The organism is Moraxella nasibovis, from assembly GCF_029581575.1.
Taxonomy (GTDB): Bacteria; Pseudomonadota; Gammaproteobacteria; order Pseudomonadales; family Moraxellaceae; genus Moraxella; species Moraxella nasibovis.
Map to the genome: position 1 here is coordinate 1 of NZ_CP089975.1, position 922,746 is coordinate 922,746.

835 protein-coding genes, 32 tRNA genes, 6 rRNA genes, 2 other RNA genes and 2 riboswitches are annotated in these 922,746 nt (G+C 46.6%); of the genes, 524 read left to right on the top strand and 351 right to left on the bottom strand.

Translation table 11 applies throughout. The features are described 5' to 3' along the window. The 4 genes from dnaA to gyrB all read left to right on the top strand — a co-directional run bounded on the left by dnaA (window position 1) and on the right by gyrB (window position 6,443). The gene (gene dnaA, locus LU290_RS00005) at window positions 1-1,377 is read left to right on the top strand and encodes a chromosomal replication initiator protein DnaA (protein WP_277808547.1); all 1,377 of its coding nucleotides are present in this window, start codon (window positions 1-3) and stop codon (window positions 1,375-1,377) included. A 110-nt stretch (window positions 1,378-1,487) separates the two neighbouring features. Further along, entirely contained in the window at window positions 1,488-2,642 is a 1,155-nt protein-coding gene (gene dnaN / locus LU290_RS00010; protein WP_277808548.1) for a DNA polymerase III subunit beta, read from the top strand. 20 nt (window positions 2,643-2,662) lie between these two features. Next, window positions 2,663-3,817 (top strand): DNA replication/repair protein RecF, encoded by a 1,155-nt coding sequence (gene recF, locus LU290_RS00015; RefSeq protein WP_277808549.1) that lies wholly within the window; start codon window positions 2,663-2,665, stop codon window positions 3,815-3,817. Between the two features lie 169 nt (window positions 3,818-3,986). Further along, window positions 3,987-6,443: a DNA topoisomerase (ATP-hydrolyzing) subunit B gene (gene gyrB, locus LU290_RS00020; protein ID WP_277808550.1), complete on the top strand. Its 2,457-nt coding sequence runs from the start codon at window positions 3,987-3,989 to the stop codon at window positions 6,441-6,443. Window positions 6,444-6,500: 57 nt separating this feature from the next. On the opposite strand, the gene LU290_RS00025 is transcribed toward gyrB, so the two are convergent. Continuing rightward, window positions 6,501-9,089, bottom strand: coding sequence for a DUF2357 domain-containing protein (locus LU290_RS00025; RefSeq protein ID WP_277808551.1), 2,589 nt, complete (start codon window positions 9,087-9,089; stop codon window positions 6,501-6,503). After that, the gene (locus tag LU290_RS00030; protein WP_277808552.1) at window positions 9,089-11,215 is read right to left on the bottom strand and encodes an McrB family protein; all 2,127 of its coding nucleotides are present in this window, start codon (window positions 11,213-11,215) and stop codon (window positions 9,089-9,091) included. Before LU290_RS00030 ends, LU290_RS00025 begins: the two co-directional genes overlap by 1 nt. Before the next feature lie 184 nt (window positions 11,216-11,399). Between LU290_RS00030 and guaA the strand changes: the two genes are divergently transcribed. Then, window positions 11,400-12,962 carry a glutamine-hydrolyzing GMP synthase gene (guaA, locus tag LU290_RS00035; RefSeq protein WP_277808553.1) on the top strand — a complete coding sequence of 521 codons (1,563 nt, stop codon included), beginning with the start codon at window positions 11,400-11,402 and terminating at the stop codon, window positions 12,960-12,962. A 50-nt stretch (window positions 12,963-13,012) separates the two neighbouring features. On the opposite strand, the gene LU290_RS00040 is transcribed toward guaA, so the two are convergent. Next, on the bottom strand, window positions 13,013-13,567 hold the full coding sequence (locus LU290_RS00040; RefSeq protein WP_277808554.1) for a DUF2059 domain-containing protein: 555 nt from the start codon (window positions 13,565-13,567) through the stop codon (window positions 13,013-13,015). A 383-nt stretch (window positions 13,568-13,950) separates the two neighbouring features. Here LU290_RS00040 and LU290_RS00045 point away from each other — a divergent pair, with 383 nt between their 5' ends. Together LU290_RS00045 and LU290_RS00050 are read left to right on the top strand one after the other, a co-directional pair. Then, complete coding sequence (locus LU290_RS00045) at window positions 13,951-14,538, top strand: phosphatase domain-containing putative toxin (protein WP_277808555.1); 588 nt, start codon at window positions 13,951-13,953, stop codon at window positions 14,536-14,538. An 11-nt stretch (window positions 14,539-14,549) separates the two neighbouring features. After that, a complete protein-coding gene (locus LU290_RS00050; RefSeq protein WP_277808556.1) occupies window positions 14,550-15,839 on the top strand; it encodes a valine--pyruvate transaminase in 1,290 nt (429 codons plus the stop codon). A gap of 69 nt (window positions 15,840-15,908) precedes the next feature. Here LU290_RS00050 and LU290_RS00055 read toward each other — a convergent pair whose 3' ends face one another. Next, the gene (locus tag LU290_RS00055; RefSeq protein ID WP_370688533.1) at window positions 15,909-16,259 is read right to left on the bottom strand and encodes a RidA family protein; all 351 of its coding nucleotides are present in this window, start codon (window positions 16,257-16,259) and stop codon (window positions 15,909-15,911) included. Window positions 16,260-16,333: 74 nt separating this feature from the next. After that, window positions 16,334-17,209 carry a LysR family transcriptional regulator gene (locus LU290_RS00060; RefSeq protein ID WP_277808558.1) on the bottom strand — a complete coding sequence of 292 codons (876 nt, stop codon included), beginning with the start codon at window positions 17,207-17,209 and terminating at the stop codon, window positions 16,334-16,336. Window positions 17,210-17,312: 103 nt separating this feature from the next. On the opposite strand from LU290_RS00060, the gene LU290_RS00065 reads away from it, so the two are divergent. Together LU290_RS00065 and ygiD are read left to right on the top strand one after the other, a co-directional pair. Next, window positions 17,313-17,729: a DoxX family protein gene (locus LU290_RS00065; protein ID WP_277808559.1), complete on the top strand. Its 417-nt coding sequence runs from the start codon at window positions 17,313-17,315 to the stop codon at window positions 17,727-17,729. A 268-nt stretch (window positions 17,730-17,997) separates the two neighbouring features. Further along, entirely contained in the window at window positions 17,998-18,786 is a 789-nt protein-coding gene (gene ygiD / locus LU290_RS00070) for a 4,5-DOPA-extradiol-dioxygenase (protein ID WP_277808560.1), read from the top strand. 221 nt (window positions 18,787-19,007) lie between these two features. Here the strand turns inward: ygiD and LU290_RS00075 are convergent, their stop codons facing one another. Beyond that, window positions 19,008-19,457, bottom strand: coding sequence for a hypothetical protein (locus LU290_RS00075; protein ID WP_277808561.1), 450 nt, complete (start codon window positions 19,455-19,457; stop codon window positions 19,008-19,010). 9 nt (window positions 19,458-19,466) lie between these two features. Further along, the gene (locus LU290_RS00080; RefSeq protein WP_277808562.1) at window positions 19,467-20,717 is read right to left on the bottom strand and encodes a D-amino acid dehydrogenase; all 1,251 of its coding nucleotides are present in this window, start codon (window positions 20,715-20,717) and stop codon (window positions 19,467-19,469) included. 402 nt (window positions 20,718-21,119) lie between these two features. Between LU290_RS00080 and LU290_RS00085 the strand changes: the two genes are divergently transcribed. The 3 genes from LU290_RS00085 to LU290_RS00095 all read left to right on the top strand — a co-directional run bounded on the left by LU290_RS00085 (window position 21,120) and on the right by LU290_RS00095 (window position 25,785). Further along, window positions 21,120-21,578 carry a hypothetical protein gene (locus LU290_RS00085; RefSeq protein ID WP_277808563.1) on the top strand — a complete coding sequence of 153 codons (459 nt, stop codon included), beginning with the start codon at window positions 21,120-21,122 and terminating at the stop codon, window positions 21,576-21,578. A gap of 17 nt (window positions 21,579-21,595) precedes the next feature. After that, window positions 21,596-21,712: riboswitch (TPP riboswitch) on the top strand. 166 nt (window positions 21,713-21,878) lie between these two features. Next, window positions 21,879-23,732 carry a phosphomethylpyrimidine synthase ThiC gene (thiC, locus tag LU290_RS00090; RefSeq protein WP_277809513.1) on the top strand — a complete coding sequence of 618 codons (1,854 nt, stop codon included), beginning with the start codon at window positions 21,879-21,881 and terminating at the stop codon, window positions 23,730-23,732. A 208-nt stretch (window positions 23,733-23,940) separates the two neighbouring features. Beyond that, window positions 23,941-25,785: an ABC transporter ATP-binding protein gene (locus LU290_RS00095; RefSeq protein ID WP_277808564.1), complete on the top strand. Its 1,845-nt coding sequence runs from the start codon at window positions 23,941-23,943 to the stop codon at window positions 25,783-25,785. 90 nt (window positions 25,786-25,875) lie between these two features. Here LU290_RS00095 and def read toward each other — a convergent pair whose 3' ends face one another. After that, the gene (gene def / locus LU290_RS00100) at window positions 25,876-26,388 is read right to left on the bottom strand and encodes a peptide deformylase (RefSeq protein WP_277808565.1); all 513 of its coding nucleotides are present in this window, start codon (window positions 26,386-26,388) and stop codon (window positions 25,876-25,878) included. A gap of 302 nt (window positions 26,389-26,690) precedes the next feature. Here def and hisB point away from each other — a divergent pair, with 302 nt between their 5' ends. Beyond that, window positions 26,691-27,287 carry an imidazoleglycerol-phosphate dehydratase HisB gene (gene hisB, locus LU290_RS00105; protein WP_277808566.1) on the top strand — a complete coding sequence of 199 codons (597 nt, stop codon included), beginning with the start codon at window positions 26,691-26,693 and terminating at the stop codon, window positions 27,285-27,287. 10 nt (window positions 27,288-27,297) lie between these two features. Continuing rightward, window positions 27,298-27,939 carry an imidazole glycerol phosphate synthase subunit HisH gene (gene hisH / locus LU290_RS00110; protein WP_277808567.1) on the top strand — a complete coding sequence of 214 codons (642 nt, stop codon included), beginning with the start codon at window positions 27,298-27,300 and terminating at the stop codon, window positions 27,937-27,939. 123 nt (window positions 27,940-28,062) lie between these two features. On the opposite strand, the gene fabF is transcribed toward hisH, so the two are convergent. Continuing rightward, a complete protein-coding gene (gene fabF / locus LU290_RS00115) occupies window positions 28,063-29,364 on the bottom strand; it encodes a beta-ketoacyl-ACP synthase II (protein ID WP_277808568.1) in 1,302 nt (433 codons plus the stop codon). Window positions 29,365-29,653: 289 nt separating this feature from the next. Here fabF and LU290_RS00120 point away from each other — a divergent pair, with 289 nt between their 5' ends. Next, entirely contained in the window at window positions 29,654-30,010 is a 357-nt protein-coding gene (locus tag LU290_RS00120) for an MliC family protein (RefSeq protein ID WP_277808569.1), read from the top strand. Window positions 30,011-30,094: 84 nt separating this feature from the next. Here LU290_RS00120 and LU290_RS00125 read toward each other — a convergent pair whose 3' ends face one another. Next, the gene (locus tag LU290_RS00125; protein ID WP_277808570.1) at window positions 30,095-31,297 is read right to left on the bottom strand and encodes an anhydro-N-acetylmuramic acid kinase; all 1,203 of its coding nucleotides are present in this window, start codon (window positions 31,295-31,297) and stop codon (window positions 30,095-30,097) included. 255 nt (window positions 31,298-31,552) lie between these two features. Here LU290_RS00125 and LU290_RS00130 point away from each other — a divergent pair, with 255 nt between their 5' ends. From LU290_RS00130 to LU290_RS00160, 7 genes are all read left to right on the top strand, one after another. Next, a complete protein-coding gene (locus LU290_RS00130; protein ID WP_277808571.1) occupies window positions 31,553-31,972 on the top strand; it encodes an ACP-like domain-containing protein in 420 nt (139 codons plus the stop codon). Between the two features lie 516 nt (window positions 31,973-32,488). Next, window positions 32,489-34,019: ribosomal RNA gene (locus tag LU290_RS00135) — 16S ribosomal RNA — on the top strand. A gap of 60 nt (window positions 34,020-34,079) precedes the next feature. Beyond that, window positions 34,080-34,156 (top strand) — tRNA-Ile (locus tag LU290_RS00140). Window positions 34,157-34,160: 4 nt separating this feature from the next. Further along, window positions 34,161-34,236: transfer RNA gene (locus LU290_RS00145), tRNA-Ala, on the top strand. Between the two features lie 268 nt (window positions 34,237-34,504). Beyond that, window positions 34,505-37,362, top strand: a 23S ribosomal RNA gene (locus tag LU290_RS00150). Window positions 37,363-37,489: 127 nt separating this feature from the next. Next, window positions 37,490-37,603, top strand: a 5S ribosomal RNA gene (gene rrf, locus LU290_RS00155). The 16S, 23S and 5S rRNA genes sit together here with 2 tRNA genes alongside, the layout of an rRNA operon. Before the next feature lie 181 nt (window positions 37,604-37,784). After that, window positions 37,785-38,837 carry a hypothetical protein gene (locus LU290_RS00160; protein WP_277808572.1) on the top strand — a complete coding sequence of 351 codons (1,053 nt, stop codon included), beginning with the start codon at window positions 37,785-37,787 and terminating at the stop codon, window positions 38,835-38,837. A 66-nt stretch (window positions 38,838-38,903) separates the two neighbouring features. On the opposite strand, the gene erpA is transcribed toward LU290_RS00160, so the two are convergent. Continuing rightward, window positions 38,904-39,236 carry an iron-sulfur cluster insertion protein ErpA gene (erpA, locus tag LU290_RS00165; RefSeq protein WP_277808573.1) on the bottom strand — a complete coding sequence of 111 codons (333 nt, stop codon included), beginning with the start codon at window positions 39,234-39,236 and terminating at the stop codon, window positions 38,904-38,906. Window positions 39,237-39,354: 118 nt separating this feature from the next. On the opposite strand from erpA, the gene LU290_RS00170 reads away from it, so the two are divergent. Genes LU290_RS00170 through LU290_RS00185 form a run of 4 tightly spaced genes read left to right on the top strand, consistent with a single transcriptional unit; the run spans window position 39,355 to window position 44,006 of the window. Beyond that, complete coding sequence (locus tag LU290_RS00170; RefSeq protein WP_277808574.1) at window positions 39,355-41,289, top strand: ABC-F family ATP-binding cassette domain-containing protein; 1,935 nt, start codon at window positions 39,355-39,357, stop codon at window positions 41,287-41,289. Next, entirely contained in the window at window positions 41,286-41,888 is a 603-nt protein-coding gene (locus LU290_RS00175; protein WP_277808575.1) for a DnaJ domain-containing protein, read from the top strand. The genes LU290_RS00170 and LU290_RS00175 overlap by 4 nt, the downstream gene beginning before the upstream one ends. Before the next feature lie 31 nt (window positions 41,889-41,919). Further along, window positions 41,920-42,891, top strand: a complete 972-nt coding sequence (locus tag LU290_RS00180) for a YheT family hydrolase (protein ID WP_277808576.1) — start codon at window positions 41,920-41,922, stop codon at window positions 42,889-42,891. Then, window positions 42,891-44,006, top strand: a complete 1,116-nt coding sequence (locus tag LU290_RS00185; RefSeq protein WP_277808577.1) for a metallophosphoesterase — start codon at window positions 42,891-42,893, stop codon at window positions 44,004-44,006. The genes LU290_RS00180 and LU290_RS00185 overlap by 1 nt, the downstream gene beginning before the upstream one ends. Window positions 44,007-44,146: 140 nt before the next feature. Here LU290_RS00185 and dapB read toward each other — a convergent pair whose 3' ends face one another. Both dapB and dnaJ read right to left on the bottom strand, forming a co-directional pair. Further along, window positions 44,147-44,965 carry a 4-hydroxy-tetrahydrodipicolinate reductase gene (gene dapB / locus LU290_RS00190; RefSeq protein WP_277808578.1) on the bottom strand — a complete coding sequence of 273 codons (819 nt, stop codon included), beginning with the start codon at window positions 44,963-44,965 and terminating at the stop codon, window positions 44,147-44,149. 145 nt (window positions 44,966-45,110) lie between these two features. Then, entirely contained in the window at window positions 45,111-46,277 is a 1,167-nt protein-coding gene (gene dnaJ / locus LU290_RS00195) for a molecular chaperone DnaJ (RefSeq protein WP_277808579.1), read from the bottom strand. Window positions 46,278-46,450: 173 nt separating this feature from the next. Here dnaJ and LU290_RS00200 point away from each other — a divergent pair, with 173 nt between their 5' ends. Then, on the top strand, window positions 46,451-47,023 hold the full coding sequence (locus LU290_RS00200; protein ID WP_277808580.1) for a DUF2939 domain-containing protein: 573 nt from the start codon (window positions 46,451-46,453) through the stop codon (window positions 47,021-47,023). A gap of 47 nt (window positions 47,024-47,070) precedes the next feature. Here the strand turns inward: LU290_RS00200 and LU290_RS00205 are convergent, their stop codons facing one another. Beyond that, entirely contained in the window at window positions 47,071-48,045 is a 975-nt protein-coding gene (locus LU290_RS00205; protein ID WP_277808581.1) for a disulfide isomerase DsbC N-terminal domain-containing protein, read from the bottom strand. Window positions 48,046-48,063: 18 nt separating this feature from the next. Further along, window positions 48,064-48,765: a pseudouridine synthase gene (locus tag LU290_RS00210; RefSeq protein ID WP_277808582.1), complete on the bottom strand. Its 702-nt coding sequence runs from the start codon at window positions 48,763-48,765 to the stop codon at window positions 48,064-48,066. A 71-nt stretch (window positions 48,766-48,836) separates the two neighbouring features. Between LU290_RS00210 and LU290_RS00215 the strand changes: the two genes are divergently transcribed. Beyond that, entirely contained in the window at window positions 48,837-49,430 is a 594-nt protein-coding gene (locus LU290_RS00215) for an IMPACT family protein (protein WP_277808583.1), read from the top strand. Between the two features lie 116 nt (window positions 49,431-49,546). Here LU290_RS00215 and LU290_RS00220 read toward each other — a convergent pair whose 3' ends face one another. Together LU290_RS00220 and LU290_RS00225 are read right to left on the bottom strand one after the other, a co-directional pair. Further along, window positions 49,547-49,699: a hypothetical protein gene (locus tag LU290_RS00220; protein WP_277808584.1), complete on the bottom strand. Its 153-nt coding sequence runs from the start codon at window positions 49,697-49,699 to the stop codon at window positions 49,547-49,549. Continuing rightward, entirely contained in the window at window positions 49,696-49,914 is a 219-nt protein-coding gene (locus LU290_RS00225; protein WP_277808585.1) for a hypothetical protein, read from the bottom strand. Before LU290_RS00225 ends, LU290_RS00220 begins: the two co-directional genes overlap by 4 nt. Before the next feature lie 244 nt (window positions 49,915-50,158). On the opposite strand from LU290_RS00225, the gene LU290_RS00230 reads away from it, so the two are divergent. Next, entirely contained in the window at window positions 50,159-51,796 is a 1,638-nt protein-coding gene (locus LU290_RS00230) for a peptide ABC transporter substrate-binding protein (RefSeq protein ID WP_277808586.1), read from the top strand. Window positions 51,797-52,228: 432 nt separating this feature from the next. Here the strand turns inward: LU290_RS00230 and LU290_RS00235 are convergent, their stop codons facing one another. Continuing rightward, entirely contained in the window at window positions 52,229-53,218 is a 990-nt protein-coding gene (locus tag LU290_RS00235; protein ID WP_277808587.1) for an LLM class flavin-dependent oxidoreductase, read from the bottom strand. A gap of 206 nt (window positions 53,219-53,424) precedes the next feature. Here LU290_RS00235 and LU290_RS00240 point away from each other — a divergent pair, with 206 nt between their 5' ends. The 5 genes from LU290_RS00240 (at window position 53,425) to LU290_RS00260 (ending at window position 58,824) form a co-directional block, all read left to right on the top strand. Further along, window positions 53,425-54,336: a pseudouridine synthase gene (locus LU290_RS00240; RefSeq protein ID WP_277808588.1), complete on the top strand. Its 912-nt coding sequence runs from the start codon at window positions 53,425-53,427 to the stop codon at window positions 54,334-54,336. 80 nt (window positions 54,337-54,416) lie between these two features. Next, on the top strand, window positions 54,417-54,920 hold the full coding sequence (gene rraA, locus LU290_RS00245) for a ribonuclease E activity regulator RraA (protein WP_277808589.1): 504 nt from the start codon (window positions 54,417-54,419) through the stop codon (window positions 54,918-54,920). A 303-nt stretch (window positions 54,921-55,223) separates the two neighbouring features. Further along, on the top strand, window positions 55,224-56,435 hold the full coding sequence (gene sstT, locus LU290_RS00250; protein WP_277808590.1) for a serine/threonine transporter SstT: 1,212 nt from the start codon (window positions 55,224-55,226) through the stop codon (window positions 56,433-56,435). Window positions 56,436-56,580: 145 nt separating this feature from the next. After that, the gene (locus tag LU290_RS00255) at window positions 56,581-57,507 is read left to right on the top strand and encodes a LysR family transcriptional regulator (RefSeq protein ID WP_277808591.1); all 927 of its coding nucleotides are present in this window, start codon (window positions 56,581-56,583) and stop codon (window positions 57,505-57,507) included. Window positions 57,508-57,627: 120 nt separating this feature from the next. Then, window positions 57,628-58,824, top strand: coding sequence for an amino acid aminotransferase (locus tag LU290_RS00260; RefSeq protein ID WP_277808592.1), 1,197 nt, complete (start codon window positions 57,628-57,630; stop codon window positions 58,822-58,824). A gap of 136 nt (window positions 58,825-58,960) precedes the next feature. On the opposite strand, the gene LU290_RS00265 is transcribed toward LU290_RS00260, so the two are convergent. After that, window positions 58,961-60,457 (bottom strand): leucyl aminopeptidase, encoded by a 1,497-nt coding sequence (locus tag LU290_RS00265; protein ID WP_277808593.1) that lies wholly within the window; start codon window positions 60,455-60,457, stop codon window positions 58,961-58,963. Between the two features lie 324 nt (window positions 60,458-60,781). On the opposite strand from LU290_RS00265, the gene LU290_RS00270 reads away from it, so the two are divergent. After that, entirely contained in the window at window positions 60,782-62,011 is a 1,230-nt protein-coding gene (locus LU290_RS00270; RefSeq protein ID WP_277808594.1) for an LPS export ABC transporter permease LptF, read from the top strand. Then, on the top strand, window positions 62,008-63,099 hold the full coding sequence (gene lptG, locus LU290_RS00275; RefSeq protein ID WP_277808595.1) for an LPS export ABC transporter permease LptG: 1,092 nt from the start codon (window positions 62,008-62,010) through the stop codon (window positions 63,097-63,099). Before LU290_RS00270 ends, lptG begins: the two co-directional genes overlap by 4 nt. Before the next feature lie 303 nt (window positions 63,100-63,402). On the opposite strand, the gene ompR is transcribed toward lptG, so the two are convergent. Continuing rightward, complete coding sequence (ompR, locus tag LU290_RS00280; RefSeq protein ID WP_277808596.1) at window positions 63,403-64,137, bottom strand: osmolarity response regulator transcription factor OmpR; 735 nt, start codon at window positions 64,135-64,137, stop codon at window positions 63,403-63,405. Between the two features lie 327 nt (window positions 64,138-64,464). Between ompR and LU290_RS00285 the strand changes: the two genes are divergently transcribed. Next, the gene (locus LU290_RS00285) at window positions 64,465-66,819 is read left to right on the top strand and encodes a Tex family protein (protein WP_277808597.1); all 2,355 of its coding nucleotides are present in this window, start codon (window positions 64,465-64,467) and stop codon (window positions 66,817-66,819) included. Window positions 66,820-67,121: 302 nt separating this feature from the next. Here LU290_RS00285 and gltA read toward each other — a convergent pair whose 3' ends face one another. Next, complete coding sequence (gene gltA, locus LU290_RS00290) at window positions 67,122-68,399, bottom strand: citrate synthase (protein ID WP_277808598.1); 1,278 nt, start codon at window positions 68,397-68,399, stop codon at window positions 67,122-67,124. 976 nt (window positions 68,400-69,375) lie between these two features. On the opposite strand from gltA, the gene sdhC reads away from it, so the two are divergent. From sdhC to galE, 24 genes are all read left to right on the top strand, one after another. Continuing rightward, a complete protein-coding gene (gene sdhC / locus LU290_RS00295) occupies window positions 69,376-69,765 on the top strand; it encodes a succinate dehydrogenase, cytochrome b556 subunit (RefSeq protein WP_277808599.1) in 390 nt (129 codons plus the stop codon). Window positions 69,766-69,785: 20 nt separating this feature from the next. Continuing rightward, window positions 69,786-70,121 carry a succinate dehydrogenase, hydrophobic membrane anchor protein gene (sdhD, locus tag LU290_RS00300; protein WP_277809514.1) on the top strand — a complete coding sequence of 112 codons (336 nt, stop codon included), beginning with the start codon at window positions 69,786-69,788 and terminating at the stop codon, window positions 70,119-70,121. A 46-nt stretch (window positions 70,122-70,167) separates the two neighbouring features. Next, complete coding sequence (gene sdhA / locus LU290_RS00305; protein ID WP_277808600.1) at window positions 70,168-72,018, top strand: succinate dehydrogenase flavoprotein subunit; 1,851 nt, start codon at window positions 70,168-70,170, stop codon at window positions 72,016-72,018. A 71-nt stretch (window positions 72,019-72,089) separates the two neighbouring features. Then, window positions 72,090-72,800 (top strand): succinate dehydrogenase iron-sulfur subunit, encoded by a 711-nt coding sequence (locus LU290_RS00310; RefSeq protein WP_277808601.1) that lies wholly within the window; start codon window positions 72,090-72,092, stop codon window positions 72,798-72,800. Between the two features lie 334 nt (window positions 72,801-73,134). After that, a complete protein-coding gene (locus LU290_RS00315; RefSeq protein ID WP_277808602.1) occupies window positions 73,135-75,981 on the top strand; it encodes a 2-oxoglutarate dehydrogenase E1 component in 2,847 nt (948 codons plus the stop codon). 85 nt (window positions 75,982-76,066) lie between these two features. Then, window positions 76,067-77,308, top strand: a complete 1,242-nt coding sequence (gene odhB, locus LU290_RS00320) for a 2-oxoglutarate dehydrogenase complex dihydrolipoyllysine-residue succinyltransferase (RefSeq protein WP_277808603.1) — start codon at window positions 76,067-76,069, stop codon at window positions 77,306-77,308. A gap of 79 nt (window positions 77,309-77,387) precedes the next feature. Further along, complete coding sequence (gene lpdA, locus LU290_RS00325) at window positions 77,388-78,833, top strand: dihydrolipoyl dehydrogenase (protein WP_277808604.1); 1,446 nt, start codon at window positions 77,388-77,390, stop codon at window positions 78,831-78,833. 298 nt (window positions 78,834-79,131) lie between these two features. Beyond that, window positions 79,132-80,355 carry a polysaccharide biosynthesis/export family protein gene (locus LU290_RS00330; RefSeq protein ID WP_277808605.1) on the top strand — a complete coding sequence of 408 codons (1,224 nt, stop codon included), beginning with the start codon at window positions 79,132-79,134 and terminating at the stop codon, window positions 80,353-80,355. Window positions 80,356-80,378: 23 nt separating this feature from the next. After that, the gene (locus tag LU290_RS00335; protein WP_277808606.1) at window positions 80,379-81,485 is read left to right on the top strand and encodes a KpsE/RkpR family capsule polysaccharide export protein; all 1,107 of its coding nucleotides are present in this window, start codon (window positions 80,379-80,381) and stop codon (window positions 81,483-81,485) included. 34 nt (window positions 81,486-81,519) lie between these two features. Continuing rightward, window positions 81,520-82,305, top strand: a complete 786-nt coding sequence (locus LU290_RS00340; RefSeq protein ID WP_277808607.1) for an ABC transporter permease — start codon at window positions 81,520-81,522, stop codon at window positions 82,303-82,305. Beyond that, window positions 82,302-82,949: an ABC transporter ATP-binding protein gene (locus LU290_RS00345; RefSeq protein WP_277808608.1), complete on the top strand. Its 648-nt coding sequence runs from the start codon at window positions 82,302-82,304 to the stop codon at window positions 82,947-82,949. Before LU290_RS00340 ends, LU290_RS00345 begins: the two co-directional genes overlap by 4 nt. A gap of 33 nt (window positions 82,950-82,982) precedes the next feature. Continuing rightward, window positions 82,983-83,930, top strand: a complete 948-nt coding sequence (locus LU290_RS00350) for a hypothetical protein (RefSeq protein ID WP_277808609.1) — start codon at window positions 82,983-82,985, stop codon at window positions 83,928-83,930. 5 nt (window positions 83,931-83,935) lie between these two features. Further along, window positions 83,936-85,501, top strand: a complete 1,566-nt coding sequence (locus tag LU290_RS00355; RefSeq protein ID WP_277808610.1) for a hypothetical protein — start codon at window positions 83,936-83,938, stop codon at window positions 85,499-85,501. Between the two features lie 26 nt (window positions 85,502-85,527). Then, window positions 85,528-85,911 (top strand): HAD-IIIC family phosphatase, encoded by a 384-nt coding sequence (locus tag LU290_RS00360; protein ID WP_277808611.1) that lies wholly within the window; start codon window positions 85,528-85,530, stop codon window positions 85,909-85,911. Continuing rightward, window positions 85,898-87,460, top strand: a complete 1,563-nt coding sequence (locus LU290_RS00365; protein ID WP_277808612.1) for a glycosyltransferase family protein — start codon at window positions 85,898-85,900, stop codon at window positions 87,458-87,460. Before LU290_RS00360 ends, LU290_RS00365 begins: the two co-directional genes overlap by 14 nt. A 33-nt stretch (window positions 87,461-87,493) precedes the next feature. Further along, window positions 87,494-88,213, top strand: coding sequence for a glycosyltransferase family 2 protein (locus tag LU290_RS00370; RefSeq protein WP_277808613.1), 720 nt, complete (start codon window positions 87,494-87,496; stop codon window positions 88,211-88,213). Window positions 88,214-88,228: 15 nt separating this feature from the next. Continuing rightward, window positions 88,229-89,314 carry a WavE lipopolysaccharide synthesis family protein gene (locus LU290_RS00375; RefSeq protein WP_277808614.1) on the top strand — a complete coding sequence of 362 codons (1,086 nt, stop codon included), beginning with the start codon at window positions 88,229-88,231 and terminating at the stop codon, window positions 89,312-89,314. Window positions 89,315-89,331: 17 nt separating this feature from the next. Next, window positions 89,332-90,111, top strand: coding sequence for a CatB-related O-acetyltransferase (locus LU290_RS00380; RefSeq protein WP_277808615.1), 780 nt, complete (start codon window positions 89,332-89,334; stop codon window positions 90,109-90,111). Next, complete coding sequence (gene glf, locus LU290_RS00385; RefSeq protein WP_277808616.1) at window positions 90,104-91,270, top strand: UDP-galactopyranose mutase; 1,167 nt, start codon at window positions 90,104-90,106, stop codon at window positions 91,268-91,270. Before LU290_RS00380 ends, glf begins: the two co-directional genes overlap by 8 nt. A gap of 3 nt (window positions 91,271-91,273) precedes the next feature. Continuing rightward, window positions 91,274-92,182 (top strand): glycosyltransferase, encoded by a 909-nt coding sequence (locus LU290_RS00390; RefSeq protein WP_277808617.1) that lies wholly within the window; start codon window positions 91,274-91,276, stop codon window positions 92,180-92,182. Between the two features lie 13 nt (window positions 92,183-92,195). Further along, window positions 92,196-93,059 carry a UTP--glucose-1-phosphate uridylyltransferase gene (locus LU290_RS00395; RefSeq protein ID WP_277808618.1) on the top strand — a complete coding sequence of 288 codons (864 nt, stop codon included), beginning with the start codon at window positions 92,196-92,198 and terminating at the stop codon, window positions 93,057-93,059. A 130-nt stretch (window positions 93,060-93,189) separates the two neighbouring features. Further along, complete coding sequence (gene pgi / locus LU290_RS00400) at window positions 93,190-94,821, top strand: glucose-6-phosphate isomerase (protein WP_277808619.1); 1,632 nt, start codon at window positions 93,190-93,192, stop codon at window positions 94,819-94,821. Further along, window positions 94,814-96,043: a UDP-glucose 6-dehydrogenase gene (locus LU290_RS00405; protein ID WP_277808620.1), complete on the top strand. Its 1,230-nt coding sequence runs from the start codon at window positions 94,814-94,816 to the stop codon at window positions 96,041-96,043. The genes pgi and LU290_RS00405 overlap by 8 nt, the downstream gene beginning before the upstream one ends. Before the next feature lie 75 nt (window positions 96,044-96,118). Continuing rightward, window positions 96,119-97,144 carry a UDP-glucose 4-epimerase GalE gene (gene galE, locus LU290_RS00410; RefSeq protein WP_277808621.1) on the top strand — a complete coding sequence of 342 codons (1,026 nt, stop codon included), beginning with the start codon at window positions 96,119-96,121 and terminating at the stop codon, window positions 97,142-97,144. A gap of 166 nt (window positions 97,145-97,310) precedes the next feature. Here galE and LU290_RS00415 read toward each other — a convergent pair whose 3' ends face one another. Then, window positions 97,311-98,324: a M48 family metallopeptidase gene (locus tag LU290_RS00415; protein ID WP_277808622.1), complete on the bottom strand. Its 1,014-nt coding sequence runs from the start codon at window positions 98,322-98,324 to the stop codon at window positions 97,311-97,313. A 26-nt stretch (window positions 98,325-98,350) separates the two neighbouring features. After that, the gene (locus LU290_RS00420; RefSeq protein ID WP_277808623.1) at window positions 98,351-99,478 is read right to left on the bottom strand and encodes a YjgN family protein; all 1,128 of its coding nucleotides are present in this window, start codon (window positions 99,476-99,478) and stop codon (window positions 98,351-98,353) included. 157 nt (window positions 99,479-99,635) lie between these two features. On the opposite strand from LU290_RS00420, the gene rdgB reads away from it, so the two are divergent. The 13 genes from rdgB to LU290_RS00485 all read left to right on the top strand — a co-directional run bounded on the left by rdgB (window position 99,636) and on the right by LU290_RS00485 (window position 113,856). After that, window positions 99,636-100,244 carry an RdgB/HAM1 family non-canonical purine NTP pyrophosphatase gene (rdgB, locus tag LU290_RS00425; RefSeq protein ID WP_277808624.1) on the top strand — a complete coding sequence of 203 codons (609 nt, stop codon included), beginning with the start codon at window positions 99,636-99,638 and terminating at the stop codon, window positions 100,242-100,244. 206 nt (window positions 100,245-100,450) lie between these two features. After that, window positions 100,451-101,785, top strand: coding sequence for a trigger factor (gene tig, locus LU290_RS00430; RefSeq protein WP_370688534.1), 1,335 nt, complete (start codon window positions 100,451-100,453; stop codon window positions 101,783-101,785). Between the two features lie 142 nt (window positions 101,786-101,927). Then, window positions 101,928-102,545: an ATP-dependent Clp endopeptidase proteolytic subunit ClpP gene (gene clpP, locus LU290_RS00435; RefSeq protein ID WP_277809516.1), complete on the top strand. Its 618-nt coding sequence runs from the start codon at window positions 101,928-101,930 to the stop codon at window positions 102,543-102,545. A 9-nt stretch (window positions 102,546-102,554) separates the two neighbouring features. Beyond that, window positions 102,555-103,802: an ATP-dependent protease ATP-binding subunit ClpX gene (gene clpX / locus LU290_RS00440; RefSeq protein ID WP_277808625.1), complete on the top strand. Its 1,248-nt coding sequence runs from the start codon at window positions 102,555-102,557 to the stop codon at window positions 103,800-103,802. A gap of 272 nt (window positions 103,803-104,074) precedes the next feature. Beyond that, window positions 104,075-106,228, top strand: a complete 2,154-nt coding sequence (gene fadB / locus LU290_RS00445) for a fatty acid oxidation complex subunit alpha FadB (RefSeq protein WP_277808626.1) — start codon at window positions 104,075-104,077, stop codon at window positions 106,226-106,228. Window positions 106,229-106,263: 35 nt separating this feature from the next. Continuing rightward, window positions 106,264-107,436, top strand: coding sequence for an acetyl-CoA C-acyltransferase FadA (gene fadA / locus LU290_RS00450; protein ID WP_277808627.1), 1,173 nt, complete (start codon window positions 106,264-106,266; stop codon window positions 107,434-107,436). Between the two features lie 526 nt (window positions 107,437-107,962). Beyond that, complete coding sequence (locus tag LU290_RS00455; RefSeq protein ID WP_277808628.1) at window positions 107,963-108,469, top strand: hypothetical protein; 507 nt, start codon at window positions 107,963-107,965, stop codon at window positions 108,467-108,469. A gap of 238 nt (window positions 108,470-108,707) precedes the next feature. Beyond that, a complete protein-coding gene (locus LU290_RS00460) occupies window positions 108,708-109,715 on the top strand; it encodes a siderophore ABC transporter substrate-binding protein (protein WP_277808629.1) in 1,008 nt (335 codons plus the stop codon). Between the two features lie 327 nt (window positions 109,716-110,042). Further along, on the top strand, window positions 110,043-110,243 hold the full coding sequence (locus LU290_RS00465) for a hypothetical protein (RefSeq protein ID WP_277808630.1): 201 nt from the start codon (window positions 110,043-110,045) through the stop codon (window positions 110,241-110,243). A 142-nt stretch (window positions 110,244-110,385) separates the two neighbouring features. After that, complete coding sequence (locus LU290_RS00470; protein ID WP_277808631.1) at window positions 110,386-111,372, top strand: ABC transporter permease; 987 nt, start codon at window positions 110,386-110,388, stop codon at window positions 111,370-111,372. 9 nt (window positions 111,373-111,381) lie between these two features. Continuing rightward, window positions 111,382-112,347: an iron chelate uptake ABC transporter family permease subunit gene (locus LU290_RS00475; RefSeq protein WP_277808632.1), complete on the top strand. Its 966-nt coding sequence runs from the start codon at window positions 111,382-111,384 to the stop codon at window positions 112,345-112,347. Between the two features lie 42 nt (window positions 112,348-112,389). Beyond that, window positions 112,390-113,088: a CPBP family intramembrane glutamic endopeptidase gene (locus LU290_RS00480; protein ID WP_277808633.1), complete on the top strand. Its 699-nt coding sequence runs from the start codon at window positions 112,390-112,392 to the stop codon at window positions 113,086-113,088. A 12-nt stretch (window positions 113,089-113,100) separates the two neighbouring features. Continuing rightward, window positions 113,101-113,856 (top strand): iron ABC transporter ATP-binding protein, encoded by a 756-nt coding sequence (locus LU290_RS00485; RefSeq protein WP_277808634.1) that lies wholly within the window; start codon window positions 113,101-113,103, stop codon window positions 113,854-113,856. A 48-nt stretch (window positions 113,857-113,904) separates the two neighbouring features. Here LU290_RS00485 and panF read toward each other — a convergent pair whose 3' ends face one another. Together panF and LU290_RS00495 are read right to left on the bottom strand one after the other, a co-directional pair. Then, window positions 113,905-115,341 (bottom strand): sodium/pantothenate symporter, encoded by a 1,437-nt coding sequence (gene panF, locus LU290_RS00490; protein WP_277808635.1) that lies wholly within the window; start codon window positions 115,339-115,341, stop codon window positions 113,905-113,907. Then, window positions 115,331-115,606: a YhdT family protein gene (locus tag LU290_RS00495; protein ID WP_277808636.1), complete on the bottom strand. Its 276-nt coding sequence runs from the start codon at window positions 115,604-115,606 to the stop codon at window positions 115,331-115,333. The genes panF and LU290_RS00495 overlap by 11 nt, the downstream gene beginning before the upstream one ends. Window positions 115,607-115,735: 129 nt before the next feature. Between LU290_RS00495 and LU290_RS00500 the strand changes: the two genes are divergently transcribed. After that, the gene (locus LU290_RS00500; RefSeq protein ID WP_277808637.1) at window positions 115,736-116,515 is read left to right on the top strand and encodes a nitroreductase family protein; all 780 of its coding nucleotides are present in this window, start codon (window positions 115,736-115,738) and stop codon (window positions 116,513-116,515) included. A 181-nt stretch (window positions 116,516-116,696) separates the two neighbouring features. Then, window positions 116,697-117,173, top strand: a complete 477-nt coding sequence (locus LU290_RS00505; RefSeq protein ID WP_277808638.1) for a hemerythrin domain-containing protein — start codon at window positions 116,697-116,699, stop codon at window positions 117,171-117,173. 48 nt (window positions 117,174-117,221) lie between these two features. Here LU290_RS00505 and ykgO read toward each other — a convergent pair whose 3' ends face one another. The 9 genes from ykgO to LU290_RS00550 form a co-directional block, all read right to left on the bottom strand. After that, window positions 117,222-117,362: a type B 50S ribosomal protein L36 gene (ykgO, locus tag LU290_RS00510; RefSeq protein ID WP_277808639.1), complete on the bottom strand. Its 141-nt coding sequence runs from the start codon at window positions 117,360-117,362 to the stop codon at window positions 117,222-117,224. A gap of 121 nt (window positions 117,363-117,483) precedes the next feature. Next, the gene (locus tag LU290_RS00515; protein WP_277808640.1) at window positions 117,484-118,464 is read right to left on the bottom strand and encodes a tRNA dihydrouridine synthase; all 981 of its coding nucleotides are present in this window, start codon (window positions 118,462-118,464) and stop codon (window positions 117,484-117,486) included. Between the two features lie 4 nt (window positions 118,465-118,468). Continuing rightward, window positions 118,469-119,953, bottom strand: a complete 1,485-nt coding sequence (locus LU290_RS00520) for a UvrD-helicase domain-containing protein (protein ID WP_277808641.1) — start codon at window positions 119,951-119,953, stop codon at window positions 118,469-118,471. A gap of 148 nt (window positions 119,954-120,101) precedes the next feature. Further along, the gene (tatC, locus tag LU290_RS00525) at window positions 120,102-120,845 is read right to left on the bottom strand and encodes a twin-arginine translocase subunit TatC (RefSeq protein ID WP_277808642.1); all 744 of its coding nucleotides are present in this window, start codon (window positions 120,843-120,845) and stop codon (window positions 120,102-120,104) included. Then, window positions 120,842-121,405: a Sec-independent protein translocase protein TatB gene (tatB, locus tag LU290_RS00530; RefSeq protein WP_277808643.1), complete on the bottom strand. Its 564-nt coding sequence runs from the start codon at window positions 121,403-121,405 to the stop codon at window positions 120,842-120,844. Before tatB ends, tatC begins: the two co-directional genes overlap by 4 nt. A gap of 59 nt (window positions 121,406-121,464) precedes the next feature. Next, window positions 121,465-121,695 carry a Sec-independent protein translocase subunit TatA gene (gene tatA, locus LU290_RS00535; protein WP_277808644.1) on the bottom strand — a complete coding sequence of 77 codons (231 nt, stop codon included), beginning with the start codon at window positions 121,693-121,695 and terminating at the stop codon, window positions 121,465-121,467. 74 nt (window positions 121,696-121,769) lie between these two features. Beyond that, window positions 121,770-122,570, bottom strand: a complete 801-nt coding sequence (hisIE, locus tag LU290_RS00540) for a bifunctional phosphoribosyl-AMP cyclohydrolase/phosphoribosyl-ATP diphosphatase HisIE (protein ID WP_370688548.1) — start codon at window positions 122,568-122,570, stop codon at window positions 121,770-121,772. Between the two features lie 108 nt (window positions 122,571-122,678). Next, window positions 122,679-123,827: a DUF1615 domain-containing protein gene (locus LU290_RS00545; RefSeq protein WP_277808646.1), complete on the bottom strand. Its 1,149-nt coding sequence runs from the start codon at window positions 123,825-123,827 to the stop codon at window positions 122,679-122,681. Window positions 123,828-123,849: 22 nt separating this feature from the next. Continuing rightward, window positions 123,850-124,770 carry an acyl-CoA thioesterase gene (locus LU290_RS00550; RefSeq protein ID WP_277808647.1) on the bottom strand — a complete coding sequence of 307 codons (921 nt, stop codon included), beginning with the start codon at window positions 124,768-124,770 and terminating at the stop codon, window positions 123,850-123,852. Window positions 124,771-124,970: 200 nt separating this feature from the next. Between LU290_RS00550 and plsB the strand changes: the two genes are divergently transcribed. Then, complete coding sequence (gene plsB, locus LU290_RS00555; protein WP_277808648.1) at window positions 124,971-127,640, top strand: glycerol-3-phosphate 1-O-acyltransferase PlsB; 2,670 nt, start codon at window positions 124,971-124,973, stop codon at window positions 127,638-127,640. A gap of 250 nt (window positions 127,641-127,890) precedes the next feature. Here plsB and pdxH read toward each other — a convergent pair whose 3' ends face one another. The 3 genes from pdxH to LU290_RS00570 are packed head-to-tail and all read right to left on the bottom strand — an operon-like array spanning window position 127,891 to window position 130,868. Beyond that, the gene (gene pdxH, locus LU290_RS00560) at window positions 127,891-128,523 is read right to left on the bottom strand and encodes a pyridoxamine 5'-phosphate oxidase (protein WP_277808649.1); all 633 of its coding nucleotides are present in this window, start codon (window positions 128,521-128,523) and stop codon (window positions 127,891-127,893) included. Between the two features lie 12 nt (window positions 128,524-128,535). Continuing rightward, window positions 128,536-128,772, bottom strand: a complete 237-nt coding sequence (locus LU290_RS00565; protein ID WP_277808650.1) for a YheV family putative metal-binding protein — start codon at window positions 128,770-128,772, stop codon at window positions 128,536-128,538. After that, a complete protein-coding gene (locus LU290_RS00570; RefSeq protein WP_277808651.1) occupies window positions 128,772-130,868 on the bottom strand; it encodes a M3 family metallopeptidase in 2,097 nt (698 codons plus the stop codon). The genes LU290_RS00565 and LU290_RS00570 overlap by 1 nt, the downstream gene beginning before the upstream one ends. 151 nt (window positions 130,869-131,019) lie before the next feature. On the opposite strand from LU290_RS00570, the gene LU290_RS00575 reads away from it, so the two are divergent. Beyond that, a complete protein-coding gene (locus tag LU290_RS00575) occupies window positions 131,020-131,769 on the top strand; it encodes an endonuclease/exonuclease/phosphatase family protein (RefSeq protein WP_277808652.1) in 750 nt (249 codons plus the stop codon). Between the two features lie 153 nt (window positions 131,770-131,922). After that, window positions 131,923-132,471: a hypothetical protein gene (locus tag LU290_RS00580; protein WP_277808653.1), complete on the top strand. Its 549-nt coding sequence runs from the start codon at window positions 131,923-131,925 to the stop codon at window positions 132,469-132,471. 220 nt (window positions 132,472-132,691) lie between these two features. On the opposite strand, the gene glmS is transcribed toward LU290_RS00580, so the two are convergent. Further along, complete coding sequence (glmS, locus tag LU290_RS00585; RefSeq protein ID WP_277808654.1) at window positions 132,692-134,536, bottom strand: glutamine--fructose-6-phosphate transaminase (isomerizing); 1,845 nt, start codon at window positions 134,534-134,536, stop codon at window positions 132,692-132,694. A 297-nt stretch (window positions 134,537-134,833) separates the two neighbouring features. Next, window positions 134,834-136,177 (bottom strand): FAD-dependent oxidoreductase, encoded by a 1,344-nt coding sequence (locus LU290_RS00590; RefSeq protein WP_277808655.1) that lies wholly within the window; start codon window positions 136,175-136,177, stop codon window positions 134,834-134,836. Window positions 136,178-136,370: 193 nt separating this feature from the next. Here LU290_RS00590 and hslO point away from each other — a divergent pair, with 193 nt between their 5' ends. Further along, a complete protein-coding gene (hslO, locus tag LU290_RS00595; RefSeq protein ID WP_277808656.1) occupies window positions 136,371-137,267 on the top strand; it encodes an Hsp33 family molecular chaperone HslO in 897 nt (298 codons plus the stop codon). A 104-nt stretch (window positions 137,268-137,371) separates the two neighbouring features. Here hslO and LU290_RS00600 read toward each other — a convergent pair whose 3' ends face one another. From LU290_RS00600 to LU290_RS00625, 6 genes are all read right to left on the bottom strand, one after another. Next, complete coding sequence (locus tag LU290_RS00600) at window positions 137,372-138,079, bottom strand: ABC transporter permease (RefSeq protein ID WP_277808657.1); 708 nt, start codon at window positions 138,077-138,079, stop codon at window positions 137,372-137,374. Further along, window positions 138,076-138,798 carry an ABC transporter permease gene (locus LU290_RS00605; protein WP_277808658.1) on the bottom strand — a complete coding sequence of 241 codons (723 nt, stop codon included), beginning with the start codon at window positions 138,796-138,798 and terminating at the stop codon, window positions 138,076-138,078. The genes LU290_RS00600 and LU290_RS00605 overlap by 4 nt, the downstream gene beginning before the upstream one ends. A 304-nt stretch (window positions 138,799-139,102) precedes the next feature. Next, window positions 139,103-139,891: a transporter substrate-binding domain-containing protein gene (locus tag LU290_RS00610; RefSeq protein WP_277808659.1), complete on the bottom strand. Its 789-nt coding sequence runs from the start codon at window positions 139,889-139,891 to the stop codon at window positions 139,103-139,105. Window positions 139,892-139,962: 71 nt separating this feature from the next. Then, window positions 139,963-140,745 carry a transporter substrate-binding domain-containing protein gene (locus LU290_RS00615; protein WP_277808660.1) on the bottom strand — a complete coding sequence of 261 codons (783 nt, stop codon included), beginning with the start codon at window positions 140,743-140,745 and terminating at the stop codon, window positions 139,963-139,965. A gap of 45 nt (window positions 140,746-140,790) precedes the next feature. Continuing rightward, the gene (locus LU290_RS00620; protein WP_277808661.1) at window positions 140,791-141,573 is read right to left on the bottom strand and encodes a transporter substrate-binding domain-containing protein; all 783 of its coding nucleotides are present in this window, start codon (window positions 141,571-141,573) and stop codon (window positions 140,791-140,793) included. A gap of 44 nt (window positions 141,574-141,617) precedes the next feature. Then, window positions 141,618-142,394: an ABC transporter ATP-binding protein gene (locus LU290_RS00625; RefSeq protein ID WP_277808662.1), complete on the bottom strand. Its 777-nt coding sequence runs from the start codon at window positions 142,392-142,394 to the stop codon at window positions 141,618-141,620. Window positions 142,395-142,799: 405 nt separating this feature from the next. Between LU290_RS00625 and LU290_RS00630 the strand changes: the two genes are divergently transcribed. Continuing rightward, the gene (locus LU290_RS00630) at window positions 142,800-144,074 is read left to right on the top strand and encodes a glutamate-5-semialdehyde dehydrogenase (RefSeq protein ID WP_277808663.1); all 1,275 of its coding nucleotides are present in this window, start codon (window positions 142,800-142,802) and stop codon (window positions 144,072-144,074) included. Between the two features lie 63 nt (window positions 144,075-144,137). Here LU290_RS00630 and LU290_RS00635 read toward each other — a convergent pair whose 3' ends face one another. From LU290_RS00635 to aroE, 4 genes are all read right to left on the bottom strand, one after another. After that, a complete protein-coding gene (locus tag LU290_RS00635) occupies window positions 144,138-144,884 on the bottom strand; it encodes a tetratricopeptide repeat protein (RefSeq protein WP_277808664.1) in 747 nt (248 codons plus the stop codon). Window positions 144,885-144,967: 83 nt separating this feature from the next. Continuing rightward, window positions 144,968-145,606: a tetratricopeptide repeat protein gene (locus tag LU290_RS00640; protein WP_277808665.1), complete on the bottom strand. Its 639-nt coding sequence runs from the start codon at window positions 145,604-145,606 to the stop codon at window positions 144,968-144,970. A 105-nt stretch (window positions 145,607-145,711) separates the two neighbouring features. Next, a complete protein-coding gene (locus tag LU290_RS00645) occupies window positions 145,712-147,532 on the bottom strand; it encodes an acyl-CoA dehydrogenase C-terminal domain-containing protein (RefSeq protein WP_277808666.1) in 1,821 nt (606 codons plus the stop codon). 160 nt (window positions 147,533-147,692) lie between these two features. Beyond that, a complete protein-coding gene (aroE, locus tag LU290_RS00650; protein WP_277808667.1) occupies window positions 147,693-148,502 on the bottom strand; it encodes a shikimate dehydrogenase in 810 nt (269 codons plus the stop codon). Between the two features lie 147 nt (window positions 148,503-148,649). On the opposite strand from aroE, the gene LU290_RS00655 reads away from it, so the two are divergent. From LU290_RS00655 to LU290_RS00700, 10 genes are all read left to right on the top strand, one after another. After that, a complete protein-coding gene (locus LU290_RS00655; protein WP_277808668.1) occupies window positions 148,650-149,237 on the top strand; it encodes a hypothetical protein in 588 nt (195 codons plus the stop codon). Between the two features lie 12 nt (window positions 149,238-149,249). Then, window positions 149,250-150,089, top strand: a complete 840-nt coding sequence (locus LU290_RS00660; RefSeq protein ID WP_277808669.1) for an aminotransferase class IV — start codon at window positions 149,250-149,252, stop codon at window positions 150,087-150,089. Window positions 150,090-150,198: 109 nt separating this feature from the next. Then, window positions 150,199-151,305 (top strand): endolytic transglycosylase MltG, encoded by a 1,107-nt coding sequence (gene mltG, locus LU290_RS00665; protein WP_277808670.1) that lies wholly within the window; start codon window positions 150,199-150,201, stop codon window positions 151,303-151,305. A 24-nt stretch (window positions 151,306-151,329) separates the two neighbouring features. After that, window positions 151,330-151,950 carry a dTMP kinase gene (gene tmk, locus LU290_RS00670; protein WP_277808671.1) on the top strand — a complete coding sequence of 207 codons (621 nt, stop codon included), beginning with the start codon at window positions 151,330-151,332 and terminating at the stop codon, window positions 151,948-151,950. Between the two features lie 253 nt (window positions 151,951-152,203). After that, window positions 152,204-153,592 (top strand): trypsin-like peptidase domain-containing protein, encoded by a 1,389-nt coding sequence (locus LU290_RS00675; protein WP_277808672.1) that lies wholly within the window; start codon window positions 152,204-152,206, stop codon window positions 153,590-153,592. Between the two features lie 118 nt (window positions 153,593-153,710). Next, window positions 153,711-154,616, top strand: coding sequence for a 4-hydroxy-tetrahydrodipicolinate synthase (gene dapA, locus LU290_RS00680; RefSeq protein ID WP_277808673.1), 906 nt, complete (start codon window positions 153,711-153,713; stop codon window positions 154,614-154,616). 30 nt (window positions 154,617-154,646) lie between these two features. Further along, window positions 154,647-154,922, top strand: a complete 276-nt coding sequence (locus LU290_RS00685; protein ID WP_277808674.1) for a hypothetical protein — start codon at window positions 154,647-154,649, stop codon at window positions 154,920-154,922. Between the two features lie 59 nt (window positions 154,923-154,981). Then, window positions 154,982-155,698, top strand: a complete 717-nt coding sequence (purC, locus tag LU290_RS00690; RefSeq protein WP_277808675.1) for a phosphoribosylaminoimidazolesuccinocarboxamide synthase — start codon at window positions 154,982-154,984, stop codon at window positions 155,696-155,698. 100 nt (window positions 155,699-155,798) lie between these two features. Further along, window positions 155,799-156,110, top strand: coding sequence for a YqfO family protein (locus LU290_RS00695; protein WP_277809517.1), 312 nt, complete (start codon window positions 155,799-155,801; stop codon window positions 156,108-156,110). 167 nt (window positions 156,111-156,277) lie between these two features. Further along, the gene (locus LU290_RS00700) at window positions 156,278-156,658 is read left to right on the top strand and encodes a hypothetical protein (protein ID WP_277808676.1); all 381 of its coding nucleotides are present in this window, start codon (window positions 156,278-156,280) and stop codon (window positions 156,656-156,658) included. 190 nt (window positions 156,659-156,848) lie between these two features. Here the strand turns inward: LU290_RS00700 and LU290_RS00705 are convergent, their stop codons facing one another. Next, window positions 156,849-157,358 (bottom strand): YsnF/AvaK domain-containing protein, encoded by a 510-nt coding sequence (locus tag LU290_RS00705; RefSeq protein WP_277808677.1) that lies wholly within the window; start codon window positions 157,356-157,358, stop codon window positions 156,849-156,851. A gap of 185 nt (window positions 157,359-157,543) precedes the next feature. After that, on the bottom strand, window positions 157,544-158,395 hold the full coding sequence (locus LU290_RS00710; protein ID WP_277809518.1) for a DUF2382 domain-containing protein: 852 nt from the start codon (window positions 158,393-158,395) through the stop codon (window positions 157,544-157,546). A 725-nt stretch (window positions 158,396-159,120) separates the two neighbouring features. On the opposite strand from LU290_RS00710, the gene LU290_RS00715 reads away from it, so the two are divergent. From LU290_RS00715 to pnp, 5 genes are all read left to right on the top strand, one after another. After that, on the top strand, window positions 159,121-159,516 hold the full coding sequence (locus LU290_RS00715) for a ribosome-binding factor A (RefSeq protein WP_277808678.1): 396 nt from the start codon (window positions 159,121-159,123) through the stop codon (window positions 159,514-159,516). Further along, on the top strand, window positions 159,513-160,439 hold the full coding sequence (gene truB, locus LU290_RS00720; protein WP_277808679.1) for a tRNA pseudouridine(55) synthase TruB: 927 nt from the start codon (window positions 159,513-159,515) through the stop codon (window positions 160,437-160,439). The genes LU290_RS00715 and truB overlap by 4 nt, the downstream gene beginning before the upstream one ends. 243 nt (window positions 160,440-160,682) lie before the next feature. Beyond that, the gene (locus LU290_RS00725; RefSeq protein ID WP_277808680.1) at window positions 160,683-161,306 is read left to right on the top strand and encodes an opacity family porin; all 624 of its coding nucleotides are present in this window, start codon (window positions 160,683-160,685) and stop codon (window positions 161,304-161,306) included. 205 nt (window positions 161,307-161,511) lie between these two features. After that, the gene (gene rpsO / locus LU290_RS00730; protein ID WP_277808681.1) at window positions 161,512-161,778 is read left to right on the top strand and encodes a 30S ribosomal protein S15; all 267 of its coding nucleotides are present in this window, start codon (window positions 161,512-161,514) and stop codon (window positions 161,776-161,778) included. A gap of 268 nt (window positions 161,779-162,046) precedes the next feature. After that, on the top strand, window positions 162,047-164,137 hold the full coding sequence (gene pnp / locus LU290_RS00735) for a polyribonucleotide nucleotidyltransferase (RefSeq protein ID WP_277808682.1): 2,091 nt from the start codon (window positions 162,047-162,049) through the stop codon (window positions 164,135-164,137). A 6-nt stretch (window positions 164,138-164,143) separates the two neighbouring features. Here the strand turns inward: pnp and LU290_RS00740 are convergent, their stop codons facing one another. The 3 genes from LU290_RS00740 to LU290_RS00750 form a co-directional block, all read right to left on the bottom strand. Beyond that, a complete protein-coding gene (locus LU290_RS00740) occupies window positions 164,144-164,284 on the bottom strand; it encodes a hypothetical protein (RefSeq protein ID WP_277808683.1) in 141 nt (46 codons plus the stop codon). A 93-nt stretch (window positions 164,285-164,377) separates the two neighbouring features. Next, window positions 164,378-165,379, bottom strand: a complete 1,002-nt coding sequence (locus LU290_RS00745; RefSeq protein ID WP_277808684.1) for an adenosine kinase — start codon at window positions 165,377-165,379, stop codon at window positions 164,378-164,380. 127 nt (window positions 165,380-165,506) lie between these two features. After that, window positions 165,507-165,956 carry a universal stress protein gene (locus tag LU290_RS00750; protein ID WP_277808685.1) on the bottom strand — a complete coding sequence of 150 codons (450 nt, stop codon included), beginning with the start codon at window positions 165,954-165,956 and terminating at the stop codon, window positions 165,507-165,509. Window positions 165,957-166,169: 213 nt separating this feature from the next. Here LU290_RS00750 and tauD point away from each other — a divergent pair, with 213 nt between their 5' ends. The 4 genes from tauD (at window position 166,170) to LU290_RS00770 (ending at window position 172,520) form a co-directional block, all read left to right on the top strand. Further along, the gene (tauD, locus tag LU290_RS00755; RefSeq protein WP_277808686.1) at window positions 166,170-167,018 is read left to right on the top strand and encodes a taurine dioxygenase; all 849 of its coding nucleotides are present in this window, start codon (window positions 166,170-166,172) and stop codon (window positions 167,016-167,018) included. 247 nt (window positions 167,019-167,265) lie between these two features. After that, window positions 167,266-168,717: an APC family permease gene (locus LU290_RS00760; protein WP_277808687.1), complete on the top strand. Its 1,452-nt coding sequence runs from the start codon at window positions 167,266-167,268 to the stop codon at window positions 168,715-168,717. A 133-nt stretch (window positions 168,718-168,850) separates the two neighbouring features. Continuing rightward, on the top strand, window positions 168,851-169,153 hold the full coding sequence (locus LU290_RS00765) for a PepSY domain-containing protein (RefSeq protein WP_277808688.1): 303 nt from the start codon (window positions 168,851-168,853) through the stop codon (window positions 169,151-169,153). Window positions 169,154-169,565: 412 nt separating this feature from the next. Further along, window positions 169,566-172,520 (top strand): insulinase family protein, encoded by a 2,955-nt coding sequence (locus LU290_RS00770; protein ID WP_277809519.1) that lies wholly within the window; start codon window positions 169,566-169,568, stop codon window positions 172,518-172,520. Window positions 172,521-172,593: 73 nt separating this feature from the next. Here LU290_RS00770 and LU290_RS00775 read toward each other — a convergent pair whose 3' ends face one another. Then, the gene (locus tag LU290_RS00775) at window positions 172,594-173,169 is read right to left on the bottom strand and encodes a biliverdin-producing heme oxygenase (RefSeq protein ID WP_277808689.1); all 576 of its coding nucleotides are present in this window, start codon (window positions 173,167-173,169) and stop codon (window positions 172,594-172,596) included. A gap of 214 nt (window positions 173,170-173,383) precedes the next feature. Here LU290_RS00775 and LU290_RS00780 point away from each other — a divergent pair, with 214 nt between their 5' ends. Further along, window positions 173,384-173,812, top strand: coding sequence for a YbaN family protein (locus LU290_RS00780; protein WP_277808690.1), 429 nt, complete (start codon window positions 173,384-173,386; stop codon window positions 173,810-173,812). A gap of 218 nt (window positions 173,813-174,030) precedes the next feature. Here the strand turns inward: LU290_RS00780 and upp are convergent, their stop codons facing one another. The 3 genes from upp to LU290_RS00795 form a co-directional block, all read right to left on the bottom strand. Then, window positions 174,031-174,672, bottom strand: a complete 642-nt coding sequence (gene upp / locus LU290_RS00785; RefSeq protein WP_277808691.1) for a uracil phosphoribosyltransferase — start codon at window positions 174,670-174,672, stop codon at window positions 174,031-174,033. Between the two features lie 159 nt (window positions 174,673-174,831). Next, the gene (locus LU290_RS00790) at window positions 174,832-175,887 is read right to left on the bottom strand and encodes a PTS sugar transporter subunit IIC (protein WP_277808692.1); all 1,056 of its coding nucleotides are present in this window, start codon (window positions 175,885-175,887) and stop codon (window positions 174,832-174,834) included. An 8-nt stretch (window positions 175,888-175,895) separates the two neighbouring features. Then, window positions 175,896-177,038 (bottom strand): MBL fold metallo-hydrolase, encoded by a 1,143-nt coding sequence (locus tag LU290_RS00795; RefSeq protein WP_277808693.1) that lies wholly within the window; start codon window positions 177,036-177,038, stop codon window positions 175,896-175,898. A gap of 322 nt (window positions 177,039-177,360) precedes the next feature. On the opposite strand from LU290_RS00795, the gene LU290_RS00800 reads away from it, so the two are divergent. Further along, window positions 177,361-178,293 (top strand): site-specific integrase, encoded by a 933-nt coding sequence (locus LU290_RS00800; RefSeq protein ID WP_277808694.1) that lies wholly within the window; start codon window positions 177,361-177,363, stop codon window positions 178,291-178,293. 75 nt (window positions 178,294-178,368) lie between these two features. Here LU290_RS00800 and LU290_RS00805 read toward each other — a convergent pair whose 3' ends face one another. The 10 genes from LU290_RS00805 to LU290_RS00850 form a co-directional block, all read right to left on the bottom strand. Then, a complete protein-coding gene (locus LU290_RS00805; protein WP_277808695.1) occupies window positions 178,369-181,353 on the bottom strand; it encodes a type I restriction endonuclease subunit R in 2,985 nt (994 codons plus the stop codon). Between the two features lie 65 nt (window positions 181,354-181,418). Then, window positions 181,419-181,982, bottom strand: a complete 564-nt coding sequence (locus LU290_RS00810; RefSeq protein ID WP_306417090.1) for a restriction endonuclease subunit S — start codon at window positions 181,980-181,982, stop codon at window positions 181,419-181,421. Between the two features lie 144 nt (window positions 181,983-182,126). Beyond that, entirely contained in the window at window positions 182,127-183,377 is a 1,251-nt protein-coding gene (locus LU290_RS00815) for a restriction endonuclease subunit S (protein ID WP_277808696.1), read from the bottom strand. Beyond that, window positions 183,377-185,905, bottom strand: a complete 2,529-nt coding sequence (locus tag LU290_RS00820) for a type I restriction-modification system subunit M (RefSeq protein ID WP_277808697.1) — start codon at window positions 185,903-185,905, stop codon at window positions 183,377-183,379. The genes LU290_RS00815 and LU290_RS00820 overlap by 1 nt, the downstream gene beginning before the upstream one ends. A 164-nt stretch (window positions 185,906-186,069) precedes the next feature. Next, entirely contained in the window at window positions 186,070-186,912 is an 843-nt protein-coding gene (gene fghA, locus LU290_RS00825; RefSeq protein WP_277808698.1) for an S-formylglutathione hydrolase, read from the bottom strand. 89 nt (window positions 186,913-187,001) lie between these two features. Next, window positions 187,002-188,111: an S-(hydroxymethyl)glutathione dehydrogenase/class III alcohol dehydrogenase gene (locus LU290_RS00830; RefSeq protein WP_277809521.1), complete on the bottom strand. Its 1,110-nt coding sequence runs from the start codon at window positions 188,109-188,111 to the stop codon at window positions 187,002-187,004. Between the two features lie 366 nt (window positions 188,112-188,477). Next, on the bottom strand, window positions 188,478-189,137 hold the full coding sequence (locus LU290_RS00835; RefSeq protein ID WP_277808699.1) for an NAD(P)H-dependent oxidoreductase: 660 nt from the start codon (window positions 189,135-189,137) through the stop codon (window positions 188,478-188,480). A gap of 188 nt (window positions 189,138-189,325) precedes the next feature. Then, window positions 189,326-189,778: a DMT family transporter gene (locus LU290_RS00840; RefSeq protein ID WP_277808700.1), complete on the bottom strand. Its 453-nt coding sequence runs from the start codon at window positions 189,776-189,778 to the stop codon at window positions 189,326-189,328. Window positions 189,779-189,787: 9 nt separating this feature from the next. Then, the gene (locus LU290_RS00845; protein WP_277808701.1) at window positions 189,788-190,231 is read right to left on the bottom strand and encodes a DMT family transporter; all 444 of its coding nucleotides are present in this window, start codon (window positions 190,229-190,231) and stop codon (window positions 189,788-189,790) included. A gap of 82 nt (window positions 190,232-190,313) precedes the next feature. Further along, window positions 190,314-191,375: an NADH:flavin oxidoreductase/NADH oxidase gene (locus LU290_RS00850; protein ID WP_277808702.1), complete on the bottom strand. Its 1,062-nt coding sequence runs from the start codon at window positions 191,373-191,375 to the stop codon at window positions 190,314-190,316. 131 nt (window positions 191,376-191,506) lie between these two features. Between LU290_RS00850 and LU290_RS00855 the strand changes: the two genes are divergently transcribed. Further along, a complete protein-coding gene (locus LU290_RS00855) occupies window positions 191,507-192,403 on the top strand; it encodes a LysR family transcriptional regulator (RefSeq protein ID WP_277808703.1) in 897 nt (298 codons plus the stop codon). A gap of 55 nt (window positions 192,404-192,458) precedes the next feature. Continuing rightward, the gene (locus LU290_RS00860) at window positions 192,459-194,396 is read left to right on the top strand and encodes a DUF2075 domain-containing protein (protein ID WP_277808704.1); all 1,938 of its coding nucleotides are present in this window, start codon (window positions 192,459-192,461) and stop codon (window positions 194,394-194,396) included. A gap of 43 nt (window positions 194,397-194,439) precedes the next feature. Here the strand turns inward: LU290_RS00860 and LU290_RS00865 are convergent, their stop codons facing one another. The 4 genes from LU290_RS00865 to glmU all read right to left on the bottom strand — a co-directional run bounded on the left by LU290_RS00865 (window position 194,440) and on the right by glmU (window position 198,610). Next, window positions 194,440-195,594, bottom strand: a complete 1,155-nt coding sequence (locus LU290_RS00865; protein WP_277808705.1) for an NADH-dependent flavin oxidoreductase — start codon at window positions 195,592-195,594, stop codon at window positions 194,440-194,442. A 13-nt stretch (window positions 195,595-195,607) separates the two neighbouring features. After that, on the bottom strand, window positions 195,608-196,621 hold the full coding sequence (locus LU290_RS00870) for an LLM class flavin-dependent oxidoreductase (RefSeq protein ID WP_277808706.1): 1,014 nt from the start codon (window positions 196,619-196,621) through the stop codon (window positions 195,608-195,610). Window positions 196,622-196,732: 111 nt separating this feature from the next. Next, window positions 196,733-197,050, bottom strand: a complete 318-nt coding sequence (locus tag LU290_RS00875; protein WP_277808707.1) for an ArsR/SmtB family transcription factor — start codon at window positions 197,048-197,050, stop codon at window positions 196,733-196,735. Window positions 197,051-197,251: 201 nt separating this feature from the next. Continuing rightward, window positions 197,252-198,610, bottom strand: coding sequence for a bifunctional UDP-N-acetylglucosamine diphosphorylase/glucosamine-1-phosphate N-acetyltransferase GlmU (gene glmU / locus LU290_RS00880; RefSeq protein ID WP_277808708.1), 1,359 nt, complete (start codon window positions 198,608-198,610; stop codon window positions 197,252-197,254). A 203-nt stretch (window positions 198,611-198,813) separates the two neighbouring features. Between glmU and LU290_RS00885 the strand changes: the two genes are divergently transcribed. Further along, the gene (locus LU290_RS00885) at window positions 198,814-200,466 is read left to right on the top strand and encodes a purine-cytosine permease family protein (protein ID WP_277808709.1); all 1,653 of its coding nucleotides are present in this window, start codon (window positions 198,814-198,816) and stop codon (window positions 200,464-200,466) included. Here LU290_RS00885 and LU290_RS00890 read toward each other — a convergent pair. The 7 genes from LU290_RS00890 to hisF all read right to left on the bottom strand — a co-directional run bounded on the left by LU290_RS00890 (window position 200,423) and on the right by hisF (window position 205,793). Continuing rightward, window positions 200,423-200,992 carry a phosphatidylglycerophosphatase A family protein gene (locus LU290_RS00890; RefSeq protein ID WP_370688536.1) on the bottom strand — a complete coding sequence of 190 codons (570 nt, stop codon included), beginning with the start codon at window positions 200,990-200,992 and terminating at the stop codon, window positions 200,423-200,425. The genes LU290_RS00885 and LU290_RS00890 overlap by 44 nt on opposite strands. Window positions 200,993-201,010: 18 nt before the next feature. After that, window positions 201,011-201,634 carry a hypothetical protein gene (locus LU290_RS00895; RefSeq protein ID WP_277808710.1) on the bottom strand — a complete coding sequence of 208 codons (624 nt, stop codon included), beginning with the start codon at window positions 201,632-201,634 and terminating at the stop codon, window positions 201,011-201,013. 56 nt (window positions 201,635-201,690) lie between these two features. Beyond that, window positions 201,691-202,620, bottom strand: a complete 930-nt coding sequence (gene thiL / locus LU290_RS00900) for a thiamine-phosphate kinase (protein WP_277808711.1) — start codon at window positions 202,618-202,620, stop codon at window positions 201,691-201,693. Beyond that, the gene (locus tag LU290_RS00905) at window positions 202,617-203,501 is read right to left on the bottom strand and encodes a WG repeat-containing protein (protein ID WP_277808712.1); all 885 of its coding nucleotides are present in this window, start codon (window positions 203,499-203,501) and stop codon (window positions 202,617-202,619) included. Before LU290_RS00905 ends, thiL begins: the two co-directional genes overlap by 4 nt. Before the next feature lie 58 nt (window positions 203,502-203,559). Continuing rightward, the gene (gene nusB, locus LU290_RS00910; protein WP_277808713.1) at window positions 203,560-204,117 is read right to left on the bottom strand and encodes a transcription antitermination factor NusB; all 558 of its coding nucleotides are present in this window, start codon (window positions 204,115-204,117) and stop codon (window positions 203,560-203,562) included. Between the two features lie 116 nt (window positions 204,118-204,233). Continuing rightward, window positions 204,234-204,728 carry a 6,7-dimethyl-8-ribityllumazine synthase gene (ribH, locus tag LU290_RS00915; RefSeq protein WP_277809523.1) on the bottom strand — a complete coding sequence of 165 codons (495 nt, stop codon included), beginning with the start codon at window positions 204,726-204,728 and terminating at the stop codon, window positions 204,234-204,236. Window positions 204,729-205,007: 279 nt separating this feature from the next. Next, on the bottom strand, window positions 205,008-205,793 hold the full coding sequence (hisF, locus tag LU290_RS00920) for an imidazole glycerol phosphate synthase subunit HisF (RefSeq protein ID WP_277808714.1): 786 nt from the start codon (window positions 205,791-205,793) through the stop codon (window positions 205,008-205,010). A gap of 563 nt (window positions 205,794-206,356) precedes the next feature. On the opposite strand from hisF, the gene LU290_RS00925 reads away from it, so the two are divergent. From LU290_RS00925 to LU290_RS00940, 4 genes are all read left to right on the top strand, one after another. After that, complete coding sequence (locus tag LU290_RS00925) at window positions 206,357-208,615, top strand: FepA family TonB-dependent siderophore receptor (RefSeq protein WP_277808715.1); 2,259 nt, start codon at window positions 206,357-206,359, stop codon at window positions 208,613-208,615. 49 nt (window positions 208,616-208,664) lie between these two features. Next, entirely contained in the window at window positions 208,665-209,567 is a 903-nt protein-coding gene (locus tag LU290_RS00930; protein ID WP_277808716.1) for an alpha/beta hydrolase, read from the top strand. A gap of 103 nt (window positions 209,568-209,670) precedes the next feature. After that, window positions 209,671-211,599: a molecular chaperone HtpG gene (gene htpG, locus LU290_RS00935; RefSeq protein WP_277808717.1), complete on the top strand. Its 1,929-nt coding sequence runs from the start codon at window positions 209,671-209,673 to the stop codon at window positions 211,597-211,599. Between the two features lie 149 nt (window positions 211,600-211,748). Continuing rightward, window positions 211,749-212,597: a DUF3025 domain-containing protein gene (locus LU290_RS00940; protein WP_277808718.1), complete on the top strand. Its 849-nt coding sequence runs from the start codon at window positions 211,749-211,751 to the stop codon at window positions 212,595-212,597. 121 nt (window positions 212,598-212,718) lie between these two features. On the opposite strand, the gene LU290_RS00945 is transcribed toward LU290_RS00940, so the two are convergent. The 5 genes from LU290_RS00945 to LU290_RS00965 form a co-directional block, all read right to left on the bottom strand. Next, window positions 212,719-213,582 carry an OmpA family protein gene (locus LU290_RS00945; protein ID WP_277808719.1) on the bottom strand — a complete coding sequence of 288 codons (864 nt, stop codon included), beginning with the start codon at window positions 213,580-213,582 and terminating at the stop codon, window positions 212,719-212,721. Between the two features lie 76 nt (window positions 213,583-213,658). Further along, entirely contained in the window at window positions 213,659-217,903 is a 4,245-nt protein-coding gene (locus LU290_RS00950) for an ESPR-type extended signal peptide-containing protein (protein ID WP_277808720.1), read from the bottom strand. Between the two features lie 349 nt (window positions 217,904-218,252). Then, window positions 218,253-218,927 (bottom strand): metal-dependent hydrolase, encoded by a 675-nt coding sequence (locus tag LU290_RS00955; RefSeq protein WP_277808721.1) that lies wholly within the window; start codon window positions 218,925-218,927, stop codon window positions 218,253-218,255. A 59-nt stretch (window positions 218,928-218,986) separates the two neighbouring features. Next, a tRNA-Gly gene (locus LU290_RS00960) sits at window positions 218,987-219,062 on the bottom strand. Window positions 219,063-219,080: 18 nt separating this feature from the next. After that, window positions 219,081-219,156 (bottom strand) — tRNA-Gly (locus LU290_RS00965). Between the two features lie 324 nt (window positions 219,157-219,480). Here LU290_RS00965 and pgsA point away from each other — a divergent pair. After that, window positions 219,481-220,128 carry a CDP-diacylglycerol--glycerol-3-phosphate 3-phosphatidyltransferase gene (gene pgsA, locus LU290_RS00970; protein ID WP_277808722.1) on the top strand — a complete coding sequence of 216 codons (648 nt, stop codon included), beginning with the start codon at window positions 219,481-219,483 and terminating at the stop codon, window positions 220,126-220,128. Between the two features lie 177 nt (window positions 220,129-220,305). Here pgsA and LU290_RS00975 read toward each other — a convergent pair whose 3' ends face one another. The 3 genes from LU290_RS00975 to nadR form a co-directional block, all read right to left on the bottom strand. Then, window positions 220,306-220,731, bottom strand: coding sequence for an Mpo1 family 2-hydroxy fatty acid dioxygenase (locus LU290_RS00975; protein WP_277808723.1), 426 nt, complete (start codon window positions 220,729-220,731; stop codon window positions 220,306-220,308). Window positions 220,732-220,817: 86 nt separating this feature from the next. After that, window positions 220,818-221,567: a nicotinamide riboside transporter PnuC gene (gene pnuC / locus LU290_RS00980; protein WP_277809524.1), complete on the bottom strand. Its 750-nt coding sequence runs from the start codon at window positions 221,565-221,567 to the stop codon at window positions 220,818-220,820. A gap of 51 nt (window positions 221,568-221,618) precedes the next feature. Then, window positions 221,619-222,644: a multifunctional transcriptional regulator/nicotinamide-nucleotide adenylyltransferase/ribosylnicotinamide kinase NadR gene (nadR, locus tag LU290_RS00985; RefSeq protein ID WP_277808724.1), complete on the bottom strand. Its 1,026-nt coding sequence runs from the start codon at window positions 222,642-222,644 to the stop codon at window positions 221,619-221,621. Between the two features lie 392 nt (window positions 222,645-223,036). Here nadR and LU290_RS00990 point away from each other — a divergent pair, with 392 nt between their 5' ends. The 7 genes from LU290_RS00990 (at window position 223,037) to LU290_RS01020 (ending at window position 243,594) form a co-directional block, all read left to right on the top strand. Next, on the top strand, window positions 223,037-223,273 hold the full coding sequence (locus LU290_RS00990) for a PspC domain-containing protein (protein WP_277808725.1): 237 nt from the start codon (window positions 223,037-223,039) through the stop codon (window positions 223,271-223,273). Between the two features lie 128 nt (window positions 223,274-223,401). Further along, a complete protein-coding gene (glyQ, locus tag LU290_RS00995) occupies window positions 223,402-224,349 on the top strand; it encodes a glycine--tRNA ligase subunit alpha (RefSeq protein WP_277808726.1) in 948 nt (315 codons plus the stop codon). A gap of 9 nt (window positions 224,350-224,358) precedes the next feature. Next, window positions 224,359-224,664, top strand: a complete 306-nt coding sequence (locus tag LU290_RS01000; protein WP_277808727.1) for a hypothetical protein — start codon at window positions 224,359-224,361, stop codon at window positions 224,662-224,664. Between the two features lie 225 nt (window positions 224,665-224,889). After that, window positions 224,890-225,882, top strand: a complete 993-nt coding sequence (locus LU290_RS01005; RefSeq protein ID WP_277808728.1) for a virulence RhuM family protein/type II toxin-antitoxin system death-on-curing family toxin — start codon at window positions 224,890-224,892, stop codon at window positions 225,880-225,882. 77 nt (window positions 225,883-225,959) lie between these two features. Continuing rightward, on the top strand, window positions 225,960-228,041 hold the full coding sequence (gene glyS, locus LU290_RS01010) for a glycine--tRNA ligase subunit beta (RefSeq protein WP_277808729.1): 2,082 nt from the start codon (window positions 225,960-225,962) through the stop codon (window positions 228,039-228,041). Between the two features lie 750 nt (window positions 228,042-228,791). Further along, window positions 228,792-229,730 carry an OmpA family protein gene (locus LU290_RS01015; protein WP_277808730.1) on the top strand — a complete coding sequence of 313 codons (939 nt, stop codon included), beginning with the start codon at window positions 228,792-228,794 and terminating at the stop codon, window positions 229,728-229,730. A 55-nt stretch (window positions 229,731-229,785) separates the two neighbouring features. Continuing rightward, window positions 229,786-243,594 carry a hypothetical protein gene (locus LU290_RS01020; RefSeq protein ID WP_277808731.1) on the top strand — a complete coding sequence of 4,603 codons (13,809 nt, stop codon included), beginning with the start codon at window positions 229,786-229,788 and terminating at the stop codon, window positions 243,592-243,594. A 341-nt stretch (window positions 243,595-243,935) separates the two neighbouring features. Here LU290_RS01020 and LU290_RS01025 read toward each other — a convergent pair whose 3' ends face one another. Then, window positions 243,936-245,081, bottom strand: coding sequence for a Fic family protein (locus tag LU290_RS01025; protein WP_277808732.1), 1,146 nt, complete (start codon window positions 245,079-245,081; stop codon window positions 243,936-243,938). Between the two features lie 626 nt (window positions 245,082-245,707). Beyond that, window positions 245,708-247,726 carry a choline BCCT transporter BetT gene (gene betT, locus LU290_RS01030; protein WP_277808733.1) on the bottom strand — a complete coding sequence of 673 codons (2,019 nt, stop codon included), beginning with the start codon at window positions 247,724-247,726 and terminating at the stop codon, window positions 245,708-245,710. A gap of 125 nt (window positions 247,727-247,851) precedes the next feature. Here betT and betB point away from each other — a divergent pair, with 125 nt between their 5' ends. From betB to LU290_RS01075, 9 genes are all read left to right on the top strand, one after another. Beyond that, window positions 247,852-249,333: a betaine-aldehyde dehydrogenase gene (gene betB / locus LU290_RS01035; protein WP_277808734.1), complete on the top strand. Its 1,482-nt coding sequence runs from the start codon at window positions 247,852-247,854 to the stop codon at window positions 249,331-249,333. Between the two features lie 165 nt (window positions 249,334-249,498). Next, complete coding sequence (gene betA / locus LU290_RS01040; RefSeq protein ID WP_277808735.1) at window positions 249,499-251,214, top strand: choline dehydrogenase; 1,716 nt, start codon at window positions 249,499-249,501, stop codon at window positions 251,212-251,214. A 567-nt stretch (window positions 251,215-251,781) separates the two neighbouring features. Further along, entirely contained in the window at window positions 251,782-252,738 is a 957-nt protein-coding gene (locus LU290_RS01045; RefSeq protein ID WP_277808736.1) for a glutamate/aspartate ABC transporter substrate-binding protein, read from the top strand. Between the two features lie 81 nt (window positions 252,739-252,819). After that, window positions 252,820-253,563, top strand: coding sequence for an amino acid ABC transporter permease (locus LU290_RS01050; RefSeq protein WP_277808737.1), 744 nt, complete (start codon window positions 252,820-252,822; stop codon window positions 253,561-253,563). Next, window positions 253,560-254,222 (top strand): ABC transporter permease subunit, encoded by a 663-nt coding sequence (locus tag LU290_RS01055; RefSeq protein WP_277808738.1) that lies wholly within the window; start codon window positions 253,560-253,562, stop codon window positions 254,220-254,222. The genes LU290_RS01050 and LU290_RS01055 overlap by 4 nt, the downstream gene beginning before the upstream one ends. Before the next feature lie 100 nt (window positions 254,223-254,322). Continuing rightward, window positions 254,323-255,051, top strand: coding sequence for an amino acid ABC transporter ATP-binding protein (locus tag LU290_RS01060; RefSeq protein ID WP_277809525.1), 729 nt, complete (start codon window positions 254,323-254,325; stop codon window positions 255,049-255,051). A gap of 170 nt (window positions 255,052-255,221) precedes the next feature. After that, entirely contained in the window at window positions 255,222-256,220 is a 999-nt protein-coding gene (locus tag LU290_RS01065) for a homoserine kinase (protein ID WP_277808739.1), read from the top strand. 8 nt (window positions 256,221-256,228) lie between these two features. Then, entirely contained in the window at window positions 256,229-257,179 is a 951-nt protein-coding gene (locus LU290_RS01070; RefSeq protein ID WP_277808740.1) for an Abi family protein, read from the top strand. 110 nt (window positions 257,180-257,289) lie between these two features. Then, a complete protein-coding gene (locus LU290_RS01075; protein WP_277808741.1) occupies window positions 257,290-258,177 on the top strand; it encodes a class II glutamine amidotransferase in 888 nt (295 codons plus the stop codon). A gap of 114 nt (window positions 258,178-258,291) precedes the next feature. Here the strand turns inward: LU290_RS01075 and LU290_RS01080 are convergent, their stop codons facing one another. The 4 genes from LU290_RS01080 to LU290_RS01095 all read right to left on the bottom strand — a co-directional run bounded on the left by LU290_RS01080 (window position 258,292) and on the right by LU290_RS01095 (window position 261,116). Then, window positions 258,292-258,777 carry a hypothetical protein gene (locus LU290_RS01080; RefSeq protein WP_277808742.1) on the bottom strand — a complete coding sequence of 162 codons (486 nt, stop codon included), beginning with the start codon at window positions 258,775-258,777 and terminating at the stop codon, window positions 258,292-258,294. A 110-nt stretch (window positions 258,778-258,887) separates the two neighbouring features. Beyond that, a complete protein-coding gene (locus LU290_RS01085; protein WP_277808743.1) occupies window positions 258,888-259,094 on the bottom strand; it encodes a hypothetical protein in 207 nt (68 codons plus the stop codon). After that, complete coding sequence (locus LU290_RS01090) at window positions 259,063-259,512, bottom strand: putative toxin-antitoxin system toxin component, PIN family (RefSeq protein ID WP_277808744.1); 450 nt, start codon at window positions 259,510-259,512, stop codon at window positions 259,063-259,065. Before LU290_RS01090 ends, LU290_RS01085 begins: the two co-directional genes overlap by 32 nt. 23 nt (window positions 259,513-259,535) lie before the next feature. After that, the gene (locus tag LU290_RS01095; RefSeq protein WP_277808745.1) at window positions 259,536-261,116 is read right to left on the bottom strand and encodes a peptide chain release factor 3; all 1,581 of its coding nucleotides are present in this window, start codon (window positions 261,114-261,116) and stop codon (window positions 259,536-259,538) included. A gap of 108 nt (window positions 261,117-261,224) precedes the next feature. On the opposite strand from LU290_RS01095, the gene LU290_RS01100 reads away from it, so the two are divergent. The 3 genes from LU290_RS01100 (at window position 261,225) to trpE (ending at window position 266,167) form a co-directional block, all read left to right on the top strand. After that, a complete protein-coding gene (locus LU290_RS01100) occupies window positions 261,225-261,587 on the top strand; it encodes a diacylglycerol kinase (RefSeq protein WP_277808746.1) in 363 nt (120 codons plus the stop codon). A 77-nt stretch (window positions 261,588-261,664) separates the two neighbouring features. After that, window positions 261,665-264,577 (top strand): DNA polymerase I, encoded by a 2,913-nt coding sequence (gene polA, locus LU290_RS01105; protein WP_277808747.1) that lies wholly within the window; start codon window positions 261,665-261,667, stop codon window positions 264,575-264,577. Window positions 264,578-264,661: 84 nt separating this feature from the next. Then, window positions 264,662-266,167, top strand: coding sequence for an anthranilate synthase component I (trpE, locus tag LU290_RS01110; RefSeq protein WP_277808748.1), 1,506 nt, complete (start codon window positions 264,662-264,664; stop codon window positions 266,165-266,167). A 60-nt stretch (window positions 266,168-266,227) separates the two neighbouring features. Here the strand turns inward: trpE and LU290_RS01115 are convergent, their stop codons facing one another. Genes LU290_RS01115 through LU290_RS01135 form a run of 5 tightly spaced genes read right to left on the bottom strand, consistent with a single transcriptional unit; the run spans window position 266,228 to window position 269,340 of the window. Next, complete coding sequence (locus LU290_RS01115; RefSeq protein ID WP_277808749.1) at window positions 266,228-266,686, bottom strand: hypothetical protein; 459 nt, start codon at window positions 266,684-266,686, stop codon at window positions 266,228-266,230. A 2-nt stretch (window positions 266,687-266,688) separates the two neighbouring features. After that, the gene (locus LU290_RS01120) at window positions 266,689-267,093 is read right to left on the bottom strand and encodes a hypothetical protein (protein WP_277808750.1); all 405 of its coding nucleotides are present in this window, start codon (window positions 267,091-267,093) and stop codon (window positions 266,689-266,691) included. Window position 267,094: 1 nt separating this feature from the next. Then, complete coding sequence (locus LU290_RS01125; RefSeq protein ID WP_277808751.1) at window positions 267,095-267,457, bottom strand: hypothetical protein; 363 nt, start codon at window positions 267,455-267,457, stop codon at window positions 267,095-267,097. Next, window positions 267,454-268,413: an ATP-binding protein gene (locus tag LU290_RS01130; RefSeq protein ID WP_277808752.1), complete on the bottom strand. Its 960-nt coding sequence runs from the start codon at window positions 268,411-268,413 to the stop codon at window positions 267,454-267,456. The genes LU290_RS01125 and LU290_RS01130 overlap by 4 nt, the downstream gene beginning before the upstream one ends. 24 nt (window positions 268,414-268,437) lie before the next feature. Continuing rightward, window positions 268,438-269,340 (bottom strand): helix-turn-helix transcriptional regulator, encoded by a 903-nt coding sequence (locus LU290_RS01135; protein ID WP_277808753.1) that lies wholly within the window; start codon window positions 269,338-269,340, stop codon window positions 268,438-268,440. An 80-nt stretch (window positions 269,341-269,420) separates the two neighbouring features. Here LU290_RS01135 and LU290_RS01140 point away from each other — a divergent pair, with 80 nt between their 5' ends. From LU290_RS01140 to serA, 16 genes are all read left to right on the top strand, one after another. After that, window positions 269,421-269,672, top strand: coding sequence for a helix-turn-helix domain-containing protein (locus tag LU290_RS01140; RefSeq protein ID WP_277808754.1), 252 nt, complete (start codon window positions 269,421-269,423; stop codon window positions 269,670-269,672). Between the two features lie 204 nt (window positions 269,673-269,876). After that, window positions 269,877-269,952, top strand: a tRNA-Thr gene (locus LU290_RS01145). 83 nt (window positions 269,953-270,035) lie between these two features. Then, window positions 270,036-270,119, top strand: a tRNA-Tyr gene (locus LU290_RS01150). Window positions 270,120-270,146: 27 nt separating this feature from the next. Then, a tRNA-Gly gene (locus tag LU290_RS01155) sits at window positions 270,147-270,220 on the top strand. Between the two features lie 20 nt (window positions 270,221-270,240). Continuing rightward, a tRNA-Thr gene (locus LU290_RS01160) sits at window positions 270,241-270,315 on the top strand. 241 nt (window positions 270,316-270,556) lie between these two features. Continuing rightward, window positions 270,557-271,747 carry an elongation factor Tu gene (gene tuf / locus LU290_RS01165; RefSeq protein ID WP_277808322.1) on the top strand — a complete coding sequence of 397 codons (1,191 nt, stop codon included), beginning with the start codon at window positions 270,557-270,559 and terminating at the stop codon, window positions 271,745-271,747. A gap of 145 nt (window positions 271,748-271,892) precedes the next feature. Continuing rightward, window positions 271,893-271,968, top strand: a tRNA-Trp gene (locus tag LU290_RS01170). Window positions 271,969-272,034: 66 nt separating this feature from the next. Beyond that, complete coding sequence (gene secE, locus LU290_RS01175; protein ID WP_277808755.1) at window positions 272,035-272,514, top strand: preprotein translocase subunit SecE; 480 nt, start codon at window positions 272,035-272,037, stop codon at window positions 272,512-272,514. 15 nt (window positions 272,515-272,529) lie between these two features. Continuing rightward, entirely contained in the window at window positions 272,530-273,060 is a 531-nt protein-coding gene (gene nusG / locus LU290_RS01180) for a transcription termination/antitermination protein NusG (RefSeq protein ID WP_277808756.1), read from the top strand. Between the two features lie 128 nt (window positions 273,061-273,188). Then, window positions 273,189-273,620: a 50S ribosomal protein L11 gene (gene rplK, locus LU290_RS01185; RefSeq protein ID WP_277808757.1), complete on the top strand. Its 432-nt coding sequence runs from the start codon at window positions 273,189-273,191 to the stop codon at window positions 273,618-273,620. Further along, a complete protein-coding gene (gene rplA / locus LU290_RS01190) occupies window positions 273,620-274,321 on the top strand; it encodes a 50S ribosomal protein L1 (protein WP_277808758.1) in 702 nt (233 codons plus the stop codon). Before rplK ends, rplA begins: the two co-directional genes overlap by 1 nt. A gap of 327 nt (window positions 274,322-274,648) precedes the next feature. Then, window positions 274,649-275,152 carry a 50S ribosomal protein L10 gene (gene rplJ / locus LU290_RS01195; protein WP_277808759.1) on the top strand — a complete coding sequence of 168 codons (504 nt, stop codon included), beginning with the start codon at window positions 274,649-274,651 and terminating at the stop codon, window positions 275,150-275,152. Between the two features lie 69 nt (window positions 275,153-275,221). Continuing rightward, the gene (rplL, locus tag LU290_RS01200) at window positions 275,222-275,593 is read left to right on the top strand and encodes a 50S ribosomal protein L7/L12 (protein ID WP_277808760.1); all 372 of its coding nucleotides are present in this window, start codon (window positions 275,222-275,224) and stop codon (window positions 275,591-275,593) included. A gap of 616 nt (window positions 275,594-276,209) precedes the next feature. Then, complete coding sequence (gene rpoB / locus LU290_RS01205; RefSeq protein ID WP_277808761.1) at window positions 276,210-280,319, top strand: DNA-directed RNA polymerase subunit beta; 4,110 nt, start codon at window positions 276,210-276,212, stop codon at window positions 280,317-280,319. Between the two features lie 82 nt (window positions 280,320-280,401). Continuing rightward, window positions 280,402-284,628 (top strand): DNA-directed RNA polymerase subunit beta', encoded by a 4,227-nt coding sequence (gene rpoC, locus LU290_RS01210; protein ID WP_277808762.1) that lies wholly within the window; start codon window positions 280,402-280,404, stop codon window positions 284,626-284,628. Between the two features lie 163 nt (window positions 284,629-284,791). Next, the gene (gene serA / locus LU290_RS01215; RefSeq protein ID WP_277808763.1) at window positions 284,792-286,018 is read left to right on the top strand and encodes a phosphoglycerate dehydrogenase; all 1,227 of its coding nucleotides are present in this window, start codon (window positions 284,792-284,794) and stop codon (window positions 286,016-286,018) included. A 163-nt stretch (window positions 286,019-286,181) separates the two neighbouring features. Here the strand turns inward: serA and LU290_RS01220 are convergent, their stop codons facing one another. Beyond that, window positions 286,182-287,183 (bottom strand): IS110 family RNA-guided transposase, encoded by a 1,002-nt coding sequence (locus LU290_RS01220; protein ID WP_277807698.1) that lies wholly within the window; start codon window positions 287,181-287,183, stop codon window positions 286,182-286,184. A gap of 101 nt (window positions 287,184-287,284) precedes the next feature. Beyond that, window positions 287,285-287,509, bottom strand: a complete 225-nt coding sequence (locus tag LU290_RS01225) for a hypothetical protein (protein ID WP_277808764.1) — start codon at window positions 287,507-287,509, stop codon at window positions 287,285-287,287. A 46-nt stretch (window positions 287,510-287,555) separates the two neighbouring features. Between LU290_RS01225 and gorA the strand changes: the two genes are divergently transcribed. Continuing rightward, entirely contained in the window at window positions 287,556-288,920 is a 1,365-nt protein-coding gene (gorA, locus tag LU290_RS01230; RefSeq protein WP_277808765.1) for a glutathione-disulfide reductase, read from the top strand. 57 nt (window positions 288,921-288,977) lie between these two features. Then, complete coding sequence (locus LU290_RS01235) at window positions 288,978-289,601, top strand: tetratricopeptide repeat protein (RefSeq protein WP_277808766.1); 624 nt, start codon at window positions 288,978-288,980, stop codon at window positions 289,599-289,601. Between the two features lie 125 nt (window positions 289,602-289,726). Here the strand turns inward: LU290_RS01235 and LU290_RS01240 are convergent, their stop codons facing one another. Continuing rightward, entirely contained in the window at window positions 289,727-290,518 is a 792-nt protein-coding gene (locus tag LU290_RS01240; RefSeq protein WP_277808767.1) for a Cof-type HAD-IIB family hydrolase, read from the bottom strand. A gap of 141 nt (window positions 290,519-290,659) precedes the next feature. Between LU290_RS01240 and LU290_RS01245 the strand changes: the two genes are divergently transcribed. The 3 genes from LU290_RS01245 to LU290_RS01255 all read left to right on the top strand — a co-directional run bounded on the left by LU290_RS01245 (window position 290,660) and on the right by LU290_RS01255 (window position 293,636). After that, complete coding sequence (locus LU290_RS01245; RefSeq protein WP_277808768.1) at window positions 290,660-292,168, top strand: aminoacyl-histidine dipeptidase; 1,509 nt, start codon at window positions 290,660-290,662, stop codon at window positions 292,166-292,168. Between the two features lie 5 nt (window positions 292,169-292,173). Continuing rightward, complete coding sequence (locus tag LU290_RS01250) at window positions 292,174-292,647, top strand: YcgN family cysteine cluster protein (RefSeq protein ID WP_277808769.1); 474 nt, start codon at window positions 292,174-292,176, stop codon at window positions 292,645-292,647. A gap of 113 nt (window positions 292,648-292,760) precedes the next feature. Continuing rightward, entirely contained in the window at window positions 292,761-293,636 is an 876-nt protein-coding gene (locus LU290_RS01255) for a CBS domain-containing protein (RefSeq protein ID WP_277808770.1), read from the top strand. Between the two features lie 95 nt (window positions 293,637-293,731). On the opposite strand, the gene LU290_RS01260 is transcribed toward LU290_RS01255, so the two are convergent. After that, window positions 293,732-294,520 (bottom strand): hydroxymethylpyrimidine/phosphomethylpyrimidine kinase, encoded by a 789-nt coding sequence (locus tag LU290_RS01260; protein ID WP_277809526.1) that lies wholly within the window; start codon window positions 294,518-294,520, stop codon window positions 293,732-293,734. A 215-nt stretch (window positions 294,521-294,735) separates the two neighbouring features. Between LU290_RS01260 and LU290_RS01265 the strand changes: the two genes are divergently transcribed. The 3 genes from LU290_RS01265 (at window position 294,736) to LU290_RS01275 (ending at window position 295,876) form a co-directional block, all read left to right on the top strand. Next, window positions 294,736-294,825 (top strand) — tRNA-Ser (locus LU290_RS01265). Between the two features lie 120 nt (window positions 294,826-294,945). Continuing rightward, window positions 294,946-295,022 (top strand) — tRNA-Arg (locus LU290_RS01270). Between the two features lie 206 nt (window positions 295,023-295,228). Beyond that, window positions 295,229-295,876: an RDD family protein gene (locus tag LU290_RS01275; RefSeq protein WP_277808771.1), complete on the top strand. Its 648-nt coding sequence runs from the start codon at window positions 295,229-295,231 to the stop codon at window positions 295,874-295,876. A 175-nt stretch (window positions 295,877-296,051) separates the two neighbouring features. Here the strand turns inward: LU290_RS01275 and hemN are convergent, their stop codons facing one another. Beyond that, entirely contained in the window at window positions 296,052-297,452 is a 1,401-nt protein-coding gene (gene hemN, locus LU290_RS01280) for an oxygen-independent coproporphyrinogen III oxidase (protein WP_277808772.1), read from the bottom strand. A 263-nt stretch (window positions 297,453-297,715) separates the two neighbouring features. Between hemN and LU290_RS01285 the strand changes: the two genes are divergently transcribed. Both LU290_RS01285 and LU290_RS01290 read left to right on the top strand, forming a co-directional pair. Then, the gene (locus LU290_RS01285) at window positions 297,716-298,456 is read left to right on the top strand and encodes a single-stranded DNA-binding protein (RefSeq protein ID WP_277808773.1); all 741 of its coding nucleotides are present in this window, start codon (window positions 297,716-297,718) and stop codon (window positions 298,454-298,456) included. 228 nt (window positions 298,457-298,684) lie between these two features. Next, window positions 298,685-299,254 (top strand): DUF4126 domain-containing protein, encoded by a 570-nt coding sequence (locus tag LU290_RS01290; RefSeq protein ID WP_277808774.1) that lies wholly within the window; start codon window positions 298,685-298,687, stop codon window positions 299,252-299,254. Between the two features lie 16 nt (window positions 299,255-299,270). Here the strand turns inward: LU290_RS01290 and LU290_RS01295 are convergent, their stop codons facing one another. Then, the gene (locus tag LU290_RS01295) at window positions 299,271-300,416 is read right to left on the bottom strand and encodes a glutathionylspermidine synthase family protein (protein ID WP_277808775.1); all 1,146 of its coding nucleotides are present in this window, start codon (window positions 300,414-300,416) and stop codon (window positions 299,271-299,273) included. Then, window positions 300,413-301,030, bottom strand: coding sequence for a hypothetical protein (locus LU290_RS01300; RefSeq protein ID WP_277808776.1), 618 nt, complete (start codon window positions 301,028-301,030; stop codon window positions 300,413-300,415). Before LU290_RS01300 ends, LU290_RS01295 begins: the two co-directional genes overlap by 4 nt. A 205-nt stretch (window positions 301,031-301,235) precedes the next feature. Here LU290_RS01300 and LU290_RS01305 point away from each other — a divergent pair, with 205 nt between their 5' ends. The 4 genes from LU290_RS01305 (at window position 301,236) to LU290_RS01320 (ending at window position 304,299) form a co-directional block, all read left to right on the top strand. Beyond that, window positions 301,236-302,060: a heme ABC transporter permease gene (locus LU290_RS01305; RefSeq protein WP_370688537.1), complete on the top strand. Its 825-nt coding sequence runs from the start codon at window positions 301,236-301,238 to the stop codon at window positions 302,058-302,060. Further along, window positions 302,057-302,299, top strand: coding sequence for a heme exporter protein CcmD (gene ccmD, locus LU290_RS01310; protein WP_277808777.1), 243 nt, complete (start codon window positions 302,057-302,059; stop codon window positions 302,297-302,299). The genes LU290_RS01305 and ccmD overlap by 4 nt, the downstream gene beginning before the upstream one ends. A gap of 65 nt (window positions 302,300-302,364) precedes the next feature. Further along, complete coding sequence (gene ccmE / locus LU290_RS01315; protein WP_277808778.1) at window positions 302,365-302,880, top strand: cytochrome c maturation protein CcmE; 516 nt, start codon at window positions 302,365-302,367, stop codon at window positions 302,878-302,880. 291 nt (window positions 302,881-303,171) lie between these two features. Continuing rightward, on the top strand, window positions 303,172-304,299 hold the full coding sequence (locus LU290_RS01320) for an aminotransferase class V-fold PLP-dependent enzyme (protein WP_277808779.1): 1,128 nt from the start codon (window positions 303,172-303,174) through the stop codon (window positions 304,297-304,299). Between the two features lie 80 nt (window positions 304,300-304,379). Here LU290_RS01320 and LU290_RS01325 read toward each other — a convergent pair. The 7 genes from LU290_RS01325 to LU290_RS01355 form a co-directional block, all read right to left on the bottom strand. After that, a tRNA-Ser gene (locus LU290_RS01325) sits at window positions 304,380-304,470 on the bottom strand. Window positions 304,471-304,514: 44 nt separating this feature from the next. Beyond that, complete coding sequence (locus LU290_RS01330) at window positions 304,515-305,147, bottom strand: DedA family protein (protein ID WP_277808780.1); 633 nt, start codon at window positions 305,145-305,147, stop codon at window positions 304,515-304,517. Window positions 305,148-305,209: 62 nt separating this feature from the next. Next, window positions 305,210-305,567: a transfer-messenger RNA gene (ssrA, locus tag LU290_RS01335) on the bottom strand. A 66-nt stretch (window positions 305,568-305,633) separates the two neighbouring features. Next, complete coding sequence (locus LU290_RS01340; protein ID WP_277808781.1) at window positions 305,634-306,419, bottom strand: WG repeat-containing protein; 786 nt, start codon at window positions 306,417-306,419, stop codon at window positions 305,634-305,636. Between the two features lie 117 nt (window positions 306,420-306,536). Beyond that, window positions 306,537-309,287, bottom strand: coding sequence for a [protein-PII] uridylyltransferase (gene glnD, locus LU290_RS01345; RefSeq protein ID WP_277808782.1), 2,751 nt, complete (start codon window positions 309,285-309,287; stop codon window positions 306,537-306,539). Between the two features lie 244 nt (window positions 309,288-309,531). Next, window positions 309,532-310,323: a type I methionyl aminopeptidase gene (gene map, locus LU290_RS01350; protein ID WP_277808783.1), complete on the bottom strand. Its 792-nt coding sequence runs from the start codon at window positions 310,321-310,323 to the stop codon at window positions 309,532-309,534. A 93-nt stretch (window positions 310,324-310,416) separates the two neighbouring features. Then, entirely contained in the window at window positions 310,417-310,767 is a 351-nt protein-coding gene (locus LU290_RS01355; protein ID WP_277808784.1) for a protein tyrosine phosphatase family protein, read from the bottom strand. Window positions 310,768-310,951: 184 nt separating this feature from the next. On the opposite strand from LU290_RS01355, the gene LU290_RS01360 reads away from it, so the two are divergent. The 4 genes from LU290_RS01360 (at window position 310,952) to LU290_RS01375 (ending at window position 318,917) form a co-directional block, all read left to right on the top strand. Further along, entirely contained in the window at window positions 310,952-313,120 is a 2,169-nt protein-coding gene (locus tag LU290_RS01360; RefSeq protein ID WP_277808785.1) for an FAD-dependent oxidoreductase, read from the top strand. Window positions 313,121-313,428: 308 nt separating this feature from the next. Further along, window positions 313,429-315,183, top strand: coding sequence for a TolC family protein (locus LU290_RS01365; protein ID WP_277808786.1), 1,755 nt, complete (start codon window positions 313,429-313,431; stop codon window positions 315,181-315,183). Window positions 315,184-315,429: 246 nt separating this feature from the next. Beyond that, complete coding sequence (locus LU290_RS01370; protein ID WP_277808787.1) at window positions 315,430-317,748, top strand: type I secretion system permease/ATPase; 2,319 nt, start codon at window positions 315,430-315,432, stop codon at window positions 317,746-317,748. Continuing rightward, window positions 317,745-318,917 carry an HlyD family type I secretion periplasmic adaptor subunit gene (locus tag LU290_RS01375; protein ID WP_277808788.1) on the top strand — a complete coding sequence of 391 codons (1,173 nt, stop codon included), beginning with the start codon at window positions 317,745-317,747 and terminating at the stop codon, window positions 318,915-318,917. The genes LU290_RS01370 and LU290_RS01375 overlap by 4 nt, the downstream gene beginning before the upstream one ends. A gap of 297 nt (window positions 318,918-319,214) precedes the next feature. Here the strand turns inward: LU290_RS01375 and LU290_RS01380 are convergent, their stop codons facing one another. The 3 genes from LU290_RS01380 to LU290_RS01390 all read right to left on the bottom strand — a co-directional run bounded on the left by LU290_RS01380 (window position 319,215) and on the right by LU290_RS01390 (window position 321,790). Beyond that, the gene (locus LU290_RS01380; RefSeq protein ID WP_277808789.1) at window positions 319,215-320,228 is read right to left on the bottom strand and encodes a calcium/sodium antiporter; all 1,014 of its coding nucleotides are present in this window, start codon (window positions 320,226-320,228) and stop codon (window positions 319,215-319,217) included. A 160-nt stretch (window positions 320,229-320,388) separates the two neighbouring features. Further along, window positions 320,389-320,967 (bottom strand): aminoacyl-tRNA hydrolase, encoded by a 579-nt coding sequence (gene pth, locus LU290_RS01385; RefSeq protein WP_277808790.1) that lies wholly within the window; start codon window positions 320,965-320,967, stop codon window positions 320,389-320,391. Window positions 320,968-321,139: 172 nt separating this feature from the next. Then, window positions 321,140-321,790, bottom strand: a complete 651-nt coding sequence (locus LU290_RS01390; protein ID WP_370688538.1) for a 50S ribosomal protein L25/general stress protein Ctc — start codon at window positions 321,788-321,790, stop codon at window positions 321,140-321,142. A gap of 402 nt (window positions 321,791-322,192) precedes the next feature. Here LU290_RS01390 and putP point away from each other — a divergent pair, with 402 nt between their 5' ends. Continuing rightward, window positions 322,193-323,686 (top strand): sodium/proline symporter PutP, encoded by a 1,494-nt coding sequence (putP, locus tag LU290_RS01395; protein WP_277808791.1) that lies wholly within the window; start codon window positions 322,193-322,195, stop codon window positions 323,684-323,686. 266 nt (window positions 323,687-323,952) lie between these two features. Here the strand turns inward: putP and LU290_RS01400 are convergent, their stop codons facing one another. The 6 genes from LU290_RS01400 to LU290_RS01425 all read right to left on the bottom strand — a co-directional run bounded on the left by LU290_RS01400 (window position 323,953) and on the right by LU290_RS01425 (window position 328,891). Continuing rightward, a complete protein-coding gene (locus LU290_RS01400; protein ID WP_277808792.1) occupies window positions 323,953-324,906 on the bottom strand; it encodes a ribose-phosphate pyrophosphokinase in 954 nt (317 codons plus the stop codon). Between the two features lie 255 nt (window positions 324,907-325,161). Then, window positions 325,162-325,237 (bottom strand) — tRNA-Gln (locus LU290_RS01405). A 28-nt stretch (window positions 325,238-325,265) separates the two neighbouring features. After that, window positions 325,266-325,341 (bottom strand) — tRNA-Gln (locus LU290_RS01410). A 116-nt stretch (window positions 325,342-325,457) separates the two neighbouring features. Beyond that, window positions 325,458-326,372, bottom strand: a complete 915-nt coding sequence (ispE, locus tag LU290_RS01415) for a 4-(cytidine 5'-diphospho)-2-C-methyl-D-erythritol kinase (protein ID WP_277808793.1) — start codon at window positions 326,370-326,372, stop codon at window positions 325,458-325,460. Window positions 326,373-326,379: 7 nt separating this feature from the next. After that, a complete protein-coding gene (locus tag LU290_RS01420; RefSeq protein WP_277808794.1) occupies window positions 326,380-326,958 on the bottom strand; it encodes an outer membrane lipoprotein LolB in 579 nt (192 codons plus the stop codon). A gap of 34 nt (window positions 326,959-326,992) precedes the next feature. Continuing rightward, complete coding sequence (locus LU290_RS01425; protein WP_277808795.1) at window positions 326,993-328,891, bottom strand: tetratricopeptide repeat protein; 1,899 nt, start codon at window positions 328,889-328,891, stop codon at window positions 326,993-326,995. A gap of 390 nt (window positions 328,892-329,281) precedes the next feature. On the opposite strand from LU290_RS01425, the gene hemA reads away from it, so the two are divergent. After that, window positions 329,282-330,604, top strand: coding sequence for a glutamyl-tRNA reductase (gene hemA, locus LU290_RS01430; protein WP_277808796.1), 1,323 nt, complete (start codon window positions 329,282-329,284; stop codon window positions 330,602-330,604). Between the two features lie 163 nt (window positions 330,605-330,767). Here hemA and LU290_RS01435 read toward each other — a convergent pair whose 3' ends face one another. From LU290_RS01435 to LU290_RS01450, 4 genes are all read right to left on the bottom strand, one after another. After that, window positions 330,768-331,607, bottom strand: coding sequence for a MetQ/NlpA family lipoprotein (locus LU290_RS01435; RefSeq protein ID WP_277808797.1), 840 nt, complete (start codon window positions 331,605-331,607; stop codon window positions 330,768-330,770). Window positions 331,608-331,791: 184 nt separating this feature from the next. Next, window positions 331,792-332,481 (bottom strand): methionine ABC transporter permease, encoded by a 690-nt coding sequence (locus LU290_RS01440; RefSeq protein WP_277808798.1) that lies wholly within the window; start codon window positions 332,479-332,481, stop codon window positions 331,792-331,794. Then, on the bottom strand, window positions 332,471-333,520 hold the full coding sequence (metN, locus tag LU290_RS01445) for a methionine ABC transporter ATP-binding protein MetN (RefSeq protein ID WP_277808799.1): 1,050 nt from the start codon (window positions 333,518-333,520) through the stop codon (window positions 332,471-332,473). Before metN ends, LU290_RS01440 begins: the two co-directional genes overlap by 11 nt. A gap of 94 nt (window positions 333,521-333,614) precedes the next feature. Further along, window positions 333,615-334,565 carry a D-2-hydroxyacid dehydrogenase gene (locus tag LU290_RS01450; protein WP_277808800.1) on the bottom strand — a complete coding sequence of 317 codons (951 nt, stop codon included), beginning with the start codon at window positions 334,563-334,565 and terminating at the stop codon, window positions 333,615-333,617. Between the two features lie 214 nt (window positions 334,566-334,779). Between LU290_RS01450 and rapA the strand changes: the two genes are divergently transcribed. The 4 genes from rapA to LU290_RS01470 all read left to right on the top strand — a co-directional run bounded on the left by rapA (window position 334,780) and on the right by LU290_RS01470 (window position 340,169). Next, window positions 334,780-337,641, top strand: coding sequence for an RNA polymerase-associated protein RapA (gene rapA / locus LU290_RS01455; protein WP_277808801.1), 2,862 nt, complete (start codon window positions 334,780-334,782; stop codon window positions 337,639-337,641). A 51-nt stretch (window positions 337,642-337,692) separates the two neighbouring features. Continuing rightward, window positions 337,693-338,082, top strand: a complete 390-nt coding sequence (locus LU290_RS01460) for a 5-carboxymethyl-2-hydroxymuconate Delta-isomerase (protein ID WP_277808802.1) — start codon at window positions 337,693-337,695, stop codon at window positions 338,080-338,082. Between the two features lie 9 nt (window positions 338,083-338,091). Then, a complete protein-coding gene (locus LU290_RS01465; protein WP_277808803.1) occupies window positions 338,092-339,600 on the top strand; it encodes a YifB family Mg chelatase-like AAA ATPase in 1,509 nt (502 codons plus the stop codon). Window positions 339,601-339,662: 62 nt separating this feature from the next. Then, window positions 339,663-340,169, top strand: a complete 507-nt coding sequence (locus LU290_RS01470) for a hypothetical protein (protein WP_277808804.1) — start codon at window positions 339,663-339,665, stop codon at window positions 340,167-340,169. 152 nt (window positions 340,170-340,321) lie between these two features. On the opposite strand, the gene LU290_RS01475 is transcribed toward LU290_RS01470, so the two are convergent. Then, entirely contained in the window at window positions 340,322-341,017 is a 696-nt protein-coding gene (locus LU290_RS01475) for a phosphoglycolate phosphatase (protein ID WP_277808805.1), read from the bottom strand. 513 nt (window positions 341,018-341,530) lie between these two features. Here LU290_RS01475 and LU290_RS01480 point away from each other — a divergent pair. Continuing rightward, entirely contained in the window at window positions 341,531-342,073 is a 543-nt protein-coding gene (locus LU290_RS01480) for a porin family protein (RefSeq protein WP_277808806.1), read from the top strand. Window positions 342,074-342,198: 125 nt separating this feature from the next. Here LU290_RS01480 and minE read toward each other — a convergent pair whose 3' ends face one another. The 5 genes from minE to yihG all read right to left on the bottom strand — a co-directional run bounded on the left by minE (window position 342,199) and on the right by yihG (window position 346,727). Then, window positions 342,199-342,474, bottom strand: coding sequence for a cell division topological specificity factor MinE (gene minE / locus LU290_RS01485; protein ID WP_277808807.1), 276 nt, complete (start codon window positions 342,472-342,474; stop codon window positions 342,199-342,201). 1 nt (window position 342,475) lies between these two features. Next, the gene (gene minD / locus LU290_RS01490) at window positions 342,476-343,291 is read right to left on the bottom strand and encodes a septum site-determining protein MinD (protein ID WP_277808808.1); all 816 of its coding nucleotides are present in this window, start codon (window positions 343,289-343,291) and stop codon (window positions 342,476-342,478) included. A gap of 220 nt (window positions 343,292-343,511) precedes the next feature. Further along, window positions 343,512-344,234, bottom strand: a complete 723-nt coding sequence (gene minC / locus LU290_RS01495; RefSeq protein WP_277808809.1) for a septum site-determining protein MinC — start codon at window positions 344,232-344,234, stop codon at window positions 343,512-343,514. A 362-nt stretch (window positions 344,235-344,596) separates the two neighbouring features. After that, on the bottom strand, window positions 344,597-345,700 hold the full coding sequence (locus tag LU290_RS01500; protein WP_277808810.1) for a hypothetical protein: 1,104 nt from the start codon (window positions 345,698-345,700) through the stop codon (window positions 344,597-344,599). Between the two features lie 43 nt (window positions 345,701-345,743). Beyond that, entirely contained in the window at window positions 345,744-346,727 is a 984-nt protein-coding gene (gene yihG / locus LU290_RS01505; protein ID WP_277808811.1) for a 1-acylglycerol-3-phosphate O-acyltransferase, YihG family, read from the bottom strand. Window positions 346,728-347,336: 609 nt separating this feature from the next. Here yihG and LU290_RS01510 point away from each other — a divergent pair. After that, window positions 347,337-347,987, top strand: a complete 651-nt coding sequence (locus LU290_RS01510) for a YiaD family glycine zipper/OmpA-like lipoprotein (protein WP_277808812.1) — start codon at window positions 347,337-347,339, stop codon at window positions 347,985-347,987. Window positions 347,988-348,134: 147 nt separating this feature from the next. Here LU290_RS01510 and mutY read toward each other — a convergent pair whose 3' ends face one another. Beyond that, window positions 348,135-349,310 carry an A/G-specific adenine glycosylase gene (gene mutY, locus LU290_RS01515; RefSeq protein WP_277808813.1) on the bottom strand — a complete coding sequence of 392 codons (1,176 nt, stop codon included), beginning with the start codon at window positions 349,308-349,310 and terminating at the stop codon, window positions 348,135-348,137. A gap of 182 nt (window positions 349,311-349,492) precedes the next feature. On the opposite strand from mutY, the gene LU290_RS01520 reads away from it, so the two are divergent. The 3 genes from LU290_RS01520 (at window position 349,493) to LU290_RS01530 (ending at window position 351,275) form a co-directional block, all read left to right on the top strand. Next, on the top strand, window positions 349,493-350,449 hold the full coding sequence (locus LU290_RS01520; protein ID WP_277808814.1) for a DNA/RNA non-specific endonuclease: 957 nt from the start codon (window positions 349,493-349,495) through the stop codon (window positions 350,447-350,449). A gap of 16 nt (window positions 350,450-350,465) precedes the next feature. Beyond that, entirely contained in the window at window positions 350,466-350,702 is a 237-nt protein-coding gene (locus tag LU290_RS01525) for a hypothetical protein (RefSeq protein WP_277808815.1), read from the top strand. 204 nt (window positions 350,703-350,906) lie between these two features. Beyond that, on the top strand, window positions 350,907-351,275 hold the full coding sequence (locus LU290_RS01530; protein WP_277808816.1) for a DUF2147 domain-containing protein: 369 nt from the start codon (window positions 350,907-350,909) through the stop codon (window positions 351,273-351,275). 115 nt (window positions 351,276-351,390) lie between these two features. Here the strand turns inward: LU290_RS01530 and LU290_RS01535 are convergent, their stop codons facing one another. Then, entirely contained in the window at window positions 351,391-351,729 is a 339-nt protein-coding gene (locus LU290_RS01535; RefSeq protein WP_277808817.1) for a P-II family nitrogen regulator, read from the bottom strand. A 128-nt stretch (window positions 351,730-351,857) separates the two neighbouring features. On the opposite strand from LU290_RS01535, the gene murD reads away from it, so the two are divergent. From murD to LU290_RS01555, 4 genes are all read left to right on the top strand, one after another. Further along, window positions 351,858-353,273 carry a UDP-N-acetylmuramoyl-L-alanine--D-glutamate ligase gene (gene murD, locus LU290_RS01540; protein ID WP_277809529.1) on the top strand — a complete coding sequence of 472 codons (1,416 nt, stop codon included), beginning with the start codon at window positions 351,858-351,860 and terminating at the stop codon, window positions 353,271-353,273. Window positions 353,274-353,426: 153 nt separating this feature from the next. Next, window positions 353,427-354,098 (top strand): response regulator, encoded by a 672-nt coding sequence (locus tag LU290_RS01545; RefSeq protein WP_277808818.1) that lies wholly within the window; start codon window positions 353,427-353,429, stop codon window positions 354,096-354,098. A 53-nt stretch (window positions 354,099-354,151) separates the two neighbouring features. Then, complete coding sequence (locus tag LU290_RS01550) at window positions 354,152-355,504, top strand: sensor histidine kinase (protein ID WP_277808819.1); 1,353 nt, start codon at window positions 354,152-354,154, stop codon at window positions 355,502-355,504. Window positions 355,505-355,634: 130 nt separating this feature from the next. Then, window positions 355,635-356,798 carry an FtsW/RodA/SpoVE family cell cycle protein gene (locus LU290_RS01555; protein WP_277808820.1) on the top strand — a complete coding sequence of 388 codons (1,164 nt, stop codon included), beginning with the start codon at window positions 355,635-355,637 and terminating at the stop codon, window positions 356,796-356,798. Between the two features lie 98 nt (window positions 356,799-356,896). Here the strand turns inward: LU290_RS01555 and gluQRS are convergent, their stop codons facing one another. The 7 genes from gluQRS to LU290_RS01590 form a co-directional block, all read right to left on the bottom strand. After that, window positions 356,897-357,877 (bottom strand): tRNA glutamyl-Q(34) synthetase GluQRS, encoded by a 981-nt coding sequence (gluQRS, locus tag LU290_RS01560; RefSeq protein ID WP_277808821.1) that lies wholly within the window; start codon window positions 357,875-357,877, stop codon window positions 356,897-356,899. Between the two features lie 61 nt (window positions 357,878-357,938). Next, window positions 357,939-358,352 (bottom strand): RNA polymerase-binding protein DksA, encoded by a 414-nt coding sequence (gene dksA, locus LU290_RS01565; protein ID WP_277808822.1) that lies wholly within the window; start codon window positions 358,350-358,352, stop codon window positions 357,939-357,941. 13 nt (window positions 358,353-358,365) lie between these two features. After that, window positions 358,366-358,548, bottom strand: a complete 183-nt coding sequence (locus tag LU290_RS01570; RefSeq protein ID WP_277808823.1) for a hypothetical protein — start codon at window positions 358,546-358,548, stop codon at window positions 358,366-358,368. A 50-nt stretch (window positions 358,549-358,598) separates the two neighbouring features. Then, complete coding sequence (locus tag LU290_RS01575; protein ID WP_277808824.1) at window positions 358,599-359,408, bottom strand: metallophosphoesterase; 810 nt, start codon at window positions 359,406-359,408, stop codon at window positions 358,599-358,601. An 18-nt stretch (window positions 359,409-359,426) separates the two neighbouring features. Further along, the gene (locus tag LU290_RS01580) at window positions 359,427-360,233 is read right to left on the bottom strand and encodes a metal ABC transporter permease (RefSeq protein ID WP_277808825.1); all 807 of its coding nucleotides are present in this window, start codon (window positions 360,231-360,233) and stop codon (window positions 359,427-359,429) included. Beyond that, window positions 360,230-360,994, bottom strand: coding sequence for a metal ABC transporter ATP-binding protein (locus LU290_RS01585; protein WP_277808826.1), 765 nt, complete (start codon window positions 360,992-360,994; stop codon window positions 360,230-360,232). The genes LU290_RS01580 and LU290_RS01585 overlap by 4 nt, the downstream gene beginning before the upstream one ends. Next, window positions 360,978-361,487 (bottom strand): Fur family transcriptional regulator, encoded by a 510-nt coding sequence (locus LU290_RS01590; protein WP_277808827.1) that lies wholly within the window; start codon window positions 361,485-361,487, stop codon window positions 360,978-360,980. The genes LU290_RS01585 and LU290_RS01590 overlap by 17 nt, the downstream gene beginning before the upstream one ends. A gap of 478 nt (window positions 361,488-361,965) precedes the next feature. On the opposite strand from LU290_RS01590, the gene LU290_RS01595 reads away from it, so the two are divergent. The 12 genes from LU290_RS01595 (at window position 361,966) to LU290_RS01650 (ending at window position 373,306) form a co-directional block, all read left to right on the top strand. Beyond that, window positions 361,966-362,853, top strand: coding sequence for a metal ABC transporter substrate-binding protein (locus LU290_RS01595; protein ID WP_277808828.1), 888 nt, complete (start codon window positions 361,966-361,968; stop codon window positions 362,851-362,853). Window positions 362,854-363,155: 302 nt separating this feature from the next. Continuing rightward, window positions 363,156-363,560, top strand: coding sequence for an ATP synthase subunit I (locus tag LU290_RS01600; RefSeq protein ID WP_277808829.1), 405 nt, complete (start codon window positions 363,156-363,158; stop codon window positions 363,558-363,560). Between the two features lie 435 nt (window positions 363,561-363,995). Next, window positions 363,996-364,865: a F0F1 ATP synthase subunit A gene (atpB, locus tag LU290_RS01605; RefSeq protein ID WP_277808830.1), complete on the top strand. Its 870-nt coding sequence runs from the start codon at window positions 363,996-363,998 to the stop codon at window positions 364,863-364,865. Between the two features lie 50 nt (window positions 364,866-364,915). Beyond that, window positions 364,916-365,161 (top strand): F0F1 ATP synthase subunit C, encoded by a 246-nt coding sequence (gene atpE, locus LU290_RS01610; protein ID WP_277808831.1) that lies wholly within the window; start codon window positions 364,916-364,918, stop codon window positions 365,159-365,161. Between the two features lie 106 nt (window positions 365,162-365,267). Then, window positions 365,268-365,738, top strand: coding sequence for a F0F1 ATP synthase subunit B (locus tag LU290_RS01615; RefSeq protein ID WP_277808832.1), 471 nt, complete (start codon window positions 365,268-365,270; stop codon window positions 365,736-365,738). A 12-nt stretch (window positions 365,739-365,750) separates the two neighbouring features. After that, entirely contained in the window at window positions 365,751-366,299 is a 549-nt protein-coding gene (locus LU290_RS01620) for a F0F1 ATP synthase subunit delta (protein ID WP_277808833.1), read from the top strand. 33 nt (window positions 366,300-366,332) lie between these two features. Next, entirely contained in the window at window positions 366,333-367,877 is a 1,545-nt protein-coding gene (gene atpA / locus LU290_RS01625) for a F0F1 ATP synthase subunit alpha (protein ID WP_277808834.1), read from the top strand. Between the two features lie 68 nt (window positions 367,878-367,945). Then, the gene (gene atpG / locus LU290_RS01630) at window positions 367,946-368,818 is read left to right on the top strand and encodes a F0F1 ATP synthase subunit gamma (RefSeq protein ID WP_277808835.1); all 873 of its coding nucleotides are present in this window, start codon (window positions 367,946-367,948) and stop codon (window positions 368,816-368,818) included. 27 nt (window positions 368,819-368,845) lie between these two features. Then, window positions 368,846-370,270: a F0F1 ATP synthase subunit beta gene (gene atpD, locus LU290_RS01635; protein WP_277808836.1), complete on the top strand. Its 1,425-nt coding sequence runs from the start codon at window positions 368,846-368,848 to the stop codon at window positions 370,268-370,270. A 93-nt stretch (window positions 370,271-370,363) separates the two neighbouring features. Then, window positions 370,364-370,780: a F0F1 ATP synthase subunit epsilon gene (locus LU290_RS01640; RefSeq protein ID WP_277808837.1), complete on the top strand. Its 417-nt coding sequence runs from the start codon at window positions 370,364-370,366 to the stop codon at window positions 370,778-370,780. A gap of 46 nt (window positions 370,781-370,826) precedes the next feature. Further along, entirely contained in the window at window positions 370,827-371,555 is a 729-nt protein-coding gene (locus tag LU290_RS01645; protein ID WP_277808838.1) for a response regulator, read from the top strand. 59 nt (window positions 371,556-371,614) lie between these two features. Further along, the gene (locus tag LU290_RS01650; protein WP_277808839.1) at window positions 371,615-373,306 is read left to right on the top strand and encodes an ATP-binding protein; all 1,692 of its coding nucleotides are present in this window, start codon (window positions 371,615-371,617) and stop codon (window positions 373,304-373,306) included. Window positions 373,307-373,530: 224 nt separating this feature from the next. Here LU290_RS01650 and LU290_RS01655 read toward each other — a convergent pair whose 3' ends face one another. After that, window positions 373,531-374,937, bottom strand: coding sequence for an ATP-binding protein (locus LU290_RS01655; RefSeq protein WP_277808840.1), 1,407 nt, complete (start codon window positions 374,935-374,937; stop codon window positions 373,531-373,533). A 292-nt stretch (window positions 374,938-375,229) separates the two neighbouring features. On the opposite strand from LU290_RS01655, the gene rpsP reads away from it, so the two are divergent. The 7 genes from rpsP to LU290_RS01690 all read left to right on the top strand — a co-directional run bounded on the left by rpsP (window position 375,230) and on the right by LU290_RS01690 (window position 382,924). Next, window positions 375,230-375,475 carry a 30S ribosomal protein S16 gene (gene rpsP, locus LU290_RS01660; protein WP_078276643.1) on the top strand — a complete coding sequence of 82 codons (246 nt, stop codon included), beginning with the start codon at window positions 375,230-375,232 and terminating at the stop codon, window positions 375,473-375,475. Between the two features lie 199 nt (window positions 375,476-375,674). Further along, on the top strand, window positions 375,675-376,235 hold the full coding sequence (gene rimM, locus LU290_RS01665) for a ribosome maturation factor RimM (protein WP_277809530.1): 561 nt from the start codon (window positions 375,675-375,677) through the stop codon (window positions 376,233-376,235). 65 nt (window positions 376,236-376,300) lie between these two features. Further along, a complete protein-coding gene (gene trmD, locus LU290_RS01670; RefSeq protein WP_277808841.1) occupies window positions 376,301-377,062 on the top strand; it encodes a tRNA (guanosine(37)-N1)-methyltransferase TrmD in 762 nt (253 codons plus the stop codon). Window positions 377,063-377,228: 166 nt separating this feature from the next. After that, window positions 377,229-377,597 (top strand): 50S ribosomal protein L19, encoded by a 369-nt coding sequence (gene rplS, locus LU290_RS01675; protein WP_277808842.1) that lies wholly within the window; start codon window positions 377,229-377,231, stop codon window positions 377,595-377,597. Window positions 377,598-377,725: 128 nt separating this feature from the next. Next, window positions 377,726-379,576 carry an excinuclease ABC subunit UvrC gene (uvrC, locus tag LU290_RS01680; protein ID WP_277808843.1) on the top strand — a complete coding sequence of 617 codons (1,851 nt, stop codon included), beginning with the start codon at window positions 377,726-377,728 and terminating at the stop codon, window positions 379,574-379,576. A 194-nt stretch (window positions 379,577-379,770) separates the two neighbouring features. Then, window positions 379,771-382,344 (top strand): ATP-dependent chaperone ClpB, encoded by a 2,574-nt coding sequence (gene clpB / locus LU290_RS01685; RefSeq protein WP_277808844.1) that lies wholly within the window; start codon window positions 379,771-379,773, stop codon window positions 382,342-382,344. A gap of 277 nt (window positions 382,345-382,621) precedes the next feature. Continuing rightward, window positions 382,622-382,924, top strand: coding sequence for a hypothetical protein (locus tag LU290_RS01690; protein WP_277808845.1), 303 nt, complete (start codon window positions 382,622-382,624; stop codon window positions 382,922-382,924). A 271-nt stretch (window positions 382,925-383,195) separates the two neighbouring features. Here the strand turns inward: LU290_RS01690 and LU290_RS01695 are convergent, their stop codons facing one another. The 5 genes from LU290_RS01695 to LU290_RS01715 form a co-directional block, all read right to left on the bottom strand. After that, window positions 383,196-385,172 carry a TRAP transporter permease gene (locus LU290_RS01695; RefSeq protein ID WP_277808846.1) on the bottom strand — a complete coding sequence of 659 codons (1,977 nt, stop codon included), beginning with the start codon at window positions 385,170-385,172 and terminating at the stop codon, window positions 383,196-383,198. Window positions 385,173-385,203: 31 nt separating this feature from the next. After that, on the bottom strand, window positions 385,204-385,782 hold the full coding sequence (locus LU290_RS01700; RefSeq protein WP_277808847.1) for a DUF1850 domain-containing protein: 579 nt from the start codon (window positions 385,780-385,782) through the stop codon (window positions 385,204-385,206). Further along, the gene (locus LU290_RS01705) at window positions 385,760-386,776 is read right to left on the bottom strand and encodes a TAXI family TRAP transporter solute-binding subunit (RefSeq protein WP_277808848.1); all 1,017 of its coding nucleotides are present in this window, start codon (window positions 386,774-386,776) and stop codon (window positions 385,760-385,762) included. Before LU290_RS01705 ends, LU290_RS01700 begins: the two co-directional genes overlap by 23 nt. Window positions 386,777-386,977: 201 nt before the next feature. Next, the gene (locus LU290_RS01710) at window positions 386,978-387,313 is read right to left on the bottom strand and encodes a cell division protein ZapA (RefSeq protein WP_277808849.1); all 336 of its coding nucleotides are present in this window, start codon (window positions 387,311-387,313) and stop codon (window positions 386,978-386,980) included. A 49-nt stretch (window positions 387,314-387,362) separates the two neighbouring features. Beyond that, the gene (locus LU290_RS01715; protein ID WP_277808850.1) at window positions 387,363-387,722 is read right to left on the bottom strand and encodes a hypothetical protein; all 360 of its coding nucleotides are present in this window, start codon (window positions 387,720-387,722) and stop codon (window positions 387,363-387,365) included. A gap of 269 nt (window positions 387,723-387,991) precedes the next feature. Between LU290_RS01715 and LU290_RS01720 the strand changes: the two genes are divergently transcribed. Together LU290_RS01720 and ribF are read left to right on the top strand one after the other, a co-directional pair. After that, window positions 387,992-388,636 (top strand): UPF0149 family protein, encoded by a 645-nt coding sequence (locus LU290_RS01720; RefSeq protein WP_277808851.1) that lies wholly within the window; start codon window positions 387,992-387,994, stop codon window positions 388,634-388,636. Window positions 388,637-388,705: 69 nt separating this feature from the next. After that, a complete protein-coding gene (gene ribF, locus LU290_RS01725) occupies window positions 388,706-389,692 on the top strand; it encodes a bifunctional riboflavin kinase/FAD synthetase (RefSeq protein WP_277808852.1) in 987 nt (328 codons plus the stop codon). Between the two features lie 211 nt (window positions 389,693-389,903). On the opposite strand, the gene LU290_RS01730 is transcribed toward ribF, so the two are convergent. Continuing rightward, window positions 389,904-390,263: a hypothetical protein gene (locus LU290_RS01730; protein WP_277808853.1), complete on the bottom strand. Its 360-nt coding sequence runs from the start codon at window positions 390,261-390,263 to the stop codon at window positions 389,904-389,906. 238 nt (window positions 390,264-390,501) lie between these two features. On the opposite strand from LU290_RS01730, the gene LU290_RS01735 reads away from it, so the two are divergent. Genes LU290_RS01735 through LU290_RS01745 form a run of 3 tightly spaced genes read left to right on the top strand, consistent with a single transcriptional unit; the run spans window position 390,502 to window position 392,137 of the window. Further along, window positions 390,502-390,945, top strand: coding sequence for a MarR family winged helix-turn-helix transcriptional regulator (locus LU290_RS01735; protein WP_277808854.1), 444 nt, complete (start codon window positions 390,502-390,504; stop codon window positions 390,943-390,945). 1 nt (window position 390,946) lies between these two features. Further along, the gene (locus LU290_RS01740) at window positions 390,947-391,279 is read left to right on the top strand and encodes a DMT family transporter (protein ID WP_277808855.1); all 333 of its coding nucleotides are present in this window, start codon (window positions 390,947-390,949) and stop codon (window positions 391,277-391,279) included. Further along, entirely contained in the window at window positions 391,280-392,137 is an 858-nt protein-coding gene (locus LU290_RS01745) for an ABC transporter six-transmembrane domain-containing protein (protein ID WP_277808856.1), read from the top strand. It abuts the gene before it with no gap. Between the two features lie 44 nt (window positions 392,138-392,181). Here the strand turns inward: LU290_RS01745 and LU290_RS01750 are convergent, their stop codons facing one another. Next, on the bottom strand, window positions 392,182-393,870 hold the full coding sequence (locus LU290_RS01750; RefSeq protein WP_277808857.1) for an NAD+ synthase: 1,689 nt from the start codon (window positions 393,868-393,870) through the stop codon (window positions 392,182-392,184). A gap of 227 nt (window positions 393,871-394,097) precedes the next feature. Between LU290_RS01750 and LU290_RS01755 the strand changes: the two genes are divergently transcribed. The 11 genes from LU290_RS01755 (at window position 394,098) to gloA (ending at window position 403,782) form a co-directional block, all read left to right on the top strand. After that, window positions 394,098-394,361 (top strand): hypothetical protein, encoded by a 264-nt coding sequence (locus tag LU290_RS01755; RefSeq protein ID WP_277808858.1) that lies wholly within the window; start codon window positions 394,098-394,100, stop codon window positions 394,359-394,361. Window positions 394,362-394,384: 23 nt separating this feature from the next. Then, a complete protein-coding gene (pilM, locus tag LU290_RS01760; protein ID WP_277808859.1) occupies window positions 394,385-395,899 on the top strand; it encodes a pilus assembly protein PilM in 1,515 nt (504 codons plus the stop codon). Then, a complete protein-coding gene (locus tag LU290_RS01765) occupies window positions 395,896-396,555 on the top strand; it encodes a PilN domain-containing protein (RefSeq protein WP_277808860.1) in 660 nt (219 codons plus the stop codon). Before pilM ends, LU290_RS01765 begins: the two co-directional genes overlap by 4 nt. Continuing rightward, window positions 396,552-397,217 (top strand): type IV pilus inner membrane component PilO, encoded by a 666-nt coding sequence (locus tag LU290_RS01770; RefSeq protein WP_277808861.1) that lies wholly within the window; start codon window positions 396,552-396,554, stop codon window positions 397,215-397,217. Before LU290_RS01765 ends, LU290_RS01770 begins: the two co-directional genes overlap by 4 nt. Then, entirely contained in the window at window positions 397,204-397,833 is a 630-nt protein-coding gene (locus tag LU290_RS01775) for a pilus assembly protein PilP (protein WP_277808862.1), read from the top strand. Before LU290_RS01770 ends, LU290_RS01775 begins: the two co-directional genes overlap by 14 nt. Window positions 397,834-398,045: 212 nt before the next feature. Continuing rightward, window positions 398,046-399,389, top strand: coding sequence for a type IV pilus secretin PilQ (locus LU290_RS01780; RefSeq protein WP_277808863.1), 1,344 nt, complete (start codon window positions 398,046-398,048; stop codon window positions 399,387-399,389). A gap of 139 nt (window positions 399,390-399,528) precedes the next feature. Next, complete coding sequence (aroK, locus tag LU290_RS01785) at window positions 399,529-400,137, top strand: shikimate kinase AroK (RefSeq protein ID WP_277808864.1); 609 nt, start codon at window positions 399,529-399,531, stop codon at window positions 400,135-400,137. Between the two features lie 158 nt (window positions 400,138-400,295). After that, window positions 400,296-401,414 carry a 3-dehydroquinate synthase gene (gene aroB / locus LU290_RS01790; RefSeq protein WP_277808865.1) on the top strand — a complete coding sequence of 373 codons (1,119 nt, stop codon included), beginning with the start codon at window positions 400,296-400,298 and terminating at the stop codon, window positions 401,412-401,414. An 84-nt stretch (window positions 401,415-401,498) separates the two neighbouring features. Beyond that, window positions 401,499-402,416: a hypothetical protein gene (locus tag LU290_RS01795; protein ID WP_277808866.1), complete on the top strand. Its 918-nt coding sequence runs from the start codon at window positions 401,499-401,501 to the stop codon at window positions 402,414-402,416. A gap of 19 nt (window positions 402,417-402,435) precedes the next feature. Continuing rightward, window positions 402,436-403,059 (top strand): carbonic anhydrase, encoded by a 624-nt coding sequence (locus LU290_RS01800; RefSeq protein ID WP_277808867.1) that lies wholly within the window; start codon window positions 402,436-402,438, stop codon window positions 403,057-403,059. Between the two features lie 189 nt (window positions 403,060-403,248). Next, window positions 403,249-403,782 carry a lactoylglutathione lyase gene (gene gloA / locus LU290_RS01805; protein ID WP_277808868.1) on the top strand — a complete coding sequence of 178 codons (534 nt, stop codon included), beginning with the start codon at window positions 403,249-403,251 and terminating at the stop codon, window positions 403,780-403,782. Between the two features lie 204 nt (window positions 403,783-403,986). On the opposite strand, the gene LU290_RS01810 is transcribed toward gloA, so the two are convergent. Further along, entirely contained in the window at window positions 403,987-404,463 is a 477-nt protein-coding gene (locus LU290_RS01810) for a Dps family protein (RefSeq protein ID WP_277808869.1), read from the bottom strand. Window positions 404,464-404,782: 319 nt separating this feature from the next. Continuing rightward, a complete protein-coding gene (locus tag LU290_RS01815; protein WP_277808870.1) occupies window positions 404,783-405,439 on the bottom strand; it encodes a YcxB family protein in 657 nt (218 codons plus the stop codon). A 204-nt stretch (window positions 405,440-405,643) separates the two neighbouring features. On the opposite strand from LU290_RS01815, the gene serS reads away from it, so the two are divergent. Both serS and alr read left to right on the top strand, forming a co-directional pair. Further along, the gene (gene serS / locus LU290_RS01820; RefSeq protein WP_277808871.1) at window positions 405,644-406,909 is read left to right on the top strand and encodes a serine--tRNA ligase; all 1,266 of its coding nucleotides are present in this window, start codon (window positions 405,644-405,646) and stop codon (window positions 406,907-406,909) included. Between the two features lie 194 nt (window positions 406,910-407,103). After that, on the top strand, window positions 407,104-408,351 hold the full coding sequence (gene alr / locus LU290_RS01825; protein ID WP_277808872.1) for an alanine racemase: 1,248 nt from the start codon (window positions 407,104-407,106) through the stop codon (window positions 408,349-408,351). A 120-nt stretch (window positions 408,352-408,471) separates the two neighbouring features. Here alr and thrS read toward each other — a convergent pair whose 3' ends face one another. Next, a complete protein-coding gene (thrS, locus tag LU290_RS01830) occupies window positions 408,472-410,403 on the bottom strand; it encodes a threonine--tRNA ligase (protein WP_277808873.1) in 1,932 nt (643 codons plus the stop codon). A 344-nt stretch (window positions 410,404-410,747) separates the two neighbouring features. On the opposite strand from thrS, the gene LU290_RS01835 reads away from it, so the two are divergent. From LU290_RS01835 to rrf (LU290_RS01885), 11 genes are all read left to right on the top strand, one after another. Further along, window positions 410,748-411,668: a metal ABC transporter substrate-binding protein gene (locus tag LU290_RS01835; RefSeq protein WP_277808874.1), complete on the top strand. Its 921-nt coding sequence runs from the start codon at window positions 410,748-410,750 to the stop codon at window positions 411,666-411,668. 140 nt (window positions 411,669-411,808) lie between these two features. After that, window positions 411,809-412,792, top strand: coding sequence for a metal ABC transporter ATP-binding protein (locus tag LU290_RS01840; RefSeq protein WP_277808875.1), 984 nt, complete (start codon window positions 411,809-411,811; stop codon window positions 412,790-412,792). Beyond that, window positions 412,789-413,667: a metal ABC transporter permease gene (locus LU290_RS01845; protein ID WP_277808876.1), complete on the top strand. Its 879-nt coding sequence runs from the start codon at window positions 412,789-412,791 to the stop codon at window positions 413,665-413,667. The genes LU290_RS01840 and LU290_RS01845 overlap by 4 nt, the downstream gene beginning before the upstream one ends. A gap of 20 nt (window positions 413,668-413,687) precedes the next feature. Further along, the gene (locus LU290_RS01850; protein WP_277808877.1) at window positions 413,688-414,551 is read left to right on the top strand and encodes a metal ABC transporter permease; all 864 of its coding nucleotides are present in this window, start codon (window positions 413,688-413,690) and stop codon (window positions 414,549-414,551) included. Window positions 414,552-414,678: 127 nt separating this feature from the next. Further along, complete coding sequence (locus LU290_RS01855) at window positions 414,679-415,665, top strand: hypothetical protein (RefSeq protein ID WP_277808878.1); 987 nt, start codon at window positions 414,679-414,681, stop codon at window positions 415,663-415,665. 209 nt (window positions 415,666-415,874) lie between these two features. After that, window positions 415,875-416,894, top strand: coding sequence for a threonine aldolase family protein (locus tag LU290_RS01860; protein ID WP_277808879.1), 1,020 nt, complete (start codon window positions 415,875-415,877; stop codon window positions 416,892-416,894). Window positions 416,895-417,504: 610 nt separating this feature from the next. Further along, window positions 417,505-419,035: ribosomal RNA gene (locus LU290_RS01865) — 16S ribosomal RNA — on the top strand. Between the two features lie 60 nt (window positions 419,036-419,095). Beyond that, window positions 419,096-419,172: transfer RNA gene (locus tag LU290_RS01870), tRNA-Ile, on the top strand. A 4-nt stretch (window positions 419,173-419,176) separates the two neighbouring features. Then, window positions 419,177-419,252: transfer RNA gene (locus tag LU290_RS01875), tRNA-Ala, on the top strand. 268 nt (window positions 419,253-419,520) lie between these two features. Next, a 23S ribosomal RNA gene (locus LU290_RS01880) occupies window positions 419,521-422,378 on the top strand. 127 nt (window positions 422,379-422,505) lie between these two features. Next, window positions 422,506-422,619: ribosomal RNA gene (gene rrf, locus LU290_RS01885) — 5S ribosomal RNA — on the top strand. 160 nt (window positions 422,620-422,779) lie between these two features. On the opposite strand, the gene hutC is transcribed toward rrf (LU290_RS01885), so the two are convergent. Further along, window positions 422,780-423,493 carry a histidine utilization transcriptional repressor HutC gene (gene hutC, locus LU290_RS01890; RefSeq protein WP_277808880.1) on the bottom strand — a complete coding sequence of 238 codons (714 nt, stop codon included), beginning with the start codon at window positions 423,491-423,493 and terminating at the stop codon, window positions 422,780-422,782. Window positions 423,494-423,614: 121 nt separating this feature from the next. Between hutC and LU290_RS01895 the strand changes: the two genes are divergently transcribed. Next, a complete protein-coding gene (locus LU290_RS01895) occupies window positions 423,615-424,241 on the top strand; it encodes a hypothetical protein (protein WP_277808881.1) in 627 nt (208 codons plus the stop codon). Between the two features lie 91 nt (window positions 424,242-424,332). Here the strand turns inward: LU290_RS01895 and LU290_RS01900 are convergent, their stop codons facing one another. Continuing rightward, window positions 424,333-424,821, bottom strand: coding sequence for a pyridoxamine 5'-phosphate oxidase family protein (locus LU290_RS01900; protein WP_277808882.1), 489 nt, complete (start codon window positions 424,819-424,821; stop codon window positions 424,333-424,335). Between the two features lie 230 nt (window positions 424,822-425,051). On the opposite strand from LU290_RS01900, the gene hutU reads away from it, so the two are divergent. From hutU to ftsZ, 24 genes are all read left to right on the top strand, one after another. Next, on the top strand, window positions 425,052-426,758 hold the full coding sequence (hutU, locus tag LU290_RS01905) for a urocanate hydratase (protein ID WP_277808883.1): 1,707 nt from the start codon (window positions 425,052-425,054) through the stop codon (window positions 426,756-426,758). A gap of 622 nt (window positions 426,759-427,380) precedes the next feature. After that, a complete protein-coding gene (locus LU290_RS01910; protein ID WP_277808884.1) occupies window positions 427,381-428,358 on the top strand; it encodes a YjiH family protein in 978 nt (325 codons plus the stop codon). A gap of 231 nt (window positions 428,359-428,589) precedes the next feature. Next, window positions 428,590-430,152, top strand: coding sequence for a histidine ammonia-lyase (gene hutH / locus LU290_RS01915; protein ID WP_277808885.1), 1,563 nt, complete (start codon window positions 428,590-428,592; stop codon window positions 430,150-430,152). Between the two features lie 63 nt (window positions 430,153-430,215). Further along, the gene (gene hutG, locus LU290_RS01920; RefSeq protein ID WP_277808886.1) at window positions 430,216-431,199 is read left to right on the top strand and encodes a formimidoylglutamase; all 984 of its coding nucleotides are present in this window, start codon (window positions 430,216-430,218) and stop codon (window positions 431,197-431,199) included. Window positions 431,200-431,203: 4 nt separating this feature from the next. Continuing rightward, window positions 431,204-432,142, top strand: a complete 939-nt coding sequence (locus LU290_RS01925) for an AbaSI family restriction endonuclease (protein WP_277808887.1) — start codon at window positions 431,204-431,206, stop codon at window positions 432,140-432,142. Beyond that, the gene (gene hutI / locus LU290_RS01930; RefSeq protein ID WP_277808888.1) at window positions 432,132-433,364 is read left to right on the top strand and encodes an imidazolonepropionase; all 1,233 of its coding nucleotides are present in this window, start codon (window positions 432,132-432,134) and stop codon (window positions 433,362-433,364) included. Before LU290_RS01925 ends, hutI begins: the two co-directional genes overlap by 11 nt. Before the next feature lie 86 nt (window positions 433,365-433,450). After that, window positions 433,451-433,918, top strand: coding sequence for a pilin (locus LU290_RS01935; RefSeq protein WP_277808889.1), 468 nt, complete (start codon window positions 433,451-433,453; stop codon window positions 433,916-433,918). A 215-nt stretch (window positions 433,919-434,133) separates the two neighbouring features. Beyond that, window positions 434,134-434,949: a 30S ribosomal protein S2 gene (gene rpsB, locus LU290_RS01940; RefSeq protein WP_277808890.1), complete on the top strand. Its 816-nt coding sequence runs from the start codon at window positions 434,134-434,136 to the stop codon at window positions 434,947-434,949. An 84-nt stretch (window positions 434,950-435,033) separates the two neighbouring features. Further along, window positions 435,034-435,912, top strand: a complete 879-nt coding sequence (tsf, locus tag LU290_RS01945; protein ID WP_277808891.1) for a translation elongation factor Ts — start codon at window positions 435,034-435,036, stop codon at window positions 435,910-435,912. 347 nt (window positions 435,913-436,259) lie between these two features. Beyond that, complete coding sequence (pyrE, locus tag LU290_RS01950) at window positions 436,260-436,907, top strand: orotate phosphoribosyltransferase (RefSeq protein WP_277808892.1); 648 nt, start codon at window positions 436,260-436,262, stop codon at window positions 436,905-436,907. A 6-nt stretch (window positions 436,908-436,913) separates the two neighbouring features. Next, window positions 436,914-437,867: a glutathione synthase gene (gene gshB, locus LU290_RS01955; RefSeq protein ID WP_277808893.1), complete on the top strand. Its 954-nt coding sequence runs from the start codon at window positions 436,914-436,916 to the stop codon at window positions 437,865-437,867. 418 nt (window positions 437,868-438,285) lie between these two features. Beyond that, a complete protein-coding gene (locus LU290_RS01960; protein WP_277808894.1) occupies window positions 438,286-440,373 on the top strand; it encodes a PhoX family protein in 2,088 nt (695 codons plus the stop codon). Window positions 440,374-440,643: 270 nt separating this feature from the next. Continuing rightward, the gene (locus LU290_RS01965; RefSeq protein WP_277808895.1) at window positions 440,644-441,438 is read left to right on the top strand and encodes a glycosyltransferase family 2 protein; all 795 of its coding nucleotides are present in this window, start codon (window positions 440,644-440,646) and stop codon (window positions 441,436-441,438) included. A 121-nt stretch (window positions 441,439-441,559) separates the two neighbouring features. After that, window positions 441,560-442,645 carry an undecaprenyldiphospho-muramoylpentapeptide beta-N-acetylglucosaminyltransferase gene (gene murG, locus LU290_RS01970; protein WP_277808896.1) on the top strand — a complete coding sequence of 362 codons (1,086 nt, stop codon included), beginning with the start codon at window positions 441,560-441,562 and terminating at the stop codon, window positions 442,643-442,645. A gap of 21 nt (window positions 442,646-442,666) precedes the next feature. Beyond that, window positions 442,667-442,972: a BrnT family toxin gene (locus tag LU290_RS01975; protein ID WP_277808897.1), complete on the top strand. Its 306-nt coding sequence runs from the start codon at window positions 442,667-442,669 to the stop codon at window positions 442,970-442,972. Next, a complete protein-coding gene (locus LU290_RS01980; protein ID WP_277808898.1) occupies window positions 442,959-443,186 on the top strand; it encodes a hypothetical protein in 228 nt (75 codons plus the stop codon). Before LU290_RS01975 ends, LU290_RS01980 begins: the two co-directional genes overlap by 14 nt. A gap of 52 nt (window positions 443,187-443,238) precedes the next feature. After that, a complete protein-coding gene (locus tag LU290_RS01985) occupies window positions 443,239-443,640 on the top strand; it encodes a DUF3427 domain-containing protein (RefSeq protein WP_277808899.1) in 402 nt (133 codons plus the stop codon). Window positions 443,641-443,700: 60 nt separating this feature from the next. Continuing rightward, complete coding sequence (gene murC, locus LU290_RS01990; RefSeq protein WP_277808900.1) at window positions 443,701-445,134, top strand: UDP-N-acetylmuramate--L-alanine ligase; 1,434 nt, start codon at window positions 443,701-443,703, stop codon at window positions 445,132-445,134. A gap of 1 nt (window position 445,135) precedes the next feature. Beyond that, a complete protein-coding gene (gene vapB / locus LU290_RS01995) occupies window positions 445,136-445,360 on the top strand; it encodes a type II toxin-antitoxin system VapB family antitoxin (protein WP_277808901.1) in 225 nt (74 codons plus the stop codon). Further along, on the top strand, window positions 445,361-445,738 hold the full coding sequence (locus LU290_RS02000; protein ID WP_277808902.1) for a type II toxin-antitoxin system VapC family toxin: 378 nt from the start codon (window positions 445,361-445,363) through the stop codon (window positions 445,736-445,738). 23 nt (window positions 445,739-445,761) lie between these two features. Then, complete coding sequence (locus LU290_RS02005; RefSeq protein ID WP_277808903.1) at window positions 445,762-446,670, top strand: D-alanine--D-alanine ligase; 909 nt, start codon at window positions 445,762-445,764, stop codon at window positions 446,668-446,670. 417 nt (window positions 446,671-447,087) lie between these two features. After that, window positions 447,088-447,795 (top strand): cell division protein FtsQ/DivIB, encoded by a 708-nt coding sequence (locus LU290_RS02010; protein WP_277808904.1) that lies wholly within the window; start codon window positions 447,088-447,090, stop codon window positions 447,793-447,795. 201 nt (window positions 447,796-447,996) lie between these two features. Continuing rightward, the gene (gene ftsA, locus LU290_RS02015; RefSeq protein WP_277808905.1) at window positions 447,997-449,295 is read left to right on the top strand and encodes a cell division protein FtsA; all 1,299 of its coding nucleotides are present in this window, start codon (window positions 447,997-447,999) and stop codon (window positions 449,293-449,295) included. Window positions 449,296-449,348: 53 nt separating this feature from the next. After that, window positions 449,349-450,491 (top strand): cell division protein FtsZ, encoded by a 1,143-nt coding sequence (gene ftsZ / locus LU290_RS02020; RefSeq protein ID WP_277809531.1) that lies wholly within the window; start codon window positions 449,349-449,351, stop codon window positions 450,489-450,491. A 146-nt stretch (window positions 450,492-450,637) separates the two neighbouring features. Here the strand turns inward: ftsZ and LU290_RS02025 are convergent, their stop codons facing one another. From LU290_RS02025 to LU290_RS02040, 4 genes are all read right to left on the bottom strand, one after another. Then, window positions 450,638-451,753: a 5-(carboxyamino)imidazole ribonucleotide synthase gene (locus LU290_RS02025; RefSeq protein ID WP_277808906.1), complete on the bottom strand. Its 1,116-nt coding sequence runs from the start codon at window positions 451,751-451,753 to the stop codon at window positions 450,638-450,640. A 75-nt stretch (window positions 451,754-451,828) separates the two neighbouring features. Further along, window positions 451,829-452,362, bottom strand: coding sequence for a 5-(carboxyamino)imidazole ribonucleotide mutase (purE, locus tag LU290_RS02030; protein ID WP_277808907.1), 534 nt, complete (start codon window positions 452,360-452,362; stop codon window positions 451,829-451,831). 80 nt (window positions 452,363-452,442) lie between these two features. Beyond that, complete coding sequence (locus LU290_RS02035) at window positions 452,443-453,369, bottom strand: metallophosphoesterase (protein ID WP_277808908.1); 927 nt, start codon at window positions 453,367-453,369, stop codon at window positions 452,443-452,445. 125 nt (window positions 453,370-453,494) lie between these two features. Continuing rightward, entirely contained in the window at window positions 453,495-454,112 is a 618-nt protein-coding gene (locus LU290_RS02040) for a rhomboid family intramembrane serine protease (RefSeq protein ID WP_277808909.1), read from the bottom strand. 554 nt (window positions 454,113-454,666) lie between these two features. Here LU290_RS02040 and LU290_RS02045 point away from each other — a divergent pair. Continuing rightward, window positions 454,667-456,292 (top strand): OmpA family protein, encoded by a 1,626-nt coding sequence (locus LU290_RS02045; RefSeq protein ID WP_277808910.1) that lies wholly within the window; start codon window positions 454,667-454,669, stop codon window positions 456,290-456,292. A gap of 266 nt (window positions 456,293-456,558) precedes the next feature. After that, entirely contained in the window at window positions 456,559-457,332 is a 774-nt protein-coding gene (locus LU290_RS02050; RefSeq protein ID WP_277808911.1) for a pseudouridine synthase, read from the top strand. Here LU290_RS02050 and LU290_RS02055 read toward each other — a convergent pair whose 3' ends face one another. After that, entirely contained in the window at window positions 457,333-459,090 is a 1,758-nt protein-coding gene (locus tag LU290_RS02055) for a M61 family metallopeptidase (protein WP_277808912.1), read from the bottom strand. Between the two features lie 209 nt (window positions 459,091-459,299). Here LU290_RS02055 and LU290_RS02060 point away from each other — a divergent pair, with 209 nt between their 5' ends. Then, window positions 459,300-459,785: an FKBP-type peptidyl-prolyl cis-trans isomerase gene (locus tag LU290_RS02060; RefSeq protein ID WP_277808913.1), complete on the top strand. Its 486-nt coding sequence runs from the start codon at window positions 459,300-459,302 to the stop codon at window positions 459,783-459,785. Between the two features lie 95 nt (window positions 459,786-459,880). Here the strand turns inward: LU290_RS02060 and LU290_RS02065 are convergent, their stop codons facing one another. Continuing rightward, window positions 459,881-460,543: a carbonic anhydrase gene (locus LU290_RS02065; RefSeq protein WP_277808914.1), complete on the bottom strand. Its 663-nt coding sequence runs from the start codon at window positions 460,541-460,543 to the stop codon at window positions 459,881-459,883. A gap of 492 nt (window positions 460,544-461,035) precedes the next feature. Here LU290_RS02065 and LU290_RS02070 point away from each other — a divergent pair, with 492 nt between their 5' ends. Together LU290_RS02070 and LU290_RS02075 are read left to right on the top strand one after the other, a co-directional pair. Further along, the gene (locus tag LU290_RS02070; protein ID WP_277808915.1) at window positions 461,036-461,449 is read left to right on the top strand and encodes a hypothetical protein; all 414 of its coding nucleotides are present in this window, start codon (window positions 461,036-461,038) and stop codon (window positions 461,447-461,449) included. A gap of 225 nt (window positions 461,450-461,674) precedes the next feature. Then, window positions 461,675-462,022, top strand: a complete 348-nt coding sequence (locus LU290_RS02075) for a hypothetical protein (RefSeq protein WP_277808916.1) — start codon at window positions 461,675-461,677, stop codon at window positions 462,020-462,022. A gap of 85 nt (window positions 462,023-462,107) precedes the next feature. On the opposite strand, the gene LU290_RS02080 is transcribed toward LU290_RS02075, so the two are convergent. From LU290_RS02080 to LU290_RS02110, 7 genes are read right to left on the bottom strand one after another with little or no spacing between them, the layout of a single operon-like run. After that, the gene (locus LU290_RS02080; RefSeq protein WP_277808917.1) at window positions 462,108-462,410 is read right to left on the bottom strand and encodes a hypothetical protein; all 303 of its coding nucleotides are present in this window, start codon (window positions 462,408-462,410) and stop codon (window positions 462,108-462,110) included. Continuing rightward, complete coding sequence (nqrF, locus tag LU290_RS02085; protein WP_277808918.1) at window positions 462,376-463,611, bottom strand: NADH:ubiquinone reductase (Na(+)-transporting) subunit F; 1,236 nt, start codon at window positions 463,609-463,611, stop codon at window positions 462,376-462,378. Before nqrF ends, LU290_RS02080 begins: the two co-directional genes overlap by 35 nt. 17 nt (window positions 463,612-463,628) lie before the next feature. Beyond that, window positions 463,629-464,237 (bottom strand): NADH:ubiquinone reductase (Na(+)-transporting) subunit E, encoded by a 609-nt coding sequence (gene nqrE / locus LU290_RS02090; RefSeq protein WP_277808919.1) that lies wholly within the window; start codon window positions 464,235-464,237, stop codon window positions 463,629-463,631. Next, entirely contained in the window at window positions 464,237-464,896 is a 660-nt protein-coding gene (locus LU290_RS02095) for an NADH:ubiquinone reductase (Na(+)-transporting) subunit D (protein ID WP_277808920.1), read from the bottom strand. Before LU290_RS02095 ends, nqrE begins: the two co-directional genes overlap by 1 nt. A 2-nt stretch (window positions 464,897-464,898) precedes the next feature. Beyond that, entirely contained in the window at window positions 464,899-465,708 is an 810-nt protein-coding gene (locus LU290_RS02100; RefSeq protein WP_277808921.1) for a Na(+)-translocating NADH-quinone reductase subunit C, read from the bottom strand. Continuing rightward, on the bottom strand, window positions 465,692-466,921 hold the full coding sequence (locus LU290_RS02105) for an NADH:ubiquinone reductase (Na(+)-transporting) subunit B (RefSeq protein ID WP_277808922.1): 1,230 nt from the start codon (window positions 466,919-466,921) through the stop codon (window positions 465,692-465,694). Before LU290_RS02105 ends, LU290_RS02100 begins: the two co-directional genes overlap by 17 nt. 3 nt (window positions 466,922-466,924) lie before the next feature. After that, window positions 466,925-468,274, bottom strand: a complete 1,350-nt coding sequence (locus LU290_RS02110; RefSeq protein ID WP_277808923.1) for a Na(+)-translocating NADH-quinone reductase subunit A — start codon at window positions 468,272-468,274, stop codon at window positions 466,925-466,927. Window positions 468,275-468,826: 552 nt separating this feature from the next. Between LU290_RS02110 and hisA the strand changes: the two genes are divergently transcribed. After that, complete coding sequence (hisA, locus tag LU290_RS02115) at window positions 468,827-469,552, top strand: 1-(5-phosphoribosyl)-5-[(5-phosphoribosylamino)methylideneamino]imidazole-4-carboxamide isomerase (protein WP_277809532.1); 726 nt, start codon at window positions 468,827-468,829, stop codon at window positions 469,550-469,552. A gap of 160 nt (window positions 469,553-469,712) precedes the next feature. On the opposite strand, the gene LU290_RS02120 is transcribed toward hisA, so the two are convergent. Both LU290_RS02120 and rnr read right to left on the bottom strand, forming a co-directional pair. Further along, window positions 469,713-470,966 carry a hypothetical protein gene (locus tag LU290_RS02120; RefSeq protein WP_277808924.1) on the bottom strand — a complete coding sequence of 418 codons (1,254 nt, stop codon included), beginning with the start codon at window positions 470,964-470,966 and terminating at the stop codon, window positions 469,713-469,715. Window positions 470,967-471,337: 371 nt separating this feature from the next. After that, window positions 471,338-473,581, bottom strand: a complete 2,244-nt coding sequence (gene rnr / locus LU290_RS02125; protein WP_277808925.1) for a ribonuclease R — start codon at window positions 473,579-473,581, stop codon at window positions 471,338-471,340. 107 nt (window positions 473,582-473,688) lie between these two features. Between rnr and rimI the strand changes: the two genes are divergently transcribed. After that, window positions 473,689-474,156 (top strand): ribosomal protein S18-alanine N-acetyltransferase, encoded by a 468-nt coding sequence (gene rimI, locus LU290_RS02130; RefSeq protein WP_277808926.1) that lies wholly within the window; start codon window positions 473,689-473,691, stop codon window positions 474,154-474,156. Between the two features lie 208 nt (window positions 474,157-474,364). Here the strand turns inward: rimI and infC are convergent, their stop codons facing one another. Further along, window positions 474,365-474,862, bottom strand: coding sequence for a translation initiation factor IF-3 (infC, locus tag LU290_RS02135; RefSeq protein ID WP_277809533.1), 498 nt, complete (start codon window positions 474,860-474,862; stop codon window positions 474,365-474,367). Window positions 474,863-475,063: 201 nt separating this feature from the next. Here infC and tkt point away from each other — a divergent pair, with 201 nt between their 5' ends. The 3 genes from tkt to LU290_RS02150 all read left to right on the top strand — a co-directional run bounded on the left by tkt (window position 475,064) and on the right by LU290_RS02150 (window position 479,015). Next, window positions 475,064-477,064: a transketolase gene (gene tkt / locus LU290_RS02140; RefSeq protein WP_277808927.1), complete on the top strand. Its 2,001-nt coding sequence runs from the start codon at window positions 475,064-475,066 to the stop codon at window positions 477,062-477,064. Window positions 477,065-477,502: 438 nt separating this feature from the next. Continuing rightward, window positions 477,503-478,504 (top strand): IS110 family RNA-guided transposase, encoded by a 1,002-nt coding sequence (locus LU290_RS02145; protein ID WP_277807698.1) that lies wholly within the window; start codon window positions 477,503-477,505, stop codon window positions 478,502-478,504. A 100-nt stretch (window positions 478,505-478,604) separates the two neighbouring features. Next, a complete protein-coding gene (locus LU290_RS02150) occupies window positions 478,605-479,015 on the top strand; it encodes a hypothetical protein (protein ID WP_277808928.1) in 411 nt (136 codons plus the stop codon). A 304-nt stretch (window positions 479,016-479,319) separates the two neighbouring features. On the opposite strand, the gene exaC is transcribed toward LU290_RS02150, so the two are convergent. Next, complete coding sequence (exaC, locus tag LU290_RS02155) at window positions 479,320-480,837, bottom strand: acetaldehyde dehydrogenase ExaC (RefSeq protein WP_277808929.1); 1,518 nt, start codon at window positions 480,835-480,837, stop codon at window positions 479,320-479,322. A gap of 378 nt (window positions 480,838-481,215) precedes the next feature. On the opposite strand from exaC, the gene LU290_RS02160 reads away from it, so the two are divergent. Both LU290_RS02160 and LU290_RS02165 read left to right on the top strand, forming a co-directional pair. Continuing rightward, window positions 481,216-483,051, top strand: coding sequence for a DEAD/DEAH box helicase (locus LU290_RS02160; RefSeq protein WP_277808930.1), 1,836 nt, complete (start codon window positions 481,216-481,218; stop codon window positions 483,049-483,051). Further along, window positions 483,044-484,108, top strand: a complete 1,065-nt coding sequence (locus LU290_RS02165; RefSeq protein WP_277808931.1) for a type I glyceraldehyde-3-phosphate dehydrogenase — start codon at window positions 483,044-483,046, stop codon at window positions 484,106-484,108. The genes LU290_RS02160 and LU290_RS02165 overlap by 8 nt, the downstream gene beginning before the upstream one ends. Before the next feature lie 77 nt (window positions 484,109-484,185). On the opposite strand, the gene LU290_RS02170 is transcribed toward LU290_RS02165, so the two are convergent. Then, window positions 484,186-485,913 (bottom strand): proline--tRNA ligase, encoded by a 1,728-nt coding sequence (locus tag LU290_RS02170; protein WP_277808932.1) that lies wholly within the window; start codon window positions 485,911-485,913, stop codon window positions 484,186-484,188. A gap of 205 nt (window positions 485,914-486,118) precedes the next feature. Here LU290_RS02170 and LU290_RS02175 point away from each other — a divergent pair, with 205 nt between their 5' ends. The 8 genes from LU290_RS02175 to trpB are packed head-to-tail and all read left to right on the top strand — an operon-like array spanning window position 486,119 to window position 490,745. Then, complete coding sequence (locus LU290_RS02175) at window positions 486,119-486,790, top strand: DUF4230 domain-containing protein (RefSeq protein ID WP_277808933.1); 672 nt, start codon at window positions 486,119-486,121, stop codon at window positions 486,788-486,790. A 40-nt stretch (window positions 486,791-486,830) separates the two neighbouring features. Continuing rightward, complete coding sequence (locus LU290_RS02180; RefSeq protein ID WP_277808934.1) at window positions 486,831-487,484, top strand: phosphoribosylanthranilate isomerase; 654 nt, start codon at window positions 486,831-486,833, stop codon at window positions 487,482-487,484. Next, complete coding sequence (locus LU290_RS02185) at window positions 487,484-487,723, top strand: hypothetical protein (protein WP_277808935.1); 240 nt, start codon at window positions 487,484-487,486, stop codon at window positions 487,721-487,723. The genes LU290_RS02180 and LU290_RS02185 overlap by 1 nt, the downstream gene beginning before the upstream one ends. Next, on the top strand, window positions 487,723-488,139 hold the full coding sequence (locus tag LU290_RS02190; RefSeq protein ID WP_277809534.1) for a type II toxin-antitoxin system VapC family toxin: 417 nt from the start codon (window positions 487,723-487,725) through the stop codon (window positions 488,137-488,139). The genes LU290_RS02185 and LU290_RS02190 overlap by 1 nt, the downstream gene beginning before the upstream one ends. Window positions 488,140-488,149: 10 nt before the next feature. Then, on the top strand, window positions 488,150-488,902 hold the full coding sequence (locus LU290_RS02195; protein WP_277808936.1) for an SDR family NAD(P)-dependent oxidoreductase: 753 nt from the start codon (window positions 488,150-488,152) through the stop codon (window positions 488,900-488,902). Between the two features lie 10 nt (window positions 488,903-488,912). Next, window positions 488,913-489,122: a hypothetical protein gene (locus LU290_RS02200; RefSeq protein ID WP_277808937.1), complete on the top strand. Its 210-nt coding sequence runs from the start codon at window positions 488,913-488,915 to the stop codon at window positions 489,120-489,122. Next, window positions 489,116-489,520, top strand: a complete 405-nt coding sequence (locus LU290_RS02205; RefSeq protein WP_277808938.1) for a type II toxin-antitoxin system VapC family toxin — start codon at window positions 489,116-489,118, stop codon at window positions 489,518-489,520. Before LU290_RS02200 ends, LU290_RS02205 begins: the two co-directional genes overlap by 7 nt. A gap of 19 nt (window positions 489,521-489,539) precedes the next feature. Further along, complete coding sequence (trpB, locus tag LU290_RS02210; protein WP_277808939.1) at window positions 489,540-490,745, top strand: tryptophan synthase subunit beta; 1,206 nt, start codon at window positions 489,540-489,542, stop codon at window positions 490,743-490,745. 146 nt (window positions 490,746-490,891) lie between these two features. On the opposite strand, the gene lysA is transcribed toward trpB, so the two are convergent. After that, window positions 490,892-492,220 (bottom strand): diaminopimelate decarboxylase, encoded by a 1,329-nt coding sequence (gene lysA / locus LU290_RS02215; RefSeq protein WP_277809535.1) that lies wholly within the window; start codon window positions 492,218-492,220, stop codon window positions 490,892-490,894. A 155-nt stretch (window positions 492,221-492,375) separates the two neighbouring features. Continuing rightward, window positions 492,376-492,522: an LPS translocon maturation chaperone LptM gene (lptM, locus tag LU290_RS02220; RefSeq protein ID WP_277808940.1), complete on the bottom strand. Its 147-nt coding sequence runs from the start codon at window positions 492,520-492,522 to the stop codon at window positions 492,376-492,378. A 259-nt stretch (window positions 492,523-492,781) separates the two neighbouring features. On the opposite strand from lptM, the gene LU290_RS02225 reads away from it, so the two are divergent. From LU290_RS02225 to LU290_RS02255, 7 genes are all read left to right on the top strand, one after another. Next, window positions 492,782-493,969, top strand: a complete 1,188-nt coding sequence (locus LU290_RS02225; RefSeq protein WP_277808941.1) for an acetate/propionate family kinase — start codon at window positions 492,782-492,784, stop codon at window positions 493,967-493,969. A gap of 103 nt (window positions 493,970-494,072) precedes the next feature. Beyond that, the gene (pta, locus tag LU290_RS02230) at window positions 494,073-495,458 is read left to right on the top strand and encodes a phosphate acetyltransferase (protein WP_370688539.1); all 1,386 of its coding nucleotides are present in this window, start codon (window positions 494,073-494,075) and stop codon (window positions 495,456-495,458) included. A 180-nt stretch (window positions 495,459-495,638) separates the two neighbouring features. After that, the gene (trpA, locus tag LU290_RS02235) at window positions 495,639-496,466 is read left to right on the top strand and encodes a tryptophan synthase subunit alpha (protein WP_277808942.1); all 828 of its coding nucleotides are present in this window, start codon (window positions 495,639-495,641) and stop codon (window positions 496,464-496,466) included. Between the two features lie 161 nt (window positions 496,467-496,627). Then, window positions 496,628-497,521, top strand: a complete 894-nt coding sequence (accD, locus tag LU290_RS02240) for an acetyl-CoA carboxylase, carboxyltransferase subunit beta (RefSeq protein WP_277808943.1) — start codon at window positions 496,628-496,630, stop codon at window positions 497,519-497,521. A 131-nt stretch (window positions 497,522-497,652) separates the two neighbouring features. Continuing rightward, window positions 497,653-498,975 (top strand): bifunctional folylpolyglutamate synthase/dihydrofolate synthase, encoded by a 1,323-nt coding sequence (locus tag LU290_RS02245; protein ID WP_277808944.1) that lies wholly within the window; start codon window positions 497,653-497,655, stop codon window positions 498,973-498,975. A 145-nt stretch (window positions 498,976-499,120) separates the two neighbouring features. Continuing rightward, window positions 499,121-500,209, top strand: a complete 1,089-nt coding sequence (locus LU290_RS02250) for a LysM peptidoglycan-binding domain-containing protein (RefSeq protein ID WP_277808945.1) — start codon at window positions 499,121-499,123, stop codon at window positions 500,207-500,209. A gap of 121 nt (window positions 500,210-500,330) precedes the next feature. After that, complete coding sequence (locus tag LU290_RS02255) at window positions 500,331-500,834, top strand: DUF2726 domain-containing protein (RefSeq protein WP_277808946.1); 504 nt, start codon at window positions 500,331-500,333, stop codon at window positions 500,832-500,834. A gap of 112 nt (window positions 500,835-500,946) precedes the next feature. Here the strand turns inward: LU290_RS02255 and LU290_RS02260 are convergent, their stop codons facing one another. The 3 genes from LU290_RS02260 to ribA all read right to left on the bottom strand — a co-directional run bounded on the left by LU290_RS02260 (window position 500,947) and on the right by ribA (window position 503,225). Then, entirely contained in the window at window positions 500,947-501,396 is a 450-nt protein-coding gene (locus LU290_RS02260; RefSeq protein WP_277808947.1) for a c-type cytochrome, read from the bottom strand. 226 nt (window positions 501,397-501,622) lie between these two features. Next, window positions 501,623-502,603 (bottom strand): oxygen-dependent coproporphyrinogen oxidase, encoded by a 981-nt coding sequence (gene hemF / locus LU290_RS02265; RefSeq protein ID WP_277808948.1) that lies wholly within the window; start codon window positions 502,601-502,603, stop codon window positions 501,623-501,625. Window positions 502,604-502,619: 16 nt separating this feature from the next. Next, window positions 502,620-503,225 (bottom strand): GTP cyclohydrolase II, encoded by a 606-nt coding sequence (ribA, locus tag LU290_RS02270; protein WP_277808949.1) that lies wholly within the window; start codon window positions 503,223-503,225, stop codon window positions 502,620-502,622. A 194-nt stretch (window positions 503,226-503,419) separates the two neighbouring features. Between ribA and LU290_RS02275 the strand changes: the two genes are divergently transcribed. The 4 genes from LU290_RS02275 to LU290_RS02290 all read left to right on the top strand — a co-directional run bounded on the left by LU290_RS02275 (window position 503,420) and on the right by LU290_RS02290 (window position 507,993). Then, a complete protein-coding gene (locus LU290_RS02275; protein ID WP_277809536.1) occupies window positions 503,420-505,576 on the top strand; it encodes a 1-deoxy-D-xylulose-5-phosphate synthase in 2,157 nt (718 codons plus the stop codon). A gap of 15 nt (window positions 505,577-505,591) precedes the next feature. Beyond that, entirely contained in the window at window positions 505,592-506,047 is a 456-nt protein-coding gene (locus tag LU290_RS02280; RefSeq protein WP_277808950.1) for a hypothetical protein, read from the top strand. A 129-nt stretch (window positions 506,048-506,176) separates the two neighbouring features. Then, window positions 506,177-507,010: an inositol monophosphatase family protein gene (locus LU290_RS02285; RefSeq protein ID WP_277808951.1), complete on the top strand. Its 834-nt coding sequence runs from the start codon at window positions 506,177-506,179 to the stop codon at window positions 507,008-507,010. A gap of 110 nt (window positions 507,011-507,120) precedes the next feature. Next, a complete protein-coding gene (locus LU290_RS02290; RefSeq protein ID WP_277808952.1) occupies window positions 507,121-507,993 on the top strand; it encodes a bile acid:sodium symporter family protein in 873 nt (290 codons plus the stop codon). Window positions 507,994-508,171: 178 nt separating this feature from the next. Here LU290_RS02290 and LU290_RS02295 read toward each other — a convergent pair whose 3' ends face one another. The 6 genes from LU290_RS02295 to LU290_RS02320 all read right to left on the bottom strand — a co-directional run bounded on the left by LU290_RS02295 (window position 508,172) and on the right by LU290_RS02320 (window position 511,311). Further along, window positions 508,172-509,530 carry a WS/DGAT/MGAT family O-acyltransferase gene (locus LU290_RS02295; protein ID WP_277808953.1) on the bottom strand — a complete coding sequence of 453 codons (1,359 nt, stop codon included), beginning with the start codon at window positions 509,528-509,530 and terminating at the stop codon, window positions 508,172-508,174. A 29-nt stretch (window positions 509,531-509,559) separates the two neighbouring features. Next, the gene (locus tag LU290_RS02300) at window positions 509,560-510,369 is read right to left on the bottom strand and encodes a thiazole synthase (RefSeq protein ID WP_277808954.1); all 810 of its coding nucleotides are present in this window, start codon (window positions 510,367-510,369) and stop codon (window positions 509,560-509,562) included. Between the two features lie 136 nt (window positions 510,370-510,505). Next, window positions 510,506-510,581, bottom strand: a tRNA-His gene (locus LU290_RS02305). Between the two features lie 26 nt (window positions 510,582-510,607). Further along, window positions 510,608-510,684: transfer RNA gene (locus tag LU290_RS02310), tRNA-Arg, on the bottom strand. A gap of 68 nt (window positions 510,685-510,752) precedes the next feature. Then, a tRNA-Pro gene (locus LU290_RS02315) sits at window positions 510,753-510,829 on the bottom strand. Window positions 510,830-511,002: 173 nt separating this feature from the next. Then, on the bottom strand, window positions 511,003-511,311 hold the full coding sequence (locus LU290_RS02320; RefSeq protein WP_277808955.1) for a rhodanese-like domain-containing protein: 309 nt from the start codon (window positions 511,309-511,311) through the stop codon (window positions 511,003-511,005). Between the two features lie 142 nt (window positions 511,312-511,453). On the opposite strand from LU290_RS02320, the gene LU290_RS02325 reads away from it, so the two are divergent. The 9 genes from LU290_RS02325 (at window position 511,454) to sppA (ending at window position 522,332) form a co-directional block, all read left to right on the top strand. After that, window positions 511,454-512,053, top strand: coding sequence for a DNA-3-methyladenine glycosylase I (locus LU290_RS02325; protein WP_277808956.1), 600 nt, complete (start codon window positions 511,454-511,456; stop codon window positions 512,051-512,053). A gap of 2 nt (window positions 512,054-512,055) precedes the next feature. Then, on the top strand, window positions 512,056-513,102 hold the full coding sequence (locus tag LU290_RS02330; RefSeq protein ID WP_277808957.1) for an Lnb N-terminal periplasmic domain-containing protein: 1,047 nt from the start codon (window positions 512,056-512,058) through the stop codon (window positions 513,100-513,102). A gap of 276 nt (window positions 513,103-513,378) precedes the next feature. Next, window positions 513,379-515,007 carry a CTP synthase gene (gene pyrG / locus LU290_RS02335; protein WP_277808958.1) on the top strand — a complete coding sequence of 543 codons (1,629 nt, stop codon included), beginning with the start codon at window positions 513,379-513,381 and terminating at the stop codon, window positions 515,005-515,007. Between the two features lie 128 nt (window positions 515,008-515,135). Further along, complete coding sequence (gene kdsA, locus LU290_RS02340; protein WP_277808959.1) at window positions 515,136-515,999, top strand: 3-deoxy-8-phosphooctulonate synthase; 864 nt, start codon at window positions 515,136-515,138, stop codon at window positions 515,997-515,999. A 113-nt stretch (window positions 516,000-516,112) separates the two neighbouring features. Then, entirely contained in the window at window positions 516,113-517,426 is a 1,314-nt protein-coding gene (eno, locus tag LU290_RS02345; RefSeq protein ID WP_277808960.1) for a phosphopyruvate hydratase, read from the top strand. 4 nt (window positions 517,427-517,430) lie between these two features. Continuing rightward, complete coding sequence (locus LU290_RS02350; protein ID WP_277808961.1) at window positions 517,431-517,871, top strand: FtsB family cell division protein; 441 nt, start codon at window positions 517,431-517,433, stop codon at window positions 517,869-517,871. 55 nt (window positions 517,872-517,926) lie between these two features. Further along, a complete protein-coding gene (gene ispD, locus LU290_RS02355; protein ID WP_277808962.1) occupies window positions 517,927-518,631 on the top strand; it encodes a 2-C-methyl-D-erythritol 4-phosphate cytidylyltransferase in 705 nt (234 codons plus the stop codon). A 36-nt stretch (window positions 518,632-518,667) separates the two neighbouring features. Continuing rightward, window positions 518,668-521,118, top strand: coding sequence for a ComEC/Rec2 family competence protein (locus LU290_RS02360; RefSeq protein ID WP_277808963.1), 2,451 nt, complete (start codon window positions 518,668-518,670; stop codon window positions 521,116-521,118). 167 nt (window positions 521,119-521,285) lie between these two features. Further along, window positions 521,286-522,332: a signal peptide peptidase SppA gene (gene sppA / locus LU290_RS02365; protein WP_277808964.1), complete on the top strand. Its 1,047-nt coding sequence runs from the start codon at window positions 521,286-521,288 to the stop codon at window positions 522,330-522,332. 78 nt (window positions 522,333-522,410) lie between these two features. Here the strand turns inward: sppA and LU290_RS02370 are convergent, their stop codons facing one another. Then, a complete protein-coding gene (locus LU290_RS02370) occupies window positions 522,411-522,713 on the bottom strand; it encodes a CopG family transcriptional regulator (RefSeq protein ID WP_277808965.1) in 303 nt (100 codons plus the stop codon). Window positions 522,714-522,999: 286 nt separating this feature from the next. Here LU290_RS02370 and prmA point away from each other — a divergent pair, with 286 nt between their 5' ends. Both prmA and purH read left to right on the top strand, forming a co-directional pair. Then, on the top strand, window positions 523,000-523,929 hold the full coding sequence (gene prmA, locus LU290_RS02375; protein WP_277808966.1) for a 50S ribosomal protein L11 methyltransferase: 930 nt from the start codon (window positions 523,000-523,002) through the stop codon (window positions 523,927-523,929). A gap of 414 nt (window positions 523,930-524,343) precedes the next feature. After that, window positions 524,344-525,942, top strand: coding sequence for a bifunctional phosphoribosylaminoimidazolecarboxamide formyltransferase/IMP cyclohydrolase (purH, locus tag LU290_RS02380; protein WP_277808967.1), 1,599 nt, complete (start codon window positions 524,344-524,346; stop codon window positions 525,940-525,942). Between the two features lie 62 nt (window positions 525,943-526,004). Here purH and mrcB read toward each other — a convergent pair whose 3' ends face one another. After that, the gene (gene mrcB / locus LU290_RS02385) at window positions 526,005-528,389 is read right to left on the bottom strand and encodes a penicillin-binding protein 1B (RefSeq protein WP_277808968.1); all 2,385 of its coding nucleotides are present in this window, start codon (window positions 528,387-528,389) and stop codon (window positions 526,005-526,007) included. Window positions 528,390-528,646: 257 nt separating this feature from the next. Here mrcB and LU290_RS02390 point away from each other — a divergent pair, with 257 nt between their 5' ends. Beyond that, entirely contained in the window at window positions 528,647-531,223 is a 2,577-nt protein-coding gene (locus LU290_RS02390; RefSeq protein WP_277808969.1) for a heavy metal translocating P-type ATPase, read from the top strand. 125 nt (window positions 531,224-531,348) lie between these two features. Here LU290_RS02390 and LU290_RS02395 read toward each other — a convergent pair whose 3' ends face one another. Further along, window positions 531,349-532,071 carry a Bax inhibitor-1/YccA family protein gene (locus LU290_RS02395; protein ID WP_277808970.1) on the bottom strand — a complete coding sequence of 241 codons (723 nt, stop codon included), beginning with the start codon at window positions 532,069-532,071 and terminating at the stop codon, window positions 531,349-531,351. A 223-nt stretch (window positions 532,072-532,294) separates the two neighbouring features. On the opposite strand from LU290_RS02395, the gene LU290_RS02400 reads away from it, so the two are divergent. Both LU290_RS02400 and LU290_RS02405 read left to right on the top strand, forming a co-directional pair. Continuing rightward, on the top strand, window positions 532,295-533,269 hold the full coding sequence (locus LU290_RS02400; RefSeq protein ID WP_277808971.1) for an NAD(+) kinase: 975 nt from the start codon (window positions 532,295-532,297) through the stop codon (window positions 533,267-533,269). A 10-nt stretch (window positions 533,270-533,279) separates the two neighbouring features. Continuing rightward, window positions 533,280-533,570, top strand: coding sequence for a YeaC family protein (locus tag LU290_RS02405; protein WP_277808972.1), 291 nt, complete (start codon window positions 533,280-533,282; stop codon window positions 533,568-533,570). Between the two features lie 143 nt (window positions 533,571-533,713). On the opposite strand, the gene LU290_RS02410 is transcribed toward LU290_RS02405, so the two are convergent. From LU290_RS02410 to LU290_RS02420, 3 genes are read right to left on the bottom strand one after another with little or no spacing between them, the layout of a single operon-like run. Next, a complete protein-coding gene (locus LU290_RS02410; RefSeq protein WP_277808973.1) occupies window positions 533,714-534,205 on the bottom strand; it encodes an aspartate/glutamate racemase family protein in 492 nt (163 codons plus the stop codon). 40 nt (window positions 534,206-534,245) lie between these two features. Continuing rightward, window positions 534,246-534,638 carry a type II toxin-antitoxin system VapC family toxin gene (locus LU290_RS02415; protein ID WP_277808974.1) on the bottom strand — a complete coding sequence of 131 codons (393 nt, stop codon included), beginning with the start codon at window positions 534,636-534,638 and terminating at the stop codon, window positions 534,246-534,248. Beyond that, window positions 534,635-534,886 (bottom strand): antitoxin, encoded by a 252-nt coding sequence (locus LU290_RS02420; RefSeq protein ID WP_277808975.1) that lies wholly within the window; start codon window positions 534,884-534,886, stop codon window positions 534,635-534,637. Before LU290_RS02420 ends, LU290_RS02415 begins: the two co-directional genes overlap by 4 nt. Window positions 534,887-535,017: 131 nt before the next feature. Here LU290_RS02420 and LU290_RS02425 point away from each other — a divergent pair, with 131 nt between their 5' ends. The 4 genes from LU290_RS02425 (at window position 535,018) to LU290_RS02440 (ending at window position 538,777) form a co-directional block, all read left to right on the top strand. Then, the gene (locus LU290_RS02425) at window positions 535,018-535,767 is read left to right on the top strand and encodes a TSUP family transporter (protein WP_277808976.1); all 750 of its coding nucleotides are present in this window, start codon (window positions 535,018-535,020) and stop codon (window positions 535,765-535,767) included. 97 nt (window positions 535,768-535,864) lie between these two features. Beyond that, window positions 535,865-536,743: a DMT family transporter gene (locus LU290_RS02430; protein ID WP_277808977.1), complete on the top strand. Its 879-nt coding sequence runs from the start codon at window positions 535,865-535,867 to the stop codon at window positions 536,741-536,743. A 77-nt stretch (window positions 536,744-536,820) separates the two neighbouring features. Then, entirely contained in the window at window positions 536,821-538,047 is a 1,227-nt protein-coding gene (gene coaBC, locus LU290_RS02435) for a bifunctional phosphopantothenoylcysteine decarboxylase/phosphopantothenate--cysteine ligase CoaBC (RefSeq protein ID WP_277808978.1), read from the top strand. Continuing rightward, window positions 538,037-538,777 (top strand): SGNH/GDSL hydrolase family protein, encoded by a 741-nt coding sequence (locus tag LU290_RS02440; RefSeq protein ID WP_277808979.1) that lies wholly within the window; start codon window positions 538,037-538,039, stop codon window positions 538,775-538,777. Before coaBC ends, LU290_RS02440 begins: the two co-directional genes overlap by 11 nt. A gap of 169 nt (window positions 538,778-538,946) precedes the next feature. Here the strand turns inward: LU290_RS02440 and LU290_RS02445 are convergent, their stop codons facing one another. Further along, complete coding sequence (locus tag LU290_RS02445; RefSeq protein WP_277808980.1) at window positions 538,947-539,348, bottom strand: rhodanese-like domain-containing protein; 402 nt, start codon at window positions 539,346-539,348, stop codon at window positions 538,947-538,949. Between the two features lie 9 nt (window positions 539,349-539,357). Further along, window positions 539,358-539,696, bottom strand: coding sequence for a carboxymuconolactone decarboxylase family protein (locus LU290_RS02450; protein ID WP_277808981.1), 339 nt, complete (start codon window positions 539,694-539,696; stop codon window positions 539,358-539,360). Window positions 539,697-539,817: 121 nt separating this feature from the next. Here LU290_RS02450 and LU290_RS02455 point away from each other — a divergent pair, with 121 nt between their 5' ends. From LU290_RS02455 to LU290_RS02475, 5 genes are all read left to right on the top strand, one after another. Further along, a complete protein-coding gene (locus tag LU290_RS02455; protein ID WP_277808982.1) occupies window positions 539,818-540,699 on the top strand; it encodes an AraC family transcriptional regulator in 882 nt (293 codons plus the stop codon). Window positions 540,700-540,743: 44 nt separating this feature from the next. Further along, on the top strand, window positions 540,744-541,520 hold the full coding sequence (locus LU290_RS02460) for a sulfite exporter TauE/SafE family protein (protein ID WP_277808983.1): 777 nt from the start codon (window positions 540,744-540,746) through the stop codon (window positions 541,518-541,520). A gap of 190 nt (window positions 541,521-541,710) precedes the next feature. Continuing rightward, window positions 541,711-543,420 (top strand): AMP-binding protein, encoded by a 1,710-nt coding sequence (locus tag LU290_RS02465; RefSeq protein ID WP_277808984.1) that lies wholly within the window; start codon window positions 541,711-541,713, stop codon window positions 543,418-543,420. A 136-nt stretch (window positions 543,421-543,556) separates the two neighbouring features. Further along, window positions 543,557-544,273: a ribonuclease PH gene (rph, locus tag LU290_RS02470; RefSeq protein ID WP_277808985.1), complete on the top strand. Its 717-nt coding sequence runs from the start codon at window positions 543,557-543,559 to the stop codon at window positions 544,271-544,273. Continuing rightward, window positions 544,270-544,725, top strand: coding sequence for a hypothetical protein (locus tag LU290_RS02475; RefSeq protein WP_277808986.1), 456 nt, complete (start codon window positions 544,270-544,272; stop codon window positions 544,723-544,725). Before rph ends, LU290_RS02475 begins: the two co-directional genes overlap by 4 nt. Before the next feature lie 42 nt (window positions 544,726-544,767). On the opposite strand, the gene hemJ is transcribed toward LU290_RS02475, so the two are convergent. From hemJ to serB, 5 genes are all read right to left on the bottom strand, one after another. Beyond that, entirely contained in the window at window positions 544,768-545,199 is a 432-nt protein-coding gene (hemJ, locus tag LU290_RS02480; RefSeq protein ID WP_277808987.1) for a protoporphyrinogen oxidase HemJ, read from the bottom strand. Window positions 545,200-545,285: 86 nt separating this feature from the next. Continuing rightward, window positions 545,286-547,169, bottom strand: a complete 1,884-nt coding sequence (locus tag LU290_RS02485) for an autotransporter domain-containing protein (protein ID WP_277808988.1) — start codon at window positions 547,167-547,169, stop codon at window positions 545,286-545,288. Between the two features lie 211 nt (window positions 547,170-547,380). Then, complete coding sequence (gene bioB / locus LU290_RS02490) at window positions 547,381-548,445, bottom strand: biotin synthase BioB (protein WP_277808989.1); 1,065 nt, start codon at window positions 548,443-548,445, stop codon at window positions 547,381-547,383. A gap of 430 nt (window positions 548,446-548,875) precedes the next feature. After that, a complete protein-coding gene (locus tag LU290_RS02495) occupies window positions 548,876-549,376 on the bottom strand; it encodes a hypothetical protein (RefSeq protein WP_277808990.1) in 501 nt (166 codons plus the stop codon). 104 nt (window positions 549,377-549,480) lie between these two features. Next, window positions 549,481-550,587 carry a phosphoserine phosphatase SerB gene (gene serB / locus LU290_RS02500; RefSeq protein WP_277808991.1) on the bottom strand — a complete coding sequence of 369 codons (1,107 nt, stop codon included), beginning with the start codon at window positions 550,585-550,587 and terminating at the stop codon, window positions 549,481-549,483. Window positions 550,588-550,981: 394 nt separating this feature from the next. On the opposite strand from serB, the gene LU290_RS02505 reads away from it, so the two are divergent. The 5 genes from LU290_RS02505 to LU290_RS02525 all read left to right on the top strand — a co-directional run bounded on the left by LU290_RS02505 (window position 550,982) and on the right by LU290_RS02525 (window position 554,315). Beyond that, complete coding sequence (locus LU290_RS02505) at window positions 550,982-552,253, top strand: hypothetical protein (protein ID WP_277808992.1); 1,272 nt, start codon at window positions 550,982-550,984, stop codon at window positions 552,251-552,253. Window positions 552,254-552,425: 172 nt separating this feature from the next. Next, window positions 552,426-552,635 (top strand): PA3496 family putative envelope integrity protein, encoded by a 210-nt coding sequence (locus LU290_RS02510; protein ID WP_277808993.1) that lies wholly within the window; start codon window positions 552,426-552,428, stop codon window positions 552,633-552,635. Window positions 552,636-552,885: 250 nt separating this feature from the next. Continuing rightward, window positions 552,886-553,407 (top strand): UPF0149 family protein, encoded by a 522-nt coding sequence (locus LU290_RS02515; protein ID WP_277808994.1) that lies wholly within the window; start codon window positions 552,886-552,888, stop codon window positions 553,405-553,407. A gap of 97 nt (window positions 553,408-553,504) precedes the next feature. Continuing rightward, window positions 553,505-553,861, top strand: a complete 357-nt coding sequence (locus LU290_RS02520; protein WP_277808995.1) for a YbjQ family protein — start codon at window positions 553,505-553,507, stop codon at window positions 553,859-553,861. 10 nt (window positions 553,862-553,871) lie between these two features. Next, window positions 553,872-554,315 (top strand): YbjQ family protein, encoded by a 444-nt coding sequence (locus tag LU290_RS02525; protein WP_277808996.1) that lies wholly within the window; start codon window positions 553,872-553,874, stop codon window positions 554,313-554,315. Window positions 554,316-554,400: 85 nt separating this feature from the next. Here LU290_RS02525 and LU290_RS02530 read toward each other — a convergent pair whose 3' ends face one another. Further along, the gene (locus tag LU290_RS02530; protein ID WP_277808997.1) at window positions 554,401-555,279 is read right to left on the bottom strand and encodes a pirin family protein; all 879 of its coding nucleotides are present in this window, start codon (window positions 555,277-555,279) and stop codon (window positions 554,401-554,403) included. A gap of 54 nt (window positions 555,280-555,333) precedes the next feature. Further along, window positions 555,334-555,858 carry a hypothetical protein gene (locus LU290_RS02535; protein ID WP_277808998.1) on the bottom strand — a complete coding sequence of 175 codons (525 nt, stop codon included), beginning with the start codon at window positions 555,856-555,858 and terminating at the stop codon, window positions 555,334-555,336. Window positions 555,859-555,980: 122 nt separating this feature from the next. Between LU290_RS02535 and LU290_RS02540 the strand changes: the two genes are divergently transcribed. Beyond that, window positions 555,981-558,830, top strand: coding sequence for a valine--tRNA ligase (locus tag LU290_RS02540; RefSeq protein ID WP_277808999.1), 2,850 nt, complete (start codon window positions 555,981-555,983; stop codon window positions 558,828-558,830). Between the two features lie 191 nt (window positions 558,831-559,021). On the opposite strand, the gene LU290_RS02545 is transcribed toward LU290_RS02540, so the two are convergent. The 3 genes from LU290_RS02545 to LU290_RS02555 all read right to left on the bottom strand — a co-directional run bounded on the left by LU290_RS02545 (window position 559,022) and on the right by LU290_RS02555 (window position 561,781). Further along, window positions 559,022-559,996 carry a bile acid:sodium symporter family protein gene (locus LU290_RS02545; protein WP_277809000.1) on the bottom strand — a complete coding sequence of 325 codons (975 nt, stop codon included), beginning with the start codon at window positions 559,994-559,996 and terminating at the stop codon, window positions 559,022-559,024. A gap of 209 nt (window positions 559,997-560,205) precedes the next feature. After that, the gene (locus LU290_RS02550; RefSeq protein ID WP_277809001.1) at window positions 560,206-561,126 is read right to left on the bottom strand and encodes a histone deacetylase family protein; all 921 of its coding nucleotides are present in this window, start codon (window positions 561,124-561,126) and stop codon (window positions 560,206-560,208) included. 19 nt (window positions 561,127-561,145) lie between these two features. After that, complete coding sequence (locus LU290_RS02555; RefSeq protein WP_277809002.1) at window positions 561,146-561,781, bottom strand: hypothetical protein; 636 nt, start codon at window positions 561,779-561,781, stop codon at window positions 561,146-561,148. Between the two features lie 160 nt (window positions 561,782-561,941). Here LU290_RS02555 and ccmA point away from each other — a divergent pair, with 160 nt between their 5' ends. Further along, window positions 561,942-562,577, top strand: coding sequence for a heme ABC exporter ATP-binding protein CcmA (ccmA, locus tag LU290_RS02560; RefSeq protein WP_277809003.1), 636 nt, complete (start codon window positions 561,942-561,944; stop codon window positions 562,575-562,577). Next, window positions 562,574-563,248 (top strand): heme exporter protein CcmB, encoded by a 675-nt coding sequence (locus LU290_RS02565; protein WP_277809004.1) that lies wholly within the window; start codon window positions 562,574-562,576, stop codon window positions 563,246-563,248. The genes ccmA and LU290_RS02565 overlap by 4 nt, the downstream gene beginning before the upstream one ends. Before the next feature lie 103 nt (window positions 563,249-563,351). Here LU290_RS02565 and LU290_RS02570 read toward each other — a convergent pair whose 3' ends face one another. From LU290_RS02570 to LU290_RS02595, 6 genes are all read right to left on the bottom strand, one after another. Continuing rightward, entirely contained in the window at window positions 563,352-563,795 is a 444-nt protein-coding gene (locus LU290_RS02570) for a DUF2799 domain-containing protein (protein ID WP_277809005.1), read from the bottom strand. A 185-nt stretch (window positions 563,796-563,980) separates the two neighbouring features. Continuing rightward, window positions 563,981-565,366 (bottom strand): APC family permease, encoded by a 1,386-nt coding sequence (locus LU290_RS02575; protein WP_277809006.1) that lies wholly within the window; start codon window positions 565,364-565,366, stop codon window positions 563,981-563,983. A gap of 377 nt (window positions 565,367-565,743) precedes the next feature. After that, window positions 565,744-566,514, bottom strand: coding sequence for a pteridine reductase (locus LU290_RS02580; RefSeq protein ID WP_277809007.1), 771 nt, complete (start codon window positions 566,512-566,514; stop codon window positions 565,744-565,746). Next, window positions 566,507-567,679 (bottom strand): tRNA nucleotidyltransferase/poly(A) polymerase-related protein, encoded by a 1,173-nt coding sequence (locus tag LU290_RS02585; protein WP_277809008.1) that lies wholly within the window; start codon window positions 567,677-567,679, stop codon window positions 566,507-566,509. The genes LU290_RS02580 and LU290_RS02585 overlap by 8 nt, the downstream gene beginning before the upstream one ends. A gap of 191 nt (window positions 567,680-567,870) precedes the next feature. Further along, a complete protein-coding gene (locus LU290_RS02590) occupies window positions 567,871-569,175 on the bottom strand; it encodes a homoserine dehydrogenase (protein ID WP_277809009.1) in 1,305 nt (434 codons plus the stop codon). A gap of 201 nt (window positions 569,176-569,376) precedes the next feature. Further along, window positions 569,377-570,267: a DsbC family protein gene (locus LU290_RS02595; RefSeq protein WP_277809010.1), complete on the bottom strand. Its 891-nt coding sequence runs from the start codon at window positions 570,265-570,267 to the stop codon at window positions 569,377-569,379. Window positions 570,268-570,485: 218 nt separating this feature from the next. Between LU290_RS02595 and guaB the strand changes: the two genes are divergently transcribed. Continuing rightward, window positions 570,486-571,958 (top strand): IMP dehydrogenase, encoded by a 1,473-nt coding sequence (gene guaB / locus LU290_RS02600; RefSeq protein ID WP_277809011.1) that lies wholly within the window; start codon window positions 570,486-570,488, stop codon window positions 571,956-571,958. 66 nt (window positions 571,959-572,024) lie between these two features. Here the strand turns inward: guaB and LU290_RS02605 are convergent. After that, window positions 572,025-572,101, bottom strand: a tRNA-Arg gene (locus LU290_RS02605). A 258-nt stretch (window positions 572,102-572,359) separates the two neighbouring features. Here LU290_RS02605 and LU290_RS02610 point away from each other — a divergent pair. From LU290_RS02610 to queF, 4 genes are all read left to right on the top strand, one after another. Next, window positions 572,360-572,965: a c-type cytochrome gene (locus tag LU290_RS02610; RefSeq protein WP_277809012.1), complete on the top strand. Its 606-nt coding sequence runs from the start codon at window positions 572,360-572,362 to the stop codon at window positions 572,963-572,965. 82 nt (window positions 572,966-573,047) lie between these two features. Beyond that, the gene (locus LU290_RS02615) at window positions 573,048-574,028 is read left to right on the top strand and encodes an ABC transporter ATP-binding protein (protein WP_277809013.1); all 981 of its coding nucleotides are present in this window, start codon (window positions 573,048-573,050) and stop codon (window positions 574,026-574,028) included. Between the two features lie 2 nt (window positions 574,029-574,030). Next, entirely contained in the window at window positions 574,031-574,813 is a 783-nt protein-coding gene (locus LU290_RS02620; RefSeq protein WP_277809014.1) for an ABC transporter permease, read from the top strand. A gap of 23 nt (window positions 574,814-574,836) precedes the next feature. Beyond that, window positions 574,837-575,679 (top strand): NADPH-dependent 7-cyano-7-deazaguanine reductase QueF, encoded by an 843-nt coding sequence (gene queF, locus LU290_RS02625; protein ID WP_277809015.1) that lies wholly within the window; start codon window positions 574,837-574,839, stop codon window positions 575,677-575,679. Window positions 575,680-575,784: 105 nt separating this feature from the next. Here the strand turns inward: queF and LU290_RS02630 are convergent. The 7 genes from LU290_RS02630 to argG all read right to left on the bottom strand — a co-directional run bounded on the left by LU290_RS02630 (window position 575,785) and on the right by argG (window position 580,949). Next, window positions 575,785-575,860, bottom strand: a tRNA-Glu gene (locus LU290_RS02630). Window positions 575,861-576,035: 175 nt separating this feature from the next. Further along, window positions 576,036-576,524, bottom strand: a complete 489-nt coding sequence (locus tag LU290_RS02635) for a YajQ family cyclic di-GMP-binding protein (protein WP_277809016.1) — start codon at window positions 576,522-576,524, stop codon at window positions 576,036-576,038. 34 nt (window positions 576,525-576,558) lie between these two features. After that, the gene (locus tag LU290_RS02640; RefSeq protein ID WP_277809017.1) at window positions 576,559-576,879 is read right to left on the bottom strand and encodes a low molecular weight protein tyrosine phosphatase family protein; all 321 of its coding nucleotides are present in this window, start codon (window positions 576,877-576,879) and stop codon (window positions 576,559-576,561) included. Further along, window positions 576,876-577,574 carry a ribonuclease T gene (gene rnt, locus LU290_RS02645; RefSeq protein WP_277809018.1) on the bottom strand — a complete coding sequence of 233 codons (699 nt, stop codon included), beginning with the start codon at window positions 577,572-577,574 and terminating at the stop codon, window positions 576,876-576,878. The genes LU290_RS02640 and rnt overlap by 4 nt, the downstream gene beginning before the upstream one ends. Continuing rightward, on the bottom strand, window positions 577,571-578,632 hold the full coding sequence (gene pyrC / locus LU290_RS02650) for a dihydroorotase (protein WP_277809019.1): 1,062 nt from the start codon (window positions 578,630-578,632) through the stop codon (window positions 577,571-577,573). Before pyrC ends, rnt begins: the two co-directional genes overlap by 4 nt. A gap of 295 nt (window positions 578,633-578,927) precedes the next feature. Then, the gene (locus LU290_RS02655; protein WP_277809020.1) at window positions 578,928-579,554 is read right to left on the bottom strand and encodes a LysE/ArgO family amino acid transporter; all 627 of its coding nucleotides are present in this window, start codon (window positions 579,552-579,554) and stop codon (window positions 578,928-578,930) included. Between the two features lie 57 nt (window positions 579,555-579,611). Beyond that, entirely contained in the window at window positions 579,612-580,949 is a 1,338-nt protein-coding gene (gene argG, locus LU290_RS02660; RefSeq protein ID WP_277809021.1) for an argininosuccinate synthase, read from the bottom strand. A gap of 493 nt (window positions 580,950-581,442) precedes the next feature. Between argG and LU290_RS02665 the strand changes: the two genes are divergently transcribed. Then, the gene (locus tag LU290_RS02665; protein ID WP_277809022.1) at window positions 581,443-581,946 is read left to right on the top strand and encodes a L,D-transpeptidase; all 504 of its coding nucleotides are present in this window, start codon (window positions 581,443-581,445) and stop codon (window positions 581,944-581,946) included. A 154-nt stretch (window positions 581,947-582,100) separates the two neighbouring features. Continuing rightward, window positions 582,101-583,072 carry a LysR family transcriptional regulator gene (locus LU290_RS02670; protein ID WP_277809023.1) on the top strand — a complete coding sequence of 324 codons (972 nt, stop codon included), beginning with the start codon at window positions 582,101-582,103 and terminating at the stop codon, window positions 583,070-583,072. A gap of 136 nt (window positions 583,073-583,208) precedes the next feature. Here LU290_RS02670 and LU290_RS02675 read toward each other — a convergent pair whose 3' ends face one another. Beyond that, window positions 583,209-583,838 carry a FixH family protein gene (locus LU290_RS02675; RefSeq protein WP_370688549.1) on the bottom strand — a complete coding sequence of 210 codons (630 nt, stop codon included), beginning with the start codon at window positions 583,836-583,838 and terminating at the stop codon, window positions 583,209-583,211. Window positions 583,839-584,063: 225 nt separating this feature from the next. After that, entirely contained in the window at window positions 584,064-585,425 is a 1,362-nt protein-coding gene (gene ccoG / locus LU290_RS02680) for a cytochrome c oxidase accessory protein CcoG (RefSeq protein ID WP_277809537.1), read from the bottom strand. 1,276 nt (window positions 585,426-586,701) lie between these two features. Here ccoG and LU290_RS02685 point away from each other — a divergent pair. The 3 genes from LU290_RS02685 to LU290_RS02695 all read left to right on the top strand — a co-directional run bounded on the left by LU290_RS02685 (window position 586,702) and on the right by LU290_RS02695 (window position 596,573). Then, the gene (locus LU290_RS02685) at window positions 586,702-588,915 is read left to right on the top strand and encodes an ESPR-type extended signal peptide-containing protein (protein ID WP_277809025.1); all 2,214 of its coding nucleotides are present in this window, start codon (window positions 586,702-586,704) and stop codon (window positions 588,913-588,915) included. An 85-nt stretch (window positions 588,916-589,000) separates the two neighbouring features. Continuing rightward, complete coding sequence (locus LU290_RS02690) at window positions 589,001-595,519, top strand: YadA-like family protein (protein ID WP_277809026.1); 6,519 nt, start codon at window positions 589,001-589,003, stop codon at window positions 595,517-595,519. Between the two features lie 118 nt (window positions 595,520-595,637). Beyond that, the gene (locus LU290_RS02695) at window positions 595,638-596,573 is read left to right on the top strand and encodes an OmpA family protein (RefSeq protein ID WP_277809027.1); all 936 of its coding nucleotides are present in this window, start codon (window positions 595,638-595,640) and stop codon (window positions 596,571-596,573) included. An 89-nt stretch (window positions 596,574-596,662) separates the two neighbouring features. Here the strand turns inward: LU290_RS02695 and LU290_RS02700 are convergent, their stop codons facing one another. Next, window positions 596,663-597,049 carry an SCP2 sterol-binding domain-containing protein gene (locus LU290_RS02700; protein WP_277809028.1) on the bottom strand — a complete coding sequence of 129 codons (387 nt, stop codon included), beginning with the start codon at window positions 597,047-597,049 and terminating at the stop codon, window positions 596,663-596,665. A gap of 701 nt (window positions 597,050-597,750) precedes the next feature. Here LU290_RS02700 and ccoN point away from each other — a divergent pair. The 7 genes from ccoN (at window position 597,751) to LU290_RS02735 (ending at window position 603,578) form a co-directional block, all read left to right on the top strand. Further along, entirely contained in the window at window positions 597,751-599,241 is a 1,491-nt protein-coding gene (gene ccoN / locus LU290_RS02705) for a cytochrome-c oxidase, cbb3-type subunit I (protein ID WP_277809029.1), read from the top strand. A gap of 11 nt (window positions 599,242-599,252) precedes the next feature. Next, window positions 599,253-599,891, top strand: coding sequence for a cytochrome-c oxidase, cbb3-type subunit II (gene ccoO / locus LU290_RS02710; protein ID WP_277809030.1), 639 nt, complete (start codon window positions 599,253-599,255; stop codon window positions 599,889-599,891). After that, window positions 599,891-600,067, top strand: a complete 177-nt coding sequence (locus tag LU290_RS02715) for a cbb3-type cytochrome oxidase subunit 3 (RefSeq protein ID WP_277809031.1) — start codon at window positions 599,891-599,893, stop codon at window positions 600,065-600,067. Before ccoO ends, LU290_RS02715 begins: the two co-directional genes overlap by 1 nt. Continuing rightward, window positions 600,064-601,134: a cytochrome-c oxidase, cbb3-type subunit III gene (ccoP, locus tag LU290_RS02720; RefSeq protein WP_277809032.1), complete on the top strand. Its 1,071-nt coding sequence runs from the start codon at window positions 600,064-600,066 to the stop codon at window positions 601,132-601,134. Before LU290_RS02715 ends, ccoP begins: the two co-directional genes overlap by 4 nt. Before the next feature lie 533 nt (window positions 601,135-601,667). Beyond that, complete coding sequence (locus tag LU290_RS02725; protein WP_277809033.1) at window positions 601,668-602,882, top strand: RtcB family protein; 1,215 nt, start codon at window positions 601,668-601,670, stop codon at window positions 602,880-602,882. A gap of 2 nt (window positions 602,883-602,884) precedes the next feature. After that, window positions 602,885-603,406 (top strand): DUF6756 family protein, encoded by a 522-nt coding sequence (locus LU290_RS02730; RefSeq protein ID WP_277809034.1) that lies wholly within the window; start codon window positions 602,885-602,887, stop codon window positions 603,404-603,406. Between the two features lie 10 nt (window positions 603,407-603,416). Continuing rightward, the gene (locus tag LU290_RS02735; RefSeq protein WP_277809035.1) at window positions 603,417-603,578 is read left to right on the top strand and encodes a hypothetical protein; all 162 of its coding nucleotides are present in this window, start codon (window positions 603,417-603,419) and stop codon (window positions 603,576-603,578) included. 137 nt (window positions 603,579-603,715) lie between these two features. On the opposite strand, the gene LU290_RS02740 is transcribed toward LU290_RS02735, so the two are convergent. Further along, window positions 603,716-604,672 (bottom strand): hypothetical protein, encoded by a 957-nt coding sequence (locus tag LU290_RS02740; RefSeq protein WP_277809036.1) that lies wholly within the window; start codon window positions 604,670-604,672, stop codon window positions 603,716-603,718. Between the two features lie 178 nt (window positions 604,673-604,850). Here LU290_RS02740 and LU290_RS02745 point away from each other — a divergent pair, with 178 nt between their 5' ends. Both LU290_RS02745 and lolD read left to right on the top strand, forming a co-directional pair. After that, a complete protein-coding gene (locus LU290_RS02745) occupies window positions 604,851-606,092 on the top strand; it encodes a lipoprotein-releasing ABC transporter permease subunit (protein ID WP_277809037.1) in 1,242 nt (413 codons plus the stop codon). 9 nt (window positions 606,093-606,101) lie between these two features. Beyond that, window positions 606,102-606,776, top strand: coding sequence for a lipoprotein-releasing ABC transporter ATP-binding protein LolD (gene lolD / locus LU290_RS02750; protein ID WP_277809038.1), 675 nt, complete (start codon window positions 606,102-606,104; stop codon window positions 606,774-606,776). Window positions 606,777-606,972: 196 nt separating this feature from the next. On the opposite strand, the gene LU290_RS02755 is transcribed toward lolD, so the two are convergent. Next, on the bottom strand, window positions 606,973-607,611 hold the full coding sequence (locus LU290_RS02755; protein ID WP_277809039.1) for a DUF2062 domain-containing protein: 639 nt from the start codon (window positions 607,609-607,611) through the stop codon (window positions 606,973-606,975). Between the two features lie 335 nt (window positions 607,612-607,946). Between LU290_RS02755 and orn the strand changes: the two genes are divergently transcribed. Next, complete coding sequence (orn, locus tag LU290_RS02760) at window positions 607,947-608,537, top strand: oligoribonuclease (protein ID WP_277809040.1); 591 nt, start codon at window positions 607,947-607,949, stop codon at window positions 608,535-608,537. 62 nt (window positions 608,538-608,599) lie between these two features. Here the strand turns inward: orn and LU290_RS02765 are convergent, their stop codons facing one another. The 3 genes from LU290_RS02765 to LU290_RS02775 form a co-directional block, all read right to left on the bottom strand. Continuing rightward, complete coding sequence (locus LU290_RS02765; RefSeq protein ID WP_277809041.1) at window positions 608,600-608,932, bottom strand: DUF3144 domain-containing protein; 333 nt, start codon at window positions 608,930-608,932, stop codon at window positions 608,600-608,602. Between the two features lie 188 nt (window positions 608,933-609,120). Then, window positions 609,121-610,287, bottom strand: a complete 1,167-nt coding sequence (gene metK / locus LU290_RS02770) for a methionine adenosyltransferase (protein ID WP_277809042.1) — start codon at window positions 610,285-610,287, stop codon at window positions 609,121-609,123. 261 nt (window positions 610,288-610,548) lie between these two features. Next, complete coding sequence (locus LU290_RS02775) at window positions 610,549-611,715, bottom strand: MFS transporter (RefSeq protein ID WP_277809043.1); 1,167 nt, start codon at window positions 611,713-611,715, stop codon at window positions 610,549-610,551. Window positions 611,716-612,029: 314 nt separating this feature from the next. On the opposite strand from LU290_RS02775, the gene LU290_RS02780 reads away from it, so the two are divergent. The 7 genes from LU290_RS02780 to secB all read left to right on the top strand — a co-directional run bounded on the left by LU290_RS02780 (window position 612,030) and on the right by secB (window position 616,340). Next, window positions 612,030-613,295 carry an FAD-dependent monooxygenase gene (locus tag LU290_RS02780; protein WP_277809044.1) on the top strand — a complete coding sequence of 422 codons (1,266 nt, stop codon included), beginning with the start codon at window positions 612,030-612,032 and terminating at the stop codon, window positions 613,293-613,295. Between the two features lie 125 nt (window positions 613,296-613,420). Continuing rightward, window positions 613,421-613,511: transfer RNA gene (locus tag LU290_RS02785), tRNA-Ser, on the top strand. 36 nt (window positions 613,512-613,547) lie between these two features. Then, window positions 613,548-613,638, top strand: a tRNA-Ser gene (locus LU290_RS02790). 121 nt (window positions 613,639-613,759) lie between these two features. Next, complete coding sequence (gene rsgA, locus LU290_RS02795) at window positions 613,760-614,848, top strand: ribosome small subunit-dependent GTPase A (protein ID WP_277809045.1); 1,089 nt, start codon at window positions 613,760-613,762, stop codon at window positions 614,846-614,848. Window positions 614,849-614,982: 134 nt separating this feature from the next. After that, on the top strand, window positions 614,983-615,402 hold the full coding sequence (locus LU290_RS02800; protein WP_277809046.1) for a rhodanese-like domain-containing protein: 420 nt from the start codon (window positions 614,983-614,985) through the stop codon (window positions 615,400-615,402). A 180-nt stretch (window positions 615,403-615,582) separates the two neighbouring features. Continuing rightward, window positions 615,583-615,846, top strand: a complete 264-nt coding sequence (locus LU290_RS02805; RefSeq protein ID WP_277809047.1) for a glutaredoxin domain-containing protein — start codon at window positions 615,583-615,585, stop codon at window positions 615,844-615,846. Between the two features lie 56 nt (window positions 615,847-615,902). Next, the gene (gene secB / locus LU290_RS02810; protein WP_277809048.1) at window positions 615,903-616,340 is read left to right on the top strand and encodes a protein-export chaperone SecB; all 438 of its coding nucleotides are present in this window, start codon (window positions 615,903-615,905) and stop codon (window positions 616,338-616,340) included. A gap of 59 nt (window positions 616,341-616,399) precedes the next feature. Here secB and LU290_RS02815 read toward each other — a convergent pair whose 3' ends face one another. From LU290_RS02815 to argS, 6 genes are all read right to left on the bottom strand, one after another. Continuing rightward, a complete protein-coding gene (locus LU290_RS02815; RefSeq protein ID WP_277809049.1) occupies window positions 616,400-617,134 on the bottom strand; it encodes a YdcF family protein in 735 nt (244 codons plus the stop codon). Continuing rightward, a complete protein-coding gene (gene murB, locus LU290_RS02820; protein ID WP_277809050.1) occupies window positions 617,131-618,222 on the bottom strand; it encodes a UDP-N-acetylmuramate dehydrogenase in 1,092 nt (363 codons plus the stop codon). Before murB ends, LU290_RS02815 begins: the two co-directional genes overlap by 4 nt. Further along, window positions 618,215-618,673, bottom strand: coding sequence for a low molecular weight protein-tyrosine-phosphatase (locus LU290_RS02825; protein ID WP_277809051.1), 459 nt, complete (start codon window positions 618,671-618,673; stop codon window positions 618,215-618,217). The genes murB and LU290_RS02825 overlap by 8 nt, the downstream gene beginning before the upstream one ends. 80 nt (window positions 618,674-618,753) lie before the next feature. Continuing rightward, entirely contained in the window at window positions 618,754-619,158 is a 405-nt protein-coding gene (locus LU290_RS02830; protein ID WP_277809052.1) for an RNA-binding S4 domain-containing protein, read from the bottom strand. Next, window positions 619,151-619,633, bottom strand: coding sequence for a hypothetical protein (locus tag LU290_RS02835; RefSeq protein WP_277809053.1), 483 nt, complete (start codon window positions 619,631-619,633; stop codon window positions 619,151-619,153). Before LU290_RS02835 ends, LU290_RS02830 begins: the two co-directional genes overlap by 8 nt. A gap of 62 nt (window positions 619,634-619,695) precedes the next feature. Then, window positions 619,696-621,444, bottom strand: a complete 1,749-nt coding sequence (gene argS / locus LU290_RS02840) for an arginine--tRNA ligase (RefSeq protein WP_277809054.1) — start codon at window positions 621,442-621,444, stop codon at window positions 619,696-619,698. A 404-nt stretch (window positions 621,445-621,848) separates the two neighbouring features. Between argS and pstS the strand changes: the two genes are divergently transcribed. From pstS to LU290_RS02870, 6 genes are all read left to right on the top strand, one after another. Continuing rightward, window positions 621,849-622,964 carry a phosphate ABC transporter substrate-binding protein PstS gene (gene pstS, locus LU290_RS02845; RefSeq protein WP_277809055.1) on the top strand — a complete coding sequence of 372 codons (1,116 nt, stop codon included), beginning with the start codon at window positions 621,849-621,851 and terminating at the stop codon, window positions 622,962-622,964. A 47-nt stretch (window positions 622,965-623,011) separates the two neighbouring features. Beyond that, window positions 623,012-623,965, top strand: coding sequence for a phosphate ABC transporter permease subunit PstC (gene pstC / locus LU290_RS02850; RefSeq protein ID WP_277809056.1), 954 nt, complete (start codon window positions 623,012-623,014; stop codon window positions 623,963-623,965). A 114-nt stretch (window positions 623,966-624,079) separates the two neighbouring features. Further along, window positions 624,080-624,934, top strand: a complete 855-nt coding sequence (gene pstA / locus LU290_RS02855) for a phosphate ABC transporter permease PstA (protein ID WP_277809538.1) — start codon at window positions 624,080-624,082, stop codon at window positions 624,932-624,934. Between the two features lie 112 nt (window positions 624,935-625,046). After that, on the top strand, window positions 625,047-625,832 hold the full coding sequence (gene pstB, locus LU290_RS02860; protein ID WP_277809539.1) for a phosphate ABC transporter ATP-binding protein PstB: 786 nt from the start codon (window positions 625,047-625,049) through the stop codon (window positions 625,830-625,832). A 163-nt stretch (window positions 625,833-625,995) separates the two neighbouring features. Continuing rightward, window positions 625,996-626,697, top strand: a complete 702-nt coding sequence (gene phoB / locus LU290_RS02865; protein ID WP_277809057.1) for a phosphate regulon transcriptional regulator PhoB — start codon at window positions 625,996-625,998, stop codon at window positions 626,695-626,697. Beyond that, window positions 626,697-627,977 (top strand): PAS domain-containing sensor histidine kinase family protein, encoded by a 1,281-nt coding sequence (locus LU290_RS02870; protein ID WP_277809058.1) that lies wholly within the window; start codon window positions 626,697-626,699, stop codon window positions 627,975-627,977. The genes phoB and LU290_RS02870 overlap by 1 nt, the downstream gene beginning before the upstream one ends. 23 nt (window positions 627,978-628,000) lie before the next feature. Here the strand turns inward: LU290_RS02870 and LU290_RS02875 are convergent, their stop codons facing one another. The 5 genes from LU290_RS02875 to LU290_RS02895 all read right to left on the bottom strand — a co-directional run bounded on the left by LU290_RS02875 (window position 628,001) and on the right by LU290_RS02895 (window position 631,759). Then, window positions 628,001-628,396 carry an ASCH domain-containing protein gene (locus tag LU290_RS02875; RefSeq protein ID WP_277809059.1) on the bottom strand — a complete coding sequence of 132 codons (396 nt, stop codon included), beginning with the start codon at window positions 628,394-628,396 and terminating at the stop codon, window positions 628,001-628,003. Window positions 628,397-628,484: 88 nt separating this feature from the next. Further along, window positions 628,485-629,009: a GNAT family N-acetyltransferase gene (locus LU290_RS02880; RefSeq protein ID WP_277809060.1), complete on the bottom strand. Its 525-nt coding sequence runs from the start codon at window positions 629,007-629,009 to the stop codon at window positions 628,485-628,487. A 51-nt stretch (window positions 629,010-629,060) separates the two neighbouring features. Further along, window positions 629,061-629,360 carry a hypothetical protein gene (locus LU290_RS02885; protein ID WP_277809061.1) on the bottom strand — a complete coding sequence of 100 codons (300 nt, stop codon included), beginning with the start codon at window positions 629,358-629,360 and terminating at the stop codon, window positions 629,061-629,063. Continuing rightward, entirely contained in the window at window positions 629,357-630,901 is a 1,545-nt protein-coding gene (ilvA, locus tag LU290_RS02890) for a threonine ammonia-lyase, biosynthetic (RefSeq protein ID WP_277809062.1), read from the bottom strand. Before ilvA ends, LU290_RS02885 begins: the two co-directional genes overlap by 4 nt. A gap of 108 nt (window positions 630,902-631,009) precedes the next feature. Next, a complete protein-coding gene (locus LU290_RS02895) occupies window positions 631,010-631,759 on the bottom strand; it encodes a YebC/PmpR family DNA-binding transcriptional regulator (RefSeq protein WP_277809063.1) in 750 nt (249 codons plus the stop codon). A gap of 415 nt (window positions 631,760-632,174) precedes the next feature. On the opposite strand from LU290_RS02895, the gene LU290_RS02900 reads away from it, so the two are divergent. After that, a complete protein-coding gene (locus tag LU290_RS02900) occupies window positions 632,175-633,005 on the top strand; it encodes an ion transporter (RefSeq protein ID WP_277809064.1) in 831 nt (276 codons plus the stop codon). 64 nt (window positions 633,006-633,069) lie between these two features. Here the strand turns inward: LU290_RS02900 and LU290_RS02905 are convergent, their stop codons facing one another. Beyond that, window positions 633,070-635,613, bottom strand: coding sequence for a TonB-dependent hemoglobin/transferrin/lactoferrin family receptor (locus LU290_RS02905; protein ID WP_277809065.1), 2,544 nt, complete (start codon window positions 635,611-635,613; stop codon window positions 633,070-633,072). 263 nt (window positions 635,614-635,876) lie between these two features. Between LU290_RS02905 and LU290_RS02910 the strand changes: the two genes are divergently transcribed. Then, the gene (locus tag LU290_RS02910) at window positions 635,877-636,599 is read left to right on the top strand and encodes a rhomboid family intramembrane serine protease (RefSeq protein WP_277809066.1); all 723 of its coding nucleotides are present in this window, start codon (window positions 635,877-635,879) and stop codon (window positions 636,597-636,599) included. On the opposite strand, the gene LU290_RS02915 is transcribed toward LU290_RS02910, so the two are convergent. The 3 genes from LU290_RS02915 to LU290_RS02925 all read right to left on the bottom strand — a co-directional run bounded on the left by LU290_RS02915 (window position 636,583) and on the right by LU290_RS02925 (window position 638,146). Then, window positions 636,583-637,377: a UDP-2,3-diacylglucosamine diphosphatase gene (locus LU290_RS02915; RefSeq protein WP_277809067.1), complete on the bottom strand. Its 795-nt coding sequence runs from the start codon at window positions 637,375-637,377 to the stop codon at window positions 636,583-636,585. The genes LU290_RS02910 and LU290_RS02915 overlap by 17 nt on opposite strands. 118 nt (window positions 637,378-637,495) lie before the next feature. Beyond that, window positions 637,496-638,005, bottom strand: a complete 510-nt coding sequence (locus LU290_RS02920) for a peptidylprolyl isomerase (protein WP_277809068.1) — start codon at window positions 638,003-638,005, stop codon at window positions 637,496-637,498. 57 nt (window positions 638,006-638,062) lie between these two features. Next, window positions 638,063-638,146: a type II toxin-antitoxin system RelE/ParE family toxin gene (locus LU290_RS02925; RefSeq protein ID WP_277809540.1), complete on the bottom strand. Its 84-nt coding sequence runs from the start codon at window positions 638,144-638,146 to the stop codon at window positions 638,063-638,065. A 363-nt stretch (window positions 638,147-638,509) separates the two neighbouring features. On the opposite strand from LU290_RS02925, the gene LU290_RS02930 reads away from it, so the two are divergent. The 3 genes from LU290_RS02930 (at window position 638,510) to recJ (ending at window position 643,349) form a co-directional block, all read left to right on the top strand. Further along, complete coding sequence (locus LU290_RS02930; protein WP_277809069.1) at window positions 638,510-640,264, top strand: glutamine--tRNA ligase/YqeY domain fusion protein; 1,755 nt, start codon at window positions 638,510-638,512, stop codon at window positions 640,262-640,264. Between the two features lie 320 nt (window positions 640,265-640,584). After that, window positions 640,585-641,526 carry a 4-hydroxy-3-methylbut-2-enyl diphosphate reductase gene (ispH, locus tag LU290_RS02935; RefSeq protein ID WP_277809070.1) on the top strand — a complete coding sequence of 314 codons (942 nt, stop codon included), beginning with the start codon at window positions 640,585-640,587 and terminating at the stop codon, window positions 641,524-641,526. A 59-nt stretch (window positions 641,527-641,585) separates the two neighbouring features. After that, window positions 641,586-643,349 carry a single-stranded-DNA-specific exonuclease RecJ gene (gene recJ, locus LU290_RS02940; RefSeq protein WP_277809071.1) on the top strand — a complete coding sequence of 588 codons (1,764 nt, stop codon included), beginning with the start codon at window positions 641,586-641,588 and terminating at the stop codon, window positions 643,347-643,349. Between the two features lie 321 nt (window positions 643,350-643,670). Here the strand turns inward: recJ and LU290_RS02945 are convergent. From LU290_RS02945 to leuS, 8 genes are all read right to left on the bottom strand, one after another. After that, window positions 643,671-643,746 (bottom strand) — tRNA-Asn (locus tag LU290_RS02945). Window positions 643,747-643,782: 36 nt separating this feature from the next. Further along, a tRNA-Lys gene (locus LU290_RS02950) sits at window positions 643,783-643,858 on the bottom strand. A gap of 89 nt (window positions 643,859-643,947) precedes the next feature. Further along, window positions 643,948-644,023 (bottom strand) — tRNA-Lys (locus LU290_RS02955). Between the two features lie 124 nt (window positions 644,024-644,147). Continuing rightward, window positions 644,148-646,190: a MacB family efflux pump subunit gene (locus LU290_RS02960; protein WP_277809072.1), complete on the bottom strand. Its 2,043-nt coding sequence runs from the start codon at window positions 646,188-646,190 to the stop codon at window positions 644,148-644,150. A 13-nt stretch (window positions 646,191-646,203) separates the two neighbouring features. Next, the gene (locus tag LU290_RS02965) at window positions 646,204-647,514 is read right to left on the bottom strand and encodes an efflux RND transporter periplasmic adaptor subunit (protein WP_277809073.1); all 1,311 of its coding nucleotides are present in this window, start codon (window positions 647,512-647,514) and stop codon (window positions 646,204-646,206) included. A 226-nt stretch (window positions 647,515-647,740) separates the two neighbouring features. Then, on the bottom strand, window positions 647,741-648,754 hold the full coding sequence (holA, locus tag LU290_RS02970; RefSeq protein WP_277809074.1) for a DNA polymerase III subunit delta: 1,014 nt from the start codon (window positions 648,752-648,754) through the stop codon (window positions 647,741-647,743). A gap of 20 nt (window positions 648,755-648,774) precedes the next feature. Then, window positions 648,775-649,266, bottom strand: a complete 492-nt coding sequence (locus LU290_RS02975; RefSeq protein ID WP_277809075.1) for an LPS-assembly lipoprotein LptE — start codon at window positions 649,264-649,266, stop codon at window positions 648,775-648,777. A gap of 18 nt (window positions 649,267-649,284) precedes the next feature. Beyond that, the gene (gene leuS / locus LU290_RS02980) at window positions 649,285-651,882 is read right to left on the bottom strand and encodes a leucine--tRNA ligase (RefSeq protein ID WP_277809076.1); all 2,598 of its coding nucleotides are present in this window, start codon (window positions 651,880-651,882) and stop codon (window positions 649,285-649,287) included. A gap of 105 nt (window positions 651,883-651,987) precedes the next feature. Here leuS and LU290_RS02985 point away from each other — a divergent pair, with 105 nt between their 5' ends. Beyond that, complete coding sequence (locus tag LU290_RS02985; RefSeq protein WP_277809077.1) at window positions 651,988-652,335, top strand: arsenate reductase family protein; 348 nt, start codon at window positions 651,988-651,990, stop codon at window positions 652,333-652,335. Between the two features lie 201 nt (window positions 652,336-652,536). Here the strand turns inward: LU290_RS02985 and argB are convergent, their stop codons facing one another. Both argB and dut read right to left on the bottom strand, forming a co-directional pair. Further along, the gene (gene argB, locus LU290_RS02990) at window positions 652,537-653,430 is read right to left on the bottom strand and encodes an acetylglutamate kinase (protein WP_277809078.1); all 894 of its coding nucleotides are present in this window, start codon (window positions 653,428-653,430) and stop codon (window positions 652,537-652,539) included. A 134-nt stretch (window positions 653,431-653,564) separates the two neighbouring features. Next, complete coding sequence (dut, locus tag LU290_RS02995) at window positions 653,565-654,029, bottom strand: dUTP diphosphatase (RefSeq protein ID WP_277809079.1); 465 nt, start codon at window positions 654,027-654,029, stop codon at window positions 653,565-653,567. 194 nt (window positions 654,030-654,223) lie between these two features. Between dut and LU290_RS03000 the strand changes: the two genes are divergently transcribed. From LU290_RS03000 to LU290_RS03010, 3 genes are read left to right on the top strand one after another with little or no spacing between them, the layout of a single operon-like run. Continuing rightward, window positions 654,224-654,589, top strand: coding sequence for a CidA/LrgA family protein (locus LU290_RS03000; RefSeq protein ID WP_277809080.1), 366 nt, complete (start codon window positions 654,224-654,226; stop codon window positions 654,587-654,589). Window positions 654,590-654,600: 11 nt separating this feature from the next. Beyond that, window positions 654,601-655,293 (top strand): LrgB family protein, encoded by a 693-nt coding sequence (locus LU290_RS03005; RefSeq protein WP_277809081.1) that lies wholly within the window; start codon window positions 654,601-654,603, stop codon window positions 655,291-655,293. A gap of 12 nt (window positions 655,294-655,305) precedes the next feature. Then, window positions 655,306-656,562: a PIN domain-containing protein gene (locus tag LU290_RS03010; RefSeq protein ID WP_277809082.1), complete on the top strand. Its 1,257-nt coding sequence runs from the start codon at window positions 655,306-655,308 to the stop codon at window positions 656,560-656,562. Window positions 656,563-656,785: 223 nt separating this feature from the next. Here the strand turns inward: LU290_RS03010 and htpX are convergent, their stop codons facing one another. The 3 genes from htpX to LU290_RS03025 form a co-directional block, all read right to left on the bottom strand. Then, the gene (htpX, locus tag LU290_RS03015) at window positions 656,786-657,691 is read right to left on the bottom strand and encodes a protease HtpX (protein ID WP_277809083.1); all 906 of its coding nucleotides are present in this window, start codon (window positions 657,689-657,691) and stop codon (window positions 656,786-656,788) included. A gap of 292 nt (window positions 657,692-657,983) precedes the next feature. Further along, the gene (locus tag LU290_RS03020; RefSeq protein ID WP_277809084.1) at window positions 657,984-658,760 is read right to left on the bottom strand and encodes a lytic transglycosylase domain-containing protein; all 777 of its coding nucleotides are present in this window, start codon (window positions 658,758-658,760) and stop codon (window positions 657,984-657,986) included. Between the two features lie 570 nt (window positions 658,761-659,330). Continuing rightward, window positions 659,331-659,936: a nitroreductase family protein gene (locus tag LU290_RS03025; RefSeq protein ID WP_277809085.1), complete on the bottom strand. Its 606-nt coding sequence runs from the start codon at window positions 659,934-659,936 to the stop codon at window positions 659,331-659,333. A 228-nt stretch (window positions 659,937-660,164) separates the two neighbouring features. On the opposite strand from LU290_RS03025, the gene LU290_RS03030 reads away from it, so the two are divergent. Beyond that, complete coding sequence (locus tag LU290_RS03030) at window positions 660,165-661,097, top strand: LysR family transcriptional regulator (RefSeq protein WP_277809086.1); 933 nt, start codon at window positions 660,165-660,167, stop codon at window positions 661,095-661,097. A gap of 176 nt (window positions 661,098-661,273) precedes the next feature. On the opposite strand, the gene rnhB is transcribed toward LU290_RS03030, so the two are convergent. Together rnhB and lpxB are read right to left on the bottom strand one after the other, a co-directional pair. Then, window positions 661,274-662,008: a ribonuclease HII gene (gene rnhB, locus LU290_RS03035; RefSeq protein WP_277809087.1), complete on the bottom strand. Its 735-nt coding sequence runs from the start codon at window positions 662,006-662,008 to the stop codon at window positions 661,274-661,276. Beyond that, window positions 662,005-663,192: a lipid-A-disaccharide synthase gene (gene lpxB, locus LU290_RS03040; RefSeq protein WP_277809088.1), complete on the bottom strand. Its 1,188-nt coding sequence runs from the start codon at window positions 663,190-663,192 to the stop codon at window positions 662,005-662,007. Before lpxB ends, rnhB begins: the two co-directional genes overlap by 4 nt. A 252-nt stretch (window positions 663,193-663,444) precedes the next feature. Between lpxB and LU290_RS03045 the strand changes: the two genes are divergently transcribed. Continuing rightward, the gene (locus LU290_RS03045) at window positions 663,445-663,783 is read left to right on the top strand and encodes a P-II family nitrogen regulator (protein ID WP_277809089.1); all 339 of its coding nucleotides are present in this window, start codon (window positions 663,445-663,447) and stop codon (window positions 663,781-663,783) included. Window positions 663,784-663,884: 101 nt separating this feature from the next. Then, window positions 663,885-665,147: an ammonium transporter gene (locus LU290_RS03050; RefSeq protein ID WP_370688551.1), complete on the top strand. Its 1,263-nt coding sequence runs from the start codon at window positions 663,885-663,887 to the stop codon at window positions 665,145-665,147. Between the two features lie 79 nt (window positions 665,148-665,226). On the opposite strand, the gene LU290_RS03055 is transcribed toward LU290_RS03050, so the two are convergent. From LU290_RS03055 to LU290_RS03065, 3 genes are read right to left on the bottom strand one after another with little or no spacing between them, the layout of a single operon-like run. Next, window positions 665,227-665,934 (bottom strand): Smr/MutS family protein, encoded by a 708-nt coding sequence (locus LU290_RS03055; protein ID WP_277809090.1) that lies wholly within the window; start codon window positions 665,932-665,934, stop codon window positions 665,227-665,229. A gap of 33 nt (window positions 665,935-665,967) precedes the next feature. Continuing rightward, window positions 665,968-666,843, bottom strand: coding sequence for a DMT family transporter (locus tag LU290_RS03060; RefSeq protein ID WP_277809091.1), 876 nt, complete (start codon window positions 666,841-666,843; stop codon window positions 665,968-665,970). A 45-nt stretch (window positions 666,844-666,888) separates the two neighbouring features. Continuing rightward, window positions 666,889-667,761: a DMT family transporter gene (locus LU290_RS03065; protein ID WP_277809092.1), complete on the bottom strand. Its 873-nt coding sequence runs from the start codon at window positions 667,759-667,761 to the stop codon at window positions 666,889-666,891. Between LU290_RS03065 and LU290_RS03070 the strand changes: the two genes are divergently transcribed. After that, window positions 667,751-667,909, top strand: coding sequence for a hypothetical protein (locus LU290_RS03070; protein ID WP_277809093.1), 159 nt, complete (start codon window positions 667,751-667,753; stop codon window positions 667,907-667,909). The genes LU290_RS03065 and LU290_RS03070 overlap by 11 nt on opposite strands. 11 nt (window positions 667,910-667,920) lie before the next feature. On the opposite strand, the gene LU290_RS03075 is transcribed toward LU290_RS03070, so the two are convergent. Then, window positions 667,921-669,000 carry a 3-deoxy-7-phosphoheptulonate synthase gene (locus LU290_RS03075; protein WP_277809094.1) on the bottom strand — a complete coding sequence of 360 codons (1,080 nt, stop codon included), beginning with the start codon at window positions 668,998-669,000 and terminating at the stop codon, window positions 667,921-667,923. 395 nt (window positions 669,001-669,395) lie between these two features. Here LU290_RS03075 and LU290_RS03080 point away from each other — a divergent pair, with 395 nt between their 5' ends. Then, complete coding sequence (locus tag LU290_RS03080) at window positions 669,396-670,382, top strand: polyprenyl synthetase family protein (RefSeq protein WP_277809095.1); 987 nt, start codon at window positions 669,396-669,398, stop codon at window positions 670,380-670,382. A 63-nt stretch (window positions 670,383-670,445) separates the two neighbouring features. Here LU290_RS03080 and LU290_RS03085 read toward each other — a convergent pair whose 3' ends face one another. Then, on the bottom strand, window positions 670,446-671,036 hold the full coding sequence (locus LU290_RS03085; protein WP_277809096.1) for an META domain-containing protein: 591 nt from the start codon (window positions 671,034-671,036) through the stop codon (window positions 670,446-670,448). A 233-nt stretch (window positions 671,037-671,269) separates the two neighbouring features. Here LU290_RS03085 and LU290_RS03090 point away from each other — a divergent pair, with 233 nt between their 5' ends. After that, window positions 671,270-672,124, top strand: coding sequence for an EamA/RhaT family transporter (locus LU290_RS03090; protein WP_277809097.1), 855 nt, complete (start codon window positions 671,270-671,272; stop codon window positions 672,122-672,124). Window positions 672,125-672,442: 318 nt separating this feature from the next. Here the strand turns inward: LU290_RS03090 and LU290_RS03095 are convergent, their stop codons facing one another. Next, the gene (locus LU290_RS03095; protein ID WP_277809098.1) at window positions 672,443-673,537 is read right to left on the bottom strand and encodes a WG repeat-containing protein; all 1,095 of its coding nucleotides are present in this window, start codon (window positions 673,535-673,537) and stop codon (window positions 672,443-672,445) included. A 102-nt stretch (window positions 673,538-673,639) separates the two neighbouring features. Between LU290_RS03095 and LU290_RS03100 the strand changes: the two genes are divergently transcribed. The 3 genes from LU290_RS03100 to LU290_RS03110 all read left to right on the top strand — a co-directional run bounded on the left by LU290_RS03100 (window position 673,640) and on the right by LU290_RS03110 (window position 678,332). Further along, complete coding sequence (locus LU290_RS03100; RefSeq protein WP_277809099.1) at window positions 673,640-675,673, top strand: UvrD-helicase domain-containing protein; 2,034 nt, start codon at window positions 673,640-673,642, stop codon at window positions 675,671-675,673. A 139-nt stretch (window positions 675,674-675,812) separates the two neighbouring features. Continuing rightward, the gene (locus LU290_RS03105; RefSeq protein ID WP_277809100.1) at window positions 675,813-678,116 is read left to right on the top strand and encodes a site-specific recombinase; all 2,304 of its coding nucleotides are present in this window, start codon (window positions 675,813-675,815) and stop codon (window positions 678,114-678,116) included. A gap of 139 nt (window positions 678,117-678,255) precedes the next feature. Next, window positions 678,256-678,332, top strand: a tRNA-Pro gene (locus tag LU290_RS03110). 116 nt (window positions 678,333-678,448) lie between these two features. On the opposite strand, the gene LU290_RS03115 is transcribed toward LU290_RS03110, so the two are convergent. Continuing rightward, on the bottom strand, window positions 678,449-679,003 hold the full coding sequence (locus tag LU290_RS03115; RefSeq protein WP_277809101.1) for a hypothetical protein: 555 nt from the start codon (window positions 679,001-679,003) through the stop codon (window positions 678,449-678,451). After that, window positions 678,990-681,335, bottom strand: coding sequence for a Lon protease family protein (locus LU290_RS03120; RefSeq protein WP_277809102.1), 2,346 nt, complete (start codon window positions 681,333-681,335; stop codon window positions 678,990-678,992). Before LU290_RS03120 ends, LU290_RS03115 begins: the two co-directional genes overlap by 14 nt. 113 nt (window positions 681,336-681,448) lie before the next feature. Here LU290_RS03120 and LU290_RS03125 point away from each other — a divergent pair, with 113 nt between their 5' ends. From LU290_RS03125 to LU290_RS03195, 15 genes are all read left to right on the top strand, one after another. Further along, entirely contained in the window at window positions 681,449-682,198 is a 750-nt protein-coding gene (locus tag LU290_RS03125) for an enoyl-CoA hydratase-related protein (protein WP_277809103.1), read from the top strand. Between the two features lie 49 nt (window positions 682,199-682,247). Beyond that, window positions 682,248-682,913 carry a 16S rRNA (guanine(527)-N(7))-methyltransferase RsmG gene (gene rsmG / locus LU290_RS03130; protein WP_277809104.1) on the top strand — a complete coding sequence of 222 codons (666 nt, stop codon included), beginning with the start codon at window positions 682,248-682,250 and terminating at the stop codon, window positions 682,911-682,913. A 55-nt stretch (window positions 682,914-682,968) separates the two neighbouring features. Beyond that, window positions 682,969-683,787 carry a ParA family protein gene (locus LU290_RS03135; protein WP_277809105.1) on the top strand — a complete coding sequence of 273 codons (819 nt, stop codon included), beginning with the start codon at window positions 682,969-682,971 and terminating at the stop codon, window positions 683,785-683,787. A 153-nt stretch (window positions 683,788-683,940) separates the two neighbouring features. Next, window positions 683,941-685,014 carry a ParB/RepB/Spo0J family partition protein gene (locus tag LU290_RS03140; protein ID WP_277809106.1) on the top strand — a complete coding sequence of 358 codons (1,074 nt, stop codon included), beginning with the start codon at window positions 683,941-683,943 and terminating at the stop codon, window positions 685,012-685,014. Between the two features lie 276 nt (window positions 685,015-685,290). Continuing rightward, entirely contained in the window at window positions 685,291-687,069 is a 1,779-nt protein-coding gene (gene msbA, locus LU290_RS03145) for a lipid A export permease/ATP-binding protein MsbA (RefSeq protein ID WP_370688541.1), read from the top strand. Between the two features lie 11 nt (window positions 687,070-687,080). Beyond that, on the top strand, window positions 687,081-688,088 hold the full coding sequence (gene lpxK, locus LU290_RS03150) for a tetraacyldisaccharide 4'-kinase (RefSeq protein ID WP_277809107.1): 1,008 nt from the start codon (window positions 687,081-687,083) through the stop codon (window positions 688,086-688,088). 14 nt (window positions 688,089-688,102) lie between these two features. After that, complete coding sequence (locus LU290_RS03155; protein WP_277809108.1) at window positions 688,103-688,570, top strand: hypothetical protein; 468 nt, start codon at window positions 688,103-688,105, stop codon at window positions 688,568-688,570. Window positions 688,571-688,686: 116 nt separating this feature from the next. Continuing rightward, window positions 688,687-689,463, top strand: a complete 777-nt coding sequence (gene kdsB, locus LU290_RS03160; RefSeq protein WP_277809109.1) for a 3-deoxy-manno-octulosonate cytidylyltransferase — start codon at window positions 688,687-688,689, stop codon at window positions 689,461-689,463. A gap of 1 nt (window position 689,464) precedes the next feature. Further along, complete coding sequence (locus tag LU290_RS03165) at window positions 689,465-690,487, top strand: DNA polymerase III subunit (protein ID WP_277809110.1); 1,023 nt, start codon at window positions 689,465-689,467, stop codon at window positions 690,485-690,487. Window positions 690,488-690,498: 11 nt separating this feature from the next. Beyond that, window positions 690,499-691,236 carry a tRNA pseudouridine(65) synthase TruC gene (gene truC, locus LU290_RS03170; protein WP_277809111.1) on the top strand — a complete coding sequence of 246 codons (738 nt, stop codon included), beginning with the start codon at window positions 690,499-690,501 and terminating at the stop codon, window positions 691,234-691,236. 330 nt (window positions 691,237-691,566) lie between these two features. Beyond that, window positions 691,567-694,425 (top strand): phosphoenolpyruvate--protein phosphotransferase, encoded by a 2,859-nt coding sequence (gene ptsP, locus LU290_RS03175; RefSeq protein WP_277809112.1) that lies wholly within the window; start codon window positions 691,567-691,569, stop codon window positions 694,423-694,425. After that, window positions 694,425-695,381, top strand: a complete 957-nt coding sequence (locus LU290_RS03180; RefSeq protein WP_277809113.1) for a 1-phosphofructokinase family hexose kinase — start codon at window positions 694,425-694,427, stop codon at window positions 695,379-695,381. The genes ptsP and LU290_RS03180 overlap by 1 nt, the downstream gene beginning before the upstream one ends. Window positions 695,382-695,523: 142 nt before the next feature. After that, window positions 695,524-697,218, top strand: coding sequence for a fructose-specific PTS transporter subunit EIIC (locus LU290_RS03185; RefSeq protein ID WP_277809114.1), 1,695 nt, complete (start codon window positions 695,524-695,526; stop codon window positions 697,216-697,218). 245 nt (window positions 697,219-697,463) lie between these two features. Further along, on the top strand, window positions 697,464-698,336 hold the full coding sequence (locus tag LU290_RS03190) for a M23 family metallopeptidase (RefSeq protein WP_277809115.1): 873 nt from the start codon (window positions 697,464-697,466) through the stop codon (window positions 698,334-698,336). 6 nt (window positions 698,337-698,342) lie between these two features. Next, on the top strand, window positions 698,343-699,257 hold the full coding sequence (locus LU290_RS03195) for a bestrophin family protein (protein WP_277809116.1): 915 nt from the start codon (window positions 698,343-698,345) through the stop codon (window positions 699,255-699,257). Between the two features lie 137 nt (window positions 699,258-699,394). Here the strand turns inward: LU290_RS03195 and LU290_RS03200 are convergent. Beyond that, window positions 699,395-699,471: transfer RNA gene (locus tag LU290_RS03200), tRNA-Ile, on the bottom strand. A 156-nt stretch (window positions 699,472-699,627) separates the two neighbouring features. On the opposite strand from LU290_RS03200, the gene LU290_RS03205 reads away from it, so the two are divergent. Then, window positions 699,628-700,890, top strand: a complete 1,263-nt coding sequence (locus tag LU290_RS03205) for a tyrosine-type recombinase/integrase (RefSeq protein WP_277809117.1) — start codon at window positions 699,628-699,630, stop codon at window positions 700,888-700,890. On the opposite strand, the gene LU290_RS03210 is transcribed toward LU290_RS03205, so the two are convergent. The 18 genes from LU290_RS03210 to LU290_RS03295 form a co-directional block, all read right to left on the bottom strand. After that, window positions 700,885-701,178 carry a DNA-binding protein gene (locus LU290_RS03210; protein ID WP_277809118.1) on the bottom strand — a complete coding sequence of 98 codons (294 nt, stop codon included), beginning with the start codon at window positions 701,176-701,178 and terminating at the stop codon, window positions 700,885-700,887. The genes LU290_RS03205 and LU290_RS03210 overlap by 6 nt on opposite strands. Next, on the bottom strand, window positions 701,105-702,157 hold the full coding sequence (locus LU290_RS03215; protein ID WP_277809119.1) for an FAD-dependent thymidylate synthase: 1,053 nt from the start codon (window positions 702,155-702,157) through the stop codon (window positions 701,105-701,107). The genes LU290_RS03210 and LU290_RS03215 overlap by 74 nt, the downstream gene beginning before the upstream one ends. Continuing rightward, a complete protein-coding gene (locus tag LU290_RS03220) occupies window positions 702,154-702,567 on the bottom strand; it encodes a hypothetical protein (protein ID WP_277809120.1) in 414 nt (137 codons plus the stop codon). The genes LU290_RS03215 and LU290_RS03220 overlap by 4 nt, the downstream gene beginning before the upstream one ends. Further along, the gene (locus tag LU290_RS03225) at window positions 702,551-702,856 is read right to left on the bottom strand and encodes a hypothetical protein (RefSeq protein WP_277809121.1); all 306 of its coding nucleotides are present in this window, start codon (window positions 702,854-702,856) and stop codon (window positions 702,551-702,553) included. The genes LU290_RS03220 and LU290_RS03225 overlap by 17 nt, the downstream gene beginning before the upstream one ends. After that, on the bottom strand, window positions 702,853-703,236 hold the full coding sequence (locus LU290_RS03230) for a hypothetical protein (protein WP_277809122.1): 384 nt from the start codon (window positions 703,234-703,236) through the stop codon (window positions 702,853-702,855). The genes LU290_RS03225 and LU290_RS03230 overlap by 4 nt, the downstream gene beginning before the upstream one ends. A 38-nt stretch (window positions 703,237-703,274) precedes the next feature. Next, window positions 703,275-703,772, bottom strand: coding sequence for a hypothetical protein (locus LU290_RS03235; protein ID WP_277809123.1), 498 nt, complete (start codon window positions 703,770-703,772; stop codon window positions 703,275-703,277). Further along, entirely contained in the window at window positions 703,765-704,172 is a 408-nt protein-coding gene (locus tag LU290_RS03240; RefSeq protein ID WP_277809124.1) for a hypothetical protein, read from the bottom strand. The genes LU290_RS03235 and LU290_RS03240 overlap by 8 nt, the downstream gene beginning before the upstream one ends. Continuing rightward, window positions 704,169-704,552, bottom strand: a complete 384-nt coding sequence (locus LU290_RS03245; RefSeq protein WP_277809125.1) for a hypothetical protein — start codon at window positions 704,550-704,552, stop codon at window positions 704,169-704,171. The genes LU290_RS03240 and LU290_RS03245 overlap by 4 nt, the downstream gene beginning before the upstream one ends. Before the next feature lie 9 nt (window positions 704,553-704,561). Continuing rightward, window positions 704,562-705,263, bottom strand: a complete 702-nt coding sequence (locus LU290_RS03250; RefSeq protein ID WP_277809126.1) for a hypothetical protein — start codon at window positions 705,261-705,263, stop codon at window positions 704,562-704,564. Window position 705,264: 1 nt separating this feature from the next. Continuing rightward, window positions 705,265-705,738 (bottom strand): ATP-binding protein, encoded by a 474-nt coding sequence (locus LU290_RS03255; protein WP_277809127.1) that lies wholly within the window; start codon window positions 705,736-705,738, stop codon window positions 705,265-705,267. Window positions 705,739-705,896: 158 nt separating this feature from the next. Continuing rightward, window positions 705,897-706,403, bottom strand: a complete 507-nt coding sequence (locus tag LU290_RS03260) for a siphovirus Gp157 family protein (protein WP_277809128.1) — start codon at window positions 706,401-706,403, stop codon at window positions 705,897-705,899. 1 nt (window position 706,404) lies between these two features. Beyond that, window positions 706,405-706,542, bottom strand: coding sequence for a hypothetical protein (locus LU290_RS03265; protein WP_277809129.1), 138 nt, complete (start codon window positions 706,540-706,542; stop codon window positions 706,405-706,407). Next, window positions 706,539-706,790 (bottom strand): hypothetical protein, encoded by a 252-nt coding sequence (locus LU290_RS03270; protein ID WP_277809130.1) that lies wholly within the window; start codon window positions 706,788-706,790, stop codon window positions 706,539-706,541. Before LU290_RS03270 ends, LU290_RS03265 begins: the two co-directional genes overlap by 4 nt. Next, window positions 706,783-706,917, bottom strand: coding sequence for a hypothetical protein (locus LU290_RS03275; protein WP_277809131.1), 135 nt, complete (start codon window positions 706,915-706,917; stop codon window positions 706,783-706,785). Before LU290_RS03275 ends, LU290_RS03270 begins: the two co-directional genes overlap by 8 nt. Then, entirely contained in the window at window positions 706,898-707,461 is a 564-nt protein-coding gene (locus LU290_RS03280; RefSeq protein WP_277809132.1) for an HNH endonuclease, read from the bottom strand. The genes LU290_RS03275 and LU290_RS03280 overlap by 20 nt, the downstream gene beginning before the upstream one ends. Continuing rightward, window positions 707,458-707,601: a hypothetical protein gene (locus LU290_RS03285; protein ID WP_277809133.1), complete on the bottom strand. Its 144-nt coding sequence runs from the start codon at window positions 707,599-707,601 to the stop codon at window positions 707,458-707,460. Before LU290_RS03285 ends, LU290_RS03280 begins: the two co-directional genes overlap by 4 nt. Further along, window positions 707,589-707,912 carry a hypothetical protein gene (locus tag LU290_RS03290; protein ID WP_277809134.1) on the bottom strand — a complete coding sequence of 108 codons (324 nt, stop codon included), beginning with the start codon at window positions 707,910-707,912 and terminating at the stop codon, window positions 707,589-707,591. The genes LU290_RS03285 and LU290_RS03290 overlap by 13 nt, the downstream gene beginning before the upstream one ends. A 113-nt stretch (window positions 707,913-708,025) precedes the next feature. Next, window positions 708,026-708,274, bottom strand: a complete 249-nt coding sequence (locus tag LU290_RS03295) for a hypothetical protein (protein ID WP_277809135.1) — start codon at window positions 708,272-708,274, stop codon at window positions 708,026-708,028. Between the two features lie 285 nt (window positions 708,275-708,559). On the opposite strand from LU290_RS03295, the gene LU290_RS03300 reads away from it, so the two are divergent. Both LU290_RS03300 and LU290_RS03305 read left to right on the top strand, forming a co-directional pair. Beyond that, complete coding sequence (locus LU290_RS03300) at window positions 708,560-708,880, top strand: type II toxin-antitoxin system RelE/ParE family toxin (protein WP_277809136.1); 321 nt, start codon at window positions 708,560-708,562, stop codon at window positions 708,878-708,880. After that, window positions 708,858-709,139: an addiction module antidote protein gene (locus LU290_RS03305; protein WP_277809137.1), complete on the top strand. Its 282-nt coding sequence runs from the start codon at window positions 708,858-708,860 to the stop codon at window positions 709,137-709,139. Before LU290_RS03300 ends, LU290_RS03305 begins: the two co-directional genes overlap by 23 nt. Before the next feature lie 25 nt (window positions 709,140-709,164). Here LU290_RS03305 and LU290_RS03310 read toward each other — a convergent pair whose 3' ends face one another. Both LU290_RS03310 and LU290_RS03315 read right to left on the bottom strand, forming a co-directional pair. Next, window positions 709,165-710,226, bottom strand: a complete 1,062-nt coding sequence (locus LU290_RS03310) for a hypothetical protein (RefSeq protein ID WP_277809138.1) — start codon at window positions 710,224-710,226, stop codon at window positions 709,165-709,167. Between the two features lie 139 nt (window positions 710,227-710,365). Continuing rightward, window positions 710,366-711,040 (bottom strand): LexA family protein, encoded by a 675-nt coding sequence (locus tag LU290_RS03315; RefSeq protein ID WP_277809139.1) that lies wholly within the window; start codon window positions 711,038-711,040, stop codon window positions 710,366-710,368. A gap of 174 nt (window positions 711,041-711,214) precedes the next feature. On the opposite strand from LU290_RS03315, the gene LU290_RS03320 reads away from it, so the two are divergent. The 40 genes from LU290_RS03320 (at window position 711,215) to LU290_RS03515 (ending at window position 738,671) form a co-directional block, all read left to right on the top strand. Then, window positions 711,215-711,400 carry a transcriptional regulator gene (locus tag LU290_RS03320; RefSeq protein WP_277809140.1) on the top strand — a complete coding sequence of 62 codons (186 nt, stop codon included), beginning with the start codon at window positions 711,215-711,217 and terminating at the stop codon, window positions 711,398-711,400. Window positions 711,401-711,455: 55 nt separating this feature from the next. Then, window positions 711,456-711,695, top strand: a complete 240-nt coding sequence (locus LU290_RS03325; RefSeq protein ID WP_277809141.1) for a helix-turn-helix domain-containing protein — start codon at window positions 711,456-711,458, stop codon at window positions 711,693-711,695. Then, complete coding sequence (locus LU290_RS03330; protein ID WP_277809142.1) at window positions 711,692-712,045, top strand: hypothetical protein; 354 nt, start codon at window positions 711,692-711,694, stop codon at window positions 712,043-712,045. Before LU290_RS03325 ends, LU290_RS03330 begins: the two co-directional genes overlap by 4 nt. Beyond that, window positions 712,042-712,521 (top strand): HNH endonuclease, encoded by a 480-nt coding sequence (locus LU290_RS03335; protein WP_277809143.1) that lies wholly within the window; start codon window positions 712,042-712,044, stop codon window positions 712,519-712,521. The genes LU290_RS03330 and LU290_RS03335 overlap by 4 nt, the downstream gene beginning before the upstream one ends. Then, window positions 712,518-713,486 carry a replication protein gene (locus LU290_RS03340; protein WP_277809144.1) on the top strand — a complete coding sequence of 323 codons (969 nt, stop codon included), beginning with the start codon at window positions 712,518-712,520 and terminating at the stop codon, window positions 713,484-713,486. The genes LU290_RS03335 and LU290_RS03340 overlap by 4 nt, the downstream gene beginning before the upstream one ends. After that, the gene (locus tag LU290_RS03345; protein ID WP_277809145.1) at window positions 713,479-714,123 is read left to right on the top strand and encodes a hypothetical protein; all 645 of its coding nucleotides are present in this window, start codon (window positions 713,479-713,481) and stop codon (window positions 714,121-714,123) included. The genes LU290_RS03340 and LU290_RS03345 overlap by 8 nt, the downstream gene beginning before the upstream one ends. Beyond that, window positions 714,120-714,536 (top strand): hypothetical protein, encoded by a 417-nt coding sequence (locus LU290_RS03350; protein ID WP_277809146.1) that lies wholly within the window; start codon window positions 714,120-714,122, stop codon window positions 714,534-714,536. The genes LU290_RS03345 and LU290_RS03350 overlap by 4 nt, the downstream gene beginning before the upstream one ends. Further along, window positions 714,533-714,769, top strand: a complete 237-nt coding sequence (locus LU290_RS03355; RefSeq protein ID WP_277809147.1) for a hypothetical protein — start codon at window positions 714,533-714,535, stop codon at window positions 714,767-714,769. Before LU290_RS03350 ends, LU290_RS03355 begins: the two co-directional genes overlap by 4 nt. After that, a complete protein-coding gene (locus LU290_RS03360; protein ID WP_277809148.1) occupies window positions 714,766-714,924 on the top strand; it encodes a hypothetical protein in 159 nt (52 codons plus the stop codon). Before LU290_RS03355 ends, LU290_RS03360 begins: the two co-directional genes overlap by 4 nt. Beyond that, complete coding sequence (locus LU290_RS03365; RefSeq protein ID WP_277809149.1) at window positions 714,921-715,379, top strand: hypothetical protein; 459 nt, start codon at window positions 714,921-714,923, stop codon at window positions 715,377-715,379. The genes LU290_RS03360 and LU290_RS03365 overlap by 4 nt, the downstream gene beginning before the upstream one ends. After that, a complete protein-coding gene (locus tag LU290_RS03370; RefSeq protein WP_277809150.1) occupies window positions 715,376-715,645 on the top strand; it encodes a hypothetical protein in 270 nt (89 codons plus the stop codon). The genes LU290_RS03365 and LU290_RS03370 overlap by 4 nt, the downstream gene beginning before the upstream one ends. Then, window positions 715,629-716,096: a hypothetical protein gene (locus LU290_RS03375; RefSeq protein ID WP_277809151.1), complete on the top strand. Its 468-nt coding sequence runs from the start codon at window positions 715,629-715,631 to the stop codon at window positions 716,094-716,096. Before LU290_RS03370 ends, LU290_RS03375 begins: the two co-directional genes overlap by 17 nt. An 85-nt stretch (window positions 716,097-716,181) precedes the next feature. Next, window positions 716,182-716,520, top strand: coding sequence for a dATP/dGTP diphosphohydrolase domain-containing protein (locus LU290_RS03380; RefSeq protein ID WP_277809152.1), 339 nt, complete (start codon window positions 716,182-716,184; stop codon window positions 716,518-716,520). Between the two features lie 38 nt (window positions 716,521-716,558). Next, the gene (locus LU290_RS03385) at window positions 716,559-717,914 is read left to right on the top strand and encodes an N-6 DNA methylase (RefSeq protein ID WP_277809153.1); all 1,356 of its coding nucleotides are present in this window, start codon (window positions 716,559-716,561) and stop codon (window positions 717,912-717,914) included. Window positions 717,915-717,919: 5 nt separating this feature from the next. Continuing rightward, window positions 717,920-718,264: a restriction endonuclease subunit S gene (locus LU290_RS03390; protein ID WP_277809154.1), complete on the top strand. Its 345-nt coding sequence runs from the start codon at window positions 717,920-717,922 to the stop codon at window positions 718,262-718,264. Continuing rightward, on the top strand, window positions 718,264-718,635 hold the full coding sequence (locus tag LU290_RS03395; protein ID WP_277809155.1) for an antiterminator Q family protein: 372 nt from the start codon (window positions 718,264-718,266) through the stop codon (window positions 718,633-718,635). Before LU290_RS03390 ends, LU290_RS03395 begins: the two co-directional genes overlap by 1 nt. 241 nt (window positions 718,636-718,876) lie before the next feature. Further along, complete coding sequence (locus tag LU290_RS03400) at window positions 718,877-719,296, top strand: terminase small subunit-like protein (RefSeq protein ID WP_277809156.1); 420 nt, start codon at window positions 718,877-718,879, stop codon at window positions 719,294-719,296. Continuing rightward, window positions 719,296-720,762, top strand: coding sequence for a terminase large subunit (locus tag LU290_RS03405; RefSeq protein WP_277809157.1), 1,467 nt, complete (start codon window positions 719,296-719,298; stop codon window positions 720,760-720,762). Before LU290_RS03400 ends, LU290_RS03405 begins: the two co-directional genes overlap by 1 nt. Further along, window positions 720,762-722,180, top strand: coding sequence for a DUF4055 domain-containing protein (locus tag LU290_RS03410; RefSeq protein WP_277809158.1), 1,419 nt, complete (start codon window positions 720,762-720,764; stop codon window positions 722,178-722,180). The genes LU290_RS03405 and LU290_RS03410 overlap by 1 nt, the downstream gene beginning before the upstream one ends. Further along, entirely contained in the window at window positions 722,158-723,918 is a 1,761-nt protein-coding gene (locus LU290_RS03415) for a minor capsid protein (RefSeq protein ID WP_277809159.1), read from the top strand. The genes LU290_RS03410 and LU290_RS03415 overlap by 23 nt, the downstream gene beginning before the upstream one ends. A 121-nt stretch (window positions 723,919-724,039) precedes the next feature. Continuing rightward, the gene (locus LU290_RS03420; RefSeq protein ID WP_277809160.1) at window positions 724,040-724,666 is read left to right on the top strand and encodes a hypothetical protein; all 627 of its coding nucleotides are present in this window, start codon (window positions 724,040-724,042) and stop codon (window positions 724,664-724,666) included. A 9-nt stretch (window positions 724,667-724,675) separates the two neighbouring features. After that, window positions 724,676-725,692: a hypothetical protein gene (locus LU290_RS03425; RefSeq protein ID WP_277809161.1), complete on the top strand. Its 1,017-nt coding sequence runs from the start codon at window positions 724,676-724,678 to the stop codon at window positions 725,690-725,692. A gap of 10 nt (window positions 725,693-725,702) precedes the next feature. Continuing rightward, complete coding sequence (locus LU290_RS03430) at window positions 725,703-725,867, top strand: hypothetical protein (RefSeq protein WP_277809162.1); 165 nt, start codon at window positions 725,703-725,705, stop codon at window positions 725,865-725,867. 83 nt (window positions 725,868-725,950) lie between these two features. Then, entirely contained in the window at window positions 725,951-726,103 is a 153-nt protein-coding gene (locus LU290_RS03435) for a hypothetical protein (protein ID WP_277809163.1), read from the top strand. Between the two features lie 2 nt (window positions 726,104-726,105). Then, entirely contained in the window at window positions 726,106-726,468 is a 363-nt protein-coding gene (locus LU290_RS03440) for a hypothetical protein (RefSeq protein ID WP_277809164.1), read from the top strand. After that, window positions 726,468-726,815: a glutamate 5-kinase gene (locus LU290_RS03445; protein ID WP_277809165.1), complete on the top strand. Its 348-nt coding sequence runs from the start codon at window positions 726,468-726,470 to the stop codon at window positions 726,813-726,815. Before LU290_RS03440 ends, LU290_RS03445 begins: the two co-directional genes overlap by 1 nt. Continuing rightward, window positions 726,815-727,234 (top strand): HK97 gp10 family phage protein, encoded by a 420-nt coding sequence (locus tag LU290_RS03450; protein WP_277809166.1) that lies wholly within the window; start codon window positions 726,815-726,817, stop codon window positions 727,232-727,234. Before LU290_RS03445 ends, LU290_RS03450 begins: the two co-directional genes overlap by 1 nt. A 7-nt stretch (window positions 727,235-727,241) precedes the next feature. Further along, entirely contained in the window at window positions 727,242-727,631 is a 390-nt protein-coding gene (locus tag LU290_RS03455) for a phage tail terminator-like protein (RefSeq protein WP_277809167.1), read from the top strand. Between the two features lie 100 nt (window positions 727,632-727,731). Then, a complete protein-coding gene (locus tag LU290_RS03460; protein ID WP_277809168.1) occupies window positions 727,732-728,634 on the top strand; it encodes a phage tail tube protein in 903 nt (300 codons plus the stop codon). 11 nt (window positions 728,635-728,645) lie between these two features. Further along, a complete protein-coding gene (locus LU290_RS03465; RefSeq protein ID WP_277809169.1) occupies window positions 728,646-729,068 on the top strand; it encodes a phage-derived protein YdaY family protein in 423 nt (140 codons plus the stop codon). Between the two features lie 26 nt (window positions 729,069-729,094). Continuing rightward, window positions 729,095-729,349, top strand: coding sequence for a hypothetical protein (locus LU290_RS03470; RefSeq protein WP_277809170.1), 255 nt, complete (start codon window positions 729,095-729,097; stop codon window positions 729,347-729,349). A 348-nt stretch (window positions 729,350-729,697) separates the two neighbouring features. Beyond that, complete coding sequence (locus LU290_RS03475) at window positions 729,698-730,222, top strand: DUF4468 domain-containing protein (protein WP_277809171.1); 525 nt, start codon at window positions 729,698-729,700, stop codon at window positions 730,220-730,222. A 310-nt stretch (window positions 730,223-730,532) separates the two neighbouring features. Continuing rightward, window positions 730,533-731,282, top strand: a complete 750-nt coding sequence (locus tag LU290_RS03480) for a phage antirepressor N-terminal domain-containing protein (protein WP_277809172.1) — start codon at window positions 730,533-730,535, stop codon at window positions 731,280-731,282. A gap of 327 nt (window positions 731,283-731,609) precedes the next feature. Beyond that, entirely contained in the window at window positions 731,610-735,656 is a 4,047-nt protein-coding gene (locus LU290_RS03485) for a tape measure protein (protein ID WP_277809173.1), read from the top strand. Between the two features lie 73 nt (window positions 735,657-735,729). Further along, window positions 735,730-735,891, top strand: a complete 162-nt coding sequence (locus LU290_RS03490; protein ID WP_277809174.1) for a hypothetical protein — start codon at window positions 735,730-735,732, stop codon at window positions 735,889-735,891. Continuing rightward, window positions 735,888-736,220, top strand: a complete 333-nt coding sequence (locus LU290_RS03495; RefSeq protein WP_277809175.1) for a phage tail protein — start codon at window positions 735,888-735,890, stop codon at window positions 736,218-736,220. Before LU290_RS03490 ends, LU290_RS03495 begins: the two co-directional genes overlap by 4 nt. Window positions 736,221-736,256: 36 nt before the next feature. Further along, window positions 736,257-736,664, top strand: a complete 408-nt coding sequence (locus tag LU290_RS03500; RefSeq protein WP_277809176.1) for a hypothetical protein — start codon at window positions 736,257-736,259, stop codon at window positions 736,662-736,664. Window positions 736,665-736,666: 2 nt separating this feature from the next. Next, complete coding sequence (locus tag LU290_RS03505; protein WP_277809177.1) at window positions 736,667-737,332, top strand: phage minor tail protein L; 666 nt, start codon at window positions 736,667-736,669, stop codon at window positions 737,330-737,332. A gap of 3 nt (window positions 737,333-737,335) precedes the next feature. After that, complete coding sequence (locus LU290_RS03510) at window positions 737,336-738,118, top strand: C40 family peptidase (protein ID WP_277809178.1); 783 nt, start codon at window positions 737,336-737,338, stop codon at window positions 738,116-738,118. Continuing rightward, a complete protein-coding gene (locus LU290_RS03515; protein WP_277809179.1) occupies window positions 738,105-738,671 on the top strand; it encodes a tail assembly protein in 567 nt (188 codons plus the stop codon). The genes LU290_RS03510 and LU290_RS03515 overlap by 14 nt, the downstream gene beginning before the upstream one ends. Here the strand turns inward: LU290_RS03515 and LU290_RS03520 are convergent. Together LU290_RS03520 and LU290_RS03525 are read right to left on the bottom strand one after the other, a co-directional pair. Then, a complete protein-coding gene (locus LU290_RS03520) occupies window positions 738,668-738,931 on the bottom strand; it encodes a BrnA antitoxin family protein (protein ID WP_277809180.1) in 264 nt (87 codons plus the stop codon). The two genes, LU290_RS03515 and LU290_RS03520, sit on opposite strands and share 4 nt — an antisense overlap. After that, the gene (locus LU290_RS03525) at window positions 738,912-739,184 is read right to left on the bottom strand and encodes a BrnT family toxin (protein WP_277809181.1); all 273 of its coding nucleotides are present in this window, start codon (window positions 739,182-739,184) and stop codon (window positions 738,912-738,914) included. Before LU290_RS03525 ends, LU290_RS03520 begins: the two co-directional genes overlap by 20 nt. Before the next feature lie 70 nt (window positions 739,185-739,254). Here LU290_RS03525 and gpJ point away from each other — a divergent pair, with 70 nt between their 5' ends. From gpJ to LU290_RS03550, 5 genes are read left to right on the top strand one after another with little or no spacing between them, the layout of a single operon-like run. Further along, window positions 739,255-743,649, top strand: a complete 4,395-nt coding sequence (gpJ, locus tag LU290_RS03530; RefSeq protein ID WP_277809182.1) for a TipJ family phage tail tip protein — start codon at window positions 739,255-739,257, stop codon at window positions 743,647-743,649. Between the two features lie 8 nt (window positions 743,650-743,657). Next, window positions 743,658-743,828, top strand: a complete 171-nt coding sequence (locus tag LU290_RS03535; protein ID WP_277809183.1) for a hypothetical protein — start codon at window positions 743,658-743,660, stop codon at window positions 743,826-743,828. A 47-nt stretch (window positions 743,829-743,875) separates the two neighbouring features. Continuing rightward, window positions 743,876-744,247, top strand: coding sequence for a hypothetical protein (locus LU290_RS03540; protein WP_277809184.1), 372 nt, complete (start codon window positions 743,876-743,878; stop codon window positions 744,245-744,247). Between the two features lies 1 nt (window position 744,248). After that, complete coding sequence (locus LU290_RS03545) at window positions 744,249-744,551, top strand: hypothetical protein (protein ID WP_277809185.1); 303 nt, start codon at window positions 744,249-744,251, stop codon at window positions 744,549-744,551. Between the two features lie 22 nt (window positions 744,552-744,573). Then, window positions 744,574-745,230: a M15 family metallopeptidase gene (locus LU290_RS03550; protein ID WP_277809186.1), complete on the top strand. Its 657-nt coding sequence runs from the start codon at window positions 744,574-744,576 to the stop codon at window positions 745,228-745,230. Between the two features lie 425 nt (window positions 745,231-745,655). On the opposite strand, the gene LU290_RS03555 is transcribed toward LU290_RS03550, so the two are convergent. Further along, window positions 745,656-745,740: transfer RNA gene (locus tag LU290_RS03555), tRNA-Leu, on the bottom strand. Between the two features lie 161 nt (window positions 745,741-745,901). Then, a complete protein-coding gene (gene folP, locus LU290_RS03560) occupies window positions 745,902-746,777 on the bottom strand; it encodes a dihydropteroate synthase (RefSeq protein ID WP_277809187.1) in 876 nt (291 codons plus the stop codon). Between the two features lie 76 nt (window positions 746,778-746,853). Between folP and hflX the strand changes: the two genes are divergently transcribed. From hflX to LU290_RS03575, 3 genes are all read left to right on the top strand, one after another. Next, window positions 746,854-748,242: a ribosome rescue GTPase HflX gene (hflX, locus tag LU290_RS03565; RefSeq protein ID WP_277809188.1), complete on the top strand. Its 1,389-nt coding sequence runs from the start codon at window positions 746,854-746,856 to the stop codon at window positions 748,240-748,242. A 169-nt stretch (window positions 748,243-748,411) separates the two neighbouring features. Next, a complete protein-coding gene (locus tag LU290_RS03570; RefSeq protein WP_277809189.1) occupies window positions 748,412-748,846 on the top strand; it encodes a CidA/LrgA family protein in 435 nt (144 codons plus the stop codon). Then, window positions 748,839-749,531 (top strand): LrgB family protein, encoded by a 693-nt coding sequence (locus tag LU290_RS03575; RefSeq protein ID WP_277809543.1) that lies wholly within the window; start codon window positions 748,839-748,841, stop codon window positions 749,529-749,531. The genes LU290_RS03570 and LU290_RS03575 overlap by 8 nt, the downstream gene beginning before the upstream one ends. Before the next feature lie 32 nt (window positions 749,532-749,563). Here LU290_RS03575 and LU290_RS03580 read toward each other — a convergent pair whose 3' ends face one another. Continuing rightward, complete coding sequence (locus LU290_RS03580; protein WP_277809190.1) at window positions 749,564-750,457, bottom strand: WG repeat-containing protein; 894 nt, start codon at window positions 750,455-750,457, stop codon at window positions 749,564-749,566. A 168-nt stretch (window positions 750,458-750,625) separates the two neighbouring features. On the opposite strand from LU290_RS03580, the gene LU290_RS03585 reads away from it, so the two are divergent. After that, window positions 750,626-751,315: a pirin family protein gene (locus LU290_RS03585; RefSeq protein ID WP_277809191.1), complete on the top strand. Its 690-nt coding sequence runs from the start codon at window positions 750,626-750,628 to the stop codon at window positions 751,313-751,315. A gap of 121 nt (window positions 751,316-751,436) precedes the next feature. On the opposite strand, the gene LU290_RS03590 is transcribed toward LU290_RS03585, so the two are convergent. Beyond that, window positions 751,437-752,126 carry a MiaE family protein gene (locus LU290_RS03590; protein WP_277809192.1) on the bottom strand — a complete coding sequence of 230 codons (690 nt, stop codon included), beginning with the start codon at window positions 752,124-752,126 and terminating at the stop codon, window positions 751,437-751,439. Window positions 752,127-752,649: 523 nt separating this feature from the next. Between LU290_RS03590 and LU290_RS03595 the strand changes: the two genes are divergently transcribed. The 5 genes from LU290_RS03595 to LU290_RS03615 all read left to right on the top strand — a co-directional run bounded on the left by LU290_RS03595 (window position 752,650) and on the right by LU290_RS03615 (window position 759,028). Then, window positions 752,650-753,645 carry a porin gene (locus LU290_RS03595; protein WP_277809193.1) on the top strand — a complete coding sequence of 332 codons (996 nt, stop codon included), beginning with the start codon at window positions 752,650-752,652 and terminating at the stop codon, window positions 753,643-753,645. Between the two features lie 191 nt (window positions 753,646-753,836). After that, complete coding sequence (locus tag LU290_RS03600) at window positions 753,837-755,447, top strand: cytochrome ubiquinol oxidase subunit I (RefSeq protein ID WP_277809194.1); 1,611 nt, start codon at window positions 753,837-753,839, stop codon at window positions 755,445-755,447. Continuing rightward, window positions 755,447-756,583 (top strand): cytochrome d ubiquinol oxidase subunit II, encoded by a 1,137-nt coding sequence (gene cydB, locus LU290_RS03605; protein WP_277809544.1) that lies wholly within the window; start codon window positions 755,447-755,449, stop codon window positions 756,581-756,583. The genes LU290_RS03600 and cydB overlap by 1 nt, the downstream gene beginning before the upstream one ends. Window positions 756,584-756,666: 83 nt before the next feature. Then, window positions 756,667-756,792 carry a cytochrome bd-I oxidase subunit CydX gene (cydX, locus tag LU290_RS03610; protein WP_277809195.1) on the top strand — a complete coding sequence of 42 codons (126 nt, stop codon included), beginning with the start codon at window positions 756,667-756,669 and terminating at the stop codon, window positions 756,790-756,792. A gap of 157 nt (window positions 756,793-756,949) precedes the next feature. Beyond that, the gene (locus tag LU290_RS03615) at window positions 756,950-759,028 is read left to right on the top strand and encodes a cytochrome c biogenesis protein CcdA (protein ID WP_277809196.1); all 2,079 of its coding nucleotides are present in this window, start codon (window positions 756,950-756,952) and stop codon (window positions 759,026-759,028) included. Window positions 759,029-759,549: 521 nt separating this feature from the next. Here the strand turns inward: LU290_RS03615 and LU290_RS03620 are convergent. Then, entirely contained in the window at window positions 759,550-760,659 is a 1,110-nt protein-coding gene (locus LU290_RS03620; RefSeq protein WP_277809197.1) for an AOC03_06830 family ribosome hibernation factor, read from the bottom strand. 498 nt (window positions 760,660-761,157) lie between these two features. Here LU290_RS03620 and greA point away from each other — a divergent pair, with 498 nt between their 5' ends. The 4 genes from greA (at window position 761,158) to LU290_RS03640 (ending at window position 764,923) form a co-directional block, all read left to right on the top strand. Beyond that, entirely contained in the window at window positions 761,158-761,634 is a 477-nt protein-coding gene (gene greA, locus LU290_RS03625; protein WP_277809198.1) for a transcription elongation factor GreA, read from the top strand. A 9-nt stretch (window positions 761,635-761,643) separates the two neighbouring features. After that, window positions 761,644-762,009: a SirB2 family protein gene (locus tag LU290_RS03630; protein ID WP_277809199.1), complete on the top strand. Its 366-nt coding sequence runs from the start codon at window positions 761,644-761,646 to the stop codon at window positions 762,007-762,009. A 677-nt stretch (window positions 762,010-762,686) separates the two neighbouring features. After that, window positions 762,687-763,943 (top strand): putative DNA modification/repair radical SAM protein, encoded by a 1,257-nt coding sequence (locus LU290_RS03635; RefSeq protein WP_277809200.1) that lies wholly within the window; start codon window positions 762,687-762,689, stop codon window positions 763,941-763,943. A 149-nt stretch (window positions 763,944-764,092) separates the two neighbouring features. Further along, window positions 764,093-764,923, top strand: a complete 831-nt coding sequence (locus tag LU290_RS03640; RefSeq protein ID WP_277809201.1) for a TIGR03915 family putative DNA repair protein — start codon at window positions 764,093-764,095, stop codon at window positions 764,921-764,923. Between the two features lie 124 nt (window positions 764,924-765,047). Here the strand turns inward: LU290_RS03640 and LU290_RS03645 are convergent, their stop codons facing one another. Next, window positions 765,048-766,283, bottom strand: coding sequence for a magnesium and cobalt transport protein CorA (locus tag LU290_RS03645; protein WP_370688552.1), 1,236 nt, complete (start codon window positions 766,281-766,283; stop codon window positions 765,048-765,050). A gap of 395 nt (window positions 766,284-766,678) precedes the next feature. On the opposite strand from LU290_RS03645, the gene LU290_RS03650 reads away from it, so the two are divergent. The 6 genes from LU290_RS03650 to LU290_RS03675 all read left to right on the top strand — a co-directional run bounded on the left by LU290_RS03650 (window position 766,679) and on the right by LU290_RS03675 (window position 775,061). Beyond that, entirely contained in the window at window positions 766,679-767,905 is a 1,227-nt protein-coding gene (locus LU290_RS03650; RefSeq protein ID WP_277809202.1) for an ATP phosphoribosyltransferase regulatory subunit, read from the top strand. A gap of 86 nt (window positions 767,906-767,991) precedes the next feature. Then, a complete protein-coding gene (locus tag LU290_RS03655) occupies window positions 767,992-769,281 on the top strand; it encodes an adenylosuccinate synthase (protein ID WP_277809203.1) in 1,290 nt (429 codons plus the stop codon). 337 nt (window positions 769,282-769,618) lie between these two features. Beyond that, window positions 769,619-771,292 (top strand): ABC transporter substrate-binding protein, encoded by a 1,674-nt coding sequence (locus LU290_RS03660; RefSeq protein WP_277809204.1) that lies wholly within the window; start codon window positions 769,619-769,621, stop codon window positions 771,290-771,292. Window positions 771,293-771,623: 331 nt separating this feature from the next. Further along, window positions 771,624-772,547 (top strand): oligopeptide ABC transporter permease OppB, encoded by a 924-nt coding sequence (gene oppB, locus LU290_RS03665; protein WP_277809205.1) that lies wholly within the window; start codon window positions 771,624-771,626, stop codon window positions 772,545-772,547. 12 nt (window positions 772,548-772,559) lie between these two features. Further along, window positions 772,560-773,453 carry an oligopeptide ABC transporter permease OppC gene (gene oppC, locus LU290_RS03670; RefSeq protein ID WP_277809206.1) on the top strand — a complete coding sequence of 298 codons (894 nt, stop codon included), beginning with the start codon at window positions 772,560-772,562 and terminating at the stop codon, window positions 773,451-773,453. A 6-nt stretch (window positions 773,454-773,459) separates the two neighbouring features. Next, window positions 773,460-775,061 (top strand): ABC transporter ATP-binding protein, encoded by a 1,602-nt coding sequence (locus LU290_RS03675; RefSeq protein WP_277809207.1) that lies wholly within the window; start codon window positions 773,460-773,462, stop codon window positions 775,059-775,061. Window positions 775,062-775,154: 93 nt separating this feature from the next. On the opposite strand, the gene LU290_RS03680 is transcribed toward LU290_RS03675, so the two are convergent. Beyond that, entirely contained in the window at window positions 775,155-776,045 is an 891-nt protein-coding gene (locus tag LU290_RS03680; protein ID WP_277809208.1) for an ATP-binding protein, read from the bottom strand. Between the two features lie 140 nt (window positions 776,046-776,185). After that, window positions 776,186-777,085: a KPN_02809 family neutral zinc metallopeptidase gene (gene ypfJ / locus LU290_RS03685; protein ID WP_277809209.1), complete on the bottom strand. Its 900-nt coding sequence runs from the start codon at window positions 777,083-777,085 to the stop codon at window positions 776,186-776,188. A gap of 263 nt (window positions 777,086-777,348) precedes the next feature. On the opposite strand from ypfJ, the gene LU290_RS03690 reads away from it, so the two are divergent. Next, the gene (locus LU290_RS03690; RefSeq protein WP_277809210.1) at window positions 777,349-778,023 is read left to right on the top strand and encodes an alpha/beta hydrolase; all 675 of its coding nucleotides are present in this window, start codon (window positions 777,349-777,351) and stop codon (window positions 778,021-778,023) included. Between the two features lie 76 nt (window positions 778,024-778,099). Here the strand turns inward: LU290_RS03690 and LU290_RS03695 are convergent, their stop codons facing one another. From LU290_RS03695 to LU290_RS03745, 11 genes are all read right to left on the bottom strand, one after another. Further along, entirely contained in the window at window positions 778,100-778,768 is a 669-nt protein-coding gene (locus LU290_RS03695) for an esterase/lipase family protein (RefSeq protein ID WP_277809211.1), read from the bottom strand. Window positions 778,769-778,813: 45 nt separating this feature from the next. Beyond that, complete coding sequence (gene infA, locus LU290_RS03700; RefSeq protein ID WP_029102801.1) at window positions 778,814-779,035, bottom strand: translation initiation factor IF-1; 222 nt, start codon at window positions 779,033-779,035, stop codon at window positions 778,814-778,816. A gap of 570 nt (window positions 779,036-779,605) precedes the next feature. After that, a complete protein-coding gene (locus LU290_RS03705) occupies window positions 779,606-780,463 on the bottom strand; it encodes an MORN repeat-containing protein (protein WP_277809212.1) in 858 nt (285 codons plus the stop codon). A 333-nt stretch (window positions 780,464-780,796) separates the two neighbouring features. After that, window positions 780,797-781,306, bottom strand: coding sequence for a hypothetical protein (locus LU290_RS03710; RefSeq protein WP_277809213.1), 510 nt, complete (start codon window positions 781,304-781,306; stop codon window positions 780,797-780,799). Window positions 781,307-781,466: 160 nt separating this feature from the next. Beyond that, complete coding sequence (locus tag LU290_RS03715; protein WP_277809214.1) at window positions 781,467-782,006, bottom strand: hypothetical protein; 540 nt, start codon at window positions 782,004-782,006, stop codon at window positions 781,467-781,469. Between the two features lie 69 nt (window positions 782,007-782,075). Next, entirely contained in the window at window positions 782,076-782,501 is a 426-nt protein-coding gene (locus LU290_RS03720) for a hypothetical protein (protein WP_277809215.1), read from the bottom strand. 56 nt (window positions 782,502-782,557) lie between these two features. Beyond that, on the bottom strand, window positions 782,558-783,382 hold the full coding sequence (gene truA, locus LU290_RS03725) for a tRNA pseudouridine(38-40) synthase TruA (protein WP_277809546.1): 825 nt from the start codon (window positions 783,380-783,382) through the stop codon (window positions 782,558-782,560). 20 nt (window positions 783,383-783,402) lie between these two features. Then, window positions 783,403-784,389 (bottom strand): asparaginase domain-containing protein, encoded by a 987-nt coding sequence (locus tag LU290_RS03730; RefSeq protein ID WP_277809216.1) that lies wholly within the window; start codon window positions 784,387-784,389, stop codon window positions 783,403-783,405. A 90-nt stretch (window positions 784,390-784,479) separates the two neighbouring features. Next, window positions 784,480-785,598 carry an aspartate-semialdehyde dehydrogenase gene (asd, locus tag LU290_RS03735; protein ID WP_277809547.1) on the bottom strand — a complete coding sequence of 373 codons (1,119 nt, stop codon included), beginning with the start codon at window positions 785,596-785,598 and terminating at the stop codon, window positions 784,480-784,482. A gap of 556 nt (window positions 785,599-786,154) precedes the next feature. After that, entirely contained in the window at window positions 786,155-787,381 is a 1,227-nt protein-coding gene (locus LU290_RS03740) for a glycosyltransferase family 4 protein (RefSeq protein ID WP_277809217.1), read from the bottom strand. A 4-nt stretch (window positions 787,382-787,385) separates the two neighbouring features. Continuing rightward, window positions 787,386-787,862 carry a peroxiredoxin gene (locus LU290_RS03745; protein WP_277809218.1) on the bottom strand — a complete coding sequence of 159 codons (477 nt, stop codon included), beginning with the start codon at window positions 787,860-787,862 and terminating at the stop codon, window positions 787,386-787,388. 186 nt (window positions 787,863-788,048) lie between these two features. Between LU290_RS03745 and LU290_RS03750 the strand changes: the two genes are divergently transcribed. After that, window positions 788,049-789,362, top strand: a complete 1,314-nt coding sequence (locus tag LU290_RS03750) for an NCS2 family permease (protein WP_277809219.1) — start codon at window positions 788,049-788,051, stop codon at window positions 789,360-789,362. A gap of 91 nt (window positions 789,363-789,453) precedes the next feature. Here LU290_RS03750 and LU290_RS03755 read toward each other — a convergent pair whose 3' ends face one another. Beyond that, on the bottom strand, window positions 789,454-790,050 hold the full coding sequence (locus tag LU290_RS03755) for a TetR/AcrR family transcriptional regulator (RefSeq protein ID WP_277809220.1): 597 nt from the start codon (window positions 790,048-790,050) through the stop codon (window positions 789,454-789,456). A gap of 183 nt (window positions 790,051-790,233) precedes the next feature. Here LU290_RS03755 and LU290_RS03760 point away from each other — a divergent pair, with 183 nt between their 5' ends. After that, window positions 790,234-791,100, top strand: a complete 867-nt coding sequence (locus tag LU290_RS03760) for an alpha-ketoglutarate-dependent dioxygenase AlkB family protein (protein ID WP_277809221.1) — start codon at window positions 790,234-790,236, stop codon at window positions 791,098-791,100. A gap of 93 nt (window positions 791,101-791,193) precedes the next feature. Here LU290_RS03760 and gcvP read toward each other — a convergent pair whose 3' ends face one another. The 6 genes from gcvP to gcvT all read right to left on the bottom strand — a co-directional run bounded on the left by gcvP (window position 791,194) and on the right by gcvT (window position 797,300). Then, window positions 791,194-794,037 carry an aminomethyl-transferring glycine dehydrogenase gene (gene gcvP / locus LU290_RS03765; protein WP_277809222.1) on the bottom strand — a complete coding sequence of 948 codons (2,844 nt, stop codon included), beginning with the start codon at window positions 794,035-794,037 and terminating at the stop codon, window positions 791,194-791,196. An 11-nt stretch (window positions 794,038-794,048) separates the two neighbouring features. After that, window positions 794,049-794,531: a DUF6714 family protein gene (locus LU290_RS03770; protein ID WP_277809223.1), complete on the bottom strand. Its 483-nt coding sequence runs from the start codon at window positions 794,529-794,531 to the stop codon at window positions 794,049-794,051. Window positions 794,532-794,697: 166 nt separating this feature from the next. Further along, the gene (locus LU290_RS03775) at window positions 794,698-795,063 is read right to left on the bottom strand and encodes a hypothetical protein (protein ID WP_277809224.1); all 366 of its coding nucleotides are present in this window, start codon (window positions 795,061-795,063) and stop codon (window positions 794,698-794,700) included. A 146-nt stretch (window positions 795,064-795,209) separates the two neighbouring features. Continuing rightward, window positions 795,210-795,590, bottom strand: a complete 381-nt coding sequence (gene gcvH, locus LU290_RS03780; protein ID WP_277809225.1) for a glycine cleavage system protein GcvH — start codon at window positions 795,588-795,590, stop codon at window positions 795,210-795,212. A gap of 107 nt (window positions 795,591-795,697) precedes the next feature. Further along, window positions 795,698-796,138, bottom strand: coding sequence for a hypothetical protein (locus tag LU290_RS03785; RefSeq protein ID WP_277809226.1), 441 nt, complete (start codon window positions 796,136-796,138; stop codon window positions 795,698-795,700). 64 nt (window positions 796,139-796,202) lie between these two features. Further along, the gene (gene gcvT / locus LU290_RS03790; protein ID WP_277809227.1) at window positions 796,203-797,300 is read right to left on the bottom strand and encodes a glycine cleavage system aminomethyltransferase GcvT; all 1,098 of its coding nucleotides are present in this window, start codon (window positions 797,298-797,300) and stop codon (window positions 796,203-796,205) included. Window positions 797,301-797,595: 295 nt separating this feature from the next. Continuing rightward, a riboswitch (glycine riboswitch) is annotated at window positions 797,596-797,711 on the bottom strand. 118 nt (window positions 797,712-797,829) lie between these two features. Between gcvT and LU290_RS03795 the strand changes: the two genes are divergently transcribed. The 5 genes from LU290_RS03795 (at window position 797,830) to rplI (ending at window position 800,269) form a co-directional block, all read left to right on the top strand. Beyond that, the gene (locus LU290_RS03795) at window positions 797,830-798,150 is read left to right on the top strand and encodes a YcgL domain-containing protein (protein ID WP_277809228.1); all 321 of its coding nucleotides are present in this window, start codon (window positions 797,830-797,832) and stop codon (window positions 798,148-798,150) included. A 210-nt stretch (window positions 798,151-798,360) separates the two neighbouring features. Further along, complete coding sequence (locus tag LU290_RS03800; protein WP_277809229.1) at window positions 798,361-798,858, top strand: hypothetical protein; 498 nt, start codon at window positions 798,361-798,363, stop codon at window positions 798,856-798,858. A 271-nt stretch (window positions 798,859-799,129) separates the two neighbouring features. Further along, complete coding sequence (gene rpsF, locus LU290_RS03805; RefSeq protein WP_277809230.1) at window positions 799,130-799,531, top strand: 30S ribosomal protein S6; 402 nt, start codon at window positions 799,130-799,132, stop codon at window positions 799,529-799,531. 17 nt (window positions 799,532-799,548) lie between these two features. Then, the gene (rpsR, locus tag LU290_RS03810; RefSeq protein ID WP_049235696.1) at window positions 799,549-799,776 is read left to right on the top strand and encodes a 30S ribosomal protein S18; all 228 of its coding nucleotides are present in this window, start codon (window positions 799,549-799,551) and stop codon (window positions 799,774-799,776) included. A gap of 16 nt (window positions 799,777-799,792) precedes the next feature. Further along, on the top strand, window positions 799,793-800,269 hold the full coding sequence (rplI, locus tag LU290_RS03815) for a 50S ribosomal protein L9 (protein WP_277809231.1): 477 nt from the start codon (window positions 799,793-799,795) through the stop codon (window positions 800,267-800,269). 103 nt (window positions 800,270-800,372) lie between these two features. Here the strand turns inward: rplI and LU290_RS03820 are convergent, their stop codons facing one another. From LU290_RS03820 to LU290_RS03830, 3 genes are all read right to left on the bottom strand, one after another. Further along, window positions 800,373-802,736: an esterase/lipase family protein gene (locus LU290_RS03820; RefSeq protein WP_277809232.1), complete on the bottom strand. Its 2,364-nt coding sequence runs from the start codon at window positions 802,734-802,736 to the stop codon at window positions 800,373-800,375. Between the two features lie 219 nt (window positions 802,737-802,955). Next, complete coding sequence (locus LU290_RS03825; RefSeq protein WP_277809233.1) at window positions 802,956-803,822, bottom strand: tetratricopeptide repeat protein; 867 nt, start codon at window positions 803,820-803,822, stop codon at window positions 802,956-802,958. Window positions 803,823-804,185: 363 nt separating this feature from the next. Continuing rightward, the gene (locus LU290_RS03830) at window positions 804,186-805,511 is read right to left on the bottom strand and encodes an MFS transporter (RefSeq protein WP_277809234.1); all 1,326 of its coding nucleotides are present in this window, start codon (window positions 805,509-805,511) and stop codon (window positions 804,186-804,188) included. Between the two features lie 196 nt (window positions 805,512-805,707). Here LU290_RS03830 and LU290_RS03835 point away from each other — a divergent pair, with 196 nt between their 5' ends. Together LU290_RS03835 and LU290_RS03840 are read left to right on the top strand one after the other, a co-directional pair. Then, window positions 805,708-808,512, top strand: coding sequence for an autotransporter assembly complex protein TamA (locus LU290_RS03835; protein ID WP_277809235.1), 2,805 nt, complete (start codon window positions 805,708-805,710; stop codon window positions 808,510-808,512). A gap of 172 nt (window positions 808,513-808,684) precedes the next feature. Then, entirely contained in the window at window positions 808,685-813,775 is a 5,091-nt protein-coding gene (locus LU290_RS03840; protein ID WP_277809236.1) for a translocation/assembly module TamB domain-containing protein, read from the top strand. A gap of 271 nt (window positions 813,776-814,046) precedes the next feature. On the opposite strand, the gene hemP is transcribed toward LU290_RS03840, so the two are convergent. After that, window positions 814,047-814,214 carry a hemin uptake protein HemP gene (gene hemP / locus LU290_RS03845; protein WP_089540655.1) on the bottom strand — a complete coding sequence of 56 codons (168 nt, stop codon included), beginning with the start codon at window positions 814,212-814,214 and terminating at the stop codon, window positions 814,047-814,049. Between the two features lie 272 nt (window positions 814,215-814,486). Between hemP and LU290_RS03850 the strand changes: the two genes are divergently transcribed. Continuing rightward, a complete protein-coding gene (locus tag LU290_RS03850) occupies window positions 814,487-815,536 on the top strand; it encodes a thiamine phosphate synthase (RefSeq protein ID WP_277809237.1) in 1,050 nt (349 codons plus the stop codon). Between the two features lie 123 nt (window positions 815,537-815,659). Next, window positions 815,660-816,997, top strand: coding sequence for a glyceraldehyde-3-phosphate dehydrogenase (locus LU290_RS03855; protein WP_277809238.1), 1,338 nt, complete (start codon window positions 815,660-815,662; stop codon window positions 816,995-816,997). A 601-nt stretch (window positions 816,998-817,598) separates the two neighbouring features. Here the strand turns inward: LU290_RS03855 and LU290_RS03860 are convergent. After that, a complete protein-coding gene (locus tag LU290_RS03860; RefSeq protein ID WP_277809239.1) occupies window positions 817,599-818,018 on the bottom strand; it encodes a hypothetical protein in 420 nt (139 codons plus the stop codon). Between the two features lie 200 nt (window positions 818,019-818,218). Here LU290_RS03860 and cgtA point away from each other — a divergent pair, with 200 nt between their 5' ends. The 7 genes from cgtA to LU290_RS03895 all read left to right on the top strand — a co-directional run bounded on the left by cgtA (window position 818,219) and on the right by LU290_RS03895 (window position 825,221). Then, the gene (cgtA, locus tag LU290_RS03865) at window positions 818,219-819,430 is read left to right on the top strand and encodes an Obg family GTPase CgtA (protein ID WP_277809240.1); all 1,212 of its coding nucleotides are present in this window, start codon (window positions 818,219-818,221) and stop codon (window positions 819,428-819,430) included. A 26-nt stretch (window positions 819,431-819,456) separates the two neighbouring features. After that, on the top strand, window positions 819,457-820,593 hold the full coding sequence (proB, locus tag LU290_RS03870) for a glutamate 5-kinase (protein ID WP_277809241.1): 1,137 nt from the start codon (window positions 819,457-819,459) through the stop codon (window positions 820,591-820,593). A 36-nt stretch (window positions 820,594-820,629) separates the two neighbouring features. Further along, window positions 820,630-821,349: an ABC transporter ATP-binding protein gene (locus tag LU290_RS03875; RefSeq protein ID WP_277809242.1), complete on the top strand. Its 720-nt coding sequence runs from the start codon at window positions 820,630-820,632 to the stop codon at window positions 821,347-821,349. Beyond that, a complete protein-coding gene (locus LU290_RS03880; protein WP_277809243.1) occupies window positions 821,346-822,131 on the top strand; it encodes an ABC transporter permease in 786 nt (261 codons plus the stop codon). Before LU290_RS03875 ends, LU290_RS03880 begins: the two co-directional genes overlap by 4 nt. Window positions 822,132-822,342: 211 nt before the next feature. Next, window positions 822,343-823,407 (top strand): uroporphyrinogen decarboxylase, encoded by a 1,065-nt coding sequence (hemE, locus tag LU290_RS03885; RefSeq protein WP_277809244.1) that lies wholly within the window; start codon window positions 822,343-822,345, stop codon window positions 823,405-823,407. Between the two features lie 127 nt (window positions 823,408-823,534). Beyond that, window positions 823,535-824,356: an enoyl-ACP reductase FabI gene (locus LU290_RS03890; protein WP_277809548.1), complete on the top strand. Its 822-nt coding sequence runs from the start codon at window positions 823,535-823,537 to the stop codon at window positions 824,354-824,356. A 136-nt stretch (window positions 824,357-824,492) separates the two neighbouring features. Further along, window positions 824,493-825,221: a YoaK family protein gene (locus LU290_RS03895; protein ID WP_277809245.1), complete on the top strand. Its 729-nt coding sequence runs from the start codon at window positions 824,493-824,495 to the stop codon at window positions 825,219-825,221. Between the two features lie 43 nt (window positions 825,222-825,264). On the opposite strand, the gene tgt is transcribed toward LU290_RS03895, so the two are convergent. Continuing rightward, on the bottom strand, window positions 825,265-826,398 hold the full coding sequence (gene tgt / locus LU290_RS03900; RefSeq protein WP_277809246.1) for a tRNA guanosine(34) transglycosylase Tgt: 1,134 nt from the start codon (window positions 826,396-826,398) through the stop codon (window positions 825,265-825,267). Window positions 826,399-826,621: 223 nt separating this feature from the next. On the opposite strand from tgt, the gene LU290_RS03905 reads away from it, so the two are divergent. Beyond that, complete coding sequence (locus LU290_RS03905) at window positions 826,622-828,472, top strand: calcium-binding protein (protein WP_277809247.1); 1,851 nt, start codon at window positions 826,622-826,624, stop codon at window positions 828,470-828,472. 150 nt (window positions 828,473-828,622) lie between these two features. On the opposite strand, the gene trpC is transcribed toward LU290_RS03905, so the two are convergent. The 8 genes from trpC to msrB all read right to left on the bottom strand — a co-directional run bounded on the left by trpC (window position 828,623) and on the right by msrB (window position 834,512). After that, the gene (trpC, locus tag LU290_RS03910) at window positions 828,623-829,468 is read right to left on the bottom strand and encodes an indole-3-glycerol phosphate synthase TrpC (protein ID WP_277809248.1); all 846 of its coding nucleotides are present in this window, start codon (window positions 829,466-829,468) and stop codon (window positions 828,623-828,625) included. Window positions 829,469-829,528: 60 nt separating this feature from the next. Then, complete coding sequence (gene trpD / locus LU290_RS03915; protein WP_277809249.1) at window positions 829,529-830,623, bottom strand: anthranilate phosphoribosyltransferase; 1,095 nt, start codon at window positions 830,621-830,623, stop codon at window positions 829,529-829,531. Between the two features lie 44 nt (window positions 830,624-830,667). Then, on the bottom strand, window positions 830,668-831,291 hold the full coding sequence (locus tag LU290_RS03920) for an anthranilate synthase component II (RefSeq protein ID WP_277809250.1): 624 nt from the start codon (window positions 831,289-831,291) through the stop codon (window positions 830,668-830,670). Window positions 831,292-831,500: 209 nt separating this feature from the next. Further along, the gene (rimO, locus tag LU290_RS03925) at window positions 831,501-832,991 is read right to left on the bottom strand and encodes a 30S ribosomal protein S12 methylthiotransferase RimO (protein ID WP_277809251.1); all 1,491 of its coding nucleotides are present in this window, start codon (window positions 832,989-832,991) and stop codon (window positions 831,501-831,503) included. Window positions 832,992-833,108: 117 nt separating this feature from the next. Next, window positions 833,109-833,185: transfer RNA gene (locus LU290_RS03930), tRNA-Asp, on the bottom strand. A gap of 5 nt (window positions 833,186-833,190) precedes the next feature. Then, window positions 833,191-833,266: transfer RNA gene (locus LU290_RS03935), tRNA-Val, on the bottom strand. Window positions 833,267-833,572: 306 nt separating this feature from the next. Further along, entirely contained in the window at window positions 833,573-834,055 is a 483-nt protein-coding gene (locus LU290_RS03940; protein ID WP_277809252.1) for a glutathione peroxidase, read from the bottom strand. 31 nt (window positions 834,056-834,086) lie between these two features. Beyond that, entirely contained in the window at window positions 834,087-834,512 is a 426-nt protein-coding gene (msrB, locus tag LU290_RS03945) for a peptide-methionine (R)-S-oxide reductase MsrB (RefSeq protein WP_277809253.1), read from the bottom strand. 263 nt (window positions 834,513-834,775) lie between these two features. On the opposite strand from msrB, the gene LU290_RS03950 reads away from it, so the two are divergent. From LU290_RS03950 to LU290_RS03970, 5 genes are all read left to right on the top strand, one after another. Then, window positions 834,776-836,359, top strand: coding sequence for an aminotransferase class I/II-fold pyridoxal phosphate-dependent enzyme (locus LU290_RS03950; RefSeq protein ID WP_277809254.1), 1,584 nt, complete (start codon window positions 834,776-834,778; stop codon window positions 836,357-836,359). A gap of 271 nt (window positions 836,360-836,630) precedes the next feature. Next, the gene (locus tag LU290_RS03955; protein WP_277809255.1) at window positions 836,631-838,307 is read left to right on the top strand and encodes a nitrite/sulfite reductase; all 1,677 of its coding nucleotides are present in this window, start codon (window positions 836,631-836,633) and stop codon (window positions 838,305-838,307) included. Window positions 838,308-838,346: 39 nt separating this feature from the next. After that, complete coding sequence (locus LU290_RS03960; RefSeq protein WP_277809256.1) at window positions 838,347-838,859, top strand: DUF934 domain-containing protein; 513 nt, start codon at window positions 838,347-838,349, stop codon at window positions 838,857-838,859. A 31-nt stretch (window positions 838,860-838,890) separates the two neighbouring features. Further along, a complete protein-coding gene (gene cysG / locus LU290_RS03965) occupies window positions 838,891-840,264 on the top strand; it encodes a siroheme synthase CysG (protein ID WP_277809257.1) in 1,374 nt (457 codons plus the stop codon). A gap of 146 nt (window positions 840,265-840,410) precedes the next feature. Then, on the top strand, window positions 840,411-841,460 hold the full coding sequence (locus tag LU290_RS03970) for a mechanosensitive ion channel family protein (protein WP_277809258.1): 1,050 nt from the start codon (window positions 840,411-840,413) through the stop codon (window positions 841,458-841,460). Window positions 841,461-841,691: 231 nt separating this feature from the next. Here the strand turns inward: LU290_RS03970 and sthA are convergent, their stop codons facing one another. Next, window positions 841,692-843,272: a Si-specific NAD(P)(+) transhydrogenase gene (gene sthA / locus LU290_RS03975; RefSeq protein WP_277809259.1), complete on the bottom strand. Its 1,581-nt coding sequence runs from the start codon at window positions 843,270-843,272 to the stop codon at window positions 841,692-841,694. An 86-nt stretch (window positions 843,273-843,358) separates the two neighbouring features. Further along, window positions 843,359-844,237, bottom strand: coding sequence for a posphoenolpyruvate synthetase regulatory kinase/phosphorylase PpsR (gene ppsR, locus LU290_RS03980; RefSeq protein ID WP_277809260.1), 879 nt, complete (start codon window positions 844,235-844,237; stop codon window positions 843,359-843,361). A gap of 318 nt (window positions 844,238-844,555) precedes the next feature. On the opposite strand from ppsR, the gene ppsA reads away from it, so the two are divergent. The 15 genes from ppsA (at window position 844,556) to LU290_RS04055 (ending at window position 858,321) form a co-directional block, all read left to right on the top strand. Then, window positions 844,556-846,916: a phosphoenolpyruvate synthase gene (gene ppsA, locus LU290_RS03985; protein ID WP_277809261.1), complete on the top strand. Its 2,361-nt coding sequence runs from the start codon at window positions 844,556-844,558 to the stop codon at window positions 846,914-846,916. 169 nt (window positions 846,917-847,085) lie between these two features. Then, entirely contained in the window at window positions 847,086-847,994 is a 909-nt protein-coding gene (locus LU290_RS03990; RefSeq protein ID WP_277809262.1) for an RDD family protein, read from the top strand. A 20-nt stretch (window positions 847,995-848,014) separates the two neighbouring features. After that, entirely contained in the window at window positions 848,015-848,731 is a 717-nt protein-coding gene (ung, locus tag LU290_RS03995; protein ID WP_277809263.1) for a uracil-DNA glycosylase, read from the top strand. A gap of 12 nt (window positions 848,732-848,743) precedes the next feature. Then, the gene (gene tadA / locus LU290_RS04000) at window positions 848,744-849,421 is read left to right on the top strand and encodes a tRNA adenosine(34) deaminase TadA (protein ID WP_441942374.1); all 678 of its coding nucleotides are present in this window, start codon (window positions 848,744-848,746) and stop codon (window positions 849,419-849,421) included. Window positions 849,422-849,734: 313 nt separating this feature from the next. After that, complete coding sequence (locus LU290_RS04005; protein WP_277809264.1) at window positions 849,735-850,115, top strand: hypothetical protein; 381 nt, start codon at window positions 849,735-849,737, stop codon at window positions 850,113-850,115. A 56-nt stretch (window positions 850,116-850,171) separates the two neighbouring features. After that, a complete protein-coding gene (gene cmk / locus LU290_RS04010) occupies window positions 850,172-850,858 on the top strand; it encodes a (d)CMP kinase (RefSeq protein ID WP_277809265.1) in 687 nt (228 codons plus the stop codon). After that, window positions 850,855-851,343 carry a GNAT family N-acetyltransferase gene (locus LU290_RS04015; RefSeq protein ID WP_277809266.1) on the top strand — a complete coding sequence of 163 codons (489 nt, stop codon included), beginning with the start codon at window positions 850,855-850,857 and terminating at the stop codon, window positions 851,341-851,343. Before cmk ends, LU290_RS04015 begins: the two co-directional genes overlap by 4 nt. Window positions 851,344-851,479: 136 nt before the next feature. Beyond that, a complete protein-coding gene (rpsA, locus tag LU290_RS04020) occupies window positions 851,480-853,153 on the top strand; it encodes a 30S ribosomal protein S1 (protein WP_277809267.1) in 1,674 nt (557 codons plus the stop codon). Window positions 853,154-853,465: 312 nt separating this feature from the next. Then, the gene (locus LU290_RS04025) at window positions 853,466-853,765 is read left to right on the top strand and encodes an HU family DNA-binding protein (protein WP_277809550.1); all 300 of its coding nucleotides are present in this window, start codon (window positions 853,466-853,468) and stop codon (window positions 853,763-853,765) included. Window positions 853,766-853,859: 94 nt separating this feature from the next. Beyond that, window positions 853,860-854,240, top strand: a complete 381-nt coding sequence (locus tag LU290_RS04030; protein WP_277809268.1) for a lipopolysaccharide assembly protein LapA domain-containing protein — start codon at window positions 853,860-853,862, stop codon at window positions 854,238-854,240. A 24-nt stretch (window positions 854,241-854,264) separates the two neighbouring features. Then, the gene (pyrF, locus tag LU290_RS04035; protein ID WP_277809269.1) at window positions 854,265-854,963 is read left to right on the top strand and encodes an orotidine-5'-phosphate decarboxylase; all 699 of its coding nucleotides are present in this window, start codon (window positions 854,265-854,267) and stop codon (window positions 854,961-854,963) included. Window positions 854,964-855,071: 108 nt separating this feature from the next. Continuing rightward, window positions 855,072-855,431 carry a DMP12 family DNA mimic protein gene (locus tag LU290_RS04040; RefSeq protein ID WP_277809270.1) on the top strand — a complete coding sequence of 120 codons (360 nt, stop codon included), beginning with the start codon at window positions 855,072-855,074 and terminating at the stop codon, window positions 855,429-855,431. Window positions 855,432-855,773: 342 nt separating this feature from the next. After that, window positions 855,774-856,775: an IS110 family RNA-guided transposase gene (locus LU290_RS04045; protein ID WP_277807698.1), complete on the top strand. Its 1,002-nt coding sequence runs from the start codon at window positions 855,774-855,776 to the stop codon at window positions 856,773-856,775. Window positions 856,776-856,907: 132 nt separating this feature from the next. Then, window positions 856,908-857,225 (top strand): CDI system immunity component, encoded by a 318-nt coding sequence (locus LU290_RS04050; protein ID WP_277809271.1) that lies wholly within the window; start codon window positions 856,908-856,910, stop codon window positions 857,223-857,225. A gap of 121 nt (window positions 857,226-857,346) precedes the next feature. Beyond that, entirely contained in the window at window positions 857,347-858,321 is a 975-nt protein-coding gene (locus LU290_RS04055; protein WP_277809272.1) for a hypothetical protein, read from the top strand. A 160-nt stretch (window positions 858,322-858,481) separates the two neighbouring features. Here the strand turns inward: LU290_RS04055 and ybeY are convergent, their stop codons facing one another. The 5 genes from ybeY to folE form a co-directional block, all read right to left on the bottom strand. Beyond that, window positions 858,482-859,027, bottom strand: a complete 546-nt coding sequence (gene ybeY / locus LU290_RS04060; protein ID WP_277809551.1) for an rRNA maturation RNase YbeY — start codon at window positions 859,025-859,027, stop codon at window positions 858,482-858,484. 13 nt (window positions 859,028-859,040) lie between these two features. Continuing rightward, complete coding sequence (locus LU290_RS04065; RefSeq protein WP_277809273.1) at window positions 859,041-860,111, bottom strand: PhoH family protein; 1,071 nt, start codon at window positions 860,109-860,111, stop codon at window positions 859,041-859,043. A gap of 367 nt (window positions 860,112-860,478) precedes the next feature. After that, window positions 860,479-860,554: transfer RNA gene (locus LU290_RS04070), tRNA-Asn, on the bottom strand. A 97-nt stretch (window positions 860,555-860,651) separates the two neighbouring features. Then, window positions 860,652-860,845, bottom strand: a non-coding RNA gene (ssrS, locus tag LU290_RS04075) — 6S RNA. A 137-nt stretch (window positions 860,846-860,982) separates the two neighbouring features. Continuing rightward, window positions 860,983-861,588 carry a GTP cyclohydrolase I FolE gene (gene folE, locus LU290_RS04080; RefSeq protein ID WP_277809274.1) on the bottom strand — a complete coding sequence of 202 codons (606 nt, stop codon included), beginning with the start codon at window positions 861,586-861,588 and terminating at the stop codon, window positions 860,983-860,985. A gap of 488 nt (window positions 861,589-862,076) precedes the next feature. Here folE and argC point away from each other — a divergent pair, with 488 nt between their 5' ends. The 8 genes from argC to LU290_RS04120 all read left to right on the top strand — a co-directional run bounded on the left by argC (window position 862,077) and on the right by LU290_RS04120 (window position 871,567). Then, window positions 862,077-863,135, top strand: a complete 1,059-nt coding sequence (argC, locus tag LU290_RS04085) for an N-acetyl-gamma-glutamyl-phosphate reductase (RefSeq protein ID WP_277809275.1) — start codon at window positions 862,077-862,079, stop codon at window positions 863,133-863,135. A gap of 219 nt (window positions 863,136-863,354) precedes the next feature. After that, a complete protein-coding gene (locus LU290_RS04090; protein WP_277809276.1) occupies window positions 863,355-863,567 on the top strand; it encodes a heavy-metal-associated domain-containing protein in 213 nt (70 codons plus the stop codon). Window positions 863,568-863,776: 209 nt separating this feature from the next. Then, window positions 863,777-865,990, top strand: coding sequence for a heavy metal translocating P-type ATPase (locus tag LU290_RS04095; protein WP_277809277.1), 2,214 nt, complete (start codon window positions 863,777-863,779; stop codon window positions 865,988-865,990). 135 nt (window positions 865,991-866,125) lie between these two features. Further along, window positions 866,126-866,896: a DUF3450 domain-containing protein gene (locus LU290_RS04100; RefSeq protein WP_277809278.1), complete on the top strand. Its 771-nt coding sequence runs from the start codon at window positions 866,126-866,128 to the stop codon at window positions 866,894-866,896. A 227-nt stretch (window positions 866,897-867,123) separates the two neighbouring features. Then, window positions 867,124-867,468, top strand: coding sequence for an ATP-dependent Clp protease adaptor ClpS (locus LU290_RS04105; protein WP_277809279.1), 345 nt, complete (start codon window positions 867,124-867,126; stop codon window positions 867,466-867,468). Window positions 867,469-867,546: 78 nt separating this feature from the next. Continuing rightward, window positions 867,547-869,901, top strand: coding sequence for an ATP-dependent Clp protease ATP-binding subunit ClpA (gene clpA / locus LU290_RS04110; protein ID WP_277809280.1), 2,355 nt, complete (start codon window positions 867,547-867,549; stop codon window positions 869,899-869,901). Between the two features lie 101 nt (window positions 869,902-870,002). Beyond that, window positions 870,003-870,857: a bifunctional methylenetetrahydrofolate dehydrogenase/methenyltetrahydrofolate cyclohydrolase FolD gene (folD, locus tag LU290_RS04115; RefSeq protein ID WP_277809281.1), complete on the top strand. Its 855-nt coding sequence runs from the start codon at window positions 870,003-870,005 to the stop codon at window positions 870,855-870,857. 161 nt (window positions 870,858-871,018) lie between these two features. After that, the gene (locus tag LU290_RS04120) at window positions 871,019-871,567 is read left to right on the top strand and encodes a PepSY domain-containing protein (protein WP_277809282.1); all 549 of its coding nucleotides are present in this window, start codon (window positions 871,019-871,021) and stop codon (window positions 871,565-871,567) included. A 134-nt stretch (window positions 871,568-871,701) separates the two neighbouring features. Here LU290_RS04120 and LU290_RS04125 read toward each other — a convergent pair whose 3' ends face one another. After that, window positions 871,702-872,490, bottom strand: coding sequence for a cytochrome C assembly family protein (locus LU290_RS04125; protein ID WP_370688542.1), 789 nt, complete (start codon window positions 872,488-872,490; stop codon window positions 871,702-871,704). 318 nt (window positions 872,491-872,808) lie between these two features. Here LU290_RS04125 and ffh point away from each other — a divergent pair, with 318 nt between their 5' ends. The 12 genes from ffh (at window position 872,809) to radA (ending at window position 883,438) form a co-directional block, all read left to right on the top strand. Further along, complete coding sequence (ffh, locus tag LU290_RS04130; protein ID WP_277809283.1) at window positions 872,809-874,353, top strand: signal recognition particle protein; 1,545 nt, start codon at window positions 872,809-872,811, stop codon at window positions 874,351-874,353. Window positions 874,354-874,435: 82 nt separating this feature from the next. Continuing rightward, a complete protein-coding gene (gene tsaB, locus LU290_RS04135) occupies window positions 874,436-875,113 on the top strand; it encodes a tRNA (adenosine(37)-N6)-threonylcarbamoyltransferase complex dimerization subunit type 1 TsaB (RefSeq protein ID WP_277809284.1) in 678 nt (225 codons plus the stop codon). An 89-nt stretch (window positions 875,114-875,202) separates the two neighbouring features. Beyond that, window positions 875,203-876,045 (top strand): undecaprenyl-diphosphate phosphatase, encoded by an 843-nt coding sequence (locus LU290_RS04140; protein WP_277809285.1) that lies wholly within the window; start codon window positions 875,203-875,205, stop codon window positions 876,043-876,045. Window positions 876,046-876,048: 3 nt separating this feature from the next. After that, a complete protein-coding gene (locus LU290_RS04145; protein ID WP_277809286.1) occupies window positions 876,049-876,858 on the top strand; it encodes a class I SAM-dependent methyltransferase in 810 nt (269 codons plus the stop codon). Between the two features lie 54 nt (window positions 876,859-876,912). Beyond that, the gene (locus tag LU290_RS04150; RefSeq protein ID WP_277809287.1) at window positions 876,913-877,200 is read left to right on the top strand and encodes a hypothetical protein; all 288 of its coding nucleotides are present in this window, start codon (window positions 876,913-876,915) and stop codon (window positions 877,198-877,200) included. Then, window positions 877,197-878,111, top strand: coding sequence for a 4-hydroxybenzoate octaprenyltransferase (gene ubiA / locus LU290_RS04155; protein ID WP_277809288.1), 915 nt, complete (start codon window positions 877,197-877,199; stop codon window positions 878,109-878,111). Before LU290_RS04150 ends, ubiA begins: the two co-directional genes overlap by 4 nt. A gap of 148 nt (window positions 878,112-878,259) precedes the next feature. Further along, window positions 878,260-879,240, top strand: a complete 981-nt coding sequence (locus tag LU290_RS04160) for a KpsF/GutQ family sugar-phosphate isomerase (protein ID WP_277809289.1) — start codon at window positions 878,260-878,262, stop codon at window positions 879,238-879,240. 9 nt (window positions 879,241-879,249) lie between these two features. Continuing rightward, window positions 879,250-879,771, top strand: coding sequence for a KdsC family phosphatase (locus LU290_RS04165; RefSeq protein WP_277809290.1), 522 nt, complete (start codon window positions 879,250-879,252; stop codon window positions 879,769-879,771). Window positions 879,772-879,823: 52 nt separating this feature from the next. Then, window positions 879,824-880,399 (top strand): LPS export ABC transporter periplasmic protein LptC, encoded by a 576-nt coding sequence (gene lptC / locus LU290_RS04170; RefSeq protein WP_277809291.1) that lies wholly within the window; start codon window positions 879,824-879,826, stop codon window positions 880,397-880,399. A 166-nt stretch (window positions 880,400-880,565) separates the two neighbouring features. Further along, complete coding sequence (gene lptA / locus LU290_RS04175; protein WP_277809553.1) at window positions 880,566-881,033, top strand: lipopolysaccharide transport periplasmic protein LptA; 468 nt, start codon at window positions 880,566-880,568, stop codon at window positions 881,031-881,033. 43 nt (window positions 881,034-881,076) lie between these two features. Further along, window positions 881,077-881,808: an LPS export ABC transporter ATP-binding protein gene (gene lptB / locus LU290_RS04180; protein ID WP_277809292.1), complete on the top strand. Its 732-nt coding sequence runs from the start codon at window positions 881,077-881,079 to the stop codon at window positions 881,806-881,808. Window positions 881,809-882,025: 217 nt separating this feature from the next. Continuing rightward, complete coding sequence (gene radA, locus LU290_RS04185) at window positions 882,026-883,438, top strand: DNA repair protein RadA (RefSeq protein WP_277809293.1); 1,413 nt, start codon at window positions 882,026-882,028, stop codon at window positions 883,436-883,438. 105 nt (window positions 883,439-883,543) lie between these two features. On the opposite strand, the gene LU290_RS04190 is transcribed toward radA, so the two are convergent. Then, complete coding sequence (locus LU290_RS04190) at window positions 883,544-884,122, bottom strand: septal ring lytic transglycosylase RlpA family protein (RefSeq protein WP_277809294.1); 579 nt, start codon at window positions 884,120-884,122, stop codon at window positions 883,544-883,546. A gap of 587 nt (window positions 884,123-884,709) precedes the next feature. Further along, window positions 884,710-885,855 (bottom strand): rod shape-determining protein RodA, encoded by a 1,146-nt coding sequence (gene rodA, locus LU290_RS04195; protein WP_277809295.1) that lies wholly within the window; start codon window positions 885,853-885,855, stop codon window positions 884,710-884,712. A gap of 77 nt (window positions 885,856-885,932) precedes the next feature. On the opposite strand from rodA, the gene LU290_RS04200 reads away from it, so the two are divergent. From LU290_RS04200 to LU290_RS04210, 3 genes are all read left to right on the top strand, one after another. Then, complete coding sequence (locus LU290_RS04200) at window positions 885,933-886,061, top strand: hypothetical protein (protein ID WP_277809296.1); 129 nt, start codon at window positions 885,933-885,935, stop codon at window positions 886,059-886,061. A 204-nt stretch (window positions 886,062-886,265) separates the two neighbouring features. Further along, entirely contained in the window at window positions 886,266-887,051 is a 786-nt protein-coding gene (locus LU290_RS04205) for a D-Ala-D-Ala carboxypeptidase family metallohydrolase (RefSeq protein ID WP_277809297.1), read from the top strand. Continuing rightward, window positions 887,051-887,833 (top strand): hypothetical protein, encoded by a 783-nt coding sequence (locus LU290_RS04210; protein ID WP_277809298.1) that lies wholly within the window; start codon window positions 887,051-887,053, stop codon window positions 887,831-887,833. Before LU290_RS04205 ends, LU290_RS04210 begins: the two co-directional genes overlap by 1 nt. 118 nt (window positions 887,834-887,951) lie before the next feature. Here LU290_RS04210 and LU290_RS04215 read toward each other — a convergent pair whose 3' ends face one another. The 4 genes from LU290_RS04215 to rpoD form a co-directional block, all read right to left on the bottom strand. Continuing rightward, entirely contained in the window at window positions 887,952-891,704 is a 3,753-nt protein-coding gene (locus tag LU290_RS04215; RefSeq protein WP_277809299.1) for an SbcC/MukB-like Walker B domain-containing protein, read from the bottom strand. A gap of 31 nt (window positions 891,705-891,735) precedes the next feature. Further along, the gene (locus LU290_RS04220; RefSeq protein WP_277809300.1) at window positions 891,736-893,019 is read right to left on the bottom strand and encodes an exonuclease SbcCD subunit D C-terminal domain-containing protein; all 1,284 of its coding nucleotides are present in this window, start codon (window positions 893,017-893,019) and stop codon (window positions 891,736-891,738) included. Between the two features lie 70 nt (window positions 893,020-893,089). Continuing rightward, window positions 893,090-893,416, bottom strand: a complete 327-nt coding sequence (locus tag LU290_RS04225; protein WP_277809301.1) for a YbeD family protein — start codon at window positions 893,414-893,416, stop codon at window positions 893,090-893,092. Window positions 893,417-893,574: 158 nt separating this feature from the next. After that, window positions 893,575-895,428 carry an RNA polymerase sigma factor RpoD gene (rpoD, locus tag LU290_RS04230; protein ID WP_370688543.1) on the bottom strand — a complete coding sequence of 618 codons (1,854 nt, stop codon included), beginning with the start codon at window positions 895,426-895,428 and terminating at the stop codon, window positions 893,575-893,577. A 455-nt stretch (window positions 895,429-895,883) separates the two neighbouring features. Here rpoD and LU290_RS04235 point away from each other — a divergent pair, with 455 nt between their 5' ends. From LU290_RS04235 to LU290_RS04270, 8 genes are all read left to right on the top strand, one after another. Continuing rightward, window positions 895,884-896,279 carry an immunity protein YezG family protein gene (locus LU290_RS04235; RefSeq protein ID WP_277809302.1) on the top strand — a complete coding sequence of 132 codons (396 nt, stop codon included), beginning with the start codon at window positions 895,884-895,886 and terminating at the stop codon, window positions 896,277-896,279. Between the two features lie 508 nt (window positions 896,280-896,787). Next, window positions 896,788-897,789, top strand: a complete 1,002-nt coding sequence (locus LU290_RS04240; protein ID WP_277807698.1) for an IS110 family RNA-guided transposase — start codon at window positions 896,788-896,790, stop codon at window positions 897,787-897,789. A 100-nt stretch (window positions 897,790-897,889) separates the two neighbouring features. Continuing rightward, window positions 897,890-898,105 (top strand): DUF7336 domain-containing protein, encoded by a 216-nt coding sequence (locus LU290_RS04245; protein WP_277809303.1) that lies wholly within the window; start codon window positions 897,890-897,892, stop codon window positions 898,103-898,105. A gap of 373 nt (window positions 898,106-898,478) precedes the next feature. Then, on the top strand, window positions 898,479-899,420 hold the full coding sequence (locus tag LU290_RS04250; RefSeq protein WP_277809304.1) for an MORN repeat-containing protein: 942 nt from the start codon (window positions 898,479-898,481) through the stop codon (window positions 899,418-899,420). 201 nt (window positions 899,421-899,621) lie between these two features. Further along, on the top strand, window positions 899,622-900,167 hold the full coding sequence (locus LU290_RS04255; RefSeq protein ID WP_277809305.1) for a hypothetical protein: 546 nt from the start codon (window positions 899,622-899,624) through the stop codon (window positions 900,165-900,167). A gap of 167 nt (window positions 900,168-900,334) precedes the next feature. Beyond that, the gene (locus tag LU290_RS04260) at window positions 900,335-900,640 is read left to right on the top strand and encodes a hypothetical protein (RefSeq protein WP_277809306.1); all 306 of its coding nucleotides are present in this window, start codon (window positions 900,335-900,337) and stop codon (window positions 900,638-900,640) included. A 187-nt stretch (window positions 900,641-900,827) separates the two neighbouring features. Beyond that, complete coding sequence (glnA, locus tag LU290_RS04265) at window positions 900,828-902,237, top strand: type I glutamate--ammonia ligase (RefSeq protein ID WP_277809307.1); 1,410 nt, start codon at window positions 900,828-900,830, stop codon at window positions 902,235-902,237. 169 nt (window positions 902,238-902,406) lie between these two features. Continuing rightward, entirely contained in the window at window positions 902,407-903,654 is a 1,248-nt protein-coding gene (locus tag LU290_RS04270) for an FAD-dependent monooxygenase (protein ID WP_277809308.1), read from the top strand. Between the two features lie 32 nt (window positions 903,655-903,686). Here LU290_RS04270 and LU290_RS04275 read toward each other — a convergent pair whose 3' ends face one another. From LU290_RS04275 to rpsT, 7 genes are all read right to left on the bottom strand, one after another. Continuing rightward, entirely contained in the window at window positions 903,687-905,039 is a 1,353-nt protein-coding gene (locus LU290_RS04275; protein WP_277809309.1) for an ABC1 kinase family protein, read from the bottom strand. Between the two features lie 324 nt (window positions 905,040-905,363). Continuing rightward, the gene (purD, locus tag LU290_RS04280) at window positions 905,364-906,635 is read right to left on the bottom strand and encodes a phosphoribosylamine--glycine ligase (RefSeq protein WP_277809310.1); all 1,272 of its coding nucleotides are present in this window, start codon (window positions 906,633-906,635) and stop codon (window positions 905,364-905,366) included. A gap of 96 nt (window positions 906,636-906,731) precedes the next feature. Further along, entirely contained in the window at window positions 906,732-907,334 is a 603-nt protein-coding gene (locus LU290_RS04285; protein ID WP_277809311.1) for a fumarylacetoacetate hydrolase family protein, read from the bottom strand. A 31-nt stretch (window positions 907,335-907,365) separates the two neighbouring features. Next, complete coding sequence (locus LU290_RS04290) at window positions 907,366-907,488, bottom strand: hypothetical protein (RefSeq protein ID WP_277809312.1); 123 nt, start codon at window positions 907,486-907,488, stop codon at window positions 907,366-907,368. Continuing rightward, window positions 907,485-908,489: an alpha/beta fold hydrolase gene (locus LU290_RS04295; RefSeq protein WP_277809313.1), complete on the bottom strand. Its 1,005-nt coding sequence runs from the start codon at window positions 908,487-908,489 to the stop codon at window positions 907,485-907,487. Before LU290_RS04295 ends, LU290_RS04290 begins: the two co-directional genes overlap by 4 nt. Next, window positions 908,489-908,653, bottom strand: coding sequence for a rubredoxin (locus LU290_RS04300; protein WP_277809314.1), 165 nt, complete (start codon window positions 908,651-908,653; stop codon window positions 908,489-908,491). The genes LU290_RS04295 and LU290_RS04300 overlap by 1 nt, the downstream gene beginning before the upstream one ends. A gap of 228 nt (window positions 908,654-908,881) precedes the next feature. Further along, window positions 908,882-909,151: a 30S ribosomal protein S20 gene (rpsT, locus tag LU290_RS04305; protein ID WP_277809315.1), complete on the bottom strand. Its 270-nt coding sequence runs from the start codon at window positions 909,149-909,151 to the stop codon at window positions 908,882-908,884. A gap of 334 nt (window positions 909,152-909,485) precedes the next feature. Between rpsT and LU290_RS04310 the strand changes: the two genes are divergently transcribed. The 6 genes from LU290_RS04310 to LU290_RS04335 all read left to right on the top strand — a co-directional run bounded on the left by LU290_RS04310 (window position 909,486) and on the right by LU290_RS04335 (window position 915,698). After that, window positions 909,486-910,193 carry an NAD(P)H-binding protein gene (locus LU290_RS04310; RefSeq protein ID WP_277809316.1) on the top strand — a complete coding sequence of 236 codons (708 nt, stop codon included), beginning with the start codon at window positions 909,486-909,488 and terminating at the stop codon, window positions 910,191-910,193. A gap of 102 nt (window positions 910,194-910,295) precedes the next feature. Then, window positions 910,296-913,001 (top strand): DNA gyrase subunit A, encoded by a 2,706-nt coding sequence (gyrA, locus tag LU290_RS04315; RefSeq protein ID WP_277809317.1) that lies wholly within the window; start codon window positions 910,296-910,298, stop codon window positions 912,999-913,001. A 397-nt stretch (window positions 913,002-913,398) separates the two neighbouring features. Then, a complete protein-coding gene (locus tag LU290_RS04320; protein WP_277807698.1) occupies window positions 913,399-914,400 on the top strand; it encodes an IS110 family RNA-guided transposase in 1,002 nt (333 codons plus the stop codon). Between the two features lie 71 nt (window positions 914,401-914,471). Then, window positions 914,472-914,819 carry a GH-E family nuclease gene (locus LU290_RS04325; protein WP_277809318.1) on the top strand — a complete coding sequence of 116 codons (348 nt, stop codon included), beginning with the start codon at window positions 914,472-914,474 and terminating at the stop codon, window positions 914,817-914,819. Beyond that, window positions 914,804-915,367: an ankyrin repeat domain-containing protein gene (locus LU290_RS04330; protein ID WP_277809319.1), complete on the top strand. Its 564-nt coding sequence runs from the start codon at window positions 914,804-914,806 to the stop codon at window positions 915,365-915,367. The genes LU290_RS04325 and LU290_RS04330 overlap by 16 nt, the downstream gene beginning before the upstream one ends. A gap of 46 nt (window positions 915,368-915,413) precedes the next feature. After that, the gene (locus LU290_RS04335) at window positions 915,414-915,698 is read left to right on the top strand and encodes a hypothetical protein (RefSeq protein WP_277809320.1); all 285 of its coding nucleotides are present in this window, start codon (window positions 915,414-915,416) and stop codon (window positions 915,696-915,698) included. A 240-nt stretch (window positions 915,699-915,938) separates the two neighbouring features. Here the strand turns inward: LU290_RS04335 and LU290_RS04340 are convergent, their stop codons facing one another. After that, the gene (locus tag LU290_RS04340) at window positions 915,939-916,940 is read right to left on the bottom strand and encodes an IS110 family RNA-guided transposase (protein ID WP_277807698.1); all 1,002 of its coding nucleotides are present in this window, start codon (window positions 916,938-916,940) and stop codon (window positions 915,939-915,941) included. 310 nt (window positions 916,941-917,250) lie between these two features. On the opposite strand from LU290_RS04340, the gene LU290_RS04345 reads away from it, so the two are divergent. Then, window positions 917,251-917,742, top strand: a complete 492-nt coding sequence (locus LU290_RS04345) for an REP-associated tyrosine transposase (protein WP_277807862.1) — start codon at window positions 917,251-917,253, stop codon at window positions 917,740-917,742. A 367-nt stretch (window positions 917,743-918,109) separates the two neighbouring features. On the opposite strand, the gene LU290_RS04350 is transcribed toward LU290_RS04345, so the two are convergent. The 6 genes from LU290_RS04350 to LU290_RS04375 all read right to left on the bottom strand — a co-directional run bounded on the left by LU290_RS04350 (window position 918,110) and on the right by LU290_RS04375 (window position 922,695). Beyond that, complete coding sequence (locus LU290_RS04350) at window positions 918,110-918,607, bottom strand: cytochrome c (protein ID WP_277809321.1); 498 nt, start codon at window positions 918,605-918,607, stop codon at window positions 918,110-918,112. Between the two features lies 1 nt (window position 918,608). Next, window positions 918,609-920,546 (bottom strand): tRNA (5-methylaminomethyl-2-thiouridine)(34)-methyltransferase MnmC2, encoded by a 1,938-nt coding sequence (gene mnmC2 / locus LU290_RS04355; protein ID WP_277809322.1) that lies wholly within the window; start codon window positions 920,544-920,546, stop codon window positions 918,609-918,611. Window positions 920,547-920,551: 5 nt separating this feature from the next. Continuing rightward, window positions 920,552-920,974 (bottom strand): SH3 domain-containing protein, encoded by a 423-nt coding sequence (locus tag LU290_RS04360; protein ID WP_277809323.1) that lies wholly within the window; start codon window positions 920,972-920,974, stop codon window positions 920,552-920,554. Further along, the gene (locus LU290_RS04365; protein ID WP_277809324.1) at window positions 920,971-921,273 is read right to left on the bottom strand and encodes a YciI family protein; all 303 of its coding nucleotides are present in this window, start codon (window positions 921,271-921,273) and stop codon (window positions 920,971-920,973) included. The genes LU290_RS04360 and LU290_RS04365 overlap by 4 nt, the downstream gene beginning before the upstream one ends. Before the next feature lie 138 nt (window positions 921,274-921,411). Then, window positions 921,412-922,029, bottom strand: a complete 618-nt coding sequence (locus LU290_RS04370) for an inner membrane-spanning protein YciB (RefSeq protein WP_277809325.1) — start codon at window positions 922,027-922,029, stop codon at window positions 921,412-921,414. Window positions 922,030-922,164: 135 nt separating this feature from the next. Continuing rightward, window positions 922,165-922,695, bottom strand: a complete 531-nt coding sequence (locus tag LU290_RS04375; protein WP_277809326.1) for an inorganic diphosphatase — start codon at window positions 922,693-922,695, stop codon at window positions 922,165-922,167. Window positions 922,696-922,746: the final 51 nt, after the last annotated feature.

Genomic DNA, 922,746 nt, shown 5'->3' on the forward strand with positions numbered 1-922,746 from the left:
ATGTCATTATTTGATGAGGCGGCGATGACTGATACCGCCCCTTCGCTTGATTTTTGGCAGCAATGCCTAAAAGAGCTGTCCTTTGAGGTTTCGGAGGCGGATTTTTTGCGTTGGTTGTCGCCATTAAAGCCAAGCATTGAGGGTGGTGTGTTGGTGCTGTCAGCCATCAACCAATATTTCATCAATCGCATCAACGAAGAGTACATCGAGCTGATTGAGCGACTGGTGCAAAAACACGCCCCTGCCAGCGTACAGGGTGTGCGTTTGGCGGTGGCACAAGTACCTGAGACGCCAATCAAAAGTGATAAACCTACCAAAAAAAGCAAGGTTGGTACGCAGATTGAGGAAAGCGAGCAGATTGAAGAGCATTATACTTTTGATGCTTTTGTCAAGGGTAAGTCGAATGCTTTTGCTTATAATGCTTGTTATGATTTGGGTAAAAAGGCGGGTGACAGCCTTTACCCTTTGGTGTTTTTGTATGGCTCATCAGGGCTTGGTAAGACGCACCTGATGCACGCTGTGGCGCACCGCTACCAAAAGGCGGGCTTGAAGTTTTGCTGCCTAACCAAAGACCATTTTTTTCGCATTACCAAAGATGCGTTTCGTGATCAAAAAGTCGATCAGTTGGTCAAAAAAATCTGCAAAGCAGACCTGCTCATCATCGATGACATTCATCTGATCAATGCCAAAAACGCCCCAAAAGTCGCCGATGTGCTTTTGACGATTTTTAGTGAATTTAGCAAAAATAAAAAACATCGCATCATCTTGGCGTCTGACAGACAGCCCACGCAGCTGAATAATTTTGATGAGCGCTTTAAGTCTCGGTTTTCAGGTGGGCTTAATTTGCTGATTGAGCCGCCAGACATCGACATGCGAGTGCAGATTTTGGAGAAAAAGGCGAGCGTCTTGAATATGGAGCTGCCCAAGGAATGTGCGCTGTTCATCGCCCAAAATGTCGCCCCAGATGTGCGCCGACTGGAAGGGGCGCTCAATCAGGTGCACGCCAATCACGCCATGTCTGGCGAGCCTGTGACGCTGTCTTTGGTGCGCCATGCCATCAAAGATCATGTGGAGGCGCGTGCTCGCGCGGTCAATGCAGACAACATCCGAGACCTTGTGGCGCAGTATTATGGTGTGTCTGCCAAAGATCTGATGGGTAAAAAGCGTGCCAGAAACATCGCCAGACCCCGCCAGATGGCGATGGCGCTCATCCGTGAGCTGACCCAAGACAGCTTTCCTGAGATCGGACAGTTTTTTGGTGGGCGAGATCACACCACCGTCATGCATGCCTGCAAGGCGATCGAGGAGCTAAGAGCTGAGGACATTAAGGTGGAAAAAGCCTATCAGGCGTTAAAAGCAACCTTAGAATTTGAGTGACGGTGTGATGGCTGAGTTTGCCAAAAATCGCCTTAAATGACTTGAAAGATGACTTGTGTTTGCGCCCAAAAATAAGTACCATAAGCAAAATTTTTTAGGAAAAAATGACAATGAAATTAACCATCAATCGTGACATTTTAATCAATGCCATTAGCCTAGTTGCTAAAGCTGCCGACAAGCACCACCGCATCGGTCCTATTTTGGCGAATATCAAATTTGTCTTGACGCAAGATGTCTTGACGCTGGTGGCATCTGATTTGGAGGTGGAGCTTACTGCCACGGTCAATTTGCCAGCAGGGGCGTGCGTTGAGGCGGGCGAGACGACTTTGCCTGCCGAAAAGCTGTTTGTTATTTGTAAGACCTTGTCTGATGAGATGGTGTCGCTGGATGCCAATGAAAGCCGCTGTTTGGTCGTGGGAGGTAAGGCAAAGTACACTCTAAAAACCCTGCCAGCCCAAGATTTCCCAAGTATTGGTGCGCCAAACATCAACACTTGGTTGCAGATTTTGCGTACGACGCTGTTTGATCTGATCAGCCACACTCGCTTTGCGATGGCGACCCAAGATGTGCGTCATTATCTGACTGGAATGCTTTTTGAAATCAATGGCGATAAATTGACCGCCGTGGCGACAGATGGGCACCGTCTGGCGGTGGCGCACCGAGCTTTGGAGTCAAGCTACGATGAGCGCCGTGTGATCATGCCGGGTAAGGCAGTGGGCGAGCTTGAGCGTCTGCTTGGTGAGATTGCCAAAAATAGCCAAGATGAGCCTGTGTCGCTTGGCTTTGATGAGGAATTTATGCAAGTATCGCTGGCGTTCAGTGACGACAGTGAGTATCGTGGTATGCAGGTGGGTATGGTGGCGCGCCTGATCGAGGGTAGGTTCCCTGATTATCGTCGTGTGCTGCCGTCAGGTCATGATAAAGTGGCGGTTTTTAACAAAGAAGAGATGGGTGAGGTGCTGCGCCGCCTGTCCATTTTGGTGAGTAAAGATGCACCGGGTGTGCTGTTTCATTTTGCCCAAGCGGACACCGTCAAGGTGAGTGTCAATAACCGTGAGCAAGATGCCGCCGAAGAGAATCTGGCGGTCAGCTACCAAGGCGAGCCATTGGAAGTGTCATTCAATGAGGCGTATTTGCGTGCGGTACTGCGTGTGCTTGATGGCGACATTCGCATTGAGATGACCGAGGCCGTCAAGCCTGCTTTGATTTATCAAGTGGGCGATGAGATGAATCATCAGTATGTCGTCATGCCAATGCGTGTCTAAGCACCCAACCGTGTGCCGTCATGATTCATGAGTTACGCATTCATGCTTTGAGAAATTTAAGCCAAGCGTCGCTGTCTGTCACCCAGTGTAATGTGATTGTCGGCAAAAATGGCAGTGGCAAAACATCGCTGTTGGAGGCGGTGTTTTTGCTTTCTCGTGGCAAAAGTTTTCGCCATCACGAGCCAAAACGCTACATTCAGCACCACGCCAAAAGCTGTGCGGTGTGGGCGTGCATTGATCATCAAAAAACCATCGCCATTCAAAAACAGCTAGACTCGGCAGGTCTTGCCAGCACCTTATTAAAAGTCAATCAAACCACCGTCCATAGCCAAAGTGCGTTGTCTTTTTTATTGCCAACTTTGCTCATTGATCCGACGGGTATGTCTGTATTGGAGGAGGGTAGTGCCAGTCGCAGACAGCTGCTTGACTGGCTGGCGTTTCATGTGGAAACACGATTTTATCCAACTTGGCTGTCTTATCAAAGGCTTTTAAAACAGCGTAATGCTTTATTAAAATCCGCCCATCTGCCGACAGCGGAGCTTGTGGCGTGGGATCGTGAGCTGTCGGTGTCTGCTCAGGCTTTGCATGAGTGTCGCCAAGCGGTGTTTGGGCGTTGGCAGGGCTTTTTTGGGGCGATGGTTGCTCGGCTACTGCCTGATTATGAAGGGCAATTACAGCTGTCTTATCAGGCAGGTTTTGATGTGCAGGCAGGCTTATTTGAGACGCTAAAAAGTCGCCTACACCAAGACAGAGAGCTTGGCTATACACGCATAGGAGCTCATCGTGCTGATGTCGTCATTACCCTAAAAAACACCAGCGAGCAGGGCGACAGGCTCAAAGAGCAGGCGGTCAATGTGCTGTCTCGTGGCGAGAAAAAGCTGCTCATCACCGCACTCAAACTGTCGCAGTTGCAGCTGATTTGTGAGCATTTGCACGACATCAAGCCTGTGGTGCTGATTGATGATGTGGATGCTGAGCTTGATCAAAGGGCGGTGGGCGTACTGCTAGATACGGTGCTGGATTTGCCTTGTCAGCTTTTTATCACAAGCCTGCAAGAGGCGACCGCCAAGCAAGTACAAGACAAGATGGCACAGCTTGGGAAAGATGAAGAGCAGTTTTCATTGTTTCATGTGGAACATGGTGTGATAAAAAAGCAAGAAAACTCTGGCGAATGAGCGTTGTCGTCTGCATGAGCGTGCTGGCGGATTGTCATGACAAATGCACGACTTTTTCATGACTTTTTTTGGAAAAAATGCTATAATGGGCGTAATATTTTGACAATTGATTACGCCTTGTGTGATGGCTTTTGCCCATGATGATTGGCGTGAGATTTAAGGAATTTTTATGACCGAGCAGACGCAGAATGACGAGCTTTTAAATACTCAAAACAGCGAATACAGCTCAAAAAACATCCGAGTTTTGCGAGGCTTGGAGGCGGTGCGTGTTCGCCCAGGCATGTACATTGGCGATACGGACGATGGCACAGGCTTGCACCACATGGTCTTTGAGGTGGTGGATAATGCCATTGATGAGGCGCTGGCAGGTCATTGTGATGAGATTAACATCGTCATTCATGAAGATGAGTCGGTGTCGGTCATGGATAATGGTCGTGGCATTCCTGTGGATATCCACCCAGAGGAGGGTGTGTCTGCCGCTCAGGTCATCATGACGGTACTGCACGCAGGCGGTAAGTTTGATGATAATTCTTATAAGGTTTCTGGCGGTCTGCATGGCGTGGGCGTGTCGGTGGTCAATGCTTTGTCCAAAAAACTCACCCTAAACATCTGGCGTGATGGCCATCTACACACCCAAGACTACACCGATGGCGTGCCTGATTTTGATTTAAAACAAGTCGAACCGACCACCAAGACTGGCACGCAGGTGCGATTCTACCCAAGTGGCGAGATTTTTAGTGGTACGATTTTTGATTATGACATTCTTGCTAAGCGTCTGCGTGAATTGTCCTTTTTGAACTCTGGCGTGCGTATCGTGCTGACTGATGAACGAGACGATAAGACACAGGTTTTTGAGCATAAAGGCGGTCTGTCCGAGTTTGTCAATTTCATCAACGAAGGCAAGCAAACCTTAAACGACATTTTTCATTTTACCGCACAAGGGGCGGACGGCATTGGCGTGGAAGTCGCCTTGCAATGGTCGGACAGCTACAACGAAAAAGTGCTGTGCTTTACCAATAACATTCCGCAAAAGGACGGCGGTACGCACTTGTCGGGCTTTCGCTCAGCATTGACTCGCTGTCTAAATCACTACATGGAAAGCGAAAATATCGGCAAAAAAGAAAAAGTGCAGGTAACAGGCGATGACGCACGAGAGGGCTTGGTGGCGATTGTTTCGGTAAAAGTGCCAGACCCTAAATTTAGCTCGCAGACCAAAGACAAGCTCGTCTCCAGCGAGGTAAAATCTGCCGTTGAGACGACCATGCACGAACGCCTAAGCGAATATCTACTGGAAAATCCAGCCGCTGCTAAGGCGATTGCAGGCAAAATCATTGACGCAGCTCGTGCCCGTGAGGCGGCTCGTAAGGCACGAGAAATGACTCGTCGCAAGACTTCGCTAGATATTGCAGGTTTGCCTGGTAAACTTGCCGATTGCCAAGAAAAAGACCCGGCGTTGTCTGAGCTGTACATCGTGGAGGGTGACTCGGCAGGTGGTAGTGCCAAGCAGGGTCGTAACCGCAAAATGCAGGCGATTTTGCCATTGAAGGGTAAGATTTTGAATGTGGAGCGTGCCAGATTTGACAAAATGCTCTCATCTGCCGAAGTGGGTACGCTGATTACCGCATTGGGTACGGGTATCGGTGCTGATGAATATAATGCTGATAAACTTCGCTATCATAAAATCATCATCATGACGGACGCTGATGTCGATGGCTCGCACATTCGCACGCTACTGCTTACTTTCTTTTTCCGTCAAATGCCAGAGCTGATTGAGCGAGGTCATATTTACATTGCCCAGCCGCCACTTTATAAAGTCAAAAAAGGCAAGCATGAACTGTATTTAAAAGATGACGAGGCGTTGAAGTCTTATCTGTTGTCATCAACGATTGATGAAAATCAGCTGTTTTTGAGCAAAGATACGCCTGCGGTAACGGGCGTGGCACTTGAAAAATTGCTCAATGATTATAACCAATCGCAAGTCATCAAAGCTCGCCTACAAAACAAATATCCAGCCGAGCTGCTTGATGCATTGACCTTTATGCCAAAATTTGCTGTCAATTTCAATGACAAAGCAGGCATGACGGCGTGGGCTGATGAACTACAGACCAAGCTAAATCAAATCGCCGACAAGCTGTCGCCACAGGTGGAGCTGATTGAGACGACGGGCTCTGATGACACTGCCAAACAGCAATGGCTGCCACGAGTGACGGTATTTGTACATCGTTTGCCACAGTATTATACGCTGGATGCGGTGTTTTTAAATTCGTCTGAGTACGCACGCTTGCACCGTCTGTCTGGCGAGTGGAATGTGGTGCTTAGCGATGATGCGTTCTTGCGTCGTGGCGAGAAAGATTTGGCGATTAAAGATTTTCATCATCTGTGGCATTATATGATGACGGACGCTCGCCGAGGCATGACCATTCAGCGTTATAAGGGCTTGGGTGAGATGAATGCCGATCAGCTTTGGGAGACCACGATGGATCCAGAGAATCGCCGTATGCTTAAAATCACCATTGAAGATGCTATCGCTGCTGATCACTTGTTTAATTGCCTAATGGGCGATGAAGTAGAACCCCGCCGTATCTTTATTGAAGAAAACGCCTTGAATGCGGATATTGATGCTTAGGATGGTACGCAAACAAACCGAACGGTATTAATCATTCGGTTTGTTGATTGTGATTTACTATAAAAAACTCTCGCATTCATAACAAACCACATTGGATACTTGTTCTGCTCGTGTGCGGTGGTATGTCCATTTCAGACCATTTTTGAATAACTTTTCGCCACATTGATAGCAGACAGTTTGTATGGTTAATTGCTTGCAATGAGGACAAGCTATTGAAAGCCTTGCTTTTCCACCTCTGGTGAAAGTTTTTTGAATAATCAATGCACCGCCACAAGAAGTACAACCAATATTTACCCAATTATAATTCGTTGAATTACAAGACAGATAAACCATATTTTTTTGAAAAAAATACCCAAATAATCTTTGTAAGTTATCTATAGTATGTGGATATTTTAATGAGGGGCTGAGAAAAATATGCCCTTTTTTATGTTTGGTTTTATTGCTTTGTCCATAATCGCAGAAATTTCCCCAGCCCAAAGGTGAAGTTCTATGATTGATAATATTTGAATTGGGTTGCAAAATAAATACAGGGTTTTTATTACTCTCGCTGTAATTTTTATTCACATACAGTTCATCGACCAACTGATTTATTTTATTTTCATTAATTTGACTTTTAAATTTGGCATCAAGCACTAATCTTTCCTGAAATACTTCATCACCAACAAGCCAACCTCCATTATTATCTTGCTGGTAGGTTTTGGTATATAAGTCAATCACAAAATCAGGTCGCCTCCCATTTGGCAATTCTTTTTCATAAGTTAAGACAATTTTTCTTTGTATGTTATCATTTTCTAAAACAAATTTAATGTTGTGTTTTTTATTTAACACCGATTGAATCAAACATTCTTGCCAATTGTCACTTAATTTATAATGATAATTTTTGGTTAAAACTTTAATGATTTGTAGTAAGCACCATTTTTCATACAGGTTAGCAATATTGACCAAGCCAATCTGCTCTATTTCTAGCAAATTTTCAAGAATATTGCCCGAAACACCTTGGTAATCATTAATCTTTTTAAATAATTGATTGTGTTTGCTATAAATTGGATTTTGAATAAATACCATTGAGTTGGGACAATGGGACTGAGTTTTGATTCTATGACTATCAAAAAATTTTAATAATTTTTTAACTTTTTGTTTTAATATGGGTAATTTATCATCGATTTTACGGCTAATCTCTGCTTGCTCAGATAAAAAATGAATTTTTCTCTCAGCAATTTCTTTTTCCTTGTTTAGCTCTGATAATTCAGTTTGGTTTAAGGGTTCTATCCAATCATTTTGCTCATACTGGGTATATTTTTGCTCTTGGTTGATAATGGTATTTCTTAAGTTGGTAATGGTATTATTTTCATTATTAAAAATTGCCGTATCTATAAGACTGATAAAAATTTGATAATAGGTTTTTCCATTATTATTTTTATAGCAAGAGACGAAAAACTCCCCTGTCAGTGATAGGGATAAATAATTTAAATTAAGATTGTTGTTTTTTATGTAATCTAAAATATCTTGATGAAATGATATAACCACATAGTCAATATTATATTGCTGTTTTAGTTGCTCTTTGCTATATCCATCCAATCTTGTTACAAAATAACCATCATAATATTCAGCATACTCTCCAAACTCGATGGTTATCTGATTTATTGGATTTATTTGTAAGTGGGTAAAATTTTGCCAATGGTTGCAAATGTATCCACAAAAATCATGATAAGATTGTAATTGAGATTTCATCGTCTCAATTTCTTGAAAATAAACCTCTTTGTTAATCTTCTTGGTTTTGGTCTTATTGCAATAATCAATGATTTTTTGATTTTGTGCAATTTGCGATTGGCAAAGATTATTTTGCTTTTCAGAAATATTGTCAAAAACATTAAGCAATAATTTTATTCTTTTTAAACAAAAATGAATATAGCGATTTTCTGGCGTGTCATAACTTTCATAAAAACTACGACTGGTTAATAATTTGGCATTCGGATTAGTAATAATTTCTCTAAATGTTTTGGTAACGGGTTTGACTTGCTTTTTGGCTTTTTTGATTTGATGTTCTGACAAAAACATATTGGGATTTTGAGTAATTTGTTGGACATTATCCAAAAGCTCACGATACAGACCAATTAACTCATTATCCATAAAGGAAACTTTGGATTTTTGAATATTCGATTTTGAGATACTGTCATTATCTAAAATCAAAAACCATAAATCGCTTTTAAAGTCAGATAAATAGTGCTCTAATTCACTTACAGAAAATTCGTGTGTATCATTAGACAATAGTAGTTTTTGCTGATTAAAAACAAGCTCAACCACACCAGCCGTGCGTTGTAAGTCACTTAAATATCGGTGATTTTTATTATCCCATTGATGAGATTGTATCCACCATACTTCATCGGAAGCAGGTTTTTTAATTGGAATAAGATTTTGGTGGCTAAAATCATTAATGACAATGTAGGGTGTATGATTTATCTCTTCCAAAAATTTGAAACCAACATAAATATTAATGCCTGCAAAAGTGCTGGTGTGAGCTGTAAAATTACCATTTTCAAATTCAATTTCTTGGCAGTTGTCAGCAATCTCCATGCTGGCAACTTCTTTGTTGGAGTGCCAGTATATTTTTAGATAGCGAATTTCAACAGGAAAGCTATTATTCATTATCTCGCCCAATAATTCACCACCGAGTCATTTTTGGTTGCATAGTCAATCATTTGATCCAACTCAAAAATACATTCTGCATCGTATTCTATTTGATTGGTTAAATAATCACGCATATTTTTTAAGATATCTAATTTGCTCAAATCTTTCACTTGCTTTTCGCCATCAAATATCAGTTTTGGTAAAACTTTATGAATTACAATATTATTTAGAATAAAGTCCTTATCGTAATCAAATTGTTGCAAAATTTGAGCGTAATTTTGAGCTTGACGAATGGTTCTTAATCCAAATTCAATCCCCATTGGATTTAAATAATTTTTTGCCAAATAAACCAATATTTCTACCAGTTCGTCATTTTTATCAAAATTAGGATAATTTTGACGAGCTCCCAATTCATCAATATTAAAAACAATAGGTAAATTTATATCCAAATCAAAGGATTGAATTTCGTTTTCTATTTCGTCCCAATCTAACAATAAAGGACTAGAAAAACGCATAATATGAGCTCTATCTAATATTTTTGGTGAAAGATAGTGAGTGGTTTCATCAACATTAATCGCCCCAATAATTCGCACATTGGCAGGTAATTTAACAGATGACGGGGTATTTAAATAGCTATTTAATAATCGTCTTAAATAAGCGTGATATTTTAGTAAGGAATCACCTTCTTTAAATCCACAAGTATCGTGTAATTGTTGGTTGATTTTTTCATCTTTTAATAAATCCACAAACTCTTGAATGTTTTTATCTTTATCGTCAATTGCATCACTGATAATGGATAAAAACATTTTAATTTCATTGACCACTTGATTGGATTCGGCATCTGAATATAAATGAATTAAAGGCTCTGATGAGCGTTCTTCCATTAAACTTAAAAAATCTGCAAAATAATATTCTACCCTAGCCAAATTCATTTCGTCCAAACAAATAAAATAAGGAACATTAGGATTTTTGATTGCATCAAAAATTGCTTGCAAAAATGGCGTAACCAAATATTTTTGTTCTAATGGATTATAATAACCTAATAAATCTTCGGCACTCGTCCAATTAGGTTTTACTGGAATAATTACCGATTTTCCGCCAACCGCTTTAGCAAAAGACTTTACCAAATTTGTTTTACCAGAACCTGAATCACCAGCTAAAATAATTAAATCATGCGTATTGATAAGTGCAAAAAAATCTTCTAAGGTTTTTCTAGAGTAAATAATGCCTTTTTGATATAAATGAGCTTGAATAAAGGCAATGGCTTCATTTAAATTGTTAAAATTAGATGAAAAAGAGTATGTATCCGCATTTAAATCTGGAGTTGCGAGGGCGCCTCCGATAAATTGCTGATATGTATCTTCATCAATTAAATCAAGTGTTTTTAGAAAGCGAGCTTGTTGTTCTACAAATTGGCTAAGTTGCTTCATTTTGCCGAAGACCTCCTGTTTATATGCTTCCAAATCATTGCTTAAAGTGAGTCTTTGTTGCTTTAAATTGTCTATAGTGTGTTGATACTCGGAAATTTGCTTATCGCTCTCCAGTATGGTATTTTGAGTTTGAGTTAATTGATTTAACATGTCGGCAAGTTCTTCTCTTTTTTGAGAGATTTGAGTTTTTTTATCTTCTAATACATCCTCAATTCTTTTTTTGCTCTTTTTGTACAATAGATTGTACCACTGTGCTTCGATTAATCGAGTGGCATTCTTCCCAAAGACTTCTATTTCAATGGGTTTAGGGAGTTCTTTGAGTGGAGAAATATCCGTGGCAGCTAATTCAAAAGGGTTGTTGTGACGCTCCCTTTCGGAATAAGGAGCTAAGTCCACTGCAGCTTTAACCCATTCTTTATTTAACAGATGAACTCTTTGCCCATTTATATGAGTACCGACAAAAATGGTTTGTTTTGTGTTTTTATTAGCGCGAATGGGATATAGTAGTCTTTCCATGGTATCTATATGGTAGAAACTTTCAATAACCCAAAAAGAAGAATGCTCTGTGGAAATTTTTGTAACTTGACCGCATACGATTAATTCATTGGTTTTATCATATCCCCAGATTTCTTTTAAAAAATCCAATATCTGTTCGTCGCTCCATTCTTGATCTGCAATATCAGAAAAACTATAAATCTCTGCAGATTCAGTCATTTTTTATTTCCTTTGAATTATTTGTTTTGCATTGTAAATCCAAATGATTATTTTATCATAGCTAACCAAATTAAACCACGTCATCATTGTCATATTTTTATTCATTTCAATGCAAATTCTTAACCTAACATAATCAAAAAATGCTAAAATACCCCCATAATGTTTTGATAAAAAAGGACAAAAGATGACTGCTAACATCACCCAAGACCGTATCCTTATCCTAGACTTTGGCTCGCAATACAGCCAGCTCATCGCTCGCCGTGTGCGTGAGGCAGGCGTGTACAGCGAGATGTACGCCTATGACGCAAGCGATGATGAAATTCGTGCATTCGCCCCAAAAGGCATTATCCTGTCTGGCGGTCCAGAGAGCGTGTATGCGGATAACAGCCCAAAAATCCCGCAAGCGGTGTTTGAGCTTGGCGTGCCAGTTTTGGGCATTTGCTATGGTTTTCAGGCGATGACTGCTCAATTAGGCGGTGAAGTGATTGCAGGCGATGTCAAAGAGTTTGGCTATGCAAAAATCGACATCGTAGCACAAGATAAGCTACTTGCCGATATGCAAGACGAACAAAACCAATCGCAAGTTTGGATGAGTCATGGCGACAAAGTGTCTAAGTTGGCAGAGGGTTTTGTTGTTACTTCTAGCACACCAAGCTGTCCGTTTGCGTCCGCATCAGACGAAAATCGTAAATTCTATGGCGTGCAGTTTCACCCAGAAGTTACCCACTCAGAAAAAGGCGAAACCTTGATTTCTAACTTCGTCCACGGCATTTGTGGCTGTGGCAATGCGTGGAATTCGGATAACATTATTGAACTTCGCATTAAACAATTACAAGAACAAATTGGCGACAATCAAGTCCTGCTCGGCTTATCTGGTGGCGTGGATTCATCGGTTGTGGCGGCATTATTACACCGTGCGATTGGCGATAAATTAACCTGCGTATTTGTGGATAATGGTTTACTGCGTCTCAACGAAGGCGACCAAGTGATGAAAATGTTTGCCGAGAATATGGGCATTCGTGTGATTCGTGCGGACGCTGAAAATCGTTTCTTATCAGCACTTGCAGGCGCAACCGACCCAGAAGCCAAACGCAAAATCATCGGACGAGAATTTATTGAAGTATTCAGTGAGGAAGCCCGTAAGCTAGACGGCATTAAATTTTTGGCACAAGGTACGATTTACCCTGATGTCATCGAGTCTGCTAAGTCTAAACATGGCAAGGCTCATGTGATCAAATCACACCACAATGTGGGCGGTTTGCCTGAAGATTTGGCGTTTGAACTCGTTGAGCCACTCCGTGATTTATTCAAAGACGAAGTGCGTAAACTTGGCGTGGCACTGGGCATTCCTGCTCATATGATTTATCGCCACCCGTTCCCAGGGCCGGGTCTTGGCGTGCGTATTTTGGGCGAAGTGAAAAAAGAATATGCTGATATTCTGCGACTGGCGGACGATATTTTTATGCAAGAACTTCGTTCGTCTGGTTGGTATGATAAGACCGCCCAAGCCTTTGCTGTATTCCAACCTGTCAAGTCGGTGGGCGTGGTCGGAGACGGTCGCCGTTATGCGTGGGTGATTGCCTTGCGTGCTGTTGAAACAGTGGACTTTATGACGGCTCGTTTTGCCCATTTGCCATACGAACTGGTGGATAAAATCTCAACTCGCATTATGAACGAAATCGCCGATGTCTCTCGCGTGGTGTATGATGTCAGCTCTAAACCACCTGCGACGATTGAGTGGGAATGATATTTACCTGCTTAAAAAATCCCATTCGTTTTGAATGGGATTTTTTATGACTATCTTAAAAGATCTTGCAACTGTGATTCAAACATTGGCGAATGCTTTTTCGTTGCCTGTTCAACTTCTTGATTAAACTGATGATTGTTGGAAAAGTCCGCCAGAGTTTTATCAAGCAATTCGTTCATCACAACAGATTGCTTGGCGACAATGCTTTTGCCGACAGGTGTTTGGTAGAATTTAACCATCGCATCTACCTCTTGTTGGCTGTAGTGTTTTTTGGTAATCAACATGAAATTTTCGGTGGTCTGTTGGGTTAAAAGATCGGTATCCAACTCGTCCCAAACCTGCTCGCCAAAGGTCTGTGCCAGCACTTCTGCTTGTGCCCGCTTGTCCATCGGCAAACTTCTAAACACAGGCGAATTTAGTACGCCTTGTGCAAATGCACTGATGAAGCTGTGTTTCATGCTGTCTTGAAAGCTTTGTTGTAAATCGGTTACTTGTGCCAACTTGATGAGTGAGCTGTCGTTTGGTGTGTTTGCCAATGCTGGGTTTGAGCCTATGAGTAGTCCAATACTTAGTGTTGCTGCGATGATGCCTTGTTTGAATTTCATACGATGTCCTTGTTAATAAAAATGATTATTATATGATAACAGATGTTAAATATCTTTGTCAATCTACCGTCATGGGATAAGAAATGGTGAGTGTGTGGTTAGGACCACCTTGGTTTTTTGAGCTTGAGGTGTTTCATGTGAAACACTGCTGTGATAAGTCATCATCTGTGGCGATGTTGGTGTGTGAATATGGTGAAAAGACTTGGTAAATCTGGCAAAAAAGCGAGTAAAAAATCAGTTCTTTTGTCCTAAAATCAGCAAATCAAACCCAATGCGTCATTTTTTCTTGGGTCGATGGTGATAAAAGTTAAAAATTACCCAACCGTCATTCTTGATATTTGCTATAATTTCGGTTTGTGTTTTAAGTTTTGTGTAAGATGACAATGAAATATCAATGGATATGCTCTGGGCTGATGGTGGCGACATTGTGTGGTTGTGCCATTCATCAATCACCATCAAATCATCAGCCGCATTGGGCGGTGTTGGTAGATAAGTCAGCCAATTTTTATCAGGTTGATGATAAATTATACCGCAGTGAACAGCTGATTGATGATGACAAGCAGACGGTTCATGACAATAACATACGCACCATCATCAATCTGCGTTATTTTGATCGCAACGATGATAAGGTGGTCTTTGATGATGCGTCCGTGAATTTGGTGAATACGCCGTTATTGACATGGAGAGTGCGTCCGCAAGAAATCGCTTGGGTGCTTTATGCGGTTGAGCAAGCTCAGCAAGATGGTGCGGTGCTGGTTCATTGTTATCACGGTGCTGATCGCACAGGCATCATCATTGCCATGTATCGCATCATTTATCAAAACTGGTCTATTGATGAAGCGAAGCGTGAAATGAAGCAGGGTGATTTTGGTTATCATGCGATTTGGAAAAATTTGGAGAATATGCTGACACCCATCACGGTGGCACAGGTAAAATCGGCATTAACCACCATCAAAAATCAACAAAATTGACGGAATGGAGTATGAAATTTTCAAAATTTGGCGAAAAATTCACCAAAAATAGCGGTATTTTACAACTGATGGACGATTTGGGCAATGCACTCAATTCGCCCAATCCCATCAATATGCTGGGTGGTGGTAATCCTGCGGTCATTGATGAAGTCAATCGGGCGTATCAGCAGACGCTGGCGAATATTGTTCATGAGCAATCCGCCCTAGAAAGTGTGGCGAATTATTCCACGCCACAAGGCGATGCTAAGTTCATTGACACGCTGGTTGAGTTTTTTAATCGCCATTATGATTGGGGTTTGACTGCTCAAAATATTGTTTTAACCAATGGCTCACAAAACGGCTTTTTTTATTTGTTCAACTTATTTTCTGGGCAATTTGCCGACGGCGAAAAGTCCATTTTGTTGCCGATGGCGTCAGAATATGTTGGCTATGCGGACGCTCATATTGATGGCGTGCATTTTGTCTCCGTGCCGCCGATTATTGAAGAAGTGGAGCATGAAGGGCGGGGTGGGTTTTTTAAGTATTGCGTGGACTTTGATAAATTGGAAAGTTTGCCAGAGCTTGCAGCGGGTAAGATTGGGGCGATTTGTTGCTCACGCCCAACCAACCCAACGGGCAATGTACTGACCGATGATGAGATGGCTCGTTTAAAAGTGCTTGCCAAAAAATACGACATTCCGTTGATTGTTGATAATGCGTATGGCGAGCCATTTCCGAACATCATTCACGCTCATACGAGTCTGACTTGGGATAATCAGACGATTTTGTGCTTTAGCTTGTCCAAAATCGGTCTGCCAGGGGCGAGAACGGGTATCATCGTGGCAAATACCGATGTCGTAAAAGCGGTGAGTGCGATGAATGCCATCATTAACTTATCGCCTGTGCGGTTTGGGGCGGCGATTGCCACGCCGTTATTTGCTGATGATACCATCATCAATCTTGCCAAAGACCACATTCGCCCATTTTATGCCAAGCAGACGGCATTTGCCATTAGGTTGCTAAAAGAGCAATTTGCTGATCTGCCAGTAAAAATTCACAAGCCAGAAGGGGCGATTTTCTTATGGGTGTGGTTTGCTGACTTGCCAGTGTCCACCACCAAACTCTATGAGCTACTCAAAGAAAAAGGCACGCTGATTATCCCAAGCGAGCATTTTTTTATTGGGATTGACAAAAAGAATTATCCACACGCAAGGCAATGCATTCGCCTATCCATCGCTCAAAGTGATGAGACCTTGACTAAGGGTATTGCTACGATTGGCGAGGTGGTGCGAACGCTTTATGAGCAAGAAAAGTCCGCTTAATCATGACCGATAAACCCCCTTAAATTATTGAAATTTAAGGGGGTTTTTCTTGATTTTGGCGTGTTTGGATTAAATCGCTGCCGTTACCACGATTTCCACAAGCCATTTTGGATTGACCAAATTTGCCTGTACGGTGGCACGAGTGGGCGGTACAAAACCCTGTATCCATGTTTTGTATTCGGCATTAAATTTATCAAAATCATTTAAATCTTTGATAAATACTTGGGCGGTGAGTAGTTTAGATTTGTCCGTGCCTGCTTTTGCCAAAGCCTTATCAATATTGGCAAGCACTTCACGAGTTTGCCCAACGATGTCCAAGCTATCATCATCAGGCACTTGCCCTGCCAGATATGCCACACCATTATAAACGGCGATTTCGGTGATGGTTTCATTGCTGTCTAGTTTGGTGATTTGGTTCATCATTGTTCCTTAGTTACATGAAATGAATGCCTAGTGGACAAATCATTATAGCGTTGCTTGTGCTTAGTGTAAACTTAAATTTGGTGATTTTCAAAATGGTGGGCGTGTGCCTGTAAAAACTCAATCATACACCGCACCTTGATGGGGAGCAGGCGAGTGGCTGTCAGCATGACGATGGGTATCATGGATTCTTGCCAATCTACCAGTACGGGGACAAGCCCCGTTTTTTGCTTGGCAATCGTGGGCAGTAGCACGATACCCAGCCCTTGACGAGCCAGCTCTGCCAGCAGTCCAAAATCATTAGATTGGCAGATGGGGGTGGTGTGAATGACGGCGGTTTGGTCGCCATGAATCAGCGTCCAAGTTGGCAACCCCAAATAACTTAGACAGCGATGGGCGTGCAGTTCGTCAGGCGTGGCAGGTGTGCCATGAGCATCAAGGTAGCTTTGACTGGCGTACATCGCCATTGCTGTCTGGGTCAAAGGGTGGATGATATAATGCCCTTCGGTGGGTTCTCCTGCCCTCACCACCATATCCACACCGCCCGTCAAAAGGTCGGTTTTGTGGGCGGAAACATCAATGTGCAGGCGAATTTTGGGGTATTTTTGGTAAAAAGTGGGCAAAATTTCGGTCAGCCAATCGCCAATTTCATTGTTTACCGACAGTTTTAACACGCCTTCTGGCTCTAATTTTAGACCGCTCATCGCTTGGTGGGTGCGTTCGGTTTCGTCCACAATCGCCACCGCCCGTTCAAAATAAAATTGCCCCGCTTCGGTCAGTTCAAGTTTTCGGGTGGTGCGGTGAATGAGTTTTAGTCCAAGATGATTTTCTAACTCGCTGATTTTACGAGATAAACTGGACTGAGCAATGTCAAATTGCAAGGCGGTTTTGGAAAAACTTTTGTTTCTAACCACTGCCACAAATAAGGTCATATGTTCCACAAACAGCATTTTATTATTCCTTATATGGATAAATGTTATCTATTATAACGATTTATTGAAAAATTGAAAACAATTATAATACGCTCCATTCAACACTATTGAGACAAACTTTATGAATACTTCAAAATTTGACATCCTTGCCCCAATCGTTTTATCAATCCTGCGTATTGTAACAGGCTATGCCTTTTTCTTGCACGGCACGGCAAAGGCATTTGGTTTCCCTGTGGATAATACCGCTTATTTGGGCGGAAATTGGTTTTCCTTAATGGGAATGGCGACCATTTTAGAATTGGTTGGTGGTATTTTGATTATGGTTGGTTTTTTAACGCGTCCGACTGCGTTTATTTTGTCAGGACAAATGGCGGCAGCCTATTTTATGATGCACGCATCAATTTTCCCGCTTGCCAATGGCGGCGAACCTGCGATGCTATTTAGCTTTATTTTCTTGTATTTGGCGGTAGCAGGGGGCGGAAGTTTGTCTTTGGATAATTTGTTTAATAAAAAAGTGATGGGTGAGTTGAAGAAGTGAGTTAAAAGTTGCCATTTAAAAAATAGGTATAAAATATTTTATGCCTATTTCTTTATTTTTTATTTTTAAAATATAGTTAATTCTATTCAAAATGCAACAAAGGTTTTTTCGTTCGTGGTGAGCTTGTCGAACCATAACGGAAAAACCGTTCCACCCGCAGGCATAGCTTAAGGGCGAACGGTTTGGTGTGAATTGAGTATAATATGAATTTTACCATTAAAGTGTAGGAGCGAATTGCAATTCGCCCACATTTAACAAGGAAAGCCCAATGAAAACCCCAGCCCTTTTTGTCGGACACGGTAGCCCAATGAATGCCCTTGACGCCAACGCCCCAATCAATCAAGGCTTTGCCGACATTGTCCAAAAATTTGCCAAACCGACCGCCATTTTGTGTATTTCCGCCCATTGGTATGAGCCGTCATTACAGGTTCAAAGTGGCGAAAATCCGCCTTTGATTTATGATTTTTATGGCTTTCCTGATGAGTTGTACCAAGTGGCGTACCCCGCCAAAGGCTCGCCAAGCCTTGCCAAACGGGTGGGCGAGCTGTTGTCCGATGGCGATAAGCCCTTGATTTTTAATGACAATCGTGGCTATGACCACGGAGCGTGGGCGGTGTTAAAGCACCTTTATCCTGATGCCGACATTCCTGTGGTGCAGTTGTCCCTTGACAGCACCAAGTCCGCCGAGTGGCATTGGGCGTTGGCTCAAAAATTACGCCCCTTACGAGACGAAGGCGTGCTGATTTTGGGTAGTGGCGACATTGTGCATAATTTACGCTTGGCAAGTTTTGCCCACATTGACACACAAGGGGTGGGCTATGAGTGGGCATTTGATTTTGCTGATAGGATTAACCAAGCCATTGAAAATCAAGATAAAAATACTTTGGTGCATTTTGAAAAATTGGGCGAACCTGCTCGTCTGTCCGTGCCAACGCCCGAGCATTATTTACCCCTGTTGTATGTGCTGGCTCAGCGAGATGAAGACGATCCTGTGCTACTATTTAACGATTGGTTGGTGGCAGGTTCGCTGAGTATGACGAGTGTGCTTGTGGGATAAAATCCCTTTTTGTGATAAAAAGGGCTTGTGGTTTGATTTGTTGAGGGCAATTATTCATATTGAGTCATTTGCTTAATTATGGCTGGCTCGTATAAAATCATCAGGCACTTGCCCTGCCATATACCACACCGTTGAAAATCGTGATTTTGGTAATGGTTTCGTTGCTGTCTAGTTTGGTGATTTGGTTCATAAAAGTTGCCTTATTTGATTTACCTAAAATTTTAATTATCAATATGAATACTTTTTAGCCAATAAGGATAACCATTAACAAAGTTCTCAACTTCAATATATTCAAAACAGACTTTATCGCCTTTTTTAAAACCATTAAAAGAAAATTTATTGGCATAATAATCATCAATATAGCGAAAACGGTATTTTTTGTCTATGCTGCTGCTTTGAATGGTGATGCGATTGGTAACAGATTTTCTTTGCTGGCGTGCGGTTAATGGCTTATCAGGATAAATAATAATACCACAATCTTTTTGTGCTTTGCCATTATGGTACAAATAATCGCCCATTATATAATAATAGCCAATCACAAAAGTGCCAATCAGCCAAAAGCCAATTAATAAGCCGACAATGATTTTGTTATTTAGGGCATTGCCTTGATGCAAACCATAGGCAATAAAACCCACCAATAACCAAAAGCCCGTGCCAACAAAAACACCCATAGCTAAAAATTACCGATAACGGTCAATATTTAAGCCATCAATACTAATCTTGGTCTGTTTGCTCATAATAATATCGCTTAATAATTTACCAGAGCCACACGCCATCGTCCAGCCGAGCGTGCCGTGTCCTGTGTTGATAAATAGATTATCAAACTTGGTCGCTCCGATAATCGGCGTACCGTCTGGAGTCATTGGGCGAAGTCCTGTCCAAAATTTGGCATTCGCCAAGTCGCCACCATCAAACAAATCTTTGGTTACCATTTCTAGCGTGGCACGGCGAGCAGGGTTTAGGGATTTGTCAAAGCCTGACAATTCCGCCATACCACCCACACGAATGCGATTATCAAAGCGAGTAATGGCGATTTTGTAAGTCTCATCGAGCACGGTAGAAATGGGTGCTTTTGTTTCGTCCACGATTGGCACGGTCAAAGAATAACCCTTGACAGGATAAACAGGCAAATGAAGCCCTAAATCCTTTGCCATCGCCCGAGAATAACTGCCTAATGCCAAGACAAAACCGTCTGCCGTCAAAGTTTCGCCATTGGCAATGACGCCTGTTACTTTTTGATTATTGGTGATGATTTTTTCGATGGTGGTGTTAAATTTAAATTCTACGCCCAAAGTTTTAGAGTGTTCGGCAAGGCGTTTGGTGAATAAATTACAGTCGCCCGTTTCATCATTGGGTAAGCGTAGTCCGCCCAACAGATTGGCTGTGGCGTGGGCAAGGGCAGGCTCGGCATTGATAAGTCCGTCCTTGTCCAAGACTTCATAAGGTACGCCGCATTCGTCCAGAACTTTGGTGTCAAGTTTCATCGCTTCTAGCTGAGCAGGCTTTCTAAACACCTGCAAAGTGCCACCTGTGCGGTGTTCGTAATTAATGCCAATCTCATCACGGAGCGAGCGGATGCAATCACGACTGTACTCTGCCACTCGCATCATGCGTTCTTTGTTAATCTTGTATCGGCTGGCGTTGCAGTTGGACAGCATTTGACGCATCCACGCCAGCTGAAAGCTCGTGCCATCTGGGCGAATGGCAAGTGGCGCGTGTTTTTGCATGAGCCATTTTGCCGCCTTTTGTGGGATTTTTGGCGCCGCCCAAGGCGTTGAGTAGCCAGGGGAGATTTGCCCTGCATTGCCAAAGCTTGTCTCCTCGCTGACATCAGCTTGGCGCTCGATGACGGTGACTTTTGCCCCAGATTTTGCCAAATAATAAGCGGTGGTTGTGCCAATCACGCCGCCGCCCAAGACTAAAATGTGCATTTTTGATTTCCTATTTATAATAAAATCTTAACAAAAATTGTCATAATAATGCTTATGATAGCATGATTTTTTGGGTGTTTTATGATTTTTTCAATTGTTTGTTTTCATTATTTTGAGTAAAAATTTTAACAATTTCATGAGAAATTGGCTAAAATACCCCTTTAATTTGGCAAAATGCTGTAATCAAGGCGGTTTGAGATTTTTATCTATAAATTAAGATTAACTTAAAAAATTGAATTAAAAAGATAAAATCGCTAGGCAAATAAGCAGGTTTTAAATTATACACCTATTTGTCAATCGCAATTTTTTGTTATATTCTAAACTAAATTAAATGCGATTTACAAATCCAAGACCTCAACCTATCTGGCGAAAAATTTTAACAGTTTCCATAAGGGTTTCCGCATGACATCACGAGCATCATATCAACTCATTGCTACTTCAATCTTGTTTTTATTATTTATGGCAAATGTCCCTCCAGCGATTGCCAAAAGCAATAAAAACACCCTGCCTAATGAGATTTTTCAAGGATATTGGGCTGCGATAGAGCCCATGCAAGAGATGTTTTTTGTAATCAACTTCAAAAAAGATAAAAAAGGTAATCTCACTTCCGAACGCTATGTATTTAATTGTGGCAAATCGGAGAATTTTCAAACGGCACAACCTTTTGTTGATACAATCACACCAACCAAACAAGGATTGTTACTCAAAGCCGAAGGTAAATACGATCAAGCGATTATATCTGTCGAATCATTACAGCCAAAACACTCATTGGTGCTTGAACATCAATTGCCAAATCTACCACTTCAAATATCTATTCAATATCGCTATACAGTAACACCAACGCCGATTTGTCAATTGTAATTTTTGTTATGCTATGACTTAACTTGACGGAGTGCGGTTGTGCTTTTAAAAAGCAAAAATCGCTGAGAGCCATTGGCAATCCGTTGAACCTGATACAGTTCATACTGTCGTAGGAAATCAAGTTATTTAAAATCTTTGGGTTAGAATAAAAAATGTTCGTTCGCTCTGAGCCAAGTCGAAGGGTAACGAACAACCGTTATGGTTCGACTTAGCTCACCACGAACGGTTGTTTTACCCCATATTCATCGTAAGATTTTTGATGGCTTGATTTGTTTTTTAGCCATTTTTAAGGATTTTATGATGAGCCAAACCGCAAATCAAACCCCAACCGACATCATCAACCAGCATGAACAAGATGCCAAAGATTTAACTCGCATTTTGCCCGCATCTCGTAAAGTCTATGTACAAGGTTCACGCCCTGACATTCGTGTGCCATTTCGTGAAATTTCCCTAACCGATACACCAACAGGTCTCGCCAAAGACGGCTATGAAAAAAACGAGCCGATTTTGGTTTATGATACATCAGGCGTTTATACCGACCCCGATATAAACATTGATTTAAATCAAGGCTTGCCTAAATTGCGTGAAAACTGGATTGATGAACGAAATGACACCGAAATTTTGCCAAATTTATCATCAGAATTTGGGCGACAGCGTCTAAATGACATTCGCACCGAAAATATTCGTTTTGCCCACATCTCTAAGCCACGCCGAGCCAAAACAGGCAAAAATGTCACCCAACTGCACTACGCACGAGCGGGCATTATCACCCCTGAAATGGAATACATTGCCATTCGTGAAAACCAAAAACAGCGTGCAGGTGTCGATACTCGCCAGCATCAAGGCGAGAATTTTGGGGCGAATAATTTGCGTGAAATTACCCCTGAATTTGTGCGTTCTGAGGTGGCGATGGGGCGTGCGATTATTCCGTGTAATATCAACCATCCAGAATGCGAGCCGATGATTATTGGGCGAAATTTTTTGGTCAAAATCAACGCCAATATTGGTAACTCCGCTCTTGGCTCGTCCATTGATGAAGAAGTTGCCAAAATGACTTGGGCGACTCGTTGGGGAGCCGATACCATTATGGATTTATCAACAGGGAAAAATATTCACGAAACACGAGAATGGATTATTCGTAATTCGCCTGTACCGATTGGCACCGTGCCGATTTATCAGGCGCTTGAAAAAGTGAATGGCGTGGCGGAAGATTTAACTTGGGAGATTTTTAAAGATACGCTCATTGAGCAAGCCGAGCAAGGCGTGGATTATTTTACCATTCACGCAGGCGTTCTGCTCCGCTATGTGCCACTTACCGCCAATCGTTTGACGGGCATTGTCTCTCGTGGCGGTTCGATTATGGCTCAATGGTGCTTGGCTCATCATCAGGAGAATTTTCTTTATACCCATTTTGATGAGATTTGCGAGATTATGAAAGCCTATGATGTGTCATTTAGTTTGGGCGATGGCTTGCGACCAGGCTGTATCCAAGATGCCAATGACGAGGCTCAATTTAGCGAATTAAAAACCTTAGGCGAGCTGACAAAACGAGCGTGGGAGCATGATGTACAAGTGATGATTGAAGGACCAGGACACGTTCCCATGCACATGATTAAGGAGAATATGGAGTTGCAGCTTGAACATTGTGGCGAAGCTCCGTTTTATACGCTAGGACCGCTTGTTACCGACATCGCCCCTGCCTATGACCATATCACCAGTGCAATTGGGGCGGCGATGATTGGTTGGTATGGCACGGCAATGCTGTGTTATGTCACGCCAAAAGAGCATTTGGGCTTACCGAATAAAAAAGATGTCAAAGACGGCATCATCACTTATAAAATCGCTGCTCACGCCGCCGACCTTGCCAAAGGGCATCCGTCTGCCCAAGTGCGTGATAATGCTCTGTCGAAAGCTCGTTTTGAGTTTCGTTGGGAAGACCAATTTAATTTGGCATTAGACCCAGATTCGGCTCGTAGTATGCACGATGAAACCATGCCAAAAGAGGCTCATAAATCGGCTCATTTTTGCTCGATGTGTGGTCCAAAGTTTTGCTCGATGAAAATTACCCAAAATGTGCGTGAGTATGCCAAAGGTATGGAAGAAATGAAAGAGAAATTTGCCGAAAGTGGCGGAGAGTTGTACAAGGCAGTGTGATGACTGGTCGTAGGTTGAGTTATGCTTGAATAAATCCAAAAAATTCAATGGTTTATAATAAAATGTTGGGTTTCTCTATCGCTCAACCCAACCTACGACAGTTGCATTGCTTTATCAATTCAATGGGCATAAAAATTTCACAACAAACAGTTACGCCTAATTCTGCTATAATGGTCAGATTTTTAGAATTTTAGAAGTTTGATTTTATATGTCCTTATTTTCTTATTTTGAACGCAAGATTGACCCTTATCCAGACAGTCCCATGCCGACCATGACTCGTGGCAAATTGCTGGCTTTTTTGTGGGCGTGCAGTGAAGGGGCGAGAGTGTGGATTTTTATTCGCATGGTGCTTTCGGTGCTTTTGGGGGTGTTTGGCTCGCTTTTGTTTGCTTGGGCAGGTGATGTGGTGGATTGGCTGACGGTCTATACGCCAAGCACGCTGTGGCAGGAAAAGGGGCAGGTCATCATGATGATGTTGGGGCTGTGCGTGCTGTCAATTATCGGCGAGTTTGTGGGTAATTTGGTGCGATTTCAGGTGCTACAAGGCGTGCTACCCATGCGACTGCGTTGGTGGTTTCATAAGCACATGCTCGGTCAGTCCATGCAGTTTTATCATGATGAATTTTCTGGGCGAGTGTCAGCCAAGGTCATGCAAACGGCGTTGTCGGTGCGTGATACCATCATGACGATGGCAGAGATGGTGGCGTTCGTGTCGGCGTATCTGATCACCAGTGGTGTGATTTTGCTGGGTTTGGATATTTGGCTGTTTGTGCCGTTTGTGCTGTGGCTGATGGTGGTGGCTGCGATGATGAGATTCTTCTTGCCACGTCTAAGGCAGTCGGCAAGCAGTCAGGCGGACGCTCGTGCCTTAATGACAGGGCGAGTAACGGACGCTTATGCCAACATCGGTGCGGTGAAATTGTTCAGTCACTCTCAGCGTGAGCTTCGCTATGCCAAGTCCGCCATGCAAGAATTTATGCTGACTGTGCATACACAAATGCGGTGGGTGTCGGTGCTGGGGACGACCACAGAGACGGTGTCGCTTTTGATGATTGTCGGTAGCACGGCGATTGGTGTGTATCTGTGGATGGTGGGCGAGGTAACGGTGGGTGCGATCGCTGTGGCGACTGGCATTGCACTGCGTCTAAAAGCCATGATTCAGTGGATCATGTGGGAGATGGCAAGCCTGTTTGAACACATCGGTACGGTGCAAGACGGCATGAGTACGCTGACCACGCCACACGCCATTACTGACAAGGCAGATGCCAAAGTGTTGAACGCTCAGCGTGGCGAGATTGTCTTTGATGGTGTGGCGTTTAATTATGGCAAAACGGACGATAAAGCTGGTCTGTTGAATGATTTTCATCTGTCCATTCGTGCAGGCGAGAAAGTGGGGCTGGTGGGTAAATCTGGTGCTGGCAAATCCACTTTGGTCAATCTTTTGCTTAGATTTTATGAGGTGCAAAGCGGTCAAATCTGCATTGATGGGCAGGACATCAGTGGCGTTACCCAAGAATCTTTACGCCAAAACATCGGCATGGTAACCCAAGACACATCGCTCCTTCATCGCACCGTGCGAGAGAACATCGCCTACGGTCGCCCTAATGCGACTGACGATGAGATTATCGCGGCGGCAAAGGCGGCACACGCTTGGGATTTTATCCAGACGCTACAAGACAAGCACGGCAACACAGGGCTTGATACGCAAGTGGGCGAGCGTGGTGTCAAACTCTCTGGCGGACAACGCCAACGCATCGCCATCGCACGAGTAATGCTCAAAAACGCTCCGATTTTGCTCCTTGACGAGGCGACGAGTGCCCTTGACAGCGAAGTGGAACACGCCATCACCCAAAGCCTAGACGACATGATGGCGGACAAGACGGTGATTGCCATCGCCCATCGTTTATCCACCATCGCAAGCATGGATAGGCTGGTGGTCATGGATCAAGGACGAATCGTTGAGATGGGTAGTCATGAGGAACTGATCGCCAAAAATGGCATTTATGCAGGGCTGTGGGCAAGGCAAAGTGGCGGATTTTTGGGGGAGGTTTGATGATTTAAAGCGACTTGGCTTTGACTAAGCTTTTTGCAACAAAAATAAAAACCCAAGTGATGAGCTTGGGTTTTTTCTTGGAGGTGATTTCTAGCCTCTTTTGGCAATGACTTTGCGCACTTTATCACGCGCGCGGTCTTGTTTTAGGCGAGAAAGATAATCCACAAACACAATGCCCTTTAAATGATCCAGCTCGTGCTGAATGCACACCGCCAGCAGCCCGTCAGCATCCACGCTGAACGCCTGCCCATTTTCGTCCAAAGCATCAATCCGCACACGAGCAGGGCGTTCCACCGTGTCATACACTTCTGGAATGGACAGACAGCCCTCTTGATAAGGAACAAGCTCTTCGGTCAGTGGCGTTACTTTAGGGTTGATATAGACCTTGGGCTGTGGCTCTTCGCCATCTTTTGCCAAATCCATCGTAACCACTTGCACATGCCTATCTACCTGCGTTGCCGCAAGCCCAATGCCTCGTGCGTCATACATGGTCTCAAACATATCTTTGATGAGTGTCTTGATGGTGTCGTCAATGACGGTGACTTCTTCGGCGACCGTCCGCAGGCGTGGGTCTGGGTAGTGTAAAATTGGTAAAATTGCCATAAACATTCTCAAAATCTGGTGGAAATTATGACTATTATAATCCAAAGCCCAAATGTTGGCAAAGTTTATCCGAAGTTGTGGCGATTTGGCGGCTTTGGGCTTGGGTTTTGATTGTAAAATTTTGATGAAAAATTTGCTTAAAAAATTTGCTAAGTTTTTTAAATTTTGGATCAATTTTCCCAAAGTTTTGCAAATTTTCCCCAAAGCTTGTCCGCATTTCCCCAAAAAATTTTCCCAAAAATGTGTATTTTTTGTGTAGAATAAAGCGGTTATTTTTATTGTCATTAAACCAAGGATTTGTCATGACTACACCACGCACCGCCCAGATTACTCGTAATACCGCCGAAACTCAAATCAGCGTTTTTCTCAATATTGACGGCACAGGCGTGGGCAATATTGACACTGGCGTGCCGTTTTTGGATCACATGCTTGAGCAGATTACCAGACACGGGCTGTTTGATTTGGATGTCAAATGCGTGGGTGATACGCACATTGACGACCATCACAGCGTTGAAGATACAGGCATTGCCATCGGTCAGGCGTTAAAAATCGCATTGGGCGACAAAAAGGGTATTCGCCGTTATGGGCATTTTTATGCACCACTTGATGAGAGCCTAAGCCGTGTGGTGGTGGATATTTCAGGTCGTCCAAGCCTGCATATGGATGTGCCATTTACTCGTGCTTATGTGGGCAAATTGGATGTGGATTTGTTCAGTGAGTTTTTCTACGGTTTGGTCAATAATGCTGGCATTACTCTGCATATTGACAATCTAAAAGGCAAAAACAGCCACCATCAGATTGAAAGCGTGTTCAAGGCGTTGGCTCGAGCCTTGCGTATGGCGTGCGAAATTGATGAGCGCGCTGGTGGCAGATTGCCATCTACCAAAGAGATGCTATAAGGGGGCGGTCATGACGAAAGTTGCGTTGCTAGATTATGGCGTGGGCAATTTGTTTTCGGTGGCGAATGCTTTGACAGTGGCAGGGGCGAGTGTCACCATTACCAACGACCCAAAAGACATCGAAACGGCAGACAAAGTCATGCTACCGGGCGTGGGGGCGATGCGTGATTCTATGCAGCACATGCAAGCGTGCGGTGTGGATGTGGCGGTCAAGCAAGCCCTATTAACCAAGCCTGTGATGGCGATTTGTGTGGGTATGCAGGCGTTGTTTGATTATTCTACCGAAGGCGGTCGTGTGCCGTGCTTGGGCGTGGTGGCAGGCAGTGTGGAGCGGTTTGATGATGCGTGGGTGCAAAACTCCCAAGCCATCAAAATCCCCCATGTCGGCTGGAATGCCGTACATACCGACAGTGACCATGTGCTGTGGCAGGGCTGTAATGATGAGTATTTTTATTTTACGCACAGTTATTATTGTAAGCCTGATCAGACGGACGCTCGCAATGATGGTTTGGTGGTGGCGACAGCGGATTATGGTCGGGTGTTTTGTGCCAGTATTATTAAGGATAATGTGTTTGCCACGCAGTTTCACCCAGAAAAAAGCCACCGAGCAGGTTTAAAATTGCTAAGCAATTTCATCAATTGGCAAATCTGATGTTTCATGTGAAACATTGTGTTGATGAAATAAAAAGGCTGTGAAAATAAATCACAGCCTTTTTTATTAAGAAAATATTTGTTTAAATCATTGATTTTAAATGATTTTTTATTTTTGCAATCATTAGTCATGCCAGCGTGCAAAAGCCAGACTGCCGTTCGTACCACCAAAGCCAAAGCTGTTGCTGATGGCGTAATTGAGATTTTCCACTTGGCGTGCGGTGTGGGCGATGTAGTCTAGCGTGCAGTTTTCATCTGGATTGTCCAGATTGATGGTTGGTGGCAGGGTTTGATGTTGTAAGGCTAGGACAGTAAAAATGGCTTCAACCGCCCCAGCTGCCCCTAATAGGTGTCCTGTCATGGATTTGGTGGAGCTGACCAAAATATCATCGCCAAACAAATCAGCGATGGCACGGCTTTCGGCGACATCGCCCGCAGGCGTGCTGGTGCCGTGAGCATTGACATAGCCCACTTGGTCGGCATGAATGCCTGCATCTAGCAGGGCGTTTTGCATGGCTCGTCTTGCCCCATTGCCGTCTTCAGGCGGTGCGGTGATGTGGCTTGCGTCATCGCTCATGCCAAAACCCACCAATTCTGCCAAGATGGTCGCACCACGAGCTTTGGCATGAGCAAGACTTTCAAGCACCAACGCTCCTGCTCCATCGCCCAGCACAAAGCCATCTCTGTCTTTGTCAAAAGGACGGCTGGCTTTGGTCGGTTCGTCATTGCGAGTAGAAAGGGCGTGCATTGCCCCAAAGCCTGCCATGCCAAGCGGTGTCGATGCTTTTTCACTGCCGCCGACCAGTACCGCATCAAGATCGCCATAGGCAATCAATCTTGCCCCAAGTCCAATGGCGTGCGTCGAAGTGGTGCAAGCGGTCGCCGTGGCAAGATTTGCCCCTTTTAGACCATGTCTGATCGCAATCAAACCTGCTGGCATATTGACAATCGCCCCTGGAATGATGAAGGGCGACACTTTTTTGGCACCGTGTGCTTTTAAGGTATCTCGGCTGTCTTCAATCGTGCCGATACCGCCAATGCCCGAACCCATGACCACACCAAAGCGTTCACCATCCACATTGATGGGCAAATCATCGCCCTTGATGTCATCAATAAGCCCTGCGTGATGCAGTGCCTGTGCCGCCGCTACCTGAGCATAATGCATGAACTCGTCATAACGGCGAACTTCTTTGGGGTTTAAAAAGTCTTTGGCGTTAAAATCTTTGACCAAACCTGCGATTTGCGAGCGAAATTCGTCAATCGCCACGCCATCAAATCCATCAATTTTTGTGATGCCGCTGATGCCATTGGTGAGATTGTGCCAAATGGTGGCAAGGTCATTACCCACAGGGGTGATCGCCCCCATGCCTGTGACGACGACACGCTGATGGTCTGGGCGGCTAGAATGGGTGGTTTTTTGTGTCATGGCGATGTTCCATCAAAAATATTTTGAGAATGAATTTGTTCATTCATGTTTTGTTACAAATTGGGCTATCTTAACATAATTTTGGTGCGATGAAAAGTTTACAAGTGTATTTTGTGATGAACTATGTGTTGGGCTAAATTACACAGCTGAATAATAAGAGTAATTCTCAATAACATAAAGCATACAAAGCCGTTGTAATTTTATGATACGATATATCTTAATCTTATTACAACTGACAATTCATTTTCCATTTTATTTTTTTCCATTTTATTTTTTTAAGGAGATTGACATGAAAGCAAAATTAGCACTTGGTACGGCTTTCGCCCTTATTTTGGCTGGTTGTGCTTCGACTACCCCTGCCACCACCACAAAAGCTGCGGCAGCTCAGGCTTCATCGAAAACTTTCCTTTGCCAAAATGGCATCGCACCAACCCTAAGCTACATCAATGACAGCCAAGCACAAATCACCATTGATAATCAGACCAGCACGCTAACCCTAGCACCAGCTGCATCAGGTAGCCGCTATGTGTCAGAGACAGGCATCTTTAATCATGGTGGCGAATGGCATCAAAAAGGTGACTTGGCGGTGTTTAGCTACAAAAACTATCACGGCATCCCTGCTCAGACCAACTGCCAAGCACAATAATAAACGCAGTTAAGTCTTTGAGCATTTAACCCTGTCAATAAAAAACCGCATTCGTGCGGTTTTTTATTTGTGCAAAAAAATCAATCAAGGAAAGCAGACTTGACCCAGCACCACGCCCTGACTTGCCCCTGTAACGCTTGGCAGATTGCCTGTGCGTGAAAGCATGGTTTGGCGTGCCAGCCAAGCAAAGGCAAGGCTTTCAACCAAAGTTGGTGGTACGCCCAGCACTTCGCTGGACTGCACTTGCCAGCTTGGCAGATGATGGGCAAGTCGGCTCATCAGATAACCATTTAAAGCCCCACCACCACAGACGAACAGCTTGCCAGATGGTGTGATTTTGGTCAGGGCATCGGCTACGCTTATGACAGTCAGATCCACGAGCGTGGCTTGTACATCAGCAGGTGTATAGCTAAGTTCATGATTTTTATAAAATTTTTCTAATTCTGCATCCAGCCATGTCAAGTGAAACTCTTCTCGCCCTGTGCTTTTTGGGTAGGGTTTGCCAAAAAACGGATGGGTGAGCAGTTGCTCAAGTAGCGGTGCGATGACTTTGCCAGATTTTGCCCAGTCGCCATTTTTGTCAAAATTCGCCCCTGTGTGGCGTTTTACCCAGCCATCAAGAAGTAGATTGGCACAGCCTGTGTCAAAGCCAATCACTTCACGAGTGCCGTTTGACAATAAAGTAATGTTGGCAATGCCACCAAGATTCAGCACGACTTGATCGCCTGTTTCATCAAGATTAAAAATCGCTTCGTGAAACGCAGGGGCTAGGGGGGCGCCCTGTCCGCCCACCGCCATATCACGGCGGCGAAAATCCGACACCACCGCAATGCCAGTGCGTTCAGTCAATACATTTGGGTCAATGAGCTGTAAGCTAAAATGCCACTGTGGGCGATGACGCACGGTTTGTCCATGACAGCCGATGGCACAGACGCTCTCGCCATCAATGCCTGCCTTTGCCAATAATTCAATGACCACCTGAGCTGCCAATTCCCCATAAAACACGCTCGCCCAACCAAAAACATCCAGCTCACTTTCAAAGCCAAGCTGATTTTCTTTGATAAAATCATGCACGCCATTAGGCATGGTCAGAGCAAGTAGGGCAGCCTTTAAATCATCAGGAAAATTCACGCTGTGACTTTCGATGACCGCAGGGTGTTCGTCATCAAATCGGCACAGCACCGCATCAAGTGCGTCCAAGCTTGTGCCACTCATCATGCCGATAAAATACGGCTGAGCGTCCAAATGAGCCCAATCCAAAGATTCATTGTGTAAAAAATCATTCATACAGACAACCATCAGTCATTTTAAGCTTCTATAATAAAGCAAAGCATAGCAAATTTTTGCGAATTTTCCAAAAAATTGTAAGCATACTCGCCAAATGCAACAAATTATTGCAAAAACACTTGATTTTAGTCGAAATGTTATACCTTAGCAATAAATCTTAATTTTTTTACGATATACTTCCCCATTTTCTATGAATATAATTTAATCATGGCATAAAACCCATAATTTCCATCTCCTATATAAAGAAAATACATTATGAAAACTCTAAAAATCCTCGCTCCTGTTTTTGCCCTTGGCATGGCGCTGTCTGGCGCAGCACACGCAGACGATTTGATGGATGCGCGCACCGCTGCTGACACCGCCACAAAGATTCGCCAAGTGACCTATCAATGCACCACGGGTGGTAAGGTTGCTGTAAAATTTGGCTTTAATAAGCAAAATCTACCAACATTCGCCGAAGCGCACTTAGGTGGCAAGACTCGCTTTTTGCCCATCAATCTTGCGCATTCAGACATCGCCAGCACATCTTTTGGTGATGAAAATAGCTGGACCATCGGTTCGAGCGCCATGACACTGGCAAACTATCACAAATCAGACATTTTAGTGATGAATCCAAACGCAGTCATCGAACACAAATACTGCAAAGTGACCAATGTTAAAAAACTCAAAGGCTGATTATTGACTTTTAAATAATTTTCCTAGCATAAAAGGATGGTATTGATCACCATCCTTTTTTCATCTTAAAAAACCATCAACAAAATCAACCACTTACAAACTTTCCCCAATTTTTTTCAAAATTTCCCAAAAAACCATTTGACACCCCAAAAAATATCTGTATAATACGCACTCATTCCAACGCAGCCTAGTTACAAAAAATAACAAAGCAAGTTGGTTTAAAAAAAATTCAAAAAAAGCTTGACAACACAAAATACTGTGATAAAATGGTCAGCCTTGATTGATGATACAGACGATGTATCAGACACTATTTAAAATCAAAACTAAAGAACAACTTGTGTGGATTTTTGCTAATACAAGATAATATAAAAATTATCATTTATCAAGCAAAAATACTCAAAGTTAATTCATTTACACGATGAGCAAATTTTGCTAGTAATAAATGAGCCAAAATTAAAAGTCCTAACTTTTTATTTTACTTTCTAAGTAAATAATCAATTAGGCAACACAAAGATTAAACTGAAGAGTTTGATCATGGCTCAGATTGAACGCTGGCGGCAGGCTTAACACATGCAAGTCGAACGATGATTATCTAGCTTGCTAGATATGATTAGTGGCGAACGGGTGAGTAATGCTTAGGAATCTGCCTATTAGTGGGGGATAACTATCCGAAAGGATAGCTAATACCGCATACGTCTTACGAGAGAAAGGGGGCTTTTAGCTCTCGCTAATAGATGAGCCTAAGTCGGATTAGCTAGTTGGTGGGGTAAAGGCCTACCAAGGCGACGATCTGTAGCTGGTCTGAGAGGATGATCAGCCACACTGGGACTGAGACACGGCCCAGACTCCTACGGGAGGCAGCAGTGGGGAATATTGGACAATGGGCGAAAGCCTGATCCAGCCATGCCGCGTGTGTGAAGAAGGCCTTTTGGTTGTAAAGCACTTTAAGTGGGGAGGAAAAGCTAATGGTTAATACCCATTAGCCCTGACGTTACCCACAGAATAAGCACCGGCTAACTCTGTGCCAGCAGCCGCGGTAATACAGAGGGTGCAAGCGTTAATCGGAATTACTGGGCGTAAAGCGCGCGTAGGTGGCTTATTAAGTCAGATGTGAAAGCCCCGGGCTTAACCTGGGAACTGCATCTGATACTGGTAAGCTAGAGTAGGTGAGAGGGGAGTAGAATTCCAGGTGTAGCGGTGAAATGCGTAGAGATCTGGAGGAATACCGATGGCGAAGGCAGCTCCCTGGCATCATACTGACACTGAGGTGCGAAAGCGTGGGTAGCAAACAGGATTAGATACCCTGGTAGTCCACGCCGTAAACGATGTCTACCAGTCGTTGGGTCTCTTGAAGACTTAGTGACGCAGTTAACGCAATAAGTAGACCGCCTGGGGAGTACGGCCGCAAGGTTAAAACTCAAATGAATTGACGGGGGCCCGCACAAGCGGTGGAGCATGTGGTTTAATTCGATGCAACGCGAAGAACCTTACCTGGTCTTGACATACTAAGAATCTTGCAGAGATGCGAGAGTGCCTTCGGGAACTTAGATACAGGTGCTGCATGGCTGTCGTCAGCTCGTGTCGTGAGATGTTGGGTTAAGTCCCGCAACGAGCGCAACCCTTTTCCTTAGTTACCAGCGACTCGGTCGGGAACTCTAAGGATACTGCCAGTGACAAACTGGAGGAAGGCGGGGACGACGTCAAGTCATCATGGCCCTTACGACCAGGGCTACACACGTGCTACAATGGTTGGTACAAAGGGTTGCTACACAGCGATGTGATGCTAATCTCAAAAAGCCAATCGTAGTCCGGATTGGAGTCTGCAACTCGACTCCATGAAGTCGGAATCGCTAGTAATCGCAGATCAGAATGCTGCGGTGAATACGTTCCCGGGCCTTGTACACACCGCCCGTCACACCATGGGAGTTGATCTCACCAGAAGTGGTTAGCCTAACGCAAGAGGGCGATCACCACGGTGGGGTCGATGACTGGGGTGAAGTCGTAACAAGGTAGCCGTAGGGGAACCTGCGGCTGGATCACCTCCTTAATGAATTATCTGATTAGCAAGAATTCACAACAAGTTGTTCTTTAGGAAGATGTTTAAAACGGGTCTATAGCTCAGTTGGTTAGAGCACCGTGTTGATAACGCGGGGGTCATAAGTTCAAGTCTTATTAGACCCACCATTTTGGGGCCATAGCTCAGTTGGTAGAGCGCCTGCCTTGCACGCAGGAGGTCAGGAGTTCGACTCTCCTTGGCTCCACCAATCATTAATTAGAACTAAGCAATCAAAACCAAGTTTAGATTTCTTATTTCTACTTAATGTAGAACATCTTATAAACTGACGAAGTTTATATCATTATTTAACAACATGATTATGAGTCTGGGTAATTTATTTATTCCAACAAATAAATTACCATGGTAAGTACACCCCAAAATGTACTTACCTAAAGTAAAGAGAACTGAATCAAGCGTAAACATAGGTGAATCGTTACACATTACCCTTATGACACCAAGACTACTTGGGGTTGTATGGTCAAGTAATGAAGTGCACATGGTGGATGCCTTGGCAGTCAGAGGCGATGAAAGACGTGATAGCCTGCGATAAGCGTCGGTGAGGTGGCAATATCCTGTGACCCGGCGATTTCTGAATGGGGAAACCCACTTATCATAAGATAGGTATTCTATCCTTTGGATAGAAGGCAAACCGGGAGAAGTGAAACATCTCAGTACCCCGAGGAAAAGACATCAATAGAGATTCCCCAAGTAGCGGCGAGCGAACGGGGAGGAGCCGATCAAACTTGTAGTAGCAAAATGGCGTGGGAAAGCCAACCATAGTAGGTGATAGTCCTGTATGCGAAACTGCAAATGCGACATATTAAGTAGGGCGAGACACGTGAAATCTTGTCTGAAGATGGGGGGACCATCCTCCAAGGCTAAATACTCCTGACTGACCGATAGTGAACCAGTACCGTGAGGGAAAGGCGAAAAGAACCCCTGTTAGGGGAGTGAAATAGAACCTGAAACCGTGTGCATACAAGCAGTCGGAGCGGATTTATTCCGTGACGGCGTACCTTTTGTATAATGGGTCAGCGACTTATATTCTGTAGCAAGGTTAACCGTTTAGGGGAGCCGTAGGGAAACCGAGTCTTAATAGGGCGATTTAGTTGCAGGGTATAGACCCGAAACCGAGTGATCTATCCATGAGCAGGTTGAAAGTGCCGTAACAGGCACCGGAGGACCGAACCCACTGTCGTTGAAAAGCCAGGGGATGACTTGTGGATAGGGGTGAAAGGCTAATCAAACTCGGTGATAGCTGGTTCTCCCCGAAAGCTATTTAGGTAGCGCCTCGGACGAATACCATTGGGGGTAGAGCACTGTTTCGGCTAGGGGGTCATCCCGACTTACCAAACCGATGCAAACTCCGAATACCGATGAGTACTATCCGGGAGACAGACGGCGGGTGCTAACGTCCGTCGTCAAGAGGGAAACAACCCAGACCGCCAGCTAAGGCCCCAAATTCCTAGTTAAGTGGGAAACGATGTGGGAAGGCACAGACAGCTAGGAGGTTGGCTTAGAAGCAGCCACCCTTTAAAGAAAGCGTAATAGCTCACTAGTCGAGTCGGCCTGCGCGGAAGATGTAACGGGGCTCAAACTAGGAGCCGAAGCTGCGGATTTAATTGTTTCAATTAAGTGGTAGGGGAGCGTTGTGTAAGCCTGTGAAGGTGTGCTGTAAGGCATGCTGGAGGTATCACAAGAGCGAATGCTGACGTGAGTAACGACAAAACGGGTGAAAAGCCCGTTCGCCGGAAGACCAAGGGTTCCAGTCCAACGTTAATCGGGGCTGGGTGAGTCGACCCCTAAGGCGAGGCCGAAAGGCGTAGTCGATGGGAAATCGGTTAATATTCCGATACTTGTTTATGATGCGATGGAGGGACGGAGAAGGTTATGTCAGCCTGGCGTTGGTTGTCCAGGTGGAAGGATGTAGGTAGGTTTAGTAGGCAAATCCGCTAGACTATTACTGAGATCTGATAGCAAGCCAGTTTACTGGCGAAGTGGCAAATACCATGCTTCCAGGAAAAGCTTCTAAGCGATAGTCATAAAGAAATCGTACCCGAAACCGACACAGGTGGTCAGGTAGAGAATACCAAGGCGCTTGAGAGAACTCTGCTGAAGGAACTAGGCAAAATGGTACCGTAACTTCGGGAGAAGGTACGCTGCCGATGGTGATAAGACTTGCTCTTTGAGCTGTTGGCAGTCGCAGATACCAGGCTGCTGCAACTGTTTATTAAAAACACAGCACTCTGCAAACACGAAAGTGGACGTATAGGGTGTGATGCCTGCCCGGTGCTGGAAGGTTAATTGATGGGGTTAGCGTAAGCGAAGCTCTTGATCGAAGCCCCAGTAAACGGCGGCCGTAACTATAACGGTCCTAAGGTAGCGAAATTCCTTGTCGGGTAAGTTCCGACCTGCACGAATGGCATAATGATGGCAGCGCTGTCTCCAGCAGAGACTCAGTGAAATCGAAATCGCAGTGAAGATGCTGTGTACCCGCGGCTAGACGGAAAGACCCCGTGAACCTTTACTACAGCTTTACATTGAACTTTGACCTAACTTGTGTAGGATAGGTGGGAGGCTTTGAAGTAGGGACGCCAGTTCCTATGGAGCCATCCTTGAAATACCACCCTGGTTATGTTGGGGTTCTAACTTGAGATTAACAGATCTAAGGACAATGTATGGTGGGTAGTTTGACTGGGGCGGTCTCCTCCTAAAGAGTAACGGAGGAGTACGAAGGTGCGCTCAGGACGGTCGGAAATCGTCCATAGAGTATAAAGGCAAAAGCGCGCTTAACTGCGAGACCCACAAGTCGAGCAGGTACGAAAGTAGGTCTTAGTGATCCGGTGGTTCTGTATGGAAGGGCCATCGCTCAACGGATAAAAGGTACTCTGGGGATAACAGGCTGATACCGCCCAAGAGTTCATATCGACGGCGGTGTTTGGCACCTCGATGTCGGCTCATCTCATCCTGGGGCTGAAGCAGGTCCCAAGGGTATGGCTGTTCGCCATTTAAAGAGGTACGCGAGCTGGGTTTAGAACGTCGTGAGACAGTTCGGTCCCTATCTACCGTGGGCGTTGGAAATTTGAGAGGATCTGCTCCTAGTACGAGAGGACCAGAGTGGACGAACCTCTGGTGTTCCGGTTGTTACGCCAGTAGCATCGCCGGGTAGCTATGTTCGGATCGGATAACCGCTGAAAGCATCTAAGCGGGAAGCCGACCTCAAGATAAGATTTCCCTAAAGAGCCGTTGTAGACTACGACGTTGATAGGTTGGGTGTGGAAGCATAGTGATATGTGTAGCTAACCAATACTAATTGCTCGTTTGGCTTGACCATACAACACCCAAGTGGTTTACCACTGACAGTGTTAATGGAAAGTGTAAAGATTTTACCTAACAAGCTTGAATCAATCTTGAATAAAAATAAAATAACAGACTCATAACAGCGTTGTTAATCCTTTTACGCTGACGACAATAGCAAGATGGAACCACCTGATCCCTTCCCGAACTCAGAAGTGAAACGTCTTAGCGCCGATGGTAGTGTGGTTCGCCCATGTGAGAGTAGGTCATCGTCAGCACCTTATTTAGCCCCCTCTGTCGGATGATGGAGGGGGTTTTTGGTTTTTAAATTTCTTAGCTTTACAGTTTATTACCTTAAACTTACCAAAAGCCTACCGAACTTTGCTTAAAGATGAATTATAATGTTATTTAAATACTCAGGTATTGTTTTTATTCATTTTATTTATAGGTTGGAAAATTATGAGAATTCATACAACAGCTGCCAGGCGCCCATCATGGCGTGGTATTCTTGCAGGACTTTTGATGGGTCTTGTGGTATCTATGATCATGTTGGCATTGGCATTGGTACTAAGCTCATTTTTGTCGCTTGATTTGCGTGGCGCTGGCATCGCAGCGGGTGTTTATGCGGCGGTGACAGCACTTTTGAGCGCTTTTGTGGCAGGTTTTTTTGCGGTAAAAGCATCGGCGCCAGAAGCTTTATTTGGTGATGGCACAGACATCTTGCCAAAAGATGCCACATTGACGGGTATTTTGACAGCGGCTGCCATCGTGGTCATCACTTCTGTATTTGCCATGAACAGCGTGTCAGGTATCGTAAGAACAGCCGGTAACGCAGTTGGTACGACAGCAAGCGCCATCGGCGGTGCTGCCAGCACCATCACTTCAACCGCCGCCACTGTGACAGGTGCAGGTGTGGCTGCTGCCAACGCTGATGGCAACATTGCCAATCGCGCCGAAGAGCTGTATCAAAAAGCCACTGGTAACATCAGCCGTCAAGACATCGAGGCATGGGTGGCTAAAAATAACGACACCTTTAACCAAGCGCAAATCGGTGCAACAGTAAATGTGCTAGAAGGCATGCTTAACAAAACCAAAGCCGATTTGGCAGAGATGGATTTTACTAATCTAGACACTTGGAAAAACATCGATCAGTATGCCAAACAGCGTGCCGATGAAGTTGAGACTGTTTTGACAGGTCCAGAGCTTGTGACTCGTCTGCAATCTGAAGGTCTTAGCCAAGCTCAGGCGGTCGAAGTTCAACAGGAAACTTTGGCATCTTATCATGAATATCGTGCAAATACTGAGCAAGCAATTGCCGACGCTCGAGTAAAAATGGAACAAGCACTACAAACTGCCGAAGAAACTGCCCGTAAAGCGGCTTTGTATTCAGGTCTGTTCTGGCTAATCAGCACACTACTGACTTTCTTGGCGAGCATCGCTGGCGCACGCACTGCCGCTGCCAACTATCGCTTGGCTGCCGCACCAGTCGTACTGCGTGATGAGCACAAGTAATTAATTTTAAAATTGATCAAAAAACCTGCCAGTTGGCAGGTTTTTTTGAATTTAAATACGATTAAATTAAATTGAAAAAGATGAGCCGCAGCCGCAAGTGGTGGTGGCGTTGGGGTTATTGACCACAAAGCGAGAGCCTTCTAGCCCTTCGACATAGTCGATGGTTGAGCCGTGCAGATATTGATAGCTTAAGCTGTCCACCACCAAAGTGGCATCGCCATTTTCAAAGGTGGCGTCGTCGTCTTCCAGCTCATCAGCAAAGTCAAACCCATAAGAAAAGCCTGAGCAGCCCCCGCCTGTCACATAGATGCGGAGCATGAGGGCGTCATTTTCTTCGGCGGCTTTGAGTTTTGCCAGTTTTTTGGCGGCGTTGTCTGTGAGGGTCATTGCGTGATTCATGCGATTCTCTGTCTAAATTTTTATGATTTGTTGTCATTATACCATAATGGGTGCGATTTTTAATGATACAAGTGATAGGTCTGCTATAATAAGCACATCTTATTTTGGAATGTGACTGATGATTGAGTTTAAAGAAGTGGCGATCCGCCGAGATGGTCGGCTGTTGTTCAGTGATGTCAATTTACAATTGCACAAGTCCCAAAAAATTGGTCTGACAGGCAATAATGGCACGGGCAAATCTACGCTTTTTGCCACCATGTTGGGCGAGCATCAGACCGATGTGGGACGAATTGATCTGCCACAACACTGGCAAATTGCCCACATGGCTCAAGAAATCCACGCCACTGACATGAGTGCTATGGATTATGTGCTGTCTGGTGATGGCGAATGGTATGCGTTGAACCAAAAGCTTTCCAATCAGCAGCAGCTGTCCGAGACCGACATCGCCCCTTTGTATCAACGCTTTGAGGAGATTGATGGCTTTCGTACGCCGACCAAGGCAGCGCAGATTCTGGCAGGTTTGGGGTTTGGTGAGGGTGATCATGAGAAAGCGGTGGCGACCTTTTCGGGCGGCTGGCGGATGCGATTGAATCTGGCTCGCACGCTCATGCACCGAGCGGATGTGCTTTTACTTGACGAGCCGACCAACCACTTGGATTTGGATGCGATTTTGTGGCTTGAAGAATGGCTGGCTAAGTTTGATGGGCTGATTTTGCTCATCAGTCATGACCAAGATTTCCTTGATGCTGTTTGTGAGCACATTTTACACATCGAGCAAGGGTCTATCACGCTGTATGCGGGTAATTACAGTCAATTTGTGCGCACACGCAGCGAAAGACTGGCTCAGCAGCAACAAGCCTTTGAAAAACAGCAGGCGACGCGTGCGCATTTGGAGGATTATATCCGCCGTTTTCGCGCCAAAGCCACCAAAGCTAAGCAAGCTCAAAGCCGTATCAAACAGCTGTCTCGCATGGCGGAGCTGTCGCCAGTGATGGCGGATTCTGCGTTTAGTTTTCAATTTTATCCGCCAAGTCACATGGCAAGTCCGCTCATCACGCTTGAAAATGCCAGCATTGGCTATGATAAGCCTTTGATTAATAAGGTAAATTTGCAAATCACCCCAGAGGTGCGTCTGGGCATCTTGGGGGCAAATGGGGCAGGCAAATCCACACTCATTAAGTCGCTCGTAGGCGAGCTGCCGCTGATTGCGGGTGCGCATAAAGTCTCTGAGACGCTAAAACTGGGCTATTTTAATCAGCATCAGATGGACGCACTGGATGAGGCTGCGACACCGATGATTCTACTTCGGCGGTTGGCAGGCACGACATCAGACGCTGATTTGCGGGCGTTCTTGGGGAGTTTTGATTTTCGTGGCGATAGGATTGATACGGAGGTTCGCCTGTTTTCTGGCGGTGAAAAAGCTCGCCTTACTCTTGCGCTCATCGTCTGGCAGCGCCCTAATGTGCTGGTGCTAGACGAGCCGACCAACCATCTGGATTTGCAAATGCGAAATGCTCTGATGCTCGCTTTACAAAACTTTGAAGGGGCGGTGATTTTGGTGTCGCACGACCGTGGACTCATCACTTCGGTGTGCGACCGTTTGATACTCGTGGCGGATGGGCGTGCGGATGAATTTATGGGCGACATGGCAGACTATGCCGAGCATTTGCGTCAGGCGCGCCTTGCCAAACTTGCGCAAAATAAATTGGACAATAAAGCAGAAAATGCCATAAAACAGGCTAATCAAAACGCCGACAAGCCCACCTTGTCCAAAGAAGAAATCCGCAAAAAAAATGCCGAAAACCGCCAAAAAACCGCCCCGTTGCGTAAAGAAATTGATAAACTTGAAAAACAGCTTGATCAACTTACAAGCGAGCTTGGCGACATTGAAAATGCCTTATCCGACCAAAGTCTGTACGATGACGCCAATAAAGATAAATTGTTAAATCTGCTTGCCAAGCAAAGTGACGCCCAAAAACAAGTGGCGGACATTGAAGAGGATTTGCTTGTCAAGATGGATGAGCTTGAAGCGTTGGAGCGTGAGCTGTCATGAAACACATCGAGCATGATTATTATGCCATCTTAGGCGTGCCAAAGTCGGCAAGCACGGACGACATTAAGCACGCCTACCGTCAGCTTGCCAGACGCCACCACCCAGACCGCGCGGGTGCAAGCGGGCAAATCACGCTCATCAACGAAGCCTACGCCACCTTAAAAGACCCAAGGCGGCGTGCTGAATATGATGCGTGGCACACGCTGCATTTTGGCGTGGTGGGCATCTTGACTAAAAAAGTCAGCAGTCGTTTGCAAGATATTGATTTTATTGATAAAAATATAAAATCTTTCGATCGTCACCGCAGACTTTTTGTGCAGTTTGCCAAAAATCACCTTGATAAAAACAGCACCACTTGGCTAAAAAATGCTCAGTTCATGCTCCAAAAAATGCAAAAGCTCAACAAATCGCAACGCACGAATATGACGACTTTGACCATCAGTCAAGAAGTGGCAGCGGCAGGCGGTACGATTCATTTTTGGCATGAAGGGCGGCGAGTGCGCACGGTGCTGCCCCAAAATCTAAAAGACGGCGCCGCCATCAAGCTGAATGTCGATGGCAAGCCTTTGTGGCTCATGATTCAGATTCAAAAAGCATAAAAAATTTTAAAAGATTGTAAAGGAGTGTGTTATGAAACATTCAGCATTTAACCCGCCATTTTGGCTAAGAAATCCGCACATTCAGACGATTTTGCCCAGATATTTGGTCAAATTTCAGCCAGCGTATGAGCGAGTGCTGATCAAAGATTCTTTGAATGAAAGCGATGTGGCGTTTGATTTTTTGCCTGCCGATGATGAGCGTGGTGAGGATGGTCGCTTTACCACGCCTTTGGTGGTGCTATTTCATGGCATGGAGGGTTCAAGCCAGAGTCATTATGCACGCACGCTTGCCAAAAATGTGCAGGCTGCCAAGATGCACTTTGTGGTGGCGCATTTTCGCTCGTGCGGTGGTGTGGCAACATCAGGCAAGGTGTTTTATAATGCTGGCGACACGGCTGAGCTGCATCATTATTTAGAATATTTAAATAAAAAATACCAAACCATCTATGCGCTTGGCGTGTCTTTGGGTGGTAATGCTCTGGCAAAATACATGGGTGAATATGGCGACGATGCCATCTGCAAAAAGGCGGTGGTGGTGTCTGCACCCGTGGATCTGGCAAGCTCGTCCATCTCAATGGAAAAACTGGCAGGCAGATTTATCTATACTCCATATCTACTTAATCCAATTGTCAAAAAAGCACTGGAAAATCGCCTGAGCGATGATGAAGTCAGTGCCTTGAAATCTGCCAAACGCATGGGTGATTTTGACAACATCATCACCGCACCAAGGCATGGATTTTGCTCAAAAAATGATTATTATCACCAAGCATCTGCCTTGCCATATCTAAGAAATATTACTAAGCCTACCTTAATTATCACTGCCAAGGACGATCCATTCTTGGGCGTGACAGCAGAGCTTGGCGATGTGTCGGCTTGTGTGCGCTTGTTGGACACTAAGCATGGTGGTCATGTTGGCTTTGTCGGTTATGATCAGAAGGCACGCCGCTTTGATTTGGATTTTGTGCCGCAGCAAGCTTTGGCGTTTTTTGGGGATGTCGCTTGATGCGCATGGTATTTTTGACGGTCATTGTGGTCTTGTTTCAGCTTTGCGCTTATGCTGTTGGGCGAGGGTTGTTTTGGCTTATCGAGCCTTATTTACCAAGCGTGCGTGCGCTTGTCTTGGCAGTGACTTTTGTGGTAAGCAATGCTTTTTTGGCGACGCTATTTTTTGGGCAGTTTCGCTGGGGCATGGGGTATTTGGCGGTGCTGTGGTTTGGCGTGCTGACCATGCTCATCATCTGTGCCATCAGCGCTGTGCTGCACAAATTTGGCTTGATGGCAAGCATGACAGGGCTTGGTTTGGGGATTCGCCTGCTTGCTGTTGCGACATTTTCAGGGCTTTTAGGGCTGTCGATTTACCATGCTTATACGCCCACCGTTCGCCACCTTAGTATTCAGCTTGATAAGCCGATGGCGCACCCAGTGCGACTGGCGATGGTGAGTGATTTGCATTTGGGCAGCTTGTTTGGCTCAAAGCAGCTGGATCGGCTCGCTCATATATTGAATGAACAAAAGGTCGATTTGCTACTCATGCCGGGCGACATCATGGATGACGACACAGAGGTGTACGAGGCGGAGGGCATGCAGGCGTCTTTTGCTGGTGTGGTGAATGCTACCACAAGTGGTGTGGTGGCAAGTCTTGGTAATCATGATTTGTATGATGTGGACTCTCGCCTTGCCATCGCTCAGGCGGTGCGTGCCACTGGTGCGCTGCTGCTTGATGATCAGGTGTCGGTGGTGGTGGCAAATGGCGTGCCGCTTAGCATCATCGGGCGCTACGATGATCATGTCAAAGACAGAAAAACCACCGCTCAGCTGTTCGATCAGCTGCCGATGGCAGCAAGGCAAAACCCTGTCATTCTGCTGGATCATCGCCCAAGCCAGATTGACGAAAACATTCAGCTGCCCATCGATGTGCAGGTCTCAGGACATACGCACAACGGTCAGGTGTTTCCTGCCAATTTCATCGTTAAAATGATCAATCGTGTCGCTTATGGGCACGCACACATCGATGGTACGCACATCATCGTCTCGTCAGGCTACGGCTTTTGGGGCATTCCTTTTCGTCTGGGTTCGCAGTCTGAGGTGTGGGTGATCGAGATGCGTGGTAAAGATTGACAACATACGGATAATGCCGTGTCAAAGATGAGATTTCTTGGCACGGCTTTGGCATGATGTGGCTATCATGAGACAGTAGGGGGCGAGTATTTTCACCCCTGCGGCATGTTCTAAAACTTACTGGATAGATTGTTTTGATATTAGGTCGGCTCTTTTAGACCAAGCACATCTTGCATGTCGTACAGACCTGCTGGCTGCTGGCTTACCCAGTTGGCGGCTCGCACCGCACCTGTGGCAAAAGTCATGCGACTCATCGCCTTGTGCGTGATTTCGATGATCTCGCCGTTCATGATAAATTCTACCGTATGCTCGCCCACGATCTCACCACCACGAATGGCATGCATGCCAATCTCGCCTTCACTGCGCTTTGAGGCGCCTTGACGACCATGTACAAGGGCGGTTTTTAGGCTTTGACCACGAGCATCGGCGACAGATTTTGCCATCATGAGTGCTGTGCCAGACGGTGCATCCAGCTTGTGCTTGTGGTGGTGCTCGATGATCTCAACATCAGCATCTAGCCCCAGCACTTTGGCGGTGGTGGCAAGCAGATTTAAAGACAGATTGACACCTGTTGAGTAGTTTCCAGCATAGACGATGGCAATGCTTTCGGCGGCTTGTTTGAGCATGTTTTCTTGGTCGTCAGACAAACCTGTCACGCCCATCACCACAGGCACACCTGCCGCCACGCAAGCAGCCACCGTCGCATCGACGGCATCAGGCAGGCTAAAATCAATCAATACATCAAGCCCTGCTAGGCTTTCGGCGCCGGTGAAAATTGATAGTGCCACATCTGCCTTGCCTGCACCGATGAATTCGCCTGCATCAACACCAACCAGACTTGAAAAACTTGGCACAAAACCCGCCTTTAAAGAAGCATTTGGGTGATCGAGTGTCGCTTGTAGCAGCATTCTACCCATACGACCTGACGCACCCATGATGCCGATGTTGATGTTGCTCATGATAATTCCTTACAAAATGATGAGTGATTGATGGATTATACCCAAAAATTTCACAAATGAAAATGCAAATTTTAGCAAAATAAATACACCCCAAAGACTGTCTTTCTTTGGGGTGCGATTTGAATGACGACGGAATGTCGCTGATTTAATCAAACAAATCTTTCACATCGTCTTTAATGCGGTCAAAAAAGCCTTTTTTCTTGGCGGCGGCACCATTTTCCTTGCCAAGCGTGGCTTGGAACTGACGCAGCAGCTCCTTTTGTTCGTGCGAAAGATTGGTTGGCGTTTCTACGATGATGCGGCAGATCAAATCACCTTGCATGCCGCCACGCACGGTGGTCACGCCTTTGCCACGCACTCGCAAAAGCTTGCCCGACTGCGTGCCCTCGGCGACTTTGATTTTTAGGCGACCATCCAAAGTTGGCACCTCGACATCATCGCCCAAAGTGGCGGTGGCGATGTCCACAGGCACATCCATGTGCAGGTCGGCGCCATGTCGAGTGAAAATCTCGTGCGGCTTGACATGAATCTCGACATAAAGGTCGCCGTTTGGCATGCCCGCATCGCCCGCCTCGCCTTTGCCCGCCAGACGCACACGGTCGCCATCATCGACACCTGCTGGAATGGAGACTTCAAGGGTCTGTGATTTTTGTTGCTTGCCTTCGCCGTGGCAGTCTGGACATGGGTTTTTGATGGTTTTACCTGTGCCGTGGCAGTCTGGGCAGGTTTGCTGCATGACAAAGAAGCCTTGCTGCATGCGTACCTGACCATGCCCACCGCAGCTTTGGCAAGTCGTGATGTCGGCGTCTGATTTTGCGCCTTTGCCGTGACAGGTGCCGCAGCTGACCGATGAGCTGAATTGAATTTCTTTTTTTGAGCCCTTGACCGCCTCTTCAAGGGTCAAGCTTAGGCGATACAGTAGGTCATTGCCTTTGCTGGCACGCGCACGAGAGCGAGAACCCCCAAAGAAATCGCCAAAGCCGCCGCCAGCACCACCACCGAACGCCTGCCCAAAAATGTCACCAAAAATGTCACTAAAATCGCCATGAAAACCACCAGCGCCACCAAAGCCGCCATTATTCATGCCTTGTTCAAAGGCGGCGTGTCCCATGCGGTCATAGCTGGCACGCTTTTGGGCGTCCGACAGCACTTCGTAAGCCATCGTCGCCTCTTTGAATTTCTCTTCGGCGGCGGGGTCGTCTGGGTTTTTGTCGGGGTGGTATTTCATCGCCAGACGGCGGTAGGCTTTTTTGATTTCTTTTTCGTCAGCCGACTTGTCCACGCCCAAAACGGTATAAAAATCTCTGCTCATGTTAAATCCACAGTGTCAAAATAGTTTTGCTTTTTATGGTGGTTTTGGTGCATATATCAAGGCAAATCATACCAAAAATGCGCAAATTTTCACAAATTTTTCATAAAAAATCTCATCAATTTTGCATGGAGTGTGGCAAAATGATGCGACCCACCATTTTTTTGGGAAATTTTATGAAAAACTTGATGAAACTTAGCCTGTTTTTGTTGGTCGTTCTTGTGATTGTGGCAGGCGTGTCGCCTTATTATCAGCTCTATCGCCTTAAAACCGCCCATGAGCGTGGCGACCATGCGACCATCGTGCAGGCGGTGGACTTTGAGCGTTTAAGACCCAATCTAAAAACTCAGTTGTACACCAAGGTCAAGCCCATCACAAGCCAGCTGCCAAAAGAATTGCAATCTTTGGGATTTAATGAAGAAAATCTAAATAATTTTGCTCATAAAATGATTGATGGCGCCATCGATCATTTGGTCACGCACGAGCAAGCGATGCGTCTGGTAGAAGGCGATGTGTCTGGACTGGATGAAGGGGTGGCGGTGTTTGCGCTGGTGGGTATGACAGATGATAATACAGCAAACTTTGCGCCAGACAGTACAGAAGCAAAGGGAGATACTCAGTATCAACTTGGCTATTGTGGCATCAACTGCTTTTTTGTCAAAACTCAGCTACAAAGCAAAGACATCGATGTGCGACTGACTCGCCACGGTCTTTGGGAGTGGAAAATTGACAATGTGATACTGCCTTGATGCGTCTTTTTGATTGGTAAAAGACACATCAAGGAAGGTTATTTTGGCTATTTTATGTTTAGAAATTCTAATAATTCATCATCGCTTTGACGAAAATCACCCTGAAACAGCACCCCATCCTCATTAAAGATGGCAGGCGTGGCAAAGATTGCAAGAGAATGTGCTGTGATTTGATTGCGTGTGAGTGGATTTTCTGTGTTTTGGCAGCTGTCAGTGCTGTTGATGCCTTTCATGGCGGCGGACAATAACAGCGCACGCTTGGCATTGTCCGCATGACACCAAATCTGCTGCATTGGCACAACAGACTCATCATAAACAGGGTAGCCGATGGCTTTGATGGTGATGCCTTTTTGATTTAAATGATTGATTTTGTTATGAAAAATTCTGCAATATGGGCAGTTGATGTCGGTGGCGATGTATAGCGTCGCCTTGTGCTGTGTCTTGGCGGGGTAAGTGATGAGTGTCCGCTCGTCAAGCTGTGATAGGGCGTGGCGGTTTTTGGTGCGCTCAAAGACTTGGTCAAGCCCTGTGAACTGCCCATTTTCAATCGTAGAAATCTCACCATTGATGAAGTAGCGACCGTCAGCGCTGACCAAAAATTGCGAACCGCCCGATGAGACGCCCCACAGCACGCCCTTGACATGGGTGTGATAAAAGGCGGCGTGTTGGTCGATGTTGCCAAGAGTGGTCATGTTTGCCAGTAGTGCCGCTTTGTGGTCTTGGCTGATGGGTGTGCCAGAGCGTCCCGTGCTGATGCGTCCGTCCATGGCGACGGCTGGGCTTGGGTTGGTCTCGATGTTGCCTTGGATGATGTATTTTAAGTCTTCGCTGATGAGCAGGGGGTCTTGTCCTGTCAGGCGAACTTGACTTAAAGCGGCGATGGGGCTTGGCGTGATACTTTGAATGGGCAGCGTCAGCCCTGCGCTCATCAAGATCTGGCGGATGTCGTCATGGCTTGCGCCGTGGGCGGTGCTGATGCCAAGCGTCAGGCTCAGCAATAGGGCGGTGATGGATTTTTTCATGGTATTTGTACTGCTAAATTAAAACTGCTCAATTTCGTCATCATTTAAAAATCGGCATTCGCCCATTTCTAGCCCATCAAGCGTGATCGTGCCGATGCTGGCTCGGTGCAGCTCGATGACTTTATTACCAAAATACGCCATCATGCGCTTGACCTGATGGTATTTGCCTTCGGTTAGGATTAAGGTGGCGTGCGTCTCGTCAATGAAGGATAGCTCGGCGGGGCGAGTTTTTTCGGTGTCGCCATCTAATAAAATGCCGTTCGCCACTTGTTTGATGGCGTGTGCTTGGGCGGTTTCGTCCATCGGATCGGCTAAGGTCAGCTCGTAGCGTTTGGGCTGGTGGCGTTTTGGGCTGGTCACTCGGTGTAGCCACGAGCCATCATCGGACAGCAGCAGCGCCCCTGTGGTATCCACATCAAGCCGTCCTGCGATACGCAGGCTTGCCACTTCTGGCACGGCGATGAGATCCGTCACGATGGGGTATTCTTTGGCTTTTAGGGTGCATTCAAAGCCATCGGGCTTATACAATAAAATGTAGCGATTGCCGTCCGCCACGCTCAAAGGCTCACCCGCCCACAGCACTTCATCGTCTGCATGAATGTGACGACTGCCGTCTTTGATGACTTCGTCATTGACGGTAATCTCGCCACGATGTAGCACTTTTTTGCACTCACTGCGAGACAGTTCGGTGGCTTTGCTTAAAAATTTATCCAATCTCATGGTTTATCGCTTAAAATAAGGTAAAATATCGCTCATAGTTTATCACATCTGACTGACGAAAAAATAAAAAAATGACTTATCATACGGTGTCCGCCCCTTGCCAAGCGGTTTATGAAATCAAAAAAAGCGAGTTTTTGGCATTTGCTTATCCAATCGCCCAAAAAGATGAAGTATTGTTTCATGTGGAACAATTACGCCAAACTTATCCAGACGCTCGCCATCATTGCTATGGCTACATCATCGGCGACCCCAGCAACACGACAGCGGCAGGTTTTGATGATGATGGTGAGCCGAACGGCACGGCAGGGCGACCGATTTTAAATGTCTTACAGCATAAGGGTATTGGTAATGTGCTGGTTGTGGTGGTGCGATATTTTGGCGGTATCAAGCTCGGTGCAGGCGGGCTGACTCGGGCTTATGCCACCGCCACGCAGATGGTGGTAGATGAGATGAGGCTTGTGCCTTTTGTGCCAAAATCTGAATTAAAAGTACTGACGACTTTTGCTCATGAAGCCCAACTGCGCTATCTGGTGGGGCAGGTAGGTGGCGACATCGTCTCGGCGGATTATACGCAGGCGGTGGTCATGAGTGTGCAGATGGACAGCGAAAAAGTCGCAGAATTTGTGGCAAGTTTGGGCATTTATGGAGAAGTGTTGGATTATTAAAATCTTGAGTGAAAATATGGTGTGAATCAAAGACTTGTTTAATCTTATTTGTCATAAAAAATAAAAAACCATGTAAATCAATGAGTTACATGGTTTTTTTAACTGTCAATTATCAATCAAATTTTGCAAGCACCGCCTTCGCAATCATCAACCGCCGTTTCACTGTCAAAGCCGCCTTCGACAGTGACATCTGCCAAATCGCCCAGCATGGCATCAAAATCTAAATCATCAAAATCAACGCTCAATTCGTCGTGGGTGTTGGTGGTCATGGTCGCTCCTTAAAATGTGGCGGGTTTTGAAAAAGTGTCATCATGATGGCGGTGGCTGATGGATTTTTCAAGGGCAGAATGCTCACTGGCGCAAAATGCCGTAAAATAATGAAGCCCCAACCGAAGTTGGGGCTCATCATATGGGGGCTTGCTACTTGCACTATCCTTAATTGATTTCCATAAACCACAGCGTTCATCCATGCTGGCTTATCCATTTGCCATCTCCTTGCTGCTTGGGTGTATTATGCCAATATTGATGAGTAAAGAAAAGACGCCGATGTCGTCAATGCGTGTAAGAAATGGCTGACAAAGATGGTGGGGTGGTTTGTGGTTTTTTTTATAATGTAAATTTTACATATGTATATTCTTATTTTGCATAATTAAATTCAGCAAGTGTGCATTATCATCTGCAAATGACTTTGTCATTTTTGACGCATCAACAATCAACAAAGGACGCTCATGACTACTTTAAAATATACCTTATCCGCCTTGGCTGTCGGCATGGCGATGGTCTTGGCAGGCTGTGGCGATAAAGCGCCCACCGCCCAAGGCGACGGCAGCGATGCAAAAGCTGCTGCCACCAAAGCTGACAAAACCACGCTCACCATCAACAATGGCGCAGAGATCAGCTCGCTGGACCCACATAAGACAGGCGGTGTGCCTGAGTCATCAGTGGCTCGTCAGCAGTTTGTGGGGCTGACCACCACCGATGCAGATGGCAAGCTGACCGCAGGCATGGCGGAGAGCTGGGAGAGCAGTGATAATGTCACTTGGACATTTAAGCTGCGTGACGCCAAGTGGTCGAATGGCGAGCCTGTGACGGCGCATGACTTTGTGTTCAGCTTTCAGCGCATGGTCGATCCTAAGACTGCTGCCAATTTTGCCAACTTCATCGCCGATGCGAAGGTGCTAAACGCCAGCGCCATCATCGAAGGCGCGCTGCCACCAGAGCAAATCGGTGTCAAGGCGCTTGATGACAAGACTTTGCAGATCACACTGTCTGAGCCTGTGCCGTATTTTCCTCAGATGGCTGCTTACACCGCCATGCGCCCTGTACCACAAAAGGTGGTGGAGACGCTTGGTGATGCGTGGGCAAAGCCTGAAAACATCGTGGTCAATGGTGCGTACATCCTAAAAGACTGGAAGGTGGGCGAAAAGATGGTTTTTGCCAAAAATCCGCACCACTATGATGCTGATAAAGTCGCCATTGAGACTTTGGTGCTGTTGCCGATTGACAGTGGTCCGACTGACTTCTCACGCTATCAGGCAGGCGAGATTGACATCACCTTTACTGATGTGCCAAGCGATGTGCTGGCAGCGGCAAACCCAGATGAAGTAAAGACTTCGCCGTCGTTTTGCTCGTATTATTATGAAATGAATGTCAATAAGCCACCATTTAATGATGTGCGTGTGCGTCGTGCGATGACCTTGGCACTCGACCGTGAGACCATCGCCGAGAAAGTCGCTGCCCGTGGCGAGATGCCGTCGTACCAGATGACACCGACGGTCGTGTCAAATAACCCAAACTACACCCCAGAATGGCAAAAGCTGGATAAAGCCGCTCGTATCGCTGAGGCAAAACGACTGCTGAATGAGGCGGGCTATAATGAGTCCAATCCGCTTGAATTTGAGCTGTTGTACAACACCAGTGAAAATCACAAAAAAGTCGCCGTCGCTGCGCAGTCGCTGTGGCATGAGGCGCTCGGCTTTGCGAAAGTGACTTTGGTCAATCAAGAGTGGAAAGCCTATCTGGCAAGCCGTCGTAATCACGAGCATCAGATGGCGCGCGCCGCTTGGTGTGGTGACTATGATGACCCTGCGACTTTCTTGAATGTCATGCGCACCGAAGGCTCGGGCAACTATGGCGACTACTCAAATAAAGACTACGATGCGCTGCTACAAACTTCGCTGACCAAATCCAATGACGCTGAGCGAGCTGGGGTGTATCGTCAGTTGGAAGCCATCTTGGATCAAGATGTGCCAAATGTCTGGGTGTACTATCAGGTGAATGCTCGTGCCGTTAAGCCTTATGTACAAGGCTACTCAACCAATGACGCCTTGGGTAACTGGCAGGCGAAATATTGGTCAATCCAATGATTTTTAATGATTTCATCAAAAAGACTCAGTCACTGCTGGGTCTTTTTTGTTGGGTGGTGAGTTGTGTTTTTGTCCATAGAGTTTTAAAATCGGATACACAGTTTGCCATAAGTTTGTAGCGGCGAAAGATTGTTCGCCTTACAAGACCGCATCATAGTTTCGTTGATGAGGCTTAAAAATCTTTTTATGGTCGATAAGCCCTTTTAAATTTTTTAAATCCACAAAAACAATGAGACCACAACCGATGGCTGTGGTCTCATTGCGTCAGAGATTTACACGAACTCCTTACCTATCCTTAGATGACTTCCATTTACCGCAGCGTTCATCCATGCTGGCTTATCCATTGCCATATCCTTGCTGCTTGGGTGTATTATGCCAATATTGATGAGTAAAGAACAGACGCCAATGTCGTAATCTTTTGTAAGTTTTTGCTTACAAAGATGTCACCACTTCGCTGAGCAGCTCATAAGATTTGAGCTGTTTTTGTTCGTCATAAATGTAGCTGACCGCCATCAGCTCATCTGCTTGCACCTTAGATTGCAAATCATCAAGCTGAGTGCGTACGGTGTCTGGCGAGCCAATCAAGCTGCACGCCATCATGCTTTTTGCCATGCCGATGATGTGTGCTGGCACATGGCGCTCAATGTCGTGCACTGGCGGTCTCATGCCAGAGCGCTCACCCGTCACAACATTTAAGAAAAACTGCAAGCTTGTCGTGGATAAAAGTGCCGCTTCATCATCGCTGTCTGCGACGATGGCATTGACACCGACGATGACCTTGGGCGCATCAAGCACGGCAGACGGCTTAAAATAAGTGCGGTAAATCTCCACCGCTTGATGTAAAAAGCGGGGTGCAAAATGTGAGGCAAACGCATAAGGCAGCCCCATTTCCGCCGCCAAATAAGCACTCTGGGTGCTAGAACCTAAGATGTACAGCGGTACATTCAGTCCTTTGGCGGGGTAGGCACGCACTTTTTTGTCGCTGTCATCATCGCTAAAATAAAACTGCAACTCTTTGATATCACTTGGAAAACTCATCGCAAAGTCATCATGATTGCGACGAATGGCACGAGCCGTCTGCGGGTCGGTGCCGGGTGCACGTCCAAGCCCCAGATCGACACGGTCTGGATAAAGACTTGCCAGCGTGCCGTATTGCTCAGCGACGATGAAAGGCGAATGGTTTGGCAGCATCACGCCGCCTGAGCCGACCCGAATGCTTTGGGTTTTGTCCAACACTCGCTGAATGAGCAGGCTGGTGGCGGAACTTGCCAGATAAGGCGTATTGTGATGCTCGGCGATCCAGTAGCGAGTATAGCCCAGACGCTCAGCGTGCTGTGCCAGCGTCACCAGATTGTCCACCGCATCGGTGAAAGATTCGCCTTCACGAAAAGGCGCAAGGTTTAGTATGGATAAATCAGTCATAAAAATGCTCTTTTTGGTGTTTTTGATGTGCAATTACAATGGCTGTTTTTTGGTGAATTTCAAGGCAGGCAGACCAAGACTTGTTGGCATTGTTGTAAGCGATTGTGTCGGAATTTTGAGCGCATCCCTTAAATGCTGCAAAACTTCATCAAAACACACAAAAAGTCTGACGATGGATTATAATAACGCCAAATAAGGAGCATGCGATGAATAAAGCGAGCAAATTACCCATGATTGATGGCGTGTCTGCCAGTGTTATTTATTTAGAAAAATTTAATAATAAAGAACAGCCGCCAGCGAGTATGTTTGATTTTTTGTGCCAAAAATTTCCCCACATCGGTGCTGACGAGTGGCGGCGGCGATTTGATGATGGGCTAATTTTTTGGGAAAATGGCGTGCCGTGCCTGTTTGATGAGCCTTATCAATATGGGCGCAGTATTTATTATTATCGGTTTTTGGAGCATGAAATCATCGTGCCGTTTGCGCATGAGATTGTCTTTGAAAATCAAGAATTTATGGTCGTGGATAAACCGCATTTTTTGACGGTAACACCCAGCGGTAATTATGTCAAGCAAACGCTACTTACTCGCCTAAAACAACAATCTAACAACCCAGACTTATCGCCCATTCATCGGCTAGATAGAGAGACGGCAGGGCTGATTTTGATCAGCAAAAACCCTGCCACGCGTGGGCTGTATCAAACTCTTTTTAAAAGCCAAGCCATCAAAAAAATCTACCACGCCATCGCACCTATTCAGCAAAACTTAACACTTCCGCTGGATTTGCACCTGCATTTGACACGAGGCGAGCCGTTTTATACCATGACGGTGGCGGACGATACGCCCAATTCGCACACGCACATCAGGCTCATTGCGACACAAGGTGACTGGGCAAAATACGAGCTACACCCCACGACTGGCAAGCTACACCAACTGCGTGTGCATTTAAATCACTTAGGTCTTGCCATCAAAAACGACCCTTATTATCCGTGTGTGCGGCATAAGGCGGACGGGGATTTTAGTCAGCCGTTACAGCTTTTGGCAAAGTCGCTTTGCTTTATTGACCCAGTAACAGGCGAGCAGATGTCGTTTGAATCCAAGCGACAGTTGGCGTTTTGATGATGGCAGATGGTTTGACAAAGCAGTGCCAAAATGCTATGTTTGCCAAACGCAATTCATTTTCAAAAAGGAGTAAAAAAATGAACGCATTTGTTACCTGCGATTTGCTTGACGATAACGAAGGCAAAGGCATTCAAGTGGTGTCGCCAAGCCTTGATGGGAAATTTTTTCGCAGTTTTGGTGGACGCAAGGCATTCGGCGGTCAGGCGGTGACGGTCAAGTGCTTTGAGGATAATTCTCGTGTCAAAGAACTGCTCGCCACTGATGGCGCAGGCAAAGTGCTGGTGGTAGATGGCGGTGCGTCCATGCGCTGTGCTTTGCTTGGCGACATGATTGCCGAAAGTGCGGTAAAGCAAGGCTGGGCAGGCGTGATTGTCTATGGCTGTGTGCGTGATGTGGATGCCTTGGGCGAGCTGGATTTGGGCGTGCAGGCATTGGGCTGTATTCCCCAAAAATCCACCAGAAAAGGTGCAGGCGAGACAGGCGTTACCCTGCATTTTGGTGGCGTGAGCATTGACAATGGGGCGTATGTGTATGCCGATAATAATGGCATTTTGGTGTCAAGCACTGACTTGATTGGCTAAAAATTGCATTAATGCACAAGGCGATGACGCTCCGAGAGGGGCGTTTTTTTGTGGGTGATGGCAAAGATGCGTCTGCTTAGCATAAGGTGATTTTAAGAATTTTAAGATTTGCTGAATGGGATGCTGCATTTGCACCAAAAATGGGCAGATTTGTTAGGCATTGGCGAAATATTGCCCAGATGTAACCATCTTATTACCAAATCTTGCAAAAAAAGCTAGATTTGTGCGTAAAAGCAAGGTATAGTAGCGCCAGTTATTTGCATTGATTTTTAACCATTATTTAAAAATTTGTTAGGAGTTTGTATGCGCTCTTTGGTGAATGCATATTTAAAAGCAGGGCTGGTGCCGATGATCATCATCGGTCTGGTCTTGGGTGCGATCATTGGCGGACTGATGCCGTCTGTTGGTTTGTCGGTGGGGATTTTGGGCGCCATCTTTGTCGGTGCGCTAAAAGCCGTTGCACCGATTTTGGTGTTTGTGCTGGTCATCGCAGCGGTCACAGGCTACCGTGGTGGCGGTGATTTACGCATCAAGCCTGTATTTATCCTATATTTGGTGGGTACATTTACCGCAGCATTGACGGCGGTGGTGGCAAGTTTTACCTTCCCAACCCAGCTGGCATTGGTGGCGGCAGAAGGCATCAGCCAAACGCCACCGCAAGATCTAAGAGAAGTCTTGACCACACTATTGATGAATTTGGTGGCAAACCCTGTCAAATCTTTGGCAGAAGCCAACTACATGGGCATCTTGACTTGGGCGGTACTCATCGGCTTGGCGCTGCGCCATGTGAGCGAAACCACTCGCCAAGTGGCGGCTGACCTGAGCACTGCCATCACCAGCGTGGTGAAGTGGGTCATCGCTTTTGCACCGATTGGTATTTTTGGTCTGGTGGCAGCGACGGTGGCTGAGACAGGGCTTGAAGCGCTGCTGGGCTATGCGCACCTGCTTGCGGTGTTGGTGGGCTGTATGCTATTTATTGCATTGGTGGTCAATCCCATCATCGTCTTTGCCATGACTCGCAAAAACCCTTATCCGCTGGTCATCGCTTGCTTGCGTGAATCTGGCGTGACGGCGTTTTTCACTCGTTCATCGGCAGCGAACATTCCTGTCAATATGAACCTTGCTCGCAAATTGGGCTTGAACGAAGAGACTTATTCGGTCACCATTCCTTTGGGTGCAACCATCAACATGGCGGGCGCAGCAATCACCATCAATGTGCTGACTTTGGCAGCGGCGCACACGCTAGGCATCGATGTGTCGTTCGGCTCGGCGCTGTTGCTTGCTATCATTGGCAGTCTTGCAGCGTGTGGCGCATCTGGCGTGGCTGGCGGCTCATTGCTACTCATTCCGATGGCGTGTAATCTGTTCAGCATTCCAAACGACATCGCCATGCAAGTGGTGGCGATTGGCTTTATCATCGGCGTGGTGCAAGATTCTGCTGAAACGGCACTCAACTCATCAACCGATGTGCTATTCACCGCAGCGGCCGACCCAAAATACGCCTACAAAGGCTAATCGATCGCTTCACAAAAACCAGCTTGATCAGGCTGGTTTTTTATTATGAAAGAATAAGTTAAAATTTATTTTCACAAGCCACTTGTATCTTTAAAATTATAATTTATAATAATAACTTATACATATATCACTAGGAATTATAATCGTGAGTACCACGCTACGCCAGCTGCGTGCTTTTGTGTTGGTCGCTGAGCAAAACAGCTTTACCAAAGCGGCTGAAACTTTGTGCCTGACGCAGTCTGCCCTAAGCGGACTGATCAAAGAGCTTGAACAAAACTTGGATGTCAAGCTGTTTGACCGCACCACCAGAAAACTGCACCTCTCTGATGCGGGCATGCGTCTTTTGCCACAGGCACGCCGTGTGTTGAACGAAATGTCGGTGCTCAATGAGAAGGTCGCCAACCTAAAATCCTTGCACCAAGGTCATGTGCGTCTGGCGGTGTCACAGCAGCTGTCCGCCTCGACCATGCCAAAATTCATCGCCAAATTTTGCGAGCTGCATCCGCACATTCAGGTGACGCTCACCGACTGTTCGGTGGATGATGTGGTGGATTCTATTGAGAATTTGGAGGCGGATTTGGGCATTGCCCCTGAGCGTACTTATTCAGATGACTTGCAGACAGACACGCTGTTTCGCTCGCCTTTTTATCTGGTGTTACCCAAGTCGCACCCCTTTGCCAGCAAAGATGTGGTGCGCTGGACGGATTTGTTAAATGAGCGCCTAATCACGCTGAACGGTCCATTCATCAAGTCGCTACAAAACGAGCTGCCAGCACAGATTTCTAGCCGTATTTTTAATCCTGACTTTGAGATCAATTTTCTGTCAACAGCACTGGGCATGACCAGAATGGGCTTGGGCGTGACCATCTGTCTTTTGTACGCTGCCGAATGGGTGGAGCTGTACGGACTGGTGATGCGACCGATTGCCGAGCCTGTGGTGGAGCGAAATTTCTTGCTTTATACGCACAAAAACCGCTCGCTGTCGCCCGCTGCGCTTGCCTTTAAAGCGTTTTTGATTGAAAATGCGCACGAGTTTTTGGTGAGCAGTCCCAAAGATTTGAATAAAGATTGATATTTAGTTACATTTCATGCGACATATTGGCAAATTTCTTTTGCACTTGGCGTGAAATTTCCGTTATACTGTGAAAGATTGCCGCTAGGCTGTTTTGTTTGTTTATAAAAGGAAAATGATATGTTTAATCATGTTGAGCATTATGCAGGCGACCCGATTTTGGGTTTGATGGACAAATTTGCAAACGACCCACGCACCGACATTAAGGTGAATTTGGGTGTGGGCGTGTATTATACTGAAGATGGCAAATTGCCAGTATTGGAGTGCGTCAAGACTGCCGAGGCTCAGATTGCCAATCCGCCACGCCCTCGTGGTTATCTGCCGATGGACGGTCTAAAAGGCTACAAAGAAGCCTGCCAACATCTATTGTTCGGCAAAGATAGCCAAGCAGTTGCAGAAGGTCGTGTGGCGACCATCGCAACTTTGGGCGGTTCTGGTGCGCTGAAAGTCGGTGCAGACTTTATCCATGAATGGTTCCCAGCTGCCAAGTGTTATGTGTCAAACCCAACTTGGGGCAACCACATCAGCATTTTTGAAGGTGCGGGCATGGAAGTGGGCAAATATCCTTACTATGACGCTGCCACCATCGGTGTGAAATTTGACGAAATGTGCGAATTTTTCAAAGGCTTGAACGAAAATGATGTGGTGCTGCTACACCCATGCTGTCACAACCCAACTGGCGTTGATTTGACCAATGAGCAATGGGACATCGTGCTTGACATCGTCAAAGACAAAAAACTCATCGCCTTTATGGACATCGCTTATCAAGGTTTTGGCGATGACATGGACGGTGATGCGTACGCCATTCGCCGTGCAGTAGAGATGGGCTTGCCAATCTTTGTGTCTAACTCTTTCTCAAAAAATCTGTCGCTTTATGGCGAGCGTGTCGGCGGTCTGTCTGTGGTCGCACCATCAAAAGAAGAAGCTGACCGTGTTCTAGGACAGCTAAAATTCACCGTACGCCGTATCTATTCAAGCCCACCATCTCACGGTAATGCGGTGGTAGATACCGTGATGAATGACGATGCGCTGTTTGAGCAGTGGGTGGGCGAAGTGTATGAAATGCGTGATCGCATTCGCCTGATGCGTCAAAAACTCCAAGATGTATTGACTGCCAAATTGCCAGAGCGTGATTTTAGCTACTTTACCAAACAGCGTGGCATGTTCAGCTTTACTGGCTTAACCGCTGAGCAAGTGGTGCGCCTGCGTGATGAATTTGCGGTATATATGGTTGAAAATGGTCGTATGTGTATCGCAGGCTTGAACAACAAAAATGTAGAATATGTCGCCAACGCCATGGCAGAAGTTCTAAAATAAGCATTTATCAATCATGCGTTAAGCCATCCAGACCGCTCTTTTTAAAAGGGCGGTTTTTTGATGGGAAAATTGACAAAAAATTGGCAAAGAAAAAAGACCCTGTTTGACAAGGTCTTTTTGCTTTATGCGGTGCAGGTCATACCGCTTGCGATTTTAAAAATTGCACCAACATCGGCACAGGGCGACCTGTTGCGCCCTTATCAGCACCGCTCAAAGATGCTGTGCCTGCGATGTCTAGGTGCGCCCATGCCTGACCTTCTTTGATGAAATGCTTTAAAAAACACGCTGCGGTGATAGAGCCACCTTCACGACCACCGATGTTTTGTAGATCGGCGAAGTTTGATTTAAGCTGGGCGGCATAGTCATCATCAAGCGGCATCTGCCAAAGCAAGTCGTTGGTGTATTCGCCAGCAGCTTCTAGGGCAAACAGCGTGTCCTCATCGTTACTGTACACTGCCGAGCGCACCGAGCCGAGTGCGATGACGCACGCGCCTGTCAGGGTTGCCGCATCGATGATGGTGCGTGGCTGATAATTATCCTGCACATAGCACAGCGCATCACACAGCACCAAGCGTCCCTCGGCGTCTGTGTTTAAGATTTCAACGCTCGTGCCATTCATGGCGGTGACGATGTCGCCGGGGCGTGTGGCTTTGCCAGAAGGCATGTTTTCAGCGGCGGCGATGACGGTCACCAAGTCAATCTCGATGCCCGCCTCACAGATGGCCTTGGTCGCACCGAGCATGGCGGCAGCCCCGCCCATGTCAAATTTCATCTCGTCCATGCCAGCGCCTGGTTTTAATGAGATGCCGCCTGTGTCAAAGGTGATGCCTTTGCCCACCAGTGCGATGGGGCTTGCAAGCTTGGCTTTTTTGGTCTTTTTGGTTTTGCCAAAGTATTCGATGACAATGAGCTTACCTTCTTGGTCTGAGCCTTGGGAGACCGACATGAAACAGCCCATGCCAAGCTTGGTCATTTCTTTTTCGCCAAGCACGCTCACTTCAAGCTTGTCGCCATAAGCTTTGGCAAGTTTTTTGGCTTCTTTGGCAAGTGTGCTGGGGTTTAGGACATTGGGTGCTTCGTTTGCCAAATCACGAGCAAAACTTTGACCTTTAAAGGTCGCTTCAGTCAAAGCCAGTGCCGCTTCATAGTCTGCAAGGCTGTCTTTGGTGTTGATGAGCTGTACTGTCTGCAAGGCGTCTGCGTCAGATTTTTTGGAAAAATGGCGGTCAAAACGATAATTTGCGTTGAGTAGCGCAAGCACAAACTGCGAGAAGTGCTTTTGGCAGATGACATCGCCCCAGCAAATGGCAGCTGAGCGCTGGTTTTTTAGGGTTTTGTAAGTGGCTTTGCCAAGCTTTTGAATGTTGCCTGCCAATTTGTCCAATTTGCCTGCGCCCATCACCGTGATGCTGACGCCGTCGGTGTCTAGCGCATGATCGCTGACGGCAGCACCAAGCTCGCCCTTAAAGCCAGATTTGGCGATGAGCTGCTCGGCACGCTTGGCGTGGTCGTCTGCGACATTGCCCAAAAGTGTGCCTTCGCTGTCAGCAAAAAAGACCAAATGCGGCAAAGGGTTGGCTTTGGTGGGTTTTTTTAGGCTAAGCTTTGGATGAACAGAAAGAGTAAGAGTCATGATTGTTCCTTAATTTTTTAAACCATATTTTAAAGATTTGGCTGGCTGTTGGTGCTTGGTGCGCCAAGACGATGAAAATGTTAAGCTCATCGCCCAGTGGCACAAGCAAAACCAACCGTACGGCTTAGTTTAACACATTTGCTAGGCTTTGTGCCATTGATGTGTCATCAGTTTTGTCATCAGTTTGTCAAAAGGCACGGCGGATGATGGTGCATCTGACTGTCATATTCGGTTGCAAAAACGGTGCGTCATTTGCCAAAATTGCAAGATTTTTCAAGCAAAATTTTGGTATAATGGCGGCTTGTCTGCCATTTGGATAACTTTGTGATTCTACGCCGCTATCTCATCAAAGAAGTCGCTACGACCACCGCCCTTGTTTTGGGGTTTTTGGTGGTGATGCTGCTTGGTGGGCGTTTGATTCGTTATTTTGGTATGGCGGCAGAAGGCGGGCTGGATGTGGGCGTGCTGTTTACGCTCATCGGCTATAATCTGCCTTACTTTTTGGAGCTGATTTTTCCGTTGTCGTTTTTTATCGGTCTGATGCTGGTGTTTGGCAGGCTGTATGCCGATCATGAGATGGCGGTGATGAATGCCAGTGGCATCAGTCGTGGCAAGGTGGCAAGGCTTATTTTGCCACTGGTCATTGTGGCATTTGTGGTGCAGTGTTTCATCACGATGGCGGGCAAGCCGTGGGGTGTGGCAAAGGCGACAAACATCTGGCAAGAGCAGTCGGTGCTTGAAGTGTTTGATTTCATCACGCCCAAAAAATTCGTCAGTAGTGGCGATTATCACCTGTATGTGGGCGAGATTGGCGAAAATCGAGAATACCTAAAAGATGTCATCGTCATTCAAATGCCAAAAGGTCAGACGCCTGAGTCGATGAACGACATCGCCAACCAAAACGAGGATGCCGCCAAGAAGGCAGAGGCGCTCGCCCAGAGTCTGCCAAGTGAATTTGTCCGAGTAAAAGACACTTTAATCTATGCCAAATCCGCCACTCAGGTGGAGAGCGATGATGGCGTGGTGCGTCTGGATTTGCATCAAGGACGCCGCTATGAGGTGGATGCCGCCAGCAAACAATACAGCCAAATCGGCTTTGAAAGATACCGCATCAGTCTGGCAGCGGGCAAAACAAATGACTTAAAGCCCATGAAAATCGAGGGCTGGACGAGCAGCGAGTTGCTTGCCAATCTCAACAAAACTACCCCAAATCCAAGCAGCAGCGAGATTCATGCTGAGCTGGGCTATCGATTCAGCTTGCCTTGGCTGATTGTGATTGCAGCGATGCTTGCACCCCCATTGGCGCAGGTGCGTCCACGCCAAGGCAGATGGTTAAAGCTCATTCCTGCGATTTTTATCTTTGTGGCAAATGTGCTGATCTTGATTTCATTAAAAGAATCCATCGCCAAAGGCAAGGTGGGTGATTGGGCGTATCCTGTGGCGGTGCTGCTGCTGGTGCTGTTTGCGTTTTATATGAATCATCATGATAGGGTCGTGGCACGGCTTAGACTGTCTCGCCAAAATGCTCGCCGAGATGAGGGGGTGGGCGCATGAAATCGCACATTTTGGCGCACTATGTCATTCGAGCGGCGTTTTTGGCGATGCTTGGGGCGGTGGCAGGTCTGTGGCTGCTGCAAATGGTCTTTGCGTATCTGGGTGAGCTTGAAAACATCAGCGACACCTACACGCTGACGGATGCGCTTTGGTTCATTGTGTATCGTTCGCCTTATTTTTTGGTGCAGTTTATTCCCACAGGTGCGCTCTTGGGGGCGGTGGTGGGTCTTGGGCTTTTGGCAGGCAGCAGTGAGCTGGTGAGCATGCAGGCATCGGGCGTGAGCAAATACCGCATCATCAGCTGGGCGATGATTCCTGCCAGTTTGTTTGTGATGATTTCATTGCTTGTCAATCAGTTCATCTTGCCCATCTCCAACCAAAAAGCTGATGCCATCAGCAGCGATCAGCCCATCAGCCAGCTCATTCATGTCAATGGCTACTGGTCGGTGAGCGAGCATGAAGGTGGTCAGGACATCGTCTATATCAGCTATGCCGACAGCGAAGGCAAGCTTGGCGAGACCAAACGCTATGCGCTCAACGAACACAGCAACCTAACCGCCGCCATGCGTGCAGGCTCTGGCAGCTACGCCAGTAGTGATGCCGATGCACGCTACACTTGGCAGCTCAGCGATGTCGATGCCATCGATATCGGCAGCCAAGGCATCACACAAAACCATGAGAATGCTCGCACGCTGACTTTGCCGATCGCCCCAAGCGATGTGCATCTTTTGACGCGTGAGCCTGATGACATGTCTTTGACCGATCTGTATGCACACCGACAGCTGATGCGCCATCAAGGCACGAGCAGTCTACGCCATGAGCTCAGCTTTTGGCAAAAGCTGTGGTCGCCGTTTGCGGTGCTGTCTTTGGTGCTGGTGGCGTCGTCTTTTGTGTTTGGGTCGCTGCGCTCACAGGGTCTGGGGTTGCGTATTGTGATGGCGTTATTGACAGGCTTATTGTTCAGTTATTTGACGGATTTGACAGGATTTATTGCCTTGGCAGCCAATTGGTCGCCTTTTGTCATGGCGCTCTTGCCCATCATCATCAGTGCGGCGGCAGGCGTGTATTTGCTGCAAAGACGGCAGTAGGGTGTTTGGCTGTGGCTGGCTGACTAATTTTACCAACAACAAACGACCAAAAGCGGTCGTTTTTGTTTTTGTGGGCATTTGCCATTCGGTCAGTATGTGCCAAGCGAATGATAAATCTACCACAAAATTATGTGATGTCGTAGGTTGGGTTGAGCCTGCAAAACCCAACAAACTCAATGAGTTATGCCATAAATTTGGGTTACGCACAGCTTCCCAAACTACAAATCTTATTTTTCTCTTATTTTTTTCAATAAAAAAAAGCAGGCGAAACACCTGCTTTTGGGTGATAAAGCCATCAAGTCATCAGCTCTCCGCCCCATCTGGCACGAACACATAGCCCACGCCCCACACGGTCTGAATGTAGCGAGCTTGTGATGGGTTGTCTTCAATCAGACGGCGCAGGCGGGACACTTGCACATCGATTGAGCGCTCCATCGCACCCCATTCACGCCCACGAGCCAGATTCATGAGCTTATCACGAGTCAGTGGCTCTCGTGGGTGCTGCACTAGGGCTTTTAGGACGCTAAATTCGCCTGTGGTCAAGGTCACGACATTGCCATCACGCTTTAAGGTGCGGGTGGACAAATCAAGCGTCCAAGGACCAAATTCTACCACTTCCATCTGCTGACTTGGGGCGCCGGGCAGTTCTCGGTTTTGGCGGCGCAGTACAGCTTTGATGCGAGCGAGCAGCTCTTTTGGGTTGAAAGGCTTTGGCAGATAGTCGTCCGCCCCTGCTTCTAAGCCTGCGATGCGGTCGGCATCTGAGCCTTTGGCGGTGAGCATGATGATGGGAATGTCTGAATTTTCGGCACGCAAGCGCTTACAGATGCTGATGCCATCTTCATCAGGCAGCATCAAATCCAGCACGATGAGCGAGAAAATTTCACGAGAGATGAATTTATCCATCTGCTTGCCGTCGTGCGCCACACGCACCACAAAGCCGTCATCTTCCAAAAAACGCTGCAATAGCGTACGCAAACGCACATCATCATCGACGACCAAAATGCGATGGGCAATGTTTTCATTAAGTTCTGTCATGGTTTGTCCTTAGGATTTGCCGTTGAGCCATTTTGTTAGTGTACAACATTGCACAAAAAAATGTAACAATTTTTTGACGCCTTTGCTCATTTTTATGCAAATTTTTTGCAAAATTTCACCAGATTTTGGCAAAAATCACGACGCATGATGAGCAATCTGCCCCATCATACCACGCCCATGCCGTGAATAAAGTAAAATTTACCAACGATAACAATTTTTCATTCAAATCTTTTTAGCAAATCGTGCTTTTGCATGAATTTGCGGTTTTTAAGATGATTTGACTGTGATAAAATGGCAAGCATTTTCAAATTCACTAAAAGAGCAGTTATGAGCGAACAAATCTTATCAGCCATCAACCACGACGCCATTTATGACAAACTTGCCAAAGAGCATGGCGTCCGCCCAAGCCAAGTGTCGGCATTCGCCCGATTGTTTGACGAAGGCAGCAGCGTGCCGTTCATCGCTCGCTATCGCAAAGAGCAGACGGGCGGCTTGGACGATGCTTTATTGCGTGCTTTGGAAAAGGGCTTGGGGTCGGAGCGTGATTTGGCGGCAAGACGCCTAAAAATCATTGAGCTGATGAATGCCCAAAATGTCTTGACGGACGAGCTGGTGGCACGCATTGAGCAGGCTGGGACGAAACTTGAATTAGAAGAGATTTATCAGCCGTACCGCCCACGCCGTCGCTCTGTGTCTGCTCGTGCGAAGCTGGCAGGGCTTGAGCCTGTTGCCAAAGCGATTTTGGCAGGGGCAAATCCAGCCGATGCACTGGCAGGGTTTGGCTGTCCTGAGACTTTGACAGATGAGACGGGCGAGACTTTTGAGGCGGATTTTGGTTCGTTTGACAAGCAGTTAGCAGGCGTGCAGGCGATCATCTTGGACGATTGGGCTCAGGATTTGGATTTGCTTGATGCGGTGCGTACAGGCTTTAATAAGACCGCCAGCATTCGCTCAGAGCTTGTCGGCGAAGAAAAACGAGAGGCAGGCGAGAAATTTAAAGATTATTTTGAGCATAGCGAACCATTTGCCAAATTGTCCAATCATCGCCTGCTTGCCATGCTTCGTGGTCGTCAGCAAAATGTACTGGTGCTACATGTTGATGGCGAAGATGAGCCGTTTGTTGAGCAAATCAAGTCGCATTTTGGTGTGGATGCATCGGCGCAAAATGGGGCATTTTTAGCAGATACGGCGGACAAGCTGTGGCACGCCAAGTGGCGATCTCAGATTGAGCATCGTCTTTTGACCGAACGCCGTGTGGCGGCTGAGACCGATGCGATTGGCGTGTTTGCCGAGAATTTAAAGCACCTACTGATGACCGCTCCAGCAGGTCGCAAGGTCATCTTGGGTGTGGATCCGGGCATTCGTCATGGCGTAAAAATGGCGGTGATCGATGCCACAGGCGATGTGCAGGCGACCCAGACCGTTTATCCGTTTGAGCCTTATAATAAGGTGGATGAGGCACGAGCGGTGATTGCCAATTTAATCAAAACGCATGGCGTGGAGCTGGTTGCCATCGGCAACGGTACAGCCAGCCGAGAGACTGAGACTTTGGTCAAAGCCATCATTGATGACGAAAAGCTGTCCGCCAAAGCCTTAGTCATCTCTGAGGCAGGTGCGTCTGTGTATTCAGCGAGTGAGATTGCAAGCAGTGAGCTGCCTGATCTTGATGTGTCGGTGCGTGGGGCGGTGTCCATTGCCAGACGATTACAAGACCCACTGTCCGAGCTGGTTAAAGTTGAGCCAAAAGCCATCGGTGTGGGGCAATATCAGCACGATGTCAATCAGGCGGAGCTTGAATCTAGCCTAGATAAAGTCACCGAAGACTGCGTGAATGCGGTGGGCGTGGATGTCAATACGGCAAGCCCTGCCATTCTTGCTCATATCGCAGGTCTTAATAAAAATGTCGCCCAGCAAATCGTGGATTATCGCCGTGCCAATGGCGCATTCAAAAACCGTGAAGAGCTAAAAGCCGTGCCACGCTTGGGCGTGAAAACTTTTGAGCAAGCGGCGGGCTTTTTGCGTATCAAAGACGGCACCGAACCGCTAGATGCCACAGGCGTGCATCCTGAGAGTTATGGCTTGGTGTATGAGATTTTGCGTAAGGCGGACAAGTCTTTGGGCGAGGTGCTGGGCAATGAGACGCTTGCCAAATCATTAAACGACAGTGCGGATAATTTTAGCCAAACCGCCACCGTGCTTGCCGAGCTTGCCAAACCTGCCCACGACCCACGAGGCGAATTTAAAACTGCCAAATTCCGTGATGATGTCAATGCCATCAAAGATTTGGCGGTTGGCATGGTGCTAGAAGGTGTGGTAACGAATGTAACCGCCTTTGGCTGTTTTGTGGATGTCGGCGTGCATCAAGATGGACTGGTGCATATTTCAGAGCTGTCTGATGACTTTGTGGAGAATCCTGCCAGCGTGGTCAAGCCACAAGACATCGTGCAGGTTCGAGTGATTTCGGTGGATGAGGCTCGTGGCCGCATTGGTTTTAGTATGAAGTCAGAAAAATCAAGCGATAAAGCCAGCACCGCCAAAGCCGACCGCAAGGCGGACAAGCCAAAATCATCTGGACAAAGAGCAAATAAAGCCAAAAAAGACACCCGCCCACAAAAGATTGACCAAAAAACAAGCGATAAAATGGGCAGTCTTGGTGCGTTATTAAAACAAGCAGGTTTGTGATTTTATGGTTGTTTAATTTAAAAATTGTAGGGCGAGCTACCCCACCGTTTGGGATTCACACCCAAAATGGTGGGCTAAGCCCACCCTACACGACCGATAAAAGAATACAACATCATACGATTTGGTAGGTTGAGCAAAGCTGAAAACCCAGTAAATTCAAATATTTGCACTCTACACGACCGTACGATTTTATGGTAATTTTGTCATTCGTTTGGTATAAAATAAGCCGTCCTTGATGGCTTATTTTTTAACCCATAAAAAATCCCCCAAATTTTTGGAGGATTTTTTGGTTAAATGGCAGATTATTTACGATCTTCCAATTTAACGAATGGGCGGTGCGTCTCGCCAGTGTAGCGTTGGCGTGGACGACCAATCTTGAACGGTTCAGAGTGTATTTCAGTCCAGTGGCTGATCCAGCCCACAGTACGAGCCAGAGCAAAGATTACGGTAAACATTGAAGTTGGGATACCGATGGCTTTTAGGATGATGCCAGAGTAGAAATCCACATTCGGATATAGCTTACGCTCGATGAAGTATGGGTCAGACAGAGCAATTTTTTCTAGTTCCATCGCCAGTTGTAGCTTAGGATCGTTGACGCCCAATGCACCCAAGACTTCATCACAAGTCTCTTTCATCACTTTGGCACGAGGGTCAAAGTTCTTATAAACACGGTGACCAAAGCCCATCAGCTTGGCTTCTTTGGTTTTTACTTTTTCCATGAACGGAGCGACATTTTCAATCGTGCCGATCTCGTCTAGCATTTCAAGTACCGCTTCGTTGGCACCGCCGTGTGATGGTCCCCACAGTGCTACGATACCTGCTGCGATACACGCATAAGGGTTGGCGCCAGTTGAGCCTGCCAAACGCACGGTAGAGGTCGATGCGTTTTGTTCGTGGTCGGCGTGTAGGGTAAAGATCTTGTCCATCGCTTTAACAAGCACAGGATTTGGCTTGTAATTGACATCGCCTGGGGTGGCAAACATCATGTACAGGAAGTTTTCAGCATAGCTGAAGTCTTTGCGTGGATATAAGAATGGCTCGCCGATTGAGTATTTGTAGCTCATCGCCGCAAGTGTCGGTACTTTTGCGATCAAATCAACCGCCGTCTCATCACGGTGAGCAGCGTCAGAGATGTCCAGATGGTTGTGGTAGAATGCAGACAACGCACCAACAACGCCAACCATGATCGCCATCGGATGCGCATCACGGCGGAAACCTTCAAAGAATTTACGCAGTTGGTCATGTACTGCCATCTTGCTAGAGATACGCTCATAGAACGCTTCTTTTTGCTCGGCAGTTGGCAAGTTGCCGTAAAGTAGGGCGTAGCAAACTTCCAGGTATTCAGCATTGTCAGCCAGCTCGTCAATGGCATAACCACGGTGTAGCAGTTCGCCTTTGTCGCCGTCAATGTAAGTCAGTTTTGATTCTACTGGGGCAGTTGCCATGAAGCCTGGGTCATAAGTCCAAAAACCTGCTTTATTGACTGCTGAAATGTCCAAAACAGGGCGACCCAATGTTGATTCTAGTACTGGCATCTCATATTCTGTGCCGTCCACGACTAATTTAACTTCTTTTGACATAATAAACCTCTTTGGTTGTTGGTGTCCTTGTCTGCATGATGCCACTTTCACTCATGGCGAAGGTGCATGATGAGAGCTGACGAGTTGAATCGCATCCATTGTTAAACCTTTTAAGCACAAGATGCGACATCCTTGTTTGGCGTTTTTAGCGTGCAAATAACACGCACTCCACTTGGTGTGCTGATAATACAAAAACTTTGCACAACTTACAAGCTTTAACACGAAAAAATCTCAAAAACACCCTGTTTTGTCAGAAGATTTTGCTGAAAATGTGATAAAACCTGAGAACAACTGTACTTAAAGTACCCAGTGATTGTAGGGATAATTTTTTGTTTTGACAAGGATTTTTGTTCACAATGACATCATTTGTAACAATTTATTTGGTTTGTCGTTTCATTATGGGGACAAATTTGGCTAAAAACTTGCGCCGACAATTCAAATCAATTCATCAGTAAAAATTCTAAAATGAATGTTTGGTGTGCTGAACTTCCCATCAAAATTGCCATCAAAATAGGTCGGATGGTGCGTCTTGACCACCCAAGGCACGAGTCATGCGAAATTCTGCCGTGATTTTTGCACGATTTTGCGATTGTTTTTTATTGGTTACAAAAAATTGCCACATTTTTAACAAAAATAGCCAAATTCATTTGTAAAATTTCGTTAAGCGTTTTATAATCTCAATATTTACCAACCTGCTTTTATAAATGATAATCACTTGCAGTATCGGGCTTTGGCGATGCGATACTCGTGATTTCCCAAGCTGCGATGGATTGTTTTTTGTGAAAGTGATTTTTTTTGATGGTGTTCGCTGTGTAGAGTGTAAACTCTTGGGCATAATTTGCTTTGTGTTATGTTATTAGATGCAGTATAAGCCATGAGTGCTTTTTGGTGTTAAATAACCCAAATTAAATGCGTGCCTAGGGATTGTCCCATCAGCCAGCTCTCCTTGCCCTGTGCGGCTTAAAATTAGATAAGGATGCCCGCTGTGAAAAGCAACCGACCGATTAACCTACCTTTGAGTCAGGTGATTGCGGTGAACTCAAAATCACCCATCGCCATGGCTTCTATCTTGCACCGTGTTTCTGGCATTGTGCTGTTCTTACTCGTTCCTGTAATGCTGTGTGCCTTACAAACTTCATTGTCATCGCCAGAAGGCTTTGCTTCGGTATTTGACAATATTGCCGTGCGTTTTGTGGCATGGGTATTTGTGGCAGCGACCGCATATCACTTTGTGATGGGTGTCAAGCATTTGCTTGCTGACTTAGGCTGTAACGAAGAATTCAAATCTGGTAAGACCGCTGCGATCGTGAGTTTCATCATCGCTGCCATCTTAATCGTGGCTTCGTTTGTATGGGTGATGTTCTAATGACTAGAAATAATTCAGGTATTAAAAGTGCGACAGGTCTGACAGGCTCAGGCTCTCGTGATTGGATCTTGCAGCGTATCAGCGCCGTCGTGCTTGCGGTGTATGCACTGGTGGTTGTGGGATTTTTCTTATTTAATGATGTCAATTATGACACTTGGCGCAGCTTTATGATGAGCTTGCCAATGAAATTGTTCAGCCTTGTGGTCATCTTATCACTCGTGTTTCACGCATGGGTGGGTATGTGGACGGTATTTACCGACTATGTCAAATCATCAGGTCTGCGTTTGGTACTACAAGCAGCGGTTATCATTGCTGTTTTGGTGTATCTGTTCTGGGGCGTGATGATTTTTTGGTAATTTGCCAATCATCATCTGATACATTGATAAAATTTTAGGAATTAACATGGCATCAGCACAAGATAATACAATTAATAATATCCCAACGCTCAACTTTGACGCTGTCATCGTGGGCGGTGGCGGCTCTGGTATGCGTGCGTCATTGCAGCTGGTTGAAGGCGGCATGAAAGTAGCAGTTCTTACCAAAGTTTTCCCAACTCGTAGCCACACAGTTGCTGCTCAAGGCGGTATCGGTGCGTCTTTGGGCAACATGAGCAATGACAACTGGCATTTCCACTTTTATGACACCGTCAAAGGCTCTGACTGGCTAGGCGACCAAGACGCGATTGAATATATGTGCCGTGAAGCACCAAAAGTCGTGTATGAGCTTGAACATATGGGCATGCCTTTTGACCGTAACGCAGACGGCACGATTTATCAGCGTCCGTTTGGTGGTCACTCAGCCAACTATGGCGAAAAAGCCGTACCTCGTGCCTGTGCCGCTGCTGACCGTACTGGACACGCATTGTTGCACACGCTTTATCAAAAGAACCTTGAAAAAGGCACGCAATTTTTCGTTGAGTGGATTGCGCTTGATTTGATCAAAGACGCAGAAGGCAACATCAACGGTGTGATTGCTCTTGACCAAGAAACGGGCAACATCTCTGTATTCCAAGCACAAACCACGGTATTAGCAACTGGCGGTGCAGGTCGTATTTTCCGTGCATCAACCAACGCCTACATCAACACAGGCGATGGTCTTGGTATGGCGGTGCGTGCTGGTATTCCTTTGCAGGACATGGAATTCTGGCAATTCCACCCAACAGGTGTGGCAGGTGCAGGCGTGCTATTGACCGAAGGCTGTCGTGGTGAAGGTGCGATCCTTCGTAACAAGCATGGCGAAGCGTTCATGGAGCGTTATGCCCCAACGCTAAAAGACCTTGCCCCTCGTGATTTCGTCTCTCGTTCTATGGACCAAGAGATTAAAGAAGGTCGTGGCTGTGGTCCAAATGGCGACTACATTTTGATGGACATGACGCATTTGGGTCTGGACACCTTGATGAAGCGTTTGCCATCGGTATTTGAAATCAGCCACAACTTTGCCAATGTGGACATCGCCAAAGAAGCCGTGCCTGTTGTACCAACCATTCACTACATGATGGGCGGTATCCCAACCAACATTCACGGTCAAGTCACCGTGCCTGTGCTAGACGGCAATGTGGACGAGCAAGGTCTATACACCGAAGGTCGTGTCATCAAAGGTCTATATGCCATCGGCGAATGTGCGTGCGTATCAGTACACGGTGCAAACCGCCTAGGCACCAACTCTTTGCTTGACCTTGTGGTATTTGGTCGTGCGGCAGGTCAGCACATCTTGGATGAATTTGCCAAGTCTGACCGCAGCTACAAGCCACTTGATCCACGCGTGCTTGACTTTACCCAAGCTCGTCTTGACAAGCTACAAAATTCAACCGAAGGCTACAACGCTCAAGAAGTGGCTGATGAGATTCGTAACATCATGCAGTCTCACGCTGGCGTATTCCGTACCCAAGCCTTGATGGATGAGGGTGTTGAGAAAATCTTGGCATTGGCACCAAAGATTGAGCGAATCCACCTAAAAGACAAATCAGCCGTGTTTAACACCGCTCGTATTGAAGCGCTGGAAGTTGCCAACCTGTATGAAGTTGCCAAAGCGACCATGTTGTCAGCAGCTCTTCGCCACGAATGCCGTGGTGCGCACAGCGTACTAGACTACGAGCGTCCTGCCGATGACGAATACGCACCGCTGGGTCGTAACGATCACGAGTGGATGAAGCACACGCTATGGTACTCAGAAGGCAACCGTGTCGTTTACAAGCCAGTGCGCAAAAAGCCATTGACTGTGGATTATTGTGAGCCACGCGTGCGTACTTTCTAATTTGATTATATAACTAAATTGAGCAAAGCCAGCATTGCGGTGCTGGCAGGTCAAAAGATTGGAGAAAACCAATGAGTCGAGGCACCCGTATCGTAGAAATCTACCGCTACGACCCAGACAAAGACAATGCCCCATACATGCAAACTTACGAGATTGAGCTGTTAGACTCTGATCGTATGTTGCTTGATGTGCTACTTCGTCTAAAAAAAATGGACGAAACCCTAACTTTCCGCCGCTCTTGCCGTGAAGGTATCTGTGGCTCAGATGGCGTGAACATCAACGGTAAAAACGGTTTGGCATGTTTGATCAACATGAACACTTTGCCAAATAAAATCGTCGTGCGTCCATTGCCGGGCTTACCTGTGATTAAAGATTTGGTCGTGGATATGAACCAATTCTACGCACAATACGAAAAAGTGCATCCATACCTAATCAATAATCAGCCAGCGCCACCAAAAGAGCGCCTACAATCACCAGAAGATCGTGAAAAGCTAAACGGTCTGTATGAATGTATCCTATGTGCGTGCTGTTCAACTTCATGCCCATCATTCTGGTGGAACCCTGATAAGTTCCTAGGTCCATCAGCACTACTGAACGGTTATCGTTTCATCATTGACAGCCGTGATGGCGATACCCAAGCTCGTCTGGCTCGCCTTGACGACCCATTCAGCTTGTTCCGTTGCCGTGGTATCATGAACTGCGTGTCGGTATGTCCAAAGGGTCTAAACCCAACCAAAGCCATCGGTCATATCCGTAATATGCTACTTGATGCGGCGGGTTAATACATCACCTGATATGATTAAAGGTCTTATCCTATGATAAGACCTTTTGCTTTGGGTGGGTTTTTTTGTTGGCTATTTGTGACGGATTTTGTCCGTGCATTTGGCAAATTTTTGTCAGAACGATGAGTAAATGTGAATTTTTTACAAAATTTTGTCACTATGCACACTTTTAAAGGCAATGCAACTTGTTATCTGCTGTGAAATGGCGTACACTATGCAGTTGATATGCGTCTAAAATACTCAGGCGTGTAGGTAGATATTGGTCGGTGTCGAACATGAGGTTCGGCACGGATGAGCATTTAACCTAAAATTCACCAAAGAAATGGCGAAAATTATGACAAACAGTAAAAATACGGTGGCATATCAAAACACCGAATTGGCAGCAGACGGCGCAGCGTACATCGAGGCGCTTTATGAGCAGTATTTGGCAGACAGTAGCAGCGTGAGTGATGAGTGGCAGCAGTATTTTGCTGACTATCGTGCCGACACGGACGCACCGCACAACGCAATCAAAGAACAATATTTGCTACTGGCTCGCAACCAAACCAAAGGTCGCTCTGCATCACAAGGCGGTAGTAGTGACTGCGACCCAAAACAAATGGGTGTGCAACAGCTGATCTCTGCCTATCGCCGCCGTGGTCACCGTGTGGCAAATCTGGATCCATTGGGACTACAAAAGCGCCCTGAGATTGAAGATTTGACTTTGGCGTATCATGGTTTGTCTGAGGCGGATTTGGACACCGTGTTCCCAACCACTTTGATGAGCATTGGCAAGTCTGAGGCGACATTGCGTGAGATCATCGAGATCTGTGAACGCATCTACTGCGGCAGCATTGGCTATGAATACATGCATGTCTTTACCGCCAAAGAGAAAAAATGGTTTGAAAATTATATCGAATCAAACCAAGGCTACATCCGCTTTGATAAAGACAAAAAGCTAGAAATCTTTGACCGTCTGACCGCCGCCGAAGGGCTTGAAAAATATCTTGCTCGTAAATACACAGGTGTCAAGCGCTTTGGTCTAGAAGGTGGTGAAAGCTTTATTCCTGCCGTGCATGAGATGATTCAGCGCGTGGGTAATTATGGCGCTAAAGAAGTTGTCATCGGCATGGCGCACCGTGGTCGTTTGAACTTGCTTGTCAATATCATGGGTAAGAACCCAAGCGTCCTATTTGACGAATTTGACGGCAAAATCCAGCCAACCATCGGCTCGGGCGATGTCAAATACCACAACGGTTTTAGCTCAAATGTCATCACCAAAGGCGGTGAATTGCACCTAGCGCTTGCTTACAACCCATCGCACCTAGAAATCGTCTCGCCTGTGATGTTAGGCTCGGTGCGTGCTCGTCAAGCTCGCCGCTCTGAAAAATACGGCTACGAAATCGACAGCAAAACCGTACTGCCAATCGTGGTGCATGGTGACGCTGCCTTTGCAGGTCAGGGCGTAAACCAAGAAACTTTCCAAATGTCGCAAACTCGTGCTTATAAGACGGGTGGTACTTTGCACATCGTCATCAACAACCAAGTAGGTTTTACCACTTCTCGTCCAGAAGACGCTCGCTCGACCGAGTACTGTACGGATGTGGCGAAGATGGTGCATGCGCCTGTGTTGCATGTCAATGGCGATGATCCAGAGGCGGTGGTGTTTGCGTCTCAGCTTTTGGTGGATTATCGTAATGAATTTGGTCGTGACATCGTGCTTGACATCGTCTGCTACCGCCGTAACGGTCATAACGAATCGGACGAGCCATCAGCCACTCAGCCATTGATGTACCAAATCATCAAAAAACTGCCAACCACTCGCACGCAGTATGCCGATCAACTGATCTCTGAGGGCGTGATTAGCAAAGAAGAAAGCGGACAGATTGAGGATAGCTATCGTGTGGCGCTTGACAACGGTGACGATGTCGCCCAGGGTCTAGCCAAAGAGCCAGACACCAGCTTGTTCGTGGATTGGTCGCCTTATGTCGGTCATCAGCTAGAAGATGACTGGGAAACTGGCGTGGACATTGAAAAGCTCAAATCCTACGGTCAAGCGATGGCAAAAGTGCCAGAAGGCTTTGAATTGCAGCGCCAAGTCGCCAAGGTGTTAGAACAACGCCTTGCCATGCAAACTGGCGAAGAGCCGCTGAACTGGGGTGCGGCAGAGACTTTGGCGTATGCGTCATTGGTTGATGAAGGTCTGTTGGTGCGTATCACAGGCGAAGATGTGGGTCGTGGTACTTTCTCGCACCGTCATTCAGAGCTGTACAACCAAAAAGACGGCAGCATGTACATTCCTTTGCAGCACATTCGTGAAGGTCAAGCACGCTTTGCCACTTACAATTCGCTATTGTCAGAAGAGGCGGTGCTTGCCTTTGAATATGGCTATGCGACCACCATGCCAAACGCTTTGGTTGTTTGGGAAGCTCAGTTTGGCGACTTTGCCAACGGTGCTCAAGTCGTGATTGACCAGTTCATCTGCTCTGGCGAAACCAAATGGCAACGCTTGGCAGGCTTGACCATGCTATTGCCACACGGCTTTGAAGGTCAAGGTCCTGAGCATTCATCGGCTCGCCTAGAACGCTATTTACAGCTTTGTGCCGAAGACAATATGCAGGTCATCACACCGACCACGCCAGCCCAGATTTTCCACGCACTTCGCCGTCAAGTGGTTCGTCCAGCTCGCAAGCCTTTGATTGTGATGTCGCCAAAATCCCTACTTCGCCACCCGCTTGCCACTTCTACCCTAGAAGAGCTTGCGTCTGGCAAGTTTGAAACCGTTCTGCCAGAGATTGACGCATTGGACAACAGTAAGGTGACTCGCTTGGTGCTGTGTGGCGGGAAGGTGTATTATGAGCTGCTGGATCAGCGCCGTAAGCTGGGTCTGGATCATGTGGCGATTGTGCGTATTGAGCAGCTTTACCCACTGCCAGAGGCTCGCATTTTGGCGGAATTTGCCAAATATCCGAATTTGTCAGAAGTGGTATGGGCGCAAGAAGAGCCGCTCAACCAAGGTGCGTGGTACTACCTATTGCCAGAGATGTATCGTATCATGGCAACTCAGTCGGCGACTTTGGCAACTCCTGCGGCTCGTCCTGCGGCGGCTGCCCCTGCGACAGGCTCACCAAAAATCCACAACGCCCAGCAAAAAGCACTCATCGCTGATGCACTTGGTGTAGCTGTGGACGCATTGCAGTAATATTTTTTGCCAAGCTGATGGGTATCGGCTTGGCTTTTGGTTTTTTAATGAATTTGTATTAAGTTTATAAACTTAGGAGTTTATCATGGCTGAAATTAAAGCCCCAGTATTCCCAGAGTCAGTGCAAGACGGTACCATCGTAGAGTGGCATGTTGCCGAGGGCGAGCAAGTTTCTCGTGACCAACTGCTTGCTGAAATTGAGACCGATAAAGTCGTTCTAGAAGTGGTTGCCCCTGATGATGGCGTGGTGACCAGCATTGTTAAAGGCGTGGATGACACCGTATTGTCGGCAGAAGTGATTGCGCAATTTGAAGCAGGCGCAACCGCCGATGCCAGCAAAGATGCCGATGCGCCATCAGCTGAGGCACTGTCTGAGTCAGAAGCCGCCAAAGGCACGACCATCGACCCTGCGTCTGTGGCAGCCCCTGTGCAGCCTAAAAATGGCGCTGAGAGCGAGCAAGATTTTAAAGACCAAAGCCCAGCGGTGCGTAAAGCTGCCAAAGAAACTGGCGTCAATCCTGCCGATGTTCAAGGCTCGGGTCGTGGCGGTCGTGTGACCAAGTCTGACATGGTAAACCCAACCCTAAAAACCACTTCTGGCAGCGTGATTGCCACTGCGGTGGGCGAGCGTGCCGAGACTCGTGTGCCGATGACTCGTCTGCGTAAGCGTATCGCAGAGCGTCTGCTTTCTGCTACTCAAGAAACCGCCATGCTGACCACTTTCAACGAAGTGAATATGAAGCCTTTGATGGACTTGCGTGCTAAATACAAAGACCAATTTGAAAAACGCCACGGCGTAAAACTTGGCTTTATGTCGCTGTTTGTTAAGGCAGCTACCGAAGCCTTGAAGCGTTTCCCTGCGGTGAATGCGTCTATTGATGGCGATGACATCGTGTATCACGGCTACTATGATGTGGGCGTGGCGGTATCAAGCGATCGTGGCTTGGTTGTGCCCGTACTTCGTGATACAGACGGCATGGGTCTTGCTGACATTGAAGGCGGTATCCGTGATTATGCCATCAAAGCTCGTGAAGGCAAATTGGGCATTGAAGACATGACTGGCGGTACATTCACCATCACCAACGGCGGTGTGTTTGGTTCGCTACTTTCTACCCCAATCATCAACCCACCACAAACCGCCATCCTAGGCATGCACGCCATCAATGAGCGCCCAATGGCAGTTAATGGCGAAGTGGTGATTCTACCAATGATGTATCTGGCGCTGTCTTATGACCACCGTTTGATTGACGGTAAAGATGCGGTACAATTCTTGGTAACCATCAAAGAGCTGATTGAAGATCCAGCTCGTTTGTTGCTAGACATTTGATTGATTGGCAATGCCCATCTTGGGTGGGCATTGTTTTATTTTTTTAGTCAATAATTCCAATAATAAATAAGAGAAAACTATGAAAAATTCATACGATTTGGTTGTGATCGGTGGCGGTCCTGGTGGCTATGAAGCGGCGATTCGTGGTGCCCAGCTTGGCTTTAGCGTGGCGTGTATTGAAAAACGCATTCACAAAGGCGAGCCTGCACTTGGCGGTACTTGCCTAAATGTCGGCTGCATCCCATCAAAAGCACTGCTTGACAGCTCGCACCGTTACGAAGCGACCAAGCACGAACTTAACGATCACGGCATCACCACAGGCGATGTAAATATTGACATCGCAAAAATGCTAGAACGCAAAGACAGCATTGTCAAAGGCTTGACCGCAGGCGTGGCAGGTCTATTAAAGGGCAATGGCGTGGACTGGCTACAAGGCTGGGGTACGCTGGTTGATGGTAAATCGGCAGAAAAACAAATCAAATTCACCGACCATGACAACGCTGAACACGCCATCACTGCCAAATATGTGATTCTAGCGGCAGGTTCTGTGCCAATTGAAATCCCAGTTGCAAAAACTGATGGCGAGTACATCGTGGATAGTACAGGCGCATTGGAATTTAGTGAAGTGCCAAAACGCCTAGGCGTGATCGGTGCAGGCGTCATCGGTCTTGAGCTGGGTTCGGTATGGCGTCGTCTGGGCGCGGAAGTTGTCGTTTATGAAGCGATGCCAGAATTTTTGGCGGTAGCGGACAAAGACATCTCTAAAGAAGCTGCTAAGCTACTTAAAAAACAAGGTCTAGACATTCGTGTGGATACCAAAGTGACGGGCGCTGAAGTTGTGAATGGCGAAGTGGTTGTCACCACCGATGTCAAAGGCGAGACCAAAACCGACACCTTTGACAAGCTCATCGTGTGCGTAGGTCGCCGTGCTTATAGCGAAAAACTGCTTGCTGAAGGCTGCGGCATTGAGCTGACCGAGCGTGGTTTGGTGGCGGTTGATGACCAATGCAAAACCAACCTAGACGGCGTGTATGCGATCGGTGACTTGGTGCGTGGTCCAATGCTTGCTCATAAAGCGATGGAAGAAGGCATGATGGCGGTAGAACGCATTCATGGCGAAAAAGCCCAAGTGAACTACGACACCATCATCAGTGTCATCTATACGCACCCTGAGATTGCATGGGTAGGCTTGACCGAAGAAGCAGCAAAAGCAAAAGGTCACGAAGTCAAAACTGGCTCATTTAGCCTTGCGGCAAACGGTCGTGCCTTGGCACAAGGCGAAGGCGTGGGCGTGATCAAAGTCGTGGCTGACGCTAAGACCGATCGCCTACTTGGTTTGCACATGGTAGGCGTGGGTGCTGGCGACATCGTTCATCAAGGTATGATTGCGATGGAGTTTGTTTCTAGCGTAGAAGACCTACAGCTGATGACATTCGCTCACCCAACCGTGAGCGAGGCGGTTCACGAAGCGGCATTGTCAGCGGACGGTCGTGCGATTCATGCTATTCAGCGCAAAAAACGCTAATCATTAGCCCAATTGCAAAAACGCTCATCAAACTGGTGGGCGTTTTTGTTTTTTATGCTGTCGCTTAACTTTAAAAAAAAATTGCTTGCCAAGCTTGCCTATGGCGGAGCGGTTTTCATTAGGTTTTTGGATTTAAAGCTGAATTTGGTCATTTGTCAATTTTTCTGATGAATGTAAGAAGCGATTGTAAGTGATTGTATCGATTTTATTATTTATTTGCATGGTTCGTTGTATTATGTTGGCGATTTTGATAAGATAACAAGATAAAATCCCCCTTTGTGACTTTTTGAAGTTATTCATGAATACTTTTCCCTCAAAAAAGCATCTTGTTGCTGCCTGTGCCGCCGCTCTTTCTTTGGTCGTGACGGGCTGCCAGAGTGTCAATGCTTGGCAAGCAGGCGCTGGACCTTCCAAAAAAATCATTGAAAACCAAGGCAGAACCATCACCACAGTCAATGAAGATGGCTCAGTCGAAGAGCAGGTGTCGGGCTTGACAGTGGTTGAGATCGACAGTCGCATTGCGGCATTGTCGTCAAGATTGTCGCCAGTCAGCCGCTTTTCTGATCATTATCAATCTGTGCAGAATTTCAACAATCGCATCAGCGCAGGCGATGTGGTCGATGTGTCTATCTGGGAGGCGCCACCTGCTTTATTATTTGGAACGGCAAATGACATCTCAGGTCTGACAGGCTCTAAGGAAGTCAAATTGCCCGAGCAGATGGTCGATGCCCGTGGTCAGATCAGCATTCCTTTTGTCGGCAAGCTGGTCGTGATGGGTAAGACGCCCCAAGAAGTGCAGGACATGATCGTGCGTGGGCTACACAGAAAAGCAAACAGCCCAAGTGCGGTGGTGCGCATCGCCAAAAACAACTCAGCCGATGTTACCGTGCTGGGCGAGGTCAATAACAGCACTCGAATGCCGCTGACGGGCAAGGCGGAGCGTGTACTTGATGCGGTGGCGGCAGCAGGCGGCGCAAAGCATCCATCAAGCCGTGTGACCATTCAGCTCAACCGACAAGGTCAAAGCGTGGAAATGCCGTTTGACATGGTGGTCAATGACCCAAGGCAAAACATCATCTTGCAGACAGGCGATGTGGTGTCGGTGAATTATCAGTCTAAGAGCTTTACGGTGATGGGTGCGACCGCCAGAAATGACGAGATTAACTTTGAGGCAAGTGGCATTTCACTCATGCAGGCACTGGCTCGGGCAGGCGGTCTTAATGACAACCGTGCCGATGCTCGTGGCGTGTTCATTTTCCGATATGATAACATCAACATGCTAAGTCCTGAGCAATATCAGGCACTGCCAGATGAACTCAAATCTAGCCGCATTGTCCCCATCGTGTATCGCATGAATCTGCGTGACCCTGTCAGCTATATGACGGCGCAGAATTTTCCCATCAAAGACAAAGATGTGATTTATGTATCAAATGCGCCGGGCGCGGATTTTGCCAAGTTTATGGCTTTGATCGGGCAAGGCGTAGGTCTTGTGAATGCGGTTAATGATTTGTCAAATAATTAACTAGAATCATAAAGGTATTGGTTGTGCGAAAATTAAGAGGCAGTTCGGTTTATTTAGACCCCTTGTTTTGGTTGTGTGTGGTCATTCCGACCCTATGCTTGGTGATTTATTATGGCTTTATCGCCTCAGATGTGTATACTTCTGAGTCGAGATTTGTCATCAGAAGCCCTAACCAGCAGTCGGTATCGGGCATTGGTCTTGCCCTTAGAAATATCGGGTTTAATGCCTCATCAGATGACAGCTATCTGGTGCGGGACTATCTCACCTCTCGTGATGCAGTTCAAAACTTAAAAGATGATCTGAACGTCCAAGAGAAATACTCAGCCGACACCGTGGATGTGGTGAGTCGTTTTGGGGTGGTTGGCAGTCCGACTTTTGAGAATTTTTATGAGTATTTTAATAAGAAAATCAAAGTCGTCTATGATCCAGCCTCGTCAATTTCTTCGTTGCAAGTTGAGGCTTATACCGCCGAAGATGCTCAGAAAATTAACGAAGAGCTGTTAAAAATGAGCGAAGTTGTTATTAATAGAATTAATAACAATGCCAAAAGTGATATTTTAGTCGCCGCTGAAAACGAAGTTAAAGAGGCGCAAGAGGCATCAAGACAGGCTGCAAACAGCTTGGCAGAGTATCGAGTCAGCAATGAGGTGTTTAATCCAGAAGGGCAGTCTACCTTGCTTTTGCAAGAGATTTCTAAGCTACAAGATGCCTTGATTCAGACAGAGACTCAGCTAACACAAGCGCGACTATTGACTCCTGATAACCCACAAATCAAAGCGATGGAATCTCGCATTCAGACGCTTAACAAAAGCATTAAAGAAAAGTCTGCACAAGTGACGGGTCCAAGAGATGGCTCGCTTTCCAACCGTTCTGTCGAATTTCAGCGTTTGCAACTTGAAAAAGAGTTGGCGGACAAGCAGTTGGTTTCGGCGATGGCGAACTATGAGCAGTCAAAGAATGAGTTTAATAAGAAACAGCTTTATTTAGAGCGTCTGGCTCAGCCGTCCTTGCCTGATGAAGCCACCAAGCCAACACGCTTTAAGAATATCCTATCAGGCTTTGCCTTTGGGCTTTTGGCTTGGGGTGTGCTACGGTTGTTTGTGGCTGGGGTGAGAGAGCATCGTGACTAGCGATATGAATGAAAAAACATCCCATACTAAAGAAATGGCTGAATTTTATAAATCATTAAAAATTCAGCTCAGAGTGATTTATGCTCTTTTAATGCGTGAAATCATTACCCGTTATGGCAGGCATAACATTGGCTTTGCATGGCTATTTGTTGAGCCGATGATTTTTACGCTGGGCGTGGCTGCTTTATGGAATGCGACCAAATCAGCGCATGGTGGTGACATCGCTATCATTCCTTTTGCGGTAATTGGCTATTCAACGGTACTCTGTTGGCGTAATGGAGCCAGTAGAGCGGCTAAGGCGGTTGATGCTAATATGGGTCTTTTATATCATCGGAATGTCAAAGTCATGGATGTCTTTTTGGCGAGGGCTATTTTGGAAATTGTTGGTGCGACGGCTTCTTTTTTGCTATTGTCCATCATTTTTCATTTGGCGGGAGCGATGGAGGCGCCCAATAATTTTTTATACATGGCGTATGGATGGTTTTTATTGATTTGGTTTACGATCGCACTGGCTTTTATTGTGGGCGCTTTGTTTGAGATGTCTGAGGTTGTAGATAGACTTTGGCACGCCTTAACCTATCTATTATTCCCATTGTCAGGTGCTGCTTTCTTTGTATATTGGATTCCTGAAGGACTGCGCCATTATTTGCTTTATTTACCCATGGTGCACGCAACTGAAATGATTCGTCATGGCTATTATGGTGATATTATCCCGACTTTTGAGAGTGTGGGTTATATCATTTGGTGTAATATGGTGCTGTCATTTTTGGGATTGGTGTTGGTGCGTTATATCACCAGAAAGCTGGAGTCATCAAGTTGATTGAGTTGATTGATGTAGTTAAGTCCTATCCTTTTGGTAAGGGTAGGAGGAATGTCCTAGAAGGGGTGAATTTAACCGTTCGACCCGGTGAGAAAATTGGCATCATGGGCAGAAATGGTGCGGGTAAATCTACACTCATCCGTATTTTGGGTGGAGTTGAGCAGCCTACCTCTGGAATCATTCGCAGAGACATGAATATTTCTTGGCCGCTTGCCTTTACGGGTGCATTTCAAGGAAGTCTGACTGGGGCTGACAATGTTCGCTTTGTTTGTCGTGTGTATGATGTGGATTATAAACAGGCGATGGAAGTGGTGGACTCTTTTGCTGAGCTCGGCAAATATCTGTATGAGCCTGTTAAGGTGTACTCTTCTGGTATGCGAGCGAGATTAGCTTTTGCGATTTCCCTTGCGGTGGATTTTGATTGCTATTTAATTGATGAAGTGATTTCGGTGGGCGATGCCAGCTTTCATCGAAAGTGTGAGATTGAGCTGTTTGAAAAAAGAGCGCACAAATCCATGATTATCGTTTCACATGAACTTCATAACATCAAAGATTACTGTAATAAGACAGCAATCCTAAATGACGGTAGATTGACGGTTTATGAGAATATCGATGAATCCATTCATATTTATCAGAATTTGTAGATTTTGATGCCCTAATTAATATTGTGGTGTTTTATGATTTATGTTTCTTTACCAGTTCATGAAAAATTTGATGTCATTGCCAATCAGCTGCAAAATTTCAAAAAATACCTGCCAGAGGCGATGATTGTCCTGCACTTGTCTGCTGGTGCACATTTTTCTACAAAGGAGCTGGATGGTTTTTTAAAACTAAATAGGGTTGATAATTACATCATTAACCCAGTGCAGCTAAATGCTGCGTGGGGCAGTATTATTGAGGCGCATTTAAGCAATGTCGAATTTGTTTTGCAGCAGGGGGATGCGCAGAAAGTTATTTTTCATTCGTCTAATGACATGCTAATCAGAGAGGGCTTATCTTCTTATCTCAAAGACAAGACTTTTTTGTTTCATCACCGCGAGGTATTTCCTAAATCTCATTGGTGGCCAGCTAATGTGGCGATTGATGACATTGCGTTTACGGACTGGTTGAGTGTTTATGGTGGTGCTATCGTTGCCTCTCAGATAGAAGGTTCAATGTATGGTGTTGATTTTCTAAGAGAGTTTAATGATCAGTATCAGTGGCGCTATAAAAAGTCTTTTTCATCGCTGAGTTACCCAAGGGAGGAGTTTTTTTTCTCATCATTAGCTCGTGCCTTTGGGATTGTTGCTGATGGCTTGCCTTATGTCTTTTCTGAGGTGCATCGCTTTGATAAGAAATTATGGGCATATTATGAAAATATGCCACTATTATTAAATAATAACCCGCTATCAAAAAAAATAAAAAAGCAGTTGATTGATAAACTGTTTGATTATGGTGATTATAAAATTTCTATCAAAGATATTGAAGCGATTAGAAATCAAGATGATAGGCATTTTGCATCCATCGAATATTTGAGTGATGGAAATAATAGATGGCGTATACATACGATTGATAATCTTTTTGCTGTTAAGCGAGTTCCAAGAATGATGACTGATAAAATCAGACAATACATTAGTAGCGAGTAATGAGAATGAATCTGTTACAGCACATTATTTTGCCGAAAAATTCTATTTATGCCAAAGATGTGAGGTCTTATCTGAAGGCATCTGAAAAAGTTCGTCTTACTCACGATGTCTTGAATATGCCTGCTTATCAAACAGTAGACTTTGATACTTATTTTAACTATTTTGATAGTAAAAAATGGTTGGATTTTGGACAGATAGACAGTCTTTTTGTTAAAGGTGGTATTTGTGGCGTGGCACTGCTTGAAATCGTTGGAGTCAAGCGATTTGGCAATCGCCATCATCAGTCGTTGGTGTATAGTACAGAAGTTGGCTGTTCTGGTAAGTGGATTGATTTTGTTGAGGATATTCGAGATTTTCAAGATTACGAGGCTCTATTTGTGCGCATCTGCACCCTTGAAGAGCATTGCCAAGTACAATCACTTGCTTTTGGTACTTACACACCTGCAAAGCGGCAAGTAAAACTGGGCATTTGTTTTATTGATGGATGGTCTCAAAAAGTTTATGATGAAATTGCTCAATTGAGTAATTCAAATGCCTTAGAAGTGCAAATCTTTGGTCGGACGGAACAGCTTCAGCCTCTTTCACAAATCCATTCTTTGATTGAGCAAATCAAATCAATCAAAGAAAGCGATAGAACCCACATTCTTTCGATATCCACTCAGGACTTCGTTTCGGCAGAATGCGTATTTAGAGCATTTAGATTCTTTGAGATGGTTTTTGCTGAGAGGCAGGATGTGGTGGTTTCTGGTGAGGGTATTTCAGCATTTGACGAGAGCGATTGGGCATTGCTGAACCAATTGTCATCCGTGCTTAAGGGTGGTTCAAAAAATTATAGCTTTGATTGGCGATTTTGTGCTTTTAATAAATTAGTTTTCCAGGCTTATGGATTGCCGCTGCCATTGTCCTTGCCTCAGGCTGCCAGCGAGTATCAAAGCAGAATCTATAAAGAAATCGTGCCAATTAATGGTGTTGCATTCTATCGGGACATGCAGACGAAGCCTTCCTTGATTCAAATGGAGTATTACCATATTCGAGATGAGCTTATTGAAGAATTATTAAAGTCAAATCCGAGTTTGGAGACTTTAAAAAGCTTGGTGTGGGATAGATTCTGGCACAATATTCACACCTATCACTATGTGGCAGCGCGCCTTAATTTGTATGCGCTTGATCATATTACTAAGGGTGTTTATAAGGCGGATGCGCAAGATATTGAGCGATATGTTAACAATCTTTATGCTAAAGAAAATAAATTTACCAGACATCGACAAGTGACCCAATCTGACTTGACGAAAACTGTGATGGATAAGACATTGTTAAATGTTATCAGACCTTATGTTGGTCTGGGTAGACCAGCGGTGCTATCTGATAGAGCAGATTCAAAGCAGTTTGTAGGCAGAAATCATGTATTGATTGCTGATGGTCATGGAGGTGCGGAGGTTGCTAGAATTCGTCGAAAAAAATTAGGATTGCTTGTTCGGCATGCTACGAAATCTTATGCTAATTTTATCAAAAATTATCACAAGATTCGCAATGATCTTCTTGAATATCGCAATGACAATAAGCAATATTAATTCATCTTCAAAAGAGGAAATTCATCATGAAACGCTTAATCTTTGATTTGGATGACACATTGTCAAAAACCACCGGTGGTGATTATGCTAATGCTGAACCCATCATGCCAGTCGTTGAAAAGCTAAAAGAGTATCACGCACAAGGATTTGTCATTGTAATTAGCACTAGCCGAAACATGCGTACTTATGAAGGCAATGTCGGTGCCATCAATAAAAATACTCTGCCCATCATTATTGACTGGCTAAACAAGCATGACATTCCTTTTGATGAGATTTATACAGGCAAGCCGTGGTGTGGATTTGAGGGTTTTTATATTGACGATAAGGCGGTGCGCCCAGATGAGTTTGCAAATCTGTCTTATGAAGAGCTAAGAGAATTGGTCAAGGTAGGTAAAAATGTTACTAATTAATTCTGCTGCTTATGTCGGCCCAGAATTTCAGGCAGAAGTTGGGGTCATTCCACCTTGCATGCTACCGATTGGCAATAAAAAAATCATTGAGTTGCAAGTCGCTAAGCTGCGAGAAGTTTTTGGCGATGAAAAGATCGTACTTTCTTTGCCAAAAAGCTATAAGCTTGCCATCAATGAAGCCAATGTATTGGCGGAACTGAACATCAAGACGCGCTATGTGCCAGATGAGTTTACGCTCGCTGAGGCGATATTGTATGTTTTGAACACAGAGACTGACAGCTTTGATGAGCAAATCCGTCTGCTGCATGGCGATACTTTAATTAGCGACATTCCTAAGGTTTGCGATGTGCTGACCATTTCAAAATTTCCTCGTGCCTATAATTGGCAAAAAGAAAAACTGCCAACAGGTGAAGAGGTGATTTGGAATGGCTATTTTTGCTTTTCCGATAGGCTGAATTTTATCAAATCATTGGCAATTGCTCGAGGTGATTTCGTTAAGGCGGTTAACCATTATCGTGAGACGCATGCAGTAGAGTTATATGAAACCAAAGATTGGCATGATTGTGGTCATATCAACCCTTATTTCAATGCCAGAGCCACAATTACCACACAACGCTCGTTCAATTCGCTACTGATAGATGATGGTGCGGTTACAAAAAGCAGTACTAATCATAAAAAAATGCAGGCGGAAATCAACTGGTTTAAATCATTGCCTGCCAGCCTTAGAAAATTTACCCCTCAATTTATTGAGGAAGGGATTGGCAATGATGGCGTAACACCTTATTATTGTTTGGAGTTTATGCCAATTCTGCCACTAAATGAGCTGTATGTACATGGCAGGAATCCTGCGATTTTTTGGAGAAAGATTTTTAGTCTGGTAAAAGACTACTTTGAAAAAGCCAGAAATGCTGATGCTGCGCTGGATAAAAACATGGAAGCCATCATTAGCTCGTCCGATCGGCTTTATAAGGATAAAACTTTATCTAGAATTGCTAAATACGCCGAAGAGGTCGGACTAAATCTAAATAAGCAAATTGTTTATCAAAACAAGGCTCTGGGTTCGATTAATGACATTGTTAATGATAGCATCCAAAAGACTTTGAATCTGCCATGTGTAGCGACCATCATGCACGGCGACTTATGTTTTAGTAATATGTTGTTTGATGCACGAGGACAGCGCATTAAACTGATTGATCCACGAGGCATTGATGAAGATGACAATCTGACCATCTTGGGCAATCAAACCTATGATTTGGCGAAATTAACGCACTCTGTCATTGGTATGTATGACTTTATCATCGCAGGGCGCTATCGTCTAGTGGAGAATGTTGAAAATAGCGAAATAGAGTTTGATGTTGATGAGAGGCTGTCGCTGATTCAGCAGGAATATCTAGATACGATATTTTTTGAAGACATCACAGTCAAACAAGTCATGCCTGCGGTAGTGCTATTGTTCTTGTCCATGCTTCCTTTGCATGATGACAGACCTGATCGCCAAAAAGCCATGCTAACTAACGCATTTAGACTGTATCATGACTTTGTACTTTAATCGGCTTTGAATAATTTGAATAAGGATAAGAATATGTTCGTAATTCCAATGGCGGGGTTGTCTAGTCGATTTTTTAAGGCTGGCTACGAAGTACCAAAATATCAGTTAGACATGGGTGGCAAAACCGTTTTTGCTCGTTCGCTAGAATCTTTCAAGACTTATTTTGAGACAGACTTGTTTGTCATTATTTTGCGTGATGTGTATGACACAAAAGCTTTTGTTGAGCGTGAAATGCAAAATCTTGGCATCAAAAACTATCAGCTTTGCGTTCTAGATGGTGAGACCGAAGGACAGGCAGAAACGGTGTATTTGGGTACCCAAGATGCCTCAAATGATGAAGAGCTGTATATTTTTAACATTGATACATTTAGACATGGCTTTAAAAAGCCTGAGTTTGCCACAGAATGTGACGGATATCTGGAGGTCTTTAAGGGTGAGGGTGACCATTGGTCTTTTGTGGGTATTGATGAAAACGATAGGGTTGTTCGCACTACTGAAAAAGAGCGCATTTCAGATTTATGCAGCAATGGGCTTTATTATTTTAGAAAAGCAGGCGAGTTTAAGGCGCTTTTTGAAAGAACCAAGTCAGAGAAGTTGTATGTGAAAGGCGAGCTTTATATCGCACCCATGTACAATTTGATGTTAGAGCAGGGTGCGGATATTCGTTATGATTTGATTGAACTATCACAGATTGATTTTTGTGGTACGCCAGATGAATATGTGGCTCTAAAAGAAAAATATCAAACAGCATAATTCAACAGAGGCATCATGATTAACGATAAAGACATCACCGTCATCTATCAAGGGGCGGTCAATGTGTCAAATTTGGGTACAGGCAACAGCGACAGCAGTGATTTTTTGTATAATGTCCAAAAAACACGCACTGCTTTGCCGAATGCAACCATCATTTTATCCACTTGGTCAAATACGGTGCTTCCTAGCGATTATGATACTCCTGAGAAATTGGGTGTGGATAAAATCGTGTATAGCGATGATCCTGGCGCTCTGCCCAATATTAAGTTTGATAATCTTCCTGCTAACAATGCTAATCGTCAACTACTGTCAACCCTGACAGGCTTAAAGGCTACCACCACACGCTTTGCCATGAAGTTAAGGACGGACAGTTTTTTGACGGGGACAGGCTTTAAGAAAGCATACTCGCAGTTTGAGCAACAAGTATCTGCCACAAAAAAAGGTAGGGATTTTCAGTATAGTCCCATTGTGCTGTGCTGCTACTTTACCATTGACCCGAATGTCTATGAGCATATGGCGTTTCATATGAGCGACTGGGTACATTTTGGAGAAACAAAGACTCTTTTAAAGTATTGGGATGTGCCATTTTTCAATTTTGAAGATGCAACCTTTTATGAGCGACATCCCCATGACAAATCATCGAATTTTTTTGACAGGCAGTTTCGTACTCGCATCGCTGTCGAGCAATATTTGACTACGGAATTTGCCAAAAAGTTCGGCTATGCTGTCCCAGTTTTTCATAATCAAATTGATAAGAAAATTTTATTTGATTTTGATAAATTTTTGGCGGAAAGAATGATTGTTTTGGATCTTGATCAGTTTGGGGTGGATTTGCCAAAATACAAGTGGGTGAGAAATTCTGATTTTATTTCCATGGACATTCTGATGCACGCTGATTGGTATGGGCGCTTTGTGGCGCATTGGCAACCAAAGGCTGTGGATAAGCAGGTCTATGCCCTATTCAAAAAGCGCCAACATCAAAAAGTTGCCAGCAAATGGGTGGCAAAAGTTACAGGGTCGTTTGCAGGCTACTGGTGGCATTCGCCAGAAAATAAAAAGCGCAAGCGTTTTGTGGAAAAGGCGATTAAATTTATTCCGTAATTGATAGGGGTTTAGGCATGGCGGGTCATCATAGTATTAGATTTGAAGATTTTAAACAAATTGCTCAGAATAATTATTTTTCTGGATTGGGCGATGACGAAAAGTTTTTCGCACCAGACGATCGTTTGTTTTTTGATGAAAGTTTGGTGCTTGAACCATATTGTTCGTTCATGAATGGCTTTGGGCATCGTAATGATTTATTATGCTCAATGGGATCATTTAGCTATAGCTGGTCAAAGCTGCCCACTTGGTTAAAGGTAGGAAGATACTGCTCTATTGCACACGGGCTTAAATTTATGGGTGCTAGGCACCCTTATGAGCGTCTCAGCTCATCCTCCTTTACTTATGATAAAAATTTCGTGATTTGTCATAGATTTTGCCAAGATGAAGGAAGGGATTTTGAGATTCAGTCTTATGCCGTTGCTACTGATAATGCGGTTATTGGAAATGATGTATGGATTGGCGAAGGCGTAACTTTGGCAAATGGTATTACCATCGGTGATGGGGCGATTATCGCTGCCAATGCCCATGTGGTCAAAGATGTGCCAGCCTATGCCATTGTCGGCGGTAACCCCGCCAAAGTTATTAAAATGCGGTTTGATGATAAGACGGTGGAGCGTTTGATTGCCAGTCTTTGGTGGGAATATGATTTTACTGTATTTGAGAACAAGTCCTTTTTGGACCCAAATCGCGCGCTGGATATGCTAGAAGAGAAGATTGCGTTGGCACAGGTGGAGAAGTTTGTGCCAAAAGTGATTACAGCGAAGGATTTGTTAGCATCTACAATCAATGATTAACCGATATAATGCTCACATCCTAATCGTCGGTGCAGGCTTCTCTGGTGCAGTCATTGCTCGTGAGCTTGCTGAAAATGGTTATCAAGTCAAAGTGCTTGATAAAAGAAATCATATCGCAGGTAATTGCCATACCGAGCGAGACGGCGAAACAGGCGTCATGGTGCACCAATACGGTCCGCATATTTTCCACACTGATGATAAAGAGGTGTGGGAATATGTTAATCAGCACGGCACATTTATGCCTTATACCAACCGTGTCAAATCTACCGTTGGCGGTCAGGTTTATTCGTTGCCTGTTAATTTGCATACCATTAATCAATTTTTTGGCAAAGCATTTAGCCCAAAAGAAGCCTACGATTTTATTACCCAAAACCAAGCCAATAAAACCATTGGTGAGCCACAATCATTTGAAGAACAAGCATTAAAATTTGTGGGCAAAGACTTATACGAAGCCTTTTTTAAAGGCTACACCCAAAAACAATGGGGCTTGTCGCCAACCAAATTGCCAGCCAGCATTTTAAAGCGTTTGCCTGTGCGTTTTAATTACAATGACAATTACTTTTTTCACGAATATCAAGGAATGCCAAAAGACGGCTATACGGTGATTGTGGAAAGTATTTTAAACCACCCTAATATTGAAGTTTGTCTAAATACTGAATTTAACCCTGATGAAATGGCACAATTTGACCATACTTTTTATACAGGGGCGTTAGATGGTTTTTATGATTATAAATTGGGGCGGTTAGGCTATCGCACGCTGGATTTTGAACGCCATACCGATGACGGAGATTTTCAGGGTTGTGCGGTGATGAATTATGGTGAAGAGAGTGTGCCATATACCCGTATTGCTGAGCATAAGCATTTTACCCCTTGGGAAAATCACGATAAAACTGTCTATTTTAAAGAATATAGCCGTTTATGTGGCGAAAATGACATTCCTTATTATCCCATTCGTTTGGTGGACGAAAAAGCAATGCTTGAACAATATGTAGAGTTGGCAAACCAAGAAACCAAAGTTACTTTTGTTGGGCGACTTGCCACCTATCGTTATTTGGATATGGATGTTACCATTCGTGAAGCCTTAGATGTGGCAAGAGCGTTTTTAACCGCTAAGCAAAACGGTGAGCCCGTTAAGCCGTTTTATGTCAATGTATTATAATCTATGAAAAAAATTGCTGTTGTTATTACTACTTTTAATTCGTCAAAATATATTGGGCGATTGATTGAGAAATTACTTTGCCAATCTTATCCGATAGATAAAATTATCATTGCTGATAATAACAGTTCGGATAATACTTGCGATATTATTCAAGAATTTCAAAATAATAAAATCCACTTGCACCAATTAAATGCCAATTTAGGCGGTGCAGGTGGATTTGCCAAATGTTTTGAGATTGCCAAAAATAGCGATTGCGATTATATTGTCAGTTTTGATGACGATGCTTATCCACCAAGCGATGACTTTATTCGTGATATGGTGGCGATTAAAGAGCAATATAATTATGATGTGATTTCGGCATTGGTGGTGGATAGTGATAACCACGCATTGTCCGCTTATGAATATAAAGTGGGTGGCAATAAAAGCACTAAGATTGACGATATTCAACAAGTGCTGTTAATTGATAATGACATTAAATTATTTAATGGCGTGCTATTTGATAAAAAAGTCGTTGAAAAAATAGGTATTCCAAGGGCGGAGTTTTTTATTCGTGGCGATGAACAAGAGTATAAAACTCGAATATTAAATGCTGGCTTTAAAACAGCGGTATTTACAAAGGCGATAGTTTATCATCCCACTTCGGTGAATGAGTATATTTATATTAAAGGTAAACGCTATCATCATTTGGATTCACCTTTTAAGTTATTCTATTCCACTCGAAATCAAGCCTATATGCTAAGACTGCGGACGGATATTAGCACAGTTAAAAAATCAAAAATTGCCGTGAAGCATTTTTGGCGATACAGTTGGTTTTATTTGGTTTATAAAAAAGACATTAAAAATTATTATTTGTGGCTTAAAGCCTTTATCTTCGGGCTGATGGGCCATATGAATAATGATTTTAGAGGCTAATTAAGGTTAAATTATGCAAAAAATCACCCACGCCATCATTCCAACAGCAGGTTTTGGCACTCGTATGTTGCCACTTTCAAAAGCTGTGCCAAAAGAGCTATTACCACTGGGCAATCGTCCGTCTATTGCCTATGTGGTGGATGAGGCCATCAAAGCAGGGATTAAAACCATTATCCTTGTCAATCATGCCCAAAAAAGTGCGATTGAAAACTATTTTGACATCAACAGCGAACTAGATACCCAACTTCGCTCTAAGGGCAAGGATAACTTGGCGAATAGTTTGAACTTTTTGCCCGATGATGTCAAGGTGATTAGTGTGCGTCAAGGCAAACCGTTGGGGCTGGGGCACGCTGTGCTACAAGGGCGTGCGGTGGTGGGCGACAATCCTTTTGCCGTCCTACTCCCTGATGTGGTGCTAAACCCTTATGAGACCGATTACGCCACACACAATTTGGCGTATATGTTAAACCAATTTGCCGAAACTGGACGCAGTCAGATTCTGGTCGAGCCTGTAGCGGTATCAGACATTGATAAATATGGCATTGCTAAATTAGAAAATATTCAAACCCTTGAAAAATCAAATGAAAACAAGAGTTTTGCCGTCACAGGTTTTGTGGAAAAGCCCAAACCTGAAAACGCTCCGTCAAACCTAGCGGTGGTGGGTCGTTATGTTTTTGACAATGCGATTTTTGATTATCTTGCCAAAACCGCTCCGAGCGTCGGCGGAGAGATTCAGCTCACCGATGCCATTGATGCGCTCATCGGCACAAAAGGCGTGGATGTAACGACAATGGTGGGCGACAGCTTTGATGCGGGCGATATGGTAAGCTATATGCGTGCATTTATGTATTTTGCCGAGCGACAGTTGAGTGAGTAAGAAAAAAAGTAAAAGCCAACGTCGTTTCCAATGTTGGCTTTTGGTCTTTGTCTAAGGCGGGCTGTATCAAATAAATTTGATGCACAGGATAACCGACCCCTAGCTCACAATGATATTATAGGATGAAATAATGTTGAACGCAACAGGCTCACAAACTTGGCAAACCCTACAATCCCACGCCACCACGCCCCCAGATTTAAACACCCTGTTCAAATCCAACCCCACTCGTGGGCAAACTTTCACAGCTGCCGCTTGCGACATTTATATGGATTTTAGCAAGCAGGCGATGAACGATGAGATTTTAAGAGATTTATTAAAATTAGCCAATGAATTTGATTTATCCAATAAAATCAATGACTTATTAACAGGTCAAAAGGTAAACGACACCGAAAACCGCCCAGCCCTACACACCGCCCTGCGTCTACCCAAAGGCGAAACGCTGATGGTGGACGGCGTGGATGTCAATGCCCAAGTCCACGACAGCCTTGCCAAGTGTGAGATGATTGTAAACCGACTGCGTTCAAAAATCTGGCGTGGCTACTCAGGCAAGGCGATTACCGATGTCGTGAACATTGGCGTGGGTGGTTCGGATTTAGGGCCTTTGATGGCGACCACCGCCCTTGATGAGTGGGCGGACAGCGAAATTAGTGTACACTTCGTCTCTAATATGGACGGCACTCAGCTCCACAGTCTGCTGGGTGTCTTAAACCCCCAAACCACTGTTTTTATCATTTCTTCAAAATCCTTTGGCACGACCGACACCCTTGCCAATGCCGAGACTGCGCTGGCGTGGCTGTTGTCCGCCCACGACCATAAGCCGACCATTTTGCACCGCCATTTTATTGGCGTGTCCACGCGTCCCGATAAAATGACCGTTTGGGGCATTCACCCTGACAATCAGCTCCTGCTTTGGGAGTGGGTTGGCGGGCGATTTAGTATGTGGTCGGCGATTGGGCTTGCGATTGCGGTCAAGATTGGAATGGGTCATTTTTATGACCTGCTCGCTGGGGCGAACGCAATGGATAGGCATTTTGCCAGTGCCGATTTTGGCGAGAATTTGCCTGTTTTGCTTGGCTTGATTGGTGTGTGGAATGCGACTTTTTTGGGCATTAACGCCCATTCGGTGTTGCCCTATGACGGACGGCTCAAATTTTTCCCCAATTATCTGACCCAGCTTGAAATGGAGTCCAACGGCAAATCAGTGGCGAGAAACGGTGCAACTGTAAACTATAAAACCTGTCCGATTTTGTGGGGCGACATCGGCTCAAACGCCCAGCACGCCTTTTATCAGCTCCTGCATCAAGGCACGCAGGCGGTGTCGTGCGATTTTATCACGCCAATCAACCGCTATGACGGCACGCAAATTCACGATAAGTCATTGGAAAATCAGCATAAATTGTCCCTTGCCAACTGTTTGGCTCAGTCGCAGGTGCTGGCGTTTGGCAATAATGCCTTGCCCGACAATCTTAAAAATTCTAATGATAAGTTTAGCCAATTTAAACAATATCGGGGTAATCAGCCGTCCACCACGCTCCTTTTGACCGCTTTAACGCCCAAAACTTTGGGGTCGCTCATCGCTCTTTATGAACACAAAGTCTTTGTCATGTCGGTGATTTGGCAAATCAATCCCTTTGACCAATGGGGTGTGGAAGTCGGCAAAGTAATGGCAAACAGCGTGTTTGAAGTGCTAAATGGTGGCGTGGGCGAATTTGATGGTTCAACGAATGAGCTTTTAAAGGTAATTGGTGGTAAAAATGTCTAAACAAATCAACATCTTAGGCGTAAATTTTGAAAGTATCAACACCGCCTTATTTCTAGCGAACAGCGATTGGCAAGTACATCTGATCAGCGATACAGATACCGTGAATGCGGTGCTAAAAAAGTATCAATTTGACCGCCAATTATCGCTACTTTGGCAGTTTTATACCAACGATCAAAAAATCATCATCAAAGATTGCATTGAAAATAACGAGCATTTTTGGTTGTTTTTTGATGAAAACAGCGACATTGATGTTGGGTCTTTTGAGCTAAAACCTAACAGCCAAGTATTGTTAAGCGGTGCTAAAGAAATTGGCTTTTTTGATGCGTTGGCTCAAAATCTGCAGACCAACTGGGTGTATTATGTGCCGTTTAACTTTTTAAAAGATGGCAATAATTTTAATGCCTTTTTTAACATTGAACTGTTGATGCTTGGCGAAAAGATGGCAGGCAGTGCCAATCGCCACGAGATTTTGGGAACGCTTATCAAAAACAGCAAAAACCACGCCATCAACACCATCAAAACAGTGGAATTTACTCGTGCCAGTATCATTGCGATGCTCGCCACTCGCCTGTCGTTCATCAACGAGATGGCACGCCTTGCCGACAGCGAGACGGTCAATATTGACGAAGTGCAGGGCATTATGGGCAAGGACAGCCGTATCAGTGGGCATTATCTAAAAGCAGGCTGGGGCTTTGGCGGTAAGTCTTTGCCGAGCGAGCTTGATTTTTTGATGAAAAAATTTGAACAAAATCAAGTAGATATGCACCTTTTGCAAGCGGTCAAAGACATCAATGACGACCAAAAAGAGCTGATTTTCCGCAAATTTTGGCAACATTTTAATGGCGACATTGAAAACAAAACGGTGGTCATCTGGGGGGCGGGCTATCGCACGGGGACTTCTCGCACCACAGGCAGCGCCATTCATTCGCTGTTAAAGCTGTTTTGGAATTACGGCATCAAGACTTTTGTTTATACCGTGCATACTTCTTATGAGCTGAATGAACAATACGGCGACGAGCCGTTGTTTGAGCTGATTGATAATCCTTATAATAAACTTGCCATCGCCAATGCCTTGTTCGTCATCAACTGGGCGAATCACGAAAAAATTGAGATGGGGCGACTGAACGAAGTGGCGTTGCCGATTTTTGATGCGAAAAATCTACTTGGCGATCCAGAGATTTTGGCGTATCAAGGGTTTTATTGTGGGATTGGCAAGTCTTGATTTTAAGCGTAAGATGTGTACCACGCACCATGCGATCATTGATAAATTCAAAAAATATCAGAAAGTGAGAAATCTATGAAAAAAATCCTAGTTACGGGCGGAGCTGGCTACATCGGCTCGCATACTTTGATTGAGCTTATCAAGGCAGGTTTTGAGCCTGTGGTTTATGATAATTTGTCCAATTCTAGCCCGATTGCCATTGAGCGAGTGGAAAAGATTGTCGGTCAACAAATCAGCTTTATCAAAGGCGATATTTTGGATGTTGAACTACTTAAACAAACCTTTAAAGAGCATAACTTTTTTGCCGTGATTCATTTTGCAGGCTTAAAAGCGGTGGGCGAAAGCGTTTCTAAGCCTTTAAAATATTATGAAAATAATGTAACAGGCACGATTAATTTATTAAATGTGATGCAAGAATTTGCTTGCCAAAACATCATTTTCTCCTCATCGGCGACCGTCTATGGCAACCCAGAAACTTTGCCAATTACCGAAACAGCAAAAAGAAGCTGTACCAATCCTTATGGGCAAACCAAGCTGACGGTAGAATATATTTTGGAAGATTTGTGCAAATCTAGCCAATTTAATGCCATTAGCCTACGCTATTTTAATCCGATTGGGGCGTATGAAACTGGCACGATTGGCGAAGATCCGAACGACATTCCTAATAATTTAATGCCTTATATTAGTCAAGTGGCGGTGGGCAAATTGGAAAAATTGTCTGTTTTTGGCGATGATTATGACACCGTTGATGGCACAGGCGTACGAGATTATATTCATGTGGTGGATTTGTCCAAAGGTCATGTCAAGGCGTTAGAATATTTGGTGACAAAAGACGGCGAGAAAGTCGGCTTTGATCCTGTTAATCTGGGCACAGGCAATGGCACGAGCGTGCTGGAGCTGGTCAATGCCTTTATCGGTGCGACAGGGCAGGCTGTGCCTTATGTGATGACAGGCAGACGAGCAGGCGATGTTGCCAGCTGTTATGCGTCGTGCGATAAGGCGAAAACAGTGCTGAACTGGACGGCGGAGTTTGACATCAAGCGTGCGTGCGTGGACACTTGGCGGTGGCAATCTCATAATCCGAATGGCTATAAGAGCTAAGTTGTCTTGAGCTATGGGTTGGATTGATTAAAGAAAAACCCAACAAATTCAAAGATTTACACCCAAAATGGTGGGAAAAACGCACCTACACGACTTTATCAATGTGGTGGGCGTAAAAAAAATCAAAAAAGCCATTCATTGACGAGTGGCTTTTTTCATGGGGTTATTATTGTTGTTCGACTTGCTTGATACGCTCATCCGTCTTGGGGTGGGTGGATAGCATTGACCAATGTCCTTGACCTTCGCCATGTTCTTTTTTCATTTTTTCAAAAAAACTTGCCAAATGTGCAGGCGAGATGCCAAGGCGTTTTAGCTCATCGATGGCAAACTGGTCTGCTTCAAGTTCGGCATCTTGGGAGTATTGAGCGGTGGCAAGTAGTGTCGGCAGAGCAAGCAGTAAATCTGAAGTATCGCCTGTGATGACGACAATCAGCACGCCCACGCCGATACTACTGATCGCCTGTTCTAGGCTATGGCGATGCACCAGATGTCCTTGTTCGTGAGCCAGCACGGCAAGGATTTCGTTGTCATCATCGCTAAGTTTGATAAGCTCGTCCGTGATGATGATGGTGTTGTTGGGTATGGCAAGGGCGTTGGCACCGATGTCGCCACCGCCACGCACGATGACGGTGGCTTTTGGGTCGCCGTCCAGTTTCTCGTATAGGGCGATGATTTCGTCTTGGCGAGCTTGGGGTAATTGACTAGGCTGTGTCAGCTCCATCACATAGCTTTCTGCCTGATCGCCAAGTTTGACAAGTGTGTCGGCAGGCAGCTGCTGGGCGATGTGATGAGATGCCATCGGTATGCCAAGTTTTAGCACGCCAAAGACGAACACGCACATGATGATGACACTTGCACCGATCCACGCCCAGCGTCGCTCCATGATGGCGATCCGACCAAAGAGTCGCTGATTGGCAAGCGTCAGCCAAGCTGGTACTTCGCCGATAAATTCCACCCTTGCCCCATCGCCAAGCATGATGGCGTGCGGCGCATTTGCCACGGCAGGCAGATAGTCGCAGTCTTTGACAAAGTAGCGTTTTTCATGCTCGGTGCCTGCTTTGTCTTGCCAAGTGACGATAAAGCCATCAGGCAGTCCTTGACCGTCAATCGGGCGAATGCTTGCCTTGTGTGCGGTGCTGATTTTGCCATCAAAATAGCGAATGTCGGTGCGTGCGTTCATGGCGTTCCTATCAATGTTGGTGGGGATTACCAAGACACATCAATGTCAAATACATCGCTGATCTCTTCGGCGACTGGCGAGATGTTGTCCGTGCTTGGCGTGGTCAGTGTCTCAAAGTCATCAACCGCCACCAGTGATAGCGTTTCGGTCTTGTAGCGATGTAGTCGCACCGCCGCCCACGGATACAGTAGTCCCAGACTTAAAATGATGGCGATGTAGTTGGTCAGATTGATGAGTGCAAATTTTAACACGCTAAAATTCACAAGTTTAAAGCGGTTGTTACCTAGGCTCATTTTGCTCCAAATGGCTTTGTGCAGCAAGCCTTTTGCCAGTGGTATGATGAGCAGCATACCCAAATAAAACACACCGATCATCACCAAAAATACTGTGTCTATCGCAGGATTGTCCATGTCGGCAGTGGTGTCCATATAGCCACTAAATCCGATGCCAAAAAGCGCAGCCACCATAAAGATGAATAGCATCATCGGCAGCAGTGTCGCCTTATAAAAATCGCCAACACTTGCCCCAAAGTTGAATTTTAATTGTCCAAAATAAGTATTGTCAAACTGATAACGCTTAAACGCTCGCCAAAACAGTGGCATGAGCAAGCCAAAACTGAGCGTACCTAAAATTGCCATGGCGATGAACAGCAGATATAAAGTGCCAAGTTTGCCGTTAAAGCCAAAGCGGACATTGTTGTATTGGCTGTTTCTTGCCATAAAACGCATGGACGAGCGAATCAGCCAAGGCACCGCCAAAAATAACAATGCCGAGCCAATCAGGGCAATCTCTACCGATAAATTGCTGGTAACGCTGATGATAAGATACAAAGTGATGGCGATGAGCCGTCCGATCAAAATGCGTTTTGGATTGGCGGTGAAATCAAAACTTCGCTGGTTGATTTGGGTGTTGCCATAAAAATAACGCAAACGGCGTACCTTTGCCCACGGCGAATAAAAACCGATGGTAATGATGGTCAAAACCAAATTAACAATCCAAATTTTAAAATAATCCATGCCATTACCCAAAAAAGCAAAGCGGTGCGTGCTGGGTGGTAAAGGCGGTGGGGTGGGTGGGGTGTGGCTGGATTCGTTAGCAAATGGGCTTGTGGTCGGTGGGTGGGGTGGGTGTTGATCAAAAACAGTATCCGTCATGATAATTCCTAATTGCAAATGATTATTAAATGATATTTTACCAATAAATTTTTAAAAAAGAAACCTTGAATTTGGCTTGCATCTGGATTTATATTTTGTGCTACAATGGGATTTTTTGATGAAGTTTTGATAAATATTTTGATAAAAAAGGTGTGCGATGAGCTGGCAAAAGATTGTTTTGGCAAGTAATAACAAAGGCAAATTGGCAGAATTTCAAGCATTATTTGATGGGGCGAATCTGGGCATTGACATCATTCCCCAAGGCGAGCTTGGCATAGATGATGCGGTGGAAGATGGCTTGTCATTCATTGAAAATGCCATCATCAAAGCCCGTCACGCCAGCAAAATGAGCGGACTGCCTGCCATCAGTGATGACAGCGGTCTGTGCGTGCCTGTGCTTGGCAATCTGCCAGGGATTTATTCGGCACGCTTTGCAGGCGAGCATGGCAATGATGCCGCCAACAACGCCAAATTGCTGTCCAAGCTTGAATCATACCGCACGGATGAGCCTGTGGTGGGCAAATTTATCTGCGTATTGGCGATGGTTCGCCACGCTGATGACCCATTGCCCATCGTGGTGCAAGGTGAATGGCTGGGCGAGATTTTGAACAGTCCTGTGGGCGAGCAGGGCTTTGGTTATGATCCGCTGTTTTGGTTGCCAGAGCTTGGCAAATCGTCTGCCGAGCTTGACAAGAGCGAAAAAAACGCCATCAGCCATCGTGGGCAAGCATTGGCACGGCTCATTGACGCACTAAAAACGGCATAAATCCGCAGGTCTTACGCTGTTTTTTGATGAGATTTTAATCAAAAATGCGTCAATTTGGTGGTTTTTGTTGTAATTTTCATCGCTTGGCGTTATACTGTGGTGTTTTTAGGTGTTTATTTGCCTAAATCGTGTTATGATACACCCAAATTTTATGCTTGATGGACATCGGGCTGGTTTATAATTGATATTTTTAAAAGGTAATCATCATGAGCAATCTAGACATCGCAGTCAATGTACTGTCTGACAAAGAAACCCAACTGACCGTAAAAGTGCCAGTAGGTACAATCCAAAGCAAAGTGGAAGGTCGCATTCGTAGCCTAGCTAAGACCGCTAAAATTGACGGTTTTCGCAAAGGCAAAGTGCCAGTAAGCCACATTCGTGCTCAGTACGGTGCAGGCATTCAACAAGAAGTCATCAACGATGTGATTCGTGATACCGTCTTTGAAGCGATGAATGAGAAAAAAGTGCGTGCCGTGGGCGTGCCAAACATTGACGATGTCAAGCTTGAAAACGACTTTTTGGTATATCAAGCGACTGTTGAAACTTTCCCAGAAGTGGAAGTCAAAGGCTTGTCTGACATTGAAGTTGAGCGTCAAACCGCCACTGTGTCTGACGAAGATGTCGATGTGATGATTGAAAATCTACAAAAACAACGCCAAACTTTTGAAACCAAAGACGGCGAGCTTGCTGATGGCGACGAAGCGACTTTTGACTTTGAAGGCTCAATCGACGGCGAGAAGTTTGAAGGCGGCACAGCTGAAAACTATCGTCTGATCATCGGTTCAGGTCGCATGATTCCAGGCTTTGAAGACGGCATGAAAGGCATGAAAGCTGGCGAAGAAAAAACCATCAAGGTAACTTTCCCAGCAGATTATCAAGCAGAAAACCTACAAGGCAAAGAAGCTGACTTTAAAATCAATGTCAAAGAAGTTAAAGAGGCCAAATTGCCAGAATTGAACGAAGAATTCTTTGAATTGTTTGGCGTAAAAGAAGGCGGTCTTGACAAGCTAAAAGCCGATGTTCGTAAGAACATGGAGCGTGAAATCAAAAACGCTGGTCGCAATCAAGTAAAACAAGCGGCGTTTGATGCTCTGCTTGAAAAGAACGAATTTGATGTGCCAAAAGCCATGCTAGAGCAAGAAATCAACCGTCAGCGTGAGCAAATGCTACAACGCTTTGCACAGCAGTTTGGTGCAAATCCAAACACCTTTGGTGCAGACATGCTGCCAAATGAGCTGTTTGAAGACCAAGCACTTCGTGCGGTGCGTTTGGGCGTATTGGTTAGCCAAATCATCGAAAAACAAAACATTGAAGTGGATCAAGAGCGTGTGACAGCGTTCATTAGCGATGCCGCTGAAAACTACGAAGATCCAGCTGAGGTCATCGAGTACTACACCAACGACAAGCAGCAGCGTGCTGGCATTGAGGCGGTTGTGCTGGAAGATCAAGTGGTGGATTATCTGCTATCACAAGGTAAAGTTACTGACAAAGAAGTAAAATACCAAGACCTATTGGCAGCAGCACAACAAGCACAGCTGTAATTTGGCTTGCTTACAATAAAGCCATAAAAATACCCCGAACAGTGTTTGGGGTATTGTTTATTTGATGGTAGAATAGGCAGAGTTTTTAACATTTTTGGAAAATTCCATGAACATGAAATACAATCCTTTTTATGATCAACTGATGGACAGTTATCATGCGCCCCAAAACGCCCTTGTGCCGATGGTTATTGAGCAGTCGGGTCGTGGCGAGCGTTCGTTTGATATTTTTTCTCGCCTTTTGCGTGAGCGAGTGATTTTCTTGACAGGTCAGGTTGAGGACAACATGGCGAATCTGATCGTCGCTCAGCTGTTATTCTTAGAAGCGGACAATCCTGAAAAAGACATTCATCTGTACATCAACTCGCCCGGTGGCGTGGTAACGGCTGGCATGGCGATTTATGATACGATGAACTTCATCAAGCCTGATGTGTCTACCATCTGCATGGGTCAGGCGGCGAGCATGGGTTCGTTTTTATTGTCAGCAGGCGAGAAGGGCAAACGCTACGCCCTTGCCAATAGCCGTGTCATGATCCATCAGCCATTGGGCGGGTTTCGTGGTCAGGCATCGGACATTGAAATCCATGCCAAAGAAATCTTGCAACTAAAAGCCAAGCTCAATCAGCTGCTGGCTGATCACACAGGACAGCCTGTCGAGCGTTTGGAGAAAGACACTGATCGTGATAATTTCATGAGCGCCGAGCAAGCCAAAGAATACGGTCTGGTCGATGTGGTGCTGGACAAACGCCCATCGAATCTGTAAGGAGTGCGCATGACTGACCTAAATACCTGCTCGTTTTGTGGCAAGAAAAAAGCCGAAGTAAAAAAACTCATCGCAGGCGACGAAGCCAGTATTTGCAATGAGTGTATCGTTGCTTGTGGTGACATGCTGTCTGGCGCAGGCATTGATGATGCCAAGGCAGAAGCGGCGGACGCCAAAACTGAGGCATGGAAAGATGCCAAATTACCAACGCCAAAAGAGCTCAGAGCCCATCTGGATGAATATGTCATCGGTCAAGATGCCGCCAAAAAAGCCTTGTCGGTGGCGGTCTATAACCACTACAAACGCCTAAAATCTGAGCCAAAAGATGCGCAAGCGAGCGATCAAGTCGAGCTTGCCAAGAGTAACATCATGCTGATCGGTCCGACTGGCTCTGGTAAGACTTTGCTGGCGCAGACTTTGGCACGCCTACTGGATGTGCCGTTTGCGATGGCGGATGCGACCACTTTGACCGAGGCAGGCTATGTGGGTGAAGATGTGGAAAATATCGTCCAAAAGCTCTTGCAAGCCGCCGACTATGACATTGAACGCACCCAAAAAGGCATCATTTTTATCGATGAGATTGACAAAATCACCCGCAAATCTGAAAATCCGTCCATCACCCGTGATGTCTCTGGCGAGGGCGTACAGCAGGCACTACTCAAAATCATCGAAGGCACGGTGGCGAATATTCCACCACAAGGCGGACGCAAGCACCCACGCCAAGAGATGATTCAGGTGGACACCAGTAATATCCTAATCATCGTCGGTGGTGCGTTTGCAGGGCTGGATCGCATCATTCAGCAGCGTACCGAGACCACAGGCATGGGCTTTAACGCCACGGTCAAGGCGCAATCAGAGGCAAAAATCAGCGAGCTGTTCCGTGAAGTTGAGCCTGAGGATTTGGTAAAATTTGGTATCATTCCAGAGTTCATCGGTCGTCTGCCAGTCATCGCTACGCTTGATGAGCTGGACGAGGCAGCGTTGGTGCAGATCTTGACTGAGCCGAAAAATGCCCTGACTAAGCAGTATCAATACCTGTTTGAGATGGAAGGGGCGAAACTGACTTTTGAACAAGATGCCTTGACTGCCATCGCCAAGCAAGCCATGAAGCGCAAGACGGGCGCAAGGGGGCTTCGCTCAATCATCGAAAACGCTCTGCTTGACACCATGTACGAGCTGCCAAGTAGGGAGGATGTCAAAGAGGTGACGGTGACTCGTGAAGTGATCGAAGAGGGCGAATCACCCAAGATGGCTTAATGCGCTGCGTTTTGCTACCATGATATCTTGTGATAAGCATCGACATTGCCGCCAGTATGTAGGGAGAAATTAGCCTCACCCCTTCGACAGCGACATTGACTTGATGGCTGTGACTACCTACCCCAAAGTCCATAGTGGCTTTGGGGGTTTTTTGTATGACCCATCAGTCAATTTTCAAAAAATCTTAACCCAAGCCATGAAAATTTTGTTATATTAAATTGGCTAAGTGATGACTGTTAGCATTAAATTTTTTATCACAAAAGGAAATGGCAATGACTGAGCTTTATAATGGCAATAGCCTATCTGTTAGTTTGGCGGACGGTATCGCCAATTTGCGTTTTGACAATCAATCTGAGAGCGTGAATAAATTTGACACGGCGACCAATGCCGAATTTGCCGAAGTAGTGTCTGTGCTAGAAGGGCGAGACGACATTGAGGGTCTGATTGTTACTTCTGGCAAAAAAGTATTCATCGCAGGGGCGGACATCACCGAGTTTGTCGGTCATTTTGAGCGCTCAGAAGATGAGCTAAGATCATGGCTGCTTGCCATTAATGACACCTTCAACCGCTTTGAAGATTTGCCATTTCCAAAAGTCGCCGCCATCAATGGTGCGGCTTTGGGCGGCGGTTTTGAGATGAGCTTGGTTTGTGAATATCGTGTGATCGGCACATCAGGACAAGTGGGTTTTCCTGAGACCAAGCTTGGCATTTTCCCAGGCTTTGGTGGCTCGGTGCGTGCCCCCCGTGTGGTGGGTGTGGACAATGCCCTAGAAATCATCGCTACGGGCAATAACATTCGCCCTGACGCTGCCTTGAAAATGGGCTTGGTGGATGCGGTGGTCGCTGATGAGGCGGTGGAGCAGTCGGCGATCGATTTGGTCAAAAAGTGCATCGCAGGCGAGCTGGATTGGCAAGCTAAGCGTCAAGAAAAGCTTGTACCTGTGCGCCTAAGCCAGCTTGAGCAAGCGATGGCGTTTAACTCTGCCAAGGGCGTCATCTTTGCCAAGGCAAATCCAAAGCAGTATCCTGCGATCGCTCTGGCGGTGCAAAGCATTGAAAAACACGCCAATCTAAACCGTGATGATGCCATCAAGGTTGAGGCAGAGGGCTTTGTCAAGGCGGCAAAAACGCCACAAGCTCAAGCCTTGGTCGGTGTATTCTTGAACGACCAAGCGGTCAAAAAAGCCGCCAAAGACCACAGTAAAAACGCCCACGACATCAATGAAATGGCGGTATTGGGCGCAGGCATCATGGGTGGCGGCATCGCTTATCAGGCAGCGAAAAAGGGCCTGCCGATCATCATGAAAGACATCAAGTCAGAGCAGCTTGATCTTGGCATGAGCGAGGCGAGCAAACTTTTGTCCAAAGAAGTAGAGCGTGGCAAATCAACGCCTGCTAAGATGGGCGAGACGCTTTCCAAGATTCGCCCAACGCTAAACTATGGCGACTTTGGCACGCCTGACATCGTCATCGAGGCGGTCGTTGAAAACGAAAAAATCAAAAAATCGGTGCTGGCCGAGACCGAAAGCCTAATCAAAGAGACGGCGATTTTGGCGTCAAACACATCAACCATCAGCATCACAGAGCTTGCCACTGCCCTAAAACGCCCAGAGAACTTCGTGGGTATGCACTTTTTCAACCCTGTGCATCGTATGCCATTGGTTGAGGTCATTCGTGGCGAAAAAACTTCCGATGAGGCAGTGGCGACCACCGTTGCGTTGGCTCAAAAAATGGGCAAAACGCCAATCGTGGTCAATGACTGCCCGGGCTTCTTGGTGAATCGTGTGCTGTTCCCGTATTTTGGGGCGTTTGATTTGTTGGTCAAGCACGGTGCTGATTTCGTCCAAATTGACAAGGTGATGGAGAGATTTGGCTGGCCGATGGGTCCTGCGTATCTGCTGGATGTGGTCGGCATTGATACAGGCGTTCATGCCAGCGCTGTGATGGCGGCAGGTTTCCCTGATCGCATGAAGCCTGATTATAAGACCGCCACCGATGTGATGTTTGAGAACAATCGCTTGGGTCAAAAAAATGGCGTGGGCTTTTATAAGTACGAAATTGACAAAAAAGGCAAGCCAAAAAAATCGCAAGATGCAACCACTTATGAGCTATTAAAAGGTGTGCAAGACACGCAAAAAGAGTTTGATGATCAAGAAATCATTGACCGTTTGATGGTGGCGTTTTGTAATGAAACGGTGCGCTGCCTTGAAGATGGCATCGTGGCGTCGCCTGCCGAGGCAGACATGGCAATGCTGATGGGGCTAGGTTTCCCACCGTTCCGTGGCGGTCCTTGCCGTTATATTGACCAAGTGGGCGTGGCGAACTTTGTGGCACTGTGCGACAAATACGCACATCTGGGCAAAGCGTACGAAGCTCCACAGCTGCTGCGTGACATGGCAGAGCGTGGCGAGAAGTTTTATGCCTAACTGAATAAAAAAGATGCAATATTTAAGGAAAAATTATGACAGTATTATCTCCAAAAGATGTCGTCATCGTTGATGGCGTGCGTACCGCAATGGGCAAATCAAAAAACGGCATGTTTCGTCATGTGCGTGCCGAGACGCTATCGGCTGAACTGATGCGTGCGCTGATTGCTCGTAATGACTTGGACGCCAATTTGATTGAAGATGTGGTCTGGGGCTGTGTCAATCAGACCTTGGAGCAAGGCTGGAACATTGGTCGTCATGCCAGTTTGTTGGCTGGCATTCCAAAGCATGTGGCAGCTCAAACGGTAAACCGCCTGTGTGGCTCATCCATGCAAGCCTTGCATACCGCCGCCGCCCAAATCATGACCAATCAAGGTGAGGTATTCATCATCGGTGGTGTGGAGCACATGGGGCACGTGGCGATGATGCACGGCGTAGACCTAAACCCAAGTGCATCAAAATCCATCGCCAAAGCATCCAACATGATGGGTCTGACTGCCGAAATGCTTGGCAGATTAAACGGCATCACCCGTGACGAGCAGGATCAATTTGCCCTAAATTCACACCTAAAAGCCGCCAAAGCCACCGCTGAAGGTCGCTTTGCCAATGAGATTGTCGGCGTGGAAGGTCATGATGAGGCAGGCAATTTACAGCTTTGCACCACAGACGAAGTGATTCGTTTTGATGCCAATTTAGAAAGCCTACAAAAGCTCAAACCTGTCTTTGACCCTGCCAATGGTACGGTAACGGCAGGTACTTCATCGGCATTGTCTGACGGTGCATCGGCGATGCTGATCATGTCGGCGGCGAAGGCAAAAGAGCTGGGTCTAAAACCCCGTGCGCGCATTCGTGGCATGGCAGTGGCAGGCTGTGATGCAGCGATTATGGGCTATGGACCTGTGCCAGCCACCCAAAAGGCATTAAAGCGTGCAGGCGTGAATCTGTCTGACATTCAGACGGTGGAGCTTAACGAGGCCTTTGCCGCTCAAGGTCTTTCGGTCTTAAAGGGCTTGGATCTGTACGACAAGCAAGACATCGTCAATCACAATGGCGGTGCGATCGCTTTGGGTCATCCGCTGGGCTGCTCGGGCGCTCGTATCACGACCACGCTACTTAATGTCATGGAGCAACAAGATACCCAGCTTGGACTTGCGACCATGTGTATCGGTCTGGGTCAGGGCATCGCCACCATCATTGAGCGTGTGTGATGAATGATGAGTGATTGATCGCTAAATCGCTAAAAAGCCATTCTTGATGAGTGGCTTTTTATTTTTATGGCGATTTGTTTGAGTGCTTTAAGTCATTTGACCTCTGTCATTTGCGGTCATTTTAATGCTTAATCATCGGTCAATAAATGCTCGATTTGCACTTGGTGGAACGCCTTAATACAAGTGATGGATGATAAAATCATACACAGGCGTGTCATTTATGACACAATTTGTGGTAATTTTTTGGTACTTTTGATGGTTTTTCATGGTATGATAAAGCAAAGTCAAACTCAAACAATGCAGGCAAAATGTACAAGCGGATGTGCGGGCAAGTGGTGATTTTCTGAATGATTGTCACTGAAATTTGTGATTAACATGGATGGGCTGTTGTTGGGGTTTGGTAAGTTTTGCAGTTTTATTTGTCTTTTATTTGTCGTCTCACTGAGTCAAACCTGTCTTTTGGCAAACTCTGTCTTTTGACAAAATTGTTTGATTGGTGAAAATTTTTGAAATTTAAGGAACGATTATGAAATTTCGTCAGCTTTTTTTGACCGCCGCTTTGGCAACAAGTGCCATCTCTGCTTATGCCATGCTACCAACAGCAGAGGCTGAGCAGGCGCAAGCGACCACCCAAGCCGCCCCCAAAGTCGATGAAAAAATCAACGCTTTTTTGGTGGTGCGTGATGCATCGGGCAATGAAACCTTGCGTCCACTGACCATCACCGATGGCGTCAGCCGTGGCGATGTGGTTGAGTATCAAGGGCTTTATACCAATTATGACACCAACCGTGTGCGCAAAATGACCGTCACGCTTGGCATTCCTGAGGGTACGGAGTTGGTCGGCTCGGTTGAGCCTACGATCGTTAGGGCCAGCATCGATGGCAGCCGCTTTGTGAATATGCCGATTCGCACCAGTGTCAATGGACAAGCGCAAGAGCTGCCACTAAGCTACTACAAGGCGCTGCGTTGGACGGTGGAAGATGTGGGCATCGGCGCTACCGCTGTCGTCAAATATCGTGTGCGCATCAACTAACGATCGCCAAGACAAAAAAGCCAAGCCTTTTGGGTTTGGCTTTTTTGTTGTTTTAATGGGCGTGTTTGCTAAGTATCGCCAGTAAAAGACGGCAAGAAAATAAGTGCTTGTAACAAAAAACATTCTCATTATCATTGATATTTTTTGATAAATTATATATCATAAGCAAAGTATTTAATGCCATGTCGTGACGATGGTTTGGCATGATTTTAAAGATTTTAAAGATTTGGAGTGAATGATGAATGTTTCTACCTTGATTCGCCCTGCGACTTTGGGCGTGATGATGGCGTGTGGTCTGACACTCGTTGCTTGTGGTAATGACAAGCCTGCCGCCAACCCAGCCACCACCGACACCACAGCGCAAGCTGACAGCAATGCCGCCACTGGCGAGGTCAGCATCAAGACTGCTACTGGCGAGCAGACCATCAGCACCAATCCAAATCCTGTGGCGGTGTACGACATGACCGCTTTACAGAATTTGACGGCGCTTGGCGTGCCAGTGCAGGGTTTTCCTGACATCAAAGATGACCGTGCTTTGATGCTGAATTTAAAGCCTGAAAACGCCCCAGCGACCACGCAGATTGGCACACTGTTTGAGCCAAATTTGGAGGCTTTGCATGGTCTAAAACCACAAGCGGTCTTTGTTGGTTCTCGCATGGCAAAGCATGCCGAAGAGCTTGGCAAAATCGCTCCGACTTATAATCTTACCATCGACACCAGTGATGTCTATGCCGCCACCAAGCAGCAGCTGACCGACTTTGGCAATGTCTTTAATAAACAAGACGATGCTCAAAAGCTCATCGCCGACATCGATAAAGCGATCGCTGACACTAAGGCTTCTGTGCAAGGCAAGGGCAATGGCTTGGCAATCTTGATCAATGGCAATAAAATGAGCGCCTATGGTAAAAACTCTCGCTACGGCTATCTGCACACGGCTTTTGGTGTGCCATTGGCAGATGAGCACATTGAGGTGGCGGATCATGGTCAGCCGATCAGCTTTGAATACATCCAAAAAGTCGATCCTGACTGGCTGTTTGTGCTAGACCGTACAGCGGCGATCGGCGAAGAAGGTGTGGCCGCTCAGCAAATCCTTGACAATCCTTTGATGCACAACACCAAAGCTTGGAAAAATCAGCAGATTGTCTATGTTAGCCCAGACTCTTATCTTGCCTTTGGTGGCTATTATCAATGGCTAAAAGACGCTAAGATCGTCAAAGACGCATTTGACGCCAAAGCAGCGCAATAAGTTTGACAAAGCGGATGGGGCGCATCAGGCTGTCCAAAGTGCGCTCTTTTGAGCATTTAAATCAAAAAGCAGGGCGAACATGATTCGCCCATGCGACTTTTTGGCGCTTTTTAAATCTTGACGAACTGAGTTTTTGGTGAATTGAGTTTGTGGAATTGTCAATAAATGATAAGTAATTATAATTAGCTGAATGCAAAAAATTTAAATATCCTGCCTTGTCTCTTTGGTCTTTGGCGCTGCCAGTTGGCGTGGTTGTTTTATTTTGTAGATATTAAAAGCAGTGCGTGGTTATAGCTGCTTGCTGGCGGTTTTTTTGATTGGCAGTGTTTGTCGGCGGTACACCAATATGCTGTATGGCGTGGTGCTTTTGGTGAACTTGGCGGCGTATATCTTTGCGATCATCGTGCCTTAGATCGTGCCTTAGATCGTGCCTTAGATCGTGCCTTAGATCGTGCCTTAGATTGTGGCTTAGCCAGCCCAAGCCAAGATGAGCTTGCTTGGCGGCTAAATTTTAAGACATTGGCATAAAAAAGTATCATTTTTTATGCCTACCAAATTTAAAAACTGGTAGAAAGCTTGCACCGCCTGATGGGTAAGTCTGGCAGCGTGTGCAAATTTGTGCCATGTTTTAAAGTTTTTTGACAGTTATTTTACCCAATCATTCAAAATTATGAGCACTTCTACCGCACAGACTGTTTTTTGGCGTTTGCCCATGGTGGTCAATATTGGCGCCATGCTGATTTTGCTTGTGCTGATTGCTGTCAGCATTTCGGTGGGCGTGGCGAATTTTTCGTGGGCGAGACTGCTTGATGATGCAGATGGCAGTTTGCAGCTGCTTTTGACCAGCCGCTTGCCCCGCACGCTGGCGCTGATGCTCACAGGGGCGAGTATGGCAATCGCTGGCATGATGATGCAGGTGGTGCTAAAAAACCGTTTTGTCGAGCCATCGATGGTGGGGGCGACACAGTCGGCGGTTTTGGGGATTTTGCTCACCAGCTTGTACCTACCGACGCTACCTTTGCTTGGCAAAATGGGCGTGGCGACTGTCATGGCATTTTTGGGCATGGCAGTTTTTATGCAGCTCATCAAGCGTCTGCCTGCCACCGATTTTCTCATCATTCCTTTGGTGGGGATTGTCTTTGGGGGTATCATCGACTCGGCGACTTTGTTCATCGCTTATCAGACAGAGATGGTGCAGATGCTGTCGGTGTGGCGGTTTGGCGATTTTTCAAGTGTCTTGGCAGGTCGTTATGAGACGCTGTGGCTGGTCGGTGGGCTGTCGGCGCTTGCGTACATCATGGCGGACCGTTTGACCATCATCGGTCTTGGAGACGGCATTGCCAAAAACTTGGGCGTAAACAAAGAAGCGGTGATGTGGCTTGCCATCGGCATGGTGGCGATGATAAGCTCGGTGGTGGTGGTGACGGTGGGGGCGATCAGCTTTGTGGGCTTGGTCGTGCCAAATATCGTGAGCCGTCTGGTGGGCGACCGCCTAAGAGTGTCGCTCCCTGCGGTGGCAATCTTAGGCTCGTCGTGCGTGCTGTTTTGTGACATCATCGGGCGAGTGATTCGCTATCCTTTTGAGATTCCTGTCTATGTGGTGTTCGGGGTGCTGGGGTCGGCACTGTTTTTGTGGTTATTATCAAGGGCGAAGTAGGGGAGTGTCATGGCTTTTTTAAAAAACAACCCAATACTCATCGCCTTTATCATCCTTGTCATCGGCTGTGGGCTGTATCTGACTTTGAATGTGGTGAGCTGGGATTTTGCCCTGCCGCTACGCACCCGTAAGCTCGTTGCTTTTTTGGTGGTGGGCTATGCGGTGGGGGTGTCCACGCTACTGTTCCAAACGCTCACGCATAACCCCATTTTAACGCCAAGTCTCTTGGGTTTTGATGCCTTATATGTCTTGATACAGAGCCTTATGCTGTTCTTTTTGGGAATGGTGAGCTACACCACGATGCCTGCGGTGGGCAAATTTGCTTTTGAAGTGATGGTGATGATGGCGATGAGTGTTGCCATGTTTCGCTTTTTGCTTACAAAGCATAATCAGGATTTGACACGGCTCATCTTGGTGGGTGTGATTTTTGGGATATTGTTTAGAAGCCTGTCCTACATGGTCGCACGCATGATAAGCCCTGATGATTTTGTGACGGTGCAGGCGCACAGCTATGCCAGCTTTACCGCCGTCAATGTCAATCTACTCATCACAAGCATGGTGCTGTCGGCTTTAAGTTTTGTATACATTTGGCGGCACAGATTTGCCCTAGATGTGCTGATGCTTGGCAGAAACTGCGCCATCAGCTTGGGCGTGCCATATCGCACATTGTCGCTAGGCATTTTGATGACCATTGCTCTTTTGGTGTCGATGGCGACGGCGCTTGTGGGTCCGATTACGTTTTTTGGGCTGCTTGTGTGCGCTTTGACCAACCGCTTTTGTACCAAAATGGCGCATGGCGAGAGGCTGATTTTGGTCAGCTTGGTGGCAAGCAGTACGCTCATCGTGGGGCAGGCGGTGTTTGAGCATGTCTTTAAGGTGGCAGGCGTGCTCGAAGTCATCATTGAGCTGTTTGGCGGCGTGGCGTTTTTGCTACTGATTTTTACACAATATGGCAAACAACGCACAATGCAATAATTCTTAATACATAAAATTTAATCTATAAATTTAGGTTGTTGAATGCAAAATAAACTAAAATCATTGCATTTGTTTGATGTGGTTATTTTGGCGATTATCTTTTTTGGCTTTGCCATTTATAGTTCCAACATGCAGTTTTTTGAATTGATAAGTCGTGAGCAGGTTGCCCCCAAGACTTTGGAATTCAACAGTTCAAGTAATTGGTCGGGGATTTTGAGTGAAATTGCGGCATTATTGGCGGCGTTTGGTTATTTGACCTATCGTAAATTTGATTTTAAACAATTAAATTTTAGTGTCAATCGCTGGACATTGCCAAAAGTGGTGCTGTACATTCTCATTGCAGGAACGGTGGCATCGCTTTATGAGTATTTGCAGTACTGGGCTTTTCCCGAGCTTTATCCAACCACAGAGGCACATTATGGGGCAAGCGAGCATTTTAGTATGTGGTCTGTTTCCTTTATTTTATTTGCTCTGCTAAATGGCTTTTATGAGGAAGTATTTTTTATTGGATTGGTGGCATTGACCACAAAAAAACATTTGCCCCTTGCCATTGTGTTTACTTTGTTTGTGCGATTTGCCTTTCATACCTATCAAGGGTTGGCAGGGGCATTAACCATTACCACTTTGGGGATTGTGTTTTTGTTATTACGCTATAAAAGTGATGAATTGTTGCCATTTACTTTGGCACATTCATTTTTTGATTTATTTGGTTTGGGATTGCCTTTATATTTATTAGAATGACTGGAATTGATGATGATAAAAGTTCAAAATGTCAGCCACAACATCGGCAATTTGGCGATTTTAAAAAATGTCGGTTTTGAGCTACCCGCAGGGCAAATCGTCGCTTTGATTGGGGCAAATGGGGCGGGCAAATCCACGCTGTTTAGTCTGATGGCTCGCATGAATCCTTTGCAGGGTGGGCAAATCAGCTTTGATGGCAACGACATCAACACCACGAGCGACACCGACATGGCAAAGGTGGTCGCCATGCTTGCCCAAGAAAACCACATTCAGGGGCGACTGCGTGTGCGTGAACTGCTCATGTTTGGGCGGTACCCTTATCATCAAGGGCGACCCACGCAGACGGATAAGGATAAGGTCGAAGAGATGATAGCGACTTTTGAGCTTGAGCCACTTGCCGAGCGGTTTTTGTCCGACTTGTCGGGCGGTCAGCGTCAAAGGGTGCTGATTGCCATGGTGGTGTGCCAAGACACCCCGTATATCTTGCTTGATGAACCGCTCAACAACCTAGATATGTACCACGCAGGGCGACTCATGCGTCAGATGAAAGTACTGGCAAATGGCGGCAAAACGGTGGTCATCGTGCTACATGACATCAACCAAGCGTCGCAGTTTGCCGATACGGTGGTGATGATGAAAGGGGGCGAAGTGGTGTCGGTGGGTCGTCCTGTCGATGTGCTGACTGCCGAGAACATGAAAACGCTGTATGGGGTTGATGTTACGGTGCTGATGCATAAGGGCAAGCCGATCATTGTTGATGTGGTGTGATGAATAAAAAAGGACGAAATCTCGTCCTTTTATTTTTAAGTTTTTGAGTTAAATTGTCCGACGCTCGCCGATTTTATTCCCCACCAAAAACGCCACCAAGCCAATCACCAACGCAGGCACCACAGCGTGCAAATCCCAAAGAGTGATTTTAAAATAAGCGATGATGACATAGCTCGTCAGACCTGCCACCATAGACCATATCGCCCCTGTGGCATTGGCTTTTTTGTAATATAAACCAAACAACAGCACCCATAAAAATGTCGCTTCTAGTCCGCCAAAGGACAGTAAGTTTAGCCAAATCAGCATATCAGGCGGATTGAGCATGGCAACGATTGCCAAAATCATGGTAAAAATGAGCGTAAAGCCAGTGGAGTAGCGTTTGATTTTGGTCTCATTTTTGATGGCATCTGGCTTGGCGGATAAATACAAATCTTTAATCAGCGTGCTTGATGACTGTATCAGCATCGAGTCAATGGACGACATAATCGCCGCCATCGGTGCTGCCAAAAATATCCCTGCCACAAAAGGCGGTAGCACCGTCATCATGAGCGTGGGAATGACTTTGTCAGGCACATCAAGCTCAGGCACGACCGCACGAGCCAGTACCCCTGCCAAGTGCATACCCAGCACCAGTACCGTCATCACGGCTGTCCCCACCAAAATCCCACGATGCAGCGAGCGACTGTCCTTATATGCCATTGCACGGATTGCCGTATGGGGCAAGCCAATCAAACCAAAGCATACCAAAACCCAAAACGAAAGCATAAAGGTTGCCGACAATTTGTCATCAACGCCTGTGGGTGTAAGCAGGCGTGGGTCAATGGCTTGCAGGGTTGTCATGGCGTTGTCAATGCCGCCTGTCGCCACCACCGTACCACCCAAAAGTAGCACCGTACCGATGAGCATGACCAGCCCTTGCACCGTGTCGGTCAAAACCACCGCACGAAAGCCGCCAATAAAAGTATAAAGCCCAATCACCACCGCAAATAGGGCAATCGACCATTCGTAGGGCAAGCCAAGCGTGGTTTCAAGCAGGCGACCTGCCCCAATAAACTGCACCACCATCATGCCAAAAAACGCAAGAAGTAGGGAGATGCACGCCAAATACACCACGATTTTGTTTTGATAACGAGCAAAAAGTAGGTCGTTGATGGTGATGCTGCCTGTTTGGCGAGCGTAGATGGCAAACTTTTTGCCAAGCGTGCCAAGCGTGAGCCAAATGGCTGGCACTTGAATCATGGACAACAGCACCCAGCCCAAGCCATACTTATAAGCTGCCCCCGGTCCACCGATGAACGAGCTTGCCGACACATAAGTCGCCACTGTGGTCATCGCCAGCACAAAACCGCCCATAGAGCGACCACCGACATAGTATTCATTTAAAAATCCGCCCTGACTTCGCTGTTGGTAGGCATGCCACGCCACGCCAAACACGAACGCCAAATACAGCACCAATGGGATTAAAATTTGCACATTAAGCGTCATGATTGTCTCCAGTGGCGTCCAAATCAAGGTCTTGATACACAGCCTTTAATACCGCCAAGGTGATGACGATAAATAAAATCGGCAAAAACACACAGCTTAATTCAAACCACAGCGGAAAGCCAAATACGCCTGTACCATTTGGCATAAAATAGGCAAAAATAACCCAGCCTGCCAGATAGAAAAAGGTCAGATACAAAGACCATTTGGCTTCACGGCTGAGCTGGGTGTTAAGGGAAGTGGGTCTGTTGGGTGGGGTGTTTGACATGGCAAGTCCTTAGCAAATGACAAATCGCACGGCAAGTGCGAGCATAGTTTATCATAAAATATGATTGTAAGACTTGGCAAATTGAGATAAAATGAAAAATTTATCCCGCTCAGCGCAGATGCCTCCGCCATGGTTTTTAAATGGCGATGGGACTTGGTGGGCGAGCATCATCTGGATTTGGAGAAAGCCATGAGTCTTTATGACATTTTAAGCCATCGCCGTTCGGTGCGAGATTATCTGCCGACACCGATTGATGAGACGCTGGTCAAGCACAGCTTGGAGCTTGCCACTTTGGCACCGACCAGCTCAAACATGCAGCTTTACGAATTTTATCATGTGACCGACAAAAAGGTGCTTGCCAAGCTTGCCAAAGCCTGTCTGTCGCAAGGTGCGGCGACGACAGCAGCGCAGATGGTGGTGTTTGTGATTCGTCCTGATTTGCACCGAGCGCGCGCCAAGGCGGTGTTTGACTTTGAAAAGCACAACATCAAAACTTACAGCCCTGCCCACAAAGTCGCCAGTCGTACCAAGCGATTTGACAGCTATTACAACCGCTTAATGCCACTTTTGTACAGCCAGACTGCCTTAGTGCCGATGGCTCGCTCGGCGCTGGCACGGACGATTGGGCAATTTCGTCCCATTCAGCGTGATGTGTCGTTTGATGATGTGCGTGTGGTCATGCACAAAAGCTGTGGACTGGTGGCGCAGACTTTCATGCTGGCGATGAGTGAAAAAGGGCTGGATACCTGTCCGATGGAGGGCTTTGATGCCAAGATGGTCAAAGAGGCGTTGGATTTGCCTGAGACTGCCGAGATTAACATGGTGGTCTCGTGCGGCATTCGCAGCGACAAGGGCGTGTGGGGCGAGCGTTTTCGTGTGCCATTTTCTGATGTCTATCGTAAACTATAAGCGTTCGCATTGGCTACATAATGCCACATAATTGTGCATTCATGCTTTGCTGACTTTGTTATAATGACTGGACCGACATCGGTGCGGCTTTGATTTGGCTGCTTTGAGCCTTCATGCGTGATGCGCTGATGGGTTCGGTCATTGGATTTATTTACCACGACTGCAAAAGAGTAAGGACATCATGACGAATATTAACACCAACGAAGACATTTTCACCGCGCTTACTGCCAAGCACGACATTCAGCGCAAGATGTGCAAGGATTTTCAAAAGTACATCGATGCCAAGGATCGCACCAAGGCTCGTGCGGCTTTTGATGAGCTAGAAGCTGAGCTTAAAGCTCATGCCGCCGCCGAAGAGCGTCATCTGTATGTGCCTGTGATGGCATTTGATGAGGGCTTGGAGCTGTCTCGTCATGCCATCGCTGAGCATCATGAGATGGACGAGATGATGGCGACGCTTGGCGATGGACGCACAGGCGATGAGCGATTTTTTGAGACGGCGCAGGCACTCATTGATGAGACGCTGCACCATCTAGAAGAAGAGGAAAATGAATTTTTCAAAGAGGCAAGAAAGCTGCTCGATGTCGACACGCAAAAACGACTAGGTACGCTGTACCAAGCCGAGCATGAGGCTTATGAAGAGCGCCACGAAGACTGACAAGACCGCTACGAAAATCCCGCCTGAGTGCGGGATTTTTTGTGGGCGTTATTTTTTCTTTTTGCCACCTTGTACGGCTTTAAAGCGTGGATTGGATTTGCAAATCACAAAAGTGCGACCACGACGACGGACGATTTGACAATCTTCGTGGCGGTTTTTGGCAGATTTTAGAGAAGATAAGACTTGCATGAGCGTCTCCTTGTGGGAAATTGTTGGGGAAGTTTAATGTTATAATATTACTTTTGCTAATTATACGCCCAATTTTCCCATCATGCAAGTGAAAATTATTCTTGATAAAAATTTTGTCTCATCAATGCCTAAGAGATGGGCAAGACTGCATTAGCGCATGAATGATGTCGCCTTTGGTTTTGAGTCTTTTAATGTCCTGCCAAAGCTCGTCCGCTTCTATATAGCCTTTGGTCAGCATGCCAAGCCATTGTTTGTACCGCCCAACGAGTCCGCCTTGATTGTCCGTGTCGTCATTTAAAAAGTCTAATTGATACGGCACAAGTCCTTGCCAATCAAGCGTTGCTCCATGATGAATATTGGCAATCAAATCAGGACGAGTTACCGCCCCACGCCCAAGCATCAAATGCGGTGTGGCGGATTGCTCTGTACAGCGTTTGGCGTGGTCGGCATTCCAAATCTCGCCATTGGCAATGATGGGCAAGCCAAGATGGGTAAATGGCTCTATTTTTTCCCAATAGGCGGGCGGTTTGTAGCCATCTATTTTGGTGCGGGCGTGAATGGTCAGCCAGCTTGCGTTTGCCTGTTTGACCGCTTGCCCGATTTCGCTCATTTTGGAGGTGTCGGTATAGCCTAGGCGGATTTTTGCCGACACAGGAATGTGGGCAGGGACAGCCTTTCGCACCGCACTTATGATGGCGTACAAAATCTCTGGCTCGTCAAGTAGCACCGAACCGCCTTTATGATTATTGACCGTTTTGGCAGGGCAACCAAAGTTTAAATCAATCGCTTTTGCCCCAAGCTCTACCGCCACGAGTGCAGATTCTGCCATCGTCTGTGGGTTATTGCCAAGTAGCTGAATGTGAACAGGCGTACCACTTGTGGTCTTACCGTCCGTTAATAGCTCTGGCACGGACTTTAAAAAGGCGTGGGCAGGCAAGGGATAATGGGTAACTCGGATAAACTCGCTCACCGCCCAGTCGTAGGGTCGCCCCAAATCAAAGGCGATTTGCGTTAAAATCTTTCGCATTAACGGGTCGGTCAAACCTTCCATTGGGGCGAGCAGGCGGACGGGGTGGGGGAAAAAGTGGCTAAAATCTGTCATAAATCTATTTATAAATCAATTTTTTATCACCAAGTTTTAAGGCGCTGAGTAAATCAACAATATGATGCACATCAAGAATTGTTTTGGCTCGTGTGCAGGCGACATAGAGCAGTCGCAACTCTTCGGGGCTGATTTTGACGCTTTGGCGGTTAATGTCGTACAAAAAATCATCGCTGATTTGCACTCGTCCCCATTCTAGCCCTTTGGCTTTGTGGGCGGTGGAGACAACATAGTCGGCGTGACTTTGGGTGCTTAGGCTTTTGATGGCGTGCGAGATGGTCTGCGTGCCGTGTTCTTCAATGAGTTTGACCCATGTTTTTAGGTCGGAGCCTTCGCCAGTTTCGCTAAATTCCTGCACTTCGCCCCAGTGTTTAAAAAACGCAAGCTCTGGCACGCCATAGGCTGATTTGCCTGTTTTTAGGCTCTCGGCGGCGTGACAAAATCGTAAAATACGGTCGCTGTCGGCTTGTAAGGCGACTTTATGCCCTCTTTTTAAGCCAGATAATAAATGGCTCATGGCGGTGGCGTTGGTGCGACACAAGATGGCGTCCTTGTCGCCATTGGCAAGCAGTTTGGCAAGGCGACTTGGCGTGGCAGGATTGCCTTTTAGGGGGATTTGTTCTTGTAGGGCGGTCAAAAAAACATTGGCGACTTTGGCAATCTCTTCGCCAAAACGAAACGATTGCGTCAGCAGAGTCTGCGGATAAGGCAGGCGTTTCATGGCGTTCAATGCCCCACGCCATTCATAAATCTGCTGATGAGCATCGCCCACATAGATGGTCTGTTTGTCTTGGCGGATCAACGCTCCCATCATCAAAGGGTCTGCGTCCTGAGCTTCATCAAACAAGATAAAATCGGCAGGAATGACGGGATTGGACAGTGTCCAAAGTTTTAAATAAATGTCATGCCCAATGCCCGACTGATGGCGTGGGTCAATGGACTGTAGCCAGCGTTGTTCTAAGGCAGGGTAGAGCATTTCTTGTAAGCGTTCGCCATCTGACTCGCCAAGCCAAGACGGTGGCGTGATGTGGCGTGGGGCGGGGTAGGCGCTGGAAGTTTTACAAAAATTGCTCAAGCCTTCAGAGATGATGTTGGCAAGTTTTGCAGGGGTTAGGACGACTGATTTTTTGATGCCGTCAATCTTGCGTTCTACTTCAATGGCAGACAGCCCCAGCTCGTTTGCCAATTTGGTGGGTGTCAGGCGTGGCAGACTGACTTTGGCGGTCACATCACGATTGACATGACGAAAGGCGAGTGAATGAAAAGTTTGGCAGCGTACATTGGGTGGAAATTTACCCTGCGCCTCTAAGGCGATGGCTTTATTGAATGCCAAATACAGCCCACGCCCACGCATATTTTCACTGATGAGTTTTAGGGTGCTGGTCTTGCCCGCCCCAGCATAGGCGACAATTTTAAATGACTGACCTGTGGTCGCCATTTGTAGGGCGGCAAGCTGTTCATCGGTGGGCGTGTGCTTGGTCTGATTCATGGATAATGTGGGCGATAAAAACGGCTAATTATAGCAGTCAAATGGAATTTTTACTATGGATGATGGGGCGAAAAATGTTTCGCCCCTACGCATCATGGCATTTGTAATGTACTTAAATTTCGTCGGCGGCTGCAAGACTTACAAGCCGTCAGCTTTCGGCGGCGGTGTCTTTGACGAGTAATTTTGCCATCATTAAGCCAAACTCAAACAAAAGACACATGGGTATGGCAAGCATCAGCATACTTGCCCCATCAGGCGGTGTTACGATGGCAGCGATGAAAAAACAGCCTACGATGATGTAGCGGCGTTTGTCCGCCAAAGATTGTGGGGTAACGATTCGCATCAGCACCAAAAGCAAGGTTGCCACAGGAATCTCAAACATCACGCCAAACACAGCAAACAGCTCAATCACAAAATCCAGATAGCTTTGAATGTCGGTCATCGGCAGGACATTGTCAGGAGCAAACATGACGAAAAATTTCAAAGCAGGCACCAAAACCACAAAATAAGCAAACGCCACCCCCACATAAAACAGCACGATGGCGGACAGTAGAAGTGGTAGGGCGGCTCGTTTTTCGTGTTTGTATAGTGCAGGCGAGACAAAGCCCCAAATCTGAGCGATGATAAAAGGTACGGTCAAAAACAGCGACACAAAAAAGGTCAGCTTAATCGGCGCTAAAAATCCAGATGCAACATCTGTGGCGATGAGACTGGCTTCTTTGGGCAGTAGAGCAACCAAAGGATTGGAAATAAAATCGTACAATTCACGACTAAAGCCCACCAGTGCCAAAAACACCACCAGCACAGCCACCAGCACACGAATCAGCCGAGTGCGTAGCTCAGCAAAATGTGCCATCAAAGGCATGTCGGCATCATAATCGGCAGATTTCATGAGTGGTCTTGTGGGTTTGTGTGATGAATGTATAGCAAAGGGTCGGCTTGATGATTTGGCAAAAATGGTGCGCTTGGCAGGCGGCGTTTTTTATCATAATCGCCAAGCAAAAACCAGCGATTGACCATGGGCATATGATGCGCAGTCAAGTTATGTGCAGTCAAGGCGACATCGCTTGGGTTGTTGCTTTGAGTGGGCTTGGCTGAGCCGTCCGTGTCAGGCGTGGTCGTGTCAGCTGTATTGACCCAGTCTGCGATGCGTCGGCGATTGGCATGGGCGGTGCGCTCTGTTTTATCTAGCGCACGCTGTAACTCGCTCATTTGCGCTTTCATTTTGGCTTCTGATTCACGCATTTTGGCAAGCTCGCTTTTAAGCTCGTCTGTCACTTCTGCCAGCTGTAACTCGCTGACGAACTCGCTTTGTAGGCGTGCAGACATACGGCGAATGTTGCCGTACCACTTGCCTAGGGTGCGAGCAGCGACGGGTAATTTGTCAGGACCTAGCACGATGAGTGCGATGATCCCAAACAATGTCAATTCAAAAAAACCAAGATTAAGCATGGCGTTGTGTTATGACTTTGCCAGACATGGCGACATTAAGATGATTCAATATCGTCAAATCAAGCGTCGGCTTTGTCGTTTTTGATTTCTTTGACTTCGGCGACGACGGTTTTGCCTTCTGCGTTTTCGCCGATGACTTTGACAGGCTTGTCGTCTTCTTTGACGGCATCTTTAAAGCCTTTGACCGCAGAGCCTAAGTCTTTGCCTGCATTTTTGAGCTTAGAAGTGCCAAAAATGACGACCACCACCACCAATAAAATCAACCAATGCGTGATTGAAAAACTGCCCATATTTCACCCCTAATACTTAACTGCTTGATACATTCGTCTATTTTAACACAACTTTGCTCGTCTTGCCCCAGCTTTTAGTGTGGGCGAGCGTTTTTCTCATCAATGCCCGACAAGCCAAACCGTCGTGCCAGCTCGCCAAGCACCTCTTCGCTAGATAGCCCCAAATGCGACAACGCCACAAGGCTGTGAAACCACACATCTGCCACTTCATACACAAGGTCGGCTTTGGCGTCGCTGTCGTCTTGGTTAAGACTTCGCACCAGCTGTAATTCTTTGGCGGCGATGATGGCTTCGGTCGTCTCTTCGCCTACTTTTTCTAGGATTTTGTTCAGACCTTTGTGATAAAGACTTGCCACATAAGAGTTGTCTTTGTCGGCATTTTTGCGTTCGTTTAAGATGGCATCAAGCTCAGTCAGCACTTGGTTTGGCGTGGCTTTTGCTGTGCTTGATGGCGAGTGTGCGGCGTGGCTTTTGTCTTTATGGTTTTGACTACCGTAAATGTCTTCGGGATTTTTGATGACATCTTCGGACGGCTCCCAAGTCAGATTTGCCATATTAAGCTTTTGATAAAAACAGCTTTTGCGTCCTGTGTGGCAAGCGATACCGCCGATTTGAGTGATGATGAGCGTGATGACATCGGCATCGCAGTCGGTGTAGATGTCATGGACGATTTGGGTGTGTCCGCTGGTTTCGCCTTTGTGCCATAATTTGCCACGAGAGCGACTAAAATATACGCCTGTGCCAGTTTTTACGGTCAGTTCAAGAGCTTCTTTATTTTGCCATGCCATCATCAAAATTTGCCCTGTGTCTCGGTCTTGGGCGATGGCAGGAATCAGTCCGTCGTCGTTGAATTTTAGGGTGTCAAGAAATCGCATCATCATCTCCTTTTTCCTTTTTGGGTCATTTTATCACACAATTCATCAAAAGTATTAAGACGCTGGGCAGAACGTTTTATGGACACAAGTGATGCGTAGTCTCATGCCCTATTTAATCTTGCGTTTTTTGGCGGTTGCCATGCAGGTTTGGTAGCGTTTATCGACACGAGTGGCAAACCAGTTGGTGTCATAATCACGGCTCAGCTTAGGTCCTGAGATGACCACTTGTGGCATGATGGCATAAGCGGGGTCTTTTTTGTATTTTTTCTTAAACAGCTCGCTGACGGCACGATAAGTCTGCGTGGCTTCAAAGTCTCGGCTTTTTTCTTTTTTTAGGTCGGCTCGAATTTGTCGCTCGCTCACAGGCGTAGGGGCGGTGGCAAGCAGCTTAATCAAGGCAGATTCGCTTCGGCTTTTTTTGGTCAATGGGCTGCCGTCATTGTACAAAAGTAGGTCGCCGTCGATGGCAAGTTTTTCGCCAGTCAGGCTGCTCACTCGCTGCTGGAAGGCGGCATTTCGGCTTGAATACATGCCCGAATTATAATCAGCAAAGCGATACAAAGGCTTGTCGTAGTCTGCCTTGTACATCATGAGCCTGTGAATGCCATAATAAAGCCCGCCGTACTGGCTGTACAGATCGGCACGCAGCGCACGATCGCTCATGTTGGTTCGGCGGTGCGCCCGTGCGTAGTCGATGTGTACCTGCATCGAGCCTAGGGTGGTGATGGGATTGACCCGCTCATCAATGCCTGCGCCTGTCAGCTTGGTGATGTGTGCAAGCCCTGAAACCTTGTAGGTGCTGGTAAAATAATCAAATATCTCTTGGTACAGCTCGTCAAGCTCTCGCTCGGTCTTGACTTTTTTGATTTGCTTGATAAAGCTGTTGTCCTTGGTGGGCTTGGTTTCAAGCATGTTTCGGAAAGTCTTGGCGAGTGTTTTGCCAAATTTTTCTTCAAGCTTTTCATCGATGGCTTTTAAAGATGCTGTCCCCAGATTTGGCACGGCAGGGTCGGCATGAAAATTGGACTCTTGGTCGATGACGGCGACAGCGGTGCAGATGTTTTGGGTGGTTTTTGGCAGTTTAAGCTGATCAAAGATTTGCGCCATGTCGGCTGCCCACGAGTCTTTATTGGCGACATGGCTTGGCAATAGCTTGGCGATTTGCTTATTGCTTAGAGCGGCGTCTTGCTCATCTTTGGTGATGTCGCAGGCGGCAAGCAGGGCAGTCAGCAGGATGAAAACGGTGCGCTTTAACATAATAATCAGCCAATGGTGAGCATTAGGCTTTGGCGGACAGGCGCATCAAGCCTTCTTGTTGGGTGGTGGCGACAAGCTTGCCATCTTGCCAAAACTGTCCATGATTTAAGCCTTTGGCGTGGCTGGTGGTGTCGCTCCACATGTCATACAGCAGCCACTCGCCGATGTCAAAGGGGCGATGAAAGTGCATGGAATGGTCGATGCTGGCGACTTGTAGCCCACGACTTAGGTAGCTTAGCCCGTGACTCATGAGTCCTGTACCCACCAAATAAAAATCAGACGCAAACGCCAAGAGCGCTTGATGAATGGCGACAGGCTGCTCGCCAAGCGTCTCGATGCGCAGCCAGTTGGCTTGGCGTGGCGACATGGGCTTGGGCGTGATGGGGTCTCGTGGTGCGATGGGCTTGATTTCTACATGACGCTTGCGCATGAAACGGGCTTTAAGTGCGTCTGGCACTTGCATGACTTGCTCGGTTTTGAGTTCTTGCTCATTTTTGAGCGTCTCTGGCGCTGGATAATCAGGCATCGTCTCTTGATAATCAAGACCGCCTTCCATCGGCGAAAATGACGCAATCATCGAAAAAATCACCTGCTCGCTCGTCTTGCCTGTCTCATCTGGCACATACTGCACCGCAGTCACTTCTCGTGCCGACAGGCTGCGACCATCACGCAGGCGGCGCACTTGATAGTACACAGGGTAGCGAATGTCGCCGCCACGCAAAAAATAGCCATGCAAAGAATGACACGGTTTGTCATGCTCCAAAGTCTTTGCCCCTGCCATCAGCGCCTGCGCCAACACTTGCCCGCCAAAGATGCGGGGTCCGACATAATCAAAGCTGGGACCACAAAACACATCAGGGGCGGTCTGCTCTAAGGTTAGTGTGTGCAGTAGGTCGGCGGTTAGGTCTCTTGGGTCGTCGCTTTTGGCAAAAATATGAGTCATGATTGTGCTGATTGGTTGGTGTGAATGCTGGTTATTATCTAACCGTATTTTTAGATTGTCAATATTTGATGGGCGAATTGGGGATAAAGTGTACGATTTGCTTTGCCTTGGTGGCAAAATTAGCCCAAAAAGACATTAAATGGCACAAATCATTCAGCTTAACTGTATTTTTGGTGGCTAAAACCTAAAAAGATGATAAAATGAGACAATTTTTGGACTATTTAAAGCGCGCCATGATCAAACTTCCCACTTCAAAACTGACCGGCTTTCTGGGCTTAAATAAAAAACCCGCTCGCTCGGAGGCTGTATTATCAAGCAATGACACCCAAAGCCCTGCTGACAAGGCGGCAGATAAAGTGGGGAATTTGCAGCAGACGGCGGAGCTTAGCACATATCGCCGCATGTCTGCTAAGGGCTTGTCACTGGCGGTCAAGCCGACCATCATTGGCGATGCGCCATCGATCGACAACGAACATCCGACTTTCTATGTGATTCGTGATTATTCTCGCTCAAACAGCTTGCTTGTGGGTATGATGACCGATGAGCTGGACTTGCCGTCCGCCCTAGCCAAGATTGAGACGCATGGGCTTGATGAGTCATCGGCGATGATTTTTTTAAAAGGACGCAACAAAGAGCGAGAGGTGAGCGTCTCTCCACGCCTAGAACGCCTCGTACAGGCGTGCTTGGACAATCCAGACATGGATGTCAATCTCATCCCTGTAACGATTCTTTGGGGGCGTGCCCCTGACAAAGAAGAATCGATGCTGCGTCTTTTGATGGCGGACGAGTGGCGCTCGCCAAGCATTCCCAAGCAGCTGTTTAATATCGGTGTGATGGGGCGAGATACCTTTTTGAGATTTTCTGAGGTGAAGTCTTTGCAGGCGCTCATCAAAGATGCCAAAGTCGGTGTTGATGAGCGTCTGTCACGCACCATTCATCTGCGTCTCAAAGGCTTCTTGGATAAGCAGCGCACCAGCATCGTCGGTCCTGATTTGTCCGATCGCCGCAATGAGGCAGGCAAGATTTTATCATCGCCTGTGGTACAAGCCGCCATCGAAAAAGAGTCCAGAGAGACTGGCAAGCCAATCAATGTTGTCAAAAAAGAGGCGGCAGGCTATGTGGGTGAGATTGTGAGTGATTATTCGCATTCGGTGTTAAGATTTTTTGATCATTTCTTGACTTGGCTGTGGACTCGTCTGTATGACGGTGTTGAGGTGCGCAACTTTGAGCGAGTGCGTGCGCTTGCCCCTGATTATCAGATTGTCTATGTGCCGTGCCATCGCAGCCACATGGATTATCTGCTGCTGTCTTATGTGATTTATAAGCGAGGCTTGCGCATTCCGCACATCGCCGCTGGCGATAATCTGAACATTCCTGTGCTTGGCGAGCTTTTGAGAAATGGCGGGGCATTTTTCATGCGCCGCAGCTTTAAGGGCAATGCGCTGTACGCCACAGTATTTAAAGAATATGTGCACAATCTCATGCAAAGGGCGGCTCCGATGGAGTACTTCATCGAAGGCGGTCGCTCTCGTTCGGGGAGATTATTGCCACCCAAGCTAGGAATGCTGGCGATGACGGTCAATAGCCATCTGCGTGAGCCTGCCAAGCCTGTGGTCTTTATCCCGACCTACATCAGCTACGAGCGTATCATGGAGGGGGCGACTTATGTGGGTGAGCTAAAAGGTAAGCCAAAAGAGTCGGAAAACTGGCTCGGTATTTTAAAGACCGCTCGCAAGATTGAAAGGATTTTTGGTACGGTGCATTTGTCGTTTGGTGAGCCTTTGTATTTGGACGATTTTATGGCAAAATTTGCCGTCAATCCCAAAGACAACAGCGCCACCAACATCAACAACACGCACGCCATGGTGCAAAACTTGGGCGTCAAAGTCCTACAAAACATCAACAAGACCGCTGTGGTCAATCCTGTGTCGCTCTTGGCACTGGTGCTACTCTCCACGCCAAAGGCAGCCTTGGATGAGGCGCAGTGCTTAGAGCAGATTGCTTTGTATCAGCGCATCGCACGAGCGCTGCCTTATGATGCCGACACGCACATCACCGACCTGCCACCAAAGGACATCTTGGCGTACGGCGAGCAGCTAAAACTCATCGAGCGCACACCGCACATCTTGGGTGACATGATTCGTGTGGCGGACAAGCAAGCACCGATGCTCAGCTATTTTAAAAATAACATTTTGCATGTGTTTATCATGGCAAGCTTTTTGTCGTCTTTGGTGCAGCGAAATGGACGCATTAACCGTGCCACGCTCGATGCCATCACGATGCTCATGTATCCGTTTTTGCAAGCGGAGCTGTTTTTGAACATTGCGCTTAGAAATGTCGATAAGCTCATCGATAAGACGCTGGGCGTGCTCATCGATGAGGGCGTGGTCGTCGATCTGGGCGATGGCGTGCTGGGTGCACCTGAGACCAATTCGGACAGCTATCAGCAGCTGCTGGTGCTTGCCAGTGCCGCTCAGCAGAGCTTGGAGCGATATTTTATGGCGTTGGCACTCTTGTCCGAGCAGGGCAGTCGCCGTCTGACCGCCGAGCAGGTGGTGAATCTTTGCCATGTGCTGGGTCAGAGGGTCTCTGTGCTGTATGCCGATGATTTGCCAGACATGTTTGACAAGGCGTTATTCACAAGTTTTATTGAGACGCTAAAACGCCTAGATTATGTGCAGGTCGAAGAAGAGACGGGTGCGCTGATTTTTGATGAACGCATTGATAACATCGCCCAAAACGCCAAATTTGTACTCACGCCTGACATGATGCAGCTTTTGCGTCATACGGCAAGTCTGGATGAGGGTGACATCGAGACGGCGATCGAGCAGATGAGCGCCAAGCGTAAATTTGGTAAGTCTAAACGATGACTGGGCTAAATAAAAAGGGCGGAAGTGATTTCGCTCTTTTTATTTTTTGAGTGGATTGACAATACAGTCAGTTCAATCAAGCATGTATTTGTAGAATTTACAAAATCGGCACAGACCGTAGGGGCGAAATATTTTTCGCCCCTACTGTATTAAATATTTGGGCTTGGTTGGCAAAATATCAGCAACCAAGTTGATGATATTTTCAAAACACAAAAACTAGAAAAACTGGTTTATCTGGTTTTTATTGACATCAAGGAGCCAAGCGCTCTACCACCCACTCATCGCCATCTAAGCGATAGCGAATGCGGTCGTGTAGACGAGATGGGCGACCTTGCCAAAACTCCACCTTATCCGCTCGCACCAGATAGCCACCCCAGTGCGGTGGGCGTGGTACATGCAAAGGGTGCTTGATGCCGAACATGGCGGCTCGCTTGACGATGACCGATTTGTCGGCGATGACTTGGCTTTGTTCGCTTGCCCATGCGCCGATACGGCTGGTGTAAGGGCGGCTGTCAAAGTATTCGTCCGATGAGCGTTCGTCTAATTTTTCTACCACGCCTTCAATCCGCACTTGCCGTTCTAATTCCGCCCAAAAAAATGTGATGCTGATGTAGGGATTGACCGCCAGTGCCTGCCCTTTGCGGCTGTCATAATTGCTAAAAAACACAAAGCCATCGTCATTGACTTCTTTTAATAGCACCATACGGCTACTGGGGCGACCATTGGCATCAACGGTGGCGATGTTCATGGCGGTTGGTTCATTGACTTTGGCGGTCATTGCGTCGTTTAGCCAAATCTTAAACTGTTCAAGGGGATTGTCATGGCAGTGCAAGCTGTCTAATTCTTGCTTGCTATAATCTTCTCTTATGTCGTGTAAGTTCATGATTTTACTCGCTTATTTAAATTTTACCACGCCCACGCCACCATCGCCGTAGCCGTCCGTTTGACGCATGATGGCGGTCTCATCCATGGTGGGGCGGCGTTCGCTGTGGTCGCAGGCGGTGCATTCAATCCACTCATCAAAGGCAGGCTCAAACACCTGAATCTGCACGACGGCGTCCATTTTTTTGCATTTTGGGCAAGCAACCCCTGCCAGAAATTGGCGTTTTGGGCGATTGGATTGATAACGCATCAAGCATCTCCAAAACCGCTGTGGCGGAGCAGAGCGTCAATTTTTGCTTCACGCCCAGCAAAGGCGATGAAGTTTTCTTTGGCGGTACGAGAGCCACCCATCGCTAGGATATTGTCATAAAATCTTTGTCCGATGGCAGGGTTTAGCACACCCACGCCATCGGCATGCTCTTCAAATACGCCAAATGCGTCCGCCGACAACAGCTCTGCCCATTTATAAGAATAATAACCTGACGCATAACCGCCAGCAAAAATGTGCGAAAAGCTGTTGGCAAAGCGGTTGTTGGCAGGCGGTGTGATGACGGCGACCGCTTGGCGGACTTGGTTTTGGGTGTCCAAAATCTCTTCGTAACGCTCAAAATTGCCCGCATGAATGCGTAAATCAAACACGCCAAATTCAATCTGGCGTAGGGCTTGTAATCCCGATTGGAAATTTTTTGCACTCAGCATGGCGGTCAATTTATCATCAGGTAGGGCATCGCCTGTCTCGACATGACGGCTGATTTTGGCAATGCCTGCCTTGTCCCAAGCAAAATTTTCCATGAACTGACTGGGCAGCTCCACTGCGTCCCACTCCACGCCATTGATGCCAGAGACATCGCTGATGGTAACTTTGGTCAAAAGATGGTGCAGGGCATGACCAAACTCATGGAATAAAGTCAGCACTTCATCATGCGTCAGCAGGCTTGGCTTGCCATCAACCGCAGGCGAGAAATTGCCCACCACAAAGCACACAGGCAGAGTCTCTTGTCCGTTTAGGCTGGTATGTTTGCCTTGAAAATCCGACAGCCACGCACCGCCAGATTTGCCAGAGCGGGCATACAGGTCAATATATGCCCCGCCAATCAAGCCGTCTTTACCATGCACTTCATAAAATTGGGCGTCTTTGTGCCAAACGGGAGCGTCTTTTGCGACAAAACGCACGCCAAACAGCGTATCAATGATGTCAAATAGGCCATCTAACACCACAGGCACAGGAAAATAAGCGCGAATCGCTTCGCTGTCTAGGCTGTATTTTTCGTTTTGTAGTTTTTCGCTGATGAAAGGAATGTCCCACGGCTTGACTTCATCGATACCGAGCGTTTTGGCAAATTGTTCAACTTCTGCCAAGTCTGCTTTGGCAAATGGGCGAGCTTTGTCCGCAAGATTTAATAAAAATTTCTCAATCTCGTCATGGCTATCCGCCATTTTGGTGGCGAGCGACACTTGGGTGTAGTCGTCAAAGCCTAAGAGTTTCGCCTTGTCGGTGCGTAGTTTTAAAATGCGTGCCATGGTGTCGCTGTTGTCAAAACGGCTGGGCTGTCCGTCTTTTTCGCCAGTGAAGGTCATCTCGCCAGACGCACGAGTGTTGTAGGCGTGGTAGAGTGTCTCACGCAAGGTGCGGTCGGTGGCGTATTGCATGACCGCCAGATACATCGGAATGTCTAGGGTCGCCACATAGTCGGTGGGGAGCGTGGCGTTTGGGTGTTTGGCTTTGTAATTGTCGCCTGCTGCTTTTAATAGGGCAAGACCGCTTGGGGTAATGCCGTCCAGCTGTGCTTCGGTCAGTGGCAGGGCAAATGCTCCCGTTGCATCCAGTACATTATCTGAGAATTTGGCGGACAGTAGGGACAGCTCGCTTTGAATGTCGGCAAAGGCTTTTTTCTTATCGTCAGGCAAACCCACCCCTGACAAATCAAAACTTTGTAGTGCCAATTTGACCGCACGAATGCGAGCGATGTCTGTGCTGTCTAGCGTGTGTTCGAGTGATTTGTACAGCTCGTATAGGGCTTTGGATTGACCGACACGCACGCCAAACTCGCTTAATTTTGGCAAAATTTCGTGATGGGCGTGGCGAATCTCATCGCTATTCATCACGCTGTTTAGGTGCGACAACACCCCAAAAGGACGATGAATGGCGTGGCTTAGGCGGTCAAATTCATCAATGATGTGTAGGGCGGTGCCGTCTGCTTTGCCATTTTCAATGTCATCTAAAAAAGCATGGGCGGTGTCTAGGGCGGCTTGGGTTTGTTGGGTGAGTGTCTGTGGCGTGGTTTTGCCAAAATCCACCAAGCGTAAACGCTCGTCAAAGTCTGGGCTATAAAAATCAATGCTCATGTTGTTATCCTGTCTAAAATGCAAAATGAATGAAGCTGCTAAAAATTATAAGGGCGAGCGTGGGATTTTGCAATGAGATGGCAGGATTTTTGCCATGCCAAGTGCCAAAAATCATGCTACAATGACGCAATTTGCAACACGACAAAATTTCATGAATCCCATCACCATCACCACCTACAACATCCATAAAGGCATGTCGCCCCTAAACCGTGCGGTCAAATTGGGCGGCATGGCAGAGGCGCTCAAAGCCATCAACCCTGATGTGCTGTGCCTACAAGAAGTGCAAGGGCAAAATCTCAAACGAGCTGTCGCTTTCAATGAATATCCCGAGCAGTCGCAGCATGAGTGGTTTGGCGAGTATTTGGCTTATGCCGACACCTATGGCAAAAACGCCCAGTATGAGTACGGGCATCATGGCAATGCGGTGCTGTCTCGCCACCCGCTTGACCCTAAGCATAATGTTAATATCACGGTCAATCGTCTAGAACAGCGAGGCGTGCTGCACTGCGAGATTTATCCTGAAGGGTGGGGCTGTCCTGTGGTGGTCTTGTGCGCCCATCTTAATTTGCTACACATGGACAGAGTCAAGCAATATCAAGCCATCATCGACTACATCGACGGCACGATCGATCAAGATGCGCCTTTGATTTTGGCGGGCGATTTTAATGACTGGACCAAAAAATCCACCAAGATTTTGGAGGCGCTTGGCATGACAGAGGTGTTTCATCACCTGCACGGCGTGTATCCTGCCACCTATCCTGCCAAACTGCCTGTTTTGAGCCTTGATCGCATTTATGTGCGCAATCTAAAAGTTCATCACGCCACTGTCCATACAGGCACGCCGTGGGCAAATCTGTCCGACCATCTGCCGATCAGTGCGGTGGTGAGCATGGCTGATTAAATCCTATGATTTTGTGGTTTTGTCATTTGGCTGGTATGAATCATAAAACAGTCGTGTAGGGTGGGCAAAGCCTGCCATCTTTAGTATAATGCATTGAAATTGTTGGGTTTCGCAACCAGAGCCCAAGCCATACACTAAAAAGGAAATTAAGAAATGGACGGGACGAATAAAAAGTCAGCCAGCCTGTTTTTTGGTCATCTGCGTGAGGGGTTGGTTATTATATGTGTACTAATTTTTGCTGTGTTGCAATACTACAACTACCCTCAACAAAAAGCACTGGAAGATAAATATCCTAAAATTTATAATGAACAACTCGCTCGTCAAAGCACGCCACAGGCTGAAGAGATGGCACTTTTACTTAAACCTATTACACAGACAACCATCCAACCCATCGATCAACAAGACCTGTTTCGTAAATACGGATCTAGTGCAAGTGCAACACATAAATATAAAAATCCATCAGAAAGAACATTACAGGATATTTTAAAAGAAGTTGAAAATCAGGGATTTTGGACGCCCAATCATCAGTCCGAGCCTGCGGATGGCAATAACATCTTATATAAAAAAGAGTTTTGCTACCAAGAGTATACTTTAGCCATAACTAATGAAAAAACAGCGGAGGGTTCTATGCTTTTTGTGAGTGCATATTGGCAGTATGATAGTGATTGCCGAAAACTGGCTTTAGGATATAACCTTGGCTAATATTGTGCATGACATCCTTCAACACCCAATCCGTTAACACACCCAACCCAAAAAGCACGGCAGGTGGGGATGAGCAAATGTGAAACCCCACATTTATATCATAACTCATTGAATTTGTTGGGTTTCGTTTCACTCAACCCAACCTACGGACTTGCCGATCATAACAGGCGTAATAAAAAAGGACGAACGCATCGCTCGTCCTTTTTTTGGTTGGGGGAAATTATTCCACCGTGACAGATTTTGCCAAGTTTCTAGGCTTATCCACATCCGTGCCACGCACCAAGGCGACATGGTAGGACAAAATTTGCACGGCGATGGTATGCACGATGGGAGACAACACCCCGACATGGCGCGGCGTACGAATCACATGCACACCTTCGGTCTCGGCATAGTCGCTGTCAAGGTCGGTCAGCACGAACAGCTCGCCGCCACGCGCGCCGACTTCTTGCATGTTGGCTTTGACCTTATCAAGCAGCTTGTCGTTAGGTGCAATGACGACTACGGGCATATTTTCATCGACCAGCGCCAAAGGACCGTGTTTAAGCTCGCCCGCAGGATAAGCTTCGGCGTGAATGTAGGTCAGCTCTTTTAATTTTAAGGCACCTTCTAGGGCGATCGGGTAGTGGATGCCACGACCCAAGAACAGCGCTGACGGCTTGGTGGCAAATTTCTGCGCCCATGTGGCGATTTGCGGCTCTAAGTTTAGGGCGTGCTGGATGCTACCCGGCAGCTGACGCAAATCTTCGCCATAATTTTCAAGCGCCGCTTCATCAACAAAACCACGAGATGCACCCAAAGTGACCGCCAAGCCAAACAAAATCACAAGCTGCGTGGTGAAAGCCTTGGTGCTTGCCACGCCAATCTCTGCCCCAGCACGGGTGTAGATGGCAAGCGTGCTGTTTCTGGGTAGGGCAGACTCCATCACATTACAGATGGACAGGCTGTACTTGTGTCCTTGCTCTTGGGAAAATTTTAATGCCTCCATCGTGTCCAGCGTTTCGCCTGATTGGCTGATGGTGATGATCAGCTCGTTTTCGTCGGCGATGACATCACGGTAGCGGTATTCGCTGGCAATTTCCACATCACAGCGGATTTTAGCGATGGATTCTAGCCAATATTTGCCTGTCAAAGCGGCATAATAAGAAGTGCCGCAAGCTAGGATTTTGATGCTGTTGATTTTTTTGAAAATCTCAGGGGCGTCTTCGCCAAAGTTTTCTGGCACAAAGCCACCGTCCAAGAAAATCTCTGCCGTATCAGCGACCGCACGAGGCTGCTCGTTGATTTCTTTTTGCATGAAATGGCTGTACGGACCAAGTTCAAGGCTGGCAAGCGACAGCTGAGAGGTCTTGACTTGACGCTGTGGGGTGTTGCCGTCTTTGTCGATCAAGGTGTCGATGCCCTCTGCGGTCAACACAGCGATGTCGCCATCTTCTAGATAGGTAACTTGACGGGTGAATGACACCACCGCCGACACATCAGAGGCGATGAATACTTCGTCTTCGCCAAAGCCGATGAGTAGCGGGCAGCCCATGCGAGCCACCACCATCTGCGTAGGGTCCTCAGGGGTGATGACGGCGATGGCATAAGCACCATGAAAGCGAGAGCAGGCGGTCTGCACAGCACGGTATAGATGGTTACCGTTTTGGCTGTATTCATGGTGGATGCTGTGGGCGATGACCTCGGTGTCGGTTTGTGATTCAAATTCAAAACCCAAGCCCTGCAAGCGAGTGCGCTCTGCTTCAAAGTTTTCGATGATGCCGTTATGCACCACGGCAATCGTACCGCCTGAAATGTGCGGATGAGCGTTCGGCTCGGTGACGCCGCCATGTGTCGCCCAGCGAGTGTGACCGATGCCGATGTGTCCCGTCAGACCTTTGGCTTTGGCGGCCTCTTCCATGTTGGCGACACGACCAACACGGCGCACTCGCTTGATTTTGTTTTCTTCTTCGCTATATACAGCGATGCCAGATGAGTCATAGCCACGATATTCTAAGCGTTTTAGACCGTCTGTCAAAAAATCTACAATATTGGCATGCTTACGAATGCCACCGACGATACCGCACATGATGAGTTCCTTAGTATCAAAAAATTTAACAAGTTAAAGACATGCCAAGTGAATGATAAAATTACCTATGTGATTTTGGTAGGTTGGGTTGAGCAAAGAAAAACCCAACAAATTCAATGGCTTATGCTAAAAATGGCAGGCTTTACCCACCCTACATAACCACCCAGTTTGTAGCAACTTTACCATTCGTTTGGTATAAATCCGCCCCAAATCGTTAGGCGAATGGTTTATTATAGTCAAATTTTGCGCCAAGATGAATTGCCAAGCCCAAAAAATTACAAAAATCCCACCAAGCGATCAAGTTGCCTGCTTGGACGGTGTTTTTAGTAAGGCTTTGGCGATGACTTGCCCATCTTGGTACATGGATAAAGACAGCTCTTCTGGGTCGTCTTTGTCGATGCGCCAGTCACCTTCGGCGTGTGGCAGACCATTGGCGGTTACAGTGATGCATTTATTTTTTAGGCGAATCATGGGTGCTTTGTGTTCATAATCGCCCACGCCTTGCAAAATGTGACCTGCGATGGCGGCAGCTTGGGCTCGATGCGGGGCGACATAGCGACAAGGCACGCCCTCGATGCTGATACAGTCGCCGATGGCGTAGATGTGTGGTGCGCTGGTTTGGAGAGTGGTTGGATGGACAGCGATGCCTGTGCGTCTGTCAAAGTCTATGCCAGCACTGGCAGGCAGATGCTCATCGACCATAAGACCAGTTGCCATGACGATGTCATCGACCATGAGCGTGTGCATTTGCTTGCTTGTGCCGTCTTGCATTTGTATGCTGTATCCATCAGCGGTACGCTCAACCGACTGCACCAGCGCATTGCCAATAAAATCCACACCCAAAGCCGTGATGGCAGCCAAAATGCGATCGCTTGCCACCTTTGGCAAAAGCGCACTTAAAGGGCGTGTGTTGGCATCAATCAGGCTCACCTTGTGTCCTGCACGGATCAAGTCCTCAGCAAACTCTGTGCCGACCATGCCAGCACCGATGATGGCAAGGTGTTTTTTGCTGTCGTTTAGGCGGGCTTGTAGCTTAGCAAAGGGCTGTAAGTGGTTGATGTGCCATGCCATCGCACGGTCAATGCTGGGCGGATAGATGGGATTGGCACCGATGGCAAGCACCAAATCATCATAAGGGATGTCGCCATGCGTGGTATGCACCTGCTTTGCCACCGCATCGATATCCCGAACCCAAGTATCGGCAAGTAGGCGGATATTGGCGGCGTGCGCAGCGTCCCTGCCTGTGCTGCGTATCAGATCATCAGGCGTCTTTTGTCCGCTGATGGCGACCGACAGCATGGGCTTGTGGTAGCGGTCGGCATCATCGGCGGTGATGAGCGTGATGGCGATGTCTTTATCAATGGCGCGCAGCGCATCCACCACACTCCAACCTGCCAAGCCTGCGCCAATGACGACAATGCCTGCTTTATTGGTATGGTCGCCCTTGGCATGGGTCGTCTGCTCGCACAGCTCAAAGCCGTCTTTACTGGCGCCACACACAGGGCAGCCCCAGCCTTCATCGATGTCATCAAGGCGAGTGCCAACAGGCAAAGTGCCATCGCCCATCGCCTCATCATAGATGTGTCCGCAAGCTTGGCAGATGAATTTTTGCCATGCTGTATGCCCGTCTGTCGCTGTCATGAGTGATCCTTTTGGTTTGTCATTGTCAATGGTTTATTATAGCACAAATGTACACTCATGGGGTGGTTTGGTCGTGCATTGTTTGGCGGTTTGATGGTGGGCAGCGCTACCCTGAAAATTTGCTTTTACAGTTTGCAATTTGCCAAACCGCCCCCATTTAGCCAACAACTTATCCAACAAAAGAAGTATCATCATGACCGACATGACCAATTTTCAGCACCCAGAACAATATCGCCAGCGTTTTTTTATTGAAAATTCGCCTGTGCGTGGCGATGTGGTACGCCTGACGGATGCTTATCAGACCGTCATCGCCAAAAAAGAGTATCCGACCGCCATCAAAGCCCTGCTTGGCGAAATGTTGGTGGCGGCAAGTCTGCTCATCGGCACTTTAAAAATCAATGGCAGATTGTCGGTGCAATTACAATCATCGGACGAAGATTCCCCTTTGTCGTGGGCGATGGCAGAGTGTGACCATACAGGGCAAGTGCGTGCGTTGGCAGGCTTTAAACATACCGATGACTGGCAAACTGCGACCACCAGCCGTCAGGCGTTCGCCAAACTTGGTCAGGGCGTGCTGTTCATCAGTATCCACCCAGAGCGAGGCGAGGCGTATCAGGGCATCGTGGAGCGTGTGAGCGATGATTTGGCGGAGTGTTTGGCGCATTATCAAAAGCAATCTGCACAGATTCCAACGCTACTCAAACTTGCCACCAGCGATGAAGTGGCTGGCGGTATTTTGGTGCAATTATTACCACAGACGGACGAGGATCGTGAAAACGACCCAGACCTGTGGGAGCGTATGAGTGCTTTGACTGGCACGATCAAGGCAGATGAGCTGACCGAACTTCATGCCGACGAGATTTTATACCGACTGTATCACGAAGAAGAAGTGGCGATCCCAGAGGCGAGCGAGCTTGCGTTTGGTTGTACTTGCTCGGCAGAAAAAAGCGAAGGGGCGATTTTACAATTAGGACACGAAGAGGCACTCAACGCTCTAGATGCACACGGTGGCGTGCTTGCTCTTGATTGTGGGTTTTGCGGAGAGTCTTATCAATTTGATGAACGCAAGATCAATGAGTTGTTTGTGTGATCTTAAAATGGGGGCGAAAGATTTTTTGCCCCTACGCTTTGGATTGTAAGTTAAATTGGTAAAAATAAAAAGAGCGTTTTGAGTGCTCTTTTTTATGCTTGGATTTAGGTGGTTGGCGGTACATAGCGTTTGTGCTTATTGATGTGGTTTTCAAAAAGTCTAAAACCAATCATAATAATCCACGCCAAAATCAGATAAATCACGCCAGCTGCGACATACATCTCAATGTGCAGGTAGTTTTTGGCGCCCAGATTCTTGGCGGTATAGGTCAGCTCTGCTAGAGTCATGGACGCTGCCAAAGCACTGCCTTTTAGGATAAAGATGACTTCGTTGCTATAAGCAGGAATCATGATGCCAAAGGCTCTGGGGAGCATGATACGGCGGATTTTTTGGGATTTTGACATACCGATGGCGTCTGCCGCTTCCAGCTCACCCTTTGGAATGGCGGCGATTGCCCCACGCACGATCTCGGCGATGTAGGCGGCGGTATTTAGGGTAAAGGCGATGATGGCACACCAGTAGGCTTGCTTGAAAACTGGCTCCCATAGAACGCTTTGTTTGATGAATTCAAACTGCCCTAAACCCTGATAAATCAAGAAAATCTGAATCAGTAGTGGCGTACCACGAAAGAAAAAAATGTACGCAAAGGGCAGCGCCTTAATCCACCAGTGACGAGACGAACGCAAAAGCCCTAAAATCACGCCCAAAATCAGCCCCAACACGCACGATGCCACCACCAGCTCAATGGTGATGACGGACGCTTTTAGCATGGTGGGGAGCTGATCAATGACCGCTTGCCAATTAAGATTCATGCCTGACCCCCTTTGCTTTTCGCCAGTGCTTTGGCGTAGCGAGCTGCTGGATTGGCACGCCATTCAAAATGCGTCATCAGTAGCGTAACGACAGTCGTCAATGCCAGATAGACAAGTGCTGCCACGATGTAGAAAGTAAAAGGCTTTTGGGTGCTTTGGGCAGCACGACCAGCGTAGTACATCAGATCTTGTAAGCCGATGAGCGACACAAGGGCGGTGTCTTTTAACAGCACCAAGGTCAAATTGCCAAGACCGGGTAGGGCGACCAGCCACATCTGTGGTAAAATGATGCGTCTGATGGTCTGAATCGGACGCATGCCCAGACTTTGTGCCGCTTCCCATTGACCTTTTGGAATGTCTTCAACCGCCATGCGAAACACTTCGGTGGCATACGCCCCAAACATGATGGATAATGCCGCCACACCCGCCCAAAATCTGCTCATGTCGGTGCGACCAGCATAGCCGATTTGACTGGCGATGAATTGCAAAAGTGCATCGCCACCAAAATAGATAAAAAACACCATGAGCAATTCAGGCACGCCACGCACGACTGTGGTGTAGATGTCAGCGATTCTTTGTAAAATCCAAACGCCAGACAGCTTGGCGGCAGCACCTAATAAGCCAAGCACCAGCCCGACAAGCAGGCTGACAATGCCTAGCTGAATGGTCAGCCAAGTGCCTTTGAGTAAAATTGGGCCGTAGCCTTGTAGGTCAAACACAAAAATGCCTTAATAAAAAAGACGAACGAAAGTCAAAAAAGATAAAAAGAAAAATGTACCACAAAACAAAAACGGTCTGGGCAAATGATAAAAGCATCACGCCCAAACCGTCTATTTTAACAAAATTTTAATCATCATGAAATGCTTATTTTCAACAGCTCATGTTTTATGCCAAATCAATGGAGCAAACAGACCCATTCTCTTTAAAAGTGCAGGACGGGTTTTCCCTACCATTTTAGACATAAGTGATTGAATTTATAAGATTTTTAAATCTTAACTTGCATGACTTGAATTTTGTCATCCATTATTTGTTTAGCATTTCTTCGCCAAAATGCTGAACGACAATCTTATCATAAGTACCGTCTGCTTTGATTTCGGCTAGGGCTTTATTGAATTTATCGCTAAGCTCGCTGTTGCCTTTATTGACGGCGATGGCGAATTTGTCATTGATGTCGATGTCGCCGCCTTTGATTTCAAAGTTTTTGCCCAAATCGCTTTTTAGCCAAGTTAAGGCAGGCAGTTTGTCAGCAATCATCACATCGGCACGACCATTACCCAGATCCAAAAACGCACTGTCCAGCGTGCCGTGTAGCTGTGGCGTTACGCTTGGGTGCGTGGCGGCAAGCCATTGGCTAGAGATGGTTGAGCCTTGGGCGGTGATTTTGGCGTTTTCAATATCGCTGGCATTGGTTGGGTCAAAAGCTTTGTCTTTGTTTGCCAAAAAAACCAGCGTATTGGCAAAGTATGACTCGGTAAAATCCACCTGCTCTAAGCGTTCTGGCGTAACCGACATGGACGAGACAATGGCGTCAAATTTGCCTGCTTTTAGGGCAGGAATGATGCCGTCCCAGTCTTGAGCACCGATGGTGCATTCTGTCGCCATTTTTGCACATAGGGCGTTGGCAATGTCCACATCAAAACCACCAAGTGTGCCGTCATTGTTGGTGTAGTTAAACGGGGCGTACGCACCTTCGGTGGCGATGCGAATGGTGTTTGGTGCGGCGGTGTCAGTTTTTGCGTTGTCATTGCCACAACCTGTCAAGGCAAGACCAAGACCGACAACGGTGGCAAGTAGGGTGGTTTTTAGTTTCATGACTGCTCCATTTTAAAAAGCGGACTGATTGGCTTAAAAAAGGCGTACCTACATTGGTACGCCCCTTAGGATTATTTGACGATGTTTTGGTCAAAATATTTGCCAACCAGTTCGTCATATTTGCCATTTTCTTTTAGTTTGGCAAGGGCGGCGTTAAATTCGCCTTTAAGGGCGTCATCTTTACGCAGGGCGATGGCAACAGTGTCGTTGATGTCGATCGGCTCGCCTTTGACTTCAAAGTCTGCGCCTGTTTCGGTTTTTAGCCAGTCTAGGGCAGGGACGATGTCTGACATCATGCCATCAACACGACCAGCAGATAGGTCAAGATAGGCGTTGTCTTGCTTGTCGTAGGCTTTGACCACAGCTGTTGGGTGATTTGCCGCTAGGTGGTCGGCAGAGACGGTGGCTTGCTGAACGGCGATGTTTTTGCCGTCTAGGGCAGCAGCAGACAATTCTACGCCTTTTTTGCCAAGCAATACTAGGGTGTTGTTGAAGTATGAATCACTAAAATCAACCACTTTGGCACGCTCTTCGGTCGCTGACATACCTGCCATGATGGCATCGTATTTGCCAGCGTTTAAGCCAGGAATCAGACCTTCCCAATCTTGGCTTTGGATGTCACATTTGGCTTTCATCTCTTCGCACAGGGCATTGGCTAGGTCAATTTCAAAACCAACCAAATTACCGCTGGCATCTAGGTAGCTAAATGGCTTAAAGCTAGATTCAGTAGCAATGCGGATTTGTTTTTCGCCAGCAGGCTCGGTGGTGGCGGCAGTCGTTTCGGCTGGTTTGTCCTGACCGCAGGCACTGACTAGGGCGGTCAATGCCAAAGCGCTGAGTAGTTTTAGTTTCATAAAAAATTCCTTATGGTGGGGGCTTGCCAGTTGGGCTGTGTGGGATTATTTAAAGTTTGCCGCTTCAATTTCAGCCAATTTGCCAGTCTCTTTAAGCTTGGCAAGGGCTTTGTTAAATTCGTCTTTTAAAGCGTCGCCCTTACGAACAGCAATGCCTAGATTGTCGTTGTTGTCAATCTCTTCGCCAACCAAGCCAAAGCCTGCGGTGTCGCCACTTTTTAGCCATTCAGCGGCTGAGGCTTTCTCTGCCATCACAGCGGCGTTACGACCTGCTTTTAGGTCTAGGTAGGCGTTTAGGTAGGTGTCGTATAGCTGTACGGTGTTGCCGTCTTTGCCGTCATATTTTTCGGTGATGTAGGCAGCACCTGTGGTGGAGCGCTGACCGCCCAAGATGGTGTTTTTGATGTTATTTGGATCAAAGCTACCATCTGTTTTTGACAGCCAAACGATGGTATTAGAAAAATAAGAATCGGTAAAATCCACCTGCTCTAAGCGTTCTGGCGTGATAGACATACCTGCGATGATGGCATCGTATTTGTTGGCATTTAGACCTGGGATCAGACCGTCCCAATCTTGGGCAACGATGTCGCACTTGGCGTTAATCTCGGCACACACCGCATTGATGACATCGACATCAAAGCCTACGATTTTACCATCTGCGGCAGTGTCGTTAAATGGAGGGTAGGCGGCTTCGGTGGCGATTTTTAGTTCACGCGCTTCGCCTGTAGTCGCAGCTGCGTCTGCTTTGGTTTCGGCTGGCTTGTCCTGACCACAGGCACTAAGTGCCAAGGCGATGGCAGCGATGCTACCGATTTTGCTGATTTTCATAAAAAATCCTTAATAAAATGAAAGAAAAATTAAAAAGATAACGCTTATGAGCGGTGCGATGCCATAAATTCACGCACACGAGGCGATTTTGGATTGTCAAATACTTCATCAGGCGTGCCAATCTCTTCAATGCGACCTTGATGTAAAAAGACGATTTTGTCCGACACTTCACGAGCAAAACGCATCTCGTGGGTAACAATCAGCATGGTGCGACCCTCAGAAGCCAGCTCACGCATGACCGCAAGCACCTCATTGACCAGCTCAGGGTCTAGGGCAGAAGTCGGCTCATCAAACAGCAAAACCTTAGGTTTCATCGCCAAAGCACGAGCAATCGCCACACGCTGACGCTGACCGCCTGACAGATTGTCTGGATAGGCGTTCTTTTTGTCCAAAAGACCGACTTTGTCCAGTAGGCGTTCGGCTTCGGCGATGGCGTCTGCTTTGGGCTGTTTTAGCACTTGGGTTGGACCTTCGATGATATTATCCAAGATGGTTTTGTGTGGCCAAAGGTTGAAATTTTGGAACACAAAGCCGATGGTTGAGCGCAAGTTTTCAAGTTGTTTGGCGTTTTTGGCGACCAATTCGCCCTTTTTGTCGGTCAAAATCAGCTCTTCATCACCGATGAAAATCTTGCCTTTGCTGGGATTTTCTAGCAAGTTAATGCAGCGAAGTAGGGTGGATTTACCAGAGCCTGACGAGCCTAGAATGCTGATGACATCGCCATCGTGGGCGGTCAAAGAAACGCCTTTTAGGACTTCTAGCGAGCCGTAATTTTTGTGAATGTCTTGTAAATCTAAGGCGATGGAGCGAGTGTCGGTCATAAGAATGTTGCTTTAAAATATCAAAAGAATAATGGGTTATTTTCGCCAAAACTGCACAAAAAGGCAAATGTTTTTTGTTGGTTTTCAAGAATTTTTCACAATCTGTGGGTAAGATTGGCGTTTTGTTGAAATTTTTTGCGAATTTTCATGGAAAAAATGTTGGCTGATTGCTATGATAGGGCAATTTTTAGCAAAAATCTTAGCCAAAGGTATTGACCATACCTACCGAATGGCAAAATTACCACGGAATGATGTGATGTCGTAGGTTGGGCTCTGCTTGCGAAACCCAACAAAATCAATAGCTTATGCCTAAAACGGCAGGCTTGACCTACCCTACACGACCGCCTAATTTTGTGGTAACTTTACCGTTTTATGGGTATATAAATAGCAAAATGGAGAAATGGCATGAATATTGATGCGTACATGAATCAGGTCGGCAGTCAGACAAGGGTAGCAAGCCGAGCATTGGCGGCGGCGGACACGCAGACTAAGAATACCGCTTTATCGGCAATCAAAACAGCGATGCTCGCCCAAAAAGACACCATCTTGGCAGAAAACGCCAAAGATGTGCAAAACGGCAAAGAAAACGGGCTGGACGAGGCGTTGCTGGATCGTTTGGTGATCAATGAGGATCGTTTTGAGGGTATGATGGCGTCTTTAGATGATGTGATTGGTCTGTCTGACCCGATTGGCGAGATGAGTGATTTTACTTATCGTCCCAGTGGCATTCAGCTGGGTAAGATGCGTGTGCCTTTGGGCGTGATTGGCATGATTTATGAAAGCCGCCCAAATGTGACGGTGGAGGCGGCAAGCCTTGCCATCAAATCAGGCAATGCCATCATTCTGCGTGGCGGTTCGGAGGCTTTTTATTCTAATCAAGCCATCGCCGCTTGTGTCAAAGAAGGTCTGGTGGCGGCAGGACTGCCCAGTGAGGCGGTGCAAGTGCTTGAAACCACCGACCGTGCGGCGGTGGATAGCTTGATTACGATGACGCAGTTTGTTGATGTGGTGATTCCCCGTGGTGGCAAGGGCTTGATTGAGCGTATCGCCAAGGGAGCCAGAGTGCCTGTAATTAAGCACCTAGATGGCAACTGCCACACCTATGTCGATGCTGAGTGCGATGTGGATCTGGCGGTGAAAGTCTGCGTCAATGCCAAGACTTCTCGTTATTCGCCGTGCAATGCGATGGAGAGCCTGCTGGTGCATGAGGCGGTGGCAGGCGAGGTGCTGCCAAAGATTTTAAACGCCATGCACAAGGTGGATTCGGCGATGGAGTTTTTTGTTTGTCAAAAGTCGGCAGAAATTTTGGCAGGTCAGTCGCTCAATGTATCCTTGGCAAGCGAGGACGACTGGTATGCTGAGTATCTAGCACCAAAATTGGCGGTAAAAATCGTCCCAAGTATAGATGACGCCATCAGCCACATCAATCACTATGGCAGTCATCATACCGATGTCATCATCACGACCAACTATAACCACAGCCAACAATTCATCCGAGAAGTGGATTCGTCCAGCGTGATGGTCAATGCGTCCAGTCGCTTTGCCGATGGCTTTGAATATGGCTTGGGGGCAGAGATTGGCATCTCAACGGACAAAATCCACGCCCGAGGTCCTGTGGGGCTGCATGGACTGACCTCTCAAAAATGGGTGGTATTTGGGCATGGGGAGATTCGCCCTTAATCGGTCAGTAGCTCAAAACAAAAAAGCGTGTATGACACGCTTTTTTTTGGGTATGACGGATGGTCAATAGCCTCGTTGGTTTAAGCGTCTGTACTCATCACAGCCTTCTTGCTCTCCCAAATCACAGGCTCTGCCATACCATTCTTTGGCAGTATTTAAGCTTTGGCGTACGCCCTCGCCATTATGATAGCGTACGCCAATATTATAGGCGGCTGATGCATGACCTTGGGCATAGGCTTTTTGATACCATGCTAAGGCTTCGGCATAACTTTGGCGTACACCTCGTCCATCGCTATACATATTGCCCAAATTATTTTGAGCCCTTGCAACCCCCTGTTCAGCCGCCTTTCTATACCAAGATACTGCCTGAGCATAATCTTGCTTAACACCGTGTCCACCGCTATACATATTGCCCAAATTATATTGAGCCCCTGCATGCCCCTGCTCAGCCGCCTTTCTATACCAAGCTGCTGCCTGTGCATAATCTTGCTTAACGCCGTATCCATTCTCATACATCACGCCCAAATTGTATTGAGACTTTGCATACCCCTGCTCAGCCGCCCTGCGATACCAAGCCACCGCCTGTACATAGCCCTGCTTCACGCCGTATCCATTATCATACATCCAGCCCAAATTGTGTTGAGCGACTACATCTCCTCGTTCGGCTAGGCGTTTAAAGATGGGGAAGGCTTGACTGTAATTTTGTGAATCATAGTAAGACACAGCAATGTCAAAATCATCCGCCATCGCAGGCGTTGCCACGCTTAGGCTCAGTGCCAGTAGCAGGGCGGATAGGGCAGGTGTTTTCATGAGATTCTCCAAGAAAGTCTGTGCAGACATGATAGGGGATTTGGCTGTCTTTGGCAATACTGGCAAACAGACGGTTTGGTGCGTCAGTAGCCTCGTTGGTTTAATTCTTTGTAGGCATCACAGCCTTTTTGCTCTCCCAAATCACAGGCTCTGCCATACCATTCTTTGGCGGTGCTCAGGCTTTGGCGTACGCCCTCGCCATTACCATATCTTACCCCGATGTTGTAGGCGGCTTGTGCCTGACCTTGGGCATAGGCTTTTTGATACCGTGCGATGGCTTCGGCATAGCTTTGGCGTACGCCGTATCCATGATAATACATACCGCCCAAATTATTTTGAGCCCCTGCATCCCCCTGTTCAGCCGCCTTTCTATACCAAGCTACCGCCTGAGCATCGTCCTGTTTCACGCCGTGTCCATTCTCATACATCACGCCCAAATTATATTGAGCCTCTGCATTCCCCTGCTCGGCCGCCTTTCTATACCAAGCTACCGCCTGTGCGTAGTCTTGCTTCACGCCGTATCCATTGTCATACATCCAGCCCAAACCAGATTGAGCCATCACATCTCCTTGTTCGGCTAAGCGTTTAAAGATGGGGAAGGCTTGGCTGTAATTTTTAGTACTTACATAAGACATGGCGGTGTCAAAGTCATTCGCCATCGCAGGCGTTGCCACACCTAGGCTCAGTGCCAGCAGTAGGGCGGATAGGGCAGGTGTTTTCATGAGATTCTCCAAGAAAGTTTGTATAGAAATGATATCGGATTTGGCTGTCTTTGGCAACAAAAAAGGACGGTAAACCTCCGTCCTTTTTTGGTGCTGTGAAGTCAATCAATCCAAAAACGAAAAATGCTCAATGTCCATCTTGGTCATGACATCGCTTGGCGTGGTCATGGCGCTGGCGTGGGCATCGCTTCTTGGTAGGATTTTTTCAAAATAAAACTCAGCGGTTTGCGTCTTGGCAAGATAAAATTCATAAGGCTGTTCGCCGCCGTTTTTCATCTTGTCAAAGGCGACCGCCGCCATTCTTGCCCAGTGATATGCCATCATCACATAGCCTGAGTACATCAGATAGTCATCAGACGCTGCCGAGACGATGTCACGGTCTTTACGAGCGGCAAGCAGCAGGCGTGCGGTCAGCATGTTCCACTCGGCGCACAGCTTGGTCAATGCCCAGACATATTGACGCATGTCTTTGTCTAAGGCGTATTCGCCACACCATTTCATGATGCCTGCGGTGTAGTCGCGCACCACTTTGCCACCACCGTGCAGCAGCACTTTACGACCCAAAAGATCTAGCGCCTGCACGCCAGTGGTGCCTTCGTACAGCGTAGAAATGCGAGCATCACGGGCGATGAGCTCCATGCCTGTTTCTTTGATGTAGCCATGTCCGCCGTAGATTTGTTGTCCGTGCTTGGCACATTCAATACCAAGCTCGGTCAAAAAGCCTTTAAGCACTGGCGTATAAAAGCCCAATTTGTCGTCCCATTTTTTGATCTCATCTTCGTCGCCTGCAACCACCGCATTTGACAGGTGGTCAGCATAGCGTGCCGAATGATAAATCATTGAGCGAGCCCCTTCGCTGAATGCTTTTTGGATCAGTAGCATACGGCGGACATCGGCATGGTGAATGATGGCGTCGCCTGCTTGCTCTGGCTCTTTGGTGCCTGATAAGGCTCGCATGGAGCGGCGTTCTTTGGCATAAGGTAGGGCGTTTTGGAAAGCCAGCTCCATGTGTGCCAAGCCCTGAATGCCTGTGCCGATACGAGCGGTGTTCATGTAGGTAAACATCGCTTTTAAGCCCTTGTTCGGCTCGCCAATCAGATAACCTGTCGCCCCATCAAAATTTAGCACGCAGGTGGCTGATGATGAAATGCCCATCTTGTGTTCAATAGAGCCACACACCACCGCATTTCGCTCGCCAATTTCACCATTGTCATTCACCAAAAATTTCGGCACGATGAACAAAGATATGCCCTTTGTGCCTTCTGGTGCATCAGGCAAGCGAGCCAGCACAATATGCACGATGTTCTCGGTCAGGTCATGCTCACCGGCACTGATGAAAATCTTGGTGCCTGTGATGGCATACGAGCCGTCATCGTTTGGCACGGCACGGGTTTTCATTTGGTTTAGGTCGGTGCCAGCTTGAGCTTCGGTCAGGCACATCGTCCCAGACCATTCGCCTGAGATGAGCTTGGGCAGGTAGGTGTCTTTTTGAGCGTCATTGCCGTATTGTAAGATGGTATTGACCGCCCCTGTGGATAAGCCTGGGTACATCGCCCAAGGCCAGTTTGCCGTACCCATCATCTCTCCTTTGATGAGGTTTAAAGACATGGGCAAGTTCATGCCGCCGAATTTTTCTGGATAAGAAATGCCTTGCCAGCCGCCTTCCACGAACTGCTGATAGGCTTCTTTAAAGCCTTTTGGCGTGGTAACTTCGCCATCTCTAAAATGACAACCTTCCTCGTCAGCGTCTTGATAGATGGGTGCAAGCACATCTTGGGCGAAGTCGGCAAAACCCTGCAAAATCATCTCAACCGTCTCAGCATCGGCACCTGCCCCATTTGGCAGGGCTTGATAATGAGATTGGTAATCGAACACTTCATTCATCAAAAACTTAATGTCTCTTAAAGGGGCTTTATAAGTCAGCATAGTTCTATCCTTGCTTGTCAGTTGGTGTAAAAATACGAAAAAGGCGTGGTTCATCGCCACACCTTCACTATACATGAAAATTTGCCAAAGTTATGTGAATTTTTGCAATTTATAACTTATTTTCATATTAAAATTATGTCTTGATAAATTAAAATTATCATTACTTAGGCAACTGAACACGATTTAGCTCAATATTCACCCCTGTCCATAGCTCAAAGGCGAGCTTGGCTTGGTTGATGAGCATGCCGTAGCCGTCTAAGGTTTTGCTCTGTTGGGCGGCAAAATGTGCCAAAAATGGCGATGGCTTGCCGTACATCATGTCGTAGGCGACCGTGGCGTGTAGCGTCGGCGATAGTGTGAGCGTCTGGTCTGTGGTGGTGGCACTGGTGGCATTGATGATGACATCAAAGGTAAAATCGCCAGTCGCCAAATCATCCAAGCCATAAACAGCCATCTCGCCAAATACAGCAAAGTCGTCTTTTAAAGCCTGCGCCTTAGACAGTGTGCGATTAAAAATACTCAAAGTCGCTCCCTGCTCCATGAGTGGCAAAATCACACCACGAGTTGCACCGCCTGCGCCAATGAGGGCGATTTTTTTACCTTGCAAATCCACGCCGTTGCTCAGTAAATCTGCCACCAAGCCCCGACCGTCCGTATTATCGCCATAGAGCTTGCCATCACGCAGGCACAGTGTATTGACGGCTTTGGCAGTCTTGGCGTAGTCGCTGAGCGTGTCGCACAGCTCAAAGGCGATTTCTTTAAAAGGCAAAGTGACATTCGCCCCCACACCGCCACCATGAAAAAAGGCTTCCACCACCGCACGAAAGCTGTCTGCATCATCTGGACAAAATTGACGATGATAACGAATGTCTAGCCCAACACTTTGTGCAAATGCCTGATGAATGGCAGGGCTTTTGGAGTGGCTGATGGGATTGCCGATGACGATAAAATGTTGAATGAAATGTTGCATGATGAGCATCGCTCCGTGTTGAGTTTTGCTATTTTTTACTGCATTTTTGAAAAAATGGCAAGTTTTTTAAATTTTAGGTACAATACGGCTTGTTGTTGATTTTCAATGATTGTGATATTTTCTTATTTATTTTCGTGACCGACCGCCATGACCGACACCGCCCACACACCCCGTGCCAAAAAATCCAGACCGCCTTTTTGGATTGTTGCTTTTTTGATTGCTTTGGGGGTACTTGCATTTTTGATGTTCAGACCTGTCACGCCTGCTGAGGAAGTCGTGCAAGATGATGGCGAGGCGAAGGTCTATGATCCTGTCACATACGACACGCAAAACTGGGGCAGTACGCCCAAGCAGACCGTTGATTTTGAGGTGCTAAAAGCCATGCTCGGCACGACCGCCACCACCGAGACGGCGCTTGATTTTTATGGCAATCATGCCGACAGATACCGTTTTTCAAATAAAACAGAGCCGCCATTTTATCTCATCGAGTCTGACGAGGTGTTCGAAGTGGCGTGGTATTATGCCGCACCCAAAGATGATGAGCGCCAAAAAGATGCCAGCATCGCCTACGCCAAAAAAGCACATGCGATGATGGGTGCTTACTTGGGCGAGGATGGTGAACGCTTGGTGGAAAATATGCTACACACGCCAAGCCAAAGCTTTGCCAAGCCTAGCCTTGGTGTCATTGCGGCAGACTGCATGGATTATCACTGCCGCATCGTCCTACAAAAATAAAGCGGCGGTAAAATGGCGTATTTTATCCTTGAAAATGGCAAGCTTGCCAAGCATCACGACATCATGGAGCAGCGTGGTCTGTCTTATGGCGATGGTTTTTTTAGTACCATGGGCGTGTATGATGGGCAAATTTTATGGGCAGATGGTCATAAAAATCGTCTCACTCGTTCGGCACAGCGGCTGGTGCTGGACATCGATGTGGATGGCGTGATGAGCGAGCTGATACGGCTGGCAGAGCAGACCGAGCAAGGCATAATAAAAGTCATCATCACACGAGCTGCCCAAAGCGTGCGTGGCTATGGCTATGATGATGGCAGGGCGTGTGTATTGATCAAAACCATGCCGTCCGACATTTATCAAGGCGTGCGTTTTTATGATGGCATCCCTTGCCAGTCATCAGGTGTGGCGGTGCTGCTAGACGAAAGACTGTCCTTGCGTACGCCCAGATTTGCAGGGTTAAAGCTCATCAGCAGTCATGAGCAGGTGTTTGTCCATCGTGAGCTACTTTGCTATCAACACACCAATCCTGCCATCGTTGAGGGCTTGGTGATGACAGCCCAAGACGAGGTGGTCAGCGGTGCGATGAGCAATGTTTTTTATCATTTAAATGGGGCGTGGCACACACCGCCTGTGCAGACTTGTGGCGTTGATGGCGTGATGCGTCAGGCACTCATGGCAAAATTTGCCATCAAAGAGCGCACGCTACAACGCAGAGAATTATCCAGCATTGACGGCTTGATGTTTTGTAATGCGGTGCGTGGCGTGATGCCTGTGCATACGCTTATCATGGCAGATAAGGCGTGTGCTTTGAGGCGGGATTTTGGCGAGTTGTTGAGAGCGCATGAGGCATAAGAGTGCAATTTGCCATGATTTTTAGCATGATTTGCCATGATTTGTCATGAAAAATGCCCCCCAATCATGATACAATAGCCATCATTTTCATTCATATCAAGCACAAGTCATGGCAAAAACCACCAAAAAACCCATCAAAAAAACCCCGCTAAAAAAGCACAAAAAATCCACCACCCCAAAAGTCATCGGTCTTGTGCTGTTGGCACTTTTGGTGCTGTGGGGCGTGATTTTGTATAACACCATTTTTGCCAAGACTGACCGGGGGGCGCAGACTTTGAGCGTCAAAAAAGGCGATACTTATCATGGTCTGCTGGTCAAAGATCGTTGGCAAACATCGGCGCTGTCATCAAGCACAGCGACCCGCCTGTACCTAAAACTGCGCGCTCGCACGCCGCTACAAGAGGGGACTTATCAGATTCCTGCCAATGCCAGCTTGCGACAGGTCGTGGACATCTTATCCCAAGGTGCCGAAGTGCAGCTTGTCAAGGTGCAAATCATCGAGGGCAAGACCATCAAGGATCTGTATCAGACCATCAAAAATACCGACGGCGTGGTGCTTGAAGTCTTGACACCGCGTGCTGATGGCTACTCGTGGGCAGATGCAATGCGAGACAATGAGCAGGTGGCGGCGGCGCTTGGCGTGCCTTTGGTGCATGGCAATTTAGAAGGTCAATTTGCCCCAAACACTTACTTTTTTGAGCATGGCACCAGCGACAAAAAAATCCTACAAAAGCTCTACGACACCCAAAAGCAAGTCCTAGACGAGGCGTGGGCAAGCCGTGACCAAGGATTGCCTTACAAAGACAAATACGAGGCGCTCATCATGGCAAGCATCATCGAAAAAGAAACTGGCATCGCTGATGAAAGATGGCAGGTGTCGTCAGTATTTGTCAATCGTCTGCGCCAGAATATGCGCCTGCAAACCGATCCGACCATCATCTACGGGCTGTTTGATCGCTATGACGGTAAAATTTACCGCTCAAACATCAACGAAAAGACTGATTATAACACCTATCAGATCGATGGTCTGCCGCCAACGCCGATCGCTCTGCCTTCTAAGGCATCCATCGAGGCTGCCATGCACCCAGCCGACAGCGATTGGCTGTATTTTGTGGCGACGGGTAATGGCGGACATAAGTTTAGCCGTACTTTGGCAGAGCACAATCAAGCGGTCGCTGAGTACCGAGCCGTCATGGCACAAAAAAACCAACAATAAAACCAACAATAAACAGCAAAAATCATGACCAAAGCACGATTCATCACTTTTGAAGGCACCGAAGGCGTGGGCAAGACCACCGCCATCGATGGCTTTTGTCGCCATTTGGAGGATTTGGGCATTGCTTATGTGCGCACTCGTGAGCCGGGCGGCGCAGATGTGGCAGAGGTGATTCGCCAAATGCTACTTAGTAAAGACAGTGTACTGCATGACGACACCGAGCTTTTGCTCATGTTCGCTGCCCGTGCCGACCATCTGCACAAGACGATTTTGCCAGCGCTCGATGCAGGCAAATGGGTGGTGTGTGACCGATTCATTGACAGCACGGTGGCGTATCAGGGCTTTGGGCGGTTTGGCGGCGACAAGCAAGCACTGGCTCGTATTGAGCTGTTGATTGAGCAGTTTGTGCCGTGCCTGCCCGATGTGACGCTGTGGTTGGATTTGGATGTGGCGACAGGCATGATGCGTGCCAAAAGTCGCAGTCAGGCGGACCGTTTTGAGTCGTTGGACACACGGTTTTTTGATCAGGTATATCAAGGTTTGGCGCATCAATTTGCCAAGCACCCCAACCGCATTCGCCGTGTTGATGCGTCTGGCAGCGTAGAGGAAGTGGCGGTGCGCATTCGTCAGGCGGTGGGCGTGTAGCCTGCCCATGTTTCTCGCCTTTTATTGCTCATTGACTCAAAAACACCGCATACCCACCAAAAGTTTTAAGAAGGGCTTGTTGGATTTTGAAGTTAAATCACGATACAGCCATCAGCTTGCGTAACTTTCTTCAGCATCTGGTAAGTTTTTGATAAAAATTCTCACTTGATTTGTTGGTAAATTTTTAGGATACTGGCGAGCGTTTGTTTTTATCAAATTTTATCAGATGATTTGGAAATTTTAAGGAAAAAGCATGCGTCATTTTATGAAACCGACCATGCTGGCAGTGGCATTGAGCCTGTCGGCAGTATTAGTAAACACGCCTGTCTTATCGCCCGCTCAGGCGGCGGTGCAGGTTGATTTTGCCGATTTGGTGGCGCAGGCGTCTTCTGGTGTGGTGCGCATTTCCACCACCAAGCCCATCAAAGACTCTGAGATGACCCGTGCGCAGGCGCAGATGCTTAGGCAGTATCTAGGTGAGCAGGCAAATGTACCGACCATCGAGCATGGCTTTGGCACAGGATTTTTTATCACCAAAGATGGCTACATTTTGACCAATCATCATGTCGTCGAAGGGGCGCAGACGATCACGGTGACGCTACACGACCGTACGGAGATGGATGCGGTGTTGGTGGGTTCGGATGAGGCGTCGGACATTGCGGTGCTCAAAGTCAAAGGCGAGCAATTCCCTGCGCTGACGACGTCTCGCCGACAGCTGCGTGTGGGCGAGCCTGTGCTTGCCATCGGTTCGCCGTTTGGCTTTGATTACTCGGCATCGGCAGGCATTGTCTCTGCCAAGTCTCGCAACATGACGCCTGACGCCGCCGTGCCATTCATCCAGACCGATGTCGCCTTAAATCCTGGTAATTCAGGCGGTCCGCTGTTTAATCAGCAAGGCGAGGTCGTCGGGGTCAATTCACACATTTTTAGCGAAACGGGCGGCTACATGGGGCTGTCATTTTCCATTCCCATAGACGCCGCTTTGCACATTTATGAGCAAATCAAGGCGAATGGCAAGGTGCGGCGTTCGGCGCTGGGCATCATCGTGCAGGATGTTGATCGCAATCTGGCGGAAGCGTACGGACTGCCCAGACCACAAGGGGCGCTTTTGACCCGAGTGGGGGCGGGGTCGCCTGCGGATCTGGCAGGGCTAAAAGTGGGCGATTTGGTGCTCAATTTCAATGGCGCGCCCATCACGCAGGCGGCTGAGCTGTTGAATCTGCTCAATCGCACGCAGCCGAACGAGACCTTCCACCTGACTTATCAGCGAGGTCGCCAAAAATATGTGACCCAAGGTCGATTTGCTGAGGTGCCCAGCGATGTGTCGGCAGGCGGTGAGCGTCAGAGCGTCGGCGGTGTGAGACTGGGTCTGCGTCTAAAAGAACTCTCGCCAGCTGAGGCAGGTTTGCTTGCAAATTTGGGTGTGCAAGGCGGTGTGATGATCACTTCGGTGAATCCTGTGGGGCTGGCAGCACGCTCAGGAATACAGGCAGGCGATGTGATTGTCGGCATGAACCATCGCCCCACACGCAGCGTTCAGGAGATGGCGACTGCGGTACAGAGTTTGCCATCAAAAGGCGTTGTGCCAGTACAGCTGATTCGTCAAGGCACACCTGCCATCGTCGGTATGCGTGTTGAGTAGCGAAAATTTGTAAAATAAATCCAAAAAAATCCATCAAAAGCCAAGTCAATTATGATAAACTAGGGGTAGTTTTAACGGCTTTTTTATTTCTTTTACAGTTTTTAAAAATGGCATTCTCATGACAGACGCATATCAAGACATTAAGTCAAAATTACAAGGTTCGATCACCGCCTTGGTCACACCCATGAAGGCAGACGGTGCGGTGGATTATGATGCACTTGCCAAACTGATTGATTGGCAAATTGCCGAAGGTACGCACGCACTGGTGGCGGTAGGTACGACGGGCGAGTCAGCGACGCTTTCTATGGAGGAGCATGTCGAGGTGATTCGCTTTTTTGTCAAGCATGTGGGTGGGCGTGTGCCAGTCATCGCAGGTACGGGTGCAAACAACACGCTAGAAGCGATTGAGCTGACCGCCGCCGCCAAGGACGCAGGCGCTGACTGTGCGTTGTTGGTTGCGCCTTATTATAATAAGCCGACTCAAGAAGGCATTTATCAGCATTATAAAGCCATCAGCGAAGCGGTGGATATGCCGCAGATGCTGTACAATGTGCCGGGGCGTACCGTTGTGGACATCAGTCAAGAGACAGTGGAGCGTCTGATGGTATTGCCAAACATCATCGCCATCAAGGATGCGACAGGTAGTGTCGAGCGTGGTGTAGCGCTCATCAAGGCGGTGGGTGAGCATCTGGTGGTGCTCTCTGGCGACGACCCTACGGCACTAGAACTCATCAAGCATGGCGCCAAAGGCAATATTTCCGTCACTTCTAACATCGCCCCCAAAGCGATGAGCCAAGTCTTTGAGCTGGCATTGGCTGGCGACTTTGAGCAAGCAGCACAGATTCATGACACCGTCAAACATCTGCACAAAGACTTGTTCTGCGAATCTAGCCCACAGCCTGCCAAATATGCGCTTTATAAGATGGGTATGATTGACAAGGGCATTCGCCTGCCGCTTGTTTGGCTGTCATTAGACAGTCAGCCGATCATCGATGCGGCACTTGCCAAAGCCAACCTGCTATAAAGCACAGGCAACACCCAATTAAGGATCATTATGAATACGACACTAAAAATCAGCACCTTAGCGCTGGCTGCCATCGTAGCGCTGACTGGGTGCAGCACCACCAAAAGCTGGTTGGCTAAGCGTGACAATGGCAGCCTTGATTATCAATCAAGCAAAAAGCTACCGCCAATTCAGCTGCCTGCCAACCAACCTGCTGCTGAATTTGTTCCGCTGTATCCTACGCCAAATGTCGCTCGTGTGGATACCAATCTCACCAATGAATCAGGCAAGCAGTATGCACTGCCAAAGCCGCCAAGCGTGCGATAAGATTCAGCGAGTTTTAACTGCATTTTTAAATTAAGAGATTTAAACCCAAGAGAATTAACATGGAAAAACAAGCCCTACTTTATACTGGCAAAGCCAAATCTGTCTATGAGACCGAGCATGAAGACTATCTGGTGCTGCATTTTCGCAATGACGCATCGGCATTCAATGGCGAGAAAATCGCTCAGCTTGACCGCAAAGGCAAAGTCAATAACCGCTTTAATGCCTTCATCATGCAAAAACTTGCCGAAGCTGGCATTGAGACGCATTTTGAACGCCAACTGTCTGATGACGAAGTGCTGGTAAAACGCCTAAAAATGATCCCTGTCGAGTGCGTGGTGCGTAACTATGCCGCTGGTGGTCTGATGAAGCGTCTGGGCTTGGCAGAAGGTTTGCCGCTGCTGCCACCGACCTTTGAATTATTCTACAAAGATGACGCTCTGGGCGACCCAATGCTCTCAGAATCCACCGCCATCGCCCTAGGCTACGCCACCGCCGATGAGCTTGAACAGATGAAAGCTTTGACCTATAAAGTCAATGAAGTGCTGAGTAAAATCTTTGATGATGCTGGTCTGATGCTGGTTGATTTTAAGCTAGAATTTGGTCTGTTCCACGGTCGTATCGTGCTTGGCGATGAGTTCTCACCAGATGGTTGCCGTCTATGGGACAAAGAAACCAAGAAAAAACTGGACAAAGACCGTTTCCGTCAAGGCTTGGGCGATGTCGTTGAAGGCTATGAAGAAGTTGCCTTGCGTATCGGCGTGCCATTAGAAGGCTAAGACTCAAAAACCCAAGCGATGTCTTGGGTTTTTTTATTGGTATTAAATTGACATTAAAAGCAACAAGGAAAGCGATGGGGGAATCATGCCAAGCGACAAACTGTATAAATTCATCGGCTACATTCCAGAATCTGCCGTAGAAACCGTCAAAACTGCCCTATTTGATGCAGGTGCAGGGCAGATTGGCGATTATAGTCATTGTAGCTGGCAGGTGCTTGGGCTTGGGCAATTCAAACCACTCAAAGGGGCAAATCCTGCCATCGGCGAGATTGATAAGGTTGAGTATGTGTCTGAGTGGCGAGTAGAAACGGTCGTGCCTGATGCAAGATTGGCTGCGGTGATTGAGGCGTATAAGCAGGCACATCCGTATGAAATGCCTGCTTATGAAGTGTTTGAGATGGTGGGTGTGTGATGTTGGGCTAATTATTGGTGGGATTTATAGCCAGCCCTAAAATGAGTACTAAATTTTATCTGCAAACTTGCTGTTCTAAACAGCCGTACACATCTATGTGTCGACATATAGAAAGTTTGTAGTTTTAGTAAATTTGGCATGTTAATGGCAACTGATATGACAATCGTATGAAAAAATGGAGTGCTGCTTTGACGCCGTTACTTGATTATGCGCTAGAATACCAGCAGGGCAAAATGTCAGCCATGGATTTTTCTTGGGGATATATTGCTTTGCGCTCAAAATTATCAAAAGAGAATAATATAAACCTAAGATCTGTAAATGAGCAAACAGATATTGCTCAATGGGTGTTGTACTCGGCTTGTGATAGATTTGAACTTGATCCGGACCGCGAAATTGAAGAAATTGATGAACAGGAATTTAATGTTCTGGTGAATCAGGCTATCAAAATCGGATTCAGCAGCGAACAACAATTTAATGACCTGCAATTTAAAAAAGAAGTTGAACAAGCGCTGAGATCTGTTGGATTAACAGAGTTGATAGAAAGATAGTCTCGATGATAAAAACTTCTTTGCCAAAACTGAATTTATGCCAAATTGGTAGGCTTGCTTTGAGTGGAGAAAATTCGATATGGCGCATTTTGAGCTTGGTAAACCATAAGGTCCATATCGTCACATCTGGGGTAAAATTCTTTTACCCCAGATTTCAAAGACTAAAACCTCACCATCTTGCCAAAAAAAGTCACTTACCATCAATCAGCACATCATTGGCGATGAGCGTTTTGTCGCCTTTGACATCCAGCACTTCTTTTTTCAGCTCGGTGGTAAAGATGTGTTCTTTGCTGATGGTCTTGGTGTCAAGGCTGACATCTTCGATGGCGTGTGTGCTTTTGGTGACGGTGGCAGTCTCACGAGACAGCAAAATCTCAACAGAGCCATCGAGTGCCAAACTTTGCATTTTGCCATTGATGCTGATTTGGGCGTGCGTGTTGGCGGTGTTGTCGATGATGTCGATCAAAGCATCATCGCTCACAGGTTCATGATGATTGAGCGGTGAGTTGTCTTCTTTATAAGTGATGACAAGGTATTCTTCGGTCAAAGTGATGGGTAGATTCACCGTGCGAGAGCGGGTCTGCTTTGACAGCACCACTTTGCCTGTGCTGACTCTGTCTTTGTGAATGTGGGCACGCTCTTCTAAGAGTTCGAGCACTTGTGGGTCGGTGAGCGTGTTGTCGTTGATGTCTTTTGTCATGTGATTTTTCCTTAAATTTAAAATTGATCTGCTGTTGGTAAATTGTGATGTTGGTCGCTGGTAAATAATTAACCAAATAATAAACGATGATCAAACGATGATTTTCATCTAAAAAAGCCAGAGCGATAACTCTGGCTTTTTGATTACTTTCGTGTCTTTGGCATGATGCCAAACTCATCAGTCAATCACAGACCACGAGCGTGGCGTACTTCGTCAGCAGTGATGCCTTCGTAGTTCACGACATTGCCGTGTCTGTCCACCACATTACCTAGGTCATCGACATTCAGCTCTTCACGCTGGATGGTTTCTAGGATGGTCTCAGTGCGAGTGTCAGTGGTCTTGCCTAGGGTGATCTCTTCGGTCACATAAGTTTGCTTGCTGACATTAGCACGCTCAGCTTCTAGCTCAACGCTGATGGTGTCTGCGCCTAGATCATCACCGATGCGACGGTCTGTTGGGCGATCTACCGGTACACGCTCGATGTGTGCATGCTCTTCTTCTAGGTTAACTTCCACACGACGCTCTTCGGTCACGACATGCTTGCCTACGCTTACGATGCCAGCGACGATGCGGTCTTTATTGACAGTCAGACGCTCTTCAAGCAGCTCTAGCGTGTTTGGCGCTGTGTAGTGTGTCTCGTTCAAGTCAAGGCGGCTTTCAGCTGGTAGTGTGTCGGCAGCATAGAATGCACGGTCTTTGTTGTATTGCTCTTCGTAGCTGTACACATAGTCACGGTCATAAGCTTCCATCGCTTCGACTTGGTCTTTGGTTAGGCTGTCGAAATATACTTCATCGCCTACGATGCGAGACAGACCTGCTGGTACCAACACTTCTTTTGAGAAGAACCAACCGCCAGCGTCCACAACCAAATAGCGAACTTTACCAGTATCAACTTCTACCAATACATCTTCTACTTTACCGATTTTTTCTTGTCCGATGCCATATGCGGTCTTGCCGATAGGATTGTAATAGCCTTCACCCAAAACTTCACGGTTGGTGGTTTCAATGTCATGTAAACGAACTAGCTTGCTCATAATGTGTTCCTTATTCAAATTCAAAATTTAATTTTCAAATTGCTGTTGCAATTCATCAATGATTTGCGTTTTGGGCATCGGTCTTAATCGTTGATTTGATGCCTTTTTATATGATTCCAAGTAATCAACAAAGTTAAGAAATCATATTTCTCCATTAGGTCACTGTAGGACAACTTCTATTGTCGTACCCTGCGTTTCCATGTGTCCTAGTATAGGCGATTTAAAATTTAATAATAGGCGTTTTTTGTCAAAAAATAGGGCAGTTTTTTTGGCATTTTACGACCCAAGGTAAATCAATGTAAACTTGCGTAAATTCTGTATGGGTTTGGGTAGTTGTGTAATCAAGCTGTTATTTGTGGGTGCTTTTTTAACGGATTTTTATCGGTCAGCGAAGCAGTTTGGGAATTTTTTAGCCAGATTTTAGCTTAACTTTGCTAATTTCATGACAAATTTAAAAACCAATTTAGCGATTGATGGATTTTAAATGTGCGGAAGGCTTGGTCTTTGGTGTGCGTTGTTGGCATAAATTTGGTTTCATGGCATAAATGAGCTATACTATGTCGCAACTGGCGTGATTTAAGATTAAATTAACAGTTAATGGTAAATTCAATAAACTGCGCCACGGTTGTCTAATTAAGAACTGTAATTGAGATTTAAACCATTTATATTATAATGATTTAATCATTTCACCAATTTCCAACTGATTTTAACCGATTAAAAGAGGCAATATGAACCAACGACTACAACGACTCTCCGATCAAATCCAGCGTACGCTTTCTGTGCTGATTCGTGATGAGATTAATGACCCACGCTTGACAGGTTTTGTGACGATTTCATCTGTCAAAGTCAGCCCTGATTTGGGTTATGCCGACATTTATGTGACGATTTTGGAGCCGTCCAATGACGGTGGCATGAGTGCGGACGCTCACCGTGAGAGCTTGCAAGTATTGAAAAATGCGGCAGGCTTTTTACGCACCGAGTTGTCGCACACCATGAAAACTCGCACCACGCCACGCCTTCGTTTTCATTATGACGAAGTGACCGCTCATGGCAACTATATGACAAACCTTGTCAATGAAGCCATGAAAAAGACGGGTGAGAGCCAAGAATTGGACGGCGAATGATGGCAAAACAAATCGTCTCTGGCGTTTTGCTATTAAACAAGCCAAGTGGCATCAGCTCGCACACCGCCTTAGCCCGTGCCAAACGCCTGCTCATGTCGGCAGAATTTGACAGTAAAAAAGCAGGGCATACAGGCACGCTAGACCCGATGGCGACAGGGCTTTTGCCAATTTGTTTGGGGGATGCGACCAAATTTAGCTCATTTGGGCTGGACGCTGACAAGGGTTATGCCGCCGTCATCAAGCTGGGCAATCAGACCGACACAGGCGACAAAGAGGGGCAGGTTGTCCGTACTTTGCCAGTACCTGCCTTTGGTCAAAATGAGCTTGACGACGTCGCCTGTGCTTTGACAGGCGAGCAACTGCAAACGCCCCCCATGTATTCGGCACTCAAAAAAGACGGCAAAAAACTCTACGAATACGCCCGAGAGGGGGTGGAAGTGGAAAGACAAGCTCGCCCCATTGTCATCCATCATCTGACCTTAAAGAAAATCAGCCCTGATGAAATCGCCTTGTCGGTGGTCTGCTCCAAAGGCACTTATGTGCGAGTACTGGGCGAGACGGTCGCCGAGCGTCTTGGCACGGTGGGGCATTTGACCGCCTTGCACCGCACCAGTACGGGCGGATTTGATGTGGTGGACGCGGTGGGGATTGATGAGCTTGGCGATTTGTCTTTTGATGAGCGATTTACCAGATTATTACCCATTGACGCACTTTTGACCCATTTGCCGAAGGTGTGTTTGAGCGATGATGAAACCGCTCGCATTAAAATGGGGCAACGGCTGAACATCAAAGACCGCGTGCAGAGGCTTAATTTTGCCGATGAGATTTGCCAAGTTCGTCTGTATCGTGATGATGAGTTTGTGGGGCTTGGACAGGTTTGGAACAATGGACGCTTACAGCCTGTGCGAGTGGTGCAGCGCTAATGCCTTGATGGGATTTTTATACCATTCCTAGCAGATGGGTTTTTGAATTTTGATCAAATCAAGCTGGTGTAGGGGCGAAAGATTTTTTGCCCCTACTTTTTCTATTCGGCAATTCCCCAAATCTTTTGTAACTTTACACTTTTTTACTTGTCAAAGTGTTGCGGAGAGGGGTAGAATATCTTTGCTTTGTTAAAAGCGTGTTTCTACAAACTCACAAGACAGTTTTAAGTTTAAGGATGTATTATGAAAAAGCTACTTTTAGCTACCCTATTGGCAAGCACTTCAACATTGGCAATGGCTCAAATCGGTACTGACGGTCTGTATGTACAGGGTAATGTTGGTGTATCAAAACTAGAAGCCAAAGTAGATGGCGAAAAACTCAAAGACAACAACACAGGCTATACCATCGCTGTGGGCAAAGATACAGGTGCGGTGCGTTATCAAGCCGATTACACCAACTTTGGCAAAATCGAAGAAAGTGGATCGGATGGTGTTCCTGGCGTTGCTGGCTATGACGAGTGGGAGTCGGCTCTAAAAGCTCAATCATTGGGCGTGTCTGCTATCTATGATTTCCAAACTGTGTCAGGCTTTACCCCTTATGCAGGCGTGCGTGTTGGCGTGAATCAGCTGAAATTTGAAGAGAATGTGAGATATTCAACAATTTTGAATGGCGCTTATACGGTATTTTCTGCAAATTACTCAGATAAAAAGACAAAAGTTGGCGCAGGTGTGCTTGCAGGTGTACAATATGCCGTTAGCCCACAACTTGCTGTAGATGCTGGTGTTGAGTATAACTATCTTGGTAAACTCGAAGATGTTAAAGTAAATCAATACGGTGCAAAATTAGGTCTGCGCTACAACTTCTAATCCGTCTGTGACCGATTGGCAAAATCCCTTTGTACTCCACGCAAGGGGATTTTGATTTTGTGGCAAATTTTCCAATTTGCCATGACTTTTTTAAAATCGTGTGCTATAATTGGCGGATATTTCGTGCCCTTTGGGGCTTAGGCAGGCTTTGGCAATGCAACGCTTGCCTGTATTTATTTGCATTGCATCATGTTAAGGATTAGTTATGCTAACTAACAAAGACCGTGAAGAGATCATCGCCAAATTCAAGCGTGGCGAAAACGACACTGGTAGCCCAGAAGTACAAGTTGCACTTCTAACTGCTCGTATCAACGACCTACAAGACCACTTCAAAGCACACAAAGCTGACCATCACAGCCGTCGTGGTTTGATCCGTATGGTTAACCAACGCCGTAAGCTACTAGACTACCTAAAAGGTAAAGATCTGGACCGCTACACCGCACTGATCGGTGAGCTTGGCCTACGCCGTTAATTTAAAATTAGGCTGTCTAATTTTGTCAAAAACGGTGTGCGTTTGCGTGCCGTTTTTGTTGTTTTAATTTCTTGGATAATGGGATTAGAACTCTAAGAAATGTTTTTTTGGTAAAATGCTACCGTCAGAAATTTAATACCGCTTTGTAGCGGCGAATTGCAATTCGCCCCTACGGTTCAATGTTGAACTTTATGTCATTATTAAATTTATTGCCACAAAAACATCTCTTAGGGCTTTAACCCTTATCCCAAAATATATAGGAAAAACTATGTTTAATATCGTTCGTCAAGAATTTCAATATGGCAACCAACAAGTTGTTCTAGAAACTGGTCGTGTCGCTCGTCAAGCCAATTCGGTGCTTGTGCATATGGGCGATGTGTCTGTACTGGTGGCGGTCGTTGTCCGTCCAGAAGCGGTAGCGGGTCAAGACTTTTTCCCATTGACCGTAAACTACCAAGAAAAAATGTACGCATCGGGTAAAATTCCAGGGGGCTATGGCAAGCGTGAAGGTCGTGCGTCAGAATTTGAGACTTTGACTTCTCGTCTGATTGACCGTCCAATCCGCCCACTGTTCCCAGAAGGCTATTATAACGAAATCCAAATCACAGCGACAGTAATTTCATCTGGTAAGACCCAAGATGCTGACATTGCAGCGATGATTGGTGCGTCTGCGGCATTGGCGATTTCTCCAGCCCCATTTAATGGTCCAATCGGTGCGGCTCGTGTGGGCTTTATTGGCAATGAATATGTGCTAAATCCAAACCTTGCCCAGATGAAAGACAGTCAGCTTGATTTGGTCGTGGCAGGTACAAAATCTGCCGTATTGATGGTGGAATCCGAAGCAGACGAGCTGTCAGAAGACCAAATGCTGGGTGCGGTGCTATACGGACACGCACAGCAGCAGGTCGTGATTGACAACATCAATGCCTTTGCCGAGGCGGTGGGTAATGCCAAAGCTGAATTTGTCGCCCCTGCCATCAACGAAGCGTTGAACAATCAGCTTAAAGAACAATTCACCGCCAAAGTGAGTGAGGCTTATACCATCACGGTTAAACAAGACCGCTACGCTCGCCTAGATGAGCTTGCCAAAGAAGCGTTGGCATTGGCAGGCGATGAAACAGCTGATGATTATGCCGAAAAAGCCAAAGAAATCAAAGAATTGTTCGAGACCTTAAAATACCGCACCGTCCGTGATAATATCCTATCAGGCAAACCTCGTATCGATGGTCGAGACCTAGAAACGGTGCGTGCGCTTGACATTCAAGTGGGCGTGTTGCCACATACGCATGGTTCGGCACTATTTACTCGTGGCGAGACGCAGGCTCTTGTCACCACCACACTAGGCACGAGCCGTGATGTGAACCTTGTGGATACGCTGGCAGGCACCAAGCAAGACCACTTCATGCTCCATTACAATTTCCCACATTATTCAGTGGGCGAGACAGGTCGTGAAGGCGGTCCAAAACGCCGTGAAATCGGTCATGGTCGCTTGGCTCGCCGTGGCGTACAAGCCATGCTACCAGCTGCCGACCGTTTCCCATACACCATTCGTGTGGTGTCGGACATCACCGAATCTAACGGCTCAAGCTCAATGGCATCGGTGTGCGGTGCGTCATTGTCTTTGATGGACGCAGGCGTACCCCTAAAAGCACCTGTGGCAGGTATCGCCATGGGTCTGGTCAAAGAAGGCGAGCGTTTTGCCGTGCTTTCGGACATTTTGGGCGACGAAGACCACTTGGGCGACATGGACTTTAAAGTGGCAGGTTCGGTCAATGGCATCACTGCCCTACAAATGGACATCAAGATTGAAGGCATCACCGCCGACATCATGGAGCAAGCCCTAAAACAAGCCCATGCAGGTCGTATCCACATTCTAAATGCGATGAATGAAGTGATTGCAACTTCTCGCACCGAGATTAACGCCTACGCACCAAACTACGCCACCATCAACATCAACCCTGAGAAAATCCGTGATGTGATTGGTAAAGGCGGTGCGACCATTCGTCAGCTGACCGAAGAGACTGGTGCGACCATCGACATCGATGACAATGGTACGATCCGTATCTTTGGTGCGGACAAAGCATCTACTCGTGCTGCCATCGCCCAAATCGAGGCCATCACTGCCGAAGTGGAAGTGGGTACTGTTTATGAAGGTACCGTGGCTCGTATCGTGGAGTTTGGTGCGTTTGTGACCATTCTACCAGGTACAGACGGTCTGGTGCATATCAGCCAAATCGCCGATGAGCGTGTGGAAAATGTCAGCGACTACCTAAAAGAAGGTCAAAGCGTCAAAGTGCAAGTTCAAGACATTGACAACCGTGGTCGTATCAAACTGACCATGAAAGGCATTGAGCAGTAATTAATCTTACTTGAAATCCAAACCACCTTTGTCGATTGGCAAAGGTGGTTTTTTTTTGATTGTGGCTCGTGACAAGCCTTTGACAATCTTGCCATCATTAGCCAAGACATTAAAAATCGCCCAAATGATTGAGCGATGGATGATCATGCCTTGCGCCTTTTTTATCTTTACATCCTTTGCATGATGGCAAAGATGAAGGCCTTTGTATTTTTGAAGGTTTTTGGGTTGATTATTTTAAGGTCAGCCCAAAACTTCGCTCTTGATTGCTTGATAATCGGCGTGGCTTAGACGAGGACCAAACTGTGAGACAATGCGAGCTGAGACATGGGCGGCAAGACGCCCGCACTGCGCCAAAGGATGACCTTGCGTGAGCGCATAAAGAAACGCCCCAGCGTAGTTGTCACCTGCGCCATTGGTGTCTAGCACTTGACGGACAGCAAGCGATGGCACACTGATGATGTCGCCATGATGAGCGATGAGCGTGGGCTTGTCGCCATTTGTTACGACCACCAGCGTGGCATATTGCCCCAATGCCTGCACCGCACGCTCGTGGCTGTCTGCGCCTGTGTAGAGCATGGCTTCATCAAGATTGCAAAAAATCGCATCCACACCGCCTGCCAGCATGTCATCAAGCCCTGCTCTGGCAAACTTGACCACCGCAGGGTCGGCAAAGCTGACAGCGACTTTTACGCCTTGATCTTTTGCATTTTGGCGTAGTTTGGCAAGCCCTGTCGTGATGGACGGCGACATCGCCAGATAGCCTTCTAGGTAGAGCCATTTTGCCCCTGATAGGGCGTCAAAGTTGATGTTGTTTTCGTTGATTTGACTGCTTGTGCCAAGATGCGTCTGCATGGTGCGTTCGCCATCTGCCGTCACCAGCACCACACATGAGCCTGTCGTGCCATCAGGGTCGATGGCGACGCTTGCATCTGTGGTTACGCCTGATTTTTCTAGGTCGGCAAGGTAAAAGTCGCCCATGTCATCGCCGCCCACTCGGCAATTATAAAACGCACGACCGCCCAATGCTGAAAACGCCACCACGCTGTTAGCCGCCGAGCCACCACCTGCTTGTTTGGCAGGGCTGTTGCCTGCTTGGGCAAGCGTGGCAAATAGGGCGTTTTGGGTATCAAGCTCGGCAAGTGTCATGTTGCCACGAGTCAGCCCTGTGGCAGAAAGCGTGTCGTCGGTGATTTTAAATTCGGTATCTACAAGGGCGTTGCCGATGGCGATGATGTCGTACATGGTTTTCCTAGTGATAAAGGTTGTTAAAACAATTTGAAATTAAAAAGCAGTGTTTAAAAATCATGGCTAAAAAAAGGGCGTAAAGGTACGCCCAAAAAGCCAGTTATTTGATGGCTTAGCTGTCCGCTCACTCCGCCGCCAGCTGCACCACGAGCAAGTCGCTGTCAATGTCAGGCAAAATGCTGTCCGCTGTTGCGCCAGTCAGCCATGCGTTTAGACCTGTGCGCTTGTGGCGACCGATGACCACCAGATCGATGGTGTGCTTGTCACAATAATCCACGATGCCTTTTCGTCCAGAGATGGCGGTTTTGATATTGACACTATGGGCGTGCAGGTCATTTCTGGCAAGCACTTGCGCCAGACGAGAGCGGGCTTCTTGACAGCGTTCGTCATCGATGCTCTCGTGCAAGGCAGCGGCAGGGATCAGCTCATAGCCAAAGCCAAGCATGGTCTCTTCAACGATGTGCAGCACCGACAGCTCGGCACTTGGCGATGCGTCCAAAATCCACTTGGCTTTGGCGGCGACCAGGTCGGTGTCGTCTCGTAAATCCGTAACTAATAACACATGTTGATACATCACATTCTCCTTTTGCTGATTGCTGACCGAGCGCTTTGCTCATTTTGGTTCTAGTATAACAAAAATTACCGTATCCGTCAGCCTGTTTTTCGTGTTTTGGGATTATGCAAAATATGTATTAGTTAATTCTTTTTTGTTGTTTTAAATTTGCGTGCATTGTCATTACTATATGACTATTTTCAAGATTTATGATTCAACAAAAAGGGCTTTATCATGACAACACAACTGACCATCACACCCATCAAAGACACCATCGGCGCCATCGTCAGCGGTGTTGATTTGAATCACTTAAATGACGAAACGCTGTCTCAGATTAAAGATGCTTTGCTGAAACATCAGGTGATTTTTTTTAGAAATCAGGATTTGCAGACCGCATCGCAGGTCAATCTTGCTAAGTCATTTGGCAGTCTGCACATTCACCCAGTTTTCCCAACCGTACCAAATGTGCCAGAAGTCATCGTGCTGGACAGCCACGAGACCGACCTAAGAGACAATGAGCTTTGGCATACCGATGTGACTTTTAGCAAAACGCCACCTTTGGGCTGTGTTCTGCGTGCGGTCAAAATTCCGCCATCAGGTGGCGATACGCTGTGGGCGAGCGGTACGGCAGCGTTTGAGGCGTTGCCAAGCGACATTCAAAATCAAATCAAAGGCTTAACAGCACTGCATGACATTCGTCTGTCTTTCCCACAAGAGCGTTTTGGTGGGGTAAGCGAAGAAGAGCAGGCTCGTCTAGAAGAGATTTATCGCAAAAATCCGCCCGTCACGCACCCTGTGGTACGCACGCACCCTGACACAGGCAAGCCGATTTTGTTTGTCAGCGAAGGCTTTACTGCTAAGATTAACGAATTGCCAGAAGATGAAGGTAAAGAGCTGCTTGATTTTCTAACTCAGCACGCTGTGAAAGAAGAATTTCATCTGCGCTGGGCGTGGCAAGAAGGCGATGTGGCGATTTGGGACAACCGTGCCACGCAGCACAAGGCGTTGTTTGATTATGGTGATGCGCACCGCATCATGCACCGAGCCACCGTTAATGGCGATGAGCCTTATTACGCCGCGTAGGGTGGGCTAGGCCCAATTGATACTGGTCGGTATGGTAACTCAACTTATTGTTATAACTCATTGAATTTGTTGGGTTTCGTACCTCAACCCAACCTACGGCATCACATAATTTTGTGGTAATTTTGCTATTCGGTGGGTTTAAAAAAACAATCATGATTGTCATGCAATTTGTAATTAAGGGCGAGTTTGTTCGCCCTTATGCTTAAATGAATGATGGCAAACCTAAAATCTAACAAGGAAAACAAGAATGAATCAGGCAAATCAGACCACGCCAGCAAAACAGGGTTTTAAAGCAAGCTGGGTCTATGCGATGGCGGTGGGCTCGGCGGTGGGCTGGGGTGCGTTTGTACTGCCCTTTGACTGGCTGTCGTCATCGGGACTTTTGGCGGTCATCACAGGCTTTGTCATCGGCACGCTACTCATCGGTGTCATCGCCATCAACTATGGCTATGCGACCAGATCTTTGCCTGTGACTGGCGGTGGCATTGCCTTTGCGCTGGCGGCTTTTGGGCGTACGCATGGGTTCATCGCAGGCTGGGCGCTCATGCTTGGCTATGCCAGTATCATCTCGCTCAATGCGTCGGCGGTGACGCTGGTGCTAAGGCTTATCATTCCTGAGGTGATGATGCAAGGGGCGCTGTATGAGATTTCTGGTTGGACGATTTATGCGCCAGAGGTGGCGGTGTCGTCGCTGTTTTTGGTAGGGTTTGCGTATTTGAATGCCAATAATACTGCCGTCTCGGGACGAGTGCAGTTTTTGGCGGTGGTTCTGATGCTCGTTGGCGTGGCGACTGTACTGCTTGGGACGGGTGCGCATTTCGTCACGCACAGCACGCCTTTGCCACTGATGCCACCTGATGGCGTGGGCTTTTGGGCGGCGGTGGCGGCGATTGTGGCGTTTGCACCGTGGGCGTATGTCGGCTTTGATGGCGTGCCGCAGCTGGCAGGCGAGTTTCAATTTTCACCCAAAAAAATCATGAAGCTGCTCATCGCCAGTGTGCTGAGCGCCAGTTTTTTATACATTGCAGTGATTTTGGCGGCGGCGTTTGCCTTTGGGCAAAACATGGCAGCCTTTGCAGACAGCTCATGGGCGACAGGGGCGGCGATTTCATCGGTGATGGGTAAATTTGGCTTGGTGCTGATGGTGGTGGCAGTCAGCATGGGTGTATTGACAGGGTTAAATGGCTTTTATGTGGCGGCAAGCCGAGTGATTTTGACGCTTAGCCGCAGCCAGATGCTGCCGTCTGTTTTTGGTAGATTGCACCCTGTGCATGGCACGCCTACGGTGGCATTTTATGCGGTGATGGCGGTGTGCCTGATTAGCCCTTGGTTTGGGCGGGCGGCGCTTTTGTGGATTGTGGACATGGCGAGTGTCGGCATCGCTGTAACCTTCTTTTATACTTGCGCTTGCACTTATAAGATGGGGCGTGATGGGGCAGTGTTTGGCATGACTGTCCAAGACAAAAACAGCCGTCAGCGTGTGCTGGGTATTTTGGGCATGGTGATCTCGGTGGGGTTCTTGCTGTTGTTGCTGCTGCCAAATTCGGTTGGCGCATTGAGCCTGCCATCTCGCTATGCGCTTGTGGCGTGGACGGTGCTTGGCGTTCTTTTTTATGTTGTCAGACGCGCACAGCTTAGCCATCAGAGCGACACCGATCTTAAACGGATATTGTTCACAAGGTTTGAGTCGGTGCGATGACAGTATGCTTGATGTACTTACAAGATGCGTCTTTAATTTTACAAAAAATTGCAAACACCTAATATTAGCCTAAATCTGCCTTGTTACCATAAGCACATCAAAACAACAACCCAAACCCAAACGGAGACATTCCATGAAAAAACTTCTTACCGCACTGACCCTAGCTGCCACTGCTATTACTGCTGCGCCTGCCATGGCAGACGACGACGCACGCATCTATGAGCGCAACAAAGCGCAGTACATCACTCATGACAAAGCAGGCGAAATCGCCAAGTCTCATGTCAATGGCAGCGTCGTCAAGAAAGTCGAATTTGACCACAGCCGCCGCCTTGGTGCGCATTTTGATGTTGATGTCATCACCGCACAAGGCGTGGAGTATGATGTGTCTGTCGATGCCAAGACTGGCAAAGTGCTAAAAAGCAAAATCGACGACTGATGCCAGCCTACTGAGCATTCAAAAGTTCACAAAACCGTAAGTCTGACTTACGGTTTTTTGTTGTTTTAAGTGGGCTGTTTTGAGCGCTGTTTTAAATACTGGGGCTGATTTTGCTGCGTTTTGATAAATCAATGAGTTTTATCAAATTTAAAAGCTTGCAAGATTTTCGCTTTTTTGATGGTAAATTATGCTACACTAGCAGGTTTATTGCCTATAATTATCATTTATAGCTACCGAATGGTAAAATTACCACAGAATGATATGATGTCGTAGGTTGGGTTGAGTGAAACGAAACCCAACGAGTTCAATGAGTTACAATAATATGTTGGGTTATGCTGTCGCTAACCCAACCTACAAAAGTTGTATTACTTTATCAGTTTGGTAGGTATAAAATAACCAACAGTTGGGAAAAATTATGACAACTCACGCATCTTTTGAGCAAATTAGCACCACCAAGATTGACGCATTAAACATTGATGTAACGCATTATCGCCATAAAGACACAGGGCTGATTCATTATCACTTGGCGTGTGATAATGATGAGAATGCCTTGATGATTGGCTTTGCGACACAGCCGATGACTTCACGAGGCGAGGCACACATTTTGGAGCATGTGGTGCTGTGCGGTAGCGAAAAATACCCTGTGCGAGACCCTTTTTTTAGCATGATTAAGCGTTCTTTGCAGACCTTTATGAATGCAATGACGGCGGCAGACTGGACGATGTATCCTTTTGCTACCCAAAACAGAAACGACTTTTTTAATCTATTGTCCGTGTATGCCGATGCGTGTTTTTTTCCGAACATTCACGAGCTGGATTTTGCCCAAGAGGGCATTCGCATTGAGCTTGATGAGCATGGCAAGCCTGAATATCACGGCATTGTTTTTAATGAAATGAAAGGGGCGATGAGTGGCGAGATTGAGCAGCTGTATTATGCACTGACACCGCACTTATTCCCAACGACCACTTACCACTATAATTCTGGTGGCGATCCAAAGCACATCGTCAATCTGACTCATGAGGATTTGGTCAAGTTTCATCAGACGCACTATCATCCGTCCAATGCCATCGTCATGAGTTTTGGTAATATTGAGGCGACAGACATTCAGGCACATCTACAAGAGCAGGTGCTAAGCCGTTTTGATGACATTGAGCGTCCAAAAGTGGGTAAAAAATTTGCATCTGTTACCGAACAAAGGCTAAGCCAGCCAGTGCAGGTGTTTGATACTTATACCGCCGATGATGATGGCAAGCAAATGACCCATCATGTGCTGTCTTGGCTACTACCGACCATCAGCAACCCAAAAGAGCGTCTGTCACTTCGCTTGATGGAAGGGGTGCTTGCCGAGCATTCAGGTTCGCCGCTGCGTGCGTATTTGGAGAGCTATGCTCATGCGACCGCACCCAGTCCGCTACTTGGGCTAGATGACAGCCATTATGAAATGGTGTTTTATGCAGGCGTGCGTGGCAGCGATGTTGAGTACGCCGATGAGGTGGAGCAGGGGATTTTGGGCTTGTTGGCACAAGTGGTACAGCAAGGCGTGGATGCCCAGACGATTGAGACGGTGCTACATCAGATAGAGCTTGACCAAAGACACATCGGTGGCGACAGTATGCCTTATGGTTTGACGCTGATGCTTGAGGCGTTTAGCACGGTGTTGCATGGGGGCGATCCTTTGGATGTGTGGCAGATTGACGAGCATTTGGCGTGGCTAAGACAGCAGGCGAGTGATCCGAATTTTGTGCCATCACTCATTAAAAAGCACTTATTGGACAATCCGCACCGTGTGCGTTTGACCGTCTCGCCAGACAAAGGCAAAGCCGAGCGGCTCATCGCAGACGAGCAAGCGACACTAGATACACTGGATCAGGCAATGAGCGATGATGATCGTGCCGTCATTCGCCAAAAAATGAGCGATTTGCAAGCTCGTCAAGCGATGGTAGATGATGTGAATCTGTTGCCAAAAGTGGGGCTTGCTGACATTCCAAGTGAGGTCAGCTTTACGCACGCCAATCAAAAAACCATCATGCTGGGCGATGAGACACGCACTTTGTATGAATATCACGCAGGGACGAATGGTCTGTATTATTATCAAGTGGTGATTGAGCTTGGCAAGCAGGCGGACGAGATTTTGAACAATCCTTTGTTGCCGATTTATCTGACTTTGTTGTCAGAAGTGGGTACGACACAGCACGAGGCACGCACTTTTCAGGCGGTGCAGGCGGCGTGTTCGTCAGGTGTGACGGCTCGCATCAGTCAGCGTACTGACACGGCAGATAAGGATAAGATGAGCAGTTATTTTGTGGTGGCAACTCGTGCCTTGAACCGCAAATTAGAGGCGGTGGAATTGGTCAGCGAAGTGCTGGATGAGACCATCTTTAGCGAAACTGACCGCATTCGTGAGCTTTTGCAGCAAAAACAAAGCGGTTGGCAATCTCGTCTGACTGGTGCAGGACACGCCTACGCCATGCAGACCGCCAGCCAAAACATGAGCCGTCTTGCCAAGATTGAATATGCGTTCTCAGGCTTGCCTGCGTTGGTGGCGTTGAAGGCGTTTTTGGCACAAGAGGGCGATGACAAATGGCGTGTGCTGTCCGAGCGTCTGTCGGCACTGCACGCAAGTATCGTAAGCCTACCAAAAGATGTCATCGTGGTGTGTGAGCGTGAGATGGCACCAGCCTTGACCGACAAAATCACCCAAACGCTGCATACTAAGTCTCGCTCTGTGGCGGTGCAAGCAGAGCCTTTGCCGTTTGATGATTTGTTAGAAATTTTAAATAATAACAGCGAGCAAGACACCGCTTGGCTCATCTCAACCAATGTGTATCATAACGCCGCCGCCTACGCTGCGACCACATCTGATGATGCGGATACGCCTGCATTGATGGTGCTTGCACCGTTCTTGCGTAATGGCTATCTGCATTCTGCCATTCGTGAAAAGGGTGGTGCTTATGGCGGTGGGGCGAGCTTTGATAGCAATGCGGCGGCGTTTAAGTTTTATAGCTACCGAGATCCACATTGTCAAGAGACTTTTAATCATTTCTTAGCAAGTATTGATTGGCTCATTGACAGTGAGCATGACGAGGCTCAACTAGAAGAAGCAATCATCGGTATCATCGCTGGCATGGATAAGCCTGGTTCGCCAGCAGGCGAGGCGGTCAAGTCGTGTTTTTCGACGCTACATGGGCGAGATAAAGCGTATCAGCAGGCACTTCGGGCGAAGATTTTGGCGGTAACGATGGATGATTTAAAACGAGTTGCCAAAAAATATCTTAAAGACAAGCCCTACGCCAAAGCCACGCTTGCACCGCTTGAACAAGAAGAATCCGTCAAGCAGCTTGGCTTTGTGGTGAAAAAGTTGTCATAATCAAGCTGGGGCGAAATATTTTTCGCCCCTATGCTTTTGTCATTTGGTGGGTGTGATGATGCAAATCTGGCGGTTATTCTGCCACGCCATACACTTTACGCACCACTCGTTTAAAATAAGCAAACGCATCGTCCGCCCCTTTCATGGCAGCTTGTCTTTGCTCATCGTTGATGGGCAGGGCATCAATTTTGGCCTTGACCGAACGCCAGTGTGGCATACGACCGTCTGGGTGAGCCGCCAGATGCGCCGCCCCAAAGTCGTCATTTAGGTCAATTTTGCCTGCTTCTTTGTACAAAATCGCCGCACCAACATTCGAGCCTTCTACGCAGTATAGCCAGCCGATCGCTTCGTCATCGGTGTAGCTTGGCACTTCCACATCTTTGCCATAGGCGGTCACTTGCAAATCTTTCATGTCGGATTTGACTCGTTCTAGTCGACTTAATTCTGCCAAGCCTTCAAATTGGGCAGCAAGTTTTTCGTTGTGGTAGATGGGATTGACGGTGCTGTGAAATTCAAATTGTGTTTGTAGAAATTTGCGATAATTGTCATGATTGGCAAAGGGTTGCATACTCATGACCAGATGATCCACCGCATCGTGCGTGGTGCGTGAGTGTTCTTTTAGGGCTTCTGATAGAGTAAGCTTGTTCATAAATCACCTATGAATTTAAAAAAGCAATTCATCTCATTGAAAAAAATAACAATAATCATTTTTGATAAATCGCTGGCTTGTGTTATGATATGGATTGCTTGAAATGTCCGGATTTCAAGGCAAAGCAGGCATTATTGATAATGCTATTGCTTATCATTATATTCTAATCGCTATGATTTGCAAGTAAAATTATCGACATTTTGGTTTATTTTTTATGTCCCAATCGCCCAAAAAACCGAGCGGACCGCTTGATGACAAAGAGCGACTCCATGCCAATCGCATGGTGCGCTGGGCGTTTTTTTTGCTGGGGTTTGTGTTTTTGGGATTGGGGATTTTGGGAGTGGTTTTGCCCGGATTGCCGACGACGGTGTTTATTTTGCTTGCGGGCTATTGTTGGGCGAAAAGTTCTCGGCGATTTTATGGCTATCTGCTTGGGCATAAAATTTTTGGCAAAATGCTACGAGACTGGGAAGAGCGCCGTGCCATGCCACGCTTTGCCAAATATCTGGCGTGGGGCATGATGACGGTGTCGTGCGCCATTATGTTTTATCAGCTGCCTGACGACATGCTGTGGCTTGCGGTGATGGTCAGTGTGCTGTGCGTGGCGGTGGCGGTTTGGATGGCAAAATTGCCCGATGCTTAAGCCATACGCCAAGCTTAAAAGGTGGAGTAGGGGCGTAGGCTGAGCAAAGCGAAAACCTAAAAAATTCAAATGGTCGCAATAAAAATGGTGGGTAAAACCCGCCCTACATGATTTATGTTTAAACCATTGAATGCATTGGGTTTTGCATGATAATGCCTGATCTGATCAGCATAAAAATATCCGCAATGTGGCGGATATTTTTATGGATACAATAAGACTTACAGCTCTTTGGTGCCAAAAATCTTGTCGCCAGCATCGCCCAGACCTGGAATGATGTAGCCGTTTTCGTTTAGGTGACTGTCTAGGGCGGCGGTGTAGATTTTCACATCTGGGTGGGCTTCATTGACCAGACGCACGCCTTCTGGAGCGGCAACCAGCACTAGGGCTTTGATGTTGGTGCAGCCGTGTTTTTTTAGCATGTCAATGGTGGCGACCATACTACCACCTGTGGCAAGCATTGGGTCTAAGATGAGAGCAGGGCGCTTGTCAATGTCTTTGACAAATTTTTCAAAAAATGGCACAGGCTCAAGCGTCTCTTCGTCTCGTTGCAAGCCGACCACCGAGATCTTTGCGGTAGGCAGTAGGTCTAGCACGCCATCAAGCATGCCGATGCCAGCACGCAAAATCGGCACTAAGGTTACGGTTTTGCCTTTGATTTGCTCGCCAGTGATTTCGCCGCACCAGCCTTGCATTGTAAATTGTTCAATCTCATAATCACGGCTCGCTTCGTACGCCATCAAGCGACCCAGCTCTTTGGTCAGCGTGCGAAATTTGTAGGTGCTGCTGTCTTTTTCACGCATCAAGGACAGCTTGTGGCGAACCAAAGGGTGATCTACGATGTGGATATTTAGGTCGGTCATTTTATGCTCGTTTTGATTTTAAAAATAGTCAAAAAAGATGGATTTGTTTTGTCCGTAATTGCGAACGCACAATCTTGCTTATGATACCAAATCTTGCCCAAATTTGATAGGTTTTGCGTGTGCTGTGATAAGTTTTTGGGTGTGGCGCCAGATGCTGTACTATTGGTTATTGATTTTAAGGTCTGGTAGGGTTAGGTCGCCGTCTTTGATCCAGCCTTTTTTGTGCATGATTTTGGCAAAGATGAGCGTCAAAATTGCAGGCAAAATCAGATGAAATAAGACAATCAAAACCACCGTGCGGACGCTAAATCCCATCGCATCCAGCGTGCCGATTTGCCCAACCAAGCCTGATGTGCCCATGCCTGCACCGATGGCGATGTTCGTCATACCAAAAACAGCGGTCGCAAACGGTGCCAAAATCGCCCCAGTGAGCGTGGGCGGTAGCCAGATTTTGGGATTTTTGATGATGTTGGGCATTTGTAGCATGCTCGTACCTAAGCCTTGTGCGATGATGCCGTGCAGACCGCCATTGGGTAGGTGCGCTTGGTTGTCACGGTAGCTCATCAGTGCAAAGCCAACCATTTGAGCGGCACAGCCGACCGTCGCTGCCCCTGCTGCCACGCCTGACAAATCAAGGCTGATGGCGATGGCGGCACTGGAAATGGGCAGGGTTAAAAGCAGCCCCATCGTGATGGCGATGATGATGCTGGTCAAAATCGGCGACAATGCCATCGCCCACACGATGAACGAACCAAGCGCCATCATCAAGGCGGCAATGCTGGGTGCGATGGCATAAGCCGTGCCAATGCCAGCTAGCAGAGCGACGGCAGGCGTGATGATGATGTCGATGGGCGTGGTTTTGTGGATGAGTTTTCCGCATTCTGTGCCGATGATGCTTGCGATCAATGCACCGACAACACCGCCAAGCTCTGCCCCTGCAAGCCCTGTCGCCACCGCCGAGAACAGCACCAAGGGCGGCGCTTTTAAGCCAAAAGCCACGCCCACACCAATCGCACCGCCCACCGCCATTTGTGCGTGCGTGCCTGCCGTGATAAGTGCCGAGATGTTCGCCCAAGTGCCGATGTTTTTTAAAATCAAGCCGACAATCAGCGAACCAAACAGCCCCATCGCCATGCCGTTCAAAGCATCAATGCCATAGCGCCGCCATGACAGAGTGATGTTTTGGCGGCGCAGGTGTGTCGTTATTTTTGTCATGTATGTTCCTATGGCTCTTTTTGCTGTGTTGTCTTTATTATCCTACGCAATTCTGGTTGTGTCCACCAATTTTCCCCCACAAAACCGTCCGCATATTTCTCGCCCATTTTCGGCACATCAATCGGCAAACCCTGTTCTTTGGCACTTTTTACCGCATTATCAATGGATTCATACCACGGATTTCTACCAAGACTAAACACGCCCCAGTGCATTGGCACGATTTTTTTGGCGTTTAAATCTAGGCTTGCTTGCACCGATTGGTGGGCAAACATATGCGTTTTGGGCCAGCCTGCATTCGCCGCGTCAATTTCCATAAAGGCGATGTCAAATCCGCCATATTTTTTGCCGATGTCGCTAAAATGCTGGGCGTAACCCGTGTCGCCACTCCAATACAGCCGTTTGCTCCCTTCCAGTACAAAAGATGCCCACAAAGTTTTGTTGCGGTCGTTTGTCCAGCGAGAAGTGTAATGTTGGGACGGCTCGGCGGTGAGTTTGACCGTGCCAACCATCGTGGAGTCGCCCCAACCGAGTTCGGTGATTTTATCAGGCGAAACGCCCCACGACTCTAATCTTGCCCCCACGCCAAGCGGTGCGATAAAGCGTTTTGCTTTGTCCGCCAAATGGCGAATGGTGGTCGCTTCCAAATGGTCGTAATGGTCGTGGCTAATCAGCACCACATCAATGTCGGGCAGGTTTTGACGGCTAATAGGGGCTTCCTGAAAGCGTGGGGCAATCAGGGGCAAATTCAAGGGGTTGGCGTTGTCAAACACGGGGTCGATCAAAAAGCGTTGTCCGTCCAATTCCAAAATGGCGGTGGCGTGTCCAAGCCAATAATAGGCGAAGTTTTCAGGCTGCCCAAAATGGGTTTTATCCAATAAAATCATGGGTAAACGACCATTCGGTGTATAACCGTCATGGCGAATAAAGCCGCCTTTGCCAGTCGCTTTGTCGGGATAATAAGGCAAATCATCGGTATAAAGGTTCACAAATTGCCCGTTTTTATAATAGGGCAAATGGGCAAAACGGCTCTCGTCAGGCAAATCGCCCAAATTGCGGTACAACATCACGCCCAAAATCGCCACAATCAGGGCGAGTATGCCCAAAGTGGCTAGGGTGAATTTAAGGAGTTTTTTAAAAATGGGTTTCATCATACATCAAATAAATCAAACCATTAGGATCTGGCTGTCCTATGGTTTTGGTTGGGGTTGCAAGTGCATTATTATAGCAGATCGGGGGTTGTTTTGGGAAAATGAGGGGTATTGTGGGCTGGGAGGTGGGGCGATAAGTTATGCTCAAAATGGTTAAAAGTAGAGCTATTATTAGGAATTTTTAGATTAAAAAATAATTGGTAATTTTGATGGTTGGCTATTATTTGAAACGAAAAATGGTTTTTGGGCTGGCTGAAAGCATTACCCATAAAATTCCAAAAATCCTAAAATAAACACTCCTTTATTTACCAAGAGTATTTATTTTATGAAACAAACTTTATTTTCCGACTATTTTGCCGAATGGGTCAAAACCTACAAAGAAGGCGCGGTGCGTCCTGTTACGATGAAAAAATACCAGTCCAGCCTGTATTGGCTCAAAAAACTTGCTCCAGAATTGCAGGTTGGCGAATTGTCGCGTTCTCGTTATCAAAAATTGCTCAACGATTATGCTGAATTCCACGAACGCCAAACCACAATGGACTTTCATCATCAGATCAAAGGGGCGATTTTGGATGCGGTTGATGAAGGCTTGATTGATAATGACCCCACTCGCAAAGCCATCATCAAAGGCAAAACCCCCGCCAATAAAAAAATCAAATTTTTACATCAAAACGAATTGCAATTGGTATTAAAGCAACTCAATTTAAGCCAGCAATTAAATTGGGATTGGTTTATTTTATTGATTGCCAAAACAGGAATGCGGTTTTCCGAAGCCCTTGCCATTACCGCAGGCGATTTTGACTTTGCTCACCAAACTTTAAGCGTCAGCAAAACTTGGGATTATAAAAACAATGGCGGATTTTTACCCACCAAAAACCGCTCATCAATTCGCAAAATTCAATTAGATTGGCAAACGGTAATGCAGTTTTCAGGCTTAATCAAAAACTTAAACAGCGAATCTGAAACACCCATTTTTATCAGCCTAATGAAAACAGGCGATAAGGTTTATAATTCCACCGTCAATTACCGCATTGCCCGCCATTGTAAAAAAGCAGGCGTATCGGTGATTACCGTACACGGTTTACGCCATACGCACGCGTCATTACTTTTGTTTGCAGGTGTTTCCATTGCCAGCGTGGCAAGACGGCTTGGGCATTCTAGTATGACCACCACTCAGCAAACTTATTTGCATATCATTCAAGAACTTGAAAACAAAGATACCGATATTGTGATGCGACATTTGGCGTCATTGTGTTAATGGTGTAGTTTAATTTTTTCAGGCTGTCTGAAAAAAATCAGCCAATTTTCCAACATAGAGAATTGGCTGATTGCTTTATCGTTCACTTAATATTTTTTCAATATGGAATTTGATTTTGTCTTCCACATATTTTTTTAAAGTCATTTTATTGCCAGATTTGCCGTTTTCTTTTTCATATAAACTGGCGACTTTTTCCATATCGGCGGTTTTTGCCAAATCTTTTAATAAATTAAACTCGTGCCAATCTTCTTTGCCAAAAACGTGATGATGTAATAATTTTTCAAATAAAGATTTATCCAAATCAAACAAATTCACCAATTCAAAAATCGTGCTTTTTTCACGGCTTTCACGGTATTTGTCGAGCAATAAATTTAAAGAAATGTCATCGGGTAATTTACCTTCTATCGCGTCCGCCAAAATTTGTTTTAATAATTCTTGGTCGGTTTTGCGGTATTGCGTGGACAATTCATTAAAGCGTGCAATATCGGCATTGTTTTGCGATTGATTGATGTTTTTTAATAATTGACTGATATAGTCGTTGTCAATTTTAATGCGTTCGCCACTAATCAGCGTGTTATCAATCAATAAAATGCCAGAATCATCGCCACCTGTTTCACCCGAATGTTCATTTTGCACATCAAGATAACGGGCTTGCAATCGCCCATAATCTTCAATGTCAAACGGCAATTTTGCCATATCTTCGCCATTTGCCATATCAAATCCTTGTTGGCGGATTTTAATCATATTTTTTTCCAATTCATTTGCCCAGCGTACAAATTGTTTTTGTGTCGGCAAATCATCAGGCAAAGCCGAAAAATCAGGTTGCCCATTATCATTTTTGGGAAAAAGCGTGGCAATGTCTTGATAAATATCACGAATAACCGCCAAAGTTTCTTCTAATTTTGGGGCATTCATCAAACTGCCACCCGCTTTTTTATTGGCGTATAATTCAAAAGCCTTGTCAATTTGCAGTTTCATTTGCAAAGGACGGCGATAATATTCAATAATACCATAAGGTTTTCGGCTGTCGGTAATGCGATTGGTGCGTGAAAAGGCTTGAATTAAATTGGCATAATCCAATAATTTATCCACATAAAGCGTATTTAAATAGGGGGCGTCAAACCCTGTCAAAAGCTGCTGCACCACAATCACCAAATCAAGGCGAGTGTGGTCATCAACTTCTTGGTATTGATAACGGCGAGCCAATCTGTCCATTAAATCGGTTTTATACGCTGGCACATTATCAATACCAAAATCAGTATTAAATCTTTGATTGTAATGAATAATGGCTTGTTCTAATTTTAGACTGTTTTCCAAATCATTTTCTTGATTTCGGTCGCTGTCATCATAAATGACCGCCACGCTGATATTTTTATCATTGTTTTTTAATTTCTCAAAATACAAATTGGCGGTTTTAATGTCTTTCACCGTGAGCATTGCCGAAAATAAACGATTGGACGAATTATTGTCCCATTTTCTTAAAATGTCTTTAATCACCATATCAATATGATTTTCGCCATAATTGTCTTCGGGCAATTCTTTTTCTATGGCTAAATCATCTTTTTCAGACAGCCATTTTTGATAAACATCGCCTTTTGACGGGTCTTTATGTTCAGCAATTTTTTGGCGTAATTCATAAGCGTCATAAGTAAAATTTTGGCGAACATCAAAGGCAAGTACATTATTATCGGCAATACCGTCCGCCACCGAATAAATATGCAAAGGATTACCAAAAAGTTCGGCAGTGGTAACCGATTTTTGATTGTCGTCCAATAAGGGCGTACCCGTAAAACCAAACCAAATAGAGCGACCGAACATTTGCCGAATTTGAATGAGCATTTCGCCTGCGGTAGAGCGATGAGCTTCATCAACAATAAATACAATGTTTTTATCTTTGATTTTATCTTGGTCTAAGCCTGCGACTTTATTGGCTTTTTGAATGCTGGTAACAATAAGTTTGTCTTTGGTTTTATGATTGATGGCTTTTAATAAAGCATAAGAATTACGAGTGGTGGTAATGCTGTCTTCTTCGCCAAAAGATTGATATTCGTCAATGGTTTGTTTAACCAGTTCATTTCTGTCCGCCAAAAACACGACTTTATCCACATTGGGCAAAGTGCTGACCAATTCGGCTGTTTTAAACGAAGTCATTGTTTTGCCTGAACCTGTGGTATGCCAAACATAACCACCCAATTTAGATTCGTGATTTATGCCAAACTCCGCTCCATTTAATCGTTCTAATATTGCTTCCACCGCATAAATTTGATATGACCGCAATACCTTTAAGGCGTTTCGTTCATTATCAAAAATGGTATAAAGCGACACCAATTTATGCCCCATTGGTACGGATAAAACTTTTTCAATAAATTGACTGGTGCCAAATACATTTTGATTGTCAAAATCTTTCCAATTAAAGGCAAATTTAAAATTAAATTTATCATAATGCCCAAAATTGGCAAAATAACGGCATTCATCAGGATTTAATATCACAAAAATTTGAATCAGCGAATAAAATCCTGAAAAACTTAATTCTTCGCTGTATCGTTTGATTTGATAAAAGGCTTCATCGGTTTTAATGCCGTCTTTTTTAAGTTCCAAATGAATCACAGGAATGCCAGAAATCAATAAGGTAATGTCAAAACGGCGGTCTTTTCGGTGTTCTTTGCTGGCAGGGCGGGTAATTTGGCGGACGATTTCATAGCTGTTGCGACCTCCACCGACATCGTGTCGCCAAAAAAACTCCAAAAATAACGGTGTATTTTCCAAACCTTTGGCGTCTCGTACGATTTGTAATTGCCCGTTGGCAAGCATTTTGCCTGCTTCTATTGGGCTTTTGACGGCAAAAATTTGTGCGGTCAATTGTCTAAATTCGTTGTCGGTCAATTCCACGCCTTGCAAGCGGTCTTTGTTTTGAGCGTTTAAAATGGCTCGCCAGTTGGCTAATAATTCGCTTTCGGTTTTGTAATACAAATCGGGACGGGGTGTCCAGCCGTATTTGGATAGGCGGTCAATGATTTCTAATTCAAGTTCGGTTTCGGTTTGGGTGGTTTTTTGGGTCATTTTTTTGCTCCGTTTGGGCAATAACGCGTAAAATCATAACATATTTTGGTAAAATTTACATATTTTTACACAAAAAGTTGGTCAAGCAAAACTTGCTTTAATTGCTGGTATTTTTCTAACTCACGCTGATGAAAAGCGATGGTGTCGTCTAGTTGTTTAAAAAACTCGCCAATGGCTTGTTGTTCGGCTAGGGTTGGGATGAAAACTTCAATGTTTTTTATCAAGGGGTATTTTAAATTCCAAGTATCCGATGTTAAACCTTGTGAATTTACTCTAAACAAATCAAGCATTTTCTCTAACTTAAATTGATAGGAAAAGAACAATGGCGAAACACCTTCGTTTGGTATCAAAACCGTGTACGCAGGGCTTAAAATGCCTGAATAAGCGGATACGCCACTTGCACCTTGCCACATTCTCATAGAGTTATAAGCAATGTCGTTAATTTCAACTTTTTTGTAATTGCTTTTGTCTTTGCTTGAATTGTCCTTTCTGTCCAAATCGCTAGATTTAATGACACCAGAGTTAATTGTTACTGAAATCAGTTCGCCTTTATCAGGCCTTTCCGCTCTTTCAGAAAAACAATCCCCCAACTTTCGCTGTTTCCAAGCGTAAATATGGAAATTTGCAATTTATACTAAAAATAAAAATATCTTTATAATCAATCATTTAATTTTAATGTAGAAATACAACAACTCATTGACAAAAAGTAATTCTTGCCAATGAGTTAATTATTGTTAATTTGCGTAATAAAATATACCATTTCTTAACAATTTTTATACAAACATCTGTTTTAGATAGCCATTTTTAAGGTTTTTATACTTTTCTAACTCACGCTGATGAAAAGCGATGGTGTCGTCTAGCTGTTTAAAAAACTCGCCAATGGCTTGTTGTTCGGGCAGGGTTGGGAAATAAATAGGCATTTCAATAAAGACATTGTCCTTAATGGATAAACGGTCAGCCCTTGCCCCTGTATCGCCATTTTCTTTCATAAAACTGTGCCATTTTGTGCTAGAAAAGTAAGTTTCCAAGAAAGCAAAATCAATCTCATCACAAACTCTAAATACATAGTACAAAGGCGACATAGCCCCAGAACGCCCAAGTTTATTGCGTTTTATCGGTCCGACAGGGGCAAAATTTGAAATTCTAGGGTTGTAAACAAAATCGTTATTTCTAACTATGTAGTAACCTGATAAATTATTTACATTGGCAATATCTTTATCAAAAAAATCTCTTTGGCTGATAATTCCTAATTCGGCAGAATTGGTAAAAGTTTCCAAAAATTCCATATTGAGATTTTTCTCTAAAACTTTTTGAGATATATCTTTTAGCTTTCGCTGTTTCCAAGCGTCAGTAAAATTAGGAAAGCGTAATTGCGGTTTATTCTCATTTTCTTGGGGAAACATCTTTTCCAAGTACGAAATTTTTAAATTTTTGTACTTTTCCCACTCACGCTGATGAAAAGCGATGGTGTCGTCTAGTTGTTTAAAAAACTCGCCAATGGCTTGTTGTTCGGTTTCACTTGGTAAATTAAATTCAAAATTTAATAAGTTTTTTGCGGTAATTCCAAAAACTTTTGTACCTGTGGCGATAACTTTTCCGTATTTTGAAAAAATATCCGTATGCAAAAGATAATATAAAAACAGCGAATTAACTTCTGTTGGTCTTAAAGCAATTGTATGCAAACCCGCTACAATATTTCTTGATAAAAAACAATCAATTAGACAAGCATTTCCGATACCTTCATAGTCTTCTGACGCATCGGCAATAACTAAATCTCCCTTTTGTAAAAATTCATAATTACCTTTTTGAATGCTAGGTAAATTATTTTCAGATGATATTAATTTTGCAATATTCCTATGAATATCGCCATAATGGACGTATTTAAATCCTGTATCTTTATTTGTCTCAACATTTCTTGATAATGAATAAGACTTAATTTGAAAAACAACTTCCCCCAACTTTCGCTGTTTCCAATCATCCGTAAATCCAGCAAATCGCAATTTAGGCACTTTACGCTCGCTCATCACACACCCCCAACCAGCTGATTTGCCATTGCCCAAAACGCATTTTCCGCCTGCTGCCTTTGACGGCGAATGTCTTCTAGCGTGTCGGCATAGCGTTCGTCCAGCACTTTAAGCTGATTGGCGACCGTTTTGGCGTAGCTTTGCCCCACATCGCTTAAATTGCCCGACAAATCGCCAAACCATTTTTGAATCAGTAAGCGTTTAATCGCTCCCAAATCAAGCTGTTGATATTGCTGTTCAATTTTGCTGTTTAAGGCGGGTTCTTTGGTTTTAAGTTCGGCTTTTAGGGTTTTAGCAGCCAAAAAATCCGCCAAACTTTCGGACAACGGCTCAAAATTTTCATCGTCCATACTCATTGTTTTTAAATCTTTTTCTATGGCTTTATAAGATTTTTCGTCCAATTTTTCCTTGTCATTGACATACTCCGCCAATGCGGTATCGGCAATATTGGCAAGGCGTTCGGCTTGGCGTTCTTCAATTTCATCAAGGCTTTGTTTTAGGCGGTCAATCTCGCCAATTTCATCGGCAAAAAATTCATAACCAATCATTTGTTTGGACAAAAGTTCGCCTTTGACACCGTCTTGCACTTCGTTTTTGCCTTTCATCACCATATTGGGAACAAGTCGTCTGGCTTTATAAAAGCCATTTTCACGGACACATTCGTTATCGTCCGCCCCAATTTCGTCCGATAAAATCAACAAATCAGGCAAAATCGTGCTTTGCCAGACATCAATCAGCGACTGATAAGCGTGATAAGGGTCGCTAAATTCAGACAGTCTAAAAAGTTCAAACAGGCGGTTTTCGGCATTTTCAAAAGTGGTGGTAAATTCGTCTTCGCCAAGCGGTTTGTCCGCTGTCAAAGCGTGGGCAAAATCGTGTTGCCAAGCGGTAATTTTATTTTGCAAGTCATTGATGTAATTTGCATAATCACTGTCTTGGTTGATGATGTCAAAAATCTGGTCTGTTTTGACGCTTAATTTGACAAAATTTGGGCGAATTTCTTGCCATAATTTGGGCGAAATGTTGGGGAATTTTTGCCAAAATGGGGCAAAGCGAGCCATATCTTCAAGCGGAATACCGCCTTTTAAATGGGCTTCAATGGACTGGCTGTCATCGTTGCCAACAGGCGTAACATAGCGTGGAATATTGAGATTAAAGCCGTTGGCGATGATTTCATCAAGCTCGGCAACTTTGGCAAAACCGTCCACATTTTGCCGTGCGATGTAGGTGTCTAGGATTTTTTTGATGTCTTGTTCACGCAAAACATTGGTGTTTTTCTCTTTGCGATAGCCGTTTGACGCATCAATAAACAGCACATTGTTGTGTTTGCTTTGTTTACGCAAAATCACAATAATGGTCGGAATGCCCGTGTTGGTAAAAATCCCCGCAGGCAGTCCGATGACCGCATCAATTTGCCCACGCTGTAACAATTTGGTGCGGATTTTTTCTTCTTCATTGCCCCGAAATAACACGCCGTGTGGCAAAACAATCGCCATTACCCCGTCAGGTTTTAAGTGGTACAAGGAATGGAGCAAAAAGGCATAATCGGCTTTGGTGGCAGGGGCAACGCCATAATCACGGTAGCGTGGGTCTTTGAGCTGATTTTCGGACGCTTCCCATTTGGCAGAATAAGGCGGATTGGCAACGACTGCGTCCACAAATAAGGGGTCGTCTTTGCCACTGATAATGCCATTTGGCCAGTCTTCTTTGAGCGTGTCGGCATTACGCAAAACCATATTGGCAGGGCTTACGCCACGCATCAAAAGGTTCATTCGGGCAATGTTGTAGGTGGTGGAGTTGTTTTCTTGACCGTAATATTTGATTTGGTTGCGTTGTTTGGGCGAGATTGCCGAACCCAAAGTCAAAAGCAAAGAGCCTGAACCTGCGGTCGGGTCGTAAACAGTGGGTTTGTCTTTGCCACGAATTTCATTGGCGACAATGCTTGCCATAATTTGCGAAACTTGGTGTGGGGTGTAGAACTCGCCTGCTTTTTTGCCCGAACTCATCGCAAATTGGGCAATCAGGTATTCATAAATAAAGCCAAAAGTATCGTAATCGGTGTTGCTAGAAATGTTAATATCATCAAGCAAAACCAAGAGTTTACGCACGGCGGATTCTTTTTCGCTGGCGTTTGAGCCAAGTTTTTCGGAAGTTAAATTGACATCGTCAAAAATCCCTTCAAAATCTTCTTTTTGGTGTGGGTCTAGGTTTTGACGAAAATGGGAAAGGGCGTCTGTTACATTGCTGATTCGCCAATTCCCACCCTTGATATTGGCAATCCAAGTGCTGTACAAATCGTCTTTGGCGATGTAGTAGCCTAAGTCGGATTTTAGGGTGTCAATGTTTTCATCGTCCAAGTCGTCAAGGGTCATTTCGTATTCTTTGGCAAGGTAGCCAACTTCGTATTCTGACAAAAATTTGTAAAACAAAAAGCCCAAAATGTAGTTTTTGTATTCGCTGGCGTCCATTTTGCCACGCAAGTCGTTGGCTGATGCCCAAAGTTTGGTGGCGAGTTGTTGTTTGTTCATTGGGGGTTTCCTTAAAAATGCTTACGCTTGGGTACAGCGATGGTCAAATAGAGCATATTTTAGCGGAAAATACAAGTAAATCATACAACTAAGTTTGATTAAGACAAAAAAATGGGGGTTGCTTTCGCCCCTCCATTGTGTGTTTTGGTTTTATTTTAAACAGCTTATTTTAAATATTTAGCGTGAAAAGCAATATGCTCGCCAATAAAACTAGAAATAAAATAATAACTGTGGTCATACCCTGCCCGCAAATTAAATTGATACGCCACACCTAATTTATCTGCTTGTTGGCAAAATAATTCAGGTTTTAATTGCTCAGTTAAAAATTTATCTTTATCGCCTTGTTCAATCAAAATAGGCAAATTAGGACGGTATTTTTCCAATAACGCCACGCTGTCATAATCCGCCCACACCTGTTTATCATCGCCCAAATAGGCGGAAAATGCCTTTTGTCCCCACGGCACTTGGCTGGGTGCAGTTATGGGCGAAAATGCCGAAACACTTTGATAAACATCAGGATTTTTAAAGGCAATCGTCAATGCCCCATGTCCGCCCATAGAATGCCCAAAAATGGATTGTTTGCCACTCGTGGGGAAATGCTCGTTAATCAACGCAGACAATTCTTTGACAATATAATCATACATTTGATAATGTTTTGCCCAAGGCTGCTCGGCGGCATTGACATAAAAGGAAGCCCCTTGCCCCAAATCATAAGCGTCATCGTCCGCCACATTTTCACCGCGTGGCGAAGTGTCGGGGGCAACGACAATCACATTATGCTCATCGGCATAACGCTGAAAACCTGATTTGGTAATAAAATTTTGCTCGGTGCAAGTCAAGCCAGACAGCCAATACAACACGGGCAAACGCTCGGTTTTGGCGGTGCTACTTTCGGCACAATTCGGTAAATAAATGGCAAAAGTCATTTCGCAATTTAAGCAGTCTGAAAAATGTTGCCAGATTTGTTGTTCGCCGTTAAAAATGCGGTAGGTTTCTAGGTGTTGCATGGTTTTCCTTACAAGCGGTAAAAAAGGTGCTGAAATTTACAAAGGCAACAAGGCGGAACATTGCCGCCTTGCTGAATATAAAGGTTCGATTAGTAATGAATCACACTACGAATAGACTTGCCTTCGTGCATTAACTCAAATGCGTGATTAATGTCATCAAGGGGCATTGTGTGCGTGACAAAAGGCGACAGGCGAATTTTGCCCGCCATTGCATCTTCCACCATTTGTGGTAATTGGCTACGCCCTTTGACACCGCCAAATGCCGTGCCTTTCCAAGTTCTGCCCGTCACCAATTGGAACGGACGAGTGCTAATTTCTTGACCTGCCCCCGCCACGCCAATAATCACCGACTGCCCCCAGCCACGATGTGCCGACTCGAGAGCCTGTCGCATCACTTCCACATTGCCAATACATTCAAAGGTGTGGTCGACGCCCCATTTGGTCATTTCAATCAGTACTTGCTGGATTGGTTTGTCAAAATCATTGGGATTTAAGCAATCAGTCGCCCCAAATTCTTTGGCAAGGGCAAATTTATCAGGGTTGGTGTCAATGGCAAAAATTCGCCCTGCGTTCGCTTGTTTTGCCCCTTGAATCACCGCCAAACCAATGCCACCCAAGCCAAACACCGCCACCGAGTCGCCTGCCTGCACTTTGGCGGTATTATGCACCGCCCCAATGCCTGTGGTTACGCCACAGCCAAGCAAGCAGACTTCCTCTGGGTTGGCTTCGGGGTTGATTTTGGCGAGCGACACTTCTGCCACCACCGTGTATTCGCTGAATGTGGAACAGCCCATATAGTGATAGATCGGCTTACCTTCATACGAAAAACGGCTCGTGCCGTCTGGCATTACGCCTTGCCCTTGTGTGGCTCGCACCGATACGCACAGATTGCTTTTGTTAGATTGGCAAAATTCGCACTCGCCACATTCTGCGGTGTAAAGTGGAATCACGCTGTCGCCCACCGCAACAGAAGTTACGCCTTCGCCTACTTCTACGACCACGCCCGCTCCTTCGTGTCCAAGCACCACAGGGAATAGCCCTTCGGGGTCAGCCCCTGATAGGGTAAAGGCGTCTGTATGGCACACGCCTGTGTGGGTGATTTTGACCAAGACTTCGCCTTTTTTGGGGCGTTCCACATCAATTTCTACGATTTTTAAAGGTTCGTTAGGGGCGAATGCCACCGCCGCACGGGATTTAATGGTGTACATTTTTGAGATACCTAATTGTTTGAAATGGCAAATATTATAAGGCATTATAGATATTTTTGCTAATTGATAATTTTGATAGGTAGATATTAGTTAAAATGATAAATAAGGTTTTAGGTTGGCTGAAAGTTATACCTAACGAACTTAAAAATTACTACAAGTCGTAGGTGCGTACAACGCACTGTTGTTGTCTAAGGCCTTTGTTGGTCGTGTTACGCACCTTACTTCCAAAACCAATTTTGTGGTAATTTTTTAATTCTTTGACTATATTTTAAAATAAAAATACCGCTTTTATTAAAAAAACGGTGTTTATTCATCATTTCAAACTGCGATAAAAGCAAATAAATGGTTGTTTAAAACTTATTCTACAAATTTCACCACTTCATCAAAAGTTTTACGGGCTTTTTGGCGGATTTCTTTATCCCTAAACCCAAAAGTTACCATTACCGACACGCCCCATTCGGCAGGGTCAAATAAACCTTCTTCTGCCAAAATGCGATTGACTTCTTGATAATCAAAGCCTTCAATCGGGCAACTGTCAATGCCAAGCATTGCCGCCCCCGTCATCATATTGGCAAGGGCGATGTAGGTTTGTTTGCTCGCCCAGTCAAATAAACTGCGGTCGGACTCCAAAATGGCGATGTCTTCGGTTTGGAATTTTTGATAAATAGCCAATGCCTTTTCACGAGCTTCGCCCTGCAAGCCCCGTCTGTCCATAATTTCACCAAAATAAGGCGTGTCATAACGGGCGTTTTTCTTGGCAAGAATGGCGACAATGTGGCTGGCGGTTTCCATTGTCGGAATGCCCCAGCAAAAAGGTTTTAATTTTTGGCGTAAGTCGGCATTTTGCAATACCAAAAATTGCCAAGGCTCAGACCCCACAGAGCTTGGGGACAAACGTCCCATTTCCAAAATGGCATTAAAATCATCGGCAGGGATTTTCTTATTGCCGTCATACGAACGCGTGGACGCACGGCGATGAAAGGCACTAATCAGGTCGTCTTTACTAAAAATGGTCATAAATTGCTCCAAAAATGGAAATTTGAAAATTAGGGTGTATTATAAAAGATTTTATTTATTATGGATAATTGATGGTTTTGATAGGTAGGTATTATTTGAAGTGATAAATGATTTTTCAGGCAGCCTGAAAGTTTATTTTTAGTAAAAAGCACCGTCTAATTTTAAAATTAAACGGTGTCTATCATTTTCTATGCCTGTTTCGGTTTGCTACTTTGATAAATAAAATACAAAGCCACGCCCAAACACGCTACTGCTCCCAAGCGATAATAGGAAAATGAGATTTGAGCATTGCCAAAACAGCCAAAACTGTCAATCAGCATTCCCATCAAAAGTTGCCCAAAAATCACCGCAATGGTTGCCGTTGCCGTGCCGATTTTTTGCACCGCCAGCACCATAATGATGATGTATGGCACGCCCATCAACGCCCCCAAAAGTTGCCATTTTGGGACATCTAACAGCGTAGTGTCGTGGCGTGGCTCAAAAAAGAAAATCAGCAAAGCGGTCAATAACGCCCCAATTGAAAAAGTCAAAAAGGCACTTTTGAACACGCCAACGCTTGCTCCCAGTTTGCCGTTAATCGCCGACTGAATGGCGAGCAATGCCCCACCGATAAAAGATAGCAGTACCATTAACGCAATCATTTTTCCCCCTTATGCCACTTTGTCCATCGCCACCAACACAAGGGCGATGACGATAAAAATCAAGGCGATGACACGGTTTTTGTCCATTTTTTTAGCAGGCATACCAAGCCAACCAAAATGGTCAATAAGTAAACTTTTGCTGATTTGCCCTGCAAGAATGGCAATCATCGCAGGGGTAATGCCAATCACAGGCACCGCCATCGTCAAAAACACCACATAGCCCACGCCCAAAATCCCGCCCATCAGTTGCCAAGACGGCTGGGCAAAAAAAGACGGGGCGTTTCTTGGGGCAAAAAACAACATCAGCAAAAATGTCAGTCCTGCACCCACGCCAAAAATGGAAAATGTCGCCCACAAATGCCCGACTTGCTGCCCAAGCGGTCCAAGCAAGCCTGCTTCCACCGACAAGCCCATTCCTGCGATGACAGTGAGCAAAATTAAAATAAGTTGCATTGATTTACCTTGTTTAAATAATAAAAACCGTTGTCCAAAGTCAATTTGACAACGGTTTTATGATTAAAAGCGGTTCATAGATTTAAGCAAACCCACGCACATATTGTCTTGGCACAAACTGCATTTCGCTACTGTCCGAGCCATTTTGCTGATATTGGGCGTTTAATACCCAATACGGGTCTCGCAAAAGCCCACGACCGACCGCCACCAAATCGGCATCGCCCACGCCCAAAATATGGTCAGCCACCGCCACATTGTCCAGCATACCGACCGCAATCACAGGCTTGCCTGTGGCGTGTTTGACTTTGCGAGCCAAATCCACTTGATAGCCTGCATAAAATTCAGGGTGATTGCCCCTGACAAGTACACCGTCGCCACCACCGCTGACATCAAACACATCCGCCCCTGCGTCTGAAAATCGTTTGGCAATTTGTACGCCATACTCGCTGTCAAAGCCGTCTTTGCCGTATTCTTGGGCGGAAATGCGTACGATTAAAGGCATATCGGCAGGCATCACTTTTTTGGCAGCCTGAATGATTTCCACGCCAAACAAGGCTTTATCTTGACCGTATTCATCGGTACGCCCATTGGATTTGGGCGAATAAAATTGATGAATCAAATAACCGTGTGCCCCGTGCAATTCAATCGCATCAAAGCCTGCCTCCACCGCTCTTTTTACGCTATCGGCAAAGGCTTGCACCAAGTCTTTGACTTCCTGCGTGGTCAATTCTCGTGGCGTAATCAAATTTTGCCCCGCATAATCCAGCTCGCCATAATGAATGGCAGACGGGGCGACGGCATTGGGCTCATCTTGGGCTTTACGACCTGCGTGGGCGATTTGTACGGCAATTTTCGCCCCGTGTGCGTGTACGCTGTCCACGATTTTTTTGAATGCGTCTTTTTGTTCGTCATTCCAAAGTCCCAAGCAATTTGGGCTAATGCGACCGTTGGGGGCGACATTGGTCATCTCCACGATAATGAGGCCCACGCCGCCAATGGCTCGGCTGGTGTAATGTACCAAATGCCAGTCGTTTGGCACGCCATCAACGGCGGAATATTGGCACATTGGCGGCATCACTACGCGGTTTTTAAGTTCAAGGTTTTTAATGGAAAAGGGGGTAAGAAGCTTACGGATTTTTGCCATTGGGATAGTCCTAAGTGATGAAATTTTGGCTATTATAACTTGTTTGGGATATTGGGGGAAATTGATTATTTTGATGAGTAGGTATCATTTGGCATGATATAATAATAAAGCATCTAAAATGGAAAAACGCAATGACCAACCTTCGCAAACTTGACCTAAATTTATTAAAAGCCTTTGTCGTATTATTGGACGAATGCAATGTCAGTCGTGCCGCCCACCGCTTATCCATCACTCAGCCTGCGATGAGTGGCATTTTAAATCGCTTGCGAGAAAGTTTTAACGACCCCTTATTTGTCCGAGTGCAACACGGAATGCAACCGACCGATAGGGCGATTGAGCTTGGCAAAATTGCACGGCAGATTTTGACCGACATCAATTCAATGCTCCAACCGCCCATTTTAGAACCTGAAAATTTGGCGATGACGCTACGCATTGGAGCGACCGATTATGTGCAAGCCATCATCGCTGTGCAGCTGATTTTAAAATTAAGACGGCTTGCGCCCAATGTACAAGTGGCATTATTGCCTGTACAAGGGCAAAACATCAAAACACTGTTTGAACAAAACAAAATTGATTTGGCGCTAGTGAGCCAAAACAATCTAACGCCCGATATGCACCAACAAAAACTGTTTGACGAACGCTATATTTGTGCGATGAGCAAGGCGCACCCGATGGCAAATAAAAAATTAACCACAGAGACTTTTTGTGAATTGCCCTTTGCGATGTTTTCTTATAATGGCGGAGAATTTAGTGGGGCAACCGACATCGCCTTACAAAAATTGGGCTTAAAAAGAAAAGTAATGGTGTCTTTAAATAACATTTTATTATTGCCATCATTATTGCAAGAATCGGATTTGGTGGCGGTATTGCCAGAGCGCCTTGCCAAAACTTTATCCAATGTTCATCTACAAACACCGCCCATTGAAATAGACGGCTTTACCATGCTAATGAGCTGGCACGAACGCACGCACCACGACATCGCCCACGCTTGGGTGAGAGAATTAGTTAAGGGGCTTATTTGTGAGTAAGGATCTAAAAGTTAATATATTTATAACGTCATATGCTAATTGGGAGTAATTTAAAATGGCTCGTGCATACTATCATCAAACCATCTCACAATTTTTAAACACTGACAACAGCCAAATTCTTGGTGAATTGCTCGCCAAACACACGCATCAAAAATTAGATGATTTACAGCGCAATGCTTGGCAAAAACAAATCGCCATTCTCAAAAATCAATTACAAGGCATTGACGGACATCTTTATTTTGAATTTAGCATTCCACGTATGGGCAAGCGCGTTGATAATATCATTATTATTGGCAGCACAATTTTCCTATTAGAATTTAAAATTGGCGAAACACAATATCGTTCTCATGATTTAGACCAAGTGATTGATTATGCTTTGGATATGCGCAATTTTCACGAAGGCAGTCATCAAGCAAGATTGATGCCTGTGTTAATTGCCGAAAATGCACCAGACATTCAAACGCAAAATCACATTCAACAAGCGATGAATTTTCAGGCTGCCATACGTTTAAATGCAACTAATTTGGGCAGTTTTTTACGTCAATTTTCCTCACAAAATTCATTTGATATTGCCCATTGGGAGCAATCCGCTTACAAACCTACGCCAACCATTGTGGAAGCAGCACAAGCCTCGTATCAAAAACACGATGTGCGTGAAATTACTCGTTCAGATGCGGGTGCCCAAAATCTGTCATTAACGGCAAATTGTATCAGTCAAATTATTGACAATGCTAAGAAAAATCATCAAAAAACCATTTGCTTTATTACTGGTGTGCCGGGTGCGGGCAAGACGCTCGCAGGCTTAAACATTGCCAATCAACGCTTACAAACTGCTGATGATGAACACGCTGTGTTTTTGTCGGGCAATGGTCCGCTTGTGGCGGTTTTACAAGAAGCATTGGCACGCAATAGCAAGGCTGTCAGCAAAAAAGAAGCAACCAGCCACGCCAAAACCTTTATTCAAAACATTCACCATTTTCGTGATGAATATTTGCAAAACACTGCGCCGCCTACCGAAAAAGTGGTGATTTTTGATGAAGCTCAGCGTGCGTGGAACGAGGCTCAAACCAGCTCATTTATGAAACGAAAACGCGGGCGTGAGGATTTTTGTCAGTCGGAACCTGATTTTTTGATTGAGGTGATGAATCGTCATCAAAATTGGTGCGTGATTATTGCACTAATTGGCGGCGGGCAAGAAATCAATACGGGCGAAGCTGGACTGTCTGAATGGGTGCACGCGCTTAAAACGCATTATGCGGATTGGCGTGTGCATTATTCGCCTTTGATTGTCAATGAAGCGCATTATTTGGACGCGCCAGAACTTTGTAAGTTTATAAAAAATCAAGGTGTTGCTGAGCCACATTTGCATTTGGCGACGTCGGTGCGTTCATTTCGCTCGGCAAAGGTATCGGCATTTATTCATGCAGTTTTGGATAATAATTTATCACTTGCCAAAACTTTATATCAAGAAATCAAAGACAATTATCCCATTGTTTTAACCAGAGATTTAAACACAGCAAAACAATGGTTACACGAACAAGCGCGTGGTAGCGAGCGTTTTGGTTTGATTGCCTCATCGGGCGCACGGCGTTTAAAGGCGCTTGGTGTTAATGTCAAAAATGAAATTGAAGTGGAAAAATGGTTTTTAAATGATAAAAATGACGTGCGTTCATCGTATTTTTTGGAAGATGTGGCCAGTGAATTTGATGTGCAGGGATTGGAATTGGATTTTGCGTGTGTGGCGTGGGACGGTAATTTTTATTATGACAAGGGCTGGCATTATCAAAATTTTAAGGGCACTAAATGGCAAAATGTCCGACAAGCAGAAGAGCAGCAATTTATTCAAAATGCGCATCGGGTTTTATTGACCCGTGCACGGCAAGGTATGGTGATTTGGGTGCCAGAAGGCAATGAAAATGACCATACTCGTCCTAGCCGATTTTATGATGGAACTTATGAGTTTTGGCGGGAGATTGGAATTTTAGTATTATAAAAACACCGCCTAAACTTTCATTCAGACGGTGTTCAAAATCAAATTAAATATTGACAGCCTGCCAATTCTCATCGCCCTTAACTGGCGGTAAAAATGCAGGTTTGCTTTGTTGGATGTGCCACAGCACAGGCGGATAGCCATATTTTTCAGGCTGGCTTAAATCTAGGCGGGTTTGGATTTGTTCATCTTGTCCATTTTTAAGCAAAGTCGCCAAATTCGGATTCATCAGCACCGCCTTACCCACCGCAATAAATTCGGCAAACCCTGTATCAAACGCCCCACGAATTTGACTGCCTGACAGCAAATTACCCACGCCAACGAGCGGCAACTTTCCGCCAATATGGGCGTGAATTTGCTCAATGCGAGATTTACTTGTATCCGCCCCACGGCGAGCCTTGTTATAAAAATCCCACAAAGAGATGTGCAGATATTGCAGGGGTTGTTCCACCAATTTATCCAGCAAAACAAAAGTATCCGCCATCGTCAGCCCATTTTCTTCGGGTTCTTCGGGCGAAAAACGGTAGCCGACAATAAAATCAGGGCGATTATGTTTGGCTTTCACTTCATTCACCGCTTGAATGACCGCCAATGGAAACGCCGTACGAGCGTGAATGTCGCCACCCCATTTGTCGGTGCGGGTGTTGCTTGCGCCAGAAACAAACTGCTGAATCAAATAGCCATTCGCCCCGTGAATTTCCACGCCGTCAAAGCCCGCCAAGAGAGCCAATTCTGCCGAACGAGCAAACGCTGCTATCATCTCGTCCACTTCTGCCTCCGTCATCGCACGGGCTGAGTGGTTGTCCGATTGCTCGGTTTCGTGCTTGATGTAATCGCTTGGGGCAATGGCGTCAAAGCCTTGATTGATGTCGGCATTCCACTTTTTACCACCGTGATGCAGTTGCAAAATGGCTTTTGCCCCTTGATTTTTGATAAGCTGGGCGGTATCACGCAGGCTATCAAGCAGTGCTTGGCTTGTCACTTCTGGCTCGCCTGCAAAGGATTTACCCCCTTGTTTGACAAGGCTTGCGGCGGTGATAAATAAGCCAAAATCGGTGGCGCGGTTGCCGATAAAAGTGCGTTCTGCGTCTGAAATCGTGCCGTCAGCGTTGGAGCCAAAATGGGTCATCGGGGCGACCACAAGGCGGTTTTTGATTTCCACGCCGTTGTTCAGCGTAAAGGGGGTGAATAAATCGGTCATAAATTTACCTTTTTTAAATGGTTTCAATAATTTGTTTGAGCAATGAATAAGAATGGTGCTGTTTTTGTTCATCAAAAACATAATTAATCGCAATCAATTCATCGGCTTGATATTTTTGTTGAAAATCAAGTAGTTGCTGTTTCACGCTGTCTTTATCGCCAATGATAGAAGTACTCATCATCGACTGCGCCGCCATTTTCTCTTGGGGCGACCACAGGGCGTCCATATCAGGCACAGGCGGACACATGCCACGAGACACGCCTCGCACGAGATCCCAAAATAGCTGCTGTTGCGTGGTCGCCAAAAACTTGGCTTCCGTCTCGCTGTCCGCCACCAAAATATTGTTGCAAATCATCATATAAGGCGCATGCAGCGCATCAGACGGCTTAAATTCATTGCGATAAATGTCCACCGCCATGTCGAGCATTCGTGGGGCGAAATGAGCGGCAAAGGCATAAGGCAAGCCCAAACGACCAGCCAGATAGGCACTCTCTGTGCTAGAACCTAAAATATACAGCGGCACACTTAACCCAAGCGCAGGATAGGCTTTGACGCGTCCTTGTACGCTCTCATCACCAAAATATCTTTGCAAATCAGCAATATCGCTTGGGAATTGATCAGAAATGTCGGCACGCCCACGCCGCAGAGCCATTGCTGTGATTGGGTCAGTGCCAGGGGCTCGACCAAGCCCCAAATCCACCCGATTGGGATAAAGTGTTTCTAATGTGCCATACTGCTCGGCAACCTGCAACGGGCTATGATTAGGCAGCATCACGCCGCCGCTACCGACACGGATTTTTTGTGTTTGCGACAGCGTATGGGCAATCAAAATTTGCGTGGCAGAGCTTGCCAAATGCGGCATATTGTGATGCTCAGCAATCCAAAACCTTGTAAAGTCAAGGCTTTCTAAATGCTGAGCCAAGCGCACCATTGCGTCTATGGCATCTTTGGCATTTTGCCCTTGGCGCATTGGCGCAAGGTTTAGGGCGGAGAGTTTGGGGGTTTTGGTCATAGCTGTCTTAGTCATAATTGCTTTGGTTATAATTACGATTATCTTAATATCTAAAAAAATAGAAATGTTTTGACTTTAAAAAACGCTGGAAAATGTCAGCGTTTCTGTGTTGTTGCATTGGCAAATTTACGCAAAAAGCTCGCTGATTTGTTCGTTCAAGCGTGCGCGAGCTTGGGGCGAAATGCGGTAATAAGTCCATTTGCCCATGCGCTGCGACTCGACCAAATCCACCGATTTGAGCGTGTTCAGATAGCCCGACACCACCGACTGAGCCAGCCCTGCTTTTTCGGCAATTTTGCCCACGCAAATCCAGCCGCCTGTTTGCATTTCAGCATATTCGGCGACAAAATCGGGAAAATGCTCGGCAGGGCGGTTGAGCCAAACGAGCATTTGTAGGCGGTGTTCGTTGGCGAGTGCCTTGAAAGTGTCAATTAAATTCGTCATGGTGGCGTATTATATCTATTTTTTTGGAAATATCAATGTATTTTTACCAAAGGCTACACACCCATCGGTCTGAGCTTGCCAAGCATGGGCTGATGAAAAATTTTTAAGCAAATTTTAAGGCTGTCGACCACACAAAAAGCAGGGCGTCACTTTTTGTGTAGCCACTCGATGTCAGCCTGCACCGATGAATGAGTCGCAAGCTTAGCTTTTGTCTTTTTCAGGTCTTATCCAGCCGTCAATGGTAACTTGCTTGCCACGAGCGACCACGAGCTTATTTTCTGCACAATCTTTGGTAATCACTGACCCTGCGCCGATGGTGGCTTTATTGCCAATCGTTACAGGTGCGACCAGCACCGCATTTGAGCCGATACGCACATCCGCCCCAATGGTGGTTTTAAATTTATTTACGCCATCATAATTGGCGGTAATCGTGCCAGCCCCCACATTGGTTCGGCTGCCCACCGTACTATCGCCCAAATACGCTAAATGATTGGCTTTTGCACCGCTTGCCATTTGCGTGTTTTTTAGCTCGACAAAGTTACCAATATGTACTTCATCAGCCGTTACCGCATTTGGACGAAGTCTTGCAAAAGGTCCGATTTGATTATTTTCACCGACAATGGCATTTTCAAAAATGCTATACGGTGCAATCACCGTGCCACTGGCAATCTTGGTATTTTTAATCACACAACCTGCGCCAATTTTGACATTATTGCCAATTTCACACTCGCCTTCAAAGATTACATTAATGTCAATTTGCACATCCTTGCCAACGGTTAATTCGCCACGCAAATCAAAACGGGCGGGATCCATGATATGCACGCCTTGTTTCATTAAGTTTTCGGCTTGATGAGCCTGCCAAGTGCGTTCCAAATTGGCAAGCTGAATGCGGTCATTCACGCCTTCAATTTCAAATTGATATTGTGGCGAAACAGTATCAATCGTAATGCCATCATCAACCGCCATTTTCACAATATCAGTCAAATAATATTCGCCTTGTGCGTTGTTATTATTGAGATTTTTCAAATACTTATGCAAAATTTCATTGGCAACGCAATAGACACCGCTATTGATTTCTGTAATTTGTTTTTGAGCATCGGTGGCGTCTTTTTCTTCGACAATGGCAATCACTTTGCCGTCTTTGCGAATAATCCGCCCCAAGCCAAAGGGCGTTGGCGTGTTCATCGTCAGCATGGCAAATGGGCTGTCGCTACTTGCCAGTTTCGCCAAAGTCTCCGCCCCAATAAGCGGCACATCACCCGATAAAATCAGACTTTTACCGTCCGTTGGTAGCACTGGCAAAGTCATCATCACCGCGTGCCCCGTGCCGAGTTGTTCGGCTTGTTCTACCCAGTCAATTTTCTCGTGGGCGAATGCGTCTTTGACCTGTTGCCCTTCAAAGCCATAAATGATGATGTTTTTTTGACTGCCTAATTTTTTGGCGGTGGTTAAAACATGGGCTAATAATGACTTACCTGCCAAAGGTTGTAGTACTTTTGGCTTGGCGGATTTCATGCGAGTGCCTTTGCCCGCTGCCATGATGATGACATTTAAAGACATGATTTTTCCTTGATGATGAATATGGGATATGTCCTTATTTTAGCACATTTTTTGGTCAAATTTGCTCATCGGCTGTGTTGGCTTTGTGTTGCATTGTGCTTTTTGGCAAATTTTACTTGCCAAATCTTGGGGTTTTGTTCATCAGCTAATCGCTTTTATGCGTGGGGCTGTGATACAATGGCTGTCTTTGACCGGCAAAAATCATGACCATCAAGCACACACATACAGACGAATATCAGACCACTCGTGTCCCAAGCGATCAGCTTTTGGGTGGGCGGCACTTTGCCTCAGGATATGCTGCCGAGCATGTGGCGGGCGGCGAGTTTGTGGTGGGTGCGGCGTTTGCGGCTTGGGGTGCATCGCCTCTGGCGGTGTTTTTGGGTCTTTTGATTGGCAATCTTTTGGCGGTGCTGAGCTGGGCGTGGCTGTGCAGCCCTGTGGCGGTGAGTGCGCGCCTGACGCTGTACGAATACTTGTCACGCATGGCGGGCAGGCGCATCGTTTGGGTCTTTAATCTCATCAATGGCATCATTTTTGCGGTCATCGCAGGTGGTATGATGACCATCTCAGCGCAGGCGATACACGGTGCGATGGGCTTGCCGCCTCAGATAAAATGGCATTCTGACAGTCCGACATTTGTGCTGCTTGTCATGCTGCTTGGGGCGGTGGTGGTCTTGGTGAGCATGCTGGGCTTTCATCGGCTGACTAAGGCTTCTCGCTATTTTTCGCCTTATTTGATGACGACATTTGTGCTGTGCGGGCTTGTGAGCGTGCCGCTACTTTGGCAGGCGGGGCGGGCAGAAGGGCTTGATTTTTGGCAGATATTCGCCGCTTATGTCTGGACGGGCAACACACCCGATGGCAGCGAGCCATTTAGCATCTGGCACATTGCCGCTTTTGCATGGGGGCTAAATTTGCCTTTGCATTTGGGCATGGGCGACATGAGCACGCTAAGATTTGCCAAAAAATGGCAGTACGGCTACCACTCGGTATGGGCGACTTATGGCGGGCATTTTGTGGCTTGGGTGGGCGCAGGTATGCTTGGCGCCAGTAGTGCGATGCTCCTAGGTCTCCCCATCGGTGCGTTGGATGTGGGTGGTGTGGTGATGCCGACGCTTGGGGTGGCAGGCGTCTTGGCGGCGGTGCTGGCATCCATCACCACGGCAGTGCCAAGCTTGTACCGTGCCGCCTTGGCATTTGATGCGCTGTGGCAGGTGGGATTTGTCAAGATGACAGCGGTGCTTGGTGTGATGACGACCATCATCGCTTGTTTTCCGCTGATTTTTCTTAAATGGCTTGATTTGATGGCGTATTTTAATATCGTCGTTGCGCCGATGGGAGCGATGATTGCCGCTGAGCATTTTGTTTTGCCTAGATGGGGCGTGCGCCCTTTTTGGCGACAGGATAGGCAGGGCGGCAGCGATAACACGAGCGCCATCATCACTTGGGCAGTGGGCTTGTCTTTGGCAGCTGTCTTATTGTTTTTGGGTGTGCATTTGTTTTTTGTGTTCGTTCCTGTGTGGGTGGCGTGCGTTTTTGTGTATGCGCTTTGTGCGTATCGTGAGGCGGCTGTGCTACGACAGGCGCCAAGAGAGGCGCTGTACGAGCTGTCCTATGGGTGTGATACGAAAGCCGTGCAGACAAGAATGAGCCGCCCTTTGATGCATAAAAAATGGCTCATTTTGATTTTGGTGTCCATGCTGATGAGCAGTGCGCTTTTGTACGGTGATGATCCCAAAGCGATGCTTACGGTCTTCCAAGGACTCTTACTTGTCCTAACGCTGCTGTATTTTGCGGTGGTGGGGATTATTTTTACCAAGAATAAAACAACAAACAGCCCACCGCCGCCGCCATAATGCCTGCCAGCACATCATCAATCAAAATACCAAATCCGCCCGAGACATTATTATCTACCCATTTAATTGGAAATGGCTTAATGATGTCAAAAAAGCGAAATAGCACAAACGGCACGACAATCAGCAGCAGCAAACTTGGGTGCAAATATGCCAATCCTGCTTTGTCGCTGTTTGGCGTATGGGTCAATAGCCAAACGCTTGGCAATAACGCAATCCACATTCCCACCCATTCATCAAAGACAATGTGCGGGTCATCGTGGACATTCATTAAATCCGAAGTCTTGCCACAAATATAACTGCCCACCAAACAGCCAATAATGGCAATAATCAAAAACCCCCAAAATCCCAAACATAGCATCGGCAAAGCAACAATCAATCCACCCATCGTTCCCCAAGTTCCAGGGGCTTTTTTGGGTAAACCAGAACCCAAGCCAATGCCGAGCCAATAAATACATTTTTCAAAGGCGGTGGCGGACTTTGGGCAAGGCGGGCAAGGGTTGGATTTACGAATGTCGGGTTTGTGCATTTTGATACCTGTATTTGATTATTCTATACTATCTTCTGCTGGGTCTACATAAAAGTAATGTTCAGTATTTCTTTTACACTCAAGGGCTGGGCTAAACTTTATAGGCACTATCTTTATCGCTCTATTATTGTAAATTTCACGATACTCAATAGGCTTGTTATAGTAGACCATTTGTCCACCACATATCGGGCAAGGATTTGGGGTGATTTTTTCTAGCATTAATTGGTTGTTATATCCGTTTAGGGCATAATTTTGGAAAAAAAGTAGTGAAATCGGAATGCGAATCTGTTTTTTTGTAATACCACGCAACCAAAGTAAAAACATAGAAATACAAAGCATTATCACAGAAAAAGAAAGTTGCATATAGGATATTGATGCAGTATGTTCAATGGAAAATATATTCCGAAATAGCTGTATAATCATAGTAATGAGAGAGGCTATGGCAAGAATTGATGACGGAACGCTTAGCCAAGTCAGAATCGCCATAGTTATGGGATTTCTCCACATGGGTCTGATATTGTAGGTTGCAGCTTCAGAAGATGAAACTTTGTTTTCATAAAAATTATTTGTAGTGCTTAAATCTATATTATTAATTTGGCTGTTGGTGAATTGAGAATTTTTGAAATTGTTTTTTTGAGACATTCGCCTTCTCCATTATTTTTTCTTATTATTACAGCATAGAAATTAATTAAAAACAACTAAAAATGACTCCAGCCCTTGATCCCAAAATCCACTTTTTGATTGTTAAACAACAACTGCAAACCTTGTGTTTCTACAATATCACCGATTTTAAAAATCGTATTTGGATAAAGGGCGTTAAATTCATCAAATTTATTTTTTGGTAGGGTAAAGCATAATTGATAATCATCGCCACCGTTTAAAATGTGCTGATATTTTTGTACAAAAGGCAAACGATTTAATTCATCAACGCAAGGAATATTTTCCAAATACAGCCTTGCCCCAACGCCACTTGCGGTCAAAATATGCCCCAAATCTTGCCCCAAGCCGTCCGAAATGTCAATCATACTGTTGGCATAACCTACCAGTTTTTGCCCCAAATCCACTTGTGGCATGGGCAAATCTAAGGCGTTTTGTAAATCAGTATTTTGTCCATTTAAAATATGTGATAATGCCAAACTTGCCAAACCAATATGACCGCTCACGCAAATCACATCGCCAATTTTTGCACCATTTCGCTTAATGGCTTTACCTTGCTCAATAAAGCCCAAAGCCGTGACCGAAATGGTCAAAATCTCGGATTTGGTCGTGTCGCCACCGATGAGTTCTACATTGTGCTGACTGCAAATATCGCTCACGCCTTTTGTAAATTCAGCAAGCCAGTTTTCATCATGATTTGGCAAAGACAATCCAAGCAAAATCGCATACGGCATCGCCCCCATACTGGCAATGTCGGATAAATTGACCGCCACCGACTTCCAGCCAATCGCATACGGACTGGTATCGTGGGGAAAATGTCGCCCAGCAACCAGCGTATCCACACAGCTCACCAGCTCACAATTTGGTGGAATACTACTCACTGCACAATCATCGCCAATGCCCAAAGTGGTATTTTGGTGCTTGGCGGTGGCGTTTTTAAAATGGCGGTAGATTAGAGAGAATTCGCTCATTGATCATCTTCAAGTAAAAAATCTTCAGTCCAATACACAGCTTTTTTTGCTTTGCCTACTTGCTTTCCTTGACGGTTGATTTTAAATTCTTTGCCATCTTTTTCTGCATTTGCTAAGTCGGTTTTTTCATCAAAATAGCTGGCATATTCAAACTGCGGTTCAATAATAATATTGCCCGTTTTATCTATAAAGCCAATTTTTTCATCAATGATGATTTGAGCAACACCACGCAAAAAATATTTGGCTTCATAGTCCATCCAGTCGATAATCACTTTGCCAGTCTTATCAATAAAGGCAGTTTTGTCATCTTTAACCACTCGTGCCAAGTCTTCACTAAATGTACCAGCATCGTCATAAATAAAATCAATGACTGTTTGATTTTGGGTATTGATATAGCCGTATTTGCCATCTTTTAGAGCGTAACTCAACCCTTGTGAAAAATAACCCACATCGTCATATTGGCAATCAATGACAATTTTTCCGTTTTTATCAAGATAGCCATTCTTGTTGCCTTGACGAATGCGTGCAAAGCCTTCTAGAAAATCATAGATATAATCAAATACAAAATCCGTCAATAGGCCATCATCAATATGAAGCAGGGCAAATTTATCAAACAATTTAACTTTGGTACAATTTTCTTCAATGTAGCCAATATAATGATAGGCAGGGCTGATTACTTTGCCCTGTTGGTTTAATATATACCATTCATCATTCAAAACAGCACGAAATAAGCCATTTTCAGACGGTAAAATATCATCGTATATGACCGATGTTATTGGATTGTTATTCTTATCAACCAATCCAAACTTGCCATTTCTTTTGATTAAAAAGATATTGTCATCATATTGCTGATGATAATTAACATGATGTTTTTGTGCCATTTAATTTCCCTTTTTTGTATAAAAAAATACGCCATTTTTCAATGACGCATTTTGTAGGTCAGCCGAGATTTGGCAGATTGTCGCTTGGCTGTGGCTTTTTGCCATTTTTTTCATCAGTACGCACTTCTTTGGCATAGCGGTCAAGCACGGCATTGATGAGTTTGTGTGCGTCTGTCGCCCCAAAATAGGTGTTGAGTTGCATGGCTTCATCCAGCACCACTTTATAAGGAATGTGCAGGCTGTATTTGAGTTCGTACGCACCGATAAGCAGTACCGCACGCTCAATCACATCAAGGCGATCGAAACTGCGATCAAGATAACGAGAGATTTCCATAATCAGCTCGCCTGCTTGCTCAGGAATCTGACGCATCAGCTCGTGATAATAGCCCAAATGCACGGTGTGCATGGCGTTGTCGGCTCTGGTGCGAGCGGCGATGGCGTGCGGTTCGTTACCGCCCAACAAATCTCGTTGCTCACTGGCAAAACGATAGTCGGTCAAAAGCCATTCGTACAGACCTTGCAGGGCAAAACGGCGAGCCTTACGCACGGCGGTGTGCGTGGTTTTGTAGCCTGATTCGCTGATGTCAAATTGGTCGTTTTGGGAAGTGGTGTTCATAAAATGCCTTAAAAATAGTGCTACACTGGGGTCGTCACCCAATGGGAAATAAAAATTGCGATGCGTGGCATTGGGCGAATATCATTCACCCTAAAGCCCCACATCAACGATTTGACTTAAATCGCTTTTAATACGCTTGCCATTTCGATGGCGGTCATCGCTGCTTCAAAGCCTTTGTTGCCTGCTTTGGTGCCAGCGCGCTCAATGGTCTGTTCGATGTTTTCGGTGGTAAGGATGCCGTTAATCACAGGAATGTCGTGATCTAGAGCGACTTTTGACAGACCTTTGGCACTCTCGCTTGCCACGATGTCAAAGTGCGGTGTCGCCCCACGAATGATCGCACCCAACACCACGATGGCATCAAATTTGCCAGAAGTCGCCAGTTTTTTGGCGGTCAAAGGCAGCTCAAACGCCCCCGGTACTCGCACGACGGTGATGTTCTCGCCTTGTACGCCGTGGCGAAGTAGGGCATCTAACGCACCTTCTACCAAACTTTCTACCAAAAAGCCGTTAAAACGACCGACCGCAATGGCGATTTTCAGGTTTTGGCTTTGGTCTAAGGCACCGTCAATGTGGCTGACGGCAGATTTTTGGGCTGTGTAATTCATGATGAACTCGTTGTGAAATTGTTTAAAAAATTACTGCTTATGATAGCATATTTTGACAAAAATAGGGCGTTTTTTGGTGGATAAAACGCCATTTTGCCCAGATGATTGGCTCATTGGGCTGTCGTTGGTATTTTGGTTGATGGGCGATGGTTTATACCAGCCGAATGATAAAATTGCCACAGAATGATGTGATGTCGTAGGTTGGGTTGAGGCACGAAACCCAACAAATTCAAATAGTTACGCCAAAAATGGCAGCCCACCCTACATTTTGGTTGGCGTTATTTACAAATTTTGCCCAATCAGTCTGACTGGAATGCCCTGACTTGCCATGAACGCTTTGGCCTCGCCGATGGTGTGATCGCCAAAGTGAAAAATGCTCGCCGCCAGCACCGCATCGGCACCGCCTTTGAGTACGCCATCGGCTAGGTGCTGTAAGTTGCCCACACCGCCAGATGCGATGACAGGAATATTGACAAGGTCGCTGATGGTGCGTGTCAGTAGCAAATCATAGCCTGCTCGTGTGCCGTCGCCGTCCATGCTGGTAACCAGTAGCTCGCCTGCCCCTCGCTTAGTCATCTCAACCGCCCATTGTATCGCATCAATGCCTGTTGCACGGCGACCGCCATGCGTGAATATTTCAAAGCCAATCGTGCCGTCCGCTTTGATGACTCGCTTGGCATCAATGGAGACGACCACGCACTGAGAGCCAAAGCGAGCGGCAGCATCATTCACCAAATCAGGATTGGTGATGGCAGCAGAGTTGATGCCGACTTTGTCCGCTCCAGCGTTTAGTAGATTTCTGATGTCGTCAATCTTACGCACGCCACCGCCAACAGTGAGTGGAATGAAAATGTTTTTGGCGATTTGTTCAACCATCTGATAAGTGGTGTCTCGCCCATCACTGGTGGCGGTGATGTCAAGAAAGGTGATCTCATCGGCACCATCATCGTTGTAGCGAGTGGCGACTTGCACAGGGTCGCCTGCGTCTTTAATATCAACAAAATTTACCCCTTTGACGACACGACCATTTTCAACATCAAGGCAGGGGATAAGGCGTTTTGCTAACATGATTTTTCCCTAAAACTGTTGCGGTAAAAAGTTTGGGCTTATTATGACAATAAAGGGGGTTTTATACAAGTCTTTGAGATATAAAACGATTGCAAGAGAGGCTATGGTAGCAAAAATAGTAGTAGATTGTTGCTGAAATGGCTGTTTAGAGAACGCAGCCCTGTCTGCTGTGATGTGGTGATGAGATCGTCTTTATGGCAATAAGCCAATCTATTTATATTGACCGCATTGTTAGGATTGTGTTGATCTGCTTTTTTTAATTGTAAGCAATTAAACTTAAAATAAAACTAGGATTTCCTCTCACCCTGAGCTTGTCAAACTTGAACAAAAATAGCCATCCTTTGATAGGCTTGGGGGGTGAATGGTTGTGATGGTTTTTGAGTTTAAACCATCATGCCATCTAGAACTAGAATAAATTATTTTTTCAAAATGTGATAGATGTATAAAAAGAATGTTTATTCAAAATTTTTTAATGTATTAATAATAAGAATATTTATTATTTACATTATCATAAAGTATCAGTATAATTGTTTCACTCTGTATTAACCAAATGAGGATAAACCATGCCACATTTTCGCCCAAAAGCATTATCCGTCTGCCTGCTATCATTCATGAGTATGGCAGCAATGGCACAGACCCAAGCCGTCAGCGATGACGATCTTCCAAGTGTTGAGCTAGAACCCATGGTCATTACCGCCCAAAGACAGGTGAAGCAGTCGCTTGGCGTGTCAAACATCAGCGAGGGCGACCTTGAACGCACGCCTGTTGCCAGCGACATCTCAGAAATCGTACGAAAAATGCCAGGTGTCAATCTAACAGGTAACTCGGCAACAGGTCAGCGTGGCAACCAGCGGCAGATTGATATTCGAGGCATGGGTCCTGAAAATACGCTCATCTTGGTCGATGGCAAGCCGATTACATCACGCAATAGCGTGCGTTATGGCTGGCGTGGCGAGCGTGATACTCGTGGCGACTCGCAGTGGGTGCCAGCGGCGGCAATCCAAAGCATCGAGGTCATCAGAGGTCCTGCCGCTGCTCGCTATGGCAGTGGGGCGATGGGCGGGGTGGTGAACATCATCACCAAAAAAACCACCGAGGGTTTGCATGGCTCTGTTGAGCTGTACACCAATCAGCCAGATGACAGTCAAGAGGGCGACAGTCGGCGTATCAGTGCCAATCTTGGTGGCTCATTGACCGATAAACTGGGCGTGCGTCTTTATGGTAATTTTAACAAAACAAAGATGGATGACCCTAATATCAATCCTTTGGTGCGTTATTATAATGCCAATGGCACTTATTATATGGCACGAGCGGCAGGGCGTGAGGGCGTAGAAAATAAAGATGCAGGCATACGCCTAAGCTATGAGATAAGCCCTAAGCACACGCTTAATTTTGATGCCACTTATGGTCGTCAGGGCAATGAATATGCAGGAGACACACAGCACTCCAACCGTGATGCGACTTTGACAGACCCAACTTCTGCCCAAAATACCAGTAACGCACTGCTAAACTCTCTTTTGGGCAGTCAGACCAACATCATGCGTCGTGATGGCTACGCACTAAGCTATGATGGCGAATTTGATTGGGGTGATGTCAGCTTGACTGCTCAATATGATAAAACCAAAAACACTCGTCTAAACGAAGGTTTGGCAGGCGGTCCTGAGGGGGTGATTACCAGTTTGGCATTTGAAAACACCAAACTTGACACCAAAAGACTGCACGGTGAGCTGACTTTGCCTTTGATGGTGCGCGTGCCACAGAAGCTCACATTGGGGGCAGAATATGTGCATGATAAGCTCATAGACACCGCCAACACCGATGAGGGTACAGCCACAGGCACGGACAGACGAGCGATATTTGCCGACTATTACACCTCTGGCGACAGAAGCAAGATGACCTCACGCATTGCCTCTGTCTATGCAGAGGATAATTTGCAACTTTCAGATGACACCAATTTGGTGCTATCGGCTCGTTACGACCACCACAATAAATCAGGCAGTAATTTTAGCCCAGCATTAAACCTCACCCACAAGTTCAATGACGCTTGGACGGTAAAAGCAGGCGTGGCTCGTGCGTATAAAGCGCCCAATTTGTATCAAAATTCAAGCGGCTATCTGCTCTACACTCGTGGTCAGGGGTGTCCTGTCTATCTGGGCAATAGATTTCGCTGTATCTTGCAGGGCAATGATGACCTAAAACCAGAAACCTCACTCAACACCGAGCTTGGCGTACAATACAAACAAGACAATATTAATGCTAGCTTAACTTATTTTCATAATGATTATAAAGATAAAATTGTGGCAGGCAGTGCGGTGCATGACACAACAGTCATTGGGGCGGACACTTATCGTCTGCTAAAATGGGAAAACGCCCCACAGGCGACCATATCAGGCTTGGAGGGCAGCATCACATGGACAAAGGATCAAGCACGCTGGACCAATAACATCACTTATATGATGAAGTCGGTGGACAAACAGACAGGCGACCCGTTATCATTGGTGCCAAATTATACATGGAACTCTGTCTTTGGCTATGATTTTAATGATGATTGGGACATGAATGTGGTGTTTACGCAGTATGGGCGACAAAAGGTACGCCGCAATGCTCAAAATGTCATCGAAGTCGGTCAGCTAAACGGACCTGATGTACGCAGTTATAATACCGTCTCTGTCAATGCAGGCTATCGCTTTAATGGCAATCTACAAGGTCGTATTGGGGTGAATAACTTATTTGACAAGCAGCTGCTGCGTGATAACAGCATTAACCAAACCTATAATGAGACAGGGCGTGCGTATTTTGCCAGTTTAAAATATGAGTTTTAAGGGTCTTTTTTACAATAACAAGCGATCGCTAAGCGGTGTGCTTTTTGCCATGATGACTGTCATGACGGCAGGTCACGCAGCAGCCACCGATAAGGGATACCCCATGCAGACAGACGATACAGACTGGCAAGCCGTCATCATACCCCAAGCCAGTCAAAGGCTCATGCGCTCTGCCATCACCAATAAAGATTATCTCATACAGGTCGCCACCATCGGTGAGCGTCCTGCCAATGGCTACCCTGTGGTTTATGTGCTTGATGGCAATGCGTTTTTTGCCCCCAGTGTGTCCATCGCCCAGATGCTGCATGGCAGACCTGCCCAAACACAGCCAAAATCACTCATGATAGTCGGTATCGGCTACCCTACAGACAAACAGTTTGATATTGCCAATCGTGCGCACGATTATACACCCCCTGCTGACAGCTATCCTAAGCCCAAAGGCGAGCAGACCGCCTTTGGTGGGGCGGAGCGGTTTTATGAGTTTATTGAGCAAGAACTGACCCCCATGCTTGATGATAAATTTGGCATCAACCCAAACCATCGCAGCTTGGTGGGGCATTCTTTTGGCGGACTGTTTGGGCTGTATGTGCTGATGAAACATGGGCAAAGTTTTAATCATTATGTCATTGCCAGCCCTTCGATTTGGTGGAACGACAAAAGTATTTTGGCTTACAAAGATGCCCTCATTGCCACACCCAATATCCGCCATATACTCATTACCTTAGGCGAGCATGAGCTTAGTGCTACACACAAAGACCCAAGCCTAAATGCCTTTGGCGTAACAGACAGTCTGGCTCATCAGATGGCTCAGTTTTTGGCACACTGTTTGACAGGCGCGCAGGTGGATTTTAGTTTTCATCCAAATTTCAATCACGGCATGAACGCCTATCCATCGCTTGTGCATGGGCTTGCGATGATTTATCAAAGCTGTCAGGCGGATGAGAGGTGTTAGTGCCACAGTTGTTTTGATTGCCCATGTTCTGACTTGAAAAACGCCAAACCATCCTTATTTTTATGGCATTGATTAAACATTGCATTAAAAATAGGAGTATCTTATGTCAAATCCGACCTCCCATCATTTTGAAACCGAAGTTACTCAGCTGTTGCATTTGGTAACGCATTCTTTGTATTCTAATGCGGACATTTTCATCCGTGAGCTGGTGTCAAATGCGTCCGATGCTTGCGATAAACTGCGTTTTTTGGCGACTTCGGACGGCAGCCTGTATGAAAATGATGGCGAATTAAAAGTAACCATTGACATCGATCCTGCCGCCAAAACCTTGACCATCAGCGATAATGGCATCGGCATGAATGAGGCGGATGCCATTGAAAACCTAGGCACGATTGCCAAATCAGGCACAAAGGCATTTTTGGATAAGCTGTCAGAAGCGGATAAAAAAGACGGTGCGCTGATCGGACAGTTTGGCGTGGGCTTTTATTCTGGCTTTATTGTGGCGGATAAAATTGTCGTTGAGAGCCGTAAGGCAGGCGAGTCGTCAGATCAGGGTGTGCGCTGGGAGTCTAATGGCACAGGACAATTTACCACCCAAAGCATTGACAAGCCAAATCGTGGCACGACCATCACCTTGCACTTAAAAGATGAGTACACCACAGGCGAGCAAAATTATCTTGATCGCTACAAAATCACTTCACTCATCAATAAATATTCTGATCATATTAGCCTGCCTATTTGTATGCGTAAACAAGAGTGGCAAGAAGAGCTGGATGATGAGGGCAACCCCATCGCTGGCAAAGGGCAATATGTTACTACTGATGAGTACGAAACCATCAACAAGGCATCTGCCCTATGGACTCGTTCGGCAAATGACATTACGACCGATGAGTACAATGAGTTTTATAAGACGCTCAGCTATGACTTTGCTGACCCATTGACTTGGACGCACAACCGAGTAGAAGGGCGTGTGCAATATACTCAGTTGTTGTACATTCCATCAAAAGCACCGATGGATTTGTACGCACGAGAGCAGCAGCGAGGGCTTAAACTGTATGTCAAACGCGTCTTTATCATGGATGACGCTGAACAACTGCTGCCGATGTATTTGCGCTTTGTCAAAGGTGTGATTGACAGTCAGGATTTGCCGCTTAATGTCAGCCGTGAGATTTTGCAAGAAAGCAAAGATGTCAAGGCGATCCGTGATGGTAATGCCCGCCGTGTGCTGACTTTGCTTGCCAGTCTTGCCAATTCAGAAGAGAGCGAAAAGCAAGATAAATTTAAGGCGTTCTATGCTGAGTTTGGTGATGTGCTAAAAGAAGGCTTGGGCGAAGATATGCCAAATCAAGAACGCATTGCTAAGTTGCTTCGTTATGCCACGAGCCAAAATAGCCAGCTTGCGACAGGCTTTGCTGATTATAAGGCACGCATGAAAGAGGGGCAAAAGGCGATTTATTATCTGACCGCTGATAATTTGACCGCTGCCAAAAACAGCCCACAGCTAGAATTATTCAACAAAAAAGGCATTGAGGTCATTTTGATGACCGCTCGTGTCGATGAATGGGCGATGAACTTTCTGACAGAATTTGATGGCACGCCACTGCAAAACATTGCCAAAGGGGCGGTGGATTTGGGCGATTTGACCGATGAAGCTGAAAAAGAGGAAGTCAAGCAAGCCGAAGAGAGCCTAAAACCTGTGGTGGAGCGTCTAAAAGGCGTGCTTGGCGAGCGCACCAAAGATGTGCGAGTGTCAAGCCGTCTGGTGGATTCTCCTGCCTGTCTTGTGGTGGGCGAGGGCGAGCTGACTCCGCAGATGGTGCAGATGTTAAAGGCGATGGGTCAGAGCGTACCTGATGTTAAGCCAACCCTTGAAATCAACCCAACGCACCCATTGATTACTCGCCTTGAAAATAGTACAGACTTTGATGATCTTGCCCAAGTCATCTTTGATCAAGCAGTGCTGTCAGACGGCGGACAGCTTGATGATCCAGCAGGCTATCTAAAACGCATTAATAAATTGCTATTAAAATAAGCCATTTTTGTAGCTTTTGTAGGGGCGAAAAATTTTTCGTCCCTATTTTAATGCCAAAAATCTAAGCCATGCGTTGCCATCATAAAAAATCCTGCCAAAGGCGTGAAAAAATTATACAATAAATCGCTTTTTTGATTTGATGATTCAAGATGATGAATGATTTTTTGACACAATTTGACACCATTGACCGCACCGCCATTTGGCTCAAGCCCTATGCGGATATTCATCGCACATTTGCCAAAGACAGATGGGCAGGCGAGCTTGCCGATTGGCTCAATGTGTATTTTGAGCAGCAAAAAATCATGCCGATGTTACACGGAACACAGATGCCATTGACCTTCGTCAATCAGGACGATCTGCCCCATGGCACAGCGTACGAACAGCACATTTTTCATACCGCCAACATTCCCACCAGAAACAATCTACACGATTGGTTTGGGGCGTGTGTGTGGTCGGTATTTCCAAAATCAAAAGCACTGCTCAATCAAGCCCACATTCGTGAAATGGCAAAAGGCACCAACGCTCATGGGCGAAATCGTGTGCGTGATGCCATCACGATATTTGATGAAAATGGGGCGATTTTGGTGGTGAGTGATGAGCAAGTCGGTCAGGCATTAAAGCACTTTGATTGGCAAAATGCACTCATCGCCCCACGACAAAGCTGGTGCAATCCTACCACGCCAAAAGACAGCGATAAGGCTCAGGTCTTTATTTTTGGTCATGCTCTGCTTGAACAGTTGATTACGCCTAGAAAGCCACTGTGTAGCCACACTTGGATTGTCAAAGTGTCCGATGAGTTTTTTGGCAAAAGTCAGGCGGACAAGCTGACTGATTTGGATGACATACTCACCAAGATGCTAGACGAATGGCTCATTGATGGGGCGACGCCAAGAGATTTATCGCCTTTGCCGATTTTGGGCGTGCCGTATTTTTGGGACAATGGCGATGTGTCCTTTTATCAAGATGATGCGGTATTTAGAAAGGGCAGGCGAGGGTAGATGCTTGGGCAAAAAATAGGTCAGAAGCTTGCCCGATGATGTGAATATAAGATGTGGGTTATTAGAGGTTAAAAAAATAGGTTTAATGAGTCCATTAAACCTATTTTTGTGCGCAAAAGGATCAGTTTTGCTGTGGGGCGACAGCGTACACGGCCACATGCACCTCGACACGGCGGTTCGGCTGCAAGCAGTCGATCAGCTGACGGCGAGGTAGGTTGTCAGCACACTGTACAACAGGGCTTGACTCGCCTGCACCTGCCGTAATCAAAGTGGCAGGGTTGACGCCACGCTCAACCAAGTAGGCACGCACGGTATTAGCACGCAGCTGTGATAGATTAAGATTGTAGGTGTCATCGCCTAAGCGGTCGGTATGACCGGTGATGGTAACACGACTGTCGCCACGCTGCTCCCAAGCGATCAGTTTGGCCGCCAGTTCATCAAGTGAAGCGCGTCCTGCTGGTAGCATGTCGCTACGGCTGAACTTGTCAAAGGCAAAGAGTGCATCAGCGCCCAAATTGATCTTTTCATTGATGATTGGAGTGGCAGGTGTGATGATAGGCGCAGGAATGACAACAGGCGCAGGCGTAGCAGCAACAGGCGCACTTTCTTGTAGCTCAAAGCAGCCATTCTCGCCACGCCAATACAACGCCTGAGCGACTTTTTTGTCATAATCGACACGCAGCTGACAGCGCACATAGTCTTGGGTGTTTGGCACACGGATGTCTAGGACATAGTTCCATTGATTATTGACAAATACGCCTTCATTGAATTGCGGATTGCCAAGAATTTGACGAATGTGATCTTTGGTTAAGCCCACATCAAGGCGTGCCACATCCGCCACTTCGTAGCGTGGCACTTGTTTTAGATAGCTTGCTTTCTCAAAGTCAGGAAAGCGAATGTCATCAGGCGCAGGCGTGATGTAGGCTGCGTTTGCCGCAGCTGCTGCAAATACTGACGCAGCGATGAAAGATTTGATAAATGTCATAACAGTCTCTTTGAAAAATTAAGTCAGTGTGCTTGACGATCTCATGACCGCCAAGCACAAGGTGTTTTGTCAATGATCAGTCGATCACGCCGCTTACGCCGATGCGTACGCCAGTGCCGCCTTCGGTGGCTCTTGACATGCCGCCTGTAAACGCCCAGCGACCATTATCGGCGGTCTTTTTGAGCGTTACAGCGACGGCTTGCTCACCGCTATAATGAGCGGCGCCTGCTGCGTAGGTCCACTTGCCCGGCACAAACGGTGCTTCCTCAAATGCCATCGCTGAGGCGATGCCTGCTTTGGCAGCGCGGTCTACATCACCGATGCGGTTGTGCAGATGGTCAATGTCGGTATAGATATTTTGTGCCATACCTTTTAGCTGACCTAGGTTCACAGCGTGGTGGTCCAGTGTGGCATCAGCGACATTGCTGATGTTTTGGTTGTTTGCATTGATGCCGTTGTTGCTGATGTAGGTTTTGTTACCGACATTAACACCACGATTATCTAGCACTACTTGATTACTACCCGTACCCACAGTTAGCTGCTCGGTTGCGGTGACATTCTTGACAGTGATGCTGTCATTCAGCGATACAGTGATGGCGTCGCCAGCTGCTTTCGTGGTGATGTTGTTATCACCTGTAATACTCACTGTGCTACCTAGTTTTTGCACATTGGTGCTACCGCTGTCGCCAGCAAAGGTTAGACCTTGGTTTGTTACTGTATCGTATGCGTCCACACCTTTTTTGATGTCATTTTTGGTGCCAGTTGACAGATCTACAACATAACCTGTAACATCAGTTGTACCGACTTTTGTCGTTGCACCTGGCTTGACTGTCACAGCAGTTGAGCCTTCCGATACCGATGCTGAAGTATCTTTAGCTGAAATGGTATATGTTGTCTCGCCATTGGCAGTAGCTTCATTAACTGTGACATTATTACCACCTTTGACTTGGACAGTTGCACCTGAGCCATTGGCACCATCTTTTACGGTGGTGGTCGTTGTCTGACCATTGCCATCGGTGATGGAGATGGTGTGCGTGCCGTCATTATTATTAGTCACAGAGGCGACAGCGTTCGCACCATCACGACCGTCTACACCATCACGACCGTCTACACCATCACGACCGTCTACACCATCACGACCAGCAGCGCCAGTCTCGCCTTTAGGACCTTGTGGACCTTGTGGACCTACTTCACCCTGAGGACCTTGAGCGCCAGTGTCGCCTTTATCGCCTTGTGGACCAGTCTCGCCTTGTGGACCTTGCGGACCAGTTGCACCAGTTTCGCCTTGCGGACCAGTTGCACCAGTCTCACCTTGTGGACCTACTTCACCCTGCGGACCTTGAGCGCCAGTGTCGCCTTTATCGCCTTGTGGACCAGTCTCGCCTTGCGGACCTTGCGGACCAGTAGCGCCAGTTTCGCCTTGCGGACCTTGCGGACCAGTTGCACCAGTTTCACCTTGTGGACCTTGTGAACCTTGTGGACCTACTTCACCCTGAGGACCTTGAGCGCCAGTCTCGCCTTTATCCCCTTTAGGACCTTGAGTTAGTGTGCCAACTTCGGTTTTGTTGCCATCGGCATCGACTTTCTCAACCTTGATGCTACCATCATCCTGTGCGGTGGCAATGACAGAAGTGCCGTCTTTACCGTCCTGACCATCTTTGCCGTTTAGCACGGTCATCTCTTGTTTGTCGCCATTAGGCTGTGTGATGATGATCTTATAGCCATTATCGACTTCTTTGGTCTCAAATAGCGTACCTTTGACGGTAATCTCACGCACATTGTCTTTGGTTTCGCCATTTACAATGATGCCATTTGCACCGATGAATTTCACTTCGTTGGCATTTTTGACAGTGTCTGTATAGCTGTTGCCAGAAGCTGAGACGATCCAGCCCATGTTACGCAGATCGCCCACAGTGGCTGCGGTGCTGTTTTTGACACCAGGGTTGTTTAGATTGAGCAAACCTTGTGGAGCGTCATTTTTTAGGTTGCTGGTTAAATTTTGCAGCACTCGTGGAGTGTTTGCTACATTATCACCATCATTCATGCTGGCGACGACATTGGTTACAGGTTGAACTTCGTTACCATCTTGGTCAGCGTAGATAGGAACGAAATCTTGCAGATCCTCATCCCATTTAAAGCTTGGAGATATATTGATGTCTGCTGGATAGAAGTTGCCATCTGGGTATCTAACAAGCTTATTGCCGTCTGTGTCGGTATAGATGATAGGCATCTGATCTAGCGTGCCTTTGGTCACCAAGTACAGCTGGCTGCCATTGATGGCATCGGTGCTGTCTGCTGTGATACGACCTGCGGCGACATTGGTGATGGTGCGTTTGTCAAATGCAGAACCCACCGAGACAGTGGCGATTGGGTTTGCACCCGCAAAACCTGAGTAGGTGATATCATTCACGGTTGCTTGTGATGTGCGAACAGCTCTTGCCGTTTGAGAGTCTGCACCCAATGCCACCGACCTTGAATGAGCGGCGTTTGAACCAGGGCCCAATGCTGTGGCATCGGTAGCAGTAACTTTGGAGTAAGTGCCGATAGCTATGGCACCGGTAGCAGTAGCTTCGGAGTAAGTGCCGATAGCTGTGGCATTTTGGCCAAGTGCTTTAGCATTGCCGCCAAAAGCAGCAGCATTTTCCTGAGTGGCTCGTGCATAATTACCGACAACAGATGAGTTATAGCCCGATGCAGTCGCACCACCGCCCACAGCTGTGGCATGCTCATTAGTTGCCTGCGACATCCAGCCAATGGCTACAGTCTGTGTACCTTTTGCACTTGATCTGGCTCCAATAGCAATTGGGCTATATGCAGCTCTTCCGTTTTCTTTGGCTGTCGCATTAGCTTCAAAGCCTATGCTGATCGCACCAACCGCAGTTGATTGGGCTGTGGCATTTTGACCAATGGCGACATCATGTGAATTCACTGCCTTAGCGTTCACACCCGCTGCAATTGCACCAGTTGCCGTCGCCCCACCTTTGGCATCGACAGGGCCTTCGTTGGTGGTGGCATTGCCAGCAGGCTGATCGGCAGCGCCAGTGTTCACATGGAAATAATTGGTGCGGTTTGCTGCGGCATCAACGGTAGCCAATTTATCCGCCACGGCATACAGCTGGCTGCCATTGATGGCGTCGGTGCTGTCTGCTGTGATACGACCTGCGGCGACATTCTGAAGCTGACGCTCGCTGCCAGCAGCGCCGATTGATACTGCGCTGGTCGGCGCACTACCTGCAAAGTTGCTGTAAGTGATGCCATTGACCGCTGCATTGGCAGTTGGTGTTACTTGGGTAGTCTCTGAGTCTGCACCCAGTGCCACATCACCCTCAGCGACTGCTGCCTTGGCATTTTTACCGATGGCGATGGCGGTGTCTTTTTGGGCGGTGGTGTCTTGACCGATGGCGATGACGTCATTGACATATGGGACTTTTACATCGGGGTTTAATTTGGTTGGGGTTTTGTTATCTTCTGAGAAATTAATGCTATGATTGGAGTTAATGCCAATGGCAATATTATTGTAACCGTTTATGCCTTGCCCAGAAGCAGCGCCTAATGCAACATTGTAACTGCCAATGACACCCACTCTTGAGCCAGTATGGTCAAGATAGCCTCCAGCTGCCGCACCCGCCAGATGACCCATCGCAATATTGGCATCGCCATGTCTAAGTTCGCCTGCATTCCAACCTAAATAGTCGTTAGAAAATCCCGTTGCATTAAGCCCGGCAAAACGACCTATCACAGTTGAATTACTAAGTACTTCGTTGGTCGTATAGCCAAGATCTTGCCAATGAACTTGATCATCTGGTTCTGGTGGATTGAACACATCTAGTTGTGGTGGGCGATAAGAGCCGGCATGCTCACCAATAGCAATGACATTAGCACCTGTTCGGTTGGTGCCAACACCAATACCTAGCAAGACACCCTGTTCTAATGATGAGAGATTTCCAGCATGATTACCGATCATGATTGTATTTCGAGTAAGGGTGCCTTCTGAGTCCTTACCTGCATTTAAACCGATGGCAATGGCAGCAGATCCTTTCGCCTGAGCATCGATACCTGCTGCGACTGCATATTGACCAACAGCACCACCCTTAGCATCGACCGTGCCTTCATTGGTGTCAGGATTGCCAGCAGGCTGATCGGCAGCGCCAGTGTTTACATGGAAATAAGTATCCGCCGACGCTGTGCCTGCCATCATGACGCTGGCTGCGACTAGGGCGAATTTGACTGATTTGGTCTTTTTGCGACCACGACCAAGCTCGCTCACCGCTTGATAAGCACCTGTTGCTTGGTTATAAATGACCTTATAAATACTGTTCATATAATCACTCAATAATTAAGAAAAAAACAAAACAAAAACCTCCCCCCCCCCCCTTTTTTTTTGTATCTGATATCTAAACCAATATACAATATAAGGGGAGGGGAAGGTGATCGGTGATTTTAGTGATGGATGGATATAATCCACCCACTGTGAGGATATATTAACATTTTTTCAGGCAAATAATAAAAAAAATTTTATTAGATATGTACAAAAAATGTAAAAATAAATGATAACATGGCTGTATTATGTGCTTGCATGACACATGGATCAAGCTTGATTTGATGACGATCAGGTCAAAATAGCACTCTGTCTTTTTGAGTGTTTGGATTGTCATCTGTTGTTTTTAAGATCAATGCGTCAGTCTGCTGAGTATCCGCCAGACCTCCTGATAGGGCGGCGCCTTAAAAAATAACACAGCGACGATGACGTACAGTACAAGATACTGCAAGGGCTTGTCAAATTCGATGAATTTAAACGCTGTGCCGAAGGATTTTTTTAGGCGCAGACCAAAGGCATTGACGCTATAAATCTCATCAAGCATCAGATGCACAAGACTGCCAAACAACAAAAACAGCCCAAGCATCCAGCTGGTGAATGCGGTGAGCTTCATGCCAAAATACAGCCCATGCACCAATAATAGCGCAAACACCGCCATGTATGGCACCGAATGCACCACGCCACGATGCACAGTCAGGCGGCTAAAAGTATCAAGCAGTACATAGCGAATGATGACGAAGCTCCCCGCCCACAGCATGAGGGCGTCCAAGATGAGTCTGCTGCCATAGTAGGCGTTGGCGTAGAGGACGACGATGAGCGTGGAGGCGATGAGACTGCCCAAGAAAAATCCACGCTTGGTGGGCGCTGAGTGATCAAGATCGATGTCAGGCAGTAGCCCGCCAATCGTACCGACGATGGCGCAAAGTATGGCGGTGGTTAGTCCAAAGACTTTGGCATAGACGCCAGCTGCGGCAAGGGCAGTGCTTGCGGTGGCAGCGACACCAAGGTGGGTGTGAAAATTTGCCATAAGAATACAATCATCCAAGCAACAAAAAACCCAACTCTTTCGAATTGGGCTTAAAAATTTGGAGCGGGAAACGAGATTCGAACTCGCGACCCCAACCTTGGCAAGGTTGTGCTCTACCAACTGAGCTATTCCCGCAATGTGTGATGTAAGATTTGGAGCGGGAAACGAGATTCGAACTCGCGACCCCAACCTTGGCAAGGTTGTGCTCTACCAACTGAGCTATTCCCGCAATTTTCATCATTTAAGATGACATACATCATTGCATGGGTGCGTATTATATAGATTTTTTGTGCGCTGTCAATAACTTTTTTTAAAAAAATCAAAAATTTTATGATTTTTGTCGGTTTTTTCATCAAATCCTTCAAAATGCTTAAAAACACACCAAGCTTTTTTGCAAAATTAGCCAAAATCCATCGCTAAAATTCTAAAAATAAGGTATCATAAAGCGCCGTGAATCGCCAAGTTTTGGTGCATCGACCGATGGCATCATCAAATTCATGCAAATGTGCAAAGTTTTACCAGACATCCATTAAACATTAAAAAATAAGTTGTCATGACCCAGTCAAGCCACGCCAAACATACGATTTTTAATCTGCCCAATAACCTCACCATCGCTCGCATCGTGATGATTCCTTTATTCATCGCCATTGCCTACTGGCCACCTGCGCTGGGGATTGGTGTGCCTGCCATCACCAATAATGCCATCGCAAGGCTGGGTATGCTAGAATACAGCGACAGCATGCTTAGGCATTTTTTATTGACTTTTTTATTCATCTTGGCAGCAATCACCGACTGGCTAGATGGCTATCTGGCACGCAGGCTAAACATCACCTCAGCTTTTGGGCGTTTTTTGGATCCTGTGGCGGACAAGCTCATGGTGGCGGCGGCTTTGGTGATTTTGGTGCAGTGGCACGCCAACATCATCATGGCGGTGTGTGCCATCGTCATCATCTCACGAGAGATTGCGGTATCGGCGCTGCGTGAGTGGATGGCGGAGCTGGGCGCACGCACGAGCGTGGCGGTGTCTTATGTGGGTAAGTTAAAGACGGCGTTTCAGATGATCGCCATCTCGGTGCTGCTATTGAATTGGCAAAGCCTTGAAACGATTGGCTATGTGCTGATGGTGATTGCGGTGATTTTGACGCTGTGGTCGATGATGATTTATCTAAAAGCGGCTTGGCCGTACTTAAAGCAGCCTTAAATGTACAATGCAAATGCTGCTAAATTAAATACAAAACACCAAGAGTGGGGCGAGCTTTGTGCTGTAAGCCACATGTAAAAAATGACAATTAAGGGTGGTTAGGGTGGTTAAGGTAAAGCCATCATTTACAAGCTCAAACACCACCCTTACATTTGTCAAAAATACAACCAACACCGATTATTTTTTAATAAAATTCATCGCCACCCAAGCAGGACCGATGAGCAAAAACTGCAAATCCTCAAAAAAAGACGGCTTAGCCCCTTCGATTTTGTGACCGACAAACTGCCCAATCCAAGCCAGCACAAAGATGCCGACCCACACCCCCCAATGCCAGTTTGTTGCATACACAAAGCCTGCGCACAAAGCGATGAATGCCGCCATCGCAAGGAACAACGGCACGGACAGTCGTAAATAAAAAAACAGCACGCCAGCGGCAATCACTGCCATCAAGATCGGACTGATTGCCATGATAAGAGCGACGATGGTTAGGAAAATCACAGGCACACAGATGTTATGAATGCTTTTGTTGGTGTGATTTTGATGGCTGACAGCATACTCTGTAAGCCAAGTATTTAGCGATTTTTTGCTGACAAATAATGACATAAAATACTCCTTTTCTTGCCAAATATGAAGTTTAATTCACATTCACCAAAAGCCTTTCTTGGCTTTGGTGAATGCTTTGCGTGCGATTATGCTTGCCGCTGTTCGCTGCGCTGCCAACCGTACAGACCTACGATGGCGTTGATCTGATAGATCATCGTTTGAATGGCAAAGATGATGTTGCCTGACATGAGATTGACAACGAGCCACACCACATTTACCAAAATCCACAGCCACCAGTTGAACGAATAGCGCAGAATCATCGTCACTTGGGCGGTGATGGAAAGCACAAAGGCGATGACATTGATCCAAAAAAAACTAATGATGCCAAGAAATTTGCTGCCGTCGTCCTCAATCACGCCATAGCCTTGGGCGATGAGCCAGTCGTTGAGATGGGGAAACAGCGCCAAACCAATGGCGATGAAAATCAGCGTCACGCCCCAGAGGTATTTGCTTGCCGATTTTGGAATCATGTTGCCGTCTGCGTCGGTATGCTCACGCCATTGGACCATCCCATACAGATGGGCAAAGAAGTTAAAGATTGGCGCCAACATCAGACCGACCGCACCCGAAGTGCCTTGTACGACCACTTCGCCTGCGGTGGCAAGCAGACCTAGACCGTTGCCAAGCAGATTTTTGCGAAACGACAGCCCAACCACGCACAAAAGACCGACGATCGACACGCCAAGATAAAACCAGTCCAGCGGCGCATGTTCGGTGGTTTGCCAAAAGCCGATGAACAGTGCGCTTGCACCCAAGACAAACCAAGTCAAGATCCAGTGTAATGACCAGTCTTGCTCTCCATTGCCTGTGATGTTATCCAAAAATGCCACTTTCATGCGCATCGTGCCTTGTCTTTTTATAGATTGTGATGTCATTAAACTACAAAATCACGCTTTATGCAAGACATGTGTATCAATAAAACGCACCGCCTGCTCGTAGCGTGTGTGATAATCGGCATCATCGATGATGTGGGGCGTGATGTCGTGGCGAGCTAATATCTGCAAGATGCGACTGGCAAAGCGTGTACGCTGTGACTGACTGCCAAGCCGTCTGATGCCATCTGCCACCCATTCGACATTATTGTCAAGATAGATGGTAAAATCCATGCGCAGTTCGTCAGCGAGGGCGGCGACCACAGGATTGCTGCGTCCCTCATACTCCTCGCAAAACGCCTGCGTCGTGGCAAAGTCGGTGTCCACCATCACAATCGGTGCGGTGGCGTTTTTTTTGGCATCATAAATGGCGCGCGCATGGTTGATGGCGATGGGCGTGTAGTCGCTGTACTGCAAAGCGGTCTCAGTACCACCTAGGTCGCTATGGGCATACAGTCGACCCATTTCAAGGGCGACGCTTGCGCCATAATGAGCCGCCAGCTTATGCACCAAAGTGGTCTTGCCAGAGCTTTCACCACCGACGATACACACCGTCTGCACATAGCTGGGTCTGGCAGAAGGGGCGATGTCATAAAAATGAGCGATGGGATTGTCATAAATTTCTTCATCGTCATAGCTGTGGCTTGGTAGTTTGACGGTTTGGTTGCTGGTTTGAGTGCTCGCTTGGCTATGTGCCATGCTGCCATCTTTAACAAAAACCTTCACAGACTCGTGCTGACCGATGCCCAATTTGGCAAATGCACTCTCACTCAGTTCGACGCATTTGCCATAGTCACCCGTCAAGGTGACATCGAGGCTTTCGGTAGTATGTACTTTGATGAAGTCAAAATCTTGGCACGCCACCTGCACCCAGCGTGCCTTGTCTTGTAGGGTAGGAGTAAAGCGTGCGTTTGCTTTGGTGCTGGGTGTGATGATGATGTGCAGCGTGCCACACAGCCCAGCTGCGGTGTTGATGTCTCTTAGGTGTCCTAGGTGCAAGGGTTCAAAATGCCCGATGAGTAGTCCGATGCTCGCTGTCATGTGCCGTCCGATGAATCTGAAAAAGTGGCTATAAAAGTGGCTAGAAGTGTTTGTGTGGCAGTCATTATAACAAAATGACGCCAACAAAACCCTAAAAATTAAAATTTCCTGCATCTTAGGTGCTATGAGTCATTACATGAGTCTGATTGATAAACAGCCAAATGCACCTTTATAACATATAAAACACCAAATCTTTACAAAACTTGACATAATCCCATCACCCCAAAGCAACTGTCGTACTTTGGTAACCAAAGACAAATTTTCATTGAAATTTATCAAATTTAGCCATAAATTAATCACATAAGCCATCGTCATTATAGTTATGAATATAGCAGTAATGACAGACAGCGGATTGTATTTATCAAGATTTAAGATATAAGGGAGAGAGCATCATGAAAAAAATGATAAAACTACATCGTTCGGTACAGCATCGTGTTTTTGGTGGCGTGCTTGGCGGCATCGCTGAATATTTGGGCTGGTCGCCCACCACAGTGCGTGTGCTGTTTTTTGCCATCATCATTTTAAGTGCAGGCATCACACTGCCGATGGCGGCGTTGGCATACTTTGTCATGTGGCTGGTCATGCCAGAGGCGACGGCGGCGTCTTATGCCATTGATCACCCTGTGTGATGGCTGTGTGATATTGGCGTAATTTAGCGCACCACGACAAAAAACCACCTAAAACAGGTGGTTTTTGTTTTTTATCGTGCAATTTATGCTAAAATACCAAAATTTACCCAAATATTGAGTGATGAATCATGAGCAAGACTTTAACTTTCCAAGAAATTATCCTAACCCTACAAAACTACTGGGCAGAGCGTGGCTGCGTGATTTTACAGCCTTATGATATGGAAATGGGGGCGGGGACTTTTCATACGGCGACTTTTTTAAGAGCCTTAACCCCCGAAAAATGGAACGCCGCCTATGTGCAGCCGTCTCGCCGTCCGACCGATGGACGATATGGCGAAAACCCTAACCGTTTGCAACATTACTATCAATTCCAAGTCGTGCTAAAACCAAACCCTGCCAATATCCAAGAGCTGTATTTGGGTTCACTGCAAGCACTTGGCATTGACACGCTCACCCACGATGTGCGTTTTGTGGAGGATAACTGGGAGTCGCCAACTTTGGGGGCGTGGGGGCTTGGCTGGGAAGTCTGGCTAAATGGTATGGAAGTGACGCAGTTTACCTATTTTCAGCAAGTGGGCGGCATTGAGTGTTTCCCTGTAACGGGCGAGATTACTTATGGTTTGGAGCGTCTGGCGATGTACATTCAAGGCGTGGATAGCGTTTATGACCTTGTGTGGACAGATGGCGAATTTGGCAAAGTAACCTATGGCGATGTGTTCCATCAAAACGAAGTGGAGCAATCGACCTATAACTTTGAATATGCCGATGTCGAAAAACTGTTTGATTTGTTTGATTTTTATGAAAAAGAAGCCGACCGCCTTGTGGGGGTGAATTTACCGTTGCCTGCTTATGAAATGGTGTTAAAAGCAAGCCACAGTTTTAACCTGCTTGACGCTCGTGGGGCAATCTCTGTTACCGAACGCCAAAGATTTATTTTGCGTGTGCGGACATTGGCACGAAAAGTGGCGGAGAATTATACCATTGCTCGTGCCAAATTGGGTTTTCCGCTTGCTGATGAAGCCCATAAAAAAGAAGCGCTTGAGAAGTGGTTGCCAAAAGAAAACGAACAAAACTAGGAATAAGCAATGAGCATTCAATTAGCAAAATCTTTGTCGGTGGCGGTTTTGTTGGTTCTTTTAACCGCTTGTGGTATGGTTGGCAATAACGACAATAACGAGCGTGAAAACGAACGCACCGAACAGTCCGACCGCCAAGAGCGTGATAACGACAATGACAATCGTGGTAATGATAGCCGTCAAGACGGTGATGATGACAACGATGAGCGTGAGAACGACAATCGTGGCGATGACAATGATAATGACCGCCGTGATAATGACGATGACCGTGAGAATGATGGTCGTGGCGATGACAATGACAAAGATGATGATTGATTAATAAGGGTTGAAAATGAGCACCGCATCGTTTGATAAACAATTTATTGTGCGTGATGAAAAGGCGATTGAGTAATTTTTATATGATTTGGAAAATGCCAAACCTATAAAAATCAAATCGCCCAAAAAAAGAACAGCTAAGTGTTGATGAGTTTTTGGAAATTTTACAAAAGCGTTTGAGTGATAAATAATGCGGTTTTCAAAAAAAATCGGAGCAATAAATAAATGACCAACCCCATAGAAATCTACCAATCGCCCACAGGCGAAACAGAAGTGGAAGTCCGCTTTGATAATGAAACCGTTTGGCTATCTTTGCAACAAATGGCGGATATTTTTGGGCGTGATAAATCGGTAATTTCACGCCATATCAAAAAAGTCTTTGATGAAGAAGAGCTGGATAAAAATTCAACTGTTGCAAAAAATGCAACAGTTCAAATTGAAGGTCAGCGTGAAGTGGTGCGTGAGATTGAATATTTTAATCTTGATGTCATTATTTCTGTCGGCTATCGTGTGAATTCCAAAGCGGGTACGGCATTTCGCCGTTGGGCAACCGCTCGTTTAAAAGACTATTTATTAAAAGGCTATGCCATTAATCAAAAACGCTTGGCAGAAAATGCGTTTGAATTGGAGCAAGCCTTAGCCTTAATTCAAAAAACCGCCCAATCAACCGCTTTGACCTTAGAAAGTGGTCGGGGGCTGATTGATATTGTCAGTCGCTATACCCAAACTTTTTTGTGGTTACAGCAATACGATGAAGGCTTATTATCAGAGCCAAAAGGCGAAATTGGCGGTGTTTTGCCAACGCTTGATGATGCCAGAAATTCGCTTGCCACTTTAAAAGTCGATTTAATTGCCAAAGGCGAAGCGACCGAGTTATTCGCCAAAGAGCGGGGCGATGGCTTATCGGCAATTTTGGGTAATTTAGAACAAACAGTTTTTGGCGAACCTGCTTATCCAAGCATTGAAGAAAAAGCGGCTCATTTATTGTATTTTGTCATTAAAAATCACCCATTTGCCGATGGCAATAAACGAAGTGGGGCATTTTTATTTGTAGATTTTTTATATAAAAATGGGCGACTGCTTAGCAAACAAGGCGAGCCGATTATTAACGACACAGGGCTTACAGCTTTGGCATTGTTGATTGCCGAATCCAATCCTGACAATAAAGAAACTTTGATTAAACTTGTGGTACATATGTTACAGTTAAACGAAAGGTGAATGGTAAAGATTTTGTCTTTGATGAATAACTCACAAAAAATTGAATTTATTTAGACATCATTAAAAAGGGTCAAACAATGAACACAATCTTATTTGAACTTGGCACCGAAGAGTTGCCACCAAAGTCATTAAAGACTTTAAAAAACGCCCTAGAAGACAGCGTCAAAAAGTCGCTGGCAGAGCAAAACATCGCCTTTGACGGCATCAAATCTTATGCCGCACCACGCCGTTTGGCGGTGCAGATCTTGGGCGCTGCTACGCTGACCCCTGACCGCAGCGAGACCAAAAAAGGTCCAAATGTGAAGGCAAGTTTTGACGCTGATGGCAATCTGACCCGTGCAGGTCAGGGCTTTTTGCAAGGCTTGAATGCGGGTGGTCTAAGTCTAACCAAAGACGATTTAATCACCGTGTCCGACAAAAAAGGCGAGTACATCGGCTATGAGCTTACTATTAAGGGCGAAAAAGTCGATGATTTGTTGCCAGCGATTTTCCAAAAAGCTCTGGACAGTCTGCCCATCGCCAAGCGAATGAGAAGCGGTGCAGAGCGTACCGAGTTTGTGCGTCCTGTGCAGTGGGTGGTCTTGATGCGTGATGAGGCGGTGATTTCGGCGAGTATTCAAGGTCATCAAACGGGCAATCAAACTCGTGGTCATCGTTTCCACGCCCCTGAGTTTTTTGCCATCAATCACGCTGATAATTATGAAGAATTGCTAAATAATGCCAGCGTGGTAGCAGACTTTGACAAACGCCAAGCGTCCATCAAAGAGCAAGTCGCCAAGCTATCAAGCGAAGTCGGTGCGGTCGCCATCGTGCCAGATGATTTGCTTGATGAAGTGACCGCTCTTGTGGATTTGCCTGTGGCGCTCAGAGCAAGCTTTGAAGAGCGATTCTTGGCGGTGCCGCAAGAGGCGCTCATCAGCACCATGCAAGCCGACCAAAAATATTTTTGCTTGACGGACGCATCTGGCAAACTTTTGCCGTACTTTATTTTTATCAGCAATATTGACAGCAAAGACAAGCAAGCTGTGATTTTGGGTAACGAAAAAGTCGTGCGCCCACGCCTGTCAGACGCTGAGTTTTTCTTTGAACAAGACCAAAAGCAGCCGCTATTTGCCCTGTCCGAAAACCTAAAAAACCGAGTATTCCAAGAAAAACTTGGCACGATTTGGGAAAAATCTGAACGCATTGCTGCATTGGCAAGTTTTATCGCCAAGCAAATCGGTGTAGACGACACGCACGCCACTCGTGCAGGCTTGTTGTCAAAATGCGACCTTGCCAGTACGCTCGTGGGCGAGTTCCCAGAATTGCAAGGCGTGGCAGGGACTTATTATGCTCGCTTAAACAACGAACCAAGTGATGTGGCAGAAGCGATTGCTGAGCAATATTTGCCAAAATTTGCAGGCGATAATCTGCCAGCGACCGACATCGGCGTGTGCTTGGCGCTTGCCGACCGTTTGGACACTTTGGTGGGGATTTTTGCGATCAATGAAATCCCGACTGGCTCAAAAGACCCGTTTAGCCTTCGCCGTGCTAGCATTGGCGTTTTGCGTATTTTGATTGAGAAAAAATTGCCGCTTGACTTGCCAAGCTTGATTCAGCAAGCCATCAGCAATTATGGCGAAAAAATCGCCAATGCAGACAAGACTTTCACCGATGTGATGGAATTTATCAATGCTCGCTATCGTGCGATGTACGAGGATCAAGGCGTGAATGTGGATACGATTTTGGCGGTGCAGAGCGTCGGCACTCAAAAACCGCTGGATTTTGACAATCGTATCCGTGCTGTGGAGAAATTCCGTAGCGAGCCTGTCGCCAAAACTTTGGCTCAAAATAACAAGCGAGTGGCGAACATTCTTGCCAAAGCCGAAAGCGACATCAATGCTAACATCGATGAAAGCTTGCTCACCGAGTCGGCTGAAAAGTCACTATTCGCTGCCCTTGTGGCTGCCCAAAACGCCACCAAGCCTTTGCTTGATGCTGCTGATTATCAAGGTATTCTAACAAATCTTACCAGCTTAGATGCGCCTTTGACAGCGTTCTTTGATGGCGTGATGGTAAATAGCGACGATGCGGCACTTAAAAACAACCGTCTGGCACTTTTAAAGCAAGTGCGTGAGCTGTTTTTGAGCGTGGCGGATGTTGGCGAGCTGGCTTTATGAGGCGGCGGCGCTCTTGATGGATGGGGGTGAATGTTATTCACCCCTATGGGTAAAATCCTAGATGTGATACGACAAATGCAACACGATTTGTAGGGGCGAAATATTTTTCGCCCTTGCTTTAAAGTTGAAATATTTTTCGCCTTGTGGACGGTTGGTAATGTTAAAAAATCACCGAACGATTGTAGGGGTGGTGTATTTTTAGGGCGAATGTTAAGGGCGAATGTTATTCGCCCCTACGAGTATAAATCCTAAATGTAAGTAGGGGCGGATTGCAATTCGCCCCTACGAGTATAAACCCAATTTAACCCCAAAAATTGAATGAAATTGCAGGATTGAAAATTTCCCACCCGAATGAATAAAATCCATTAGAAACAATACAGAAATAAATATACTTACCTTTTATTTAGCAAAAATCAATAACCCCCTCCATTGATGGGGAAAAATCATAAAAATCAATCATTAAGACTGTCAGTACAAGACAGAAATCTTGTGCTATTGCTTTAAAAAAAGTTTACAAAATTTACAAAAATGTCATTACACGGTACAGAGAACATTTGTTATAATATCGTCAGAGTTGCGCAACATTCCAAGTGGTCTAGGAAAGTTGTGCGCATGAGGTTGTAGGAGGTGGTGTGTTTAGGCGCATCGCCTTTGAGCCATCTGCATGACTCTATTAAAAAAAGCAATACCACCCAAGCTCGACATTCACTCAATGAGTGCTGAGTTTTATGGTTATTAAGGAAAAGACAAATGTTGAACAAAACTACGCTACTGGCTACCACCATAGCCTCAACCATGCTGCTGACTGCTTGCCAAACTACCGCACAGCTGCCAGCCGCTGCCCCAACTTGGTCTAAATCTGCCTCACCAGATGCCAACCTATTAAACCCACAGCTGTCAGACCGCACAGCCAACCTTATCTTCGTGCGCCCAGCAGCAAATAATCAAAATAACCCAGACACCAGCACCAACATCGCTCTAGATGACCGTTTCTTGGTGAGTGTTCAAGACAACCATTACAGCCAAGCCATCGTATGTGCTGGCAATGTGGCGCTATCAGCCGTACCAACTTCTGCTAAGATCAATGACCTATCTTACGGCGCTGCCACCATCAAACTTGATGCAGGTCAAACCCAAGTATTTGCCGTCACCACAGACGCCAACAACACCCCAACCCTAACTCCACTGTATGGCAATGACATCAACAATGCCCTAAACGGCACTTATCGTCAAGGTCATCAAATCAGCCGTGTACAAGCCAAAGACTGCCCAGCACCAGTTGTTGTAGCACCAGCACCAGTTGCTCCTGTACCACAACCTGCTTCTGAGTACTATGTTGAGACTCGCCCAAATGTGCGTCTAAACATCCTATTTGACACCGACAAGTCAAACATCAAGCCACAATACCAAAGTGAAGTGACTAAGGCTGCCAACTTCCTAAAACAATACCCAGAAGCCAATGCCATCATCGAAGGTCACACCGACTCTCGTGGTTCAGACGCTTATAACCAAGCACTGTCAGAGCGCCGTGCTGCCTCTGTGGTACAAGCACTGATCAACCAACATGGCGTAAACCCAAGCCGCCTAAGCGCACAAGGCTTTGGTGAGTCTCGCCCTGTTGCCTCTAATGACAACGCCGAAGGTCGTGCTCAAAACCGCCGTGTGATGGTTGTGATTCCGAACGAATAATCATTAAAAGCTAAGTATAAGCTAAGTACAAGTAACACTTAACAAAGGTAAAACCATGTCAAACATCGTATTAAAAGCCCACTCAGCCACCCAAACTTTGGGTGAAGTGGCTGTTACACAAGGTGCTGTAACCAAAGTTAAAGCACAAAGACAAGTTAACTACGAGCTACTAAACACCGAAACAGGTCGTGCACCTGACCACATCATCACCAAGCGTGTGGGTCAAGACCTACACATCAACCTAGACAAAGAAGGCAGGAATGATGACATCATCATCGAAGGCTACTATGACAACGCCGACGCTGCTCTAATCGGTCTGGCTGAAGACGGTCAATACTACTACTACATCCCAGACACTGGTGAAGTGGCTGACTATGTTACTCAGCTTGCCAATGGCGACATCGAAGGTCAGGCGCTGGGCGGTCAATCTTACATCGCTCCTTGGTGGATGGGCGCAACAGAAGCCAAAGCAGGCATCTTGCCTTGGCTAGTAGGTCTTGCTGCTGTTGGTGGCTTGGCTGCGTTGGCAAGCGGTAGTGATGATGACAAGTCAGCACCAGCTGACACTACCGCTCCAAGCGCACCTGTACTAACAGCTAACCCAGATGGTACCGTATCAGTTAAAGTACCTGCTGATGCCAATCCAAATGACACCGTTGTTGTAACTGTCCCACAAGACGATGGTACAACCGCTACTGTTACTTTAACCAAACAACCAGATGGTTCTTGGACTTCAGACAATCCTGATGTTGTACCAAACATCCCAGTAGGTCAAGACACAGCTGTTATCCCAGCTGACAAAGTTAAAGATGGCGAGCAAGTCACTGCAGTTGCCAAAGATCCAGCAGGCAATCAAAATGAAGCAGAAGCAGTAACTGCACAAACTCCAGCTGACACTACCGCTCCAAGCGCACCTGTACTAACAGCTAACCCAGATGGTACCGTATCAGTTAAAGTACCTGCTGATGCCAATCCAAATGACACCGTTGTTGTAACTGTCCCACAAGACGATGGTACAACCGCTACTGTTACTTTAACCAAACAACCAGATGGTTCTTGGACTTCAGACAATCCTGATGTTGTACCAAACATCCCAGTAGGTCAAGACACAGCTGTTATCCCAGCTGACAAAGTTAAAGATGGCGAGCAAGTCACTGCAGTTGCCAAAGATCCAGCAGGCAATCAAAATGAAGCAGAAGCAGTAACTGCACAAACTCCAGCTGACACTACCGCTCCAAGCGCACCTGTACTAACAGCTAACCCAGATGGTACCGTATCAGTTAAAGTACCTGCTGATGCCAATCCAAATGACACCGTTGTTGTAACTGTCCCACAAGACGATGGTACAACCGCTACTGTTACTTTAACCAAACAACCAGATGGTTCTTGGACTTCAGACAATCCTGATGTTGTACCAAACATCCCAGTAGGTCAAGACACAGCTGTTATCCCAGCTGACAAAGTTAAAGATGGCGAGCAAGTCACTGCAGTTGCCAAAGATCCAGCAGGCAATCAAAATGAAGCAGAAGCAGTAACTGCACAAACTCCAGCTGACACTACCGCTCCAAGCGCACCTGTACTAACAGCTAACCCAGATGGTACCGTATCAGTTAAAGTACCTGCTGATGCCAATCCAAATGACACCGTTGTTGTAACTGTCCCACAAGACGATGGTACAACCGCTACTGTTACTTTAACCAAACAACCAGATGGTTCTTGGACTTCAGACAATCCTGATGTTGTACCAAACATCCCAGTAGGTCAAGACACAGCTGTTATCCCAGCTGACAAAGTTAAAGATGGCGAGCAAGTCACTGCAGTTGCCAAAGATCCAGCAGGCAATCAAAATGAAGCAGAAGCAGTAACTGCACAAACTCCAGCTGACACTACCGCTCCAAGCGCACCTGTACTAACAGCTAACCCAGATGGTACCGTATCAGTTAAAGTACCTGCTGATGCCAATCCAAATGACACCGTTGTTGTAACTGTCCCACAAGACGATGGTACAACCGCTACTGTTACTTTAACCAAACAACCAGATGGTTCTTGGACTTCAGACAATCCTGATGTTGTACCAAACATCCCAGTAGGTCAAGACACAGCTGTTATCCCAGCTGACAAAGTTAAAGATGGCGAGCAAGTCACTGCAGTTGCCAAAGATCCAGCAGGCAATCAAAATGAAGCAGAAGCAGTAACTGCACAAACTCCAGCTGACACTACCGCTCCAAGCGCACCTGTACTAACAGCTAACCCAGATGGTACCGTATCAGTTAAAGTACCTGCTGATGCCAATCCAAATGACACCGTTGTTGTAACTGTCCCACAAGACGATGGTACAACCGCTACTGTTACTTTAACCAAACAACCAGATGGTTCTTGGACTTCAGACAATCCTGATGTTGTACCAAACATCCCAGTAGGTCAAGACACAGCTGTTATCCCAGCTGACAAAGTTAAAGATGGCGAGCAAGTCACTGCAGTTGCCAAAGATCCAGCAGGCAATCAAAATGAAGCAGAAGCAGTAACTGCACAAACTCCAGCTGACACTACCGCTCCAAGCGCACCTGTACTAACAGCTAACCCAGATGGTACCGTATCAGTTAAAGTACCTGCTGATGCCAATCCAAATGACACCGTTGTTGTAACTGTCCCACAAGACGATGGTACAACCGCTACTGTTACTTTAACCAAACAACCAGATGGTTCTTGGACTTCAGACAATCCTGATGTTGTACCAAACATCCCAGTAGGTCAAGACACAGCTGTTATCCCAGCTGACAAAGTTAAAGATGGCGAGCAAGTCACTGCAGTTGCCAAAGATCCAGCAGGCAATCAAAATGAAGCAGAAGCAGTAACTGCACAAACTCCAGCTGACACTACCGCTCCAAGCGCACCTGTACTAACAGCTAACCCAGATGGTACCGTATCAGTTAAAGTACCTGCTGATGCCAATCCAAATGACACCGTTGTTGTAACTGTCCCACAAGACGATGGTACAACCGCTACTGTTACTTTAACCAAACAACCAGATGGTTCTTGGACTTCAGACAATCCTGATGTTGTACCAAACATCCCAGTAGGTCAAGACACAGCTGTTATCCCAGCTGACAAAGTTAAAGATGGCGAGCAAGTCACTGCAGTTGCCAAAGATCCAGCAGGCAATCAAAATGAAGCAGAAGCAGTAACTGCACAAACTCCAGCTGACACTACCGCTCCAAGCGCACCTGTACTAACAGCTAACCCAGATGGTACCGTATCAGTTAAAGTACCTGCTGATGCCAATCCAAATGACACCGTTGTTGTAACTGTCCCACAAGACGATGGTACAACCGCTACTGTTACTTTAACCAAACAACCAGATGGTTCTTGGACTTCAGACAATCCTGATGTTGTACCAAACATCCCAGTAGGTCAAGACACAGCTGTTATCCCAGCTGACAAAGTTAAAGATGGCGAGCAAGTCACTGCAGTTGCCAAAGATCCAGCAGGCAATCAAAATGAAGCAGAAGCAGTAACTGCACAAACTCCAGCTGACACTACCGCTCCAAGCGCACCTGTACTAACAGCTAACCCAGATGGTACCGTATCAGTTAAAGTACCTGCTGATGCCAATCCAAATGACACCGTTGTTGTAACTGTCCCACAAGACGATGGTACAACCGCTACTGTTACTTTAACCAAACAACCAGATGGTTCTTGGACTTCAGACAATCCTGATGTTGTACCAAACATCCCAGTAGGTCAAGACACAGCTGTTATCCCAGCTGACAAAGTTAAAGATGGCGAGCAAGTCACTGCAGTTGCCAAAGATCCAGCAGGCAATCAAAATGAAGCAGAAGCAGTAACTGCACAAACTCCAGCTGACACTACCGCTCCAAGCGCACCTGTACTAACAGCTAACCCAGATGGTACCGTATCAGTTAAAGTACCTGCTGATGCCAATCCAAATGACACCGTTGTTGTAACTGTCCCACAAGACGATGGTACAACCGCTACTGTTACTTTAACCAAACAACCAGATGGTTCTTGGACTTCAGACAATCCTGATGTTGTACCAAACATCCCAGTAGGTCAAGACACAGCTGTTATCCCAGCTGACAAAGTTAAAGATGGCGAGCAAGTCACTGCAGTTGCCAAAGATCCAGCAGGCAATCAAAATGAAGCAGAAGCAGTAACTGCACAAACTCCAGCTGACACTACCGCTCCAAGCGCACCTGTACTAACAGCTAACCCAGATGGTACCGTATCAGTTAAAGTACCTGCTGATGCCAATCCAAATGACACCGTTGTTGTAACTGTCCCACAAGACGATGGTACAACCGCTACTGTTACTTTAACCAAACAACCAGATGGTTCTTGGACTTCAGACAATCCTGATGTTGTACCAAACATCCCAGTAGGTCAAGACACAGCTGTTATCCCAGCTGACAAAGTTAAAGATGGCGAGCAAGTCACTGCAGTTGCCAAAGATCCAGCAGGCAATCAAAATGAAGCAGAAGCAGTAACTGCACAAACTCCAGCTGACACTACCGCTCCAAGCGCACCTGTACTAACAGCTAACCCAGATGGTACCGTATCAGTTAAAGTACCTGCTGATGCCAATCCAAATGACACCGTTGTTGTAACTGTCCCACAAGACGATGGTACAACCGCTACTGTTACTTTAACCAAACAACCAGATGGTTCTTGGACTTCAGACAATCCTGATGTTGTACCAAACATCCCAGTAGGTCAAGACACAGCTGTTATCCCAGCTGACAAAGTTAAAGATGGCGAGCAAGTCACTGCAGTTGCCAAAGATCCAGCAGGCAATCAAAATGAAGCAGAAGCAGTAACTGCACAAACTCCAGCTGACACTACCGCTCCAAGCGCACCTGTACTAACAGCTAACCCAGATGGTACCGTATCAGTTAAAGTACCTGCTGATGCCAATCCAAATGACACCGTTGTTGTAACTGTCCCACAAGACGATGGTACAACCGCTACTGTTACTTTAACCAAACAACCAGATGGTTCTTGGACTTCAGACAATCCTGATGTTGTACCAAACATCCCAGTAGGTCAAGACACAGCTGTTATCCCAGCTGACAAAGTTAAAGATGGCGAGCAAGTCACTGCAGTTGCCAAAGATCCAGCAGGCAATCAAAATGAAGCAGAAGCAGTAACTGCACAAACTCCAGCTGACACTACCGCTCCAAGCGCACCTGTACTAACAGCTAACCCAGATGGTACCGTATCAGTTAAAGTACCTGCTGATGCCAATCCAAATGACACCGTTGTTGTAACTGTCCCACAAGACGATGGTACAACCGCTACTGTTACTTTAACCAAACAACCAGATGGTTCTTGGACTTCAGACAATCCTGATGTTGTACCAAACATCCCAGTAGGTCAAGACACAGCTGTTATCCCAGCTGACAAAGTTAAAGATGGCGAGCAAGTCACTGCAGTTGCCAAAGATCCAGCAGGCAATCAAAATGAAGCAGAAGCAGTAACTGCACAAACTCCAGCTGACACTACCGCTCCAAGCGCACCTGTACTAACAGCTAACCCAGATGGTACCGTATCAGTTAAAGTACCTGCTGATGCCAATCCAAATGACACCGTTGTTGTAACTGTCCCACAAGACGATGGTACAACCGCTACTGTTACTTTAACCAAACAACCAGATGGTTCTTGGACTTCAGACAATCCTGATGTTGTACCAAACATCCCAGTAGGTCAAGACACAGCTGTTATCCCAGCTGACAAAGTTAAAGATGGCGAGCAAGTCACTGCAGTTGCCAAAGATCCAGCAGGCAATCAAAATGAAGCAGAAGCAGTAACTGCACAAACTCCAGCTGACACTACCGCTCCAAGCGCACCTGTACTAACAGCTAACCCAGATGGTACCGTATCAGTTAAAGTACCTGCTGATGCCAATCCAAATGACACCGTTGTTGTAACTGTCCCACAAGACGATGGTACAACCGCTACTGTTACTTTAACCAAACAACCAGATGGTTCTTGGACTTCAGACAATCCTGATGTTGTACCAAACATCCCAGTAGGTCAAGACACAGCTGTTATCCCAGCTGACAAAGTTAAAGATGGCGAGCAAGTCACTGCAGTTGCCAAAGATCCAGCAGGCAATCAAAATGAAGCAGAAGCAGTAACTGCACAAACTCCAGCTGACACTACCGCTCCAAGCGCACCTGTACTAACAGCTAACCCAGATGGTACCGTATCAGTTAAAGTACCTGCTGATGCCAATCCAAATGACACCGTTGTTGTAACTGTCCCACAAGACGATGGTACAACCGCTACTGTTACTTTAACCAAACAACCAGATGGTTCTTGGACTTCAGACAATCCTGATGTTGTACCAAACATCCCAGTAGGTCAAGACACAGCTGTTATCCCAGCTGACAAAGTTAAAGATGGCGAGCAAGTCACTGCAGTTGCCAAAGATCCAGCAGGCAATCAAAATGAAGCAGAAGCAGTAACTGCACAAACTCCAGCTGACACTACCGCTCCAAGCGCACCTGTACTAACAGCTAACCCAGATGGTACCGTATCAGTTAAAGTACCTGCTGATGCCAATCCAAATGACACCGTTGTTGTAACTGTCCCACAAGACGATGGTACAACCGCTACTGTTACTTTAACCAAACAACCAGATGGTTCTTGGACTTCAGACAATCCTGATGTTGTACCAAACATCCCAGTAGGTCAAGACACAGCTGTTATCCCAGCTGACAAAGTTAAAGATGGCGAGCAAGTCACTGCAGTTGCCAAAGATCCAGCAGGCAATCAAAATGAAGCAGAAGCAGTAACTGCACAAACTCCAGCTGACACTACCGCTCCAAGCGCACCTGTACTAACAGCTAACCCAGATGGTACCGTATCAGTTAAAGTACCTGCTGATGCCAATCCAAATGACACCGTTGTTGTAACTGTCCCACAAGACGATGGTACAACCGCTACTGTTACTTTAACCAAACAACCAGATGGTTCTTGGACTTCAGACAATCCTGATGTTGTACCAAACATCCCAGTAGGTCAAGACACAGCTGTTATCCCAGCTGACAAAGTTAAAGATGGCGAGCAAGTCACTGCAGTTGCCAAAGATCCAGCAGGCAATCAAAATGAAGCAGAAGCAGTAACTGCACAAACTCCAGCTGACACTACCGCTCCAAGCGCACCTGTACTAACAGCTAACCCAGATGGTACCGTATCAGTTAAAGTACCTGCTGATGCCAATCCAAATGACACCGTTGTTGTAACTGTCCCACAAGACGATGGTACAACCGCTACTGTTACTTTAACCAAACAACCAGATGGTTCTTGGACTTCAGACAATCCTGATGTTGTACCAAACATCCCAGTAGGTCAAGACACAGCTGTTATCCCAGCTGACAAAGTTAAAGATGGCGAGCAAGTCACTGCAGTTGCCAAAGATCCAGCAGGCAATCAAAATGAAGCAGAAGCAGTAACTGCACAAACTCCAGCTGACACTACCGCTCCAAGCGCACCTGTACTAACAGCTAACCCAGATGGTACCGTATCAGTTAAAGTACCTGCTGATGCCAATCCAAATGACACCGTTGTTGTAACTGTCCCACAAGACGATGGTACAACCGCTACTGTTACTTTAACCAAACAACCAGATGGTTCTTGGACTTCAGACAATCCTGATGTTGTACCAAACATCCCAGTAGGTCAAGACACAGCTGTTATCCCAGCTGACAAAGTTAAAGATGGCGAGCAAGTCACTGCAGTTGCCAAAGATCCAGCAGGCAATCAAAATGAAGCAGAAGCAGTAACTGCACAAACTCCAGCTGACACTACCGCTCCAAGCGCACCTGTACTAACAGCTAACCCAGATGGTACCGTATCAGTTAAAGTACCTGCTGATGCCAATCCAAATGACACCGTTGTTGTAACTGTCCCACAAGACGATGGTACAACCGCTACTGTTACTTTAACCAAACAACCAGATGGTTCTTGGACTTCAGACAATCCTGATGTTGTACCAAACATCCCAGTAGGTCAAGACACAGCTGTTATCCCAGCTGACAAAGTTAAAGATGGCGAGCAAGTCACTGCAGTTGCCAAAGATCCAGCAGGCAATCAAAATGAAGCAGAAGCAGTAACTGCACAAACTCCAGCTGACACTACCGCTCCAAGCGCACCTGTACTAACAGCTAACCCAGATGGTACCGTATCAGTTAAAGTACCTGCTGATGCCAATCCAAATGACACCGTTGTTGTAACTGTCCCACAAGACGATGGTACAACCGCTACTGTTACTTTAACCAAACAACCAGATGGTTCTTGGACTTCAGACAATCCTGATGTTGTACCAAACATCCCAGTAGGTCAAGACACAGCTGTTATCCCAGCTGACAAAGTTAAAGATGGCGAGCAAGTCACTGCAGTTGCCAAAGATCCAGCAGGCAATCAAAATGAAGCAGAAGCAGTAACTGCACAAACTCCAGCTGACACTACCGCTCCAAGCGCACCTGTACTAACAGCTAACCCAGATGGTACCGTATCAGTTAAAGTACCTGCTGATGCCAATCCAAATGACACCGTTGTTGTAACTGTCCCACAAGACGATGGTACAACCGCTACTGTTACTTTAACCAAACAACCAGATGGTTCTTGGACTTCAGACAATCCTGATGTTGTACCAAACATCCCAGTAGGTCAAGACACAGCTGTTATCCCAGCTGACAAAGTTAAAGATGGCGAGCAAGTCACTGCAGTTGCCAAAGATCCAGCAGGCAATCAAAATGAAGCAGAAGCAGTAACTGCACAAACTCCAGCTGACACTACCGCTCCAAGCGCACCTGTACTAACAGCTAACCCAGATGGTACCGTATCAGTTAAAGTACCTGCTGATGCCAATCCAAATGACACCGTTGTTGTAACTGTCCCACAAGACGATGGTACAACCGCTACTGTTACTTTAACCAAACAACCAGATGGTTCTTGGACTTCAGACAATCCTGATGTTGTACCAAACATCCCAGTAGGTCAAGACACAGCTGTTATCCCAGCTGACAAAGTTAAAGATGGCGAGCAAGTCACTGCAGTTGCCAAAGATCCAGCAGGCAATCAAAATGAAGCAGAAGCAGTAACTGCACAAACTCCAGCTGACACTACCGCTCCAAGCGCACCTGTACTAACAGCTAACCCAGATGGTACCGTATCAGTTAAAGTACCTGCTGATGCCAATCCAAATGACACCGTTGTTGTAACTGTCCCACAAGACGATGGTACAACCGCTACTGTTACTTTAACCAAACAACCAGATGGTTCTTGGACTTCAGACAATCCTGATGTTGTACCAAACATCCCAGTAGGTCAAGACACAGCTGTTATCCCAGCTGACAAAGTTAAAGATGGCGAGCAAGTCACTGCAGTTGCCAAAGATCCAGCAGGCAATCAAAATGAAGCAGAAGCAGTAACTGCACAAACTCCAGCTGACACTACCGCTCCAAGCGCACCTGTACTAACAGCTAACCCAGATGGTACCGTATCAGTTAAAGTACCTGCTGATGCCAATCCAAATGACACCGTTGTTGTAACTGTCCCACAAGACGATGGTACAACCGCTACTGTTACTTTAACCAAACAACCAGATGGTTCTTGGACTTCAGACAATCCTGATGTTGTACCAAACATCCCAGTAGGTCAAGACACAGCTGTTATCCCAGCTGACAAAGTTAAAGATGGCGAGCAAGTCACTGCAGTTGCCAAAGATCCAGCAGGCAATCAAAATGAAGCAGAAGCAGTAACTGCACAAACTCCAGCTGACACTACCGCTCCAAGCGCACCTGTACTAACAGCTAACCCAGATGGTACCGTATCAGTTAAAGTACCTGCTGATGCCAATCCAAATGACACCGTTGTTGTAACTGTCCCACAAGACGATGGTACAACCGCTACTGTTACTTTAACCAAACAACCAGATGGTTCTTGGACTTCAGACAATCCTGATGTTGTACCAAACATCCCAGTAGGTCAAGACACAGCTGTTATCCCAGCTGACAAAGTTAAAGATGGCGAGCAAGTCACTGCAGTTGCCAAAGATCCAGCAGGCAATCAAAATGAAGCAGAAGCAGTAACTGCACAAACTCCAGCTGACACTACCGCTCCAAGCGCACCTGTACTAACAGCTAACCCAGATGGTACCGTATCAGTTAAAGTACCTGCTGATGCCAATCCAAATGACACCGTTGTTGTAACTGTCCCACAAGACGATGGTACAACCGCTACTGTTACTTTAACCAAACAACCAGATGGTTCTTGGACTTCAGACAATCCTGATGTTGTACCAAACATCCCAGTAGGTCAAGACACAGCTGTTATCCCAGCTGACAAAGTTAAAGATGGCGAGCAAGTCACTGCAGTTGCCAAAGATCCAGCAGGCAATCAAAATGAAGCAGAAGCAGTAACTGCACAAACTCCAGCTGACACTACCGCTCCAAGCGCACCTGTACTAACAGCTAACCCAGATGGTACCGTATCAGTTAAAGTACCTGCTGATGCCAATCCAAATGACACCGTTGTTGTAACTGTCCCACAAGACGATGGTACAACCGCTACTGTTACTTTAACCAAACAACCAGATGGTTCTTGGACTTCAGACAATCCTGATGTTGTACCAAACATCCCAGTAGGTCAAGACACAGCTGTTATCCCAGCTGACAAAGTTAAAGATGGCGAGCAAGTCACTGCAGTTGCCAAAGATCCAGCAGGCAATCAAAATGAAGCAGAAGCAGTAACTGCACAAACTCCAGCTGACACTACCGCTCCAAGCGCACCTGTACTAACAGCTAACCCAGATGGTACCGTATCAGTTAAAGTACCTGCTGATGCCAATCCAAATGACACCGTTGTTGTAACTGTCCCACAAGACGATGGTACAACCGCTACTGTTACTTTAACCAAACAACCAGATGGTTCTTGGACTTCAGACAATCCTGATGTTGTACCAAACATCCCAGTAGGTCAAGACACAGCTGTTATCCCAGCTGACAAAGTTAAAGATGGCGAGCAAGTCACTGCAGTTGCCAAAGATCCAGCAGGCAATCAAAATGAAGCAGAAGCAGTAACTGCACAAACTCCAGCTGACACTACGCCACCATCAGCACCAACAGTAGAAATCGTAGGTGCAAAAGAAGATCGCAAGATCAACCCTGTCGATTTGGATGCAGACGGTAAAGTAACTGTTAAAGTTACACCGCCTGCAGACGCAGAAGTGGGCGATACTGTCACTGTAACAGGTCCTAACGGTCAAACTGTAACCGTACCTCTAGAAGACAAGGACGGCGACGGTACACCAGATCCTGTGGAAGTGAAAATCACCCCAGCGCCTGAAGGTGAAGAAACTAAAGTTACTGCAATCGTAACCGATAAAGCCAATAATCCATCTCAACCTGCTGAAGCTACAGCGGATACCGACACCAAAGTCCCTGGCGACTCAGACGGCGACGGCGTTGCTGACGATGCTGGTAAGCCACAAGTTGTGATTGCTGACGGCGATGATGGCAACATCAACCCTGCTGATGTTGATGAAGATGGTAAAGTTAATGCAACAGTTACTTTCCCAGCTGACTCAGGCTACTCAGTAGGCGATACCGTTAAGATCACAGACCAAGACGGTAACACTGTTCTTGAGCGTCCATTAACTCAAGAAGACCTTGACAACGGCATCACTGTTGCAGTAACCCCAGCAGCAGAAGGTGAAGACACTGTTGTTACTGCGGTAGTCACTGATGCAGAAGGCAACAGCTCAACTGAAGGTCAAGACACTTCGGTTACGGATTTAGTAGTTGAACCAGCTACCCAAATCCTACCGAATTCAGTGAAAATGGCTGATAACTTGACCGACGAGACACCAGATGCTGTGTCTTTCTATCCAAACGAAGATGAGACACCTTATGTAGGTGAAATTGCCAGCGTAGCAGGTGATGACTACAATACTGCACTTAGCTTGGATACAGGTCTGACGAACGATACGACACCTGAGCTGTCTTTCTCATTAGACAATCCTTTGGCTGATGGTCAAAGCGTGGAAGTGGTTCGCTATGTCGTTGTTAATGGCACACGAGCCATTGCTGAATCAATTACAGCGACCTCTACAGATAACAAAAACTTTACCTTTACCGACAATCTAGAGCAAACTTATGGCACAGACTATGAGTATGTCATTCAGCTTAAAGAAGGTGATGACATTCTAAATGAGCAGTCGCATAAAGTTCGTCTAGATACGATGGTTGAGCCGATGCAGGTTACTAATGCAACCTTTAATGATAATACAGGCGCAGCCACCGTTGTCTTCACTGCTCGTGAAAACTCGGAAGTAGGCGGTACTGTTACTGCTAAGTACACCGCTGGTGGTCGTGAGCAAGAGGTAATTGCTACTGATGATGGCACGGGTAACTACACGCTTGATCTACAAGGCTTTAACCGTAAAGATCCAGCTGGTATTGAGCTGACCATCGTCGATGCAGCGGGTAACATTACCACGCAAAAAGTGAACTTTATCCGCAACTTGTTCAGTGATTACAATCTAGAGCAAGGTCCAGATACGACAGCGAACACCTTTGATGATGCGAACCGCTTGTTACCAAGACAGCAAACCTCAGCCGCAGATGAGACAGCAATCAAAGCCACTGACGGCAACGACACTCTGATTGTTGGTCTTGAGCAGTTCGGTGGATTCGGTGCGTTAAATGGCTCTTTGGCTGATGAAGGCGGTATGGTAAATCCACGCACATTGCTGGTAGATACTGGTGCTGGCGATGACTTTATCCATCTGCGTGGTGCTTTCCAAGGCTTGGAGCGTAAAACATCTCAAGTCCTAATGGGCGAGGGTAACGACAAGCTACAAGTCGATGATAACTTGGTTGCTTATATTGCAAATCCGCAGTTTAGAGTTGATATGGGTAATGGTGACAACATCATTCACCTTAAAGGCTTTGTTGCATTGACGATGAACAGTAATGTGACATTTGGTGATGGTGATGACTTATTCATCATTGGTTCAAACTTCAATGGTCGTAAGACTGTGGACTTTGGTGAGGGTAATAATACCTTACAGATCGGTGGTTATCTAGCTAATGGTGGCAACTTGCAATCAAGTAGCATTACTTTCGGTGCTGGCAATGATGTGATGACTGTCAGCTCTAATGTGGATAATGTCCAAACCACCATCAACCTAGGCGATGGTAATAACTACTATGAAGTAGGGGGCGATCAGCGTACTGCTACCGTGATCAGCGGTGCTGGTGATGATATTGTATTGATCAAAGGTGGCTTAGCATACGGCGGTAACCTAGGTGCAACTACCAACACCAACAGTATCTCAACTGGTGCGGGCAATGATGATGTAACCATCGTTGGTCAGTCATATCGTGGCTTGATCGACTTGGGTGAAGGTGATGATACCCTGACCATTGGTAAAGTGTATCTAGACTCTAACCCAAATCAGCTACAATTCAATGGCGGCGAGGGTAATGACACCATCAACCTAATCGCAGGTGCTGAAGAGTACTCAATGCGTACCATCAAGAACTTTGAGACAGTGGATATGACTGGCAACGGGCAACAAACCCTACGCGTTGAGATCAATCATCTGCTTGAAATGGATGGTAATACTGAGCTATTCATCAAAGGTGATGCCGAGGATATCGTTAAGCTGGGTACTGCTAACAACAACCTAAACGACAGCTTGACTGGCACTGGGCGTGTAGTTTGGGCACCTGTTGCGGCGGAAAATAAAGTGGTTGATGGCATTACTTATGAAGCCTACACCATCACCCAAACGAACGAATGGGTATATATCCAACAAGGCGTTCAAGTCATCTAATTTTAGCTGACTTTACAAATCAAGCAACACAAAACCACCCCCGAGTTCGGGGGTGGTTTTTTTTGATGGGTTTGTTTTGTGTGTATGTCAAATCATTGTGGCGGTGCTGAATTGATGGGGGTGATTGCGTATGGGGCGAATGTGTTGTATAGGGGCGAATATTATTCGCCCCTACGATCAAACCTTAAATGCAAGTTCGTTTGTAGGGGCTAATTGCAATTAGCCCCTACAATTAAAATCCCAAATGTCATGCGATAGGTAGGGACGAAACATTTTTCGCCCCTACGACCATCAACCTGCTTTAAGAGTAAAACATTTTTTCGCCCCTGTGTGCAGTCTTGCTATTCCAAACCACCGATAAAGCCATGATTTCTCAATGATTCAATGATGCCCCGTATCAGGTAAGATTGACCAAAATTGGGAATGTACACCCTTGCATTTGGCTCGATGGGCTGTAAAAACTTATTATTTAACAGTTGTCTGATCTTATAAGTTCGTTGATTGGCGTTTAAATTGGGGAAGAGTCTCTGAATGTCGCCTGACTTTAAGCCATCGCTTTCAGTCGCTAGGCGAAGGATTTTGGCTTCGTCTGCTGTGATGTGCGCTCGGCGAACAGAGTATTCAATGGCGGGAAGTAGGATATTTTTGTTCAAAAATTCTTTGGCGGTCAGCTTATCAACTTTTTTTAGCTCTGATGAAATGCCAGACAATACATAAGTGCACCAAGTCTCAAGGCTGCCATCATCTCCCTTATCTGCACAGGACAGCATTTCATAATATTTATTTCTATCTGTGCAAAAGACCGTTGTGGGGTTTAGCACTCGACCGCCAGTTTGCACATTAAACCCATATTTTACAAGCAATGCATAAGTCAGCAGCCGCACGGTTCTCCCATTGCCGTTTGAAAATGGATGTATCCAGCCAAATCGATGATGCACCAAGGCAATTTTCATCAGATCGTATTTGGGTTTGTCTTTATTATTAATAAAATCTACCAATTCTTGCATATACATAGGCACATCTATCGGATTGGGTGGTAGGTGATCTGATTGTGCGATTCTGACATGACCGGTGCGGTATTGCCCTGGGGTTCGATCACCTTCTCTAACTAAGCCATCAACGGTCAATTGATGCAGTTTGCGGATAAACGCCTCTGAAATATCATCGCCATCTTGCAAGCTGTCGTCAATAAAGTGCATGGCTTGTTCGATGTTTTTGATTTCATCAATGTGCTCAGAATTTTGATCCTCATCGGTCAGATGGCTTTCGACATAATCCGCCAAAGTCGTATGATTGCCTTCAATCCTAGCCGAACCTAGACTCTCTAGCATATGAAAAATATTTTTAAGTTGCAAAAATATCGAAGGGTTGACATCTGTTTGTAATTGCAGATTGCGTAATTTTTCCAGCTCTGTCAAAACATCTATCAAATCACTGTCAAAGCATGGGTTTAAAAGTTTGAGTGTAAAATGTTGAAACGCTGCCATCTTTATCTGCCATAAAAATAATTTTTGAGCTTGGTTGTTGGTTGTAGGTAGATGCCGCCAGCACAACATATGGCGGTTTGATTGGAAATTTGCATACTTACCAAAAAATCAATTATAAAGCAAATGCATGAAATAAGACAGTGAATTATCTCATGTGGTGATGATTGTTATCTTGAACGGTGCAAATCATTATCTTGAAAAACAAAAATTTATAAGTGAAAAAAATATAAAAAATATATTAAATATCAAATAGATGGAAATAAGATGAATAAAATATTATATTGAATGGTGTTGGGCGTTATCTTGAATAACGCACATTAAAAATTTGAAAAATATTCACAGATTGGCGGCGGTCTGATTGCAGATAGTGGCAAAAATTTTTCGCCCTGTGGACGGTTGGTAATGTTTTTAAAAACAGTTGAACGATTGTGGGGGTGTGTTTTTAAGGGCAAATATTAAGGGCGAATATTATTCGCCCCTACGGGTAAAACCTTAAATGCAAGTTCGTTTGTAGGGGCTAATTGCAATTAGGGCGAATATTATTCGCCCCTACGATTAAAATCCCAAATATCATGTGATATGTAGGGGTGAAAGATTTTCCGCCCCTACGGCGATGAGCTTACAGATTATTCATCAAAAATCGGACGGTTGCCTGGTGTTTCACGGTTGATGTGCAAGAAGGCACGGTGACGCTCGTATTTGTCCAAGATGTCATTGATGACCTGTTCTTTGGTGTAGCCTGACAGATCATTGCCCTGCAAGCCATCAAACAGCATGGTTTCTAGCCGATAGTATTCGTCCTGTGCCTCTGGCACGATGGGGCGCATCGGCACAGGGTAGGCGATGGGGTGAATGCCGTAGATGAAGTTGTGCTCTTTTTCATAAGCGATTTCAAGCTGGATCTGATACAGTCCTGATATGGCGTCTGGTGTCTGGGTGAGCTGCATGGACAGACCCTTATTCGCCAGCTCATCCGCCACCGCTTGTAAGGCAGGCAGGCAGACGCTGTCTAGTGTCTGAGCTGTCGTCTGGCGGTCAGGGTAGGCGGTGATGCGGTCAAGGCGCGCTTGCCAATTGTGGATGTCCACATTGCCTGCCACAGGAGCGGCGTGTATCTGAGTTGATGCCTCACGAAAGTCTTCTAGGCGCAAGGATTTGAACAAACCTGCCATCACAAAAAACATCACAAAGCTGAACGGCAAACCCATGATGATGGTGGCTTTTTGCAGTGCCGTGATGCCGTCTGTCATCAGCATGGCGATGGTCAGGCAGCCGAGCGCAACTGCCCAAAACACTCGGTTCCAAGTCGGTGGTAGGGCGCTGTTGTCTTGGCTTTTGTAGCTAAAACTACTGAGCACCAGCGCCCCTGAGTCTGCCGAAGTCACATAAAACAAAAATCCTGAGATGAACGCCACCACTGCCGTCACCCCAAACCAAGGGTAAAACGACAGCAGCTCCATAAAACCAATCTCAGGACGCTCGGTGACCTTCTGTGCAAAGTCCAGATTGCCCGCAAACACCAGATCCAGTGCACTGTTGCCCATGATTGACAGCCACACCAGCGTAAACATGAACGGAATGGACAAAGCACCCACCACAAACTGACGAATGGTGCGACCCTTAGAAATCTGCGCCAAAAACAGCCCAACAAATGGCGACCATGCGATCCACCATGCCCAGAAAAACAGCGTCCAGTCTTGCACCCATTGCTGCTGCTCAGGTGACTGATGATAAGCAAAGGTGTCTAAGGTCAAAGAAGGAAAACGGCTTAGGTAGTCGCCGACATTGAGCACGATGGCGTTTAACAAAAATTCCATATTGCCCAAAAACAGCACAAACAGCATCAGTCCGATGGCAAAATAAATGTTCAATTCTGACAGGATTTTGATGCCTTTTGAGATGCCTGTGGTGGCAGAGATGATGGTCAATATCACCGCCAAGACGATGAGCAGCGTCTGCCACACCAAACCTTCTGGCACACCCAAGATGATGTGTAGTCCGTAGTTGAGCTGCACCACGCCGATACCGCAGGTGGTGGCGATGCCAAAGACCGCACCCAAGATCGCCGCCACATCCACCGCATTGCCAGCGGCGCCGTTGATCTTTTTGCCGATCATCGGATAAAGTGCCGAGCGGATTGATAAGGGCAGATTATAGCGATAGGCGAAGTAGCCTAGCGCAATGCCGATGAGTGCGTACATCGACCAGCCAGTGATGCCATAGTGAAAGATTGTCCACATCAGCGCCTCTCGTGCCGCTTGCACGCTTTGACCCTCGATGAGTGGTGGATTCATGTACTGCATGATGGGCTCTGCCACCGAAAAGAACATGAGATCGATGCCGATTCCTGCGGCAAACAGCATCGCCGACCAGCTCAAAAGGCTGTATTCTGGCTGCGAGTGCTTGGGTCCAAGCTTGATGTCGCCATAGCGAGAAAACGCCAAAAACAGCACAAAAATGATGCACACACTGGCGGTGAAAAAATAATACCAGCCAAAGGTATGGCTGACCCAGTTTAGAGTGATGTCCAAGATGGTCGATGCTGAGTCGTTAAACAGCATCGTGTACAAACTAAAAAATAAAATGATTGCCGATGAGGTGAAAAACACCATTTTATTCAATCGGATGATTGGATTGGTTTCCATGTGTACTCTCGGTGGTTTTGGGTAATGTGATTAAATTTATATTAAAAATCAAGGATTTGTGAAATTATTAAAAGTTTGTTATCATAGCCTAGTTTTGTATTGTAAGCAACATCGGAGTGACAGTTTTGAAAAATTTGGAAAAATTATACATTCACGGTGGCTATGTCGATGCCACCAGCAATGAGACCTTTGACACCATCAACCCTGCCACAGGCGAGGTGTTATCAAGCGTACAAAGTGCTAGCCTTGCTGACATCGACAAGGCGGTGGCGAGCGCCAAAGAAGGACAAAAAGTCTGGGCGGCGATGACTGCGGTGGAGCGTAGCCGCATTCTGTTGAAAGCGGTGGCGATTTTGCGTGAGCGCAATGACGAGCTTGCCAAGCTTGAAACCGCTGACACAGGCAAGGCGTACTCTGAGACTCAGGCGGTGGACATCGTCACAGGTGCTGATGTGTTGGAATACTATGCAGGGCTTGCTACCAGCATCGAAGGCATTCAAGTGCCACTTCGTGAGACCAGTTTTGTTTATACACGCCGTGAACCGCTTGGCGTGGTGGTGGGCATCGGTGCGTGGAATTATCCCATTCAGATCGCCCTTTGGAAGTCTGCCCCTGCTTTGGCAGCGGGCAATGCGATGATCTTTAAGCCAAGCGAAATCACGCCTTTGACCGCTTCGAAACTTGCCGAGATCTACACCGAGGCTGGTGTGCCTGATGGCGTGTTCAATGTCGTGCAAGGCGGCGGCGAGGTCGGTGCTTATCTGAGCGAGCATCCAGAGATTGCCAAGATTTCTTTTACTGGCAGCGTGCCGACTGGCAAAAAAGTGATGGCAACGGCAGCCAGTTCATCGCTTAAAGAAGTGACGATGGAGCTTGGCGGCAAATCTCCGCTCATCATCTGTGACGATGCCGACATCGACTTGGCGGCGGACATTGCGATGATGGCAAATTTTTATAGCACAGGTCAAGTCTGCACCAACGGCACACGGGTCTTTGTACCAAAGACATTAAAAGACAAGTTTGAACAGGCGATCGTCCACCGCTTACAGTTTGTGAGACTGGGCGACCCCACCGACCCTGCCACCAACATGGGACCTTTGGCAAGCTTTGCCCACATGGATAAAGTCCTAGATTACATCGAGCAAGGCAAAAAGGCAGGAGCGAGAGTCTTGGCAGGCGGCGAGCGCTTTACTCAGACGGTGGGCGGCTTTGACTGCGGTAAAGGGGCGTTTGTCGCACCGACTGTGTTCACCGACTGCACTGATGAGATGAGCATCGTCACCGATGAGATCTTTGGACCTGTGATGAGCATCTTGGCTTATGATGAGCTTGATGAGGTGATAGAGCGTGCCAATGCCACCACCTTTGGACTGGCAGGCGGCGTGGTGACAAAAGATCTAAGCACCGCTCATCGTGTGGTGCATCGCTTGGAGGCGGGCATCTGCTGGATCAACACATGGGGCGAGTCGGACGCCAAAATGCCTGTGGGCGGCTATAAGCAGTCAGGCATTGGTCGTGAAAACGGCATCAGCACGCTAGAACACTACACCCAGATCAAGTCGGTGCAGGTGGAGATGGGACAGTTTGCTTCGGTGTTTAGCGAGTAATAGCAGTAAATATAGTAAATTCTATTCAAAACCAAACAAAGGTTTTTTCGTTCGTGGTGAGCTTGTCGAACCATGACGGAAAACCGTTCCGCCCGAAGACACAGCTCAGGCGAACGGTTTTTGTATAATTTTGACATGAATTGAGTATAAAAATAAGGACACAACATGACACAAGCTTATGATTATATTATTATCGGTGCAGGCTCAGCGGGGAATGTGCTTGCCACTCGCCTGACCGAAGACCCTGATGTCTCGGTGCTGCTTTTGGAGGCGGGCGGACCTGATTATCGTCTGGATTTTCGCACGCAAATGCCAGCGGCGCTCGCCTATCCTTTGCAAGGCCGCCGTTATAACTGGGCATATCTGACCGACCCTGAGCCGCACATGAATAACCGCCGTATGGAGTGCGGTCGTGGCAAGGGCTTGGGTGGTTCATCGCTCATCAACGGTATGTGCTATATCCGTGGCAATGCGATGGACTTGGACGGCTGGGCGAAACTTCCTGGCTTGGAAAATTGGAGCTATGCCGACTGCTTGCCGTATTATAAAAAGTCCGAAACCCGTGATGTCGGCGAAAACGACTATCACGGCGGCTCAGGTCCTGTGAGCGTCACCACATCGCAGCGTGGGCAGGACATTGGCAACAATGTGCTGTTTAATGCGATGGTCGAGGCAGGCGTGCAGGCAGGCTATCCACGCACCGATGATTTGAATGGCTATCAGCAAGAGGGCTTTGGTCCGATGGATCGTACCGTCACGCCAAATGGTCGCCGCTCATCCACCGCGCGTGGCTATCTGGACATGGCAAAATCTCGCCCAAATCTCACCATCAAGACCCATGCCGTCACCGACAAAGTGCTGTTTTCGGGCAAAAAAGCCATTGGTGTGCAATATTTGCAAGGCTCTGACACAAATCCTACGGTAGTTCATGCAAACCGTGAAGTCATCGTCTCAGCAGGGGCGATCGCATCGCCGCAGATTTTGCAGCGCTCGGGCGTGGGGTCGAAGGCTTTGCTTGATGAATTTAACATCCCCGTGGTGCACGACCTACCGGGTGTGGGTGAAAACTTGCAAGATCATTTGGAGATGTATTTGCAATATGAATGCAAAAAGCCTGTCTCGCTCTATCCTGCCCTAAAATGGTACAATCAGCCTGCGATCGGTGCCCAGTGGCTGTTTTTGGGGAAGGGCATCGGCGCGAGCAACCAGTTTGAGGCTGGTGGCTTTATCCGTACTCGCCCTGAGTTTGAATGGCCAAATATCCAGTATCACTTCCTGCCTGTGGCGATCAATTATAACGGCACCAACGCCGTGGAGGAGCATGGCTTTCAGGCGCATGTCGGCTCGATGCGTTCGCCGTCTCGTGGTCGCATTCGCCTAAAATCCCTAAATCCGCACGACCACCCAAGCATTTTGTTCAATTATATGTCGCACGAACAAGACTGGCAGGAGTTTCGTGATGGCATTCGCATCACTCGTGAGATCATGCACCAGCCAGCGCTCGACCCGTATCGTGGGCGAGAGATCAGCCCAGGCAAGATCGCCCAAACCGATGCTGAGCTGGATGAATTTGTGCGCAATCACGCCGAGACCGCCTACCACCCATCGTGCAGCTGTAAGATGGGCTATGACGACATGGCGGTGGTCGATAGCGAGGGGCGTGTGCATGGCGTTCAAGGACTGCGTGTCGTGGATGCGTCGATTATGCCGCTCATCATCACAGGCAACCTAAACGCCACCACGATCATGATCGGCGAGAAAATCGCTGACGCCATTAAAGGACAAAAACTGCCAAAATCAAACGCTCCGTACTACAAAGCCGACCCAAGCGTGCTGCGAAATCCGCCAGTGCGTGCGTTTGATGAAGGGATGTTATTGTAGTCGTGTGCGTGGGTGGGCAATTCATATCAAGCAAGCCCAAAAGCGGCACGGTTTGTGGGCGCTAATTGCAATTAGCCCCTACGATTAAAATCCAAATGTCATGTGATTTGTAGGGGCGAAACATTTTTCGCCCTGTGGACGGTTGGTAATGTTTTTAAAAACTGCCGAGCGATTGTGGGGGTGTGTTTTTAAGGGCGAATGTTAAGGGCGAATGTTATTCGCCCCTACGGTCAAACCCTACATGCAAGTCCGTTTGTAGGGGCTAATTGCAATTAGCCCCTACGGGTAAAACCCTAAATTTCATGCGATAGGTAGGGGTGAAACATTTTTCGCCCTTTCTTTTTGCCTGCCAATTTGTAAATATATTTATTAAAAATTCTAATAATTTTAATAATTGTACTGATAAAAATGCTGACGAATGAATGATTGATACAAAATTATCATAAATGTTAAATAATTGTTGCACTCGGGTTGAAATTCTTTTATGATTGAATCATGCGATTCTTTCAGATTGCACACAGCCATAGTAGATTTGGCTGTTTTCATTTGCATAAAAAGAGGACTTTTATGAAACATCTACCAAAATTTGCCGTCATGGCACTATCAGCATCACTATTGGCAGCTTGTGGCGGCGACAAGCCAGCAGCCACGCAAGGTACGGACGCTGGCGCACAACAGCCTGCCGCAGCCACGACCCAAGGCACCCTTGATAAAATCAAACAGTCAGGCACGATTGTACTGGCTCATCGTGATTCATCCATTCCGTTTTCTTACATCGCTGACAATCCAAACCAGCCAGTCGGCTACGCACACGACTTGCAGCTAAAAGTCGTCGAGGCGCTCAAACAGCAGCTGAACATGCCTGAGCTGAAAGTGCGTTATAATCTGGTCACTTCCCAAACTCGCATTCCGCTCATCCAAAACGGTACAGTGGACCTTGAATGTGGCTCCACCACCAACAACACCGAGCGTCAGCAGCAGGTTGATTTCTCGGTCGGTTTCTTTGAGATCGGCACTCGTCTATTGACCGCCACGGACTCAGGCATCAATGACTTTGCCGACCTAAACGGCAAGACGCTTGTCACCACCGCAGGCACGACATCAGAGCGCTACATCAAGCAGTACAATGACGAGAAAAAAGCAGGCATTAACATCGTCTCTGCCAAAGACCATGGCGAGAGTTTCTTGATGTTAGAAAGCGGTCGTGCTGACGCTTTCATGATGGATGATGTCTTGTTGGCAGGTGAGCGTGCCAAGTCAAAAGACCCAGCCAAGTGGCACATCGTCGGCACACCGCAGTCTTTTGAAATCTATGGCTGTATGGTGCGTAAGGGCGATGCCGACTTTAAGAAAGTCGTCGATGACACCCTAAAAGCGACCTACGCCTCAGGCGAGATCAACGGCATCTATGACAAGTGGTTCACGCAGCCAATCCCGCCAAAAAATGTCAATATGGACTTCGCCATGTCTGACAACTTGAAAAAGCTATTGGCAAGTCCGCATGACCAAGCCGACCCACAATAACTTTGATAAGTAATCAAAGGCATTTTTGCAAAACCACTCAAAATGTTTTGGGTGGTTTTTTAGAGTAAATAGGAATTTTCCATGAATTATAATTGGAATTGGGGCGTGTTGTTTCAGTCCACAGGGATTGGCAATGAGCTGTATTGGCATTGGCTGTTGAAAGGGTTTGGCTGGCTTTTGGTCATTGGCTCGACAGCATGGATCATCGCCTTGGTCATTGGCAGTGTGCTTGGTGTGATGAAAACCCTGCCCAACAAAGCCGCACGCACCATCGCCACCATGTATGTGGGCTTTTTTAGAAATGTGCCACTCTTGGTGCAGCTGTTTTTTTGGTTTTATGTGGCGCCGACCTTATTGACCGAGTCGCTGCGCAACTGGTGGTTCACTTCGTTGTCATTCAACACTTCGGCGGTCATCTCAGCCAGCATCGGTTTGGGGCTGTTTACCGCCGCACGCATCATCGAGCAGGTGCGCACAGGCATCGAATCTTTGCCAAAAGGGCAGGCGAACGCAGGCTATGCGCTTGGGTTTAGCACCGCTCAGGTATACCGTCATGTGCTATTGCCACAGGCGTTTCGAGTGATCTTGCCGCCCATGTCATCTGAGCTGACCAACTGCTTTAAAAATGCGTCTGTCGCTTCACTGGTGGGTGTGGCGGAGCTGATCAGCCAGACCAAGACCATCAGCGAATACACGCAAAACAACTTTGAGGTCTATACCTTCGCCACCATCATTTATCTCATCTTTAATATGACGCTCATCTTTGGCATGACTTGGCTTGAAAAGAAAGTGCGCATTAAAGGGCAGATTGGAGGTGCGGTATGAATGAATTACAGCTTGCCATGCCTGCCTTGATGGCGGGGTTTTGGGTGACCTTAAAGGTGCTGGTGCTTGCCATCATCGGTGGTCTTGCCATCGGTACGGTGCTGGCGCTGATGAGGCTGTCAGGTAAAAAGTGGCTGTCTGTGCCAGCGGCATTGTATGTCAATTATTTTCGCTCGGTGCCGCTGCTTTTGGTGCTTTTGTGGTTTTATTTTGCTGTGCCGATGATGTACAACTGGATCACGGGCAAATTTTTCACGCTCGACACCGCCTTCACTTCTTGTGTGGTGGCGTTCATGGTGTTTGAGGCAGCCTATTTTTCAGAAATCGTGCGAGCGGGCATTCAGTCGATTGGGCGTGGACAGGTCTCGGCAGCCTATGCGCTGGGCATGACTTATAAGCAGACCATGCAGCTCATCATCTTGCCGCAAGCCTTTCGCAAGATGCTGCCACTTGTATTGCAACAATGTATCATCTTATTCCAAGACACGACGCTTGTCTTTGCCATTGGTCTGGTGGACTTTTTTCGTGCCAGCTATGTGCGAGGCGATCTGATGGGCTATCTTACGCCTTATATTTTGGGCGCAGGTGCGGTGTATTTTGTGATCAGTTTGACAGCGTCCACTGGCGTGAACATGCTTAAAAAGCGACTAAGATTTTAAAGGAAAATTTATGGCAATCGTACAACAAATCAACGACACGACATGGATTAATGAGTTTGGCGGTCTGGTGTCAAACGAAGGTCACGCCAGCGACGAGATCATGATTAAGATTCGTGATGTGTCAAAATGGTATGGCAATTTTCAAGTATTGACCGACTGCACTGCCCACATTCACAAGGGTGATGTGGTGGTGGTCTGCGGACCGTCAGGCTCAGGCAAATCGACCTTGATTAAGACGGTCAATGGGCTTGAACCATTCCAAAAAGGCACGATCACCGTAGGCGACACTTCGGTGGGCGACAAGTCCACTAACCTTGCCAAGCTCAGAAGTCGCGTGGGCATGGTGTTTCAGCATTTTGAGCTGTTTCCGCATTTGTCCATCAAGGACAATCTTACCATCGCTCAGGTGAAGGTATTGGGGCGCTCAGAAAGTGAGGCGACCGCCAAAGGCTTGGCGTATCTTGACCGTGTGGGGCTGTCTGCTCACGCCAATAAATACCCCGCCGAGCTGTCGGGTGGGCAACAACAACGAGTGGCGATCGCTCGTGCTTTATCGATGGATCCTGTCGCCATGTTGTTTGATGAGCCGACATCAGCGCTCGACCCTGAGATGATTCAAGAGGTCTTGGATGTCATGGTGAGCCTTGCTCGTGATGGCATGACCATGATGTGCGTGACGCATGAGATGGGCTTTGCACGCCAAGTGGCAAATCGCATCATCTTTATGGATGAGGGCAACATCGTAGAAAATTGTAGCCGTGATGAGTTTTTTGGTGGTGCAAGAAGTGATAGAGCGCAATCTTTTTTATCAAAAATTCTCAATCACTGATGTTTTTAATAGCATCAAACCGCCTAAATTTGGGCGGTTTTTTGTGGTAAAATCATCCAAAAAGTTTTACAATAGAGCGTGTTGAGCATGTCTAAGTTATGAATAAGACTACCAATGTTCAACACGCTCAGTCATCTTAGCTCATCTTTTATTATTTTATTGGAAAAATCATGTCCGTCTATACTCACTTATCTGATGATGAATTTTTTGCGTTTTGTGGTCTTTATGGCGTACCCTTCAAAAAAGCCACGCCCATCACGCAAGGCATCAAAAATTCCAACTGGTTTATCAGCACAGACAGTGATGCGGACGATGATTTTAGCTATGTATTTACGCTGTATGAGGAGCGTGTGCCTGCCGACATTATCAAGATGGCAACCGTCATGCACGCCCTAAAAGACAAGCTCCCCATCGCCTCGCCACTCATCAAAAAAACCGCCAAAGGGCAAAATATCGGCGAAGATTGTGTCATGCGTTATGAAAACAAAGCAATCCTAGTCGTACCAAAGCTGGCAGGCTCGCACCCAAGTGCCACCGATGAGCCGATGTGTTTTGAGATGGGGTGTGCATTGGCGATTTTGCACCAAACTTTGCAAACCTTACAGCCTGCCGAAGAATACGGCGTGCCACTGTATGACTGGGCAAGGGTCAAAGAGCGTGAGACGGGCTTTATGCCTGCTGACGAAGCAAAGCTTATGAACGACATTTGGGACGCTTATGCCAAATTGCCGACCGATTTGCCAAAGGGGCTGTGTCATTTGGACATGTTTACCGACAACACGCTTTGGGATTTTTCAGGCGATATGCCACGCCTGACGGGGCTACTTGACTTTACCGAAGTGTCGGTGGAGCATTATGTGATGGACATTGCCATTACCATCAATGACTTTTGTACTACTTGGGGTAACGCCAGCGATGGCGAGAGCGTGAATTTTAATACTGATAAAATGAATGCCTTTATCAAAGGTTATGAAAGTATCCGCCCCTTAACGCTTGATGAAAAAAACGCTTTGCCAGTCATGTTGGCGTATAGTGCGACCATTTTTTGGCTACTGCGTCTTAATGTTATTCATTATAACCGTGAGCAAGGTCGCACAGGCGATGACATTATGGTGAAAAACCCTGATTTGATGAAACGACTGGCGAGTTTGCATTGGGGGAGGGTGTGACTTTTCAGGTGTCAAAGACTTGGCTTGATTTTCAAGATCAGCTGGATTTATTAAAACAGCGTGGATTGGTGGTCGGTGATGAACTAACTGCCATTCATCATTTGCAACGCATTGGCTATTATCGTTTGGCGGGTTATGCTTATTCGTTTCGCCAAATCATCCCTAATAACACACCACCAAAACGCAGAGATACTTTTATTCAAGGCAGTCATTTTGATGATATTATTCAGCTTTATCAATTTGACAAGCGATTGAGATTGCTTGCTTTTGAAGCTATAGAGCAAATTGAAATGGCAATTCGTACTGATATTGCTTATACGCTTGGCAAACGACATGTCAATGCTCATGAGAAAAGCGAATGTTTGGATGCTGGCTTTTGCAATCGTTTTGGTAAGAGGCAGGGCAAGAAAGATTTGTATAGCCAGAAATCTGACCATCATGCTTGGCTGGATAAGTATGACAGCTTGGTTAATCGTGCCAAAAAACAGGCGTTTGTTAAGCATAATCTTGACACTTATGGTTGCTTACCAATTTGGGTGGCGTGTGAGATTTTGGATTTTGGGGCATTATCACGACTGTATGGCGGATTGAAATATCAAGATCGCCAAAGTATTGCCAAAAAATACAAAACAACACCCGACCTGTTATCACAATGGCTAAGAAGCCTGAATTTTATTAGGAATATCGTTGCTCATCATGGTAGGCTCTGGAATGTCAATATGATTGACCGTAGCAATATATCCGCCAGCTTTCCTAATACTTCGGTGCGACAATTGGACAACCAAAAACCTTTTGCTTACTTTTATTTGATGGCTCATTTGGTTGAAATTATCAGTCCGCAGTCAGATTGGAAAGTTCGGTTAATTCAACATTTGAACCATTTTCCAGTACCCAGAAACAGTGCGGTCAGTCTGCAAGATTTTGGTTATTTGTCAGCCTTTAAGAAATATGGTTGGTAAAAAAGAAAGCCCCAGATTACCGTTGTCCAAAAGAACAAGGCAGGGTCTGGGGGCGTATTAGTTTTAGTATAGCAAGCGTGATTTGTCTTGTCAATAAAAAGAGTAAAAAAATGTGCCAGCTATTAGGAATGAACTGCAACACACCCACCGACATTGGGTTTAGTTTTACGGGCTTTCGTCAGCGGGGTGGGGCGACTGACCACCACGAGGACGGCTTTGGCATTGCTTTTTTTGAAAAAAGCGACTCGGGGCGAATGGGGCTGCGTCAGTTTCATGACAACCAGCCCAGTCACCTATCCCCTGTGGCAGATTTGATTAACCAATACCCCATCAAAGCCATGAATGTCATCGCTCACATCAGACGAGCCACCACTGGCGAGAAAAACAACCTTGCCAATATCCACCCCTTTGTGCGTGAGGTCTGGGGCGAGCAGTGGGCATTTGCGCACAATGGGCAGATGACCGACAGCTTTATGCGCCGTACCCAGAGGCTTTCTGCCAATGGCAATGCCGAGCACTATGCCCCCGTGGGGACGACTGACAGCGAGCTTGCGTTTTGCTATCTGTTAAACCGCTTAAAAGCCACTTTCAAGACTCGCCCGTCTGATGAGGCTTTGTTTGCGTTTTTGACAGCGCAGTGCCGCTATCTGTCCGCCAATGGATTGTTCAACTGCTTGATTTCTAACGGCGATTGGCAGCTGGCTTATGCAGGCAGTTTGCTGTTTTATCTGACTCGCCAAGCGCCATTTGGTGAGGCAAAGCTGTCGGATGGCGAGATGAGCGTGAACTTTAATGATGTCACCACCGCCAAGGACAAAGTGACGGTGATCGTCACCATACCGCTCACCACCAATGAAAAATGGCAACAAATCGCCGTGGACGAATGCTTGGTGTTCAAAGACGGTGCGGTGGTGTTCCAAGACACGCCAAGCAAAAAAACCTACATGAGCATCGAGGACGGCATCGCCTTGGCACGCAGTGTGGGGGCGAGTATTTAGGATTTGCTCTGTGGATTTGGGTTGCTGTGGCGGATGGGGCAGGTGGGTGTGGTTGAATTGATCAAAGTCAAAAAGTGTGATTAAAAATTTGCACCATAAGTGCAAAATGTCCATTTAACGGCTATTTTCATAAACCCAACGCCGACAATCGCCATATTTATAAAATTTGACATACAAATGCACTTGATATAAATTATCAAAATTATAATCACCCACCGATATTTCGTTTTCTCCCACACAAAACTGCCTTTTAAAAGAATGGCTACTGGTATCGTAGGCGGGTAATTCTGTGTCGGCAATTTTTTGAATATTTTCTAACAAAATCTTGGTGTCGATATAAGACAAATTGTGATATTTGTAAGTAATACTAATGGATTGAGCGTCGGTGCGTTTATGGTCATCTCGTTCATCAAATGGGGGCAAGCCGATTGTAATGGTATTCAAGATTTGTTGCAATTCGGCTTGCTTTTTATCATAATCCAATGTGATTGGGGCGTGATATTTGGGGTTTTTGAATACATCCACCCAAAAATAAATCATCATGGGTAGCATAAAAGCCAAGATAGCTGCGGTAAAAATACCACGAATCATACTTTTCATACTACCCACCTTAAAAATTAGTGTTCACGAGTCGCCCTAAACTCCACCTCAGGATAACGCTCTTGCATTAATTGCAAATTAACACGGCTTGGGGAAAATTGACAAATAAATCATAACGCCTTATCAAGCAAAGCCATTGCCTTTTTAATATCGCCTTGTTTAGCTCTGTTTTCAAAGCGTTTTTTTGCTTCATATTCGGCAAGCATATTGGACATTGTTTCATCTATTAAACGAGCAACACTCAATCCTTGCTCATTGGCTATAGCACTTAGGCGTTCGTGTTTGTCATTGCTGACTTGAAGTGTTAATGTCGTCATTATGACTCCTTAATTGCAATAATTGTTCTGGTGTCAAAATTTGAATGCCAAAATTTAATTCATTTTGGCGAAAATCTTTTTGATTATGACTGACAATAATATTGGCATTACCTGCAACCGCCAATTCTATCAAATGATTGTCGCCTTCATCTTTTAAATTGGGTCGCCACAAATAAAAAATACGCACCCATTCGCACACAGATAACAGCGCATTTAAAATTTCATTGCGTTCAGCCAATGATAATTTGCTTTTGACAAAAATATCATCACGAGCCAAAACATCTTCATATTCTGCCAATAATGCCACACCAATAATCGGTATAAATTCGCCTTTTAAGCAGGCTTTAATTAGGCGGTTGGCGTGATAAGACCCCAAACACGCCCCCACCAAAATATTGGTATCCAAGACAACTTTCATTATAATTTCACATTAATCTAAAATCAATGCTCACGAGTGCTACGGAACTCCACCTCAGGATAACGCTCCTGCATTAATTGCAAATTAACACGGCTTGGGGCAAGGTAGGTCAGATAACCACCGCCGTCCACCGACAGCTGGTCGTGGGCTTTTTTCTTAAATTTTTCAAACGCCACTTTGTCATCCGAGTGCACCCACCGCACGGTAGCGATAGAAATCGGCTCAAAGCTACATTGCACTTTATATTCTTCAAGCAAACGATGTGCCACCACTTCAAATTGTAGCACGCCCACCGCTCCCAAAATCAAATCATTATTGATTTGGGGCATAAAGACTTGCGTTGCTCCTTCCTCACTAAGCTGTTGCAAGCCTTTTTGCAGTTGCTTGGATTTTAAAGGGTCTTTTAGCACCACACGGCGGAATAATTCTGGGGCAAAGTGCGGAATGCCTGTAAAATTCAAGGTTTCGCCACTGGTGAAACTGTCGCCAATCTGAATCGTGCCGTGATTGTGCAAGCCGATGATGTCGCCTGCGTACGCCTCTTCTAGCGTCTCACGGTCGCCTGCTAGGAACATCAGTGCGTCCGACACTCGCACTTCTTTGCCGATACGCACATGATTCATTTTCATGCCTCGCTCGTACTTGCCAGAGCAAATTCGCATAAAGGCGACACGGTCTCGGTGTTTGGGGTCCATATTGGCTTGGATTTTAAAGACAAAACCTGTGAAATTTGGCTCATCTGCACGGACCACTCGCTCCACCGCCGTGTGGTCTTTTGGTGCTGGGGCGTGGCGAGTTAAAATGTCCAAAATCATATTCACGCCAAAGTTGCCCAAAGCCGTACCAAACAGCACAGGCGTTTGGCGACCTGCCAAAAATTCTGCTTCGTCCCAATCCTCAAAACTCATCTGAGCAAGTTCAAGACCTTCAATAAAATCATTCCACATCAGCTCGCCTAGGCGTTCTTTGATGTCGGCATGATCGTAGCCATCACGAGTTTCAATGTCGGCAATCTCCGAGCCAAAGCCTTTTTTATAAAAATAAGTCTTATCCTCAAGCAGATGATACACCCCCACAAAATCCTGCCCCATACCAATGGGGTAAGCAAACGGAATGCATTTGATTTTTAGGACACTTTCAATCTCGTCCAGTAGCTCGAGCGGATTTTTGATTTCACGGTCAAGTTTATTGACAAAACTGATGATTGGCGTATCACGCATACGGCACACTTCCATCAGCTTAATCGTCCGCTCTTCCACGCCTTTTGCCCCGTCAATCACCATAAGTGCAGAGTCCACAGCGGTCAAAGTGCGGTAAGTATCTTCCGAGAAGTCAGCGTGTCCAGGGGTGTCAAGCAAATTCACCATACAATCAGCATAAGGAAACTGCATCACCGAAGTCGTAATAGAAATGCCCCGTTCCTGTTCCATACTCATCCAGTCTGATGTGGCGTGTTTGTCGGTTTTGCGAGATTTGACCTCGCCTGCTTTTTGGATCACCTGCCCCCAAAGTAGCAGTTTTTCGGTCATCGTGGTCTTACCTGCGTCAGGGTGGCTGATGATGGCGAAGGTACGGCGGCGGTTGATTTGGGAAATTAGGTTCATAATACAGTCATCAATGTTTAAAAAAGTGGTTTATTTTAGCAGATTTACCAGTAATTGAAAAATAAAGAATGGGTGCTATAATGAATTAATCACCCTACAGGAAAAACCATGTCCGCATTCAACCAAGCCAAAGGCTTAAAACGCATCATCAAAACCCTATCGTACTCTAAAGATGGCTTTAAAGTTGCCATCAAAGAGCCTGCCATTTTTCAGTTGATTTGTCTGCATTTGCCGTTGATGGCGGCAGCGTTGTGGCTAGATTTTGCGGTGGCGGTTAAGATGATATTGATTGTTGGCTCATTTTTGTCGCTCATTGTGGAATTTTTTAATACCGCCTTAGAAGCCGCCGTGGATCACACTTCCATGGAGATTCATCCGCTCGCCAAAATCGCCAAAGATGTCGGCTCATCGGCTCAGTGGCTTGCGCTTATCTTGGTGGCAATTTTGTGGACTATGGCGTTATTTGCATAAAGTTTTTGAACTTGGGCGAATGATTTTCCCATGATGAGTATTTTTTGGTTATAATAGGTAAAATTTTACCTTTTGTGATGACCATGACCGACCTAACCGATTATACCCACATTCCAAGCCTTGCCACCTTTGACACCACAAGCATTGGCAAAAACCGCCCACCTGTGATTTTGGTGGACGGCTCATATTATCTGTTTCGCTGTTTTCATGGCTTGCCGCCGCTTTCCAACAAAGACGGCTTGCCGACCAATGCCACCCGTGGCGTACTAAATGCCCTAAACAAACTCATCAAAAAATACAACCCCACCCATATGGCGGTTGCCTTTGACACCAAAGCCCCGACCTTTCGCCACGAGCTGTCGGACGCTTACAAAGCCCACCGCCCACCGATGGACGATGATTTGCGGGTGCAGATTCCCTACATTCATAAGATGATTGAGAGCCTTGGCATACCACTTATCACCATTGACGGCTTTGAAGCGGACGACATCATCGGCACGCTTGCCCACACCGCGTGCCAAAATGGCTACCCTGTCGTCATTTCCACAGGCGACAAGGATATGGCACAGCTTGTCAATGATTGTGTGATATTAGAAGACAGTTTTAAGGACAAAATCACCGATGCAGATGGTGTATTTGAAAAATTTGGCGTACACAACACCCAAATCGCCGATTATCTCACTCTCATGGGTGATGCCTCTGACGGCATCGCTGGCATTCCCAAAGTGGGGGCAAAAACCGCCAGTAAATTACTCACCGACTATGGCGACATTGACGGCATTTTGGCAAATCTTGCCAACATCAAAGGCGTGGTGGGTAAAAACATTGCCGAACATCAAGGCGAAATCCCCCTAAATCGCACCCTTGCCACCATTGTTACCAATTTGGCTTTGCCCATTTCTTTTGATGAATTAAAATTGGACAACAGCCAAACTGCAACCATTGGGCGAGCCAAAGCGTTATATCAATTATTTAATGAATTAGAATTTAAAAAAGAAATGGCGGAACAATCGGCACTCTTAAAATTAGCCGATATGCCAATTACCGATGATTTATTTGCCAATGATGAATTAACACATAATCCATTAAATAATGATTTATCAAATAACGACTTATCAAATGGCGAATTAAGCGTTAAACCTTTACCGATTAAGCCGACCCATTATCACAACATTGATAATGAAACCGACTTTTTAAATTTAATCACTCAGTTAAAAAACAGCCCCCATTTTGCCATTGATACCGAGACCACCGACATCAATTGGCAAAAAGCAGAATTGGTCGGTATTAGCATTTCTCTTGATAATTATAATGGCTACTACATTCCTGTGGGGCATACGGGCGATTTTAATTTATTGATAGACAATCAATTAGAGCTTGATTTTGTGTTAAATGAATTAAAGCCCATTTTGGAAAATCAGAGCATTGGCAAAATCGGTCAGCACATCAAATACGACAGTCATATTTTTAAAAAATATGGCATTGAACTGGTTAATTGGCAAATGGACACCATGCTGGCAAGCTATGTGATAAATAGCGTGGCGACACGGCATAATATGGACGATTTGGCAAGCCATTATTTGGGCGTAACGACCACCTCGTTTGAAGAAGTGGCGGGCAAAGGGGCAAAGCAAATTTCCTTTGACAAAGTAGAACTTGAAAAAGCGAGCCAATATGCTTGTGAAGATGCGGACATCACCTTTAGGCTGTTTAGTGTGTTTGATGAGTATTTAAATCAAGACCCAAATGCCAAAAACTTACTGACCAAATTAGAAATCCCCACCGCCCAAATTTTGGCTCAAATGGAATATGATGGGATTTTGATTAAGCCTGAATTTTTGGGTAAATTGTCGGCAGTCTTTGACAATCAAATTTATGAGTTGGAACAAAAAGCCTTTGAATTGGCGGGCGAGAATTTTAATGTGGCAAGCCCCAAACAGCTTGGCGAGATTTTGTTTGGCAAATTGGGCATTTCTGGCGGTAAAAAAACCAAAACAGGGCAATATTCCACATCGGAGGCGACCCTTGCCAAGATTGACCACCCGCTTGTGGAAGTGGTGCTAGAACACCGCAGTCTCTCCAAGCTCAAAAGCACCTACACGGACGCACTCATCAAGGCTGCCGACAAGGGCGGGCGGGTGCACACCAGCTATCATCAGGCTTTGACGAGTACGGGGCGATTGTCGTCATCTGACCCCAACCTGCAAAACATTCCGATTCGCACCGACACAGGACGGCTGATTCGTCAGGCGTTTGTCGCTCCCAAAGGGCGAGTGATATTGGCGGCGGACTATTCGCAAATTGAGCTACGGCTGATGGCTCATTTTAGTGGCGATGAGAGTTTGATTCATGCCTTTAACAACAACCTAGACATTCACACCGCCACCGCCAGCGAGATTATGGGCAAATCGCTTGATGAAGTAACACCAAACGAGAGACGCTCGGCTAAGGCGGTGAATTTTGGACTGCTCTATGGTATGGGCGTGTTTGGGCTTGCCAAACAGCTTGGCGTGGGCAACGATGTCGCCAAAGACTACATCAAACGCTACTTTGCCCGCTATCCTTTAATCAATGATTATATGGAAAACACCAAAACGCACGCCAAAGAGCTGGGCTATGTTACCACCATTTTGGGGCGAAAGCTCTATGCCCCTGACATCAATTCATCAAATGTGATGATAAGACAAGGAGCGGAGCGAGCCAGTATTAACGCTCCGCTACAAGGCTCGGCGGCGGAGATTATCAAACTTGCGATGATTGCCGTGGATAAGGTTTTGCCCAAAGACCACGCCAAACTTTTGCTCCAAGTCCACGATGAGCTTGTGTTTGAAGTGGATGCCGACAAGGTGGACGAGATTGGCGAGCTTATCAAAACGGCAATGCAAAATGTGCTAACCGACACCGCCCGTGAGCTTGGTTGGACGGTGGATTTTGCCGTGCCACTCTTGGTGGAGATTGGCGTGGGCGAAAATTGGGACGAGGCTCATTGATTTTGAGTTTTCTTGGATTTTTCATACCGATTGACTTATGATAGAATGCTTGTTATTTGATATTGTTTTAATGGATTTGGAAAAATGATCACACAACACGAATTTACCACGCTTGCCGAACAAGGCTACACCCACATTCCCCTCATCAAAAAACGCCTAATGGACGATGCCACGCCTGTATCGGTCTTTGCCAATTTGCGTCAGTTTTTTGCGTCTGCGTATTTGTTTGAATCGGTGGTGGGGGGCGAACGCTGGGCGAGATACTCCATGATTGGGTTGGGTTCGGACATTGTCATTGAATACCATGATGGCGAAGTGGTTTTAAAGGACAAACGCACCGACACCATCACCACGCACCACCAAAATCCTTTTGAATTTATCCGTCAATTTATGGCAAATTATAAAACGCCCACGCAGGACACATTGCCTGATTTGCCAGCGTTTAGCGGTGGTTTGGTGGGGTATTTTGGCTATGACATGATACGAGTCATTGAGCCGTCTGTTGGCACATCAAATTCCCCCAATCCCTTAAATTTGCCTGATATGTGGCTGACGCTGTCCAATCAAGTGGTGGTGTTTGACAATTTGGAACACACGCTCTCCATCGTGGTTTATGCCGATGCTCATGCCAAAGACGGCTACAAAAAAGCCCTAAAAAGTTTGACCATCATTGAAAATCTGCTCTCGCACAAGCCTGATTTGAGCGTCAAAAAACAGCCCCTGCCACATTTTGTGTCGCACACAGGGCAAAACAAATACTGCACCGATGTCAATCGCATTAAGGACTATATTAAGGCAGGCGATGTCATGCAAGTTGTGCCTGCTCAGCGCTTGACGGGCGAATTTGATGGCGATCCATTGGCGGTGTATCGTGCTTTAAGATATTTAAATCCATCGCCGTATTTGTTTTTGATTCAAGGCGAGCTGGCTGATGATGAGCCGTTTCACATTGTTGGGGCGTCGCCTGAGATTTTGTCTCGTATTGAAACGGTGGGCGATGAACGCAAAGTCACGGTGCGACCACTGGCAGGCACTCGCAGAAGGGGCGTGGATTTGGCGGAAGATTTGGCACTGGAAGAAGAGCTTTTGTCCGACCAAAAAGAAATCGCCGAACATCTGATGCTGATTGATTTGGGGCGTAATGACATTGGCAAAGTGTGCGACATTGGCACGGTCAAGGTTACGGACAAAATGTTTATTGAACGCTACTCGCAAGTCATGCACATCGCCAGTAATGTTGAAGGCGTGGTGCGAGATGACAAGGACGCTCTTGATGTCTTTTGTGCAACTTTCCCAGCAGGCACGCTCTCAGGGGCTCCCAAAATCCGAGCCATGCAAATCATTGATGAAGTTGAGCCTGTTCGCCGTAGTGTGTTCGGTGGGGCGGTGGGCTATCTGGGCTGGGCGGGCAACATGGACACTGCCATTGCCATTCGTACTGCCGTACTCAAAGACGGGCAAGTCCATATCCAAGCAGGGGCAGGCGTGGTGGCAGACTCCGACCCTGTGGCAGAATGGGATGAAACCAACAAAAAAGCCCTTGCCATCGTCAAGGCGGTGGAGATGGCGTGTGGTGGGCTTATGGTTTAGGGGTTGGTAACGGGTGTTTTTTGGGGAGTGGGTCTGTTTGGCTCTCCAAAAAAAGTTATTTTATATTTCAATATGAACTGTTTCAACTGGAAATGCAAACCCCTCTTTTTTTGTTGAAGACCATAATTTATTAGGTAGCTCCTCTTTGATTTCATTGGTTGTTAATAATTTTACCATGATTTCATTGAGAAGTTTATCATCACATTCAATGGACTTTTTATCAAGAAAGGTGCGAATATCATTTAGTTCGCCCATTTGATGGGTGTCAAAATACTCAATGACAGCTTTATGTACTTTTTTCTCCTTATTGAGACCAATAAAGCCCAGTGTAAAGAATATAAAAATACCTATTGCCCATAATGGCATATCAAGACCAAGTAAGCTTAGTCCGTATTGTATCACCCAGGAGATCCCCCAGATGACAGCAATAACCAGGATAAAAGACCAAGTGTTTTTCAGGATTGCCCATGCAATAGCAAGGACAAATAATCCCAGAATAAGAAAAATAATAACTTCCATAGCTAGCTCATAGGTTTGTCGATATCAAATTTAAGTGTTTTATGTTCTAGCAGAGTTGATTGTGCTTGAGCGTTTAAATACTCATCAATATTAAAAATCTCTGATTGACTCTTTTTGTTAATCCAAGCGCCTTGCGAATTTTGAAAATAAAAATCAAAAGAAATTTGCATTGCGTTACCTTGAATATAAGTCAATATCGCATGACCTGCAACAAAATTTATATGTTCATCACTTTCGGCTTGTAGAATAAATTTGTCAGTACCTTTAGAGAATGACGAAATAAAATCTGCAATGGAGCTTTGATTCTTTTTGATAAAACTGGGTAAAATATGATTTGAAATTAGTTTTTTGGCGAACTGTTCTAATTCGTTAGGGTCTTGATTTGTGTTATTTGGTTCGTTAATCATCCTACACCTCCAAATGCAATTCTGTTTGAACTTCATCAGTAATATCAATGACTGATGAGTTAGATCTATCCGCTTTTCTGCGAATATCCTCTGGAATTTCGCTTGCGGGAATTTCTCTTGTTACGATGGTTTCCTGCCAATTACCGCGTTCGTTCTTTGAGAAGAATTTTTGCAAAGCTTTGGCAGTTGCGTAAGTTGCATTTCCTGTATCAAGATAAGTTTTAAAACCGACAATCATACTCGGTATTAAATGCGTTTTGATGCGTTCAATGCTAGCTTGGATAAAAGATTTAATTTCTTTCCAAAATGCTGATACAACGACAGCACCTGCAATCAGTGCACCAGCTATCAAAAAAGGAATCATAAAGTTTCTCCTTGGTTTAATTGAGATTGAACATATTCTTCTGAGACGATTTTGGTGCTAACCGTTGTTTTTACACCTGTATTTTTACGCTTGCTATTTTGAATGGATTGTATTTTTTCTTTTAGGTTGTCGTGAGTTACTAGGTCTGCACCATCTGTCTTTGCAGCAAATGCTGATAGCAAGATGGCATTGGCAATGTCCGAGCCACTTAACCCCTCGGAGATTTTGACGATTTCTGATAGATTGATATTGTGAGGCAGTGCTTTGGGAATGTATTTATAAAACAGATGTTCTCTGGTCTGCTCATCAGGTAGTGTATACTCAATGTGTATTAAGATGCGACGCATAAAAGCAGGGTCGTAATTACTGATGAAGTTGGTTGCAAAAATAACTGTATCATTATAATCATTGAGCAGAGTTAGCATGACCGAACGAGTTTGATTGACGCTTGTATCGGTAGCACTTGTCATGTTGGTAACACGACGGCTTAAAATTGCATCTGCTTCATCAAAGAATAAGATGGCATTATTGGCTTTGGCAAATTCAAAAGCCGCCTGAATATTTTTTGGGGTTTCCCCAACATATTTGGATTCAATATCGCCATAATTGACCAAGATTAGTTTTCTACCAAGTGCGTGAGCAATGGCATGGGCAGACATGGTTTTACCTGTGCCAGGCTCGCCATAAAGATTGATAATCATTTTATTATCAAATTTGTGTGTCTGAGAAAAGCCCCAGTCATCAAAAACTTCTTTTTGATGCTGACGTAAGCCAATCGCTTTCTGTAAGTCAGATTTGGTCTTAGCCGGCAAAATTAAATCGTGCATTTGGTATAAAGCATTACTAAGTTCAAATTCAATTTTTGTTGCTTTATTTGTCTTATCTGTTTTATCTGCATGGATTGCATTTTCATTTTTATTTAATTTTTCTAGAAAGCTGTTTGGATTGATTGGCATAGTGCCCTCTTTTGTTTGCTGACTTTATATTGTAGGAGGGTTGTTCAAATATGTCTTAAGTTGGTTATTTAGCTCATCCTGCCAATCTTTTGGCTCTATGATGGTTAGGTGTGGAATCCATGAGCGTATCATGGGAAAAATTTGTGCTTGTTGATAAACGCTACTTTGAATCAGCAGTCCGCCATCATCGAGCGATTGGACAATTTTTTGATGAGGTAAAATCTGCTTTTGGATAAAATATCCGCTAGCATAATTATCTGCCTGAATGATTACTGGGGTAAGATGCTCGCCAAACCAAATGCCATCACTGGCATCAATTTGCTGTTTAATGTCATCATCAATGTCAAACCGCTGTCCGCCCAGCGTTAAATGGGTGATTTTGCTGAGTCGGTAGGTTTTAATTTCCTTGCCTTTATTGCTTTGTAGTCCAATCACATACCAACAGCCACGATGATTGATCAGCTTATAAGACATGACAGTGCGAATACTGTTTTTGTATTCAAAAATCACGATTTGTTGATGTTTGATGGCGTGTTTGAGCAGTTTGATGGCATCATGCAAAGTGGTGCTATTTTCGTATTCATAGCCTTTGATGTGCAAAAGACCGTCAGATTTTTGCTTTAATAGTTCTCTTGAAAGACTAATGTCAAAATTTGGCATGAGATGATGAATGCCGATAAGCTGAATGAATTCGCCAAATTCCTTGTCTGTCAAATCAAACTTGCGATGATTGTCCAAATAAATAACGCCACGCTCACGCAAAAGTGGCAGATAACATTCCATGCGAGCCAAATCACGGCGAATTGTCTTGGTGCAAACGCCGTATTCTTCAGATAATCCCTTGATACTTAGGCGTTCATTGCTATTTAAGCGGATAAAAATGTCCGCAAACCTGTCCGCCAGTCTTTCATGTTTATTATTTGCCATCTTTGCTCATCGGTAATTTTAAGAGCCAAATCATTGTACTCATTTTGAGTAATTTAGTCAATCTATTGTAGAAATAGTGCATGACAAAAAGTATTTACTCAAAAGAGATGGTTGAGCTACGCCACTGGCTTAGACATCAACGCAAACAAAAGAATCTCACCATGCGTTCGCTTGCCGAGCGATTGTCTCGTCCGCATTCTTATGTACAAAGAGTGGAGGAGGGCGATCGCAGACTTGATGTGGTTGAGTTTGTGTGGTATTGCCAAGCACTTGAAATTGACCCAAAGTTGGGATTTGAGCTTATCTTATCGCATTCGCACAAAGCCAGTTAAATAAATTGTAAATGATAAAATGGACAGGTTGTGTCCATTTTGCTTACCCAAGAGAAATTTTTTTCTGCGATGGGCTGATCTTGATTAAGGTAATAATAAAAATATATAAAAATCAATAACTTGCAAAATAATTGAATTTTTTTGATAAAAAACGCTTGCATAATGTCAGAACTGTGCTATTATACGCACCACTTAGGAAACACCGCCGGCTTAGCTCAGTTGGTAGAGCAACTGACTTGTAATCAGTAGGTCGCCAGTTCGATTCCGGCAGCCGGCACCACTCCTAAGAAACCTTTCAGGTCAAGCCCAAGTAGATGGGCTTAATCTTTTAAAAAACCATTAAAAGACATGCCTGTACCACTTGGTGGGGTTGGGGAGCGGTCAAACCCAACAGACTGTAACTCTGTCGCGAAAGCTTCGAAGGTTCGAATCCTTCCCCCACCACCATTATTCCTGCCTTATATTTACTACCCTGCGGGTGTAGTTTAGTGGTAGAACCTCAGCCTTCCAAGCTGATGGTGCGGGTTCGATTCCCGCCACCCGCTCCATTATTTTAGAGAACTTATTCGCTCTTGTAGCTCAGGGGTAGAGCACTTCCTTGGTAAGGAAGAGGTCGCGGGTTCAATTCCCGCCAAGAGCTCCATATTTTAGCCCTTACAACTTGTGTTGTGAGGGTTTTTAACGCATAAAATGTTTTAAAAAACCATAAAAAATAGCCTATTTTTCATAAGATTGAGAAAAAACTATTTAATGGGGCTATTTAAATGGTTAAATTTTGTGTTATAATTAGCAAGATATGGAAAATTAGTCGTTTTCCATGAGTCATTTTGACAATAACTAGCCTACCCATTAGGGTTTGGGCTTCACAACAAGAGGACATACCCATGGCCAAAGCCAAGTTCGAACGTAATAAACCACACGTAAACGTGGGTACCATCGGTCACGTTGACCACGGTAAAACCACTCTAACTGCTGCGATCGCTACCGTTGCTGCTAAGCACCACGGCGGTGAAGCAAAAGACTACGCTGCTATTGACTCAGCTCCTGAAGAAAAAGCGCGTGGTATTACCATTAACACTTCTCACATCGAGTATGACACTGCTAACCGTCACTATGCACACGTTGACTGCCCAGGTCACGCTGACTATGTTAAAAACATGATCACTGGTGCTGCACAGATGGACGGCGCTATCCTAGTTGTTGCTGCAACTGACGGCCCAATGCCACAAACTCGTGAGCACATCCTTCTATCTCGCCAAGTAGGCGTACCTTACATCATGGTATTCATGAACAAGTGCGACCTTGTTGACGACGAAGAGCTACTAGAGCTTGTTGAAATGGAAGTTCGTGAACTTCTATCTGACTACGACTTCCCAGGCGACGACACCCCAATCATCAAAGGTTCAGCCCTTCTAGGTCTAAACGGTGACGCAGGTCAATACGGTGAGCCTGCCATCCTAGAACTACTAGACACTCTAGACAGCTACATCCCAGAGCCAGAGCGCGACATCGATCGTCCATTCCTAATGCCAATCGAAGATGTATTCTCAATCTCTGGTCGTGGTACTGTTGTAACTGGTCGTGTTGAATCAGGTATCATCAAAGTTGGTGACGAAGTTGAAATCGTTGGTATCAAAGACACCGCAAAAACCACCTGTACTGGTGTTGAAATGTTCCGTAAGCTACTAGACGAAGGTCGTGCTGGCGAGAACTGTGGTGTTCTACTTCGTGGTACTAAGCGTGAAGAAGTTCAGCGTGGTCAAGTACTTGCTAAGCCAGGTTCAATCACCCCACACACTCAATTTGACGCAGAAGTATATGTACTGTCAAAAGAAGAAGGTGGTCGTCACACGCCATTCCTAAACGGCTATCGTCCACAGTTCTACTTCCGTACCACTGACGTAACTGGTGCCATCACTCTACAAGAAGGTACTGAAATGGTTATGCCAGGCGACAACGTTGAGATGAGTGTTGAGCTGATCCACCCAATCGCTATGGACAAAGGTCTACGCTTCGCTATCCGTGAAGGTGGCCGTACCGTAGGTGCTGGTGTTGTTGCTAATGTTAAAGGCTAATCCCTAGCCCAAAACAAGGCAAACTGCCAAACAAAACCCTGCAAGTGAAAGCTTGTGGGGTTTTTGTTTGGTTGAGTTGAAAAAATAAGGGGTTGGGGGTTGTGTTTTGAAAAAAACCTGTTATAATAGCAGTCCTTAACACCTTAGGCGATTGGCTCAATTGGTAGAGCATCGGTCTCCAAAACCGAGGGTTGGGGGTTCGAGTCCCTCATCGCCTGCCATCTTATATTTTCCACACCATTCTTTTAATTTTATAAAAAATTGGTCACTCCAAGGCAAATTTCTGCATGAGCGCTAATAAAGATAATTTTGATTCACAAGCTGAAACTGTGGCGTCAAATGGCTCAGCTCGGCAAAAAAAATCGGTTACTGTTTCTAAAGAAAATGTGGTCGAAGTTGCCAAGACTCGCTCTGCTAAAGATTATCTGCTCTGGCTGCTTGCCATCGCTGCACTGATTGCCGCCACCTTGGTGCCTCAGTACTTGCCAAGATACTGGGCGACAGCAAATGATGTGTGGGTGCAGCTTGCCACCACCATAGGCTTGGTGATTTTTGCCATCATATGTTTGGCATTGACCAACCAAGGTCGTGCTTTTAAGACCTTGCTAAAAGATGCTGGCATTGAGCTGCGCCGAGTGACTTGGCCCAGCAAAGATGAGACCATCCGCTATACATGGCAAACCATTTTGATGATGATCATCTTTGGTGTGGTGATTTGGCTATTGGATAATATTTTTAATAAAATTATTGGCTTTGTTCTTAATTAATTTGAAGGTGATGCGATGCGCTGGTATATTATCCAAGCATTTTCTGGTTATGAAAAACAAGTTCAGCGCTCTTTGATTGAGCGTATCAAGCGTAGCGAATTTGCCGATTCTTTCGGTGATGTCCTTGTGCCTACCGAAGAAGTGATTGAGATGCGTGAAGGCAAAAAGCGCACGGTTGAGCATAAGTTGTTTCCTGGCTATGTGTTGATCAACATGGAGATGACTGAGGATACTTGGCACATCGTTCGCAGCTGCCCAAACATCACAGGTTTTATTGGTGGTACGCCAGAAAATCCTGCGCCGATTACCAAGGCTGAGGCAGATCGTATTTTGAACCGTATTCAAAAAGGTGGCGACACACCTCGTCCGAAGACCATGTTTGAGCCAGGTGAAGAAGTATTGGTCATCGATGGACCATTCACTGACTTCAAAGGCTTGGTGAAAAAAGTGGATTATGACAAGTCTAAGCTGCATTTGACAGTCAGTGTCTTTAACCGCCCAACCGAAGTTGAGCTTGAATTTACAAAAGTTGAAAAGCTCAGCTGATTTTGATATAATAGATTTTTTAGCTCTAAGCCTTGCTTGGGGCTTTTCGTTGAATTAAATATTTGATTTAATTCTTAACCTTGGGGAGCTAATTTTTAGCGTTATTACCCACCATTGGAGACATTCTCATGGCAAAGAAGATTGATGGCTACATCAAGCTACAAGTGCCTGCTGGTAAGGCAAACCCATCACCACCGATTGGTCCTGCATTGGGTCAAAAAGGTGTGAACATCATGGCGTTCTGTAAAGAGTTCAACGCTGCATCTGCAAACTTTGAACCAGGTCTGCCGATTCCAGTTGTCATCACCGTATTTAATGACAAATCTTTCACTTTCATCATGAAGTCGCCACCTGCGGCAGTCCTACTGCGTAAAGCAGCTGGCATCGCCAAAGGTTCTAGCGTACCTAACAAAGATAAAGTAGGTACTGTGACTCGTGCGCAACTTGAAGAAATCGTAAAAACCAAAGAAGCAGACCTAACCGCTGCTGAACTTGAAGCGGGCATCCGTACCATCGCAGGTACCGCTCGTTCAATGGGTCTAAATGTGGAGGGTGTGTAATGGCTAAGCTAACTAAGCGTCAAAAGCTTATTAAAGATCGTGTAGATGGCGACAAGCTATACACCATCGAAGAAGCGGTTGCGATTTTGAATGACTTGCCAGCGGCAAAATTCAAAGAGTCTATCGACATCGCCATCAACCTAGGCGTTGATCCGCGTAAATCTGACCAAGTGGTTCGTGGTGCTACCAACCTACCTGCGGGTACTGGCAAAACTAAGCGTGTTGCGGTATTTGCTCAAGGTGCGGCTGCTGACGCTGCCAAAGAAGCTGGTGCAGATGTTGTAGGTTTTGAAGACCTAGCAGAGAGCATCAAAGCTGGCAACATGGATTTTGATGTGGTGATCGCATCACCAGACGCCATGCGTATCGTAGGTCAGCTAGGTACTATCCTAGGTCCACGCGGTCTTATGCCAAACCCAAAAGTTGGCACAGTAACTGCTGATGTTGCGACTGCTGTTAAAAACACCAAAGCTGGTCAGGCTCAATACCGTGTTGATAAAGCAGGTATCATCCACGCATCAATCGGTCAAGTTGGTTTTACTGGCGAGCAAATCGAGCAAAACGCAACTGCGCTATTGAACGATTTGAAGCGTGCTAAGCCTGCGACTTCTAAAGGCATCTACATCAAGAAAATTACACTGTCTAGCACCATGGGTCCTGGCATCACTATCGATCCAGTTCCGCACCGTGCGAACAAATAATTTTCACTATTAGCCAATGGCGAAAAACCTAAAAACAAGATAATGCTTGATTTTTATGGTTTTTCGCTTATAATAGTTCGATTATTGTGCCAGTCTCCCGTGATTGACTGGTGTGATATAAAAATTTTTAGTTCAGCACAGCGGGTTGTGCTGTCTAAGACCGTAGGTGTGATTGATTGTTCTCAAGCAATCACCTAAATTATGAATAAAATCATAAGCCTACGCAGACGGAAAGACGATAAGTCGCCGTATTTTGGTGCAAATCCAGTCGGATTTGTGAAACTTGCTTATTATTTGCCTTGCAAATAATAAATATGGAGACAACCCATGGCACTAAACCTTCAAGACAAACAAGCAATTGTTGCTGAAGTAAATGAAGCTGCCAAAGGTGCGCTCTCTGCTGTTGTTGCCGACTCTCGTGGCGTAACAGTAGCACAGATGACCGAACTTCGTAAAGCGGCTCGTGCAGCAGGTGTTGATATGCGTATCGTGCGTAATACTCTATTACGCCGTGCCCTAGAAGACACAAATTTTGCTTGCATGAACGATGTATTCGTTGGTCCTACTTTGATTGCATTTTCAAATGAACACCCAGGTGCAGCAGCACGCTTGTTCAAAGAATTTGCCAAGGGCAACGACAAGTTCGAGATCAAAGGCGCAGCTTTTGAAGGCGAATTTATTGACGCTAAATCAATCGATAAACTTGCAACACTACCTACTTACGAAGAAGCGATCGCTCGCTTGATGGGTACGATGAAAGAAGCAGCAGCGGGCAAACTTGCGCGTACTTTGGCTGCACTTCGCGACAAATTGCAAGCAGAAGCGGCTTAATTTTTTCACATTTTATAAAAATTATCCGTTTTATTCAATTTACCATTTTATTTCATAGGAATAATTGCTATGTCACTAACTAATGAACAAATCCTAGACGCAATCGCAGAAAAATCAGTCATGGAAATCGTTGAGCTTATCTCTGCGATGGAAGAAAAATTCGGCGTATCTGCTGCAGCACTAGCAGCAGCTCCAGCAGCTGGCGGCGAAGCAGCAGCAGCTGAAGAAAAAGACGACTTCAATGTTGTACTAACTAACGGCGGCGACAAGAAAGTAGCTGTTATTAAAGTAGTTCGTGAAGTAACTGGTCTAGGTCTAAAAGAAGCTAAAGACCTGGTTGAAGGCGCTCCACAAACTGTTAAAGAAGGCGCATCTAAAGCTGAAGCTGAAGAGCTTAAGAAGAAGCTTGAAGAAGCTGGCGCTACCGTTGAACTTAAATAATTTAACACATCAGATGGCACTAGCTGCCTGATGATTTGCTAAAATTATGTTCAAAAGCCAATGTTGCCTTTGCAATGTTGGCTTTTTATTGCCTATTTTATTATACTTAATTCGCATCAAGACTGTACACAAAACCGTTCGCCCTGAGCTATGCCTGCGGGTAACGATTTTCCGTCATGGTTCGACAAGCTCACTTTGAGCGGAAAAAATTTGTTTGGCTTTGAATCGAATTTACCATAAAATCACACTAAAAAGACAATTTTCTCTTGCATTATTGGCTTTTTTTTATTATAATTCAGTATTTGACCTTTTGTGATTATCCAACCTTGTCAATTGGTTGATCACTACCGAAAAAGGACAAACACACCCTATGCAAAACGACATTATTGATCATTAACCAAAGATGTAGCTAAATGCCGACTTGGTATTTGGCGTTTTGTCGTGTTTGTGTGTTTGATATGCAATAGGGGCGTATCTTTGTGGTGTGTTGTTTTTGAGTAGGTTTTTGGGCGTTTGACAGCCGCCCAGACCCAAGACTAAATTTGGCAGTTTTTATTTTTGAAGGTTGGCTCTTGTTTATGCAATGGGCTTTTCCAAATTAACGTAAGGAATCTTAATGGCTTATTCTTATACCGAAAAGAAACGCATTCGTAAAAGTTTTTCTAGACTTCCAGACGTCATGGATGTGCCGTATTTGCTGGCGATCCAAGTGGATTCTTACGAGCAGTTTTTGCAAGAGCATAAAAAACCAAAAGAGCGTGCGAACATTGGTTTGCAAGCGGCTTTTTCATCAATTTTCCCAATCATCAGTCATTCTGGCAACGCTGAGTTGCAGTTTGTTGAATATTATTTGGGCGAGCCTGAGTTTGATGAGCGTGAGTGCATCATGCGTGGCTCCACCTTTGCAGCGCCACTTCGTGTAAAAATCCGTCTGGTGCTAAAAGACAAAGATAGCAAAGATAAGGACAGCAAGGCTGCCATCAAAGACATCCGTGAACAAAGCGTGTTCATGGGCGAAATTCCACTGATGACCGAAAACGGTACTTTCATCATCAACGGTACAGAGCGTGTGATCGTATCGCAGTTGCACCGTTCGCCGGGTGTGTTCTTTGACCATGACAAGGGCAAATCGCATTCAAGCGGTAAGGTGCTTTATAATGCTCGCATCATTCCTTACCGTGGTTCGTGGCTGGACTTTGAATTTGATGTCAAAGACCTAGTGTATGCCCGTATTGACCGCCGCCGTAAATTGCTTGCGACCATCATTTTGCGTGCCATCGGCATGGATACTGCCGACATTTTGAATACTTTCTTTGAAACCATTGAAGTGTATAAAGGCGATGAGTCGTTTGAAGTGGCGTTGGTGGCTGAGCGTCTGCAAGGCGAGATGGCACAGTTTGACATCGTATCGCCAGAAGGCAAGGTCATCGTTGAGCAGGGCAAGCGTATCAATGCGCGCCGTATCAAAGAAATCGTGGCGTCTGGCATGACCAAACTTGCAGTGCCTGATGAATATCTGTATGAGCGTATTTTGGCCGAAGACATCGTTTATCATGATGAAGTGATCGCTCGTGCCAACACGCTGATTGACCATGATCTTTTGGTAAAAATTGCCGATAAAAACATCAAAGGCTTTAAGATTCTATTCACCAACGACATTGATCACGGTGCGTACATTGCCGATACTTTGCGTGCAGACACTGTGATGACTCGTGAAGAAGCGTTGATTGAAATTTATAAAGTCATGCGTCCAGGTGAGCCACCAACCTTAGAGACTGCTGAAAAACTCTTTGAGCAAATGTTCTTTAGCCAAGAGCGTTATGATTTGTCCAATGTTGGTCGTATGAAGTTCAACCGCCGTTTGGGTCGTGAATTCATTGAGACGGACGACATTGATGTACAGCGTGAGCAGGGCGTATTGTCAAATCAAGACATCGTGGATGTGCTAAAAGAGCTGATTGAGATTCGTAACGGTCGTGGCGAAGTGGATGACATTGACCACTTGGGTAACCGCCGTATTCGTTCGGTGGGCGAGATGACCGAAAACCAATTCCGTATTGGTCTGGCTCGTGTGGAGCGTGCGGTCAAAGAGCGTCTGACTGTGGCTGAATCTGACAGCCTATCGCCACAAGATTTGATTAACTCAAAACCTGTAGCGGCAGCGATTAAAGAATTTTTCGGTTCATCACAGCTTTCGCAGTTCATGGACCAAAACAACCCATTGTCAGAAATCACGCACAAACGCCGTGTTTCGGCACTTGGTCCAGGTGGTCTGACTCGTGAGCGTGCAGGCTTTGAAGTGCGAGATGTACATAATACGCACTACGGCCGTGTGTGTCCGATTGAAACGCCTGAAGGTCCAAACATTGGTTTGATCAACTATTTGGCGGTATTTGCCAAGACCAACAACTTTGGTTTCTTGGAGACGCCTTATCGCCGTGTCATTGATGGTAAAGTAACTGACGACATTGAGTACATGAGTGCCATTGAGGAAGTGGGTTCGGTGATTGCACAGGCGGATTCGCCAATGAATGAAAATGGCGAGCTGACCGAAGAGATGGTCATGGTGCGTTATCAAGGCGAATCGGTGCGTATGGGTGTGGATAAAGTTACCCATATGGATGTATCGCCACGCCAAGTTGTCTCAGTGGCGGCATCGCTCATCCCATTCCTAGAACACGACGACGCCAACCGTGCCTTGATGGGTGCGAACATGCAACGCCAAGCAGTACCTACCTTGCGTTCTGATAAACCGCTTGTGGGTACAGGTATGGAGCGCCATGTGGCTCGTGACAGTGGCGTGTGTGTGGTTGCCAAGCGTGGCGGCGTCATTGAAGAAGTGGATGCCAGCCGTGTGATCGTGCGTGTCAATGAAGATGAAATGACCGCAGGCGAAGCAGGTATTGATATTTATAACTTGATCAAATACACCCGCTCAAACCAAAACACTTGTATCAACCAGCGTATCATTGTCAATGAAGGCGATGTGATCGCTCGTGGCGACATTTTGGCGGACGGTCCATCCACTGACCTTGGCGAGCTTGCTCTGGGTCAAAATATGCGTGTGGCTTTCATGCCGTGGAATGGCTATAACTTCGAAGACTCGATTTTGCTGTCTGAACGAGTGGTACAAGAAGACCGCTTTACCACCATTCACATTCAAGAGCTGACTTGTGTGGCTCGTGATACTAAGCTTGGTCCTGAGGAAATCACAGGCGATATTCCAAATGTCGGTGAAGCAGCCCTTGCAAACCTTGACGAAGCAGGTATCGTATATATCGGTGCCGAAGTAGATGCAGGCGATATTTTGGTGGGTAAAGTTACGCCAAAAGGCGAAAGTCAGCTGACCCCAGAAGAAAAACTTCTGCGTGCGATTTTTGGTGAAAAAGCTGCCGATGTGAAAGATACTTCACTTCGTGTGCCATCATCTACTAAGGGTACGGTCATTGATGTACAAGTCTTTACCCGTGATGGTCTAGAAAAAGACAGCCGTGCCAAGGCGATTGAAAAAGCGATGCTAGACAGCTATCGCAAAGACTTAAAAGAAGAGCTAAACATCTTTGAAGCAGCTGCTCGTAGCCGTATTGTGCATTTGCTGGATGGCAAGACCATCAGCGGTGGTGCTGGCTTTAAGGCAGGTACAGTGCTAAGCACTGCTGATATGGAGAGCTTGCCACTAGAGAGCTTGCTTGACATTCAGCCTGCCCAAGAAGAAGTGTCTGAGCGTCTAAGTCAAATCGCTGAATATCTAAGCGATAAGCAAAAAGAAATTGACAATAAATTTGCCGAGAAAAAACGCAAACTGACCCAAGGGGATGACTTGGCGCACGGCGTACAAAAAATCGTTAAGGTGTATCTTGCGGTCAAACGCCGTATCCAGCCAGGTGATAAGATGGCAGGTCGTCACGGTAACAAGGGTGTCGTCTCTCGCATCATGCCTGTAGAAGACATGCCTTATGACGAAAACGGCAACCCTGTTGATATCGTACTAAACCCGCTGGGCGTACCATCTCGTATGAATATCGGTCAGGTACTAGAGACGCACCTTGGTATGGCGGCTCGTGGTCTGGGCGACAAGATTAACGAAATGATGCGTGCTCAAGCGGCAGTCAGCGAGTTGCGTGAATTCTTGGATAAGATTTATAACAAGGTTGGCGGTGAGCAAGTGGATCTGGACAGCTTGTCAGATGACGACATCTTGGCAATGTCAGAAAACTTGCGTAAGGGCGTGCCAATGGGTACGGCGGTCTTTGATGGTGCCAAAGAAACACAAATCAAAGAGCTTTTAGAGCTTGCTGGTCTTGACAAGTCAGGTCAGCAAACGCTGTATGATGGACGCACGGGCAAGAAGTTTGACCGTCCTGTAACCGTGGGCTATATGTATATGCTTAAGTTGAACCACTTGGTTGATGACAAGATGCACGCCCGTTCGACTGGTTCGTACAGTCTTGTTACTCAGCAACCACTTGGCGGTAAAGCTCAGTTCGGTGGTCAGCGTTTCGGTGAGATGGAAGTCTGGGCATTGGAAGCGTATGGTGCAACTTACACCCTACAAGAAATGCTCACCGTCAAGTCGGACGATGTGGAAGGTCGTACCCGCATGTATAAGAACATCGTTGATGGCGAACAATACATGAACCCAGGTATGCCTGAATCGTTCAATGTATTGACCAAAGAGATTCGCTCGTTGGGTATTAACATTGACTTAAAAGAAAAGAAAAAATAAGTCAAAACCCAACCACCAAATACCAATCTGGGCGATACGCTCGCCCAGATGACCGAATTGACGAAGATAACGGAGAATCCTTTTGAAAGATTTATTAGACATCATGAAAGGCCCTGCCGATAACGGCATCAAAGAATTTGACAGCATTCAGATTTCTTTGGCAAGCCCTGACACCATCAAATCATGGTCGCACGGCGAAGTTAAAAAACCAGAAACCATCAACTACCGCACCTTTAAGCCTGAGCGTGATGGTCTGTTTTGTGCCAAAATCTTTGGCCCTGTCAAAGACTTTGAGTGTCTGTGTGGTAAATACAAACGCCGCAAGTTCCAAGGCATCATCTGTGAAAAATGTGGCGTAGAAGTAACTGCTGCCAAAGTTCGCCGTGATCGTATGGGTCATATTGAGCTTGCCAGCCCTGTGGCTCACATTTGGTTCTTAAAATCACTGCCAAGCCGCATCGGTCTTTTGCTTGACATCACTTTGCGTGACATCGAACGCGTGCTGTATTTTGAAAGCTACATCGTAACCGACCCTGGCATGACTGGTCTTGAAAAATACCAATTGCTTGATGATGAAGAGTACTTTACTGCTCTTGAACAGTATGGCGATGAATTTGTTGCCAAAATGGGTGCAGAAGCGGTTCAAGACCTATTAAAAGACATCGATGTTGATGGTGAGATTGATGAATTGCGTGCGTCAATTCCACAAACCAGCTCAGAAACCAAGCTAAAAAAGATGGCAAAACGCTTGCAGCTGCTTGAGTCGTTCCGTGATTCTGGCAACAAGCCTGAATGGATGGTGATGACGGTATTGCCAGTATTGCCACCAGATTTGCGTCCGCTGGTACCGCTAGAAGGTGGTCGTTTTGCGACTTCTGACCTAAACGATTTGTACCGCCGTGTCATCAACCGTAACAACCGTCTAAAGCGTTTGCTGGAATTGAACGCTCCTGACATCATCGTGCGTAACGAAAAGCGTATGCTGCAAGAAGCGGTAGATGCTCTGTTAGACAACGGTCGCCGTGGTCGTGCAATCACAGGCTCGAACAAGCGTCCGCTAAAATCTTTGGCTGACATGATTAAAGGTAAGCAAGGTCGTTTCCGTCAAAACCTTTTGGGTAAGCGTGTCGATTACTCTGGTCGTTCGGTGATCGTGGTAGGTCCGACTTTGCGTCTGCATCAGTGCGGTCTGCCTAAGAAAATGGCACTTGAGCTGTTCAAGCCATTTACTTATGCCAAGCTACTACAAAACAACATCGCTCAGACGATTAAAGCCGCCAAGAAAATGGTAGAGCGTGAAGAGCCAGCCGTTTGGGATATGTTGGCAAGCGTCATTCGTGAACACCCTGTGCTACTAAACCGTGCGCCAACTTTGCACCGTTTGGGTCTGCAAGCATTTGAACCTGTATTGATTGAAGGTAAAGCGATTCAGCTACACCCGCTGGTCTGTGCGGCATTTAACGCTGACTTTGACGGTGACCAAATGGCGGTGCATGTGCCATTGACCTTGGAAGCTCAGCTAGAAGCTCGTGCTTTGATGATGTCTACCAACAACATCTTGTCGCCAGCGAACGGCGAGCCGATCATCGTACCATCGCAAGACGTTGTTTTGGGCTTGTACTACATCAGCCGTAGCCATGTCAATGCCAAAGGCGAGAACATGGTATTTAGTACCGTCAACGAAGCCTTGCGTGCGATTGGCTCGGACGATTTGAGCGTCAATGCCAAAATCAAAGTGCGTGTTACCGAAACCATCATTGATGAAAAAACTGGCGAAAAAACCACCAAAACCGAAATCAAAGAAACTGTCGCAGGTCGTCTATTGATTTGGAATATCATGCCTGAAGGTATGGCGTTTAGCGAGTGTAACAAAGAGATGACCAAAAAGAACATCTCTGGTCTGTTAAACTCATGCTATCGCAAACTTGGCGTGAAAGAATCGGTATTGTTCGCTGACCACTTGATGTATCTAGGTTTTGCCCAAGCGACTTTGTCGGGCATTTCAATTGGTATGGAAGACATGGTGATTCCACCAACCAAAAAAGAAATCATGGACGCAGCCGATTCAGAAGTGCGTGAGATTGAGCAACAATTTGAGCAAGGCTTTGTAACCGCCGGTGAGCGTTATAACAAAGTTGTTGATATTTGGTCTCGTACTTCCGACAAAATCGCCAATGCAATGATGGAAAACTTGTCTACTGACGAAGTGGTCAATGCTGATGGCGAAGTTGAGCGTGAAAAATCATTCAACTCCATCTATATGATGGCAGACTCTGGTGCTCGTGGTAGCGCTACTCAGATTCGTCAGCTTGCAGGTATGCGTGGTCTGATGGCAAAACCAGACGGCTCGATCATTGAAACACCAATTAAGGCGAACTTCCGTGAAGGTCTGACCGTTTTGCAGTACTTTATTTCAACGCACGGTGCTCGTAAGGGTCTTGCCGATACCGCCTTGAAAACCGCGAACTCTGGTTACTTGACTCGTCGTCTGGTCGATGTGGCACAAGATTTGGTCATCACGATGGACGATTGTGGCACCGAAGCAGGTCAGCGTATGACGCCTGTGATTGATGGTGGCGAAATTGTAGAACGCCTAGGCGACCGTGTGCTTGGTCGTGTTACCGCCAAAGATGTGGTAACGGCTGATGGTGAGATGATTGCACCTGCTGGCACGCTGATTGATGAGCGTTTGGTGGAAAAACTAGATGCTAATGCGATTGACGAAGTGTATGTGCGTTCGGTCATTACTTGTGAATCAGGTCATGGCGTGTGTGCTAAGTGCTATGGTCGTGATTTGGCTCGTGGTCATCTGGTTAATATCGGCGAATCTGTGGGCGTTATGGCGGCACAGTCAATCGGTGAGCCAGGTACTCAGCTGACGATGCGTACTTTCCACGTGGGTGGTGCGGCAAGTGCAGCAGCGGTAGATAATAGCGTGTCTGTGGGTAGCAACGGTACGGTTCGTTTCCACAACATGAAAACCGTAGAACACGCCGATGGTCATCTGGTGGTGGTATCTCGTTCGGCAGAGATTGGCGTGGCGGATAGCCAAGGTCGTGAGCGTGAGCGTTATAAAGTGCCTTATGGTTCGAATGTCCTGTTGCGTGATGGTGCAGAAGTGAATGCTGGCGATGTCATTGCCAAGTGGGATCCGCACACCCACCCAATCATCACTGAATTTGCGGGTACCGCTCGTTTTAGCGACATCACCGATGGTATGACAGCGACCATGAAAATGGACGAGACCACAGGTGTTAGCTCGTTTGAAATCTTGGCAAGTAAAGACCGTCCAAGCATCGCCAAAGACTTGCGTCCTGCGATCATCTTGGATACCACAGATGGCAAAGAAGTGGTGTACTTCCTACCTGCTGAGACAGTGATCCGTGTATCAGAAGGCGAGCAGGTAACTGCAGGTTCGGTGCTGGGTCGTGTGCCACAAGCCACTTCTGGTACCAAAGATATTACCGGTGGTCTGCCACGAGTTGCTGACCTGTTCGAAGCTCGCCGTCCAAAAGATCATGCCATCATGGCGGAGATGAGCGGTGTGGTGAGCTTTGGTAAAGAAACCAAAGGCAAAAACCGCTTTATCATCACTGATGAAGATGGCAATGTCCACGAAGAGCTGATTCCAAAATGGCGTCAAATCAACGTGTTTGAAGGCGAAACGGTTGAGCGTGGCGAGGTGGTGTCTGACGGCCCACAAAACCCACACGACATCTTGCGTCTCAAAGGCGAAACCGCACTTGCCAACTACATCGTAAACGAAGTACAAGAGGTTTATCGCTTGCAAGGCGTTAAGATTAACGATAAGCACATTGAGGTCATCGTGCGTCAAATGCTACGCAAAGTAGAAATCATTGATGGTGGTGATTCTAACTACTTTAAAGGCGACCAAGCGGAGTACACCAAGATTCGTGCGTTGAACGAAGAGCTGGTGGCGAACAATAAGTTCCCAGTGCAGTTTGAGCGTCAGCTATTAGGTATCACCAAGGCATCTTTGGCGACCGAAAGTTTCATCTCGGCAGCATCGTTCCAAGAGACCACTCGTGTCTTGACAGCAGCAGCAACGATGGGCAAAGTGGATGACTTGACTGGTCTAAAAGAGAATGTCGTGGTTGGTCGCTTGATTCCAGCAGGTACTGGCTTGGCATATCATCAAAATCGCAAGCGTAAAGCACAAATGGCTGAAGAAGCCAGCGTGAGCGATGAGATCAATTTGGTGGATGATTTGCTTGCACCAAGCGACAATTTGCCAACCGAAGACAGCTTTGCCAAGGCGTTTGCTGACGAATTGGGTCAAGACAGCTGATCAAACAAAAAAGCTCATCATGATTGGTGGGCTTTTTTTCTGCTAGGTTTTGCTGCAAATAGAGAAGTTTTGGCTAAATTTTTGTGTCCGATGTGTTGCAAAATCTGTGCAATCGGTGTATAACTATATTTTTGCTTTGCCCTTTATTATGTGAGAATTTTTTATGACTTTATCGCTCAAAAAAGACAAGATTCGCTTTCTGCTTTTAGAAGGTGTGCATGATAACGCCCTAAAAGTATTGAACGAAGCGGGCTATACCAACATTGAGTACATCAAGACTGCACTTGATGAAGATGAGCTCATCGAGAAGATTAAAGACGCTCATTTTATCGGCATTCGCTCACGCACACAGCTGACTCGCAAAGTGCTTGAATCTGCCGAAAAGTTGATTGCTATCGGTTGTTTTTGCATCGGTACTAACCAAGTGGATCTGGACGCTGCACTTGAACTGGGTATTCCTGTATTTAATGCACCATATTCAAACACTCGCTCGGTGGCAGAATTGGTGTTGGCTGAGACCATCATGCTGATGCGTGGTGTGCCTGAGAAAAATGCAGTCGTGCATCGTGGCGGCTGGAACAAATCTGCCAAAGACAGCTATGAAGTGCGTGGCAAGACGCTGGGTATCGTAGGCTATGGCTCTATCGGCTCACAGCTGTCGGTGCTGGCCGAGAGCTTGGGCATGAAGGTCATTTATCATGATGCCATCACCAAGCTGCCGCTGGGTAATGCGGTGCAAGTGGGCAGCCTTGATGAGCTGCTTGCCAAAGCTGATGTCGTAACGCTGCATGTGCCTGATTTGCCAAGCACTCGCAATATGATGACTAAGAACGAATTTGACAAAATGAAAGATGGTGCGTTCTTTATCAATGCCGCTCGTGGTGGCTGTGTGGATATTGACGCATTGGCAGCGGCGCTTGAAAGCGGTAAATTGCTGGGTGCGGCGATTGATGTGTTCCCAAAAGAGCCAAAATCAGCCGACGAAGAATTCATCTCGCCGCTTCGTGCCTTTGACAATGTCATCTTGACCCCGCATGTGGGTGGCTCAACACAAGAAGCACAGGCAAATATCGGCTTAGAAGTTGCCGAAAAATTCGTGCGTTATTCTGACCAAGGCGACACGACAAGTGCGGTCAATTTCCCGAATGTCTCAATCCCATTCACCGAAGGCACACACCGCCTGCTACACATTCACAAAAATGTCCCGGGCGTGCTGTCGCAAATCAACGCATCTTTTGCCGACGCTGGCATTAACATTGCCGCACAGTCGCTCATGACCAAAGGCGATGTCGGCTATCTGGTGATGGATGTCGATGACAATGATTCTGACAAGGCGATGGCTCGTCTGCGTGCCGTGCCTGAGACCATCCGTGTGCGTGTACTGTTTTGATAAAAACAGGATTTAACAAAACAAAACCGCTTTGTTTGCAAGGCGGTTTTGTTTTTATGGTACAATGATAGCCATATCACAAAATATCCCAAATGAGCGGTTAAGTTATCGTAAAATCGTGCGATTGTGTGGATTTGTAGATACCATCTCTCCCCACCCCTTGTCAAGCCATATTATCTATCCTAACTTGTGGGGTGTAGGGAGTTTGGTGTTTGATCACACCAAAGCAGATTTGCACCAATTTACGCATACAAGCACATAAAGCTTGCATTTTGCATTTGCCATTTTGTTGTAAGCGTTCGTATTGGTCTTTAATGTCTGGATTGTACTTGGTGGCAACGACTGCTGCCATATACAGCTTAGCTCTTAATTGAGCATTGCCTGTTTTGGCAAGTCTTGATCTGCCTTTAAACAATCCTGATTCTTGTTGTTTGGGAATCAACCCTAAAAAAGCAGAGACTTGTTTGGCATTGTTAAATTGTTTGGTATTAAACAAACTAAGCATTTGTCTTGACACCACCTGTCCCACTCCTTTGATGCTTTGTAAGAGTGTTTGCTCTTCTTTAAGTTTGGGGTGGTTGTTGATATGAGTGTCAATGTCATCGTTTAATTTGCTGATTGCCAATTTTAATGCCACAATCATCTCGTCAATGGATTGTTTAACAATGGGGGTTGTGTCTGCCACTTCTGCTTTTTCTTTGCGGTTTTCTTCTCGCTGTAAGTCTTCATTTAGAGCATCAAGACGAGAAAGCAAAGACTTTAAATGACGAGCTTCAATACTTGGGGCAATCCAAGCATCAGGGTGGGTGGCTCTGCCATATCTGGCAAGGACAATACTGTCTTTTTTATCTGTCTTTTGTCTTACGCCTAAACTGTCCGCATAGTGTTTGACAAAGGCAGGATTGATGATAGAGACTTTAAAGCCTAAATCGTGTAAATAATACGCCAAAGGTTCGTGATATACCCCTGTGGCTTCCATAATAAGATGAATGTCGTTAAAGCTGACACTTGCACCAAGATTGGTTTTAAGCCAATGAATGATGTGTTCAAAGTCATCAAAGTGATTATTAAAGACTTTGGTTTTGACTTTCATTGTACTTAACTCTTTAAGCCAAGCCACATCCAGCTTGTGCTTGCTAACATCAATACCAACATAATAAGTCATTGTCATCTAGCCTTGTTCATTCAGCGTCATGATTGAAAATCAATCAAGCGCTTGGATACCATTCAGATTGTACGATGATAAGAAAGCTACTTGGGTTTAATCTACGAGACAGCATCAAAGTACTCAGGTTGGGTAGAAACTACCAAGTAACTTAGGGTGATGGTATAATCTACCATGCCATCACCAAGATAGCTAGTCTTGGTGGTGAGATACAAGGTTGGGTTGCGCAAGGTGAAACCCAAAAAATTCAATGTCTTGCACATAAAATGGCAGGTTTTGCCCACCCCACATGACCACGACATCACATCATTGGTGATAACTTTCATTCGGTTGGTTTTGTTTTGCAATTAAGTTAAAACTAAGGAATTTACCATGGCCAAACACTTTGATTACATCACCATCGGCGGTGGTTCAGGCGGTATCGCATCGGCAAACCGTGCCGCCATGTACGGCAAAAAAGTCGCCGTCATTGAAGCCAAGCAAGTGGGCGGCACTTGTGTCAATGTCGGCTGTGTGCCAAAAAAAGTGCTGTGGTATGGGGCGAACATGGCGACCGCCATTCATCATTATGCCCCTGATTATGGCTATGAGCTTGATGTGAAGGCGTTTGATTTTGCCAAACTGGTGGAAAATCGCCAAGCCTACATCGGACGCATTCATCAATCTTATAAAAACACCTTTGAAAAAAATGGCGTCACGCTCATCAACGGCTTTGCCAAATTTTTGGATAAAAATTCGGTGGAAGTGAGCTATGAAAATGGTGATAAAGAAACCATTACCGCCGACCACATTCTCATCGCCACAGGCGGTCGCCCACAGCGTCCGAGCATTGAAGGGGCGGAGCTTGGCATTGATTCGGACGGATTTTTTGAGCTGACCAAATTACCAAAATCGGTCGTCATCATCGGCGGGGGGTATATTGGTGTTGAGATTGCAGGCGTGATGAACGCCTTTGGGGTCGAGACGCATTTGTGCGCACGAAGCGGTATTTTAAAGAGTTTTGATAAAGACATTGTCGAGACGCTCGCTGATGTCATGGTTAATGATGGCGTGCATTTTCATAAAGGCGTAAATCCCACCAAGATTGAAAAAGTGGGCAATGGCTTGACGGTGCATTTGGATAATGGCGAGACTTTGAGTGTGGAGTGCTTGATTTGGGCGACAGGGCGAGTGCCAGCGACTGATGTCATTAACCTAGACAAGGCAGGCGTGGCGACCAACAGCAAAGGGCAAATCATCGTTGATAAATTCCAAAACACCAATGTGGCAGGCATTTATGCGGTGGGCGACATCATTGAAAACGGTATTGAGCTGACCCCTGTGGCGGTGGCGGCAGGTCGCAGGCTCTCTGAGCGCCTGTTTAATGGCAAGACGGACGAGCATTTGGATTATAGTAATGTCGCTACGGTGGTGTTCAGTCATCCGCCGATTGGCACGGTGGGACTGACCGAGCAAGAGGCGACTGACGAATATGGAGCGGAGGCGGTTAAAGTTTATAAATCCAACTTTACGCCGATGTATTCGGCAATCACCGCTCATCGTGAGCCATGTCGCATGAAACTTGTCTGCGTGGGCGATGACGAAAAAGTCGTGGGTCTGCATGGTGTGGGCTTTGGGGTTGATGAGATGATTCAGGGCTTTGCGGTGGCGATAAAAATGGGGGCGACAAAGCGTGATTTTGATAATACCGTTGCCATTCACCCAACAGGCTCTGAAGAGTTTGTTACGATGAGATAATTTTTATAATAGGAATAATTTTAAAAGATTATTCCTATTTTAATAAGGAAAAATACAATGTTTAATCAAATTAAAAGTCGTTTATTGGCAAAAATAACGGTATTTATGTTTGCAAGTTTATATGGCTGTATTTCATTTGCTAATCCAGCTTATAAAGTAATGGGCTATGGCGATGGGAGCGACCACGAAATACAAATTAAAGCCGAACAAGGCGATAAAGATGCCCAAGCCTTTTTATGCGACATAACTCATCAAATGCAAAAACATCACGATATGAGTGAAGCCAGAATTTATTGGTGTGAAAAATCTGCTGAACAAGGCATTGCTAAATCTCAATATTTAATGGGTGAATTTTATCATCAAGGCAATGGCGTGGAGCGAGATTTTGAAAAGTCTCGTTATTGGCTTGAACAATCCGCCAATCAAGGTTATGATTATGCTCAACTTAATTTGGGTGTTATTTATTATCAAGGTGATGGTGTACCTGTGGATTATGAAAAAGCAGTATATTGGTATCAAAAATCTGCCGAACAAAATAACCCAACCGCTCAATTATATTTAGGTAATCGTTATTTAAAGGGGCAAGGTGTTACTCAAAGTGACAAACAGGGAAAATACTGGTATCAAAAAGCGTGTGAAAACAAATCAGAAACTGCTTGCAATTATTTAAAACATTTTTAATTATTTATCAAAAAATAATTGTTTAGTGCTAATGATATTGTATTGAAAATTTTAATAGCAAAGGGTGCGTAAAAGGGTGTGTAATACGCACCTTGTGGTGAACATGGTCGTGAGTGAGGGCAATTTTAAATCACTCCAAGCATCTGCAAGCCCCTGAATATCCCATCATCTTTATGGCTAGGACAAACATAATCCGCCACCGCTTTTAGGTCATCGTGAGCATTGCCCATCGCCACGCCAAAGCCCACCGATGAGAGCATTTCAATGTCATTTAGCCCATCGCCAAACGCCCATGCGTCCGCCATCGTCAAGCCCAATTTGTCCAGCACCGCACGAATGCCACGAGCTTTTGAGCCGTCTTTGTCCAAAATATCCACGCCAGAGATGTGCCAGCGAACGGTTTTTAGGTTTTCGCCAAGCTCCAAATTGGCGGTTTTGTTGTTTTCATAAAACGCCAAAATCTGGTACACAGGCGTATTCATGTCAAATTCATCAGCAATGCGATAAGGAATGTGCAGGCTGTTTAGGGCGTGCGTCATCGGTGGTGTTTCATGAAAGCCGATGATTTCGTCTCGGGTCATGTAGCCATAAGCGATGTTTTCTTTGGTGAGATAATCAGTGGTGTGGCGAATTTGGGCAGGCGTGAGCGGAAAATCCACCAAAGGCGAGCCACGGTATTCGTTGTATTGTCCGTTGATGGTAACAAAAACATCAATACCAACTTCTGCCACAAGCTCACGCACGCACGGCGGAAACACACAAATGCCACGACCTGTGGCGATGGCAACGATGATGCCTTTGGCTTTGAGTTGGTGTAGGGCGAGCTTGGTGCTGTCTGGGATGCGATTTTCAAATTTGATGTACAGCGTGTCGTCAATGTCAAAAAAGATGATTTTAGGTAGGGTGGGCGTGGTCATGACAAGTCTCATAAAAGCGATGTGTGATTGTATCACAAAAATTTTGGCATTTGGGCGGCTTTGCGGACTTGGACAATGAGATTTGTGCTTAAATGTGATAAAATGGCTCATCACAGCCTGAGAACGAAATGGAGAATTAAGATGAATAATGAAAGCGCTTATCAGAATAATCTGACCGTTGTACAGCATTGTAGGCCAAGCCTGTTGTGGCGATGGTTTGCCAAGATTGCCAGTACGCCACACCCCAGCCATCATGAAGAGACTTTGGCGACTGACATTGTGGCGTGGGCGGTGGGGCAAGGCCTGTCCGCTCGCCGTGATGCGGTGGGTAATGTCATCATCAAAAAGCCTGCCACCAAAGGCATGGAGAGTCGTGAGCCGATTGCTTTGCAGGCGCATTTGGACATGGTACCGCAGGCAAATGCCGAGACGGTGCATGATTTTGCGACAGATCCGCTTGTTTTGCGTTTAAATCCTAACGATAGCGACTGGCTGATGGCGACTGGCACGACTTTGGGGGCGGATAATGGCATTGGCATGGCAAGCTGTCTTGCGGTGTTAGAATCTGAGGATTTGGCGCACCCAGAGCTTGAAGTGCTACTGACCATGACCGAAGAGACGGGCATGGTGGGGGTGTTTGGCTTGCAGGCAGGCGAGCTGACTTCTCGGCTGATGATCAACACCGACACCGAAGAGATTGGCGAGGTGTATGTCGGCTGTGCAGGCGGTATTGATGCCAATGTGTACTTGCCTTGTCAGATGTCCAAGACAGCCTTTGATGGCGGCTTGACTTTGACCGTCAAGGGTTTAAAAGGCGGTCATTCTGGCTTGGACATTCATAAAAATCGTGGCAATGCCATCAAAATCCTTGCACGCATTTTGACGCATATTTTACCCAAATTTCAAGGCAAATTTGCCATCGTCGATTTGACGGCAGGCACTTTACGAAATGCCATTCCCAGAGAGGCGGTCGTGGCTTTGGCGTGCGATGTGGCGGTGCAAGATGAGCTTGCGACTGCACTGCAATCTGCCTTTGACATCGTGCAGCAGGAAATCAATAAAGCCGAGCCAAAACTGCACTGCATCATCACGCCCGCCACCAAAGCCGAACACGCATTGAGCGATGGCGATACTGTGCGCATCATTCATCTGTTAAATGCCTTGCCAAGTGGTGTGGTGCGTTACAGCGATGTGGCGGCAGATACGGTTGAGACTTCGCTGTCTTTTGGTGTGGTGACTTTAAAAGAGGATGGCTTGCATGCCAATCTATTGATTCGCTCGCTGGTGGAGTCTGGCAAAGAGGCGGTGTGTGAGCAGATTGACAGCCTAGCGGCATTGTCAGGGGCGAGAGCAGAATTTACAGGCAGCTATGTGGGCTGGAATCCTGATGAAAATTCTATAATCACGCCTTTGACTCGTCAATTATACGCCCAAGTTTTGGGGCATGAGCCTGCCATCAAAGTCATTCATGCAGGTCTAGAATGCGGTCTGATCAAGCAAAGCCACCCAGACATGGACATCGTCTCCATCGGCCCTACCATCAAAAATGCCCACTCACCTGATGAGATGGTGCATATTGGCAGTGTGGAGACTTACTGGCAAGTATTGACACAGATTTTGGCAAATGCGCCAGTAAAGACACCAAGCTGATGGTAATGCAGGACGACCGCTTGGATGCGCTGCGTGAGCGTTTTTGGGAAAAATATCCGCTAAATCAGCTTAATGACACAGAATGGGAAGCGCTTTGTGATGGCTGTGGCGTGTGCTGTTTGGTGAAATTCTTGGACGATGACGATCCAAAATTTACCGAATACACCGATGTGGCGTGCAAACTTTTGGACTGTGCCACAGGACATTGTTCAAACTATACCAATCGCAAGCAATATGTGCCAGACTGCATTCGTCTGACGGCGGATATGGTGGCGGACATGATGTGGTTGCCACGCCACTGTGCCTATAAACGCCTACATTTGGGGCAAGGTTTGCCACATTGGCATTATTTGCTTGCAGGGCAAAATCGGCACGATGCACAGATGGCAAAAGTAGGCGTGCGTGGTCGCTGTGTGTCTGAGAGCGGTTTTGATGACGATGACATTGAAGAGCGAATCATTCGTTGGGTGAAGATTTGATGCTTTGGGGAATTTTGGCAAAATAACGCTTGAATAATCTGCACAAATCCGCTAAATTAAACCAATATTTTCAAAATTTTTATCAACACAAGTCAATACTGAGGATTTTTGTGATGTCTGATGACAGTTCGTCGGGGAGTTGGAGGCGAGGTCTAAAACGCTGGCTTTCTACCGCCCCTGAAACACGAGATGATTTGTTAAAATTGGTGCAAGAATCTCGCCAATTTTTAGAGCCTGACACGGTGGATATGCTCGAAGGCGTGCTGGATTTGCCTGCCACGCAGGTGCGTGAGATCATGACACCACGCCCACAGCTTGCCGCCATCAGCAGTGATGATGGTATTGCGGACATTTTGTCCGTACTGCTAGAAACGGAGCATTCTCGTTATCCTGTGTTTGACAGTCATGATGACAATGCCATCATCGGTATTTTGCTTGCCAAAGATTTGATTCCGATTTTTGCTAAGCATGCAGAGGGTGTGGATGCGCCATTTGTCCTAAAAGACATCGTCCGAAAACCGCTGTACATCAATGAATCTGCACGCTCGGACACGCTGCTAAGGCTGCTACAAAAAGCCCAAGTGCATATGGCGGTGGTATTGGACGAATTTGGTTCGGTGTCTGGCATTGTGACGATGGAAGATTTGCTTGAAGAGATCGTCGGTGACATCGTCGATGAGCATGACGACATCGATGAAGATAGCACCATCAATCACATCATCGCTCACCCCAATAAAGACGGTGTGTGGCTCATTCAAGCGGCGACGCTCATCAGTGACTGCAACGAGACCATCGGCTCTGAGTTTGATGACGCAGATGTCGATACGATGGGCGGGCTGGTCATGCAGGCGTTGGGTGCGGTCAGTCACTTGGAGGGTGAGACGGTGCAGATTGGCGACTGGCACATCACGGTGGTGGATGTGGAAGGGCGGTTCATTCGCTTGCTGGAAGTGGCGTATCGTCCAGAAGTTCACAGCAGTGACGCCTGATGCTTATGAATGACAAAGGCGTTTTGCTATTGTCAATTCTCAAGTCTAAATTTTGATGAGATGAAGGGCTGATGTCGATCAGCCCTTTTTTATATTTATAAAAAGCGCTTAGGGATCAGCTGTGCTGTGGGCTTGTCCGGGTGTGGTACATCGGCATTTTTTAGGGTGCGCATGATCCACTCGTCTGCGTGCTTGATGGCGCTCACCAAGTCATCGCCCAGTGCCAGTCGCCCAGCGATATGACTGGCAAGCGAGCAGCCAGAGCCGTGAAACTCGCCATCTAGCCGCTCAATGATACTGGTATGCACGATTTGCCCATCGACATACAAAAACTGCTCAATGTCGCCTGTGGTAAAGTCATGCGAGGTCTTGACCAATACCGCCTTGACGCCTTTGTCATTCAAGGCTTTGGCGCAGTCGTGCAAGTCATCAAGCCCTGCCAATGCTCGAAGTTCGTGCGTGTTTGGCGTGATGAGTGTGGCGTGAGGCAAAAGCCGTGCAAAGGCTTTTACCAGCGTGTCTTTGTCGCCAAGACTGCCGCCAGAGTTTGCCACCAAGACAGGGTCCAGCACAAAGGGCGTGCCGTGTGCGATGCTGCCATCGTCAAACAGCTCGCTCATCATGGCGATGTTTTCAACCGTGCCAAGCATACCAGATTTGATGGCTTTGACAGGCAAATCATTCAGCACGGCTAAGCCCTGTGCTCTTAAAAGCTCACTTGATACTGGCTCAAAGCCAAACACCTGCTGAGAGTCTTGCACCGTGATGGCAGTACACGCCACCGCAGCGTGCGCACCTGCCGCCCCGATGGACTCGATGTCTGCCTGCAAGCCTGCCCCGCCTGAGGGGTCAAGCCCTGAAAAGCAAAGCACGGTCGGGCGCATGGTGGGGTTTGTCATTGTCAAAATCCTTATGATGCTTGATGAAAATCGATGATAAAAAGGGTGAAAATTTTTGATTATCATAACAAATCTTGCCAAGCTTTGCATAAATTTCCCAAAAATTTTCGCTTTTTTAAAAAAATGACTTGCAAAAGATAAAAACTTTGCTATAATTGTCGCCCACAACATGATGTGATTTATCACAGCGTTTGTAAAACGGTGACGTGGGTGAGTGGCTGAAACCACATCCCTGCTAAGGATGCATACGGGAAACTGTATCGAGGGTTCGAATCCCTCCGTCACCGCCATTTATTTTTAAAGAAAATTTTAAAAATAAATAAAAAAAGTGCTTGACATACTGAAATTTTCTAGTATAATAGCCCACCATCAAGACAGCAGCAAGCATCGCTAAAAACTTGATAAAATCCGCACCCGTAGCTCAGTTGGATAGAGCACTTGGCTACGAACTAAGGGGTCGGGAGTTCGAATCTCTCCGGGTGCGCCATATTTCAAAAAGTCATCAAAATCCAAGCGGTTTTGATGATTTTTTTTATTTAAAATTTACCGTTCACTCTAAGTTTGATTTTCAACACCATTGCCAAAACGATTTTTGAGATGATGGCGAATTTTCAGCGATTTCATGCCAAATTTGCCATTTCATGCTAAAATAGGTCAAATTTTTAGCCAATACCAACCACAATCAAATCAACCATGACCAAATCAATCATGACCAAATCTGCCAAACACCGCCCAGCACCACGCCCGTCTAAGGCTACCGTCAGTGATGATACCATCGTCATCGCCAGTCCCATCACTCGCTTGATGACCATGCTGTATGATGGCATGCTGATTTTGGCGATGTTGTTTTTGATGGGAGCGGTATTGTCGGTCGTGGGGACGCTGATGTTTATCGATGTGGGGACGGATGTGGCGGACGCCAAAGAGCTGCCTGCATGGTATCAAAATGGCGTGATGACCCCTGCCTTTGTGCTGACTTTGGTGGGTTTTTATGGCGTGTTTTGGCGAAAGTCTGGGCAGACTTTGGGTATGCAGACTTGGCGGCTTAAGACGGTGACGAGCACGGGGCATCTTTTGACATGGGGCGATAGCTTTAAGCGCATCATCAGTGCGTGTCTGTTGCCACTTTTGTGTGCATTGGTGGGGGCGTTTGTGAATGGCTCACGCTTGGCGGTGCTGATGAGTGCGTTTTTTGGGTTGGTGTTTAATTATGTGTTTTGTTGGTTCAATCGTCGGGGCTTGGCGGCACATGACATTTTGTCCAATACCATGACCTTAAAAGTGCCAAAATTTGAGCATGAAGGGATTTTTGCGTCATTAAAAAGAAGGGCGAAAAAATAACCTGATGGCAAGATGATAAAAAGCTCATGATGTGATTCATGAGCTTTTTTTTGGTATTGGGTGTATGTCCATTATTTAAAAATTTACAAAATTTGCCATAATGGTAGGGGCGAAAAATGTTTCGCCCGTACAAGACCTAAATTGTCTTAACTTACCTTAACTTAAATCGCCTAACTTAAATCACTTTGGAAAATCTGCCTGCGTGTTTTTGGGTGAGATACTCGTCAAATACCATCGCCACACTACGACCCAAGATTCTCCCCTTTGGTAAAATCTCTACGCCTGTGTCGCTGATTGACACCAGTCCGTCTGCTGCCATCTCATGAAGGCGTGCCAACTCGTTTTGAAAATAACTGTTTGCGTCAATGCCAAAGCGTTGACTGACTTCATGAAAATCAAGGCGGTCATGGCATAAAAGATTCATAATCACATGACGGCGAATCTCATCTTTGGGGTGGGCGGTGATGTGCTTGACGGCGGGCAGTTGTTCGCTTTGAATGTGCTGTTTGTATGCGTTTAGGTCTGTGTGATTTTGTAGAATGTGGCGATTGATTTGGCTGATGGAGGATACGCCAAAACCAAGCAGATCGCACTCGCCAAGCGTTGCGTAGCCTTGAAAGTTGCGGTGTAGTTTGCCTTGTCTTTGGGCGATCGCCATGGCATCATCAGGGCGAGCAAAATGGTCAATGCCAATGTATTGATAGCCTGCGTCCGCTAGGGCGTTGATGGTATTACCAAACATGGTGAGTTTGTCAGCGGGGCTTGGCAAGTCTTCATCACGAATGCGTCTTTGGGCAGCGAATCGCTCTGGCAGATGTGCATAATTAAAAATAGACAGGCGATCAGGACTTATGTCAATGATGCGTGCCACCGTGTCCGCCATGCTCGCCACCGTCTGATGGGGCAGTCCATAAATAAGGTCAATATTGATGGACTCAAAACCAAGTTGCCGAGCCTTCATCATCACTTGGCGGATCAGCTGTTCTGGCTGAATGCGATTGACGGCGATTTGCACTTTTTCTGCCAAATCCTGCACGCCAAAACTTAGGCGGTTAAACCCCAGCTGTCTAAGCACATCCAGCGTATTTTCCCTAAGTTCTCTGGGGTCAATTTCTATGGAATAATCGCCATCTTTGGCAAATTCAAACTCGCTTTGTAAAAATTGCCACAGCCTTGTCAGCTCATCATCGCTAAAAAAAGTGGGTGTGCCACCGCCCAGATGTAGCTGTTTGACCAAGCGGTCGCCTTTGATGAGTGATTTTTTGTGGCGAACTTCTTGGATAAGGTATTCAAGATAGTCGCCTGCATCGCTGTTTTTCTTGGTAATGATTTTATTGCAGCCACAGTAGTAGCACAGATGACGGCAAAATGGCACATGAAAATACAGTGAAAGGGGTGTGTTTGGGTCTTGTTCGTTTAAGATTTGTCGCTCAGCACCGTCTTTGATGGGCATAAATTCAAGGGCGGTGGGGTAGGAAGTGTAGCGTGGGGCTTGCTGGTTGTATTTTTTGATGAGTGTTTCGTCAAAGCGGACGCCACTAAAATGCAGTGGCTGATGATTGGCATAGGGATTCATGACAAACCTTTTGATGGCTTAGTTTGGGTTATTATACTTAGGTATACTAGGGTTATTATACCTTGTTAGTGGCGATTTTATCAATGATGGGGGTGGGGGTGGGCGGCAGTTGTTTTGAGAAATCTGCCTTTTTGGTGTGAAATTTGCAAAAAAGTCTGGCATTTTTTATGATTTTTCGTTAAAGTAAGCATACAGGCTTAGTGTGATAACAAGAGTGGTCTGTGTTAGAGTGAAAATAATTTTGGAAAAATGACGAGTATCTTATGAGTAGTGTGAATAAAGTGATCATCGTGGGTCGTCTGGGTAATGACCCTGAAGTGCGTTCTTTTCAAAATGGTGGCGGCGTGACCAACATTTCTGTGGCGACCTCAGAACGCTGGACGGACAAAAACACAGGCGAGCGCAAGGAGCAAACCGAATGGCACCGCATCAGCCTGTTTAATCGTTTGGGCGAGATCGCCGCTCAATATCTGCGCAAGGGCAGCATGGTGTACATCGAAGGCAGTCTGCAAACTCGTAAATACACCGACCAGCAGGGCGTGGAGCGTTATAGCACTGAGATTCGTGCGTCAGAAATGCGTATGCTGAGCTCTAATAATGAGCAAGGCGGCTTTGGTGGTAATCAAGGCTATAATAATGGCGGTGGTTTTGGTGGCAATGGTGGTTATCAAAACCAAAATAACCAGCAATGGGGCAATAATCAAAACCGTAATTTTAACCAAAATTATAACAATGATTATAATCAAGGTGGTTTCAATCAAGGTCAAGCCAATCAGAATTTTGGCAACCAAGGCGGTTTTAATCAAGGCAATCCAAACGCCCAATTCCAAAACGGCTTTGCAGGGCAAAATCAAGCATCATCTGCACCATCAAGCCCAGCTCAAAACAACATGCCACAGAATAACACCAACGCCTTTGGTGCACCGCCTGCCGCCAAGTCAGATGCACCGCCCGCCGCTAAGCCAGCGTCATCGGCAGTGGCGGATGATGACATTCCTTTTTAATTTAAGCCTTTCTAAGCTTTTATTGAATGCTCTACCTTTAAGGCAATCACTAAAAACAGCTCAATGTTTGGGCTGTTTTTTTATTTGACATATCAAGAAAAGATTTGGAAATGAGTTTATAATACACCCATCAATGCAAAAACTGACAAACAGCCATCCAAGAACAAGAAACGATGGCGACTGTGTTTTTAGATAAATATGGCTTTGGCTTTAACAAAAGAGGTTTGAATGAATTTTGAGATTTTATTGGGCATCTGCTTGGGCGTGGGCTTGGCGGCAAGTACGGGCTTTCGTGTGTTTGTTCCGCTGTTTGCCATGTCTTTGGCGGCGCATTTTGGTGTGTTGCCGCTTGGTGAGAATTGGCAGTGGCTGGGCAGCACGACGGCGCTTGTGATTTTGGGTGTGGCAAGCTTGGTGGAGTCGGTCAGCTATTTGGTACCGATCGTGGATAACTTTTTGGACGCCATTGCTGTACCTTTGGCGGGGCTTGCAGGCACGATTGTCATGGCATCAAGCCTTACAGAGCTAAGTCCCGCGATGACTTGGGCGCTTGCCATCGTGGCAGGTGGTGGTGCGGCAACTGCTGTCAAGACCACTTCTGCTGCCACTCGTGCTGTCTCGACCGCCACCACCGCAGGTACGGCAAACCCCGCCATCGGATTGGCGGAGACTGGCACAGCGATTGGGCTGTCAGTGCTGTCAATCTTTGCGCCTGTGGCGGCGGCAGTCGTGGTGGTGATTGGGCTGCTTGTGCTGATTTGGCTTGCCATGAAGCTCAAAAAACAGCTCGCCAAATGACGATGGGTTTTTGGTTTTAATAAAAAACATGCGGCACAAAAACGCCATCATCACCTGTGATGGCGCCATGACTTTCACGAATGCCAATACCAGCCGTGCCATGCCCGATGATCCAGCTGCTGAGGACGGCATACACACGCTCGCCTTGTGCGTCTGTAAAGCTTGGGGCGAGCTTGGCTTGTTGATACACAAAGCCTTCATGTCCATAGCCACCAGCGGTCTGCGTCTCGCCTTGTGGCGTGTGCAAGGTGATGTTTAAGCCTTGGCGGGAGAAAAAAGGCTTTTTGACAAAGTGGTCGCCCAGCGTGTCAGGTGAAAAATGGGCGGGCAAAAGATTGGGGTGGTTGGGAAACAGCTCCCACAGCATGCACAGCATGGCTTTATTGCCAAACAAAAGCTTATAGGCAGGCTCAATGAAAGTCGTGCGACTACTGGCAAGATACTGCCCAAAGTCGTCTTGGACGAGCCACTCCCAAGGGTAGAGTTTGAACAGCTGCTCGATCGGCTCGTCATACAAATCCACAAACACCCCTTGTGCGTCATGATGACCGATGTCACTAATGTCAATGAAGTGGGTGCTAAGACCTGCTTGCTTGGCGATGTCTTGCAGATGGCGTGTGGCGATGACATCCTCGCTTTCATCGCTCATGGCGGTAAAGTACAAGGGGTGGGGTGATTTTAGGGCTTTAAATTCAAGCAAAAGCCGCTCATGAATGCTATTAAATTGTTTGGCGTTCAGGTTTTGTGTGCGTAGCCATTGCCGCTGTGCCGCACCGCTTTCTAAGATGAGCGTGGGTGTGTCGGCGTTGTATTCATACAGCTTGGGCGCATCTTTGCCATCATACCAAAGATCAAAACGACCGTAGAGTGTGGGCGTGTCAGGGTGAAAACTGCTCTCAATCAGATGTGCGGACGCATCATCAATGCCAAGGCGAGTATAATCGCCTGTTTTGATGACATGGCGTGCGGCGGCAAAATACATCTGGTGCAGCTCTTTGGTCGCCTCCGCCAGCGTGTCAATCTGACGCTCATCAAAGGCGTAGTAGGCGTCATTTTGCCAATGCGTCTGCCAAAACTTAGGATCAATGCCCTGATAATCAAAGCCTAGGCGTGCAAGATCACTTTGCCAGTCATGGCTTGAAATGAAATGTTCTCGTCTCACGAACGACCGCCACCTGAGCGCTTGCCAGTGCTGCCAAAGCCTCTGCGTGGCGTGGCTTGCTGAGCGTTTTGGGCTTGGCTGCTTTGGTAGTTTTGGGTGCTTTGGGCGGCGCTTTGACGCTGTCCTGCTGCCTGTCCGCTTTGTACTGATTGGGCGGCATTATTGTTCGCTGCTGGCTGCTGCGTGGTGGCAGGGGCTTGTGCGGTCTTGGATGCATCTGCCACTCGGGCATTGCCTGCTTTATTGGCAAGGTAGCCTGCTGCCGCACCCGCTGCCGCACCTGCCAAGAGTGCGCCACCGACACCCATGCCGTCATCCGCTTGTGCGCCATCAGCTGGCAGGGCTTCTTGACCCTCAGGGATTACTTCTGTCGCCTGAGCTTCAAGCTGTGCGGCGGTGTCATTGATGGTAGCAGCCTCAGCTTTGGCTTGGGCGGCAGCCAAGCGAGCCTGAGCCTCAGCAAGCTCACGCTCAGCATCCGCCAAGCTTTGTTCGGCGGTCTGTGGGGCTGTCTGGGGCTGTGTTGGTGCAGGCGAGCAGGCGGACAGTCCAAGTGTGCCAAGCCCAAGTAGTGCCAAAGACAGTGGTTTTTTGGTGTTTTTAAAGATGGTCATGATTTTTGCCTTTAAAACGAAGATGAATAATAAAAAGGGTTTTTAGATTATTATGCGGTTAAATGAGTGATTTTACAAGGTTTTTTTGTGATAAGTGTGCTTTGTTTTGCGTCTATGTGTTTCCCAAATCATGAAGTCATGCTATAATTTAGCCGATGTATGAGCCAGTATTTTTGTATTTTGCCAATAATTTTTTGATGCGATCATGACCATGCCTGATAAAATTTCCCCTTCAACCAAGCAAGCAGGTTTTTTTGACCGTCTTTGGCAGGGTTTCTTGACGACGGTTGGTACGGAGCGATTTTTCCATATTTTCTCCCCGTGGGTGAAGTGGCTTGCTGCCATCTCGGCGGTATTATTGACGCTTGGCACGGTGTGGGGCCTGGGTTTTGCGCCGCCTGATTATTTGCAAGGCAACAGCTATCGCATCATCTTTATCCATGTGCCAGCTGCCAGCCTTGCCATGAGCATTTATTTTGCCTTGGCGGTGCTTGGGGTGATTTTCTTGGTATGGAAAATCAAAACCGCCAACATCGTCGCCCAAGCCATCGCACCGATTGGTTTTATTTTTTGTGTGCTGAGTTTGATCACAGGGTCGATTTGGGCAAGACCGACTTGGGGCACTTATTGGGTGTGGGATGCTCGCCTGACGAGTATGCTGATTTTGGCGTTTTTGTATGTGGGGGTGATGGCGCTGTTTGCCGCCTTTGAACACAGCCAAAACCGCGGCAAGGCAGCAGCGATTTTATCCATCGTCGGCGTGGTCAATTTACCCATCATCAAATATTCGGTGGAGTGGTGGAATACGCTGCACCAAGGGGCGACTTTTACGGTCACCAATGCACCAAAAATGTCCGCCAGTATGTGGCTGCCACTACTTGTGATGCTGCTTGGTATGTATTTTTTGGTGGCGGCACTTGCCATCTATCGCACCAATTCTTTGATTTTGGCTCGTGATCATAATAAATCTTGGGTACAAAAATTACTCAATCAGCCAGCCAACCCAAACCATAAGGGCAGCAAGCGATGACGCCATATTTTTCAAGTTTTCAAGATTTCGTGCAGATGCAGGGGCATGGGGCGTTCGTGTGGGCGTGCTATGGCATCAGTTTTTTTGCTTTATTGGCGCTCATCGTTTATGCAAAAAAAGAGCGTAAAGCCACGATCGATCGGCTGCGTCGTCAGGCGGGCGCTCAGCCCACTCGCTTGACCAATAAGCAAAGACAAGCACTGGGTGCCGATAACGGCTTAACTGGCAAAGATGGTTGAAATTTTAATCATCACCCACATCTTACAATCTACCTAATAATACCAAACTGATAGCAGAATTAACCATGAATAATGTCAGACAAAAAAAGCTCATGTGGGTCATCGCCATGCTGGTGGGGGCAGTGATTGCGGTCGGGCTGATTTTATACGCCATTCGTCAGCAGACGGATTATTATTTTGATCCGACCGCCATCTCTCAGGGGCAGGCACCAGAATCCAAGCGCATTCGTGCAGGCGGTATGGTGGTGGCAGGCTCGGTCAAGCGAGACCCAAGCGATCAGCTGAATGTGCAGTTCCAAATCACTGATTATAAAGCGGTGGTGCCTGTGACTTATCGTGGCGTATTGCCTGACTTGTTCGCTGAAAACTCTGGCATCGTGGCGACAGGCGAGCTGCAAGATGGTGTGTTTGTGGCGTCTGAGGTGCTGGCAAAGCATGATGAAAACTATATGCCGCCAGAGGTTGCCAAATCTTTAAAGCAAGAACACGCCGCTCGTGGTACCGATGTCAGTGGTGAGCAATTTACACCTGCCGTGCCGATGAGTGAAATCGATGAGCGTGAGGCAAAGCAGGCGCAGTGATGTAGATTTTGCTCTTATATGCTTAATTTTGGTTTTTTTTAGTATGCCATAAAGGCGAGCGTTGGCTCGTCTTTTTGTTTTGAATGCGAGCGGTTTTGATGGCTTAAATGACTGGATGGCTTTTTAAATGACTTAAGTGGAGTTTTTAATGATTGTAGTCATACAGATTTTTTTTTGCAAAATTGATAAAAAATAAGGCAAATTGAGCATTTGCTTGATTTGATGGTTGATTTTTGTTGGTAAGATTGGTAAATTGCAAGGCAGGCAAATGGATAATTTAAGGAGAAAATTGTGCCTGCATTAAGAAATGACATTGATCCTGATGGATTGCTTGAATATTCGGTGGTTTATACAGACCGTGCGTTGAATCATATGTCGCAAGTTTTTCAGCAGGTCATGCGTGATTTGTCTGGCGAATTAAAATCTTTGTACCAAGCGGATGCGGTCGCCATCGTGCCAGGTTCAGGTACGGCAGGCATGGAGGCGGTGGCTCGTGCTTTTGCTTATGACAAAGACTGTGTCATCATCAGAAATGGTTGGTTTAGCTACCGTTGGACGCAGATTTTGGAAGTTACAGGCGTGGCAAAATCCAGTGAGGTTTTTTGTGCCAGCCATACAGGCGATGACAAGGCGGTGTTCGCCCCAGCAAAGATTGATGAAGTGGTGGCGTTCATTCGTGATAAAAAACCTCAGGTGGTGTTCGCTCCCCATGTGGAGACGGCGTCTGGCATGATGCTTACCGATGCGTACATCAAGGCATTGGGCGAGGCGGTACATGAGGTGGGCGGACTGCTTGTGATTGATTGCATTGCGTCTGGCTGCATATGGCTGGACATGAAAGCGCTTGGCGTTGATGTGCTGATTTCTGCACCGCAAAAGGGACTGTCAAGCACGCCGTGTGCAGGTCTTGTGATGATGAATGAAAAGGCTCGTGAAGTGGTGCTGTCAAGCGTACCAAGTAGTTTTTCACTGGACTTAAAATCATGGCTAAACATCATGACGGCTTATGAAAATGGCGGTCATGCGTATTATGCGACCATGCCAACGGACGGACTAAGACAGCTAAGAGATGCACTGTTTGAGGCAAAACAAATTGGCTATGATGCCCTAAAAACCGCCCAAATCAAACTTGGCGAGGGTATTTTGGCAGTGCTAAACGACAAAGGCATTCAAAGCGTGGCACACCCAGACTATCAGGCAAGAGGCGTGGTGGTTTGCCATGCACCCAGTGAGGCGGTGCATAAGGGCGTGGCATTTGCTGAGCAAGGACTGCAAATCGCTGCTGGTACGCCGCTGCAAGTTGGCGAGCCTGCTGGCTATCAGAGCTTTCGCATTGGGCTGTTTGGTCTGGACAAGCTGACCGATGTTGAGGCGACGATTGCACGCTTTAAGGCGGCGGCTGATAAGGTGTTTGGCTAAGTAATTGCACTTGCTTTATCATGAAAAATCCCCTTTTGATGAGTGTATCAAAAGGGGATTCTACCGTAAAAAATGTAGTTTGGCGGAGACGGAGGGATTCGAACCCTCGATACGCTATTAACGTATACACACTTTCCAGGCGTGCGCTTTCGACCACTCAGCCACGTCTCCAATCTGTCTATTATAGCAAAATTTTTTGGCTTTGTCTTGCGATTTTAATGATTATTTGCTTTGTCAAAAAATACGCTTTTGATGCGGGTGATGGCGATGATGGCAGCGACGACAAGCACGACGACAACCACGATTTTGCTGATGGGCGAGATGAAACTCTCCACCATCTCGTAGTTTGCTCCAAGTACATAACCTGCATACGCCAGTAGGGTTGTCCAGATTGCCGAACCGATGGCAGTCAAGGTCAAAAACGGCAACATTGGCATACGAGCCATGCCAGCAGGAATGGAGATGAGCGAGCGAATGGCAGGAATCATGCGTCCAAAAAACACGACCGATTTGCCGTATTTGTGAAACCATGCTTGGGCATTGGTGATGTCTGATGGCTTGACTAGGACATATTTGCCGTATTTTTCAGCCAGACTGTATAGGCGTTTTTCGTCAAGCACGGTGCCAAAATAATACAAAGGCAACGCCCCAAGCACCGAGCCTAGCGTGCCTGCAATGATGACGGCGATGATGTTCATCTGACCCATGGCGGCGGCAAAACCTGCGGCAGGCATGATGAGTTCGCTAGGGATGGGTGGAAACACATTTTCCAAAAACATCATCAAGCCAACGCCAAGCAGACCCAATTTGTCCATGATGGCAAGCACCCACTGGCTGATCGTATCCATATTTTAGACTTAAATAAAAAATCAACCACGCTAAGTGATTGATTTTATGTAAAAAATAAACTTGGTGGAGATGGCGGGAGTTGAACCCGCGTCCGCCAGCACTACGCCCATAGCTCTACATGCTTAGAATCTGTCTTTGGCTTTAATCCGCACCGATCCGACAGTCAGGATGGATTGGACGATTTGCTAAGAGTTCGCACCTGTCATCGCAACGCTAACAGATGCTATCCTTTGTGCGTTCGCATCGGGGTGAGCAACCAGACCAAAGGCAATCTGTGCCGACCCAAGCAGCCCTTAGGCTGCTAGTGCGTAAGTTTCGTCGTTTGCGACTATTTTAAGTGGTACTGTATTTACAAGAGATTACCACTCTTGACATGCACTATTGAGTTTCATTACCAGCGTCGAAGCCAGAACATCCCCAATATGTGAGCATTGTAACAAATAAAAGGCTTGGTGGCAATGCCGGCCATGTTTTATTTTGTATGCTTAATGTTTAAGAGTGGTTTCTTTGCCTGTCTTGTCGATGTAGTATGCTCGGCTGTCTTTGATGACAAAGGCAAGACCGTCGATGAAGTTGGCGGGTGCGTCATAGATGGCTGGGATAATCAGCTCGCCTTTGGGATTGATGTGACCGTATTTGTAGCCGTCACTTCCTTTGATGCCAATGGACGCTAAGCCCTCAGAAAAATCCTCTGCGGTGTCAAAGGTGGGTGCAACGATGGTTTTTCCGTCTTTGTTAAGATAGCCCCATTTGCCATCAATTTGCACACGCACCAAGCCATTTTCAAACCAGTCTCCTGTGTTTGGGTAGCGGGCGGCGATGACGACTTTGCCTTTTTTGTCGATGAAACCGTATTTGCCGTCTTGTTTGATCTTGGCACGACCCTCCCAAAAGCCCCACGCATCGTCAAATTTGGGCTTGATGACAAGCGTGCCTTTGGGGTTGATGAAGCCGTATTTGCCGTCTTGTTTGATGAGTGCCAGACCATCATCAAAGCTGTCAGCAAAGTCAAACTGCGGCTCAATGACGACCTTACCCTCGGCATTGGCATAGCCGTACAGACTGCCTTTTTTGATGACGGCAAGGTTTTCGTTGTATTGACAATCCTCTGTCTGGTGCACGAAATGATGCCCAGCAGGCAGGGTAATCTGGCTTTCACACGCCAGCGCATGATCTGGTGAGTCAGGCGATGATGGCTCGGCGTGCGCCAAGGCTGGAACAAGCACCAGTACAGGGAGTAGTTTGGATAAAGTGGTGTGTTTTTGGTTCATGATTGTGTTTTTATTTGATTTGATGGCATTTATTATACCACGATTGCGCCATGACCATACCACGATTGCGCCATGACCATACCAAGATTATGCCATGATTGCGCCATGTCAGACACATCAGATTAAAGCATCGATGATGGCGACTTTCAAGGCGGACAGCTGCTCTTTGTTTAAAGTTTTGCCATCGGCATCGCTCAGATAAAATACATCTTCGGCACGCTCGCCTAAGGTGGTGATGCGTGCGCCATGCACCTTGATGTCAAGCAGGCTAAACACCCGACCGAGCTTTGCCAAAAGGGCGGGGCGGTCTTTGGTGGTCAAGGACATCATGTGCTGACCCAGATGCGCGTGCGCCGTCGCCTCGCCAAACTGAACTTGGGTGGGCACGGTGAAGTGTTTGAGTCTGCCGTCTAGCCCAAAATGACGGGGCGTAAAGTCATTTTTGCCATCTTTGCCATCTTTGAGCGCTTTGATGAGACTGTCGATGAGAGTTTCTTTGCGAATGTCGTTGGTTAGGATGTCGTCTCTGTCGTCGCCCTTGCCGATAGCGTAGCGGTCGATGAGTACATAGCAGTCTAAGGCGGCAGGCGTGCCATCGATGACGGCGGTCAAAATCGTCGCATCCAGCACGGACAGACCCATCTGGTCGAGTACGCCCACCGTCGCAGCAAATAGGTCGTCTTGGTCGTGGGTGCAGATGAACAGTTGCACAGCGTTTAATGCCAAGTCCGAATGCGCTCGCAGCACGATGATGGGCTTACCGTTTGCCAGCCTGTCTTGATGTGTGAGTATTTCGTCAGTTTGCCAAGCGATGTCTGGGTGTTTTTGTTTTAAGAAAAATTCCTCGCCAAAATCCGCCCACAGCGCATCAATGGCAGTCGCTGGATGTGTCGTGAGCGCACGGGCTTTGTTTTGCCGATTGGCGATGACGGCGTCTTTGTCGGTGACTTCTTCGCCAAGGCTTAGCACTCGGTGCGTGCTGATGTACAGCTGTTTGAGCAGTGATGCTCGCCATGAGTTCCAAAGCTGTGAGTTGGTGGCGTTCATGTCGGCAACGGTCAGCACATACAGGTGGTTTAGGTGCGCAACCGTACCTGTGAATCTGGCAAAATTTTTGATGACATCGGGGTCGGAGATGTCTTGTTTTTGGGCGGTCAAAGACATGGTCAAATGCTCGCGCACCAGCCACGCCACAAAGTCTGCATCCTCGTCATTCATGCCATGTGCCTGTGCAAATTCATAGACATCTACCGCCCCAAGCTCGCTGTGATCGCCACCACGACCCTTGGCGATGTCGTGAAAAATGGCGGCGATGACCAGCAGGTCTTTGCGGTTGATTTTTTGATAAACCTGACTGACAAGGTCGAATTTCTGCTGATATTCTTCATTATTCGTGTCGCCAAAACGGTGTAAAATCCGCACAAGTAGCAGTGTGTGCGCATCGACCGTGTATCGATGAAACAAATCGTACTGCATGAGACCCATGATTTTGCCAAATGCAGGCAAATAGCGCCCCAAAATGCCGTAGCGCTTCATGATTCTAAGACGATGAAACAGCAGGTTATTTTCTTGCAAATTTGCCAAAAACAGCGCACGGTGCGTGGGGTTTTGGCGATAAGCGTCATCGATGTGCGTGCTTGCCAAGCGTAGGGCTTTGAGCGTGCTGGCGGCGACTTTTTTGATGCTTCGCTGCCCCATGATGAGAAATATTTTTAAGATGTTTTCTGGTTTTTTGATAAAAATATCGTCGTCTTTGGCGAGGATCTGGACGACAGATTCGCCACGCTGTTTGCCATGATCGCTCAGCTGATAAAAATCATGATCAATGCTCAAACGCTCATGCTTGGGCGACAGGTAGCGCTCTTGGTAGTAGGCGCAGAGCATCTCTGAAAGAGCAGCGACTTGCATGGCGTGCTGATAATACTGACGCATCATGTTTTCAAGGGCGTGCGTGAGTGTCTTGCCGTCAGCGTCTTGTGGCGCAAGATTTAGGCGTTTGGCGAGATTTTTTTGTTGTTCAAACAGCAGCCGATCATCACAGCGACCAGACAGCATGTGCAGGTGATGGCGAATGAGCCATAAGAATGTTTGTGCATTTTGTAGGTCATCAAGTTCATCTTGGCTGATAAAGCCAGCTTCGCTCAGGTCTGATAAGGTGCGTGCCGTTTCAAAATAAAACCTGCCCAGCCACACCAAAATGTGCAAATCTCTAAGTCCACCAGGGGCGGTTTTGATGTTGGGTTCTAGGTTGTATTCGGTGGCGTTGTGAGATAGATAGCGTGTTTTTGATGCTTCAATCTTGGCTACAAAAAAGGTCTGCGCGCTCCATGCGTTTTTTGCGGCGAGCAGGGGCAGATTTTGCAAAGCGGTGTTGCCAGTGATGTGTCTGGCTTCCAGTAGGGCGGTGGCGACGGTGTGGTCGGTGGCGGCAAAGGTCATGTCATTGGGTGTGCGCACGCTAATGGCGGGCGTGATGCCAATGTCCCACAGCATCGCCACAAAGCGCTCAATCGCCAGACTGTGCGTCTGCACCGTCTCGCCTAGGATTAAAATGTCAATGTCAGACTGCGGAAAAAGCTCGCACCGACCATAGCCACCGATGGCAAATAACGCCAGTTCATCAGGCAAATACTGACAAAAAAGCTCGCTCAATAACTTATCCATCGCCTGCGTGCGAAGGCGTAACGATGATTTAATGTGTTTTTCAGGATTGTTTAGCGTCAATAAATGCTTATCAATCTGATGATTTAGCTCATTAAGCCATGCCTTGATGGGTGTGCCGTCAAAGGGCTTGGTGTCCGTGCCTTTAACCATTTTTGGCAGGGGTGGTAGAGATGTTAGCGGTGGCAGGGCTGATGGTGCATTCATGGCGATGAGCTTTGTAAGATGGGTGGGTTTGTGTTGAGCGAACTTTAAAATGACCACAAATTAAACCTTGCTCGTAGAGATAAATCGCAATTCGTCCTACTTGATTGCGGTAAAATTTAGGTTCGGTTGGTGCATTATAATGATGTATTATAATGAAAAATACCACAGATTGCACGGTGGAGTGTTAAAAAACGCCTACCGTACGATAGGCGTTTTTTGCTATGCTTTAAGCTGGTTTTGAGAATTATTGAGTTAAAAAACTCAAATCTTCATCAGGGCGAGCGGTCGTTACGATACAGCCATTATCGGTAACGATCAGCGTATGCTCCCATTGGGCGGACAGCTTGCGGTCTTTGGTGATTGCTGTCCAGCCGTCTTTCATGATTTTGGTTTGCCATACGCCTTGATTGATCATCGGCTCAATGGTGATTGCCATGCCTGTTTTTAATTGTACGCCGGTGCCTTTTTTGCCGTAGTGTAGCACTTGTGGTTCGGCATGGAAAGTTTTGCCAATGCCATGTCCGCAAAACTCACGCACGATGGAGAAGCGTTCTGGTTCAACGACTTCTTGAATTGCTGCCCCAATGTCGCCCAAAAACGCACCGTCTTTGACCACTTTCATGCCAGCATAAAGGGCACGCTGAGCGGTATCGCAGATGCGTTTTGCCATCACCGAGCCTTCGCCGATGATCCACATTGCCGAAGTGTCGCCATAGTAGCCATCTTTGATGACGGTAACATCAATATTGATGATGTCGCCGTCTTTTAAGATGCGCTCATGGTCCGGCATACCGTGGCAGACGACATGGTTGATCGAAGTGCAAAGCGTGAATGGATAGCCTTGATAATTTAGGCAGGCAGGAATGGCGTTTTGTACTTCGGTGATGTGTTTGTATGCCAAATCGTCCAAAAATCCTGTGCTGACACCTGCTTTGACATGGGGGTCTAGCATTTGTAGTACTTCTGCCGCCAAGCGACCAGCGACTTTCATTTTTTCAATTTCGTCGTTATTCAAGATGGGAATGTTTTTGCTCATGAGAAACCTAATGTATGGTGTAGAAATTAGTCAATAAAAATGGGCGAATATGACGCCCATTTTACTATTTTTTGCTCAAATTTTCTATGAAAATTACTCTTCATCCAGCAAATCACGCTCACGAGCTGCCTGCAAAATGATGCTTGAGCGGTTGCCAGAACGACAAAAAATGTGCAATGGGCGTTCGGTGGCGTTGAAAAAATCAGCGAATTCTTGCACATGATTCATGTCCAGCATACCGCCAGCAAAGGCGATTTGCTTGTAGATGATGCCGTGTTCGGTGCAGGCGTTTTTGATTTCATCAGAAGTTGGCTGTCCGATTTCTTCGCCATCTGGACGGTTATTGACGATGGTTTTTACGCCTTGCTTGGCAAGTTCGGCGACATCGGCAGGCGTGATTTGACCTGAGATGGTGATGCGAAATTCTGGGGCTAGGTCAGTCATAAAAATTCCTTAATGAAATATGGATAAAAACTGTTCCTAGCTTACCTTGTTTTGCTGATTTTGGCAAATGCTTCTTGCGATGGGAAAGTATGACTGTTAGGTCAGAAAATAAAAAATCTGTCATTTTGATTGATGGTTTGTGATAAAATTACCCAGCCAGCCTATGCCAGCCAAAAGGATTGTCATGAAAACTTTTTTTAAATCAACGCTTAATACCGCCAAAGTCTTTGGCGAACAGCTTTCTGCCAAAATCATTCCAACGACCACGCCGGTCAATCAGCCAAGCGAGCCGAGCCAGTATCCGCATATTTTTGAGCCATTGGATTTGGGTTTTACCACCCTAAAAAATCGCATTGTGATGGGGTCAATGCACACAGGGCTTGAGGACAGATTTTATCATTATGGCAAATTGGCGGCATATTTTGAGGCACGAGCCAAAGGCGGTGTGGGGCTGATTGTTACAGGGGGTATTTCGCCAAATCGTGAAGGTTGGCTGACTCCGCTTGGTGGTACGCTGAACCGCAGTGCTGATGTCTTGCACCATCGTCGTGTGACTCGTGCAGTACAAAAGCACGGTGCGAAAATTTTATTGCAGATTTTGCATTCTGGGCGTTATGGCTATCATCCGTTTGTGGTCGCACCCAGTGCAATCAAGTCGCCGATTTCGCCGTTTAAGCCACGCCAGATGAGCGTGCGTAACATTCATGCGACGATTGCTGACTTTGTCCATACGGCTGAGCTTGCCAAAAAAGCAGGCTATGATGGCGTGGAGATTATGGGGTCGGAAGGGTATTTGATTAACCAGTTTTTGTCCGCTCGCACCAACAAACGCACGGACGACTATGGTGGCAGTCTAGAAAATCGTGCCAAATTTGCCCTACAAATCGTCCAAAATATCCGTGAAAAAGTGGGCGAGCAGTTCATCATCAGTTTTCGCTTGTCTATGCTTGAGCTGGTGGAAGATGGGGCGGTGATGAGTGAGGTGATCGCTTTGGCAAAACTGCTTGAAAATGCTGGCGTCACTTTATTAAATACAGGTATTGGCTGGCATGAGGCTCGTGTGCCGACCATCGTCACTGGCGTGCCACGAGCCAGCTTTGTGCGATATACCGAGGCGGTCAAAAGTGCCGTCGCCATTCCTGTCATCGCCGCCAACCGCATCAATATGCCTGATACAGCCGAGTGGATTTTGGCAAGTGGTCAGGCGGATTTGGTGCAGATGGCTCGTCCGTTTTTAGCGGACAGCGATTGGGTCAATAAAGCCAAGAGCAATCAAGCCAACCTGATCAACACCTGCATCGGCTGTAATCAGGCGTGCCTTGATCATATTTTTGAAAATCAGCGTGCCAGCTGTTTGGTTAACCCTTTGGCGTGCCATGAGAGCGAATATGCCATCAAGCCTACCAAAAAACCCAAAAAAATCGCCGTCATCGGAGCAGGCGTGGCGGGGCTTTCGGCAGCGATCACCGCAGCAGCGCGTGGGCATCAGGTGAGCATTTATGAGGCAAGACCTTTCATCGGTGGTCAGTTTAATTTTGCCAAAGTCATCCCTGGCAAGGAAGAGTTTTTTGAGACGATTCGCTATTTTCGTGAGCAGCTGTCTTTGTATCAAGTGACGGTGCATACAGGCGTGCAGGTGACTAAGCAAATGCTTGATTCGATGGCGTTTGATGACATCATCGTGGCGACAGGTGTCGTGCCAAGAGCGCTTGCCATCGAGGGTGTGGGACTGCCTAGCGTGATGAGCTACGCTGAGCTTTTGTCGGGTGAGCGTGTGGCAGGCGAGCGTGTGGCGGTGCTTGGCGCTGGCGGCATTGGCTTTGATGTGGCGGAGTTTTTGGCGCACGGAGGGGCTGTGTCTGATAAGGTCAATTCGCCTGATTTTCGCCCGACTGCCCAGACGAGCGAGGCGTTTTTTGAGCAATGGGGCATTGACACTGATGCCTTGTATACCACCAAAGGCGCTCTCGCTAAACCAAAGCCTGCCAAGGCGCATCGCCAGATTTATCTGATTCAGCGTTCAGAAGGCAGACTGGGAAAAACGCTGAATAAAACCACAGGTTGGGTGCATAAGGCGACTTTAAAGCAGATGGGCGTCAAACAAATCTCTGGGGCAAGCTACGACAAAATCACCGATGAAGGACTTTGGGTTACGGTGAATGGACAGCCGCAGCTTTTGCGTGTGGATACAGTCGTGCTGTGCATCGGTCAAGAGTCGGTCAATCATCTCATGCCAAATGTCGGCGACGCACCGAGTGCTCAGTATCACATCATCGGCGGCGCCAAGAAATCAGAGCGTCTGGACGCCAAGCGTGCGATTAAAGAAGGCTTTGAAGTGGGGCTGTTGGTGTGATGGCTTGGCTGAGTTTTTAATATCAAAATAACCAGTCTTATTTTTATTTATTGTATTTCATGTGCTGCGTCTGTGGCGGCTTGGCATGCTGTTACATTTATCTTATTTGGCTTATTGATTTATGTGGTATAATGGAACGATATGGCTGAACAAAAACCGTCTCATCTGACACGCCAATCCAGCCGCCAAGCGTGCCACTATTTTTATGGGCTTGAGTAGATTGGTCGTCTTTTTGGGCGATTTTTTTGTTCAGTGTTTAATCATGGTTAATCATACAAATCACATAAAAACAACATAAGATAATCAAGATGATAAAAGCATCTTTAAAGCGACTGCCTGTGGCGCTGTGCCTGTGTCTTTCGGCAGGTGTCTGGGCAAACATCAATCCCTTGCAGGTCAATGAGCTCATCACTCATGCGGTGCAAACACATCCTTTGGTGTCATCGGCGGTGGCGGATAAAGAAGCTGCCGCAGAGGGCGTGACGGCTGCTAAGCTTGGTTTTTTGCCAACGCCTACCGTCCAATCGACACACGACAGTGATGACGGGCAGGTGACGAGCATTGTCATTCGTCAGCCTTTATGGACGGGTGGTCGTCTGACAGCCAGCGTCAATCAAGCCATCAATGACGACAAAGCGGCGGCGGCTTATGTGCTTGAACGCCAAAACGAGGTCGCCAAAAACACCATCGACATCTGGCGAGATTATATTTATGCGCTGTCTTTGCAGGATTTGTATCAAGGCAACATCAGGCAGCTTGGCGAATTTGAGGAAATGATGAATCGCCGAGTGGCGCAAGGCATCTCAGCAAGAATCGAGCTGGATTTGGTGACCAACCGCATCTTACAAGACCAAAATGCCCTACAAGGCGCAATCGAGCAACAAAAAATCGCCGAAGCACGCTTAGAGCAGCTCATCGGTCAGCCCATCGCTGCTCGTGTGGAGACTTTGCAGCTTGGCGATTTGGTACGACTTGCCAAAGAAGGTTCGGCGGATTTTGCGACTTTGGCTTTTGGTAGCGTCAGCCAGACACATCCAAGCGTGATTCGTCAGCATTATACGGTCGAGTCTGCCAAGCATGAGGTTAAGGCGCAGCGAGCGAGTCGTTATCCGACGGTGTTTGTACAATTTGAAAATGACTATTATCACAAAAGTCGCCGCCATGCCGATGATGTGATGTTTGGGCTAAGCTATGACCCAGGTGCAGGTTTTTCAAATTTGGCATTGGCACGAGCGTCTGAGGCACGAGTACAAAGCCTTACGCACAGCCAAGAGGCATCTCGGCGTACGGTGATGGAAAATATCCAGACCCAATATCAGCAGTTCGTCTCGGCTCGTGATCAAGAGCTGTCTTTGGCGGCGGCGGTGTCAGGGGCGCAGATTGTACTAGATTCTTATCGCCGTCAGTTCATCGCTGGGCGAAAAAGCTGGCTTGAAGTGCTAAACGCCGTGCGTGATCAGTCGCAATACGAGCAGCAGCTGAGACAGACGCAAGCGCAGATGGTCGCCAGTTATTATAAATTGCAGGTGGATTTTGGGGTGATGCCGTGGCAGCAGATGCCATCGCAAGCCCTGCTTGAACCAAGCGTTGATTTTAGCCCAGTACGCACGGCTCGTGAGTGGGTTGGCGAGCAGCAGACCTATTGGCAAAATCGCCTAAACCAGCCGCAAGAATCCATAAGCACCATCGCCAGTGAAGGGGCGATGATCAGCGATGTCGGCACGGGTGTGGCAGTGTGGCAGTATGATGGTGATGAGCCAGTGATCGCCATGCCTGACGACACTGATTCAGACTTTGCCAATGATGGCGTATCAGACGAAGTGCCACCATCAGACCAAGCACTGCCACTGCCAAGCTTAGATCCGTACGACCAATTTCCAGAGATCTTACCTGAGCCGACAGCACAAGCGATGCCAGAGGTTTTTGAAACTGTCGCCACACAAGAGACGCAGCACGACCAAGGTGAGCAAAATATCAGCCAAGACGACATTTGGCATGATGACAGCGCTCACCAAGAAACACGACCAAAAAGCCATCTGCCAGTCGGCAGCTCTCAAAGATAGTACTTTGGGTTTGTTGGTGTTAATTTAAAAGCGTTTTAGCACTTAACATTGATTATTTTATATGGTTGATAAAGTGAAGGGCGCTGATTCTTTTTAGTTTTATACCCAAAGTATGGATGTATAGCAGTGATGTATTTTTGTGTAAATTTGCATCGGTTGTCATTTGCATCACAAGCGGCTGGGTGAGTATTCATACCAAATCGCCAATGGGTCACGGGTACGCCCGACCAGAAGGAAAAATGATTCATGTCAGAGCAATCAGAACACAACTTAACACAAGCGGATAAGTCGCATGAGCTTGGCTTTGCGCTTGCCGCACTGCTCAAAGAGCAAGGTTATCCTGTCGATAAAAACCGCCTAGAAAGTAGCCAAAGTCAGTCATCTAAGATTGAAGATGGCTTTTCTCGACTGTCGGTCATGCTGCAAATCTTAGGCATCAATGATCCACCCAAAAAGCTTGACGCCCCTGATGCCGCCTACATGCCGCTCATCGCCGAGCATAAGCGTCTGGGCTTTGGGCGTATCGTGCAGCAGCCACAACAAAATCAGTGGTTGTTCATGCAGTCGTCTGGCAGTCATCGCATTGAGGCGGCGGATCTGACGATGGTGGCTAAGATGGCGCTGGACACTTCTGGCAAAACCAAGCATACCGCATTTGCCCAACTGCTCAAAGAGAGCGTCTTAAAGCACAAGTCGGTCGTTTTTGAGGCGGTGATTGCGTCATTTTTGATCAGTTTGTTGGCGCTTGCGGTGTCTTTGTTTTCAATGCAGGTTTATGACAGAGTGATCCCGACCCGTAGTGAGCATACGCTGATCATTTTGGCAAGTGGCGTGGGTTTGGTGATTTTGTTTGAGGCGTTCATGAAATTTGCCCGCTCCAAGGTGATGGATAGAATGGTGGTTGGCATGGACCAAGACCTGTCCCGCTCCGTGTTTGAGCGCCTGCTCAAAGTGCGTGTCGATCAGATGCCTGGTTCGGTGGGGTCGTTGGCAGCTCAGCTGCGTGGCTATGAGCAGGTGCGTAGCTTTTTTACCGCCAGTACGCTGTTTACGCTGGTGGACATTCCGATGAGTATTTTGTTCATCATTGTGATTGGGGTGATTGGCTCGTTTTGGATTTCTTTGGTACCGATTGTCGCAGCGATCATTGGCATCATTTTGGGTTGGACAAACCGCAAAAAAATCGACGCCATCGCCAAAGAAGGTGCGGCGGCAGGCTACCAAAAAACAGGCATCTTGGTCGAGGCGGTCGAGGGCATGGAGACCATCAAGGCAGGCTCGGGCAACTGGAAATTCTTATCTCGCTGGCTGAATGTGCTGAACACGACCACCACCAACGACTTAAATATGCGTCATGCCAATGACAATCTAAACTACAGCGTGCAAATGCTGCAACAAGTCAGCTATGTTGGCATCGTCATCGTCGGTGCGTTCATCGTGATGAATGGTGACATGACCATGGGTGGTCTGATTGCCAGTACCATCTTGGGTGGTCGTATTTTGGCGCCAATCATGAATGTGCCAAACATGCTGGTGCAGTACTCGCACGCCAAAGCTGCTGTTGGCAACATTGAAAATCTTTATAAACTTAAATCAGACAATGATGGCGTGCAGTATCCGCTGTCACCAAGTCTCATTCATGGTAATTATCAGTTGAGCAATGTCAGCTTTAACTATCTTGATAACGAAAGACCTGCCCTGCAAGTACCAAATCTGAACATCAGAGCAGGCGAGCGTGTGGCGATTTTGGGTTCGATTGGCTCGGGCAAATCGACACTGCTAAAACTTCTATCTGGGCTGTATGCGCCGACCCAAGGTCATATCTTGGTCGATGGGCTGGACATCACGCATGTCAGCCGTGAAAGTCTGTCGGATCAGCTGGGCTATTTACAGCAGGATCATCGCCTGTTTCAAGGCACTTTGCGTGACAATCTGCTCATCGGTATGCCGACACCAAATGATGATGTGCTGGCGAGCGCCTTGCATCGCACGGGTCTGATGCGTCTGGTGTCAAATCACAGCTCAGGGCTTGATTTGATGATTTCAGAGGGTGGCAAGGGCTTGTCTGGTGGTCAAAAGCAGCTGGTGGCATTCACCCGCCTGGTGCTGACTCGCCCATCTGTATGGCTGCTTGATGAGCCAACAGCGTCGATGGATAATAGCCAAGAGCAGCAGTGTCTACAAGTACTGGCACAAGAGCTACAAGACCCTAGAAAAACTTTGATTGTCTCGACGCATAAGCTTGGTCTGCTGGCTTTGGTCAATCGCATCATCATCATGGAAAATGGTCGCATCGTCATGGACGGACCAAAACAAGCAGTACTAAACACCTTGCGTGAGCGTGAAGAGGCGGCACAAAAAGCACGAGCTGAGCAGATCGCCAAGCAGTCTAAGGCAAAAGCTGCGCCGACAGACCAAGCCACGCATGATCAAGATAAGCAGGATAAGACCAGCGATACATCAGAGTCGACCCAAATACAGCAGGCGGGCGGTGATGATAAGTCTGACGAGCTGACTTATCACATCGTAAAGCGATCAGAATCTAATTCTCAGGAAACAAAATGACCAATAATTATCAATACCAACCGCACAAGCCCAACACCAGTCGGGCGAGAATCAGTATTTGGGTGGCTTTGCTGACCATCATCGTGCTTTTGACTTGGGCGTATTTTGCTAAGATTGACCAAGTCACTCGTGCCACCGCCACCGTCATTGCCAGTAGCCGAACGCAAGAGATTCAGGCGTCAGAGGGCGGTGTGGTCTCTCAGCTGCTCGTGCGTGAAGGTGATGATGTCAAAAAAGGTCAGCTGCTCATCATTTTAGAAGAGGAGCGTGCGCAGGCAGCGGTGGATAATTCGGCCGCCAAGGTCGCTGCTTTACAAGCCAAGGTGAGTCGTTTGGAAGCTGAAATTTTCAATAAACCACTCAGTTTTCCTGAGTCGGTGCAGCGCTACCCAGAGTACATTCACAACCAAACCGAGCTTTATAATCGTCGCCGTCAAGCGATTCAGCAAGATGTCTCATCGCTTGAAAAAATGCTTACTTTGGCAAGTGAGGAGCTTGCCATGAATGAGCCTTTGCTAGAATATGGCGATGTCAGTCAGGCGGATGTGATCAAGCTGCGTCGTCAAGTGGCGGACATTCAGGCGCAAATCACCAATAAGCGCAATAAGTATTTTGAAGAGGCGCAAAGTGAGCTGACTCGAGCCCAAGAGGAGCTACAATCAGAAAGCGAGCAGCTGCGTGATCGCAGTCAGGTACTGACCGAAAAACGCCTAGAAGCGCCAACCGATGGCAAGGTAAACAATATCCGAGTGACGACCATCGGCGGCGTGGTGCGCTCAGGCGATGTGATCATGGAGCTTTTGCCGACCGATGGCGACTTGGTGGTGGAGGCGAAGGTACGCCCAGCCGACATCGCTTATGTGCATGAAGGTCAAGAGGCGAGCGTCAAGCTAGATGCTTATGATTTTTCTATCTTTGGTGCGATGAGAGGCGAGGTAACTTACATCAGTCCAGACACCCTGATGGAAGAGACGCAGCGTGGCAAAGAGCCTTATTACCGTGTACAAATCCGCATCTCTGGGGCGGAGTTTGCAGGCAGAGCAGATGACATCGTCATTCGCCCAGGCATGACCGCAAGCGTGGACATCAAGGCGATGGAGCGAAGTGTGTTGTCATATCTGACCAAACCCATCACCAAAACCCTATCTCAAGGACTTGGTGAGCGATGATGCTGCTTTAAATATCCAAATAATGTACAACACAATCATCTAAAAGAGAGGGCGACCTCTCTTTTTTGTTTGGATTGTTCACACTCATCATAAACCTGCCTTGTATTCGAGTATTAGGCTGGCAACTGTACGGTTGTTGTTGGTGATGAGTATTCATCTGTTTTTAAAGCCACGAAATAAAATTAACCTATGGCATTATTCTAAGAGCAAAACATTTGCCCTATGGTATTGAATTGATATGAGCCAAAACAAAACCCCATTACAAGAACTGCAATGGGGCTGAGTGAAGACCAGGGCTTAGGCGATCGCACTCATGGCAAGCCATGCGCTGTACGCCACAAACCAAGCGATGAAAGTGATGCCCACGCCACGCCCAAGCTTGCCGCCCATCTTTAAGGCACCAGCCGACAGCACAAATAAAGCAATGGTCACAGCACACATCACCAGCACATCACGGCTTAGGATCTCTGGAGCGACTGCCATCGGCTGTATCAGTCCTGCGATGCCGACCACAGCGAGCGTATTAAAGACATTCGAGCCAAGTACATTGCCCAGTGCCAGATCGAATTCACCACGACGAGCGGCGATGATGGATGAGACCAGCTCAGGCAAGCTGGTGCCGATCGCGACGATGGTAAGACCGATAATAAGGTCGGACAGCCCCCAGATCTGCGCCAGCTCCACCGCACCCCAGACGATGAGTCGTGAGCTCATGATCATCACAAACAAGCCTACGATCAGACGAAATAGCGATTTACCGACATTCACTTCATCAGGGTTTGGCAGTTCGTGGTCTTCTTCCGCCTCTTCTTCTGCTTCCTCATAAGCGGCGATGACGGCGCTCTCTTTGGCGGCTTTGGCATGCGTCTTGGCGATGTAGATTTGACCTATGATGTTGGCTATCAAAACCAGAATCAAAATGCCAGCATCGATGCGGCTGACCTCGCCATCAATGAGCAGCACGACAGTCAAGGCGGTGGCGCCTAGTAGCCAAGGAAAGTCAAGTTTTAAGGCGTCTTTTTGGATGGCGATGGGGGCGATGACGGCTGTCACACCCAGCACCAGCAAGATATTGACGATGTTTGAGCCATAGGCGTTGCCCAGTGCGATGCCGGGGCTGCCTGCAAGCGCAGATAATGCCGAGACCAGCATCTCTGGGGCTGAGGTGCCGATACCGATGATCAGTGCGCCGATGAGCATTTTTGGCATGTGGTATTTGGTGGCAATGGCGACTGCGCCATCGATGAATTGATCGGCGCTAAATACCAACAGCGCAAGTCCGACCGCCACCGCCAACAGTGAGATTAACATATAAATTCCTAAATTTGAAATAGTGAGTCAAGCCATCAAGCTCATCGTCAAGGCATATAATACTGTGCCAATGCCTTGTAAGCGTTCGATGACTTGGGTCTTAAAATCTTAACTGGTCCATTGTCAGCCAGTTGTCAACCGCTTTATCAATCAGCATCCATCAGCTCAATTTAAAGCCATTGATGCCGTTTCTGGCTCTATCAAGGTTGCCTGCCATGATGAGTTTGAGATGCTCGCCAACACAGTCGATGGCTTTGTCGATACTGGCAGCATCATCGGCAGAAGGCTTTGAGAGTACCCAGCCGCTGACTTTACTGGCGTGTCCAGGGTGCCCGATGCCGATGCGCAAGCGATGAAAATCGGCGCCGATGTGTGGCACGATGTCTCTTAGCCCATTATGTCCGCCGTGTCCGCCGCCTGTTTTTAGGCGGATGGCGCCGGCAGGGATGTCCAGCTCGTCATGGGCGATCAAGATTTCGCTTGGCTGGATGTTATAAAACTTTGCCAATGGCACCACCGCAAGCCCAGAGCGGTTCATGAAAGTGTCGGGTTTTAATAGGCGTACTTCTTGCCCAAAAATCGTGCCACGACCGACATCGCCATGAAATTTTTTGTCATGGCTTAAAGTGATGCCAAACTGCTCGGCGATTTTGTCAATGAACCAAAAGCCGGCATTGTGGCGAGTGTGTTTGTATTCGTTGCCGGGGTTGCCCAGTCCGACGATGAGTTTGATGGTCATAGTTGTGATGTTGATGGTTATGTCAATATTTGTCAATAAACAGCGCTTATTATACGCATTAAACTCAAAAATCGCCACAAAATTTACATGGCTTATCGTTTTTGGTCGGTCCTGAAAACAAAAAAGCCAGTAAATCATACTGGCTTTTTGAATGATGATCAATGATGATGGATCATTCTTCTTCGCTGTCGGTAGCAGGTGCTTCGACTTCAGCAGCGTCAGTAGCAGTCTCTTCTTCGACTTTTTCTACGGTCGGTGCTTGCATGCTGACGATGGCGTTGTCAAGCTCGCTGTCGTCTTGAAGTACCAAAGTCAAGCCTTCTGGTAGTTTTACATCGCCTAGGCGGATGTTGTCACCCACAGCAAGTTTGGTCACATCGACTTCGATGAATTCAGGTAGGTTGCGTGGTAGGCAGGTTACTTGGATGTCATTGACAAGCTGAGTCAATACACCACCAGCTTTTTTACCAGCTGATGCATCTTCATTTGCAACACGCACGGGCACATTGAAGTTCATTTCTTGACCACGAACGATGCGCTGGAAGTCCACATGCAGCGGGAAGCCTTTTGATGGGTGGCGTTGTAGTGCCTTGATGACGACTTCGTGCTTAGCACCGTCTAGCTCAATGCTGATGATGCTAGAGAAAAATGCGTCTTCTGAGATGGCTTTTACCAATTCGTTGGTCTTAACGCAGATAGAAACTGGTTCGCCTTCGCCGCCATAGATGATGGCTGGGATTAGGTTTTCTTTACGCAGGCGGCGGCTCGCACCTTTGCCCTGCTGCTCGGTAGCGCGCGCTACGGCATTTAGAGTATAGCTCATGATGATTCCTTAAATGGGAAATGAATGGATTCAGACTTGCGACCAGTCTGACAAACTCCCCAGTATCACAGCCAAGCCAAAGCCTGCTGGTTTTTCTGGAAAATTAGCCGACTATTATACAAAAAAGTTCCTGTATTGGCAAAGGTTTTGTGAGCGTTTGTCAAAAATAATGCAAATACGCCGCCAAGACGGTGAGAATCGCCAATTTTAGACGAAATTTGGGCAGTGATTGAGAAAAAGTCTCATCTGTGCGGTGTAATTTTTGCCAATTTGTTATATAATGGACAGGTTTGTTACAAAAACATCACGCCGTGAATGAAGTTTGTAAGCTGAATAGAAAATTTTTTGGTGTTGAATGTTTGATTTGTAAGTCTTTTTAAAAATACCATGAAGGAGAATGCTATGAATGTGGCATCTGGCGTATGGATCTCGCTGGCGGTTTATTTTCTGTTGATGATCGCCATCGGTGTGTATGCGTATTTTAAACAAAAAAACGATGTCGAAGGCTATATGCTTGGCGGTCGCAATCTCGGTCCTGCGGTGACGGCACTGTCAGCGGGGGCATCTGACATGTCCGGTTGGCTGCTTTTGGGCTTGCCGGGCTATATGTATGCGTCAGGCGTGGTGAGTATTTGGATTGCGCTTGGTTTGACCATTGGTGCATTTGCCAATTATCTGATCGTTGCGCCACGCCTTCGTGTCTTTACCGAGGTGGCGGACAATGCGATTACCTTGCCCGACTATTTTGCCAACCGTTTTCATGACACCTCACACCTTTTGCGCATCATGTCGGCAGTGGTGATCATCCTGTTTTTCACGGTTTATACTGCGGCAAGTTTGGTTGCAGGCGGTAAATTGTTTGAAAGCTCACTAGGGCTGTCGTACTCGATGGGTCTGTGGGTGACGGCAGGCGTGGTTGTGGCGTATACACTGTTTGGTGGCTTTTTGGCGGTGTCATTGACCGACTTTGTTCAAGGTGTCATTATGCTCATCGCCATGCTACTCGTGCCAATCGTTGCCTTTACTGAGATCGGCGGTGTGAGCGAAGGCTTGGCGGCGGCAGAGCTTGTCAATCCAGAAGTATTCAACTGGACCAATGGCGTAACTTTGGCAGGCATCATCTCGTTGATGGCGTGGGGCTTTGGTTATTTTGGTCAGCCGCACATCATCGTGCGCTTTATGGCGATCCGCTCGGTCAAAGATGTGCCAGTGGCAACCGCCATCGGCATGGGCTGGATGATTCTAAGTCTCATCGGTGCGCTCATGGTGGGCTTGGCGGGCATCGCTTATATTGCACGCACTGGCACGACTTTGGACGATCCTGAGACCATTTTCTTGGTATTCTCACAAGTATTATTCCATCCATTGATTTCTGGTTTTTTGTTGGCGGCGATTTTGGCGGCGATCATGAGTACCATTTCAAGTCAGCTCTTGGTGGTATCAAGCTCGCTGACCCGTGATGTGTACAAGCTGTTCCTTGACCGTGAGGCATCAGAGTCTCGCCAAGTACTTGTGGGTCGTATCTCGGTCATCATTGTGGCGGTGGTTGCCATCATCCTAGCTGGCGACAGCAACAGCTCGGTGCTAAAACTGGTCTCACACGCTTGGGCAGGCTTTGGTGCGGCATTTGGTCCGCTGGTCATCCTAAGTCTCATGTGGAAACGCATGAACCGCAACGGTGCTTTGGCTGGCATGATCGTCGGCGCTCTGACCGTCATCGTGTGGGTGTATGGCGGCATTACCATTGGCGGTCAGCCTGCCAATGATGCGATTTATTCTATCTTGCCAGGTTTTGCGGCAAGCTTTATCACCACCATCGTGGTGAGCCTGATGACAGCGCCACCAAAAGACTTCATCGTCGAGCGTTTTGAACAAATGGAAAAAATGCTAAAATAATCTGCCAATAAGTCTGATTAACACTCCAAGCCGTATGGTTTGGGGTGTTTTTTTTTGAATGTTTGATAGCCCAATGGCAATATTGTTACAAAATTGGGCGGTCATGTAGGGTGGGCTATACTCACCATTTTTGGTATAAGTCTTTAAATTTGTTGAGGTTTTTCTCACTTGGCTCAACCTGCGACTACTTGGTATGGCTGATGGGCTTGATGGCGCAAAAAAAAGCCCCGCCAAATGATTTGACAGGGCTTTTTTTGTGATGCAATTTAGATGCTGTATTCAAACAAAGCGCTGATGGATTCTTCGTTATTGATACGGCGTAGACTTTCTGCCAGTAGTGAGGCGATGCTCACTTGGCGAATCTTGGCGCAAGATTTGGCGGCGTCTGACAGCGGAATGGTGTCAGTGACGACGATCTCATCTAGGGCAGATCCGCTGATGTTGTCGATTGCCTTGCCTGACAGCACAGGGTGGGTGATGTAGCCGACCACACGGCGAGCGCCATTGTCTTTTAGGGCTTGGGCGGCTTTACACAGCGTACCTGCGGTATCCACGATGTCGTCAATGATGACGCAATCACGACCATCGACATCGCCGATGATGTGCATGACTTGTGATTCATTGGCTTTTTGGCGGCGCTTATCGATGATGGCAAGGTCGGCATCGCCCAGAAGTTTTGCCATCGCACGCGCACGCACCACACCACCCACATCGGGAGAGACGACCATGAGGTTATCGTAGTTTTGTTGTTTTAGGTCACTTAGTAAGACTGGCGTGCCATACAGATTGTCCACTGGCACATCAAAGAAACCTTGGATTTGGTCGGCATGCAGATCCACGACCATCACACGGTCAATGCCTGAGATTGACAGCATGTCCGCCACGACTTTGGCAGAGATTGGCACACGCGCCGAGCGTGGTCTGCGGTCTTGGCGTGCATAGCCAAAATATGGAATCACTGCCGTGATACGACCGGCACTCGAACGGCGCAGAGCGTCTGCCAAAAGGACGACTTCCATCAAGTTGTCATTGGTTGGCACGCAGGTCGGTTGTAGGATGAATACATCTTTACCACGCACATTTTCTTTGATTTCGATGGCAATTTCACCATCAGAAAAGCGAGTGATGTCAGCTTTGCTTAAAGGAATGTGAAGATGGTCAGCGACGGTCTGGGCAAGCTCAGGATTGGCGCTGCCCGAGAAGATGGCCATGTATGACATATGAGGATCCTATAAAAAGGCTAAAAGAAAAATCAGCGTTTATTTTACCATTTTTATACAAAATTTTATACATAATTTGCACTCTTTGGCAAATTTTCTTGTAACAGTAAGTACAATCTTTAAAATCTGGCTTGTCGGCAGTGTGTCTGTCATTGCGCACCGTGAGTTTACAGGTTTGTCACGCATCATCTGATGGGAAAAACAAAAAAGCCAATTCCGAAGAACTGGCTTAATTGCTCAAGTCATGCTTGAATATGGCAGAGGTAGCTGGACTCGAACCAACGAATGTCAGGATCAAAACCTGATGCCTTACCAACTTGGCGATACCCCTAGAAAAGTTTTTAAAAAACTTTCAAAAATGGCAGAGGCGGCTGGACTCGAACCAACGAATGTCAGGATCAAAACCTGATGCCTTACCAACTTGGCGACGCCCCTATATAGGCGCCTAATTATACCGAAATTTTTTGATTATGCAAGCATTTTTTATAAAATTTTTAAAAAAAATTGCTAAATTTAAGCTAAATTAAAAAAACATTTTATTTATCAATAACTTACAAGCCATTCAAGCTGTGACAAATCACCGCACGACAAGGCGCAGCGTCTCGCCAAGCTGCCGCCTGATCTATCATCTCAGCTTCTAACGGCAGAAAAACACAGCTGCCCGTGCCCGTCATGCGTGGCGTGGCGTGGCAGGGAAGTGCGTGCAGATAAGCCAGTGCATCTTTGACGGCAGGACTGTCTTGGCTTGCGATGGTCTCAAAGCAGTTGTGAAATGGTGGGGTGAGCGTCAAGTCAAACCAAGTAGCATATGATGATAAATCATTGATAAATAATGACTTTTTGTTAAGATCTGGGTGCTTGAAAAAGTGAGCGGTCGCAAGGTGCGCATCTGGCATGAGTAGCAGATAGGCTCGCTTAGGTAGGTGAATGGGCGTTAAGATCTCGCCAATGCCTGTGGCGACGGCATCGCACTGGTGGGCGTGGGCAAAGATAAAAAACGGCACATCTGCCCCAAGCGTGGCAGCGATGTCAATGAGCGCCTGAGTGTCAAGATTTAAACCCCAAAGCTGATTTAGGGCGATGAGCGTGGTGGCGCAGTTGGATGAGCCACCACCAAGTCCTGCCCCTGTGGGAATGTGCTTGTCCAGATGGATATGCACGCCTTGTACTTGCTTGGGGGAGTGCTTGGCAAGGGCGTGCGCGGCTTTGATGATCAGATTGTCATCCAGGTTTTTGGTGAGATGACTTGCCCCTGTCAGGCTGATCGGCGGTATGCCATTTTCCGTGTCGCCACCGCCTAAGCCAGCACTGTCCATGTCATCATACAGACGAAACGCCAACCAATCACCAAAATCAAGCGCTCGAAACACGCTTTGTAAGTCGTGATAGCCATCAAGGCGCTGGGCGGTGATGTGCAAAAACAGATTGATCTTGGCAGGGGAAAACAGGCGAAGTGTATGCATCATGCCCTCATCATTTGCCATGCACGATGGTCATGACGACACGATGACCGTCGGTATGGGTGATGCGCAGGCGATTTGGCAGTGTGGATTTGTATTCAAAGCTGGCTGTCCAGTCGCCATTGACAGCGTGGATGAGCTTGCCTTGTTGGTCGTAGCCTTGCTGTGTGTCGCTTGGCGCACTGCGTCCGACGATCCAGTGTGGCAGCTGACTGATGGGTGCTTGCCAGCCTGTCGCTTGTAGTAAGAGCGCCTCTGGCGTGGTGGCGCTGATCGTGCCTGTGCGTTCGCTGCTTAGCATGGCGGTCTGTCCGTCAAAGCTGATGGCGGTGGCGCCGATGCCAAGTGCGCCTGTCAGATCGATGGCGAATCTGTCACCTTCTTGCGCCCATGTATAAAATGCCGTACCAGACTGGCTGCCGTCTGTCGACACGCTCGTTATGCCAATTTTGCCGCTGATGTTGAATTCGATAGGCGCATTAACAGTGTGGCTGACTGGGGTTGGTGTGGCGTGAGGTAGGGTTTGGCAGCCTGTCAAAAACAGCGCACCGACGCACAAAGACAGACAAGAATGGCGGAGGGTAAATTTCATGATATTTTCCTATGGGGTTTTGTGGTGTGGGGCGTCAGTAAAGCTGTGTGACATTGCTGTCTGGCGTGGTCGGTTGGTCAAAGCCGTATTTGGCTTGCAGCTGTGCTAAGATCTGCTGCACCATGTCGTCATCACCCAGACCTTGATATGCCCGAAGTAGCAAAATCCCTGCATTCAAATCAAGCGAGACCTCATAAGGTGCTTGCAAATATGCGATGACAGCCTCATAGTCAGACCGCTCTAAGGCATTGCCGCCCAGCAAAATGAGCGCATCTAAGTGCAGCTGCGTATCGTACAAAGGGTCGTCAGAGGGAATCTGGCTGATGGCTTTGGCGACCTCTTGTGCGTCTTGGTTGTTTGGATTTTGCTGTAAATCAAGTTTGGCTTGTGCCAGCTGATAGCTTGGGTTGTGTGCATCTATGCCAATCAGCCTGCCGATGATGTCTTGTTTTTCGCTGTCGCCAAGCTCATTTTCAAGCAGCTGATAGCTGGCAAATAGCAGGCGATCGTCATCGGGATATTGGCGATTGGCGGTGCTTAGAATGTCTTTGGCAGCCTCAATGTTGCCCTGACGCAGGCGAATCTCCGCCTGCAAGATATAGCTGTCGGCGGCGTAGATTTCGTATTCATCTCTGAGTCTCACCAGCGTGCTCATGGCGGCCTCAACATTATTATCCAGCAGATAAAATCCCACCACCTTAGTGCGCGCGTCTAGCACATTTTCGCCGTCTTTCACCTTTTCGTAGTGCGTTCTGGCGTGCAGCGCATCGCCCAAGCGCTCATAGCCAATGCCCAGATAATAATGCGCCTGACTGGCAAATTCTGGGTTTTTCACCAGTGGTGTGAGCAGCTCTATCGACTGTCTGTACTCACCGATGTCAAGCCCAACAAGCCCCGCTAAGAGTAGTACATCGGCGTTGTGAGTGTTTTGATTGGCGCGCAAAAGCAGCTGCCATGCGTTTTGAAGATCGCCTTGATTGATAAAATGGCGAATCTCATACAAGTACAGCGAAGTCTCGTGTGGCAGGGCGGCACGCTTGGTGTGCAAAAAATGCCACAGTTCATCTTCATGCTGAGCTTGGCTTAAAATATCAAGTTTTAGATTGATGAAGGCGAGGTTGGCAGGCTCGGCTTGTAGGGCGCTATTGATGTGCACCAGCGATGACTCATAATCACCAAGACGCATGAGCAGACCCGCTCGCAGCGCCGCCACTGAGGTGTTTTTGCTGTCAATCTCACGCAGCGCCTCCAAGAGTGTTTCTTGATCTTTTGGGTCGGTGGGAAAAATGCTGTCAAAAATCTGCGAAAGATCAGCGTTGGGATCATAAGCCAAAATCATCGCCAGCATCTGCGAGGCTTGATTATAATCATGCGCTCGAAGTGCCAAATGCGTCACATAAAACCAAGCAGGAATGTGGTCTGGATATTTGGCTTGCCAAGCGGTGGCAAAAGACAGTGACTCTTTGGGGGTTTCATACTCGATGGACAGCGCCAACGCACGCTCAAAGATGGCGGTGGCATTGTCCTTAAAAGACTCAGCCTTATAGATGGTCAGCGCCTCATCGATGTTACCACGATCAGCAGAAAACTCCGCCAAAAGCAGCGCATACAAATCAGGCGCATCAAGCATCGGCGTGCTGTCCTCTGCCAGCAAAGTGTCATCTAATAAGTCGTTTGGCAGTTCAAGTCTGATGGGCTCATGCTCTGATTCATCATCAAGCTGAGCAGGGACTTGTGGCTCGTCGCTGTCTTTTTTATAAAACGGCAATAAAATTTTGAGCAAAGGGTCAAACACGCCAGCATGCGCATGAGTCTGAGGCAGCAGCATCGCCAAGCACAGCATCGCCAAGGCGGATTTTTTGGCAAATGAGCCAGACGAGAAAAGCGCGTCTTTTGTGGTGGGGCGTGAGCGCTGCCAAATGGTTAATTTCATGAAATTTCAGTCATTAGTAAAAATATGCCGTCTCATCGGCAAGCGGCAAAAAAGGTGCGCAGCTTGACTCAAATGCGACCAGTCCTCAACATGATCAAAAACATGGTCAAAATCGCCCGACCGTTCTGGCTGCTCCGATGAGCGCTTGCTTGGTGCATCAGATTTGGGCAAGTGAGCCTAATCATTTGATTTAACTCCCTATTATAAAAGGATTTTTGATAAGTGCAAGGATTTGTGCGTCATATCGGTGGATTTTTGCCAAGTTGATGTTTTTGGCGCCAGTTTTGTCACAAATGTCCCAAAAACTGTTATAATAGCCAATTTATTGTCATTTTTTGATGTCTTTTTGCTGCCGTTTAAGTTGTCAGTGTTGTAAGTTAAGTTGATAAGATGAAATTAGCCGTCGTTGGAGTCAATCACAAAACCGCCCCCGTCGAGCTTCGTGAGAAGCTGTCGTTTGGGGCGGATTTGCCTCGTGCCATCGATGAGCTAAAAGCGCTGACCGATGGTTCGGTGATCGTCTCCACCTGTAACCGTAGCGAGATTTATGTCAAGCTGCCCGATGAAGAGGCGGTACCCAAAGAGGATGTTGAGGAGGTGAGCGAGCCTGTGCAGAAGATTCAGGCTTGGTTTGCGTCTTTTAAAGGCTTTGGGCTGGATGAAATTGCGCCGTTTTTGTACATTTACGAAGACGATCATGCGCTCAACCATTGGCTGCGTGTGGCGGCAGGGCTTGACTCGATGATCTTAGGCGAGCCGCAGATCTTGGGGCAGATTCGTCAGGCGGTGGCGCTGTCTCGTGAGCATGGCGGCATGGGGCGAGGCTTTGACTGGCTGACACAGCAAGTGTTTGCCGCTGCCAGAACGGTGCGACGAGACACCAAGGTGGGCGCTCAGGCGGTGACTTTGGGCTTTGCTGCTGCCAAGCTTGTGACGCAGATCTTTGCTGAGCCGAGCCGTCTGACCTTCATGCTGGTGGCGGCAGGCGAGATGAATCGCTTGGTGGCGCATAATGTGGCGGCGCTTGGCATGGAGCGCATCATCATCGCCAATCGTAGCCGTGAGCGTGCCGAGGCTTTGGCATCTGAGCTGCATGAGATGGCAAACAATGCCAATCGCATGGTGCAGATCGATCTTGTGCCTCTACATATGCTGGCAGAATATCTGCCGCAAGCGGATGTGGTGAGTAGTTGTAGCGGCAGCATGAATGCGCTCATCACACACGACATGGTCAAATCTGCCCTAAAAACACGCCGTCACCGCCCAATCTTGATGGTGGATCTGGCAGTGCCAAGAGACATCGAGCCTTCGGTGGGTGAGTTTGATGATGTGTATCTGTACTCGGTGGATGATTTGCAACATGTCATCGCAGGCAATCTAGAAGAGCGTAAGCAAGCTGCGGTGGAGGCGGAGCTGTTGGTCAGCCAGCTTGTGCTAGACATTGAGCATCAGATGCAGGTGCAGACGGCTCGTACGCAGATCGCTCAGTATCGCCACACCGCCCATGCGCACAGAGATCGTCTGCTGAATGACGCTTTGCATCGTCTGGCTGAGGGTGATGAGGCGAGCAAAGTCGTCACAGAGCTTGCCCGAGCATTGACGCAGACGCTGACGCACGCACCTTCCAAACTCATCCGCCACACCGCCCAGACTGCTGAGCCTGAGGTGCTAGACATGGTGACGCACGCCCTAAATCATGCTTATCGCAAATAGTCGTTTTAAGATGTCATTTGGGGCAGCATCGCTGCACAATGCGCCTGTCCAAAATCATTGATTTAAAATGATCAACCAAAATACCAACCCAAAACTTACGCCCAAAACTTATAGCCAAAATAAAAATCCCTTTGTTGCCAAAGGGATTTTTTGTGAGAGCGGATTACCAGCCTTTCACAACGCCGTCTTTGAATTGTTTTTTCGCTTCGGCTTCTACTTCGTCAGTCTGATAGGCTTTGACGAAGTTTTGGATGGCTTCTGAGTCTTTATTGTCGCTGCGAGCCACGATGATGTTTACATAAGGTGACTCTTTGGATTCAACAAACACGCCATCTTGTGCAGTCAGACCTGCTTGACCTGCGTAGTTGTTGTTTACCACTGCCAGATCCACATCATCCAGCGCACGAGCCGCCACAGAAGTATCCACTTCTTTGATGACTAGATTTTTTGGGTTTTCCACGATGTCTAGTGAAGTTGAAAGTAGATTTTTGTTGTCTTTTAGCTTGATCAGACCTTGATTTTCAAGCAAAATCAATGCACGAGCCAAGTTTGATGGATCGTTTGGCACGGCGATGGTTGCGCCGTCTTTTAGCTCGTCAAGTGACTTGATTTTCTTTGAGTAGCCAGCCAATGGATAGACGAAAGTGTTGCCCACGACGACCAGATTGTCCAGACCTTTTTTGGCGCTGTCTTCATCTAGGTAAGGCTTGTGCTGCATGGCATTAGCGTCTAGGTCGCCCTTAGAGACCGCTTCGTTTGGCAAGGCGTAGTCGTTGAATTCGACATACTCTACCGTCAAGCCATATTTTTCTTTGGCAACTTGGGCTGCCACTTCTGCCACAGCGTGCTCAGGACCGCTCATCACGCCTACTTTGATGGTTTGGGCGATCTTGTCGGTGTCAGCAGGGGCGGCGGTTTGCTCGGTTTTTTTGTCTGCGCCACAGCCAGCCAAAGCGATGCTAGATGCTAGGACGCACAGACCAAAAAATTTATTCAGTTTCATAACAAATGCTCTTTTAATCAAACCAAAATGGCGGGTTAATTGACAAAAAATTAACCAGTAAATACAAAATGTTGCAAGATAGTAACATTTTTGTATATTAAACCATAAAGCCTTGTTGAATTCAATATCTTAAAGGCGTGATTTTGTGAAATTATATATGCCAAATAGGAATATTAAATCATGCTTAGCGATGATCGGCTCGTGCAGCAAGGATGTCGCCAACCTTTTGGCAAATCATCACAATCGCCACGATGATGATGGTGGCGATCCATTTTACATAGACCATGCCACGATGTTCGCCATAGCTGATGGCAAGATTGCCCAGACCGCCGCCACCGACCACGCCTGCCATCGCCGAATAACCAATGAGCGTGACCAGCGTCAAAGTGATGGCGTTGATGATCATCGGCAAGCTTTCTGGGAAATAGTATTTGCTGACGACTTGCCAGTTGGTCGCCCCCATGGACTGAGCCGCTTCGGTGAGTCCTGCTGGGATTTCCATCAAGGCGTTGGCGGTCAGGCGCGCCACAAAAGGAATGGCGGCAGCGCTTAGGGGTACGATGGCGGCTGTCGTGCCAAGTGTCGTCCCCACCAAAATGCGAGTAACGGGCATTAAGACGATGAGCAAGATGATAAAAGGCACGGAGCGACCGATGTTGATGATGGCATCAAGGATTTTAAATAAGGTAGTGTTTTCTAAGATTCGCCCCTTGCCTGTCAAAAACGCCACAAAGCCAAACGGCACGCCCACCAATACGGCAATGGCAGTGGCTGCCAGCCCCATATAGATGGTCTCGTAGGTGGATTGAGCGACCATTTGCCACATTTTTGGGTGTAGCTCGGTCATAAAGTCGGTATAAATTTTATCCCACATGGCCCAAAACCTCCAAAGTTACGCCGTGATTTGCCAAAAATTCGTTCGCCTGCATGATGGCGGTGCGATCGCCCATCACTTCGGCGATGGTAAAGCCAAATTTGACACCGCCCACATAGTCCATTTGTGAAGTTAGAATGCTAAACTCCACGCCAAACTGTTTGCTTGCTTGTGAAAACAGCGGCAAATCCACCGAATTGCCCGTAAATTCGTATTTGACCACGGGATAGGCGTGTGCGTGCGTGGCACTTGGGGTTAATTTTGCCAAAAATTCATCAGGCAGACCGATGTCAAAGGTGGAATTGATGAAGGCTTTTGCCATGTTGGTCTGCGGATTGGCAAAAATGTCGCTCACGATGCCTTGCTCAATCAGTACCCCCTTGTCAATGACTGCCACCTTATCGCAGATGCGTTTGACCACATCCATCTCGTGCGTGATGAGCAAAATGGTGATGCCAAGTGTTTTGTTGATTTGTTTTAATAATGCCAAAATCGCCTGCGTCGTGGCAGGGTCTAGGGCGGAAGTGGCTTCATCGCACAGCAAGACTTTGGGGTCTGATGCCAAAGCTCGGGCGATGGCGACTCGCTGTTTTTGACCGCCAGACAAATTGGCAGGATAGACATCGTGCTTGTCGTCTAGCCCCACAAGATGGGTCAGCTCGCTCACTTTTTGTTTGATGACGGCTTTTGGCGTGCCTGACAATTCAAGCGGTAGGGCGATGTTATCAAACACTGTGCGAGAATGTAGCAAATTAAAATGCTGAAAAATCATGCCAATGGCTCGGCGAGCTTTAATCAGCTCGTTTTGAGATAGGCTGGTCAATTCTAGCCCATCAACCGTCACCGTGCCTGTGGTGGGTCGCTCTAATAAATTCACGCAGCGAATGAGCGTGGATTTGCCTGCGCCTGATGAGCCAATGATACCAAAAATCTCGCCTTGATTGACGGTAAGGTCAGTTGGTTCAACAGCAGTAAAAGCGACAGTTTTGCCGTCTTTTTGAGTGTGAAATACTTTGCTGACTTGGTGCAGCTGTATCATGGGTGTTGTCATGGTTATAAAAATAAAAAAACTGTGCAAACCGCATAGTATAGCACAGTTTTTGGGTGGATAATTTTTAAATCTCAAACGCCAATCAATCCGCTTGATAATTCTGAACAAACGCACTTACCTGCGAGCATAAGATTTGCCATAGGCGTGCTTGGGCGTGCAGACTGCCCCAAGCGTTGTGCGGGGTAAAAAACACGCGTGGATGGTCTTTTAATGTCAATAATGGGTCGTCATCGGCAAACGGCTCAGCTTCAAACACATCTGAACCATAGCCCAAAAGTCGCCCATCTAAAATACCACGCACCACCGCAGAGCCATCAACCACACCGCCACGAGCGACATTGATGATGGTAGGTTTTTTTTGCATTTGACTGATGGTTTCATCGTTGATTAGGTGAGCGGTGTCATCAGTCAAAGGACAATGTAGGCTGATGACATCAGAGCGTGCCAGCACTTCATCAAAGGCGGTGTAGCTGTCATCTCGTGGGGCTTTGCCACGATGCTCAGCATACAGCACGGTCGTGCCAAAGGCTTGTGCAATGCGACCGACACTGCGACCAATATTGCCTGTGCCGATGATGCCTAGGGTCTTGCCTGACAAATCAAAAATTGGCTCACCAACCAAACAAAAACGCCCATCATCTTGCCAAGTGCCATCGGTCGCCTGACGATGATAAAAAAGACCTGCTCGCATGACATTGAGCATGAGCATAAAAGTATGTTCTGGGACGCTGACGGTAGAATAGCCTGCGACATTTTGCCATGCCACGCCGTGCGTTTGGCAGGCATTGGTGTCGATGTTGTTGATGCCCGTGGCAGTTACATGAATCAGTTTTAATTTAGGTAAATGTGCGATGACATCGGCGGTCAGCTCGACTTTGTTGGTGATGATGATGTCAGCATCCTGACAACGCTCGATGATGATGTCGGTGTCGTTTGGCGTGCTGTCGTATTTGGTGTAATCAGTGATGATGTCAGGCAAGGATAAGTCGGTTTGGGCAGAAAAAGTACTGGTGTCTAAAAATACGGCTTTCATAAGGCAATCCTGAAATAAATTTGGCAAATTAAATAACAAATGATTTGGCAATATACCACATTTATGAATAAATGTTTGTATTTTTGTCATTGAGTGTATTAGGGCGGTGTAAAAATGCGAAAACTGATGATAAATTTTGCTTTTTTTAGTAAAATAAGGGGTTTTGAATAATAAATCATGACAACATCTGTTGTAGATAAATGAAGAGTATTTTATGAGTCAATTTGCCATTGGTCAGCGTTATCTGTCAGATTCTGAAAGCAATCTTGGGCTTGGGGTGGTCATCGATGTTGATGAGCGCTGTGTGTCGGTGCTGTTTCCGCAGTCTGAGGAGACTCGTGTGTATGCCAAAGCGTCTGCACTGCTGTCTCGTGTGGTGTTCTTTGAGGGCGATACGGTGACAGACCAAGAGGGCAATCAGCACATCGTGGCTCGCTGTGAAGATGTTGCTGGCGTCATGCGTTATCATTTGACTTGTGGTAAATCGCTCATGGAGACTCGTTTGGCAGCGAACATCACGCTTGCCAAGCCACTTGAACGCCTATTGGCAGGTCGCATTGAGAATAATGAATGGTACGACTTACGCCAAGATGCCCTAAAACTACAAGCCATGCTGTCTCGCCATCCTTTGCGAGGCTTGATGGGGGCGAGGGTGGATGTCATTCGCCATCAGCTGTACATCGCTCATGAGGTCGGTAAGCGTCTGTCTCCCCGTGTGCTGTTGGCGGACGAAGTGGGGCTGGGTAAGACCATCGAGGCAGGACTCATCATTCATCAGCAAATCATCACGGGTAAGGCAAATCGGGTACTGATTTTGGTGCCAGATAGCCTTCAATATCAATGGATGATTGAGCTAAAACGCCGTTTTAATTTGGATTTTTCTATTTTTGATTTGGTGCGAACGGCGTCCATCAAAGAACACAACCCTGACCAAAATGTCTTTGCCACCGAGCAGTACATCATTGCAGGCATTGATTTATTATTAGACCATCATGATTTGTATGAGCAGGCATTCGCTGCTGGGTTTGATTTATTGGTTGTTGATGAAGCACATCATTTGCAATGGGATACTGAGCAAGGCGGTAATGACAAATACGACCTTGTGGCGGACTTTGCGGCGCATACCGCAGGCGTGCTACTTTTGACCGCCACGCCAGAACAGCTTGGCGTGGAGAGTCATTTTGCCAGATTAAGATTGCTTGATCCGCATCGTTTTGATGATTTGGACGATTTTATTGCCAGTCAAGAGGCGTTCGGCGATGTGGCGATGGTGGCGACATTGCTGATTGAGGGTAAGGCGTTATCTGATAAGCAAATCACGGCAGTGGCAGGGCTACTTGGCTTTGGTGTGGAGCAGGTGGCAGACATTAACGACAACGACAAACTGCGTACGCACATCATCAACGAGCTGCTTGACCGTCATGGTACAGGGCGTGTGCTGTTTCGTAATACTCGTGATAGCGTGCAGGGTTTTTATGGGCGTACCAGCATTCCATATCCACTGCCGTTACCGACCGCCTGGCAAGGCACGCACTATACCAATGGTAAATTGCGTGAACAGCTGTGGGGTGAGGAAAATTATCCAGATGGTTCGTGGCTAGAATCTGATCCGCGTGTGAATTGGCTGATTAACCTTTTAAAAGAGCCACTGCGTCATAAAAAAGTTTTGCTCATTGCCAGAAGTGGGGCGACTGCCGAGAGTCTTGAAGCAGTGCTAAGACTGCACGCGGGCATTCGCACGGCAATCTTTACCGAGCAGATGAGTCTGCTTGAGCGAGATCAGGCGGCGGCGTATTTTGCTGATGTGAATGGAGCGCGGATTTTGCTGTGCAGTGAGATTGGCTCAGAGGGGCGTAATTTTCAGTTTGCACAGGATTTGGTGTTGTTTGATTTGCCTGCCAACCCAGACACCCTAGAACAGCGTATTGGTCGTCTTGATCGTATTGGACAGATTGCTAAGATCAATTTGCATGTGCCGTTTGTGGTGGGGACAGCCCAAGAACGCCTGTATAACTGGTATGATGGGGCGCTTAATATTTTTAACCAAATCAGTCCAACCGCCCAATCTGTCCAAGAGCATTTCATTGCTGAGCTAAAACCTTTGCTTGAAGGTGAAGATAGCGAAGACAATCGTGAGGCATTGGCTCATCTGATTGCCCAAGGATCAATGCTAAGAGCGGAGCTAGAAGCAGAGCTGCAAGCGGGGCGAGACAGATTGCTTGAGTATAATTCTTGTCGTCCAAATGTGGCAGGTCGCATTGCTCAGGCGATGATGGAGCTGGACAATGACAAGCTGCTGCCGATGTTCTTGGATCGCTATTTTGAGGCGGTGAATATTGATTATAGCATTCAGCGTGATAATTCGTGGATCGTTCATCCGATTGATGCCCAAGAGGTAGATATTGAGGGGATTGAGTCCCTGCCGTTTGGTGAAGATGGCATGACTTTGACTTTTGATCGTAAGCAGGCATTGGCTCGTGAAGACATGGATTATATGACTTATGAGCATCCGCTGATTACCAGCATTCTTGAGATGGTAACATCAGGGGCGTTTGGTAATACGCAGGTCGCCATGCTCAAATCTGCCGCCATGCCACAAGGTATGCTACTGGTTGAAAATCATTTTCGCATTGAGGCGATTGCCCCAAAACATTTCAACCTGACCGCTTATTTGCCACAGCAGGTGCTACGAGTATTTTTGACCGAGCGAGGCGATGATTTGAGCAAAGTTGCCACCAGCGAAAAAATCCTACCGCTCATTGAACGCCTTGACAAATCACGAGCCAGACAAGTCATCAAAGCTCGTGCGTCTGTGATTGAGACGCAGGCGAGCCGTGCCAAAGAGCTGGCTTATGATCAGCTGGCTCAAATCAGCCGTGATGCCACCGCCCAGTACAGTGAGTATTTAAATAAGGAAATCAGCCGTCTAAAACGCCTACAGGCCATCAACCCAAATGTGCGAGATGGCGAAATCATTGAGCTTGAAAAAATGCTCGCTCAGGGCGTGGAGGCGTTGGCGAATTTATCGCTGGTACCTGACAGCATTCGTGTGCTGGTGTGTGTTAAGCCGTCTTGATGGTGGGTTGATTTTGCCGTTTTATTTTAACATGATCAAAAGGAAGTTGCCGTGCCACATTTGATTTTAGAAGTCAGCCAAGGTGTACAAATTGACGAAAACGAGCTGTTGTCTGCCGCTAATCATGCTTTGTTTGCCACAGGGCAATTTAAAGAGGCTAAAGACATCAAAAGTCGCATTCATCGCACCCATGCCAGCTTGATTGGGCTTGGGGCGGACGATGGCGAGTTGTTCGTGTCGGCACGATTGCTCATCATGGCGGGGCGAGATGATGCGACCAAGCATGCTTTGGTTGAGACGGTGTTAAGTAGCTTGCAAGCCGTCATCGGTCAAGCTCACACTAATGTGCAGTATGCGGTGGATTTGCAAGAATTGTCGCCTTATTATCATTTAAACGAAAATGCCTGCCGATTGGCGTTAAAATTTACAAGGAACTGTTAAGGAATTGTCATGTCGTTTGCTCAGGTTTTGACTCGCTCGGTGGTGGGGCTACACGCTCCAGCCGTAACGGTGGAGGTGCATTTGTCGCAAGGCATGCCTGCTTTGACCATCGTGGGGCTGGCAGAGGCGGCGGTGCGAGAGAGTAAAGACCGTGTGCGTTCAGCACTCATTAACAGCGATTTTGACTTCCCAAGTCGTAGGCTTACCATCAATCTTGCCCCAGCGGATTTGCCCAAAGATGGCTCCCGCCTTGATTTGCCGATTGCAATGGGTATTTTGGCGGCGAGTGGTCAAGTAGATGAGCGTGTGCTTGATGGCTTTGAGTTTGTGGGCGAGCTTGCCCTAAATGGTGAACTTCGTCCCATCTCTGGGGCGTTGTCCGTGGCGTTGGCGATGAAAAATGCCCCACAAAAGCGAACGCTGATTGTACCAAAAGCCAATGCGGACGAGGCGGCAAGGGTTGTAGGCGTTACCGTGCTTGGGGCAGATGATTTGCAGGCAGTATGTCGCCATTTAGATGTGGTGAGTGGCATCAGCCAAAATCAAGCCGATTTGCTCACGCCTACCGTGAGTGCCACCGCCCAAGCAGAAGTGGCGTATCCTTTGGATTTGTCTGACATTAAAGGGCAACACCACGCTCGCCGTGCCTTAGAGATTGCGGCGGCAGGCGGGCATTCGCTGCTGTTTAAAGGTCCACCGGGTTCTGGTAAGACACTCATGTCGTCTCGTTTGCCGAGTATTTTGCCGTCTTTGAGCGATGAAGAGGCATTAGAAGTGGCAAGCGTCTATTCGGTGGCAGGTGTGGCGTGTGATTATGGCGTGAGACCATTTCGTCAGGTGCATCATACGGTGTCTGGCGTGGCGTTGGTGGGTGGCGGTTCTCGCCCAAAACCGGGGGAGATTTCGCTAGCACATAAAGGCGTGCTGTTTTTGGACGAATTGCCAGAATTTGACAAAAAAGTCCTTGAAGTGCTCAGACAGCCCATTGAATCCAAAGAAATCGTCATCAGCCGTGCGAGCAGCCAAGTGGCATTTCCTGCTGATTTTCAGCTCATCGCCGCCATGAATCCGTGTCCGTGTGGCTACCATGGCGATGGTACGAATCGTTGCCATTGTAAGAGCGATCAGGTTCGCCGTTATCAAGACCGCATTTCAGGGCCGCTGATGGATCGCATTGACTTGCACATTCATGTGCCTGCACTGCCCTTGGATGATCTACAAAATGCCCCACAAGGCGAGTCGTCTGCTCTCGTGCGTATTCGTGTGGCAAACGCTCGTCAGCTTGCCCTAGCTCGTCAAGGCAAAGCCAATAATGAGCTGACGCCCAGCGAAATTGACCAATTCATCAAACTTGGCGATAACGAAAAAAATCTCATCAAGACCGCCCAAGCTCGCCTAAATCTATCAGCTCGTAGTTATCATCGCATTTTAAAAGTCGCTCGTACGATTGCAGATTTGGCAGGTGCGGACGAAGTTGGTACGGCTCATGTGGCAGAGGCGTTAAGTTATCGTGGCTGACGATGGGCGTTTTTATGATGTGGTTGAATTTATCATGACTTATGGGTCGTGTAGGAGATTTTATGAAAAGTGTTAAATTGCTTACCTTTATCGGTGTATCCATTTTGTCTGTCGGCATTGCCCATGCCGCTGCCCAAGAATACATCAATGTCAAAAAGCACTGCGTCATCATCAAAAATGGCAAGGTCGTCAAACAGCAAGCTTGCACGGCGGATGGCTATGAACACGCTGCGGCTGGCTATGGCGGTGGTTTTGGTTGGGATTTTAAGCCCATCAAAGGCTATGGAGCGATTAGTGTGGAAGGTGGTGTTTCATTAAAAGAGGATAGCAGGGGCAATATTGTCACCGATCATGAGGGTAATAGCGTCATTGATAAAGAGTGGCTTGATTTAAATAACAAGCCTGCCATCAGTCGTTATCGCTTCCCTAAGACTTTTAAGGTATTTACCACAGCAGATGAACAAAAGTGGTACAACGGCACATTAAAAGACGCTAAGGGCAAAGAAATTGACCCTTATCAGTGCTATTATCACAAGAAAAACCCGCAATACGAATTTTGTCATCAATAGTTCATGATAAAAAAACTCGCCTGAGTCTTAGGTTAGGTTGAGCTTGCGAAAACCCAACAGATTCAATAAGTTACATTACAAATGTTGGGTTTGGCTTTGCTCAACCCAACCTACAAAAGGTGTATTACCTTATCAGTTTGATGGATGTCATCTTAGGCGAAATGACCTAAAATAAAATCCACCAACGCCCCAAATTCATCAAACACCGCATCAGGACGGCTGTCGCTGATGGGTTTGTCGTAGTTGTAGCCGTAGCTGAGTGCCAGCGTGGTCATGCCAGCATTTTTGCCTGCCAAGATGTCATTTTCTGAGTCGCCCACCATGACGGCGTGCGTATTTTCCACGCCAAGTGTCTGGCAAATGTGGTGCAGTGGGGCAGGGTCTGGCTTTTTGACGCTTAGGCTGTCGCCACCGATGACGCAGGCGAATGTGTCCGTCCAGCCCATATTTTTTAGAATCTCTGGCAAAAATTGCACAGGTTTATTGGTGCAGATGGCAAGCCTAAATCCTTGCTTGGCAAGTCGCTCCAATCCTTCGCTGACGCCAGCGTATTCTACCGTTTTGTCATGACAATGTGCGTATTTTTGCAAAAAAATCTTATGAGCGGTTTCAAGTTCGGTCAAAGGCAGTCCTGCCCACACCAACGCACGCTCCACCAGCTTTAACGACCCATTACCCACCCAAGTGCGTACATGATCAACGCCTGCTGTCGGTGCATTTAGCGCTGTCAAAGTCGCATCTACCGCCGCCGCCAAATCAGGCACGCTGTCAATGAGTGTGCCGTCCAAATCAAAAATGATGAGCGATTTTTTTGATGAATGGGTTGATGAATTGGTTGTTTTGGTCATATTTTCCCCCAAATTTGTCCCAAGTTTGTCCAAAATTTATCTAAATTTGCCAAAAAATGATAAAGATAGCCGTTTTTGGCATTGTAACATAAAATCTTTTTTCGCCAATGATTTTCAAAAATTGTAACAAATCATGACTTTTGGGTGGATTTTTGGCGAATGATGGCGGTATTTTTGGCAAAATGTGATGTTGGTGCGTAATTTTTATAAATTTTCATGAGATGATTGAACAAATTTTTGGCAAATTTGCCCCAAAAATGTTGCAAAATTGGTCTTTTGAGATAAAAAAAGCGGATTTTGTTGAAAATGATAACGAAAAATTGCAAAAAATGGGCGAATGTTGTCAAGTCGGTGCAAATGTTTGCAAAACTTTACATTTCACCCTACAAACACGCACAGTCATTAAGAAATATTTTGTTACTATGATTCCAACGCAAAGAGCAGTACAAAATACTCTTTGGTTAAAACAACAAACAAAGCAAGCGGTGCTTAACCGCATTTTAGGAGAAACACATGAAAACTCTAAACAAAGCAATCCTAGCACTAGGCGCATCATCAATCCTAGCCATGAGCGCAAACGCAGCCATCACTTATGGCTCAGCAGCGGCAGGTCAGCCTTATGTGGGCGTAAAAGTCGGTCAAATCGATGTGGATGGCTTGCCAAGCAAAGCAACTGCATACGGTGTGTATGGTGGCTACAACTTCGACCAAAACTTCGGTGCAGAAGTGGAGTATGTTGGTTCTGAAACTAAGGGTTATAGCGAAGGTTTGGCAAATTACGAATACGATGCTAAGACCTATGGCGCATACGGTACTTACCGCTACCACTTCAACAACACACCAGTCTATGCCAAAGGCAAACTGGGTATCGCAAAAACCGAAGTGGAAGATAAAGGTGTGAATGTGAACTACACTTCATCATCTGACAAAACCAGCCTAGCAGGCGGTGTGGCAGTAGGCTTTAACGCTACGCCAAACTTCGGCATCGAAGCAGGCTATAACTACCTAAATGCAGACGCTTCTATGTGGGGCGTGGGCGCTCACCTAAAATTCTAATCTGTTAACGATTAGAAATCTAAAAAACAGCCGTCAATCTGATGGCTGTTTTTTTGGGATTCATAAAACAATAAAAACGCCCAAAAAATTTGAGCGTTCTTACTGGTATCAATGCGTTAAAAGCATCATTTGCGATCAGGCAGGCTGATGCTCATCTCTAACATATCAATGTTGTCTTCGTGATGGTGATTGATGTTCACATCGCTGATTTGTACGCCATTGACATATTTATTGACCACTTGCAAAATCTCTCGTTTCATCTGCTCGATGCGATCGGCAGTCAGGCGTGTGTTTAGACGATCGGAGCTTGCCACGATGACTTTTAAGCGATCCTTGGCGATGTCGGCGCTGCTTGGCGTGTCATTACCACCAAATAATGATGCCCAAAATCCTTTCTTCATATCAGCCTCCAAAAAGTTTTGCAAAGAAGCCTTTCTTCTTCACTTCTAGGTGGCGAAGTGGTCGTTCTTCACCCAAGAAGCGTGCGACGATGTCCTCATAGCATTGACCTGCGGCAGATTCTGGGTAATGAATGACAGGCTGACCATGGTTTGAGGCTTCAAGCACGGCGTTGCTTTCTGGAATCACGCCAATCAAAGGCACACGCAAGATCTCATTGGCGATGGTATCGATGTCCATCATCTCGCCTTGGGCGGCACGCTCTGGGTTGTAACGAGTGATGATGAGATGCTCTTTGACGCTGCCACCTTCCTCGACACGCTTGGTGCGAGACTGCAAGATGCCGATGATGCGGTCTGAGTCTCGTACTGATGAGACTTCTGGGTTGGTCACGATCAGCGCCTCGTCAGCATGATACATGGCAAGCTGAGCGCCACGCTCAATACCTGCTGGGCTGTCACAGACAATGTAATCAAAGCCCAAGTCCTCTGACAGCTCTTTCATGACGGCAGCCACACCTTCGTCAGTCAGAGCGTCTTTATCACGAGTTTGTGACGCAGGTAAGATGTACAGGTTTTCCAATTGTTTGTCTTTGACCAGTGCTTGTGTCAGCTTGGCGTTGCCACTGATGACATCGACAAAGTCATAGACGATGCGGTTTTCACAGCCCATGATGAGGTCTAGGTTGCGCAGGCCCACATCAAAGTCGATGATGACAGTTTTAAAGCCACGCTTGGCAAGACCTGCGCCAAATGATGCACTGGTGGTGGTTTTGCCAACGCCACCTTTACCTGAGGTTACTACGATGATTTTCGCCACAATGGCACTCCTTAACATCTAAAAAATAATCGATCAGCCAAATCGGCTGAATTTGAAAAAAAATCGTTAAAATTTATTGATTTATGCACATTGTATCATTGATTGTCATCAATGATGATGCAAAAATCTGTAATAGTTTGTTAGAATTTCTCACAAAAACATCACAGGGCTGGACTTTTGGGGCTTGGTGGCATCAATAAGCCGTCAGCCGCTCGCACCATCAAGTCTTAATCAAAGAAAAAATAAGCCCTTTGTTTTCATCAAAGCTGACTTGCACGGCTTGATCGATCATCTGACTGGGAATGTCTTCGCTTAGGCAGTAAGTGCCTGCCACCGATACTAAGGTTGGGTTGAATTTTTGACAAAAAATGCGAGCATTCTTATCGCCCGTTGCGCCTGCCACCAAGCGACCCAAGCCGTGTCCATAGATGTGTAGGCTGTGATCTGTGATGACTTCTGCGCCCTGATTGACACCGCCGATGATGGTCAGATCGCCACCGAAATGATGAATGCTCTGCCCTGAGCGCACCATCTGCGTGTGCGTGCCAGAAGTGCCAGTGGGCGTGGTCACATCCTTTGATGACTGTGTCTCGGGCGGGGTTTGCTTGGGTTCTGCTTGGGTTTCTGGCGCTGTTTTGACTTCCAAGCGACCGATTCTCTTGCCGTCGGCAGGCAAGATTGCCAAACGCAAATCTTGTGCCTGCGCATCAAGCACACCCTCTGCCACACCGATTGGCTGTACGCCCATCGACCACAAAAGCTCAACCAATGCTGACAAATCAAGCATCACTTCACTGTCGATGATCGCAGGAATGCCAGTTGTCTCTGGATTGCTACCGATCAGCTGGGTCAATTCTGTCTGAATGTCGCCAAGATTGTCTGTACTAATTTTAATTCGGCTAAATGCCAGCATTTTGCCAAATAACTGAACGGCTTTACTCATAATCATCAACCATCACAAAAAATAAAAAATAAAAATGTAGGGCGTATCGAACTTTCTATGCGTCGCTGCCATGCTAAATCAGCATCCGTTATGCCAAATGCCAACCACCCAAGATTTGTAGTGGCAGGCGAAGGTTAAAATCGTCCTGTGCCGATGCAAAGTTTTAACGCAAGGTTTCAATGCAAAGTGTCGATGCAAAATTTTACATCCGTCAGGCATTCTTGCTCCAACCACAATTTTTACTCGCCTTTGCTTGTCCAACATCCTTAAAAGTAAAAGTTAAGATTGTAGCATTTTTTTATTCATGAAAAAACAGCAAAACCAGTAATCATCGAAATTTTTGCCTTTTGCCTTTTGCTTTTTTAATGATGCTCTGACACTACCGCCTTGATCTGCTCGGTGTGTCGCCACTGTTGAGCCTTGATTTGCGCTTCAAAGGCGCTAAGCGCATCTTCGGTGATGTCTGCCACCAGCTTTTGTAGGGCGGGGCGATTGATGTCAATGTGTGCAATGCCATGAGCGATCTGTGCCATGAGTGCATCCAGCGTCTTTTCATCAAATAAGTGAGCATTGACGGAGGTGGTAACATTCTTGCCAATGCGCTTGCCGATGGTGGTGATTTGATTTTCGATCAGCGAGCCTGCCACAGGAATGAGTTTTAGGTATTTGCTAAATTCTGGCGTGTCAATGAGCGCCCGCTCCACCGCAAGCCCGATGTCGCTCGACAGTTGCTCGCCGACTTCATGTTCAAATGCGCCTTGTAGCCGTGGGGTTAGCTCAGTTTTTAGTAGCTCTAAGACTGCCTGCTCGATGGCGGGGCGATTTTTATTGAGCGTGTCTTGGATGAGTTTGTCGTGCGTCTTTGAGCGTCGGATTTGCGCACGCAGATTGTCCGTCGCTGTCAAGATGACTCGGTCGGACAGCTCTTCTAATAGCACGCCATAATAAAATTTGCCCGAAGTAATCCAGCGCTCTGGAATGATTTTGATGCCCACTTTATGCAGGCGCTTGATGATGATGCCAGCACGCAACAGTCTAAGCGCACGCAAGGCAGGAAAACACGCCAAAGTCTCGTACCAATGCACAAATGAAAAGAAAAACCAGCGATGATAGGTGTGATTGACGATGGCAAGCACCCAGCGCACACCAAGCTCCACCACCCAAAACAGCGTAAATGCACCGCTAACAGTCGCCACCGAAGTGTGATGCTGCGTGTGATAGACCGCCAAGGCATCGCCAAGCCCCAGCCATCTGGCGGCGTATTCAGCAAGCACGCTCATCAAAATACCATCGATCAGCATCAGCAGCAAATCCACCACCAACAAGCCAAGCATTAAGATGTCGTAGGCGATTTTTAGGCGGCTGGGTCTGTCGTCGTGCTCACCACCATACAGCGGCACGACATCGGCAGGGATTTCGTGCGTTTGGGGAATGCTTAGGTCGTCAAGATCGGGGGTTTGTCGCATGGGTGTCGGTCTTTTTTGTCTTTAAAAAAGTGAGTGTTTAAAATTAAGATTGGGGTGTCTTAGCTGTGGTCACATTGCCAAAGCCTGACAGCATCGCATCAATGCGCTCATCTTTGGCTTGCCAGACTTCATCGAGCCAAGCGAACAGCTCGGCTTTTACTTGCTCGTTATGATCGTACTCGCCATTTTTTAGGGCGTCAAATAGCTTAGGCTCAAGCTCGATGTGGCGAATGTCCACGCCAAGCCTTGTCAGTTTGCCTTGCCACAGATCGCCATACTCAGGGGCGCCGTCAGGATAGACCAAAGTCATGTCCAAAATGCCATCGATCTGCTCGCCAAGACTGCTGATGGCAAGCGCAAGCCCCCCTGCTTTGGGCTTTAATAGATGTCGATAGGGCGAGTTTTGCTTGGCGTGTTTGGCAGGCGTAAAGCGTGTGCCTTCTAGGTAGTTTAGCAGTACAAAGGGCTTGTCGGCGAGTAGCTGGCAGGCACGGCGAGCTTCATTGATGTCTCGGTTGGCAAGCGCAGGATTTTTGGCAATCTGCTCTTTGCTGTGGCGTTTCATCATCGGAAAGTCTAGAAAATAAAAGGTTTGACCGACAACAGGAATGTACAAAAGCTCATGTTTGGCAAAAAAGCGTGTGATTGGCAAGATGCCTTCGCTGACATATTGAATGATGCTGGTGTCCACCCATGACTGATGGTTGCAGATGAGCAGGTATTTGCCATTTGGGTTTAAGCCGTCAGGCAGGCTGATGCGCCAGTCTTTGGCGGGCAAGACCTTGTCAATCATGAAATTATTCGAGCGAATCCAATAGTCAGTCATGCTGATGATGGCGTCGTCAGCGACTTTGGATTTGCCAAAAATCTTGGCAAGACCTGCTGCATAAATCGGCATGGACAAGCCCAGACTGTTGGCGGCGATGCTACCTGTGCTGACGGCAAAAGAGAGCTTTTGGGCAAGTTTGGGCGATTTTTCGTGCAGCTTTTGAAAAAAGGGCAAGGTGCTGCGCTTGGGCTTGGTCATGATGTTGTCCTAAATCCTAAATGTGTGCATGAATCTGCGTCATTGAGATTGATTGGCACTGATTTTGATTTGCTTTTGCTTTGGTGTATCGCATGAATGTTACTGATAATGTAACAAGATATTAAAAATCAGTGCACAAATAAAAACTGTGGTCTATTTTAGCAAATTTTTCCCAAAAATCGGTAAATTTTCATCACTTGTTCCATAAAAAGCGATTTTTTGAAAAATTTTGATACAATATTTTTGTCAAATGCTCAATAATCATCAAGCATCCATCAAAAGCCGTGGCGAATAAAAGCGGGTGATGAGTGATTTTGCAAAACACCGTTTTATGCGTGATTTATCAAGAAAAATGATGCCATTTGTGAGTGTTTTTGGGCATCGCTTGGCGAGTATTGCATAAATAATCATAATGAAAACTCAACGGATGAGATACAGACTTACAACAGACAAGAAAGTTTTTTGGTTCATAATGTACTCAACCAAGCATTGTTTGTGTTCAAAATGATTTTTGGCACGGCAGGCTTTTAGGGAGATTTTTAAAAATACATTTTTGTTTTGATTTGCCAAAAAAATCAAAACACACACGACTTAAAAAAGGAGTCTATCATGAGCAAAATGAAACTACTTGCCGCATCAGCATTGGCATCAAGCATGGTCATCACAGGTTGCGCAAGCACTGGTGGCGTACAGGTAAATGACACCACTAAGAAAGCAGGTCTGGGCGCATTGGCAGGCGCTTTGGGTGGTGCTGCCATCTCTAAGGCGACTGGCGGTGAGCAGACTGGTCGTGATGCTGCCATCGGTGCGGTATTGGGCGCAGGTGTTGGTGCATACATGAGCAAGCAAGAAGCTAAGCTAAAACAGCAAACTGCTGGTACTGGCATCGAGGTGACTCGTGACCCTGTGACAAACAACATCAACCTTGCCATTCCAGAGGCGATCACTTTTGACAAAGGTCAATACGCCATCAAATCAAGCTCATACAATGCCTTGAACCAAGTGGCAAGAACCTTGAACGAATACAACCAAACTCAGGTTGTTGTTAATGGCTATGCGTCAGTTGAAGGCAGCGCTGCATTCAACCAAACATTGTCACAAAACCGTGCTAACGCTGTTGCTCGCTACCTAGTGAACCAAAGCGTTGCTGGCTCTCGTATCAGTGCCATCGGTCACGGCGCTACTTCTAAATTTGGCGCAGCTTATGAGCCAAACCGCCGTGTAGAAATCACCATCATCGCACCACAAAGCGTGAACTGATGCACGATGACTTGGCTAAAAAGAGCCAAAGCTTAAATGCAAACACCCCAGAGCTTTGGGGTGTTTTTTTTTGATGGTTTGGTCTTTTGACAATTTGGTCTTTTGTCGATTTGACTGTTGATATGATAATCTTGATAATCTAAAAGTCTAAATGCCTAATTTTATCATCGCCTTCGGTATGCCCAAATCTTGAGCGTCTTTTTGCCAATAAAATTCGGCATGGACAGCGGTGAGGGCGTGGCTGATTTGCCGATATAAATCATCGTCAATATCAAGCTCAACAAGCGACAAATGCCAATGAAAATGCGTGAGCGTGTGTTTGATGGTTTTGCTTGCTTTTAAAGGCAGATTTGGCAAAATATCAAGCACTTGGCGTTCGGCAAGGCTGGGACTTTGGGGTTTTTTGGTGCGTTCGTGGGCGGTTTTGGCGTGCGTCAAATCATGGGGCAGGCGTGCCATATCGCCTGATTCATCGGCAATCATCAGCATGGGTAAGGCGTACAAACCGTCCCAAATACCCCCATCGCTTTGTCTTTTTATCCACAGCAATCGCTCGCCATGTCGCACGGCAAACACCAGTGAATGACGGTGGGGTTTGGCGGTCTTTTTGGCTTTGACAGGGTAGGCGGTGGGGTTGCCTTGTCGGTGAGCAGTGCAGTCGGCAGACAGTGGGCAGGCTTGGCAGTCTGGGCGGGTGCGAGTGCAAAGTGTCGCCCCCAAATCCATCATCGCTTGGGCAAATTTTCCGCTCTCATCGGTGGGTGTGAGCGTGTCGGCAAGCGCCCACAGGACTTTGTCGGTGGCGGACTTTGTGATGTCGCCATCAATGCCCGCCCAGCGTGTCAGCACTCGCTTGACATTGCCATCACAAATCACGCCATAAGAACGCACGCCCATCGCCACAATCGCCCCTGCGGTGGAACGCCCCACGCCTTTGATGGCTTGCCAATCATCAACACTCTGCGGAAATTCGCCATTTTTTTCAATAAAATCAGCCACTTGCTTTGCCCCTGCGTGCAGATTTCTGGCTCGTGCATAGTAGCCAAGCCCTGCCCAAAGGCTCGCCACTTCGTCCCAGTTGGCATTTGCCAAATCTTGCACGGTGGGGAATTTTTTGATGAATTTTTCAAAGTAGCCCAGCACGGTGGCGACCTGTGTCTGTTGTAGCATGATTTCAGACAGCCACACGGCATAAATGTCAGATGTGTCGGCATGATGATATTGCCAAGGCAAATCGTGGCGACCGTGCGTGGCAAACCAAGTCAAAAGGCGTGGGGCGAAAGTGGCGTGATTATTTGCGTGGTTTGGGGTAGTGTGGTTCATGGATGAGTTTTGATTAATGGCTTTTAAGGGTGATTTGATAAATAAGCTTTATGGGGGCGTGGGCAGAATTTTCATCATCGATGAGTAATTTTATAAAAAATTATCAAAAAATTTATCAAAAAATCTTGCATATTCAAAAAGATGGACCTGCCTTTTGTGGTGGATTTTGCTATAATGGCGGCATGAAATCATTTGCTTTATTGACGGTTTTGATTGGCTGGGTGCTGTGTCAGCCCCAGGCTTATGCTGCCAGTGCGACGGCTAGGGCGGATGGCTTTGTGCAGGGCTTTAATGACAGCTTTGCTGAGTGTCGCCAGCATTTTTATGAGGGCAATGCGCCAATGCTTGTCGGCACAAAGGGCAAAAAACTGAACCAAAAAGTCGATGCGCTGTGCTTTGATGGCTTTGCGGTGCTGCACTCTGGCGTGTCTCGCACGCCACTTTGGTCGGCAGAGCATTTGACTCGTTCACGCATTGAGCAGGCGAGGCGTTTGGTGCGTCAAGACAGCTTTCGTGTGGAGACCAGACTGCCGCATGACCACCGAGCACAGCTGTCTGATTACAGCCGCTCAGGCTTCGACCGTGGGCATCTTGCGCCTAATGGCGACATGGCCGATGCCAACACTCAGTACGAAAGTTTTAGCCTTGCTAACATCGCCCCACAAAATGGTACGCATAATCGCAATGTTTGGCGATACATTGAATCTGCCACGCGCAAATTGACCGAAAAGTATGGTGAGGTTTATGTTGTAACGGGCGTGGTGTTTGATGGCAAGAGCGTCTCTCGCATCGGCGGACGGGTGCTGGTGCCGAGCCATTTTTTTAAGGCGGTGTATGTGCCAAGCCTGAATCAAGCAGGTGTGTACTATTCGCCAAATATCGAAAATCCCAGCTATGAGATCATCAGCCTGAGCGAGTTTAAGCAGCGCACGGGCATCGCCGTCATGCCAACTTTGCCCACCCCTGTGCAAAATACCGCCTATAAGCTGCCAAGACCTGCCGCAGACGGCACACTCATGACCGATGAGCTTGGTGTCGATCTGGATAAAATCGACTTAAATAACATGGGCAGTATGCAGGGCTTGCTGCTTGTTTTGCTTGAAATTTTTAAATACTTCATCAATGTCATCAACAGGTGAGCGATAAGGAGTGCTCATGCAAATTTTTCAAAACGATCACGAAGTGCTAAATATTGGCAATTTAAGCTTTGAAAATCAGCAAGACAAAGTCATCATCCACGGCGAGGTGGAGATTGGCATGGATGAAACAGGTCGTGCGCAGGCGCAGGCTTTGCTTGATTTTGCCAAGTCGTTGGTTGCGGCGCAGACGCAGGCGAGCGTGGAGACTGAGTTGGACACTGTAAACGACAGCATTGACAATCCTTTTGCTTAATTTGCTTAATTTGCTTAATTTGCTTAATTTGCTTAATTGTGGATAACAAAAAGCATACACATCTTGCATAGAGCCTTACAAAAAGGGCGATGGCTGACAAATTTAATGTTTGCATTTGATTTTTGGCTTGGTTATAATGATTTGACAGTTCACAGTTGTAGGCTGTGAATTGCACATCTGGTTAAAAAAACATAGGGAGTAGTTATGAAAAAATTAGCACAATTTGCCGCCATCGGTCTGGGCGTGGCGATCTCAACAGCCGCTTTGGCAAATAATGACGCCATCGTCGGCACTTGGAAAATGAGCGAAAAAGGCGAGGCAAAAGCCATCATCAAAATCAGCAAGTCAGGCGATGGCTACCAAGCAGTCATGACCAAAGGCTTGACTGAAAAAGCCAAAAAGCGTGAAGGCGCAACTGTCATCAGAGACATCAAAGCGCAAGGTGGCGGCAAGTACGCTGGCAAGGGCAAGCACCCAACATTGCCAATCTCTGGCACCGCCAACATCAGCCTAAATGGCAACAACCTTACCATCAGCAGCCGTGCAGGCACGCAGACTGGCGTAAGACAGTGATTTGATGGGTGGATATTTCAAGATGCTTTTCATCTTGACTTAATGATTTAAAATCAAAATAAAAAACACCTTAGTATTTGTCTAAGGTGTTTTTTGTCATATCAAGCGTCGATCATCACAGCGCCTGCTGATCCATCTCGCCAGTGCGAATGCGAATGACGCTTTCAAGTGGCGTGACAAAAATCTTACCATCGCCAATTTTTCCTGTATTGGCGGCTTTGATGATGGCTTCAATGATCGAATCGACCATCTCGTCCGTGCAGGCGATTTCGATTTTGATTTTTGGCAAAAAATCGACCACATATTCTGCGCCACGATACATCTCGGTGTGACCTTTTTGGCGACCAAAGCCTTTGACTTCGGTGATGGTAATGCCGGTGATGCCGATCTCTGAGAGCGTCTCACGCACATCGTCTAGTTTGAATGGCTTAATGACTGCTGAAACTAATTTCATGAAAGTGTCCTTGGCTTGGCTCGATGTCTCTGTGCATTATACCGTCAATTCGCCTAAAAATTCAATGTTCATTCTGCGAAATTCTGCTACAATAAGCCATGATTTTAACAACAAAAGCGAGTGATGTGATGACGCAGGCGAACTTTTTGGATGTCGGTCATGTGGTGATTGGGCTTGGCGGCTCTGGGCTGTCGGCGGTGAATTTTCTGCTGTCTTGCGGGCATCGTGTGACGGTGGTCGATGAGCAGCCCGCCCCAAGCCTTGCCCCCAAGCTGCCACAGGGTGTGCAGACTTCATTTGGCGGTATCGATGAGCAGGTGCTGCTGTCAGCACAAAAAATCATCATCAGCCCTGGTGTGGATCCACGCCATGCTGCCATCGTAGCGGCAAAGGCAGCAGGCATATCGGTGGTCAGTGATGTGCAGCTTTTTGTGGATGCGCTGCGTGAGCGTGATGCCGCCACAGGCAAAACGACATCCATCGTCGCCATCACAGGCTCAAACGCCAAATCCACCGTCACCACGCTGGTGGGCGAGATGGCAAAAAAGGCAGGCAAGATTGTCGGTGTGGGTGGTAATATCGGCACGCCAGCGCTTGAACTACTTGCCATTGAAGGCATGGATTTGGCGGTGCTTGAATTGTCCAGTTTTCAGCTAGAACACATCAGCCATCTGGGTGCGGCGGTCGCCACCATATTGAACATCTCGCCAGATCATTTGGATCGCCATGGCGACATGAAGGGGTATTTGGCGCAAAAACTGCGGATTTTTGACGATGCTTGGGCGGCGGTCGTTTGCACGGACGATGCTGACTTACAAAGTGTTTGCCAAAGTGTGCTGAGCGATCAAGGTATGCCGGATGCCAAAGTCATCACGACTTGCGGCACGATTGATACCGACTGCCGTGCTGATTTTTGTCTGGTGACAAGCCTTGATAAGATTTGGCTGTGTCATCAAGGCGAGCATCTGCTGTCTGCTGACGAATTATTCATCAAAGGCAAGCACAATCTGCTCAATGCACTGTCAGCATTGGCGCTTGGGCAGGCGGTGGGGCTTGATATGCCTAGTATGCTTGATGCACTTAAAGCCTTTAAGGGTTTGCCGCACCGCTGTGAATATGTCAAAGATGTGGCAAATCGAGCGTATTTTAATGACTCAAAAGGCACGAACATCGGCTCGACTTTGGCGGCAATCGATGGTCTGGGTGCGGTCTATGGCAAGCGATCTTTGGCACTCATCTTGGGTGGTTTGGGTAAAGGGCAGGATTTTAGTGAGCTTGCCGAGGCTGTTGATACCTATGCTGATGGCGTGTATCTCATCGGTGCTGATGCCGCTGCCATTGAGCAGGGACTTGCCACCAAGCCTTCTTTGGTCTTGCGCCTGCACCATGTTGGCACCATGCAGGCTGCCATTGATGCTGCCAGCCAAAGTACGGCAAAAGCGGTACTACTGTCGCCTGCGTGCGCAAGCTTTGATCAGTTTGCCAGCTATGGCGATCGAGGCGATAAATTTGTGGCGATGGTCAATCAGTTGGCAGAAATTTAAACCCATTAAAAGCCACTTTCAGGGTGGCTTTATTTTTTGGAGTGAGGATTGATTTGGTGAATCAGGCTGGCTAACTGTCGGCTGGTTGTGGGCTAATTAACGGCTAAGTTTGAGCGGTTATCATGAGTCGCTTAATAATGAATGGTGAGGCGTATGCGAATTTTATTGGTAGAAGATGATGCGATGATTCGGCGGGCGATGGTGGCTGCGCTTAAAGATCATGGCTTGACGGTCGATGCGCTTGGCGATGGCGCTCAGGTTTTGTCTGCGGTGCTGGCACAGCCTTATGATTTGCTGATTTTGGATTTGGGTTTGCCAAAAATGGACGGTCTGGATGTGCTGGCGCAGATTCGTGCGGCTAAGGTGGATTTGCCAATCTTGATCGTGACGGCACGAGACGACATCAAAAGCCGCATCGGTGGGCTTGATGGCGGTGCTGATGATTATGTGGTCAAGCCTTTTGACATGCAAGAGCTTTTGGCGAGGATTCGTGCGCTCGTTCGGCGGCATGGTGGCACGGCACAGCCCATGCTGAGCAATGGCAAATTGACACTAAATCCTGCCACTTTTGAGGTCAAAATCGTAGCGACGGGCGAATCGGTGCTGCTGAGCAATAAAGAATTTGCCATTTTACAAGCCCTGATGATGCGTCCAGGGTCGATTTTATCACGCAGCCAGCTAGAAGATAAGCTGTATGGCTGGGAGGATGAGATCGAGAGTAATGCGCTTGACTATATGATTCATGCCTTGCGTAAGAAAGTTGGCAAAGAGTATGTTAAAAATGTGCGTGGCGTCGGCTGGCTTGTAGACAAAGAGGCTGTGTGATGTGTGGCTAAGCGGTCGTGCTTTGTCTTGCAACTTTTTGATGGATGATAAATATGAAAGCATTTTCTCCCATCGGTGTTCTGCGCCATCTGTTTCATTCGCTGCAAGTGCGTCTGGGCGTGGCATTTGTCTTGGCTTTTTTGTTCAGTGCGCTTGTGGTGGCGCTCGTGGTGTTTTATGATAATTATCAACAAAGCCATCGCCTACAAGACCAGACGCTCTCGCAGATCGCTGTACACATCGACCCGACCAAGCCTGCCGTCTTGATGGATGATGACAATAATGATGCGCACATCTATGTGCAGACCAAAGTAGGCAAGCCTTCGCACGAGGTGCTTAAAGACATTGAGCGGCTGCCTTCTGGGTTTTCTACGCTGGGCAGCGTCGATGATGGTTACCGAATTTTTGTGCTTGATAAGCATGATGGCAGGGTGGCGGTCATGCAAGAAAGTGAATATCGCATTGAGCTTGCCATGCGAGCGGTCGCAAGTAGCCTTGTGCCGCTATTGCTTTGGCTGTTTCCGCTGTTGTCTTTGCTGACTTTTGTCATCATCCGCAAAAATCTAAGCCCTATCAAAAAGCTGTCTGGGAGCCTTGAAAATCGTGCCCCAAAAGACCTATCCGCCCTAGACACCAAAGGCGTGCCGAGCGAGTTTGTTGGCTTTGTGGTGGCGATGAATGGGCTGCTTGTGCGTGTGGATGATGCCATGCGTCAGCAGCAGCGATTCATCGCCGATGCCGCACATGAGCTGCGTAGCCCGATGACGGCGCTGTCTTTGCAGATGGAGCGGCTCGCCAGTCGGCTAAAAAGCACTGATGATCGTGCGGAGGCTGATGAGGTCTTGGCGGTCATTCGTCGCAATCGCCACCTGTTGGAGCAGCTGTTGAGTCTGGCGAGGGCGCAGGCAGAAGGCGGGGTGAGGCACACGACTTTTACGGTGCAGCAGCTCTTGTCATCGGTGATCGAGTCGGTATATCCTTTGGCGCAGGATAAGTCCATTGATCTGGGATTGGTTGGTGAATGCTCGACAAAGATCAAGGCAGATGAGATGTCTTTGTTTACTTTGGTGAAGGTTTTTGTGGATAATGCCATCAACCACACACCGTCAGGCGGTCAGATTGATGTGAGTGCCAAGGTGGCAGATGGCGTTTTGACCTTTTTTGTTGAGGATAGCGGGATTGGTATTGATGATGCACAAAAGGTGCGGGTGTTTGATCCTTTTTATCGAGTCTTGGGCAGCGAGGTGCATGGCACAGGGCTTGGGCTATCGATTGCCAAGTCGATAGCTGACAGATATGGCGGCAAAATCGTGCTGTCAGATGCCCAAAAATTTGCACAAGGCTTAAAAGTAAGTGTCCGTTTTGAATTGTCAAAGCTTGCAGATCAGACGACAGACTTTTTATAAATGAAGTGGCTGGCACGCTCGTTGGCACAGCGAGTGAAATTTTCATAAGAAAATGTCTGCGATTTGCCAAAAAGTCGTTTATAATAGAGTGTTTAAATACATTTTTATTCATCATTTCAAAGTATCACTCATGCCCGCATTTTTTCAAAAGCTATCCACTTTAAATCTGCCATCGGCACGCACGACGCTCATCGTCTGCTTAGGACTTTTGCTGTCATTGAGTTTGCTCATGATTGCATCAGCGTCCATTCCTTTTGCCTTAAATAAGGGGCTGTATCCCATGCGATTTTTTTGGTCGCAGCTGTTTTATATTGGTATCGGGCTTGTGGCGGCATTTGTGGTGTATCAGCTGCCGTTGAAGATTTATTGCAAATTAAGCAATATCTTGGTGCTGTGGCTTGGGGTGATGGTCTTATTGGCGCTGACGGCGATATTTGCTGTGCCCATCAATGGTTCAAGGCGCTGGCTGAGTGTCGCTGGATTTAGTTTGCAGGCGGCGGAGTTTGCCAAGATGGTGATGGTGATGGTGGCGGCAGAATATGTCGTGCGGCGTTCTGCGGACATGCGTGGCAGTATCTTTACAGGGTGGCGACTGTTTGCGTGGTATTTGCCGATATTGATGTTTTTGATTTTTCAGCCTGACTATGGGTCGAGCGCCGTGATTGTGGCGACTTTGCTGGTCATTGCTTGGGTTGGTGGCTCACCACTAAAAGATTACGCAGTGATTTTTACCATCGCTTTGACCATTGGGGTGCTTGGCATTTGGTTTGCAGGCTATCGCCGTGAGCGACTGCTGTCTTTTTGGGATCCGTTTGATGACATTCAAGACACCGACTTTCAGCTGTCTCGCAGTCTGATTGCTTTTGGGCGAGGGCAGCTGACGGGGGTGGGCTATGGCGACAGCGTCCAAAAACTGTCGCACTTGCCTGAGGCGCACACCGACTTTATCTTGGCGATTACAGGTGAGGAGCTGGGTTTTTTTGGCGTGGCGTTTGTGCTGCTGCTTGAAGCGCTGGTGGTGCTGTCTGTGCTTGTCATCAGCTATGCGGCGCTCAAACGCCGTCAGCTGCGTCTTAGCTACATGGTGATGGGCTTTGCGGCGGTGCTGTTTGGGCAGGTTTTCATCAATGCAGGCATGAACATGGGTATGCTACCCACCAAGGGTCTGACGCTGCCGTTTTATAGCTATGGTGGCTCGGCGCTGTTGGTGAGTATGATGATGATTGGGCTGATTTTGAAAGTTGATAAAGAAAGCGCCCACATCGAGCGCATGGGGCAAAGCCGCAATTACTAAGAATGAGCTACTAGAATAAGCTACTAAAAACGAGCGAAAATGCCAAATCATCTAAACCAAATTGCCTAAACCAAGCCAGCCCTTTCCCAAGCTGCCGACTACACCACACCAAGACTGCCTTGATGAATGAGTGGCGCTGTATCCCAGTGCTTGATGGCAAATTGCAATATCTCACCGACCGTGCCATCTGCCATGTCATCTGCGATGGGCTGTTTTAGCAAAGTCAAAGCATGGACGAGCAGCTCACTTGGTCGAGCGTGCTTGATCGGCTGAGCAAGATTTTGTTTGGAGAGTTTTTGTCCGTCTGCATTGTGCAGTAGCGGCAGATGATAAAAATGATCCGCTGTGGGCAGGTGTGCGGCATGATTGATGGCAAGCTGGGCGACAGTCATGGGCATGATGTCGAGCCCCCGCATGATGTGGCTGATGTTTTGTAAGCCATCGTCAATGGCACAAGCAAGGATGTAGTTAATCATGCCGTTTTGGCGTTTGATGACCACATCGCCAAGACTCTTGGCAGGATTGTCCCAAACGACCCCTTGAATGCCATCAAAAAATGCCGTCAGCGTGTCTGGCAGGCATAGGCGGATTTTGCTGTCTGGGTGCCCAATATCGTGATGACTGTGTAAGCACAATCTAGGATAGATGGGTGGTGTGTTTAAGCCTTCGGTGGCGTTCATCTGCCGCAGCACTTCACTAAAAATCACAGGCGAGATGGCATCTTTGGGGTGCTGACGAAAATGCTCGCTCAGCTGTTTTCTTGAGCATTGGCACGCATAAGTTTGGGCGTGCAGTGCGTGAATGTATTCTTCATAAATCGCCATGCGGTTTGACTGATAAACCGTCTCGCCGTCCCAGTGCAAGCCCAGATTTTGCAAATCTTCTAAGATGGATGCGCTGTATTCTGCCTTGCACCGCTCAAAATCCACATCTTCTATGCGAAGTAGCCACCGACCACCAAGTGATTTGATATGACAAAAGCTCGCCACAGCAGTCGTGAGCGAGCCTAAGTGCAGATGTCCTGTCGGCGATGGGGCAAAACGCCCAATGACAGGACGAGCATTTGGTAAATTTACCATGAATCTGGTCTAACAAATTTGTCAATGAACGACGAAGTTAATTTATCAATTTAATGCGCAATCAGCCCAGATTTTGCTTTTCTTTCATCTCAGAGAGCGTCTTGCAGTCGATGCACTGCGTGGCGGTTGGGCGGGCTTCTAGGCGTTTTAGACCGATTTCTGTGCCACAAGTTTCGCAGTAGCCATAGTCGCCAGTTTGGATTTCGGCAAGTGATTTGTCGATTTTACGAATCAGTTTGCGCTCACGGTCTCGGGTGCGTAGTGCTAGGGCAAATTCTTCTTCTTGGGTGGCACGGTCGTTGATGTCTGCCATGGCGCCTGTTTCTTCGTTGATGTAGTCCTTGGTGCGCTCGGCTTCTGACATGAGTTCTTCTTTCCATGCAAGTAGCATCGCTTGGAAATGTGCCAGTTGTGCATCTGACATATATTCTTCGTCTTTGGCTGGCTCGTACGGCGAGAAAGTCTTGGTGGTCATCGCTGTCTGTCCTTCAAAATGCACCTTTTTGGTGGCTTGGTGAATGGCGATACAAAAGCGCAGCAGCATCGCCGAAAATAAAAATCAACCCTACATGCTGATGAGTCCCAAATGCCCATAAGGCTAAACTTAACTCAGTGTAGGCTAAGTGTGTTTGCAAGTTTTTTAAGGCTTTGATGAGTTTGGATTTTGCCAATCAGTGTCTCTTTGGGCGAGTAAGTAAAAATGAAGCAAAAAATAAACCGCCTAATTTTGGACTCTTTTGACACAAGTTACCAGCGTTTTTTTGTTGCAAATTTGTATCAAACGAAAGCCTGCGGCAATATCATCGATGGCAAATTCATCTCGGTGCGGTGCAAACTGCCGAGAAGTGGCAGGGCAGGTGTCAAGCGCTACGCCCTGCACCATCAGGCTGTGCGTTTGGTGTACATGTCCGCACAGTATGGCTTTGGCATTGTCAAAAGTGGCAAGCGTCCGCCAGAATTCATCGGCATTTTTTAGTCGATATTCATCAATCCACGCCGAGCCGACAGGGTGGGGGTGGTGGTGCATGGCGATGATGGTAGGCAGATGGTTCGACAGATTTGTTTTTAAAAAATCCAAACTCTCATCGTCAAGCCGTCCATAAATCTGCCCATTGATGGCAGAATTGACCACCAAAATTTGCCAAGTGGCGTGGGGAAGTTTTATGGTAAGGCGATGAGTGTCAATCAATCGCTCGTCTTTGGCGATGGGGCGAAAGGTTCGCTCATCAAAAGGCAAATCATGCCCAATTTCCTGCGTAACATCGTGATTGCCCGCCAAGCACAAAAAGGGAATGCCTGTATTTTTTAAAATGGCAAATAACCAATCATAAACTTCACTCACGCCATCATTGACCAAATCGCCAGTCAAAAGTAGCAAATCAGGCTGGTGCGTCAAAGCCAAATCCAGCACCGCCAAAAATTGCTCAAAACTTTTGGGGTTGTGTTCTGACAAATGCAAATCGCTGATCTGAGCGATGGCAAAGCTGTCTTTGTCGCTGTGCAATGTGTCGCTGTATGAAATGTGCTGCATGATTGATGGTTATTTTGGTTATTTGGCGGATTTTTTGGCAAGTTTTTGTGTGCCAAAGACAATGAAAAACCCTATCGCCAAAGTCAGAACAATGGCAAGCCCTGTCTGCACATCAAGCCAAACACTGCCCCAGACGCCAGCAGTTACGCCAACTTGTGCCAAAATCATGGCGATGATGACCATTTGGCGTGGCGAGACGGCAAGCAGGCGTGCGGTCAGGGCAGGTAAAATGAGTAGCCCGCTGATGAGCAGGCTACCGACTGCTTGTAGGGCGATGGCACAAAAACCTGCCAACAAGCCCATGAAAAAAACCTGCTGCTGTAATGGGCTGATGCCTGCAATGCGAGCGAGTGCTTCAGAAGTGGCAAGTTTCACCTGAGCGTCCCAAATCCACAGCAAAAATCCCCCACCTAAGACAATCAAGAAACCCAAGCGAGGCAAATCCGCCCAATCCACATCAAGCAGGCTACCAAACAAAAAACCAAGCACATTAGCTTGTTGCTGGGTCAGCTGGGTTAGTGTCAGTAGTCCTAGACACAGTAAAGTCGCTGCCATCACCGACAAAGTAGCATCGCTTGGTAGACGGCGTTCATTTAAAAATACCAAAGTCGCCACCACCAGCAGACTGACCAAGCCAATGCCAAAGTCAGCAGGGAGGTGTAGCCAAGCGGCAAACGCCACGCCCAATAACGCGCCGTGTGCCAAAGTATCAGCAAAAAACGCCATGCGTCGCCACAGCACCAAACAGCCAAGCGGTGCGGACAATAGGGCAAGTAGTGAGCCTGCAATCCACGCAGGGGCGATGATGGGGAGCCATTCGGTCATGATGTACCTGCGCTGTGTGTATGTGAATGATGATGGTGGCAATCGTCCGTGTGCTGGCAGTGGTCGTGATGATGAATGTATGGCTGATAATGCCCAAACAAGCGAGTAAATTCAGGGGCTAGGGCAATCTGACTGGGCACGCCTTGACAGCAGATGTGCTTATTTAGGCAAATCACTCGGCGTGAGCCTTTCATTACCCAGTGTAAATCATGCGACACGACCAGCATCGCACACGCCAAAAATTCTGGCAACTCATCAATAAAATGATACAGCCAGTTTTCTGTATCAGGATCTAGCCCCTGCATGGGTTCGTCCAAGATGAGTAGCTCGGGCTTATCTAGTAACGCACGAGCCAATAGCACTCGCTGAGTTTCGCCGCCTGACAGATGGTGCATTTGCTTATTGATGAGTGGGGCGATGGCAAGTTTGTCCAAGATGAAAGCTTTTTGGTCGCCAGTCAAGCGTTTTTTATGGGCTTGAGCAAGCAAATCTTTGACCTGTAAAGGCAAAATCTCAGGCACGCCAAATCGCTGCGGTACATAGCTTAGGTGGGTGCTGCTGCGATGAATGTGTCCAGAGGTTGGTTTTAATAAGCCTAAGATCAGCTTTACTAAGGTGGATTTGCCCGCCCCATTTGGACCAATGAGACTGACCATCTCGCCTTTGTACAAATCGAGCGAGACTGCGTTTAGTAAGGTTGCATCCGCCACTTGGTAGCTGATGTTTTTTAGGCTTAATAGCACTTCACCCTTGGCAGTCACGGCACACGCCTTTTAGCTCAATGACGGTATGGTCGACGGCAAATCTTGCGTCATCTTTGGCAAAGCTGATGATGCCATCAACAGGCAGATTGCTGCATTCTTCCACTTTTTGACAAGACTGGCAGATCAAAAATGCCGCTGCGTGCTTGGAGCGTGGATGACAGCATGGCACATAGGCGTTGAGCGAGCTGAGCTGATGGATCAAGCCTTCATTCAACAAAAAATCCAGCGAGCGGTAGATGGTCGGCGGGGCGATATTTTTACTGGTAGCGCCACTTTCTTGGCGTGACAGCTGCAAGGCGCTGATGAGATCATAAGCACCCACAGGCTTATCCGATGCCAAAATCAAGGCATACACCTCTTCACGCAGTGGTGTAAAACGCACGCCTTGAGCCTCGCAATGCGCCTTGGCTTCAAGCAGGCGTTCATTGACATCGTGATGATGGACATTGTGATGGTGGTCGCAAGCGCAGGCGTGATGTGATGTTGTCATGGTGTTTGTATTCTTTATTGACTAAAATTTACGATATGTGATGAGCTTGATGAGCTGCTGTCGAAGTTTGCACTAAAAATGATGAATCTTGAAAAATCATCAAAAGCTACATTATACCTTACGGATTGTGTTTTTCCCATGATTAAAACTTATTTTTATGTTTAAAAATTGTCAATAATGAAAGTAAAAATTAGTTATCATCTATGAATATCATCAATAATTGAGTTATAATGTAGCATGTTTTTTTTTAGAATTTTTGCGATAAAATTGCCATTTACCAAAAAACAATTTTTGTAAAGTGCGTCTTTAAATGGTCTTTAAATATTGAATTGAAAGCTCGACTTTGCGTCATTTTTAGGTCATTTTAGTTCCAAGTCGCTTTGATGATTTTTAAAATAAAGCGTTTTTTAAAGCCTGTCAAAAGGTTAAAAGCCATTTAAAGCAAATAAAAGCAAATAAATAAAAGTGAGTATTAAACATGAAATCACAGTCAAACATTCATACCAACCCTAAGTCATCACGCCTTTTAAAGCTTGTCAAGGTCGCCGTCTCGTGCGCACTGACAGCAGCCATGACCGCTCAGGCAGGCATGGTGAGCGTGAGTAATTATCCGCTGCTGCTGCTGTCTAATGCCGTCACAGGCGAGAGCAATCCTGCGCAGCCACTGTTGGGGGCAGGCGATGTGGGGCATCATGGCGAGCTGAGCCCAAGTGCCAAGAAGCTGGTGAGCGACAGTGATTATGTGGTGTGGTTTGGCGGTGCGCTTGAACAAAATCTAATCAATACACTCAAAGATGCGCCCAATGCGATTTCTTTGTTTGATTTTAATGCGTTTCATCGCCTGCCTTTGCGTCACATCGATGGCACGGCTCAACCAGACAGTTTTGATGCGCACATTTGGCTTGATCCAGAAAATGCCAAAGCCATCGTGCGTGCGCTGGCGGTCATTCATAGCCATGCCAACCCAGACCAAGCCGCCCTCTATGCCCAAAATGCCAAAGATTTCGAGACACGCATGGACGATGCGGTGTCGTCCATTTCGCTTAATGGCAAAACCGTGCCGTACTGGGCTTATCATGACGCTTTTCAATACCTTGAAGGCTCGGTGGGGCTTAGCTTTGCTGGTGCATTGACGCCCGACCATCATCTGTCGCCCAAGGCAAGCCAAATTTTACACCTGTCAAAGACCAGACCAAAGGCACACATGTGTATCGCTTCACAGGGCAAGGTCTCAGATGGCATCATCAATAAGCTGGGCAATGTCTCAACTGTGGTGCGTCAAGAAGACATGAGTGATGATGATGACTTTGTCGAAAGCTGGCTTGGGCTTGCCACCGAGATTCAGCGCTGTGCTGGGGCGTCGTGACTGGGCGAGCTGCCAGTTCATCGTATTGACATGAGTTCATCATGAGCCTACCAAGCCCGCATCTTAGCCTTTGACTATGCCCATTTGACTGGCATTTATTTAGAAAATAATGATAATTTTTTGCAAAATAAAGCGTTTTTGCTATTGCCATTATCACTAAAAATTTTTATAATACAGTCGCTTACGCACACATAAGTTTACAGTTTGGCTGTTGGTGTGCGTTTTGTTTATATGTTTTTTGTGTATTTTTGGCTTGTGGCTTGGCATTGCCGCCTTGGCTTAAATCAAACAAGAGTAAGCGGATGACAGCGCCAGCAAGACGCAGCCAAAAACAGCAGGTCTATCAAGCTCAAAAGCACGCCGTGTGGTGGCTGCTTGGCATGACAGCTTTGGCGGCTGCCATAGAGATGCTGATGAGTGGCGGGGCGGGCAGCTGGGTCATCACCAAAAGCGTGGCACTTGGTGCAGTGCTGAATTTTGTTGCCCACGGCACATTTACTTGGGTGGCTTATCGGACGACAGGCGCAAAAGCACGCCAGCAGGTCATGCTGAATATGTATCTGGGTCAGATGCTAAAATGGCTCATTACTTTGGCAGGTTTTGCGCTGATTTTCATTTATGCTAAGCCCATCCATGCCGCTCTTGTCGCCGCCGCTTATTTTGTCATGCAGCTGTGCTGTTTGGTCGGCTTGATGAAGGTTCGCTGATTTAAAGAGCTGATAATTTTTAAGCAAGCCAATAAGATTCGTCGCTTGATTTATTATTTTTGGTGATAATTCTTAATGGTTACGCAAAAATGCGATGGCTTGTGAATGATGTCGTTTTTATAATTTAAGCTGATTTTTACCAAAAATTACCTTAAATTGTAAAATTTCAGTAAGAAAATTCATATTTACCCTTTACATATAGCTTTGAGTAAAGTAAGATAGTCAGTTAGATATGAATGTAATTTTTTGATACGATTTATTGCGATTTCATCATTCATCAGCTTGAATGATGAAAAATGAGTAAATGGTGTCTTAAATTCAGATAAGTGTTAAGTCGGCGACATTCAGTTGTCTTTGATGTTTATCATGGATTTTCGTTCTGATTAGGTGTTTAGCACCGAATCTTTTTGTTTGACTTAAAATAAGAAGCTTATTATGGCAGCCGAACAGACATCTTCAGATTATATCGCTCACCACTTAACCAACTGGACTTTTGGTCATCACCCAGAGCATGGTTGGAAAGTGGCTCATGATGCCGCTGAAGCCGCAGAAATGGGCTTTAAGGCCATTCATTTGGACTCAATGCTATGGGCTATTGGCTTGGGTATCTTTTTTTGTGCGCTGTTTTGGGCAGTAGGACGCAAGGCAACTTCTGGTGTGCCAAGCAAGCTACAAGCTTTCGTTGAAATGATTGTAGACTTTGTGGACAATAGCGTGCGTGAATCTTATAACGGTCCTTCAAAACTCATCGCACCACTATCCTTGACGATTTTTGTCTGGATTTTCTTGATGAACTTGATGGACTTGGTTCCAGTGGACTGGATTCCAGTGCTTGCGCAAAAAATCGGCGCAGCAATGGGTCATGATCCACATCATGTCTATTTTAAAATCGTCCCAACAACAGATCCGAACATCACTTTGGGTATGGCGCTAGGCGTACTGATCCTAATCATCGGATTTGGTCTTAAATATAAAGGCGTTGGTGGTTTTATTGCAGAGTTTACGCTACATCCATTTAGCGCAAAAAACCCAATCCTACAAGCATTGCTTATCCCAGTGAACTTAGTGCTAGAAATTGTCACTTTGCTTGCAAAGCCAATCTCGCTCGGTCTTCGTTTATTCGGTAACATGTATGCAGGCGAGCTCATCTTTATCCTGATTGCTTTGATGCCGTTTTGGATTCAGTGGGCGCTATCAGTGCCGTGGGCAATCTTCCATATTTTGGTTATTACTTTACAGGCGTTCGTGTTTATGATGTTGACGATTGTTTATCTATCGCTCATCTCACAAACATCAGAACATTAATTCAAAAACCCTTTTTAAATTAACCCTTTGTATAGGTCTAAGGAGACATCATGGATCCAGTAATCGCTCAGTACACTCTACTTGCAGTGGCTATTCTAATCGGTCTTGGCGCACTAGCTACCGGTATCGGTTTTGCTCTACTAGGTGGTAAATTCCTAGAAAGTACCGCTCGCCAACCAGAACTAGGTTCTCAACTTCAAACCAAAATGTTCATCGTGGCAGGTCTTCTGGATGCTGTACCAATGATCGGTGTTGGTATCGCCATGCTACTTCTATTCGCCAACCCATTCGCATAAGCTGAAACCGTCAGTTTAACGCCCATTTCTGGTCGCAGATTTGATCTTCAATGAAGCGACCTAGAATTGGCTATCACCTGACTTTCACTAACAACGAGGTGATTGGATGAATATTAATGCTACACTTCTCGGTCAGTTGATTAGCTTTGCGATTTTCGTGTTGTTTTGCATGAAATTCGTATGGCCGCCACTGATCGGCGCCATCAATGAGCGCCAAAGAAAAATCGAGGAAGGCTTAAACGCCGCCGAGAAAGCCAAAGCAGACTTAGCTTCTGCCGAGCAGCAAGTAGAGCAAGAGTTTGCTGCTGCCAAGTTTGAAGCTGCTTCTATCATTGAGCGTGCGAATAAAACTGCCAATCAAATGATCGAAGATGCGAAGGCGCAAGCTCGCTTAGAAGGCGAGCGCATCATTGCACAGGCTCATGCAACCGTTGAGCAAGAAGCTGCTCAAACTCGTGAACAACTTCGTTCTCAGGTTGCTCACTTAGCAGTCCTTGGTGCAGAAAAGATTTTGCAAAGCAAAGTCAATGAACAAGAACATGCTGACATGCTAAACCAGCTTGCGGCTAAGCTGTAATTAGAGGAAATCATGGCTGAACTATCTACCTTAGCAAGACCTTATGCCAAAGCGGCGTTCGACTATGCTAAAGAGCATAATGTGATCAATGAATGGGAAAATTTCCTATTGGTTACAAGCAGTATTGTGCGTGATGAGTCTTTTTCTTCATTACTAAGCAATCCAGCCATTTCTGCAGAGCAAAAGACTGCCGTTTTGAATGATGTCTATGGCTCACAAACGGCAGCTCAATCTTCTGACGCATTGGTGAATTTTACCAAGCAGTTATCAGAGCATGATAGACTGGCTTTATTGCCTGAAATCCATACTCATTACAGCAAACTAAAATCACAAGAGCTAAAACAGGTTGACGCTTACGTTACTTCAGCCTATCCCCTAACTGAAGCCCAGCGTGAAACCTTGCAAGAGCGCCTTGCCATCTCAACAGGCTCGATCGTCATTCTGCATGAAGCAGTGGATCCAGCATTATTGGGCGGCGCAACTATTAAAGTGGGCGACAAGTTTACCGATGGCTCGGTGCGTGGTAAGTTACAACAATTAAAGACTCAACTGACCGCATGAGCGGCAGCTTGACATTTTAAAGGAAACAAGGCAATGCAACAATTGAATCCAGCTGAAATCAGCAATCTGATTAAGCAGCGTATTCAAGACCTTGACGTCAGCGCAACTGCAAAAACTGAAGGCGTAATCGTCAGTGTCTCGGATGGTATTGTGCAGATTCATGGCTTAGAAGAAGCCATGTATGGCGAGATGATTGAGTTTGAAGGCAATGTCTATGGTATGGCATTGAACCTTGAACAAGATTCAGTGGGTGCGGTTGTCCTAGGCGACTACCTAAGCCTACAAGAAGGTCAAAAAGCATATTGCACAGGTCGTATTTTGGAAGTTCCAGTAGGTCCTGAGCTACTGGGTCGTGTCGTTGATGCATTGGGCAACCCAATTGACGGCAAAGGTCCAATCAACGCCAAACTGACTGACAAAGTCGAGAAGATCGCCCCAGGCGTTATCGCTCGTCAATCAGTTGATGAACCTGTAATGACTGGTTATAAAGCGGTTGATACCATGATTCCTATTGGTCGTGGTCAGCGTGAGCTTATCATTGGCGACCGTCAAACTGGTAAAACAGCACTCGCCATCGACGCCATCATCGCTCAAAAAGATTCTGGCATCAAATGTGTGTATGTTGCCATCGGTCAAAAACGCTCTACCATCGCTAATGTGGTGCGTAAGCTAGAAGAGACTGGCGCATTGGCTTATACTACTGTTGTTGTGGCGTCTGCTTCTGAGCCTGCGGCACTTCAATACATCGCACCTTACTCAGGCTGTACGATGGGTGAATACTTCCGTGATCGTGGTGAAGATGCATTGATCGTTTATGATGATCTGTCTAAGCAAGCGGTTGCTTATCGTCAAATCTCGCTACTACTACGCCGTCCACCAGGGCGTGAAGCGTATCCGGGCGATGTTTTCTATCTACATTCTCGCCTATTGGAGCGTGCCTCTCGTGTGAATGCTGACTATGTAGAAGCATTTACTAACGGCGAAGTAAAAGGTAAAACTGGTTCTTTGACTGCCTTGCCAATCATCGAAACGCAAGCAGGTGACGTATCAGCATTCGTACCTACCAATGTGATCTCTATTACTGACGGTCAGATTTTCCTTGAATCCAACCTATTCAACTCAGGTATCCGTCCTGCGGTGAACGCTGGTATCTCGGTATCTCGTGTTGGTGGTGCAGCTCAAACCAAGATCATCAAAAAGCTGTCAGGCGGTATCCGTACGGCTCTAGCTCAGTATCGTGAATTGGCAGCATTTGCTCAGTTTGCTTCTGACCTTGATGATGCAACCAAGCAGCAGCTTGAACACGGTGAGCGTGTGACTGAGCTGATGAAACAAAAGCAGTATGCACCTATGTCTATCGCTGACCAAGCGGCTGTGATTTATGCATCAAACGAAGGCTACTTGGCTGATGTACCTGTTGAGAAAGTAGGTGCTTTTGAAGAAGCGCTACTACGCCACTTGCGTGCAGAGCAAGGTGCATTGATGGATGAGATTGACCGCACTGCAAACTACAACGATGACATCGAAGGTCGTCTAAAAGCAGCGATTGAGTCATTTAAAGCCTCAGCCAGCTACTAAGAAATAACGGTGTGCTAAGATTTAGCACACCAAACCTTATTTAGAATAAGTCCAGTATTGGAACAACTATGGCAAGCTTAAAAGAAATACGTGCAAAAGTAACCAGCATTAAAAGCACTCAAAAGATTACCCGTGCAATGCAAATGGTGGCTGCCAGTAAAATGCGCCGAGCTCAAGAGCGCATGGAAATGGGTCGTCCTTATGCCGAAAGTATGTCCCGAGTGATTACGCATTTGGTACAAGCACAATCGGATTATAAGCATCCGTATATGGTAAGCCGTCCAGTCAATCGTGTGGGCTTTATTGTGGTGACATCAGACCGTGGCTTGGCGGGTGGCTTGAACATCAACTTGTTCAAAAATCTGCTAAAATCGGTCAAGCAATATCAAGACCAGTCTGTCGAAGTTGAATTTGCAGCCATCGGTTCTAAGGGCGTGAGCTTCTTTAAGAACTTTGGCGGTAAAGTAAGTTCGGTATTGACAGATTATGGCGACAGCCCAAGCTATGAGAAGCTTAGCACCCCAGTGCAAGTCATGTTGGATGATTATAGCGAAGGTCGCCTAGATCGCATTTACTTGGTGTATAACCAGTTCATCAATGCCATGACGCAAAAACCGTCAGTAACTCAGCTGGTGCCACTGCCAGAAGGCACATTTGATGACGACATGAATGCGTCGCATAGCTGGGATTATATTTATGAGCCAGACACCAAGACCTTGATTGACAGCTTGATGGTTCGCTATATTGAGTCTATTGTTTATCAAGCGGTACTCGAAAACATCGCTTCTGAGCAATCAGCCCGTATGGTGGCAATGAAGGCTGCGACGGATAACGCTGGCAATTTAATTAAAGATTTACAGTTGGTTTATAACAAGCTGCGTCAAGCGGCGATTACCCGAGAGATTTCGGAAATCGTTGGCGGTGCTGCCGCTGTTTCTTAGCCGAACAATGAATTATAGGAGAACGCAATGAGCGGTCGTATTGTGCAGATTATTGGCGCGGTAATTGACGTTGAGTTTAGCCGTGGTCAAGTGCCACAGATTTTTGATGCATTACAAGTTGATGGCACTGAAACAACTCTAGAAGTACAACAGCAGTTGGGTGATGGCGTGGTGCGTACCATTGCCATGGGTTCAACCGAAGGTTTAAAGCGTGGTTTGTCGGTTTCTAATACTGGCTCACCAATCTCTGTGCCAGTTGGTCAAGCGACTTTGGGTCGTATCATGGATGTGCTTGGTCGCCCAATCGATGAAGCTGGTCCTGTGAATGCCGCTGAAAAATGGTCAATTCACCGTGATGCGCCAAGCTATGACGAACAATCTAACTCAACTGAACTGCTAGAAACTGGCATTAAAGTGATTGACTTGCTATGCCCATTTGCTAAGGGTGGTAAAGTTGGTCTGTTCGGTGGTGCTGGTGTTGGTAAGACCGTTAACATGATGGAACTCATCAATAACATCGCCTTGAAACACTCTGGTCTTTCTGTATTCGCTGGTGTGGGTGAGCGTACTCGTGAAGGTAACGACTTCTACCACGAAATGCAAGAAGCTGGCGTTGTTAATACCGAAGACTTTACCAAGTCGAAAGTAGCGATGGTATATGGTCAGATGAACGAGCCACCAGGAAACCGTTTGCGTGTTGCTTTGACTGGTCTGACCATGGCTGAATATTTCCGTGACGAAAAAGACGAAGCCACTGGCAAAGGTCGTGATGTTCTACTGTTCGTGGACAACATCTATCGTTATACCCTAGCGGGTACTGAGGTATCAGCACTTCTAGGTCGTATGCCGTCTGCGGTAGGCTATCAGCCAACCCTAGCTGAAGAAATGGGTATCTTGCAAGAGCGTATTACCTCTACTCAGTCTGGCTCTATTACTTCGGTACAAGCAGTTTATGTACCTGCGGACGACTTGACCGACCCATCACCAGCAACGACCTTTGCTCACTTGGACGCAACAGTCGTATTGAGCCGTGACATCGCATCTCAAGGTATCTATCCTGCGGTTGATCCACTAGACTCAACCTCTCGTCAGCTTGACCCACAAGTCATCGGCGAAGAGCATTATAATGTCGCTCGTGGTGTACAAGAAGTACTACAACGCTACAAAGAGCTAAAAGACATCATCGCCATCTTGGGTATGGACGAACTGTCGGAAGAAGATAAGATGGTTGTTTATCGTGCTCGTAAGATTCAGCGTTTCTTGTCACAGCCATTCCATGTGGCAGAAGTATTTACAGGCGCACCTGGTAAATATGTGGCATTGCGTGACACCATCGCAGGCTTTAAGTCAATCATCGAAGGTGAATACGATCACCTGCCAGAACAAGCATTCTATATGGTTGGCGGCATTGACGAAGCGATTGCCAAAGCTGAGAAGCTACAAGCAGCATAAGCTTAATGATGCTCAGCACTATTGTTTGAGTCAATCCATGACAATCGCCCAGTGCGGCGGTTGTCATCGTTAAGCTTAATTTAGGAGAGTATAATGGCAACTTTTAAATGCCGAGTGGTAAGTGCTCGTGAAGAGTTGTACGCTGGCGACATCAACATGCTGGTGGCGGCTGGTCATGATGGCGAGCTAGGTATTCTTGCAGGGCACACGCCATTGATTACCTTATTAAAGCCGGGCACGCTGCACCTAAAAAATTCTGAGGGTGTGGATGAAGTGATTTATGTCTCTGGTGGTGTCTTAGAGGTGCAGCCACATTTGGTGACTGTATTGGCAGATTCTGCGGAGCGTGCTCACGACCTGGATGAGGCAAAAATCGCCGAAGCTCGTCGCAACGCAGAGCAGCTGCTTGCCAACCAAAGCAACACCGTTCAGACGAATGCAGCCTTGGCGGCGTTGGCTGAATCTGTGGCGCAGCTACAAACCATTCAAAAATACAAAAATCGTGCTTAATCAGTGCCTATTTCCCAAGCCATCTTTTGATGCCTAAGGATGATTCATGACAACAACGACACCAAATTTAGAAAAAGAAGACATTCCAAAAATCCTTATTGTCGAGGATGATGAGCGATTGGCTGTGCTGACGCAAGACTATCTGCGCCGTAATGGCTTGGATGTCGCCATCGAGATGGATGGCACTCGTGCGATTCGTCGCATCATCAGTGAGCAGCCAGATTTGGTGGTGCTTGATGTGATGTTGCCGGGTTCAGACGGCTTGACGGTTTGTCGTGAGGTGCGCCCACATTATCAAAACCCAATTTTGATGCTAACGGCTCGCACCGAAGACATGGATCAGGTTTTGGGACTTGAAATGGGCGCTGATGACTATGTGCCTAAGCCTGCACAGCCACGAGTGCTTTTGGCGCGTATTCGTGCGCTACTTCGCCGTTCAGAAACTGCACCGTCTGTGGACTCGCCTCAGCGTCTTGAATTTGGCGATTTGGTGATTGATAACGGCGGTCGTTCGGTGACTTTGAATGATGAGCTGGTGGACTTTACCAGTGCTGAGTATGATTTGCTTTGGCTGCTTGCCTCAAATTCAGGTCGTATTCTGTCTCGTGAAGACATCTTTGAGCGTCTGCGTGGTATTGAATATGACGGACAAGATCGCTCGATTGATGTGCGCATTTCTCGCATTCGTCCAAAGATTGGCGACGATCCTGAGAATCCAAAGCGCATCAAGACAGTGCGTAGTAAAGGCTACTTGTTCGTCAAAGAAGGCAACTGAGTTGATTGAAAATAAAAGCTGGCGATCGCTGGCTTTTGTTTTATGGGGTAGAGTTTGTTATGGCATTGACTTCTGTGGCTGAGCGTAGTATTTTTTTTCGCATTTATGCGGGTCTTTTGCTCGTTTGTTTGGCAGTCGCTTTTTTTACTTATTTGCTGGTTGGTGCGATCAACCAAGAGCGCTTACAATCCTATCGTGAGAAAATCTCCACAGGAGTATTTTATCTGATGAGTCAGGGTGTGGCGCATCAGCAGGACGAAGATCGCCGCCAGTACTGGCTGTCTGATGCCAGTCGCTTGTTTGGCGAGACTTTCAGCGTCACTCCCATGCATTTGGTGGACTTTCGTGGTCAGGAAATTCGCCGCATCAATGAAGACAAGACGGTCATTCGCTACGACCCTGCCACCAAAGAATCAACCATCTATCACCGCATTCCCAATGAAAACAATCTCATTACCGTAAAAATCTCTCAGGTAAATGAGCGTCAGGTGCGCGCTTTGATGATTTTTTTGCTTGATGATTTGTCTTATTACCCCACCAGACAAGCCAAAGAAAAACGCTTGGAGTTTTTGAGTCAAAAATTCACCTATCCCATTCAAATTCAGCCTGTGGCGTCGCTTGGGCTTGATTCTAGCCAAATTGCACGACTGCGCCGAGACGAGCCAGTGATCTTATACGAAGATGGCGATGGCGTGCAAAATTCGCTCATCACGCTGGTGGTGGCAACCGAGGTGGAAGGCGAGGCGATCGTGGTGGGACCTGTGGATCTGTTTAATTGGTTTCCGCTCAATCTCATCATTAGCATGGTTTTGATTTGTATTTTGCTCGTCAGTCTGGGCGTGTACGGGCTGATTTTCCCGCTTGAGCGGCGCTTACAGCTTTTACAGGCTGGGGTCAATCGAGTGACGCAAGGTGATTTTAACACCAAAGTGCAGGTCGTCGGTCATGATGACATTTCTCGCCTGTCATCGACATTCAATGCCATGACTCAGCACATCAAGCGGCTGATCGATGCGCAGCGAGAGCTGACTCGTGCGGTGTCGCATGAATTACGCACACCAGTGGCACGCATCCGTTTTGCCGTGGATATGCTTGCCGATGATGATGATTATGAATCCAGACAGTTTCAAAAACAGTACATTGATGAGGACATCGAGGCGCTTAACGAGCTGATTGACGAGATTTTGACTTATGCCAAGCTTGAAGAGGGCGCACCGAAGATGGATTGGGAGATGGTCAATTTGCAAGAACTCGTTGAGCAGATTGAGCGAGAGACCAATGCCTTGGGCAAAGACATTCGGGTGCAGATTCAGCTGTCATCCCCCAAAGCACAGGCGATGGCAGATAGGCGCTATCTACACCGTGTGGTACAAAATCTGGCAGGCAATGCCATGCGCTATGCTGAAAGTACGATTTTAATCAGCGCAGGGGTGGTGAAAGGGCGAGCCTTTGTCAGCGTGGAAGATGATGGACACGGCATCAAAGAAGAAGACCGTGAAAAGGTGTTCGTACCTTTTGCTCGTCTTGATGACAGTCGCACCCGTGCCTCTGGCGGCTATGGCTTGGGCTTATCCATCGTCTCTCGCATTGCTTTTTGGTTTAATGCCAATTTAAAAGTGGACGAAAGCCCCACTCTAAAAGGCGCACGATTTGTCATGGATTGGCCAGCCAAACAAGCGGGCGTCACCATCGCAGCTGATGAGATGACCCAAGCCAAAGCAGATAAAGTTGTGATTGGCGAAGATAAGTAGATAACTTGAGCAAAATCTGCGCAAAAATCTGAACATAAAATGGGCATTTTTGCCCGTTTTTTAATTTGCCACCGCCAACTTCCCAAAAAACTTCAAATTTAACGGAAAATCGACATAAAATTTGCCGCCGCATTCTTAGGCTTGATGGCGATTTATCCGACCTTTACAAGCCTTGCATTGCTGTAAGCTTGATGTGGTGAGCGGCGTGATTGTGACAGTTTGTCTCATTCCTCATCTTCGTGATCATTGACGATCTGGGTGATGAGTGGGATTTTAACGCAGACATACAGTCCGCCATCAGGATGATTCATCGCCTCAACCGTCCCTTGATGAAGGCGTGCGATGCGACTGACGATGGCAAGCCCCAGACCGCTGCCTTGAGTGGTGCGAGCCGTCTCGCCTCGCTCAAATGGCTGCATGATGCGTTCTAGTTGATCCTCTGCCACGCCATCGCCTTCGTCCTTGACATAAATGATGAGCATGGGGTATTTGGCGTGTGGCTGATCAAGGCTGAACTCGTCATCGACATCGCTGACGGGGGCGGCGATGCTTGCGCCAAGATGGATTGGCTCTCGACCATAGCGTATGGCGTTATTGACCAGATTGATAATGAGGCGTTTGATGGATAAAGGGCGCACAGACACATCTTGGTCAATTTGACTTTCAAGAATGAAACGAGTGCCTGAAAACTGCACCATCACTTCTTTAAAAATGGTGTTCAAATTGGTGGGACGCACCGCCTCGTCCGAGCCGTCTTTCATGAATGAAATGAACTGCTCCAAAATGGCGTCCATGTCCTCAATGTCATACACCAAGCCCTCACGGAAAAACTCATCGGGCAGCATTTCTGCCGTCAGTCGCATTCTGGTCAAGGGCGTGCGCAGGTCGTGGCTGATGCCAGCGAGCATGATGGTGCGTTCTTTTTGGGCTTGGCTTAGGGTGGTGAACAGCTGATTAAAGGCGGTATTGACTCTGCGGATTTCTCGTGGACCTTTGTTGGTGGCAAGCGTGGTGGCATGTCCATCTTGAATGTAATGGATGGCAGCTTTTTCAAGGCGTTTTAGTGGTCGATTTAGCCCTCGCACCAGCACAAAAATCGTCAAGAGTGTCAAAACTGGCAAACCCAGCAAAAATACCACCAAAAGCCCTGTGCTGTACTGCGAATAATATGCCACAGGCTCTCGTAGCCAAACATCAGGGTGTTTACTGTCTTGCACCCAAAGCTTGGGCGTGGGCTTGAATTTAAAATACACTTTCACCTCACGCCCCAGCTCATTTTGTACTTCTTGGGCGAGAATGTCGGTGATGTGACCTGCAAAAAATTTATCCGTCACATCGGGAAATTGACTTGGGTCGTCGATGAGCTGAATGTGGCTGTGATTTTCAAGCCAAGCTAGCGTTTCAGGATTGTCCGCCCACTTGCTGCGTGCCTCATCAAACAGCTTTAATTCGCTCGCCAAATAGCTGGCATGGCTCTTTAATTCTGGCAAATAAAGACTGCGCCAAAATAGCCACAACGACAGCATGACACTGACAAATACAATAAAAAATACCACCAAAATCGTCTGCCAAGTGTTTGAATGCAGGCGGTGGCTCAATTTGGCAAGCGGGCTTTTGGGGTGATGATTCATGACTGACTCAAAGTGAATGCGGTGCAAATTTGCCTAAAATTCTACCACAGCTGACGGCATTTGCGGTGGCATTTGTCAAATTATCCTAAAATTATCCACCAAATGCCATAATTTTTTGCAAAAATCAGCAGATTTTTTTGGATTTTGCTTTGAAAGGCACAAAATTTTTTGCTATAATTACTGACTTTGTAATGGCTTGATTTGTCATCGGCTCATCCTCAAAGCGACAAACAGGCGATTACCCCAATTCTTGCAACAAATTTTTTACTTATTTTCAAAAAGAGAGTTTCTCATGGTAGTGATTCGTTTAGCCCGTGGCGGTGCAAAAAAGCGTCCTTTTTATCAAGTAGTTGTTGCTGACAAGCGTGCTGCACGCGACGGTCGCCACATCGAAAAAATCGGTTTCTTCAACCCACTAGCTCGTGGTCAAGAAGAGACTTTTCGTATTGACCTAGATGCTTACAATGCGTGGATCGCAAAAGGTGCACAGCCTTCTGATCGTGTTGCTCAGCTGGTAAAAGCTAAGCAAGCTGCTTAATATTTGGCATTTGCCAAAAGTTTGCATTTAAAAAATCGGTTTGCAAGGTTCGTAGAACTTAAAATGCAAACCGATTTTTGTATTTTTAAAAACCGTATTTTTACAACCAAATTGAAAATCGTAATCAAGCCGTGCCAAATTTTGCACGCTTTTTATTGTTCTTTAATGGTTAATGCAACCAACGATGGTAATCACTATGATGAATAAGCCAAATCTACGCCGTGATGGGGTGGGCGTGCCACCTGCTGATGAACTGATTAAAATTGCCACCCTAAAAAAACCTTATGGCATTAAGGGCTGGCTGTGGGTGTTTAGTGAGACGGACAACCGTGCCGATGTGTTTGATATGTCGCCTTGGTGGATGAAGACGGCGACAGGTTTTAAGCCTTTGACCGTCAAAGATTGGCGTGAGCAAGGTTCAGGCTTGGTGGCAAGTTTTGTAGAAATCGCTGATCGTAATGTCGCCGAAACCATGAATGGCACGAGCGTTTGGGTGCATAAGGATAATTTGCCAGCACTTGAAGAAGATGAATATTATTGGTCGGATTTGGTGGGGCTGAGCGTCATCAATGAACAAGGCGAGCTTTTGGGCGTGATCAAAGAGATGTTTGAGACTGGTGCTCACGAGATCATTTCTGTGAAAGCCACCAAAGACAGCATTGATGGCGAAGACAGATTGATTCCGTGGCACAAAGACATTGTGTTGAAGGTGGATTTGGCGAATCAGACCATGCTGGTGGCGTGGGGCAGCGATTATTGATGGCTTGACGATAGCTTGATGACGGCTTGATTTGCCAAAGCAGATGATGTGATAAGGGGCGGACGATGTTTTTTGCGGTAATTAGTATCATGCCACAGATGTTTGCGGCGGTGCGTGAGTTTGGCATCACAGGGCGTGCGGTGTCTCGTGGTCAGGTGGCGATTCATACCATCAACCCAAGAGATTTTACGACAGACAATTACAAACGCATTGACGAACGCACCTTTGGTGGTGGGCCAGGCATGGTGATGATGGCAGAACCGCTGGAAAAGGCGATTTTGCACGCAAAGACACTGGCACAGGTGCATTTTGATGAAAAAAACATCTCTGCGCCCGCCTGTCCTGTACTGTATCTGTCGCCACAGGGCAAGACGCTTGATGAGCCGAGTGTGGTTGAATTGGCTGGGCTTGACGGCATGATTTTGCTTTGTGGGCGTTATGAAGGCATTGATGAGCGTCTGCTTGAGCGCTATGTTGATGGCGAGATTTCGGTGGGCGACTATGTGCTGACAGGGGGTGAGTTACCTGCGATGATTGTCATGGATAGCGTCATTCGCCGTCTGCCGTCTGTGATGGGCGATGATCATTCTGCCCTTCAAGACAGCTTTGTTGATGGGCTTTTGGACTGTCCGCATTATACCAAGCCTTTGGAATTTCACGGTCAAAAAGTCCCCGAAGTGCTACTGTCAGGACATCATGCCAACATTGCCAAATGGCGATTTTTGCAGCAGGTCAAACGCACCCAAGCACGCCGTCCTGATTTGTGGGAAAAATTTACCCCCACCAAAGAACAAGCCAAATGGCTAAAATCGCTGGATGATGTGTAAAAATTACTTGAAAAACATCGCAAATCCTAGTAAAATAACAAAGATTTTGCCCATGTGGTTTGGGCAGGCAGTGAATAAAGCGCTGCATGATAATGACACGATATGCGACCTTTTAACCACTTTTAAAAAAGGGAAATTAGCCTATGTCGTCTGATTGGAGATTGCCATGAGCAATAAACATCCCCTAGTTCAACACATCGAAAATGCACAGCTAAAAGACCACCCATCATTCGCACCAGGCGACACTGTTGTGGTACAAGTAAAAGTTCGTGAAGGCGACCGTGAGCGTCTGCAAGCATTTGAAGGCGTGGTGATCGCTAAGCGTAACCGTGGTCTGAACTCATCATTCACCGTGCGTAAAATTTCAAGCGGTATCGGTGTAGAGCGTGCGTTCCAACTACACTCACCACTTATCGACAGCATCAGCGTGAAGCGTCGTGGTGATGTGCGCCGTGCGAAACTTTACTACTTGCGTGACCGTTCTGGTAAATCTGCGCGTATTAAAGAAAAATTGGGCGCAAAAAAAGACGCTTAATTTGAGCGGATTTTTCCTGATTTTAAAAACCCTGTCATTTGGCAGGGTTTTTTGTTGCATGATTGGCTTGTAAAAGGTGGATTTTGCCTCATATTAGTGCAAACGATTAAAATGAAATAGAAGTAGCCATGACCGAACAATTTGCCAGTCAGCATGAAGAATTTGACAAAAAATCACACCTAAACGCCCTCTTAAAATCCTTGCCAAATCTGCCGGGGGTGTACAAAATGCTTGGCAAATCTGGCGAGATTTTGTATGTGGGAAAGGCAAAATCTTTAAAAAACCGTGTCACCAGCTACTTTGCCAAGACGCTTGAACACCCCAAAACTCGGGCGCTCGTGCAGCGCATCTACGACATCGAGATCATCATCGTGCGTGGTGAAACGGAGGCTTTGCTGCTCGAACAAAATCTCATCAAAGCGCACAAACCGCCTTATAACATCATCTTGCGTGATGACAAATCTTATCTTTATGTGTTCATGTCCACCGACAAATTTCCCCGCTTGGGCTTTGGTCGTGGCAAGGGCAACCATGTCGAAGGGCGATTTTTTGGACCGTACCCATCGGCGACAGGTGCCAAAGAGGCGCTGCTACTTATGCAGAAGCTTTTCATGATTCGCAACTGCACCAACAGCTATTTTAATAGCAGAAAGCGCCCCTGCCTAGAATATCAAATTAAGCGCTGCAAAGCCCCGTGTGTCGGCATGGTCAGCCATGATGAGTACATGGACGATGTCAAAAGCGCCTTGATGTTTTTGGGTGGGGAAAATGGTGAGGTACAGCGGATGCTTGTCGCTAAGATGGAGCAGGCGGCGGAGGATTTGAACTTTGAGCAGGCGGCATTTTACCGTGATCGCATCACGATGGTCAGCGAGATGCAGGCAAGGCAGGCGGTCTTTCGACTCTCTGGTGAGGCGGATGTCTTTGCCATCAGTCATAAAGCAGGCGTGACTTGCATTCATGTCTTGACGGTGCGTGGTGGCAAGGTCTTGGGTGGTAAGAATTATTTTCCTGACGAGATTGCTGTGGGTGGTGAAAGTGATGCGGAGCGTCTGGCGGCGTTCATCTTGTCGTTTTATTTTCAGGTCAGTGATGACTTGCCAGAGGAGGTCATCGTCAGCGAGCCTTTGGCGGACAGTGAGAGCATGAGCGAGCTTTTGGGTGAGCAATTTGCTAAAAAAACACAAATCAAACACCGGGTACAAAAGCACCGTGCCGAGTGGCTAAGCCTTGCCAAGCTTAATGCCAACAACGCCCTTAGCGCTAAGATGAGCGATTATTATGAGCTTAAAGCCAGATTCATCGCCTTAAAATCGGTGCTTGAATCCGTCTCGGAGCGTGCCATCGACCGTGTGGAATGCTTTGACATCAGTCATACCATGGGCGAGGCGGCGGTGGGCTCGTGCGTGGTGTTCGACTCAGGCGGCGCACGCAAGAGAGACTACCGCCAATACGCCATCCACGACATCACAGCAGGCGATGACTATGCGGCGATGCGTCAGGTGCTACACCGCCGTTATAGCAAGCATGAGCTGCCAGATCTGCTGCTCATCGATGGTGGCAAGGGTCAGCTCAATGTCGCCAAAGAAGTGCTAAGCGAGCTTGGCAAACTGGACGACACTTTGCTCGTGAGCGTCGCTAAGGGCGAGGGGCGAAAGGCAGGGCTTGAGGTGTTGCATTTCGTTGAGCACGAACCGATTGATTTGCCGATGGACAGCAAGGCGCTGCACCTAATCATGCACATCCGTGACGAGGCACACCGCTTTGCCATCACCAATCACCGCAAAAAGCGTGATAAGGCAAGGGGTTCGTCCGTGCTTGAAGTCATTCCAGGGCTTGGCGAAAAAAGACGACGAGACCTGCTCAATCACTTTGGCGGCATACAGCAGCTTTTGGGGGCGTCTGAGCTTGAAATCGCCAGCGTTAAGGGCATCGGCAAGGTGCTGGCGAGCACCATTTACAAGGCACTACATGCTTAAATCACGGCTTTTGAGTACAAAATGACAAATTTCAAGGGTCTGGTTAAAATTTATAATTTTCATTAAAAATCAATAAGTTATAAGAAAATTTATATAAATTTCAAAAACAGTTATTGAAAAATTTGTATTTGTCAAGCATATATTTGGCAAATGGAAAAAAAATTTTCCAAAGTCAATAAATAGCGAGAAAAAATATGAATTTTGATAAACTGACCCAAAAGGTACAAAAGACCCTGCAAGCTGCGCAAAGCCTTGCGGTGGCTCGTGATAATACCGCCATCTTTGCTGTGCATCTGCTGTCTGTGATGATAGAAGATGAGAGCAATTCATCAATGCTTGCCCAAGCGGGCGCAAACTTAGGCGTGCTGCAAAGCGAGCTTGGCAAAAAGCTTGATGCGCTTGCCACGCTGTCTGCGCCGACAGGGCAGGCAAATCTTGCGCCCGACTTGGTGCAGGTGATGAATCTTGCGCAGAAATTTGCCGACCAAGCGGGCGATGAATTTGTGGCAAGTGAGTGGCTGCTTTTTGCGATGGCGCAGACCACCAACACCAAGAGCGTGCTAGAAAAATCAGGCGTACAAGCCCAAAAATTACAAGCCATCATCAATCATATTCGTGGGGGAGATACTGTGAACAATCAACATGCCGAAGACACCAGACAAGCCTTAGAAAAATACACCATCAACCTAACCGAGCGTGCCAGAGAGGGCAAGCTTGACCCTGTGATTGGACGAGATGATGAGATTCGCCGCACCGTGCAAGTCTTGTCAAGACGCACTAAAAACAACCCCGTACTCATCGGTGAGCCGGGCGTGGGTAAGACTGCCATCGTCGAAGGTCTGGCGCAGCGCATCGTCAAAGCTGAAGTACCCGACAGCCTAAAAAACAAAGAAGTGCTGTCGCTTGACATGGGGGCGCTCATCGCAGGTGCGAAGTATCATGGTGAGTTCGAAGAGCGTCTAAAAGGCGTGCTTAATGACCTTGCCAAACAAGACGGCAACATCATCTTATTCATCGATGAACTGCACACGATGGTCGGCGCAGGCAAGACGAGCGGTGCGATGGATGCAGGCAACATGCTAAAACCTGCTTTGGCTCGTGGTGAGCTGCGCTGTGTGGGAGCGACGACGCTTGATGAATATCGCCAGTACATCGAAAAAGACCCAGCGCTTGAACGTCGATTCCAAAAGGTTTTGGTTGATGAGCCAAGCGTGGAAGACACCATCGCCATTTTGCGTGGTTTGAAAGAGCGTTATGAGCTGCATCATGGCGTGCGCATCCTTGATGATGCCATCATTGCCGCTGCCAAGATGAGTCACCGCTACATCACTGACCGTCAGCTGCCTGACAAGGCGATCGATTTGATTGACGAGGCGGCATCACGCATTAAGATGGAGCTTGACAGCAAGCCTGAGGTCATGGATAAGCTTGATCGTAGAATCATTCAGCTAAAAATGCAGCTTGAAACTGTCAAAAATGATGACAGCCCAAGCGCCAAATCTGAAACAGCGCATTTAGAAGGGCAAATCGCTCAGCTGTCCAAAGAGTACAACGACTTAGAAGAAGTGTGGAAGAGCGAAAAAGCATTGGTCGCAGGCACCAAAGATGCGCAGATCAAGCTTGATCAGGCTCGCATTGCCCTTGAAAAAGCTCAGCGAGAAGGCGACTACACCGAGGCAGGTCGCTTGCAGTATGGTGTGATTCCTGAGCTACAAAAGCAGCTTGAACACGACGAGACGCCAGAGGGTGCTGAGCCTAAGCTACTTAGAGATAAGGTCACAGACAAAGAGATCGCCGAGGTCGTCGCTGCTGCTACGGGCATTCCTGTGGCGAAGATGATGCAGGGCGAGCGTGAGAAGATGCTGGCGATGGAAGAAAAGCTGCACGAACGAGTGGTCGGTCAAGACGAGGCGGTGACTTCGGTGGCGAATGCTGTGCGCCGTAGCCGAGCGGGTCTGTCTGATCCGAATAAGCCAAGTGGCTCGTTCTTGTTCTTAGGTCCGACAGGCGTGGGTAAGACGGAGCTGACGAAGTCTTTGGCGAACTTCTTGTTTGATGATGAGACGGCGATGGTGCGCATTGACATGAGTGAATTTATGGAGAAGCACAGCGTCAGCCGTCTGGTGGGCGCGCCCCCAGGCTATGTGGGCTATGAAGAAGGTGGCGTCTTGACCGAGGCGGTGCGTCGTAAGCCGTACAGTGTGGTTTTGTTTGACGAAGTAGAAAAGGCACATCCTGATGTGTTTAATATCTTACTACAAGTGCTGGATGATGGTCGCCTGACCGACTCCCAAGGTCGTGTGGTGGATTTTAAAAACACCGTCATCATCATGACATCAAACCTAGGCAGTCACAAAATCTTTGAAATGGCAGATGAGGGCTATGATGAGATTAAGTCTGCGGTGATGGCATCGGTCAATGCGCATTTTCGCCCAGAGTTTATCAACCGCATCGATGAGATCGTCGTGTTCCATCCGCTTGGACAGGCGCAGATGGCAGGCATTGCAAACATTCAGCTTGACCGTCTAAGAAGCCGTCTAAAAGAGCGTGATTTGGGGCTTGTTCTGACAGATGAGGCGATGAACGAGCTGGTGTCCGTGGGGTATGATCCTGTGTTTGGCGCGCGTCCTTTGAAGCGTGCGATCCAGCAAGAGATCGAAAATCCATTGGCGCAAAAGCTCTTGTCGGGCGAGTTTGTCGCAGGCGATACCATCTCGGTGGGCGTGGAAGGCGGACAGCTGGTCTTTGACAAGCTAAGATTTAGCTGATCGTACCATGTAAATCATGCCATTTAAAAAAGCGAGCCATTTGGTTCGCTTTTTTTGATGGAGGATTTGTGGTGCGCTGATAAAAAATCGTTTATAATGAAATTGATAAGGTGCACGGCAAATGATCCAAATTTGCAAGCCCATCTGACAATCAACGAGCTTATGATTTTTCATGCAGCGATTGCAAGATAAGTGTTTGGTAATTTTGGCAAGCTTTGTCGTGGCTTTGGTTTGTGAATGCGACAAAAGGGTGAGTTAAAAGTTAAAAGGTGCTAAGATGATTTATCTGATTTCTCTGATTGTTTATGTGGCGGTGTTTGCTGCTGGCTTTTATGTGGTCAAAAAGCACCCACAGCGTGTCGAGCGGCTGCTTGGTAGGCTGTGCTTTTTGGGGCTGATGATACAGCTTTTGGTGAATTATCTGTTTTGGGGCAGTGCTGCGACCTTCAATCCTTTGGCGACGCTTGTCAGCGTTGATCGCAGCTCGGTGAATTTGATGTATTTGGCGCTCATTAGTATCTTTTGTTATGCGTCGCTTTTGGTGGTGCTGTTTAAGGCGAACGACTTTTATAATGAATGAGTGATGTCTTTGGTTTGTTAAGTTTTGGTTGGGGGGTTAATGATGAAAAAACTGCTTGCGCCACTTGCGATGTTGTTTTTTGGTACAGTTTATGCCTAAGCCGACCGAACAAAAATATGATAGGATTTTGTGATATGCTTTTAGACATACAGCAGCTGATTACTTTGTCAGGCGAAAAGCTGCTAGACATTAAAGATGAATGTAGCATGTAGTGCTGATTAAACCGATGAAAAAGCCAAGCGATGTGCTTGGCTTTTGTTTTTGGGTTAAGTCAGGCGTGGGCGCTTTGACGCTTGGCAGACTGAATGTTTAGAAGGATCATGACTGCGACGATGACGATGCCGACGATGTCGGTCATGGTCTCAGGTACGATCAAACAAAATGCCCCTGCCGCCAGTATCAGCCGCTGCCATAAAGGCATCACGGTCTTGAAATAGCCTTCTACCGCCGCAGACAGTGCTAATACACCAATGACGGAGGTGACGGTGACGCTGGCGATGATGTGCCAAGCGGGCATGGCAAACTCTTTGGCGGTGACGGCGATGTCTGTGGCATCAATCATCATCATGTTGGGATTGTACACAAACATGAACGGCACGATGAAACCTGCCAGAGCAAGCTTTAATGACTGCCAGCCAGTTTTCATCGGATCGCCACCAGAGATGCCTGCTCCAGCGAAGGCCGCCAATGCCACAGGCGGTGTGATGTTGGCAAAAATACCAAAATAAAACACAAACATGTGAGCCACAATCACAGGCACATCAAAGTTTGCCAAGGCGGGTGCTGCCATCGTCGCTGTGATGATATAGGCAGGAATGGACGGTAAGCCCATGCCCAGCACCATCGAAGCAAGCATGGTCAAAAGTAGCGTCAAGAACAGCGAGCCTGCACCCAAAGAGACGATTGACGAAGTCATCACCGTACCAAAGCTTGTCAGGTTCACCACGCCGATCACAATGCCTACCACCGCACAAGCGACCATGACAGACAAGGACTGCTTAGCGCCATCAATGAGTGCTGCGATGATGTCAGCAAACCCCATGCGAGTCTCAGGGCGTAGCCAGCTGACCACGACCGTCACGCCGATGGTGTATGCCGCCGCATAACCAACTGGCATGCCCTTACCCAAAAGATACACCAAAAAGGCGATGGGTAGCAGCATGTGTCCACGAGCTTTTAAGACTTCTTTGACGCGTGGCAGGTCGGCTTTGGGAATGCCTTTTAGGTTGTTTTTACCAGCTCGAAAATGCACTTGGGCGACCACACCCAGATAATACAGCAGGGCGGGCAATACGGCAGCCAAGGCGATGGTGCTGTACTTGACCCCTGTGGTCTCTGCCATGATGAATGCCGCTGCGCCCATGATGGGTGGGAGAATCTGACCGCCGACAGACGCACTTGCTTCGACCGCCCCTGCGAAGTTTTTGTCATAGCCGACCCGTTTCATCAAAGGAATGGTAAATGCACCAGTGCCGACAACATTGGCGACGGCAGCACCGTTGATTGAGCCCATAAAGCCACTTGAAATCACCGCCACTTTGGCAGGTCCACCTTGCTTGTGTCCTGCTAGGGCAAGCGCTAAGTCATTAAACAGCTGACCCATGCCAGAGCGTGCCAAAAATGCCCCAAATAAAATGAATAAGAAAATAAAAGTCACAGACGCACCGATGGCGGTGGAGAAAATGCCTTCGGTTTTTAGGTACAGCTGCCCAAAAATATCGCCCAGATCATAAGGTCTGGTCAAGAGTCTGTCTGGCATGAAATCCATGTGACTGATGAACGGATACACCAAAAAAACCAGCGCAAATGCAGGCAAAATCCAGCCTGTGATGCGCCTTGCCGTTTCAAGCACCACCAACACGGTGATGACTGAAAAGACGATGTCCAAGTCGTTTGGCATACCGCCACGCACGCTGACGATGTCTTGATATTGCCACAATAAGTAGCCTGCGCTTGACAGTGCCAGGGCTGCCCACAGCCAGTCAAAGACTGAGATTTTGTTGCGGGCGGATTTTTTGGTGGCAGGGTAGATCAAGAAAATCAACGCCACGCCCACAGCGACATGGATCGATCGCTGCAAAAGTTCGGGCATGGGATTGAAGGTGATGTATAAATGAAACAAAGAATAAAAAATGGCGATCGCCGCAATGATGTAATTGACAGCTTTGCCAAGCCCATTTCTTGTGACCGATTCTCGATCGTATTTTTCCAAGATTTCTTGGGCGTTATTTGCAGGTGTGTTGCTCATAATGCTGATCCGATGATACTCATGATAAAAATCATCCTTGATGGGTGGGGTTCGTCAATGATTGGCAGCTGGGAAAGTGCCAGTTTTGCCAAAGCGTCAGCTGCATGGGTTTGATGATGACTTCGCTGTGATCGCTCACCAGTTGATAAATTGGTAAGGTGTCATGTGCGCTTGTCAGCGTATCACCCATGAGAATTTCGCCTTGCATGTTGTTTGAGACCAGCCAGTTTAGCTCATTCATTGGCAGATTAACCATCTCGCCAAGATAGCCTTGGGGTGCAGGCGTGGGTGTGCCTGTACTTGGGGTGCCAGCGCCAAATGTTTGTAGATAGGTTTTTGTCAAAATGAGCTGTGAAAACTTGACCTGATACACTTCTTGCCAATACTGCTTTTCGACGGAATGTCGCCATTTAAGGCTGAATGTACTGGGCAGCTGGCAGGTACTGGTGTCGCTAAACACGACCGCAGCAGTTTTGATGGGTAGAAAAAACACGATAAGCCAAAACGCTGCTGCTGTCATGAGTGCCACAATAACACCAAGAGCCGCCATGATGGGTATGGCAGCTCTTTTTGATGAAGCCTCCAAATTATTTGGCGGCAACTTCGTCATAGTAGCGTTTTGCACCAGGGTGTAGCGGCGCAACCAAGCCGTTTTGGGCGTTTTCTACGCTGATGTCAGCGGCGGCTTGGTGAGCGTTTTTCAGCGAATCAAGATTTTCAAAGAATGCCTTGGTCAGCTTATACACATCGTCATCGCTCATGTCAGAACGCACAACCAGTGCATTTAAGATGGCAGCGGTCGGTACGGCGGCATCGTTATTATAAGTGCCAGCTGGAATGTCCATCGGGATAAAGAAGGTTTTGGTTTTGGCGATTTCGCTAAGCTTGTCGGATGGGACGCTGACGATTTGCAGGTCGAAGCCTTGTTCTAGCTCCATCAAAGATGAGTTTGGCAGACCGCTGGTCAAGAAGGCTGCGTCTAGTTTGCCTGATTTTAAGCTGTCGGCAGCCTCGGCATAGCCCAGATAATCGACTTTGATGTCATTATAAGTGATACCAAAGCCTTCAAGCAGCGCACGGGTCGCCACCTCAACGCCAGAGCCTTGTGCGCCCACAGCGACACGCTTGCCTCTGAGATCCTCGATGGATTTGATGCCTGAGGCACCTGAGGCGACGATTTGCACATAGTTAGGATATAGACTTGCAACTTGTGAGACGCTGTCAACTTTGGCGTTAAAGCTGTTTTGACCATTGACGGCATCGCTCAGTGCATCGCTCATGACGAATGCCATTTCAAGCTTTTTTTGTGCCAGAAGGTTTAAGTTTTCGACCGATGCGCCAGTGGTTTGGGTTTTGGCATTGACGCCAAAGAGCTTGGCATAGTGGTCGGTCAAGGCTGTGCCGATGATGTTGTATGGGCCTGAGGCACCACCTGTACCGACAGTGACAAATTTGGTGGTAAGCTTATCGGCGCTCTCGGCGGTTTGAGTGGTGGTGTCTGCACTGCTGGCGTTGGTATTTTTATCGCCGCCGCAAGCGCTCAAAGCAAGCGCAGATGCGCCCAGAGTGATGGATAAAGCTAGGGTTTTAAGATTCATGGTCATAAGAGGTATCCTTATCAAGACTTGGGTAAATGAAACTAAAAACAAGTCGCTCTGCATAGCAAAGCGTCTTGCTCAATTTAACCAATCTGTAATAATTTGTCAATACATCTTACAAATATCAGCAATAAAGCTGTAGTAAATCTTAAAAATACTGCTGTTTTAATGACATGAAATGATGGCAATCCAAGCGCTGATCTTAATTTATCTCAACACTGACAATGCGTCTTTATTGATTTTTTCAATCAAGGCGGCAGCTTGGTTTTGTGCTTGCTCATGCGCGCTGATGGTGGTATTTAAGCCCTGCACCTGATCGTACAGGTCTAGGCACGCCAACACAAGCAGCTCTTCATTATTCAAAACCTTGCCTTTGGTGGCTTGGCGAATTTCACGGATTTTTTCGTTCAGCTTTTCAGCACTGCTTTCTAGCGATTTGACACGGTCGGCGGGACAGATGATGCGGTGTGGCGTGCCAGCGATGCTGATGTGTACGGGTCTAAGTTCGTTGTTTTCTTTGATATTTAGGTCGTTGTGATTCATAATGTGTCCTTATTTTATTGAAAATTATTAAGAATTATTAAATAAAAAATCAGTGTGGATTGTCAATTTTGGTCAGCCAGTCTTGGATGGTTTCGGCACGAGAGATGGCAAGAGCGTTTTTGTCTTTAAGCTCTTGATTGTGCGCACTTAGCGCTTGGTTTTGTTCGATCAGCGTCTCGATTTGCGCTTGTAGTGCGTTGCGAGACTGTTCTAGTGCGTCGGCACGCTCGCTTTGCTCTTGGAGTTTTTGCGCTGTTTGATTAAGGCTGCCTTGTAGATTTTGAATGAGCGTAGGGCTGTCGTCATTGGCAAGCTTGTGTTTTAGGTTGGCAAGCTCGGTGGCGGTCACATTGTACTGTTTTTTCATCTCTAAGATGGTGTGTTCTAGGGCTTGAAGTTGGCTTAGCATGACGATTCCTTTAAAAATCATAAAAATGTCTTTCTATTATCGTCATCAGGGCGTGCGCTGTCAAACGGTATTTTGTACAAAATTTTGCACAAGCCTAGCTCATAAAAATGCTATAATGCACGGATTTGACAATTTGGGTGTTTTTAGGTGAATTTGGCGGCGTAGGTCTTGTGATTTGACAGAATGTCGGCATTTAGATTGTCCTAGTCCACAGTTAAAGCGCAAAATTTTATCAGTTTTTATCAGAAAAATAATACAGGAGATGAGTCATGAGTGATTTTTTGTCGGGTTTTAATGACTGGATGGAGGCTTTTGCTGACTGGACAGATGTGTCGATCAGTGAGCTGCACGGCATCATGACAGGCGTGATGACGGCGTGCAATGCGCCAGACGAGGCGGGCTGGGCGAGGCTTTTGGAGGAGCTGAGCTTTGAAGTGCCTAATGAAAAAGCGCTGGCGCTACTGACTGAATACGGCGAGGATGTCAGCTTTGCCCTAAAAGACAAAGACGATGCCTACGCCTACGAGCCGCTTGTGCCTGACGATGAGCATGACCTATACGAGCGTGTTTTGGCGCTCAAAGACTGGGCGGGCGGCTACATCACAGGGCTTGGCGTGGCAGGCGTGACTTTGACGGCTGATGAGCGAGAGGTCATTAAGGATTTGTCGCAGATTGCCGCCATCCGCTTGGACGATGAGGAGGAATTTGAAGGCGGTGAGGAGATGTGGCTGCATTTGTTTGAGTTTGCTCGTATGGTGCCAGTGAGTCTGGCGGTGCGAAAGCGCACGGATGTCATGAGTCTGCCCATCATCAAGGGCTTGGATGTCACTGCCAAGACTGCCCAAGAAGTCGCCGCCGAAAAAGACACCGTGAAAGAAGCGCTGTTCATTGATGCGATGGCGCAAAAACAATAGCCCAATTTTGATGGCAAATGTGCTAAAATAGCCGTTTTGCCATCTTTTGCCAGACATTTTGCCAGTAACATGAAACGCATCCACCTTTCTTTGACTCAGCCTATCAGCCTGCCGCCGATCGCCTTGACGATCGGTAATTATGATGGCGTGCATCTTGGACATCAGGCGATGCTTGATGTCTTGATTCAAGATGCCAAAGACAAGCATCTTTTGACGGCGGTGATGGTATTTGAACCGCAGCCAAGGGAGTTTTTTTGTCCTGATGATCCGCCGCCCAGACTCAGTAGCTTGGACGAAAAAGCGGACATCTTGGCAAAAATGGGGGTCGATTATCTGATTGTCGCCAATTTTGATGATCAATTTCGCTCGCTGTCGGCAGACGCATTTGCAGAGCTGCTTGGTAAGCTGAATGTCCAGCATTTGGTGCTTGGCGATGATTTTCGTTTTGGTCATGACCGTCTGGGCGATGCCCAATTTTTGGTGGATTTGGGTCTGAGTGTGGCAAATCTTGCCACCGTGGTCAAAGATGACGCACGCATCAGCTCCACCTTGATCAGACAGGCACTTGCCAAGCAGGATTTGGCGCTTGCTGCTCGTCTTTTGGGGCGAGATTATGCCATCACAGGGGTGGTGGAGCATGGCGATAAGATTGGGCGGACGCTGGATTTTGCCACTGCCAATGTGGCGCTCAATCGCCCAAAGCCTGCCGTCAAGGGGGTGTATGGGGCAGATGTGTTTGCCTTTAAAGATGGCAAAGCGATCGATCTTGCCATACTAAGCCAAAGCGGTGGTGTGGCAGGCGTGGCGTCAGGCAGTCTGTTTGGTGCGGTGAATGTCGGCACCAGACCCAGTGTGAACGGCAGCCAGCACCGCTTGGAAGTGCATTTGCCAAACTATGCAGCCGATCTGTACGGACTGACTTTAAAAGTGGTGTTTCGTACATTTTTGCATGGCGAGAAAAAGTACGAAAGTCTTGATGCGCTAAAACAGGGCATCGCCCAAGATGTCACCGATTTGCTTGCTTGGCGGGCGGCACAAGACAAAGATGCTGTATAGCTGTCATGCCATCTTTCAAAACATCGCTACAAGCGGTGTTTTTTATGCCAAAATTTTAAACCGTTGTAGCGGTGCGTGGTACGCCCCTTGTGGATATTAAACGATTGGGCAATGGCAAAAGTTGATGAAGTGATTTATTGGCATGATTAAAAATCACAAGGTATGAAATGTACCTTGCGATTTTTTTTAGGGTGCATTCTGGCGTAAAAAATTATTTCACATCATTTTTGCCAATAGTAAATTCACCAATCAACTTTCGTTCTGGCATTAAATAATAACGATAAACCTGCACCACACCATTATTAATCATCGCCAGTGCCGTTGGCGTTCTCTTGATTTCATTGATACGAAACTGTTTGCCCGATTGAAGGTGAGCCTTGATTTGACTGTCGCTACTATTTCTTACTTTGCCGCCGCATTGGTCATCGAATAGCAAATTATCAAAAATAACTTGATTATTTGATTTATTAATTTGCATTTTGGTGCACTGGTCAATCATTTTATTGTGATATTTGGCAGTGGCTTGGGCATACAGCAAATCCGCCAATTCATTAGGCGTTTTTCCTTCCATGATTCGGCTAAAATCTGAATTGATTTGTGTGTTTAGCTGTGGTGTTGATTGGCAAGCAGTCAATGCCAATAATAACGGCAAAATTAAAATGTTTCTTTTCATCATATGCTCCATCAGAAAAATTAGCTGTTTTGAGCAATTTTACCAAATCTCAAAAAAAAACAAATGAAAATCCCTTGTAATTAGTCCTAAAATTTACTAAAATACGCCCAATTTAGTAATTTTTAGGACTATTTTTATGACTTCACAAAATCCCATTCTAAACCTTTGGGCGACCACCACTTTATTTGGCAATGTGTATGATGATTATATTAAGCGGTTTGATTTTAATTATAATGAACTTGCCTGTTTTTATAGTTTGTATGTGTTTGGACAATGCACACAAAAACAAATTTGCAATGAATGGCTATTACCCAAACAAACCATTAACACTTTATGCAAATCTTTTATCGCACAAGGCTTAATTGAAATTGTGCCACACACAGGCGATAAACGAGAAAAGGTATTGACTTTAACCGAAAAAGGTAAAGAAATCGCCAAACCAATGATTGAGCCGTTGCTTGACATAGAAAAGCAAGCGGTTAAAGACTTTGGCGATGAAAGAATGCAAAAATTAGTGAACGAATTTCAAGAATTTCAATTAACTTTTAATGCCACCTTTTTAAAATCTATCGGAGAATAAAATGCACTGGTCTTTATTATTAGCCATCGCCATTGTCAGTGAAGTGTTTGGCTCAACAATGCTAAAACTCTCCAATGGATTTACCAAACCTTTGCCGAGTATTGGCTTTGTGCTTGGCTTTGGTATTGCCTTTTATTGTTTGTCATTGGTGTTAAAGCACATTTCTTTGGGTATGGCGTATGCGATTTGGAGTGGGGTTGGCATTATTTTAACCGCCATTATTGGCGTGATGATTTTTAATGAAAAAGTGGACAGTTGGGGCATTATTGGCATTGTGTTTATTTTAATTGGCGTGGTCATTTTAAATACATTATCAAAAATGGGTGGGTATTAAATGAGCCATATTATTCAACCAACCGCCATCAATACCTTAAAATCCATCAGCCAAACGCATTTTAAAAAACTCATGGCGACATTTGCTTTGGTGGCGCTGGAAAATATGTTATTTTTAACTTATCCTTTAATTGGCAGTTTTGTGATTAACGCCATTTTAAATCATCAAGTTTGGCACGCTTTGATTTATGCGTTGTTGGTGCTTGTTATTTGGAGTGTCGGCTCGGCAAGACGGGCGGTGGATACTCGGGTGTTTGTGCGGATTTATGCCCAGATTGCGGTCAAGGCAATTATTTCTGAAAAACAAAAAGGCACCACTTCATCAGCAACCGCCCACGCCAATTTGGCCAAACAATTTATTGAATTTTTTGAAGGGCAACTGCCTATGTTAATCACGGCAGGTTTTACTGTCTTTGGCTCGGTGGTAATGCTGTTAATCATTGAATTTTGGTCTGGGGTGATTGCCTTGTCCATTTTATTATTTTTTATGGCAATTTTACCCAAATTTTCTCGCCAAAATGACAAACTTTATTTTAAACTTAATAACCGCCTTGAAAAAGAAGTGAATATGATTGAATTAAACAAACAAGAGCATTTAATCAAACATTATAATTTATTAGCCAAATTACGCATCGCCATTTCAAACAGAGAAGCGACGGCTTATTTGATGATTGGCATCACAATGGCGATATTATTTGGTGGGACTTTGGCAATTTTGGCAAATAAAAATATCCAAGCGGGGCATATTTATGCGGTGATGACTTATTTATGGGGCTTTGCAATGAGTCTTGATGACATGCCAAGATTGATTGAGAAATTATCGGAGTTAAAAGACATCGGCAAAAGAGTGGGGGTATAAAAAAGCACCAGTGATGGTGCTTTTTTGATGTCAAATGGGGTGTATTAAAATGCACCTGTGATTGACCAGCCATTGACGAGCGGATAACGACGCTCACGACCGAAAGATTTTTTGCTGATTTTGGTGCCGATCGCCCCTTGACGGCGTTTGTGTTCGGCATTATCCACCATGCGTAGAACTTTTTCTACCAATTCTGGCTCAAATCCTGCCGCACAGATTGCCTTATAGCCCAAATCTTCGTCAATGTACATGCGTAAGATGGCGTCCAGCACTTCATAGTCTGGCAAGCTGTCTTGGTCGGTTTGGTCTGGGCGTAGCTCGGCAGATGGCGCACGAGTGATGACACGCTCTGGAATGACGGGGTTGTCTTCTAAGCGGTTGCGGTAATTGGCAAGGCGATAGACATCGGTCTTATAGACATCTTTGAGCATGTCAAAGCCGCCCACCATGTCGCCATATAAAGTGGCGTAGCCGACCGCATTTTCTGATTTGTTGCCAGTTGAGATGACCATGTGACCAAATTTATTGGACAGCGCCATTAAAATATTGCCACGAGCACGAGCTTGTAGGTTCTCTTCGGTGTTGTCAGGTGTGCTGTTGGCAAGCAGTGGAGCGAGCGTGGCACGCATGCCTTCGACCGCATCGTGAATCGGGCAGACGGTATAAGAGACATTGAGGCGAGCGGCTTGGGCGGCAGCATCTTCTAGGCTCATGCTGGAAGTAAATTCATAAGGCATCATCACGGCATAGACTTTATCCGCACCCAGTGCATCTACTGCAAGGCAAAGCGTTAAGGCGCTGTCAATACCACCAGACAGTCCGACAATCACGCCTTTAAAGCCTGAACGATTGACATAGTCACGCAGACCTACGACCAACGCCTGATAAATCTCAGATTCTTCGGACAGTACTAATGGTGCTTTGGCTTGTTCATCAAAGGTCTTTTGGGCTGGGTCAAAGTTTGCCATGATGAGTTGATTTAAAAATCTTGCCCCTTCGTGAGCAACCGTGCCATCCGCCTGCACGATGAGTGAGCCGCCATCAAAGACGATGTCATCTTGAGCACCGACTGTGTTGGCATAGATGATGGGCAATCCGTAGGTTTTGCTTTGGTGTGCCAGTAGCTCTTTGCGTTTTTGTTGTTTGCCGACTTCAAATGGCGAGGCGTTGATGACCACCACCAAGTCCGCCCCTTCTTGTTTGAGCGTGCGAATCGGTGCGTCATGCCAAATGTCTTCGCAAATCAACAGACCAATGGTGGCGCCTTTGTAGTCAAACAAAACTTGATTGCGACCTTCTTTAAAATAACGGCGTTCGTCAAAAATGCCGTAGTTTGGCAGGCATTGTTTGTGATAAAAACCTTTTTGGCTACCACCTTGCAAGATGGCAGCAGAGTTGAATGTGCCGTGCTGATCGATGTGTGGATAGCCCAAAATGATGACAATGCCTTCAACTTTGGCAAGCTCGTCCATGGCGAATTTGACACGCTCAGACAAAGTGGGGCGCAGCAGCAGATCTTCTGGCGGATAGCCGATGAGTGATAATTCTGGGAAAATGACGATGTCCGCACCTTTGTTTTTGGCATCTAGGGCGAGTGCGGTCATCTTTTTGACATTGCCTGCGATGTCGCCCACCCAAAAGTTGGTCTGCATGATGGCAAAAGTGATTTTGCCAAGCGGAGAATCGGTGCTTTGTAGCGACATTTCGCTGTTATTGGTTTTGATTTTTGACATTTTTATAATCCTATTCACTTAGCATGTGTTCATAAAAATCGTGCCGTAAATGGCGTGTTTGGACAAACTTCATGTTTGTCTTTGCCAGCCTGTGTCAAATGATGTTGTATGTTGTCGTAACTTTTGAAAGCAAAAGGCAAGCGGCTACTAGTATAACATAATTATTGTGTTTTTGGCATTTTTGCGTAGGTTTTGTGGTATAGTAGGGTTTTATTTTGGGGTGATTTATGTTTGCTTTTATTGTTAATGTCATCATCATTTTGATTGTGATGAAAATCTTTTTTAAATTCATGTACCCAAAGCCGCCTAAGGCGTTTTTTCCTAAAGAAGGCGATGATGTGAGCGTGCGAACCTGTGACCATTGTGGACATTCTTTGGCGACCTATCGGGGGATTTTGCAGACCGAGGATGGCGTGGAGCGGTTTTTTTGTAATGATGAGCATCGGACGGCATTTTTTGAGCGTCAGTCGCCATCGATTAAGGCAGAATAAGCCAAATCGCAAGGATGATGGTGATGTCGTTGATGGATCGTATTTTTGCACGCATTTCACCGAGACGAGCACGGCAGACGCTCATCGGCATTGAGCTTGGGGTGGCGTCGGTGCGCATGGTGGTGCTGACGCAACATCGTGGCAGGTTTCATGTCAAGGCGTGCGAGGCTTGCGCTTTTGAGGAGGGTGGCGCTGAGGCGGCGCTGTCTGATTTGCTGTCAAAGCACGACATTCGTCATGGCGTAGTGGCGGTGGTGTCGTCTGCACCTGTGATGACTCGTAGCATCACGCTGCCATCGGGGCTTAGCGATGATGAGATTGACATTCATATCCGCTTGGAGGCACACAAATACATTCCGCACGCCTTGGATGAGGTGAGTTTTGATTTTGTGGTGCAGGCGGATGATGGCGAGCAGATGCAGGTGCTGCTTGTGATGATGCGCACCGACTCGGTGGATGAGTGCGTGTCGGTGTTGGCGTCGTGTGGGCTTGATGTCAATGTGGTCGATGTGCCTGAGTTTGCGCTGTCTTATGCGCTCTCGCCGCTGCTTGATGGGCTTGTCGGTCGTGTCTTGGTGGTGTATAAAGATGATGTCAAGACACACATCTATGCCGCCAGTATTGAGCGGGCGGGGGTGTTTGCAGGCTTTGATCATCGCCAAGAGTATCTTGGTATCAGAGCGAGTCATTTTTCAAGTGCTGATGAGGTGGAGCAGGCAAGCGTGTCCACGGACGATGATAAAAAGATGGACAATGCTTTGACTGCCAATCTTGACGGACTTGATGCTGATTTGACAAAGGATTTGCTGGGCGAGCTGACAAATGTGGCGCCAAATTCTAACAACCAAGCCGACAATCATGAAAGAAGTGATGGAGTGGTGGGTATGGGCTTTGATGAGTTTTTGGCAATGTATCAGCAGCCAGCAGAGCAAAGCTTGGCGCAAAACTTGCAGACAGATTTAAATCAAGCCAATAAGTCTTTCAGGACAGATCAAGAGCAAGTGCTGACGGCGGAGGGTCGTGATGATGCAGCGCTCAATCATGAGCCAGCTGTCAAGCATATTCAGGCAAATGTAGCACCGCCGCAGGCAGAAAATGCAGAATATGTGATTTGCTTTGATGAGTTTGACGACTTTGACGAGCTTGGTGGGTCAAGTCAAGAGAATGACGAACGGCTCGATACGCATGATGACTATGATAAGCATGACTATGATAAACATGGCTATGACAAACACGGCGCACTTGACGGCATGGATAAGGCATCAAAGCGAACGGTAGGTCAGACCGATGTGGTGTCGGACATTCAAAAAATGTTGGCGGCTTATGAATATGATACCAAGTCGTCTGTGGATGTGGTGGTGTTGGCAGGCTCGGTGGATGAGACAATGGTAGACATGCTGGCAGAGGCTACCGCCAAAAAAGTACTGCTTGCCGATCCGTTTGCGGACATGGTGGGCGAGGTGGATTTGTGCCAGTCGATGCCGCTCGTGGTGGCGTGCGGTGCTGCCATGCGAGCTGATATGAAGGGGGTGTTATGAGTGCGCCCATCATCAACCTTCTGCCGTGGCGACACCTAAGTCAGGCTCGGCAACAAGCACGCTTTCACCGTGCGCTAAAAATGACACTGGTGCTGTCTGTGCTACTCTCAGTGATGATCTATGCGTATCATCGGCATAAGCTTGGGCATCAGCAGGCGATCAATGATGAAATCAGACAGCGGATGACGACACTTGATGCCGACATCGTGCGCATCACGGTGCTACAAAAGCAGCAGCAAGCTTTACTGGATAAGGCAGGTAGTATCAATGACTTGACGGCAAATCGTGTGGCGATGGTGCGTGTATTTCAGCGTTTAGCGACGCTTAGCGATGGCTTGGTGTATTTTAATCGCATCAATCATGCAGGCGAGATGCTCACCATCGCAGGGGTGTCTCGGGATTCTGCTGCCATCAGCCGCTTTGCAGGGCAGCTGGGCGATGAGACGCTGACTGACGGCATGGTGCAAGATGTGCTGGTGACAAGCTTGCAGCAATCGACAGAAGGCGCTTGGATGGACTTTGTGCTGACGGCACGGCTGGATTTGGGACGCTCGACCTTGCAAACAGAGGAGGGTCCGACTGATGTGGTGGCTGACGAGTCGTCAGTGGAGACATCAGCGCCTGCGCCACTGCCTGCTTTGGAGGGTGAGCGATGAGGCGTAATACTGGGCGCTTGGATACGGCGCGTGTGCAGCAGGCGTGGGGGCGTCTAAGTCAGCTGTCGGCAGATGACATTGCTCTTGCGCCTTGGTGGCTAAGAGGGCTTGTGCTTTTGGGCTTGATGATGTTTGTTTTGGCATTTGCATGGATGATATTCATCAGACCTGTCACGCTAGATCGCCAGATGATGAGCGCTCAGACACACGATCTTGTGGCGCAATATGCCCAAAAATACGCCAAAGCAGGGCAACTGACGGCGATCGAGTCGCAGACCGAAAGCTTGGAGATGGCGCTGTCTGGCATCACCGAGCAGCTGCCCAATGCCTTTGACATGAATTCTTTGATTGAGCAGATACATGCCTTAGCGCTACGCACGGGCGTGCAGGTGGCAGACATTAAGACTGGCGCTCAGAGTGAATCGACGCTATTTTTTGAGCGTGGAATGACGCTGGTGTTTGTGGGTGATTATCACAAGCTTGGGCGGCTTTTAGCTGAGCTGTCAGCGCTGCCTGTGCCGCTAACCTTTCATGATTTTGAGATGACAAAAGTCACAGGGCAACAAGCAGAGAGTCGCATTCGTCTGACGCTCCAAGCCAAAACCTATCGAGCCAAAAGTAAAAAGGAGCAAGAGCAAGGAGGTGTGCATGACAGTCGCTGACACCCATCGCTGGCTCTTTGCCCTGATGATGGCAAGCATGCTGACAGGCTGTCAAAAATCTGTCAGTCAAGAAGTGGACGAACAGCTTGCCAACATTCACGCCGCTGCCGTACCTGTACCCATCGCCAAGCACCCAGATGAGGCGGTCATGCCAGTGCACTACGAAGCAAAAAACGACCCCTTTGTCTCGCCATTTCACCGCCAAAAAGACCCTGCTCATGATGCGGCGCATGATGCAAAGCCAGATGGTGCTAAGCGGACGGACTCTCGCCTCGATGATCAAAAAGAGGCAAACCTACCATCGCATATGCCTGCACCAGTATTTTTTGGCAAAAAAACCACCATCAATCCGCATCGTCATAAAGAGCCGCTAGAACAGCATCCTTTGGCATCGCTTCGCTATCAAGGGCGAGTGGAGCGAGATGGGGAGATTGTGGCGCTGGTGATGAGTCCTGATGGGGTGGCGCACCCTGTGCAAATTGGGCGTTACCTTGGTGAGAATCATGGTAAAATCACGCATATCAGTCGTGATGAGATACGCATCACAGAGGCGCTCTTGCAGGCAGATGGTCAGCATTATGAACGCAAAACACAGCTTGTGTTTTCGGGCAAATAAACCGCTTGATGATGAGTGGTGCGCATGATGGATGGGTGAATATGGATAAGAATGCAACCAATAATTCAACCAACAAGGCTGCTAAGATGAGTTTGGTTCATTTTAAAATAGTATCGATCAATGAGTAGTTAGTCTATTGTTTTAATTTGGCATAAATTTTAACTTGGCAAAGATTGAACAAACCAAATGATGATTTGGATGATGACGGGCTTATGAAAAATATCAATACATGGAAAGTTGTGCTGTTGTTTTTGGCGTTATTTATGACAAGGCAGGGTGTTGCTGAGTCTGACGCCAAAGGCTATCAAGGCGAGCGCATTTCGGTGGCGTTTCAAGACATGCCTGTGCGCACGGTTTTAGATGTGTTGGCGCACGCAGGCGGTGCCAACATCGTGGCAACGGATGGCGTGACGGGCAATATCACGCTTAGGCTAAATCATGTTCCATGGGATCAGGCGCTGGACATTGTCGTGGACACCAAGCGCCTGATCAAGCATGAGCATCAAGGCGTCATCACCATCTCAGCTGCTGACGAACTGGCACAATTAAGCCTGCGCCAAGATCAGGCACGCCGTCAGTCTGAACAATATCTGCCTTTGCAGACCAAATACCTTCGCATCAATTATGCTGAGGCAAAAGACATCTTGACGCTCATCACGCACAAAGGCGATGGCGAGCGTGCCGCCAGCATTCTTTCTGAGCGTGGTACAGCCAGCCTTGATTCTCGCACCAACACGCTCATCATCAAGGACATTCAGCCAGTCATTGATGAGATCATGGCGCTCACCACTCGTCTGGATGTGCCTGTGCAGCAGGTGATGATCGAGGCTCGCATCGTCAGTGCCAATGATGGATTTAGCCGTGATCTTGGCGTAAGCTTCGGCGTGCTGTCAAACAGCGAACACTTGCAGATCGGTGGTTCGCACACGACGCTTTGGGACATGCGCCGCTCTGGCAATCTTGCCAATACCATCACACGCCCCAACAATTTATCAGTCAATCTGGGGGCGGCAAATCCAGCAGGGCGCATCGCCTTTGGTCTTATCAATCTGCCTGATGTGCTGCTTGATTTGGAGCTGTCTGCCATGCAAGCCGACCGCCGAGGCGAGGTGATTTCCACCCCAAAAGTGCTGACCGCCGACAAGCAAACCGCCCGCATCTCATCAGGCATGCAGATCGCCTATCAAGAAGAGACATCCAGCGGTGCGACTAATGTGGTGTTCAAGGAGGCGGCGCTCGTGCTTGAAGCGACACCAACCATCACCCCAGATGGCAAAATCACCCTAAAACTGTCGGTCAAAAATGGCACGCCAGTGACCAATCTGGGCGTGATTGCCATTCAAGAAGACTCGCTTGAAACTAATGTCATCGTCGATGATGGGCAGACGGTGGTGTTGGGTGGTATCTATCGACAGACCAACAATAAAGGCGTGACCAAAGTACCGTTTTTTGGGGATTTGCCAGTCGTTGGGCGCTTGTTTCGCCAAGAAAATCGCACCGATAATAAAGAAGAGCTGCTGATTTTTGTGACGCCAAAGCTTGTGCCGATGCCTTGATGGGGATGGTTGGATTTGCCAAAAAGAGATGGATAAATCCGCCCAAAGCTTAAAAATTGTGGCAAATTTGACGAAAAACAGTAGCAAGATTTGCCCAAACCTTGTATGATAAGCTGTTTACAAATAATAAAGAGCAGTCATGTTTGAAGAAGAGCATTCAATCGTCGAGGATGTGGTGATTGAAAAAACAGGCGAAGGACTTGCCAAGATGCTGCCGTCCATTTTTTTGGTCGGTCCGATGGGTGCGGGTAAGACGACGATTGGTAAGCTGCTTGCCAAACAGCTTGGGCGGGAGTTTATTGATTGTGATCATTACATCGTAGCACAGACGGGTGCGGACATTCCTTGGATTTTTGATAAAGAAGGCGAGGAGGGTTTTCGTGAGCGTGAAACCCGTGCCTTGATGGAGCTGACTGAGCAGCCAAACATCGTCATGGCGACAGGTGGCGGTGCGGTGGGGCGTGATGAAAATCGAGCGCTGCTTAAAAAGGGTCTGGTGATCTATTTGGAGGCAAGTGTCGAGACGCAGCTACATCGCACCAAAAAAGACAAAAACCGCCCCTTACTACAAAGCGACAATCCCAAAGAAGTGTTGGAGAGACTGTATCACATCCGCCACCCTTTGTATCAGGAAGTGGCAAGCATCGTCGTCCCTACTGGGCGTGCTTTTCCCAAGCAGATGATCAGCGACATCATGCAGGTATTATCCAGATACGCCAAATCACAGGAGCTGTCAGGGGGTTTATGATCCTTTTGGTGAGTTTTGATGAATTTGGTGTTTTGGACGATGAGCGGCTGATGATTGATGCTGATGATTGATAAAAGCGTATAAGAAAAATGACTTCATCGTGCCTTTTGTGTCGGTTTTAGGCGATGCATGAGCGCACTCAACCTTGCGAGCGTACCATGAAAAATCACGAATTGATTGTGCATACTCAAAGTCACGATTACCCAATTTACATTGTCGCCAGTGAAAAAAATGCAGACGGTCAGCTGGATTTGGCAAGCCCAATTTTGCCTTTTATTAAGGGTCATCAGGTGCTTATCGTGACCAATGAGGTGGTGGCGCCATTTTATTTACAAGCGCTAAAAGACGCTTTGATAAAGGCAGATTTTGCCGTAGAGGCGTGTGTGCTGCCTGATGGCGAGCATCACAAAAATCAAGACAGCATCAACCGCATTTATGATGCCTTGCTTGAACATCATTTTGCCAGAGATTGTACGCTGATTGCTTTGGGCGGCGGCGTGATTGGTGATATGGTGGGCTTTGCAGCGGCAAGTTTCATGCGTGGCGTGAACTTCATCCAAGTGCCGACGACATTGTTGGCGCAGGTGGATTCATCAGTGGGCGGTAAGACAGGCATCAATCACCCCCGTGGTAAGAACATGATCGGGGCGTTTTGGCAGCCTGTGGCGGTGCTGGCGGACATGACGACTTTTGATACGCTGCCTGCCAGAGAGTTTGCCGCAGGGCTGGCTGAGGTGGTGAAATATGCCTTGATTTTGGATGAGGCGTTTTTGGGCTGGCTTGAGGCAAATAGTGATGCCATCATCGCCAGAGATGGCGCTGTCTTGACCGAGATGGTGCGTCGCTCTTGTCAGTTTAAGGCGGATGTCGTGGCATCGGACGAGCGTGAGTCTGGCATCAGAGCACTGCTCAATTTTGGGCATACTTTCGGTCATGTCATCGAGACGCATCAGGGCTATGGTGTGTGGCTGCATGGCGAGGCAGTGTCGGCAGGCATGATGCAAGCCTTGGTGATGTCGCACAAGCTTGGACTGGTGGGGCGTGATGAGGTGATGCGTGTGGCAAAGCTTTTGGTGAAATTTGGACTACCCATCAAGCCGCCTGCCATCGAGGTGGATGTGGCGCTTGATTTGATGGGGCATGATAAGAAGGTGCAGTCGGGTAAACTTCGCTTGATTTTGCTTGATGGCATCGGCAAGGGCTTTGTGACGGCAGATTTTGCGCATGAGGCGCTGATTGAGACACTGCTGTCGATCGATGAGTATCTACAAGTTTAGTCTGCCATCAAGCATTTAACAAGTATTTAATAATCGACCAAAAATTGATACAATACCCAAAAATTTAACAAAAAAGGCATTTTTATGGCGACCAGCGCTGCAATGAAAGAAAAGTATTATCGTCGTCAGGCTTTGTATTGGCTTGTGTTAGCGGCAGCGATTCTTGCTGCTTGGGCGATTTTGTGGTTGGCGAGCAGCACGCCTGCCATCACCAAAAAAGACGAGGCAAATAAAGAGGTGGCTCAAGCCGCTGAGCTGCCAACCCACATCGAGTCGCTCAACGAGCTGCATGGTGTCGTGCCCCCCATTGATTTTTCGACGTTGATTCTTGATTTACGCACTTATCCTGCCGAATTTAAAGACAAAAATTATTTCAATGCCAAAAAATTCACCGTTCAAGTCATGGATGTCGCTCAAAATGATGTCATCGTCAATTATCTTAATACCCGAGACGACCGTGACAAATTTGCCTATTTTCGCTATCTTGATGCCAATCAAAACCCACGCTACATTCTGACTTATGGTAAATTTGACAGCTTGGAGCAGGCAAATGTCGCCATGCAAAGTACAAGCTTTGACCTACCGGCAAGTGTGAGTACAAGTGCGGTGTCAATGGGAGATTATTTGAACATCATTGACGACTACGAGCGAGGCGATGCGGTGCGAGATCTGTCCAGTCGCCAGCCAAGACAGGTCAGACTGCAAGCCACTCGTACCGAGATTCCTGTGCGGGCAGCGACTGAGGCAGATGAGGCGCTGGCAAATAGAAGTCGTGAGCAGGCTCGTGAGCGAGAGGCGCAGATGCAAAGTGGCGATGCGGCGATTGATGTAGCCGCTGGCAATGAGTCTGAGCCAAGACCTGCCAATGACACGCCAAAAGAAACTAAGCCCAAAGAGGCGGAGACACCACCACAGCAGGCGAACGACGCTGCTCCTGCGGTCAGTGCGCCTGCCACCCCAAATGTCAATACCAGCCAAGTGCCGGGCAGCGACAATCAGTAAGCAAACCAAAGGATGCGCCATGAAAAACCTAGATGCCAAGACTGTGCTGGAGATGCTCAAAAAGGGCAATGAGCGCTATGTGGCAAATCTTACCAGCACTGAGCCTTTGCGCATTCCGCCGCCGACTTTGGTCAAAGAACAGCGCCCCAACGCGATCATTTTGGGCTGCTCGGATGCTCGTGTGCCTGTGGAGCTGATTTTTGATCAGGGGCTTGGCGAGCTGTTTGTCATTCGTGTGGCGGGCAATGTCGTTGCACCCAGCCAGATCGGCTCGATCGAATTTGCCGCTGAGAAATTTGGCACCGAGCTTGTGGTAGTGCTTGGGCACAGTCATTGTGGGGCGGTGACGGCATGTGTTGAGGCATTGACCAATCCTGAGCAGTACTATTCGCCAAATCTACAGTCCATCGTCGATCGCATTCGCCCAAGCGTCTATAACTTGCACGAAATCGCCACGGCAGGCGATGGCGAAATTGACATGGATGAATTCATCGATCGTGCGGTGCGTGCCAATGTGCGTATGTCAGTCAGTCAGCTCAAACACGGCTCACGCATCTTAGAGGATATGGTGAGTGCAGGTCGCTTGACCATCATAGGCGCTGAGTATGATGTGGCGACGGGCAAGGTGACTTTTTTTGAGTAAGGCAGCTTTGAATAAGCAGCGGGCAGTCCGATTTTCAAAAAATATCAGCATCACCCCTTGCCAAAAATTTGATGGATTTATGGGGTGTTTGTTGCTATAATGAGTTTATTGGTGTTTTATATTGTTATATCTAAAATTCTAGTAATATAGAACATCTACTTTTCCACATTGTTTTAAAAAGAGTGTATCATGACCACAATTTCTCAACCAGCCCAAGCGCTGCATGCCACTGGCGTCAAAGACATTCCAAGCCAATCTGAGGGCTATGTTTTTAATCACACCATGCTGCGTATCAAAGATCCTGTCAAGTCGTTGGCATTTTATACAGGCGTGCTTGGCATGACTTTGCTGCGTCATAGCCAGTTTCCAGATGCTGAGTTTGACTTGTATTTTTTGGCGAAACTGACCGAAGATGAGCGCAACAACCTACCAAAAACCGAAGATTTGACCGCTTATGTGTCACGCCAACGCTCTATTTTGGAGCTGACGCACAACTACGGCACTGAAAACGACGCCGATTTTAGCTATCATAACGGCAACAGCGAGCCCCGTGGTTTTGGTCACATCTGTTTTAGTGTACCGAATCTGAGCGAGGCGGTGCAGTGGTTTGATGAAAATGGCGTGGAATTTCAAAAACGCCCAGAAGATGGCAGCATGAAAGACATCGCTTTCATCAAAGATCCAGATGGCTACTGGATTGAGATCATCGAGTTGAAATACTGATTCTGACATTGCACTGATGATTATGCTTTGTCATCATCAGTGCGCCAAAATCACCAGAATTGAGACACCAAAGTTGAGCCGCCAGACTTGACACAGATTTACAAGGGTGGCAGTTTTTAGCTGTCAATTTGTATCATTTTGTCATCAGTTTTGGTGCTAATAAAAAACACTCCAAGATTGGAGTGTTTTTTGGTTTAGTCGGTGTTAGCCAAGAAAGGCGCCATACATCCAGATTTCTTTTTCTTGGGCTTGCACATAGCCAGTCACGATGTCGGAAGTGCCTTGGTCTGAGGCATCTTCTGCCAAAGCGGCAACTTTACGCTGCTCTTCGATGAGGATTTGCAGACCCTTGACCACGCCTTCCACACAGCTTCTGCCATCAAATACGCCTTTGTCTTCTTTGACGCTAGAACGCTCGCTAAAATCGCTATAAGCGTGCAACGGCGTACCACCTAAGGTCAAGATACGCTCAGCGATCTCGTCAATTTGTAGTTGAAGCTCGGTATACAGCTCTTCAAATTTTGGGTGCAAAGTGAAAAAATGCTCGCCTTTGACATTCCAGTGGTAGCCACGCACATTGATATAAAACAAATGATAGCTTGACAAAAGGGCGTTTAATGCCTTGATGACAGGCGTTAATTCTGCTTTTTCAAGACCGATTTGATTGGTGGTGTTTGTCATGATGATTACCTTTTATTGTTCATGGTTGTGAGAGTTGGGCGCAAAAGCAAAGGCTGTAATAAGAATTGCTCATTAAAAGCTGTCCTATTGTGCTTTATTGCGCTTTAAAAATCATTTGAGAATATTATAACGCATCTTTTTGCTGGGTCAATTTAATTATCACAACCAAAGCGTTTAATTTTGTTAATCAAAACATCAGGCAGAATCTCATTATGCCTTGAAACTCTTTTGGCTTTTGATGAGCAGCGCCAATTAAAATAAAAAACAGCAAGAAAAAATCGCTTGTTGTTTTTTGTGAAATTTAAAGATTAAACAGTCTTTATCTTGGCGCGGCGGTCAGTGATTCGAGCCCTTTTGCTTTGGTGTCGCTTAGGTGCTTGACGATGGTCTTGATGGGCAGTCCATTGTTTTCTAGGCGCTTTGGAATGATTTGGCTGCCTTTTTGGCCCTTCATGTCAAACATGACAAAGACATAATCGTCCGTCTCGTCCCAACTGCTCACCGCATTCCACGGAATGACCGCCGACTGCATGGGCGCTGAGCGCATTTGCATGCCACGCATCTGCGGGCTATTGATGATGCCTGTTGGGGTAGGCATGCTCATCACGATGCCGTGCGACTGTACGCCAAGCTGTACTTTTGCCATTTCATCAGGCATTTTGGTGTCGCCGACTTGCTTGTCGTATTCACGGCGCATGTACCATTTTAGCCCAAGCGTCCGAGCCACTAAATACAGCGCCACCAGCACCAACATGAGCCAAAAAATGATGGTCGAATAGCCCGTCACAAACATCAAGCCTGCAATCGCTGCCGCCACGACCAGTCCGATGACGATCCATTCTTTGGTGCGGACAGATTTTAGCGTAAAGTTGCTTGCGCCTTTTTCAAATAAGGCAAGCTGTGCGCCTCGAAACTCATCTTCGGTCATGTTGAGTGCGACGGGTTTTAGAGTGTAGGGATAAAGAGCCTTGCTCACGATGGATTCCTGTGGTGAAAAATTGCTAAAAGAATGCCTATATTACTGGTTTTATGCAAAAAAATAAACCAAAAAACCATAAAAAATCGTCAAAGTGGGCTTTTTTGTTAAATTTCCGCCAAAAATCATCAAACTTGCTGAAATTTGGCAGCTTTTTTGCTATGATAAGGCATTTTTATATTCATATTTAAATGAAGGTAAGACATGCTAGATCCAAAATTACTGCGTGGCGACTTGGCTGAGCTAAAAGAAAAGTTGGCAACTCGTGGCTACGACCTTGACATCGCTTTTTGGCAAAACCTTGAAAATCAGCGCAAGGCATTACAAGTAGAAACTGAGACTCTGCAAGCCCAGAAGAACGCTGGTGCCAAGGAAATCGGCGAATTAAAGCGTGCTGGTGAAAACGCTGATGAGCTGCTTGCTAAAATGGAGCAGGTGAGTGAGCGCATGAAGGCAGCTGAGGTCAAGCTGCGTGAGCTTTTGGGTGTCATTGAGACCGAAAGTCTAAAAATCCCAAATCTGCCGCACGACAGTGTGCCTGTGGGCGAGGATGAGGCGGACAATGTCGAGGTGCGCCGCTGGGGTGTGCCTCGTGAGTTTGATTTTGAAGTTAAAGATCATACCGATCTTGGCGAGGGCTTGGGATTGCTTGACTTTGAGATGGCTGCCAAGCTCACTGGCTCACGATTTAGCGTGCTAAAAGGGCAGCTTGCAAGGCTTAATCGTGCGTTGGTGCAGTTCATGCTTGACACGCACATCGCCCGTGGCTACACCGAGATGTATGTGCCTTATATGGTGAATGGCAACAGCCTTAAAGGCACCGGTCAGCTACCAAAATTTGAAGAAGATTTGTTCAAGCTGCGTGGCGATAAAGAATATTATTTGATTCCGACCTCAGAAGTGCCGCTGACCAACACCGTACAAGACAGCATCGTCAGCCCTGCTGATCTACCCATCAAGCTCACCGCGCACACTCCGTGTTTTAGGAGTGAGGCGGGCAGCGCAGGGCGAGACACTCGTGGTCTGATTCGTCAGCACCAATTTGAAAAAGTAGAAATGGTGCAAATCGTCAAGGCAGACACCAGTATGGACGCTTTGGAGGAGATGACGGCGCAGGCGGAGAGTATTTTGCAGGCGCTCGAGCTGCCTTATCGTGTGCTGACACTTTGCACGAAGGACATGGGGTTTAGCGCCTTGAAGACTTATGACATCGAGGTGTGGCTGCCTTCTCAGCAGACTTATCGTGAGATTTCTAGCTGTTCAAATTGCGGTGATTTTCAGGCGCGTCGTATGTCCGCTCGTGTCAAAGACGGCAAGAAAACCGAGCTTGTTCATACGCTAAATGGCTCCGGACTTGCTGTTGGACGCACCTTGCTGGCGGTGCTTGAAAACCATCAAAACGCAGACGGCACAATCACCATCCCAAAAGCCTTGCAGCCTTATATGGGCGGGCTTGAAGTGATTGGGTGAATTTTATTGTGATGTACAAAACCAACCTTGATTTTTTGAGGTTGGTTTTTTTTGATTAAAATGCCAATCGATCAGATGCTGTGGTTGATTAAATATCATAAGATTATCGATAAATTTATTTACAAATGGTTATTTTTCTAGCATAATTGATAACTTTCTTTTTGGTTCATTTTTGTCATTTACAGGAGAAGTTGATGGCTTATTCATTATCAGTAAAATCATCGGTATTGGCGGCGGCATTGATGGCGGCGTTGGCGGTCAGCCCTGCATCTGCCGCACCTGCATTGTCGTTTGGCTTGCAAGATGTCAGCACGGTGGGGCAGCACAACGCAAATGCTTGGCTTGAGATTGATGTTAAGGCATATGGCGATAATCTTGAAGCGATGAAAAAGCATTTGAATGGTAAGGCAAAAATCTGTGCCATCTTAAAGGCGGACGCTTATGGCAACAGCATTGATTTGCTCATGCCTGCGATCATCAAGCATGAGATTCCATGTGTGGGTATCGCCAGCAACGAAGAGGCTCGCATTGCCAGAGCTCACGGCTATCAAGGCGTGGTGGCTCGTGTGCGTACGGCGACCGCTGGCGAGATTCAAGATGGCTTGCAATATGGCATTGAAGAGCTGTTTGGCAATCTTGAACAAGCCAAACAAGCCAACGAAATCGCCAAGCAAGCAGGCAAAACGCTAAAATTCCACCTTGCACTAAACTCAGCAGGCATGAACCGAAATGGTCTGGATGTAACAACGGCAGAGGGTAAAAAGCAAGCAGTCGCCCTGACCAAGCTGAGTAATTTGCAAATCGTGGGCATCATGACGCATTTTCCTGTGGAGGATGAGGCTGATGTGAAAAAGGGCATTGCCGCCTTTAAAAAGGACAGCGATTGGTTAATTAAGACGGCAAAACTGGACCGCAGTAAATTAACTTTGCACACCGCCAATTCATTTGTTGCTTTAAATGTGCCAGAGGGTTGGTTTGATATGGTGCGTCCAGGCGGGATTTTGTTTGGTGAGCCTGTGTATGAGCGACCAGAATACACTTATATCATGTCATTTAAGACGAAAGTTGCCAGCGTGAATTTTTATCCAAAAGGATCAAGCGTGGGTTATGATCGCACCGTTGTGTTGGAGCGAGACAGCTATTTGGCGAATTTGCCGATGGGCTATTCGGATGGTTATCGCCGTGCCTTTACCAATAAGAGTAAGGTCATCATCAATGGACATAAAGTACCAACTGTGGGCAAAATTTCTATGAATACCACGATGGTGGATGTTACCGATTATCCTGACATTAAGGCGGGCGATGAAGTGGTGATTTTTGGTAAGCAAGGCGATGAAGAAATCACCCAATCAGAGATTGAAGAGATGGTGGATGTGCTGTTTGCTGATGTCTATACCAACTGGGGTAACGCCAATCCAAAATTTGTCAAACCTGCCAAGTGATGGGTGTTGATGAATAAAAAAATAAGCTCCTTGTTTGGGGCTTATTTTTTTTGATATGAGCCGATCATTTTGGTTTTGTTTAAAAAACAAGCCCCAAAATTTGGAGCTTGTTTTTTGGTATTATTCAGCCGCTTTTGCCACATAGTTGCCTTTTTCGGCGATGGCGTCATTAAGTAGTGTAATGAACGCATCAACAGGCATACTGCCAAGGTTCGCCCCTTCACGAGTACGCACATTGACCGTGCCAGTTTCTACTTCTTTGTCGCCCAAGACAAGCATGAACGGAATGCGTTCTAGGGTGCGTTCACGGATTTTAAAGCCGATTTTTTCGTTTCGCAAATCACTCACGGCACGCAGACCAGCGTTTTTGATCTTGGCAACGACTTCATCACAGGCGTCCGCTTGTTTGTCGGTGATGTTCATCACGACCGCTTGGATTGGTGCTAGCCAAGGTGGCATCAAGCCTGCATATTGCTCAATCAAAATGCCGATAAAGCGTTCAAACGAACCCAAAATCGCACGGTGGAGCATAACAGGGCGTTCTTTTTCGCCAGCTTCGTTGATGAAATCAGCGTCTAGGCGTTCTGGTAAGTTAAAATCAAGCTGTAGCGTGCCACATTGCCACATGCGACCTAAGCAGTCTTTTAGGCTAAACTCAATTTTCGGGCCATAGAACGCCCCTTCGCCTTCTTGTAGCTCCCACGCCAGTCCTGCGGTGTCTAGTGCGTCTGCCAGAGCTTTTTCGGCATCGTCCCAAAGATGGTCAGCACCGACTCGTTTTTCTGGGCGAGTAGAAAGCTTCATCACGATGTCAGTAAAGCCAAAATCTTTATAAACATCTAAGGTCAGCTTAATAAAGGCTTGGGCTTCATCACGGATTTGTGATTGGGTACAGAAAATATGTGCGTCATCTTGTACGAAGCCACGCACACGCATGATGCCGTGCAATGCCCCTGATGGTTCGTTGCGGTGGCATGAGCCAAATTCCGCCAGACGAAGTGGCAAATCACGGTATGATTTTAGACCTTGGTTGAACACTTGCACATGGCAAGGGCAGTTCATCGGCTTGATGGCATAATCACGGTTTTCCGAACTGGTGGTAAACATATTTTCGGCATAGTTTTCCCAGTGTCCTGATTTTTCCCACAGGCTTCTATCCACGATTTGTGGGGTTTTGATTTCTAGGTAGCCGTTATCCTGCTGAACTTTACGCATATATTGTTCAAGCACTTGATAAATCGTCCAGCCGTTCGGGTGCCAAAACACCATGCCAGGGGCTTGTTCTTGTAGGTGGAATAAGCCTAGCGCCTTACCGATTTTGCGGTGGTCGCGTTTTTCAGCTTCTTCAATGCGTTGAATGTAGGCTTTCAGCTCTTTTTTGTCCGCCCACGCCGTGCCATAAATGCGTTGGAGCTGTTCGTTTTTGGCGTCTCCTCGCCAGTACGCACCGCTCATTTTCGTCAGCTGAAACGCTTTTAAAAAGCGAGTGTTCGGCACATGCGGACCACGGCACATATCGATGTATTCTTGATGATAATACAGGCCCATGTGCGTCTCGTCTGGCATATCATCAATCAAGCGAAGTTTGTACTCTTCGCCACGAGATTTGAATACTTCAATGACTTCATCTCGTGGGGTCATTTTTTTGATGACATCATAATCTTGGTCGATGAGCTTTTTCATACGCTCTTCAATCGCCTTCATGTCTTCAGGCGTGAAAGGGCGAGGGCTATAAATGTCATAATAAAAGCCATCTTCAATCACAGGACCGATGACCATTTTGACTTCTGGATAAAGCTGTTTGACAGCGTGTCCAAGCAAGTGGGCACAGCTGTGGCGAATGATTTCTACGCCCTCGTGATCTTTTGCGGTGATGATAGAAACGCTGGCGTCGGTGGTGATTGGGTCGCACGCATCTACCAATTTGCCATTGACACGACCAGCGATGGTGGCTTTGGCAAGACCCGGACCGATGTCTTGAGCGATTTGCATAACGGTGGTAGAGCCGTCAAATTGACGCACGCTACCATCAGGTAAAGTGATTGCGACCATAAGGTTCTCCTAAAAAGTGGTGTTGGCAGTGATATTTGCTACGAGTAAATATATAACCGCGACCAATGGATTTTGACAATTAAAAAGGCTAATTATAGCAAATTTTTATTGAATAAACAGCACATTTCATGCCTGCTTTGTATCATCATTGAAAAAATTCAATGTGATTTTTGAATAGTTTAATCTGATGAAACATTTACAAAGTAACCGCTTTTTTGTATGATGATGGCTTGATAACCATGATACTCATGGGGCTTTGGCTGGGCTTTGATTACAATGGCTTGACATAATTTATAATAATGAGTATTATTATCATTTAAGAATTTGACATTGATAGGATAATCATGAAATCATTTAAGCGTTGGCTGGTGGGTGCGGTGGTCAGTTTGGCATTGTTCGGCTGTGGCGAGACCACCAAAGACACCAAAGAGCCGTCTGATAAATTGATGGTTTTGACCACTTTTACCATCATTGCGGATATCGCCCAAAATGTTGCTGGCGATGTGGCAGAAGTGCAGTCCATCACCAAAGCTGGGGCGGAGATTCATGACTATGAGCCGACCCCCAAAGACATCGCCAAGGTCAAAGATGCGGATTTGATTTTGCATAATGGCATGAATTTGGAGCGGTGGTTTGAGCGGTTTTATCAAGGGGTAGATGTGCCTGCTGTGGTGGTAACAGACGGCATTACGCCTTTGCCGATTAAGGCGGGGGCTTATCAGGGTTTGCCAAATCCGCACGCTTGGATGTCGCCGAGCAATGCCTTGATTTATGTGGAAAATATCAAAAACGCTTTGATTGAGCATGATCCAAAAAACAAGGACATTTATATCAAAAATGCCGAAAATTATGCCCAAAAAATCAAAGCCTTAGACGAGCCGCTGCGTGCTAAATTGGCAAATATTCCAGAAAATGAACGCTGGTTGGTGACAAGCGAAGGGGCGTTTAGCTATCTGGCACAGGACTACGACCTAAAAGAAGCCTATCTTTGGGACATTAATGCCGAGCAACAAGGCACGCCTAAGCAGGTAAAGGCACTCATTGACACGGTGCGAGCCAATCAAATCCCTGTGGTTTTTAGCGAAAGTACGATTTCTGATAAGCCCATCAAGCAAGTTGCCGCCGAGACGGGGGTGCATTATGGTGGGGTGCTGTATGTGGATAGCTTGTCTGATGGCAATGGCAAAGTGCCGACCTATTTGGATTTGCTGGAAGTAACGACCACGACTCTGGTTCAGGGTTTACAAAAAGCAAAATCGCCCTAAAAAGTGTGATGAATTTTAAAAATTGGCTAAAATGAATTTGGCAAGGCGGTATGTCATCATCACCTTGTCAAATTTTTGATTTAAAAAACATAAAAATGGATGGGTTTTTATGTTTTTTGGATTTATTGTTTGAATGATTTATGAAAAAAACATCTGATTACACCGCTGGCATTGTCGTTACCAACCTAAGCGTCCGCTACGCCAATGGTCATCATGCTTTGTATGATGTCAATTTTAGGCTGTCAGGCGGTACGACTTGTGCTTTGGTGGGGGTTAATGGCTCTGGCAAATCCACCTTGTTCAAGTCCATCATGGGGCTGGTCAAGCCACAAACAGGGCAAATTTTGCTGTGCGATATGCCAATTCATCAGGCATTAAAGCAAAATCTGGTCGCCTATGTGCCACAAAGCGAAGAAGTGGATTGGCAATTTCCTGTGTCCGTCCTAGATGTGGTGATGATGGGTCGCTACGGACACATGAATTTTTTGAGAATGCCAAAGGCAGACGACAAGCAAAAAGTACTGGATGCGATGATGCGTGTGGATATTGCTCATCTTAAAGACCGCCAAATCAGCGAGCTGTCTGGCGGACAAAAAAAGCGAGTATTTTTAGCACGAGCTTTGGCACAAGAAAGTAAAATCATCTTGCTAGACGAGCCATTTACTGGCGTGGATGTCAAAACCGAAAAGGCGATTATGGCATTGCTTGATGATTTGCGAGCAGAAGGTCATTTGATTTTAATCTCTACGCACAATCTGGGGACGATTCCAGAATTTTGCGATCAAGTGGTGATGATTAACCGCACCGTGTTGGCAAGTGGTGCGACCAAAGAGACTTTTACCCAAGAAAATCTGCAAAAAGTCTTTGGTGGCGTACTGCGACAAATTCGCCTGTCTGGCAAGGATTTGCACGATGATGATGACAGTCGTTCGCTGACGATTTTGGCGGACGATGAAGTGCCGGCGGTGTTCTATGGGGTGCAACACGGCACGCCAGAAAGTACGCATTGCCACGAAGAAGAGCAGGCGAGTCGTACAGGTCAGGTCAATATGAACACCCCAAAAAAATTCGGCGGTGTGCAGACTTATGACCCAAAAAATGACACCATCAGGAGAGTGCTGTGAGCGACTGGCTAAGTTTATTGGCAGAGCCGTTCGCCTATGAGTACATGATAAAGGCGATGGCGTTGTCGTCCGTGGTGGGCGGTGTTTGTGCGTTTTTGTCGGCGTATTTGATGTTAAAAGGCTGGTCGCTCATTGGGGATGCTTTGTCGCACGCTGTCGTACCAGGGGTGGCGATTGCTTATGCGTTGGGTTTGCCTTATGCGGCAGGGGCGTTTTTTGCTGGTCTATTGGCAGCGATGTCTATTTTGTGGGTGAAGTCCTTGACCAGACTCAAAGAAGATGCGGTCATCGGCTTTATTTTTACTGCCTTTTTTGCTTTGGGTCTGTTTATCATTTCTATCAATCCAACTTCTGTGAATGTCCAAGAGATTATTTTTGGCAATATCTTGAGTATTTCTGATGGCGATGCTTTGCAAGTGGCCATCATCATGGCGTTGGCATTGCTATTATTATTGATATTTTGGAAAGATTTGCTGTTGGTATTTTTTGATGAAATCCATGCCAAATCGGTGGGACTGTCGCCCAAAGTGTATAAAATCTTGTTTTTTAGTTTATTGTCGGCGTGCGTGGTGTCAGCCTTGCAGACGGTGGGGGCGATTTTGGTCATTGCCATGGTCATTATCCCAGGGGCGACTGCGTATCAGCTGACCGATAAATTTCGTCCGCTCATTGTCATTGCAGGCGTGATTGGTGTGGTTACGAGTGGGCTTGGCGTGTATTTGAGTTATTTTTTTGATGGGGCGACTGGCGGTGTGATTGTTTGTTTGCAGACGATTTTGTTCATTTTGGCTTTTTTATTTTCACCAAAGTTTGGTGTTTTGACCCAAAAATTTCGCCAAAAATACCACGCAAAACCACCACAACCCACACTTTAATCATTTAAGAACGAATATTCATGCAATTTATCCATTATTTTAGCGAACCTTTATCCCATGTTTTTATGCAACACGCCCTAATCTGTGCGGTGGCAGTGGGAGCGGTGTGTGCGGTGCTGTCTTGTTTTGTGATATTAAAAGGCTGGTCTTTGATGGGCGATGCCATCTCGCACGCTGTTTTTCCAGGGGTGGTGCTGGCGTTTTGGACGGGCTTGCCGATGTTGCTTGGGGCGTTTTTGGCAGGGCTGTTTTGTGCGGTGTCGGTGGGGTTTTTAAAATCCAATACTCGTATTAAAGAAGATACGCTGATGGGCGTGGTGTTTTCTGGTATGTTTGCCGCAGGGCTGTTGACATTTAGTAAAATGGGTGGCGATCAGCATTTAAAGCACATTTTGTTTGGCAATATTTTAGGCATTGATCAGGCGATGCTGTGGCAGACGGTGCTGATTTGTGCCTTGGTGCTAGCTGTCGTGCTTTTGAAGGTGAAGGATTTTTTGTTGTATTGTTTTGATGTCAGTCATGCACGAGTGGCAGGTCTGTCGCCCAAGCTACTGCATTATGGCTTGCTTGTGCTGTTGTCTGCGTCCATTGTGGTTGCCATGCAGGCGGTGGGTGTGATTTTGGTGGTGGCGATGTTGATTAGCCCAGGGATTACCGCCTTTGTGCTGTGTCGGCGTTTTGCCAGTATGCTCTTGGTGGCGGTGGCAAGTTCTTGTTTGACCAGTTTTTTTGGTGTGATTGTCAGCTATCATTTGGATTCGGCGACAGGGGCGACCATCGTGCTATTACAGGCTTTGGTATTTGTGCTGGCGATGAGCTTTGTGCAAGTCAAGCAGCGATTGGCAAATAAAAATTTTGCCATGATTCATAAAAAATCAGCATGATAAAGCATGATGATAAAAATATCGCCGAGCAAGCCACAGTCCAGCATTTATCATAAGTCGTCAAACTTGATGGACGTCTAAAAAAGCGATATTGAGTCAATCATTATGAATCCCCAAGGAATAATTTATGAAAATGAGCACTCTTAATGCTGAGCGTATTCAATGGTTTTTAAATGTGTTAATTGATGATGGGTTGTGTTGTGCATTTTTATTGACTGTCGGAAACCCTAGTCCTTGGCAGTTTAGCGTGGAAGCAATTTATAGATTGGTTATGTGCGATATAATCATTTTTGATCCAGATGTACTTATAAAAGACCCCAGATGTCATGAGACAACCTATGAAAATATTGATGATTTTTGCATGCAGTTATCCAACTCCATTCCATATGAGGATAATATTTGGTATGTGTCTGAAGCCAGCTTAACCCCCAAAGGTCGCTCGCTGATTGAGTTATATTTTAAGGATTTTGATACCGAGCAAATCAATGTTCCGTTTATCGAGCATTTGGAGCGTATTTTTGCAGAACATCAAGTGCCTTGGGATGAGGAAAATCCGAGGTTTCCGGTTGATGTATCAAAACTTCAGCAATCCAGCAAAAAGAACACATCAGCAATGAGTATTTACAGTGCAAAGTCAATACAACGGTTTTTATTGGTATTAACTGGCGAGGAGATGGGGGCGGTCTATTTAACTGGTGGCTACCATCCTCATTCTTGGCAATTTGCAGTAGAGGCTGCTTATCGTCTTAAATTTTGTGATTTGGTTGATTTTAATTTTGATGTTTTAACCAAGAATGAATCACTGCCTGACAACACCTTTGATGGTTTAGATGATTTTTGCTATCACTTGTCTATTACTGACCCAAATGATTGGAGTTATGCCGTGTGGATAGATGCACAAATGGGCTTAGCCCCTAAAGGTCGCTCGCTGATTGAGTGTTATTTTAAGGACTTTAAAAACGATGAAATAAATGTTCCGTTTATCGAGCATTTGGAGCGTATTTTTGCAGGATATCAAGTGCCTTGGGATGAGGAAAATCCAAGATTTCCGGTTGATGTATCAAAAATTCAGCAATCCAGCAAAAAGAACACATCATCAGCCGACCAAGACTGATTGCAAGTATTGCCACTTTCTTATGGTTGGTCTGGGAATGCCAAACCTAATATTTTGAGATAAACTACTGAATTTGTTAAGTTTTGCAGGAAAAATCTGCCATCTTTAGCCATGACCCATAAAAGAATGTCATCATAAAATACCATCAATGCTTTTCAAATCGATTTTTTGCATTATAATAACCGCCCTTTAATTTAACGATAAGGTCTATGATGAATCATAAAAATTTCGCCTCCGACAATTATTCTGGCGTACATCCTGCCATCATGCAGGCACTCGCCACCGCCAATGTCGGTCATGTACCTGCTTATGGCTATGATGAATTTACCGATGAGCTACAGACTGTGATTCGTCAGCATTTTGGTGACAAGGCTCATGCCCTGCCAGTTTTTAATGGCACAGGGGCGAATGTCGTGGGCTTGCAAGCCATCAACCCGCGCTGGGGTGCGGTCATCTGCACCGAATCCGCCCACATTCATCAAGACGAAAGCACCGCCCCGCAAGTGGTCGGTGGCCTCAAACTTTTGGCAATCGCCACCGATGACGGTAAGCTCACCCCAGAACTCATCAAAACCCAACTGTACAACATTGGCAGCGAACATCGTGCTCAGCCAAGCGTGGTGTATATCAGCCAGACCACAGAATACGGCACTTGCTACACCACCGATGAACTAAAAGCCATCTGTCAAACCGCCCACGAATACGGCATGAAAGTCTTTGTTGATGGGGCGAGATTGTCAAACGCTGCGGCATATTTGGGCATCAGCTTTAAAGAGATGATTTGCGAAACAGGCGTAGATATGGTGTCGTTTGGCGGTACCAAGAACGGCATGATGATGGGCGAATGCTTGGTGGTTTTTGATGAAACGCTTGCCAAATCTTTGGTGTTTTTAAGAAAAGTGGGTCTGCAAACCGCCTCAAAAATGCGTTTTATTTCCGCCCAATTCATTGAGCTGCTTCGCAACGACTTATATTTGCACAATGCCAAACAAGCCAACGACATGGCGACTTTATTGGCAGGCGAGCTTGATAAATTAGGCATTCAGCCGATCTATCAAGTGCAGTCTAATGGCGTATTTGTCAAATTGTCCAAACAGGCCGCCGACGCCGCCCGTCAAAAATATGCGTTTTATGATTGGGACACCCAAGGTACGGTGCGACTGATGTGTAGTTTTGATACCACGAGCGATGATGTGCTGGATTTGGCAAGCTTAATTAAACAAGCATAACGGCTATTTTGATAAAAAAGACTTTTTGAATATGTTCAAAAAGTCTTTTTTATTGGGTGAATTACAATTTTAATAAACAATCCGAGCGATAAAAATGCCTTAAAACCATCAAATCATAGGCAAAAATAACCACATTCCAAAAGTTATAATAAAATTTGCCACAATAAATCAATTAAAAATCAACCACTTACAAACTTTCCCCAATTTTTTTCAAAATTTCCCAAAAAACCATTTGACACCCCAAAAAATATCTGTATAATACGCACTCATTCCAACGCAGCCTAGTTACAAAAAATAACAAAGCAAGTTGGTTTAAAAAAAATTCAAAAAAAGCTTGACAACACAAAATACTGTGATAAAATGGTCAGCCTTGATTGATGATACAGACGATGTATCAGACACTATTTAAAATCAAAACTAAAGAACAACTTGTGTGGATTTTTGCTAATACAAGATAATATAAAAATTATCATTTATCAAGCAAAAATACTCAAAGTTAATTCATTTACACGATGAGCAAATTTTGCTAGTAATAAATGAGCCAAAATTAAAAGTCCTAACTTTTTATTTTACTTTCTAAGTAAATAATCAATTAGGCAACACAAAGATTAAACTGAAGAGTTTGATCATGGCTCAGATTGAACGCTGGCGGCAGGCTTAACACATGCAAGTCGAACGATGATTATCTAGCTTGCTAGATATGATTAGTGGCGAACGGGTGAGTAATGCTTAGGAATCTGCCTATTAGTGGGGGATAACTATCCGAAAGGATAGCTAATACCGCATACGTCTTACGAGAGAAAGGGGGCTTTTAGCTCTCGCTAATAGATGAGCCTAAGTCGGATTAGCTAGTTGGTGGGGTAAAGGCCTACCAAGGCGACGATCTGTAGCTGGTCTGAGAGGATGATCAGCCACACTGGGACTGAGACACGGCCCAGACTCCTACGGGAGGCAGCAGTGGGGAATATTGGACAATGGGCGAAAGCCTGATCCAGCCATGCCGCGTGTGTGAAGAAGGCCTTTTGGTTGTAAAGCACTTTAAGTGGGGAGGAAAAGCTAATGGTTAATACCCATTAGCCCTGACGTTACCCACAGAATAAGCACCGGCTAACTCTGTGCCAGCAGCCGCGGTAATACAGAGGGTGCAAGCGTTAATCGGAATTACTGGGCGTAAAGCGCGCGTAGGTGGCTTATTAAGTCAGATGTGAAAGCCCCGGGCTTAACCTGGGAACTGCATCTGATACTGGTAAGCTAGAGTAGGTGAGAGGGGAGTAGAATTCCAGGTGTAGCGGTGAAATGCGTAGAGATCTGGAGGAATACCGATGGCGAAGGCAGCTCCCTGGCATCATACTGACACTGAGGTGCGAAAGCGTGGGTAGCAAACAGGATTAGATACCCTGGTAGTCCACGCCGTAAACGATGTCTACCAGTCGTTGGGTCTCTTGAAGACTTAGTGACGCAGTTAACGCAATAAGTAGACCGCCTGGGGAGTACGGCCGCAAGGTTAAAACTCAAATGAATTGACGGGGGCCCGCACAAGCGGTGGAGCATGTGGTTTAATTCGATGCAACGCGAAGAACCTTACCTGGTCTTGACATACTAAGAATCTTGCAGAGATGCGAGAGTGCCTTCGGGAACTTAGATACAGGTGCTGCATGGCTGTCGTCAGCTCGTGTCGTGAGATGTTGGGTTAAGTCCCGCAACGAGCGCAACCCTTTTCCTTAGTTACCAGCGACTCGGTCGGGAACTCTAAGGATACTGCCAGTGACAAACTGGAGGAAGGCGGGGACGACGTCAAGTCATCATGGCCCTTACGACCAGGGCTACACACGTGCTACAATGGTTGGTACAAAGGGTTGCTACACAGCGATGTGATGCTAATCTCAAAAAGCCAATCGTAGTCCGGATTGGAGTCTGCAACTCGACTCCATGAAGTCGGAATCGCTAGTAATCGCAGATCAGAATGCTGCGGTGAATACGTTCCCGGGCCTTGTACACACCGCCCGTCACACCATGGGAGTTGATCTCACCAGAAGTGGTTAGCCTAACGCAAGAGGGCGATCACCACGGTGGGGTCGATGACTGGGGTGAAGTCGTAACAAGGTAGCCGTAGGGGAACCTGCGGCTGGATCACCTCCTTAATGAATTATCTGATTAGCAAGAATTCACAACAAGTTGTTCTTTAGGAAGATGTTTAAAACGGGTCTATAGCTCAGTTGGTTAGAGCACCGTGTTGATAACGCGGGGGTCATAAGTTCAAGTCTTATTAGACCCACCATTTTGGGGCCATAGCTCAGTTGGTAGAGCGCCTGCCTTGCACGCAGGAGGTCAGGAGTTCGACTCTCCTTGGCTCCACCAATCATTAATTAGAACTAAGCAATCAAAACCAAGTTTAGATTTCTTATTTCTACTTAATGTAGAACATCTTATAAACTGACGAAGTTTATATCATTATTTAACAACATGATTATGAGTCTGGGTAATTTATTTATTCCAACAAATAAATTACCATGGTAAGTACACCCCAAAATGTACTTACCTAAAGTAAAGAGAACTGAATCAAGCGTAAACATAGGTGAATCGTTACACATTACCCTTATGACACCAAGACTACTTGGGGTTGTATGGTCAAGTAATGAAGTGCACATGGTGGATGCCTTGGCAGTCAGAGGCGATGAAAGACGTGATAGCCTGCGATAAGCGTCGGTGAGGTGGCAATATCCTGTGACCCGGCGATTTCTGAATGGGGAAACCCACTTATCATAAGATAGGTATTCTATCCTTTGGATAGAAGGCAAACCGGGAGAAGTGAAACATCTCAGTACCCCGAGGAAAAGACATCAATAGAGATTCCCCAAGTAGCGGCGAGCGAACGGGGAGGAGCCGATCAAACTTGTAGTAGCAAAATGGCGTGGGAAAGCCAACCATAGTAGGTGATAGTCCTGTATGCGAAACTGCAAATGCGACATATTAAGTAGGGCGAGACACGTGAAATCTTGTCTGAAGATGGGGGGACCATCCTCCAAGGCTAAATACTCCTGACTGACCGATAGTGAACCAGTACCGTGAGGGAAAGGCGAAAAGAACCCCTGTTAGGGGAGTGAAATAGAACCTGAAACCGTGTGCATACAAGCAGTCGGAGCGGATTTATTCCGTGACGGCGTACCTTTTGTATAATGGGTCAGCGACTTATATTCTGTAGCAAGGTTAACCGTTTAGGGGAGCCGTAGGGAAACCGAGTCTTAATAGGGCGATTTAGTTGCAGGGTATAGACCCGAAACCGAGTGATCTATCCATGAGCAGGTTGAAAGTGCCGTAACAGGCACCGGAGGACCGAACCCACTGTCGTTGAAAAGCCAGGGGATGACTTGTGGATAGGGGTGAAAGGCTAATCAAACTCGGTGATAGCTGGTTCTCCCCGAAAGCTATTTAGGTAGCGCCTCGGACGAATACCATTGGGGGTAGAGCACTGTTTCGGCTAGGGGGTCATCCCGACTTACCAAACCGATGCAAACTCCGAATACCGATGAGTACTATCCGGGAGACAGACGGCGGGTGCTAACGTCCGTCGTCAAGAGGGAAACAACCCAGACCGCCAGCTAAGGCCCCAAATTCCTAGTTAAGTGGGAAACGATGTGGGAAGGCACAGACAGCTAGGAGGTTGGCTTAGAAGCAGCCACCCTTTAAAGAAAGCGTAATAGCTCACTAGTCGAGTCGGCCTGCGCGGAAGATGTAACGGGGCTCAAACTAGGAGCCGAAGCTGCGGATTTAATTGTTTCAATTAAGTGGTAGGGGAGCGTTGTGTAAGCCTGTGAAGGTGTGCTGTAAGGCATGCTGGAGGTATCACAAGAGCGAATGCTGACGTGAGTAACGACAAAACGGGTGAAAAGCCCGTTCGCCGGAAGACCAAGGGTTCCAGTCCAACGTTAATCGGGGCTGGGTGAGTCGACCCCTAAGGCGAGGCCGAAAGGCGTAGTCGATGGGAAATCGGTTAATATTCCGATACTTGTTTATGATGCGATGGAGGGACGGAGAAGGTTATGTCAGCCTGGCGTTGGTTGTCCAGGTGGAAGGATGTAGGTAGGTTTAGTAGGCAAATCCGCTAGACTATTACTGAGATCTGATAGCAAGCCAGTTTACTGGCGAAGTGGCAAATACCATGCTTCCAGGAAAAGCTTCTAAGCGATAGTCATAAAGAAATCGTACCCGAAACCGACACAGGTGGTCAGGTAGAGAATACCAAGGCGCTTGAGAGAACTCTGCTGAAGGAACTAGGCAAAATGGTACCGTAACTTCGGGAGAAGGTACGCTGCCGATGGTGATAAGACTTGCTCTTTGAGCTGTTGGCAGTCGCAGATACCAGGCTGCTGCAACTGTTTATTAAAAACACAGCACTCTGCAAACACGAAAGTGGACGTATAGGGTGTGATGCCTGCCCGGTGCTGGAAGGTTAATTGATGGGGTTAGCGTAAGCGAAGCTCTTGATCGAAGCCCCAGTAAACGGCGGCCGTAACTATAACGGTCCTAAGGTAGCGAAATTCCTTGTCGGGTAAGTTCCGACCTGCACGAATGGCATAATGATGGCAGCGCTGTCTCCAGCAGAGACTCAGTGAAATCGAAATCGCAGTGAAGATGCTGTGTACCCGCGGCTAGACGGAAAGACCCCGTGAACCTTTACTACAGCTTTACATTGAACTTTGACCTAACTTGTGTAGGATAGGTGGGAGGCTTTGAAGTAGGGACGCCAGTTCCTATGGAGCCATCCTTGAAATACCACCCTGGTTATGTTGGGGTTCTAACTTGAGATTAACAGATCTAAGGACAATGTATGGTGGGTAGTTTGACTGGGGCGGTCTCCTCCTAAAGAGTAACGGAGGAGTACGAAGGTGCGCTCAGGACGGTCGGAAATCGTCCATAGAGTATAAAGGCAAAAGCGCGCTTAACTGCGAGACCCACAAGTCGAGCAGGTACGAAAGTAGGTCTTAGTGATCCGGTGGTTCTGTATGGAAGGGCCATCGCTCAACGGATAAAAGGTACTCTGGGGATAACAGGCTGATACCGCCCAAGAGTTCATATCGACGGCGGTGTTTGGCACCTCGATGTCGGCTCATCTCATCCTGGGGCTGAAGCAGGTCCCAAGGGTATGGCTGTTCGCCATTTAAAGAGGTACGCGAGCTGGGTTTAGAACGTCGTGAGACAGTTCGGTCCCTATCTACCGTGGGCGTTGGAAATTTGAGAGGATCTGCTCCTAGTACGAGAGGACCAGAGTGGACGAACCTCTGGTGTTCCGGTTGTTACGCCAGTAGCATCGCCGGGTAGCTATGTTCGGATCGGATAACCGCTGAAAGCATCTAAGCGGGAAGCCGACCTCAAGATAAGATTTCCCTAAAGAGCCGTTGTAGACTACGACGTTGATAGGTTGGGTGTGGAAGCATAGTGATATGTGTAGCTAACCAATACTAATTGCTCGTTTGGCTTGACCATACAACACCCAAGTGGTTTACCACTGACAGTGTTAATGGAAAGTGTAAAGATTTTACCTAACAAGCTTGAATCAATCTTGAATAAAAATAAAATAACAGACTCATAACAGCGTTGTTAATCCTTTTACGCTGACGACAATAGCAAGATGGAACCACCTGATCCCTTCCCGAACTCAGAAGTGAAACGTCTTAGCGCCGATGGTAGTGTGGTTCGCCCATGTGAGAGTAGGTCATCGTCAGCACCTTATTTAGCCCCCTCTGTCGGATGATGGAGGGGGTTTTTTGTTAGCGTATCGGTTCTATGTCCTTAACAACAAAAAATTTGGAGCTGTAGTATATTACATTGTGGAATCTAATTTACTACAGCTCTAGAATTTATAGTGCTAAAAAATCATACATATACTAGAGTACCCCCTCAAACATAAAGCTATCACCTGCCTGCCACATTTCAACCAAAGTAACTACCAAGCCAGATGAATAAGTATGTCGCCGCAACAACAAGACGGGCGTGTCTTTGCCTACACCTAGTAATTGTGCGATATCGTCTGGGCAGTTGGCGGCGATAATCTTATATTTTCCATGCACAAGAGGTACTTTTTTAATCAGAAAATCACTGGTGTTAATTAAGTTAAAATTTTGTCTGGAAAAGTCGGGTACCAATCCAATATCGACAATCCGGCGCTCGACTTGTAGTGGCTCACCATCTCCGTAATGCACGATGTGCACTTCATATAAAATTTGTGAGTGTAAGAACAAAGATTTTGCCAGGTCTGGTAGTTTATCATAAGCAATCTGTTTGGCAAAAATGCAGTTGGCATGATAGTGCTTGCCAATTTGTTCAATATCTTGACGAACATTATGTACGGTAATAAATGTTTGATTGAATTTATTTTGGGCAACAAAAGTGCCTGACCCTTGGCGGCGCTCCAATATTTGCTCGTCCGTCAGCTCTTTTAGGGCGCGATTGACGGTCATGCGAGACACGCCAAAGGTTTCGGTGAGCGCCATTTCGGTGGGAATTGCCGTGCCTGCTGTCCAAATGCCTGAATGAATATTGGCTAAAATGCTGTCTTTGATGCGTTGGTAGGCGGGGGTGGGGGCTGATTTATTGGACATAGATTGGGAATTTTTTAAAATTTGGTAAGATTTTATCATAAAGACGAACGATTTTTTATAAAAATCGCTTTTTTCTTTTTTTATGTTATGCCAAGGTGTTAAATTTACTTGGGAATGTGTAATGAAATTATTAAATATAACCGCCCTGTCTTTGGCGATGTTATTGACTTTAACCGCTTGTGGTGGCGATAAACCTAGCGAGACAACACAAGAAGTCAAAATCGAAACTGCCACAGAAACTAAAACCGAGACCGCTTCCGAGACCAAAACCGACACAGAGGCAATGCCTGCTGAAATTGACAAACTTATTATCCAAAGTCCTTATATGGATTTTCAAGTCAATGCCAACCGTGCGTTGGTGGTGACGGACATTAAATCTGAATTTCAATTAACTCCAGAACAAAATGCCTGCCTATTAAGTTTGGGGGGCAATCCTACTTATCTTGCGACACTCGAACCTTATTTTAAAGGGATTTTAAGCGATGATGAAATCAAAGAGGCGGACGAATTTTTTGCCAGTGATGCAGGGCGTAAATTTAGCGAAATGATGTTAAATCAAATGGGTGTGGAGAATTTACCGCCTTTTGTTGAGCCAACCGACAGCGAAAAAGCCGAAATCACCAAAGCTCTATTAAAGCCATTTTTTGTAAAAATGAAAGCCAAAACGGATGCGATGAGCGAGCAAGAAGCACTGGATTTTATGATGTCAATAGTGGATAAAGAAAAGGCTCATTGTCAGATTTCTTGATGAATTTTTTATATCAAAAAAGAGCGTGCTTAACGCTCTCATTCTTAATGCTCTTTTTAATGAATGCCATCGTGTTTGGATTGGCTAAAAATTAAAACTTAACTGAATGATTCTCGCCTAAGCTGTCAGCAATTTTTTCGCCTGTAACAGCAGCAGCGGTCATTTTAAACATATTGACCACGCTGTTACCGCTCAGCCAATATTCTGCTCCATTGGGTATGATTTTGATAAGTTGTACATTATCATCATCAATACCATTTTCAAAAAATGCGTTGTACATAGGCGACCAAAGTGCTTCTAGCTTTTGACGGTCTTTAACAAGCTCTGCCTTGCCGTTGATAGACAAATAATCCTTACTGCTGTTGGCGGTGTAGGCAAGATTAATCTGTGGGTTGTTTTTAATATCAGATACCGTCTCGGTTGTGGCATCTCCAATAAACCAAATCTCTTTTTTGTCAAGATCAAACTCGCTTGTGGTCATTGGACAGGCGTGCAAATGTCCGTCTTTAGTAATGGTGGTCAGCATGGCAAATTTGACATCTTTGATAAGCTCGTTAATTTGTTTGATTTGTTCGGTCATTGTTTAGTCCTTATTAAAAAATCAGGTTAAAAGAGCACGATTACAATCTAACAAATCTCACTAAAAAAGTCGGTAAATTTATGTAAATTTGTGTGGTATAAGTGTTTTTGAAGTGGTTTTTTTTAATAAAAAACGCTTGCATTATCCGCCAAATTTTGCTAAATTAATTTGTATAGACAAATTTTGACCGCAAATTTACGCATTCAATTCACCTAAAAAAAGGAATCATTATGGCAACTCGCACCGACCCAACCCGTACAATCCTTGCCCCCACAGGCACTAAGCTTACTTGCAAAAGCTGGCTGACCGAAGCCCCTTACCGTATGATTCAAAACAACCTGCACCCCGATGTTGCCGAAAATCCGCAAAGCCTTGTGGTCTATGGCGGTATTGGACGGGCGGCAAGAAACTGGGAATGCTATGACCAAATTTTGGAAAGTCTAAAAACCCTTGAAACCAACCAAACGCTTTTAATCCAGTCAGGCAAACCTGTGGGCGTGTTTAACACCCACGAAAATGCTCCAAGAGTTTTGATTGCCAACTCCAACCTTGTGCCAAAATGGGCGACTTGGGAGCATTTTAACGAGCTTGACAAAAAAGACCTATTTATGTACGGACAAATGACCGCAGGGAGCTGGATTTATATTGGCACACAGGGTATTGTACAAGGCACTTATGAGACTTTTGCCGAAGCAGGGGCTCAGCACTATGGCAACGGCACGGACAAATCTACCGACAACTGGAAGGGGCGTTGGATTTTGACCGCAGGACTTGGCGGAATGGGCGGGGCTCAGCCTTTGGCGGCGACTTTTGCAGGAGCGGTGAGCCTAAACATTGAATGTCAGCAGTCTAGCATTGATTTTCGTCTTCGCACAGGCTATGTGGATAAGCAAGCAAACGACCTTGACCACGCTTATAAACTGATTAAAGAACATACTTCCAAAGGCGAAGCGGTGTCCATTGCCCTTTTGGGTAACGCAGCTGAGATTTTGCCCGAAATGGTTAAGCGTGCTAAGAACGGAGAAATCAAACCCGACCTAGTAACCGACCAAACTTCCGCCCACGACCTAATCAACGGCTATTTGCCAATGGGCTGGACGGTGGATGAGTGGAAAAAAGCCGCCGCCGACCACGACCGTCATCCTGAATTAAAAGCCGCCGCCGCCAAATCGTGTGCCGTCCATGTACAAGCAATCCTAGACTTTGTGGCAATGGGCATTCCTGCGACCGATTATGGCAACAACATTCGCCAAGTGGCGTTTGACGAAGGGGTCAAAAACGCCTTTGATTTCCCCGGCTTTGTGCCTGCTTACATTCGTCCGCTATTTTGTCAAGGCAAAGGGCCTTTCCGCTGGGTGGCGTTGTCGGGCGACCCAGAAGACATTGCCAAGACGGACGCCAAAATCAAAGAGCTGTTCCCTGATAATAAGCACGTGCATAACTGGCTGGATATGGCAAAAGAACGCATTCATTTTCAAGGGTTGCCTGCTCGTATCTGCTGGCTTGGCTTGGGCGAACGCCATTTGGCGGGGCTTGCCTTTAATGAAATGGTCAAAAATGGCGAGCTAAAAGCCCCGATTGTCATCGGACGAGACCATTTGGACACAGGCTCTGTTGCCAGCCCCAACCGTGAAACCGAGTCTATGAAAGATGGCACGGACGCAGTATCCGACTGGGCACTTTTAAACGGTATGCTCAATGTCGCAGGCGGGGCAACTTGGGTGAGCTTACATCACGGCGGTGGTGTGGGAATGGGCTACAGTCAGCATTCTGGAATGGTCATCGTAGCAGACGGTACGGACGAAGCCGCCAAACGCCTTGCCAATGTGCTGGTTAATGACTGCGGAAGTGGCGTAATGCGGCACGCTGATGCAGGTTATGAATTGGCGATTAAAACCGCTAAGGAATTTGGCTTAAATTTGCCGATGATAAAATAAGTTTTAATGCTGGGGCGTGCTGAACCTTTATAATATTATTTACAAATTGGAAATAATTTAGCGATATTTTTGCATTAAAAATGGCTAAATCTTCATTTTCTGAGTTAAAAGCCTTGCCAGTATTATGATATTGCCTGCAGCTTTTTCCTTGAAAATACTGCGATTTTTCTCATTTTTAATTGCAAATATAAAAGGTAGGCACGCCCCCAATTAAAATTAAAAATAAGTCATTGGCATTTGCTGATGGCTTATTTTGTTTTTAAAATTGAATGCTCGTTATTAAGGACAATGTATGAACAATCAATCAAATACACTGGCACTTATCAAGTTAATTGGATTTAGTTTACTTGGTATCTTTTTGTTTTTTGTGCCAATAGAGATTGCAGGCAAAAGCACCATTGCCTTTGACCATATGGCAAGTTATTTGGTCAAAGAACAAAAAAACTTGGCGATTGTGTTATTATTTGGCTTAATGATTTATGGGGTGATTAAACCTTTTATCAATAAATCATTTAACGCCAATTTAACCAATAGGATTTTAACGGTTTTGAAAATATTAGGGCTTATTTTAGCCATATTATTTATCACCAAAACCGCCCCCGATTTTTTAATGCAAAAAGATATGCTTCCTTTTTTGTTTGAAAAATTAGCCCTACCTGTGGGAATGATTGTGCCGATTGGGGCGGTAATGCTGGCGTTTTTATTGGGTTTTGGCTTATTAGAAGCAGTAGGCGTACTAATGCAACCTGTGATGAAACCGATATTCAAAACTTCTGGCAAATCCGCCATTGATGCGGTAGCGTCTTTTGTGGGCAGTTATTCGGTGGGGCTTTTGATTACTGACCGTGTTTATCAACAAGGGGCGTATTCCGCCAAAGAAGCAGTCATCATTGCCACGGGCTTTTCTACCGTTTCTACCGCCTTTATGGTGATTATTGCCAAGACATTGGAGTTAATGTCTATTTGGGGTTTTTATTTTTGGTCGTGTTTAATCATTACTTTTGTGGTTACGGCAATTACCGCAAGATTACCGCCCATTAAAAATTTTAGTGATGAAAAAACAATTCCTGACAATGATAAACTAAATGCACCCAGAATAAAAGTCGCTATAAATACAGGCATTAACACCGCCAAAAATGCCCCGCCTTTATATAAACTGTTGTGGGATAATTTTATTGATGGGGTCAATATGGCAAGTGCGATTGTGCCGTCTATCATTGCCATTGGCTTAATTGGACTGTTATTAGAAAAACATACACCTGTTTTTGATGTTCTGGGCATTGTCTTATACCCATTTACTTTGATTGGCGGATTGTCTGAGCCAATGATGGTTGCCAAAGGCTTGTCGTCAGGACTTGCCGAGATGTTTTTGCCCGCTTTATTGCTCGCCAAAGCCGATTTATTAACCCGTTATGTGACGGCGGTGGTGTCGGTGTCGGGCATTATTTTCTTTTCGGCGATGATACCGTGCGTGCTGGCAACCAAAATCCCATTAAGTGTGGGCAAAATGGTGCTGATTTGGTTTATCCGTGTGGCATTGTCCATTGTTTTGGCAAGTTGGTTTGGGCATTTGGCGATGATGATGGGGTGGCTTGCTTGAGATTAAGCTTGAAATTTGTGCTAGAATTTGCTAAATTATTCCAAAATTTGTCTATACAAATTCTTTGTAAATTGCAAAACCAAAACCGCCAGTCCGTAAGGTACGTAAAATGCACCGTTTTGGGCATAATGGTGCGAGATATGCACCTTGCTACCATTCCGTTGATGGGTTTTAAAAATGGATTTTGCAATTTGTGAATCATAAAATTAATAGTTAAATCAAGGATTTATAATGAAACCCACCCTAACCCTGACCCCACGTAAATTGACCTTTGCACAATTACGCCAAATCTACAACGAGCCTGTTAATATCAAGCTTGCCGACAGTGCTTATGAAGCGATTGACCGCTCGCACCAAGCCGTGCAAGACATCATCGCCCGTGATAAGCCCGCCTATGGCATTAACACAGGTTTTGGTTTGCTTGCCAAAGAACGCATTTCGGACGATGAATTGGAACTTTTGCAAAAAAATCTGATTCTAAGCCATTCGGTTGGCACAGGCGAGCTTTTACCTGCCAATGTTGTCCGCCTTATTATTGTAATGAAAATTTCTAGCCTATCGCAAGGCGTGTCGGGTGTTCGCCGTGAAGTGGTAGATGCACTTATCTCATTGATAAATAACGACATTATCCCTGCCATTCCTGCCAAAGGCTCGGTGGGGGCAAGTGGCGATTTAGCCCCCTTATCACATATGACTTTGGCGATTTTGGGCGAAGGCGATGTGCTGGTAAAAGGCGAAAAAATTTCGGCAAAAAAAGCCCTTGAGCGTGCTGGATTGTCCCCAATCACGCTTGCCGCCAAAGAAGGCTTGGCACTCATCAACGGCACGCAGGCAAGCACTGCCCTTGCCATTCGTGGCTTGTTTTTGGCACAAGATTTGCTTGAAAGCTCAGTGGCGGTGGGGGCTTTGAGCGTGGACGCGGCTCGTGGCAATTTGTCGCCCTTTGACGCTCGCATTCACGAAGTGCGTGGACATCACGGCCAAATGGCGCTTGGCAAGGCGTATTTTGAGCTGTTAAAGGACAGCGGATTTAGAAGTGAAATTCACGGCAACACGCCTTTGCGTGTGCAAGACCCGTATTGTCTGCGTTGCCAACCGCAGGTGATGGGGGCGATTTTGGATTTGATTAACCAAGCAGGCAAAACACTCCTAATTGAAGCCAATGCCGTAACCGACAATCCGTTGATTTTCAAAAATGGCGATGAGCCTTTTGCCGTCTCTGGCGGTAATTTCCACGCCGAACCTGTGGCGTTCGCTGCCGATACACTTGCCCTAGCCATTAGCGAGATTGGCTCAATGAGTGAACGCCGTGTGGCATTACTTATTGACGCAAGTCTATCAGGCTTGCCAGCGTTTTTGGTCAGAAATGCAGGGGTTAATTCGGGCTTTATGATTGCCCATGTCACGGCTGCCGCTCTTGCCAGCGAAAACAAATCGCACGCCCACCCAGCCAGCGTGGATTCCATTCCAACTTCGGCAAACCAAGAAGACCATGTGTCAATGGCGACTTATGCAGGGCGACGACTTTATGAAATGGCAGAAAATACCGCCGTTGTCGTGGGCATTGAGTATCTGGCGGCGGCACAGGGCGTGGACATTGTGGCAGAGGATTTTGGGTATCAATTGCCAAGCACGCTATCGCAAATCCACGCCAAACTGCGTGAAAAAGTCGCCCACTATGACAAAGACCGCTATTTTGCCCCTGATATTGAAAATGCTAAAAATTTGGTATTGTCAGGCGAATTAGCAAAAGGCTGGGAGAGCGTTCGTCAAGAATGGTATTTGAATAAGTAATGACAAAACCCAAATCAATAAAAATGGTTTGGGTTTTTGTGTTTTTTTTTTGGATTTATTATAATGAAAATTCCGTTTAATTCAAATTTATATCAAGGGCGTGCCGAACCTTATGAAAACGACTTGGCACATTATTATTATCAGCACATTAAACATTATGCCAATCAGCCCATTTGTTTGATTGGTTTTGCCTGTGATCAAGGGGTCAATCGCAATCAAGGACGCATTGGGGCAAAAAATGCTCCCGATATGATTAAAAACGCCTTTGGTAAATTACCGATTTCTTGGCAATTACAAAAATCGTTTCAAGATTTGGATAAGCTGATTGGCGATAAGGGTAATGTAACTTGTGATGATAATAATGCCATTATTGAAGGTATTTTAGAAACCACCCAAGACAATTATGCCAAAGAAATTACCGCCATTATTCAAAATAATTCTTTACCCATAGCAATTGGTGGTGGACACGAAATTGCTTTTGGTTCGTTTATGGGGCTCTATAATGCTTTATCTGATAAAAAAAACATTGGCATTATTAACCTTGACGCTCATTTTGATTTAAGAAATGATAAATATGCGACAAGTGGTACGCCTTTTTGTCAAATTGCTGAATTTTTAAAAGAAAAAAATGAAACCTTTCATTATTTAACCATTGGTATCAGTGACTTTGGCAATACCGCTTCTCTTTTTAAAAAAGCCGAAAACTTGGGCGTAACCATTATTTCTGAAAGTGATTGTTGTCATTTGTCTTTTGATAAAATCCAAAATCAAATTGATGACTTTATGAATAAGGTGGACTGCATTTATTTAACGCTGGATTTGGATTGTTTGCAAGCAGGATTTATGCCTGCGGTCAGTGCGGTAAATGCCAAAGGTTTAACGCTAGATTTTGTAGAAAATACCCTTGCCCATATTATTAAAAGCGGTAAAGTAAAAGTGATAGACATTGCTGAATTTAACCCAAATTATGACATTGATGGACGAGGAGCAAAAGTTACCGCTAGACTATTGGCGGGAATGGTGCAGAATGTTTTATTAAAGGAATGAGAAAATGAAAAACGATAATTTTCAATTAGACCTTAGGTTGGATTATATTGCTACACTCTTGTCTAAAATTAGCCATAAACGTTTGGAGCATTATGCTGTTTCAAGAATATGGCACTCGCTAAATGATATTGAGATAGAGATGGTAGCACAGCAATATGTGCAATCAGTTCTTGATGAAAAAAAATCTTGTCATTTTTTGACTGACATATATTTTCCACAAATTGATATTCATATTGAAGTCAATGAGCCTTTTCATTATCAATATGATGAAAAAATCAATGCTGATACCGTCCGTAATCAACATATTAAAAACCATAGCAAAAATATTTTTGTTGTGGATTGTACAAAAGATATTGAAAATATTCATCAGCAAATTGATGATATTGTATCAAAAATTAAAGAAATGATTGACACACAGAAGCGTAACGGAACTTTTGTTGCTTGGCAACTTGATAAATTTAGTCAACCAAGTTATTGGCAAGAAAAACAAGAGATTAGTAGCACCAATAAAGTTTGGTTTCGTACTGTGGAAGAGATTTGTGAATTGTTTGATGCAGATTTTCAAAAAACAAAAAGAGGGTTTTTAAGAAAAGGCTCTATTCATCACCCTGTAAATACTGATTTGGTGATATGGTGGCCTACTGACGGCGGTAAAAAAGATGCTTGGCAAAATCGTAGAGAAAAGGATATTATCATAGAGTATCACAGTAAAGATGAGAAAAATAAAGTTCATATTGATTTATTTTCTCAAAAAATAGAAACAAGAGCGGTATTTTATCGTGAGAGAGATATTTTAGGCTTTGATTTTTATCGCTTTATAGGTGTTTTTCGTAACAATCAAAAATACGAAAAAATAAATAATGCGGTTGTTTGGCAAAAAATTTCTAACACCTTAAATGTTGTTACTGGACAATATAATTTGGAGAAAAACAATGAACTTTGACACCCTAATCATCAACGCCAACATCGCCACAATGAACCCCGAATTTGGCTATGGCAATAACAATCCCTATGGCACGATTATCAATAGTGCGGTTGGCATAAAAGACGGCAAAATTACTTTTGTTGGGCAAATAGAGAATTTGGGAGAATGCTCTGCCAATAAAGTCATTGAACTAAAAAACCACTGGCTGACTCCTGCCTTATTGGATTGCCATACCCATTTGGTGTATGGTGGCAATCGTAGTAATGAATTTGAAATGCGTCTTAATGGCGTGGATTATACCGAAATTGCCAAAAATGGCGGTGGGATTTTATCTACTGTGCGTGCCACTCGTGAATTAAGTTTTGATGAGCTTTATGAATTGAGTGCTATTCGTTTAAAGGATTTTATCAATCAAGGCGTGGGTACGATTGAAATAAAATCAGGCTATGGACTTGATTTGACAACCGAAAAGAAAATGCTGATGGTGGCTAAAAAATTGGGCGAAGAGTTTAATGTTAATGTGCAAAAAACTTATTTGGCTTTACACGCTCTACCGCCTGAATATAAAGATAAGGCGGACGACTATGTGGAATTAGCCTGTGAATGGTTAAGGCAATTACACGCTGAGAATTTAATTGATGCGGTGGACGCCTTTTGTGAAAACATTGCCTTTAATCGTGAACAGGTTTCTAAATTATTTAGTGTCGCCAAAGAATTAAACTTGCCTGTCAAACTGCACGCAGAGCAACTCTCCGATATGAATGGGGCGGGACTTGTGGCCGAGTTTAATGGTTTATCGGCTGACCATATTGAATATTTGTCCGAAGAAAATATTAAAAAAATGAGTGAAAAAGGCGTGGTGGGTGTCTTATTGCCAACGGCATTTTATACTTTAAAAGAAACCAAAGTGCCGCCCATTGACTTAATGCGAAAATATAAGGTCAAAATGGCGGTTTCTACCGATTGTAACCCAGGGACCTCGCCGTCCACTTCGCTACTTTTGGCGATGAATATGGCGTGTACGCTGTTTAAACTCACGCCAGAAGAATCTTTGGCAGGCGTTACGGTTAATTCCGCTAAGGCATTGGGGCTTGAACACTCTAAAGGGCAAATTAAAGTTGGAATGGATGCGGATTTGGTGCTTTGGGACATTGACCGACCTGCCGATTTGTCTTATCTGATTGGGCAAAATCGTTTGTCGGGACTTTGGTTGCAAGGAAGAGAGATGAAAATAAACTGATTCTTTTAAGATTGCTCCCTTGACAAGGTTTCACTAAGATGTCATAATTTTTACCAAATTTTTCTGTCAAGATACCCGAGGATTTTATGGTTGGTCAAAAAGGATTTACCTTGATTGAGTTGCTCATTGTCATTGTAATCATTGGCGTGCTTGCGATGTTTGCCATCCCTCAGTTTCAAAATCGCACCGCAGTTGCTCAGGTCAGCCGTGTGACGATGGAGACGAGCCAGATCCGTAGTGCGGTTGACATCTGTTTGTTGCAGGGCAATGGCGGTGCAGAGTGCCAGCTTGGTTGGACCAAGAGCAATCTGATAGAAGATAATGGTACGACACCTGCCGCTACTGAAAACAATCCTGCCACTGGACAGTCGGGATTGGAGGTTACTTTGGGTAATACTTCAACCATTGAAGCCACACTGGGTGGTGATTCGGCCCGCTCTTTACATGGTAATAGAATTCTTTGGACCCGTGATGAGAATGGTACTTGGACTTGTACCACGAATGTTGATGAGGATTTGCGCACCCAAGGGTGTGGCGCCATGACAACTCAATAAAATCATTGCTATAGCCATAATAATTTGATATAATAATGCGTCTATTTTTTATAGGCGTATTTTTTTATTAACACTACACACACAAAAGTCGCGTCAGCAAAAAATAACGGGGTGTTTGAAGGCTTGATTAATTCATCATTATGATGGATGCGTGTCTTTGGATTCGGTATTTTGCTTTTGTGGAGGCGTAACCCAAACTTAATTTAGGAACTTTTATGTCAGACAAAAACCCAACTCAAATCTCAATGCGTGATCTGCTAGAAGCAGGTGCTCACTTTGGTCACCAAACTCGTTTTTGGAACCCAAAAATGAACCAATATATCTTTGGTGCCCGCAACCGCATTCACATCATCAACCTAGAGCACACTGTTAAGCAATTCAACGAAGCATTGACTTTTGCTAACCAGCAAGCTGCAAACCGCAACAAAATCTTATTTGTTGGTACTAAGCGTGCTGCAAGTGGTGTGATTCGTGAGCAAGCGCAGCGTGCTGGCATGCCATACATCGACCACCGTTGGTTGGGCGGTACTTTGACCAACTGGAAAACCATTCGTCAGTCTATCACTCGTCTAAAAGAGCTAGAAAAGCAAGCTGAAGACGGTACTTTTGCTAAGCTAACCAAGCGTGAAGCCCTAGAGCGTACCCGTGACATGGAAAAGCTAGAGCGTGCATTGGGTGGTATCAAGGAGATGGGCGGTCTGCCAGATGCGCTTTTTGTTATTGATGTGGATCACGAAGCGATCGCCATCAAAGAAGCGAAAAACCTAGGCATTCCTGTCATTGGTATCGTTGATACAAACTCTAACCCTGACAATGTTGACTATATCATCGCAGCAAACGACGATGCGATCCGCGCGGTAAGCCTATACGCAACTGCAATGGCAGACGCCATCATCGCTGGTAAAGAGTATGCCAAGACTCAAGGTGGCAAATCTGAGCTAGAAGAAAGCAAAGCTGCCAACCGTGAAAACGCTACGGCAGAAGTAGAAGATAAAATCGACCAAGCAGGTCAAGTGGTTAATAACTACTAATCAAAAATCTCACAGACTCGTTGGCTGTCATTTGTTGGGCAGCTGATGAGTCGCTTTACAAAGATAAAATAAAAGGCTGTAATTATGTCTCAAGTATCTGCAAAAACCGTTAAAGAGCTTCGTGACCGTACTGGTCTTGGCATGATGGAGTGCAAAAAAGCACTAGAAGAAGCTGGTGGCGACATCGAGCTTGCCATTGACAACCTGCGTAAATCAGGTCAAGCAAAAGCTGCTAAAAAAGCAGGCAACATCGCTGCTGACGGTGCGATCATCATCGCTCAAACTGCTGGCAAAGCATTGCTACTAGAAGTAAACTGCCAAACTGACTTCGTTGCTAAAGACGAAAACTTCACCGCATTTGCAAACAAAGCGGCTGAGCTTGCTTTGGCAAACAACACCACTGATGTAGAAGCCATCTCTGCATTGCCTTATGGCGACGGTCAAACCGTAGAAGAAGCTCGTATCGCTTTGGTTCAAAAAATCGGTGAAAACATTCAAATCCGCCGCGCCGAAGTCATCGAAGGTGCTAACTTGGCTGCATACCGTCACGGCATCCGTATCGGTGTTGTGGTATCAATGGAAGGTGGTTCTGATGAGCTTGGCAAAGCGGTTGCCATGCAAGTTGCAGCGTTCAACCCATTGGCAGTAAATGAAGATTCAGTACCTGCTGACATCCTAGCTCGTGAAAAAGACATCATTGAAGCTAAAGCCAAAGAATCTGGCAAGCCAGAAGCAGTGATTGAAAAAATGATCACTGGTGGTGTTCAAAAATACCTAAACGAAGTAACTTTGGTGAATCAGCCTTATGTGATTGACAACGAGAAGAAAGTTGGTGATGTACTAAAAGCTGAAAACGCAACTGTACTAAGTTTCAAACGCCTAGAAGTTGGCGAAGGCATTGAGAAAAAGCAAGAAGACTTCGCTGCTGAAGTTGCCGCTGCTCAAGCTGCTGCTAAGGCATAATCATTGTTTAGATGATCAAAAACGCACCGAATTTTGGTGCGTTTTTTGTTGCTGGCTTATTGGTGTAAAATGCTGCAAACACCATGCAAAATTTTTTTTAAAAAATGTTAGGTAATGAGTTAAAAAACGAAGTACAATATCAGAGTATTTTGATGTTTTTATATAGCTACCGAATGGTAAAATTATCACAGCATTATGTGATGTCGTAGGTTGAGTAAAGCCAAACCCAACAAATCCAAAGATTTTCAATAAAATTTTGGGTTATGCTCAGCTCCCCAATCTACAAAAGCTGTATTATTTTATTGGTTCGGTGGGTGCAATCGTATGAATCTGCTTGGGAGTGAATCATGAAATTTGATAAAAACGAATTTATTCAGTTGTTGCTTGACTATCAGGTATTGAAGTTTGGCGAATTTACCCTAAAATCAGGTCGTATCAGTCCTTATTTTTTTAACGCAGGATTGTTGTCTAGTGGTCGGGCGTTGGATATGCTGTCGCACGGCTATGCGGAAGTTTTGGCAGGGGTGCTCGCAAATACGCCAAATCCGACCATTTTTGGGGCGGCGTACAAAGGCATTCCTTTTGTGGCGACGACGGCACAGACTTTGTGGCAGGCTCATGGCATTGATGCCTCTTGGGGTTATAACCGCAAAGAAGCCAAAACGCACGGCGAAGGCGGTAATTTGGTCGGTGCGGACTTGGCAGGCAAATCGGTTTGGGTCATTGATGATGTGATGACCGCAGGCACAGCGGTGCGTGAGGTGGTTGGGATTTTGCAAAATGCAGGGGCGAGTCTTGCAGGCATCGTCATCGCTCTTGATCGCAAAGAAAAAGGACAGGACGAGCGTTCGGCAGTGCAGCAGATTCAAGATGATTTTGGTGTGCCTGTGCATGGCTTGGTCAGCATTGATGATATTATTGAGTTTTTGAAAGCAAAAGGCGAGACGGAGCATTTGGCAAAAATGCAGGCGTATCGTGAGCAATATGGGGTATAAATTTTAATGAAATCTCTTAACTTTCTAATCGTCATGGACGACATCGCTGGCATCAATTATAAAAAAGACACCAGCCTTGCGATGGCGTGGGCGATTAAAGATAGAAATCATTCATTAAGCTATTGTCAAATTAATGATTTGTGGCTTAATAATGGCGAGCTGATGATTGATTGTCAAAATTTAGCAGTGTTTAAAAACCCTGACAAATTTTATGAATTGGGCGAAAAAAATACCGTCAAAGCGACTGATTTTGATGTCATTTTAATGCGAAAAGACCCACCTTTTGACATGAAGTTTTTATATGCTCTATATCTTTTAGATTATGCCAAACGAGCAGGCGTCATGGTGGTGAATGACCCAATGAGCGTCAAAGAGTGCAATGAAAAATTATTCGCCACGCAATTTGCCCATTTAATGACCCCAACCGTTGTCAGTCAAAAACAATCACATATCCGTGAATTTATCAAAACGCATGACGATGTGATTGTCAAGCCGCTTGACGGCATGGGCGGAATGGGGATTTTTCGTTTAACGGCGGACAGTCCAAACATTGGGGCAACGCTTGAGGTTTTGACCCAAAATGAGACCTTGCCAATCATGGCTCAAAAATTTATCCCCCAAATTAAAGACGGCGATAAACGCATTTTGATTGTCGGTGGCAAGCCTGTGGATTACTGTTTGGCTCGCATTCCAGCAACGGGCGAAACTCGTGGCAATTTGGCGGCTGGCGGCACAGGTGTGGCAATGCCTTTGAGCGAACGAGAAAGACAGCTTGCCAATGAAGTCGCTCCGATTTTATTAAAAAAGGGTTTATATTTTGTGGGGCTTGATGTGATTGGTGGCTACATTACCGAAATCAATGTAACAAGCCCAACTTGCGTGCGTGAAATTGATGAGCAATACGGCACGCAAATTGCGGTGGATTTTATTGAGTTTATTGAAAGCTTGCTTGACCAATAATTTGCTTGACTGGCAATTGACTCGTCTGATTGTCTTGTAAATTTTGATTGTTATGGACTGCTCATGAAGAATTTTGTGAGCAGTTTTTTTAAGCGATTTATTATGATAAGCTTTGTTTTTGTGGACTTATTAAGTCATGATCGGGATGATCACTGGAACAATCGTGATGTTAAACCCAGCATTGCATGGGGTGTGTGGGTCAAGTTTTGAGTTATCCTGAGCGCCTCATAGGTTGGTTTTTAAATTTGTGAGTGTGCCTTTTGGGTGGTCTGAGATTTGATTTGCCATGAGTGATTGGCGTGGGTATTTTTGTGTTTTTGTGAATCTTTCATGTTGCATTCATCAAATTGTCATAAAAAATTCTTATGCTATGCGTACCGAGTTTATTTGTGTATTTTGCCAGATTTTGGAGGACGCCATGCAATCACACGGTCATCATGAAGAAGTTATTGAAGATTCAAACCCAACCGATAATTCAGAGTTTAATGCGCTGCTTGTTAAGAGACGCTCTTTTTTGAAGGGTGGCGCAGGCTTGACGGCGGCGGCTTTTTTTGGTAGTTTTCCGCTGTCATCGTTTGCTCGTACTGAAGAGGTTGGGGTAAATTTAGCGCGTCCAACTTCGCTCAAATTCTCCGCCGTACCACACTACACGGGCGATGACATGCTGGTGGCAGAGGGTTATCGAGCTGAGCTGATTTTACCGATGGGTACGCCGATTGTCGATGGCGTCGAGGATTGGAGGGATGATCGCATGGTGCTTGGCGAATCTTTTAAATACCGCATGGGCGACAATCATGATGGCATGTGGTTTTTTGGTCTAAATAATCACGGTTATGACCCTAAGCACTCTGAGCGCGGTCTGCTTGCCATGAATCATGAATACACCAACCCCAACCTAAATCCCATTGAAAATTACACCAAAGACGACCCATTAGCAGAAAAAATCTACCAAAAAAGACGACTGGCATCTGATGTTCGCCGTGAGATTCATGCGCATGGAGTGTCGGTGGTGGAGGTTAAGCGCACGCCAACAGGCTATGAGATGGTCAAAAATTCACCATTTAACAAGCGTTATACCAGCGGTACGCCAACCAAACTGTCAGGCGTGGCAAAAGGCAGTGAGTTCGTTAAAACCAAAATCGACCCTCAGGGTCTAACAAGTATCGGCATCAATAATCAGTGCGGCGCAGGTCTGTCGCCTTGGGGTACTTATCTGACCACCGAAGAGAACTTTTTGAATGTCTTTGCGCGCGGTGCGGACAAGACGGTCATTGGCGATAAAAACGACAAACGAGCCTCTCGCTATGGACTTAAAGAAAATACCATCGGTGATGACGCCTATGCTTGGCACACACCAACGGATGGCGAGGCTCATGAGTTTGAGGTGTGGGATGCCACTGCCAAAGCTGAATCTGTGCTTGCTACCGATGATCATCGCAACAATTTTAATACCTTTGGCTACATTACCGAGATTGATCCTTTTGCACCTAAGTCACAGGCGGTCAAGCGAACGAGTTTGGGTCGCTTCGCTCATGAAAACTGCGCCTTTGTGCCGCCTAAGCAAGGCGAGCAGTTGGTATTTTATATGGGTGATGATGCGCGCGGCGAATACATTTATAAATTCGTCTCTGACGCCAAGTGGTCCAATATCGACATCGGCGGTGGCCTAAAAGCAGGCGATAAATATCTGGACAAAGGCGCGCTTTATGTGGCAGTATTCCATGAGGATGGCACAGGGGAGTGGCGAGAGCTTTCCAAGGAAAATCCTGCATTGGCAGATTTTACAAGCGATGCTGAGATTGCGGTGTTTGCCCGACTGGCTGCCGATAAAGTGGGTGCAACTAAGATGGATCGACCTGAATGGGTGTCAGTCAGTCCCATCACCCGTGAGGTGTATGTTACTTTGACCAATAATTCTAGACGCAAAGAAGAAGAGGTGAATGCGGCAAATCCTAGAAGTTATGATGGTAAGGGTAATCAGCATGGACACATCATCCGCTTTGCTGAGACGGATGGGCAGACGGGCGGTCGCTTCCGCTGGGACATTTATTTGTTCGCCTCGCCATTTGACAAAGCTGAGCAAAACTTATCTAAACTCACCGCAGACAACGACCTATCCTCACCAGACGGCTTATTCTTTGATCCTCGTGGCGTATTGTGGATTCAGACAGACGATGGCGCATACACCAGCCGAACCAACTGTATGCTTCTTGCCGCCTTGCCTAACAAAATCGGCGATGGGCGCAGCTTAACCACCAGCGTGGGCAAGGAGACGCACATGGGGGCGGTCGCCACGCCTGATACGCTAAGACGCTTTTTTGTTGGTCCGCAAGGTTGCGAAGTTACAGGCATTACCATGACACCTGACTGCAAAGCGCTTTTCATCAACATCCAGCACCCTGAGGGTAGGTTTGGTGCGGTAGCGGGCGGGCAAACACCCCGTTCTGGCACGGTGGTCATCACGAAAAAAGACGGCGGCGTGATTTTGGGCGAATCGTTGATGTGATGACATGGCAACACACCAAATGACATCCAAAGCGGCAGCATTTGTCGGTTAATTTGCCTGCCTAGGCTTTTGCTTGTTGGGCATCTGGGCGCTATGGGCGTTGGATTCTGTGATTGTGCAGGCTAAGGGCGGAAGATATTCCGCTCTTTTTTATGATAAAATGATAAGAAGAAGCGCGCTTGCCTTAAAAGTCATTTTCGGCGCTTTGCTACCACAAATCACCTAAAACCCAACGCCAACATTTTTTTAAATTTTATCATACCATTTGCTATGAATATTGATGTCGTCATTCCTTGTTATAACAGCCAAAACACGCTGACTCGTGCGGTGGATAGTGTGCTGTGTCAGGATAATCTTGGCAAAATTTATCTGATTGATGATGGCTCTGTCGATGAGACTTGGCAAGTGATGAGTGCTTTGCAACATCAGTATCCTGATACCATCCATGCCGAAAGACTGCCTGCCAATAAAGGCGTGGCGACGGCTCGTAATTGGGGTGCGATGCTTGCCAAGTCAGACTTTGTGGCGTTTTTGGATGCAGACGATGCGTATCAGCCCCAAGTGCTGTCTGCGTGTGCGATGGTATTTGAGCATTTTGAAGTGGGTGTGATTCGCTTGCCGATGATGCCGATTGGTCTGCCTGATAAATACGCTCATCATGCCGATTTTGCTAAGGCGTGGCGTACCTTTGAGATGACGGCTGGCAGTAATATGGTGTTTTATCGTCCGTACTTTTTGGCGTTGGGTGGTTTTGATGACGATGAGATTTTTAAAAAATTTGGTGGCGAAGACGGCTCGCTTGGGCTTGCGACCATTGATACGGCGACCGTTGCCACGCTGTTTGATAATGATGGTTTTGATGTTGGCGTGAATTATTATTGTCATGACAATATGCACGCACGCCATTTGTTTGATGCCATGCTCTTTGGCGAAAGTAGCCGTGATATTGCTGACGATGACTTGTTAAAGGCAAATCAATCCACCCAAAACGCCATCAACCGTGTGCAAAAATTGCAACGAATTTTAAATGCTGGGCGTGGAAAAAAGCCGATGGTTTTATCCTAATATTGTCTTTTTGGTGAAATTTTGTAAGGCGTGCAAATTTCCCTTGTAATTATGCCAATTTTGTTTCAAAATATCGTGTTAAACAAATTTTATGAAAATGAACGAATTTTAAGGATTTTTTATGAATGTCTTGATGATGGCAGCTGGTACGGGCGGTCATGTGTTCCCTGCGTTGGCGGTGGCAGATGAATTGACCAAGCGTGGGGCGAGAGTGCATTGGCTGGGCACGCCTAATGGCATGGAAAATGAGCTGGTCGCCAAGCATGGGTATGCCATGCACCACATTGAGATGCAGGGATTGCGTGGTAAGGGCTTGGCTCGCATGGTGAAATTGCCGTTCATGTTGCTAAAAGCGGTGATGAGCGCCAAAAAAATCATCGCCGATGAGCGCATTGATGTGGTGGTGGGCTTTGGTGGCTATGTGACCGCACCAGGAGGACTTGCGGCAAAACTTGCCAAAAAGCCACTCATTATTCACGAACAAAACGCCATTGTTGGCATGAGTAATAAGAATCTGGCTCGTCATGCTGATAAGATTTTGCAAGCCTTTGATGGGGCGTTTGGCGATGGCTATGGCTCTCGCCTGATGACGGTGGGCAACCCTGTTCGTGCAAGCATCGCTCAGATTCCATCGCCACTGACACGCTACGATGATGATGACACATCGCCATTAAAGGTGCTGGTCGTGGGTGGCAGTCTGGGTGCCGCTGCAATCAATAAAGCTGTCGTAGATATGTTTGGCTATCTAAATCGCCCGATCAGCCTGCGCCATCAATGCGGCAAGGACAATTATGAGGACATGCTCGTGGCGTACTCTCGTGCCAATATTGATACCACTCGTCATGTCTTTGAAGTCATGCCTTTCATCGACGACATGGCGGCGGCGTATGCGTGGGCGGATGTGATCGTCTGCCGAGCGGGTGCTTTGACGGTGACAGAGATTGCCAGTGCGGGCGTGGCTTCGATTTTTATTCCACTGCCACATGCTGTTGATGACCATCAGACCGCCAATGCCAAGAGCTTGACGGAAAAGGGCGCTGGCATTTTGCTGCCGCAAAGCGAGCTTTCGGGTGCGACTTTAGCGACCAAACTTGATGAACTGACTCGCAGTGAGTGCAAACAAATGGCAGTCAAAGCCAAAACCTACGCCAAAGAAAATGTCGCCCAAAATGTGGCGGATGTTGTGCTTGCAAGTGTGAAAAATTAAAATTTATCTTGTAGGGGCTTGATGCTTATGCCAATTCTTAAATTATTCGGAATGACTTTTGAATGGCATGATGATAAATTTGCATTGGTTCATACTCAGCGTGGCATTACATTAGAAGAAGCGGCAAGCGTATTCTTTGATGATTATTATATTGAAAAAGAAGACTTTGGCGAATATGATGAACAAAGAATGCTAACAATCGGTATGAGTGAAAAGGGTAGATTGTTGGTCGTGGTTTGGACGCAAAGAGATGATATGATTCGTGTGATTACAGCATTTTTCCCAACAAAACACCAAGAAAAGGAGTATGTAAATGCAAGATATTGATTTGGAATACGAACGCTATAAAGATTTTGATTTTAGCGGGGCGACTCACACCAAAAACCCAAAAATTTTAGAAATGCAAGCCAGAAAAAAGGCTTACGACAAATTTATGACATTTTTTGATACGGAAGTGCGAGAAATTATTTTAAATCACGACACGCCGCAAGACAGAATGCGATTAAATGCGGTGATTAAGGCGTTATATGTCAATGTTTAAAGTAAGGCGTGTATCGCACGCCGCATTTTTTTAAACTTGATATGGAGTAAAAATGGCTAACAATTTTGTACCAAAAAATAAATACAAACGAAATGATGTTTTGGATCTGCTAGGCATTGAAAAAGACAGCAATGGTAAACGGGGCGGCGTGTATGCTACGGGCTATTTTAAGTTTGAGAATGCTTACTATGTTTTTGTTAATATTGGTATAGAAGGCAGAACGGGTCATGATTATGACAATAAATTTTTGTCCGAAACCGAATTATACTGGTTTGCCAAAAGTAACGCCAAAATAAACCAAGCTCAAATACAAGAATTATTAAATCACAAAACTCAAATACACTTATTTTATCGGGAAGATAATAGGGTGGAATTTATTTATTTTGGTAGGGTAAAGGCGGCTTCTTATCAAGATACCAAGCCAGTCCAAATTACTTGGAAACTTGTTGATTGATAATGCTGTATTTATTGCACCGCAATCAAAGATTGATTTTAAAACTTAGGAAACTTTAAAATGAACCATAAGCTCCCCAAACAACTCATAGAAATCCCTGAAATGAGACGAATTAACACCATTCATTTTGTCGGCATTGGCGGTGCTGGTATGTGTGGTATTGCCGAAGTGCTTGCCAATCAAGGCTACCGTGTGACTGGCTCAGACATCAAAGAAAGTGCCGTTACCAAGCGTTTGGAGAGCTTGGGTATTACTGTATTCATCGGTCATGATTCAGGTAATGTCAAGGACGCTGATGTGCTGGTGGTCTCTAGTGCGATTGATAAGACCAATCCTGAGATTCAAACCGCCCTGCAAGCTCGTCTGCCTGTGGTGCGTCGTGCTGATATGCTCGGCGAGCTGATGCGTTATCGCCATAGTATTGCGGTGGCAGGGGCTCATGGCAAGACCACGACCACAAGCCTTTTGACCATGATACTGACCGAAGCTGGACTTGATCCGACTTATGTGATTGGTGGGAAATTGAATGCCAGTGGCAAAAATGCGTCTTTGGGTAGCTCTCGTTATCTGGTGGCAGAAGCGGACGAGTCTGATGCGTCGTTTTTGTCATTGCGTCCGATGGCGGCAATCGTCACCAACATTGACGAAGACCACATGGATACTTATGAAGGCAGTTTTGAAAAACTCAAACAAGCCTACATTCAATTTTTGCAAAATATGCCGTTTTATGGATTGGCGGTCATCTGTGGCGATGATAAAGAGCTGTATGGCATGATTGATGACATTGCTCGTCCTGTGCTGACCTTTGGTTTTGCACCGCATAATGATGTGCAGGCGGTGGATTTGTTGGCAGAAGGTACAAAGACGCATTTCACGGTGCTAAGAAAAGACCGTGAGCCACTTCGTTTGACACTCAATATTCCAGGCGAGCATAATGTGCTAAATGCACTGGCTGCCATCACTTTGGCGACCGATGAAGGCGTAGATGATGATGCCATCGTGCGTGCGGTGGGTAAGTTTGCAGGCGTGGGCAGACGCTTTGAACAGCAGGCAGATGTGGCGCTTGATGGCGGTAATGTGCTGCTGATTGACGATTATGGTCATCATCCGACCGAAGTGGCAGCGACCATCAAAGCCGCTCGCCAAAGCTATCCTGAGCGTCGTCTGGTGATGATGTTTCAGCCGCATCGCTATAGCCGTACTCGTGATTGCTATGATGACTTTGTGTCGGTGTTGTCTGAGGTGGACGAGCTGCTATTGATTGAAGTGTACAGTGCTGGCGAAAGCCCGATTGAAGGGGCGGACAGTAAAGCTCTGGCTCGTAGCATTCGTCATCGTGGGCGTGTGGAGCCGATTTATATTAAGCTTGACGAAGTGCCGCAAGTCGTCCGTAAAGTCCTGCGACCAAACGACCTGCTCATCACGCAAGGGGCGGGCAATGTGGGGCAAATTTGCCTAGATTTAAGAGATCATGATTTGTATTTAGAGGGATGATATGCAAACCAAACCCATTCAAGATACTCATCAAGCCATTCATTATTTGCAATCTTTACCAGTCAATTTGCAACAAGAATTGGTGGATTGGATCAATGTGTTTCAACAAAAACACAGTGATGATGCAAAGCCAGCCAAAAAACGCACCGCAGGCACATTAAAAGGTAAAGTGGTTTTTGCGGATGATTTTGATGAACCGCTCGATGATTTTAAGGGTTATATGTGAATGTATTTGTTGGATACGCACGCTTTATTATGGTTTTTGCAAAATGACAAACAACTTGGCAAAACTGCTCTTGAAATTATTGAGCATAATGATGTTTGTGTCAGTATGGCAAGTTTGTGGGAAATTGCTATCAAAAATAGTTTGGGTAAACTAGAATTGCCCTTGCCTTTTGATGAGATTTTTCCCAAGCAATTATTAATAAATGATATTGCGATTTTGCCCATTGAATTGATGCATTTAAAAATGATCAATAAACTGGATTTTTATCATAGAGATCCGTTTGACCGCTTAATCATTGCCCAGGCGTTGAATAATGATTTAACTTTAATTAGTAAAGATGGTAAATTTGCCGATTATGACGTAAATTTATTGTGGTAATTTAAATAAAAAAGAGAAAATTTATGACTGATGTAACTAAATTTGGCAAAGTCGCTGTCGTCTGTGGCGGTACAAGTAGCGAGCGAGAAGTGTCGCTAAACAGCGGTAAGGCGGTGCTAGACGCTCTTTTATCAAAAGGCGTTGATGCTCATCACTTTGACCCAAAAGAGACCGACATTTCAAAATTGCGTGAATACGACCGTGTGTTTAATGTATTGCACGGCACTTTTGGCGAAGATGGCAGTTTGCAAGGCGTGTTGGACGGCTTTAATATCCCTTATACAGGCTGTGGCGTGCTGGCAAGTGCGATTGCGATGGATAAATTCCGTTGCCGTTTGGTTTGGCAGTCGTTAGGCTTACCCAATGTGCCGTATGTCGTGCTAAATGACGACAGCGATTTTGAGGCGGTGGAGAAAGAATTTGGCTTGCCACTGTTTGCTAAGCCTGCTGCCGAAGGCTCAAGCGTGGGCGTGATGATGATTGAAGAGGAGGGCGGTTTGGCAAAAGCCTATCCACAGCTCAAACAGTATCATGGGGAGATTTTGGCAGAAAAAGCCATCACAGGTGGCGAGTACGCTTTGGCATTGCTGGGTGATCAGGCGCTGCCTTCGATTCGTATCATTCCTAATGGCAAGTTTTATGATTATGAGGCGAAATATCTTAGAGATGACACGACTTATCAATGTCCGTCAGACTTAAGCGATGAGCAAGAGCGTGAGATGGGCGAGCTTGCCAAGCGTGCGCTGGATGCGATGGGTGGTCGTGGCTGGGCTCGTGTGGATTTTCTAAAATCGGACGATGGCAAATTGTACTTGCTAGAAATCAACACCGTTCCTGGCATGACCGATCACAGCCTTGTGCCGATGGCGGCAAAAGAGGCGGGCATGGGCTTTGCTGACTTGTGCGTAGAAATCTTATCGCAGACGCTTTGATTTGCCTTTTGCCTTTAATACAAAAAAATACAAAAAGCCGAAAAACTAATTTTCGGCTTTTTTGTTTTAATCGAGAGTACCGTCTGTCAATTTGGATAAGTCAAACCATGATGCAGTCTTGAAAGGGTAAATTTGCAATTTATTGTTATGGATTCATGGTAAATTTTTTATCAAATTTAACTCCTATGGGTGAGGAAAAATACCCACACACCATCTGATGGCGCAGCTTATACCATTTAAGTATGACAGCTTGATGAATGAACTGTAACCTGATGTAAAAATTGACCTTTTCTGTAAGATTTTGCTTGGTGTTGCTTGCAAAATGCGTTACTATATGCAAATTTATCATTGCTATCACAAAAACTCATGAATGTCCATCCCAAAACCATAAAAAAACCAACCATCAAGACATGGCAAATGTCTTTGCTTGCGCTGCTTGTGCTTGTGGCGGCGGTTTTTTTTGGGATGCGTGCCGTCAGTCAGGCGCCAGCTAAACCGCTCGTCATCGACCCACAAAATCTTACTCAGACACAGCTGACTTCCTTGCAATCAGCGGTAGCGCCGATTGGCGAGGTGCGGTTTTTTTCGGCAGACTTGACCGCCATTCAGCACCTTGTCAGCCAGCTTTCGTGGGTGGAGAGTGCGAGCGTCAAGCGTGACTGGCAGGAGGGCGTGGTGGTGTCTGTCGTGCCAAGGCAAGCGGTGGCAAATTTTGGTAGTCAGCATCTCTTGGACGCCAGCGGTCAAGTCTTTGTGCCTGCTGACGAGCATGAGCTCATGGATCGCTCGCTTGTGCATTTGTACAGCAGTCATTCCAAAGATGCAGGCGAGATGATGAAACAAATGCGTCAAATCAATGAATGGTTTGCACCGCTTGGCATGACTGCCCAAGATGTGACTTTGACTTCTCGTCAGACTTGGCTGATTCGTTTTGATAATGGGCTGCGTGTGATTGTCGATCATGAGAATACTGAGCAAAAATTGTTCGGTTTATCGACACTATTACAAAGCAGTTTGGCGGCTGATTTGCCAAATATTCAGTCGGTGGATTTGCGCTATAAAAATGGATTTGCCATCGCTTGGAAGGGTGGGGCGATACAGGCGACATCAAAATCGGGCGCTTGATGTGCCAAATTTAACAACTGATGTGCAAATCTGATAAAAGTTGCTACAAAAGTTTCACAAAAAAATTGAATAAATCCATGATTTTTATGGGTTTTGCCCTTTTGTAAAGTGAACAATAGTGCTAAAATATGAAGATGCTCAAAGTGGGTGCGTTTCTTGTGTGATTTGATGTCCGTATTGACGGTCATGGGTTGAGAGTTTATGATGGATTTACAGGTAGCCTTGCATTTAAGTTCGACAGCGGTGTACACGGTGATCGGCTACAAGACTGGCACGCCTGAGCAACCAAAAATCAAAATCGCTGCTGTTGGCTTGGCACGCACCGATGCTTTTGCTGGTGGTAAGATTGAGCGCCGAGAGCATCTTTTGAGTGCGGTGCATAAGTCGCTACAAGAAGCGGGTGACATGGCAGGGGTGGAGATCCATCAAGTTTGTTTATCCCTTGCCTCGCCGCTCATGAAAAGCATGAATGACAGCCAAGAAGTGCAGCTCTACACTACCGATACGCACACCACAGTGCAGCGCAGTGATCTGTATCGAGCCAAAGAGATGATCGCTGACAAACTTTTGGCAGAAGGGTATTCGCTGTTGCAGTCTTGTCAGCAGGTGACTTATCTGGATGATAATCCGCAAGAAGTCAAAGACCCGCTGAACATGCACGCCAACAAAATCACGGCGCTAAACCATGTGATGATGCTGCCAAGTAATTATTATACACAAGTAGTCGATGCGGTGAATGCCACGGGCACATCGGTCGGAGCGACGCTGTTTGACGGTGTGGCAGGCGCTGAATACGCACTGAGCAAAGAAGAAAAAAAGCGTGGCGTGTGCTTTATTGACATCGGACATAACACCACCAAAGTCTGTGTGTACATGGATGATTTGTTGGTATTTTCTGACTGTCTTGATGTGGGCGGTCAGACCGTGACCTTTGACATATCCTCCGAACTGGATTTGTCGCTTTCTGAATCGGAAAGCTTAAAACACCAGCAAGGCACGCTACAGCTTGACCCTGCCAAACGAGCGACATTCGTCACTTTGAAGCGTCGCATGGGCGGCGAATCTACGGTGAGCCTAAGACAGCTGAGCAGCATCATTTTGGCACGCTATGAAGATATTTTTGCTAGGGTTGCCAAACGCTTGGATGAGCAAGGTTTGTCTGGATATTTAAATATGGGCGTGGTGCTGGCAGGTGGTGGCTGTCAGATTGATGGCTTAACGAAGTTTCTTAGTCATAAGTGGGCAATGCCTGTGCGCATGATGACCACCAACAGTCAGGTGAGCATTTGCCCGAAAAATCTTAACGATGATAACATCGCTTTGTTGAATGGCTATTTAAAAGACAATAAGCTACATACGGTCATCGGTTCGCTGCTGTACCAAAATAGCGATCAGTTTTTAAAAGATGGTTATGGTGAAGCGCCAGTGCAAAATGGGCTGGCGGATAAAGTTTCTGGTGCTTGGCAGTCATTTGCTAAGCGAATTAAAGAATGGTTTTGATGTCTTTGGGCAACGATTTATATTGGGAGTAAACTATGTCAACTTATTACAGCATGTCAGACGACACGCAGTTTGATACAGATGGTCAGGCACGATTCATCGTTTTTGGTGTTGGCGGCGGCGGTGGTAATGCCGTCGAGCATATGGTCAATCAGCAGGTAACGGGTATTAACTTTGTTGCGGCAAATACTGACCGTCAAGCATTGAACAAACTGACTACGCCAAACAAGCTACAATTGGGTGCTGAGCTGACTCGTGGTCTGGGTGCGGGTGCAAATCCTGAGGTGGGTCGTGAGGCAGCTGAGAGCGATGAAGAGGAGATTCGCGCTCTGTTGTCTGATTATGACATGGTATTCATCACCGCAGGTATGGGTGGTGGCACAGGTACGGGCGCTGCACCTGTGATTGCTCGCATCGCCAAAGAAGAGGGCATCTTGACGGTGGCGGTCGTGACCACGCCATTTAATTACGAAGGGAAGCGTGCTAAGATTGCTCAGCAAGGCATTGAGCAGCTGGCGCAGTATGTGGACTCTATCATCACTGTGCCAAATGAAAAGCTATTGCAAGTTTATCGTGGGCTATCGATGAAAGATGCCTTTGCTAAGGCGAATGATGTACTGCTACAAGCTGTTGATGGCATCACTCGCACCATTCGTGAGCCGGGTCTGATCAATATCGACTTTAACGATGTGCGTACCGCCATGACTGCCAAGGGTCATGCAATGATGGGTATTGGTCGTGCTAGCGGCGAAGGTCGTGCGGCAGAGGCGGCAGAAAAAGCAATTCGCTCGCCACTGCTTGATGATTTGCTACTGAAAAACGCCCAAGGTGTCATCGTAAATATCGTTGGCTCAAACATCGGTATGAGCGAGCCTGCGGAAGTGGCTGATGTGGTTAAGCGCATTGCCGACATCGATGAGGGTAACATTTTCTACGGTGCGGTTGATGATGAGTCCATGGGTGATGACATCTATGTGACTGTGATTGCCACAGGTCTGACGGTGGACGAGAACGCAAAAGCACAGCCACAGGCTAACCAAGCGCCAGCAGGTCATACCAGTGCCATCAGCCAGCAAGCACCACAGGCTCAGCCAGTCGTAGCGCCAGCGCACACATCAGCACCGGCTCGTCCAGCGGTTAAGCCAGTCAGTGTTGGCGACTTCCTAAAAAGACAGCAGCAAGACAGCCAAGGCTAATCAGTTGCCCGACCAATTTAAGCCCTGCGCAGATGCGTGGGGTTTTTTATTTATTGTGCAAACGGTTTATAACTTTTAAATCCAAGCCACAAAAAACCGCAATCACCATCAGGCTTTTGCGGTTTTTACTTTTTAAAGCTTTAAACTTAAAGACCCAGCTTGTTCGGTAGGCAAGCGATTGCTTGACTGACCGCCTCATCAAGTGTGTCATCGCCCGTCATGACGGTGATGTGACCGATCTTTCTACCTTCTCTTTCGTCTTTATGGTAATGATGAAAGTGTACCCCACGAATGCCAAGAAGGTCTTTAGGGTTTGGAAATTGTCCGATGACATTGAGCATCACAGAAGGCTGAACGATGTCTGTACTGCCCAGTGGCAAGCCCGCCACCGCACGGATGTGGTTTTCAAATTGACTGCATACCGCACCCTCAATGCTCCAATGTCCAGAATTATGCACACGGGGTGCAATCTCATTGGCGATAAGCCCTTCATTGGTGACGAACAGTTCAAGAGTCATCACGCCGACATAGTTTAGATGCTCTAACAATTTTTTGATGTTGTCTTGAGCCTGCTCGGTCAGGTGTTCGCTGTTTGGCGCAGGTGCGACCGTCTTAGCAAGAATGCCATGATGATGAGTATTTTCAACCAATGGATAATAACGAATCTCACCTGACTGCGAGCGTACAGCGATGATTGATACTTCTCGGCTAAATTGAATGAATCCTTCTGCGATGAGCGGTGCAATGTTGGTTGCATCACCAAGCTCTTGCCAGGCAGTTTCAATGTCTTGGGTGGTTTTGATGACAAATTGTCCTTTGCCATCGTAGCCGCCGCGAGTGGTTTTAAGGACAAGTGGCAGCCCCAGCTGGTGACTTGCATTGTTTAATTCATCTAAACTATTCACCGCCAAAAAAGGCACGGTGGTGATGTTTAATTCTTGAAAGAGATTTTTTTCATTCAGGCGATCTTGGGCGATGAATAGCGCTTTTGATGGCGGAAAAAGCTGATGTTTTTGCTCAATGCGATCGGCAGAGACGAGCGGCGTGTTTTCAAATTCTAGGGTGAAAGTGTCGCATGATGACTCAAAGCGCTCAAATTCTGCATTGGTAAACACCTGACCTGTCAAGGCAGCGGGGCAGTTGGCAGCATCTTCCAAAAAAACGGTGTTAATGCCAAGCGGACGGGCGGCATCGCCGAGCATTAAGCCTAATTGTCCACCGCCAAAAATGCCGATGGTGCGAACAGGAGCAAGTTTAGTCATGATACGGCTCTTTTTAAATGTTAAACAATTTGGTTTTTAGGTGATTTAAATCTGTACGCCAAAAGCAAAGTCCGATCAAGCCATGATGCCAGGCGTTGGGTTGGCAAGAATGCTTTGGGTTTGTGATTCACGAAATTTGGCGACTTTTTGCCCAAGCGCATCGTCATGGATGGCGAGCATTTGCACTGATAGTAGTCCTGCGTTGTACGCCCCTGCGCTGCCGATGGCAAGTGTGCCGACTGCCACGCCTTTGGGCATTTGCACGATGGACAGCAGGCTGTCCCAGCCGCTTAGCATGGATGATTTGACTGGTACGCCAAGGACAGGTAGGTCGGTCTGGCTTGCGCACATGCCTGGTAAATGTGCTGCACCACCTGCGCCTGCGATGATAATGGCAAGACCTCTGGATTTGGCAGATTTGGCATAGTCAAACAGGCGGTCAGGTGTGCGATGTGCTGACACGACCTCACACTCAAACGGCACGCCAAAATCAGCCAAAACTTGGGCGGCGTGCTGCATGGTTTCCCAGTCAGACTGGCTGCCCATGATGATGCCGACTTTGGTTGCACCTTGGGGAGATGGAATCGGGGGTGGCAGAGTGTTTGACATGATGTTATTCCTTAAAAACCTAATATTATAGCAAAGATTTTTGAAGAATTTTAGTGTTTTTGCTGATTTGTTGGTAAAATTCATCCACCCAGATATTGCACGAAATTCTCATTACTAAGCGTTGGGTTGTCAGTGTCAAACTGATAAGCGGTGAGATGACCGTCTTTGCCCACCGAATAATCAACGCAGACCACCTGCTTTGAGAGCATGGCAGGCGTGCCGTCTAGCCAATAATGCCCGATGAATATGGGCTTGTCGGTGTCGATGTCAAATGCCGCAAGCTCGTCATTAAGCGGTGCTGGCAAGATGGCGGGCAGATCATCGGCAAGCAGCGTCTGGTCTATGGACAGGGTTTGCCAGCCATTTACCCACCATTTCACTCGTGCTCGCTGACGCACGATGCCTGTCTTGTCAGTCATGCTAAACCCCTCTGGCAGTGGCGACTCAATGCCTTTGAGTAGGTATTCGATGGCGCTTCTTTCCTTGCTGTGCTTTTGGCAAATGTGTGCCAAAGCTTCTTGTGTCAGTCTGCGCTCATCAAGTAGGGGTGTCAGCAGATCCATGCTGCGTCTGTCGTAGCAGGCGTGAACACAGATGAAGTCATCAAATTCAAGCCAAAGTGGCAGCTCATAAAAGCGACTCACCCAATGCCGATGCAGCACCGTGCCATAGCCCACTTCGTCAATGAATGCTTGATGACCCAAGACATTGCTTGGTGTGTGCGGTCGCAGATATTCACCATCATCGCATGGCAGTATGTAGCCGATGGCATTGTATTCGTGGTTGCCCATCACCGCTTTGGCTTGATGATTGTCAATCATGTCAAAGACGATGTTGAGTGTGGCAAGCTGCTGGGCGCCCCTGTCGATGAAATCACCAATAAAAATCGCCTGATGATTGGGCGGTGCGATGAAACTTTTGCCATCATGATGATAGCCAAGCTGTCTTAGTAGCCCGACGAGCTGATCCGCCTGTCCGTGAATGTCACCAATAATGTCGTAAATCATGAGCTGTGTTGTTCAAGTAAATGTTAGCAAAATTTTCCCAAAATCGTCCAAATAATCTTTTTTGACCAGTCTTTTGTAGCAGTAAGCCAGTCTTATTTTGACCGACGAGGATCAAAATCTTGGGTTTAAAATCTTGGATTTAATAGTGCGTTGATAAAATGCAAAGCCAATGACGGCTCAATCAAGATGGTCGCCACCACGCCAAAGGCAGCACCGACCAGATGCGCTGAGTGGTTGGTATTGCCCGTCCCACGACGCTCAGCATAGACGCTGTATGCAGTATAAAGTACGGCAAAGACGATCGCAGGAATTGGCAAAATACCAAAGAAATACAGCGTCTCCCACGGTGCAAACAAGATGAACGCAAACAGCACCGCCGACACCGCACCAGATGCGCCAAGGCTTAGGTAGCGTGAGTTATTTTTGTGTTTTAGATAAGTGGGAATGATGGCGACGATGATGGCAAGCACATAAAACGCCACAAAGCCAAGCGAACCAAACTTATTGATATAAAACCGCTCAATCACTCGCCCAAAAAAATACAGCGTAAACATATTAAATAATAAATGCATCCCATCGGCATGAATGAAGCCATGCGTGATGAAGCGGTCGTATTGCTTGAAACGAGTGACAGAAATGGGGTCAAAAATCAGCCGCCCCATGAGCGTGCGGTTTTGCCATGCCAACAAGCTGATGATGACGGTGATGATGATAATGACGGTGGTGTGATTAAGATTAAGCATACAGTTATGATTTTAAAATAAAGTATTAGCTAAATTAAAAAAATAGCAAATGAAATGAACAGCTAAAATAAACCAAAATAAAGGGCTGGTTTTGAATTCTGCTTGTAAGTATAGCAGGTAAAACGCATTTGGCAAATGTCAATGTGTAAATGATGTGAATAATCTTGAATAATCTTGAATAATCTTGAATAATCTTGAATAATCTTGAATAATCTTGAATAATCTTGAATAATCTTGACGGTGTTGCCAATTTTTTAGCATGAATTTGAAAACTGCCGATTGGCAAATCTGTCAAGCGCTGATTTTGACAGCCTGATGGCCGCTAAAAATTGCCAAAAAGGGCGGATTGTGCGACTTTTTTGTAAAAAAGGGCGAGTTCATAGAGAGATTGGTAATGGTTTTGTAAAGTATTGTAGCAAGCGCTTTTATATTTTAGAAAAATCAGTCAAAATAGCGATAAGTTTTGAACATAAACGCTCACTAAAAAGCGCACATTGTGCAGAATTTATTTCAAATTTTTCAATGTTTTATGAATGACAGCAAAGGAGTTCTTTATGAATCTAATCAACACTTTATCTGAATTGGTAACCCCTCATGTGCTTGCCGCCACCGCTACTCACGACGGCGACAACACCGTAAAATCAAAGCTGCTTTCAGCTTTCTATGCCATCTTTGCCTCTCGTCTGACTGATACCAATGCTTTTGGTCGTGTGTCTGCGCTAAACACCCTGGACCTTGACAACGGTCGCAGCATTCTTGATGCCGTGTTTAACGACGCCAACACCATCAACCAAACTGCTCAGCTAAACGATCAGCTTGCCAAAGAATTCAATCTTTCTGGCACGACTACTAGCGCCCTGACCGCAGCGGCAGCACCATTGGCATTGACCAAGCTAAGAGAGCTTTCTGGTACGACTTCTTTGCCAGTATTCCTAAAAGACAACCTATCTGCGTTCAGCTCAGTTGTGCCATCATGGGCATACGCACTGCTACCAGCAGGTCTGTTCGGTGCAGCAGCAGCGACCCCTAAGCCTGCGGTAGATCCAGTACCAGCGGCGACGCATGTTAAGGCTGAGCCTGTTGCTACGACTGGCGTACTTCACAAAGAAGAGAAGAAAGAAGGTGGCTTCTTAAAAAGCCTACTACCAATCATCGGTCTGATCATTCTTGCAGGTCTTGCATGGCTACTACTTCGCAGCTGCCAAGACAAGCCAGCGCCAGTAGCTGCGCCTGTTGAGCCAGCAGCACAAGCACCAGCGACCACCGCTACTGCTGAAGCTACCCCTGCGACCCTAAACATCGCTGTTGATGAGACTGGTCAAGCTGTATATTCATGCCGTGCACAAGCAGGCTCAGAAGGTGTACTTGGTTCTATCCGCACAGCCATCGCAGGCGTGTTTGGCACTGACAAATGCACACTACAAACCACCACAGGCTATGCTGACACCATGCCAGCTGCCGAGCATCTGCCAGCCATCTTGGGTCTGATGAAAGGCGTACCAAGCTCTAGCGTGAGCATCGCTGACAAAGTGGTTCGTTTCAATGCAGCTAACGAAGCTGACATCCAAAAATTGGTTGATGGTGCAAAAGCGGTACTACCTACCGACTTCACCGTAGAAGCAGAGCCTGCGCTAGACATCGCATCTGCTGTGGCAGGTAGTATCTCTTCTGCAAAAGCTGCCATCACAGGTCTGGGTGATGCACCTACCGCTGACGACTTGGTGCGCGCGCTAAATCTACAAATCATCAACTTTGCGACTGACTCAGCCGAGATCCCTGCTGAAAACCAAGAAATCCTTGATCTAGCAGCACAAAAAATGGCAGCGCTACCAGATGCTACACTAAAAATCATCGGTCACACCGACAACCAAGCGTCTCACGAGTACAACAAAGATTTGTCTGAAAAGCGTGCCGCAGCTGTTCGTGACTACCTAGTGTCTAAGGGCGTACCTGCTGAGCGTCTGAGCATTGAAGGTGCAAGCTATGACCACCCAGTAGCTTCTAACGCTACCGAGCAAGGTCGTTTCCAAAACCGTCGCATTGAGTTCACTTTATCTCAAGCAGGTGAGCAAGTAGCTGCTGTTGGCAACGCACCAACCAGCGAAGCGACCCAAGTAGAGGCGGCACAAGCTGAGGCAGCCACCACTACGACAACTACCACCACTACCGAAAGCAAATAATGCAGACTAAGTGGTAAATCAAGTGAAAGTAGGTGTTGGGCGATTTGATTAAGTCCGTTGATTAAATTGATCAAAAAGCTCAGCAACCAAAACCAGATGATGTTAAACTATCATCTGGTTTTTTTTGTTGGATTTATAATCAGCCAAAAAATCATGCGTTTTTTGCTAAGATTATTTTTTCTGCCCATACGGGTGGATTTTGCATGAATTTGCATGAATTTGTCGGTTTTTGGCGTTTTGGAAAAATTGTGGTTTGATGATTTTTTATGACGAAAGTAATTTTGTTTAATAAGCCCTATGGCGTGCACAGTCAGTTTCGTAAGGAACATGATGAGATGCAGACTTTGGCGGATTTTTTCACCGACAAATCGCTGCGAGTGGCGGGCAGACTGGACAAGGACAGTGAGGGCTTGCTCATCTTGACGGACAGCGGTCAGCTCAATCATGCCATCACCACACCACCCAGTAAGCGTGATGGCAAAAAACTTGGCAAAACTTATTTGGTGCAAGTGGAGAATGTCCCGACCACTGCACAAATCACACAGCTAAAACAGGGCGTGACACTAAAAGATGGCAAAACACTGCCGTGTGAAGTGTCGATTTTAAATGACTTGCCGATCAAGCTTTGGGAGCGTCATCCGCCCATTCGTGAGCGCAAAAGCATAGCGACAGCTTGGCTTGCCATGACGATTTTTGAGGGAAAAAACCGTCAGGTGCGGCGCATGGTGGCGCATGTTGGCTTGCCGTGTTTGAGATTGATTCGTTATCAGGTGGGGCGGTGGCGGCTCAATGAGGCAGGCGAGCAGCTTGCCGTGGGTGAGCATCGAGTACTGCATTTGGATGAGGTGCAGTTGGCACAGCTTGGATTGACAAAGTCAAGCAAAGCTCATGGCGCTCAAGCTCAAGAGTCAGCCAAATCAACGCAAGCTTTTGCAAAACATCATGCCAATGGTCATAAGGGCAGCCATAAAAGCGCCAGCAAAACTGCCAACACTCACCACAAAGCCGCTTACGCCCACAAAAGACGCACTGTAAAGTAATCAGCCAAGCCAATCATCAGCACCGCCGCTTAGGCGAATCTGGCGATGTTCGGTGATGCCGTGCGCCACTTCAAAGACCATGAGCTCGTCACGACGAAATGCGTGGACGACGACGGCATGGCTGTCATGCTGCTGTCCTTTGCTGGCAGTTTCGAGTACTTTTTGGCTGGCTTTTAGACCATCGATGGCGATGATGATGTCATTGACAGACAGTCCAGCAAGGCTTGCGCTGCCGTCTCGTGCTAAGTGCTTGATTTTAAGACCTTCGCTCATCAATTCTGTACTCATGCCCCAGATTTTTTGCTGATGCGTGCTTTGAATGCTCACCAAAAAATCGCCAAGCATCTCTTCGATGGGCAGAGTGCTGCGACCGATGACATAATTTTCAAAGAAATCTTGCCAGATGGCTGCGGGAATAAAACCGCTCACCACCTCGCCTAAATTGTCATGCGTCATGCCAAAACGCCCATCTTTGCTGTCTTTTGCTTTTTGGTAAAATGAGCGCACGACATCGAGCAGGCGGTGGCGGTTGTTTGAGTGTTTTAGCAGCGTCAAATCAAGCAGTAGCGCCACCAAAGCGCCTTTGTTGTAGTAGCTGACGCCTTGGTTGGTGTAGTTTTCATCAGCACGATACAGCTTGATCCAAGCATCAAAACTAGACTCAGCGACGCTTTGTAAGTCGCGTCCTGCCGTCTGATAGTAGCGGTTAATCTGTGCGCCAAGCAGCTTTAAATAAGCAGCTCGATCAATCACTCCTGCCTTTAATAGCATGAAATCATCAATATAGCTGGTAAATCCTTCAAAAACCCAAAGCAGCGGCGTCGGTGCCTCTTGTTGTAGCATCGAAGTCATCATCACATCAGGGCGCACCGCCTTGACCCACCAAGCATGAAAATACTCATGGCTACAAAGCCCAAGATAGCGCTGGTAATCATCGGTCGGCAGCTCAGGCTCAAAAGCGGTCGGCAAGTCGCTGCGTGGCGTGACAAGAGCGGTGGAATTTTGGTGCTCAAGACCGCCATATTCATTGCCAGTCGCCATTGTCATGAAAGTATAATCATAAAAAGGTGCTGTGCTAAGCTCGTCCAAATAGGCTTGGCAGATTTTTTGTACATCGGTTTTTAGGCGAGTTAGATTGGCTTGGTGCTTGCCTGCGATGAAAAAACGATGTGGCAGCGCCTTGCCGTGGCGGTCGGTCACTGTAAATTCAAACATCGCCTGCGTGGCAATTTCAAAAGGATAATCATAGCTGTCAAACGCAGTCACCGCCTCAAAATGATACAGCGTGGCATCGGGCGTCTGGGTGGTGGTGTGTTTGAGCCCAGAAGCGAGCACGGCATCTGGATTGATGGCAAAAAAACTCTTTGGCACACTAAGAGTGATGTGGGCATCTGATTGCTCCTGACCTTCTATCATAAGTAGCAGTGAGCTAAAATTCCCAAAAAGTCGTGTGTGATCGACAAAGGTGGTGCGCACTGACAAGTCGTGGCAGTACACCTCATAATGCACGCTGACCGCCTCGCCAGCCTTGATGTGGGTGAGTTCATAGCTGTTTTTGCTCAGCTTTTGTGCGTCGGAAAGTTTGCCGTCATGCAGATACTGCACCAGCGTGATGTTTTTGCTAAATTCACGAATCAAATAACTGCCTGCAATCCAAGTCGGCAGCCATAATATCGGTGCATCTTGGTGAGCAGTAAATTCGATCGTGACATCCACCAAATGCGCCGAAAATCGCCGAAAATCAACCAAATACTTCATACTTAATACCCCAAAAAAACTTAGCATAGCATTTATTGGGCTTGGTGGAAAGTGATTTGGCAAGAAGTTTGACTAAAATTTGGTTACATTGCATGATTTTTGTAATTTTCACGCAAGATGCCCCAAAGTCTGCTATAATGCACATAAGCCCACCGACTGATGGTTTTTCGTTGGTTGGTGGCTGTATTTCACTTTTATAGGAAAAATTTATGACAACCATCGCAAAAGATACCGTGGTTCAATTCAATTATACACTTACCAACGACCAAGGCGAGACACTGGATCAGTCTCGTGGCGAGCCGTTGGCATATCTGCACGGCCATCAGAACATCATTCCGGGTCTAGAAGCGCAAATGGAAGGCAAGTCTGCTGGTGACAAATTTGTTGCGACCGTTTTGCCTGCTGATGCTTATGGCGAATATCTGGCCGAAGCTGTACAATCTGTGCCTCGTGCCAATTTCCAAGGTGTGGACAACATCGAGGTAGGCATGCAGTTTCAATCTCAGACCGACGATGGTCATGTGATGTTGGTGACTGTTAAAGAAGTGACCGACGAGGAAGTGGTGGTTGATGGCAACCATCCTTTGGCAGGTCAAACGCTGACCTTTGATGTTGAGATTGTGGATGTGCGTGAGGCGACTGCCGATGAAATCTCGCACGGTCACGCACATGGTGTGGGCGGTCATCACCACTGATTTACTCGCCAAATGCTTGTATAATAAAACACCTCAAAGCGATTTGAGGTGTTTTTTTTGCGGTGTTTGGTGCTTTGAGAGCGGTTTTAATAGCACTAGATAAAATCCACCCGACCTGTGCTAAGATCATAAACAGCACCGACGACCATGATCTCGCCTTTTTGGCAGCCGCTTGCCAGAAGTGGCTCGCTGTCTTTGAGCTTTTGTACATTGTTTTTGACATTGTCGTAGATGGCATTGTTTAGTAGTGCATCGGGTGTTTTTTGACCAGTGTTTACAGATTCAAGCAGGTTTTGTTTGATGGCGGGCTTGATCTGTGAGATGAGCGTAGGCAATGCGCCAGGGAGCTTGGCATCATGCTTGATGGTCTTGATGGCGGCATCGATGGCGCCGCAGCCTGTATGCCCCATGACGACAATGAGACTGGTATTCAAAAACTCGACGGCGTATTCTAGGCTTGCCAGACCATCATCATTGACAAAATTGCCTGCCAGTCTCACCACAAACAGATCGCCTGCCGCTTGATTAAACAAAAGCTCTGGGGCAACTCGTGAGTCGGCACAGCTTAAAATCGCCGCAAACGGATACTGCGCCACGACTCTGTCGGCACGACCATCGTGATGATTGATGATGTTGCTTTCGCCTGCCACATAGCGGTCATTGCCTGATTTTAGGCGATCTAGGGCGGACTTTGGGTCGAGTCTTTTGGGCTGGTTTTGGTCTTTGATGTCGTCTATCTTGATGTTGTCATTACTCATGGCTGATCTTTGGTTATGAATATTGGCTGTCATCTTAGCATGAGGGCAGGTGCTTGAGCAAGGCGTTTGTTGGGCTTTTGGTTGTTGTTTTGTGTACTTAATGCCTATGATGAGACAAGAAGCGGTTGTAAGTTGGTTTTAGCTTAGTAGCGCCCAGCATATTTAATGACTTGCCCAAAAATGCTAGGCTTTAAAAGTCTGTTTGTCTTTCTTGATTGGTGGAAAGGGAGGGGGATTTGAATTGATTTTTTTTAGCATACCACCATTTAGATAGCCAGTCTTGGTGGCAAGATGCAAGGCTGGGTTGAGGTATAAAACCCAACATTTATGGCGTAACTCATTGAATTTGTTGGGTTTCGCAAGCAGAGCCTAGCCTATGAGCTTGACAGAGAGATGGTATCTACGGGCTAACAAGGAACATCCTGTGCGTTTTACCATTGAAATTCAACGCCCTGTTGGCTCATCATCTAAAACATTGGAGTTAAAATTCGAATGAAACAGATTGAACTAATTATCCATACCTTTTTAAATCGTCATTTTGCTTCAGAGCTTTACTTTCTTTGGGATGTTGTTTGCGTAGTTGGCGAGGGTCGTATACAGCCATGTGAAGAAATTATTTATGATAATGAAACAGCTTTTTTTCTCGCTTTGGAATTCTTGCTTGCCCAAAACTACTGTCGCCTAATAACTAATGATGGCGGAAAAGAGATTGATGATGAAATAGCCAAGATGGATGCCAAGCAAGCTTGTCAGCTACTTAAAGATGTTTGGATTGGTGAGGAGGCTATGAATAAGCTTGATGAAGAAAATGAATATCTTGGTTGGTGGTTTGTAGTACTATGCCCCTATAACATCGTTCATCGATATGTAGATGAAGATGGTGAAGAGAGATGGGTTCTTAATTGATTTTAATCTCCTGTAACAAAAGCCCGTAGACTCAGGTTAGCGACAGCGTAACCTAAGCATTTATGGTGTACCTCATTGAATTTGTTGGGTTTCGCAAGCTCAACCCAACCTACGGGCTGATGTTGATAATGGAAATTTCGAGACCCGTACTGGATTAATCAAATTAGGACAACGCTGGGGTATTCCTAACATCCCCCTACCAAAATAACCTATGGGAGTAAAATAATGCGTCGCATTTATCTTGGCTACTTTACAGAAACTGATGATGATAAGCTGCACGAGGCTTTTGATATTGATGGTGAATTTATGGAGGTTCTTGCCAAAGGGTATCTAGACCCAGGGGCATTTGAGATGTACACCAAGAATGATAGCTCTTGGTTTTTTGATAGCTATGTTGCCTTGCAAAACAACTTTCCATTTTATGTTGAGATGGAGAGATTGGAAAAACTTAACATCGATCATATTTTTGGTGTTTTTTGGGTAAATTATGAAAATGACCTTGCATGCAAGCAAGGCAAAATACTAACCGTTGTTGATGATTTTTATATCGAAAAATTTCCATGGGAGGATTAGAGTTTGTAAGCTGGGTTAGCGACAGCATAGCCCAGCCCGTAGGTTGGGTTGAGCTTGCGAAACCCAAAAAATTCAATGGGTTAAGTCATGTCATCGATTTGTCCAAGTAAAGACAGGCTGTTTGTATTAAATCATTATACCGCAATTTACCAATCTTTAATATGCAAGAAAAGATTATAAACCAAATAACAACTGCTTTTCTGCCATCAATCTTGCCGACAGATTGAGGGGCTGTTAAGGGCGGGGTGTACGGATAAAATACCAAGACTTTGTTTGGAGTTTTACTCACAAAATCACTGGCAAATAAAAAAAGACCCACCTTTATGAGGCGGATCTTTTTGGTTAATACAGGATTAACCACCGAAGTCATCAAGTAAGATGTTTTCATCTTCTACGCCCAAGCCTTTGAGCATTTTGATGACAGCGGCGTTCATGACCGGAGGTCCACACATGTAGAATTCGCAGTCTTCTGGGGCAGGGTGGTCTTTTAGGTAGTTTTCATACAAGACATTGTGGATAAAGCCAGTGTAGCCTTCCCAATTGTCCTCTGGCTGTGGGTCAGATAGTGCCACATTCCACGAAAAATTCGGGAATTCAGCCGCCAAGCCGTCATAATCTTCAACATAGAACATTTCACGCTTAGAGCGCGCGCCATACCAAAAGCTGATCTTACGGTCAGATTTTAGGCGTTTGAGTTGGTCAAAGATGTGCGAACGCATCGGCGCCATACCTGCACCACCACCGATGAATACCATCTCAGCCTTGGTGTCTTTGGCGAAAAACTCACCATAAGGACCTGAGACGGTGATCTTATCGCCCGGTTTTAGGCTGAACACATAAGACGACATCTTACCTGGTGGGATGTTGTCAGGACCTCGTGGCGGTGGGCTTGCGATACGAATGTTAAACTTGATGATGCCCTTTTCTTCGGGATAGTTTGCCATCGAATAGGCACGAATCACAGGCTCAGTCACGGTCGAAGTGTAGCGCCATAGGTTAAAGTTGTCCCAGTCTTCGTGATATTCTTTGTCAATGTCAAAGTCTTTGTAGTGCACGGTGTGCGGCGGCGCTTCAAGCTGTACATAGCCACCAGCACGGAACGGCACGACTTCGCCTTCTGGGATTTTTAGGGTAAGCTCTTTAATGAATGTCGCCACATTGTCATTAGAGATAACCTCGCATTCCCATTTTTTGACATCAAAAAACTCTGGGTCAATCTCAATTTTCATGTCTTGCTTAACAGCAACCTGACACGCCAAACGCATACCATCTCGGATCTCACCTTGGGTGAAATGACCTTCTTCGGTCGGTAAAATCGAGCCGCCGCCGTCAAGTACTTTACAGCGACACTGACCACAAGTACCACCGCCACCACAAGCAGACGATAGGAAAATGCCTTCGTTTGCTAGGGTTTGCAGCAGTTTGCCACCTGCGGCAGTGACGACATTGTTGTCCGGATTTTCGTTGATGTTGATAGTCACTTTGCCTGAGCTGACTAGGCGAGAGCGAGCTATCAGAATCACCACCACCAAGCTCATGATGATGGCGGTGAACATTGCTACGCCGCTAAATGCGGTACCAAATTCCATTCTCGTTCTCCTAATGGTTAGATTGACATACCGCCGAATGACATGAAGCCAAGCGACATCAGACCAACGGTAATAAAGGTAATGCCAAGACCACGCAAGGGTGCAGGCACATCCGAGTATTTAAGTTTTTCACGGATGCCTGCCAGCGCAGCGATTGCCAGCGCCCAACCAAGACCTGAGCCGATGCCATACACAATGGATTCGCCAAAGTTATAATCACGCTCCACCATGAACAGTACACCACCCATGATGGCGCAGTTTACGGTAATGAGTGGTAGGAATACACCAAGGGCATTGTACAAAGAGGGTACAAACTTATCCAAGAACATTTCTAGAATCTGTACTGTCGCAGCAATCAGGGCGATATAAGACAGCAAGCCCAAAAAGCTCAAATCAACATTTGGATAGCCTGCCCATGCCAATGCACCGTCTTTAAGTAGGTATTGATAGAGTAGGTTGTTTAGAGGGACGGTGATTGCCATAACAGCAATAACTGCCACACCCAGACCAATGGCGGTAGAGACTTTCTTAGATACCGCAAGGAAAGTACACATCCCTAAGAAAAAGGCAAGCGCCATGTTCTCAATGAATACGGATGTGATGAATAGACTGATATAGTGTCCCATTAGTGTGCTCCCCCTTTAGAATTTGGCTTGATGACAAATTCGGCAGGTTCTTGTTGGTCTTTCTTCCAAAGACGGACAATGGCGATGAATAAGGCAATCACAAAAAATGATGATGGCGGTAATAGCAACAGACCGTTTGGAATGTACCAGCCGCCATCGGTGGCTTTTTCAAGTAATTGAATGCCAAACCAGCTGCCGTTACCGATGATTTCACGCACGGTCGCCACAAAAATTAGCACCGCTGAGTAGCCAAGACCGTTACCAATGCCATCTAGGAAGCTTGGCACAGGTGGGTTGCTCATGGCGAACGCTTCGGCACGGCCCATGACGATACAGTTGGTGATAATCAGACCAACGAATACCGACAACGAACGGCTGATTTCATAAGCAAAGGCTTGGAGAATCTGATCAACGATAATCACAAGGCTTGCAATGATCACCATCTGTACGATGATACGAATCGATGATGGGATTTTGTTACGAATGATTGAGATAAAGAAGCTTGAAAACGCCGTCACCAATGTCAAGGCGATTGACATGACCAAGGCGTTGGCAACGCTTGTCGTTACCGCCAATGCCGAACAAATACCCAAAATCTGCAAGGCGATTGGGTTATTGTTGAAAATTGGCGTGGTTAAGATTTTTTTGGTATCAGACATGATTACGCTCCTTCGCCATTGCCAGCAGTGCCAGCTTTTAGGTTGTCAAGGAATGGCTTGTAGCCATTGTCGCCCATCCAAAATTGTAGCAAGTCATTCACACCACGAATGGTCAAAGTTGCACCACTGATGCCATCGACTTGACCTTCACGAGCTGTGCCTGCCTTGGTGACTGCCATCTTCATGGAGCCGTCTTCATTATAGACTTCTTTGCCAGTCCACAGCGCTTGCCACTGTGGCTCCTCGATGCGAGAGCCTAGACCCGGGGTTTCTTTGTGCTGATAAAAATTCACGCCTTTGATGGTGTTCAAATCTTTATCTAGGGTTAAAAGACCGAAAATCGGACCCCAAAGACCTGCGCCATGAATCGGCAGGACGATTTGATCTAGGTCGCCATTGGCGTCTTTGGCAAGATAGACTTTGGCAAAGTGTGGACGACCGCCAATCTTGGCAATGTCGTGATCCAGACGGGTTGCCATGTTTGGTGTGCGAGCGGCTTTGGCGACATCGTAGCTGTCAAGGTCATTGATGCCTGCCGCATCGATTTCAGCTTGGGTGGCAAATTTGCCAGTTCTAAGATCCACAAGACGCACTTCAAAGTCGGCAAATCGCTCTGCGACGACGCTGTTGGTGTCGGTCTCTGGGTTGAATCTGTCTGCCGCCACCAAGATGTTTTTGTTCAAGTCAAGCTTTTTGTTGGCTTGCTGCTGGGATTTTAGACCCACTGCGACCGCCGACACCATCACTGAGCAAACCAAGCACAGGATGAGGGCGGTAGCTAGGGTTGTTACATTACTATTTTTGGCTGACATGAGCTAATCTCCGTGCATTTTGGCGTTTGATGTTAGCCTGTTTGACAAAATAGTCAAATAATGGGGCGAACAAGTTAGCAAATAGGATGGCTAGCATGATGCCTTCTGGGAAAGCAGGGTTCACCACACGAATGACGACGGTCATAAAGCCGATAAGCAGACCATAGCACCAGCGACCTGTGTTGGTGTGTGCCGCAGAAACTGGGTCTGTCGCCATGAATACCGCACCAAACAAGAAGCCGCCGATGACCAAGTGCCAGTGTGGGGCAAGGCTCATCATTGGGTTGTCGCCGCCGATGAGATTAAAGATGAACGCTGTGACAACCAAACCGATCACCGCACCTGCAATCACACGCCAGCTGGCGATCTTGGTGTAAATCAATACCGCACCACCGATCATGATGGCAAGGGCAGAGACTTCACCGATAGAGCCTTGCATGTTGCCCAAAAATGCGTCAGACCAAGTGATGGCTTGACCATAGGCATTGACAAACTGCTCAGGAGCCACGCCTGCGGCAGCCTGACCCAGTGGGGTGGCGCCAGAGAAACCATCAATGGCTGTCCAGACCGCATCGCCTGACATAGAAGCAGGGTAGGCAAAATACAAGAAAGCACGACCAGCCAAGGCAGGGTTTAGGAAGTTTTTGCCAGTACCGCCAAAGACCTCTTTGGCAACCACAACACCAAAGCTGATGCCAAGCGCCACTTGCCAAAGCGGCGTGTCTGGTGGTAGAGATAGGGCAAATAGCACCGAAGTGACAAAAAAGCCTTCATTGACTTCGTGTCCACGCACGACCGCAAAGATGATTTCCCACAGGATACCAACGGCGAAAGTCACGGCATAAATCGGTAAAAATTGCATCGCACCATAGACAAGACAAGCCCAAATGCTGTTTGGATCATAGCCTGCTGAATTGGTGATGACGGTGCGCCAGCCTTCTGGCGTGATGCCTGATTGTGCAATGAAAGTCAGCGCTTGAAAGCCGACATTGTACATACCCCAAAACATCGCAGGGAAGGTACATAGCCAGACGGTGATCATGATGCGTTTTAGGTCGATGCCGTCACGCACATGAGAGGCGCTGTAAGTCTGAGATGATGGCTGACGGAAAAAGGTGTCAAACATCTCAAAGATGGCGTAGTATTTTTCGTATTTTCCGCCTTTGGTAAAGGACGGCTCCATACGGTCAAAGATATTATGAATGAATTTCATCGTTTAGCCTTCCTGCTCAATACGGGTCAAGTTGTCACGCAAAATGTCACCAAATTCATATTTACCCGGTGAGATAAAGGTGCAAAGCGCCAAGTCTTCTTCGTCCAGCTCAAGCGCACCCAGCTCAACGGCTTCTACGATGTCGCCGACAATCAGTGAACGCAACAGCTGTGTGGGTAGGTAGTCTTGCGGCATGATGTTTTCAAATGAGCCAATCGGCACCATCGCACGAGGCGAGCCGTTGGTCGAGGTGGTGAAATCGAATTTTTTGCCAAAAAATTGTGAAATGTAAATCGGCAAGAATGAGAAACGATTTGCACCTGGTGAGAAAAAGTGCATGGCAGGGCGCTCACGACCTTCGGCAAGTACTGAGACTTGATTGTGGAAACGACCCAAAAACGCCACTGTACCACTGGCTTTACGACCTGACAGCACCGAACCTGAGATGATGCGGTTGTCATTGCCTTTAAGCTCGCCATTGGTCAGCTCGTTCAAATCTGCGCCACGAGTGGTGCGCACCAAGCGAGGGTTTGTCACGGCGGGACCTGCCAGACTGATGATGCGATCTGTATAGATGCGCCCTGTGGTGAACAGCTTACCGATGGCGATCACATCTTGATAGCCGATGGTCCAGACGGTCGTGCCACGAGCCAAAGGATGTAAGAAGTGAATGTGCGTACCTGCATTGCCTGCTGGGTGCTTGCCTGTAAAACCGTGATATTCGGTGCTGTTGCCCGCCGCCAGATTTGCTGCTTTGGCAGGTGCGACGGCGCCGTGGCAGACATAGGTCTTTGGCGACAAAGTTGATAAGATTGCCAAGCCATCATTGAACGCGTCGATGTGTTCATTGATGATGTCGGCTGCGTCAGCGCTGAGCGGATTGGTGTCGGTCGCCGTTACGAAAATGGCAGACGGTACGCTGTCAATCTCTGGAGTGCGGCTAAATGGGCGAGTGCGAAACGCTGTCCATTCGCCAGATGCCACCAGCTGCTGCTTTACAGTCTCACGATCAATCGCTGCTAGGTCTTGTGACAAGTAAGCATCAAAGGTCACTTCATTGTCAGACTGATGATCGGCAGCGATGATGATGCTTTCAAACACACGGCGCTCGCCACGGTTGATGGCGACGATTTGACCGCTGACAGGGGCGGTATATTTAACACCCGCACGCTTTTTGTCTTCAAACAACACTTGCCCTTTGGCGACGATGTCACCTTCCTTGACACTCATGGTCGGACGCATACCGATATAGTCATAACCGATGATGGCGACCTGAGTTGGCGTGTGTTCGCTAATCTGTTTGGCAGGTTCGCCTGTGATGGGCAAATCCAAACCTTTTTTGATGGTAATCATAAGCGGATACTTAAATTAAGACCAAAACACACCAGCACGGGCAAGCCCAAACGAGTCGTGGCTACCGCAAGCGGCTGGCTACCAAGTTTCCCAAAAACATCCAAAACCTGCTGGCAAGGCGATGCCTGCTGGCAAGTTATTTTTGTCCAAAGGAAGGTGTTCGGCGAAAAAATTGGGGCTATTTTTGTTACAAAAACATTACCAAAACGCCGTAACACATACAATTAACCTTTCAATTATACGCCATTTTGTCAAAAATTTACAGAGTTTTTGGTAAAAATGTTCACAAAAAGTAGTTTAAGCTTATGATAATAAATGATTTTTTTGATTCATGAACTTATTTTTTGTAAAATTTAAAAATTGTTGCCAAATTTTATGATTATTTTGCTACAATCGTTCATCATCTGGCGTTTAAAAATGGTTTGTGAATGGTTTTGTTTACCAATCAGCCATCTGCCAAATGGCTTGGTTTTGGTGTTTTTTATGAGTTTTAAAATCATTCACCAAAAATTTTGGGTATTATTTAGAATTGATAAAGGGTAAGTTATGTCAATGTTGATTATCCCTGCCATCGACTTAAAAGACGGCAAATGCGTGCGTCTAAAACAAGGGCGCATGGAGGACGATACGGTGTTTAGTGATGACCCTGTGAGCATGGCGACGCAGTGGGTCAATCAAGGGGCAAGACGCCTGCATTTGGTGGATTTGAATGGGGCGTTTGATGGCGTGCCTGTACATAAAGAAGTGGTGACTGCCATCGCCAAGGTGCATCCTGATTTGCCCATTCAGCTTGGCGGCGGCGTGCGCAGCCTTGATACCATTCGTCATTATTTGGAGGCTGGTCTAAATTATATCATCATCGGCACCAAAGCGCTTGAAAATCCTGAGTTTGTTGATGAGGCGTGCCGTGAGTTTGCTGGTCACATCATCGTTGGGATTGATGCCAAAGATGGCTTTGTGGCGACGCACGGCTGGGCAAATGTGACAGACACTCGTGCCACCGACCTTGCCAAGCGTTTTGCTGACGCTGGCGTGTCGTCCATCGTCTATACCGACATCGCCAAAGACGGCATGATGCAGGGTGTGAACATTGATGAAACGGTGCGACTTGCTAAGGCGTGCGGTTTGCCAGTCATTGCCTCAGGCGGGGTAACGAACATGGTAGACATCGAGCAGTTAAAGCCGTACAGCGAGCATTTGCTTGGGGCGATCACAGGGCGAGCCATCTATGAAGGGACACTCGATTTGGCGACCGCACAGGCGTTTTTGGATCGTTGATTGGTTTTGTTTGATAAAATTTGATAAAAAAAGAGCGAGATGATTCGCTCTTTTTTATTGACTGCGTTTAGCGGTTGGGTGGCTAATTTCCAAATCATGTAATCAAGTGAGGGTGTGTGATGATGTGCCACGACCTTTCAATCAATATTATGCCACATCTTTATTTGAGTAAACTCCCTTCCCACACACGACCGTCCGCAAGTAACAGATAATCAAAAGTATCATTGGACACCGTGCGCACTATGGGAGTAGGTAGGGTGTCATTTAGGGCAATCAAGCCATCAGGGGTCATCATGCTCATTTGGCGATAACCTGTATGGGGAATCAGGGCAAATAGCCCATCACGACCTGCCACTAGATTGGTGTCAAACGCACCGATGGCATGATTAGAATAACCCTCGCCCAATACCTTTTCATTGAGCTTATCGCCAACTTGGGTGTACTCGACCAACCGCCCGACCAAATGAGGCATTTGCACCGCATACAGTTTACCATCAAACACAAAAGGCGACTGCCAGCGATGGCTTGGCAGGGGCGTGCTTTGGGCGATGAGTTGTAATTGGTCGTTCACATTGTCAATGATGACCGTACTTGCCCCATGCCCACCGCCTGCAAGCGTCGTTACTAGGCGGTTGCCTTTGCCGTGGGGTAGGATTTCAAAGGTATTTGCCTCAAATACTGAGCCTTTGACCGCTAGGGGCTTGGCAAGTGGGGTTAGGCTGTGTCGCTCCAAAAACTGCACTTGCCCTGCCTCGATGTCATCGCCCAGCACGCCATGCCGATAGGTGGTGCTGTCGGGGTGGGATAGCACGGCGATATGACCCTCGCTGTTATCGCCTGTGAAGTTAATCTGTACGGGGCGAGCGTCTGGCAAGACAGGGCTAAAACGAGCAACCACCTGCACGCTGTCTCCCACCACTTCAAGGCGGACAAGGCTTGCCGTGCCGTCATCATGAGCCTGTACCGCTATGGTGGCAAATGGGAGCATGAGCATGGCAGAGTGGGGCGATAGCCGGATGGAGGAGCGGTAAGTTTGTCCATTTTGGATTAGGGTAAAATGACCATCTTTGTCAGCAAAAGCTATTTTATCAAACTTTACCACAGGAGTCACGATAGGAGTCACGATTGGCGATACGCCCTCAGCAAGTTTGGCAGGTCTTTTGGGGTGTGGCACTTGCCAAAGCTCGCCTTTGTCATTGATGACCATAAGATAGCCCACATCATCAAGGGCGATTTGTTTGGCACGTCCGACTTTGGATAAATCAAGCTCATTTAGCTCATAAAATCCCTCACGCACCGTTTGGCGTTGGGTGGCTTGTTCGCTACTAGGCTCACTAATGGGCTTGGCGCAAGCGGATAAGTTTGCCACAAGTAGGGCGAGGCTTAGAGTAAGGGTGAGTTTGTGAATGGTCATGGGATTGCCTTTATTTTTGGGTGCTTGACAAGTTTTAAAGTGCATTATATGATACGAGAAGTTTTTTAGAATTCCACAACAATAGCGAGCGTAATTGCGGGGTTTTTGGGTGATTTTTCAAAGTTTGAAGCATTGAAACCAATGGGAGAGCTTTTTGGCGAACTTATCCTGTCTAAAATTTTGGACTTATTCATTGAAAAAGCATACGAATTGATAAAAGCTCATTGTAAGGAGAAAAACATGAATGAAATCTTTTCACGCATCATCACATCCAAAACAGTCTTATGGGGTTGATATCGCTAGGAGTATAAGGCACAACCGTTTCCCCACCAGTTTTTATAAATTGGGACAATAAAAATTGTCCCAATTTTTTACGCTTTCTTTTTGTTGATCTTTTTCTTAGCGGGCTTTTTCGCCTCTTCCCCCACTTTCTCCACCAACGCAAAATCCACTTGCAATAAATCCATGTTCACGCCAGCGACCTTAATCAGCACCTGCTCGCCAAGCTTGAATACTGAGCCACGCTCGCCAACCAAGGCTTGCTCTCGTTCATCATAGTCAAAATATTCCTGTCCAAGCCCTGAGATGTGTATCAGCCCATCAATGAACAAATCATTGAGCGTCACGAACAGCCCAAAGCTTGTGACGGTGGTGATCGTTCCGACAAATTCATCGCCCAGATGTCTTTGCATGTAGTGGCATTTTAGCCATGTTTCCACATGACGGCTGGCTTCTTCGGCTCGGCGCTCGGTGGTGGAGGTTTGCTCGCCTGCCTCGTCTAGGGTTTTGTAAATGGCAGGCTTGGATTTTTTGTTGGTCACTTTATCCTTGATGGCTCGGTGGAGCATGAGGTCAGGATAACGGCGAATCGGACTGGTAAAATGGCTGTATTCATCATATGCTAAGCCAAAATGACCGATGTTGTCAGGGCTATAATTTGCCTGCATCATCGAGCGAAGTAGCATGCTATGGATACTCTGGGTGTCGGCACGACCTTCCACCGCCTTGATGATGCGCTGATAATCGGCGTGCGTGGGCGACTCAGTCGGAAATGACAGTCCAAACGATTTGGCGTACTCAGACAGCTTGGCTGATTTTTCATCCGATGGCTTGTCGTGGTTGCGATACAAGACGGGCAGCTCATGCTTGATGGAGAAATTTGCCGCACAGGTATTTGCAAGCAGCATCATCTCCTCGATGAGCTTATGAGCGTCGCCTCGTGTGCGTTTTTTGATGTCTTTGATGTCGCCATCTTCGCCAAAGACGATGTAGCTTTCGGCGGTTTCAAAAGCCATCGCACCTCGTTCCTCTCGTCTTTGGTCAAGGACTTGGTACAGCTGGTACATGGTGTCCACCGATTTTAATACCTCAGGGTTTTTTACCAAGTCGTCAGGGAGTGTTTCATTGGTGGGGTCGTCAAAATAGGCATTAACTTGGTTATAAGTCAGGCGAGCCTGAGAGTGCATGACCGCAGGATAAAACTCATAGCCCGTCACTTTGCCTGCTTTGGAGAGCTTGATGTCCGCCACCATGCATAATCTATCTACTTTGGGGTTTAGCGAACATAAGCCATTGGACAGCACTTCTGGCAGCATCGGAATCACTCGGTGCGGAAAATACACACTTGTGCCACGCTCATAGGCTTCGGCATCAAGCGGACTGCTTGGCGTCACATAGTGGCTGACATCAGCGATGGCGACCACCACACGGTAGTTACCGCCTGCTCGCTTGCAGGCATAGACGGCATCGTCAAAGTCTCGTGAATCCTCACCATCGATGGTAATTAAAGGTAAGTCTCGTAAATCTACTCGCCCCGCAAAATCCTGCTGTGTCGGCTCATCGTAGCTTTCGGCTTGCTCCAAGGCAGCTTGGCTAAACTCCGAAGGAATGCCTTGATTTAAAAGTGTGGTTTCGATGATAAGCTCACGGTCATTAAGATTTGTCAAAAGCTCGGTAATCTTGCCTGTGGCATATTCTTGGTAAGTGGGCATGTCGATGATGGCGACTTTGACACTGTCGCCAAGCTGAGCATTCATGTTCGCCACATTGTCGTCGGTCAGTGTGATGGGCTGATGTGCGTTCGCCCCTGACAGGCGGACAAAGTAGCCTTCATCGTCGCTGTCCAAGACGCCCACAAACTCCGTGCCAGCTCGTGCCAACACACTTTGAATGCGAGCCTCTGCCTTGCCTTTAAATTCGGTCGCCACTGCCTCTACTGTATCGCCATCAAAAACCACACGCATTTGCTTTTCATGAACAAATAAATCTGGCATGTCATCGAGTGCAACAAAGCCAAAGCCTTTGGGGTTGGCGATGATTTTGCCGATAACGACAGTAGGGGGTGCTGCGATGCTAAAATGAATGCCGTCGCTGCGTTCTAGCTGGCCGTCTCTAAGCATGGCTTTTAGGCGATTATTCAAGGCAAAAAATCTGTCCTCATCGCCTAAGATGTCAAAATGTAGCCCTAAGCTTTCGGCGGTGGCTGCCTTGCCGTCGTTGTTCATCTGAGCGACGGTCTGCAAAATCAGCAGGCGTGACGGAATGGGGTTTTGGTATTTGTTCGCCTCGTCTGTGGCGTTGGGGTCGTTCCATGTTGGTGTGTTTTGTTTTTTCATGAGTACTCTCTACTTCTTTGTTTTTAAATTGTCAAATGAAAGGAATTTGGGTTATCATATCATATTTTGATGTGGTTTTTTGTGTAAATTATTTTGTGTAAATTGTTATGGCGACTGTATTTGAAATCAAAGATGCGCATGATGCCGAGCGGGGTGGGTTTATCAGCCAAATTGCCCGCATCGAGACTGAGCTGTTTTATGATGCTTGGGACGGCATGGCGGTGTATTCGCTGCTCACTCAGTATGGCGTGGGGCTGATCGTCGCTGAGATGGATGATGAGCTGGTGGGCTATTGTATTTATCAGGTCGTCTTTGAGCTTGCTGAGATTTTGCGTATTGCCACTGACTCAGACTTTCAAAAAAAGGGTGTGGGCAAGAGCCTGCTTGATGAATTTGCAAAATTGTGCCAGCAAAAAGGGGCCAAGCGAGTTTTGCTTGAAGTGCGAGCTGACAATTTTTCTGCCATACGCCTGTACCAAAAGCAAGGCTTTTATCAAATCGATGTACGAAAAGCGTACTATAAAGACGAGACTGGGGCGGTGGATGCGCTGATTTTACAAAAGGATTTGAGCTGATTTGATGGGTGTGTAAAACATACCAATCGAACTGAAAAAAGTAACGCAAATTCCACGGCTTATGCTTGAAATGGGCTAAGCGAACCCTACACAACTAGGGCTGACTTGATGGCTGTATGAACTGTCAAATCTGACAAAGCCAGTCAAACTGATAAACAAGATAAAAAGCAAGGCGCATTACCTTGCTTTTATTGCGGTGTAGAGTTGCTCACTTTTTCTTGGCAGGACCTAGCAGCATACCCATCTGGCGACCTTCGACTTTTGGCGCCTGCTCAACGCTTGCGATTTCTTCGGTGTCCTTGATGATGCGTTCAAGCTGAGCTTTGCCAATCTCTTGGTGCGCCATTTCACGACCACGGAAACGAATCGATACTTTGACTTTATCCTTATCTTCCAAGAATTCTACGATTTTACGCAGCTTGACTTGGTAGTCTGCTTCTTCTGTGCCAGGGCGCAGTTTGATTTCTTTGACTTGGGTTTGTTTTTGGTTTTTCTTGGCTTCTTTGGCTTTTTGTTTTTGGTCGTACAAATAGCGCTTATAATCCATGATTTTGCAAACAGGTGGCTTGGCATCAGCAACAAGCTCAACCAAATCAAGACCAGCGTCAGCGGCGGCTTGTAGGGCGTTGTTTAGGCTGACGACACCAAGCTGCTCGCCATCTTCTTTGACCAGACGAACTTCCTTGGCACGAATCTCTTCGTTGATGTTTAAACGGTTTGACGGTTTAATGGTAATTACTCCAAAAAATAGAAAAATCGCCCCATTGTACTGTATCGCCCACATCATTTCAAGTGTTTTTGTTTCAGAATAACAAAATAAACCCTGCGGACGAATGCTAAGATTGATGGCAAAAATTTGCCAAATTATGCTATAATACGGCAAATTTTCATTTTTGAGACAGCTGATATGCCAACTCCCCTAAATCAACGCCATAACGCCAACGCCATCCGCATCCTAGCCATGGATGCCGTCCAAAAAGCCAACTCAGGTCACCCTGGTGCGCCAATGGGTATGGCGGACATCGCTGAGGTGCTGTGGCGTGAGTTTTTGAATCACAACCCTGCCAACGCCAAATGGGCGAACCGTGACCGCTTTGTCTTATCCAACGGTCATGGCTCCATGCTTTTGTATGCACTGCTGCACCTATCAGGCTATGACTTGTCGATTGACGACATCAAAAACTTCCGCCAGCTGCACGCCAAGACCGCAGGACACCCAGAGCATGGCTATGCCGATGGCATCGAGACCACCACGGGTCCTTTGGGACAGGGCATCGCCAATGCGGTGGGTTTTGCTTTGGCAGAAAAGACCTTGGCGGCACAATTTAACAAGCCAAACCATGACATCATCGACCATCATACCTACTGCTTTTTGGGCGATGGCTGTTTGATGGAGGGGGTCAGCCACGAGGCGTGCTCGCTGGCAGGCACACTGGGGCTTGGTAAGCTCATCGCTTATTATGATGATAATGGCATCTCGATCGATGGCGAGGTGGAGGGTTGGTTCTCGGACGACACCGCCAAGCGCTTTGAAAGCTACAACTGGCAAGTCATCCGTGTCGACGGTCATGATGCCGACGCCATTCGCCAAGCGACCATCGAGGCACGCGCCGAGACCACTCGCCCAAGTCTCATCATCTGTAAGACCATCATCGGTCTGGGCAGCCCAAATAAACAAGGCAAAGAAGACAGTCACGGTGCGCCGCTGGGTGTCGATGAGATCACCTTGACTCGTGGCGAGCTAGGCTGGGCGAATGGCAATGCCTTTGAAATCAGTGATGAAATTTATGCAGCATGGGACGCTAAGGCAAAGGGAAGTGAGCTAGAATCAGCTTGGAATGCCAAATTTGATGACTACAAAAAAGCTTATCCTGCTGAGGCGGCAGAGCTGTCTCGCAGACTGTCGGGCGAGCTGCCAGAAGACTTCGCCGCCAAGGCAGATGACTTCATCAAAGCCTGCCAAGACAAGGGCGAGACCATCGCCACTCGTAAGGCAAGCCAAAACGCCATCGCAGCATTTGCACCGCTACTGCCAGAGATTTTGGGTGGCTCGGCAGACTTGGCAGGCTCAAACTTGACGCTATGGAAAGACGCCAAGAGCGTTCAAGCGCACGCCAATGGCAACTACATCCACTATGGCGTGCGTGAGTTTGGCATGACTGCCATCGCCAATGGTGTCGCTTTGCACGGCGGCTTTATCCCTTATACCGCCACATTCTTGATGTTTATGGAATATGCGCGCAATGCGGTGCGTATGTCGGCACTCATGAAGCAGCGTGTGATCAATGTCTATACCCACGACTCCATCGGTCTGGGCGAGGATGGTCCGACGCACCAGCCTGTCGAGCAGATCGCAAGCTTGCGTCAGACGCCAAATCACTACACATGGCGTCCGTGCGACACGGTGGAGACAGCGGTGGCTTGGAAAGTCGCTTTGCAAACTGCCAATGCGCCGACTTCGCTGATCCTATCTCGCCAAAACCTAGCGCACCAATCTCGCAGCGATGAACAGCTTGCCCTGATCGAAAAAGGCGCTTATGTGCTTGCCAAAGAGCAGGGCGACCTACAAGCCATCATCATCGCCACAGGCTCTGAGGTGGAGCTTGCGATGAGCGCTCATCAGACGCTCAGCGAGGCAGGCGTGGGCGTGCGTGTGGTGTCGATGCCGTGTGCTGAGGTCTTTGTAAAACAAGACAAAGACTACATCGAGAGCGTCCTGCCAAGTGTGGTGCGTAGTCGTGTGGCAGTGGAAGCTGGCATTGTTGACTATTGGTATAAGTTTGTCGGTTTGGATGGTAAGGTCATCGGCATGACGACTTTTGGCGAGTCAGCGCCTGCCAAAGATTTGTTCAACCACTTTGGCATCACCGCCGAAAAAGTGGTCGAGGCGGTGAAGTCATTGATTTAATCATGACTTGACTGAACCAAAATCGGACGGTGCGCTGTCCGATTTTTTTGTTTTTTTAAGAATTGGAAAAGAATTTTACCAAAAGAATGGAGTGGTCGATTTTATATTTAAGTGGTTTTGGTGTAGAATGTCAATGGCTTAATTTGATGGGAAATGGGATGATGAAGCCAAAATTATGGCATAACTCATTGATTTTGTTGGGTTTCGCAAGCAGAGCCCAACCTTGTATCTCACCACCAAGACTAGCTATCTTGGTGATGGCATGGTAGATTATACCATCACCCTAAGTTACTTGGTAGTTTCTACCCAACCTGAGTACTTTGATGCTGTCTCGTAGATTAAACCCAAGTAGCTTTCTTATCATCGTACAATCTGAATGGTATCCAAGCGCTTGATTGATTTTCAATCATGACGCTGAATGAACAAGGCTAGATGACAATGACTTATTATGTTGGTATTGATGTTAGCAAGCACAAGCTGGATGTGGCTTGGCTTAAAGAGTTAAGTACAATGAAAGTCAAAACCAAAGTCTTTAATAATCACTTTGATGACTTTGAACACATCATTCATTGGCTTAAAACCAATCTTGGTGCAAGTGTCAGCTTTAACGACATTCATCTTATTATGGAAGCCACAGGGGTATATCACGAACCTTTGGCGTATTATTTACACGATTTAGGCTTTAAAGTCTCTATCATCAATCCTGCCTTTGTCAAACACTATGCGGACAGTTTAGGCGTAAGACAAAAGACAGATAAAAAAGACAGTATTGTCCTTGCCAGATATGGCAGAGCCACCCACCCTGATGCTTGGATTGCCCCAAGTATTGAAGCTCGTCATTTAAAGTCTTTGCTTTCTCGTCTTGATGCTCTAAATGAAGACTTACAGCGAGAAGAAAACCGCAAAGAAAAAGCAGAAGTGGCAGACACAACCCCCATTGTTAAACAATCCATTGACGAGATGATTGTGGCATTAAAATTGGCAATCAGCAAATTAAACGATGACATTGACACTCATATCAACAACCACCCCAAACTTAAAGAAGAGCAAACACTCTTACAAAGCATCAAAGGAGTGGGACAGGTGGTGTCAAGACAAATGCTTAGTTTGTTTAATACCAAACAATTTAACAATGCCAAACAAGTCTCTGCTTTTTTAGGGTTGATTCCCAAACAACAAGAATCAGGATTGTTTAAAGGCAGATCAAGACTTGCCAAAACAGGCAATGCTCAATTAAGAGCTAAGCTGTATATGGCAGCAGTCGTTGCCACCAAGTACAATCCAGACATTAAAGACCAATACGAACGCTTACAACAAAATGGCAAATGCAAAATGCAAGCTTTATGTGCTTGTATGCGTAAATTGGTGCAAATCTGCTTTGGTGTGATCAAACACCAAACTCCCTACACCCCACAAGTTAGGATAGATAATATGGCTTGACAAGGGGTGGGGAGAGATGGTATCTACGGGCTGTAAGACCCAACAAATTTAAAGTTATAGCAACAATCAATGGCAAACCAAAAGAATAGAGATCTGAACAATGACTGATAAATCTACTTTAGATTTTACGCAACAATATGAGTTTTTTGCCCAAGAGTTATTATGTTTTTTAGGAAATCAACAGTGGCAACAAGCCTATATCAAATATGAAGTATTTAACCAAATGATTTCAATAGAAAGATGGTTTGTTGTTGAAAATCAAGAATTTTGGCTAGGTAATGAAATTCCAGATGAAATCTGGGATAATTCTTCTAAATCCGTTTATTATATCAGAGATAAAATGCTTGAAAATATGGGTCATCGCATTTGGGGTTTGTTATTTACCCTATATCCTGACGGCAAGTTTGAAATAGAATATGATTATGATAAGCCAGATGATTATGAAGAAAGTGATGATATTATCTTAGGTGATGAAATCAATCAATCGCTGGATAAACTGGGAATAAGATAACTTGTGATTTAATTTTCATGCAAAACTCAACTTTTTGTCTAAACTAAAATGGGTTGGTTGATGTTATCAGCAGCCTATTTTCCAAGCATGGTAAGCACAGTAGGTTGGGTTGAACGAATGTAAAACCCAACATTTTTGGCGTAACTCATTGAACTTGTTGGGCTTCTAGCTCTCGCAACGAAACCCAGCATTTAAAATACACCCCTATTGAATCGGTTATATTCTCACAAACCCATTTGAAAGAAAAATAACAAAAAAGCACCCAAAAAGAGTGCTTTTTTTGATGTGATGGCGGGCAAGGTTATCAGAAAAAACCCATCGCTTTGGTGCTATATGACACCAGCATGCATTTGGTTTGTTGGTAGTGTTCTAGCATCATTTTGTGGTTTTCACGCCCGATGCCAGATTGCTTGTAGCCACCAAATGCTGCGTGGGCAGGGTAGATGTGATAGCAGTTTGTCCACACACGACCCGCCTGAATGCCACGACCAAAGCGATAGGCTTTATTGACATCCCGAGTCCAGATGCCCGCACCTAAGCCAAACAGCGTGTCATTGGCGATGTGTAGCGCCTCTTCATCACTGCTGAACTTGGTGACGGCAAGCACAGGTCCAAAGATTTCTTCTTGGAAGATACGCATGTCATTATTGCCCTCAAAGATGGTCGGCTGAATGTAGTAGCCGTCCTCGTCTCGCTTGTCTTCTTCGCCGCCAACCAAGACTTTGGCGCCTTCTTGCTTGCCGATGTCAAGATAAGACAGAATCTTTTTAAGCTGCTCTTCGCTGGCTTGTGCGCCGACCATCGTTTCGGTGTCTAGCGGACTGCCAAGCTTGAAGTTCTTCACACGCTCGATGCATTTTTCCATGAATTTGTCGTAGATTTTTTCATGGACGAGCGCACGAGATGGGCAGGTGCAGACCTCGCCTTGGTTTAGGGCGAACATCACAAGACCCTCTGCTGCCTTGTCCAAGAATTCATCATCAGCATCTAAGATGTCTTCAAAGAAAATATTTGGCGATTTGCCGCCCAACTCAAGCGTGACTGGAATGAGATTTTCACTGGCATAGCCCATGATCAGGCGACCTGTGCCCGTTTCACCAGTAAAGGCGATCTTGGCAATGCGCTTGCTGGATGCCAGTGGCTTACCTGCCTCCAAGCCAAAGCCATTGACGACATTAAGCACGCCTTTTGGCAAGATGTCATTGATGCCGATGGTGTCAAGCAAATATAGGAATGATGCTGGGGTCTGCTCGGCAAGCTTTAAGACGATGCAGTTGCCAGCTGCCAGTGCCGGGGCGATTTTCCAGATCGCTATCAGGATTGGAAAGTTCCATGGAATGATCTGACCGACCACACCCAAAGGCTCATGAAAATGATACGCCACGGTGTCTTCATCGATTTGGCTGATGCCACCTTCTTGGGCACGGATACAGCCGGCAAAATAACGCAAGTGATCCACCGCCAAAGGAATGTCAGCCGCCAGCGTCTCACGCACAGGCTTGCCGTTGTCGTAAGTCTCGGCGATGGCGATTTTTTCTAGATTTTCTTCGATTTTATCCGCCATTTTCAAAAGAATGTTGGCACGATCGGTCGGGCTGGTCTTGCCCCAAGCGTCTTTGGCGGCGTGAGCGGCATCCAGTGCCTTTTCGATGTCTGCTTCTTGTGAGCGGGCGACCTGACAGATGAGCGCGCCGTCCACAGGGCTTGAATTGTCAAAATATTGACCATCCACAGGGGCGACCCATTCGCCACCGATGAAGTTGTCGTATTTTTTGCGAAATTGGACGGGGGAATTTTGGGTGTTGGGGGTGTCGTATTTCATAAGCTTATCCTTAACTGTGAAATCTGTGGGTCAAATCCATGTGCGCCGAGCCAGTCATTTTCATGATTTGTCAAATTTAATGATTTGCCAAAAAGCTTGCAACGCTAAACCGACAAAGCTTGGACGCTGCGGCGTACGACTTTACAATAGCAAATCATCAGCGGTGCTGCACTTAGCTTTTTGTAAAGTTTTGTAAAATTCTGGGGGAGATTTAACGAGACGATGGCGTGTGTGAGCACTTTTTGTACATCGTAAAAAATCTTTGTCAAAACTCACCCCAAGCCTTAAAAACTGTGCTATGCTAATGGGTTATTGATGACGCAATGATGACAATTTTTGACGCAGCTTTGACATAATTTTGACACGATTTAGACGCACATGAAACAATCGACCGCATTAGACATCTTAAAAACAGGGCAAAATGTCTTTTTGACAGGGCAGGCAGGCGCTGGCAAAACCTATCTTTTAAATCAATACATTGACTACCTAAGAGCAAGAGGTATTCCTGTCGCCATCACAGCAAGTACGGGCATCGCTGCCACGCACATGAATGGCATGACGATACATTCTTGGTCGGGCATGGGCATCAAAGACAGCTTTGAGCCGTCGGATTTTAAACGCCTAAAATCCCGCCAAGTGGTGTATGATCGCATAAAAGACGCCAAGGTCTTGATCGTCGATGAGATCTCTATGCTGCACGCCAAGCAGGTGGATCTGTTGAATGAAATTTTAAAAGTCATTCGTGATGATGGCTCGGCGTTTGGCGGCATTCAGGTGATTTTTTCAGGCGACTTTTTTCAGCTGCCACCTGTGGGTAATAAGGGTGAGACCAACAAAGAAAAGTTTGCGTTCATGGCGAAATCTTGGCTTGAGGCGAATTTTCAAGTGTGCTATCTCACCGAACAGCACCGTCAGTCTGCCGACGGTGAGCATGGGCGGTTTGGCGTGTCTTTAAATGACATTTTAAATCAAATCCGTGACCAAGAAGTCAGCGATTCTGCCATCCGTGCGCTCAAAGCCACTGAGCAAAACGACATCTGTATCAACCGCACTCGTCTTTATACGCACAATGCCAATGTCGATGAAATCAACGAAAGCGAAATCCGCAAAATCGATGGTAAGTCGCACAAATTTACCGCAAGCACACTGGGCGATAAGGCGCTAGTCGAGTCGCTCAAAAAAAGCGTGCGTGCGCCTGAGGAGCTGCTGCTCAAAGTGGGCGCTAAGGTCATGTTTGTCAAAAACAACCCAAACCTTGCCGTGTCAAATGGCACGCTGGGCGAGGTGGTGGAATTTGTGTCATTAAGTGATGATGATCACCCCTTCGGCTCGGCTGCTGCGCCCGTCTATCCCAAGGTGCGCCTTAACAGTGGGCGCACGGTCATCGCTGAGCCTGAGGACTGGGTGGTGGAGAATAATGAAGGCGAGGTGCTGGCAAGCTATACCCAAGTGCCGCTGTGCCTTGCGTGGGCGATAACCATTCACAAATCACAAGGCATGACGCTGGATGCTGCGGAGATTGATTTGTCCCGCACTTTTGAGATGGGGCAGGGTTATGTGGCGCTGTCTCGATTGCGTTCGCTTGATGGATTAAAGCTTTTGGGGTTTAATCAAAAAAGCTTGCTTTTGGATGAGTGGGTGTTTCGTGTGGATAAGCGCTTGCAAGAGCTGGCTTCTGAATTGGCGCTGAAATTTGACACACTGGATGTTGATGCACTTCGTAAGATTCATGATACTTTCATTCGTGTGTCTGATGGCATTACTCGAAAAGACATCATTCTTGCCAATGAAAAGCGCATCGCCGCTGAAAAACAAGCCATCGCCCAGCGTGCGCACATCAAAGAAAACGACATCCATGCGATGAAAAATAAGCCATCTCAGCTTGGGCAGACGCTACAAGAGACCAAAATCCTTTTGGAGCAAGGGCTTGACATCAGCGAGATCGCCGCCAAGCGCTCTTTGGCAGATGCGACCATCATCGGACACATTGACCAGCTTTATCAGCAAGATCGGTCTTTAAAGATAGGCCATGTACGGCCTGATGATGCCAGCATTGACGCTGTGCAGGCGGCGTACGACACGCTTGAATCACAAGGTGAATTTGCCGAAGGAGTGAGACTTCGCCCCATCGTTGAAATGCTAGATGGCTATGGCTATAACGCCGTGCGTTTGGCGCTGATTTTTATTAACAAAAAAGACGATCAAAATGCTTAACGATACCCAACCCCAAAAGCTGCGTCTGGCGATCAATGGCTTTGGTCGCATAGGGCGAAATGTTTTGCGTGCCTTTGTCAAAGCGCCAGAAAAATTTGCAAGCATTGAGATCGTCGCCATCAATGATGTGGCGGATTTTGAGTCGCTTTTGCATTTGTTAAGATTTGACTCCACGCACGGCAGGCTGTCGGATTTGGGGGTGCAGGCTGACATCATGCACAAAGAGGGTCGAGCCATGCTTTGTCTGAGCAAAGATGAATATCAATGGCAAATCCTACTCATCAATGAGCCAAACCCAAGTCTTATGCCGTGGGCGGCTTTGGCTGTGGATGTGGTGCTAGAATGCACGGGTAAATTTCGCTCTTATGCTGATGCTTCGCACCATCGCACGGCGGGAGCGGCACAGGTCATCGTGGGGGCGGCGCCATTTGACGAAGTGGATGCCAGTGTCGTGATGGGCGTGAATGATGAGCTGCTCAATAGGCGACTGCCCATCATTTCAAGTGTATCTTGCACCACGCAGGCGCTCGTTCCGCTACTGTCGGTGCTTGATGAGCGCTTTGGTGTTGACAGCGTGATGATGACGGAAATCCATGCGCTGACAGCCGATCAGAATGTGCTTGATCAAGCGCATCGTGATTTGCGCCGTGCCAGAGCAGGCAGTCACAACATCATTCCTACCACTTCAAGCAGCATCAACGCCACCGAGCGTGTGTTGCCATTTTTAAAGGATAGGATTAACGGTCATTCCATTCGTGTGCCTACCATCAATGTGGCGGCGATTGATGTGAATGTGCTGTTTAAGACTCGGACGAGTGCAGATGAAGTGGCAGATTTTTTACGCCAAATCAGCCGTGAGCGTCTATCAGGCATCATGGGCTTTACTGATGAGCCGTTGGTGTCGAGTGATTTTATTGGCGATGCGCACTCTTTGGTGATTGATGGCGGTCAAATCATGCAGTCAGGCGAGCAGGTGAAAATCTTTGCCTGGTATGACAACGAATGGGGCTACGCCAATCGTCTGCTGGACATGTGCGCCATTTTGGCACGCCGTTAGCTTAACCACCTACGCCAATCAAAACAAAAAAGACCAATCACGCACGATTGGTCTTTTTTCTTCATCATACAAGAGTATCAAAACTTCGCCAATACTTCATCCAGATCCAGCATGACTTTCTCGCCATTGGCTCGATTGACATACTCGTATTTATTTTCGGCAAGGTTGCGTTCTGAGACGACAATGCGGTGCGGAATGCCGGTCAATTCAAGGTCGGCAAATTTCACACCAGGGCGTTCATCTCGGTCGTCTAGTAGGACATTGACGCCTTTGGCTTTAAGCTGTGCGTATAGCTCGTCTGCTTTGGCTTCTGCCAAGCCGTCTTTTGAACGCATTGGCACGATGGCGACATAAAATGGTGCGATGTTGTCGTCTGGGTTTGGCGTATCTGCCCAGATGATGCCGTTTTCGTCGTGGTTTTGTTCGATGGCGGCGGCGATGATACGACTCACACCAATGCCATAGCAGCCCATCATCAGCGTTACTGGCTTGCCTTCTTTGCCTAAAACCTTGCAGCCCAAAGCGTCAGAGTATTTGTCGCCCAGCTGGAAAATATGACCCACTTCAATGCCACGCTTGATAGACAGCACGCCTTTGCCGTCAGGGCTTGGGTCGCCATCAACAACATTGCGAATATCCACCACGCCTGCGATGACAGCATCTCGCTCCCAGTTCATGCCTGTGGTGTGCTTGTGTTCGATGTTCGCACCAGACACAAAATCCGACAGAGCGGCAGCACTGCGATCCACAAACACAGGAATGCCAAATTCTGCCAAATCCACGCTGATGTAGCCCTTAATCAAGCCTGCTGCTTTGATTTCTTCTTCGCTTGCCATCGTAAATGGCGTGCCAACTTCGGCGATTTTTTCGGCTTTGATTTCGTTTAATTCGTGATCGCCACGCACGATCAATGCCACCAGTTTTGGCATGTCAGGATTTTCTTCTGAATGTGAGCCTTTGACGATGAGTGTTTTGACAGTTTGTTTTAAATCAATGCCCAAATGCTCGGCGACTTCTTCGCAAGTTGGCATATTTGGCGTATCGACATCTTGGCGAGCCTGAGTTGGGGCTTTGCGTTCATCAAAGCAGACAGCTTCGGCAAGCTCAATGTTCGCCGCAAAATCCGATTCGCTAGAAAAAGCGATGTCATCTTCGCCACTTTGAGCTAGTACATGAAATTCGTGCGAGGCAAAACCACCGATTGAGCCTGTGTCGGCTTGCACGGCACGGAAATTTAGCCCCAAGCGAGTAAAGATGCGGCTGTAAGCATCGTACATGTCTTGATAAGTTTCTGCCAAACTTTCCTTATCAATGTGGAAAGAGTAGGCGTCTTTCATTGTAAATTCTCTGGCGCGCATTACGCCAAAACGAGGGCGGATTTCGTCACGGAATTTGGTTTGGATTTGATAATAGGTGGTCGGTAGCTGTTTGTAGCTTTTTAGTTCGTTTCTGGCGATGTCAGTGATGACTTCTTCGTGCGTCGGACCAAGCACAAAATCACGCTGATGGCGGTCTTTAAAACGCAAAAGCTCTGCCCCATAATCTTCCCAGCGACCAGACTCTTGCCACAGCTCGGCAGGCTGAGTGACTGGCATCAGTAGCTCTTGGGCGTTAATGCCGTCCATCTCTTCACGGACGATTTTCTCGACACGCTTTAACACTCTAAGACCTGCGGGCATCCACACATACAGACCAGAGGCAAGTTTTCGGATTAAGCCTGCTCGCACCATCAGCTGGCTTGAGACGATGTCGGCATCGCTCGGTGTTTCTTTTAAAGTGGCAAAGGTAAATTGACTGGCTTTCATAACAACCCTTAAAAATACAAAAATTAGAAATGCAAAATACAATGGTAAATGTGCTATATTAAGGCAATTTTAACCACTTGTGCAACTTAAATTTTTCAAATTTTTCAAATTTTTAAAATTTTTTAAAAAATTGCCCACAATCTTGATATTTGTGGTACATTGAAATTTAAAAATTAAAATAACTTAAAATAAGCTTGGAGGTCTGATGGCAGAGCGTAGCCGATTTTCTGCATTTCATGTGGCGCTGATGTTGGTGCTTGTTATTTTGCTTGGGCTGTTTGCCAAGGCGATGATTGACAAGGCAAGTGAGCCTAAGGTGCAAGCGATCACTCGTGATGGTGTCATCACTGACATCCAGAAGCTCTCTCGCTTGCAGTCGGTGGCTTTTTCGGTGGATACCATCATCACGGCAAATAAATCCGGCACTTGGCAAAGGCTGTGGCAAGATGAGCAAAAGGGGTTGTTTGTGGCGCATGGGCGAGTGCTGGCGGGCGTGGACTTGTCCAAGATCAGCCCTGAGATGGTGCAGGTTGCTCATCATGATGACACTGCGCACATCACCATCAGCGTGCCGCCGTCTGAGGTATTTGAGGTGTATTTGGATGATTTGGAAGTGTACGACTGGCAGACGGGGCTGTTTGGTACGGTGGGCAATGACCCCAAGCTTTTGAGCCAAGCGCAGACTTCCGCCAAACAAGAGGTGATGAACAAAGCCTGTCAGGGTGGCGTGATGACGCTGGCTGCGGAGAATGCCGCCGAGCAGATCAAGGGCTTGTTTGCGCTGACGGGTGCGACGGTGGCGGTGGTCAGTCAAGGCGCAGGTGCGTGTCAGCTGAGCGCATCATCGGCTGTGAATGATAAACCAAATGACAAATAAAAACGGCAAATCATTGATAAATAGACAAAAAAGGACAGCCATGCAAGTCAAATTTTGCGGATTGAGCCAAGTTCAAGACATTAAGAGCGCCTGTGACTTGGGTGTGTCTGCTGTTGGACTGGTGTTTTATCCGCCAAGCCCACGAGCGGTCAGCATCGCCCAAGCCCAAATGCTCGCATCCGCCGTACCAGCTTTTACCACTGTTGTGGCGTTGGTCGTGAATATGGGACAAGATGAGCTTGTCAAATTGGCAAAAGATGTCGCCTTTGACATCATTCAATTTCATGGCGATGAAACCCCTGCCGATTGCCAAACGCTTGCCAAAATGGTAAATAAACGCTGGATAAAAGCAATCCGTGTCAAAGCAGATGACAGCACGAATGATATTTTAAATAAAATCAATGCCTTAAAAGAGCATGGGGCAAGTGGCGTGATTTTGGATGCTTTTTCGGACAGTGCCTATGGCGGCACGGGGCTTGTCTTTGACTGGGATAAAATCCCTGATGATTCGCCTTTGCCGATTTATCTGGCGGGGGGATTGACGCCTGATAATATTGGCGAGATTGTGAGCGATAAAGATTTGACGGCAAAGATTCACGGCGTCGATGTCAGTGGTGGCATTGAAAGGGAGAAGGGCGTGAAGTGTGGGGAGAAAATGCAATTATTTATTCAAAATCTAAGGGGTGGAAGATAATGATGACCGTAGAAATTAACATATTGCCAAGTATTATCCAAAAAGCCATCATGAAAGGTGAGCGAATCAACTTTGCCAATCGAGGTCAGATTGTTGCACATGTGGTAAATGAACCAAAAAACGACAATCCAACCTTATACGAGTGGGCAATGGCTTATGATGGGGTGGATGTGGCGGATATTGAGATTGATGAAGTTAAGTCAATGCCTAGCCCTAATCGTTTTGCGGAGCTTGATTGATGTATCTGCTGGATAATAATGTCATTTCAGAATTACGCAAAATCAAATCAGGTAAAGCGAATATTGGCGTCATAAATTGGGTAAAAGACAAGCCAAAAAATCAAATTTTTACTTGTGATGTCGTGATGATGGAATTGTATCGTGGTGTTTTGCTAAAAGCAAGAAAAGACCCAATGCAAGGCAAGTATTTAAAAGAATGGTTTGATAATTTTGTGATGTCTTATTTTAATGGCAGAATTTTATCGATAAATTTTGACATCAGTTTGATTTGCGCTGAATTCCACACGCCAAATCCACGAGCGGAAAATGATACTTGGATTGCCAGCATTGCCAAATATCACGATTTGATTTTGATTACTCGTAACGAAAGAGATTTTGAAAACTTACCCGTAAAAGTCATCAACCCATTTATTTAAGGAAAAACCTATGAATATTTTAATCACAGGCGTTACCGCAGGTTTTGGTAGACAGATTGCCATCGATTGTGTCAAGGCAGGACATATCGTCATCGGCACGGGCAGGCGAGCGGATAAACTTGGCGAGATTAAAGCGGAACTTGGTGATAATTTCATTCCGCTGTGCTTTGATGTGTCTGATTTGACCGCCATTAAGTCCGCCCTAGGAAGTTTGGATCAGACGCTTTTGACCAACATCGATGTACTGATCAATAACGCAGGGCTTGCGCTTGGCTTGGAATCTGCTGACAAAGCCAGCATCGATGACTGGCAGACGATGATTCAGACCAACACGCTGGGACTGGTGCAGATGACGCATCAGATTTTGCCATATATGGTCGCCAAAAATGACGGCTTGATCATCAATATCTCATCGACGGCGGGTAATTATCCGTATTTTGGGGCGAATGTCTATGGGGCAACCAAGGCGTTTGTGACGCAGTTTAGCCTGAATTTGCGAGCCGATTTGCTTGGCAAAAATGTGCGAGTGACCAACATTGAGCCAGGGCTTTGTGGTGGCACGGAGTTTAGCAATGTGCGTTTTCATGGCGATGACGAGAGAGCCAGCAAAGTCTATGAAAATGTTGAATTTATCCGCCCACAAGACATCAGTAATATGGTATTATGGCTCATCGATCAGCCCAAGCACATCAACATCAACCGCCTAGAAGTCATGCCTGTGGCGCAGACCTTTGCTGGTTTGACGGTGGCTCGCGATTTGTAAGGAGCGAATCATGGAATCTGTAACTTTCACATCAGACAAACGCACCATCCAATTTTTAATAGATTTGGTAAGTCATTTTAATAATCAAAACATTCAAATTGATACCAGTATCAAATCAAAAATCAGCAATCGCCAAAAACAAATGGGCACATTGTCTGATTATCCAGCCGATCCTGCTTTTTATGAGCCTTTGGATAAAGATGAATTGGATAAATGGTAATTAAAATGAGCGCAGGATATTTATTGGATACGCACACTTTGCTTTGGTATTATACCGAGCCTGCCAGATTATCCAAAAAAGCTGCCCAGATATTAACCGATGACGACAATGAAATATTTGTCAGTTCGGCAAGTGTTTGGGAAATGGCAACCAAGCACAGAAAAGGAAAATTGGGTAAAGCTGAAAAAGTGTTGGCAAATTTTGAAACATTGATCAAAGATTGTGATTTTAAACATTTGCCTGTGACTTGGCGGCATGCAAAACTATCAGGTGAATATGCCTTAAAACACGCTGATCCATTTGACAGAATGCTGGCTGCCCAAGCGCAACTTGAAAATTTAGTATTAGTCAGTTGTGATGATGAATTAACAGCATTTCCGATTGATATTATTTGGTAAAAATTAAAGGAAAATTGATATGACAGATTACACCAAATTTCCCAACACCGATGGGCATTTTGGCATTCATGGCGGTCGTTTTGTGTCTGAGACGCTGATGAAGGCGCTAGAAGAGCTTGAAGAGATTTATTTTAAGGCTAAGAATAATCCTGAATTTTGGGCGGAGTTTATGGCGGATTTGACCGATTATGTCGGTCGTCCAACGCCGCTGTACCACGCTCGCCGTTTGAGCGACGAGATTGGCGGTGCGCAGATTTATTTTAAGCGTGAAGACCTAAACCACACTGGCGCTCACAAGGTCAATAACACCATCGGGCAGGCATTGCTTGCAAAAATGGTGGGCAAAAAACGCATCATCGCCGAGACGGGCGCAGGACAGCATGGTGTGGCGACAGCGACGATTGCGGCACGCTTAGGGCTAGAATGCGTGGTCTATATGGGGGCGGACGATGTCGAACGCCAAAAAATGAATGTCTATCGCATGCGACTTTTGGGAGCAAAAGTGGTGGCGGTGACATCGGGTTCTCGCACCCTAAAAGACGCCATGAATGAGGCGATGCGTGACTGGGTGGCGAATGTGGACAGCACTTATTACATCATCGGTACGGTGGCAGGTCCGCACCCTTATCCGCTACTTGTTCGTGATTTTCAGGCGATCATCGGTCGTGAGGCTAAGCTACAACATCTTGAAAAAACTGGCAAAAACCCTGACGCACTGGTGGCGTGTGTGGGCGGCGGCTCGAATGCCATCGGCTTGTTTTATGAGTTTTTGAATGATGATGGTGTGGCAATCTATGGCGTGGAGGCGAACGGCGAGGGGCTTGATACGCCAAATCATGCCGCACCTTTGCAAGCGGGGCGAGTGGGCGTATTGCACGGCAATCGCACCTATCTGATGGCGGATGATGAAGGGCAGGTGCTGGGTACGCACTCCATCTCAGCAGGGCTTGATTATCCGGGAGTGGGTCCTGAGCACAGTTTCTTAAAAGACATGGGGCGTGTGCAATATGTGGGCGCAACGGACGAAGAGGCCTTGCACGCATTTCGTGAAGTGACGAGCAAAGAGGGCATCATCCCTGCGCTTGAAAGCTCGCATGCGGTGGCGTATGGCATGAAACTTGCCGCCACCATGCGACCAGATCAGTCCATCATCATCAATATGTCAGGGCGTGGCGACAAAGATTTGCACACGGTGATGAGTATTGATGGCATTGAGATGGATTAAGCGGCCGTGATTGAGCAGTTTAAATCATCTGAAAAAAGCGTGGATTTTCACGCTTTTTTCACGCTTTTTTTGATGCTAAAACTGGCAGGCATAAAAAAGGCGGTGCTTATCGCCACGCCTTTTTTGCTTTTATTAAATTGGCTTAATTAAATTGACTCGCCACGCCACAAATCTTCTAGCGTTTCACGCACACGCACCACTCTATGTAAGCCACCATCTGCCATCACCTCGCATGGGCGTGGGCGAGTGTTGTAGTTGCTTGCCATCGTAAAGCCGTACGCACCTGCCCCAGTAATCGCCAGCACATCGCCGACTTGCAGAGCTAAGGCTCGATCTTTGCCCAAAAAGTCGCTTGATTCGCACACCGTGCCGACAATGTCCCAAGTCGCCACATCGGCGGTGTGGTTTGGCTTGGTCGGAATGATTGCCATGACCGATTCGTATAAAGCAGGGCGAATCAGCTCGCTCATGGACGCATCCATGATGGCGAAATTTTTGTGTTCGGTGGGTTTTAGTACATCTACTTTGGTCAGTAGCACGCCAGCGTTGGCAGCGATGTTGCGACCAGGTTCTAGGTGCAGACCCAAGCCGTATTTGGCTTGTAGGGCGAGCAGTTTTGGTAGCAGTGCTTCGGCAAATTCATGCACGCTGGCAGGATTTTCATCAATATAACGCACACCCAGACCGCCACCCAGATCAATGTGCTTTAAGCGAATGCCACGAGCATCAAGCTCATCAATCAGTTCAATGACTTTGTCCAAAGCATCGACAAAGGGCTTAACTTCGGTCAGCTGTGAGCCGATATGACAATCAATGCCAACAATCTCAATATTTGCCAAGCCTTTGGCGTACTCGTAGGCAGACACCGCCACATCGTGAGCAATGCCAAATTTATTGTCTTTCATGCCTGTTGAGATGTAAGGGTGGGTTTTGGCATCGACATCAGGATTGATACGCAGGGCGATGGGGGCGGTTTTGCCCAGCGTTTGTGCCACGGCATTGATGGTGTCAAGCTCGCTTAGCGCTTCTACATTAAAACAGCCAATGCCTGCTTCTAGGGCGACTTTGATGTCGCTGGCGGTTTTGCCCACGCCAGAATAGACCACACGCCCAGCATCGCCCCCTGCCTTTAATACACGAGACAGCTCGCCCACCGAGACGATGTCAAAACCTGCCCCTGCTTTGGCAAGGGTAGCAAGCACCGCAAGATTTGAGTTGGCTTTGACGGCGTAGCAGATTTGCACATCATTCAAGGCGCTAAAACTCTCCACATAGGCGGTATAATTGGCAAGTAGGGCGTTTTTTGAATACACATAGAGTGGCGTGCCATAAGTCTGGACAAGCGTGTCGCTACTGACACCATCAATGTGCAAAATGTCGTCTTGATAGTCAATAAAATCAAGAGCATCGGTCAATGTGCGTGCGTCAATGTGCAGCGCACCGTCAATGGTCTGGCTTGCGGTATGAAAAGTCATCATCTTGTCTCGGTCTGTCTTAAAATCTGTCTTAAAATATAAAGTCGTGGCTATAAGACGGTTAGGTTTTTATCTATTTGATTTAAAGGATTTTAGATGATTGTGAAGAATTGACATCTTAACAATCTTGCTTAACAATCCCAATAGCCATCAGCTCAATAGTCGTCAGGGCTGCCAGCAGACTCAGTGTGCGTGTCATGTGTCACGGCTGTGCTGGTGGTGCTTGGCAAGTACAGTGCGCCTTTTTGACCGCAGGCGGACAGCAGGGCGCACACAAAGGTGGCGATTAACAGGTGTTTCATAGGGTTTGGTCTTTGGTTTGGTTATGGGTGTTTTGCTTTTTAAAATAATATTAAAAATATCAAAAGCATTTTACCTAAATTTTGTAAAAATACCAATGAATTTTCATGAATTGATGATAAACCAATGATTATCAAAGAAAAAACACGGCAAAAAAACTGGCAATTTCCTAAAGACTTTTGGCGCATTTATTGCTATAATGCCAGTCAAATCGTTGTTTTAAACAACGATCACTTTCAAATAAAAAATAAGGAGACACTCATGGCGCTCATCAACCCAACTTTGGTACTAAACTGCGGCTCATCTTCATTAAAATACGCTCTCATCTCAGAAGATGGCGAGACTCGCATCGAGGGTCTGGCAGAGGCATTGGGCAACAGCGACGCACGCATCAAGCACAAAAATCTTGATGGCTCAAAAGTTGAGATCAACATCCCAAATTCAGGTGCGCACACCGAGGCCCTAAAAATCATCCTAGGCGAGCTGATCGCTGAGTATAAGCCTGTGGCGGTGGGTCATCGTGTGGTACACGGCGGCGACAAATTCACCAAAGCCACCGTCATCAACGATGAAGTATTGGCGCACATCGAAGAACTTGCCAGCCTTGCACCGCTGCACAACCCAGCGAACGCAGCGGGCATCCACGCCATCAACGAGCTGTTCCCAGAGTTGCCACAAGTGGCGATTTTTGATACGGCATTTCATCAGACCATGCCAGCGCACGCTTATCGCTATGCCATTCCAAAAGAGCTTTTTGAAGAGCATCATATCCGCCGCTACGGCTTTCATGGCACTTCGCACGCCTATGTGTCAAACCGTGCAAGCGAGCTGACTGAAAAAGACGGCAAGCACGGCTGGATCGTGGCGCACCTTGGTAATGGCTGCTCAGCCACTGCCATCTATGACGGCAAAAGCCTAGATACTTCGATGGGTGTGACCCCGCTAGAAGGCTTGATCATGGGTACTCGCTCAGGCGATGTGGACCCAAGTCTGCACGCCATGCTACATCGCAAGCTTGGTCTGTCGATTGACGAAATTGACACGCTTTTGAACAAAAAATCAGGTCTGCTTGGCATCTCTGGCGTCTCAAACGACATGCGTAACCTTGAAGAGGCGGACAAAAATGGCAATGCCGACGCAGCGCTTGCCCTAGACATGTTCGCCTATCGTGTCGCCAAATACATCCTAAGCTACACCGCAGCCTTGCCAGAATTGACAGGCGTGGTGTTCACAGGCGGTATCGGTGAAAATGGCGCCGACATGCGTGCTAAGATTGTCAGCCACCTAAAACACTTGGGTGCAAAATTTGACGCACAAAAGAACCAAGACTTGTTCCGTGGTGCAGAAGGCTCATTCCATGCGCCAGATTCTGCGGTGGAATTTTGGGTAGTGCCGACCGATGAAGAATTCCAAATCATGAGCGAGACTCGTGCGGTATTGGGTCTGTGATAAAAAAGTTGGGCGAATTTGCCCAACTTTTGCTTTGATTTTTCATCGTTTAAAATCTAAAATAAAGCAATCAAATTCATTAAAAATTTCCTAGGAAAATCTTATGACAACGATTTTATTAGTACCAGTGCAACAGAGTAATCTTGAAGCATTGGCAAATAAAACAGGCAAAACTGCTTTTAATCCATTGACGGCATTTGGTCAAGAGACCTTCGAGACTCATCTTGCTGACAATAATTTGGATGATTTGTTGGAGCTGATTTATGCCAAAGTCAATGAAAGCTCTGATGAGATTAAATTGGTGCAAGGCTTAAGCTTACAGCATTCTTATGCCGCCCAAGTGAATCTTGATTTGGCAAAGGCATTGGACGCTGATGTGATTTTGGTGGGTGATGACGCTGCTTTGCTTGCCATTGCTAAGGCACAATTTGGCGAGCGTGTCGTTGGCACGGTTTCATCTGATGGCGACATCGCAAGCCTAGTCAAGCCAAGCACTCGCAAGCCAAACCTATCGCCATCGGCATTTCGTCATGCCTTGGTCAAAAAAGCTCAAGCTGCCAACAAGCGCATCGTTTTGCCAGAGGGCGACGAGCCACGCACCATTGAGGCAGCGGCGATTTGCCAATCTCGTGGCATTGCTCAGTGTGTGCTACTTGGCGATCCTGCCAAGATTCAAGCGGTGGCTGCCGAGCGTGGCGTCACTTTGCCAGAGGGCATTGAGATCATCGAGCCATCCACTGTGATTGAAAAATATGTCGCTCCGATGGTAGAGCGCCGCAAGGGCAAGCTTGACGAGGCAGGTGCAAGAGCCGCTCTACAAGACACCGTTTATCTAGGTACGATGATGCTACAAGTGGGCGATGTTGATGGTTTGGTGTCTGGTGCGGTGCATACGACTGCCGACACGATTCGTCCAGCATTCCAGTTGATCAAAACCGCGCCAGAATACAGCTTGGTATCTAGCGTGTTCTTTATGCTGCTGCCTGATTCGGTGGCGGTGTATGGCGACTGTGCGGTCAATCCAAACCCAACCGCAGAACAGCTTGCCGAAATCGCCATTCAATCAGCAGAATCAGCGACAGCGTTCGGCATTGATCCAAAAGTGGCGCTCATCAGCTACTCGACCATCAACTCAGGCTCAGGCCCTGATGTGGATACGGTCAAAGAAGCCCTAGAAATCGTTCGCACCAAAGCCCCGACATTGAAAGTCGATGGTCCGCTACAATTTGACGCAGCCAGCGTACCATCTGTGGGTAAGTCTAAAGCCCCAAATTCAGCGGTGGCAGGCGAGGCGAATGTGTTCATTTTCCCTGATTTGAACACAGGCAACACTACCTATAAGGCAGTGCAACGCACCGCAGGCGTGGTCAGCGTCGGTCCAATGCTACAAGGTCTAAACAAGCCAGTCAATGACCTATCTCGTGGCTGTTTGGTAGATGACATCGTCTTTACCATCGCTTTGACGGCGATTCAAGCCATCGAGGGCTGATTGACGGCTCAACTTTTAATCCCTGTCCATGGACGGGGATTTTTTTAAATGTGAATATCATGATGGCGGCGAGCGTCATTTGTGTGCTATGATATGCCAACGCAAGAAATTGGATGCGGCGTGTTGTCACAACACTTGCAAACGACCGTCAATCAGCGAGAATGTCAGTGAGAATCAAAGATGACCAGAATTGAAACTACTTTTAAAGCCCTAAAATCTCAAAATAAAAAAGCACTCATCCCATACATCATGGCAGGCGACCCAAACCCTGCCGTTACCGTGTCGCTGCTGCATGATTTGGTGGCGCATGGGGCGGACATCATTGAGCTTGGCTTGCCGTTTTCTGACCCGATGGCAGATGGGCAAATTATCGCTCATGCTGGTGAGCGAGCTTTGGCTCGTGGCACCAGTACGCTGTCTGCCATTGAGATGGTGCGTGAGTTTCGTAAGACCAACACCCATACGCCGATTCTGGTGATGGGCTATCTAAATCCGATTGAAATCATCGGCTATGAAAAATTTGCCGATTTGTGTGCTTCGGCTGGCGTGGATGCGATTTTGATGGTGGATTTGCCACCGTATGAGGCTGGCGATTTTCCAAAAAATCTACACACTCGCACGGACAATCCAATCAATCAGATTTTCCTACTCTCACCCACCACCGAGCCTGAGCGCCGTGCCAAGGTCATCAAAGAATGCAGCGGCTTTATCTATTATGTTTCGGTCAAGGGCGTGACAGGCTCAAAAGCATTGAATGTGGATGAGGTGAGCCGTCAGATTCAAATCATCAAATCTGAGACCGACATTCCTGTGTGCGTGGGCTTTGGCATTCGTGACGGTGTGTCGGCTCGTGCCTTGGGAGCGGTGGCTGATGGCGTGATTGTCGGTAGCGAGCTTGTCAAAAACTTTGCAGGCGTGGCGGCAGATGATGAGGCGGCGATTGCATCTGCTCGTGCCAATTTGCTTGCCAAGATGGATGAATTGCGAGCTGCGATTGACAGTATTTGATGGCGATCGTGCGATTTGACCGCTCATTTAGCATAAAGATGGCATAAATTAGCATAAAAGATGGCATAAATTTGCCTGATGACACAAAATTTATTTGCCAAATAAATAATACAAGTGTAAACTATGTCAAATTGTAAATGATACAAAAGCAAGGATAATTTATGTCAAATCCAGCTGAAATGGCAACGAGCGAGCCGACCATTTGGCTAAAACGCAGCGTGCCGGGCATCAAGCAAGATCGTGTGGTCGTACCATCGGCGGTGGAGACCGAGCCATCGACCGAATGCCCAAATTGCCATTCTTTAACCACCAATACCAGCTTGATTTTTAATCAATATGTTTGCCCTGATTGTGATCATCATTTGACCATGTCGGCACGCAAACGCTTAACTTGGTTTTTTGACAGTGTCAGTGCGGAGCTGGGTCAGGAATTTGTTGCAGGCAATCCGCTGAATTTCGTGGATTCTAAGCCTTATCCCAAGCGCATGGAAGAGGCGCAGGCGGCGACTGGCGAGAGCGAGGCTTTGCTGGTTATGGAAGGTCGCATTAAAAATTTAGAACTCATCGCTTGTGCGTTTGATTTTAAATTCATGGGCGGTTCCATGGGTTCGGTGGTGGGCGACCGCTTTGTGATGGCTGCCGAAAAAGCCCTAGCCGAACGCAAGCCTTTGGTGTGCTTTGCGGCATCTGGCGGTGCAAGAATGCAAGAGGGCTTGCTTTCATTGATGCAGATGGCACGCACATCGGCAGCGATTGAGCGGCTGCGACTGGCGGGCGTGCCTTATGTGGTGGTGCTGACCAACCCTGTCTATGGCGGAGTTACCGCAAGTCTTGCCATGCTTGGCGATGTGCATATCGCTGAACCTAAGGCGATGATTGGCTTTGCAGGCAAACGAGTGATTGAGCAGACGGTGCGTGAAGTGCTTGACGAGCCATTCCAGCGAGCAGAGTTTTTGCTAGAAAAAGGCACGGTGGATATGGTGGTGCATCGTCATCAGTTGGTGGAGACGGTGCATCGCATTTTAACCAAACTTGCTAAATTGCCAAATGCTTGATTTTTCCTTAAATTTTTTGATTTTTATCCGAAAAATAGCAAGGTTTTTCTATCTTTTGCCAAGAATGTGCTATAATAACAAAAACGCTTGCAATGCAGGCGTTTTTGTTATGGGTTAAAAATGAGAAAATCATGCACAATACCACGCTCACCGAACACGACAGCCTATCATCATGGCTAGAATATATCGCATCCATTCATGTCTCCGCCATTGATATGGGACTTGATCGTGTGCTGCCTGTGGCTCAAAAACTGGGCATCTTAAAACAAGATTTGACCCACCTCCCTTATGTCTTTACGGTGGCAGGCACGAACGGCAAAGGTTCAACCACAGCGACCATCGCCCAGATTTGCCAAAGCGCAGGGTATAAGACAGCACTGTATCAATCGCCACATTTGGTGAGCTTTACCGAACGCATCAAGATAGGCGGCATAGGCATTGATGAGCCGACACTTGTGCGTGCGTTGGCGAGCGTTGAGCAGGTGCGTTTAGAATGCGGTCTGTCTTTGTCGTTTTTTGAGATGACGACTTTGGCGGCTTTTTTGATTTTTAAAGAAGCTGCCTGTGATGTGTGGGTGCTAGAAATTGGCTTGGGCGGACGACTTGATGTGGTCAATATCATTGATCCTGATGTGGCGGTGATTACCAATGTTGGCATTGACCATGTGGATTGGCTGGGCGATGATATTGAGAAAATTGGCTTTGAAAAGGCAGGGATTATCCGCCCTAATATTCCTGCGATTTTGGGGGCAAGACAGCTACCAAACAGCGTCTTTGAAGTGGTGCAGAACAATCAGGCGTATGCTTATCAGCTGGGTCGTGCCTATGAATTTAGCGAGCAGGCAGACGGCTGGCAATATTCATCGCCTGCCATTACGCTTCATTTGCCCAAGCCTAAATTATCGCTGATGAATGCGGTCAATGCAGTCAGTGCGGTATTGGCATCGTCTTTGGAGATTGCTCCGCACGCCATTGCTTATGGGCTAAACCAAGTGTCGCTTGCTGGGCGGTTTGATCATCGCTTGCTTGCAGGTCGTCAGTGGTTGTTTGATGTGGCGCATAACGCTCATGGCATGGGTTTTTTGTTGGAGCAGTTCATTCCTTATTGGCAGCATCATCAAGCCAAGCACAATGCCGCCAAGCTCCATGTCGTCTTTTCTATGCTGGGTGATAAGGACATCGGCTCGGTGCTGGATTTGTTGCAGGCGAGCATGAACGATGGGGCGTTTAAGATTGCCACTTGGCACATTGCCGCCATTGACCATGTGCGAGCCATGCCGTTGTCCGAGATTTTGTCGTTGGTCAATGAGCGTCTTGATGGGGCGAATATCATCACTTATGAGAATCTGGCGGCGGCAAGTGCTGGGGCGGTGGCGACAAGTGGCGAGCAGGATTTGTTGTTGGTGTTTGGTTCGTTTCACACGGTGGGCGAAGTGCTGACGGCATTGAATTAAACCGCCAAGATTGTTGTGATATTGTAAACAAACGCTTGGCGCGCTTATTGTTGGATTGACAAGGCGTTATAAAAATTGTATTTTTATCGGTTTGTATTTTATGATTTTGATTTGTTCAGCATGACAGACAAATTGATGGTGCTTTATGATTGCAAAACAAATAATTTTAGGGTCGGCATTGCTTTTGGGTGGGGTGGTAACGATTTTTGCCATGACGCAAAACAACAAATCTGCCAAGCCAGACGACAGCGTGCAGCAGCCTGTCAAGGAGACGCAGACGGTCGCACGACCTGTGGCGGTGCCTTTGACCGCAGATGTGGCGACCGAAGAAAAGGTGCTGGCACAAAAGCAACGAGAGCGAGAGATTTATAATCGGCAGCTCGCCAAAGAGGCTGATGCGCTCTTAAATGAGCAAGAGCAAGCTCGTATGCTGGCGCTGGACAAAGCCAAGCAAGAGGCGAATCCGACATCAAGCACGCAGATCAGCGCCGACAGTGCCTCTAAAAGCGAGCTGATCGCTGTGCCTGCGGTGCAGACTCGCCCAGAGGCGGTGGAGGCGGCAAGAGCGGCTGAGCAGAAGAAAGCTGCCGAACAAAAGGCGGCTCAAGAAAAACAGCTTGCCGAACAAAAAGCCAAAGAGGCACAAAGCACTAAGACTGCTGACAATAAAGCAGCCGAATCCAAAAAAGAGCAAGACACCAAAAAAGCAAAGACTGACCAAAGCAAGTCTCAAAATAAAGCACAAAACACCGCCAAGGGCAAGCACACGGTGGTGCAGGGCGATACTTTGATTAGACTGTCTAGCACCTATGGCGTCCCTGTTTCGGCATTGGCAGCAGCCAATAACATGAGCCGTAATGACGCTTTGCCATTGGGTCGCACCATCAACATTCCTAGTGCGTCTGAGGTAGCCAAAATCGAGCGCAGCCAAAAGCAAACCAATGCTCAAAAGCCTGCCAAGACCGATGAGAAAAAGCCTGCAAGCAGCACAAATTCTGCCTATAATTACAGCGTGCAAGTCGCCATCTCGCCTGACAAAGCCAAAGTCGATGAGATGGTCAAAAAGTACCGTGCGGCAGGCTATCAGGTCAGCACCAGTCAGACTTCTCGTGGTACTCGTGTGCTGATCGGCTCGGCAAATTCTTATGATGAGGCAAACGCACTCAAACAAAAGCTTGCCAAAGACGGTCGAGTCGATGCCAGTGGTGCGTGGGTGAAAAAGCTGGAAAAATAATGCTTTTTTATCCAGACTTGGCAAATGATAAAAAACACGGTATCATGCCGTGTTTTTTATGTCTTTGAATTATTTTGATTTTTTTATTTGATTTTTTATTTGATTTGGGGGTTTGGGTGCTATGATTGAGCTGGTGATTGGTCTTGGTGTGGTGCTGCTTGCGCTGATTATTTGGTTTAAAAGACCCAAACAAAAGGCGGTCAAGGGTGATGAGCTTGCCATTTGGCCGTTTGAGCCGATGCCAATCATGACTGATAGCGAGGTGCTGTTTTTTAAAAAATTACAGCTTGCCTTGCCTGAGTATTTGATTTTCAGTCAGGTGCAATTATCCAGAATCATTGAGCCAAGCGATGAAGCGGGACGAGACCGTCAATTTTGGTTCAATAGAGTGTGTCGTCAGAGCGTGGATTTTGTGCTGATTGATAAAGACTGCCAGACGGTACTGGCTGCCATTGAGCTGGACGACTGGACACACGAGTCGCAAGCACGCCAAAAACAAGACGCCAAAAAAGACAAAGCTTTGGCAAGTGCAGGCATACCCATCATGCGTTTTCATGCCGAAAAGATGCCAAGCATTGAGATGGTGCGCATGGATGTGATTGAAGTGCTTAGACAATTTGGCTGATGTCTGATGGCGTTTAATTTCATAGACAAATCCACGCACTGCCCAAAATCATAAATTAGCAAGCATAAAAAAACCACGCAAATAGGGCGTGGTTTTTATTGTTAAAGCAAGTTTAAGGCTGCTTATAAGCCTTGTGGCATGAACCACAGCTTTCGCCAAGCTTGCCTAGTGGGGCGCTGACATCGTTGGCAGATTGAGCGTTGGCAGCAGCGTCAGACAGGGCAGTGGCAGCGGCATTGAATTCGTCTGCTTTTGCCTTAAAGCCAGCAGCGTCTGACCATACGGCATCTTGGGCTTTGCCTTTATTGGCAGCGTCAGCAAAATGCGACCAAACATGGTCGGTGCTCGCCTTGATGCTGTCGGCTTGTTCTTTGAAAGCAGCGGCATCAAAGGTCTCAGGCTTTTCGGTCATGCCTTTCATGATGTCGCTAGAAATGCGCCAGTCTTGCATGATGTCTTGACGAGCTTTGATGTCGTCGGCGGTTTGGGTTTTTGAGCTACACGCTGTCAGCGCCAAGGCTGATATAGCAAATGCAGCGACTACTTTGCTAAATGATTTCATGGCTTCCTCATTAGGGTGGCTAAATGCGCCATCGGACAAATTAAATCCCAAATGGCGCAAGATACAGCAAATATAGCACACTCGTTGTCAATACTCAATCATCACGCACGGATTGTTACAATCTAAAAAGACTGCTCAAACTTCTGGTAACTTTTCTCACGCATTGACACATCATCGCTGGCTGATGTGTATGCTCATCGATTGAGCTTTGTGGTGTGGTGTGATGTCAAGCCAAAGCCAGCCAGTCTTTTGGTTTTAGATAAAAGTCGGTCAATTCAAATTCACGAGTGCCTGCCTGTGGTTCGTAGCGATACGCCCAGCTTGCCAGCGGCGGCATACTGACTAAGATGGATTCGGTGCGTCCGTTGGATTGCAAACCAAAAATCGTCCCACGGTCATAGACGAGATTGTACTCCACATAGCGTCCCCGTCTATAAAGCTGAAACGCTCGTTCATCGGCGGTGTAGGCTTTGTGTTTGTTATTGTCAAAGATGGGCAAAATGCCGTCCAGATAGCCCAGACCGACCGCTTGCATGAGCGAAAAACACTTCTCAAAATCCCAGCCTGTGGTGGCGGTGTTGATGTCATCATAAAACAGACCGCCCACGCCACGACATTCATTGCGGTGTTTTAGATAAAAATAGTCATCGCACCATGTTTTAAATTTTGGGTAAATCTCTTCGCCAAAAGGTTGGCATAACTCATGAGCGACCTTATGCCAATGGACGACATCGGATAAGTTGGGATAAAAGGGTGTCAAATCAAACCCACCGCCAAACCACCAAATCGGCGCGCCGCCATCATTTGGCTGTGCCACAAACAGTCGCACATTGGCATGGCTTGTGGGAATGTGCGGATTTTTTGGGTGAATGACCAAGGATACGCCCATTGCTTGAGCTTTTGCCCCTGCCAGTGTCGGATAACGTTCGGATGCTGATGGCGGTAGTTTGTTGATGTGAATGTGGCTGAACATCACGCCGCCTTTTTCAATGACTTGTCCGTCTGATAGGACGCACGAGCGACCGCCACCACCTTCGGCTCGCTCCCAGTCGTCGATGACGAATTTGGCATCGCTACCGCCATCAACACCGCCTGCGGATTCTTGGGCTTCTAAGGCTTGGCAAATTTGTGCTTGCAAGTTCAATAAAAATTGGCGAACTTTGGCAAGTTTGTCTTCAAATGCGTAAAAATCGTTCGTGTTGTTCATATGTTTTGTCCATAAATTAGTGGCTGTCGGTTTGTTTTTGGATAAAATGCCCCATTTTCTCGCCTTTTATCCCCAGATAGTCTTCATTGTGTGGATTTACGCCGACTATCAATGGCACTCGCTCCACGATGTCAATGCCAAGCTCGGTTAAGCCACTCACTTTATTGGGGTTGTTGGTGAGAAGTTTGGCTTTTGTAATGCCGACTGATTTTAACATCACTTCACACATCTCATAAGTGCGAGCGTCCGCTGGTAGTCCCAGCATGAGATTGGCTTCTAGGGTGTCGTGTCCTTGGTCTTGTAGGGCGTAGGCACGGATTTTATTGACCAGCCCAATCCCACGCCCTTCTTGGCGTAAGTAGAGTATCGCCCCACAGCCGTGAGCGATGATTTGTTTCATGGCAAAGTTTAATTGTGGGCCACAGTCGCATTTGAGCGAGCCAAACGCATCGCCAGTCAAACACTCCGAATGAATGCGAATGAGCGGAATGATATCTGTGTCATCGCAAGGCAGGCCGTGCGAGAGCAAAATGTGTTCTTGACCGTGTTCGTTTTCAAAGGCATGAATGACAAAATCCCCATGCACGGTAGGGAGATTGGCCTTGCTGACAAATTGGTACAAAATGTTCCCCAAATCTGGTAAATTGTGAATAATTTGTGAATTAAATGGTGCTACTATGGCAAATTAAAAGGCTATCTTGTAAAATAAGCCATTCGCCAAAAGTCGAATGCTTATTATAACCCAAAAATTGTCATAAACTTAACACGACTTTTTAAAGATAACCGTTAAAGAATTAAAACTTGGAACATAGCCTAATGCCAACTTCTGCCACCATGCCAAGCCACCAACCCAAAACTTTTACCACCATACCAACCGCTCGCCCGCACACGCCCACGCTTGACCGTGTGGATTTGCCTTGTGATTTAAAGTCGCTAAATGCTGATGAGCTGTGCGTTTTGGCGGATGAACTGCGTGAATATTTGCTGTGGTCGGTCGGTCAAAGTGGCGGACATTTTGGGGCGAATTTGGGTGTGGTGGAGCTGACCGTTGCTCTGCACGCCATGTATGACACGCCTTATGATAAACTTGTCTGGGATGTGGGTCATCAGGCGTATGCACACAAAGTGCTTACAGGGCGTAAAAACGAACTGCCCAGCATTCGTAGCAAGCAGGGCTTGACCGCCTTTCCTGAGCGGGGTGAGAGCGAGTACGACACCTTTGGCGTGGGGCATAGCTCAACTTCCATCTCAGCAGGACTGGGTATGAGCCTTGCCAGCCGTATTTTGGGCGAAAACCGTAAAGTCGTCTCCATCATTGGCGATGGGGCGATGACGGGGGGTATGGCATTTGAGGCGATGAACGATGCGGTGCAACAAAATGCCGATTTGACAGTGGTGCTAAATGATAATGACATGTCCATCTCGCAGGCGATTGGTGGATTTAGCCGTCATTTGGCAAGGCTTTGGCAACGAGGTCTGGCGTTTGACATGGATAAGCACGGCAACATTTTGATGACCAAGCGAGAGATTAGCACCGATGACCGCCGAGTGCGTCATTATCTGCACATGGCAACGGACGCCAAAGAGACTTTGGAGAAAATCCCTGCCAAACTGGGGACAAACCTTGTGCAAAATATCGGTAATTTGCTTGGCAAAAACGCTCCGCCCATGCCCCTATCGGACAAAATTGCCGAAAAATTGAACGACCACATTTTCCCTGATAATTTGTTTAAGGCGATTGGCTTTACTTATCTAGGACCTTTTGATGGGCATGATTTGCCAAAGCTGTTGCAAGTCTTTGAACGAGCCAAACAGCTCAAAGGGGCGGTGCTGATTCATGTGCATACAGTGAAGGGCAAGGGCTTTGCACCTGCCGAAGCCGACCCCATCAAATACCACGCCATTGGCAAGCTGCCAAAAACCGACACGCCTAAGACCGATAAACCTACCGCCAAAAAATACTCGGACATTTTTGGGGAGTGGCTCATGGATAAAGGCGATGACCCCAAGCTCGTTGCCATTACGCCTGCGATGTGCGAAGGCTCTGGCATGGTGGAATTTGCCAAGCGTTATCCTGCCAAGTTTTTTGATGTGGCGATTGCCGAACAGCACGCCGTAACCTTAGCTGGCGGTATGGCGACAGGCGGACTCAAACCTGTGGTGGCGATTTATTCCACCTTTTTGCAGCGAGGCTACGATCAGTTTGTTCATGATGTCGCCTTGCAAAAGTTAGATGTTACCTTTGCCATTGACCGAGCGGGGCTTGTGGGCGAGGACGGAGCGACTCATGCAGGCGTGTTTGATTTGGCGTATTTAAGATGCGTGCCAAATGTCATCATCGCCACGCCAAGTGATGAACACGAATGCTATCAGCTATTAAACGCTTGCTATGATTATCAAGGAACGAGTGCCATTCGCTATCCACGAGGGGCAGGCGTGGGGCGTGAGATTGTCAAAACTGATGAAAAGTTTGAAATCGGCAAAGGGCGAATTGTTTGGCAAAGCGGTCAAGAAAAACCGTTCGTGGTGAGCCAGTCAAACCATGACGGTTTTTCTGATGTCCTTCGACAAGCTCAGGACGAACGAAAAACCATACAAACAAACAGCAACAAACATTTGGTACTGTTTAACTTCGGCACTCGCTTGGCGGACGGCTTAAAAGCGGTAGAAAAACTTGAAAATGTCTCGGTTACCGTCTGTGATATGCGGTGGGTTAAGCCTCTTGATACTGCCTTGATTGACAAACTTGCCAAAACCGCCACCCACATCGCAACCCTTGAAGAACATCAAATCATGGGTGGAGCGGGTTCTGCGGTGGGCGAATATTTGGCAAGCGCAGGCATAACTTTACCGATAAAACAGCTTGGCATTGCCGACAAATTCATCGCCCACGGCTCGCACGCTGAACAGTTGGCAGAATGTGGGATTGATGAGAAAGGGATTTTGGAGAGTTTAACCAAATTTATCAATTAAAATCAGGAATGAATAATGATGAAAGTCTCTGTTTTATTAGGTTTGGCGATTTGTCTTGTGGCTTGTCAGCAAATAAACGGCTCGCCTAAAATGTCTAATCCTGATTATTGCCATCTTGTACAAACAGTGGATTATAATTTGTATGAGGTTTTGGAGCTTGGTACGAGTAGTGACTTTCAAGATATGATTGTATCTAGTATGCCGTTGCTACGACGAAATGCCTTTGAAAGTGTTGAGCTGATTGATGATGATTTGATTGATGGCAATATTAATCTTTTCATTCAAATTAAAGACGATAGTATTAGGAAGTCACAACCCACCACCCCTTCAGTTGTTTTGGAAGTTGATGGTAAAAAAGTGCAGTTTTTCAATGTGTATAATCAGCTTGACCATGAAATAGAATTGGCTTTTGCTGATAATGATTTGGCATTATCTACTTTTGAAAAGCTAAAATTTGTGAATTGCAAGTAGTGAAATCTGTCAAGAGCTCATTAAAAGTCGTGGTAATTTTGGCTATTTTGGTGTATCATAATCGTTTGTTTGCATGACGAGTGCAAAACCGATTATTTAACTGTTTAACATGAATCTGGTAGGTGAATTATGGAACCGATGGTGGTGATTGCATCACAAGTAGCACAAAAAGTAGGTCATGAGATTTTGCGAGCTCATGAAAATCGTCATCGTGTTGATTTGGCGGTAGAATCTAAGGGTATTGATGGCCTAGTCACCAAAATTGACCGTTATGCCGAAGAGCTGACCATTTCTTTATTAAAAGAAAGCTATCCAAATCACTCATTTTTGGGCGAAGAGTTTGGCTTGCAAGAAGGCAAGGGCATGGATGCAGAATGGTGCTGGATCATTGATCCTTTGGATGGCACGCAGAACTTTGTGCATGGCGTACCGCATTTTTGCGTGTCCATCGCCGTCCAAAAAAATGGCGTCACCGAGCATGGCGTGGTCTATGACCCTGTGCGTGATGAGCTATTTACTGCCAGCCGTGGTCGTGGTGCCAGATTGAACCAACGCCGTTTGACGGTTTCCGACCGCAAAACCATCGCAGGCGGTCTGTTTACCACAGGGCACCCTTATGAGCGTATGGTTGGCGAGACTCGCACCAGCTTTGCTCGTCAGCATTTTGCCAGTTTGCAGGCTGTATGTGAAAATGGCGGTCAGGTTCGCCGTACAGGTTCGGCAGCGCTTGATCTTTGCTATGTGGCGGCAGGTCGTTTTGATGGCTATTTTGAGATGAGCATCAAGCCTTGGGACATCGCAGCAGGCGAGCTGATCGTCACCGAATCTCGTGGCGTGGTCGTGGATCATCATGGTGCAAGTCAAGCGATGACGACAGGCTCGATATTTGCATGTAATGTCAAATTGCTAAAACCGCTCATGCAGTTGGTCATTCCGACTTGGGAAAACGCCTTAATCAATTGATGGGGTGTTGATCTAATCCTGTCATGAATCACACAAAAACCCAAATGCGACTTGCATTTGGGTTTTTGTTTTGTATATAATCTAAAAACTGTTGAAACAAGGAAGTTTTCATGGATTCTATCATTTCTTTATTATTGCCTTTATGCTTGATGGTTGTCATGGCAGGGCTTGGGCTTGAACTGACGATTCGTGATTTTTTGCGCGTCAAGGATAATCCCAAGGTCATCATCGTTGCTTTGTTTTGCCAATTGGTGATTTTGGTGGCGGCGGCATTTGCCCTGTGTGTCATGCTTAAATTGCCACCGATTTTGGCGGTGGGTATGATGATGCTTGCGGCCTCACCGGGCGGTGCTACGGCGAATTTATTCAGCTATCTATTCAAGGGTGATGTTGCGCTGAACATCACTCTAACGGCGGTCAATGCCATCATCTCGGCGGTTACTTTTCCGCTCATCGTGAATTTTGCGATTGATTACTTCATCAATGATGGGCAAGCGCTTGGGTTGCAGTTTGGTAAAGTGCTACAAGTTTTTGCGATCATTTTGCTGCCCGTCATCGCTGGTATGCTCATTCGTCATTATCATCAGGCGCTCGCCAGCAGGCTCGAGCGATTCGTGCGAGTATTTGCCATTGTCTTTTTGCTGCTCATCATTGTCGGTGCGGTGGTGGCTGAGCGTGCTAACATCATCAGCTATATTGAGCAGGTTGGGCTTGCGACGGCGTTGTTTTGTATGATGAGTTTGTCGGTGGGGTATTTTGTGCCAAGATGGTTTGGTGTCGCCAATAGGCAGGCAAAGGCGTGTGCGTTTGAGATTGGTATTCACAATAGCACGCTTGCCATGACCATTGCGCTCACCATCATGAATAGTGCAATGATGGCGATTCCTGCGGTGATTTATTCGGCATTCATGTATATTTTTGGTGTGGTGTTTGGGCTTTTGTTGAATAAATTTGCCCCCAGCGACCATACTCATGCAGCTTAAAGACTGATATTAAATTCATGATTGCCCGATGGGGTGAATTAGCCATTCACTCTATAAACCGCATTAAATGTTTGGGGTGAGCGTCTGCTGGCATAAATTATTTTTAGCACGCGCCCACACATGAATATAAAGCCAAGTCTTTTGGCATCAATGGAGATTGATGCGTGATGCGCTGATTTTAGGCTTGATGAATTAGGTGTTTTTCATAGCGTGCTAACTGCGACCCCATGAGCGTGGGCAGCTGATCGATGTCAGGCAGGGCGGTTGGACAGGCGGTGATGCCAAAGTCAAGTTTGTCTTGATGATTGGCGAGTGTAATGTTGAGCGCCTGCCCGTCAAGCAGCACCGATGCTGGAAAGATGTGCGTTAATTTTGCGCCATTTAAGTAGCGTGGCGCGCCATCGCTTGGGATATTGGAAATGATGAGATTGAACGCCTGCTTGGTGGGGGCAAGTCGTGTCGCCAGATTGATGCCAGCCCAGCCGTAGCTGAGTAGGCTATAATTGATGATTTGCGCTTGCGTCAGGCAAGAAAAGCGATTTTTGCCTTCAGTAATGCTGACTTGGATGTCATTTAGGCGTGCGATGTCATCGCTTTGATGCGTGGCAAGATTTGCCAACAAAAAAGACAGCTGATTGCCCGTGTGGCTGTCATCTTGGCGTAGGCTGATGGGCACAAAGGCGGTCAAAGGCTTGTCTGGCAAGGCGTTTTTGGCAGATAGATAGTCACGCAGCGCACCAGCACACACTGCCAAAATCACATCATTGGTGCTGACATGAAAGTGCTTGGCGATGGCGACAAAACGCGCTTTGTCAAAGGACTGCGTGGTCAAAAAACGCGCTTTTGAGATGCGCTGATTAAAAAGGGATGGCGGTGTGCTAAGCGTGCTGACAGCGCACTTCGGTCGGCTACCAAAATCATCAATCAGCGTTTTGATGACAGGCTTTATCGTGCTGATTTGCTCTTTGATCAGCGAGCGTATTTTGGGCTTGGTGGTGTGGCTGCTTTTGGGCTTTGCACGCTTTTGTGCCGACCAGAACTGCCAAGCAAACTCTTCATCTGGCGAAGTGGACAGCGACCGCTCAAACAGACGCATGGCGGCGACCCCATCTGCCATGGCGTGATGCATTTTTAAAAAAATGGCAAAACGATGTGGCAGCCCTTCTTGGGTGGGGTTTAGCCCATCGATGACATGGCATTCCCACAAAGGGCGGCTGCGATCAAGTGTGCGAGCGTGTTCATCAGATGCGTACGCCAGCAGTGCCTGCTCGCTGCCATCGTCTAATTTGTGATATTTGATGTGGCGGCGAATGTCAACATGCTCATCATTCACCCAAAAAGCTCGATTTTTGAGCAGCTGATTAAAAGGGGGTGTTGCTTTGATCTCGCTTGTGGTAATCTGCCGCACCAAGGTCTTGACAAAGTCATCTTTGGCGTTGTCAGGCAGCTCAAAGAGACACAGCCCCGTCACATGCATGGGCTGTTTGTCAGACTCTAACAAAAAAAACAAATGATCGGTAATGCTCAACGCTTGCACGACGACCGCCTTAATCAATCAGGAAATATTTATTGAAAGAAATAGCCAGTCTGCGGGCTACTAGCTACCGCCATTTTGCGAGCAGGCATACGACCTGCCAAAAAGGCTTGGCGACCTGCGTTGATGGCGTTTTTCATGGCGTGTGCCATCATGACAGGGTTTTGAGCGTGGGCGATGGCTGAGTTCATCAGTACGCCATCACAGCCCAGCTCCATGGCGATGGCAGCGTCAGATGCCGTGCCGACACCTGCATCCACCAAAATCGGCACATTGGCATTTTCAATGATAAGACTTAGCGTGTGGCGGTTTAATAGCCCCAAGCCTGAGCCAATCAAGCTGCCCAGCGGCATGACCGCCACACAGCCCATATTTTCAAGCTCTTTGGCAACGATGGGGTCGTCAGAAGTATAAACCATCACATCAAAACCATCGTCAATCAGCACGCGTGCCGCCTTTAAAGTCTCGGTAACATTCGGATATAGGGTTTTTTCATCGCCTAGCACTTCCAGCTTGACCAGATTATGCCCATCAAGCAGCTCACGAGCCAGCATACAAGTGCGAATGGCGCTGTCTGCATCGAAACAGCCTGCAGTATTGGGCAAGATGGTGTAGTCTTTTGGCGAGATGACATCGAGTAGATTTGGTTCACCTTTATTTTGCCCAATGTTGGTGCGGCGAATGGCGACCGTCACAATCTGGCTGCCACTGGCTTTGATGGCGTCCCCTGTTTCAGTCAGGTCTTTATATTTGCCTGTGCCGACCAGTAGGCGTGATGAGAAGGTGCGTGAGCCAATGCTAAAAGTATCGTTGGCTAATGGGTTGGTTAATAAATCAGTCATATGTTGCTCTGTCGTTTTTATTGGGATTAAAATTGCCTTAGTATAGCAAATTTCTTGATGGATTGTGAAACTATTCTTGGGAGAAAATAAATCTTGAAAAAATAAAAAAGCCCACCGAAGTGAGCTTTTTAGAATATGGGGTGAGTAATGGGACTTGAACCCACGACAACCGGAATCACAATCCGGGGCTCTACCAACTGAGCTATACCCACCATAATTTAAATACAAGTCAGGCAAATGGCGCGCCTGGCAGGATTCGAACCTGCGACCACCTGCTTAGAAGGCAGATGCTCTATCCAACTGAGCTACAGGCGCTCATGTGGCTTAATGTTAGCATTAAAATTTTTAATTACTAACAAAAAAAGCCGTTAAGGCTTTAAAAATGGTCGGAGTGGAGGGATTCGAACCCCCGACCCTCTGGTCCCAAACCAGATGCGCTACCAAGCTGCGCTACACTCCGATTTTTTTGACTGACTGAGTTTGTTCTCATGCCGTCGTTGTGGTGCGTATGATACAGCCAAGATGCCAATGTGTCAATTAAATTTTTTAAAAAAATCATAAAAAATTTCTAACTCTATGATTTTTATGATGTTTTTTAATAATAAAATCACTTGGATGTTGGTAGGTTTTTATTTATTCATCACTGACGATGGTCATGCCAACGGCTTTTGCACCCCGAGTGCCGCCTGTCAAGTGAATGATTTGACGGGTGGAGTCTAGTTCATCAAGCAAAGCGCACGCTCGCACCGCCTTTGTACCACCACCGCACAGCACATAGATGTCGCCTGTGGTACTATCTAGTAAGTCTTTATCTAAGGTGTCTAATGGCTGATTGATGGCGTGCAAGATGTGTCCGCTTTGGTAGCTTTCGGCATCTCGCACATCCCAGATGGTCTTGTCGGCACTTGGGGTGAAGTCTTTGATGTCTAGTTGGCTGATCATGTTTTGCTCTCTTTGGTCTGCTGGGTTTTGTTAAAATGGCGCAGGAAAATGCGATAAAAATGCGTGGATTGGCGTATAATGTGAAATGGTTTTAATAAAATGGTTTGGTAAATTAGTTTCAATGTAACATAAGTGAAAAAAGATGACAAGTATTTCAACTGGTGACAGCGCCTTACCCAAAAAACGCTGTGCGTGGTGCGGACAGGACCCACTTTATCAAGCCTATCACGACGATGAGTGGGGCGTGCCATGCCACGATGATAGGCAGCTGTTTGCCATGCTGTGTTTGGAGGGCATGCAGGCAGGGCTGAGCTGGATTACGATTTTAAAGCGTCGAGAGGGTTATTATCGAGCGTTTGACGACTTTGATGCCAATAAAATCGCCCAATATGACGAAAGTAAAGTGGATGAACTGATGCAAAATGCCGACATCATCCGCCACCGCCTAAAAATCGAGGCGATCATCGCCAATGCCAAGGCTTATTTAAAAATTGTGCAAAATCAATATTTTAGCGACTATATCTGGGGTATCGTCGCCAAGTATCAAGCCAAAACACCGCTCATCAACCACCCCAAAGACATGGGCGACATCCCTACTCAGACCACTGCCAGCATCGCCTTGTCCAGGCAGCTTAAAAAAGATGGTTTTAAATTTGTCGGTCCAACAATTTGCTATGCTTATATGCAAGCGTGTGGCATGGTTGATGATCATGTGATGGACTGTGCTTACAAAAGGATGTAACGATGAGAGTGTGGACGATGATTTGGGTGTTGTTGGTGGTGCTGATTGTCTGCTTGGCGTGCGTGGCGCTGTGGGTGCACATGCCGCTAGGGGTGTGGACATACGCATTCATCGGGCTTTTGGTTTGTTTGGCGTTTGCGCTTATTTTCGCCAAGTTTACTTCATTGCCCGTGCCAAGTTGGATCGCTGTCGTCTCGGTATTTTTGCCATTATCTGTATTTGCGTGGATTGGCATGATGCAGCCAAGCAATGATCGACACTGGAACCCTGAGGTGGCGCACATTGTTGATTATGCCCAAGACACCGCCAACCCCGATCTCATCACCGTCAAAAATGTGCGCAATTTTCACTGGCGCAGCGAGACGGACTATGACATCGACTGGCAAACACGCACCTACGACCTAAGCAAGCTTGATTCGATGGATTTGGTGGTATCGATTTGGGGTAATGAAAACATTGCGCATACTTTTTTGACCTTTGGGTTTTTAGAGGGTGAGCGTTTGGCGTTTTCGGTGGAGATTCGCAAAGAGGCGCATGAGGAATTTTCAAGCATCGGCGGGTTTTTTCGGCAGTTTGAGCTCTCCATCATCGCCGCCACTGAGGCTGACATCATCTTTACTCGCTCAAACATCCGCAATGAGTCGGTGTATCTTTATCCCCTGACTTATGATCAAGAAAAAATGCGATCGCTTCTGTTGACTTATTTGGAGCAAGGACGCAAGCTTAATCAAAGCCCTGCTTGGTATAATACCCTCACCAGCAACTGCACGACTTTCATCTATAAGATGGTGCGTCTCGTTGATGAGGACAGTCGGCAGCTGCCGATGGATTATCGAGTGTTGGTGTCGGGTCGTCTGCCCAGCTATTTGATCGAGCTTGGAGTGATTCGCCCACATGATACGGCGGCGGCATGGAAAGATAAGGCGCACCTAAATCCAAAAGTCGCCAAATACGGCACCATTCAGCCGTCTGAGCAAGATTTTTCGCAGGCAATCCGTGAGCATTTGCCAAGAAAAGAGGGTCTATCAAAAGAGTTGCCGAGCTTTTAGTGCAGTTTAATGCAGTTTTTTTCATCTTAATGTCATCTCGCTTTAATGTCGTCTCGCTGCTTGATGGCGACTGTGCGGTGGGCAAGGTGGTGTTTGCAAGGGCGTGGGTGCTGTTAAAAACATGAACGCCTGATGGTTTTTATGATTTTTAGCCAAAACACGCCCAAGAAATGCTTGGGACGACAGTGCAAAACACAAAAAAAATTTCGCTCGCCCCCTATATTTTTTTGGCAAATTTTAGTAAAATTCGGTTTTACCAGTAAGCGACGAATTGTTATGACTAAATTTATTTTTGTAACGGGCGGTGTGGTGTCCTCTTTGGGTAAAGGCATCACCGCCGCCTCTTTGGCAGCCGTCTTAGAGGCTCGTGGTCTGAAAGTGACCATGACCAAAATGGATCCTTACATCAATGTTGATCCTGGCACGATGAGTCCTTTTCAGCATGGTGAGGTGTTCGTCACCGAAGATGGCGCCGAGACCGACCTTGATTTGGGCTACTACGAGCGTTTCTTGCGCCACTCTAAGATGAGCAAGGTAAACAACTTCACCTCAGGGCGTGTCTATCAGACGGTGCTTGCCAAAGAGCGTCGTGGTGACTATCTGGGTGGCACGGTGCAGGTCATTCCGCACATCACCGATGAAATCAAAGCTCGTGTGAGAGCATCTGGCGAGGGTTTTGACATCGCCATCATCGAGATCGGTGGCACAGTGGGTGACATCGAAAGCTTGCCATTCATGGAAGCGGTGCGACAGCTGCAAGTCGAGCTTGGGCATAATAACGCCATGCTCATGCACTTGACACTGCTGCCTTATATCAAGTCTGCCAGTGAGCTTAAAACCAAACCAACCCAGCATTCGGTAAAAGAATTGTTGTCAATCGGCATTCAGCCTGACATCTTGGTGTGCCGTACCGAGCACGATGTCGATGCCGACACCAAACGCAAGATTGCTTTGTTTACCAATGTACCAGAGCGTGCGGTGGTGGTGTGTAAAGACGCACGCAGCATTTATGAGATTCCACGCACTTTTTATGAGCAAAACCTAGACGATCTGGTCTGTGAGCGCTTTGGCTTTGATGTGCCAGAGGCAGATCTGTCAGACTGGGATAAAGTGATTGAAGGCTTGTTCACCGCTGAGGGCGAGATCGTCGTGGCGATGGTGGGTAAATATGTCGAGCTGCCAGATGCTTATAAATCTGTCAATGAGGCGCTGCTACACGCAGGCATCCACAACAAAACCAAAGTCAAAATTCACTACATCGATGCCGAAAAACTTGAAACCCAAGCACACCTGATGGATGAGCTGAAAGCTTGCGATGCCGTGCTGGTACCGGGCGGCTTTGGTGAGCGTGGCACTTTGGGCAAAATGATGGCGATCCAGTATGCTCGTGAGAATCATAAGCCATATTTGGGCATTTGCCTTGGTATGCAGCTTGCGGTGATTGAATTTGCTCGTAATGTCTTGGGCTTGAAGGCGAATTCTACCGAGTTTGACCGTAAGGCTGCCGATCCAATCATCGGTCTTATCACCGAATGGTTTGACGAAAAAGGCGAGCTACAAATCCGCTCTGATGATTCTGATCTGGGTGGCACGATGCGTCTGGGCGCACAAGAGGCACAGCTGGTGTCGGGCAGTAAGCTTGCCAAGATTTATGGTGCGAACAACATCACCGAACGCCATCGCCATCGCTATGAGATGAATAATCGCTACATCGAGCCATTAGAGGCGGCAGGCATGAAAATCTCAGGCTACTCTGCCAAGCAGCATCTGGTCGAGGCGGTGGAGATTGAGAGCCACCCTTGGTTTGTGGCGGTGCAGTATCACCCTGAGTTTACCAGCTCGCCACGAGGCGGACATCCGCTGTTTAATAGCTTTATCAAAGCAGCCATCGACCTAAAACAGTGATTTCATCAAAAAGCATGCCGTCGTTCGGTGTGCTTTTTGTTCAGTCTGGGTGTTTGTGAGCGACCAGTGTTATAAGCCTGTATGACAAATTGGATTTAACAGTAATTTTAACCAAAAAGGAAAAGCCGATGACGCAGTCATTAAATAAGCCTCAGTCGCACATCAATGTGGCAGGGATTGAGATTGGCAATGATAAGCCGTTTGTACTGTTTGGCGGTATGAATGTCTTGGAAAGCCGCGAGCTTGCTTTTGAGATCGCTGAGCAGTACATTGACATCTGCTCACGCCTAAACATCGGCTATGTGTTCAAGGCAAGCTTTGATAAGGCGAACCGTTCAAGTCTGTATTCTTTTCGAGGCCCCAGCCTTGAAACGGGCTTGACTTGGTTAAATGACATCAAAGAAAAGTACGATGTGCCCATCATCACCGATGTGCATGAGCCTTATCAGGCAGCGCCTGTGGCGAAAGTGGCAGACATCATTCAGTTGCCTGCATTTTTGTCTCGTCAAACCGACCTTGTGAGTGCAATGGCAAAGACTGGTGCGGTGATTAACATCAAAAAAGCACAATTTCTTGCGCCACATGAGATGCGCCACATCATCAATAAATGCCTAGAGGCGGGCAATGACAAGGTCATCTTGTGTGAGCGTGGCACGGCGTTTGGTTACAACAATCTGGTCGTGGACATGCTTGGCTTTGACACCATGAAAGCGATGAATGTGCCGGTGTTTTTTGATGTGACGCATGCTTTGCAGGAGCCAGGCGCTCGTGCTGACAGTGCAGGCGGTCGCCGTCATCAGATCACCACTTTGGCTCGTGCGGGCATGGCGACAGGCTTGGCAGGGCTGTTTTTGGAGGCGCATCCAAATCCTGATGAGGCAAAGTGTGACGGTCCTTGCGCACTTCGACTCTCGCAGTTGGAGCCTTTCTTGGCTCAGTTAAAGCAGCTGGACAGTCTGGTCAAGGGCTTTGAAGTGCTGGACACACACTAAGTTTGATCGGTATTTATTTTATAAAGGCTAATAGGCGCTTGATAAGACGCTGGTTTATCAAGTTGATTGATTGTTAATTTACATGACAATTTACATGACAAAAGGAACACATTATGTACGCTGAAACTACTGACAATGCCATCGAAATCAAAGACATCGTGGCTCGTGAGATCTTGGATTCTCGTGGCAACCCAACCATCGAAGCTGATGTGATCTTGGCAAATGGCGTGTGCGGTCGTGCTGCTGCACCTTCTGGGGCATCGACTGGCTCTCGTGAGGCTTTGGAGCTTCGTGATGGCGACAAGTCTCGCTATCTGGGCAAGGGTGTCAAAAAAGCCGTCGCTAATGTCAATAGCCAAATCCGCTCAGCGCTTTTGGACAAGGATGTGAGCGCTCAGGCAGAGATTGACAAGATTTTGATTGAGCTTGATGGCACAGAAAACAAAGAAAAGCTTGGTGCAAATGCCACGCTTGCGGTATCTTTGGCAGCCGCTCGTGCCGCCGCCATCGCCAAAAATCTACCACTACATCAGCACATCGCCAACCTGCGTGGTCAGACTTCTTTGACCATGCCTGTGCCGATGATGAATATCCTAAATGGTGGCGCTCATGCGGACAACACTGTGGACATTCAAGAATTCATGATCGAGCCTGTGGGATTCACCAGTTTTTCAGAAAGTCTGCGAGCAGGTACAGAGATTTTCCATGCGCTAAAATCTGTCCTAAAAGCCCAAGGTCTGAACACGGCGGTGGGCGATGAAGGTGGCTTTGCACCAAACCTACGCTCAAACGAAGAGGCGATCACAGTCATCATGAAAGCCATTGAGCAAGCAGGCTATAAAGCAGGTCAGGACATCTATCTGGCGCTTGACTGTGCGTCTAGTGAGTTTTATAAAAATGGTCAATATGTGCTAGAAGGCGAGGGCAAATCGTACACCAGTGAAGGCTTTGCTGACTATCTGGCAGGGCTGTGCCGCCAGTATCCGATCATCTCTATCGAAGATGGCTTGGATGAAAGCGACTGGGATGGTTGGGCGTATCTGACAAAACAGCTTGGCGACAAAGTGCAGCTGGTGGGTGATGATTTGTTCGTGACCAATCCTAAGATTTTGCGTGAGGGCATTGACAAAAACATCGCCAATGCGATTTTGATTAAGTTTAACCAAATCGGCACGCTGTCTGAGACTTTGGACGCCATTTATCTGGCAAAAGACAACGGCTATGCCACCGTCATCAGCCATCGCTCTGGTGAGACTGAGGATTCGACCATCGCTGATTTGGCGGTGGGTACGGCGGCAGGTCAGATCAAGACTGGCTCACTGTGCCGCTCTGACCGTGTCGCTAAGTACAACCAGCTACTGCGCATCGAGCAGCAAGTCACCGCCGCTTTCCGTGGTCGTGAAGAGTTCATCGGTCTGCGTGGCTGATTGAGTGTCTTTCGTGGTCAGTGCAGCAACCAAAAAACCATCGCCCACCTTGCCGCCTAAGCGCTTGGGGGCGATCGGCTATCTGTGTTTGATTGGCTTGGGATTGGTGGTGCTGGCTTTGTTGCAGCATCAGTATTGGCATGGCGAAAATGGTCACGCCAATTTGGTGGCGCTCAATGAGCAAATCGCCAAGCAAAACACCATCAACACTGAGCAAGCCTATGTCAATAATCTTTTGCGTGCCGATGTGCGTGATCTAAAAACACAAACTTCCGCCATCGAAGAGCACGCTAGGATCGACCTAGGGCTCATCAAGTCTGGCGAGACTTTTTATCAGCTGTCAAATGCGCCCATCACTTACAGCAGGCAGATGATCGAAAGTGAGGAGGCGGACGCCACCGAGCCTGTCGATGGCTTGGAGCTGACCGACGGCACGACACAATGATGATGAGATAAGATTGGCAGTGCCAGTCTTATTTTTTTAGGATTTAGGAGTGAATATGAAGGACGCACATCAGGTGCATGGACTCATCGTGGCGGCAGGCAAAGGCTTGCGTCTTGGGGCGGATAGACCTAAGCAATATCTACAAATCACCGATAAGACAGTGCTTGAAGAGAGCGTGGCAAGACTGAATGTCGATGCGCTGTCTGATTTGACTTTGGTGGTCGCCAAGGATGATGCGTATGCGGCAAAGCTGTCGTTTGATTTTGCTGGGGAGGTTCATCGGACCTTTGGCGGCGATGAGCGATGGCAATCGGTGAAAAATGGCGTTAAGAGCATTCGAGACAGAGGTGCAAAAGACACAGACTGGGTGCTCATTCATGATGCTGCAAGACCTTGTCTACCTAGGGCGGATCTGATGGCGGTATTGACAGCTTTAAAGCAGACGACGCATGATGGCGTGATACTTGCAGCACCTGTGGTGGATACCCTAAAACAAGTCGATGGTAGCAGTGTCGTTAAGACGGTGAGTAGAGAAGGGCTGTGGCAGGCGCAAACGCCGCAGATTTTTCGGCTCGGTGCGTTAGAGAAGGTGCTGGCTGAGGTGGCGGCGCAAGGTCTTGTCATCACTGATGAGGCGAGTGGCTTTGAGATGTTGGGGCTTTCGGTGGAGGTGGTTGCAGGGTCACGGCTGAACATGAAGCTGACCTATGCCGAAGACTTGCCGCTTTTGCGGTTTATTTTGTCGGACTTGATTGAGTAGTCGCTCATTGGGCACATCTGTGTTTTAGGAGGGGTCATGCTAAGCGTCATCAGTATCGTCATCATCGCCATCATGCTTGGGGTGCTGGCACTCATGCCAAAAGTGGTGCTAAGCGATACGATGTCACAAGAGATTCTTGCCCCTTGGTCGTTTGAGGTGCTGTCGATTTTTTTGATTTTGGCGTGCGTGCTGCTGACCATCAGGATGTCAAAGTCTTTTTTTCGGCGTGTGTTTGGCGCCTTTGTCATTTTAGTCATCATCACATTGTTTGGGCTGCGAGCGATGATGGCGCATCATCAATTTGAGCAGTTTGTCGTGGACAAGCCCTATACGGTGACGGCAAATGTGCACATCAGCCAAATCAGTGACAGCGTGTATGACGAGCTTTTGGGGGCGGCTTATCGTCAGCAGGCGTTCATCGATGACTTGGTGCCAGTGGCGCATCTGCACGCTGACGCTACCCGCCTGAAAAATCCTTTTGCCACAAATGACACGGCGCCCATGTCAGTGCCAGATATGCCTGATGACAGTCAGCTGGACGGTCGGCTGCCAGACGGCATGACGGTGCTTTTGATGGCAAATGCACGCCAAGCCAAGGATTTAGAGCGCCTTGATGAGCTGCTGCCAAACACGCACGCTCGCATGACTTTGCAAATTGAGCCGATCGCCACTTCAAAAAGCGCCAGTGGTTTTGATAGTAATGTTTGGCTGCGCACCAGAGGCATTCACGCAACCGCACGCATTTTATCCATCGATGCTGTCACGCCAGTGAGTCATGATGGCATTGAGGGTTATTTACAAGGGCTGCGTCAGACACTAAGAGCGCATTTTTATACCGACTGGCATCAGATGGATACGCCAAGCCAAAGAGCCAAAGCGGTGACTTTGAGTCTTTTGACGGGTGACCGTGCGCTGATAGACCGTGCAACAAAAGACCTGTATCAGCTGGCAGGGATTTCACATTTATTGGCGATTTCTGGTACGCATGTGGTGTTTTTGGCGGTGATGTTGGCAGGTCTTGGCACTTGGCTGATTGACAAAGTTTATCCCAGTCTTTATATGACCGTGGCAAGATGGCAGGTGCGGCTTGCCGTGATGGTGACGGCGAGCGTGATTTATGCGCTGTTTACTGGCTTTGATGTGCCTGCCGTGCGTACGGTGTATATGCTTGGCGTGTTGGCATTGGCAAGGTATTTGGTGCTGCCTTTGTCCAATTTGTCCATATTGTTTTTGGTGGGGCTGGTCATGGCGTGGCTTGACCCTTATGTGCTGTGGCAGGCGGGGTTTTGGCTGTCTTTTGTGGCGGTGCTGCTGCTCATGCGCTATGAGACGGCGCTCATGCAAGGTGCGACTGGCGCTTTGGGTCTTTGGCAAGATGTCAGGCAGCTTGTGGGACTGCAAGTTTGGCTGTTTGTTGCCATGCTGCCCTTGTCGTTACTGTTTTTTGGTAAGGTGTCGCTGTGGGGCGTGCTGGTCAATTTGTTTGCCGTCGGGCTGTTTGGGGCGGTGATTGTGCCAGTCAATCTGCTTGCTGGCGTGGTATTTGCCATCTCGCCTGCCATCGCTGATGCGCTATGGGCGGTGTCGTCTGCCATCTTGGCGTGGCTTCATGAGGCATTTGAGCTGTTTTTATTGGGTGATTCTTGGCTCTATGCGCCATTTGGGGCGGTAGGGTTTGTGCTGTTTGTGATGGCTTTATTGCCCATGATTTATAAGGGTCTGCCAAAGATGGCGATGATTTTGCCGCTGGCGGTGCTAGGTCTTATGCTTATAAAAAATGAGCTGTTTGTGCAGCACAGCGAGGCGACGACGGTCTGGGTGGTGCCAACCGATCAAAGAGCGATGCAGGCGGTGCTTATCAAAAGCGATGGGGCGGCTTGGCTTTTGTTATCCGACTTTGGCATGAAGTCGCCAAGTCTGACTCATGGTGACATGCTGATCGATGCGCTGCGTCGTCAGGGTGTGCGCACGCTGACAGGGGTGGTGGTGCAGACGCCAAGTGCGCATTTGCCCAAGATGGTGGCGGACATTCATGCCAAAGTGCCTGTTTTGCATTATTGGCAGGCGGGGCGTGAGACAGTGGCTTTAAGTGGACTGGTGACGCAGGACTGTCAGGCAGGGTGGGTACACCAAGATGGCGAGCTGTCGCTGCGAGCGCTGACAGGCTGGCGTGAGATCGCTGATGAGACGGTGTGGGGGTGTAGCATTGAGCTTAGCAGCCAAAAACCCATACAGCGCATTGATGATGTGCAAAATACCACGCAAGATGCCACGTTCGATGCGCCCGTCCCCTTGGATGGCGTGCGCCGTGTGATCATCAATGCTGCGATGCATGAAAACACTTGGACGCTTTGGCAGTGGATTTGTCAAGATGAAAATACCCCCATCGCTGCTCGGGCGACCGTTTATGATGGGCTGTGGCTGTCGCATTCTTTGGCGCATGACGACGATGAATTGCAGCAGGTGTTTAAAGCGACGCCTTGGTAGTGGGGTGGCTTTTTTAATCAGCTGCGATTAATCAGGCTTGATCTTTAAACTACCTGATAAAAACCCATATTTTACTTCATTTGCCATTGAATTTTTGTATAAACGACCCATGTATGCTTGATTATCCATTTTTCATTGCATTTTAAAAAGCCCATAAGGATCAGCGTATGGCATGGCCACCAAACCCCAACCCTCATTCAAATCCCAACCCAAACCCCAATCCAAATCAGACGCAGCCCACGCATCTTACACCACAGACGCCTGAGTGGCAGATCATCGAAAAGACCATGCTGGCAAGCGTCGAAGAGCAGCGCCGAGCTCGCCGATGGAGCATATTTTTTAAGCTTTTGACTTTCGCTTATGTGGTGTTTTTTGTGCTGATGCTGACTCGTGGTTGTACGCCTGCTGGCATGTCAAGCGGCGCACCCATGGGCATCGGTGAGCCGCATCTGGCGGTGATCGATGTGCGTGGGGCAATTTCGGCAAACAGCGAGACCAGTGCGCACCATATCAACAGCGCTCTTAATGAAGCTTTTGAAAATGAGCAAGCCAAAGCGGTGGCGCTTGCCATCAATTCTCCGGGTGGCTCGCCTGTGCAGTCTGACGAAGTCTGGCAGATGGCAATGCAGCTCAAAAAAGAACACCCCGACAAAAAACTCTATGCCGTCATCGGCGATACGGGTGCATCGGGTGCGTATTACATCGCTTCGGCGGCTGATGAGATTTGGGTCAATTCATCAAGTTTGGTCGGCTCCATCGGTGTCATCATGTCAGGCTACAACATTGAGCGTTTGCTTGACAAGGCGGGTATCGCTGACCGCACCATGACCGCAGGCGAGTATAAAGATATCTTGTCGATGACCCGCCCGATGAGTGAGACCGAGCGTGCGCATGTACAAAAGTTGCTCGATACCACACATCAAAACTTCATCGATGCAGTCAAAGAAGGTCGTGGCGACAAGCTTAAAAATGCTGATGAAAGCCAGATTTTCTCAGGGCTGTTTTGGACAGGTAAAGAGTCGGTCGAACTGGGTCTTGCTGATAAAATCGGTGGCATGAGCCAACTTGAAAAAGAGCTGGATTTGACGCAGGTGAATTACAGCTACATTGATCCGGTCAAGCAGTTTTTTGACCGCTTTGGTGTGCAGGTCGGCAAGGGCTTGGGTCAGGGCGTAAAAATTGGTTTGCTTGATGATGAGCAGACGATGAAATGATGACCACAAAAAACGCACTTTTATCGGTGCGTTTTTTTATTGATTGGGTGTTTTTTTTATGAGATTGGCGAATGGCAATCAGCCCAAATCGCAATTTTTATTGACATCAGCAAGCGCCTCGTCAATGATTTTTTGACTGACGCCTTTTTTACGAAGTTTTTCGATAAACAGCACATCATCAGCCAAGCTATAATTACAATTATCGCGGTCAAGACCTTGGCGAATGTACAGGCGAATCAAGCCCTGAATGCGGTTGAAGCCGTGTGCGCCAGCCGTCTCTTCAAGATGACCGATGATCTCTTCGGACAGACGAAGATGGATGGGGCGCATGATGATTTCTGGGTGATTGGAAAATTTGTTTTTAATTTTTGGGGAAATCATGGGAATACTGGTTTTTTTAAAGGTTTGATTGGCCTTTATTTTATCACATTTTTTGAGAAAAATTAACCGCTCATTTGCAATAATTTGTGATTTTCAGGCATATTTTCTGGCATATTTTATGGGTGGCGACGGTGAATTAAACCGCCATTCATCGGTAAAATTTGCTATAATGACCGCAAAATGCAAATCATTAAAAACCTTAATGACGCTGTTTTGATTTGTGATGGTGTCATTGTGTTTATTTATGGGCTGTATTAACTTCATTTAATCATTTTAAAGGTGTCTTATGTCGTGGCAACAACTGCATTTACAATGCCCAAAAGATAAAGTGGACTTTGCCGAAGCGTTATTTTACGAAGAAGGAGCGGTGTCTATCATCTTAGAAGACGCAGGCGATGAGCCATTATTTGAACCCATGCCAGGGGAAGAGCCGCTGTGGCAAGATGTCGTGATGACGGCAATTTTTGATACCAATTCTGATGACCGCTTTGACGGCACGGACTTTGAAGGCATGGCAAGCACCATCGCCGCCCAAGTGGGAGCGACTCGTTTTTGGACGACACGCCTTGACGACAAAGACTGGTCTCGTGAGTGGATGAAGCATTATCAGCCTGTCAAATGTGCAGGCAACTTATGGATCATCCCAGAATGGCTGGACGCACCAGACCCAGACGCCATCAATCTGATCCTAGACCCCGGTCTTGCCTTTGGTACAGGCTATCACGCCACCACTCGCCTATGTCTTGATTGGCTGTCAGCACAAGATTTGACCGATAAAGTGGTCATTGACTACGGCTGCGGTTCTGGTGTGCTTGGTGTGGCGGCTCTGCTACTGGGTGCAAAATCCGTCTTGGCGGTGGATATTGACCCGCAAGCTGTTCTTGCCACCAAACAAAATGCCGCTCTAAATGGCGTGACTGACCGCTTGCAGGTGTTTTTACCAGAAGAGTTTGTAGAATACCGCAAACAGCATGGCGAGCCTGTGGATACCATCACCGCCAACATTCTTGCCAAGCCTTTGATCAGCTTTGCTCCGTATTTTAGCACCCTGCTTAAAGACGGTGGTTCTATCGTGCTGGCGGGACTCATCACCAACCAAACCCAAGAGGTGATTGACGCTTATACGCCGTTTTTCACCTTGGATGCGGCATTTAATTATGACAAGCCAGAAGACAGCCATTGGCACAGACTCTCAGGTACCAAAAAAGTAGCCTAATTTCAAAAGCCATAAAAATCCGCTTTTATCAGGTATAAAAGCGGATTTTTTATGGTAATGTCAAGGCTGGCAAGCGGTTTATGGTTAATATCAAGCCAGTCGGCATATTCATCAAAAATAAAAACCGATTTTGACTTTATAAAATCCGCCAAAAATGCTATCATTTGCCTTTGGGCTTGGTTACAATTTTTGACAAATTGTAACAAACAGCCGTCTATTACACTTACCGAATTTATAAAGTAATGCAGCTTTTGTAGGCTGGGGAATTGAGCACAACCCAACATTTTTGGTGCCAGTCTTTGAATTTGTTGGGTTTCGTTTCACTCAACCCAGCCTACCCAATCACATGATTCTGTGACAACTTTAACATTCGGTTGGTATAACTTACACTTTATTCATTATTTAGGTGATGTTATGAGTTTTCAGCGTTTTGCACTTTTGTCCGTCTCAGACAAAGCAGGCATTGTTGAGTTTGCCAAAGGCTTGGCACAAGCAGGCTTTGGCATTTTATCCACAGGCGGTACTTTCAAACTTCTGACCGAATCTGGCATTGACGCCATTGAAGTTTCTGCCCACACAGGCTTTCCTGAGATGATGGACGGTCGTGTCAAAACCTTGCACCCAAAAATTCACGGTGGCATTTTGGGTCGCCGTGGCACGGACGATGGCGTAATGAGCGAGCATGGCATTGATCGCATCGACATCGTGGCGGTGAATTTGTATCCATTCGCCCAAACGGTTGCTAACCCTGCCGTCAAAATGTCTGACGCCATTGAAAACATTGACATCGGTGGCCCTGCGATGGTGCGTTCTGCCGCCAAAAACCACGCCTTTGTTGGTATCATCACAAGTCCTGCTGACTACGAACAAGTGCTGGCAGAAATCCAAGCAGACGGTCAATTATCAGACGCCACTCGCTTTGATTTGGCGGTCAAAGCCTTTGAACACACCGCCGCTTATGATGGTATGATTGCCAATTTCTTGGGAGCAAGACTGCTTGACAAAGGCGAAAACCTGTCTGATGACGCCACTGCGAAAACCCAATACGCGCGCACCTTTAACACGCAATTTATCAAAGCCCAAGACTTGCGTTATGGCGAAAACCCGCACCAAACAGCAGGCTTTTATGTAGAAAAAAATGCAAAAGAAGCGTCAATTTCTACCGCCAAACAACTTCAAGGCAAAGAGCTGTCTTATAACAACATCGCTGACACGGACGCTGCTTTGGAATGCGTGAAATCATTCGCTAAGCCTGCTTGCGTGATTGTCAAACACGCCAACCCATGCGGTGTGGCAGTGTCTTTGGACGGTATTTTGGATGCTTATAATTTGGCGTACGCCACCGACCCAGAGTCTGCTTTTGGTGGTATCATCGCCTTTAACCGTGAGCTTGACTGTAAGACCGCTCAAACCATCATTGACCGTCAATTTGTGGAAGTCATCATCGCCCCTAGCGTGGCGGACGGTGTGTCAGAAATCGTGGCGAGTAAGAAAAATGTGCGTCTTTTGATTTGTGGCGAGTTGCCAAACATCAACGAACGCACCGCCCAATTTGACTACAAACGAGTCAATGGCGGACTTTTGGTACAAGAGCAAGACTTGGGCATGATTGACAAGGCGGACTTAAAAGTCGTTACCGAAAAAGCTCCGACCGATGCTGAGCTTGACGATCTGATCTTTGCGTGGAAAGTCGCCAAATATGTCAAATCCAACGCCATCGTTTATGCCAAAAACCGCCAAACAGTCGGTATCGGTGCAGGGCAAATGAGCCGTGTCAATTCGGCACGCATTGCAGGCATCAAGGCAGAACACGCAGGGCTGGAAGTGGTCGGTGCGGTCATGGCATCAGATGCCTTTTTCCCATTCCGTGATGGCATTGATAACGCCGCCCGTGCTGGCATTAAGTGCATTATCCAACCTGGTGGCTCTATGCGTGATGAAGAAGTCATCGCCGCTGCCAACGAGCACGGCATTGCGATGGTGTTTACAGGCATGCGTCATTTTAGACATTGATTGCTTACTTGACAGCCATAAAAATACCGCTCAACATTTTTTGGGCGGTATTTTTTTTTGGGTTATTGAGTAAAAAAGTCTTCTTGGGAGTCATCGGGCAAAGGCGTGCCATCAGACCACTGTGGTGCAGCTTCAAAAGATGGTTCGGTGTATTCATTGTCCAAAATCACCAGCTGATCACCCAAAGATTCTATGCGTGCGTTCAGCGCCTCTTCATAAAGTAGATTGCTGGCGCAGTAGCCGAAGTCGTGGGGTGCGTATTGGCGGGTGACGGGCAGCCATAGGGCGTTTTGACAGCCCTCAGTAGATAGTAGTCCTGTGCCATTATCCAGCCACATCCATTCAATGCCATCAGGCTGCGACAGATTGACAGGGGTGTGTTTGAGTGGCTGCATGAAAGCTCGCCAGATGGGTAGGGCGTGCTTGCTGCCAGTCAGCCCGACGGGTTTGTTGTCATCTCGACCCACCCAGACCACCGAGACATAGTTGCCGCTATACCCTGCAAACCACGCATCTCGTCCGTCATTGGTCGTGCCTGTTTTGCCTGCCAGATTGAGACTTGGGTCGAAGTTGCCTGCTTTGGCGGTGCCGTGTTTGAACACCTGCTGCATGGCGTGGTTGGTGAGATAGCTTGCCTCTGGCGATAGGCGAGTTTGAGTGCGTTTGTCGCTGTTTTGTAGCACTCTGCCTTTATCGTCGATGACTTTATTGATGGTGTGCAGGGGAGCTGCACCGCCACCATTGGCGAATATCTGATACATGCCAAGCATTTGCATGGGCGACAAATCCACCGCCCCAAGCAGCACCGATGGATAATTGGAGCTCGGTGCGTCCACGCCAAGCGCATTGAGCTGCCGATAAAAAATGTCTAGCCCAAATTCCATGCCGACATTGACCGCCGCTTGGTTGTACGACTGCGCCAGTGCCGTCATCAAAGGTGTGCTGCCGTGTGAGATGCCGCTGTAGTTTTTTGGTGTCCAAGTATCAGCGCCTACCGTGTAGCTCATCGGGCTGTCATCGACGCTGCTTGCCAGATTGTAGCGTCCTGATTGTAGAGCGGTGAGATACACCACGGGTTTTAGCAGCGAGCCGACTTGTCTTTTGGCGTCGATGGCTCGGTTGAACCCTGTAAAATCACTGCGACTGCCGACGATGGCGACCACCTCGCCTGTGGCAGGGTGAGCGCTGATGAGTGCGCCTTGTAGGCTTGATGACAGACCATGAGTGATGGCGCTTGTGGCGTGATTTTGGGCGATGGGGTCTAGCGTTGAGATGATGCGTAGCCCTCGGTTTTGTAAGTCTTCTTCTTTATAATACGCTTTTAGCTCACGAGAGATGGCATCAAAAAAATCAGGAAAACGACTCTTAGCGATGGTCGGTGTTTTGACCACGCCAAGCGGTTTTTTGCTGGCAGCGTCATACTGGCTTTGGCTGATTTTGCCAGTGATGAGCATATTATGCAAGACAGTGTTGCGCCGAGACAAAGCTCTCTTTGGGTGCTTTCTGGGGTTGTAGTAGCTTGAACCTTTGGCAATGCCAACCAGCAGCGCATATTGATCCAAACTCAGCTCCGACAAAGGTTTGTTGAAATAAAACTGTGCGGCGATGCCAAAGCCATTCACCGAGCGGTTGCCGTTTTGTCCCAGATTGATTTCATTTAAATAAGCCAATAAAATCTCATCTTTGCCGTAGTGCAGCTCCAATAAAAGTGCCATGATGGCTTCGTTGGCTTTGCGTTTGAGTGTGCGTTCAGAATTTAGGTAGAAATTTTTGATGAGCTGCTGGGTGATGGTCGAGCCACCTTGACGCTCGCCCCCTGAGATGTTGGACAAAATCGCACGAGCCGTACCACGCACCGACACGCCATGATGCTGATAAAAATTGCGGTCTTCGGTGGCGATGAGCGCATCAATCAAAGGCTGTGGCACACTGCCTTTTTCTAATAAAATGCGGTCTTCGTTGTTTTGTGGGTAGATGCCGCCGACATTGACAGGCTCCAAGCGCAGCACGCTTTTGTTGGTGGGCTGGCTGGTCATTAGGCGGGCAATTTTGCCATCGGCAAAGCTTATCTGTATGGTTTGTTTATTTTCCACATCGCCGCCGCCATAGTCAAAGCCACGCGTGTGAATGGTGTAGGTGCTGCCTGACTTTTGGTAGCCGCCTTGCGATGATGAGCGCTGGCTGTAATTGAGCAGTTTTAGCCATGTTTCAAGATCGCCTTGGCTTAGCGGTGCATTGGGATACAGTTCAAGCGGGCGAGAATAGACGGTGGCAGGAATGTCCCAGCGGCGGTTTTCAAACTTGTTGATGATGGTGGTGTTTAAATAAAAAGCATACAGCCCAAAGGCAAGCATCGCAGCGATCATCATGATGAGCAAAATAAAGCCGATCACTAAGCCTTTTTGTGATGATTTGGGCGTGTTTTTTGGAAAATTTTGCGCAGGCATAGCATGTTATTTGATTTCAAAAGATGCTCCATACTAGCGATTTGTCAGGCTTTTGGCAAGCATTAAAATACGCTTTTGGCAGCTTTTTATGAAATGCTAACTGTCAGTAAGTTTGGCTTAATAGTTGGTTTGATGGTAGCAATATTGTACACGCCAAGCAAACGGCAATCAGCATAAAGCGCACAAGCGCCAACTGTGCTATAATATGGGGTATTGATAACGCCTGCCAAGCAAAACAATTTATCGGAACGATGACGATGACCGCAAGCCATGATGCCACCATTGATACTGATGAAATTATCCATTCCTTAGTGCTTCCACCAGAAGGGGCATGCTTTCACTGTGGCGAGATTTTGCCCAAAGAGCCGTTTTATACGACCATTTTTCAAAAACCACGCCCCATGTGCTGTCTGGGCTGTCAGCTTGCGTCTCAAAGTATCGTAGAATCTGGGCTTGAGCAGTATTACCTAGACCGCCGTGAAATCAGCCCGACCGCCAGCCTGCCTGATGCGATGAATTTTGATGCTTATAATCATGACGACATCAAGGCTCAATTTGTCTATGCCGAAGATGGCGGCAGTACGGCAGAATTGTCGGTGGCGAATTTGCGTTGTTCGGCGTGTACTTGGCTGATTGAGACTCGCCTTAGAGCCTTAGAAGGGGTGCGTGCTTGTCAGGTCAATCTTACCCAGCAAAGAATGCGAGTGAATTGGGATGAAAGTCGCTGCGACATTGGGCAGATTTTGCAAGTGGTGCATTCGGTGGGCTATGATGCTAAGCCTTATCGCCAAGACACGCACGAAGCCATGCTCAAACGCCAAAATAAGCAAATGCTCATTCGCCTTGCCATTTCGGCTTTGGGGGCGATGCAGGCGATGATGTTCTCCATTGGTATGTATTTTGGGGAGTATTCTGGGATTTTGCTCGAGCATCGTGATTTTTTAAGATATGTGGCGTTGTTTGTTACCATTCCTGTGATGTTCTATGCAGGCGTGCCGTTTTTTGCGTCAGCGATGAATGCCATCAAGGCTCGGCAGGTCAATATGGATGTGCCTGTGTCCATTGCTTTGATTACCACTTTTAGTGCCAGCGTGTATGCGACTTTGACAGGTGGTGGCGAAGCGTATTTTGATTCGGTGTCCATGTTTATTTTCTTTTTGCTGGCAGGGCGTTATATTGAGCAAAATGCCCGCCTAAAAGCGTCAAGCATGGCATCGGATTTGGTGGTGATTGAGCCGATTTTGGTAGAAAAACTTACTCATGATGCCAATTTGGTACAACAGCTTGCCAGCACCGCCCAAGATAAGCCGTCCGTCATCAAGGCGTGGTGGCAGGCTCATCAGGCAAATTTCCCCAATCAAAACAGCCAAAACCAAGACAAACTGCTGGCTCAGTCGGTGCAAGTGGGCGATGTCATTGCCATTCATGCAGGCTCGCAAATTGTCGCTGATGGCGTGCTACTGTCTGATACGGCGACCGTGTCGCAGAGTCTTTTGACAGGCGAGAGTGATTTGATTGTCAAACGCTGTGGCGATGTCGTGGTGGGTGGCTCACAAAACGACAGTCAGCCTTTTGTGATGCTCGTAACGGCAGAAGTGGATGACAGTCAGATTGCCCTGATTGACCGCCTGATGAACCGTGCGATGAGCGAAAAGCCACAAATCGCCCAAGATGCCGACCGTATGGCTCGTTGGTTTGTGGCTCGTGTGCTGGTGCTGTCTTGTTTGGTGTTTGCGGTTTGGTGGTTTATTGATAAAAGTGAAGCGCTGTGGGCGACGGTGGCGGTGCTGGTGGCGACTTGTCCGTGTGCGTTGTCGCTGGCAACGCCGATTGCCCTGACGGTGGCGACCAACCGCTTGGCACGGCATGGGTTTTTGGCGACTCGTGGACATACGATTCAGACGCTCTCAGAAGTGTCTTATGCGTGCTTTGACAAGACAGGAACGCTGACACTGGGGCAGGCGAATCTTTTGAATACGGTGAGTGTGCTGGATAAGACGACGAGCTTAAAAATCGCTGCCGCTCTTGAAGTTGGCTCAAAACACCCTGTGGCACGAGCGATTTTGACGGCAGCTCATGGGCTACATTTGCCTGCGGTCAAAGAAGTCATGCACCATACGGCAGGCGGTGTGGAAGGGCAAATTGACGGCGTGCTGTATCGTATCGGTCATCAGCAGTTTGTACAGCCGGCTGGCGAGTTGCCATCTGATTTGGTGGAAAATTTGGGCGAATATCAGGCGAATGTGTCGGTGCTGTTGTCGCATTTTGTGCAAGGTCAATGGCAGGTGTTGGCAAGATTTTATTTTAATGATGCCATTCGTACAGACGCAAAGCAGATGATTGATGAATTAAAATGCCAAAATATTACGCCCATCATGCTCACGGGCGACCCCAACCCAAATGCCCTAGAAGTGGCGAAAACTTTGGGTATTAAGCAGGCTTATTTTGGGCTAAGTCCTGAAGATAAAGTCCGTCATATCAAGGACTTACAATCATCAGGGGCGAGCGTTTTGATGGTGGGCGATGGCATCAATGACGCACCTGTATTGGCAGCGGCAAATGTTTCTACGGCGATGGCAGGGGCGGCAGATTTGGCGCAGGTGTCGGCAGACAGCGTGCTATTGGGTGGACGATTGACGGCAATCTCTCAAGCGGTGGCATTGGCAAGCAAAACTCGCAAAATCATTCGTCAAAACTTACGCTGGGCATTGACTTATAATAGCCTTGTGCTGATTCCTGCGGCATTGGGCTATGTACCGCCTTGGCTTGCGGCGATTGGTATGTCTTTATCCAGCTTGCTTGTGGTGGCAAATGCCATGCGATTAAAGCGATGAGCTGTGATTTTCTTAGTAAGTTCAGGTTTAAAGCTTGCTTATTTACCAAGATGACTATCCCCAAAGCAAAAATCGCACCCATGAGAGTGCGATTTTTTTTTGTATTTGAATGTTAATGTCAAACATCAGTCGTCTTGTAGATAGCCAATCAAACGCAAAAATTCGATGTACATCCACACCAGCGTCGATAAAATGCCGATGCTGTAAGTCCATTCGTACTCTTGCGATACGCCGTAATGCACGCCTTTTTCGACATTATCAAAGTCAAGAAGTAGGCTAAATGAGGCGATGATGGTCACAAACACACTAAAACCAATCGCCACCAAGCCACCATCAAACAACAGCGGCAGGCTTGAGCCGAACAATCTAAACCCTAGCTGCACTAGGTATAAAATACCAATGGCGATGATCGCTGAGGTTAGGATTGAGCGGAATTTTTCAGTCACCTTGACGATGCCTGTGGTGTATAGCGTCAGCATGACCGCAGCCGTGATGAAAGTTGCCGATAGGGCAGACAGTGGCACGCTTGGGTAGCGCAGATACATGATGGTGCTAAACGCCCCAAGTAGCACGCCTTCAAAAAGCGCATACGGTACAGCAAGAGTCTTGGCAAGGTGTGGCTTAAAAGCACTGACCAGACCTAAACCCATGCCAGCAAACAGACCCACCAATGCCAGTGGATAAAGCATGCTGGTAGAAATGCCGCCCATGAGCGCATAAAAAAACACGCCAAAACCAGAGACGGCAGCCAATGCCAATAAAAATGCACTTTTTCTAACCACGCCACCGACCGTCATGGCGACGCCACCGACAGCCAGCTCGGTGCGGCTAATGATAGGATTTGCCATAAAATTTTCCTTAAAATACAAATATCTGGATGATTTTTATGATTATAAGGCAGATTTTTGAAAAATCAAGTGCTTTGCATGTTTGGCGATAGGGCTGATGGGGTTTGCTGTGTAATTGATATGCAAAGTAATTGGTGTGCAAATTGATGCCCATCATCAAAACTTGGCTTGTACTCAGATTGGGTTTTTTGGTATCATATGCTTTATTTTTTCGCTGATTTTTATGTCAAATTTCATCAATAATCACCCCAAGCGCCCACCGTTTCGCCGCATTGGTGTGATGGGTCGTGCTGGCAAAAGTAGCGTGGTTGAGAGTTTAAATGAACTCATTGCGCTTTTGGATGCCCGCAAACTGTCCATCATCATTGACACCGAGACCGCCGCCATCGAGGGCTTGCACATCGACTTTGATCAGGTGGATGGGCATCAGTTTAAGATCGTGCCACGCCAAAAGATGGGCGAGCATTGCGACTTTGTGATCGTGGTGGGTGGTGATGGCTCCATGCTGCAAGCGGCAGGCGTGCTGGCAGGGACAGATGTGCCTGTACTGGGCGTGAACCGTGGTCGGTTGGGCTTTTTGGCGGATGTCAATCCTGATGAGCTGACCGAGCGTGTCTCTCAAGTGCTAGATGGCGATTATTGGCTGGTGGATCGTTTTTTATTGACCTTTAAAATCGTACAAAATGACGAACATGGCAGACCGACCGATGTCGTCATTCATGAGGATGTGGCGCTCAATGATGTGGTGCTACACGCAGGCAAATCGGTGCATACCATCGACTTTGAGCTGCACATCAACGGCTCACCCGTCTATCGCCAGCACGCTGATGGTCTCATCGTCGCCACCCCCACAGGCTCGACCGCCTACTCGCTCTCAGCGGGCGGTCCGATCATTCATCCGACCATCGACGCCATTTGTCTTGTGCCCATGCATCCGCACACGCTGTCGAGCCGTCCTTTGGTGGTGGCAGGCAGCAGTCAGATCGCCATCAACATTCATAAGGATAACCGCACACAGCCAATGGTCGGCGCTGACGGCAAGGCATCGGCACCACTGGATAATGATCAGACTTTGCTGATTTCTAAGCATGATAAGACCTTGCTGCTCTTGCATCCGCCAAGTTATAATTTTTATGAGGCGTGCCGCACCAAGTTAAATTGGAATTTATACAGCGAAGAATTTGCCCTAAAAACTTAACGAGACAGCCATGAACAAACAAGACATTCTAAATAGCCTAACCCCTGAAATCGTCGCCAAATTTCGCACCGCCATTGAGATTGGCAAATGGGAAAATGGTATACGCCTGACCGACGAACAGCGCCAAACTTGCATGCAGGCGGTGATGGTCTGGGAGCATGAATACTTACCAAGCGAAGAACGCACAGGCTACATCGAAAAGCCAAAAGACAAAAAGGGCAATACCGTGGGTGAGGAATGCGATGTCGAGCATGAGCATCATTATCCCAATGCCGAGCGCCCTGTGGTGTTTAAAGATTAAGCATGACAAAAAGGACGAAGTGACTCGTCCTTTTTTGGTTTATAAGCGACACAGTTCGTAGGCTTAGGCTCTTAGGCTGAGTTGAGCGAATGCAAAATCCAACATTTTTGGTGTAACTCATTGATTTTGTTGAGTTTCGTTCCTCAACCCAACCTACGCGGGCTGTCCATTACCGCTTGATTGTCATTTGGGGCAAGGTAGGTCAGTCCTGCTTGTTCTATTTTGTTTTTGTACAAATTGGTCGCCAAAGTCGCATTGGTCGCCAAAATGCCGATGTGCGCCTGTCCGCTGTTTTGTGCCGTTTGTACCGCTGTGACAATCATGGATAAAAAGGTAGTTTTTGGGAAATCGGCTTGCAATTTGTCAAACCAATAATGAGCGGTGTTACAAGCAATGACGATACAAGTCGCCCCTGCTTTGACTAAATTATGGGTATAATCAAAGAGATAAGGGTAGGGGTCAGCTCCATTGTCTAACAAAAATGCCGAGCGGTCAGGCACATCGGGAATGGACGAAATGATGAGCGGAATGTGCGTTTGGTCGCTTGTCGCCCCTGCCGAGTGGATAAATTTTAAAAACATATCAGCGGTTGCCATAGGTCCCATACCGCCCAAAATACCGATGAGTTTTTTCATAAAATGCCTTTTTAATTATTTGTGTAGTAAATTTAAAGAATTATCGTAGCCAATTTTCAAATTTTAAGCCATCTACTCGCTCAAATTCTTTAATATTGTCAGTAATTAAAATCAAATCATTGGCAAGGGTTTGTCCTGCAATCAATGTGTCATAAGCTCCGATGGGCGTGCCTTTGGCTTTTAAATCGGAGCGAATTTGCCCTGCATAAAAGCCATCATTTTGATTAAAATCCAAAATTTCAAAGGGTAATTCTTTGATTTTTTTGAAATTTTTTTCCATTTGCTGGCTGTTGCATGCCCCAAACACCAATTCAAAATGCACAATGCTTGAAATGGCAAAACTGTCAATGGGATAGCGGTACATTTTGTTTAATAAATTGGCGTTTTGCTTTTGAAAAGCAATCACAATGTTGGTGTCAAGCAAATATCTCATTCAAACGCACTCCAATCTCTTTCGGTGATTGGGTCGTTACGCAATTCGGCAATGGCTCGCTCCATACTCTCATCAAAGGGCTCTAAATCTTTGACAAAATCCCAATTATTAACAACAGGCTCAATAATTACCTGCCGTCCTTGCTTTTTGATTTTGACTTCTGTGCCTTCAAAACGAAAGGCTTTGGGTAGGCGGACGGCTTGGCTGTTGCCTGTCCAAAACAGTTTTGCGGTGGCGGTTTGGCTCATTGAACACTCCAAAAAATAGCTATACTTTATAGCTATTATACGTCAATTTTTACCAAAATCAACCTAAGCCAATTTTACAAACACCCCCAAAATTTTATAAAATACCGCCCTAAAATCAACAAGGAAATCTCATGGAAATTACTTTTCAATTACTCGGCATTTTATTTTTTGTGGCGGTGCTGGCAGGATTTGTGGACGCAGCGGCAGGTGGTGGTGGACTTTTGACCGTGCCTGCCCTACTTTTGACAGGCATGAATCCTGTGGCAGCTCTTGCCACCAATAAATTACAAGGCTCAGCAGGCTCACTTTCGGCAAGTTTGACAATGATCAAAAAAGGCATCGCTCACCCCAAAACCATCAAAACCGCCCTCATTCTCGCCTTTATCGGCTCGGCAGTGGGGACGATTTTGGTGCAACTCTCCCCACCTGAATTTTTAAAAATCGCCATTCCTTTTGTCGTGGGGGCGATGGGGCTTTATACGCTGTTTTCGCCCAATTTGGGGCAATACCAAAAACCGCCCAAAATCTCCGACAAAGCATGGCAAAATGGCGTCGTGCCAGCCATTGGCTTTTATGATGGTTATTTTGGACCTGGCGCAGGGACATTTTTTTCGCTGTCAGGCGTGGTGGGGCGTGGGCAGGATTTGGTCAAGGCGACAGGCAACGCCAAACTGCTGAATTTTGCCACCAACATCGCAAGCCTCATCTTTTTTATCATCGGCGGACAAGTGGTCTGGGCGATTGGGGCGGTGATGATTGTTGGGCAGGTGATTGGGGCGTATCTGGGTTCAAATATGGTCATCAAAGGCGGTGCTAAGTTTATCCGCCCTGTGATTGTGCTCATGTGCTTTGCGATGGTGGTAAGGTATGTGTTTTGGTAAGTTTGTTTTGGTGGGCTTATTTTGTTAAGCTGTGTTTGCCTAACAAATTTGCCTAAAATGGCGATGAATTTTGGCGGTATTTTGGAAATTGATTGACATGACAAAAAATAACAACATACTTATCGGCTCGCTACAAGTCATCTTGGCAGGGGTTTGCTGGGGTAGTTTGGGGATTTTTTCCAGTAAATTATTGGCATTTGGTTTTGAGAGTTTTCAAGTCACCATCCTTCGCATTGTCACAGCAGGGCTGGTGGTATTGTTATTATTACCCGCTGTTTTGCCAATTTTAAAAAAATTAAGCACGCCTGAATGGATAAATCTCATCTTGCAGTCGCTCATCGGCGTGCTTGGCATGACTTTGTGCTATTTTTATGCGGTGGGTCAAGTGGGCGTGAGCATGGCGGTGGCTCTGCTTTATACCGCCCCTGTGTTCAGCCTAGTGCTGGCAAGGCTGATTTTAAACGAACCCATCACCAAAAAGTCCGCCATTTTAGGCGTGGTGGCGGTCGTGGGCGTGGGCTTTTTGATGGCAGGCAAAGTGGTTTTTAATATGGGTGTGATTGTCGGTTTGCTGTCTGGACTTTGTTATTCTTTGTATGGCATTTTGGGTAAAAAAGCGATGGCATATCACCACCCGTCCAATTTGGTCTTTTTTAGCTCGGTGTTTATCAGTGCAATCACGCTACTTTTATTACCCCAGACTTATGGCACTTATGGGCAGTTATTGAATTTGCCAAGTTATGCCATGTTGTTTGTTTTGGGCTTGAGCGTGGTGGGGACGATTGCCCCGTTTTTCTTGTATATGAGTGCGCTACATAAATTGCCTGCCACGACTGCGTCTGTGTTTACCATCATTGAGCCTTTGACGGCGATTATTTTGGCGGTGATTTTATTAAAACAGCCTTTATCATTATGGCAAATGATAGGCGTGGGGCTGATTGTGGGGGCGACTTTGGTCAATGCTTTAGAACGATAAATCAGACCATCATTAGCAATTTTATGGGTTTTATCTTATAATAAGTGTCTTTTATCTTTATTTTTAAGTCCCATCTAATGACTCACTCCAAAAATATCCTACTTGCCATTACCGGCGGGATTTCCGCCTACAAATCCGCCATTTTGGCACGCCTACTGATTAAAAGCGGACACCAAGTGCGTGTGATGATGACCGCTTCGGCGTGTGAGTTTATCACGCCTTTGACCCTCCAAGCCTTGACGGGCAACGAAGTCCACACCGATTTACTCAATGAACAAGCCGAAAAAGGCATGGGGCATATTGAGCTTGCCAAATGGGCGGATTTGGTCGTGATTGCCCCTGCAAGTGCCAACACCATTGGCAAGCTGGCGAACGGCTTGGCGGACAACCTTGTCACCAATGTCATTCTTGTCACCACCGCCCCTATAATGCTTGTTCCTGCGATGAATCAGGCGATGTGGGGCAACGCCATTGTGCAGGACAATTTGGCAAAACTTGCCCGTTTTGGCTTTATCATCGTTCCGCCTGATAGCGGAGAGCAGGCGTGTGGTGATGTCGGGTCGGGGCGGTTGCCTGAGCCTGAAACCTTGTGCGAGCAAATTAGCCAATTTTTGAACATTCAAAACACCGCCCAAACTTTGGCGGGCAAAACGGTCGTCATCACCGCAGGGGCAACGCTTGAACCCATTGACCCCGTCCGCTATTTCTCCAACCATTCCACAGGCAAAATGGGCTATGCTCTGGCAAAAGCGTGCGTGAACGCAGGGGCAACAGTCATCATCGTGGCAGGGGCGAAGGTCAATCTGCCTACGCCTTTGGAGGTAAAGAAAATCACGATAGGCACGGCGGACGAGATGCTCACGGCGTGTTTACAAGTGTGTGAAAAGGCGGATATTTTTATCGCTACGGCTGCCGTGGCAGATTTTAAGGTCAAAAATATCGCCACGCAAAAACTCAAAAAAACCGCTGACAATGATGGCTTGACCTTACACCTTGTTAAAAACCCTGATGTCTTGGCGACAATTTCCACCACTTATCCGCACCTTTTGACCGTTGGTTTTGCTGCCGAAACCCAAGATATTGAAAATTATGCCAAAGGCAAACTTGTTGCCAAAAATTTGGATATGATTGCAGTCAATGATGTCTCGGATAAGACGATTGGCTTTGGCTCTGATGACAATGCGATGACGGTGTTTTTTGCTGAACAATATGGGCTTGATGAAGTCAAACTTGCCAAAATGAGTAAGGATAACATTGCTAAAAATTTGGTGGATTGTGTGGCAAGGTTATTAAATGGCGGTTAAGTTATTAAGTCGCAAGCGTGATTTTGTGCTTGCTCCGATTTATTATGCCCAAGCCAAAAGGGTCGCCAAAACCACCCTAAGATTGCCCGAGCCTGATGGCGTGCGAACAAGGCAGTTTGGCGGGGAAAATGCGGTGTCGCTTGCGATTTTTGGCGACAGTGCAGGGGCGGGCGTGGGCGTGGATAGCCAAGACGATGCTCCGCTTGGGCGGATTGGCAAAGGACTTGCCGAGCAAGGTTTGGGCGTCAATGCCGAGCTACACGCCACCAGCGGACATACCAGTTTTGATTTACTCTACCGTTTGTATGCGATGGGTGCGTGTCGCTTTGATGTGGCGATTATCAGCATTGGGGTCAATGATGTCGTCAAAGCCAGCTCCGATAAGGCGTGGATGGACAATCTGCACGCCATCATCACGCTTTTAAAACGCAAATTTGGCGTGTCGCACATTCTGTTTTTGAGTTTGCCCCCAATGCACTTAGCCCCAAGTTTGCCCATGCCCTTAAATGGCTTAATCGGACGGCGAGCGGCGGCACTTAGTGCGATGTTGGCAGACATTTGCCAAGCCCATCAAGGCGTGCATTATGTCAAAGATGAATTTGATAAAGTCAAACTTGACCACCAAGCGATGTTCGCCAAAGATGGCTTTCACCCAAGCAAGCTGACCTATCAAGTGTGGGCGGATACTTTGGTGGGGTTCGTGGCAAAACTGTATTCTAATGAGTGCTAAAATATTAAGGCATAAAGAATGAATGATAATGCCAACATAAATTTTACATTCATTAAACTTAAAAATGAGACAAAATCCACCATTAATCCGTAGGGGCGAATGGCAATTCGCCTGTACAAATCCGTATCAAGTTTATCATTTGGTAATGATAAGCCCTATTTCAAAAGCCCTATTTCAATCCCTGCTTTACCAAATCCTCATAACCACCGTGATTGGTTACATTGGTATAGCCCATTTCTTTTAAAGTTTGTAGAGCAACATTGGCACGGCTACCCGAACGGCAATACAGATGAATCGGCGCATCTTTGTTTGGGGCAACGCTTGCGATTTGATTGGCGATGTCGGTATGCACAATGTTCACCGCTCCCGTCAAATGCCCTGCCTTGTATTCATCGCTACTTCTAACATCAATCCATACGCCTTTGGCTTTGGTATCGCTTGTTTGTGGGGCTTGGGTTTGTGTGCTTTGGGCTTGGCTGGTTTGGTTTTGTGCCTTGTCATTGGTAGAATTGCCTGCTTGGCACGCCACCACCGAACATAGCACAAGGGGCAAGAATAATAGTTTTTTCATAAAAATTCCTTATTGTTGCTGTTCCACCGCTTCCAACGCTCGCAAGGCATAGGCATAAGCCGCCCCTGCATTTAATGAAATGGCGGTTGCCAATGCCCCTGCAATCTCGCTTTCGGTTGCCCCTGCTTTTAGGGCTTTTTCAGCGTGGACGCTGATACAGCTTTCACAGCGAGTGGTGATGGCAACTGCAATGGCAATCAGCTCACGGGTCTTTTCGTCCAAGGCTTCGGCAGCGGCTGCCTTGTCAAGCGTGGTGTAGGCTTCAAGCATTTTTGGGTGGGTTTTGCCAAGTTTGCCAAAGGATGCTTTGGTGTGGGCATTTAGGGCTTTCCAATCGGTAAAGGACATTTTTTTATCTCCAAAGTTAAGGATATGGCGTTATTTTAGAGATTTTTTGGGGGTAAAACCTATCAAAAAATTCCAAAATGCCTTATAATCATCGCGTTATTGTTGCCAAATTAACACCACAATGGACATTTTAGACAGCCTTCTGACCTTTGCTCAGCTAAATGCAGGCGTGCATATCAACTGTCAATTAAGTGGCGAGTGGGCGTTGCCAAATCCGCACAAACAAGGGCAAGCCGTTGCTCATATTGTCTTAAAGGGCAAAGCATATTTGACGCTGGATGATAAAAATATCCTGTTAAAACAAGGGGATATTGCTTTTTTTGCTCAAATGCACCCCCATCTTTTGAGTAATTTGCCAAATCAATCGTCCGTTGTATCCGCCACGCCAAATCTAAGCGAGCAGGGCGGATTTGTGGTCAATAAAATCGGACAAGGGGAGAGCGAGTGCGAGCTTTTGTGTCTGCATTTTCATTATGATTCGCACAGCGAGCTTTTGGCAAGCCTACCGCCTGTGATAAGTGTTGCCCTTGATACGCCAAGCCTTGCCCCGCTTATCACGCTGTTAAAACATGAGACAACGGCTCCTGCCTTGGCAAGCAAAACGGCGGTCAATGCCTTGTCGTTAATGCTGTTTGTGCTGATTTTACGCCAATATTTTGCCCGCACCAGCGATAGTTTTCTTGCCAATTATCAACACCCCCGCTTAATGCCCCTGATTCAAGCAATCATGACCGCCCCTGAAAAATCGTGGTATATCAATGAGATGGCAGAATTTGCCAATGTTTCTCGCTCACAACTCATTCGCCTGTTTAATCAGCATTTGGGCATCTCGCCCCACGCTTTTTTGCACAAAATCCGCCTACAAAAATCGGCAATGCTTTTAAAACAAAGCAACCATTCTGTGCTTTATGTGGCGTTGTCGTTGGGTTTTGGTTCGGAGACGCATTTTAGCCGTGCGTTTAAAAAACAGTATGGCGTCACGCCAAGTGGGTATCGGGGTTAACGCCATTTGGTGATTTTGACAATCATGCAACAAAAAGGACTTTTATGAAATTTGAACTTTGGCTCATTCCCCTATTTCTGATCGCAAGCCTACTACACGGCATTACAGGTATGGGCTTTCCGCTCATCACCATTGGGGCGTTGTCGGGGGTCTATGGGCTGACTTCTGCCATTGTGCTGGTGCTTGTACCAACGGCGGTGCTTAATCTGATTGCGTGGGTGGGTGGCTCAGGCGGTGTGTGGCACAATGCCACTTTTTATCTTAAAAAGTATTGGTCGCTCGTTGTGGTGTCCATTCTTGGTAGTGCGCTCGGGGCGTATTTGCTTCTGGTGGTTAATTCTGCTTATCTCATGCTTGCCCTAGCGGTGGTGGTGCTGTGGTATGCGACCACGAGTCTGATGGGTAAAAAAATCGTCCTACCCAATACCACCACATCGCTTGTGGTGATTGGCTTTGTGGCAGGCGTGGTCGGCGGGGCAACCAATGCGATGTCGTCCGTGCTTTTGATGTACCTACTTTCAATGACTGATGATAAGGATACAATTATCAAGGTTGGTAATTTGTGCTATTTTGTCAATAAATTGGTACAAGCCATTGTTTTAAAAGAAGTTTTATTGGAAGTACCCGCCCAGACATGGATGATGATATTGGGGCTGACGGTGCTGTCGGTGGTGGGGATTGTGATTGGTGGAAGGCTGGGAAATTTTTTACCCAAAGACAAATTTCGCCTGCTGATTTTGCTGATTTTATTGCTCCTTGGCGTGAAAGTGGGCTATCAAGGTGTGGACATGCTTTGGTTGTCGGCTGGCGAACAGGTGTAGATTGAAATTTTAATAAATTAAACAAAAAACCATAAAAATTCATTGGCAAATTCATAAAAATGGTGTATTTTATAGAAAAACCTTATATTTGGGTTGATTGAGGTTAAAGACGATCTTGATTTGACCTTAACATCGTCATTCATTACTAGGGCAAAAGGGCTAAAAAGTAAAGATTAAAAAGGAGATTACTATGAGCGCCACCGAATTTACCATCACCAGCGACCTTCCTTGGTATCAGACCTATCAAAAATATGGCATCAGCACCGATTATGTCATTCCTGAGCATGTCCATTCACTGGCGGATGTTTTTGAGGATAATATCGCCAATCATCGCCATGCCACCGCCACCACTTTCATGGATAAGTCGATGACTTATGGCGAGCTTGATGAGGCAAGTCTAAAAATTGCCGCCTATTTACAGTCTTTGGGGCTTGAAAAGGGCGATAAAGTCGCAGTCATGATGCCAAATACACCGCAGTATCTCATCACCATGTTTGGTGTCATCCGAGCGGGCTATACACTGGTGAATGTCAATCCGCTGTACACTTCGCACGAGCTTGAACATCAGCTTATTGATAGTGAGACGAAGGTGCTGTTCATCATTGAAAACTTCGCCAAAACCTTTGAGCAAGTGCGAGACAAGGGGAAGGTGCGGCATGTGGTTATCGCAAGCGTGGGCGACATGCTTGGCTTAAAAGGTCATATCGTCAATCTGGTGGTGCGCCATGTCAAAAAAATGGTGCCAAGCTACCACATCGATGGGGCGGTGAGCTTTAAAGAGGCGCTAAACCGTGTGCCTGCCAATCAATTTAAACGCCCAATGGTCACGCTTGATGATGTGGCGGTTTTGCAGTACACGGGCGGTACCACAGGTGTGGCAAAGGGCGCCATGCTGACGCACCGCAACATCATTGCCAATGTCGAGCAGGCGAGTAACTTTGTCAAAACGGCATTCCCTGAGGGGGTGATGCACGGCAAATACATGACGGTGGCGCTGCCTTTGTATCATATTTTTTGTTTTATGGTAAGTCAGCTTGCGATGAAGTATGGCTTTGCTTTACTACTCATTCCAAATGCTCGTGATTTTGACGACTTGACCAAACAGCACGCCAAATACCGCCCAGTATTTTTTATGGGTGTGAATACGCTGTTTAATGCCTTAACCAACCATGAAGGCTTTAAAAATATCGATCACAGCAACCTAAAATTCAGCCTAGCAGGCGGTATGAGCGTCTTACCAAGCACAGCTAAGGCGTGGCAAGAGCTGACAGGCTCACACATCACCGAAGGCTACGGCTTGTCTGAGACTTCACCTGTTTTGACCGTCACACCGCCACCAGCTGGCTACTCAGGCAAAATCGGCATTCCGCTGCCTGCCACGGACATTGTGATTTTGGATGATGCAGGCAATCAAATGCCAATCGGCGAGCCGGGCGAGATTTGTGCCAAAGGTCCGCAGGTGATGAAAGGCTACTGGAAACGCCCTGATGAGACGGAGAAAGTCACCACCAAAGATGGCTACTTCCGCACAGGCGACATCGGCATCATGGAGGCGGACGGCTACATCAAAATCGTCGATCGCAAAAAAGACATGGTGCTGGTCTCAGGCTTTAATGTCTATCCAAATGAAGTGGAGGAAGTCATCGCAGCTCATCCGAAAGTATTAGAATGCGGTGTGATCGGCGTGCCAGATGAGCATAGTGGCGAGGTGGTGAAAGTCTTTATCGTCAAAAAAGACGAGACACTTACCGAAAAAGAAGTACAAACATGGGCAAAAGAGCATCTGACAGGCTACAAGCGTCCGAAGGTTATCGAATTCATCGATGAGCTACCAAAATCAAATGTCGGTAAGATTTTGCGTAAAGAACTGCGTGAACTTGAAAAATCAAAATCAGCTTAATTCAGCCTAAGCTGATCAATAATCCTTAAAAAAAACAAGTCTGCAATCACAGGCTTGTTTTTTATTTTGTGTTATGGCGGAGAAATTGATACAATGGCGGTTAATTTTTCCAAGATTTTTAATATAGGATTTTACCATGCGTATAGACGGTCGCTCAGCCAACCAACTTCGTGAAATTTCATTCACTCGCAACTATACTAAACATGCCGAAGGCTCGGTGCTGGTGTGTTTTGGCGACACCAAAGTGCTATGCACTGCCAGTATCGAGGCGGGCGTGCCCCGTTGGCTTAAAGGTCAAAACCAAGGCTGGCTTACTGCCGAATATGGCATGTTGCCCCGTGCGACAGGCACTCGCACCGACCGTGAGGCTGTGCGTGGCAAACAATCTGGGCGCACCCAAGAGATTCAGCGTCTGATTGGTCGTTCATTGCGCGCGATGATTGATTTAAAAAAACTTGGCGAAAACACCATTTATGTCGATTGTGATGTCATTCAGGCGGACGGCGGCACTCGCACGGCAAGCATCACAGGTGCGGCGGTGGCGGTGATGGACGCACTGGAACAATGGCAACGCAGCGGCAAGCTTAAGGCCGATCCGCTCATCGGTCTGGTGGCGGCGGTGTCGGTCGGCATCAAAGACGGCAAGGCGTATTTGGATTTGGATTATAGTGAGGATTCCACTTGCGATACAGATTTGAATGTGGTGATGACGCAAAGTGGCGGATTCATTGAGATTCAAGGCACTGCTGAGGAGGCGCCATTTTCTCGTGCTGAGGCGAATGCCATGCTGGATTTGGCAGAGGCAGGCATCGCCACACTGATTGCTGAGCAACAAAAGGCATTGGGCTGGTGATGAGAGTCTTAGATGATGGGGTGGAAATCACCTTGGCGGGGAAAAGTAGCGACAGCCTGTTCGTCTGGTCAATAGCCATGCTTGGCTGCGCACTTGTGGTGGCGGTGATTTGCTTTACCTTGCCTGTGCCTTATGCCATCGGTGCGGTGGCGGTGTGGGCGGTGCTGATGTATTTTTTTAATCAAAAAAAGCACGCCGCCAAAACCCACAAGCACCACGCCCAAGGCACGCTCATCATCAAGAATCGTCTTTTGATCATCAATGGCGTGCAAATATCTCTTAGCCAAGACGCAAAGATTTCTAGCGATGGTGAGCGTTTAAGCGTCTTTGACAAAGGGCTTTGCCATCATTTTGCGGGCTTTACGGATGTGCGTGAGATTGAGATCGCCAAAGCGGTGCTTGAAGGTCAAAAAATCGCCAAGCGAGCCAAAGAGATCAAGATGGGTGGGTGATTAAGCGGCTAAGCTGTCACAAAATGACAAAACACCAAACCATCAAAACGGCTTGACCACCACCAAAATCACGACTGCAATCAGGATAAACACTGGCACTTCATTAAACCATCGCCAGTAGGTGTGCGTCTTGTAGGTGGGGTTGTTGATGAGCTGTTTGCGAAAATGTCCGCAGGCGAAATGATACATCGTCAAAGCCACCACAAGCAAAAGTTTGGCGTGTAGCCAGCCTTGTGTTTTATAAATGGTAAAATTATTCACCACCATCGCAAGACCAAACGCCCAAGTCGCCACCATCGCAGGGGTCATGATGCCACGATAGAGCTTGCGCTCCATGACGACAAATCGCTCTTGGCTGACAGCGTCACCGCTCATCGCATGATAGACGAACAGGCGTGGCAAATAAAAAATCGCCGCAAACCAACAGACCATCGCAATGATGTGAAAAGCTTTGAAATATAAAAACACGCACATTCCCCATAAAAAAGATGGTGTATTATACCATCTTTTTTATTTGGCTGATTTGACAAATTTTCAATCAATTTTCAATCAATTTTCAATCAAAATTTCATCTGCAAACCCACATAACCACCAAGCTCGGTATCGCCATTTGCATGGGTTGCCATCAGTCCTGCGCTGGCATCAGTGCGTCCAAGATTTGCCTTAGCGCCAAAATGTGCGTAAGTGCTGTTTGCATCAGTGCGGGCAACAGGCAGCGTGTAGCTTCGATGATACTCGCTGATAGAAGTCAGCTTGGCATCGACATTCAGCGCTTCGTCATTAAATTCGTGCCAATGACCAAGCCTTGCTTGCACATCAAGCTTGGTGCTGATAGGGTATGTCACATCCATGCCGATACTGCCTTGGCGAGACTTTTGGGTGGGTAGAGTGTACTGCAAGGCGGTGGATAGATTGGCATTGTCTTCGGCGAAAAGCTTGACTTGCACCGTTTGTAGGTGCATGCCGATGTGCGGGCGGACGGTCGCCTTGCCAAGTGGCACACGGTAGCTTAGCTGTAAGCCTGCATGGTGGCGACGACCATGTGCCTTGCCGTCATGAATGCGAGGTGCGCCCTCCCAAGAGACTTCACGATGCGTGTCCAGCCAAATCTTATCGACACCGATGTCTGCATGAACCCGAATACGCCCAAAGTCCTGCTGATGATACAGCCCCACGCCTGTATGCTGGCTGTCGGCGGTGATGGTGTGGCTGAGGTCGTGGTTTTGTTTTTGATGGCTAAGGTATGCCCCTGTGCGGCTGTCTTGGCTGATGACATTTGCAGCATCAAAGCCAAGCGTGACATTGGGCTTGTCAAGCTTACCGCCATGCGTGCTTGCATTACTGATGGCGCCATCTAGCCACAGTGAATGCGAGGAGCTGTCATTGGTCATAAGGCGGCGATAGAGATTTTGTTTGCTGGCTATGCCGCTTTGGGCTAGGGCGTGTGTCACGCTTGCCATCTGGGTTGGGCTGTCGATGAGTGAGCGATAATACTGAGCCAAGATGCGGTGCGTACGCCCTGAGGGGTGAATGTCATCAGCAAAAGCATAGGTTTCATTTGCGTCAGTCTCCACCAGATTGGCAGGTGTGCAGGCAAGCGAGGTAGATGCCACATCATCGGCGCCACTGGTGCGAGCGGGCATTTGACACGCCACGCCTTTTGTGTTTTTAAAGCCAAAAGATTCTTTGTCAGCCACCGCCTCTTGTAGTAGAGCAAAGGTGTTGGCAGGAACGACATTGGCGGTGCTTTGATTCAATGCGGTAAATAAAGCATTGTTATAAAGACCAGATGCCAATCTTGCTTGCGCTGCCACACCTGGCTGCAAGCGTTCGCCATAGATGGCTCGTGGCGTCAGGCTCAAATCAGGCACATTAGGTACTAAAATGGTACTTGCGCCCAGCCGATTGAGCGTCTCGATATCTGCCACTGTGCGAGCCACTGCACCGCTGATGGACTGCTGAGCGGCACTTAAATCTGATGTTTGGGCGGCGGCGATGAGGTCGTTTGAGCCGATCCAAATGGCGTACAGGGCATTAGGATCGATTTGCCCACCATTTTGGGCAAGATGGGTGGCAATCTGTGTTTTGGTGGAAGGTACGGTGATAAAGCCATTCCAATCAACTTCTGACCCTGAGCGAGCGCCACCTACGGCATAGTTTGTGCCTGTAAGGTCGGTGGTGGTGTTGGGATTGGCGGAGAGTTTGTAGGAATTTGCCAAAATCTGCGCCCACACAGGGTCAGGATTGGTACTAAAAGAAGGCTGTAAGTGTGCACCGAGGTCAGCGCTGATGTCATTGACCATGCCCTTTAATCGCCCTGTATCACTAAGGCTGTCGCCAAAGACTACCATTTGGCTAAATTGGGCGTGAGCGGCGGTGCTGGCTAGGGCGGCGCTTAAAGCAAGCGTGACGGTGGATAATCGAAATAATGACGGCTTTTTCATGGCTAGTCCTTTAACTTAAAAATAAATAAAAAATGGAAAATGTCGCAAGGCTTTAAATATCTTGCTTTTTTCATCATCCATGCTAAGTGGCTTGGCAAGCTTAAAGCTTTGGTTTGGCAGATTTTGGTAAAATTTGCCTTAATCTACATCAGCTTGAATGCTGATAAATTCGGCGCTATCTAAATCAACATCTAAATCAACAACATAAGATCTAAGCCGACAGTGGACAGTGCGCAGGCAAATCGTCAAACTCGCCTTTGCCAGTCATGGCGTTGATGATTTTTGGTTTGGCAGCTTTGGCGGTCAGCCCCAGCTGTCGCATCAAGTGATCATCGCTGCTTGTCGAGGCGTTGGTGGTGGTCAAAAGCTTGTCGCCATAGAAAAACGAATTTGCCCCCGCCATGAACGCCAGTGCCTGCTCGCCATCGGTCAGACTTTCACGCCCTGCCGACAGCCGTACGACGCTGGTCGGACAGCAAATGCGAGTCACGGCGATCGTTCTGATCCACTCGATGGTGGGTAGCTTGCCTTCACTCAAAACCTTATCGCCAAGCGGTGTGCCTTTGATTGGTACGAGCAGATTGACAGGAATGGACTGTGGTGGGATTGGCATCTGCGTCAGCTCAAAAATCCAATCCACACGATCTTCACGACTCTCACCCATGCCAACGATGGCGCCTGAGCAGACATTGATGCCTGCTTGACGAACATGATCCAGCGTCTGCAAGCGATCATCGTAGCTGCGTGTGCTTGTCACTTGATCATAATAATTGCGAGAGGTGTCGAGGTTGTGGTTATAATAATCCAGCCCTGCTTCCGCCAGAGTCTGCGCCTGATGGGGCGAGAGCATACCTAGTGTCATGCAAGTCTCCATGCCAAGCGCTTTGACCTCGCTAATCAATGCCGTCAAATATGGCAAATCTTTATCGTGAGGGTGTTTCCATGCCGCCCCCATACAAAATCTTGATGAGCCGTTGGCTTTGGCTCGGCGAGCCTCACTCACCACTTTTTCGATGGCGATGAGTTTTTCGGGAGTCAGACCCACTTTGTCTTTGTGATGACCCGACTGGCTGCAATAGCCGCAGTCCTCTGGGCAGTTGCCTGTTTTGATGGATAGCAGTGTGGAGATTTGCACTTCGTTGGCGGGGAAGTGCTGGCGATGAACGCTTTGCGCCTGCATGAGCAAATCCATGAGCGGTAAATCAAAAAGTCGGGCGATGTCTTCTTTGCTGTATTTGCTATCAGCGCCATCAGAAGGCGGTGTTGAGTGATTCATGATAATTCCCTGACAAGCAGAGTGTGCGTTTGTATCATGCGACACTCTGCCATTATAATAAATTATAGTAAACAGTCGTTCTTATTTTAGCAAATATTGATGAAAGAATACAACCCATCTTTTTGGTGATTGGGTTTTGCGATGCTAAATGAAAATGCGATGCTAAATGAAAAAAGGAGGCGGTAAAGAAATTTGAATGATTGATTTGATGGGTTATGCGCTTATCATGACTTGGTATTTTGTTTAAGCTTATTGTTTTTATTTTTGGAATATAATTGCATAATAAAGCCACCGAACTTAAAATCCTCACAAGACGCCAAAATTGCCTGTATGCGCCAAAATTGTGCGGCTTTTTAAGTTCGGTTAAGTTTGGGAATGGCTATTTGCCAAGTTTTGATCTAACAAACTGCTGATTTGCTGAGTTTGCTACTTATTTGCCCAGTTTGGATTTGATGGCGGTCAAAGCTTGCTCGGCATAAGGCTTGACCTGCGCAATGTACGGCTTGGCGGTGTCGATGTAGCCTTGGTATTCCTCTGGAATCTTGGTGGCGTGCTTGGCAACGCCTGCAAACCAAAGCACAAGCTTATAGTCACCTGTGATAGTAACCTCACCGTCTTGGATGGCAGTCATCAAAGCAGCAATGTCGCCTTTGGTCAAAAGCTTAGCACCTGCCAAAGAGTCTTTAAATTCGATGGTCAAGTCCGCATCCGCCAAGCTACCAAGCGTATGACTAAAAGTGCCGTCACGAAATTCATAATAACGCTCAGCGGTCGGGCTTTTAAAGCCGATGGCGACATTTTTTCCGTCAATCAGACCGTTTAGTGCATCATTGTTGCGGCTTTTGCTCAGTGATTGTAAGCGAAAGCCAAGTGCGGCAAGCAAGGCATCAAGCGCATCGGCTTTGACATCTAAGATGGGTAATGTGAACATGAGTATTCCGTTTTGTGGGTGAATTTGTCAACATTCTACCAAAAACACCGTCAAGAAGTGCGGTATTTTTGTATCTGGTCATTACAGAGTCTGTGTGCAAGTGCTTAGTTTTGTGGGTCCAAGCGATGACCTAAAGCATACAGCACGCCTTCAAGTCCTGTGATGTTCACGGCGGCATCGGCTTTGGCTTTGACGATGGGTTTGGCGTGGTAGGCAACACCCACATCCGCCACTGCCATCATCGGTAGGTCATTGGCACCGTCGCCCACACAAACCACACGGTGCATGCCAAGTGACATCTTAGTGGCGACCTTGCCAGTGATGGCGGCTTTTTTGTCGCCATCGATGATGTCGTTATCCACCTGTCCTGTCAGCTGACCATCAAGCACAGATAGGGCGTTGGCGTGATACTCGTCCATGCCTAAGCTTTCTGCGACATGACGAGCAAATGGCGTAAAACCACCAGAAATAAGCACCGTGCGATAGCCGATGGCTTTAAGGGCGGCGATCGTGGCGTGTGCGCCTGCGCTGAATGTCAGGTGCTTGGCGATGATTTCATCGATGACCGACGCCTCCACATCTTCTAGCAGTGCCACACGGCGAGCAAAGCTTGTGGCGAAGTCGATCTCGCCACGCATCGCCTGCTCAGTGATCTCGGCGACTTTATCCTCAATGCCGCAGTATTTGGCAAGCTCGACGATGACCTCTTGCTCGATCAAAGTAGAGTCCATGTCAAAGCACGCGAGTCGATGTCTGTGTAGCATTTGCCCGATGGATAAGATGTGCACATCGGCATCATTGCCCAGCTTGTCATGAAAATAACGAGTGATCTGCTTATCGATGATGTGTGCAGCCGCCTCTCGCTTGGCATCACTCATCTGGGTGGGTCTGGTCGGAGCGAGCAGATAGCGGTGAATTGACACATCAGCCAGTGGGGTGGGCGAATGAATGAGATGGGCGTTTTGTTTGGCGGTCTCATCATCCAGCACTTCGATGGCTTGCCAGTTGGCTTGGGTGTCTGCCCACGCTTGCATGAGCGCATCGACATCATGGTGCGGTCTTTTGGCGACGACAACGATGGCAAATACCGGCAAAGTATCGACTGGCGTATCATCACTGAACATTGTGGGTGGCAGAATGTCGGCGGTGGCGGCTAGGGCGTTTTGCCAAGCTTGGGAATTTTTTGGAAGGGCGTATGTGTATGTGGTCATGGTGCTGTATTTTCCGTTTTGCTCGCTTAAATGGGTGCTATTGTTGTAAAATTAAGTTATTTGGATTGATGGTTTGCCAGATTTGATGTTGGCAACCATCAAACCGAGTCTTTCTGGGTCTTATCATGCCCAAAACTTCATCAAAATACAAGCACATTTCCAAAAAAAAATCTCAAATTTGCCCCGTCATCTGCAAATCGGGGCGGTCAATCGAGCCTAAGAATGATGAAAACTGGGGCAAAAAGCGTCAAAAATTTGCAAATTTAGAAAAAATTGGGAAATTTCAACAATTTTGCATAAAAAATCCGTTAAATTTGCCGTCAAAGCATGGTAAAATAAGCGTTTTAACATTCGTTTATCTGATTTTTCATTTCTATTACTTTTGGTTCGTCTTATGACTTTTTTAGCGCCACGACAGGGGCTGTTTGCCGTCATTATTTTGGTCAGTTTGTGCTTGCATACGCTGTTTTTTGTGCTGTCCGAAGAGCGTGAGAGCAAAGAGCGTCAGCGTGCGATGGCGACTTTGGCGGTGACGGAGCTGGCTCAGGCGTTAAAAGTGCCGCTGGCTACTGGTGATCGCATCAGCATGAGCGTAATTGCGGATAAATACGCCAAAGAAGAAGAGCTTGCTTTTGTGGGGGTGTACGACGCCAAAGATGCACTGCTTGTGCCTGTGGGTACGCAGAATGCCAGTGGGCTTTCGCTCAAAGAGTCGGTGGTCTCAGGCAGTAATGCGCTGGGCAGTGTGGTGGTGAAAACGGGTGCGGTGAGTCGTGCTCAGATCATCTCTCAGCATTGGCTGTTTTTGCTAGGGTCGGCGGGTCTGCATGCGATTTTGTGGCTGCTGTATGGCTATTTGGCACGCCCCACGCGCCAAATGCACGAAGCCATCAGTCAAAAAGTGCGCATGGAGCTTTTGGATAAGGGTCTGGTGCAGCAGGTCGTAACACCAACGGAGTCTGATGATGCTGTGGCAAATAAAGCTTCGGCGGAAGAAGAGTTTATCACCCAAGTGCATGCACCATCGGTGGCATCGATCTTAAATGTACAAGCAAAACCGACCACCCACACTGCTGATAAGCCCGTCTCTGATGAGTCTGGCTATGTGGTGCAAATGCTGTTTGAAGACCCAAATCACCTGCTAGCCACCGTCAGTCATGACAATAAAGCAGCTTACTTTGCGCTGTGCGATCAGCTGCTTGATAAGGCGCTGCTGCACCTGCTGGCGCTACCGTTATTAACAGGTGTGACGGCAGAAGTGGTGAAATATTATGACGAGAAAGGGGCAAAAGTCGCCTTGCATGGCGATGCACCTGCCAAAGTCGCCACCGCTGCTGTGTTCTTGTCTAAGCTCATGCTTATGCTCAATCAAGTCGTGTACGATAAACACCGTGAGATCAAGCGTGTGGCGTGGCAGATTCGCACCACCGCAAGCCATGCCGATGACGCCGCTACCGTGCTGGATTTGACCAAGCGCCGCCGTGAAGCACCGCTCATTTTGCTTGATGAAAGCGCCCAAGATGAAGTCAAAATCTATGCTGAGCTAGCTCGCCTTGATGATCCGACTTCCATCCAAGAGCGTGAGACTTGCAGCCTAGCGGGCGTCACCCGAGCCACTGCCGAAAGACTGCGTAGCGTGCGAGATAAGGTCTTGTTGGAAAGCTGATGATGGCGTTTTGGAGCTTTTTGCGGTGATTTTATTGTGAAAATCGGTAAAAATACTTGACATTTGCCAAAAATACGGATATAAGGCATGCAGGGTTGGCAAAAAGCAAGCCACCCTTGATCATTTGCAACTTAACATCTTAGAACTTGGAATCTTATAATAAGGAGTCATGATGAGCGAAATTGACGATTTTGATGATGACAGCTTTGAAGAAGATGCGGATGCGCAACTGGCGGACGAGTCGAAAGCCAAACCTTTGGAGAAGCGCCTAAAAATCGATGCTTTGCTAGAGCAGCAGCGTCTAAAAAAACTCGAACAAGCCCTTGAACAAGAGGATGACTTTGCTGAGTTTGATTTGGACGATGATGATTTTGACGACTGATGCTAACAGACATTCGGTCTTTTTGACCTAAAATTAAGGCTTGTGTCGGCGGTTCGGTGCGAGCCTTTTTTTGATGGCTTTGGCGTTAAGACCGAATTTTATGGCTTTTAAATTGAATTTAAAACATAAGATGTAAGACTTGTATGGTTTGACTTATGTTGATGTTGAGCCATATCAGCACCTAATGATCACACAAAGCTATTAAAAAAGTATTTAAATTTCTACCAAAATGTACCAAAGAGAGAAGATTATGAACAAGCAAGCATTATTTGAGTATTTGTCGTCTGATGCCAATCAGCTGGGGCTTGACCCAATCGCTGCGCATGGGTTTTTGACAGCGACGGTGGTGGGCAAACCTTTACCAAACTGGCTGTCGGCATTTTTTGAGGGTGCGGATAAGCAAGTGCCAGATGAGGTTAAAGAAGCGCTGATCGCATGGCGAGAAGAGCTGTACGACACGCTCAAAGCCGAAGAGCCGATTGAACTGCCTTTTGATGCCAGCGAAGAGGCGGAGGATTTTAGTGAAGAGGGTGACTTGGCGGCATGGGCGATCGGCTTTGTCGATGCGATGTACTCGGATGAGAATGTCGATTGGTTTGATGATGAGAACACCGAAGAAGATGTGGCGATGCTGACTTTGCCGATGGTGATGCTCTCAGGCATTGACCCTGAGATGGACGAGATGCGAGATGAAGAGACCTTGGCGCAGATGGCAAATGCTTTGGAAGATAACATCACAGAGCTGTTTTTGTTGTTCCACACAGACGACTGATGCTTGTTTTTAAGCGCCTAAATGGGTCTTGTGACCCATTTTTTATCTCAATGACTGTCAAAAATGCTTTTTTAATATTAAAAACATAAGGAAAATCATGCAGTTATCAAATTTAGAACACTTGCCCAATCACACCATCACTGAGCGTCTGGATGTCGTCTATGGCAGCACGGTGCGCACCAAGCATGTGGGTAAGGATTTTTTAGCAGGGCTAAAAAATATCGTCGGCGGTGAGCTGGTGGCCTATACAGAGCTTTTAGAAGAGGCTCGCCAAGAAGCGCTGGGTCGCATGGTCGCCAAGGCTCAGGCACTGGGCGCAGATGCGGTGGTGGGTATTCGCTTTTCTACATCTAATGTGACCACGGGCGCATCGGAGATTTTTGTCTATGGCACGGCGGTCAAAGCGGTCAAGAGTCATGCTTCGTTTGGACAGAGCTTAACACCTTTTGAATGAGGTCTTTATCATGGACATCGTTGATCTGATTTTAAGAAACTTGCAGATCGTCATTGCGGTGCTGTTGTTCGTCGTGGGCTGGTATTTTGGCACAATGAATGAGCGCCGACACTTAGCAAGGCTGGCTGATGAAGAAAGGCTTTTTGCGCACATCAGCATCTCAAACGAACGCTTTTATGTGCCTGCCATACAGTCTGATGGGGCGCTGGTTTTGGGGAGTGTGTCGATTGCTCAAGACGGGTTTAAGCTGATTTTTGCTGGATTTTTGAGTCTTTTTGGAAAAAATCTGACCGTCTATGAAAGCCTGCTTGAACGGGCAAGGCGGGAGGCGGTTTTGCGCATGAAACGCCAAGCCAATGAGCTGGGCTGCATCCATATCTATGGCGTGCGCATTGAGACATCGACCGTGGACGGTGGCGGTGTTGAGGTGCTGGTATATGGCACAGCTGTCTAGCTTTGGCTTTTATTATTAAAAAAAACTTAAATATTTAAAACTCCCAAAAACCGTTTGATTTTTGGGAGTTTTTTGGATCATAAAGCTATTGCACGATTTGCCCAAATTTGCCTGCACGCACATCGCTGATTGCTTGATTGATCTCATCCATCGTGTTCATCACAAAAGGTCCGTAGCCCACGACAGGTTCGTTCAAAGGCTCGCCTGACAAAATCAAAATCTTAGCATCATCATTGGCGGTGAGTTTGACCGTATCGCCACCTTTTTCAAAGCTAATAAGCTCATTTGGGCGGGCGGTTTTGTTATCATTGACCACGGCCACACCGTCCAAAATCAATATCAAAAGATTGTGCGTTTCTGGTATGGTAAAGCTGTATTCGCCGCCAGGATTTAGGCGAATGTCCCACAGGTTAATGGGGCTAAAAGTGCTTGCCGTGCCGTGCGTGCCGTCAAAGTCGCCTGCGATGATGCGTGCGATGCCGTTGCCATTTAAATCCACGACAGGAATGTCGTTGCTATCAATGGCTTGGTACTTGGGGGCGGTCATTTTGTCCTTGGCAGGCAGATTGACCCAAAGCTGTACCATTTCAAACATTCCACCTGTTTTTGAAAAGTTTTCTGAATGATATTCTTGGTGCATCAGCCCACTACCTGCGGTCATCCATTGCACGCCGCCTGTGCCAATCACACCGCCACCGCCATAGGAGTCTTTATGCTCAATCTCGCCTTGATAAGCGATGGTAACGGTCTCAAAGCCACGGTGCGGATGCTCGCCGACGCCACGCAGGTTGCGGTCAAAATTGGGGGCAAATTCTTGCGGACTGGCGTAATCCATCAACAAAAATGGGTCGAGATTGCGCCCTGTTTGGCTATAATTAAACATACTGCTGACATAAAAACCATCACCCACCCAATGTTTTGGCGGAGCGGGGTGAATGTGAGCGACTTGTTTTTGATTGCTCATGAGATTTCTCTGATTGGTTAAATTTATTATAAAATGGAGATTGATTGGAAATTTTCAAGGTTGGATAAACGGTGTGTCAATCTTACTATTTGTTTTCAAATAGCATTTATTTAATAAAAAATATTCCATTTCCTTATCAATTGATTTAATAATTTTAATATCCCCACCTTTTAATTCATCATTAGCATAATCGGCATTTGCATCATCAATCAAATACCAATGATTGTCAATATAAGCAAAATCATAAAAGGGATTATTGCTGATTGGGCTGTTAATAATTTCATTATCATAATAACAACAAATGACATCACAAGGTATAATAAGTGCGATTTGTTTGGAAATTTGAAAATAAAACAATTTTTCATTTTCTATATGTTTATCAATAAATATATCTAAATGACACAGCCATTTTTTATCCAGTATTTTTGAAAAATTTACAATAATCTCACTACTATCATTTTCTAAACTTTCCCAATCATTTTCTTGTAAAAATACACAAGTTTTAAAGCCAAAATTCTTAAAAATCTGGCTTAGTTGATTTTGACTGGGAATTTTGGATAAAATTAGGTCAATGTTCATTATTTTGCTCTTATTTTGATTTTTCCGCCATTTTAACACAAAAAATCCCCCACAACACCCCCATTTTACGGTAAAATACAAGGCATTTTCTTAAAAATTTCAAAAAAATTCGGAGCAATTAAATGAGCATTTTAGACCGCCTTTCTCCAAGCTATGACCCTGCCCAGATTGAGTCAGGTACTTATGAGCATTGGGAAAATTCAGGCTTTTTTAAGCCAAGCCTTGACAAGGACAAATCCTTCTCTATCGCCTTGCCACCGCCGAATGTTACAGGCTCCCTGCACATGGGGCATGGATTTAACAACGCCATTATGGACGCTTTGACCCGCTATCATCGTATGCGTGGCTACAATACGCTGTGGCAACCCGGCACCGACCACGCAGGCATCGCCACGCAAATGGTGGTAGAACGACAGCTTGGGCTACAAAACATCACTCGCCACGACCTAGGGCGTGAAAAATTCTTGGAAAAAGTGTGGGAGTGGAAAGCTCAATCAGGCGGTACGATCACAAGCCAAATTCGCCGTTTGGGGTCAAGCGTGGACTGGTCTCGTGAGCGATTTACGATGGATGATGATTTGTCCGATGTGGTCAAAGAAGTCTTTGTTCGCTTGCACGAAGAGGGGCTGATTTATCGCAAAAAACGCCTTGTGAATTGGGATACTAAATTGCTGACCGCCATTAGCGATTTGGAAGTAGAAAATCGTGATGAAAAAGGCTTTATGTATCATGTGCGCTATCCTTTTGTCAAAGGTCAAACAGATGCAAATGGTGTGAGCCTTGACGGTCAATTTATGCACATTGCGACCACTCGCCCAGAGACGATTTTGGCGGACGGCTGTTTGGCGGTACACCCTGATGACGCTCGCTACACGCACATTGTAGGTAAAATGGTTCACGTTCCTTTGACCGACCGTACCATTCCTGTGCTTGCCGACCCTTATCCCGACCCAGAATTTGGTACAGGTTGCGTAAAAATTACCCCTGCTCATGATTTTAATGACTATGAAGTCGGTGAGCGCCACGACATTGAAATCATCAATTTGATGAACCTTGACGGCACAATGAACGAAAATTGTCCGCCTGCTTATCAAGGGCTTGACCGCTTTGACGCTCGTAAAAACATCATTGCTGACCTAGAAACGCACGGCTTTTTAGAAAAAGTAGAACCACACGAATTAAAACGTCCTTATGGCGATCGCTCTGGCACAGTGATTGAACCTTTATTAACCGACCAATGGTATGTCAAAATCGCCCCACTTGCCGAGCCTGCCATCCAAGCGGTACAAGACGGACGCATTAAATTTGTTCCAGAGCAATACACCAATATGTACATGGCGTGGATGCGTGATATTCAAGATTGGTGTATCAGCCGTCAGCTGTGGTGGGGTCATCGCATTCCTGCGTGGTATGACGAGGCGGGAAATGTCTATGTCGGTCGCAGTGAAGACGAAGTGCGTCAAAAGCATAATCTGGGCGACACCGCCTTACGCCAAGATGACGATGTGCTGGATACTTGGTTCTCATCAGCCCTTTGGACTTTCTCAACGCTGGGCTGGACGGGCAAAGATGAGCTGGATTTTCAAAATGAAATCTTGCAAAAATTCCACCCAACGAGCGTGCTGGTAACAGGCTTTGACATCATTTTCTTCTGGGTTGCCCGTATGATTATGATGACCATGCACTTTGTCAAAGACGAAAACGGCAAGCCACAAGTGCCATTTAAAACTGTCTATGTACACGGTCTGGTGCGTGATGGCGAAGGTCAAAAAATGTCCAAATCTAAGGGTAATGTGCTAGACCCATTGGATTTGATTGACGGCATTGACTTGGAAAGTTTGGTCGCCAAGCGTACTTCTGGCTTGATGAATCCAAAAGACGCAGCGAAAATTGAAAAAGCCACTCGTAAAGAATTTGCCGACGGCATCAATGCTTATGGTACGGACGCTTTAAGATTTACTTTCTGTGCCTTGGCAAGTACGGGTCGTGATATTAAATTTGACCTAAAACGCGTGGAAGGTTATCGTAATTTTTGTAATAAAATCTGGAACGCCACAAGATTTGTTTTGATGAATGTTGATGGTAAAGCAATTCACGCCGAGGCACGCCCTGAGCTTTGGGAATTGCCAGAGCAATGGATTATTAGCCGTTTGCAAAAAGCTGAACAAGCGGTGAATCTTGCGTTTGAAACTTATCGTTTGGACTTGGCAAGTGCTGCAATTTATGATTTTATTTGGAATGAATATTGCGATTGGTATGTGGAACTCACCAAACCTGTATTAAATGACCCCAATGTCAGTGATGAAAGAAAGGCGCAGGTGCGTTATGTGCTGTTGTCGGTGATGGAAGTGGCGTTAAGACTTACACACCCAATCATGCCGTTCATCACCGAAGAGATTTGGCAGACGCTCGCTCCAATGATTGGTCGTGGTGGCGAAAGCATTATGCTGGCAAATTATCCAATCGCCAACGAGAGTCGTATTAACGAACAAGCTGAAAATGACATGGCGTGGTTACAAGGCTTGATTGGGGCCGTGCGAAATATTCGTGGCGAAATGAATTTGGGTAATGCCAAATTATTGCCTGTGCTTTTGCAAAACATCACAGACGATGAAAAGAGACAAATTGAGCGTATCGAGCCGTTGTTTAAAGCCCTTGCTAAAGTAGAAAGTTTGGCGTTTTTGGGCAATGATGAAAAAGCTCCATTGTCATCATCAAGCGTGGTGGGCAGTGCGGTGGTGCTTGTACCGATGAAAGGCTTAATTGACCCTGCGGTGGAATTGGCTCGTCTAAATAAAGAACTGGACAAACTCACCAAACAATACGACCAAATCGCAAACAAACTTGCCAATGAAGGCTTTGTCGCCAAAGCACCACCTGCGGTTGTTGAAGCTGAAAAAGCGAAATTGGTGAAATTGGAAGGGCAGATTGGGAAAATTAAAGAGAATGTTGCGGAGTTAAAGGCTCTTTAATTTGTGATGTTTGCCTAGGTATGTGAAAACTGATAAAAATTGACATCAAGCTTATAGTGGTTGCAATTTATCTTATCCATAAACTTGATCAATTTTTAAGTTTGATCGATATAAAAAAACGGATGCGCATACAAGCATCCGTTTTTTTAAACTACTAAGAAATACAAGATAAATCAAGGTGGCGATTGATTTTAGTGTGTTTTTATTGGCTGTTTTTGTGCTTGTCGCTTATCCCACCAGCCAAAGGCGTTACCAAGTACGGTGCCTGAAACCGAGTGCCACACGCAGGCAACGGCAGTGGCAATGGCGGATTCGGCATTGGCAGGGAAAAATTTGGCACTAAGACCTGTGGCAAGTCCTGCATTTTGCACGCCAACCTCGATCGCCAGTGTGCGTTTTTTGGCGGTGCTCATGCCTAAAGCCTTGCCAGAAAAATAGCCCAAAATATAGCCGCCAAAATTATGCAGTGCAATAGCCGCCACCATAACCAACGCCGACTCTAAGAAACGACCGCCATGCACAGCAGCAACACCACCTACGATGGCAGCAAAAGCCAAGACAGCAACGCCAGGCATGATTTTTTGGACATCGGCGAACCAAGATTTTTTGTGTAATAAAATGTTGGCTGCTGAGCCGATTAAGACAGGAAATAAAGTTACCAGCAGCATGAATTTGAACATGCCCCATCCATCCATCGCAACTGTCTCACCGACCAAATACATCATCCACAAAGGCGCAGCTATCGGTGCAAGTAGCGTAGAGACGGTCGTCATGCCCACCGAAAAAGCGACATCGCCACGAGCCAGATAGCTCATGATGTTCGATGACACGCCACCAGGACAGGAGCCAACCAATACCAAGCCCAAGGTTAAGCCATCAGACAGACCCAGACCACGACCGATGGCGATGGCAAGCAGTGGCATGATGGTGTATTGTGCGATCGTACCAACGAGAATGTCCAGCGGTCGCTGTGCCAAAATGCGATAGTCCTCTTTACCCAGGGTCATGCCCATGCCAAGCATGATGGTGCCAAGCACGAGAATTTGAATGTCGCCTTTTACCCAAGAAAAGCTGGCAGGCTCAATCATGGCGATGATGGCGGCGATGATGATGACAATGGCGGTAAAGCGCGTCAAAAACTGACTGACTGTAACCAAAGATTGCATTATGATCCTTATTGTTGCTGTATTATGTCAGCTGATTGTGCTTAAATTGGCTTTGAATGTCAAATGAAAATATGTTTGCCTAGACCAATCTAAAAATATGGAATGGGGGTTGGTGAAAGTGTTTTGATTGGGTGATTGACTGTCCCAAATGCTTAAAAAGTCTAATATTTGCATTGACGAAAAATGAGGTAGGTGTTAAAACATCGCTCTTAACACTCAGCCGTTGATCTTATAAAAACCTCCCCCGCCACCCCAAACACCACACTATGCCCCTGTACAATCACATCAATATCAGGGGCATAGCCGCCGCCCATTGTTACCGCCATTGGAATTTGCCGATGATACATCGTCTCTACCACATACCGCTCTCGCTCGTATAGTCCGTTCATCGTTAGATTGATTCGCCCAAGCCTGTCATCAGCAAGGACATCCACCCCTGCTTGATAAAAGACAAAATCGGGTTTAAGGTCATCAAGCACTTTGGGCAGATGATATTTTAACAAACTTAAATATTCATCATCGCCCACACCGTCCGCCAAACCAATGTCCAAATCCGACTTAGGCTTATGATAGGGATAATTTTTCTCGCCATGCATACTCATTACAAAGACGGACGCATTCTCCTCCATAATGGACGCATTGCCATTACCTTGATGCACATCCAGATCAAGGATTAAAATGCGTTTGGCAAGCCCTTCTTTTAACAGCACATTGCTCGCCACACAGACATCGTTTAGAATACAAAAGCCTTCGCCACTGTCAGCAAAGGCGTGGTGCGTCCCGCCTGAGGTGGAAAGGGCGATGCCGTCCGTCAAGGCGTATTTGGCGCATTGTATGGTTGCTCCCACGACCAGCCGTTCTCGGTCTATCAGCTCTTTGCTCATTGGCAAGCCAATTTTACGACAGTCTTTGGCGGACAAAGTCAGGCTGTCGAGTGCATGCCAATACTCTGCCGTGTGCGTGGTCAAAACTTCATCAACCGTTGCCATTCTTGGGGTAAAAAATTGGGAAGGCTTAGCGATACCGTCCGCAATCAGTTTTTTGGGCAAAAGTTCATATTTTGCCATCGGAAAACGGTGTCCGTCTGGCAAGGGTAAAGTAAACTCTGGGTAATGGGCGACCTTGAACATACAAATTTCCAAACCATGGCTACTGCCGTGCCTGCGTCGGCATAAAAAAGCCGCCATCAGTATGAGTACCATCACCTGTCATTTCTTGTGATTCTAGCAAGTAGTCTTGCCAAAAAGGGCTCGGTTCAAGCTCGCTCATCGCATCGTCATAAAGCCGCTGCGCAAGCTCGGTGAGACTTGCCACACCTTGCAAATAGCAGCCGAGCGCCTTATCGCTGAGCGCGCTAAATTCGCCATCTACCGAGATTTTGGTGCGCACTTCGCCATCGGAAGGGTCAAGCTCAATGCTGCCAAATGATAGGCTGGTGTTGGTGTAGGCGATTTTCATCAGCATTGGCGCAAAATGACTGGGCGGCACGGTGTCTGGCAGCACACCAAAGATGGCGATGAGCTGATTGCTCTCGTTGATGCGAAAGACGCAAGTCCAGTCGCTGCGATTGTCCGTAAAGCTCAAAATCAGATGGTGCGTGTGTTCATGATGCTCGGGCTTTCGGTGTTCGTAGTGCCAGTTTTGGGTGTCAAGCCACGCCATGATGCGTGCGGTCACAGGGTGGCTGTGATCGGTGGGGCTGTCAATGGGGGTTTGTCTGCCTGCATTGGGCGAGGTGCTTTGTTTGTTTTTGAGAAGTTGTTTTAGTTTGTCTAGTAGTTTCATGAAAATATCGACCGTCTTTTTTGGTAAATTGTAGCCCAAAGAGGTTGATTATGCAAAGTAAATCGCACAAAAACGCATAAACAGGTTTTGCTTGTGGGTGTTTTTTGGTATGATGGGCGATATTTTAAACCATATTCTAAAACCTAAAAACAGTGTTGTCATGAATTCATCAAATCAGTCGTCCGCCATGCCAAGCATCATCACCTTAGACGGCATCGATGTGCAGCGAGGTGATTTTGTGCTGTGTCAGGCGGTGAGCTTGACGCTGAGTGCTGGGGAAGTGTGTCATTTGGTCGGTGAAAATGGACTGGGTAAGACGACGCTTTTGTCGCAGGTGGCGGGACTGTTGCCCATCATGACAGGTAGGGTGGTCTATCATCAGCCAGACATCAGACCTGTCTATGTGTCGCATCAGCTTGGTATCAGTGGCAGTTTGACTGTCGAGCAGAATTTGCACTTTTTGTTGTCGCTGTACGGCATAGATGCAGACCGTGAGATCATTGACTTTGCACTTGATCAGGTGGGACTGTATGGGCTTCATGATGTGTCGAGCGTGCAGCTGTCAGCAGGGCAAATGCGCCGTGTGGGGCTGTCTAGACTGTTTGTGATGACGCCTGATGAGTCACCTTTTTGGCTGCTCGATGAGCCACTGACGGCGCTTGATGTGAGCATGGTGGCACGCATTGAGACTCGCATCAGTGAGTTTGCCAGTATGGGCGGTGCGGTGCTCATGACCAGTCATCAGCAGATCGGCGCTAAGACGAGCGTGCTGGATTTGGCGGAGTTTGCATTATGATGAAACATCCTTTTAAGACCATGCTGGTGCGTGAGTGGCAGATCAAGCGCCAAGGGGCGGTGCAGTGGCTGTTTCCTTTGATGATTTTTTTGATCATCATTACGCTATTTCCGCTGGCGGTGGGCAGTGAACCTGAGCTTTTGCTGCGCCTTGCACCTTCGGCGGTGTGGATCGCTGCGCTGCTGTCGTTGGTGATGGGGGTGGATGAGCTGTTTAAGGCGGATCTTGAAAATGGCACGCTGGCGCAGATTGTGGTGTCCGATGCGCCTTTGTCTGTGTGGGTGCTTGCAAGGCTGTTGATTCATTGGCTGTTTAGTGCAGGCTTTGTGGCGGTGCTTGCGCTTTTGGCGGCGCCGTTATTTAAGATGCCACTAAATGAGACGCTCATGCTCATGCTGTCTATCGTGGTGGGCTCACCGCTCATGCTCATGCTTTCTGCCATCGCCAGCAGCCTGACTTTGAGCCTTAAAAATGGCGCTGTATTGGTGCCGCTGATCGCCTTACCGATGCAGTTGCCAGTGCTGATTTTTGCGACAGGGGCGGTGGATTTGTATGCCACAGGCTTAAATGGACTGCCGACGCTTGCTTTGCTTGGGGCGATGAGCATTGTCTCGGTCATCGTCACGCCTTGGGTGGTGGCGCAGACCTTAAAGATGGCGTGGTCGCATTAAATCACATCAAATCCGTCATTGATCATAATAAAGGGTGGGATTGTCCGCCCTTTATTGTTTATGGCTGTCTTTGGAATCATTGCCCTGATGCCAATGTCAATGCTTACCAATACCAAGGCGCAAAAAATGGCGAATGACCAAAAGGATGACCATAATAAGGGCGGTGTATGCGTCTGTGGAGATGATACTGCTCAAGCCCCATCATATTGGCGTGGTGCAATTCGTCCAAATTGTCTTCGCAGACGCCAGTGAGTGTGTAGCCGTGCCTGCCTAGATCATAGGCATTGGCTTTGGTGCAGTAGTTTTTTAGCCCGATTTGCCGACCTTCTTCCCATAGGGCGATGTTTGGCGTAACGCCTGATTTTTGGCAAGTTTTTTGATGGCTTAGGATTCTTTGGGCGTTACGACCGTGTGTGCCATCGGTGATGCCGATTTGTTTCCAGTCGGCGGTTTGGCAGTCGCTTGTTTGAAATGATGATTGTGTGGTGGCACAGCCTGTGATGGTAGCACCGATGATAAAAGCGGTGAATAACAGTGATTTTTTCATGATTTTTGCTTTGGTGGTTGCTTGTTTTGGGGTTGGTGAAGCTTAAAATTTGATGATGCTTGATTGTATTTTATTATAAATACTTGCGTAGGGCGGTGCTGTATGAGTTTGGTAAAGCTGTTTAACACTTGACTTCCCAACAAAAAACCCTGCCGAACGACAGGGTTTTTGTCAAAGAAGGTGGATTATACATCTTCTTCTTTAAATTGTGGGACTGGTTTTTTGAAACCGCCAGTTTTGATGCCAAGCCATACAAAACCGATCGCCGCCCAGAACAGACCGACCTTAAAGGTGGTGCTGTCCACTTCAAGCCACATCAAGAATACGCTGATGAAACCCGCCACAGGAATGACGATGTAGTTGAACACATCTTTACCGCTTTGGATCAGCTTATTGCGGAACGCATAGTGGAAAATCACTGATAGGTTCACAAAGCTGAACGCCGTCAATGCGCCAAAGCTGATTAGGTTTACCACGGCTTCTAGGGTAATAAAACCTGCGGTCAATGCCACTGCACCTGCGATTAGGATGTTGTTCACAGGGGTTAGGAATTTTGGATGGATTTTACCAAAGATGTTTTTGCTGATGACGCCATCACGACCCATCACATACATCAAGCGAGACACACCAGCGTGAGCAGAGATGCCAGACGCCATCACAGTGACAATGGCAAAGCCAAGAACGGCTGCTTTGAAGGCTGCACCGCCGACCGCTTCTAGGATCTCAGGCTGAGTCTCATCTACCAGCTCAAAATAAGTCTCTGGGCTGTTTGGGAAGTAGATTTGCATGAAATAAGTACTGATGATGAACACGATACCTGCGATCAGCGTCGTTAGAATCATCGCTTTGGGTAGCACTCGTTTGGCATCTTTGGTCTCTTCGGCAAGCGTCGATAGCGCATCAAAGCCTGTGAATGAGAAACATAGAATGGTCGCACCAGTGATCAGCGCACCCACAGAAGTCATGCTGTCCCAGAACGGTGCCATGCTCCACAGATGGTAAGCGTTGTCTGGGCTGATGATGCCGTCTGCGTTTTGACCTGCTGATAGGGCGTTGTAGGTTAGGAATACAAACACCGCAATCACCGCCAGCTGTACAAATACGATCCAGCTGTTGAAATACGCCACGATTTTTGAGCCAAACAAGTTGACGCCAGTCATCAGCGCTGTCAAGCCAATCACCCATACCCAGCTGTTTACGGCGGGGAATAGTGCGTTTAGATAAATCACGGCAAGGATGATATTGACCAGTGGCGACAGCAGATAGTCAAGCCAGCTTGACCAGCCGACCATAAAGCCCATTGATGGGTTGATTGAGCGCTGAGTATAAGTATAAGCAGAGCCTGATGAAGGATAGGCACGGATCATATGACCGTAGCTAATCGAAGTCAGCAAAATGGCAATCAGGGCAAAAATATAAGACATCGGTACATGACCGCCGCTGTCACGAGATACCATACCAAAAGTATCTAATAGCGTCATGGGCTGGATATAGGCAAGACCAATGATGATCACATGCCAAAGACCGAGATTTCGTTGCAACTTTGCAACATTATTAACAGGTGTACTCAACGGTAGAGTCCTCCAAAAAGCGTGCGTAAACGCAAAAAAGAGAAAAGGCGTTGGGGTGCTAATACTGTTATCAAACTTACTTTTGGCAGATTGCAATTTAGCATAGCTAATAATCTGTTAGCGGGCGTGTTTGAGATTTGATTAAGCTATCAACTCCGAGTTAAATTTTTGTCGCCCACAATGAGCGGCATTCCTACGATTTTTACAAGTGTAAAAAATGACTAATTTTACCCTAAAATTACTGATATGCCAATCATATTTTGATAAAATTTATGACATTGAGCAATATTTTTGTAATTTTTGAGAAATGTTGGCTTAAAAAATCCCTTGTTTTTATAGTGGTTTTGCGATGCAAGATGTGATTTTGGGTGTATGATTTACCCACCTTTTAAGGTCAAGCTGCGCCCACCGTCCACCGCAATCACTTGCCCTGTGATGTAAGGGGCGTTGATGAGAAACAGCACGGTTTGGGCGATGTCTTGGGGCGTGCCGATTTTACCAAGCGGAATGGAGCAGGTCAAGGCGTCTTTGGTTGATGAGTTGAGTGCTGAATTTTGGTCGTCATCGGGGAAAATATTTACCCCAGGGGAGACGCCATTGACACGAATGCGGGGAGCTAATTCTAATGCCAGCGACTGCACCAGCCCCAGATGAGCCGACTTTGCCATGTTATAAATCGGATAGCCGACAAAGGGCTTGTCTCGTGCGTGAATGTCAAGCAGGCTGATGATGGCGCCATGATTGTTGGCAAGCTCGCCCCCAAAAGCATGACTTAAAAATAAGGGGGCTTTGGCATTGGTTAAAAACAAATCTTGCCAATGCTGTTGTAGCGTTTGCCAGTCATCATGAAAATCACTTGGATAAAAACTGGACGCATTATGCACCAATACATCCACCCGCCCAAACAAAGCGATGGCGGTGTTTTTAAACCGTTCAAGTGCCAGCTTGTCATCAACGATATTCAAATCCGCCTTGATGATACGAGCAGAATTGGGGCGAATGGCGTTTAGCGTGCCTGCAAGCTCGTCCGCCAGCCGCTCACTTTTGGCATAGTGAATGATGACATTAAAGCCAGCATGGTGCAACACTTCGCCAATCTTCGCCCCAATGCGTTTTGCTCCGCCTGTAATCAATGCGACCTTATTCATAAACATACTCGCTTAATAATTGTGTGATTTTTTGTTCTCTAAGCCGATTTAACGCCAAGCCAATCTCTTTGCCTGTCAAATTTTTATCAATATCATCAATACTCACCGATTTATACATGGCGATGGCGTGGCTTAAAAGCTCATCAATTTTCACGATGTCCAAATCCGCCTGCACCATGCCAATCGCAGTGAGCGTGTCTTTTAGGGTTTGCGTGTTGCCTTGATGGGCTTTGGTTTTTTCTATGAGTCTAAGAATATTATTGGTGTTTGGTTTTTGGGCGAAAATTCCCCAAAATTCTGTCAATAAATTGGCGATTTGTACAGGATATTTTGGCGTGTTTAACTGCTTTGCGGTCTGATTGATGAGTGTTTTGGATAAATTTTCATTGTCTAGGCCATCTAAATAACCACTGCATAGCATCGCAAACTGCACGGCAACTGGGCTGTTTTTTGCCAAGGCTAGACGCTTAAGCACCGTTTGCAAAATCTGATGATCATCAAAACATTCGTCCAATTCTGCCAAAAAATACGGCAAAATGTTCAGCTCTTTTAAAAATTGCCAATAATAATGCCCTGTCCCACTCTCCATCGCCTTGACGCTTTCTGCCCAAAACCGCTCACGGCTTAGGTGTGACAGCTCGCCAGCCTTTGCCATCGTTTGCATTAAGACAATGGTTTCGTCAGCGATTGTAAAACCCCGCTCAAAATAACGAGCCAAAAACCGCACCGTGCGTAAAATCCGCAAAGGATCTTCACAAAAAGCAGGCGAGATGTGGCGTAAGATTTTGTTGTTCAAATCATCAACACCGCCATAAAAATCAACGACTTGCCCAGTTTTTGGCGTATCGTCAAAGAGTCCACCCACTTCTATGGCAAGAGCGTTGATGGTCAAATCTCGGCGGATTAGGTCGTCCGCCAGCGTTACGCCTTTGGTTTGGGTGGCAAAGCCTTGATAGCCTGTGCCGTTTTTGCGTTCAATGCGGGCAAGGGCGTATTCAAAGTGCGTGTCAGGGTGCAAAAATACAGGAAAATCCGCCCCCACTTGCACAAAGCCGAGCGATTTCATCGTGTCGAAATCCGCCCCGACCACGACAAAATCCTTGTCCTGTACGGCAATGCCCAAAAGTGCGTCTCTGACCGCGCCGCCAACGAGATAAACTTGCATGATGATTTGTACCAAATAATTGCCAAATGATAGCCAAATATTGCCCAATGATTGAAAATTGCCAAAACTTACGGTTCGTGGTTTGGTTGTGTTTTGGTTTTTGGATTGTACTTGTTTTTTGCCATAAAAAAAAGACCCCACAAGAGAGTCTTTTTTGTGCCAAGTGATGGATTGGCTCATCATCGGCTTGGTTATTCATCAAGGCTTTCTAGGCGAATGCGTACCACAGGTTCGGTAACGGCATTAAGCTGTTCGATTTGCTTGATGGCGGTGTTCATTTGTTTTTCTAGCACAGGCAGGGTGAGAATGATGATTGGCACCAGTCCTGACTTGTGTGCGTCTCTTTGCAAGATGGCGTCAATGTTAATGCCGTTGTCGCTTAAAATGCGTGTGGTGTCCGCCAATACACCAAGCTCATCTTTGACAGTCAGACGCAGGTAGTAGCCACAGGTCATCTCATCGCTGGGCAGAATGCGAGTGTCTGACAGCTCTTCTGGAACGAATGCCAAATGCGGCACATCGCTTGGGGTGGCAGCAGTGATGACATAAATCAAATCCATCACATCTGCCATGACAGCAGAAGCTGTTGCCCCAGCACCAGCACCATCGCCATAGTACAGCGACTGCCCCAGTGGGTGAGCATCCACCATCACGGCATTTTTTACGCCATGCACATTGGCAAGCAAGGTGGTGTCTGGAATGAGCGTTGGATGCACACGCAGTTCAAAGCCGTTTTCACGGCGAATGGCAAAGCCTAGGTGCTTGATGTTATAGCCCAGCTCTTTGGCATAGATGACATCTTGTAGGCTGACCTTAGTGATGCCTTCGCAGTACACTTTGTCAAACTGAATGGGAATACCAAAGGCGATAGACGCCAGTAGCGACAGCTTGTGTGCCGCGTCAATGCCTTCCACATCAAAGGTAGGATCGGCTTCGGCGTAGCCTAGGGCTTGAGCTTCGGCAAGCACTTCACCGAATTTGCGGTTTTTGGTTTGCATTTCGGTCATGATGAAGTTGCCAGTACCGTTGATGATACCAGCCAGCCAGTCAATTTTGTTGGCGGCTAAGGCTTCACGAATGATTTTGATGATAGGAATGCCACCTGCAACCGCCGCTTCATAACGAACTTGTACGCCGTATTCATCTGCTAGGGCAAAAATCTCGTTGCCGTATTTGGCAAGCAGGGCTTTGTTGGCGGTAACGACATGTTTTTTGTGGCGGATGGCGTGCATGATGACATCTTTGGCGACATCAGTACCACCAATGACTTCAATGACAATATCCACATCGTCAGCGGCAGCGATGGCAAGCAAATCATCGCTTTGTTTGATGGTGGCATCAATGTCATCACGATGACGGCGTGTGCCAACATGAGTGATGTTGATGACATGACCACTACGGCGAGCCAGTTCGCCTGCGTTGTCTTTTAATAGATTGACCACGCCAGTACCGACAGTGCCAAGACCTAATACGGCAAGATTGATGGATTTATTCACGGTAATTCTCAAAATGCTGGTTGTTAAAAATGCGTCAAAAGAGTTGTTGAAAATTTGTGGTTGCTTAACTTATCACAACTTCAAAAAACTTGCTAGATGTTTTCATCATTCTTTTGCATATTTTTAAAATATTTCATAAATATTTAGATGAATGTCTGGATAATTTGTTTAAGTTTGTTTGGGCGATGTGTTTTGGTGCGCTCAGTTTTTGTGGGCGATGGCTTGTTTGGCAAGCTCGTCTGCTGGCAGATAACCGCCAATTTGTACGCCAGACTCGGTAAAGATGGCAGGCGTGCCACTGACACCAATTTGATGACCAAGCGTCATGTGCTTTGCCACTGGATTGTCGCATGCTGGGGCGGTGATGTCGTCGCCTTGTTTGGCAAGGCTCAGCGCTTCTTGACGGTCGCTTGCGCACCAGACACGCTCGGCAAGCTGGATGAATTGCTCATTTCTAGGCCAGGCCAAATAGCGCACTTCGACGCCTTTTGCGTTGATTTCTTTGATTTCTTTATGCAGTTTTTGGCAATAATGGCAAGTGGGGTCGGTAAAGACATAGACTGTCGCCAAGCGCTCTTTGGCGGGGTAGATGATCATTTCGCTGGCATCGACTTGACTGAGCTGTTCTTTGGCAAGGCTTGCTTGGATTTCATCAACGATGTCAAAAGGCTGTTCTACGCCCACTCTTGCGATCTGTCCTTGAATGAGATATTCGCCCTTGGCATCTGTAAACATGGGCGGCGAGTTGTCAAATGTCGCCCAATAAATGCCATCAATAGGCGTGGCGACGGCAGAAATGACATTCAGCGCAATGTCTGATTTTTCAAGGTTTTGTTGTAGCGCTTGAACCACCGTGCTGTCATTTTGACTGGGAGGGGTGGACAACTTGGGCTGAGCGCTGTTTTGGGTGTAAGCAGGCGCAGATTCATCGGCGGTCTTTTCATTGGCGGTCTTGGTGTCACAAGCACTTAGAAAGCCGCTCAAAAGTGCGGCAATGATGATCGTGGATTTGCCATATCTGGGTAAAAATCTGGGCAAAAAAGACTTGCTAAAATCTGAACGAAAGCTGGCTTGAGAAACTAAAAAACGCATAATGTGGGGTGTTGAATGAATATGGATAAAGAATTATGCCAAAAATCAACCCAAAATACCAACGAAAATTTGCCAAACATACAGAAAATTGTGTCAAAATTTGCTTGATTTTTATGGTTGAATTTTGATACAATACGGCGTTATTTCAGAACCTGCTTTCAAGTGATGGGTGGATTTTCCGGCTGTCATGAGCAGGGCAATTTCTAAGGAAATAACCTATGCTACGCATTGCTTATGACGCTTTAACTTTTGATGATGTGCTGCTTTTGCCCGCCTATTCAGAAGTCCTTCCAAAAGAAACAAATCTCACCACTCGCCTAACCACCGACATCAATCTAAACCTACCAATCATCTCTGCTGCGATGGATACGGTTACCGAATCTAAGATGGCAATCGCCATGGCACAGCTGGGCGGTCTGGGTATCATCCATAAAAACATGAGTATTGAGCATCAAGCCAGCCGTGTCCGCCATGTCAAGAAATTTGAGGCGGGTACGGTAGCTGACCCTGTTACGGTCAATCCAGAGGCGACCGTAGGCGAGCTGCTACGCATTACTCGTGAGCATAAGATCAGCGGTGTCCCTGTCGTTGAGCGTGGCACGGATAAAGTGGTGGGTATCGTTACGCACCGTGATTTGCGTTTTGAGACCAATTTGGATCAGCCTGTGGCGAATGTCATGACGCCAAAAGATAAGCTGGTTACGGTCAAAGAAGGCACACCACAAGAGCAAATCAAGGCACTGCTACACGAACACCGCATTGAAAAAGTGGTGGTGATTGACGATGATTTTCGTCTAAAAGGCTTGATTACGGTCAATGACTTTACCAAAGCTGAAAACAACCCAAACGCCTGCAAAGACGACAAAGGTCGCCTGCGTGTGGGTGCGGCTGTCGGTACGGGCGCAGATACCGAAGCTCGTGTAGAAGCATTGGTTGCGGCAAATGCTGATGTCATCATTGTGGATACCGCTCATGGTCATTCAAAGGGTGTCATTGATCGTGTGGCGTGGATTAAGAAAAACTACCCAAATGTACAAGTCATCGGTGGCAACATTGCCACAGGCGATGCGGCGCTTGCCTTGATGGACGCTGGTGCAAATGCTGTTAAGGTGGGTATCGGTCCAGGCTCTATCTGTACTACTCGTATCATCGCAGGTATTGGCGTGCCACAAATCAGCGCGATTGACAATGTCGCCACGGCACTACAAGACCGCATTCCATTGATCGCTGATGGCGGCATCCGTTTCTCTGGCGATATGGCAAAAGCCATCGCAGCAGGTGCGTCTTGCATCATGGTGGGCAGTCTTTTGGCAGGTACAGAAGAAGCACCGGGTGAAGTGGAGCTGTTCCAAGGTCGTTATTATAAGGCGTATCGTGGCATGGGTTCTTTGGGTGCGATGAGCGGTCAAAACGGCTCATCTGACCGCTATTTCCAAGATGCCAAAGAAGGCGTGGAAAAACTGGTGCCAGAAGGTATTGAAGGTCGTGTGCCTTATAAAGGTCCTGTGGCAGGCATCATCGGTCAGCTTGCTGGCGGTCTAAAATCATCCATGGGCTACACAGGCTGCAAGACGATTGAAGAGATGCGTAAAAATACCACTTTTGTGAAAGTAACATCGGCAGGCATGAAAGAATCTCATGTGCATGATGTACAAATCACCAAAGAAGCACCGAACTATCGTCAAAACTAAATCGTTCAATAAAAAAATCACTCAATGTTTTGTGCATTGAGTGATTTTTTTTAGATGGAATGAAAATGGCGCACCTAGCGGGAATCGAACCCACGACCTTCAGCTTCGGAGGCTGACACTCTATCCAACTGAGCTATAGGTGCTGATGACTTATCTTAAAAAGACCTGCGAATTTTACCAAGTTTTGTATAAAAATGCCAGTCATCCGCCCAAAAAGTTAGGAAATTTTAAAAATATTGCCAAATTTTTACCGATTTATTGAGATATTACATAAAAAACATGGCATTTTGCCCCCTTTTTCCCTTATAATAGCAGGGAGAAATTTTATTCGTTTGGGTGTTGGTGGGTGTCTGCCGATTTGCCCAATTTACCCAGAGTTTGTTACTCAAGGCTAAGACGAGATGATGACAATGAAAAAATTTGTAATGTTATCTGCCGCTGCTACGCTGGCGATTTTCACCATGGCAAGTCAGGCTCAAGAGGCTGCCAAGCCTGCTGAGGCTGCTCCGCAAGCTGGCGAGGCGACCACTGAGACTGCTGCGACTGAGGCGACCACAGAGGCGGCTGCCCAAACGACAGCCGAGACTGCTGAGGCAGCTAAGCCCGCTGATCCAGTAGAGGCAATCCCTGAGGACAGCGACCAAGTCAAAAAGCTGATCGCTCTACACCCAAAGCTCATCTCACGCATCGCCCCTTATGGCAAGGTTTGCTTTGATGGCGAAGAGTGCGACATCAACATCACCGTACTTGCGCCTGCCGTAGAAGGCGAGGCACGCCCAGGCGATATGCTATATAAAGCCATCTGTGCTACCTGTCATGACGCAGGTCTGGTGGGCGCACCAAAGACTGGTACGGCTGACTGGGCGCCACGCATTGCCAAAGGTACAGCGACCTTGTACGACCACGCCATCAATGGCTTTAACGCCATGCCTGCTCGTGGTGGTGCAGACATCTCTGATGACGAAGTGAAAAACGCGGTTGATTACATCATCGCCCAATCGCAATAATTCATTCAGCGATACCAAATGGCTTAGGTGGTTTGCCGCTTAGGCTGTTTGGTGTTTTTGTGATTTTATAAAAATAAAAATTATGTCAAACTTACCAGCCTTAAAAATATCCAACCTTCAAAAAACCTATCCCAATGGCACTGCCGCTTTAAAAGGGGTGGACTTGACCGTGCCAGAGGGCGAATTTTTCGCTTTGCTTGGCGCAAATGGGGCAGGCAAATCTACGATGATTGGCATCATCAGCTCATTATTTCCACCGACAGAAGGGTCGGTGGAGATTTTTGGGGTGGATTTGCGTGCTAATCCAAGCCTTGCCAAATCCTATCTGGGCGTGGTTCCTCAAGAGTTTAATTTTAACCAATTTGAAAAGTGCATTGACATTCTCATCACGCAGGCAGGCTATTATGGCATTAAGCGTGTGGATGCTTTACCCAGAGCGGAGTTTTTACTAAAAGAGCTGGGGCTTTGGGAGAAAAAAGACACCAAATCTCGCTCGTTGTCTGGCGGTATGAAACGCCGTCTGATGATTGCTCGTGCCTTGATGCACCGCCCACGCTTGTTGATTTTGGACGAGCCGACCGCAGGCGTGGATATTGAACTTCGCCGTTCGATGTGGGAGTTTATGCAAAAAATCAACCAAGAAGAAAAAACCACCATCATCTTGACCACGCATTATCTTGAAGAGGCGGAGCAATTATGCAAATACATCGCCATTTTAAATCATGGCGAGATTTTGATAAATACCGAGATGAAGTCGCTATTGACACAGTTGTCGCTTGAAACTTTTGTATTTGATTTAAAAGATGAATTAACTGCTGTGCCGACTTTTGAGCATATTGTTCATGCAAAACTGGCTGATGCCAAAACTTTGGAAATCACGCTCAATCAAGAGCAAGACCTAAATGCCGTCTTTGCCCAATTAAACACCGCAAACATCAAAGTGCTGAGCATGAGAAATAAAGCCAACCGCTTAGAAGAGCTGTTTATGGGCGTGGTGGACAGTCATTTTCACGGTGGCAAGATGAGCGATGTCAATCAAGACCTAAGCAACGGCGGAGAATAACCATGAATCCTTCCATGAGAAATCAACTGGTCGCCTTTAATACCTTATTATCCAAAGAAATCAAGCGCATTTTACGCATTTGGCCGCAGACGCTATTGCCGCCTGTGATTACCATGACGCTGTATTTTGTGATTTTTGGGCAGATGATCGGCGCTCGTGTCGGTGAGATGGGCGGTGTGAGCTATATGCAGTTCATCGTGCCGGGGCTGATTATGATGGCGGTGATTACCAATAGCTATTCTAATGTGGTGTCAAGTTTTTTTAGCACCAAATTTCATGGCAGCATCGATGAGCTGCTCGTCTCGCCTGTCTCCAAGCACACCATTTTGCTCGGCTATGTCGCAGGGGGTGTGTTTCGTGGGCTTGCCATCGCACTCATTGTGAGTGTCGTGGCACTGTTTTTTACCAAACTTGCCATCGTTCATCTGGGCGTGATGCTTTTGACGATCCTGGGGACTTCGGTGCTGTTTTCGCTTGGCGGTTTTATCAATGCGGTATTTGCTCGTTCGTTTGATGACATTTCTATCGTGCCAAGTTTTATTTTAACGCCACTGACTTATCTGGGCGGGGTGTTTTATTCTTTGGAAAATTTATCGCCATTTTGGCAAAATCTGTCGCTACTAAACCCCATTGTCTATATGGTCAATGCCTTTCGCTATGGCATTTTGGGGCATTCTGATGTCAATGTCGGCTATTCTTTGGTGGCGATTTTGGCATTTTGTGCGGTGTTTTATGGCGTGGCGTATCGTTTGTTAAAAGATGGTCAAAGAATTCGCATTGCCTAAGCAAAACAATATAGGAAAAGAAAATGAGCATTCATGGCGTATTGGGTGAAAGCACCAGTTATTCAAAAACTTACGACCCTACCATTTTATTTGCCATCTCACGGCAAATCGGACGAGATGAGATTGTCAAAGAAACGGGATTTGTTTTTGATGATGGTACAAAAGGCGTTGATGTGTGGCAGGCTTTTGAGATTTCATGGCTCAATCCTGTGGGCGTCTCAGAGGTGGCGATGGCACGGCTGACCATACCGGCGACTTCGCCTAATATCGTGGAGTCTAAGTCTTTAAAGCTGTATTTAAACAGCCTAAATTTTACCAAATTTACCAGTGTTCAAGAAGTCAAGCAGACCATCGAGCAGGATTTGTCAAACTGTGTGGGCGTGGCGGTGCAGGTTGAAATCATTGATTTGGACAGCGATGCGCTTGGTATCGTAAAGCCTGTTGGTATTTGTATTGATGAAGTGTTAAATAAGGGCGGAAATATTGAGCTGACTGATGATATTGATCATTCGTTTTTGATGAATACCAAACAAGCCGAATTAAAACGCCATCAATTTTATAGCAATCTTTTGCGTTCAAATTGCCCTGTAACCAATCAGCCAGACTGGGGAACGGTGCAAATTGACATCAGCACCGATTATGAATTGGATTTTGGGGATTTATTAAAATACATTTTGTCATTCAGACAGCACAATGGCTTTCATGAGCAGTGCGTGGAGCGGATTTTTGCTGATTTGATGGTGAATTTTAAACCGCAGTCTTTGAAAGTGTCCGCCAATTATACCAGACGGGGTGGTATTGACATCAATCCTGTGCGAGTGTTCAATCAGGAAATTGGCGAAATCAGGCGTTTGGTGCGTCAGTGATTTAACAATAAAAACCGCACATGAGTATGAAATGTGCGGTTTTTGATTTATCCATAAATGACAAATAAAAAAACAGCCCTTAAAATTAAGGGCTGTTTTGAATATTGGCACTCCATAGGGGATTCGAACCCCTGTTACCGCCGTGAAAGGGCGGTGTCCTAGGCCTCTAGACGAATGGAGCGCAGGACTTGTAAAACTGATTTAATTAAAATCGTTTTACCAACTTTTGAACGCTTTCACCGTATCTCTCAAAAGTGGTGCTATTATAGCAAATTTTTTCTTTCCGTCAAGCAATTATTTTAAAAAATGTAAAATAATTTCTAAGATATTGATTTTAAAAGAAAAATTATTGAAAATTAATCCTTAAAGTTGTTGAATTGTAGTGGCACGCCAAAAGATTTTTCCTTTAAAAATGCCATGCACGCTTGCAGATTGTCTTTTTTCTTGTCAGAAACACGGATTTTGTCGCCTTGAATGCTTGCCGAGACTTTCAGATCACTCTCTTTGATGGCTTTGCTGATTTTTTTGGCGGTGTCGGAGTCTAGCCCGTCTTTTAGATTGATGGTTTGTTTGGTGTGTTTGCCTGATTGGGCTTTGTCCTGTGGGTCTAGGCTTTGCAAATCCACGCCACGCTTGATGAGCTGTTTTTCAAAGATGGCATAGACATTGTCTGCTTGCAGTTCGTTGTCGGTGGTGATGGTGACGGTTTTGGCTTTGTCGTTTAGCTCGACCGTGATGTCGCTACCCTTGAAGTCAAAGCGAGTGGCGATTTCTTTGTCGGTGTTGCCGATGGCGTTACGCACTTCTTGGACATTGAGTTCTGAAACGATGTCAAATGATGGCATGGTTTTTCCTTTTAAGTGATTAAAAATTAAAAAATTAGGGCAAATAAGGCGTCAGACTTAGCGTGATTAATTCTACCAATTCATCGTCCATATAGCCATAGTCATCTAAAATATCAAGTACAATCAATGCTTTATCATCAAGTAAATCTGCAAAAGATTGTTTTAGCTGTTTTTGGTGCTTATACTCCATGACAAAAATCTTATCCGCCCAAGCAATGTCGTCGCTCGTTACTGTGTGGCGAGCGTTTTGGCTGGTGCCAGCGGAGCGGGTGGATATGCCATAGCCGTGCTTAAAAATTCGCTCGGCAGTAGGGCTGCGCCACTGATTTTTTGAGCAGACAAACAAAAAATTCATGGTTCAATCCCATCATGGGCTTCGTCTGTCTCGTCCGCTGTCTGCACGGCAGCCAGCATGGGAAGTTCATTAAAAATCTTGCAAAACAGTTCGGCGGTTTTTTGGGTGTCGTAGAGTGCTGAGTGGGCGTGGCTGTTGTCAAAGTCAATGCCTGCCATCTTGCAAGTGCGAGCCAGCACCGTGTGACCGTACGCCAATGCCGACAAGCTTGCGGTGTCCAGCACGCTAAAGGCGTGAAAGGGCGAGTGGTTCTTTGAATTGGTGCGAGCGATGGCGGCATTTAAAAAACCCAAATCAAAATGAGCATTATGCCCCACCAAAATGCACTGACGGCAATCGTACTGCTTACGAATGTCTTTGAGTGCCTTAAAAATGCGTCTTAATGCCACTTTTTCATCTTCGCTGATGGCTTTGCGAAAGGGGCTGTCTAGGTTAATGCCAGTAAATTTCAAGGCGGACGGCTCAAGGTTTGCCCCGACAAATGGCTCAATGTGAGCATTTAGGGGTTCGCCTTGATACAGTTTGCCCTCATCGTCCATCAAAATCGGCACGCAAGCGATTTCAAGCAGTGCGTCCGTCTGTGCATTAAATCCTGCCGTCTCCACATCCACGACCACAGGCATAAAGCCACGAAACCGCTCTTTTAGGGTGGCAGGCTTGTCGGCAAAAGTTTGGCTTGTCTGAATGTCGCTCATGAAATCTGCGTCCATGCCAAAGTCTGCCCTGCCAGTAGTGGCGTGAGTGTTTTGCCGTCTAGGTAGTCATAGGCATCTGCTATGACTTGATCTTGTTTGGCAAGCGTGATGGTCGTCTGATTGATGGGTAGACCGTAGAAATTTGCCCCAAAACGACTGGCGAAGTTTTCCATTTTATCAAGCGCCCCCACGCTTTCAAAGGCGGTCGCATACAAAGGCAGAGCATGAACGGCAGAATAACAGCCTGCACAGCCACAGGCAGACTCTTTGGTGTGCGTGGCGTGTGGGGCAGAATCCGTGCCTAAGAAAAACTTAGGATTGCCAGAAGTTGCCACTTCAAGCAGGCGTTTTTGATGATCAGCTCGTTTTAGAATTGGCAAGCAATAATAATGGGGCTTGACACCGCCAACGAGCATGTGATTGCGGTTAAATAATAAATGCTGGGGCGTGATGGTCGCTGCCACATTGTCTTTTTGGGCAAGGCAAAAATCGGCAGCGTCAGCGGTGGTGATGTGCTCCATCACGATTTTAAGCTCTGGGAAATTGGCAATAATTACGCTTAAAATCTCGTCCAAAAAGCGTTTTTCACGGTCAAAAATATCCACATCAGCGTGCGTGACTTCGCCATGTACCAAAAGCGGTAAGCCGATTTGTTGCATGGCTTCAAAGACGCAAGCTCGCCCCAAAATGTCAGTAACACCATCGGCAGAGTTAGTAGTCGCCCCAGCAGGGTAGAGCTTGACGGCTTGCACCACGCCTGACGCTTTGGCAAGGCGGATTTCTTCGGCGGTGGTGTGGTCGGTCAGATACAAGACCATGCGTGGGTCAAAGGCGGATTTGCGGTCATCGCTAATGACAGAGTTTGCCAATGCCGTCAAAATCCGCTCACGATAGGCGACTGCTTGTTCGGTGGTTTTGACTGGTGGTACAAGATTTGGCATGCAAATCACACGGTTAAAGCTGTTTGCGGCGTGGGGTACGGTGGTCGCTAGGGCATCGCCATCACGCAGATGAATGTGCCAATCGTCTGGCTGGATAAGGGTCAAAGTTTGGGTCATGGTCGGCTCTTTTGAATTGCAAATTTTTCTTATTTTAGCATGAAATGAGCATTTACCAAAATGGATTTGTGCAAAATTTTCGGTGGGCTGGTGGTGGGTTTATGGCAGATTTTTGGCGTGATTTTTGATGGTATGTGGTTTTAAAAATTATCAAAAATCGTGGCGTGGTTGATTTTTATGTTTGGGTTACTGTGGGTTGGATGGGGTAGGTTTTACCCACCGTTTTATTTGTAACTTATTGAATTGTTAAATTTTAAACCAATCCACGCCAACAAAAATGACGGCAGTTTATGGCTTAGTAGCCTATATTCAAAGCGTATTTAATCAGGCTAAAAGCAATTGCCCACATGACCACGCCGATAAAGCCATCTAACACACGCCAAGTATTTGGCTTGGCAAATAGCGGAATGAGTAGTCTTGCCCCATAGCCCAGCCCAAAAAACCACAAAGCGGACGCACACACCGCACCGATGAGAAATTGATACTTTTCGCTGGTGGCGAGCGGACTGGCAATGCTGCCGACCAGCACCAGCGTGTCCAGATAGACATGGGGGTTTAGTAGGGTCAAGGCGAGTGTGGTGGCGATGGTCTGTTTTAGCGTGGCTTGGCTGCGTGTGCCATCAACGGACAGATTGGCTCCACCTTGATAAGCCGAGCGAAACGAACGAAAGCCATACCACAGCAAAAACACCGCCCCAAAGATGGCAAGCGATAAAGTGGCGATTTTGCTTTGTCCGATTAAGCTGCCAAGCCCAAGTACGCCAAGGCTTAGCAAGGTAAAATCGCACAAAAAGCACACCAAGCATACCCAAAAGATGTGCTGTTTTAATAAGCCTTGTTTTAGGACATAGGCATTTTGAGCACCGATGGCGACAATTAAGCCAAACGATACAAAAAAGCCTTGAATGATGGTAGATGACATGATAAAAGCTCAAAAAAAGCACACCCCATCATAGAGTGTGCTTGTGATGGACAAAGGTTATTTTTGTTCAAGCTGTGGTACGGCGTTGCCACCACCTACGCCCAGCAGCCCTGTTTGGGTATAGATACCCAGCTTATGGCGAGTGTCGGCGATGTCAAGATTACGCATGGTCAGCTGACCGATACGATCAAGCGGTGTGAATGCGGCATCTTCAACTTTCTCCATAGATAGGCGTTCTGGCTCGTAGGTCAGATTGGGCGATTCGGTATTTAGAATGCTGTAATCATTGCCACGACGAAGTTCAAGCGTTACCGTACCTGTGATGGCACGAGCCACCCAACGCTGAGCGGTTTCACGCAGCATCAGAGCCTGAGAGTCAAACCAGCGACCTTGATACAGCAGGCGACCCAGACGCAAGCCGTTAATGCGATACTGCTCAATGGTGTCTTCGTTGTGAATGCCTGTTACCAGACGCTCATAAGCGATGTGTAGTAGTGCCATGCCAGGGGCTTCGTAGATACCACGAGATTTGGCTTCAATGATACGGTTTTCAATTTGGTCAGTCATACCCAAGCCATGGCGACCGCCGATTTCGTTGGCTTTTAGGATAAGATCCACAGGGCTGTCAATGCGCTCGCCATTGATGGCGACTGGCACGCCTTCTTCAAAAGTTACGCTCACTTCTTCGGCATCAATCTTGACGCTCTCGTCCCAGTAGCGTACGCCCATGATCGGCTCAACGATTTTGTGGCTTGCGTTCAAAAATTCCAAGTCTTTGGCTTCGTGAGTTGCACCCAGCATGTTCGAGTCGGTAGAGTAGGCTTTTTCTTTGCTCATTTTGTAATCAAAGCCATTGTCAATCAAAAATTGACTCATCTCGCTACGACCGCCCAGCTCGTCAATGAAAGTCTGATCCAGCCAAGGCTTATAAATTTTCAGCTCTGGATTGGCAAGCAGACCATAGCGATAAAAACGCTCAATGTCGTTGCCCTTATAAGTTGAGCCATCGCCCCAGATATTGACATCGTCTTCACGCATGGCAGTAACAAGCATGGTGCCTGTTACCGCACGACCCAGTGGCGTGGTGTTAAAGTACGGCATACCGCCTGTGGTGACATGGAATGCACCGCATTGAATGGCGGCGATGCCTTCTAGGGCAAGCTGTGTACGGCAGTCAATCAAGCGAGCCTTGACTGCACCGTATTGCTCGGCTTTGGCAGGAATGGCGTTGTAGTCGTCTTCGTCAGGCTGACCTAGGTTTGCGGTGTAAGCGTACGGCTCGGCGCCTTTTTGTTTCATCCAAAGTAGGGCAGCAGAAGTGTCCAGACCGCCAGAGAAAGCGATACCAACTTTTTTGCCAGTGGGCAGGTGTTGTAAAATGGTGGCGTTTGACATGAAAAACTCCAAATTTAAGAAAATTGCCAAAATTATAGCACTTTTATCTAAGTTTTTGGCATTGATTTTGTGAAATTTATAAAAAATGGTTCGTTCGTGGCGATGATGGCGATTTTTGTTGGTAAGTTTTTATAAAATTGCCCGTATTGATGGGTGAATTGATGATTTTTGATGAAAAAATGGGCGAAAAATTTACAAAAATTTGTTAGACTATGGCATTAACATTTTATAAAATATCCATCATTTTTAAATGTGATGGTTTAATTTTTTACCCAACAATTTAAAAATATACCTACCGAATGATAAAATTGCCACAAAATTATTGTGGTGTCGTAGGTTGGATTGGGCAAAGCGAAAACCCAACAAATTTAAAGACTTGCGATAAAAATGTTGGGTTGGGCTGTCGCTAACCCAACCCAAAAAAAGCTGTATTATTTTATCGGTTCGGTTGGTATGGCATTCACACATTGATTTTGACAAATTGGCGGTGTTTATGACAACTAAAACTGGCATTCATCTGGTGGTTGATACCAGCATACAGCAGATGAGCGTGTATGATGGCGATGTGCTTTTGTGCCATTTTCCTGTTTCTACCGCCAAAAATGGCACAGGTCAGCTGATCAACACAGGCTGTACGCCACTAGGTCGGCACAAAATCGCCCAAAAAATCGGCGGCGAATACCCAAAAAATGCCGTCTTTGTCGGCAGACAATTCACAGGCGAGATTTATGATGACACGCTTGGGAAAGCCAATCCTGACAGAGACTGGATATTAAGCCGTATTTTGTGGCTAGAAGGCTGTGAAATGGGTGTAAATCAAGGCGAAAATGCCAATGGCGTGTGTGATAGTTTTGCTCGTTACATCTACATTCACGGCACGCCAGATACCGAGCCTATGGGCGTGCCACGCTCGCATGGCTGTGTGCGTATGCGTAATGATGATGTCATTGCATTGTATGACATGGTGGGCGTGGATACGAAGGTATTGATTGCTTGATGGTTGATTGATGGCAGCTTAGCTCGCCAAATCCAAAAGGCAGTACAAAATCATGTGGTTTGGTAGGTTGGATTGAGTAAGGCGAAAACCAACGGTTTGGTATGGCTGATTGAATTTATTGGCTAAAAAATCGCAAAAAATTAAAGGAAAGCTCATGAATTTACAAAAAGTTGATTTAAATTTGCTCGTCTATTTAGATGTGCTGTTGCGTGAAAAAAATGTCACTCGTGCCGCCGAACAGCTTGGCATCACACAGCCTGCGATGAGTAATATTTTACGCAGACTTCGCTCGCTGTTCAATGATCCGCTCTTAGTGCGATCCAGCGAGGGCATGACGCCGACCGAACGAGCAGGCGAGCTACAGCCACGCATTCGTGAGATACTCTCGGACATCAGCACGCTACTTGAGCCACGCACCGAGTTCCGTCCGTACAGCACTTCTCGTGTTTTTCGCATCATGACATCAGACTATGCTGAGGCGACCCTTGTGCCACGCCTTGTCAAGGCACTTCGCTCTGAGGCGCCGAATGTGATTTTGGACTTTTTGACGCCGTCTGATGTGTCGTATCGAGACATGGAGCAGGGGCGAGTGGATTTGGCGATCAACCGCTTTAACGAGATTCCCCAGAGCTTTCATCAGGTCTTGGTGTGGCGTGATACTTTTAGCTGTCTGTTGTCGGCGGACAGCCCTTATGTGGGGCGATTTAATCTAAAAAACTACCTAAAAGCTCAGCATGTCTGGGTGTCAAAGACAGGCATGGGCGTAGGCTTTGGGGTAAATCCTGAAAAATCAGGCGGTCTGGGTTCGATTGACCAAGCCCTGCAACGCCTTGGGCAAAAACGCCAAATCAGTGTCTTTACTCGTCATTACCAAATGCCCGCCATGCTCGCTGCCAACAAGGACTTAATCGCCACTTTGCCGACTCGTGTCGCCAAGCTCCAAGCACACAATAACCCTGAGATTGTCGTCAAAGAACCGCCATTTTTCATTCCAGAATTTGAGCTGACGATGGCATGGTCGCCGCTACTTCAGCACCACCCAGCCCACCGCTGGCTAAGACAGCTCATCTTGCATGTGGCACGCCAAGTCATCGCCGAAGAAGAGCAGGCAATGAAAGGCTTATGATCTGATTTGGCGAATCGGCTTTGGCTAATCTGATTGGTTGAAATAAAAAAGACTGTGCCGATGCGCAGTCTTTTTTTGTATAAAATCAGCTTTGCTTAGCCATCAAAAGCCATAACAAGGAAAAAGGCTCATCGGCTTATCTCGGATGATCGCTCAAATCGGCACGCTTATCACGCTGATCGGGAAGGGTGCTGGCACCCTCATCAAAGCTTGACAGTGGCGAGAGGACGACATTTTGCGCAGGCAGCTTTTGGGCGTGTCTTAGGCGCCAGTTATGAATGCCATCATTACTGACTTGTAGATAATACTTGGCATCAGTGGCATCCAGACTGACCTTACCAGCATAGACATTCTCGCCGATGTGCTTGATGGTGAAGTCTCTGTCTTTGCTGCTGTCGGTGGCGTGCGAGATGGAGACGGCAAGCGACTTAGGGTAGGTCAAAGGCGTGCCATCTCGGAGTGTGCCAGTATCCAGCGTGTTTTTGGGATAGTTGAGTTCAAAGCGCACCGCCTCGCCATCAAAGCGCATCACGCCAAACACGCCCAAATCGTGCGCAAGCTTATCACGAGTGGCGTCTTGGTAGAGCGTCTTACCGTCCATGTACCAGTCATCACGCACGGTGCTGTCTTGGATGCGGATCGACCAGACGATAAAAAATATACACACCGCCACGACCAGCACAGGTAAGCCGACCACAAAGACGGTCATGAAGGGGTTTTTGTACCAAGGTTCTTGTTGGAGGTGTTTGGACATGACGCACTTAATGATAAAAATTTAGCGCATTGTAGCACAGTTTACCACATTTCCCAAATCACTCTATATAAATCACTCCATATAAATCATTTTATGTTTTGTGCTGACTTAATCACCCTATGGACATAAGACTGGCAGGGGTGAAAATATTTGTTTTTGTAGGAAATTTTTTCTTGTGGGATATTTTTAGGAAATAAGAAAAGCCACCCATAGAAGGGCGGCTTTACAAATGTGGGCTTATTTTTTGGGCTGATAGACAAAGTTGTCCGTAGCACTGGCGCTGTATTTGCCATCTTCGGTATATACCGTGATGGTGACAGGCGTGCTACCCACCTTCACGACATTGGCATCGCCGATGATACTCACTGGCAGATCGTACGGCTCGTTGGCTTGTAGTGGCAGCTTGTCAAAGCGAGAACGCAGCGTCATGCCAGCGGTGTTGTCGCCGTCCAAGCGCACTCGATAGACTTGGCGTTCGTCAGTTTTATTGACGATTTTTAGCACATAGCTGTTTTCTACTTGACCGTGTCGCTCATGGCTCAGCTGCTTGCGGTCATGGCGGATTTCAAGCTCCAATGGCGCTCGCCCTGTGGCGACGAGTGTTGCAGCCACGATGGACGCACCCAGTACGAAAATGTAGGCAAAGATGCGAGGGCTGATGATTTTGGTTTTTTGTTTTTCGAGCATCTGACGCTCAGTGGTGTAGCGAATCAAGCCACGAGGGTAGCCGACTTTATCCATGATGTCATTACACGCATCGACGCAGGCGGCGCACTGGATACACTCCACTTGCAAGCCATCACGGATGTCAATGCCAGTTGGGCAGACCTGCACGCACATATTGCAGTCCACGCAGTCGCCGTAGCCCTCTGGGTGGTCGCCTTTTTTGCGAGCACCACGAGGTTCGCCACGCTCGTAGTCGTATGAGACCAAAAGCGTGTCTTTGTCAAACATCACCGACTGGAAACGACCATAAGGACACAGATGCACACACATATGCTCACGCATATAGCCACCATTGGTCTGGGTGACGAAAGTGATGAGCAGGAAAAATATCCATGTCATCTTGCTCCAACCCATAAAAAATGGCGTATGCCCATTAAAAAACAGATAATCCGTACCGACAATAAAGGCAATAAAGGTCAATGCCGTAATTGCTGAGATGACAAGCCAAATGGCGTGTACCGCCAGAGTCTTCATGATTTTCTCGGCATTCCAAGGCTGCTTGTCAAATTTGATGCGTTTATTACGCTCGCCGATGATCCATTTTTCAACATGCTGATACAGATGTACATAGATAGTCTGCGGACAGGCATAGCCACACCACACACGCCCAGCATAGACCGTCACCATAAACAGCAGCATGGCGGCAATGATGAACACAAAGGCAAAGAAATAAAAATCCTGCGGCATAAAAGTCGCCCCAAAGATATAAAACTTCGGCTCAATCACATCCAGCAAGATCGCCTGTCGCCCGTTCCAGCGAATCCAAGGGGCGACCAAAAATGCCACCAATATGGCATACATCGTAAACAGGCGAATGTTCTGATATTTACCCTTGACAAAGCGAGGATGTACACGCTGCTTGGTGGCGTCCATGTCCTTTGAGGTGGGGATGATTTTCTCTGGTGGCGGACGCTGTTTTTTGGGCTTGGCGGTGGTGGGTGCGGCGTGTTTGTCGTCGCTTTTGGGTGGGATGGGTTTTGAATCTGGCTTGTCTGACATGATGAGTACCTTTGTTTTGCTGGCTAACTGGCAGCTGGCTTGGATTCATGGATTTTGTCTATTGTAGCATTTTTTGGGGCGTTTGTGGGTGTTGTTGGCAAGTGTTTTTGTCATGATGATTGCCAATTTATAATTTTTACAAATGGATGGTAGGGGCGAAAAATCTTTCGCCCATTGGCATAAATACGGTCTGTGCGGTGGTACGGGCGAATATTATTCGCCCCTACGATAAAATCACGCACAACGCAAATTGTGCGGTTAAATTGCAATTCGCCCCTACGGAAAACCTGTGTAAATGCCGTTCGGTAGGGGTGAAAAATATTCCACCCCTACGATAAAATCCTGCATAACGCAAAAAACCACGCACCCCACCAACCAAAATCATACCAAATCCATTATTTAAAATTTCTAAACAATATTTTTGCTCACCGCCACCCACCACAGACGACAAAGCACAGGCACAGCCTATGCACTACAAGATTTCGCCAATTTGTCTGTAATTTGGCTGTATTGTTGCAGCTGTCATGCCGTACGCCACACACCGCCCTAATTCATCAATAAAATCCACAAAAAATGCGGATTTTCCCACTCAAATCTCCCTCAGATACAGTTACAATAGGCAAGCCCGCCACCTGCCAAATCAATGCACCAAAAATACGGTAAACACTTGTATTCTAAGAACTCTAACCAACTCAATCATACATCAAGTATTTACAATTCATTAACAAAACAGCACACAAATCACTATAAATCAAGCAAAAAAACAGTTATAATATGCACATAACCCCCCCCCATGCGCTCGCCATTTTGGCACGGTCATTGGTGATTCTTGACTGGTGTTGGTTTGTTAATGTGGTTTTGACATTATATTGATGTTTTTTATTGGATATTTTTTTTAAATTGAATTTTTGATTTAATTAAATTAACTTTCAAAAATACGACTGATATTATGATGCACAGCACCCCTGATATTCAGACACCCAAGTCCTTCCGCTCTGTGTCGGTGAGCTGCATGAGGTTCTTTTATCTTTTCAAGGTTTTTCAAGTTTTTTCACTCGTCGTCCAAGTCTCTCCCCATCCTAGCGATGGTGGTGCAGCCGTGGGCAGCGCATCGCCGAGCCTGATTCGGCATCTTTATAGGTAATCATCTATGAACAACATCTATCGTGTGATTTATAACAAATCCACCCAAACTTTCCAAGCGGTCTGCGAATTCGCTCGTGCACAAGGCAAGGGCAGCACCACTACCGTCGGCAGCGGTGAGGCGCCGTCGGCAGTCGGCAGGCTCATCCGCTTTACGCTCATCATGTCGGGCATGATTTTATCGGCACAGGCAGTTGCAGCTACTGGCACAGAGTACCAAGCAGGCACTGATAATGTCTGTTATTTTGACACCGCAACTAACAGTGTTGTCTGTGGTAATGCGACCACCCAAGTAACCGATCAAGGCAAAAATGCTGTATCCGTCGGTATCGGCGCCGAAGCTCGTAATAATAATGACATTGCTATCGGTCAAGAGGCAGGCAACGGGCTAAAAGATCGTGGTACGAATTTTGATCCTGCAACAACTATATTCAAAAAAGATGGCGTAGACGCGCCAAATGCAGAAAGTATCGTAACCCATTCAAACATCAGTATCGGTAAACAATCTGGCAAAGACAGCACAGGTATCGATATGATTAACCTTGGCAGCTTTGCTGGTCAAAATCTCAATAGTGCTGGCAGCAGTATGATCTCTATTGGTAAAAATGCCAATAAATTTAAAACATTAACCAAGGTTGAAAAATCTGTTGCCATCGGTCATGGTGCAACAACAGAAGGCTCAAGCTCGGTCGCCATCGGTGATGGTGCAATTAACCAAGGCTATAAATCGGTTGTGATGGGGCCAGGTGCCAAAATAGAAAGAAATGCCTCTGGGATAACACCAGTAGACAGTGTTGTGTTTGGTGCGAGTGCTTATAGCAATCAAAGCAATGATGTGGTTATCGGTAGGGGTGCAGGTACACGAACTACTGGTGCAGGCGGTAATGTCATATTGGGTTCGGGTTCAGGGACTAGCTCTGACATTCAGCAAAATGTGATTATTGGTACTGATGCAGGTCATAATGTTAATTTTACTACTCCTGATAATAGGGGGGTTGTTTCTGATTTAAATATCTTTATCGGTCAAGCAACTGGTCAAAATGTCAATGGGCGTGCCAATATCGCTATTGGTGAAAAAAACGCACAGTATGTGGGCAAGGTAAATCGAGCCAGCATAATGAAAGAGGCGATAGAGACACCACAAGCTAACAATAGCACGCAATTTACAATCCAAGAAGGCCAAGTATTTGATACAGACCGAAGAAGTGATTACAACTTCGCCATCGGTGCTCGTTCAGGCTCTAATGTGCTTGGTGGTGGCAATTATACTATTGGTGGCGGTAGTTATGTCGTTGGTACTGGCAACTTATCGTTTGGTGACGGTTCTGGTTCATACATCAGCGGTAGTAATAATATCTCCATCGGAGCGGGTGCTGGTGTTGAAAACTTGTACGAGCAAAATGGTAAACTTCGTACACATTATGAAGCACTTAGCAAGCGTCAGGGTTCTATCTCTATTGGCCTGTATAGCAAAGGCGTGGCAAACCGTGCCATCGCTATTGGTACGGGGATAGATCATAACACACCTGCAGCACGTGCGACCGCAACAGATTCGCTTGCGATCGGTACAGACAGTGTCGCCACAGGGGTCAATGCCACTTCTATTGGTAAAGCCGCCATTGCCACAGGCAAAAATGCCGTTGCGATTGGTAGCTCTACCCCAAACACTTATGAGTATTTTGATCGTGCAACAGGCAGATTACAAGATTTGGCAGATAACAGTCACGAACATGCAGGTCGAGCCACTCGTGCCAATGCAGAAAACGCCGTTGCTATCGGTAATACCAGCCAAGCAAATGCTATCAATTCTCTTGCGATTGGTACAGGGGCAAAAGCCACAGGCACACAATCCATCTCTATCGGTACAGGTAACGTGGTATCAGGTAATAACTCAGGTGCATTGGGTGACCCATCGATCGTCTCAGGTGCAGGCTCTTATACCGTTGGTAACGATAACGCTGTGGGTAGCACATCGACCAATGTCGGTGCCTTTGGTAACAACAACCAAATCGGTGCCACAGCCACTTATGATGCAGCTGGTAAATTACAGCTTGCCGATGGTCTGACTGACACCGCAGCGGTATCAGGCTCTCGTGTGGTAGGTAACAACAACACCATCACCACCAACGAAACTTTCGTACTGGGCAACCGTGTAACCACTACCGCTGACAACTCAGTATTCTTAGGCACCGAGTCTGGCCTACACTGCCAAAGGCGATAGCACAGATGGCATCGGTGCAGTAACCGAGCCTGTCAATGTCAATGGCGTAAGCTATGGCGACTTTGCAGGTAAAACATCGGTCGGCGTGGTATCAGTGGGCGATGTTGGCAAAGAACGCCGTATCCAAAATGTCGCCGCAGGTCTAATCTCAGCGACTTCAACCGATGCGATTAACGGCTCACAGTTGTATGCCGTGGCGGATAAATTGGCTGCTGTTGATGCCGCAGCAAACCGCACCAATTATTTCCATGTAAACACTGACGCTCTCGATCAGCCTGCTGGCAATCCTGACACCAATGAAGGCACGGTCGATGCTAAGGGTGGTGCTGTTGGTCAATATGCAGTCGCAGCAGGTATCGATGCTCAGGCGAAAGGATCTGCTGCCATTGCCATCGGTTTAAATGCAGGTAAGGACTCAGAAGGCACCCTTACTCGAAATACAATCATGATCGGTAATCATGCTGGAAATCTCTCATCATTAGAACAGGGTGTCTTGCTAGGTATTGGTGTTGGCACCAACCGAACAGGTGCTAATGTCATTGCTATTGGTGAGCATGCCGGCTCTTATCGCCCACCACAACTAGATGTGTTCAATCCACCAGAACCAGATGATCAAGTTCATTGGCAAGATCTTGGCTATACGACCAACGAAGTACTTAGTAATTCAACTGTGATAGGTCGTTTTGCCGGGCTTAATGCAACGGGATTTTCTAACGACTATTTAGGTTGGAATGCAGGCGAACTTAGACATGGCGATGCCAATATTGCGATGGGTCATCTGGCGGGTGCGGCAGCTGGAGGCTATCTTGACCATACTGGCTCAAGAGTGGGTGTCATTGGCAGTTACAATGTTGCATTAGGCGCTGCTTCTGGGCAAGGCATAAACGGTTACAATAATATTGCCATTGGCATTAACTCCAATCATAGCATTAATTTCTCAGAAGATAACAAAACCCCAACCAAATTAAACCCCGATGTAAAAGTCCCATATGTCAATGACGCCATCGCCATCGGTCAAGACACCACCGCCCAAAAAGACACCGCCATCGCCATCGGTAAAAATGCCAAGGCAGCAGTCGCTGAGGGTGATGTGGCACTGGGTGCAGACTCAGAGACTACCCAAGTAACACCAACTGCCAATGCAGCGGTCAATGGCATCACTTATGGCAACTTTGCAGGTGCAGCGCCGACCAGCGCAGTATCAATCGGCGCTGCTGGCAGTGAGCGTCAGCTTCAGAATGTCGCCGCAGGTCGTATCTCAGCGACTTCAACCGATGCGATTAACGGCTCGCAGTTGTACATCGTAGCAGATGAGCTGAGTAAAAGAATCGGCACTGAACCTGAAACCTATTTCCATGTAAATACAGGTGCAAACAGAGGTACAGGCAATGCTGTCACCAACTTGGGTAAGATCAGTGAGGCGGCTGGTGCTACTGCACCTGGCGCCATCACAGGCGGTATCAATGCCCAAGCAACCGAAGGTGGTGCCATCGCCATCGGTCAAGACAGCCGTGCTGTAGCCAATCATGCCATCGCCATTGGCGTGGAGGCAGGTAAAGAGTCAACCGAGCCCACAGGAACCATCATGATCGGCGAACAGGCTGGTTACCGCACATCAGCACAGAGCAGTGTTCTTTTGGGCCGTATGTCTGGTCATAGCCGCACAGCTTCTGGCATCGTTGCGATTGGTACTGATGCTGCCAGTTATGATCTTACAGAGGAACAAAACCAAATGGGCATGTCCTATCTGGCTTATACCACGGCGATCGGTATGTCCGCTGCCACCAACGCAACAGGTCATTATAATGACTATGTTGGTGGTCAGGCAGGCTACACTAGGCATGGCGATTATAATGTCGCCATGGGCTATTTAGCGGGCGCAGGCAAAGCAAGTAGCAATGAAGTGGATCTAACGGGTATGAGAGCAGGCTCTATGGGCGACAATAATGTCTCATTAGGCACCTACTCCGCCTTGGCTTTAAATGGCAATGATAATATCACCATCGGTCAGAAGGCTAACCAAGGCTGGGCATTTACTGAAGACAACATGACCGCAACCGAAGAGAAGCCTGACATCAAAGTCGCCTATGTTAATGACACCATCGCCATCGGTCAAGACACCAAGGCTCAAAAAGACACCGCCATCGCCATCGGTAAAAATGCCAAGGCAGCGGCCGCTGTCGGTGATGTGGCACTAGGTGCTGGCTCAGAAACCCTCGCCGTAACCCCAACCTCTAATGCGACTGTCAATGGCATCACTTACGGCAACTTTGCAGGTAGTGCGCCTAAGAGCGCTGTGTCTGTTGGTGCAAAAGATAGCGAGCGCCAGATCCAGCATGTCGCCGCAGGTCGTATCACAGCAGACAGCACCGATGCGATTAACGGCAGCCAGCTGTATATGGTCACCCAAGGCACGCTAGACCAAATGCCAGTGGTTTATACCAAAGCTGATGGCACTAAAGTATTCAAACAGCCAGATGGTAAGTTCTTAGATGCTGACGGTAATGAGGTTGATGCAGGCGATGTAATTGCCTCGATGAACAATCCACAAAACAGCACCACAGCTCCGATGACCTTGACTAACATCAAGTCAAACTTGGCACCGGTGACTACGGCAACTACAGAACAGCCAAATGCAAACCACCCAGTATTGCTAGAAGAAAACGCTAACAATGCTGCAACGCTAGGCGATGTACTAAACGCTGGTTGGAACCTACAAGAAAATGGTGATGCAAGAGATGTTGTAGTACACGCTGACACCGTAAACTTCGTTAATGGTGCAGGTACAACAGCAGTTGTAGAAACAGATGGAAAAACTTCAACCATCAAATATGATGTGAATGTAGATGGTGAGACCATCACAACGAAGACAGATCCAAACGATCCGACTAAGACTGTGATTACTGTCAACACCACACCATTGGCTGATGCGGATAATGACGGTAAAGTGGACGAACCTGCTGCACCAAATGCACTTGTTACGGCACAAACTGTGGCGAATGCAATCAACAACTCAGGTTGGAAATTGGATGTATCACAATCAGAAGGTCAAGCAGTTGGTACGGGTGAAGAGCTGATTAACCCATCAGACAAAGTGACTATTGATGCAGGTAAAAACATCAGCATTACTCAAGCAGGTAGTACAATCAGCATTGCAACCGCTGATGATGTTGAGTTTGCAAGCGTGAAAACCAATAGCCTAGAAGTACCAACTGACAACGGCAGCTCGGTGAAGATTGACAACAACGGCGTTGATGTTGGTGGCAATGTAATCAGCAATGTAGCGGATGGTGTTGAAGATGGTGATGCTGTCAATGTAAGTCAGTTGAATGCAGCCAAAGCAAATGTTGTAGGCGAAGAAGGTATTGAAGTAACTTCTGAATCAACTCCAGAAGGTACCACTTACACCGTTTCTGCTAAGACTGATGGTGTAACCACCTATGTAGACAACAATGGTAACATTGCTGCCATCACAGGTGATCTAAACACATCAACCGATGGTTCAGTAAGCTCTGAGATGCCAAATTCATTGGTAACAGGCGATCAAGTAGCCAACGCCATCAACAACTCAGGCTTTAATGTAACCTCAGGTGCTACTGGTTCAGGTGAAGTTGATGGTAAAACCACAGAACTGATCAACCCATCAGAAACTGTGACTTTCCAAGCTGGTGATAACTTGGTTCTAAACCAAGCTGAAAATGTATTCACATACAGCTTGAATGATGACATCAACATCAACAGCGTACAGTTCAACGACGGTCCTAAGATCACGAGCGATGGCGACAACATCAAAGTTGAAGGTCCTAACGGCGAAGCTACTAAGATCACTAATGTTGCAGACGGTACTGGTGACAACGACGCAGTCAATGTAAGTCAGCTTAAAGATGCTCAAGCAGCAGCAACTACCAAAGTTGAAGAAGCTGACGGCATCAATGTAGAAGCCACTGAAAATGAAGACGGCTCTACCACTTACACCGTTTCTGCTAAGACTGATGGTGTAACCACCTATGTAGACAACAATGGTAACATTGCTGCCATCACAGGTGATCTAAACACATCAACCGATGGTTCAGTAAGCTCTGAGATGCCAAATTCATTGGTAACAGGCGATCAAGTAGCCAACGCCATCAACAACTCAGGCTTTAATGTAACCTCAGGTGCTACTGGTTCAGGTGAAGTTAATGGTACAACCACAGAACTGATCAACCCATCAGAAACTGTGACTTTCCAAGCTGGCGATAACTTGGTTCTAAACCAAGCTGAAAATGTATTCACATACAGCTTGAATGATGACATCAACATCAACAGCGTACAGTTCAACGACGGTCCTAAGATCACGAGCGATGGCGACAACATCAAAGTTGAAGGTCCTAACGGCGAAGCTACTAAGATCACTAATGTTGCAGACGGTACTGATGACAACGACGCAGTCAATGTAAGTCAGCTTAAAGATGCTCAAGCAGCAGCAACCACCAAAGTTGAAGAAGCTGACGGCATCAATGTAGAAGCCACTGAAAATGCAGACGGCTCTACCACTTACACTGTTTCTGCTAAGACTGATGGCACTACCACGAAGATTGATGACAACGGCAACATCGCAGCTGTTACCACCACCTTCACACCATCTACTGATGGTAAAGTAGGCGCACCTGCTGACAATGGCGATTCACTAGTAACTGCTAACACCGTTGCTGATGCCATCAACAACTCTGGTTGGAACCTAGCAGCTGATGGTACTGAGGGTACTGAGCTGATCAACCCATCAGACACTGTTACCTTCAAAACTGGTAGCGACAACCTAACTGTTAAGCGTGAAGGTGCTGACATCATTTATGACCTAGCAGATGACATCAATGTAAGCAGCGTACAGTTCAACGATGGTCCTAAGATCACGAGCGATGGCGACAACATCAAAGTTGAAGGTCCTAACGGCGAAGCTACTAAGATCACCAATGTGGCTGATGGTACTGGTGACAACGACGCAGTCAATGTAAGTCAGCTTAAAGATGCTCAAGCAGCAGCAACCACCAAAGTTGAAGAAGCTGACGGCATCAATGTAGAAGCCACTGAAAATGCAGACGGCTCTACCACTTACACTGTTTCTGCTAAGACTGATGGCGTAACCACCTATGTAGACAACAATGGTAACATTGCTGCCATCACAGGTGATCTAAACACATCAACCGATGGTTCAGTAAGCTCTGAAATGCCAAATTCATTGGTAACAGGCGATCAAGTAGCCAACGCTATTAACAACTCTGGTTGGAACTTGCTAAACAATGGCGCACAGCGTGATGTGGTTCGCCCAGCCGATGCTGTAAACTTCATCAACGGTAAAGGCACGACAGCTGTGGTAGAAACTGCTGCTGATGGTAAGTCTAGCACCGTGAAGTTTGATATCAATGTAGATGGTGAGACCATCACAGTTGATGAAGACGGCAACTTGACAGTGAATAAAGATGCGGTTGATACAAATACTGTAACCACCGTAACTGCTGGCAAGAATATGGTTGTAACGAACACTGGCACAGACGATGCACCAAACTACGAAGTTAAAACTGCTGATGATGTGAACTTCAACAGCGTAACCGTAGGTCCTGTAGTGATTAACCAAAACGGCATCAATGCTGGTGATAAGAAGATCACCAATGTGGCAGCTGGCGACATCTCAGCCACCAGCAAAGATGCGGTAAATGGTAGCCAGTTGTATGCGTTGGCAGATCAGTTCAATACTAAGATTGAAACTGCCAAGACTGTGGTAGATTCGGCTGATAAGTCAGTGACTGTTACACCAAGCACTACCGATACTGGTGCAACTAAATACGATCTGTCAGTGAAAACTGATGGTGATACCATTAAGAAAAATCCTGATGGTTCATTGGCTGTGAATACCACACCATTGACTAACAATGCTAATGGTGCGGTCAATACTCCAGCGGCACCAAATGCGATTGCAACCGCAGGTGATGTGGCAAATGCCATCAATAACTCAGGCTTTACTTTGACAGCCCAAGGCGCTAATGGCTCTGTGGTAAATCCAGGTGAAACTGTTGACATGAACAACACTGATGGCAATATTGTCATCACCAAACCAGCTGATAGTAACAATGTTACCTATAATCTGGCTAAAGATGTGAAAGTTGACAGCGTAACTGCTGGCGGCACAGAGGTAAATAACGATGGCATCACCATCGCAGCACCGACTGAGAACAACCCTGACAATGTGGTCAGCCTAACTCAGACTGGTCTGAACAACGGTGGCAACCGCATCACCAATGTCGCACCAGGTGTGGATGCAACTGATGCTGTCAATGTCAGCCAGCTACAAGGCACAGCGAACTACCTGAACAACCGCATTGACGGTGTGGCAGACGATGCCAACGCAGGTGTTTCATCAGCGATGGCGATGGCAGCACTACCACAAGCTTACATCCCAGGTAAGTCAATGCTAACTGGTGGTATCGCCAGCTACAATGGCGAAGGTGCTGTGGCAGTGGGCTTCTCGAAGCTGTCTGACAACGGCCGCTGGGTGCTTAAAGTGTCTGGCTCTGCCGACACCCAAGGCAATGCTGGTGGTGCAGTGGGTGCAGGTTTCCACTTCTAAGCTGCATTTAGGTAGATCAATCCATGCTTCGTGAAATTCGGAGCATGGCGTTGATTAAAATTTTCAATTCCTTTACAATATTGACAAAATATTAGTTTTTGTTACTTAGGATAACATCATGAAAAAAATTACCGCATTAAGTGCTGCTGTGGCAATGCTTGCACTAACAGGCTGTATGGGTACAAAGCAAGTCAGCCAAAACATCTCAGATAAAGGCACTATTGCTGCTGAGGACATCTACTTTCCTAAGTTGGATGACGCATGGCAAAAAGACGGTCAATTCCCAAACCGTGAAAACCTGTCTAAGATCCGCCCAGGTATCGCCAAAGATGAGCTGTATCAGCTGATCGGTCGTCCGCATTTTAACGAATCAAACCGTGCTCGTGAGTGGGACTACATCATGAAGTTTTATAAGGCTGACGACAGCGTCAAAGTCTGCCAATATAAAGTCATTTTTGATGAGAAGTTCCGTGGTCAAGAGTTCTACTGGCTGCCAGCGGACTGTGCTGCTTATGCCAAGCCGCCAGCAGCTGGTCAGACCATCATTGTTAATCAGCCAGCACCAGTTGCACCAGCAGAGCCGATTGTCAAAGAGCGCATCAACCTAGAAGCTGATGCTCTGTTCAAGTTTGACAAGTGGAAGCTTGAAGACATGCTACCAGCAGGTCGTGCAAGATTGGATGAGTTGGCAGCTCAGCTACTTGCTTGGGAAGCTCGTGGTGAGTCTCGTGTACATCTGACAGGTCACACCGACCGCTACGGCGATGACATGTACAACATGAACCTGTCAATGCTGCGTGCTAACACTGTTCGTCAATACCTGATCTCAAAAGGCGTGACCGCAAGCACGCTGACCGCATCAGGCGCAGGCGAATCACAGCCGCTACCGCATGTGGTCTGCGACATCAATGCACCAAAATCTGTACAGATCGTGTGCTTGCAGCCAAACCGCCGTGTAGAAGTGGATGTGACGGTTTATGCTCGTGTTGCCGAAGGTGGCGTACAGCAAATCCAAATGAACCAAGATTACCAAAACTTCAATCAAGCTCAGTAATCGGTCAAATTGGATCTATTCACCAAAACAAACCGCTCATTTGATGAGCGGTTTGTTTTTTTGGAGGAGATTTGAAAAGAGTAGTGTTCTTAGGTGAACTCGGTATTTTTTAAGATGTCTTTAAAAAGTGCCTTTTGTTCAGGGCTTGGTTTGGCGGATTGTAAAGACATGACGGCACTCATGTCGCCATCGATACGGATTTTGCCCGTCATGAAGGCTTCGATGGCGATGTTGGTGTCGCCAGTTTTGATGATGTCGCCCAAGGTTTCTTGGTCGATTTTGATGGTGCTGACGGCATCATCGGCATGACCTTGGTGGATTTTACCGCCTTTTAGGTGGAGTAGGGTAGGGCTGTCTTGCTCGATGGTGGCGTTTACCACGAGATTGGCAAGTGCTGGCGGTAGGTTCAGTTCGCCTGCTGATTCGTTCAATTTGGCGACGGTGTCAAACCATGCTGGTGAGAGAAATAGGCTCATAAAATGTCCTTTGGTTGGTTAAAGATGGTTGGTTAAAAAAATCGAAAAAAACGGCGACGGCTAGATGATGACTTATGTCTTGTAAATGCCGAATTTGCTTGTATGGCGTCTTGTGTCCAAGTCATTATCTAGGTCAATATCTAAGTTGATATCTAATTCATTATAAAGCAATTTTGGCAAAAAGTCTGAATTTTCATGAGTGGTGTGATTCATCGGGCATGATGCGCCAAAAACAGGGCAAATTTCGCTCAAAACCTGCCGATATTTGCTCAAAAATTACATCAATGCCAAAAATCTTGCCAAAAATCTCAAAAATTTTTACAAAAGATAGCCTAAACTTACATTTGTGTTGTATAATAAAGGGTGAAAATTTTCAATAATCCCATACTGTGAGTATGGAATTGATTTAATTTGGGTGAATCAGACAGGTTCATCAAGACGCAAGCCAAGCCAATCATCGCTGAGCAAGCACGGACATTGTACACATTAAGTGGATTTTAATCGTCTTTGTTGTATTTTCCTTAAAAAAATTAAGGATTTTTTGCAGTTATTTGTTCAATATGGATGATATTTACGGCACTTTGCGTTAAAATATACAAATATAACTTAAAAAGCGTTGCATTATTGTTACTGCCATCTGTTACAGACACGCCGAGCGATGATGCCGCTACACAAAATCGGGCTGCACAGGAAAATATCCAATGAGTCTATCTAAAACAGCAGTAGTGCCGAATGTCGACCATGAGTATGAAATCACGATTGTGCGTTTCTTTACCATCATGGCGGTATTTTGGGGCATCGTTGGCATGACAGTGGGTGTGTTCATCGCATCTCAGCTAGCTTGGCCAGCGCTTAATTTTGATACTTCTTGGCTGTCTTTCGGACGACTAAGACCGCTTCACACGAATGCGGTGATTTTTGCGTTTGGGGGTTCAGCACTTTTTGCAACTTCTTATTACATCGTACAGCGTACTTGTAAGACTCGCCTATTTGCGCCGTATTTGGCGTGGTTCACCTTCTGGGGTTGGCAGGCGGTCATCGTCGCTGCGGTCATCACCTTGCCGCTAGGCTTTACTTCTGGCAAAGAATATGCCGAGCTAGAATGGCCGATCGACATCATGATTGCGCTGGTGTGGGTGTCTTATGCCATCGTATTCTTTGGTACGCTGATCAAGCGCCAGACCTCGCACATCTATGTGGCGAACTGGTTCTTTGCTGCGTTCATCATCACGATCGCACTACTTCACATCGTCAATAACCTAGCAATCCCTGTGGGTGCGTTTAAATCGTATTCACTGTTTGGTGGTGCGACTGATGCGATGGTGCAATGGTGGTACGGTCATAATGCCGTAGGTTTCTATCTGACCGCAGCATTCTTGGGTATGATGTATTATTTTATTCCTGTGCAAGTAGGTCGTCCGGTTTATTCATATCGTCTATCTATCGTTCACTTTTGGGCATTGATTGCGTCTTATATGTGGGCAGGTGGTCACCATCTACACTATTCAGCACTGCCTGACTGGACACAGTCTTTAGGCATGGTGTTCTCATTGATTCTATTTGCGCCATCTTGGGGTGGTATGATTAACGGTGTCTTGACGCTGTCTGGCAGCTGGGATAAGCTGCGTACTGACCCGATCATTCGTTTCTTGATTGTGGCATTGTCATTCTATGCGATGAGTACCTTTGAAGGTCCGATGCTGTCTATCAAGGCGGTGAACGCCATCAGCCACAACACCGACTGGACAGTAGGTCATGTTCACTCTGGTGCATTAGGCTGGGTGGGTATGATCACCATCGGTTCGATCTATGTGCTGCTGCCACGCATCTGGAACAAAGCTAAGATGTACTCCACCAATCTGATCACCGTGCATTTCTGGCTTGCGACCACAGGTACTGTCCTATACATCGTGGCACTTTGGATCTCTGGTATCACTCAGGGCATGATGTGGCGTGCCACCAACCCAGATGGTACTTTGGCATACGACTTCATTCAGACTGTCGTGGTCTCACACTGGCCGTTTGTGGTGCGTGCGCTCGGTGGTGCATTGTATGTGGCGGGTATGTTTGTGATGGCATACAACTGCTACAAGACCATCAAAATGCCAAGCGTGCCTGAGCACATCGCAGAGCCAGAAGAAGTGAATACTGGTCGTGATGAAGTGTTTGATAATGACACCGTCAAGGCTTAAGGGGGAGAGTCATGTCAAATATTACTCATGAAATCGTAGAAAAAAACACAGGTCTGTTGGTCATCTTTATCGTCATTGCGATCAGCTTTGCCACTTTGGTTGAGATTGTACCTTTGATTTTTGATGCCAATGACCCTGAAAATGGCGGCGTAAATAAGCCGCTGCCAAACATGCGTCCTTGGACAGCGTTAGAGCTTGAAGGTCGTGATATTTATATCCGTGAAGGCTGCCATGTGTGCCATACACAGATGGTACGCCCATTGCGTGCAGAAGTTGAGCGTTATGGACCATACAGCCGTGCTGCTGAGTCGGCTTGGGATCACCCATTCCTATGGGGTTCTAAGCGTACAGGTCCAGATCTTGCTCGTGTGGGTGGTCGTTATTCTGACCAGTGGCATGTAGATCACTTGATCGACCCACGCTCTGTTGTGCCTGATTCGGTGATGCCTGCTTATCCTTGGCTTGCCAAGAATGAAGTGAATGGTGTAAAAGTGCAACAAAAAATGCGCATCTTTAAAGAGCGTTTTGGCTTGCCTTATACCGAAGAAGACATTGCAGCAGCACCTGACCAAGTACAAGGTGCGACTGAGCTTGATGCGGTGGTTGCCTACCTGCAGCAGCTTGGTATTGCGATGCAAGGTCAGCGCTAATGAACTGGGGCGTTTTACATAGTATTGCGACGGTGGCGGCGTTCATCGCCTTCATCGGCATCGCATGGTGGGCATACTCACCAAAGAATAAAAAACGCTTTGAAGAAGATGCACAACTTGCGCTCGATGACAAGGATCTCTTGTCATTCAAAGAGCGCACTAAGGATACACAATGAGCTTTTTTTGGGGTTCTTGGATTACTGTCCTATCACTCGGCTGCTGGTTATTTATCTTCGGCGTGTTGGTGTGGACACTAAAATCAAAGCCTGTCTTGGAAGAAGATGAGACGACAGGTCACTCATACGACGGCATTCGAGAGTATGATAAGCCATTACCGAAGTGGTGGTTGGTGATTTTCTTTGGTACACTTATTTGGGGTTTGGGTTACTTCATTTTGTTCCCTGCCATTCAGCCGAATGCGTGGAAAGGCATCACTACGGTTGAGGTCGATGGTCAAAAAGTGCCTTGGACATCAGAGAATGAACTAAACAGCCAGCTACAAGCCAACAACAAAGTCTTCACTGAAAACTTTGAACAAGGCATTTTGGCAAACGCAGGTGCGAGCGAAGCGACTGCCGTGTTGGCAAAATTAAACGAACTGCAAGCGCAAAAGAAAGATCAGGCAGAGCCATCTAAGGAACTACAAGATCAGATTGATGCGCAAGTAGCGCTACTTGCCCCTTATGTTGATAAGTTATCGACTGATCCAGAAGCATTAAAAGTGGGTAACCGTCTGTTCCTACAAAACTGTGCGCTGTGCCACGGCTCAAATGCCAAGGGTGGCTTGGGTTATCCTGATTTGACGGATAATGATTGGCTGTTTGGCGGTGAGGCTGAAAATGTCCTACTGTCAATCCATAATGGTCGTGTTGGTGCGATGGCAGCATGGCAAAAGCAGCTGGGTGAATCTGGCGTGCGTGCAGCCGCAGAGTATGTGCTTGACATCTCGGGCAACCAAAACGGCTACGACTTAGACCAAGCGCAGGTCGCTCAGGGTAAAGCCATCTTTGAGCAAAACTGCGTGCTGTGCCACGGTCCTGATGCCAAAGGCTTGACCACCATGGGTGCGCCAAACTTGACCGATGACATTTGGCTGTTTGGTGGCGATCGTGAAGCCATTCGTACTACCATTCGTCATGGTCGTTCTGGTGTGATGCCAGAATGGCAAACCAAGCTGGGTAATGAGCGCATCATGCTACTAGCAGCTTATGTGCGTTCACTGTCACAAAACCCAACCGAATAACTCAGTCAAGTCTGATTATTTCAAAAAAGAGCCGAACTGTTCGGCTCTTTTTATTGACCTTCAACGACCGTATTTGACAATCCAGACGCCATCCTAAGTCCGCTATGCATAAACATCGTTACTTATGATGGTTGTGGTGTGGTTTAAAGTTATTGACGCATCAATTCATGGATGATGTATGCTGACTTGACAATGGATTTAAAGTGTTTTACAATCTGTCCAAATTCCATTCACCTGCGTTATAAATATCCAATTTAACGCCCTAATTCGATGTGGGAGGCATCATGCAACAATTTAATTTACATTTCGCCTTTACAGGTTTAAGCGTTTTTGCATGATGTTTCGCTGGTTCGGACAAAATGCAAAAATCAACATAGATTTAATTTTGTCCGAATGTCATAGATTAAAAAAGTATTTTTTTAGCCTAGCATTCGCTAGGTTTTTTATTGTCTGTATTTTGCCGATATGATGTCGATATTGTGGCAAAATGGATAATATTTTGCCATTCGGACAAATTCAAGAGATTGATTTTTATGGCAATACAACTGATTTTAAATGCCAAAGCTGAAGAGGCAAGCTATGGCGTTCCTGTGAAAATTTATACGCAAGATGTCGATGAAGAAAGCCTAGACCAACTGCGTAAAATGGCACAACTGAATTTTATTCACTCACATATTGCGGTGATGCCTGATGTACATTTGGGCAAAGGAGCAACGGTGGGCAGTGTGATTCCGACGAAAAATGCGATTATCCCGTCAGCGGTGGGCGTAGATATTGGGTGCGGAATGAATGCTGTTCGCCTAAGTTTAAAGGCGTATCAGCTGCCTGATAATTTATCTGCCTTGCGCAATGCGATAGAGCGTAAAGTGCCTGTCGGTTTTGAACAGCATAAGCAGGTCAAGGCAAAGGCATCGACTTTATCACCACTCGATAAACGCCTAAAACAAATTACCGATAAACATCCTGCTTTACGCCGAATGCTGCGTCAATTTGATGCCACTTGGCAAAAGCAGCTTGGCACATTGGGCGGTGGTAATCATTTTATTGAACTCTGTATCGATGAAAATGATGATGTTTGGGTGATGCTCCATTCAGGCAGTCGTGGTTTGGGCAATGTGATTGGCACTTATTTTATCGAGCGAGCGAAGAAAGAGGCGCAAAGTCGTTTTGGTCATGTGCCTGATAAAGATTTGTCCTATTTTGCCGAAGGTTCAGCCAATTTTGATGATTATGTCGAGGCGGTGGCGTGGGCTCAAGATTATGCCTATGAAAATCGCCGTGAAATGATGCGGTTGATTTTGGAGGCAATCCGCCCATTATTACCCAGTTTTCAGATGACCAAAGAGGCGATTAACTGTCATCATAATTATGTTGAAAAAGAACATCATTTTGGTGAAGATGTGTATGTGACTCGTAAAGGGGCAATCCGTGCAGGGCTTGATGAATATGGCATTATCCCCGGCTCGATGGGAGCAAAATCCTATATCGTGAAAGGTAAGGGCAATCCTGATAGTTTTTGTTCGTGTTCGCACGGGGCTGGACGAAAAATGAGCCGTTCTAAAGCCAAATTATTGTTTAATCAGCAAGATTTAATCGCTCAAACGCAAGGTATCGAATGTCGTAAAGACAAAGGCGTGGTCGATGAAATTCCATCTGCCTATAAAGATATTGATGAAGTGATGGCAAATCAAAGTGATTTAATTGAGGTGGTACATACGCTTAAACAAGTGATGTGTATTAAGGGGTGATTATGACCTATCCTTATTTTAATGAAAACGGCAAACGCCGAGCCAATCATAAAGAATGGGACGAGATAAGAGCGGAATTATCGCAATTAAAGGTTAAATTGCAATTAAATGATGATGAATTTCGCTTGTTGTCGCCTTATGATAATTGGCGTGAAATTCAAACTAAGATTTATCAAACCTTTTGTAAAAATAGCCTGTTACACAATTTACCAACAATTTGGCAAAATCTTGATGAGTGTTATTCTGTTGACTGTTTAACTGATAGACCAGAAATTTATTTAAATCGGTTGATTGATAATAATGAGAAAATTTGGTTTATTGCAACAAGTTTTGGTAATGGCAAACAATGGTTTTGTGAAGGTAAAATTTTAACCATTCAAAAAATTATTAATGAAATGTACTTTTTTGATGAAGTGTATTTTGTTTCTAAAAAATATCAATGGTTAATCGCCATAAATCATCATGATGTTTTAATTGGTACAGGTGATATTATTAACCCATTGAAATATTTAAACCTAAAATAGGAAAATGTATATGAAACTCAAACCCTTACCTAAAATTAAAGTGCGTAATCATGTCGCATTATCGCCTTTATTGCAAAAAGGCGGTGTATTTGAAACGCAAAAACCCAAAGCCGTGCATCGCCGTGAGCGCAGACAAAGTAAGCAGCAGCTTAATAAAACTGCATGGTTGTAGGAGTATTTTAAAATGTACTTCATTGAAATGACAGGAGAAAAGGGCGAGCGTGAATCGCTCTTTTTTGTTTTAGATGGGATCGCAAGCTGGCAATGGTGTCTGCAAGGCGGATGTTATCCTTGCAGACTTAGGTGTGCTTATCTTTGGTTTTGGGCGTAAATGGCGGCTTGTAGCCAAATGTTCGCCTGAATGTAATCATGTACTTTGATGGCTTGGGTTTGTGGTGTGCTGACGGCAGCGATGCGCACCACCAATGGGCTGGCATCAGGCTCACGCAAGATGACCACATCAAACAGCGTGATGTCTGTCTCAAAAAACTTCGTCTGGCTGATGCCCAGCACTTGACCTTGACACCACGCCTCATCTTCTTGACCAAAAGTTTCACCAAACAGATAAATGCAGCTGTGTCCAAAGTTGATCTCCACAGGAGCGAGTGCCTCGCCTTCTGGCAGATCGGTCGGCTGCCATGCTTGGATTTGTGCCTCGATGTCATCTGGTACTTGACCGCCATTGGCACTGACGATGTCATTAAACGCTCGGTGGTAGCGAATGGCAGCAGGATCATCCACTAAGATGGTCTCATTTTGATCGCTTGGCGTGATGTTGTACGCCCATGCGCTCAGATTGGCGTAGTAGGTTTTTGGGGTTTTGTATTCATGTCGATTGACCGCATAAAGCTGATCAAAAGCATAGATGATCGCTCCGTCTTTGCTTTTTAGGCGCAAGATGGCGTCCGAAGTCGCTTCACAGCGAATGATACGCTCGATGTGACACTCGACACCATAAGGGCTATCCACCGCAGGAAAGGCGTTAATGAATGCCTTGGGTGCGCCATTTTCAAGGCTTAAAATTTGCTTGATGTGGCAGGGCGAGTTGTGAGCGAGCAGAAGTTTGTTATCTGATGGGTGACTTTGTGTTAATCCGCTTGGCAAAGTGGCATCATCGAGCATGGCATGCAGCCATTCTGGCACATCATTGCTGATGTCTTGGGTTAAGATTGCCCAGTGGTCGCCATGACCTGCGTTTTTATCGCAGGGTAGGTCCACTTTGGCGGGTGGTACTTCGTGCTTGTAGGTGTAGCGCATTTCGTTCATGATACATTCTCAAAAAAATCTGCTACTTTAATAAGGGATTTTGTTCAAAAAATCAAGGCAGGGGTGCAAATTGGTCATAAATTTTCAATATTTTTGGTAAATTTCACAGTCAATTCATGCCAAAGTTGCCCAAATGGTGTAAACTATGGGGTTTGTGATTATGATTGAGTAAAACTTTATGTTTCGTCCCTTAGCCTTATTTATTGGGCTTAGATATACCAAAGCCGAGCGTAAAAACGGCTTTATTTCGTTCATTTCGCTCATCTCGATGATTGGGCTGACGCTTGGTGTGGCGGCGTTGATTACGGTGTTGTCCGTGATGAATGGCTTTGATCGTGAGATGAAAACTCGCATTCTGGGCATGATTCCGCAAGCGTCTGTCATGTCTTATGACATCATGCCAGACTGGCAAGGGCTGTCTGATAGCATTGCTGAGCAGGACAAGAATGTCTTGGCGACCGCCCCTTTTATCCAGCTACAAGGCATGCTGGCGGCAAATGGTCAGGTCTCTGGCGTGATGATCACAGGCATCGAGCCTGAATATGAAAAAAATGTCTCCATCGTTGATGAGTTTATCACCCAAGGCAGCTTAGATCAGCTAAAAGCGGGTGAATTTGGCATCGTGCTGGGCGAGAGCATGGCAATGAATATGGGCGTGGGCATGGGCGATAAGGTGACGCTTGTGCTGCCAGAGGCGTCGCCGTCGGTGGTGGGGGTGATCCCTAGATTTAAGCAGTTTACCTTGGTCGGCACTTTTAATATCAGTAAAGATGTCGATGGCATGATGGGCTTTGTCGCCATGCGTGATGCTGGCGTGATGCTAAGGCTGCCTGAGGGAGCGCAGGGCGTGCGAATGCTGACCAAAGACATATTCCAAGCGCCTGCCGCTGCCCAAAAGGCTGCAAGTCTTGATGATAATCTGTATCCGACCGACTGGACGATGACGCATGGCAATCTGTTCAATGCCGTCAAGATGGAAAAGTCGATCATCGGTCTATTATTGTTTCTCATCGTCGTCGTCGCTGCCTTTAATATCGTTTCTAGCCTCATCATGCTGGTGACCGACAAGAAATCTGACATCGCCATTTTAAAGACTTTTGGGGCATCGTCCAAGCTCATCATGCAGGTTTTCATCGTGCAAGGCATGATTATTGGTGTGATTGGGACGGTGGCAGGCACGATCTTGGGGCTGGCGCTCACCTTTACGGTGAATGACATCGTCACTTATATCGGGCAGCTGTTTGGCGTGTCGCTTTTGACATCGGGGGCGTATCCGGTGGACTTTTTGCCGACGCAGGTGAAGGCTGTGGATATTGCCATCATTGTGATTGCGTCATTTTTATTGAGTTTCTTTATGACGATTTATCCTGCGCTCAGAGCTTCTCGCATTCAGCCCGCCCAAGCGCTACGCTATGAATAAGGAGTGATGATGAGTATTATTTTGCAGGCAAAAAACATCACCAAAGTCTATGATGAAGGTAAAATTCGCACGCCAGTATTGGCAGGTCTGGACCTGACGATTCATGCTGGTGAGAGAGTCGCCATCGTTGGTAGCAGTGGCTCGGGTAAAAGTACGCTATTGCATCTTTTGGGTGGTCTGGACACGCCGACCACAGGCGAGGTGTGGCTGGGCGATCATTGCTTGACACAGCTTAATGAGACCGAGCGTGGCAAACTTCGTAATCAGCATTTAGGCTTTATTTATCAGTTTCATCATCTGTTGCCTGAATTTAGCGCCACCGAAAATGTCGCCATGCCACTGCTCATGCGTGCCGAAGTTTCTATCAGTGAGGCGACCCGCCGTGCCAATGAGCTGCTTGATCGGGTGGGGCTGTCGCACCGCATCCACCACAGACCCAGCGAGCTGTCTGGCGGTGAGCGTCAGCGTGTGGCGATTGCCAGAGCGTTGGTGACTCATCCTGCACTCATTTTGGCGGACGAGCCAACGGGTAATTTGGATGATGATAACGCTCGTGCGGTGTTTGAGCTGCTCTCAGAGCTGCAAGCCACTTCGGGCACGGCACTGCTGATGGTGACGCATGATAAGAACTTGGCGGCTCGTGCGGACAGAAAGCTTGAAATGCGTAGCGGACAGTGGGTCTGATTGATGCATAAAAAAACGCTGTGCTTGGCGTTTTTTTATGATTGCTGTCACGAGAAAAAATGGGTTGTCATGCCAAAAGCGACTTAAAAAGTAAAGTCTGGTTACCTTTCATCTTGAATGACTTGGGCTAATGCATGGGGCATCTTTGCCAGCGTGGATTTTTGTGTAGTGAGCTTCTTATGTTCCAAAAACTAGATTAAATGGAGAAATCTTCATCATGATTGTCTTGGCTTTGCTTATTTTCTCGCTGTTTATGACCTTTTTGCGTGTGAAAGCGTGGGGCGTTGGCATTGTAGCCAGCTCGTTTTTGCCAGCTATTGATGATGTGATACTGAAACACCAAGCGAAAAATCAGCCCTAAAAGCAGGCTTGTGACGATGCCAGAGACGCTAAGACCGATGACAAATGCCTTGATGGAAAAAAGATGGTGCGCAAAAGGATTGGTGCCGTGACCTGTGATCCATAGCGTAAAGTCGGATAAAATCACACCGATGGTACGAATGCCAATCAGTGGTTCACCAGTGATGAACGCGCCAACGCAATAAGCAAACCAAAACACAGGAATCGTCGTCAGTGGGTTGGTGATCCAAGTCAGGGCGACCGCCATCGGAATGTTTGCACGCAAAAGCAGTGCGCCGATGATGGCAAGCGGCATCTGTCCAGGCAATGGAAAAAAAGCACAAAGCACGCCGATATACACCGCACGAGTCAAAGAATCTCGGTGCATGTGCCATAGGCGTGGGTCAGCGATGAAAGGGGCGAACCATTTCATCACTCGACTTTCGTGTAGCTTTTCAGGCGTGGGTAGCCATTTTTTGAGTTTTTGCTTGGGCATGATGTCATTATGATGTTGTCACCGTGCAATTATACCAAAAAACTTCGCTTTTGGCTTTGATAATTTTGTTTGGCTTGTGTTTCATGTAAACCCATCAGGCGGTAAAGTCACCACAAGATCAGGCGGCTGTGTAGGGTGGGTTGTGGCATCATTTTTAGTATAAGTTCTTACATTTGCTAGGGTTTTGTTTTATTGTGCTTAACTTACGGCTGATGGTTCTGGCTGTGCATACTGGACGAATTTTTGCAAAAAATCCTGACAATGTTCTGCCAACTTGTAAAAGGTGTGATAAAATGAACGGCTTAACATAATAAAGCCGTGATGAGTGATGACAGATGAGCGATAAAATTCAAATCAACCACCCAAAACCTTCCAAAAAACCTACAAAAAAAGCCCTAATCTGGATTGACCTTGAGATGACAGGGCTTGACACCCAAAACGATGAAATCATTGAGATTGCCACCATCGTGACCGATGATCATCTGAACATCTTGGCGGAAGGCCCTGTGATTGCCATCAAAGTGCCTGATATTGTACTTAATGCGATGGACGACTGGAATAAAAAGCAGCACGGACAGTCAGGTCTGATTGACCGAGTTCGCCGTAGCACGATGACCCTTGCCGATGCGGAAAATGCCACGATTGAATTTCTCTCTAAATGGTGTGATGAGGGTATTTCGCCCATGTGTGGTAATTCCATTTGCCAAGACCGCAGATTTTTGGCACGGCAAATGCCACGACTAGAACGCTATTTTCATTACCGCAATCTTGATGTCTCTAGTGTCAAGGAGCTGTGCTATCGCTGGCGTCCTGATGTGGCAGCAGGCTATCACAAGGGTGGGGCTCATCTGGCGTTAGATGACATTCGTGATTCCATTCGTGAGCTTCGCCACTATCGTGAGCATTTTTTTAAATTGCTTGATTGAGTGAAAATTGAGCATAAAAAAACCGCCAAGATGTTGTCTTTTGGCGGTTTTTGTTTGGGTGGTTATTTGCTAAGTCCTGTGTATTTATCAAAGTTTTTGATGTAATCGTCTAGATTGTCTGACAGCATTTGCTCGTATTGGGCGGTGTAGAATTTGATGATGTCTTCTTTTTCTTTTTCAAAATCAGACGCTTTGACAAAGCCGATGGATGCGACAGACGCACTATAACGAGCGGCGGCATATAGCAGTGATGAGCCAACTTGACCTGCGTGTGATTGTGGCGATAATTGGCTGTTGGCAAGATTGATAAAAGCGTCTGCTCGCTCGTAGAATGCTTGCATTTGTGCATTAAATTCTTCTGGGGTGAGTTTGGGTTGGTTGCTTTGTTCGCTCATGAGTTTTCCTTATAAGATAAAGCCAAAATTAAAAAAGGGCGTAAACACACCCTTTTTATATTGTGATGATTGGCTAAATTGCAAGTAAAGTTACAAATTATCATCTGTCATCACAAATCAGATGGGTCATGGCTTTTTTTGACCAGACTGTGCTGGTGTCATCACTTACCCATTGATTTGTCTATTGATTACAAGCCTGCATCTGCACGCAAGGCTTCGGCACGGTCGGTTTTTTCCCAGGTAAAGGCATTATCCAGACCTGTGCGACCAAAATGTCCGTAGCTGGCGGTGATTTCGTACATTGGCTGTAGTAGGTTTAGCATACGAGTAATGCCATATGGACGCAGGTCAAAATGTGCACGAATTAAGCGTTCAATGGCTTGGTCGCTGATTTTGCCTGTGTTAAAGGTATTGACCGAGATGGAGGTTGGTTCAGCAACGCCAATGGCATAGCTGACTTGTACTTCACAGCGGTCAGCAAGACCTGCCGCTACGATGTTTTTGGCAACATAACGACCTGCATAGGCGGCACTTCTATCCACCTTACTTGGGTCCTTGCCACTAAACGCACCACCGCCGTGGCGAGCCATACCACCGTAGGTATCTACGATGATTTTGCGACCTGTCAGACCTGCATCGCCCACTGGACCGCCGATGACGAATTTGCCTGTTGGGTTGATGTGGTATAGCGTGTCTTTGTGTAGCAGTTCGCTTGGAATGACAGGCTTGATGATTTCTTCAATCACAGCTTCTTTTAGGGCATCATGACTGATGTCTGGGTCATGCTGAGTGGATAGCACCAGTGCATCGACGGCGATTGGCTTGTGATTTGCGTCATAACGCAGGGTAACTTGTGCCTTAGCGTCTGGGCGTAACCAGCTAAGTGTGCCGTCTTTACGAAGTTTGGCTTGGCGTTCCATCAGGCGGTGCGACAGCTGAATCGGTGCTGGCATAAGGACATCGGTTTCGTTAGTGGCGTAGCCGAACATTAAGCCCTGATCGCCTGCCCCTTGGTCTTCTGGGCGACTTCTATCTACGCCTTGGGCGATTTCTGGTGACTGCTTGCCAATCATGTTGATGACCGCACAGCTGTTGCCATCAAAGCCTAAATCTGAGTGGTTGTAGCCGATTTTATTGACAGTGGCACGCACAATGCCTTCAACATCAATGTTGGCGTGTGTGCTGATTTCACCTGCCAAGACCACTGCCCCTGTTTTGGTTAGGGTTTCGCACGCCACACGAGCGTCTTTGTCTTCGGTTAAAATGGCGTCCAGCAGAGCATCGGAAATCTGATCTGCCATCTTGTCTGGATGACCTTCAGAGACGGATTCTGAAGTGAATACTTGATAGTTCATAAAAAATCACTTAATAAAAAAGATAAAAAATTGTGCGAATTTTGGTGGCTTTTCTAGGCTTGACAAAATGATCTGACGACCGAACGCACAAAGCGAATTACGATGTGTGGTCAGGACTGTATTGATAAAAGCTAATACAGCTAAAATCACAAGGTATTTGGGGGAGAATTATAAGATATTTTTGGGGAAATTGCTAATGAATATTTTTCATATAGTGATGAAAAATGGTGTATTCAATTTTAGTGAGAAGTTCCAGACTTATCACCTTCTCATCAGCACCCATACCACCACCAAAGCGACCACTTGCACGGCGATGATCAGTGCCACCGTCAATCCCCATTGTCCTTGTGCATAGGCGATGGCACACGCCCATGCACCAATACTGCCACCGCCATAATAACCCATATAATACAGCCCAGATGCCAAAGACCGCCCCTGACTGACCTGACTGCCGATGTAGCTGATGGTCGCCGCCTGCGTGATAAACACCCCTGATGACATCACCGTCAAGCCCACAATGATGAGCGGCAGCGGCGTACTCAGCGTCAAAAGCATGCCTGCGATGGAGCAAAACACCGCCCCCACAATCACCCAAATCATACCAAAACGAGCAATCAAACGCCCAGCCATCGGCGTGATAACCATACCAATCAAATACAGGGCAAAAATATTGGCAAGATCTGACGCATTCAAGTGATACGGTGCGTCCGCTAGGTGCAGATTGATAAAAGTAAAACAGCCCACCAGCGAGAACAGCACACAGCCACCGAGCAGACACGCACTTAATACTTGGCGGTTTTTGGTGTGGCTAATCAGTAAGTTTAGAGAATTGCTAAAATTACCACTTTTGACAAAATGCCGAGATTTGGGCAAAGCCTTAAACGCCCAAATCGCCCCAATCAGCGTACAGACCGCCATCACGCCATAGCCAGACCGCCAGCCAATCAGTTCGTGCAAATGCCCTGCAAAAAACCGTCCACTAAAACCGCCCAGCACCGTCCCTGCGACATACAGGCTCATCATTTGGGCGACATTTTCGCTGTATTCTTCGCCCACATAAGCGATCAAAACCACCGTAATCCCAGGGATTGCCAAGCCTTGCAAAAACCGCCAAACAGACAGCTCGTCCGTCGTACCGCTAAAACCAATCATCGCTGTCGGCAAGGCAAGTAATAATAGCGAACCGACAACAAATACCTTTCGCCCAAAAGCGTCCGACAGCATACCCATAAATGGCGAAATGAGTGCGATGGCAAGCACGGTCGCCCCCACCGCCACACCGATCGCTACTTCTGATGCCCGAAAGTCTGCCATCAACACTGGTAAAATCGCCTGCACCGAATACACTTGCAAAAAAGCAAAAAATCCAATCATGGCGACGGTGAATTTTTCAAGCAAAGTGGGTGCAAGATGAGCTTTGGTATTCATGGCGGCGGCTCTTTATGGTTGTTTTTAAAGATTGATACTTTTATAGATATTTATCAATGTTTATCAATGTAGCGATATTTTAACATGATTTTTGGGCGATGGCAGGCATAAAAAGCACAAAAATTTACCCCAAAAAGCCATCCAAAAAAACCAAGCGATGACCGATGGATGGCTTTTGTGAATAAAAATCCGCTGTTTTTGGGTGGATTGTGGTACAATTTGGGTAGGTTTTTAAGTTTTTCTAAGTATAAGTTTTTCTTAGATTGTTAAATTTTCACTATCAACAAGCTTTTTCATTATAAATCATCAAAACCATGACAACCGACCATCACACCCAAACCACTCATCATGTCGTCATCATTGGCGGCGGTCAAGTGGGCTTATCTTTTGCACTTTTACTTGCTCATCAGGGTATTCGTAGCACGCTGATTGAGCAATTTTGTTATCCTACCATCAGTCCTGATGACGACATTTATCGCAGTGAATATTTGGACAGTCGTAACACGGCTTTATCTCGGCGGACGGTGCAGATTTATACCGAAATTGGACTGTGGGAGCGTATGCAAAGCCATGCGTGCCGCATTGATGGCGTGGAGATTAGCGAGCTTGGCAGTTTTGGACGGGCAAGGCTGGATAAGGCGGCAGAAGGCGTGGAGAGCTTTGGTCAGGTGATGGAAAATGCGTGGATGGGGCGACAGCTACTTTTGGCGGTGCAGGCGAGCGAATTGATCTGTTTGATTGATGGAGCGAGCGTGGTGGATATTCGTCAAGACGAGCATTCGGCGACCGTGGTATTTGATAAAGATGGTCAAACGCAAGAAGTGGCCGCACCGCTGGTCGTGGCGTGCGATGGGCGAGATAGCATCAGTCGCAACATTCTAAATATCGGTGCGGACAGCCATGATTATGGGCAAGTGGGCATCGTGGGCGTGGTGCAGACCGACCAGCCACATCGGCACATCGGCATTGAGCGATTTTCCTCGGTTGGACCGCTTGCGGTATTGCCTTTGACAGATGGGCGTGGCGATGGTGCTGATGGCACAACGCAAGGTTATCGCCGTTCGGTGGTGTTTATTTGCAAAACTGGCGAAGAATCACGCTACCTAGAAGATGATGAGTATTTCAAACAGACGCTCCAGCAGGTCTTTGGCGAGACGGCAGGGCGATTTGTGGCGGTGGGTCGCCGTGGAGCGTATCCTTTGAGTAAGGTGCTGGCTCATCGGCAGGTGGTCGGTCGCTGTGTGATCATGGGCAATGCTGCTCACACTTTGCACCCTGTGGCAGGGCAGGGCTTTAATCTGTGTCTAAGAGACGCTCATGCGTTGGCGACCATGCTTGGCGAGAACATTCGCCGTCAGCCTGATTATGACTTGGGTCATCATGCTAATCTTGTCGCTTATGAGCAGGCTCGCCAAAAAGACCAAAAGCGTGTGATTCGTTTTTGTGATACGGTGGTGGGCAGTTTTTGCCACCCCAATCCTGTGATGAAATTCGCCAGAAATGTCGGTCTGATTGCCTTTGATAAAATCCCTGGTATCAAGCCTTTGGTGGCAAGCTATGCGATGGGCTTAAAATCCTAAATCTTTGCAGTGCAAAAAAGTGTGTGCTGATTTTGGAAGTTTTTTTTGGGAGTTTTTGATAATTTTTAAAAAATTGTCAAAAAATACTTGCAATCAATCAAAAAATCGCTATAATACACGCCTACGGAAGCTTGGCAGAGCGGTTGAATGCACCGGTCTTGAAAACCGGCGTGGGTTTGTAGCCCACCGAGAGTTCGAATCTCTCAGCTTCCGCCATTATTTTTATTTATCCCTTTGGGGATTGACCGCTTAGGAAGCTTGGCAGAGCGGTTGAATGCACCGGTCTTGAAAACCGGCGTGGGTTTGTAGCCCACCGAGAGTTCGAATCTCTCAGCTTCCGCCATTATTTTTTGTTTTCATAGAGCCACCCGATTGGGTGGTTTTTTATTGCAAAAAATTTGTTCAAACAGGGCTTTTGCGTTACAATGGGCGTTTTGATGTTGAAAAATTGAATTGCTTAGCCTATGTCTTTAATTCGCCGCCGTAAATTAACCAAAAATCAAACTCGCCAAATCCAAAAAAACCAAGACAACTTTGCCGATGATGGCACGCTTGTCGGTGGTGTGATTGTCTCGCATTTTGGTAAGCAATTAGATGTTCAAATTACCCAGTTGCCACGCATTTTGCCAGAATCTGACGGTGATGGCTTAGGCGATGGTCGTTTGCGTGTTGGTGAGATTTGGCGGTGCCATGCTCGCACCAATTTGCCGATGATGGCGGCAGGCGATGAAGTGAAATTTAGCGTAGATATGACCGCAGGCATGGGGCGGATTGAGCTACTTTCGGACAGACGCACGCTCATCACTCGCCCTGACCGCTACAATAAAGTCAAGCCTGTGGCGGCAAATGTTGATACACTTGCCATTGTGTTTGCTCCATTGCCCAAGCCTGCGACCAATTTGATTGACCGTTATTTATTGGTGGCACGATTAAGCGGTGTTAGACCGCTGTTGGTATTAAACAAGGCGGATTTGTTGGCAGATTTTGATGAAGTCAATCAAATTTTCCAAGAATATCAAGCACTTGGCGAAAGATATGATTTTGACATCATTCAGACTTCAAGCCTAACCCAAGGTGGTTTGGACGAGCTGATGAGCCACCTTGATGGCAAATTGACCATCTTTGCAGGACAATCTGGCGTGGGTAAGTCCAGCTTGATTAACCAAATTTTGCCCAACGCCAACCAATCCACCAATGTGATTTCGGTGGGATCGCAATTAGGGCAGCATACCACGACCACCAGTCGCCTGCTCGCCTTTGATGATCATGATTTGTCCAAAGGCGGTATCATTGACACCCCCGGTATTCGTGAATATGGCATTTGGCATTTGTCTGGCGATGACATCATGGCAGGTTTTGATGAATTAAATGACCTTCGTGGTACTTGCCAATTTCGTGATTGTAATCACGCCCAAAATGCCAAAGGCTGTGCGTTTTGGCAGGCGGTGGCAGATGGCGAAGTGCTGGCACGGCGAGTGGAGAGCTTTAATGAGCTGACCGAAGAAGCCAAGATGAATGCGTCTGCTGCCAGAAATCAATTTGCCAAAAACTGACCACCTGTGGTTGGCTTGAGATTGGCGGAATTTGCCTAAGATTTTGGCGAATAAAACTGGATTTTTCAAAAATTTCGCCCAAAGTTTGGTATAATGGGCTTTTTATTAAATTGACTTAACAAATCGGAGTAATTGTGGAGCGTTGGCTAACTTTTGTGGGGAATCACCCTGTGTTGTTCGGCATTTTGGCGGTGCTGATTGTGGCGTTTTTTATGGTTGAAGGCAAGCGTAATGGCAAAAAAGTTACGCCTAATGAGCTGGGTTTGCTTGTCAATAACCAGCACGCTCGCATCATTGACATTCGTCCTGCCAATAAATTTGCCGTCTCGCACATCTCTGGCAGTCGCAACATTCCATTTACCGAACTAAAAAATCACCTAGATGAGCTGCGTGCTATTGATACGCCTGTGGTTTTTGTGTGCGATGTGGGTCTGCAAGCAGGTGCGGCGGTGAGCCTAATGGCAAAGCCAAATTTCATGCGTCTGGCAGGCGGTATCCAAGGCTATCAGGCGGCAGGTCTGCCATTGGCAGTGGCAAATAAAGCCAAAAAATAAGCGTTATTGTCGCTAAAATCATCAAAAAAAGCAGAAAATGCCCAAAATGCGGACAAAAAGTGCGGTTTGGGCTTGAAAATCTGCCATTTGCACCCATAAACGCAAATAAGAATTGCTAATTTTAACACCATGCCGATGTTTGTTTATGCGACAATATTCGGCAAAATCAATGAGAGTATCATGACCCAAGCAACTTTATACATCAAAGAAGAATGCCCATACTGCAAGGCGGCAATCGCACTGCTTAATGACAAAGGTGTGTCGTATCAGGCGATCAGCGTCTATGACATGAGTGCTGATGAGCGTGCGGCGGTGGCAGTGCGTACCAACAATCACCGCACTGTACCGCAGATTTTTATTGGCGAGACCTTCGTTGGTGGCTTTGACCAATTAAACAAACTCAATCAAAGTGGCGAACTGGATGCCATGCTTGATGCTTTGTAATCGACGATTTATTCGGTATTTATCAATTTTAACCAAATTAACCAAAGGAGCTCATTATGACAGAGCAAGCACAACCACAATTAGGTCTTGAACGCATTTATGTCAAGGACATCTCATTTGAAGTATCAAGCGCTGAGGTATTCACCAAAGAATGGCAGCCTGAGATGGACATTAGCCTTGCGACTGCGACCAATGACCTAGATGAAGATCATAAAGAAATCGTCCTAACTGTCAATGTGACAGTAAAAAATGGCGGCAGCACCGCCTACATCGCCGAAGTGCAGCAGGCGGGTATTTTCCTACTAAAAAATATCCCAGAAGAAGACATGGCACACCTGCAACAAGCCTATTGCCCAAACATCTTGTTCCCTTACGCTCGTGAAGTGATCAGTGATTTGGTGTCTCGTGGTAGCTTCCCACAGTTGCTATTAGCACCAGTGAATTTTGATCAAGCCTATCTACAAGCCCAAGAGCAAGCTCAAAACGATGCTTGATGGCATTTGCCAAACAAAAAAGCGGTCTTAATGATCGCTTTTTTTTTGCTTTGGATTCATCAAGAAAAAATCTTGGGCTGTCGTCTGGGCGTGCTGATTTCTTCTAGGCTGATTTGTGCTTGGCTACGGCAGTTTGGCTGTGGGCGAAAGATGTCTCGTGCTAGGGCGGCGATTTCGTAGATGGCACGGCGTGAATGCACAAGATTGGCATCAACATCCGTCCATGACAAAGGCGTGGCAAGCGGTGCAGGCTGTGGTGTGGTGGTGATGCCTGATAAGGCAAACTGTCGTCTGGCTCGTGCCATGTGGTAGCGGTCTGTGACAAGATAGACGCTCTTTGGTAGTTCGTGGTGCGTGAGCAATTTGGCGGTAAAGGCGGCATTTTCGCAGGTGTTCATGCTGGCATTTTCGCTGATGATGGTGGCTTTTTTTGGCGAGTCTTTGAGCGATGAACGCAAATAATCGCCAAGCCAAGGAGATTCTGCACCACTGGTGATGATGACGGTGGCATGCTGTTTGTGGAGCATGACGGCGTGGTCGGCACGGCTTTGGCTGTAGTGATTTAAGACGATGTCGTCATTGTTTTTGGTTAAACCGCCACCGAGTACAACCATCACGCTGGGTGTCTGCTTGTCATGTCCTAGCGTGATGGCGCTAAATGCGTCCAGAAATAACACGCTGATGTTGGCAAAAATTGGCGTAAAAGGCGTGATGACGGCAAAAGCAATCATCAATACAAGCGCAAGTAAGGCTTGCCAAAGTCGCCGTGTAAATTTTTGCCAAAAAGACATCATGTTGGGGTCGTGCCTTTTTCATCAACCCACACAGGCTCACGCACAAGCGTTACGCCAAATCGCTCAAAGACCGTCTTGATGATGAACGCTTGGGCGGTGGCGATGTCGTCTTGGGTGGCGATGTATGGTGCGTGATTGGTCAGTACCAGCGCCTGTTTTTGATGGGTAAGAATGGGGGCGATGCCTTTGCCTTTTAAGCCTGCTTTATCAATCAGCCAGCCTGCGGGAATTTTGATGAAATCGTCATCAATGGGGTAGCTTGGCAGGTCGGCAAATGTCGCTTTTAGGCGTGTAAAATCCGCCATCGTGATGATGGGATTTTGAAAAAATGAACCGCAATTTGCCAAGACATTAGGGTCTGGCAATTTGGCTTGACGAATCTGAACCACAGCATCAAACACATCGCACGGATGCGGAGTGTTGCGCCCATGTGCTTTGGCAATGTCGCCTGACACGGTACTAAGATCGCCATAGCTGGTCAGCACTTGATCGCAGGTTTTGTGCAGTTTAAACACCACATGGCTGATGAGATGACGGTTTGGATTGTCCTTAAAAAAACTGTGCCGATAATCAAACTCGCAAGATGAGTTGTCAAAGCTGATTTGTGAGCCATCCGCCAAATCAAAAGCGATGACTTTTTCAATAAAATCAGAGACTTGCACGCCATAAGCACCGATGTTTTGCACAGGACTTGCTCCGACCAAACCAGGAATGAGTGCCAGATTTTCCAGTCCGTACCAGCCGTGATTTAGGCAGGTTTTGATAAAATCGTGCCAATTTTCTCCGCAGGCGACCTGTATGGTTATGCCATCATCGCTCTCGGATAAAACTTCAATACCCAACAAGCGTGGCAGCAGCACCAAAGCGTCCAGTCGTCTGGGCAAAAGCACATTGCTACCGCCAGAGAGTACGAATGTGGCAAGCTGTCTGTGTTTGGCAAAGTCAATGGCAAGCCTGATGTCATCTGCCAGCGTGTCTGCATTGTCCAAAATCATCGCATGGCTTGCCGTGCAGGACAGTGCCATGGTGTTATTTTTTGACAAATCGTAGTTGTCAAGGATAGTGCCTGATTGGGTGGGCTTAGTCATGTGTCGCCCCTTGTTGCCAGCGTGTCAGCCAGTGCTGGCTTGCCTTTTCAATGTGTGCAAACATACTTTGAAAGTCGCTGATGTCGCCATAATACGGATCGGCAACTGCCAATTCATCAAACATCGCCACTTGGGCGGTGGCATCGGCTGGCATGATTTTTTGTAGGTTGGCAAGGTTATTGGCATCCATCGCAAAAATCATGTCAAATTCATAAAAATCATCTGGGCGAACTTGTCTGGCTCTAAGTGCGGACAAATCATAATCCAGCGATTTGCCCACCGCCACCGCTCGCTCATCAGGCGGACTATTTGTGTGATAATTGGCAGTACCTGCCGAATCAAAATGAATGTTAAGTCCTTGATTTTTGGTGAGTTTTGTCATGACGGCTTCGGCAGATGGACTGCGACAAATATTGCCAAGACAGACGAATAGTACAGATTTTGGGTGCATGATGATTAAATTTTTTACTTTAAAAATGCCTTCATTGTAGCATAAATTGCCAAGATGGGCATAAAATCTATGACGGTGGTTTACCAGCGATCTTTAAATTTCGCCAAATCTCGGCGTTGTTTTTTATCGGGCTTGGTGTCGGGGCGAGCTAGGTTTTGTAGTTTTCGCTGTTCTGCAAAAAACGCTCGAGTCGCCATGCTTTCTTCGGTCTCTTCGTACAGCGTGGCGGCGATGGTGGCATTACCACGATTTTCGGATAAGGCTTTGATAATAACCACTTTTTCTTCCAATCGAGTGGCGTGTCCTTGACGAATGGATAATGTATCGCCCACTTGCAATTCTTTGCTGACTTTGATTTTTTGGCCATTCATGTGGACTTTTCCGCTTTCTATCGCTTCTTTGGCAAGAGTGCGAGTCTTAAAAAATCGTGCCGCCCACAGCCATTTGTCGGCTCGGACACGGGTCAATTCTGTTGTTTCAGCCATGTTTTATTTTCTCTTTCATGTGTTCAATCCATGCTTGCGTCTCTGGGGTTTGTGCAAATGGATTTAGGTTAAACTCTTTATTGTATCTGCTACTGTCCGCCCAACTGACAAAATACACCGTATCGCCAAGCTCATCATGTGGTTTGATGGTCAATTTAACGGCGTTATTTTGAAAGGCGAAAAAGTAATAGTCATAATTGATTTCCACGATGTCTTGATAACCAATTTCAACGCTGGTCTTGTGATTTTTGATTAAAAGACCTTTGCCAGTGTCAATGACTTCATGGGCGGTGCGTGGATAAATCTTTCTGGTGTGATAAAACGCTAGCCCACAAAGTAGCAAAATCACTAAAAAATCCGTGGGGCGAAATAGGGTCAGTATAAAAATAATCAACAAAACCCAACCGCCATGCTGATAACCAAGAGTTAGGTATTTGGTGTTATGGTTGGCAATGCTTTTGGGGATTGGTATCATGGTGTCTCAATGGTGTTTTATGAAGAAGCAAAAAAGGGCGAATAAATCCGCCCTAAGTGAATTTACATTCTCTCCACCGTTTTAATGCCAAGCAGTTCTAAGCCTTGTTTTAAGGTTTTGGCAGTCAAATCGGCAAGTTGCAAACGGCTGTTTTTAACCTCATCTTCGGCAGATAAAATCGGGCAATGCTCATAAAATGCCGAGAACACGCCTGCCAATTCGTACAGATACAGTGCCAGCGTGTTTGGCAAAGCGTCTTTGGCGGTGGTGATGAGACATTCTTCAAATTGTAAAAGTTTAATCGCAAGCGTGCGCTCTTTGTCATCACGGATGATGATGTCGCCTGTCAGCTCATCGCTTGCCACGCCTGCTTTGGCAAAGATGGAGCGCACCCGAGTGTACGCATATTGCATATACGGTGCGGTATTGCCTTCAAAAGACAGCATGGCGTCCCAGTCAAAGACATAATCGGTATTGCGGTTTTTGGACAGGTCGGCATATTTGACCGCACCGATGGCGACCGCATTGATGACGGCTTGTTTTTCGTCAGCAGACAGCTCACTTTGGCGTTCGCTCATTAGGGCAGTGGCTCGCTCTACTGCTTCATCAAGCAGGTCGGCAAGTTTGACCGTGTCGCCTGAGCGAGTTTTAAAAGGCTTGCCATCTTTACCCATCATCATACCAAAGGTGTGATGCACCATGTCAAAATCAGCAGGGACAAATCCGCCCATTTTGGCAATGCCCCACGCCTGCTTAGAATGCTGGGCTTGGCGAGCGTCTGTAAACAAAATCACACGGTCGGCACCCAGCGTGTGCTTGCGGTACTGGGCAGCGGCGATGTCGGTGGTGGTGTATAGATAGCCACCGTCATTTTTTTGGACGATGACACCCAAAGGCTCACCTTCTTTGTTTTTAAATTCGTCCATATAGACGACTGTTGCACCGTCATCTTCTACGGCAAGTCCTTGCTCTTTTAGGCTCTCTACCACACCTTTGAGCATGGGGTTGTATAGGCTTTCGCCCATGGTGTCTTTGGGCGATAGGGTTACGCCTAGACGGTCGTACAGGGCTTGGCACTGGGTCATGGTCAAATCGACCAGTACTCGCCATTTGGCAAGCATGGCTTCATCGCCACTTTGCAAACGCACGACATACTGGCGAGAAGTCTCAGCAAAATCAGGGTCGGCATCATACAAGGCTTTGGCATTGCGGTAGAAATTTTCAATGTCAGCCAGTGCCATGTCGCTGGCGTTGTCGCCATTTTCTGCTTCAAATTTTTCCAAATAAGCAATCAGCATACCAAACTGCGTGCCCCAGTCGCCAATGTGGTTGGCACGAATGATGGTATTGCCCAAAAATTCAAGCGTACGCACCACGCTGTCGCCAATAATCGTGCCACGCAAATGCCCGACATGCATTTCTTTGGCGACATTGGGCGATGAATAATCCACCACAATCGTGTCGTTTTGACTGTGGCTTACGCCCAAGTGCGAATCGGTGCGAGCGGTCTGTACAGATTTGGCAAGAAATGCGTTATCAAGAAAAATGTTGATAAAACCCGGTCCTGCGATTTCAAGCTTTTCTGCTACGCCTTGTAGGGCTTTGGTTTGGGTCAAGTCATCGACCACTTTTTGGGCGAATTCTCGTGGGTTTAGTCCTAATTTTTTGGCAGCACCCATGATGCCGTTGGCTTGATAATCGCCAAATTGTGGTTTGCCAGATTGTTTAATCACAGGGTCGGTGTGAGCGTCCGCCCCTGCGTTGTGCATGGCGGTTTGAAAATGCGTGGAGAGTAGGGCTTGAATGTTCATGAGATCTCTTTTTGTAAATTTGTCGTGTCAATTTGACGAAAATTTAATGATAATTTGACAATAATAAAACTGATAATAATACCAAAAAATCAGTGATTTTTGGGGAAAAAATGCAGTATTTTGCAAAAATTTTCTCACGGCTTGGCGCCATGATGCAGCACTTCTTACATTCTTAACTTCTTACATTCTTATAAATGGCGATTTGCGTGTTTGGCTGATTTTTAAATGTTGAGCTGTGAAAAATAAACCATGAAAGCCAAACCATAAAAAACCATTAAAAAAGTGCGCATTTGTCATGGAATTGTCATTTTTGCTTGCTAAACTTACTGCCATCAAGAGAGTGGCTGACAATGTGAGCGGTCATTCATTGAATAAAAATGTCAATCAGGCAACGGGAGCCAAACATGAAACTGAGCAAATTTTCTTTATCAATCTTAGCAGCGTGCGGCGTGCTGGCACTGACGGCGTGTCAAGACAACACCCCGCCACAGGCAGCGCAGCAAGCCCAAAGTAGCCAAAGCACAGGTAGCGAGCAGGTCGCCATGACTGTGACAGGTGCAGGCGCATCTTTTCCGCAGCCAGTATATGTGCGCTGGGCTCAGGGCTTTTTGGATGATGTGGGTGGTCAGGTGAATTATCAATCCATCGGCTCGTCAGGCGGCATCAAGCAAATCATCGCAAAGACGGTGGACTTTGGGGCGACAGACTCACCGATGAGTGGCGAAGAGCTTGCAGCAAATAATCTGGTGCAATTTCCGACCGTGATCGGCGGTGTGGTGCCGATCGTCAATATCGATGGCGTGGCGGCAGGGCAGCTAAAACTGACAGGCGATGTGCTGGCGAAGATTTATCTGGGTGAGATTGTCAAATGGAATGATGAGCAAATTCGTGCGCTGAATCCTGATTTGGCTTTGCCTGATGAAAACATCGTCACGGTGTTTCGCTCGGACGGCTCTGGCACGACTTTTATTTTTACCAATTATCTAAGCCAAGTGTCTGATGCGTGGAAAAATACCGTCGGCGCAGAGAAAACTGTCAGCTGGCCGACTGCCAAAACAGGCACGGCAGGCAAGGGTAATGAAGGCGTGGCAACCTATGTGGGGCGTGTCAAAAACTCGATCGGCTATGTTGAATACGCCTACGCCAAACAAAATAATATGAGCCACACACAGCTACAAAACGCCAAAGGACAATTTGTCAGCCCATCACAAGAGACTTTTGCGGCGGCAGCAGATGTTGATTGGTCGCAGGCAGATGGCTTTAATCTGGTGCTGACCAATCAGCCAAGCGACAACGCGTGGCCACTGGCGGCAGCGACTTTCATCTTAATGCAAAAAAATCCTGCCAACGAACAAAACGCCAAATCTGCCTTAGCTTTCTTTGATCATGCCTTCAAACAGGGCGATGCGATGGCATCAGAGCTGGACTATGTGCCGCTACCAGACAATGTCAAGACTTTGGTCAAAGCTGAGTGGCAAAAAGTAGTCGGTCAAGATGGCAAGCCTTTATTTCAACCATAAAACAGACGGCTCAATCACAATCAACACATTAACCAAAAGACGATCTTATGAATGACATGTTTGCCAAACGATTACAACAACAAGAGCGGCTTGATGCGCTGTTTGTCGGTGCGACTCGGCTGTTTGCGTGGCTGGTTTTACTGATATTGGGCGGCATTTTGGTGATGCTGACCTATGGGGCATGGCCAAGTATCGAGCGCTTTGGGCTTGGTTTTTTGACATCGAGCAGCTGGGATGTGGTGGCGGGCGAATATGGGGCGCTAGCACCGATTTATGGCACGATCGTCACTTCGGTGATAGCCCTTAGCATCGCTGTGCCTGTCAGCTTTGGCGTGGCGATTTTCTTGACTGAGCTTTGCCCAAGATTTTTAAAAAAACCTTTGGGTGTGTGTATCGAGCTTTTGGCGGGCATTCCGTCCATCATTTATGGCATGTGGGGCTTGTTTGTATTTGCGCCGATTTTTGCCAAATATGTGCAGCCAGTGCTTGCCAAAAGCATCGGTCAGCTGCCTGTATTGGAGCGGTTTTTTGCAGGCGTGCCGATGGGTATTGGTATCTTGGCGGCGGCATTGGTACTTGCGATCATGATCATTCCTTTCATTGCGTCAGTGATGCGAGATGTGTTTGAAATCGTGCCACCGATGCTCAAAGAGTCTGCCTATGGACTGGGCGCAACTCGCTGGGAAGTGATCAAACATGTCGTTCTGCCCTATACCAAATCAGGCGTGGTCGGCGGTGTGATTTTGGGTCTGGGCAGGGCGCTGGGTGAGACGATGGCAGTGACTTTCATCATCGGCAACACCTTTAATCTTAGCTTGGATTTATTTGGCTCAGGCGTGTCCATCACTTCGGTGCTTGCCAATGAATTTGCCGAAGCCATCGACCCTTTGCACATTTCATCGCTGCTGTTTTTGGGGTTGATTTTGTTTGTCATTACCTTTGTCGTGCTGTGCCTGTCTAAGGTGATGCTCATGCAAATGACCAAGCATGAAGGGCGCTGATTTTTACCACACTTATCAAGTGACAACAGTTATTAAGACAGTTATGAAGAAGGAATGATTATGCAAATCGAAGTGAGTCGTAAGCCAAATCTAGCCATCCGCCGACAGCAAGTCATGGCAAAAAAGACAAGCACTAATGCCATCTATGCACGCCGCCGCCTGACAAACCAGTTTTCCTTATTGCTGGCTTATCTGGCGATGGGTTTTGGGCTGTTTTGGCTTGGCTGGATTTTTTATACGCTCATCAGCGAAGGCATCTCTGGGCTTGGTGCGCACATTTTTAGTATGAATACGCCGCCACCGATGATGCAAGGCGGTCTAAAAAACGCCATCGTCGGCAGCCTTATGATTACGATGGGCGGGCTGTCTATCGGTACGCCGATTGGTGTGATGTGTGGGATTTATCTGGCGGAATTTGGACAAAACAGCAAGCTTGCCGTCGCCACTCGCTTTTTAAATGATGTGCTGTTATCAGCGCCATCGATCGTGATTGGGCTTTTTATTTATGCGCTGGTGGTGGTGCCGATGGGCAATTTTTCTGGCATGGCAGGCTCGCTTGCGCTGTCGCTTCTGGTCATTCCTGTGGTGGTGCGCACTACCGAGAACATGCTGCGTCTGGTGCCAAATTCGCTGCGTGAAGCGGCATTTGCACTGGGCACGCCCAAGTACAAGCTTGTCGGCATGGTGACTTTAAGAGCGGCGAAGGCAGGCGTGCTGACAGGTGTGATATTAAGCTTTGCACGCATCTCTGGGGAGACGGCGCCGCTGTTATTTACTGCGCTGAATAATCAGTTTTTTAGCACGGACATGTCGGCACCGATGGCAAATTTGCCAAATGTGATTTATCAATTTGCCATGAGTCCCTATGCCGACTGGCACGCACTGGCATGGACGGCAGCGCTCTTGATCGCTTTGTCGGTACTGTTTGCCAACATCGTCGCTCGTGCGGTGCAGTCTCGCTCACATTGATGTCATGAAATAAAAACAACCAACCATCTAGGAGTATGTGATGGCTTTTTTTAAAACAAATTTAACCACAAATTTAACCACAAGCCAACCGACAAACGACGCTTTTGACACCATGCCAAACCCCACATCTAAGCTTGTCGAAGGCGCGTCTAAGCTTGTTGTGCAGGATTTTAACTTTTATTATGGCAAATTTCACGCCTTAAAAAACATCAACCTTAGCATCGAGCCACACCAAGTGACAGCCTTCATCGGACCATCTGGCTGCGGCAAATCGACTTTACTGCGCAGCTTTAACCGCATGTATGATCTGTACAATGACAGCCGCACCACTGGCAAAATCTTGCTTGATGGCGAGGATATTTTGACCGACAAGACCGATGTCAATCTGCTGCGTGCTAAGGTCGGCATGGTCTTTCAAAAGCCCACGCCATTTCCGATGTCAATCTATGATAATGTCGCTTTTGGGGTGAAATTGTACGAAAAGCTGAGCAAATCTGAGATGGATGAGCGGGTCGAATGGGCGCTGAAAAAGGCGGCGCTGTGGACGGAGGTCAAGGATAAATTAAAACAATCTGGCAACTCGCTCTCTGGCGGTCAGCAGCAGCGACTGTGCATCGCTCGGGCGGTGGCGTGTCGTCCTGAGGTGCTGCTCTTAGATGAGCCGACTTCGGCGCTCGACCCCATCTCCACAGGCGGCATCGAGGCGCTGATCAGCGAGCTAAAACACGACTACACCATCGCCATCGTCACGCACAACATGCAGCAGGCAGCGAGAATCTCTGATCGCACGGCGTATATGTATTTGGGCGAGCTTGTGGAGATTGGCGATACTAAGACGATGTTTGAAAAACCTAAAATGCAAGCCACGCACGACTATATCACAGGCAAATTTGGCTGATTCGGTTAAATTGACAAAAGATGTACAAAATGTTTGATAATTGGGCTAAAATCGGTCATGATGATGAGTGATTAGATGGCTGTTTGATGGTAAAATCATACCAAATCATGCCAAAAGCAAGCCGTCCTTGTACTTTGGGTGGTAAATTTATAAAGGAAAAATCATGTCAAATGTCGCAACTGTTTTGGTGGTGGAAGATGAGCCTGCGATTCAAAGGCTCATCGAATTTGCGCTGGTGCAAGCAGGCTTTAAGGTGGTGCTGGCAGAAAGTGCAGAAGATGCCAAAGCCATCATCGCTGAAAAGCTGCCTGATGTGCTACTACTAGACTGGATGCTGCCTAAGATGTCTGGCGTGGCATTTGCCCAAGCGCTTAGGGAGGTGGCTCGGACGAGTGATTTGCCCATCATCATGCTGACCGCCAGAAGTGAAGAGAATGATAAGGAGCTTGGGCTAAATCTGGGGGCGGATGACTATGTCACCAAGCCGTTTAGCCCACGAGAGCTGGTGGCACGCATCAAGGCACTACTTCGCCGCCGAGCCCCACAAAAGACCGACAGCGTCGTTAAGGTCGGACGCATGACGCTAAACCCCCAAGACCATGAGGTGAGCGTGGATGGTCGGTCGGTGCATTTGGGACCGACTGAGTTTAAGCTTTTGCATTTTTTTATGACGCACACCGATCGCATTTATGGGCGTGCTGAGCTTTTGGATTTGGTGTGGGGCGATCATGTTTTTATTGAAGAGCGGACGGTGGATGTGCATATCAGACGGCTTAGAAAGGCGCTAGAAGAGATGGGCGTGGCGCATTATGTGCAGACGGTGCGTGGCGTGGGCTATGGTTTTTCGGCGAAGGATGTCGGCTGATGTGGCAGGTTTGGCAGGCGGTATTTGTGCTGGTGGTGGCACTGTTTGTGGGGATCTTGGGGTGGCTTTTGGCAGGGCAGGTGGCAGGCTTTGTCGGGGTGATTGTGGTGCTGTTTTTATGGGGGATTTATCACAGCATTCATACGCATCGGCTGTCGTCTTGGCTGGATGGTGGGGCTGTGCCGACTGCCATCGTGCCTGCCTTTGATCGTAGTGTGGGTGGCTGGCAGCTAATTTTTGATCAGCTAAGCCTTGTGCAAAACAAACAAGCCAAACACAAACAACGCCTAAGCGACGCCATACATCGTCTAAACCGCATGATGGCAAGCCTGCCCAGCGCCTTGGTCATCATCAATGAAAAAGGCAGTATTGAATGGAAAAATGCCAAAGCGGACGATTATCTGGGTTTGCAAGCGTCCAAATTGCCCATCAAACAGCAGGTGAATGACGAGCATTTTGCCGCTTTGTTTGATGATGCCATCGCCAATGGCGGCTGTGCGGATGTGAAATTTACCCTAAATGCAAAGACGCTACTTATGACCATCATTCCCATCGAGGCTCGTGCAACCATGCTCATCGCCAATGACATCAGTGACAACGAACGGCTTAATAATTCCAAAAACATTTTCATCGCCAATGTCAGCCACGAATTACGCACGCCTTTGACCGTGATTCAAGGCTTTTTGGAAATGCTTGAAAATGATGGCTTGGAGCAAGAATTGCGTCATGAATTTGTAGGTTTAATGCAAAAAGAAACATCAAGAATGATGGCGCTGGTGGAAGGGCTTTTGACTTTGTCTCGCCTAGAAAATGACCAAAAACCACTCGAAGATGCCCTACCTGTCAATCTGTCAGACATGATAGCAGGCATCTGTGATGAGGCGCTAAGACTTGGCAAGACGCACCACATCACAAGCCACATCGCCCCTGATGTGTGGGTAGATGGCGTGCCAAAGGATTTGTACAGCGTGTTTAGCAATCTTATCTTTAATGCCATTCGCCATACCGAAAGTGGTACGCAGATTGAAGTGAATTTGTCGGCAGATGATGAGATTGTGTTTTTTGTCAAAGATGATGGCGAGGGTATTGCCAGTGAGCATTTGGTGCATTTGACGGAGCGGTTTTACCGAGTGGATCAGGGCAGAAGTCGCAAAACAGGCGGCAGTGGGCTTGGGCTTGCCATCGCCAAACACGCCATCGGACGGCATCAAGGTGTCTTAAAAATCGCAAGTCAAGTCGGTCAAGGCAGTCAATTTACCGTAATTTTGCCAAAAAAATAGGTTGGTAAAAAACTAAGTTTGCCTTACAATGCTTTCACGACTTTAAATTCTGTAAATAACAGTCCCATTTCTTTATCAAATACCCCATGGCGTTCAAAAAATTCTTGATGAGCGGTTTGCCAATAAGCCAAAGACAAATCGCCTTCACCTTCTTTTCTTGCCAAATTTTCATCCACTTCATCAAAGTTTTTGATAAATTGGGCGGTGAGTTGCACCACGCATTTTGGCGTGTCCCTGCCGTCTGTGATGACTTCAAATCCGCCAACCAAAGTTTTATCATTTTCTTCCAAATGCCATTGCAAAGCGGTGCAAGTCAATGTCTTTTTACCGTCTAATAAAAGCTGCACCAGTTCGTCCGCCATTTCTGGACTGTCGCCAAACGACCAATGGGGCAAGGTGTTAAGGTTTGGAATGTTCATTATATTTTTCCTTTGATTGTAAGGTGCGTACCACATACCACAAATTTACATCCAAATGGTGCGTCATACTCATTTACATATCAGCTAATTATAACAAAATCCAATAGCGTCTGATGGTTTTTTCGCCAAATGGTACGGTATTTTCCAAAATACCACCATTGGCTTCAATGACTTTTGCCGAGCCGATATTATTATCATTGCAAGTGATTAACGCCTTATTGACACCCTTATTTTTTAATACACTCAAGGCATAAGCCAAAGCATTTTTTGCAATGCCTTGCCCTTGAAAGTCTGGGTGCGTGCTATAGCCAATATGACCGCCAAATTGTAATAAAAACTCAGTTAATTCATGGCGAATATTGACAATACCAACCACAATATCGTTTTTGATAATCAAAAAGGTATCATTGGCAACCTTGTCATAACCAAAAGTATTTGTGCCAGCAGGGGCATACACATAATCAAGCCATTGATCAAAATTGCTTTTGTCAAATTGTGCCAATTCTGCTCCGCCATGAATACCTGTCTCATCATAATAAGACAAATAAGCCTCTTTAAACGCCAGTACCGCTTGTTTGTCATCAGGCGTGGGTTGTTTAAAGATCAAGGTCATTACAGCTCCTTTTTAATTTAAAAAAGCATTATGATAAAAATCAAGTTAAGATCATTTTAAAAACTTTTTCTTGATTTTATACCAAGTGATTAAAAATGCTTCCTTGATTTTATACCAAGTGATTAAAAATGCTCCCTTGATTTTATACCAAATTATCTGCATGCGTCCGCTTATTTTTACATAATACAGTTTGAATATATAATAAACTTTAACCAAAGCAAATAACCAAAGTGGTATTTTGTCAAAATCTGGATGTCTTAATATTTCGATAGGGTCATTAAGTCTGACTAACGAATGAATGATACGGATTTTATAGCGGATTTTATGCATTTGGCGTTGTAAAAACATCATTTCAAAAACACCCCATAGCCCACATTTTCACTTAAATCTTCACAATCATAACCAATCTCGGTCAAAGCGTCCACGATTTGCCGTGATGAATGGGCAGTTGCCTGCAAGCCAACCAATACCCGTCCTTCCGCTGCCCCGTGATTGCGGTAGTGAAAAAGAGTAACATTAAAATCTTGCCCCAGTTTTTCCAAAAAATTTAATAGGGCGTTGGGGCGTTCTGGGAACATCACACGGAACAATTTTTCATCGTTTAGCCGACCGTGCCCGCCAATCAAATAGCGAATGTGCGTTTTGGCGACTTCATCATCGGTCAAGTCAAAGGCGGTGTAGCCCCCCTTGTCCAGATTGTCCATAATCGTGGTGCGCTCAAACTGACCGTCTTTTAAGCCAATGCCGACAAATACTTGGGCAACGCTTGGATTGGTGCTGTCTAGGCGGTAGTTAAATTCGGTGATGTTACGCCCTTGCAGGGTGCGACAAAAGTCCAAAAACGCCCCCGTTTTTTCGGGCAACTGCACCGCAAAAATCGCTTCCTTATTTTCGCCAATCTCGGTGCGTTCGGCAATATAACGTAGGCGGTCAAAGTTCATATTTGCCCCCGAGACAATCGCCACGCAGTTTTTGCCCGTCAAATTGTGCTGTTTGACATATTTTTTAAGTCCTGCCAGTGCCAACGCCCCAGACGGCTCAACGATGTGGCGGTTTTCTTCAAAAATGTCTTTGACGGACGCACAAATCTCGTCATTATTGCAAGTGATGACTTCGTCAATGACCTTGCCTTGCCCGTTGGATTTGGTGAGATTGGCGATTTCAAAGGGGATTTGACCGATTTGGGCGACCGCCACGCCATCGGCAAACAGGCTCACTTGGGGTAAGCGAGTTCGCTCGCCATCAGCTAGGGCGACTTTTAGGCAGGCAGAGCCTTCGGATTCTACGGCGATGACCTTGACATGGGGAGCGACTTCGCCCAAAAAGGACGCAATCCCCGCCACCAAACCACCACCGCCCACAGGCACAAATACATATTCCATCTCTCGCCAGTCTTGGGAGAGTTCAAGGGCGACCGTGCCTTGCCCTGCGATGACTGCTTTGTCATCGTAGGGGGCGATGTAGGTCATGCCGTCTGTTTGCGACTTTTCAATGGCATAGCGGTTGGCTTCGTCAAAACTGTCGCCGTGTAGGTACACCTGTCCACCAAAGGCTTTGACCGCTTGGACTTTGATGTCTGGCGTGGTTTTTGGCATGACGATGAGATTTTTTAGCCCCAATTTGTTTGCCGAAAAAGCCACCCCTTGTGCGTGGTTGCCAGCCGATGCACAGATGATGCCTTTTGCTTTTTGCTCGTCTGATAATTGGCTGATTTTGTTGTACGCCCCACGCAATTTAAAGCTAAACACAGGCTGTAAGTCTTCTCGTTTCAAGCGAATGTCATTGCCAAAACGGGCGGAGAGTTTGCTTGCCTTATCAAGTGGTGTGCGAATGGCGACATCATAAACGGTTGCGGTAATAATGGCACGGACATAGTCGGGTAGGGTGGTCATAGGGGTTTTCCTTGTTATAACGAATTTTTATAAAAGTCATCAATGCAAAATCGCCCAAATCTGCACGAACGGACTTGGGCGATTTATTTTTAGCTAATCGTCTTGCAATTAAGCATCCAACTGTGCCATCACATCATCGCTAAAATTAACATTGGTATAAACTTCTTGGACATCGTCCAAATCTTCTAGCATGTCAATCATTTTTAGCACTTTTTGGGCATCGTCAATGTTGTCAATGTCCGCTGTGGTGGAAGGCGACATGGTAACCTCCATATTGTCCGCCTTTAAGCCTGCATTTGCCAAAGCATCCACCACCGCACCAAAGTCGTTGGGTTCGGTGATGACAAGCAGGCTCTCGCCATCATTTTCAATGTCGGTTGCTCCTGCTTCTAGGGCGATTTCCATCACTTTGTCTTCAAGTGATACATCGTTAAACACAATCTCGCCACGCTTGGTGAACAAATACGCCACCGAGCCAGAAGTGCCTAGATTGCCACCGTGCTTAGAAAATGCGTGGCGAACTTCGCCCACGGTACGGTTCACATTGTCGGTCATGGTCTCAACGATGACCGCCACACCGCCCACGCCATAGCCTTCGTAGGTGATTTCTTGGACATTGTCACCTTCTCCGCCGCCTTGTCCACGCTCAATGGCGCGCTTGATGACATCTTTGGTCATATTGGCGGCGTTGGCTTTTTCTAGCACGGCACGCAGGCGTGGGTTGTTGGCAGGATCTGGATCGCCACCCTTAGAGGCTGAGACGATTTCACGGATGATTTTGGTAAAGATTTTGCCCTTTGCGGCATCTTGTTTGGCTTTGCGGTGCTTAATATTCGCCCACTTACTATGACCTGCCATAAATTCACCTATAATTTTTCAAAAATATACAATAAAAATGGTTTATTATACAGTTTTTGGCGAAGTTTGCCAATACGGTTAGCGACAATGGATGCGACTGAACCGCTGCTCTTGATGTTCAGGCGAGTTAAAGTTTGGCATACCTTGTGGTGTGCGGGGTGTGGGTGGTATGTAGCGTTGGCAATTGGGGTCAAGATTGCTATGGTTTGGGTTTGGGTGGTTTTCTTGGTTGTTAAATGGCTGAGCATTGGCACATCCAATCACCAAAAAATTTAACAAAACCAACATTATAAATCTCATGGTTGCAGTTCCAATGACAAACTTTGTTGCGATATCATACCAAAATTTTGTAAAAATACTACCTTATGGCGGTGCTTTGCTATAAAATAGCGAGAAATTTTTCCCATCATTATTTATGCCTATCCCAACTTACAAAAAAAACCTGTCTCTAGCGGAAAAGATCCACATTGTCATTGAAGGTACGGACACTCGTGCGGGCAAGTTTTTTGATGTGCTGCTGCTCATTGCCATTGCGCTGAGTGTGACGGTGGTCATGCTAGACAGCGTGCTGATCTTACGCCTTGAATATGGTCGGCTGTTTTTTTATGCCGAATGGTTTTTTACCATTTTATTTACCATTGAATATGCACTCAGGCTGTATTCTGCGCCCAATCGCAAGCGTTATGCGTTCAGCTTTTTTGGGCTTGTGGATTTGTTGGCGTTGTTACCAAGCTATCTTAGCTTGTTTTTCATGGGTGCGCAGTATTTGCTCGTGGTGCGTGTTTTGCGTATTTTGCGCATTTTTCGTGTCTTCAAGCTGCGTTCGTACATGCAGCAGGCAGGCTTTTTAGCGGCGGCGTTTAAGACTTCCCAGCACAAAATCATCGTCTTTTTCATCTCCCTGCTGCTACTGGTGACGATTTTTGGCTCGGTGCTGTATGTGGTGGAAGGCCCTGAAAATGGCTTTACCAGTATTCCTTTATCTATCTACTGGGCGGTGGTCACCCTCACGACGGTGGGCTATGGCGACATCTCGCCCAAGACGCCCATCGGACAGGCGATTGCATCGATGGTGATGATCACAGGTTATGCCATCATCGCCGTGCCAACGGGGATTTTTACGGCAGAATTGACTCGCACCATGCGACCACAGCTGCACCCCATCAGCTGTTCAAATTGCGGTAAATTTGGTCATGCGTCCAATGCCAAATTTTGCGATCGATGTGGGCATGATTTGCACATTTAATTCTTAATGCTGCTCCATAAAAAAGCCAATCAATAAAGATTGGCTTTTTTATTTTTATTTAGAATTAAAACTCGTAAGTCAAAGATAGGGCGTAGTTGCGACCTGGGGATGAGTATCGCTCCATGCCGTTGCCACGAACCATGGCGTTGATGTTTTGTGCACCCATGAAGGTTCTTAAGGTTTCCCAGCTGTGATATTTTTTGTCGAAGATATTATAGGCACCTGCTGAAATACTAAAACCGTTGTTAAAGCGTTTCGTGCCATACAGATCAAATGTTGTGTAGGATTTGCTATATGGCAGGTAATCAGACACAACGATGGTGTTGTTTGAACCTTCGATTTTGGCATCGCTGGCTTTTTTTGCACCAACATAGCGTACACGACCATGAATGTCATAATCATCGTTGGCTGAATGGTAGTCAAAGCCGACCACACCATTATTTGGCATATTGGCGATTAGGTTTGTGCCACGACTGGTGCTGTCCTTACTTATGGCATATTCGCCCACCAGTTGCAATCTGCCACTTAGTTTTGCGATTTCTGAAATATCCCAAGTGCCACCAATGCGACCGCCGTAGGTCTTGGCTTTATCTACATTATAATAGGTGATGGTGTCATAGCCAACGCTATTAAGCGGTCTGTTTTGGACATTGATATTGATAAAATCCTTATAATTGACATGATAGCCAGACAGTTTTAGGCTAAATTTTTCAAATTCGCCTTTAAGTTCCAATTCATGACTTTTGGCGGTTTCAGGGCGAAGTCCATGAATAAAGCCTGGTTCTTCTCGCACACCATTACCATGAAAAGCACTGTACAGTTGCGTGATGGTCGGCATCAAAAAGCCTGTGGCGTATTTATAATTAGCTTTCCAGTTGTCGGTCAGCTGATAGCCTAAGCCGATGTTGTATGTGATGGCATCTTCGGAATAAGGATTGTTATTAGCAAAGGCGTTTTGGAAATTTGTACGATATTGTACAAAGTCATCATAGGCTTGGTAGCATTGAGCTAGGCGGACAGGGTCGGCAAACCAAGACCAAGCACCAAATTGAGCATCGCAGTCCGAGCGTCTTTGTCTTGATGTGTCTTGCAACAATCCATAACCTGCATCAGGAAATTTGGTAAATAGTGATTGTTGATCATTGCTAAATTCTGGTTTGTATTTGTAATTATCATAACGCACGCCTACCTGCACATCCAATTTATCATTGACTTGAATGTCGTCAGACGCAACGAATGAGAAGATGTTTCGTTCTATGTTTGGTACATAAACAAAAGTCTCTCTGTCTTGTGTGTCGTTGCCATTACAGAGCCATTTAGAAGTACCAGGGCAGATGTTTTGGTCTTTTGGGATGGCAGAATAGTCTTTATTAGCGTACTGTAAAGTGGTGCTAAATTTATGTGTGCCAAACTTACCAAAGTCTAATGGTAGGAAATCGGTATTAAGTTTAAACTGCTTGGTGGTGTCAGAAGTTGGGCGGTGTTCTGCTGTGTAGGAGTCGTTCATATCAACAAGACCAGTACGCCAACTGGTGGAGCGAGCGTCCGTATGGGCAATGCCCTCAACTTTTTGATGAGTAAATTCCGCTTTAATCTGATCCAGCCAAGTGCTGTTGCTAGATGAATATCGATAGTTTAGACCATAGCTCTCCATATTGGCTGTATCATAAGCCATACGGCGTTGACTGGATAGCGTTCCTTTGGTGATGGCGTAGGTATGGTCTTTTCTGGTTAGATAATTGCCAAACACGCCAAAGCGATGGTTGTCATTGACATGGTAATACAGTTTTGCCAAGACATTGTCGCTTTTGTATGCGTTGGGGTCGGGTAAAATGCCACTTGTGCCAATCATGTCGCTAGAAAATGGGTAGTCAATGACAAGTTTGTCCGAATCGTGTTTTTCCATGCGATGATTTTTTAACTCATGACCTTCACGATGGACATAGTTAATCAAGCCTTCCATGTGCTTAGTACGACCTGCCAAGCCAAGTGCGGTCATCTTTTCTTCATTTTTGCTGGTGTAACCAGCTTTGACATAACCACCAAAGCTATTGTTGGACTTGATGAGATCATGGGGTTCTTTGGAAGTATAATTCACTGAACCGCCCAATGAACCATTGCCTGATTTTAAAGAATCGGCACCTGTCTGGATGCTAACGCTTCTCATGATTTCAGGGTCAAGGGCGAGACGACCGCTGTACATATAGCCATAGGGCATATAAATTTGATTCACTTCTAATTCAGGTAGAGCAACGCCATCAACATGCATAGAAACACGGTTTTCATCAACACCACGAATGGCAAAGCCCTTACTGCCAAAACGACCAGTTTCAGCGACAGCAACTTCTGAGTTGTAACGCACCAAATCTTTATTGTCTTGCACCATTTGCTCATTCAGCTCACGGCGAGTAACGATGGTTTCGCCCACTTGTTCTTTTGGTGTGCCAGTCACCGTGACTTTTAATGTCTCAAGCGTCACTTCTGGCTCTGCGTCTTGCTGTATTTGGTCGCTGGTATCTTCGGCGAAGGCAGGCGTGTACTGAGCCATGAGTGCAGGTATGATGACGGCAAGCAGGGCTTTTTTGGTGGTGGGAAGTGAGTTTTTCATGATAATCCTTCATGTGATGATTGTTTGATGGCAGATTGTAACAATGTTACTGTACTGCATTGTTTGTATTATATCTTAGTAAGGATATGAATGTAAATAATAATTCATCTTGTTTGATTAAAATTTTCATTTAATGTTATTTATCATCTGCAAAATCAGCCATCAGATGCGGTATAATACCCAAAAGCTGAGCTGATTTTAGCCAAAACCAAGCCAATATTTAGCCAAATTACCCATCTTTATCACACACATCACACACTTTCATGAATATTCAGACTCTCTATCAAAAAGCGCCCGTCACTTTGTTATTTATCCTAAGTTTTGTGGGCTTTGCTGTGTATCAGCTGATTCAAGGCGTTAATTTTGATCAGCCAAGCTCGGAGGATTTGCTGCGCTTTGGTGCAAATTTTCTGCCATTGACCCTGACACACGAGCCGTGGCGACTGGTTACGAGTGCATTTTTACACATTGGGCTTTTGCATCTTTTGTTTAACAGCTTTGCCATGTACTACTTTGGGCAAGTGGTGGAGCAGATTGTCGGTCGAGGGCGGTTTTTGGTGCTGTTTTTGCTGTCGGCAATGGGCGGCAGTCTTTTAAATCTTTACATCACATGGCAAGAGGTTTTGGCTGGCGAGGGCGTTGGGCTGTCGGCAGGGGCATCGGGCGGCATCATGGGTTTGGGGATGTTTTTGCTGGTGCTGGCATTGACCAAGACGCCTACCATGTTTGTGCTAAATACCAACACTTTGGCGAGCGTCATGGGGCTGAATTTTGTGATGGGATTTGCCATTGAGGGCATTGATAATGCAGCGCACTTTGGTGGTGCGTGCGTGGGTGCGCTGTGTGCGCTGCTTATTTGGGCGATGTATCGCTGGCGGCTGTCTGGCGTGGCTTTTTGGCTGTTTGTGCTGGGGTTGTTGGTCGTTTTTGGTGGGGTGTGGTGGCAGCTGCATGGCGAGGTGATGGCACTCATGCACGCCGCTTAAATACCCATAAACCCACCGCATCGCCCACCATCGCGCCGATCACCGCTTGCACTTGATTGTCGGTATGTCGCCAGTCGCCAAGCACCATGCGCTTTGCGTCGCCCAGATGATGTGTGTCAGGGCGGTGCGTATGCCCGTGTATCAAGACATCGCAGTCTTGAATGGCATTTGCCACCGCATCGGCATTGACATCCATGATGGTGGTGGATTTTTGGTTTTTATCGTGGTGGGATTTGGCTTTGATTTTTTGGGCGAGCTGTCGGCGTTTGGTGAGTGGTTGTTTTAATAAAAGCCAAGAAATCACAGGGTTTCTGATGACTGTGCGATAGCGTTGATAGCGTTTGTCATCAGTGCAAAGGCGGTCGCCGTGTTCTAGGCGGTAGGTTTTATCAAGCTTTAAAAGATAGGGTTCTTTGATGAGCTTGCCATCAAAAGTATCACACAACCCTTGACGAATGGCAAAATCTCGATTGCCGTGCATGATGTAAATGCTTGTTTCTAATGACAAATTTTTTAAGGCGCTTAAAATCGGCGTCAAAAAGTGCGTCTTTTTTTCATCGTCAGTTAAGCTTAAATAATCATCATCACCAATCCAGCTGTCTAGCCAATCGCCCAAAATGTAGAAGCTTTGTAGATTTGGCAGAGCGGTCAAATCCTTTAATAATGCCAAAAACGCCCGATTTAGCGCAGGCGTGTCACTTGATAAATGCAAATCGGCGATAAAGATTGCATGAATGTCATGCGGACGAGTGGTGATGAGATGGTCAAAATTTTGCATGATTGATCGTGCCATTTTGCAATTTTACCGATGACAAATCGACAATGAAAAGGGCGAATAGATTCGCCCCTAACATTATCAAATCAAACAGTCAAATCAAACTGTCAAAGCAGGCTGATTATTTAGACACTACTTTGGCAGAGTTGATGACGATTGGCGTGGTTGGCACATCAGCGTGATAGCCGTAGCGACCAGTTGCCACACCTTTGATTTGGTTCACCACATCCATACCGTCAGTGACTTTGCCGAACACCGCATAGCCCCAGCCTTGTGGTGTTGGGCTTGAATAATTCAAAAAGTCGTTGTTTTTGACATTGATGAAAAACTGAGCGGTCGCAGAATGTGGGTCATTGGTGCGAGCCATGGCGATGGTACCGATGTCGTTTTTAAGACCGTTGTCGGCTTCGTTTTTGATTGGGGTGCCGGTGCGTTTTTCATTCATGTCCGCATCCATGCCGCCGCCTTGAATCATAAAGCCGTCAATCACACGGTGAAAAATCGTGCCGTCATAATGACCGCTTTCAACATAGTCTAGGAAGTTGGCGACGGTTACAGGGGCTTTTTCGGCGTTAAGCTCAATGACGATGGCGCCGTGCGTGGTGTCAAACTGTACTACTGGCATGTCCATAGGATTTCCTAAATAAAGTGAAAAGTTTGGCTATTATAACAAAAATTTATTTAGTTGTTAAGCGTCATCATGAAAATGACATGAAATGATGATGAGTGTTTTATTTTCATAGCAATAAACCAAACGATCGGTGTCATCAATGCGTCTCGATCAGCAGCCTGTTGGGTTGTGTTTTAAGAAGGGTTCGGGCTTACCAATGCCATCAAAAGGGTAGCTCTGACAGTCTTTATAATCAAGGTGCTACTGTGTTTTAAGACTTTGTTATCTTTGGTTTTGCCAATACAAACCATCCTTTCATACCTCATCAAGGGCGAACGCTGGGTTTTGAAAAAATATTCATCACTTGCATGATGCACGCCTGCATTAAATACTTGTTATTATCCCCTTTTATGCAACATGGGCGGTGATGCTTGGTGGGGTTTTTGAAAATTTTATTTTGTCAATTTATATAAAAATTATGCTAAAATAACGAAATTTACCCTTTTTAAATAATTGGAAAAACTCATGACCGATCTACCCGAAAAAAACGACTTTATCCGCCAAATCATTCGTGATGACTTAGCGTCTGGCAAGCATACGAGCATTGTGACTCGTTTTCCGCCTGAGCCGAACGGCTACTTGCACATCGGTCATGTTAAGTCCATTTGCCTAAATTTTGGCGTGGCGAATGAATTTGATGGCGTGTGTAATCTGCGTTTTGACGACACCAACCCTACCGCCGAAAAGCAGGACTATGTGGATAGCATTAAGGCGGATGTGGCGTGGCTTGGCTTTGACTGGGCAGGCGAGGTGCGTTATGCGTCGCATTATTTTGACAAGCTGTACGAATGGGCGGTCAAGCTCATTGAACAAGGCGATGCCTATGTGGATTTACAAACGCCAGAAGAGATTCGTGAAAATCGTGGTGGCTTTGGCAAGCCGTCCGTGGAGTCGCCGCAGCGAAATGCGAGCGTGGCGGAGAATTTGGCTCGCTTTAATGACATGAAAGAGGGCAAATATAAAGAGGGTGAGGCGGTACTGCGTGCCAAGATTGACATGAATCATGCCAACATGAACATGAGAGATCCTGTCATCTATCGTGTCATGCATGCCCATCATCATCAAACAGGCGACAAATGGTGCATTTATCCGATGTATGATTATGCCCACCCATTGTCTGATGCCATTGAGGGCATTACGCATTCTTTATGTACGCTTGAATTTGAGGACCATCGTCCGTTTTATGATTGGGTGGTGGAGAAAGTGGGCTTTGATGTGCCACCACGCCAGTATGAATTTAGCCGTTTGAACATTGATCATACGCTCACTTCTAAGCGTAAACTAAAACGCCTTGTGGATATGGGCGTGGTGTCAGGTTGGGATGACCCACGAATGCCAACGGTGGCAGGCATGAGACGCCGTGGCTATCCTGCCGAAGGTTTGCGTGATTTTTGTGAGCGTGTGGGTATTTCTAAGGCAGATGGTGTGGTGGATTTTCGCCAGCTTGAATTTAGCGTGCGAAATGCCCTTGAAAACACCACCGCACGAGGCATGGCGGTGTTGCGTCCTTTAAAAGTTACCATCAAAAACTTTGAAGAGGCGGTGGCAAATTTTGAGGCTCTAAAAAAAGAAACCGTCAAAGCTCGCCTTACTGATGGCGTGCTATGGCTGACCCAGCCTAAGCACCCAAATGTAGAAATGGGCGAGCGTGAAATCCCATTTACCAAAGAAATTTACATTGATCGGACGGACTTTGAGATCAATCCGCCAGCAGGCTACAAGCGTCTGTCGCCAGAAAATAGTGAGATTCGCCTGCGTAACAGCTATATTTTAAAGGTGGAAGAATGCATCACTGATGATCGTGGCGAGGTGAGCGAGCTGATTGCCACCATTGATCCTAAGACTTTGGGGAATAATCCAGAAGGTCGCAAGGTCAAAGGCGTGATTCATTGGGTGTCGGCAAGTCATGGCGTGGCGGCGGTGGTGCGTATGTATGAGCATTTACTGCTAGAAGATGATGAGATCAATGTTGAGGCGACTTTGCACGAAAAAGATGTACTGGATGCGGATACAGACGCTGATACTTTGTGGATCAAGCAACATCTCAACCCAAATTCGCTGACCGTCTATCAGGCGGTGGTTGAGCCGTCATTGGCGAATGTGTCGGCAGGCGATAAATTCCAGTTTGAACGAGAAAGCTACTTTGTGGCGGACAGCGTAGAATTTACCAAAGATTTGCCTGTGTACAATCAAATCGTCGGTCTAAAAGACAGTTTTTGATGAGTGCAAATATTTGATTGACTTTTAATAATCAATCCAAAAACCGCAAGCTTAAAGTTTGCGGTTTTTTGTGTTGATTTTGGGACTGGGCGGGTATATATCCACAGAGTGGTAAAGTTGCCACAAAATCAGGTGGTTGTGTAGGGTGAGTTTTACCCACCATTTTTGGTACAACTCATTGAAATTGTTGGGTTTTGTTTCACTCAACCCAACCTACGACTGTATTGCTTTGTTAGCTCGGTGGGTATAAAGTTAATGCGTAAAACCCATAAATGTGATAAAGTAGTCAGCCAAAGAAAAGACAAAAAAGAGCGTAAATTATGAAAATTTTATTAGCCAATCCACGAGGATTTTGTGCAGGCGTGGATCGTGCCATCGCCATCGTCAATGAGGCACTTCGCCGTTTTAATCCGCCCATTTATGTGCGACATGAGGTGGTGCATAATAAGTTTGTGGTGGAAGACCTTGCCAATCGTGGGGCGGTGTTCGTTGAAGAGCTAGACGAAGTGCCTGATGGGGCGATTGTGATTTTTTCGGCACACGGCGTCTCTAAGGCGGTGGAAGATGAGGCGGCTCGCCGTGATTTGACGGTGTTTGATGCCACTTGTCCGCTCGTTACCAAAGTGCATATTGAAGTGGGTAAATTTGCAAAAGAAGGTATGGACGCCATTTTAATCGGACACGCAGGACACCCTGAGGTGGAAGGGACAATGGGGCGATTTGACACAAGTTTTGGCGGTCGCATTCATCTGGTGGAAGACGCAACTGATGTGGCGAATTTGCAGTTTGATGAAAACAAAGAGCTTGCTTTCGTTACCCAAACCACGCTGTCCATGGACGATACGGCGGTCGTGATTGATGCTTTAAAAGATAAATTCCCAAAAATCAACGCCCCACGCAAAGATGACATTTGCTATGCCACCCAAAACCGCCAAGATGCGGTCAAATCGCTTGCCAAAGAATGCCAAATCGTCCTTGTGGTCGGCAGTCCCAATTCCAGTAATTCAAACCGTCTAAGAGAGCTTGCTGAGCGATTGGGAGCGAAGGCTTATTTGATTGATAATGCGGAGCAAATGGATCGTGCGTGGTTTGATGGTGTGACGGCGGTGGGCGTCACCGCTGGTGCGTCTGCCCCAGAGATTTTGATCCAAGAAGTGCTAGATACCTTGCAGGCGTGGGGGGCGGACGCCCCTGTGGAGCTGGGCGGTATTGAAGAGAATGTGACTTTTAGCTTGCCAAAATCGCTCACCAAGGCGGACTGATTTTTGAGTCATGTTGGTGCGATGAATTGATAAAAATAAACGAACAATAAGAAGATGACATGAAAAAGCTTGATTTATCACTGCGATTGGCAGGCGAGATGGATGATGATTTGGCAAGACAGCTTGGTTCAAAGACGCTTGGTCGTGTGTTTTTGGCTCGTGGCATCCATAGCGTTGAGATGCTGGACACTTCGGTGGGCAGTCTGTTGCCCGCAGGTGATTTGTTGGGGCTTGAAGAGGCGGCAAGGCTGATTGATGATGCCATTGATCACAAGCGAATTTTGATCATTGGCGATTTTGATTGTGATGGGGCGACTTCTACCGCCTTGATGGTGCGCTGTCTAAGAGAAATGGGGGCGGATGTCAATTTTTTAGTCCCCGATCGCTTTAAATTTGGCTATGGTTTGACCCCTGAGATTGTCAGCTTTGGGGCGGCAGAGTTTGATCCTGAGGTCATCATCACGGTGGATAATGGCATTTCAAGCCATGAGGGCGTGCAAAAGGCTCATGAATTGGGTATTGAAGTCATCATCACCGATCATCACTTAACTACCAAGCCATCGCCTAAGGCTTCTGCGGTGGTCAATCCCAATCAGCAAAGCTGTGCGTTCGCCAGTAAATCACTGGTGGGCGTGGGCGTGGCGTTTTATGTGATGGGGCGTGTCGCTCGCCTTCGCAGACAAGCAGGCAAACGCACCACCAGCGTGGCAAAATATCTGGATTTGGTGGCACTTGGGACGGTTGCTGATGTCGGCACTTTTGATCAAAATAACCGCATTTTGGTAACGCATGGCGTGGCGGCGATTCGTGATGGGCGTGCTTGTCATGGCGTGCTTGCCATCTTGGAGCAGTCTGGGCGAGATCATGAGAAGATTGGCAGTGATGATTTGGGTTTTGCCATCGCACCACGCATCAATGCCGCAGGTCGTATGGACAATATGCGTACAGGCGTGGAGTGTTTGCTGGCTGATGATTGGAGTACGGCGCACACGCTGGCATTAGAGCTTAATAAACTCAACCACTCTCGCCGTGCCATTGAAACGCAAATGCGAGATGAGGCGACACAAATCATTCAAGAATTGCACCTAAATTCTGATGATGAAATGGATTTGCCACGCACCATTATTCTGCACCAAGACAATTGGCATCAAGGCGTGATTGGTATCGTCGCAGGGCGTATCAAAGAGCGTCTGTATCGTCCGACCATCGTGTTTGCCCCTGCTGATGGCGACAAGACAGGCGAGGGAGATTTTATTAAAGGTTCGGCTCGCTCCATCGCAGGCGTGCATATTCGTGATGCGATTGAGGCGGTGGCGATTGCTCATCCGCATTTGATTGCCCATTTTGGCGGTCATGCGATGGCGGCAGGTCTGACCATTGAAAAACGCCATTTTGAGGCGTTTAAAGAGGCGTTTTTGGAAGTCATGGCAGGCTTTGATGAGTCGGTATTTAACGAGGAGCAGTTTACCGATGGCGAGCTTTTGCCTGAGGATTTTAGCCTAAGTTTTGCCCAAAGGCTTAAAGATGTCAGTGTCTGGGGTAATGGCTTTGCACCGCCTGCCTTTGATGGTGTGTTTGAGGTGCTAAATTTTCGTGTGATGAAAGATAAGCATTTAAAGCTGACTTTGCGTCTGCCACAAGTGCAGTATCCCATTGATGCGATTTGGTTTAATTATGATGCCGAAAAATGGGATTATCGTGCCAGTTTTGTGCATATTTTATATGCACTGGACATCAATGAATGGCAGGGCAGTCAGAGCCTGCAATTGGTCATCAAGGATTTGGCGGTCAATCAAATCGCACCGATGGTATCGCCTGTCTAAATCAGCCACCTCGCCATGAAATTAAGATGATGAGCGAGGTTGTGCTTGTCATCTTTATTTGACAACAATTAGTCTTTTTTGCACCTGACGAATGGTAAAATTACCAAGGAATGATGTGATGTTGTAGGTTGGGTTGAGGCACGAAACCTAACAAAATCAATAAGTTACACCACAAATGTTGGGTTTTACATTCGTTCAACCCAGCCCGCAAAAGCTGTATTGCTTTATCAATTCGGTGGATATGTATTTTCAAACGGTGATAATTTTGATCTTGGTACAAAACAAAAGACCTTCTCAAAAGAGAAGGTCTTTTTTTTAATATGGCTCCCCAACCTGGGCTCGAACCAGGGACACACGGATTAACAGTCCGATGCTCTACCGACTGAGCTATTGGGGAATGTAGCATTCTTTAAATCATCGGTCATTTAAAGAATGGTGGGTCGTGCAGGATTCGAACCTGCGACCAATTGATTAAAAGTCAACTGCTCTACCAACTGAGCTAACGACCCGATTTGTGTTGCGTATTATACTAGATAATTTCAACTTTGCAAGTAATTTTTTTAAAATAATTTAAAAAATTTACTTGATATTAGGATAATGGTGGGTCGTGCAGGATTCGAACCTGCGACCAATTGATTAAAAGTCAACTGCTCTACCAACTGAGCTAACGACCCTTATCGCTAATGTGGTGCGTATTATACAGGATATTTTTTACTTTGCAAGCGTTTTTTGAGATTTTTGTAAAAAATACTCCATAAATTAAAAACACGCCAAGCGGCTGGGCTTGGCATGATGGGGTTAGTTGTGCGACAGTGCGTCCACGGGGTTGAGTCGTGAGGCGTTTCTGGCGGGCAAAAACCCAAAAACCACACCGATGAGCGTGGAGCAGACGAAAGCGGCGACGATGGATAAAGGCGAGAAAATGACCGCCATGCTTTCATTGCCAAGGCTGTTAATCACCGCACCGATCGCAAAGGCAAGTAAAATACCCAGTGCGCCGCCCAATACGCACACCAGCACCGCTTCTATCAAAAACTGCTGCATGATGTCGGACTGTCTGGCGCCCACCGCCATGCGCACGCCGATCTCGCTGGTGCGCTCGGTGACAGAGACGAGCATGATGTTCATCACGCCAATGCCGCCGACGATGAGAGAGATGATGGCGATGGATGAGATGAGTAGGGTCATCGTGCTGGTCGTGGCTTGGACCGTCTCTTTGATGGAGTCGGTGTTCATGATGTTAAAATCTTCTTCACCGTGTCGTGCGCGTATCAGGTCTTTGATGGCGGTCTCAGCGATGGCGGAGGGCGTGCCATCATCGATCAATACCACAAAGCGATCGATGTAGCTGGTGCCTAGCATACGATACATGACGGTGGTGTAGGGCATATAAACGGTGGGGGAGTTGCTGGTGCGGGCAAATGATGAGGTCTTTTGGGATAATACGCCCACCACCTGAGCTGGCACATTGCCGATGAGCAGTGTCTGACCGATGGGATTGCCTTGACTGTTAAAATAAGTCTGGTAGGCGTTTTGGTCGATGATGACATCTTGGGCGGCGCTTCTGATGCTTTGTTCAGTAAATCCTTGCCCCATCACTAGCTTTTCGCCCGTCACAGACAGATAGTCTTTGCCCACGCCATTGATTGTGCCTGTGGCATCGATGTTTTGATGGCGTATGCTTACGGTCTTATTGACCATGGGGCTGACAGACAGAGCGTAGGACTGATTTGCCACCGCTTCTGCGTCTGCCACTGTCAGATTGTCTCGTCCAAACCGCCGTCTGGGGTCGCCCCACGGATAGCCATTCATCACGGTGATGGTATTGGTGCCAAGTGCGTTGATGTCGGACAAAATTTTGGCTTGTGAGCCTTGACCCAGACCCACGATGGAGACGACAGACGCAATGCCGATGATGATACCAAGCATGGTGAGTAGCGTCCGCATTTTGCGGGCTTTCATCGCATAGATGGACATTTTAAAGGCTTCTTTTAATCTGTCCATCATGCCCAAAAAGGCGCCTTTTGAGCCAAAGGTATTTTTACTCACAGGGTTTAGGGTTGTTTGGGGCGAGTTTGTCGAACCATGACGGCTCTTCTTACTTTCTTCGGCAGGATCAGAGCGAACGGAAAGCTGAGGTGTGTCAGAGAGTTCTTGGGTGTAATAATCGGCGATGATGCGCCCATCTTTAAGCTCAATGACTCGCTCGGCTTGGCTTGCCAGACTTGGGTCGTGCGTGACCATGATGATGGTATGCCCCTCGTCTTTAAGCTTGTGCAAGATGCCCATGACTTCTTTGCCAGAGCCGCTGTCTAGCGCCCCTGTCGGCTCGTCTGCCAAAATGATGTCGCCGCCATTCATCAAGGCTCGGGCGATAGAAACACGCTGCTGCTGACCGCCTGAGAGCTGATTTGGGCGATTGGACAGCTTTTCGCCAAGCCCAAGCTGAGTCAAAAGCTCGCCTGCACGCTGTCGTCTTTGGGCGGTGTCCATGCCAGCATAGACAGCAGGCACGGTGACATTATCAAGAGCATTGATGTCGCCAAGCAGATGATACCTTTGGAAAATAAACCCAAAATGCTCACGGCGTAGCTTGGCAAGCTCTTCTGAGTCCATCTCGTCCACCGATTTGCCAAAGATGGTGTAGCTGCCTGATGTCGCCTTGTCCAAACAGCCTAAGATGTTCATCAAAGTGGACTTGCCAGAGCCAGACTGCCCAATGATGGCGACCATCTCGCCTTGATAAAGCGTCAGATCAAGCCCATGTAGAATGCGAATCATGCTGTCGCCAGCAGGAAATTCACGCACCAGATTTTTGATTTCGATCAATGGTGTCTTCATGTCAGCTCCCACATCAGCGCATCATTGGTGGGCGAGAGCGACCTTGACCACCTTGTTCTTGTCCACCATCTTCACCGATGATGACTTGATCGCCTGCGTTCAGACCAGATTTGATCTCGGCGGTGACTCGATTGTCAAGACCGACTTCCACAGGGATGGGCTTGGCGTTGCCATCTGCATCCAGCACACGCACGCTGTATTTTCCGCCGTCATTTTGTAGGGCGGCAGAAGGAATGGTTAGGACATTTTTGGCGGCATTGACGATGATGTTTACCTGTGCAGTCATGTCAATGCGAAAGCGTCTGTCGGCATTGTCCACATCCAGATAGCCGATGTAGTACACGGCGGAGTCGGTGCTGCTGGTCGAGCTGATGACTTCTGGGGCGGGTTCAACGCCTGTCAAGACGGCATCAAACTGCGCCTCAGGGCTGCCAATGATGTTAAAACGAGCTGGCATGCCTGTGGATACCTTGATGACATCTGCTTCGGAGATTTGGGCATTGATGCGGACACGACTTAGGTCGGCAAGCGTCACGATGGTTGGCGCTGATTGGTTGGCATTGACTGTCGTGCCTTCTTTTTGGGTGATGGAGACCACTGTACCGTCCATTGGCGCGGTGATGGTGGTGTAGCTCAGATCTTCGGTGGCGGTGGATAGGTCGTTTTGGGCTTTGGCGATGGCGGCCTCTTGACTTTTGATGGCAGCTTGGGCGCTCAATACTTCGTTGTTGGCATTTTGTAAGTTGGCACGAGCGGCGGCGACATTGGCCTCGGCGACCTCAACTGCTGCTTTGGCATCGTCATAATCCTGACGGCTCACCGCATCAATGCTGATCAAAGACGCCAGTCTTTCGTAGGCTTTTTTGGCTTTATTGAGCTCGCTGATGCGTGCATCGAGTGCCGCCTGACTGCTGCCAATCGAGCCACGACTCGACCGCAAAGCGCTGTGTGCCTGCGCCAAAGATGCGTTGGCTTGATTTAGATTTGCCTGAGCGTTGGCGACGGTGTTTTTTTGTTCTACTTGGCTGATCTGAGCGATGATGTCACCTTGCTTGACTTCATCGCCCACCTCAACATACAGCTTGACGATTCTGCCTGAGACTTGCGCGCCCACATCCACGCTTTTGATGGGCTTGACCTTGGCAGATGCCATGACGGTGCTTTCGATGTCGCCCATGACAGCAGGTGCGGTGAGATAAGTGGGGGCGGTGGGTTTTGGTTTGGCAAATTGATAAATCAAAAGCCCGACCATCGCAAGAAGGGCGAGTAGGATTGCCCATTTTTTGTACGAACGAGACTTGGCATGATTGTTGGTTGTCTTCATGATTGACCCAGTAAGCTTGTTGTATTTGTTGCAGAATTTGCACATGGTGTAAAAAACGGCTGATTTGGCTGCTTTACGCAGCACCAAGACAAGCAAGCATCAAGGCGTTGAGCTGTGCTTGACATTTAAGGTGGCAAAATTGATTTATGATAGCAAAAGTATCTGTGCTAATGATGACAAAATTTGGCATTTTGTCGGTGATTTTTATGATTTTGTTGCCAGATTGTCAATGATGAAAAGGGGTAGCGTGACACATGCTTAATATCAGCCGCTGCAACAAGTGCCAGACATCGCCATCTTCTATGCCTTTGATGGCTTGGTCGATGTCTAGTAAATCTAGGCTCCAGCTCTGGGCAATGTGCGGCGGCGTGTGGCGTGCGGCATTTATGTATAGGGCAGTTTTATTTCGCCAAATGCCCAAATCTTGGGCGTCTTTGCCTGCGTGGAGCTGAGCGATGAGTCTGGCGTCTTTGCTAAGCGCCCAAAGAACGATGCTTGGGGCGACTTCGGTGTTTTTTAAGTGGGCTAGGATTTGCAAGGCTTTGGGTGCATTGCCCGCCAAGATATTGTCCGATAAGTCAAACACGCTAAATTCTGCGCCATCGATCAGGCAGGCTTTGAACTGCTCGTCATCGACGATGTCGCTGTGCAATAGGGAGAGCCGCCATAGGTTTTGGTGGGCGGTCAGTAGGTTGTTTTCGGTGTGTGCCATGAGCATTTGCCAAGCGTCAGCGGTCAGACGAACACCAAGTCTGGCGGCGCAGGTTTGTAGTAGGGCTTGGCGCATGCTTTCGTCATACAGATTGCCATCGATGATGATTCCGTGTGCATCAAAGAGCTTGATGGCTTTGGTGGCAAGCGACTTTTTGTCTTGCTTGGGCAGACACCAAATCAGATGGTGTGGCGTGTCTTTGGCAAGTCTTTCAAGGGTGGCGAGCAAATCTGTCTTGCTGCCTTTGTCGCTTTTTGGCTTGTGGTTGCCTGTGACGATGATGGCGCTGGTGTCGCCAAACAGACTTAGGCTGTCAAGCTCGCTAATGACTGTCTGCCAAGATTGATGGCTGCTAAGCTCGATGCGTTTGATGGTCTGTTGATTGGCTTGCCAAATGGGTCGGCAGGCGTCAATGAGCCACTGTGCGGTGAGTGGCTCATCCGAATGAATGAGCCAAAAGCCCGACAGTGGTGTGGTCAGTGGCTGGCTGAGCAGTTGATTAAAAAATGGCAAAAAACGCTGCTGCATGGCATGCTAAGCTCTTAAAATCAGAAGCCTTGTTTGGCTTTGGCGTAATATTGCTCAGCGATGCGCTCTGCCAGATGGTCATAAAGCCAGACCTTGGTCTTTTCGCCTTGTTGGTCTAGGGTGCTGACGCTGGCCTCATTGTACTGATAGCTTTGCTCGACTTGCACAGGGGAGTGCACGGTCTTGCCACCGAGCGTGTAGCTGACATTGGCAGACAGCACAAGGCGCACTTCGGTCAGCGTACCCACCAGCTCATAACGACGCAAATTGAGCTGTTCGATCTTGATTTGATTGGCAGAGTCGGCTTGGTGCGTGATGGCGAGCGCTTGTAGGTGCTTGATCAAAGGCTGTTTTAGGGTGAGTAGTGCTTGATCATCTGCCAAGATGATGGCGGTGTGGGCATGAGTGGCGCTGATCTGAGCGTCAGGCGCTGTGCCACGCAGGGCAAAACCACAAGCACTTAGGCTTGTGGCTGTCGCCATGATGAAAGCAAGGGTTAGGGCTTTTTTCATAAATGCATTTCCTAAAAATCAGCCCGCCACGACAAAGCTGACCAGCTTGTTTGGTACGACAATGGCTTTTTTGATGTCGCCTGTTAGGAATTTATCCACGCCTTCCACTTCCTTGGCAAGGGCGATGAGCGTGTCGTTGTCCAAGCCTGTGGCGACTTCCATCTGACCACGCACTTTGCCATTGACTTGTACTGCCATGGTAATGCTGTCATTGACCAAAGCGTCTTTGTCCAGCACTGGGAAAGTGATGCTGCGACTGTCAAAGCCAAATTGTTCCAGCAAATGCTCGCCTGCGTGCGGTGCATACAGTGCCAACATGGACAATAGAGCGATGATGGCTTCGTGGCGGACGGCAAGGTCGGTGTCGTTCGCCACTTCAAAACCACCAAGCTCATTGGCAAGCTCCATCAAGGCGGAGACTGGTGTGTTCAGTGCCAGATGTTCGCCCAAGCTAACATCAATCTTGGCGATGGTTTCGTGCGTTTTACGGCGGAGATTTTTGGCATTTTTGCCTAAGTTTGCCTTATCCACCACCAGAGCAGCTTGGTCTTTGTCGTTGATGGCGGTCAAATGCTCGCCTGCGATACGCCATACTTTTTTCACAAAATTGTGCGGGCCTTTTAGGGCGGAATCCGACCATTCTAGCGTCTGGTCAGCAGGGGCGGTAAATAGCGTATAAAGACGCACGGTGTCCGCACCATATTCATTGATGATGTCTTGTGGGTCAATGCCGTTGTTTTTGGACTTACTCATTTTTTCAATTTTGCCAATCACTACAGGCTTGCCATCAGCAATCAAAGTCGCCTCGCCATTCTCCACGCTCACTTCGTGTGGGAAGTAATAAGTCTTACTGCCGTCTGCGTTTTCACGATAAAAAGTGCCAGCCAAGACCATGCCTTGAGCAAGCAGATTGGCAAATGGCTCATCGCCACCGACCAAACCTTCATCACGCATGACTTTGTGGAAAAAGCGTGCGTATAACAAATGCAAAACTGCGTGTTCCACACCGCCCACATATTGATCGACAGACAGCCATTTGTCCGCACCAGTACGACCAACCATCTGCGTGTCGTCATGTGGCGTGGTAAAACGCTGGGCATACCAGCTAGACTCAACAAAGGTGTCAAAAGTGTCGGTCTCTCGTTCGGCAGGCGATCCGCATTTTGGACAGGTGCAGTTTAGAAACTCTGGCATATTTTTCAAAGGATTGCCACGACCATCAGGTACGACATCAGTTGGCAGCACCACAGGCAAATCTGCTTCATCGACAGGCACCGTACCGCAATAAGTACAGTTAATCATCGGAATCGGACAGCCCCAATAACGCTGACGGCTCACACCCCAATCACGCAAGCGGTATTGGGTGGTGATTTTGCCGTTATCGCCTAGTAGCTCGGCGATTTTGGCGGTGGCATCGGCTTTATTTAGACCGTCAAGCTCGCCAGAATTGACACATACGCCAGTTTCTTTGTCGGCGTACCATTCTTGCCAAGTGGTTTGGTCGTAGGCTTGACCTTTGACATCAATGACTTGGCGGATTGGTAGGTTGTATTTGTTGGCAAATTCAAAATCTCGCTCATCGTGAGCAGGCACCGCCATCACTGCTCCTGAGCCGTAGCTCATCAGCACATAGTTGGCAACCCATACAGGCACATCTTCGCCAGTGATTGGGTGCTTGGCGGTAAGTCCTGTGCCCATACCGACTTTTTCGGCTTTGGCAAGGTCAGCTTCGGCAACCGAGCCTTGTTTGCATTCGGCACAAAACTGGGCGATGGCTTCATTGTGGCGAGCGGCATATTGAGCCAATGGGTGTTCGGCAGCAACTGCCAAATAAGTTACCCCCATCAAAGTATCAGGACGCGTGGTAAAGACGGTCAATTTGTCCGCTTGTCCATCGATTTCATAATCAAAAGACAGCTCCATGCCATGACTTTTGCCAATCCAGTTGTGCTGCATAGACAGCACTTGTTTTGGCCATTTGCCTTCTAGGGTTTTTAAATCTTCAAGCAATTCGTCTGCGTAATCGGTGATTTTAAAATAATACATCGGAATATCACGCTTTTCAACAATCGCCCCAGAACGCCAGCCACGACCATCAACGACTTGCTCATTGGCAAGTACGGTGTTATCCACAGGATCCCAGTTGACGGTGGCAAGTTTTTTATAGACCAAGCCTTTTTTGTAAAGTTGTAAAAACAGCCACTGCTCCCATTTGTAATATTCAGGCGTACAAGTGGCAAATTCACGAGACCAGTCAATCGATAAACCCAGCGATTTTAATTGCTCACGCATATTGTCAATGTTGGCAAAAGTCCATTTGGCAGGGGCGACAGCGTTGGCAATCGCCGCATTTTCAGCAGGCAGACCAAACGCGTCCCAGCCCATCGGCTGCATGACATCATAGCCTTTTTGGCGATAGTAGCGAGACAAAACATCCGTGATGGCGTAGTTACGCACATGACCCATGTGCAGTTTGCCACTTGGATAAGGGAACATGGAGAGCATATAACGGGTGGGTTTGCCGTTATCAAAGTTGTCGGTGTGATAACGCTGGTCGGCTTGCCATTTGGCTTGTTGGGCTTGCTCAATGGCGCTAAAATTGTAATCTTGTAACATAAAAATCTCAAAATGAAAAAATAAAATAACAGGTTATTATAGCGTAATTTTGTTATAATTTGCTAATGTTTTTGAACTTGGTTTGATAAAATTGGGAGAAACGCCATGCTAAAAATTTACGGCATTAAAAATTGCAACACCATGAAAAAGTCGTTTGATTTTTTAAATCAAAAAGGCGTTGATTATGAGTTTTTTGATTATAAAAAAGCGGTATTAAGTCAAGATGAATTTGCCAATTTTGTAGCGACTTTTGGTGATAAGGTCATCAACAAGCAAGGTACGACTTATCGTAAATTTGACGATAACACCAAAGTCATCTTGAGCAGTGGCGACATGAGTGCCATGTATGAGATTGTCAAAGCCAACCAAAGCGTGCTAAAACGCCCAATCGTCATGGGTGATGGTGTGGCACTGATTGGCTTTGATGAAGGGGAGTGGGTAGGGGCTTTATAATTATTGATAAATGTTTGTCAATAATACACCTTATGTAGGTTGGGTTGAGCGATAGAGAAACTCAACATATTATTGCAAATCATTGAATTTGTTAGATTTTTTCAAGAAGAGCCTAATATACAACCTACAAAACCGCTCACCCGAAGGCATGACTCAGGGCGATCGGTTTTAGTTAATTTTGAAGTTAATCTATTAAAACCCTTAAACTTCCCTTAAAATCTGCGTACCCACGCCTTCTTCGGTAAAGATTTCAAGCAAACAAGCGTGTGGCACTCGTCCGTCCACGATGGTCGCACTTCTTAGCCCTGCCTTGACTGCGTCCAATGCCCCTGCGATTTTGGGAATCATGCCGCCACTAATCGTACCGTCTGCGATGAGATTATCGACATCGGTGGGGGTTAGTGATGTTAGGACATTGCCTTGTTTATCCAGTACGCCTTTGATGTTGGTGAGTAATAGCAGGCGTTCAGCGTTTAAAAACTCAGCGACTTTACTTGCCACAAGGTCGGCATTGATGTTGTAAGTCTCGCCATTTTCATCCACGCCCAAAGGAGCGATGACAGGAATGAAGTCGCTGGCGATGAGCATATTGATGACTTCGGTATTGACATCGGCAACTTCACCAACAAAGCCCAAATCAATGGGGCTACCATCTTTGTCGGTCATGGCAAGTTTGGTCGCTTTGATGAGATTGGCGTCTTTGCCTGTCAGACCGATGGCTTTGCCACCATGTTTGTTGATGAGATTGACGATGGATTTATTCACCGAACCGCCCAGCACCATTTCCACGACATCCATCGTATCTTTGTCGGTTACTCGCATACCGTCAATGCGGTCGGACTCACGCCCAAGCTCGTTCATGAGATTGTCCACCTGCGGCCCCCCGCCATGCACCACCACAGGGTGAATGCCGACTGTTTTTAGTAGGACAATATCACGAGCAAAAGAGCTTTCTAGCACAGGGTCAGTCATGGCGTTACCGCCATATTTAACCACGATGAGTTTGTCCTTGTATCGCTGGATATAAGGCAAAGCGGTGGTGATGACTTCACTGGTGTGTTTGGCTTCGTCTAGTGTTAGGGATTTGTGTTGCATATTTTTTCCTTAAAATTTTGGCATTATATCATTACCAAACCTTAAAATTGCGACAAATTTGATTTTGAGTGGTAGGGGTGAAATATTTTCGCTCAGTAGGGGCAAATGAGGATTTGCCCCTACAAGTCAGCGGCTCATTTCACCCCAGAGCTACCAAAACCGCCCACGCCACGCTCGCTGATGTCATTAAATTCTGAAACAATCTCAAATTCAGGACGCACCACAGGCACAACCATGTACTGAGCCATGCGTTCGGCAGGATTTAGGGTAAAGTCGGTATCGCTACGATTCCACACCGACACCATCAGCTCGCCTTGATAATCAGCGTCAATCAGCCCCACCAAATTGCCAAGTACAATGCCATGCTTATGCCCAAGTCCAGAGCGTGGCAAAATAATCCCTGCAAAATTGGGGTCGGCGATATAAATGGCAAGCCCTGTGCCGATGAGTTTGGTCTCGCCAGCTTTGATAATCAGAGGCTCATCAATGCACGCACGCAAATCAATGCCTGCCGAGCCATCGGTGGCGCGAGTCGGTAGCGGGAAATTGGGATCGGTGCCGATTTTTGGGTTTAGGATTTTGACTTGGACGGTGTTCATAAAATCGCCTTAATGAGTGTATAAATTGATAAATTATAACCGATTTTTATGCTTTGTCATCATGACAAAACAAATAAATATTGTAAAATGTGTCTTTGCTTGATTTTTATTTTGGCGATTGTGTGTCTTTGCGTTACAATGGCGTATTTTTGGTTGATATTTTTGATTTTTAAAGTTTATAGAGTGATGAAACCATGCTATTAAAAGCGGTGTTGAGTGTTTTTGCGTGTTTATTTTTGGGGCAGGCGATTGTTACGGTGCTAAATTTGCCTTTGCCTGCCAGCGTGATTGGGCTGCTGTTGTTGTTTGGTGCTTTGCAGGTTGGGCTTGTTAGGCTTGAAACGGTGGAAAAACTTGCCAAAGTCATGCTTGATCATTTGGTGCTATTGGTCATTCCTGCGTGTATTTCGATCATGCAGTATTTGGACATCATTGCTGATGATTTGTGGATTTTGGTGGCGGCAACGACCATCAGTACTTTTTTGGTGTTGATTGTTACCGCCAAAAGCTACGATTGGCTTAGAAAATTACAAAAACTGCGAGCAGGTAGGGGGCTTTGATGGTGGAGCAATTGTCTGTTTTAAAAAGCAATCCGTTTTTCTTGCTGTTTGTGATGATTGGCGTGTTTGAGCTGAGTGTGTGGCTAAGACAAAAACTCAAACAACCACTCATCAATCCAACGCTCATCACCACTGTGGGGGTAATTGCGTTTTTAAAATTGTTTGGCATCTCGTGGGCGGATTTTGAAATGGCAAGCTCGCATTTGAGTTTTTGGCTACAACCTGTGGTGGTGTGCATGGCAGTGCCTTTGTATGTACAATGGCAAAAAATCCGCTCGCAGTGGCTACCGATCATCGTCTCACAGGTGGTGGGGTCGATTGTGGGTATTGTCTCTGGGGTGCATCTGGTGCAGGCGATGGGCGGTAGTATGGACAGTATGATTGCGGTGTCTGCCAAGTCAGTTACCATGCCGATCGCCATTGAAGTGATGAATGTGCTGGGCGGCGTGGTGGGCATCAGTGCGGCGACCGTGCTGATTGCAGGCGTGGCAGGGCAAGTGATGGGGGTGTATGTGCTACATCAGGTGCGTGTTCGCCGTGCGATGGCGGTGGGGCTGTCTTTGGGGACGGCATCGCACGCACTAGGCACGGCACGATCTATGCAGATGGGTTCTCGCCATGTGGCTTATGCGACTTTGGGCTTGATTTTAAATGGTATTTTGACGGCGTTTTTAGCACCTGTGATTGTGCCGTGGCTGGTGTAGGGCAGGGATTTAATGAAAAAGATTTTGCTACTGGATATTGAAAATGTGTCCGTCAAAGCCGATGAGATTTTTGCATTTTGTAAAAAGTATCATCGTGTTTATGTCAGTTTTGCCAAAACGCCCGCCATTTTTGCTTTGCAAGACATTGAGCCGTTGATTGCATTATTAAATAAAAAACTGTTTTTGATCTCAATGTCATTTAATAAAAAAAGCAATGGGGCGGATTTTGGTTTGGCGTTTTATGCAGGGCGATTAAGTGGGGAATTTACGCCACAAAAGACTAAATTTTACATTTTATCTGGAGATAGAGACTTTGAGCATATTGCTAAATTATTACAAGATAAGAAATTTACGGTAAAGCAAATCAGTAGAGATGGCTATCGCTTGGATAAAAGTATTGATGATGGTGTGTTGCCTGGCTTGTCAGCATTTAGGGAGAATATTTATTTACATGATGTGAAGCGTCTGTGCGATGTGTGGCATAAATATTGGCACAAGGGTAATCGTCCTGCCAAAATTAAAACTCTAAAGGGCTTTATTTATCAGCAAATTCGTTTGACTGACGAAAGTATTGATGAGATTTTTCGTCTGTTGCAGCAGTATCGCATCATTCAAGTAAATAATACCAAGGTTGCCTTTAATCAACAGAATGTCAAAAGTTGGGCGAAGCTGACCATTGATGAATACGCACCGAAAAAATCTCAGCTTAAAGCTCGCAAACAGGAGCTGGCACTGCCACCAAAAAACGAGCAGATTTTGAGTAATTTGTCTTTGAAGCGATTAAAGGTTATTTGCGATTTGCTAGCTTTGACGCAAATTAAGCCAGATGACTTGCCTTCATTGACAGATTGGCTTAGAGCGAATGTCAATATTGAGCATGAGATTGGCGTGCAAAATGTTGTTCATGTCATGCAGGAGTATTGTGTGATGGAACAGGTGGATGGTCGCATGGTTTTTAACGATGAAGCGGTGGCAAATTGGGCGGCAGTCAATCTGAATTCTGGCAATGATCATTTTGTCCGTATTGATGGTAGATTGTTTATTCGGGCAAAAGTGGATCGTCTAAAAGATCGGATTGCTCAATTGATTGATGATGAGCAAAAAGTGGGTGCTGTGGTTGATGAAAGCGAATACTTGGCGGTTGCTAAGTCCATCTTTCTTGATGAAAGTGATGAATTGTTGATGAAATTGGCAATCCATCAGCGGTGGGTGTCCTTGGTTGATGGTCAGGTTGTGTATGGTGATGTAGTAAATTCTATTCAAAACTAAACAAAGGTTTTTTCGTTCGTGGTGGGCTTGTCGAACCATGACGGAAAGCCGTTCCACCCGAAGACATGGCTTAGGGAGAACGGTTTTTGTACAATTTTTGATATGAAGTGAGTATATTGTTTAACGATGAATATTTGGCTTGCTTAAATGACCTGACTTTACCCACAAAAACACCCCAAAAACCATCTGATCTTTGGGGTGTGGAGATTGCAAAATTAACTCATCAATTTGGCAGTTTTTGTAATGATGCAATGCGATCGTCTAGCGTTGGGTGGCTGCGGAACAGACTGGCAATGCTAAAACCTTGTGATTGACCACTTGAAATGGCAAATGCCTTCATGCTTTCTGGCATTTGGTCTGGGCGAGCATCGCTTGGGCGTAGGGCATTTAGAGCGGCGATCATGTTATCACGACCTGCCAATCTTGCCCCCATTTCATCAGCACGATATTCACGCAGGCGAGAGAACCACATGACGATGGCGCTTGCTAGGATGCCCAGTAAAATGTCCATCACGATGCTCGTGACAAAGTAGCCAATACCAGGGCTGTCACTTTCATTACGGAAAATCGCTCTGTCCACAAAGCTACCAATGATACGAGCAAAGAACATTACAAAGGCATTGACCACGCCTTGAATGAGTGCCAGTGTTACCATGTCGCCATTTGCCACATGACCAATCTCATGCGCCAAGACCGCTTCTACTTCTTCGGCGGTCATGGTGTGCAAAAGACCTGTGGATACCGCCACCAAAGCGTTGTTTTTATTCCAGCCAGTCGCAAAGGCGTTTGGCTGAGCGTTGTCAAAAATACCTACTTCTGGCATACCGATGCCCACAGCCTTAGCTTGTTTGGCGACGGTATCCACCAGCCACTGCTCAGTGCCGTTTCTTGGGGTTTCAATGACGACCGTGCCTGTGGATTTTTTTGCCATCCATTTTGACAAAAACAGCGAGATGATCGAGCCAATCATACCATACAGCAGACACATCACCGCAAGGCTGGTGTAGTTCAAACCACCCGCACCATGCACTCCGCCTAAGCCAAAGACGCTGGATAGGATACTAAATACGATACTAAATACGACCAAAACCGCTATGTTGGTTAATAAAAACAAACCAATTCGCATCATGGGCTACATTTCCTTTTAAAAAAACTCCGTTATCAAAACGGTAAATTAAACCAGTAATTCAATCAGTAATTCACGGATAAATCATCCGTGTGACTGTGGCTATTATAAGGCTTATTTAAAAAAATAAAAGCATTTGGACGCTATTGCCACAAAAAATAACAATTTAACCTAAAATTAGCCCAAAATCATACAAGCCATCGAAAAAACTCACTTGGCAGATGGTATTAAAAATCAAAACCATAAAAAACCAAGTGAGTGAGCTTTGCTATTTGTGTTAGCTTTGCTATTTGCGTTATTTGCTTTGATTGATATAGACTTTGCCAGCCGCCTGCGACAAAGTAGGCGTCTTTGGCGTGCTGTCGGCAAACACTTGTGTTGGTGTGGCGGTGGTTTGAGTATCGACATTCATTGCCAGTTGATAATTTGAGCGGTTTAGGTTAGCGTCGTTGGCATATAGTGTCTGATAGCGGCTATTGACCTTGCGCACATAGTTGCGAGTTTCTTTGAATGGTGGAATGCCGCCATAGCGACGCACATTAGCATGACCGGCGTTGTAAGCGGCGATGATGTGATCTCGGTTGGAGAATCTTTGGCTAAGCCATGCGATGTATTTGACGCCGCCTTCGATGTTTTGCGCAGGGTCAAAGGCGTTATACACGCCCATGTCTCGTGCCGTACCCGGCATGAGCTGCATCAAGCCTTGCGCACCAACTGGTGAGACGGCATGGGGGTTGAAAGAGGATTCGGTGTGCATGATCGCTTTGACGAGTGCAGGATCGACACCATGACGGTTTGCTGATTGCAAAATCAAGGCGTCATAAGTGCTGTTGTTGATGGTGCCGATGTTTTGGCTGTACTGCGAAGTGGCAGCTGGCGTGCGCTGGACAGTGGTTTTGATGCCAAAATGAATGTCGGAATCATAATAGCCGCCGCTGACATGTGCAAATTTGCTGGTGCCGCTGCCGTTTTGTGTGATGGTCGTCAAAAGCTTGCCATCGATGACTTGGGCGGCCATCGTTGAGGTCAAAGCGGTCAAAAGAAACAAGGGTAGTGCGGTAATTTTTTTCATAATTCATGGTGCTTTGGCGAGCTGATCGTTGTGTCAGATCGCCAAAAGCCTGTCAATTTAAAATATCGTTAAAATATCGTTAAAATATCGTTAAAATATCGGTTTAAAAATATCGGTTGAGTTGAATGTTTGCCAAACAAGCCAAATGGTTTTTTAAGTACGACAATTAAGTGCGCCAAGCGGATTTGCGGCAAAATTTCACGCATTATACCTAAGCTTATATCCAGTGTTTTTGCTTGATTGTTGGTAATTGGTAACCATTGTGGCGGTAGATTTTAGCGCTTGACACATATTTGCTTGTACACACTTGGTGCGACATTGATAAAACCAAAACTTAGCAAATCACAAGCATCACATAATCATCATATGCGCATTAAAATGGGCTTAAAACGCCGCCATCTTTACTATGTGGGGACATTGAACAAAAAAACAAGGGCAGATGTGGATCTGCCCTTAAATTGGTAATTTGGTAATAAAATGGGAATGAATGGCAATTCACTCCCACTTGATTGATGCTATTTAAAATGACTGCATCATAAAGTCTTGGCTGGGACTGTCATAAGGCGATGTTTAAGCGCCATAAGAGGTAAAGCGCTCTTCAATCGGTGCAAAGGTTTTTTCGCCAGCAGGTGCTTCAATGCCGCCAAATACCAGCTGTGCACGCAGTTTCCAAGAGGCGGGAATGTTCCAAGTTTTCGCCACCGCCTCGTCAATCACAGGATTGTAGTGCTGCAAGTTTGCGCCGACTTGTACGGTTGCCAAAGTTGTCCACAGGGCGTATTGAATCATGGCGTTGGCATGGTCTGCCCACACAGGGAAATTGTCCGCATAGCTTGGAAATTGCGCCTGCAAGCCTTCAACGACGCTCATGTCTTCAAACAAAAGCACCGTGCCTGCGGCGGCTTTGAACATATTGATTTTGTCATTGGTCGGCTCAAAATTCTCAGCAGGCACGATGGCACGCAGCGCCTCTCGAGTCAGCTCCCACAGTTTGTCGTGTTCGGCGCCATGCAAAACGACAAGGCGGCTAGACTGCGAGTTGAATGATGATGGCGTGTGCAGTACGGCGTGCTTGACGATTTCATCGACTTCTTTGGCGCTGATTGGCAGCTCTTTGTTCAAGGCGTAAATAGAGCGGCGAAGTTCAGCGGCTTGTTGTAGGGTTTTGTAAGTCATGAGGACTCCTTGGTTTGGGTGAATTTGTGCAAATCTGCTTTTAAAAATATCGACTTAAAGCCATTATAACCGTAAAATCTTGGGAAACAAGTGGCTTTTTGTTGATGAATCATTTCTTAATAAGAAAAGATAAGCCAATTTATGCTATAATTATTTAAAATTTACTTAATTTTCTTAAAAAGCTTAATTTACTTAACTTAATTTACTTCAAAAGACAGACGGTGCAATGTGGATACTTTAAAAAGCATAGAGGTGTTTCATCAGGTGGTGCAGCAGGGCAGCTTTACTAAGGCGGCACAGGCGTTAGACATCTCGGTGGCGATGGCGAGTAAGCATCTGGCGCATTTAGAAAGCACGCTTGGTGCTAAGCTTTTGCAGCGCAACAGCCGCAGCATCCATCTGACCGAGGCAGGCGCGCGTTATCATGCGGCATCTACCCATGCGCTTGATGTGCTGGATAATGCCAAACAGCAGGCATCTGGCATGGCGACGACGCCACAAGGTGAGCTAAAAATCACCATGCCCCGCTGGTTTGCCAATGCCAAAGTGGCGGGCTACTTGGCGGAGTTTAGCCAGCTGTATCCAAACATTGTGCTGAATCTGTCGCTGTCAAATCAGCTGGTCGATCTGGTGGCAGAAGGCTTTGATCTGGCGCTTAGATTGACTCATGAGCCCAAGCCATCACTCATTGCAAGACCGCTTGGGCATATGTCGTTTTACCTGATGGCAAGCAAGGATTATTTGGCACGCCATGGCACACCCACCACGCCAGATGAGCTCAATACACATCAAGGCGTGCTGCCCACCTATGTCAAGATGTCTGAACTCACCGTGCGCCACCGCCATGACGGCAGTAAGCACAGCATACACCCCAAGGCGGTGATACTCTCCAATGACACGCCGATGAATGCCGAGCTCATCCGTGCTGGCATGGGTGTGGGCTATCTGCCAAGCTGGGTGGCGGAGGAGTATAGCGTGCAAGGCGAGATGGTGCGACTCCTTGAAGACTATGACATTTTGTCGGTGCCATTATATGCAGTGTATGTGGATCGAGCGTTTTTGAGTGCCAAAGTGCGGGCGTTCATTGATTTTTGGGTGGAAAAATGCACAAAAGATGCGCTTTTGTTGCAAGATGCTGAACATGCGTCATTGCTGAAATAAAATAAGTTGTGTGGGGTGGGGAAGAGCCTGTTATTTTTGGTGTAACTCATTGATTTTGTTGGATTTAAAGCTTAACACACCCTACGACCATCTTTATAGATAAGTCTATTCTACAAAATAAGAATTTTGGTGGAAATGGCGATGATCAATACGCACCTTGCAGGCTAAACGGATGATTAAAACAGCTCCGTCTGCTCACTTGCCAGCATCGTCCGCATGGGGTTAAAGCTTTTGCGATGCTCTGGGAGTATGCCGTATTCTGTGATGGCTTGTCGGTGGGCTTTGCTGGCATAGCCTTTATGTTTGTCAATGTGATAATCAGGATAGATGTTGGCAAATTCGTTCATGGCGGTGTCACGATGCACCTTGGCTAGGATACTGGCACAGGCGACGCTGCTGTGAATGCCATCGCCTTTAATGAGCGTCTGAATGCAAGATTGATGACCCGCAAAGGCGGCGGACAGTGTCGGTGCAGCATTGCCGTCGATGATGACGCAGGTGTGCTCAGGGGTGATATTATTAAGTTTTATTAAACTTTCAATGGCAAGTCTCATGCCTAGCAATGTCGCTTGATAGATGTCGATGGCATCGATGATGTGCGCAGGAATATCAACGATGGCGTAGCTTTGGCTGATTTTTCGGATGGTATCGTATGCCAAAGCTCGCTTCTTGGCGGAGAGTTTTTTGCTGTCATTGATGGTGGCGATCGGCGTGCCGACCAAGTCAATCAAGCCAAATTCACCCGTCAAGGCAGCATCCAAAATCACCGCAGCCACTGTCATCTGACCAAATAACGAGCCACGACCCACTTCATCAACGCCAATGACGACGACATCTGATCTGATTGGGTGATTTTGATGTGAGTGAATGGTGCAGGCGTGGACATGGCTGTCTTGGGTGTGGGCTTTCATGAGCGTGTGCTGGCGGTTGATGACTGAAAATGCGTGAGTACGGCGAAGGCAGCGTCTGTTTGCGCTTGTTGTAGCTGGGAGACAGTGCGGGCAAGGTGCTGCTGCTGAATTTGTAGATTATTTAAAATATTTAAAGCGGTATTGGCGATGTTGCTTGGGGTTGCTTCTTGTTGGATTAGCTCCGGCACGATGGCAGAGCCAGTTTGCGCCATCGCTAAGATGTTTGGCAAAGCGACATAAGGAATCTTAATAAGGTGCTTGGCAATGGCGTAGGTGAGAGCATTGACCTTATAGACCACCACCATGGGCGCTTGTAACATTAAGGCTTCAAGTGTCGCCGTGCCACTTGCCAAAATCGTCAAGGCGCTCACCTGCATGGCATACTGACTGGCGGTATAGCCATCGTCAAACTCATGCGACTGCTGCCAGTCCTTTGGTGTAAAAATCTGCAAACGGCTTGCCAGCTGCGGTGCGTGCGATTCAATCAGTGTCTCAACCAAGGCTTTATGCTCGTCTTTGGCGAGTGGAAGGATTGCTTTAAGTGATTGATTTTTCTTGTATAATTTTTCAAAACTTGCCAATAAAGTCGGTAAAATGGCTCTCATCTCGCCCACTCTCGACCCTGCCATCAAGCACAGCGTGTCAGCACGGCGAGCAAATCCTTTTGGGCGTAAAGAGCGAATCAAAGGATGACCGATGCACACCGCAGGGTGCTGATGCTTGGCATAGACAGGCAGTTCAAAAGGAAATAAACACAGCACTAAGTCAGTGGACGCCTTGATGCCATGAATGCGATTTTCACGCCACGCCCAGATGCTCGGGCTCACCATCTGCACGCAAAACACGCCTTTGGGTTTTAATGCCTTGCCCAGCCTTAGGTTAAAATCTGGCGCATCAATCCCAACAAAAATGTCGATGTTTTGACGGTCAAATTCCGCCAAAATCTCACGCTTGGCACGCAATAAATCAGGCAAGTGCTTGACGACTTCGCTTAGCCCCATGACCGACAGACGGCTCATGTCGATGATGGAGGTCAAGCCTGCCTGTCTCATCTTTTCGCCGCCCACGCCCACCCAGCGCACCTGTGGATGGAGGCGTTGCATTTGGCGCATGAAGTCTGCACCCAAAGCATCGCCTGAGATTTCGCCTGCGACAATGCCGATGTTTAAGGTATTTTTGGTCATGAATGCTCCTAAAAATCATCTGTGCTTATTGTACGAATTTCCCACCAAGCTTGCAAATCTATTCTTGAATTTTGGGCAATGACTTGCTGATGGTGGCAAATTTTCATTGAATTAAATAAGTTATAGTTATGATGTAATAAATAAAAATAATAAATAATACCTTTTTTATCAAAATAAACCATTTTTCATTGTGTGAGAATTTTGCCATAATATGTCTCATAAGTTTTTTCTTATGGGCTAATTGGAGTTTTTATGAAACTGATTACAGCAATCATCAAACCTTTCAAACTTGACGATGTGCGTGAATCTTTGACCACCATCGACGTGCATGGCATGACCATCACTGAGGTGAAAGGCTTTGGAAGGCAAAAGGGTCATGCTGAGATGTATCGTGGCGCTGAATATGTGATTGATTTTTTACCAAAAATCAAAATTGAGCTTGTGGTGAGCGATGCGCTGGCAGAGGAAGTGGTGCGCATCATTGCTGAGGCGGCGCATACGGGCAAGATTGGTGATGGCAAGATTTTTGTGCAGCAGGTTGATGAGATTGTGCGTATTCGCACAGGCGAGATGGGCGACATGGCGCTATAAAGGCGGCAATAAAGGCAGAATTTAACCTTAAAAACCTTAATAAATCAAACATTTGGGTAATGTGGAGTAATGTCATGAACAGATGGGCTAATAGACTGGGTATGACTGCGGTCATGTCGATGAGCGCTTTGCCAATGATGGCGCTGGCTGACGAGGGTGTGCTCGACACAGGCGATACGGCGTGGGTGCTGGTGGCGACGGCTTTGGTGCTTATGATGACTTTGCCGGGGCTTGCGCTGTTTTATGCGGGCATGGTAAGAAAAAAGAACATCTTATCCACCATGATGCACAGCTATGGTGCGGCGGCGGTGGTGTCGGTGCTGTGGGTGGTCGTCGGCTATTCATTGGCGTTTTCTGAGGGTGGTATGAATGCCTTTGTGGGCGGCTTTGCCAATACCATGCTGTCAGGCATTGGGCTTGATGACATCAGCGGCACCATTCCGACCGTGTTATTTGTGATTTTTCAGCTCACTTTTGCGGTGATTGCGGTGGCGATCTTGGCAGGATCATTGGCTGAACGCATTAAATTTGGCGCATTTTTGTGGTTCTCGGCTGCTTGGGTGCTGCTCGTGTACGCACCGATCTGCCACTGGGTGTGGGGCGGCGGCTGGCTGACTGGCGATGCGCTAGACTTTGCAGGCGGTACGGTGGTGCACATCAATGCTGGTGTGGCAGGTCTTGTATTGGCGGCGCTTTTGGGTAAGCGTGCCGACTACGGCAAGGGCAACTTAGCACCGGCAAACTTGTCATTGACCTTGATTGGTGCAGGTCTTGTGTGGGTGGGTTGGTTTGGCTTTAATGGCGGCTCGGCTCTGGGTGCAAATGGCGGTGCGGCGATGGCACTGGTGGTGTCACAAGTGGCAGCGGCGATCGGTGCGCTGGCTTGGATGCTGTGTGAATATCTGGTACGCCAAAAAGCATCAGCCCTAGGCGGCGCATCAGGTGCGATCGCAGGCTTGGTAGGCATCACGCCAGCAGCAGGCTTTGTGGATGTCGCAGGCGCGCTTGCCATCGGCGCACTCACTGCCATCGCTTGCTTTGTGATGATTCATTATGGCAAGCACCGCTTAGGCATCGATGACAGCCTAGATGCCTTTGGCTTGCATGGTGTGGGCGGTATCGTCGGTGCGGTATTGACAGGTGTCTTTGTCAGCACCAGCATCTATCCAGACGCTGCCAATGTCAGCATGGCGACCCAGCTGTGGCTACAAATCGAAGGCGTGCTTGCCACCATCGCTTACTGCGCTGTCATGACCGCCATCATCGGTCTTGTCATCAAACACACCATCGGTCTGCGTGTCAATGCTGAGGACGAATATCGAGGGCTTGATTTGGCGGTGCATGGCGAGAAAATTGCCGACTGATAAAACAGATAAAGCATTCATCAGGCAAAATAAAAATCGTACGGGCGGTCAAGTCCGTACGATTTTTTATAAGTCTGCCTTACTCGCCCATCTTTTTACGCTTTAATAGCACCAAAACCGCACCATTACCGCCGTCATTGGCAGGGGCGGAGACGAACGCCATCACATCGCTGATTTGGCGTAGCCAGCCATTGACGCAGGTCTTGATGATGGCGTCCGTGCCTTTGCCGTGAACGATTTTGACGACAGTTTCACCATTTTTGAGTGCATTTGCGATGATGGTCTGTACTGCCGTGCGAGCGTCTTCGATGCTGGTACCGTGCAGATCCACCGCATCGTACCAGCGAAGTTTGCCTTGTTTTAATTGTTCAAAAACTTTGTTTTGTAGGGTGGGGTTTTTGTAGCTCAAAAACGCTTCGCCTGCCACTGGGTTTAGTAGGGCTTGCATGTCTGACAAATTCGCCCCAGGCAGCTCTTCGCCCCCTTCGGCATTGGCGCGGCGAAATAGGGCGGTGGGGTCTTTGGGGTCGGTTTTGATGCGATGATTGACCGATTTTTCATGTTTTAGGGGGCTGACACCGCTCATCGCTTGCATGAACAGCACTTTGTCTTCGTCAATGCCTTCGTGGTTAAAGCGTTTGACTTGACTGGCAACTTCTTTTTTGCCCATCACGGCAGAGCTGGTGGGTTTGCCGTTGTGGTCGGTGCTGTGTGTGGATTTACCGCTCAGCTCTTTTAATTGTGCTTGAAAATCTTTGGAAAGTAGGTCTTTAAAAGTAGTCATCATCGTTCTCGGTAAAAAAATGCCGTTATTATATCATCAATTTACCTGTTTGGCTTTTTTGTCTTTTAAGATGGGAATGATGGTGGATAGCATCGCCGCCCCAATCACCAGCACGCTACCAAAGGCAGTAAGATCAGTCATGCGTTCGCCCAAAAACGCAAAGGCAATCATCACGCCCAGCACAGGCTCGAGACTGATGAGCATACCACTGATGTGGGCAGGGGTTTTGTTGAGTCCCAAATTCCATAATTTATAAGCCAGCCAGCTACAGCACACGCCCAGATAAATCGTGGCAAACAGCCCAAGCCAGCTAAATTCAATGTGCCAATCTTTGATTAACACGAGCGAAAACGGCAGGGCAAGCAGTGAACCTTTGACCAAGATGGCGGCGGTGTAGATTTTGTTGTCCATCTGGCTCATCACGGCTTTGGAGGCGTGAATGCTTAGGGCAAATCCTGCCCCTGCGATGAACACCAGTAGTAGCCCAAACAAATCCACCGCCCCATCGTTTTGTGAGCCAAGCACCAGTAGGATAATGCCAATCAGGGCAACAAGGCTAAGTAGCCAATCAAACCACGCTACTTTTTGCCCAAAGACCAAAAACCCCACAATGAGTACCAAAATTGGCTCTGTGCCAATGACCACCACCGCACTGGACGCCGAAGTGTAGGACAGCCCCATAAACTGCATTAAAATGCCGATGGGAAACATCAAAAACGAAATGCCCCAAAGTTTTTTGGTTAGGGATTTGTCAATGCTTTTGCGTGTTTTTAGAAAAAAGGGCAGAACAATCATCATTGCGATAAAAAAGCGAAGTTGAGTCGCAAGGGCTGGGTCAAACATGGTGTAGGCATATTTGCCTGCGGTAAAAGACGATGCCCAGATGAATAGGGCGATGATGATGTAGAGCATGGTTTATCCTTTGAATAAAAAATCGTCTGATGTGCTGATTTTAAATCACTTTTTCCCACTCAAAATACCACTTGCCACAATCACGCCAATTCCAAGTAGGCTTAGGTAATCCAAACGCTCCCCAAAAATCACCGCTCCAAAGAGAATGGCGAATACCACGCCAAGATAAGACAGCGTCGCCACGACAAATTTTTGTCCCACCTGATAAGCATAGGTCATGAGTAGCTGTCCGCCCAATGCTGTCAAACCAATGCCGATAATGTAAGGCAAAATCTCTGGCGTGATGGGCGTGAAGTTAAAAAACAATGCCAATGCCCCAGCGATGAGCGTGGATAATAACGAAAAATAAAACACAATTCGCCAAGCGGGTTCGCCAAGTAAGGACAATTCTAGCACTTGCAAATATGCATAGCCACTGATGGCGCCGCTTAGCAAGCCTAGCATCATGGCAAAGGCGTCGCCCTCTGCGGATGGTTTGAGTAAGATGACCACGCCAATAAACCCTAAAATCAGTGAGACCCAGCTCACCAAAGTGGGCTTTTGTTTTAAAATGATGATGGAGAGCAGACCTAAAAAAATGGCGGAAGTATTTTGTAGGGTGCTGGCGGTGGCAAGCGGTAAGTGCAGCACCACATAAAAATTCATCAAAAGGGCAACCGATCCTGCAAAAGACCGCCAAAAATGCTCTTTTGGGTAAGCCGTGCGAAAATCTCGTCCTTTTAGCCATGAAAAACCGCCCAGCACAATGAGTGCAAAGAATACACGCCAAAAGGTGATTTCATAGGTGTGCATACCAAACTTTTGCCCAGAGAGTTTGATGAATACGAGCATGAGTGCAAAACACAGACAGGCAAGCACCATATAAAATGAGCCTGCAAGCGAGCCTTGATTGGGATTGGTGGGAGCGATGTTTGACATGATAAAGATGATGATAAAAAGACAAAAAGGCGTGCATGGCACACCCTTGGGGCTGTTTTTGTTTGATCCAGCTTTGTGGCTATTAAGCCTAGCATTTGGCGTGGCTTGTAGGGGCGAAAAATTTTTCGCCCCTACGGTGTGTCGTTGAATTTTCTGAATTTAACGATTTGGCAGATGCTCTTTGACATCTTTGGCAAATTGACGAAGGACTTCTACGGTGGCTTCCCAATCTAAGCAGCCGTCTGTTACCGATTTGCCGTATTCTAGCTGGCTTAGGTCAGCAGGGATATTTTGGCGACCGCCTTTTAGATGGCTTTCAATCATCAAGCCCATGATGGATTTGTTGCCATTTTGGATTTGGTGGGCGATGTTTTGGATGACCATTGGTTGTAGATAAGGGTCTTTGCCAGAGTTGGCATGGCTGGCATCTACCATGATTTTGCCGTTGGTTTTGCCTTTGGCAAGCTCGTTTTCGGCGGCTGCGATGGCGGTTTCGTCATAGTTGGGTTGGTCGTTGCCACCACGCAACACGACATGGGCGTATTTGTTGCCTTTGGACTTGATGATGGACACTTGACCGTCTGATGACAAGCCTAGGAAACTATGCCCTGATTTGACCGCTTGCATGGCATTGACCGCCACCGTCATTGAGCCGTCCGTGCCATTTTTAAAGCCAACAGGACAAGACAGACCGCTTGACATTTCACGGTGCGTTTGACTTTCTGTGGTTCTGGCACCGATGGCAGACCAGCTGATTAAGTCTTGCATGTATTGTGGGGTGTTTGGGTCTAGGGCTTCGGTGGCACAAGGCAAGCCTTTTTCGTTGAGTTCAAGCAGTAATTTACGAGCCATACCAAGACCCTTTTCAATGTCAAAGCTGTCATTCATGTCAGGGTCATTAATCAAACCCTTCCAGCCTGTGGTGGTGCGTGGCTTTTCAAAATACACACGCATGACGATGAACAGCTCGTCTTTTAATTCTTCTGCCAAAACCTTTAATTTGTCGGCGTATTCGTGGGCGGCGGTGGTGTCATGAATCGAGCAAGGACCGACCACGACTAGGATGCGCTTATCCACGCCATCTAGGATATTTTCAATGACCTTACGACCTTGCAGAACGGTGTTAAAGGCTTGGCTTGATAGGGGGTAAGAGCGTTTTAGTTCGGCTGGCGTGATGAGTGGCGTGATTTTTTCAATATTGACATCGTCGATTTCAGTGTGATGGGTTAAAAATGACATACAAGCTACCTTATGTTGGCTGGCTGGTGCATCTTGCACCGTTAAAACAATCCCAACCATTATGCACGCAATCTACCAGTTTGACAAGCCTTTTTAGTGTGAAAACCGTTAAAAAATTAAATTTTTATTTGCTTATTCAATAAATTCATAACCAATGGTTATGGCAATCATGAATGGTGGCTCTGTGGCGTGGCGTGATTTTTTTTTGAGTAAAAAAGCCTGCTGTGGTATGATAAGCACATTTTAAATGGCAGTTTTTAGGGCGGTTTAAATTTATAAAACTTTACGCAAGGCTGATTTTGGAAAACGACTTTTAGAAGTCAGCTTTGATGGTCGCCTTGTCATTTGCCATTACATGCCATCACAACAAAAACAGCACAACACGAGACCATAACATGACCACACCAACTTATGCCGACATTTTATCCGTGGTTGCGGATGATTTTGCCATCATGGATAAGCAAGTTTTCGGTTCGCTCAATTCAAAAGTACGCCTTGTCATGCAGGTGTCTAAGCATGTGATTGACGCAGGTGGCAAAAGAATGCGACCGCTCATTACTCTTTTGACCGCACGAATGCTTGATGATGTACAAAATCAGCAGGCGTTGGAGCTGGGAGCAATCACTGAGATGCTTCACACGGCGACTTTGGTGCATGATGATGTGATTGACGAATCTGGCATGAGACGAGGCAAGCCGACAGCCAACGCCACTTGGAATAATGCCACAGCAGTGCTGGTGGGGGATTATCTGATTGCTCGTTCGTTTAATTTGCTCGTTGGTTTTAATAATATGTCGCTACTTAAAGTGTTCTCAGATGGCACTTGCGACATTGCCGAGGGCGAAGTTTTGCAATTACAACATCAGTATAATATCGAGACCACCGAAGCCGACTATCGCCAAATCATTGACGGCAAAACTTCACGCCTGTTTATGATGGCAACCCAAGGGGCAGGGATTTTGGCAGGTCGTGATGAATTGCTAGACACGCTGGGGGCATTTGGTTATCATTTTGGCAATGCCTTTCAGATGATTGATGATGTGCTGGACTTTGTGGGCGACAGCGAAACGATGGGTAAGAATTTGGGAGATGACCTTGCCGAAGGTAAACCGACTTTGCCAATCATTAAGACCCTAGAACTGCTCAAAGACAGCGACCCTGCCAATTATGACAAACTTCGCATCGCCGTCCAAACAGGCAAAACCGACAATGCAGGCGAGCTGATTGAATTGGTGCGTTCTAGTGGGGCGCTCGATTATTGCAAGCGCTGTGCATTGGACGAGACCCGCTTGGCTCAGCAGGCGTTGGCAAACCTGCCTGATAATCAATACCGCCATGCACTTTATCAGCTGACCGAGCTGGCAAGTTCAAGACTTGTATGATTTGTTTAATATTGGCTTAATTGGCTTAAAAACCACCATCAATACTGACGGTGGTTTTTTTGATCAAGTGTTATTGATGAATATCCAGTATTGATGGTCGTGGTGTATTTTTAAAATGCGCTGCTCTTTTTGATAAATTTTATAATCACCGTTTAAAATGACCGAGTGAATCATGTTGTCATCCAGCGCTTTGGGCGGTGTGGCGCAAGCCATCTCTGTGGTCGCAAGATTGCCACGGATTTTGATGGCTGTTTTGGTGAGTGTGAATTCACCGTTCATGGAGTTGCAATTATTTGGCAGATGTACCCAATAATTGTTAAGTTCTGTGCTTTTGTTAAAAGTAATGGTGGTATTGTCTTTTTTAACAATGGGTAGATTAAGATTATTAAAATCCTTATCGCTCACCACAGCCAATTTCCAGCGACCTAATAAATGCTCATAAGTTAAAGGCAGACTTTGCCATTGTTGGTCGGATTTGATGGATGATAACAGCTCATCATCAGTGAGTGGCGCAGCTTGTTGTGTAGAGTTATTGTCTGTATTTGATGTGTTTAGATCGGTATTGGTTTGATTGTTTGTCGCTTGATGATTGGTGCAGGCGGGTAATGCAGCGATGAATAAAGCGACTGGTAAAATGATGAAAGGTGTTTTCATTGTGTTATTTTTGATGTATGGGTTAATCACGGTAAGCCTAAACTCTAAGTCGTTATTATACACATCATGCCAAAGATTTCAAATGACGATGTGTTCATAAAAACAGCTAGGTAATACAATTTGTAATGCAATTTTGGTGAACACTTTTTCACAGTGCTTGACAATTCTTCAAGCACGGTTATAATATCACAATCTTTGTAACAAAATATTTCAAATTTGTGTGATATTGAGCCATGATTTTTCTTATTCTTGCCATTTTAGCCAGCGTGTCGGTCGCCATCTTTTTAAAATTGGCACGCAGACGGCACATTGACATCGCCCAAGCGATTTTGGTCAATTATATCACTGCTATTGGGCTGTGTTTTTTGCTCTTAAAGCCCCAGTTGTCCGCCGATGTTTTTCATCAAGGGGCGTTGATTTTTATTGCGTTGGGTCTGCTGTTGCCAAGCGTGTTCATCATCATGGCAAAGGCGGTGGATTTGGTCGGCATTGCTAAATCTGATGTCGCTCAAAGGCTGGCGTTGTTTTTGCCGATTTTGGCGTCATTTACCATTTTTGGTGAGAGTTTGACCCTTGCTAAGGGCGTGGGGATTGTGCTTGCCTTTGGTTCGCTGATTGCTCTGACTTATAAGCCTGCTCATACGCACGCCAAGCAGTCCGCCACGCCCAAAGCCACCGCCTTGATTTTGCTTGGGGTGTGGGCAGGCTATGGCGTGATTGATGTGCTGTTTAAGCAAATGTCCAAACTGGGTGCAGCGTTCCCAAACACGCTCACCGTGAGCTTTATGTTGGCGTTTGTGCTACTTTTTGGGTATTTACTTGTCAAAAAAACGCATTGGCAGGGCAAAAGTCTGGCAAGTGGCGTTGTGCTTGGCGGACTAAATTTTGCCAATATTTTGTTTTATATCAAAGCCCACCAAGCCTTTAAAGACGACCCCACCTTAGTATTTGCAGGCATGAATATTGGCGTGATTTGCTTGGGGGCGGTCGTGGGGCTGTTTGTCTTCAAAGAAAAACTCTCCAAAATCAATGGACTTGGCATCATCTTGGGTGTGCTGGCGGTGTGGTGTTTGTTCTATTTAAAATGAGTATCAATTTTCTAAAAATTTTAAAATAAAAACCGTTCGTGGTGAGCTTGTCGAACCATGACGGTTTTTTTATACCAACCGAACGATAAATTTGATACGGTTTTGTAGGGGCAAATCACATTTGCCCAATCAATCAAGGTTTAAAAAAAGGGCGAATATCATTCGCCCCTACCATTCAATGGTGAATGTTGTACCAGTTTTAAATTCGGTTGGTATGATACCCTTAAATAAGCTCAGGGCGAACGGAAAAACCTTAAAAGAAATTAATCTTAAAAACGGTGCGTGTTACACACCTTACCGATTTATTGATATGATGATTCAATAGTCAATATCAATTTTATTTTCCACACCATTTTTAAGAGTGTAGAGTGTGCATTTTCTGGGTTCATTATTGGGATTGATGAGTTCTAAGATGCCAAAACATAATGGCGATGGTTGGATTTTATCATAAGTATCAGGCAAAATGCGTGAGCCATTGCGACCAAAAACGCTCGATTGATTGTCTTTTAAAATAATCACAAAAGGATTAAATATAGTATTGATATCAATGCCATCATATTCAATGGGAATGATGACTTTGCCTGTTGTGTCGATTGCCCCAAGGTGCATTTTGTCGCCTGATTTGATACCGACAAAGGCAATGGGGTCATTGATGATGTCGGGGTGTTTGCTATTATGTACTTTGGTGATGGGTGGATAAAATGGCAGGGCGGTGTCGTAGGTTAATGGTATTATTGGGCTACCTGTTTTATCAATAAAGCCGTATTTGTCATTTTTATGAACGAGTGATAATTCATCAGTAAATCCATGCACAAAATCATAGTCTAGCCTAAAATCAACCATGACCTGATAAGGCTTTTTAAAATCAATGCGTTGAAATCGGTCGGTGGCAAATTTTATCATACCCCATTTGCCATTTTTAGATAAGGGTAAAATGCCTTGTTCTAATTCACCAATTTCACCAATGTTATCATATTCAAAAGGCAAAATAATACCGCCTTGATGGTCATAAATGCCATATTTACCCTGTTTTTTCGCAAAATATATAGGTTTATCGCCAAAAGCAACATAGGTAAATTCGTCAAGTTTGTCATGAATGGTATCAATGATGATATTACCCTGATGGTCAATCACGCCATATTTGCCAGTTTGGGGGTCTTGGGTGGGCTTTTGGCGATAAAAATCCCCATGTCTTTGTTGTTTTTTGGGTTGTCGTAGTGCTTGTTCCCTTGCTCGCCTTTCGGCTGCTTTGGCTTTATTTTCTGCTGACCGTTGCATTGCCCATTGCTCTGCTTGGGCTTTGCGTGCATCATCATTTTGTTGGGTTGATGGGGTGTTGGCATGGGAGATATTTGCCAAAACCAGTACGGCAGTTAAAAGGGATTTAGTAAAAAGGGTGGGGCGTGTTGTCATGCTGTTTATCCATAAAAATAAGGGTGTATTTTAGCACAAACTTTTGCCCATTTTGCCAAAATCCTTTATAATGTCAAGCCATTTATCCATCATAAAAACACCATGAGTCAATTAAATCCCCGCCAACAAGAAGCCTTAGCCCATGTTTCAGGTCCTTTGCTTGTCCTAGCAGGGGCAGGTTCAGGCAAAACTTCGGTCATTACCCAAAAAATCGCCCATCTGATTACCAATTGCAATGTGCCTGCCGAACGCATTACGGCGATGACCTTTACCAATAAAGCCGCGCGAGAGATGAAAGCTCGTGTGTCTAAACTTTTGCCCAGTGAAAAGACTCGTGGCTTGACGGTATCGACTTTTCACCAGTTTGGCTTGCAGTTTTTGCGGTATGAACTGCTAAACACGCCATTAAAATCTAATTTTAGCATCATGGATGCGGACGATTCTAAGCGTCTGCTGATGGAGCTGATGGTGCGAGACAACATGAGTGGGGCAGAGAGTCGTGAGCTGGCTGGCAAAGCAATCAAATACATCTCTGATTGGAAAAATGATTTGGTCGCCCCAGAAGATGCGGCGGCGACTTTGTCTGATCCAGAGGATTTGATGTTCGCTCACTTGTACGGCTTGTATGAGCGGAATTTACGGGCGTATAATGCGGTAGATTTTGATGATTTGATTGTCCTGCCTGCCAAGATTTTAAAAGAAAATGAACTGGTGCGAGACAAGTGGCAACGCCGCATTCGCTATCTTTTGGTCGATGAATATCAAGACACCAACACCGCCCAGTATGAGCTGGTCAAGCTGTTGGTGGGTGCGTCCGCTCGCTTTACGGTGGTGGGCGATGATGACCAGTCCATCTACACATGGCGTGGAGCCAAGCCTGAAAATATGGCATTATTAAAGCAAGATTTTCCAAACCTTCATGTGGTTAAATTGGAGCAAAACTACCGCTCAACCAACCGCATTTTGAGTGCGGCAAATACGGTGATTGCCAATAATGAGCATATTTTTGATAAGGCGTTGTGGTCGGATAAGGGTGAGGGGTCGCACATTCGAGTGATTACTTGTCCGTCTGATTTTGATGAGGCGGAGCGAGTGGCAAAAGAAATCGTGGCTCATCGCTTGCGTCATGGCAATCTGTGGGAGCAGTATGCGGTGCTGTATCGCTCCAATTTTCAGGCTCGTGCATTAGAAGCAGAACTGCGTCAGCTCAATGTCCCTTATAAGCTGTCTGGTGGTACTTCGTTTTTTGCTCGCACCGAAATCAAAGATGTGATGAGCTATCTGCGTATCATTCTAAATCCTGATGATGATGCGGCATTTTTACGCATCATCAATACGCCTAAGCGTGGTATGGGTTCGGCAACCTTAGAAAAACTAGGACTGCTTGCCCAAGAATATGGCATTTCTTTACTGTCGGCGTGCAGTCATGCCGGGCTAAAAGCAGCAGTTGGGGCAAAGGCGAGCAATACGCTGTATGCCTTTGCTGACTTTATTGAGCATTATACCCGTGAGCTTTATGACAATGCCGACCCCATGCCATTGGTGCGTCAGATGATTGTGGAGACAGGCTATATTGACTTTATCAAAGAAGACAGCAAGACTCCGCAACAAGAAAAAAACCGCTTGGATAATATTGAGTCGCTATATCAGTCCATTGCCACGCTCATTGACCGTGCCGAAGAGGACGAGGATAAGACCATCGAGGCGGTGATTCGTAAGATGATGCTGCTTGATATGCTAGAACAACAGCAAGAAGAGGAAAATACCAACAAAGTCAATCTGATGACCTTGCACGCCGCTAAGGGGCTGGAGTTTGACTTTGTGTATATCATTGGCGTGGAAGAAGAGATTCTGCCGCACCGCAATTCTTTGCTTGAAGACAACATTGAAGAAGAGCGTCGCTTGATGTATGTGGGCATTACCAGAGCAAGGCAAGAGCTGACTTTGACGCTGGCTCAAAAACGCCGTGCAGGTAAGGATTTTAAACAGACCACGCCGTCTCGCTTTTTGGACGAGCTGCCGACCGACCACATTGATTATCCTGCCAAACGAGGTGCGCAAAAAGACCCCAAGCAGACAGCTCAAGATTATCTGACGAACATTCAGGCGATGCTGGCTGCCAAACGAGGCGCATGAGACGGGTATTTTTAACTTTTAATGATTCAAATAATTATTAAAAATTTTCATAAAAGCTTGCGGTGGCGTGTGCTACAATGGCGAGCAAAAGACCTTAGTTGTCGATGATGAGTGATAGACAAAGAACTTGGAGAGAATTTTGCAAAATTCTGATTATGCTGGCTTAGAAGACATTTTGCAGCGCATTTTGGCGCTCAAAGAGTTGCCAGAGTCGCAGGTGTTAAAACACCTTGTCGATGAGCTGCGTGTGGAAGATGGCGATGCTGAGAAGGCAAATGCTAAGATGAATGAACTGATCACGCTCATCGAAAAACACCCTGAATACGGCTCGGGCTTGGCGGCGTTTATTTTAAGATTGACTAATAAATACAATCAAGTAACGCTATATACTGACACGGGCATTGCGTCCGACCATAGCTTTTCTTATAGTGTCAATCGTCTGATCGGACATCGTTTTTTGCCGCTGTTGCCTGAGGAAGATTCGGTGGTGGAGCTGGCAGGCTTTTTGTTTAATGGGCGCAGTGATTTGCGTTGGATGCGTGCCATCGAGGAAGAAAAATGGGACAGGCTCATCGAGCTCATCCGTGTCGATGAAGAAGACCTTGCGCTGGTAGCCACCGCCAAAAACAGCATTCTAAATGCCATCGTCATTTTGTCTTATCGCATCAGCGGCATGGGTCTGCATCCTGATTTGATGGCGGCATACCCACAAATGCTCAATCATTCTGCCGCTTTCGTCGCTCAAAACCAAGAGGCGGTGCTTTTTGTTAATCAGTATCGAAAGGCGCATGAACTGGACTTGATGACGGATGTGACGCCTGATGAGGACATCAGCCCTGCGCCGCTTTTGGTCATGCTAGAGCAGTGCGAGGACATTGTCACCAATGTGCGAAAACGCATCTATAAGACGGGCATCTCTATCCGCCTGACCAACATGCTGGTGCGTCTTGAACAGAGTCTGCACCGCATGCAAGTGCTGATCGAGCTGGTGGCGGATAATAAAAAGAAGCGTGATGAGGCGATCGTCGAGCTGACCACGCAGATCGTGCGTACGGCGAAGACTCGATACAGCTTTGGTCATTTGATTGAGAATAATACCAAGCTGCTATCCAGAAAAGTCACCGAAAACGCCAGTCGTGTCGGTGAGCATTACATCAGTACCGACCGCACCGGCTATCGCAAGATGTATAAAAAAGCAGCGATTGGCGGATTTTTTATTGCATTTATGGCGACCATTAAGATTTTGGCGACTTCATTGGTACTGGCGCCGATTGGTAAGGCATTTGTGAACAGCATGATTTATGGCTTAGGCTTTGTGACCATTCACATCGCAGGTGGTACGGTCGCCACCAAACAGCCTGCCATGACTGCCGCCGCCATCGCATCCACCATCTCCGACGGCTCTGGCAACAAAAAAACCCAGCAGATGACCAAGCTGTCTGAGCTGATCGTGGACATCATGCGTACGCAGTTTGTGGCGATTTTGGGTAATATTTCGATCGCCATGCCGATTGCGCTCATCATCGCTTATGCTTGGCTGCATTTCACGGGTGCGCCCATGATTGATGGCTCGAAAGCGGCGCAGCTGTTGCATGAGCTTGATCCGATTCGCTCCTTGTCGCTGCCACATGCAGCCATTGCAGGCGTGTTTTTGTTCTTATCAGGTCTGATTGCAGGCTATTATGACAATCTGGCGGCTTATAATAAAATCGGCGAGCGCATCAGACGACATCGCTTGCTGTCTTATGTCATGCCAAGTAAGTGGCAGGATAAGCTTGGCGGGTTTGTAGAGGCAAATCTGGGGGCGATCATGGGCAACTTCATCTTTGGTTGCTTTTTGGGTAGTACGGCAACCATCGGCTATATGCTTGGCTTGCCGTTAGACATTCGCCACATCGCCTTTGCGTCTGCCAACTTTGTACATGGGCTGTTTTATCTGTCGCCACAAGATGTCACTTGGTCGCTTGCGATTTTGTCTTTTGTTGGTGTACTGCTCATTGGTGCGGTGAACTTGATGGTGAGTTTTTCATTGGCGCTGATCGTGGCACTGCGCTCAAAAGAGGTGGAATTTACCGAGTGGAAAAAGCTGGCGGGACTGGTTTGGCGTCATTTCTTGGTCAATCCGTGGGACTTTTTATTCCCAAGAAGCGAGTCGGTGAAATATGCACAAATCGACAGCGAGGGGCGTGTCATCTATGAAGATGTGATCGATGAAAAAGAATCGAACACACGAGTGCTGCCTGACAATTATGTCGTGCGTAGGCTCGGTCGTAAGCCCAAAGATAAGGAAAAAGACAAATCCGATGATGGTAAAGACATCCGTGAGGCGATCGCAGAGCACCATAACAAGGACGAAGGGCAAGATGGTGAGGTCGTGATTGAAGAAAATCAAAACACCACGCCACTGCCCAAGCCTGACAAACCGCCTAAGCTACCTAAATAACCCCAAGCATAAATAACCCCAAAACAGCCGCTTTTTCTATCAAAAAGCGGCTGTTTTATTTCGTTCATCTGGTGAGCGCAAATTGGCTGACAAAAAACACTTGCAAAATCCTAAAAATTTAGTACAATAGCGGTCTATTCGGGGTGTAGCGCAGCTTGGTAGCGCACTTGCATGGGGTGCAAGGGGTCGCGAGTTCGAATCCCGCCACTCCGACCATATAACAATCTAGGGCTGTCCACAATCGTGCGATAGCCTTTGATTTTTTGTAAGGATTTTTCTTTTCTGACTTCATTTCCTATCAAGGCTGGCAAATGCAAGGCAGGCATTTACAATCATTGCTTTTTCTTAAAAAATAAAGTTTGATTATTGTCATCTCTAAATAACAACTGATTTTCATTAACTTGATAGCTGATATTGTCATTTATAATAAAATGCCGTATGGCGGTTTCGTGGTCAGGATAACAACCAACTAAGGTGGAAAATGACATTGTTTTAATCTTAACTACTTTATTTGTTGTTTTATCAAAACCAACAATACTGCCATTTTTATTACAACCTGCATCCACGGAAAAATGATACTGATAATTTAGGTCATAATTGGGGTCGTGCATTTCTCCACGCTGTGTGGATTTTGCAAAATTGATAATAATTGTACCACCTAATAATTTTAGATTTTCATCAACGATGTTTTCACCTTTTTCAAATTGCCAAGCATTTTGAGTAAGTGAAGACAGCTGTTCATCAATGCTTGGTTTTTGTTTGATAGATGTTTGTGTTTGATTTGTGGGAATATGATTGCCTTGATGATTTGATGGGGGTGCATTATTATGACACGCCAATAAAAAAGTAGTCAAACCCATAACAACCAGCAACTTATTTGCCTTCATCTTTATCCTCCCAGCTTGACAGACGCTTGATGATTTTATAGAACAGAGTGTTCTTTTTATAGTCGCCTTTTTTATTTCTATCATTGATTGCCATGTCTGTCAAGATAAACAACGCATCATAAATGCTGTCAATGGCGTAAATATGAAATTGTCCATTTTTAACCGCTTCTACAATGCCATCATTGAGCATCAATTGACCGACATTGGTTTTTGGAATGATCACGCCCTGTGAGCCTGTCAAACCACGCTCAAAGCAGGCATCAAAAAATCCTGTGATTTTTTCATTCACACCGCCAATCGCTTGAGCGTCCCCAAGCTGATTCATAGAGCCTGTGATGGCGATGGCTTGGTTGATTGGCACATCTGCCAAGGCGGACAAAAGCACCGCACACTCCGCCAGAGTCGCACTATCGCCATCAATGTGGGCGTAGCTTTGCTCAAAGGCGAGGCTGGCAGAAAAGTGTAATTCGCTAAATTCACTAAACAGCGAGCGTAAAAAGCTCGTCATAATCAGCATTCCTTTGGCGTGCAAACTACCCCCTAGCTCCACATCTCGCTCAATGTCTAGGATTTCGCCTGTGCCAAACTTTGGAGCGATGAGTGCAGTCAATCGGGCAGGCAGACCAAATTCGCTGTCGGCATAGGCGATGATGGTTAGGGCGTTGATTTGTCCTGTGGCAAAGCCGTCTGTCTTGATGAGTTGTTGCCCGTTTTGAATTTCTTGCCAATACAGCTCTTTAAGATGGCTTTTGCGGTCTTTGATGTCATCTAGGGCTTGTTTGACATGATGGGCGGCAACCACGCTTGATGATTTGTCGTCCGAGCTGTTACATAAGCGCTGCCATCTGGCAGACTCGACCAGCAGTTGTAACAACCTGTCGCTGTGCAAGTCAAGCTTGTTTTTATCATCGGCATAGACGGACAATTCGTCCAAAATCACCGCAAAGGCTGTCTTGTCAAACTCTGGCAGTTCATGCGTGTGTATCATGTCGGTCATTTTTGCGATGAAAAATCGCTCGCTGTGGCTGTCTCGTGCCACCGTGTCGTGAAAATCGGCACGGATTTTAAAGACGCTGTTAAATTCTGGTTCAAATTCCAAAAGTTCATAATACAACTCTGGTTCGCCAAGCAAAATCACCTTGACTGACAGATCTACGCTGTCAGGCTCAAGCGACACCGACCCTGTCAAAGTCAGCATTTGTTCAAGGCTTGAGATGGCGAGCTTTTTGGATTGCAAGGCTCGTTTTAGCCCTTGCCATGCATAAGGGTGTTCAAGTAAGGCGGATGCTTCAAGCAAAAGATAGCCGCCATTAGCACGGTGCAATGCCCCTGCCCGAATCATACTGGCGTCGGTCAAAATCGTGCCAAGCTGGGTGGTGTATTCAATATGCCCAAGTAAATTTGGGTGTGTGGGCATATCTTCAAAGACAATCGGGGCGCCGTCATCAGGCGTGTGGCTGACCACGACATTGACATAATAGCGGTTGGGCGTGTTGCCGACCGTTTTTACCATAAAATCTTCGTCATGCTCTACGATAAACAAGATATTGTTGATGATGTCTTGTTCGTAGGCTTTTAGGTATTGGGCGATGTGTTTGTTGTTGGTGCTGTATTTTTTGTCAATGGGACTAAGTAATGGCGTGATGATTTTTTTGATGAGTGTTTCATGCAAATCATCAATTTTTTGATTGACTTCGTTTTCTAGATTATCCAGCTCAATGTTGATTTTGGCAAGTTGTTTTTGTAATTTATCAAGGGCGGTGTTGCTGACGGGTTTTTGGTCGTCAATGGGGGTCAGCACCGCTTTTTGGTCGGTAGATTGGAGTAGGGTTAGGTTGTGCGATTTGGCGGCGACATTGAGTTTGTCAATCAAGGCGCGCTCTTGTTTTTGGGCGGATTGCTTGATGGTGGTGATGCTGTTTTGGTAGCTGATACTGGCAAATTTGCTCAGCACCTTTTGATAAAGTGTGTGCCAAAGTTTGTGCATGTCTTTGGCGAACAGCTCGCCTTGTCCACTAGGTAGGCTTAGGGCGATGGGCTTTCTGGGTTTGTCAAAATCATGCACATAGACCAAATCAGGTGGCGTGGGTTCGTTCTTGGCACGCTCACGCAATAGGCGTGTGATGATGGTGCGTTTGCCCAAGCCATTTTCGCCCACCGCAAAAACATGATAGCCATTGGCGTGAATGTCTAAGGCGATATCGATGGCTTTGACGGCACGCTTTTGCCCAAAAGTAACATCGAAAGCGTCGGCGACGGACAGGCTTTTGGGGTCGGTACGGCGTTTTAGGTCGGTGTGGTCTAGGCGAAATTTTGTCAATCGATCGGTCATTATAAAATCGTGAATTATCGTGTAAAAGGGTGTATTTTAACAGATTAAAACATGATAAAATAGTCTATTTTAACAAAGCGCACCTGACATCAAGCGCACCAAAAGGAATGCTCATGGGACACATCGTTTGTAGTACAAGTGGCGGCGTGCTAGAAATCCGCCTAAACCGCCCAGACAAGAAAAACGCCATCACCGATGCGATGTATGGCGACATGATAGGCGCCATGAAAGGGGCGTTGGACGATGATGGGGTGCGTGCCGTGCTATTCACGGCGGCGGGCGATTTTTTCTGTTCTGGCAATGATTTGGCAGACTTTTTGGCGGTCAGCACGCAAGGTGGTGGCGATGAGCTCAAAGCATGGCAATTCATCCGCCTGCTTGCTGATTACCCAAAGCCCATCGTGGCGGCGGTGACGGGTGCTGGCGTGGGTATTGGCACGACGCTGTTGCTGCATTGTGATTTGGCGTATGTTCACAAAGAGGCACGCCTAACCACACCTTTTGTCAATTTGGCGCTCGTGCCAGAGGCGGCGTCTAGCCTGCTACTTACCCAAAAAATCGGTCATGCCAAAGCGTTTGAGATGTTCGTCTTGGGTGAGGCGATGACAGGCGAGATGGCGGTGGACTGTGGACTTGCCAATGCTTGCTTTGATGAGGTTGATGAGGTGGTGCAAACCGCCCGTCAAAAAGCACAACAGATTGCGACCAAGTCAGCCCAAGCGGTGCGATACACCAAGTCTTTGATGCGTGATTCTGCCAAAATCATCTCGCAGATGACCGCAGAAAAAGACTGCTTTGCCAAGTGCCTTGCAAGCGATGATGCTCGGATGATTTTTGAAAAATTTTTGAATAAATCAAAATGATGCGGCGCTTCACCCATCCATTTACCGCTTGTACCTGAGTGACGATACCATGACTTACCATAAAATTTCTGCTTATGCAGACGACTTTGCCCGTGATTTACAGCGATTTGCCCATGAACTGCAATTGTCTTTTAGTCAGACGCAAATCGAGCAGCTGCTTAGATACTTAGACAATCTACTTTTGTGGACAAAGGCGTATAATTTGACCGCCATTACCGCCCCAAAAGAGGCGTTCGTTAAGCATATTTTGGATTGTTTGGCGATTGTGGCGGATTTGCCAAAGAGCGAATCATCAAATGTCAGCGTGCTAGACATCGGCACGGGCGCAGGCTTGCCGTCTGTCATCATTGCCATCATGCGACCTGACTGGCAAGTGACCGCCCTTGACAGCAATGGCAAAAAAGTGCGTTTTATTCGTCAGATGGCAGGCGAGCTAAAACTTACCAACATCGCGCCTGTGGCAAGTCGCATTGAGGAATTTGAGGGCGAGTTTGATGTCATTACTTCTCGTGCCTTTGCCAGCCTTGAAGATTTTGTGATGCTTGCCAAGCCCTATTTAAAGGCAGATGGCGTGCTGTATGCCATGAAAGGCAAAGTGCCAAGCGATGACGACAAAAAAGCCCTTAGCGACTGGCAAATAGCCGTCAAGCCTGTCGTTGTGCCGACTTTGCCTGATGAGCGTTGTGTGGTGTATCTGCACAAACTTGGTGCGTGATTTTATCATTTTGTACGATTTATCATTTATAAGCTATTGATTTTGAAGGTATTTTATGGAAATTATTGCAATCGCCAACCAAAAAGGCGGTGTGGGTAAGACGACGACGGCGGTGAACCTTGCCGCAGCGCTGTCTGTGATTGGCAAAAAAAAGGTCTTGCTCATCGACTTAGACCCACAAGGCAACGCCACGACAGGTGCGGGGCTTGACAAAAATGAGCTTGAAAATAGCATCGTAGATGTGCTGCTTGACGGCGTCAAATTGCACAAAGTCATCGAAAAAGACACGCAAGCTGGCTTTGACATGGTGGGGGCGAACCGTGATTTGGCAGGGATTGACATGTCTTTGGCAGATGTGGAAGATGCGCCATTTTTATTAAAAAAAGCCATCAAAGCCGCCAAAAAAAGCGGAAAATTTGGCTATGATTATGTCATCATGGACTGTGCGCCAAGCCTGAGCATCTTGACGGTGAACGCCTTTGCGGTGGCAAAAAATGTCATCATCCCCATGCAGTGTGAGTATTATGCCTTGGAGGGTGTGGTGGATTTGATTGACACCATCAAGCGCCTAAAATCCATCAATGAAGAGCTGCATGTGCGTGGTGTGGTGCGCACGATGTTCGATGGGCGAAACACGCTGGCGCAAGATGTCTCTGCTGAGCTTGAAAGCTACTTTGGGCAGCTGCTGTATAAGACCGCCATTCCCAGAAGTGTGCGTCTGGCGGAGGCGCCAAGCTTTGGGCAGTCGATTTTTGGCTACGAAAAATCGTCCAAAGGGGCGATCGCTTATCATGCCTTGATGAATGAAGTTATGGAGCAGTCTGACAGACCTGAGCTATTTAAAGCGAAAGTGCGTGCGCAGTTTGACTGGTAGTATTCGGTTGGCAAAAATTCATCAAAATCATAAAACAATGACAAAAATTGTGCTAAAATGTCGGTTTTGTTTTAAGCGATTATTGATTGAAGTGGCTTGATTGGCTGATTGGCTAAAAGTTGGTTCAGAGTTGGTTAAAAACTGGAAAATGACATGAAAAAGCGTGGACTTGGTGCAAAGCGTGGCTTAGATGCGCTGATGGGTAGCCTAAAAAAAGAACGACAAATCGTCAGTGGCGAAATCACGCCGCCGCTTGCACCAAAGGGTTTGGGCGATGAGGTGGCAGTGAAGTTTGACTTGCTTGATGACGAGACCGACATTCCCACCATTCAAGCCGACAAAACCAAAAAAGCCAAGAAAAAATCAAAAAATAAATCTGCCGACACCCACGAGGATGGTAAAGGCGAGCAGGTCACGCTCATTGAGATCGGCACTGAGCGCTTGCAGTCTGGCAAATATCAGCCACGCCGAGACATGAATGAAGAGGCGCTGGGCGAGCTTGCCAACTCTATCCGTCAGCATGGCATCATGCAGCCGATCGTCATTCGCCCTTTGTTGTCTGGCGAGGATAAGACCAGTGATGCCGTCACGCACGAGATCATCGCAGGCGAGCGTCGCTGGCGTGCGGCAAAGATGGCGGGGCTTGCCAGTATCCCTGCCATTGAGCGAGTGCTGTCTGATGAGATTGCCATTGCGCTGGCGCTGATTGAGAACATTCAGCGTGAGGATTTGAATGTCTTGGAGCAGGCGGCGGCTTTACAAAGATTTCATAGTGAATTTGGCATGAGCCATGCGATGATTGCCGATGTGGTGGGCAAAGCACGGGCTACGGTGTCTAATTTGCTGCGCCTAAACAATCTGCACGATACGGTCAAAGACTATATGCAAGAGGGCTTGCTTGACATGGGTCATGCACGCACACTCCTGTCTTTATCTGCCAAACAACAGCCCATCATCGCCAAAAAAATCATCGATGCCAAGATGACAGTGCGTGATGCTGAAAAACTGGTCAAATCTATTTTAAACCCAGAGCCTGCCAAAAAAGACAAGACGGACAGCCATGAGATCAAGGCGCTGAGCCAAAAAATCTCCGATGCGCTCGGTGCGTCTGTCAAGATTAAGCAAGGTCAAGATGGCAAGGGTAGTGTGGAGATATTTTTCCATGATGATGACGAGTTGCAAGGCTTGCTGGCTCAATTTGGGCTAGATTTGAGCGCATTGGGCTGATGGATATTCTAAGGTGCTTAAAGTTCATTGATTAAAAAGTGCTTGGAGATTTAAGCTTAGAGATTTGGGTTTAGAGATTTAAAAAGCGCCTAGATTTTTACCATCTTTTTTTTTAAAAAAGTGTGATGGGTGGCGATAACGAGCAAACGCCGCCTGTCACAAGCCGCATTAAGCGCTTTGCTTGGAACTTCGAGTCATTTTACCCACGCATCATCAAACAATCTCGTCAAAACCACCACACCAATCAAAACCACCACAATCATAAAAAGACACGCCATGCACACAGCCCATCATCAATCCAAACGCCAAGAAGACTTTGAAAAAGCGGACAAATTCGCCGTCTTTTTGCGCCTGATGTCCTACCTAAAACCCTATTGGTGGGCGTTCATCTTGGTCATCATCGGCTTTGTCATCAGCGCAGGCGGCGAGGTGGCAAGCGCCAAGCTCTTTGAATACATCATCGAGGCGATCAATAATAACGACGACAAACGCAAGTTTTGGTTCCCTTTTTTGGTGATTTTGCTGTTTGTTTTTCGTGGTATTGGCTCGTTTTTGGGTGGGTATTATGCGGCGCTGATGGCACGCAGTTTGGTATATCATCTGCGAGTTGAGGTGTTTAATAAGCTTTTGCGTCTGCCGTCTAAGTTTTATCTGAACAACCCAGCAGGCACGATTTCATCTAAGCTGATTTTTGATGTCGAGCAAGTCACCGCTGCCACCACTGACTCCATTACTACGCTATTAAAAGACGGCTTGACGGTGATTGCGTTGTTTGGGTTTTTGTTTTATACCAACTGGCGACTGACTTTGGTGCTGATGGTCATCGTGCCGCCGATTTTTTGGATCATTAGGCGTGTGTCAAAGCGCTTCGCTCAGCTGTCGATGGATGTCCAAGACACGATGAGTGCGGTCAGCCACATCACCAATGAGGCGATCACAGGCTATCAAGTGGTGAAAAACTATGGCGGTCAGGCGTACGAATCGGCAAGATTTGACAAGGCATCTTTGGAAAACCTGAATAAGGGATTAAAGATTACGGTGCTTGCTGCCATCAATTCGCCAGTGATTCAGCTGCTCATGGCGACGGGTATGTGCTTTGTCATCTGGCTGTCTTTGCGCCCTGAGGTGCTGGGCGATACGAGCGCTGGCGAGTTTGCGTCTTATTTGGTGGCGGCAGGTCTTTTGGCTCGCCCTGTCAAGGCATTGACCGATGTCAATCAAAGACTGCAACGAGGCATCGCAGCAGGTGTGTCCATCTTTGCGCTCATCGATGAGGTCGAAGAGGCGGACCAAGGCACGCTGACCCCTGTCATCACAGGCAATATCAGCTTTCAAAAAGTGGGCTTGACTTATGACAGCGGCACGCAGGCGATCAAGGATTTTAGCCTTGACATCAAGGCAGGCGAGACGGTCGCTGTGGTGGGGCGTTCAGGCTCTGGCAAGACAACGCTTGTCAATCTTTTGACTCGCTCGCTTAGCCCAACGCAGGGGCGGATTTTGATTGATGGCACGCCCATTGATGAGATTAAGCTGTCGTGTTTGCGTGAGCAGATTGCGATGGTCAATCAGCAGGTTACGCTGTTTTTGGATACGGTCGCTCACAACATCGCTTATGGGGCATTATCCAGCAAATCTCGTGATGACATCATTTCTGCCAGCAAATCCGCCTACGCCCATGACTTTATTATGGATTTGCCCAACGGTTATGACAGCTTTATTGGGGCGGACGGTTTGCAGTTGTCAGGCGGGCAACGACAAAGACTCTCCATTGCTCGTGCTTTGTTAAAAGACGCACCGATTTTGATATTGGATGAGGCGACTTCTGCTCTTGATAATGAAAGCGAATTTTATATCCAAAAAGCATTGGAGGCGGTCATGCAAGGTCGCACCACGCTGGTCATCGCCCATCGTTTATCCACCATTGCCAATGCCGATCGCATCATCGTCATGGACAAAGGGCAAATCGTGGAGATGGGTACGCATAATGAGCTGTTGGCCAAAGGTGGTGTGTATCGCACCATGTATGAACGCACTTTTGATGAGCAAAGTGATTGAGTGAAACTGACATGAAAAAAGCCGAACTTTTCATCACAAAAGCGTGGCAAAATCAGTCTGCGTGGCTGACCGCTCTCGCCCCCTTGTCGGCATTGTACGGGGTGGTGGGGCGTGTGCGTAAATCATTGTATGATAACGATAAACTTGCCAAGTACCACGCCCCCATTCCTGTGATGGTGGTGGGTAACATCACGGTGGGTGGGTCTGGCAAGACACCGCTCATCATTGCTTTGGTTAAGTATCTACAAAGTAAAGGCGTGGCGGTCGGGGTCATCAGTCGTGGCTATGGGCGAGAGGGGAGCGAGCCTGCCCTTGTCCATGCCGACAGCACGCCCAGTGAAGTGGGCGATGAGCCGTGTCTGATTGTGGGTGAAACAGGTGTGCCAATGGCGGTGGGGGCAAATCGTGGGCAGGTGATTGATTTACTTATAAAAAATTATCCCAATTTACAACTCATCATCAGCGATGACGGACTGCAACATCATGCCTTGCACCGTGATGTAGAATGGATAGTGGTGGACGGGGTGCGTGGCTTTGGTAATGGTAAGCTGTTTCCGCAAGGGTTTTTGCGTGAGCCTATAGACCGCCTAGATGGAGCGACCGTCATCTATCATGACGCACGAGCCGAGCGATATGCCGATGATGCTCTGCTCATGCACTTAGCTCCCAGTACGCCTGCACCGCTTTTGGGTGGCGAGAAAATTTTACCACCCCAAAAGGTTTATGGCGTGAGCGGTATCGGCTATCCTGCCAGATTTTTTAACACCTTGACCGATTTGGGTTTTGATGTGGTGGAAAAGCCCTTTGGCGACCACCATGATTTTGCCCTTGATGAGCTGACGGATTTGGCGGATTTGCCCATCATCATTACCAGTAAAGATGCGGTAAAAATCCGTGAGCTTGCCAAACGCACACCCCATGCGATTTTTGACAATGTATGGATTTTGCCTGTGCAGGCGGTGTTGTCGCAGAGTGTTTATCAGGAAATGGATAGGGTGCTTGGGAAGTTGGGGGTTTGAAAAGGTAAAAGGGTATGCAAAAGATCAAGAAAGAGAATATCATTCAGACTCTAGTTGTCATTCCTTTTATTCTTGCTGGCTTATTTTTTATTTCAAGAGCTGAAATGCCATCGGAGCATCAAAAACAAATCGGTTTGGATTTTAGAAAATGGCTTGATGATATTACCGTCAATGAAAGTGGCTATATATTGGACGAATATAAAAAATCAAACCTTTATGTTCTATCAAAACATTACGACCATCCACAAGAAATTACTGTTATCAACATCCATCAAAACATTGAAAAAATAGGTATTTGGGAAAAAATTTATGTTGAAAATGAGTCTGCTGGTATCATAGGTAGATATTGTTATCTTGGCTATATGTTGATCACTTATAAAGGTTATTATGCCGATAGTTTTACGAGAAACTCAAGGACGAGATTTACTGTGAGTATAAAGTGGAATAAAGATGGTAATTTTGAATGCCGTAATGCCCAATAAGTTTAGGATTTGGATTTAACTTATGGTCAAATTTACCTAAAAAAATCAAAAATTTTCCCCAAAACTATCATACAATAGACAAGTTAATTTGTATTTCTTAACTTATAGGAACAACCATGACCGCTCCCAAAACCCACATCATCATTCCTGCCCGCTACAAATCCACCCGCCTACCTGCCAAGCCGTTGCTAGAAATTCACGGCAAACCAATGATTTTATGGACAGCCCAAAAAGCCTTGCAAGCCACCTTTGCTGACAGCGTGTGTGTGGCGACTGACGATGACAGGATTTATCAGGTGTGCCAAAATGCAGGCGTGCCTGTGGTGATGACAGGCGAACACGCCTCGGGTACGGACAGATTGGGCGAAGTCGCACGGCTTTTGGGATTTGCCGATGATGACATCGTGGTCAATATGCAAGGCGATGAACCGCTTGTGCCGCCAATTCTTTTGGAGCAAGTCAAAAATCTGCTCATTGACAATCCCCATTGTGTCATGGCGACTTTGTGCGAAGTGATTGACAATTTTGAGGATTTTTATAAAAATTCAGTGGTCAAAGTCGTCAAAGCAGGCACTCAGGCTCTGTATTTTAGCCGCAGCCCCATGCCGTACGATAGGGACGGTCATTTAAAAGATGAGCTTGGCGATAAACCCAAAAACGCTTACCGTCATTTGGGACTTTATGCCTACCGAGTTAAACTGCTCAAAGAATTTGGCACATGGGAGCAAGGCGAGCTTGAAGTGTTAGAAAGCCTAGAACAATTACGCATTTTAGAAAATCACCAGCAAATCGCCATTGATGTGGCAACGGTCAGCCTACCACTTGGTGTGGACACACAGGACGATTTGGATAGGCTCAACGCCATGCCGGTTGAGGAATTTTTGAAGTTTTAAGATGAGCGAGCAATCACAACAATTACCCTATTTTGCACCGCTACTGCCTTGGCAAAACAAGGCTTGGGAGCAGGTTACTTGCCAGTTTTTTGACGGCAAATTACCGCATGGCATTTTGGCAAGTGGCATGGCAGGCATTGGCAAGCGAGCGTTTGTTTGGCGATTTGTGGCGTGGCTACTTTGTCATGACAAGGGCGAGCATGGGGCGTGTGGGTCTTGCCAAAGCTGTGGGTGGCTTAGGGCGGGTACGCACCCTGATTTGATGGTGTTGCCGAGCATTCATCTGCCGACCGCCGAGCCTACCGACAAAACTTCTGCACCAAGTAGCATTAAAATTGACGAAGTGCGAGCCTTGCAAGAATACAGCCACATCAAGGGGCAGGGCGTGCGTCTGATGGTGCTAGACGGAGCGGATACGCTGACCGTTGGGGCGAGCAATGCTCTTTTAAAGACCTTAGAAGAACCCCGTGCAGGCGTGCATTTGATTCTCATTAGCGACAATCCGACGCGTCTTTTACCCACCATCAAAAGCCGTGTGCAGACTTTGCCTTTGCATCACATAAGGCATGAAGCGGCGTTGTCGTTTGTGGCGGATAAGTTGGGCGATGAATCTTTGGCGTATCTTGCCTTGGATTTGGCGGACGGTGCGGTACTAAAAGCGGTGGATTTGCCAAAAGAGGCTTGGTTTGACAAACGCACGCTGTGGCTCAAGACTTGGCTGGCATTGCGAATGGGGCAGAGATTGCCAATGGCGGCAAGCGACTACTGGCAGGGCGTGCTTGGCTTTGATGAATTTGTAATCCTGACACGGCTGATGCTTATTGATGTGGTGCGAGTGGGTTTGGGTTTGCCAAGTCGCCATACGGACATGGATGTGGAAAATCTCATTAAAAATCAAGCGCTTAATTTGCAAGCGATGGAGAATTTTTTGCTTTATTTGGACGATGTGGTGCTGTCCGTTCGTCAAAATGTCCAAGAAAAATTGGCGTATGATGGGCTGTTTGTGGCGCTTGCCAAGCTATAAAATGTGAGTAAATGCCAATGATAAAGCCTGTGCTTGAAATCTTATATCAAGACGATGATTTGGTGGTGGTTAATAAACCTGCCAAAATGCTCGTTCATCGCTCGTGGCTGGATAAGCACGAGACGGTGTTTGTGATGACGACTTTGCGAGACATGCTTGGGACTTATGTGTATCCTGTACATCGCCTTGACCGCCCAACTTCAGGCGTTTTGTTGTTTGCCAAATCAAGCGAGGCGGCAAGGATTTTGTCTTTGCAATTTGAACAGCACACGGTAGAAAAGTCATATCTGGCGGTGGTGCGTGGTCATCTTTTGGGGTGTGGGCGAGTGGATTATCCTTTAAAGGTCAAATTGGACAAAATCGCCGATAAATTTGCCAACACCGACAAAGCCCCAGAGACGGCAATCACCGATTATGAAAATCTGGCAACTTGCGAACTGCCCATCGTCTCCACGCCACGCTACGCCACTTCTCGCTACAGCCTGATGAAACTGACCCCAATCACAGGTCGCAAGCACCAGCTTAGACGGCACATGACACACCTATTCCACCCTATCGTGGGCGACACCACGCACGGCGACACCGCCCAAAACCGTACGGTGGCGGACTTCACAGGCGTATCACGGCTGCTCTTGCACGCACACTCGCTCGCCTTTGATGACCTAAGTGGCGAGCGCATCTCGGTGGTCGCACCATTGGATGTAGATTTTCAAAAAGTGATGAGCGACTTTGGCTGGCTGTGTGCCTAGGCGTCCAAGTGCTTTGATTGGCTAATATTTAAATCGGCGATGAATTTCAATCAGTATTAAAATCTTTGCTGAAAAATACTTACATTTGTCATAAAAAATGCTAAAATATGCGCATTTTATCAAAACATTTCTATCAGGCTTAACTCTATTAGGCTTAATAGGGCAATCATCAAAAAACTCTCTTTTTTCCTTTGATTTTTAGGCGGCAAGAGTGACGGTCGCTTGTGGCTCTGTGTGGCAAAATTTTGTGTTTTTGAGTGATTGTTGGCAAATGAAAATGTTTTGAAATATATTGATTATTCATAAAGGGCGTAAGCCTTGAGGGTTGTTATGCAATTAACCGCAAAAGATGTACGCATGAATCTGCGTGCCACTGACAAACAAGACGCCTTATCGGTGCTGGCTGGAATTTTGGTTGAAGATGGTCTGACTGCCGAGGGCTATTTGGCAGGCTTGCAGACTCGTGAGGCTCAGTCGGCGACTTATTTGGGGCAAGGTATCGCCATTCCGCATGGCACGCCAGATTCTCGTGAATACATTGTAAAGACAGGTGTTCGCTTGGCACATTTTGCTGATGGCGTGGTCTGGAATGACGAGGGCGAAAAGGTGTATCTGGCGGCGGTGATTGCTGCAAAATCTGACGAGCATTTGCAGGTTTTAAAACAGCTGACCAAAGTCTTGACGGACGATGTGGCGGATAAGATTCGGTTCGCCAAAAGTGCTGACGACATACTTGCCATCATTAACGGCAAGCCCAAATCTTTGATTTTAAATGAAAATCTGATCAAAATTGACGAAAAAGCCAAAGACACAGACGCTTTGTTCATGACGGCATTAAACGCCCTAAAATCGGCAAATTTGACAGAGTCGGTCAGCTTGTTGTCATCAAAATCACAAGTGCTGTCTAAATATGTGCAGTGCGTGAGTTTTGTGGGCGATGAAAGTCAGGTTTCCCAGTCGGCATTGTCGCTTGCCATCAGTGGTCAAAACATCGCACCAAAGGCGGTGGCGGTGGTCGTGGCAAATGAGCATTTGGACGCCAAAAAACTGGCGGCAGCTTATGATGTGCTGATGGATGATGAGTTTGAGACGGCGTTGGCATGTGCAGATAAAGAGGCTATTGCCAAACTTTTGGGCGTGGAGTCTAGCGAGTCTTGGGCGTCTAAGACGGCAGTGATTTTAAATGAACATGGCTTGCACGCACGCCCTGCCACAGCGTTATCTACGCTTGCCAAAGAAGTGGCAGGCGAGATTAAGGTGTCGGTTGATGGCGGATTTTTTGTGTCTGCCAAGAGTCTAAGTCGTCTGCTGTCTTTGGGGGCGGTGCGTGGGCAAGTATTAAAGTTCATCGCCGAGCCTAAGACGGATGCGGTGGCACATTTGGATAAGCTGGTGCAAGCGGTGGCAGATGGTTTGGGCGAGGAAGTAGAGCCATTTGAAGTGTCGTCTGCTCACCCACAGCAGGCTGATGCACCGACTGTATTAAATTTTAGCGACACACAAAAAATCGTGGCAGGCGAGAAGGCTGTCGCCATCACAGCGTCATCTGGCGTGGCGGTGGGCGAGGCGTTCGTGGTGCGTGATGTGCGATTTGATTATCCTGCGACGGCAGATGATCCAGCGGTGGAATTTGAGCGATTGACAAATGCGATTGATGTCGTGAAAGCAGAGCTGTCGCAGATGGTGTCTGGTGCAAAAAATGCCGACATTGCCAAGATTTTTACCGCTCATTTGGCATTGCTTGATGATGAAGAGATTGTCTTTGGGGCAAAAGATGGTATGGATGAGGGATTGTCGGCAGAGGCGGCTTGGCATGCTCATATTGAGACGACCGCCAAGATTCAGTCGGCGGTTGCCAATCATCTGCTTGCTGAGCGTGCGGCAGATTTAAGAGATGTGGGACAAAAAGTGCTGGCAGTGCTGACAGGACAGAGTCTGCACACAGAGCCTACCACGCCTTATGTGTTGATTAAAGAAGATTTGTTGCCATCAGATGTGGCGCGTCTTGACCCTGCTCGTGTGGCGGGCATCTTGACGGCAGTGGGTGGAGCCAGTTCGCACAGTGCTATCGTGGCAAGGGCGTTGGGCATTCCTGCATTGGTTGGGGCAGGCAGTGATGTACTGGGTGCGACACAAGGCGTACCAGTATTGATGAATGCGTCTGAGGGTTGGTTTGTGATTGACCCAAGTGATGAGCTGATCTTGGAGAGTCAAAAAGCCCAAGAGCTATTAAAACAGCGCAAAGAGCTTGCCAATCAGCACGCCTTAGAGCCTGCCGTCATGACAGATGGTCATCAGGTCGAGGTGGTGGTGAATTTGGGCAATGTCCATAATACCGCCAAGGCAGTGGCAAGCGGTGCAGAAGGTGTGGGGCTACTTCGTACGGAGTTGGTGTTCATGGCTCATCGCCAAGTGCCTGACATTGACACGCAGATTCGTGATTATGAGCAGGTGTTTGATGCCTTGGAAGGTCGTCCTTTGGTGGTGCGTACGCTGGATGTGGGGGGCGATAAGCCTTTGCCATATCTGCCCATGCCAAGCGAAGAAAACCCATTTTTAGGCTTGCGTGGCGTGCGTCTGTCGCTCAAACAGCCTAACATGCTCAAAGATCAGCTCATCGCCTTGATTAAGGCATCAAAAGGGCGGGATCTGCGTATCATGTTCCCAATGGTGGGGCGACTTGAAGAATGGACGGCAGCCAAAGCGGTCTTGGACGAGGTGCGAGCCGAATATCCGCACGACACCTTACAAGTGGGCATCATGATTGAAGTGCCAAGTGCGGCAATCATGGCGAATGCTTTTGCCAAAGAAGTGGATTTTTTTAGTATCGGTACGAACGACTTGACCCAGTATGTGATGGCGATTGACCGTGGGCATCCGATCTTATCCAAAGATGCTGACGGTCTGCACCCAAGCGTACTGATGCTGATCCATCACACCGTGCAGGCAGCTCATGCTCATGGCAAGTGGGTGGGCGTGTGTGGCGAATTGGCAGGCGATGAAAAGGCGGTGCCGATTTTGCTGGGCTTGGGTGTTGATGAGCTCAGCATGTCAGTGTCGAGCATTGCACTGGTCAAACAACAAGTGCGTGAGCTGAATATGGCGGATTGCCAGTTTTTAGCCAAGCGTGCTTTGGCTTGCCAAACGGCGGGCGAAGTGCGTGCGTTGTCTGTGCAAGGTGGTGCGTAATGCGTGTGCTTTGTATTACCCTAAATCCTGCCATTGACATGACGGTGTCGGTGGTGGGTCTCAAAGTGGGCGAAGTCAATCGTGCGACCACTGCCCAATCCGACCCAGCAGGCAAAGGGCTTAACGCTGCTCAGATTTTGGCGGATCTGGGTATGGATGCGGTGGCGTCTGGATTTTTGGGCGAGCAAAATGCGTCTGTATTTGAAGAGCTGTTTGCTCATCGTCAGCAGTTGGCAAGTGATGAGTCGGTTGGCACTGTTACTGATGAATTTGTCCGTGTGGCAGGCGAGACTCGCACCAACATCAAATTGACCGACCAAGGCACGACCACCGACATCAACGGCACAGGTTTTGTGGTGGGCGAGCAGGACAAATCGGCATTATTGACCAAATTAACCAAGCTTGCCAAAGACTGTCAAGCGGTATTGATTGCAGGCAGTGTGCCACAGGGCTTTGAGATGGCAGATTTTGATGCACTGCTGTCGGCTTTGACAGCGGTCAATGATAAAGTGGCGGTTGATGTCAGTGGTAAGGCTTTGAAAGTTGCCTTAAAACATCAGCTGTGGCTAATCAAGCCTAATGATGACGAGCTTTTTGAGATTTTTGGACAATCTGCAAAAACTTTAAACGAGCAGGCGGCTTTATTGGCAGGCTTGCCGATTGAGCATATTGTCGTATCCATGGGCGAGCGTGGCGTACATTGGTTCTGTGGCGATGAGATTTATGGATCCTTGCCACCCAAGATGACCGTCAAAAGTACCGTTGGGGCTGGCGATACGCTGACCGCTGGCATGATGGCAGGGCTATTGGCAGGCTTAGCACCTACCGATATTTTGGCTCGTGCGACAGCCTTATCCGCCCATGCGGTGAGCATTGTCGGCTTTAAGGCGGCAAGCCCAGACAGGCTTGATGAGCTGTTGGCAAAGGTGAGTGTACAGCCATTGCAGTTGTCTTGATGGCTTGTGATTAGACTTGGCCGTAAGGGCGAATATTATTTGCCCCTACCACACCGCAATAAATGTTAGATTTGTTGAGTGCATCATGCCAAAAAACCGATCATTTTTTTAACCAAAATTTTATAAACAATAGGGAAAACCTATGCAATTTTTAACCGCTTCTTATGTGATTGTGCCTGAGCAAAACGCACCGCACACATTATTGATTGCCAAAAAACTGGCAAAAGCCTTGCAAAATCAAGGCGTACCGGCAACTGTCTCATTGACCGAGCAGGCAAATCAAGCTCATAAAGTCATCATTGGCGACAAGTCCGCCGTTGATGGCAAAACCATTTATCTAAACCAAAACGAGCTGGACATCACTCGCTTTGATGATGAAAATTATCTACAATCGCTGTTTGCTTTGGCATCATTTGACCAAGCGCCAAGCACAGCGGCGGCATCAGCACCGCAGGCAGGCAAGGCATTTAATGTGGTGGCAGTTACCGCTTGCCCAACTGGTGTGGCACATACTTTTATGTCGGCAGAGGCGATTGAAAACTACGCCAAAGCACAAGGTTGGGATATTAAGGTTGAGACTCGTGGTCAGGTCGGTGCTGGTAATCCAATCAGTGCGGACGAAGTGGCGGCGGCAGATTTGGTGTTCGTGGCGGCAGACATTGATGTGGATTTGGCAAAATTTGCTGGCAAAAAAATGTACCGCACTTCGACAGGTCTTGCCCTGAAAAAAACCGCCCAAGAATTTGACAAGGCATTGGCGGAGGCGAAAATCTATCAAGGCGGTGCGGCGGCAAGTTCGGCAGGTAATGAAACCGCCAGCCAAGAGAAAAAAGGCGTGTATCAGCACCTGATGACTGGTGTGTCGCACATGCTACCGCTTGTCGTGGCGGGTGGTTTGCTCATTGCCATGTCGTTCATGTTTGGCGTGGAAGCCTTTAAAGATGCGGCGATCGCTTATGGCTTGCCAAAAGCGTTGATGGACATCGGTGGTGGTAGTGCGTTTGCTTTGATGATTGCGGTGTTCTCTGGCTATGTGGCGTATTCTATCGCTGATCGCCCAGGTCTTGCGGTGGGTCTGATCGGCGGTATGCTTGCCAATACAGCAGGGGCTGGTATTTTGGGCGGTATCGTGGCAGGCTTTTTGGCAGGTTATACCGTCAAATTTCTAAACGATGCGATTAAATTGCCACCAAGTTTATCTGCATTAAAGCCGATTTTGATTTTGCCGTTATTGGGTTCGCTGATTGTTGGTTTGTTGATGATTTATGCGATCAACCCACCTGTGGCAGCGTTGATGGAAATGCTGACAAACTGGCTAAAATCAATGAATGATGCCAATGCAATCATTTTAGGCTTGATTTTGGGCTTGATGATGTGTGCCGATATGGGTGGTCCAATTAACAAGGCGGCTTATACTTTCTCGGTGGGTATGATCGCCTCAGGCGTTTATACACCGATTGCGGCGGCGATGGCGGCAGGTATGGTACCGCCGATTGGTATGGCGATTGCTACTTGGATTGCTGCCAAAAAATTCAACGACAACCAAAAAAATGCTGGCAAAGCATCATTCGTACTGGGTCTGTGCTTTATCTCTGAAGGGGCGTTGCCGTTCGTAGCGGCAGATCCTGCCCGTGTGATTATCGCATCATTGATTGGCGGGGCGATTACTGGTGCGATTTCTATGAGTCTTGGCATTGCTCTGCAAGCACCACATGGCGGTCTGTTTGTGATTCCGTTCGTCTCACAGCCTTTGATGTATTTGGTGGCGATTGCGGTCGGTTCGGTGGCGACTGGCGTGATTTATGCGACCATCAAGCCAAAAATTGCTACGGCTTAATTGTTACAGCCTAAGCCGCATTTTTTGACAAAAAAACACAAAACCTGTCCTTTGATGGGTTTTGTGTTTTTTATTGGTGTGTTACAATAAAAAGCTTGTTCTACATCTGCTGAATTTTTAAAGTCCTTGAGAATTTTGGGTTTCGTTCCACTCAACCCAGCCTACGACATCACATAATTTTGTGGCAAACTTTAATATTTGATGGGTGTAATTATTGATTGATTGACAAAAGGGGAGTGATTGTGATGAGTGTTATGAATTATCAGTCAAAAACCAAGCCAGTGCTGATGTTGTCTGGTCTTTGTGGGGTGTTGTTATTGTCAGCTTGTGCCAGTAAGCCCACCTATCAGCAAGGCAGCAGTAAGGCGGTCGGCGGCTCAAATGCCCCGAAAGTCGTGATGAATAACAAAGGTGTACCCAGTCATCATCTGGTCAAGCAAGGCGACACGGTAAGTAAAATCGCTGAGCGCTATGGACTCAACTGGCGTGACATCGGTCGCATCAATAATCTGAATTCCCAGTACACCATCTACACAGGACAGTGGCTGACACTTTGGCAAGGCAATGCCAGCAGCAACACGACAGCGGCCACCACGCCACCACGCCAAAGCACCACGGCACGCTCTCAGGTCACAGCGACACCAACACCCCCAGCTGTGACGACCACGACCAGTACACCTTCTTACACACCGCCACCAGTCACCGCCAGTGCGCCACCTTCTGTGGGCAGTGCAGGCTTGATGCAGTTTCGCTATCCTGTGGGTAGTGGCAACCCTGTGGTGCGCCGCTTTGGCACCACCACCATCAATGGTCAGGCAGTGACCAGTCAGGGCATGTGGTTCTCTGGTCGAGCGGGGGATGCGGTGCTGGCAAGCCGTACGGGCACGGTACTGCACGCCGATGGCAATATTGACGGAGCGATGATCGCCATTGCGCATACTGACGGCTTTGTGAGTAATTATTTCCATATCCAAAATGCGCAGGTCAAATCAGGGCAGACCGTGCAGGCAGGGCAGCAGATCGCCACCATGCGTGCGCAAGCCGATGGTGCGGCACTGCTTGAATTTCGTATCGCTCGCAATTCAAGCTACATTGATCCATTGTCTGTTTTAAAATAATTTGCCATGATCGTCCGTGATAAAAGCAACCGCTTAAAGCTGTTGTTTGTATGGCGTGGCACGGTGCTACCAAAGGTGCTGCCGCTTGTGCTTGCGCTGATGGCGATATCGATGGTGGCTTGGGGCTTGACGCATTATAAGGTCTATGCCGTGACGGGCGTGCCTGCGGTGGGCTTTACGGTGTTTGGCGTGGTGCTCTCCATATTTTTGGGCTTTCGCAATACCGCTTGCTATGAAAGATGGTGGGAAGGGCGTAAGCTGTGGGGTGCGATGATCGCCAACACACGCCATCTGACACGAGACAGTCATTTTTTACCCAATGACGAACGAAAGCAGCTACTCATTGAGATGCTGCTTTTTGTGGGACTCTTACGCAACCGCCTGCGTGGACAGACGGCGGATAGGGCGCAGTTTGCACATTTTCATGATTTGGCTGATGATGAGCTTGACGCCCTGAATCATCATGTCAATGCGCCACAGGTCATGCTTGAAAAGATGCAGCTGCGCTTGATGAGAGCGGTGCAGACAGGGCAGGTGAGCGACATTGTTTATACGAGCATTCAGCGCCATGTGATTGAGATGGGTAATATTCAGGCGGGCTGTGATCGTATCGCCAGTACGCCTTTGCCGTTTCCGTATTCGGTGCTGCTGCATCGTGCGGTATTTTGTTTTTGTTGGATGTTGCCCTTTGGTCTTGAATCGGTGATGGGTATTTGGACGCCGTTTTTGGTGGGGTTTTTGTCGTATTTATTGCTTGGGCTTGATGAGCTTAGCCATCAGCTAGAAGAGCCATTTGGCACGGCTGACAATGATCTGCCGCTAGATACGATGGTGCGACTGATGGAGCGTGAGACCTTATCTTTGCTGGATTTGCCACTGCCTGCACCCATCAATGCTGATGCGTCTTATAATTTTTCCTAAGCTTTCGTGCTGAGTGCATCAAAGATTTTCAATGACTGCTGATGATTATGATGTCAGCTGGCGACTGTTTGGCTTTTTAATAAAAAAAATCAAGGGTTTATGATGTATAAACCCTTGATTTTTTTTGACTTTAAATTTGGTGGGCCCACACAGACTCGAACTGTGGACCAAGGGATTATGAGTCCCCTGCTCTAACCGACTGAGCTATAGGCCCAAAAAAAATTATCCAATAATTACAACAACTTATTGAATGTTTATATTGTACATCAATCCAAAAATGATTGCAAATATTTCTAGTAGACGCATAGTAGACCACATAGAAATGTTGTATAATATCGCTATTTGTTGCAATATGGCGATATTATACACAATGACGAGCAAAAACAAAAGAGTTAGACTCACAAAAAATTTGATTGAGTCTCTCCCTGCTGACCCCGCCATTTACCGAGACAGTGATTTGATTGGTTTTGCGGTGCGTGTCCAGAAGACCTACAAGACTTACATCGTTGAGAAAAAAGTCAATGGACAAGCCGTCCGCCACACACTCGGCATCGTTGGACAGCTCACATTGCCCCAAGCTCGCCAAAAGGCAAGTGAGACGCTGGCGATGATGGGTCAGGGTATTAACCCAAATGAGCAAAAACGCACTGAACAAAAAGCCCACGAGCATGAGCGAGAATTAAATCGCCAACATCCTACCCTTGCCGATGCTTACACCGCTTTTTTGAGTGAACGCACGCTAAAACCAAATACTCGCCACGATTACGACAAAGTGATGGAAAAATATCTATCAGATTGGCAAAATAAAAAACTTGCCGACATCACAAGAAAAATGGTGCAAGACAAACACAAAGCCTTGACCGAAAACAGCCCAGCACAGGCAAATATGGCAATGCGAGTCTTTCGGGCGGTGTATAATTTTGCGGTTGAGCATTATCTTGGTGATGACGAAAATCCGCTACTGCCCGCCATATCACCCACCAAAACTTTGACCGCAAAAAAGGCGTGGAATAAAATCAAACGCAAAAAGACTTACATCAACGAAGACAAAATGCCAGATTGGGTAAAAGCGGTTGTAGAGTTTGAAAATCGTGGGCAGTCATTAGAAACGAACAAAGATTTTTTATTGACTTTAATATTAACAGGGTTTAGGCGGAGCGAATGCGAAAGCATCGCATGGTCGGCAATCGATTTAAAATATGGTTTTGTATCCTCCATTGACCCAAAAAATAGCGAGGTCCACACCCTGCCAATGGGTGATGTGCTTTGGGCTTTGATGAAAAAAAGACGAAAATATATTACAGGAAATTGGGTATTTCCGTCCGCCAAATCCAAAAGCGGACACATTGTCAATATTTCCAAAGTGCGTGAAAAAATCAATAATGAATGTGGTGTCAAATTTACTTTTCACGATTTACGCCGAACCTTTGCTAGCATTGCCGAGAATTTAGATTACGGTCAATATACAATTAAACGCCTGCTAAACCACAAAGATGACGATAACGATGTAACGGCAGGATATGTGCAAATCAGCGATAAAAAACTACGCCAAGCAATGAATGAAATTGAAAGTACCGTATTGGGAGAATGGCGAGAATTTTTATTAGATGAATACAATAAAAAAGCCCTATGACAGGGCTTTTTTGTAATTATAATAATTGGGGTCGGAAGTATGTGGCACTTTGTCGAATTTATTTAAGTAGTCTAATACATCTGACTTTTGGTAATAAATCACTTTTTTACTGTGTTTAATAAATGGTATGCCGTCGCCATTGCACCGCTTGGCTTGCAGCCACGACAGCGACTTATTCAAAATAATCGCAATCGTAATGGGTGGGAAAACAGCGTCATCGCTTGCCGACCAAAAGCGGTCGGACTCGGATTTGGCTTGTTCTGCGGTTAATGTTTTTAGTTTTGACATTTATACTCCTAATAATTATCGTGTGGAATAGATAGCGTTGCCATGCGTGTTGTTGTCTTCTCAAACCCTTTGGGGCTATATATCCCTTACAATCATGATTTGGAATCAACTGACGATACTGCACCCAGTTTGTGAAGTTACCTGAGTAAGGTATCATTGCACCTCTGCTCCAATGAGTAATACCAGCGTGTGCTTTTCTTGTATTATCAATAGGTGTAGCACAATGCTCAAAAGCTGAAGCGTGGACTGGCTCACTGCCGACCAGTCTGTCGTAGAGAGAAATAGCTTTTTCAATACTAGTATCATTCTTACGATATGATACTTGGGCTGCACATGAGCATGAGATTTTGATAGCGGTATCTAAATCAACAATGCTAGGTAGTTCTGTCTCGTCTGTTATGATATAGATTAACTGACCATCAACATTGCGAGAATGTCTGACATACGGTGTATGCCACTCACCTGCGTACAGTACTTCAGGCTCACTCTCTTGCATAGCACCATACATCAAATCAGCTAACTGTTTAATCTCAGGTTGGGCATCGGTATGACAACGCAGATTAAAAAAGTTGTCAAAGCTAGTCGCAGTAACGAGCGTTTTCATCATCTGGAATGGCTCTAAAATCCGATTAACTACTTGCTTATGCAAGCCAAGACGCTCTAATTTGAACGCATAATAAATAGCTGAGTCTGCTGCTTCGCACCATGCTTTTTCACAAGCATCAACATCTGCTTGTTCGTCTTTGGCTTGCATACCCGCCTGATTTAACCCCCAGTGAATTGGCATAGCAGGATTTAATCCGACTTGGTCTATTGCTGTACGAATAGGAATTGCCCTACTACTAGCAGCATTGCGACTGAACTGACGATGCGTCATAAGCTCGCTGTGGATATAGCGATGATACTCTAATTCAAAAGTAGTAATACGCTGTCCTGTATGTGCCGACACGCTGTCAGCGATGATAGTTGCTTTAATCATTTCTTACCTCGTTCTTTGAACATTTGAATTAACTTATCCTTAATTTTAGGTACTCCTTTGTCATCACAACCAAACTCATACCTATATACTATGGCATCATGAAACGCTTCTATGGCTCCAATAAATTCTTGAAGTATTGCTAAATCCTCAGGAATATCTTCAAGTTTACCATAAACCTGCTCAAGTTTTTCTTTGTTCTCAGGCGTGGCTAGGAAAGCAAATTGCTGTGGTAGGCAAATTCTAGTACCTGACTTAAACAAACACCCTCCTGCATTTATTCTAAACATCGTACCACCATGAAAAATGAGTAGTTCTTTGCCGTCAGTACCACCAATAGCTCCTACTTTATACAACTTATTTGATACTGATGGTAGATAGACTAAATCGTTAAACTTAATTAGTTGTGTCATCTCGGTTCTCCACTAATTTACATAGGTCATCTAAGTAGCACCATTCGATTTCAGGTGCATTTGATGGTTCGAAACTCTTGCTCATCTCTACAGAAAAATAATGCTTATATGGAGCATCTCTAAATTCTAAAGTATGTTCTACAAGAGGGGTGCGTCTCCCTGTGGGGATTTTATAATCTTCTACAGACATCGCACTATTATATTCATACTCACCATCTTTACTTTGGCGAATGATTAACTCCCTATAATGGTCGGGTGTTTCGTCCGCAAATTTATGCCATAGCTTCATTCATCTTTCTCCATCAATTCTTTCTCGTATTCATCAAGTTTGGCTTGCAAAATACGCATTGCTTGATTGCCTACCTCAACCATTTGTGGTTGTTGCATGACTTGGTTGGCTGTGTATAAGCCTAGTGCGGTGTACATGGTTTGCTTACTAGGTACTGCGATTTTAAGTAAACCTAATACGCAAAATACAAGCAATGCTGGTATATACACTTTGTATAGGAAAGGTTTCACTTCGTCAAAACCATAAATATCAGCGTGCGAAGCCATAATAATAGTCGCTACAGTTAATGCCGCAAGCAAAACAAACAATACAAACATCAGTGCGAATGATAAATTCCCAAAAATATCAATCAAATAAAGGTATAAAATCAAATCGCTCATTATCAAACTCCTGATGGTTTATTTTCATTTGACACCACTCAATCCTCCAAAACAATCTCGCCATTGACGAAGTCGATAATGTTTTTATTAGTTTGTGGGTCGAATGGAACGGCAAATTTCCACTCTTTACTACCTACATACGATGCGGTACTGGTAAGTATAATACTGTTAATTAAATCCACATAGTCAAAGTCGTCTTCGTCATCACTAACTCTGCAAGGGATATAACCCCAATCAGCCTCAATCATCGCTAGGATAATGTCTATAGCCCCTTTTTGCGTTGGTGGGTTCTCAAGGTCAGGATATACATGGACTAACTTGTCATACCATTCCTGTGTTGCGGGGAAAATACTAGGGTTTGGGTCTGTATGGTAGCGTTTGCCGTCAGCCGTAAAAGAATCTTTGTCGCCGATGCCTCCCCAAACAAGCCCAACGATGTATGGTCCACTACCAACAGAGGCTCTTAGGGTTAAAGCCTTGTTTGATACTGTTGGATAATAAACCTTATCACCCTCTTTAAAGTTAAAATCAGTCATCAACTTTTCCTCCTCCTAATTTAATCAATGCTTTAGCATGAGCAATAGCGTTTTCTTTACTTAGATGGATTAAACCCCGCTTAAGTCTAAATCTATCTACTTGGTCATCGTCCCAACTAACTGGAATATAGAAGACATCACGCCCTACAGCAGGCATATAATACTCACTTCCTCGTTTTGGTGGTTCGCTCACAGGCTTTGGAAAACTTACATCGCCTACAGTAATCATTTCTTGGACTGGACGGAAAACAAAATGACCTCTAAGGATAGCCTCAACAGATACTCCGTTACTTAAACTATAAAAAGGTCGCCAGTCGCTCTGGTTGTACCATCTGTACTCTAAATTTTTACCATCAGCAAGGGCTTGCAACGCTTCTTGTGGGGTTAAATTAATTCTCATTCTCCTAATTTATTCACCGCATTCACCAGCTCTGCCAAATCCTCTTTGGTGAGTGTGAGGGTCTTTGAGCTGGCACGGCGGTTTAAAAAGATTTTGACTTTGCCTTTTTCTACTTGGTAGCCCATCAAAGGATTAGGCGTAAAAGGGCGGTTTCGTTTTTTAGCATGCAAGATTTCAGCTTGTGATGAAGTAACATCATTTTCAACTGCTTTTAGCTGATAGCCCACGCCGTCAAACTCAACGCTCATGTGTTTTAGTGCCGTGGTGATGGTCTTTCTTGACAGTTTGGTAATGGTCATCAGCTCACCCACAGATAGCCCCAAATCGGCATTTTCTAGGGCTTGGGTGATTTCGGTGATGATGGTTTGTAGTTGGTTCATGGTTGCTCCTTAAAACGGAATGTCGTCATTTTGGTACACTGTATTTTGCGGTGGTCGTTGCATGGCGGTGGATGGGCTTGGCATCATACCTTGTGGGTACTGGCGTTGCGGTGGGTTGCCATTATTTTTGTTTGCTTCACGCTCGGCTGCATTGCGACTGTTCTCGGATGACTTTTTGGCATAAGCAATAGAGCCTTCAATTTGCCCTTGTGCTGGCGGTAGATTTTCCAAAAACTGCTTGGCATTTTGGGTGGATTGGTGATGGTACACGGCGGATAGGTTTAGATTGTGCTTAATGCCATTTTGCCCGTTGTAGTGATTTTCTGACAGGATAATTCCCACAAAAGCACCCACAAGCTCAGGGGCAATCAAACCTTGCTTATCCACCACGCCCCCAGCTTCAAAGTCATAGACTTTGTAGGTGCCTTGTGTTTGATTTAGCCCTGCAATATTGTTAAATGCTAAGATAGCATTAATCTGACGATAGCCTGACAACTGCTCGCCTTGCGAATTTTCAAAATAAATCTTGATGTCGTCGCTGGTCTCATTATTGGCATTGACAAAATTCACGCTTAAAAATTTCGCACCGCCTTGTGATACGCCCCAATAGGCTTGGGTGATTTTGACCGCATGAAATTCATGGGCGGATAGTCGGCTTGAACCACCTGCTTTTTTGGCGGATTGGTCGTTGCGTGTGAAAAAATAGCTCATTTTATTGCTCCTGTTCTAGGGTTTTGGGTAAGTTGTAATATTCGCAAATCGCATTATCCACAAACTCTAAATCATTCGGGATAAGCTCATCATCGAACATCTCAAAAGGGGTTTTAACGGTTGTAAAACCGTTGTTTTGCGTCAAAAAGAAATGCTTGCCGTTCTCAATGTGTGTTTGTAGCACAATGCCAACCATGCCCTCAGGCGTGATTTTCTCGTCAAGCAATTTACCAATGGTTTTTAGCTTGGTTTTGCCGTCCACTTCATCGGTATGGCTTAGGATATAAACACGCTGATAAGGCTTCATTTCGTAGTTGATGATGTTTAAAATTTGCCAAATGTTTTTGCCGTTTTGCGTGTATTTGTCAAAGCCTTTGATGTCGCTATCTCTCATAAACTTATTGCTCATCAGATATTGAAAATCATCAATCACAATGATGGGGGCGGTACTGCGCCTTAGTTTTTCAATAATCAAAAATGGGTCATCGCTGACAAGTTGGCGAAAATTAGCCCATCGAAAGGGTAAAAACTTGCCAACCACATTGATAAAACCAACATTATTGGGGTCTAAATTTTTAAGCGAAAAGGATTTACCGCTTCCGCTATGACCTAAGATAAATACTCCAATAGCCATTATTTAATCCTCAAATGTTCACCTTGCACCAATACCGCACCATCAATCTGAACATCAGCTTGCAAAGCTTTTTTGATGGCAGTTGTGTCGGCGGTGATGGTGTGTTTTTGGTATTCTTCTGGCAGATGCTCGGGGCTTATGTCCAATCGTACGCTTGGCGCCGATGCCTGCACCCACATCTTGCCTGTCTCAAACTCAAATTTGTTTTGACCGCTGGTCTTGATAGCCAAAAATACGGCATTTTTAAGCCGTTCTAGGCTGTTATCAATGGCTTTTTTACGCTTGGTTAAGCGGTCAATCTCAGCCTCGTAAGCACTCGCTTGTGCGTCAAGATTGAGCATGACATGGCGATAGCTTGCCAGCTTATCCGTCAAATCGCCATCTATCAGCCCCAAAATGGCTTGCACCTCGTCATCATCAGCGGTGGGGCTGTCGCCATCATCTAAGCGTGCTTGTAGTGCGTCCATTCGCTCTTGAATGTCGGTTGTGATTTGATACAAGTTCATTTCATTCCTCCCAAGGTAATCCAAATTCATGTTCAAGCTGATAAAAATAATCCGCCATTTCTTGCTCAAACAAGGCTTTTTCTTCATCGCTAAACGCTTGTTCTTGCCAGTCTAAATAAGCATCGTTACTTAAACTCATCTTGTCTCTCCATTTTGACGATAAATTTTGATAAATTGGGCGATGAGCTTGTCATCACCGCTCATCACAACTTTATGAAAGCCAGTAAACAACTTAACAAAGCGTTGGTTTTCTTTTGCTAGAATGCCAACTTTGACATTTAAGTCATTGATGGTGGCAATGTTTGCATGGTAGCACTGCCACAGCTCCTTGTTTTCTTTGTAAAGCCGTGCCAGCTCTTGCTTTTGTATGTGTTTTTGGCTAAGCATGATTCCGTAGCTCCATCAGTTCTTCATGCTGCAATCTGTTAATAAATTCCAACTGTGCAATTTTTTGCAAGGCTTCTAAATAAAGGGCGGTAAGCTGCGCCATTTGTTCAGCATTGTATTGTGGCATGGTTTTCTCCTTGGTATTTTTTAGCAATCTCTTCAAGCTCGCTTTGGGTGTGCTTGGCTTGTTTTTGGTTTTTTAGGCTAATTAAGCGGTCAATCTTGTCTTTGCCGATTTTACTTTCAAGCCATCTTGCCGCCTCTGGAATGTCTTTTTGATACCAATACACATGGCAGTGATAGCATAGGGCAAGGGCGTTGTCTGGCTCATAGCGAATGTTGTAGTAACGCCGTGAGAAGTGGTGGCTGCATTGCAGGCTGTTAGAATTTGGCTCGTATTGTTTGCCGCATCGCTCACAGCAGTAATTTGCACGCCTACGAATGAAGTCGCTAAATGCCTTATCCGCCACATTCCAAGTAAAGCCTTCCTTGACCGTTTTGCCTTCATCGCTTAGGGCTTTTTCGCACTTTTTGATAAAGGTTACCGTCTCGGACAACAGGTCATACAAAGAAGTCTGCCCAAATTTTTTGGCATCTCGCCTCCAAGTGCCAAGCTCTTTTAAGAGCTTTTCGCCAGCCGTCATTTGCACGGTTGTTGTATCAATAATCATCGTTTAGCCTCCAAAGATGCTTTATATTCAGCGATGCGCTCTCGTTCTATCTCGTACTCTTTGTCCCATGCCATTAGCATGAGCGACATGAAAGCCCACATCACAAGTGTGAGTAGCGCCCAACCGATTACATAACGCATGATGTTTTCTCCTTTTTAAATTCCGTCACCACATATTCCGCAACAAATTCTCTTAATTCATTCTCAATCTGTCGCATCTGCATTGGGGTGGGTCGCCAGTCAGAATCTGTGATGATAATGCTGTGAAGGCTTGATAATTCATAGCTTTCACGAGCATACACCGCCTTAAATCCGCCGTGGTATTCGTACTCTTCGGGCTGATAATCCACTTCAAACTCAAAGCCAAATTCACAATATCGCTCATCATCTTCATCAGCATAGACGATGAATGAGCCTTGCTGCCCTTTGATGACTACTTCATCTAGTATCATGGTTTTACTCCAAAAGTTAATCCGACACTTGCAACTGATATGCCTTGTTTTTTTGGGGTTTACCCACATTGCCAAACTCACAAGAATTTGGCAAAATTGGTAAACTTTCTGACTTAGGCAAACATCATCATTTGTTGTCTGTCTGTACCGCCCATCATTTGGCAAGCTCTTTGTTTTGCGGTGGCTAGTGCGTCAGCGGTTGTGCCTGCCATCGCTTGCTTGATGTATTGCACTCTTAGGTGTTTTAAGTAGTCAGCTGCTGGGTTGTATTCATCAGCGATTGTGCAGTTGTTTTGTACCAGCTCATAGACCGCATCGAAGTTTGCGGCTTTGGTCAGTTTGGCGAATAATGCGTGTTTCATGGGTTGCTCCTTTTAGGGTTGTTTGCTGTTGATGGGTGTATTATAAGCAAACTTATATTTTATGTCAATAAAAAAATAAGCAAATTCATCAAAAATAATAAATTTGCTTATAAATCATTGATAAGTAAGATTATTTTTTTACAAGAAAATTAAAAAACCTGCTATAATATCCCCACAAAGCAAAAAAACCTGCCACCCCGAAGGGTAGCAGGTTTTTTATTTGATAAGGTGTTGACAATATGTAGCCTATAAGCTACAATTAACCAAAAATAAGAGTGTTTATCTATGTATCAGATATTGCAAACAGATGAATTTATTGATTGGCTTGGCGGTCTAAAAGATGGTAAAAGCCGAATGCGACTAATTAGGCGTTTGCAAAAAGTCGAACAAGGCAATTTTGGCGACATTAAGCCTGTGGGTGATGGCGTGTGGGAGATGAGAGAGTTTTTTGGTGGTGGTTTTCGTATGTATTATATACAAAAAGGCTCAACCATCATTGTCATGCTAGGCGGTGGCGACAAATCTACACAAAAACAAGATATTATTAAAGCGATTGAGCTTTCAAAAACAGTGGAGTTGAACGATGAAGCAACTGACGAAATTTGATGTCATTGATTATCTACAAGACGAACAAGCCATTGCGGATTATTTGGCGGTGGTGCTTGAAGAAAATGACATGAATGCTTTTTTAGAAGCATTAGGCACGGTGGCAAAAGCTCGTAGCATGACCCAAGTTGCCCAGCAAACAGGATTAAATAGAGAAAGTCTGTATAAGGCACTAAATACCGACGGTAGCCCAAAATTTGATACCATCGCTAAGGTGGTGCAGGCATTGGGGCTTAGATTGACCGTGCAACCAGCATAATTCCCAGTCGGTAAAAAGCTCTGATTTATTCAGGGCTTTTTTCTATTTCGTCCTGCTCATCATCAAATATAATGCTTCTATCTACCTTATCAATGTCAATAATCTGTGCATCTTTGATTTCATCGCCTTTCATTTTTGCCTTAATTTTTAGATGGGCGGGGTGTAAATTCCATTCAGCAACCCCAAGAAACTCCAAGTGTTCCTTTTTGATATTGCCATCTTCTAAGCTGGCGGTGAGCTGATTTCCTGTGCTTAAATTACGCAAGGTTACTTTTCTTTGTCTGGTATTTGATGAATTAACATTCAATACCCGATATGCACCATCCATGCGAATAGGCGTCCACTCATCCATTGTTCTTGTGGTATAAAACTCCGCTGCATCTCCTGTAATGGCAACTGATTGGTTGATTTCAGCTCTATCAGCATATTTTAAACTTCTGATTAACTTATTTCGTGTCTCGTATGCTCTGTCTTGAATTTGCTGAGCTTGTGGGTGGATTTCAGCAAACTTTTGTAGGGTTTTAATGGTTGTTTCATTACTTTGGGATAATATCTTGGTTTGCTCAATCATGGCATCAGCCAGTATCTTTTGCCGTGAAGTTTCTTCTTCGGCGGCTTTGTCATTTTGAGCTTTTTCAATATGGCGTACCCATATTGTTTTGCCAAAGTATAATACTATGGCAAAGATGATAATGCCTAAAACTTGCTCGGAACTCATTTTTGTTAATGCCTGCTCTAATGCATTGCTTGCTATTTCATTGACATCTATGGATAGTATAGATGACCCTTGTGTTACTACAACTGTCAGTTCCAGCCTTGATTTTTCTTCATGTGTTAAGCGATTGATATTTTTATCTTGGTATCTGGCAATCGCATACGCTTCATAAATCGCCTGCTGTAGAGATATTATACCACGCATGACGGATGGTGTGATGCTATTATCAAACTTTTCACCATGAATATGAATAACAAAATCATCCCAACCCTCAATTTTGATATTGGAGAAATCAATAGTTTTTGGATTTTTTATAATTCTGTCAAGTAATGCAATTGCACTTTCTTCATTAGAAATAACAATTTTTTCCATCCAATTTCTCCATCACCATACCATCAAACTAGACCAATTCCACACCCAGCCAATGATTTGGATGTTTTCATTTTTTGCCATTTGTAAGTATGCAGATAATTCATTGACCGCCACATTATAAAATCTCTCGCTTCCCATGTTACACTAACACCCTTTTATGTTCCAACACCACGCCAATCACTTCAAACGCCTTGGCACGGCTATCAATGGTAGGGTAAAACTCATTTAGGGCGATAAGCTGATGATAGGGCTTGTCGCCATCAAAGCATTCACGGTATTTTTTAAAGGTGGCTTTGGGGTCATCTGCCACCAGTGCCACAACATAATTGCCCGTTACCGCTACTCTATTTCTGCCTATCAATATCAAATCGCCCTGGTTAAAATCAGGGGTCATGCTATCGCCCTTGACCCTAAGCCAATAATCCCCGTCCTTGTGGTGAGCAGGTTCGTACTCATCAAACACATCATCGCCAATCTCGGTAAAATGTCCTGCCTGCACTTCATTGATGATGGGCAACATCTTAACAGGATTGGCATGCTCCACGCCATTTTCCCGACCTTGTATCTCATTCATTTTTTGGCGTAAATCATCAATGCTTGGCTTGGTGGACATCTCGCCTTGACCTGTGGCGAGCCAATCAGCATTAACACCAAATAATCTTGCCAGTTCAATCATTTTTGTGGTGGTTTTACTCTTTCCACTTTCAAGCTGACTATATGCTGATTGAGAAAGACCATCAATACGCTCAGCTACTTCTGCTTGGCTGAATTTCTTGGCTTTGCGTGCCGATTTCAATCTGTCTGACAAGCTCATAACGAACCCCTAAAAGTGAATTTATGGATTTATTATATAAGAAATCTTATATATTAACAAATAAGTTTGCTTATTTTATTGTTGATTTTTTTGATGAGTTATCTTATAATTTGTAATTATTTTGATAAGTGAGTTAATATGCCTGAATTTAAGAAAAACAAACTTATCCGAGAATTGATTGATTTTTTTGGTGGTCAAGCAAAATTGGCGCAAGCATTGGATATTTCACAATCAGCGGTAAGCCAATGGCTAAACAATCAATCAAAGGTAAGTGCAGACAACGCAGAGGATATTGAGCGCTTAACTGGCGGTAAATTTACCAAAGCCATGTTAAGACCAAGAAAAACAAAAACCCCCTAGCAGTAACTAGGGGGCAAATGTCCATTTTCGGATTAACTTATTAGGAACAAGTTAAATGAACACATCTACTATACCAAAACCCAAGCCAAAAAGCAAGAAACAGCAGATAACAGAACATCTGCTGTCAGGCAGACCGCTCACCCAGTGGGAATGTATCCAGCTTTACCGCCACACACGACTAGGGGCGGTGGTACATGAGCTACGACAGCAGGGCTACAACATTCGCACCGTCAATCAGCGAAACTCAAACGATGACGGCACGCACGCCATGTATGTGCTGGGGGGTAAGTCATGACTGACGATATTTTAGACAATCGCCCAAAACGACAAGCTGACGAAGCGGTCGAAGAATGGCTAAAACACAATAAGCCGACCGTGCTACAAGATTTTGAGCATGTCGCACCCAAACACAAAGCAAAACCAGCAATAGACGCAAAGGTGCGCAAAAAAGCGGACGCCATCGTCAATAGAATACGCAATGAGGGCTTGACTTACAGCAGATTTTCAGTGCAATGCGGGCATAGTGCGCAGATGATGACGCAGGTCAAACGAGCGATTAAAGAGCAGTATGGTCTCAAATTAACAGATGTTGTTAAAACAACCACAACAACCAAGCAAGTGCGAGTGATGGAGTTATCAAGATGAGTTTTAAAGCAATGGCATGGGCGACCGAGCAAGAGATGACGCACCCAAATCAAGCAAGGGATAACACCGTTATATCACAAATGAAACCTAAAGATATTATTAAAAAATGGGAAAAGGGTTCGGTCGTATTTACAAAAGAGTTTAGATATGAACTATGGAAAGCTCATCATGAAAAATGTGCTTATTGTGGTATGAGTTTGGAAAGTTCGGCAATTATGTGTATAGACCATTTTATTCCACAATCCAAGATTTTAAATAATGATGTTGAAAACCTAATTGCGTCTTGTAAGCGGTGCAATTCCATTAAGGGCAAAAACGATATGGAGTATTTTAGGTTTTCGCTGGCTGTGTCCAATTCTGTGCTTTGCGGTGTAATCCTGCCAAATGTCGCTAAGAAACTCATCGATATTGGTGTTGAATTACCAATTACAGAAAAAACTTTTTATTTTGAAACTCTGCTAGGTGGTGCAAAATGAGCAAATTCATCGCAAACAGCTTTCAAGTGCCAAACGCCTTAATTGATGAGGTCTTAGACAAGATGAGCGGTAATGCCTGCAAAATCTACCTGCTCATCGTCCGCAAAACTCGTGGTTGGAACAAAGAAGCCGACCGCATCAGTTACACACAAATCCAAAAATACACTGGCATCAATCATCGTGCAACCATCAGCAAAGCGATTGATGAATTGCTAGAAATGGGGTTGATTATCGTGGCAAAAGGCAATGAAAAATCGTCCAATGAGTATCGCCTAAATGATGATTTTTGTTCAAAAAATGAACAAGAACCTAGTTCAAAAAATGAACAAGATAACAAATGCACTAGTTCAAAAAATGAACCAGCTAGTTCAAAAAATGAACAAGAACCTAGTTCAAAAAATGAACACACAGAAATACATATATTTAAAAACACTAGAATTAAAAACAAGAGTGTTAGCACGCATGAACACACGCACGAGAACCAAGATTTTCAAACTCAAAAAAATCATGGTGAAAAACAAACGACATTGGATAATTCAAAATCCAAGAAAAACAATTCATCAGATAAAAAATCAAAATCAGAATTAAGATTAAATCCCAATGGTATTGAAAAACCTGATGAATTGGATAATCAAATTTGGCTTGATTTTTTGAAAATTAAAAAACAACGAACCAGAGAAGATTTATCCGTTACCGCTTGGAATAGATTCATCAATCAAGTTGTATTGGCTCAGCAAAAAACAAACCATTCGCTTGATGAACTATTTGGTTATTGGATTGGCGAAACGAATTGGAAAGGTTTTAATTGTGATTGGTATTTACAACGTCAGCAACCACAAAATAATTTTTCTCAGCCAAACCGCATGAACGAATTGCGGCAAATGGCAAATGCCAACCCGGTCACAGATGTATTTATCAATGACTTACCGCCACAATTTTACGCACTAGGAGCAAACCATGAATAATCTTGTCAAAATCAACAGCGTTGAACACCTAACCGCCATGATTAAAGCGATAGTACCTCGCTCATTTGAAAAAACCTTTGGCGGACTATCAACTGAGGAAGTGGTGGCAGGGTTTATGTTTTGTGTGGCAGGGCTTAGCCAAACCGAACTTAACACAGGCTTAGCCAAAATCCAAGAAATGGGTTATTGCCCAGACCCTGCAATGTTTGCCAAGTGGTGCAAGGGGCTTGATGGCTTTGACAATTCCGATGCCATCGCTGACAGCTACATCGGTAAAAATGCGGCATTGGCAAATATTTTGGCGTGGCTGGATGACCCAAAAACACGCATTACCGTAGCCCAAAAACAGGCTTATGATGCGGTCTATCACATGTTTAGAGACATTCACAGCGACTATGACAAAAACCACGCTTACAGTGCATTCAAAGACCAGTACGAGTTCATCGTACAAGCCCTTGTGAGCGATAGAGAGCCTTGCCAGTACTATGAGCCGCCTGTAACGCTACAAGCACCACAGAACGCACCACAGGCTCATGTAGCGGTATCTAACGACAGAGCAAAAGAAATTTTGGCAGGCTTAACAGGTAGATTGTACAAAAATCCAAAAAATGCACAGACGATGGGGCTAACCGCATGATTTTAATCGGTATAGACCCAGGTGTAAATACAGGCTTTGCTAAATCTTATGATGGGGAACTTGTGGAGGTAAAAACCTGCTCAATCATTGAAGCGATGAAGTGGGTTGGGTTTACCGCAGTTCAAGCACGAGAGCATGACCATCAATTAACCATCTACATTGAGGACGCACGCAAACGCAAATGGGTAACAGGCGGTCGTGAGAAGTTGCAGGGCGTAGGGTCGGTCAAGCGAGACGCTGTGATTTGGGAAGAGTTTTGTGTTTATCATGGCATAGCCTATGAACTGGTTGCACCTAAAAACAACAACACCAAACTTGATAAAGAGACCTTTAAACGCTTGACGGGGTGGCAGGGTCGGACAAGTCAGCACGCTAGAGACGCAGTAATGCTTGTGTGGGGAAGAAAAAGATGAAATTTAAAATCCCGCAAATTCACTGGCAACAAATCCCCAAAGACGGCTGGACGAAATACAAAAGCACCAACACGATGCACGATTACCACATCAATGCCTTAGATGGCGAATATCTGGTGTGGTACAAGGACGGCGGACACAAAGTCTTTGATAGCCTTGATAAAGCAAAAGACTGGGTGCAAAACACGCATTACCCCGCCCAAGTCGCCAAATATTTTGAGGTGGCGGCATGACTTGCTACTACAACCCAAAGACAGGACAAACCGCCAAAGTCAATAAAGCCGACAAAGACGGCAAAGTGTGGGTGGAGATAGATGGAGGAATGCCTGTAAAAATGAATTGGCGTGAGTTTTTAAGAGAGTTTAGGACTTTAGGAGTAAGTAAATGAGAAAATTTAAAGTAACTTTTTATACCAATGACCGCACAAGAGAGCGTTTATCTGAAATCGTTGAGGCAGTTGATGAAGATAATGCTGAACTTGCAATTTTTGCAATGTATCACGACAGCGTCATTGTTGATGAAATTTTCGATTATTTTGATACGCCGTTAAATGACAAGCGTATTTATGTAGATATGCCAGATGGTTTGACCTATGCAATTCCCGTAATGGTCGTAGCAGAACATAAGGCAATGAAAATGGCACGCTATGCTGATGATTTATTGTTTTATGACGCAATGTTGCAGGTTTTGTCTGAATTTGAAAATGACGAATGGGCGATTAAACATTGGGCGACGGGCGAGATGTATTGGCAAGATGTCAAAAAACACGCTGTTATTTTCAAGAAAAAAGTAGAAGTTGACTATCAACTGCACTGGGCGAATGGCAAATTGGATATTAAGTGAGACGCTTAACCACAATCCGACAGCTACCCTGCATCCGTTGCCAAGCACCGCCACCGTCCCAAGCTTGTCATGCTAATTGGCAGGAATTTGGCAAGGGTATGGGCAAAAAGGCAGATGATAGCTACACAATTCCCCTTTGCCTATCCTGTCATCAGTGGCTAGACCAGTATTGGCAGATGAGCAGAGATGAAGCGAAAGAATGGTTTTTGGAGAAGTGGGCGTTTGTGAATGGGGCGTTGGAGATGGGCAATGAGACAGCGTTTTAGAATCATCAATGATGGCATCTTGTCAAACTGCGTCGCTGAGATTCTAACAAGAAAGCAAGCAGGCGAGATTGTCAATGTCTATATCACAGACAAAGACGAAACCAGAAGCCAAGCCCAAAACCGCCTTTACTGGCAATGGGTGCATATCCTGGCGGAGAAAAAGGGCTGGTCGGACGATGAGATGCACTTGTATTTAAAACGCAAATTTTTGGCACTGATTTTGGCAAGAGATGACGGCGAGATGCTGGATACGATAGAAAGTCTAAAAGTCGCCAAAAACAGCTTGCCGCCAGCACATTATGAACGGCTAGCAAGAAATGTCGCAGACGGCATCAGAAGTAGCAGGGTAAATACGAAACAGTTTACCGAATATTTAAACAACATAGAGCAATGGGCGTACTTACAAGGCGTGACATTGCCAGTACCAGAGGATTTGAAATGGGTGAGATAAATCCAATGATTGCTTTATTTTTCTCGACATTTGCGTTGTTTGTGGTTTTGTTTTATTCAAAGAGATGAGTTAGATGAATTCTATAATGATTGATACCAAGCCAACCACCATCGGTGGCGTTGCACTTGGCAATTTTACAAAAGAGGGACAAAAACACGACCAAAACAAGCCAAGATTTAGCCTAATGCCACATCAAGCCCTTTGGCAAGTGGTGGCAGTTTTGGAGTTTGGAGCGGGCAAATATGGAGCGAATAACTGGCGTCATGTGCCAAACGCCCGTGAGCGGTATTTTAACGCCTGCCATCGTCATTTAAATGCGTGGTGGGCAGGCGAGACGGTAGATAGTGAAAGCGGATTGCCGCACCTTGCTCATGCGGTGTGCTGTTTGATGTTTTTGATGTGGTTTGATGGGGAATATAAATGAAAATAACCGAAATTCTAAATTTAAAATGGAATTATCAAATGACAGAAAATTTAATGGAGCTGTTATTTGATAAATCAAAACGCCTAGAAGTATTTGAGCGGTATCTTGCCACTAATCCAGATTTAACACAAGATTGTTTTTTGGCGGAATTTCAAGAAAATTTTGCCGAGCGGTCAAACTTAAAACAGGACTATACACCATCAAGCATTTGTCAAATCTTGGCTCATCTTTGCCCCACCGCCCAAAGTGTGCTTGATGTTTGCTGTGGTACAGGGGCTTTGACCATTGCCAAATGGTCGTTTAATCCCAACGCCACATTTTATCTTGAAGAATATTCCAAAGAAGCTATTGCTATTTTGTTATTTAATTTGTCGGTGCGTGGTATTAACGCCGAAGTAAGAAATTGTGATGTACTGACAGGCGAAACATTTGCTACTTATAAATTAACCAAAAATGGGCAATTTAGCGATATTGAAAAAGTGGCATTGGATTGGACAAATTTAAAGGTAGATTGTGTAATTAGCAACCCGCCTTATTCTCTGATTTGGCAACCCAAAGACGATGTGCGATTTAATGGCTATCCCTTACCGCCAAAAAGCAAGGCGGATTATGCGTTTGTCTTACACGGCTTATATCATTTAAAAGACACAGGCACGGCAAGTTATATTTTGCCCCACGGTGTTTTGTTTCGGGGCAATGCAGAAGGCAAAATCCGCCAATCATTGATTGATAACAATCATTTGGACGCTGTTATTGGACTGCCCAATAAGCTATTTTTGGCAACCGATATTCCTGTGGCGATTTTAAATTTTAAAAAGAGCCGAGACAGACAAAATGTGCTAATGATGAACGCTGATGATTTGTTTGAAAAAGCAAAGAATAACAATGTAATGAATGAAACGCACATTAAAACCGTTATTCAAGCCATTAACGAGCGTAAATTTATTGACAAATTGGCAAATATTATTACACCGCAAGACATTAAATCCAATGGTTATAATTTAAATTTGCCAAGATATGTGGATAAAAGCGAACCTGCTGTTATTCCAAATTTCTTGCAAGAAGCCAAAGAGCTTTTGGAGATTACACAATCATTAGACAAAAGCACCCAAACGCTTTTGCAGATGATGAATGGTTTACAGCTTAACGGCACAACACAAGAAGTGTTGGAGTTTGAAGAAGCTAAAAAAATCCTAGCCCAAGCCCTAGCACCACGACAAATAAAAACCGCAGTCATTAAAAAATTGCAAAATCTAACCCCTGCCAATTATCAAGATATGCTATTTGACGAAAGTGAATTGGCTGAGCTTGATAGTTTGATGACCGCAAAAAAAAAGCAAATTGAAATTTTGCAAAATATGAAACAATTTTTTATGGCGAAAATGTTTGCATGATACAGATGATGAATTTAACGCAAGTGGCTGATATTGAGTTACGCCCAACCAAAGGCAAAATTTACCCCAAAGGCACAATTACCATTCAAATATCGGCAACTCGTGGGCAAATTGTAATGCTTGATAAACCACGAGAAATAGAAAGCCATTATGCGGTAATTTTGCCCAAAATAAACGCTGATTATTTATATGCGGTAATACAAAAATTCTTTCCACGCTTTTTTAATCAGCGAGTACAAGGGCTAAATCTTAGGTCGGAAGAATTACAGTATTTTAATTTGCCAATTCACACTTGCAAAAATATACAAAAAAGAATTGGCGAGATTATAAAATTGTTCGGAGATGAATAATGAACTGGCATAAATACACCCTTAACGAATGGCTGGAACAGTTCGGAGCGTGGTGCTACAAACAGGGTAGGGTCATGCCAAGCCGCCTTGAAACGAACCAAATTTATCATCTCATGCAGTCAGTTCGCCCCACGCCAAAAACTGTCAGATATTGCTGCATCACAGACGATGAGGCGCTGGCGGTTAATCGTGTGTTGTGTGAGACAGCTGTTTTTATGCCTGATGGCGTTGAGCTTTTAGTGCTTAATAAGTGTGATGGTATGACCGTTCGGGCTATTGAGCAGGTAAAAGGGCAAAAATTTAATCACATTTTAAAGATGATTGATAATACAAGGCACTATTTGGCAGGTTATTTAGGATTACCCCCTTGACTGATTAATCAGAAAATGCTATATTTATGTTATGGTGGTCGTATTATATAGATGATACCATAACAATTTTCCCACAATAGTACGCCTTTGATGTGCATATTCAAAGAGCCGAGCTTTTGGGACTTTTAACCCCTTTTGCAGGCTTAGCAAAAGGGGTTTTTCGTTGGGCAAGGCGGTAAGTCCAAATGACTGCTATTAGCGATCCGTTACGCCCAACACTTTTTGCCCAAAAGGAGGGCTTATGGCAGCAAATAAGCCCAAAATGGGCAGACCAACGATTTACAGCGATGAACTCATCACAGAGTTTCTGTATCGCATTGCAAAGGGGCGTTCGGTGGCGAGCGTGTGCGGCGATGATGACATGCCGCACCGTGCCACGATTTATGAATGGCTTGCCCAAAATGGCGACTTTTCCGACAGATACGCGCGCGCAAGCGAACAAAGAGCCGACCATTATTTTGATGAAATGCTGGATATTGCAGACAAGGCATTGCCCGAAGAAGTGCAAAAAGCCAAATTGCAGATTGATACCCGTAAATGGGTGTTGGCACGCATGAACCCTAAGAAGTACAGCGACAAAGGGCAAGACGACAACACCGACAATGCCATTTCACTGATGGCAAAATTCATGAAAGAGCTGGGGGAAGATAAGGGGGAGTAATGTTCGACAAGCTAGCAGACCCCTTATACAGACTAAATAACCTGTACTACATCACAGATAAGACAGGTAAAAAAGTTAAATTTCGCATGACCGCCGAGCAGCTGGCGTATTGGCAAAACGAACACAGTCGCAACATCATTTTAAAGGCTCGTCAGCTCGGCTTTACCACGCAAGTGTGCATCATTCAGCTGGACAAGGCATTATTTGAAAGTGATAAATGCGCTTTGATTGCTCATACCTTGCACGATGCCAAAAGGCTTTTTCGGGAAAAGGTCAAATTCGCTTATGACAACCTGCCAGAACTCATCAGGCTTGCCAATCCTGTCAAGATTGAGACCAAAGAAGAGCTGGTATTTGACAACGGTGGTAGTGTTACTGTATCAACCAGCTTTCGTGGTGGTACGCTGCAACGCTTGCACATTTCTGAATTTGGTAAAATCTGTGCAAAATACCCCGATAAAGCCCGTGAGATTGTCACAGGTGCATTTGAAGCTGTACCATTAAACGGCAAAATTACCCTTGAGAGTACCGCAGAAGGTAGGCAGGGTTATTTTTTTGATTATTGCCAAACGGCTGAAAAATTAGCGAATAAAGATTTAACCGCCCAAGATTGGCGGTTTTTCTTTTTTGCATGGTGGCAAAACAAAGATTATCAGATGCCATCGGTAGAGCTACCAGAGCGTCTTGTAAGCTATTTTAGCGAGCTTAAAAGCAAACATGGTATTAGCACCACAGCCGAACAACAAGCGTGGTATTACGCCAAAGAGAAAACGCTTGGCGAGGACATGAAACGAGAATACCCGTCAATCCCAAGCGAAGCATTCGCCCAGTCTATTGAAGGGGCGTATTATGCCAAGCAATTGACTTGGCTGTATGCCAACAATCGCATTGGTGCATTGCCCGATAACAGCCATTTGCCTGTATCTACCTTTTGGGATTTGGGTGTGTCAGACAGCACGACGATTTGGTTTGTGCGAGCCGTGGGCGATGAATTTCATATCATTGATTATTATGAAAATAGCGGTGAAGGCTTGAATCATTATTTTAAAGTCTTAAAAGACAAGGGCTATCACTATGATAGGCACATCGCACCGCATGACATTGACAATAGGCAATTAGGGGCGAGTCGTGCTAAGAGCTTGCGTGAGCTTGCCTATGATGGCTATGAGATAGACGGTGCAATTTACAGCGTGCGTTTTGATGTTGTGCCACGCACCAGTAATGTCAATGAAGACATTGAAAAAGTACGGCAGATTTTGCCTAAGTGTGCGTTTGATGCCATCAAATGCGAACAAGGCATCAAGGCGCTTGAAAGCTATCGCAAAGAATGGAACGACAAATTGGGCGTATGGCGAGATAAGCCGTTACACGATTGGTCGTCGCACGGTGCGGACGCATTTCGTTATTTTGCTGTGTATCATAGCAAGCCTGTGATGGTGACTGATTTGAAAGTGAGTATGTACTAATGAACGCTGATTATATCTTACCCGAACTTGTTGCCATGTTACCCAAATGGCAACTGGTGGCGGATTGCTATGCAGGCGAGCAGGTGGTGAAAAGCCGTGGCGAGCTGTATTTGCCAAACCCCAGCCCACAAAGCGAGCCTGTCGCTGTAAAAGCCAAACGATACCAAGACTACCAAACAAGGGCAGTGTTTTATAACGCCACCCGTAAGACCGCCAAAGCATTGGCAGGCATGGCATTTGCCAAATACCCTTTGCTTGATTTGCCCAGTGCTTTGCAGGGCGTGGAGCGAGATGTGGACGGTGCAGGCACGGACCTAACCCAGCACGCACGCCGTGCCTTGACCATGCTACTAATTAAAGGGCGTGGTGGGCTGTTGGCTGATTTTCCGACATCAAACGGCGGCACAAAAAACGACACCAAGCATCTAAAACCTGTCATCAAATTATACGAGCCTGAGCAAATCATCAACTGGCGTGTAACGACTGTGAACGGACAAAAAAAACTCACGCTCGTTGTCATCCAAGAAAGCTATTTAAAGCAAGATGATGGCTTTCGTGCTGAATATGGCGAACAGCTTTTGGTGTTAAGACTTCTTGACGGTGTGGCGACAAGCCAAATCTGGCAAAAAGATGGGGTGAAGTTTGCGCCCATTGATGCGCCATCTGTCATCTTAAATCATCGCAAAAAAGCGATGGATACTTTGCCGTTTACTTTCATCGGTGCCGATGATAATGATGAAACGATAGACGATGCGCCGCTTTATGATTTGGCAATGCTAAACCTTGCCCATTTCCGTGACAGCGCTGATTATCAAGAATCCAACTTCATCGCAGGTCAGCCCACGCTATTCATCACAGGTGTAACCAATGAATGGTATCGTGATGTGCTACAGCCTAATGGCGGTGTGCATCTGGGGTCAAGGGTGGGGCAAATCCTAGGCGTGGGGGCAACCGCTCAACTATTGCAGGCAAGCACCAACAACGCCAACTTTGAAGCCATGCAGCACAAAGAGCAGCAGATGGTCGCCATCGGTGCAAGGCTCATTGGCAACAATGGCAATAAAACCGCCACCGAGGCAAATGCTGAGATTGCTGAGCAGACTTCCACCCTTGCTACATTGTGCAATAACTTATCAGACGCATATAGCCGCTGTTTTGGCTTTTTGGGTGAGTTTGTGGGCGCTGATGGCGTGCCTACTGTATCGTTTAACACCAACTTTGCGACCAATAAGATGACCGCCCAAGAGCGCACTCAGCTTATCAGTGAATGGCAAGCAGGGGCGATTACTTGGGGCGAGATGCGTGCTAAACTCGTGGAAGACGAGATTGCAACCATTGAAGATGATGATGAGGCACGGGGAATTATTGAGAGTGAATTACAAGGGTACGGCATAAATGAAGAGACTCATCAACCTTGAACGCCTAAAACAATCCTTGGTCAATGATTTTGGTAAAACCTTAAAGTCAGTAGATGAATACTTGCAAAAAGCGGTATTTAACCGTGAGGTAAAAAGCCTAAACAACCGTGAAATCAAGCAACTGACGACCAATGCTGATAAAGAATTGCAAGGGCTATTTACGGCATACATGGACGGCTTAAAGGCAAATTGGCGTGGGCTGTTTAGTCATCGCTACAAGGTGCAGAATGATGAGGCATACAGCGCCATCAGAAAAAGGCTAAATACGCCAAAATCATTGCTGGCGTATGCAGATAAAGCCTTTGCCAAGCCGCTGAATTTAACTGCCAATGTCGGTATAACCTTAGATGATTTAACCAAATCATTTGGCAAGACCGAAAGCGAGCGGATTATTCGTGCCATTCGCTTTGCTCATAGTGATGGATTGACGAATGATAAACTGGTGCAGATGATTCGTGGCAGCCGTGCTAGGCGTTATCAAGACGGCATATTAAATACCACAACCCGTAACGCCCAAACCATCGCACGCACAGGCACAGCCATTATGGCAAGTGAGGCACAGCAAGCCTTTATCCGTGATAATGCTGGCATCATCAAGGGCATTAAGGTGCTTGCCACGCTAGACAGACGCACAAGCCCCATTTGTCGGCATTTGGATGGTCAGTTTATGCCGATTGATAAGGCAAAATATCCACCTTATCACTTCAACTGTCGCTCAAGCTTTGAGATTGTTTATGACGGCTATACACCACCCAAACAGCGTGCAAGTGAGCATGGGGTGGTGGAAAATCAAAGCTATTATGAATGGTTAAAGCGTCAGGCGCCAGAGTATCAAGATGAAGTACTTGGCAAAACTCGGGGCAAGCTGTTTCGTGATGGCGGCATGAGTGTGGAAAAGTTTAAATCCTTGCAACTGGATAAAAACTTTACGCCTTTAACGCTGGATGAAATGGCAAGGCTTGAGCCTGTGGTGTTTGAAAAGGCGTTTGGTGCTGTGTTAAAATTAGACAATACAAAAGATAGAGTATTGTCTATGACACGCACCGATTGGGGGGATTTACCCAATACCATTATTGATAGAAAACTTGGCGATGCGACCAGTCATTTGCTTTATGAACAAGCCAAAGCTGGCGATGTGGTTAGTGCTTATAGGCTGGCACAAGATTTGGTCAGTGATGAGGCAGTTCAAAAATTAAAAGACCTAATTGGCAATAAAGTAGTTGTTTTTGCCCCTGTTCACGCCGAAGAAAGTACAGGACGAAATATGATACCTGTGGCTGTAGCAACGGTTTTGGCAAAGAAGATTGGTGGACAAGTGGATTTAAATGTTGTGCAAGCGGTCAAAGTCTCTCGCACAGGGGGCGATGGTTGGCACAGATTGGCGAATCCACCATTTTTTGACGGTAGCATACCAAAGGGTAATTATGTTATAATGGTCGATGATACTCAAACGCAAGGTGGCACACTTGCTTCATTTAAGGGACATATTGAACAAAGCGGTGCAACCGTGATTGGTGCATATGCCTTAACTGGCAAACAATATTCGGCACAGCTACGACTTGGTAGTGATACTTTAACCACTTTGAGAGAAAAATATGGCACACTTGAACCATTCTGGCAACAAACATTCGGCTACGACTTCTCAAAACTCACCGAGTGGGAAGCTAAATTCATCATCAATTCAGGTAAAAGCATTGACGAAGTCCGAGATAGAATCCTTGCGTCAAAGCAAAATTAACGCCTACAAGCAAATGATGGCGATGTAGTTCGCACTTTAACCTTTAATCTCAAAAACCCTTGCAAATTGCAAGGGTTTTTTTATTGTCCGCCGTTCGTAACGGCTAACGGAGAGCATAGTAATGACGACCGAAACCCAAGAAACCAAACAAGAAACCCAAGAAATTACCGCCGAACAATTCAGTGAATTGCAGGCAGAAGTTGAGCGCTTGCGTAAGCACAACGAGACTTTGTTATCAGAAAAGAAAACAGAGACCGAAAAGCGCAAAGCCGAACAAGCCGAAAAAGACCGCTTGGCTGAGGAGACCGCACGCAAAAAAGGCGACTTTGAGACTTTGGAGGCGCAATATCAAGACAAGATTGCCAAGCTTGAAAAACAGCTTGCTGACCAAGTCGCTGAGCGCAATCAAGATTTGATTAAATCGCAATCTTTAAAAATCGCAAGCCAATTATCCAGCAATCCGCACAATCAAGAGATTTTGCAGATGCTCATTGAAAAGCGCTTGGTGGCTGAAAATGGCGCGGTAAAAGTCACCGACGGCAACGGCAATGTCACCATTTCCACTTTGGACGATTTGGTAAAAGAGTTCAAAGATGGGGGCAAATATGACAGTCTGGTGGACGGTACAGGCGCCAGTGGCACAGGCAGTACAGGGCAAGCGGTGAAAACCGCCAAGGATTATACAGAAGCTGAGCGTGTCGCATTGGCTACCTCTAATCCAAATTTATTCAATCAATTATTTTCATAAGGATAACACATGGCTAAGCTTTTAGAAGTGTTTAACAAAAATGTGGTTTTGTCTTATCAAGACAAAGAAAACCTAGAAAAATCGGTGTTTTTTGACTCTGGCGCATTTGTCTCTGACAGCCGTTTGCGTCCGTTATTGACCAGTGGCTCAAAGACTTTTGAAGTGCCGTTCATTCATCCGATTGATGGCAATTTGGAGGCAAATTATTCCAACACCATCATGACAGACATTGCGATGCCACGCTCTATTGAAGCAAGTAAGTCAAAAGGGCGTTTGGCGTTTTTAAACGAAGGCTTTATTGAAAGCCGTTTGGAGACTTATTTATCAGGGCAATCACCGCTACAACACATTGCCCGTATGCTGGATAAATTTTGGCTGACGCAAATTGAAAATCGTGCGATTGCGACTTTGTTTGGCTTGTACAATCATGATGTCGCCAACGGCAAAAAGCTGATTACCGACATTTCAAAAACGACCGCTGATGATACCTCTGGCTTTGATGTCAATGCCTTTATTGATGCAGAAGGCACGATGAATGCAGCGCATCAAGGGCGTGGGGTCATCATTGTACACCCTTTGATTGCCACCAAAATGCGCAAACAAAAACTTGTGGAAAAAGTCACCACATCGGACAATCTAACGCCTGTGGAGACTTATAACGGTCGCACGGTCATTCAATCCACCAAAGGCACCATTTTGGGTACGGGCAAAAATGCCAAATATGTCAGCTATCTTTTGGGCGGTGGTGCGTTCGCCGCTGACATGGTCGCAGGCTATGACGACTTAGAAGTGGAACGCACGGCGAACACGGGCAACGGTGGCGGTCATACCACGCTTTGGACTCGCCGTCATGCGCTCATCCACCCACAAGGCTTTTCTTTCATCGCAGAGGACAGCGCACTGACAGGCGGCACGACCAATGAGGCGCCATCAGCAAGCTGGGCTGACCTTGCCAAAGCTGAAAACTGGCGCATGGACGCATCTGCTGACAGTGTGGCAGTGCGATTCTTAATCACCAATCTATAAGGAGTGAAACATGGCTAAACAACCTGACTACAAATACAGCTATCCTAGCGATAAAGCGTATTTTGACGATAAGACATCAACCGCTACCAAGCTTGTGCCATCTGACCCTGCCAAAACAGGCAAGGATTATGGCATTAAAGATGTGGAAAAGGTTAAAGAAGGCGCAGCAGGCTGATATTAGGCAAAATAAAATACCCAGTAACGGCAAATTACTGGGTATTTTTGCATTTCTTAATAAGAAACATCACAGGATATGGCATGAATTTTAACATAGATTTTGGGGAATGGGTAGATAGAATGCTAGAAAAATATGAAAAATCTACTAAGTCAAGATTTTTAATAAATTGGCTGGTTGTTTGTCTGACATTATTTGCTTTAGCCAGTTTTATCAATGCAATCAAATGGTGGTAACGATGATAACTTTGGAATCGGCAAGTCTAAGCCTACAGGCGCCTTTTGACAATGAGCGTGCTGTGATGTTGGCTAATGCTTGGCTAAAATCGCACAACTTGCCTGACTTTGACAAAGTGCCTGATGATGTCTTATTGGCAGGGGCGCTCATTGCTTTGGCGGTGGATAATGATGAGATGTATCAAGGGCGCTCTGAGGGCGTGGTCGTCTCAAAGTCTGTCAAGGCAGGCGAGGTGTCCACTTCTAAGACTTACGCAGGGGGTGCTGATGGGGTGCCAATTAGCGCAAATGAACAAATGGCGTTGGCGCTGATTGAACCTTATAAGCAAAAACTGGTGGCACAAGTCACCGTAGGGCGCTGCTGATGAGAAGTGAAATCACAAACGAAATCAAGCAAGCGTTTGATACCGACTTAAAAGATGCAGTGAAAGACTTCACCATCGTGCGTGAGAGCGTCGTAGATGACGATTGGGCAAGCAATGGGGCAACAGTAGCCAATACCATCATCACAAGCGGTAGGGGCGTTTTTATGGGCTATTCGTCGCATGAGATTGATGGTGAGACAATCAAGCGTGATGATGTCAAGCTAATTGCATTACAAGCTGAGACAGCCGAGATTAAGCTTAATGACAAGATTAATGGCATGGCTGTCATCAATATCACCAAAGACCCTGCTGATGTGGCGTGGTTTGTGCAATTAAGGGGAATTTGATGGGCATTACTTGGGATTTTGACCCTGGTCAAATCAAAGATGATATTGATAAAGAGATTAACAAGAAAATCAATGCGTTTTTGACGACTTGTTATAACAACTTGGTCGCTTTATCACCTGTTGATACTGGACGCTATCGCAATGCCCATCATTTTAGCCTAAATGCACCAAGCTATGCAGAGAGTGGGGCAACATCAATTCGTATTCCTGTGGGTGATTATCCGACGGTCTATTTACAAAACAACCTGTCGTACGCAAGTATTATTGAGCATGGTGGCTATCCAAACCCTGTCAAATATGGCACATGGCGCAAAGATAAAAAAATGTATGAAGTGCGCTCAGTGGGCGGATATAGCTATCAAGCACCACAAGGAGTTTATCAAGTAGCCTTTGAATCGGCATTAGCATCACTGGGATGATTAAGCAATGAACAGCGTAGATATTGAAAATAAAGTGCTTAAGCATTTAACCGCATGGGAGCACTTTGACAAAACAAGGTTTTTTCGCAGCAATCGTAAGTTTGAGCCGCCGAACAACGGTATCTGGCAGGTTGTCAGCATTGTTGGTGGTATCAACCGCATACAAAGCATGAGCGATAAACCTTGTATATTACAGCTTGGCACGGTGATTGTACAAGTCTTTGCACATATTGGACTTGGTACACAAGGCATCAAAATGCAGGCGGATAGCTTGGCAAACCATTTGGCTTGCTATACAGACGGTAAACTTGAGCTACTAGCGCCAAGCATCATCAATGCAGACGCCAGCAACGGCTTTTATCAAATCAATGTATCAGTCCCATATAGGTACTACTGATGTTAGACAGATTGTAGAAGCAACCATTATAGCTAACATTTAAGTTTTATTAACCACAAAAGCCTTGCATTTGCAGGGCTTTTTTTATTGGAGTAAATTTATGAGTCGTGGTTCAAAAATCCAAATCGCTTATGCGCCACAAACCACCGAAGAAGTGCCACAAACAGGTTGGAAAATCTTGCCTTATAAATCAAACGGTTTAACGGCAAGTTTTGAAAACACGGACAGCGAAACCATCACTGACAGCCGTATTCAGCAGGCAGGGTTGGTGACTAGCGGCAGTCTGTCGGGTGATATTGAAGTTGAATTTGCCAAAGATGCTTATGATGACTTCTTGTCAGCAGTGGCGTGTAACGAATGGGATGATAATACACTTACCTTTGGCGGTGATGTGGTCAAAAAATTTGCCGTAGAAGTAGCATTTAAAGATGTTGGGATTTTCCACTATTACGGTGGTACACGCATTAACACGCTTGAACTGGCATTGTCTGACAGTGGTTATGCTTCAGCCAAATTCGGCTTTATGGGTAGTGATTACAAAAACCAAAACGACACTGCTTATTCAAAATCACCGACCAATGCAGGCAAATTACAGCGTGTAACGGCGTTATCAGTAGAAGATATTCAGATTGATGGTGTAACAACTAAGGGTGTTGCTTGTGCGACTGAGTTTAGTTTTAAGATTGATAACAACATTCAAGAACAAAAATGCTTAGGCGGTGGGATTTTTGCTAAAAATCTGCTTGAGATGATGGCAAAAATGGAAGGTTCATTAACCCTAGCATACGGCAAAAAGGCACAAGAAATCATCAATAAGCAGATGACAGGTGCAACTGTCGCTATCGCCATCACCTTTAAATTCCCTGATGGCTCAAAATACACGCTGAATATTCCAAAGGCACAGGTTAATGGCGAAACGCCAAGCGGCGGTATGAACGACCTAATCACGCAGGCAGTCAATTACACTGTGGTTGAGCAAGCACCAACCATCACCAAAGCATAAAGGAGTAAAAGATGATTGTTAAAAAACGAGAAAAACAAACCATTGCCCAAACACCGTGCCAATGGGTGGATTATCGTGACGGTGTCAGTTTTGAGCTGTACGGTATGTCGCATCCGCTGTATGTACAAGCATATATCAAGCTTGGTATTCGTGAAGCGAAAGAAGATTTGCTGAATCTTAGTGAAGATGTCAATAGCATCGAGCAGTACGCACTAATCATCGGTCAATATCTGGTCAAAGACTGGGCAGGTATTAAAGATGAAGATGGCGAAGACTTGGCGTGCAACGCTGATCATTTTGTTGATTTGCTGACGGCTGAAGATGGCTTGATGGGTTGGATTTTGGATAAATCCCGTGAAATCCAAGAACAACACGCAAACAGTGTGGTGCAAGCCAAAAAAAAGCCGTCGAAAGGTGGCAATTCGAAAGGCTAGGTCTTACACCTTTTACGCTCTCGGTCATGCAGTATGTTGGCGTTGATGTACCGCATGAGCCTGAGACCAATATTGTGATTGATAACATTATTCACATTTTTTACCTTGCGTCACGCTCACGGCGATACATTGGCGGTATGGCTGTATCGCCACTGCCTTTGTCCGTGGCTGATATTAATGATGTGCTTATGGCTCATCACTGCTACACTGACCGTGAGACTTTGGATGCGTGTGTATTTGCGATAGATGATGCGTGGTTGCAAGAAAATCAAAAGTTGTAGAATGATGATATACAACACAAGGTGTTAGACTGGTACGAATGATACAAGCATAATAAGCAAAAATCCCCAGACTGTGGCGGTCTAGGGATTTTCTGTATTCAACCCTTAGAGCAGATAAGGATTAAATCATTGGAATATTTTAGCATAGTTGCAGGCTTGATGAAATACACAATTGAAAAATATGGGCTATGGCAAACAATCATAGCATTTTTATTGTTATTTAGCATACCAATATTTATTTACAAACTAGATGTCATCATTATGGCAGTCAAGGCATAAAAATAGCTTAACAAATTAGCAAAAATGTTGTAAAATAATAACTCCCCATAGTTAAACGGAGTTATTACCATGAAAAAACTTTTAATTGCAGGTGTATTCGGTCTATCATTGGTTGGCTGTGCAACCACAAGTGGCACAGTAAGCGAGCCAATGAACACCTATCAGCGCATTGTTGATGTGCCCAATGTCAAGCAAGATATGGTTTATGAGGGTTCAAGACAGTGGGTGGCAAAAAACTTTAAATCTGCCAACTCTGTAATTCAATACCAAGACAAAGAAACTGGTAGTGTGATTGGTAAAGGTAACATGAGTTACCCTTGCTCATTCTTAAGATGTTCAGGTGGTACAAGCCCAGTCTTGCAATTTACTTTCCAAGTGGATTCAAAGGATAACAGAGCTCGTGTTTCATTCTCTGATTTAACCATTCATACGCCATCAGCTGTATCACCAATTACTGGTATACGTTCGCCAGAGATGAATGAAAAAGTTATCAAAGAAAATGACAAGACGCAAACAAAAGCAATTTTGGATAAAGTGATTGATGACTTGGCTCAAGATATCGCATCACCAAGCGTTGGTTCAAAAGATTGGTAAATAATCTTATACAACTAAACAAAAACCCCACTTTACATAGTGGGGTTTTTATTGTATGATACACATAGAGCCTCGAAAACTCGTTGAAAGCGTTACCCACAAGCGACATCTGTGGTATTTTTATGTCTAAATCTAGACAATCTCTTTGCATAGCTCCTAAAAAGTTAATCCGAAATCTTTTGCGATTATGCCGAGAGGGTGGCGGTCATACAATACCGAAAGGAAAAGCCGCCCGCCGTACTTTCAGCGGTTTCGAGCCTCTTGGCACCCTATTTGGGTAACTTTAATCGAAAAAATTGAAAGGTGTCTTATGACAAATCAAATCCAAACCGTGAATTTTCACAACCAATCCCTAATCACTCTACAAAAAGACAATGTCGCTTATGTGGCAATGAAGCCCATTTGCGAAAATATCGGTCTTGATTGGGAGGCTCAACGCCAACGCATTAGCCGTGATGAAGTGCTAAATTCAGTTGCCTGTATGATAAAGGCAACTGGCACAGACAACAAAATTTACAAAATGCTATGCCTACCAATCCACTACTTAAACGGTTGGCTATTCGGTGTAGATACAAACCGTGTCAAAGCGGAAATCAAAGAAACGCTGATTACTTACAAAAAAGAATGCTATCAAGCGTTATTTGATTATTGGAAGAATGGCGTGGCGGTCAACCCACGAGCAACCAAAGACGAAAGAAAGCCACTGGTGCAAGCGGTAAATATGCTCGTTGCCGAGACAGGGGCGATTTATAGCAATGTGTGGAAAATGATACACCAACGCTTTGATGTGGGCTGTGTCGATGAGCTGACAGGTGAGCAGGTACATCAAGCGGTGGAGTATGTGCATAAACTCATGTTGCAGGCAGGAAGCAAGGTCAATGCCCCCTTTGTCCAAAACATCATCGCTGACACCGCTCATCAAAACCGCATGGCAAAAGATGAACTGGGGCAGATGATGGCACACTTTGGCAAAGCCTTAGACCATATCGCCGAACTCCAAAACCGTCTAAAACGCCAAGAAGTGCTGATAGACGGTGCAAAAAGACAGTTGGTTGCTTGATACTTGTTAAAAAAAACACCCTGCTCATCGGATGGTGGGCGGGGTATTGGTGTTTGTGAAAAATGACAAGATAAAATAAGCAAAAATCCCAAAGATTGCCGTCTTTGGGATTTTTATTACAACCCATTATAGGGGTTAAAGTAAATGGGATATGGCGATTTTATCAAATTTTTAACCTTTTGTCTAAAGGTATTTAATGATATGAAAACTTGCAGATTTTGGGCGATTTGGTTTTTAGGATTGTTATTGTGCTTGTCTGTATTTTTTACAGCAATTAAATGGTGGTAATTTCCGTCCGAAAGGGCGGTTTTTTTATGGGTGAAAATTATGTCAGCAGTAGAACGCAGAGTTGAGATTGTCGTAGGTGCAGCAAGTGCTGAACAACGCATCAAAGCACTAGTAAAGCAGTTTGCAAGCCTAAAAGGTGCGTCAAACAATGCCAGTGATGCCATTGACGATTTGGCGAAATCTGCAACCAATCTTGGCACATCCATTGATAAGAACGGTCGTTTGCGTGATGCCAATGGTCGATTTGTCAAAATGGGTCAAGATGCCAAGCAAGCAAGCCAAGGCGTGGATAAATTGGCACAATCCACACGCAAACTGGGTGATAGTGCTGATTACACAAATAAGCTTCTTGGCGGTCTAAAAGGCATGATGGCAGGCTATTTTAGCCTTGCAGGGCTTGGCAGTGTGTTAAAAACAGCTGATGCGATGCAGACGCAGAACGCCCAAATTAAGCAAGTTACTGAATCAACTGAGCAATACATCGCTGTCAAAAAACAGCTGTTTCAAATCGCTCAAAGTACACACCAAGACATTGAAGCAACAACAACAGCTTACACCAATAACGCTCGCTCACTTCAACATCTGGGCAAAAACCAAGCTGAAATCCTAAAATTTACAGAATCAGTGTCACTGGCGATGGCAGTGGGTGGTAAATCAGCCCAAGAGCAAGCATCGGCATTGGTGCAGCTAGGTCAAGCGATGCAATCGGGCGTATTGCAGGGTGATGAATTTCGCTCAATCGCCGAAAATGCACCCATTCTACTAGACTTGGTGGCACAATCCCTGAACAAAACCCGTGCAGAAGTTAAAGAGCTTGCCAGTGATGGCAAAATCAGTGCTGAAGTCATCTATAACGCCATGGCAGGAGCATCAGAAGAGCTAAAAGCCAAATATGCTGCTATGCCTGTGACGATGAATCAAGCCTTGACTACGGTGCAAAACCAGTACAAACGCTTGGTTGATGAGTTTATGAATGGCACGGGCGGACTGAGCGAAAAAATCGCCAGTGCTATCTTGTGGGTCAATGAGCATTTTAATTCAATCATTCCTACATTGGCAGGGCTGACCGCTATTTATGGTAGCTATCTGGTGATGAATTCAGCGTTTGTGGCTTCTATTCCTGCCAAAGTAGCAGGATTGGCGGCTAGTACGACAGCGTTTTATCAAGAGTCTGTGGCGATGAACGCCAATGCAGCTGCTAAGGCTCGTGCGGTGATGGCAAATGTCACACTGACTAATGCGGCATCAGCTATGGCAATCGGTGTATCTCGTGCAGGTATTGCAGTGATGAATGCGGCTAGATTTATTGACCGAAAAACTGCATCTGTGATGAATGCAAGCCGTTCACTAGCCACTTACTCAGCCAATCTGGTGCGAACAAATGGCGTACTGGGTGCGACACGACTAGCAGTAGCAGGCACGACAACAGCACTGGTTGCACAAGCCAGAGCTGTTGCGACATCTAATGCTGCAAAAGTGGCACTGACGGCAACGACACGCACCATGGCAGGCGTGATGACTACGGCAGGGCGGGCAATCGCTTCTGTGGGTGCTATCATCAAAGCGCATCCGATTATGATTTTGGCAGGCATCATCACGACGGTTATTACAGCCACGATGGGGCTAGAAGAAGCGATGAAAAGCTTTGGCGACGCAGTGACTATTGTGGGATATGGCATTCAAGATTTTGTCAAATGGTCGGTAGATGGCTTTACTAACAAAATGGGTAAAGCGATTGACTGGATGTCAAAATTTTTCAGCAAATCATCACAGGACGGCTCAAACAAAGCATCAGCAGCGTTTTTTGGGTTTTTTAAGACTCAAGAGGGTGGATTTGTAGGCTTATTGCGTGTCGTTGCTCGTTCATTTGATGGTATCACAACAGTTGCTAAGGCTGCCATGTTGTATGCAGGGTCGCAGGTAGAGGCAATCGGTGCAAGGTTTAAAAACGCCTACAACGCCATGGTACCTGAGTTTTTGGGCGGTGGTGGACCTGAGATTGCCGTCAACGCAATCAGTTTTGGCGATGCAATGGCACAATCTCGCTCAAACTATTTTGAAGGTTTGATGAATGGTTATGTCTCAAGATTGTCAGTTGCCAAAGAAGAAAAGGCAGCCGCTGCTAATATTGGTACACTAGGCTCAGTCGCTGGTACTGCTGCCACAAACCTAGGTAAGCTAGGCGAAGAGACGAAAAAGGCTAAGAAAGGTAGTAGTGATAAGTTAAACCCAAGCTTAAGCTCGCAAACGGGGCGTATGCACATGGTATTCACTGCCTTTAAAAACGCAGGGTTTAGTGATGAGCAGGCACGCCAATTGACCGCACAAGTTGGTCGGGAAAACGAGTACAATTCAAAATACTTGTTTGGCACTCATACTGATGCTAATAATGGCTTGACCAATATTGGTATGATTAGCTGGCAGGGTGGTCGTGGCACAAAACTACGACAAGAAATGCAACAGCAAGGCTTGATTAAAAATGGCAAAATGGTTCAAAGCCAAGAAGCGTTAGACTATCAGGCTAAATATCTTGCTAGAGAAATGGCAAATGAAAGAATCTATGAGCGCACGCGTCGTGACTTCATGCAAAATCCAAACCCAACTTATGAAAAGGGTATGGGTGCACTGAATGATAATTTCATTCGGTGGGATTCAGCAGGTAAAAAAATTAATGCTAGACCACATCATGAGAAACAACGCCGTTTTTATGATCAAATCAGCAATAGCACTAAAAATATGGTGCAAGAGGTTCAGGAGGATGTAAAAACCCAAGAGGAGCTACTAAAAGCCCAACAGGAATTAATCCTAAAATATTCTGACCATACCACTCGTCAATTAGCAGCATTGGCGGCAGAGAAAAAAGCTGTCAATGATGCGTTTGGGGAAAACAGCGAGGATGGTCGCAAGCTCAATGAGATTATTGAAACCAGATACAGACTGGCTGGCGAGCTTAGACAGCGTGAACAGTTGCTTGAAATGCAAGGCTATCAGATGTCTTCGCAAGACCGTATGGCATTAGAGCATGAAATCCATGACCTTAAAATTCAGCTGAGCGATGAGTATGGCGTCGCTGATAAAGAAATTTATCGAAAAGCAACTGCTCAAAAATATCAGCATGATTTGGAGATGTTTAAACGCCTACAACAACAAAAAATCCAAGAGCTTGAAAAACCCATCAAAGCAGCACTAGGGGAGCAAGAACACATCGCCATTGCACGCATGAACCAAAAAACCATGCGACCTGATGACTACCGACGATGGGAGCTATCACAAGAGATGGCAGGTTCTAAGCGAGCGGCGGACGATACTTATAGTAGCCAATTTCGTGAAATTTTCAAGCAGAATGATAGTGGGCAGTATGAGATTGAGAGTCAAGAAGAGCGACTTAGATTGTGGGAGGAAGCATACCGACTGCACAAAGAGACGATAGCCAATATTGATGCTGAATATGGCGAAAAATCCAAAACTTTGGAAAATGAGCTACTCTCTGCCAAGCTGGGTGCGTACGGTAGTGCGGCAGGGGCTTTGGCTGGTCTGTTTAAAGACATGAGCGGTGAGCAATCTCGTGCCTACCGTGCGATGTTTGCGGTGTCAAAAGCCTTTGCCATCGCAGATACTGGGATTAAGATGGGTAATGCAATAGCACAAGCATGGGCTGACCCATCAGCTGTAACCACTTGGCAGAAAATGGCAAATGTGGCGAAAGTAACCATACAGCAGGGGCATTTGGTATCCATGATTAACGCCATCAATCCCAAAGGCTTTAAAACTGGTGGTTATACTGGTAACGGCGGCATCAATGATGTTGCAGGCGTGGTACATGGCAAAGAGTATGTACTCAATGCCCGTGCCACAAAACGCATCGGCACAGGTACGCTTGATAAGCTTAATAATGGCGGTGATATTGGCGGCGGTGTCAATGTCATCATCAATAACTATTCTAGCGAAAAAGCCACCGCCCAACAAATGCCAAACGGCGATGTTTTGGTAACCATTGGCAAGATGATTGATGACAAAGTAGATGCAAAAGTCAATCAACGATTTATCCAAGCACGCCGTCAAGGCGGTGAATTATACGGCAGATAAACAAAAAACCCAACTGGTGCAAACAGTTGGGTTTTTCTATTTACCCCTTTAACCGTACTTAAAAGGATAATTTATGGTAAATTTTAACATAGAATTGGCAAAAATTGGAGAAATATCTATGCAAAATATCGTTGTAATAGGAATTTTTGCTATTGTATTGGTGTTGATTTGGCAATTTAGCGACATCTTAAATGCTGTGGTCAATTTTCTAAAATTTAGAGATGGCAAAAAATGAAAACATTCACATGGGACATCAGCCAAGACAGCACTGAGACCACCACAATCAACGCCAAAACAGTGGCATTCGGTGATGGCTACGAGCAGGCGGTATCATTTGGCATTAACCCAAACCGCAAAACATGGCAATGTAGCAAAACAGACACAAAAGCGGTGATTGATGAGATTTACCGCTTTTTAATTGGCACAAAGGGCGTGGAAGCCTTTAATTTTCAGCCCATCAAAAGCGAACCTATCATCAAAGTCCGATTAGATGGCGATGTAACACGCAATCAAGAAGGGGGTGATGCCTGGAAAATATCATTTGCCCTAAAACAAGTTTTTTAACCGCCCCAAATGGGGCTTTTTTAATGGAGAAACGCCATGAGCGAACAAAACTTAACCACCCTAAACCGCCTTGAAGCCAAGACCTTGCAAGATTTTATCTATCAGGTTGATAGCTGGCAAGCCCGTCACGGCGACAAAGCAAACACCATTGAAATCGTGTACTACCCAGAGGATGAAGGCTTTGAGGTGGCAAACGGCGAAGAAAACAACGGCATTTTGCGCCGCAATCGTGCCACCTTGTTTCGCACCGATATTTTGGCATGGGGCGCAAATCAGCTAAGAGGGCTTGAAGGCTGGAATAATGATAAGACCGTCACCGCTTTTACTTGCGTGTATAAAGATGGCGAATTTGGCATCAAAGTGGCGGTGCAGGATTCAATTGAAACAGAAACTGGTCACGGCGCTATTGAATTTGATGAGGGCTCTGGCGCAATCGGTGACTGATTATGAGTTTTAACAGCGATATTCAAAAAGACAGTGTGCAAGGCTTTATCACCTTGTACGAACTGGACGCACGCAAATTAGGCGGTGAGATTTACCGTTTTCATGGACACAATGACGGCGTTATCCGCTGGCAAGGGCAAGATTTTACCCCCATTGCCATCAAAGCAGATGGGCTAGAAGTCCGCTCGGACGGTAAAGCCTCCGCCCCAACGCTCACCATTCATAACGACATCGGCGGTGTATCACAAGCCTTACGGTTTTTGTGTTTACGCTATGGAGACTTTGCAGGGGCAAAACTCAAAGTCATCCATACCCTTGCCGAATATTTGGGCAGCACAGACGAGCAAAACTACCGCACCGCCATCTGGTACATCGAGCAAAAGACCAGTGAAACCAACGCAACCACCACCTTTGAGCTGTCAAACCCTGTGGACTTTGAGGGGTTAAAAATCCCTGTTCGTCAGATTACCAGCTATTGCCATTGGGCGGTGTGTGGGCGTTATCGGGGCGAAGAATGCGGTTATCTTGGTACGGCAAGATTTACCAATGACGGCAAGCCAACGGATAATCCAGAACTGGATAAATGCGGTGGTCGCTTGTCGGATTGCAAATTGCGGAACAATGAACAGCGATTTGGTGGGTTTCCTGCAAGTTCATTGGTGGGGTAAAAAATGAGACTAACAAAAAACCTAAAAAACCAAATCACCGCCCACGCTTGGGAAAATTACCCAAATGAGTGTTGTGGCGTGATTGTGGGCGGTCAATATCGCCCTTGCACCAATATTGCCCACGACCCTGCCAACGCCTTTGAAATTGACCCTGCTGAATGGGTGGCGTTGGCAGAATTGGGCGACATTGGGGCGATTGTTCATTCACACCCCAATGGCGAACCCTTGCCTAGTGAAGTGGACAAAGTGCAAATGGGGCTACACGATGTGGATTGGGTCATTGTTGGGCTTGGCATTAGTCCCACAGGGGCGGAATATTGCGACATCAAAAGTCACAAGCCCACCAATTACACCGCCCCACTTTTGGGGCGTGAGTATTATCACGGTACACAGGATTGCTATAGCTTGGTGTGTGATTATTATAGCCGAGAATTGGGGCTTGATTTGCCTGATTTTGCAAGGGTTGATGACTGGTGGGAAGATGAAAAGCACGAGCCACTTTATGAAAACAACTTTAAAAAAGCTGGCTTTGAAGTCGTGGACGACCTACAAAAGCACGATGTCATCTTGTGCCGTGTCGGTCGCACTCATCACATTAACCATGCCCTTGTTTTTGTTGGCGATGGCAAATTGCAATCAGAAAATACGCCCGATTGTGTGGGGGATTGCCTAGTTTTGCACCACCCACACGGCAGGCTAAGCGTGCGTGAAATCTATGGCGACAGTTGGCAAAAACGCACCGCCCTAATTGTACGGCATAAGGAGTTAATCAGTGAAAACCATTGAACTACACGGCATTCTCGCCAAAAAATTTGGCAGATTTTTTAAATTGGATGTCAAAACGGCAAAAGAAGCCTGTCATGCCATCGCCGTGCAAATCCCTGCATTTCAAAAATTTATGCTTGATGGTGAAAAATTGGGCTATCGCTTTGCCGTATTCAATGGCAAAAAACGCAATCAAAGCACCAACATCAGCGAAGACCAATTAGACGACATCACCACCGCCAACCACATTCATATCGTGCCAAAAGTGGTGGGCTCGGGCGGTAAGGCGATGGGGTGGCTGCAAGTCATTGCGGGGGCGGTGATGGTGGCGGTGGGGGTGTTTGTGCCTGGTATGCAAGCGTTAATCGGTGCGGGGGTTGGTTTGATGATTGGTGGCGTATCAAGCCTACTAATGCCCACGCCAAAACTAGACCCTGCCAATGAGGACGGCAATAAGCCAAACAACGGCTTTGGCGGTGCGGTGACGACCGTCGCACAGGGCAACCCCGTCCCCATTCTCTATGGCGAGCGAGAAGTGGGTGGATTTATTGTGTCGGCTGGGATTGATACTTAGCGGTGGGCAAGCACATACTCTAACAGCACTTGATTGATGCGTGTCTGATAGCCTTTGCCGTCTTTTTTAAAAAACTCCAAAATGACAGGGTCAAGGCGTAAGGTGGTGGCGGTTTTGGTTGGTTCTTTTTGTTTGCCACGAGTTTTTACCATGTTTAAAAAATCACTTGGTAAAACATCGCTGGCTGGCTTAAATTTGGCAAAATCCGCTTGGGTTAATTCTCTGACTTCGCCATGTTCGTCAATTAAAGGTCTGTTCATAATCTTTGATCTCTCGTTTGTTGGCTTTTCTAAAACTGATGACACGAATGCCATCACAAATCGGTGTAAAAACCAAAACATGAAGGCGGCTGCCTAAAAACCCCACGGCAATGTAGCGTGTTTCACCATAATCAAAACGCTCATCAACGGCAACTTTGGCGGTTAAAAATTCAAAATCAATCGCTTCATCAAAGCTAAGTCCACGCTCATCAATGTTTCTTTGGTTTTTAGCAGGGTCATAAGTAATTTTCATTGCTAACTTCTTAATTTTTATTATATTGTACTAACAATTTAATATTTTGTCAATACAAAAAGGTAAAAAAATGCACATTCACGGCGCAAAAAAACAAAAGGGCGGTGGGCAAAAGCCGCACATTGCCCCTGATGACTTGGTCGCTACCAGTTATGCTAACATCATGTATGGCTTGGCTGAGGGTGAGATTATGGGGCTGGCGGATGGTGGTAAGTCTATCCGACTTGACGGCACGCCCTTAATCAACGACAACGGACAGCCTAATTTTACAAATGTAAACTGGGATTTTCGCACAGGCACGCTGGATCAGACGCACATCGCAGGTTTTCCTGCGGTTGAAAATGAGACCAATGTCGGTGTGGAGCTTCGTTCTGACCGCCCATGGGTCAAAGCCATCAATAACCGTGAACTCTCCGCCGTGCGTGTGCGTCTAAACTTCAACGCCCTGCGTGAGCAAGATGACAGTGGGAACATCAAAGGCTATGCCATCAGTTACGCCATTGATGTGCAGACGGACGGTGGCAGTTTTGTTGAAGTCTTGACCGATACTGTGCGTGGTAAGGCAAGCCAAGGCTATAAAAAATCACACCGCATTGACCTGCCTAATGCTGGCACAGCAAAACGCTGGACAATCCGTGTCCGCCGTATCACGCCCAACCGTAACAGTGATTTAATCGCTGATACCGTGCATATTGACGCACTGACCGAAATCATTGACGCAAAACTCGCTTATCCAGCAACAGCACTTTTGAGCTTGTCTTATGACGCCAAAACTTTCTCCAACATCGCTAAAATTGCCGTGCGTCTAAAAGGCAAAATTATCCAAGTACCGACGAACTACGACCCCATCGCACGCACCTATACAGGGCTGTGGGACGGTACATTTAAAATGGCGTATAGCAATAACCCTGCGTGGGTGTTTTATGACCTATGCACTCATAAACGCTATGGACTTGGTGAGCGACTGGCTGGCATGGTGGACAAATGGCGACTGTATCAGATTGGGCAATATTGCGATGAGCTGGTGGATGACGGCAAAGGCGGTCAAGAACCCCGTTTTACCTGCAATGTCTATATCCAAAAAGCCGATGATGCCTATCGTGTCTTACAAAACTTGGCAAGCGTGTTTCGTGGGCTGTCGTTTTGGGACGGAGCTAACATCATCGTGGATAGCGACACGCCAAAAGAGCCTGTATATACATTTAGCCCTGCTAATGTCGTGGGCGGTGAATTTGCTTATACAGGCACACGGCAAAGAGACCGCCATACACTTACCAAAGTCGCATGGGACAATCCAGAAAACGGCTTTAGCACTGAGTATGAGCTGATTCCAGATGAGGCAGCCATCGCCAGATATGGCGTAAAAGTGCTAGACATTGCTGCCTTTGGCTGTACCAGTCAAGGGCAAGCACAACGAGCAGGACTGTGGGCATTGAAAGCCGAGCAACTAGAAACCCAAACCGTGAGTTTTAAAACTGGCTTGATGGGCTTTATCCCACAAGTGGGGCAAATCATCAATGTGGCAGATAATGTCTTTGCAGGGCGTGCCATCTCTGGCAAAATCGTCAATGTTTCCACCAACAAGCGTGTCATCACCCTTGACCGTGTGGCGGGTAAAGTGGGCGATACTTTAATCGTCAATGGCACGGACGGCGCACAAAGTGCCAAAATCAGTGCCGTGCGTGGGCAGGTTTTGACCCTTGACAAGCCAATCAATGCCGAGCCTGAGCATATTTGGGCAGTCATTAGTGATGATCTAAAATTAAAGCAGTTTCGTATTTTAACCATTGCACAAAACGATGACGCAACCTTTGACATCACCGCCTTAGAATACAACGCCCAAAAATATGCGGTGGTGGACACAGGAGCGGTGGTTGTGCCACAGCCTTACACCGTGCTAAATGCCACGCCAATCACCGCCCCAAACTCAGTAACACTGAGTGCCAACACTCGCACACACCAAGGACAAGCGGTTACCACGCTCACCATCAACTGGGAACAAGTGACTGGTGCAACCGCCTACATTGTCGAATGGCGAAAAGATGATGGCAACTGGCAAACCTTGCCCAAAGTGTCAGGGCAAAGCATGGATATTGACGGCGTGTATGCCGGCAACTACCAAGCCCGTGTGCGTGCAGTTGATGCCTTTGACAATGAAAGCCTAGCCACATCAAGCCAATTAACCAATATCGCAGGTAAAGTGGGCAAACCACCACGCCTTGCACGCCTTGTCATCAAAGGCTTGTTGTTTGGTATGGAGCTTGGCTGGATTTTTAATGCTGGTAGCGATGACACCAACTTTACAGAAATCCAAGTGTCGCCTGACGGTCGCTCAAACATTGCCACGCTTGGTACATTTGCCTATCCGACAAATAAGCACGAAATCACAGGCTTACAAGGCAATTTGACCCAGTTTTATCGGGGGCGGATTGTGGACAAATTGGGTAATACATCGGACTGGACGGACTGGGTCAGTGGCACGACATCGGCAGACGCCGACAAAGTGCTTAATCTGATTAGTGGGCAAATCAACCAAAGCCATCTGGATCAGACTTTGCGGACACCGATTGCCAAGATTGGCGGGCTTGAAAGTGCAGTTAATGCCGTAAACAGCCAACTGCCACAGCTTAATCAGCAGATTGCCACCGCCATGCGAGATATTGGCACGGAGCGAAGCCGCATCACAGGGGCAATCCGTGACATTGGCACTTTGCAGACCGCCAATAATGCCAAAACGCAGGAATTGGCGAACTTAACGCAAACGGTGGGCGGACATACCTCATCTATCCGTGAGCTTGGCGTAACAACTGGTGATTTATCGCAAAAATACACCGCTTTAAAATCGGCAAGCGATACTGCAAATAGCGAAATCACGGCGATAAAGCAGACCCAAAGCGGACAGGCGACAACCATTAACCGCTTAAACAGCGAGATGAACGGCAAAGCAAGCACAGCCGACCTAACCGCCGAACAACAGGCACGAGCGGATGCTGATGGTGCATTAGGTCAAAGGATTAGTGCGATTGATACCGCCTACAAAAAGTCCGATACTGACATCACGGCACGCTTGGCAAGAGAAGAAACCGCACGAGCAACTGGCGACGCCGCCAACAGTCAAGCAATCCGCACGCTAGAAAGCGGTCTAGGTGGCAAGGCAAACGCCACGGCTTTGAATAATTACTACACCAAAGCCCAGACCGATGAGGCTATTAGTGGGCGTGTGGAGCGATTTGAAGCCAGTCTTAAACGCCAAGAAATTAATGCCGTTACCGACCTAAACACGCTAACCACTCAGGGGCAGTATTTTATCAAAGCTGGTAATAATCCCAATGCCCCTGCGACTAACTGGTTATTTGTCGATGTTGAAACATCAAACGACCAGTGGATTGTCATGCAGACTGTCAGACAAGACAACAATGCTAAAAACCAATGGGTGCGTCAGCGGCATAACGGCAACTGGTCAGCGTGGGAAAAGGTGGCAACAGGTAGTGAGCTGAATGACAAAGCCAACGCCACCGCCTTAAACGACCTAAGTGCCCGTGTCACACAAGTGGACGGCAGAATTACCGCAGAAGCTCAGAAAGTCAGTCATCTCCAAACCACCGTAGGCGGTCAAACGGCAAGCATTCGCAGTGTGGAGCAGTCGGTCAATGGCGTGCGTGCGATTAAAGCGGTAACGGTGGACAATAACGGCTTTATCAGCGGTTATGGTCTGATGAGCGAGCTACAAAATGGTCGTGTTACTTCTCGTTTTGGCATCAACGCCGACCAAATCTACTTTGGGGCGACAACGAGTGCTAAAAAGCCGTTTGTCTTTACGACACGCACCACCACCATCGATGGCGTAAGCTATCCTGCGGGGGCGTGGCTTAATAGTGCCAGTATTGCCAATGCGAGTATCACCAATGCCCATATTGCCAATGCTACGATAACATCGGCTAAGATTGCCAACGGTGCTATCGATAACGCTAAGATTGCCAATGGTGCGATTGACAGCGCCAAGATTGGAGAAGCGGCAATTACCACCGCGAAAATCGGTGTAGCACAAGTTGATACCTTGCAGATTGCAGGTGAGGCGGTAATTTCGCCAAGGTATCAAGAAACAGATTGGGGAAGCCAGTATCAAGCAGGGGTTGAACACACTGTATTAAGATTCACGATGAATACGCAGGGTTCAGCTGTTTGCCTGCTTTTTGGCTGGAAAAAAATCTTGGCGAGTGCATGGCATCAGTCTAGCGCAACGGTAATAATCAAAATAAAGCGAGATGACTTGGTTTTGCATGAAGATGGGTTTTCGTTCTCATCGGCTTGGAACTCAGCAAACTCCAACCAAAGCTCACCACCGATTTTTGATTTTAATCCACCCAACAATCCTGTATATACTGTCGTGATAAGTTATCATGGCGATAGACCATCTGTAAGAGCAGAAGGCATTAGAATACTAGGCTTAGCAATCAAGAGGTAAGAAACTATATGTTAGTGCGATTGTATATCTACAACAAACACACAGGCGAATATCTATATACAGACATCGGCAACCCAAAGTATGTCATCGCAGACTTAGGCAATGACAAAGATTTTACGCTGACCGCACCGCCTGACAGCTCTAAGCAGTGGCGCTGGATTGATGGTGCTTGGATTTAATTTTTTTAACCCACACCGCCAAAAGGCGGTTTTTTATTGGAGTTATTATGACCGACATTTCGGGGCTATCAGCCCCTTTTTTATTGAGCTGGTTGCCTTTTTGGGTGTTCTGCGCCTTTGGTGGCTTTGCCAGCGCATTTATCATGATTGGCGATATCGATAATCGGCTTAAATATCCGTTTATCTCCAAGCCTTTGATTGGCATGATGTCTGGCATGGCGATGGTTTTGTATCTTAATCAAAACGCCGAGCCGCCGCCAAGCACACTGCTGTTTTGGGGGTTTGTCACATCGCTGTTAAGTACGCCAATCATTACAGGTTTTCTTGTATTTGTAAGCGACCAGAAACGCCAAGATGCGCTTTATAAGTCAGCGCAAGATAAGTTTGTGCCTTGGTCAAAATCAGACAAAGGGGGTTAATATGCTAACGATTAACATCATCTTATGTGTGATTGGGTTTACCTTGGGCGGATATACTTTTATCCGCCATCTTAAAGGCTTTAATAAGCGTGTCAAAACACCCACGGCAGACGCATGGCTTACCGCCGTTGGCACACTTGGCTGGTCGGTCTTGCTATATGCAAGCCTTGACGAGCATGGGCTAACCGCAGTCGATGTGTTTAGCCATGGCTTATTGCTTATTTCTTGGGTGGGCAATCTGCTCAAAGTACAAAAACACTGTTTGCGATTTCGCAAGAGATTTAGACATTCAAGCCCCAACTGAGGGGCTTTTTTTGGAGTAAATTATGAGTAGTTATATTAGACAAATTCAAACCACGCTTAAAAAAGCAGGGTATTATAAGGGCGACATTGACGGCATCGCTGGCAAAATGACGGTCGAAGCAGTCAATCTGGCAAGTCAAGTCAAAGCCTGCACACATGACGAAATCCGCGCTGTCGCTGAACAATCCAAATCGCACCCAGAATACAACGAGCCAACCGCCACGCCGCCAACGACAGTAAACAAGAGCGGTTTTGTGCTGGGCGAACGAAGCCTAAACAATCTAAAAGGCGTCAATGATAACTTGGTCAAAGTGGTGAAGCGTGCGATTGAAATCAGCAGCCTTGATTTTGCGGTCATCGAAGGTGTACGCACCAAAGCACGACAAGCCGAACTTGTCAAAAAAGGCGCAAGTAAAACGATGAACTCACGCCACTTGACAGGTCATGCCGTAGATATTGTGCCTATTGTTGCTGGCAAGGTGAGTTGGGATTTTAACCATTATTATCCGCTTGCCAAAGCAATGGCACAAGCTGCAAACGAACTGGGCGTAAGATTGCGTTGGGGTGGGGCGTGGTCGGTCATCACAGGCAGGGCAGGCACACCACAAGAGTGGGTCAAGGCTTATCGCAATGGCGGTGGGCGTTTTCTTGATGGTCCACATTTTGAAATCCCTGCCTAAAAAAATCCCCCAGCCGTTTTGGTTGGGGGATTTTTATTTTGTCAAAAAACCCACTCAAAGAGCGGGTTGTAGTAGACGCATAGTAGACCAAAAATTTGTTATTATGCCTTTTTATATGTCGTTATTTGTTGTTATTGTGGCGTGAGTATTAGGTTTAACTCTATGATTTTGCTGTAAAATGTTGTTATTTGTTGTCATAACAGCACTTTACAATACTAATTATGAGTCCCCTGCTCTAACCGACTGAGCTATAGGCCCTAGGGCTGCAAGGCAAGACCGCCTGCAAGGGCTGTATTGTACAATAAGCCTTGATAAATTACAATCCATTTGGCAATAAAATTTGGCAAATGGCGCAAGTTGGCAGGAATGGTAAAGAGATAGAAAATAAAAAAACCGATGACATCAATCATCGGCTTTTTGAAATATGGTGGGGTCGGAGAGACTCGAACTCTCACACCTCGCGGCGCCAGAACCTAAATCTGGTGCGTCTACCAATTTCGCCACGACCCCAAGTTGTTCATCAAGCCACATCCAAGAATTTAAATCATCTTGCGATGTCGTCTTGATGGGCGGTATTATACTTGGATTTGAAAATTTGGCAAGTGATTTTTGCCATATTTTTAAAAATAATTTTTAAATCATTGATTTTTATGAAATTTTTATCAATAATTTTACCAATCATTCTGGGTGATTTGCCACATTTTTAGCGCCTGAGCCATGCTTGCTGCATCATGCACACGCACGATGTTCGCCCCTTTTTGAATGGCGAGCAGATGAGCGACCGCCCCGATCATGTCTCTGTCGGTGGGCGTGTGGTTTTGAGCAGGGGGAAATTGCCCCAAAATCTCGCCCAAAAAACGCTTACGAGACACGCCAAACAGCATAGGCAAGTTAAAATAAGCCTGAATTTTGTCCAAATTTTTCATCAAAGCGACATGATGCTCGTGATTTTTGGCAAAGCCCATGCCGACATCGATGATGATGTTTTCTCGTTTCACGCCTGCATTGAGGGCGTTTTGCACGGACGCACCAAGCTCGCCCACCACATCACGCACGACATCATCATACACCGCCAATTCATTCATCGTATCAGGTTCGCCCCGTGAGTGCATGATGACCACAGGCAAATCAAGACGGCTCGCCATCTCTACCGCCCCCGCCCTGCGTAGCCCACGCACATCGTTCCAAATGTCCGCCCCCAAATTTGCCATTTGCTCCATCACCACAGGGCTACTTGTGTCAATGGATAGCCAAAGATTGGGGTGGGTTTTTTTGAGTTCACGCACGATTGGCGTTAGGCGAGCAAGCTCAAGCTCATCACTCACAGGCGCAGCGTTTGGGCGAGTGGATTCCGCCCCAATGTCAATGATATCCACACCCCAAGCCATCATCTCATCAACATGACGCAAGGCAGTATCTATGGCGGTAAATCGCCCACCGTCCGAAAAAGAATCAGGCGTAACATTGAGCACGCCCATGATTTTGGGTGTGGATAATTCTAAGGTTTTGCCATTGGCGGACAACTGGGCGGACAAAAGTTGAGACATGATTGACAAACTGCGACTTGAAATTTATCATCATACCACAATTTAAGCATTTTAAGCATTCAAAAAGGAAATTTCCTTGCACCATTCCGACCGACATCAAGGGGGCGAAAAGGCCATTTTGGTTCATTGTACCATTAAGGGCAATGAGTTTTTGAACAATCAAAACGATTTGGACGAATTTCGCTTGCTTGCCATTTCTGCCGATGCCGAGATTTTGGGCGAGATTACAGGCACGATGAATAAACCGTCTGCCAAATTGTTCGTGGGGACGGGCAAGGCGGACGAAATCGCCCAAAAAGTAGCCGAGCTTGGTGCCGAAATTGTCCTTTTTAATCATACACTGACGCCCAGTCAAGAACGCAATTTGGAAAAGGTTTTGCAATGCAAAGTCATTGACCGAATGGGGCTGATTTTGGACATTTTTGCCAAGCGAGCAAGGACTTATGAAGGCAAATTACAAGTGGAACTTGCCCAGCTGACCCATTTGTCATCAAGGCTTGTGCGTGGTTATGCCCATCTTGGGCAACAAAAAGGCGGTATCGGACTTCGGGGGCCGGGCGAAACGCAGCTAGAAACCGACCGCCGACTGTTACAAATCCGAGTCAATCAGCTCAAAGCCAAACTTGATAAAGTCAAAAAAACTCGCCTGCAAGGACGAGCCAAACGCCAAAAATCCGAAGTGCCGACCATTTCGCTGGTGGGCTACACCAACGCAGGCAAATCCACGCTGTTTAATTTGCTTGCTGATGACAAAATTTATGCCGCAGACCAACTATTTGCCACGCTCGACCCCACGCTCCGCCAAGTCAAATGGGCAGGTGTGGGTAATGTGGTGCTGGCGGACACGGTGGGCTTTGTGCAAAATTTGCCCCACGAGCTTGTGGAGAGTTTTCACGCCACACTTGAAGAGACCTTAGAAGCTGACCTATTGCTCCATGTCATTGACAGCAGCAGCCCTGAAATGCACGAGCAGATTGATGCGGTCAATGGCGTGCTTGCTCAAATTGGGGCGACCGCCCCTGTGCTACTGGTGCATAACAAAATTGACCGCACGCACGAAAATCCTACCATTCATTATAAAGATAAAGGCGTGCCAAGCCGTGTCTATGTCTCGGCTCGTGAAAATCTGGGTATGGATAAGCTTAGCCAAGCGGTGCAAGAATTGCTGGTGGGCGGTTTGTCCAAATTTCATTTGACCTTGCCTTATCATGCAGGCCAGCTTAAAAATACCTTGCACGAACTGGGCGTGATTGTCCAAAGCGAGTATGATGAAACAGGGCATGAAATGCTCACGGTTTGCCTTGCCAAAGACAAATTAAAAGAGCTGCTTGGCAAGCACCATCTTGATGCCTTTGATATACTACCGCCACACGAAGCAAGCCAGTTTTTGCCTGTGCTTGAAGAGTTTGAAAAGGTGGATGTTAAGTTTGATGGCGATGAGAATTTGGATCCGTTTTGCCATTAAATGTCATCAAGACATTGTAGATAGACGCAGTTAAGACCGACAAGACCAGATGTTTTGTCGGTTATTTTTTCATGAAATGGCGAACATTTTTTGTCAGACCTTTCAAAACCTTGACCTTATGAGCGTGTAATGATTTAATAAAAACTCATTTGCCATCACAAGGACAGCCATGAAATCGCCTTATTTGACCAAATCGCCCAGCTTTTGGCTAGGAATGCTTGCGACCGTCATCATCGTGGTGGGCGTGCGTGAATTGGCGTTGGTGGTTTGTACCGCTTTGGGTATGCCAACCGCCACCAATATTGTCGGCTTGGTGTCGCTGTTTGTGGTATTGATGGGCGTGCGTCTGGCACGGGGCGGATTACCAAATTGGCTGTCGTCATCGGCAAGCGTACTGTTGGTGGATAGTGGATTTGCGTTTTTGCCTGTGTCGGCAGGGGCAGGGATTTTGATGTTTGGGTTGGGGGGCGATCTGATGGCGGTGTCGGCGGTGATCATCATCAGTACGGTCATTCCGCTGTGGGCATTTGCCAAACTTGCCGAAAAATGGCTCAAGGACGACCATAAGGACGACCGCAAGGAGAATGCTCATGCCAATGCTTGACAGTACGACCATCATCATTGCCTTTGTCGTTACATTGATTGCCCATGTGGGGGCAAAATATGTCCTGCGTTATCTTAATAAATTCATTCGTGGCGTGCCGATGATTATCATTGCCATCGTGCTGACTTTGCTGATTTTGTTGGTGATTCAACTGCCTTATGCCACTTATTATGCCAATGCCAAACCTGTGTTTGACCGCCTGCTTGGTTATAGTACGGTGCTACTTGCCGTGCCTTTGGCAGGTATGGATTTTAAGGGCCTGCCTGTCAAAAAACTCTCCATCATCGTGGTCTTGGCAAGTTTGGTTGGGGCGATTGTGCCGATGTCGCTTGCTTATTTGTTTGCCCTGAATATGGACAGTATTTTGGCGTTTGCCACTCGCTCGGTTACCACGCCTGTGGGCTTGTCGGTCGCTCAAGTGATTGATGCACCACTGGTGATGGCAAATCTTATCATCATCGTGTCAGGGATTTTGGGAGCAGGTTTGTGCCGTATTTTGTTTAAAAATGTACAAGACGACCGAGCCAAAGGTTTGGCACTGGGTCTGGTCGCTCACGCCATTGGTACGGTCGAAGCATGGACAATCAGCCCCACCGCAGGACGCTATGCGGCATTTGGCTTGGCGATTAACGGCTTGGTGACGGCGGTGTGGTTGCCTGTGGCGATATTATGGCTACTAAAATGATTTAAAAAAGCACCTACTTGGGTGCTTTTATTTTATTGATCAATGCGGTTGCCTAAGTGGTCTATATAAAAGATTTCATAATTCAGAAATACTGGGGCTTTGTTATTTTTAAAATCCCAAGCCCAATCATATTGAAAGGGAATAACCACTTCACCTATTTTATTGATATATCCCCATTTGGTGTTTTGAGCTACCCCAGCTAAGCCTTCTGAGAACTCTCCAATATAATCATATTGAAAGGGAATAACCACTTCACCTATTTTATTGATATATCCCCATTTGGTGTTTTGAGCTACCCCAGCTAAGCCTTCTGAGAACTCTCCAATATAATCATATTGAAAGGGAATAACCACTTCACCTATTTTATTGATATATCCCCATTTGGTGTTTTGAGCTACCCCAGCCAGACCTTCTGAAAAGTCCCGAGTATTATCATATTGAAAAGGAATGATAAGCCGACCTGTTTTATCAATAAAACCATATTTGCCATCCTGTTCTACACTTGCCAAGCCTTCTGAAAAGCTCCCAGTATTGTCATATTGCAAAGGAATGATGAGCTGATTTGTTTTGTCGATAAAGCCGTTTTTTCCATTTTGCCCAACTCTTGCCAAGCCTTCTGAAAAGTTCCAAGCATCATCATATTGAAAAGGAATGATAAGCCGACCTGTTTTATCAATAAAGCCAAATTTACCATCTTGTTCTACACTTGCCAAGCCGTCTAAGAAATCAAAAGCAAAATCATATTGCAAAGGAATGACTACTTCGCCTGTCTTATCAATAAAACCATATTTACCATCTTGTTCCACCCTTGCCAAACCTTCTAATAGGCAGTTGACATCATCGTATTCCACAACCTGTGGTTTTTCGCACGCTAAGGCGGATAGGGGTAAAAAAGATAGGGCAAAGATAAGGGTTTTGATGTTCATGATGACATCTCCATGAGTAATGGGGTTATCATAATCCATCTTGATGATGCTGGCAAGTGTGTTTTAATTTTCCTATTAAGAAATGATACATCAACAAAAATGCTATTTATTTCCCATTTTTAAAGATTTATAATGGGAAAAATTTTTAAATAGGTCATAGGTGTTGTTATGATGATTCCAAGACTCTCCCACGAGCGTGGGCTTGCCGAGCATGGCTGGCTGACTTCTCGCCATAGCTTTTCGTTTGCTGAGTATTATGACCCTCGTTTTATGGGTTTTTCAGCACTGCGTGTGATCAATGAGGACTGGATTGCCCCTAGCATGGGCTTTGGCATGCACCCACACAAGGACATGGAGATTTTGACTTATGTGCTAAATGGGGCGGTGGCTCACAAGGACAGCATGGGTAATAGCGAGACCGTGCCAGCAGGCGAGTTTCAGCTCATGTCAGCAGGTACAGGCGTGCGTCATTCGGAGTTCAACCCTAGCGACACAGACGAGCTACATTTGTATCAAATTTGGATCATGCCAAATCAAATGGGCGTAACGCCACGCTACGAGCAGGCTCGCTTTGCTGACAAGATGGGAGCGACTTTGATTTTATCGCCCAGTGGCGATGATGGCTCTTTTGTGGTTTATCAAGACATGAAGCTGTGGCGACATCAGTTAGATGGTGAGCAGGTGGTGGTACTTGATGAGACTCGGGCTTACTGGCTACAAGTTGCCAAAGGGAGCGTCCAGATTGATGGCAAGACTTATCAAGCAGGCGATGCACTTGCCATCGTTGATGAATCGCAGTTTAAGGCAGTCAGCCAAAGTTTTGCTGAGTTTTTGTTGTTTGATTTGCCAAGGGTGTGATGCGCAGGCGAATGTGTCTGTATCATCATATTTAAATTAAAAAGCTGTTTTAAAAAAAAAGCTGTTTTAGAATAAAGAGGGGTGAAAAATTTCACGCCCTCTTTTGATTTTGTCAAGTCAATCACACCCAATCAGGCACGCCACTGTGAAATCTTAGCTCGCCATCAGGGCTATCAATCAGCTCAGCCTCCACTTCACGAAAAAACGCCACTCGCTCGTCAATGCACTCATCGGTGATGGACTCAGCCAGTCGCAGATAGTCCTCATAATGGCGACTCTCCGACTTTAATAGATACTTATAATAGCGTGCTAATTTTTCATCATCAATGACATCTGCCAATGCCGAGAATCGCTCGCAGGAACGAGCCTCAATAAACGCCCCAATGATCAGCACATCCACCATCGCCGCAGGCTCCCAAGTGCGCTTGTGTTTGAGTAGTCCTTTGGCGTAGCGACCTGCTGGCAGGTGCGACCACTCGATGCCACGCTCTTTCATCAGCGTGATGACTTGCTCATAATGTAGCATCTCCTCACGCACCAGCTGAGCCAATCGTTCTTGCAGTTCACGATGAAACTCATAGCGAAAAATCAAATTCATCGCCGTCCCAGCTGCTTTTTTCTCGCAGTTGGCATGGTCTAGCATGAGCAAGGGAAGATTTTCTTTGGCGACAGCAAGCCATTTATCAGAAGTCCTTGCACCTAGAAAATCATGAATGTGGCTGATGTCGGTGGTGGCTTTTGCTCGGGTGGTGATGCTTTGTAAGTCGTCTTCTGGGGCGATGTCGCTGGTGCTTAAAGTAGGGTGTTGCATGGTGATTTTCTGCTTTTTTAAATGGCTTGAATGACGGTCAAGGATGGTGAAAATGTGTAAACATTTGTTTTGTCTGTGTAAAAATCCGCTTAATATCGCTTAATAATGTTACGATGCTTTGAGTATTTTAGCACACTTTTTGGGCGATGGTGGGGTGAATTCTGCCAGAAAGTCGGCAAATTTCGTGATAAATTTGTTATAAAATAGCTTGAAAATAAGAATTTATCTTAATATTAACAAAAAAATCAAAATTTTATAATAACATAACTCATTGATTTTAAAAGATAAAATAAAAAAATCATAAAAATCAATAAATTTTTTGCCCAAAAGGTGTTGCAAAATATGTCAAAATTGGTATTCTATTAACCGAAGTAGGGAATTGGCAAGGATATTTGTGCTGTTATGCTCAAAGATTTGCCATTTTTTTTATTTCATTAAAGCAATCTGGCAGAGCGAATGACTCGTTCTGTATTGGGCGCAGCTTTTAGCGACCCAACTAAAAAATGTAAATGTGGAGAAACCCATGAAAAAACTACTTTTAGCATCAGCCGTCGCTGCTCTATCGATCACAGCTGCACAAGCTGCGCCAACCGTTTATGGTAAAGCATTCCTTACTCTTGATGTGCAAGATGGTGATAATGTTAGCACTGTATTAGGTGACTATAATGCTCGCACTCAACTAAACTCTAATGCTTCTCGCATCGGTCTTAAAGGCTCAGAAGCTTTGACTCAAAACACTGACCTAGTTTATCAACTAGAATACGGTGTAAAAGTTGACGACAACTCAACTCAGTTCACCTCTCGTGACACCTACCTAGGTCTTGCGAACAAGCAATACGGTACTTTGGTCGCTGGTCGTCTGACTGCAATTGACGACTATGTAAACTACGCTAATGTAACCCAAGGCGGTGTCGTTGGTGGCGACAATGTACTAGCTACTTTTGATGCACCTCGTGCCAACAACGCATTCGCTTACTTCTCACCAGAGCGTAACGGCGTACAATTCATGGCAATGTATGCTATGGATGAGCTTAACAATACTACCGCTCAACTAGATATTGATGGTAATAAAATTAATGTAACTCGAGATATCGCAGGTATTGGTGCTAAATACGAGCCAACCAACGCTCCTTACAAAGTAGGTGCTACTTATATCCAAGCTGGCGATGCACTTAAAGCGGTTCGTGTGAGCGGTGCTTATGCTCTAAGCCCAGTATTGACTGCAGGTGCTCTATATCAGCACACTGACTACGATACTGACAACAATGAAAATGCTTTCACAGTATCTGCTAACTACAAAGTAGCTCAAACTCCTTGGACTGCTTACGGTCAGCTTGACCTAGTGGACAATGTTGCTGGTCTAAATAATTCAGAAAAACAGCGTATCGCAGTTGGTGGTAAATACGCATTCAACCAAGCCACTACTGGTCACATCTACGGTGCATTGTTGCAGCGTGAAGTTGCAGGTGTTGATGCAGACGCATACGGCATCGGTGGCGGTATCGAATACAAGTTCTAATTTGATTTAGAATATGTATCAAAAAGCTCACTCGTAAGGGTGGGCTTTTTTTTATGTTTTTGGGGTGTAATATCTGCAAAAATTACATGACTCTATATTCATTTTATTTGTTTCATTTCATCAAACAAACAGTAAAAATCAGAGTATAATGACAAGACTTTTATTGTCCATAAAATCACACTGAGGTGTTTATGATCACCGAATCTTTGGTGGATATTTCACGGTTGCAGTTTGCGGTTACGGCACTGTTTCATTTTCTGTTCATTCCCCTGACGCTTGGCATGACATGGCTTTTGGTTATCATGGAGTCGGTCTATGTCATCACAGGCAAAGAAATTTGGCGGGACATGACCAAGTTTTGGGGTAAATTGTTTGGTATTAACTTTGCGCTTGGGGTAACGACTGGCATCACGATGGAGTTTCAGTTTGGTACGAACTGGGCGTATTATTCGCACTATGTGGGAGATATTTTTGGTGCGCCACTTGCCATTGAAGGCTTGATGGCGTTTTTCTTAGAGTCCACAATGGTGGGGCTGTTTTTCTTTGGTTGGCAAAGAATGAGTCGGGTGCAACATCTATTGACGACAATTTTGATGGCACTTGGCACGAATTTGTCTGCTTTGTGGATTTTGATTGCCAATGGCTGGATGCAAAACCCTGTCGGCGCTGAGTTTAATTATCAGACCATGCGCATGGAGATGGTGAGTTTTAGTCAGATATTGCTAAACCCTGATGCGCAAAATAAGTTTGTGCATACGGTGTCGGCAGGCTATGTGGTGGGTGCGGTATTTGTGCTTGCCATCTCGGCACTGTATTTGCTACAAAAGCGAGATGTCGAGTTTGCTAAGCGCAGCTTTCATGTGGCGGCGGCGTTTGGCTTTGCATCGATTTGTAGCACCATCGTCTTGGGTGATGAGTCTGGCTATTCTATTGGGCTTGCACAGCAAACCAAGCTTGCGACGATGGAGGCGATGTGGGAGACCGAGCCTGCGCCTGCCAGCTTTAATCTCATTGCCAGCATCAATGAGGCAGAAGGCAAAAATGACTGGGCGGTGCATATCCCGTATGCGATGGGCATCATCGGCACTCGCTCTTTTGATAAGCAGATACTGGGCATACATGACATCAAGACGGTGAATGAAGAGCGCATCAAAAACGGCATCATCGCTGTCAGTGCGCTAGACACCATGCGTGCCGATCAAAGTGCAGGGCGCAGTAGCGATGAGCAGGTGCTTGAAAACTTTGAAAAAAACAAAAACGACTTAGGCTTTGGGCTGCTGCTCAAAAAATACACACAAGATGTAACTCAGGCGACGCCAGAGATGATTGCTCAGGCGGTGGATGATACCGTTCCAAGTGTGACGCCGATGTTTTGGTCATTTCGCGTGATGGTGGGGCTTGGCTTTTTGATGCTGATTTTGTTTTCGCTCAGCCTATTTTACACCATCAAAGGCAGCTTTATGCAAAAGCCGTGGCTACTAAAATTTGCGGTCATCATGCTGCCTGCGCCTTGGATCGCTGCTGAGGCAGGGTGGTTTGTGGCGGAGTATGGTCGTCAGCCTTGGACGGTGTATGGCATTTTGCCGACGCATCTGTCGGTGTCGAACATCAGCGCCACCAGCGTGATGTGGTCATTGGCAGGGTTTGTGGTGTTTTATACGCTGCTGTTTATTGTTGAGATTTATCTCATGCAAAAATACATCAAACTGGGTCCTGCCAGCCTTGGTACGGGTCGCTATCATGGTGAAAATCAAGACACCCGTCTCATCAACCCCCAGCACTTTAAAGGAGAGTTGCCATGATTTTTGATTATGAAACCTTAAAACTCATCTGGTGGCTACTCATCGGCGTGCTGCTCATCGGCTTTGCCATCATGGACGGGCATGACTTGGGAGTGTGTAGCCTGCTACCCTTTGTCGGCAAGACCGATGCCGAGCGCCGTGTGATCATCAACACCATCGGACCACACTGGGAGGGGAATCAGGTGTGGTTTATCACGGCAGGCGGTGCGATTTTTGCGGCGCTGCCTTTGGTGTATGCCACGGCATTTAGCGGCTTTTATTGGGCGCTGATGGCGGCACTTTGGGCGCTGTTTTTGCGTCCTGTGGGCTTTAAATATCGCAGCCTAGTCAAAGATGATCGCTGGCGTCAGGCATGGGATTGGGGGCTGTTTGTCGGCTCATTTGTGCCTGCGCTCATATTTGGTGTGGCGTTTGGCAATCTGTTTTTGGGCGTGCCTTTTGTCTTTGATGAGTATTTGGTCTCGACTTATACTGGGTCGTTTTTTGGCTTATTAAGTCCGTTTGCGCTCTTGTGTGGCTTGGTGAGTGTGTGTATGCTCATCATGCAAGGCGGTGTATATCTGGCGCATCGCACGGTCGGTGAGATTCAGGCTCGCACGATGCGATACAGCAGTATTTTTGCCGTTTTGATGGTGGTGCTGTTTGTGCTGGCGGGTGTCTGGGTGGCAAATCTTGACGGCTATGTCATCACCAGTGAGATCGATAAAGGCGCGCTTATCGACCCGATGTCAAAGGCGGTGTCGCTACAAGCAGGCGCTTGGCTTGGTAATTATCAGGCAAATCCGCTGTTGTGGGCGTTTCCTGTGCTTGGTGTGTGCATGCCTTTGGTGGCGGTGCTGTTATTAAGATGGGCTAAGACGCTGCTTGCATTTGTCGCATCGAGTGTGGCGGTGCTGGCGGTCATCATGACGGCAGGCGTGGCGCTTTTTCCTTTTTATATGCCGTCATCGAGCCACCCCCGTGCCAGCCTGACTGTCTGGGACAGCGCATCTAGCCATCTGACTTTGATGATCATGCTGTATGTGGCGGTGCTGCTGTTGCCTGTCGTCGTCGCTTATACGAGCTGGGCTTATGCCATCATGCGTGGCAAGGTCACCAAAGCCTATATCAAGGAAAATGAGCATACGCTGTATTAGTTTTGATCTGCTCGATGAGCGACTAAAATTAAGCAAAAAAATTAAGCAATAAACTTTGCTAAGATAAAAATTGGAGAAAGATCATGTGGTATTTTGCGTGGATATTAGGCTTGGGCTTTGCGGTCCTGCTTGCCATCATCAGTGCAGTGTGGGTGGAGTTTGAGGAGTCTCGGCATAACGCTTTTTATAAAGAAGTGGATGTGGACTAAAATTCTTGCTCGCCAGACGCTTTTTAAAAACCATGTAACTTGTTTGTTGCATGGTTTTTATCATTGAGTATTGGGCGGAAGTTTCGTACATTCATCGACTGGCAAACAGTGAAAATGATGTTATAATGAGGGGTTGTATTTTTAAGTTTTGCTGATCATGATTCATACTGCCAAAAAGCTCACCGTCGCCATGCTTTGTGCTTCCACTGTTTTTCTTGCTGCACCTGCGAGTGCCAGTAGCGGTGGGCTGTCGGCGCTGTTTGGACAAAAGGCGCAAAAATTTCTGCCAGTCAATCAAGCTTTTGTGGTCAATGTACGCATCGAAGGCGATGAGTTGGTGGCAAGCTTTAAGGTGACGCCTGAGCATTATGTGTATCGTGATAAGATGACGCTGAGCCTGCCTGAGGGTGTGAGTGCTTCGGCATGGCGTTTTGATAAGGCGCCAAGCATGATTGACGATCCGACTTTCGGTCATGTGGCGGTCTTTGAAGAAGATGTGGTGGCTCGGGCGACTTTAAGCGGTGTGGCAAATGACGCAGCGGCAAGCTTTCGTTGGCAAGGCTGTGCCAAAGCAGGGCTGTGCTATCCGCCTGAGCGTGTGCCTTTTAATCTGACTTTGTCCAACGCCAAAAAATCTAATGGCGCAAATGATGCAACCACCCAAGGCTCTGGCTCATCTGCTCAGTCATCTACTAAGAAATCCACCCAAAGCACTGCGCCCAATCATGATCAAAACCGAACTAAAAGCCATCAAGCCAAAAACCCATCAATCAGCACCACCGAGCAGACAGCCGCCAACATCGTCCAGCCTACACCGCCCCAAGATCAAAGCAACACTGCTCTGACGGACGCCATCAGTACTGACGACACCGCCAAGACAGACGAGGCTGATACATCATCAAATACACTCACAAGTGGCGGCGAAAGCATACAGATGGATGAGACATCAAAGATGAGCTTGGGCGCTGATGGCAGAGCGCATGTGCTTAACCATCACCTAGAACGCCAAGATCCTTTTGGCATTCATGATAAGCCCATGCTTGCCATCGTGCTTTTGTTCTTGGCGGGGCTTTTATTGGCATTTACGCCGTGCGTGTATCCGATGATCCCCATCGTGGCGAACATCGTCGCTCGTCAAGAGGGCGTAAACAGCAAAAAAGGTCTGCTACTATCTATGTTTTATGGCGTGGGTGTGGCGAGCGCTTATGGTCTCTTGGGTGCGCTGATCGCTTGGCTTGGGCGGACGATGAATGTCATCGGCTACCTGCAAAGCCCTATTGTATTGCTTGGCTTTGCGGTGTTGTTCGTCCTACTAGGTCTTTATATGTTTGACGCCATCAAGGTGGGCTTGCCTGCTGCCTTGCGTGATAAGCTACAAGCGACATCGCAGTCGGCAGATGGCGGGCTTGGTAGCTTTGGCGGTAGCTTTGTGGCAGGGGCGCTCTCAGCACTGGTGGTGTCGCCTTGCGTGTCTGCACCAATGGCAGGAGCGCTCGTGGCGGTGTCGCTGAGTGGTAGCGTGCCTGTGGGCTTTTTTGCGATGTTTGCACTGGGGCTTGGCTTGTCTGTGCCGCTCATGTTCATTGGCATGGCGCAGGGCAGGTTTATGCCAAAGGCGGGCGCTTGGATGGCTAAGGTCAAGGAATTTTGTGGCTTGTTGTTGTTTGCTGTGGCGCTTATTTTGGCGGAGCGAGTGTTTGTCTCGCCTTTTGTGCTGGTGGCGTGGGCGCTGTGGTTTTCTTTGGTGGGTGTGTGGCTGTGGCAGCTGGTGCGCCTGCCATTTCGAGCGCTCTCAATGCTCATGCTCGCTTGGTCTGCCTGTCTGGTATTGGGCGCGGCCTTAGGGTCGAGCGATGCGTGGCGACCGCTTGCCATCATTCATCAAGCCAAAGCTGTACAAGACACTCATCAAGACCGCCATGTCAAGACCTTAGCTGAGCTGGATGCGATATTAGCCAGTCATGATAAAGTGCTGATCGACGCTACGGCGGATTGGTGTGTGGAGTGTCGCATCATGGAGCGTGAGCTGTTCACGCATCGTCCTGCCGCCATGCAAGATGTGCAGTTGGTGAAGTTTGACATCACCGAAGTCGATGATGACAGCCGTGCCTTTTTGGCTCGCTATGAGCTGATGGGTCCACCAGCGCTGCTTGTTTATAAAGAGGGTAAATTGGTTCAGGTGCTGGTGGGTCAGACCAAGCGAGCTGATTTTGAGCAGGCGCTGTCGGCATTATAACTATCGGCTGTCATCGGCAGTTTTGGCTTTTGGCGACCGTCTGATGGTGTGTTTGATTGTCCGCCGAATTTCAAAAGCAGTATAAAGCGTACCATCGATGGTGAACTTGTTTGATATCCCTTAAAATTGTTATTTTATCCATGGGGTAAATATTATTTACCCTCGTCAAATTTTAGTAAGGGCGAAAAATGTTTCGCCCTTACATACTCCCACACGCCCCCACAAATCCTATCAAAAATTGTTATTTTACTCATAGGGTGAATTTTATTAATAGGGCGAGTGGTAATTCGCCCCTACCCGTCAAATTTTGGGTTTGTGTCCATGGGGCGAAAAATATTTCATTTCATCATTGGGTAGGGGCGAAAAATATTTCGCCCCTACACATCCTATTGCAAATTGTCATTCTACCCATAGGGTGAATTGCAATTCGCCCTTACAATTCCTACAAATCCCATTTCGCCAAACAAAAAAATGACAGCCATTACGACTGTCATTTACTAGATTCTGCCAATCTTGATGGATTAGTAGCGAGTGATCAGGGCGATCGGCTCTTTTTCATCCATCTTGTCGGTTGGTAGGAATACCACTTCGCCGCCATTATGAGACACAAGCTCGATGATTTCGCTCACCGCATCATCGGTCACGCCATCCGCAGTGGCATCGTCGCTGACCATTAGGGTCATCGCCTCTTCATCAATGGTGGCAGGCACGATATGACCTTGACGCACCAATAATGTAACAGCATTGCCCTCGACCGCAGAGCGATAGATTTGCTGCAAGTCAGTACGCACCATTTTCTCGTTACGCGCTTTTTCAAGGTCGCCAAGCGCTGACTCGTAGCGTGTGTTGCGTTTTTCATCCACCAGCTCCTGCACGCCTTCGATGATGTCTTCGGCACGACCGTCTTCTAGGTTTGGCAGATGATCGACTTTGCCTAGGATGAATGAAGTGTTGTCACACACCTGCTCATAAAAGCCCAAAGTGCGAGAGTCGCCAACCAAAATCACTGGCAATGGGTCGATGTTGCGGAACTGCTGCAAGCTCTTATCCACACGGTTCATGAACTCTTTAAGATAGCTGTGATCGTCCGATGAGCCAGTGCGGTCGGCTTTTGAGCCTGTCGGTAGCGTGGTGTTTTTGATTGGGAAAGTCAGCTCGTTCATCTGCTCTTGGCGCACGCTTTCGCCTGCAATTTCTTTAACCAAGCGACTATCCACCGCCTCGATCAAGCGAGCGTATTCACTGGTGATGACCAGTACATAGTAGTGTACCGCTTGCGACATGTTGCGCATGAGGTCACGAGTGGCAAATTTCTCACCGATGATGACGCGTTCGGCAGCATCAAATGGCAGGCGCAACACTTTTGCTTCTGATTCGGTGGCAAAGATTGCCAAAGTATCTAGGTTGTAGTTTGGATCCAGCTCATCGGTCTTAGCGGTGATTTGTTCAAGGATGGCATCACTAGTACGCTTGTCATACTCTTCGCTTAGACGGTCTTCAACGACTTTTAGCTGATTTTTTAGGGCGATTGGGTCTTGCTCGTTGTCTGGGTGAGTACGGTGCGTTTTTACAAATACGCTTACGGCAGGGTTGGCACGCACTTGGCGAAGTGATTTTAATGTGGTTTTCATGATGTTTCTCCTTGCATAAAAAAGCATGAAACTTGCTACTTAAAATTAAATGAAACTAAACTAAATAAACTTAAAAAAAATTTACTCACAAACTCAGCCATGCTCTCTTTATTCATTTCAACACTTCTTTCAAGACAATAATTCATCAGAAAAAGTTATGAAAAAAAATTATTCAAAAGCATTAACTGATAAGTATCTTAAAAGATTGCAGGCATCGTGGCAAGTGTAGAAATGTCTTTTTGGGTTGTGTGTTTATGGCAAATGCCTGTCTGATGATGCTTAATTGTAAATAAATCGTAGCTTTGTTGCGATTTTTGTCAATCAAGGGGGATGGGGGAATGTTTGCTTGTTTTTTTGGTGATAAGTTGCTACAATGACACCAAATCTATCCCATGTTGGTCTTGCCGAATGCTGTTTGGCAGGATTTTTTGTATTTGTGCCATGATGATTTGACACAAATGCGTTATTAAAAATTGTCAATCTAAAAAAGGAACGCTCATGCAACGCTACCCAATGACACCAGAAGGTCATGCTGCTTTGGAAGCAGAATTAAAACAGCTTAAAACCGTCGATCGTCCACGCATCACCAACGCCATCGCAGAGGCTCGTGAGCATGGCGACCTTAAAGAAAACGCCGAATACCACGCCGCTCGTGAGCAGCAAGGTCTGTGTGAAGCTCGTATTCGTGATATCGAAGCGAAGCTTGGCGGTGCGCAGGTCATCGACCCTGCCAAGCTCAACCAAGATGGGCGTGTGGTGTTTGGGGTGACGGTGGTGCTAGAAAACATTGAAAACGGCGAGGAGTGTCGCTACAAGCTGGTCGGAGACGACGAAGCGGACTTCAAGACGGGTAAAATTTCGGTAAACTCGCCCATCGCTCGTGGTCTGATTGGTAAATCAGAAGGCGACGATGCCAAGATTCAGACCCCAAGTGGCTTGGTGGAATTTGAGATTTTAGAAGTGATTTATGAGTGAGGATGACGCATGAAGCACATGCATATGTTGATGGCGGTCTTGCTACTTTTGATATTTATCTTGCAGGCCTTGCCGATTCTGACAGGGGGTAAGTATCGCTCGCCTCAAGCCGTGAAGGTCATTAACCATCTGCTGTACGCCATCGTGATGGCATCTGGGCTGTGGCTATTTTGGCAGCTGTATCAGGTGGCGGGCGCTCAGCACTGGGCGATCGCAAAGCTTGTGCTACTCATCGTGGCGGCATCAGCGACCGCTAAGGCGCAGCGTGGCTACCTGACAGCGCCAGCTCAAGCCAAAGCAGGACTGCTCATTGCAGCGATCGCTTATGTGGGTATCGTCTTTTTGGCATTCGCCAAGCCCATGCTGGGTGCGTGATTGCAGGATTGAAGTGGGTGAGTGGGGTGGGCTTTGCCCACCAATTAGAATGGCTAAAGTCCCATAGCATCACACAAAATCCCAATCCATCCACAAACTTCCCGTTATAAATCATCATTCCGCCCTTGTGGTAGGGGCGAAAAATCTTTCGTCCCGACAAATCTGCGAACCCACATCTTATCAAATTTTGGTAGGGCGGGCTTTACCCACCAATAAAAATACGATTTGGAAAACGGTGGGTAAAACTCACCCCACGCCCAACAATTGCAAATCAAAAACGAAATGTACGACTCTGCTTGTGGTAAGGGCGAAAAATCTTTTGCCCCTGCAATTGATGGATGACAAACATTGTAATTTACCAACACTGCCCATATAAAAACCATCATGAGAGATCAAATTTACGGCATTTGCCATCGTGCGGACAAATGATGGTGGTATGTTCGGGTGAAAAATGGTATTGTATCTTAGGGGCGAAAAGATTGTATCGTAGGGGCGAATAATATTCGCCCCATAAACATCGACATTTGCCATATCAATAGGCGAAAATGGTTGATTATATCGTACGGGCGAATTGCAATTCGCCCCTACAAGTATTTACCACATCGTACGGGCGAAAAATTTTCCGCCCCTACAAAACGCATCATTTCTTGTCATTTAAAAGGAACTTCAACTCATACATGAATCACGAACGCATCGAACAAAAACTCTCTATCTTAGCCGACGCCGCCAAATACGATGTCTCTTGCTCATCAAGCGGTGGCAGTCGCAAAAACACAGGTGGTCTGGGTAATTCATCAAAATCGGGCATCTGCCACAGCTACACCGAGGACGGTCGCTGCGTGTCTTTATTAAAAATCTTATTCACCAACCACTGCATCTACGACTGCGCCTACTGCACTTCTCGCCGCAGCAACGATACGCCACGAGCGGCATTCACGGTGGAGGAAGTGGTGGATTTGACCATGCAGTTTTATCGCCGTAACTACATTGAGGGGCTGTTTTTGAGTTCTGGGATTTTTAAAAATCCTGACTACACGATGGAGCGGCTGGTGCGTGTCGCCAAGACTTTGCGCACCGAGCATCGTTTTCATGGCTACATTCATTTAAAGACCATCCCGGGGGCGTCTGATGAGCTGATGAAAGAGGCGGGGCTGTACGCTGACAGGCTGTCGGTGAACATGGAAATCCCCACCAAATCAGGACTTGCTTTACTTGCGCCTGAGAAAAATCATGATGACATGAAAGCGCCAATGCAGACGGTGCAAGAGCAGATTGTGCAGTTTAAAGATTCTCGCAAGGTCCATAAGCACGCCCCAAAGTACACACCAGCAGGGCAGTCCACGCAGTTCATCATCGGTGCCACTGGCGAGACTGATCATCAGATCATGCGTCTGTCGAGTCACTTTTATGAAAAATACGACCTAAAACGAGTGTACTACTCAGGCTATGTGCCGATGCTGTCGGACAAGCGCCTGCCTGACATCAGCACGCCTGTACCGCTCGTGCGTGAAAATCGTCTGTATCAGGCAGACTGGCTGATGCGTTTTTATGGCTTTGGTGCTGAGGAAATCGTCGATGCGCAAAATCCGTTTTTGGATTTGCAATTTGACCCAAAGATGGCGTGGGCGATGCGTCACCGTGAGCATTTTCCAGTCAATATTCAGACCGCCCCTTATGAGATGGTGGTGCGTGTGCCAGGCATTGGCGTGCGTACGGCAAAGAAAATCGTGAGCGCCAGACGCTTCACCACGCTCACCTTAGACCACCTCAAACAGATGGGCGCAGCGGTGAATCGTGCCAAGTATTTTGTGGCGCTTCATGTGCCTAATCCACACCTAAATGAGCTGATGAAAGACAACTTTCGTGATGTCTTGCTGTCAAGGACGCAAAGTAAATTTAAAGACGACCGCACAGGACAGCTGGTGCTTTTTTAGTGAGGTTTGGACAGCGTGCTTGGCAAAGGCGGTGTTTTTCATGCATCCGCCTGCAAATCCCGTAAGCCTGCCTAGAAATGTTTAAAACTAGAAATGTTTAAAATCTGTCATCATCTGTCAATGCCTTTGGACTGACAAACTATGAGCTTATGACTTCTCTATCTCTTTTTGACCCAAGCAACGACCTACGCCATGATGCGTCTGATGTGCGCACGGTGCTGGTGTTTGATGGCAGCTTTGAGGGCTGGCTGTCGGCGGTGTTTTATGCTTATGAGCATAAGCTGGTGCGTACGCCACTGCTCATTAAGGCGGCGCATGACCATGTGGACAGCTTTTTGGATGAGGTGGTGATGGTGGCAAACGATGCCGACAAGGCGACTCGGGTGCTGACTCGGCTACAAGAGATGTTAAGCGTGCGTGATGTCATCTGGGCGTTTTTGTCTGAAGATCCCATGGTGTACACGCATCTCTTTCGTGTGGTGGTGTATCAGCTGGATAATCCACACCGCCGTGTGATGGCAAACTTTGCCCACCCTGATGTGCAGGCGGTGCAGGCGCGCATTAAGAAAGTGGGGCGAGAGCGTCACCGAATGCAGGCGTTTGTGCGGTTTGAGGATACGGTGCAGGGCGTGTATTTTGCTAAGGTGAATCCTGATTTTAATGTCCTGCCACTCATCGGTGATTTTTTTGCCAAGCGTTTTGCCGACCAAAGCTGGCTCATCTTTGATGTGGTGCGAGGCTATGGGATTTTTTATGATCATCACGACCCTAAGGCAGGCGTGCAAGATATCGTGGACATTGATGAGACGATGCTGACAGATCATCATGCTTTTCATAGCGACAAAGAGCCGATCTATCAGCGGCTATGGCAGGCGTATTTTCGTCATGTGACGATTAAAGAACGCATTAACCCCAAGCACCACATCGCTCAAATGCCACGCCGTTATTGGCGCTATCTGGTGGAGAAAAAAGGGCGTTAAATCCTTGGTTTGCATTGCCCTTGGCATGGTCGAAAGACTTTTCGCCCATGGTTTTGTTCTGCATTGCCATGGCAAAAACCTTTTGCTGATGTGGTTTTGTTTTTGTTCTATCGTTGTTTTGCCATCACAGCCAGCCTGCTCGGCGAAATTTAGAATACAAATAAGTACAAATCAGCAAAATCGCCCCAATAACGATGAAATAGCCATAACGCCAGGTCAGCTCAGGCATAAACTCAAAGTTCATGCCATAGATGCCTGCCATCGCCGTCGGCACCGCTGCGATACCTGCCCACGCAGCAAGCTTTCTGACGACATCGTTTTGCCCCATCGTCACCATCGTGGTGTAGGTATTCATGGCGACGGAGAGCATTTCGTTGAGTCCGTTGACCGCATCCAGCGAGCGTAGCAGATGGTCATTGACATCTCGGAAATAGGGCTGAGCGGAGGTCGGGAAGGCGGAGATCAGCTCGTTTTTTTTGTGATTGATGAAAAAATTACACACATCTTGCACAGGCAAAATCACCGCACGCATATGAACGAGCTGGGATTTTAATTCGTACAGACTTCTTAGGGTGTCTCGGCTAAATTCTGATGAGAAAATGTTTCTTTCTTGTTCACGCAGATAGTTGCCTAGGCGGTCGGTGATTGGTAGGTAGTTATCCACGATGAAGTCCAAGATGGCGTGCAGCACGAAAATCGGTCCCAGACGCAGACGCTCAGGACGGCGGTGATAATGCTCACGCACAGGGGCGTAAGAGTTGGACGCACCACGGCGAATGCTGATGATGAAGTTTTTGCCCATAAATATCGCCGTCGTGCCGTAGCGGATTTGGTTGTCTTCAAGCTTGGCGGTACGCACCACCACGAAAATCATGTCATGACCGTAGCTTTCTACTTTTGGGCGTTGGTGGTCGGCGAGAGCATCTTCTAGGGCAAGCTCGTGCAGGTCAAAGGCGTCTTTGACTTCCTGCACAGTCTCAATGCTAGGATCATACAGCCCAAGCCAAATAAACTGATTGTTATTAGTCAAGGCACGGCTGACTTCATCAATGCGCAGCTGCTCGATGGGCTCGCCCGTCTTTCGAGAGTAGGCGTAGCAGACGATGGTTTCGTTGTCACCTGAGTCTTCTAGGTCTTCAAAGCGGTCGGCATCAGGGTCATAGACCGTCATGGTCAAGGTGGTGTCTTCGTCCGTGGCGTCCGCATCGCCGTAGATGTAGCTGTCTTGATTGTCCAAAGACAGCTCTTCTTCGTCTTGGTCGGTGGTGTCGATGGTGTCTTCGTGTGGTGCTTTAAGATAGCTTTCGATGGTGTCAGGTTTTTTGGGGGTGTATAAATCTTCGTTGTCGTGCTTTTGCATGGCTCGCCCCCTATAAAAATCTTGCGGATATAAAAAACGCCATATTATAGCAACATTTTTAAGCTTTTTCATCTGTCTTTATCCATCCATCTGGCAAATCCATGCCAATTAAGCTCGCCCACGCCCAAAATAACCCAGATTTTTTGTAAATGGCGTCATTATTTTTGTCAAGTTTTTGAATGTCTGATGGTATTTGGTCGGATTTTTGGCAATTTTGGCTTGTCTGTGGTCAGATTATCAAAAATAATTTGTAATTTAACCTAGTCGCACGATGAATTTAATGATACACTAAGCACGAAAAAATGAACGAATTGTGGTGTTTTTTCAAATGGCAAGCGATGACTTGCTATTTTTTGTGTATTTACTGACATTTTATCAATCAATAGGGGTGTGTTGTGCCGACCTGCACGATGGCGACCAGCTTACAGCGTCCTGATGCCCAAAATTGGCTTTTGCCAGATGGCGTGGCGGATGCGTTATTCAAAGATGCCCAAAAACTAGAAAGTCTGCGTGATGCCTTGCTGTTTGTCCTGACAGCGCATGGTCATCGCTTGGTGTCGCCACCACTCATCGAATACACCGAGACGCTGCTTGGCGGGGCGGACGAGGATTTAAAACGCCAGACTTTTAAGTTTGTCGATCAGCTGACAGGGCGCATGATGGGACTTCGAGCTGACATCACGCCGCAGATTACCCGCATTGACGCTCAGCATGGGCAGGGTGTGAGTCGCTACTGCTACATCGGTCAGGTGGTAAAGACACTGCCGACGGGTCTGTTTGGGCTACGCACGCCATTACAGCTGGGCGCTGAGATTTTTGGTGTGAATGATGTGGGTGCGGAGATTGCGCTCATTGATCTTTTGGTGGCTCTGACGGATGAGATCGGCATGAGCCGTGAGAATCTGCACATCGATGTGGGTCATGTGGCGATCTTTGAGGCGCTGTGCGCACTACACGACATCAGTGCAGCGACCACCGAGCGTCTGATGCAGCTGTATGTCAAGAAAAACCTGCCAGAGCTTGAAGTGCTGTGTCTGGACATCGACGGCGGCGCAGACTTCTTGGTGCTTGCCAAGCACACACTTGCCCAAGATGCTGCCCCAGACGCCAATAATCTGCTGACCAAGCTGACAAACAAAGCCAAACAAAGCCCCATCATCAAAGAGGCGGCGACAGAGATCGCCACACTGACTGCGCACATCAAGTCGCTTGGCGTGAGTGTGAGCGTGGACATCACTGAGCTGTCGGGCTATCATTATCACACAGGGCTTGTGTTCAATGTCTATCTAAACCGTACTTCCACGGCACAGACGCAAGCCTTGGTGCGTGGCGGTCGTTTTTGTGCCAGTGCTGGCAGACAGGCGACGGGGTTTAGTATGGACATCAACCGCTTGCTTGAATTTGTAGAATTACAAGAAGACACCATCATCTTGGTGGATCATGCTGACATGACTAGGGCAAATCAGACGCAAGCTGAGGATCTGCTGCGTCAGATTAAGACTCTGCAAGACGAGGGCTGTATCGTGATAAAGCCATTGTCCGCTGATGACAGACCGTCTCATATTGATGGCGTGCTGCACCTTGATGGCGATGAGTGGGCGGTGCAGCTCGTTGGTGACTGACAGAGCTTGGCTTGACATTCATTGTAAACATTTTAAATTATTTTTAAACTTTAAACTTATCAATACTTGTTAAAAAGAGGCAAATCATGGGTAAAAATGTCGTTGTGCTTGGTAGCCAGTGGGGCGATGAGGGCAAGGGTAAAATTGTCGATCTATTGACCGAAAAAGCAACCGCAGTGGCTCGCTATCAAGGCGGTCATAACGCAGGTCATACACTGGTTGTTGGCGGTGAAAAGACTGTTTTGCATTTGATTCCGTCAGGCATTTTGCGTGAGGGCGTCACTTGCTTTATCGGCAATGGCGTGGTGCTGGCACCAGATGCCCTGCTTAAAGAGATGAACGGCTTGATTGAAAAGGGCGTGCCTGTGCGTGAGCGTCTGCGTATTTCGCCTGCATGTCCTTTGATCATGCCTTATCACACCGCACTTGACCAAGCTCGTGAGCTGAAGCGTGGCAATGCCAAAATCGGCACCACAGGTCGTGGCATCGGTCCTGCTTATGAAGACAAAGTGGCTCGCCGCGCCTTAAAAGTGGCGGATCTGTTCCGTGCAGATTTGCCACAAAAGCTAGAGGCGATCTTGGAATACCACAACTTCGCTCTGAGCCAATACTATAAAGTAGATGCCATTGACTATCAGGCGACCTTAGAGCTGTGCCAAGCGTGGGCAAAAGAGCTAAAAGATCTGGTCGTGGATGTGACCGATGAATTAGAAAGCCGTCGTCAAGCGGGCGAAAATCTGATGTTTGAAGGGGCGCAAGGCACGCTGCTAGACATTGACCACGGTACTTATCCGTTCGTTACCAGCTCAAACACGACCGCAGGTGGCGTGGCGACTGGCACAGGCTTAGGTCCGCTTTATTTTGATTATGTGCTTGGTATTACCAAGGCGTACACCACTCGTGTGGGCTCAGGTCCGTTCCCAACTGAGCTGTTTGATGAGGTGGGTGCGCACTTGGCGAAAGTCGGTCACGAGTTCGGTGCGACCACAGGTCGAGCTCGTCGCTGCGGCTGGTTTGATGCGGTGGCACTTCGCCGTGCGGTGGTGCTAAACTCTATGTCTGGTATTTGCTTGACTAAGCTTGATGTGCTAGACGGTCTAAGCGAGATCAAAATCGCCACCGAGTATAAAGTGCCACAAGGCGAGTGTGCAGGTGCGTTTGATGCTGAATACTATGAAAAAGTAGAGCCTGTGTATGAGACTTTGGCAGGTTGGAGCGAATCAACGATTGGCATTACTAAGTTTGAAGATTTGCCAGAAAACGCCAAGATTTATATTAAGCGCATTGAAGAATTGGTGGGCTGCCCTGTTGACATCATCTCAACAGGTCCTGACCGCAGCGAGACCATCGTCCTTCGTGACCCGTATGATGCCTAAGCATTTGGCATAATGGCATTCATCACAATAGCTATTTATTGTGATAAAAACCCATCAAACCTTATTTGGTTTGGTGGGTTTTTTCATTGGCTTGATGATTTTGTGAATTAAGTCATGGCGTAAGTCTGGTGCTTGCTGTATGGCTTTGCTGGCTTTCTTATAAAGCACGAAGACGGCAAAAGTGGTGTGGAGATAGGTAAAGTATTGCTACTTAATGAGAGATGATAACATTTTTTAACAAATCGCTTGACTTTTGGTAAGTTGAGCGATTATATTTATCTGGTCGATGACGGGTTTGTCAGTTTGACGGTTTTTTTATTACCATAAGGACATTGTTATGAATTCAAAAGTATTACCATCAGCATTAGTGCTGTCTGTGAGTGCCGTACTGTTTGGCTGTGGCGGTGATAAAACCACCACCCCTGAAAACAAAGCAGCAAGCACAGATGCTGCGACGACGACTGCGACCGCAGGAGAGTTGGCAGAAAAGCAGGAGATCGTCATCAATAATGGCGCAGAGCCAGAATCACTAGATCCGCATAAAGTCAGCGGTGTGCCAGAGTCAAACATCTTGCGTCAGATGCTGGTCGGTCTGACCTCGACAGACGCTCAGGGTAAGACGATACCGGGCATGGCGACAGAATGGACTTCGCCTGACAACAAAGTCTGGACTTTCAAGCTGCGTGACGCTCAGTGGTCTAATGGCGACCCTGTGACCGCACACGACTTCGTGTACAGCTTCCGCCGTGTGGTCAATCCTGAGACTGCCTCGCCTTATGCCACTTATTTGGCGGGTCTAAAAGTCGTGAATGCCCAAGACATCGTCGATGGCAAGAGTGCGCCAGACACGCTGGGCGTAAGAGCTATTGATGACAAGACGCTTGAAGTGACTTTGTCTGAGCCTGTGCCATATTTCCCAGATGCGCTGTTCCATACTTCTGTGAAGCCTGTCAATCAAAAAGTCGTGGAGCAACACGGCGACAAGTGGACAAATGTCGGCAACTTCGTCGGTAATGGTCCATACATCCTAAAAGAATGGCAAGTGAACGAGCGCATCGTGCTAGAACGCAACAAAAACTACTACGATGATGCCAACACCACCATCAACCAAGTGACCTTACTTGCCATCTCATCAGACACCACCGATGTGCAGCGCTACAAGGCAGGCGAGGTGGACATGACGGCTGACGCATTGCCACCAACTCAGTTTAAGCAGCTGCAAGGCGAGCTTGGCGATCAGGTGAAAGTACAGCCTAAGCTGTGTACTTATTATTATGAATTCAACCATACCAAGGCGCCATTTGATGATGTGCGTGTTCGTAAGGCGCTGTCATTGGTGCTTGATCGAGATACGATCGTTGATAAGATTTTGGGTCAGGGTCAAAAAGTCGCCTATCAATACACCCCAGAGGCGATCAATGGCATGAAGAACTATGAGCCAGAGTGGAAGTCTTGGGATCGAGCGAAGCGCATCGAAGAGGCGAAAAAACTCTTGAATGAAGCGGGCTATAACGAAGCCAATCCTTTGAAATTTGAACTATTGTACAACACCAGCGAGCAGCACAAAACGCTGGCAGTGGCAGCAGCGTCATTCTGGAAGGATGCACTTGGCTTCGTGGATGTAACCCTTGCCAACCAAGAATGGAAGACCTATCTTGAAACTCGCCGCACCCAAAAGCACCAGATGTCTCGTGGTGGCTGGTGTGCCGACTACAACGAAGCATCTACTTTCCTAAATACTTTCTTATCCACCGATTCAAGCAACTACGGTAAATACAACAGCCCAACCTTTGATGGCATCATGGCAAAAACTTTGGCGGCTGATGTAACACCAGAGCAGCGTGCTGAGCTGTATCGCCAAGCCGAAGAGGTGCTGGATAAAGAATCAGCGACGATCTTTGTTTATCAATATGTGTCGCCACGCTTAGTTAAGCCTTATGTGGCAGGCTATGCTGATCAAGATCCGCTCGGCCAATGGCATGTAAAAGATCTAAAAATCCTAAAACACTGATCGGCCAATCAAAAAACCGACCGCAGCTAGTTTGTGGTCGGTTTTTTATTTTTGGGCTGATGAGCGGGGCGTGCGTTATGTAAATTCTTAATTTGTTGCAAAATTTTTTGATAAAAATTAACAGCTTTGGTAAATTATTACATACAAATCCATGCCAATCGTGTATAATCTGCCTGCAAACTAAGTTTACAAATAATCAACATAAATGCCTTTTGGCTGTATTTTGATTGATAAAATATGTCGTATTGATGCGACTTGATACATGGAGTGTATCCAGCAATGCCTGCTGGGATGTGGGCATGATGATGGATGTGCGAACACGAGGTTTTATATGTTTAAGCTGATTTTTAAGCGTACGCTTGAAGCCATTCCGACGATGCTTTTTCTCATCACCATTTCTTTTTTTATGATGCGACTGGCACCGGGTAGCCCTTTTACTGGCGAACGCAATCTACCACCTGCGGTCATGGCAAATATCGAGGCCAAATACCACCTAAACGACCCAATGTGGCTACAATTTTTAAATTATCTAAAACAACTTTTCTTTCATTTTGATTTTGGTCCGTCTTTTAAATACAAAGACTACACCATCAATGAGCTGTTGGCGCAGTCGTTGCCTGTGTCGGTAGAGATTGGTGTCTGGGCGTTTGTCATCGCTTTGGTGCTGGGCATCACGCTTGGGGTGATCGCCGCCTTAAAGCAAAACAGCTTTTTTGACTATTCTTTGATGACGGTGGCGATGACGGGCGTGGTGATGCCAAGCTTTGTCAAAGCGCCGCTGTTGGTGCTACTGTTCGCCGTGACTTTAAAATGGCTGCCAGCAGGTGGCTGGAATGATGGCGCACTCAAAAACATGATTTTGCCTGTGGGTACTTTGGCGATCGCTTATACTTCCAGCATCGCTCGTGTCACTCGTGGTTCGATGATTGAGGTCATGAACAGTCCTTTCATTCGCACGGCACACGCCAAAGGCTTGCCGATGTCGCACATTCTCCTAAAACATGCGCTGCGTCCTGCGATGTTGCCAGTGATTTCATTTCTTGGTCCTGCATTTGTGGGCATCATCACAGGCTCAATCGTGATCGAGACGATTTTTGGCTTGCCAGGTATTGGTCAGTTGTTTGTTAATGGTGCGCTGAACCGTGATTATAGCTTGGTGCTGAGTTTGACGATTTTGGTGGGGGTATTGACGATTGTGTTTAATGCGATCGTGGATATTTTGTACACAGTGATTGACCCGAAAATCAAATATTGATAAGGATGTAATATGTCGATAAATAACAACACAGCCGAGACGCCATTGGTGGCGGTCAAGGGTCGAAGCCTGTGGCAGGATGCGTGGCGTCGTTTTCGCCGTAATAAGGCTGCGATCGCCAGCATAGTGATTTTGGCAATCATCACCGCCTTTGTGATCATTGCGCCGATGGTGTCGCAGTTTGGCTATGCAGACACAGACTGGGCAAACATGGGAGCGGCACCATCGACTGAGCACGGGCATTATTTTGGCACAGATACGCTGGGGCGTGACTTGCTGGTGCGTGTTGCCATCGGTGGACGCATTTCTTTGATGGTGGGCATTGCAGGGGCGTTTGTCGCGGTGCTGATTGGCACGGTGTATGGGGCGATTTCCGGCTATGCAGGCGGCAAGATTGACATGCTGATGATGCGCTTTTTGGAAGTGCTGAGTGCCTTTCCGTTCATGTTTTTTGTGATTTTGTTGGTAACTTTGTTCGGTCGTAACATTTTCTTGATTTTTGTGGCGATTGGCTTGGTGTCTTGGCTGGATGTGGCTCGTATGGTGCGAGGTCAGACACTTAGCCTAAAAAATAAAGAGTTTATTACCGCCGCTCGTGTCACTGGCGTATCCAACTGGAAAATCATCACTCGCCACATCGTGCCAAATGTCTTGGGCGTGGTCGTGGTCTATGCGTCGTTGGTCGTGCCAGGGATGATTTTGTTTGAGTCTTTCCTAAGCTTTTTGGGTCTGGGCGTACAAGAGCCGATGACGAGCTGGGGTGCGCTACTTCAAGAGGGTGCGCAGACCATGCAAGTCGCTCCATGGCAGCTCATCGTGCCATCGGTATTTTTGGTGGTGACGCTGTTTTGTTTTAACTTCATCGGCGATGGTCTGCGTGATGCACTTGACCCCAAAGACAAATAGGATGTGATGATGAAATTATTAGAAGTAAAAAATCTGGATGTGTATCTAAAAACTGACGAAGAGCTGGTGCATGCTGTCAAGTCATCATCATTTGAGCTAGAATCTGGACGCACGCTGGCGATCGTCGGTGAGTCTGGTTCTGGTAAGTCTGTAACTTCTATGGCGATCATGCAGCTTTTGCCAAAGAATATCGTCACTTATGGCGAGGGGTCGTCGGTGCTGTTTGAAGGCGAGGAAATCCTTACCAAGACCGACAAGCAGATGAGAAGTATCCGTGGCAAGCGCATTGGCATGATTTTCCAAGAGCCGATGACTTCTTTAAATCCATACATGAAAATTGGTCAGCAGGTCGCTGAGGCGGTGTCGATTCACAATCCAAGCATCAGCAAAGCGGACGCCACCAAGCTTGCCCTACAAACGCTACAAAAGGTCAAAATCCCAAATGCTGACAAGAAAATGAACTGCTATCCGCACGAGTTTTCTGGTGGTCAGTTGCAGCGCATCATGATTGCGATGGCGATCATCAATGAGCCCGACCTTCTCATCGCTGATGAGCCGACCACGGCGCTCGATGTAACGACGCAGGCGGAGATTTTGGATCTCATGCGTGAGTTGCAGCGAGACATGGGCATGGCGATCATTTTGATCTCGCATGACTTGCGCCTTGTCAAGCAGTATAGCGATGATGTCTGCGTCATGCAGCATGGCGTCATCATCGAGCGGGGCACGACCCAAAGTGTATTCAATCAGCCTAAGCACCCTTATACGGTGGAGCTTTTGACACCCATTCCAGAAAGCCATAAGCCTACTATCAGCGATGATGCACCAAGAATCATCACCGCCGATGATGTCACGGTGGACTATGTCATCAAGCGCAGCTTTATGGGTAAGCCTGTGCAGGTGTTTAATGCGGTCAAGGGGATTTCGCTGGATTTGAAAGTCGGTGAGACTTTGGGCATCGTCGGTGAGTCTGGCTCAGGCAAATCAACGCTTGGGCGTGCCATCATGCAGATCGTCGAGTCTGGTGGCGACATTCGCTTTCATGGTAAAGACATTCGCAGCATCTCGGACCTTGAACGCAAGGCTTTAAAAAAGGACATGCAAATGGTGTTTCAAGACCCATTCAACTCACTCTCCCCACGCTTGACGGTGGGCGAGATCATCGCTGAAGGGCTTACGGTGCATCATCCGCAGATGAGCGCTGCTGAGCGTCGTGATCGAGTTGCCAAGATGCTCACCGAAGTCAACCTGTCGCCATCGATGATCAATCGCTATCCGCATGAGTTTTCTGGTGGTCAGCGTCAGCGCATTGCGATTGCTCGTGCCATCATTTTGGAGCCGAAGTTTGTACTGCTTGACGAGCCAACCTCGGCGCTCGACCGCTCAACGCAGATCAAGGTGGTGGAGCTTTTAAACGACCTTCAAGACAAATATGGGCTAAGCTATATTTTCATCAGTCATGATTTGTCGGTGGTTAGGGCATTGTCCGACCGAGTCATCGTCATGAGTGAAGGGCGAGTGGTTGAGATGGGTACGGCGCAGCAGATTTTTGAAAATCCGCAAGAAGAATACACCAAAATCTTGGTGCAAGCTTCCAACCTTTCTTAATAACTCAATGCGTGACAAAAAACGGATCTTAATGATCCGTTTTTTTTGCTGTGCATTTGTTGGCGGTGGCTGTCAAAGCTTGGCTTGGAAGCTTTAATTTTGAGCCAAGCTCAGTTGTTCTAGCTGCTTTTGACCTACCCAGTGACGACTGAACTGATGTGCAATGCGCCCTGAGCGACCGCCACGGTTGCCAGCCCATTTGAGCGCCTCACCTCGAGCCTCGTCATCCAAGTCAAGCTGAGCTTTGGCAAGATGGTGCGCCACGATGTCAAGGTAGGTGTCTTGATTCATCGGATAAAACGACAGCCACAGCCCAAAGCGATCTGACAAAGAGACGGTTTCATCGATGGTCTCATAAGGATTGACCTCATCGGTCTGACCATTATAAATATTGACATTATCCTTCATCAGCTGTGGCAGTAGGTGGCGGCGATTGCTCGTGGCATAGACCAGCAGGCGGTCTTGCTCGCTGTCAAGTGCGCCGTCCAGCACGCTTTTTAGGGTGCGATAGCTTTCGTCTTGACCATTGAACGCCAAGTCATCACAGTACACCAGATAGCGGTTGTTGTTGCCATGTTGCTGTGAGATTTTGATGGCTTGGCGAATTTTGTCAAGATGCAGAAGGTCATCACGAGCCACTTCAATCACACGCAGACCATCTGAGTGAAAATTTGCCAATAAGGCTCGCACCAAAGACGATTTGCCTGCGCCACGAGTACCTGTCATCAGTACATGGTTGGCGGGCAGACCTGCCAAAAACTGACGAGTGTTGGCGATGAGTTTTTGTTTTTGAGTATCGATGCCCAGTAGGTCATCAAGACTTGAGCCAAATGCCACATCCAGCGGCACCAAATGACCACGCAAACCACCCACCCAGCGATACGCCAGCACATCAGGGTCTATGCTGATGGGGCTTTGGCTGTGCTCGTCAAAAAAACGCATGGCAAGCTGAATCAATTCATCGGGTAGGTGGGGTGTGTTCATGTCGTCATTATCTTGTGAATGTCATGCCATAAATTAGCACAAAATCGATGATTTGCCAATCTTTTGTGATGGATTGGCACCAAAAAAAGAGCGAATGCCTCGCTCTTTTTATTGCGCTATTTAAAGGGGTGATGGCATCATCAAATCTGACGAGTGGCGAAAGTGTCGCACTGCTGAATGTCGCCAGATTCAAAGCCACGATAAAACCAGCGCTGACGCTGCTCTGAAGTGCCGTGCGTAAAGCTGTCTGGCACGGTGTGACCACGAGCTTGGTGTTGTAGATAGTCATCGCCGATTTTTTCGGCGGCATCCAAAGCCTCCTCGATGTCGCCTTTTTGTAGAAACTGCGTGCGCTCATGATTGTGTCTTGCCCACAGCCCTGCAAAGCAGTCGGCTTGTAGCTCCATGCGTACCGACAAATTGTTGGCGGCAGCTTGGCTGGCTTGTGCCTGAGCTTGTCGCACTTGCCCTGAAATGCCAAGCAAGGTCTGCACATGATGCCCCACTTCATGGGCAATGACATAGGCTTGGGCGAAGTCGGCGGCTTGGTCTTGGCGGCTTAGCTCAGTGCCGTTGCGCTCGCCTGTGATGCCCATTTGCGTGCGCATCGCCTTAAAAAACGAAGTGTCTAGGTAGATTTTTTGGTCGGCAGGGCAGTAAAATGGACCGCTCGCCGAACTCGCTGAGCCACACGCCGACTGCACCGCCCCTGAGAACATCACCAGTTTTGGCTGCTGATAAGTGCCGCCCAGCTTTTGAAAAATCGGCGTCCAGACATCCTCGGTATCCGCCAAGATGGTCGCCACAAACTCTCGTGATTCTGCTTGGTCGGCGGTCTCGTTGGCAGGTGCTTGTGCGGTTTGGGTGTTTTGGGTGATGGTCTGAGTCACGCCAAGCGTCGTCTCAGGGCTGATGCCAAACACCTTCCAGACGATGAGCGCCAAAATCAGGCTAAAAATACTCACTCCGCCCACTTTGCCCGCACGCCCACTACGGCGATCCTCAATGTTTGAGCTTTGTCTGCGACCTCTCCACTGCATGATTGCTACCTTTTTGTTAATAAAAATTTGCTCATTATAACGGTTTTTTGATAAAAGTTATAACCCTTTTTAAAAAATTGACAAAAATCTTAGCAAATCTTAATAAATCTTGACAAAAGGCTTTATGGTGCTTTGCGGCATATGTTATTCGCTGTTTGGTTTATCCACGCCATCAGTGATGAATTTGCCAATCAATTTTCAGATTTTGCCAAAAATATGCTATGATGTGGCAGTTTTTAAGCAAAAATAAATAGGAAAATAGCATGGCGAAGTTAGATTACATCACAGTTGAACATAATCCAAACAATCTACCGATCACGCATTCGGTGATTTGGCTACATGGCTTGGGGGCGAGTGGCGATGATTTTGTGCCTGTTGTGCCAGAATTGGGGCTAAATCCTGATGTGGGCGTGCGTTTTATTTTTCCACATGCGCCAAAAATGCCCGTTACCGTCAATGGTGGCTATATCATGCCTGCGTGGTATGATATTTTGGAGATGAGTTTGGAGCGAAAAGTGGATGTCGCCCAAATCCAAGCATCCAGCGATGCCATCAATGAGCTGATTGACGAGCAGATTGCCCAAGGTGTGCCAAGCCAAAACATCATCATTGCAGGCTTTTCACAAGGTGGGGCGGTCGCTTATCATACGGTTTTGACTAATAAAAACCGACTGGGCGGTTTGCTTGCGTTATCGACTTATTTTGCCACCGCAGAGCAGATCGATGGCGTGGCGGTCAATCAAGACATCAGCATCAAAATTGATCATGGCGATTATGATGACATCGTGCCTGCGATTTTGGGCGTGCAAGCCAAGCAAAAATTGGAAAGGTTGGGATTGACGGCGGAACTCACCACCTATCCGATGGCACATCAGGTATGTTTGTCGCAAATTAAGCAAATCGGTGCGTGGCTAAACGAACGCTTTTCTGGTAAATAAAAACGCAAGAGCCGTAGGGGTGAAATATTTTTCACCCTTTGATTGTTAAATTTACCAAAAATAAATTAACCAAAAATCAACGAGCAAATTGCCCAAAGTGCAAAAAATGCACCACTTGTCCAGCGACATTTTTATCAAAAATCAGCCCTGTGTGATTGACGGGCAACAGCAGATAATCGGTCGCATTGGGCAAAATGCTTTCAAAGACATAGACCGTACCATCGTGCGGTCTATTTTTTCGCTCATCAGGTGTGCGAAAGTGCCGAAAATTATGCCAGCTTAATAGGGGCAAGCCTAGTCCTATGGGGCGATTGCCAGCGATGACGCCAAACTCAACACCATCAGGCGGTAAGGGGCAAGTGCCGTCTAGGGCGTCAGGATAAGCCTTACGCACCAAAGGTGGTAGCAGTCGGTTGGCGTAGTTGGCACAGATACTGCCCTGATGGGGTGTGCCAAGCGTGACACAGCGAGCGATTTGCCACTGTGGATAATTAACCAAAAAATGCCGAATCACCAATCCGCCCAGACTATGCCCAACCAGATGGATTGGCGTATTGACATTGTGATGATTAAGTAGATACTCGTGAATCTTGCGACTGTGCGTGGCGATGGGTTCATGCACGCTTTTGTAGCTGATGGCGTGGGTGGCAAAGCCTGCCTGTTCAAGGTGTTTTGACAGGGCGTACATATACCGTCCGTGCATATGCAGACCGTGAATGAGTAGGGCGACAGGCTTAGTATTCATCGCTGACAGCATAAACAAAACCCAACCAACGGGCTGGGTTTGTCATTATTTACCACGATAAGTGATGCGACCTTTTGATAGGTCATAAGGGGTCATCTCAACCTTGACTTTATCGCCAGTCAAAATACGGATGTAGTGCTTACGCATTTTACCAGAGATGTGAGCGATGATTTCGTGTCCGTTGTCAAGGCGGACTTTAAATAGAGTGTTTGGCAGAGTGTCAATCACTTCGCCTTCAAATTCGATGATGTCGTCTTTTTTTGCCATAAGTCAAAATCGGATTAAAATGAAAAGTCGTATTATAGTGCAAAGTTGGCACAAATGCAAATACTCATTGGAGGTGTGGCGAGCTTGGGTTTTAAAGTTAGCTTAAAACTATAAAAATCATTTTTCTGATATTGGTTAAAATGTGGTCTGGGTTTGTGTTGCTTTAAGTCAATTTGCAAGCTGTTTGTTCAATCCAGTCTGTGGACTGGCTTGTGATGGTTGTGTGGGCAAATTCGCCATTTTTTAATTGTGTTAAAGCATTACCAAGCTGTCTTGGTGGTCGGCAAGGTTGGATTCAGGCACAAAAGCCAACAAATTCAATGAGTTATATCTTAAAATATTGAGTTTCACATTCGTTCAACCCAACCTGCTGTGCTAATCCCATATATTGATTTTGTGTAGATTATAAATGCAAAATATTGCGTTTTTAACAAGAAAATTTGCAAAACAGCCTTGACTTTTTTACACGCCAATCAGGACAAGGAGTTAAAGAATGGTATATTTTTGTAATTTAAAATTATTGAAACATAAAAAGCCTTGCAATATTGCAAGGCTTTTTGTTTGGTTTTTTTATTGGGCTTTGGAAGGGGTGGGGTCTGTTAGGTACTGACGAAATGGCAACAGCACTTCTTTTGGGCGTTGTACTTGTTTGCCAAGTTTTTGCACCAATTTGGCGTGTTGTTCTTTGGTTAAAAATTCATCAACATAACCATCTTTGAAAATGGCGGGTCGTATCACATAATTATCCTGTAAATAACCATATTTTTTATGGTCAGGGTGCAGACTTGCGTCATTGACAAACAAATAACGCCCAACGCCATTCATCATACCGTCTTTATGTTGTCCTTCATAGATAATGCCACCATCTTTGCTAACCCAAACACCCCAACCATCATAACGACCATTGACAAAGTTGCCGTAATAAATAGCAAGCGGTGTAATGCCTAGTCCTTTGCCGTGTTTTTTGTGATTTTGCCATTCGCCTGTATATTTTTCGCCATCATCAAAGGTTATTGTGCCGTTACCGTGTCTTTTGTCATCTTGCCAATCGCCTGTATATTCCACGCCGTCAGTATATTTCATTGTGCCTTTGCCGTGCATTTTGCCGTCTTTCCAGTCGCCCACATATTCAGCACCAGTAGCATATTTGATTGTGCCTTTGCCGTGCATTTTGCCGTCTTTCCAGTCTCCCACATAACTGCCTTGTAATTCGCTATGGACATACCATCGCATTTCGCCATATCCTTGTGCATAGCCGTCCACACAGTCGCCCGACCAAGTAACACTCTCATCAGGTTGTGGCTTGGGGTTGTAAATCTTACAACCGCTGTCCGTACTGACCAGCCAAGTATCAGTTGCAAAGGCACTCGGTGTGCTTATACCAAGCAGTAATACCATAGCCCAAGATGTTTTGATAAAAAGTTTCATGGCTAACTCCTAATGGGATTTTATTGACAACTTTGTTTAAGAATTTGATTTTAATAAAAATTTTCAAAAGAGCGAATTTATATTCGCCCCTATGCCACAAGGGTAAATTCTGTATTATTTTCCAAGCTTTTTGGCCATACCAACCCTTCCACCACCATTTCTACCATCTCAATTTGGGTGTAAGGTGCGTATAACGTACCGTTTTTTGTGGCTTAAGTTTTTTACGTCTTACGGCTTAGCCCGTAGGTTGGATTCAGGCACAAAAGCCAACAAATTCAATGAGTTATATCTTAAAATATTGAGTTTCACATTCGTTCAAACCAACCTGCCGCGCTACTCTTTTCTCAACGCTCTTGGATTTTTACCGCCCCACCAGTATTTACGGCACGCATTATCAATATCCCAAGATACTTCGATAACAAACTTATCTTTCTGCTGAGAATAGCCTTCTTTTATACCAAATTCAATCAATGCTTCATCTTTGCAGTATCCATATCCTGTGGGTGTTTTCATTCTAACAAAGTCATTGTTATTGACTTGCTTGATGATTTCATCGGTTTTGTCATGTATGAATTCTCTGGCAAAAACGCTACCATAATACTGAACTTGGTTGATATAAAACTGCTCATCGTAGGACTGATCGTGATTGGTCAATTCATCAATAATGCGTTTAGACTCCTCCTCGCTTGGGGGATTGTAATATTGACGATCGTACAAATAGGGATTGGCTTGCCATCTGGAGCTGGGTTGTTTTGGATTGTAAAGCTGGTAAAAATAAATAATGCTTGATATTGCAATGGGGACGATCAACATGATCGATCCGATCCAAGTAAAAGGTTTCATCGTAGAATCCTTATGTTTTTCATATCTCTTTTTCTTTATCCGTTAATTGACGCATCATATCGCCACTCACGCCAATTTGCATTATTTGCCTTGCCAATCCGCGCTAGTACAAATATACCTGCTTGGTAAGGTGATTCTTGTGCTTTGGCAGATGGGCGAGTCATTGGGTTTGCCACTGGTTTTTTGACGTTTTATTGTTCTGTAATGCACGCGGATTTTTGCCTTCCCACCAGTATTTGCGACATTCATTGTCAATCGACCAAGAGGCTCTGATAAAAAACTTTTCTTTTTGCTGCTCGTAATTTCTTTGGAGTCCAAAATTAATCAAAACTTCTCCTTTGCAGTATGCATTCCCCTCCGATGTTTTTACATTGATAAAATCCCCATTACCTATCCTGTTAATTATCATATCTGTTTGATCATGCATAAATTCTCTAGAAAAACCACTATCCGAAAACTTAGCTTTGCTACTATAGACCTCCTTGTCATAAGATTGATCGTAATCCGTCAATTCATCAAGAAGCTGTATTAACTCTTCCTCGCTTGGCGGATGATAATATTTACTATCATATACATAAGGATTGGCTTGTCGATAAGGGTTGATTTGCTTTGGCTTATAAAGCTGATAAAAATAAAAAACAATCACCGTCATCAGGATTGTGATTGCAATTGCTTGCCAAATCCATGTTAATATTTTCATCGTAAAATCCCTAAATCTTTTAATAATTGGATAAAGACCTAAGCCATACCGCTGATAAAATCAACCACCTTAATGACGGATTTTGGGCAAAAACAAAAATCCACAAACCATTGATGATAAACCACCCACAATACTAAACTGCAAATTATCTACAATATCTTTTAACCCAATGGAGAAATATTCAGTACTGACGATAAAAATGGTATAAACGACAAAAGTAATTATCGTACCTGTCAAAAATAACTGAACATAATGTGTCTTTTTACCAATACTAAATTGCATACAAGCCAAGCAAATGCCAGTTAAAAGTGCAGGTATGCCACCGATAAGAATGCCAAACAAAGGCATGATGGTCAGTGAGAATACGATCATTTCCAAGAATTCATAAAGCAACCTTTGGTCGTTGGTGTAATCAATCAACCTTAGAAAAATATTCGCCAATGCAACAAAAAATCCGCCAATCGCACCACCTGTTAAACCAAACCCAAAAATCACTTTGGATTTTGGGTAAATGGTGCGTTCTGTGGTTTGATTGGTTGATTGCATTTAGTCTAAAACCCCAGCCAAAGCGGTGTCAAAGGTAGCTTTGGTAGTAGCTTTTGGAATTTTTCAGGATAATAGGCATTGATAAAATACAGCCCATCAGCCGATGCGGTCGGTGGGGCAAGGCTGCGATTTTTGGCGTGGATCAGCCGTGTGATGCCAGAAGGATCCAGCTCGCCACGCCCAATGGCAAACAGCGTTCCCATGATGTTTCGCACCATGTGGTGCAAAAATCCGTCCGCTTGAATGTCTAATACCAAAAACGCACCGTGTTGAAAGAGATTGGCGTGGCTCACCGTGCGGACTGGCTGATTAGATTGGCACTGAGCTGCCCGAAAGCTGGTAAAATCGTGCGTGCCGACCAGAAGTTTGCTCGCCTGTATCATTTTTTCTACATCAAGCGGTGCGTATTCGTGCGTAACCTGACCGTTTAAAATGGCGGTGCGGTAGGGCTGATTGAGCGTGATGTAGCGATAACGGCGTGCGATTGCCGAAAATCGTGCGTGAAAATCATCAGGCATCGGCACAATCCAGCGAATGGCGATGTCTTTGGGTAGTAGGGTGTTCGCCCCACGCATCCAGTTGTATTCGGTGCGTTTGGCGGTGCTGGCAAAGTGAGCAATCATATTGCTGGCATGTACCCCTGCGTCCGTACGACCTGCGGCAATCAGCTCAATCGGTTCGTTGGCGATGGTGGAAAGTGCCTTTTCGATGACGGCTTGTACGCCAATCACTTCTTCTTGGCGTTGCCAACCACGATAATTGGTACCGATAAACTCAATGCCGACAGCATAAACCTGCGTGGGCTGTGGCGTTTTTGCGATTGTTGTCATCTCATCTGTGGGTTGATTTGTCATTGTAATACCTGCCAAAGCGTTTGCCCATAAGTCCCTGCAATGCCAAGCGTGCTGCTTTGCACGCCATATTGATATTGCCACGCACCAGCAGCATAGTCGGCATTTGTACCGCCAAAGGCACACATGGTGGTGCAAATGACGGGTAATTTTTTATGGGATAAATCGCTTAAAATATCAATCAGACCTTGCGATGATGGCAAATTGCCTGCACCAAAACCAATCAAAATCACTGCTTTTGTGTCATCGCTAAGATGGGCAAGCTGATGTTCGATATTGGTAACATCATTCGGCAAGCAATAAACCGCCGTGATTTGCGTGCGTTTAGCATTGGCGATGATGGTTGGTAGTTGGGCTAATTTGTCATCTAGGGCGTTGTCATTAAAAACCGCTTGGTCGGTTTGTACATCATCTGCCAGTTCATCTGCCAGTTCATCTGCCAAAGTACCGACAAAAGCGTCAAAATCTTGACTGTTGAGTTTTTGGGTATCTGACGCATTCATCAGTTTGTGGGCAAATTGCACAAACACGCCTGTGCGAGTGCTGGCAGCGATAACGCTGTCTGATAGATTTGCCCAAGCGTCAGATTGTTCGTTGATGGTGTAGATGGGATTGTCGCTGACAAATAAAGGCTGCATACTGCCTGTGATGACAAGGCTTAAATCCGACAAGCCGTTTAAAGCATTTGCCAAAAATGCCGCCAAAAAACTTAGGCTGTCCGTGCCTGTAATCAGGACAAATTTGCGTTTGCCGTCTGCATACGCCTGCAAAATCAAGCCATACAAATGCACAAAATCGCTGGGCGTGAGCGTGCTGCTGTCCTTGATGAGATGATTTGGCAAAATTTGCGTGGTAAGGTGTGGCAATTTGGCGTGAAATTGCGTCTGCAAAATCGGCAAAAATTCGTCCGCAGGCAAGGGCGATAAAGGCGTCCCGTGGCTACCAAAAGTACCGCCAGCATAGATGATGTGAGTTGCTGTGTTCATGGTTTTAATATGCAAAAATTTATCGTTATTATAATCCAAAGCCAACAAAAAAGCACATCAAATCGATGTGCTTTTTGGGACTTGATCGGATTAAATGCGACCTTGTACGATGGCAAGCATACGGCGAAGTGGCTCGGCAGCACCCCACAGTAGCTGATCGCCCACGGTAAAGGCGGTCAGATATTCGCCGCCCATGTTCATCTTACGCAGACGACCCACCGCCACATTCAGCGTGCCAGTGACTGCCACAGGCGTTAGGCGTTCCATGCTCGCTGGCTTGTCGTTTTCGACCACATCAAGCCATGGATTGTCACTTTCACGAAGTGCTTTTTCAATCTCATCAAGTGGAATGTCTTGTTTTAGCTTGATGGTTAGGGCTTGGCTATGGCAACGCATCGCACCGATACGCACACAAATGCCGTCAATGTTGATCAGTTCATCGCCAGATTTGCCAAGGATTTTATTGGTTTCGGCTTGACCTTTCCACTCTTCACGAGATTGACCGTTTTCTAGTTGGCTGTCGATATAAGGGATTAGGCTGCCTGCCAATACCGCACCAAAGTTTTGCTTTGGAAAATCATCCGAACGCTGTGTGTCAGCGATGGTTTTGTCGATTTCTAAGATGGCTGATGCAGGGTCGGCAAGTTTGTCCGCCACGCTATCACGCAGCACGCCCATGCCAGTGATCAGCTCACGCATATTGGCAGCACCTGCACCACTTGCAGCTTGGTAGGTCATCGCAGAGACCCACTCCACCCAGCCACGACGGAACAGCTCGCCGATTGCCATCAGCATTAGGCTCACCGTGCAGTTGCCACCGATGAAGTCTTTTTTGCCGTCTTTTAGAGCAGCGTCAATCACATCACGATTGACAGGGTCTAAGATGATGATGGCGTCATCTTGCATACGCAATGAGCTTGCCGCATCGATCCAGTAGCCATTCCAGCCTGACGCACGCAGGGCGGGGTGCACCGCTTTGGTGTAGTCGCCGCCTTGACAGGTGATGATGGCATCGCACTTGGCAAGCTCTGTGATGTCGTTTGCATCTTTTAGCGTGCCAGCATCCACACCAAAATCAGGAGCTTTGCCGCCTGCATTACTGGTTGAGAAAAATACTGGCGTAATGTGGTTAAAATCGCCTTCTTCAACCATACGAGCCATCAGCACCGAGCCGACCATACCACGCCAGCCCACCAAGCCAACTACCATTTTTTCTGCCATTGTATTCACCTTTGCGTTACAAAATGAGTGTCTAAAAATCGCCCAAATCAAGGACGGTAGCCGACTTGATTTGGCATAAAAAATAAGCGTATAACTATGCACTTTTATTGATAAAAAATCAAGCCTTTTTGTACAAGTTTTAAATAAAAAGTTTGCTATTTTTTAAAATTGATGAAAATTTTGATGGTAAGGCAGAAAATTTTGCCAAAACTGACGGCGATTGGGCGGATAAATTGCCATTCTTTCGGTGTTGTTTGTCGTTAAAATCTTACAAATTTTGACGACAATGACGAATGGGCGAAGTGGCTTTTGTGGTTTATAATGTCGTCCAAGCAAATGGATGGATGCACGGATTGTTGGGATAAATTAAGCGAATTAAGAATTGGGACGCATTAAGATTGTTAGGATTGATTGTAGGGGAAAATGTTTTTAAGGAAAAAAGTTAAGGACATAAGTTTTTACCCACGCCCAGTTTGGATAAACTGGGTATTTTTTGCGTTTTTGTTGGGATTTGGGGTTTTTGGGTTTGGAAAAACCGTAAAAATCATTCATCGTCAATGCGAACGCACACCAAATTATCGTGCCTGTCTTTTTCAACCAATTGGCACGCTGGCATGAGCGATTGATACACAGATAAGGTCTCGGCGGTCATCTGCTCAATGGTGTATTCGTGTGTCATGGCAGGGCGTAGGCGATTTTGTAGGTGGGATTTGACCGCTTTGCATAGGGCGATGGCGGTTTCTTCCTTGACCAAGCCTTGTGGATAAGTGGTCGCCAAAATGTCCGCAAACGCCCCCTTTGCCCAGCCGATGACAGGCGTGCCTAAGTGTATGGCTTGCTGGGCGGTCATGCCGATGCTCTCTGGGCGATTGGCAAGGGCAAGCACGATGTTAGCAGACGACAGCCATTCTTTCATGTCGGGCGGCCGTCTGCCGATGAAGGTCACACGGCTGTCCAAGCCTAGGGCGTGAATGCGCTGAATGAATTCTTCGTGGGCGACATCTTGGTCGGTGTGATTGGTCTCCAAATCTTCTGCGATGATGGCGTGAATGTCTGGAAATTTGTCTTGCAAATTGCCCAAAATATCCACGAGCCACTCTTGTCCGTACTCCGTGCCGATGGGTGTAGGGAAAAACAGCCATTTTTTGTGTTCTAATTCTGGATATTCTGCAAAGACACTGTGTAGCCAGTACACCGATGAATTGTGCCGATAAGGAAAGGTGCGAACATCCACGCCACGCTTGATGCAGACAATGTCAAAGGGTAATTTGGCGATGTCAAGTTCGTCTTGCTTGTGTTCTAATTTGTCTTTTAGGTATTTGTCAATGCTAATGGATGCGGTGATGATGACATCGGCATAAAACAAGGCTCGAGAGTAGGAATTGAGCGGATAAAAGCCGTACATGGTGGCGACCACTTTTGGGTGTTCGTCCTTGGGAATCAGACGCAGCGCCCAGTGTAGCACCCATGCAGGCGTGCGAGAATGCACATGGACGATGTCTGGGCGATGCTCTTGAATGAGATTGCGTAATTTAAAGACATTTCTCAGCGCCCACCATGATTTTTTGGGCATGGATAGGCGGTAGTACAGCGTGTCATCTCTCAGCAGGCGAGTCACCAACTCACTGTCTTCATCTGCCGCCCCAATGACGATGGACTCATGACCTGCTCGCATGAGTGCGTGCGTGATGGCGTAAATCCCCCGCTCAGATTCGTCATGCTTGAGCGATGATGATAAATGCAAAACCTTCATCGTGCGTGGCGTTGTCATACAATTACAAAAAATCAAGCAAAGTTTGGGCGTGTTCTTTGGCTTTGATGTTTCTAAAACTTGCAATCATCACGCCGTTTTTGTCAAACACAAAAGTAGAGCGCACCACACCAAGGTGGGTTTTGCCGTACATCATCTTTTCTTTGATGACATCAAAATGCTGGCAAAGCGTCTCGTCCGTGTCGCTGATGAGTGCGATGTTCAGCGCTTTTTTGTTGATGAAATTGTGGTGCGATTTGATGCCATCACGAGACACGCCGATGATTTGATAGCCTTTGTTGGCAAATTGCTCTTTAAGCTCGGTGAAGTCAGTCGCCTGTACGCTACAACCTGCGGTGTTGTCTTTGGGATAAAAATACAGCACCAAGCCTTGCTGGCTGTCTTTGACGAGTGCGGCAAGGTCGCAGGTCTGTTCTGTGCCATCTTGCACGAGTGTTACTTCAAAGGTGGGTAGGCTGATGGATTCTTGAGAATTTTTCATGGTTTTTCCGATGATTTGGCGTGATTTTTAAAAATTAAGAAAAATGATAAAATTTTGCTATTTTACCTAAAAAATCCGTCCTTGTGTGCAAAAAATTTTGTAAATTTATTCTTAATCGTTTGTAAAAATTGTTACCATCTAGTAAAATTAGCGGTTTTTTATTGTTAGCTATTTCATAGGCTTGTTATGTCTTTATCTTCTTTTTTTAGAATCAGTGAGCGTGGCTCTTCGGTTCGCCAAGAAGTCATCGCTGGTTTGACGACATTTTTGGCGATGGTGTATTCGGTCATTGTGGTGCCAAATATGTTGTCGCAAGCGGGCTTTCCTGCCGAATCGGTATTCATCGCTACCTGTCTTGTGGCAGGTCTTGGCTCAATGTTAATCGGTCTGTGGGCGAATGTGCCGATGGCGATTGGTTGTGCGATTTCTTTGACGGCATTTACCGCATTTAGTTTGGTATTGGGTCAGGGCATCAGCATTCCTGTGGCGTTAGGTGCGATTTTCTTGATGGGTGTGGTGTTTACGCTGATTTCGGTGACGGGCATTCGTGCGTGGATTTTGCGTAATTTGCCAAGCTCTATCGCTCATGGGGCGGGCATTGGTATTGGTCTGTTTTTGCTATTGATTGCTGCCAATGGCGTGGGCTTGGTCATCAAAAATGACGCAGGTTTGCCAGTAAAAATGGGCGAGTTTACTTCCTTTGCTGTGCTGATGTCGCTACTGGGTTTGGCGGCGATCATTGGTCTTGAGCGTAAGCAGATTAAGGGCAGTATCCTATGGGTCATCATCGCCATTACGGTGATTGGATTGATTTTTGATCCAAATGTGAAATTTGGCGGTTCTATTTTGCAAGTGCCATCATTTGGCAGTGAGTCGCTGTTCATGAGCCTAGATGTGATGGGTGCGCTCAATGCAGCGATTTTGCCTGTGGTGTTTGCACTTGTCATGACGGCAGTGTTTGATGCGACTGGTACGATTCGTGCGGTGGCAGGTCAGGCGAATTTGATTGATAAAGACGGACAGATTGTCAATGGCGGTCGTGCTTTGACGGCGGATTCGGTGTCGAGCATTTTCTCTGGTTTGTTGGGTACAGCACCTGCGGCGGTGTATATTGAATCGGCGGCGGGGACGGCTGTGGGCGGTAAAACAGGCTTGACGGCGGTGGTCGTTGGCGGTTTATTCTTGCTCATGCTATTTTTCCAGCCGTTGGCATTTTTGGTGCCAGTGTATGCCACTGCCCCTGCACTGATGTATGTGGGACTACTCATGCTAAGCAATGTCTCAAAACTTGACTTTGATGACTTTGTGGGTGCGATGAGCGGTCTGGTGTGTGCGGTGTTCATCGTATTGACCGCCAACATCGTAACAGGCATCATGCTTGGCTTTGCAGGGCTTGTGCTGGGTCGTGTGATCGCAGGCGAGTTTAATAAGCTAAATATCGGCACGGTGGTCATCGCTGTGGCATTGGTGGCGTTTTATGCACTTGGTTATGCCATTTAACGCATTGTAACGCATTTTAAATATAAAAATCACCGCTTTTTTTGTTTTGGGCGGTGATTTTTTTTGGAAAATTTAAAAATGCACTGATTTGTCATGATGTCATTTGGTCAATCAGCCCAAGCAGATAGTCTTGCATTTTTGGCAAATCATCGGCTGACAGCTTGTTAAGCCATGCGCCATCGACCGCATGACGCACGCAAGATAGGCGAAAGTCGCCATCGGTGTGGGCGTAATTTTTCAGCTTTTGGTCAAGCCACGCCTGCCATAGATTGCTCAATTTGCTCTCGGCATTCATCGCACGAATCAGCCCCGCCCAGTCGCTTGCCAGCCCGATGTCCGTATTTTCAAAAAACACCATCACATAAGCACGAGTAAAAACCCCAAACGACTCGCCTGAGCGCTCGATTTTCTGCAAAATCGCCGTATTGACCTGCGCGATGAACAGCTCAAACACCGATGCGATGAGTTCGTCTTTGTTTTTAAAATGATGAAACAGACCGCCTTTGCTCGTGCCTGCAAGTTCTGCGACTTTTTGCATGGAAACATTGGCAATGCCGTCAGCGAGCATGAGATTTTTGGCGGCGATGAGAATGCCGTGACGCAAAAGCTCTGGGTTGTTTTTGCGTTTGGGTTTGCCATCTGTTTCTGTTGGTTGGGGCAGATCCAGTTCAAGTGATTGATTTTTCATGCTTTTTTCCTAGTTTTGGTGTTTGGTTGATGTGCAGGGCTTATTCTTTGCGGCTTTTGTGTGATGATTGTCAGCAGTCGGCAATGATGATAAAATAAAAACCAACTGGTCGGTATTTTATTAAAAATTCACATCAAAGTCAATTTGGCAAGGTATTGGCAGATTTGCTTGAATGGCTGTTTTATGGTTTTAAGGGTGTTTGATGAGCGGTGTTTGGATAAAAAGTGTGGCAAGGTGAGAGCGTGTATGGATTTGTTTGATGACAGTTTTGATGACAGTTTTGATGATATTTTTGGCGGCAGTGTGGATGACAGCTCGCCTGAACACTTAATCATGAACGGTAAATTTCTACACACGGACTTTGACGCTCACATTCACGATGATGGCAAGGGCGTGGTCATCCAAGTGCCTTATGGTCGGCTGTATTATGCGCCGCATTATTTTGGCAAAGAGCGAAGTGATGAGCTGTTTGATTATTTTTTGGCGTGCGATCACATCGACCACACACAGCATGAGTGGCGGGGCGAGCAGAGCATCGACAAGCTGTCATTCAAGCACATCAAATGGCGCCAAGACAGCATCAAAATGTACGGCAAAACGCACCTTTTGCCCAGACTGTCAGCTTGGTATGGCGACAGACCCTACACTTATTCTGGCATCACACTGTATCCAAATGCGTGGACGGCAGAATTATCATGGCTCAATGACGAGCTCTCCAAAGTGTGTAAGCGCCGATTTGACAGCGTGCTTTTAAACTGGTATCGAGATGGTGCAGATCACATCAGCTGGCACAGCGACGATGAAAAAGAGCTTGGCACAAATCCTTTGATTGCTTCGGTGAGCTTTGGTGCATCACGCCGCTTTTTATTAAGACTTGCCAGGCAACATGATGTCAAATTGGAAATTCCGCTACACCACGGCAGCGTCTTGGTCATGGCAGGGCAGCTGCAACACCACTGGCAGCACAGCGTGCCAAAACAGACCAAGATCAAACAAAGCCGTATCAATTTGACATTTAGAAATTTGGCATTTGCCAATACCAAGCATTAAAACCCAAGTATCAGAACTCATGCACTAAACCAAAAAAAACACCGCCCAACAGACATTGAGCGGTGTTTTTTATTGTCAAATTATCAGTAAAACTTACTCATAATTCTCAATACTTGGACAGCTACAAATCAGATTCTTATCGCCATAGACATCGTCCACACGACCCACAGTCGGCCAGAATTTATGAGCCTTGATGTAGTCTAGTGGGAATGCCGCCACTTCACGGCTGTATGGTCTGTCCCACTCGCCCACGATGACCGCTTGGGTGTGTGGAGCATTAACCAGCGGGTTATTGTCCGCAGTCCAGCCCTCCAAACCTGCTTGCACTTTCAACGCTTCTTGTTTGATTTGTTTGAGTGCCGAGATAAAGCGGTCTAGCTCGTCTTTGCTTTCTGATTCGGTTGGCTCAATCATCAGCGTACCCGCCACAGGGAAACTCATTGTCGGAGCGTGGAACCCGTAGTCCATCAAGCGTTTGGCAATGTCGGTCTCGGTAATGCCCGTCTCGGCTTTTAATGGGCGAATGTCAATGATACACTCGTGAGCCACCCGTCCGTTTTTGCCTGTATAAAGCACAGGGTAGTCGTCTTTTAGCATTGTGGCGACATAGTTGGCGTTCAATAATGCTCGTTTGGTTGCCGATAACAATCCATCACGCCCCATCATCGTGATGTACATCCACGAAATTGGCAAAATGCTTGCCGAGCCGTATGGAGCAGCAGACACCGCCGTTTGACCGTCTTGGGCGTTAAACACAGGATTGACGCTATGGCTTGGGATAAATGGAGCAAGGTGCGATTTTAGACCAATTGGACCCATACCCGGCCCGCCACCGCCGTGTGGAATACAGAAAGTCTTGTGCAGGTTCATATGCAGAACATCAGCACCGACTTCGGCAGGTTGCATAATGGCAACTTGGGCGTTCATATTCGCCCCGTCCATATACACTTGTCCACCGTGTTTGTGGATAAGCTCGCAAATATCACGGATACCTTCTTCAAACACCCCGTGCGTAGAAGGATAAGTAATCATGAGCGCCCCCAAATTGGCAGAATGCTCTTCACATTTGGCGGTCAAATCATTAAAGTCCACATTGCCGTTTTCGTCTGTGGCAACCACCACCACTTGCATTCCCATCATTTGAGCGGTGGCAGGGTTGGTGCCGTGAGCCGAGCGGGGGATTAGACAGACCGTGCGGTTGTTGTCGCCACGGCTTTCGTGATAACGGCGAATCGCCAAAAGACCTGCATACTCACCGCTTGCCCCAGAGTTGGGTTGCATTGAAATTTCATCAAAGCCTGTAATCGCCTTTAACTGCGTTTGCAAACTTTCAATCATCTCAATATAGCCCACCGTATCATCGGCAGGGGCAAATGGGTGAACATTTGCAAACTCATTCCAAGTAATCGGCAACATCTCGCTTGTGGCGTTTAATTTCATTGTGCAAGAACCCAGCGAAATCATAGAGCGGTTCATCGCCAAATCTTTGTCCTCCAAAGATTTTAGATAACGGAGCATTTGATGCTCGGTGTGGTAGCTGTTAAAGGTTGGGTGCGTCAAAATGTCGTCCGTACGGTTTAATTCGCCCAAGACATTTTCTACGGTGTCAAGATTGCCACTGACGCCAAAAATTTCACACAGCTCATTAAATTCTTTTTCATCGGTCAATTCGTGGAACGATACGCCCACCAAATCGTCTTTATGGAACAAATTATACCCTTTGGCTTTGGCGGATTTGACAAGCTCGCTTGCCTTGTCGGTCTTGACGGTTACCGTGTCAAAAAACACATCGGAAGCCGTAGTAAACTCGCCTTTAACGGCATTATAAAACGCGACCGCTAAAGCGTGAATGCGGCTGGCAATGCGTTTTAAGCCTGTCGCTCCGTGATACACGGCATACATACCTGCTAGGTTGGCAAGTAGGACTTGGCTGGTACAAATGTTAGAGTTGGCTTTTTCACGGCGAATGTGCTGTTCACGGGTTTGCAGTGCCATTCTAAGAGCCGTGCCACCTTGTGCGTCTTTGGATACGCCGATGATACGACCAGGGGCACTTCGTTTGTCTTTGTCTTTAAAGGCAAAATAAGCAGCGTGTGGACCCCCAAAGCCCATTGGAATGCCAAAGCGTTGGGTGCTACCTAGGGCAATGTCCGCTCCCATTTGGGCAGGGGATTTGAGTAGCACAAGGCTCATAATGTCGCTTGCCACGATTGCGTAAGTGTTTTTGGCTTTGACTGCACTGATGACATCGGTCAAGTCCACCACATCGCCGTCTTTGCCAACATATTGGAAAAACGCCCCAAAGAAGTCGCCATTTTTGGCGGTGTCAAAATCGCCCACCACTACATCAAAACCAAAATATTTGGCACGGGTGTTGATGACATCTAGGGTTTGCGGATAAGTGCGGCTGTCCACAAAAAAGGCGTTGGATTTGGATTTACTGCAACGCTTTGCCATAGCCATCGCTTCGGCGGCGGCTGTGGCTTCGTCAAGCAATGACGCACCTGCCAAGTCCATTCCTGTCAAGTCAATGCACACTTGTTGGAAATTTAACAAGGCTTCCAAACGCCCTTGGGCAATCTCGGCTTGATAAGGCGTGTAAGCGGTGTACCAACCAGGGTTTTCTAGGACATTTCTTTGAATGACCGCAGGCAGGCGAGCAGGCGAGTAGCCTTGACCGATATAGCTTTTGGCAACGGTGATTTTGTCCGCCATTGATTTGAGTTTGGCAAGGGCGTTATGCTCGCTTACGGCAGTCGGCAAATCAAGTTCCTTGCCCAAACGCACCGATTGTGGCACCACAGAATCCACAAATTCGTCCAAAGTTTTTGCTCCCACCGCAGAAAGTAGGGCTTGCTCTTCATCGGTGCTATTGCCCAGATGACGATGCACAAAGGCGTTTTCATAAAATAGGTCGGAAAAGGTGTTAAATGACATAAGTTATCCTTTTAGGGTTGGGTTAAAATTAACTGTTCAATTTTATTGATGATTGCCGTATATTCATCAAAATAAAACGCATCATTTTTCATTAAAATTTTTAAAAATAAAATCACAATCAATAATTGCTCATCATTAAAATAGGCAAATAATTCTGTATCATTATTTTCTAAAAATTCATCTTTTAATCTAAAAAACCACCATATTGTAATGACGGCATTGTGTCTTTCATTAAAATCATCTAATACTTGATACATCACCGCAGGGGTGTAAAAATAAAACCCTTGATTATTTGTCCAAACAATGCCAAGATTATTTTGATTGATATAATCAAAACTTAATTCGTGCCAATAACAATAATTCCGCTCAATTCTACCTGCAAATGTCAAATCATCAGTTGCCTCCAAATGAGCCATATTCTCAAATTCATAATCATCGGCATTGATATTGGCAAAATATTTTTTGATAAAATGCTGTAAAAGTTTTGGATTCATTTTAAAAAGTTTAAATTTAATTTAAAATACTATTTTTAAAAATACCATTTTAAATTAAGTTTAAATCAATTTTTGGCGTAAGGTGCGTACCACGCACCAATTTTAACAATCATTCCAAGGCGATACCATATTGCACATTTTGCTTTTAATTTTTTTTAGAAAGACTTTATTTAATCCCAAAAAATTTTCTGAAATATGGAAATAGCCAAATACCCAAAATATTTAGTGGTACACCATAAATCAGCGCTGCTATATAACTAAGAGCATCAGCACCACTAGCTTCTGGCATCACAATAACCGCAAAATACAATACAATCAACAGTGGTAGAAAAAATAATGCACCACCAAGCGCCCTAATCGGATTTATAAATAAAAATACCACCGAAACCAACAAAGGCGATAGTACAAATAGCGATAACTGCACGCTCTGTCTAAAATTAAAATGAGGTGTTACCCAAAATGATAGGGTTTGGATGATAAATATTAGTAGCAACAATAAAACCGCTTGTTTAAAAAATGGTTTTTTCATCATTTCACTCCAATATTTATACAGAAAAATATTTATTTCTACAATTTGGCAATGTCAAATGTGCATCATACACCATTTTAGAAAATCACTAGAGTTCAAAAAACAAAATCAAGCGTAAATTGACAATCAACTTACGCTTGATAGTTCACTTACAGACTGCTTTCGTATTCGTCTGCACTCATTAGGCTGTCATAGTCAGCAGGATTGGCAGGCTTAACTTTAAAGAACCATGCTTTGCCATAAGGGTCTTCATTGGCAAGCTCTGGGCTGTCCACCAGCTCTTCGTTGACTTCAACGATTTCGCCTGCGATTGGCGCATAGACATCGCTTGCGGCTTTGACAGACTCAACCACGGCGATTTCTTGGTCGGCTTCAACGACTGCACCCACTTCTGGCAATTCCACAAATACCACATCGCCAAGCAAATCTTGGGCGTGGTCGGTAATGCCAACGGTAATCGTGCCGTCTGCTTCAAGGCGTAACCATTCGTGGCTGGCTACATATTTTAGATCGGCGGGGATATTGCTCATAAAAAACTCCTAGCTTTGGGGTTGAAAATTAAAAATTTGTAAGGTGCATAATACGCACCGATTTTAACAAAGGATTTTCTTAAGGGTGCGTAATACGCACCTTACGATTAAGGGGTAAAAATTGAAAAATTTGCCAATTTCCAATGACCATTTTCTCTTGGTTGATAAAATTTACATAGTATGCCTAGCATATAACGCTCTCTTTTGAGCAAAAATCTATGGATAAGAAAGCTGTCTTTCATCTCTTTTTCTGTGTCAAGATGAATGGTTGAAACAGGGTTGCCAATTTTAGTGTCAAGCAATTGTGCTAAATACACTTGATTGTTTACTTCCGCCAATTCTATTTCATCATCTGAACGACCCAAATAAGGCTCAAAGATTTCCAATGCTGGTGTAACATATAGTGTTTCATTGTTTAGGGCATTGGATGCACTTTCACAAAGCTCAAAAGTTGCCTTTTCGTCAGCCAAAGTTTTATAAGTAGGTGTATTTGCAAAAGCCGATACAGATACCATACTTAACAATAAACCGATTGCCAATTTTTTCATTATTTACCCTTATTAAAATCGCCCAAAAGTATTTGCGACAAGCAAAACTTTTGGGTGTTGTCTATCAATCAAACTGCTTTTTACCATTTCTCACAAACGGCAATTTAAGTGCACGGACTTCCACTTCTTTACCACGCATAATTACCTTTGCACGCTCGCCTGTAAAGTCGGCTGGCACACGGGCAATGGCGATGGATTGATTTAGACTTGGGGAGAATACACCGCTTGTGGTAATACCATTGCCACTTTCGGTAACCACTTCCATACCTGCACGCATTACGCCTTTTTCTTCCAAAAGTAGTCCTACTTGTTTGGCTTTAACACCTGCCGACTTTAATGCCACAAGTGCCGATTTACCAATAAAATCACGGTTTTCATCTTTTAAATCCACCGTCCAGCCCATACCTGCTTCAAGTGGGCTGACATCGTCCGTCATATCGTTGCCGTATAGGTTCATACCTGCTTCCATTCTTAGGGTGTCTCTTGCCCCAAGTCCGCAAGGTTGGACACCTGCACGGGCTAAGTCATTGAAAAACTGTACCGCTTCTCCTGCTGGCATTACCACTTCCACGCCGTCTTCGCCTGTGTAGCCTGTACGAGCGACAAACCAATCGCCCCCTAAATCCACGCCCACAAACGGCTTCAACGCATTTACTTTTTCCGCCCATTCAGGTTTGACGGTCAAAAGTTTTTCAACCGCTTTTGGACCTTGTACGGCAAGCATCGCCAGTTCATAACGGGGTGTCAAAGTTACGCCAAACTCCGCCCCGACTTTGGCAAAATGAGCCGTGTCCTTTTCACGGGTTGCTCCGTTTGAGACGATACGATAAGCGGTCTCAGCTTCGTTCATACGATAGACGATAAGGTCGTCAATCACACCGCCATTGTCGTTTAGCATACCCGAATACAAGGCTTTGCCGACAAAGCTAAGTTTGGCAACATCGTTGGCGAGTAGTTTTTGAAAAAAGGCTTTTGCGTTGTCGCCTGTTACATCGGTAACGAGCATATGCGAGACATCAAACATACCAGCGTCTGTGCGGACGGCTTCGTGCTCTTTGATTTGTGAGCCGTAATTGACAGGGAGCTGCCAACCGCCAAAATCCACAAGTTTGCCATTGTGAGCGGTGTGAGCATCAAATAGGGGGGTGCGTTGTAGAGACATCTGGATTTTCCTTAAAAAGTGCTTATAAAACAATCGGTTAAATTGGTTTGTTGAAGTTATTTCATCAATGGTATGGTAGGGGCGAAATATTTTTCGCCCAATTATTATTTGCACAATGGGCGAATGTGATTCGTCCCTACGCCATCCAAATGGTTAATAAAATCAACATGTTAAGCACCCCATCTGTCCTGTTACCTGAGATTTTCGGTCGATTGACCTTTTCCCCTTCGGTGTTGCATTTTTCCTTGAAATTCAAGCGCTTGGCAGAATTTCTATGCACTCTCTCCAGATTTTTGATTAATTTCCAGTCCTTTTACCTGAGCGATTGTAGGGTAGGTTTGCGCCTTCGGTGTTTTTCATTTTGTCATTCACATCAATGGCGAAATGAAAAATCTCTCCTGAAAATTAAATTTTCCCCTATTATGAAAAATAATGCTACAATTTACAAGTAAAATTTTTAAATTTTGTCAATTAAATTGTATCATTAAGTTTTTTCAATCAATTTCAATCAAAAGCTGAGAGCAAAACCATGCACTGCGATGTCTATAAATTTGCCAAAAATGAAGACTGGTATGTCTATATCGCCCGCCCAAATTACCCCGATGACACCGATGAAATCCGTGACTGGCTTGGGGTTTTGCCAAGCGACATTCGCCAAAAATTAGGCTTGGGGACTTTTGTCATGCACCTAGATTTGAACGCTCGTGAAAAGTTGGCACGAGCCGACATTGATGATGTCAAGGCAAAGCTTGCCGAGCAAGGCTACTATGTGCAAGCGCCGCCTGCCGATATTTTGGCAGCGCAAGCGATGGCGAAGGCGAAAGCATTGCAGGATAAAAAGTACGATTAAAAGTACGATTGATGGCGGTTTTTGGCGGTTTTTGGCGGATGTCGTGATTGTCTTTTGTCTGTGCGGCTGTTTTGAGTGCGTTAATTTGCGTCAAAGACAAAAGCGACAATGCAAAATCAAAATGCAAAAATTGTGTAAATCATTGAAATCGTCGCTCATTTTATGACAAATTTGTGCTAAAATAGCGCAAAAGTTTAGCAAGTATGTATTATGGATTGGATTAAAAATCTACCGCTTGACAGCATCAGCGAAGGCTTGGCGGGGCTTATTGTATGGTGGTCAAAGCTTGTCTCTGGCGTGCCAGATGAGCAGCTGCCGCTTGTGGTTTATGTCATCGCGTCAGCATTAGTGCTGCTTTTGTGGGTGCCTGTCATGCGTATTTTGCCCCGAGCCATTCGTGGCATCAGCTGGGCGTTTTTGGCGGCCGCTTTGTTGGCACCGGGCAGTGCTGCTGGCGATTCAGGGGCGGTGGCGCCGGCGATTGTCGGAGTGTTTTACTCGCTGCTCATGAAAGATTTTGTGGACATGGTGTCGGATGCGCTGCCCATTTTGGCGACTTTTGCGGCATTTTTGGTGATTGGCGCCATTTGGCAAATGCTGCGTAGCGTCATGGAGGGTACGACCGCTAAGGCAGAGGAAGCTGCCCGCATTCAAGAAGAAAAGCGCCGTTTGGCAGAAGGTCATCTGGATTCAAAGGTGGATTTATAATCATCTTGATGGTTATTTTATGAGCCACCTGTCTTGCATCTGATGGCGTGCCGATGAGTGGCGGTTGATTTACTAATACCAAAGTTAAAGACCAAAGTTAAAAACATCAAAAATAAATAATTCAAGCCCTAAACACAAGCGTTTTTAGGGCTTGCTTTTTTTAAAAATTTGTGTATAATGGTCGCCTTGTGATTTTTAATACTTTTAAAAATTTACATCTCCTTGCTGTCATCGATGCGGTGATGGCTGTTTTAATCCGTAGGGAGTCCTTATGAGACATTATGAAGTGGTGCTACTGGTTCACCCAGATCAAAGCAACCAAGTTGCCGATATGGTAACTAAATACCGTTCTATCGTGGAAGAAAATGGCGGTGCAAACCATCGTCTAGAAGACTGGGGTCGCCGTCAATTGGCTTACCCAATCAACAAAATCCACAAAGCACACTATGTACTTTTGAACATCGAATGTAACGATGCGACCCTAGCTCAGCTAGAAGAGCTTTTCAAATACAACGATGCCATCATTCGTAGCCTAGTTATCCGCCGTGACAGCGCCATCACAGAACAATCGCCACTGGCGAAAGAAGCTGAAGATAAGCGTGCTCGTAAAGCAAACCGTCGTAACGATGTTCGCACTGCTGACAGTGAGAATGTTGCTGCAGACAGCGAATAATTATAAGGAGAAGCTAAATGGCTCGTTTCTATCGTCGTCGTAAATTCTGCCGTTTCACCGCTGAAGGCATCACCCACATCGATTATAAAGATGTAGAACTTCTAAAACAATACATCAGCGAAAATGGCAAAATCGTTCCTAGCCGTATCACTGGTACTTCTAACAAGTATCAGCGTCAGTTGGCTGTCGCCATCAAACAAGCTCGCTATTTGGCTCTATTGCCATATACCGACAACCACAAGTAATTAACGGAGAAAAATCATGCAAGTTATTCTATTACAGCGTGTCGTTAATCTTGGTAAACTTGGCGAGACAGTTGATGTAAAAGCAGGTTATGGTCGTAACTACCTAATCCCACAAGGCAAAGCACTGCCAGCAAACGAAGCGAACATCGCTAAGTTTGAAGCTCGCCGTGCTGAGTTAGAAGCTCAAGAAGCCAAAGAGCTACAAGAAGCTCAAAAGCGTGCTGACGCTCTGGCTGATGTGAATGTCATCATGCGTGCTAAATCTGGTGATGAAGGTAAGCTATTCGGCTCTATCGGTACTCGTGACATCGCTGACGCATTGACCAAATCTGGTCTTGAAGTTGATCGTGTGGAAGTGAAACTGCCTGAAGGTCCATTCCGTCAAGTGGGCGAGTACAAAGTGACTATCCAACTACACCACGACATCTCAGCAGAAATCTTGGTGACCATCCTATCTGAAGATGCACCAGTAGCTGACGAAGATGACGAATAATCTTTTTAAAAGCTTTTTTGAAGTTTTAAAAAAGTTTTAAAAGATTTGTTCAAAAACCCCAAATATTTTTTGGGGTTTTTTGTTTTTGTGCGGTGCGTATGATTTATGGACTGTCATTATGGTTTGGCTGCTCTGCCATGAAATCATCTGCCAAAGGTGTGCTGGCGCTGACTTGACTGGCATCATCAGCTTGTGTGTTGTCATTTGCTTGGTCTAAGTCATCAGAGCCATCTTTTGAAGCAGGATTTGGCGTGCCGATTTCTTTATGTAAGATTTTACGAAGCTGTAAGATGGTCTTTGGATTTTCATGGATGTTGTGCCTGCCAGTGATGATGGTTTCACTGTTTGCCCCTGCCAAATGAGAGCTTGAATAAGGCACGATGCCATCTGAGAGTCTGTCGGCGACGGTGTCTTTGGCATCGGTGGTGGCAAGCCCTTGATGATCACCCATGATGGTGTGATAGCGAATGCCGTCTTTGATGCGGATGTCGGCGGTGAGCTTGATGAAGGCGGAGCGGTCGGAGAGTTGGTCGGCGCCGTTTTGTAGGTAGAGTGAGCCTAAAAGATTGTTTTCGATATTATCCTTCTCACCAATGCTAGTGATGGTGTCGGTCATGCCCTTAGTGAAGTTTAGCGGCAGCTGTATCGCACGCCGAGCGGCACGGGTGAACCAGCGGTCGGCATAGTCGGTGCCACGAAATGGGGCGGAAATAAAGATGGCAGTGCCTACTTGTGGCAAAGGCTGTAATGAAAAGCGATCGCCAAGCTCTTGATGCTGAGTTTGGCTCAGTAGTTTTGTGATGCTTTTGCTGCGATTGGTGGGCGTGGGAAGATTTTCATGGCTGGCAGCGGCATCGATGGTGTCTTTGATGGCTTTGTCTTGGATGTGAGCGTCCATATTTTCCAGTGCATCAAGCCCCTTTGTCAAATCATCTTCTGAGACGAGCATTCTTGAGATGATGCCGCCCATGCTATGCCCGATTAAAATGGCATCGTGGCTGGATGGGTTGGCTTGGTGTGGGTCGGTGCTGACAAATGCTTGATTGATCAGCTTGTGGATTTGATAGCGATTTTCTAAAATGGGCAAGTTGGTGGCGTAAAACACCTGCCATACTTGGTAATTGTCCCTTAAAATGGGGTCGGCAAGCAGGTTGTTGGTCAGGTTTACCCAAGTGGCAGGGCTTGATGCCAAGCCATGAATCATGATGATGACTTTTTGTCGGGGGTTGTAGGGTGAGAGCATGAAAAGCTCTGGCAAAGTGGCATGGTCTTTTTTGGCGATCATATTAAGTAAGCTGACACGCTGCAAATGATTTTCAGACAGCCAAGTGGCGTAAGTGGATGAAAAGCTGGCGGATAAAGGGTAGCTTTTGCCTAAGATGGTGATGTCTTTGGTGGTGTAGGGGTTGTAAAAATGCACATCAAACTCATGTGTGGTCAGCACTTCTTGTAGGCTTTTGCCTTTGGGCTGTATGATGGCGGTCATGAGAAGATGCCCCATGGGGTGAATGCGATTTTGGACTTTGTCTTGCTGCTCTTTGGAGAAAAGAGCGGTGTGGCGGTCTTCCAGCGAGCTGACAAAGCCCACACCAAGCCCAGCACGACTGCTATTGACCTGCAAATCTGCGAGTCGATAATCATAGATGGAGATGAGATCGCTGATGGCATCTTTGCCACGCTCTTTAAGCGCCAAGATGTGCTGCTCATCGGATAGGTGCAAGTGGATGTGCTTTGCGTGATGGTGCTCTTGGCTTGTGATGGTACTGACTTTGGTTTGCCCTGAGCGTGCCGATGAAATCGTGTGATCGGTGATGGCGGCATTGGCGAAAGCGCCTTGATTTTGTTTGTAGATTTCTTGAATGAGGGCGTTGGTGGCGATGTGATAGAGGTCTTGGGCTCGGATGTCGTTGTCGGTGATGATGGCATGGCTTGTCTGCTCACCAGCCAAATCATCAAAAAATAAGTAGCCGTAGCTCAGTGCGATCGTCTGATACAGCGCCTCACGATAAGCCATTAGGCAGTCTTGATGAGCTTGTTTTTGCAAGGCTTGCGTGTTGGCATCAATAGGGGCGTTGGTGTAGTAGGTGTTGATCGGTGGTCTGTCAAGTTTGGGTTTGCACTGGGCTTGTTCGGATAAATGCAGTGCTTGGGCATAGTGCAGCTCCGCCATCAACACCAGTGCCTCTTTGGTGATTTTATCACCAAAAAACGCCGAACGCAGGTCGGTCAAACACCCCTCAAAATCCGCCATGCAGTCGTCTTGGGTCAGACCTGATGACAGCAGCACCGTCTTGGATAGGCTGCTTAGTCTTGGCGTGGTGATGATGCTGCTGCGTGTGGTCTCGATGATGCGTGCTTGCATTTGCTTGGGCGATAGGTATTTGGCGCAGCCTGAGACGAGTAGGGTGCTTAGGGCGATGGCAAGGGTTGATTTGAGTGTGCTGCGCTTGTTGGTGTGTGTCATCATGTTTAAAGTTGGCTTGGTGGATTTGGGTTTGGCTGATATTTCTTATTCATCCGTGATGCTTGGTGGGACATAAACCATTGATGCAGGCGATGCTCGCACATAGACTTCATGCGGCACAAAAAAATCTGCCTTTGCTATGATACACAAAGACAGAATTGGCTGCAAAGGGTTTTTTAATTTCCCCTAAGCATTTTTAAAACATCGATAATTCATCAACAATCAGCGCTGTACAGGCTTGATGTTTAAAGGTTTGCCGTCGTTTTGCCAGATGTAGTAGCCGCCTTCTTCAATGGTGCGAATCTGCTGGCTGATTTGGGCGTTGGTCGGGTCTTTGGTCAGCAGCTTTTTGAGGCGGTCAAGCGCAAGACCTTTATTGTCATTAAGTAGATCAGCCTGAGCGAGGCTTTGCTCAGCCTCAGTGTAGCCTAGCGAGGCGGCTTTATCTAGGTATTTTTTGCCTTCTGCAAAGCCGCCCGCCTCACTCATCATCATGCCAAGTAGGAAATTTGCCTCGGCGTGATTTGGCTCTAAGCGCAAGGCTTTTTGCATGTGCTTGGAGGCACGCACTGAGTAGTCTGTGCCGACATTTAGGTTGCGGGCGATGCCGTTGAGTTTGGCGGCACGCAGCACGATGTCAAATGACGCATCAGGCGCATCGGCATAAGGCTCGATCCAGTCTGATAGGTGCTTGACATTTTGCTTGGCAAGATATTCTGAGGTGGCATTTGGAAAGCTCGGTGGGTAGTGGCGAGCGTTTGGTGATACCACGGTGATGAATTCATCCATGAGCGTGGTGTCGATCAGTAGGCTGCCTGATTTGTTGGCGGTGGTGAGTACGGTCGGTACTTGCTCGATGTCGCTGACCTGAGAGCTTGGGGTGGGCAGACCTTTGATCGGGTTGGTCAAAAGATTGGCGGCATGCTCGCTGACGATGGTCGTTGTGATCTCGCCACGCATTGCAGGGCTTAGCGGCTTAGATGCGTCTGCGATCAAAAGTTCGACGCTGGGGGCGGTGCTGGTGTTTGCGTATGCGCTGCCAGTACCAAGAGTGGCAAGGCTAAGTGCCAAAGCGGTGAGTTTTTTCATGAAATTTTCCTTATGGTCATAAACCAAGCAAGCTAAAACAAACTTAACTAAAAATTTAAAAAAATTTAAAAGCCAAATCCGACAAGCGCAACCCAAAAAGGCTGACTGAGCGCCATCATGAATGGTGCGACTGTCTTTATTGTCTTTTAAGTCTTTTTTTTTGATTTTAAAATGATGACGATTTCATCATTTTAAATTTCTGTTAAATTTTTGAGCCAAGCAAGGGCAATTCAAATTTTGCCAATAATAACAGATTTACCTTAATCGGTTGATAAATTTTTTCAAGCATTTGGTCGCAAAACCTTGCTTGATTGTAACTTTCACGGCAAATGCCGAGCCAAATTGAACACTTGTGAGCCAAAGCTAGACAAGTGGCGTGTCATCTTTGCTTGGTGTCATGCTGTCTTTGTGGCGCATGAGTTTTTGGTACAAAAATACGCCAAACAGTACATTGATGACGCCACAAATTAAAAATAGCATAGGCAAGCTTAATTTGAGCACGGCTAAAATCACAATCGCAAAAATCGCCGAACCCACCATAAACAGGGCATTAAAAATATTATTTGCTCCCACGATGCGTGAGCGGTGGCTGATGGGTGCGTAGGCTTGCATGAAGGCATACATCGGCACGATATACACTCCGCCAGACAGTCCCAAAAAGAACAAATCAGCAAAAACTCGCCAAGTGCCGTCCATCGCCAAAAGTGCGCCAACGCTTAGCATCTGAGTGCTTGTGATGGTAATGCTTGACAATGAAAAATATAAATCAATCGCAAAAATACTAAGCCCTGCAATGCCAATGGGCAATAAGCGCAGGCTGACTTGGTTTTTGACCAAAGCCTTGCAAAGCAGCGAACCTAATGCCGTACCCACTGAAAATAAAGTCAAAAGAAAAATCACCACCGACTCATCGCCTTGCAAGATGACTTTGCTAAACTCTGGCGTCTGCGTCAAGAATGTCGCCCCATAAAACCAAAACCAGCTGTTGCCAATGATCACAAAAAACAGCAAAGGCAGGCGGTATAAATACTTGATGATGTCAAAGCTTGTGCTGATGATGTTCCAGTTGATTTTCAAATCTTTGGCGTGTGATGGCGTGCTTGGAATGAATCTGGCAGCGATGTAGCCTAAGATGGCAATGCTGATGGTGGCAACGATGAGCCAAAGCGTGGGGTCTTGAAGCTGTGTCAGCACACCCGCTGCCATCATGCCTGTTAAGATGGCAAGGCTGGTGCCTGTCTGAAACAGCCCATTGGCACCGACCAGCTCGTCTTTGTGCATCGCTTCTGGTAGGTAGGCGTATTTGACGGGTCCAAAAAAAGTGGACTGCGTACCCATCAAAAACAGCGCCACAAATAAAAGCCAGTACAGCTCAAACCAAAATCCCACCGCCGCTAGCATCATGATGATGATCTCTAAAAGCTTGATGCCTTGGGTGAGTGTGGATTTTTCGTATTTGTCGGCGATCTGCCCTGCCAAAGCAGAAAATAAAAAATAAGGCAGGATAAACAGCATTGCCGCCAGATTGTTCAGCGTGCTGATCGCCATGCCCATCTTGGCAGCTGCCACATAAGTCAAAATCAAAATAAGCGCTTGTTTGAAGACATTGTCATTAAACGCTCCCAAAAACTGGGTAAAAAACATGGCGCTAAAACGGCGATGCTTAAATAAAGAAAATTGCGATGCCATAGTCAAATCGATAATAAAATAATATAAATGATTGTTAATCTTAATTGATTTGTTATAATAGCAGGTATTTTGAATTTTTGTTTATTTTTTAGTCGTTTTTTGTAAGGTAGACTGGTTGATTTTTGTGGAATTTTCCATGAGTGGTTGAATTGATGATTTGGGTGGTGGTATGGCAGGATTCATAAAGGCAAGCGTGATGGATGCAGTGTGGCGCAAAAAGCGTTTTTCTAAGACGGCATTGTCTTTGGCGGTGGTGTGCGTGGCTCAGCAGCTTGGTCAGTCTGCGTGGGCGACAAGTGATGTCAGCTTGACTCAGCAAACCGCACAGCCAAAGCCTGCCAATACATCGCAAGTCAATGCACAAGCAACCCCAAGTGCGACTTTTTTGGATAAAAAAATCGCCGAATCAGCGCAAATCATCGCTGATGTGCCGATGTACACCCCAGCACAAATCGAATCTCGCCTACAAAACGCCGCCCAAGAAAACCCACTCATCATGAGTCGCACTGACGCAGCGCTCGTCTCTCGCATTGATGAAGTGCGTGCGCCCATTGGTTTGGATATTGATGCCGCCGCCAGCCTACCAACGCCCGATGACATCCAAATGGCGAATGCCACTCAAAAGGGTCAGGCAAGTCTCGATCCGACTGCGCACATCCCGCAGTACACCTATGTGCCACAAGAGATGGATGAACTTGTCGTGCAGACAGATGACATCAAGCAGCCAAACGCCGTCAAAAGACTGTACAATCGACTTTTTAATGACGGTGTGGAGACGGTGGTGCGTGTGGAGACAGCGTTTTATCATGGTGATGGCGCACCTGCCGATGCTGTCTTGGCAAATCAAGTCTCTGTGGATGGGCTTACCAAGATGAGCCGCAGTGAGCTAAAACAAGAGCCAATCGCCAACATCAAAGCCATGCTTGAAGACATGACCGCTCAGAGCGTGACCGATTTTAATAGTGCTTTGCCACGCCTGCGCCAAGCGGTCGATACAGCGGCACGAGCGGTGGGTTATTATGAGCTGGATTTTGGGCTAAGCTATGCAGGTGGTGGCAAAGTCAATGTCATCATCAATGACATCGGCGAGCCAGTACGCATCATCAATCAGGCATTGGAGGTGCGTGGTGAGGGCGAAAATAACCCAGCCTACCAAGCAGCGATTGCTCGGGCGAATTTGACGCCAGATGATGTGTTTCATCATGGTAATTATGAGGCTGCCAAGTCTGCCATTGTGGATGTCAGCGCTGAGGAAGGGTATTTTGATGGCAGGTGGCTAGACAACTCGGTGGATGTGATTTTACCTGACAATCTGGCGGATGTCAGCTTGGTCTATGACAGTGGCGAGCAGTATTCTTTTGATGATGTGGTGTTTTTCACGGTCGATCCAGAGACAGGGCAGCTCACCACTGATCCAGACAAGCTGCCTGTGAAGTCTGAGCTACTCAAAAAGCTGGTCACCTTTGACATGGGCGACGCCTACAACCGCACTGCCGTGCGCAATTTGAGTAGTAATCTGCTCGCCACTGGCTATTTTAATGCCGTGAACACAGAGACGGTGCTGCCTGAGGTGGCGGGCGCACAAGATGGCGTGGACTTTGAAAGCGGTGATGGTGCAGCAGAGGTCACTGAGACGGTGGATTTGGGCGAGGGCGCGGTCGCTGAGGTGGCACCGATTGAGTTTAGCGCTTCGCAGGTCGTTCAAGATAAGCTGTCGCTTGTCACCCAAAAAGCGGAGCGACTTTACAACATGCCAGAAGATCGCCTGCTGGTTACTGACACACGCAAGCAGTCTAGGAGTATTTTAGGGCGCATTTCAGATGCGGTGAGCAGTGTGGCTAAGATGATTTTGCCTGATGAGTCGGGTGATGAATTTCGTGCCGATGGCGATGGCGCACTGCCGACATTGGCAGGCCGCAAAAGCGCCCAAGAGGTGCATGCGGACAAGAAAGTGCCGCTGTATGTCTTTGTGATGTCCGACAAGCCAAGAGATGCGCAGATTGGTCTGGGCTGGGGGTCAGACAGCGGACCACGCCTTGTCACCAAGTTTGAGCATCACCTGATCAATAAAAGCGGCTATCAGGCAGGGGCAGACATGCGCTTATCTGGCGACAGAAAAGGCGTGAGTCTGTATGCCACCAAGCCGATGAGCCACCCTTTAAATGACAAGCTGCGTGCGTCTTTGAGCTATGATGAGGAGACCATCGGCAGCGGCGAGGGTACTTTTGATTTAAGCAGTCGCACCCTTCAACAAAGCCTAAGCCGAAACATCATCAACGACTCTGGCTGGAACCGAAGCTACTCGCTGCGCTACCGACTCGATGAGCTTGAAACAGGTGCGCCTGCTGAGTCTTGGGAAGATTTGCCAGTGCGTTTCATCGATGGTAAGCCAACTCAAGAGGCGCTGTTGGCAGGCTTTGCCATCAGTAAAACCGATGCCGACAACCCTGTCGATCCGATGCGTGGCTACCGCCAAAGCTACTCGCTAGAAGCAGGCGCAAAAGGTGTGGTCACGGACACCAACATGGCGATCGCCCGTGTCGGACTTGGCGGTGTGTACAGTTTTGGCGACAACGCCTACGGCAAAGACCGCGCGCATCAGCTGGTTGGTAGTGTCAATTTGGGCTATCTGTGGGCGGATGATTTTGATGCCGTGCCTTATAAACTGCGCTTTTTCGCTGGCGGCGACCAAAGCATTCGTGGCTACAATTACGAAAGTCTTTCGCCCATCTCGGACAAGGGCTATCTGACAGGTGGGCAGGCGCTGGCAGTGGCAAGCGCTGAGTACAACTATGAAGTGATGAATGGTCTGCGTTTGGCGGCATTTGCTGATGTGGGCAATGCGTATGACAAACACTTCAAAAATGACACCAAAATCGGCGCAGGCGTCGGCATTCGCTATTCATCACCTGTGGGGCAGGTGCGTGTCGATGTGGCGACTGGCGTCAAAGAGGACAAACATGCCATCAAACTGCACTTTTTCATTGGTACGCCATTTTAGTCATTTTAGGTTTAATAACCAAAACTAAGGCTTGTCAGACAAATTAAGCTTGATATTTGCCTTGATGATGGCATTTTAATGCATTTGGTAGCCCCGACTTTTAACGACTTTATTTTTAACGACTTTTATTATTGTCATATTCATCACATTCATAAACACCATCAATCCAGACATGAATGATCAAACCAATAAAACCAATCGTCCAAGCAGCCAAAATCACTCACAGGAAGTGAGTGTGTCGCTGCGCCATTTGGATCAGTCGCCAAAGACTGACCAAGATGCCAAGCCTAACACGGATGATGGCTCGCCCAATCAAACACCTAATCAAACGCCCAATCACTCGCCAAAAGGCAATCATCCTAAGTGGCTGGTGTATCTGCTGCGTGCGGTGATGGTGTTTTTGGTGGCGATGGCGCTCATGCTGGTGCTGCTGTTTTATGCGATGGGAACGCAAGGCGGCACGAAGTTTTTATTGGAGAAAATCGCCCTTGAAACAGGTACGAGCCTAAAATACGCAGAGGGCAATCTTCGAGATGGCGTGTGGGTGTCTGAGGTAAAAATCGCTCAGGGCGAGAATATTGAAATTCGCATTGACCGAGCCTATGTGCAGCTTGGCTGGCGAGCGGTGCTGGCACGCCAAGTGCATCTGGTGGACACGCAGATCAACCAAGTGGAGGTCATCAATAAAAAACCGCCCACAGGCGAGCCTTTTGATTATGCCACCATCGATTTGCCTGTAACGATCAAGCTTGAAAATACTCATGCTAAGCAGATCGTTTATCGTCAGGCGACCAAAGAGCCAGTCCATCTGCACGACATCCACATCAAAGATGGGCTGTGGTCAGGCACAAGCGTCACCCTAAACGGTGCAAATATCCGCTACAATGATGCTGTGACGGTCAGTAATATTGACGGCAGTATTGACTTGACGGGTGATTATCCACTAGATGTCAAGGCAGATGTGGCAGTGTCTGCCATCACAAAAGTGTATTTTGGGACGCTGCACACGCACGCCACAGGCACACTAAAACGCACGGTAGGCACGATTCGTAGCAAATATAACGACCACGACATCAAGGGAGAGTTTGTCGCACAAGGCTTAGATGACAATTCGCCATTTAGCGCACGGCTGGATTTTGATAAAGTAATCCTACCTTATGCTGCCGAGCAAAACATCACCCTAAGCGATGGCACCATCACCGCAGATGGCGTGGTGTCAAACATTGAGCTGCGCATCAACAGCGATTTGACCGCCAAAGACATTCCTTCTGGACGCTACCGTGGGCGTGGCGTGGTGCGTGATGGCGGCATGGACATTCCTTTTTTGCGTGCAGACACACCAAGTGGCACTTTGTTTGCTAGGGGTGAGATGTCTTGGGCGGACGAATTTGAGCTGCAAGCGACTCTAAGTGGCGATGGCTATCGGGTGCGTGAGGCGCTGCCGATAGAATATCGTGATTATGAGGCGTATTTACCGCAGACTTTGACGGGTGATTTGAGTGTTCATTACTATTATTTGGATGGCAATAACGACACTCGTTTTGAGTTTGATCTCAATCAAAAAGATGGTGAGATGATCAGCGCCACGCTTGCCCAGTCCCAAGATGACCCAGATGCCCCTTGGCGTATCGATGCCAGCTGGCGCAATCTGATTCGCACCAATGTGCCAAATCTGGACCGTATTCATTCTACACATGGCACAGCGAGCATTCGCCTTGAAGAGGGTCGTACTTATGTCGATGCACAAGGACACATCCAGTCTTTGTCTGCGGCACCTGCTGGCGACTATGTCATCAAGGCAAATATTGAAAAAGGCGAGCGCATTCATCTGACAGACTTTAAGTATGATGGCATGATGGGCGACTTGTCAGGCACAGGGCGCATTGACTTGGCGACCATGCAGCAGCCTTTGACTTGGCAATTTGATTTAACTACAAACAAACTTTACCCAAACGCTTATTTTGATGTGCCAAACAAAACGCCGTTTCAGACGGTGTCAGGGCGTATTTTGGCGACAGGCAGAATGCGCAGCGGCACAGATGATACAGATGTGCATGACATTGACATCAAAGATGCTGATCTAAACGCCACTTTGACGGCGGGACAAAGCGCCGCCATCAAGGGGCTTGGGCGTGCCAGTGTGCGCCTGCATTCGGGCAATGTGCGCCATTTTGATGCATCATTTGACGGTAGGGCGACGCAGTCTTTTGCACCTGATGTGGGCGAGGTGCTGCTTGGTGTTGATGTGTCTGGCGACATGAATGCCATCAATATCCAAAGACTCACCGCAGACACCGACTCCGGCAAGCTGAATGCGACAGGCAAGCTTGATCTGAGCGATGGCGTTGCTTGGGACATCAAGGCAAGGCTTGATGAAGTTGATACCAAACAATTTGCCGCAGACAACGCCAATCTCATCGCTGTGATTACAGGTGATTTGACGACAAGTGGGCGCTATCGCAACGACACGCTGTCTGATGTGACGGCGGTGTTTGATGGCCGTGTGGCGCATGATAAGCTGCCAGAGGGGCATCTGGCGCTGGATGTCAAAGGCAGTGGTCAAAAATATCACATCAATCATCTGAATTATCAAGGTGCGGCAGGCAAGCTTCACGCCCAAGGCTTTGTGGCGCTTTCTGATGGTGTGGCATGGGATATGGCGGCGGACATGAGTGGCTTTAATGTCGGTGCGTTCATCGATGATGTGCCTAGCGACTTGACGGGCGATGTCAAGGTGCGGGGTCATTGGCAAAAAAATACTCAGCTTGTCACGGTTGACCGCCTAAATCTGCACGGCACGCTGCGCAATCAGCCCTTTGATGCCAAAGGGTCTTTGGTGGCGGATTTGGCGCTGCCTGATGATTTGAGTGCTTATTTTGCACAGCTAAAAACGCACACACCAAGCAATGTCGATGAGCTTTTGGCTTTGCGTGGGCAGATTGATGCGAGCGCTCGCCGCACCCAAAACATCATCAGACGGCTTGATGCTGACAACCTGACCCTAAGACTGGGTGACAATCATCTGCGCATTGATGGCGACAAATCGGAGCTTACCGCCAGTGTCATGGTTACAGATTTAAGTCAGATCATGCCAAGTGCGACTGGCGCCATCAAAGGCGGCGTGATTTTAATGGATGATGGCAATTCACTACCGACCTTGTACATTGACATGGCGGCAGGCGGTGTACGCACGGCAAATATGGTGGCGCAAGAGGCTCGCATCTTGGGTAAGATTGTCAATCTGGGCAATGCTGAGAGTCAAATGCTCATCGATGTCAAAGACATCATCGCCATGGGGCGGGTGGTGAAGGCGGCGAGGCTTGATTTTCAAGGAACAGAACAAAAGCACACGCTGGCTTTAAGCAGCGAATCCACCGAAAATCAGGTCAATGCGAAGGTTGAGGGCAGTCTGGATCGAGCGTCTGGGCGTTATCGTGGGGTGCTAAGTGATGCGGCACTTCGCTCGAAATTTGGGCTGTTGACCCAGGCGCAGCCGACCGAATTTAGCTATGGTCTGAATGATGGCGCTGTGGCGGTGGCGGCGCACTGCTGGCAAAGCACCAGCGCCAATCAGACCGATGCAGGTACCATCTGCCTGCAAGACACCTTGCGCTATGCCCAAAACTTAGGTCATGTCAATCTGGTGGTGCAAAATCTAGATACCGCAGTGTTTACGGCGGTATTGCCAAAAGACATTCGCTGGCAGTCCACCCTAAACGGACACATCAAAGCCGCTTGGCAACAAAGCCAAAAGCCCACCATCAATGCAGTCTTGTATTCTGATAATGGTCGGATCGGTCTGGATCAAAATGGCGCATATGTACAAATGCCTTATGAGCGTGTCTCTGTCATCGCCCAAAGCGTCAGTAGTGGCTTAAAGCTGCGTGCTGATGTCGCAGGCTCGGTGGCTCGTGGTCATGCCGATGTGGTGTTAGATCCGTATGGCGAGGGTAAACCGATTGATGGCACTTTGCAGATTGATGACATCAATTTGGCGGTCATTCGACCATTTTTGTCCAATTTTCAGACCTTGGCGGGCAATGCAAAAGTGGCAGGGCGTGTGGGCGGCACCTTGCAGCGACCATTGTTTTATGGCGATGCCAGTTTGAATAATGGGGCGCTTGCACTTGTGGGTGTGCCTTTGAATCTAAATAACATCAACGCCGACATCACGGTTGATGGTACCAATGCCAAGCTTGATGGTGAATTCATGGCAGGGGCTGGGGCAGGCGAGATTGGCGGTGAATTTGACTGGTCGCAAGCACTGTGGGCGCGCCTACGCTTGTCGGGTGAAAATCTTGACATCAGTCATCCGCCGATGTTGGTGGCGCAAATGACGCCTGACATTGAGGTGCTTGTCAAGCCTTTTGAACAATATGTGGACATTCAAGGTGTGGTGTCTGTGCCAAGCGCCACCATTCGTCCGCCAGAATCCACCGCCAACATCACCACCGAGTCGCCTGATGTGACCGTGCTTGATCGCCGAGCCATTGGCAACATCGATCAAGTGCTTAGAGTGGTGCAGCCTTGGAGTATCAATGCCAGCATCGGTCTGGACTTGGGCGATGAGGTGATGTTCCGTGGGCTTGGGGCGGAGCTGCCCTTGGCTGGGGCGCTGCATTTGACGCAGCAAGGTCAAGGCAGTATGCGAGCAAAAGGTGTGATTCAGGTCGCTGAGCGTACGACGGTTGATGGCATCGGGCAGAATTTAGAGCTAAACTATGCACAAATTCGCTTTAATGGCGACCTGTTAAACCCCCGCCTATCCATCGAAGGCGAAAAGCAAATCGAAGGTCGTACGGTGGGTGTGCGTGTCAAAGGCACGGTAAACAATCCTGAGATCACCGTCTTTAATGATGCAGGTCTCACCGAACAACAAGCGATGAATGCACTTGTCACAGGGCGCATCAGTGAGGCGGCAGACAGTCAGATCTCTGAGCAGGGTTTCCGTTCGCAAGTGACCAACAATCTGGCGGCGGCAGGTCTAAACTTGGGCTTTGCAGGCACTCGCAACATCACCAATCAGATCGGCGAGGCATTTGGTCTTGAAAGTCTTACCATCGACGCTTCGGGCAATTCGGACGACACCAGTGTGAGCGTGACAGGCTACATCAGCCCAGATTTATACATTCGCTATGGCGTGGGGCTGTTCAATGCCGAATCCACGCTCTCCATGCGCTATCAGCTGACCCGCCGCATTTATGTGGAGGCGGCACGAGCCACAGAAAATACGGTGGACATGATTTATCGCTGGAAGTTTTAATGCTTTTTTGACAATTCATTCGGCTTATTTAAGTCTTATTTTGGCAATAAAAAAACCATCAACACTAAGCGTGCTGATGGTGTGGAGAAAGTCTTTGGTGATGTCTATGAGCAAGATGACAGGCGAGATTGGGTGGTAGAAACCTAAAACGGTGTGTCAAGCAGGCGGTATGTAAATATGCGCCTTACTTGTTGGCGTTGCCACCTAGATTGTGCCAGCTGGATTTGTCATTTGATTTTGCTCATCGTCATCTGGTGTTTGGACTTGTTTCTTATTTGGTCAAAATCAATCTGTTGTTGCGAGTCAGACGCAAGCGGTACTCTTCGCCCTGATGTTCGATGCGCACTTCCTTGGTGAGGGCGAACAGGTTTTGCGAATGCAAGGTGGGCAGGCGAGTGGCTTCACGGTTGCTAAAATAGCGAGCGATTGTCATAGTCATGGCGATTTTCCTTTTGGTTGGTGGGTTGCGGGTGTTTTCCCGAGCCACTTTTGGCTTAAACTTTGAACAAAAACGCTTGATTGACTCATGTCAATTTCCAAAGCGTAAAATGATAATTCATCTAAATTTGCTTTAAGATTTCATTTGTCATTTATTATTAAATAACAATAATTATCATTTGTTGTTATCATAGCAAATTTTTCAAAGATTGCAAATATAAATGACAAAATTTGAGAATTTTTATCAATTTTCTGATAAAAGGTATAAAAACAATGACAAACGGTAATGTTAATGATGAATTGCAGGGCTGTCTGACGGCTCGTGGCGTGCCAACTGTGCCTGCCAAAGTCGTGCAAGTGGCGGTCGCTGTCATCAAATATGAGCAGGCAGGCGTGGCAAAATACCTGCTTGCCACTCGTCATGCCCATCAACATCAGGGCGGTAAATTGGAATTTGTCGGTGGTAAGATTGATCCAAATGAATCTGCCAAAACCGCACTCATTCGTGAAGTGTCTGAGGAGCTGGGGCTAGATATTTGTCAAAATCTTATTACCAAAATGGGCAAGATTCATCATGATTATGCGGACAAATCGGTGTGTCTGCACATTTATCAGGTGCTACTAAATGATGTGCAATACCTTGATTTTAAAGATAAAACAGTCGGTCTGGACGGTCAGGCGATTGGCTTTTATGATTTGGCGTTTATTTTGTCGCACAAAGCGTGTTTTCCGTCGGCGAATGCACCGATTTTAACTTGGCTGACTTTGCCAAAGCAGTTGGTTATTAGCCATGAATTGGCGTTTTTTAATGAACAAACCGACTGGTTGGATTGTTATAAAAAATTACCCGCAGGCAGTACGCTACTCATCCGTACCTTGGCAGATACCAAGACCAATGCTGAGCTGATGGAACAGTTGTCCGATGGGGGTGATGTGCAGTTTGTGGTGTCTTGTCAGGATGCGGTGGTGTGGTTGGAGTCGGTGCTGGCGGTGCGACTGACTCAAAATGAGCTGATGGCATTGGATTTGGCGAAGTTGACGCTACCAAGTTATCCTGTCATCGTCAGCTGTCATGACGAGGCGAGCATTTTCAAGGCGAATGAATTGGCGAAAATGCACCCTGTCATGGCGATTTTGTTGTCGCCTGTACTGCCGACGCTGACGCACCCTGAAGCACCCAGTCTGGGCTGGGAAGAGTTTGCCAGACTGTCCAAGCTGTCTTTTGTGCCAGTGGTGGCTTTGGGTGGGGTAAATGCGGCAGATTTGCCAAAGGCATTGGCACACGGTGCGGTGGCGGTGGCAGGCATTCGTGGATTTATTTAAAAAATAACCCCATTTCAAAAATAAATAATTATAGACAGAAAGGTTATTTTATTTTAAAATCGCATCATTTGTTAGGATGTATATTCCATTCATTTATCCATTCATTGATACAAGGAAATAGCCATGAGTATTTATCAAGACCATCTTTCTAAGCGTCAAGCCCAAGAAAACTCAGCTGTTGAGCTGATTGTTGCCCTTGCCAAGCTACACGCCAATCAGGTGAATGTATTGTTCTTTGGTGAGCGTGTCAGTCTGTCTGTGGCGGATATTTTAACCAAGCACGCCAATGCAGGACTGAATGTGGCGGATACTTTGGCGCTGGCACAGTCATTGACAGTGGCGAACACGACTGTGGATTTGGGTCAGGCGGTCAAAGCCGGCAAGACGGCGGCGGATTTTGCCGATGGTCAAGAAGTGCCAGCAACAGATGTGGTGCTATATGGTTTTGGTCGCATTGGTCGTATTTTGGCACGCCTACTCATGAGCCGTCCTGCGTCTGATAAGGGCTTACAACTAAAAGCCATCGTGGTGCGTCCAGCAGGCGAGGGCGATCTTGCCAAGCGTGGTAGCTTACTTGAGCGTGATTCGGTGCATGGTTGGTTTGATGGTAGCGTAGAGATTGATACTGCCAATAACGGCATCATCGCAGGCGGTCGCTTTATCAAGGTCATCTATGCGTCTGACCCATCAGAAGTGGATTATACCGCTCACGGCATTGATAACGCCATCGTGATTGACAACACTGGCAAATGGAAAGATGAAGTAGGTCTGGGTAAGCATTTGGCAAGTCGTGGCGTGGCAAAAGTACTACTGACTGCCCCAGCCAAAGGCGACATCAAAAATGTAGTCTATGGCGTAAACCACAAAACCATCGGTACTGACAAAATCGTTTCGGCAGCGTCTTGCACCACCAACGCCATCACGCCAACGCTTAAAGTATTGCACGATGAATTTGGTATCGTAAATGGTCATATGGAGACGGTACACGCCTTTACCAATGACCAAAATTTGGTGGACAACCACCACAAGGCAGACCGCCGTGGTCGTGCTGCCCCGCTAAACATGGTGATGACTTCAACAGGTGCAGCATCTGCGGTTGCCAAAGCCATTCCTGAATTAAAAGGCAAACTGTCTGGCAATGCAATCCGTGTGCCAACGCCAAATGTTTCTTTGGCAATCTTGAACCTAAACTTTGAAAAAGCAGTGGGTACGGCTGATGAGCTAAATGCTTTTATCAAGGCGAAATCGCAAAGCATCGAATGGCAAGAACAAATCGACTATTCAGACAGCCCAGAAGCGGTATCAACTGACTTCGTTGGTTCTGAAAAAGTGGCGATTTTTGATGCCAAAGCGACCATCGCCAGCGATAACCGTGCCACGATGTATGTATGGTATGACAACGAAATGGGTTATAGCACCCAAGTGATTCGTGTTGCCGAAGAGATGGCGGCAAATGGTTGATTGCTTTTTATCGTGATGATAAAAACCACCAAACGGTTTGGGCTGTTTGGTGGTTTTTTGTGAAAGCTTAACAAAATCAATGGGTTGTATTATAAATGTTGGGTTTTGCATTCGCTCAATCTAATTTACTGTGCTGACCCAAATCCAATGAGTGATGAAGAGCGTGAAATCTTTGAGTGGGAGAAGGATAAAATCAAGGCATGTCAAGAAATAATGGGTGATGATTGTTGTGTTTAATGGCAAAAATCCTTGAACATCAAGCTGGTTTAAAATATAATTTGGAAATTATGGTATTTGTGTAGAGTGCATGGAATGTTAATGCTGCTTTGTTTTTTCATTGCAATCATGATTGTATTATGCTTAGCCATTCCTTTTGTCGGTATTCCTTTGTTGATAATGGGGGTAATTTTGTACAGCTTTACTATCGGGTTTGTTGGTTCAATGTGGGAATCTTACAAAGAACATCAAAAAACTTAATCTGATGCCTGCTTTTTTATCATAAGTCCGTAGGGCGGGTTGAGGTACGAAACCCAACAAATTCAATGAGTTACACCATAATGCTGGGTTGCGCTGTCGCCAACCCAGCCTATGGGATCCGACTTTAAGTCAGTAATATGTATATATTTGGTTTTTTATCTCTGGCTGCCTCTAATAATTGATGGATTGATGTATTGGTTTCTTCACATATCATCATTTGGATTTCACTGGATATGCTCGCAAGGTAAGCCTCGATTATTAAAGTTAAAATTTGTTGTGATAAAATTGGATTTTTTCTAGAAAATTCAGACCAATTATAGATATGAATATCATGCCAATTCATCCAATTTTCATTAAAAAAATCACACACAACATCAAACAGTGCGTCAAAGCTACGCCCGCTTACAAGGCTTGGGCTTTCCCTGCCTTTTAGTTTTTGTGAAACACGCAAAATAGCATTTTCTTTACCAGAGCAATCTTGAAAATCAATCATGATTTTTTTATTGCTTTTTGGTAATTCGCTCTTTTTGCAAAAAGTAATCATTTTATTCTCCCAAAAGGCTTTTTTGTCAGCCCATAGGTTGGACTTCTCTTTCTAAAACCCATCCCATCAGAATGATTTTGGCTCTCATCGCCCACGCCACACAGATTTTAATATTGTACATTATACATTCTATCATGCTATAATACCCAGTTAATTTTAAGATTTTTACAATAAATTTAAACCAAATAAGAAGAGAAATTATGCGTTTTATTGATGAAGCTGTAATCAGCGTAAAAGCAGGCGATGGCGGTAATGGTATCGTCAGTTTCCGCCGTGAAAAATTTGTCCCTAAGGGTGGTCCTGACGGTGGCGATGGTGGCAAAGGCGGTAGTGTTTATGTAGTGGCAGATGACAACACCAACACGCTGGTGGATTTTCGCTATACTCGTAAATTTGAAGCCAAGCGAGGCGAAAACGGTCGCTCAAAAAACTGCTCAGGCAAAGGGGCGGATGATGTGTATCTGAAAGTCCCAGTTGGCACGACCATCATTGACACCGACCTTGATGTGGTGATTGGCGATTTGACCGAGATTGGACAAACCGTACTGGTCGCTAAAGGTGGCGATGGCGGTTTTGGTAATACTCGTTTTAAAACTTCAACCAACCAAGCCCCAAGAAAAGCAATCCCTGGCTTTGCTGGTGAAGCAAAAAATCTAAAATTAGAATTAAAAGTTGTCGCTGATGTCGGTTTGATTGGTTTGCCAAACGCTGGCAAATCCACCTTCATTCGTCAGGTGTCGTCTGCTCGCCCAAAGGTTGCTGACTACCCATTTACCACCCTTGTGCCAAATTTGGGTGTGGTTGATGTGGGGACGCATCAGTCTTTTGTGATGGCAGACATTCCAGGGCTTATTGAGGGTGCGTCAGATGGGGCGGGACTTGGCATTCGCTTTTTAAAGCATGTGGCTCGTACTCGCCGTCTTTTGCATATCGTTGATGTCAAGCCGATTGACGGTTCAAATCCCGTGGACAATGCTCGTATCATCATGGATGAGCTGGTTAAATTTTCTGCTGAATTATCCAAATTGCCACAGATTTTGGTACTCAATAAAATTGACCAGCTAGACGATGAAGAAGTTGATGCAGTGTGCGAAAATATCGTTAATGAGCTTGGCTGGACGGGCGAAGTGTTTCGCACTTCGACCATCGGTGGTGTTGGTACAGATGAGATTAAGTATCATCTGATGAGTGAAATTGAAGCTGAACAAGAGCGTGAGGCTGAGGATCCTGAGTTTGCCAAAGCACAAGCAGAGCGCTTTGCTCGTCTTGAAGAAGAGGTTCGCCACAACACCGAAATCCAAAAAGAGGCGTACCGTGCCAAACGCAAAGCCGAACGAGAGGGCTTGTCCGATGATGAGGACGATTGGGATGAAGATGATTATGATGTGGCGGTGGAGTACGCACCGTATTGATGGCGTAAATAATCAAGGTTAATTGCATGGATAATGTCATGGAAAATCAGCTCAAACGCCCAAAACGAGTCGTCGTCAAAATTGGCTCATCGCTTTTGACCAACAACGGTCGAGGGCTTGACCGCACCGCCATTTATGAATGGGCGAGGCAAATTGCCACAGTCCATGCTCGTGGTATCGAGGTGGTGCTGGTGTCTAGCGGAGCCATCGCAGAGGGCGTGGTGCGTATGAATTTGCCCGAACGCCCAAAAAAACTCCCTGCCTTGCAAGCCTGTGCGTCCATTGGGCAGATGGGGCTGATTGAAACATGGTGGCAAGCCTTAATCCAAAAGGGCGTGCAGTCATCGCAGATTTTGCTCACGCATGACGACCTTGCCCATCGTTCTCGCTATTTAAACATCAGCCAGACCATGAATCAGCTCATTGATTGGCGTGTCGTGCCTGTGGTGAATGAAAATGACACGGTGAGCTTTGGCGAGATTAAATTTGGCGACAATGACACGCTGGGGGCGATGAGTGCCACGCTCGTGGGGGCGGATTTGTACATCATTTTGACCGACCAAGAGGGCGTATTTACTGACAATCCACGCACCAATCCTGATGCCAAACTTATTCAAAGCGAGCGAGCGATGGCGGATTATTTGTTTGAGGTGGCGGGTGATGGCGGTAAATGGGGATCTGGCGGTATGCTGACCAAAATCCGTGCGGCGCGACTGGCTGCGATGGCAAATTGTCCGACCGTGATTGCTAATGGTAAGGTAGAGAATGTCATTACTCGCTTGGTTGATGGCGAGAGTATTGGCACACGCCTGACCACCGACCATGCCGACCGCCTGATTGCCAAAAAACAATGGCTTGCCACACACATTCGAGTGGCAGGTACGCTCATCATTGATGAAGGGGCGGCAGGTGCCATCACTGAGCAGGGCAAATCTTTGCTGCCTGTGGGTGTGGTGGAAGTGCAGGGCGATTTTGATGCAGGCGATGTGGTGGAAATCGTCAGCCGTCAAAAGGTGCGTCTGGCGGTGGGGCAAGTGGGCTTTGATAGCAGTCAGGCCAAGCAAATTACCCAAAAGCACACCGATGAAGTGTTGCAAATTCTTGGTTTAACGGACGATGACAAAGTGGTGATGGTGCATCGTGATGAGATGGCGCTGCTGTGAGCGATGAATCGCACTCATCACAAATAAGCTTATGATATGAATAACAACGCATCGACAGGCACGCCACTACTCATCGCCGACCGTCTGTGCCATCAAGATGGGCAAAGACTACTCTTAAACCAAGTGTCTTTTTCGCTCATGGCAGGTCAGAAAGTGGCGCTGCTGGGGCGCTCAGGCTCTGGTAAGTCGCTCTTGTTGCACGCATTGGCAGATTTATTGCCATTGCAGTCGGGCGAGATCTATCTGAATGACTCTTTTGGCTTAACTCATCATCCCCTAGCACCCATCAGCACAATCGACCCTAAAATGTATCGAAGTCGGGTGGTTTTATTACACCAAATGCCAAGCCTGACGGAAGGCGCGGTGCTTGATAATCTGACATTGCCTTTTTCTTTTAAACATCATCAAGACAAAGCCTTTGATAAAGACTGGCATTTGTCGTGCTTGCAGGTTTTGGGTCGAGATGAGAGCTTTTTGAGTCGCTCGGCAGATCAGCTGTCAGGTGGTGAACGGCAGATTGTCAATTTTTTACGAAGTTTGCAGTTTGACCCTAGTATCGCATTGTTTGATGAAATCACTTCCGCCTTGGATGGTGAGACGGCTGATGCATTGATTCGCTTGACACTTGATTGGTATGGTGATGGGCTGGACAAGGCGATGATGTGGGTGACGCACACACCAGATGAGGCGGCGAAACTCTCAGCGCAGGTGTGGCATATGGACAATGGCGCCTTGAATGACGGACGGCGTGTATGACAACAATCACGCTAAATCTGATGGATGTTGCCCTAGCCAGTATGCTGCTGCTCGTCACGGTGGGGGTGTCGGCTTATCTAAAATTGGGATTGGTCAAGACGCTCATCATGGCAGGCGTGCGCACGGTGGTGCAGCTGTCGCTGATTGGGCTGATTTTGGCATGGGTATTTGCTCGTGAGAGTCTGTCGCAGGTCTTGACCATCTTGACCATCATGACGCTTATCGCCAGTATTTCGGTGCGTCAGCGCATCAAGCGACCTTATCAAGGGCTGCTATTTGACAGCATTGTTTCGCTAGGCTTTGCCACAGGGCTGATGACAATGATAGCCATGACGATGATTATCAAGGTGTCGCCTTGGTATCTGCCACAGTACATCATACCGATTTTGGGCTTGATTTTGGGGAATTCTTTAACCGCCATCAGCCTTACGACCAACGATTTGATCAACGCCTTGCATGATAAGCAGTCTTTGATTAAATCGCATTTATCGCTGTCTGCCACGCCCTTTGAGGCGGTGCATTTGCTTGTCAAATCAGCCGTGCTCAGCGGGCTGACACCCACCATCAACTCCATGCTTGTCGTGGGCTTGGTCAGCTTGCCGGGTATGATGACAGGTCAGATATTGGCAGGTGCCAATCCTACGCAGGCGGTGCGTTATCAGATCATCACGATGTTTTTGATCTGTGCAGGCAGTACGCTGTCTTGTGCCATTTCAGCGCTGCTCATCGTCCGCAGGTTTTTTGATGAGCGAGGCAGATTTGTGCTGCCACCGTCGGCATAGAGTGATGAAACTTGTTGAAGTCTGCCATCGTCTTGTCAGATTGGCTTTATAAAAGCACTCTTAGGTGGATTGGGCTTGTTGATGGTGATGTGTTATAGTACAATGATGCCTAAACTGCCAGATGTATTTTATTGGTTAATTTTTTAATGATTTTCAATGATTTATTGAAATTGGCTGACTATTTTTAAATCAATTATTTTTTGGAATAATCATGACAACAACTTTCCCAACCCTAAAAAACGACCGCCTACTGCGTGCTTTGCGTTTTGAGCCTGTGGACACCACGCCTGTGTGGATGATGCGTCAGGCGGGGCGATATTTGCCAGAGTACAAGGCGACTCGTGCGGAGGCGGGCGATTTTTTGAGTTTGTGCAAAGACACGGCTCGTGCCACCGAGGTAACTTTGCAGCCATTACGCCGTTTTGAGCTGGATGCGGCGATTTTGTTCAGCGACATTTTGACCGTGCCTGATGCCTTGGATTTGGGATTGTATTTTGAGGCAGGCGAGGGTCCAAGATTTCAAAAAACCGTCCGCACTGAAAGCGATATTGCCAATTTGCCAACGCTTAACATGGCGGATTTGAGCTATGTGACTGATGCAGTGACGAGTATTCGCCATGCGTTGGGCGGACAAGTGCCGTTGTTTGGTTTTAGTGGCAGTCCTTGGACGCTGGCGACTTATATGATTGAAGGTGGTAGCTCCAAGGAGTATCGCCATGCCAAAGAAATGATGTATGCTCGCCCAGAGTTGCTGCATGCTTTGCTTGGCAAAATCGCAGAGGCGGTAACAGAATATCTGGACGCTCAGATTGTTGCAGGGGCGGATTTGGTGCAGATTTTTGACAGTTGGGGTGGGGCGCTGGGTCATCGCCAATTTGCCGAATTCAGCCATCAGTACAACCGCCAAATCATCGCCAATCTCAAAGCCAAGCACCCAACCGTGCCAGTGGTGATGTTTACCAAAGGTGGTGGGCTGTGGGTGGATGTACAAGCTGACAGCCGAGCGGACGCACTGGGCTTTGACTGGACCATGCCACTGGATAAGGCTCGTGCGGTGCTGGGTAAGGATAAGGCGATTCAGGGCAACCTAGACCCTGCCACGCTTTATGGTACGACCGACAGCATTCGCACGGCGGTACAAAATATGCTGACTGATGTTTATGGCTCTGGCATTCATACAGGCTATGTGGCAAACTTTGGTCATGGCATCACTCAGTGGGCAAATCCTGATCACGCCAAAGCATTTGTCGATGCGGTGCATGAGTTTAAATTATAACATCAAAAAAACCATCCTCCAAAGAAGGGTGGTTTTTTATAAAAAAGTTTACAGTTGTACTATTTTTTGGCTATTTTTAAAAAATCGTGCTATAATTTGGCAAATTCTACCAAACATGGGGTGTATGATGTTATTAAAAGGTCAGCGTTTTGTGGTTACGGGCATTGCCAGTAAGCTTTCTATCGCTTGGGCGATTGCCGAGTGCTTGCACCGTGAGGGGGCTGAGCTGATTTTGACTTATCCAAACGATAAAATCAAAAAGCGTGTGGATATGGCGGCAGAGGCATTTGGGGCGGTTGCCGTGCTTGAGTGCGATGTGGGTTCGGACGATTCTATCACAGCGTGCTTTGATGAAATCAACAAAATCTGGGGCGTGGGCGACGATAAAGGTGTCAATGGCATCGTCCATGCGATTGGTTTTGCCCCTGCTGACCAGCTTGATGGCGATTTCACCACCGCCACCACGCGTGAGGGCAGTCAGATTGCTCACGACATTTCTAGCTACAGCTTTGTGGCACTTGCCAAGGCAGGGCGTGAGCTGCTTGCCGCTCGTCAAGGTTCGCTATTGACTTTGACCTATGAGGGCAGTATTTCGGTACTACCAAACTACAATGTGATGGGTATGGCAAAAGCAAGCCTTGAAGCGTCTGTGCGTTATTTGGCAAGCTCACTGGGCGGACAGGGCATTCGTGTCAATGCCATCAGTGCAGGTCCGATTCGCACATTGGCAGCAAGTGGCATCAAATCATTCCGCCGTATGCTGGATGTCAGTGAAAAAATCGCACCGCTACAACGCAATGTCAGCCAAGAAGAAGTGGGTAACGCTGCCTTGTTCCTGCTATCGCCTTGGGCAAGTGGCGTCACGGGCGAGATTTTGTTTGTAGATGCTGGCTTTAACACCGTTGCCATCAGCGAGCAGATCATGGCGATGGCAGGCGATGATGAATAAATCCATGGACTGACTTGCCAGTCAAAGGCGCAAAATCTTTAGGGTTTTGCGCTTTTATTTTTGCCAAAAAATGATTAAAATGGCGGTTTGTGAATAGATTTTTAAATATTTTAATCAGTAAAATCAAATCAATAACATGGATAAGATTCCTAATTGGGTGCTGTGTGGGGCGGTGGTGCTGGCGTTTTGTGCTGGCATATTAAACACGACTGCCTTGATGGGCTTTACGCATGTGTCGGCATCGCATGTGACGGGCAATGTCAGCTCGCTGGCGGTGTCGGTGCTGTCTGGCGACTGGCTGAACACGAAGCTGTTTTTGATGTCCATTGCGTCATTTTGGGTGGGTTCGGTGCTAAGCGGTATGCTCATCGGTGGCAGTGAATTGCACATCAATCGTAATTATGGCTATGCGATGTATTTGGAATTTGTCTTACTGCTTGCCAGTCTTGTGCTATACATGAACGACAGTGACTTTGGGCAGATGATGATTGCGATGGCGTGCGGACTGCAAAACTCAATGGTGGCGACCTATAACGGCACGGTGGTGCGTACCACGCATTTGACAGGGACGACTTCTGATTTGGGGGCGATGGTGGGTAATTGGCTGGCTGGCAGACGGCTGGTCATGCACAAGGTGGTGCTACAAAGTGCCTTGTGGTGGGGATTTTTTGTGGGTGGCTTTGTGGCGGTGGTGTTGTACCGTGAAGTGGGGTATTTTTCCATGCTGTTGCCGATGGCGATCATTTTGCTGGCGGCGGTGAGTTATCAGCACATGGCTGGGTGGTATGAGCGGTGCTGGGGCTGGCTGTGCCAGTGCGGTATCGCAAAAGCGCCAGATGAAAAGTGTGATGATATAGAAAAATAAAGCACCCAAGATGGGGTGCTTTTTTGTGCTTAAATGCTGTCAATCAAGACAATTCAAGTGGCGGTACGGTCAAGCCTTGCTTGGCATAAAACACCTTGACAAATTCATCAAAAGTCTCATTTTTAATGCTTTGGCGAATGCCACTCATGAGATTTTGATAAAAACGCAGGTTGTGAATGGTGGCAAGCTGAGCCGAGAGCATTTCGTTACATTTGTGCAGATGGTGCAAATAAGCACGGCTAAAATTTTGGCAAGTATAGCAATCGCATTCGCCATCCACAGGCGATTTGTCAAAACGATGGACGGCATTTTTGATTTTAATTGCCCCAGTGGAGGTGAATAAATGTCCGTTTCTTGCGTTACGAGTTGGCATGACACAGTCAAACATATCCACGCCACGACGCACCGCTTCCACAATGTCGGCAGGCGTACCCACACCCATCAGATAGCGTGGTTTGTCAGACGGCATCAGATTTGGCAGATAATTTAAAACGCTAATCATCTCATCTTTTGGCTCGCCCACCGACAGCCCGCCAATGGCATAACCGTCAAAAGGCATGGCAAGCAGTCCTGCCAATGATTTTTCACGCAAATCACGATACATAGAGCCTTGGATGATGCCAAATAAGGCGTTTTTGTTACCCAATTTTTGATGTTCATCAATGCAGCGCTGACCCCAGCGGAGCGATAATTCTAGTGATTTGTCCGCTTGCTCATGCGTGGCAGGATAGGGTGTGCATTCGTCAAACTGCATCACAATGTCAGAATTAAGCGACTTTTGAATTTGCATGGAAATCTCAGGCGATAAAAATACCTTGCTGCCATCAATGGGCGAGCGAAAATACACGCCTTCTTCCTTGATTTTTCGCATGGCGCCAAGGCTAAATACCTGAAAACCGCCCGAATCGGTCAAAATGGGCTTGTTCCAACCGATAAAATCGTGCAATCCGCCAAATTCATCAATGACCGCTGTCGTTGGGCGTAGCCACAGATGAAAAGTATTGCCCAAAATGATGTCCGCTCCGATGGCGTGAATGTCTTTTGGGAGCATACCCTTGACCGTGCCATAAGTGCCCACAGGCATGAAAGCTGGCGTCTGGACATCGCCATGAGCCAAATGAACCGTACCGCGTCTGGCACGAGTGGTGGTGTCGGTTTTGTGCAGGGTGAATTTCATAAAGCTAATAGGTGTATGATGAATAAAAAGCGTGTATTATAGCAGATTTGCGATGGTGGGTAAAAGGATTTTCATCATGGGCTTGTGGCTGCCTGATGAGATAAATGAAGATGTCTGATACGACAAATCTGATTCTGCAAAAGCGTGTTGAGTTTTTAAGTGTTTTGGATTATATTATAAACTCACCGGTCGGTGTGTCTCATTTATTTTCAAAGGATTGATTATGACCATGTTTAATTATCGTGATTTTGATGCCAAGACTTCTATTGAACTGATGCATACAAGCGCTCATTTGGCTCAGCATGCCAATTTGGCAGGCATTTCAACTTTCGTCCCGAGTTTTTTAAAGGGTATTAACAAGTCGTTATCGTTACCCGCAGGTTGGCGTGCCTTAACGCCTGATGAGCTGGGTCTGCCAAAATCGGCGCTGGATTTGTTTGGCTATTATACCATCAGTAGTAGCGTAACGGGCGATAGACCTATAAATGGCTCAGGACCTCAGTTGGTTTTGTCTGGCAAGTTTAATGATGCAGGCAAGCTGACACGCATTGGCATCAGCTGGGCAGGGACGAATGATTTGCTGGATGTGGCGGATTATTTTCATCTTAATGAGGGTAAAATCGCCCCTAAGATGGCGCCGATTTTACAGACGGTCAAAGAATACGCCATCGCTCAGGGTCTAAGCGGTGAGGATGTGATTGTAACAGGTTATAGTCTGGGCGGTGGTTTCACCAACATCATGGCAAAGTACCGTGAGAGCTTGGCGGATGGCTTTTATAATGATGCCATCTACATCGCACACGCCACACCTGTCATTTATGACGATGCCCGTGTGATTTTGAATATGGGCTATGAAGATGATGCTGTGTATCGCATCGCAGGACCGTATGAGACGATTGCTCAGGCGGTCGCTGGCGGTGGTCCGATCCTCTCTAATGTGGATGCCAACTATGAATCAAGTATTGATAATGTTGTGTTGTTTACAGGGGCTTATGGGTCGATTTTCTGGGATGTGAAAAATCCGTTTGTATCATCGCTCATCAACCTGCCACAAGGTTGGGCGGCGCACATTGCACCTGTTGGTCAAGACACTCTAGATCGCATTGCTAATTCGGTATTTTATGACTTTATGCAGCGTGATAGCCGTGTGGTGGTCGATCAGCTCAATACTTTAGAGCGATTGGTTTTTTGGGTGCAGGATAAGAGTCTGACTGCCAAAAATACTGGCAGTTTTCTCATCGGCTCGGCGCATGCTAATTTGATTCAAAGTGGCGTGCAAGGCGACTATATTGATGCAGGTGCAGGCAATGATAAAATCCGCCTAAATGCAGGCGCTGACCGTGTTGATGGTGGTGCTGGTACAGATGTGGTTATCTTAGAGGGTAAGAGTGATGCGTGGCAGGCGTATCGACTGTCTGACGGTACGGTATTTATGAATGCCAAAGATGGCAGCGGTTTAAAACAACTTGAAGGGGTTGAAAAAATCAGTTTCGCTGATGAATCGTTTACCCAGCTGCGTCCTTATGACATCAAAGAGGAAGGTCTGATTTCAAACCGCTATTTGATAAAAAGTCGTAATGTCAATATGAAATATCAAGACCACAGCGAAGGGAGCGAGGGTCATGATGTCATGATGGGTTCGACGGTATTTGCCAAAGAAGGCGATGATTTGGTATTCGCCCTGCAAGGTGTGAGTAGCTTGTTACACGGTGGCGAAGGGGCTGATCGCTTGTTTGGACATGATGGCAATGACAGTCTCTATGGCGCTGAGGGCAATGATTTCTTATATGGCGGTGCTGGCAACGACATTTTATTTGGCGGTCTTGGCAGTGATGTGTTCGCTTTTGATGCCAACAGTGCAGGCGTCAATATCATCCGTGATTTTAACAGCCATGTGGGCGACTCGGATAGAATTTTGGTGAGTCATGACTTGTTTTCTGGCGTTGATAAGCTGCGTTTGGCGACCAAAAGCTTTGGACAAGATGTCCGCATTGCTCATCACGACCTACAAATCATCATTCAAAATACCACAGTGGATGAAGTGCTAAACAGCGTTTATATCGCTGGCGTATAGTCTTATTGCCAAAAAACACCACCAAGAGCAGTCTTTGTGGTGTTTTTTGTGCTTTTAAGGTCTCCTGCCTTTGTTGATATTTGTGTGGCGATGATGTCATTTAAGATAGGTTGTCTGTCTTGTTATATCATATTTCCTGATGGCTTGGATTTATGGTTGCTGAACGCTTGTCAATAAATCCGCCAAGGCTTGTCCTGCATCATCGGTTTTCATGAATTGTTCGCCGATGAGAAAATGATGAATGTTGTTTTGTTGCATCAAATGGATGTCGTTGGCATCGTTAATGCCACTTTCAGACACCACCAAAGCGTCATCGCCCAGCGTGTCAAATAACTGCTGACAAAGGCGAATGCTGTGTGCCAAATCTACCTTAAAAGTGTTCAAATCTCGGTTGTTGATGCCGTAAATGTTGTGCGTGCTTTTTGGTAATTGCAAGGCACGATTAAGCTCATCTTGGGTATGAATCTCAATGAGTACATCCATGCCAAGCGTGATGGCAAGTGCGTGCAGGCGCGCCACCGTTTCATCATCAAGGCACGCCATGATGAGCAAAATGCAGTCTGCTCCCAAAGCACGAGACTCGATGATGTGATAATCATCCACCATAAAATCTTTACGCAGTACGGGCAAATCACACGCCTCACGGGCGGCAAGCAGATAGTCATCATGTCCCAAAAAATATTCACGGTCGGTCAGAACAGACAGGCAAGTCGCCCCAGCTTTGGCGTAGCCTTGGGCGGCAGCGGTGGGGTTGAAATTTTGGCAAATCACGCCTTTTGATGGGCTGGCTTTTTTGATTTCGCTGATGACGCCGATGTTGCCTTCTGCGGTCTTAACGGCACGCAAGGCATTGGCAAAGCCGCGTGGGGTGTCGTTGTTTTGTTTGATGATGGCAAGCAGTTCATCTTGGCTGACTTTGGCTTTGACGGCTTGGATTTCTTGGTGTTTGGTTAGGACGATTTTTTGTAAAATGCTGGGCGTATTGCTTTGGGTCATGATAAATCCTTGTTGTTGTTTTTAAGTGCCAATTAAGGCATGGCTTGGAATTTGTGCTGTTTAAGCCTGTGCTTTGATGGTTTGGGTAAATGTGGCAAAATCTTGCATTTTTTGTAAGGCTTGACCGCCGTTAATGATGGCTTTGGCAAGTGCCACGCCGTCTTTGATGGTGTCTGCTTGCCCTGCCACATAAATCGCTGCCCCTGCATTAAAGGCGATCATTGCTTGGGCTTTTTGAATGCGTAAGTCGTCTGATGAGCCAGCCAAAGCGGTTTTGATGAGTGTTAGGCTGTCGTCTGACGAGACAACCCCCAAGCCTTGTAAATCTTGACACGCCAATCCAACATCGGTAGGGCTGATGGTATAAGAGCGTACCACGCCGTCTTTTAATTCGCTGACGAAATTATCGCCTGCAATGCTAAGCTCATCCAAGCCATCTACCGAATGCACGACTAAGGCATGGCGACTGCCTAAGTTTTTTAGCACGCACGCCAACGGCTCGCATAAAGATTGGTCAAACACGCCAATGACTTGATTGATGACACCAGCAGGATTGGTCAAAGGTCCTAAGACATTAAAAATGGTGCGTGCTTTTAATTGGCTGCGCACACCGATGGCGTGTTTCATGGCTTTGTGATGATTGGGGGCGAATAAAAACCCTAATTTTTGTTCGTTTAGGCACGCAAGCAGTTCGTTATTATTCAAATCCAGTCGCACGCCAGCGGTTTGTAATAAATCTGATGAGCCTGATTTGGTAGAAACGCCACGATTGCCGTGTTTGGCGACCGTTGCACCACTACTTGCCACGACAAAGGCGGCTGCGGTGGAGACATTGAATAAATTTGCCCCATCGCCCCCTGTGCCGACAATATCCACCGCGTGTGTTAAATCGGGCAAGCTGACACCATCGGCAAGCGTTCGCATGACGGCAGCGGCGGCAGTGATTTCGTCAATGCTCTCGCCTTTGCAACGCAGTGCCACCAAAATCGCTCCCATCAGTGCGTCAGGACAGCGTCCGTGCATGATGGCAAGCATGACCGCCTGCATGGTGCTGGAGTCTAGATCGTTGCCTTGTAGTAGGGTGTTTAGGCTATGGCTTAAAAATTGCCCAATATCTTCATCGCTTACTGTTTGGATATTATCAAGAGTAATCATGGCTTTGTGTTGGGTTGGTGGTTTTGCTTGGTTTTTGGTGGCTCTTAGGCGACTTCTGGCAGATTGGCATTGTCCAATTTGGCAAGTCCGTGGCGCGCCAGAAAATTATTAAAAATCTGATAGCCATGCTCACTTAAGATGGATTCTGGGTGAAATTGTACGCCTTCTACCGCCAAAGTCTTGTGGCGTACGCCCATGATTTCTTCCATGGAGCCATCAGGGCGCTGTGTCCATGCGGTGATTTCTAGGCAGTCTGGCAGGGTGTTTTTGTCAATCACAAGAGAATGATAACGAGTGGCGTTAAACGGCTGTGGCAGGTCGCTAAAAACGCCCACGCCATGATGATAAACCGCCGACAGTCTGCCATGCATGACTTCGCCAGCTCGCACCACCTGACCGCCGAACGCCTGCCCAATCGCCTGATGACCCAGACACACGCCCAAGATGGGAATGCTGCCTGACAATTCTTGTAAAATTGGCAGGGTAACGCCAGCTTCGGTGGGGCTACACGGACCAGGTCCTAAAATGATGGCTTTTGGCGAGAGTTTTTTGATGTCGTCTAAGCTGGTTTCGTCATTGCGAAGGACTTCGATGTCTTGTTGCAGCTCGCCAAAATACTGCACGATGTTGTAAGTGAAGCTGCAGTAGTTGTCTATCATTAAGATCATGAAATATTCCTTATTTTTCAAATTTTTTGCAGGCATTATCAAAGAAGTTTAAAATGATACAAATTTACACTAAGTAGGGGCGAATTGCAATTCGCCTGATATTAAATGTCTGGGTGTTTCAAATAAAATCATTGTACCACTTTCATGGGGCTTTGTTAAGGCAAAAATCGCCAAGAAAAATCCCCTAAAATAAATTTAGGGGATTTCCATTAGCTACCAAAACTTGCAAACAAATCGTATTCGCTCGCCTCATCGATGGTTACGGTCAAAAACTCGCCAACTTTGACGCTGCCATCAATATTATCCACATAGACATGACCATCAATCTCTGGTGCGTCTGCGTAACTACGGCAGATGGCGATGTTTTCATCAAAATCAATCTCATCAACCAGTACGACCATTTTTTTGCCGACTTTTTCTTGTAATTTTTCTTCGCTGATGGCTTGGGCGACCGCCATAAATCGCTCATATCGTTCTTGTTTGACCGCCTCTGGCACAGGATTTGGTAAGTCATTCGCCACCGCACCTTCAATCTCTGAATAAGTAAAGCAGCCGACACGATCAAGGCGAGCTTGTTTTAGCCAGTCCAGAAGGTATTCAAAATCTTCTTCGGTTTCCCCTGGAAAGCCCACCACAAAAGTAGAGCGAATGACGATCTCTGGGCAGATTTCACGCCACGCACGAATCCGCTCAAGGGTGTCTTCGCTCATCGCAGGGCGTTTCATCGCTTTTAGTACATTTGGGCTTGCGTGCTGAAATGGGATGTCTAGGTAAGGCAGTAGTCCGCCTGTGCCGCCCGACTTTGCCATACTGTCCGCCATAATCTGCACCACATTATCCACATGCGGATAAGGATACACATAGTGCAGACGCACCCAGATGCCAAGTTTCGCCATCGCCTCGCACATGTCAAAAAACTTGGTTTTTAAAGGCATTCCGTCCCAAAAAGTGGTTTTGTATTTTAGATCCACGCCATAGGCAGAAGTGTCTTGGCTGATGATGAGCAGTTCTTTGACGCCAGAATTTTTAAGAGCGACCGCTTCTTTCATCACGCTGTCAATGGTGCGAGAAACCAAGTCGCCACGCAATGACGGAATGATACAAAAAGTACAGCGATGATTGCAGCCCTCTGAGATTTTGAGATAAGCATAATGCTTGGGGGTGAGCTTAATGCCAGCGTCATTGATTAGGTCGATTTTTGGGTCGTAAGTCTTGGTTTTGACAGGTTTTGGTACATGGTGCGTTACCGCTTGCACGACTTCTTCATAAGCGTGAGCTCCAGTAACGGCAAGCACGGCGGGGTGCATGGTGCGGATTTTGTCGGCATCTTTGCCAAGACAACCTGTCACGATGACGCGCCCATTTTGGTTGATCGCCTCGCCGATGGCGTCTAGGGATTCTTGGACGGCAGATTCGATAAAACCACAGGTATTGACCACCACCAAGTCAGCCCCGTCATAGTCTTTGGCGACTTCATAACCCTCACGGCTAAGTTCAGTGATAATGCGCTCAGAATCTACCAGTGCTTTTGGGCAGCCAAGCGAAACAAAGCCGATTTTTGGGGCTGTGCCAGCTGTGTGAAGCTGTGTGGCAATCTGGGCGGCGTCTTCAATACTGCGGTTTTGGTTGTGATTGGCTTTGTGATGATAGCCTGTGTCGGCAGGGTTTGGTTGTTTTGGATCAAAGGTCTGAACGGTCATGTTAGCTGTCTTTATTGATGGCTTAAAAGGGTTATTATAGCATAAATCTACAAATACTGATAAAGGGCTAGGCAAATAAAAAGTCCCAAATCATCAGATTTAGGACTTCTTGAATAGTGGCGCAGCGGACGGGACTCGAACCCGCGACCCCCGGCGTGACAGGCCGGTATTCTAACCAACTGAACTACCGCTGCGAACATGGTGGGCGGTAACGGATTCGAACCGCTGACCCTCTGCTTGTAAGGCAGACGCTCTACCAACTGAGCTAACCGCCCATGTTCTTTAAACTTGGCAAACTCGATAATTCGTTATCGTGTTCGTTCGTTGTGCTGCGTATTATATAGATTTTTGATTGAGTGTCAAATGTTTTTTTCAAAAAAAATTTAAATAATTTATAAATATATGATTTAATTCATAATTTTTTATGATTATTTCATACCTTCTTTATTAAACATGGATTTACTGGGTGGGATTTGTATTGATGTCAATGCGTCTGAGTAAAAATGTGTCTGAGTAAGTTTGACAAAAAACGCCCATTTTCATGGACGCTTAGATTTTTAATGAACGCTTGGATGGTCAAATCAGGCAGCAAGTGCCTTGACGATGTCGCCTTCAAGGTCTTTTGGCTTGGTGATGGGTGCGTAGCGACTGATGACCTTGCCATCTTTGCCAAGCAGAAATTTGCTAAAATTCCATTTGATGTCATCGGTGATGAGTCCGCCTTTTTGGCGTTTTAGCCATTGATAAATGGGGTGGGTGTTGTCGCCATTGACCTCAATTTTTTCCATCATCAAAAATTCTACGCCATAGTTTTTTTGACAAAATTCACCGATTTTGACGCCGTCATTAGGTTCTTGCTTGCCAAATTGATTGCACGGAAAGCCGATGACGACCAAGCCTTCTTTGTGGTATTTTTTATGTAAGGCTTGCAACCCTTCAAATTGAGGTGTAAATCCGCATTCACTGGCGGTGTTAACGATGAGCAAAACCTTGCCTGTAAATGATTGAAAATCAACGACTTTTCCAGTCAAATCATTGGCAGAAAATTGATAAATGGCGGTCATTTTTTATCCTTAAATAAAATTGATGGGCGTGTTATGTCCGTGGCTCAAAATCGATGGCGACTGAGTTGATGCAGTAGCGAAGCCCTGTGCCTGTGACGAAATTGTCATCAAAGACATGACCCAAATGCCCGCCGCAGTTGGTGCAAGTAACTTCAATGCGGCGCATACCATGCGACAAATCCAGCGTCTCGGTCAGGGCATGGTCATTGATGGTCTGGTCAAAACTTGGCCAGCCGCAGCCTGAATGAAACTTGCTTTTGCTGTCAAACAGCTTGGCATGACAGCCTTGACAGCGATAAATGCCATCGTCTTTGCTGTCGGTATAAATGCCTGTAAAAGGGCGTTCGGTGCCTTTTTGGCGTAGCACATAATACGCCTCATCGCTTAGGCGTGCTTGCCAGTCGGCATCACTCATGGCGGCGATTTGTTCAGGGGTTAATACTTGATTGGCTGGCATGATGGCTCCTTGATTTATTTGGTGATGTCAAGTCAGATGGTTGGGTCAAATTGGATTTACCCAAATTAGATGGTTGCGATGGTGCAAATTACAAGGCAGTGAAAAGGAAATTTAAAAATGCAAGTATATCTTGCATATTTTATCGCATATTTTGGTGAATTTTAAAAAATCGCCAATTTTTAAAAAATAACTTGCAAAAATTATTGTATTTTTTTAAAATTACCGCAAGTTTTGCTTATCTTTTGAAAAATTGCAAGTTTATCATGACGAATTATGCCACCCATTCTGCAAATACCAGCGACCAACAAAAAATGCAAGGCATTCGCCTAAAACAGCTGCGCAAGTCTTTGGGGCTGTCGGCGCAAAAGCTCGCCCAAAAGCTTAGCGAGCAGGGCGCTCAGGTGAGCCGTGGGGCGATCGCCAACTGGGAATGTGGCAAAAATGGCATCGCCAGCAACAAATTATCCATCTTGGCAAGCGTGCTAAACACCACTGAAAGCTATCTGTTGACGGGGCGACATCAGCTTGTAAATGACAAGCAAGTCATTGAAAAAAAAGACAATTTTAATATCATTTCAAACTCAAATTCTAAGGCGGACGACATGAGCCAAGTCAATCAACCCCTAAAAAAATCCAACAAACTTGCCAATGTCTGCTACGACATTCGTGGCGAGCTTTTGCAGACGGCAAGTCGCATGGAGGCAGAAGGGCAGCGCATCATCAAGCTGAACATCGGCAACCCTGAGCCATTTGGTCTGCTGCCGCCTGATGAGATCGTGCAAGATGTGGCGATGAACCTTCATCAGGCGTCTGGATATTCGGATTCTAAGGGGATTTTTGCTGCTCGTAAGGCTGTTTTGCAGTATTATCAAGGCAAGGGTCTTTTGAGTGCCACCGATGTCAGTGATGTGTTCATTGGCAATGGTGTCAGTGAGCTGATCGTCATGGTAATGCAAGCACTGCTTGACGATGGCGATGAGGTGCTGATCCCGATGCCTGACTATCCGCTATGGACAGCGGCGGCAAATCTGGCAGGCGGTCGAGCGGTGCATTATCGCTGTGTCGAGGAAAATGACTGGCAGCCTGACTTGGCAGACATTGAGAGTAAAATCACGCCACGCACCAAAGGCATTGTCGTCATCAACCCAAACAACCCAACAGGGGCGCTGTACTCAGATGAGGTGCTAAAAAGCATTGCTGATTTGGCGGTCAAATACGGCTTGGTGCTGATGGCGGATGAGATTTATGACCGCATTTTGTATGATGGGGCGGTGCATACGCCGATGTGCACGATCACCGATCAGACTTTGGTACTGACATTTAATGGGCTGTCAAAGTCGCACCGCATCGCAGGCTATCGCTCAGGCTGGGTGATGATCTCTGGTAAAAAGGACCATGCGACAGACTTCATTGAAGGCTTGACCATGCTTGCCAGTATGCGCCTGTGTGCCAATGTGCCAGCGCAGTACGCCATTCAAACTTCGATGGGCGGCTATCAGTCCATGCAGGCGCTGACCGCACCAAATGGGCGACTGTGCAAGCAAAGAGATCTGGCGGTGTCTCGCCTAAATGCCATCAAGGGCATCAGCTGCACCGTACCAAAAGGAGCGTTTTATTGCTTTGCCAAGATTGACCGTGAAGTATATCCAATTGATAATGACATGCAGTTTATGATGGATTTGCTCGTGCAAGAAAAGGTGCTGATGGTGCAAGGTACGGGTTTTAACTGGGATCAGCCTGATCATTTTCGTGTTGTGTTTTTGCCAAATCTTATTGATTTGGAAGATGCGATGGACAGATTGGACAGATTTTTTGCCAATAAACGCAAGGAATTTGGGACGGAGTGACCCGAGTGCTTGTCAGCCCTTACAACGGTCTTAAAAAAGCTTGCCTATGGCAGGCTTTTTGTGCTTTTATAATACTTTAAATGACGATGCCTTGATGGTGGCTTTGGTGTTGAGTTGGTGCAGTTGACAAGCAACCTTAAATATGCCTAAATTCTCTATCTATATGCCATTTTTGAATTTTAATTTTTGCCATGAAATGCTTAATATGGCAGCTTAACAAATTACCTATCATTACATCATCTAGCCTGAGCCGAACGCCAAAGGAAAAAATATGTATCAATATTCTTATACTGACCAAAAAATCGTCGATGAGCGCGTGGCGCAATTTCGTGATCAGACGCAGCGCTATTTGGCGGGTGAGTTGCCAGAAGAGCAGTTTTTGCCATTAAGATTACAAAACGGACTTTATATTCAGCGTCATGCACCGATGCTGCGTATCGCCATTCCTTATGGGCTTATGGCAAGCCATCAGCTGCGTGTGCTTGCTGAGATTGCTCGTGATTATGATAAGGGCTATGCGCATTTCACCACACGCACCAATTTGCAGCTCAACTGGGTGAAACTTGAAGAAGTGCCAGACATTTTGGCAAAGCTTGCCAGTCATCAGATGCACGCCATTCAGACTTCGGGTAACTGCATTCGCAATACCACCACCGACCCTTATGCGGGCATTCATAGTGAAGAAGTGGTTGATCCTCGTCCGTATTGTGAAATCATTCGTCAGTGGAGTACTTTTCATCCTGAGTTTGCTTATTTGCCTCGTAAATTTAAGATTGCGGTGATCGGCACGAAGACAGACCGAGCCGCCACGCAGGTGCATGACATTGGTCTGCATGTGGTAAAAAAAGACGGTCAGATTGGCTTTGAAGTCATCGTGGGTGGCGGTCTTGGGCGTACACCGATCATTGGTAAGGTCATCAATGAATTTTTGCCACGAGAGCATCTTTTGAGCTATTTGGATGCGATTTTGCGAGTGTATAATTTGGAAGGTCGCCGTGACAACAAATACAAAGCTCGTATCAAGATTTTGGTGGAAAGCTTGGGCAAGGAAGTCTTTGCGCAGAAGGTGGAAGAAGAGTGGCAGCACATCAAAGATGGTGAGCTGACTTTGACGGATGCTCATTTTGCCAAAGCGGAGAGCTATTTTACCACGCCAAATTATGAAGCCATCGATGCTTTGGCAGCGCACAGCCAGCTACAAGAACACTTGGCGGATGGCGAGTTTGCCAAATGGTATGAGCATAATACCGTGGCGCATAAGGTAGCAGGCTATCGTGCGGTGGTCATTTCGCTAAAAGCGGGCATTGTAAATGGTAAATATGTCCCATCGGGCGACATGACAGATGCGCAGATGTTTGCCTTGGCGGATTTGGCGGATGAATACAGCTTGGGCGAGATTCGTGCCACGCATCATCAAAATCTCGTTTTGGGTGATGTCAAAATCACCGATTTGTATGCCCTTTGGCAAAAATTAAGCGCGCTGAATTTGGCTCGTGCCAACATCGGTACACTCACCGACATGACGGTCTGCCCAGGCTTTGATTATTGTGCTTTGGCAAATGCGACCACGCATAATATTGCCGAGAGCATCGAAAGAAAATTTGACGATTTGGATTATTTGTATGATTTGGGCGACATTCGCCTGAACATGTCTGGCTGTATGAATGCCTGTGCGCATCACCATGTGGGCGACATCGGCATCTTGGGTGTGGACAAAAAAGGCGAGCATTGGTATCAAATCAGCCTTGGTGGAAGTTCTAGTGAAAATGCCAAATTGGGACAAATCTTGGGGCGTGCGGTGGCGGCTGATGAAGTGGCGGACACCATCGACATCATCGCCAAGGTCTATCAAGATGAGCGCATCGCCACCGATGAGCATGTAGAGAGCTTTGCACAGGTAGTGGAGCGTGTCGGCATCGCCCCATTTAAGGCTGCTGTGTACGCCTAATCTTTGCCAAATAGTAATCAGAGATATCAAGGAATCATCATGACAACTCAAATCATCAGTCTAGACAGTGACGCAAACCTTCATGAAAGCGTGGGCGAGTTTTTTTTGATCACGAGTGCTGAGGAGGCGCCAGAATATGCAGGCTTTGACATCGGTGTCATTAAGGCGCGCAGTCAGGGCGACAGCACGCTGCTTAGCACTCCCAATGACTATCATGACACTCGTGGGCTGCTCTTGACGGCAGACAGTACTGTAAGCGAGGTGCAAGCGGTGCTTGATCAGGCGCTGGTCAATTTGTTTGTGATTTATGTCGCTGATTTTAAAGATGGGCGTGTGTTCAGTTTGGTGCGTCAGCTTAGAAAAATCAGCGAGCAGGCAGAAATCATCATCGCGGGCGAGTTTGGGGTGGATCAGGCGGCGTATTTTTATAAGTCAGGCGCCAATGGCTTTGCAGTGTCGTCTGACAAGGTCGTCACGCTCAAAAGCACTTTGGACGACCTAAAAACGGCACACGCAGGCACATCTGCTGGCGCACTGCCGATGTTTCGCTGATGATTTATTGGGATGTCATGGCTGGGTCATCATGAATACTTTACCGCTATTTTTTAATCTGCAACATCGCTCCGTGCTGATCATCGGTGGGGGTGATGTTGCCATTCGTAAAGCCACCTTGATAAAATCGGCAGGGGCAAATATTACCATCATCGCCAAACATATTGATGATGAATTAAAAGCCTTATTAAAAGATAATAATCATCGGTTAATTATCAAAGAATACGATAAAGCGGATTTGAATGCTGATTTTGCGTTTTGTATTGTGGCGACCGATGATAATGACTTAAATCGGCAAATTTATCACGATTGCAAAAGTTTAAACTTGGCGGTGAATGTCGTAGATACGCCAGACTTGTGCGATTTTATTTTTCCTGCGATTGTGGATAGAAATCCGATTACCATTGGCGTATCTAGTAATGGCAATTCGCCAGTGCTGGCAAGATTATTGCGAGCCAAAATAGAAAGCGTGATCCCCAATAATATTGGCAAATTGGCACAAGTGGCGGGCGAATTTAGAGAAACGATTAAAAACCGCTTGCCCAATGTGAATAGTCGGCGTAAGTTTTGGGAGAGTATTTTTGGCGATAATTTAAATGGCGTGGGCGTATTTTCGCATAATGACAATATCAATTTGACAGCATTGGAAAAAGAGTTGTCCCGCTTTGAAAAATCCAATCAACACCAAGGCGAGGTTTATATTGTCGGTACAGGGGCGGGCAATCCTGATTTATTAACTTTTAAGGCGCTGCGTTTAATGCAGCAAGCCGATGTGGTATTATATGACGCATTGGTGTCTGATGAGATTTTGGATTTGTGTCGCCGTGATAGCGATAAAATCTTTGTTGGCAAAAAGCGCTCGTGCCACGCCAAAAGCCAAGATGAAATCAACCAACTGCTTGTGGATCTTGCCAAACAAGGCAAACGAGTGCTGAGACTCAAAGGTGGAGACCCCTTTATTTTTGGGCGTGGGGGCGAGGAAATGCTCTCTTGTCAGGCGGCTGGTGTACCCTATCAAATCGTCTCTGGTATCACGGCAAGCCTAGCAGGGGCAAGCGGTGCAGGCATTCCGCTCACGCATAGAGGCGTGGCAACTTCGGTGCGGTTTTTGACAGGGTGCTATCAGACGGGCGAGAATTTTAACGGCTTAAAAAGCACTTACCAGACCGACGAAACACTCGTATTTTATATGGGTTTGCACGCCCTTGAAAAAGTGGTGGTAAGTTTAACCGCTGATTTGCCAAGCGATACGCCTGTGGCGATTGTGTCTAATGCCAGTCTGCCAAATCAAAAAGTCTTGATTGGCGATTTGACAAATATCGTAGAAAAACAAGAACAAGCCCAGTTGCCAGCGCCTGCAATCATCATCGTGGGTAAGGTGGTGAATCTTTATCAGCATCACTGAATGAAAGTAAGTCAAATCACCTAAAAAGCGCAGGATTCTGCGTTTTTTTTATTTTGGGTTTGGGTGTCTTGTGGTGTGGATGGATGAATTTTGGGTAAAAATAAGATACAATAACGATTTTTGATTTGTAGTGAGTAACGATTGACATGACAGAGCAAGTAACCAGGCCAGCAGGCGGCGAGGCGGTGGCAAATGCTGCCGAAGAGGTACGTAGGGCTGCCGAAGAAGTGCGACAGGTGGCGGAATCCACGAAAGAAGTCGCCAAAGAGGTGACGAATGCGACCGTCGATGGGCTAGAAAGTGGCACCAATCATGCGCTTGAATTTTTGGGTGTGCCGATTGACATCGCAAGTCTGATTCAAAATAGCGTCACGCTGATGGTGAATCTCATCTTGGCACTGCTCATATTTTTTGTGGGCAAATGGGTGGGTAAGCGCATATTGGCAGTCATTAACCGTGTGCTTGAAAGAACGAATCTGGATCGGACCGTACTAAATTTCCTAAACAATCTTTTGTACGGTCTGATGCTGGTGACTGTCACTTTGGCGGCATTGAATAAGCTGGGTGTTAATACCAACTCTTTCGTTGCGGTACTGGGTGCGGCGGCGGTGGCGATCGGTATGGCGCTAAAAGATCAGCTTTCCAATCTGGCAGCGGGCGTGATGATTGTGATTTTTCGTCCCTTTGGTCGAGGTGATTATGTTGAGATTGGCGGTCAGATGGGTACGGTGCTTGACATCACACTTGTCAATACACGCATCAAGACTGCCGCCAACCACGAAATCATCATTCCAAATGGCGACATCATGACCAGCTCCAGCACCAATTTCACCTCGCTACCGACTCGCCGTGTCGATGTGGTGGTGGGTATTGGCTATCATAACGACATCAAAAAAGCGCGTGAATTGATGCTGATGATCGCTGATGCGCATGAGCTGATTTTGGCGGAGCCTGAGCCTGTGGTGCGGGTGACGGCTTTGTCGGAAAGCTCGGTGGATTTGACTTTGTATGTCTGGACGGAAAATGACGACTGGTTCAGTGTGCAGTGCGATCTGCTTGAACGCATCAAGTACGCCTTTGATGAGCATGGCGTGGACATTCCATTTCCAAACCGTACGCTGCACCTAGATGCACTCGATGAGCTCAATCGGCTGTTAAAAGAGCAGCGCAGCGACTGGACGCATTTGCCAAAATAACGCTTGTCTGATGGTGCTGTACTCACCGAACCAATAAAACAATACAGCTTTTTAGGTTGGCAAAGCCAAGCATAACCCAATATTTTTTGATTAACTTATTGATTTTTTTTTAGTTTTTGAAATCAGCCCAAGCTACGAAATCAAACCTTTTTATGGTAATTTTACTATTTAGTAGCTATAAACATAAAAAAGGACCTCAAAATGAATTGAGGTCTTTTTTTTATGGATGGATTAGAAAATACGGTTCAAGCCGTTGAGTGCTGCCACACGGTAGGCTTCTGCCATCGTCGGATAGTTGAAGGTGGTGGTGATGAAATATTCTAGCGTATGACCGCATTTCATCACAGCTTGCCCGATGTGAATGATCTCTGAGGCGTGATTGCCGTAGCAGTGAATGCCTAGGATTTCTAAGGTTTCACGGTGGAATAGGATTTTTAAGACGCCAGAGCGTTCACCGATGATTTGCGCACGAGCCAGATGCTTAAAGAACGCCTGCCCGACTTCATAAGGAATCTTATCCCGTGTCAGGTCTTCCTCGGTGGCACCGATGCTTGAAATCTCAGGAATGGTATAGATTCCAGTCGGTACGCTGTCGATGAACTCAGCCTGCTTATCGCCCACCATAAAGCCTGCGGCATTACGCCCTTGGTCGTAAGCGGCAGAGGCAAGCGATGGCCAGCCGATGACATCGCCCACAGCGTAGATGTTTGGTGCGCTAGTGCGGTAGGTTTTATCAACTTCCAGCTGACCACGACTGTTGGCTTTTAGACCGACTGCTTCTAGATTTAAGCTGTCGGTGTTGCCCGAGCGCCCATTACACCAAAGAATGGCATCGGATTTGATTTTCTTACCGCTTTTTAGGTGTAAGACCACGCAGTCATCGTGTGTTTCTAGGTGGTCAATCTCTTCGTTGTTGCGAATGCGCACGCCAAATTGACGGAAGTCATGAGACAATGCGTCCGAGATTTCATCGTCCAGATAGCTAAGCAGCTGGTCTTTATTGTTAATCAAATCAACGACATAGCCAAGACCTGTAAAAATCGAGGCATACTCACAGCCAATCACGCCAGCGCCGTAGATGATGATTTTGCGGGCGACATAATCCATCTGCAAAATCTTGTCCGAGTCAAAGACACGAGGGTGGTCAAAGTCCAAAATATCAGGGCGATAAGGGCGTGAACCGACAGCGATGACCGCCTGATCAAAGGTGAGGGTTTTTTTGATGCCGTCTTCGGAGGATTCAACTTGTAGTGTGTGCGAGTCCAAAAAGCTGCCCCAGCCTTGAATGACTTCAATGCGATTGCGCTCATAAAATAGGCGATGCGTATTGACTTGGCTTAGAATGACTCGGCGTGCTTTGCTTAATACTTTGTTGAGCGGTACTTGAAAATTGTCAGTAAAAGAGCTGAACATCGGGTCACGGCGCATGCCGATGATGTTAAACACAGACTGACGCAGCGCCTTACTTGGGATGGTGCCGACATGAGCGCAGTTGCCACCGACTTGATCTCGTGGGTCGATGACAGCGACTTTCAAGCCTGATTTGGCAAGTTTCATCGCCGCCGCTTCGCCAGCAGGACCTGCACCCAGCACGATGGCGTCATACTCATAGCCGTGTTTGCGGCGTTCTTTGGTGGGCGCTTCTTGAAGCTCGATGCGCTGACCGTCCAGTGGGCTGATGAGCGCCTGATGAATGAGGTCGGTGTCTGCCTGCTCGTACAGCTGCTCAGGAATCTCGCTTAGAATGTCTAGGTCATCGTCTTGATCTGTGCCGATGACTTCTGGCTGTGGCATAGGGGTTTTTTTACTCATGTATTTGCCTTAGTTTTAAATTTAAATAAATAAATAAAAGTGTGGTTGGTTAAAATTTACCAAATCAGCGCCTTAAAACCCCACGCTCAGCCAATGCGTCTGGCAAGCCCTGTAACCTGTAAGATGCGTGTGGCAATTTCTTCAACGCTCATCTCAGACACATTCAGATTTGGGATCTTTTGGGCGGTGTAGATGGCTTGAATGGCTCGCTGTTCTTCTTGGCACTGGGCAAGCGACGCATAGCGACTGCCTGCTTTTCGTTCTTGGCGAATGCGTACCAAGCGCTCGGTGTCGATGGTTAGACCAAATAATTTGTGGCGATAAGGCTGTAAGACTTTGGGGAGATTGCTCGTATCCAAGTCGTCTTCGGTCAAAGGATAGTTGGCAGCACGAATGCCAAATTGCAAGGCAAGATACAACGAAGTCGGCGTTTTGCCTGAGCGAGACAGACCTACCAAGATGATGTCGGCGCCGTCGTAGTGGTTGGTGCGTGCGCCGTCGTCATTGTCAAGCGCATAATGCACTGCATCAATGCGTGCTTTATAGTCCTCAGAATCGACATCGCCGTGCGCCATGCCTGCGTGCGGATCGGGAATCTCGTTGATTTCGTTGGCGATGCGATGGATCAGACCTTCATAGATGTCTAGGTTGGTGGCGTCGGCGCCGTTGATGATCGTACGAATCTCATCGCTGACGATGGTATCAAATACCAGTGGCTTAAGTCCTGATAGGCGATGCGCTTCATTGATGCGAGACACTGCCTGATGCGCAAGCTCAGTGGTATCCACATAGGGGATGATTTTGATGTCAAATTTCACATTGCCAAATTGGCTTAGCAGCGAGCGACCCAAAGTCTCAGCGGTGATCGCCGTACCATCAGAGATGAAAAACGCACTGCGCAGTGTTGGTTTTTCGGCAGTGTCGTTTTGGGGTTCTTGGCTTGGCGTGGGGGTGTGAACATACATGGCTTGTTCCTTGTCCTTGTTGATGCACCAAATTTGAATAAATCTTGGTAAGTATAGCATAAAAACGCCTAATTTTGAGCGATATTTATCAAACTTCACGACATTTGCTTTGGATTTGGCTTAATTGTGTCCAAGTGGTTTTTTAATAGGTGGCTTTTTACAAGCGTTTGGCGAATAGGCGCTATAAAAAAAGACGGGTGAGGCAAGGATTTTTATTTATTTAATAAATATAACATATTTTTATAAAAAATAACATTGAGTATTGGCAAATTTGTCGCTATAATTTAACGAAATTTTAGTCAATTTGGGGATGGTTTTATGACGCAAGTCATCGCATTTAATAAACTTGGCAAAGAAGATGTCGAGCTGGTTGGCGGTAAAAACGCTTCGCTGGGCGAGATGATCAGCAATCTGGCAAATGTGGGTGTGTCCGTGCCGAATGGCTTTGCGACCACTGCCGATGCGTTCAACCGCTTTTTGAATGAAACAGGTCTTTTGGACAAAATCAACGCCGAGCTTAAAGGCTTGGATGTTGATGATGTTGAAAAGCTCGCCGAAGTCGGCGCCAAAGTGCGTGGCTGGGTCATCGCTCAAGAATTGCCAAAAGATTTGGAAAATGAAATCCGTGATGCCTTTAATGACTTGACAGGCGGTCAAGATGTCGCTGTGGCGGTGCGTTCATCGGCAACGGCAGAGGATTTGCCAGATGCGTCATTTGCAGGTCAGCAAGAGACTTTCTTGAACATTCGTGGCATTGACAATGTGCTGATTGCCATCAAAGAGGTATTCGCTTCACTTTATAATGACCGTGCGATTGCTTATCGTGTGCATAAAGGCTTTGAACACGCAGGGGTGGCACTCTCGGCGGGTGTTCAGCGCATGGTGCGCTCTGAGACTGGCACATCTGGCGTGATGTTTACGCTGGATACCGAAAGCGGCTTTAATGATGTGGTGTTCATCACCGCAAGCTATGGCTTGGGCGAGATGGTCGTACAAGGGGCGGTGAATCCTGACGAGTTTTATTTATCCAAGAAGCTCCTTGCAGAAAATCGCCCTGCGGTGGTCCGCCGTAATCTAGGCTCAAAACACATCAAGATGGTCTATGGCGATGAAGGCTCAACCAAACGCTCAACTAAGATTGTCGATGTGGACAAAGCCGACCGCAATCAATTTGCCTTGACGACAGACGAGCTGACTCGCCTTGCTAAACAAGCCTTGATTATTGAAAAACACTATGGCTGCCCGATGGACATCGAGTGGGCGAAAGACGGCGACACAGGCGAGCTGTTCATCGTGCAAGCTCGTCCAGAGACGGTCAAATCTCGCCAAGATAAGACCAGTATGGAGCGCTATGTCATCAATTCTAAGGGTGCAAAAGTGCTGTGCGAAGGTCGTTCTATCGGTCAGCGTGTGGGCGCAGGCAAAGTGCGCATCGTCACTTCACTTGCCGAGATGAGCAAAGTCGAAGAAGGCGATGTGCTGGTGTCTGACATGACCGACCCAGACTGGGAACCTGTGATGAAACGAGCGTCTGCCATCATCACAAACCGTGGCGGTCGTACTTGCCATGCGGCGATTATCGCTCGTGAGCTTGGTGTGCCTGCGATTGTCGGCTGTGGTAATGCCACCGAGCTACTCACAGACGGTCAAGAAGTCACCGTATCTTGTGCAGAAGGTGATACAGGCTTTATTTATGATGGCGTGCTTGGCTTTGAAGTGCAAAAAAATTCCATCAGCACCATGCCAGAGCTTGCCTTTAAAGTGATGATGAATGTCGGCAACCCTGACCGTGCCTTTGACTTTGCCCAAATTCCAAATGAAGGCGTGGGCTTGGCTCGCTTAGAGTTCATCATCAACCGCATGATTGGCGTGCATCCTAAGGCGTTGCTTAATGTGGATAGCCTGCCACAAGAGACCCGCTTGCAGGTTCTTGAGCGTATCTCAGGCTATAATTCGCCAGTAGAATTTTATATCAATAAGCTCATCGAAGGCATCTCCACACTTGCCGTCGCCTTTAAAGATAAGCCTGTCATCGTGCGTATGAGTGATTTTAAATCCAACGAATACGCCAACCTTATCGGCGGTAAATTGTACGAGCCGCACGAAGAAAACCCAATGCTTGGTTTCCGTGGGGCGAGTCGTTATGTGTCGGATAATTTCCGTGATTGCTTTGAGCTTGAATGCCGTGCATTAAAATATGTGCGTGATGACATGGGGCTAACCAATGTCAAAATCATGATTCCGTTTGTGCGTACCACAGGCGAGGCAGCACAAGTGATTGAATTACTTGAAAAAAATGGCTTAAAGCGTGGTCAAAATGGTCTGGAAATCATCATGATGTGCGAGCTGCCAACCAATGCCTTGCTTGCTGATGAATTTTTGCAATACTTTGATGGTTTCTCCATCGGCTCAAACGACCTAACCCAGTTAACGCTTGGTCTGGACCGTGATAGTGGCATCGTCTCGCACTTGTTTGATGAGCGAGACCCTGCGGTCAAAAAACTGCTTAGCATGGCGATTGAAGCCTGTCGCAAGCAAGGCAAATATGTCGGCATTTGTGGTCAAGGACCATCCGACCACCCAGACCTTGCCAAATGGCTGATGGAGCAGGGCATTTCATCGGTATCACTAAACCCAGACACCGTGCTGGATACTTGGCTGTTCTTGGCAGATGAGTGATTGAATCTTTGATAATCATCTTTGATGATAATCTTTAATAATAAGGCGATCTGATGATTGCCTTATTTTTTTGTGATGATTTGGACGGTGGGCTGACAAATCCGCCTTGTATTGTTAAAGTCTTTTGGTTACAATAGCTCAATTTGACCAACGATTTGACTTAATTTTTATGAAAATTTACTTAGCAAGAAATAATGTTCAGGCAGGACCTTACACGCTAGATGAGCTTAATGTCATGCTGACCACAGGCAGTGTCGTCCTTGACGATCTGATGTGGCACTCTGGCATGGCAAATTGGCAAAAGATTGGCGAGGTGACGGGCGGTCAGCTGGTGTATCAGCCGACTCATATCCCTAGCGTCTCTGAGCCAACAGCCACCCAGATCACCCAAGCTCAGCAGGGCTTTGGTGATAATGTTGAATTAAAATCAGAAAAAAGTCAGCGAGTTAGCGTCGCTGATTTGTATGGTCGTAAGCCTAGCCAGACTGACGCAAAGGCGCCCACCGTGCAAGCAAGCCAACCGACATCATCAGATGAGTTGGTGTATGCGTCTGTGGGCAGTCGTTTTTTGGCGTTGGCGATTAACATGACTTTGTTCATTGTGGCGTTCATGCCTTTTGTTTCGGGGCTGATGAAACTCAATCCCGACCAACAAAAAATGACCACAGGCACTTTTGAAGCTCGCATGGCGTACGCACAGACACTGGCGGAGCAGCTACCAAGCCAAGTGACGACGATGACCTTGATGCTGTTGGGCGGCTTTGTGCTTATTCAGCTGCTTTTGATCATCATGCGTGGGCAGTCTTTTGGTAAGCTCGTTACTGGTATTCGTGCGGTAGATGAGACGACAGGAAAGGTGCCGCCAGTTGGTCGTTTGCTTGGTGTGCGGACGATTTTGCTGCTTGTGATTTATTGGTTGGCGTCTGCCATGCCGTTTAATATTGCTTTTTTGTTGGTGGGGGTGCATTATTTTATGGCGACCACCAATCCAAAAAAACAAGGCTGGCATGATCGCCTTGCCAAGACGGTGGTGGTCAAAGCACAGCCAAGCCAGCTTAAAAAAATCAAGTTAAAATAGGTCTTATGATGGAAAATTTGATGCCTAATTTGACACAAGAACAGCTTGCTGTGCTACAAAAAGCGCAGCTGCCTGACGATTGGAAAATGGCACTTACCCCCATGCTATTAAGCGATACGATGACATCACTGCGTGAATTTTTACGCCAAGAGTACGCACAAGGCAAGACGATTTATCCACCCAAGGATAAGATTTTTAATGCGTTGAATACCACGCCATTATCCAAAGTTAAGGTAGTGATTTTGGGTCAAGACCCCTATCATGGGGCAGGTCAGGCGATGGGCTTGTCATTTAGCGTGCCAAAAATCATCCCTAAACCGCCAAGCCTACAAAACATCTTAAAAGAGCTGGCGGCGGACTTGGGCATTCCTGTGTCGGCTCACGGGGATTTGACGCATTGGGCAAACCAAGGCGTGCTACTGCTGAATGCGACTTTGACCGTAGAAAATGGGCAGGCAGGCAGTCATCAAAATCGTGGCTGGGAAGAGTTTACCGATGCGGTGATTGATGTCATCAATAAACAAACCGAACGGACGGTTTTTATTCTGTGGGGCAGTTATGCCAAGAAAAAAGGGCGGTTCATTGATATCAGTCGCCATCTGATTTTGACCGCCAACCACCCATCGCCATTGTCGGCAAATCGTGGCGGATTTTTTGGTAGTCGTCCGTTTTCACAGACGAACGCTTATTTGATGAAATTTGGCAAAACGCCGATTGATTGGGCTTTGCCACAGTAATGGTGTCATCTGATGTGTGAATTGTGTGGCTGTCCAAATCAAACGCATGGCGAAATCCTTGAATATCCGCCAAGGCAGTCGTTGTCGCCTGTGCAAAATACCAAGCCGTCTGTGCTATCAAAGGTTGAGCCACCTTTGATGGTGCAATCTTCCCAAAAAAACAATTTTTTAAAGCACAAAAGCCGAATGACCATCAAGGCGGATGATGGCTTTGATGAGCAGGATCGTAGGTTTATGGCGATAGCGTTGGATTTGGCAAGGCAGGCAGGCGAGCTTGGTGAAGTGCCTGTGGGGGCGGTGATTGTCCTTGATGGGCAAATCATTGGACAAGGCTTGAATTGCCCCATTAGCCAAAAAGACAGCACCGCCCATGCCGAAATGGTTGCCATTCGTCAGGCGTGTGAAAATTTGGATAATTATCGACTGATGGGGGCGACTTTGTATGTAACGCTTGAACCGTGTACTATGTGTTTAGGGGCGATTGTCCATTCACGGATTAGCCGTGTGATATTTGGAGCAAGCGAGCCAAAGTCGGGGGTTGTTATCAGTCAAGAAAACTTTGCCGAAAAACGCTATTTTAACCATTATCTCACCATTGAAGGTGGGTTATTTGCCGAGCAGTCAAAGGCGATATTGCAGGGGTTTTTTAAAAGTAGGCGATTGGCAAAAAAAGATAAAAATTTATCCTAAGGTGCATGTCATCTATCGCTTAATTTTAATCTAGCAGCATAACACTTTACATTAACTTTTAAAAATAATGAATAAACGCACAGCACCGACACGCTATCAAGATTTATGGGATTGGCAAAAAGCAACCCATATTAGCGTTAGTTGCCCAAAATGCCAAAAAGAAGCCATTGTTTATTATGGGCGTTATTATTGGAGGCATGATGACGACTTAATAGAAGTGCGTTGTCATCATTGCGATTTTTCCAAAAAATTAGAGAGTATTATTTATTATCAAATAGAAGTTTCTTTAAATTGTCCAAATTGTGGTAATAAAATGACTTATTTTCAAGATGACTTAAAACAAGTGCCAAGCCTTGTAAAAATAAAATGCGAACATTGTCATCATCAATTGGAAACTGCACCAAAATATCAACCTTATCATAAAAAGCTCACCAAACCCAATCGCTTAAAATGCGATGATGTGTTTGGGTTGCCATTGTATTATCAAACCAACATCAAAGGCAATTTATTTTGGGCGTACAATCAAGCCCACGCCCAAGAAATATTGGCATTTGTGTCGGCGGATTTGCGTGAGCGGGCAGGAGTTGGCGTCAAAATGACCATGATCGCAAAATTACCCACCTTTATCAAATCCGCCAAAAACAAAGCGGCAATTGTCAAAATTTTGCAAAAATGGGCAGATGGTAATCATTAACAATTATTTTCCCCTGATTTGTGCTAAAATAGCTCAAACAATCACGAGTAAGACACATGACACACCCCATTATTACCATAGACGGCCCAAGCGGTGCAGGCAAAGGCACGGTGGCGTATCGTTTGGCCGAGCATTTTGGCTTTGAACTGCTTGATAGCGGTGCGTTGTATCGCATTGTGGGTTTGATGGCGTTCAAGCAGGGGCTTTTGGACGCAGGCAGGGCTGATGAAAATGAGCTTGCGAATCTGACAGCGTCGCTCAATCTGTCTTTTCGTCCTAACACTGCTACAAAAACGGTGGAAATTTTGATTGATGACAAGCCTTTGACTGATGACATTCGTAATGAGACGGTGGGTGGCTATGCGTCCAAAGTGGCGGTATTTCCAAAGGTGAGAACGGCTTTATTGGATTTGCAAAGAAACATCGCCCACGGCAAAAAAGGCTTGGTGGCGGACGGTCGAGACATGGGGACGGTGATTTTCCCCGATGCCCCTGTTAAGGTATTTTTGACCGCAAGTGCCAAAGCTCGTGCCGACAGACGGGTGTTGCAATTACAAACAGCGGGCAAAGTGGCGGATTATGAAGCGATTTTGGCGGACATTATCGAGCGAGACAAGCGAGACGAAAATCGCAGTGTTGCCCCAAGTCGCCCTGCTGCAGACGCTCTTGTGATTGACAGTTCGGACAAATCGGCAGATGTGGTGTTTGATGAGATTTTGGCATTTGCACAGGGTAGGCTATGATAACGCTTACCCCACTTAGCACCATGCACCAAGATGAGCTGTCTTATGCGTTAAGTGATGAACAAATGCAGTTTACTGCCTTGCCAAAAGACTGGTTTGATGATGAGTGTGAGGATGCTTATAAGGTGGTGATTTTGGACGATGAGTTATGTCGGGCAATGGGATTTTTTGTGCTGGATTTTGGGCAGGACAAATACCGCTACACCGACAACCCCAATGCCGTCCTGCTTCGCTCCATGTCTATGAATCCTGCTTTTCAAGGTAAAGGCTACGCCAAAAATGCACTAAATTTCAAATGCTTACAAGAATTTTGTAAAACGCACATTCCCCTTTGTCATGAGGTTGTGCTTGGGGTAAATCACGCCAATGTGTCCGCCCAAAGACTTTATGAAAAGGTAGGTTTTATAAGGCAAGCACGAACCGTTATGGGTCAAAAAGGCGAGCAATGGGTATATTGTCTTAAAATAAATCGCTATCTATTTTAATAATTATCTGATATAATTGTCGGGTTTATCATATTTTTGTGCTGCCATTTGAGTCAAAACCAGCATCTCTCAATGGCACACATCACTTGAACCGTACTGTGCTGGACAGGCTACGGCTAATTTTAAGGTATTACTAATGAGTTTATCATTTGCTGAACTGTTTGAACAAAGCAACGCCAACGAAATCAAAGTTGAAATCGGTGCCGTTATTTCTGGTACTGTTGTTGCCATCGACAATGAGCGTATCACTGTTGATACTGGTCTTAAGTCAGAAGGCTTCATCGCGCGTTCAGAGTTCTTGAACGAAGCTGGCGAGCTTGAAGTTGCTATCGGCGACAAAGTAGACGTAGTTGTTGAGAAAGTCGACAACGGCATGGGCGAAACTGTTCTTTCTCGTGAAAAAGCGAAGCGTGAAGAAAGCTGGCGTGCGCTTGAACAGCTTCATGAAAATGACGAAATCGTTACTGGTCTTATCTCTTCTAAAGTTAAAGGCGGCTTTACTGTTGAGATCGGTTCTGTGCGTGCGTTCCTACCAGGTTCATTGGTAGATGTTCGTCCAGTGCGTGAAACTACTCACCTAGAAGGCAAAGAGCTAGAATTTAAAGTCATTAAGATTGACAAGCAACGCAATAACATCGTTGTTTCTCGTCGTGCTGTTATGGAAGCTGAAAACTCAGCTGAGCGTGATGAGCTACTTGCCAAGCTAGAAGAAGGCATGGAAGTTAATGGTATCGTTAAGAACCTAACTGACTACGGTGCGTTCGTTGATCTGGGCGGTATCGATGGTCTATTGCACATCACTGACATGGCTTGGAAGCGTATCAAGCACCCATCAGAAGCGGTAGAAGTCGGTCAAGACCTTAAAGTGAAAGTATTGAAGTTTGACCGTGAGCGTAACCGTGTTTCTCTAGGTCTAAAACAGCTTGGTTCTGATCCATGGGGCGAAGTTGAGAAAACTTACCCAGTTGGCACAATCACCAAAGCTCGTGTTACCAACCTAACTGACTACGGCTGCTTTGCTGAAATCGCAGAAGGCATTGAAGGTCTGGTGCATGTGTCTGAAATGGACCACACCAATAAGAACATCCACCCATCTAAAGTTGTTCAAGTGGGCGACGAAGTAGATGTGATGGTTCTTGAGATTGACGGTGAGCGTCGTCGTATCAGCCTAGGTATCAAGCAAACCATGCCAAACCCATGGGCTGAGTTTGACAAAAACCACGCTAAAGGCGATAAAATCTCTGGTACCATCAAGTCAATCACTGACTTTGGTCTGTTCATCGGTCTAGAAGGTGGTATCGATGGTCTGGTGCATCTGTCAGACATCTCTTGGACTGAGTCTGGTGAAGAAGCCATCCGTAGCTACACCAAAGGCGATACCGTAGAAGCTGTTGTACTACAAGTAGATGCAGAAGCAAACCGTATCAGCCTAGGTATCAAACAACTTAACTCTGATCCATTCAACGAGTACCTACTGGCTAACGACCGTGGTGCAATCGTTAAAGGCTCAGTAAAAGAAGTAGATGCAAAAGGTGCGGTAATCACTTTGGCTGACGAAGTAGAAGGCTACCTAGCTGCTGCTGACATCGCTCGTGAGCGTACCGAAGATGCTTCTAAAGTTCTAAGCGTAGGCGATGAAGTAGAAGCGAAAATCGTTCGTGTAGATCGTAAATCTCGTGGCATCACTTTGTCTGTAAAAGCTAAAGACGAAGCTGATGAGCGTCAAGCGATCAAAGAGCTGTCAAATGCGGCAGCTGAAAATCAGCCTAAGACTCTAGGCGACATTTTTGCTGATCAGCTAAAAGGCTAATCCAAGCAAAATGCAAAAAAAAAGGGCGGTGATTTACCGCTCTTTTTTATTGAATCAATGGATGGGTTTTTGATACTTTTGTAAGTTTTGTGCATCAATTAGAACAAGTTTTGTAAATTATGGTAAAATATCCGCTAAATTGATGAAAATTAACAAAAAATTCATTCACATTTGCTGATTTTTCCGTTATCATTACACTTAACGAAAATCTTACAAAAAGATTGTGTTTTTGTTAAACGAACCAATTAAAATCCAAAAATCCAGTCGTGATTTTTGTCCGCTTATGGACTTAGGGTGGGATGTATGCAGCAGATACAGCAAGTGATGAACAAATCTGACCTTATTTCAAATTTAGCATCGTCGTGTGACGGCATTGAAGAGCCGGTGGTAGATGAGGCGGTGCGTGAGATCATTGGGCTTATGGTGGACTGCCTGTCGCATGATGGGCGTGTGGAGGTGCGTGGTTTTGGTAGTTTTTGCCTACATCACCGTGAGGCGAGAAACGCCAGAAATCCACGCACGGGCGAGACCGTCGCCGTTAAGGCAAAGGCAGTGCCGCATTTTAAGCCTGGCAAAGCATTAAGAGAGGCAGTGAACGCCATCAATGATTAAGACCGATGGTCTGATTCTAAGCGTTGATTGAGCTTTTGGTGTTTATCGGCCGTTTTAGCATTTTATTAAAATTGTCATTAAGAAAGAGTAAACCATGCATATTGTATTGATTGTTTTATTGGTTTTGGCGTTTGCTTATTCCACTGCGTTAGTTTTTTTGAATAACGGCGTGGTTAATGATGTGAATTTGCTGTTTGGTACATTGATTCCAATGCCTTTGGGTCAGCTGTTGGTAGCGACCATTGTGCTTGGCGTATTGATTGGCATTTTGCTGTCTTTGCTATTGTTCCGAGTTTTTCAAAATAAATGGGAAATTCACCGCCTTAACAAAGAGCTTAAACTGACTCAGTCGCAGCTGACTGAGGCAAACATCAAGCTTGCACAACAAGCTGAGTCACGCCCTGTGCAAACGGTGGTGGTAGAAGAGGTTGCCAGTGGCACTCATCACACCAACAACCCACACACCAATCTATAAGCCAGTAAACCATTTGCAAGAATCTTGGAGAAAGTGATGAAATCCCCAATCATCGTCGCTGTCGATAAGCACAATCTCAATGACGCATTGGCTTTGGCGGATATGCTAGACCCAAACCTGTGTCGTTTAAAAGTAGGCAAGGAGCTGTTTACCGCTTGTGGTACACAGGTTGTTTCGGAGTTTCATCAGCGTGGTTTTGAAGTGTTTTTGGATTTAAAATTCCATGACATTCCCAATACCACCGCCCAAGCGGTCTTGTCAGCTGCCGATATGGGCGTATGGATGACCAATATTCATGCCAGTGTCGGGCTTGATGCGATGCGTCTGTGTAAGCAGAGATTGGCGGATGCAGGGCATAATACGCTGTTGATCGCCGTCACAGTGCTGACCTCAATGACTGATGATAATCTGCGTGAGCTTGGTATCATGCGTACAGCAAAAGAGCAGGTCTTGCATTTGGCAAATTTAACCAAAGAAGCAGGGCTTGATGGTGTGGTGTGTTCTGCCCAAGAAGCACAGGCGTTAAAAGCTCAACTTGGTGCGGATTTTAAATTAGTAACACCAGGCATTCGTTTGTCGGACGATAGTAGCGATGACCAGCAGCGGATTTGCACGCCAAAAGACGCTTTGGTAAATGGCTCGGATTATTTGGTGATTGGTCGCTCAATCACAGGTGCTGCCAATCCAAACGAAAAGCTCAAGCTGATCTTATCACAGATCTGATTTTTGCTTTTCTCTATTGGATTTGGCTGTTAAATATAGACCCTGTGAGTGTTCGCAGGGTTTTTTTTGCAGTTTTGACCAATCTAACTTGCATTGAGATCGTGGATAATGACCGCCGTTAAATTATGCCCTGTTTTTTGTCTGTTGAAAGATGTGCAAATAGATGATTATTGCGAAATGATAGATTGGGCTTATAAAAATAAGGATGAAAAAACCGTTCTTATCCTAGATGAGAATGATGTTTGGCTTTATCAAACCAAAGGACTGTGGGAAGTCATAGCCAATGAAACAGGAAATCATTTATTTGGGCTTTATGAAGATGATTGGATTTTTGATTTTAATGTCATGCAAAATATAATTAATTCAATTTCCAGAAGTGATTTGTTGGTTGATGAAAATATTGGCAAAATATTATTTATATTAAATTATGCAATCACGAATAAAAAGTCCGTTGTTTTTCATTTGTGATTATAACCGCCGTAACGACAAAGCTTGTGGTTGGGTCGGCATGGTGGGCTGGTTGAACGAATGTAAAATCCAACATTTTAAATGTAACTTATTGAATTTGTTGGGTTTCGTTGCACTCAACCCAACCTTGTATCTCACCACCAAGACTAGCTATCTTGGTGATGGCATGGTAGATTATACCATCACCCTAAGTTACTTGGTAGTTTCTACCCAACCTGAGTACTTTGATGCTGTCTCGTAGATTAAACCCAAGTAGCTTTCTTATCATCGTACAATCTGAATGGTATCCAAGCGCTTGATTGATTTTCAATCATGACGCTGAATGAACAAGGCTAGATGACAATGACTTATTATGTTGGTATTGATGTTAGCAAGCACAAGCTGGATGTGGCTTGGCTTAAAGAGTTAAGTACAATGAAAGTCAAAACCAAAGTCTTTAATAATCACTTTGATGACTTTGAACACATCATTCATTGGCTTAAAACCAATCTTGGTGCAAGTGTCAGCTTTAACGACATTCATCTTATTATGGAAGCCACAGGGGTATATCACGAACCTTTGGCGTATTATTTACACGATTTAGGCTTTAAAGTCTCTATCATCAATCCTGCCTTTGTCAAACACTATGCGGACAGTTTAGGCGTAAGACAAAAGACAGATAAAAAAGACAGTATTGTCCTTGCCAGATATGGCAGAGCCACCCACCCTGATGCTTGGATTGCCCCAAGTATTGAAGCTCGTCATTTAAAGTCTTTGCTTTCTCGTCTTGATGCTCTAAATGAAGACTTACAGCGAGAAGAAAACCGCAAAGAAAAAGCAGAAGTGGCAGACACAACCCCCATTGTTAAACAATCCATTGACGAGATGATTGTGGCATTAAAATTGGCAATCAGCAAATTAAACGATGACATTGACACTCATATCAACAACCACCCCAAACTTAAAGAAGAGCAAACACTCTTACAAAGCATCAAAGGAGTGGGACAGGTGGTGTCAAGACAAATGCTTAGTTTGTTTAATACCAAACAATTTAACAATGCCAAACAAGTCTCTGCTTTTTTAGGGTTGATTCCCAAACAACAAGAATCAGGATTGTTTAAAGGCAGATCAAGACTTGCCAAAACAGGCAATGCTCAATTAAGAGCTAAGCTGTATATGGCAGCAGTCGTTGCCACCAAGTACAATCCAGACATTAAAGACCAATACGAACGCTTACAACAAAATGGCAAATGCAAAATGCAAGCTTTATGTGCTTGTATGCGTAAATTGGTGCAAATCTGCTTTGGTGTGATCAAACACCAAACTCCCTACACCCCACAAGTTAGGATAGATAATATGGCTTGACAAGGGGTGGGGAGAGATGGTATCTACGGGCTAAAATGTTGGGTTTTGTGCCTCAACCTAATCTACGGGCTGTTATTGTTATTGACAAACATTCTAACATCATCTTTATTATTAAAAAAAAGGAGAGTAGTCATGGCGATTAGCTTATTTTGTTATACCTCAAAAGAAATAAATGAAATTTTAGCAATTAACCAACAAATTGCTGAGCGTGAAATTTTATTTATAGAAAATAGGTTTTTATTATACAGTCCAAAAATTGTGAGCGACATACACCTAGAAATCACTGCGGAGTTTGATTTTTATCCTAAAAATATATTTTTAATCGCCTTAAATGACAAAGATTATTCTAGCAATATCCGAGACATCGCCAATCTGTTTTTTGAAGCCTATGGCAATGATATATTGATATTATTTGAAAATGAGACTAAGATAGAAAAAGGAAAATGGTAAGTAAATAGCTTGATAGGTTGGGTTGAACGCATGTAAAACCCAACATTTTTAGATGTAAACCATTGATTTTGTTGGGTTTCGCAAGCTCAACCCAACCTACGGGCTAAAGGTAGTAAACAAGATGGCAAAACATACAAGAGAGAAGAGTAATATGAATGTTTTCCGATTAAAATCTCATTTATTGAAAAATCAAGATAATCGTTGGTTTTTACAAAATCAACCTTATACAGGGATTGTATTTTTTGATAAAGATAATTTTCAACTTGATGTGTTTGAAGTAGAAGACGGTTATGTTACCAAGCCTTATATATCTCCATGCCAAAAAACATTAACAGATATCTTGCAATCTCCAATTTCTATTGACAGCTCTTCATTCAGTAATGAAGAAGAAGATATTTATGGTTGTGGAACAATTCCGCAGATGTACCAAAATTCCATTTACCAAGGAATGTCTTATAATTTTAGAAATGGGAAATGTATTTATGAGGGATATAGTAATGAAGATGGTATTACAGAAAGCAAAATTCATTGGTCTTACAATCCCAATAATCCAATGCTGGATGATTTAAAGCAATTTGAATTGCAAAACCATGACACAAAACTCCCAAAGTCTTTCTATTACTATTATCGTTCAAATAATAATTTCTCATATTATCTTTGGGATGATAAGGATTATCATGAGCATATTAGTATTTCTTACTTTCCTGATTCAGGTATGATAAAATCCCTATTTTTGCAAGGAGATGTATTAAAAACAAAATCATACTTAAATTGCCCAATACAATTACCAGAAATATTTGGTATAATAGAAAATCATCATAATTTCATTTTTTGTGATAAAGTTGGTCATTTAGTTCTACGCATAGACAAAAGTTATATTCAGCAACTTTTTGATACATGGCTTAAAAATAATTCCTTCAAAAATATAAAATCTCTCAGCATTGGAGGTGTTGAAGGACTGGAGGACTTGTCAATTTTTAGTAATAAGAAATATTTTAGAAGTTTGGCAGAGCTTGCTGTAGATGAAACATTGGACAAGTCGGTCATTCACGATTTAAAAATTAAAAATCCAAATTTAATTATAAGATTATATTAATAGGAGAGTGTTTTGATTTATCTTATTTTGGATGCTTATTATCATGATATTAATGGTAAAACTACAGCAAATGTTTCAGCAATTAGATTTACTGGTATTGATATGATCTATAAATGGTGAACAAAGCCTACGCTACACATAAAACTACAAAAGGTGGATTTTAAAAATCCGTTTTATAAGGATTATCAATCCCCAACGCTGCTAAAATCTCAATCTCAAAACCTTCCATCTCGTCAGCATCGGCATCACTGATTTCGTGGTCAAAGCCGAGCAGGTGCAAGATGCCATGCACAATCAAGTGCGTCAGATGATGTTCAAAGGATTTGCCTTGTTCGGCAGCTTCTTTTGCCACCACTTCATCGCACAAAATCAGCTCGCCCAGACTGATCTGCGGTAGAATCTGCACAATCTCGCTCGGTAAATCAGCAGGGTAGGACAGCACATTGGTGGCGTAGTCCTTGCCACGAGCGTCCAAATTAAGCTGCCTGCCTTCGGTGCTGTCTGTGATGTAGATGTCCAGCGATTTTGGCTTATGCCAGTAGCTGTCCGCATCATCAAAATAAGCAAGCGCCAAACCCTGTGCGTGTTTTTGGTTCATCACGCTCATCGTCTGGGCAAAGGCGGTACGAATCAGCTGTTCATTGTAAGCGCTCTGCCTATCTTCTGTCAGTGTATCTGCAAACGATAAGGACAGCTCATCTGCCATATTGGGCGTGATTTTAGTTGTCATTGCTCGCTCCACTTTCTGCCTGATGATTGGCTTGCTGAGCCAGTTTTTCGGCTTCTTTCTCAGCTAGGCGTGCGGCTTTGCGTTCGGCGGCAAGTTTTTCTTGCTCGTCATCAAAGGCGTCATAAGCCTGAACGATTTTTTGTACCAGATGATGACGCACCACATCTTTGCTATCAAAGCGAGTGATGTGAATTTCATCAATCTTGGAGAGAATTTGCAGAGCTTGAGCCAGACCTGATTTATGCCCACGAGGCAAATCCACCTGCGTCATATCGCCTGTGATGACCGCACGAGAGCCAAAGCCCAGACGAGTTAGGAACATTTTCATCTGCTCTGGCGTGGTGTTTTGGGCTTCATCAAGAATCACAAAGCTGTTATTCAGCGTCCGCCCACGCATATAGGCAAGCGGGGCAACTTCAATCACTTGGCGTTCAAGCAATTTGCCGACTTTTTCAAAGCCGAGCATTTCGTACAAAGCATCATAAAGCGGACGCAAATAAGGATCAATTTTTTGGGTCAAATCCCCCGGCAAAAATCCCAATTTTTCGCCAGCTTCCACCGCAGGACGCACCAACAAAATCCGCTCAATCTCGCCACGCTCGAGCATATCCACCGCACACGCCACCGCCAGATAAGTCTTGCCTGTACCAGCAGGACCAACACCGAACGACACATCAGAGACGAGAATTTTTTTGACATAGGTCTGCTGATTTGCCCCACGAGGGGTGATTTTGCCTTTGCGAGTGCGTAGCGAAATGTCGGCATAGGGCGCAGTCGGCGCTTTTGGCGTGTCGGCATCACGAGCTAGGCTGGATTGAATAATGAGATGTAGCTCTTCGCTGCCGATGTCGTCATCAGCAATGTCGGCAAGTTTATTTAGGATAAATTCGCCACGCTCCACAGCGATCAGATCGCCTGTGAGAACAAAGGTGTTTTGGCGTTGAATGATTTGAATTTCTAGGCGTTCTTGGAGATATTTTAGGTGTTTGTTGTATTCGCCAGCCAAATTGCGTAGGGCAGCGGCATCAATATTGAGAGTAAGCGTACGAGTAATGCTCAAGAAAGTTTCCTTTTTAAAATCAATAAAATGTAAAAATATTGCTCAGCAAACCCAAAAACTTTGATGGTTTTGGTGTTTAATGATATACCTGACGAATGGTAAAATTACCACAAAATCATGTGAAGTCGTAGGTTGGTTTGAGTGAAACGAAACCCAACAAATTCAAAGGTTTGTAATAAAATATTGGGTTACACTCAGCCCCTCAACCTAATAGTCTTACTTTATCAATTCGTTAGGTATCTGATGTATTTTGGGATTGATGTTATAATAAGGATTGATTATGCGATTTTCAAGACTTTGTTTATCACAAAAACAAAAAAGCCTTTCATATAGAAAGGCTTTTTTTATTGCTATCTCTAGCAGAATATGGCTCCCCAACCTGGGCTCGAACCAGGGACACACGGATTAACAGTCCGATGCTCTACCGACTGAGCTATTGGGGAATATCTAGCAAGTCGCTTAAGATGGTGCGTATTATAGCAGGTTTTTTATGCGTGTCAATAAAAATTTTAAAAAAATCTTAACTTTTTTAAAAAACATAAAAAAACCAAAGTGCCGCTGCAAAGGGGTGACCATGAACCGTGAAGTTCAAGGCGGAGCTGCATCACTATTTATTACGGCTTCCTGATACATCACAAGGATGCAGGCCTGCTCAACAAAATAGTAGGAATGCGCCCCTAAGATAAGATTATCGGCTCAGGAATACGCTTTGCTGGCGAACACTTCAGTGGGGCTTATTATAGCATCTTTGGGAAAAATTTCAAGGCTTTTGGCAAAGATTTTTTTGATAACTGATTGATTTATCAGTTATTTTTTATTGCGCTATTAAAAAAAATCCACACCAAGTGGCGTGGATTGCCATGCTGAATGATTAGCCAAACGCAGGCGTTCTTTTTGGAATGGCGTCCAAAAATTCACTGCGTGCTTGGTTGTTGGTGGTAAATTCGCCAAGCATGCTCACCGTGCGAGTGGTGGATTGTTGTTTGGCGACGCCACGCATCATCATGCACATGTGGCTTGCGTCCATCACCACCGCCACGCCACGACAGCCCGTCAAGCTCTCAATCGCTTGGGCGACTTGCTTGGTGAGATTTTCTTGGATTTGTAGGCGGCGAGCGTACATATCCACAATGCGAGCGACTTTTGATAAGCCCAAAACCTTGCCATCTGGCAGATAGCCGACATGAGCCACGCCATAAAACGGCAATAAATGATGCTCGCACAGCGAATAAAATTCGATGTTTTGCACCAGCACAAGCTCTGGATTATCCGATGGAAAAATGGCATCGTTCGCCACCACTTCAAGCGACTGATGATAGCCACGAGTCAGATGACCAAAGGCTTTGGCGGCGCGCATGGGTGTATCTAGCAGACCTTCACGGCTCAAATCTTCGCCACTGCTTTTGATGACGCTGGCATAATGAGCGGCAAGATTTTCATAATCTGGAATAAAATCAATGTGATCAGAATTTGACATGATAAGCGGTACAATAAAAGAAATAAACAATATAGCTTAACTCAAATTTTGATTTTATCAAGTCAAAAGTGCAAAAATTTGCAAAAATTTGCTAAATTTTCTCAAAAAAGCGCTTTTAAAATGGGCTAAATGCCAAATCGACGCCAAAAACACGGTAAATCTGGCTAAAAATTGGCAAAAAAATATAAAAAATCATGTAAAAATTGGCAAAATTTGTTATATTTTCAAGTTAGAACAAGTTGGAATAAAGTACTTTTTGACTAAAAATTGTTTTTAAATTTGGTTTATACTTGTAGAGCGGTAAAGTTACCAAAAAATCAGGCGGTCATGTAGGGTGGGCTTAGCCTACCGTTTTTTTGATATAACTATTTGAATTTGTTGGGTTTCGTTGCACTCAACCCAACCTACGACATCACTAAAAGTTGCTTTTAAATTTGGTCTAAAAGTGATATTAATGGTGTTTTTGTATTAAATTGATGGAGAAAAAAATGTCGCAAATCAAAGTGGGTATCGTGGGTGGTACAGGCTATACTGGTGTTGAGCTGATTCGTCTTTTGAGCAATCACCCAAAGGCAACAATCGTCATGCTGACTTCTCGCAGTGAAGCTGGCAAAAAGGCAAGCGAGATTTTTCCAAGTTTGCGTGGTGTGTCTGATGTGGTGTTTAGCGATGCGGACGATGAAGCACTTGCCAAGTGCGATGTGGTGTTTTTTGCCACGCCACATGGGGTTGCGATGAAGTCGGCGGCGTTTTTGGGCAGTCGTGGTGTGAAAGTGATTGATTTGGCGGCAGATTTTCGCTTGCAGGATTTGAGTGCCTTTGAAAAATGGTACGGCATGACGCACGATTGTCCAGAGATTTTAAAGGCGGCGGCGTACGGCTTGCCTGAAATTAACCGTGCAGCCATCAAAAACGCACAGGTGGTGGGCAATCCTGGGTGTTATCCGACCACGGCGATTTTGGGCTTGTCAGCAGTGATTGCTGAGCAAAATCGCCAAGATTGTCCGCTCATTGACGAAAAAATCATCATTGATGCCAAATCAGGCATTTCTGGGGCAGGTCGCAGTGCTAAGCTGGATTTGATTTTTAGCGAGACTTCGGATAATTTTAGTGCTTATGGCGTGGCAGGTCATCGTCATTTGCCTGAGATTGAGCAAGGCGTGCATGAGCTTTTGGAGTCAAAATTTCCCCATAAAATCCGCTTTGTACCGCACCTTGTGCCGATGATTCGTGGTATGTTTAGCACCATTCATCTTAGCCTGACAGCTAAGGGTCAAGCGGTGGATTGGCAGAGTGTGTTTGAAAATCAATTTAAAGATGAGTATTTTGTGGATGTGCTGCCTAAGGGGTTGTTGCCACAGACCAGATACACTCGTGCGTCTAATTTTTTAAAAATTGGCGTGCATCAAGACGGCGAGACACTCACGGTGCTGGTGGTGCAGGACAATTTGGTCAAAGGGGCGGCAGGGCAAGCGGTGCAAAACATGAATATTTTGTTTGGACTGGATGAAAAATTGGGGCTGGAAGTCGTGCCTGTCGTGCCTTGATGGGCGGTGATGGTGGTATTTTTGTAACCGTGCTTGTGCTTGGCTGTGGGCTGTGTTAAAGTTGGGGTGGTTGGGGTGGTTGGGGTGGTTGGGGTGGTTGGGGTGGTTGGGGTGAATGATGGCTTTGGAAATCTTAATATTTTAAATGAATATTTCGCATTGCCATAAGATTATCAAAAACATAAACTGTCAAAAGACTGTTAAAAAAAGGAGAGTGTGATGAGTATTGATACTTTGACATTAAAAGTGTATGGCATGACCTGTGAGGGCTGCGAGACCAGTGTGCATAATGCGCTGAACGGGCTGGCTGGCGTGCAGGATGTGGAGGTAAACCGTCCACTTCAGCAGGCGGTGGTGACTTATGACGATGAGCTGCTGGATAAAATTGAAATCATCAATGCGGTAGAAGGGGCTGGATTTAGCACCACTTGATTTTATGATATTTTTATCATATTTTGTCATGATGTTTTTGTCAATCATGGCAAAAATACGCACCAATGTGCCGAAAAACCGAATGCCAACCGTTCGGTTTTTTTTGTTTTTTAAGATTTTTTTGGGTGTGATTGGTGTGATTGATGATAAATTGGTGTGATTGATGGTAAGATGTGATTTTGGGTTTGTGTGGTTGGTGAGTTAAGTTTATGAATCAAAAAGACAGTCAGGTTGGTGTGCAGCAGCAATTTGCCATCAAAGGCATGACCTGTCAAGCCTGCGCCAGCCGCCTTGAAAAGGTGCTGCAAAAAAATCCTGCCGTTGAGTCAGCGCAGGTGAACTTTGCCACAGAGACACTCAGCATTCGTCATCGTGGTGGCGATACAGAGGAGGTGCTTGCATGGATTAAGAAGGTCGGCTTTGAAGGGCGGCTGGTCGGAGAAGAATCGACGCATGAGCAAGGTGTGCCTTATTCGCTATGGCTGCTGTGGCTTTTGAGTGTGCCGTTTTGGCTGGGTATGCTTGGCATGATGGTTGGCAGCCATGCGCTGATGCCTGTGCTTTGGGTGCAGTTTGTGCTGGCAAGCGTGGTGCAGTTTGTGTTTGGTTGGCGGTTTTATCAAGGGGCTTGGGCATCTTTGCGTGGCGGGCTTGCCAATATGGATGTCTTGGTGGCGCTAGGTACGACGGCGATCTGGGCGTATTCGACTTATGTGTGGCTCACTGAGGGTGGTCTGGGCGCTCATGGTGCCGTGTATTTTGAGGCGTCGGTGATGATCATCGCCTTTGTCAGTCTTGGAAAATATTTGGAGCGTCGTACTAAGCAAGAGAGTCTGGATGGACTGTCGGCGTTGATGGATTTGGTGCCGCAGACGGTGCTACGGCAGTCAAGTGTAGGCTGGCAAAAGACGGATCTTAGGCAGGTTCGGGTGGGCGATGTGCTTTTGGCAAGGGTTGGTGAGCGCATTGCTGTGGATGGTGTACTGACGGCAGGCAAAGGCATGCTTGATGAGGCGCATCTTACTGGTGAAAGTGCGCATCTTTTTAAGGATGTGGGCGACACGGTGCTGGCAGGCAGCATTGTGACCGATGGTGGCTTTGAGTATCAAGCAAGGCTGACGGGTGACGAGACGGCGCTGTCTGAGATGATCTCTGCGCTTCATGAGGCACAAGGCTCAAAGGCGGACATTGCTCGGTTGGCAGATCGGGTGTCGGCGGTTTTTGTGCCTGTGGTGGTGTCGCTTGCTGTGGCTGTATTTTTGGTGAATTGGCTGTGGCTTGGATCATTTGAGATGGCGCTCATGCGGGCGGTGTCGGTGCTGGTCATCGCCTGCCCCTGTGCGCTTGGACTTGCCACGCCAGCTGCCATCATGGCGGGCATGGGTCTGGCGGCAAAGCATGGCATTCGCTTTAAAGATGCGCCAAGCTTGGAGGTGGCAGGTTGTGTTGATGTGATGGCATTTGATAAGACGGGCACGCTGACGCTTGGGAGACCCATCATCCGTGCTTCATGGGTGGCAGACGGATGGCGTGATGATGAGGTGCTAGCCATTGCTGCAAGTGTCGAGCAGCACGCCACTCATCCGCTTGCCGCAAGCATTGTCAAAAAAGCCTTGGATAAAGGGCTGTCCTTGTACCCTGTGCATGAGGTCGACACCGTCGTCGGTCAGGGGCTATCAGGCGTGATAGAGGGTGTGGGCGTGGTGAAAGTGGGGTCGCCTGCATTTGTCAGTGCGGATGAGATGGCGCTGATGGCAAGCCTTCTGTCTGGCTATGAGCGTAGCCAGACAGATGGTGATGTGCATTTGGAGAGCTGGCAGGCGTGTAGTGTCGTCGCTGTCTTGGTGGATAATGCGCTGATCGCCGCCTATGCACTTTCCGACGCACCAAAGCGTGACGCCAAAGAAGTGGTGAGCCGACTGCAAACACTGGGCGCAAAGGTGATGATATTAAGCGGAGCTCGTCAGGCGGTGGTCGATGCGGTGGCGGCGGATTTGGGCGTGTCTTGGGCGTATGGTGGTCTTTCCCCTAAAGATAAAGCACTAAAAATCAATGAGTTAAAAGAAAAAGGCAGTATTGTTGCCATGATTGGTGATGGTGTCAATGATGCACCAGCGATGGCGGCAGCGCAGGCAAGTTTTTCGGTGCATGACGCCTCAGGTGTTGCCAAATACGCCGCCTCTGCCGAGCTGATGGGGGATTCGCTGCTTGGTGCTTATCATGCGCACCTCATCGCCAAAGCCACTTTGACGACCATCAAGCAAAACTTATTTTTCGCCTTTATTTACAATGTCTTTGGCATAGGTCTGGCGGCAGTGGGGCTGCTTAGCCCCATCATTGCGGCGGCAGCGATGGCGCTAAGCTCAATGTGCGTGCTTGGCAATGCACTGCGACTAAAACGCTTATCGCTGACGGACGCTTGATTTGTGATTTGGTTGTGTGATGATGAATGGTGTGGTTTGAATTTTTTATAAATTTTTGCAAAAATGCCACGAATATTGGTCAGATATTTGCTATAATAACCAAATTTCTTTTGCTTATTTTTCATTTTTAAAATTATGTCAAAAATAACCACTTCATTTCGTCCTGCTCGTGCGTCGTCACATGCGCATCAGCAGGGCACGACGGCGCAGATTTTGGCGCTGTTTTTGGCAGCGCTCATCTTTACGGCGCTTGTGGTCGCATTCATCGGCTATCAGGTTGGGCACCGTCAAGGCGTACACGCCACCCAAGATGCCATCACAGATCAGGCAGCAAGTGCTGACCAAAGTGCATTGGCGGCGCAAAGTGCCAAGATGCAGGCACAAATCGACGCCATCACCAAAGAGCGTGACATCAGCTTGGGTAATCTTGAGCGCCTAAATGCTGAGCAAAAAGCCTTAGAAACCAAGAACTTGCAGCTACAACAGGTGAATGATTTGCTAAAATCATCAGTGGCTGAGCAAGGTGGTGTGGCGCTAAAAGTCATCGCTTCTGAGATCGGTTCACTGCCAGAAAATACTTTTGAATATCGCTTTGATGTGGCGATGATCGATGTGTCTGGCAAGGCGGTGCGCATGACACCACGACTCACACTGCTCAATGCCACGAGCATGGTGGAGATTCCGCTGGAGCCTGCCAGCTATGAGATCGATGGCGTGGCGAACATCCGTGGGCGCTTTGTGATGCCAGAAGGCTTTGTGCCACAGCAGATGAAACTTGATCTTGTCGCAGGCGATCAAAAAGTGCAGCAACTTTATAACTGGCAAGTTGGTCGAGTCATCACCGATGCGCCGACTTCGCTGTCGGAGGCAGGCAGTACGGACAATCGACCCATTGGCAGTCAGTGATTCATAAAAGTCGGGCATGCGCTCGGCTTTTTGTTTGGCTGATGTTTTGATTGCATGAATTTGCCTAATTTGTATGGATTTGCATTGGTTGTTGGCGGTGATGGTTTTGACAAGTGGGTTAAAACTCATGAAAATATTGCAAGTTGGGTGAGGTATTTGCGCCCATTTATTTTATTTAAGCATGAATTATTTAAGAATAATTTAAGAGAGTGTTAATTATGAATAAAATGACGAGTTTGACTGTGACTTGCCAAGAGGGCGATGATGAATTTCATGAGATGGAGGCTGATGTGGCGGTGCTCAACAAAGCAGAGCAAGCTTATGCACCGATGTATGCGGTCGTCATGCATAATGATGATTATACGACGATGGATTTTGTGGTGTATGTGCTGATGGAGATTTTTCATCATACGCCAGAGCGTGCGGTGGAGCTGATGTATGCCATTCATGAGACGGGGCGTGCGGTGGTGGCGATTTTGCCTTATGAGATTGGCGAGATGAAAGTGGCGCAGGTGACGGAGCTTGCCGAAGAGATGGAATATCCGCTTTTGACCACGCTTGAAAAGCAGTGATGATGACAGCATTTAAAGCAAATATTAATCAAAATGCTTCATCGATGATGAATTGCTAAGAACGATTTTGGGGGAGTTATGTTTAGCGCAGAATTTGAAACGGTGCGTCAGCGCATTGAAAATTATACCAAAAACCACCGCCACGAATACATCACTGTCGAACATCTTTTGCTTGGGCTTTTAAGTGATGAGTCGGTGAGTCAGATGCTCGGCGACTTTGGGGTGGATGTCGGTGCGCTGAGTGATGAGCTGAAGGCTTATTTGTCTGAGTACATGCCAAAGACCAGCAATGATCTTGCACGCATCAAACCCACCAAATCGTGCGAGCGAGTGCTACAACGAGCCATCTGGCATCAGCAGTCGGCTGGCACGGAGCGACTGATTGACTGTACAGATGTACTGGTGGCGATTTTTAATGAAAAAGATTCGCAGTCGGTCTATCTGCTACAAAATCGTGATGTCAATAAACTGCGAGTATTGCGTTATTTATCGCACAATCAGCAAGATAAATATGCACCAAGTGATGACACGGGCGAGCAAGACACGCCCAAAAAAAGTGGAAAATCTGCCAAAGCCAGTAAAGATCCACTGGCGGAATTTGCGGTGAATTTAAATGAGCGAGCCAAAGATGCACACATTGATCCTTTGGTTGGGCGTGAGGCTGAGATTGAGCGTACTGCCCAAGTGCTGTGCCGCCGCCGCAAAAATAACCCCTTGCTTGTGGGCGAGGCAGGCGTGGGCAAGACCGCCATTGCTGAGGGCTTGGCATGGCTGATTGTCAATGGCAAAGCACCCAGCGCCTTAAAAGACATGGTGATTTATAGCCTTGATTTGGGGGCGTTGGTGGCAGGGACGAAATTTCGTGGCGACTTTGAAAATCGCATGAAAGCGCTTTTGACCGCCCTAAAAAATCAGCCCAATGCGGTGCTTTTTATTGATGAAATTCATACCGTCATCGGTGCAGGCTCTACCATGAACAGCACGATGGATGTCTCCAATCTGCTAAAGCCTGCCTTGTCCAGTGGCGAGCTTCGCTGCATCGGCTCAACCACTTTTAATGAGCATCGGCAGATTTTTGAAAAAGATCACGCACTGTCTCGCCGTTTTCAAAAAATTGATGTCACCGAGCCGTCTGTGGCGGATACGGTGGCGATTTTACAGGGCTTAAAGCAATATTACGAATCTCATCATCAGGTGCGTTATACCGATGAGGCACTGACAGCGGCGGCGGATTTGTCGGCACGCTACATTCAGGATAGATTTTTGCCTGACAAGGCGATTGATGTGATGGACGAAGCTGGGGCGGCAGTTAGATTGCTAGGGCTAAATGCTGATGATGGCGATGATGAGCCTGCTGTGATTGATGTTGCCATGATTGAGGAAGTGGTGGCAAAAATTGCCCGCATTCCACCAAAATCTGTCTCCAAAGACGACAAAGACACCCTAAAAAATCTTGAGCGCAATCTAAAACATGTCATTTTTGGGCAAGATGAGGCGATTGAGAGTGTGTCATCGGCGATCAAATTGGCACGAGCTGGACTAAAACCTGCCAACAAGCCCATCGGTGCGTTCATGTTCGCAGGTCCGACAGGGGTGGGTAAGACAGAAGTGTGCAAACAGCTTGCCTTTGCTTTGGGTGTGGAGTTTGTGCGTTTTGACATGAGTGAGTACATGGAGGCTCATACCGCATCTCGTCTGATTGGTTCGCCACCCGGTTATGTGGGCTTTGATCAAGGCGGGCTTTTGACCGAAAAAATCCACAAACACCCGCACTCGGTGCTACTACTTGATGAGATTGAAAAAGCTCACCCAGATGTGTTTAACTTGCTACTGCAAGTCATGGATCATGGCACGCTGACGGACAATAATGGACGCTCGGTGTCGTTTAAGCAGGTTATTTTGATCATGACGACCAATGTCGGTGCAGAAAGTATCAGCCGTGCGTCTATGGGCTTTACTCATCAGGATCATTCTGCCGACCATACAGACGCACTAAAACGCACTTTTACGCCAGAATTTCGCAATCGCCTAGATGCCATTGTCAATTTTGCACCGCTTGATGAGCGTGTGATGGCATCTGTGGTGGATAAATTCATCGTGGAGCTACAAACTCAGCTGGATGAAAAAAATGTCGTGCTAGACATTGATGATGAGGCACGAGCATATCTTGCCAAAAAAGGCTATGATCGGCTGATGGGAGCAAGACCGATGGCAAGACTGATCCAAAACGAACTCAAAAAACCGTTGGCGGAGATGATTTTGTTTGGCGAGCTGGCAGGCGGTGGTGTGGTGCAGATTTCGCTGATGGCAAGTGATGATTTGTCGTTTGATGGACGAGATGATAATCAGGCTGATAAGCAAATTGAAAAGCAAAATCTGACAAAATTACGCTTTAATGTGATACAATCTACCACAGAAAAATCTGATGATTAAGCATCGGATTGAATGGTTTTTTATAGACTTTTTGAGCGACTGTAAGTCATGACTTGTGGTTGCTCGGCTTTATTTTGGTTTTTCATTTTTAAGGAATGGCTATGGCACAGATTTTAGATGGTAAGGCGTTGGCAAGCTCGGTTGAAGGCGAGCTGTCGGCACGAGTGGCAATTTTAAAAGAAAAAACAGGTCGTACACCGATTTTGGCGACCATTTTGGTGGGCGATGATCCAGCGTCAGCGACTTATGTGCGTATGAAAGGCAATGCCTGCAAGCGTATCGGCATGGACAGCATTCGCGTGGAAATGCCACAAGCGACCACGACCGAAGAGCTGCTTGCCAAGATTGACGAGCTGAACGCCAATCCTGATGTGCATGGCATTTTATTGCAGCACCCAGTGCCAGAGCAGATTGATGAACGAGCGTGCTTTGATCGTATCAGCCTTGCCAAAGATGTTGATGGCGTAACTTGCCTAGGCTATGGACGCATGGCGATGGGCGAGCCTGCTTATGGCTCTTGCACACCACAAGGCATCATGCACTTACTAAATCATTACAATGTGGAGCTGTCTGGCAAGCATGCTGTGGTGGTGGGTCGCAGTGCGATTTTGGGTAAGCCGATGGCAGCCATGCTACTAAACGCCAACTGCACCGTAACCATTTGCCATTCTCGCACCAAAAATCTGTCAGAACACATTCGCCAAGCGGACATCGTGGTCGGTGCGGTCGGTGTGCCAGAGCTGATTAAAAAAGACTGGATCAAACAAGGTGCGATTGTCGTGGATGCAGGTTTCCACCCAACGCCAAATGGTGGCTGTGGTGACATTGAGCTGTCTGGCATCGAAAGCATTGCATCGGCATACACGCCAGTACCGGGCGGTGTCGGTCCGATGACGATTAACACGCTTATCCGCCAGACGGTAGAAGCTGCCGAGCTAGAAGCAGGCTTGCGTTAATTTGACAAAACCATCTTGCCACCCCGAGCAGCTTTTGTTTGGGGTGGTTTTTTCCACCTAATTTTTTGCCTAATTTTGTGCTAAGTTAAGTGGGTTATGATGTGCATATTCACGATGCCATGACTTATGGCAAGAGGGTTTTTTAAGATTTTGGAGCTTATATGAAATCATCATACATCACAATTTTGGCGTGTGCCGCCATCATGACAGGCTGTACCAATACAGGCGACATTCGTATTCCTAAGGTCAATTTGCCCACCAACAGCACGGCTAGCACTCAGGCAGCGCCAGTGTCCAGCACGCATCAGGCGTTTGATCTGCCGACCGCCATCAGCATCGCAGAGGCGAAAACAGGCGGCGTGGCGGTCAATTTGGAAGTGTATCACGGGCATGGTGGCGGTGCTTATGAGATTGAAACCATCACCGCCACGCACGAATACACCGTACTCATCGATGCTCGCTCAGGTGATGTGCTGTCCATCGATCAAGAATATGATGTGAATGTGCTGCCAAATGTCAATCTGCGCCTAAAAGATGCGCTCATCATCGCACAAAATGCCCAAGCGGGTGTGGTGCGTGAAGTTGATTTGGAACGCAAAGTGACGGGTTCTTATTATGAAGTGAAAATCGATGGCGCGCACCCTTATGAGCTGCACATCGACGCTGCCAATGGGCAGATTTTAAGCAGTCGTGTGGATTATGATGATTGATTCAGTGAGCAAGGGGTCAGCCAGCAGGGGGTAGCAAAGCGCCTGACTCTTCGGCTTTTGTAGTGTCATTTTTGTATCGTCATTGTTGATGCCCGTGCCATGTTGAAATTTGGCATGGGCTTTTTTGGGTCAGTTTAAATCAGTAAATCCATCACCGCCTTTGAGCCGACAAAGCCGATGGCAAGCAAAATAAAGCCATAAATCGTGAAATTTGCCGCACGCTTGCCACGCCAACCAAAGCGATAATGACCGATGATAAAAATACCAAACATCGCCCAAGACAGCACGCTAAAAAACAGCTTGTGGGCGATGTGCTGTGCCATGATGTCATAAGTCGCCACAAAGCCCAGCCCAAGCGCCATGCTTAAAATGACAAAACCCACCAAAATCATGTCAAATAACAGACTCTCCATGCTTTGTAGACTTGGTAATTTACTCACCCAAAAACGATGAATCGTCTGATGTTTTAGTTCTCTGATTTGTAATTTTAAAATCACCGCCTGCACAGTCGCCATCAATAGCACGCAGTATGCGGCAAAAGACAGCAAAATGTGAGTTTGTAGCAGGGGGTTTAAACTGACCAATGGCTCATAATCACTACGCCCAAAATACCCCAAGCTTACGCCAAGCAGTGCCGCAGGCGTGGCAAGTACGCCCAGACTTAAAATGGGGCGGTATAGGCTAAACAGCACAAAACAGCAAGCAAAAATCAAGCTGATGAGACTTAGGGTGTTAAACAGGCTAAAATTTAGACCGTCAGCGGTGATGATGTTAGGCAAAAGCTGTGCGCCATGAAACAGCACGCCCAATAATAGCCAGCCTAAAATGACGGATTTTTTGGCGTGTGAAATGTCATCTAGGCTACGAAACAAACAAAAACCCGCCCCAAGATAGCAACCAATGGCAAGCAAATAGCTATACACAAAATCACCTTTGTTGATTATTTAAGTTGATTATTTAAACTGACAAAACGATCAAAATTAAAAACACTGACAACCACTCAAAATGACGAAAAACTTTGCCAATTTTGGATGGAATTTGTTCATTATTATACACTGAAAATTGCACGCTGATGGTTTATTTTCAAGTCATTTCAAATGATTTTAAGTTTTTTGGGTGGGTTTTGGCGGTGCTTGTGGGAAAATTTACGCTCTTTGGGGCTTTTGATGGCGGCAAAAATTGCAATATTCTAAGATTGTGATACAATTTACCCATTTTATTTAAAAATTTTTGGATAGACTATGTTTGATACCTTAACCGAACGACTCTCTGGCAGTTTGCGTAACATCACAGGCAGCAGTCAGCTTACCGAAGACAACATCAAAGACACGCTGCGTGAAGTGCGTATGGCACTGCTAGAGGCGGATGTGGCATTGCCTGTGGCTCGTGAGTTTGTTGCCAAGGTGAAAGAGCAGGCTTTGGGTCAAGAAGTCTTAAAAGAGCTACAACCAGGGCAAGCTTTCGTCAAAATCGTCTATGATGAGCTGACCGAGATGATGGGTTCGGCAAATCAGTCTTTGGAAATGACGGGCAAACCGCCAGTGGTGTATCTCTTGGCAGGCTTACAAGGTGCGGGTAAAACCACCACTGCAGGTAAGTTGGCGAAATTTTTGCAAGAAAAGCAAAAGAAAAAAGTCATGCTGGTGTCGGCAGATGTGTATCGTCCTGCGGCGATCAATCAGCTGGAATTTGTGGCAGGTCAAGTCGGTGCGATGTTCGTGCCGTCTAGCACCAGTGAAAATCCGATTGACATTGCCAAGCGTGCCATCGAAGAGGCAAAATTAAAATACGCCGACATTTTGATCATCGATACGGCAGGTCGCCTTGCCATTGATGAAGAAATGATGAATGAAATCAAGGAATTGACGGCGGCTGTCACTCCAACTGAGACTTTGTTTGTCGTGGATAGCATGACAGGTCAGGACGCTGCCAATACCGCCAAAGCGTTCAATGACGCACTGCCTTTGACGGGCGTGATTTTGACCAAAACCGACGGCGATGCTCGTGGTGGTGCGGCATTGTCCGTGCGAGCGATTACTGGTAAGCCGATTAAGTTTTTGGGGCGTGGCGAAAAACTTGAAGCGTTGGAGCTGTTTCACCCTGAGCGTATCGCCCAGCGTATTTTGGGCATGGGCGATGTGCTGAGCTTGGTTGAGGAAGTTGAGAGTAAAATCGACCGTGAGCAAGCCGAGCGCATGGCGAAAAAGCTGCAAAAAGGCGGCGAGTTTGACCTTGAAGATTTGCTCAACCAATTCCAGCAGATGAAAAATCTTGGCGGTATGGCAGGGTTTTTGGACAAAATGCCGGGCATGGGCGGCGCTGACCTACAAAAAGCGATGGAAGAGGCAAAGCCTGAGGAAAAAGTCAAAGAAATGGAGGCACTCATTCACTCCATGACGCCATTTGAACGCCAAAATCCAGACAAGATTACGCCAAGTCGCAAACGCCGTATCGCCGCAGGTTCTGGCAAGCAAATCCAAGATGTCAATCGCCTGCTCAAACAGCACAAGCAGATGGCAAAAATGATGAAAATGATCAGTCGACCTGACGGCATTGGCAAGATGATGAAAGCGGTGCAGGGTCTGACGAAGGGTATGTCTGGCGGTGGTCCGTTGTTTGGTGGCAATGCCAATGCTGGCAATCCATCTGGCATGAATGAGACACAAATGCGTCAATCTATGGCAGATTTGGGGCTTGATCCGAACAATATGCCAAGCATGGAAGAAATGCAAAAGCAAATGCAAGCGATGGAAAATCAATTTCCAAATTTCAAAAAACGCTTTTAAGATTTAAGCCTTTGACCAAATTTAACCTAACGACAAGTAGCACCCAGCCTTGGGTGTTCTTGTGTTTTTATGGAAATGATGTATGACCAAGCTACTCGCCTTAGATACGGTGTTTGAGCAATGTTCGGTGGCGATTTTGGATAATGATATGGTGCTTGCCGAAACAACCATCGCTGGCAGTCGTGGGCAGACTGAGACCATCTTGCCGATGATTGATGAATTATTAAAAGAAACTAAATTATCTCTGGCTGATTTTGATGTATTGGCGTTCAACCGTGGACCAGGGGCGTTTAGTGGCATTCGTATCAATACCGCTGTGGTGCAGGCGTTGTCGTTTGCCCACGAGTTGCCGTGTGTGGGCGTATCTAGCCTTTATGCGCTTGCCAATGCGTTTTTTGTACATCGCAAAACCACGCATAATCTGGGCGAAAATGCCATCATCGCAAGCTGTATTGACGCTCGCCAAAACGAAGTGTATGCAGGATTTTATCAAGTCAAAAATGACAAACTTGTCACCATTAGCGATGAAAAACTTTTGGCGTATGGCAGCGAAGTGGTGGCGGATTTTGTGATTGGCAATGGTGGTGAATTTGTACAAACGGCTGGCAAAAAAATCACTTTAAATCCAACCGCCAGCGACATTGGTAAGATTGCTTATGTAGATTATCTTAATAATGGCGGTGTTACTGCCAAAAACGCCTTGCCTGTGTATTTACGCCATAATGCGTGGAAAACTTTGGCAGAACAAGGCAAAAAATAGCAAAAATCTGCCGTGCAGTCTTTGGGATTTCTTGATGAGAAATTCTATAAAAATTCTTTTAAAATCAATCATATAAGCTGAAAAATCACATGGATATTTTATTACTAATCAAAGCCGTCATCATGGGTATTGTTGAGGGGGTTGCCGAATTTTTACCCATTTCAAGCACAGGCTATTTGATTTTGTCCGCCGATTTAATGAATTTTTGGGACAAAGAAAAGCGGGATTTGTTCATTGTCTTTATTCAGCTTGGGGCGATTTTGGCGGTCATTTATGACTACTGGGGCAGACTTTGGACGGCGTTTTTGGGGCTTTTGACAGGCAGGGCGGATGGCATGGCGAACCCACGAGGCTTGGGGTTTGCCTTGATCATTGCGACTTTGCCTGTGATGGTGGTGGGATTTACGCTCAAAGATTTTATTACCGAAGTGCTGTTTCATCCGTTGGTCGTGGCGACCATGCTGATCGTTGGGGCGGTGCTGATCGCTTATGTTGAAAAGCACCCACGACCGATCAAGGCGGCGGAGGCTGAGGCGATTGATTTTAAAATGGCATTAAAAATCGGCTTGGCACAATGCCTTGCTCTGATTCCAGGGACTTCTCGTTCTGGGGCGACCATCATTGGGGCTTTGTGGTTTGGGGCGTCTCGCAAGGCGGCAACCGAGTTTTCGTTTTTCTTGGGCATTCCTGTCATCGTGGGTGCGGCACTGCTGGACTTATTGGATCATAAAGATGCGCTCAAAACAGGCGAAGACTGGGCGATTTTGGGCGTAGGAACGCTGGTGTCTTTTGTGGTGGCTTTGCTGTGCATTCGCTTTATGGTGGCGTGGGTTTCCAAAAAAGATTTTATGATTTTTGCGTATTTGCGTATCATCACAGGCGTGATTGTGCTGCTGGCGTATTTTTTGTTTGGCTATCAGATTCAAGGCTGATCCATGCAAGTATCAGTGATTGGCACGGCAGACGATGGGGTGGTTTTTGAGCGGTTGGTACAGCTAACTCAACAAAAAAATCTGCCTTTGGCGTTGTCTTTTCATACTTTGCCAAAATTAAGCGACAAATTCATCACATCATTTGCCAGTGAAAATGTAGGCAAGGCTATCATCACCATCGTCAAAAATACGCCCATGCTCATCAAGATTGATGGCGGCAGCGTGATAAAATCTTATCTTAATTGGCAGTCTTTGACCAAGCGAATCGTCAGTGCGGGGCGAAAATCTGAGCTGATTTTGCAGGCGTGCAGGCTCACTTCGGACATGACGGTGCTTGATGGTACGGCAGGCTTTGGGCATGACGGGCTGATTTTGGCAAGTACAGGGGCAAGCGTGGTCATGCTTGAGCAAAATCCGCTCGTCTCGTTGCTACTTTTTTATGAATATGAGCTGATGGGACAAAATATTAATTGGCAAAAATTGCTGTCAAGAATCAGTATTATGCACGGCAGTTTTTTTGATGTGTCTCTGGTGGCGAAGTTGCCAAGCGTGGATTTATTGTATCTTGATCCGATGTTTCCTGCCGACAGCTATTCGGCAAAGGTCAATAAAAATATGCAGATTTTGCATGAATTGGCAACACCGCCTGACAAGATGGATGAGCAAAATTTTTTGGCAATTGGCAAAACCAAGCTCAAAGATGGCGGAAAAATCGTGGTAAAACGCCCGATTTTAGCACCGTTTTTGGCGAATCAACCGCCCACTCAAAGCGTGGCAAATGACGCCATTCGTTTTGATAAATATGATTGGTGATACGATAAAATTCATACGATAAAAATTGATACGATAAACTTAAAAGGAGTGATGATGCAATACGAATATTTGGTGCTGTTTGTGGTGCTACTTATGACATGGCAAAATTTTTCGCTCAGACGCAAAATTAAACAGCTTTGGCAGGCGATGGATAAGCAAAAATACATCGCACGCTATGGCGAGCTGGTGCGTCAAAGCCAAGACCAAACAAAAGCGGTCAAGGCACTGCGTCAGGAATTTGGCGAGCTAAATTTATTGCAAGCGGTGGAAGTGAGCCAGATTTTTCATCAGCAAAACGCCCAAAGCCAACAGCCCGCCAAAAAAGATGAGCCAGTGGCATGACTTGGTCGGATAAAGTCATCGCTTGGCTACAATTAACTCGCTTTGATAAGCCTGTTGGCACGGAGCTTTTGCTGTATCCGACTTTGTGGGCGTTGTTTTTGGCGGCGGCAGAGTATGGCAGATTGCCCAGTGTTAAATTGCTGGTTGTTTTTACGCTTGGGGCGATACTCATGCGAGCGGCAGGCTGTGCGATTAACGACTTTGCCGACCGCAAGGTAGATGGGCGGGTCAAACGCACCAAATCTCGTCCTTTGGCGGACGGTCGGCTGTCGGCACGCACGGCGGTTTGGACTTTTGTGGGTTTGTCGCTACTTTCTGCGTGTTTGCTGTTTTTCTTGCCGTTGGCGGTGTTTTATTGGTCGCTTGTGGCGGTGGCTTTGGCATTTATTTATCCATTCATGAAACGCCATACGCACTTGCCGCAGGTGGTGCTGGCGGCGGCGTTTGGCATGAGCGTGCCGATGGCGTTTGTGGCGGTCAATAGCGAATTTGGCGGTGTGCCTGTTGTTGGGGCGACTGGCTGGCTGACCTTTATCGCTTATATGTGCTGGACGGTGGCGTACGATACGCAATATGCGATGTGCGACAAAGACGATGATGTGAAAATTGGCGTAAAATCAACAGCGATTTTGTTTGAAAGAGTGTTTGGAAAATATGATGTTTTAGCGATTGTTGGTTTGCAGGCGATATTTTTGGCAATCATGGTCGCATTGACATCTGGGCTGTTTGGCTGGTTGGTGGCTTGCTTGTTGGCGGTCATTTTGTCGGTGCTGTTTGCGGTGCAATATGAAAAAACCAAAACTCATGAACGCTTGGCGTGTTTTGCTGCGTTTCGCCATAATGCATGGGTGGGGCGAGCGGTGCTTGTTGTGATTGTGCTGGCGTGTGTGGTGCGGTATGGCATGGCGTGATTTTGCTAAAATCTCACAATTTCGCCACAAAATTTCGCCAATTTAGCCGTTCAAATGTGATATGATGGCGGATGATTGGCGTTAATAATAGCCAATAGCTAATGGATTTTAACCGTAATATTTTAACCATAATAATGAACTTGTGTGTATGATGAATACCGATTTTACAACAAAGACTGATTTTATCCCAGAGGCGATTACCGCCATTCGCACCGAACAGCGAGCGCTCGACTTACTCATTGATGAGCTTGATGAGCGATTTAATGAGGCGTGTCGCACGATTTTGGCGTGTGATCGCCGTGTGGTCATCACTGGTATGGGTAAGTCAGGGCATATCGGTCGCAAGATTGCCGCTACGCTTGCCTCGACAGGTACGCCTGCGTTTTTTGTGCATCCAGGGGAGGCAGGGCATGGCGATTTGGGTATGCTGGTCAAAGGCGATGTGCTGATTGCCATTTCTAATTCTGGCGAGTCTGATGAGATTCGTATGTTGATTCCTGTGGTGAAACAGCTTGGCATTCCGCTTATCAGTATCAGCCGTGATAAGCGTGGCTTTTTACCGCAAGCTGCTGATGTCGCTTTGACATTGGGCAAATCTGAAGAGGCGTGTCCGCTTGGGCTGGCGCCGACTTCTAGTACGACAGCGACGCTGGCTTTGGGCGATGCGTTGGCGGTGGCGTTATTGCACGCTCGTGGTTTTACCAGTGATGATTTTGCTTTGTCGCACCCAGCAGGGGCATTGGGGCGCAAACTTTTGACTCGTGTGCAAGATTTGATGCACGCAGATGATTTGCCCGTGGTCAAGCAAACCGCCAGTTTGCACGACACGCTACTGGTCATGACGAGTGGTCGCTTGGGGCTTGCGGTAGTGGTTGATGACCGTGATGGCGTGGTGGGTGTCTTTACCGATGGCGATTTACGCCGAAAACTTGCTGAGCGTGTGGATTTGAGTGTAAAAATTGGCGACATCATGACACAAACGCCTAAGCACACCACAGGCGAGGTGCGTGCATCGGACGCTTTGAGCATGATGAATGAATATGGTATCGGACAGCTTTTGGTGCTAGATGGTGGTAAATTGCAAGGCGTATTAAGCATTCATGATGTAGTACAAGCAGGCGTAAGCTAAGGATAAAACATGACAACAGTCGCAACCAAAGCCAGTAAAATCAAGCTCCTTGCCATGGATGTTGATGGTGTATTGTCCGATGGTAAAATCATCTATAATGCGGATGATGTGGAAACCAAGGCGTTTCATGTGCATGATGGCGTAGGCTTGGTCGCTTTAAAAGAGGCGGGCGTCGTGCTTGCCATCATCACAGGACGAAGTTCGCCCATGGTCGCTCGCCGTGCCAAAGAGCTTGGCATTCATCATGTCGTGCAGGGGCGAGAGGATAAATTTACCGCATTGTCGGCATTGGCAGGTGATCTGGGCTTATCATTGGATGAATGTGCTTATATGGGCGATGATTTGCCAGATTTAAAGGCGATTCGTGAGGCAGGGTTGGGCATAAGCGTGCCAAATGGTGCGGACATTGTCCAAAAAACTGCCGATGTCGTGACCACTAAGGCGGGTGGCTACGGTGCGGTCAGAGAGGCGTGCGAGCTGATTTTGCAAGCACAAGGTAAGTACGATGATTTTATTCGTAAATTTTTATGATGACTTTTTTAATCAAAAAGACCAGTATGACTGATAAAATGGCGATGAGCGCATGAATGCAAGAATTTTGAGCATACTTGGGGTGATGGCACTGATGGTGGCGGCTTGGTTTTTTTATCAAGAGGATGCCAGCATTGAGCCTGCGGTGCCTGCCAAACCTGAGGTGGCTTATGAAGTGACTGAAATCCAAGCGGTGCAGACCAACGAAGAGACGGGCGAGGTGGAATACACGCTGACCGCTGACTCTTTGGTACAAAATGCTGATGGCAAAGACGAAATGCTGGGGGCGGTATTAAACTGGCAACCACCAAGCGGCGAGGCATATACCATCACCGCCAAGCGTGCCACTTTGGAGCAAGCGACAGGAGACTTAAAGCTGTATGATGGCTTTGTATTGACCCGAGAGGCGACCGCTGATAAGCCTAAGCTTGTGTTTGAGGGTGGCACCCTTGTGGGAAATACCAAGTCTCGCAAGCTGTCGAGCGATGAGCCATTATTGGTGAAAAATGGCGAGGACAGCTTTCGTGCTCAGGCGATGACCGCAGATCTGAATGCCGGCGAATATGAGTTTAGTCAAATCGAAGTGCTGTATCATGCCGCCGAGCGTAAAGACGAGCCGCTGTTTTGATGCGTCATGAGAAGTGGGCAAACTGATGCTTGCAAATATTGTTAAATTTTAAGATTTATTCATTGTTTGGTTACTATCTATTTTAAAATTAATTGAGAAAATTATGCCAATTTCTACTTTTATCAAGCCTGCACTTGTCGCCGCCATCACGGTTTTGACTCTTACCATGACAAGTGCTAATGCGTTGCCCTCTGATGCCAATCAGCCAATCCGTCTGCTTGCTGATAGAGCAACTTATGTGGAGCGCACAGGGGTGACGACTTACTCGGGTAATGTCACCATCGAACAAGGCACGCTAAAAATCGCCGCCGACAACATCACGCTAAATCTGAGCAACGACCGAAAAATCACCAGTGCTGTCGCCACAGGTCGTCCTGCGACTTTTCAGCAAGTCATCACCCAAGAAAAAGGGCTTGCCAAAGGACAGGCGAATCGCATTGATTATAATGCTGTGACAGGCATCGTGACGCTGACGGGCAATGCCAAACTGACTCAGGCTGGCTCAAGCTTTGCAGGCAATACCATCCGTTATAGCCTAAAAGCAGGCGATGTGGAGGCAAATGCAGGCGGTGGTCAGCGAGTCGAGCTCATCTTTCCGCCCACTGGCAGCGGCTCGCATCAGGGTCTGCGTTGATGAGTTCTGTGGTTGAAAATTTGTAAGATTTTTAAGGAAAGCTATGTCAAATGTGGCATTAAAAATGCGTCATCTGGGCAAGCGCTATGGCGAACGCTGGGTGGTCAAAGATGTGTCCTTTGAAGTCTGGCAAGGTCAAGTTGTGGGCATTTTGGGACCAAATGGTGCGGGCAAGACGACCAGTTTTTATATGGTCATCGGTCTTGTGCCGATGGATCGAGGGCAGGTGCTGTTTGGTGATGCTGACATCTCCAAAAAATCCATGCACGAGCGAGCTGCTCAGGGCATAGGCTATCTGCCCCAAGAGGCGTCCATTTTTAGAAAGCTCACCATCGAGCAGAACATCTTATCAATCTTGCAAATGCGCAAGGATTTGGATAAGACTGCTCAATTACAAGAGCTTGAAAAACTCATGGCGGAATTTCACTTAGAGCATGTGCGTCATTCTTTGGGCATGAGTGTCTCAGGGGGTGAACGCCGCCGCTGCGAAATCGCCCGTGCTCTGGCAAGCGATCCGAAATTTATCTTGCTTGATGAACCCTTCGCTGGTGTCGATCCCATCTCGGTGGGCGACATTAAAGATGTCATCAGCGCTTTAAAAGAGCGCGGCATCGGTGTGCTCATCACCGACCACAATGTGCGAGAGACACTATCCATCTGCGAAAAAGCCTACATCGTCTCTGAGGGTGCCATCATCGCTGAGGGGTCGCCAGAGGACATTTTGGCGAATGAATTGGTGCAAAAAGTCTATCTGGGCAAGGACTTTTCGGTTTAGGCGTATTTTTTTAAGTCATTGAATTTTTAAGAAAGTGTAGGGTTGAGTGAAACGAAAATCCAGCTTTTGTAGGTTGGGCTCTGCTTGCGAAAACCCAACAAATTCAACGGCTTACACAAAAAATTTTGGGTTACGCCAAGCTTTCCTAACCCACAAAAGTTGTCTTACTTTATCGGCTCGCTTGATGTACTCCAATCTTTAATCTAAAACAATCAACATGGCAAAAAAATCATCTTCTTATGTCTGCCAGTCCTGTGGGGCAAATTTTGGCAAATGGTCTGGACAATGTGCCGACTGTGGTGAGTGGAATTCCTTGGTGGAGGCGCCTGATGTCGCCATGCCACACCACAAAGCCGCCAAAAAAACCGCCGCCACCGCCAAGACTGCCAACTATGCAGGGGCAACTTCTGGGGTCATGAACCTTGATGAAGTGGGGGTGACGCTAGAGACCCGTATGCCGACGGGCATTGGCGAATTTGACCGTGTGCTGGGCGGTGGTCTGGTGGCAGGCTCGGTGGTGCTGATCGGTGGCGACCCTGGCATTGGCAAATCCACCATTTTATTACAAACCGCCACCAACATGGCAAGCAGTGATTCGCTGGCAGGTTCGGCGCTGTATATCACGGGCGAAGAAAGCTTATCGCAAGTCGCCATGCGTGCTAAAAGATTGGGGTTGCCTACCGACCGCCTAAGGGTGCTTGCCGAGACCAATGTGGATACCATTTGTTTGGCGCTTTCTACAGAACAGCCTGCGGTGGTGGTCATTGACTCCATTCAGACTCTATTTACCGACATGATTCAGTCCGCCCCTGGTGGTGTGGCTCAGATTCGTGAGTCGGCGGCGATTTTGACTCGCTATGCCAAGCAGACAGGGACGGCGTTGTTTTTGGTGGGTCATGTCACCAAAGAAGGGGCGTTGGCAGGTCCTAGGGTGCTTGAGCATATGGTAGATACGGTGCTGTATTTTGAAGGGGAGTCGGACAGTCGCTTTCGCATGATTCGTGCCGTCAAAAATCGTTTTGGGGCGGTCAATGAACTGGGTATTTTTGGCATGACCGATACAGGTCTAAAAGAAGTTGCCAACCCTTCGGCGATATTTTTAAGTCGTTATGAAAGACCGATTGCAGGTTCTGTGGTGATGGTCAGCCGTGAAGGTACTCGCCCGCTACTGGTGGAAGTGCAGGCGTTGGTTGATGATGCACACGCTCAGCCCAGACGCATGGCGTTGGGGCTTGATTATCAGCGTCTGTCCATGCTGCTTGCGGTCATGCACCGTCATGGCGGTATTTACACCAGTGGGCAAGATGTGTATGTCAATGTGGTGGGCGGCGTTAAAGTCATGGAGACTGGCTCGGATTTGGCGGTATTGCTTGCCTGTGCGTCCAGCTTAAGGGAAAAGGCATTACCGCCACGCCTTGCGGTATTTGGCGAAGTGGGTTTGTCTGGCGAGATTCGCCCTGTGCCAAACGGACAAGAACGCCTGCGTGAAGCGATGAAACATGGTTTTACGCACGCCATCATTCCCAAGGCCAATGCCCCAAAAGCCGACAGCGAGCAGTTTTCTGGCATTCAAGTCATTGCGGTGGATCGGCTAGATGATGCCATCAGTCGTGCTTTTGATTTGGTATGAATCAATCCCAATAAAAAAAGACAATCTGCTATGGATTGTCTTTTTTATTGGGATTTATTTTGGGTAATTTATTTTGGGTAGTTTTGCGATGGGTTTACAATCTTTTTAAGGACCATCAACTCGTTCAATGATGACATTGCCTGTACCACGCTGAGTCAGCCCGATGGCTTTGGCGGCACCATAAGACAGGTCAAGCACTCGGTCGCCTTGGAAAGGACCACGGTCATTGACACGCACCACGACAGATTTGCCGTTGTCTTTGTTGGTCACACGAATGTAGCAGTTTAGGGGTAGTGAGCGATGAGCGGCGGTCAAGGCGTTCATGTCAAAAGTCTCGCCATTGGCGGTTTTTTTGCCGTGGAATTGCCGACCGTACCAAGACGCCAGACCAGTTTGTTTGAATCGGTTCACCGTATTAGATGCTACGGCGGTCAGCTTTTCAAGCACAGGTTCGTCTTTTTTGGTAGATGAGCCAGACTGCGCCAAAAGCGGACTGCTTAGGCTCAGTGATGTTGGCTGGCGAGTCGATTTGACAAGGCTTGATGCACCACTGTGCTGGCGTGTCAGTTCGCTCAGTACTCTGTCGATGTTCGTGCCTGCTTGATCGGCAGCCATCGCTGGCAGTGCTTGCGCCGTACCAACAGCGATGCTGGCGCCAAGTAAGTACTTTGTGATGTATTTCATAACAACCTCTTTTGGGTGATTGATGCACAAAACCCAACAAACCGCTGATGGGGTAAAAATGCACATCAAGCCCTAAATTGACAGCGCAAAAAAGCCATCACATGGGCAACTATATTTTGATGTTTTGCCATAAAAGCAAATCCATACAAACAACATGGGGATAAATCGCCAAAAATTCAAGCTTTTGGCAAAATATCTAAATCAATGGATGCAAGTGTTTTAACCAAATGTGTTGTGCAATTTGGCTAATGGATTGATTAAATAACAAATCGTCCGTCTTTGTACGCATAAAAAGCTTAAAAGCGGTGCTTGTCTTTATTTATATGGTAGCACGATTAAAATAAATTACAAGTATATTAAATCCATAAAAATCATGCACTTAGAAGAATATTTGCTTGCTTGTGTTCATCATAAGCGGTGATTTTTTGGAATAAAATCCCGCATCTTTTGCTGATTTGATAAATCTTCATTGATGCTGATGCTTGGTAAGTATGTGCTAGGGGCAGCTGTTTTAAGCTGGTGATTTTTTAGTTTATCTTAATAAAAATGGTGGATTTATCTTACTAATTAATAAAATCCGCTTGCGACTAGGTGGTCTTTTGGGTGTGGGTATGGACGCAGGTGAGCAAGCCAAAGCCCGCCATCAGTGTGATGATTGCCGTGCCGCCATAGCTGATGAAGGGGAGGGGAACGCCAACCACTGGCAAAATGCCGCCGACCATGCCGACATTGACAAACATATATACAAAAAAAGACATCGACAGCGAGCCTGCAAGCAGTCGGCAGTATGGGTCAGGATTGACAAGGGCGATATATAGCGACCGAGCCAGCAGGCAAAGATAAAATAGCATCAGCAAGGACACGCCCGCCAAACCAAACTCTTCGCTGAATGCAGCAATGATGAAGTCGGTGTGACCTTCGGGTAGAAAATGCAAGTGAGACTGTGTGCCTTCAAGGTAGCCTTTGCCAGTCATACCGCCTGAGCCGATGGCGATCTTGGACTGAGTGATGTTCCACCCTGAGCCAAGCATGTCTGCCTCAGGGTTTAGCAGGGTCATGACTCGGGTTTTTTGGTAATCGTGCATGACAAATTGCCACATAAAAGCCACCAATGGCACGCTAAAAAGCACCGCCGAGCCAATCATCCACCACGGCAAGCCCGCCAAAAACAGCACAAAAATCCCACTTGATGCCACCAAAAGCGAAGTGCCTAAGTCTGGCTCTTTGGCGATGAGCGCCACCGGCAAAAGAATGATGCCAAGCGTGATGGCGACCGTCTTGATGCTCGGCGGCGACTCCCGACCAGACAGAAACCACGCGCACATCATCGGCATGCCAAGTTTCATAAACTCTGACGGCTGTACGCTACCAAAGCCGGGAATGCGAATCCAGCGCTGCGCCCCCATCCGCACCTCGCCAATCAGCTCCACCAAGATGAGCAAAAACACGCCCAAAGCATAAAAAATCGGCGTCAAAGTACGATAAAAACTTGGTGGAATCTGTGCCATGACGATCATCACGGTGAAGGCAATGCCAAAGCTTACCATCTGCCGCATGACCATCGCCATGTCTTGTGTTGATGCGCTGTATAGAACGGTCAGCCCGATAAAACAAATCGCCAAAAGCAGCATCGTCAGCCACGGATCGATGTGCAGACGCTGCCAAAGCGTCGGTTCAAGGTCTCGTCTTAGATGATGGCTTTGGCGTGAAAATCGATATTGCTGACTGGTCATGACATCGCTTGCTTGATTTAGAATTGGGGCGAAAGACGGATTAAAAAACTTGATAGTTTAACCGATATTGGTGAAATTTGATAGTGCTTTGTGCATTTTTATACGGTTTTTGCGTCTCTGTCTGGTGTGGCTGTTCTTGGCTTGGTCGAGCTTTGGCAGTTGCTGCTGAGGCAAATCTGCCGATGGATGACTTTGATGGTCATTGATGGTCAAAATTGATAAAATATTAAAAATACCCTACAATAATGGCGATGATTCATCGTATTTTATCCAAAAAATCTTTGCTCTTAAAATCTGGAATGACCATGACAGCACCTCAAAACAATGCTTTTTGCAAACTGCCTCATAAAAACACAGCTTGGCACTCATCAAGGCTGAATCGATATGGCGGTCTTATTAGGGTGTCTGTCATGGCATCTGCGGCTGTATGGCTGGCGGCGTGCGCCTCCACAGCTGTACCACCAAGCTCAAACAAGCCCCAGACTCAAACGACCACAAGCAAGCCTGAGCGCCAAAACCCCGCGCGCCAAACAGCAGCACCCAAGCAGGTGAATGTCTATCATGGAGATCATCACGACCACGACCACGCAAGCTTGCATACGATGGGTGCGGATGTCGGAACTCGGGCGCATTTTACCGCTTGGCTTTCGGCACGCCCGCATCAGGCGGCAGAAGTGGCAGGCTATGAGCGTTATTTGACAAGTCGAGTGGGTACAGGCAAAGTGCCGCCCATGCATGAGCTTTTGACGACGGCACGCTCATGGCAAGCGTGCGGACATGAGCCTTATGAAGTGCCGCCCAGAGCGCTCTGGGATGCGATGATTCCTACCATCATGCTATTCAATGATTTAAAAGCTCGTGGCGTGCTGCCAGCAGGCACACACATTCGTTCGGTGTATCGCAGCCCTGAACTCAATCGCTGTGCAGGCGGTGCGGTAAGTAGCAAGCACATGACCAATGGTGCGATGGACATCTGGGTGCCAAGCATCGACATGGGCAGTCATGAGATGTTTAATTTGCAAAATCGGCTGTGCGAATACTGGCTGTATGAAGGCAGGGGGCGTGACTTTGGTCTTGGGCTTTATGCCACAGGTGCAATCCATTTGGACACACAAGGCTACCGCAAATGGGGTGCGCAATTTTCCGAAAGTCACTCCATCTGCCGCATTTCACCGCCAAAGCAGGAAAATCTGTGATGACTCATACGGTCAACTTCATTCAGCAGGTTAATATTTTACAAGGGCTTGGCGTGACACATTGGGTGCAAAAAAGCACACCAACCATCATGCTCAATCATCGCACCGACCGCTTTGCTGACTTTGATGTCGATGGCGCGGACATTAAGGTGTCAGACGCCATGCCAGATACTGCCGATGCGACAAGACTTGTAAAGTCTGATTTGAATGACGCCAGCCCAAGCGACGAGAGAGGCGCTGATGGGCAAACGCAGCCGTCAAAGATGGTGGGTGAGGGCAAGGCCGACAGTGATGATGCCCAAAAAGCGTTCAATGCCAATGAATTTCATGTGCAGCCTGAGCGTGGTCTTGGGGGTGATGCTGATAGCTTTGATGTCAATGCTGACATAAGGTACGAGCTTGAAGGCGTGCGAGCGGGTGAGTGGATACTCGTGGCGGATGTGGCGCAGATGAACACGAACGAGCAGTCGATTTGGCTGTCGTTAAAGTCGGCGTTGGTGACTTGGGCAGATCAGCATGGGCGACCTTGTGGCGAGCACCGCCTGAGCTATCCGATGAGTGATGAGCTGCCAGGCTCGCCTGATCTTGCACAAAAATGCTTAGATGGCTTTGTCGTGTATTTGCAGATGCTTGATGCATTTACCCAAAAAGTAGCATTTTTGAATGATGTGCCAGACGGAGTGGACTATTTTGGAGAAGTGGTCGATTTGCCAAGTTTAAAGCAGATGGCTCATGATGTTACATTTAAGAAAGTACTTTGGCAACAGGTGGCGGTGGCTTGAATGCACCTTGAATGTGACAAAATCAATCATCGTGCATGACATGCGCTTTATATCATGACGATGTTTGGTTTTTGATGTTTATTGTGACATTCGTGCCAAATCAAATGGCGGGCATGAGTCACCCGACTAAGCTGACCCCTGCGCCAGACAGTTTGCTTGCACCATTGGCGCCTTTATGCACGATGATTTGCGTGCCGATGCGCTCTTTGAGACTGGCGACATGAGAGATGATGCCGATCATCCTACCTTCTTCTTGCAGGGCATCTAGCGTGGCAAGTGCGATGTCGAGAATCTCCTCATCGAGCGTGCCAAACCCTTCATCCAAAAATAACGAGTCAATGCGAATGTTTTCGCTGCTCATCATCGACAAACCCAGCGCCAAAGATAGGCTGATGATAAAGCTTTCACCGCCAGACAGATTTTTGGTGCTGCGCTCCTCGCTGCCTTGCTGTGTGTCTATGATATTGATTTCTAAGAGTTTATTGTCATCGCTGGCATGGCATAAAATATAGCGTTCGCTCATGCGTGCCAGCACTTGATTGGCATAAAACAGCATGGCTTCTAGCGTCAAACCCTGCACAAAATTGCGGTACTTTTTGCCCTCTTTTGAGCCGATGAGTTCATTTAGCTTAGCCCAGACTTCGATGTCTTTGGTTTTTTGTTGAATCTGAGCGCGCAATGCGGCTTGTTTGCTGCGTTCTTGGGCGGCGTGGTCTAGGATTTGTTGGTTTTTACCTAAGTTTTGTAGAAGGTTTCGCTGAGAGTGTTGTAAGGCGTTTCTTTGGGCTGTCAGATCATCGGCATTTAGCTTGGCGGTGGATGGCATCAGTGCTGCCAGCAGTTCTTGCTCTTGCTCCAGATTTTCTTTGGTTTTGCTGATGGCGTATTGTAGCGTTTGCGATTGTTCTTGTAGGCGCTGTCTGTCCTCATCGCTTAGGCGCGCCGCCAAAAATTGTGCCTCATCAAGAAAGCCTTTTGCCAATAAAGCGCCGCCAAAATCCTGCCAAGACTCATCAAAACTTGTGCGTAATTTGTCCAGCTGACGACTCGTCTCCGACAGCCTGTCGCCAAGTGAAGTGAGTGCACTTTGATGCAAAGTGTGCGCCTCTGTACTTTGAGTCAGTAAATTAGTGGCAAGTTTGATGCGCTGTTTTAGAGCGCTTTCTTCATCATCGACGATTTTTTGACCAAATAAATCTTGTCTTTGACTTTGTAGCTTGTGCGTCTTTTGCAAGATGTCGTCAAGCTTTTGTGCGGTGCTGTCTTGTAGCTGCGACAAGCGCTCTTGGTCTTTTTGATGATTGCTAAGATGAATGGCGATGTTATCCAAAGTGCGTTCAAGCGCTTGTCTGGTATGATGTGCCTGTTGAGATGCTTGATGAATCACACTTAATTTATTAATATTGTCTAAAATATCTTTATAAAAATCGTCATACGGTATTGACGCATTTTCGCTTTGCACTGGCAAAGTGATTCCATGTTTGTGTAGGGTGGTGGTGAGTCTGGCAATGCTGTCTTTGATGGCATCGCTCAGCTCGGCAGACTCTGTGCAAATTTTGGAGAAATCTTGCTCCACAAAACCAAGCTGATCTCTTATTGAGCTGCCTTCATGCTGGATGTTGAGAAGCTGATCTTCATATTGCTTAATGTCTTGAAGGCTTCTTTGTAGCTTGGGTGCGAGCGCTTGATGGTGGCTTAATGCTTGATTGAGCGCATCAATTTTGTCTTTGCAGGCGGTGAGCATCTCAATAAGATGGCTGTCGTCTTTTTCATCAAGGCTGATGTCATCAAGGCTTGTGATGCCATGAGCTTGGGCATGGTTTTTGATTTCATGGATTTTTTGATTCAGTGTGCTTTGCTGTGTGCGTAGCTGCTGTAATTTTTCATTAAGATTTTCTAAATTATTTTTGGAGATAATTTGCTTTGCATTGGCGTCGCTTAGCTCGTCAGTCAGCTGAGTGATTTTTGCCTTGGTGTGTAATATGGCATCATCAGTGCTGTCCTCAGACTTTTGCTGTGGCATGAGTTTATTGGGGTGTTCAAGGGAGCCGCACAGCGGGCAGGGCTTGCCGTCTTGTAGATGCGACAGCTGCTTTTGCAGGGCTTTTATTTCAAGTTGTAAGGTTTTATTTTCCTCCAAGCTTGAAAGTGTGGTGTGCTCGTGGCTTAGAGTTTGGTTTAGCGTGTCGATGTGCGTGCGGTATTTGCCAAGCTGCTTGGTTTCATGATGGATGTCGGCGCTTGTGGTCTGCACCGCTTGATGCACTGTGTGTAGCTCTTGCAAGGTGTTTTTGAGCTGATTTTGCGTGTGCAGCTCTTGGCTTGTGCGCATGCCTTGCTCGCTTAGGTGGTGCTCATCAAGCTGTGAGATGGACAGCGCTAGACAGTAGTTGTTTTTGAGTGTCTGGTGCGTATTTTGATGCTTGGTCAAGGCATTGTTCAGCTGTTTGTATTCATCGCGCTTTTGCGTCAGCTTTGTTTGTAAGTCGTCCAAATGTCGCTTGGTGTTAGCCATGCTGATGTCAAGGCGTTTGGCATGGCTGATTTGCCGTGCAAGCTCGCTAAGGTGCGCATTTAAAAACCCCAGATCTTGCCCAAGGTCATCGCTGGTATGGCGGATGGATTGCAGCTCTTGAAGTTTGTTTTGGGTGTCGCATTGCTTGGCAAGGCTTTGCTTGATGGCGTGGTTGAGCGCATCCATTTGCGCAAGCTGCTGATCGTGCATGTCTTTGAGCTGCCGATGTTCGCCATTTAGAGCAAACAGTGTCTCGTCCAGTCGGCGCACTTGACGAAAAATCTCGGCATGATCCGCCTCATCTTTTTGTGCCAAAAGCAATGCATCACGGGCTTGGTTTTTTTGATGAAGGCTTTCATCGCTGTCTTTTTGGCGGCGTTCAAGCTCGCTTTTTAGTGTGTTTTGAGTCAGGTAAAGTTGGTTTTGCTGGTTTTTGAGCTGCTGAATGTGCGCATACTGGCTTTGTAGCTCATGGGCTTTGTTGGCGTTTTCTAGGGTGGTGAGACTGGGGCGAAAATCATCAAAGGCGGCTTGATGCATCAAGAGTTGTGCGCTAAGATTGCTGATTTTTTGTTCGTGATGGGATTTTTGTTCAAGCTGTTTTAGCGCAGTTTCAAGGCGTTCAATACTGTCTTCTTGCTGGTCTAGTGCAGCCTTATCATCAGCGATGGCAGCAGACAGGGCGGCAAATTCCTCATCGCTCATGACGGCGTGATCTGTCAGCTTGTCCTGCAAGGCAGTCAGCTCCAAGCGTTTGGCTTTCTCGGTTTCAAAGGCTTTGGCGCTGATTTGGGCGTAGATTTCTGTGCCGGTGATTTGCTCTAAGATCTCGCCTTTCTCGCCAGCATCCGCCTTCAAAAAAGCCGCAAAATTGCCTTGTGCCAGCAGCACCGAACGGGTGAATTGCTCAAAATTCATGCGCATGATTTCCACCGCTTTTTTGTCACATAGGCTTGGCTTGGTCTCTAAGATTTTGCCGTCATCATCGCCTGGATGCTTGATAAGGCTGATCTCTCGGCGGATGGCTTGCAGCTTGCCATCTGTCTTGCCGCCAGCTCGCCGCTGCTGCCAGTTGAAGCGATAGCATTCGCCGCCCATGCTGAGCTCAACTTGTGCCATGCATTCGCTTGTGCCAAGGCTCATCAGCTCATTGTGCGTGGCGCTGATCTGCTTGATGCGTGGTGTTTGCCCATAGATGGCAAGGCAAATGGCGTCCAAAATGGTGGTTTTGCCCGCCCCAGTCTGCCCGATGATGGTAAAAATGCCGTCACGCTCATAGGCATCGTCCGTAAAATCAATGTGCCAGCTGCCTTTTAGGGAGTTGAGATTGGTGAATGTCAGGCTTAAAATTTTCATGGTCTTAATGGGCTTAATGTGTTAAGTAGGCTTATTGTGCCTGAGAGTCGCTGCTGTGAATGTCGGCAATGAGTGACTGATAAGCGTGTTTTAGGGTTGGTCGGTCGTCATCGCTGATGTCTTGTTTGTCAAGTAATTGCTCAAACACCTCCATCTCATCAAGCTGTTTTAGGCTTAAAGACTTAGGCTGTGTGCTGAGCGTTTTTTGGTAAAGCGTGCGATTTTTGATGCTCAGTGGCACGACCTTCGTTGAGTCGGTGAGCGCGCGAATCTCACTGGCAAGATTTGGAAGAAGGTCTTGCCCTGTATAGATGATTTCCGCCCAAATGCTGGTGTTTTGGCTGATTAGGTCGGTCAGCTGAGTGTTGATTTGCTCCCAGTCACCGCTGATTTGCACAAGCTGCTGAAAAACTGGCACGCTAAGTGGGTGAACGGTAGGGCGTGTGTCATCAAAATCGACGAGCAAAACTTGCTTGGGTTTGCCTGCCTCACCAAAGCCCATGGCAATCGGCGAACCGCAGTAGCGAATGTGCTCGCAATTTGCCACCTTCTGTGGGGCATGAATGTGTCCAAGCGCCACATAATCTATGCCATCATCAAAAATCCCCGAAGGAATCTGCCCCAGCGTGCCGACATAAAGCTCACGCATGCCATCATCCTTAGATGAAATGTGCGAGCCTGCGACAAACAGATGACCTGTGGCGATGATGGGAACCTTTTTATTAAATTTATCTAAAATGTCTTTTTGTAAATCTTTGGCGTGCTGACTGAGCGTGTCATAATGCTTGGCAATGCCCATGAAGGTGTCTTGCTCTTTGTTTTTGATGTCATCAAAGCTGGTACTGTCTCGCACATCTTTGTCTCGCAAATAAGGCACGGCAAGGACGATGACCTCAGGCTCATCATGATGATATAAAAGCAACAATTCATCGTCAATATCGGAGCTTGCCGTACCGATGACCTTGATGTCTAGGGCATTTAAGATGGATTTTGGTGCATCAAGAAAAGTAGGGCTGTCGTGATTGCCAGCAGTGATGATGACATGACGGCAGCCGCTTTTGGCGACCTGTCCCAAAAAGCGATAATACAGCTCTTGGGCTTTGTTGCTGGGCGTCATGGTGTCAAAGACATCGCCTGCCACGATGAGCATATCCACGGTGTGTTCATCGATGGCATTGATTAGCCAATCTAAAAAATTAGCAAATTCATGATAGCGCTGCTGATTATACAGTCGCTTGCCAAGATGCCAGTCAGAAGTGTGCAGTATTCGCAGAGTTTGTGCGTTTTTAGTGGGAATGGTGCTGATTTTTGTCATGGTTTTAAAAAAACCGCACAAAGGCGGTTTTGAAAAAAGATTTTTATGATTATAGCAGATTTTGGGGAAATTATACCACCGTTTTGACGGTTTTTGCTTTATCTAGGGCGGTATAAAGGCGGTTCACTTCATCGGCAGAAGTCAGGTATAATCTGGCTCTTAGGGCGTGAAATTTGCCTGTTCTTGACGGCTTGATTTGAATGCTGGCTGCATCAAATTCTGGGAAAATCTCCGCCAAAATCAGCGTCACTTCATGCAATAGGCTGTCGTGTTCGCCTTCGTGTCCGATGATGCTGATGGGATAATCCATCGGAAAATTCCAAAGCTCAGGGTTTTGGATTTCGGTGCGTTTTGCTCCCACTGCGGTGGGTTTTCGGTTTAGGTCGGTGAGTTTCATGATGTGCCTTTTTTTGATTTATGATGCTGGATAAATGGGGCGGGCTTGATAAATTTCAAGGCGTTTTGCTAAGATTGCTTTTATGAAGATAATAAAATAACCACACAAGGTGGCTATTTTATTTGTTATTTAATTGTCATTTTTAAAATAACAGCGTATCAGTCATTTTCCAAGAATGAACGCAAATGCTCAGAGCGAGAAGGGTGGCGAAGTTTACGCAATGCTTTTGCCTCGATCTGACGGATGCGCTCACGAGTCACATCAAATTGCTTGCCGACTTCTTCAAGCGTGTGATCAGACGCCATGTCAATGCCAAAACGCATTTTTAGAACTTTCGCCTCTCGCTCGGTCAGATTGTCAAGCACTTCACGAGTCGCCTCACGCAAGCCTTCGGCGGTGGCGCTGTCCACAGGGCTTGAGATGGTGCTGTCTTCAATAAAATCACCCAAGTGGCTGTCTTCATCATCGCCAATAGGGGTTTCCATAGAGATGGGTTCTTTGGCAATTTTTAGCACTTTGCGCACCTTTGCCTCGTCCATGTCTAGGCGTTCGCCCAGCTCTTCTGGCGTCGGCTCTCGTCCCATTTCTTGCAAAAGCTGACGGCTGACACGGTTGATTTTGTTAATCGTTTCAATCATATGCACAGGGATGCGAATCGTGCGCGCTTGGTCGGCAATGGAGCGAGTGATGGCTTGGCGAATCCACCAAGTCGCATAAGTTGAGAACTTATAACCACGGCGGTATTCAAACTTATCCACCGCTTTCATCAGACCAATGTTGCCTTCTTGGATCAGGTCAAGGAATTGCAAGCCACGGTTGGTGTATTTTTTGGCAATAGAAATCACCAGACGCAAGTTCGCCTCCACCATGTCTTTTTTGGCACGGCGAGCTTTGGCTTCGCCGATCGCCATTTGGCGAGCGACCGCCTTCATGTTTTTGACATCCATTTGTAGCTCGTTTTCGTGAGCTAGGATTTTTTCTTGCAGTTCAATGACTTCTGGTAAGACTTTTTCGAGCGTTTCGGCAAAGGCAGGCTTGCCCTCGATGCGCAGACGCAGCCAGTCTAGGTTGGTTTCGTTGCTTGGGAAAGTCTTTTTAAATTCGTCCACTGGCATTTTGCCACGACGCACGACCAATTTCATGATCTTGCGTTCGCTGTTTCGCACATCTTCATAGACCTCACGCATGAGTGCCATGACTTGATCGGACAGGCGGTTGTTGAGCTTGATGAGCATAAAACGAGATGCCAGCTCGTCATAAGCGGCTTTGGCTTTCTCGCTGCCACGACCATGCTTTTCTAGGGCTTTTTGAGATTTGGCAAATAAAGTCTGAATCTCTTCAAAACGAACACGCACCTCTTCTGGGTCAAGGTTGCTGTCGTCATCGCCACCAGCTGCATCCATGTCCTCATCGTCTTCGTCGCCATCATCGATGTCTCTTTCTTCTTGAATGCTACCAAGCTCGACTTCGGCGTCTTCTTTGAGCTCAAATTCTTCATCTTCAAGATTTAAAAAACCAGAGACGATGTCAGAGATTTTTTTCTCGCCAGTCTCGACCAAAGCGTATTCATCAAGCACAAATTTCACCGTACCTGGCCAGTACGCCATGATGTACTGCACCTCACGAGTGCCTTCCTCGATGCGCTTGGCGATGGCAATTTCGCCATCACGAGACAAAAGATCCACCGTGCCCATCTCACGCATGTACATACGCACAGGGTCTGTGGTGCGTCCCGGCTCGGTCTCAACGCTTGCAAGCACCGCCGCCGCCTCGTCTGCCGCCATGTCGTCTTCGCTGCCTGAGCTGCCCAAAATGATGTCGTCTTCATCGGGGGCGACCTCATAAATTGGAATGCCGACATCGGTCAGCATCTGCACGATGTCTTCGATCTGATCGCTTTCGGTGACGGAGTCTGGCAGCTGATCATTGACTTCGGCATAAGTCAAGTAGCCTTGTTCCTTGCCCAGCTGAATGAGTGCTGCTAATTGAGAATTGGAATGTTGTTCGCTCATGGATGCTCGCTTTTTATTATCAATTCTGGGATAAAATGGTGCATAGTATAGCACAGATGTTGGCTATGTGGGGGCGCTTGTGATGTTTTTAAAGCTTTTTGGGTGTTTTTAAAAGTTTTTGTGTATTTTTTCCAAAAACTCCCCAAAAACTCCCCAAAACAGAATGAATTTCAGCAAGTCGGCAAAAAAGCAATGCTCATCATTTCATCGTTATGTTCAGCAGGGAATTTTACCAAAAGAGTGGGGCGGCTGATTTTATATAAAGTGGTTTTGGTGTAAAATATCAATGATTTTGATATGATGGGAGATACAATGATGATAAAGCCAAAATTATGGTGTAATTCATTGAATTTGTTGGGTTTCGCAAGCAGAGCCCAACCTACGGGCTTTGATTTTCAATGGGAAAAAAGAATTAAGAATCTACCCATATTTTCAATAATTATGAAGGTGTTTTTATGAAAAATAATTTAGGTCATATATATCAAAATTTAGCTAATAGCTTATTAATTAATATGAGTTCTGAAAGTTGGGATAAAATTATTCTAAAATCAGATATTTTGAGAGATAATGCGAGTAGTATTCGTTTTATTCTTTATGATAAAGGAAGTGAGGTTAGCCAAGAACTGACATTTGAAACAGCATTTGCTATAAATGATTTGTTAATAGAATTAAGAAATATTATGCTACACAGCACAGGTCATCGCATTTGGGGCTTGTTATTTACCCTATACCCTGATGGCAATTTTGAAATAGAGTATGATTATAATAAACCAGAAGATTACGAAGAAAGTGATGATATTATCTTAGGTGATGAAATCAATCAATCGCTGGATAAATTGGGAATAAGATAACTTGTGATTTAATTTTCATGCAAAACTCAACTTTTTGTCTAAACTAAAATGGGTTGGTTGATGTTATCAACAGCCTATTTCCAAGCATGGTAAGCCCGTAGGCTTAGGTTGCCAACAGCGTAACCCAGCATTTATAGCGCAACTCATTGAATTTGTTGGGTGTCGCAATAAGAGCTCAACCTATGGGCTAAAATAATGGAAAATTCAGCTCGTAGGTTGGGTTGAACGATAGTGAAACCCAACATTTAAATTCAGCCCTTGATTTTGTTGGGTTTCGTAAACTCAACCCAACCTTGTATCTCACCACCAAGACTAGCTATCTTGGTGATGGCATGGTAGATTATACCATCACCCTAAGTTACTTGGTAGTTTCTACCCAACCTGAGTACTTTGATGCTGTCTCGTAGATTAAACCCAAGTAGCTTTCTTATCATCGTACAATCTGAATGGTATCCAAGCGCTTGATTGATTTTCAATCATGACGCTGAATGAACAAGGCTAGATGACAATGACTTATTATGTTGGTATTGATGTTAGCAAGCACAAGCTGGATGTGGCTTGGCTTAAAGAGTTAAGTACAATGAAAGTCAAAACCAAAGTCTTTAATAATCACTTTGATGACTTTGAACACATCATTCATTGGCTTAAAACCAATCTTGGTGCAAGTGTCAGCTTTAACGACATTCATCTTATTATGGAAGCCACAGGGGTATATCACGAACCTTTGGCGTATTATTTACACGATTTAGGCTTTAAAGTCTCTATCATCAATCCTGCCTTTGTCAAACACTATGCGGACAGTTTAGGCGTAAGACAAAAGACAGATAAAAAAGACAGTATTGTCCTTGCCAGATATGGCAGAGCCACCCACCCTGATGCTTGGATTGCCCCAAGTATTGAAGCTCGTCATTTAAAGTCTTTGCTTTCTCGTCTTGATGCTCTAAATGAAGACTTACAGCGAGAAGAAAACCGCAAAGAAAAAGCAGAAGTGGCAGACACAACCCCCATTGTTAAACAATCCATTGACGAGATGATTGTGGCATTAAAATTGGCAATCAGCAAATTAAACGATGACATTGACACTCATATCAACAACCACCCCAAACTTAAAGAAGAGCAAACACTCTTACAAAGCATCAAAGGAGTGGGACAGGTGGTGTCAAGACAAATGCTTAGTTTGTTTAATACCAAACAATTTAACAATGCCAAACAAGTCTCTGCTTTTTTAGGGTTGATTCCCAAACAACAAGAATCAGGATTGTTTAAAGGCAGATCAAGACTTGCCAAAACAGGCAATGCTCAATTAAGAGCTAAGCTGTATATGGCAGCAGTCGTTGCCACCAAGTACAATCCAGACATTAAAGACCAATACGAACGCTTACAACAAAATGGCAAATGCAAAATGCAAGCTTTATGTGCTTGTATGCGTAAATTGGTGCAAATCTGCTTTGGTGTGATCAAACACCAAACTCCCTACACCCCACAAGTTAGGATAGATAATATGGCTTGACAAGGGGTGGGGAGAGATGGTATCTACGGGCTGGACCAGGAACCGAACACAATCAAATTAAGAAATATGGCGACCGAGCATTTAAATAATTGGAATATATATGAAAAATTCAGTTTATGTTCTTTATCACACAAGAGTAGATAGCTTTGGTTGTGATAACGATAAATGTTTAGGAGTGTTTTCTAGCTTGGAAGAAGTGGAAAAAGCCAAGCAGTATGCCCTAAAACAAAAAGGCTTTAAGGATTATCCAGACGGCTTTTCTGCTGTTGAATATGAAATCAACAAGCAGGAATGGTTGGAAGGTTTTGGCGATTAACAAAAAAATGCGTTACCTTGAAAATACAAGGTAACGCATTTTTTACTTCAAATCCGCCACACAATACCTATCGCCCTTACTGCTGTAATTGCATTTACTTTCAATGACTTTCATACATAACCGCTTATCGTAATTACTGGTTTGTAGGCGTTGCAGGTTTTGGGCTTTCTCAATTTTGGCGGTTAAGCACGGCAGGCTGATTAGCGACAGCGTAACCTAAGCATTATGGCGCAACTCATTGAATTTGTTGGGTTTCGCAATAAGAGCTCAACCTATGGGCTAAAATAATGGAAAATTCAGCGATGATATGGGGATAATTTGCTATAATTAAAGGCTAACCACCCACCAAAAACACTCAAATTAAGGACAATCTATGCACAAGCTTTCTTTATCCATCGCCCTGCTGCTCGGCGCTGGTTTGGTATCATCGTCGGCTTTTACCAAGCCATCGGACGGCTATGCCATCAGCACCAATAATGCTTGTAAAGTTTATTACCACCCAGATTTAACTTACCGCCAAGTCAAATGGCATGGCAACTGCAAAGACGGCTATGCGGACGGTTATGGTGTTGCCACTTGGGGTTGTCAGCAAAATACAAACTGCGGTTATGCGGTGACTGGCACTTATGTTCGGGGCAAATTACACGGACGAGCCACCGCCCAAGCCCTAGACCCACAAGCCGAAGTTCAAACCATAACCGCCGATTATCAAAACAACATCGCCACAGGCTATGAAAAAATCATCTTTGATGATGGTAATGTCTACGAGGGCGAGCCCCAAAGCCACACCAAAATCTATCGTGGCACATTTGTATGGGGACAAAACAGCGAGTGGGCAGGCGACCGTTATGAGGGCGAGATGATTGGCGGCAGGCATCATGGTTTTGGCACTTATTGGTACGCCAACGCACCCTATGCAGGCGACCGTTACGAGGGTGAGTGGAAAGACAATGAACGCACAGGCAGGGGCAAATATTTCTTTGCCAATGGCGATTATTATGAAGGAGATTTTGTTAATAACTCAATGCATGGTACAGGTGTTATGCTTTATGCTAATGGCAACCGCTACGAGGGCGAATGGCAAAATGACTATCGCCACGGTCAGGGCAAATCCTTTTATGCAGAAGGCGGCTCATATGAAGGCGGCTGGCGATACGATCTAAAACACGGCAAAGGCAAACTCAACTACACAAATGGCGAGATTTACGAGGGGGATTTTGTGGATGATGAACGCCACGGTCAGGGTAAATTCATCTATAAGGACGGAGCGGTTTATGAAGGCGATTTTTGGCAAGATGAAATGATAGCACGGTAAGTTAGGTTGAACGAATGTGAAACCCAGCATTATGGCGCAACTCATTGACTTTGCTGGGTGTCGCAAGTAGAGCCTAGCCTATGTGGGTATAAAAGGCTATAAAAAGCATATTTTGGCGGTCATATTTGCCCAAGCACTAGCCAAACGCCCAAAATACTTGTAAAATAGACGACTGTTTTATGGTTTTGTTGTGCTTGGTCTATGTCTGCTTATTTGGTATCTGCGTCTAAATCTTTGGCTCATCGTATGAAGGCTTTGCCGTATGCGCCGAGGGTTTTTGGTGTTTGTATGGTAGCGGCTGTCTTGGCTGCGTGTCAAGAGAGTGCGCCAGATGCACATCAGGCAGGCGGTGGCGCTTTATCTGAGGGAGCTGTGGCGATGGGTACCGATGAGCTGGTGGGCTGCTATGGCGTTGTACAAGATGAGCCTGCGCAGATTAAAATCAACCACACGACAGAAGGGTTTAGCATGCAGATGAGAGAGCCAAAAGGTGCTGACAGGGTGTGGGATGCCGCCGAGCCACTTCGAGTGCTAAGCATTGATGAGGGGTGGTCTTATTTTAAGGTCAATGCGCTGGATTTGAATAAAAGTGACGCTCAGCACATCATCGCTCGTACCGATGGGGTGATGGCGCTCATGCACATCAAGCCATCAGTGCAAAACATCAATCCTAGACTTGACAGTCCCTATGTGATGCACATTTTGCAAGGCTCAAATACGGTCTATCGCCTGCCGTGTGATGACTGACAGATGGGCGATGATGCCGTGTGCGCTGCGGTCTTTGCAGTTATCATCAGATTTGCCATAGGTATTTTTTGTCATAGGTACTAGGCGCATTTGCCGTGTCGGTTTTTGATGATGGCTTTTGTGCTTGGGTTTGATTGTTATTTTGTTTTTGGTTGATTGGGTGTTGTATGGGTTTGTTTGGCTATCTTGTATTGGGTGCGCTGATGTATTTGGTGGGCTTTATGACGCACCAAAAAATCCTAAAAAAGCACCGCCAAGGCAGCGAGCAGCTTACCGTGTCGCACCCTGTGCTATTGCAATGTCTGGCGGTCTGCTTTGTCATCATGCTGGCGGTGAGCGCTTTGATTGGGCGTTTTGTGCTGGGTCATACAGGCTTTGATTGGGCTTTTATTGGCGTAAACAGCTTGGTGGCGACGGTGGTGTTTTATTTTGGGGCAAACCCCGACACCACCAAGATGCGCATGCCAGATTGACAATCAAGGATAACATTGATGATGGTGACATTTGGCAAAAATGATTGACAGATGGCAAGAAGGGCTATAATATCGCAGCATGATGGAGTGTTTTAAATTGACTTCATCGATTTAAATTTACTGACTTTTTATTTAATTTTAATTTAACCTTACTTATTTTTAAATTTTGACTTTTTGGAGTGGTGTTATGTCTAACAAGCTGTTTGATTTGATCGAATCATCAGGTGCAAAGTGGGTGGATTTTCGTTTTACCGACACGCATGGCAAGGAGCTGCATTTGACCTTCCCAGCGTCATCGATTGATGAAGACACGCTAGAAGATGGCAAGATGTTTGATGGCTCGTCGGTGGCAGGCTGGAAGGGCATTGAGGCGTCGGACATGATTTTGTTGCCAGATGTGCAAACGGCGTATCTTGATCCGTTCAGCGAAGCGCCGATGGTGGTGGTGACTTGTGATGTCATCGAGCCTGATACCATGCAAGGCTACGCCAAAGACCCACGCTCTATCGCTCGCCGTGCTGAAACTTACCTAAAATCAACTGGCATTGGCGATACGGCATTGGTCGGTCCTGAGCCTGAGTTTTTCGTCTTTGATGAAGTCAAATGGGACATCGACATGTCTGGCGCTAGAAATACAGTCATCGCTGAGGCAGCGGCTTGGAGTACCAATAAAGACTACGCATGGGGCAACCTAGGTCAGCGTCCTGCGGTCAAGGGCAACTACGCTGCCATCGCCCCTGTGGATCATCATCACGACATGCGTGCGGTGATGTGCGATCGCATCGAAGAAGTGATGGGTGAGGGTCGCATCGAGGTGCATCACAACGAAGTGGCAAGCTGTCAGCTTGAAATTGGCATTTCGTTCAACACTTTGGTCAAAAAAGCGGACGAAGTTCAGCAGTTTAAATACATCGTACAAAATGTCGCCAATCAATTTGGCAAGACCGCCACTTTCATGCCAAAACCCCTAGTTGGCGACAACGGCTCTGGCATGCATGTCAATATGTCCATTTCAAAAGATGGCGTGAACACTTTCTCTGGTGATGAATACGCAGGTCTGTCGAAGACGGCATTGTATTTCATTGGCGGTATCATCAAGCATGCTCGCGCCTTGAATGCCATCACCAACCCAAGCACCAACAGCTACAAACGCCTTGTACCGCACTTTGAGGCGCCGATCAAGCTTGCTTATTCTGCGTCTAACCGCTCAGCAAGTATCCGCATCCCGCATGTCACTAGCCCTAAGGCGGTGCGTATTGAGGCTCGCTTCCCTGACCCAAGCGCCAACCCATACCTGTGTTTTGCAGCGATTTTGATGGCGGGTCTTGATGGCATTGAAAATAAAATCGAACCGGGCGAGGCGGCAGATAAGAACTTGTACGATTTGCCACCAGAAGAAGAGATGTTGATCCCAACTGTCGCTGAAAACCTAGAAGTGGCGCTCAATGCTCTGCGTGACGACCATGAATTTTTGCTCAAAGGCAATGTATTTAGCAAAGAGATGATTGACAGCTACATCGCCCTTAAAATGAAAGAAGTACATCGCATCAATGAGGCGGTACATCCCTTGGAATTTGACATGTACTATCGTGTCTAAGGTCTTGGGATTTAAAAAGCGCAGGGTGATTCTTGCGCTTTTTTATGACAATAAACTTGATTATAAAAATCTTGATGCAAAACCTGCCAATAAAAAGCGCTTGGCAAGCAGGACTTGACAGCATATAACTTGACATGATGAGAATGAAAACTGCATGAAATGGGATGAAATGACAACGCTAAAAACCGATGTGCTGATCGTCGGCGGTGGGGCGGTGGGCATGACGCTTGCCATCGGATTGGCATGCCAGAAAAAATCGGTACTACTGATTGATAAAAAGCCCAAAGCCACGCCTGCATCAAGACAGGCAAGGCTGGCAAGGCGTGATGCTCGGGTGTATGCGCTGAATTTGGCAAGTTTGGTGCTGTTACAAGAAGTGGGTGTGCAGGACTTTGCTCGCCGTGCTGATTATACAGACATGCAAGTCTGGCAGGGTGATGGGCGTGGCGAGCTTATTTTTGATAAGCCTGACCATGAAGAGATTTTGGGAAGTATGATTGAGCCCAGCGTGCTTGATGAGGCGCTGATGGTGCGGGCGGAGTCGGCAGAAATCTCGCCATTTTTGAGTGTTTGGCATGAGGCATGGCTTGATGAATATGTCGGCATGGATGTGTATGGCAGAGGTGGGCAAGGTGGCGTGCGTGTGCTGGTGCATCATGAGGGCAAAAAGACGCTCATTGATGCGGCGCTTTTGGTCGGGGCGGATGGTCGCTCATCGATGGTGCGACAGCTGATGGGCGTGGATATATCTTGGCTGGATTATCAGCAGAGCGCCATCTGCTGTGCGATTAAGACTGACAAGCCGCACGCCAATACCGCACGCCAAGCCATGCTAAACACAGGGACGCTTGCCTTGCTGCCGCTTGCTGATTTGTCGGCAGATGATGGTGGGCATTGGCAGTCGGTGGTCTGGACATTGCCCCGTGCGACCGCTAAGGCGTGCTTGGCTTTGCCGCCCAAGCAGCTTGCGCAAAAATTGGCACAGGCGAGCGGATTTGAGCTGGGGGAGGTTGGTGAGATTGAGTCGATTGCCAGTTTTGATTTGTCCGCCCAAGTCGCCAAAAGCTACACCGCACCACATGTCTTGCTGATTGGCGATGCAGCGCATGGCGTGCATCCTTTGGCAGGACAGGGGCTGAACTTGGGCTTGGCGGATGTGAGGGCTTTATTGGATTTGGCGGCGCATCGGGTGCTGTCAGACGCACAGGCAAATGCACAGCTACTCCGCCAGTATGAGCGAGCGCGGCGTGCCAACAATGCCCTGATGATGCACAGCTTTTCTTTGATCAACTATGCGTTTGCAGGCGGGATTTTTCAAAAAGAACCTTGGCGATTCATCCGCTCAGAGGCGGTGAATCTGACGGGTAAAATCCGACCGCTCATGGCGTTTTTTAACAAAAAAGCTGGCGGTTTTTAGGTGGTATTAAATGTTTGGCGGCAAAATAAGCCTTACTGAATATAAGGCTTGATCAGTGCGTCGCTGTCGGTGCGAGCGTCCAGTGCGACGAGTAGCGCATACGCCCCGATGAATTTTCGACTAATAAACATCATCTCTTTGGGCGGTAGGCTAAATTCTAGCGATGTCATACCATCTCTGGCGCACGCCATCACACGATGATAAAGCTGACTGTCCGCCCACAAATAGCGACCTGCATCGTCCAAATATCGCTGTTCAATCAACGAATGATGCGCAAACGGCTCACACGCCAACAAAAACACCGCCGCCATGTCGTCTTTGGGCTTGCCTGTCAGCCTGTCAAAAAACTCATAGCCAGTCATCGCACTTTTCATGAGCGCCTTGTCCTGATGGTATCCTGCGCTTAAAAGTCGCTTGGCGATACTCAGCAAATGCTCATCAAAGCGTCTGACCGCCCCAAAGTCTAGTAGCACCAAGCGATCCATACCGTCATCGTCCGTACGCACCAGATAATTGCCAAAATTTGGGTCGGTCTGCATTTCGCCCCATTCAAACAGCTCTTTGATGACAATTTCAATCGCTGCCTGCCCCAGTGCATTACGGCGCTCTTGGGATAGGGTGGCAAGGCTTGGGTCATTAAGCGGCACACCTGCCTCAAAGCTCATGCAAATCAAGCGGTCGGTGCTATAATTGTCATAAATGGTCGGTACAATATAGCGAGTGTCACTGGCAAGACGGCTGGCAAATCGCTTGGTGGTGTCGGCTTCGGTGCGATAATCCACTTCGGTGTGGAGCAGCTCTTTAATCTCCAAAAACCAGTCGTCCAGCGCCTTTGTCTGTGGGACGGCATTGGTGATTTTAAGCAGCTGCTTGAACATGGCAAGGTCTGAGTCGATGGCATCGGCAACATTTGGGTACTGCACCTTAAAGACCACCGTGCGACCGCTGTATTTATGTACTGCTCGATGCACCTGAGCAAGGCTTGCTGTGCCAATCGGTGTGCGCTCAATCTCAAAATCATGCACCCGCTCGCCAAGCTCGTGTTTTAGAGCGTCATAGATGATGTGCCAAGACAAAGGGGCGGTGTTGGCATCTAGTGTGTGCAGGGCGTTAATGACTTCCTTTGGCAAAAAATGCTCGCCATACAGCGCCAACATTTGCCCAATTTTCACCACCGAACCTTTTAATTTTCCAAGCTCGCTCACCAAATAATCCGCCTGTTCTTGTAATAGCGTGTGCTTGGCAGCATCCTTTTGCTCTTGGGTCATGAACAGACCGCCAACGCTGGATTTTGCCCAGTTTTTGCCGATGTTCAGTGAAGTCTTGGCGATGGATAGGCGGCGAGACAGTGGTGATGTTTTGAGTTTGTTGATTGGCTGTGTCATTGCAAATTAAACGGATATTAAATGATAAATTGACTTCATTATAGCAAAAATCGCACGCTTACGCCAATGTGTGTTTTTTCTAAGATATTTTTGGAATATTTAAATGATATAGCTACCGAATGGCAAAATTACCACAAAATCGTACGGTCTTGTAGTGTGAGTTTTACCTACCGTTTTATTTTAACTTATTGAATTTATTGGGTTTTTTTGAACTTAACCTACGCCCCGATTTGTTAAAAATTGATCAAATCAGGCATTTGTAAAACCCCGACCAACAAAAAAACTCCCTTATGATCAAGGGAGTTTTGTCTTATCATCACACAATCAGCGAGCAATCGCACGCCAGCCAATATCACGGCGGAATTGCTTGCCATCAAAATCAATCGCCTGACAGCCTTGTAGAGCCTTGCTTTGAGCGTCTTTGATGCTGTCTGCCAATGCCGTCACACACAGCACACGACCGCCATCAGTAACAATGTCATCGCCTGCTTGCTTTGTGCCTGCATGGAACACTTTGACGCCATCAAATGTCTCATCAAGCCCTGTAATCACATCGCCTTTTGAACTGCTCTCTGGATAGCCACGGCTTGCCAATACCACGCCCAAAGCGACTTTATCAGACCATTTGGCTTCGCTTGGCAATTGTCCTGCCAAACCTGCTTCAATCAAATCCACCAACGAGCTTTCAAGACGCATCATGATGGGCTGAGTCTCTGGGTCGCCAAAACGACAGTTAAACTCAATCACATACGGATCGCCTGCGTCATTGATCATCAAGCCTGCATACAAAAAGCCAGTATAAGGCGTGCCGTTTGCCTTCATGGCATCAACCACAGGGCGAATGACACGGTCAATGACCTTATCATGTACTTGCTGTGTAACGACAGGCGCAGGTGAATACGCCCCCATACCGCCAGTATTTGCCCCAGTGTCGCCTTCAAAAATGCGTTTGTGATCTTGGCTGGTCGCCATTGGCAAAATGTTGTCGCCGTCAATCATGCAGATGAATGACGCTTCTTCGCCTGCCAAAAATTCTTCAATCACCACACGACTGCCTGCATCGCCAAACTTATTGCCAGACAGCATGTCATCAATGGCACTAAAAGCTTCTTCTTCATTCATGGCGACGATCACGCCTTTACCTGCTGCCAAGCCGTCTGCCTTGATGACAATCGGCGTGCCTTTGCTGCGGACAAAGTCTTTGGCAGGCGTGATTTCGGTAAATACTTCATAAAAGGCGGTCGGAATGCCAACTTGTTTCATAAAGTCTTTGGCGAATGCCTTTGAGCCTTCAAGCTGAGCGCAGTACTGTGTCGGACCCCATGCTTTGATACCCACACGGCGTAAGTCATCAACAATGCCTGCCACCAGCGGTGCTTCAGGTCCTACCAGTACAAATGCGATGTCATTGGCTTGGCAAAATTCAATCACGGCGGTGTGATTTGCCATGTCCAAATCCACATTTTGTAATTTATCTTCGTGTGCTGTGCCTGCATTGCCCTTGGCAACAAAAACGGTGTTTACTTTGCTGTCTTTGACACACGCCCACGCCAGTGCGTGCTCACGACCGCCAGTACCCAATACAAGAATGTTCATGATGTACCCTTGAAAATATCAAACAATAAAAAATCGCTGTCTATTATAGCAGGATTTTAATAAAAACTTTAGGTAAAATTTAGGCAAAAGTGGCTTTTATTGTACGGCAATGTGATACACATCATCATCAAGACGCACCACCAAACGATCCCCTGCTACCAAACGATCCACCCCTTTTGGTGTACCTGTCATGATGACATCGCCTGCCGTCAAGCCATACAGCTCGTCCAAATACGCCACGAGTTCATCAAAGGCATACATCATCTTATCGGTCGTGTCATGCTGACGAATCTCGTCATTGACCTGCAAAAACAGCTCATAAGTCTTGTTTTTAAAAGGCTTGAATTCGCCAAGCCAGCAGGCATTTTTAAAGCCTTTTGCTTTTAGCCATGGCAAGCCTTTTTCTTTGCAAACACTTTGCACATCTCGTGCGGTCAAATCCAGCCCAACTGCCACACCAGCAATCTGCCGACCTTCGCCCATCAGTAGCACAAGCTCGGTTTCATGATGGATGTTGTCCGAAAACTTGGGCAGGGTTAAAGTATCGCCCATCACGATACTGCTGTTTGGCTTTAAAAATACCAACGGCTCGTCAGGCATGGCATTACCAAGCTCATGAATGTGCTCAACATAGCTACGACCGATGCAGTAGATGGTGTTGATTGGGTGGGGTGCGCCATTAAAAGTGATGGTGGGCATGATGATTTTCCTGATTGGCAAATTGGGGAGGTTAAGTGTTTTGAGTGGTGTGATTGTAGCAAATGCCCATCATTTCGGCAAGCTGATGCTCGGCAGACTGATGCATTGGGGTGTTGATCTGCCCTAAAAGCTGTGAGCTGATTGTGCTTATCAATCATGATGGCTTTGGCGGCAAAAGTCGCCGATCACGCTCACCAAATGTGAATAATAATAAGGCGGAAGGTCATGCCCCATGCCATCAATGAGCCGAAAAGTGGCGTCTGGAATGACTTTGGCTAAAAATTTGCCATGACTTGGGGCGATCAGTCCGTCTTTATTGCCGTGCAAGATGAGTGTGCGAGCTTTGATTTGTTTGGCGAATCGCAGTATTGAGCCTGATGCCAAGATGGCATTGAGCTGCTGGGCGACGCCTAGGGGGTGAAAACAGCGTTGGTAGCGTTTTTCGGCGATGGCTCTGGTGCCTTTGATGTCAAGGTGACCGGGGCTGCCGACCGCCGTCATGAACCAGACGCTATGACGCACCATGTCTCGCTCGGAGTGGCTCTCAGGACGGCGAATGAAAGTCATGAATTGCTTTGGATTCGGCGGTCTTAAAAACGCACGGTTGCTACTGGTAAATAGCAACACCAAATTCTTTATGTAGTTTGGATAGCGAGCAGCGACAATCTGAGCAATCATACCGCCCATGGACGCACCGACCAGATTGACTTTGCCAAGATTTAGGGTTTTGATCAGCCGTGCCACATCTTCTGCCATGTCGGTGAGCGTGTAGGCGACTGGCTCGTGGCGATTGGAGAGTCCTGCTTGCACCTTCATCATCATTTTGAGCGTGTTGAGCTTTGGCAGACCGTCAATGCGAATCTTGCTAGACAGCCCTGTATCACGATTGTCAAAACGAATGACGAAAAATCCTGCGTCCATAAAGCGTTTTAGCAGAGTGTCCGACCAAAACATCATCTGCGAGCCAAGCCCTGTGATAAAAATCATGGCAGGGTGGTCAGGATTGCCCCCCGCTTCCACGCACAGCTGTATGCCATCGCCGATGTCGATCATGGCTTGGTGCAAATGTGGCGACAAATCGGACGGTTGCCAGTCGATGTCGCCAAATTTGCGCCAAGACTCTGGCAGGGCGTGTGCGTCAAGCGGGGTGGTCATCAGATTTCTACCATCTCAAAGTCTTCTTTGGTGACGCCGCATTCAGGGCAAGTCCAGTCGTCTGGAATGTCTTCCCAGCGAGTGCCGGGAGCAAGCCCTTCTTCAGGACAGCCCAGCGCTTCATCATAAATCCAGCCGCAGACGATGCATTGATATTTTTTCATAAGTGACCTTACTAAGTTTGCCTAGTGCAATGATGTCATGCACAATGGGTGAAAATTTTTAACCCTGCTTAGTTTACAGATGTATCTATTTTTTGCAAGTAAAATTTGTAAAAAATTTGTATGTATGAGTAGGGCGGCTGTCAAATCGCTTATGATATGAAATGAACACCAATAAAAAAAGACCTTGCGATGAAGGTCTTTTTTGGCTTAAATTGCTTAATTGGTCAATTAAGCGTCTTTAAGTGCCTTGATGGCAGTGTTTAGGCGGCTCTTATGACGAGCGGCTTTATTTTTGTGAATGACGCCTTTGTCAGCCATGCGGTCGATGACTGGAACGGCTTTTTTGTAAGCTTCGGTAGCCAATTCGTATGATTTTGCTTCAATGGCTGCATTGACACGCTTGATGAAAGTACGCACCATAGAGCGTTGTGACGCCAGATGTTGACGACGCTTGGTGTTTTGACGAGCGCGTTTGCGAGCTTGTGCTGAGTTTGCCATGGTTTATCCTTGGATAAATGAGTGAATGTTAAAGGTCAAAAATGCTAAGCGTGACAATTCGGGCAGCCACCGAATCGTCATTTTTAAGTGGAAAATGGCGCATTTTATTAAGCCATGCACTTAAAAATAGACACGATGCCTAACATCATAAAGCGCCATTTTATCAAAAAAAAACAGCAGATTCAATAAAAATCAGCGCTCAAATAAAAAGTTGCTGTATTTTACGGCATTTTTATGCGCTTTGGCAAGACTTTCGCTGTGATTGCTGCCAATTTTTGTGGCTTTTGTGTTAAAATGGCACATTACTTTTATGTCAGCTTTATGTCGGCGATTTATGAAAAGAAAAGCAGTCTTAATTGGTGCGTCTGGGCGGGTCGGTCAGGCGCTCACCCGAGAGCTTGCGGCGCTTTATGACACGCTCATCGTCATCACCCGCACGCAGCCTGCCACTATCAGCGAAAACACGCACATTTATCATGTGCAAAATTTTGATGCGTTGTCTGACACCATCGCCAGCATGGCCATCGGTGCGGACACGGATGCTTTTAGCTGCCTTGGCATGGACAAGCAAGATGCCATGAGCGAGGATGAGTTTTATCAGGTCAATGTGCTGTTTAATATCGCATTTGCTAATGCGTGCCAAGACAAGGGCGTTCAGCGCTTTTTTTATCTGTCAAAAATGGGCGCTGACAAGGCAGGGCGAGACACTGAGCTCATCGCTCGGGCGGATGTGGAGCATTATTTAAAGTCGCTAGATTTTAGCAAAGTGGTGTTTTTTCGCTTGCATAAGCTGACCTTTGCCAAAGACAAATTTTCCTTTAAGACGGCGGGCAGATTTGGGCTAAACCTTGCCAAAAACACGCTTAGCTCTGCTTTGAGTCTGGACAAAAAACAGCGGCTGACGCCCAAGCGAGTGGCTGCTGCGATGTCGCTTACGGCTTATCGTTTGCATTTGCATAATAAGCATCAGTCTTTTGAGCCGCATCTTGTCATCAGCCATGATGAGATGTGTGCCATGACTGAGGTAGATAAACACCCTTAATTTGGGATGTTTTGAGGCATTTTGGGCTGTTTTTGGCTGTGGGTTTTTGTGTGCGTTTGTGTTATAATGGACGCTTGATTTTAATATGAAAAAAGGTTGGTTATGACCGATTCTGTGACTCCCGTTGGGATTGTTGATGAATTAAAACAATCTTATCTTGACTACGCCATGAGCGTCATCGTCTCTCGTGCCTTGCCTGATGTGCGAGACGGGCTTAAGCCTGTGCATCGCCGTGTGATGTATGCCATGCACGAGCTGTCTAATGACTATAATAAGCCTTATAAAAAGTCGGCTCGTGTGGTCGGCGATGTCATCGGTAAATACCATCCGCATGGCGATATAGCCGTGTATGATGCCATCGTGCGTCTGGCTCAGCCGTTTTCTATGCGTTATATGATGGTCGATGGTCAGGGCAACTTCGGTTCGGTCGATGGCGATCCACCAGCGGCGATGCGTTATACCGAAGTGCGTATGCAGAAGCTGACACACCAAATGCTTGCCGACTTGGATAAAGACACGGTGGACTGGGAGGATAACTATGACGGCTCTGAGCAAATGCCGTCTGTCCTGCCTGCCCGTGTGCCAAATCTTTTGGTCAATGGGGCGACGGGTATCGCTGTGGGTATGGCGACCAACATGGCACCGCACAACCTAACCGAAGTGGTGAATGCCTGCCTTGCCTATGCCGACAACCCCATGATCAGCGCCGATGAGCTGGCAAGCCACATCACAGGTCCCGACTTCCCCACAGGGGGCATCATCCATGGTCGCAGCGGCATCCGTGATGCTTATATGACGGGCAAAGGACGCTTGCACATTCGTGGTCGTTATACCATTGAAAATATGGAAGGCAGCTCAAAGGACCGTGAGCGCATTGTCTTTACAGAGATTCCTTATCAGGTCAATAAAGCCAAGCTCATCGAGCAGATCGCTGGCTTGGTCAATGACAAAAAAATCGACGGCATTTCTGCCATTCGTGACGAATCAGACAAAGAAGGCATGCGCATTGCCATCGACTTAAAGCGTGGCGAAAACGCTGAGGTCGTGGTGAACAATCTGTTTTTGCAGACCCCTTTGGAGTCGAGTTTTAGCATCAATATGGTCGCCCTTGACAACGGTCAGCCACGCCTAATGACTTTGCACGACTTGATTTCAGCATTCATTCGTCATCGCCAGGAGGTCGTGACTCGCCGTACGATTTTTGAATTAAACAAAGCAAAAGCTCGTGGGCATTTGCTTGAAGGCTTGACCATTGCCCTTGCCAATATTGACGACATCATCGAGACCATCAAAAAGTCTGCCAACCGAGCTGAGGCTCGTGAAAATCTGCTGTCTCGTGTCTGGCAGTCTGGCGGTGTGGTGGCGATGTTGGCGGCGGCGGGAGCGCAGTCGGTGCGCCCTGAGATCATCGAAGGTGAGGATTTGAACGCGCCCTTTGGTTTGATCAATGACGATAAAGAATATCGCTTATCGCCAGAGCAGGTCAATGCGATTTTGGATATGCAGCTGCACCGCTTGACAGGGCTTGAACAGGATAAATTATCCGCAGAGTATCAAGAGATTTTGCGTGAGATTGCTCGCTTGCAGCTGATTTTGGCGGATTTTGATGTGCTGATGAATCTGATCAAAACCGAGCTTGTGCAGATTCGTGATGATTTTGGTGATGAGCGCAAGACCGACATCGTCGATTCACGAGCAGATTTTAGCCGTGAGGATTTGATTCCAGAGCAGACGGTGGTGATGACGGTCTCTGCCACAGGCTATGCCAAGACGCAGCCGATTGGCGATTATCAAGCCCAAAAACGAGGCGGCAAGGGTAAATCTGCCACCGCCATGAAAGAAGATGATGTCATCGAGCATCTGATCGTGACCAGTACGCACGCCCATATTTTGTGCTTTACCAATACGGGTCGAGTGTTTGGCTTGCGTGGTTTTGAAGTGCCGATCGCATCTCGTGGCTCAAAAGGGCGACCTTTGGTCAATCTCATCAGCATCGCCCCTGACGAGAGCGTGACCGCCATCTTGCCAGTCGATGACCTAAAAGCTGATGATAAGTTTGTCTTTTTTGCCACCGCCAGTGGTACGGTCAAGCGTGTGGCACTTTCGCAGTTTGCCAATTTGCGAGCCAATGGTCTAAGAGCCATCGACCTGATGGAGGGCGACAGCTTGGTGGGCGTGGCGATTACCGATGGCGAACAAGAAATCATGCTGTTCTCCAACGAAGGCAAGGCGATTCGCTTTAAAGAGTCTGCCATCCGTGCCATGGGGCGTACTGCCAAGGGTGTGCGTGGCATCCGTGTCAATCTGATGGCAAATCTGGGCTTGGACGACGATGAGCCAAGCGATGACGAGACTGATGATACTGATAATGACAGCGTCGTGTCGGTGAGCCGTGTGGTGTCCTTGGTAGTCGTGCCGACGGCAGGCGAGATTTTGTGTGCTTGTGAGCGTGGCTATGGTAAGCGCACGCCGATTAATGACTATCCGACCAAAGGGCGTGGTGGTCAAGGCGTGATCGCCATCAAGACGAGCGAGCGTAACGGTCAGTTGGTCAAGGCGGTGTCGGTAACTGGCGATGAAGATGTGATTTTGATTTCGGACAAAGGCACGCTCGTGCGTACGCCTGTTGCCCAAATCGCCATCGCAGGGCGTAATGCCCAAGGCGTGCGTCTGATTCGCATCGGTGAGGGCGAGACCTTGGTCGGTGTGGCGTGCGTGGAGCATGAAGAAGTGGAAAGCGATGAAGTGCAAACTGCTGAAATCACAGAGACCACGACCGATAGCGAAACGCATAGTGATGTTGAATAAACCAAAACGCCAATCCTTGTCCGATTGGCGTTTTTTTATGCTGTTTTATGCGTTTTACAACTTTTGTAGGTTTTATGGCAGTTTTTGCAGCCCGTAGGCTCAGGTTGGCGACAGTGTGACCCAGCATTTATGGCATAAATTATTGAATTTGTTGGGTTTCGCAAGCTCAGCCCAACCCAACCTTGTATCTCACCACCAAGACTAGCTATCTTGGTGATGGCATGGTAGATTATACCATCACCCTAAGTTACTTGGTAGTTTCTACCCAACCTGAGTACTTTGATGCTGTCTCGTAGATTAAACCCAAGTAGCTTTCTTATCATCGTACAATCTGAATGGTATCCAAGCGCTTGATTGATTTTCAATCATGACGCTGAATGAACAAGGCTAGATGACAATGACTTATTATGTTGGTATTGATGTTAGCAAGCACAAGCTGGATGTGGCTTGGCTTAAAGAGTTAAGTACAATGAAAGTCAAAACCAAAGTCTTTAATAATCACTTTGATGACTTTGAACACATCATTCATTGGCTTAAAACCAATCTTGGTGCAAGTGTCAGCTTTAACGACATTCATCTTATTATGGAAGCCACAGGGGTATATCACGAACCTTTGGCGTATTATTTACACGATTTAGGCTTTAAAGTCTCTATCATCAATCCTGCCTTTGTCAAACACTATGCGGACAGTTTAGGCGTAAGACAAAAGACAGATAAAAAAGACAGTATTGTCCTTGCCAGATATGGCAGAGCCACCCACCCTGATGCTTGGATTGCCCCAAGTATTGAAGCTCGTCATTTAAAGTCTTTGCTTTCTCGTCTTGATGCTCTAAATGAAGACTTACAGCGAGAAGAAAACCGCAAAGAAAAAGCAGAAGTGGCAGACACAACCCCCATTGTTAAACAATCCATTGACGAGATGATTGTGGCATTAAAATTGGCAATCAGCAAATTAAACGATGACATTGACACTCATATCAACAACCACCCCAAACTTAAAGAAGAGCAAACACTCTTACAAAGCATCAAAGGAGTGGGACAGGTGGTGTCAAGACAAATGCTTAGTTTGTTTAATACCAAACAATTTAACAATGCCAAACAAGTCTCTGCTTTTTTAGGGTTGATTCCCAAACAACAAGAATCAGGATTGTTTAAAGGCAGATCAAGACTTGCCAAAACAGGCAATGCTCAATTAAGAGCTAAGCTGTATATGGCAGCAGTCGTTGCCACCAAGTACAATCCAGACATTAAAGACCAATACGAACGCTTACAACAAAATGGCAAATGCAAAATGCAAGCTTTATGTGCTTGTATGCGTAAATTGGTGCAAATCTGCTTTGGTGTGATCAAACACCAAACTCCCTACACCCCACAAGTTAGGATAGATAATATGGCTTGACAAGGGGTGGGGAGAGATGGTATCTACGGGCTGATTTAACCAGACCTTCTTTAAGGGCGAACACAAAGCGTTTGATTGAAGCAAGTCACAACTATAACGCTGATGGAAAAGCTCTAGATGATGATGACAATGTCATTGAACCCCCTTATCATTATGGTCATAAAACAAACTGGGAGAATAGACGAATTATCGCAGCTGCCACCGAGCTTGGCTGGGATCAAGCCACACTAAATGACTATGTCAATGCCAGATCAGGTCATTTTGAGTTGCAAAATGATAAATTCAATCTAGGTCATCAAGGTGAAAATAAAAGCCTAGAAGATTTAGGTAATATTAAAGATGATATGAATGATTTTTTAAACAAGAGAGACAAACTATGCATACTAGACCCTCAGACCAATCAATGCAAGAAAATCTAGCAATGAGAATTATTAGAGCCAATCACGAAGGTAATGTTGATTTTCTAAAACAAGTCTTTTTGGAAGATAAATCCTTTGATATATTTTATATCAATCGTGGTAAATCAAATTGGCTACACTCTGCAAATACACTTAACCCTTCGCCTGTAGAAGTGATGGAGTTTTATATAGAACAAGGTGTACCATTAGACGCTCAAAATCAATATGGCGATACACCACTACATTATGCTGTGCGTGAGCATAATGCTGATGCAGTATTGGCATTATTAAAAGCAGGTGCTAACCCGCATATTAGAAATGAAAGAGGCGTAACTGCATTACAACAGTTGGTTGGAAAAATTATTTTAGAAGAAGATGTACCTATTTTTGAATATATGTTTGAATATGGCATAGATCCCTATGAACTAATTTCGGAAAGATCAAAATCATCATTTTTTGATTATCTAAAAAAGGCCTTACACCCCTACAATTCAAAGGGAGAGCAATCTTACAGACCCTATCTACAGCCACTTGTAGATAGATTAACTGAGAATTTTCAGGAAAAATAAAACATCATAACCCACACCACAACAATCTGAACAAGATGTTGGTAAAATGCTACCTGTTGGAGCAAGAGAACAGGTTAGTTTTAAAGGTGGCGAAGAAGTAGATTATGGTACACCAGGCTCTGTCAGACCTGATTGGTGTATTGGCAATACTTGTAGTATTGAAGTCAAAAACTATGATATTCACGACAATCGCAATAACTTAATTACCATCATTGCAGAACAATCAATAGAAAGAGACAAGCACCTACCAGAAGGTATGATGCAAAAGATTTATATTGATTTAAGAGGTCAAGCATATACAGATCAAGATCTTTTGGACATCAGCCCGTAGGCTGGGTTAGCGATAGCGTAACCCAGCATTTATGGTGTAACCCATTGAATTGTTTGACTTTGATTTGCTAAACCTCCAAATCCCATAACCCACAACCCACAACCTCAAAAAGACCCAAACCCATGACCCACACCAACCACGCATCTTACCATATATTATCCTTACCAACACGATTGGCATTGGCTGTCTCTTTGACCTTGTTCTGTTCAGCCCGTAGATACCATCTCTCCCCACCCCTTGTCAAGCCATATTATCTATCCTAACTTGTGGGGTGTAGGGAGTTTGGTGTTTGATCACACCAAAGCAGATTTGCACCAATTTACGCATACAAGCACATAAAGCTTGCATTTTGCATTTGCCATTTTGTTGTAAGCGTTCGTATTGGTCTTTAATGTCTGGATTGTACTTGGTGGCAACGACTGCTGCCATATACAGCTTAGCTCTTAATTGAGCATTGCCTGTTTTGGCAAGTCTTGATCTGCCTTTAAACAATCCTGATTCTTGTTGTTTGGGAATCAACCCTAAAAAAGCAGAGACTTGTTTGGCATTGTTAAATTGTTTGGTATTAAACAAACTAAGCATTTGTCTTGACACCACCTGTCCCACTCCTTTGATGCTTTGTAAGAGTGTTTGCTCTTCTTTAAGTTTGGGGTGGTTGTTGATATGAGTGTCAATGTCATCGTTTAATTTGCTGATTGCCAATTTTAATGCCACAATCATCTCGTCAATGGATTGTTTAACAATGGGGGTTGTGTCTGCCACTTCTGCTTTTTCTTTGCGGTTTTCTTCTCGCTGTAAGTCTTCATTTAGAGCATCAAGACGAGAAAGCAAAGACTTTAAATGACGAGCTTCAATACTTGGGGCAATCCAAGCATCAGGGTGGGTGGCTCTGCCATATCTGGCAAGGACAATACTGTCTTTTTTATCTGTCTTTTGTCTTACGCCTAAACTGTCCGCATAGTGTTTGACAAAGGCAGGATTGATGATAGAGACTTTAAAGCCTAAATCGTGTAAATAATACGCCAAAGGTTCGTGATATACCCCTGTGGCTTCCATAATAAGATGAATGTCGTTAAAGCTGACACTTGCACCAAGATTGGTTTTAAGCCAATGAATGATGTGTTCAAAGTCATCAAAGTGATTATTAAAGACTTTGGTTTTGACTTTCATTGTACTTAACTCTTTAAGCCAAGCCACATCCAGCTTGTGCTTGCTAACATCAATACCAACATAATAAGTCATTGTCATCTAGCCTTGTTCATTCAGCGTCATGATTGAAAATCAATCAAGCGCTTGGATACCATTCAGATTGTACGATGATAAGAAAGCTACTTGGGTTTAATCTACGAGACAGCATCAAAGTACTCAGGTTGGGTAGAAACTACCAAGTAACTTAGGGTGATGGTATAATCTACCATGCCATCACCAAGATAGCTAGTCTTGGTGGTGAGATACAAGGTTGGGTTGAACGAATGTGAAACCCAACATTTGCGGTGTAACTTATTGAATTTAGGGGACTTTGCCAGCCCTATACCTTTATTTGTATGATGACATGAAATATCGCCGACATTACGAGCCAAATAAAAGCTATTTTTTCACCCTAAATCTGGCAGATCGATCCAGTGATTTGCTGTTAAGGCACATCGATGAGCTGCGTCATGCCTTTAAAATCGTCAAGCAGCAGCGCCCATTTGACATTGACGCTATCGTGATATTGCCAGACCATCTGCACATGCTATGCACCTTTGATGATGATTGTGATTATTCCACACGCATTCGTCTGATCAAATCTTATTTTTCTCAAAAACTCCCCAAAACAGAACGAATTTCAACAAGTCGGCAAAAAAAGCAAGAAAGGGGCATTTGGCAAAGACGCTTTTGGGAGCATTGCATCAAAGACGAGCAAGATTTTAATTTTCATGTTGATTATATCCACATCAACCCTGTAAAACACGGTCTAGTGAGCAAGGTGTCAGATTGGCAATATTCATCATTTCATCGGTATGTTCAGCAGGGAATTTTACCAAAAGAGTGGGGCGGCTGATTTTATATAAAGTGGTTTTGATGTAAAATATGAATGGTTTTGATGTGATGGGAAGTGAAATGATGATAAAGCCAAAATTATGGTGCAACCCATTGAATTTGTTGGGTTTCGCAAGCTCAACCCAACCTACCGAGCTTATTAAATACACCGCATCCAGAAAAGTGCGAGGCAGCCCGTAGGCTCAGGTTAGCGACAGCGTAACCTAAGCATTACAGTGTAAATCATTGAATTTGTTGGGTTTCGTGCCAGAGCCCAACTTACGGGCTGAAATCGCAGAAACCACGACCGATAGCGAAACGCATAGTGATGTTGAATAAACCAGAACGCCAATCCTTGTCCGATTGGCGTTTTTTATGTAGCTTTCGTCTTACAACTTTTTGTAGGTTTTGTGGCAGTTTTTGCAGCTGGCATGGATTTTATCAAGCGTGGGCTTGACATCATTAATGTTTTTGGCTTGTTTACTGGCTTGGTAAAGGCTTTCTATGAGTGCATCAAATTCATCTGATTGCGCTTGAAAATCTGTGCGGTTTTGACTGACTAAGCGATTGACTCGGTTGCCCTTAGTGTCGTCATTAAAATAAAGCCACATTTGAGATTTGCTGTTATTGATCATGGCGACTTTTTCGGTCAGCAGGGCAGCATTAAAAGTGTCGGGCTGTTTGTGCATGTTTTTGATGACATCATGCGCCTTGCCCCATCGGTGCATCAGGTCTCGTCTGGCTTTGATGGCGGTTTTGCTGGCGGGTTCTTTTGTAGATTCTTTTGTAGATTCGTGTGTGGATTCGCTTGGTGGTGCAGGGTTTGGCTGGCAAGCGGTGATAAGCGCAATGCCAGTAAGATATAGTAAAATTCGTACTTTTAGCATGCTATGTTTCATTGTCTGTTAGTGGCGTGGCAAGGCGTACTCGATTGGGGCTGATCTTGGCAAGCAGCTCATGAGAGATGGGTAGGGTCTCACCGCAAATCATCGCCGCCAACACTTCACCGCATAAAGGCGCAAAGGTAAAGCCCTTAGAGCCCATGCCGTACATGGCGTAAATATGGCAGTCGATTTGCCCGATGATGGGGTGGTAGTCGGGTGTTTGCGCACGAATACTGGCACGCCCTTTCATCTGTGCGGTGTGCGGCTCGATGATGGCGCTGATACTTGGCAGACTGTCTGCCAATTTGCCCATATTAAACTCATGCTCGGCGACCTTGATGTCGGTATCGATACAATTTCGCACAAAACTTGCACCCATCAAAAACTTAGGTTTGCCATCTTGGCTGAATTTGGCGCAGTAGCCATCGTATTTGATGGGGTGGTCTGGCAGGAGGTCGAAGGCTGGCTGGTCGATGTCAAGCCACGAAACTTGCCCACGGATTTTGCGTGGGTTGAATAACGCTTTGTGCAGCCGATGACTTTCAAAACCTGCGGTGATGATGGCTTGATCTGCTGTGATGGCAGGCGTGCTTGGGTCGTCGCCAATAAGGGTGATGCCTGCATCGCTGTTGATTTTTGTGATGTGGGCTTGTTGCCATGAGATCAGCGGATGAGCAAGGACGGATGTCGCCAGATTTTTTGGGCTGATCAGACCTGCCTTTGGCACGAAAGTGTGAATGGGCTGATTGGGATAAATCGGCTCAATCTGATGAATCAGCTCATCAGGGTAGGGGGTGACAAGTGCACAAAGTTTGTCGTAGTTTTTTTGGGTGGGTAATAAAAAATCCACCGCACCAAGCTTGGCGTACACAGCGTCGATTTGATTGAGCTTGTCATAAAATCGTGATGCGTATAAAAATGACACGGTCGATAAGTGGTGCGCTGCCTGTTCAATGAGCGACAGCTTGGGCGCAAACATGGCACAAGGATTGCCCGATGCGCCTGCCAAAGGTGCGTCTTTGTCAAGCAAGGTAATGCGAATGCCACGCTGGGCAAGGGCGTACGCTGCACACAGACCGCTCACGCCTGCGCCGATGATGGCGATGTGCTTGGGTCTTGTGGGCAGGTGTGTCGGTGATGGCTGGGCTGACTCATCTGACTCATCTGACAAAAGCTTGCCGGTAAGCATCTCTCGCTTACGCCCAAAGCCTTGTCTTTTACTCATCTCAAATCCGGCAGCCATCAAGCCACGACGAACAAATCCTGCCGCAGTGAAAGTGGCGAGTGTGGCATCTTGGGCGGATAGATTTTTTATGAGTTCAAACAGCGCATCCGACCAAAGATCCATATTCTTACTGGGTGCAAAGCCGTCCAAAAACCATGCGTTGATTTTTGCGCCAGTTGCCTGCATCATTTGGGTCTTATAAAGCGTCTCAAAGCTGTCTTTGGCGTCGCCCAGCCACAAATCAAGCACGATGTCATCACGAATGTCAATGCGGTGACAGCCTGCCAGTGGTAAAGGATAGTCTTTGATGAGCGCCTGAGAGAGTGCCAAAATGGCGGCGTTTTTATTAGTGTCTTGCCAAGCGGCAAGCGCCTTTTGAAGGTCGTGGCGGCTTAGCGGGTATTTTTCTGTGCTGATAAAGTGCAGGCGAGCGCCATCGGCAAGCTTATTTTTACCCTTAAGCTCGTCCCACAGCTGACAGACAGCAAGGAAATTTAGCCCAGTGCCAAAGCCAGTCTCCGCCACAACAAAAGTCTGATGCTCGGTCAAATTGGAGAATCTTTGTGGCAAGTCATTACCCAAAACAAAGACATAATGACTCTCATCCAGACCGCCTGCATGTGAAAAATACACATCATCAAAGTGGCTTGATGTGGGTACGGTGTTGCCCTGATGGTCGGTTTGCCAGTCGATGACGGCGTGCTGTACTTGCTGCATTGGGACTACCAGCGGCTGCGCTGCCCACGCATGGAGATGAGTGCGCCTGCCAGCACGCACAGACCGATGGTCACAAGCACGGTAAGCGCACCGTACAAGAACAGCTGACCGCTGCGCTCATGCGTCAAGACATTGACTTGCGTGGTTAGGTCATTGATGCGGCGTTCAAGCTCAGCGTTTTTTACCAAAAGCTCGGCATTGGCACGAGACAGCGTGCTGTCATTTGGTGCGGCGATTTCCGCCAGACTCGGCGCTTGGCTGTCATGCGGGGTATTGATTTGCACGGGGGTATCTACTTCCCCTGTCTGAGCGGCGGTCTGCGTGACAGTCTGGCTGCTGGCTTGATTGATGTCTTGGGCGCTGGTCGCTTGTGCAGGCATTACCAAAGCCAAGCAAGAAATTAACAACAAAGCGGATTTTTTCATCATGAATCTACTTTTGGCAAGGCTTGAATGAAAGGCTTAATCTCCACATGGCTGTACACACCACCATGCAAATAAGGCTCATCATTTGCCCAAGCTTGCGCCTGTGCCAAGTCGTCAAAGTGTGCAATGATAAAGCTGCCACTCATGGCAGGCTTGCCGTGAGCGATGGGTGTGGGGCCTGCGATGACCAGACGATTTTGGGCATGAAGGGCGGTGAGGCGCTCTAAATGAGCAGGGCGAATCTCAGCTCGCTTGGCGGTACTGTCGGCGACATCATGACCGATGATGGCAAATAATGGCATGAGTTTTTCCTTTTTTTGGTTAAAATAAGTTTGGCTCAGATGGCTTTGTCTTGCGTGGCTTGTTTTAAAAAGCTTGTTTTGGGTGCTTGATTGGTTTGCTTAAACTTCATAGACTGTCATAATGCTTGCCTTACATCATTAAGGCTTGACATTATCCTTGCGAATGTGATTTCTTAACGCATAAAACATCGCCGCCATAAAAATCACCATCACAATCATGTCGCCAAAAGCAGTGAACTCACCCCAGTACACGCCGCCCATGAACACAAAGGCAAAAAAAGCATGCAGGCCTGCCATCAGCACAAAAAACCCCACCCACGCCCAATGCAGCTTTCGCCAGCCATTAACACTGAGCGCAAAGACAGGTGAGAGAAATTTTTCAATGGCGGATTGTTTGTTCAAAAACAGTGGTGACACCGCCAATGCAAAGGCAAAGCCTAAGTTAATCAAAACAGCTTTTAGGCGAATGTAAAAATCATCTCTAAATGCCAAAGTCAAGCCGCCAAAGACCACCGTCATGAGCAGCACGAAAACCTGCTGTTTTTCAAGGCGAAACTTTTGATTAACAAACAAAAAGCCATACACCACGAGCGTCGCCAGACTCAGCCCCAGCGTTGCGACGATGATGTGATTGTTCGTCGTCGCCCCCGTCAAGCCAAACACATCAAGCAAAGGATGGTGCGGATTGGTCTGGTCGGTGGTCTTGTAAAGATAAAAAAAGACGATGAGGGGAATGTAGTCAAATAAGGCTTTCATGAAAGGTCGGCAGCTGATAAAAGTGTATAGTTTAAAATAAAATGACGAAAAATAAAACCCAAATTTGTCAGCACGCCGCCAAAAACAAAAAATAGCCCAAAATAAGGGCTATTTTCATGCTTTAAAACGCTAAAATTATTTTTCAGTCCAGCGTTTTTGACTCTCTACGATGACCGCTTTGGCCTCATCAATGCCAAAGAAACCTTCAACCTTGGTTGTACCTGCTTTTTTTAGGTCTTTGTAGTGGTTGAAGTGAAATTCTAGCTGTTTGATGAATTGGGCTGGCAAGTCTTCTAGTGAGTTGTAAGCATTGCCGTTGTTGCGGTCGTCTGCTGGCACGACGATGATTTTATCATCTACTTCGCCATCATCAACAAATTTCATCACGCCCAAGACTTTGGCTTTTAGGAAAATGCCTGTGGTCAGTGGCTGTTCGGTGAAAATTAATGCGTCCAGCTCATCGCCGTCTTCGTCTAGGGTTTGTGGGATAAAGCCGTAGTTGCAAGGCTTGGCAAAAGCGATCGGCTCAACACGGTCAAGCTCAAAGCACGCCAACTCACGGTTCCACTCAATCTTGTGATTTGAGCCTGCTGGGATTTCCACAACGACATTGATCACGCCGCCAGCCACATCGCCTGCGTCTAAAATTTGGTTAAAATCTGCCATAAAATGCTCCAAAATAGGTTGGTTAGTTAAAAATTCAAAAAACGCCCCATT

What these genes read in the sequence shown, in the direction of transcription:
- LU290_RS02460 (WP_277808983.1), top strand. Translation starts at nt 540,744, where the DNA reads ATGAAATTTGAACTTTGGCTCATTCCCCTATTTCTGATCGCAAGCCTA.
- LU290_RS04210 (WP_277809298.1), top strand. Translation starts at nt 887,051, where the DNA reads ATGACTCATACGGTCAACTTCATTCAGCAGGTTAATATTTTACAAGGG.
- LU290_RS00975 (WP_277808723.1), bottom strand. Translation starts at nt 220,731, where the DNA reads ATGTCATTATTTGTCAGCAAAAAATCGCTAAATACTTGGCTTACAGAG.
- LU290_RS02700 (WP_277809028.1), bottom strand. Translation starts at nt 597,049, where the DNA reads ATGAGCCTATTTCTCTCACCAGCATGGTTTGACACCGTCGCCAAATTG.
- LU290_RS03420 (WP_277809160.1), top strand. Translation starts at nt 724,040, where the DNA reads ATGACGACCGAAACCCAAGAAACCAAACAAGAAACCCAAGAAATTACC.
- LU290_RS00185 (WP_277808577.1), top strand. Translation starts at nt 42,891, where the DNA reads ATGCGCATGGTATTTTTGACGGTCATTGTGGTCTTGTTTCAGCTTTGC.
- LU290_RS01125 (WP_277808751.1), bottom strand. Translation starts at nt 267,457, where the DNA reads ATGATTCCTTTTTTGATAGCTGGTGCACTGATTGCAGGTGCTGTCGTT.
- LU290_RS04250 (WP_277809304.1), top strand. Translation starts at nt 898,479, where the DNA reads ATGCACAAGCTTTCTTTATCCATCGCCCTGCTGCTCGGCGCTGGTTTG.
- LU290_RS04330 (WP_277809319.1), top strand. Translation starts at nt 914,804, where the DNA reads ATGCAAGAAAATCTAGCAATGAGAATTATTAGAGCCAATCACGAAGGT.
- LU290_RS02415 (WP_277808974.1), bottom strand. Translation starts at nt 534,638, where the DNA reads ATGAGATATTTGCTTGACACCAACATTGTGATTGCTTTTCAAAAGCAA.
- LU290_RS02405 (WP_277808972.1), top strand. Translation starts at nt 533,280, where the DNA reads ATGAACAAACAAGACATTCTAAATAGCCTAACCCCTGAAATCGTCGCC.
- LU290_RS00790 (WP_277808692.1), bottom strand. Translation starts at nt 175,887, where the DNA reads ATGACAAAAATAACGACACACCTGCGCCGCCAAAACATCACTCTGTCA.
- LU290_RS02730 (WP_277809034.1), top strand. Translation starts at nt 602,885, where the DNA reads ATGACCTATCCTTATTTTAATGAAAACGGCAAACGCCGAGCCAATCAT.
- kdsA (WP_277808959.1), top strand. Translation starts at nt 515,136, where the DNA reads ATGACGCAGTCATTAAATAAGCCTCAGTCGCACATCAATGTGGCAGGG.
- LU290_RS00805 (WP_277808695.1), bottom strand. Translation starts at nt 181,353, where the DNA reads ATGACCCAAAAAACCACCCAAACCGAAACCGAACTTGAATTAGAAATC.
- LU290_RS02570 (WP_277809005.1), bottom strand. Translation starts at nt 563,795, where the DNA reads ATGAAAAAATCACTGTTATTCACCGCTTTTATCATCGGTGCTACCATC.
- argB (WP_277809078.1), bottom strand. Translation starts at nt 653,430, where the DNA reads ATGCAACACAAATCCCTAACACTAGACGAAGCCAAACACACCAGTGAA.
- LU290_RS03510 (WP_277809178.1), top strand. Translation starts at nt 737,336, where the DNA reads ATGAGACTAACAAAAAACCTAAAAAACCAAATCACCGCCCACGCTTGG.
- LU290_RS02885 (WP_277809061.1), bottom strand. Translation starts at nt 629,360, where the DNA reads ATGATGTTTTTACAACGCCAAATGCATAAAATCCGCTATAAAATCCGT.
- LU290_RS04375 (WP_277809326.1), bottom strand. Translation starts at nt 922,695, where the DNA reads ATGGCAGATTTTAACCAAATTTTAGACGCAGGCGATGTGGCTGGCGGC.
- rpoD (WP_370688543.1), bottom strand. Translation starts at nt 895,428, where the DNA reads ATGAGCGAACAACATTCCAATTCTCAATTAGCAGCACTCATTCAGCTG.
- LU290_RS03470 (WP_277809170.1), top strand. Translation starts at nt 729,095, where the DNA reads ATGCAGTATGTTGGCGTTGATGTACCGCATGAGCCTGAGACCAATATT.
- LU290_RS01810 (WP_277808869.1), bottom strand. Translation starts at nt 404,463, where the DNA reads ATGACAAACACCACCAATCAAATCGGTCTTGAAAAAGCAGAATTAACG.
- argG (WP_277809021.1), bottom strand. Translation starts at nt 580,949, where the DNA reads ATGTCAAACGCCACCATTTTACAACACCTGCCCACTGGCAAAAAAGTT.
- LU290_RS02805 (WP_277809047.1), top strand. Translation starts at nt 615,583, where the DNA reads ATGACCCAAGCAACTTTATACATCAAAGAAGAATGCCCATACTGCAAG.
- htpG (WP_277808717.1), top strand. Translation starts at nt 209,671, where the DNA reads ATGTCAAATCCGACCTCCCATCATTTTGAAACCGAAGTTACTCAGCTG.
- LU290_RS00705 (WP_277808677.1), bottom strand. Translation starts at nt 157,358, where the DNA reads ATGACAAAAGACATCAACGACAACACGCTCACCGACCCACAAGTGCTC.
- LU290_RS04300 (WP_277809314.1), bottom strand. Translation starts at nt 908,653, where the DNA reads ATGAAAAAATATCAATGCATCGTCTGCGGCTGGATTTATGATGAAGCG.
- LU290_RS01365 (WP_277808786.1), top strand. Translation starts at nt 313,429, where the DNA reads ATGATAAAAGCATCTTTAAAGCGACTGCCTGTGGCGCTGTGCCTGTGT.
- minE (WP_277808807.1), bottom strand. Translation starts at nt 342,474, where the DNA reads ATGAAGAAAGGATTTTGGGCATCATTATTTGGTGGTAATGACACGCCA.
- LU290_RS03495 (WP_277809175.1), top strand. Translation starts at nt 735,888, where the DNA reads ATGAAAACATTCACATGGGACATCAGCCAAGACAGCACTGAGACCACC.
- LU290_RS00775 (WP_277808689.1), bottom strand. Translation starts at nt 173,169, where the DNA reads ATGAACAAGCTTACTCTATCAGAAGCCCTAAAAGAACACTCACGCACC.
- rapA (WP_277808801.1), top strand. Translation starts at nt 334,780, where the DNA reads ATGAGTCAATTTGCCATTGGTCAGCGTTATCTGTCAGATTCTGAAAGC.
- LU290_RS04310 (WP_277809316.1), top strand. Translation starts at nt 909,486, where the DNA reads ATGAAAAGAAAAGCAGTCTTAATTGGTGCGTCTGGGCGGGTCGGTCAG.
- ung (WP_277809263.1), top strand. Translation starts at nt 848,015, where the DNA reads ATGCCTAATTTGACACAAGAACAGCTTGCTGTGCTACAAAAAGCGCAG.
- LU290_RS03445 (WP_277809165.1), top strand. Translation starts at nt 726,468, where the DNA reads ATGAGAAGTGAAATCACAAACGAAATCAAGCAAGCGTTTGATACCGAC.
- LU290_RS02055 (WP_277808912.1), bottom strand. Translation starts at nt 459,090, where the DNA reads ATGAAGTATTTGGTTGATTTTCGGCGATTTTCGGCGCATTTGGTGGAT.
- LU290_RS02225 (WP_277808941.1), top strand. Translation starts at nt 492,782, where the DNA reads ATGGCGCTCATCAACCCAACTTTGGTACTAAACTGCGGCTCATCTTCA.
- hutC (WP_277808880.1), bottom strand. Translation starts at nt 423,493, where the DNA reads ATGTCCAATAAATCAGCCCCCACCCCCGCCTACCAACGCATCAAAGAC.
- LU290_RS00930 (WP_277808716.1), top strand. Translation starts at nt 208,665, where the DNA reads ATGATGACTGTCATGACGGCAGGTCACGCAGCAGCCACCGATAAGGGA.
- LU290_RS02725 (WP_277809033.1), top strand. Translation starts at nt 601,668, where the DNA reads ATGGCAATACAACTGATTTTAAATGCCAAAGCTGAAGAGGCAAGCTAT.
- LU290_RS03285 (WP_277809133.1), bottom strand. Translation starts at nt 707,601, where the DNA reads ATGCGTTATGTAATCGGTTGGGCGCTACTCACACTTGTGATGTGGGCT.
- LU290_RS00800 (WP_277808694.1), top strand. Translation starts at nt 177,361, where the DNA reads ATGAAACAAACTTTATTTTCCGACTATTTTGCCGAATGGGTCAAAACC.
- rph (WP_277808985.1), top strand. Translation starts at nt 543,557, where the DNA reads ATGCGTATAGACGGTCGCTCAGCCAACCAACTTCGTGAAATTTCATTC.
- LU290_RS00955 (WP_277808721.1), bottom strand. Translation starts at nt 218,927, where the DNA reads ATGGCAAATTTTCACACCCACCTTGGTGTCGCTGCCACCGCAAGCACT.
- lptB (WP_277809292.1), top strand. Translation starts at nt 881,077, where the DNA reads ATGTCAAATGTGGCATTAAAAATGCGTCATCTGGGCAAGCGCTATGGC.
- murC (WP_277808900.1), top strand. Translation starts at nt 443,701, where the DNA reads ATGAACCATAAGCTCCCCAAACAACTCATAGAAATCCCTGAAATGAGA.
- hemN (WP_277808772.1), bottom strand. Translation starts at nt 297,452, where the DNA reads ATGAATCCCTATGCCAATCATCAGCCACTGCATTTTAGTGGCGTCCGC.
- LU290_RS00050 (WP_277808556.1), top strand. Translation starts at nt 14,550, where the DNA reads ATGAAATTTTCAAAATTTGGCGAAAAATTCACCAAAAATAGCGGTATT.
- LU290_RS03400 (WP_277809156.1), top strand. Translation starts at nt 718,877, where the DNA reads ATGGCAGCAAATAAGCCCAAAATGGGCAGACCAACGATTTACAGCGAT.
- serA (WP_277808763.1), top strand. Translation starts at nt 284,792, where the DNA reads ATGACTTTATCGCTCAAAAAAGACAAGATTCGCTTTCTGCTTTTAGAA.
- trpC (WP_277809248.1), bottom strand. Translation starts at nt 829,468, where the DNA reads ATGACCCAAAGCAATACGCCCAGCATTTTACAAAAAATCGTCCTAACC.
- LU290_RS01855 (WP_277808878.1), top strand. Translation starts at nt 414,679, where the DNA reads ATGAAAATGAGCACTCTTAATGCTGAGCGTATTCAATGGTTTTTAAAT.
- rnhB (WP_277809087.1), bottom strand. Translation starts at nt 662,008, where the DNA reads ATGAAAGCCCACACCCAAGACAGCCATGTCCACGCCTGCACCATTCAC.
- LU290_RS01735 (WP_277808854.1), top strand. Translation starts at nt 390,502, where the DNA reads ATGACTTCACAAAATCCCATTCTAAACCTTTGGGCGACCACCACTTTA.
- LU290_RS00850 (WP_277808702.1), bottom strand. Translation starts at nt 191,375, where the DNA reads ATGGCAAAAATCCGTAAGCTTCTTACCCCCTTTTCCATTAAAAACCTT.
- LU290_RS03305 (WP_277809137.1), top strand. Translation starts at nt 708,858, where the DNA reads ATGAAGCAACTGACGAAATTTGATGTCATTGATTATCTACAAGACGAA.
- LU290_RS01980 (WP_277808898.1), top strand. Translation starts at nt 442,959, where the DNA reads ATGCAAGATATTGATTTGGAATACGAACGCTATAAAGATTTTGATTTT.
- LU290_RS03045 (WP_277809089.1), top strand. Translation starts at nt 663,445, where the DNA reads ATGAAACTGATTACAGCAATCATCAAACCTTTCAAACTTGACGATGTG.
- folP (WP_277809187.1), bottom strand. Translation starts at nt 746,777, where the DNA reads ATGTCTCAACTTTTGTCCGCCCAGTTGTCCGCCAATGGCAAAACCTTA.
- kdsB (WP_277809109.1), top strand. Translation starts at nt 688,687, where the DNA reads ATGACCGCTCCCAAAACCCACATCATCATTCCTGCCCGCTACAAATCC.
- secE (WP_277808755.1), top strand. Translation starts at nt 272,035, where the DNA reads ATGAGCGCTAATAAAGATAATTTTGATTCACAAGCTGAAACTGTGGCG.
- pnuC (WP_277809524.1), bottom strand. Translation starts at nt 221,567, where the DNA reads ATGAAAGTGGCATTTTTGGATAACATCACAGGCAATGGAGAGCAAGAC.
- LU290_RS00590 (WP_277808655.1), bottom strand. Translation starts at nt 136,177, where the DNA reads ATGACAGCGACAGACGGGCATACAGCATGGCAAAAATTCATCTGCCAA.
- lptG (WP_277808595.1), top strand. Translation starts at nt 62,008, where the DNA reads ATGAAATCGCACATTTTGGCGCACTATGTCATTCGAGCGGCGTTTTTG.
- LU290_RS02280 (WP_277808950.1), top strand. Translation starts at nt 505,592, where the DNA reads ATGATGAAAGTCTCTGTTTTATTAGGTTTGGCGATTTGTCTTGTGGCT.
- LU290_RS03115 (WP_277809101.1), bottom strand. Translation starts at nt 679,003, where the DNA reads ATGAAGGCAAATAAGTTGCTGGTTGTTATGGGTTTGACTACTTTTTTA.
- lptC (WP_277809291.1), top strand. Translation starts at nt 879,824, where the DNA reads ATGAATGCAAGAATTTTGAGCATACTTGGGGTGATGGCACTGATGGTG.
- LU290_RS01770 (WP_277808861.1), top strand. Translation starts at nt 396,552, where the DNA reads ATGAGGCGTAATACTGGGCGCTTGGATACGGCGCGTGTGCAGCAGGCG.
- LU290_RS01465 (WP_277808803.1), top strand. Translation starts at nt 338,092, where the DNA reads ATGTCGTTTGCTCAGGTTTTGACTCGCTCGGTGGTGGGGCTACACGCT.
- LU290_RS03755 (WP_277809220.1), bottom strand. Translation starts at nt 790,050, where the DNA reads ATGAAAAATCAATCACTTGAACTGGATCTGCCCCAACCAACAGAAACA.
- LU290_RS01240 (WP_277808767.1), bottom strand. Translation starts at nt 290,518, where the DNA reads ATGACCACGCCCACCCTACCTAAAATCATCTTTTTTGACATTGACGAC.
- LU290_RS02200 (WP_277808937.1), top strand. Translation starts at nt 488,913, where the DNA reads ATGGAATCTGTAACTTTCACATCAGACAAACGCACCATCCAATTTTTA.
- tuf (WP_277808322.1), top strand. Translation starts at nt 270,557, where the DNA reads ATGGCCAAAGCCAAGTTCGAACGTAATAAACCACACGTAAACGTGGGT.
- queF (WP_277809015.1), top strand. Translation starts at nt 574,837, where the DNA reads ATGAGCATTCATGGCGTATTGGGTGAAAGCACCAGTTATTCAAAAACT.
- LU290_RS01910 (WP_277808884.1), top strand. Translation starts at nt 427,381, where the DNA reads ATGCTTCCTTTTTTGTTTGAAAAATTAGCCCTACCTGTGGGAATGATT.
- LU290_RS02445 (WP_277808980.1), bottom strand. Translation starts at nt 539,348, where the DNA reads ATGAAAAAACTATTATTCTTGCCCCTTGTGCTATGTTCGGTGGTGGCG.
- LU290_RS03185 (WP_277809114.1), top strand. Translation starts at nt 695,524, where the DNA reads ATGCAATTTTTAACCGCTTCTTATGTGATTGTGCCTGAGCAAAACGCA.
- LU290_RS03095 (WP_277809098.1), bottom strand. Translation starts at nt 673,537, where the DNA reads ATGACAACACGCCCCACCCTTTTTACTAAATCCCTTTTAACTGCCGTA.
- LU290_RS03310 (WP_277809138.1), bottom strand. Translation starts at nt 710,226, where the DNA reads ATGGAAAAAATTGTTATTTCTAATGAAGAAAGTGCAATTGCATTACTT.
- LU290_RS01960 (WP_277808894.1), top strand. Translation starts at nt 438,286, where the DNA reads ATGCAATCACACGGTCATCATGAAGAAGTTATTGAAGATTCAAACCCA.
- LU290_RS02875 (WP_277809059.1), bottom strand. Translation starts at nt 628,396, where the DNA reads ATGAACATTCCAAACCTTAACACCTTGCCCCATTGGTCGTTTGGCGAC.
- rplL (WP_277808760.1), top strand. Translation starts at nt 275,222, where the DNA reads ATGTCACTAACTAATGAACAAATCCTAGACGCAATCGCAGAAAAATCA.
- LU290_RS00455 (WP_277808628.1), top strand. Translation starts at nt 107,963, where the DNA reads ATGAAATTTCGTCAGCTTTTTTTGACCGCCGCTTTGGCAACAAGTGCC.
- LU290_RS00475 (WP_277808632.1), top strand. Translation starts at nt 111,382, where the DNA reads ATGGCTTTTTTAAAAAACAACCCAATACTCATCGCCTTTATCATCCTT.
- alr (WP_277808872.1), top strand. Translation starts at nt 407,104, where the DNA reads ATGGCTTATTCATTATCAGTAAAATCATCGGTATTGGCGGCGGCATTG.
- LU290_RS02910 (WP_277809066.1), top strand. Translation starts at nt 635,877, where the DNA reads ATGAATATTCAGACTCTCTATCAAAAAGCGCCCGTCACTTTGTTATTT.
- LU290_RS03240 (WP_277809124.1), bottom strand. Translation starts at nt 704,172, where the DNA reads ATGAGAATTAATTTAACCCCACAAGAAGCGTTGCAAGCCCTTGCTGAT.
- LU290_RS03590 (WP_277809192.1), bottom strand. Translation starts at nt 752,126, where the DNA reads ATGCAACACCCTACTTTAAGCACCAGCGACATCGCCCCAGAAGACGAC.
- LU290_RS00095 (WP_277808564.1), top strand. Translation starts at nt 23,941, where the DNA reads ATGTCCTTATTTTCTTATTTTGAACGCAAGATTGACCCTTATCCAGAC.
- LU290_RS00600 (WP_277808657.1), bottom strand. Translation starts at nt 138,079, where the DNA reads ATGAATCTTAATTGGCAAGCGGTCATTGATCAGCTCCCCACCATGCTA.
- rimI (WP_277808926.1), top strand. Translation starts at nt 473,689, where the DNA reads ATGGCGACTGTATTTGAAATCAAAGATGCGCATGATGCCGAGCGGGGT.
- LU290_RS03835 (WP_277809235.1), top strand. Translation starts at nt 805,708, where the DNA reads ATGGATGCAGTGTGGCGCAAAAAGCGTTTTTCTAAGACGGCATTGTCT.
- rplI (WP_277809231.1), top strand. Translation starts at nt 799,793, where the DNA reads ATGCAAGTTATTCTATTACAGCGTGTCGTTAATCTTGGTAAACTTGGC.
- LU290_RS00480 (WP_277808633.1), top strand. Translation starts at nt 112,390, where the DNA reads ATGCAAAATAAACTAAAATCATTGCATTTGTTTGATGTGGTTATTTTG.
- LU290_RS01285 (WP_277808773.1), top strand. Translation starts at nt 297,716, where the DNA reads ATGAGTAGTGTGAATAAAGTGATCATCGTGGGTCGTCTGGGTAATGAC.
- LU290_RS03585 (WP_277809191.1), top strand. Translation starts at nt 750,626, where the DNA reads ATGATGATTCCAAGACTCTCCCACGAGCGTGGGCTTGCCGAGCATGGC.
- LU290_RS01600 (WP_277808829.1), top strand. Translation starts at nt 363,156, where the DNA reads ATGACAGCGCCAGCAAGACGCAGCCAAAAACAGCAGGTCTATCAAGCT.
- LU290_RS01740 (WP_277808855.1), top strand. Translation starts at nt 390,947, where the DNA reads ATGCACTGGTCTTTATTATTAGCCATCGCCATTGTCAGTGAAGTGTTT.
- LU290_RS03855 (WP_277809238.1), top strand. Translation starts at nt 815,660, where the DNA reads ATGAGTATTTATCAAGACCATCTTTCTAAGCGTCAAGCCCAAGAAAAC.
- LU290_RS00230 (WP_277808586.1), top strand. Translation starts at nt 50,159, where the DNA reads ATGACTACTTTAAAATATACCTTATCCGCCTTGGCTGTCGGCATGGCG.
- LU290_RS03230 (WP_277809122.1), bottom strand. Translation starts at nt 703,236, where the DNA reads ATGAGCGATTTGATTTTATACCTTTATTTGATTGATATTTTTGGGAAT.
- LU290_RS00660 (WP_277808669.1), top strand. Translation starts at nt 149,250, where the DNA reads ATGGCGTATTTTATCCTTGAAAATGGCAAGCTTGCCAAGCATCACGAC.
- LU290_RS03100 (WP_277809099.1), top strand. Translation starts at nt 673,640, where the DNA reads ATGAGTCAATTAAATCCCCGCCAACAAGAAGCCTTAGCCCATGTTTCA.
- LU290_RS04335 (WP_277809320.1), top strand. Translation starts at nt 915,414, where the DNA reads ATGCTACCTGTTGGAGCAAGAGAACAGGTTAGTTTTAAAGGTGGCGAA.
- LU290_RS02245 (WP_277808944.1), top strand. Translation starts at nt 497,653, where the DNA reads ATGCACAATACCACGCTCACCGAACACGACAGCCTATCATCATGGCTA.
- exaC (WP_277808929.1), bottom strand. Translation starts at nt 480,837, where the DNA reads ATGAAATACGACACCCCCAACACCCAAAATTCCCCCGTCCAATTTCGC.
- LU290_RS01375 (WP_277808788.1), top strand. Translation starts at nt 317,745, where the DNA reads ATGACCAATAATTATCAATACCAACCGCACAAGCCCAACACCAGTCGG.
- LU290_RS03745 (WP_277809218.1), bottom strand. Translation starts at nt 787,862, where the DNA reads ATGAAAAATTCTCAAGAATCCATCAGCCTACCCACCTTTGAAGTAACA.
- msbA (WP_370688541.1), top strand. Translation starts at nt 685,291, where the DNA reads ATGCACACAGCCCATCATCAATCCAAACGCCAAGAAGACTTTGAAAAA.
- LU290_RS01935 (WP_277808889.1), top strand. Translation starts at nt 433,451, where the DNA reads ATGGTTGGTCAAAAAGGATTTACCTTGATTGAGTTGCTCATTGTCATT.
- gloA (WP_277808868.1), top strand. Translation starts at nt 403,249, where the DNA reads ATGACCACAATTTCTCAACCAGCCCAAGCGCTGCATGCCACTGGCGTC.
- LU290_RS02440 (WP_277808979.1), top strand. Translation starts at nt 538,037, where the DNA reads ATGGCGGTTAAGTTATTAAGTCGCAAGCGTGATTTTGTGCTTGCTCCG.
- LU290_RS00845 (WP_277808701.1), bottom strand. Translation starts at nt 190,231, where the DNA reads ATGCAACTTATTTTAATTTTGCTCACTGTCATCGCAGGAATGGGCTTG.
- LU290_RS00210 (WP_277808582.1), bottom strand. Translation starts at nt 48,765, where the DNA reads ATGAGATTGGATAAATTTTTAAGCAAAGCCACCGAACTGTCTCGCAGT.
- LU290_RS00715 (WP_277808678.1), top strand. Translation starts at nt 159,121, where the DNA reads ATGAACCAACGACTACAACGACTCTCCGATCAAATCCAGCGTACGCTT.
- ccmA (WP_277809003.1), top strand. Translation starts at nt 561,942, where the DNA reads ATGAATTCATCAAATCAGTCGTCCGCCATGCCAAGCATCATCACCTTA.
- asd (WP_277809547.1), bottom strand. Translation starts at nt 785,598, where the DNA reads ATGGTAGTTGGCTTGGTGGGCTGGCGTGGTATGGTCGGCTCGGTGCTG.
- LU290_RS00170 (WP_277808574.1), top strand. Translation starts at nt 39,355, where the DNA reads ATGATTGAGTTTAAAGAAGTGGCGATCCGCCGAGATGGTCGGCTGTTG.
- ccmE (WP_277808778.1), top strand. Translation starts at nt 302,365, where the DNA reads ATGAATAATGTCAGACAAAAAAAGCTCATGTGGGTCATCGCCATGCTG.
- truB (WP_277808679.1), top strand. Translation starts at nt 159,513, where the DNA reads ATGATGGCAAAACAAATCGTCTCTGGCGTTTTGCTATTAAACAAGCCA.
- LU290_RS00630 (WP_277808663.1), top strand. Translation starts at nt 142,800, where the DNA reads ATGAATATTGATGCGTACATGAATCAGGTCGGCAGTCAGACAAGGGTA.
- LU290_RS04320 (WP_277807698.1), top strand. Translation starts at nt 913,399, where the DNA reads ATGACTTATTATGTTGGTATTGATGTTAGCAAGCACAAGCTGGATGTG.
- galE (WP_277808621.1), top strand. Translation starts at nt 96,119, where the DNA reads ATGAAAAAAATCCTAGTTACGGGCGGAGCTGGCTACATCGGCTCGCAT.
- gltA (WP_277808598.1), bottom strand. Translation starts at nt 68,399, where the DNA reads ATGTCAAAAGAAGTTAAATTAGTCGTGGACGGCACAGAATATGAGATG.
- LU290_RS03315 (WP_277809139.1), bottom strand. Translation starts at nt 711,040, where the DNA reads ATGAGCTTGTCAGACAGATTGAAATCGGCACGCAAAGCCAAGAAATTC.
- LU290_RS01305 (WP_370688537.1), top strand. Translation starts at nt 301,236, where the DNA reads ATGACCATGCCTGATAAAATTTCCCCTTCAACCAAGCAAGCAGGTTTT.
- LU290_RS02905 (WP_277809065.1), bottom strand. Translation starts at nt 635,613, where the DNA reads ATGAAAAACTCACTTCCCACCACCAAAAAAGCCCTGCTTGCCGTCATC.
- nusG (WP_277808756.1), top strand. Translation starts at nt 272,530, where the DNA reads ATGCGCTGGTATATTATCCAAGCATTTTCTGGTTATGAAAAACAAGTT.
- LU290_RS04370 (WP_277809325.1), bottom strand. Translation starts at nt 922,029, where the DNA reads ATGAAAGCCTTATTTGACTACATTCCCCTCATCGTCTTTTTTTATCTT.
- LU290_RS03225 (WP_277809121.1), bottom strand. Translation starts at nt 702,856, where the DNA reads ATGAAGCTATGGCATAAATTTGCGGACGAAACACCCGACCATTATAGG.
- LU290_RS00645 (WP_277808666.1), bottom strand. Translation starts at nt 147,532, where the DNA reads ATGCTGACTTATAAAGCCCCTTTAAGAGACATTAAGTTTTTGATGAAT.
- ribF (WP_277808852.1), top strand. Translation starts at nt 388,706, where the DNA reads ATGAAACGCATCCACCTTTCTTTGACTCAGCCTATCAGCCTGCCGCCG.
- LU290_RS00355 (WP_277808610.1), top strand. Translation starts at nt 83,936, where the DNA reads ATGAATCTGTTACAGCACATTATTTTGCCGAAAAATTCTATTTATGCC.
- LU290_RS00550 (WP_277808647.1), bottom strand. Translation starts at nt 124,770, where the DNA reads ATGACTCATATTTTTGCCAAAAGCGACGACCCAAGAGACCTAACCGCC.
- LU290_RS00945 (WP_277808719.1), bottom strand. Translation starts at nt 213,582, where the DNA reads ATGACATTTATCAAATCTTTCATCGCTGCGTCAGTATTTGCAGCAGCT.
- LU290_RS03085 (WP_277809096.1), bottom strand. Translation starts at nt 671,036, where the DNA reads ATGAAAACACCTTTCATCATTTTACCAGTCGCTTTATTCATCGCTGCA.
- thiL (WP_277808711.1), bottom strand. Translation starts at nt 202,620, where the DNA reads ATGAGCGAATTCTCTCTAATCTACCGCCATTTTAAAAACGCCACCGCC.
- dnaA (WP_277808547.1), top strand. Translation starts at nt 1, where the DNA reads ATGTCATTATTTGATGAGGCGGCGATGACTGATACCGCCCCTTCGCTT.
- LU290_RS04350 (WP_277809321.1), bottom strand. Translation starts at nt 918,607, where the DNA reads ATGCTAAAAGTACGAATTTTACTATATCTTACTGGCATTGCGCTTATC.
- LU290_RS04190 (WP_277809294.1), bottom strand. Translation starts at nt 884,122, where the DNA reads ATGAAATACATCACAAAGTACTTACTTGGCGCCAGCATCGCTGTTGGT.
- LU290_RS03450 (WP_277809166.1), top strand. Translation starts at nt 726,815, where the DNA reads ATGGGCATTACTTGGGATTTTGACCCTGGTCAAATCAAAGATGATATT.
- LU290_RS02555 (WP_277809002.1), bottom strand. Translation starts at nt 561,781, where the DNA reads ATGAAACTACTAGACAAACTAAAACAACTTCTCAAAAACAAACAAAGC.
- LU290_RS02740 (WP_277809036.1), bottom strand. Translation starts at nt 604,672, where the DNA reads ATGAACGAAATGCGCTACACCTACAAGCACGAAGTACCACCCGCCAAA.
- LU290_RS02035 (WP_277808908.1), bottom strand. Translation starts at nt 453,369, where the DNA reads ATGATTTACGACATTATTGGTGACATTCACGGACAGGCGGATCAGCTC.
- LU290_RS01060 (WP_277809525.1), top strand. Translation starts at nt 254,323, where the DNA reads ATGATTAAGATTCGTGATGTGTCAAAATGGTATGGCAATTTTCAAGTA.
- lptA (WP_277809553.1), top strand. Translation starts at nt 880,566, where the DNA reads ATGACAAGTGCTAATGCGTTGCCCTCTGATGCCAATCAGCCAATCCGT.
- LU290_RS01545 (WP_277808818.1), top strand. Translation starts at nt 353,427, where the DNA reads ATGCGAATTTTATTGGTAGAAGATGATGCGATGATTCGGCGGGCGATG.
- LU290_RS02390 (WP_277808969.1), top strand. Translation starts at nt 528,647, where the DNA reads ATGACCGCAAGCCATGATGCCACCATTGATACTGATGAAATTATCCAT.
- LU290_RS02420 (WP_277808975.1), bottom strand. Translation starts at nt 534,886, where the DNA reads ATGAGCCAAACCGCCACCGCAAAACTGTTTTGGACAGGCAACAGCCAA.
- mltG (WP_277808670.1), top strand. Translation starts at nt 150,199, where the DNA reads ATGGCAAAAACCACCAAAAAACCCATCAAAAAAACCCCGCTAAAAAAG.
- atpG (WP_277808835.1), top strand. Translation starts at nt 367,946, where the DNA reads ATGGCAAGCTTAAAAGAAATACGTGCAAAAGTAACCAGCATTAAAAGC.
- tauD (WP_277808686.1), top strand. Translation starts at nt 166,170, where the DNA reads ATGACAACACAACTGACCATCACACCCATCAAAGACACCATCGGCGCC.
- LU290_RS01800 (WP_277808867.1), top strand. Translation starts at nt 402,436, where the DNA reads ATGAAAAACCTAGATGCCAAGACTGTGCTGGAGATGCTCAAAAAGGGC.
- rnr (WP_277808925.1), bottom strand. Translation starts at nt 473,581, where the DNA reads ATGAAAAAACAAAACACACCAACATGGAACGACCCCAACGCCACAGAC.
- LU290_RS00505 (WP_277808638.1), top strand. Translation starts at nt 116,697, where the DNA reads ATGACGAATATTAACACCAACGAAGACATTTTCACCGCGCTTACTGCC.
- recF (WP_277808549.1), top strand. Translation starts at nt 2,663, where the DNA reads ATGATTCATGAGTTACGCATTCATGCTTTGAGAAATTTAAGCCAAGCG.
- LU290_RS04055 (WP_277809272.1), top strand. Translation starts at nt 857,347, where the DNA reads ATGGCAAAACATACAAGAGAGAAGAGTAATATGAATGTTTTCCGATTA.
- tig (WP_370688534.1), top strand. Translation starts at nt 100,451, where the DNA reads ATGAGCAATCTAGACATCGCAGTCAATGTACTGTCTGACAAAGAAACC.
- clpX (WP_277808625.1), top strand. Translation starts at nt 102,555, where the DNA reads ATGACTGACCTAAATACCTGCTCGTTTTGTGGCAAGAAAAAAGCCGAA.
- LU290_RS01065 (WP_277808739.1), top strand. Translation starts at nt 255,222, where the DNA reads ATGTCCGTCTATACTCACTTATCTGATGATGAATTTTTTGCGTTTTGT.
- LU290_RS04215 (WP_277809299.1), bottom strand. Translation starts at nt 891,704, where the DNA reads ATGAAAATTTTAAGCCTGACATTCACCAATCTCAACTCCCTAAAAGGC.
- LU290_RS01850 (WP_277808877.1), top strand. Translation starts at nt 413,688, where the DNA reads ATGCAATTTATCCATTATTTTAGCGAACCTTTATCCCATGTTTTTATG.
- LU290_RS03235 (WP_277809123.1), bottom strand. Translation starts at nt 703,772, where the DNA reads ATGACTGATTTTAACTTTAAAGAGGGTGATAAGGTTTATTATCCAACA.
- LU290_RS03415 (WP_277809159.1), top strand. Translation starts at nt 722,158, where the DNA reads ATGAAGAGACTCATCAACCTTGAACGCCTAAAACAATCCTTGGTCAAT.
- LU290_RS01075 (WP_277808741.1), top strand. Translation starts at nt 257,290, where the DNA reads ATGTGCCAGCTATTAGGAATGAACTGCAACACACCCACCGACATTGGG.
- LU290_RS01730 (WP_277808853.1), bottom strand. Translation starts at nt 390,263, where the DNA reads ATGGAAGGAAAAACGCCTAATGAATTGGCGGATTTGCTGTATGCCCAA.
- LU290_RS03820 (WP_277809232.1), bottom strand. Translation starts at nt 802,736, where the DNA reads ATGATGACACACACCAACAAGCGCAGCACACTCAAATCAACCCTTGCC.
- LU290_RS02775 (WP_277809043.1), bottom strand. Translation starts at nt 611,715, where the DNA reads ATGAATACCAAAGCTCATCTTGCACCCACTTTGCTTGAAAAATTCACC.
- ilvA (WP_277809062.1), bottom strand. Translation starts at nt 630,901, where the DNA reads ATGACCACCCTACCCGACTATGTCCGTGCCATTATTACCGCAACCGTT.
- LU290_RS03890 (WP_277809548.1), top strand. Translation starts at nt 823,535, where the DNA reads ATGTTATTAAAAGGTCAGCGTTTTGTGGTTACGGGCATTGCCAGTAAG.
- hemE (WP_277809244.1), top strand. Translation starts at nt 822,343, where the DNA reads ATGACAACAACTTTCCCAACCCTAAAAAACGACCGCCTACTGCGTGCT.
- LU290_RS02975 (WP_277809075.1), bottom strand. Translation starts at nt 649,266, where the DNA reads ATGAAAAAAGCCCTAACCCTTGCTTTCATCATGGCGACAGCCACAAGC.
- LU290_RS03205 (WP_277809117.1), top strand. Translation starts at nt 699,628, where the DNA reads ATGACGAGCAAAAACAAAAGAGTTAGACTCACAAAAAATTTGATTGAG.
- rsmG (WP_277809104.1), top strand. Translation starts at nt 682,248, where the DNA reads ATGACTTACCATAAAATTTCTGCTTATGCAGACGACTTTGCCCGTGAT.
- LU290_RS02610 (WP_277809012.1), top strand. Translation starts at nt 572,360, where the DNA reads ATGATGACAATGAAAAAATTTGTAATGTTATCTGCCGCTGCTACGCTG.
- LU290_RS02535 (WP_277808998.1), bottom strand. Translation starts at nt 555,858, where the DNA reads ATGAACATTGACCTAATTTTATCCAAAATTCCCAGTCAAAATCAACTA.
- hemF (WP_277808948.1), bottom strand. Translation starts at nt 502,603, where the DNA reads ATGAACAACACGAACGATTTTTACGCATTTGAAGACAAACTTGCCAAA.
- LU290_RS01965 (WP_277808895.1), top strand. Translation starts at nt 440,644, where the DNA reads ATGAATATTGATGTCGTCATTCCTTGTTATAACAGCCAAAACACGCTG.
- LU290_RS01100 (WP_277808746.1), top strand. Translation starts at nt 261,225, where the DNA reads ATGTCCGCATTCAACCAAGCCAAAGGCTTAAAACGCATCATCAAAACC.
- LU290_RS00265 (WP_277808593.1), bottom strand. Translation starts at nt 60,457, where the DNA reads ATGACTCTTACTCTTTCTGTTCATCCAAAGCTTAGCCTAAAAAAACCC.
- glnA (WP_277809307.1), top strand. Translation starts at nt 900,828, where the DNA reads ATGTCTAACAAGCTGTTTGATTTGATCGAATCATCAGGTGCAAAGTGG.
- LU290_RS04105 (WP_277809279.1), top strand. Translation starts at nt 867,124, where the DNA reads ATGACGAGTTTGACTGTGACTTGCCAAGAGGGCGATGATGAATTTCAT.
- secB (WP_277809048.1), top strand. Translation starts at nt 615,903, where the DNA reads ATGACAGAGCAAGCACAACCACAATTAGGTCTTGAACGCATTTATGTC.
- LU290_RS02205 (WP_277808938.1), top strand. Translation starts at nt 489,116, where the DNA reads ATGGTAATTAAAATGAGCGCAGGATATTTATTGGATACGCACACTTTG.
- LU290_RS03195 (WP_277809116.1), top strand. Translation starts at nt 698,343, where the DNA reads ATGATCGTCCGTGATAAAAGCAACCGCTTAAAGCTGTTGTTTGTATGG.
- atpA (WP_277808834.1), top strand. Translation starts at nt 366,333, where the DNA reads ATGCAACAATTGAATCCAGCTGAAATCAGCAATCTGATTAAGCAGCGT.
- LU290_RS00375 (WP_277808614.1), top strand. Translation starts at nt 88,229, where the DNA reads ATGATTAACGATAAAGACATCACCGTCATCTATCAAGGGGCGGTCAAT.
- LU290_RS00125 (WP_277808570.1), bottom strand. Translation starts at nt 31,297, where the DNA reads ATGAATGATTTTTTACACAATGAATCTTTGGATTGGGCTCATTTGGAC.
- LU290_RS04225 (WP_277809301.1), bottom strand. Translation starts at nt 893,416, where the DNA reads ATGAAACTCACCGACCTAAACCGAAAACCCACCGCAGTGGGAGCAAAA.
- LU290_RS02410 (WP_277808973.1), bottom strand. Translation starts at nt 534,205, where the DNA reads ATGAAAAAACTCATCGGTATTTTGGGCGGTATGGGACCTATGGCAACC.
- LU290_RS01275 (WP_277808771.1), top strand. Translation starts at nt 295,229, where the DNA reads ATGACCAAATCAATCATGACCAAATCTGCCAAACACCGCCCAGCACCA.
- LU290_RS02655 (WP_277809020.1), bottom strand. Translation starts at nt 579,554, where the DNA reads ATGTCATCTACCATCATTCAAGGCTTTTTTGTATCGTTTGGCTTAATT.
- odhB (WP_277808603.1), top strand. Translation starts at nt 76,067, where the DNA reads ATGGCTGAAATTAAAGCCCCAGTATTCCCAGAGTCAGTGCAAGACGGT.
- lysA (WP_277809535.1), bottom strand. Translation starts at nt 492,220, where the DNA reads ATGACTTTTCATACCGCAAGCCAGACCATTGACGGTGCGCTGCACATT.
- trpA (WP_277808942.1), top strand. Translation starts at nt 495,639, where the DNA reads ATGACCAGAATTGAAACTACTTTTAAAGCCCTAAAATCTCAAAATAAA.
- LU290_RS03405 (WP_277809157.1), top strand. Translation starts at nt 719,296, where the DNA reads ATGTTCGACAAGCTAGCAGACCCCTTATACAGACTAAATAACCTGTAC.
- LU290_RS03395 (WP_277809155.1), top strand. Translation starts at nt 718,264, where the DNA reads ATGAACTGGCATAAATACACCCTTAACGAATGGCTGGAACAGTTCGGA.
- LU290_RS01840 (WP_277808875.1), top strand. Translation starts at nt 411,809, where the DNA reads ATGAAAAAAACATCTGATTACACCGCTGGCATTGTCGTTACCAACCTA.
- fabF (WP_277808568.1), bottom strand. Translation starts at nt 29,364, where the DNA reads ATGACACAAAAAACCACCCATTCTAGCCGCCCAGACCATCAGCGTGTC.
- prmA (WP_277808966.1), top strand. Translation starts at nt 523,000, where the DNA reads ATGTCGTGGCAACAACTGCATTTACAATGCCCAAAAGATAAAGTGGAC.
- LU290_RS01550 (WP_277808819.1), top strand. Translation starts at nt 354,152, where the DNA reads ATGAAAGCATTTTCTCCCATCGGTGTTCTGCGCCATCTGTTTCATTCG.
- LU290_RS00865 (WP_277808705.1), bottom strand. Translation starts at nt 195,594, where the DNA reads ATGACCGATTTATTCACCCCCTTTACGCTGAACAACGGCGTGGAAATC.
- recJ (WP_277809071.1), top strand. Translation starts at nt 641,586, where the DNA reads ATGAAAAAGCTTGATTTATCACTGCGATTGGCAGGCGAGATGGATGAT.
- erpA (WP_277808573.1), bottom strand. Translation starts at nt 39,236, where the DNA reads ATGAATCACGCAATGACCCTCACAGACAACGCCGCCAAAAAACTGGCA.
- LU290_RS03350 (WP_277809146.1), top strand. Translation starts at nt 714,120, where the DNA reads ATGATTTTAATCGGTATAGACCCAGGTGTAAATACAGGCTTTGCTAAA.
- LU290_RS02965 (WP_277809073.1), bottom strand. Translation starts at nt 647,514, where the DNA reads ATGAAGACAACCAACAATCATGCCAAGTCTCGTTCGTACAAAAAATGG.
- betT (WP_277808733.1), bottom strand. Translation starts at nt 247,726, where the DNA reads ATGGAAACCAATCCAATCATCCGATTGAATAAAATGGTGTTTTTCACC.
- LU290_RS04165 (WP_277809290.1), top strand. Translation starts at nt 879,250, where the DNA reads ATGACAACAGTCGCAACCAAAGCCAGTAAAATCAAGCTCCTTGCCATG.
- LU290_RS04015 (WP_277809266.1), top strand. Translation starts at nt 850,855, where the DNA reads ATGATAACGCTTACCCCACTTAGCACCATGCACCAAGATGAGCTGTCT.
- LU290_RS03710 (WP_277809213.1), bottom strand. Translation starts at nt 781,306, where the DNA reads ATGAAACCTTTTACTTGGATCGGATCGATCATGTTGATCGTCCCCATT.
- LU290_RS02525 (WP_277808996.1), top strand. Translation starts at nt 553,872, where the DNA reads ATGGACATCGTTGATCTGATTTTAAGAAACTTGCAGATCGTCATTGCG.
- LU290_RS03485 (WP_277809173.1), top strand. Translation starts at nt 731,610, where the DNA reads ATGTCAGCAGTAGAACGCAGAGTTGAGATTGTCGTAGGTGCAGCAAGT.
- LU290_RS00175 (WP_277808575.1), top strand. Translation starts at nt 41,286, where the DNA reads ATGAAACACATCGAGCATGATTATTATGCCATCTTAGGCGTGCCAAAG.
- pyrE (WP_277808892.1), top strand. Translation starts at nt 436,260, where the DNA reads ATGAAATTTGATAAAAACGAATTTATTCAGTTGTTGCTTGACTATCAG.
- LU290_RS04240 (WP_277807698.1), top strand. Translation starts at nt 896,788, where the DNA reads ATGACTTATTATGTTGGTATTGATGTTAGCAAGCACAAGCTGGATGTG.
- sstT (WP_277808590.1), top strand. Translation starts at nt 55,224, where the DNA reads ATGCGCTCTTTGGTGAATGCATATTTAAAAGCAGGGCTGGTGCCGATG.
- LU290_RS02060 (WP_277808913.1), top strand. Translation starts at nt 459,300, where the DNA reads ATGACAACCATCGCAAAAGATACCGTGGTTCAATTCAATTATACACTT.
- pstB (WP_277809539.1), top strand. Translation starts at nt 625,047, where the DNA reads ATGCCAAACCCCACATCTAAGCTTGTCGAAGGCGCGTCTAAGCTTGTT.
- LU290_RS02595 (WP_277809010.1), bottom strand. Translation starts at nt 570,267, where the DNA reads ATGCGTTTTTTAGTTTCTCAAGCCAGCTTTCGTTCAGATTTTAGCAAG.
- LU290_RS03140 (WP_277809106.1), top strand. Translation starts at nt 683,941, where the DNA reads ATGAAAAAGCGTGGACTTGGTGCAAAGCGTGGCTTAGATGCGCTGATG.
- LU290_RS02930 (WP_277809069.1), top strand. Translation starts at nt 638,510, where the DNA reads ATGACCGATCTACCCGAAAAAAACGACTTTATCCGCCAAATCATTCGT.
- dapB (WP_277808578.1), bottom strand. Translation starts at nt 44,965, where the DNA reads ATGAGCAACATCAACATCGGCATCATGGGTGCGTCAGGTCGTATGGGT.
- LU290_RS04050 (WP_277809271.1), top strand. Translation starts at nt 856,908, where the DNA reads ATGGCGATTAGCTTATTTTGTTATACCTCAAAAGAAATAAATGAAATT.
- LU290_RS00745 (WP_277808684.1), bottom strand. Translation starts at nt 165,379, where the DNA reads ATGTACGACATCATCGCCATCGGCAACGCCCTTGTAGATACCGAATTT.
- LU290_RS02665 (WP_277809022.1), top strand. Translation starts at nt 581,443, where the DNA reads ATGACAACTAAAACTGGCATTCATCTGGTGGTTGATACCAGCATACAG.
- LU290_RS01750 (WP_277808857.1), bottom strand. Translation starts at nt 393,870, where the DNA reads ATGTCAAAAATCAAAACCAATAACAGCGAAATGTCGCTACAAAGCACC.
- dut (WP_277809079.1), bottom strand. Translation starts at nt 654,029, where the DNA reads ATGAACACCGTCCAAGTCAAAATCCTAAACCCAAAAATCGGCACCGAT.
- plsB (WP_277808648.1), top strand. Translation starts at nt 124,971, where the DNA reads ATGAGACAATTTTTGGACTATTTAAAGCGCGCCATGATCAAACTTCCC.
- LU290_RS00905 (WP_277808712.1), bottom strand. Translation starts at nt 203,501, where the DNA reads ATGGCACAAAAACATCATGTTAATTATCATCAGCAATATGATGACAAT.
- lpxB (WP_277809088.1), bottom strand. Translation starts at nt 663,192, where the DNA reads ATGACCAAAAATACCTTAAACATCGGCATTGTCGCAGGCGAAATCTCA.
- pstC (WP_277809056.1), top strand. Translation starts at nt 623,012, where the DNA reads ATGAATGACATGTTTGCCAAACGATTACAACAACAAGAGCGGCTTGAT.
- LU290_RS03295 (WP_277809135.1), bottom strand. Translation starts at nt 708,274, where the DNA reads ATGAAACACGCATTATTCGCCAAACTGACCAAAGCCGCAAACTTCGAT.
- LU290_RS02485 (WP_277808988.1), bottom strand. Translation starts at nt 547,169, where the DNA reads ATGAAAAAGCCGTCATTATTTCGATTATCCACCGTCACGCTTGCTTTA.
- gshB (WP_277808893.1), top strand. Translation starts at nt 436,914, where the DNA reads ATGAAATCTCTTAACTTTCTAATCGTCATGGACGACATCGCTGGCATC.
- gluQRS (WP_277808821.1), bottom strand. Translation starts at nt 357,877, where the DNA reads ATGGTAAATTTACCAAATGCTCGTCCTGTCATTGGGCGTTTTGCCCCA.
- LU290_RS01290 (WP_277808774.1), top strand. Translation starts at nt 298,685, where the DNA reads ATGAATTTTGAGATTTTATTGGGCATCTGCTTGGGCGTGGGCTTGGCG.
- LU290_RS01250 (WP_277808769.1), top strand. Translation starts at nt 292,174, where the DNA reads ATGCAGGACGACCGCTTGGATGCGCTGCGTGAGCGTTTTTGGGAAAAA.
- sthA (WP_277809259.1), bottom strand. Translation starts at nt 843,272, where the DNA reads ATGAGTAAAAAAACCCCTATGCCACAGCCAGAAGTCATCGGCACAGAT.
- LU290_RS00285 (WP_277808597.1), top strand. Translation starts at nt 64,465, where the DNA reads ATGAGCGAACAAATCTTATCAGCCATCAACCACGACGCCATTTATGAC.
- rimM (WP_277809530.1), top strand. Translation starts at nt 375,675, where the DNA reads ATGAATAAGCCAAATCTACGCCGTGATGGGGTGGGCGTGCCACCTGCT.
- LU290_RS04285 (WP_277809311.1), bottom strand. Translation starts at nt 907,334, where the DNA reads ATGCCCACCATCACTTTTAATGGCGCACCCCACCCAATCAACACCATC.
- LU290_RS01005 (WP_277808728.1), top strand. Translation starts at nt 224,890, where the DNA reads ATGACCAACCCCATAGAAATCTACCAATCGCCCACAGGCGAAACAGAA.
- LU290_RS00040 (WP_277808554.1), bottom strand. Translation starts at nt 13,567, where the DNA reads ATGAAATTCAAACAAGGCATCATCGCAGCAACACTAAGTATTGGACTA.
- LU290_RS03070 (WP_277809093.1), top strand. Translation starts at nt 667,751, where the DNA reads ATGTTTGACATGATAAAGATGATGATAAAAAGACAAAAAGGCGTGCAT.
- LU290_RS03065 (WP_277809092.1), bottom strand. Translation starts at nt 667,761, where the DNA reads ATGTCAAACATCGCTCCCACCAATCCCAATCAAGGCTCGCTTGCAGGC.
- LU290_RS01530 (WP_277808816.1), top strand. Translation starts at nt 350,907, where the DNA reads ATGAAAAAATTAGCACAATTTGCCGCCATCGGTCTGGGCGTGGCGATC.
- LU290_RS01235 (WP_277808766.1), top strand. Translation starts at nt 288,978, where the DNA reads ATGTTTAATCAAATTAAAAGTCGTTTATTGGCAAAAATAACGGTATTT.
- LU290_RS01555 (WP_277808820.1), top strand. Translation starts at nt 355,635, where the DNA reads ATGCCCGCATTTTTTCAAAAGCTATCCACTTTAAATCTGCCATCGGCA.
- mutY (WP_277808813.1), bottom strand. Translation starts at nt 349,310, where the DNA reads ATGAACCACACTACCCCAAACCACGCAAATAATCACGCCACTTTCGCC.
- LU290_RS03010 (WP_277809082.1), top strand. Translation starts at nt 655,306, where the DNA reads ATGAAAAAGATTTTGCTACTGGATATTGAAAATGTGTCCGTCAAAGCC.
- pth (WP_277808790.1), bottom strand. Translation starts at nt 320,967, where the DNA reads ATGACCATCAAACTCATCGTCGGACTGGGCAACCCCGGCAACGAATAC.
- LU290_RS02670 (WP_277809023.1), top strand. Translation starts at nt 582,101, where the DNA reads ATGAATTTACAAAAAGTTGATTTAAATTTGCTCGTCTATTTAGATGTG.
- LU290_RS01925 (WP_277808887.1), top strand. Translation starts at nt 431,204, where the DNA reads ATGAAAAACGATAATTTTCAATTAGACCTTAGGTTGGATTATATTGCT.
- LU290_RS03840 (WP_277809236.1), top strand. Translation starts at nt 808,685, where the DNA reads ATGAATGATCAAACCAATAAAACCAATCGTCCAAGCAGCCAAAATCAC.
- tadA (WP_441942374.1), top strand. Translation starts at nt 848,744, where the DNA reads ATGTGTGAATTGTGTGGCTGTCCAAATCAAACGCATGGCGAAATCCTT.
- atpD (WP_277808836.1), top strand. Translation starts at nt 368,846, where the DNA reads ATGAGCGGTCGTATTGTGCAGATTATTGGCGCGGTAATTGACGTTGAG.
- LU290_RS01435 (WP_277808797.1), bottom strand. Translation starts at nt 331,607, where the DNA reads ATGAAACTGAATAAATTTTTTGGTCTGTGCGTCCTAGCATCTAGCATC.
- LU290_RS02170 (WP_277808932.1), bottom strand. Translation starts at nt 485,913, where the DNA reads ATGAAAGCCAGTCAATTTACCTTTGCCACTTTAAAAGAAACACCGAGC.
- LU290_RS01775 (WP_277808862.1), top strand. Translation starts at nt 397,204, where the DNA reads ATGACAGTCGCTGACACCCATCGCTGGCTCTTTGCCCTGATGATGGCA.
- rpsR (WP_049235696.1), top strand. Translation starts at nt 799,549, where the DNA reads ATGGCTCGTTTCTATCGTCGTCGTAAATTCTGCCGTTTCACCGCTGAA.
- LU290_RS03260 (WP_277809128.1), bottom strand. Translation starts at nt 706,403, where the DNA reads ATGAACTTGTATCAAATCACAACCGACATTCAAGAGCGAATGGACGCA.
- accD (WP_277808943.1), top strand. Translation starts at nt 496,628, where the DNA reads ATGTCAAATCCAGCTGAAATGGCAACGAGCGAGCCGACCATTTGGCTA.
- LU290_RS01055 (WP_277808738.1), top strand. Translation starts at nt 253,560, where the DNA reads ATGAATGAATTACAGCTTGCCATGCCTGCCTTGATGGCGGGGTTTTGG.
- ccmD (WP_277808777.1), top strand. Translation starts at nt 302,057, where the DNA reads ATGACGCCATATTTTTCAAGTTTTCAAGATTTCGTGCAGATGCAGGGG.
- LU290_RS02745 (WP_277809037.1), top strand. Translation starts at nt 604,851, where the DNA reads ATGTTTCGTCCCTTAGCCTTATTTATTGGGCTTAGATATACCAAAGCC.
- LU290_RS00075 (WP_277808561.1), bottom strand. Translation starts at nt 19,457, where the DNA reads ATGGGTGTTTTTGTTGGCACGGGCTTTTGGTTATTGGTGGGTTTTATT.
- LU290_RS01425 (WP_277808795.1), bottom strand. Translation starts at nt 328,891, where the DNA reads ATGAAATTAACCATTTGGCAGCGCTCACGCCCCACCACAAAAGACGCG.
- LU290_RS01340 (WP_277808781.1), bottom strand. Translation starts at nt 306,419, where the DNA reads ATGAACCAAAAACACACCACTTTATCCAAACTACTCCCTGTACTGGTG.
- LU290_RS01000 (WP_277808727.1), top strand. Translation starts at nt 224,359, where the DNA reads ATGAGCATTCAATTAGCAAAATCTTTGTCGGTGGCGGTTTTGTTGGTT.
- LU290_RS04160 (WP_277809289.1), top strand. Translation starts at nt 878,260, where the DNA reads ATGATGAATACCGATTTTACAACAAAGACTGATTTTATCCCAGAGGCG.
- LU290_RS00615 (WP_277808660.1), bottom strand. Translation starts at nt 140,745, where the DNA reads ATGAAACTAAAACTACTCAGCGCTTTGGCATTGACCGCCCTAGTCAGT.
- LU290_RS02615 (WP_277809013.1), top strand. Translation starts at nt 573,048, where the DNA reads ATGTCAAACTTACCAGCCTTAAAAATATCCAACCTTCAAAAAACCTAT.
- oppC (WP_277809206.1), top strand. Translation starts at nt 772,560, where the DNA reads ATGTCGATAAATAACAACACAGCCGAGACGCCATTGGTGGCGGTCAAG.
- LU290_RS03135 (WP_277809105.1), top strand. Translation starts at nt 682,969, where the DNA reads ATGGAAATTATTGCAATCGCCAACCAAAAAGGCGGTGTGGGTAAGACG.
- proB (WP_277809241.1), top strand. Translation starts at nt 819,457, where the DNA reads ATGGATAATGTCATGGAAAATCAGCTCAAACGCCCAAAACGAGTCGTC.
- LU290_RS01355 (WP_277808784.1), bottom strand. Translation starts at nt 310,767, where the DNA reads ATGACTGACCTAGCCCCAGAATTTCGCATCACCATCTCAGGTCAAATC.
- LU290_RS03385 (WP_277809153.1), top strand. Translation starts at nt 716,559, where the DNA reads ATGACAGAAAATTTAATGGAGCTGTTATTTGATAAATCAAAACGCCTA.
- ubiA (WP_277809288.1), top strand. Translation starts at nt 877,197, where the DNA reads ATGACTTGGTCGGATAAAGTCATCGCTTGGCTACAATTAACTCGCTTT.
- LU290_RS01120 (WP_277808750.1), bottom strand. Translation starts at nt 267,093, where the DNA reads ATGATTAACGAACCAAATAACACAAATCAAGACCCTAACGAATTAGAA.
- LU290_RS01420 (WP_277808794.1), bottom strand. Translation starts at nt 326,958, where the DNA reads ATGAAATTTACCCTCCGCCATTCTTGTCTGTCTTTGTGCGTCGGTGCG.
- LU290_RS01615 (WP_277808832.1), top strand. Translation starts at nt 365,268, where the DNA reads ATGAATATTAATGCTACACTTCTCGGTCAGTTGATTAGCTTTGCGATT.
- LU290_RS01330 (WP_277808780.1), bottom strand. Translation starts at nt 305,147, where the DNA reads ATGGATACGATCAGCCAGTGGGTGCTTGCCATCATGGACAAATTGGGT.
- LU290_RS00310 (WP_277808601.1), top strand. Translation starts at nt 72,090, where the DNA reads ATGAGTCGAGGCACCCGTATCGTAGAAATCTACCGCTACGACCCAGAC.
- LU290_RS01765 (WP_277808860.1), top strand. Translation starts at nt 395,896, where the DNA reads ATGAGTGCGCCCATCATCAACCTTCTGCCGTGGCGACACCTAAGTCAG.
- LU290_RS01140 (WP_277808754.1), top strand. Translation starts at nt 269,421, where the DNA reads ATGACAAAAAGTATTTACTCAAAAGAGATGGTTGAGCTACGCCACTGG.
- LU290_RS01025 (WP_277808732.1), bottom strand. Translation starts at nt 245,081, where the DNA reads ATGGCAGCGTTTCAACATTTTACACTCAAACTTTTAAACCCATGCTTT.
- LU290_RS03335 (WP_277809143.1), top strand. Translation starts at nt 712,042, where the DNA reads ATGAGTTTTAAAGCAATGGCATGGGCGACCGAGCAAGAGATGACGCAC.
- rpsA (WP_277809267.1), top strand. Translation starts at nt 851,480, where the DNA reads ATGAGTTTATCATTTGCTGAACTGTTTGAACAAAGCAACGCCAACGAA.
- dnaN (WP_277808548.1), top strand. Translation starts at nt 1,488, where the DNA reads ATGAAATTAACCATCAATCGTGACATTTTAATCAATGCCATTAGCCTA.
- clpP (WP_277809516.1), top strand. Translation starts at nt 101,928, where the DNA reads ATGGACAGTTATCATGCGCCCCAAAACGCCCTTGTGCCGATGGTTATT.
- LU290_RS02640 (WP_277809017.1), bottom strand. Translation starts at nt 576,879, where the DNA reads ATGAATTTTTTGTTTGTCTGCTCAAAAAATCAGTGGCGCAGCCCTACT.
- LU290_RS00420 (WP_277808623.1), bottom strand. Translation starts at nt 99,478, where the DNA reads ATGACGGATACTGTTTTTGATCAACACCCACCCCACCCACCGACCACA.
- LU290_RS03875 (WP_277809242.1), top strand. Translation starts at nt 820,630, where the DNA reads ATGAATAACAACGCATCGACAGGCACGCCACTACTCATCGCCGACCGT.
- LU290_RS03125 (WP_277809103.1), top strand. Translation starts at nt 681,449, where the DNA reads ATGGGACACATCGTTTGTAGTACAAGTGGCGGCGTGCTAGAAATCCGC.
- lpxK (WP_277809107.1), top strand. Translation starts at nt 687,081, where the DNA reads ATGAAAAAAGCCGAACTTTTCATCACAAAAGCGTGGCAAAATCAGTCT.
- LU290_RS03250 (WP_277809126.1), bottom strand. Translation starts at nt 705,263, where the DNA reads ATGAGCTATTTTTTCACACGCAACGACCAATCCGCCAAAAAAGCAGGT.
- sdhA (WP_277808600.1), top strand. Translation starts at nt 70,168, where the DNA reads ATGGCATCAGCACAAGATAATACAATTAATAATATCCCAACGCTCAAC.
- gcvT (WP_277809227.1), bottom strand. Translation starts at nt 797,300, where the DNA reads ATGTCTCTACAACGCACCCCCCTATTTGATGCTCACACCGCTCACAAT.
- LU290_RS02395 (WP_277808970.1), bottom strand. Translation starts at nt 532,071, where the DNA reads ATGGCAAATCCTATCATTAGCCGCACCGAGCTGGCTGTCGGTGGCGTC.
- LU290_RS03905 (WP_277809247.1), top strand. Translation starts at nt 826,622, where the DNA reads ATGACCATGTTTAATTATCGTGATTTTGATGCCAAGACTTCTATTGAA.
- LU290_RS02455 (WP_277808982.1), top strand. Translation starts at nt 539,818, where the DNA reads ATGGACATTTTAGACAGCCTTCTGACCTTTGCTCAGCTAAATGCAGGC.
- LU290_RS03275 (WP_277809131.1), bottom strand. Translation starts at nt 706,917, where the DNA reads ATGCCACAATACAATGCTGAACAAATGGCGCAGCTTACCGCCCTTTAT.
- LU290_RS02870 (WP_277809058.1), top strand. Translation starts at nt 626,697, where the DNA reads ATGTGGCAGGTTTGGCAGGCGGTATTTGTGCTGGTGGTGGCACTGTTT.
- LU290_RS00495 (WP_277808636.1), bottom strand. Translation starts at nt 115,606, where the DNA reads ATGTCAAACACCCCACCCAACAGACCCACTTCCCTTAACACCCAGCTC.
- LU290_RS02045 (WP_277808910.1), top strand. Translation starts at nt 454,667, where the DNA reads ATGAATCTAATCAACACTTTATCTGAATTGGTAACCCCTCATGTGCTT.
- LU290_RS02250 (WP_277808945.1), top strand. Translation starts at nt 499,121, where the DNA reads ATGATTGCAAAACAAATAATTTTAGGGTCGGCATTGCTTTTGGGTGGG.
- LU290_RS00870 (WP_277808706.1), bottom strand. Translation starts at nt 196,621, where the DNA reads ATGACTAAGACAGCTATGACCAAAACCCCCAAACTCTCCGCCCTAAAC.
- trpB (WP_277808939.1), top strand. Translation starts at nt 489,540, where the DNA reads ATGACAGATTACACCAAATTTCCCAACACCGATGGGCATTTTGGCATT.
- LU290_RS00765 (WP_277808688.1), top strand. Translation starts at nt 168,851, where the DNA reads ATGAAAAAACTTCTTACCGCACTGACCCTAGCTGCCACTGCTATTACT.
- LU290_RS02195 (WP_277808936.1), top strand. Translation starts at nt 488,150, where the DNA reads ATGAATATTTTAATCACAGGCGTTACCGCAGGTTTTGGTAGACAGATT.
- purE (WP_277808907.1), bottom strand. Translation starts at nt 452,362, where the DNA reads ATGTCAAACACTCTGCCACCCCCGATTCCATCTCCCCAAGGTGCAACC.
- LU290_RS03500 (WP_277809176.1), top strand. Translation starts at nt 736,257, where the DNA reads ATGAGCGAACAAAACTTAACCACCCTAAACCGCCTTGAAGCCAAGACC.
- guaB (WP_277809011.1), top strand. Translation starts at nt 570,486, where the DNA reads ATGCTACGCATTGCTTATGACGCTTTAACTTTTGATGATGTGCTGCTT.
- rpsB (WP_277808890.1), top strand. Translation starts at nt 434,134, where the DNA reads ATGTCAGACAAAAACCCAACTCAAATCTCAATGCGTGATCTGCTAGAA.
- ykgO (WP_277808639.1), bottom strand. Translation starts at nt 117,362, where the DNA reads ATGCAAGTCTTATCTTCTCTAAAATCTGCCAAAAACCGCCACGAAGAT.
- LU290_RS02105 (WP_277808922.1), bottom strand. Translation starts at nt 466,921, where the DNA reads ATGAAATTCATTCATAATATCTTTGACCGTATGGAGCCGTCCTTTACC.
- thiC (WP_277809513.1), top strand. Translation starts at nt 21,879, where the DNA reads ATGAGCCAAACCGCAAATCAAACCCCAACCGACATCATCAACCAGCAT.
- LU290_RS03475 (WP_277809171.1), top strand. Translation starts at nt 729,698, where the DNA reads ATGAAAAAACTTTTAATTGCAGGTGTATTCGGTCTATCATTGGTTGGC.
- LU290_RS00940 (WP_277808718.1), top strand. Translation starts at nt 211,749, where the DNA reads ATGATGAATGATTTTTTGACACAATTTGACACCATTGACCGCACCGCC.
- LU290_RS03580 (WP_277809190.1), bottom strand. Translation starts at nt 750,457, where the DNA reads ATGAACATCAAAACCCTTATCTTTGCCCTATCTTTTTTACCCCTATCC.
- LU290_RS03550 (WP_277809186.1), top strand. Translation starts at nt 744,574, where the DNA reads ATGAGTAGTTATATTAGACAAATTCAAACCACGCTTAAAAAAGCAGGG.
- minC (WP_277808809.1), bottom strand. Translation starts at nt 344,234, where the DNA reads ATGAGTAAAGCCGTTCAGTTATTTGGCAAAATGCTGGCATTTAGCCGA.
- murD (WP_277809529.1), top strand. Translation starts at nt 351,858, where the DNA reads ATGACGCAGGCGAACTTTTTGGATGTCGGTCATGTGGTGATTGGGCTT.
- LU290_RS00640 (WP_277808665.1), bottom strand. Translation starts at nt 145,606, where the DNA reads ATGAAAACACCTGCCCTATCCGCCCTACTGCTGGCACTGAGCCTAGGT.
- LU290_RS00360 (WP_277808611.1), top strand. Translation starts at nt 85,528, where the DNA reads ATGAAACGCTTAATCTTTGATTTGGATGACACATTGTCAAAAACCACC.
- pgi (WP_277808619.1), top strand. Translation starts at nt 93,190, where the DNA reads ATGTTGAACGCAACAGGCTCACAAACTTGGCAAACCCTACAATCCCAC.
- LU290_RS03680 (WP_277809208.1), bottom strand. Translation starts at nt 776,045, where the DNA reads ATGAACACACCCCACCTACCCGATGAATTGATTCAGCTTGCCATGCGT.
- LU290_RS03440 (WP_277809164.1), top strand. Translation starts at nt 726,106, where the DNA reads ATGATAACTTTGGAATCGGCAAGTCTAAGCCTACAGGCGCCTTTTGAC.
- LU290_RS04120 (WP_277809282.1), top strand. Translation starts at nt 871,019, where the DNA reads ATGAAATCATCATACATCACAATTTTGGCGTGTGCCGCCATCATGACA.
- LU290_RS03575 (WP_277809543.1), top strand. Translation starts at nt 748,839, where the DNA reads ATGCTTGACAGTACGACCATCATCATTGCCTTTGTCGTTACATTGATT.
- LU290_RS00875 (WP_277808707.1), bottom strand. Translation starts at nt 197,050, where the DNA reads ATGACGAATTTAATTGACACTTTCAAGGCACTCGCCAACGAACACCGC.
- LU290_RS00405 (WP_277808620.1), top strand. Translation starts at nt 94,814, where the DNA reads ATGTCTAAACAAATCAACATCTTAGGCGTAAATTTTGAAAGTATCAAC.
- glyQ (WP_277808726.1), top strand. Translation starts at nt 223,402, where the DNA reads ATGAGCAAGACTTTAACTTTCCAAGAAATTATCCTAACCCTACAAAAC.
- LU290_RS02255 (WP_277808946.1), top strand. Translation starts at nt 500,331, where the DNA reads ATGATTGAGCTGGTGATTGGTCTTGGTGTGGTGCTGCTTGCGCTGATT.
- glyS (WP_277808729.1), top strand. Translation starts at nt 225,960, where the DNA reads ATGAACACAATCTTATTTGAACTTGGCACCGAAGAGTTGCCACCAAAG.
- LU290_RS03120 (WP_277809102.1), bottom strand. Translation starts at nt 681,335, where the DNA reads ATGACCGATCGATTGACAAAATTTCGCCTAGACCACACCGACCTAAAA.
- LU290_RS00030 (WP_277808552.1), bottom strand. Translation starts at nt 11,215, where the DNA reads ATGACTGAATCTGCAGAGATTTATAGTTTTTCTGATATTGCAGATCAA.
- rpsT (WP_277809315.1), bottom strand. Translation starts at nt 909,151, where the DNA reads ATGGCAAACTCAGCACAAGCTCGCAAACGCGCTCGTCAAAACACCAAG.
- LU290_RS04090 (WP_277809276.1), top strand. Translation starts at nt 863,355, where the DNA reads ATGAGTATTGATACTTTGACATTAAAAGTGTATGGCATGACCTGTGAG.
- LU290_RS03245 (WP_277809125.1), bottom strand. Translation starts at nt 704,552, where the DNA reads ATGAACCAACTACAAACCATCATCACCGAAATCACCCAAGCCCTAGAA.
- msrB (WP_277809253.1), bottom strand. Translation starts at nt 834,512, where the DNA reads ATGCCAGCCAATCAAGTATTAACCCCTGAACAAATCGCCGCCATGAGT.
- thrS (WP_277808873.1), bottom strand. Translation starts at nt 410,403, where the DNA reads ATGGTCGCAATCACTTTACCTGATGGTAGCGTGCGTCAATTTGACGGC.
- LU290_RS00625 (WP_277808662.1), bottom strand. Translation starts at nt 142,394, where the DNA reads ATGACCGACACTCGCTCCATCGCCTTAGATTTACAAGACATTCACAAA.
- LU290_RS00990 (WP_277808725.1), top strand. Translation starts at nt 223,037, where the DNA reads ATGAAAAAAATGATAAAACTACATCGTTCGGTACAGCATCGTGTTTTT.
- LU290_RS03825 (WP_277809233.1), bottom strand. Translation starts at nt 803,822, where the DNA reads ATGAAAAAACTCACCGCTTTGGCACTTAGCCTTGCCACTCTTGGTACT.
- LU290_RS03325 (WP_277809141.1), top strand. Translation starts at nt 711,456, where the DNA reads ATGAACACATCTACTATACCAAAACCCAAGCCAAAAAGCAAGAAACAG.
- LU290_RS02070 (WP_277808915.1), top strand. Translation starts at nt 461,036, where the DNA reads ATGAAACAGATTGAACTAATTATCCATACCTTTTTAAATCGTCATTTT.
- LU290_RS02065 (WP_277808914.1), bottom strand. Translation starts at nt 460,543, where the DNA reads ATGAGTAATGACAACATCAAGATAGACGACATCAAAGACCAAAACCAG.
- LU290_RS00340 (WP_277808607.1), top strand. Translation starts at nt 81,520, where the DNA reads ATGGCTGAATTTTATAAATCATTAAAAATTCAGCTCAGAGTGATTTAT.
- LU290_RS03280 (WP_277809132.1), bottom strand. Translation starts at nt 707,461, where the DNA reads ATGATTATTGATACAACAACCGTGCAAATGACGGCTGGCGAAAAGCTC.
- LU290_RS03535 (WP_277809183.1), top strand. Translation starts at nt 743,658, where the DNA reads ATGTTAGTGCGATTGTATATCTACAACAAACACACAGGCGAATATCTA.
- LU290_RS00390 (WP_277808617.1), top strand. Translation starts at nt 91,274, where the DNA reads ATGAAAAAAATTGCTGTTGTTATTACTACTTTTAATTCGTCAAAATAT.
- greA (WP_277809198.1), top strand. Translation starts at nt 761,158, where the DNA reads ATGCAACGCTACCCAATGACACCAGAAGGTCATGCTGCTTTGGAAGCA.
- LU290_RS04150 (WP_277809287.1), top strand. Translation starts at nt 876,913, where the DNA reads ATGCAATACGAATATTTGGTGCTGTTTGTGGTGCTACTTATGACATGG.
- LU290_RS01225 (WP_277808764.1), bottom strand. Translation starts at nt 287,509, where the DNA reads ATGAAAGTTATCACCAATGATGTGATGTCGTGGTCATGTGGGGTGGGC.
- LU290_RS01050 (WP_277808737.1), top strand. Translation starts at nt 252,820, where the DNA reads ATGAATTATAATTGGAATTGGGGCGTGTTGTTTCAGTCCACAGGGATT.
- LU290_RS02585 (WP_277809008.1), bottom strand. Translation starts at nt 567,679, where the DNA reads ATGCAAGTTTATCTCGTTGGCGGCGCGGTCAGAGACGCACTTTTGGGC.
- LU290_RS01705 (WP_277808848.1), bottom strand. Translation starts at nt 386,776, where the DNA reads ATGACCATGAATCTTAAAACCCTAGCTTTATCCATCACTCTGGGCGCA.
- LU290_RS02880 (WP_277809060.1), bottom strand. Translation starts at nt 629,009, where the DNA reads ATGACCTTGATCTTTAAACAACCCACGCCTGATGACAAACAAGCGGTA.
- LU290_RS01220 (WP_277807698.1), bottom strand. Translation starts at nt 287,183, where the DNA reads ATGACTTATTATGTTGGTATTGATGTTAGCAAGCACAAGCTGGATGTG.
- LU290_RS00470 (WP_277808631.1), top strand. Translation starts at nt 110,386, where the DNA reads ATGAGCACTTCTACCGCACAGACTGTTTTTTGGCGTTTGCCCATGGTG.
- rnt (WP_277809018.1), bottom strand. Translation starts at nt 577,574, where the DNA reads ATGAGCGACATTCAGACAAGCCAAACTTTTGCCGACAAGCCTGCCACC.
- metK (WP_277809042.1), bottom strand. Translation starts at nt 610,287, where the DNA reads ATGAACTATCAAGTATTCACTTCAGAATCCGTCTCTGAAGGTCATCCA.
- LU290_RS02425 (WP_277808976.1), top strand. Translation starts at nt 535,018, where the DNA reads ATGGAAATTACTTTTCAATTACTCGGCATTTTATTTTTTGTGGCGGTG.
- LU290_RS03640 (WP_277809201.1), top strand. Translation starts at nt 764,093, where the DNA reads ATGACTTCTCTATCTCTTTTTGACCCAAGCAACGACCTACGCCATGAT.
- LU290_RS00225 (WP_277808585.1), bottom strand. Translation starts at nt 49,914, where the DNA reads ATGGATAAGCCAGCATGGATGAACGCTGTGGTTTATGGAAATCAATTA.
- hemJ (WP_277808987.1), bottom strand. Translation starts at nt 545,199, where the DNA reads ATGTGCGTGTTTTTATATTTCAAAGCTTTTCACATCATTGCGATGGTC.
- LU290_RS00675 (WP_277808672.1), top strand. Translation starts at nt 152,204, where the DNA reads ATGCGTCATTTTATGAAACCGACCATGCTGGCAGTGGCATTGAGCCTG.
- LU290_RS03940 (WP_277809252.1), bottom strand. Translation starts at nt 834,055, where the DNA reads ATGACCGCCATTTATCAATTTTCTGCCAATGATTTGACTGGAAAAGTC.
- tgt (WP_277809246.1), bottom strand. Translation starts at nt 826,398, where the DNA reads ATGAAATTCACCCTGCACAAAACCGACACCACCACTCGTGCCAGACGC.
- LU290_RS02565 (WP_277809004.1), top strand. Translation starts at nt 562,574, where the DNA reads ATGATGAAACATCCTTTTAAGACCATGCTGGTGCGTGAGTGGCAGATC.
- LU290_RS03635 (WP_277809200.1), top strand. Translation starts at nt 762,687, where the DNA reads ATGAATCACGAACGCATCGAACAAAAACTCTCTATCTTAGCCGACGCC.
- ispE (WP_277808793.1), bottom strand. Translation starts at nt 326,372, where the DNA reads ATGATGCATACACTTCGCCTGTTTTCCCCTGCCAAGATCAATCTGTTT.
- ccoG (WP_277809537.1), bottom strand. Translation starts at nt 585,425, where the DNA reads ATGGACGCCACCAAGCAGCGTGTACATCCTCGCTTTGTCAAGGGTAAA.
- hslO (WP_277808656.1), top strand. Translation starts at nt 136,371, where the DNA reads ATGACCGACATGACCAATTTTCAGCACCCAGAACAATATCGCCAGCGT.
- LU290_RS02320 (WP_277808955.1), bottom strand. Translation starts at nt 511,311, where the DNA reads ATGATCAGCCAACTAGACATCAAAGACTTCACCCCAAGTGCCGACAAG.
- trpE (WP_277808748.1), top strand. Translation starts at nt 264,662, where the DNA reads ATGATCACACAACACGAATTTACCACGCTTGCCGAACAAGGCTACACC.
- LU290_RS03215 (WP_277809119.1), bottom strand. Translation starts at nt 702,157, where the DNA reads ATGATTAAAGCAACTATCATCGCTGACAGCGTGTCGGCACATACAGGA.
- LU290_RS03270 (WP_277809130.1), bottom strand. Translation starts at nt 706,790, where the DNA reads ATGCTTAGCCAAAAACACATACAAAAGCAAGAGCTGGCACGGCTTTAC.
- trpD (WP_277809249.1), bottom strand. Translation starts at nt 830,623, where the DNA reads ATGATTACTCTTGATAATATCCAAACAGTAAGCGATGAAGATATTGGG.
- LU290_RS02005 (WP_277808903.1), top strand. Translation starts at nt 445,762, where the DNA reads ATGACTGATGTAACTAAATTTGGCAAAGTCGCTGTCGTCTGTGGCGGT.
- LU290_RS02260 (WP_277808947.1), bottom strand. Translation starts at nt 501,396, where the DNA reads ATGAAATCATTTAGCAAAGTAGTCGCTGCATTTGCTATATCAGCCTTG.
- LU290_RS03165 (WP_277809110.1), top strand. Translation starts at nt 689,465, where the DNA reads ATGAGCGAGCAATCACAACAATTACCCTATTTTGCACCGCTACTGCCT.
- LU290_RS00085 (WP_277808563.1), top strand. Translation starts at nt 21,120, where the DNA reads ATGACATCACGAGCATCATATCAACTCATTGCTACTTCAATCTTGTTT.
- pstA (WP_277809538.1), top strand. Translation starts at nt 624,080, where the DNA reads ATGGCAAAAAAGACAAGCACTAATGCCATCTATGCACGCCGCCGCCTG.
- LU290_RS00365 (WP_277808612.1), top strand. Translation starts at nt 85,898, where the DNA reads ATGTTACTAATTAATTCTGCTGCTTATGTCGGCCCAGAATTTCAGGCA.
- LU290_RS01535 (WP_277808817.1), bottom strand. Translation starts at nt 351,729, where the DNA reads ATGAAATTAGTTTCAGCAGTCATTAAGCCATTCAAACTAGACGATGTG.
- purC (WP_277808675.1), top strand. Translation starts at nt 154,982, where the DNA reads ATGGAAAAACAAGCCCTACTTTATACTGGCAAAGCCAAATCTGTCTAT.
- LU290_RS02050 (WP_277808911.1), top strand. Translation starts at nt 456,559, where the DNA reads ATGACGAAAGTAATTTTGTTTAATAAGCCCTATGGCGTGCACAGTCAG.
- LU290_RS00725 (WP_277808680.1), top strand. Translation starts at nt 160,683, where the DNA reads ATGAAAAAGCTACTTTTAGCTACCCTATTGGCAAGCACTTCAACATTG.
- gpJ (WP_277809182.1), top strand. Translation starts at nt 739,255, where the DNA reads ATGCACATTCACGGCGCAAAAAAACAAAAGGGCGGTGGGCAAAAGCCG.
- LU290_RS04260 (WP_277809306.1), top strand. Translation starts at nt 900,335, where the DNA reads ATGGGTTTGTTTGGCTATCTTGTATTGGGTGCGCTGATGTATTTGGTG.
- LU290_RS01260 (WP_277809526.1), bottom strand. Translation starts at nt 294,520, where the DNA reads ATGCGCCCGACCGTGCTTTGCTTTTCAGGGCTTGACCCCTCAGGCGGG.
- LU290_RS03330 (WP_277809142.1), top strand. Translation starts at nt 711,692, where the DNA reads ATGACTGACGATATTTTAGACAATCGCCCAAAACGACAAGCTGACGAA.
- LU290_RS01480 (WP_277808806.1), top strand. Translation starts at nt 341,531, where the DNA reads ATGAAAACTCTAAACAAAGCAATCCTAGCACTAGGCGCATCATCAATC.
- LU290_RS03785 (WP_277809226.1), bottom strand. Translation starts at nt 796,138, where the DNA reads ATGAAAAAATTGGCAATCGGTTTATTGTTAAGTATGGTATCTGTATCG.
- folD (WP_277809281.1), top strand. Translation starts at nt 870,003, where the DNA reads ATGGCACAGATTTTAGATGGTAAGGCGTTGGCAAGCTCGGTTGAAGGC.
- gcvP (WP_277809222.1), bottom strand. Translation starts at nt 794,037, where the DNA reads ATGTCATTTAACACCTTTTCCGACCTATTTTATGAAAACGCCTTTGTG.
- LU290_RS03090 (WP_277809097.1), top strand. Translation starts at nt 671,270, where the DNA reads ATGATTTTTCTTATTCTTGCCATTTTAGCCAGCGTGTCGGTCGCCATC.
- fadA (WP_277808627.1), top strand. Translation starts at nt 106,264, where the DNA reads ATGACAGTATTATCTCCAAAAGATGTCGTCATCGTTGATGGCGTGCGT.
- ispH (WP_277809070.1), top strand. Translation starts at nt 640,585, where the DNA reads ATGAAAATTTTATTAGCCAATCCACGAGGATTTTGTGCAGGCGTGGAT.
- LU290_RS02620 (WP_277809014.1), top strand. Translation starts at nt 574,031, where the DNA reads ATGAATCCTTCCATGAGAAATCAACTGGTCGCCTTTAATACCTTATTA.
- LU290_RS00575 (WP_277808652.1), top strand. Translation starts at nt 131,020, where the DNA reads ATGAATCCCATCACCATCACCACCTACAACATCCATAAAGGCATGTCG.
- leuS (WP_277809076.1), bottom strand. Translation starts at nt 651,882, where the DNA reads ATGTTACAAGATTACAATTTTAGCGCCATTGAGCAAGCCCAACAAGCC.
- LU290_RS00080 (WP_277808562.1), bottom strand. Translation starts at nt 20,717, where the DNA reads ATGCACATTTTAGTCTTGGGCGGCGGCGTGATTGGCACAACCACCGCT.
- lptM (WP_277808940.1), bottom strand. Translation starts at nt 492,522, where the DNA reads ATGAAACACCTGTTAATCGCCACCTTTGTGTGCGCCCTGCTGTCCGCC.
- LU290_RS00260 (WP_277808592.1), top strand. Translation starts at nt 57,628, where the DNA reads ATGTTTAATCATGTTGAGCATTATGCAGGCGACCCGATTTTGGGTTTG.
- LU290_RS00065 (WP_277808559.1), top strand. Translation starts at nt 17,313, where the DNA reads ATGAATACTTCAAAATTTGACATCCTTGCCCCAATCGTTTTATCAATC.
- gyrA (WP_277809317.1), top strand. Translation starts at nt 910,296, where the DNA reads ATGACCGATTCTGTGACTCCCGTTGGGATTGTTGATGAATTAAAACAA.
- LU290_RS01440 (WP_277808798.1), bottom strand. Translation starts at nt 332,481, where the DNA reads ATGTGGGATAAAATTTATACCGACTTTATGACCGAGCTACACCCAAAA.
- LU290_RS00130 (WP_277808571.1), top strand. Translation starts at nt 31,553, where the DNA reads ATGAAAACTCTAAAAATCCTCGCTCCTGTTTTTGCCCTTGGCATGGCG.
- orn (WP_277809040.1), top strand. Translation starts at nt 607,947, where the DNA reads ATGAGCGATAAAATTCAAATCAACCACCCAAAACCTTCCAAAAAACCT.
- LU290_RS03800 (WP_277809229.1), top strand. Translation starts at nt 798,361, where the DNA reads ATGGATTGGATTAAAAATCTACCGCTTGACAGCATCAGCGAAGGCTTG.
- LU290_RS02285 (WP_277808951.1), top strand. Translation starts at nt 506,177, where the DNA reads ATGGAACCGATGGTGGTGATTGCATCACAAGTAGCACAAAAAGTAGGT.
- LU290_RS03860 (WP_277809239.1), bottom strand. Translation starts at nt 818,018, where the DNA reads ATGATTACTTTTTGCAAAAAGAGCGAATTACCAAAAAGCAATAAAAAA.
- LU290_RS03715 (WP_277809214.1), bottom strand. Translation starts at nt 782,006, where the DNA reads ATGAAAATATTAACATGGATTTGGCAAGCAATTGCAATCACAATCCTG.
- LU290_RS01780 (WP_277808863.1), top strand. Translation starts at nt 398,046, where the DNA reads ATGAAAAATATCAATACATGGAAAGTTGTGCTGTTGTTTTTGGCGTTA.
- LU290_RS04295 (WP_277809313.1), bottom strand. Translation starts at nt 908,489, where the DNA reads ATGACCACCCCGCTTGACGCACACGCCCTGCCAGAGTCTTGGCGCAAA.
- LU290_RS00570 (WP_277808651.1), bottom strand. Translation starts at nt 130,868, where the DNA reads ATGAGCATTGATTTTTATAGCCCAGACTTTGACGAGCGTTTACGCTTG.
- LU290_RS03675 (WP_277809207.1), top strand. Translation starts at nt 773,460, where the DNA reads ATGATGAAATTATTAGAAGTAAAAAATCTGGATGTGTATCTAAAAACT.
- LU290_RS03695 (WP_277809211.1), bottom strand. Translation starts at nt 778,768, where the DNA reads ATGAATACTAAGCCTGTCGCCCTACTCATTCACGGTCTGCATATGCAC.
- LU290_RS03920 (WP_277809250.1), bottom strand. Translation starts at nt 831,291, where the DNA reads ATGATCTTAATGATAGACAACTACTGCAGCTTCACTTACAACATCGTG.
- LU290_RS00395 (WP_277808618.1), top strand. Translation starts at nt 92,196, where the DNA reads ATGCAAAAAATCACCCACGCCATCATTCCAACAGCAGGTTTTGGCACT.
- LU290_RS03750 (WP_277809219.1), top strand. Translation starts at nt 788,049, where the DNA reads ATGTCTTTATCTTCTTTTTTTAGAATCAGTGAGCGTGGCTCTTCGGTT.
- LU290_RS01510 (WP_277808812.1), top strand. Translation starts at nt 347,337, where the DNA reads ATGAGCAAAATGAAACTACTTGCCGCATCAGCATTGGCATCAAGCATG.
- LU290_RS03775 (WP_277809224.1), bottom strand. Translation starts at nt 795,063, where the DNA reads ATGATGAAAAAACCATTTTTTAAACAAGCGGTTTTATTGTTGCTACTA.
- hisIE (WP_370688548.1), bottom strand. Translation starts at nt 122,570, where the DNA reads ATGCGATTTCTTGACACCCTAAAATTCAACGACGACGGACTGATTCCT.
- infA (WP_029102801.1), bottom strand. Translation starts at nt 779,035, where the DNA reads ATGGCAAAAAAAGACGACATCATCGAATTTGAAGGCGAAGTGATTGAC.
- ppsR (WP_277809260.1), bottom strand. Translation starts at nt 844,237, where the DNA reads ATGTATGTTCACACCCCCACGCCAAGCCAAGAACCCCAAAACGACACT.
- polA (WP_277808747.1), top strand. Translation starts at nt 261,665, where the DNA reads ATGACCATGACCGACCTAACCGATTATACCCACATTCCAAGCCTTGCC.
- LU290_RS02180 (WP_277808934.1), top strand. Translation starts at nt 486,831, where the DNA reads ATGCAAGTCAAATTTTGCGGATTGAGCCAAGTTCAAGACATTAAGAGC.
- LU290_RS01720 (WP_277808851.1), top strand. Translation starts at nt 387,992, where the DNA reads ATGAGTGATTTTTTGTCGGGTTTTAATGACTGGATGGAGGCTTTTGCT.
- LU290_RS00780 (WP_277808690.1), top strand. Translation starts at nt 173,384, where the DNA reads ATGTCCCAATCGCCCAAAAAACCGAGCGGACCGCTTGATGACAAAGAG.
- LU290_RS01400 (WP_277808792.1), bottom strand. Translation starts at nt 324,906, where the DNA reads ATGTCATACATGGCCATCTTCTCGGGCAGCGCCAATCCTGAGCTTGCC.
- LU290_RS02825 (WP_277809051.1), bottom strand. Translation starts at nt 618,673, where the DNA reads ATGCACCCAAAATCTGTACTATTCGTCTGTCTTGGCAATATTTGTCGC.
- LU290_RS01640 (WP_277808837.1), top strand. Translation starts at nt 370,364, where the DNA reads ATGGCAACTTTTAAATGCCGAGTGGTAAGTGCTCGTGAAGAGTTGTAC.
- LU290_RS03770 (WP_277809223.1), bottom strand. Translation starts at nt 794,531, where the DNA reads ATGAATCCAAAACTTTTACAGCATTTTATCAAAAAATATTTTGCCAAT.
- LU290_RS03740 (WP_277809217.1), bottom strand. Translation starts at nt 787,381, where the DNA reads ATGACAACGCCACGCACGATGAAGGTTTTGCATTTATCATCATCGCTC.
- cgtA (WP_277809240.1), top strand. Translation starts at nt 818,219, where the DNA reads ATGCGTTTTATTGATGAAGCTGTAATCAGCGTAAAAGCAGGCGATGGC.
- LU290_RS02300 (WP_277808954.1), bottom strand. Translation starts at nt 510,369, where the DNA reads ATGACTGATTTATTAACCAACCCATTAGCCAACGATACTTTTAGCATT.
- LU290_RS00235 (WP_277808587.1), bottom strand. Translation starts at nt 53,218, where the DNA reads ATGACTGATTTATCCATACTAAACCTTGCGCCTTTTCGTGAAGGCGAA.
- hemA (WP_277808796.1), top strand. Translation starts at nt 329,282, where the DNA reads ATGAAATTAGCCGTCGTTGGAGTCAATCACAAAACCGCCCCCGTCGAG.
- LU290_RS03505 (WP_277809177.1), top strand. Translation starts at nt 736,667, where the DNA reads ATGAGTTTTAACAGCGATATTCAAAAAGACAGTGTGCAAGGCTTTATC.
- LU290_RS02000 (WP_277808902.1), top strand. Translation starts at nt 445,361, where the DNA reads ATGTATTTGTTGGATACGCACGCTTTATTATGGTTTTTGCAAAATGAC.
- LU290_RS01020 (WP_277808731.1), top strand. Translation starts at nt 229,786, where the DNA reads ATGTCAAACATCGTATTAAAAGCCCACTCAGCCACCCAAACTTTGGGT.
- LU290_RS04360 (WP_277809323.1), bottom strand. Translation starts at nt 920,974, where the DNA reads ATGATGAAAAAATCCGCTTTGTTGTTAATTTCTTGCTTGGCTTTGGTA.
- LU290_RS03410 (WP_277809158.1), top strand. Translation starts at nt 720,762, where the DNA reads ATGAACGCTGATTATATCTTACCCGAACTTGTTGCCATGTTACCCAAA.
- LU290_RS04345 (WP_277807862.1), top strand. Translation starts at nt 917,251, where the DNA reads ATGAAATATCGCCGACATTACGAGCCAAATAAAAGCTATTTTTTCACC.
- LU290_RS03460 (WP_277809168.1), top strand. Translation starts at nt 727,732, where the DNA reads ATGAGTCGTGGTTCAAAAATCCAAATCGCTTATGCGCCACAAACCACC.
- nqrF (WP_277808918.1), bottom strand. Translation starts at nt 463,611, where the DNA reads ATGGAATTTGGTACCGCATTTAGCGGCGTAGCAATGTTCACCGCCATC.
- LU290_RS00460 (WP_277808629.1), top strand. Translation starts at nt 108,708, where the DNA reads ATGAATGTTTCTACCTTGATTCGCCCTGCGACTTTGGGCGTGATGATG.
- LU290_RS02450 (WP_277808981.1), bottom strand. Translation starts at nt 539,696, where the DNA reads ATGTCCTTTACCGATTGGAAAGCCCTAAATGCCCACACCAAAGCATCC.
- LU290_RS03620 (WP_277809197.1), bottom strand. Translation starts at nt 760,659, where the DNA reads ATGAAAACCACATTAAAATCACTTCGCCAAGTGCGTGCCAACCCTGCC.
- gyrB (WP_277808550.1), top strand. Translation starts at nt 3,987, where the DNA reads ATGACCGAGCAGACGCAGAATGACGAGCTTTTAAATACTCAAAACAGC.
- LU290_RS02095 (WP_277808920.1), bottom strand. Translation starts at nt 464,896, where the DNA reads ATGTCTGATACCAAAAAAATCTTAACCACGCCAATTTTCAACAATAAC.
- LU290_RS00885 (WP_277808709.1), top strand. Translation starts at nt 198,814, where the DNA reads ATGACCATCAAGCACACACATACAGACGAATATCAGACCACTCGTGTC.
- LU290_RS00855 (WP_277808703.1), top strand. Translation starts at nt 191,507, where the DNA reads ATGACCAACCTTCGCAAACTTGACCTAAATTTATTAAAAGCCTTTGTC.
- panF (WP_277808635.1), bottom strand. Translation starts at nt 115,341, where the DNA reads ATGACGCTTAATGTGCAAATTTTAATCCCATTGGTGCTGTATTTGGCG.
- LU290_RS00795 (WP_277808693.1), bottom strand. Translation starts at nt 177,038, where the DNA reads ATGATGAAACCCATTTTTAAAAAACTCCTTAAATTCACCCTAGCCACT.
- fadB (WP_277808626.1), top strand. Translation starts at nt 104,075, where the DNA reads ATGACTGAGCTTTATAATGGCAATAGCCTATCTGTTAGTTTGGCGGAC.
- ppsA (WP_277809261.1), top strand. Translation starts at nt 844,556, where the DNA reads ATGACGCAAGTCATCGCATTTAATAAACTTGGCAAAGAAGATGTCGAG.
- LU290_RS00565 (WP_277808650.1), bottom strand. Translation starts at nt 128,772, where the DNA reads ATGCGTTATCAATCCAATCGCCCAAAACGCCAATTTCTGGCAGGGGTT.
- LU290_RS00610 (WP_277808659.1), bottom strand. Translation starts at nt 139,891, where the DNA reads ATGAAACTAAAAACCACCCTACTTGCCACCGTTGTCGGTCTTGGTCTT.
- folE (WP_277809274.1), bottom strand. Translation starts at nt 861,588, where the DNA reads ATGTCAAATTCTGATCACATTGATTTTATTCCAGATTATGAAAATCTT.
- LU290_RS00515 (WP_277808640.1), bottom strand. Translation starts at nt 118,464, where the DNA reads ATGACAGATTTTAGCCACTTTTTCCCCCACCCCGTCCGCCTGCTCGCC.
- LU290_RS00180 (WP_277808576.1), top strand. Translation starts at nt 41,920, where the DNA reads ATGAAACATTCAGCATTTAACCCGCCATTTTGGCTAAGAAATCCGCAC.
- clpB (WP_277808844.1), top strand. Translation starts at nt 379,771, where the DNA reads ATGAATTTTGATAAACTGACCCAAAAGGTACAAAAGACCCTGCAAGCT.
- LU290_RS03365 (WP_277809149.1), top strand. Translation starts at nt 714,921, where the DNA reads ATGAGAAAATTTAAAGTAACTTTTTATACCAATGACCGCACAAGAGAG.
- LU290_RS00055 (WP_370688533.1), bottom strand. Translation starts at nt 16,259, where the DNA reads ATGAACCAAATCACCAAACTAGACAGCAATGAAACCATCACCGAAATC.
- LU290_RS03795 (WP_277809228.1), top strand. Translation starts at nt 797,830, where the DNA reads ATGCACTGCGATGTCTATAAATTTGCCAAAAATGAAGACTGGTATGTC.
- LU290_RS00025 (WP_277808551.1), bottom strand. Translation starts at nt 9,089, where the DNA reads ATGAATAATAGCTTTCCTGTTGAAATTCGCTATCTAAAAATATACTGG.
- LU290_RS02150 (WP_277808928.1), top strand. Translation starts at nt 478,605, where the DNA reads ATGACTGATAAATCTACTTTAGATTTTACGCAACAATATGAGTTTTTT.
- pdxH (WP_277808649.1), bottom strand. Translation starts at nt 128,523, where the DNA reads ATGAACTTACACGACATAAGAGAAGATTATAGCAAGCAAGAATTAGAC.
- pyrG (WP_277808958.1), top strand. Translation starts at nt 513,379, where the DNA reads ATGACTAAATTTATTTTTGTAACGGGCGGTGTGGTGTCCTCTTTGGGT.
- guaA (WP_277808553.1), top strand. Translation starts at nt 11,400, where the DNA reads ATGACTGCTAACATCACCCAAGACCGTATCCTTATCCTAGACTTTGGC.
- LU290_RS02100 (WP_277808921.1), bottom strand. Translation starts at nt 465,708, where the DNA reads ATGTCAGCCAAAAATAGTAATGTAACAACCCTAGCTACCGCCCTCATC.
- LU290_RS04235 (WP_277809302.1), top strand. Translation starts at nt 895,884, where the DNA reads ATGAAAAATAATTTAGGTCATATATATCAAAATTTAGCTAATAGCTTA.
- truA (WP_277809546.1), bottom strand. Translation starts at nt 783,382, where the DNA reads ATGACAACAATCGCAAAAACGCCACAGCCCACGCAGGTTTATGCTGTC.
- LU290_RS02075 (WP_277808916.1), top strand. Translation starts at nt 461,675, where the DNA reads ATGCGTCGCATTTATCTTGGCTACTTTACAGAAACTGATGATGATAAG.
- ompR (WP_277808596.1), bottom strand. Translation starts at nt 64,137, where the DNA reads ATGACAGAACTTAATGAAAACATTGCCCATCGCATTTTGGTCGTCGAT.
- LU290_RS01470 (WP_277808804.1), top strand. Translation starts at nt 339,663, where the DNA reads ATGAAAAGTGTTAAATTGCTTACCTTTATCGGTGTATCCATTTTGTCT.
- LU290_RS00520 (WP_277808641.1), bottom strand. Translation starts at nt 119,953, where the DNA reads ATGAATCAGACCAAGCACACGCCCACCGATGAACAGCTTGCCGCCCTA.
- LU290_RS02175 (WP_277808933.1), top strand. Translation starts at nt 486,119, where the DNA reads ATGGCAGAGCGTAGCCGATTTTCTGCATTTCATGTGGCGCTGATGTTG.
- cysG (WP_277809257.1), top strand. Translation starts at nt 838,891, where the DNA reads ATGAATACTTTACCGCTATTTTTTAATCTGCAACATCGCTCCGTGCTG.
- ybeY (WP_277809551.1), bottom strand. Translation starts at nt 859,027, where the DNA reads ATGGCAGATGAGCTGTCCTTATCGTTTGCAGATACACTGACAGAAGAT.
- hisH (WP_277808567.1), top strand. Translation starts at nt 27,298, where the DNA reads ATGACGAAAGTTGCGTTGCTAGATTATGGCGTGGGCAATTTGTTTTCG.
- LU290_RS03730 (WP_277809216.1), bottom strand. Translation starts at nt 784,389, where the DNA reads ATGAACACAGCAACTCACATCATCTATGCTGGCGGTACTTTTGGTAGC.
- LU290_RS01655 (WP_277808840.1), bottom strand. Translation starts at nt 374,937, where the DNA reads ATGAATCATCACCCCAAAAGCCCGCTTGCCAAATTGAGCCACCGCCTG.
- LU290_RS04140 (WP_277809285.1), top strand. Translation starts at nt 875,203, where the DNA reads ATGGATATTTTATTACTAATCAAAGCCGTCATCATGGGTATTGTTGAG.
- LU290_RS03055 (WP_277809090.1), bottom strand. Translation starts at nt 665,934, where the DNA reads ATGATGACTACTTTTAAAGACCTACTTTCCAAAGATTTTCAAGCACAA.
- atpB (WP_277808830.1), top strand. Translation starts at nt 363,996, where the DNA reads ATGGCAGCCGAACAGACATCTTCAGATTATATCGCTCACCACTTAACC.
- tmk (WP_277808671.1), top strand. Translation starts at nt 151,330, where the DNA reads ATGACCAAAGCACGATTCATCACTTTTGAAGGCACCGAAGGCGTGGGC.
- LU290_RS01245 (WP_277808768.1), top strand. Translation starts at nt 290,660, where the DNA reads ATGAATAATGAAAGCGCTTATCAGAATAATCTGACCGTTGTACAGCAT.
- LU290_RS00045 (WP_277808555.1), top strand. Translation starts at nt 13,951, where the DNA reads ATGAAATATCAATGGATATGCTCTGGGCTGATGGTGGCGACATTGTGT.
- serS (WP_277808871.1), top strand. Translation starts at nt 405,644, where the DNA reads ATGCTAGATCCAAAATTACTGCGTGGCGACTTGGCTGAGCTAAAAGAA.
- tatA (WP_277808644.1), bottom strand. Translation starts at nt 121,695, where the DNA reads ATGGGCAGTTTTTCAATCACGCATTGGTTGATTTTATTGGTGGTGGTG.
- LU290_RS01300 (WP_277808776.1), bottom strand. Translation starts at nt 301,030, where the DNA reads ATGACCATCTTTAAAAACACCAAAAAACCACTGTCTTTGGCACTACTT.
- LU290_RS00860 (WP_277808704.1), top strand. Translation starts at nt 192,459, where the DNA reads ATGGCTCGTGCATACTATCATCAAACCATCTCACAATTTTTAAACACT.
- mnmC2 (WP_277809322.1), bottom strand. Translation starts at nt 920,546, where the DNA reads ATGCAGCAAGTACAGCACGCCGTCATCGACTGGCAAACCGACCATCAG.
- LU290_RS00655 (WP_277808668.1), top strand. Translation starts at nt 148,650, where the DNA reads ATGACCGACACCGCCCACACACCCCGTGCCAAAAAATCCAGACCGCCT.
- glf (WP_277808616.1), top strand. Translation starts at nt 90,104, where the DNA reads ATGATTAACCGATATAATGCTCACATCCTAATCGTCGGTGCAGGCTTC.
- LU290_RS01690 (WP_277808845.1), top strand. Translation starts at nt 382,622, where the DNA reads ATGATTTATCTGATTTCTCTGATTGTTTATGTGGCGGTGTTTGCTGCT.
- hisF (WP_277808714.1), bottom strand. Translation starts at nt 205,793, where the DNA reads ATGTTAGCAAAACGCCTTATCCCCTGCCTTGATGTTGAAAATGGTCGT.
- eno (WP_277808960.1), top strand. Translation starts at nt 516,113, where the DNA reads ATGTACGCTGAAACTACTGACAATGCCATCGAAATCAAAGACATCGTG.
- LU290_RS00160 (WP_277808572.1), top strand. Translation starts at nt 37,785, where the DNA reads ATGAGAATTCATACAACAGCTGCCAGGCGCCCATCATGGCGTGGTATT.
- LU290_RS03595 (WP_277809193.1), top strand. Translation starts at nt 752,650, where the DNA reads ATGAAAAAACTACTTTTAGCATCAGCCGTCGCTGCTCTATCGATCACA.
- LU290_RS00380 (WP_277808615.1), top strand. Translation starts at nt 89,332, where the DNA reads ATGGCGGGTCATCATAGTATTAGATTTGAAGATTTTAAACAAATTGCT.
- LU290_RS02325 (WP_277808956.1), top strand. Translation starts at nt 511,454, where the DNA reads ATGACAAGTATTTCAACTGGTGACAGCGCCTTACCCAAAAAACGCTGT.
- LU290_RS02695 (WP_277809027.1), top strand. Translation starts at nt 595,638, where the DNA reads ATGAAAAAAATTACCGCATTAAGTGCTGCTGTGGCAATGCTTGCACTA.
- LU290_RS01115 (WP_277808749.1), bottom strand. Translation starts at nt 266,686, where the DNA reads ATGGAAGTTATTATTTTTCTTATTCTGGGATTATTTGTCCTTGCTATT.
- pnp (WP_277808682.1), top strand. Translation starts at nt 162,047, where the DNA reads ATGTTTAATATCGTTCGTCAAGAATTTCAATATGGCAACCAACAAGTT.
- LU290_RS00750 (WP_277808685.1), bottom strand. Translation starts at nt 165,956, where the DNA reads ATGTATCAACATGTGTTATTAGTTACGGATTTACGAGACGACACCGAC.
- LU290_RS04045 (WP_277807698.1), top strand. Translation starts at nt 855,774, where the DNA reads ATGACTTATTATGTTGGTATTGATGTTAGCAAGCACAAGCTGGATGTG.
- LU290_RS03060 (WP_277809091.1), bottom strand. Translation starts at nt 666,843, where the DNA reads ATGCTCTACATCATCATCGCCCTATTCATCTGGGCATCGTCTTTTACC.
- LU290_RS01695 (WP_277808846.1), bottom strand. Translation starts at nt 385,172, where the DNA reads ATGAGCAACACACCTGCAAATAACGCCCAAGAAATCTTGGAAAAATAC.
- LU290_RS01135 (WP_277808753.1), bottom strand. Translation starts at nt 269,340, where the DNA reads ATGGCAAATAATAAACATGAAAGACTGGCGGACAGGTTTGCGGACATT.
- LU290_RS00740 (WP_277808683.1), bottom strand. Translation starts at nt 164,284, where the DNA reads ATGATCATCCATCGCTCAATCATTTGGGCGATTTTTAATGTCTTGGCT.
- tatC (WP_277808642.1), bottom strand. Translation starts at nt 120,845, where the DNA reads ATGAAATCTGCCGATTATGATGCCGACATGCCTTTGATGGCACATTTT.
- lpdA (WP_277808604.1), top strand. Translation starts at nt 77,388, where the DNA reads ATGAAAAATTCATACGATTTGGTTGTGATCGGTGGCGGTCCTGGTGGC.
- LU290_RS02515 (WP_277808994.1), top strand. Translation starts at nt 552,886, where the DNA reads ATGAACAAGCAAGCATTATTTGAGTATTTGTCGTCTGATGCCAATCAG.
- LU290_RS01835 (WP_277808874.1), top strand. Translation starts at nt 410,748, where the DNA reads ATGAAATCATTTAAGCGTTGGCTGGTGGGTGCGGTGGTCAGTTTGGCA.
- LU290_RS02900 (WP_277809064.1), top strand. Translation starts at nt 632,175, where the DNA reads ATGCCTATCCCAACTTACAAAAAAAACCTGTCTCTAGCGGAAAAGATC.
- glmS (WP_277808654.1), bottom strand. Translation starts at nt 134,536, where the DNA reads ATGTGCGGTATCGTCGGTGGCATTCGTAAGCATGCCAATATTGTAGAT.
- LU290_RS00315 (WP_277808602.1), top strand. Translation starts at nt 73,135, where the DNA reads ATGACAAACAGTAAAAATACGGTGGCATATCAAAACACCGAATTGGCA.
- htpX (WP_277809083.1), bottom strand. Translation starts at nt 657,691, where the DNA reads ATGATGCGAATTGGTTTGTTTTTATTAACCAACATAGCGGTTTTGGTC.
- betA (WP_277808735.1), top strand. Translation starts at nt 249,499, where the DNA reads ATGACACAAGCTTATGATTATATTATTATCGGTGCAGGCTCAGCGGGG.
- gcvH (WP_277809225.1), bottom strand. Translation starts at nt 795,590, where the DNA reads ATGAGCAATATCCCCGCCGATCTAAAATATGTAGCCAGCCACGAATGG.
- LU290_RS04255 (WP_277809305.1), top strand. Translation starts at nt 899,622, where the DNA reads ATGTCTGCTTATTTGGTATCTGCGTCTAAATCTTTGGCTCATCGTATG.
- LU290_RS03895 (WP_277809245.1), top strand. Translation starts at nt 824,493, where the DNA reads ATGGATAAGATTCCTAATTGGGTGCTGTGTGGGGCGGTGGTGCTGGCG.
- LU290_RS03000 (WP_277809080.1), top strand. Translation starts at nt 654,224, where the DNA reads ATGCTATTAAAAGCGGTGTTGAGTGTTTTTGCGTGTTTATTTTTGGGG.
- LU290_RS01745 (WP_277808856.1), top strand. Translation starts at nt 391,280, where the DNA reads ATGAGCCATATTATTCAACCAACCGCCATCAATACCTTAAAATCCATC.
- ispD (WP_277808962.1), top strand. Translation starts at nt 517,927, where the DNA reads ATGAAGGACGCACATCAGGTGCATGGACTCATCGTGGCGGCAGGCAAA.
- truC (WP_277809111.1), top strand. Translation starts at nt 690,499, where the DNA reads ATGCCAATGATAAAGCCTGTGCTTGAAATCTTATATCAAGACGATGAT.
- argS (WP_277809054.1), bottom strand. Translation starts at nt 621,444, where the DNA reads ATGAACATTCAAGCCCTACTCTCCACGCATTTTCAAACCGCCATGCAC.
- LU290_RS02160 (WP_277808930.1), top strand. Translation starts at nt 481,216, where the DNA reads ATGAAACAATCGACCGCATTAGACATCTTAAAAACAGGGCAAAATGTC.
- phoB (WP_277809057.1), top strand. Translation starts at nt 625,996, where the DNA reads ATGTCAAATGTCGCAACTGTTTTGGTGGTGGAAGATGAGCCTGCGATT.
- LU290_RS03545 (WP_277809185.1), top strand. Translation starts at nt 744,249, where the DNA reads ATGCTAACGATTAACATCATCTTATGTGTGATTGGGTTTACCTTGGGC.
- LU290_RS03520 (WP_277809180.1), bottom strand. Translation starts at nt 738,931, where the DNA reads ATGAACAGACCTTTAATTGACGAACATGGCGAAGTCAGAGAATTAACC.
- LU290_RS02985 (WP_277809077.1), top strand. Translation starts at nt 651,988, where the DNA reads ATGCTAAAAATTTACGGCATTAAAAATTGCAACACCATGAAAAAGTCG.
- LU290_RS03690 (WP_277809210.1), top strand. Translation starts at nt 777,349, where the DNA reads ATGGCGAAGTTAGATTACATCACAGTTGAACATAATCCAAACAATCTA.
- LU290_RS03480 (WP_277809172.1), top strand. Translation starts at nt 730,533, where the DNA reads ATGACAAATCAAATCCAAACCGTGAATTTTCACAACCAATCCCTAATC.
- argC (WP_277809275.1), top strand. Translation starts at nt 862,077, where the DNA reads ATGTCGCAAATCAAAGTGGGTATCGTGGGTGGTACAGGCTATACTGGT.
- vapB (WP_277808901.1), top strand. Translation starts at nt 445,136, where the DNA reads ATGCAAACCAAACCCATTCAAGATACTCATCAAGCCATTCATTATTTG.
- LU290_RS02580 (WP_277809007.1), bottom strand. Translation starts at nt 566,514, where the DNA reads ATGAATAAGGTCGCATTGATTACAGGCGGAGCAAAACGCATTGGGGCG.
- LU290_RS01580 (WP_277808825.1), bottom strand. Translation starts at nt 360,233, where the DNA reads ATGACCGAATGGCTCCCCATCATCGCCCCTGCGTGGATTGCAGGCTCA.
- sdhC (WP_277808599.1), top strand. Translation starts at nt 69,376, where the DNA reads ATGCCCGCTGTGAAAAGCAACCGACCGATTAACCTACCTTTGAGTCAG.
- upp (WP_277808691.1), bottom strand. Translation starts at nt 174,672, where the DNA reads ATGACCGACCTAAATATCCACATCGTAGATCACCCTTTGGTTCGCCAC.
- ccoP (WP_277809032.1), top strand. Translation starts at nt 600,064, where the DNA reads ATGAGCTTTTTTTGGGGTTCTTGGATTACTGTCCTATCACTCGGCTGC.
- holA (WP_277809074.1), bottom strand. Translation starts at nt 648,754, where the DNA reads ATGCAGCAGCGTTTTTTGCCATTTTTTAATCAACTGCTCAGCCAGCCA.
- LU290_RS02025 (WP_277808906.1), bottom strand. Translation starts at nt 451,753, where the DNA reads ATGACTAAACTTGCTCCTGTTCGCACCATCGGCATTTTTGGCGGTGGA.
- coaBC (WP_277808978.1), top strand. Translation starts at nt 536,821, where the DNA reads ATGACTCACTCCAAAAATATCCTACTTGCCATTACCGGCGGGATTTCC.
- LU290_RS00815 (WP_277808696.1), bottom strand. Translation starts at nt 183,377, where the DNA reads ATGAGCGAGCGTAAAGTGCCTAAATTGCGATTTGCTGGATTTACGGAT.
- pgsA (WP_277808722.1), top strand. Translation starts at nt 219,481, where the DNA reads ATGACCCAGTCAAGCCACGCCAAACATACGATTTTTAATCTGCCCAAT.
- LU290_RS03360 (WP_277809148.1), top strand. Translation starts at nt 714,766, where the DNA reads ATGACTTGCTACTACAACCCAAAGACAGGACAAACCGCCAAAGTCAAT.
- LU290_RS01045 (WP_277808736.1), top strand. Translation starts at nt 251,782, where the DNA reads ATGAAACATCTACCAAAATTTGCCGTCATGGCACTATCAGCATCACTA.
- LU290_RS04245 (WP_277809303.1), top strand. Translation starts at nt 897,890, where the DNA reads ATGAAAAATTCAGTTTATGTTCTTTATCACACAAGAGTAGATAGCTTT.
- LU290_RS00760 (WP_277808687.1), top strand. Translation starts at nt 167,266, where the DNA reads ATGAATCAGGCAAATCAGACCACGCCAGCAAAACAGGGTTTTAAAGCA.
- LU290_RS01360 (WP_277808785.1), top strand. Translation starts at nt 310,952, where the DNA reads ATGAAAACTTTTTTTAAATCAACGCTTAATACCGCCAAAGTCTTTGGC.
- pilM (WP_277808859.1), top strand. Translation starts at nt 394,385, where the DNA reads ATGTCGTTGATGGATCGTATTTTTGCACGCATTTCACCGAGACGAGCA.
- LU290_RS01015 (WP_277808730.1), top strand. Translation starts at nt 228,792, where the DNA reads ATGTTGAACAAAACTACGCTACTGGCTACCACCATAGCCTCAACCATG.
- LU290_RS02120 (WP_277808924.1), bottom strand. Translation starts at nt 470,966, where the DNA reads ATGACCATTCACAAACTCACCCTTACTCTAAGCCTCGCCCTACTTGTG.
- LU290_RS00415 (WP_277808622.1), bottom strand. Translation starts at nt 98,324, where the DNA reads ATGAACGCACGCACCGACATTCGCTATTTTGATGGCAAAATCAGCACC.
- LU290_RS00925 (WP_277808715.1), top strand. Translation starts at nt 206,357, where the DNA reads ATGCCACATTTTCGCCCAAAAGCATTATCCGTCTGCCTGCTATCATTC.
- cydX (WP_277809195.1), top strand. Translation starts at nt 756,667, where the DNA reads ATGTGGTATTTTGCGTGGATATTAGGCTTGGGCTTTGCGGTCCTGCTT.
- LU290_RS03540 (WP_277809184.1), top strand. Translation starts at nt 743,876, where the DNA reads ATGACCGACATTTCGGGGCTATCAGCCCCTTTTTTATTGAGCTGGTTG.
- LU290_RS03430 (WP_277809162.1), top strand. Translation starts at nt 725,703, where the DNA reads ATGGCTAAACAACCTGACTACAAATACAGCTATCCTAGCGATAAAGCG.
- rplJ (WP_277808759.1), top strand. Translation starts at nt 274,649, where the DNA reads ATGGCACTAAACCTTCAAGACAAACAAGCAATTGTTGCTGAAGTAAAT.
- LU290_RS03830 (WP_277809234.1), bottom strand. Translation starts at nt 805,511, where the DNA reads ATGGCATCGCAATTTTCTTTATTTAAGCATCGCCGTTTTAGCGCCATG.
- rpoB (WP_277808761.1), top strand. Translation starts at nt 276,210, where the DNA reads ATGGCTTATTCTTATACCGAAAAGAAACGCATTCGTAAAAGTTTTTCT.
- LU290_RS03850 (WP_277809237.1), top strand. Translation starts at nt 814,487, where the DNA reads ATGACAAACGGTAATGTTAATGATGAATTGCAGGGCTGTCTGACGGCT.
- LU290_RS04220 (WP_277809300.1), bottom strand. Translation starts at nt 893,019, where the DNA reads ATGACAAAAATCAGCACCATTCCCACTAAAAACGCACAAACTCTGCGA.
- LU290_RS00635 (WP_277808664.1), bottom strand. Translation starts at nt 144,884, where the DNA reads ATGAAAACACCTGCCCTATCCGCCCTGCTACTGGCACTGAGCCTAAGC.
- LU290_RS01755 (WP_277808858.1), top strand. Translation starts at nt 394,098, where the DNA reads ATGTTTGCTTTTATTGTTAATGTCATCATCATTTTGATTGTGATGAAA.
- LU290_RS03375 (WP_277809151.1), top strand. Translation starts at nt 715,629, where the DNA reads ATGAGACAGCGTTTTAGAATCATCAATGATGGCATCTTGTCAAACTGC.
- hutI (WP_277808888.1), top strand. Translation starts at nt 432,132, where the DNA reads ATGAACTTTGACACCCTAATCATCAACGCCAACATCGCCACAATGAAC.
- LU290_RS02040 (WP_277808909.1), bottom strand. Translation starts at nt 454,112, where the DNA reads ATGCTTAATCTTAATCACACCACCGTCATTATCATCATCACCGTCATC.
- LU290_RS02275 (WP_277809536.1), top strand. Translation starts at nt 503,420, where the DNA reads ATGCCAACTTCTGCCACCATGCCAAGCCACCAACCCAAAACTTTTACC.
- LU290_RS01595 (WP_277808828.1), top strand. Translation starts at nt 361,966, where the DNA reads ATGAAATCACAGTCAAACATTCATACCAACCCTAAGTCATCACGCCTT.
- rpsF (WP_277809230.1), top strand. Translation starts at nt 799,130, where the DNA reads ATGAGACATTATGAAGTGGTGCTACTGGTTCACCCAGATCAAAGCAAC.
- LU290_RS00835 (WP_277808699.1), bottom strand. Translation starts at nt 189,137, where the DNA reads ATGACCATTTTTAGTAAAGACGACCTGATTAGTGCCTTTCATCGCCGT.
- atpE (WP_277808831.1), top strand. Translation starts at nt 364,916, where the DNA reads ATGGATCCAGTAATCGCTCAGTACACTCTACTTGCAGTGGCTATTCTA.
- dksA (WP_277808822.1), bottom strand. Translation starts at nt 358,352, where the DNA reads ATGACCACCAAGACTTTCTCGCCGTACGAGCCAGCCAAAGACGAAGAA.
- LU290_RS01590 (WP_277808827.1), bottom strand. Translation starts at nt 361,487, where the DNA reads ATGACAACATCACATCACGCCTGCGCTTGCGACCACCATCACAATGTC.
- purD (WP_277809310.1), bottom strand. Translation starts at nt 906,635, where the DNA reads ATGAACATTCTTGTATTGGGTACTGGCGGTCGTGAGCACGCACTGGCG.
- mrcB (WP_277808968.1), bottom strand. Translation starts at nt 528,389, where the DNA reads ATGCCTGCGCAAAATTTTCCAAAAAACACGCCCAAATCATCACAAAAA.
- ccoO (WP_277809030.1), top strand. Translation starts at nt 599,253, where the DNA reads ATGTCAAATATTACTCATGAAATCGTAGAAAAAAACACAGGTCTGTTG.
- LU290_RS02550 (WP_277809001.1), bottom strand. Translation starts at nt 561,126, where the DNA reads ATGTTCAAGGTCGCCCATTACCCAGAGTTTACTTTACCCTTGCCAGAC.
- LU290_RS00890 (WP_370688536.1), bottom strand. Translation starts at nt 200,992, where the DNA reads ATGCACAAACCCGACATTCGTAAATCCAACCCTTGCCCGCCTTGCCCA.
- LU290_RS02755 (WP_277809039.1), bottom strand. Translation starts at nt 607,611, where the DNA reads ATGCCCAAGCAAAAACTCAAAAAATGGCTACCCACGCCTGAAAAGCTA.
- uvrC (WP_277808843.1), top strand. Translation starts at nt 377,726, where the DNA reads ATGACCGAACAATTTGCCAGTCAGCATGAAGAATTTGACAAAAAATCA.
- LU290_RS01645 (WP_277808838.1), top strand. Translation starts at nt 370,827, where the DNA reads ATGACAACAACGACACCAAATTTAGAAAAAGAAGACATTCCAAAAATC.
- LU290_RS01620 (WP_277808833.1), top strand. Translation starts at nt 365,751, where the DNA reads ATGGCTGAACTATCTACCTTAGCAAGACCTTATGCCAAAGCGGCGTTC.
- LU290_RS02185 (WP_277808935.1), top strand. Translation starts at nt 487,484, where the DNA reads ATGATGACCGTAGAAATTAACATATTGCCAAGTATTATCCAAAAAGCC.
- ypfJ (WP_277809209.1), bottom strand. Translation starts at nt 777,085, where the DNA reads ATGCAGTGGAGAGGTCGCAGACAAAGCTCAAACATTGAGGATCGCCGT.
- LU290_RS02530 (WP_277808997.1), bottom strand. Translation starts at nt 555,279, where the DNA reads ATGAGCAATCAAAAACAAGTCGCTCACATTCACCCCGCTCCGCCAAAA.
- LU290_RS01795 (WP_277808866.1), top strand. Translation starts at nt 401,499, where the DNA reads ATGGCGACCAGCGCTGCAATGAAAGAAAAGTATTATCGTCGTCAGGCT.
- LU290_RS01895 (WP_277808881.1), top strand. Translation starts at nt 423,615, where the DNA reads ATGAAATTATTAAATATAACCGCCCTGTCTTTGGCGATGTTATTGACT.
- LU290_RS03300 (WP_277809136.1), top strand. Translation starts at nt 708,560, where the DNA reads ATGTATCAGATATTGCAAACAGATGAATTTATTGATTGGCTTGGCGGT.
- rodA (WP_277809295.1), bottom strand. Translation starts at nt 885,855, where the DNA reads ATGACCAGTCAGCAATATCGATTTTCACGCCAAAGCCATCATCTAAGA.
- bioB (WP_277808989.1), bottom strand. Translation starts at nt 548,445, where the DNA reads ATGAATCACTCAACACCGCCTTCTGATGGCGCTGATAGCAAATACAGC.
- LU290_RS02145 (WP_277807698.1), top strand. Translation starts at nt 477,503, where the DNA reads ATGACTTATTATGTTGGTATTGATGTTAGCAAGCACAAGCTGGATGTG.
- LU290_RS00215 (WP_277808583.1), top strand. Translation starts at nt 48,837, where the DNA reads ATGACTTATCATACGGTGTCCGCCCCTTGCCAAGCGGTTTATGAAATC.
- LU290_RS04205 (WP_277809297.1), top strand. Translation starts at nt 886,266, where the DNA reads ATGGCATCTGCGGCTGTATGGCTGGCGGCGTGCGCCTCCACAGCTGTA.
- LU290_RS03490 (WP_277809174.1), top strand. Translation starts at nt 735,730, where the DNA reads ATGGTAAATTTTAACATAGAATTGGCAAAAATTGGAGAAATATCTATG.
- LU290_RS03210 (WP_277809118.1), bottom strand. Translation starts at nt 701,178, where the DNA reads ATGTCAAAACTAAAAACATTAACCGCAGAACAAGCCAAATCCGAGTCC.
- LU290_RS03760 (WP_277809221.1), top strand. Translation starts at nt 790,234, where the DNA reads ATGGTTTTAAGGGTGTTTGATGAGCGGTGTTTGGATAAAAAGTGTGGC.
- cmk (WP_277809265.1), top strand. Translation starts at nt 850,172, where the DNA reads ATGACACACCCCATTATTACCATAGACGGCCCAAGCGGTGCAGGCAAA.
- LU290_RS01380 (WP_277808789.1), bottom strand. Translation starts at nt 320,228, where the DNA reads ATGTTAATCTCACTGTTGGCGGTGGCGGTCGGACTTGCGCTGTTGGTA.
- LU290_RS02370 (WP_277808965.1), bottom strand. Translation starts at nt 522,713, where the DNA reads ATGATTTCCCCAAAAATTAAAAACAAATTTTCCAATCACCCAGAAATC.
- LU290_RS01090 (WP_277808744.1), bottom strand. Translation starts at nt 259,512, where the DNA reads ATGAAAGTTGTCTTGGATACCAATATTTTGGTGGGGGCGTGTTTGGGG.
- LU290_RS03960 (WP_277809256.1), top strand. Translation starts at nt 838,347, where the DNA reads ATGACAACTCAAATCATCAGTCTAGACAGTGACGCAAACCTTCATGAA.
- purH (WP_277808967.1), top strand. Translation starts at nt 524,344, where the DNA reads ATGAGTTTTCAGCGTTTTGCACTTTTGTCCGTCTCAGACAAAGCAGGC.
- nusB (WP_277808713.1), bottom strand. Translation starts at nt 204,117, where the DNA reads ATGAACACCACTTCCCAAAACGACCAATTTGACATCAGCGAATCAGGC.
- LU290_RS03600 (WP_277809194.1), top strand. Translation starts at nt 753,837, where the DNA reads ATGATCACCGAATCTTTGGTGGATATTTCACGGTTGCAGTTTGCGGTT.
- LU290_RS00820 (WP_277808697.1), bottom strand. Translation starts at nt 185,905, where the DNA reads ATGAACAAACAACAACTCGCCACCAAACTTTGGGCATCAGCCAACGAC.
- hutH (WP_277808885.1), top strand. Translation starts at nt 428,590, where the DNA reads ATGAAACCCACCCTAACCCTGACCCCACGTAAATTGACCTTTGCACAA.
- LU290_RS04145 (WP_277809286.1), top strand. Translation starts at nt 876,049, where the DNA reads ATGCAAGTATCAGTGATTGGCACGGCAGACGATGGGGTGGTTTTTGAG.
- LU290_RS01390 (WP_370688538.1), bottom strand. Translation starts at nt 321,790, where the DNA reads ATGAGCTATACTCTAAATGCCGTAGCGCGCGCTACCGAGCAGCAGGGC.
- LU290_RS04340 (WP_277807698.1), bottom strand. Translation starts at nt 916,940, where the DNA reads ATGACTTATTATGTTGGTATTGATGTTAGCAAGCACAAGCTGGATGTG.
- LU290_RS03155 (WP_277809108.1), top strand. Translation starts at nt 688,103, where the DNA reads ATGCAAAAGATCAAGAAAGAGAATATCATTCAGACTCTAGTTGTCATT.
- LU290_RS02465 (WP_277808984.1), top strand. Translation starts at nt 541,711, where the DNA reads ATGAGCGCCACCGAATTTACCATCACCAGCGACCTTCCTTGGTATCAG.
- map (WP_277808783.1), bottom strand. Translation starts at nt 310,323, where the DNA reads ATGAGCAAAAACATTCCCATCTTGAATAACGACGAAATTGAAAAAATG.
- LU290_RS00700 (WP_277808676.1), top strand. Translation starts at nt 156,278, where the DNA reads ATGAAAAAATGGAGTGCTGCTTTGACGCCGTTACTTGATTATGCGCTA.
- aroK (WP_277808864.1), top strand. Translation starts at nt 399,529, where the DNA reads ATGTTTGAAGAAGAGCATTCAATCGTCGAGGATGTGGTGATTGAAAAA.
- LU290_RS03570 (WP_277809189.1), top strand. Translation starts at nt 748,412, where the DNA reads ATGAAATCGCCTTATTTGACCAAATCGCCCAGCTTTTGGCTAGGAATG.
- oppB (WP_277809205.1), top strand. Translation starts at nt 771,624, where the DNA reads ATGTTTAAGCTGATTTTTAAGCGTACGCTTGAAGCCATTCCGACGATG.
- LU290_RS01370 (WP_277808787.1), top strand. Translation starts at nt 315,430, where the DNA reads ATGTCAGAGCAATCAGAACACAACTTAACACAAGCGGATAAGTCGCAT.
- murG (WP_277808896.1), top strand. Translation starts at nt 441,560, where the DNA reads ATGAATGTCTTGATGATGGCAGCTGGTACGGGCGGTCATGTGTTCCCT.
- hutG (WP_277808886.1), top strand. Translation starts at nt 430,216, where the DNA reads ATGAAAATTCCGTTTAATTCAAATTTATATCAAGGGCGTGCCGAACCT.
- LU290_RS03380 (WP_277809152.1), top strand. Translation starts at nt 716,182, where the DNA reads ATGATTGATACCAAGCCAACCACCATCGGTGGCGTTGCACTTGGCAAT.
- LU290_RS03220 (WP_277809120.1), bottom strand. Translation starts at nt 702,567, where the DNA reads ATGACACAACTAATTAAGTTTAACGATTTAGTCTATCTACCATCAGTA.
- aroE (WP_277808667.1), bottom strand. Translation starts at nt 148,502, where the DNA reads ATGCAACATTTCATTCAACATTTTATCGTCATCGGCAATCCCATCAGC.
- LU290_RS02080 (WP_277808917.1), bottom strand. Translation starts at nt 462,410, where the DNA reads ATGAAAACATCTTACTTGATGACTTCGGTGGTTAATCCTGTATTAACC.
- LU290_RS01095 (WP_277808745.1), bottom strand. Translation starts at nt 261,116, where the DNA reads ATGAACCTAATTTCCCAAATCAACCGCCGCCGTACCTTCGCCATCATC.
- LU290_RS00620 (WP_277808661.1), bottom strand. Translation starts at nt 141,573, where the DNA reads ATGAAAATCAGCAAAATCGGTAGCATCGCTGCCATCGCCTTGGCACTT.
- LU290_RS02110 (WP_277808923.1), bottom strand. Translation starts at nt 468,274, where the DNA reads ATGATTACCATCAAAAAAGGTTTGGATTTGCCCATCACAGGCGAACCT.
- LU290_RS02715 (WP_277809031.1), top strand. Translation starts at nt 599,891, where the DNA reads ATGAACTGGGGCGTTTTACATAGTATTGCGACGGTGGCGGCGTTCATC.
- pyrC (WP_277809019.1), bottom strand. Translation starts at nt 578,632, where the DNA reads ATGACCCAAACTTTGACCCTTATCCAGCCAGACGATTGGCACATTCAT.
- LU290_RS04005 (WP_277809264.1), top strand. Translation starts at nt 849,735, where the DNA reads ATGACTTATTTTCAAGATGACTTAAAACAAGTGCCAAGCCTTGTAAAA.
- rdgB (WP_277808624.1), top strand. Translation starts at nt 99,636, where the DNA reads ATGAGCTGGCAAAAGATTGTTTTGGCAAGTAATAACAAAGGCAAATTG.
- LU290_RS00545 (WP_277808646.1), bottom strand. Translation starts at nt 123,827, where the DNA reads ATGTTAAAGCGCACCGTTTTCATCCTGCTGACTGCCCTGCTTGCCGCC.
- LU290_RS03990 (WP_277809262.1), top strand. Translation starts at nt 847,086, where the DNA reads ATGAAAATTTACTTAGCAAGAAATAATGTTCAGGCAGGACCTTACACG.
- LU290_RS02360 (WP_277808963.1), top strand. Translation starts at nt 518,668, where the DNA reads ATGCTAAGCGTCATCAGTATCGTCATCATCGCCATCATGCTTGGGGTG.
- LU290_RS00200 (WP_277808580.1), top strand. Translation starts at nt 46,451, where the DNA reads ATGAAAAACTTGATGAAACTTAGCCTGTTTTTGTTGGTCGTTCTTGTG.
- rplA (WP_277808758.1), top strand. Translation starts at nt 273,620, where the DNA reads ATGGCTAAGCTAACTAAGCGTCAAAAGCTTATTAAAGATCGTGTAGAT.
- rsgA (WP_277809045.1), top strand. Translation starts at nt 613,760, where the DNA reads ATGTCTTTAATTCGCCGCCGTAAATTAACCAAAAATCAAACTCGCCAA.
- LU290_RS02815 (WP_277809049.1), bottom strand. Translation starts at nt 617,134, where the DNA reads ATGATGTCTTTTTGGCAAAAATTTACACGGCGACTTTGGCAAGCCTTA.
- LU290_RS00580 (WP_277808653.1), top strand. Translation starts at nt 131,923, where the DNA reads ATGGACGGGACGAATAAAAAGTCAGCCAGCCTGTTTTTTGGTCATCTG.
- rpsP (WP_078276643.1), top strand. Translation starts at nt 375,230, where the DNA reads ATGGTAGTGATTCGTTTAGCCCGTGGCGGTGCAAAAAAGCGTCCTTTT.
- LU290_RS02830 (WP_277809052.1), bottom strand. Translation starts at nt 619,158, where the DNA reads ATGGCTGAAACAACAGAATTGACCCGTGTCCGAGCCGACAAATGGCTG.
- aroB (WP_277808865.1), top strand. Translation starts at nt 400,296, where the DNA reads ATGAAAAATCACGAATTGATTGTGCATACTCAAAGTCACGATTACCCA.
- LU290_RS02960 (WP_277809072.1), bottom strand. Translation starts at nt 646,190, where the DNA reads ATGAAGACACCATTGATCGAAATCAAAAATCTGGTGCGTGAATTTCCT.
- LU290_RS01900 (WP_277808882.1), bottom strand. Translation starts at nt 424,821, where the DNA reads ATGACCGAACAAATCAAACAAATTAACGAGCTTATCAAAGATGTCAAA.
- LU290_RS02520 (WP_277808995.1), top strand. Translation starts at nt 553,505, where the DNA reads ATGCAGTTATCAAATTTAGAACACTTGCCCAATCACACCATCACTGAG.
- clpA (WP_277809280.1), top strand. Translation starts at nt 867,547, where the DNA reads ATGTTTAGCGCAGAATTTGAAACGGTGCGTCAGCGCATTGAAAATTAT.
- glmU (WP_277808708.1), bottom strand. Translation starts at nt 198,610, where the DNA reads ATGTCTTTAAATGTCATCATCATGGCAGCGGGCAAAGGCACTCGCATG.
- LU290_RS04030 (WP_277809268.1), top strand. Translation starts at nt 853,860, where the DNA reads ATGCATATTGTATTGATTGTTTTATTGGTTTTGGCGTTTGCTTATTCC.
- ftsZ (WP_277809531.1), top strand. Translation starts at nt 449,349, where the DNA reads ATGTCAGACGACACGCAGTTTGATACAGATGGTCAGGCACGATTCATC.
- LU290_RS00500 (WP_277808637.1), top strand. Translation starts at nt 115,736, where the DNA reads ATGGTTTTTAAATGGCGATGGGACTTGGTGGGCGAGCATCATCTGGAT.
- LU290_RS00240 (WP_277808588.1), top strand. Translation starts at nt 53,425, where the DNA reads ATGAATAAAGCGAGCAAATTACCCATGATTGATGGCGTGTCTGCCAGT.
- LU290_RS02685 (WP_277809025.1), top strand. Translation starts at nt 586,702, where the DNA reads ATGAACAACATCTATCGTGTGATTTATAACAAATCCACCCAAACTTTC.
- LU290_RS02400 (WP_277808971.1), top strand. Translation starts at nt 532,295, where the DNA reads ATGTCAAATTTCATCAATAATCACCCCAAGCGCCCACCGTTTCGCCGC.
- tsaB (WP_277809284.1), top strand. Translation starts at nt 874,436, where the DNA reads ATGACCAAGCTACTCGCCTTAGATACGGTGTTTGAGCAATGTTCGGTG.
- LU290_RS03340 (WP_277809144.1), top strand. Translation starts at nt 712,518, where the DNA reads ATGAGCAAATTCATCGCAAACAGCTTTCAAGTGCCAAACGCCTTAATT.
- LU290_RS03630 (WP_277809199.1), top strand. Translation starts at nt 761,644, where the DNA reads ATGAAGCACATGCATATGTTGATGGCGGTCTTGCTACTTTTGATATTT.
- LU290_RS03190 (WP_277809115.1), top strand. Translation starts at nt 697,464, where the DNA reads ATGAGTGTTATGAATTATCAGTCAAAAACCAAGCCAGTGCTGATGTTG.
- LU290_RS01525 (WP_277808815.1), top strand. Translation starts at nt 350,466, where the DNA reads ATGCAAATTTTTCAAAACGATCACGAAGTGCTAAATATTGGCAATTTA.
- LU290_RS01130 (WP_277808752.1), bottom strand. Translation starts at nt 268,413, where the DNA reads ATGCCAATCAATCCAAACAGCTTTCTAGAAAAATTAAATAAAAATGAA.
- ffh (WP_277809283.1), top strand. Translation starts at nt 872,809, where the DNA reads ATGTTTGATACCTTAACCGAACGACTCTCTGGCAGTTTGCGTAACATC.
- rplK (WP_277808757.1), top strand. Translation starts at nt 273,189, where the DNA reads ATGGCAAAGAAGATTGATGGCTACATCAAGCTACAAGTGCCTGCTGGT.
- yihG (WP_277808811.1), bottom strand. Translation starts at nt 346,727, where the DNA reads ATGACCAAGCCCAAGCGCAGCACCTTGCCCTTTTTTCAAAAGCTGCAC.
- LU290_RS01500 (WP_277808810.1), bottom strand. Translation starts at nt 345,700, where the DNA reads ATGCGACAAACCCCCGATCTTGACGACCTAAGCATTCCCCAAACGCAC.
- LU290_RS04275 (WP_277809309.1), bottom strand. Translation starts at nt 905,039, where the DNA reads ATGACACAGCCAATCAACAAACTCAAAACATCACCACTGTCTCGCCGC.
- LU290_RS02635 (WP_277809016.1), bottom strand. Translation starts at nt 576,524, where the DNA reads ATGCCATCATTTGACATCGTTTCAGAACTCAATGTCCAAGAAGTGCGT.
- LU290_RS01985 (WP_277808899.1), top strand. Translation starts at nt 443,239, where the DNA reads ATGGCTAACAATTTTGTACCAAAAAATAAATACAAACGAAATGATGTT.
- gorA (WP_277808765.1), top strand. Translation starts at nt 287,556, where the DNA reads ATGGCCAAACACTTTGATTACATCACCATCGGCGGTGGTTCAGGCGGT.
- LU290_RS00950 (WP_277808720.1), bottom strand. Translation starts at nt 217,903, where the DNA reads ATGAACAGTATTTATAAGGTCATTTATAACCAAGCAACAGGTGCTTAT.
- tatB (WP_277808643.1), bottom strand. Translation starts at nt 121,405, where the DNA reads ATGCTTAATCTTGGTTTTTTTGAATTGACATTGTTTGGGATCATCGCA.
- LU290_RS04270 (WP_277809308.1), top strand. Translation starts at nt 902,407, where the DNA reads ATGACAACGCTAAAAACCGATGTGCTGATCGTCGGCGGTGGGGCGGTG.
- dnaJ (WP_277808579.1), bottom strand. Translation starts at nt 46,277, where the DNA reads ATGAGCAGAGATTTTTATACCGTTTTGGGCGTGGACAAGTCGGCTGAC.
- rraA (WP_277808589.1), top strand. Translation starts at nt 54,417, where the DNA reads ATGAACGCATTTGTTACCTGCGATTTGCTTGACGATAACGAAGGCAAA.
- ccoN (WP_277809029.1), top strand. Translation starts at nt 597,751, where the DNA reads ATGAGTCTATCTAAAACAGCAGTAGTGCCGAATGTCGACCATGAGTAT.
- LU290_RS03290 (WP_277809134.1), bottom strand. Translation starts at nt 707,912, where the DNA reads ATGATACTAGATGAAGTAGTCATCAAAGGGCAGCAAGGCTCATTCATC.
- LU290_RS00840 (WP_277808700.1), bottom strand. Translation starts at nt 189,778, where the DNA reads ATGATTGCGTTAATGGTACTGCTATCTTTTATCGGTGGGGCATTGCTC.
- LU290_RS02165 (WP_277808931.1), top strand. Translation starts at nt 483,044, where the DNA reads ATGCTTAACGATACCCAACCCCAAAAGCTGCGTCTGGCGATCAATGGC.
- LU290_RS03705 (WP_277809212.1), bottom strand. Translation starts at nt 780,463, where the DNA reads ATGAAACTTTTTATCAAAACATCTTGGGCTATGGTATTACTGCTTGGT.
- LU290_RS02735 (WP_277809035.1), top strand. Translation starts at nt 603,417, where the DNA reads ATGAAACTCAAACCCTTACCTAAAATTAAAGTGCGTAATCATGTCGCA.
- LU290_RS03660 (WP_277809204.1), top strand. Translation starts at nt 769,619, where the DNA reads ATGAATTCAAAAGTATTACCATCAGCATTAGTGCTGTCTGTGAGTGCC.
- LU290_RS03050 (WP_370688551.1), top strand. Translation starts at nt 663,885, where the DNA reads ATGACTGCGGTCATGTCGATGAGCGCTTTGCCAATGATGGCGCTGGCT.
- tsf (WP_277808891.1), top strand. Translation starts at nt 435,034, where the DNA reads ATGTCTCAAGTATCTGCAAAAACCGTTAAAGAGCTTCGTGACCGTACT.
- LU290_RS02330 (WP_277808957.1), top strand. Translation starts at nt 512,056, where the DNA reads ATGAGAGTGTGGACGATGATTTGGGTGTTGTTGGTGGTGCTGATTGTC.
- LU290_RS00120 (WP_277808569.1), top strand. Translation starts at nt 29,654, where the DNA reads ATGAAAGCAAAATTAGCACTTGGTACGGCTTTCGCCCTTATTTTGGCT.
- LU290_RS00350 (WP_277808609.1), top strand. Translation starts at nt 82,983, where the DNA reads ATGATTTATGTTTCTTTACCAGTTCATGAAAAATTTGATGTCATTGCC.
- LU290_RS03645 (WP_370688552.1), bottom strand. Translation starts at nt 766,283, where the DNA reads ATGCAAAAGCACGACAACGAAGATTTATACACCCCCAAAAAACCTGAC.
- murB (WP_277809050.1), bottom strand. Translation starts at nt 618,222, where the DNA reads ATGACTAAGCCCACCCAATCAGGCACTATCCTTGACAACTACGATTTG.
- LU290_RS04095 (WP_277809277.1), top strand. Translation starts at nt 863,777, where the DNA reads ATGAATCAAAAAGACAGTCAGGTTGGTGTGCAGCAGCAATTTGCCATC.
- LU290_RS02895 (WP_277809063.1), bottom strand. Translation starts at nt 631,759, where the DNA reads ATGGCAGGTCATAGTAAGTGGGCGAATATTAAGCACCGCAAAGCCAAA.
- sppA (WP_277808964.1), top strand. Translation starts at nt 521,286, where the DNA reads ATGGCATGGCCACCAAACCCCAACCCTCATTCAAATCCCAACCCAAAC.
- LU290_RS00485 (WP_277808634.1), top strand. Translation starts at nt 113,101, where the DNA reads ATGATAAAAGTTCAAAATGTCAGCCACAACATCGGCAATTTGGCGATT.
- LU290_RS01575 (WP_277808824.1), bottom strand. Translation starts at nt 359,408, where the DNA reads ATGCAGCACATTTCATACAGCGACACATTGCACAGCGACAAAGACAGC.
- LU290_RS03345 (WP_277809145.1), top strand. Translation starts at nt 713,479, where the DNA reads ATGAATAATCTTGTCAAAATCAACAGCGTTGAACACCTAACCGCCATG.
- LU290_RS02505 (WP_277808992.1), top strand. Translation starts at nt 550,982, where the DNA reads ATGACTTTTTTAGCGCCACGACAGGGGCTGTTTGCCGTCATTATTTTG.
- LU290_RS02920 (WP_277809068.1), bottom strand. Translation starts at nt 638,005, where the DNA reads ATGGACATGCCAGTAGTACAGTTTGACACCACGCACGGCGCCATCGTC.
- radA (WP_277809293.1), top strand. Translation starts at nt 882,026, where the DNA reads ATGGCAAAAAAATCATCTTCTTATGTCTGCCAGTCCTGTGGGGCAAAT.
- LU290_RS01475 (WP_277808805.1), bottom strand. Translation starts at nt 341,017, where the DNA reads ATGACCAAAACAACCAATTCATCAACCCATTCATCAAAAAAATCGCTC.
- LU290_RS03265 (WP_277809129.1), bottom strand. Translation starts at nt 706,542, where the DNA reads ATGAGTTTAAGTAACGATGCTTATTTAGACTGGCAAGAACAAGCGTTT.
- LU290_RS01080 (WP_277808742.1), bottom strand. Translation starts at nt 258,777, where the DNA reads ATGAAAAGTATGATTCGTGGTATTTTTACCGCAGCTATCTTGGCTTTT.
- LU290_RS03020 (WP_277809084.1), bottom strand. Translation starts at nt 658,760, where the DNA reads ATGAAAAAAATTACCGCACTACCCTTGTTTCTTTTGACCGCTTTGACC.
- LU290_RS01650 (WP_277808839.1), top strand. Translation starts at nt 371,615, where the DNA reads ATGGCATTGACTTCTGTGGCTGAGCGTAGTATTTTTTTTCGCATTTAT.
- LU290_RS00895 (WP_277808710.1), bottom strand. Translation starts at nt 201,634, where the DNA reads ATGTCTCAAAAAAACAATTTCAAAAATTCTCAATTCACCAACAGCCAA.
- LU290_RS03180 (WP_277809113.1), top strand. Translation starts at nt 694,425, where the DNA reads ATGCGTGTGCTTTGTATTACCCTAAATCCTGCCATTGACATGACGGTG.
- LU290_RS02290 (WP_277808952.1), top strand. Translation starts at nt 507,121, where the DNA reads ATGGATTCTATCATTTCTTTATTATTGCCTTTATGCTTGATGGTTGTC.
- LU290_RS01255 (WP_277808770.1), top strand. Translation starts at nt 292,761, where the DNA reads ATGTCTGATGACAGTTCGTCGGGGAGTTGGAGGCGAGGTCTAAAACGC.
- nadR (WP_277808724.1), bottom strand. Translation starts at nt 222,644, where the DNA reads ATGACAGCGAGCATCGGACTACTCATCGGGCATTTTGAACCCTTGCAC.
- rpsO (WP_277808681.1), top strand. Translation starts at nt 161,512, where the DNA reads ATGCTAACTAACAAAGACCGTGAAGAGATCATCGCCAAATTCAAGCGT.
- LU290_RS03435 (WP_277809163.1), top strand. Translation starts at nt 725,951, where the DNA reads ATGAATTTTAACATAGATTTTGGGGAATGGGTAGATAGAATGCTAGAA.
- LU290_RS02915 (WP_277809067.1), bottom strand. Translation starts at nt 637,377, where the DNA reads ATGCAAAATTTTGACCATCTCATCACCACTCGTCCGCATGACATTCAT.
- LU290_RS00205 (WP_277808581.1), bottom strand. Translation starts at nt 48,045, where the DNA reads ATGAAAAAATCCATCACCGCCCTATTGCTGAGCCTGACGCTTGGCATC.
- LU290_RS03880 (WP_277809243.1), top strand. Translation starts at nt 821,346, where the DNA reads ATGACAACAATCACGCTAAATCTGATGGATGTTGCCCTAGCCAGTATG.
- ptsP (WP_277809112.1), top strand. Translation starts at nt 691,567, where the DNA reads ATGCAATTAACCGCAAAAGATGTACGCATGAATCTGCGTGCCACTGAC.
- LU290_RS02190 (WP_277809534.1), top strand. Translation starts at nt 487,723, where the DNA reads ATGTATCTGCTGGATAATAATGTCATTTCAGAATTACGCAAAATCAAA.
- LU290_RS04100 (WP_277809278.1), top strand. Translation starts at nt 866,126, where the DNA reads ATGTCAAAAATAACCACTTCATTTCGTCCTGCTCGTGCGTCGTCACAT.
- LU290_RS02510 (WP_277808993.1), top strand. Translation starts at nt 552,426, where the DNA reads ATGAGCGAAATTGACGATTTTGATGATGACAGCTTTGAAGAAGATGCG.
- LU290_RS01450 (WP_277808800.1), bottom strand. Translation starts at nt 334,565, where the DNA reads ATGAAAGCCGTATTTTTAGACACCAGTACTTTTTCTGCCCAAACCGAC.
- rimO (WP_277809251.1), bottom strand. Translation starts at nt 832,991, where the DNA reads ATGACCGTTCAGACCTTTGATCCAAAACAACCAAACCCTGCCGACACA.
- LU290_RS02545 (WP_277809000.1), bottom strand. Translation starts at nt 559,996, where the DNA reads ATGCAATCTTTGGTTACAGTCAGTCAGTTTTTGACGCGCTTTACCGCC.
- LU290_RS03455 (WP_277809167.1), top strand. Translation starts at nt 727,242, where the DNA reads ATGAACAGCGTAGATATTGAAAATAAAGTGCTTAAGCATTTAACCGCA.
- LU290_RS02540 (WP_277808999.1), top strand. Translation starts at nt 555,981, where the DNA reads ATGAGCATTTTAGACCGCCTTTCTCCAAGCTATGACCCTGCCCAGATT.
- LU290_RS03465 (WP_277809169.1), top strand. Translation starts at nt 728,646, where the DNA reads ATGATTGTTAAAAAACGAGAAAAACAAACCATTGCCCAAACACCGTGC.
- LU290_RS03615 (WP_277809196.1), top strand. Translation starts at nt 756,950, where the DNA reads ATGATTCATACTGCCAAAAAGCTCACCGTCGCCATGCTTTGTGCTTCC.
- LU290_RS00060 (WP_277808558.1), bottom strand. Translation starts at nt 17,209, where the DNA reads ATGCTGTTTGTGGAACATATGACCTTATTTGTGGCAGTGGTTAGAAAC.
- ygiD (WP_277808560.1), top strand. Translation starts at nt 17,998, where the DNA reads ATGAAAACCCCAGCCCTTTTTGTCGGACACGGTAGCCCAATGAATGCC.
- LU290_RS02765 (WP_277809041.1), bottom strand. Translation starts at nt 608,932, where the DNA reads ATGAGCGAACAAAGCAACCAACCCAAACTCACCCCAGAAGAATTTAAT.
- LU290_RS02010 (WP_277808904.1), top strand. Translation starts at nt 447,088, where the DNA reads ATGTCTTTGCTTGCGCTGCTTGTGCTTGTGGCGGCGGTTTTTTTTGGG.
- LU290_RS04365 (WP_277809324.1), bottom strand. Translation starts at nt 921,273, where the DNA reads ATGCCATTATTTGCCATCATCGGTCATGATGTCGCCGACAGTACCGCC.
- lolD (WP_277809038.1), top strand. Translation starts at nt 606,102, where the DNA reads ATGAGTATTATTTTGCAGGCAAAAAACATCACCAAAGTCTATGATGAA.
- LU290_RS00330 (WP_277808605.1), top strand. Translation starts at nt 79,132, where the DNA reads ATGAATACTTTTCCCTCAAAAAAGCATCTTGTTGCTGCCTGTGCCGCC.
- tkt (WP_277808927.1), top strand. Translation starts at nt 475,064, where the DNA reads ATGCCAACTCCCCTAAATCAACGCCATAACGCCAACGCCATCCGCATC.
- trmD (WP_277808841.1), top strand. Translation starts at nt 376,301, where the DNA reads ATGTTTTTTGCGGTAATTAGTATCATGCCACAGATGTTTGCGGCGGTG.
- LU290_RS00220 (WP_277808584.1), bottom strand. Translation starts at nt 49,699, where the DNA reads ATGACCACCAACACCCACGACGAATTGAGCGTTGATTTTGATGATTTA.
- LU290_RS00370 (WP_277808613.1), top strand. Translation starts at nt 87,494, where the DNA reads ATGTTCGTAATTCCAATGGCGGGGTTGTCTAGTCGATTTTTTAAGGCT.
- LU290_RS01860 (WP_277808879.1), top strand. Translation starts at nt 415,875, where the DNA reads ATGATGAATCATAAAAATTTCGCCTCCGACAATTATTCTGGCGTACAT.
- LU290_RS00685 (WP_277808674.1), top strand. Translation starts at nt 154,647, where the DNA reads ATGAATACGACACTAAAAATCAGCACCTTAGCGCTGGCTGCCATCGTA.
- LU290_RS03950 (WP_277809254.1), top strand. Translation starts at nt 834,776, where the DNA reads ATGACGAATTATGCCACCCATTCTGCAAATACCAGCGACCAACAAAAA.
- LU290_RS03080 (WP_277809095.1), top strand. Translation starts at nt 669,396, where the DNA reads ATGACCACACCAACTTATGCCGACATTTTATCCGTGGTTGCGGATGAT.
- dapA (WP_277808673.1), top strand. Translation starts at nt 153,711, where the DNA reads ATGACAGACGCATATCAAGACATTAAGTCAAAATTACAAGGTTCGATC.
- LU290_RS01085 (WP_277808743.1), bottom strand. Translation starts at nt 259,094, where the DNA reads ATGACGACATTAACACTTCAAGTCAGCAATGACAAACACGAACGCCTA.
- serB (WP_277808991.1), bottom strand. Translation starts at nt 550,587, where the DNA reads ATGACCACATACACATACGCCCTTCCAAAAAATTCCCAAGCTTGGCAA.
- LU290_RS01715 (WP_277808850.1), bottom strand. Translation starts at nt 387,722, where the DNA reads ATGCTAAGCCAACTTCAAGCCCTAGAACACACCATCTTAGAGATGAAA.
- hisA (WP_277809532.1), top strand. Translation starts at nt 468,827, where the DNA reads ATGTTGATTATCCCTGCCATCGACTTAAAAGACGGCAAATGCGTGCGT.
- LU290_RS02835 (WP_277809053.1), bottom strand. Translation starts at nt 619,633, where the DNA reads ATGATACCAATCCCCAAAAGCATTGCCAACCATAACACCAAATACCTA.
- LU290_RS03425 (WP_277809161.1), top strand. Translation starts at nt 724,676, where the DNA reads ATGGCTAAGCTTTTAGAAGTGTTTAACAAAAATGTGGTTTTGTCTTAT.
- nqrE (WP_277808919.1), bottom strand. Translation starts at nt 464,237, where the DNA reads ATGGGACACTATATCAGTCTATTCATCACATCCGTATTCATTGAGAAC.
- pta (WP_370688539.1), top strand. Translation starts at nt 494,073, where the DNA reads ATGACAACGATTTTATTAGTACCAGTGCAACAGAGTAATCTTGAAGCA.
- LU290_RS01710 (WP_277808849.1), bottom strand. Translation starts at nt 387,313, where the DNA reads ATGAATCACAACGACCTAAATATCAAAGAAAACAACGAACTTAGACCC.
- hisB (WP_277808566.1), top strand. Translation starts at nt 26,691, where the DNA reads ATGACTACACCACGCACCGCCCAGATTACTCGTAATACCGCCGAAACT.
- ftsA (WP_277808905.1), top strand. Translation starts at nt 447,997, where the DNA reads ATGATGGATTTACAGGTAGCCTTGCATTTAAGTTCGACAGCGGTGTAC.
- rplS (WP_277808842.1), top strand. Translation starts at nt 377,229, where the DNA reads ATGAGCAATAAACATCCCCTAGTTCAACACATCGAAAATGCACAGCTA.
- LU290_RS01700 (WP_277808847.1), bottom strand. Translation starts at nt 385,782, where the DNA reads ATGACGAAGTTGCCGCCAAATAATTTGGAGGCTTCATCAAAAAGAGCT.
- LU290_RS03655 (WP_277809203.1), top strand. Translation starts at nt 767,992, where the DNA reads ATGGGTAAAAATGTCGTTGTGCTTGGTAGCCAGTGGGGCGATGAGGGC.
- LU290_RS03390 (WP_277809154.1), top strand. Translation starts at nt 717,920, where the DNA reads ATGATGAATTTAACGCAAGTGGCTGATATTGAGTTACGCCCAACCAAA.
- LU290_RS03525 (WP_277809181.1), bottom strand. Translation starts at nt 739,184, where the DNA reads ATGAAAATTACTTATGACCCTGCTAAAAACCAAAGAAACATTGATGAG.
- hutU (WP_277808883.1), top strand. Translation starts at nt 425,052, where the DNA reads ATGGCAACTCGCACCGACCCAACCCGTACAATCCTTGCCCCCACAGGC.
- LU290_RS02495 (WP_277808990.1), bottom strand. Translation starts at nt 549,376, where the DNA reads ATGTTCACATTACCCATCTTAGATGTCAAAGCCGATGCGCTTGATGCC.
- LU290_RS03075 (WP_277809094.1), bottom strand. Translation starts at nt 669,000, where the DNA reads ATGTCATTTTTAACCCATCACACTGAAATCGACGATGTCAATATTGAA.
- LU290_RS02780 (WP_277809044.1), top strand. Translation starts at nt 612,030, where the DNA reads ATGACAACCGACCATCACACCCAAACCACTCATCATGTCGTCATCATT.
- hemP (WP_089540655.1), bottom strand. Translation starts at nt 814,214, where the DNA reads ATGACTATGACAATCGCTCGCTATTTTAGCAACCGTGAAGCCACTCGC.
- LU290_RS03355 (WP_277809147.1), top strand. Translation starts at nt 714,533, where the DNA reads ATGAAATTTAAAATCCCGCAAATTCACTGGCAACAAATCCCCAAAGAC.
- putP (WP_277808791.1), top strand. Translation starts at nt 322,193, where the DNA reads ATGAATGTGGCATCTGGCGTATGGATCTCGCTGGCGGTTTATTTTCTG.
- glnD (WP_277808782.1), bottom strand. Translation starts at nt 309,287, where the DNA reads ATGAATGCACCATCAGCCCTGCCACCGCTAACATCTCTACCACCCCTG.
- LU290_RS03025 (WP_277809085.1), bottom strand. Translation starts at nt 659,936, where the DNA reads ATGACTTACAAAACCCTACAACAAGCCGCTGAACTTCGCCGCTCTATT.
- LU290_RS03970 (WP_277809258.1), top strand. Translation starts at nt 840,411, where the DNA reads ATGACAGAGCAAGTAACCAGGCCAGCAGGCGGCGAGGCGGTGGCAAAT.
- def (WP_277808565.1), bottom strand. Translation starts at nt 26,388, where the DNA reads ATGGCAATTTTACCAATTTTACACTACCCAGACCCACGCCTGCGGACG.
- pstS (WP_277809055.1), top strand. Translation starts at nt 621,849, where the DNA reads ATGAAACTGAGCAAATTTTCTTTATCAATCTTAGCAGCGTGCGGCGTG.
- LU290_RS01520 (WP_277808814.1), top strand. Translation starts at nt 349,493, where the DNA reads ATGAAATCATTTGCTTTATTGACGGTTTTGATTGGCTGGGTGCTGTGT.
- LU290_RS04040 (WP_277809270.1), top strand. Translation starts at nt 855,072, where the DNA reads ATGACCGCCGTTAAATTATGCCCTGTTTTTTGTCTGTTGAAAGATGTG.
- fghA (WP_277808698.1), bottom strand. Translation starts at nt 186,912, where the DNA reads ATGCAACACCTAGAAACCTACCGCATTTTTAACGGCGAACAACAAATC.
- LU290_RS03955 (WP_277809255.1), top strand. Translation starts at nt 836,631, where the DNA reads ATGTATCAATATTCTTATACTGACCAAAAAATCGTCGATGAGCGCGTG.
- LU290_RS01975 (WP_277808897.1), top strand. Translation starts at nt 442,667, where the DNA reads ATGCTTATGCCAATTCTTAAATTATTCGGAATGACTTTTGAATGGCAT.
- metN (WP_277808799.1), bottom strand. Translation starts at nt 333,520, where the DNA reads ATGATACAGCTGCACCAAGTCAGCAAAGTATTTCACACTCAAAAAGAC.
- LU290_RS02430 (WP_277808977.1), top strand. Translation starts at nt 535,865, where the DNA reads ATGACAAAAAATAACAACATACTTATCGGCTCGCTACAAGTCATCTTG.